At 62.5% G+C, this 894,305-nt stretch carries 866 protein-coding genes, 10 tRNA genes, 3 rRNA genes, 1 other RNA gene, 4 pseudogenes and 2 riboswitches (1 of these 886 only partly in view); of the genes and pseudogenes, 450 read left to right on the forward strand and 434 right to left on the reverse strand.

The features are described from left to right. Positions 1-900: the 3' end of an aminotransferase class III-fold pyridoxal phosphate-dependent enzyme gene (locus tag ACVC7O_RS15820; RefSeq protein ID WP_458323078.1), read on the forward strand. The gene continues 2,097 nt to the left of window position 1, outside the view; the window shows 900 of its 2,997 coding nt (coding positions 2,098-2,997); the start codon falls outside the window, past its left edge; its stop codon occupies positions 898-900. Positions 901-1,631: 731 nt separating this feature from the next. Here ACVC7O_RS15820 and ACVC7O_RS15825 read toward each other — a convergent pair. Together ACVC7O_RS15825 and ACVC7O_RS15830 are read right to left on the reverse strand one after the other, a co-directional pair. Beyond that, positions 1,632-4,490, reverse strand: a complete 2,859-nt coding sequence (locus ACVC7O_RS15825; RefSeq protein ID WP_458323079.1) for a methyl-accepting chemotaxis protein — start codon at positions 4,488-4,490, stop codon at positions 1,632-1,634. A gap of 267 nt (positions 4,491-4,757) precedes the next feature. Then, positions 4,758-5,153: a RidA family protein gene (locus ACVC7O_RS15830; RefSeq protein WP_458323080.1), complete on the reverse strand. Its 396-nt coding sequence runs from the start codon at positions 5,151-5,153 to the stop codon at positions 4,758-4,760. A gap of 87 nt (positions 5,154-5,240) precedes the next feature. Between ACVC7O_RS15830 and ACVC7O_RS15835 the strand changes: the two genes are divergently transcribed. The 4 genes from ACVC7O_RS15835 to ACVC7O_RS15850 all read left to right on the forward strand — a co-directional run bounded on the left by ACVC7O_RS15835 (position 5,241) and on the right by ACVC7O_RS15850 (position 9,251). Beyond that, the gene (locus ACVC7O_RS15835; RefSeq protein ID WP_458323081.1) at positions 5,241-5,969 is read left to right on the forward strand and encodes a helix-turn-helix transcriptional regulator; all 729 of its coding nucleotides are present in this window, start codon (positions 5,241-5,243) and stop codon (positions 5,967-5,969) included. Between the two features lie 443 nt (positions 5,970-6,412). Beyond that, entirely contained in the window at positions 6,413-6,829 is a 417-nt protein-coding gene (locus ACVC7O_RS15840; protein WP_458323082.1) for a CreA family protein, read from the forward strand. Positions 6,830-6,897: 68 nt separating this feature from the next. After that, complete coding sequence (locus tag ACVC7O_RS15845; protein ID WP_458323083.1) at positions 6,898-7,974, forward strand: AI-2E family transporter; 1,077 nt, start codon at positions 6,898-6,900, stop codon at positions 7,972-7,974. A gap of 89 nt (positions 7,975-8,063) precedes the next feature. Then, positions 8,064-9,251 carry a DUF2254 domain-containing protein gene (locus ACVC7O_RS15850; RefSeq protein WP_458323084.1) on the forward strand — a complete coding sequence of 396 codons (1,188 nt, stop codon included), beginning with the start codon at positions 8,064-8,066 and terminating at the stop codon, positions 9,249-9,251. A 185-nt stretch (positions 9,252-9,436) separates the two neighbouring features. On the opposite strand, the gene ACVC7O_RS15855 is transcribed toward ACVC7O_RS15850, so the two are convergent. The 4 genes and pseudogenes from ACVC7O_RS15855 to ACVC7O_RS15870 all read right to left on the reverse strand — a co-directional run bounded on the left by ACVC7O_RS15855 (position 9,437) and on the right by ACVC7O_RS15870 (position 12,212). Beyond that, positions 9,437-10,216, reverse strand: coding sequence for a heme ABC transporter ATP-binding protein (locus ACVC7O_RS15855; RefSeq protein ID WP_458323085.1), 780 nt, complete (start codon positions 10,214-10,216; stop codon positions 9,437-9,439). A gap of 1 nt (position 10,217) precedes the next feature. Then, positions 10,218-10,460 (reverse strand): annotated as a pseudogene (locus ACVC7O_RS15860) (iron chelate uptake ABC transporter family permease subunit); the annotation flags it as partial. Beyond that, positions 10,412-11,173, reverse strand: a complete 762-nt coding sequence (locus ACVC7O_RS15865; RefSeq protein ID WP_458323086.1) for a heme/hemin ABC transporter substrate-binding protein — start codon at positions 11,171-11,173, stop codon at positions 10,412-10,414. The gene ACVC7O_RS15865 and the pseudogene ACVC7O_RS15860, both read right to left, overlap by 49 nt. Next, a pseudogene (locus tag ACVC7O_RS15870) lies at positions 11,170-12,212 on the reverse strand (hemin-degrading factor). The gene ACVC7O_RS15865 and the pseudogene ACVC7O_RS15870 overlap by 4 nt, the downstream one beginning before the upstream one ends. A gap of 364 nt (positions 12,213-12,576) precedes the next feature. Here ACVC7O_RS15870 and ACVC7O_RS15875 point away from each other — a divergent pair. Continuing rightward, positions 12,577-12,888, forward strand: a complete 312-nt coding sequence (locus tag ACVC7O_RS15875; RefSeq protein ID WP_458323087.1) for an antibiotic biosynthesis monooxygenase family protein — start codon at positions 12,577-12,579, stop codon at positions 12,886-12,888. 174 nt (positions 12,889-13,062) lie between these two features. Here the strand turns inward: ACVC7O_RS15875 and ACVC7O_RS15880 are convergent, their stop codons facing one another. The 3 genes from ACVC7O_RS15880 to ACVC7O_RS15890 all read right to left on the reverse strand — a co-directional run bounded on the left by ACVC7O_RS15880 (position 13,063) and on the right by ACVC7O_RS15890 (position 18,966). Then, positions 13,063-16,239, reverse strand: a complete 3,177-nt coding sequence (locus ACVC7O_RS15880; protein ID WP_458323088.1) for an Ig-like domain-containing protein — start codon at positions 16,237-16,239, stop codon at positions 13,063-13,065. Positions 16,240-16,534: 295 nt separating this feature from the next. Beyond that, entirely contained in the window at positions 16,535-18,457 is a 1,923-nt protein-coding gene (locus ACVC7O_RS15885; RefSeq protein WP_458323089.1) for a fasciclin domain-containing protein, read from the reverse strand. Positions 18,458-18,480: 23 nt separating this feature from the next. Next, positions 18,481-18,966, reverse strand: a complete 486-nt coding sequence (locus ACVC7O_RS15890) for a fasciclin domain-containing protein (protein WP_458323090.1) — start codon at positions 18,964-18,966, stop codon at positions 18,481-18,483. A gap of 125 nt (positions 18,967-19,091) precedes the next feature. Here ACVC7O_RS15890 and ACVC7O_RS15895 point away from each other — a divergent pair, with 125 nt between their 5' ends. Further along, positions 19,092-19,934: a DUF6502 family protein gene (locus ACVC7O_RS15895; protein ID WP_458323091.1), complete on the forward strand. Its 843-nt coding sequence runs from the start codon at positions 19,092-19,094 to the stop codon at positions 19,932-19,934. Further along, positions 19,921-20,847 carry a DUF5666 domain-containing protein gene (locus tag ACVC7O_RS15900; protein WP_458323092.1) on the forward strand — a complete coding sequence of 309 codons (927 nt, stop codon included), beginning with the start codon at positions 19,921-19,923 and terminating at the stop codon, positions 20,845-20,847. Before ACVC7O_RS15895 ends, ACVC7O_RS15900 begins: the two co-directional genes overlap by 14 nt. Positions 20,848-20,859: 12 nt before the next feature. Here the strand turns inward: ACVC7O_RS15900 and ACVC7O_RS15905 are convergent, their stop codons facing one another. After that, positions 20,860-21,813, reverse strand: coding sequence for a LacI family DNA-binding transcriptional regulator (locus ACVC7O_RS15905; protein ID WP_458323093.1), 954 nt, complete (start codon positions 21,811-21,813; stop codon positions 20,860-20,862). Positions 21,814-22,050: 237 nt separating this feature from the next. Here ACVC7O_RS15905 and ACVC7O_RS15910 point away from each other — a divergent pair, with 237 nt between their 5' ends. The 6 genes from ACVC7O_RS15910 (at position 22,051) to ACVC7O_RS15935 (ending at position 30,680) form a co-directional block, all read left to right on the forward strand. Continuing rightward, on the forward strand, positions 22,051-23,133 hold the full coding sequence (locus ACVC7O_RS15910) for an ABC transporter ATP-binding protein (RefSeq protein ID WP_458323094.1): 1,083 nt from the start codon (positions 22,051-22,053) through the stop codon (positions 23,131-23,133). Positions 23,134-23,166: 33 nt separating this feature from the next. Continuing rightward, positions 23,167-24,519 (forward strand): extracellular solute-binding protein, encoded by a 1,353-nt coding sequence (locus tag ACVC7O_RS15915; protein ID WP_458323095.1) that lies wholly within the window; start codon positions 23,167-23,169, stop codon positions 24,517-24,519. 182 nt (positions 24,520-24,701) lie between these two features. Further along, positions 24,702-25,619: a carbohydrate ABC transporter permease gene (locus ACVC7O_RS15920; RefSeq protein WP_458323096.1), complete on the forward strand. Its 918-nt coding sequence runs from the start codon at positions 24,702-24,704 to the stop codon at positions 25,617-25,619. Next, on the forward strand, positions 25,619-26,491 hold the full coding sequence (locus ACVC7O_RS15925; protein WP_458323097.1) for a carbohydrate ABC transporter permease: 873 nt from the start codon (positions 25,619-25,621) through the stop codon (positions 26,489-26,491). The genes ACVC7O_RS15920 and ACVC7O_RS15925 overlap by 1 nt, the downstream gene beginning before the upstream one ends. Then, positions 26,491-27,246, forward strand: coding sequence for a cytochrome b561 domain-containing protein (locus tag ACVC7O_RS15930; protein WP_458323098.1), 756 nt, complete (start codon positions 26,491-26,493; stop codon positions 27,244-27,246). Before ACVC7O_RS15925 ends, ACVC7O_RS15930 begins: the two co-directional genes overlap by 1 nt. 101 nt (positions 27,247-27,347) lie before the next feature. Then, entirely contained in the window at positions 27,348-30,680 is a 3,333-nt protein-coding gene (locus tag ACVC7O_RS15935) for an EAL domain-containing protein (RefSeq protein ID WP_458323099.1), read from the forward strand. A 93-nt stretch (positions 30,681-30,773) separates the two neighbouring features. Here the strand turns inward: ACVC7O_RS15935 and ACVC7O_RS15940 are convergent, their stop codons facing one another. From ACVC7O_RS15940 to ltnD, 8 genes and pseudogenes are all read right to left on the reverse strand, one after another. Beyond that, the gene (locus ACVC7O_RS15940; protein WP_458326105.1) at positions 30,774-33,254 is read right to left on the reverse strand and encodes a bifunctional diguanylate cyclase/phosphodiesterase; all 2,481 of its coding nucleotides are present in this window, start codon (positions 33,252-33,254) and stop codon (positions 30,774-30,776) included. 72 nt (positions 33,255-33,326) lie between these two features. Further along, positions 33,327-33,644 (reverse strand): annotated as a pseudogene (locus tag ACVC7O_RS15945) (PAS domain-containing protein); the annotation flags it as partial. A gap of 187 nt (positions 33,645-33,831) precedes the next feature. Then, positions 33,832-34,455 (reverse strand): 3-oxoacid CoA-transferase subunit B, encoded by a 624-nt coding sequence (locus ACVC7O_RS15950; RefSeq protein WP_458323100.1) that lies wholly within the window; start codon positions 34,453-34,455, stop codon positions 33,832-33,834. Further along, positions 34,455-35,159: a CoA transferase subunit A gene (locus ACVC7O_RS15955; protein WP_458323101.1), complete on the reverse strand. Its 705-nt coding sequence runs from the start codon at positions 35,157-35,159 to the stop codon at positions 34,455-34,457. The genes ACVC7O_RS15950 and ACVC7O_RS15955 overlap by 1 nt, the downstream gene beginning before the upstream one ends. Before the next feature lie 157 nt (positions 35,160-35,316). Then, positions 35,317-36,081: a hydroxypyruvate isomerase family protein gene (locus tag ACVC7O_RS15960; protein ID WP_458323102.1), complete on the reverse strand. Its 765-nt coding sequence runs from the start codon at positions 36,079-36,081 to the stop codon at positions 35,317-35,319. Then, positions 36,081-36,728, reverse strand: coding sequence for a 3-oxo-tetronate 4-phosphate decarboxylase (gene otnC / locus ACVC7O_RS15965; protein ID WP_458323103.1), 648 nt, complete (start codon positions 36,726-36,728; stop codon positions 36,081-36,083). The genes ACVC7O_RS15960 and otnC overlap by 1 nt, the downstream gene beginning before the upstream one ends. Continuing rightward, positions 36,728-37,996, reverse strand: coding sequence for a 3-oxo-tetronate kinase (otnK, locus tag ACVC7O_RS15970; RefSeq protein WP_458323104.1), 1,269 nt, complete (start codon positions 37,994-37,996; stop codon positions 36,728-36,730). Before otnK ends, otnC begins: the two co-directional genes overlap by 1 nt. A 30-nt stretch (positions 37,997-38,026) precedes the next feature. Further along, the gene (gene ltnD, locus ACVC7O_RS15975; RefSeq protein WP_458323105.1) at positions 38,027-38,920 is read right to left on the reverse strand and encodes an L-threonate dehydrogenase; all 894 of its coding nucleotides are present in this window, start codon (positions 38,918-38,920) and stop codon (positions 38,027-38,029) included. Positions 38,921-39,082: 162 nt separating this feature from the next. On the opposite strand from ltnD, the gene ACVC7O_RS15980 reads away from it, so the two are divergent. Further along, positions 39,083-39,892 carry an aspartate dehydrogenase gene (locus ACVC7O_RS15980; protein WP_458323106.1) on the forward strand — a complete coding sequence of 270 codons (810 nt, stop codon included), beginning with the start codon at positions 39,083-39,085 and terminating at the stop codon, positions 39,890-39,892. Between the two features lie 15 nt (positions 39,893-39,907). On the opposite strand, the gene ACVC7O_RS15985 is transcribed toward ACVC7O_RS15980, so the two are convergent. Then, entirely contained in the window at positions 39,908-40,930 is a 1,023-nt protein-coding gene (locus ACVC7O_RS15985; RefSeq protein ID WP_458323107.1) for a Gfo/Idh/MocA family protein, read from the reverse strand. Beyond that, positions 40,930-42,009, reverse strand: a complete 1,080-nt coding sequence (locus ACVC7O_RS15990) for an isocitrate/isopropylmalate dehydrogenase family protein (protein WP_458323108.1) — start codon at positions 42,007-42,009, stop codon at positions 40,930-40,932. Before ACVC7O_RS15990 ends, ACVC7O_RS15985 begins: the two co-directional genes overlap by 1 nt. Before the next feature lie 103 nt (positions 42,010-42,112). Here ACVC7O_RS15990 and ACVC7O_RS15995 point away from each other — a divergent pair, with 103 nt between their 5' ends. The 11 genes from ACVC7O_RS15995 (at position 42,113) to ureG (ending at position 49,605) form a co-directional block, all read left to right on the forward strand. After that, positions 42,113-42,433 (forward strand): putative quinol monooxygenase, encoded by a 321-nt coding sequence (locus tag ACVC7O_RS15995; RefSeq protein WP_458323109.1) that lies wholly within the window; start codon positions 42,113-42,115, stop codon positions 42,431-42,433. Continuing rightward, positions 42,430-43,236, forward strand: a complete 807-nt coding sequence (locus ACVC7O_RS16000; protein WP_458323110.1) for an N-acyl homoserine lactonase family protein — start codon at positions 42,430-42,432, stop codon at positions 43,234-43,236. The genes ACVC7O_RS15995 and ACVC7O_RS16000 overlap by 4 nt, the downstream gene beginning before the upstream one ends. Positions 43,237-43,388: 152 nt before the next feature. After that, a complete protein-coding gene (locus ACVC7O_RS16005; protein ID WP_458323111.1) occupies positions 43,389-44,204 on the forward strand; it encodes an urease accessory protein UreD in 816 nt (271 codons plus the stop codon). 3 nt (positions 44,205-44,207) lie between these two features. Further along, the gene (locus ACVC7O_RS16010) at positions 44,208-44,510 is read left to right on the forward strand and encodes an urease subunit gamma (protein ID WP_458323112.1); all 303 of its coding nucleotides are present in this window, start codon (positions 44,208-44,210) and stop codon (positions 44,508-44,510) included. Between the two features lie 41 nt (positions 44,511-44,551). Beyond that, complete coding sequence (locus ACVC7O_RS16015; RefSeq protein WP_458323113.1) at positions 44,552-44,857, forward strand: urease subunit beta; 306 nt, start codon at positions 44,552-44,554, stop codon at positions 44,855-44,857. Positions 44,858-44,884: 27 nt separating this feature from the next. Next, a complete protein-coding gene (locus ACVC7O_RS16020) occupies positions 44,885-45,706 on the forward strand; it encodes a cyclase family protein (protein ID WP_458323114.1) in 822 nt (273 codons plus the stop codon). Next, positions 45,706-46,134 (forward strand): lysozyme inhibitor LprI family protein, encoded by a 429-nt coding sequence (locus ACVC7O_RS16025; protein ID WP_458323115.1) that lies wholly within the window; start codon positions 45,706-45,708, stop codon positions 46,132-46,134. The genes ACVC7O_RS16020 and ACVC7O_RS16025 overlap by 1 nt, the downstream gene beginning before the upstream one ends. Before the next feature lie 13 nt (positions 46,135-46,147). Then, complete coding sequence (gene ureC, locus ACVC7O_RS16030) at positions 46,148-47,857, forward strand: urease subunit alpha (RefSeq protein ID WP_458323116.1); 1,710 nt, start codon at positions 46,148-46,150, stop codon at positions 47,855-47,857. A gap of 8 nt (positions 47,858-47,865) precedes the next feature. Beyond that, entirely contained in the window at positions 47,866-48,354 is a 489-nt protein-coding gene (gene ureE / locus ACVC7O_RS16035; protein WP_458323117.1) for an urease accessory protein UreE, read from the forward strand. After that, positions 48,344-48,985 carry an urease accessory protein UreF gene (locus ACVC7O_RS16040; RefSeq protein ID WP_458326106.1) on the forward strand — a complete coding sequence of 214 codons (642 nt, stop codon included), beginning with the start codon at positions 48,344-48,346 and terminating at the stop codon, positions 48,983-48,985. Before ureE ends, ACVC7O_RS16040 begins: the two co-directional genes overlap by 11 nt. Beyond that, positions 48,982-49,605 carry an urease accessory protein UreG gene (gene ureG / locus ACVC7O_RS16045; protein ID WP_458323118.1) on the forward strand — a complete coding sequence of 208 codons (624 nt, stop codon included), beginning with the start codon at positions 48,982-48,984 and terminating at the stop codon, positions 49,603-49,605. The genes ACVC7O_RS16040 and ureG overlap by 4 nt, the downstream gene beginning before the upstream one ends. Before the next feature lie 49 nt (positions 49,606-49,654). Here ureG and ACVC7O_RS16050 read toward each other — a convergent pair whose 3' ends face one another. From ACVC7O_RS16050 to ACVC7O_RS16060, 3 genes are all read right to left on the reverse strand, one after another. Next, complete coding sequence (locus tag ACVC7O_RS16050) at positions 49,655-50,113, reverse strand: (2Fe-2S)-binding protein (protein WP_458323119.1); 459 nt, start codon at positions 50,111-50,113, stop codon at positions 49,655-49,657. 228 nt (positions 50,114-50,341) lie between these two features. Then, complete coding sequence (locus ACVC7O_RS16055; RefSeq protein WP_458323120.1) at positions 50,342-51,985, reverse strand: tetratricopeptide repeat protein; 1,644 nt, start codon at positions 51,983-51,985, stop codon at positions 50,342-50,344. Between the two features lie 12 nt (positions 51,986-51,997). Beyond that, positions 51,998-53,113, reverse strand: coding sequence for an S-(hydroxymethyl)glutathione dehydrogenase/class III alcohol dehydrogenase (locus ACVC7O_RS16060; RefSeq protein WP_458323121.1), 1,116 nt, complete (start codon positions 53,111-53,113; stop codon positions 51,998-52,000). A gap of 221 nt (positions 53,114-53,334) precedes the next feature. On the opposite strand from ACVC7O_RS16060, the gene ACVC7O_RS16065 reads away from it, so the two are divergent. Further along, positions 53,335-56,844 (forward strand): indolepyruvate ferredoxin oxidoreductase family protein, encoded by a 3,510-nt coding sequence (locus ACVC7O_RS16065; protein WP_458323122.1) that lies wholly within the window; start codon positions 53,335-53,337, stop codon positions 56,842-56,844. On the opposite strand, the gene ACVC7O_RS16070 is transcribed toward ACVC7O_RS16065, so the two are convergent. Continuing rightward, entirely contained in the window at positions 56,798-57,826 is a 1,029-nt protein-coding gene (locus tag ACVC7O_RS16070) for a LacI family DNA-binding transcriptional regulator (RefSeq protein WP_458323123.1), read from the reverse strand. The two genes, ACVC7O_RS16065 and ACVC7O_RS16070, sit on opposite strands and share 47 nt — an antisense overlap. 260 nt (positions 57,827-58,086) lie before the next feature. Between ACVC7O_RS16070 and hisD (ACVC7O_RS16075) the strand changes: the two genes are divergently transcribed. The 7 genes from hisD (ACVC7O_RS16075) to ACVC7O_RS16105 all read left to right on the forward strand — a co-directional run bounded on the left by hisD (ACVC7O_RS16075) (position 58,087) and on the right by ACVC7O_RS16105 (position 63,824). Then, positions 58,087-59,394, forward strand: coding sequence for a histidinol dehydrogenase (gene hisD, locus ACVC7O_RS16075; RefSeq protein WP_458323124.1), 1,308 nt, complete (start codon positions 58,087-58,089; stop codon positions 59,392-59,394). A gap of 6 nt (positions 59,395-59,400) precedes the next feature. Beyond that, entirely contained in the window at positions 59,401-60,153 is a 753-nt protein-coding gene (locus tag ACVC7O_RS16080; RefSeq protein ID WP_458323125.1) for an SDR family NAD(P)-dependent oxidoreductase, read from the forward strand. Then, a complete protein-coding gene (locus ACVC7O_RS16085) occupies positions 60,150-61,166 on the forward strand; it encodes an alcohol dehydrogenase catalytic domain-containing protein (protein WP_458323126.1) in 1,017 nt (338 codons plus the stop codon). Before ACVC7O_RS16080 ends, ACVC7O_RS16085 begins: the two co-directional genes overlap by 4 nt. 33 nt (positions 61,167-61,199) lie before the next feature. Next, positions 61,200-61,604, forward strand: coding sequence for a universal stress protein (locus tag ACVC7O_RS16090; protein WP_458323127.1), 405 nt, complete (start codon positions 61,200-61,202; stop codon positions 61,602-61,604). Between the two features lie 53 nt (positions 61,605-61,657). Further along, positions 61,658-62,164 (forward strand): sulfopyruvate decarboxylase subunit alpha, encoded by a 507-nt coding sequence (gene comD / locus ACVC7O_RS16095; protein WP_458323128.1) that lies wholly within the window; start codon positions 61,658-61,660, stop codon positions 62,162-62,164. Continuing rightward, entirely contained in the window at positions 62,161-62,715 is a 555-nt protein-coding gene (gene comE, locus ACVC7O_RS16100) for a sulfopyruvate decarboxylase subunit beta (protein ID WP_458323129.1), read from the forward strand. The genes comD and comE overlap by 4 nt, the downstream gene beginning before the upstream one ends. Before the next feature lie 74 nt (positions 62,716-62,789). Next, positions 62,790-63,824 carry an alpha-hydroxy acid oxidase gene (locus ACVC7O_RS16105; protein WP_458323130.1) on the forward strand — a complete coding sequence of 345 codons (1,035 nt, stop codon included), beginning with the start codon at positions 62,790-62,792 and terminating at the stop codon, positions 63,822-63,824. On the opposite strand, the gene ACVC7O_RS16110 is transcribed toward ACVC7O_RS16105, so the two are convergent. Both ACVC7O_RS16110 and ACVC7O_RS16115 read right to left on the reverse strand, forming a co-directional pair. After that, positions 63,821-64,501, reverse strand: a complete 681-nt coding sequence (locus tag ACVC7O_RS16110; RefSeq protein WP_458323131.1) for an SGNH/GDSL hydrolase family protein — start codon at positions 64,499-64,501, stop codon at positions 63,821-63,823. The genes ACVC7O_RS16105 and ACVC7O_RS16110 overlap by 4 nt on opposite strands. Positions 64,502-64,658: 157 nt before the next feature. Beyond that, a complete protein-coding gene (locus tag ACVC7O_RS16115) occupies positions 64,659-65,684 on the reverse strand; it encodes a LacI family DNA-binding transcriptional regulator (protein ID WP_458323132.1) in 1,026 nt (341 codons plus the stop codon). Positions 65,685-65,930: 246 nt separating this feature from the next. Between ACVC7O_RS16115 and ACVC7O_RS16120 the strand changes: the two genes are divergently transcribed. The 11 genes from ACVC7O_RS16120 to ACVC7O_RS16170 all read left to right on the forward strand — a co-directional run bounded on the left by ACVC7O_RS16120 (position 65,931) and on the right by ACVC7O_RS16170 (position 78,640). Next, entirely contained in the window at positions 65,931-67,229 is a 1,299-nt protein-coding gene (locus ACVC7O_RS16120) for an extracellular solute-binding protein (RefSeq protein WP_458323133.1), read from the forward strand. A gap of 82 nt (positions 67,230-67,311) precedes the next feature. After that, positions 67,312-68,193 (forward strand): ABC transporter permease subunit, encoded by an 882-nt coding sequence (locus ACVC7O_RS16125; protein WP_458323134.1) that lies wholly within the window; start codon positions 67,312-67,314, stop codon positions 68,191-68,193. A gap of 12 nt (positions 68,194-68,205) precedes the next feature. After that, positions 68,206-69,108: a sn-glycerol-3-phosphate ABC transporter permease UgpE gene (gene ugpE, locus ACVC7O_RS16130; RefSeq protein ID WP_458323135.1), complete on the forward strand. Its 903-nt coding sequence runs from the start codon at positions 68,206-68,208 to the stop codon at positions 69,106-69,108. Positions 69,109-69,120: 12 nt separating this feature from the next. After that, the gene (gene ugpC / locus ACVC7O_RS16135) at positions 69,121-70,170 is read left to right on the forward strand and encodes a sn-glycerol-3-phosphate ABC transporter ATP-binding protein UgpC (protein WP_458323136.1); all 1,050 of its coding nucleotides are present in this window, start codon (positions 69,121-69,123) and stop codon (positions 70,168-70,170) included. Next, entirely contained in the window at positions 70,167-71,165 is a 999-nt protein-coding gene (locus ACVC7O_RS16140) for an endonuclease/exonuclease/phosphatase family protein (protein WP_458323137.1), read from the forward strand. Before ugpC ends, ACVC7O_RS16140 begins: the two co-directional genes overlap by 4 nt. 105 nt (positions 71,166-71,270) lie before the next feature. Further along, on the forward strand, positions 71,271-71,783 hold the full coding sequence (locus tag ACVC7O_RS16145) for an SRPBCC family protein (protein ID WP_458323138.1): 513 nt from the start codon (positions 71,271-71,273) through the stop codon (positions 71,781-71,783). Positions 71,784-71,809: 26 nt separating this feature from the next. After that, entirely contained in the window at positions 71,810-72,163 is a 354-nt protein-coding gene (locus tag ACVC7O_RS16150) for a YciI family protein (RefSeq protein WP_458323139.1), read from the forward strand. Next, positions 72,160-73,368 (forward strand): RNA polymerase sigma factor, encoded by a 1,209-nt coding sequence (locus ACVC7O_RS16155; RefSeq protein ID WP_458323140.1) that lies wholly within the window; start codon positions 72,160-72,162, stop codon positions 73,366-73,368. Before ACVC7O_RS16150 ends, ACVC7O_RS16155 begins: the two co-directional genes overlap by 4 nt. Before the next feature lie 203 nt (positions 73,369-73,571). After that, on the forward strand, positions 73,572-73,829 hold the full coding sequence (locus tag ACVC7O_RS16160; protein ID WP_458323141.1) for a YjhX family toxin: 258 nt from the start codon (positions 73,572-73,574) through the stop codon (positions 73,827-73,829). 9 nt (positions 73,830-73,838) lie between these two features. After that, the gene (locus ACVC7O_RS16165) at positions 73,839-74,306 is read left to right on the forward strand and encodes a GNAT family N-acetyltransferase (protein ID WP_458323142.1); all 468 of its coding nucleotides are present in this window, start codon (positions 73,839-73,841) and stop codon (positions 74,304-74,306) included. A 434-nt stretch (positions 74,307-74,740) separates the two neighbouring features. After that, positions 74,741-78,640 (forward strand): Ig-like domain-containing protein, encoded by a 3,900-nt coding sequence (locus ACVC7O_RS16170; RefSeq protein WP_458323143.1) that lies wholly within the window; start codon positions 74,741-74,743, stop codon positions 78,638-78,640. Positions 78,641-78,665: 25 nt separating this feature from the next. Here the strand turns inward: ACVC7O_RS16170 and ACVC7O_RS16175 are convergent, their stop codons facing one another. Further along, positions 78,666-79,115 carry a MarR family winged helix-turn-helix transcriptional regulator gene (locus ACVC7O_RS16175; protein WP_458323144.1) on the reverse strand — a complete coding sequence of 150 codons (450 nt, stop codon included), beginning with the start codon at positions 79,113-79,115 and terminating at the stop codon, positions 78,666-78,668. Between the two features lie 67 nt (positions 79,116-79,182). On the opposite strand from ACVC7O_RS16175, the gene hmgA reads away from it, so the two are divergent. From hmgA to ACVC7O_RS16200, 5 genes are read left to right on the forward strand one after another with little or no spacing between them, the layout of a single operon-like run. After that, the gene (hmgA, locus tag ACVC7O_RS16180) at positions 79,183-80,538 is read left to right on the forward strand and encodes a homogentisate 1,2-dioxygenase (protein WP_458323145.1); all 1,356 of its coding nucleotides are present in this window, start codon (positions 79,183-79,185) and stop codon (positions 80,536-80,538) included. Position 80,539: 1 nt separating this feature from the next. After that, the gene (gene fahA / locus ACVC7O_RS16185) at positions 80,540-81,793 is read left to right on the forward strand and encodes a fumarylacetoacetase (protein ID WP_458323146.1); all 1,254 of its coding nucleotides are present in this window, start codon (positions 80,540-80,542) and stop codon (positions 81,791-81,793) included. Beyond that, entirely contained in the window at positions 81,786-82,736 is a 951-nt protein-coding gene (locus tag ACVC7O_RS16190; RefSeq protein WP_458323147.1) for an MBL fold metallo-hydrolase, read from the forward strand. Before fahA ends, ACVC7O_RS16190 begins: the two co-directional genes overlap by 8 nt. After that, positions 82,733-84,349 (forward strand): FAD-dependent oxidoreductase, encoded by a 1,617-nt coding sequence (locus tag ACVC7O_RS16195; protein WP_458323148.1) that lies wholly within the window; start codon positions 82,733-82,735, stop codon positions 84,347-84,349. The genes ACVC7O_RS16190 and ACVC7O_RS16195 overlap by 4 nt, the downstream gene beginning before the upstream one ends. A gap of 3 nt (positions 84,350-84,352) precedes the next feature. Then, positions 84,353-84,541 (forward strand): DUF2783 domain-containing protein, encoded by a 189-nt coding sequence (locus tag ACVC7O_RS16200; protein ID WP_458323149.1) that lies wholly within the window; start codon positions 84,353-84,355, stop codon positions 84,539-84,541. A gap of 49 nt (positions 84,542-84,590) precedes the next feature. On the opposite strand, the gene ACVC7O_RS16205 is transcribed toward ACVC7O_RS16200, so the two are convergent. Beyond that, positions 84,591-86,771: a molybdopterin cofactor-binding domain-containing protein gene (locus ACVC7O_RS16205; RefSeq protein WP_458323150.1), complete on the reverse strand. Its 2,181-nt coding sequence runs from the start codon at positions 86,769-86,771 to the stop codon at positions 84,591-84,593. Between the two features lies 1 nt (position 86,772). After that, entirely contained in the window at positions 86,773-87,237 is a 465-nt protein-coding gene (locus ACVC7O_RS16210) for a (2Fe-2S)-binding protein (RefSeq protein ID WP_458323151.1), read from the reverse strand. 138 nt (positions 87,238-87,375) lie between these two features. Between ACVC7O_RS16210 and ACVC7O_RS16215 the strand changes: the two genes are divergently transcribed. Continuing rightward, a complete protein-coding gene (locus ACVC7O_RS16215) occupies positions 87,376-87,987 on the forward strand; it encodes a TetR/AcrR family transcriptional regulator (protein WP_458323152.1) in 612 nt (203 codons plus the stop codon). A 105-nt stretch (positions 87,988-88,092) separates the two neighbouring features. Here ACVC7O_RS16215 and ACVC7O_RS16220 read toward each other — a convergent pair whose 3' ends face one another. Continuing rightward, on the reverse strand, positions 88,093-89,040 hold the full coding sequence (locus ACVC7O_RS16220; protein WP_458323153.1) for a LysR family transcriptional regulator: 948 nt from the start codon (positions 89,038-89,040) through the stop codon (positions 88,093-88,095). Positions 89,041-89,427: 387 nt separating this feature from the next. On the opposite strand from ACVC7O_RS16220, the gene ACVC7O_RS16225 reads away from it, so the two are divergent. From ACVC7O_RS16225 to ACVC7O_RS16255, 7 genes are all read left to right on the forward strand, one after another. Next, on the forward strand, positions 89,428-92,616 hold the full coding sequence (locus tag ACVC7O_RS16225) for a CHRD domain-containing protein (RefSeq protein ID WP_458323154.1): 3,189 nt from the start codon (positions 89,428-89,430) through the stop codon (positions 92,614-92,616). Between the two features lie 57 nt (positions 92,617-92,673). After that, a complete protein-coding gene (locus ACVC7O_RS16230; RefSeq protein WP_458323155.1) occupies positions 92,674-94,449 on the forward strand; it encodes a type I secretion system permease/ATPase in 1,776 nt (591 codons plus the stop codon). After that, positions 94,446-95,816, forward strand: a complete 1,371-nt coding sequence (locus tag ACVC7O_RS16235) for an HlyD family type I secretion periplasmic adaptor subunit (protein WP_458323156.1) — start codon at positions 94,446-94,448, stop codon at positions 95,814-95,816. Before ACVC7O_RS16230 ends, ACVC7O_RS16235 begins: the two co-directional genes overlap by 4 nt. A 720-nt stretch (positions 95,817-96,536) precedes the next feature. After that, entirely contained in the window at positions 96,537-97,322 is a 786-nt protein-coding gene (locus tag ACVC7O_RS16240; protein ID WP_458323157.1) for a hypothetical protein, read from the forward strand. 41 nt (positions 97,323-97,363) lie between these two features. Further along, entirely contained in the window at positions 97,364-97,792 is a 429-nt protein-coding gene (locus ACVC7O_RS16245) for a plasmid mobilization protein (RefSeq protein ID WP_458323158.1), read from the forward strand. Next, positions 97,786-99,384, forward strand: a complete 1,599-nt coding sequence (locus ACVC7O_RS16250; RefSeq protein ID WP_458323159.1) for a relaxase/mobilization nuclease domain-containing protein — start codon at positions 97,786-97,788, stop codon at positions 99,382-99,384. The genes ACVC7O_RS16245 and ACVC7O_RS16250 overlap by 7 nt, the downstream gene beginning before the upstream one ends. A 172-nt stretch (positions 99,385-99,556) precedes the next feature. After that, positions 99,557-100,510 (forward strand): hypothetical protein, encoded by a 954-nt coding sequence (locus ACVC7O_RS16255; protein WP_458323160.1) that lies wholly within the window; start codon positions 99,557-99,559, stop codon positions 100,508-100,510. 75 nt (positions 100,511-100,585) lie between these two features. Here ACVC7O_RS16255 and ACVC7O_RS16260 read toward each other — a convergent pair whose 3' ends face one another. The 13 genes from ACVC7O_RS16260 to ACVC7O_RS16320 form a co-directional block, all read right to left on the reverse strand. Next, positions 100,586-101,509: a DUF2971 domain-containing protein gene (locus tag ACVC7O_RS16260; RefSeq protein WP_458323161.1), complete on the reverse strand. Its 924-nt coding sequence runs from the start codon at positions 101,507-101,509 to the stop codon at positions 100,586-100,588. 328 nt (positions 101,510-101,837) lie between these two features. Continuing rightward, positions 101,838-103,169, reverse strand: coding sequence for an HNH endonuclease (locus ACVC7O_RS16265; RefSeq protein ID WP_458323162.1), 1,332 nt, complete (start codon positions 103,167-103,169; stop codon positions 101,838-101,840). Positions 103,170-103,178: 9 nt separating this feature from the next. Then, on the reverse strand, positions 103,179-103,451 hold the full coding sequence (locus ACVC7O_RS16270; RefSeq protein WP_458323163.1) for a HigA family addiction module antitoxin: 273 nt from the start codon (positions 103,449-103,451) through the stop codon (positions 103,179-103,181). Between the two features lie 14 nt (positions 103,452-103,465). After that, positions 103,466-104,053 carry a hypothetical protein gene (locus ACVC7O_RS16275; RefSeq protein WP_458323164.1) on the reverse strand — a complete coding sequence of 196 codons (588 nt, stop codon included), beginning with the start codon at positions 104,051-104,053 and terminating at the stop codon, positions 103,466-103,468. Position 104,054: 1 nt separating this feature from the next. Further along, positions 104,055-104,333, reverse strand: a complete 279-nt coding sequence (locus tag ACVC7O_RS16280; protein WP_458323165.1) for a hypothetical protein — start codon at positions 104,331-104,333, stop codon at positions 104,055-104,057. Positions 104,334-104,397: 64 nt separating this feature from the next. Further along, complete coding sequence (locus ACVC7O_RS16285; protein ID WP_458323166.1) at positions 104,398-107,538, reverse strand: type I restriction endonuclease subunit R; 3,141 nt, start codon at positions 107,536-107,538, stop codon at positions 104,398-104,400. After that, entirely contained in the window at positions 107,538-108,647 is a 1,110-nt protein-coding gene (locus ACVC7O_RS16290) for a DUF4268 domain-containing protein (RefSeq protein WP_458323167.1), read from the reverse strand. Before ACVC7O_RS16290 ends, ACVC7O_RS16285 begins: the two co-directional genes overlap by 1 nt. Before the next feature lie 29 nt (positions 108,648-108,676). Beyond that, on the reverse strand, positions 108,677-109,420 hold the full coding sequence (locus ACVC7O_RS16295; protein ID WP_458323168.1) for a DUF6615 family protein: 744 nt from the start codon (positions 109,418-109,420) through the stop codon (positions 108,677-108,679). Continuing rightward, on the reverse strand, positions 109,420-109,881 hold the full coding sequence (locus ACVC7O_RS16300) for a hypothetical protein (RefSeq protein ID WP_458323169.1): 462 nt from the start codon (positions 109,879-109,881) through the stop codon (positions 109,420-109,422). The genes ACVC7O_RS16295 and ACVC7O_RS16300 overlap by 1 nt, the downstream gene beginning before the upstream one ends. Continuing rightward, positions 109,878-111,251 carry a restriction endonuclease subunit S gene (locus ACVC7O_RS16305; RefSeq protein WP_458323170.1) on the reverse strand — a complete coding sequence of 458 codons (1,374 nt, stop codon included), beginning with the start codon at positions 111,249-111,251 and terminating at the stop codon, positions 109,878-109,880. The genes ACVC7O_RS16300 and ACVC7O_RS16305 overlap by 4 nt, the downstream gene beginning before the upstream one ends. Further along, positions 111,248-112,774 carry an N-6 DNA methylase gene (locus ACVC7O_RS16310; protein WP_458323171.1) on the reverse strand — a complete coding sequence of 509 codons (1,527 nt, stop codon included), beginning with the start codon at positions 112,772-112,774 and terminating at the stop codon, positions 111,248-111,250. The genes ACVC7O_RS16305 and ACVC7O_RS16310 overlap by 4 nt, the downstream gene beginning before the upstream one ends. A 35-nt stretch (positions 112,775-112,809) precedes the next feature. After that, positions 112,810-113,106 carry a hypothetical protein gene (locus tag ACVC7O_RS16315; protein ID WP_458323172.1) on the reverse strand — a complete coding sequence of 99 codons (297 nt, stop codon included), beginning with the start codon at positions 113,104-113,106 and terminating at the stop codon, positions 112,810-112,812. A 4-nt stretch (positions 113,107-113,110) separates the two neighbouring features. Next, positions 113,111-113,533 (reverse strand): helix-turn-helix domain-containing protein, encoded by a 423-nt coding sequence (locus ACVC7O_RS16320; protein ID WP_458323173.1) that lies wholly within the window; start codon positions 113,531-113,533, stop codon positions 113,111-113,113. A gap of 137 nt (positions 113,534-113,670) precedes the next feature. On the opposite strand from ACVC7O_RS16320, the gene ACVC7O_RS16325 reads away from it, so the two are divergent. The 4 genes from ACVC7O_RS16325 to ACVC7O_RS16340 all read left to right on the forward strand — a co-directional run bounded on the left by ACVC7O_RS16325 (position 113,671) and on the right by ACVC7O_RS16340 (position 117,678). Next, complete coding sequence (locus ACVC7O_RS16325) at positions 113,671-113,877, forward strand: hypothetical protein (protein WP_458323174.1); 207 nt, start codon at positions 113,671-113,673, stop codon at positions 113,875-113,877. A gap of 15 nt (positions 113,878-113,892) precedes the next feature. Continuing rightward, complete coding sequence (locus ACVC7O_RS16330; protein WP_458323175.1) at positions 113,893-114,129, forward strand: hypothetical protein; 237 nt, start codon at positions 113,893-113,895, stop codon at positions 114,127-114,129. Next, positions 114,129-115,241, forward strand: a complete 1,113-nt coding sequence (locus tag ACVC7O_RS16335; protein WP_458323176.1) for a tyrosine-type recombinase/integrase — start codon at positions 114,129-114,131, stop codon at positions 115,239-115,241. Before ACVC7O_RS16330 ends, ACVC7O_RS16335 begins: the two co-directional genes overlap by 1 nt. Positions 115,242-115,554: 313 nt before the next feature. Then, positions 115,555-117,678, forward strand: a complete 2,124-nt coding sequence (locus ACVC7O_RS16340; RefSeq protein WP_458323177.1) for a hypothetical protein — start codon at positions 115,555-115,557, stop codon at positions 117,676-117,678. Positions 117,679-117,771: 93 nt separating this feature from the next. On the opposite strand, the gene ACVC7O_RS16345 is transcribed toward ACVC7O_RS16340, so the two are convergent. Further along, positions 117,772-118,746 carry an HNH endonuclease signature motif containing protein gene (locus tag ACVC7O_RS16345; RefSeq protein WP_458323178.1) on the reverse strand — a complete coding sequence of 325 codons (975 nt, stop codon included), beginning with the start codon at positions 118,744-118,746 and terminating at the stop codon, positions 117,772-117,774. A 305-nt stretch (positions 118,747-119,051) separates the two neighbouring features. On the opposite strand from ACVC7O_RS16345, the gene ACVC7O_RS16350 reads away from it, so the two are divergent. The 5 genes from ACVC7O_RS16350 (at position 119,052) to ACVC7O_RS16370 (ending at position 123,770) form a co-directional block, all read left to right on the forward strand. Next, positions 119,052-120,050, forward strand: a complete 999-nt coding sequence (locus tag ACVC7O_RS16350; RefSeq protein ID WP_458323179.1) for a tyrosine-type recombinase/integrase — start codon at positions 119,052-119,054, stop codon at positions 120,048-120,050. A 159-nt stretch (positions 120,051-120,209) separates the two neighbouring features. Further along, positions 120,210-120,809 carry a hypothetical protein gene (locus ACVC7O_RS16355; RefSeq protein ID WP_458323180.1) on the forward strand — a complete coding sequence of 200 codons (600 nt, stop codon included), beginning with the start codon at positions 120,210-120,212 and terminating at the stop codon, positions 120,807-120,809. 125 nt (positions 120,810-120,934) lie between these two features. Next, positions 120,935-121,159: a helix-turn-helix transcriptional regulator gene (locus tag ACVC7O_RS16360; protein WP_458323181.1), complete on the forward strand. Its 225-nt coding sequence runs from the start codon at positions 120,935-120,937 to the stop codon at positions 121,157-121,159. A 47-nt stretch (positions 121,160-121,206) separates the two neighbouring features. Beyond that, on the forward strand, positions 121,207-121,905 hold the full coding sequence (locus tag ACVC7O_RS16365; RefSeq protein ID WP_458323182.1) for a hypothetical protein: 699 nt from the start codon (positions 121,207-121,209) through the stop codon (positions 121,903-121,905). A 53-nt stretch (positions 121,906-121,958) separates the two neighbouring features. Further along, a complete protein-coding gene (locus ACVC7O_RS16370) occupies positions 121,959-123,770 on the forward strand; it encodes an AAA family ATPase (RefSeq protein ID WP_458323183.1) in 1,812 nt (603 codons plus the stop codon). Between the two features lie 384 nt (positions 123,771-124,154). Here ACVC7O_RS16370 and ACVC7O_RS16375 read toward each other — a convergent pair whose 3' ends face one another. Next, positions 124,155-124,385, reverse strand: a complete 231-nt coding sequence (locus ACVC7O_RS16375; RefSeq protein ID WP_458323184.1) for a hypothetical protein — start codon at positions 124,383-124,385, stop codon at positions 124,155-124,157. A 281-nt stretch (positions 124,386-124,666) separates the two neighbouring features. Beyond that, positions 124,667-125,047 (reverse strand): hypothetical protein, encoded by a 381-nt coding sequence (locus ACVC7O_RS16380; RefSeq protein ID WP_458323185.1) that lies wholly within the window; start codon positions 125,045-125,047, stop codon positions 124,667-124,669. Between the two features lie 311 nt (positions 125,048-125,358). Here ACVC7O_RS16380 and ACVC7O_RS16385 point away from each other — a divergent pair, with 311 nt between their 5' ends. Beyond that, positions 125,359-125,562 (forward strand): hypothetical protein, encoded by a 204-nt coding sequence (locus tag ACVC7O_RS16385; RefSeq protein ID WP_458323186.1) that lies wholly within the window; start codon positions 125,359-125,361, stop codon positions 125,560-125,562. A gap of 125 nt (positions 125,563-125,687) precedes the next feature. Here the strand turns inward: ACVC7O_RS16385 and ACVC7O_RS16390 are convergent, their stop codons facing one another. The 4 genes from ACVC7O_RS16390 to ACVC7O_RS16405 form a co-directional block, all read right to left on the reverse strand. Continuing rightward, a complete protein-coding gene (locus ACVC7O_RS16390; RefSeq protein ID WP_458323187.1) occupies positions 125,688-127,127 on the reverse strand; it encodes an argonaute/piwi family protein in 1,440 nt (479 codons plus the stop codon). Beyond that, positions 127,124-128,866 (reverse strand): SIR2 family protein, encoded by a 1,743-nt coding sequence (locus ACVC7O_RS16395; protein WP_458323188.1) that lies wholly within the window; start codon positions 128,864-128,866, stop codon positions 127,124-127,126. The genes ACVC7O_RS16390 and ACVC7O_RS16395 overlap by 4 nt, the downstream gene beginning before the upstream one ends. A 22-nt stretch (positions 128,867-128,888) precedes the next feature. Next, complete coding sequence (locus tag ACVC7O_RS16400; protein WP_458323189.1) at positions 128,889-130,226, reverse strand: hypothetical protein; 1,338 nt, start codon at positions 130,224-130,226, stop codon at positions 128,889-128,891. A gap of 308 nt (positions 130,227-130,534) precedes the next feature. Further along, positions 130,535-130,609: transfer RNA gene (locus ACVC7O_RS16405), tRNA-Phe, on the reverse strand. Between the two features lie 275 nt (positions 130,610-130,884). Here ACVC7O_RS16405 and ACVC7O_RS16410 point away from each other — a divergent pair. From ACVC7O_RS16410 to ACVC7O_RS16425, 4 genes are read left to right on the forward strand one after another with little or no spacing between them, the layout of a single operon-like run. Beyond that, positions 130,885-132,312 (forward strand): circularly permuted type 2 ATP-grasp protein, encoded by a 1,428-nt coding sequence (locus tag ACVC7O_RS16410; RefSeq protein WP_458323190.1) that lies wholly within the window; start codon positions 130,885-130,887, stop codon positions 132,310-132,312. Position 132,313: 1 nt separating this feature from the next. After that, positions 132,314-133,255 (forward strand): alpha-E domain-containing protein, encoded by a 942-nt coding sequence (locus tag ACVC7O_RS16415; protein WP_458323191.1) that lies wholly within the window; start codon positions 132,314-132,316, stop codon positions 133,253-133,255. Between the two features lie 12 nt (positions 133,256-133,267). After that, a complete protein-coding gene (locus tag ACVC7O_RS16420; RefSeq protein WP_458323192.1) occupies positions 133,268-134,065 on the forward strand; it encodes a transglutaminase family protein in 798 nt (265 codons plus the stop codon). A gap of 32 nt (positions 134,066-134,097) precedes the next feature. Then, positions 134,098-134,829 carry a peptidase gene (locus ACVC7O_RS16425; RefSeq protein ID WP_458323193.1) on the forward strand — a complete coding sequence of 244 codons (732 nt, stop codon included), beginning with the start codon at positions 134,098-134,100 and terminating at the stop codon, positions 134,827-134,829. A 39-nt stretch (positions 134,830-134,868) separates the two neighbouring features. Here ACVC7O_RS16425 and ACVC7O_RS16430 read toward each other — a convergent pair whose 3' ends face one another. The 5 genes from ACVC7O_RS16430 to ACVC7O_RS16450 form a co-directional block, all read right to left on the reverse strand. Then, entirely contained in the window at positions 134,869-135,069 is a 201-nt protein-coding gene (locus tag ACVC7O_RS16430; RefSeq protein WP_458323194.1) for a DNA gyrase inhibitor YacG, read from the reverse strand. Beyond that, complete coding sequence (locus ACVC7O_RS16435) at positions 135,066-136,088, reverse strand: ribonuclease E/G (RefSeq protein ID WP_458323195.1); 1,023 nt, start codon at positions 136,086-136,088, stop codon at positions 135,066-135,068. Before ACVC7O_RS16435 ends, ACVC7O_RS16430 begins: the two co-directional genes overlap by 4 nt. Continuing rightward, entirely contained in the window at positions 136,085-136,621 is a 537-nt protein-coding gene (locus ACVC7O_RS16440; protein WP_458323196.1) for a Maf family protein, read from the reverse strand. Before ACVC7O_RS16440 ends, ACVC7O_RS16435 begins: the two co-directional genes overlap by 4 nt. 43 nt (positions 136,622-136,664) lie before the next feature. Further along, positions 136,665-136,883: a translation initiation factor IF-1 gene (gene infA, locus ACVC7O_RS16445; RefSeq protein ID WP_005978431.1), complete on the reverse strand. Its 219-nt coding sequence runs from the start codon at positions 136,881-136,883 to the stop codon at positions 136,665-136,667. 78 nt (positions 136,884-136,961) lie between these two features. Next, entirely contained in the window at positions 136,962-137,837 is an 876-nt protein-coding gene (locus ACVC7O_RS16450) for a carbon-nitrogen hydrolase family protein (RefSeq protein WP_458323197.1), read from the reverse strand. Positions 137,838-138,019: 182 nt separating this feature from the next. On the opposite strand from ACVC7O_RS16450, the gene ACVC7O_RS16455 reads away from it, so the two are divergent. Both ACVC7O_RS16455 and ACVC7O_RS16460 read left to right on the forward strand, forming a co-directional pair. Further along, on the forward strand, positions 138,020-138,976 hold the full coding sequence (locus ACVC7O_RS16455; protein WP_458326107.1) for a LysR family transcriptional regulator: 957 nt from the start codon (positions 138,020-138,022) through the stop codon (positions 138,974-138,976). Positions 138,977-139,043: 67 nt separating this feature from the next. Then, complete coding sequence (locus tag ACVC7O_RS16460) at positions 139,044-139,736, forward strand: NAD-dependent deacylase (protein ID WP_458323198.1); 693 nt, start codon at positions 139,044-139,046, stop codon at positions 139,734-139,736. Positions 139,737-139,795: 59 nt separating this feature from the next. Here the strand turns inward: ACVC7O_RS16460 and rpmB are convergent, their stop codons facing one another. Together rpmB and meaB are read right to left on the reverse strand one after the other, a co-directional pair. Next, entirely contained in the window at positions 139,796-140,095 is a 300-nt protein-coding gene (rpmB, locus tag ACVC7O_RS16465; RefSeq protein WP_458323199.1) for a 50S ribosomal protein L28, read from the reverse strand. A gap of 138 nt (positions 140,096-140,233) precedes the next feature. Further along, on the reverse strand, positions 140,234-141,223 hold the full coding sequence (gene meaB, locus ACVC7O_RS16470) for a methylmalonyl Co-A mutase-associated GTPase MeaB (RefSeq protein ID WP_458323200.1): 990 nt from the start codon (positions 141,221-141,223) through the stop codon (positions 140,234-140,236). 94 nt (positions 141,224-141,317) lie between these two features. On the opposite strand from meaB, the gene hrpB reads away from it, so the two are divergent. The 3 genes from hrpB to ACVC7O_RS16485 all read left to right on the forward strand — a co-directional run bounded on the left by hrpB (position 141,318) and on the right by ACVC7O_RS16485 (position 144,938). Beyond that, positions 141,318-143,756 (forward strand): ATP-dependent helicase HrpB, encoded by a 2,439-nt coding sequence (hrpB, locus tag ACVC7O_RS16475; RefSeq protein WP_458323201.1) that lies wholly within the window; start codon positions 141,318-141,320, stop codon positions 143,754-143,756. A 3-nt stretch (positions 143,757-143,759) separates the two neighbouring features. Further along, entirely contained in the window at positions 143,760-144,308 is a 549-nt protein-coding gene (locus ACVC7O_RS16480; protein WP_458323202.1) for a sugar O-acetyltransferase, read from the forward strand. Between the two features lie 171 nt (positions 144,309-144,479). Beyond that, entirely contained in the window at positions 144,480-144,938 is a 459-nt protein-coding gene (locus ACVC7O_RS16485; protein WP_458323203.1) for an NUDIX hydrolase, read from the forward strand. 6 nt (positions 144,939-144,944) lie between these two features. On the opposite strand, the gene argF is transcribed toward ACVC7O_RS16485, so the two are convergent. Together argF and ACVC7O_RS16495 are read right to left on the reverse strand one after the other, a co-directional pair. Next, positions 144,945-145,871, reverse strand: coding sequence for an ornithine carbamoyltransferase (gene argF / locus ACVC7O_RS16490; protein WP_458323204.1), 927 nt, complete (start codon positions 145,869-145,871; stop codon positions 144,945-144,947). 30 nt (positions 145,872-145,901) lie between these two features. Further along, positions 145,902-147,077, reverse strand: a complete 1,176-nt coding sequence (locus ACVC7O_RS16495; protein WP_458323205.1) for an acetylornithine transaminase — start codon at positions 147,075-147,077, stop codon at positions 145,902-145,904. A gap of 386 nt (positions 147,078-147,463) precedes the next feature. Here ACVC7O_RS16495 and ACVC7O_RS16500 point away from each other — a divergent pair, with 386 nt between their 5' ends. From ACVC7O_RS16500 to mdoH, 7 genes are all read left to right on the forward strand, one after another. Then, positions 147,464-148,030 carry a GcrA family cell cycle regulator gene (locus ACVC7O_RS16500; protein ID WP_458323206.1) on the forward strand — a complete coding sequence of 189 codons (567 nt, stop codon included), beginning with the start codon at positions 147,464-147,466 and terminating at the stop codon, positions 148,028-148,030. Positions 148,031-148,126: 96 nt separating this feature from the next. Further along, positions 148,127-149,749 carry a thiamine pyrophosphate-binding protein gene (locus ACVC7O_RS16505; protein WP_458323207.1) on the forward strand — a complete coding sequence of 541 codons (1,623 nt, stop codon included), beginning with the start codon at positions 148,127-148,129 and terminating at the stop codon, positions 149,747-149,749. Next, positions 149,736-150,941 carry a CaiB/BaiF CoA transferase family protein gene (locus ACVC7O_RS16510; RefSeq protein ID WP_458323208.1) on the forward strand — a complete coding sequence of 402 codons (1,206 nt, stop codon included), beginning with the start codon at positions 149,736-149,738 and terminating at the stop codon, positions 150,939-150,941. The genes ACVC7O_RS16505 and ACVC7O_RS16510 overlap by 14 nt, the downstream gene beginning before the upstream one ends. 175 nt (positions 150,942-151,116) lie before the next feature. After that, positions 151,117-152,466: a tetratricopeptide repeat protein gene (locus tag ACVC7O_RS16515; protein WP_458323209.1), complete on the forward strand. Its 1,350-nt coding sequence runs from the start codon at positions 151,117-151,119 to the stop codon at positions 152,464-152,466. Between the two features lie 48 nt (positions 152,467-152,514). Then, positions 152,515-153,756 (forward strand): OpgC family protein, encoded by a 1,242-nt coding sequence (locus tag ACVC7O_RS16520; protein WP_458323210.1) that lies wholly within the window; start codon positions 152,515-152,517, stop codon positions 153,754-153,756. Further along, positions 153,756-155,279 carry a glucan biosynthesis protein gene (locus ACVC7O_RS16525; RefSeq protein WP_458323211.1) on the forward strand — a complete coding sequence of 508 codons (1,524 nt, stop codon included), beginning with the start codon at positions 153,756-153,758 and terminating at the stop codon, positions 155,277-155,279. The genes ACVC7O_RS16520 and ACVC7O_RS16525 overlap by 1 nt, the downstream gene beginning before the upstream one ends. Next, on the forward strand, positions 155,276-157,180 hold the full coding sequence (gene mdoH / locus ACVC7O_RS16530) for a glucans biosynthesis glucosyltransferase MdoH (RefSeq protein WP_458323212.1): 1,905 nt from the start codon (positions 155,276-155,278) through the stop codon (positions 157,178-157,180). Before ACVC7O_RS16525 ends, mdoH begins: the two co-directional genes overlap by 4 nt. 109 nt (positions 157,181-157,289) lie before the next feature. Here mdoH and ACVC7O_RS16535 read toward each other — a convergent pair whose 3' ends face one another. From ACVC7O_RS16535 to ACVC7O_RS16555, 5 genes are all read right to left on the reverse strand, one after another. Continuing rightward, complete coding sequence (locus ACVC7O_RS16535; protein WP_458323213.1) at positions 157,290-158,123, reverse strand: alpha/beta hydrolase family esterase; 834 nt, start codon at positions 158,121-158,123, stop codon at positions 157,290-157,292. Position 158,124: 1 nt separating this feature from the next. Beyond that, positions 158,125-158,598 (reverse strand): rhodanese-like domain-containing protein, encoded by a 474-nt coding sequence (locus ACVC7O_RS16540; RefSeq protein ID WP_458323214.1) that lies wholly within the window; start codon positions 158,596-158,598, stop codon positions 158,125-158,127. A 17-nt stretch (positions 158,599-158,615) separates the two neighbouring features. Next, entirely contained in the window at positions 158,616-159,140 is a 525-nt protein-coding gene (locus ACVC7O_RS16545; protein WP_458323215.1) for a YHS domain-containing (seleno)protein, read from the reverse strand. A gap of 170 nt (positions 159,141-159,310) precedes the next feature. Further along, the gene (locus ACVC7O_RS16550; RefSeq protein ID WP_458323216.1) at positions 159,311-160,105 is read right to left on the reverse strand and encodes an SseB family protein; all 795 of its coding nucleotides are present in this window, start codon (positions 160,103-160,105) and stop codon (positions 159,311-159,313) included. Further along, positions 160,102-160,686 carry a uracil-DNA glycosylase family protein gene (locus tag ACVC7O_RS16555; RefSeq protein WP_458323217.1) on the reverse strand — a complete coding sequence of 195 codons (585 nt, stop codon included), beginning with the start codon at positions 160,684-160,686 and terminating at the stop codon, positions 160,102-160,104. Before ACVC7O_RS16555 ends, ACVC7O_RS16550 begins: the two co-directional genes overlap by 4 nt. Before the next feature lie 119 nt (positions 160,687-160,805). On the opposite strand from ACVC7O_RS16555, the gene ACVC7O_RS16560 reads away from it, so the two are divergent. The 5 genes from ACVC7O_RS16560 to kdsA all read left to right on the forward strand — a co-directional run bounded on the left by ACVC7O_RS16560 (position 160,806) and on the right by kdsA (position 165,544). Continuing rightward, positions 160,806-161,147 (forward strand): ArsR/SmtB family transcription factor, encoded by a 342-nt coding sequence (locus ACVC7O_RS16560; protein WP_458323218.1) that lies wholly within the window; start codon positions 160,806-160,808, stop codon positions 161,145-161,147. Further along, complete coding sequence (locus tag ACVC7O_RS16565) at positions 161,140-162,168, forward strand: permease (RefSeq protein WP_458323219.1); 1,029 nt, start codon at positions 161,140-161,142, stop codon at positions 162,166-162,168. The genes ACVC7O_RS16560 and ACVC7O_RS16565 overlap by 8 nt, the downstream gene beginning before the upstream one ends. 254 nt (positions 162,169-162,422) lie before the next feature. Next, the gene (locus tag ACVC7O_RS16570) at positions 162,423-163,082 is read left to right on the forward strand and encodes an ABC transporter ATP-binding protein (protein ID WP_458323220.1); all 660 of its coding nucleotides are present in this window, start codon (positions 162,423-162,425) and stop codon (positions 163,080-163,082) included. After that, positions 163,060-164,709 (forward strand): capsule biosynthesis protein, encoded by a 1,650-nt coding sequence (locus ACVC7O_RS16575; protein WP_458323221.1) that lies wholly within the window; start codon positions 163,060-163,062, stop codon positions 164,707-164,709. The genes ACVC7O_RS16570 and ACVC7O_RS16575 overlap by 23 nt, the downstream gene beginning before the upstream one ends. 1 nt (position 164,710) lies before the next feature. Next, complete coding sequence (kdsA, locus tag ACVC7O_RS16580; RefSeq protein WP_458323222.1) at positions 164,711-165,544, forward strand: 3-deoxy-8-phosphooctulonate synthase; 834 nt, start codon at positions 164,711-164,713, stop codon at positions 165,542-165,544. 104 nt (positions 165,545-165,648) lie between these two features. Here the strand turns inward: kdsA and ACVC7O_RS16585 are convergent, their stop codons facing one another. Then, positions 165,649-167,556, reverse strand: a complete 1,908-nt coding sequence (locus tag ACVC7O_RS16585; protein ID WP_458323223.1) for an AsmA family protein — start codon at positions 167,554-167,556, stop codon at positions 165,649-165,651. A gap of 65 nt (positions 167,557-167,621) precedes the next feature. Between ACVC7O_RS16585 and rimO the strand changes: the two genes are divergently transcribed. The 4 genes from rimO to ACVC7O_RS16605 all read left to right on the forward strand — a co-directional run bounded on the left by rimO (position 167,622) and on the right by ACVC7O_RS16605 (position 170,257). Continuing rightward, positions 167,622-168,998, forward strand: a complete 1,377-nt coding sequence (gene rimO, locus ACVC7O_RS16590) for a 30S ribosomal protein S12 methylthiotransferase RimO (protein ID WP_458323224.1) — start codon at positions 167,622-167,624, stop codon at positions 168,996-168,998. A gap of 176 nt (positions 168,999-169,174) precedes the next feature. Continuing rightward, positions 169,175-169,417 (forward strand): CDGSH iron-sulfur domain-containing protein, encoded by a 243-nt coding sequence (locus ACVC7O_RS16595; RefSeq protein WP_458323225.1) that lies wholly within the window; start codon positions 169,175-169,177, stop codon positions 169,415-169,417. A gap of 64 nt (positions 169,418-169,481) precedes the next feature. Then, entirely contained in the window at positions 169,482-169,832 is a 351-nt protein-coding gene (locus tag ACVC7O_RS16600; protein ID WP_458323226.1) for a hypothetical protein, read from the forward strand. Further along, positions 169,775-170,257 carry a thiol-disulfide oxidoreductase DCC family protein gene (locus tag ACVC7O_RS16605; RefSeq protein WP_458323227.1) on the forward strand — a complete coding sequence of 161 codons (483 nt, stop codon included), beginning with the start codon at positions 169,775-169,777 and terminating at the stop codon, positions 170,255-170,257. Before ACVC7O_RS16600 ends, ACVC7O_RS16605 begins: the two co-directional genes overlap by 58 nt. Here the strand turns inward: ACVC7O_RS16605 and ACVC7O_RS16610 are convergent. After that, positions 170,254-170,949: a M48 family metallopeptidase gene (locus ACVC7O_RS16610; protein ID WP_458323228.1), complete on the reverse strand. Its 696-nt coding sequence runs from the start codon at positions 170,947-170,949 to the stop codon at positions 170,254-170,256. The two genes, ACVC7O_RS16605 and ACVC7O_RS16610, sit on opposite strands and share 4 nt — an antisense overlap. A gap of 117 nt (positions 170,950-171,066) precedes the next feature. On the opposite strand from ACVC7O_RS16610, the gene ACVC7O_RS16615 reads away from it, so the two are divergent. Then, the gene (locus tag ACVC7O_RS16615) at positions 171,067-171,294 is read left to right on the forward strand and encodes a hypothetical protein (protein WP_458323229.1); all 228 of its coding nucleotides are present in this window, start codon (positions 171,067-171,069) and stop codon (positions 171,292-171,294) included. Between the two features lie 23 nt (positions 171,295-171,317). Continuing rightward, entirely contained in the window at positions 171,318-172,184 is an 867-nt protein-coding gene (locus ACVC7O_RS16620) for a branched-chain amino acid aminotransferase (RefSeq protein WP_458323230.1), read from the forward strand. Here the strand turns inward: ACVC7O_RS16620 and ACVC7O_RS16625 are convergent. Beyond that, on the reverse strand, positions 172,179-172,571 hold the full coding sequence (locus ACVC7O_RS16625) for a BLUF domain-containing protein (protein WP_458323231.1): 393 nt from the start codon (positions 172,569-172,571) through the stop codon (positions 172,179-172,181). The two genes, ACVC7O_RS16620 and ACVC7O_RS16625, sit on opposite strands and share 6 nt — an antisense overlap. Before the next feature lie 134 nt (positions 172,572-172,705). On the opposite strand from ACVC7O_RS16625, the gene ACVC7O_RS16630 reads away from it, so the two are divergent. The 11 genes from ACVC7O_RS16630 to ACVC7O_RS16680 all read left to right on the forward strand — a co-directional run bounded on the left by ACVC7O_RS16630 (position 172,706) and on the right by ACVC7O_RS16680 (position 182,212). Further along, the gene (locus ACVC7O_RS16630; protein WP_458323232.1) at positions 172,706-173,161 is read left to right on the forward strand and encodes a universal stress protein; all 456 of its coding nucleotides are present in this window, start codon (positions 172,706-172,708) and stop codon (positions 173,159-173,161) included. A gap of 350 nt (positions 173,162-173,511) precedes the next feature. After that, positions 173,512-174,075 carry a NifU family protein gene (locus ACVC7O_RS16635; protein ID WP_458323233.1) on the forward strand — a complete coding sequence of 188 codons (564 nt, stop codon included), beginning with the start codon at positions 173,512-173,514 and terminating at the stop codon, positions 174,073-174,075. A gap of 9 nt (positions 174,076-174,084) precedes the next feature. Further along, positions 174,085-174,510 (forward strand): GFA family protein, encoded by a 426-nt coding sequence (locus tag ACVC7O_RS16640; protein ID WP_458323234.1) that lies wholly within the window; start codon positions 174,085-174,087, stop codon positions 174,508-174,510. Positions 174,511-174,516: 6 nt separating this feature from the next. Then, positions 174,517-175,131 (forward strand): tRNA (adenosine(37)-N6)-threonylcarbamoyltransferase complex dimerization subunit type 1 TsaB, encoded by a 615-nt coding sequence (tsaB, locus tag ACVC7O_RS16645; protein WP_458323235.1) that lies wholly within the window; start codon positions 174,517-174,519, stop codon positions 175,129-175,131. Then, the gene (locus tag ACVC7O_RS16650) at positions 175,128-175,565 is read left to right on the forward strand and encodes a GNAT family N-acetyltransferase (protein WP_458323236.1); all 438 of its coding nucleotides are present in this window, start codon (positions 175,128-175,130) and stop codon (positions 175,563-175,565) included. The genes tsaB and ACVC7O_RS16650 overlap by 4 nt, the downstream gene beginning before the upstream one ends. A 112-nt stretch (positions 175,566-175,677) precedes the next feature. Then, on the forward strand, positions 175,678-176,676 hold the full coding sequence (locus ACVC7O_RS16655; RefSeq protein WP_458323237.1) for a BMP family lipoprotein: 999 nt from the start codon (positions 175,678-175,680) through the stop codon (positions 176,674-176,676). A gap of 65 nt (positions 176,677-176,741) precedes the next feature. Continuing rightward, positions 176,742-178,268, forward strand: coding sequence for an ABC transporter ATP-binding protein (locus ACVC7O_RS16660; RefSeq protein ID WP_458323238.1), 1,527 nt, complete (start codon positions 176,742-176,744; stop codon positions 178,266-178,268). A 112-nt stretch (positions 178,269-178,380) separates the two neighbouring features. Then, positions 178,381-179,475 carry an ABC transporter permease gene (locus ACVC7O_RS16665; RefSeq protein WP_458326108.1) on the forward strand — a complete coding sequence of 365 codons (1,095 nt, stop codon included), beginning with the start codon at positions 178,381-178,383 and terminating at the stop codon, positions 179,473-179,475. Beyond that, complete coding sequence (locus tag ACVC7O_RS16670) at positions 179,475-180,443, forward strand: ABC transporter permease (RefSeq protein WP_458323239.1); 969 nt, start codon at positions 179,475-179,477, stop codon at positions 180,441-180,443. Before ACVC7O_RS16665 ends, ACVC7O_RS16670 begins: the two co-directional genes overlap by 1 nt. Before the next feature lie 96 nt (positions 180,444-180,539). After that, positions 180,540-181,454 carry a sulfite exporter TauE/SafE family protein gene (locus tag ACVC7O_RS16675; RefSeq protein WP_458323240.1) on the forward strand — a complete coding sequence of 305 codons (915 nt, stop codon included), beginning with the start codon at positions 180,540-180,542 and terminating at the stop codon, positions 181,452-181,454. Continuing rightward, entirely contained in the window at positions 181,454-182,212 is a 759-nt protein-coding gene (locus tag ACVC7O_RS16680; RefSeq protein WP_458323241.1) for a TIGR02186 family protein, read from the forward strand. The genes ACVC7O_RS16675 and ACVC7O_RS16680 overlap by 1 nt, the downstream gene beginning before the upstream one ends. Positions 182,213-182,238: 26 nt before the next feature. On the opposite strand, the gene ACVC7O_RS16685 is transcribed toward ACVC7O_RS16680, so the two are convergent. The 6 genes from ACVC7O_RS16685 to ACVC7O_RS16710 all read right to left on the reverse strand — a co-directional run bounded on the left by ACVC7O_RS16685 (position 182,239) and on the right by ACVC7O_RS16710 (position 189,171). Beyond that, positions 182,239-182,940 (reverse strand): SDR family oxidoreductase, encoded by a 702-nt coding sequence (locus tag ACVC7O_RS16685; protein ID WP_458323242.1) that lies wholly within the window; start codon positions 182,938-182,940, stop codon positions 182,239-182,241. Then, positions 182,937-184,478: an ATP-dependent DNA helicase gene (locus tag ACVC7O_RS16690; protein ID WP_458323243.1), complete on the reverse strand. Its 1,542-nt coding sequence runs from the start codon at positions 184,476-184,478 to the stop codon at positions 182,937-182,939. Before ACVC7O_RS16690 ends, ACVC7O_RS16685 begins: the two co-directional genes overlap by 4 nt. A 53-nt stretch (positions 184,479-184,531) precedes the next feature. After that, positions 184,532-185,170, reverse strand: coding sequence for an acyl-homoserine-lactone synthase (locus ACVC7O_RS16695; protein WP_458323244.1), 639 nt, complete (start codon positions 185,168-185,170; stop codon positions 184,532-184,534). A 115-nt stretch (positions 185,171-185,285) separates the two neighbouring features. Next, complete coding sequence (locus ACVC7O_RS16700; RefSeq protein ID WP_458323245.1) at positions 185,286-186,005, reverse strand: helix-turn-helix transcriptional regulator; 720 nt, start codon at positions 186,003-186,005, stop codon at positions 185,286-185,288. Positions 186,006-186,377: 372 nt separating this feature from the next. Next, positions 186,378-187,658 (reverse strand): crotonyl-CoA carboxylase/reductase, encoded by a 1,281-nt coding sequence (gene ccrA, locus ACVC7O_RS16705; protein WP_458323246.1) that lies wholly within the window; start codon positions 187,656-187,658, stop codon positions 186,378-186,380. A 145-nt stretch (positions 187,659-187,803) separates the two neighbouring features. Continuing rightward, a complete protein-coding gene (locus tag ACVC7O_RS16710) occupies positions 187,804-189,171 on the reverse strand; it encodes a 1-acyl-sn-glycerol-3-phosphate acyltransferase (RefSeq protein ID WP_458323247.1) in 1,368 nt (455 codons plus the stop codon). Positions 189,172-189,216: 45 nt separating this feature from the next. Here ACVC7O_RS16710 and ACVC7O_RS16715 point away from each other — a divergent pair, with 45 nt between their 5' ends. The 4 genes from ACVC7O_RS16715 (at position 189,217) to deoD (ending at position 193,142) form a co-directional block, all read left to right on the forward strand. Continuing rightward, on the forward strand, positions 189,217-189,837 hold the full coding sequence (locus tag ACVC7O_RS16715) for a GNAT family N-acetyltransferase (RefSeq protein WP_458323248.1): 621 nt from the start codon (positions 189,217-189,219) through the stop codon (positions 189,835-189,837). A gap of 71 nt (positions 189,838-189,908) precedes the next feature. Continuing rightward, positions 189,909-191,876, forward strand: a complete 1,968-nt coding sequence (locus ACVC7O_RS16720) for a methylmalonyl-CoA mutase family protein (RefSeq protein WP_458323249.1) — start codon at positions 189,909-189,911, stop codon at positions 191,874-191,876. Between the two features lie 100 nt (positions 191,877-191,976). Further along, a complete protein-coding gene (locus ACVC7O_RS16725; RefSeq protein WP_458323250.1) occupies positions 191,977-192,312 on the forward strand; it encodes an H-NS histone family protein in 336 nt (111 codons plus the stop codon). A gap of 125 nt (positions 192,313-192,437) precedes the next feature. Next, the gene (gene deoD, locus ACVC7O_RS16730; protein ID WP_458323251.1) at positions 192,438-193,142 is read left to right on the forward strand and encodes a purine-nucleoside phosphorylase; all 705 of its coding nucleotides are present in this window, start codon (positions 192,438-192,440) and stop codon (positions 193,140-193,142) included. Between the two features lie 92 nt (positions 193,143-193,234). Here the strand turns inward: deoD and ACVC7O_RS16735 are convergent, their stop codons facing one another. From ACVC7O_RS16735 to ACVC7O_RS16800, 14 genes are all read right to left on the reverse strand, one after another. Next, the gene (locus tag ACVC7O_RS16735; protein ID WP_458323252.1) at positions 193,235-194,083 is read right to left on the reverse strand and encodes an urea carboxylase-associated family protein; all 849 of its coding nucleotides are present in this window, start codon (positions 194,081-194,083) and stop codon (positions 193,235-193,237) included. 27 nt (positions 194,084-194,110) lie between these two features. After that, positions 194,111-194,323: a hypothetical protein gene (locus ACVC7O_RS16740; RefSeq protein ID WP_458323253.1), complete on the reverse strand. Its 213-nt coding sequence runs from the start codon at positions 194,321-194,323 to the stop codon at positions 194,111-194,113. An 8-nt stretch (positions 194,324-194,331) separates the two neighbouring features. Further along, positions 194,332-195,045: a ZIP family metal transporter gene (locus ACVC7O_RS16745; RefSeq protein WP_458323254.1), complete on the reverse strand. Its 714-nt coding sequence runs from the start codon at positions 195,043-195,045 to the stop codon at positions 194,332-194,334. Between the two features lie 3 nt (positions 195,046-195,048). Further along, a complete protein-coding gene (locus ACVC7O_RS16750; RefSeq protein ID WP_458323255.1) occupies positions 195,049-195,828 on the reverse strand; it encodes a succinate dehydrogenase iron-sulfur subunit in 780 nt (259 codons plus the stop codon). A 21-nt stretch (positions 195,829-195,849) separates the two neighbouring features. Further along, positions 195,850-196,182, reverse strand: a complete 333-nt coding sequence (locus ACVC7O_RS16755; RefSeq protein ID WP_458323256.1) for a hypothetical protein — start codon at positions 196,180-196,182, stop codon at positions 195,850-195,852. Further along, positions 196,182-197,987 carry a succinate dehydrogenase flavoprotein subunit gene (gene sdhA / locus ACVC7O_RS16760; RefSeq protein ID WP_458323257.1) on the reverse strand — a complete coding sequence of 602 codons (1,806 nt, stop codon included), beginning with the start codon at positions 197,985-197,987 and terminating at the stop codon, positions 196,182-196,184. The genes ACVC7O_RS16755 and sdhA overlap by 1 nt, the downstream gene beginning before the upstream one ends. Before the next feature lie 52 nt (positions 197,988-198,039). Next, positions 198,040-198,411, reverse strand: a complete 372-nt coding sequence (gene sdhD / locus ACVC7O_RS16765; protein ID WP_458323258.1) for a succinate dehydrogenase, hydrophobic membrane anchor protein — start codon at positions 198,409-198,411, stop codon at positions 198,040-198,042. A gap of 11 nt (positions 198,412-198,422) precedes the next feature. Continuing rightward, positions 198,423-198,806: a succinate dehydrogenase, cytochrome b556 subunit gene (gene sdhC / locus ACVC7O_RS16770; protein ID WP_458323259.1), complete on the reverse strand. Its 384-nt coding sequence runs from the start codon at positions 198,804-198,806 to the stop codon at positions 198,423-198,425. A gap of 82 nt (positions 198,807-198,888) precedes the next feature. After that, entirely contained in the window at positions 198,889-199,629 is a 741-nt protein-coding gene (locus tag ACVC7O_RS16775) for a DUF1194 domain-containing protein (protein ID WP_458323260.1), read from the reverse strand. 53 nt (positions 199,630-199,682) lie between these two features. Beyond that, a complete protein-coding gene (locus ACVC7O_RS16780; RefSeq protein ID WP_458323261.1) occupies positions 199,683-200,399 on the reverse strand; it encodes a DUF4344 domain-containing metallopeptidase in 717 nt (238 codons plus the stop codon). Positions 200,400-200,414: 15 nt separating this feature from the next. Further along, a complete protein-coding gene (locus tag ACVC7O_RS16785) occupies positions 200,415-201,449 on the reverse strand; it encodes a MaoC family dehydratase (protein WP_458323262.1) in 1,035 nt (344 codons plus the stop codon). Next, complete coding sequence (locus ACVC7O_RS16790) at positions 201,449-201,652, reverse strand: DUF1737 domain-containing protein (protein WP_458323263.1); 204 nt, start codon at positions 201,650-201,652, stop codon at positions 201,449-201,451. Before ACVC7O_RS16790 ends, ACVC7O_RS16785 begins: the two co-directional genes overlap by 1 nt. Before the next feature lie 18 nt (positions 201,653-201,670). Next, on the reverse strand, positions 201,671-202,228 hold the full coding sequence (locus ACVC7O_RS16795; RefSeq protein WP_458323264.1) for an NnrU family protein: 558 nt from the start codon (positions 202,226-202,228) through the stop codon (positions 201,671-201,673). A 4-nt stretch (positions 202,229-202,232) separates the two neighbouring features. Further along, on the reverse strand, positions 202,233-203,090 hold the full coding sequence (locus ACVC7O_RS16800) for an HpcH/HpaI aldolase/citrate lyase family protein (protein ID WP_458323265.1): 858 nt from the start codon (positions 203,088-203,090) through the stop codon (positions 202,233-202,235). 333 nt (positions 203,091-203,423) lie between these two features. Between ACVC7O_RS16800 and ACVC7O_RS16805 the strand changes: the two genes are divergently transcribed. Next, entirely contained in the window at positions 203,424-203,756 is a 333-nt protein-coding gene (locus tag ACVC7O_RS16805) for a hypothetical protein (protein WP_299674042.1), read from the forward strand. A gap of 61 nt (positions 203,757-203,817) precedes the next feature. Here the strand turns inward: ACVC7O_RS16805 and ACVC7O_RS16810 are convergent, their stop codons facing one another. Beyond that, positions 203,818-204,573, reverse strand: a complete 756-nt coding sequence (locus ACVC7O_RS16810; protein ID WP_458323266.1) for a sulfite exporter TauE/SafE family protein — start codon at positions 204,571-204,573, stop codon at positions 203,818-203,820. A 180-nt stretch (positions 204,574-204,753) separates the two neighbouring features. Here ACVC7O_RS16810 and mdh point away from each other — a divergent pair, with 180 nt between their 5' ends. Next, complete coding sequence (gene mdh, locus ACVC7O_RS16815) at positions 204,754-205,716, forward strand: malate dehydrogenase (RefSeq protein WP_458323267.1); 963 nt, start codon at positions 204,754-204,756, stop codon at positions 205,714-205,716. 55 nt (positions 205,717-205,771) lie between these two features. On the opposite strand, the gene ACVC7O_RS16820 is transcribed toward mdh, so the two are convergent. Beyond that, entirely contained in the window at positions 205,772-206,401 is a 630-nt protein-coding gene (locus ACVC7O_RS16820) for an outer membrane protein (protein ID WP_458323268.1), read from the reverse strand. A gap of 103 nt (positions 206,402-206,504) precedes the next feature. Next, positions 206,505-207,296 (reverse strand): LytTR family DNA-binding domain-containing protein, encoded by a 792-nt coding sequence (locus tag ACVC7O_RS16825; RefSeq protein WP_458323269.1) that lies wholly within the window; start codon positions 207,294-207,296, stop codon positions 206,505-206,507. Positions 207,297-207,553: 257 nt separating this feature from the next. Here ACVC7O_RS16825 and sucC point away from each other — a divergent pair, with 257 nt between their 5' ends. The 15 genes from sucC to lpdA all read left to right on the forward strand — a co-directional run bounded on the left by sucC (position 207,554) and on the right by lpdA (position 221,187). Then, positions 207,554-208,747 carry an ADP-forming succinate--CoA ligase subunit beta gene (sucC, locus tag ACVC7O_RS16830; protein ID WP_458323270.1) on the forward strand — a complete coding sequence of 398 codons (1,194 nt, stop codon included), beginning with the start codon at positions 207,554-207,556 and terminating at the stop codon, positions 208,745-208,747. Between the two features lie 3 nt (positions 208,748-208,750). Continuing rightward, positions 208,751-209,269 carry a hypothetical protein gene (locus ACVC7O_RS16835; RefSeq protein ID WP_458323271.1) on the forward strand — a complete coding sequence of 173 codons (519 nt, stop codon included), beginning with the start codon at positions 208,751-208,753 and terminating at the stop codon, positions 209,267-209,269. Next, the gene (locus tag ACVC7O_RS16840; protein ID WP_458323272.1) at positions 209,266-209,784 is read left to right on the forward strand and encodes a hypothetical protein; all 519 of its coding nucleotides are present in this window, start codon (positions 209,266-209,268) and stop codon (positions 209,782-209,784) included. Before ACVC7O_RS16835 ends, ACVC7O_RS16840 begins: the two co-directional genes overlap by 4 nt. Next, positions 209,781-210,224, forward strand: a complete 444-nt coding sequence (locus ACVC7O_RS16845) for a hypothetical protein (RefSeq protein WP_458323273.1) — start codon at positions 209,781-209,783, stop codon at positions 210,222-210,224. The genes ACVC7O_RS16840 and ACVC7O_RS16845 overlap by 4 nt, the downstream gene beginning before the upstream one ends. Continuing rightward, positions 210,221-210,712, forward strand: coding sequence for a hypothetical protein (locus tag ACVC7O_RS16850; protein WP_458323274.1), 492 nt, complete (start codon positions 210,221-210,223; stop codon positions 210,710-210,712). Before ACVC7O_RS16845 ends, ACVC7O_RS16850 begins: the two co-directional genes overlap by 4 nt. After that, positions 210,709-211,524 (forward strand): glycosyltransferase family 25 protein, encoded by an 816-nt coding sequence (locus ACVC7O_RS16855; protein WP_458323275.1) that lies wholly within the window; start codon positions 210,709-210,711, stop codon positions 211,522-211,524. The genes ACVC7O_RS16850 and ACVC7O_RS16855 overlap by 4 nt, the downstream gene beginning before the upstream one ends. A 66-nt stretch (positions 211,525-211,590) precedes the next feature. Beyond that, entirely contained in the window at positions 211,591-212,478 is an 888-nt protein-coding gene (gene sucD / locus ACVC7O_RS16860; protein ID WP_458323276.1) for a succinate--CoA ligase subunit alpha, read from the forward strand. Between the two features lie 268 nt (positions 212,479-212,746). Continuing rightward, positions 212,747-213,268, forward strand: a complete 522-nt coding sequence (locus ACVC7O_RS16865; protein ID WP_458323277.1) for a DUF805 domain-containing protein — start codon at positions 212,747-212,749, stop codon at positions 213,266-213,268. Further along, entirely contained in the window at positions 213,265-216,222 is a 2,958-nt protein-coding gene (locus tag ACVC7O_RS16870; RefSeq protein ID WP_458323278.1) for a 2-oxoglutarate dehydrogenase E1 component, read from the forward strand. The genes ACVC7O_RS16865 and ACVC7O_RS16870 overlap by 4 nt, the downstream gene beginning before the upstream one ends. A 21-nt stretch (positions 216,223-216,243) precedes the next feature. Beyond that, the gene (odhB, locus tag ACVC7O_RS16875; protein ID WP_458323279.1) at positions 216,244-217,779 is read left to right on the forward strand and encodes a 2-oxoglutarate dehydrogenase complex dihydrolipoyllysine-residue succinyltransferase; all 1,536 of its coding nucleotides are present in this window, start codon (positions 216,244-216,246) and stop codon (positions 217,777-217,779) included. 119 nt (positions 217,780-217,898) lie between these two features. Further along, complete coding sequence (locus ACVC7O_RS16880; protein ID WP_458323280.1) at positions 217,899-218,354, forward strand: hypothetical protein; 456 nt, start codon at positions 217,899-217,901, stop codon at positions 218,352-218,354. Beyond that, positions 218,351-218,734 (forward strand): MAPEG family protein, encoded by a 384-nt coding sequence (locus tag ACVC7O_RS16885; RefSeq protein ID WP_458323281.1) that lies wholly within the window; start codon positions 218,351-218,353, stop codon positions 218,732-218,734. The genes ACVC7O_RS16880 and ACVC7O_RS16885 overlap by 4 nt, the downstream gene beginning before the upstream one ends. Positions 218,735-218,740: 6 nt before the next feature. Then, positions 218,741-219,283: a uracil-DNA glycosylase family protein gene (locus ACVC7O_RS16890; RefSeq protein ID WP_458323282.1), complete on the forward strand. Its 543-nt coding sequence runs from the start codon at positions 218,741-218,743 to the stop codon at positions 219,281-219,283. Beyond that, positions 219,280-219,690: an MAPEG family protein gene (locus tag ACVC7O_RS16895; RefSeq protein WP_458323283.1), complete on the forward strand. Its 411-nt coding sequence runs from the start codon at positions 219,280-219,282 to the stop codon at positions 219,688-219,690. The genes ACVC7O_RS16890 and ACVC7O_RS16895 overlap by 4 nt, the downstream gene beginning before the upstream one ends. Positions 219,691-219,798: 108 nt before the next feature. Then, positions 219,799-221,187 carry a dihydrolipoyl dehydrogenase gene (gene lpdA / locus ACVC7O_RS16900; RefSeq protein ID WP_458323284.1) on the forward strand — a complete coding sequence of 463 codons (1,389 nt, stop codon included), beginning with the start codon at positions 219,799-219,801 and terminating at the stop codon, positions 221,185-221,187. 88 nt (positions 221,188-221,275) lie between these two features. Here the strand turns inward: lpdA and ACVC7O_RS16905 are convergent, their stop codons facing one another. The 4 genes from ACVC7O_RS16905 to ACVC7O_RS16920 are packed head-to-tail and all read right to left on the reverse strand — an operon-like array spanning position 221,276 to position 224,187. Then, on the reverse strand, positions 221,276-221,893 hold the full coding sequence (locus ACVC7O_RS16905) for a pyridoxamine 5'-phosphate oxidase family protein (protein WP_458323285.1): 618 nt from the start codon (positions 221,891-221,893) through the stop codon (positions 221,276-221,278). After that, a complete protein-coding gene (locus ACVC7O_RS16910; protein WP_458323286.1) occupies positions 221,868-222,608 on the reverse strand; it encodes a lysophospholipid acyltransferase family protein in 741 nt (246 codons plus the stop codon). The genes ACVC7O_RS16905 and ACVC7O_RS16910 overlap by 26 nt, the downstream gene beginning before the upstream one ends. Next, a complete protein-coding gene (locus tag ACVC7O_RS16915; RefSeq protein WP_458323287.1) occupies positions 222,608-223,513 on the reverse strand; it encodes a cell division protein FtsX in 906 nt (301 codons plus the stop codon). The genes ACVC7O_RS16910 and ACVC7O_RS16915 overlap by 1 nt, the downstream gene beginning before the upstream one ends. Further along, entirely contained in the window at positions 223,510-224,187 is a 678-nt protein-coding gene (locus ACVC7O_RS16920; protein ID WP_458323288.1) for a cell division ATP-binding protein FtsE, read from the reverse strand. The genes ACVC7O_RS16915 and ACVC7O_RS16920 overlap by 4 nt, the downstream gene beginning before the upstream one ends. 160 nt (positions 224,188-224,347) lie before the next feature. Here ACVC7O_RS16920 and ACVC7O_RS16925 point away from each other — a divergent pair, with 160 nt between their 5' ends. Then, positions 224,348-225,229, forward strand: a complete 882-nt coding sequence (locus tag ACVC7O_RS16925; RefSeq protein ID WP_458323289.1) for a zinc-ribbon domain-containing protein — start codon at positions 224,348-224,350, stop codon at positions 225,227-225,229. Between the two features lie 10 nt (positions 225,230-225,239). Here the strand turns inward: ACVC7O_RS16925 and ACVC7O_RS16930 are convergent, their stop codons facing one another. The 7 genes from ACVC7O_RS16930 to argH form a co-directional block, all read right to left on the reverse strand. Continuing rightward, a complete protein-coding gene (locus tag ACVC7O_RS16930; RefSeq protein WP_458323290.1) occupies positions 225,240-227,834 on the reverse strand; it encodes a TIGR02302 family protein in 2,595 nt (864 codons plus the stop codon). A gap of 39 nt (positions 227,835-227,873) precedes the next feature. Beyond that, positions 227,874-229,139 (reverse strand): diaminopimelate decarboxylase, encoded by a 1,266-nt coding sequence (gene lysA, locus ACVC7O_RS16935; protein WP_458323291.1) that lies wholly within the window; start codon positions 229,137-229,139, stop codon positions 227,874-227,876. Positions 229,140-229,271: 132 nt separating this feature from the next. Continuing rightward, on the reverse strand, positions 229,272-229,940 hold the full coding sequence (locus ACVC7O_RS16940; RefSeq protein WP_458323292.1) for a VPLPA-CTERM sorting domain-containing protein: 669 nt from the start codon (positions 229,938-229,940) through the stop codon (positions 229,272-229,274). 182 nt (positions 229,941-230,122) lie between these two features. Next, positions 230,123-230,431 (reverse strand): DUF2834 domain-containing protein, encoded by a 309-nt coding sequence (locus ACVC7O_RS16945; RefSeq protein ID WP_458326109.1) that lies wholly within the window; start codon positions 230,429-230,431, stop codon positions 230,123-230,125. Between the two features lie 9 nt (positions 230,432-230,440). Next, positions 230,441-230,605 (reverse strand): hypothetical protein, encoded by a 165-nt coding sequence (locus ACVC7O_RS16950; RefSeq protein WP_458323293.1) that lies wholly within the window; start codon positions 230,603-230,605, stop codon positions 230,441-230,443. Further along, on the reverse strand, positions 230,602-230,775 hold the full coding sequence (locus tag ACVC7O_RS16955; protein ID WP_458323294.1) for a hypothetical protein: 174 nt from the start codon (positions 230,773-230,775) through the stop codon (positions 230,602-230,604). The genes ACVC7O_RS16950 and ACVC7O_RS16955 overlap by 4 nt, the downstream gene beginning before the upstream one ends. Next, positions 230,772-232,184, reverse strand: coding sequence for an argininosuccinate lyase (gene argH / locus ACVC7O_RS16960; RefSeq protein ID WP_458323295.1), 1,413 nt, complete (start codon positions 232,182-232,184; stop codon positions 230,772-230,774). Before argH ends, ACVC7O_RS16955 begins: the two co-directional genes overlap by 4 nt. A gap of 24 nt (positions 232,185-232,208) precedes the next feature. Here argH and ACVC7O_RS16965 point away from each other — a divergent pair, with 24 nt between their 5' ends. Continuing rightward, entirely contained in the window at positions 232,209-232,784 is a 576-nt protein-coding gene (locus ACVC7O_RS16965) for a TlpA family protein disulfide reductase (RefSeq protein WP_458323296.1), read from the forward strand. 6 nt (positions 232,785-232,790) lie between these two features. Here the strand turns inward: ACVC7O_RS16965 and ACVC7O_RS16970 are convergent, their stop codons facing one another. Beyond that, positions 232,791-233,852, reverse strand: a complete 1,062-nt coding sequence (locus tag ACVC7O_RS16970; RefSeq protein ID WP_458323297.1) for a Hint domain-containing protein — start codon at positions 233,850-233,852, stop codon at positions 232,791-232,793. A 293-nt stretch (positions 233,853-234,145) separates the two neighbouring features. Next, the gene (locus ACVC7O_RS16975) at positions 234,146-234,916 is read right to left on the reverse strand and encodes a LytTR family DNA-binding domain-containing protein (RefSeq protein WP_458323298.1); all 771 of its coding nucleotides are present in this window, start codon (positions 234,914-234,916) and stop codon (positions 234,146-234,148) included. Between the two features lie 93 nt (positions 234,917-235,009). Here ACVC7O_RS16975 and ACVC7O_RS16980 point away from each other — a divergent pair, with 93 nt between their 5' ends. Beyond that, positions 235,010-236,221, forward strand: a complete 1,212-nt coding sequence (locus tag ACVC7O_RS16980; protein WP_458323299.1) for a serine hydrolase domain-containing protein — start codon at positions 235,010-235,012, stop codon at positions 236,219-236,221. Between the two features lie 56 nt (positions 236,222-236,277). On the opposite strand, the gene ACVC7O_RS16985 is transcribed toward ACVC7O_RS16980, so the two are convergent. From ACVC7O_RS16985 to ACVC7O_RS17000, 4 genes are read right to left on the reverse strand one after another with little or no spacing between them, the layout of a single operon-like run. Continuing rightward, the gene (locus tag ACVC7O_RS16985; protein ID WP_458323300.1) at positions 236,278-237,231 is read right to left on the reverse strand and encodes an ABC transporter substrate-binding protein; all 954 of its coding nucleotides are present in this window, start codon (positions 237,229-237,231) and stop codon (positions 236,278-236,280) included. A gap of 40 nt (positions 237,232-237,271) precedes the next feature. Next, positions 237,272-239,098 carry an ABC transporter permease gene (locus ACVC7O_RS16990; RefSeq protein ID WP_458323301.1) on the reverse strand — a complete coding sequence of 609 codons (1,827 nt, stop codon included), beginning with the start codon at positions 239,096-239,098 and terminating at the stop codon, positions 237,272-237,274. Further along, entirely contained in the window at positions 239,095-240,144 is a 1,050-nt protein-coding gene (locus tag ACVC7O_RS16995; protein WP_458323302.1) for a quaternary amine ABC transporter ATP-binding protein, read from the reverse strand. Before ACVC7O_RS16995 ends, ACVC7O_RS16990 begins: the two co-directional genes overlap by 4 nt. After that, positions 240,141-242,459 carry a DUF1989 domain-containing protein gene (locus tag ACVC7O_RS17000; RefSeq protein WP_458323303.1) on the reverse strand — a complete coding sequence of 773 codons (2,319 nt, stop codon included), beginning with the start codon at positions 242,457-242,459 and terminating at the stop codon, positions 240,141-240,143. Before ACVC7O_RS17000 ends, ACVC7O_RS16995 begins: the two co-directional genes overlap by 4 nt. Positions 242,460-242,593: 134 nt before the next feature. Here ACVC7O_RS17000 and ACVC7O_RS17005 point away from each other — a divergent pair, with 134 nt between their 5' ends. After that, complete coding sequence (locus ACVC7O_RS17005; RefSeq protein WP_458323304.1) at positions 242,594-243,565, forward strand: LacI family DNA-binding transcriptional regulator; 972 nt, start codon at positions 242,594-242,596, stop codon at positions 243,563-243,565. A gap of 87 nt (positions 243,566-243,652) precedes the next feature. On the opposite strand, the gene ACVC7O_RS17010 is transcribed toward ACVC7O_RS17005, so the two are convergent. Beyond that, complete coding sequence (locus ACVC7O_RS17010; RefSeq protein WP_458323305.1) at positions 243,653-246,274, reverse strand: PA14 domain-containing protein; 2,622 nt, start codon at positions 246,272-246,274, stop codon at positions 243,653-243,655. Positions 246,275-246,455: 181 nt separating this feature from the next. Between ACVC7O_RS17010 and ACVC7O_RS17015 the strand changes: the two genes are divergently transcribed. From ACVC7O_RS17015 to ACVC7O_RS17025, 3 genes are read left to right on the forward strand one after another with little or no spacing between them, the layout of a single operon-like run. Further along, entirely contained in the window at positions 246,456-248,165 is a 1,710-nt protein-coding gene (locus tag ACVC7O_RS17015; RefSeq protein ID WP_458323306.1) for an ABC transporter transmembrane domain-containing protein, read from the forward strand. Beyond that, positions 248,162-250,255 carry a peptidase domain-containing ABC transporter gene (locus ACVC7O_RS17020; RefSeq protein WP_458323307.1) on the forward strand — a complete coding sequence of 698 codons (2,094 nt, stop codon included), beginning with the start codon at positions 248,162-248,164 and terminating at the stop codon, positions 250,253-250,255. Before ACVC7O_RS17015 ends, ACVC7O_RS17020 begins: the two co-directional genes overlap by 4 nt. 1 nt (position 250,256) lies before the next feature. Continuing rightward, positions 250,257-251,582 carry an HlyD family type I secretion periplasmic adaptor subunit gene (locus ACVC7O_RS17025; RefSeq protein WP_458323308.1) on the forward strand — a complete coding sequence of 442 codons (1,326 nt, stop codon included), beginning with the start codon at positions 250,257-250,259 and terminating at the stop codon, positions 251,580-251,582. Positions 251,583-251,660: 78 nt separating this feature from the next. Here ACVC7O_RS17025 and ACVC7O_RS17030 read toward each other — a convergent pair whose 3' ends face one another. The 3 genes from ACVC7O_RS17030 to ACVC7O_RS17040 all read right to left on the reverse strand — a co-directional run bounded on the left by ACVC7O_RS17030 (position 251,661) and on the right by ACVC7O_RS17040 (position 252,426). Next, a complete protein-coding gene (locus ACVC7O_RS17030; RefSeq protein WP_458323309.1) occupies positions 251,661-251,795 on the reverse strand; it encodes a hypothetical protein in 135 nt (44 codons plus the stop codon). A 78-nt stretch (positions 251,796-251,873) separates the two neighbouring features. Next, positions 251,874-251,996: a hypothetical protein gene (locus ACVC7O_RS17035; RefSeq protein ID WP_458323310.1), complete on the reverse strand. Its 123-nt coding sequence runs from the start codon at positions 251,994-251,996 to the stop codon at positions 251,874-251,876. 142 nt (positions 251,997-252,138) lie between these two features. After that, positions 252,139-252,426, reverse strand: a complete 288-nt coding sequence (locus ACVC7O_RS17040) for a hypothetical protein (protein WP_458323311.1) — start codon at positions 252,424-252,426, stop codon at positions 252,139-252,141. 177 nt (positions 252,427-252,603) lie between these two features. Between ACVC7O_RS17040 and ACVC7O_RS17045 the strand changes: the two genes are divergently transcribed. Then, the gene (locus tag ACVC7O_RS17045; protein WP_458323312.1) at positions 252,604-252,945 is read left to right on the forward strand and encodes a hypothetical protein; all 342 of its coding nucleotides are present in this window, start codon (positions 252,604-252,606) and stop codon (positions 252,943-252,945) included. A gap of 87 nt (positions 252,946-253,032) precedes the next feature. Here the strand turns inward: ACVC7O_RS17045 and ACVC7O_RS17050 are convergent, their stop codons facing one another. The 3 genes from ACVC7O_RS17050 to ACVC7O_RS17060 form a co-directional block, all read right to left on the reverse strand. After that, entirely contained in the window at positions 253,033-254,271 is a 1,239-nt protein-coding gene (locus ACVC7O_RS17050) for an NAD(P)/FAD-dependent oxidoreductase (RefSeq protein WP_458323313.1), read from the reverse strand. A 4-nt stretch (positions 254,272-254,275) separates the two neighbouring features. Next, positions 254,276-256,492, reverse strand: coding sequence for a TRAP transporter permease (locus ACVC7O_RS17055; RefSeq protein WP_458323314.1), 2,217 nt, complete (start codon positions 256,490-256,492; stop codon positions 254,276-254,278). A gap of 94 nt (positions 256,493-256,586) precedes the next feature. Continuing rightward, positions 256,587-257,597 carry a TAXI family TRAP transporter solute-binding subunit gene (locus tag ACVC7O_RS17060; RefSeq protein ID WP_458323315.1) on the reverse strand — a complete coding sequence of 337 codons (1,011 nt, stop codon included), beginning with the start codon at positions 257,595-257,597 and terminating at the stop codon, positions 256,587-256,589. A 159-nt stretch (positions 257,598-257,756) separates the two neighbouring features. Between ACVC7O_RS17060 and ACVC7O_RS17065 the strand changes: the two genes are divergently transcribed. Beyond that, positions 257,757-258,695 carry a LysR family transcriptional regulator gene (locus tag ACVC7O_RS17065; protein WP_458323316.1) on the forward strand — a complete coding sequence of 313 codons (939 nt, stop codon included), beginning with the start codon at positions 257,757-257,759 and terminating at the stop codon, positions 258,693-258,695. Here ACVC7O_RS17065 and ACVC7O_RS17070 read toward each other — a convergent pair. Further along, positions 258,665-259,654, reverse strand: a complete 990-nt coding sequence (locus tag ACVC7O_RS17070; RefSeq protein ID WP_458323317.1) for a D-cysteine desulfhydrase family protein — start codon at positions 259,652-259,654, stop codon at positions 258,665-258,667. The two genes, ACVC7O_RS17065 and ACVC7O_RS17070, sit on opposite strands and share 31 nt — an antisense overlap. Before the next feature lie 168 nt (positions 259,655-259,822). On the opposite strand from ACVC7O_RS17070, the gene ACVC7O_RS17075 reads away from it, so the two are divergent. Together ACVC7O_RS17075 and ACVC7O_RS17080 are read left to right on the forward strand one after the other, a co-directional pair. Then, a complete protein-coding gene (locus ACVC7O_RS17075) occupies positions 259,823-260,266 on the forward strand; it encodes a rhodanese-like domain-containing protein (protein WP_458323318.1) in 444 nt (147 codons plus the stop codon). A 640-nt stretch (positions 260,267-260,906) separates the two neighbouring features. Then, positions 260,907-261,791 (forward strand): MBL fold metallo-hydrolase, encoded by an 885-nt coding sequence (locus ACVC7O_RS17080; protein WP_458323319.1) that lies wholly within the window; start codon positions 260,907-260,909, stop codon positions 261,789-261,791. A 69-nt stretch (positions 261,792-261,860) separates the two neighbouring features. On the opposite strand, the gene cysG is transcribed toward ACVC7O_RS17080, so the two are convergent. From cysG to ACVC7O_RS17130, 10 genes are all read right to left on the reverse strand, one after another. Next, positions 261,861-263,285 carry a siroheme synthase CysG gene (gene cysG / locus ACVC7O_RS17085; protein WP_458323320.1) on the reverse strand — a complete coding sequence of 475 codons (1,425 nt, stop codon included), beginning with the start codon at positions 263,283-263,285 and terminating at the stop codon, positions 261,861-261,863. A 14-nt stretch (positions 263,286-263,299) separates the two neighbouring features. Then, positions 263,300-264,256 (reverse strand): glycosyl transferase family protein, encoded by a 957-nt coding sequence (locus tag ACVC7O_RS17090; RefSeq protein ID WP_458323321.1) that lies wholly within the window; start codon positions 264,254-264,256, stop codon positions 263,300-263,302. Then, complete coding sequence (locus tag ACVC7O_RS17095) at positions 264,253-266,883, reverse strand: molybdopterin-dependent oxidoreductase (RefSeq protein WP_458323322.1); 2,631 nt, start codon at positions 266,881-266,883, stop codon at positions 264,253-264,255. The genes ACVC7O_RS17090 and ACVC7O_RS17095 overlap by 4 nt, the downstream gene beginning before the upstream one ends. Further along, complete coding sequence (nirD, locus tag ACVC7O_RS17100) at positions 266,883-267,212, reverse strand: nitrite reductase small subunit NirD (protein WP_458323323.1); 330 nt, start codon at positions 267,210-267,212, stop codon at positions 266,883-266,885. The genes ACVC7O_RS17095 and nirD overlap by 1 nt, the downstream gene beginning before the upstream one ends. Further along, positions 267,209-269,644 (reverse strand): nitrite reductase large subunit NirB, encoded by a 2,436-nt coding sequence (gene nirB / locus ACVC7O_RS17105; RefSeq protein ID WP_458323324.1) that lies wholly within the window; start codon positions 269,642-269,644, stop codon positions 267,209-267,211. The genes nirD and nirB overlap by 4 nt, the downstream gene beginning before the upstream one ends. Before the next feature lie 4 nt (positions 269,645-269,648). After that, positions 269,649-271,325 (reverse strand): ABC transporter ATP-binding protein, encoded by a 1,677-nt coding sequence (locus ACVC7O_RS17110; protein WP_458323325.1) that lies wholly within the window; start codon positions 271,323-271,325, stop codon positions 269,649-269,651. A 5-nt stretch (positions 271,326-271,330) separates the two neighbouring features. Beyond that, positions 271,331-272,413 (reverse strand): ABC transporter permease, encoded by a 1,083-nt coding sequence (locus tag ACVC7O_RS17115; protein WP_458323326.1) that lies wholly within the window; start codon positions 272,411-272,413, stop codon positions 271,331-271,333. A 128-nt stretch (positions 272,414-272,541) separates the two neighbouring features. Then, positions 272,542-273,909: a CmpA/NrtA family ABC transporter substrate-binding protein gene (locus tag ACVC7O_RS17120; protein ID WP_458323327.1), complete on the reverse strand. Its 1,368-nt coding sequence runs from the start codon at positions 273,907-273,909 to the stop codon at positions 272,542-272,544. Positions 273,910-274,183: 274 nt separating this feature from the next. Further along, positions 274,184-275,356: an ABC transporter substrate-binding protein gene (locus tag ACVC7O_RS17125; protein ID WP_458323328.1), complete on the reverse strand. Its 1,173-nt coding sequence runs from the start codon at positions 275,354-275,356 to the stop codon at positions 274,184-274,186. Next, complete coding sequence (locus ACVC7O_RS17130; RefSeq protein WP_458323329.1) at positions 275,353-275,937, reverse strand: ANTAR domain-containing response regulator; 585 nt, start codon at positions 275,935-275,937, stop codon at positions 275,353-275,355. Before ACVC7O_RS17130 ends, ACVC7O_RS17125 begins: the two co-directional genes overlap by 4 nt. Before the next feature lie 177 nt (positions 275,938-276,114). On the opposite strand from ACVC7O_RS17130, the gene ACVC7O_RS17135 reads away from it, so the two are divergent. Together ACVC7O_RS17135 and ACVC7O_RS17140 are read left to right on the forward strand one after the other, a co-directional pair. Beyond that, a complete protein-coding gene (locus ACVC7O_RS17135) occupies positions 276,115-277,350 on the forward strand; it encodes a putative DNA modification/repair radical SAM protein (protein ID WP_458323330.1) in 1,236 nt (411 codons plus the stop codon). Further along, positions 277,347-278,816 (forward strand): UdgX family uracil-DNA binding protein, encoded by a 1,470-nt coding sequence (locus tag ACVC7O_RS17140; protein ID WP_458323331.1) that lies wholly within the window; start codon positions 277,347-277,349, stop codon positions 278,814-278,816. Before ACVC7O_RS17135 ends, ACVC7O_RS17140 begins: the two co-directional genes overlap by 4 nt. Here the strand turns inward: ACVC7O_RS17140 and iolG are convergent. From iolG to iolD, 5 genes are all read right to left on the reverse strand, one after another. Next, entirely contained in the window at positions 278,795-279,784 is a 990-nt protein-coding gene (iolG, locus tag ACVC7O_RS17145; protein ID WP_458323332.1) for an inositol 2-dehydrogenase, read from the reverse strand. The two genes, ACVC7O_RS17140 and iolG, sit on opposite strands and share 22 nt — an antisense overlap. Beyond that, positions 279,778-280,617: a class II fructose-bisphosphate aldolase gene (locus ACVC7O_RS17150; RefSeq protein ID WP_458323333.1), complete on the reverse strand. Its 840-nt coding sequence runs from the start codon at positions 280,615-280,617 to the stop codon at positions 279,778-279,780. The genes iolG and ACVC7O_RS17150 overlap by 7 nt, the downstream gene beginning before the upstream one ends. 197 nt (positions 280,618-280,814) lie before the next feature. Next, positions 280,815-281,657 carry a 5-deoxy-glucuronate isomerase gene (locus ACVC7O_RS17155; RefSeq protein WP_458323334.1) on the reverse strand — a complete coding sequence of 281 codons (843 nt, stop codon included), beginning with the start codon at positions 281,655-281,657 and terminating at the stop codon, positions 280,815-280,817. Between the two features lie 12 nt (positions 281,658-281,669). Then, positions 281,670-282,647, reverse strand: coding sequence for a 5-dehydro-2-deoxygluconokinase (iolC, locus tag ACVC7O_RS17160; protein WP_458323335.1), 978 nt, complete (start codon positions 282,645-282,647; stop codon positions 281,670-281,672). Further along, on the reverse strand, positions 282,647-284,509 hold the full coding sequence (iolD, locus tag ACVC7O_RS17165) for a 3D-(3,5/4)-trihydroxycyclohexane-1,2-dione acylhydrolase (decyclizing) (protein ID WP_458323336.1): 1,863 nt from the start codon (positions 284,507-284,509) through the stop codon (positions 282,647-282,649). The genes iolC and iolD overlap by 1 nt, the downstream gene beginning before the upstream one ends. A 121-nt stretch (positions 284,510-284,630) precedes the next feature. Here iolD and ACVC7O_RS17170 point away from each other — a divergent pair, with 121 nt between their 5' ends. From ACVC7O_RS17170 to ACVC7O_RS17180, 3 genes are read left to right on the forward strand one after another with little or no spacing between them, the layout of a single operon-like run. Then, a complete protein-coding gene (locus ACVC7O_RS17170; RefSeq protein WP_458323337.1) occupies positions 284,631-285,734 on the forward strand; it encodes a Gfo/Idh/MocA family protein in 1,104 nt (367 codons plus the stop codon). Positions 285,735-285,751: 17 nt separating this feature from the next. Beyond that, positions 285,752-286,645 carry a TIM barrel protein gene (locus ACVC7O_RS17175; RefSeq protein WP_458323338.1) on the forward strand — a complete coding sequence of 298 codons (894 nt, stop codon included), beginning with the start codon at positions 285,752-285,754 and terminating at the stop codon, positions 286,643-286,645. A 12-nt stretch (positions 286,646-286,657) separates the two neighbouring features. Next, positions 286,658-287,791, forward strand: coding sequence for a Gfo/Idh/MocA family protein (locus ACVC7O_RS17180; protein WP_458323339.1), 1,134 nt, complete (start codon positions 286,658-286,660; stop codon positions 287,789-287,791). A 79-nt stretch (positions 287,792-287,870) separates the two neighbouring features. Here ACVC7O_RS17180 and ACVC7O_RS17185 read toward each other — a convergent pair whose 3' ends face one another. Then, on the reverse strand, positions 287,871-288,299 hold the full coding sequence (locus ACVC7O_RS17185; protein ID WP_458323340.1) for a hypothetical protein: 429 nt from the start codon (positions 288,297-288,299) through the stop codon (positions 287,871-287,873). A gap of 108 nt (positions 288,300-288,407) precedes the next feature. Further along, the gene (locus ACVC7O_RS17190; RefSeq protein ID WP_458323341.1) at positions 288,408-289,406 is read right to left on the reverse strand and encodes a LacI family DNA-binding transcriptional regulator; all 999 of its coding nucleotides are present in this window, start codon (positions 289,404-289,406) and stop codon (positions 288,408-288,410) included. A 188-nt stretch (positions 289,407-289,594) separates the two neighbouring features. Between ACVC7O_RS17190 and ACVC7O_RS17195 the strand changes: the two genes are divergently transcribed. The 3 genes from ACVC7O_RS17195 to ACVC7O_RS17205 all read left to right on the forward strand — a co-directional run bounded on the left by ACVC7O_RS17195 (position 289,595) and on the right by ACVC7O_RS17205 (position 292,515). Continuing rightward, entirely contained in the window at positions 289,595-290,545 is a 951-nt protein-coding gene (locus tag ACVC7O_RS17195; protein WP_458323342.1) for a sugar ABC transporter substrate-binding protein, read from the forward strand. Positions 290,546-290,629: 84 nt separating this feature from the next. After that, entirely contained in the window at positions 290,630-291,736 is a 1,107-nt protein-coding gene (locus ACVC7O_RS17200) for an ABC transporter permease (RefSeq protein WP_159974738.1), read from the forward strand. Beyond that, positions 291,736-292,515 carry an ATP-binding cassette domain-containing protein gene (locus tag ACVC7O_RS17205; protein ID WP_458323343.1) on the forward strand — a complete coding sequence of 260 codons (780 nt, stop codon included), beginning with the start codon at positions 291,736-291,738 and terminating at the stop codon, positions 292,513-292,515. The genes ACVC7O_RS17200 and ACVC7O_RS17205 overlap by 1 nt, the downstream gene beginning before the upstream one ends. A gap of 117 nt (positions 292,516-292,632) precedes the next feature. On the opposite strand, the gene ACVC7O_RS17210 is transcribed toward ACVC7O_RS17205, so the two are convergent. Further along, positions 292,633-294,609 (reverse strand): hypothetical protein, encoded by a 1,977-nt coding sequence (locus tag ACVC7O_RS17210; RefSeq protein ID WP_458323344.1) that lies wholly within the window; start codon positions 294,607-294,609, stop codon positions 292,633-292,635. A gap of 278 nt (positions 294,610-294,887) precedes the next feature. On the opposite strand from ACVC7O_RS17210, the gene ACVC7O_RS17215 reads away from it, so the two are divergent. Together ACVC7O_RS17215 and ACVC7O_RS17220 are read left to right on the forward strand one after the other, a co-directional pair. Then, positions 294,888-295,871, forward strand: coding sequence for a TAXI family TRAP transporter solute-binding subunit (locus ACVC7O_RS17215; RefSeq protein ID WP_458326110.1), 984 nt, complete (start codon positions 294,888-294,890; stop codon positions 295,869-295,871). 72 nt (positions 295,872-295,943) lie between these two features. Then, positions 295,944-297,989, forward strand: coding sequence for a TRAP transporter permease (locus ACVC7O_RS17220; protein WP_458323345.1), 2,046 nt, complete (start codon positions 295,944-295,946; stop codon positions 297,987-297,989). A 57-nt stretch (positions 297,990-298,046) separates the two neighbouring features. On the opposite strand, the gene ACVC7O_RS17225 is transcribed toward ACVC7O_RS17220, so the two are convergent. The 3 genes from ACVC7O_RS17225 to ACVC7O_RS17235 all read right to left on the reverse strand — a co-directional run bounded on the left by ACVC7O_RS17225 (position 298,047) and on the right by ACVC7O_RS17235 (position 304,435). Next, the gene (locus tag ACVC7O_RS17225) at positions 298,047-298,598 is read right to left on the reverse strand and encodes a VPLPA-CTERM sorting domain-containing protein (RefSeq protein ID WP_458323346.1); all 552 of its coding nucleotides are present in this window, start codon (positions 298,596-298,598) and stop codon (positions 298,047-298,049) included. 54 nt (positions 298,599-298,652) lie between these two features. Continuing rightward, positions 298,653-303,938: an ExeM/NucH family extracellular endonuclease gene (locus ACVC7O_RS17230; protein ID WP_458323347.1), complete on the reverse strand. Its 5,286-nt coding sequence runs from the start codon at positions 303,936-303,938 to the stop codon at positions 298,653-298,655. A 272-nt stretch (positions 303,939-304,210) separates the two neighbouring features. Beyond that, complete coding sequence (locus ACVC7O_RS17235; protein ID WP_458323348.1) at positions 304,211-304,435, reverse strand: hypothetical protein; 225 nt, start codon at positions 304,433-304,435, stop codon at positions 304,211-304,213. A gap of 767 nt (positions 304,436-305,202) precedes the next feature. On the opposite strand from ACVC7O_RS17235, the gene ACVC7O_RS17240 reads away from it, so the two are divergent. From ACVC7O_RS17240 to ACVC7O_RS17255, 4 genes are all read left to right on the forward strand, one after another. Then, positions 305,203-305,955, forward strand: coding sequence for a substrate-binding periplasmic protein (locus ACVC7O_RS17240; protein WP_458323349.1), 753 nt, complete (start codon positions 305,203-305,205; stop codon positions 305,953-305,955). A 5-nt stretch (positions 305,956-305,960) separates the two neighbouring features. After that, positions 305,961-308,264, forward strand: a complete 2,304-nt coding sequence (locus tag ACVC7O_RS17245; protein ID WP_458323350.1) for an ATP-binding protein — start codon at positions 305,961-305,963, stop codon at positions 308,262-308,264. A gap of 131 nt (positions 308,265-308,395) precedes the next feature. Beyond that, positions 308,396-308,803, forward strand: a complete 408-nt coding sequence (locus ACVC7O_RS17250) for a response regulator (protein WP_458323351.1) — start codon at positions 308,396-308,398, stop codon at positions 308,801-308,803. A gap of 224 nt (positions 308,804-309,027) precedes the next feature. Beyond that, positions 309,028-311,460, forward strand: coding sequence for a methyl-accepting chemotaxis protein (locus ACVC7O_RS17255; RefSeq protein ID WP_458323352.1), 2,433 nt, complete (start codon positions 309,028-309,030; stop codon positions 311,458-311,460). Between the two features lie 142 nt (positions 311,461-311,602). On the opposite strand, the gene ACVC7O_RS17260 is transcribed toward ACVC7O_RS17255, so the two are convergent. Together ACVC7O_RS17260 and ACVC7O_RS17265 are read right to left on the reverse strand one after the other, a co-directional pair. Further along, entirely contained in the window at positions 311,603-312,082 is a 480-nt protein-coding gene (locus ACVC7O_RS17260) for an L-2-amino-thiazoline-4-carboxylic acid hydrolase (protein ID WP_458323353.1), read from the reverse strand. Further along, positions 312,079-312,462, reverse strand: a complete 384-nt coding sequence (locus ACVC7O_RS17265) for a RidA family protein (RefSeq protein ID WP_458323354.1) — start codon at positions 312,460-312,462, stop codon at positions 312,079-312,081. Before ACVC7O_RS17265 ends, ACVC7O_RS17260 begins: the two co-directional genes overlap by 4 nt. Positions 312,463-312,613: 151 nt before the next feature. Between ACVC7O_RS17265 and ACVC7O_RS17270 the strand changes: the two genes are divergently transcribed. Both ACVC7O_RS17270 and ACVC7O_RS17275 read left to right on the forward strand, forming a co-directional pair. Then, positions 312,614-313,207 carry a LysR family transcriptional regulator gene (locus ACVC7O_RS17270; RefSeq protein WP_458323355.1) on the forward strand — a complete coding sequence of 198 codons (594 nt, stop codon included), beginning with the start codon at positions 312,614-312,616 and terminating at the stop codon, positions 313,205-313,207. Between the two features lie 153 nt (positions 313,208-313,360). Further along, the gene (locus tag ACVC7O_RS17275) at positions 313,361-313,678 is read left to right on the forward strand and encodes a bactofilin family protein (protein WP_458323356.1); all 318 of its coding nucleotides are present in this window, start codon (positions 313,361-313,363) and stop codon (positions 313,676-313,678) included. 52 nt (positions 313,679-313,730) lie between these two features. Here ACVC7O_RS17275 and ACVC7O_RS17280 read toward each other — a convergent pair whose 3' ends face one another. Next, positions 313,731-315,656: a calcineurin-like phosphoesterase C-terminal domain-containing protein gene (locus ACVC7O_RS17280; protein ID WP_458323357.1), complete on the reverse strand. Its 1,926-nt coding sequence runs from the start codon at positions 315,654-315,656 to the stop codon at positions 313,731-313,733. Positions 315,657-316,294: 638 nt separating this feature from the next. Here ACVC7O_RS17280 and acs point away from each other — a divergent pair. From acs to ACVC7O_RS17320, 8 genes are all read left to right on the forward strand, one after another. Next, entirely contained in the window at positions 316,295-318,265 is a 1,971-nt protein-coding gene (gene acs / locus ACVC7O_RS17285; protein WP_458323358.1) for an acetate--CoA ligase, read from the forward strand. After that, on the forward strand, positions 318,265-318,951 hold the full coding sequence (locus ACVC7O_RS17290; RefSeq protein WP_458323359.1) for an adenylate kinase: 687 nt from the start codon (positions 318,265-318,267) through the stop codon (positions 318,949-318,951). Before acs ends, ACVC7O_RS17290 begins: the two co-directional genes overlap by 1 nt. Before the next feature lie 53 nt (positions 318,952-319,004). Further along, positions 319,005-319,265, forward strand: a complete 261-nt coding sequence (locus ACVC7O_RS17295; RefSeq protein ID WP_458323360.1) for a DUF4212 domain-containing protein — start codon at positions 319,005-319,007, stop codon at positions 319,263-319,265. A 5-nt stretch (positions 319,266-319,270) separates the two neighbouring features. Then, positions 319,271-321,055 (forward strand): sodium:solute symporter family protein, encoded by a 1,785-nt coding sequence (locus ACVC7O_RS17300; protein WP_458323361.1) that lies wholly within the window; start codon positions 319,271-319,273, stop codon positions 321,053-321,055. Positions 321,056-321,158: 103 nt separating this feature from the next. After that, positions 321,159-322,979, forward strand: coding sequence for a DUF294 nucleotidyltransferase-like domain-containing protein (locus ACVC7O_RS17305; RefSeq protein WP_458323362.1), 1,821 nt, complete (start codon positions 321,159-321,161; stop codon positions 322,977-322,979). Between the two features lie 4 nt (positions 322,980-322,983). Continuing rightward, entirely contained in the window at positions 322,984-323,502 is a 519-nt protein-coding gene (locus tag ACVC7O_RS17310) for a hypothetical protein (RefSeq protein ID WP_458323363.1), read from the forward strand. Between the two features lies 1 nt (position 323,503). Further along, on the forward strand, positions 323,504-324,916 hold the full coding sequence (locus ACVC7O_RS17315; protein ID WP_458323364.1) for an exonuclease domain-containing protein: 1,413 nt from the start codon (positions 323,504-323,506) through the stop codon (positions 324,914-324,916). A gap of 125 nt (positions 324,917-325,041) precedes the next feature. Then, complete coding sequence (locus tag ACVC7O_RS17320) at positions 325,042-325,827, forward strand: MBL fold metallo-hydrolase (protein WP_458323365.1); 786 nt, start codon at positions 325,042-325,044, stop codon at positions 325,825-325,827. 97 nt (positions 325,828-325,924) lie between these two features. On the opposite strand, the gene ACVC7O_RS17325 is transcribed toward ACVC7O_RS17320, so the two are convergent. From ACVC7O_RS17325 to ACVC7O_RS17350, 6 genes are read right to left on the reverse strand one after another with little or no spacing between them, the layout of a single operon-like run. Next, positions 325,925-326,659, reverse strand: a complete 735-nt coding sequence (locus ACVC7O_RS17325) for a hypothetical protein (RefSeq protein ID WP_458323366.1) — start codon at positions 326,657-326,659, stop codon at positions 325,925-325,927. Then, positions 326,656-327,273 carry a cysteine hydrolase family protein gene (locus ACVC7O_RS17330; protein WP_458323367.1) on the reverse strand — a complete coding sequence of 206 codons (618 nt, stop codon included), beginning with the start codon at positions 327,271-327,273 and terminating at the stop codon, positions 326,656-326,658. Before ACVC7O_RS17330 ends, ACVC7O_RS17325 begins: the two co-directional genes overlap by 4 nt. Before the next feature lie 18 nt (positions 327,274-327,291). Beyond that, the gene (locus ACVC7O_RS17335; RefSeq protein WP_458323368.1) at positions 327,292-328,119 is read right to left on the reverse strand and encodes an ABC transporter permease; all 828 of its coding nucleotides are present in this window, start codon (positions 328,117-328,119) and stop codon (positions 327,292-327,294) included. After that, complete coding sequence (locus tag ACVC7O_RS17340) at positions 328,092-329,063, reverse strand: ABC transporter permease (protein WP_458323369.1); 972 nt, start codon at positions 329,061-329,063, stop codon at positions 328,092-328,094. The genes ACVC7O_RS17335 and ACVC7O_RS17340 overlap by 28 nt, the downstream gene beginning before the upstream one ends. Further along, positions 329,060-330,127 (reverse strand): ABC transporter ATP-binding protein, encoded by a 1,068-nt coding sequence (locus tag ACVC7O_RS17345; RefSeq protein WP_458323370.1) that lies wholly within the window; start codon positions 330,125-330,127, stop codon positions 329,060-329,062. Before ACVC7O_RS17345 ends, ACVC7O_RS17340 begins: the two co-directional genes overlap by 4 nt. Before the next feature lie 3 nt (positions 330,128-330,130). Beyond that, positions 330,131-331,204, reverse strand: a complete 1,074-nt coding sequence (locus tag ACVC7O_RS17350; RefSeq protein ID WP_458323371.1) for an ABC transporter substrate-binding protein — start codon at positions 331,202-331,204, stop codon at positions 330,131-330,133. Here ACVC7O_RS17350 and ACVC7O_RS17355 point away from each other — a divergent pair. From ACVC7O_RS17355 to ACVC7O_RS17365, 3 genes are all read left to right on the forward strand, one after another. Then, entirely contained in the window at positions 331,203-331,337 is a 135-nt protein-coding gene (locus ACVC7O_RS17355) for a hypothetical protein (protein ID WP_458323372.1), read from the forward strand. The two genes, ACVC7O_RS17350 and ACVC7O_RS17355, sit on opposite strands and share 2 nt — an antisense overlap. Positions 331,338-331,444: 107 nt before the next feature. Beyond that, positions 331,445-332,518, forward strand: coding sequence for an isopenicillin N synthase family dioxygenase (locus ACVC7O_RS17360; protein WP_458323373.1), 1,074 nt, complete (start codon positions 331,445-331,447; stop codon positions 332,516-332,518). 6 nt (positions 332,519-332,524) lie between these two features. Further along, positions 332,525-332,980, forward strand: a complete 456-nt coding sequence (locus ACVC7O_RS17365) for a hypothetical protein (RefSeq protein ID WP_458323374.1) — start codon at positions 332,525-332,527, stop codon at positions 332,978-332,980. Between the two features lie 154 nt (positions 332,981-333,134). Here the strand turns inward: ACVC7O_RS17365 and ACVC7O_RS17370 are convergent, their stop codons facing one another. The 7 genes from ACVC7O_RS17370 to ACVC7O_RS17400 all read right to left on the reverse strand — a co-directional run bounded on the left by ACVC7O_RS17370 (position 333,135) and on the right by ACVC7O_RS17400 (position 342,383). Then, positions 333,135-334,505, reverse strand: a complete 1,371-nt coding sequence (locus ACVC7O_RS17370) for a GntP family permease (protein ID WP_458323375.1) — start codon at positions 334,503-334,505, stop codon at positions 333,135-333,137. A 74-nt stretch (positions 334,506-334,579) separates the two neighbouring features. Next, the gene (locus ACVC7O_RS17375; protein ID WP_458323376.1) at positions 334,580-335,332 is read right to left on the reverse strand and encodes a DUF4344 domain-containing metallopeptidase; all 753 of its coding nucleotides are present in this window, start codon (positions 335,330-335,332) and stop codon (positions 334,580-334,582) included. Between the two features lie 116 nt (positions 335,333-335,448). Continuing rightward, positions 335,449-337,884: a GcvT family protein gene (locus tag ACVC7O_RS17380; RefSeq protein ID WP_458323377.1), complete on the reverse strand. Its 2,436-nt coding sequence runs from the start codon at positions 337,882-337,884 to the stop codon at positions 335,449-335,451. A gap of 132 nt (positions 337,885-338,016) precedes the next feature. Then, positions 338,017-338,988 carry a LysR family transcriptional regulator gene (locus tag ACVC7O_RS17385; RefSeq protein ID WP_458323378.1) on the reverse strand — a complete coding sequence of 324 codons (972 nt, stop codon included), beginning with the start codon at positions 338,986-338,988 and terminating at the stop codon, positions 338,017-338,019. A 150-nt stretch (positions 338,989-339,138) separates the two neighbouring features. Next, on the reverse strand, positions 339,139-339,960 hold the full coding sequence (locus ACVC7O_RS17390) for a VPLPA-CTERM sorting domain-containing protein (RefSeq protein WP_458323379.1): 822 nt from the start codon (positions 339,958-339,960) through the stop codon (positions 339,139-339,141). A 376-nt stretch (positions 339,961-340,336) separates the two neighbouring features. Next, complete coding sequence (locus ACVC7O_RS17395) at positions 340,337-341,413, reverse strand: PLP-dependent cysteine synthase family protein (protein WP_458323380.1); 1,077 nt, start codon at positions 341,411-341,413, stop codon at positions 340,337-340,339. Between the two features lie 79 nt (positions 341,414-341,492). After that, the gene (locus tag ACVC7O_RS17400) at positions 341,493-342,383 is read right to left on the reverse strand and encodes a LysR family transcriptional regulator (RefSeq protein ID WP_458323381.1); all 891 of its coding nucleotides are present in this window, start codon (positions 342,381-342,383) and stop codon (positions 341,493-341,495) included. 86 nt (positions 342,384-342,469) lie between these two features. Between ACVC7O_RS17400 and ACVC7O_RS17405 the strand changes: the two genes are divergently transcribed. From ACVC7O_RS17405 to ACVC7O_RS17425, 5 genes are all read left to right on the forward strand, one after another. Further along, entirely contained in the window at positions 342,470-343,474 is a 1,005-nt protein-coding gene (locus tag ACVC7O_RS17405) for a TAXI family TRAP transporter solute-binding subunit (RefSeq protein ID WP_458323382.1), read from the forward strand. 30 nt (positions 343,475-343,504) lie between these two features. Further along, complete coding sequence (locus tag ACVC7O_RS17410; protein ID WP_458323383.1) at positions 343,505-345,463, forward strand: TRAP transporter permease; 1,959 nt, start codon at positions 343,505-343,507, stop codon at positions 345,461-345,463. Next, on the forward strand, positions 345,460-347,031 hold the full coding sequence (locus ACVC7O_RS17415; protein WP_458323384.1) for a sulfatase family protein: 1,572 nt from the start codon (positions 345,460-345,462) through the stop codon (positions 347,029-347,031). The genes ACVC7O_RS17410 and ACVC7O_RS17415 overlap by 4 nt, the downstream gene beginning before the upstream one ends. Positions 347,032-347,402: 371 nt before the next feature. Further along, entirely contained in the window at positions 347,403-348,047 is a 645-nt protein-coding gene (locus ACVC7O_RS17420) for a DUF5343 domain-containing protein (RefSeq protein WP_458323385.1), read from the forward strand. Beyond that, positions 348,040-348,621, forward strand: coding sequence for a Swt1 family HEPN domain-containing protein (locus ACVC7O_RS17425; protein ID WP_458323386.1), 582 nt, complete (start codon positions 348,040-348,042; stop codon positions 348,619-348,621). Before ACVC7O_RS17420 ends, ACVC7O_RS17425 begins: the two co-directional genes overlap by 8 nt. 111 nt (positions 348,622-348,732) lie before the next feature. On the opposite strand, the gene lepA is transcribed toward ACVC7O_RS17425, so the two are convergent. After that, complete coding sequence (lepA, locus tag ACVC7O_RS17430; RefSeq protein WP_458323387.1) at positions 348,733-350,532, reverse strand: translation elongation factor 4; 1,800 nt, start codon at positions 350,530-350,532, stop codon at positions 348,733-348,735. A gap of 215 nt (positions 350,533-350,747) precedes the next feature. Between lepA and ACVC7O_RS17435 the strand changes: the two genes are divergently transcribed. The 4 genes from ACVC7O_RS17435 (at position 350,748) to ACVC7O_RS17450 (ending at position 355,368) form a co-directional block, all read left to right on the forward strand. Beyond that, a complete protein-coding gene (locus ACVC7O_RS17435) occupies positions 350,748-351,752 on the forward strand; it encodes a Hint domain-containing protein (protein WP_458323388.1) in 1,005 nt (334 codons plus the stop codon). 388 nt (positions 351,753-352,140) lie between these two features. Further along, positions 352,141-353,145: a hypothetical protein gene (locus ACVC7O_RS17440; RefSeq protein ID WP_458323389.1), complete on the forward strand. Its 1,005-nt coding sequence runs from the start codon at positions 352,141-352,143 to the stop codon at positions 353,143-353,145. Between the two features lie 686 nt (positions 353,146-353,831). Further along, positions 353,832-354,926 carry a porin gene (locus tag ACVC7O_RS17445; protein WP_458323390.1) on the forward strand — a complete coding sequence of 365 codons (1,095 nt, stop codon included), beginning with the start codon at positions 353,832-353,834 and terminating at the stop codon, positions 354,924-354,926. A 61-nt stretch (positions 354,927-354,987) separates the two neighbouring features. Continuing rightward, positions 354,988-355,368, forward strand: a complete 381-nt coding sequence (locus ACVC7O_RS17450) for a hypothetical protein (RefSeq protein WP_458323391.1) — start codon at positions 354,988-354,990, stop codon at positions 355,366-355,368. A 9-nt stretch (positions 355,369-355,377) separates the two neighbouring features. Here the strand turns inward: ACVC7O_RS17450 and ACVC7O_RS17455 are convergent, their stop codons facing one another. The 8 genes from ACVC7O_RS17455 to ACVC7O_RS17490 form a co-directional block, all read right to left on the reverse strand. Then, positions 355,378-355,965: a GNAT family N-acetyltransferase gene (locus ACVC7O_RS17455; RefSeq protein WP_458323392.1), complete on the reverse strand. Its 588-nt coding sequence runs from the start codon at positions 355,963-355,965 to the stop codon at positions 355,378-355,380. A gap of 2 nt (positions 355,966-355,967) precedes the next feature. Further along, complete coding sequence (locus ACVC7O_RS17460; RefSeq protein WP_458323393.1) at positions 355,968-356,360, reverse strand: ketosteroid isomerase-related protein; 393 nt, start codon at positions 356,358-356,360, stop codon at positions 355,968-355,970. A gap of 9 nt (positions 356,361-356,369) precedes the next feature. Then, the gene (locus tag ACVC7O_RS17465; protein WP_458323394.1) at positions 356,370-356,831 is read right to left on the reverse strand and encodes an arsenate-mycothiol transferase ArsC; all 462 of its coding nucleotides are present in this window, start codon (positions 356,829-356,831) and stop codon (positions 356,370-356,372) included. After that, positions 356,832-357,311 carry a UPF0262 family protein gene (locus tag ACVC7O_RS17470; RefSeq protein ID WP_458323395.1) on the reverse strand — a complete coding sequence of 160 codons (480 nt, stop codon included), beginning with the start codon at positions 357,309-357,311 and terminating at the stop codon, positions 356,832-356,834. Positions 357,312-357,395: 84 nt separating this feature from the next. Beyond that, entirely contained in the window at positions 357,396-358,697 is a 1,302-nt protein-coding gene (gene hisD / locus ACVC7O_RS17475) for a histidinol dehydrogenase (RefSeq protein ID WP_458323396.1), read from the reverse strand. Between the two features lie 72 nt (positions 358,698-358,769). Beyond that, on the reverse strand, positions 358,770-359,237 hold the full coding sequence (locus ACVC7O_RS17480) for a DUF2948 family protein (protein ID WP_458323397.1): 468 nt from the start codon (positions 359,235-359,237) through the stop codon (positions 358,770-358,772). Then, positions 359,234-360,502, reverse strand: a complete 1,269-nt coding sequence (murA, locus tag ACVC7O_RS17485; protein ID WP_458323398.1) for a UDP-N-acetylglucosamine 1-carboxyvinyltransferase — start codon at positions 360,500-360,502, stop codon at positions 359,234-359,236. Before murA ends, ACVC7O_RS17480 begins: the two co-directional genes overlap by 4 nt. Before the next feature lie 4 nt (positions 360,503-360,506). Beyond that, positions 360,507-360,686: a hypothetical protein gene (locus ACVC7O_RS17490; RefSeq protein ID WP_458323399.1), complete on the reverse strand. Its 180-nt coding sequence runs from the start codon at positions 360,684-360,686 to the stop codon at positions 360,507-360,509. Between the two features lie 86 nt (positions 360,687-360,772). Between ACVC7O_RS17490 and ACVC7O_RS17495 the strand changes: the two genes are divergently transcribed. Further along, positions 360,773-360,847: transfer RNA gene (locus ACVC7O_RS17495), tRNA-Thr, on the forward strand. A gap of 41 nt (positions 360,848-360,888) precedes the next feature. Here ACVC7O_RS17495 and ACVC7O_RS17500 read toward each other — a convergent pair. After that, positions 360,889-361,482: an NAD(P)H-dependent oxidoreductase gene (locus tag ACVC7O_RS17500; RefSeq protein WP_458323400.1), complete on the reverse strand. Its 594-nt coding sequence runs from the start codon at positions 361,480-361,482 to the stop codon at positions 360,889-360,891. 106 nt (positions 361,483-361,588) lie between these two features. On the opposite strand from ACVC7O_RS17500, the gene ACVC7O_RS17505 reads away from it, so the two are divergent. After that, the gene (locus ACVC7O_RS17505) at positions 361,589-362,176 is read left to right on the forward strand and encodes a TetR/AcrR family transcriptional regulator (protein WP_458323401.1); all 588 of its coding nucleotides are present in this window, start codon (positions 361,589-361,591) and stop codon (positions 362,174-362,176) included. Here the strand turns inward: ACVC7O_RS17505 and ACVC7O_RS17510 are convergent. Then, positions 362,173-363,417, reverse strand: coding sequence for an NAD(P)/FAD-dependent oxidoreductase (locus tag ACVC7O_RS17510; RefSeq protein WP_458323402.1), 1,245 nt, complete (start codon positions 363,415-363,417; stop codon positions 362,173-362,175). The two genes, ACVC7O_RS17505 and ACVC7O_RS17510, sit on opposite strands and share 4 nt — an antisense overlap. Positions 363,418-363,562: 145 nt before the next feature. Between ACVC7O_RS17510 and ACVC7O_RS17515 the strand changes: the two genes are divergently transcribed. Continuing rightward, positions 363,563-364,306 carry an aspartate/glutamate racemase family protein gene (locus ACVC7O_RS17515; protein WP_458323403.1) on the forward strand — a complete coding sequence of 248 codons (744 nt, stop codon included), beginning with the start codon at positions 363,563-363,565 and terminating at the stop codon, positions 364,304-364,306. 3 nt (positions 364,307-364,309) lie between these two features. Here the strand turns inward: ACVC7O_RS17515 and ACVC7O_RS17520 are convergent, their stop codons facing one another. From ACVC7O_RS17520 to ACVC7O_RS17540, 5 genes are all read right to left on the reverse strand, one after another. Then, positions 364,310-365,380, reverse strand: a complete 1,071-nt coding sequence (locus ACVC7O_RS17520; protein WP_458323404.1) for a saccharopine dehydrogenase C-terminal domain-containing protein — start codon at positions 365,378-365,380, stop codon at positions 364,310-364,312. Positions 365,381-365,464: 84 nt separating this feature from the next. After that, positions 365,465-366,418 (reverse strand): ABC transporter ATP-binding protein, encoded by a 954-nt coding sequence (locus ACVC7O_RS17525; protein WP_458323405.1) that lies wholly within the window; start codon positions 366,416-366,418, stop codon positions 365,465-365,467. After that, entirely contained in the window at positions 366,415-368,298 is a 1,884-nt protein-coding gene (locus ACVC7O_RS17530; RefSeq protein ID WP_458323406.1) for a dipeptide/oligopeptide/nickel ABC transporter permease/ATP-binding protein, read from the reverse strand. The genes ACVC7O_RS17525 and ACVC7O_RS17530 overlap by 4 nt, the downstream gene beginning before the upstream one ends. Next, on the reverse strand, positions 368,295-369,242 hold the full coding sequence (locus tag ACVC7O_RS17535) for an ABC transporter permease (protein ID WP_458323407.1): 948 nt from the start codon (positions 369,240-369,242) through the stop codon (positions 368,295-368,297). Before ACVC7O_RS17535 ends, ACVC7O_RS17530 begins: the two co-directional genes overlap by 4 nt. 97 nt (positions 369,243-369,339) lie before the next feature. Beyond that, positions 369,340-370,917: an ABC transporter substrate-binding protein gene (locus tag ACVC7O_RS17540; RefSeq protein WP_458323408.1), complete on the reverse strand. Its 1,578-nt coding sequence runs from the start codon at positions 370,915-370,917 to the stop codon at positions 369,340-369,342. 103 nt (positions 370,918-371,020) lie between these two features. Between ACVC7O_RS17540 and ACVC7O_RS17545 the strand changes: the two genes are divergently transcribed. Next, on the forward strand, positions 371,021-371,686 hold the full coding sequence (locus tag ACVC7O_RS17545) for a DUF1028 domain-containing protein (RefSeq protein WP_458323409.1): 666 nt from the start codon (positions 371,021-371,023) through the stop codon (positions 371,684-371,686). On the opposite strand, the gene ACVC7O_RS17550 is transcribed toward ACVC7O_RS17545, so the two are convergent. After that, the gene (locus tag ACVC7O_RS17550; RefSeq protein WP_458323410.1) at positions 371,672-372,457 is read right to left on the reverse strand and encodes a FadR/GntR family transcriptional regulator; all 786 of its coding nucleotides are present in this window, start codon (positions 372,455-372,457) and stop codon (positions 371,672-371,674) included. The two genes, ACVC7O_RS17545 and ACVC7O_RS17550, sit on opposite strands and share 15 nt — an antisense overlap. Before the next feature lie 336 nt (positions 372,458-372,793). Continuing rightward, positions 372,794-373,681, reverse strand: a complete 888-nt coding sequence (locus ACVC7O_RS17555; protein ID WP_458323411.1) for a LysR family transcriptional regulator — start codon at positions 373,679-373,681, stop codon at positions 372,794-372,796. Positions 373,682-373,791: 110 nt separating this feature from the next. Between ACVC7O_RS17555 and ACVC7O_RS17560 the strand changes: the two genes are divergently transcribed. From ACVC7O_RS17560 to ACVC7O_RS17585, 6 genes are all read left to right on the forward strand, one after another. Beyond that, positions 373,792-374,445 (forward strand): class I SAM-dependent methyltransferase, encoded by a 654-nt coding sequence (locus ACVC7O_RS17560; protein ID WP_458323412.1) that lies wholly within the window; start codon positions 373,792-373,794, stop codon positions 374,443-374,445. Positions 374,446-374,550: 105 nt separating this feature from the next. Beyond that, positions 374,551-376,953: a GcvT family protein gene (locus tag ACVC7O_RS17565; RefSeq protein ID WP_458323413.1), complete on the forward strand. Its 2,403-nt coding sequence runs from the start codon at positions 374,551-374,553 to the stop codon at positions 376,951-376,953. Further along, the gene (locus tag ACVC7O_RS17570; protein ID WP_458323414.1) at positions 376,950-378,491 is read left to right on the forward strand and encodes a trimethylamine methyltransferase family protein; all 1,542 of its coding nucleotides are present in this window, start codon (positions 376,950-376,952) and stop codon (positions 378,489-378,491) included. The genes ACVC7O_RS17565 and ACVC7O_RS17570 overlap by 4 nt, the downstream gene beginning before the upstream one ends. A gap of 2 nt (positions 378,492-378,493) precedes the next feature. Continuing rightward, positions 378,494-379,171 (forward strand): TetR/AcrR family transcriptional regulator, encoded by a 678-nt coding sequence (locus ACVC7O_RS17575; protein WP_458323415.1) that lies wholly within the window; start codon positions 378,494-378,496, stop codon positions 379,169-379,171. 117 nt (positions 379,172-379,288) lie between these two features. After that, a complete protein-coding gene (locus ACVC7O_RS17580) occupies positions 379,289-380,419 on the forward strand; it encodes an efflux RND transporter periplasmic adaptor subunit (protein ID WP_458323416.1) in 1,131 nt (376 codons plus the stop codon). Between the two features lie 2 nt (positions 380,420-380,421). Further along, the gene (locus ACVC7O_RS17585; protein WP_458323417.1) at positions 380,422-383,586 is read left to right on the forward strand and encodes an efflux RND transporter permease subunit; all 3,165 of its coding nucleotides are present in this window, start codon (positions 380,422-380,424) and stop codon (positions 383,584-383,586) included. A gap of 3 nt (positions 383,587-383,589) precedes the next feature. Here ACVC7O_RS17585 and ACVC7O_RS17590 read toward each other — a convergent pair whose 3' ends face one another. From ACVC7O_RS17590 to def (ACVC7O_RS17605), 4 genes are all read right to left on the reverse strand, one after another. Then, positions 383,590-383,826 carry a hypothetical protein gene (locus tag ACVC7O_RS17590; RefSeq protein ID WP_458323418.1) on the reverse strand — a complete coding sequence of 79 codons (237 nt, stop codon included), beginning with the start codon at positions 383,824-383,826 and terminating at the stop codon, positions 383,590-383,592. 115 nt (positions 383,827-383,941) lie between these two features. Further along, on the reverse strand, positions 383,942-384,847 hold the full coding sequence (gene fmt, locus ACVC7O_RS17595) for a methionyl-tRNA formyltransferase (protein WP_458323419.1): 906 nt from the start codon (positions 384,845-384,847) through the stop codon (positions 383,942-383,944). Positions 384,848-384,946: 99 nt separating this feature from the next. Next, a complete protein-coding gene (gene def, locus ACVC7O_RS17600; protein WP_458323420.1) occupies positions 384,947-385,444 on the reverse strand; it encodes a peptide deformylase in 498 nt (165 codons plus the stop codon). Then, a complete protein-coding gene (def, locus tag ACVC7O_RS17605; RefSeq protein WP_458323421.1) occupies positions 385,441-385,959 on the reverse strand; it encodes a peptide deformylase in 519 nt (172 codons plus the stop codon). The genes def (ACVC7O_RS17600) and def (ACVC7O_RS17605) overlap by 4 nt, the downstream gene beginning before the upstream one ends. 98 nt (positions 385,960-386,057) lie before the next feature. Here def (ACVC7O_RS17605) and ACVC7O_RS17610 point away from each other — a divergent pair, with 98 nt between their 5' ends. Next, positions 386,058-387,251 carry a MalY/PatB family protein gene (locus tag ACVC7O_RS17610; protein WP_458323422.1) on the forward strand — a complete coding sequence of 398 codons (1,194 nt, stop codon included), beginning with the start codon at positions 386,058-386,060 and terminating at the stop codon, positions 387,249-387,251. 6 nt (positions 387,252-387,257) lie between these two features. On the opposite strand, the gene ACVC7O_RS17615 is transcribed toward ACVC7O_RS17610, so the two are convergent. Next, positions 387,258-387,608 (reverse strand): hypothetical protein, encoded by a 351-nt coding sequence (locus ACVC7O_RS17615; protein ID WP_458323423.1) that lies wholly within the window; start codon positions 387,606-387,608, stop codon positions 387,258-387,260. A gap of 184 nt (positions 387,609-387,792) precedes the next feature. On the opposite strand from ACVC7O_RS17615, the gene ACVC7O_RS17620 reads away from it, so the two are divergent. Continuing rightward, the gene (locus ACVC7O_RS17620) at positions 387,793-388,767 is read left to right on the forward strand and encodes a glutathione S-transferase family protein (protein ID WP_458323424.1); all 975 of its coding nucleotides are present in this window, start codon (positions 387,793-387,795) and stop codon (positions 388,765-388,767) included. A 33-nt stretch (positions 388,768-388,800) separates the two neighbouring features. Here ACVC7O_RS17620 and ACVC7O_RS17625 read toward each other — a convergent pair whose 3' ends face one another. Further along, complete coding sequence (locus ACVC7O_RS17625; protein ID WP_458323425.1) at positions 388,801-389,181, reverse strand: response regulator; 381 nt, start codon at positions 389,179-389,181, stop codon at positions 388,801-388,803. 197 nt (positions 389,182-389,378) lie between these two features. On the opposite strand from ACVC7O_RS17625, the gene ACVC7O_RS17630 reads away from it, so the two are divergent. From ACVC7O_RS17630 to ACVC7O_RS17640, 3 genes are read left to right on the forward strand one after another with little or no spacing between them, the layout of a single operon-like run. Then, complete coding sequence (locus tag ACVC7O_RS17630) at positions 389,379-390,332, forward strand: threonine-phosphate decarboxylase (protein ID WP_458323426.1); 954 nt, start codon at positions 389,379-389,381, stop codon at positions 390,330-390,332. Further along, the gene (gene cbiB / locus ACVC7O_RS17635) at positions 390,329-391,252 is read left to right on the forward strand and encodes an adenosylcobinamide-phosphate synthase CbiB (protein WP_458323427.1); all 924 of its coding nucleotides are present in this window, start codon (positions 390,329-390,331) and stop codon (positions 391,250-391,252) included. The genes ACVC7O_RS17630 and cbiB overlap by 4 nt, the downstream gene beginning before the upstream one ends. After that, on the forward strand, positions 391,252-392,415 hold the full coding sequence (locus tag ACVC7O_RS17640; RefSeq protein ID WP_458323428.1) for a lytic murein transglycosylase: 1,164 nt from the start codon (positions 391,252-391,254) through the stop codon (positions 392,413-392,415). Before cbiB ends, ACVC7O_RS17640 begins: the two co-directional genes overlap by 1 nt. Before the next feature lie 124 nt (positions 392,416-392,539). Here ACVC7O_RS17640 and ACVC7O_RS17645 read toward each other — a convergent pair whose 3' ends face one another. Beyond that, the gene (locus ACVC7O_RS17645) at positions 392,540-392,908 is read right to left on the reverse strand and encodes a hypothetical protein (RefSeq protein ID WP_458323429.1); all 369 of its coding nucleotides are present in this window, start codon (positions 392,906-392,908) and stop codon (positions 392,540-392,542) included. Between the two features lie 94 nt (positions 392,909-393,002). Next, complete coding sequence (gene smc / locus ACVC7O_RS17650) at positions 393,003-396,458, reverse strand: chromosome segregation protein SMC (protein ID WP_458323430.1); 3,456 nt, start codon at positions 396,456-396,458, stop codon at positions 393,003-393,005. A 218-nt stretch (positions 396,459-396,676) separates the two neighbouring features. Here smc and ACVC7O_RS17655 point away from each other — a divergent pair, with 218 nt between their 5' ends. Next, entirely contained in the window at positions 396,677-397,447 is a 771-nt protein-coding gene (locus ACVC7O_RS17655; RefSeq protein ID WP_458323431.1) for a FadR/GntR family transcriptional regulator, read from the forward strand. A 145-nt stretch (positions 397,448-397,592) separates the two neighbouring features. Here ACVC7O_RS17655 and ACVC7O_RS17660 read toward each other — a convergent pair whose 3' ends face one another. The 7 genes from ACVC7O_RS17660 to ACVC7O_RS17690 form a co-directional block, all read right to left on the reverse strand. Further along, on the reverse strand, positions 397,593-398,411 hold the full coding sequence (locus ACVC7O_RS17660; RefSeq protein WP_458323432.1) for a phosphate ABC transporter ATP-binding protein: 819 nt from the start codon (positions 398,409-398,411) through the stop codon (positions 397,593-397,595). A gap of 176 nt (positions 398,412-398,587) precedes the next feature. Beyond that, positions 398,588-399,160 (reverse strand): F0F1 ATP synthase subunit B, encoded by a 573-nt coding sequence (locus tag ACVC7O_RS17665; protein WP_458323433.1) that lies wholly within the window; start codon positions 399,158-399,160, stop codon positions 398,588-398,590. A 5-nt stretch (positions 399,161-399,165) separates the two neighbouring features. Continuing rightward, positions 399,166-399,693, reverse strand: coding sequence for a F0F1 ATP synthase subunit B' (locus ACVC7O_RS17670; protein WP_458323434.1), 528 nt, complete (start codon positions 399,691-399,693; stop codon positions 399,166-399,168). Between the two features lie 82 nt (positions 399,694-399,775). Beyond that, positions 399,776-400,000: a F0F1 ATP synthase subunit C gene (locus ACVC7O_RS17675; protein WP_011567586.1), complete on the reverse strand. Its 225-nt coding sequence runs from the start codon at positions 399,998-400,000 to the stop codon at positions 399,776-399,778. A gap of 55 nt (positions 400,001-400,055) precedes the next feature. Continuing rightward, positions 400,056-400,802 (reverse strand): F0F1 ATP synthase subunit A, encoded by a 747-nt coding sequence (locus tag ACVC7O_RS17680; RefSeq protein ID WP_458323435.1) that lies wholly within the window; start codon positions 400,800-400,802, stop codon positions 400,056-400,058. Continuing rightward, the gene (locus ACVC7O_RS17685; RefSeq protein WP_458323436.1) at positions 400,792-401,136 is read right to left on the reverse strand and encodes an AtpZ/AtpI family protein; all 345 of its coding nucleotides are present in this window, start codon (positions 401,134-401,136) and stop codon (positions 400,792-400,794) included. The genes ACVC7O_RS17680 and ACVC7O_RS17685 overlap by 11 nt, the downstream gene beginning before the upstream one ends. Before the next feature lie 206 nt (positions 401,137-401,342). Continuing rightward, on the reverse strand, positions 401,343-402,236 hold the full coding sequence (locus ACVC7O_RS17690) for a LysR substrate-binding domain-containing protein (protein WP_458323437.1): 894 nt from the start codon (positions 402,234-402,236) through the stop codon (positions 401,343-401,345). Positions 402,237-402,339: 103 nt separating this feature from the next. Here ACVC7O_RS17690 and ACVC7O_RS17695 point away from each other — a divergent pair, with 103 nt between their 5' ends. Both ACVC7O_RS17695 and ACVC7O_RS17700 read left to right on the forward strand, forming a co-directional pair. Beyond that, entirely contained in the window at positions 402,340-402,561 is a 222-nt protein-coding gene (locus ACVC7O_RS17695; protein ID WP_458323438.1) for a hypothetical protein, read from the forward strand. 40 nt (positions 402,562-402,601) lie between these two features. Next, positions 402,602-402,934, forward strand: a complete 333-nt coding sequence (locus ACVC7O_RS17700) for an ArsR/SmtB family transcription factor (RefSeq protein ID WP_458323439.1) — start codon at positions 402,602-402,604, stop codon at positions 402,932-402,934. A 110-nt stretch (positions 402,935-403,044) separates the two neighbouring features. On the opposite strand, the gene ACVC7O_RS17705 is transcribed toward ACVC7O_RS17700, so the two are convergent. Beyond that, positions 403,045-403,962: a DMT family transporter gene (locus ACVC7O_RS17705; protein ID WP_458323440.1), complete on the reverse strand. Its 918-nt coding sequence runs from the start codon at positions 403,960-403,962 to the stop codon at positions 403,045-403,047. Next, on the reverse strand, positions 403,959-404,837 hold the full coding sequence (locus tag ACVC7O_RS17710) for a LysR family transcriptional regulator (protein ID WP_458323441.1): 879 nt from the start codon (positions 404,835-404,837) through the stop codon (positions 403,959-403,961). Before ACVC7O_RS17710 ends, ACVC7O_RS17705 begins: the two co-directional genes overlap by 4 nt. Before the next feature lie 131 nt (positions 404,838-404,968). Here ACVC7O_RS17710 and ACVC7O_RS17715 point away from each other — a divergent pair, with 131 nt between their 5' ends. The 15 genes from ACVC7O_RS17715 to ACVC7O_RS17785 all read left to right on the forward strand — a co-directional run bounded on the left by ACVC7O_RS17715 (position 404,969) and on the right by ACVC7O_RS17785 (position 414,299). Beyond that, positions 404,969-405,547, forward strand: coding sequence for an FMN-dependent NADH-azoreductase (locus ACVC7O_RS17715; RefSeq protein WP_458323442.1), 579 nt, complete (start codon positions 404,969-404,971; stop codon positions 405,545-405,547). Between the two features lie 625 nt (positions 405,548-406,172). Further along, positions 406,173-406,664, forward strand: coding sequence for a hypothetical protein (locus ACVC7O_RS17720; protein WP_458323443.1), 492 nt, complete (start codon positions 406,173-406,175; stop codon positions 406,662-406,664). Positions 406,665-406,847: 183 nt separating this feature from the next. Continuing rightward, on the forward strand, positions 406,848-408,356 hold the full coding sequence (ffh, locus tag ACVC7O_RS17725) for a signal recognition particle protein (protein WP_458323444.1): 1,509 nt from the start codon (positions 406,848-406,850) through the stop codon (positions 408,354-408,356). Between the two features lie 6 nt (positions 408,357-408,362). After that, entirely contained in the window at positions 408,363-408,695 is a 333-nt protein-coding gene (locus ACVC7O_RS17730; protein ID WP_458323445.1) for an NIPSNAP family protein, read from the forward strand. A gap of 1 nt (position 408,696) precedes the next feature. Next, positions 408,697-409,215, forward strand: a complete 519-nt coding sequence (locus ACVC7O_RS17735) for a GNAT family N-acetyltransferase (protein ID WP_458323446.1) — start codon at positions 408,697-408,699, stop codon at positions 409,213-409,215. Further along, positions 409,212-409,715 (forward strand): GNAT family N-acetyltransferase, encoded by a 504-nt coding sequence (locus ACVC7O_RS17740; protein WP_458323447.1) that lies wholly within the window; start codon positions 409,212-409,214, stop codon positions 409,713-409,715. The genes ACVC7O_RS17735 and ACVC7O_RS17740 overlap by 4 nt, the downstream gene beginning before the upstream one ends. After that, entirely contained in the window at positions 409,712-410,269 is a 558-nt protein-coding gene (locus ACVC7O_RS17745) for a GNAT family N-acetyltransferase (protein ID WP_458323448.1), read from the forward strand. The genes ACVC7O_RS17740 and ACVC7O_RS17745 overlap by 4 nt, the downstream gene beginning before the upstream one ends. After that, a complete protein-coding gene (locus ACVC7O_RS17750; protein ID WP_458323449.1) occupies positions 410,266-410,796 on the forward strand; it encodes a GNAT family N-acetyltransferase in 531 nt (176 codons plus the stop codon). Before ACVC7O_RS17745 ends, ACVC7O_RS17750 begins: the two co-directional genes overlap by 4 nt. A 76-nt stretch (positions 410,797-410,872) precedes the next feature. Next, complete coding sequence (locus tag ACVC7O_RS17755) at positions 410,873-411,475, forward strand: GNAT family N-acetyltransferase (protein ID WP_458323450.1); 603 nt, start codon at positions 410,873-410,875, stop codon at positions 411,473-411,475. 93 nt (positions 411,476-411,568) lie between these two features. After that, a complete protein-coding gene (locus tag ACVC7O_RS17760; RefSeq protein ID WP_458323451.1) occupies positions 411,569-411,865 on the forward strand; it encodes a chorismate mutase in 297 nt (98 codons plus the stop codon). Between the two features lie 49 nt (positions 411,866-411,914). Beyond that, positions 411,915-412,325: a 30S ribosomal protein S16 gene (gene rpsP, locus ACVC7O_RS17765; RefSeq protein ID WP_458323452.1), complete on the forward strand. Its 411-nt coding sequence runs from the start codon at positions 411,915-411,917 to the stop codon at positions 412,323-412,325. An 86-nt stretch (positions 412,326-412,411) separates the two neighbouring features. Then, on the forward strand, positions 412,412-412,555 hold the full coding sequence (locus tag ACVC7O_RS17770; protein WP_458323453.1) for a hypothetical protein: 144 nt from the start codon (positions 412,412-412,414) through the stop codon (positions 412,553-412,555). Beyond that, positions 412,552-413,058, forward strand: coding sequence for a ribosome maturation factor RimM (gene rimM, locus ACVC7O_RS17775; RefSeq protein WP_458323454.1), 507 nt, complete (start codon positions 412,552-412,554; stop codon positions 413,056-413,058). The genes ACVC7O_RS17770 and rimM overlap by 4 nt, the downstream gene beginning before the upstream one ends. Before the next feature lies 1 nt (position 413,059). Continuing rightward, on the forward strand, positions 413,060-413,851 hold the full coding sequence (gene trmD, locus ACVC7O_RS17780; protein ID WP_458323455.1) for a tRNA (guanosine(37)-N1)-methyltransferase TrmD: 792 nt from the start codon (positions 413,060-413,062) through the stop codon (positions 413,849-413,851). Between the two features lie 139 nt (positions 413,852-413,990). Continuing rightward, positions 413,991-414,299 (forward strand): hypothetical protein, encoded by a 309-nt coding sequence (locus ACVC7O_RS17785; RefSeq protein ID WP_458323456.1) that lies wholly within the window; start codon positions 413,991-413,993, stop codon positions 414,297-414,299. Positions 414,300-414,334: 35 nt separating this feature from the next. On the opposite strand, the gene ACVC7O_RS17790 is transcribed toward ACVC7O_RS17785, so the two are convergent. Further along, positions 414,335-414,880 (reverse strand): hypothetical protein, encoded by a 546-nt coding sequence (locus ACVC7O_RS17790; RefSeq protein WP_458323457.1) that lies wholly within the window; start codon positions 414,878-414,880, stop codon positions 414,335-414,337. Positions 414,881-415,237: 357 nt separating this feature from the next. On the opposite strand from ACVC7O_RS17790, the gene rplS reads away from it, so the two are divergent. Together rplS and rpmE are read left to right on the forward strand one after the other, a co-directional pair. Then, positions 415,238-415,621 carry a 50S ribosomal protein L19 gene (rplS, locus tag ACVC7O_RS17795; protein ID WP_458323458.1) on the forward strand — a complete coding sequence of 128 codons (384 nt, stop codon included), beginning with the start codon at positions 415,238-415,240 and terminating at the stop codon, positions 415,619-415,621. Positions 415,622-415,632: 11 nt separating this feature from the next. Beyond that, the gene (gene rpmE / locus ACVC7O_RS17800) at positions 415,633-415,854 is read left to right on the forward strand and encodes a 50S ribosomal protein L31 (protein WP_458323459.1); all 222 of its coding nucleotides are present in this window, start codon (positions 415,633-415,635) and stop codon (positions 415,852-415,854) included. Positions 415,855-415,973: 119 nt separating this feature from the next. On the opposite strand, the gene ACVC7O_RS17805 is transcribed toward rpmE, so the two are convergent. Together ACVC7O_RS17805 and ACVC7O_RS17810 are read right to left on the reverse strand one after the other, a co-directional pair. After that, positions 415,974-417,818: a methyl-accepting chemotaxis protein gene (locus ACVC7O_RS17805; RefSeq protein ID WP_458323460.1), complete on the reverse strand. Its 1,845-nt coding sequence runs from the start codon at positions 417,816-417,818 to the stop codon at positions 415,974-415,976. Continuing rightward, positions 417,815-418,114, reverse strand: a complete 300-nt coding sequence (locus ACVC7O_RS17810) for a hypothetical protein (RefSeq protein ID WP_458323461.1) — start codon at positions 418,112-418,114, stop codon at positions 417,815-417,817. Before ACVC7O_RS17810 ends, ACVC7O_RS17805 begins: the two co-directional genes overlap by 4 nt. A 233-nt stretch (positions 418,115-418,347) precedes the next feature. Here ACVC7O_RS17810 and ACVC7O_RS17815 point away from each other — a divergent pair, with 233 nt between their 5' ends. From ACVC7O_RS17815 to ACVC7O_RS17830, 4 genes are all read left to right on the forward strand, one after another. Beyond that, the gene (locus tag ACVC7O_RS17815; RefSeq protein WP_458323462.1) at positions 418,348-419,157 is read left to right on the forward strand and encodes a division plane positioning ATPase MipZ; all 810 of its coding nucleotides are present in this window, start codon (positions 418,348-418,350) and stop codon (positions 419,155-419,157) included. 147 nt (positions 419,158-419,304) lie between these two features. Continuing rightward, positions 419,305-420,138 carry a spondin domain-containing protein gene (locus tag ACVC7O_RS17820; protein ID WP_458323463.1) on the forward strand — a complete coding sequence of 278 codons (834 nt, stop codon included), beginning with the start codon at positions 419,305-419,307 and terminating at the stop codon, positions 420,136-420,138. Between the two features lie 260 nt (positions 420,139-420,398). Next, positions 420,399-420,932 carry a DinB family protein gene (locus ACVC7O_RS17825; RefSeq protein WP_458323464.1) on the forward strand — a complete coding sequence of 178 codons (534 nt, stop codon included), beginning with the start codon at positions 420,399-420,401 and terminating at the stop codon, positions 420,930-420,932. Beyond that, positions 420,929-421,150 (forward strand): hypothetical protein, encoded by a 222-nt coding sequence (locus tag ACVC7O_RS17830; protein ID WP_458323465.1) that lies wholly within the window; start codon positions 420,929-420,931, stop codon positions 421,148-421,150. The genes ACVC7O_RS17825 and ACVC7O_RS17830 overlap by 4 nt, the downstream gene beginning before the upstream one ends. On the opposite strand, the gene ACVC7O_RS17835 is transcribed toward ACVC7O_RS17830, so the two are convergent. Beyond that, positions 421,147-421,533: a RidA family protein gene (locus ACVC7O_RS17835; protein WP_458323466.1), complete on the reverse strand. Its 387-nt coding sequence runs from the start codon at positions 421,531-421,533 to the stop codon at positions 421,147-421,149. The two genes, ACVC7O_RS17830 and ACVC7O_RS17835, sit on opposite strands and share 4 nt — an antisense overlap. Before the next feature lie 590 nt (positions 421,534-422,123). Here ACVC7O_RS17835 and ACVC7O_RS17840 point away from each other — a divergent pair. Further along, the gene (locus tag ACVC7O_RS17840; RefSeq protein ID WP_458323467.1) at positions 422,124-423,788 is read left to right on the forward strand and encodes an ABC transporter substrate-binding protein; all 1,665 of its coding nucleotides are present in this window, start codon (positions 422,124-422,126) and stop codon (positions 423,786-423,788) included. Positions 423,789-423,858: 70 nt separating this feature from the next. Further along, complete coding sequence (locus ACVC7O_RS17845; protein ID WP_458323468.1) at positions 423,859-424,347, forward strand: DUF2165 domain-containing protein; 489 nt, start codon at positions 423,859-423,861, stop codon at positions 424,345-424,347. Here ACVC7O_RS17845 and ACVC7O_RS17850 read toward each other — a convergent pair. From ACVC7O_RS17850 to hemE, 14 genes are all read right to left on the reverse strand, one after another. Continuing rightward, entirely contained in the window at positions 424,338-424,937 is a 600-nt protein-coding gene (locus tag ACVC7O_RS17850) for a 3-hydroxyacyl-CoA dehydrogenase family protein (protein WP_458323469.1), read from the reverse strand. The two genes, ACVC7O_RS17845 and ACVC7O_RS17850, sit on opposite strands and share 10 nt — an antisense overlap. Continuing rightward, positions 424,934-425,824, reverse strand: coding sequence for a helix-turn-helix transcriptional regulator (locus tag ACVC7O_RS17855; protein ID WP_458323470.1), 891 nt, complete (start codon positions 425,822-425,824; stop codon positions 424,934-424,936). Before ACVC7O_RS17855 ends, ACVC7O_RS17850 begins: the two co-directional genes overlap by 4 nt. 54 nt (positions 425,825-425,878) lie before the next feature. Beyond that, the gene (gene boxA / locus ACVC7O_RS17860; RefSeq protein WP_458323471.1) at positions 425,879-427,075 is read right to left on the reverse strand and encodes a benzoyl-CoA 2,3-epoxidase subunit BoxA; all 1,197 of its coding nucleotides are present in this window, start codon (positions 427,073-427,075) and stop codon (positions 425,879-425,881) included. Next, entirely contained in the window at positions 427,072-427,215 is a 144-nt protein-coding gene (locus ACVC7O_RS17865) for a hypothetical protein (protein ID WP_458323472.1), read from the reverse strand. The genes boxA and ACVC7O_RS17865 overlap by 4 nt, the downstream gene beginning before the upstream one ends. A gap of 85 nt (positions 427,216-427,300) precedes the next feature. Continuing rightward, complete coding sequence (gene boxB, locus ACVC7O_RS17870; RefSeq protein ID WP_458323473.1) at positions 427,301-428,752, reverse strand: benzoyl-CoA 2,3-epoxidase subunit BoxB; 1,452 nt, start codon at positions 428,750-428,752, stop codon at positions 427,301-427,303. A gap of 99 nt (positions 428,753-428,851) precedes the next feature. After that, on the reverse strand, positions 428,852-430,510 hold the full coding sequence (gene boxC, locus ACVC7O_RS17875) for a 2,3-epoxybenzoyl-CoA dihydrolase (RefSeq protein WP_458323474.1): 1,659 nt from the start codon (positions 430,508-430,510) through the stop codon (positions 428,852-428,854). A 103-nt stretch (positions 430,511-430,613) separates the two neighbouring features. Next, a complete protein-coding gene (locus ACVC7O_RS17880) occupies positions 430,614-431,087 on the reverse strand; it encodes a DUF309 domain-containing protein (RefSeq protein WP_458323475.1) in 474 nt (157 codons plus the stop codon). Next, positions 431,071-431,892, reverse strand: a complete 822-nt coding sequence (locus tag ACVC7O_RS17885) for an alpha/beta fold hydrolase (RefSeq protein ID WP_458323476.1) — start codon at positions 431,890-431,892, stop codon at positions 431,071-431,073. Before ACVC7O_RS17885 ends, ACVC7O_RS17880 begins: the two co-directional genes overlap by 17 nt. Then, positions 431,889-433,433: a benzoate-CoA ligase family protein gene (locus ACVC7O_RS17890; protein ID WP_458323477.1), complete on the reverse strand. Its 1,545-nt coding sequence runs from the start codon at positions 433,431-433,433 to the stop codon at positions 431,889-431,891. Before ACVC7O_RS17890 ends, ACVC7O_RS17885 begins: the two co-directional genes overlap by 4 nt. Positions 433,434-433,537: 104 nt before the next feature. Next, positions 433,538-434,857, reverse strand: coding sequence for a TRAP transporter large permease (locus tag ACVC7O_RS17895; protein ID WP_458323478.1), 1,320 nt, complete (start codon positions 434,855-434,857; stop codon positions 433,538-433,540). Between the two features lie 9 nt (positions 434,858-434,866). Continuing rightward, positions 434,867-435,367, reverse strand: a complete 501-nt coding sequence (locus ACVC7O_RS17900; protein ID WP_458323479.1) for a TRAP transporter small permease — start codon at positions 435,365-435,367, stop codon at positions 434,867-434,869. Positions 435,368-435,429: 62 nt separating this feature from the next. After that, positions 435,430-436,470 (reverse strand): TRAP transporter substrate-binding protein, encoded by a 1,041-nt coding sequence (locus ACVC7O_RS17905; RefSeq protein WP_458323480.1) that lies wholly within the window; start codon positions 436,468-436,470, stop codon positions 435,430-435,432. A gap of 194 nt (positions 436,471-436,664) precedes the next feature. Further along, positions 436,665-436,741, reverse strand: a tRNA-Met gene (locus tag ACVC7O_RS17910). A 53-nt stretch (positions 436,742-436,794) separates the two neighbouring features. Further along, a complete protein-coding gene (hemE, locus tag ACVC7O_RS17915) occupies positions 436,795-437,829 on the reverse strand; it encodes a uroporphyrinogen decarboxylase (RefSeq protein WP_458323481.1) in 1,035 nt (344 codons plus the stop codon). Between the two features lie 102 nt (positions 437,830-437,931). Here hemE and hemC point away from each other — a divergent pair, with 102 nt between their 5' ends. After that, complete coding sequence (hemC, locus tag ACVC7O_RS17920; RefSeq protein ID WP_458323482.1) at positions 437,932-438,885, forward strand: hydroxymethylbilane synthase; 954 nt, start codon at positions 437,932-437,934, stop codon at positions 438,883-438,885. A 13-nt stretch (positions 438,886-438,898) separates the two neighbouring features. Here the strand turns inward: hemC and hemF are convergent, their stop codons facing one another. The 4 genes from hemF to clpS form a co-directional block, all read right to left on the reverse strand. After that, the gene (gene hemF / locus ACVC7O_RS17925; protein WP_458323483.1) at positions 438,899-439,792 is read right to left on the reverse strand and encodes an oxygen-dependent coproporphyrinogen oxidase; all 894 of its coding nucleotides are present in this window, start codon (positions 439,790-439,792) and stop codon (positions 438,899-438,901) included. Between the two features lie 74 nt (positions 439,793-439,866). Continuing rightward, on the reverse strand, positions 439,867-440,667 hold the full coding sequence (locus ACVC7O_RS17930; RefSeq protein WP_458323484.1) for an SDR family NAD(P)-dependent oxidoreductase: 801 nt from the start codon (positions 440,665-440,667) through the stop codon (positions 439,867-439,869). A gap of 37 nt (positions 440,668-440,704) precedes the next feature. Further along, positions 440,705-441,697: a class I SAM-dependent methyltransferase gene (locus tag ACVC7O_RS17935; RefSeq protein ID WP_458323485.1), complete on the reverse strand. Its 993-nt coding sequence runs from the start codon at positions 441,695-441,697 to the stop codon at positions 440,705-440,707. A gap of 4 nt (positions 441,698-441,701) precedes the next feature. Then, the gene (gene clpS, locus ACVC7O_RS17940; protein WP_458323486.1) at positions 441,702-442,043 is read right to left on the reverse strand and encodes an ATP-dependent Clp protease adapter ClpS; all 342 of its coding nucleotides are present in this window, start codon (positions 442,041-442,043) and stop codon (positions 441,702-441,704) included. Between the two features lie 88 nt (positions 442,044-442,131). On the opposite strand from clpS, the gene ACVC7O_RS17945 reads away from it, so the two are divergent. Both ACVC7O_RS17945 and ACVC7O_RS17950 read left to right on the forward strand, forming a co-directional pair. Continuing rightward, positions 442,132-442,839 carry an HAD family hydrolase gene (locus tag ACVC7O_RS17945; protein WP_458323487.1) on the forward strand — a complete coding sequence of 236 codons (708 nt, stop codon included), beginning with the start codon at positions 442,132-442,134 and terminating at the stop codon, positions 442,837-442,839. Between the two features lie 220 nt (positions 442,840-443,059). Next, positions 443,060-444,520 carry a D-alanyl-D-alanine carboxypeptidase family protein gene (locus ACVC7O_RS17950; RefSeq protein WP_458323488.1) on the forward strand — a complete coding sequence of 487 codons (1,461 nt, stop codon included), beginning with the start codon at positions 443,060-443,062 and terminating at the stop codon, positions 444,518-444,520. 10 nt (positions 444,521-444,530) lie between these two features. Here ACVC7O_RS17950 and ccoS read toward each other — a convergent pair whose 3' ends face one another. The 8 genes from ccoS to ccoN all read right to left on the reverse strand — a co-directional run bounded on the left by ccoS (position 444,531) and on the right by ccoN (position 452,276). Then, positions 444,531-444,692, reverse strand: coding sequence for a cbb3-type cytochrome oxidase assembly protein CcoS (gene ccoS, locus ACVC7O_RS17955; protein ID WP_458323489.1), 162 nt, complete (start codon positions 444,690-444,692; stop codon positions 444,531-444,533). Beyond that, positions 444,689-446,878 (reverse strand): heavy metal translocating P-type ATPase, encoded by a 2,190-nt coding sequence (locus ACVC7O_RS17960; RefSeq protein ID WP_458323490.1) that lies wholly within the window; start codon positions 446,876-446,878, stop codon positions 444,689-444,691. Before ACVC7O_RS17960 ends, ccoS begins: the two co-directional genes overlap by 4 nt. After that, a complete protein-coding gene (locus ACVC7O_RS17965) occupies positions 446,875-447,348 on the reverse strand; it encodes a FixH family protein (protein WP_458323491.1) in 474 nt (157 codons plus the stop codon). Before ACVC7O_RS17965 ends, ACVC7O_RS17960 begins: the two co-directional genes overlap by 4 nt. Then, entirely contained in the window at positions 447,348-448,778 is a 1,431-nt protein-coding gene (ccoG, locus tag ACVC7O_RS17970) for a cytochrome c oxidase accessory protein CcoG (protein ID WP_458323492.1), read from the reverse strand. Before ccoG ends, ACVC7O_RS17965 begins: the two co-directional genes overlap by 1 nt. A gap of 87 nt (positions 448,779-448,865) precedes the next feature. Continuing rightward, positions 448,866-449,729 carry a cytochrome-c oxidase, cbb3-type subunit III gene (ccoP, locus tag ACVC7O_RS17975; RefSeq protein WP_458323493.1) on the reverse strand — a complete coding sequence of 288 codons (864 nt, stop codon included), beginning with the start codon at positions 449,727-449,729 and terminating at the stop codon, positions 448,866-448,868. Then, complete coding sequence (locus tag ACVC7O_RS17980) at positions 449,726-449,911, reverse strand: cbb3-type cytochrome c oxidase subunit 3 (RefSeq protein ID WP_458323494.1); 186 nt, start codon at positions 449,909-449,911, stop codon at positions 449,726-449,728. Before ACVC7O_RS17980 ends, ccoP begins: the two co-directional genes overlap by 4 nt. Before the next feature lie 13 nt (positions 449,912-449,924). Further along, positions 449,925-450,650 carry a cytochrome-c oxidase, cbb3-type subunit II gene (ccoO, locus tag ACVC7O_RS17985; protein WP_458323495.1) on the reverse strand — a complete coding sequence of 242 codons (726 nt, stop codon included), beginning with the start codon at positions 450,648-450,650 and terminating at the stop codon, positions 449,925-449,927. Between the two features lie 12 nt (positions 450,651-450,662). After that, positions 450,663-452,276 carry a cytochrome-c oxidase, cbb3-type subunit I gene (gene ccoN / locus ACVC7O_RS17990; RefSeq protein ID WP_458323496.1) on the reverse strand — a complete coding sequence of 538 codons (1,614 nt, stop codon included), beginning with the start codon at positions 452,274-452,276 and terminating at the stop codon, positions 450,663-450,665. A gap of 193 nt (positions 452,277-452,469) precedes the next feature. Here ccoN and ACVC7O_RS17995 point away from each other — a divergent pair, with 193 nt between their 5' ends. Next, complete coding sequence (locus tag ACVC7O_RS17995; RefSeq protein WP_458323497.1) at positions 452,470-453,306, forward strand: universal stress protein; 837 nt, start codon at positions 452,470-452,472, stop codon at positions 453,304-453,306. Positions 453,307-453,312: 6 nt separating this feature from the next. Here the strand turns inward: ACVC7O_RS17995 and fnrL are convergent, their stop codons facing one another. Beyond that, entirely contained in the window at positions 453,313-454,056 is a 744-nt protein-coding gene (gene fnrL / locus ACVC7O_RS18000) for a transcriptional regulator FnrL (RefSeq protein WP_458323498.1), read from the reverse strand. 63 nt (positions 454,057-454,119) lie between these two features. On the opposite strand from fnrL, the gene hemN reads away from it, so the two are divergent. Continuing rightward, a complete protein-coding gene (hemN, locus tag ACVC7O_RS18005) occupies positions 454,120-455,475 on the forward strand; it encodes an oxygen-independent coproporphyrinogen III oxidase (protein WP_458323499.1) in 1,356 nt (451 codons plus the stop codon). A 57-nt stretch (positions 455,476-455,532) separates the two neighbouring features. On the opposite strand, the gene ACVC7O_RS18010 is transcribed toward hemN, so the two are convergent. The 5 genes from ACVC7O_RS18010 to ACVC7O_RS18030 form a co-directional block, all read right to left on the reverse strand. After that, positions 455,533-457,113, reverse strand: coding sequence for an ABC transporter ATP-binding protein (locus ACVC7O_RS18010; RefSeq protein ID WP_458323500.1), 1,581 nt, complete (start codon positions 457,111-457,113; stop codon positions 455,533-455,535). Continuing rightward, positions 457,110-458,216: an ABC transporter permease gene (locus tag ACVC7O_RS18015; protein ID WP_458323501.1), complete on the reverse strand. Its 1,107-nt coding sequence runs from the start codon at positions 458,214-458,216 to the stop codon at positions 457,110-457,112. The genes ACVC7O_RS18010 and ACVC7O_RS18015 overlap by 4 nt, the downstream gene beginning before the upstream one ends. After that, complete coding sequence (locus ACVC7O_RS18020) at positions 458,216-459,307, reverse strand: microcin C ABC transporter permease YejB (protein ID WP_458323502.1); 1,092 nt, start codon at positions 459,305-459,307, stop codon at positions 458,216-458,218. Before ACVC7O_RS18020 ends, ACVC7O_RS18015 begins: the two co-directional genes overlap by 1 nt. Before the next feature lie 7 nt (positions 459,308-459,314). After that, positions 459,315-461,243 (reverse strand): extracellular solute-binding protein, encoded by a 1,929-nt coding sequence (locus ACVC7O_RS18025; RefSeq protein WP_458323503.1) that lies wholly within the window; start codon positions 461,241-461,243, stop codon positions 459,315-459,317. Positions 461,244-461,426: 183 nt separating this feature from the next. Then, a complete protein-coding gene (locus ACVC7O_RS18030; RefSeq protein WP_458323504.1) occupies positions 461,427-461,930 on the reverse strand; it encodes a c-type cytochrome in 504 nt (167 codons plus the stop codon). Positions 461,931-462,049: 119 nt separating this feature from the next. Between ACVC7O_RS18030 and ACVC7O_RS18035 the strand changes: the two genes are divergently transcribed. Further along, positions 462,050-462,895: a prephenate dehydratase gene (locus ACVC7O_RS18035; protein WP_458323505.1), complete on the forward strand. Its 846-nt coding sequence runs from the start codon at positions 462,050-462,052 to the stop codon at positions 462,893-462,895. 81 nt (positions 462,896-462,976) lie between these two features. Here the strand turns inward: ACVC7O_RS18035 and ACVC7O_RS18040 are convergent, their stop codons facing one another. Then, positions 462,977-463,444: an SRPBCC family protein gene (locus ACVC7O_RS18040; protein WP_458323506.1), complete on the reverse strand. Its 468-nt coding sequence runs from the start codon at positions 463,442-463,444 to the stop codon at positions 462,977-462,979. A 36-nt stretch (positions 463,445-463,480) separates the two neighbouring features. Then, on the reverse strand, positions 463,481-464,449 hold the full coding sequence (nudC, locus tag ACVC7O_RS18045) for an NAD(+) diphosphatase (protein ID WP_458323507.1): 969 nt from the start codon (positions 464,447-464,449) through the stop codon (positions 463,481-463,483). Positions 464,450-464,568: 119 nt separating this feature from the next. On the opposite strand from nudC, the gene ACVC7O_RS18050 reads away from it, so the two are divergent. Next, positions 464,569-466,470, forward strand: coding sequence for a 5'-nucleotidase C-terminal domain-containing protein (locus ACVC7O_RS18050; RefSeq protein ID WP_458323508.1), 1,902 nt, complete (start codon positions 464,569-464,571; stop codon positions 466,468-466,470). 45 nt (positions 466,471-466,515) lie between these two features. Continuing rightward, an RNA gene (gene ffs, locus ACVC7O_RS18055) (signal recognition particle sRNA small type) lies at positions 466,516-466,612 on the forward strand. 20 nt (positions 466,613-466,632) lie between these two features. Here ffs and ACVC7O_RS18060 read toward each other — a convergent pair. Continuing rightward, positions 466,633-467,529, reverse strand: coding sequence for an alpha/beta hydrolase family protein (locus tag ACVC7O_RS18060; protein WP_458323509.1), 897 nt, complete (start codon positions 467,527-467,529; stop codon positions 466,633-466,635). Between the two features lie 86 nt (positions 467,530-467,615). Here ACVC7O_RS18060 and ACVC7O_RS18065 point away from each other — a divergent pair, with 86 nt between their 5' ends. The 6 genes from ACVC7O_RS18065 (at position 467,616) to recR (ending at position 472,433) form a co-directional block, all read left to right on the forward strand. Next, complete coding sequence (locus tag ACVC7O_RS18065) at positions 467,616-468,191, forward strand: TetR/AcrR family transcriptional regulator (RefSeq protein WP_458323510.1); 576 nt, start codon at positions 467,616-467,618, stop codon at positions 468,189-468,191. An 83-nt stretch (positions 468,192-468,274) separates the two neighbouring features. Then, positions 468,275-470,038, forward strand: coding sequence for a DNA polymerase III subunit gamma/tau (locus ACVC7O_RS18070; protein ID WP_458323511.1), 1,764 nt, complete (start codon positions 468,275-468,277; stop codon positions 470,036-470,038). Beyond that, positions 470,031-470,429, forward strand: coding sequence for a RidA family protein (locus ACVC7O_RS18075; protein WP_458323512.1), 399 nt, complete (start codon positions 470,031-470,033; stop codon positions 470,427-470,429). The genes ACVC7O_RS18070 and ACVC7O_RS18075 overlap by 8 nt, the downstream gene beginning before the upstream one ends. A 47-nt stretch (positions 470,430-470,476) precedes the next feature. Beyond that, positions 470,477-470,821 (forward strand): YbaB/EbfC family nucleoid-associated protein, encoded by a 345-nt coding sequence (locus tag ACVC7O_RS18080; protein ID WP_458323513.1) that lies wholly within the window; start codon positions 470,477-470,479, stop codon positions 470,819-470,821. A 7-nt stretch (positions 470,822-470,828) separates the two neighbouring features. Beyond that, a complete protein-coding gene (locus ACVC7O_RS18085; protein WP_458323514.1) occupies positions 470,829-471,806 on the forward strand; it encodes a hypothetical protein in 978 nt (325 codons plus the stop codon). Between the two features lie 33 nt (positions 471,807-471,839). After that, complete coding sequence (gene recR / locus ACVC7O_RS18090; RefSeq protein ID WP_458323515.1) at positions 471,840-472,433, forward strand: recombination mediator RecR; 594 nt, start codon at positions 471,840-471,842, stop codon at positions 472,431-472,433. 10 nt (positions 472,434-472,443) lie between these two features. Here recR and ACVC7O_RS18095 read toward each other — a convergent pair whose 3' ends face one another. Both ACVC7O_RS18095 and ACVC7O_RS18100 read right to left on the reverse strand, forming a co-directional pair. Further along, positions 472,444-473,043: a hypothetical protein gene (locus tag ACVC7O_RS18095; protein WP_458323516.1), complete on the reverse strand. Its 600-nt coding sequence runs from the start codon at positions 473,041-473,043 to the stop codon at positions 472,444-472,446. Between the two features lie 214 nt (positions 473,044-473,257). Next, positions 473,258-474,028 (reverse strand): DUF1013 domain-containing protein, encoded by a 771-nt coding sequence (locus tag ACVC7O_RS18100; protein ID WP_458323517.1) that lies wholly within the window; start codon positions 474,026-474,028, stop codon positions 473,258-473,260. Between the two features lie 138 nt (positions 474,029-474,166). Here ACVC7O_RS18100 and ACVC7O_RS18105 point away from each other — a divergent pair, with 138 nt between their 5' ends. Further along, complete coding sequence (locus ACVC7O_RS18105; protein WP_458323518.1) at positions 474,167-474,796, forward strand: ribonuclease T2 family protein; 630 nt, start codon at positions 474,167-474,169, stop codon at positions 474,794-474,796. Positions 474,797-474,819: 23 nt separating this feature from the next. Here ACVC7O_RS18105 and ACVC7O_RS18110 read toward each other — a convergent pair whose 3' ends face one another. Continuing rightward, complete coding sequence (locus ACVC7O_RS18110; protein ID WP_458323519.1) at positions 474,820-475,809, reverse strand: NAD(P)H-quinone oxidoreductase; 990 nt, start codon at positions 475,807-475,809, stop codon at positions 474,820-474,822. A gap of 67 nt (positions 475,810-475,876) precedes the next feature. On the opposite strand from ACVC7O_RS18110, the gene ACVC7O_RS18115 reads away from it, so the two are divergent. Beyond that, positions 475,877-476,224 carry a hypothetical protein gene (locus tag ACVC7O_RS18115; protein ID WP_458323520.1) on the forward strand — a complete coding sequence of 116 codons (348 nt, stop codon included), beginning with the start codon at positions 475,877-475,879 and terminating at the stop codon, positions 476,222-476,224. Between the two features lie 3 nt (positions 476,225-476,227). Here the strand turns inward: ACVC7O_RS18115 and ACVC7O_RS18120 are convergent, their stop codons facing one another. Continuing rightward, entirely contained in the window at positions 476,228-476,926 is a 699-nt protein-coding gene (locus ACVC7O_RS18120; protein ID WP_458323521.1) for a COQ9 family protein, read from the reverse strand. A 115-nt stretch (positions 476,927-477,041) separates the two neighbouring features. Here ACVC7O_RS18120 and rpsU point away from each other — a divergent pair, with 115 nt between their 5' ends. Both rpsU and ACVC7O_RS18130 read left to right on the forward strand, forming a co-directional pair. Continuing rightward, entirely contained in the window at positions 477,042-477,248 is a 207-nt protein-coding gene (rpsU, locus tag ACVC7O_RS18125; RefSeq protein WP_008207378.1) for a 30S ribosomal protein S21, read from the forward strand. 212 nt (positions 477,249-477,460) lie between these two features. Further along, a complete protein-coding gene (locus ACVC7O_RS18130; RefSeq protein WP_458323522.1) occupies positions 477,461-478,726 on the forward strand; it encodes a CAP domain-containing protein in 1,266 nt (421 codons plus the stop codon). Positions 478,727-478,769: 43 nt separating this feature from the next. On the opposite strand, the gene ACVC7O_RS18135 is transcribed toward ACVC7O_RS18130, so the two are convergent. Then, entirely contained in the window at positions 478,770-479,231 is a 462-nt protein-coding gene (locus tag ACVC7O_RS18135; RefSeq protein WP_458323523.1) for an Lrp/AsnC family transcriptional regulator, read from the reverse strand. Between the two features lie 140 nt (positions 479,232-479,371). Between ACVC7O_RS18135 and ald the strand changes: the two genes are divergently transcribed. Next, positions 479,372-480,490, forward strand: a complete 1,119-nt coding sequence (gene ald / locus ACVC7O_RS18140) for an alanine dehydrogenase (protein WP_458323524.1) — start codon at positions 479,372-479,374, stop codon at positions 480,488-480,490. On the opposite strand, the gene ACVC7O_RS18145 is transcribed toward ald, so the two are convergent. Further along, positions 480,480-481,379, reverse strand: coding sequence for a LysR family transcriptional regulator (locus tag ACVC7O_RS18145; protein WP_458323525.1), 900 nt, complete (start codon positions 481,377-481,379; stop codon positions 480,480-480,482). The two genes, ald and ACVC7O_RS18145, sit on opposite strands and share 11 nt — an antisense overlap. Before the next feature lie 97 nt (positions 481,380-481,476). Here ACVC7O_RS18145 and ACVC7O_RS18150 point away from each other — a divergent pair, with 97 nt between their 5' ends. Continuing rightward, complete coding sequence (locus tag ACVC7O_RS18150) at positions 481,477-481,758, forward strand: DUF1330 domain-containing protein (protein ID WP_458323526.1); 282 nt, start codon at positions 481,477-481,479, stop codon at positions 481,756-481,758. Between the two features lie 59 nt (positions 481,759-481,817). On the opposite strand, the gene ACVC7O_RS18155 is transcribed toward ACVC7O_RS18150, so the two are convergent. Continuing rightward, the gene (locus tag ACVC7O_RS18155; protein WP_458323527.1) at positions 481,818-482,873 is read right to left on the reverse strand and encodes a sodium-dependent bicarbonate transport family permease; all 1,056 of its coding nucleotides are present in this window, start codon (positions 482,871-482,873) and stop codon (positions 481,818-481,820) included. 96 nt (positions 482,874-482,969) lie between these two features. On the opposite strand from ACVC7O_RS18155, the gene ACVC7O_RS18160 reads away from it, so the two are divergent. Beyond that, the gene (locus ACVC7O_RS18160) at positions 482,970-483,851 is read left to right on the forward strand and encodes a LysR family transcriptional regulator (protein ID WP_458323528.1); all 882 of its coding nucleotides are present in this window, start codon (positions 482,970-482,972) and stop codon (positions 483,849-483,851) included. A gap of 50 nt (positions 483,852-483,901) precedes the next feature. Here the strand turns inward: ACVC7O_RS18160 and mscL are convergent, their stop codons facing one another. After that, entirely contained in the window at positions 483,902-484,330 is a 429-nt protein-coding gene (mscL, locus tag ACVC7O_RS18165; protein WP_458323529.1) for a large conductance mechanosensitive channel protein MscL, read from the reverse strand. A gap of 149 nt (positions 484,331-484,479) precedes the next feature. Between mscL and ACVC7O_RS18170 the strand changes: the two genes are divergently transcribed. After that, complete coding sequence (locus ACVC7O_RS18170) at positions 484,480-485,184, forward strand: glutathione S-transferase family protein (protein WP_458323530.1); 705 nt, start codon at positions 484,480-484,482, stop codon at positions 485,182-485,184. 81 nt (positions 485,185-485,265) lie between these two features. Here the strand turns inward: ACVC7O_RS18170 and ACVC7O_RS18175 are convergent, their stop codons facing one another. The 5 genes from ACVC7O_RS18175 to pheS form a co-directional block, all read right to left on the reverse strand. Then, complete coding sequence (locus tag ACVC7O_RS18175) at positions 485,266-485,715, reverse strand: YtoQ family protein (RefSeq protein WP_458323531.1); 450 nt, start codon at positions 485,713-485,715, stop codon at positions 485,266-485,268. A gap of 62 nt (positions 485,716-485,777) precedes the next feature. Continuing rightward, positions 485,778-488,177, reverse strand: coding sequence for a phenylalanine--tRNA ligase subunit beta (pheT, locus tag ACVC7O_RS18180; RefSeq protein ID WP_458323532.1), 2,400 nt, complete (start codon positions 488,175-488,177; stop codon positions 485,778-485,780). A 75-nt stretch (positions 488,178-488,252) separates the two neighbouring features. After that, positions 488,253-489,062, reverse strand: coding sequence for an alpha/beta hydrolase family esterase (locus tag ACVC7O_RS18185; protein ID WP_458323533.1), 810 nt, complete (start codon positions 489,060-489,062; stop codon positions 488,253-488,255). Positions 489,063-489,120: 58 nt separating this feature from the next. Continuing rightward, positions 489,121-489,372, reverse strand: a complete 252-nt coding sequence (locus ACVC7O_RS18190) for a hypothetical protein (protein WP_458323534.1) — start codon at positions 489,370-489,372, stop codon at positions 489,121-489,123. 39 nt (positions 489,373-489,411) lie between these two features. Beyond that, on the reverse strand, positions 489,412-490,485 hold the full coding sequence (gene pheS, locus ACVC7O_RS18195; protein ID WP_458323535.1) for a phenylalanine--tRNA ligase subunit alpha: 1,074 nt from the start codon (positions 490,483-490,485) through the stop codon (positions 489,412-489,414). Positions 490,486-490,643: 158 nt separating this feature from the next. Here pheS and ACVC7O_RS18200 point away from each other — a divergent pair, with 158 nt between their 5' ends. Further along, positions 490,644-491,471 carry an alpha/beta fold hydrolase gene (locus ACVC7O_RS18200; RefSeq protein ID WP_458323536.1) on the forward strand — a complete coding sequence of 276 codons (828 nt, stop codon included), beginning with the start codon at positions 490,644-490,646 and terminating at the stop codon, positions 491,469-491,471. Between the two features lies 1 nt (position 491,472). On the opposite strand, the gene ACVC7O_RS18205 is transcribed toward ACVC7O_RS18200, so the two are convergent. The 8 genes from ACVC7O_RS18205 to pyk all read right to left on the reverse strand — a co-directional run bounded on the left by ACVC7O_RS18205 (position 491,473) and on the right by pyk (position 497,367). Then, the gene (locus ACVC7O_RS18205; RefSeq protein ID WP_458323537.1) at positions 491,473-492,201 is read right to left on the reverse strand and encodes an amino acid ABC transporter ATP-binding protein; all 729 of its coding nucleotides are present in this window, start codon (positions 492,199-492,201) and stop codon (positions 491,473-491,475) included. Continuing rightward, on the reverse strand, positions 492,188-492,997 hold the full coding sequence (locus tag ACVC7O_RS18210) for an amino acid ABC transporter permease (RefSeq protein ID WP_458323538.1): 810 nt from the start codon (positions 492,995-492,997) through the stop codon (positions 492,188-492,190). Before ACVC7O_RS18210 ends, ACVC7O_RS18205 begins: the two co-directional genes overlap by 14 nt. 4 nt (positions 492,998-493,001) lie before the next feature. Then, a complete protein-coding gene (locus ACVC7O_RS18215; protein ID WP_458323539.1) occupies positions 493,002-493,811 on the reverse strand; it encodes an ABC transporter substrate-binding protein in 810 nt (269 codons plus the stop codon). Between the two features lie 104 nt (positions 493,812-493,915). Then, positions 493,916-494,827 (reverse strand): lysophospholipid acyltransferase family protein, encoded by a 912-nt coding sequence (locus ACVC7O_RS18220; protein ID WP_458323540.1) that lies wholly within the window; start codon positions 494,825-494,827, stop codon positions 493,916-493,918. Between the two features lie 129 nt (positions 494,828-494,956). Beyond that, positions 494,957-495,322, reverse strand: coding sequence for a 50S ribosomal protein L20 (rplT, locus tag ACVC7O_RS18225; protein ID WP_153217418.1), 366 nt, complete (start codon positions 495,320-495,322; stop codon positions 494,957-494,959). 15 nt (positions 495,323-495,337) lie between these two features. After that, positions 495,338-495,538 (reverse strand): 50S ribosomal protein L35, encoded by a 201-nt coding sequence (gene rpmI, locus ACVC7O_RS18230; protein ID WP_027263382.1) that lies wholly within the window; start codon positions 495,536-495,538, stop codon positions 495,338-495,340. Positions 495,539-495,658: 120 nt separating this feature from the next. Beyond that, on the reverse strand, positions 495,659-495,883 hold the full coding sequence (locus ACVC7O_RS18235; protein ID WP_458323541.1) for a hypothetical protein: 225 nt from the start codon (positions 495,881-495,883) through the stop codon (positions 495,659-495,661). Positions 495,884-495,918: 35 nt separating this feature from the next. Beyond that, entirely contained in the window at positions 495,919-497,367 is a 1,449-nt protein-coding gene (pyk, locus tag ACVC7O_RS18240) for a pyruvate kinase (protein ID WP_458323542.1), read from the reverse strand. Between the two features lie 207 nt (positions 497,368-497,574). On the opposite strand from pyk, the gene ACVC7O_RS18245 reads away from it, so the two are divergent. Further along, a complete protein-coding gene (locus ACVC7O_RS18245; protein ID WP_458323543.1) occupies positions 497,575-497,886 on the forward strand; it encodes a DUF1244 domain-containing protein in 312 nt (103 codons plus the stop codon). 17 nt (positions 497,887-497,903) lie between these two features. Here ACVC7O_RS18245 and ACVC7O_RS18250 read toward each other — a convergent pair whose 3' ends face one another. Both ACVC7O_RS18250 and ACVC7O_RS18255 read right to left on the reverse strand, forming a co-directional pair. Next, a complete protein-coding gene (locus ACVC7O_RS18250; protein WP_458323544.1) occupies positions 497,904-498,764 on the reverse strand; it encodes a D-amino-acid transaminase in 861 nt (286 codons plus the stop codon). A 123-nt stretch (positions 498,765-498,887) separates the two neighbouring features. Then, positions 498,888-499,055, reverse strand: a complete 168-nt coding sequence (locus tag ACVC7O_RS18255) for a DUF1127 domain-containing protein (RefSeq protein WP_458323545.1) — start codon at positions 499,053-499,055, stop codon at positions 498,888-498,890. Positions 499,056-499,205: 150 nt separating this feature from the next. Here ACVC7O_RS18255 and ACVC7O_RS18260 point away from each other — a divergent pair, with 150 nt between their 5' ends. Continuing rightward, positions 499,206-499,673, forward strand: coding sequence for an Lrp/AsnC family transcriptional regulator (locus ACVC7O_RS18260; protein WP_458323546.1), 468 nt, complete (start codon positions 499,206-499,208; stop codon positions 499,671-499,673). Here ACVC7O_RS18260 and dgcA read toward each other — a convergent pair. After that, on the reverse strand, positions 499,670-500,635 hold the full coding sequence (gene dgcA, locus ACVC7O_RS18265) for an N-acetyl-D-Glu racemase DgcA (protein ID WP_458323547.1): 966 nt from the start codon (positions 500,633-500,635) through the stop codon (positions 499,670-499,672). The two genes, ACVC7O_RS18260 and dgcA, sit on opposite strands and share 4 nt — an antisense overlap. A 63-nt stretch (positions 500,636-500,698) precedes the next feature. Then, positions 500,699-501,700 carry an N-acetyltransferase DgcN gene (gene dgcN / locus ACVC7O_RS18270; protein WP_458323548.1) on the reverse strand — a complete coding sequence of 334 codons (1,002 nt, stop codon included), beginning with the start codon at positions 501,698-501,700 and terminating at the stop codon, positions 500,699-500,701. 251 nt (positions 501,701-501,951) lie between these two features. Between dgcN and ACVC7O_RS18275 the strand changes: the two genes are divergently transcribed. Together ACVC7O_RS18275 and ACVC7O_RS18280 are read left to right on the forward strand one after the other, a co-directional pair. Next, positions 501,952-502,908 carry an L-malyl-CoA/beta-methylmalyl-CoA lyase gene (locus tag ACVC7O_RS18275; protein WP_458323549.1) on the forward strand — a complete coding sequence of 319 codons (957 nt, stop codon included), beginning with the start codon at positions 501,952-501,954 and terminating at the stop codon, positions 502,906-502,908. Between the two features lie 67 nt (positions 502,909-502,975). Next, positions 502,976-503,443, forward strand: coding sequence for a DUF302 domain-containing protein (locus ACVC7O_RS18280; RefSeq protein WP_458323550.1), 468 nt, complete (start codon positions 502,976-502,978; stop codon positions 503,441-503,443). 45 nt (positions 503,444-503,488) lie between these two features. On the opposite strand, the gene ACVC7O_RS18285 is transcribed toward ACVC7O_RS18280, so the two are convergent. Further along, positions 503,489-503,941: an Lrp/AsnC family transcriptional regulator gene (locus ACVC7O_RS18285; protein WP_458323551.1), complete on the reverse strand. Its 453-nt coding sequence runs from the start codon at positions 503,939-503,941 to the stop codon at positions 503,489-503,491. 72 nt (positions 503,942-504,013) lie between these two features. Here ACVC7O_RS18285 and ACVC7O_RS18290 point away from each other — a divergent pair, with 72 nt between their 5' ends. Then, positions 504,014-504,610, forward strand: a complete 597-nt coding sequence (locus ACVC7O_RS18290; protein ID WP_458323552.1) for a LysE family translocator — start codon at positions 504,014-504,016, stop codon at positions 504,608-504,610. Between the two features lie 75 nt (positions 504,611-504,685). After that, positions 504,686-505,648: an acetyl-CoA carboxylase carboxyltransferase subunit alpha gene (locus ACVC7O_RS18295; protein ID WP_458323553.1), complete on the forward strand. Its 963-nt coding sequence runs from the start codon at positions 504,686-504,688 to the stop codon at positions 505,646-505,648. Positions 505,649-505,650: 2 nt separating this feature from the next. Here ACVC7O_RS18295 and ACVC7O_RS18300 read toward each other — a convergent pair whose 3' ends face one another. The 3 genes from ACVC7O_RS18300 to ACVC7O_RS18310 form a co-directional block, all read right to left on the reverse strand. Next, a complete protein-coding gene (locus tag ACVC7O_RS18300; protein WP_458323554.1) occupies positions 505,651-506,127 on the reverse strand; it encodes an N-acetyltransferase family protein in 477 nt (158 codons plus the stop codon). 154 nt (positions 506,128-506,281) lie between these two features. Continuing rightward, positions 506,282-506,932, reverse strand: coding sequence for a GntR family transcriptional regulator (locus tag ACVC7O_RS18305; protein ID WP_458326111.1), 651 nt, complete (start codon positions 506,930-506,932; stop codon positions 506,282-506,284). A 37-nt stretch (positions 506,933-506,969) separates the two neighbouring features. Beyond that, complete coding sequence (locus ACVC7O_RS18310; protein WP_458323555.1) at positions 506,970-507,668, reverse strand: M48 family metallopeptidase; 699 nt, start codon at positions 507,666-507,668, stop codon at positions 506,970-506,972. A 112-nt stretch (positions 507,669-507,780) separates the two neighbouring features. On the opposite strand from ACVC7O_RS18310, the gene ACVC7O_RS18315 reads away from it, so the two are divergent. From ACVC7O_RS18315 to ACVC7O_RS18330, 4 genes are all read left to right on the forward strand, one after another. After that, complete coding sequence (locus tag ACVC7O_RS18315) at positions 507,781-508,113, forward strand: TIGR02300 family protein (RefSeq protein WP_458323556.1); 333 nt, start codon at positions 507,781-507,783, stop codon at positions 508,111-508,113. Between the two features lie 94 nt (positions 508,114-508,207). Continuing rightward, positions 508,208-508,283, forward strand: a tRNA-Ala gene (locus tag ACVC7O_RS18320). Between the two features lie 113 nt (positions 508,284-508,396). Continuing rightward, a complete protein-coding gene (locus ACVC7O_RS18325) occupies positions 508,397-508,759 on the forward strand; it encodes a MerR family transcriptional regulator (RefSeq protein WP_458323557.1) in 363 nt (120 codons plus the stop codon). Further along, entirely contained in the window at positions 508,756-509,355 is a 600-nt protein-coding gene (locus tag ACVC7O_RS18330) for a short chain dehydrogenase (protein ID WP_458323558.1), read from the forward strand. Before ACVC7O_RS18325 ends, ACVC7O_RS18330 begins: the two co-directional genes overlap by 4 nt. Before the next feature lie 153 nt (positions 509,356-509,508). Here the strand turns inward: ACVC7O_RS18330 and ACVC7O_RS18335 are convergent, their stop codons facing one another. The 4 genes from ACVC7O_RS18335 to ACVC7O_RS18350 all read right to left on the reverse strand — a co-directional run bounded on the left by ACVC7O_RS18335 (position 509,509) and on the right by ACVC7O_RS18350 (position 514,312). Beyond that, on the reverse strand, positions 509,509-510,774 hold the full coding sequence (locus tag ACVC7O_RS18335; protein WP_458323559.1) for an ABC transporter permease: 1,266 nt from the start codon (positions 510,772-510,774) through the stop codon (positions 509,509-509,511). Continuing rightward, positions 510,771-511,577 (reverse strand): taurine ABC transporter ATP-binding protein, encoded by an 807-nt coding sequence (locus ACVC7O_RS18340; RefSeq protein ID WP_458323560.1) that lies wholly within the window; start codon positions 511,575-511,577, stop codon positions 510,771-510,773. The genes ACVC7O_RS18335 and ACVC7O_RS18340 overlap by 4 nt, the downstream gene beginning before the upstream one ends. A gap of 111 nt (positions 511,578-511,688) precedes the next feature. Then, entirely contained in the window at positions 511,689-512,678 is a 990-nt protein-coding gene (locus ACVC7O_RS18345) for a taurine ABC transporter substrate-binding protein (RefSeq protein ID WP_458323561.1), read from the reverse strand. Positions 512,679-513,022: 344 nt separating this feature from the next. Beyond that, positions 513,023-514,312 (reverse strand): NAD(P)/FAD-dependent oxidoreductase, encoded by a 1,290-nt coding sequence (locus ACVC7O_RS18350; protein WP_458323562.1) that lies wholly within the window; start codon positions 514,310-514,312, stop codon positions 513,023-513,025. A gap of 254 nt (positions 514,313-514,566) precedes the next feature. Here ACVC7O_RS18350 and ACVC7O_RS18355 point away from each other — a divergent pair, with 254 nt between their 5' ends. Then, positions 514,567-515,961 carry an aminotransferase family protein gene (locus tag ACVC7O_RS18355; protein ID WP_458323563.1) on the forward strand — a complete coding sequence of 465 codons (1,395 nt, stop codon included), beginning with the start codon at positions 514,567-514,569 and terminating at the stop codon, positions 515,959-515,961. A 107-nt stretch (positions 515,962-516,068) separates the two neighbouring features. Here ACVC7O_RS18355 and ACVC7O_RS18360 read toward each other — a convergent pair whose 3' ends face one another. Then, the gene (locus tag ACVC7O_RS18360; protein WP_458323564.1) at positions 516,069-517,382 is read right to left on the reverse strand and encodes a hypothetical protein; all 1,314 of its coding nucleotides are present in this window, start codon (positions 517,380-517,382) and stop codon (positions 516,069-516,071) included. Between the two features lie 167 nt (positions 517,383-517,549). Between ACVC7O_RS18360 and ACVC7O_RS18365 the strand changes: the two genes are divergently transcribed. Beyond that, positions 517,550-517,813 (forward strand): YMGG-like glycine zipper-containing protein, encoded by a 264-nt coding sequence (locus ACVC7O_RS18365; RefSeq protein ID WP_458323565.1) that lies wholly within the window; start codon positions 517,550-517,552, stop codon positions 517,811-517,813. Between the two features lie 65 nt (positions 517,814-517,878). Here ACVC7O_RS18365 and ACVC7O_RS18370 read toward each other — a convergent pair whose 3' ends face one another. Next, positions 517,879-518,118 (reverse strand): YdcH family protein, encoded by a 240-nt coding sequence (locus ACVC7O_RS18370; protein WP_458323566.1) that lies wholly within the window; start codon positions 518,116-518,118, stop codon positions 517,879-517,881. Positions 518,119-518,134: 16 nt separating this feature from the next. Then, positions 518,135-519,031: a polyphosphate kinase 2 gene (ppk2, locus tag ACVC7O_RS18375; RefSeq protein WP_458323567.1), complete on the reverse strand. Its 897-nt coding sequence runs from the start codon at positions 519,029-519,031 to the stop codon at positions 518,135-518,137. A gap of 347 nt (positions 519,032-519,378) precedes the next feature. On the opposite strand from ppk2, the gene pdxR reads away from it, so the two are divergent. The 6 genes from pdxR (at position 519,379) to ACVC7O_RS18405 (ending at position 528,389) form a co-directional block, all read left to right on the forward strand. Continuing rightward, entirely contained in the window at positions 519,379-520,875 is a 1,497-nt protein-coding gene (pdxR, locus tag ACVC7O_RS18380) for a MocR-like pyridoxine biosynthesis transcription factor PdxR (RefSeq protein ID WP_458323568.1), read from the forward strand. Between the two features lie 70 nt (positions 520,876-520,945). Then, a complete protein-coding gene (gene xsc, locus ACVC7O_RS18385; RefSeq protein ID WP_458323569.1) occupies positions 520,946-522,724 on the forward strand; it encodes a sulfoacetaldehyde acetyltransferase in 1,779 nt (592 codons plus the stop codon). Positions 522,725-522,767: 43 nt separating this feature from the next. Further along, positions 522,768-523,766 (forward strand): phosphate acetyltransferase, encoded by a 999-nt coding sequence (gene pta / locus ACVC7O_RS18390; protein ID WP_458323570.1) that lies wholly within the window; start codon positions 522,768-522,770, stop codon positions 523,764-523,766. 15 nt (positions 523,767-523,781) lie between these two features. Continuing rightward, entirely contained in the window at positions 523,782-526,595 is a 2,814-nt protein-coding gene (locus tag ACVC7O_RS18395) for a molybdopterin-dependent oxidoreductase (protein ID WP_458323571.1), read from the forward strand. A gap of 172 nt (positions 526,596-526,767) precedes the next feature. Beyond that, positions 526,768-527,517 carry a 4Fe-4S dicluster domain-containing protein gene (locus ACVC7O_RS18400; RefSeq protein ID WP_458323572.1) on the forward strand — a complete coding sequence of 250 codons (750 nt, stop codon included), beginning with the start codon at positions 526,768-526,770 and terminating at the stop codon, positions 527,515-527,517. After that, positions 527,517-528,389 (forward strand): dimethyl sulfoxide reductase anchor subunit family protein, encoded by an 873-nt coding sequence (locus tag ACVC7O_RS18405; RefSeq protein WP_458323573.1) that lies wholly within the window; start codon positions 527,517-527,519, stop codon positions 528,387-528,389. Before ACVC7O_RS18400 ends, ACVC7O_RS18405 begins: the two co-directional genes overlap by 1 nt. Positions 528,390-528,555: 166 nt before the next feature. Here the strand turns inward: ACVC7O_RS18405 and dapA are convergent, their stop codons facing one another. Next, complete coding sequence (gene dapA, locus ACVC7O_RS18410) at positions 528,556-529,431, reverse strand: 4-hydroxy-tetrahydrodipicolinate synthase (RefSeq protein ID WP_458323574.1); 876 nt, start codon at positions 529,429-529,431, stop codon at positions 528,556-528,558. 129 nt (positions 529,432-529,560) lie between these two features. Here dapA and ACVC7O_RS18415 point away from each other — a divergent pair, with 129 nt between their 5' ends. Continuing rightward, a complete protein-coding gene (locus tag ACVC7O_RS18415) occupies positions 529,561-531,534 on the forward strand; it encodes a transglycosylase SLT domain-containing protein (protein ID WP_458323575.1) in 1,974 nt (657 codons plus the stop codon). Here the strand turns inward: ACVC7O_RS18415 and ACVC7O_RS18420 are convergent. Next, entirely contained in the window at positions 531,499-532,368 is an 870-nt protein-coding gene (locus ACVC7O_RS18420) for a DMT family transporter (protein ID WP_458323576.1), read from the reverse strand. The two genes, ACVC7O_RS18415 and ACVC7O_RS18420, sit on opposite strands and share 36 nt — an antisense overlap. Further along, positions 532,365-533,042, reverse strand: a complete 678-nt coding sequence (gene mnmD / locus ACVC7O_RS18425; protein ID WP_458323577.1) for a tRNA (5-methylaminomethyl-2-thiouridine)(34)-methyltransferase MnmD — start codon at positions 533,040-533,042, stop codon at positions 532,365-532,367. The genes ACVC7O_RS18420 and mnmD overlap by 4 nt, the downstream gene beginning before the upstream one ends. A gap of 63 nt (positions 533,043-533,105) precedes the next feature. Here mnmD and ACVC7O_RS18430 point away from each other — a divergent pair, with 63 nt between their 5' ends. Further along, entirely contained in the window at positions 533,106-534,137 is a 1,032-nt protein-coding gene (locus ACVC7O_RS18430) for an NAD(P)/FAD-dependent oxidoreductase (RefSeq protein WP_458323578.1), read from the forward strand. A gap of 55 nt (positions 534,138-534,192) precedes the next feature. Here the strand turns inward: ACVC7O_RS18430 and ACVC7O_RS18435 are convergent, their stop codons facing one another. The 4 genes from ACVC7O_RS18435 to ACVC7O_RS18450 form a co-directional block, all read right to left on the reverse strand. After that, on the reverse strand, positions 534,193-534,735 hold the full coding sequence (locus tag ACVC7O_RS18435; protein WP_458323579.1) for an NADPH-dependent FMN reductase: 543 nt from the start codon (positions 534,733-534,735) through the stop codon (positions 534,193-534,195). Between the two features lie 111 nt (positions 534,736-534,846). Next, complete coding sequence (locus tag ACVC7O_RS18440; protein WP_458323580.1) at positions 534,847-535,509, reverse strand: OmpA family protein; 663 nt, start codon at positions 535,507-535,509, stop codon at positions 534,847-534,849. Positions 535,510-535,642: 133 nt separating this feature from the next. Beyond that, positions 535,643-536,509, reverse strand: a complete 867-nt coding sequence (locus ACVC7O_RS18445) for a methylated-DNA--[protein]-cysteine S-methyltransferase (protein ID WP_458323581.1) — start codon at positions 536,507-536,509, stop codon at positions 535,643-535,645. 82 nt (positions 536,510-536,591) lie between these two features. Next, positions 536,592-537,665 (reverse strand): Hint domain-containing protein, encoded by a 1,074-nt coding sequence (locus ACVC7O_RS18450; protein ID WP_458323582.1) that lies wholly within the window; start codon positions 537,663-537,665, stop codon positions 536,592-536,594. A gap of 147 nt (positions 537,666-537,812) precedes the next feature. On the opposite strand from ACVC7O_RS18450, the gene nth reads away from it, so the two are divergent. From nth to ACVC7O_RS18465, 3 genes are read left to right on the forward strand one after another with little or no spacing between them, the layout of a single operon-like run. Continuing rightward, positions 537,813-538,457, forward strand: a complete 645-nt coding sequence (gene nth, locus ACVC7O_RS18455) for an endonuclease III (RefSeq protein WP_458326112.1) — start codon at positions 537,813-537,815, stop codon at positions 538,455-538,457. Beyond that, the gene (locus ACVC7O_RS18460; RefSeq protein WP_458323583.1) at positions 538,454-539,440 is read left to right on the forward strand and encodes an adenosine kinase; all 987 of its coding nucleotides are present in this window, start codon (positions 538,454-538,456) and stop codon (positions 539,438-539,440) included. The genes nth and ACVC7O_RS18460 overlap by 4 nt, the downstream gene beginning before the upstream one ends. 2 nt (positions 539,441-539,442) lie before the next feature. Next, positions 539,443-540,039, forward strand: a complete 597-nt coding sequence (locus ACVC7O_RS18465) for a GNAT family N-acetyltransferase (protein ID WP_458323584.1) — start codon at positions 539,443-539,445, stop codon at positions 540,037-540,039. Here ACVC7O_RS18465 and ACVC7O_RS18470 read toward each other — a convergent pair. Together ACVC7O_RS18470 and ACVC7O_RS18475 are read right to left on the reverse strand one after the other, a co-directional pair. After that, a complete protein-coding gene (locus tag ACVC7O_RS18470) occupies positions 540,036-540,524 on the reverse strand; it encodes an RNA pyrophosphohydrolase (RefSeq protein WP_458323585.1) in 489 nt (162 codons plus the stop codon). The two genes, ACVC7O_RS18465 and ACVC7O_RS18470, sit on opposite strands and share 4 nt — an antisense overlap. Next, positions 540,521-540,979, reverse strand: a complete 459-nt coding sequence (locus ACVC7O_RS18475; RefSeq protein ID WP_458323586.1) for a GNAT family N-acetyltransferase — start codon at positions 540,977-540,979, stop codon at positions 540,521-540,523. The genes ACVC7O_RS18470 and ACVC7O_RS18475 overlap by 4 nt, the downstream gene beginning before the upstream one ends. Positions 540,980-541,070: 91 nt before the next feature. Between ACVC7O_RS18475 and ACVC7O_RS18480 the strand changes: the two genes are divergently transcribed. Continuing rightward, positions 541,071-543,098 carry an FAD-dependent oxidoreductase gene (locus ACVC7O_RS18480; protein WP_458323587.1) on the forward strand — a complete coding sequence of 676 codons (2,028 nt, stop codon included), beginning with the start codon at positions 541,071-541,073 and terminating at the stop codon, positions 543,096-543,098. A gap of 6 nt (positions 543,099-543,104) precedes the next feature. Here the strand turns inward: ACVC7O_RS18480 and ACVC7O_RS18485 are convergent, their stop codons facing one another. Further along, positions 543,105-543,548: a DUF4399 domain-containing protein gene (locus ACVC7O_RS18485; protein ID WP_458323588.1), complete on the reverse strand. Its 444-nt coding sequence runs from the start codon at positions 543,546-543,548 to the stop codon at positions 543,105-543,107. Positions 543,549-543,805: 257 nt separating this feature from the next. Here ACVC7O_RS18485 and ACVC7O_RS18490 point away from each other — a divergent pair, with 257 nt between their 5' ends. After that, positions 543,806-544,711: a LysR family transcriptional regulator gene (locus ACVC7O_RS18490; protein ID WP_458323589.1), complete on the forward strand. Its 906-nt coding sequence runs from the start codon at positions 543,806-543,808 to the stop codon at positions 544,709-544,711. A gap of 70 nt (positions 544,712-544,781) precedes the next feature. Here ACVC7O_RS18490 and ACVC7O_RS18495 read toward each other — a convergent pair whose 3' ends face one another. Genes ACVC7O_RS18495 through ACVC7O_RS18510 form a run of 4 tightly spaced genes read right to left on the reverse strand, consistent with a single transcriptional unit; the run spans position 544,782 to position 547,738 of the window. Beyond that, entirely contained in the window at positions 544,782-545,720 is a 939-nt protein-coding gene (locus tag ACVC7O_RS18495) for an OmpA family protein (protein ID WP_458323590.1), read from the reverse strand. Beyond that, positions 545,717-546,289 carry a peroxidase-related enzyme gene (locus ACVC7O_RS18500; RefSeq protein WP_458323591.1) on the reverse strand — a complete coding sequence of 191 codons (573 nt, stop codon included), beginning with the start codon at positions 546,287-546,289 and terminating at the stop codon, positions 545,717-545,719. Before ACVC7O_RS18500 ends, ACVC7O_RS18495 begins: the two co-directional genes overlap by 4 nt. Before the next feature lies 1 nt (position 546,290). Then, positions 546,291-547,016, reverse strand: a complete 726-nt coding sequence (locus tag ACVC7O_RS18505; RefSeq protein ID WP_458323592.1) for a GNAT family N-acetyltransferase — start codon at positions 547,014-547,016, stop codon at positions 546,291-546,293. Continuing rightward, positions 547,013-547,738 (reverse strand): competence/damage-inducible protein A, encoded by a 726-nt coding sequence (locus ACVC7O_RS18510; protein ID WP_458323593.1) that lies wholly within the window; start codon positions 547,736-547,738, stop codon positions 547,013-547,015. Before ACVC7O_RS18510 ends, ACVC7O_RS18505 begins: the two co-directional genes overlap by 4 nt. A 50-nt stretch (positions 547,739-547,788) precedes the next feature. On the opposite strand from ACVC7O_RS18510, the gene sfsA reads away from it, so the two are divergent. After that, on the forward strand, positions 547,789-548,496 hold the full coding sequence (gene sfsA / locus ACVC7O_RS18515; RefSeq protein WP_458323594.1) for a DNA/RNA nuclease SfsA: 708 nt from the start codon (positions 547,789-547,791) through the stop codon (positions 548,494-548,496). 65 nt (positions 548,497-548,561) lie between these two features. Then, positions 548,562-549,380: a type I methionyl aminopeptidase gene (gene map / locus ACVC7O_RS18520; protein ID WP_458323595.1), complete on the forward strand. Its 819-nt coding sequence runs from the start codon at positions 548,562-548,564 to the stop codon at positions 549,378-549,380. On the opposite strand, the gene ACVC7O_RS18525 is transcribed toward map, so the two are convergent. From ACVC7O_RS18525 to ACVC7O_RS18535, 3 genes are read right to left on the reverse strand one after another with little or no spacing between them, the layout of a single operon-like run. Then, entirely contained in the window at positions 549,365-549,553 is a 189-nt protein-coding gene (locus ACVC7O_RS18525; RefSeq protein ID WP_458323596.1) for a hypothetical protein, read from the reverse strand. The two genes, map and ACVC7O_RS18525, sit on opposite strands and share 16 nt — an antisense overlap. Positions 549,554-549,570: 17 nt before the next feature. Further along, positions 549,571-550,128, reverse strand: a complete 558-nt coding sequence (gene rsmD, locus ACVC7O_RS18530; RefSeq protein ID WP_458323597.1) for a 16S rRNA (guanine(966)-N(2))-methyltransferase RsmD — start codon at positions 550,126-550,128, stop codon at positions 549,571-549,573. Continuing rightward, entirely contained in the window at positions 550,125-551,333 is a 1,209-nt protein-coding gene (locus ACVC7O_RS18535; protein WP_458323598.1) for an NAD(P)/FAD-dependent oxidoreductase, read from the reverse strand. The genes rsmD and ACVC7O_RS18535 overlap by 4 nt, the downstream gene beginning before the upstream one ends. A 99-nt stretch (positions 551,334-551,432) precedes the next feature. Between ACVC7O_RS18535 and ACVC7O_RS18540 the strand changes: the two genes are divergently transcribed. Next, on the forward strand, positions 551,433-551,921 hold the full coding sequence (locus tag ACVC7O_RS18540; protein ID WP_458323599.1) for a redoxin family protein: 489 nt from the start codon (positions 551,433-551,435) through the stop codon (positions 551,919-551,921). Between the two features lie 58 nt (positions 551,922-551,979). Here ACVC7O_RS18540 and ACVC7O_RS18545 read toward each other — a convergent pair whose 3' ends face one another. Genes ACVC7O_RS18545 through ACVC7O_RS18565 form a run of 5 tightly spaced genes read right to left on the reverse strand, consistent with a single transcriptional unit; the run spans position 551,980 to position 555,660 of the window. Beyond that, the gene (locus ACVC7O_RS18545; protein WP_458323600.1) at positions 551,980-552,906 is read right to left on the reverse strand and encodes a mechanosensitive ion channel family protein; all 927 of its coding nucleotides are present in this window, start codon (positions 552,904-552,906) and stop codon (positions 551,980-551,982) included. Between the two features lie 3 nt (positions 552,907-552,909). Continuing rightward, positions 552,910-553,206, reverse strand: coding sequence for a 4a-hydroxytetrahydrobiopterin dehydratase (locus ACVC7O_RS18550; RefSeq protein ID WP_458323601.1), 297 nt, complete (start codon positions 553,204-553,206; stop codon positions 552,910-552,912). Beyond that, complete coding sequence (locus ACVC7O_RS18555; RefSeq protein WP_458323602.1) at positions 553,203-554,390, reverse strand: GNAT family N-acetyltransferase; 1,188 nt, start codon at positions 554,388-554,390, stop codon at positions 553,203-553,205. Before ACVC7O_RS18555 ends, ACVC7O_RS18550 begins: the two co-directional genes overlap by 4 nt. Positions 554,391-554,437: 47 nt before the next feature. Then, positions 554,438-555,205, reverse strand: coding sequence for a glycerophosphodiester phosphodiesterase family protein (locus ACVC7O_RS18560; protein WP_458323603.1), 768 nt, complete (start codon positions 555,203-555,205; stop codon positions 554,438-554,440). Next, on the reverse strand, positions 555,202-555,660 hold the full coding sequence (locus ACVC7O_RS18565) for a RidA family protein (protein WP_458323604.1): 459 nt from the start codon (positions 555,658-555,660) through the stop codon (positions 555,202-555,204). The genes ACVC7O_RS18560 and ACVC7O_RS18565 overlap by 4 nt, the downstream gene beginning before the upstream one ends. Before the next feature lie 386 nt (positions 555,661-556,046). Between ACVC7O_RS18565 and ACVC7O_RS18570 the strand changes: the two genes are divergently transcribed. Together ACVC7O_RS18570 and ACVC7O_RS18575 are read left to right on the forward strand one after the other, a co-directional pair. After that, a complete protein-coding gene (locus ACVC7O_RS18570; protein WP_458323605.1) occupies positions 556,047-556,841 on the forward strand; it encodes an MlaA family lipoprotein in 795 nt (264 codons plus the stop codon). Continuing rightward, positions 556,831-557,430 (forward strand): MlaC/ttg2D family ABC transporter substrate-binding protein, encoded by a 600-nt coding sequence (locus ACVC7O_RS18575; RefSeq protein ID WP_458323606.1) that lies wholly within the window; start codon positions 556,831-556,833, stop codon positions 557,428-557,430. The genes ACVC7O_RS18570 and ACVC7O_RS18575 overlap by 11 nt, the downstream gene beginning before the upstream one ends. A gap of 15 nt (positions 557,431-557,445) precedes the next feature. Here ACVC7O_RS18575 and ACVC7O_RS18580 read toward each other — a convergent pair whose 3' ends face one another. After that, positions 557,446-559,644 (reverse strand): transglycosylase domain-containing protein, encoded by a 2,199-nt coding sequence (locus tag ACVC7O_RS18580; protein ID WP_458323607.1) that lies wholly within the window; start codon positions 559,642-559,644, stop codon positions 557,446-557,448. A gap of 255 nt (positions 559,645-559,899) precedes the next feature. Between ACVC7O_RS18580 and ACVC7O_RS18585 the strand changes: the two genes are divergently transcribed. Continuing rightward, the gene (locus tag ACVC7O_RS18585; protein ID WP_458323608.1) at positions 559,900-560,238 is read left to right on the forward strand and encodes a P-II family nitrogen regulator; all 339 of its coding nucleotides are present in this window, start codon (positions 559,900-559,902) and stop codon (positions 560,236-560,238) included. Positions 560,239-560,269: 31 nt separating this feature from the next. Continuing rightward, positions 560,270-561,604: an ammonium transporter gene (locus ACVC7O_RS18590; protein WP_458323609.1), complete on the forward strand. Its 1,335-nt coding sequence runs from the start codon at positions 560,270-560,272 to the stop codon at positions 561,602-561,604. 105 nt (positions 561,605-561,709) lie between these two features. On the opposite strand, the gene ACVC7O_RS18595 is transcribed toward ACVC7O_RS18590, so the two are convergent. The 3 genes from ACVC7O_RS18595 to smpB all read right to left on the reverse strand — a co-directional run bounded on the left by ACVC7O_RS18595 (position 561,710) and on the right by smpB (position 564,392). Beyond that, positions 561,710-562,894, reverse strand: a complete 1,185-nt coding sequence (locus tag ACVC7O_RS18595) for an amino acid aminotransferase (RefSeq protein WP_458323610.1) — start codon at positions 562,892-562,894, stop codon at positions 561,710-561,712. Further along, on the reverse strand, positions 562,894-563,748 hold the full coding sequence (gene sseA, locus ACVC7O_RS18600; RefSeq protein WP_458323611.1) for a 3-mercaptopyruvate sulfurtransferase: 855 nt from the start codon (positions 563,746-563,748) through the stop codon (positions 562,894-562,896). Before sseA ends, ACVC7O_RS18595 begins: the two co-directional genes overlap by 1 nt. Before the next feature lie 155 nt (positions 563,749-563,903). Then, entirely contained in the window at positions 563,904-564,392 is a 489-nt protein-coding gene (gene smpB, locus ACVC7O_RS18605) for an SsrA-binding protein SmpB (protein ID WP_458323612.1), read from the reverse strand. Positions 564,393-564,530: 138 nt separating this feature from the next. Here smpB and ACVC7O_RS18610 point away from each other — a divergent pair, with 138 nt between their 5' ends. Further along, positions 564,531-565,382 carry a hypothetical protein gene (locus ACVC7O_RS18610; RefSeq protein ID WP_458323613.1) on the forward strand — a complete coding sequence of 284 codons (852 nt, stop codon included), beginning with the start codon at positions 564,531-564,533 and terminating at the stop codon, positions 565,380-565,382. Between the two features lie 3 nt (positions 565,383-565,385). On the opposite strand, the gene ACVC7O_RS18615 is transcribed toward ACVC7O_RS18610, so the two are convergent. Then, positions 565,386-566,204 (reverse strand): sulfotransferase family protein, encoded by an 819-nt coding sequence (locus ACVC7O_RS18615; protein WP_458323614.1) that lies wholly within the window; start codon positions 566,202-566,204, stop codon positions 565,386-565,388. 146 nt (positions 566,205-566,350) lie between these two features. Between ACVC7O_RS18615 and ACVC7O_RS18620 the strand changes: the two genes are divergently transcribed. Together ACVC7O_RS18620 and ACVC7O_RS18625 are read left to right on the forward strand one after the other, a co-directional pair. Continuing rightward, entirely contained in the window at positions 566,351-567,928 is a 1,578-nt protein-coding gene (locus tag ACVC7O_RS18620; protein ID WP_458323615.1) for a DUF5928 domain-containing protein, read from the forward strand. A 15-nt stretch (positions 567,929-567,943) separates the two neighbouring features. After that, entirely contained in the window at positions 567,944-568,321 is a 378-nt protein-coding gene (locus ACVC7O_RS18625; protein WP_458323616.1) for a histidine triad nucleotide-binding protein, read from the forward strand. 126 nt (positions 568,322-568,447) lie between these two features. Here the strand turns inward: ACVC7O_RS18625 and ACVC7O_RS18630 are convergent, their stop codons facing one another. The 4 genes from ACVC7O_RS18630 to ACVC7O_RS18645 form a co-directional block, all read right to left on the reverse strand. Further along, positions 568,448-569,098, reverse strand: a complete 651-nt coding sequence (locus ACVC7O_RS18630; RefSeq protein ID WP_458323617.1) for a DUF1523 family protein — start codon at positions 569,096-569,098, stop codon at positions 568,448-568,450. Positions 569,099-569,109: 11 nt separating this feature from the next. Continuing rightward, positions 569,110-569,376, reverse strand: a complete 267-nt coding sequence (locus ACVC7O_RS18635; RefSeq protein WP_458323618.1) for a hypothetical protein — start codon at positions 569,374-569,376, stop codon at positions 569,110-569,112. A gap of 141 nt (positions 569,377-569,517) precedes the next feature. Next, on the reverse strand, positions 569,518-570,726 hold the full coding sequence (locus ACVC7O_RS18640; RefSeq protein ID WP_458326113.1) for a M24 family metallopeptidase: 1,209 nt from the start codon (positions 570,724-570,726) through the stop codon (positions 569,518-569,520). 138 nt (positions 570,727-570,864) lie between these two features. Then, positions 570,865-571,653, reverse strand: a complete 789-nt coding sequence (locus ACVC7O_RS18645; protein ID WP_458326114.1) for an alpha/beta hydrolase — start codon at positions 571,651-571,653, stop codon at positions 570,865-570,867. Positions 571,654-571,738: 85 nt separating this feature from the next. Between ACVC7O_RS18645 and ACVC7O_RS18650 the strand changes: the two genes are divergently transcribed. Further along, positions 571,739-573,217: an NAD-dependent succinate-semialdehyde dehydrogenase gene (locus tag ACVC7O_RS18650; RefSeq protein WP_458323619.1), complete on the forward strand. Its 1,479-nt coding sequence runs from the start codon at positions 571,739-571,741 to the stop codon at positions 573,215-573,217. Between the two features lie 90 nt (positions 573,218-573,307). On the opposite strand, the gene ACVC7O_RS18655 is transcribed toward ACVC7O_RS18650, so the two are convergent. Then, positions 573,308-573,874, reverse strand: a complete 567-nt coding sequence (locus ACVC7O_RS18655) for a carboxymuconolactone decarboxylase family protein (protein ID WP_458323620.1) — start codon at positions 573,872-573,874, stop codon at positions 573,308-573,310. Positions 573,875-574,035: 161 nt separating this feature from the next. Here ACVC7O_RS18655 and ACVC7O_RS18660 point away from each other — a divergent pair, with 161 nt between their 5' ends. After that, on the forward strand, positions 574,036-574,623 hold the full coding sequence (locus ACVC7O_RS18660; RefSeq protein ID WP_458323621.1) for a TetR/AcrR family transcriptional regulator: 588 nt from the start codon (positions 574,036-574,038) through the stop codon (positions 574,621-574,623). Between the two features lie 152 nt (positions 574,624-574,775). Here the strand turns inward: ACVC7O_RS18660 and ACVC7O_RS18665 are convergent, their stop codons facing one another. The 6 genes from ACVC7O_RS18665 to ACVC7O_RS18690 form a co-directional block, all read right to left on the reverse strand. Beyond that, positions 574,776-575,243, reverse strand: a complete 468-nt coding sequence (locus tag ACVC7O_RS18665; protein ID WP_458323622.1) for an Hsp20 family protein — start codon at positions 575,241-575,243, stop codon at positions 574,776-574,778. 139 nt (positions 575,244-575,382) lie between these two features. Continuing rightward, positions 575,383-576,210 (reverse strand): trypsin-like serine peptidase, encoded by an 828-nt coding sequence (locus ACVC7O_RS18670; protein WP_458323623.1) that lies wholly within the window; start codon positions 576,208-576,210, stop codon positions 575,383-575,385. 3 nt (positions 576,211-576,213) lie between these two features. After that, on the reverse strand, positions 576,214-577,035 hold the full coding sequence (locus ACVC7O_RS18675) for a trypsin-like serine peptidase (protein ID WP_458323624.1): 822 nt from the start codon (positions 577,033-577,035) through the stop codon (positions 576,214-576,216). Positions 577,036-577,145: 110 nt separating this feature from the next. Continuing rightward, a complete protein-coding gene (gene glcF / locus ACVC7O_RS18680; RefSeq protein WP_458323625.1) occupies positions 577,146-578,468 on the reverse strand; it encodes a glycolate oxidase subunit GlcF in 1,323 nt (440 codons plus the stop codon). Continuing rightward, positions 578,468-579,613: an FAD-binding protein gene (locus tag ACVC7O_RS18685; protein ID WP_458323626.1), complete on the reverse strand. Its 1,146-nt coding sequence runs from the start codon at positions 579,611-579,613 to the stop codon at positions 578,468-578,470. Before ACVC7O_RS18685 ends, glcF begins: the two co-directional genes overlap by 1 nt. Positions 579,614-579,674: 61 nt before the next feature. After that, positions 579,675-581,123 carry an FAD-linked oxidase C-terminal domain-containing protein gene (locus ACVC7O_RS18690; RefSeq protein WP_458323627.1) on the reverse strand — a complete coding sequence of 483 codons (1,449 nt, stop codon included), beginning with the start codon at positions 581,121-581,123 and terminating at the stop codon, positions 579,675-579,677. A 79-nt stretch (positions 581,124-581,202) separates the two neighbouring features. Between ACVC7O_RS18690 and ACVC7O_RS18695 the strand changes: the two genes are divergently transcribed. After that, positions 581,203-581,895, forward strand: coding sequence for a DUF599 domain-containing protein (locus tag ACVC7O_RS18695; RefSeq protein WP_458323628.1), 693 nt, complete (start codon positions 581,203-581,205; stop codon positions 581,893-581,895). Between the two features lie 41 nt (positions 581,896-581,936). Then, positions 581,937-582,290, forward strand: a complete 354-nt coding sequence (locus ACVC7O_RS18700) for a hypothetical protein (protein ID WP_458323629.1) — start codon at positions 581,937-581,939, stop codon at positions 582,288-582,290. 112 nt (positions 582,291-582,402) lie between these two features. On the opposite strand, the gene ACVC7O_RS18705 is transcribed toward ACVC7O_RS18700, so the two are convergent. Next, complete coding sequence (locus tag ACVC7O_RS18705; protein WP_458323630.1) at positions 582,403-583,014, reverse strand: TetR/AcrR family transcriptional regulator; 612 nt, start codon at positions 583,012-583,014, stop codon at positions 582,403-582,405. 49 nt (positions 583,015-583,063) lie between these two features. Between ACVC7O_RS18705 and ACVC7O_RS18710 the strand changes: the two genes are divergently transcribed. Then, the gene (locus ACVC7O_RS18710) at positions 583,064-583,507 is read left to right on the forward strand and encodes a DUF1330 domain-containing protein (protein ID WP_458323631.1); all 444 of its coding nucleotides are present in this window, start codon (positions 583,064-583,066) and stop codon (positions 583,505-583,507) included. A 162-nt stretch (positions 583,508-583,669) separates the two neighbouring features. On the opposite strand, the gene rlmH is transcribed toward ACVC7O_RS18710, so the two are convergent. The 3 genes from rlmH to ACVC7O_RS18725 all read right to left on the reverse strand — a co-directional run bounded on the left by rlmH (position 583,670) and on the right by ACVC7O_RS18725 (position 585,992). Next, positions 583,670-584,140 (reverse strand): 23S rRNA (pseudouridine(1915)-N(3))-methyltransferase RlmH, encoded by a 471-nt coding sequence (gene rlmH / locus ACVC7O_RS18715; RefSeq protein WP_458323632.1) that lies wholly within the window; start codon positions 584,138-584,140, stop codon positions 583,670-583,672. A gap of 24 nt (positions 584,141-584,164) precedes the next feature. Continuing rightward, positions 584,165-584,533 carry a ribosome silencing factor gene (gene rsfS / locus ACVC7O_RS18720; RefSeq protein WP_458323633.1) on the reverse strand — a complete coding sequence of 123 codons (369 nt, stop codon included), beginning with the start codon at positions 584,531-584,533 and terminating at the stop codon, positions 584,165-584,167. A gap of 178 nt (positions 584,534-584,711) precedes the next feature. Next, on the reverse strand, positions 584,712-585,992 hold the full coding sequence (locus tag ACVC7O_RS18725; RefSeq protein ID WP_458326115.1) for a mechanosensitive ion channel family protein: 1,281 nt from the start codon (positions 585,990-585,992) through the stop codon (positions 584,712-584,714). 269 nt (positions 585,993-586,261) lie between these two features. On the opposite strand from ACVC7O_RS18725, the gene leuC reads away from it, so the two are divergent. From leuC to ACVC7O_RS18745, 4 genes are all read left to right on the forward strand, one after another. After that, positions 586,262-587,668 (forward strand): 3-isopropylmalate dehydratase large subunit, encoded by a 1,407-nt coding sequence (gene leuC, locus ACVC7O_RS18730; protein WP_458323634.1) that lies wholly within the window; start codon positions 586,262-586,264, stop codon positions 587,666-587,668. A 136-nt stretch (positions 587,669-587,804) separates the two neighbouring features. After that, positions 587,805-588,410 carry a 3-isopropylmalate dehydratase small subunit gene (gene leuD / locus ACVC7O_RS18735; protein ID WP_458323635.1) on the forward strand — a complete coding sequence of 202 codons (606 nt, stop codon included), beginning with the start codon at positions 587,805-587,807 and terminating at the stop codon, positions 588,408-588,410. 317 nt (positions 588,411-588,727) lie between these two features. After that, positions 588,728-589,567, forward strand: a complete 840-nt coding sequence (locus tag ACVC7O_RS18740) for a hypothetical protein (RefSeq protein WP_458323636.1) — start codon at positions 588,728-588,730, stop codon at positions 589,565-589,567. A gap of 80 nt (positions 589,568-589,647) precedes the next feature. Beyond that, positions 589,648-590,622, forward strand: coding sequence for an endonuclease/exonuclease/phosphatase family protein (locus ACVC7O_RS18745; RefSeq protein ID WP_458326116.1), 975 nt, complete (start codon positions 589,648-589,650; stop codon positions 590,620-590,622). On the opposite strand, the gene ACVC7O_RS18750 is transcribed toward ACVC7O_RS18745, so the two are convergent. Beyond that, positions 590,619-591,281, reverse strand: coding sequence for a DUF2306 domain-containing protein (locus ACVC7O_RS18750; RefSeq protein ID WP_458323637.1), 663 nt, complete (start codon positions 591,279-591,281; stop codon positions 590,619-590,621). The two genes, ACVC7O_RS18745 and ACVC7O_RS18750, sit on opposite strands and share 4 nt — an antisense overlap. A 181-nt stretch (positions 591,282-591,462) precedes the next feature. Between ACVC7O_RS18750 and leuB the strand changes: the two genes are divergently transcribed. The 3 genes from leuB (at position 591,463) to ACVC7O_RS18765 (ending at position 593,782) form a co-directional block, all read left to right on the forward strand. Next, complete coding sequence (leuB, locus tag ACVC7O_RS18755) at positions 591,463-592,569, forward strand: 3-isopropylmalate dehydrogenase (protein WP_458323638.1); 1,107 nt, start codon at positions 591,463-591,465, stop codon at positions 592,567-592,569. 130 nt (positions 592,570-592,699) lie between these two features. Further along, positions 592,700-593,650 carry a DMT family transporter gene (locus tag ACVC7O_RS18760; RefSeq protein WP_458323639.1) on the forward strand — a complete coding sequence of 317 codons (951 nt, stop codon included), beginning with the start codon at positions 592,700-592,702 and terminating at the stop codon, positions 593,648-593,650. Between the two features lie 55 nt (positions 593,651-593,705). After that, positions 593,706-593,782 (forward strand) — tRNA-Pro (locus ACVC7O_RS18765). A gap of 239 nt (positions 593,783-594,021) precedes the next feature. Here ACVC7O_RS18765 and ACVC7O_RS18770 read toward each other — a convergent pair. Beyond that, on the reverse strand, positions 594,022-595,125 hold the full coding sequence (locus ACVC7O_RS18770) for a substrate-binding domain-containing protein (RefSeq protein WP_458323640.1): 1,104 nt from the start codon (positions 595,123-595,125) through the stop codon (positions 594,022-594,024). A 152-nt stretch (positions 595,126-595,277) separates the two neighbouring features. Here ACVC7O_RS18770 and ACVC7O_RS18775 point away from each other — a divergent pair, with 152 nt between their 5' ends. Further along, positions 595,278-595,679, forward strand: a complete 402-nt coding sequence (locus ACVC7O_RS18775) for a MarR family winged helix-turn-helix transcriptional regulator (protein ID WP_458323641.1) — start codon at positions 595,278-595,280, stop codon at positions 595,677-595,679. Positions 595,680-595,766: 87 nt separating this feature from the next. On the opposite strand, the gene ACVC7O_RS18780 is transcribed toward ACVC7O_RS18775, so the two are convergent. The 4 genes from ACVC7O_RS18780 to nthA are packed head-to-tail and all read right to left on the reverse strand — an operon-like array spanning position 595,767 to position 597,453. Beyond that, positions 595,767-596,153, reverse strand: coding sequence for a nitrile hydratase accessory protein (locus ACVC7O_RS18780; protein ID WP_458323642.1), 387 nt, complete (start codon positions 596,151-596,153; stop codon positions 595,767-595,769). Beyond that, complete coding sequence (locus tag ACVC7O_RS18785; RefSeq protein ID WP_458323643.1) at positions 596,150-596,503, reverse strand: SH3-like domain-containing protein; 354 nt, start codon at positions 596,501-596,503, stop codon at positions 596,150-596,152. The genes ACVC7O_RS18780 and ACVC7O_RS18785 overlap by 4 nt, the downstream gene beginning before the upstream one ends. After that, entirely contained in the window at positions 596,503-596,814 is a 312-nt protein-coding gene (locus tag ACVC7O_RS18790) for a hypothetical protein (RefSeq protein WP_458323644.1), read from the reverse strand. Before ACVC7O_RS18790 ends, ACVC7O_RS18785 begins: the two co-directional genes overlap by 1 nt. A 30-nt stretch (positions 596,815-596,844) precedes the next feature. Next, positions 596,845-597,453 (reverse strand): nitrile hydratase subunit alpha, encoded by a 609-nt coding sequence (gene nthA / locus ACVC7O_RS18795; protein WP_458323645.1) that lies wholly within the window; start codon positions 597,451-597,453, stop codon positions 596,845-596,847. A 425-nt stretch (positions 597,454-597,878) separates the two neighbouring features. Between nthA and ACVC7O_RS18800 the strand changes: the two genes are divergently transcribed. The 16 genes from ACVC7O_RS18800 to ACVC7O_RS18875 all read left to right on the forward strand — a co-directional run bounded on the left by ACVC7O_RS18800 (position 597,879) and on the right by ACVC7O_RS18875 (position 614,249). Next, positions 597,879-599,399, forward strand: a complete 1,521-nt coding sequence (locus ACVC7O_RS18800; protein WP_458323646.1) for an amidase — start codon at positions 597,879-597,881, stop codon at positions 599,397-599,399. Positions 599,400-599,515: 116 nt separating this feature from the next. Next, positions 599,516-600,754, forward strand: coding sequence for an ABC transporter substrate-binding protein (locus ACVC7O_RS18805; protein ID WP_458323647.1), 1,239 nt, complete (start codon positions 599,516-599,518; stop codon positions 600,752-600,754). A 10-nt stretch (positions 600,755-600,764) separates the two neighbouring features. Then, on the forward strand, positions 600,765-601,631 hold the full coding sequence (locus ACVC7O_RS18810; RefSeq protein WP_458323648.1) for an ABC transporter permease subunit: 867 nt from the start codon (positions 600,765-600,767) through the stop codon (positions 601,629-601,631). Then, positions 601,631-602,662, forward strand: a complete 1,032-nt coding sequence (locus tag ACVC7O_RS18815; RefSeq protein WP_458323649.1) for a branched-chain amino acid ABC transporter permease — start codon at positions 601,631-601,633, stop codon at positions 602,660-602,662. Before ACVC7O_RS18810 ends, ACVC7O_RS18815 begins: the two co-directional genes overlap by 1 nt. Then, positions 602,659-603,381: an ATP-binding cassette domain-containing protein gene (locus tag ACVC7O_RS18820; protein WP_458323650.1), complete on the forward strand. Its 723-nt coding sequence runs from the start codon at positions 602,659-602,661 to the stop codon at positions 603,379-603,381. Before ACVC7O_RS18815 ends, ACVC7O_RS18820 begins: the two co-directional genes overlap by 4 nt. Then, positions 603,378-604,085 carry an ABC transporter ATP-binding protein gene (locus ACVC7O_RS18825; RefSeq protein ID WP_458323651.1) on the forward strand — a complete coding sequence of 236 codons (708 nt, stop codon included), beginning with the start codon at positions 603,378-603,380 and terminating at the stop codon, positions 604,083-604,085. The genes ACVC7O_RS18820 and ACVC7O_RS18825 overlap by 4 nt, the downstream gene beginning before the upstream one ends. A 64-nt stretch (positions 604,086-604,149) precedes the next feature. Beyond that, positions 604,150-605,709, forward strand: a complete 1,560-nt coding sequence (locus ACVC7O_RS18830; RefSeq protein ID WP_458323652.1) for an amidase — start codon at positions 604,150-604,152, stop codon at positions 605,707-605,709. Between the two features lie 58 nt (positions 605,710-605,767). Then, positions 605,768-606,067, forward strand: coding sequence for a putative quinol monooxygenase (locus ACVC7O_RS18835; RefSeq protein ID WP_458323653.1), 300 nt, complete (start codon positions 605,768-605,770; stop codon positions 606,065-606,067). Next, positions 606,060-606,524, forward strand: coding sequence for a hypothetical protein (locus tag ACVC7O_RS18840; RefSeq protein WP_458323654.1), 465 nt, complete (start codon positions 606,060-606,062; stop codon positions 606,522-606,524). The genes ACVC7O_RS18835 and ACVC7O_RS18840 overlap by 8 nt, the downstream gene beginning before the upstream one ends. 213 nt (positions 606,525-606,737) lie before the next feature. Further along, positions 606,738-607,568, forward strand: coding sequence for an FAD binding domain-containing protein (locus ACVC7O_RS18845; RefSeq protein WP_458323655.1), 831 nt, complete (start codon positions 606,738-606,740; stop codon positions 607,566-607,568). Next, positions 607,565-610,300 carry a molybdopterin-dependent oxidoreductase gene (locus ACVC7O_RS18850; protein ID WP_458323656.1) on the forward strand — a complete coding sequence of 912 codons (2,736 nt, stop codon included), beginning with the start codon at positions 607,565-607,567 and terminating at the stop codon, positions 610,298-610,300. The genes ACVC7O_RS18845 and ACVC7O_RS18850 overlap by 4 nt, the downstream gene beginning before the upstream one ends. Continuing rightward, complete coding sequence (locus ACVC7O_RS18855; protein ID WP_458323657.1) at positions 610,297-611,781, forward strand: 6-hydroxynicotinate reductase; 1,485 nt, start codon at positions 610,297-610,299, stop codon at positions 611,779-611,781. The genes ACVC7O_RS18850 and ACVC7O_RS18855 overlap by 4 nt, the downstream gene beginning before the upstream one ends. Before the next feature lie 5 nt (positions 611,782-611,786). Then, complete coding sequence (locus ACVC7O_RS18860; protein ID WP_458323658.1) at positions 611,787-612,647, forward strand: UPF0280 family protein; 861 nt, start codon at positions 611,787-611,789, stop codon at positions 612,645-612,647. Next, a complete protein-coding gene (locus ACVC7O_RS18865; RefSeq protein WP_458323659.1) occupies positions 612,640-613,221 on the forward strand; it encodes an amino acid synthesis family protein in 582 nt (193 codons plus the stop codon). The genes ACVC7O_RS18860 and ACVC7O_RS18865 overlap by 8 nt, the downstream gene beginning before the upstream one ends. Then, entirely contained in the window at positions 613,218-613,802 is a 585-nt protein-coding gene (locus tag ACVC7O_RS18870) for an amino acid synthesis family protein (protein WP_458323660.1), read from the forward strand. The genes ACVC7O_RS18865 and ACVC7O_RS18870 overlap by 4 nt, the downstream gene beginning before the upstream one ends. 3 nt (positions 613,803-613,805) lie before the next feature. Then, positions 613,806-614,249: a MarR family winged helix-turn-helix transcriptional regulator gene (locus ACVC7O_RS18875; RefSeq protein WP_458323661.1), complete on the forward strand. Its 444-nt coding sequence runs from the start codon at positions 613,806-613,808 to the stop codon at positions 614,247-614,249. Positions 614,250-614,252: 3 nt separating this feature from the next. Here the strand turns inward: ACVC7O_RS18875 and ACVC7O_RS18880 are convergent, their stop codons facing one another. Continuing rightward, complete coding sequence (locus ACVC7O_RS18880; RefSeq protein WP_458323662.1) at positions 614,253-615,416, reverse strand: amidohydrolase family protein; 1,164 nt, start codon at positions 615,414-615,416, stop codon at positions 614,253-614,255. A gap of 165 nt (positions 615,417-615,581) precedes the next feature. Between ACVC7O_RS18880 and ACVC7O_RS18885 the strand changes: the two genes are divergently transcribed. The 6 genes from ACVC7O_RS18885 (at position 615,582) to ACVC7O_RS18910 (ending at position 622,358) form a co-directional block, all read left to right on the forward strand. Next, a complete protein-coding gene (locus tag ACVC7O_RS18885; protein ID WP_458323663.1) occupies positions 615,582-616,391 on the forward strand; it encodes a ferredoxin--NADP reductase in 810 nt (269 codons plus the stop codon). Between the two features lie 243 nt (positions 616,392-616,634). Continuing rightward, the gene (locus ACVC7O_RS18890; RefSeq protein WP_458323664.1) at positions 616,635-617,702 is read left to right on the forward strand and encodes an aromatic ring-hydroxylating dioxygenase subunit alpha; all 1,068 of its coding nucleotides are present in this window, start codon (positions 616,635-616,637) and stop codon (positions 617,700-617,702) included. A 29-nt stretch (positions 617,703-617,731) separates the two neighbouring features. Continuing rightward, entirely contained in the window at positions 617,732-618,943 is a 1,212-nt protein-coding gene (locus ACVC7O_RS18895) for an ABC transporter substrate-binding protein (RefSeq protein ID WP_458323665.1), read from the forward strand. Positions 618,944-619,028: 85 nt separating this feature from the next. Next, entirely contained in the window at positions 619,029-620,885 is a 1,857-nt protein-coding gene (locus tag ACVC7O_RS18900) for an ABC transporter permease (protein ID WP_458323666.1), read from the forward strand. After that, positions 620,885-621,664 carry an ABC transporter ATP-binding protein gene (locus ACVC7O_RS18905; protein WP_458323667.1) on the forward strand — a complete coding sequence of 260 codons (780 nt, stop codon included), beginning with the start codon at positions 620,885-620,887 and terminating at the stop codon, positions 621,662-621,664. Before ACVC7O_RS18900 ends, ACVC7O_RS18905 begins: the two co-directional genes overlap by 1 nt. Beyond that, positions 621,657-622,358 (forward strand): ABC transporter ATP-binding protein, encoded by a 702-nt coding sequence (locus ACVC7O_RS18910; RefSeq protein WP_458323668.1) that lies wholly within the window; start codon positions 621,657-621,659, stop codon positions 622,356-622,358. Before ACVC7O_RS18905 ends, ACVC7O_RS18910 begins: the two co-directional genes overlap by 8 nt. Positions 622,359-622,474: 116 nt before the next feature. On the opposite strand, the gene ACVC7O_RS18915 is transcribed toward ACVC7O_RS18910, so the two are convergent. From ACVC7O_RS18915 to ACVC7O_RS18925, 3 genes are read right to left on the reverse strand one after another with little or no spacing between them, the layout of a single operon-like run. Next, the gene (locus ACVC7O_RS18915) at positions 622,475-622,813 is read right to left on the reverse strand and encodes a ClpX C4-type zinc finger protein (protein ID WP_458323669.1); all 339 of its coding nucleotides are present in this window, start codon (positions 622,811-622,813) and stop codon (positions 622,475-622,477) included. A 3-nt stretch (positions 622,814-622,816) separates the two neighbouring features. Then, on the reverse strand, positions 622,817-623,170 hold the full coding sequence (locus tag ACVC7O_RS18920) for a DMT family transporter (protein ID WP_458323670.1): 354 nt from the start codon (positions 623,168-623,170) through the stop codon (positions 622,817-622,819). A 3-nt stretch (positions 623,171-623,173) separates the two neighbouring features. After that, complete coding sequence (locus ACVC7O_RS18925) at positions 623,174-623,785, reverse strand: TetR/AcrR family transcriptional regulator (protein ID WP_458323671.1); 612 nt, start codon at positions 623,783-623,785, stop codon at positions 623,174-623,176. Positions 623,786-623,955: 170 nt separating this feature from the next. Between ACVC7O_RS18925 and ACVC7O_RS18930 the strand changes: the two genes are divergently transcribed. Further along, the gene (locus ACVC7O_RS18930; protein WP_458323672.1) at positions 623,956-624,321 is read left to right on the forward strand and encodes a hypothetical protein; all 366 of its coding nucleotides are present in this window, start codon (positions 623,956-623,958) and stop codon (positions 624,319-624,321) included. 69 nt (positions 624,322-624,390) lie between these two features. After that, the gene (locus ACVC7O_RS18935) at positions 624,391-625,770 is read left to right on the forward strand and encodes a PepSY-associated TM helix domain-containing protein (protein ID WP_458323673.1); all 1,380 of its coding nucleotides are present in this window, start codon (positions 624,391-624,393) and stop codon (positions 625,768-625,770) included. Between the two features lie 299 nt (positions 625,771-626,069). Here ACVC7O_RS18935 and ACVC7O_RS18940 read toward each other — a convergent pair whose 3' ends face one another. Further along, entirely contained in the window at positions 626,070-626,561 is a 492-nt protein-coding gene (locus ACVC7O_RS18940; RefSeq protein WP_458323674.1) for a hypothetical protein, read from the reverse strand. Positions 626,562-627,254: 693 nt separating this feature from the next. On the opposite strand from ACVC7O_RS18940, the gene ACVC7O_RS18945 reads away from it, so the two are divergent. The 3 genes from ACVC7O_RS18945 to ACVC7O_RS18955 all read left to right on the forward strand — a co-directional run bounded on the left by ACVC7O_RS18945 (position 627,255) and on the right by ACVC7O_RS18955 (position 629,109). Further along, positions 627,255-627,689 carry a hypothetical protein gene (locus ACVC7O_RS18945; RefSeq protein WP_458323675.1) on the forward strand — a complete coding sequence of 145 codons (435 nt, stop codon included), beginning with the start codon at positions 627,255-627,257 and terminating at the stop codon, positions 627,687-627,689. Positions 627,690-627,898: 209 nt separating this feature from the next. Further along, positions 627,899-628,195, forward strand: a complete 297-nt coding sequence (locus ACVC7O_RS18950) for a hypothetical protein (protein ID WP_458323676.1) — start codon at positions 627,899-627,901, stop codon at positions 628,193-628,195. Between the two features lie 59 nt (positions 628,196-628,254). Continuing rightward, positions 628,255-629,109 (forward strand): hypothetical protein, encoded by an 855-nt coding sequence (locus tag ACVC7O_RS18955; RefSeq protein ID WP_458323677.1) that lies wholly within the window; start codon positions 628,255-628,257, stop codon positions 629,107-629,109. Between the two features lie 12 nt (positions 629,110-629,121). Here ACVC7O_RS18955 and ACVC7O_RS18960 read toward each other — a convergent pair whose 3' ends face one another. Both ACVC7O_RS18960 and ACVC7O_RS18965 read right to left on the reverse strand, forming a co-directional pair. Continuing rightward, positions 629,122-630,450 (reverse strand): HlyD family type I secretion periplasmic adaptor subunit, encoded by a 1,329-nt coding sequence (locus tag ACVC7O_RS18960; protein WP_458323678.1) that lies wholly within the window; start codon positions 630,448-630,450, stop codon positions 629,122-629,124. Further along, positions 630,447-632,129 carry a peptidase domain-containing ABC transporter gene (locus tag ACVC7O_RS18965; protein WP_458323679.1) on the reverse strand — a complete coding sequence of 561 codons (1,683 nt, stop codon included), beginning with the start codon at positions 632,127-632,129 and terminating at the stop codon, positions 630,447-630,449. Before ACVC7O_RS18965 ends, ACVC7O_RS18960 begins: the two co-directional genes overlap by 4 nt. Before the next feature lie 90 nt (positions 632,130-632,219). Between ACVC7O_RS18965 and ACVC7O_RS18970 the strand changes: the two genes are divergently transcribed. Next, complete coding sequence (locus ACVC7O_RS18970) at positions 632,220-632,381, forward strand: hypothetical protein (RefSeq protein ID WP_458323680.1); 162 nt, start codon at positions 632,220-632,222, stop codon at positions 632,379-632,381. A gap of 77 nt (positions 632,382-632,458) precedes the next feature. On the opposite strand, the gene ACVC7O_RS18975 is transcribed toward ACVC7O_RS18970, so the two are convergent. Beyond that, the gene (locus ACVC7O_RS18975; protein WP_458323681.1) at positions 632,459-633,076 is read right to left on the reverse strand and encodes a TetR/AcrR family transcriptional regulator; all 618 of its coding nucleotides are present in this window, start codon (positions 633,074-633,076) and stop codon (positions 632,459-632,461) included. 71 nt (positions 633,077-633,147) lie between these two features. On the opposite strand from ACVC7O_RS18975, the gene ACVC7O_RS18980 reads away from it, so the two are divergent. From ACVC7O_RS18980 to ACVC7O_RS18990, 3 genes are read left to right on the forward strand one after another with little or no spacing between them, the layout of a single operon-like run. After that, entirely contained in the window at positions 633,148-634,224 is a 1,077-nt protein-coding gene (locus tag ACVC7O_RS18980) for an efflux RND transporter periplasmic adaptor subunit (RefSeq protein WP_458323682.1), read from the forward strand. A 3-nt stretch (positions 634,225-634,227) separates the two neighbouring features. Further along, positions 634,228-637,362, forward strand: a complete 3,135-nt coding sequence (locus ACVC7O_RS18985; RefSeq protein ID WP_458323683.1) for an efflux RND transporter permease subunit — start codon at positions 634,228-634,230, stop codon at positions 637,360-637,362. A 25-nt stretch (positions 637,363-637,387) separates the two neighbouring features. Further along, on the forward strand, positions 637,388-638,074 hold the full coding sequence (locus ACVC7O_RS18990; RefSeq protein WP_458323684.1) for an HAD family hydrolase: 687 nt from the start codon (positions 637,388-637,390) through the stop codon (positions 638,072-638,074). A 228-nt stretch (positions 638,075-638,302) separates the two neighbouring features. Here the strand turns inward: ACVC7O_RS18990 and ACVC7O_RS18995 are convergent, their stop codons facing one another. Then, positions 638,303-639,094 (reverse strand): ChbG/HpnK family deacetylase, encoded by a 792-nt coding sequence (locus ACVC7O_RS18995; protein ID WP_458323685.1) that lies wholly within the window; start codon positions 639,092-639,094, stop codon positions 638,303-638,305. Positions 639,095-639,317: 223 nt separating this feature from the next. On the opposite strand from ACVC7O_RS18995, the gene ACVC7O_RS19000 reads away from it, so the two are divergent. The 6 genes from ACVC7O_RS19000 (at position 639,318) to ACVC7O_RS19025 (ending at position 647,042) form a co-directional block, all read left to right on the forward strand. Next, positions 639,318-641,510, forward strand: a complete 2,193-nt coding sequence (locus ACVC7O_RS19000; protein ID WP_458323686.1) for a peptidase domain-containing ABC transporter — start codon at positions 639,318-639,320, stop codon at positions 641,508-641,510. Continuing rightward, complete coding sequence (locus tag ACVC7O_RS19005; protein ID WP_458323687.1) at positions 641,503-642,885, forward strand: HlyD family type I secretion periplasmic adaptor subunit; 1,383 nt, start codon at positions 641,503-641,505, stop codon at positions 642,883-642,885. The genes ACVC7O_RS19000 and ACVC7O_RS19005 overlap by 8 nt, the downstream gene beginning before the upstream one ends. After that, on the forward strand, positions 642,885-643,649 hold the full coding sequence (locus ACVC7O_RS19010; protein ID WP_458323688.1) for an N-acetyltransferase family protein: 765 nt from the start codon (positions 642,885-642,887) through the stop codon (positions 643,647-643,649). The genes ACVC7O_RS19005 and ACVC7O_RS19010 overlap by 1 nt, the downstream gene beginning before the upstream one ends. An 11-nt stretch (positions 643,650-643,660) precedes the next feature. Continuing rightward, positions 643,661-646,117: a hypothetical protein gene (locus ACVC7O_RS19015; RefSeq protein ID WP_458323689.1), complete on the forward strand. Its 2,457-nt coding sequence runs from the start codon at positions 643,661-643,663 to the stop codon at positions 646,115-646,117. Between the two features lie 68 nt (positions 646,118-646,185). Then, entirely contained in the window at positions 646,186-646,764 is a 579-nt protein-coding gene (locus tag ACVC7O_RS19020) for a hypothetical protein (protein WP_458323690.1), read from the forward strand. Next, positions 646,764-647,042, forward strand: coding sequence for a hypothetical protein (locus tag ACVC7O_RS19025; RefSeq protein WP_458323691.1), 279 nt, complete (start codon positions 646,764-646,766; stop codon positions 647,040-647,042). Before ACVC7O_RS19020 ends, ACVC7O_RS19025 begins: the two co-directional genes overlap by 1 nt. Positions 647,043-647,044: 2 nt before the next feature. Here the strand turns inward: ACVC7O_RS19025 and ACVC7O_RS19030 are convergent, their stop codons facing one another. The 6 genes from ACVC7O_RS19030 to ACVC7O_RS19055 all read right to left on the reverse strand — a co-directional run bounded on the left by ACVC7O_RS19030 (position 647,045) and on the right by ACVC7O_RS19055 (position 652,634). After that, on the reverse strand, positions 647,045-647,803 hold the full coding sequence (locus tag ACVC7O_RS19030) for a phosphoribosylaminoimidazolesuccinocarboxamide synthase (protein ID WP_458323692.1): 759 nt from the start codon (positions 647,801-647,803) through the stop codon (positions 647,045-647,047). Positions 647,804-647,915: 112 nt separating this feature from the next. Further along, a complete protein-coding gene (gene sbmA / locus ACVC7O_RS19035; protein ID WP_458323693.1) occupies positions 647,916-649,130 on the reverse strand; it encodes a peptide antibiotic transporter SbmA in 1,215 nt (404 codons plus the stop codon). A 12-nt stretch (positions 649,131-649,142) separates the two neighbouring features. Beyond that, positions 649,143-649,892, reverse strand: coding sequence for a HugZ family pyridoxamine 5'-phosphate oxidase (locus ACVC7O_RS19040; protein ID WP_458323694.1), 750 nt, complete (start codon positions 649,890-649,892; stop codon positions 649,143-649,145). Between the two features lie 148 nt (positions 649,893-650,040). After that, positions 650,041-650,454, reverse strand: coding sequence for an NUDIX hydrolase (locus tag ACVC7O_RS19045; RefSeq protein WP_458323695.1), 414 nt, complete (start codon positions 650,452-650,454; stop codon positions 650,041-650,043). 65 nt (positions 650,455-650,519) lie between these two features. Further along, entirely contained in the window at positions 650,520-651,971 is a 1,452-nt protein-coding gene (locus ACVC7O_RS19050) for an alpha/beta hydrolase (protein ID WP_458323696.1), read from the reverse strand. 48 nt (positions 651,972-652,019) lie between these two features. Then, the gene (locus tag ACVC7O_RS19055) at positions 652,020-652,634 is read right to left on the reverse strand and encodes a TetR/AcrR family transcriptional regulator (RefSeq protein WP_458323697.1); all 615 of its coding nucleotides are present in this window, start codon (positions 652,632-652,634) and stop codon (positions 652,020-652,022) included. 191 nt (positions 652,635-652,825) lie between these two features. Between ACVC7O_RS19055 and ACVC7O_RS19060 the strand changes: the two genes are divergently transcribed. Genes ACVC7O_RS19060 through ACVC7O_RS19070 form a run of 3 tightly spaced genes read left to right on the forward strand, consistent with a single transcriptional unit; the run spans position 652,826 to position 655,113 of the window. Then, on the forward strand, positions 652,826-653,770 hold the full coding sequence (locus ACVC7O_RS19060; RefSeq protein WP_458323698.1) for a homocysteine S-methyltransferase family protein: 945 nt from the start codon (positions 652,826-652,828) through the stop codon (positions 653,768-653,770). A 45-nt stretch (positions 653,771-653,815) separates the two neighbouring features. Next, on the forward strand, positions 653,816-654,454 hold the full coding sequence (locus tag ACVC7O_RS19065) for a hypothetical protein (RefSeq protein ID WP_458323699.1): 639 nt from the start codon (positions 653,816-653,818) through the stop codon (positions 654,452-654,454). Between the two features lie 59 nt (positions 654,455-654,513). Further along, complete coding sequence (locus tag ACVC7O_RS19070; RefSeq protein ID WP_458323700.1) at positions 654,514-655,113, forward strand: GNAT family N-acetyltransferase; 600 nt, start codon at positions 654,514-654,516, stop codon at positions 655,111-655,113. A 19-nt stretch (positions 655,114-655,132) separates the two neighbouring features. On the opposite strand, the gene ACVC7O_RS19075 is transcribed toward ACVC7O_RS19070, so the two are convergent. Further along, on the reverse strand, positions 655,133-655,987 hold the full coding sequence (locus ACVC7O_RS19075) for a LysR substrate-binding domain-containing protein (protein ID WP_458323701.1): 855 nt from the start codon (positions 655,985-655,987) through the stop codon (positions 655,133-655,135). A gap of 84 nt (positions 655,988-656,071) precedes the next feature. Here ACVC7O_RS19075 and ACVC7O_RS19080 point away from each other — a divergent pair, with 84 nt between their 5' ends. From ACVC7O_RS19080 to ACVC7O_RS19115, 8 genes and pseudogenes are all read left to right on the forward strand, one after another. Continuing rightward, positions 656,072-657,094: a permease gene (locus ACVC7O_RS19080; RefSeq protein ID WP_458323702.1), complete on the forward strand. Its 1,023-nt coding sequence runs from the start codon at positions 656,072-656,074 to the stop codon at positions 657,092-657,094. 301 nt (positions 657,095-657,395) lie between these two features. After that, the gene (locus ACVC7O_RS19085; RefSeq protein ID WP_458323703.1) at positions 657,396-658,352 is read left to right on the forward strand and encodes a homocysteine S-methyltransferase family protein; all 957 of its coding nucleotides are present in this window, start codon (positions 657,396-657,398) and stop codon (positions 658,350-658,352) included. Between the two features lie 37 nt (positions 658,353-658,389). Further along, positions 658,390-658,560 (forward strand): hypothetical protein, encoded by a 171-nt coding sequence (locus ACVC7O_RS19090; RefSeq protein ID WP_458323704.1) that lies wholly within the window; start codon positions 658,390-658,392, stop codon positions 658,558-658,560. Positions 658,561-658,729: 169 nt separating this feature from the next. After that, the gene (locus ACVC7O_RS19095; protein ID WP_458323705.1) at positions 658,730-659,293 is read left to right on the forward strand and encodes an OsmC family protein; all 564 of its coding nucleotides are present in this window, start codon (positions 658,730-658,732) and stop codon (positions 659,291-659,293) included. A 62-nt stretch (positions 659,294-659,355) separates the two neighbouring features. After that, positions 659,356-660,588 (forward strand): FAD-dependent oxidoreductase, encoded by a 1,233-nt coding sequence (locus tag ACVC7O_RS19100; RefSeq protein WP_458323706.1) that lies wholly within the window; start codon positions 659,356-659,358, stop codon positions 660,586-660,588. A 28-nt stretch (positions 660,589-660,616) separates the two neighbouring features. Beyond that, positions 660,617-661,666, forward strand: a pseudogene (locus tag ACVC7O_RS19105) (PLP-dependent cysteine synthase family protein); the annotation flags it as partial. A 114-nt stretch (positions 661,667-661,780) separates the two neighbouring features. Then, entirely contained in the window at positions 661,781-662,164 is a 384-nt protein-coding gene (locus tag ACVC7O_RS19110) for a glutaredoxin (protein ID WP_458326117.1), read from the forward strand. Then, on the forward strand, positions 662,146-662,859 hold the full coding sequence (locus tag ACVC7O_RS19115) for a GNAT family N-acetyltransferase (protein ID WP_458323707.1): 714 nt from the start codon (positions 662,146-662,148) through the stop codon (positions 662,857-662,859). The genes ACVC7O_RS19110 and ACVC7O_RS19115 overlap by 19 nt, the downstream gene beginning before the upstream one ends. A gap of 6 nt (positions 662,860-662,865) precedes the next feature. On the opposite strand, the gene ACVC7O_RS19120 is transcribed toward ACVC7O_RS19115, so the two are convergent. Both ACVC7O_RS19120 and ACVC7O_RS19125 read right to left on the reverse strand, forming a co-directional pair. Continuing rightward, complete coding sequence (locus tag ACVC7O_RS19120) at positions 662,866-663,828, reverse strand: AraC family transcriptional regulator (protein ID WP_458323708.1); 963 nt, start codon at positions 663,826-663,828, stop codon at positions 662,866-662,868. 241 nt (positions 663,829-664,069) lie between these two features. After that, on the reverse strand, positions 664,070-666,367 hold the full coding sequence (locus tag ACVC7O_RS19125; RefSeq protein ID WP_458323709.1) for an adenosylcobalamin-dependent ribonucleoside-diphosphate reductase: 2,298 nt from the start codon (positions 666,365-666,367) through the stop codon (positions 664,070-664,072). 123 nt (positions 666,368-666,490) lie between these two features. Between ACVC7O_RS19125 and ACVC7O_RS19130 the strand changes: the two genes are divergently transcribed. Continuing rightward, complete coding sequence (locus tag ACVC7O_RS19130) at positions 666,491-666,925, forward strand: DUF1489 family protein (protein WP_458323710.1); 435 nt, start codon at positions 666,491-666,493, stop codon at positions 666,923-666,925. A 3-nt stretch (positions 666,926-666,928) separates the two neighbouring features. Here ACVC7O_RS19130 and hisG read toward each other — a convergent pair whose 3' ends face one another. The 3 genes from hisG to hisS are packed head-to-tail and all read right to left on the reverse strand — an operon-like array spanning position 666,929 to position 670,358. Next, positions 666,929-667,621, reverse strand: coding sequence for an ATP phosphoribosyltransferase (gene hisG / locus ACVC7O_RS19135; RefSeq protein WP_458323711.1), 693 nt, complete (start codon positions 667,619-667,621; stop codon positions 666,929-666,931). Next, the gene (locus ACVC7O_RS19140) at positions 667,618-668,691 is read right to left on the reverse strand and encodes an ATP phosphoribosyltransferase regulatory subunit (protein WP_458323712.1); all 1,074 of its coding nucleotides are present in this window, start codon (positions 668,689-668,691) and stop codon (positions 667,618-667,620) included. The genes hisG and ACVC7O_RS19140 overlap by 4 nt, the downstream gene beginning before the upstream one ends. After that, entirely contained in the window at positions 668,688-670,358 is a 1,671-nt protein-coding gene (hisS, locus tag ACVC7O_RS19145) for a histidine--tRNA ligase (RefSeq protein WP_458323713.1), read from the reverse strand. Before hisS ends, ACVC7O_RS19140 begins: the two co-directional genes overlap by 4 nt. A gap of 105 nt (positions 670,359-670,463) precedes the next feature. On the opposite strand from hisS, the gene ACVC7O_RS19150 reads away from it, so the two are divergent. Next, positions 670,464-670,658 (forward strand): SlyX family protein, encoded by a 195-nt coding sequence (locus ACVC7O_RS19150; protein ID WP_458323714.1) that lies wholly within the window; start codon positions 670,464-670,466, stop codon positions 670,656-670,658. 67 nt (positions 670,659-670,725) lie between these two features. Here the strand turns inward: ACVC7O_RS19150 and dnaE are convergent, their stop codons facing one another. Continuing rightward, the gene (gene dnaE, locus ACVC7O_RS19155) at positions 670,726-674,226 is read right to left on the reverse strand and encodes a DNA polymerase III subunit alpha (RefSeq protein WP_458323715.1); all 3,501 of its coding nucleotides are present in this window, start codon (positions 674,224-674,226) and stop codon (positions 670,726-670,728) included. 224 nt (positions 674,227-674,450) lie between these two features. On the opposite strand from dnaE, the gene xdhA reads away from it, so the two are divergent. Genes xdhA through ACVC7O_RS19190 form a run of 7 tightly spaced genes read left to right on the forward strand, consistent with a single transcriptional unit; the run spans position 674,451 to position 683,571 of the window. Continuing rightward, positions 674,451-675,824 carry a xanthine dehydrogenase small subunit gene (gene xdhA, locus ACVC7O_RS19160; protein WP_458323716.1) on the forward strand — a complete coding sequence of 458 codons (1,374 nt, stop codon included), beginning with the start codon at positions 674,451-674,453 and terminating at the stop codon, positions 675,822-675,824. After that, the gene (gene xdhB / locus ACVC7O_RS19165) at positions 675,821-678,106 is read left to right on the forward strand and encodes a xanthine dehydrogenase molybdopterin binding subunit (protein WP_458323717.1); all 2,286 of its coding nucleotides are present in this window, start codon (positions 675,821-675,823) and stop codon (positions 678,104-678,106) included. Before xdhA ends, xdhB begins: the two co-directional genes overlap by 4 nt. After that, the gene (gene xdhC, locus ACVC7O_RS19170; RefSeq protein WP_458323718.1) at positions 678,103-678,864 is read left to right on the forward strand and encodes a xanthine dehydrogenase accessory protein XdhC; all 762 of its coding nucleotides are present in this window, start codon (positions 678,103-678,105) and stop codon (positions 678,862-678,864) included. Before xdhB ends, xdhC begins: the two co-directional genes overlap by 4 nt. After that, complete coding sequence (locus ACVC7O_RS19175; RefSeq protein WP_458323719.1) at positions 678,861-680,375, forward strand: ABC transporter ATP-binding protein; 1,515 nt, start codon at positions 678,861-678,863, stop codon at positions 680,373-680,375. The genes xdhC and ACVC7O_RS19175 overlap by 4 nt, the downstream gene beginning before the upstream one ends. A 60-nt stretch (positions 680,376-680,435) precedes the next feature. After that, positions 680,436-681,518 (forward strand): ABC transporter permease, encoded by a 1,083-nt coding sequence (locus ACVC7O_RS19180; protein ID WP_458323720.1) that lies wholly within the window; start codon positions 680,436-680,438, stop codon positions 681,516-681,518. After that, positions 681,518-682,438, forward strand: a complete 921-nt coding sequence (locus ACVC7O_RS19185; RefSeq protein ID WP_458323721.1) for an ABC transporter permease — start codon at positions 681,518-681,520, stop codon at positions 682,436-682,438. Before ACVC7O_RS19180 ends, ACVC7O_RS19185 begins: the two co-directional genes overlap by 1 nt. A 53-nt stretch (positions 682,439-682,491) precedes the next feature. Then, positions 682,492-683,571: a BMP family ABC transporter substrate-binding protein gene (locus ACVC7O_RS19190; protein WP_458323722.1), complete on the forward strand. Its 1,080-nt coding sequence runs from the start codon at positions 682,492-682,494 to the stop codon at positions 683,569-683,571. Between the two features lie 642 nt (positions 683,572-684,213). Here ACVC7O_RS19190 and ACVC7O_RS19195 read toward each other — a convergent pair. The 3 genes from ACVC7O_RS19195 to ACVC7O_RS19205 form a co-directional block, all read right to left on the reverse strand. Next, complete coding sequence (locus ACVC7O_RS19195; protein WP_458323723.1) at positions 684,214-686,706, reverse strand: methyl-accepting chemotaxis protein; 2,493 nt, start codon at positions 686,704-686,706, stop codon at positions 684,214-684,216. A 146-nt stretch (positions 686,707-686,852) separates the two neighbouring features. Further along, a complete protein-coding gene (locus ACVC7O_RS19200; protein ID WP_458323724.1) occupies positions 686,853-687,605 on the reverse strand; it encodes a methyltransferase family protein in 753 nt (250 codons plus the stop codon). Positions 687,606-687,615: 10 nt separating this feature from the next. Further along, complete coding sequence (locus tag ACVC7O_RS19205) at positions 687,616-687,774, reverse strand: hypothetical protein (protein ID WP_458323725.1); 159 nt, start codon at positions 687,772-687,774, stop codon at positions 687,616-687,618. A gap of 319 nt (positions 687,775-688,093) precedes the next feature. On the opposite strand from ACVC7O_RS19205, the gene ACVC7O_RS19210 reads away from it, so the two are divergent. Beyond that, on the forward strand, positions 688,094-688,915 hold the full coding sequence (locus tag ACVC7O_RS19210) for a VPLPA-CTERM sorting domain-containing protein (protein WP_458323726.1): 822 nt from the start codon (positions 688,094-688,096) through the stop codon (positions 688,913-688,915). 49 nt (positions 688,916-688,964) lie between these two features. Next, positions 688,965-689,747, forward strand: a complete 783-nt coding sequence (locus ACVC7O_RS19215) for an alpha/beta fold hydrolase (protein ID WP_458323727.1) — start codon at positions 688,965-688,967, stop codon at positions 689,745-689,747. A 135-nt stretch (positions 689,748-689,882) separates the two neighbouring features. Here the strand turns inward: ACVC7O_RS19215 and ACVC7O_RS19220 are convergent, their stop codons facing one another. Then, positions 689,883-691,445, reverse strand: a complete 1,563-nt coding sequence (locus tag ACVC7O_RS19220; protein WP_458323728.1) for a winged helix-turn-helix domain-containing protein — start codon at positions 691,443-691,445, stop codon at positions 689,883-689,885. Between the two features lie 132 nt (positions 691,446-691,577). Between ACVC7O_RS19220 and ACVC7O_RS19225 the strand changes: the two genes are divergently transcribed. After that, positions 691,578-692,396, forward strand: a complete 819-nt coding sequence (locus ACVC7O_RS19225; protein ID WP_458323729.1) for a class I SAM-dependent methyltransferase — start codon at positions 691,578-691,580, stop codon at positions 692,394-692,396. Between the two features lie 58 nt (positions 692,397-692,454). Further along, on the forward strand, positions 692,455-693,180 hold the full coding sequence (locus ACVC7O_RS19230; protein WP_458323730.1) for a GNAT family N-acetyltransferase: 726 nt from the start codon (positions 692,455-692,457) through the stop codon (positions 693,178-693,180). Positions 693,181-693,562: 382 nt separating this feature from the next. On the opposite strand, the gene ACVC7O_RS19235 is transcribed toward ACVC7O_RS19230, so the two are convergent. From ACVC7O_RS19235 to msrQ, 7 genes are all read right to left on the reverse strand, one after another. After that, positions 693,563-693,639, reverse strand: a tRNA-Met gene (locus ACVC7O_RS19235). Between the two features lie 82 nt (positions 693,640-693,721). Then, positions 693,722-693,836 (reverse strand): 5S ribosomal RNA (gene rrf, locus ACVC7O_RS19240). Between the two features lie 180 nt (positions 693,837-694,016). Next, a 23S ribosomal RNA gene (locus tag ACVC7O_RS19245) occupies positions 694,017-697,390 on the reverse strand. Positions 697,391-697,789: 399 nt separating this feature from the next. Further along, positions 697,790-697,865 (reverse strand) — tRNA-Ala (locus ACVC7O_RS19250). Positions 697,866-697,873: 8 nt separating this feature from the next. Then, positions 697,874-697,950 (reverse strand) — tRNA-Ile (locus ACVC7O_RS19255). 248 nt (positions 697,951-698,198) lie between these two features. Continuing rightward, positions 698,199-699,658: ribosomal RNA gene (locus ACVC7O_RS19260) — 16S ribosomal RNA — on the reverse strand. Together the 16S, 23S and 5S rRNA genes with 3 tRNA genes alongside form the textbook arrangement of a ribosomal RNA operon. A gap of 782 nt (positions 699,659-700,440) precedes the next feature. Beyond that, entirely contained in the window at positions 700,441-701,064 is a 624-nt protein-coding gene (gene msrQ / locus ACVC7O_RS19265) for a protein-methionine-sulfoxide reductase heme-binding subunit MsrQ (RefSeq protein WP_458323731.1), read from the reverse strand. Positions 701,065-701,103: 39 nt separating this feature from the next. Between msrQ and ACVC7O_RS19270 the strand changes: the two genes are divergently transcribed. After that, positions 701,104-701,502, forward strand: coding sequence for a DUF2306 domain-containing protein (locus ACVC7O_RS19270; RefSeq protein WP_458323732.1), 399 nt, complete (start codon positions 701,104-701,106; stop codon positions 701,500-701,502). Here the strand turns inward: ACVC7O_RS19270 and msrP are convergent. Both msrP and ACVC7O_RS19280 read right to left on the reverse strand, forming a co-directional pair. Next, complete coding sequence (msrP, locus tag ACVC7O_RS19275; RefSeq protein ID WP_458323733.1) at positions 701,496-702,401, reverse strand: protein-methionine-sulfoxide reductase catalytic subunit MsrP; 906 nt, start codon at positions 702,399-702,401, stop codon at positions 701,496-701,498. The two genes, ACVC7O_RS19270 and msrP, sit on opposite strands and share 7 nt — an antisense overlap. A 110-nt stretch (positions 702,402-702,511) precedes the next feature. After that, a complete protein-coding gene (locus ACVC7O_RS19280) occupies positions 702,512-703,162 on the reverse strand; it encodes an HAD family hydrolase (protein WP_458323734.1) in 651 nt (216 codons plus the stop codon). Positions 703,163-703,480: 318 nt separating this feature from the next. Here ACVC7O_RS19280 and ACVC7O_RS19285 point away from each other — a divergent pair, with 318 nt between their 5' ends. Further along, complete coding sequence (locus ACVC7O_RS19285; RefSeq protein ID WP_458323735.1) at positions 703,481-703,972, forward strand: fasciclin domain-containing protein; 492 nt, start codon at positions 703,481-703,483, stop codon at positions 703,970-703,972. Positions 703,973-704,124: 152 nt separating this feature from the next. Here the strand turns inward: ACVC7O_RS19285 and clpB are convergent, their stop codons facing one another. Then, a complete protein-coding gene (gene clpB / locus ACVC7O_RS19290) occupies positions 704,125-706,743 on the reverse strand; it encodes an ATP-dependent chaperone ClpB (protein ID WP_458323736.1) in 2,619 nt (872 codons plus the stop codon). Positions 706,744-707,314: 571 nt separating this feature from the next. Here clpB and pyrF point away from each other — a divergent pair. After that, positions 707,315-708,031, forward strand: coding sequence for an orotidine-5'-phosphate decarboxylase (gene pyrF, locus ACVC7O_RS19295; RefSeq protein ID WP_458323737.1), 717 nt, complete (start codon positions 707,315-707,317; stop codon positions 708,029-708,031). A gap of 189 nt (positions 708,032-708,220) precedes the next feature. On the opposite strand, the gene ACVC7O_RS19300 is transcribed toward pyrF, so the two are convergent. Next, positions 708,221-708,700, reverse strand: coding sequence for an NUDIX domain-containing protein (locus ACVC7O_RS19300; protein WP_458323738.1), 480 nt, complete (start codon positions 708,698-708,700; stop codon positions 708,221-708,223). 28 nt (positions 708,701-708,728) lie between these two features. Here ACVC7O_RS19300 and ACVC7O_RS19305 point away from each other — a divergent pair, with 28 nt between their 5' ends. After that, the gene (locus ACVC7O_RS19305) at positions 708,729-709,982 is read left to right on the forward strand and encodes a DNA polymerase IV (RefSeq protein ID WP_458323739.1); all 1,254 of its coding nucleotides are present in this window, start codon (positions 708,729-708,731) and stop codon (positions 709,980-709,982) included. 63 nt (positions 709,983-710,045) lie between these two features. On the opposite strand, the gene ACVC7O_RS19310 is transcribed toward ACVC7O_RS19305, so the two are convergent. Next, on the reverse strand, positions 710,046-710,906 hold the full coding sequence (locus ACVC7O_RS19310) for an N-formylglutamate amidohydrolase (RefSeq protein ID WP_458323740.1): 861 nt from the start codon (positions 710,904-710,906) through the stop codon (positions 710,046-710,048). Between the two features lie 148 nt (positions 710,907-711,054). Here ACVC7O_RS19310 and ACVC7O_RS19315 point away from each other — a divergent pair. The 3 genes from ACVC7O_RS19315 (at position 711,055) to ACVC7O_RS19325 (ending at position 712,207) form a co-directional block, all read left to right on the forward strand. Further along, a tRNA-Val gene (locus tag ACVC7O_RS19315) sits at positions 711,055-711,129 on the forward strand. 82 nt (positions 711,130-711,211) lie between these two features. Then, a complete protein-coding gene (gene ykgO / locus ACVC7O_RS19320; protein ID WP_005850168.1) occupies positions 711,212-711,337 on the forward strand; it encodes a type B 50S ribosomal protein L36 in 126 nt (41 codons plus the stop codon). Between the two features lie 201 nt (positions 711,338-711,538). Beyond that, positions 711,539-712,207, forward strand: coding sequence for a L,D-transpeptidase (locus ACVC7O_RS19325; RefSeq protein ID WP_458323741.1), 669 nt, complete (start codon positions 711,539-711,541; stop codon positions 712,205-712,207). Positions 712,208-712,217: 10 nt separating this feature from the next. On the opposite strand, the gene ACVC7O_RS19330 is transcribed toward ACVC7O_RS19325, so the two are convergent. From ACVC7O_RS19330 to ACVC7O_RS19345, 4 genes are all read right to left on the reverse strand, one after another. Next, positions 712,218-712,499 (reverse strand): hypothetical protein, encoded by a 282-nt coding sequence (locus ACVC7O_RS19330; RefSeq protein WP_458323742.1) that lies wholly within the window; start codon positions 712,497-712,499, stop codon positions 712,218-712,220. A gap of 242 nt (positions 712,500-712,741) precedes the next feature. Next, a complete protein-coding gene (locus tag ACVC7O_RS19335; RefSeq protein ID WP_458323743.1) occupies positions 712,742-713,647 on the reverse strand; it encodes a hypothetical protein in 906 nt (301 codons plus the stop codon). A gap of 316 nt (positions 713,648-713,963) precedes the next feature. After that, positions 713,964-714,740 (reverse strand): anti-sigma factor family protein, encoded by a 777-nt coding sequence (locus ACVC7O_RS19340; protein WP_458323744.1) that lies wholly within the window; start codon positions 714,738-714,740, stop codon positions 713,964-713,966. Then, the gene (locus tag ACVC7O_RS19345) at positions 714,737-715,237 is read right to left on the reverse strand and encodes an RNA polymerase sigma factor (protein WP_458323745.1); all 501 of its coding nucleotides are present in this window, start codon (positions 715,235-715,237) and stop codon (positions 714,737-714,739) included. The genes ACVC7O_RS19340 and ACVC7O_RS19345 overlap by 4 nt, the downstream gene beginning before the upstream one ends. Positions 715,238-715,576: 339 nt before the next feature. Here ACVC7O_RS19345 and ACVC7O_RS19350 point away from each other — a divergent pair, with 339 nt between their 5' ends. From ACVC7O_RS19350 to yghU, 3 genes are all read left to right on the forward strand, one after another. After that, a complete protein-coding gene (locus tag ACVC7O_RS19350; protein ID WP_458323746.1) occupies positions 715,577-716,977 on the forward strand; it encodes a selenium-binding protein SBP56-related protein in 1,401 nt (466 codons plus the stop codon). Between the two features lie 4 nt (positions 716,978-716,981). Then, positions 716,982-717,641: a hypothetical protein gene (locus tag ACVC7O_RS19355; RefSeq protein ID WP_458323747.1), complete on the forward strand. Its 660-nt coding sequence runs from the start codon at positions 716,982-716,984 to the stop codon at positions 717,639-717,641. Between the two features lie 76 nt (positions 717,642-717,717). Continuing rightward, complete coding sequence (yghU, locus tag ACVC7O_RS19360) at positions 717,718-718,587, forward strand: glutathione-dependent disulfide-bond oxidoreductase (RefSeq protein WP_458323748.1); 870 nt, start codon at positions 717,718-717,720, stop codon at positions 718,585-718,587. A gap of 202 nt (positions 718,588-718,789) precedes the next feature. On the opposite strand, the gene ACVC7O_RS19365 is transcribed toward yghU, so the two are convergent. The 8 genes from ACVC7O_RS19365 to ACVC7O_RS19400 form a co-directional block, all read right to left on the reverse strand. Beyond that, entirely contained in the window at positions 718,790-720,466 is a 1,677-nt protein-coding gene (locus tag ACVC7O_RS19365) for an ABC transporter permease (RefSeq protein WP_458323749.1), read from the reverse strand. A 20-nt stretch (positions 720,467-720,486) separates the two neighbouring features. Beyond that, positions 720,487-721,332, reverse strand: coding sequence for an alpha/beta fold hydrolase (locus tag ACVC7O_RS19370; protein WP_458323750.1), 846 nt, complete (start codon positions 721,330-721,332; stop codon positions 720,487-720,489). Further along, positions 721,329-722,522, reverse strand: a complete 1,194-nt coding sequence (locus ACVC7O_RS19375) for a phenylacetate--CoA ligase family protein (RefSeq protein WP_458323751.1) — start codon at positions 722,520-722,522, stop codon at positions 721,329-721,331. Before ACVC7O_RS19375 ends, ACVC7O_RS19370 begins: the two co-directional genes overlap by 4 nt. After that, complete coding sequence (locus ACVC7O_RS19380; protein ID WP_458323752.1) at positions 722,519-722,827, reverse strand: DUF6958 family protein; 309 nt, start codon at positions 722,825-722,827, stop codon at positions 722,519-722,521. Before ACVC7O_RS19380 ends, ACVC7O_RS19375 begins: the two co-directional genes overlap by 4 nt. Next, positions 722,815-723,651: an ABC transporter ATP-binding protein gene (locus ACVC7O_RS19385; protein WP_458323753.1), complete on the reverse strand. Its 837-nt coding sequence runs from the start codon at positions 723,649-723,651 to the stop codon at positions 722,815-722,817. Before ACVC7O_RS19385 ends, ACVC7O_RS19380 begins: the two co-directional genes overlap by 13 nt. A 69-nt stretch (positions 723,652-723,720) precedes the next feature. Then, complete coding sequence (locus tag ACVC7O_RS19390) at positions 723,721-725,004, reverse strand: ABC transporter substrate-binding protein (protein WP_458323754.1); 1,284 nt, start codon at positions 725,002-725,004, stop codon at positions 723,721-723,723. A 96-nt stretch (positions 725,005-725,100) separates the two neighbouring features. Then, entirely contained in the window at positions 725,101-726,177 is a 1,077-nt protein-coding gene (locus ACVC7O_RS19395) for a branched-chain amino acid ABC transporter permease (protein ID WP_458323755.1), read from the reverse strand. Next, on the reverse strand, positions 726,178-726,540 hold the full coding sequence (locus ACVC7O_RS19400; RefSeq protein WP_458326118.1) for a GFA family protein: 363 nt from the start codon (positions 726,538-726,540) through the stop codon (positions 726,178-726,180). A 132-nt stretch (positions 726,541-726,672) separates the two neighbouring features. On the opposite strand from ACVC7O_RS19400, the gene ACVC7O_RS19405 reads away from it, so the two are divergent. After that, complete coding sequence (locus tag ACVC7O_RS19405; protein ID WP_458323756.1) at positions 726,673-727,014, forward strand: SHOCT domain-containing protein; 342 nt, start codon at positions 726,673-726,675, stop codon at positions 727,012-727,014. A 6-nt stretch (positions 727,015-727,020) separates the two neighbouring features. Here ACVC7O_RS19405 and ACVC7O_RS19410 read toward each other — a convergent pair whose 3' ends face one another. The 4 genes from ACVC7O_RS19410 to ACVC7O_RS19425 all read right to left on the reverse strand — a co-directional run bounded on the left by ACVC7O_RS19410 (position 727,021) and on the right by ACVC7O_RS19425 (position 730,372). Beyond that, positions 727,021-728,010, reverse strand: a complete 990-nt coding sequence (locus tag ACVC7O_RS19410; RefSeq protein WP_458323757.1) for a branched-chain amino acid ABC transporter permease — start codon at positions 728,008-728,010, stop codon at positions 727,021-727,023. Further along, the gene (locus ACVC7O_RS19415; protein ID WP_458323758.1) at positions 728,010-728,612 is read right to left on the reverse strand and encodes a hypothetical protein; all 603 of its coding nucleotides are present in this window, start codon (positions 728,610-728,612) and stop codon (positions 728,010-728,012) included. Before ACVC7O_RS19415 ends, ACVC7O_RS19410 begins: the two co-directional genes overlap by 1 nt. A 274-nt stretch (positions 728,613-728,886) precedes the next feature. Continuing rightward, positions 728,887-729,561 (reverse strand): hypothetical protein, encoded by a 675-nt coding sequence (locus ACVC7O_RS19420; protein ID WP_458323759.1) that lies wholly within the window; start codon positions 729,559-729,561, stop codon positions 728,887-728,889. Continuing rightward, complete coding sequence (locus ACVC7O_RS19425; protein WP_458323760.1) at positions 729,554-730,372, reverse strand: ABC transporter ATP-binding protein; 819 nt, start codon at positions 730,370-730,372, stop codon at positions 729,554-729,556. The genes ACVC7O_RS19420 and ACVC7O_RS19425 overlap by 8 nt, the downstream gene beginning before the upstream one ends. A gap of 88 nt (positions 730,373-730,460) precedes the next feature. Here ACVC7O_RS19425 and ACVC7O_RS19430 point away from each other — a divergent pair, with 88 nt between their 5' ends. Continuing rightward, complete coding sequence (locus ACVC7O_RS19430; protein ID WP_458323761.1) at positions 730,461-730,640, forward strand: hypothetical protein; 180 nt, start codon at positions 730,461-730,463, stop codon at positions 730,638-730,640. A gap of 68 nt (positions 730,641-730,708) precedes the next feature. On the opposite strand, the gene ACVC7O_RS19435 is transcribed toward ACVC7O_RS19430, so the two are convergent. Further along, positions 730,709-732,679: an AMP-binding protein gene (locus ACVC7O_RS19435; RefSeq protein ID WP_458323762.1), complete on the reverse strand. Its 1,971-nt coding sequence runs from the start codon at positions 732,677-732,679 to the stop codon at positions 730,709-730,711. Positions 732,680-732,906: 227 nt separating this feature from the next. On the opposite strand from ACVC7O_RS19435, the gene ACVC7O_RS19440 reads away from it, so the two are divergent. Together ACVC7O_RS19440 and ACVC7O_RS19445 are read left to right on the forward strand one after the other, a co-directional pair. Further along, positions 732,907-734,820: a PAS-domain containing protein gene (locus ACVC7O_RS19440; protein WP_458323763.1), complete on the forward strand. Its 1,914-nt coding sequence runs from the start codon at positions 732,907-732,909 to the stop codon at positions 734,818-734,820. Next, entirely contained in the window at positions 734,817-735,518 is a 702-nt protein-coding gene (locus ACVC7O_RS19445) for a response regulator transcription factor (protein WP_458323764.1), read from the forward strand. The genes ACVC7O_RS19440 and ACVC7O_RS19445 overlap by 4 nt, the downstream gene beginning before the upstream one ends. A 40-nt stretch (positions 735,519-735,558) precedes the next feature. Here ACVC7O_RS19445 and ACVC7O_RS19450 read toward each other — a convergent pair whose 3' ends face one another. The 3 genes from ACVC7O_RS19450 to fdhF all read right to left on the reverse strand — a co-directional run bounded on the left by ACVC7O_RS19450 (position 735,559) and on the right by fdhF (position 740,232). Beyond that, positions 735,559-736,752, reverse strand: coding sequence for a Zn-dependent hydrolase (locus tag ACVC7O_RS19450; protein ID WP_458323765.1), 1,194 nt, complete (start codon positions 736,750-736,752; stop codon positions 735,559-735,561). 86 nt (positions 736,753-736,838) lie between these two features. After that, entirely contained in the window at positions 736,839-737,198 is a 360-nt protein-coding gene (locus ACVC7O_RS19455) for a hypothetical protein (RefSeq protein ID WP_458323766.1), read from the reverse strand. 268 nt (positions 737,199-737,466) lie between these two features. After that, a complete protein-coding gene (gene fdhF / locus ACVC7O_RS19460) occupies positions 737,467-740,232 on the reverse strand; it encodes a formate dehydrogenase subunit alpha (protein WP_458323767.1) in 2,766 nt (921 codons plus the stop codon). A 199-nt stretch (positions 740,233-740,431) separates the two neighbouring features. Here fdhF and ACVC7O_RS19465 point away from each other — a divergent pair, with 199 nt between their 5' ends. From ACVC7O_RS19465 to ACVC7O_RS19475, 3 genes are read left to right on the forward strand one after another with little or no spacing between them, the layout of a single operon-like run. Continuing rightward, positions 740,432-741,085 (forward strand): histidine phosphatase family protein, encoded by a 654-nt coding sequence (locus ACVC7O_RS19465; RefSeq protein ID WP_458323768.1) that lies wholly within the window; start codon positions 740,432-740,434, stop codon positions 741,083-741,085. 11 nt (positions 741,086-741,096) lie between these two features. Next, positions 741,097-741,714, forward strand: coding sequence for a glutathione S-transferase family protein (locus ACVC7O_RS19470; protein ID WP_458323769.1), 618 nt, complete (start codon positions 741,097-741,099; stop codon positions 741,712-741,714). Continuing rightward, on the forward strand, positions 741,714-742,769 hold the full coding sequence (locus ACVC7O_RS19475) for a saccharopine dehydrogenase (RefSeq protein WP_458323770.1): 1,056 nt from the start codon (positions 741,714-741,716) through the stop codon (positions 742,767-742,769). Before ACVC7O_RS19470 ends, ACVC7O_RS19475 begins: the two co-directional genes overlap by 1 nt. 59 nt (positions 742,770-742,828) lie before the next feature. On the opposite strand, the gene ACVC7O_RS19480 is transcribed toward ACVC7O_RS19475, so the two are convergent. The 5 genes from ACVC7O_RS19480 to ACVC7O_RS19500 are packed head-to-tail and all read right to left on the reverse strand — an operon-like array spanning position 742,829 to position 747,439. After that, the gene (locus ACVC7O_RS19480; protein WP_458323771.1) at positions 742,829-743,560 is read right to left on the reverse strand and encodes an SDR family NAD(P)-dependent oxidoreductase; all 732 of its coding nucleotides are present in this window, start codon (positions 743,558-743,560) and stop codon (positions 742,829-742,831) included. Beyond that, the gene (locus tag ACVC7O_RS19485) at positions 743,557-744,120 is read right to left on the reverse strand and encodes a DUF3833 domain-containing protein (protein ID WP_458323772.1); all 564 of its coding nucleotides are present in this window, start codon (positions 744,118-744,120) and stop codon (positions 743,557-743,559) included. Before ACVC7O_RS19485 ends, ACVC7O_RS19480 begins: the two co-directional genes overlap by 4 nt. Before the next feature lie 3 nt (positions 744,121-744,123). Beyond that, the gene (locus ACVC7O_RS19490; protein WP_458323773.1) at positions 744,124-745,359 is read right to left on the reverse strand and encodes an MFS transporter; all 1,236 of its coding nucleotides are present in this window, start codon (positions 745,357-745,359) and stop codon (positions 744,124-744,126) included. Beyond that, the gene (locus tag ACVC7O_RS19495; protein WP_458323774.1) at positions 745,356-746,114 is read right to left on the reverse strand and encodes a DUF1365 domain-containing protein; all 759 of its coding nucleotides are present in this window, start codon (positions 746,112-746,114) and stop codon (positions 745,356-745,358) included. Before ACVC7O_RS19495 ends, ACVC7O_RS19490 begins: the two co-directional genes overlap by 4 nt. Beyond that, positions 746,111-747,439: an NAD(P)/FAD-dependent oxidoreductase gene (locus ACVC7O_RS19500; RefSeq protein WP_458323775.1), complete on the reverse strand. Its 1,329-nt coding sequence runs from the start codon at positions 747,437-747,439 to the stop codon at positions 746,111-746,113. The genes ACVC7O_RS19495 and ACVC7O_RS19500 overlap by 4 nt, the downstream gene beginning before the upstream one ends. 194 nt (positions 747,440-747,633) lie before the next feature. Between ACVC7O_RS19500 and ACVC7O_RS19505 the strand changes: the two genes are divergently transcribed. Both ACVC7O_RS19505 and ACVC7O_RS19510 read left to right on the forward strand, forming a co-directional pair. Beyond that, positions 747,634-748,206 (forward strand): sigma-70 family RNA polymerase sigma factor, encoded by a 573-nt coding sequence (locus ACVC7O_RS19505; RefSeq protein ID WP_458326119.1) that lies wholly within the window; start codon positions 747,634-747,636, stop codon positions 748,204-748,206. A 5-nt stretch (positions 748,207-748,211) separates the two neighbouring features. Further along, positions 748,212-748,871, forward strand: coding sequence for a ChrR family anti-sigma-E factor (locus tag ACVC7O_RS19510; protein WP_458323776.1), 660 nt, complete (start codon positions 748,212-748,214; stop codon positions 748,869-748,871). An 83-nt stretch (positions 748,872-748,954) separates the two neighbouring features. On the opposite strand, the gene ACVC7O_RS19515 is transcribed toward ACVC7O_RS19510, so the two are convergent. The 5 genes from ACVC7O_RS19515 to ACVC7O_RS19535 all read right to left on the reverse strand — a co-directional run bounded on the left by ACVC7O_RS19515 (position 748,955) and on the right by ACVC7O_RS19535 (position 754,503). Then, complete coding sequence (locus ACVC7O_RS19515; protein ID WP_458323777.1) at positions 748,955-750,049, reverse strand: mandelate racemase/muconate lactonizing enzyme family protein; 1,095 nt, start codon at positions 750,047-750,049, stop codon at positions 748,955-748,957. 4 nt (positions 750,050-750,053) lie between these two features. Then, positions 750,054-751,004 (reverse strand): 2-hydroxyacid dehydrogenase, encoded by a 951-nt coding sequence (locus ACVC7O_RS19520; protein WP_458323778.1) that lies wholly within the window; start codon positions 751,002-751,004, stop codon positions 750,054-750,056. Further along, complete coding sequence (locus tag ACVC7O_RS19525) at positions 751,005-751,853, reverse strand: fumarylacetoacetate hydrolase family protein (protein WP_458323779.1); 849 nt, start codon at positions 751,851-751,853, stop codon at positions 751,005-751,007. It abuts the gene before it with no gap. 80 nt (positions 751,854-751,933) lie between these two features. Beyond that, positions 751,934-753,685 carry an IlvD/Edd family dehydratase gene (locus tag ACVC7O_RS19530; RefSeq protein WP_458326120.1) on the reverse strand — a complete coding sequence of 584 codons (1,752 nt, stop codon included), beginning with the start codon at positions 753,683-753,685 and terminating at the stop codon, positions 751,934-751,936. Between the two features lie 56 nt (positions 753,686-753,741). Further along, on the reverse strand, positions 753,742-754,503 hold the full coding sequence (locus tag ACVC7O_RS19535; protein WP_458323780.1) for an SDR family oxidoreductase: 762 nt from the start codon (positions 754,501-754,503) through the stop codon (positions 753,742-753,744). 198 nt (positions 754,504-754,701) lie between these two features. Between ACVC7O_RS19535 and ACVC7O_RS19540 the strand changes: the two genes are divergently transcribed. Both ACVC7O_RS19540 and denD read left to right on the forward strand, forming a co-directional pair. Next, positions 754,702-755,589 carry an NAD(P)-dependent oxidoreductase gene (locus tag ACVC7O_RS19540; RefSeq protein ID WP_458323781.1) on the forward strand — a complete coding sequence of 296 codons (888 nt, stop codon included), beginning with the start codon at positions 754,702-754,704 and terminating at the stop codon, positions 755,587-755,589. Beyond that, complete coding sequence (gene denD / locus ACVC7O_RS19545) at positions 755,586-756,569, forward strand: D-erythronate dehydrogenase (protein ID WP_458323782.1); 984 nt, start codon at positions 755,586-755,588, stop codon at positions 756,567-756,569. The genes ACVC7O_RS19540 and denD overlap by 4 nt, the downstream gene beginning before the upstream one ends. Here denD and ACVC7O_RS19550 read toward each other — a convergent pair. Continuing rightward, positions 756,533-757,222 carry a GntR family transcriptional regulator gene (locus tag ACVC7O_RS19550; protein WP_458323783.1) on the reverse strand — a complete coding sequence of 230 codons (690 nt, stop codon included), beginning with the start codon at positions 757,220-757,222 and terminating at the stop codon, positions 756,533-756,535. The genes denD and ACVC7O_RS19550 overlap by 37 nt on opposite strands. Positions 757,223-757,412: 190 nt before the next feature. Between ACVC7O_RS19550 and ACVC7O_RS19555 the strand changes: the two genes are divergently transcribed. The 8 genes from ACVC7O_RS19555 (at position 757,413) to ACVC7O_RS19590 (ending at position 766,350) form a co-directional block, all read left to right on the forward strand. Beyond that, complete coding sequence (locus ACVC7O_RS19555) at positions 757,413-758,435, forward strand: TRAP transporter substrate-binding protein (RefSeq protein WP_458323784.1); 1,023 nt, start codon at positions 757,413-757,415, stop codon at positions 758,433-758,435. A gap of 94 nt (positions 758,436-758,529) precedes the next feature. After that, positions 758,530-759,435, forward strand: a complete 906-nt coding sequence (locus ACVC7O_RS19560) for a TRAP transporter small permease subunit (protein WP_458323785.1) — start codon at positions 758,530-758,532, stop codon at positions 759,433-759,435. Next, positions 759,435-761,060, forward strand: coding sequence for a TRAP transporter large permease (locus ACVC7O_RS19565; protein WP_458323786.1), 1,626 nt, complete (start codon positions 759,435-759,437; stop codon positions 761,058-761,060). Before ACVC7O_RS19560 ends, ACVC7O_RS19565 begins: the two co-directional genes overlap by 1 nt. Positions 761,061-761,182: 122 nt before the next feature. Continuing rightward, complete coding sequence (locus tag ACVC7O_RS19570; RefSeq protein WP_458323787.1) at positions 761,183-762,694, forward strand: UxaA family hydrolase; 1,512 nt, start codon at positions 761,183-761,185, stop codon at positions 762,692-762,694. After that, positions 762,691-763,695: a Gfo/Idh/MocA family protein gene (locus ACVC7O_RS19575; protein ID WP_458323788.1), complete on the forward strand. Its 1,005-nt coding sequence runs from the start codon at positions 762,691-762,693 to the stop codon at positions 763,693-763,695. Before ACVC7O_RS19570 ends, ACVC7O_RS19575 begins: the two co-directional genes overlap by 4 nt. A gap of 12 nt (positions 763,696-763,707) precedes the next feature. Beyond that, the gene (locus ACVC7O_RS19580; protein ID WP_458323789.1) at positions 763,708-764,595 is read left to right on the forward strand and encodes an NAD(P)-dependent oxidoreductase; all 888 of its coding nucleotides are present in this window, start codon (positions 763,708-763,710) and stop codon (positions 764,593-764,595) included. Between the two features lies 1 nt (position 764,596). Then, positions 764,597-765,478: a DMT family transporter gene (locus ACVC7O_RS19585; RefSeq protein WP_458323790.1), complete on the forward strand. Its 882-nt coding sequence runs from the start codon at positions 764,597-764,599 to the stop codon at positions 765,476-765,478. Continuing rightward, the gene (locus ACVC7O_RS19590) at positions 765,475-766,350 is read left to right on the forward strand and encodes a sugar kinase (RefSeq protein WP_458323791.1); all 876 of its coding nucleotides are present in this window, start codon (positions 765,475-765,477) and stop codon (positions 766,348-766,350) included. Before ACVC7O_RS19585 ends, ACVC7O_RS19590 begins: the two co-directional genes overlap by 4 nt. Here the strand turns inward: ACVC7O_RS19590 and ACVC7O_RS19595 are convergent. Beyond that, positions 766,337-767,548 carry a mannitol dehydrogenase family protein gene (locus tag ACVC7O_RS19595; protein WP_458323792.1) on the reverse strand — a complete coding sequence of 404 codons (1,212 nt, stop codon included), beginning with the start codon at positions 767,546-767,548 and terminating at the stop codon, positions 766,337-766,339. The two genes, ACVC7O_RS19590 and ACVC7O_RS19595, sit on opposite strands and share 14 nt — an antisense overlap. Beyond that, entirely contained in the window at positions 767,545-768,906 is a 1,362-nt protein-coding gene (uxaC, locus tag ACVC7O_RS19600) for a glucuronate isomerase (protein WP_458323793.1), read from the reverse strand. The genes ACVC7O_RS19595 and uxaC overlap by 4 nt, the downstream gene beginning before the upstream one ends. A gap of 68 nt (positions 768,907-768,974) precedes the next feature. On the opposite strand from uxaC, the gene ACVC7O_RS19605 reads away from it, so the two are divergent. Genes ACVC7O_RS19605 through uxuA form a run of 4 tightly spaced genes read left to right on the forward strand, consistent with a single transcriptional unit; the run spans position 768,975 to position 773,231 of the window. Further along, entirely contained in the window at positions 768,975-770,006 is a 1,032-nt protein-coding gene (locus ACVC7O_RS19605) for a Gfo/Idh/MocA family protein (protein ID WP_458323794.1), read from the forward strand. Next, positions 770,003-771,007 carry a Gfo/Idh/MocA family protein gene (locus ACVC7O_RS19610; RefSeq protein ID WP_458323795.1) on the forward strand — a complete coding sequence of 335 codons (1,005 nt, stop codon included), beginning with the start codon at positions 770,003-770,005 and terminating at the stop codon, positions 771,005-771,007. Before ACVC7O_RS19605 ends, ACVC7O_RS19610 begins: the two co-directional genes overlap by 4 nt. Further along, the gene (locus ACVC7O_RS19615; RefSeq protein WP_458323796.1) at positions 771,004-772,056 is read left to right on the forward strand and encodes a Gfo/Idh/MocA family protein; all 1,053 of its coding nucleotides are present in this window, start codon (positions 771,004-771,006) and stop codon (positions 772,054-772,056) included. Before ACVC7O_RS19610 ends, ACVC7O_RS19615 begins: the two co-directional genes overlap by 4 nt. Beyond that, the gene (gene uxuA, locus ACVC7O_RS19620; protein ID WP_458323797.1) at positions 772,053-773,231 is read left to right on the forward strand and encodes a mannonate dehydratase; all 1,179 of its coding nucleotides are present in this window, start codon (positions 772,053-772,055) and stop codon (positions 773,229-773,231) included. Before ACVC7O_RS19615 ends, uxuA begins: the two co-directional genes overlap by 4 nt. Positions 773,232-773,529: 298 nt before the next feature. On the opposite strand, the gene ACVC7O_RS19625 is transcribed toward uxuA, so the two are convergent. The 7 genes from ACVC7O_RS19625 to puuE all read right to left on the reverse strand — a co-directional run bounded on the left by ACVC7O_RS19625 (position 773,530) and on the right by puuE (position 782,115). Beyond that, positions 773,530-774,765: a DNA recombination protein RmuC gene (locus tag ACVC7O_RS19625; protein WP_458323798.1), complete on the reverse strand. Its 1,236-nt coding sequence runs from the start codon at positions 774,763-774,765 to the stop codon at positions 773,530-773,532. Then, positions 774,762-776,582, reverse strand: coding sequence for a DNA mismatch repair endonuclease MutL (mutL, locus tag ACVC7O_RS19630; protein WP_458323799.1), 1,821 nt, complete (start codon positions 776,580-776,582; stop codon positions 774,762-774,764). The genes ACVC7O_RS19625 and mutL overlap by 4 nt, the downstream gene beginning before the upstream one ends. A 132-nt stretch (positions 776,583-776,714) precedes the next feature. After that, positions 776,715-777,938, reverse strand: a complete 1,224-nt coding sequence (locus tag ACVC7O_RS19635; RefSeq protein WP_458323800.1) for a urate hydroxylase PuuD — start codon at positions 777,936-777,938, stop codon at positions 776,715-776,717. 104 nt (positions 777,939-778,042) lie between these two features. Then, positions 778,043-779,362 (reverse strand): uracil-xanthine permease family protein, encoded by a 1,320-nt coding sequence (locus tag ACVC7O_RS19640; protein ID WP_458323801.1) that lies wholly within the window; start codon positions 779,360-779,362, stop codon positions 778,043-778,045. A gap of 46 nt (positions 779,363-779,408) precedes the next feature. Further along, complete coding sequence (locus tag ACVC7O_RS19645; protein WP_458323802.1) at positions 779,409-779,897, reverse strand: ureidoglycolate lyase; 489 nt, start codon at positions 779,895-779,897, stop codon at positions 779,409-779,411. Next, positions 779,894-780,703, reverse strand: coding sequence for a bifunctional allantoicase/(S)-ureidoglycine aminohydrolase (locus tag ACVC7O_RS19650; protein WP_458323803.1), 810 nt, complete (start codon positions 780,701-780,703; stop codon positions 779,894-779,896). The genes ACVC7O_RS19645 and ACVC7O_RS19650 overlap by 4 nt, the downstream gene beginning before the upstream one ends. Further along, complete coding sequence (gene puuE / locus ACVC7O_RS19655; RefSeq protein WP_458323804.1) at positions 780,700-782,115, reverse strand: allantoinase PuuE; 1,416 nt, start codon at positions 782,113-782,115, stop codon at positions 780,700-780,702. Before puuE ends, ACVC7O_RS19650 begins: the two co-directional genes overlap by 4 nt. Positions 782,116-782,220: 105 nt before the next feature. Between puuE and uraH the strand changes: the two genes are divergently transcribed. The 3 genes from uraH (at position 782,221) to ACVC7O_RS19670 (ending at position 786,062) form a co-directional block, all read left to right on the forward strand. Beyond that, positions 782,221-782,580, forward strand: coding sequence for a hydroxyisourate hydrolase (uraH, locus tag ACVC7O_RS19660; RefSeq protein ID WP_458323805.1), 360 nt, complete (start codon positions 782,221-782,223; stop codon positions 782,578-782,580). Positions 782,581-782,671: 91 nt separating this feature from the next. Further along, positions 782,672-783,676: a deoxyribose-phosphate aldolase gene (deoC, locus tag ACVC7O_RS19665; protein WP_458323806.1), complete on the forward strand. Its 1,005-nt coding sequence runs from the start codon at positions 782,672-782,674 to the stop codon at positions 783,674-783,676. Between the two features lie 43 nt (positions 783,677-783,719). Beyond that, on the forward strand, positions 783,720-786,062 hold the full coding sequence (locus ACVC7O_RS19670) for an aldehyde dehydrogenase family protein (protein WP_458323807.1): 2,343 nt from the start codon (positions 783,720-783,722) through the stop codon (positions 786,060-786,062). An 83-nt stretch (positions 786,063-786,145) separates the two neighbouring features. On the opposite strand, the gene ACVC7O_RS19675 is transcribed toward ACVC7O_RS19670, so the two are convergent. The 7 genes from ACVC7O_RS19675 to ACVC7O_RS19705 all read right to left on the reverse strand — a co-directional run bounded on the left by ACVC7O_RS19675 (position 786,146) and on the right by ACVC7O_RS19705 (position 794,665). Beyond that, positions 786,146-787,465: a M16 family metallopeptidase gene (locus tag ACVC7O_RS19675; protein WP_458323808.1), complete on the reverse strand. Its 1,320-nt coding sequence runs from the start codon at positions 787,463-787,465 to the stop codon at positions 786,146-786,148. Next, on the reverse strand, positions 787,462-788,796 hold the full coding sequence (locus ACVC7O_RS19680) for a M16 family metallopeptidase (protein ID WP_458323809.1): 1,335 nt from the start codon (positions 788,794-788,796) through the stop codon (positions 787,462-787,464). The genes ACVC7O_RS19675 and ACVC7O_RS19680 overlap by 4 nt, the downstream gene beginning before the upstream one ends. A 110-nt stretch (positions 788,797-788,906) precedes the next feature. Next, complete coding sequence (locus tag ACVC7O_RS19685; RefSeq protein WP_458323810.1) at positions 788,907-789,404, reverse strand: DUF3035 domain-containing protein; 498 nt, start codon at positions 789,402-789,404, stop codon at positions 788,907-788,909. A gap of 51 nt (positions 789,405-789,455) precedes the next feature. Beyond that, entirely contained in the window at positions 789,456-789,941 is a 486-nt protein-coding gene (lspA, locus tag ACVC7O_RS19690; RefSeq protein ID WP_458323811.1) for a signal peptidase II, read from the reverse strand. 9 nt (positions 789,942-789,950) lie between these two features. Further along, positions 789,951-791,537, reverse strand: a complete 1,587-nt coding sequence (purH, locus tag ACVC7O_RS19695; protein WP_458323812.1) for a bifunctional phosphoribosylaminoimidazolecarboxamide formyltransferase/IMP cyclohydrolase — start codon at positions 791,535-791,537, stop codon at positions 789,951-789,953. Between the two features lie 12 nt (positions 791,538-791,549). Then, on the reverse strand, positions 791,550-793,301 hold the full coding sequence (locus tag ACVC7O_RS19700; RefSeq protein ID WP_458323813.1) for a heparinase II/III family protein: 1,752 nt from the start codon (positions 793,299-793,301) through the stop codon (positions 791,550-791,552). A 92-nt stretch (positions 793,302-793,393) separates the two neighbouring features. Next, positions 793,394-794,665, reverse strand: a complete 1,272-nt coding sequence (locus ACVC7O_RS19705; protein WP_458323814.1) for an RsmB/NOP family class I SAM-dependent RNA methyltransferase — start codon at positions 794,663-794,665, stop codon at positions 793,394-793,396. A gap of 84 nt (positions 794,666-794,749) precedes the next feature. Between ACVC7O_RS19705 and ACVC7O_RS19710 the strand changes: the two genes are divergently transcribed. After that, positions 794,750-794,944 (forward strand): DUF1674 domain-containing protein, encoded by a 195-nt coding sequence (locus ACVC7O_RS19710; protein WP_458323815.1) that lies wholly within the window; start codon positions 794,750-794,752, stop codon positions 794,942-794,944. A 71-nt stretch (positions 794,945-795,015) separates the two neighbouring features. Here the strand turns inward: ACVC7O_RS19710 and ACVC7O_RS19715 are convergent, their stop codons facing one another. Together ACVC7O_RS19715 and dapB are read right to left on the reverse strand one after the other, a co-directional pair. Further along, complete coding sequence (locus ACVC7O_RS19715; RefSeq protein WP_458323816.1) at positions 795,016-795,360, reverse strand: dihydrodipicolinate reductase; 345 nt, start codon at positions 795,358-795,360, stop codon at positions 795,016-795,018. Between the two features lie 97 nt (positions 795,361-795,457). Then, positions 795,458-796,276, reverse strand: coding sequence for a 4-hydroxy-tetrahydrodipicolinate reductase (dapB, locus tag ACVC7O_RS19720; protein WP_458323817.1), 819 nt, complete (start codon positions 796,274-796,276; stop codon positions 795,458-795,460). Between the two features lie 88 nt (positions 796,277-796,364). Here dapB and rbfA point away from each other — a divergent pair, with 88 nt between their 5' ends. From rbfA to ACVC7O_RS19785, 13 genes are all read left to right on the forward strand, one after another. After that, on the forward strand, positions 796,365-796,787 hold the full coding sequence (gene rbfA, locus ACVC7O_RS19725) for a 30S ribosome-binding factor RbfA (protein ID WP_458323818.1): 423 nt from the start codon (positions 796,365-796,367) through the stop codon (positions 796,785-796,787). Next, entirely contained in the window at positions 796,784-797,524 is a 741-nt protein-coding gene (locus ACVC7O_RS19730) for a phosphodiester glycosidase family protein (protein ID WP_458323819.1), read from the forward strand. Before rbfA ends, ACVC7O_RS19730 begins: the two co-directional genes overlap by 4 nt. Positions 797,525-797,601: 77 nt before the next feature. Continuing rightward, positions 797,602-798,513, forward strand: coding sequence for a tRNA pseudouridine(55) synthase TruB (truB, locus tag ACVC7O_RS19735; RefSeq protein ID WP_458323820.1), 912 nt, complete (start codon positions 797,602-797,604; stop codon positions 798,511-798,513). A gap of 187 nt (positions 798,514-798,700) precedes the next feature. After that, positions 798,701-799,189 carry a hypothetical protein gene (locus tag ACVC7O_RS19740; protein WP_458323821.1) on the forward strand — a complete coding sequence of 163 codons (489 nt, stop codon included), beginning with the start codon at positions 798,701-798,703 and terminating at the stop codon, positions 799,187-799,189. Positions 799,190-799,278: 89 nt separating this feature from the next. Then, positions 799,279-799,800, forward strand: coding sequence for a DUF1643 domain-containing protein (locus tag ACVC7O_RS19745; RefSeq protein ID WP_458323822.1), 522 nt, complete (start codon positions 799,279-799,281; stop codon positions 799,798-799,800). A 129-nt stretch (positions 799,801-799,929) separates the two neighbouring features. Then, on the forward strand, positions 799,930-800,574 hold the full coding sequence (locus tag ACVC7O_RS19750; RefSeq protein ID WP_458323823.1) for a hypothetical protein: 645 nt from the start codon (positions 799,930-799,932) through the stop codon (positions 800,572-800,574). Between the two features lie 162 nt (positions 800,575-800,736). After that, positions 800,737-801,006 carry a 30S ribosomal protein S15 gene (gene rpsO / locus ACVC7O_RS19755; protein WP_219498218.1) on the forward strand — a complete coding sequence of 90 codons (270 nt, stop codon included), beginning with the start codon at positions 800,737-800,739 and terminating at the stop codon, positions 801,004-801,006. A 146-nt stretch (positions 801,007-801,152) separates the two neighbouring features. Next, on the forward strand, positions 801,153-801,743 hold the full coding sequence (locus ACVC7O_RS19760; protein WP_458323824.1) for a LysE family translocator: 591 nt from the start codon (positions 801,153-801,155) through the stop codon (positions 801,741-801,743). An 82-nt stretch (positions 801,744-801,825) separates the two neighbouring features. Then, positions 801,826-802,254, forward strand: a complete 429-nt coding sequence (locus tag ACVC7O_RS19765; RefSeq protein ID WP_458323825.1) for an ion channel — start codon at positions 801,826-801,828, stop codon at positions 802,252-802,254. A gap of 29 nt (positions 802,255-802,283) precedes the next feature. Then, positions 802,284-802,802: a hypothetical protein gene (locus tag ACVC7O_RS19770; RefSeq protein ID WP_458323826.1), complete on the forward strand. Its 519-nt coding sequence runs from the start codon at positions 802,284-802,286 to the stop codon at positions 802,800-802,802. 167 nt (positions 802,803-802,969) lie between these two features. Next, positions 802,970-805,108 carry a polyribonucleotide nucleotidyltransferase gene (pnp, locus tag ACVC7O_RS19775; protein WP_458323827.1) on the forward strand — a complete coding sequence of 713 codons (2,139 nt, stop codon included), beginning with the start codon at positions 802,970-802,972 and terminating at the stop codon, positions 805,106-805,108. A gap of 147 nt (positions 805,109-805,255) precedes the next feature. Next, positions 805,256-806,398 carry an SGNH/GDSL hydrolase family protein gene (locus ACVC7O_RS19780; RefSeq protein WP_458323828.1) on the forward strand — a complete coding sequence of 381 codons (1,143 nt, stop codon included), beginning with the start codon at positions 805,256-805,258 and terminating at the stop codon, positions 806,396-806,398. Positions 806,399-806,497: 99 nt separating this feature from the next. Continuing rightward, positions 806,498-806,956 (forward strand): Lrp/AsnC family transcriptional regulator, encoded by a 459-nt coding sequence (locus ACVC7O_RS19785; RefSeq protein ID WP_458323829.1) that lies wholly within the window; start codon positions 806,498-806,500, stop codon positions 806,954-806,956. A gap of 175 nt (positions 806,957-807,131) precedes the next feature. Here ACVC7O_RS19785 and ACVC7O_RS19790 read toward each other — a convergent pair whose 3' ends face one another. Beyond that, the gene (locus tag ACVC7O_RS19790; RefSeq protein ID WP_458323830.1) at positions 807,132-807,950 is read right to left on the reverse strand and encodes an endonuclease/exonuclease/phosphatase family protein; all 819 of its coding nucleotides are present in this window, start codon (positions 807,948-807,950) and stop codon (positions 807,132-807,134) included. 254 nt (positions 807,951-808,204) lie between these two features. On the opposite strand from ACVC7O_RS19790, the gene ACVC7O_RS19795 reads away from it, so the two are divergent. Further along, positions 808,205-808,477 carry a hypothetical protein gene (locus tag ACVC7O_RS19795; protein ID WP_458323831.1) on the forward strand — a complete coding sequence of 91 codons (273 nt, stop codon included), beginning with the start codon at positions 808,205-808,207 and terminating at the stop codon, positions 808,475-808,477. 246 nt (positions 808,478-808,723) lie between these two features. On the opposite strand, the gene ACVC7O_RS19800 is transcribed toward ACVC7O_RS19795, so the two are convergent. From ACVC7O_RS19800 to ACVC7O_RS19810, 3 genes are all read right to left on the reverse strand, one after another. After that, a complete protein-coding gene (locus ACVC7O_RS19800; protein ID WP_458323832.1) occupies positions 808,724-809,632 on the reverse strand; it encodes a DUF5996 family protein in 909 nt (302 codons plus the stop codon). 259 nt (positions 809,633-809,891) lie between these two features. Then, positions 809,892-810,494, reverse strand: coding sequence for an alpha/beta hydrolase (locus ACVC7O_RS19805; protein WP_458323833.1), 603 nt, complete (start codon positions 810,492-810,494; stop codon positions 809,892-809,894). Between the two features lie 21 nt (positions 810,495-810,515). Further along, on the reverse strand, positions 810,516-811,448 hold the full coding sequence (locus tag ACVC7O_RS19810; protein WP_458323834.1) for a VOC family protein: 933 nt from the start codon (positions 811,446-811,448) through the stop codon (positions 810,516-810,518). Positions 811,449-811,563: 115 nt separating this feature from the next. Between ACVC7O_RS19810 and ACVC7O_RS19815 the strand changes: the two genes are divergently transcribed. The 3 genes from ACVC7O_RS19815 to ACVC7O_RS19825 all read left to right on the forward strand — a co-directional run bounded on the left by ACVC7O_RS19815 (position 811,564) and on the right by ACVC7O_RS19825 (position 814,539). Continuing rightward, positions 811,564-812,472: a LysR substrate-binding domain-containing protein gene (locus ACVC7O_RS19815; RefSeq protein WP_458323835.1), complete on the forward strand. Its 909-nt coding sequence runs from the start codon at positions 811,564-811,566 to the stop codon at positions 812,470-812,472. 281 nt (positions 812,473-812,753) lie between these two features. Then, entirely contained in the window at positions 812,754-814,016 is a 1,263-nt protein-coding gene (locus ACVC7O_RS19820) for an acetamidase/formamidase family protein (protein WP_458323836.1), read from the forward strand. Beyond that, positions 814,006-814,539: a hypothetical protein gene (locus tag ACVC7O_RS19825; protein WP_458323837.1), complete on the forward strand. Its 534-nt coding sequence runs from the start codon at positions 814,006-814,008 to the stop codon at positions 814,537-814,539. The genes ACVC7O_RS19820 and ACVC7O_RS19825 overlap by 11 nt, the downstream gene beginning before the upstream one ends. Here ACVC7O_RS19825 and ACVC7O_RS19830 read toward each other — a convergent pair. Next, positions 814,493-815,470: an AraC family transcriptional regulator gene (locus ACVC7O_RS19830; RefSeq protein WP_458326121.1), complete on the reverse strand. Its 978-nt coding sequence runs from the start codon at positions 815,468-815,470 to the stop codon at positions 814,493-814,495. The two genes, ACVC7O_RS19825 and ACVC7O_RS19830, sit on opposite strands and share 47 nt — an antisense overlap. On the opposite strand from ACVC7O_RS19830, the gene ACVC7O_RS19835 reads away from it, so the two are divergent. The 4 genes from ACVC7O_RS19835 to ACVC7O_RS19850 all read left to right on the forward strand — a co-directional run bounded on the left by ACVC7O_RS19835 (position 815,417) and on the right by ACVC7O_RS19850 (position 818,302). Next, positions 815,417-815,557 (forward strand): hypothetical protein, encoded by a 141-nt coding sequence (locus ACVC7O_RS19835; protein WP_458326139.1) that lies wholly within the window; start codon positions 815,417-815,419, stop codon positions 815,555-815,557. The genes ACVC7O_RS19830 and ACVC7O_RS19835 overlap by 54 nt on opposite strands. A 142-nt stretch (positions 815,558-815,699) precedes the next feature. After that, the gene (locus tag ACVC7O_RS19840; RefSeq protein ID WP_458323838.1) at positions 815,700-816,158 is read left to right on the forward strand and encodes a cupin domain-containing protein; all 459 of its coding nucleotides are present in this window, start codon (positions 815,700-815,702) and stop codon (positions 816,156-816,158) included. Between the two features lie 11 nt (positions 816,159-816,169). Continuing rightward, positions 816,170-817,657 (forward strand): flavin-containing monooxygenase, encoded by a 1,488-nt coding sequence (locus ACVC7O_RS19845; RefSeq protein ID WP_458323839.1) that lies wholly within the window; start codon positions 816,170-816,172, stop codon positions 817,655-817,657. A gap of 204 nt (positions 817,658-817,861) precedes the next feature. Then, positions 817,862-818,302, forward strand: a complete 441-nt coding sequence (locus ACVC7O_RS19850; protein ID WP_458323840.1) for a cupin domain-containing protein — start codon at positions 817,862-817,864, stop codon at positions 818,300-818,302. Positions 818,303-818,580: 278 nt separating this feature from the next. Here ACVC7O_RS19850 and ACVC7O_RS19855 read toward each other — a convergent pair whose 3' ends face one another. Further along, positions 818,581-819,000: a hypothetical protein gene (locus ACVC7O_RS19855; protein ID WP_458323841.1), complete on the reverse strand. Its 420-nt coding sequence runs from the start codon at positions 818,998-819,000 to the stop codon at positions 818,581-818,583. Next, positions 818,997-819,158, reverse strand: coding sequence for a hypothetical protein (locus tag ACVC7O_RS19860; protein ID WP_458323842.1), 162 nt, complete (start codon positions 819,156-819,158; stop codon positions 818,997-818,999). Before ACVC7O_RS19860 ends, ACVC7O_RS19855 begins: the two co-directional genes overlap by 4 nt. A 365-nt stretch (positions 819,159-819,523) precedes the next feature. On the opposite strand from ACVC7O_RS19860, the gene ACVC7O_RS19865 reads away from it, so the two are divergent. The 4 genes from ACVC7O_RS19865 (at position 819,524) to ACVC7O_RS19880 (ending at position 824,494) form a co-directional block, all read left to right on the forward strand. Continuing rightward, entirely contained in the window at positions 819,524-820,486 is a 963-nt protein-coding gene (locus ACVC7O_RS19865; RefSeq protein ID WP_458323843.1) for a FecR domain-containing protein, read from the forward strand. Positions 820,487-820,503: 17 nt separating this feature from the next. Next, positions 820,504-823,242: an EAL domain-containing protein gene (locus tag ACVC7O_RS19870; protein WP_458323844.1), complete on the forward strand. Its 2,739-nt coding sequence runs from the start codon at positions 820,504-820,506 to the stop codon at positions 823,240-823,242. A gap of 326 nt (positions 823,243-823,568) precedes the next feature. After that, positions 823,569-823,982: an STAS/SEC14 domain-containing protein gene (locus ACVC7O_RS19875; protein WP_458323845.1), complete on the forward strand. Its 414-nt coding sequence runs from the start codon at positions 823,569-823,571 to the stop codon at positions 823,980-823,982. Between the two features lie 44 nt (positions 823,983-824,026). After that, positions 824,027-824,494 (forward strand): c-type cytochrome, encoded by a 468-nt coding sequence (locus ACVC7O_RS19880; protein WP_458323846.1) that lies wholly within the window; start codon positions 824,027-824,029, stop codon positions 824,492-824,494. Between the two features lie 452 nt (positions 824,495-824,946). On the opposite strand, the gene ACVC7O_RS19885 is transcribed toward ACVC7O_RS19880, so the two are convergent. The 5 genes from ACVC7O_RS19885 to ACVC7O_RS19905 form a co-directional block, all read right to left on the reverse strand. After that, on the reverse strand, positions 824,947-825,687 hold the full coding sequence (locus ACVC7O_RS19885; RefSeq protein ID WP_458323847.1) for a hypothetical protein: 741 nt from the start codon (positions 825,685-825,687) through the stop codon (positions 824,947-824,949). Between the two features lie 185 nt (positions 825,688-825,872). After that, entirely contained in the window at positions 825,873-827,363 is a 1,491-nt protein-coding gene (locus ACVC7O_RS19890) for a cytochrome-c peroxidase (protein ID WP_458323848.1), read from the reverse strand. A gap of 43 nt (positions 827,364-827,406) precedes the next feature. After that, positions 827,407-827,619 carry a DUF1127 domain-containing protein gene (locus tag ACVC7O_RS19895; protein ID WP_458323849.1) on the reverse strand — a complete coding sequence of 71 codons (213 nt, stop codon included), beginning with the start codon at positions 827,617-827,619 and terminating at the stop codon, positions 827,407-827,409. Further along, positions 827,616-828,836 carry a flavin-containing monooxygenase gene (locus ACVC7O_RS19900; RefSeq protein ID WP_458323850.1) on the reverse strand — a complete coding sequence of 407 codons (1,221 nt, stop codon included), beginning with the start codon at positions 828,834-828,836 and terminating at the stop codon, positions 827,616-827,618. Before ACVC7O_RS19900 ends, ACVC7O_RS19895 begins: the two co-directional genes overlap by 4 nt. A gap of 24 nt (positions 828,837-828,860) precedes the next feature. Next, entirely contained in the window at positions 828,861-829,940 is a 1,080-nt protein-coding gene (locus ACVC7O_RS19905) for a class I SAM-dependent methyltransferase (RefSeq protein ID WP_458323851.1), read from the reverse strand. Between the two features lie 129 nt (positions 829,941-830,069). Here ACVC7O_RS19905 and ACVC7O_RS19910 point away from each other — a divergent pair, with 129 nt between their 5' ends. Further along, entirely contained in the window at positions 830,070-831,113 is a 1,044-nt protein-coding gene (locus tag ACVC7O_RS19910; RefSeq protein ID WP_458323852.1) for a GlxA family transcriptional regulator, read from the forward strand. Positions 831,114-831,195: 82 nt separating this feature from the next. Here ACVC7O_RS19910 and ACVC7O_RS19915 read toward each other — a convergent pair whose 3' ends face one another. Then, positions 831,196-832,032, reverse strand: coding sequence for a LysR family transcriptional regulator (locus ACVC7O_RS19915; protein WP_458323853.1), 837 nt, complete (start codon positions 832,030-832,032; stop codon positions 831,196-831,198). A gap of 154 nt (positions 832,033-832,186) precedes the next feature. On the opposite strand from ACVC7O_RS19915, the gene ACVC7O_RS19920 reads away from it, so the two are divergent. Next, positions 832,187-833,170: an aldo/keto reductase gene (locus ACVC7O_RS19920; protein WP_458323854.1), complete on the forward strand. Its 984-nt coding sequence runs from the start codon at positions 832,187-832,189 to the stop codon at positions 833,168-833,170. Between the two features lie 95 nt (positions 833,171-833,265). Here the strand turns inward: ACVC7O_RS19920 and ACVC7O_RS19925 are convergent, their stop codons facing one another. Together ACVC7O_RS19925 and ACVC7O_RS19930 are read right to left on the reverse strand one after the other, a co-directional pair. After that, positions 833,266-834,468: a multidrug effflux MFS transporter gene (locus ACVC7O_RS19925; RefSeq protein WP_458323855.1), complete on the reverse strand. Its 1,203-nt coding sequence runs from the start codon at positions 834,466-834,468 to the stop codon at positions 833,266-833,268. A gap of 301 nt (positions 834,469-834,769) precedes the next feature. Beyond that, positions 834,770-835,057, reverse strand: a complete 288-nt coding sequence (locus tag ACVC7O_RS19930; protein WP_263842166.1) for an HU family DNA-binding protein — start codon at positions 835,055-835,057, stop codon at positions 834,770-834,772. Positions 835,058-835,265: 208 nt separating this feature from the next. On the opposite strand from ACVC7O_RS19930, the gene ACVC7O_RS19935 reads away from it, so the two are divergent. The 10 genes from ACVC7O_RS19935 to ACVC7O_RS19980 all read left to right on the forward strand — a co-directional run bounded on the left by ACVC7O_RS19935 (position 835,266) and on the right by ACVC7O_RS19980 (position 840,252). After that, positions 835,266-835,478 carry a hypothetical protein gene (locus ACVC7O_RS19935; protein WP_458323856.1) on the forward strand — a complete coding sequence of 71 codons (213 nt, stop codon included), beginning with the start codon at positions 835,266-835,268 and terminating at the stop codon, positions 835,476-835,478. Beyond that, complete coding sequence (locus tag ACVC7O_RS19940) at positions 835,471-835,701, forward strand: histone H1 (RefSeq protein ID WP_458323857.1); 231 nt, start codon at positions 835,471-835,473, stop codon at positions 835,699-835,701. Before ACVC7O_RS19935 ends, ACVC7O_RS19940 begins: the two co-directional genes overlap by 8 nt. A 67-nt stretch (positions 835,702-835,768) precedes the next feature. Then, entirely contained in the window at positions 835,769-836,356 is a 588-nt protein-coding gene (locus ACVC7O_RS19945) for a hypothetical protein (protein ID WP_458323858.1), read from the forward strand. 196 nt (positions 836,357-836,552) lie between these two features. Beyond that, positions 836,553-837,437 (forward strand): IS1 family transposase, encoded by an 885-nt coding sequence (locus ACVC7O_RS19950; protein ID WP_458323859.1) that lies wholly within the window; start codon positions 836,553-836,555, stop codon positions 837,435-837,437. A 72-nt stretch (positions 837,438-837,509) separates the two neighbouring features. Then, the gene (locus tag ACVC7O_RS19955) at positions 837,510-837,623 is read left to right on the forward strand and encodes a hypothetical protein (RefSeq protein ID WP_458326122.1); all 114 of its coding nucleotides are present in this window, start codon (positions 837,510-837,512) and stop codon (positions 837,621-837,623) included. 58 nt (positions 837,624-837,681) lie between these two features. Next, the gene (locus tag ACVC7O_RS19960) at positions 837,682-837,894 is read left to right on the forward strand and encodes a hypothetical protein (protein ID WP_458323856.1); all 213 of its coding nucleotides are present in this window, start codon (positions 837,682-837,684) and stop codon (positions 837,892-837,894) included. Next, positions 837,887-838,117: a histone H1 gene (locus ACVC7O_RS19965; RefSeq protein WP_458323857.1), complete on the forward strand. Its 231-nt coding sequence runs from the start codon at positions 837,887-837,889 to the stop codon at positions 838,115-838,117. The genes ACVC7O_RS19960 and ACVC7O_RS19965 overlap by 8 nt, the downstream gene beginning before the upstream one ends. A gap of 67 nt (positions 838,118-838,184) precedes the next feature. Then, entirely contained in the window at positions 838,185-838,772 is a 588-nt protein-coding gene (locus tag ACVC7O_RS19970; protein ID WP_458323858.1) for a hypothetical protein, read from the forward strand. 196 nt (positions 838,773-838,968) lie between these two features. Then, the gene (locus ACVC7O_RS19975) at positions 838,969-839,853 is read left to right on the forward strand and encodes an IS1 family transposase (RefSeq protein WP_458323859.1); all 885 of its coding nucleotides are present in this window, start codon (positions 838,969-838,971) and stop codon (positions 839,851-839,853) included. 72 nt (positions 839,854-839,925) lie between these two features. After that, a complete protein-coding gene (locus ACVC7O_RS19980; protein WP_458326123.1) occupies positions 839,926-840,252 on the forward strand; it encodes a type II toxin-antitoxin system PemK/MazF family toxin in 327 nt (108 codons plus the stop codon). Between the two features lie 244 nt (positions 840,253-840,496). Here ACVC7O_RS19980 and ACVC7O_RS19985 read toward each other — a convergent pair whose 3' ends face one another. Both ACVC7O_RS19985 and ade read right to left on the reverse strand, forming a co-directional pair. Next, on the reverse strand, positions 840,497-841,960 hold the full coding sequence (locus ACVC7O_RS19985) for an AMP nucleosidase (protein WP_458323860.1): 1,464 nt from the start codon (positions 841,958-841,960) through the stop codon (positions 840,497-840,499). After that, on the reverse strand, positions 841,957-843,759 hold the full coding sequence (gene ade, locus ACVC7O_RS19990) for an adenine deaminase (protein ID WP_458323861.1): 1,803 nt from the start codon (positions 843,757-843,759) through the stop codon (positions 841,957-841,959). Before ade ends, ACVC7O_RS19985 begins: the two co-directional genes overlap by 4 nt. A 50-nt stretch (positions 843,760-843,809) precedes the next feature. Here ade and ACVC7O_RS19995 point away from each other — a divergent pair, with 50 nt between their 5' ends. The 8 genes from ACVC7O_RS19995 (at position 843,810) to ACVC7O_RS20030 (ending at position 852,134) form a co-directional block, all read left to right on the forward strand. Continuing rightward, entirely contained in the window at positions 843,810-844,232 is a 423-nt protein-coding gene (locus ACVC7O_RS19995) for a glyoxalase (RefSeq protein WP_458323862.1), read from the forward strand. 79 nt (positions 844,233-844,311) lie between these two features. After that, positions 844,312-845,067, forward strand: coding sequence for a class II aldolase and adducin N-terminal domain-containing protein (locus ACVC7O_RS20000; RefSeq protein ID WP_458323863.1), 756 nt, complete (start codon positions 844,312-844,314; stop codon positions 845,065-845,067). Positions 845,068-845,304: 237 nt separating this feature from the next. Further along, a complete protein-coding gene (locus tag ACVC7O_RS20005; protein ID WP_458323864.1) occupies positions 845,305-846,468 on the forward strand; it encodes an acyl-CoA dehydrogenase family protein in 1,164 nt (387 codons plus the stop codon). Positions 846,469-846,495: 27 nt separating this feature from the next. Beyond that, positions 846,496-848,529 carry an acetate--CoA ligase family protein gene (locus tag ACVC7O_RS20010; RefSeq protein ID WP_458323865.1) on the forward strand — a complete coding sequence of 678 codons (2,034 nt, stop codon included), beginning with the start codon at positions 846,496-846,498 and terminating at the stop codon, positions 848,527-848,529. After that, positions 848,530-849,309: a carnitinyl-CoA dehydratase gene (locus ACVC7O_RS20015; RefSeq protein ID WP_458323866.1), complete on the forward strand. Its 780-nt coding sequence runs from the start codon at positions 848,530-848,532 to the stop codon at positions 849,307-849,309. A 70-nt stretch (positions 849,310-849,379) separates the two neighbouring features. After that, positions 849,380-850,633: a glycosyltransferase family 4 protein gene (locus ACVC7O_RS20020; RefSeq protein WP_458323867.1), complete on the forward strand. Its 1,254-nt coding sequence runs from the start codon at positions 849,380-849,382 to the stop codon at positions 850,631-850,633. Between the two features lie 42 nt (positions 850,634-850,675). After that, positions 850,676-851,554 carry an SDR family oxidoreductase gene (locus ACVC7O_RS20025; RefSeq protein ID WP_458323868.1) on the forward strand — a complete coding sequence of 293 codons (879 nt, stop codon included), beginning with the start codon at positions 850,676-850,678 and terminating at the stop codon, positions 851,552-851,554. Beyond that, on the forward strand, positions 851,517-852,134 hold the full coding sequence (locus ACVC7O_RS20030; protein ID WP_458323869.1) for an exopolysaccharide biosynthesis protein: 618 nt from the start codon (positions 851,517-851,519) through the stop codon (positions 852,132-852,134). Before ACVC7O_RS20025 ends, ACVC7O_RS20030 begins: the two co-directional genes overlap by 38 nt. A gap of 3 nt (positions 852,135-852,137) precedes the next feature. Here the strand turns inward: ACVC7O_RS20030 and dxs are convergent, their stop codons facing one another. The 5 genes from dxs to ACVC7O_RS20055 all read right to left on the reverse strand — a co-directional run bounded on the left by dxs (position 852,138) and on the right by ACVC7O_RS20055 (position 856,507). Next, a complete protein-coding gene (dxs, locus tag ACVC7O_RS20035) occupies positions 852,138-854,069 on the reverse strand; it encodes a 1-deoxy-D-xylulose-5-phosphate synthase (RefSeq protein WP_458323870.1) in 1,932 nt (643 codons plus the stop codon). A 9-nt stretch (positions 854,070-854,078) separates the two neighbouring features. Then, positions 854,079-854,948, reverse strand: a complete 870-nt coding sequence (locus ACVC7O_RS20040; protein WP_458323871.1) for a polyprenyl synthetase family protein — start codon at positions 854,946-854,948, stop codon at positions 854,079-854,081. A 3-nt stretch (positions 854,949-854,951) separates the two neighbouring features. Beyond that, positions 854,952-855,194, reverse strand: a complete 243-nt coding sequence (locus tag ACVC7O_RS20045) for an exodeoxyribonuclease VII small subunit (protein ID WP_458323872.1) — start codon at positions 855,192-855,194, stop codon at positions 854,952-854,954. Between the two features lie 102 nt (positions 855,195-855,296). Continuing rightward, positions 855,297-855,998 carry a response regulator gene (locus ACVC7O_RS20050; RefSeq protein WP_458323873.1) on the reverse strand — a complete coding sequence of 234 codons (702 nt, stop codon included), beginning with the start codon at positions 855,996-855,998 and terminating at the stop codon, positions 855,297-855,299. Then, on the reverse strand, positions 855,995-856,507 hold the full coding sequence (locus tag ACVC7O_RS20055) for a MarR family winged helix-turn-helix transcriptional regulator (protein WP_458323874.1): 513 nt from the start codon (positions 856,505-856,507) through the stop codon (positions 855,995-855,997). Before ACVC7O_RS20055 ends, ACVC7O_RS20050 begins: the two co-directional genes overlap by 4 nt. A gap of 170 nt (positions 856,508-856,677) precedes the next feature. Here ACVC7O_RS20055 and ACVC7O_RS20060 point away from each other — a divergent pair, with 170 nt between their 5' ends. Next, complete coding sequence (locus tag ACVC7O_RS20060) at positions 856,678-857,547, forward strand: branched-chain amino acid aminotransferase (protein ID WP_458323875.1); 870 nt, start codon at positions 856,678-856,680, stop codon at positions 857,545-857,547. 130 nt (positions 857,548-857,677) lie between these two features. Next, positions 857,678-859,246 carry an alkaline phosphatase D family protein gene (locus tag ACVC7O_RS20065; protein WP_458323876.1) on the forward strand — a complete coding sequence of 523 codons (1,569 nt, stop codon included), beginning with the start codon at positions 857,678-857,680 and terminating at the stop codon, positions 859,244-859,246. On the opposite strand, the gene ACVC7O_RS20070 is transcribed toward ACVC7O_RS20065, so the two are convergent. The 4 genes from ACVC7O_RS20070 to ACVC7O_RS20085 are packed head-to-tail and all read right to left on the reverse strand — an operon-like array spanning position 859,247 to position 861,907. Then, on the reverse strand, positions 859,247-859,858 hold the full coding sequence (locus ACVC7O_RS20070; protein WP_458323877.1) for a DUF6434 domain-containing protein: 612 nt from the start codon (positions 859,856-859,858) through the stop codon (positions 859,247-859,249). It abuts the gene before it with no gap. Positions 859,859-859,890: 32 nt separating this feature from the next. Further along, the gene (gene cobO, locus ACVC7O_RS20075) at positions 859,891-860,490 is read right to left on the reverse strand and encodes a cob(I)yrinic acid a,c-diamide adenosyltransferase (RefSeq protein WP_458323878.1); all 600 of its coding nucleotides are present in this window, start codon (positions 860,488-860,490) and stop codon (positions 859,891-859,893) included. A gap of 11 nt (positions 860,491-860,501) precedes the next feature. Further along, positions 860,502-861,476, reverse strand: coding sequence for a DMT family transporter (locus tag ACVC7O_RS20080; protein WP_458323879.1), 975 nt, complete (start codon positions 861,474-861,476; stop codon positions 860,502-860,504). Between the two features lie 44 nt (positions 861,477-861,520). Next, on the reverse strand, positions 861,521-861,907 hold the full coding sequence (locus ACVC7O_RS20085; protein WP_458323880.1) for a DM13 domain-containing protein: 387 nt from the start codon (positions 861,905-861,907) through the stop codon (positions 861,521-861,523). A 136-nt stretch (positions 861,908-862,043) separates the two neighbouring features. Here ACVC7O_RS20085 and ACVC7O_RS20090 point away from each other — a divergent pair, with 136 nt between their 5' ends. Beyond that, complete coding sequence (locus tag ACVC7O_RS20090) at positions 862,044-862,637, forward strand: TetR/AcrR family transcriptional regulator (protein WP_458323881.1); 594 nt, start codon at positions 862,044-862,046, stop codon at positions 862,635-862,637. Here ACVC7O_RS20090 and aroC read toward each other — a convergent pair. Then, on the reverse strand, positions 862,634-863,734 hold the full coding sequence (gene aroC, locus ACVC7O_RS20095) for a chorismate synthase (RefSeq protein WP_458323882.1): 1,101 nt from the start codon (positions 863,732-863,734) through the stop codon (positions 862,634-862,636). The two genes, ACVC7O_RS20090 and aroC, sit on opposite strands and share 4 nt — an antisense overlap. 91 nt (positions 863,735-863,825) lie before the next feature. Then, positions 863,826-863,927, forward strand: a riboswitch (TPP riboswitch). A 34-nt stretch (positions 863,928-863,961) separates the two neighbouring features. On the opposite strand from aroC, the gene ACVC7O_RS20100 reads away from it, so the two are divergent. From ACVC7O_RS20100 to ACVC7O_RS20110, 3 genes are read left to right on the forward strand one after another with little or no spacing between them, the layout of a single operon-like run. Continuing rightward, positions 863,962-864,942, forward strand: coding sequence for a thiamine ABC transporter substrate-binding protein (locus ACVC7O_RS20100; RefSeq protein WP_458323883.1), 981 nt, complete (start codon positions 863,962-863,964; stop codon positions 864,940-864,942). Next, positions 864,918-866,474, forward strand: coding sequence for a thiamine/thiamine pyrophosphate ABC transporter permease ThiP (locus ACVC7O_RS20105; RefSeq protein ID WP_458323884.1), 1,557 nt, complete (start codon positions 864,918-864,920; stop codon positions 866,472-866,474). The genes ACVC7O_RS20100 and ACVC7O_RS20105 overlap by 25 nt, the downstream gene beginning before the upstream one ends. Further along, the gene (locus ACVC7O_RS20110) at positions 866,461-867,153 is read left to right on the forward strand and encodes a thiamine ABC transporter ATP-binding protein (protein WP_458323885.1); all 693 of its coding nucleotides are present in this window, start codon (positions 866,461-866,463) and stop codon (positions 867,151-867,153) included. The genes ACVC7O_RS20105 and ACVC7O_RS20110 overlap by 14 nt, the downstream gene beginning before the upstream one ends. Here the strand turns inward: ACVC7O_RS20110 and ACVC7O_RS20115 are convergent. Further along, positions 867,150-867,593 (reverse strand): 6,7-dimethyl-8-ribityllumazine synthase, encoded by a 444-nt coding sequence (locus tag ACVC7O_RS20115; RefSeq protein ID WP_458323886.1) that lies wholly within the window; start codon positions 867,591-867,593, stop codon positions 867,150-867,152. The genes ACVC7O_RS20110 and ACVC7O_RS20115 overlap by 4 nt on opposite strands. Positions 867,594-867,666: 73 nt before the next feature. Beyond that, a riboswitch (FMN riboswitch) is annotated at positions 867,667-867,825 on the reverse strand. Positions 867,826-867,889: 64 nt separating this feature from the next. Between ACVC7O_RS20115 and ACVC7O_RS20120 the strand changes: the two genes are divergently transcribed. The 5 genes from ACVC7O_RS20120 (at position 867,890) to ACVC7O_RS20140 (ending at position 872,099) form a co-directional block, all read left to right on the forward strand. Then, entirely contained in the window at positions 867,890-868,522 is a 633-nt protein-coding gene (locus ACVC7O_RS20120) for an FMN-binding negative transcriptional regulator (protein WP_458323887.1), read from the forward strand. A gap of 41 nt (positions 868,523-868,563) precedes the next feature. Further along, positions 868,564-869,175, forward strand: a complete 612-nt coding sequence (locus ACVC7O_RS20125; protein WP_458323888.1) for a glutathione S-transferase — start codon at positions 868,564-868,566, stop codon at positions 869,173-869,175. Between the two features lie 201 nt (positions 869,176-869,376). Further along, positions 869,377-869,934 (forward strand): ubiquinol-cytochrome c reductase iron-sulfur subunit, encoded by a 558-nt coding sequence (gene petA / locus ACVC7O_RS20130; RefSeq protein ID WP_458323889.1) that lies wholly within the window; start codon positions 869,377-869,379, stop codon positions 869,932-869,934. 12 nt (positions 869,935-869,946) lie between these two features. After that, a complete protein-coding gene (locus ACVC7O_RS20135; RefSeq protein WP_458323890.1) occupies positions 869,947-871,296 on the forward strand; it encodes a cytochrome b in 1,350 nt (449 codons plus the stop codon). Between the two features lie 14 nt (positions 871,297-871,310). After that, positions 871,311-872,099 carry a cytochrome c1 gene (locus ACVC7O_RS20140; protein WP_458323891.1) on the forward strand — a complete coding sequence of 263 codons (789 nt, stop codon included), beginning with the start codon at positions 871,311-871,313 and terminating at the stop codon, positions 872,097-872,099. Positions 872,100-872,522: 423 nt separating this feature from the next. Here the strand turns inward: ACVC7O_RS20140 and ACVC7O_RS20145 are convergent, their stop codons facing one another. From ACVC7O_RS20145 to dapF, 4 genes are all read right to left on the reverse strand, one after another. Next, positions 872,523-872,672: a hypothetical protein gene (locus ACVC7O_RS20145; protein WP_458323892.1), complete on the reverse strand. Its 150-nt coding sequence runs from the start codon at positions 872,670-872,672 to the stop codon at positions 872,523-872,525. 131 nt (positions 872,673-872,803) lie between these two features. Continuing rightward, the gene (locus ACVC7O_RS20150; protein WP_458323893.1) at positions 872,804-873,478 is read right to left on the reverse strand and encodes a Crp/Fnr family transcriptional regulator; all 675 of its coding nucleotides are present in this window, start codon (positions 873,476-873,478) and stop codon (positions 872,804-872,806) included. Positions 873,479-873,868: 390 nt separating this feature from the next. After that, positions 873,869-875,122 (reverse strand): tRNA (N(6)-L-threonylcarbamoyladenosine(37)-C(2))-methylthiotransferase MtaB, encoded by a 1,254-nt coding sequence (gene mtaB, locus ACVC7O_RS20155; RefSeq protein WP_458323894.1) that lies wholly within the window; start codon positions 875,120-875,122, stop codon positions 873,869-873,871. Continuing rightward, on the reverse strand, positions 875,119-875,952 hold the full coding sequence (gene dapF, locus ACVC7O_RS20160; RefSeq protein ID WP_458323895.1) for a diaminopimelate epimerase: 834 nt from the start codon (positions 875,950-875,952) through the stop codon (positions 875,119-875,121). Before dapF ends, mtaB begins: the two co-directional genes overlap by 4 nt. A 106-nt stretch (positions 875,953-876,058) precedes the next feature. On the opposite strand from dapF, the gene ACVC7O_RS20165 reads away from it, so the two are divergent. Continuing rightward, positions 876,059-876,134, forward strand: a tRNA-Lys gene (locus ACVC7O_RS20165). Between the two features lie 1,333 nt (positions 876,135-877,467). On the opposite strand, the gene ACVC7O_RS20170 is transcribed toward ACVC7O_RS20165, so the two are convergent. Further along, positions 877,468-878,304, reverse strand: coding sequence for a TPM domain-containing protein (locus ACVC7O_RS20170; protein ID WP_458323896.1), 837 nt, complete (start codon positions 878,302-878,304; stop codon positions 877,468-877,470). A gap of 1,057 nt (positions 878,305-879,361) precedes the next feature. Here ACVC7O_RS20170 and ACVC7O_RS20175 point away from each other — a divergent pair. From ACVC7O_RS20175 to ACVC7O_RS20210, 8 genes are all read left to right on the forward strand, one after another. Next, positions 879,362-879,454 carry a hypothetical protein gene (locus tag ACVC7O_RS20175; RefSeq protein WP_458326124.1) on the forward strand — a complete coding sequence of 31 codons (93 nt, stop codon included), beginning with the start codon at positions 879,362-879,364 and terminating at the stop codon, positions 879,452-879,454. Between the two features lie 239 nt (positions 879,455-879,693). Next, positions 879,694-879,903: a DUF2805 domain-containing protein gene (locus tag ACVC7O_RS20180; RefSeq protein WP_458323897.1), complete on the forward strand. Its 210-nt coding sequence runs from the start codon at positions 879,694-879,696 to the stop codon at positions 879,901-879,903. Between the two features lie 264 nt (positions 879,904-880,167). Then, complete coding sequence (locus ACVC7O_RS20185) at positions 880,168-880,659, forward strand: hypothetical protein (protein WP_458323898.1); 492 nt, start codon at positions 880,168-880,170, stop codon at positions 880,657-880,659. 155 nt (positions 880,660-880,814) lie between these two features. Continuing rightward, on the forward strand, positions 880,815-881,261 hold the full coding sequence (locus ACVC7O_RS20190) for a hypothetical protein (protein WP_458326125.1): 447 nt from the start codon (positions 880,815-880,817) through the stop codon (positions 881,259-881,261). A gap of 321 nt (positions 881,262-881,582) precedes the next feature. Next, positions 881,583-882,284 carry a hypothetical protein gene (locus ACVC7O_RS20195; protein WP_458323899.1) on the forward strand — a complete coding sequence of 234 codons (702 nt, stop codon included), beginning with the start codon at positions 881,583-881,585 and terminating at the stop codon, positions 882,282-882,284. Between the two features lie 574 nt (positions 882,285-882,858). After that, positions 882,859-883,998 (forward strand): TIGR03032 family protein, encoded by a 1,140-nt coding sequence (locus ACVC7O_RS20200; RefSeq protein WP_458323900.1) that lies wholly within the window; start codon positions 882,859-882,861, stop codon positions 883,996-883,998. Beyond that, a complete protein-coding gene (locus tag ACVC7O_RS20205) occupies positions 883,995-886,856 on the forward strand; it encodes a hypothetical protein (protein ID WP_458323901.1) in 2,862 nt (953 codons plus the stop codon). The genes ACVC7O_RS20200 and ACVC7O_RS20205 overlap by 4 nt, the downstream gene beginning before the upstream one ends. Positions 886,857-886,976: 120 nt before the next feature. Continuing rightward, positions 886,977-888,116 (forward strand): LuxR C-terminal-related transcriptional regulator, encoded by a 1,140-nt coding sequence (locus ACVC7O_RS20210; protein WP_458323902.1) that lies wholly within the window; start codon positions 886,977-886,979, stop codon positions 888,114-888,116. A gap of 434 nt (positions 888,117-888,550) precedes the next feature. On the opposite strand, the gene ACVC7O_RS20215 is transcribed toward ACVC7O_RS20210, so the two are convergent. The 4 genes from ACVC7O_RS20215 to ACVC7O_RS20230 all read right to left on the reverse strand — a co-directional run bounded on the left by ACVC7O_RS20215 (position 888,551) and on the right by ACVC7O_RS20230 (position 893,375). Then, positions 888,551-889,336 (reverse strand): hypothetical protein, encoded by a 786-nt coding sequence (locus ACVC7O_RS20215; RefSeq protein WP_458323903.1) that lies wholly within the window; start codon positions 889,334-889,336, stop codon positions 888,551-888,553. A 1,282-nt stretch (positions 889,337-890,618) separates the two neighbouring features. Then, the gene (locus ACVC7O_RS20220) at positions 890,619-891,893 is read right to left on the reverse strand and encodes a hypothetical protein (RefSeq protein ID WP_458323904.1); all 1,275 of its coding nucleotides are present in this window, start codon (positions 891,891-891,893) and stop codon (positions 890,619-890,621) included. Between the two features lie 605 nt (positions 891,894-892,498). Next, positions 892,499-892,999, reverse strand: coding sequence for a hypothetical protein (locus ACVC7O_RS20225; RefSeq protein WP_458323905.1), 501 nt, complete (start codon positions 892,997-892,999; stop codon positions 892,499-892,501). Continuing rightward, the gene (locus ACVC7O_RS20230) at positions 892,992-893,375 is read right to left on the reverse strand and encodes a (2Fe-2S)-binding protein (protein WP_458323906.1); all 384 of its coding nucleotides are present in this window, start codon (positions 893,373-893,375) and stop codon (positions 892,992-892,994) included. The genes ACVC7O_RS20225 and ACVC7O_RS20230 overlap by 8 nt, the downstream gene beginning before the upstream one ends. A 254-nt stretch (positions 893,376-893,629) precedes the next feature. Between ACVC7O_RS20230 and ACVC7O_RS20235 the strand changes: the two genes are divergently transcribed. Further along, the gene (locus tag ACVC7O_RS20235) at positions 893,630-894,256 is read left to right on the forward strand and encodes a LysR substrate-binding domain-containing protein (RefSeq protein ID WP_458323907.1); all 627 of its coding nucleotides are present in this window, start codon (positions 893,630-893,632) and stop codon (positions 894,254-894,256) included. Positions 894,257-894,305: the final 49 nt, after the last annotated feature.

Below are 894,305 nucleotides of genomic sequence, written 5' to 3' on the forward strand. Positions count from 1 at the left end.
GACCATGGCTATCACGGGAACACCACAGGGGCCGTCGCCATCTCGGCCTACAAGTTCAACAAGCCGGGCGGCATTGGCCAAGCGGACTGGGTCGAGCTGGTCGACGTGGCGGACGACTTTCGCGGCAGGTTCAAGCGCGATGATCCCGACCGGGCTCAAAAATTTGCCGATCTTGTCGATCCGGCCATTGCGGCGCTTTCCGAGCGTGGGGTGGGAATTGCGGGCTTTATCGCCGAAACCTTTCCATCCGTCGGGGGGCAGGTCATCCCACCGCCAGGTTATTTGTCTGCAGTCTACAAGAAGGTCCGCGCGGCCGGTGGCGTTTGCATCGCCGACGAGGTCCAAACCGGACTCGGGCGGCTGGGCGAGTATTACTTTGGGTTCGAGCACCAGGGCGCAGAACCCGACATTGTGGTTCTCGGTAAGCCGATCGGCAATGGCCATCCCATCGGCGTGGTCGTGACCAGGCGCGAGATCGCCGAGAGTTTCGACAACGGGATAGAGTTCTTTTCAACGTTCGGTGGCTCGACCCTGTCGTGCCGGATCGGTCGAGAGGTGCTGCAGATCGTAGAGGATGAAAGGCTGCAGGAGAACGCACGCCTGATGGGTGCGCGCTTGATCGAAGGGCTGCGCGCGCTTCAACAACGTTACGACTGCATCGGGGACGTGCGCGGCATGGGGTTGTTCATCGGTGTAGACCTCATTCGGCCAGACGGGTCGCAAGCGACTGACATCTGCGCATTTGTGAAGAACCGCATGCGCGATCACCGCATCCTGATTGGCAGTGAAGGACCTCAAGACAACGTCCTGAAGATCCGCCCGCCACTTACCATCGAACCGGACGATATCGACATGATCGTCGCAGTGCTCGACGATGTGCTGGCCGAAATCAGCGTATAGGTCCAAAGCGACAGAAGTTTGGCTGGTTCTTCTAGCTTTGCAGACCATGCGGTGTACCGAGCCTTTTTGGTGAGCGAAGCGGCTACCAGCGATACTAGCCAAACATGCGAAGTGTGTAGCTTGATCTCCTCTGGCTAGGCCGGTCACCCGCGAATACATGGCATCGCAGAACTCTCGTCCCCTAACATTAAGTCACCCACTTCCTGCAAAAGGGATGCACTCTCCAAAGCTCCGTTTGGAGCGACCTGGCCAGAATTCAACCAAACATCATCGCTGACAGGCTGACATCCTGTCGCCTTACTCGTCGCCAATCAGCGAAAAAATCCAGAAATCTAGTGCAACTATCGTGGTCCGTGTGAGTCACGATCTGGTGGTCAACCATACGCAAGACCGTCGTTCCGAATGAAGCGAAAGCATGTGTACACCCACATTTGACCGCGTCCGGCTCTCAAGATGCCGCCATCGGTCCTGGAAATCGGATTGTAAAGGTCCAGACCAGTGGCCCAGACACTACACAGATACCCAGACCGCATTATTTGTGCGAGGCGGGCTAAAAGCTAGCTTTGCCGCTGAACTCGTGTGTTGCGCGTCAGGTTCTTGCCCGGAGCTAGGATCGACCGATAGGACACTAGATCAGCTTATCGATCCTAGTGCTTAAAGCCATACCTTCGTTGAGTAGCCTCTCCAGAGCGGATCTAGGTCAGCGACGCTTTGACTGTCCCGATCATGCTTCAGCCATTAACAGCGCGCGGATAGGCGCCCGTGTCTTCCGCCGAGCTTCCATTCTGGACCGTCCTAAAGGTGGCAATCATCTTTCGCAGGTTCTCCGCATCAGCACTCAAAGATGTGCTGACCGCTGTTGTTTCCTCGACCATGGCTGCGTTGTGCTGAGTGGTTTGGTCCATCGTTGCCACTGCCGCATTGATCTCCTGAAGCGCGGTTGCCTGTTCTTGAGCGGCATGCGTGATTGTGCCAACGAGGCTCCCGGTTGACGCCACGCTGGAGACAATCTTCTCAAGGGCCTCACCTGCCCGGTTGACCAAATCCACGCCGACGCGGACTTGTGCATCGCTGGTGGCAATCAAGCTCGAAATTTCCTTGGCGGAATCCGATGCACGCTGTGCCAACGCCCGGACCTCTGAGGCGACGACCGAGAAGCCGCGTCCGGCCTCACCGGCGCGCGCGGCCTCGACCCCAGCGTTCAGTGCCAGCAGATTTGTCTGGAATGCAATGTCGTCTATCACGCTCATGATGTTGGCGACCTTGGCAGAGGACTCTGAAATCTGCCCCATGGCCTCGATAACTTCTTGAACGGCTCCGCCACCGGCTTCGGCTTCGGTGCGTGCATCAACGACGGCGGAGTCGGCATCACGCGCGTTCTCGGCCGTCGACTTTACAGTCGCAGTGAGCTCTTCCAGGGCTGCCGCTGTTTCTTCCAGGGTCGCGGCCTGGTTTTCAGTCCGGCGCGCCAAGTCATTGGATGCGGCGCTGACTTCGGAGGCATTGCCGGAAACACCGACCACAGTTTCACCCACGTTGGTGATGAGGTCGGAGAGGCGATCGACAGCGTCGTTGAAATCAACGCGCAAGCGTTCGTAGTCCCCATCGAAGGCCGAGATAATCTGGCAAGTCAGGTCACCTTCCGACAACTGTGTCAGACTATTGGCAAGCGCCGTGACAACCGTGTTGCGTGCCTCGTCCTCTTTCTGCTGCGCCTGCTCGGCTTCAATGCGCGCGATCTCGGCCTGCGTCACGTCCATCGCGATCATGACAACCTTGAATGCCTTGCCGCTGCTATCGACAATGGGCGTTAGATTGGCACGCAACCATACGATCTCGCCGTCCGACGCTGCGAGCTTGAGCATGGAGTACTGCGGCACCCCCTCTGTCAGACCGGCCCAGATGTCATCCTGGGTGTCACGGGTGGTCTCATCAGGCGCGAGGAAGCTCTGGTGATGACGCCCTTCGGCATCTGCGCCGTCGATCTGGAGCAGATTGAGGAACTGCCGGTTTGCCGTGATGACGTGCCCCGCAAGGTCGTACTCGACCATGCACTGCTCCTCATCGATTGCCGTGATGATACCAGCATGCATTCTCTCCTGAGTGACATCGCGCCACTGCAAGATGTTGCCCGCGTAGGACCCGTCTTCGGCTTTCACGTAGGAGGCGTTCAACTCGAATTTCAGGTCGCCAATCGTGATGTCTGTGCGCCAAGGCAGCTGTGCCGGATCAGCCAGAATGGCGCGTTGATGCTCCGGATGCTTATGAAAGCGATCAATGGAATGGCCAACCATCTCTTTGGGATCGAAGTTCGACCAGACCGCGCGAAAGGCCTCGACGTGTTGATCGAGCAGCTCTTTGGTTGCGCGATTGCTCGACGTGATCACCATATCAGGATCGACGATCATCATGGCCGAGTTGCTGTCGTCGAAGGCGAAACTCTTGGAGAAGGCTTCGACCAATTGGGCATCTGCGGCTTTCAGGTCGTTGCGCATCGTATCAAGGGAGCGGGATAGGTCGCCGATCTCGGACTTCACCGCGACCGTCGGAATCTCCGCATCAAACTCTTTGCGCGCGACTCGGGTCATGGCTTCGCTGAGAAGCGCCACCTGCCCCGTGAAGCGACGGCTGATCAGATATGCGACCAAAACGCTGAGGACCAACGAGAGCCCCGCTGAGCTGGCAAAGACCATCTCCTCGAAAAAGGCGGCATCTGCTTCCGTCTTGTTCAGTGCATGGACCCCTTCCAAGAGCTCAATCTCAACACTGCGAAGACGCTCGATCCACTCGGAAGACACCGCAAACCAGTCTGGCCCGCTGACACCTTCTAGATCGCCACCCTCCATGCTGCGTTTCGCAATCTGGCGGAGGTCATCAATCGCTGTACCTTCAGAGAACTGGGAGAAGTCCAGGCCCGGCACAGCCTCCGCCGAATAAAGCTCCGCCTGCATCAACGCAAATCTCTGTTGCGCCGCGGCACCGACAAACCTCGCATATTGCTCGGTGGAGAAACCGCCGGTCCCAAAACCAACGGCTCCCAAGGCGCGCTCCTGGCCCGCCGCTTCCTTGCCTTCGCTCAGGGCGACATAGCTGGCACCCGCGAGCGCGACACTGCCAAGGTGAATGTCGGCAAATGTGATGTCGGTGATCGTCAAGGCGTCCTTGATCATGCTGGTATACAGTGCTGTCAGGTCCCCAACCGAAACAGCGAGTGACGACACCCGCTGGCGCATCTCGCCAAGTTGTTCGAGATCATGGTCGAGGATTTCCACGAGTTCGGGATAGTCCATCGCCATGGTATCGTGCAAAGCAGCAAAGCCTTGAAGGGCCACGTCAGTCCGTGCGCGCTGCTCCGGCAGAATGTCTTTGAAGTTCTGACCTTCCGATCCAACGAAGCCCGCCGAGTACCCGCGCTCCAACTGAAGCTCGTGCACCACTGCACTGACAACATCGGCATACCCGATCGCGGTTTCGACATGCTTGACTTCACTCATGTCGCGAACGGCTTTGGAGAGACCAATCGTGGAGACAACGATCAGTCCGATCAGCGGGATCGCAACAATGGCAAGGATTTGTTGGCGGAGTTTCATGGCAAGTCTCGTCTGCAATTTCTCGCGAAAAATGCACAGAATGACTTAACAAAACGTGTCTGGTCATTTTGGAATGGTTGACAAGGGGACCAGCACCGCCCTTCTACGCCGCTGTTACAGGATGCATTGTTGGTTAACGGGGGTGAGACATTGCCCCAGAAACCTGCCACATCCCTTGCGCTCGACTCGTCAAACACCAAGCATCGAAGCAAAAGCGAAGCAGCCGACGTTGAACCTTCGGCAGGGCTGCTTCGCTTAGCGCTGAACTCACGCAGCGGCGGTCGCCTCGATTTCGAACAGCAAGCCTGGGATCGCCAGGCGGCTCACGCCGAGCAAAGTCATCGGTGGGGCACAGCCAAGCGGTCCGAAGCGCATTCCGAGCAGATCGAAATTCTTCAACGCTTCGTCGACATCGGTGGCGTAAACACCCAGCCGAATGACATCGCCCAGCCCCATCCCTGCTTTGGACAACACCGCTTCAAGATTGTCCAATGCCAGACTGATTTGCGCGCGCATGTCGCCGGGATGCTGGGGCGCGCCCTCGCCATCCACCGCGGTCTGGCCTGCACAGATCAGTTGGCGCGAGGGGCTTTCGATGATCTCAGCCTGATTGTAACCAAGCTTCAATGACCAGTCCCATGGGTTTATGGCAGTGCGTTGCATCGTCGGGATCTCCTTGTTGACGTGTCTGGAGCCTGCCTAAGGCCAAAAGGTGCCAATTGTTGTCACCAAATGTGCTAAACTTCCAAAATGAGTATTCGCCTTCGTCATGATGCCATCGTGCGCAGCCTGCGCCGCAAAGGAACTTCAACGGTCGGTGACCTGGCGGAAGAGGTCGGGGCGTCCCGACGCACCATTCTCCGAGATATCTCCGCACTTCGCGATCAGGGATTTGTCATCCATTCCGAGCCCGGCCGCGGGGGTGGTCTGCAACTCGACCCCCAGTCTGTGCAGACGACGGCGCGCCTGTCGGTCGATGAGGTCTTTGCGCTTCTCATCAGCGTTGCAGCCATGCGCGCCGCGGGCAGCCTGCCATTTTCAGATCTTGCCGATGCAGGTCTTGCCAAGATCGAGAGAGCCTTGCCGTCGGACAAGGTTCGGGACTTACGCCGGTTTCTGGACTGTCTGCATGTCGGGGAGTTGTCGCCGCATCAGGACACCTCGGATATCGGGGCGATGGACCCGGCGCTGCTGTCTGCCTTCGAGATGGCCTTCTTAGAGCGTCTGCTTCTGCGCTTTGAATATCGCGATGCAAAGGGGAACAAGACCAGCCGGGAGGTCGAACCGCAGGCCATGCTGATCTTGCCTCCGTTGTGGTATTTGGTGGCCTGGGATCCCGTGCGCGACGACTTCCGACATTTCCGCATGGACCGGATCAGAACGCCGGAGCATATCGCGGGCACGAGCTTTCGGCGACGCCACGTGCCGTTCGAGGACGACGTCTGCCCGTTTCGGGATTTGCCGCATGTGTCGACCTGAGTGCTCGTGCGCCATTAGGCGCGCGGCGGAGAATGGCCTCGGCGCTGGTCATCTAAAAATTCTCGGTTGTCTCACGAAGCGATCGCATCTCGCGATGATCCCAATTGCGCCGACCAGGTGGCTCTCAAACGCCAACAAAACCTCGTCGTAAACGTTATGAGACATGCTCCAAATCGTGAGCTCGGCGATATCACGCACTCCGGTTTGGTCAAAGAAAGCGGAACCATCCCCGCCCCAGATGGTTTCATAGAGGTATCAGGATGCGCTCGATCGCGCAGCCACCAAAAAGCGGGGATGAACTCAATGAATCGCATTATCTATATTGTCGGCCTCGTTGTTGTTGTCTTGGCCATCCTGTCCTTTCTGGGCCTGGGATGACGACCACTAGCGTCCGGTTTCGACGGGTCTTTCGGACGGTTGCCACCGCGCTCGGCGCGCTGAGCATGACAACATCAGTTGGCACCGCTGAACAGGTGGGCAACGTCGACGTCGACTGGCTCGGGAACGACATCATCATCGAGGCATTCTCCGATCCGCTCGTGGAGGGCGTGACGTGCCATGTGGCGTATTTCGAACGCGGTCTGATTGATCGGTTGCAGAAGGGCAATTGGTTCGAAGACCCCTCGAATTCATCCATCGCCTGCCGTCAGACAGGACCCATTTCGATTGGTGACATCGACCGCTCAGACGAGGGCGAAAGCGTGTTTTCAGAGCGCAGGTCGATCATCTGGAAGTCCCTGAACGTCAAGCGGATCATGGATGAAGACAACCAAACGCTGATCTACATCGCCCATGCACGCCAGGTTCAAGATGGATCGGCCAAGATGTCGATCTCAACGGTGCCTCTGTTCCAGAACTGAACTGGCTGACAGCCAACCGCACCGTATTGGCCCGACATTCGGCGCGCCGCTGAAACGGAATGAAAGATATGCAAGACGACATAAGAGCCCTCAGACGCAGCGCAGGCATCCTGACCATCATTGCGGTTTTTGTCGTCGCATACTTTGCGCGTGATTTGATCCTTCCGATCATGCTGGGATTTCTGCTCGCCCTGACGCTCAGCCCGATCAACCGTTTCCTGCAGCGCAGAGGTCTGCCAGCCGCCTTGGCCGCGACTGTTCTGATCTTGTCGGCCACGGCCTGTATCGGCGCTGCGATCTTCTTTGCCGGTGACACGGTGCGGACGTGGTCCAATGACGCGCCCAGCATTGCCCGAGATCTCAAGTACAAACTGAGTGGCGTGACCGAGACCATCGACGCGGTCAAGGATGCCTCGACCGAGGTGGAAAAAATGACCGCCGCACCTGCGGAAGGCCCACAGCAGGTGGTTGTGCAGCAACCCGGCCTTCTCAACTCGGCTGTCACCGTCGCGGCCAGCAGCCTGACGTCCATTGCGGTTGCCTTGGTGCTTGCCCTCTTTCTGCTGGCCTCTGGCGATCTCTTCTACATCAAGCTGATGCAAGCGTTTCGGACACTGAGCGGGAAGAAGCAGGCTCTGGCGATGGTCTATGACATCGAGCGCCGCGTCTCCGGGTACCTGCTGACGATCACGCTGATCAACGCAGGTCTTGGCGCGGTCGTCGCGGCGACGCTGTGGATGATCGGCCTCGATCACGCCTATATCTGGGGCATCGCCGCGTTCCTGCTGAACTACCTGCCCATCCTCGGTGGGCTGATCGGGACGCTCTTCGTCGGCGTCCATGCAATCACCTACTTCGACAGCCTGTCTTATGCGCTGATCGCCCCCCTCGCCTATCAGGCGCTTACCAGCATTGAGGCGCAGTTTGTCACCCCGTATCTTTTGGGCAAGCGGCTGGAGTTGAACATCGTGGCGGTCTTCCTGACCGTGGTCCTATGGGGCTGGCTCTGGGGCATCGCGGGCGCCCTGGTTGCGGTGCCCTTCCTGCTGGTCTTCAAGGTGATTTGCGACAATATTGATAACCTGAACGTGGTCAGCAATTTTCTGGGCGCGGCCCAGGACCCGCAGCAGCAGCAACGGGCGTAACGGAGCACACCGTTGAATTGGCAAGCTTTCATTGCGGCCCAACTCTGCCGAGACCACACCGGACCTGACCCGCAGCGAGGAGGCAGACCTTGAAGTACGGCGCCATGCTCCTCAAGCTCGCGCAGGACATCCGCGCCAGCTATTGGTTCATTCCGGCGACGCTTGTGCTGTTCGCACTGGCGTTGGCTCACGCCTCCGAATGGCTCGACCACAATACAGATTTGGTCCCCTTCTCGCTGCCCAGCACGTTGCTCGATACCCAAGTCGATGGCGCACGCAACACGCTCTCGACCATCGCCACCTCAGTGATCGGGGTCACGGGCGTCATGTTCTCCATGACCATTGTCGCCGTGTCCTTTGCGGCCGGGAACTATGGGCCCCGTCTGATCGGTAACTTCATGCGCGACCGGGGCAATCAGATCAGCCTCGGTATTCTCATCGCAACCTTCGTCTACACCCTTTCCATCCTGCGCGCGGTGCAGGATCCATCGGACAGCGCCGGTGTCGAAGCATTCGTGCCACAGTATTCCATGTTGCTTGCCATGCTGGGCAGCGTTCTGGCCGTGTTCACTATGATCTACTTCGTGCATCACGTGCCGGAGACGATCAACGTCTCCAACATCACCGCCAACCTCGGGCGCAGGCTGGAGACTGAGATCATGACGCTGATCGACGCGCAGAAGGATTTGCAAGACGAGACCGAGCCCGACGCGCCGGATCGCGCACCTGATCGCGAGATCACCCATACGACCGCGGGCTATGTCCAGACCTTGAACTATCCGCTGATCGAGGACCTGATGCAGAACAACGGCTGGCGGTTGCGACTTGAGAAGGTGCCGGGCGACTTCATCACGCGCTACACTACGATTGTTCAGGTCTGGTCAGATCAGGAGCTGACCGAGGATGACATCTGCGCGCTGCGCAACTGCTATGCAATCGGCGTGAGCCGGACCGAACACCAGAACATCCTCTTTCTCGTCGATGAGTTGGTCGAGATGCTCGCACGAGCGCTGTCGCCCGGCGTGAACGATCCCTTCACCGCCATCAACTGTCTCAACTGGATGCACAACGCGCTGAAAACAGCGCAAAGCCATGGGCAAGGGTTGGGCGAAAACGGGGCACGCACCTACCGGTGCGGACCCAAGCTGACCTACGACGTGCTGTTCAAGAGGAGCTGTCTGGCCTCGGAGCCATACTGCAAATCCGACCATCTGGCGCTCGAGCACTACAAGAACACCGTGCGCGACCTGTCCGAAACCTCTCGCGACACGACATAAGGCGCCCCAGAGAGGTGATTGCCGGTACCGCACGACTTGGCGCATCAAAGACGGCATTACTCATTCACTGGTATCCAACTACGAGTTGTTTTCCGCCTCGTGAGCATTGTGACTTGCAAGTGGGTAGTTACGCAGTCGCCGGTGTTATCATGATGCCGCAGATGGGGTCGCTGGAACGGTAAGCTTCAGTTTGCGTGCGCAGATTGCGGCAACATGTACCAGATGGCCGAAGACGGCGGCGTACGCGTCCGAAGCGCGCAGTTGTACACCTTCAAAAGGTTGCTGTCGGTCAAGACAGCATCAGACGAGCCACGATCGACCATGCGCCCCGATGCCATGAGCACAACCTCATCGGAGAACATCGCGGATAGGTTCAGATCGTGCATCACAGCGACCACCCCACCGCCGGCATCGGCATAGTCACGCGCGATCTGCATCACGTCGAGCTGATGCCCGATGTCGAGGCTGGACACGGGCTCATCCAGCGAAAGCCAACGTGGCACGCCATCGACAACGGGCTGCCAAACCTGGCAGAGGACGCGGGCCAGTTGCACACGCTGTTGCTCGCCTCCGGATAGTTCCTGATAAAATCGGCTCTCGTATCCCGCCAGGCCCACCCGCGCGAGCGCACGCTCCGGCAGGCGCGGGTCATGCAACGGACCCTGACCAAGGCCGAGCCGGACAACCTCAATGGCCTGAAACGGGAAGGACATCGGTGACGATTGCGGCAACACGGCGCGAAGCGCGGCCAGCTGCCACGCAAGTGTCTTTCGGATGTCATGGCCAGCGATGCTGATGTCTCCGTCGCAGGGCACCTCGCCGGTGAGCGCCTTCAGCAGGCTTGTCTTGCCCGAGCCATTCGGGCCGACGATTGCGGTCAGCCGCCCCGGCTGCGCTGAAAACTCGACCCGGTCCAGGATCGTGGTGCGCCCGTACCGCAGCGTGATGTCTCGCGCGGTGATCATTCTACAAGTCCACGACGCCACGGCGCCTGAGCAAAATCCACAAAAAGAAAGGCGCCCCGAGAACAGCAGTCACAATGCCGATGGGTAGCTCCGCGGGTGCGACCACCGCGCGGGAGATGATATCGGCCATCAACAGCAAGCTCGCACCCAAGAGCGCCGAGTTGATCAGCAGCCCACGATGGTCCGGACCGGTCGCTAGGCGCAGCAGATGCGGTACGACGATCCCGACAAACCCGATGCCGCCCGGTCCATCATCAGGATCACCTCAGGTGCCGCTTGGGCGATGGCTTCGGCTGTCACGGCCTTGTATCCTTCAAAGCTGTCGATCGCGCTCTCGCCGCCCGCCAGATCAATGATCGCATCGGCTGAAGTCTCGACACCGGAGGCCAACAAGCGGCCACCCTGCGTGCTCAGAATAAATAACACGCGTGGACGGGGCTGATCCGCGGAGGCAATGTGCTCGGCAATGGCCTGCAGATCCGAGACCACCTCAGCCGCCAACACCTGCGCCTTGTCGCGGACCCCCAGCGCCTGTCCAACAGCCACGATCTTGCGCGCGATCTGGTCCGTTGTGCGGGCCTCCGGCACCTCGACAAACGGGATGGCTGCCGACGTGAGCAACGCCACGGCATCCGGCGGGCCCGCACCCTCTTCGGAGATGATCAAATCCGGCTGCGCGCTCAGCACACCTTCCGGCGAGAGCGCCCGCAGATAGCCGACATCGGGCAGATCAAGGGCCTCCGCTGGGAAGCTTGACGTGCTGTCGCGGGCAACAAGCCGATCCGCCTCACCAAGGGCAAAGACGATCTCGGTGACCGACCCACCCAGCGTAACAACGCGCGTGGCCATATCGTCACCGCGCGCAGTGGATGTGGCGAGGCCAAGTGCTGCAAGGATCAGAGTAACGCAGAGCGCGATCCGATCGCTCAGCGCCATACGTCCGGCGCGGCGTCTCATGACGTTGTCTCCAGTTCCATCGTGGGCAGGTCGTCGACAATCTCTCGCCAGATCTGGCGGCTGTCGCGCCCCTCCTTACCAAGACCAAACATCTGGAAGATGAGCGCCCCGCGTGCATCGAACGCCTCGACCGAGAGTGCGGGACCCCGCTGGGTAGGTTTGTCGACCGCCCAGACTTCAGCGATGTGATCCGTTCGCAGATGCAGATTGAAACCGGGGTCCATAACGTTTTGCCACGGCCCCATGCGCCGCAGCGTCCAGATCGGACCTGTATGAATTTGAAGACACCCCCGATTGCCCACAAAGAGCATGACCTCGATCTGCCGGTCGCGCACCGCGTCGAACATCGCATCGACTGCGGCAGGCGGCAGTGCCCGAACATAGGGGGCGCCTGCGATCCGATAGGCGCCGAGCCTGTTCATCTTGAGCTTGGAGGTCAGGCGCAGAAACTGATGCGTATCAGTGAGACGGCGCCATTCCTTGCGCAGGATATCCAGCTTTGATGGATCGGACTTGGGGGCTTCGGGAGGCTGGCGCGACTCGACGTGCAGCGTGGTCTCCTGATCGGGAAGCGCAATCTGTGCCTTCGCATCCGCCCATGCAGCCCGCACCTCGTCCCGCAGAAATACCTTGTGGACCGCATCCCCCGCCGCATCAAAGACCTGCAAGCTGCGCCGCGGGCCTGTGTCGGTGTCTTTCTCGACCATGTAGGCGTGCCGCCAATGGGCAGGAAAATGCGCAGATCGATCTCTTCGGTCAGTACCATCGCCGCATGTGCCCCGGGGTGGTAATTGTCATAGATGCCGATTTTCTCGTGAACGCAGGAGGCATTGCGCGTGAGTGCCATCACCTCACCCAACTGCGCCGCCGCATGCATGAGCTGGTCAGGATGAGAGATCACCGCCGTGGCACCGTGCCCGACGTGAGCGGCAACCAACTGAGCCTCGGATATCCCGAGTTTCTCGGCAAGATCGCGGTCACGCATCTGGGTCTCGGCGTTGCGAGCGGCACGGATGTCTTCAGGGGACAATTCGGTCATTGCGGGCACCAGTTCTTTTCGTGAGGTCGATCAGAAGTGGCTCGGTGCGGTTGTATCACCTGGCTCGCGGAATTCTTGACACTTTTAGTAGGTTTAAGATAAGGCCACAAGGAGGAAGGTCAACACTTGCCCGAAGGCTGCCACATCAATGGTGCTCTGGCCCTCCAACAGAACGGCCAGGGTCAAGAGGGGGGCTTCGGAAAAAGCGACGCCTGGCCCCCGGCACCTCCGCCACATGGAAGATGTCAAAGGCTGCGGCACACTTAACACCGGCACCACTGCAGGCCATGGCCGATCCACGTCTTGATCCTCGCGCGCAAGAGGCCAAGTTTCAGAGAGGCCCTGTGACCAATGGAGATCGATCATGTTTATCGCAATGAACAGGTTCACTGTCCGACCCGAGAATGCCGAAGCGTTCGAAGCGCTTTGGCTTGGACGCGACAGCCATCTGAAAGACATGGACGGCTTTGTCGAATTCCATATGCTCAAGGGGCCCGAGGCGGAGGGCACGATCCTCTATGCATCGCATACGGTTTGGGCGTCGGAAGAGGCGTTTCGTGGCTGGACACGCAGCGAGGCGTTTCGAGAGGCGCATAAGAACGCAGGCGCCACTGCGAAGCTGCACGAAGGTGCGCCCACTTTCGAAGGGTTCTCGACAATCCAGCATATTACTTGACCGGGCAACGTCGCGGTCACTTCGGCAAGTGTCTCCGTCGCCCCCCGCGCAGCAGGGCGTGTCTGAGCAGTCCGAGACGGTAGACGAGCGTGACGTCGGCCAGAACTCATCAAATGAATTCGAATTGACGGGCTATCGTCGGAAGCCGCCGAAGCGGCTTCCGGATCAGAGTGATCATACGAAGCTGAACATATCCGCCTCGAGACTTGCGAGTTCGATATCGCGCAAGGTCAGGCTGTCGTCGGTGTTGAACTCGAAGGTCACGGCGCTTCCCGATGTGGTGGCGGTGTCGAGCAGGTCTTCGAAGCTGTCGACATCCGCGACGTCGATAACAATCTGGTCGGACAAGCCGCCCTCCGGTGCCCCACCATCTCCGATATCGAAGTCATGGATCACGTCGTGACCGCCGTTGAAGACGAAGGTGTCAGCGCCCAATCCACCGCTCATCAAGTCATTCCCGGCGCCACCATCGAGCAGGTCGTTGCCGGCACCGCCAATCAGATAGTCATTGCCGTCCTCACCGAAGAGCTGGTCATCAGACACGCCACCGTTCAGCCGGTCATCATCAGCACCACCCCGAAGCGTGTCTTCACCCAAGCTGCCGTTCAGGCGGTCGCGGCCCGCATCTCCGCGCAGGCCGTCATCACCCGCGCCGCCGTTGAGCCGGTCATCGCCCGCGCCGCCCGAGACCAAGTCATCGCCCGCGCGCCCGTTGATGCGATCATCCTCCGCGCCGCCGCGCAGCAGATCGTCGCCGGGAGTATCGAGATACTGATCCGGCGATGCCGCAGCCTCCTCGCCGGTCGTGAAATTGAACGTCGAGGTATCGCCCTCGTCGATCCCCTCGAAACTCTGCCCGTCGCTGTCGACAAAGGCGCCGTCCTCGATCTCAACGGCATAACGCGCCTCCGTGTCCAAGTGCGCGGGCGGCGTGATCGTGACCGTATCGCCGGTGAAATTGACAAGCCGGGTGTCGGCCACATCGATCTCGGTCCGTGCGCCGGTGTCGCGATTGACCAACGTCAAGACGCCCTCGCCTGCGGAGACCGCTTCCGTGAACTTCAGGACAAGCGTGCTGTCGGTCTCCACATCTCGCCCATTGTCACCGGGCGTCGCACTCTTGAGGAAGGGTGCTGGATCTGCCTCGAAATCGACCTCCCGAGGGGTGTAGACCGATCCGTCGGATGAATAGCCGAGCCGCCCATCCGAATTCGCCCCCCACGTGTAGATCGCGCCAGTATCAGCAACCGCGATGATCGAATTCGGCCCCGCCTGGATTTCGACGATTGTAACATCGTCCAGCTCCGCGATCTTCGTAGGGAAGAAAGACGCATCGCTTTCCGTGGCGGGATCGCCGTCGAGGCCACCCGTCGGGCCCTCGTCGTTCGGGCCCCACGCATAGACGTCACCATCGTCGGTCAGCGCCACGGACCAGCGCGCGCCCCCTTGGATGTCGATGATGCCGTCGGGAAGCCCGGTTAGCTCGAAGGGCGTAGCCACGTCATCCGCAGCGGGCATGAAGGTGCCGTCACCGTTATCCTCGCCTTGCAGAAGCTGGCCATAGCGACCCTCGCCCCAACCGAAGACCCGGCCATCAGATGTGATCGCGTAAGACGTGCGGCCTTCACCAGAGATCGCGACGATGTCGTCTGGCAGCCCCGCGACCAGGCTCGGTTCGATCACGCTGCGGTCGTCCGAGGGGCTGACCTGATTGTCGGTATTGCCACCGAAGCCATAGACCTCGCCCTCCGCCGTCAGCACCAGCGTATGCGTTACGCCGGCAGAGACGGCGACGATAGTCTCATCCGACAAGGCCGTGATCGCCGTCGGTACGAGCCGTTCCTCCTGATCGCCCGTGCCGAGTTGGCCGTTGGTGTTGCTGCCCCAACCATAGAGCGTGCCATCCGCCGCAATTGCGAAGGACGTGCCGTTGCCGTTCTCAACGCCGGTGATTTCGACATCATCCAGAGCCTCGATCTTCACAGCCGAGGTGCGCGCCTCCTCGTCACCCACACCCAAGGGGCCGCGATTGTTGAAGCCGAAAGCGTAAACATCACCCTCGTCCGTCAGGAACGTGGTGTGCAAAAGCCCCCCCGCCACCGATGTGATGCTGGCGTCAAACCCTTCGGGCAAAGACACCGGCAGCGGCGCCTTGATGTCGAAGCCCGTGGCGCCATTGCCAAGCTGGCTCACGACGTTTTCACCAGAACTGTAGAGCACACCATCGCGCAAGAAGACCGAGAAGTGATTGCCCGCGCCCACCGTGCTCGGCACCATCGTTGCTGCACCCTCATAGGCCTCAACCGCGCGCGGCCGTTCGAGCTGGCCCTCATACTGATCGGAACCAAAGAGCCCCGTTTCACCCGCATCGAAGAAATCGCCATCACCGTTGAGGTTCGTCAGCTTGATGACGTTGCCATCCCCCGTAAAACTGTTCGCGGTCAGGATCAGACTGCCCTCCGCATCCGTTGCGATGGAAAAGCCGATGTCGGCAGCCAGATCGTCGGGCATGAACGACGCGTTCCACACCTCGACAGCCTCGAAAACGCTGTCGATCTGACCCGAGCCATCCAGATCGTTTAATCGGTAAACTTTCAGGATATCATCTCCATCGGGGATCCAGGTCACCGTGTAAAGCGACCCGTCGACCGCAACCGCACTGGAGATATCGACCGGTGCACCGAAGTTCATGTCATCGGAGATAAAGGGTGTCACCTCATCGGCCTGGATCGTACCATCGCCGTTGAGGTCTTCGATCCGGTGGATCACATCGGTCGCCGTTCCCGTCAGGTCGTTGAGATAGGCCACCCCACCGTCAAAACTCAAGTCGAAAGGCACCGCCGTGTCGATGACCGTTTGCACATCGAGCCAGACCGTGGCCTCGCCTGCGTCATTCGCGTCGCCATCGCCATTGAGATCCACCGTCCGGTAGATCGCATCCTGCGGTACCGGGGTCGTCCCCGCATTGGACACGTAGATGGCGCCGTCCGGCCCCTCGGCGATCCCATTTGGCGTGACGGTCGACAGGCCCGCCGCATTCTCCGCCGAGAACCAGACCGTGGCTTCGCCTGCATCCTGTGCATCACCATCGCCGTTCGTGTCATTCAGCCGGTAGATCGTATCGCTGTTGCCGTCCCCAATGAAGACGCTGCCGTCTTCTACCTGATGTACCGAGAAGACATTGTCGGTCGGCGTCTCAAGACCACTCGCGTTGGTCTCGTCAAAGAAAACCGCTGTCTCATCCGCACCGCTCGCGGTGCCATCGCCGTCCAGATCCCGCAACAGCAGCACCTGATCCTTGCGTTGATCCGCAACCAGAATTCCAGTCGTGTTTGTAGATATGCGCCCCATGTGGCCACCCCCAAGAAAAGAGAGAGCGCCTTGCGACCAGCTGGGTACTCGATGTCAATGATTGTCGATGCCGTGCATCTGCGTTCTTCTTGACCGATTTTTGGGGGAAGTGGAAGGCCAATTTGCCGCCACCATGAGCGGCCCGGAATGTGGAGGCCACGGCTTTCTTTATTGGCGAGAGCCGGACGGTCCAGAATGGATTGGCCGGGGTGATCGCCGCGGGTCGAAAGCCTTCTGCAGCGCATGCTACATGTGGTCCGGGCCGTCGATCTCAACCGACGGCCCGGCGCGTCTTTTAGAACAGGAAGTCGTCTTCGGAGAGTTCCAGACGTGCGCTCTGAACGAAGATGCTTTGATCGTCACCAAGATTGATCACGACCCCGTTGTCGCGGACGTGAATGCCGCCTTCGAGTTCCGCGAAGCTTTCAAACTCCGTGCCGCTGAGATCGATGAGGTCAACACCATCTTCGAACGCGATGATGCGGTCGTTCCCGTCGCCGGTGTTGAAGATGAAAATGTCTGCATCGCGCCCGCCAAATAGCTTGTCATCGCCCAAGCCGCCGGTGATCACATCCTTGCCACGGCCACCGGCAATGAAGTCATTGCCGTCGCCGCCAACACCCACGTCGTCGCCACGTCCGAGCAGGATCTTGTCATCGCCACCGTTGCCATCGACCAGGTCGTTGTCACGACCGGTGCGGATCAGGCTACTGGTGTCATCATCGATGATGAAATCCACATCATTCGATCCGTCCGACTGCAGAAGATCAGCGGGCAGAAGAACACCGTCCAGCACGTGCGCGATCCCGTTCAAGGCCGGGATATCCGTCGCGATCAGATTCGGGTTCGGCACGTCCGGGTCGGCATCGACAAGACTTGTGCCATCCACGCCGAGGGTTCCACCCTGCAGCGTATCGATCTCGTCTGCCGCAAGAACCTGTTCAGACCCCAGCGCCTCTGGAGCCACGTGGTAGGTCAACACCTCTGTCAGCAACGGGATCGGATCGCCGCCGCCGAGCAGGGTCAGCGCCTCAACCAGATAGGCAAAGGCCTCACCCTCATCGGCACCTTCAAAGCCCAGAGCCTGCGACAGACCGACAAAGGCCGCGTCGTTCGGCGCAAAGACGGTGAGATCGGCCTCCGGATCGTCGAGCGCGCCCACCAACCCTGCGGTCTGCACGGCGGTCAGCAGCAAGTCGAAATCGGTGCCATCCTGATCGAATGTTCCACCACTGGCGGCAACGATCCCCGCGAGGGTTGGAAGCTCCGGTTCCGTCGGTTCGTTTCCGGGAATGTCGATGGGCAGCAGCACCCGATCAATGATCTGGATCGTGCCATTGGCCGCACCAACATCCGGGCCGACGATGTTCGGGTTCGCAACGTCCGGCTCATTGTCAACCAACTCCGTTCCCTCTGAGCCAAAGGTGGCGCCGGAAAGCAACGTTGCGACCTGATCCGCCGCATCCACTTCCGCAGCCGTCTTGGCACCTGGTGAAACGTGATAGAGAAGGATATCGCTCAACAATGGGATCGGGTCGCCATCGGGCGCCAGACCCGCAAGTGCGGAGGCGATGAAGCCGAAGACTGCACCTTCATCCGAAGTATCGCCGTCAAACCCCAGATCGACCGCGAGCGCTGTGAAGGCTGCGTCGGTCGGAGCGAACACTGTGATGTCATTGGAGTCGCGGACAGCATCCACAAGATTGGCCGCGGTGAGCGCTTGAACGAGGATGTTGAAGTCATCCGATCCTGAAGCGATGTCGACGATGTTGGGTGTAGGTTGCGGCAGGGCGCCCGCAGAGAGTTGGTCATAGCTCACGCCGCGGAAGACGTTCACGTTATTGCCCACGGTCAGCGTCACGCCAGCGGGCGGGACCGGGCCGAGGAAGGTGAAGCTGTCTGGCAAGTGACCTGGCTGCTCCAATTCAACCAGGCGATAGGCCCTGCCGTCGTCGCCGTAGAGATGCCAGACCTGCTCGGCGTAGAGCGTGCCGCCGTTTCCGACCTCCTCGCCATCGCGCAGGATCTCGGCCTGTTGGCCAGAGCGGTCATCGCCACGCTCGTTGCGCCGGGCATCCCCGGACAGCCGACTGTCGTCATCCGTGACTGTAAACTCCAGGGTCGCGGCGCCGGGCATCGTAAAGCTGGCATGCGATGCGATCTGATCGTCACCAAAGAGATCGGCAGAGGCAAAACCCGTGAAAGTGAAAGTTGTCATTTTGGTCTCCTTTCAATTCCGGATCAGGGCAACAGAACTTTGTCGATCACGTGGATGACACCGTTCGAGGCTTCGATGTCAGCTGCGGTCACGGTCGCATCATTGACCTTGACGCCATTGCGGCCGTCCACATGCACCGTCTTGCCGTTGACCGTTGCGGGGCTTAGACGCTGGCCCGCGAGGTCCGCCGCCATCACCTTGCCCGGCAGAACGTGGTAGGTCAGGATCGCCGTCAGCTGGTCTTTGTTCTCAGGCTTGAGGAGGGTTTCGACAGTCCCGTCCGGCAGCGCTGCAAAGGCGTCATCCGTCGGCGCAAAGACGGTGAACGGGCCATCCCCCTTCAAAGTATCGACAAGATCCGCCGCGCTGACGGCAGCGACGAGCGTGTTAAACGATCCTGCCGACTGCGCGACCTCAACGATGTCCGGGTCACTGGTGGTGGTTGCGCACCCTGCAACGGCAAGGGCTCCGGCAAGAACCGACGCTTTGAAAAGGCTAAGCAGCTTCATGGAAATGTCCTCCGACTTTTGTATGTGTGCATTTTTCACACATCTCTGATCGGCTATTTGGGACACTCCGCCGCAGAGGCAAGTTTTTTGTGGAATTTTTTCACACCATCGCAGATTGTCGCTGCATGACAGTGCGCGATCCTTTCTCTAGGTCCGGCCTTTTCGAGCGGGCGGTGCGGCGTATTTTGCGTCCGCTGGTGCGCGCCCTGATCGCACAAGGCGTCACCGCACCGGCGCTCTACCGCATCGTCAAGCAGACCTATGTGGAGGTGGCGGTCGATGACCTGGGTGAGGCTGCAACCGACAGCCGTGTAAACGTGATGACCGGCGTGCACCGGCGCGACGTCAAGGAGTTCCGCGCACGAGATCAGACTGAAAGCACCGAAACACAGCGCAAGGTCTCGATCCTACTGACGGTCGTGGGCCGCTGGATGTCAGACCCCGCATTTGTTCAAGAGGGCGCCCCGCGTGCCCTGCCCCGCTTCGCGACAGACGGGCCCAGTTTCGAGACCCTGGTGCAATCGATCAGCCGCGACATTCGCCCCCGCACCGTGCTCGATGAATTGACGCGGCAGGGCATTGCCGAGCTCGACGACGACGAGGTGCGTTTACTGTCGGAGGGGCTCGTTGGCTCCGCCGATACCGACCAGAAACTGCATCTCTTTGCCCACAACCTCGGCGATCATATGCAGGCCGCGGTGGACAATCTGCTGTCGGATGATCCGGCATTTCTGGAACGCGCCGTGTTTTACAACAACCTCGATGCGTCCTCCGTCGACGCTATCGAGGCTGAAGCGCGGCAGATCGGCCAGAATGGGTTGCTGCATATCAATGCGCTGGCTGGTGGCAAGCAGGCGCAGGACACTTCCAAGCCATCCGCAACTCATCGCTTCAGATTTGGCGTTTTCTTCTACAGGGAAGACGAAGACGCTGACACAAAAGGAACGTCCACCGATGACGACGGGTAAATTCTCTCGCCGCTCTGCTCTTGCTGTTAGTCTCTCGGGGCTTCTGTGGCCCAGCGTTGCGTGGCCACAACCGAACGAACGTGAGGCCGAAGGTGGAATCGGTGGCACGGGTATCGTCGGTGTCCTGACGGAGGTCGGCGATCTGGTCGTGAGCGGCAATCGGATTCTGACCGACGATAGAACCGCCTTCAGCGATGGGTTTGGCAGGGTGGCCGCCGATGATCTCCGTCTTGGCGACAGCCTGACGGTCGAAGCCGTTGGGCCCGCCGATGCCCTGGTGGCGCGGCGCATCTATGTCACGAGGCCGGTCGTGGGGACGGTGTCGGCCGTGACCGCAGATGATCGCCGCGTAACCGTGAACGGGGTCTCGGTTTTTATCGGGCAAGACACGGCTCTGCCCGCCCCCGGGGACCGCATCGCGGTGTCGGGCTTGTGGCAGGGCGGCGATGTTGTGGCAAGCCGTGTCTCGGCTCCAAAAGGCAATCTTGATCTGGTGTCAGGCGACGTCGCGCGCGCCGGCGGTGTGGTGACCATCGGCGGCATCCCCACGCGCGGTCGTGGTGTGGCGGGGCTGATCAACGGGTCTTTTGCCAGCGCGGTGGGACGCTTTGATGCCGATCAGGGCATGATGCGGACCACTGATCTGACGACAACGCGCTTTGTTGGCGCGGCGGGCACCTTGGCTCGATTGTCGATCGAGGGCTATCTCACACCCACGCCGCGCGCGCCCGGCTACCGCATTGCAGGGCTCGGCCACAGTTTTGAGCGCAATCTCGATTTGCAGCGGTACGCAGGCGCCCGCGTGTTGTTCAACGGCGCCTACACGGGCCGCTTCGCGGCACAAAATGCTGTGATCCTGCCCGAAGCCGAAGAGCAGCGGCGCCAACTCCTGCGCCGGATCGCCAACGGCTGACCGTCTACCAGACTACGCTTGTTGTCGGGTCGTCTCGCCGGAAATGAGCTCCAACGGCAGCGGCTTTGATGTGTCCACCGACACGCCATTGATCCGCGCCAGCAGGTTTGTGGCACCGGTAATGCCCATCAAACGGCGCAGCGTACGCACCGTCGTCAGCTTCTTCGGCAGGACGCTGGCCAGATCAAGCTGATTGAACCCCGCAATCCCCATGTCGTTCGGCACGGACAGACCGCGCATCTGGCAGCACATCAAACCGCCAAAAGCCATATGGTCATTGAGATAACAGATGATGTCGGGCGCGGCCGTGTCCAGAAGTTGCGCCGTTCCATCAAACCCCGTCGCAAAGGAGTTCCCGGACTCTGGCCGAGCGGACAGAACAGGTGCGCCCCTCGCGCGCGAAAACACATCGCGCAGCCCCTCGAGCCGTGCATCCGCGCGGGTGTCATGGCCCCGCGGCGCGCTCACAAACGCGGGGCGCTGATACCCCAAGGCAACCGCGTGCTCCCCGATCATCTGCCCGGCCTTGTAGTGATCGATCCCGACGCAGATATCGATTGGCGTGTCGGTATGATCCCAGATTTCCAGCACCGGGATCGGCGACGCCCGCAACAACTCAACCGTCTCAGGCTTGTGATCCAGACCGGTCAGGATGATACCCGCGGGCTGCCACGACAGCAGCCGTCGGACCCAGTTCAGCTCGGCCTCGGGGTTGTACTCGGTGGTATCGATAACGCTCGAGTATCCGGCGGAATCGAAGGTGCGTCGCATCCCGTTTAGAATATCAGCGAACACCTCTCCAGCAAACGTAGGCAGCGAAATCCCGATTAGGTTCGAGTTCGCCACGGCCAGCGACCGGGCGTTGCTGTTGGGCACGTACTTCATGGCCCGCGCGATCTTGAGGATCTCCGCACGTGTCTTTTCCGACACGCCATCAACACCTCGGATCGCACGCGAGACGCTCATGATACTGACGCCCGCGCGGGCCGCGACGTCTTCGATCTTTGCTGGCCGCTTGGTTTTACTCACAGATACGGGCCAATGCTCACGTGGTTTTGTCAAATATTATCATACAGATACGTCACTCAAAACGTTAACGCTAACGTTCATTTTGGCTTTTTCCCTTCGCTATTGGAAGCCCTTTGGGCACTCTGGGTCTCGAAGCTGGGAGGCTTTCTTCGGAATTTGGCGCTGGGGGGACATGTGCCACGCATCGTGTTTGATCAGGTATCCAAGAGCTATGGGGTCGTGGAGGTTCTGCCGCCGTTCGATCTCAGCCTCGACGACGGGGAATTCACGGTTTTGGTCGGCCCCTCGGGCTGCGGCAAATCCACGACTCTGCGCATGCTCGCGGGCTTGGAGACCGTGACCAGCGGCGAGATATTCTTCGATGACAAGCCAATCAGCCGTCTGGACCCGAAAGAGCGCGATCTCGCCATGGTCTTCCAAGACTACGCGCTCTACCCGCATATGAATATCGCAAAAAACATGTCCTTTGCGCTGCGACTGGCGCGCGTCTCGAAGTCCGAGATCGAGGCCAAGGTGCAGCGCGTGGCCGAAATGCTGAATATTGCGCATCTGCTGGATCGCAAGCCGGCGGAGCTGTCGGGCGGTCAGCGGCAGAGGGTGGCGATGGGGCGCGCGCTCGTCCGCGATGCGGGCACGTTTCTCTTTGACGAGCCGCTCTCGAACCTCGATGCGAAGCTGCGCGGCAAGATGCGCGCTGAATTGGCTGAGATGCGCGACACCATCGACAAGAACATGGTCTATGTGACCCACGATCAGGTCGAGGCAATGACGCTGGGCGATCGCATCGTGGTGATGAGCGATGGGCTGATCCAGCAGCAGGGCACGCCCGAAGAGCTCTTCAAGGCGCCGGTGAACAAGTTCGTGGCTGGCTTTATCGGTGCGCCGACAATGAACTTCGTCGATGGAGAGTTGGTCGACGAGAAGGGCACGCTCTGGGCCCGCGGTGACGGGTTTGCCCTGCCGCTGACAACCGAGACGGGCGCACGGCTGGCCAGCGCCACGGATCGCCAGGTGACCGTGGGGCTGCGCCCGTCCAGCTTCACCACTGATCTGACACAAGGGGCTCCCATTGAGCTCAAGGTGGCTGTTTCCGAATATCTGGGCGCCCAATCCGTTCTGGTCACGCGCTGTGGCGGGGCCGAAATACTCGTTGAAACACAGAGCGCCGCGCCCGTCCGGTCTGGCACCGAGCAAACCTTTGGCGTGCTCACCGATGAAATCATGATTTTCGACAAAACGTCCGGGCTTCGGCTCTGACACATCAAGAACAGCATCAGGGAGGACTGAAGAATGCTATCACTCACTAAGTTGCTGACCGGTACAGCGGTCAAGACAATCCTGACGGGGACGGCGGTTTCTGCGACGCTCGCATGCGCTGCGTTCGCCAACCCTTATGAGCCTTACGAGGGCACGACGCTGGTGATCAACGTGCCCGCGCACCCGCATTACAACGCGATGATGAAGGTGCTGCCCGCATTTACCGAAGAGACAGGCATCGAGGTCGAGGTGGACCAGTTGCAGTACCTGAAGATGCGCGAGCGGCAGACACTGGAGCTGACCAAGCGCGAAGGTGACTACGACATGATCGCCTATGTGGTGTTTTCCAAGGCGGATTATGTCTACGCCGACCAGCTGGAGAACCTGGCCAAGTATTTCATGAACCCCGCGCTGGCTGATCCCAACTACGATCAGGCGGATCTGATCTCGGGCTATGTGGAGAACATCGGCGTGGCTGGTGGCCAGAAAGGCTACCTACCCGGGCAGCTGGGTTCCGCATTTGGCATCCCATTTGGCTCCGAGACGTCCGTGCTGGCCTACCGCAAGGACATTTTTGAAAAGCACGGCATTCCGGTACCCGAGACCTATGACCAACTGCTCGATGCGGCCTGCAAAATCCCTGAGGTTGAGCCAGGTATGGGTGGCATGGCCTCGCGTGCGGCTTCGGGCCACCAGGCGAGCCATGCCTTCCTGTTGCATCTCGCCCCGCTGGGTGGACGCGTCTTTGACGACGCTTGGGAGCCGATCATCAACAACGAGGCTGGTGTCGCAGCCGCCAACGCGTTGAAAACCATTGTGGATTGCGGCCCGGAAGGCTCGCAAACCTTTGGCCCTGCCGAGGCCGCGGCGGCCTTCCAGCAAGGGCAAGCGGCCATGTTCATGGACAGCATCGCCTTCGCCGCGGGCTTTGAAGACCCAAGCAAATCGACAGTGGCTGGTAAGGTCGGTTATGCGCTGCACCCCGAAGGTGTCCGCCGCGGCAGCCAGACCGGCGGCTTCGGCATCGCCATCCCAAAGAACGCCCAGAACAAGGAAGCGGCCTTTCTGCTCATGCAGTGGCTGACCTCCAAGAAGGGCGATCTGATGGTGGCAATGGCGGGCGGCAACCCCTCGCGCTTCTCGACCTATGAAAACGCGGAGCTGAACGAAAAGTACCCCTACTCGGCCACCTTTGGCGAAGCGCTCAAGTATGCTGACCCGGACTGGCGCCCGATCATCCCCACATGGGGCAAGATCAACGCTGATATCGGCACGACGATGAGCCAGGTGCTGACTGAGGGCCTCGACCCGCAGGAAGCGCTGAACGGTGTCGCTGAGCGAGCGCGCGCCATCATGGACGAGGCCGGGTATTACTCCTGGCAATAACGGTCAGCTCCGCTGACCGAGCGGGATAAGTAGGTTTCCAAAGGAAACCTGCGGCCCCACCCCCTCTGCTCTCTGGGCGCCAATAGCTGCCAAGGAGCCTCGGGAAACCAACCACAGCCCCGGCGCATCAAACCCGCGCCGCGGCCATCCACCACAGCACCCGCAGCACGGACCCTGAGCCCATGCAAGTTGCCAACGCAAATCGGCTGACGCCCTACCTTTTCCTCGCCCCTGCGGCGCTGGTCATGGCTGTCGCGCTACTCTACCCGATTGGCTACATGATCTACGCCAGCTTCCTGGACTGGAACCCCAGCCAGCGCATTGGCGAGGCCGAATTCGTGGGCCTGCGCAACTACATCAACCTGCTCAGCGACGACGCCTTTCTCGAAAGCTTCTTCGTCACGCTGAAGTTCGCCGCCGTGGTCGTGACCATCGAGATGGTGCTGGGCGTAGGCCTCGCGCTGCTGCTCGACCGCAACATCCGTGGCATGTCTCTGCTGCGCACGCTGTTCATCCTGCCGATGATGATTGCACCCATCGTCGTCGGCCTGATGTGGCGCTACATGTACCACCCGTCGGTCGGCATCTTTAATCGCACGCTGAAATCGATGGGGTTCGAGCCAATCCCCTGGCTGAGCGACGGCAGTTGGGCCTTTGCCTCGGTGGTCATCGCAGACATCTGGCAATGGACGCCGTTCATCTTCATTCTGTCCCTGGCAGCGCTGCAATCCCTGCCGCAGTCGGCGATGGAAGCCGCGCGCATCGATGGGGCCACCGGCTGGCAGCAGATCGTCTACATCAAGCTGCCGCTCATGATGCCAGTGCTGATCGTCACGCTGCTCTTGCGCCTCATCGACGCTTTCAAGGTGTTGGAGGTGATCCTCGTGCTGACCAACGGCGGGCCTGGGCTGTCGACCGAAATCCTGTCGCTGCGCATCTCTCGAACCGCGTCCGAATTCCGGGAACTCGGCGAAGCCGCAGCCATGTCGAACTACTTGCTGATACTCTTGGTGATCCTGACCTTCGCGATGTTCGCCTACAACAAGGCGGTCGAGGCCCGCACGGCGCGGCTGCGCAAAGCGGCCGAGGAGGATCTCTGATGGCCGAGAATATCTACGACCGACAGAACCCCGCCTTCTACGCATTGCTCGTAGCACTGGTGGTTATGGCCGTTGGGCCCATCGTGATGATGCTGACCACATCGCTCAAGCTGAACGTGGACATCATGTCGGACAGCTCCTCGCTGCTCTTCATGCCGACGATCCGCAACTACGAGACCGCGCTCTGTGATTTCCTGTGGTACGAGGCGCCGCACATCGATTATTGCGACAAGACCTTTGGGCGCGCGCTGGTCAACTCGCTGATCATCGCTCTGGTCTCGACGGTGCTGACGCTGGTGATCGGCTGCATGGCGGCCTACGCGCTGGTGCGCTTTCGTTTCATGGGGCGCGATACGGTCTCGCTCTCGACGCTGGCCATGCGCATGGTCCCCCCCGCGGTGCTGCTGGTGCCTGTCTTTGGGATCTGGACCTTCCAGTTCCAGATCGACGGCACACGCGCGGGGATCATTCTGGTATACGTGGCGATGAACCTCCCCTTCGTCATCTGGATCCTGCAGAGTTTCATCGTGCAGGTGCCGATCCAGCTGGAAGAGGCTGCGCGCATGGATGGCGCGGGGCCCTTCCAGGTCTTCTTCCTCGTTGTCTTGCCGCTGATCAAGCCGGGGCTGGCGGCGGCGGCGATCTTCACCTTCCGGGTGGCGTGGAACGAGTTCCTGTTGGCCAATGCGCTTGCCGACCGCAACTCGCGCACCGTGCCAGTGACCATCGTGAATTCGATCACCGAATTCGATATCGATTGGGGGGTGATCATGGCCACGGGCATGCTGCTTGCCATCCCGCCGATCATCTTCACCTTCGTGGCGTCGCGCCAGATCATCACCGGCATGACAGCAGGCGCGGTCAAGGGCTGATGTGGGAGTGGCTGCTCGCCCCGATGGATGTCGCGCGCCCGCATGAGGTCGGCTGGCACCTGAGCTGGCACGCCCGGATCATGGTTTTCGCCTGGGGCGTGCTTGTCCCGGTGGGCATCTTCATCGCGCGATACTTCAAGATTGCACCCGGCCAGAACTGGCCCGAAACGCTTGATCATCACTTCTGGTGGAACACCCACCGCTTCTGTCAGTATTCAGCCTGCCTGCTGATGGTGCTGGGCCTGTGGCTGATCCTGCGAGCACCGCCCCTTGCCGCGATCCCGGGCCCGCACCAGATGCTCGGGTGGGCCGTGCTCGCGCTCGCGCTTGTGCAGGTCCTGGGTGGCATCTTCCGTGGGACCAAGGGTGGCCCGACCGAACCCGCGCCTGACGGGTCGCTGCATGGGGACCACTATGACATGACGGCCCGACGTCTTGTCTTTGAGTATCTGCACAAGGGCGCCGGGTACACGGCGCTTCTTCTCTCAGCAGCTACGATCCTGTCGGGGCTCTGGCAGGCCAACGGGCCGAACTGGATGTGGATCGCGCTCTGCCTCTGGTGGGCCGGGCTGATCGTGGCATCAGCTGTCCTGCAGCGCCGCGGCATGGCGGTCGACACCTATCAGGCGATCTGGGGGCCCGACCCGTCACTGCCCGGCAACCAACGCAAGCCGATCGGCCTCGGGATCAGACGGTTTCGCGCTGGATCTCATGCCACACGCGCTTCGGATCACAACCACGCAAGCGGTCAATAAGCGCGCTGGATGGCTTGGGCGGCGTTTCGCTAAAACTTTAAGATTACGCTTAGAGTAACCAATGGATCGTATGAACTGGTGATCGAAACCAGGGCCGGTTCATGCAACTGTCGGACGTCCTAAATGATTTCTTATCGCTGACGCAGGATGCCGTCGGCATTGGCTATCGCGGCCCCTCGGACGAGACGGCCCGGCTGGTCTATGTGAACCCGTCCTACGGCGCCCTCTTTGGCTATGACACCGAGGACGTTCTGGGCGCCCGCGTGGATATCGTACACGACCCGGACAGCTGGGACGCCTATGTCGCCAAGGTTGCGCCGCTTTTCGAAGCGGGCAAACGGACGTTTCAGGTCGAAACCACCTGCATCCGATCAGATGGCAGCAAATTCTGGGCCAGCATCTCCTTTTTCGCCTTCGATGATGAGGAGACCGGCGGGCGGTATAGTTGCGCGACCTTCCGCGACATCTCGGACCTCAAGGCTCGGGAAGACGCGGCGGCCAAGGCTCTGCAGGACCAGGACGCGCTGCTGGCCGAGCAAGAAGGCATGTACCGCGAACTCTTGGCCACTCAGACCCGCCTTCTCTCGGCCATCAACGCCTACCCCGACCCCTTCGTGATCTACGACAAAGAGATGCGGTTGGTCGTCGGCAACACCGCCTACAAGGCCTCCATGTCGACAACCCCCGACGCAATCCAGCCCGGCATGCACATCCGCGATGTCATGAACCATGCGTTCGACTGCGGGCAGCTTGACGTGCCATCACAGGGCCGGGAGGCCTATTTTGACCGCCTGAACGATCCTGATCAGATCCCTCGAACCGCCGAAGACATCGAATTGCCCGGTGACGTGCATCACCGGATCTTGCGTAGCGTCGCCGATAACGGAGACTGGGTTGTCATCCGCCTCGACATCTCTGAAATCGTGCGCCAGCGTCGGCAGTCGACCGAAACCCATGCGCGTACGATCGCGGCCCTGAACGCCTACCCCGATCCCTTTGCGATCTACGACACGAACGAGCGGCTGGTGATGTGGAACGACGCCTTCACGCAGTCGATCACCGACACTCCGGATGATCTCCGCGTCGGTATGACCAGCGCCGAGGTGCACGCCATTGGCCTCGCAAACGCGCGTTTTGCTGTCCAAACTGCGGGTCGACCCCAATCACCAGATCCGATGTCCGGCAGCATCGCCAAGATGTCACCGCAGACCGACATCGAGCTTCCCGGTGATTTGCATCGTCGGGTTCTGCGCAGCCAAGCCCCAAACGGCGACTTCGTCATAATCCAGATGAACACGACCGAGCTTGTTCGCCAAAGGCGCTCCGCCGAAGAGCTTCAGGGGCGATTTTTGTCCGCGATCAGCGCGTACCCGGCCCCGTTCTGCATCTACGACAGCGACTCGCGGTTGGCCATCTGGAACGAGAGCTATGCGGAGGTTCTGACAGACAATCCAGCTGATCTGCGACAGGGCATGACGCTGGAAGAGGCCATGCGCCTAGGTCTGCGCAACGATCGTTTCCCGCAAGCTATCGGTCGCGAAGAGGAATGGCTGCACGATACCATTCAGTCGAGTGTTGAGGTGAGCGAACCATTCGACGTCGAGGTCAAGGGGGGGCGGCACTATCGCGTTCTTCGATCGCGCTCGGAGAACGGTGATCTGATCGTCGTGAGGGTCGATACAACCGAGCTCGTCAAACAGCGTCGTGCATTGGAAGAGAGCCAGGATCGTCTGATCTCGGCGATCAACGCCTTTCCAGACCCCTTCTCAATCTACGACAAGGACTTGAACCTGGTGGTCTGGAACCCCGCCTTCGCCGCATCAGTGGTGGAGCGCCCCGACCAGATTTCCACCGGGATGCACGTCACCGACGTGGTCCGATTGGCCATCAAGAATGGTCGTGTGCCCGCGGCACAAGGCCGCGAGGAGGAATGGCTGGAAAATTACGTGACCCCCGAGATGGTGCAGAAGGGGGAGGAGGACTTCGAGTTTGCCGATGACACGCATTATCGCATCATCCGGTCGCGATCAGAGAACGGAGAGACGCTTGTTCTGCGCTTGAACGTGACCGAGACCGTGCGCCAGCGCCGCGCGATGGAGACCTATGCCAAGCAGCTGGAAGAGGCGAACCAGCAGATCACCTTCAAGGCGCTGCACGACCAGCTGACCGGGTTGGGCAACCGGCGGTATCTGTCTGAGCAATTCGATGCGCTCTCACGGGCGCGCCGCGAAAACGGCGGGGAACTGGCCGCGCTGCACATCGACCTCGATCGTTTCAAGCAAATCAATGACACTATCGGCCACGCCGCTGGGGACCACGTCCTGATCGATGTCGCACGTCGCATTCGCGCCAATGTGCGAGAAAGCGATGTGGTGGCCCGGATTGGCGGCGATGAATTTGTGATCCTGCTCGAGGTTCCCGAAGGCAGCACGCGCCCCGAGCACCTGGCCGAAGCACTTTTGGCTGATCTTGCGAGACCCGCGGTCTTTGAAGGGCGAGAGTGTCGCTTTGGTGCCTCTATCGGCATCGCACGCACACCACTTGCGGATGAGGAAGATCTTCTGACCAATTCCGATGTCGCACTTTACAAAGCGAAACGCGCCGGGCGCGGTCAGGTCGCAATCTTCGACCGCGGGGACATCGAAGAGATGCGCGCCACCAAGCGCCTCGCCGACGACATCATGCGAGGTCTCGAAGCGCAGGAATTCATGCCGCATTACCAGCCTCAGGTGGACGCGCGCACCGGTGCGGTCGTCGGTGTCGAGGCGCTGGCCCGTTGGTCTCACTCCAGCGCGGGCATCCTGATGCCGGACAGCTTCTTGGGTGTCGCGACCGATCTGAATGTGGTTGCTGACATAGACCGCATGATCTTCGAGCGGGCGATAGGCGAATGTGAAACCGCCTTTCAAGGCATGGAACAGCGACCTAGTCTTTCCTTCAATGTGAGCGCCAACCGGCTGCAATTCGAAGAAATTGCTGAGATCGGGCGGCTCTCGCGCGCCTATTCCGGAGAGGTCGCCTTCGAATTGCTGGAAACCATCTTTCTTGAAGAGGAAAGCGAGGCGTTCATGTTGCAACTGGACCAGTTGCGCGAGATGGGCATTTCTCTTGAAGTGGATGACTTTGGCAGCGGGCGTGCATCTATTGTTGCTCTACAAAGGATTGCGCCGGACCGTCTCAAGATCGACCGGCGCCTGGTCTCACCCATGGCACAAGGCAACAACGCCACACGGCTCGTGAAGTCGATGATCGATATTGGGCATGCGCTCGACATCGGCGTGATCGCCGAAGGCGTGGAGACCGCTGATCAGGCACGGATTCTGAGCGAATTGGGTGCAGGGCGTTTGCAGGGCTACCACTTCTCCCGCCCCTTGAGCCTGCCGGCTTTGATGCGGTACCTCGAGACAAACCGCAAAGGGCGGCATCGCGGCTAGACCCGCGCTATCTTCCATCACCTATCGTCGGGAGGGCGACAAGGCACCACGAAGCGCTGCGTGCGCGCCGGATGGAGGGATACGCCTCACAGCTCAAGCCAGCATCAATCGGCCTTCGCTTCGCATCAGATTGGCGAGAAATTCGCGAAGCGCATCGGCGTCCATTGGGCGGGCCAGGCCATAGCCCTGCAAATAACAACAGCCCATGTCTTTCAGAATCGGCACATGTGCCGCCGTTTCGACGCCCTCGGCAACCACGCGGATGTCGAGCATCTTGCCGATGCCAATAATGGTTCGAACCAACTCGCGCTGCCGCTCAGAATTTACGATCGGTTGGATCAGCGTACGGTCGATCTTGAGGCGTTTCGGAGCGATCTGAAGCAGGCTCGCAATGGATGCGTGCCCGCTGCCGAAATCATCAATCTCGATGTCGATGCCCATCTCACTGATCACTCTGAGGTTCTTGTCAATCACGTCGTTTCGAGCGTCCAGAAAGGCCGACTCGAGAAGTTCGAAGGACAGTGTTCCTGCTGGCAGATCGAGCTCGCGCAGACGGTCTGCGAGGCTGGGGTCGTTAAGTCGGTGGGCCGACACATTGACAGAGATTGGCGGCACGGCAAAGCCCGCGTCTCGCCAGCGATCCATATCATAGAGAGCCCGGCGGAGGACCAATTCGTCGAATTGCGCAAGCAGCCCCATATCCTCGGCTGTCTGCAGGAATTCCTCCGGCATGATAAGACCGAACTTGGCACTTTCCCATCGCACAAGCGCCTCGAGACCGGTGAGTTCCAGCGTCTTGGCATCGAATTGCGGCTGATAGTGGCATGTGATCTCGCCCTGATCGAACCCGGCGAGCAACGCATCAAAGGAATTCTTCCGGCGGCGCGCCTCCTCCTTCATCGTCGCGCTGTAGAACCGATAGCGCCCGCGCCCCGCCTTTTTGGCTTCGTAGAGCGCAAGATCCGCATCAATGAACATGTTGTGGTCTGCTGTCACCAATCCATCGGTGACAGCAATCCCGATGCTGGTGCCGATGTTGCACTCCTGCGATCCATAGAAGAACGGGCGCGACATCTCGTCGATGATCTTCTGGGCGATGTCCTCCAGCGCAGCATCTTCCGGCGCGTCGAAAAACAGCGCGACGAATTCATCGCCGCCGACGCGAGAGACCAGCGCGCTCTCAGGCGTGTTGCGGCGGAGGATATCGGCCGCATGTTTCAGCGTCGCATCACCGGCGTCATGTCCCATCGTGTCATTGATCTGTTTGAAGTGGTCGATGTCGAAATGCAGCACAGCAAGGCGCGCGCCACTCGCTCCGGCCGTCTTGACGTAGCTCGTGTAGACATCATCCAGCCGTCTTCGATTGGCCAGCCCGGTCAACGCATCGTGTCGGCTTTCATGCTCCAGCCGGGCGCGCGCGTCTTCAAGCTCCTGCGAGCGGAGCTTGTCCTGCGTGATATCGAAATTCACCCCGTAGTATCGGGGGCCTGTTTCGGTGTCGTTCACATACTTGCCGCGCGTGCGGATGTGACGGACCCGACCGTCGCGCGTCAGCAAACGGTAGTCATGCGCTACGTCCCGCCCTTCGTGCAGACATGTCTCGGTATAGGCGACGGCAGCGGCGCGGTCATCTGGATGTATGAACGTGCTCCATTCATCGCCCGAACGCAGATTTTGCCCGTCGGTCACGCCAAACATCTTGAGCAACCGGTCATCCCAGAATGCCTGGTTGCTGTTCACATTGTACTCCCAGCGCGCCATTCCGGCTGCTTCCATGGCCACATCAAGCCGCTCGGCCATACGCTGACTCTCGACCTCAACCGTTTTGATATCGGTGATGTCGATGTCCGTCCCGATGATCCTCGCAGGCAAACCAGCCGCATCCCGCCTGACGACGCGCCCCCTACTCAGGAACCAGACCCAGCTCCCATTGCCGTGACGTTGGCGGAACTTGTAATTAATGACGTCGGTCTCGCCATCGTCGATGCGACGCAGCTCTTCACAGATATGTGCGAGATCCTGCGGGTGAATGGTCGTCAGCCAGTCGTCGGTGGTTTCCGGAACCGGATCGCTCTCACCCAGCCCGCGAAGATCCCGCCAGGTCTTCGACAGGAAATGTCGCCCGCGTTCGAAATCATGATCCCACACCCCCTGGTTGGCGCTGAGAACCGCCGTTTTCCAGCGACGCTCGCTTTCGGCCAAACTGGTGACCCCCTCCGGGGTCTCGGCATAACCCCGAATATCCATCTCCGTGATGACGATCTCTGTCGGAACATGATCATCAGAACGGGCGCTTACCTTGCCGGTCCCGAACACCGTGAAGAATACGCCATCTGCCATCTTGATCCGGTAGGACAGGCCAAACTGCTCATCGACGGTCGACACCAGAGCTGCCAGGGCGCTTTCAAGGTTTTTGCGATCTTGCGGGTGGACCAGGTTCAAGTAGTCCGACAGCGTGCCTGAGACTGGCTCCGCAAACCCTTGAGAAGCGCTGGGGCGCAGCGGCAGCGCGCCATCGAGGACGTCGAAATGCCATGTCCGCTGTGGCACGTCATCAGGCAGCGATTGCCACATACGAAGGTCGTCATGCCTCTGGACGGTATCGGCGCATTGACAGAGAAACCCTCTGATACCCTGCTGATCATCTCGCAAGGCGGAGACCGAAAAGATGTGGACCCTACCCGCTCGCGCAAACGGCACAATCGCCGTGTCTAGGGGAGCGTTGCCATGCGACATCTGCTTCAGATGCGCCTTGACTGGAGTGATGTGCGTTGGGCTGATCAGTGAGTGGAGGTCTTTTCCGCACAACCGTTCACCTGGATCCGTCTCAAAGATGGATCGGGCCAACGCATTTGTTGCGATCACGGTTTGGTCTGCTGCCAAAAGGAATGCGGGCACCGCCAGCGCTTCAACCAGCGGCGATGTCAACGACCCAGCGTCTGAGGACCCCTCTCCGCGCATCATATCCCTTTGACAAATCCGCGTCAGGGATATGAAAATGCTTTTAAGGTCTCGTTATCACTTAAAAATCTACTCGATTTAAGCGTACTATTTCCCGTAGCTTTGCACGCCTTTAAAGTAGCCATTGCACGAGCGCTGTTCGCACGCGGACATGGTATCCAGGGCGTCAACCTCCCGACTGATCGTGCCCTCAAACAATCGTTGCCTCTGTGGCGGTGCGCAGCTCGGCCTCGCTCACGTCCTCGGCACATTCGACGATGCGCAAACCGCCCTCGACCACATCCAGCACCCCGAGGTTCGTGATGATCCGGTCGACCACGCCCTGGCCCGTCAGCGGCAGGGTGCATTCCCGCAGCAGCTTCGAGTCCCCATGCTTGTTGGTGTGGTCCATCACCACGATCACGCGGCCCACGCCCGCGACCAGGTCCATCGCACCGCCCATGCCCTTCACCAGCTTGCCCGGGATCATCCAGTTCGCCAGATCGCCGTTCTCGGCCACCTCCATCGCGCCCAGGATCGCCGCCGCGATCTTGCCGCCGCGGATCATGCCGAAGCTGGTGGCGCTGTCGAAGTAGGACGTGCGGCGCAGCTCGGTGATGGTCTGCTTGCCGGCGTTGATCAGGTCGGCATCCTCCTCGCCCTCGAAGGGGAAGGGGCCCATGCCGAGCATGCCGTTCTCGGACTGCAGCGTGATGTCCTTGTCGCCCACGTAATTCGCCACCAGCGTGGGGATGCCGATGCCGAGGTTGACGTACATGCCGTCTTCCAGCTCCTCCGCCGCACGCGCGGCCATCTCGTTCCGGTCCCAGGGCATCAAGCGGTCTCCTTCTGACGTACAGTGCGTTGCTCGATCCGTTTTTCGTGCTGTCCCTGCACGATGCGGTGCACGTAGATGCCGGGCAGGTGGATCGTGTCGGGATCGAGCGATCCCAGCGGCACGATCTCCTCCACCTCGGCCACGCAGACCTTCCCGCACATCGCCGCCGGAGGGTTGAAATTCCGCGCCGTCTTGCGGAACATCAGGTTGCCCGAAGGGTCCGCCTTCCACGCCTTCACGATGGACAGATCGGCAAAGATGCCCTCTTCCATGATGTAGGTCTCGCCGCGAAACTCCTTGTGCTCCTTGCCCTCGGCGATCACCGTGCCGACGCCGGTCTTGGTGTAGAAGCCCGGGATGCCGCAGCCGCCCGCGCGCATCCGCTCGGCAAGCGTGCCTTGCGGGTTGAACTCGAGCTCGAGCTCACCGCTCAGGTACTGGCGCATGAATTCCGCGTTTTCGCCGACGTAGGAGCTGATCATCTTCTTGACCTGGCGCGTCTGCAACAGGATGCCGATGCCGAAATCGTCGACGCCCGCGTTGTTGGAAGCAAAGGTGAGGTCCTTGGTGCCTGCCTCCTTGATCGCCTGCAGCAGCAGCTCGGGGATGCCGCAGAGGCCAAAGCCCCCCGCCGCGATCAGCATCCCGTCGTGCAGAACACCCTCCAGCGCCGAAGACGCCGTCTCAAATACTTTCGTCATGAAACCCCCATGTGCTCGGGGCGCGTCTCGTCATTCGGAGAGCGCGCTAGATGCTATCGAATCTCGGTGTGACTGTTTCGCGCGGCGGCATGCTGTGCAACCCGATTTCTGCAGCTGCACAATAAAGCGGGCGTTCAAAGCGGTCCGAGAGCAGCGATTAGCGGCGATAAGGTGCAATCCAGGCCAAGGACGCGTCTGTCGGTCCGGTCGGTTTGTATTCGGCCCCAATCGGCCCACCGAACCCGAGTTTCTGGATGGTTTCAAAAACATGAGGGTAGTTGACTTCACCCTGATCAGGTGGCCCCCGATCCGGCACGCTCGCAAACTGGATGTGGCCGATGATCGGCTGCAGTTTTTCCAGCCGGTGGGTCAGATCCCCTTCCATCAGCTGAACGTGGTAACAGTCGAACATCAGCTTGAGATTGGGCGCACCAACTTCGCCAATCACCTGCGCGGCCTGATCCGTTGTTCCAAGGAAGTAACCAGGTGCGTCATAATGGTTTAATGGCTCAATCAATATAGTGGCGCCCTGCTTTGCCGCGTGATCAGAAGCATATATGAGCGCCCGACGAAAGCAGGCATGCGCCTCTGCACCCTCGGCAAACCCCGCCATCACGTGGACATTCTTGGCACCAATATCAGCGGCATAGGCCAAGGCATCATCAATCGCGGCTCGCGCCTCATCTTCACGGCCAACCAGCGCAGACAGCCCGTTCTCTCCGGCCCCCACATCGCCCCGGCGCGTATTCAAGCCCAGCATCGGCAGACCCGTCTCGATCAGCGCAGCAGCGACGTCGGCCGAGGGCACATCATAGGGCCAATGGCACTCCACGGCGTCGAAGCCAGCGATCTTGGCGGCGCGGATGGCATCGGGCAAAGATCTGTCTGTCCAGAGAAACCCGAGATTTGCAGAGAACTGCATCAGTCGTCCCATTCCACATCGAAATGCGTGACAAGATCGGTCACCTGGTCCTCTGACAGCGTCCGTGCCTCATAGCCGCGCATGAGCATGGCGAGCCGCGCTGTGTCCTCCAGTTCTTCAATCGCGTTGCAGGCGGCTTCCACATCCTTTCCTGCGACCACAGGGCCATGATTGGCCAGCATCACCGCCGTGCGCTTTCCGGCAAGGCCGCGCACGGCCTCACCCATCGCAGGATCACCGGGCCGATAAAACGGCAGGAGTTTCACGCGACCGAGCTTCATGATCGCGTAAGGCGTTAGCGGCGGCAGGAAGTTGTCCGGATCAACCTCCGGCATCATCGACCACGCCACGGAATGACACGAATGCAGATGGACCACGGCACCCGCCGTACTGCGCGTGTCGTAGAACGCAGCATGCAGCGGCATTTCCTTCGTCGGCGGATCGCCATCGAGGAGATTCCCTTCCACGTTGAAATGACTAAGCCGGGCCGGATCGAGCCGACCAAAGCTCGTACCGGTTGGTGAGACCAGCAGCCCTCCATCCTCGGTGCGGGCCGAAATATTGCCCGTGCTGCCCCCGGTGAGCCCACGGTCGAACATCGACTTTGCCAGTAGGCAGATTTGCTCGCGCAGCGCCGTGTCTCGCATCAGGTCTTCTCCAAAGCGGCCAAAGCTTCTGCAAAGAAGCCTTCCGTGCCGAAGTTCCCGGATTTCAGGGCCAGGGCAATCTCATGCCCCCCGCTCTTACAATAGGTCCACGGGACGCCCGGCGCGATTTCAGCGCCGATGTCGAGCCGCGCAACACCGAGCGCCTGCGTCACGGCGCCGGAGGTTTCGCCCCCCGCGACAACGAACCGGCGGGCACCCTGCGTACGGGCGAGGGTTGCGAACTCGGCCAATGCAGCCTCGACCACCGCGCCCGCCTGTGCCGTGCCGAGCTCAGCTTGAGCGGCCCTCACATCCTCGGGTTCCGCCGTGGCATATATGATCGGCGCAGCATCCATGCTTTGGTCTGCAAGCCACTCTTTTGCGGCTCCGGTGCCCTCTGCCACAAGGCGGATGGGATTCAGGCGATAGCTCGGGGCCTTGGCCTGATAGGCCGCGACCTGCGCGCGTGTCATCGCCGAGCAGCTTCCCGACAGCACAACAGCCCCCGGTCCAACGGTCGGTCTGGATCTCTCGTCAACCTCCTGCGGCAGCAGCCCCTCGGCGGCATAGAGCGCGGGCAGCGGCATCGCCAGTGCGCTCCCCCCGGTGAGAAGCGGCATGGCCTGACAAGCTCCGGCGATCTGCTGCAGATCCGCGTCGGCGACCGCATCGGTGATCACATGCGCGATGTCTTGCGATGCCAAATCATCCAGCGCCTGCCGGATCGCATCTGCGCCACGGGCGACGGTCAGCCGATCCACGAGCCCGGTGGCACCTGTCACCTGAGGTGCAAGCAAGCGCATCAGGTTGCTGTCGCGCATCGGGGTCAATGGGTGATCTTTCATCGGGCTCTCGGCCAGCGGCTGCTGACCCACAAAGAGATTGCCCATGAAGATCGACCGACCGTTCTCGGGGAATGCAGGGCAGTAGATGGTCTGGCGGACACCAAGATCAGCCATCAGCGCTTCGGCCACAGGACCGATATTGCCCTCCGCCGTGCTGTCAAAGGTCGAGCAATACTTCCAGAAGAAACGCTGCGCTCCGGCCTCTCGCAACCAGCTCAGAGCGGCACGGCATTCGTCAACCGCCTCTAAAACCGGCGCCGTTCGGCACTTCAGCGCGATCACCTCGAAAGACGCCGTGTCCCGAGGTCGCTCCTCGGGCACACCAATGCGCAGCGACACCTGCACGCCACTTCGGGCCAAAAGCCCCGCGAGATCGGTCGCGCCGGTGAAATCATCGGCGATACAGCCCAATAGCGTCGTCATCAGTGTGCAAATCCGTTCATCTCGGCCACCCTAGGCCTCTCCTGGCAGCGTCAGGCCCGCGTTGCGTGCATAGACCTTCGCGACTGCCGCATCATCCTCGCCGCCCAGGCCCTGCCCCGCCGCCGCTATGAATTGCTGCAGGGCGGCGGCCGTCAACGGTGCGCTGAACTGGCTGGCCTTTGCGATATCGAGCACGATCCCGAGGTCTTTGAGCCAGATGTTCACGGCGCTATGCGGGGTGTAATCGCCGGCCACGACGTGTGGCGCACGGTTTTCAAGCATCCAGCTGGTGCCTGCGCATTTGCTGATCACCTCGACAAACTTGTCCGGCTGCACCCCTTGGGTTATACCGAAGGTGAGAGCTTCTGCCATGCTCGCGATATGCACCCCGGCGAGCAATTGATTGACCGCCTTCATCGCCGAGCCGGCGCCGGCTTCACCAAGTTCAAACACCGTTTCGGCGATGGCTTCCAGGGTCGTTTTCGCTGCGGCGAATGCATCAGGGGAGCCAGCTGCCATGATGGTGAGTTGACCCGCCGCCGCCTTGACAGCCCCGCCAGAAATTGGCGCATCAAGATAGTGCACCCCAAACTCACCAGCCCGCGTTGCGAGATCGCGCGCCACCTCTGGCGGCACGGTGGCACAGGACAAAACCACAGCCCCGGGCTTCAGCGCAGGGACAACCCCGGCGGCGCCAAAGAGCACCTCTTCGGTCTGCTGAGCGTTCAGGACCACGACGATCACCGCATCCAGTTCACCTGCGATCTCGGCCAGCGCGCCTTCGCGTCCCCCATCTGCAATGAACGCCTCGCGCCGCGCATCGTTCACATCGAACCCATATGTGTCATGCCCCGCACGGAGAGCGGATTGCGCGATGCCGTAGCCCATGGAGCCCAGCCCGATCACCGCTGTTTTCTGCGACATGAATATCTCCCCCAATGCACCTGCCGGTGTTCTGACCTGTTTGAGCGTACTATGTGCTATATCTCGCTACAATCAAACGGGTTTTGCCGATTGCAAGGCTTTGCACCGTGATGACACATGCCCCAAGAGCCAAAGGCGCGCGGGCCAGGAAGGGGACCACTTATGCATCTCGCGCTCATCGGATACGGTAGCATTGCACAAACCATCGTTGGCTGGCTGGCGCAAGAGCCGGTCGCGCAGCTGACCTTGCTGGTCCGGTCCAGCGCAATTGCACAGACCCTGAAAGACGACACTCTGCGCCACGCGGCGCCGGCCGTGCAAGTGACCGACGATATCGACACCGTCCTCGCGGCTGCGCCTGATCTGGTGGTGGAATGTGCCGGCCACGACAGCGTCTCGGATCACTGTCCGCACGCCCTGTGCCATGGCTGCGATACGATTGTTGTATCGGTCGGCGCACTCGCGGATGAGGCTCTCTTTGGGCGCCTGAAGGCCGCTTCAGCCGACGGCCGTGGGCGGCTGATCCTGCCATCTGGAGCGATTGGTGGCATCGACCTGCTCTCGGCACTCGCCCTCGCCGGTGATACAGAGGTCGTCTATCGCGGCACCAAACCGCCCGCGGCCTGGCGCGGGACGGCCGCTGAAGACCAGTGCGACCTGGCCTATCTGAAACAGGCACAGACCTTCTTTGACGGGTCGGCGCGCGAGGCCGCCCGCCTCTATCCCAAGAACGCGAATGTCGCGGCCACACTGGCACTTGCTTGCGGCAGTTTCGACCGCACACGGGTGCAGTTGATCGCTGATCCGGAAGCGACCGGAAACGCGCATAGCTACGAGGTCCGGTCCGAGACGGGCAATTTCGCCATGCAAATCGAGAGCACCGCCGCATCAGGAAACGCAAAAACATCTGTCTCGACGGCCTATAGCGTGATCCGGGAGATCATCCGGGCCCGCGATGCGCTAATGATCTGAGCGGGATGCATCCTGTCACCCCAGTGCAATTTTCCGACCTGTCTCGGCTGAGCGATAGATCGCATCCTTGACGCGGATCACGTCGAGATAGTCCTGCGCTTCATTCTCGAAGGGCGTCCCATCGCGCAGCCCACGCACCACGTGCTCCTGCAGATGATAAACACAGTCTCCGCCAAATCCCTCCCAGGTATCAGCGGGCAGAACTGTCTCTCCGGACAGTCCACCACGCGCCCGGAAGGTGACACTGCCGTCGCCCAGCAGGATCAAGACGCCTTCGGTGCCTTCGAACAGCGCCTCGCCCATCGTGCGCCGCTGGTTGTCCGCAGCATGATCGCAGTGACGGTTTCCGTCAAAGAGCGTCCGCACACCGTTTGGATGATCAAAGAGGACATAGCCCGCATCCTCGCCCTTGATCGCCGGGTTGATCTGCCGCAGATCGGCATAGACCGCGTTGGGGTTGCCGAAGAGATAGCGGAACGTGTCGATCCAATGCACGCCCGTCTCATGCACGAGAAACCGGAGCATTTGCTGGAAGTAAGGCTGTCGGTCGAGATAGGCCTCGGGCCCCTGCCCGTCGCCCGGTCGCAGACGAAACGCGCCTTGCAGCGGCACCCCAATGCGGCCCGCGTCGATCTGGGCCTTGATGGCGCGATACCATGGCATGAACCGAAAGTTCTCATGCACGATCAGCCTGGCCCCCGCGCGCGACGCTAGACGCGCAACATCTTCGGCCTCTTCGAGATCGATGCAGAACGGCTTCTGGCAAATGATCGTCTTAACCCCGTGATCAAGGGCGGTTTGGATCGCAGCTCGGTGCGCTGGAGGCGGCAGGATGATATCCAGGATATCCGGGACCCCTGCCGCGAGCATCGCCTCCAGATTTGCAAAGGCCGGGATGCCGGTGCCGCGCGCGCGGTCGATCTCCTGATCAGCTGCGCCGATACAGCGGACCTGCGGGATGCGCGCCCATGCGCCATAGTGAAACTGGCTGAAGTAACCTGCGCCCAGACAGGCAACAGTGAGCGTGTCCTCTGACATCAGAGCGCTGCAGCGACAGCTTTGGCCGCATCCCGCGTTGTCGCCGTCCCGCCCAGGTCACCGGTCAAGGCGGCACCCTCCGCAATCACGGCCTCGGTTGCTTGACGCAGCGATGCGCCATCCGACAGAAGCGCGCTGTTCTGATGGCGCGTTCCCAGCCACTCCAGCATCATGGCACCCGACAGGATCATCGCAAAGGGGTTTGCGATGCCCTGCCCCGCAATGTCGGGGGCTGAGCCGTGGCACGGCTGAAAGACCGCGTGTTCCAGACCAATGTCCGCCGATGGCGCGACGCCCAAGCCTCCCATGAGCCCCGCCCCAAGATCCGAGAGGATGTCGCCAAACATGTTCTCGGTGACGAGCACATCGAAATCCCAGGGTTTCTGCACGAACCACAGGGCTGCCGCATCTACATAAGCGTGGTCACTTGTGAGTTCCGAATGCCGCGCGGCTTCTTGGTCGAAAATCTCGCGGAAGAAGGCGAAGGCGCGGAACACATTGGCCTTGTCGACGCAAGTGACATGTCCGCGGCCCCGACCAGAGGCCTTGCGTTCACCCGCCAAACGGAAGGCAAACTCGAACAGAAGCTCCGATGTCTTGCGGGTGATCAGAAGTGTCTCGCGCGCTTCATCCTCTGTCACTTCGCCGCAGCCCTGGGTGTAAAACAGCCCCTCGGTGCTCTCGCGGATGAGGACGAAATCAACGGACTTGCCGGCCGGCAACGTGAGCGGCGTGGGCTGGCCGGGGAAAATGCGAACGGGCCGCACCCCCGCGAAGAGGTTGAGCGCCTTGCGCAAATCAATCTGCGGGGAGATTTCGGTCCCATCAGGATAGCGGACCGACGGTAGGCCCATTGCCGAAAGCAGGATCGCGTCCGCCTCTCGCGCGGTACGCATCGACGGCTCGGGCAACGAGTCTCCGGTCTTGGCATAATGAGCGGCGCCTGCGGCACAATCGCGGAAAGTCAGCCCATAACCGCTGCGCCCGGCCAGCATCTGCAGGATATCAACCGTCGGCTGCGTGATCTCCGGCCCGATGCCGTCGCCTTGAAAGACCGCGATCTCGAAGGTGTCTTTCATTGATTTTTGCGCCTCTTCGTGTTTGCTCAATGATATAGCACACTCCCAATCTTTAGGCGTGACACGCGCCGACGATTTAATGTATGCATTAATGCATGCGTAAATGATCAAAAAGACAGTTGCAAGGATGGATATGTTCGCCGTCGTCGTCACGCTTCAGATCAAACCGGAGGCCATCCTCGCGTTCATGCCGTTGATGGCGCAGAATGCGAAAACCTCGCTGACCGAGGAACCGGGGTGTCATCAGTTTGATGTCGCAACCGATGACGCCCGACCGGACGAGGTTTTTCTCTATGAGCTTTACAGTAACGCCGCGGCCTTCGATGCGCATTTGGCCAGCACGCATTTCAAGGCCTTTGACGCCGCCACGGCCCATATGATCGCCAACAAATCCGTCACCACCTACGCGCAGGTCCATCAATGAGCGAGTGGGAAGTCTTTGCCGTCAAATATGCTGACCGGAATGCACGCACCCGGGCGGACAGCTTCATTTTTGATGACAACCACGATGCCCCGCACGCGATGGATTACTTCATGTGGGTGCTCCGCCGGGGGGCGGAGACCATCCTCGTCGATACCGGATACGACTCGGACGAAGCCGCAACGCGGGACCGCCCGATCCGCTTGGACCCGGTCGCATCGCTGGCGCCGCTGGGCCTCGATCCGGCGGATATCACCTCGGTGATCGTGACGCATTTGCACTATGATCATGCAGGCGGGCTGCACCTCTTCCCGAACGCGACGCTGCACATGCAGGCGGCAGAGATGGCCTATGCGACCGGCCCCTGCATGTGCCACGACACCCTGCGCATGCCCTTCACCGCAGACCACATCTGTGAAGCGGTCAAACGTCTCTACGCGGGGAAAGTGATCTTTCACGAAGGGGACGCACAGTTGGCCGAGGGGGTCACCGTTCACTGCATCGGTGGGCACAGCCGGGGACTGCAGGCCGTACGGGTGCGTACGCAAGCGGGCTGGCTGGTGCTCGCCTCGGATGCCGCGCATTACTATGAGAACATCTTTGCGCGCAAACCCTTCCCCATCGTTGTGGATCTGCAAGACATGCTCGATGGCTTCAACCGGCTGGAAGCTCTGGCCTCCCAGAAAACCCTGATTGTGCCGGGGCACGACCCGTTGGTGACCCGGGCCTACCCGCAGGCCATGGCCGATCACATCTGGCGGCTCGACCACGGCCCCGAGACTGCAGATCTCATTCTGGCTACGTGATGGGCGATAAAGTGGGTCGGACAGGAACGCCCAATTATCAGGCGCAAATGCGCGCGAGCTGGGCAGAGATGCGCTCCGCTATGGCCAAATACCTGAACTCATGTGAGATTGATCTCCGGAGTGAGACGAACCGGGGGCTTTGAGACGTGCTGATGCAATCCGCGACATTGCTGGATCAGCCGCGCGCAATTGGGTCCGCGATCGTTTCCAGCAAATGCCGCGACGGGCGCTCTTGCATTGACCAACTGCACCAGGCCGGTGCGGTGAAAGTCGTCTTCCCGCGCACGGACAACCGGGTGGAGGGCATCCTCGTCAACACGGCAGGTGGCATCACCGGTGGGGACAGGTTCGACATCTCGGCCACGGCGGGGTCCGCGTCGCAGCTGACACTGACCACGCAGGCAGCGGAACGCGCCTATCGCGCGCAGGCCCATCAAATCGGACGCATCCGAACGCGACTTGTGGTCGAGGAAGAAGCCGAGCTGCTTTGGGTGCCACAGGAGACGATCCTCTACGACGGTTCAGCGCTGTCTCGCAGGCTGGACGTTGACCTGGCCACAACGGCCCGCTTCCTGATGGTCGAGCCGGTGCTCTTTGGGCGGCGCGCGATGGGCGAGGATCTGGGTAACGCGTCGTTTCGAGATCGGATCGATATCCGGCAGGCAGGTGACCTGATCTACCGAGATGGCGTTCTGCTCGATGGTGACATCGCCGCCAAGCTCGACCGCCCCGCCATAGCGGGCGGCGCGCGCGCAATGGCGAATGTGGTCTTTGTCGCACCGGAGGCGGAGGGAGCACTCGCCAAGGTCCGGGCCACGCTTGGAGACAGCGGAGGCGCCAGCCTGCTGCAGCCGAACCTGCTGGTCGCCCGCCTTCTGGCCACCGATGGGTTCGAGTTGCGCAAGCGGCTTGTGCCGCTTCTAGACGACCTGACACACAATACACTGCCGATAAGCTGGAGACTTTGACCCATGCAGCTGACACCCCGTGAAAAAGACAAACTGCTGGTCGCGATGGCCGCCGAGGTGGCGCGCAAACGGCTGGAGCGCGGTGTGAAGCTCAATCACCCGGAGGCAATCGCACTGATCACGGATGCTGTCGTGGAGGGCGCGCGCGATGGCCGGTCGGTGGCCGATATGATGCAGGCGGGCGCCGAAGTCATCACACGTGATCAATGCATGGAGGGCGTGCCCGAGATGATCCATGATGTGCAGGTCGAGGCGACCTTCCCGGATGGGACCAAACTGGTGACGGTGCACAATCCGATCCGGTAGGATTTGAGTATTTCTGGAAGGGTGAAGCAAAGGATGCGCATATGATCCCCGGAGAAGTCGTGACGGTCGATGGTGAGATTGTTCTCAATGAAGGCGCCGAGGCGGTGACCTTGATGGTCGCCAACACCGGGGACCGGCCCGTGCAGGTGGGCAGCCATTACCATTTCGCCGAGAGCAACCCGGCGTTGGAGTTCGACCGCGATGCGGCGCGAGGCTGTCGGCTGGACATTGCGGCGGGCACTGCCGTGCGGTTTGAGCCGGGCCAGCGGCGCGAGGTGCAGCTGATCCCGCTGTCTGGCGCGCGCCGCGTATTCGGCTTCAATCAACAAATCATGGGTGATCTCTGATCGCCCGGTTTCGGAGGAGGACCAACCATGTGTGACGTTTGCGTGATCAACTCGGTGAAGGAGCGGATGCTGTCGCGGCGCGACTTCTTCAAGGCATCGGCTGCCGTCGGGGCGGCAGCGACGGTGGGGGCCGTGGCATCCGCGCCCGCGGCAATGGCTGCGGGTCATGGTGGGGTCGTGGATATGACCCACAAGCTGAGCCCGGAGTTTCCTACATTCTTTGGCGTGCCCGGCATCTCGATGGAGCAGCAGTTCAATTTTGCCGAACACGGGTTCAATCTGATGAACCTCAACATCAATGAACACACGGCAACGCATATTGACGCACCGCTGCATTTCTCGGCGGATGGGGCCTCGGTGGACGAGATCCCGGTGGGAAATCTGGTGGTGCCACTTTGCGTGATCGACATCGCAGCCCGCGCCGCCGACGACCCGGATGCGCAGGTGACACCGGATGACTTGACCGCCTGGATTTCTGAACATGGGGACATTCCGGACCGCGCCTGTGTGGCCATGCACTCCGGCTGGGCCGCGAAAACGGATGGGCCGGACTACGTCGGCAATGATGCCGACGGCGTGAAACATTTCCCCGGCTTCCATATCGAGGCCACGCAAATGCTGCTGGAAGAGACCACCGCGGCGGCCATGGCCGTCGATACGCTGTCGCTTGACCACGGCCCATCGGCGGATTTCGCAACGCATTATGCCTGGCTGCCGTCGAACCGCTACGGGATCGAGAACCTGGCCGGGCTCGGAGATGTGCCAGCGGCGGGTGCGACGCTTGTGGTCGGCGCGCCGAACCACGTAGGCGGCACTGGTGGACCCGCTCGCATCTTTGCGATGGTGTGATGGCTGCGCGCGTCACCGCCACCTTTGTGACCGGGCTGCGCTGCGCTCTGGGTTTCGCCGCGCTTGGGCTTTGCGCCGCAGCACAGGCGCAGGTCCTCGATTGCGAGGACCCAACAACGCAGGTGGAGATGACGGGGTGTGCAGGTCTCGCGGCGGAGGCAGCGGACCAGGAGTTGAACGCTGTCTGGAAGAGTGCTGTGACCGTCGCCCGGACGCGCGATACTTCCGACCAGAGCGGTGCGCCGCCCAGCGAGGACATTCTGCGCGAGGCGCAACGCAGCTGGATTTCTTTTCGGGATCAGGCCTGTAGCGCCGAAGCAACCGTCGCGCGCGGCGGCACGATGGCGAGCCAGCTGTTCCTCATCTGCCTTGAGCGGCTCACCCGCCAACGCACCGAAGACCTTCGCATTTTTGCAATGACCAACTGACAGGACGACACCCATGCCAGCCACTATCTCCCGCTCCAGCTATGCCGCGATGTTCGGCCCGACGACAGGCGACAAGGTGCGGCTCGCGGATACCGACCTGATCATCGAGGTTGAACGGGACCACACGATCTATGGCGAAGAGGTGAAGTTCGGCGGCGGTAAGGTCATCAGAGATGGGATGGGACAAAGCCAGGTCACGCGCGCGGGAGGGGCCGTCGACACCGTGATCACCAACGCGCTGATTGTGGACCACACCGGCATCTATAAGGCGGATGTGGGGCTGAAGGACGGGCGCATTCACAAGATTGGTAAGGCGGGCAACCCGGATACCCAGCCGGGTGTCGATATCATTGTGGGCCCCGGGACCGAAGCCATTGCGGGTGAAGGGAAAATCCTCACCGCGGGCGGCTTCGACAGCCACATCCACTTCATCTGTCCGCAGCAGATCGAAGACGCGCTGCACTCGGGCGTGACCACGATGTTGGGCGGTGGCACCGGACCCGCGCATGGCACGCTCGCCACCACCTGCACGCCGGGCCCCTGGCACATCGGGCGCATGCTGCAGAGCGTGGACCATTTCGCGATGAACATCGGTGTGTCAGGCAAAGGCAACGCCAGTCAGCCCGAGGCACTGGTCGAGATGGTCGAGGGTGGCGCCTGCGCGCTGAAACTGCATGAGGATTGGGGCACGACGCCCGGGGCTATCGACTGCTGCCTCTCCGTCGCCGACGACATGGACGTGCAGGTGATGATCCATACGGATACGCTGAACGAGAGCGGCTTTGTGGAGAACACCGTCGCGGCAATGAAAGGTCGGACGATCCACGCGTTCCACACCGAGGGGGCCGGCGGCGGGCACGCGCCGGACATCATCAAGATCTGCGGCGATGCCAATGTGATCCCCTCATCGACCAACCCGACACGGCCCTTCACGGTGAACACGCTGGAAGAGCATCTCGATATGCTCATGGTCTGTCACCACCTCGACAAGTCGATCCCCGAGGATGTAGCCTTTGCCGAAAGCCGCATCCGGCGCGAGACCATCGCCGCCGAGGACATCCTGCACGACATGGGCGCGTTCTCGATCATCGCGTCGGACAGCCAAGCGATGGGTCGTGTGGGCGAGGTGCTGATCCGCACCTGGCAAACCGCTGATAAGATGAAGAAACAGCGCGGACGGCTGGCAGAGGAAACTGGCGAGAACGACAACATGCGCGTGCGCCGATATATTGCGAAATACACCATCAACCCGGCGATCGCGCATGGGATTTCCCACGAGATCGGCTCCATTGAAGAGGGCAAACGCGCCGACCTCTGCCTGTGGAACACGGCATTCTTCGGTGTGAAACCCGAGATGGTCTTGATGGCGGGCACGATTGTCTGCGCCCAGATGGGGGACCCGAACGCCTCGATCCCGACGCCGCAGCCCGTCTACACACGGCCCATGTTCGGCAGCTTTGGCCGCTCAGTCGAACACTCCGCCGTGACCTTCGTCAGCGCGGCAGCGCAGGCGGCGGACGTGCGAGATCAGCTGGGCTTGCGAAAGCAGACCATCGCCGTTGAAAAGACCCGCGGCATCGGCAAAAAGGACCTGATCCTGAACGACGCATTGCCGGAAATCGATGTTAATCCTGAGACTTATGAGGTCCGCGCCGATGGCGAACTGTTGACCTGCCAACCTGCCGACGTCCTGCCCATGGCGCAGCGCTATTTCCTGTTCTGAGGTCCCTCATGATCGCCACCGCTCAAGCAGTTTCGACGACACCCGGCGCCGCCACCGACCACGTCACGCTGGATTACGACGCCCGTTTCCTGCGGCGCAAAATGCTGACGACCGATGCGGGCGCGCAGGTTCTCGTGGACCTGCCCAAGACCACATCGCTGACGCAGGGAGATGTGCTCGAGACCACCGAAGGCCAGCGGATCGGTGTGCGTGCGGCCCCTGAGCCCCTGCTGGAGATTACCGGCCAGGACCTGCACCGCATCGCCTGGCATATCGGCAACCGCCACACGCCCTGCCAGATCGAAGACACCCGGCTGCTGATCCAGAAGGATCACGTGATGGCAGATATGCTGGCCCAGCTGGGCGCGCATGTGCATGAGGTGGTCGAGCCCTTCACGCCAGAGGGCGGGGCTTATGGACACGGGCGCACGCATGGCCACGATTATTCGGCGCAACATGGGCCTGAGCATGGGCATAGCCATTCTCATGAGCACTGACGCGATCCTGACACTGACGCAGTGGCTCTCTCCGGCCTTCCCGGTGGGTGCCTTCGCCTATTCGCATGGGCTGGAAACCGCGATTGCAGCAGGCGAGATCAAGACCATCGACCAGCTTGAGGAGTGGCTGCGAGACCTCATCACTCATGGTAGTGGGCAGGCTGATATCATCATCTTATCAGTGGCTTACCATGCAACCGCTGCAGAGTTCAGCGAGATCGATCAGACCGCCCGGGCCTTTGCTGCCAGCGCCGAGCGGCTGCTGGAGACGGAGCAACAGGGGGACGCGTTCACCCGCACGGTCGATGCGGTTTGGGGCACCGAGCTTGGGAGCTTGACCTACCCTGTGGCCGTTGCGCGGGCCGCGCGGGCGCAGGCGATCCCGCTGGATTTGACCGCGCGGATGTATCTGCATGCCGTCGCCAGCAACCTGATCTCGGCGGCCGTCCGGCTGGTGCCGCTGGGTCAGACCGACGGGCAGCGCCTGCTCGCCCGCCTGGCGTCCCTGATCCAGCAAACGGCGGAGCACGCCTCTGGTCTGTCTTTGGGTGACCTCGCCTCGCCCTGCTTTGCCGCCGACATTGCGGCCATGCAGCATGAAACCCTCTATTCAAAGGTCTTTCGCACATGATCCTGAATGGTCCTCTTCGCATTGGCATTGGCGGCCCGGTGGGCGCCGGGAAAACCACGCTGACCGCCTGCCTGGCGCGCGCGCTGAGCGCGCAGCATTCGATCGGGGTGATCACCAACGACATCTACACGCAAGAAGATGCCGAGGCGCTGACGCGGATGCAGATCTTGCCGCAGGATCGGATTATCGGCGTGGAAACAGGAGGTTGTCCGCATACGGCAATCCGCGAGGATGCTTCGATCAACCTGGCGGCAGTGGCGCAGATGCAGGCGCGCCACCCGGATGTAGAGGCGATCCTGCTCGAAAGTGGCGGCGATAATCTCAGCGCCACCTTCTCCCCGGAACTCGCGGATGTGACGCTCTATGTCATCGATGTGGCCGCTGGCGAGGAGATCCCGCGCAAGGGGGGACCGGCGATTACCCGGTCGGATATTCTGATCATCAACAAGACGGATCTTGCGCCATATGTGGGCGCCTCGCTCGAGGTGATGCAGCGCGATGCCGAGCGGATGCGTGCGGGGCGTCCGTTTGCCTTTACCGCGCTGCGTCGCGGTGAGGGTGTTGATACCGTCATCGCAATGCTCCGGGAGGTGTCGGGCCTCGGGCTGGTGACGGCCTGATCGCCTGTTGGTCTCGCCGTGAGCCGATAGGCTTAGACCTTTGATCTCGCTAGGTTTCTTGCAGCTTTGCAGCAGCGGTTCTGATAGCGGCGCGGATGCGAGGATAGGTCCCGCAGCGGCAGAGATTGCCGTTCATCGCGTCATCGATCTCAGCATCTGTCGGGTCCGGCAGGGCATCCAGAAAGGCCGCCGCCTGCATGATCTGACCGGACTGGCAATAGCCGCATTGAGCCACCTGATGCGCGATCCACGCCGCCTGAACCGCGTGTAAGCTGTCCGGCACACCGAGCCCTTCGATGGTGGTCACGGACCCTTCCAGATCCTCCACGGCCAGTTGGCAGGAGCGCACCGCGACGCCGTCCACATGCACGGTGCAGGCGCCGCATTGGGCGACGCCGCAGCCGTACTTCACGCTGGTGACGCCAAGCGCCTCGCGCAGGACCCAGAGAAGCGGCATGTCGCCGGCCAAATCGACGTCATGGGCGGTGCCGTTCACGGTGAGCTTCATGGCGCGATCCTCCGGTTACCGAATTCAGACTACTGCGCGCGCGCAACACGCTCAACGGCGTCGCGACGTCAGATCGGCGCAGCGTCCGAAACGCCTATCTGGTAGGGCCGAAACCGCTGTCTGTATCGCGTCGGTATCACGTCGGTATTACGTCGGTGTCCACATCGGTGCGGACCGGATTTGGGGCGAAAAGGCGCCGAATGTGAGCACGGCGTTGACACCGCGCGCTCAGGCGGCTGCGACCTTACTGCGGCAGAAGCAGGAGGCGCGGATCGGGACCGTGGCCCGCGCGAGGGCCGGGTCCAACTGCAGCTTGATGTGGCGCGCTTCGACAAGGGCCCCACGTCGGATGAGGCACTCGTGCAGCCCGTGCAGCGACCAGACGTTGCGCGGGTGCTGGCAGGCGCGGGCGAGCGTCCCGTCGAGCCCGAGATCGGCGCGGTAGACTGCTTCGGCCTCCTCATACTGCCCCGCCTCCATCAGCAGTGCGCCGAGGGCATGGCGGGTGGGCTGCATCCAGCCCCAGGGCTCGTCATACAGCAACGCATCATCCAGCGCGACCGAGCGCTGCAGGTGCGCAATCCCGCCCTCGGTATCGCCGGATTTGAAGGCCAGCTCACCCTCCATCATCGCTTCACCTACTGCAAGAACATCGCTCGCGAAGTTATTGAAAACCATGCGCGTTTGCTGGACGGCGACAAGAGCTGCATCCGCCTGAACGCGCTCGGCCTGTGCGGCTTCGATCTGGCCCAGGTTGGCGAGCGCAATCACCCGCGCCTGTCGCATGGCGCAGGTGGTATAGCTGTAGAGCTCGGCATCCTCGGGCAGCGGTTCATCGAGGATCGCCTGCCACATCCCGAACCGGATCATCACGTGGATCTTCTTGCCCCAGAAGCTCTCGAAGAGGTCCGGCAGATAGCGCACCACATGGTCCGGCAGCATCTCGATGAGACGGTCGGAGGCGGCGAGCGCCACCTCCGGCTGGCCGAGGAACATCGCGCCATAGGCCTCGAAATGCACGTTGTGGATGCGGTAGACGGTGTAGAAATTCTCGGCCCCCGCCAGCGCTTCGTACTTGCGGTCGACCTCGGCGGCGCGCCGGTTGCGCCAGATCACGTTCTGATAATCGCCGCAGAGCACGTCGATATGGGTGGCCATATGGACCAGATGGCCGGAGTCGGGCACGAGATCGACCAGGCGGTCGCCATGCCGCAGCGCTTTCTCCGGGACAGGCGACATCTCCATGAGGTGAATGTACATGTGCAAGAGCCCCGGGTGATCCCAGGCGCCCGGGAGCGTATCGAAGGCGGTTTCAAGTGCGGCTTGCGCTTCGAGCGTGGAAGCGCCTTCGCGCGGTTGGCCCGAGGGCAGGTCCCACAAAAGCCAGGGCGTGCGGTTCATCAGCGCCTCGGCAAAGAGGCAGATCACGTCGAGGTCGCGCGGATGATCGGTGTAGACCCGGCGCATCGCATCCGAGAAGGCGTCGTTCCAGGGCGCATAGTCCTCGATCTCAGGATCCTCGGGGAACCGGTCGGCCAGCGCCTCGATCAAGGCGGTCTCAACCGGGGTAAGGTTGGGCGCCAGCGCCTGCGCTTCGGCCAGTGCTGCATGAGCCTGCGCAAGCGTGGTCACGCGCTCTTCAGTGGTGAAAAACTCCCATGGTTTGTTGTAGTTAGGGCCTACAGCATAGGCGATGCCCCAGTGGGCAAAGCCACAGCCCGGATCGGCCGCGACGGCCTTGGCAAAGCACTCTGCCGCCGCCTCGTGGTTGTAGCCGAAGAGCCAGACCATCCCGGCGTTGACCTCGGCCTGCGCCTCTGCCGAGGTGGTGGTCACCGCGCGGGCGTAGCTGCCAAGATCAAAACCGTGCATGTCCGTGTCCCCCTAGAACTCCACCACAGCCCTGATGGATTTGCCTTCGTGCATGAGCTCGAACCCGTGGTTGATCTCGTCGAGGGTCAGCTTGTGGGTGATCATCGGGTCGATCTCGATCTTGCCGTCCATGTACCAGTCCACGATCTTCGGCACATCCGTGCGCCCTTTGGCACCGCCGAAGGCCGTGCCGCGCCAGACACGGCCTGTGACCAGCTGGAAGGGCCGTGTCGAGATCTCGGCGCCCGCGGGGGCCACCCCGATGATGATGCTCTCGCCCCAGCCCTTGTGCGCCGCCTCGAGCGCTGTGCGCATAACGTTCACATTGCCCGTGGCGTCAAAGGTGTAGTCCGCCCCACCCTTGGTTAATTCAACCAGATGGGCCACCATATCCCCATCCACTTTCGACGGATTGACAAAATCCGTCATTCCGAACTGTTGTCCCATGGTGGCCTTGTCGTCGTTCAGATCAACGCCCACGATCTGGTCCGCCCCCGCCATGCGCAGGCCCTGGATCACGTTGAGACCGATGCCGCCCAGCCCAAAGACCACGCAGCGCGAGCCGATCTCGACCTTGGCGGTGTTGATCACGGCACCAATGCCCGTGGTCACGCCGCAGCCGATGTAGCAGATCTTGTCGAAGGGCGCGTCCTTGCGCACCTTGGCGAGCGCGATCTCGGGCACCACCGTGTGATTGGCGAAGGTCGAGCAGCCCATGTAGTGGTGGATCGGCGTGCCGTCGAGCATGGAAAACCGCGTCGAGCCATCGGGCAGCAGCCCCTGCCCTTGCGTCGCGCGCACCTTCTGGCAGAGGTTGGTTTTGGGGTTCAGGCAGTATTCGCATTCGCGGCATTCGGGCGTGTAGAGCGGGATCACATGGTCACCCACCTCGAGGCTCGTGACCCCCTCGCCCACCTCGATGACAACACCCGCGCCCTCGTGGCCGAGGATCGCCGGGAAGATGCCCTCGGGGTCATCGCCCGAGCGCGTGAACTCATCCGTATGGCAGAGCCCCGTCGCCTTGATCTCCACCAAAACCTCGCCCGCCCGCGGACCTTCAAGGTTCACCTCCATGATCTCAAGCGGCTGACCAGCAGCAACCGCAACAGCAGCGCGGGTTTTTAGCATGGGGGCTCTCCTCATCAATACGTGATGCGCCCAGAGAAAACCGTGCGGCGCGCTTGTCAAGAGATCGTGGCGCGGCAGACGTCACTTTCGATGGCAGGATTTTTCGGAAGGTTCCCGTCTGATGAAATTTTCTGGTCAGATCGCGGCGGATTGGCTGTGATTTCGCAGCAATTCTCACAGGCAGTGGTTAACATCACGGCACAGCCAGCCGGAGGAGCCCGATGAGCCAGCACCCGCGGATTGATCACAGCTATGCGTTGCAGGACCGGTACAGCAAGACATCGGGGCGTGTCTTCCTGACCGGAACGCAGGCGCTGGTGCGGATCATGCTGGACCAGGCGCGACGGGATCGGGCGGCGGGGCGGCGCACGGCGGGGCTTGTTTCGGGGTATCGCGGCTCGCCCCTGGGCGGTGTAGATCAGGAGATGTGGCGCACCGCGGATGCGCTGACGGCGCAGGGCATCCGATTTCTGGCTGCGGTGAACGAAGATCTTGGCGCAACAGCGATCCTTGGCGCGCAGCAGGCGAGCCTTGATCCCGCGTGTGAGGTCGAGGGTGTGTTTTCCATGTGGTATGGCAAGGGGCCGGGGGTGGACCGCTCGGGCGACGCCCTGAAGCACGGCAACGCCTATGGGTCTTCGCCGAAAGGCGGTGTGTTGGTGGTGGCGGGCGACGATCATGGATGCGTGTCGTCGTCGATGCCGCATCAGTCGGACGTGGCCTTCATGGCGTGGTTCATGCCGACGCTGAACCCGGCAAGCGTGGCGGAGTATCAAGCGTTTGGCGAGTACGGCTTTGCCCTCTCGCGGTTTTCGGGCACCTGGGTCGGGTTCAAGGCAATCTCGGAGACAGTGGAAAGCGGACAGTCGGTGGAGCTTGTCCCGGATCGGGTGTTTCGGCAGCCGGAGTTCGTGGCGCCGCCCGGCGGGCTGCATGTGCGGGTCGCCGACCTGCCCTCGCCCGGGATCGAGACGCGGATTCGCGCGAAGCTCGACGCGGTGCAGGCCTTTGCCGAAGCGAACCCGATTGATCACGCGGTCTATGGCATCGCGGGCGCGCGATTCGGGTTTGTGACCACGGGCAAGGGGCATCTCGATCTGATGGAGGCGCTGCGGTTGCTGGGGTTGGATGAGGTGCGCTGTCGGGCGCTGGGGATCGACATCTACAAGGTCGGCATGGTCTGGCCGCTGGCGCATCACGCCGCGCTGGATTTCGTGACGGGCAAGCGCGAGGTCATGGTGATAGAGGAGAAACGCGGGATCATCGAGAGCCAGTTCAAGGAGCATTTCTATGACTGGCCCGGGCGCAAACCGGAGCGGATGGTGGGCAAACATGACGAGGAGATGCAGCCGCTGGTCCCCTGGACGGGCGAGTTGTCGCCGCGGCTGTTGTTGCCGCTGATTGCGGGGCGGTTGGCGCGGTTCTTTCCGGAGGAAGGCTTCGTGGAAAGGGCCGCGGCGCTGACGCGGGAAGCGCCGCCTGCGTTGCGGATCGAGGGGGCGACGCGGACGCCGTATTTCTGCTCGGGCTGCCCGCACAACACCTCAACCAAGGTGCCCGAAGGCTCGCAAGCGGCCAGCGGGATCGGCTGCCACGTCATGGCCAGTTGGATGGACCGCGAGACGGTAGGCTATGCGCAGATGGGCGGCGAAGGGGTGCCGTGGATCACGCAGTCGATGTTTAATGGCGGCAAGCACATCTTCCAGAACCTCGGCGAGGGCACCTGGTATCACTCCGGTTCACTCGCGATCCGGCAGGCGGTGGCGGCGGGCGCAAATATCACCTATAAAATTTTATACAATGACGCCGTGGCGATGACCGGCGGCCAGCCGGTGGACGGCCCAGTGTCAGTTTTGGGCATCGCGCGGAGCTGCCGAGCAGAGGGTGTGGATAGAATTGCCCTGGTCTCAAACAATATCGGGAAATTTCAAGCCAGCGACTTTCCGTTGGGGACAAGCTTTCATTCGAGATCGGAGATGGACAAGCTTCAGCGGGAGCTGCGGGAGGTCCCGGGCGTCTCTGTGCTCATTTACGAGCAGATGTGCGCCACGGAAAAGCGACGCAAACGCAAGCGTGGGACACTGCCAAAAGCGGACCAGGTCGTGGTGATCAATGAGCTGGTCTGCGAGGGCTGTGGCGATTGCTCGGTCGAGAGCAATTGTCTCAGTGTGGAGCCGGTGGAGACGGAGTTCGGGCGCAAGCGGCGGATCAACCAGCCGAGTTGCAACGCAGATTTCTCCTGTCTGAGCGGGTTCTGTCCAAGCTTTGTCACGCTGAAAGGCGCGCGCCGCCGCACCACCCCCAAGGACGAGATCGACGTGGCCGCGATCTGCGCGACCCTGCCCCTGCCTGATCTGCCGCCGCTCGATCAGCCCTACAACCTCTTGGTCAGCGGCGTCGGCGGGACCGGGGTGATCACAGTGGGTGCGCTGATCTCCATGGCAGCACATCTGGAAGGCAAGGGCGCGAGCGTGCTCGACTTCACGGGCTTTGCGCAAAAGTTCGGCACGGTGCTGGGTTATGTGCGGTTGGCCGACGACCCTGCACTCTTGCATCAGCCCCGGATCGACATGGGCGCAGCGGACGCGGTGATCGGCTGCGACGCGGTGGTCTGCTCCTCGCCCAAGGCCTCTGCGCATTATCGCAGGGGCACGCGCGTGGCGCTGAACCTTGCCGAGATGCCCACGGGTGATCTGGTGCTGAACCGCGATGCGACGCTGCAGATCGACGCGCGGGAGGCGGCGATCCGGGAGGTGGTCGGCCCGGAGGCAGTGGACAGCTTCGATGCCGGCCAGTTGGCGGAGCGGCTGATGGGCGACGCGGTTTATGCCAATGTGATCCTGCTGGGTTTTGCCTGGCAGCGCGGGTTGGTGCCGGTCGGGCTGGAGGCGCTGGCGCGCGCCATGGACCTGAATGGCGTGAAGCCTGCGGAAAATGCGCGCGCCTTTGCCTGCGGGCGGGTGATGGCGGCAGCGCCGGACAAGCTGGCCACAGCACAGGAGGCTGACAACCGAGACCGGACAGCGCCACCGGTCCGCCCGGCGGGCAGCGCCGGGCAGCGCCCGAACCCCCTCGATGGGGGCGAGGGCGCTGTTCCCACTCCGCAAGCCACCGAGACGCTGGCGCAGGTGCTCTCCCACCGCACGGGTTTTCTGACGGAGCATCAGGATGCGCGCTACGCGGCGCGATACCAAGCCACCCTGGCGCCGCTCGGGGACTTGCCTGACGATCTTCGGATTACGGCGGCCAAGTCGCTGTTCAAGCTGATGGCTTACAAGGACGAGTATGAAGTGGCGCGGCTCCACCGGGACCCAGGCTTCCTGGCGCGGCTGGCGGCGGAGTTCGACGGGCCGATCAAGCCCCGGTATCATCTGGCGCCCCCTGTTCTGGCCCGGCGTAAGGACGCGCGCGGTCGCCCGCAAAAACGCAGCTTCGGACCCTGGATAGGCCACGTCTTCGCGGTCCTGGCGCGGATGAAGCGGTTGCGCGGGACCTGGGCGGATCCCTTCGGCTATCACCCCGACCGCAAGCTGGAGCGCGCGCTGATCCTCTGGTTCGAAGGTGTGCTGGCCGAGGTGCCCGCGCTGTGGCAGGCTGGCGAAGAGGAAACGGTGCGCGCAGTGCTCGCCGCGCCGATGGACATCCGCGGGTACGGGCCGGTCAAGGAGGCCGCAGCGGTTGAGGTCAGGGCGCGGGTGGCGCAGGCGGTGCAAGAGACGCGCGGAGGATGAATTCGGTGGGCAGCTCGACCGGACCCGCACCCTCCTCTCCGCTGAGCTTGGCCAGCAGCAGCCGGGCGGCGGCGCGGCCCATCTCGATCTGCGGCACGCGCACGGTGGCCAGCGGCGGGGTCACAACCGACGCCAGACCAATGTCATCGAAGCCCACCAGCGACACCTGCCCCGGTACCTCGATGCCCATGTCACGGGCGCGTTTGAGGGCGCCGGCGGCGAGCACATCGTTGCCGCACATGATCGCAGTGGGCTGAGCGGCATTGGACACGATGCGCGCAAAGGCATCGCCGCCGAATTCAAGCCGGTACTTCGCCTCTTCCACCCGCAGCAATTCTGCGCCTTGCCCGAAGTCGGTAATTGCGGCGCGAACCCCATCGAGCCGGTCGCGCGCGCGGTCGTTGCCGTCGCGCACGCCGCAGATCATCGCGAGGCGCCGGTGGCCAAGGTCAAGCACCCGGCGCGTCGCATCATAGGCCGCCGCGCGGTTGTCAAAACCCACGTAGACGGGCGCCGCCTCGGGGCGGTAGCACCAGGAGATCACATGCGGCACCCGGCGTTTCTGGAGGAACGCGCAGGTGCTTTCTGGGCGCGCATCACCGATCAGCATCAGCCCGTCAGCCCCATGGGCGATGAGCGATTTGATCTGGCGCAGCTCCTGCTCGGGGTCATAGCCAGTGGTCGCCAACAGCAGGTTGACGCCTGCTTCGGAAAGCACCTCCTGAAACGCCTGCACCCCACTGGCGAACATCGCGTTGGCCATGCTGGGGATGATCGCGCCCACGGTGTTGGTGCGGTTGCTGGCCAGCGCCCGCCCGCCGAAGTTGGGCGTGTAGCCCAGTGCTTCTATCGCGGCTTCGATCTTGTCACGCGTGGGTTTGGCCACCTTGTCCGGGTCATTGAGCGCACGCGAGATGCTGGCGGTGGACACACCGGCCATGCGTGCGACGTCTTCGAGGGTGGGCGCGCTGGATTTACTCATCCCGTGATCTATAGCCATCTTTGCGCGCGATGGCTCGGGTTTTTTCGCTGTTTCAGGACAAGCGGCTGAAACAGAACATAAAACTTGGGGCTTGCGCGACTCGATGTAAGCGCTTACACAAATATGTTAACAGGGGTCGCGGGCCAGGTGCACCGAGCTCCGTTCCGGGGGTGACCGCACGGTCGATGCGATGCAGAAATATGCTGTGGGCCGCCCTCCGGCCTGACACTTGATCCGGATCACCAGATAGGACCCCTGCAATGGCGCGAGAGTACCTCAAGAAAGCTGAAAAAACCGCGATGACGGATGCGGGCGATGTGCGCGAAACCGTCCAAGGCATCCTCAACGACATCGAGGCCGGGGGGGACGCGGCGGCGATGAAGTATGCCCAGAAGTTCGACAACTATCAGGGCAACGTGATCCTCGGGGAGGAGGAGATCGCCGCCGCGTCCGTATTGGTGTCGCAGAAGCTGAAGGACGACATTGCCTTCGCCCATGACAACGTGCGCCGCTTTGCCGAGGTGCAGAAGTCAACGATGAGCGATGTGGAGCTCGAGGTGGTGCCGGGGCTGATTGCGGGGCAGAAGGCGATCCCCTGCCGGGCGGCGGGCTGTTATGTGCCGGGCGGGCGCTACAGCCATATCGCGAGCGCGATCATGACGGTGACGACGGCGAAAGTGGCCGGGTGTCAGCACATCGTGGCCTGCTCGCCGCCGCGCGCCGGCGAAGGCATCGCGCCCGCCATCATCTATGCGGCGAACCTCTGTGGCGCGGATAAGATCCTGTCGATGGGCGGGGTGCAGGGCGTGGCGGCGATGACATTTGGTCTCTTCGGCCTGCCAAAAGCGGATATCCTCGTGGGGCCCGGCAACCAGTTCGTGGCGGAGGCCAAGCGCATCTTGTTCGGGCGCGTTGGCATCGACATGATCGCGGGGCCGACCGACAGCCTGATCCTGGCGGATAAGGGCGCGGACCCGTTCATCGTGGCGACCGACCTCGTGGGACAGGCGGAGCACGGGTATAACTCGCCGGTCTGGCTGGTGACCGATGATCGCCCGCTGGCCGAGAAGGTCATGGAGATCGTGCCAAAACTGATCGCCGATCTGCCCGAGCTGAACCGCGCCAATGCGGAAGCGGCCTGGCGCGACTATGCCGAGGTGATCATCTGCCCCAACCGCGAGGAAATGGCCGCCTGTTCCGACGATTACGCGCCCGAGCACCTGACCGTGCAGGCCGACGATCTGGAATGGTGGCTCGACCGGTTGCAGTGCTATGGCTCGCTGTTTCTGGGCGAGGAGACCACCGTGGCCTTTGGCGACAAGGCGTCGGGGACGAACCACGTGCTGCCGACCTCACAATCGGCGAAATACACCGGTGGGCTCTCGGTGCATAAATACATGAAGATCGTGACCTGGCAGCGCGCGACGCGCGAAGGCTCGCGGCCTGTGGCCGAGGCCACGGCGCGCATCTCGCGGCTGGAGGGCATGGAAGGGCACGCGCGTTCAGCGGATGCGCGGCTGCACAAATACTTCCCCGAAGAGAACTTCGACCTCTCGGCGATGGACTGATCGAGGATGCCGCCGCTCTTTGACGTCTCCGGCAAGACCGCCTGCGTGACCGGGGCCAGCAGTGGCCTCGGGCGGCAGGCGGCACGGCTGCTCGCGGAAGCGGGCGCCCGGGTCGTGGGGCTGGCGCGGCGGGCGGATCAGCTCTCGGAGTGGCAACAGGAGACGGACGGCGAGACCGCAACAGTGGCCGCGGACCTGTCGGACCGGGCGGCGTTGCGCGGCATCGCCGTGGCGGTGACCGCACCGTTTGGGCCGGTGGACATCCTGATCAACGCTGCGGGGATCAATACGCGGCAGCACGCGGATGAGGTCACGGACGAGGGCTGGGACGTGACCTTGAATCTCAACCTCGCCGCGCCGTTTTTTCTGGCGCAAAAGCTGGTGCCGGGCATGAAGGAAAAAGGCTGGGGCCGGATCGTGAATTTCGCCTCGCTGCAATCGCGACGCGCCTTTGCAAATGGCATCAGCTATGGCGCGTCGAAAGGCGGTGTCGAACAGATGACACGGGCCATGGCGGAGGCCTGGTCTGCCGATGGGATCACCGCGAATGCGTTGGCGCCCGGGTTCTTCCGCACGGAGCTGACTGGCCCTGTCTTTGCCAATGCGGAGCTCGCGCAGCGTAACGCGGACCAGACCTGCATCGGGCGCAATGGCGAACCGGAGGACCTCGACGGCCCCTTGATGTTCTTCTGCTCGAAGGCGTCCGACTATGTGACCGGACAGACCCTGTTCGTGGACGGGGGGTTCACCGCAAAATGAAGGCGCTTGTCTATACCGGGGTGGAAGAGCTCACCTATATGGATCGCCCGCGCCCCGAGGCGGGCGACGGCGAGGCGCTGGTGCGGATCGAAGCCTCGGGCATCTGCGGCTCGGACATGCATGCCTATCTGGGACATGATGCGCGCCGCCCTGCCCCGCTGACGCTGGGCCATGAGGCGGCAGGTGTGGTCGTCGGCGGGCCTGAAGACGGGCGGCGCGTGACGATCAACCCGCTGGTGGCTTGCGGGGTCTGTGAGTTTTGCAAAAGCGGACGCGAGAACCTCTGCCCGCAGCGGCAGATCATTTCGATGCCACCGCGGGAAGGCGCTTTCGCCGACTACGTGGCGATGCCGCTGCGCAACCTGATCACCGTGCCGGACCACGTGCCACTCGCCCATGCGGCGCTGGCGGAACCGATTGCCTGTGGATGGCACGGGGTGCGGCTGGGCCGGGCCGTGCTGGGCGGCGATTTGTCAGGCGCGCGGGCCGTGGTGATCGGGGGTGGTGCGATTGGTGTCGGCGCGGCCCTGTCGCTGGCCGCGCAAGGGGCCCAAGATATCATGCTGGTCGAGCCCAACGAGACGCGGCGCGCGCGGCTGGCCGATGTGGCGGGCTTTGAAGTCTGCGCGCCGGGCGAACCCGCGATGCCGGGGAATGGTGCCGCGGATATCGTGATTGACGGCGTCGGCTATGCCGCCACCCGCGCCACGGCGAGCGCCATCGCGCGGCCCGGCGGGGTGATCGTGCACATCGGGCTGGGCGAGGCCGAGGGTGGTCTCGATATCCGGCGGATGACACTGCAGGAAATCACCTTCATCGGCACCTACACCTATACGGCCGCGGATTTTGCGGCGACGGCTGCAGCGATTTTCGAGGGGCGGCTGGGACGGCTCGACTGGATCGAGGAGCGGCCCTTGTCGGCAGGGCATGGCGCCTTCCAGGACATCCGCGCGGGGCGCGTGGCGGCGCCGAAAATCATGTTGACCCCGGACCATGGCGGGACCGAGACTTGAGGCTCATCCAACCCATGCGCAAAGGACATCGACATGCATAAGAAAATCATCGTTTCGCTCGCTCTGGACCACGGGATCAGCGAAGAAGCCCTGGCCATGGCGCGGCATCTGAAAGGCGACGACGGGGAGATCCATGCGGTGCACGTGCATGAAACGCCCCATGCCACCGTGACCGCCTATGTCTCGGAAGACGTCATGCGGCAGGCGGTGGACGCGGCCAAGGAAAAGCTCGCCGCGCGGGTGGCCGACACGCCGGATGTGGAGCCGGTGATGCTGCACGGCTCGCCCGGACAGGCGATCACGCAATACGCCAACAAGATCGGGGCGGACTGCATCATCGTCGGCTCTCACAAGCCCGGGCTGAGCGACTATTTCCTGGGCTCGACCTCGTCGCGGGTGGTGCGGCATGCGCCCTGTTCCGTTTATGTAATACGTTAGAAACTGCTCACAAAGCGCTGATATATATGCGCTTCATCACAAGGAGTACTTAGGTGTCCATCAGTAGTAAGATCGTGGATGACGTCGTTGCCGCGGGCATCGAATTCGTCACGACGGTGCCCTGCAAACAGCTGGCCGGTGTCATCGACGAGGTCGAGGCGCGCCCCGAGATCTACCACATTCCGTCCAACAAGGAGGATGAGGGCATGGGGCTCTGCGCCGGGGCCTTCATGGGTGGCAAGAAGCCGATGATCATCATGCAGAACACCGCGATCGGGGTGACCATCAACACGCTGGTGACGCTGACGCAGTATTATCGGATGCCGCTGCCGATGCTGATCTCCTATCGCGGCGAGCTGCGCGAGCCGGTGGCTTGCCAGGTGGAGATGGCGGTGCACACCAAGGCGCTGCTCGATCAGCTGCTGATCCCCACCTATCACTTCCACAAGGAGGCCGATGCGGACGAGCTGCCGGAAATCCTGAACTACACCTTCATGTGCAACAAACCTGTGGCGATCCTGACGGATGCGTCCTTCTGGGGAGGCTATGGCGACCAATGATCCGTTCCGAGATACTGAAAGAGATCGCCCCGATCCTGCGCGACCAGCTGGTGGTCTGTAACATCGGCATCCCCAGTCAGGAGTTGCATGCCATCGACGATCAGCCGAGCAATTTTTACATGCTGGGGACCATGGGACTGGCCTCGTCGATTGGCCTGGGTCTGGCGTTGGCGCAGCCGAAACCGGTGGTGGTGATCGACGGCGACGGCTCGATCCTGACCAACATGGGCACGCTGCCGACCATCGCGAACAATGTGGCCAAGAACTATATCCTGATGATCATCGACAATGGGTCTTATGGCTCGACCGGGGACCAACCGACATACACCGGCAAGAAGACCTCGCTGGCGAAGGTGGCCGAGGCCTGTGGTTGTGAGCGGGTGATCGAATGCCAGGATGTGGATACGGGCCGCGTGCTGCAGGAGGCGCTCGACAGCGGTGAGATGACCATCATGGTGGTGAAATGCGACAGCGGCAACGCCAAGATGCCTGTGATCACGATGGACCCCGTCGTGATCCGTGACCGGTTCATGAAAGCGGTGCAGGCCTGAATCCCTTGGGAGGGGCGAACACCATCCACTCTTATGCGGATGCCCGACGCGCTGCGCGCAGGCGTCTGCCGTGGATGGTGTTTGATTACATAGACGGGGCGGCGGGTGAGGGTGTCGCGGAAGCGCGCAACCTGGCCGCCCTGCGCGAGATCGAGCTGCAGCCACGGGTGCTGGTCAACGTGGCGGAGCGCGATCTGAGCGCGCCGGTGTTTGGCCATGCGGGGCGGGTGCCGTTCGGGATCAGCCCCATGGGGATGTGCAACCTGGCAGGCCCGGGTGCGGACCTGATGCTGGCGCGGATGGCCGCGAAACATCAGGTGCCGCATGGGGTGTCGACCGTCGCCTCAACCGCGATGGAGCGGATCATCGAAGAGGCGGAGGGCCACGCGTGGTTTCAGCTTTATTTCAGCGGGGATGGCAGTGGCACGGCGAAGCTGGTGGAGCGGGCGAAGGCCGCAGGGTACACAACGCTGGTGATGACGCTGGATGTGCCGGAGGTTGGACGACGCCCAAGGGAGCTGCGGCGCGGGTTCAAGATGCCCTTCCGGATCGGGCCGATGCAGTTCATCGATTTTGCGCTGCATCCGCGCTGGTCAATCTCGACCCTGCTGGCGGGGGCACCGGAGCTGGCCAATTTTCAGAAAGACGGGTTCACCTTTGACCGCACGGAGAGCCGGGCCGCGGCGGATTGGGCGTTTCTGAAACGGCTGCGCGACCAGTGGGACGGCAAGCTCGTCGCCAAGGGGGTGACCCATGTGGGTGATGCGGAGCGGCTGAAGGCCGAAGGTGTGGATGCTATTCAGGTGTCCAGCCACGGGGGGCGGCAATTGGATTCCGCGCCACCGCCGATCCTCGCCCTGCGCGCAATCCGCGAGGCCCTGGGGCCGGACTATCCGCTGTTTTACGACACCGGGCTGCGGTCCGGCGAGGATGTGGTGAAAGCCTATGCAATGGGCGCGAATTTCGTCTTTTTCGGACGGGCGCTTCAGTTTGCCATCGCCGCAGGCGGAGAAGCGGGGCTGGCCCGCTTCTGGGAGTTGATCACCGAGGAAGTGGGGCTGACACTGGCGCAGATGGGCCTGACCCGCCTGCCCCGACCAGCCGCTTAACCGTTGATGATGCGCGCGATCCGGCGTGCGATGGCGTCGGTGGCCTTCTTGGAGGGATGGATGCGGTCGCCCCCATGGAAGGAACGGTCACCGTAAGGCACGAGGTCCTGCAGGGAGACGAAGTGCACGCCACGGTCGGCCTTGGCCATGCGGTTGATCCGACGCTCAAGCTCGTTGCCCTCGTCGCGGCAATGCTCGATGATCGAGCCGACGCCCGGGCTGCGGAGGTAGCCCACATAAATCACCTGTGCGCCACCCTGGCGGATGTCGCCAACCATGCGGGCAATCTCACCCTGTTGGCCATCGGAGCTGAGCATGCGGTTCATGCGGTTGTCACAGCGACTGCAGCCGCACCCGAGCCACAGATCATTGCCGCCACCGTTGATGATGACCCATTCCCACTGGCCGGGGACGTATTGCTTGGAAATGTTCAGACCCATCGCGCCTGTGATCGGCAGGTGGTAGATGATGCGCGCGCCCACGACGGAGCGGTCAATCACCGGCTCCTGCAGGATCTGTTCGACGCCATCGGCGATCCCCTGATCGGTGCCTGCGTGCCAGGCCATCATCGAATCGCCCATCGCCAGAATGCGCGGGTTTTTGTCATGCGGCACGTATTCGCCACAGCCCACGAGGAACAGCACAATCGCACTGAATTGAATCAAAAGAGTTTTCATGTCACCACCACCATTTTCACAACACCCGGCTAGCCGGATTTACCCTTGCCCCTTGAGTACCGCATCGCGCCCGAAAACCCGTTAACATCCGCCCGGATGCACCCGGAAAAACACCGCAGACTTTCAGCGAATTTTAAGGATTGGCGGTGGCGCGCGGTCAGTGCGTCGCGCGGGCCTTGAGGGTCGGCGCGATGATCACGCGCTCGCCCGGGCGCTGCGGATGCGCCATGCGCATCTCGAGCAGGCGCAGGATTTCCTGCACCGTGCGGTCAATGGGGTTGCGCAGGGTTGTGAGTGCGAACTCGGGCCAGCGCGACATCGACATATCGTCAAACCCGACGATCGCGAGATCCTGCGGTACCGCGCGCCCCAGGACATGCCGCGCACAGGACAGCGCGCCGAGGGCCATCGCGTCATTGGCGCAGATCAGCGCGTCAATGTCATGCGCCTGCAAAAGCGATCGGGCCGCGAGGCGCCCACCGTCCAGCGTGTAATCCGCATTGCGATGGGCGAGGAGGTGGTGCCCGGCGGCCGAGAGCCGCTGTTGGACACCTTGCAAACGCTCGGTCTCGGACGACCAATCCGCCGGGCCGCCCAGATAGCCGAAGGCGCGCCGCCCGGTCGCAAGCAGCAGATCGACGGCCATGGCCGTGCCTGCGCGGTTGTCGCAGAAGACGCTGTCGGACAGCGGGTTGCTGCCTTGGCGGCCTGCGAAGATCATGGGAATATTGAGTTTTTCACAGGTCGCGCTGATCTCGGGGCTGATGCTGCCGCCGCGGATGATCAGCGCGTCGAGCGGGTAGCGCAGGACCGAGAGGATCGCCTGGTCGGTGACCGTGTCGCGCCCGCCCAGCACCAGCGGCCATTTGTCCGCGGCATTGAGCGCGGCCACCAGAGCGGCGACGAATTCGCTGTCGTAGTGATTGCCCAGATCGCCTGCGATGACGCCGACCAGATCGGTGCGGGTGCCCTGCAGGCTCGCGGCCAGCGCGTTGGGGCGGTAGCCGATCTGGAGCGCGGTTGTGAGCACACGCTCGCGCTTGGCGGAGTCGAGATAGCTGTCGGGGTTGAAGGCGCGGGAGACGGCGGTGCGCGACACACCCGCGGCGCGCGCGACATCCTCGGCCGTCACCCGCCGGGGGCGCTTGCCGGGCCGCTGCAGGGCGTCTTTCTCATCGCTCATGAGACCTCCCCATCGTGGCGCGCAGCGCACCGAAAGGTGATCCAGACCGTCACATGGCTGTCACCTATCTCGGTTAGCTGAACACGTGTGCACATTTGGAATCAACCCCGTTGTTACATGCCAATATGACGGGTAAGCTGACCATACATCGCCGAATGCTGCACATGAGATACTGCGCCGCGTTGGCGGGTCGCAGGACACCTGAACGCGCGTCTTGCGCAACCAACATGGGCTTGGGAGAGAAACATGAACCTTCTGAAGATTGCTGCAACAACAGCCTTTGGTCTGACGGCCACGGCGAGTTTTGCAGAAACCGAAATTACGTGGTGGCACGCGATGGGCGGCCAGCTGGGGGAATCCGTCAATCAGATCGCGGCGGACTTCAACGCAAGCCAGGACGACTACAAGATCACGCCTGTGTTCAAGGGAACCTATGAAGAAACGCTGACCGCGGGCATCGCCGCCTTCCGCGCGGGTGAGCAGCCCAACATCATCCAGGTGTTTGACGCCGGCGCCGCCACCGTGATCGGTGCCGCGGGCGCGGTCATCCCCGTGGAAGACCTGCTGGAGCAGAACAAGGTCGATTTCGACATCAACGACTATATTGCCGGCGTGCGCTATTTCTATGCGGATGCCGATGGCAAGATGATCGGCATGCCGTTCAACTCCTCCACACCGATCCTCTATTACAACGAGGAAGCGCTGGAGAAGGCCGGTGTGACCCCGCCTGCGACCTGGGAAGAGTTCGCGGAAACCACCGCACCGGCGCTGAAAGAGGCGGGCTACATCCCGCTGAGCCAGTCGCACCTGCCCTGGATCTTCACCGAGAACTTCTTCTCGCGTCATGACATCCAGTTTGCCAACAACGGCAACGGCTATGATGAGCCGGCGACCGAGATCAAGGTGAACCACCCGGCCATCAAGGCGCATTTCACCGCTCTGAAAGAGTGGAAGGACGCGGGCCTCTTTGAGTGGTATGGCACCGGCTGGGGCGACAACGCCAAGCCCTTCGAGGACGGTGAAGTGGCGATGTGGCTGGGCTCCTCCGGCTCCTTCGGTGGCCTGCTGCAGAAGGTGGAATTCCCCTTCTCCGCGACCATGCTGCCCTATTGGGAAGGTGTGACGGCCGAGCCGAAGCAGACCTTTATCGGCGGCGCGGCCCTTTTCGCGATGTCCGGCAAATCCGCTGAAGAGAACGAAGCCACCGCGCGCTTCTTCGAGTTCATGGCGTCGCCTGAGGTGCAGGTGATGTGGCACAAGGAAACCGGCTATGTGCCGATCACCGAAGCCGCGTACGACATGGCGAAGACCGAAGGCTACTATGCCGAGAAGCCTGCGGCAGAAGTGGGCATCCAGCAGCTGTCGCTGCCTGCGGGTGACTGGACCAAGGGCTATCGCATGGGCTTCTACGTGCAGATCCGCGACGTGATGAACCGCGAGTATGGCCGCATCCTGACCGGTGAGACATCGGTGGATGACGCCTTTGCGACCATCGAGGAAGAGGCCAACGCGCTGCTGGCGCGCTTTGCCAAGACCCAAGGGTAACACACCCTGCTATACTGACCAGGCGGGGCCGCATCGGCGCCGCCTGACACCTGAAGACATATAAAAACCCGGGGGACGACAGGTGAAACGCGCTGGATTTTCACATCCGTGGCTGCCCATCATGTTGCTGGTGCCACAGTTGAGCATCATCATGGTGTTCTTTTACTGGCCCGCGGGCTACGCCATCCAATCATCGTTCTACCTGCAGGACCCGTTCGGCTTTGGCTCCACCTTCGTGGGGTTCGACAATTACACCGACATTCTGGGATCAAGCGAGTACCGCCGGGTGGCGTGGTTCACGCTGTGGTATACGGCCCTCGTCACCTTCTTTTCGCTGGCCATTGCTCTGCTGCTGGCCGTGAAGGCCGACAAGGTGATCCGCGGCGCCAAGAGCTATCGCACGCTGCTGATGTGGGTCTATGCGGTCGCACCACCGGTGGCGGGGCTGATGGGGGTGATGCTCTTCAACCAGAGCAACGGGCCGCTGACCGAGCTTTACGGCTTCTTCGGCTATGAGTTCCGGCTGGGCGTGAACTACGGCGATACGGCGACGGCGATGGTGGTTGTGGCGGTCTGGAAACAGGCGCCCGTCAACTTCATCTTCTTCCTGTCAGGGCTGCAGTCGATCCCGCGCGCGGTGCGTGAGGCGGCGCTGATCGACAATGCCTCGGGCACGCGGCGGTTCTGGGACATCACCTTCCCGCTGCTGGCGCCGACCGCCTTCTTCTTGCTGATCATCAACATCACCTATGCGCTGTTTGACACCTTCGGGATCATCGACACGCTGGTCAAAAGCGAGCCCGGCAACAATCCGATGACGCTGGTCTACAAGGTCTTCGTGGATGGGTTCCGGGGCAATGATCTGGGCGGGTCTTCGGCGCAATCCGTCATCCTGATGGTCCTCGTGCTCGCGCTGACAATATTCCAGTTCCGGCTGCTCGAGCGCCGGATCCACTATACGTGAGGGGGCAGAGAGATGGCTGATATCACACAAGACCTCGCAGACGTCACCACCCCGCCGCCGCCGAAGCGGATCAAATGGGAGACGGTGACCGATCACGCGGTGCTGATCCTGGGCTCGCTCTTCATGCTGGTGCCGATCTATCTGGTCTTTGCCACCTCGAGCCACGATCCGGTCACGATCCACCGGCATGGCATGCAATGGGGGTTCGGCGAGGATCTGGGCGTCAACTTCGGGCAGGCGATGTTCGAGAAGGGCGGCTTCACCGACGAGGTGGACGGGTTCCGCATGCTGATGAACTCCTTCATCCTTGGCATCGGTTTTGCGGTGGGCAAGATCATCGTCGGCATGATGGCGGCCTACGCCATCGTCTATTTCCGCCTGCGCTTTGCGACCTTTGCCTTCTGGATCATCTTCACCACGCTGCTGCTGCCGCTGGAGGTGCGCATTCTGCCCTCCTATGAGGTCATTCAGAACATGGGGCTCGCAAATACCTATACCGGGCTGATTGTGCCGCTGATTGCCTCGGCCACGGCGACCTTCTTCTTCCGGCAGTTCTTCCGCTCGGTGCCTGAGGAACTGGTCGAGGCCGCGCGAATCGACGGCGCCGGGCCGGTGAAATTCTTCATCGACATCCTCGTGCCGCTGAGCCGCACGATGATCGCGGCGATGTTCATAATCATGTTTGTCTTCGGTTGGAACCAGTACCTCTGGCCCACGCTGATCACCACCGATGAGAGCCTCTTCACGCTGGTGCGCGGCATCCGGCAGATCATCCAGGTCTATACCGACGGCAACTCGATCCCCGAATACGGGCAGGCGATGGCGCTGGCGCTGATCGCGATGATCCCGCCGGTGGCGATCGTGGTGTTTTTCCAAAGCTGGTTCGTCAAGGGCCTCACAGAATCCGACAAGTAAGGAGCCACTACCATGGCAAAGGTGAAACTGGACGGGGTGCGCAAGGTCTATCCCAATGGTGTGGAAGCGGTGGAGCCCTGCGACGTCGATATCCCGCATGGGGAGTTGGTGGTGCTGGTGGGCCCGTCGGGCTGTGGCAAGTCCACTCTGCTGCGCATGGTGGCGGGGCTGGAGGAGATCACCGACGGCACGCTGCACATCGGTGACACGGTGATGAACGACGTGGAGCCCGCGAACCGCAACATCGCGATGGTGTTTCAGAACTATGCGCTCTACCCGCATATGACCGTGGCCAAGAACATGGGCTACGGGCTGAAGAACCGCGGGCTGCCGAAATCCGAGATCGAGGCGAAGGTGGCCGAGGCGGCGAAGATGCTGAACCTCGAAGAATACCTCGACCGGCGGCCCAGCCAGCTGTCAGGTGGGCAGCGGCAGCGGGTGGCGATGGGGCGCGCGATTGTGCGCTCGCCGGACTTGTTTCTGTTCGATGAGCCGCTGTCGAACCTTGACGCCAAGCTGCGCAACCAGATGCGGATCGAGATCCGCGGGCTGCAGCAGCGGTTGGGTGTGACGGCGATGTATGTGACGCATGATCAGGTCGAGGCGATGACGCTGGCCGACCGGATCATCGTGCTGAATGCCGGCCGGATCGAGCAGATCGGGACGCCAGCGGAGATCTACAGCCAGCCCGCCTCGACCTTCGTGGCGAGCTTCATGGGGGCGCCGCCGATGAACATCTTCTCCGGCACCAGCGATGGGCAGCAAGCGACGCTCGACGGGGGTGTGTCGCTGAACGGCGCGGGCGCACCGAGCCAGACCGGCAAGATCCAGATCGGCATTCGGCCTGAGGATGTGGCGCTCGATGCGAGCGGCCCCCTGCCCTTCGAGGTGGATATCGTCGAGGAGTTGGGCGCGCATCGGCTGCTGCACGGACGGCTGAGCGGCCAGCCCTTCTCGGTCAGCGTGAACAAGGACGAGCCTGCCGGGACCGGGCCTGCGAAGGTCGCGTTGAAACCCGGTGCGGTGCATTTCTTCGACGCGGAGGCAGGGCGCCGCTTGTGACCCAACTCTTTGACCGGCTGCCGGATGTGACGGACAGCCAGCGCGCGGCGATCTTTGCCGCTGCGCGCACGTCTGACGCCCATGCGCAGCTCATGGCGGACATCCCGGCGATGACCGGGCTGGAAGTAGGCGGCTCTGGCACCGGCGTGCCCCTGGCGGGCGAGATCACGATCGCCGCCTGGAACCTTGAGCGTTGCTTGTTCCCGGAGAAGAGTGCCGCGCTGCTTCAGGCGCACGGCGTTCAGGTGGCGTTGCTGAGCGAGGTCGATAGCGGCATGGCGCGCACGGCCCAGCGCAACACCGTGGCCGCGATGGCCGAGGCGTTGGGGATGCATTATGCCTATGGGGTCGAGTTCTACGAGATGGACCTTGGCGGCCCGACCGAGCGGCACTTCTGCAAGGATGATTTCAATCTGCATGGGTGGCACGGGAACGGCATCCTGTCGTCCGCGCCCTTCGAGCGGCTGGCGCTGATCCGGCTCGATCTTGACGGGCATTGGTTCACTGGCGGTGCGGGTGACACGGGCCAGCCGCGGGTTGGTGGGCGCATGGCGGTGGCGGCGGTACTGCCGACCGAAGGCGGCCCGATCTGCGTGGTCTCGACCCATCTGGAGAGCAACGCGCAGGCGCCGCATCGCCATGCAGAGTTTGCCAGGCTGCTGGCCGAGGTGGACACCTTTGCCGGTGACATGCCGGTGCTGATCGGCGGCGATCTGAACACCGGCAACCACATGCCGCCCGATTTCGACTGGCGCAAGGAAACCCTCTTTGGGCTGGCCGAAGCGCAGGGCTATCACTGGTCGATGACGCCCGAGGGCATGACCACCCGGAAGAGCCTGATCACCCCGCACCCGACCCGCACGATGAAGCTCGACTGGTTTTGCCATCGCGGGCTTAAAGGTGCGGGCGGTCAGATCGTGCCTGCGCTCGCCGCCGATGAGACGCCACTGTCGGATCATGAGTGCATTGTCGGGCGGGTGACGGTGGCGGTTTAGGCCTGCACGAAAAAAATTTGCGCCGAATGTCGATTGGCGCGGCTCTGCCCCGTCGTGGGGGTGAAGCGGCAACGATGCCCTTCCCCACAACGAGGAGACAGAGACATGACATTTGCAACCACAGCCCTTTGGATCGCGGGCGGCCTGATCGCGGTGAGCGCGGCCACGCTTGCCCTGCCCCGCCACGTGAGCGTGGAACGTTCGGTGGTGCTGGAGGCCGCGCCTGACAAAGTGTTGGCGCTTGCCGCGTCGAACAGCGGCTACCAGGCGTTCAACCCCTACAAGACGCGCGATCCGGAGTTGAAGATCGACCTTTTTGGGCCGGAGGCGGGCGTGGGCTCGGGCTTTCACTTCGACGGCAAGGAGGGCAAGGGGCATCAGACTGTGGCGGATGTGAGCGCCGATACGGTGACATATGCCATCGACCTCGGCGCCATGGGCCAGCCGATGCAGGCGATCCATGCGGTGCCCGCCAAGAACGGCACGCAGGTGACCTGGCGCGTGGAGAGTGACATGGGGGTCAACCCGGTCTTCCGGATCTTCGGTCTCTTCATGGAGCGGATGATGGGCCCGACGCTGGAGCTGGGTCTTGAAAACCTGCGCAAAGCCGCCGCTTAATACGCTCAGCCAACAGGAGAAAACCCATGCGATATACATTTTTGCTCTATTCCGATCCGGCCGATTTCGCCCATATGACGCCCGAGGACTGGGCGCGCGAGAAAGAGGTCTATGGCGCCTATATCGGCGCGCTGCAGGAGGCGGGTGTGTTTGTCGATACCGACTGGCTGCACCCCGCGGAGACGGCGACAACGATCACCCTGAAAGACGGTGAAAGACGCGTGCAGGACGGCCCCTTTGCCGAAACCAAGGAGAGCCTTGGCGGGTTCTTTGCCATCGAGGTGCCCGATCTCGACGCGGCCCTCGCCTGGGCCGAGAAATGCCCCGCGGCGAAGACCGGGAAGGTCGAAATCCGCGCCTCGGCGATGGGCGATTATTGAGCCCCGCTGACGCCGCACGGCGCGCCGAGGATATGGCCCGCGGGGCTTATGGCAAGCTGCTGGCGATGCTCGCCAGCAGCACCGGCGACATCATCGCCGCCGAGGACGCTCTGGCCGATGCATTCGTTGCCGCTTTGAAATCCTGGCCGGAGCGCGGCGTGCCCGACCGACCCGAAGCCTGGCTGCTCACCGTGGCCAAGAACAAGCGGATCGACGGCGCACGCAAGGACAAGCGCCTTGTGATCACCGAGGAGGTGCCGGAGATGGCTGCACCTGTAGAGACCGAAGCACCCCTTGATGAGCGGCTGAAGCTGCTCTTTGTCTGTGCGCATCCGGCGATTGATGCGCAGGTGCACACGCCCCTGATGCTGCAGACGGTGCTGGGGCTGGAGGCGGAGGAGATTGCGCGCGCCTTCCTGACCTCGCCTGCGGCCATGGCGCAACGGCTGGTGCGGGCCAAGCGCAAGATCAAGGCGGCGGGCATCCCCTTCGTTGTGCCGGAACCGGAGCAGTATCCGGAGCGGATGGGCACGGTGCTCGAGGCGGTCTATGGCGCCTATGCGGTGGACTGGATGGAGGGCGCGGGTGATCTGTCGCATGAGGCGTTTTTTCTCAGCACCGTGCTGGCTGATCTGGCGCCGGAGGATCCGGAAGCGCTGGGTTTGACGGCGCTCATCGGCTTCGTCGAGGCGCGCCGGGGGGCGCGGCTGCAGGACGGCGTACTGGTGCCTGTGCCCGAGCAGGACACGGGCCTTTGGGACGCGGCTCTGATCGACCGCTCTGCCGCGCTTTTGCAGCGCGCGGCGGCCCATGGGGTGGTGGGGCGGTTTCAGCTGGAGGCGGCGATCCAGTCGGTGCATGCGGCGCGTGCGGTGACAGGCCGGACGGACTGGCGGGCGCTCTCGCAGCTCTATGCCGGGCTGGTACAAGCCTTCCCGACCATCGGTGCGGCGGTCAGCCGGGCGGCGGTGGTCGCGGAAGACGCAGGTCCTGCCGAAGGGCTGGCGCTGCTCGACCAGATCGGGTTTGACGGGCTCGCCCGGTATCAGCCTGCCCATGCGGTCCGCGCCCATTGCCTGGCAGGGCTGGGGCGCAAGGCCGACGCGGCGGAGGCCTATGCCAAGGCGATCGCGCTCTGCACGGATGTGCCGTCGCGCCGGTGGTTGGAGCAAAAGGCGGCGCGTTTGCGAGACGGCGCGTCCTAGGCTCACAGCGTCGCGCCCCTTGCAGGGGCACTCCCGCATCGTTAGATACACCTCACGCCTCGTCGCTCGGGGCGATGGAGTTTGTATGTTTACGACAGAGACCCGGCGCTAGGGTCCAGCACGCTGGACCGATCTGAGCCATAGGACGTCCGCGCAAGCGCCCGGACGCCCGTTCTGCTGACATACACTCACGAGACAGTCCATTGAATATCTCAAAACACGAGCAGCGTGTGCTGCATGCCCTTGCCCAAGGCGGGGCCATTCACTTTGAGCGCTTGCCGAGCGGCAAGGTCCACGAGGTCTTTTGCGTCACGCGCGACGGTCACGTGCTGGCCGATTGCACGCTGGCGCTCTTTGACCGGCTGAAGAAGCGCGGCTTTATCCGGTCGCGGCGCGGCCAGCCCTACCGGGCCACGCGCGCGGGCATCACCGCCGTGCGGGCGCAACTTGACAACCGATAGGAGAGCGACGTGACCGATATCATCCTACGACCAACCGAAGATGGCGATCTGGTCGCCTTGGAGCAGGTGGTGGCGGCGACCGGCCTCTTCCCCAGTGAGATGCTGGCGGAGATGCTCGCGCCGGCGCTGGCCGGAGCGGGTGCTGCGCTTTGGCTGACCTGCTGCATCGCAGAGGGCCCTGTGGGGTTCAGCTATGCCGAGCCCGAAGTGCTGACGGAGGGCACCTGGAACCTGCGGGCACTGGCGGTGCATCCGGACCGGCAGGGAGCTGGATGCGGTGCGGCCCTTGTCCGCGGTACCGAGGAGCATCTGCGGGCCGAAGGGCAGCGGCTGTTGATTGTCGAAACCTCGGGAACAGAGGCCTTTGCGCCGATCCGCCGGTTCTATGCCCGGCTCGGCTATCAGCAGGACGCCCGCGTGCGGGACTTCTGGGCTGAAGCCGACGACAAGATCATCTTTCGCAAAGCTCTGAGCTGAGATCGCCCGCCCGCCGCGGCACGTCTCCGTGCCGCGGCGGGCGGGCGCGCCCTGTCCAAAGCCCTGCGCCTCAATGCAGGCCGCCAGATACCTCAACTCCCGGGCTGCCGTCAGGAAAGTCGCACTGGTCGCGCACCCTCGCCCGAGCCAGATTTGCTTCGGAATCGCGGGTCCCCGACACCCCTTGGCGCAGTTCAGATAAACTTGACATAACCGAGGCATCGCCGTGACAAACCAGCGTCGCACACGACTGTATGCGGAAGTATGCCGTTTTGTGGTAAGCGCTTGCACGGTTTTCCGCTGACGAACAATGCATACGTTAACGAATACTTGACGCTTCTTCCCTACGCCTCCTAGCCGTTAGCCACGTTTTGTTTTGGTAACGATTTTTGCTCTGACCGAGCACTCCAATCCGCACCAACATTGAGGCACTCATGGCGACTATCTCCGGCGAACAGAAGACCTGGCATAAAGTAACCCTCGACTTCGAAGCCCCCCAGACATTCAACGAAACCGCATCGACCTTTCGGGATTACAGGCTCGACGTCTCCTTTCTGAACACCGACACCGGCGAAGTGATCACCGTGCCGGGCTACTTCGCCGCCGACGGCAATGCCGCCAACAGCAATGCCACCTCGGGCAACATCTGGCGGGTGAATTTCAACCCGCCCTCTGACGGCAACTGGGAGTATGAGGCGACCTTCCGCACCGGCACCGACATCGCCGCCAAGACCTACGCCGAGGCCCCGAACGCGGGCCAGGCCGTCGGCTTCATCGACGGCGACAGCGGCAGCTTCAGCGTCGCGCCCACCGACAAGACAGGCGAGGATTTCCGCGCCAAGGGCATGATCGTGCAGGATGAGGGCACGCATTTCCTGCAACACCAGGGGGATCAGGATTACTTCGTGCGCGGTGGCCCGGGTGTGCCGGAGAATTTCCTCGCCAACAAGGATTTCGACAACACGGCAAACGGCCGGCACGACTATGCTACCCATATTGGTGACTACAACGCGGGCGATCCCAGCTGGGACGGCGGCAAGGGCAAGGCGATCATCGGCGCGGTGAATTACCTCGCCGAGCAGGGGCAGAACACGATCTACATGCTCACCAACACATCGGGCGGCGACGGTCAGGATGTCTCGCCCTGGACCTTTGCGGCGCAGAACACACCCAAGTTCGACCAGGGCATCAGCAACAGCGAGCAGGACAAGTTCTCGACCTATGACGTCTCGAAGCTGTCGCAGTGGGAGATCGTCTTCGACCACATGGATGCAAAAGGCATCTACAAGAACGTGCTGCTGCAGGAGACGGAGAACGACCAACAGCTGGATGGCGGAACGAACGCGGACGGCACCTCGCTCAGCGTCGAGCGGCTGGTCTACATCCGCGAAATGGTTGCACGCTTTGGCCATAACAACGGCATCCAGTGGAACATCGGCGAAGAGAACACCAACACCAACCAGCAACGCGCGGATCAGGCGGAGTACCTCAAATCCGTCGATGCCTATGACCATCTGGTCACGATCCACAGCTTCCCGAACCAGATCGATCAGGTCTATAACCCGCTACTGGACGACGAGGCCTTTGATGGCCCGTCCTTCCAGACCAACCGCAACTCCATCCGGGACCGGATTGAGGAATATCGCGATAAATCCGACGCCTCGGGCGATCCCTGGGTGCTGACCTGGGATGAGGACGCCAGCAGCAACGGCAAGATCGAAGCGGGCAGCAATAACTTCGACGCGCCCAATCACGTCGGCCAGCGGGATGCTTTCTGGGGCGTGCTGACTGCGGGAGGGTCCGGCGGCAACTGGTATCTGAAGGACGACAATGCCTTCTCGCTCGACCAGAACTATGACGATTTCAAACAGCACGAGGCGCTCTGGACCTGGACGGCGGCGGCCACCGACTTCTTCAACACCTACGTCCCCTTCTGGGATATGGAGCAGGCGGATGGCCTGACCTCGGACAACGATGACTATGTGCTGGCCAAGGACGGGGAGTACTATGTGATCTACCTGCCCTATAGCGAGGCGGGCGACGTCAAGCTGAACCTGAGCGACCAAGGCGGAGAGACCTTCGATGTCTTCTGGTACAACCCGCGCACTGGCGGCGAGTTGATCCCTGACGGTCAGGTGTCTGGCGGCAGTGTGCAGCAGATCGGCGGCGCGCCACAGGATGGCGGCAAGGACTGGGTGCTTCTGGTGCGCAACACCGATGCACCGGAGTTCCCCACCCTGCCCAGTGGCCAGCAGCCGCAGCCCCCTGTTGACCCACAGCCACCGGTCGATCCGGAGCCGCCGGTCGATCCGCAGCCTACGGGCGATGCCTATTACAAGATGGAGAACGGCCGGGTCGTGATGCAGGCGGAGGACGGCACATTCGTCTTCGAAGACAATGCCGCCAATGACACCTGGAGCCTGACCAACCAATTCAGCGGCACCAAGGGGGATGGCGCGCTGCTCTGGACCGGAGGTGACTTCTTCGGCGGAGCCAACGCGGGCACGGCCAAGACCGCGCCGCTGGAGTACAAGTTCGAGGTCGACAGCCCGGGCACCTACTACCTGTCGCTGCGGGCCGCACGGCCCGAGACGGGCGAGCCCGGTGACCGGAACAACGACTTCTTCGTGCAGTTCGAGGACGAGGGCTACAAGAAGATCTTCTTCAGCGGCGCGCGCGACAGCTACACCTGGGCCACGACCTTCGACGTGCATGAAAAGAAGAGCCCGTCGACCTATGAGATCACGCAGCAGATGATCGACGAGAACGACGGTGTCTTCACGCTGACGCTCTCGGCGCGGTCGCGGCAGGCGGCGGTGGATGAGATCCACATCCAGAAAGGCGGGTTCAGCCGGGACAACAGCGCGCCGACCTCGGATCTGGTCAACGGCGGCAGCGGACCGGTGAACCCCGGCCCGATTGATCCGACACCGGTAGAGAATGACGCGCCGGTGGCCGTCGATGACGTGGCGAGCACCGGGCAGAACCAGACCATCCTCGTGGATGTGTTGGACAACGACAGCGATCCGGACGGCGACGCTCTGACGATTTCGAATGTCTCTTATGATGGCGACACTTCCATCGTCAGCGTCAAGAACGGGCAAATCGAGGTGAACCCGCTGAGCGCCGCACAGAACGCGCGCACCGAGACGATCACCTATACGGTATCGGATGGAAAAGGCGGCACCGATACGGCGACGCTGGAGGTGGAGATCGGCGATCCAGACAGCGGGCCGACCGACCCGACGCCTCCCGTCGACCCGACACCGCCCGACCCCACACCGACACCGAACGCGGCGCCGGTCGCGGTGGACGACAGCGCATCGACCGGGCAGAATCAGACCATTGTGGTCGACGTTCTGGGCAATGACAGCGACCCGGACGGTGACGCGCTGACGCTGACGGATGTGTCTTATGCGGGGTCGACGTCGATCGTGACGATCGAGAACAACAAGATCAAGGTGAACCCGCTGAACGCAGCCAAGGCCGACCGGACAGAGACCATCACCTACACGGTCGAAGACGCCGATGGCACGACTGCGACCGCGACGCTGAGCGTCGATATCGGCACGCCCGGCGGGGCGCCTGTGGACCCGACGCCGCCCGTCGATCCGACACCGCCCGATCCGACGCCCGCGCCAAATACGGCCCCGGTGGCGGTGGATGACAGCGCTGCAACCGCGCAGAACAAGACCATCGTGGTCGATGTGCTGGGCAATGACAGCGATCCGGATGGGGATGCGCTGACGCTCTCGAATGTCTCTTATGACGGGTCAACCTCGCTGGTCTCGATCGAGAACGGCAAGATCAAGGTGAACCCGCTGAAGGCGGCAACCGAGGCGCGGACCGAAACGATCACCTACACGGTCGAGGACGCAGAGGGTGCAACCGACACGGCGACATTGAGCGTGCAGGTCGGAACGCCAAGCGAGGATGTCTCGCCGACACCGCCCGCAACGCCGCCTGCCGACCCACCCGCCGCGGAAGAGCCGCCAGCGCCCGAAAGCTTCCTCGATTTCTTCATCGCGGATGCGGGGACCAACGAGACGCTGCGGTCGCTGGAGGATGGCGACACCATCGCGGCGGACAGCCTCGGCGATATGGCCACCTTCTATGCCGAGGCCGACGGCTTCGACTTTGACCGGGTGAAGCTGACCTTCGAGGGCACCACCAGCACGGAACGGTTCGAACCCTATGCGCTCTTCGGAGACATCAAGGGCGACTTCAAGAAGGGGCTCGACCTCGATCCCGGCAGCTATGTGCTTGAGGCGGAGGGCTTTGATGCCGATGGGCAACTGGTCGAATCCATCGTGCTCACCTTCGAGCTGGTCTGAGCAGGTGCGGGCCCTGATCCGGTGATCAGGGCCGCTCCACCGCCTCGAACCCGGCCAGTTTGACCAGGCAACGTTTGAGGACCTTCGCATCGGTGGGGGACAGCCGCGCCTGAACCTGGGCGTCAAACACCCGCGCCGCCTCGTAGAGATGCGCGTACGCCGCCTGCCCCGCTGGCGTCAGGCTCAGCAAGGCATGTCTGCGGTCTTCGGCCATCTCCTTGCGCCGGACGAAGCGCTTGGCTTCAAGCGCGGCCACTGCGCGGCTGGCCTTGGTCTTGTGCAATTGCGCCATGTCACAGATGCGCTTGGCGGTCATGTCGCCGTATTGGCCCAGATGGAAGAGCACGCGCCATTCGGTGCGCAGCATGCCGTAGCGTTCACGATAAGCCGGGCTGAAGGCCGTGCTCTGCCGATCTGCCGCCTGGTTCAGCAGGTAGGGCAGGAATTCCGAGAGGTTGAACTCGGCGTCTGACATGGCGATCTTTTGGCTTGTTAGTTACATTTTCAACTAATATGCCAAGGGCGATTGTGGAGGACAAGCGATGAACGAGCACACCCGCCCCCTCGGCGAGACCCAGACCGGCGCGGCCCTCGGCGCGCCGCGCGGATACATGTCCGGCTGGGCCAATGATTTCGAGACGGAGGCCCTGCCCGGGGCGCTGCCCCAAGGCATGAATTCGCCGCAGAAGGTGAACTACGGGCTCTATGCCGAACAGCTCTCGGGCAGCGCCTTTACCCAGCCCAAGCCCGAGCGGACATGGTGCTATCGCATCAGGCCGTCGGTGAAGCACACGGGGCGGTTCGAGAAGATTGACCTGCCCCACTGGATCTCTGCGCCGCATGTGATCGAGGATGTGATCTCGCTGGGCCAGTACCGCTGGGACCCTGTGGAGACGACGGATGAAGGGCTGACCTGGCTCACTGGTATGCGCACGATGACCACCGCGGGCGACGTGAACACGCAGGTGGGCATGGCGAGCCATGTGTATCTCGTGACGGAGAGCATGTTGGACAGCTACTTCTACTCCGCCGATTCCGAGCTGCTGGTGATCCCGCAGCAGGGCAAGTTGCGCTTTGCCACCGAGCTTGGGGTGATTGATTTGGAGCCGCAGGAGATCGCGATCCTGCCGCGCGGGCTGGTCTATCGCGTCGAGGTGCTGGACGGCCCGGCGCGCGGCTTTGTCTGCGAGAACTACGGGCAGAAGTTCAACCTGCCTGATCGTGGGCCGATTGGTGCCAATTGCCTCGCCAACCCACGCGATTTCAAGACGCCCATGGCCGCCTTCGAGGATCGCGAGGCACCCTCGACCGTGACCATCAAGTGGTGCGGGCAGTTTCATGAGACACAGATCGGGCACTCCCCGCTCGACATCGTCGCCTGGCATGGCAATTACGCGCCCTGCAAGTACGATCTAAAAACCTATTGCCCGGTGGGCGCGATCCTCTTCGATCACCCGGATCCGTCGATCTTCACCGTGCTCACCGCGCCCTCCGGCCAGCCGGGCACCGCGAATATTGACTTTGTGCTCTTCCGCGAGCGCTGGCTGGTGGCCGAGGACACCTTCCGCCCGCCCTGGTATCACAAGAACATCATGTCGGAGTTCATGGGCAACATCTACGGGCAGTATGACGCCAAGCCGCAGGGCTTTGTGCCGGGCGGCATGAGCCTGCACAATATGATGCTGCCGCATGGGCCCGACCGCGAGGCCTTCGAGAAGGCGTCGAACGCGAACCTGGGGCCGGACAAGCTCGACCACACGATGTCGTTCATGATCGAGACGCGCTTTCCACAGCATCTGACGCGCTTTGCCGCCGATGAGGCGCCGCTGCAGGACGATTACATCGACTGCTGGGCGGATATCGACCGCAAGTTCGACGGCACGCCCGGAAAGAAATGACATGCCGCTGATGCGCAGCTGGGTGACAAGCGCGAACAGTGCTGAGACACCGTTTCCGCTGAACAACCTGCCTTATGGGGTGTTCTCCGTGGACGGGGATGAGCCGCGCTGTGGCGTGGCCATCGGTGACATGATCCTCGATATGGCGGCGGTAGAAGAGGCCGGGCTAGTGACGTTGGACGAAGTGCCATGTTTTGAGTTGCCGTTCTGGAATGAGGTGATGGACCTTGGGCCAGAGGTCTGGGCGCAGCTACGCGCACGATTGACGGAGCTACTGACCGAGGGGGCCTCCGAACAGGCGGACGTTGAACCGCATTTGGTGCCACAAGCGGATGCACAAATGCACATGCCGTTTCTCGTCTCCGAGTTCACCGATTTCTACGCGGGAAAGCACCACGCCACCAATGTCGGCACCATGTTCCGGGGCGCGGAGAATGCGCTGCCGCCGAACTGGCTGCACATCCCCATCGGGTACAACGGGCGCGCCTCGAGCGTGGTGGTCTCGGGTACGGACATTCGCCGCCCCTGGGGGCAGATCAAGGGACCGGACGACACCCTGCCCCGCTTTGCGCCCTCGCGGCGGTTCGACATCGAGCTGGAGCTGGGCGCGATTGTGGGCGTGGCGTCGGAAGGCCCGATCAGTGTCGCGCAGGCGGATGCCAGTATCTTTGGCTACGTGCTGCTGAACGACTGGTCCGCGCGGGACATTCAGGCCTGGGAGTACCAGCCGCTGGGGCCGTTTCAGGCGAAGGCCACGGCCACAAGCATTTCACCCTGGATCGTGACCGCTGCGGCGCTGGAGCCGTTTCGCTGTGCGGCACCCGAGCGCGAGATCGCATTGCTGCCGCATCTGCAAGACGATGGTCCGATGCTCTATGACATCCCGCTCTCGGTCACTTTAAACGGCGAAGCCATTGCGCATACCAACGCACGAGAGCTCTACTATTCCGCCGCCCAGCAACTGGCGCATCACACGACGAGTGGCTGCCCGATGCGCGTGGGCGATTTGCTGGGCTCAGGCACGATTTCCGGGCCGGAGCGTGAGAACCGCGGCTCCCTGCTGGAGCTAAGCTGGGGCGGGAACGAACCGCTGCAACTGGAGACCGGCGAGACCCGCAGTTTTATCGAAGACGGCGACACCCTGGGACTGCATGGCGCCGCGCAGGGCGACGGCTTTCAGATCGGTTTTGGCGATTGCGTCGGCACCGTGCTGCCCGCGCTCGAGGACCCGTACAAAGGACAGACACATGGCTAAAGCCTTCGCCTCGCAAGGGGATTTGACTGAAAAGAGCATCACCTTCGACGAAATCGGCGCGGGGCTTTACGCCTTCACAGCCGAGGGCGACCCGAATTCCGGCGTGATCATCGGCGACGAGAGCGTGATGATCGTGGAGGCGCAGGCGACGCCCCGGCTGGCGCAGAAGGTGATCGAAAAGGTGCGTTCGGTCACCGACAAGCCGATCAGCCATCTGGTGCTGACGCATTATCATGCGGTGCGTGTACTGGGCGCCTCGGCCTATGGCGCGGATCAGGTGATCATGAGCGACATGGCGCGCGCGATGGTGGCCGAACGCGGGCAGGAGGACTGGGACAGCGAGTTCCAGCGCTTCCCGCGCCTCTTCGAAGGGCATGAGAGCATTCCCGGCCTCACATGGCCCACGACCACCTTTTCAGACGCCATGACCGTCTATCTCGGCACACGCCGCGTCGATATCCGCCATCTGGGACGCGCCCATACGGCGGGCGATGCGGTGATCCACGTGCCGGATCAGAACGTCATGTTCACCGGTGATATCGTCGAATACCACTCGGCCTGCTATTGCGGCGATGGGCATTTCGGCGATTGGGGTGGCACGCTGGACCGGATCGCGGCCTACCAGGTGGATGCGATTGCGCCGGGACGGGGCGGTGCGCTGGTCGGGCGCGAGATGGTCGATGCGGCCATCGCCAGCACGCGCGATTTCGTGGAGAGCACCTATCGCCCAGCCGCACGCGTCGCAGCGCGCGGTGGCACGCTGAAAGAGGCCTGGGACGCGGTGCGCGCGGCCTGCGATCCGAAATTCAGCGACTACGCGATCTACGAGCACTGTCTGCCGTTCAACGTGGCTCGCGCCTATGATGAGGCGCGCGGGATCGACACGCCGCGCATCTGGACGGCGCAGCGTGATCTGGAGATGTGGGAGGCGCTGCAGGGATGACCGCACCGCTGACCGACCGCTATGCCGTGACGCACCGGCTTTACCCCTACCAGCGGTCAGCGGATCAGGACGCGGAAGCGCCAGCGCGGCATCCCGTCGTGATTGTCGGCGGTGGACCCGTAGGCCTCACTGCGGCACTTGATCTGGGGCTTAAGAGGCATCGCGTCGTGCTGCTCGACGATCACGAAGGCGTCGGCACCGGGTCGCGCGCGATCTGTTTTTCCAAACGCACGCTGGAGATTTGCCACCGCCTCGGCGCGGGGGCTGAGATGCTGGAAAAAGGCGTGGTCTGGAGCAAAGGGCGTGTGTTTCATGACCGCGACGAGATCTATGCTTTCGATCTGCTGCCAGAGGACGGGCACCGCTGTCCGGCCTTCATCAACCTCAGCCAGATTGATTTTGAAAGGCTTTTGGCCGAGGCCATCAACCGGGCCAATGCAGAGGGCGCGCAGATCGAACTGCGCGGGCGCAATCGAGTTGATGCCCTGCGCGCCGGAGCCGATGGGGTGGCGCTCGACATCATGACGCCAGACGGCCCCTACCAGATGGAGGCGGATTGGCTCATTGCCTGCGACGGGGCCCGCTCACCGATCCGCGACATGCTCGGGCTGGGGTTCGAGGGGCGCGTCTTTGAGGACAATTTCCTGATTGCCGACGTGCGCATGACCGCGGACTTTCCGACCGAGCGCTGGTTCTGGTTCGAGCCGTGGTTCAAGTCGGGCGCCTCGGCGCTGCTGCACAAGCAGCCGGATGACATCTGGCGGATCGATTTCCAGCTCGGCTGGGACATCGACCGCGAGGCGGAATTGAAAGAAGAGAACATCCGCGCGCGGGTCGATGCGATGCTCGGGCCCGATGTGGCCTATGAGCTGGACTGGACCTCGATCTATACGTTCCAGTGTCGGCGGATGGACCAATTCGCCCATGGGCGTGTTGTGTTTGCGGGCGACAGCGCGCATCAGGTCTCGCCCTTTGGGGCGCGTGGCGCGAATTCAGGCGTGCAAGACGCGGAAAACCTCGCGTGGCGGCTCGATCTGATCCTGCGCGGGGTGGCCGACGAGCCCCTGATGCAGGGCTATTGCCGCGAGCGGGTGATGGCGGCGGATGAGAACATCCTGAACTCGACCCGTGCGACGGATTTCCTCACGCCGAAAAGCGACGTGAGTAAGACCTTCCGGGATGCGGTGCTGGACCTGGCCTCCGAGCACGCCTTCGCCCGCCCGCTGGTGAACTCCGGGCGGCTAAGTGTGCCTTGTGTTTACGACGACTTACCCGGCTTTTGGCCGGACGCGGTGGAACACGGGCCCGCGCGCAGTCGGCCTGGTGCCGCCTGCCCCGATGCGCCGCTGGGGGATGGGTTCTTGCTGGATCAGCTCGGCAGCGGCTTCCAGCTTCTGGGGATCAACGCCTTTGTACCCGACGCATTCGATGTGGACGGGACCGCTGTGACCGGGCTGCAACTGGAGGCAGGGGGCGATATCAAGGCCCGCTATCTCGGCGCCGCGGAACATGCGGTGTATCTGATCCGCCCCGATCAGCACGTGGTGGCGCGTTGGCCGGTCTATTCGGCGGAAGCCGTGATCGAGGCGATCCGCGCACAGCTTGGAGGGTGAGGCATGGCTCTTGTTCTGACGCCGAATATCGACAATCCGGATGGGTTCTACGATGCGCTGCTGCAGGCCCATGAGGGGCTGACTGCGGAAGAGAGCGCGGCCTTCAATGCGCGGTTGATCCTTATCCTCGCCAATCAGGTTGGGGATGAGGAGATCTTGCGGGCAGCACTGGAAGCGGCACAGCAGAGTTGATGGTCAAGTGGACGCCACCGGGGGTGCCCCGGTGGCGCCGTCCGTTGGATCAGGCGAAGGCGACGCCGTTTTCGTCCATCGGCAGGCTGGACACCCGCAGATCATCGCTGGCCGCCGCGATCGCATTCGCCAGTGCCGGGGCCGCAGGCGGTGTACCGGGCTCGCCGACACCGGTGGGCGCTTCCGCTGACGGCACGATGTGCACATCGATGGCGGCAATATCGCCAATGCGCAGCGGCTCGTAGTCAGGGAAGTTGTACTGATCGACCGCACCGCCGGTGAGCGTGATCCGGTCACGCATCACATGGCCGATGCCGTAACCGATGCCGCCCTCCATCTGCGCCTTGATCACATCGGGGTTCACCGGCAAGCCGCAGTCGACCGCGCAGGTGATCTTCTCGATCCGCACGCCGTCTTCCGCGGTGCCCGACACCTCGACGACCTCGGCCACGTAGGAGCCGAAGGATTTGTGCACTGCGACGCCCTGCGCGTGACCGGCTGGCGCGCTGCCCCAGCCTGCTTTTTCCGCTGCAAGCTTCAGAACGCCGGTCAACCTCTCCTGGTCGGCGCCGCCCGTCAGATAGCTGAGGCGGAAGTCCACAGGGTCCTGCCCCGCTGCCTTGGCGGCCATATCCATCATGACCTCCATGACATAAGCGGTGTGGGTATGCCCCACCGAGCGCCACCAGAGGGTGCTCGTCGCTTTCTCCGTATCGGTCAGACCGAAGAAGGCGCCGGGGATTTGGTACGGCGTGTCGGACGCGCCTTCGACCGAACTATGATCAACACCGTCATGCACCAGCATCGCCTCGAAGGCGGTGCCCTTCATGATTGACTGGCCCGCGATGCGGTGGTCCCAGCCGATGATCTTGCCCTCGGCATCGAGACCGACCTTGACCTTGTGGCCGAAGGCCGGGCGGTAGTAGCCGCTGCGGAGATCATCCTCGCGCGACCAGACCAGCTTGACCGGGCGGTTGCGGTCGGTGACCACGAAGGCCAGCGCCGCCTCGACCTGGTAATCCGCATCCGGTGTGGCCCGGCGCCCGAAGGAGCCACCCGCCAGCATCGTCTTGATCTCGATCTTCTCCATTGGCAGCTCGAAGATCTGCGATAGCGCCATATGCGGCCCGGTCGGCAGTTGGCAGCCGTCATGCAGGCGGATGCCGCCGTCTTCGGTGGCTTCGATGGTGCAATTGAGCGGCTCCATCGGGGCATGGGCGAGCAGCGGGAAATAGAAGGTCTGCTCCAGCACCTGATCCGCGCCGTCGAGCAACGCCTGGGTCGCGGCCTGATCCGACTTGTTGACGTTATAGGTGGGCTCGGCATCAAGGGCCGCCCGGATCTCGGCTTCGATGTCGTCCGAGCTGCGGGTTTCGGCGGCGGAGAGATCCCACTCCACCTCGACCGCATCGCGCGCCTGCATCGCGGCCCAGGTGCTCTCGGCATAGACCGCAACACCTGCGCCGTTGGGCAGAACGGCGGACATGATATAGCCCTTCACATCCTGCGCGGCGCTGTCATCGAACCCCGTGGCGAGGCCGCCGCGTTGTTCAGGACGCTTGATCATCGCAACCATCTGGTTGGGCAGGTGCAAGTCCATCGCGAACATCGCGGTACCGTTGCCCTTGATTGCGCTGTCGAGGCGGCGGATGTCCGGGTTGCCGATCAGCTTGAACGTGGCAGGGTCCTTTAGCGGGGGCTCTTCCGGTGCCTCGAGCGTGGCGGCCACCGCAACGAAGTCTCCGATGGGTGCGGATTGGCCCGCGCCGGTGACGACGCCTTCCTCAATGCTGAGGTCCGCTGCATCAACGCCCCAGCTTTGCGCGGCGGCGGCGATCAGCATCTCGCGCGCGGCGGCCCCGGCGGTGCGGTACTGCTGGAAGGAGTTGGCCATGGCGGTCGAGCCACCCGTGCCCTGGAACGGTCCAAAGGCGAAGTTGTTGTACACCTCGGCGTTCGACGGGGCGAAGTCATAGGTGATCTGGTCCATGCGCAAGCCGATCTCTTCGGCGATCAGCGTCGACAGGCCGGTGGCCGGGCCCTGCCCGAACTCCACGTGTTTGACGATGGCCGTGACCGTGCCATCGGACGCGATCTTGACGAAGGGGTTGAACTGGGCTGCGTCTCCCGCGGCGGCAAGGGCTCCGTCCGGGCGGGCGCCCACGAATAGAACGGCCCCGACCGCGGCGGCGCCTTTGAGAAAACTGCGGCGTGTTGTGTCGAGTGTCATATCAGGCCTCCAGAATTTCGGCGGCGCGCTGGATGCCAGCGCGGATGCGTTGATAGGTGGCACAGCGGCAGGCGTTGCCGTACATGTAGGCGTCGATGTCCTCGACGGAGGGCTTGGGGTTCTCGCTGAGCAAACCCACGGCGGACATGATCTGGCCCGACTGGCAATAGCCGCATTGCACCACGTCGAGCTCGACCCAGGCCTGCTGGACCGCGGCGCCGATCTCGGTGTCGGCCATGGCTTCGATGGTTGTGATCTCGGCGCCTTCCACGTCTTCGACGTAGGTCTGACAAGACCGGACCGGCTGGCCGTCCAGGTGCACGGTGCAGGCGCCACAGGAGGCCACGCCGCACCCGAACTTGGTACCGGTCATCTTCAACTCGTCCCGGATGACCCATAGCAGCGGGGTGCCCGGCTCGGCGTCGACCTCATGGCTGGTGCCGTTCAATTTCAAAGAGAAGGCCATTCACAGTTCTCCATCTGGCTTGAGGGGGTGAAATCTATCGGTGATCAGGACACTCTAAGCGAGAATCGCCCAAGTGTAAACTCACGAGTTTACCTTGGCGTTTGACCGTGTCGGAGAATTCCAGCATATGGTGACAGCATGACCGAGTGCAGCGAGCCAAGCGCATCCAAGTACCAACAGATACTTAGAGCCGCCGTGGAGGAATTCCAGGAAAACGGCTTTGCCGATGCGCGGATGGACCGTGTCTCGGCCCGCGCCGAAGTGTCCAAGCGTACCGTCTACAAGTATTTCGAAAGCAAGGACAAACTCTTCCGGTCGATTGTCGATGTCTTTGCCGCGCGGTTTTCGGAAGTACAGGACATTCGCTATGACCCGTCTCGCCCGCTGCGCGACCAATTGGTCGAGTTGGCCTGGGCTGAAGGGCGGCTGCTGATCGCGCCGGATGTGATCGCCATGGCGCGGATGATCATAAGCGAAACCTTGCGCAACCCGGAGCTCGCCGAAGAGGCGAACAACAAGATCGACAAGACCGGCGTCTTTGCCGCGATGTTGCGCGATGCTACCCGGGACGGCACGCTCGCGACGCCGGACCCAGAGGTCGCGGCGGTCGAATTCATTGGTCTGATCAAGTCCAAAGCCTTCTGGCCGGTGATCTTCGGCGCACCCGTGGCGACGGCGGAGCAAATGGACCAGATCGTCGAAAGCAGCGTGGAGATGATGCTGAGCCGATACGGCATCGACGCGGCCTGAGACCTCTGTGCAGCGTTTCGGGCTGCGGGAGGCGCTAGGGCGCACGGACCCTTTACTTCTTCACACGTGCCGCAATGGTCATGACCCTTATGGGTGCGGAGCGTGTCAGGTCAGAGCGTCTTCCAGAACCGCGCCGCTCTGGAAGGTTGGCGTGACACCCTCCGGCGGCGATATGCTGATGTAGCGACCGATCTTGTCCAGCAGCGGTTTTCGCGGGCAATTCTTGCGGCTGGCCGCCCCCAGGTCGCGAAGATTGCCAGGGCCCGCGAAGGGCACGAAGCTGAGTGGCCAGTTATCCCTCTTGAACTGCTCGGCAGCAAGCGCCGAGACAATCGTGCAATCATCAGAATGTGACACGTGGCGGCAAACGGTCTCGAACCGCAGTGCCGACAGATCGAAGCGCTTTCCGGGCCGGTTGCCGCGTTCAGGTTCGGGAAGGCGCGTTTCCAGATCATAGCCAAAGGCGTAAGGCAGGCGAATGAAGTCGTGTACCGGCACCTCTTCCGGTGTGATGCTGCGCAAGGTGCTCAGCGGGTGGCCCGTGCGCATGGCCAGGTACAGCGGTTCGGACCACATGGAGGTGAAGTCGAGGCTCTCCCGGTGATTGCTCTTGGCCACCAGCGTGAGGTCCAGCTTGTGCTCCTCGACCATCTGCAACATGTTGTCCGGCAGATCCTCGATCATCACGACCTTCATGGTCGGGAACAGAGTTCGGAACAAATCCGCGAAATACTCCGTCAGATAAGGCGCCAAGGTCGGTGTCAGCCCGATCTTGAAGGGCACGGCTTCAGGATCGCGGAACTGTGTCGCGGTGTCCTTGAGCAGTTGGGCGTCCTTGAGAATGCGCTCTGCGATCTCGACCACCCGGTGCCCGCATTCCGTCAGCCGAACCTCGCCGCTGAGGCGCAGGAAGAGCTCGACGCCGAGGTCGTGTTCCAGCTTCTTGATCTGGTTGGAGAGCGCGGGCTGAGAGACATTGCAGAGGGCTGCGGCCTGGCTAAACTGCCCGCATCGCGCAATCGCGATCACATACTCCAAATCTCTGAAATTCATAGCCGTTCTATATATCAAGGACCCATGATGCGGAGGTGGACCGGCCTGCAGGTCTCAGCGGCCCCTCCTTATCTACCGCGTTTAACGCAATTCCGGCCCACTTACCCAGAATTCCGCAGCCAAGTTTCATCAACTTTGCTGACGGATGCGTCATTTCACGGCATCGACGCGCCAGCGAGCCTTTGACCGAAACAGGTAAAGACCTGTTCCAATTCAGAAAAATTGTTTCGAGATTCACAAAGCCTGTGACTATTCGATCCGGTTATAGCCCCGATTTGGAACTTGAATTTCCGCCATCCCGACGCGGTTCTTACTCCTTTTGCTCGTAGGACGCCCCTTTCTGCCGAGGGCCGACTGCATTTCGAAGCAAACGAATGGAGTTCCCCAATGCTTTCCCAACTTCTATCCGGCCTGCGCGCGCGTCTTCTGACGTCCTCGTCGCTGGCACAAGAGACGACCCGCGACGGTCAGACCTTGTTCAACAATTTCTTTCAAAGCACCGTCGTCGATGACACCCCGGCCTTTGTTCTGGCCAATGATTTCTCGCGCCTGCTGAACTTTGGAGAAATCGAAACCAACAATGCGGTCGCAGCCGTTCTGGCGGAGGGGGACAATGTTGATGTCTTCAACTTCCGCACAGGCAGCATCGACGCAAACAGCGGGCCCGACGCGCTGGCAACGGGCGTGCAAATCACCGGGTCCGCATCGGTGCGCAACTTCGGCGACATTGCCGGTGAGTTCAACGGTGTGCAGTTTGCCGGGCCCCAAAGCTCGGGCAGCCTCGACAACTTCCGCGGCGGCGTGATCTCCTCCGACAGCCGCGCCGTTGACATCCAGGGAGACGGCGTCGATGTCCGCAATTTCGGCGACATCATCGGCACAGGCGATCAGCGCAACGGCACGATCTATACCAACAGCACGGCCGAAGACGTTTCGATCTCGAACTTCTCGGGAGGCACCATCGACGCAGGCGTCGGCAACCAGGGCGCGGGCATCTCGCTGCAGGTGGGTGACACCGCAGGCGACCGGGTCGAGACGGATGTCTTCAATGGTGCGGGTGGCGTCATCCAAGGGCGTGGCCAGGCTGCGGCCAACACCGGCCTCGCAGGTGACGGCATTCGCATCGACGAAGGCGCCGAGGGTACGATCCTTGAGACAGAGATCGTCAACGCTGGGCTAATCTCTTCGGAGAGCACGCAAGGCACGGCGGCCGGTATTCGCATCGCCGATGGTGCCAGCGCCGAAGGTGAGATCCTGAACACCGCAACCGGTGTGATCGAAGGGGCTGCCAACGGCCTTTACATCGGGCAAGGCGTGCATGACCTCGACGTGCTGAACTTCGGCACCATTCAGTCCGACAGCCGCGCCGTGAATATCGACGGCACGGGCGTCAATCTGGTCAATGGCGGCGACATTCTCGGCACCGACAGCCAGCGCAACGGCACAGTCTATGCCGACGGCACCGCCGACGATTTCACGGTCGACAACCTGCCGACGGGTACCATCGACGCGGGTGCGGGCAATGAAGGCTCGGGCTTCGGCGCCGAAATCGGTGGGGCCGCTGATGGCGCCAATTCCTTCAACCTGAACAACGCTGGCACCATCCAGGGCCGCGGCAATGCTGCAGCGGGCACCAATGCGGCGGGCGACGGGATCCGCATCGGGAACGTCGGCAACACCGGCACAACCGATGCCGTCATCACCAACTCCGGCACTGTCTCTTCGGAAGGGGCCAACGGAACGGTTGGCGCCTTCCGCTCGGTGAACAACATCAACTTCCAGGGTCAGCTGATCAACGAGGAAGGTGGTCTGTTTGCTGGCGGCCAGAACGGTGTCTACTTCGGCACTGGCGATCACACCGGCGGCTCCTTCGTGAACCGCGGGACGGTGACCTCAGACAGCCGCGCCGTGAACATCGACGGTGACGGTCTGGAAGTGGTCAACGAGGGCGACATCCTCGGAACCGGCAACCAGCGGAACGGCACCGTCTATGCCGATGGCACCGCGGACAACTACACCTTCGAAAACAGCGGTACGGTGGATGCCGGGGTCGGCAACAACGGCTCTGCCGTGTCGCTGCAGATCGGTGATGTCGCGGGTGACGTTGTGTCGGCGTTTGTCTCCAACGAGGGCGTCTTCCAAGGGCGCGGCGATGCGAGCGAAGGCAATCAGGTTGGCGACGGCCTGCGTCTTTTCACCAATCAGGAAGACGCGTCCTTCGCGGGTGTCGTGGTCAATGAAGGGTTGATCGCCGGGTCGGAGGACTCGGATGCGGCAGCCGGTGTGCGCGTGGACGGTGGTCTTAACCTGCTGGGTGCCATCCTCAACGAGGGTGAAATCCGCGGGACTGTGAATGCCATCGACGCGTCGGATGCAGGCACCGTGACCATCGTCAACGACGACGAGGGTGTGATCAACGGCAACGTGCTGCTGAGCGATGGCGATGACGTCTTCGTCGATCTGGGCACAACCAATGGTGACGTCTTCGGTGGCGCTGGCGATGACGTGATCATTGCCGGTGACGCGGACAATGTGATCACAGGCGGTCTCGGCAATGACTTCATCGACGGGGGTGACGGTATTGATACTGCCGACTTCTCCGACCTTGACGTGGCCGTGACGGTTGACCTGGGTGCCAACGGCAATGGCACGGCGACCCGTGACACTGGCTTCAACGTGTTGGTCGCCAATCAGGCGGTCGTGGCCCCGGGCCAGTTCGGCTCTGCCATCGCCAATGGGGCGCAGTTCGTGGAGCAGGCGGTAGCGGGCAACCTCTACTACAACATCCATACTGCGGACTTCCCGGGCGGTGAAATCCGCGGCCAACTGGAAGTTGTGAGCGACACGGGCACCGGTCATGACCGTGTGATCGAGCTCGCCGGATCGCTGGATGCGAGCCAGGAACCTGGCCCCACATCCGACAGCACGGCCACCGGTGAAGCCACCGTGACGATCACGTTCAACGAGGCAGGCGAGGTGCTCTACTCCTCGGAGCTGAGCGTTGTCGGTCTGAACGAGGCCGACCTGAACACCCCGATCCCGGGCGTTGTCTCAGCCATCCACTTGCACAATGCACCCGCAGGACAGAACGGCCCGGTGGTGCAGGACACGCTGGTGGACGCAGGCGCGACGCTGGATGTCGACGCCACGGGGGGCACCGGTGTGATCGGTCTCGACGTGATCGAGAACCAGGTTGAGACCGATGTGCTCAGTTCGATCGAGAACGTGATCGGCTCGGACGATGGCGATGTGATCACCGGCAGTGACCTCAACAACGTGCTGAACGGCGCGGAGGGCGACGACCTGCTCAGCGGTGAGGGTGGCGACGACATCCTGATCGGGGGCGAAGGGTCTGACACCTTCTTCTTCGGTGCCAACTTCGGCAACGACGTGATCGAGGACTTCGAGATCGGTCTCGACCAGCTGCAGTTCGGCGACTTCGGCCCGGACTTCGGCGGAGCGGTTGGTGTCAGCCAGCAAGGCGAGGACGCGCTAATCAGCTTCGGCGATCAGGGCACCGTCCGCCTCGCGGGTGTGAACAGCGCCGATCTGACCGACGAAGACTTCGTCGCATAACGCCTCTTGGGAGGGCGGCCACGCGCCGCCCTCTCGCAACCGTGAAAGGCCCCTCCCATGTTCAACCATCCCAACCCCGTAAAATGCGCCTGGTCCTCGCTGCACAAAGGGTTCCTCGCCGTTGGCTTCTTCAGCCTCTTTCTCAACCTTCTGATGCTGGCCGGGCCGCTCTACATGCTGCAGGTCTATGACCGCGTGCTGACCAGCCAGAACATGGAGACCCTCGTGGCGCTGAGCGTGCTTCTGGGCGGTGTCTTCGTGGTGACAGCCTGCCTTGATCTGGTGCGGATGCGCATTCTCGCCCGGCTGGCGGCGAAATTCGAGCTCACCGTTGGCGAGCCAGTGTTGCGCGCGGCCATGCGCCGCCGGGTCGAGGGCCGCGCCCGGGTCGGCGAGAGCCTCGTTGAAGACATCAATGGGTTTCGCGATTTCATCTCCGGCACCACGCTGACCGCCTTCTTCGATGCCCCGTGGATTCCGATTTATCTGCTTGTTCTTTATGTCTTGCACCCGTTTCTCGGCCTGCTGGGCCTGGCCGGTGCTGCTGTCCTGACGGTCATGGCCCTGATCAACAACGCCCGCGCACGAGGACCCATGCAGCAGGCCTCGGAGGCCCGCGGGCGCTCGGACGCGCTCTTTCAGACCGGGGACCGCAACGCGGAACTCGTGCAGGCGCTTGGCATGGGGGCCGATCTTGCCCGCCGCTGGAGCGCTCTGCAACGCGAGGCGCATCATCACAAGACGCGCACGTCTGACCGCATCGCCAGCTTCTCGGTCCTGTCCAAGACCATCCGCATGGCGCTGCAATCCGCCATTCTCGGACTCGGCGCGGCCCTTGCGATCACCGGCGAGACGACGGCCGGTGTGATGATTGCCGCAACCATCGTGCTGGCCCGCGCCCTTGCACCCATCGATCAGCTTATCGGGCAATGGCGGATATTTCTCGCCGCGCGCGGGTCCTACCAGAAGATCAAAGAGCTGACCGAGACGTTCCAGGACGACACGCGCAGGCTGCATCTGCCGCGCGCGTTCCAATCCGTTTCGGTCCAGATCGGTCAGGCCGGACCGCCGCAGGCGATCAACGCGACGATCCGCGGGATCGAATTTACGCTCGACGCGGGCGATGTGCTGGCGATCATCGGCCAAAGCGGCTGCGGCAAGACCACGCTGGGCAAGATGCTCGCGGGTGTCTGGACCCCGCAACGCGGCGAGGTCCTGCTCGATGGCACACCGATGTCGAAATGGAACGCGACCGAGCGCGGCCAGATGATCGGCTACCTGCCGCAGGACGTCGAGCTGTTTGATGGCACCATCCGCGAGAACATCGGGCGCTTTTCCACCGAGATCGACGATGCCGAGGTTCTGCGCGCCGCCCAAGACGCCGGTGTGCACCCGCTGATTATGAGCCTGCCCGACGGGTATGAGACACGGATCGGGTCGGAGTTCTTCCTCTCCGGCGGTCAGCGTCAGCGGCTGGCGCTTGCCCGCGCGCTTTATGGCGCCCCCTTCGTGCTGGTGCTCGACGAGCCGAACTCCGATCTCGATGCCGAGGGCGAACAGGCGCTGCGGCAGGCGCTGCAGGCCGCGCAGGCCCGCGGGGCCGTCGCCATCGTCATGACCCATCGTCCGTCCACCTTGCAGGCGGTCAACAAGGTTCTCGTGATGCGCAGCGGAACGCAGAGCCGGTTTGGCGACAAGGATGACGTTCTCAAGATGAACACCCGCAACGTTCTCGCGACCGACCCTGCAAAAGGCGCTGCACCAGCCCCGTCCGGGCGCGCGGCACCGTTGGTCCTGACACCCGAAACACGGCTCAAGGGAGCAACCCAATGACATATCTGACCCCTCACACCACCTCCGGATCACCCATGCCCTTTGACGCCGCGCAGGCAATGCATGCTCGCCCAGACGCGCCCCGGATCGGGCGCTTCGTGGCATCCGGATTGTTTGTCCTGCTGACGTTCATCGGCGGCGCGATCTATTGGTCCATGTCCTCGACACTCGACGGGGCCGTGGTCGCCCCGGCGTCCTTCGTGGTCGATGGCAACCGCAAGACGGTCGAGCATCTCGACGGCGGGATCATCGATCAGATCCTAATCACCGACGGCGCCTTCGTGGAAGAGGGCCAGGTGCTCATTGCGCTCGACAGCACGGATATCGACGTCGACCTCAGCGTTCTGGGCAGCCAGTTGGGCGACCTTTCGGTGCGCCGCGCGCGCCTGCTGGCCCAGATCACTGGGCAAGAGACCTTCCGCGAAGCCGACACCTTGGTCCAGCTTCCGGAAGGGCTCGACCGTCTGCATTGGTTTTCCGCCTACCTGACGCAAAAGCAGGTGTTCGACAGCGAGGCCCGCGCGCGCCGGACCGAAACCGAGATCACACGCCAGAGGATTGTCAGCCTGAGGGATCAGGTCGGCGGGCTGGGGGAACAGCGCGCCTCGACGCAGCGGCAGATCGAGATCACGCGCGAAGAGCTGACCGGGTTGCAGACGCTCTTTGATCAGGGCCTTGTGACAGCGCCGCGGATCAGTTCACGCCGGCTCGAGATGGAACGGCTGAGCGGCAGCGATGCCGCGCTGCGCACTCAGATTGCACAGGCCGAGAACCAGATCCGTGAGCTTGAACTGACCCGCGTCAGCCAGCAGAAACTGCGCGACGAGGCGATTTCGAGCGAGCTGGCCGCAGTTGAAGCACAGCTGGCATTGGTTGCGCCACAACACGCGGGTGCCGCGGAACGCCGCAAGCGGATCGAGATCGTCGCCCCGACCAGCGGCCGCGTGGTCAACCTGGAGGCCTCAACCACCGGCGGCGTGATCCGCCCTGGTGAGCCGATCCTCGATATCGTGCCAGCGGATCGCGCGCTCATCGTCGAGGCGCGGGTGAGCCCCTCGGACATTGAGAAGCTCAAGGTCGGTCAGGAGACCCGGGTCCGACTGTCTGCCTTCGCCAAAGCCGACGTTCCGGAGGCCACCGGGCAGGTCTTCGACATCTCGGCCGACGCCTTGGAAGATGATCGCACAGGAGAAGAGTACTACGCCGCGCGGGTTCGGTTGGACGCGGTTCAGCCAAGCGATGTTGCTGCCCTGACGCTTTTGCCGGGCATGCCCGCGGACATCTTCATCCGCACCGGCGAACGGACGGCATTTTCCTACCTCGCCCAGCCTATCAGTGATCGCCTTGCAAAGACGTTTATCGAGTGAATTGGTTCCTACGACGGTAGGATGACATGCAAGGTGCATGAGCTCATGGGCTGGTTTTGGATCGGCCCATGAGTTTCTCTTTGCGGGGGGATTGCGGCAGACGTCATCACCGTGCTGATCAATCGAGGGGCCGGATAACAACAGCGGCCCTTGCAAAGATAGGCAATGATGGGCTGTGACGCAGACACCTGCTGTTTTGCGCATCAAACTGAGTAGACCACCAAAGGCGGCTTCGGGCCAAGACGTTGTATCCCATAGAGGCAAGACTGCTCTGTGTAGGGCCGCGATCCAAGGCTCATACAGTTCTCAGCTGACTCGAACCCAGAAGAAGACGGGCAGCTCGAAGCCAAATCGGGCGGACTCGCTTTGTTAGTTCAGCGTTTTCAAGAGATCGCGCCAGCTTCTCTCTGGGCGTATGAGATACGCCTGAGTGCGGACAGATGCCCACCAATACAACGCATTATCTACATTCAGCAACTTCGGTGAAAACTGTGGTGCCCGGGGGCGGAATCGAACCACCGACACGAGGATTTTCAAACCGAAGCTTATTGAGAGTGCTCAACAGGTTAGTCACGAAAAATCTGTCAAACCCACCACGGCGCATCAAGCACTTAGCGGCGAATTGTCAAACCTTGCTCCTCAGGCCTCCCGATGAGCTGGCGGGTGGCGAATGCATGTGCTGAGCGGAAGTTCGGGAGTGCGACGCGCAAGCAGATCATCATGTTTCTGGCGGACAAGGCGTCGGATGACGGGTCGGGCATCTGGTGTTCGAAGGGCACGATCCAGCGGCATACGGAACTGGGCGAGACCACCGTCAAGCGGACGATCCGGGACTTCCTGAAAGAAGGCATTCTGGTCGAGACCGGATCGCGGGGGTGCAAGAACGGATTCACTGTCGTTTACCGGATTGATCTTGCGCGGATCGAGGCCCTGGAACTCACCGCAGAGCCTGATATTGAGACGGGGGCCACTGTGGACCCCGTCCAGACTGGACCCCGAACGGGGGCCACAGTGGCCGGGGTACCGGGGCCACCACGGCCCCCAAACCATCCAAAAACCATCCATAAACCCCCTACGCGCAAGCGCGAGGCGGGGGCGGATGAAGAAGCTGAGAAGATTTTGGCCGCCTATCCGCCCGACCGTCTGCGAGCGAAGGCTGAGTGTCTCGGGCGGATCAGGGACATCCTGGACGCTGGGATAGAGGCCGAAGACCTGTTGCAGGCTGCGAAAGCCTATGCAACCGAGAGCGCAGGCTTCACCCGGTCGAAGGTCTGTTTCTCGGACAACTGGTTCAAGTCCGGGCGATGGAGGACCTTCGTCGAGGGCATCGCCAAAGGCCGAGAAGAGAGGAAAGCCAAGGAAGCCGAGATGCTGGCTGGCCTGGCGAATTGGGTCACTGATCGCCATTCGCTTTGCCGCCATATCACCCCCGGCCAGATCGACGCGCTCTTGGCCGCAGAGCTGGTGACCCAGGCGCAAATTCGGGCGGCAGGCCTCAGATCATGAGCGCCACCGATCCCACCGAAGTGCAAACAGCAAGGCGACCCATGTCATACGGCTGCGCCGATGACACGGGACCTTGCGAGGGGCGGCACGCCTCCCCTTCGAACCCCACCGGCGCGGGCAAAGCCCGAGCCAAAGAGCCGCTGACCAAGACCTTCGTCTTCCGCTGTACTGCGTCCGAGAAGGCTCAGCTCCGCGCCAAGGCCGAGGCCGCTGGCCTGCCTGCCTCGACGCTCCTGCGCGAGGCGCTAGGCCTCACCGAGGCCCGTCGCCGCAAGCCCGTCCCGCGCGTCGATCCGGCGCTCTTATTGGCCATCGGGCGCATCGGCGGCAACCTCAACCAGATCGCCCGCTGGCTAAACCACGCCATGAAGGTCGGGCGCACCGACCTCGACACGCTAACGGTCGCGCGCTGCCTCGTGGTGATCGAACGCCAGCTTGCCGCGCTCCTCGATGAGGCGCGGCGGTGCTGATCAAGTTCTTCCCTAACGGCAAAGGCGCGGGCGCGGGGCCGGTAGGCTACCTCGTGGCCGAGCGCGTGCTGGCCTATGATGGCAACCGCGATCAGATCCGCGACGCGGACCGCCAGCCCATGACCGTCACCCGCGACCCGATGCCCGAGGTGCTGCGCGGCAATCCCGAGCGCACCGAGGTCCTGATCGACGCTAGCCGACACCAGTGGACCTACCGTGCAGGCGTGATCAGCTTTGCCGACAGCGACGATCCGACCGAGGACCAGCAGGCCGAGGTCATGGACGAGTTCGAGCGGCTGGCCTTCGCGGGGCTGGACCCTGAGCAATATGAGGTGCTCTGGGTCCGCCATCGCCACGAAGGCCGGGTCGAGCTTCACTTCTGCACGCCGCGCCTGGAGCTGACGACGGGCAAGAGCCTCAACATCGCGCCACCGGGCTATCAGGACGCCTATGACAGTCTTCGGGACGTGATGAACCAGCGCCACGGCTGGGCCGATCCGATGGATGTGGATCGCGCGCAGGAGGTCCGCGATACCATCGAGGCACCGACCCGCGCCCAGGGCCGGGACGAGCTGCACGCCTGGATACAGGACCAGATCGATATGGGCCTGATCACCGACCGCGCGACCATGATCGACGCGCTCACCGACGCAGGCTTCGACCTGCCGCGTACCGGCAAGGCCTACATCACCGCCCGCGACCCCGACACCGGCGAGCGCTGGCGGCTGAAAGGAGAGATTTTCCATGAAGACTGGCAAGCCGACCCGGTTGAGCGAGAAACTGAACGCGGAGCTCGACGAGATCAGGGCCGAACACGTCGCCTCGATCTCGTCCCAGCTGAAGAGCTTCAGGATCGATTTGAAGGACATTGTGGGCGCCGCGCAGCATACCATCGCGAGCGATACGCGCCGGTTTCAGACAGAGACGGCGAGCCTGTTCGAGACGCGGCTGAGCTCGATCCGCCTCTGGCTGACGATCTCACCCTGGCTGATCGCGGCGATGGTGCTGACGGGGATCGCCTCGATGATGGCCGCGAGCTTTTTCTGGACTGTGCATCTGACGCGCTCAGAGCTATCGGAGATGGGCCTGACAAGGATCGAGCGGCCCGAGGGGACCTGGCTGATCCTGGACTCGTCGAAGACGCGGCTCAGGACCTGCATGATGGGCGAGCAACACGTCACCTGCATTCGGATCGAGGAGGATTAGATGACCCAACTGACAGCCTTGGAACGCGACTTGCTCGCCTGCGTCGAGCGGTTGGTTACGGCCTCAGAGGCCTCCGCGAAGGACTTGACCGCCTTGGAGACACGCTCGACCGGCAGGATCGAGAGGGAGCTGGCTGGCTTGAAAGACTGCGTGACCTTGCTCATTCGCTCACAAGCCGCATCCATGAAGGCCTTGAGCGGATTGCTGAACGACGAGGCGAGCTACAAGACGCTGGACGAGAACTTGCAGCAGAGCTTGACCTTAGCGAAGGCCGCCGCCGAGAGATTGAGGGACAGCTAGACAGCCAGGAGGCGCATGCGGAGCGGGGTTGCGGCATTGAACAGCGACAATTCGACCACGGAAGCACCCACCTTCAGTGCATTTGAGTTGTGGCTGACTGTCAGTTGGTAGCTGTATTCATTTAGACTGCTGGTGTGTGCCAGCCAATTTTTCAGCCTCAAAGGTGGTGAAACGCTTCGAAGTTGGCGTTGAAAAAGCTACGCTGAGGCCGAAATGGTTTGCCGCTCATTCATTGAGCGCAACACTCTGGAGGCCGGAATGAAAAACAGTCTTGAAAGTAACTTTTCGGCAGCACACCTCACCCCCACTTATTTCCTGACGCGCCGTCATGAAGATCTCAATGTATTTTTGAAGGCTGCATTGATGGGCGCTGAAAGCAAGAAACTTCATAGTCCTGAAAAAATTGGTCCCCTATGGAGACTGCTTCGACGAAAGCGTACCGGATGGGGAACGCCCCTAGACTGGACGAACCCAGATAGAAATGTAGCACTATTCTTGGACACTGCATTCCAAATGGGTATAGCTCAGGCATTCTCATCCTTTGACAGGTTTCTAGATGAGTGCTCGGCGGAATTTGACCGATACAATAGTTTTTTTGGCGCAGCGGATGACATCAATCTTCGCGACGATGACGCCACTGCAACTCGCGGCGACAAGCTCTCTCGTCTCTATGAGCGGATTTCTCTCGACACAACGAGTGTAGATTTCTTCATCCCATTTTTTCAATATTATCAAGAGCTAAGGAATTGCATCGTTCACCGCGCAGGCGTGGCTAGCCACGGATCGGTTGCCGCATACAAGCGCATTGTCGATAGCAGTGCGCTGACCCAATGGTCCAGTCAAACCGGGCACATCGGACCAATCCAGCTTTCTGAGCCTGAATTTGATCGTTGCTTGAGCCTTCAGATCAACGATGTGCTTTTGGCATCAACAACGCTTGTCATTATCGCACGGGACATAAGCGTGCAGATTTGCAGTCGGGTATCGGTCGATGGACTGACCTATCTTGCATCACGATCAGTTATCCGTGACATCGAACAAGACCCAAGCGCTAAGTGGTTGAATAACAAAACGTTTGAAGGCGCAGTTGCTGCATTTCTGGGAGAGTTTAACAGGCTGGGAGCGGTTCGGTCCAAAGATGTGCTAGAAGTCATGAAGCGCGTTGATTGCTTCAGTCTCGGCAATAAAGCCTTCCTGTCCGCCAAAGCGTAGGCCACGAGTAACCTTGTTGAGCCTTTACTGTTTCGACGAGCGTATCTTGTCGGATAAGGATTTGACTTGGATGTCCTATCGTCTCTTGCGTTCAATATTGCGAACACCTTCAAAATAGCTCTCTAGCTGCCCATAATGATCAAGAATTCTAAATGGATTGCCCCGTGCGGCATCGTCTGCATGTGATTCAGTGATCGAGCACCAAACGCACAAATCGCCGCCAGATGGGATTGGTTCTGAACAACTCTCGCATATGCCTAGAGCCTCAGTGACTTCCCCTTTCTCGAAGATGAAGACGCTTTCACCCGTTGATCGCATGTATGGTAGCGCCAGGCTTTTTCCGATGCTGAGTTGGTACCAGTCGATGTCATTTTCCTGGCACAACTCAATACTGATCTCTTTCTTGTCTTCAGGTATTTTGCTGCCAACGATCATCGCGGTCACACAATCAGTTGGTATGAACAGGATGTCGTTTCCTGCGACGTCCTCCACGTATTGGTTTCTGTCAACCAATCTACATTCTTGCTCGTAGCTCCAGTCTTGATACTTCGAAAAGTAGGCTTCGGTGAGGACTTGTTGGCGCAGCCAAACTGCATGCCTAGGTTTCTTTGTTGCCGCCACTCGTTCCAGAGATGATGCAAGGCTTGGATTGGGTCCCGCCTTGTAGTCAACATCACAGATTTCGATTTCTTCAAAGGTTTCTTGCAAAGCGCTCGCGTCAAATTCGAGCACGAACCCAGAGTGGTTTTGCGCGTAGTGCGCCCACATAGGAGCGACAATCGGTGATTTGGAGAAGCACGTTGTTGGAAACTGTGGCAGTTCCTGAACGATATCTTGGTACGTGGCAAGGCTCTCCGTTGTCACATCCAAGTCTACGCCGAGGAACAGTTCGTAGGGGTCGTTGTAGTCCTTAGGAAGCGAGCATTTGACACCGCAATAGTCATCCCGTTGAAACACCAAGTCCATGACGTCACTGGAAAAATACTTATAGATTTTCAAAGTCGTAGGTCTCTCTTTCTTGTGCAATAGCTGATCAAGCTAAAGACTTTGGCCTTCATTCAAAAGACCAGGTAATCGTCAGTTTGCAGCAGGTGGTTGATCTCGGAAGCTTCGATCTGCCGTTTCATTCTCATTATACCAAAGGCTGTAGGCAAGTTCACTCAGTACGTCAGGGTCGTGTTGACCAAGCGTGCAAGGCGCGTCGCAGCATTGAGCGTGTCGTCCTTTTGATAAACTGTTCGATCAGCGTCCGACGCGCATGCGGAGCGAACGGTGAGGCGGTAAGGCCTACGGCACCGTAAGCATTCAATACCAATCATGGAAAACCCTACGAATTTGCCTTTTTGAAGCGCCTAAATTGGTAAGCGAGGGACGCCGAAGCCAACTTGTGATCCACGCTCTTCCCATCAAGTTTTCTGTACGCCGTTCCCTTCAGTTCCGATGAAACCACAATAAGCCCAGATTTAGGGTTTATCGCGATCATGCCAGCGTCAAATAGTGAGTGAACATCTCGCCTTAGGATCAGACTGTTCTCGGGCACTTCAAAAGCGGGGTTGCCGGTGTGAGGAATGACGTGCGCCGCTTCCAGCACCGTTGGCAGCGTGAAGCCTGTCATGACGCAACGCCCACCATGGCGTAGCATCGCCGCTTCCCGGAATTTCTGTTGTTCAGGCCTCGCCTTGACGCTTGCTGTCTTCCGTTCTTGTTCTGCGGCCATTACGGCTTCGCGGTCATCGGAAAGCGCACGTTCCAAAGGCGATAGATGTTGAAGCTCTACGCTGGTAATCGCGTCGGTCTTTCTCGAACCGTAGCTCAGAATGAGTTCATCAACCTCGGCCTGCTCATCCGATTTCATCGCCCAGGCTCTTGGACTGCGATCCTCATTTATGCGGTCAAGCACCGATGAACTCCAGCCACTAGCGCCAAGACTGCGGAACCCAAACGGTTTCTTGAGAAGAGCCAGTTCTGCAAGCAGGATTTTCAGGACACCGTCCCTTAGATGCACGTCTTTTGCTTTTGCGACGCCAGTCAAACCGAGCCCCGATCCAAATGCTTCATCCTCGTGAGCCCAGAGGTAAAGGACATCGCCAACAACAACTTGCGGACCGGGGGACCTATCGCTCCAAGAGCTTGCTCGGGGGCTGTCCCAAGGCATGCTCAAGACCTGATCGTCCCAGTCTCGCGGATCAACCGGTCGGGATACACCACCAGGACCATGGAGTTCGCCATTAAACTTCAGCAGAAAGGCATTCGAACCTGTGTCGCAAGCATCGACTTGCTTTCGAAACGATGATCGCCAAATCGTCTGACCACCGGGCAGATCGTCTGCAACCGCGCGAAGTTCTTGAATTGAGCCCCAGTCAAATCGAAAGACACTCTCTTGTGCGTCGGCAATGTCGACCGCTCCTATCGCCTCCCGAATGTAGTCAAGAGCGTCATCATCTGGATATCGGTGTCCTTTGCGAACAAGTATTGTTGTCAAAGGCGGCAATCGCTTGTCGTGAAAGTAATGCAGAACTGCGTACAGGTTTTTACCAAGCCCTCGCCCCGTTGGATGCGGCCATCCTATCGCTTCGGCTAGTTCTTGGTATGTTGTCCGCTGTTTTGCTTTGGCTTTCGACGCCAGAAAACGAGCGATTTCAAACTGAATGGCGTTCATAGCAATTGGTTAAGTACGCAAATTTGGCTCACCATCGGCAGCCAACACTCTGTCGTATTGTGCTTGCAGGTTCACCCAATAGGCCGGGGTCGTATTGAACACACGCGCTAGGCGTAGCGCGGTGTCAGGCGTGATCCCGGTTGTGCCCTTTATCAACCGCTCAATCCGAGTCCAAGGAACACCCAGACGCCGCGCAAACGCAATGGCCCCAATCTCAAGGGGATCGAGGTAAAGCTCTTTCAGAACTTCACCGGGGTGCATCGGGTCTTCAAGCAAGCTCATCACCAGGCACTGCCTCAAGCTGCGCCAGTTTGCGTTTCAGCGTTCATGCTATCTGCGTAAATAAACTGCTTCGCATCCTCCCGCACTTCGAGCGTCGCCCCGTCAATCGCGCCAACGGCAAGGCCTGCGTTCACCCGCCGCGCAGGTTTACCCGCACTTAGCCACTTTCCCGCTTTGTCCACTGCGAAGCGCCCTTTGCGAGTTCCAGCACCCTTGCCTTCCGCCGCATTCATGATGACCACAGCGACCTCTTCCATCCGGAACAGCCCACCCTGGCTGGCTGGTGGCATCTTGCGCTTTTGCAGAGACTGACGCGTTACATCCAGCCGCTTGGCCACATCCGCCAAGCTGACGAGATCAGGCCGCACTTCCCGCAGAACCGCGCCTTCGGGCAATTGTTTTTGGATCGCCCGGGCCGCGTTGAGGATCGCATCTTCAGCGCGATCACTCGCCGCTTCCAGCGCAACGCCAAGCATGCCAGGCACGCCAGTGCCAACGATGGCATCCTCGAAGCCAGCCTCGAAGACCGCGTCCATCAGATCGAAGGCTTCATGCTTACCCTCTGGAAGGGCGAAGATCAGTTCGAACTCGATTTCTGCCATATTATTCATCCTCTTGCGCGTCTTCGTTCGTGTTGTCGAGCTTGGTGCAACCAAGCGCCCGACTTCTCAATTGCCGCGCAAAGCGGCCCGGATTCTGAGGCGTCGACCAGACACCCATCTGACAAAATTCACCGCACCGGCAGTCAGGATCGTTGTTCGGGCATCGGATCAGGCCCCACGCATGCCCGCGCCCCGGACGTAAAGTGACGGTCCAACCCAGGGCTTCCAGCTCGCGCAAGACCGCCTCAACCTCCTTGGACTTGTGCGGCTTTCTGGACATTAAATAGGCCTCTTTCTTTAAGTTGTCAATTGACAACTTAATATCACTTCGAGTCTTCCCTGTTTTATGCCGCTTGCGGCATCTCTCGAGCTAGGACTTCAGCTTGCTTCACGACCTTTTTCACCGCCTCTGACTGCAAGTCTGGGGGGAAGCCGTGCTTACGTAGGATGCGCTTGATAACAACACGCATCTTGGTTCGCACATTTTGCTTTCGCCACCAATCGACGGACGAGGTGCTCTGCACAGCATTCACAAGCTCCTGCGCTATCACGCGCAGCTCTTCGTTGCCCATCAGCTGCACCGCACTGTCGTTCTGAGCCAGAGCATCGTAGAAGGCGACCTCTTCAGCGGAAAGCCCATCTTCAGGCTGCGACTGAAGTTCCTTGGCCATCTCGATCATTTCTTGGATCACTTGAATCGCATCGATACTTCGATTGTGGTACCGCGCCATCGCATCTTGAAGACGTTTGGAAAAAGCTTCGTTCTGGGCTTTGTTGGTTCGGGTCCGCGAACTGATCTCACCGTTCAGCAGCTTCTTCAGAGCCTCAACCGCGAGGTTCTTATGGGGACTATTTCGTAGTCCCATTAAGAAGTCCTCACTCAGCACACTGAGGTCCGGCGCGTCCACGCCCGCAGCTTCTAGAATGTCGATCACTTCGGTCGAAGCGACAGCCCGATTGAGCAACTGAGCGATTGCCAGTTCTGCCTCCTCGGCCGTCCTGGCACTACTCGACGAAGCATCCATTTTTCGTATTGCGGCTTGAACTGCGATGAAAAAGCCGACTTCGTCTTTGACCTCCCGTGCGTCCGACGTTCCAGAAGCAATCCTGAATGCTTTGACCAGGCCCGCAACCGCAGTCATGAAACGCTTTTTTGAGGCTTGGCGATCCTTGGGCTCTTGACCATCAATTTTGAGTGTCAACGCATGTTCGATAGCCACGGGAAGCACGCGAATTCTGTCCGCGGCGCTTCCTTTGACTGCCTCCATGTACGGAATGCCATGGAACATCGATCTCATGACGTCCAACTGCGTCAGCAACGCGTGGGCGGCCTCGCCTTGGTCTACGCCTGTCTGCTTCTGGTCCGCGTTTGAATAGTGCTTAAGAGCCTTCTTAAGGTCTGCCGCAAGACCAATGTAGTCCACGACAAGCCCAGAAGGTTTGGCCCCAAACACGCGATTGATGCGCGTGATGGCCTGCATAAGACCGTGCCCCTTCATTGGCTTGTCCACGTACAGGGTGTGCATACAAGGCGCATCAAACCCTGTTAGCCACATGTCTCGCACTATCACCAGCTTCAGACCGTCGGACGCATCACGGTATCGGGTTCTAAGAGTTTCCAGACGAGCTTTTGACCTAATGTGCGGCTGGAAGTCAGCAGGGTCTTGCGCAGCTCCGGTCATGACAACCTTTATTGCGCCTGCACCATCTTCGTCCGAATGCCAGTCAGGTCGCGCCTCAGCGATCCGCTTGTACACCTCTACGCAGATACGGCGTGACATGCAGACAATCATAGCTTTGCCGCCGTCCATTGCCTCTAGGCGTGCATCAAAATGCTCCAAGATATCCGCAACAACTGCGTCAAGACGCTTCTCGGAGCCAACCAGCTTTTCGATTTGCGTCCACCGGGTCGTCATGGAACCCTTGGCGTCTTCATCGAAAACGGCTCCATCCGCTTCGGCGTCTTCGATGATCTCTTCGAATTCTGCGTCGAGCAGATCGCCAGCTTCCTCGCTCATCTCGATCTTCGCAACCCGGCCTTCATAGTAGATGGGCACGGTTGCCCCATCGGCGACAGCCTGGGCGATATCATAGACATCGATATAGTCACCAAAGACCGCCTGTGTGTCCGCACCGACAAGCGAGATAGGTGTCCCGGTGAAGCCGACATGAACAGCATTTGGCAAGGCGGTCCGCATATGATGCGCAAAGCCGTATTTGGTCTCACCAGTTTCCCGGTTCAGTTTTGCATCAAAACCATACTGCGAACGGTGCGCCTCATCCGCAAAGACGATGACATTCGAGCGGTCGGTCAATAGTCCGAAATCTGTCTGCCCTTTCTCCGGTCGAAACTTTTGGATCGTGGCAAAGATCACGCCCCCTACCTTGCGATCACCTAGCTTTTTCCGAAGATCTGGAACGTCCTCTGCCTGTACAGGCATTTCACCGAACAAGGCTGAGCATCGCGAAAACGTTGCAAACAACTGATTGTCCAGATCGTTGCGGTCCGTGATGATTACCAAAGTCGGGTTTTCCAGCCTGGGGTCTCGCATCAAGCGGCCACCGAGAAAGGCCATCAGCAATGACTTGCCGGAACCCTGCGTGTGCCACATCACCCCGCCACGCCCATCGTTCCCACGGGCGCGGGCGACTGCGGCAACGCCTTTGCGCACGGCATGAAACTGATGATAACCTGCGATCTTCTTGATGGGGCCTTTACCCTCATCCTCAAAGACGGTGCAAAACCGCAGCATGTCCAGAATGACGACCGGATCGAGAAGACCTTGTATGAGTGTCTGCAAAGCCAGGGCTGAGCCATCCTCGACTAGCGTGTCACCATCGACCGTGCGCCAACGCATAAAGCGGTCATAATTTGCAGAGAGTGAACCGAAGCGCGCAGTGACCCCTTCCGAGATGACGTTGAATGCGTTTGTCCGGAACAAGTCCGGAACCTGCGACTTGTAGGTTTCGATTTGGTTGTGAGCCCCCTTGAGGCTTCCGCTTTCGGTTCCTTTCAACTCGACCACGACGAGAGGAAGGCCATTGAGGAACAGGATGACGTCGGGACGCCGTGCTGTTTGACCAACCACTTCAAATTGATTGACCGCCAACCAATCGTTCTCACGGTTTTCCCAATCGACCAAGCGCGCAATATCTGACCGTTCCGTGCCGCCCTCGAACCACGAGACAGGGACCCCGGCCACAAGCACCTCATGTATGCGCCGGTTTTCCGACATCAGATCACCGGCAAATTCAGTGTCGCGCACCTTGTTCAGCGCGGCCCGGATCGCGTCATCCGGCAGGTCTGGATTTAGCCGCCGCAGGCTTTCATTAAGCCGTCCAAGGAGCAGCACTTCGCGGAAGCTCTCCCGCGCGGGCGCTTCGTTCTCGGGCGATAGCTCAGCGCCATGCAGATAGGCAAAGCCCAAGCCCTGCAACTCTTCCAACGCCCATTGTTCGAGATCGTCTTCAGAAGCGAAGGCCATCAGTCCACCTCCTCGCCAAGCGACAGGTCAGGAATATTCAGACCATTCAGGCGTTCACCCAATACGCGTTCCAGCTTCTGGATATGCGAAGACAACCAGCTCGCCATATCTGGCCAGGCCTCGCGGTTATATCCGTCAAACTCCTCCGAATAGACGATCAAACTCTGCTTCTTGTCGTCCATCCGACGCCAGATCAATTCCGCCCCGAACTCAGCCTCAATCTGCTGTTTTTGTTCATACAACTGATCGAACAGCCACTTGTTCTCCGCAGCATTCGCCCGCTCAAAGCTCAACTGGACCCGCGCCTCTTTGCGCAAGAAAACCAGCTGAAATGGGCAAGATCGAACGCCAGAACCTGCACTCAACCAATGGCTTCTTGTGGGGCTGATACTTCCGAAAAGCCCTGCACCATCTGCCCGCAGCTGATCCAGCGCCACCTCCCAGAAGTCGAGCCGCAGCTTGTGCCTTTTCTTCTGAGTATCCTGAACCGCCTTCTCTTCGTTCTCCTTGCTCGACATCCCGATCATGAAATCAGCCGCTTCCGGCGTCGGGATGATCTGCTGGATATCCACCATCAGTTCCTCGCCAAATGAAAACGGCGTCACCTTGAAACACTGCGCGCGAATGCCCCGGCTCAGCAGCCAAAGCACCGTTGCCGTCACCTCGCGCCGGAAATTGGCGGCGATAAAGATCATCCGCTGGTCGTTGCCGGGGTTGAGGACGGTCTCCTCCAACTCCTCAACCTCCATGAACTCGCAAATCCGCACCGCCGCATTGCCGCCGCCTTCGTAGCGGTCGAGGTATTGCTGGTAGATGTCCACAATCTGCGTCTTGGTCAGGCCCGAGACATAGGCCGTGTATTTCAGCGCCTGCCATGTCACGTCCCGCCCGCTATCATCGAGCTTGTTCTCGATCACAACCAGATTGCCGTCCTTGTCGAGCGCCAGAAGGTCCAGCCGTTCGCGCGTCTCGTCAAATCCGTCGAACTCCTTTTGGATGATCAACAACTCTTCTCCGAGCGCGTCGGGTTGGTTCGCCAGCCACTCCTGCAAATGGTCCCGCTCGCGCAGGTTCAGATCGGCGAAGCGTTTCTGGATTAAGCGGGACAATCGGTTTTGGTTCAAATCAACGCGGAACATCAATCACCTCTGAAATCGGAAAAATCTAAGATCGCGACGCCAGCTAGGTCGCGCTGAAGAATATACTGCGACATGAAATCACGCTCGCGGATACGCTCGAAGACCTCGCGTCTGTCCTGCGGCATTGAACGTTCCGCTTCACCAACATCGATGCCCAAGGCGGATTTGGCATCACATTTGCCAGAACTGGTGACCAGGCGATGCCACGGCTTCATGTGCTTCTTTAGCTTGCTCAGAACATTGGACTTTTCTGCCTCAACCTTCTTGGCGCAGGCGACCGAGCAGCCCCAATAGCTTCGCCCGCGATAGGGATATTCACCGCCGCCGTGCAGCAGCTTGGAGTTGGAACCGTGGTCGTGGTTGAAGAACACATAAAGCGGGATGCAACTCCCAGCGTTGGCAATCAATTTGCCGGATTGGCCCGATGCCGGATCAAGACCGCCATAGTCCGAACCTTTGCTGGAATGGTAGAGCCGCTTGGCCTGAACGCGCAGACCCAGATCGCACCAAGGCGTGCGAACGATCCATTCCCAGTCCGCCCCGTTGATGCCTTCCTCAGTCTTGTTGAACATGGTCACGGTTAATCCGTGCTTGGCGTGATCGCGCGCCATGCGCAGCAAGAGCATTTCGGTGAGCGTTTCTTCCTGAAGGGCCAACCCCCGTTTGAAAGCATGACCTTGCTCGTTCCAAACCCAAGCAGCGCGCCCACGGAGATAGTCACGGAGAGTGATCGATGCAGCCATCACCAAACCTCGAACCGATCCATGGATCGTTTGCTTGCCGCTTCTGTTACGACCTCCCGCACGACGGTGCAGATGTCGTCGTCGCTGCGGGCGGGCATGTGGCCCTGGTCTTCGCAGACGCCGCAGCTGATCAGGACGGCTTCGGGATGGGGGAGTTCATCAACCGTACATTCGATCATTCCGTCGAGGGTTTCTTCGGATCCATAGGAGAGCATTCCAGTGTCACTGTCGTACTTTGCCTGATACCAGCACCATTCATCCCAGACGGTTTTGAGCGGCTCTGCCGTGTCTTCAAACATGCCTACGGCGGGCAGCCGTTGCAGGCGGATGATGACGCGTTTGGCCAGCGCCTCGATGCGCTCTGCCGCGAAGCGCTGGATAGGGTCGAAATAGTCCACCGCCGGGTCCGCTTCGGCCATCAGGAACGGGGCGGAGACTTCATAGGGTTTCGGTGCGCTCATAGCACCGCCTCCACTTCGGCCTCAGCGGCTTTGACGCGCAGGGTGCCCGACATGAGGCGGGGCAGCAGGGTGTCGCGGAGGGTGGCGAGGGTTTGGTTTTCCTTTGCCTTCTCATTGCAGCCATCGAGCAATGGGCCGACCATCTGGTTGAACGCCTCTATGATCATTGGCTCGCCCGGTTTCAGGAACGAGAGAGCCTTCATGGCCGATTGGTTTAGGCCAGGTTGAGCAACCCCCGTCGCAAGTTCACGCATCTGATGCATGCAATGATCGCTGGAGAGCGCAAGGAAGCCGAAATGCTGCCCCAAGTCTTCATCAACGCGGACGCGGAAGACATGCTCGTTTATACATGCTTCATCGAACGGAAAGCCCTTGGAGATGTAGGTGGCGGCAGGCCGCAGTTCACCGGGTTTGCCGCCGTCCTTGTAAATGAGAATGTCGCCGTCTGAGAGGCGGCCTTTCTTCATTGCTTCGAAGTAGTCGCGCGGGATGAATTTCGTTTTGCCGAAGTCGAAAAAGCCTACCTGTTTGATGCTCTCCGCACCGATGCTCGGCACACCATCTTCGACTTCCTTGATGCCGCCTTTCGGACGTTTGCCCGTCTCCAGCACGGTGTAGTGGCTTTCAAAGGTCTCCCACGCCCACCCCTCCGGCAGGCCGTTTTCGCCGAAGCAGTCGGGGAAGAGGGCGGCGGTTTCGGGGGGCATGTGGGCGGGGGGGCGGTTTTGGGATTTGGCGTGGACGGGGTCGAAAGTGACGAACCACGACCGATAGAGCGCCCGCGCCATCTCTTCCAGACAGGCCGAGGCCTTCCGGTTCGCCTCAATCTTGTCATCCAACGCCCCCAACACCCCCGCAATCTCGCGTTGTTCGGGGAGTGGGGGAGTTGCGATTGGAAGCTTGAGCTGGCCAGTAATACCCAGGTATGCCCTCGTCGAACCGGCCCCCGCCCATTGCTCAAGAACGTCTAAAAATGGACGACTCTGGAAGTAGTAGTATAGAAAGCGCCTATCTAGAGCTTCCTCATCCAAGACACGGTAATAGGTAACCTGTGGCGTGAGCATAACGAAGGGGGTCGTGATAGCCCCAAGAATAGCGACCCGGCCAATTGTTGCCTTGTGCGAAATCAGAACATCGCCAGTCTTTGAGAACCCTTTTCGAAGGCCGTTTGCTTGTTCTAGCGAGATAAAGCTGCAGTCTTTGGTGTTAACTCCACCGTGTTCCAAATCGGAAGCCATGACAAAAGGTATGCCGCTGGTCACATAGTCAGAGGACTTCGGATGGATGGAGCCATGATTTCCGTCCATTGGCTTGGCCAGTACTTCGTCTGCAACGAGTTCTTCCACCGTCTTGGTGGGCCAATCACTCACACCAAGCCCCCCAACCGCGCCTCGATCTCGGCCTCTAGCCGTCGGCCTTCCTTGAAATGCCCCTGCAGCTCTGTGCGCAGCCGCGCGAATTTCTCCTCAAACGGCTCGTCGTCCTCCTCCACCGCGCCCGCGCCCACATAGCGGCCCGGGGTCAGCACGTAATTGTGCTTGGCGATCTCCTCGACCTTGACGGAGGCACAGAAGCCCGGTTCGTCGGCGTAGGGCTCCTCCGTCTCCTCCCCCCGCCAGGCGTGGTAGGTGGCGGCGATCTTGGCGATCTCGGCCTCTGACAATTCCTTTTGCTTGCGTGACCCTTCGATCAGCGCGCCCATCTTGCGCGCGTCGATGAACAGCACCTCGCCCCGCCGGTCGCGCAGTTTCCCGCCCGCCGCCGTACCGTTGGATTTGTCTTTCGCCAGAAACCACAAGCAGGCGGGGATCGGCGTGCCAAAGAACAACTGCCCCGGCAGCGCCACCATGCAATCGACCGCGTCCTGTTCGACCATGGCTTTGCGAATGTCGCCCTCGCCCGATTGCATGGACGACATCGACCCGTTGGCCATGACCACCCCGCCAATGCCATCGGCGCTGAGGTGGTGGTGGATATGGGACATCCAGGCAAAGTTCGCATTGCCCGTGGGCGGCGTGCCAAAGCGCCAGCGCGTGTCCTCGCGCAGCGCCTCACCGTTCCAGTCGGAGATGTTGAAGGGCGGGTTGGCGAGGATGAAATCAAACCGTTCATCCGGGAAGGCATTGCGGGTCAGCGTCCCCTCCTGGTTCCAGCGCAGATCACCAAAGATGCCCCGGATCGCAAGGTTCATGCGGGCGAGGCGAAAGGTCGTGTGGTTACGTTCCTGCCCATAGACCGCGATGTCATCGACCCGGCCCTGATGGGCGGCGATGAATTTCTCGGACTGCACGAAAAAGCCGCCGGTTCCGCAGCACGGATCATAGACGCGGCCATGGGTCGGTTCCATCATCTCGACCATGACCGAGACGATGGATTTGGGCGTGTAGAACTCTCCGCCGCGCTTGCCCTCGGAGGAGGCAAATTCGCCGATGAAGTATTCGTAGATGCGCCCGATCAGGTCGAAGTCTGATTTGGTGCCGTGCAGTTCAAGGTTGGTAAACATTTCGATCAGGCCGGTGACGATGGCCCGGTCGAGGTTGGCGCGGCCAAAGACCTTGGGCAGCGCATCTTGCAGCGAGGGGTTCGACTTCTCGATCTCGCGCATGGCGTCATCGACCTGCACGCCAATGTCGTTTGCCTTTGCATTGGCGGCGAGCCGGTCCCAGCGGGCCTTTTCGGGCACCCAAAAGATGTTTTCGGCCTCGTATTCTTCGGGGTCTTCGAGGTCGATGTATTCATCCTTGGCGAATTCGGCCCGCTTGGCTTCGAACGCGGCAGAGACATAGCGGAGGAAGAGAAGGCCCAGAGCAACGTGTTTGTATTCGCCCGCGTCCATCGCCCCGCGCATCTTGTCAGCGGCGGCGAAGAGGGTCTTCTCAATGCGTTCTGCCATTCGAAATTCTTTCTACTCGGTACGAAATTTGGTCGTCAGTTGGACATCAGGCGGTCAAGCCTTCGGCTGGTGAAATGCAGTGTGAGGACGGAGCCGGTCAGGATTGGTAGCAGGAGGCCGGAGAGAGCGACGGCAAGCACGCCTGCGCCTGTGATCCATGTGAAGTCATGGGGTTGGTCCGCGAATGTCAGCCGTAAAAAGCCGATCAGGTAGAGCGCACTGGCTGCTAGCAGAACCGCGTAAAGCGGTTCCAGTGGTTCAACGATATTGCGGCGCGTGCGCTCTAATGAGGCCCGGCGAAGTTTCTTCCAATGGTCGCTTGGTTTTTGCATTTGCTTACTCCCTTACGAGTTCGATCCAAGTGTGAACGTCATCATCCGTTACTTCCCGCCCCTCGACATGCGACTGGTACCAACGCGCGACGATGGCCCCGCGCTTTTCACTCTTTATTCTGATGTCTTCTTCATTCAGGTGCTGATCGAGCGAGGTTTCGATCCGCTTCAGCGCCTCGAAGTCATGAGCCGCGCGGACGGCCTTGGTTCCGAGCAGAATCCATGCAGCGTCCACGTCGAACCGGTCCGCTATCGCCACGAGAGCTTCGACAGGCAACCCGCGCTGGCCCTTTTCGTAGCTGTGATAGGCACGATGGGAGACGCCAATCGCCTCTGCCATGGCTGTTTGCGTCAGACCGACTTCATTACGCGCGATTGCGAGCCGCGCGCCCATAGAAGCGAAAACTGACCTATTATCCTGCGGCATGCGAGGTTCCCATTGACGCAACCGTCATAACGAGCGAAACTGCACAAAATGACGTTATTCTTATCCTACTGCCATCTGAGCATGTCAAAAGGTGCGGAACAAGCGATTCCATTCATATCCAGCAGTGGAGGCTGAAATTGACCCAGGAACGTCTTCTCTCTCCCAAACAACTCAGCGAGATTGTCGGGCTAAGCCCCGCGCAAATTCGCGGTCTCATGAACACAGGGAAACTGGAGTTCGTGGAGATATCATCGAAGACCAAGATGCTGACGATGAGCGGCTGGGAGCGGTTTCAGAAGAACGCGACCAAGGTCAAAGGGGCCGGGGGCTCTGCAGCGAATTGATGGGGGTGTCCGGTCATGACGACGACAAATCTCAATATTAACGTGGTCGATAAGCGCATGTTCAAGCAATCCGAGGCCGCGAGCTATGCCGGATTGCCAGTCAAGCACTTCAAGGCCGCTTGCCCGGTGCGCCCGGTTGAATTGAAGCAAGGCACGCTTCTCTGGGATCGCCGTGATCTCGATCTCTGGATCGATGATGTGAAGTCTGGGTCCGTGACCGATACCCGCGAAACCATTCTGGACCGCCTTTGATGACACAGGTGCGGGTCAAAGGGTTCAAGATTTTCAAGGACCGGCACGGAAAGCAGCGATGCTATCACCGCGAGACTGGCCACAAGGTTGATCTGACGCACGCGCCCATTGGTTCTGCAGAGTTCTTCGCTGAGTGTGAGACGATCCGAGCCATCGCTGAAGCGCAACGGGCGAAGGCTCCGAAAGCCGGGACGCTTGGCGGGTTGATCCAGTCTTACTTCGAAACCGAGCACTACGAGAACCTGGCCGAAGCCACACGGCGAGACTACCGCAAGTGCGCCGACTTCCTTGAGCCGATCCGCGACACGCCAATCCATGTGATCGACACGCCGTTGATCGCAGGCATCCACGACAAAGCTGCAAAGAAGATTGGTTGGCGACGGGCGAACATGGTGCGCACGCTGCTCAGCGAGGTCTTCCGCTACAACATTCCGAAGGGCCTGATCTCCGCCAACTTCGCAAAGGATGTCATTCCCAAGCGCCGCCCACGCGACCGCGCCTACGCAAACCGCCCCTGGACCATCGAAGAACGCGATACGGTCCTCGGCAAGGCCAAGCCTCATGTCCGCGTGGCCCTTGCCTTGATGATGAACACCGGCCTCGATCCATCCGACGCTCTTCGATTGCGAAAAGATCAGGTCGATGACGGCACCATCTGGGGCGTGCGCGGCAAGACCGGTGAAGAAGTCGCGATTCCGGTCAGCCCGACGCTGCAAGCCGCCCTTGACCGCATGCCGGACCATAACGCCGAGACTGTGCTTTCCAATTCGCGCGGTGAGGCTTGGACTTACAACGGCTTCTCAACAGTTTGGCACCGCTTCAAAACCGCCCTTGAGAATGAAGGCCTTATCGAAAAAGGCCTGACCCTCAAGGGCTTGCGGCACACGGTCGCCACCACTCTACGCGAAGCAGGCCTAGACGAACGCCGCATCGCCGGCCTTCTGGGGCAGAAAACACCGTCCATGGCGCGGCACTATTCGCGGTCTGCGAACCTTGCGGACAAGAACCGCGAGACCATGGCCACACTGGAAGAAGAGAACCGAAAGCGTGCCAAAAGTGTCAAACCTTCGCAGAAAAGCGTCAAACCTGACCAAAACGAGGATCGGCCATGAGCAGAAAACATATATATATCAGCTTGTTAAGTGGTGCCCGGGGGCGGAATCGAACCACCGACACGAGGATTTTCAATTAGCCTTGTGATCCGCGCGGCTTGTCTCAAGGGCGCCCAACCTGTAATGTACGCGATTGAAAACTATGACCTTTGCGCATGGCAGATCGTCCCAGCCCATTTCACACCGAAGCATTCAAGCACACCGCACTTGCTACCCCAGCGATACCCCAATGAAGCTGGCCAGGCGAGCGCTCTCCGACAATAGCTGGCGTTGACTTCATGTTGTCATGGTTATTTGGTCTGGCACTACATAGATGGAGAAGATTGTAAGTTTCCGCCGTTTGTCGAAACACTTTGAAATCGTACAAAATAACTATTTCGAGGCACAAATGCGAACAAGATCTGGAGCGGGAGCATCGGTTTCATCTGGTGCGAATTTTCAAGCGCGCGTTGGCGCGTATTTGATTGCGAGTAGGCTCTGCACCACTCCCTCCGCAATCTTGGGCAATGAAACCTTCCAATACTTGAGCTTTGAGACAACAGAAGCTGTTGATGACATCAATGTCGTCTTCTCCGACGGGTCAACTGTTTACATACAAGCGAAGGCGACAATTTCGTACTCGATAAATGCTGGCGGTGAACTGCGCAGCGTATTGGAGCAGTTTTGCAACCAAGAAACACAAGCTGGCGCTAAACTTTTTCTCGTTACTAGTAGTCGCGCTTCAAAAAAGGTCATCAATGATCTCAGGGCAGCATTGAACGCCTTCCACACGGCTTCCAATGCGGCTTTCTTTCGGGATCAACCCAAAGCACTTAGGGAAATTATTACCCAAATAAGATCAGCAATTCGAGATATCAGCGAAGACAGCGGGAAGGTTTACTCAGAAGAAGTAGCCAGCGAACTAATACGAAAAATGTCAGTGGTAGTTCTGGACATAGAGATGTCTGACCCTTTGGAACATGCAGTTATCCTGAATTTGAACGCCAAAGGATGCATCGCAGCGGAAGCTGTATGGGGGAAGATTATCTCTGACTGTGTCGGCCACTCAAAGAACCGACGAACGCTGTCGGCAGAGAACCTTGTCGAACAATACGGAAAGTACCTCTCTTCCCCAGAAGAAACCAAAGATGAGATATTTCATAGTTTCTTTAAAATAGAGAAAAGAGGCGATGGACTTAGAGCCGGTCGTGACGTGTTTTTGTGTGATCTACCTGCGGCGCGTGGGCCGCTCCCCGAAGGCCTAGCCGTAGTTGAAACTTACAGGTTTGATGAAGATTGCAAAGAGCGTCTTCGTTTTTCTGATCAAACGGTAACATTCGGAGATGGATTTGAAGCGAAATTACTACTTCGTTCAGCTACTTACGACGGGCTTTTGCGAATGTTGGAGAAACGGCCCGACCTGATTAATGACCGTGAAGTTCATTTCTGCCCAATAAACTCTGATGAAGATTTCGAAGACGGACCCTGCGCAAAGATTCACGCAGAGCGTTTGGACCAAGCGTTTCAAAACAACCCGACCCCCCTGAAGTGCGTGATCTGTGGAAAGGCGGTTTCAACTAATAACACACAGATTGTAGAGCTCGAGCCGATGGAAGAACCAACAGTTGGAACATGCCATGACGCATGCCTTGAGCCTTCCAGCAGAGTTTTGGGAATCATCCAGAATGAGTTTTTCTCTTCTCATGACGAGTTGGTGAACTTTGACGTCGAGGCTTGGTCTCAAGCAATTGAAGGTGGGCAAATGGCTTTTCATAACGCTGACACTTTGGCGGGTGGAAACAAACCCATCATCGCTTGGGGCGGAGATACGCTTGAAGGACCTCCCGGTGACTACGTTGTGGAAGTATCTCTGGTGGGCGGTGGTCGTGAAATCGTCACAAAACGAAATGGAGTTCATAGGTTTGATCTGGACGGTGCGAAAGCATTCTGCGCTCAACTTGGTCGGATGTTTGAAGATGCCCGCACGCAGGGAGATCCGTTTTGTTACACAGATCAATCGAAAGGTTTTGGGCCTAGGTCGCAGTTGCTTGAGTTATTTGGAGCTAAGGAAGCGATCATCCCGGTTGAAAATGCCAGGCACAGAAGGTTCGACGCCAGGTTTGCGGCGAGATACTCGCGGCCCGGTCAATGGTATGCGCCTCTGTTTTACCTAAGAAGCTTAAGTACCGGTGACGTGTTTTCAGTAGAGAAGACAATCTTCTTACTTTCTGATCCTATGAATCTTGCGGCCCATCTAAAGAACTGGGAGGACATTGGGCTAGTCGCTGAGGATTACGAGCTACCGATCCTCGCTACCGATTCCGAGTTCGACGATTTTATGAAATGGTGTGCGGGAAACGACACCGCCGTCGTCGTGAACCCTTTGTTTGATCCATCTACAGGGAATCTTGTTTCTGGGTACCCAGTGCAGTCAATCGACGAGATCGCCCCGCAGTAGATTAATGCCGCCATCTTCGATCAATGTTCTGATTGCTCTGCATGGCACGTGGCCGCTTGAGAACTTTTAGATGCATCAACGACAAAACGGCTATTAACAGTAGTCATCCATGCAGTCTTCATAACTGTCCTCGGTCAGCTCGCAAAACGTCTTCAGTGCACCTTGGAGCGAGAAGTACTGATGTTCGCTTCGATGGTAGAAAAACTCGCCACGAACCGAAATCTGTGCGACTGCCCAATCTTTTATTGCGTTGGGGCCGGGGTTGTGGGTCAAAACGATCAAGGCATCTTCGACCAGAGACCGCTGAACGACCAAGCTCTGATAGATGTCGTTTCGTGCGAAGACTTTGCCAAACACAAGGTTTTCCGCGTATTGCCCCAACGCATCGTCAGCCACTTCCGAAGGGCATTCGGGAAACTCCGTTGGTATCCGCCAGCGAACTTGGATGACCGAAGGAGTGAGAGACTCGTACTCTTCTGGGTCAGGCTCGAAATCTGCACGTTCAGCGGTGCCGTATAGCCACTCACCAACTGCGCCACCGCTGGGTACCGATCCGCTTCTTGCCCATTTCTCGAAACGTGATTTTGTCTTAGCGGCCTCGTCCTTCGATACGGTTCGCATCCATGACACGTCTGGATAGGAAGCATCACTTTGGACCTTTGAAGGATCAGCTAGGAAAGCTTCGATTGAACCGTAGACCAGTTCAATGCGCCGAGCGGTGATTTCATTCAACAGGGCGTTTTCCAGCCTCGTCAGCCATCGTAAATTTTCTTGTCGATTGTTTGCACGGTTGGTATCAATGTGATCCACAACGTGCCGGTCTGTAGGCGGCTCGCCGTTAAATGCAGAGCAAACTATGCGATGAACTGGGACGCCCGCCAGATAGTGGTATCCAGTTGTCTGGTTTTGGCGTCCGAAAGTCCAAGTTTTATCCAAAGGACGGGCACGCTTGCGGTACTCGTTGAAGCGGTAAACCGCGCCGTTATCGCGAACGAGGTACCGCTCACCTCGATATTCAACTTCGATTTCGTTTTCGTAGACTTCAAGCAGGTGATCTTGATCGCCCACTGGCGAACTCGTTTGGTCCAAAGATGGCATCACACTCTCCAGTGCAAAATTGCCTCGGCCTTCCCCAGACAACTCGATCTAGTGCCGGTTGTTGTTGGCAGACATGAAACACGGCGTCAGGCGCTGCCTTATGCTCTGAAACGCAACCGAAGAATGCCGTGCATATTGTCACGAAGTCAAACAACGATTGAATTCGTCCAAAAGCACCAAGCTCACCAAACAGCCATTACAGAGCGAACCAAAACCCTGCAAGCCATCTAGAGTTGTCCCTGACGCAGCATGGCCGCCCATCTTATCATGGGCGTATGAAACGCAAACTCACCACCAAGTTCATCGAAGGCGTGAAGCCTGACCCGTCCAAGCGTCTCGAATTTCGAGACGAGTTGATGCCGGGTCTCAAGCTGCGCATCAGCACATCCGGCACCAAGACGTTCTGTTTGCACAAGCGCATCAACGGCAAAATGCGGCGACTGACCATCGGACGGTTCCCCGTCATGTCACTGGCTGAAGCGCGCGAACGGGTGCGACAGGTGCTCTACGATATCGAGACGGGCCGGTTCGAGGGCCGCACCGGCGTGGAGGTCGAAACAAAACCCACGCTCGGTGCGGTGATCCCTGACTACATGGAGAAGTACGCCAAGGTTCACAACCGCGACTGGAAGCGGAAGCAAGCGTTGCTGGCGAAGTTTACGACCCTGCACGACAAGCAGATCGACCAGATCAAGCGTGCCGATGTCGTGAAATCCTGCGACGTGATCCACAAATCTGCGCCGACGAGCGCAAACCGGGCACTAGCCCACCTCAAGCACCTCATGGGCTGGTGCGTCGAGCGCGGCATGATCGATGTCAACCCCATCGCTGGGATGAAGCCGTTGTCCAAGGAAAGGTCGCGCGAGCGTGTCCTGACTGATGAAGAGCTGGACGCGCTGTGGGCGACCTGTGGTGCAGAAGGCTATCCGTTCGGGGAATGCATGAAGCTGTTGATCCTGAGCGGCCAGAGACGCGCTGAGGTCGCCGAGATGCGATGGTCGGAAATCGACCTCGAAAAACGCCTTTGGACCCTTCCTTCGCAGCGCGCCAAGAACGGCAGACAACACACCGTCCCGATCACCGACGCGATGCTGGACGTGCTGCGCCGGGTGCCGAGGTTCCTCGGTTCGGACTACGTATTCACGACCACCGGAAAATCGCCCGTGTCGGGCTTCGGTCGCGTAAAAAAAGGCTCGACAAGGCGCTGCCCGAAGGCACGGAACCGTGGATCATTCACGACCTGCGCCGAACGATGTCTACGAACATGGCGATGATGGGCGTTCCCCAGCCCGTGACAGAGGCGTTGTTGAACCACAAGACAGGTGTGGTCTCTGGCGTGGCCGCTATCTACAATGTCTACTCATATGCGGACGAGAAGCGCGACGCGCTTGGAGCGTGGTCGCAGCACATTTCAAAATTGGTCGAATTGCAGGATGCCAAAATCACCACTACTCCATGCCAACCCGTTCATTGGTCCAAGGGAAGCCTTTGAGATCGTTGGCCGGGAGACCTTTGGGGATAAGTGGCGATCAGATTACATCGACAACTCTGAGTGCACTGAGCATCGCGAGACACTTACGATCCTACGCAATATCTTGAGATCAGGTGACGTAAGCGCTCATTGGACTACACAAGACTTCAAGCATTCCGGTGATCTGCTACCAAAGGATGCCGACCAAGAGTTTTTTCGCGTCATATTGCGTGAAGACCTTGTTTTCCATCAGGGAATGAACGAGCCGGCCCAATGTCGGATTCATGCTAAAGAGCTGCTCCGAATGCTGCGTGGTGATGAGGCCCTGCCAGCAAACCCTACCCGTCGCGCCAAGCAACAGTGCTTTGAGTGGTTGGTAGAAATGTTTTCCGATGAGGATCGGGACACACCCCCGTTTGCATCGCTTCGGCAGAAAGCAAAAGAACTATTTCCACGCTTGTCAGACCGCGCCTTTAAAGACGCACGCCAGTCAGCCATTGAACGGACTGGGCGACACGATCTTGCCAAAGCTGGGCGACGGAAAAATCAAATCAGTAAATGACCTGATTTCCTTACAATTTTTATGCCGATCTGCATCCGCTACCTTCAATTTGCTGGTTGATAAAACATCACCAGCGAAGATGACGGAATGCGCATTCCTTCACTACCACTTTGAAGGAGACCAAGATGACAGACGAAACACTTACCAAGACGCTAGCCACGCGCGACGACCTGAAGCGCATGGGCATCACTTTGAGCAACACAACGTTACTCAGGCTTGAGGCGCGCGGGCGCTTTCCACGTCGCGTGCGCATAGGCGGCACCACCGTCGCATGGCTCATGTCGGAACTAAGCGATTGGCTTGCCGAGCGTGACCAGGAGCGTGCTCGGACGCACTACGCCGAATACTGATCAGCGTCCCGCGCAATAGCATCACACCTTATGAAAGGAGTTTCCCCATGGAAACCATGCGTTCTACGCAGCCCTCGGTGCTGCTTTCCGAAACCGAGTTCAAGGCCAAATCCGAGGGGTATGGGTGGAGAAAATCGATCCACAAGGGGTGGATTCAACACTATTGCCACCAGCACCCTGAACCCGAGGGGTGGCCCGTCGAGGCGGAAATCTTCCTGCAAAAAGTAGGCGACTGTTCACCGAGTAACCGAGTTAGGGTTTGTGCCGTATCACCCCATGGCGATATCGAGGACGAGCATTTCCTGAACCCAGCCGAAGACATGGCTATGGCAGATGTGCTGTTTGATTTAGCAGCCTACTCTGACCACAACGTCATGTTTGACCCTGTGCCTTGGAAACGTGGCGTTCGTTCGCGCCGAACACGATTGGGTTTCAGGACCATTGTAGGCGAACACCCGTTCGACTATTTCCCCAGCCCAGCGATTTTTTGGGGCGTCGGCGTTTCGGCATTTCAGTTTCTCGCCCCATTGCCTTTCGCAATGGAAGTTGCGGCAATGACAGAGATGCTTGATGGCGCGGGATTGTCTCGGGCGCATCGGGTCGACGGTTCTGCAAGCGATCTACTCTACCTGCCCGGCTCGCAGATTCATCGCCCGGGCCTTCCCCCATTCACTGCTGAAGTGATGTTCGACGCCTTTTCGGAAGTCGAAGTCGATGGCGGTGATTGGCTCTGGACAAAGTACTGACGCGAGGGGGGACTTGCCCCCCTCAACTCCCCTAAAATTAACAAGGAAACACCATGCGACAGCAATTTCGCGTGTCAAAACTGATGCGCTCTCAAAAGACCCTGACGGCAGCCAAGGCACAGATAAGCGCAGGGCGGAAGGTCGTCCTAACATACGGCATTGGAAAAGACGGGCGCTGCTCGTGCAAGCGGAAAGATTGCGCATCTCCGGGCAAGCACCCCTTGTCCAAGTTTTTTCCAAACGGCGTCCACAGTGCGACCGACGACATCGATCTCGTTCAGAGAGCTTTGCGCAGACATCCAGACGCTAATCTCGCGATATCTCTCGCCGGACTGACGGTGGTCGATATTGATGGCGATGACGGTCGCGCAGCCGTGGAGCATCTTGGGTTGAGCGCATCTGTCAAGGTGTTCACCGGACGCGGCTACCACTTGTACTACCAAGGCGAATGCTCTGGTGGCGCGTTCAAAGGTGATGAGATTGACGTCCTCACCGGCGCGAACAGAATGGCGATGGTGCCGCCCAGCACCCATCCCTCGGGCAAGCAATATCGGTATTCCACTCGGTCTCCCACACAAATGGCTTCCTTGCCAAACAACCTGAGCAGACTCAGACCGAAGCAAACACAACATAGGCAAGAAGGGTCGAAAACGGGGGCGACAAATCTCGTCATCAAGAGCGGAAAGCGCAACGACTTCTTCTTTCGCACGGCCTGCTTCTTACGCCGGAGGTTCGATGACGAAGACGCGGTCGAGGCCATGCTGGAAGCTTTAAACGACGATTTCACCGAAGCCCGATTGTCGCCAAGCGAGTTGCGGTCGGTCATCCAGAGCAGCGGGAACTACGTCGAGGAAACGGCCGCATTGTTTGGCCCGCCAAAGACAACCGAACCTTTGCCGATGGAATTCCTGTACTACCCGTACATCCCGTTTTTCGGCGTGACCCTTCTCGCAGGCAATCCAGGCATGGGAAAATCGCTTTTGGTCACCAAGCTGATCGCAGCCGTGACCTCAGGCGGCCCGTGGCCGCTTTCCGATGAATCCGCTCCGAAGGGCAAGGTGCTCATGCTGTCTGCTGAGGACAACTGGCAAAGGGTGACATTGCCAAGACTGTTGGAGAGCGGCGCGGACATCAGCAAAATCCGAGTCATGACCAGATTCAAAATCCTGTCGCCGGAAAACCTCGAAGCAATGGCGCTCTACATCGAGCAGGAGAGGCCCAAGCTGGTCGTGATCGACACTCTGACCGCCTATATGGGAAGCGGGCGTGACATGAACCGGCAAAATGAAGTCGGAGAATTCTTGGGGCGTTTGACGGAAATCGCCGAGGATGCCGGGTGTGCCGTGCTGGCCATTGGTCACCTTAATAAACAATCGGCGGAGCACCCGCTGTATCGGATCGTCGGCTCCATTGGTTTCGCCGCCAGCATTCGATCTGCTCTATTCTACGGTACAGACCCAACCGACCGATCACGTTTCGCACTGGCGCATGGCAAGGCCAATGCCAGCGAGCTTGGCAAGACCATCATATTCGAGCGTTTCGGTGGCGGGCGTGACGGGACGCCGGTCTTGCACCCAGTCGAGTTCTCTGACGCGAACGAGGCCGAGGTTTGCAGGGTCGAGACAAATTCGGTCGGCCGGCCCGCGTCAGCCACCGACGCCGCGCGAGAGTTCATACTCGAATTTCTATCCGATCAGCCGGTCAGGTGGGAGAAAGTCGAAAGCGCTGCGACGAGCCGCAGTCTTGCGTCTGTCGGCACCTTGAACGCCCTTCGGGCCGAAATGGCGAAGTCCGGCGAAATCGAGCAGGTCAATAAAGGAAAAAGCGCCCGGTGGAAGCTCGGAAAAAAGCGGTCCGATGAGTGATCGTTATAATAATTCGTGTACAATAATTTTTATATCGAATGAGAGGCGGGCTTCGGCCCGTCTTTCGCATTTCCGGCAGTCGAGGACACGATTGGGCCGTTGAGCGGCTAGAGGCCAAAAATCTCAGAAGTATGCATGACCACTTGTCTGTACTGGATGCACGCGCTGTTAAAAAAACACTTCACCCCACACCCCTCGCCAGCACCTCATTGGGTGTCCGGCAGACCCGCCTAGGGCGACCCGTTGACTATGTATCAGTCTTTCGGGCGTGAGCCGGAGCCGAATTGCTGAACCTTTTCATGCGGTCCGCATTGGTGCGCGGTGTCGGTAGCGCCCGCTGGGTTCCACTCGGGTGGCAAACTGCTTGGGCGGAGGCGCTGGCGGTCATCTCTGCACCCACCCCTTGCGATGGTAGTGGCGCAGCACGATGGCGCGATTGAACAGGGGGAAGCCGATCCACAGGCCGTTGGCCGTGATCAGCGACAAGATCGCCCAGAGGAACATGCCCTTGAACAGGTAGTAGAACGGGCCGAACAACAGGCACCAAAGACGATGCCAGTTGCCCAAGATAGTTTTCGTCTGACCGTTGAAGGCCCAAGTAGCCTTGATCGTCATCACCGATCTCCTTGCTGGCTGGTTTCGATGCCAGCGCAATAAGATCGGGGACCTTCACCCGTCAGGGTAATTCCCGCGCGGCCTATGGAGACCACACGGGTAGCCGTGCCGATGCGCCACGTCCGTGCGGATGTCGGGATTGCCGCCGTGAGCGCGCCACACAGCACGCCAGCCGGGATTGCGGCGGAATCACCATGCCTAAGGCACGCCCCGGCGCTCCTGGCTCAATACAACGCCGCCGCGCGCGCGTTTAGCTCTCGATGCTTGGTGTTAGTTGCAGGTCATTCCGAGTTGCACACTGGCAGGCCGCCATGCGCCTCGACGTGCTCCCAGATCAGCCGTCGCTCGGCATAGGCAATGTAGGGATGCAGGATTTCCGGCTTGGGGTCGATGCCGTCAGGCAAGTGCACCGAAACGAACAGGTCGTTCGTGTCGCCATCGAACACGCCGTGAAAGGTGACGCCCCCGGCATGGCCTTTCCGCCCGGTGGTCGCAGACCTGTGGAATGTCCGTATCCTGTGGCGTATCCCCTTCGCACCCCAGGTCCGACCGATGTAGACGGTGTTGCCGGGTTCGCCGCGTGCGATCAAATACACGCCCGCGCTGTCAGGTAGGCTTGCTCGGTCGATCCACGCGACATGATTGGAAAGCGCCAGTTCCACCAAACCCCGAACTGCGAGCGCCCTCGCGTTTGACTGGTGATCGGGGTGTTGGAAATCCGCGATAGCACGGACCCTGTGCCTTTAGCCGGGGCCTGTTGTATAACACAGGCACCCCGACCATAGGGTCAAGGTTTCAGCCTATTGCTCGGCCTAGCTATCGAGGGGTTTCCACGCCCCAACATGGCCGCGTCTGCCATGTCGAGATCAGTCATAGCAGTAGAACGAGAAAAGCCAAAGGTGTCTTGGGGTTATCCCTGACACGCTTCCGGCCTTCGTCTTATCGATCTGCATCAGCAACTTAGGAGATCGACATGACCGATATCGTGACGCTCAAGGCCATCTGCGACGAACTCAAGATCGACCCGCGCGAGGCCCGCGAACGCCTGCGTGCCGCCGCCGGTGACGCCAAGGCGAACCCCGAACTTGCGAAAGTGAGAAAGCCACGCACACCGTGGCAATGGGCGAAGGGATCTGCCGCCGAGAAAGAAGCTCGCAGAGCTTTGACGTCGAAATAGCTTAGCTAGATAGGTCTATTGTGAAGGGGCAACATTTGCCCCTTCATTATTAGCCAAAGGTCGCTAGGCAACAGCTCGACAATGCGGCAGATACTTGAGAAATAACGCCTACCGATATCGTTGGCTCACATGAAGAGGCGAACAGGATAAGGCCGCGCCTCCAGTTTGGGCATTCGTTTGACTATCTGAGCAAGGGTATCAGCATACTCAAGAGTCACTGGCATCTGAGTGTACGGTCCGTCATTGTTCCAGTTCATTTTCGTTAACGCGAGAGTCTCGCGGCATAGGTCGAAAAAGTCGCCTCGTCCAGAAAACCGAGTAATCAACAGGGGCTGAGGGATGCCTTTACCCTCTTTGTAATATCCCGGCGGTGAACCTATCGACGCGACCAAACCTTGTGTCCACATAAGCGCTTCGTTTTCGCCAACAGGGAGCACCTGCCCACGCAATGATGGGTATTTATTCGCACTCTTAGGCTGATCAAAGATCACCCCTTGCCATCCATGCCGCCTCTGAACTTGAAGCAGTTCGACGTCTCGCACGCTGCTTAATGCCGAAAGGCAGCCTTTGACTTCGTCTCGGCGAAACTCCGTACTCTTATGGACGACGACGCGATCCGGCACAGACCCAGCGTGGCGCCTTTGATAGATTGATAAACTCCTAGAAATGACCCGAAGCATCTGGTCTTCACGCATGTAGGGATTTCGCCGTTCGATACGAATATCATCGGCTTCGTACGCTACGAATTCCAATCCTGCGCCGTCGGAGTCAAAAACCTGTGCACAGCAAATTGCAAAGCGCTCGGTTGGTCCCGCGTTAGGCCTCAAGGCATAGTCAATTCCAATGTATGCGGTGTTGGGAACAGTGTCTGCCAACGCCCAAGGGATACCACCAGCTTTAGTATAGATCGCGATTGAAAGACGCCACATCACACTGCATCGGCAGAAGTAGTCCAACGCACGCTGTGATTGACCACCCCGCACGATTTGGAGCGAAATCCCAGCCGACGCTGCATAAGCCTTTAAGTAGTCATGCAGATCAAAATCATCGTGATCATTGCCGCTAAAGGCGTTCGACCATTTTTCATCCAAGCCGAGTATGACCACGTCAAATGAATGCCGGTGAGCCACCAAGCTTGATAGCGCCGATGTCAGGACATCGGCCAACTCTCGATGTGGAGCATCTGACTCGGATACTTGATCATCGATTTCCTTCGGTAACGTAATCCATGTAGACCTATCTGCCGGCGCAATAGAAGCGCCAAAAACCCGAGTGAAACCTGGATAAGGAATGAGAAATTGCCTTCTTTCCTTCGGTTCGTGCCGCCCCTGCAACTCTGTTGCCAAGTGCCTTAGCCGACCAATCATTGCCTCTTGGCCGATAAATGCGATTTTGATCGGGTTCGGAACCCCCGCTAGTCTAAGCTGGCTAAATGGCCCGTGATCGAGCAACCCGCGAAGAGGATGCACATCAACAGCATTTGAGTCTTGCCGACCAAACTTCAATCTTGGTTCGCCAAGTTGCTTGTGGCGCGGTAGGTGAAATGGTTTCGTTGCTCCGGTCATGCGGAAACCCCGCTAAATCCGGTAACCGGCACGAGTTCGAACCGCGCTCCGATCCCGGTGCCCCCCTCGATACCAACGCTAATTGGCTCCGCACCATGTCCAAGAATTACATGCACCCAAGCGTCTAGAATGTCATTGAACTGTTTGTTGTAGCGTTTTACCCGCCGTTCTCGAACAAAGTCCCGGGCGATTTGGACGTCATCTGAATTCGTTGAGTCGTCGGTATCTATCAAAACCTGTGGATTGATAAGTAACCACAACCCGTCGAGCTTGAAATCTAACCTGACTTCACACGCTTCCGCCCAAACGATGTTTCCTTTTGCAAGGGTGCCACCAAGCCCGCCAGTTGCCTTTTGAAGCTTCTCACGAGCAAAATTGAAGTTTCCCATATCGCTCCTGAAGAAAGTTCGGGCACCGCGGCGATGTGTGTCGAGCCCACAGTGGTTTGCAAGTGCCCGAAACAGAGCGTCCCTGATGAGAGTGCGTTCACCAGACTCGAATCGCAGACGATCATCGAGAATGCCGTGTGTATCGAGTTTGCGAATGTTGTTGCCTGAAAAAACTCGTTTAATTTCCCCATCGTCACCGAAGGCAATTACGCCCTTCTTTATTCGAGATGCCATTAACGTCGAGCGCATCTCTTTGATCTTTTCTCGAACTTCTTTCCCTCCTCCGACTTCGCATTCAATGAGCCTTGCGGTTCGCGGATATTCGACAATAGGGATTGCATTTGTTCTAACAAATGGAACAGCTGTTGACCTGTCACTGATATCAATGGGACGTGGCCGGATTTTCTTTTTGTCGTCTAAGTCTATCGAAAGACCTTCTGTTTGAGGGAGGTAGCGTAAGACATCCGAAAGCAGTTCATCGAAACTCCCAGAGCGCACAAAACTAGCATCAATCCCCATAGATTGAGCGGCTCTTATGAATTCTATCACACCGGAATACGGGGAATCTTGTTGTCTAGTGACCCAGAAAATGCCATTGGGAAACCCAGCTCCATCATTGAGAGCTTCAGTAAGAACTGACATGACTGACTCGTCACGGCCGCTGTAGCCGCAAATGATCAATCCTTGGTTACGACAAGTATCGAGAAGCACACGACGCATTGCGGCATCTTGAGATGCCAATTCTTCGGTGGTGTTCTTCAAAGCTACGGAATGGAAGTCTCCGTGGATTTTTCCGTATAGAGGCCACTGCTGCTCAGCGAATGCCCGAGCCATTTTGTCCGGCTCTCCCAGATCGCTACTGGTTAGAATGGAGCTTGTTTCCATGACTTGAGCAACCGCGTCTTCAACCAATCGGTCAAAGTTTGTTGTCCAAATGATGCGAGCAAGATCTCGCCTCAACAAATGCGCCAATGCCAGATGGCCGTAGCTCGGCTTTGCACCTCTCATGGCGGCGTCAATGTAGCTCCGGCGATCCTTAGGGTCCGGGTATGTCTCCTCAAAAAAATGAGCATATTCCTCTTCAGAACCATAAACGGGGTAGCCTCTTGCATCATCGAAATGCTGTTGCAGTGCTTGTCGAACTCTTTCATCTCCCAAATCGGAAACGGCCGAAGCGCTGACATTCTTTGCAGACCTGAAAATCCGTGCCTTGAAGTCCCAGATCATGTCTCCTGCGGTCTTGATCCCTGACGCTCTTGAGGCACCGGCACCAAGCAACCACATCAGACCAGAAGCTCGCTGTTCAAATTTCCGCAAGAAAACTGGGAAGTCTAATACAAGCTCATCCATTCAGTTTCTCATCTTCACTTCGTTACGATGCTTGATGCTTCGCGAGCTCATTCATCCAGTAGGTGTAGCTAGCTTGCAAAGCTGTTGGAATACTCGTTCCCGCCAGTAACCCAACCAGTTCGGCGAACCGCTGATGGCAAGCTGGGTAGAATTTTATTTTGTTCCCAACGAGAGTTTTGCTGCCAGGAATGGAAAGCATCATTTCTAATGCTTTGGGCGAGAAATCTTTGATCATGCTTTCGTAGTGAGGGCTTGCCGCCCAGGAAACTCCATATTGGTTTCCAACTGCACATGAAACCACTGTTTCAACAAACTTCCAGCGAACCGTTTCAGGAACAACAGATGCTCCAACAATTTCGTGCAGGCGAGCTGCGAATGGTGGTTCGTTGTAGAAGTTGTTCATTCCCTGATGGGCGGCGTTTAGTCGGTCGCACGCGGTCGAAACTATCGAATGACGCTCGGCTTCCGAGAGTAGCCCAAGCATATTGAACTTTGTGAAAAAATCTCGGGATGCACTTGCCTTGGCTTGCTCACCTTTTCCAACATATCGTTGATGTTGGTCAATTATTGCAGACGGAATTCCATCCAGTTCGACTGATGGTAAAAACAACGTTGCACAGTTGGTGCGCGCGCTCTGGCCAAGCGCTTCATCGCAGTACATTCCATGCAGTGCAGTAGCGATCAATTCACGTTGTGCCGCGTGTGTACCCTTGATTGCAGCAGTCCAATACGCCTCCTGATCCCCATTGAACTGTCCTGCCTTGATTGCAGCAATCAGTTCGTTGAAATTCACACCTGCAGGAACATTGACGTCGCTCAAGGCAGCGCGAGCACAACGACTTATGAAATTGACTACTTCATCTTCATCCAGCGCGCCAACAGCGGGATGGGCTGCTGAAAAACTATTCCGAATTGCCCTGCATTGATCGAGCTTAAAATAGCCCTCCTCTGTGATAAGGTTTAACTCCAGGCACAACTTGAGCAGTTCATGATCCATCATCTCCAGGAGCTTGCTTTCATCGAGAGTTTTCGATGTAAGCTGGGCGACAATTGGTAAGCCGAAGCGGATGACCTTTTGGCGCAACTCTACGATTGTGGAATTCCAAACATAGTTGATTGCGCTATCGAACAATCCTACCGAGACGGCGACGCACAGTCGGATCATTCTTTCATCACGCAACTCTGCCGGTATTTTGCTCAACAGTCTGGGTAAGTTCTCCCAAGTGTGATCTATTTGGGCCTTTGCCGGAAGGACCTCGCGTGGCACGCCCAGCGAGTTCGTGATCTGCGTCAACAAATCGTCGGTTCCTTCAGTGATTGCTGGTAGGCTTTCGACTTTCTGAGGCACCAAATCTGACATATTTGCTCACTCTCGTTGGCGCATGCGCAATATCTTGTGACCAAAGGTTATCAGTGAATGGCTCATGCGATAAGAGCGAAAGGCGTTGCTTGATGATAATCTGATCGACAGCACGCCAGCGTATCGTTCTACACGGTGAAGAGGCTCGTCGCGGAATCCTGGTTCTCTGCGAAGCAGCCTTGGGGTTTCATCTAGCATTCTGAGTGCGTCGGGAACCCGCGAACGCTACCCAATTGATACCCACAGGGCAAGGTTCATGTATCGAGGAAAAGAATTTTCCCATAAGATACTGTTTTTTCTGAATTTTATGGTGCCCGGGGGCGGAATCGAACCACCGACACGAGGATTTTCAATCCACTGCTCTACCCCTGAGCTACCCGGGCACGGGTTGCCATCGCTGGCTGGGTGAGCGGGTTCTAGGAGGTTGCAGCAAAGGTGTCCAGAGGCTTTTTGCCGATTGCGCAGCATCATCACAGCACCGAGTGCAGCGCGCAAAACCGCCATGCAGGCACCGGCGCACCGATCCAGGAACCACCCCGGACTGACACACCTCCTCTGATGCGCCGAAAAAGCCAGCAGTTCCGCTGAATTCTCGTTGCAGGACCACCCACAACATCCAATTGGTTGTGCGCCGTTAACCGTTAGGTATCATGGGGGGATGACAAAAGGACCACTGACTTACGACGAAATGATCCGATCCGACGGATCGGTGACCTCCCCCTACAGACAATACGACGCATGGTTCAAATCGCAGGACCCCGCGCGTCTGGAGTCGAAATCCGAAGAGGCCGAGGCGTTCTTTCGCCGCACCGGCATCACCTTCAACGTCTATGGAGAGGCCGAAGCGCAGGAGCGGCTGATCCCCTTCGACCTGGTCCCGCGCATCCTGTCGCATCGGGAATGGAGCCGCCTGTCAAAAGGCATCGACCAGCGCGTGCGCGCCATCAACGCCTTCATCTGGGACATCTACAACCGCCAGGAAATCCTGCGCGCGGGGCGCATCCCAAAGGAGCTCATCGCGCACAACGAGGCGTTCCTGCCGCAGATGATCGGCTTCACGCCGCCGGGCAACGTCTACACCCACATCGTCGGCACCGATATCGTACGCACGGGCGAAGGCGATTTCTTCGTTCTGGAGGACAACGCGCGCACGCCCTCAGGCGTCTCCTACATGCTGGAGAACCGCGAAACGATGCTGCAGATGTTCCCCGAACTCTTCGCGCAAATCCGGGTGCAGCCGGTGAGCGATTATCCCAAGAACCTGCGCCGCTCGCTCGCCGCCTCGGCGCCGCAGGCCTGCGTCGGCAAACCGCGAGTGGCGGTGCTGACACCTGGCATCCACAACTCGGCTTACTTCGAACATTCCTTCCTCGCCGACCAGATGGGGGCCGAACTGGTCGAGGGGCACGATCTGCGCGTGGTCGACGGGCGGATCGCCATGCGCACCACCCAGGGCTACCGCGTCGTCGATGTGCTCTACCGCCGGATCGACGACGATTTCCTCGACCCGTTGAGCTTCAACCCCGACAGCATGCTGGGCGTGCCAGGCATCATGGATGTCTATCGCGCGGGCGGGATCACCATCGCCAACGCCCCCGGCGCGGGCATCGCCGACGACAAGGCGATCTACTCCTACATGCCTGAAATCGTTGAGTTCTATACGGGCGAGAAAGCAATCCTGAAGAACGTCGAGACGCACCGCTGCGCCGAACCTGAGGCGCTGAAATACGTGCTCGACAACCTCGCGGAGCTTGTCGTCAAGGAGGTCCACGGCTCGGGCGGTTACGGCATGCTCGTGGGACCAGCCGCCAGCAAGAAAGAGATCGCCGCCTTCCGCAAGAAGCTGGAGGCGAAGCCCGCGAACTACATCGCTCAGCCCACGCTGTCGCTCTCGACCGTGCCGATCTTTGTGGATCAGGGACTGGCGCCAAGGCATGTGGACCTGCGGCCCTTCGTGCTGGTCTCGCCACAGGGCGTGAACATCACGCCAGGCGGGCTGACCCGTGTGGCGCTCACCGAAGGCTCGCTGGTGGTCAACTCCAGCCAAGGCGGCGGTACAAAAGACACCTGGGTGCTGGAGGACTGATATGCTGGGAAAAACCGCAGGCGGCCTCTATTGGATGTTCCGGTTCTTGGAGCGCAGCGAAAACACCGCGCGCCTTCTCGAGGCCGGGTTCCGCATGGCGCTCACCCGCTCGTCAGACGCGGAATCGGAGTGGAAGTCGGTGGTCACGACCTCCGGCGCCGGCATCGGCTATGAGGCCAAATACGACAGCTACAGCGACACGCTCGTGATGGATTGGCTGCTGCGCGATCCAGAGAATCCCTCCAGCGTCATGTCCGTCACCAAATCCGCGCGCGACAACGCGCGGCTTGTGCGGACCGCGCTCACCACCGAAGTCTGGGAGGCCGTGAATGACAACTGGATGACCCTGCGGGATCTGCTCAAAGAGCCGCTCACCACGGTCGATCTGCCGGCGGCGCTTGCGATCATCCGAAAGCAAAGCGCACTGGTCCGCGGCGCGCTCTATGGCACGATGCTGCGCAATGACATCTATGATTTCGCCCGCATCGGCACCTTCATCGAGCGCGCGGACAACACCGCGCGGATCATCGACGTGAAGTATTACACGCTGCTGCCCTCGGCCTCCGCCGTCGGCTCGTCGCTCGACAACGTGCAGTGGGAGATGATCCTGCGCTCGGTCTCGGCGCATCGCTGTTTCCGCTGGCTTGACGAGAAAGACATGACCGCGACGGCCATCGCGGACTTCCTGATCTTCGACAAGCGCCTGCCCCGCTCGCTGGCCTTCTGCGTGAAGCAGACCACCGAGAACCTGCGCTATCTCGAGCAGGAGTATCAGGAGCGGCACCCCTGCCACGATCTGGCCGACAGGCTCAGGCGCTGGGTCTCCGCTTCGGACATCAACACCGTCTTCGACCTTGGTCTGCACGAGGTGGTGACCGAGTTCATCCGCGACAACAACGCGCTCGGCGCCCAGATCGAGCAAGATTTCCGGTTCATGGCCTAAGGGGAGGTCGGGATGCTGCTGACAATCAACCACACCACCCGCTACCGCTATGACGCGCCCGTGGAATATGCTCTGCAGCAGGTGCGGCTGACCCCGCCCAACACCGCGCAACAAGATGTGCATAGTTGGGAGATCAGCGTCGAGGGTGGCAAGATCGAGACGCAGTATCGCGATCATAACGGCGGTCAGGTGCATCTCGTCAGCGTCGACCGGGGCGCCGAGGAGGTGGCGATCACGGCTGCGGGTGAGGTCGAGACAACGGATACATCTGGTGTGCTCGGCAAGGTCTATGGCCCGGCACCGCTGTGGTATTTCCAGAAGCCCACCCCGCTGACCGAAGCTGGCCCCGGGATCAAAGCTCTTGCAAAACATCTGACAGAGAGTTCTGACCAACTGGCCGCGCTGCATGCGCTCTCCAGTTCCATCCTCATGGCCGCGCCCTACAGGATTGGCGAGACCTATGCCGCCACAACCGCCGAAGAGGCGCTTATGGGTGGCAGCGGGGTCTGCCAGGATCACGCGCAGATTTTCGTGGCCGCGGCGCGGGCGGCCGACCTGCCTGCCCGCTATGTCTCGGGCTATTTGCTGATGGACGACCGGGTGGATCAGGACGCCAGCCACGCCTGGGCCGAGGCGCATGTGGACGGTCTCGGCTGGGTCGGGTTCGATGTATCGAACGGCATCAGCCCGGATGAGCGCTATGTGCGGCTCGCCCATGGGCGCGACTACCGGCGCGCGGCCCCCATTTCCGGGCTGCGGCTGGGGGCCTCGAATGAATCCATGATTGTCTCGCTGCAGGTACAGCAGTAAGGCTATGCGGGATCTGAAAGCGGAATGACTCCATGACCTATTGCGTGGGCCTGCAACTCGACCGCGGCCTTGTGTTCATGTCCGACACGCGCACCAATGCGGGTGTCGACAATTTCTCCAAGACCCGCAAGATGTTTCAATGGGGCGTACCGGGTGAGCGGCTGATCACGCTGATGACCGCCGGGAACCTCGCCACCACGCAGGCGCTGGTCAGCATGATCGAAGAGCGTGTGAAAGCGGTCGGCGAGCGCGACCCGTCGATCCTGCACGCGCCGTCGATGTTTCAGGTGGCGCGCATGGTGGGACGCACGTTGAAAGAGGTGATCGCCCAGAGCGCACCGGTCGGTCAGACCGGGGACGCGGCGTTTCAGGCAACGGTTATCCTGGGTGGTCAGATCAAGGGCAGCGCGCCCACGATGTTCATGATCTACCCGGAAGGCAACTTCATCGAGGTGACCGAAGAGACGCCGTTCTTCCAGATCGGCGAGACGAAGTATGGCCGCCCCATCCTGGTGCGCGCTTACGATCCGCACATGCGGTTTGAAGATGCGGTGAAGCTGCTGCTGGTGTCGTTCGATTCCACCGTGCGCTCGAACCTTTCGGTCGCGCCCCCCTTTGACCTGATGGTCTATGAGAACGATGCGTATGCTCCGCTTTTGGAGCGGCGGATCGAACATGACGATGCGGTCTACCAGAGCATTTCCACCGGCTGGGGCGATGCGCTGCGGACCGCTTTCGATCAGTTGCCCACCTTCGATCTCTGAGACGCGGCGGCCTGAAAGCCCGCCGAACCTGCCTGCCCCTCAGTGCGGCTTGTCTGGCCGCTCTTCGGCCCGCGCGGCCTCGTCAAGCGCCTCTTCCAGAGCGTCCCCGTCGTCCGGATCGTTCGAGGGCACCGCGTAGCTGCCGTTGAACCAGCGCGCGAGGTCACGGTCTGCGCAGCGTTTCGAGCAGAAAGGGCGCATGTCGGGCAAGGTGTCATTTCCGCAAATGGGGCAGCTCATGTCAGAACCTCACTCAGGGGCGCGCGCGCGCGTTTGCGCTGCAACTCAAAATGGCCCAGCGGGGTCCAGCCGACAAGGGCGGTCTCGACGTCATCGGCGCGAAAGGCTTGCCTAAGGGCCGTCTCGAAACTGCGCCGATCCTTCTTGGGCATGGGCGCGAGGTCGAGCACGATCTGCCCGCCGAGGCCGCGCAGCCGCAGCGCCCGTGGCAACGCCCTGGCGCAGGCCATGTTCGCCTTGAGCCCCGCTGCGAGCGACGCATCACGGCCCGTATTCACGTCAACGGACACGAGTGCGCGCGTCGGTTCGATGTAGAGCCGTCCGCCGCCGTCCAATGGCATTTCATCGTGACGGGCCCGGTCGATCTCATCCAGGATGCCCTGAGCCTCGAAGCTCCCCGGCGCGGTCACCACCTCCGCCGGGTCCACCCAGTCGCGCCAGGCGAGGAGATGCGGCCCGTCCCCTTCGGCCAAGGTCTCCATATCGCGGCCCTCGTCCCTCAGGATGCGCGCCGCGAGATCAGCCATCTGGCCGATATCCTCTGCGATGTCATCGCGCGCAGCCTCGGCGCAGGAGGACCGCAGGATCAGCCCCAACGTGTCGTCCTCGACCGTCTCATGCGCGATCTCCAGCAAGGCATCCCGCCGGTCATCATCCCGGATGGACCGGCTGATGTTCAGCCCCGGGGCGCCGGGCGTGACAATGGCATAGCGGCTCTTGAAGAGCAGTTTCTGTGTCACCGGCAGCGCCTTGCCCGCCTCCGCATAGCCGGTGACCTGCACCAGCAGCGGCTGTCCGGGCGCGAGCCCCTTCACCTGCCGCAAGAACGCCGCTCCGTCCGGCGTCTTGAGAAACATGCCGCCCTGCCCCTTCACGGGCCGGTCCGCGATGGCGCGGTAGATGGTACCCGGGCGCGGGGCCTCCGCATCGATCAGCAGATCCTGCAACTGCCCGTCGACCACCAACGCCGCCGCCTCGCGCCCCTGCAAGTGATCGAGAAGAATGCTGCGCCCCTTCATGAGGCGGTGGCCCAGACCGGTAGACCAGCCGCGGACAGAAGGTTTGATGTCTCCGCCAGGGGCAGGCCGACGATGGCCGTGAACGACCCGCTGATCCAGGGGATCAACTGCCCCGCAGGGCCCTGGATGCCATAAGCGCCCGCCTTGCCCTGCCAGTCACCGGTGGCGAGATAGCCGCGCAGCTCCACGTCTGACAGGCGCTTCATCCGCACGGTGCTCACGACATCGGTCTCCCAAATGTGATCGCCGCGACGCACGGCCACCGCGGTGATCACCCGGTGCCTGCGACCCGACAGCGCCCGCAAGAACGCCTCGGCCTCCGCCTCGTCTGCCGCCTTTCCAAGTATCCGCCGCCCCAGGGCGACCGTGGTATCCGCGCAGAGCACGATATCCTCCGCACTGGCCTCAACGGCAGCCACCTTTTCGCGGGTGATCCGCTGGCAATAGGCGCGTGGCAACTCGCTCTTGATGGGGTCTTCATTGATGTCCGGCGGGCGAATATCGTCCGGCACAACGCCAATTTGCGCCAGCAATTCCTTGCGGCGCGGACTTCCAGACCCCAGAATAAACAAAGGGTTACTTGAAGCGGTAGTTGATCCGACCCTTGGTCAGATCGTATGGCGTCATCTCGACTTGAACCTTGTCGCCTGCCAGAACGCGGATGCGGTTCTTGCGCATCTTGCCTGCCGTATGTGCGATGATCTCATGGCCGTTTTCCAGCTCGACCCGAAATGTCGCATTTGGCAGGAGTTCCTTCACGACACCGGGAAATTCGAGCGTATCTTCCTTGGCCATGGTTTCTCCTTCATTGCACGCCCACCTCTTTGTGGACGCCGCTTAAATGCGCGCATTTCGGCGGTTTTTCAAGGGGAATTAACGCATTTGCAAGATTGGCGGGGGGCCGTCCCGCCCGTTCTGTTCCGGCCAATGCGCCCGCCCCAGAACCACGCCATCGGCCCGCGCATGGGCTATGGTGGCAAGGTCAACCTCGGCATAGGTCCAGCCCGGTGTGTTCAGGGTGCCTTCGGCCAGAACGCCCGTCTCGGGAAAGCCGGTATCAGGCGGCCCGAAGACACCGCCCATACCGGTCGAGATGTCCACCGCCTCCGACCACGGCGCCTCGCCCACCAGTGACGCCATGACCGTCACATATTGGTTTTCCAGCGCCCGCGCCATCGCACCGATGCGCACCCGCCAATAGCCTGACAAGGCCTCGGTGCAGGAGGGCACGAGGATCAGATCGCACTCGGACAGCGCCCGCCCGAGCAGGGGAAACTCGGCGTCGTAACAGATCAGCACGCCGATCTTGCCGAGGGCCGTATCAAACACCTGCAACGGCCCGCCGCCGATCACACCCCAGACATCGCGCTCGAAACGGGTCATGATCTGCTTGTCCTGCGCGCCGCTTTGGCCCGTCGGTGCAAAGAGCCGGGCGCGGTTCACCGGTCGCGTCTCGGTCGCGGCAGGCCCCGAGGCGGCCAGGATATGCAGCCCGTAGTGCTCCGCCAAATGCCGGTGTAGCGCATCCGCATCCGCCAGCCGCTCGGACACCGCAAAGAGCGACGCTTCGAGATCGCCCGCCACGTCCGCGCCCGCCAAGGTGGCGAGTTCCATCGCGCCATACTCGGGAAAAACGGCCAGATCAGCACCCTGCCCCGCGGCCTCGGCCACCCAGGCGTCGATCTTGTCTTCATACTGGGCCCAGGAGTTGAGCATATCGAGCGGATAGGCGGCGGTGGCGACTTTCATGGTCGGGTCCTCTGTATCTTCGCTCCAACCTCCCGGATTCGGTGCGGCCCTGCAAGCCCGGCGCGCATCGCACTTCTATTCGGAATTTTGACATTCAACCAGGTCGCGAACCCATATTTTCTTGACGAACGCGCAAAATATCCTCAAGAAATCGAAAACTTTTGCGGGGAGGTCACGACATGATGAAAGGGGTCACCCTGCGCGGGCTGGAGGTCTTCGAAGCCTTGGCCAGCACCGGCTCGGTCGCACAGACGGCTGTCCGCACCGGGCTCAGCCAACCGGCGGTCAGCCAGCAGCTGCGCAATCTGGAAACGGCCCTGGGCGCCGATCTGCTGGATCATGGGCGCCGCCCCATGCGCCTGACGCCCGCGGGCACGCTCTTTCTGCATCGCGCCGAGACGGCGCTCGCCGAATTGCGGCTGGCACAAAGCGAACTGACGGTCATGGACCTCGCCCACCTCAAGGCCCTCAGCATCGGCATCATTGACGATTTCGATGACAGCCTGACGCCACGGCTCGCCACGATCCTTGCGGAGAGCCTCACCGGCTGCCAGTTCAAGATGATCACCGCCTCGAGCAATGATCTCGCCGCTGCCATCGCCGAGAAGCGCCTGCATCTGTCGATCTCCGCCAGCACCGGGCGCCCGCTTGACGGTGTGGTCGAACATCCGCTCGCCCGCGACCCCTTCATGCTCGTCGTGCCGCGCGGCACCCGCGTGGCCGAAAAGACTCTGCCCGAGCCCGGTGGGCTGCCCTACCTGCGCTATGATGGCGAGCAGCTGATCCGCCAGCAGATCGAAGCGCAGCTTTCGGGTGAACTGGAGGCGCATCCCGAACGCTTCGAGATCGGCAGCCACCTCGCCCTGATGGCGATGGTGGCGCGCGGCATCGGCTGGACCATCACCACGCCGCTGGGCTTCATGCGGGCGCATCGCTTTCACGGCCAGCTCGAAGCCTTCCCGCTGCCAGGCCCCCCCTTCGCCCGGCAAATCTCGCTCTTTGCAAGCGAGGACTGGGCCGATGACGTGCCGCTCAACGTCGCACAAACCATGCGCCGTCTGATCCGCACGCACATGATCGACCCTGCGCTCTCCGATCTGCCGTTCCTCTCTGGCGAGCTCGAGATCCTGCAGCCCTAGGCGCCAAACGCTTTGACAGGACGGGTGGCGCGGGCCATCAATGCGACGAGCAGGCAGGAGCGCCCACATGCAGAAAATCGTGATCCTCACCGGCGCGGGCATTTCCGCCGAGAGCGGTTTGGGAACCTTCCGCGCCGAAGGCGGGCTCTGGGCGCAGCACCGGATCGAGGATGTGGCCACCCCCGAAGGTTTCGCCCGCGACCCGAAGCTGGTGGTCGATTTCTACAACGCGCGCCGGGCGCAAGCCGCCGATGCAGACCCCAATGGCGGCCATCTCGCGCTGGCCCGGCTCGAGCGGGACTTCGCGGGCGAGGTCATCGTGATCACGCAAAACGTCGACGATCTGCACGAAAAGGCGGGCAGCCAAAAGGTCATGCACATGCACGGCGCGCTGAAATCCGCGCTCTGCGCCGCTTGCGATCACCGCTGGCCCGCCCCGCTTGTGATGGCGCCGGGCGACGCCTGCCCCGCCTGCAACAGCCCCACCGCCCGGCCCGATATCGTCTGGTTCGGCGAGATGCCCTACGACATGGACGAGATTTTCGAGCATCTCGCCAGCGCGGATATCTTTGTGAGCATTGGCACCTCGGGCAACGTTTACCCCGCCGCCGGATTTGTCGCCGAAGCCCGGCGTGCAGGCGCTCAAACCATCGAATTCAACCTCGAACCCTCGCTGGTCGGTAGCCAGTTCGATGACATCCGCATCGGCTCTGCCAGCGAAACGCTGCCCGTCTGGGTGGACGAACTCCTGTCCACCTAAGCCAAAAAAACCCTGACCGAGACCGGACAGGGTTCAAACTCTCAAGCGATTTAAGCCGCTTAGCTCAGCGCGTCCGCTGTAACAGAAGCCTTCGCAATCGCCTTCTTCACTTTCAGCGCGTTCGGCGACAGCTCGCTATCCTTGGCCTTCGCCAAGAACTTGTCGAGCCCACCGCGGTGATCCACGGTCCGCAGAGCGGCAGCAGAGATGCGGAACTTGAACGCACGGCCCAGAGCTTCGGACTGCAGCGACACGTCGTTCAGGTTCGGCAGAAAGCGCCGGCGGGTTTTGTTGTTGGCGTGGCTGACATTGTTGCCAGTCATCGGGCCTTTTCCGGTCAGTTCGCAAACGCGCGACATGGGTCTATCCTTTTGCTAGGCGTCGCCCCGGCGGTCCGTAAGACGACAAAAGGGGGCAGCCACAGGCCGCGCCCCAGAAATTCGTTTAGTGGCTTTAGTGGGAATCGCGCCCCCGGTCAACCCGGCGGCGCACGGAAATCAGGGATTTGACGTATCGCCTCGCGGCAAGCCCGCGAGAAACTCCGCCGCCGCCGTCGATGGCGCCGTCTCGCCCCCCGCCACGGCCGCGCCCAGATCGGCCAAAGCCCGGCGCGCCTCGGGCGTCTGCAGCTGTGACAGCAGCGCGGTTTTCACCTCTTCTTCAAACCAATAGCGCGCCTGTTCCGCGCGCGTCCGGTCCCAGAACCCGTGCTCTGCGCGCCACTTCCGCAGCCCCGTGAGATCCGACCAGACCGCATCGATCCCGCTATTCTCTGCCGCCGAGACCATCATCGCCTTGGGGAAGCCCTCCGGATCCTGCGGTCGTTTGCGCAGCAGCCGCAGCGCACCCGCATAATCCGCACAGGTCCGTGTCGCCGCCGGCTTCAAATCGCCATCCGCCTTGTTGATCAGGATGATATCCGCGATCTCCATGATCCCGCGTTTCACTCCCTGCAGCTCATCACCTCCCGCGGGTGCCAGCAGCAACAGAAAGATATCCGCCATCTGCGCGACCACGGTCTCCGACTGGCCCACGCCCACGGTCTCAATCAGGATCACGTCAAAGCCCGCCCCTTCGCAGAGCGCCACCACTTCCCGAGACCGCCGCGCCACGCCGCCCAGATGTGTCTGGCTCGGCGAGGGCCGGATGAACGCCCCCTGGGCGCGCGACAACCGATCCATGCGCGTCTTGTCTCCCAGGATCGAGCCACCCGAGCGGGTCGAAGAGGGATCAACCGCCAGCACCGCCACCTTCAACCCCTGCTCGACGAGCATCATGCCAAAGGCTTCGATAAAGGTGGACTTGCCCACCCCCGGCGTGCCCGACAGCCCGATGCGCAGCGCCTGCCGGTCTTTCGGCAGTGCCTCCAGAAGCGCCGTCGCCTGCGCCTTGTGGTCCGCCCGCGCGCTTTCCACAAGCGTGATGGCCCGCGCCAGCGCCCGGCGTTCGCCCGCGATCACGCGCTCCGTCAGATCGGCAATGTCCATGGCGCCCGTCCTTCTTCGTTCCGCCGGTTGTCCGGCAGGTCCGTGCAAATGTCCAGTGCTTGGCGGCACCGCGTCTATTCGCTACACCGGGCCCATGCCGTTCGATCTGCCCATTGACGATATCCTGTCCGAGGTCACGGCAACCCTGCGCGAGACCGGTCGACTGGTGCTGCAGGCCCCGCCCGGGGCGGGCAAGACCACCCGCGTGCCGCTCGCGATCCTCGAGGCCGGGCTGACAGATCGCAAAATCCTCATGCTCGAGCCACGCCGCCTCGCCACCCGCGCCGCAGCCGAGCGCATGGCCGAGACACTGGGCGAGCGTGTCGGGCAGACCGTCGGCTACCGCATCCGCGGTCAGGCGAAGGTGTCAGAAGCCACGCGCATCGAGGTTGTCACCGAGGGCATCCTGACCCGGATGATCCAGTCGCAGCCTGATCTGCCGGGCATCGGTGCGGTGATTTTCGATGAATTCCACGAACGCTCGCTCATTGCCGACCTGGGTCTGGCGCTGTGCCTCGATGTGGCGGGCGCGCTGCGCGACGATCTGATGCTCGTCGCCATGTCCGCAACGCTCGACGCCGGGCCTATTGCCGATCTGATGCAGGCCCCGATCCTCACCTCGGAAGGGCGCGCCTTCGAGGTCACGCCGCACTGGTTGCCAAAGCCGGTCGGCAAGGCTCAACGGTTGGAACACGCCGTCGCCGACCTGACCCTGAAGGCACTCGCCGAAAGCGATGGCAGCGCCCTGGTCTTCCTGCCCGGTGAGGGCGAGATCCGGCGCACCGAAGCCGCCCTGAAGCCCCACATCGGTCCAGATGTCAGCCTGCATCCGCTCTTTGGCGCCATGCCCTTCAAAGACCAGCGCGCCGCAATTGCGCCCACGGCAAAAGGCCGCAAGGTGGTGCTCGCCACCTCCATCGCCGAGACCTCGCTGACCATCGAAGGCATCCACATCGTCATCGACGCGGGCCTAGCACGCCGGGCGGAGTTTGACCCCGCGTCCGGCATGTCACGGCTGATCACCACCCGCGTCACCCGCGCCGACGCGACCCAGCGGATGGGCCGCGCGGGCCGGGTCGCAGCCGGACACTGCTACAAGCTCTGGACCCGGGGCGAAGACGGTGCATTGCACTCCCACCCTCCCGCCGAAATCGAGGCAGGCGATCTCACCGCCCTGGCGCTGGAGCTTGCCGCCTGGGGCAGCCAGCCCGACCAGATGCCCTTCGTCACGCCACCCCATGCGGGACGATATGCCGAGGCGCAAGCCGTGCTGAAGATGCTGGGCGCCCTCGATGATCAAGGCCGGATCACCGCCCATGGCACCGCGATCTCCTCCCTTCCGCTGCATCCAAGACTTGCTCATATGGTGGCACAAGGCGGCAAAGATGCACCGCTCTTGGCTGCTCTCTTGTCGGAACGCGATATCCTGCGACAAGCATCCACAGACCTGACCCTCCGCCTCGCTGCCGTGAAATCTCCGCAGGCTTTTCAGGCCGAACACGGGTGGGAGCCGCATCGCGCCACCGTGGCGCGCATCCGTGACGAGGCTAAGCGGCTGGCCCGAACCGCGCAGTCAGACGGCCCGAACGCCCCAAGCATTCTCGCGGCCCTCGCCTACCCGGATCGCGTCGGGGCGCGGCGCCCCGGTGACAAACCCCGCTATCTCCTCGCGGGTGGCAAGGGCGCGATCCTGCTGGACGGCGACCCGCTCGCCAATACACCGTTCCTCGTGGCCACCGATCTCGACGGCGACCCGCGCGAGGCGCGCATCCGGCAAGCCGTGGCGCTCTCCAACGCTGAGCTGCGCGAGACGTTTGCCGACCAGATCCGCTGGCACGATGTCTGCCAATGGTCCCGCCGCGCCAATGCCGTGCAAGCCCGCAAACAGGAGCGCTTCGGTGCGTTGATCCTCGACGACCGCGCCTGGCATGACGCCCCCGACGCGCAGATCGCCCACGCCATGCTCGAGGGCGTGCGCCTTCTGGGCCTCGCACCTGATGCGAGGGCGCAGCGCTTTCTCGCCCGCGCCGCACGGATGCAGAGCGCCGACCCCACCTTCCCGGATTTCTCCGAAACGCACCTGATGGACAGCCTCGAAGACTGGCTCCTGCCCCATATTTCCGGCGTCAAGACCGCTGCGGACTGGAAGGGCTTCGACCTGCTGCCCGCACTGCAAGCCCGGCTCAGCTGGGACCAGCAGCAGGCGCTCGACCGTGCCGTGCCACCACATTTCACCACGCCGCTGGGGCGCAAGGTGCCTATCACCTACGACGATGGCCAGCCGCGCATCGCGGTCCGCCTGCAGGAACTCTTCGGCGTCACCCAGCACCCGAGCGTCGCAGGCGCTCCGCTGCAGGTCACGCTGCTGTCGCCCGCGCAGCGCCCGTTGCAGGTCACTGAAGACCTGCCTGGCTTCTGGACCAGCTCATATCTAGATGTTCGAAAGGATATGCGCGGGCGCTACCCGCGCCACCCCTGGCCCGAAGACCCGACGCAGGCCGACCCGACCCTGCGCGCTAAACCGAGGACCTGAATGATGGCCCAGAGTTCCTACGACCAGATGATCAGCGGCGATTGGTACAACGCCCTCACACCCGAGCTCGACTCTCTGCGCATGATCGCCCGCAAGGCGGTCTTCGCACACAATAGCTGCCCGCCGGAACAGCGCGGTGGCATGGTGCCGGAACTGGCCGCGCTCTTCATGTCTGTCGGCAAAGACTGCCTGATCGAAACGCCTTTCCACACCGCCTACGGCTGCAACACCGTGCTGGGCGATGAGGTGTTCTTCAACGCGGGCGTCACCATCCTCGACAGCGGACGCGTCACCATCGGCAGCCGCAGCATGCTGGGCCCGAACGTCCAGATCTACTGCGCCGACCACCACCGCGACCTCGACAAGCGCCGCGCCGGGATCGAGCGCGCCCTGCCTGTCACCCTGGGCGACGACGTCTGGGTCGGTGGCGCCGCGATCCTGATGCCCGGCGTCACGATTGGCGCCGGCGCGATCATCGGCGCCGGGGCCGTGGTGACAAAAGACGTCGCTCCGATGGCGCGAGTCGTGGGCAACCCCGCGCGCCCGATCTGAGCCCCCAACCCCAAGATCGCGGAGTGTGATCTTGTTTACAGAAAATTTGAACTTTCCTGCTAGCCTCACGTCGGACGCGGTTGCGATCTTATCCACAGGATCAGGAGTTTGAAATTCCTGAATAAATCTGTAGAATGATCAAAAAGCCGCCAAAAAGCCAACGGCAGGATGATGATTGAATTTGTTAAGTCCCATTTCGAAGGCGCGTTTCGCCAGATCTTTTCGCCTCCCCGCGCACGACAGGTCGCGGCGCTTTGTTACCGTCAGACCCAAGCGGGAAAGCGTGTGCTGCTGATCACCAGCCGTGGCACCGGGCGCTGGATCGTGCCCAAGGGCTGGCCCATGGACGGCTTGGAAAACTCCGAAGCCGCGATGCAGGAGGCCTGGGAAGAAGCGGGCGTGAAATCCGCTGATGTCCAGCCTGATCCCGTCGGCCACTACCGCTATGACAAGTACCACGCCCGCGGGGGCATGACCCCGGTCGAGACCGAGGTTTATGTCGCCGAGGTTGAGGCGATGGCCAACAGCTATCCCGAAGAGCACCAGCGCCAGCGCGCATGGTTCTCGCCGGAAGACGCCGCAGACCGCGTGCGCGAGCCGCAGCTCAAGGCGATCCTGCGCGACTTCTGAGCGCCGTCACACCTCGAGACACCACCGCATGATCGCCTTCTGGGCGTGCAGCCGGTTTTCCGCCTCGTCGAAGATCACCGAATGCGGCCCGTCCATCACCTCGGAGGTAGCCTCTTCGTCGCGATGCGCGGGCAGGCAATGCATGAAGAGCGCATCGGGTTTGGCCTTCGCCATCAACTCCGCATTGACCTGGTAGGGCCGCAGCTGGTTGTGCCGCCGCTCGCGGGCCGACTGCGCGTCATGCATCGACACCCAGGTGTCCGCGACCACGAGGTCGGCCCCGTCCACCGCCTTGTCCGGGTCCCGTTCGATCACGATATTCGAGCCCTTGGCTCGCGCCAGATCGACAAACTCCGGTTCCGGGTCCAGCGTCGGCGGCCCGGTAAAGGTCAGATCGAACCCGAACTGCCCCGCCGCGTGCAGGAAAGACGCACAGACGTTGTTGCCGTCGCCCGACCAGACCACCTTCTTGCCCTTGATCGGCCCGCGATGCTCTTCGAAGGTCAGCACATCTGCCATGATCTGACAGGGATGTGTGCGGTCGGTCAGCCCGTTGATCACCGGCACCGTTGCGTATTCCGCCATTTCGGTCAGCACCGCCTCATCAAAGGTGCGGATCATGATCAAATCCACGTATCGGCTCAGCACGCGGGCGGTATCGGCGATGGTCTCGCCGTGCCCCAGCTGCATGTCCGAGCCCGACAGCACCATGGTCTGCCCGCCCATCTGGCGCACGCCCACATCGAAGGACACGCGGGTGCGGGTTGAGGGTTTTTCAAAGATCAGCGCGACCATCCGGTCCTTCAGCGGCTGATCATCGTCCAAGGCGCCGCGCGGGCGCCCAAGACGTGCTGTTTTCATGGCAGAGGCATGATCAATGATGCTCCGCAGGTCCTTGGCATCGGTCAGGTGAATGTCGAGAAAATGGTTCATGGTCGTCTCGTCCGGTGTCTCAAATGTCGCTCAGGCCGCGGAAAGCTGGCGCGCGGCGGCCTCCAGCCGCTCCACCGCCTCGGCAATCTCGCCCTCTTCGATGGTCAGCGGCGGCAACAGGCGGATCACATTGTCCGCTGCCGGCACGGTCAGCACCTGCTGATCATACCCCGCCTGCACGATATCGGCATTCGACGCCTTGCATTTCACGCCCAGCATCAGGCCCGACCCGCGCACGCTCTCGAAGATCTCCGGATGCAAGGCCACCAGCCCCTCCAGCTTCTGCCGCAAAAGCCCCGCCTTGCGGTTCACCCCGTCGAGGAACGCCGGATCAGCCACGTGGTCCAGCACCGCACAGCCCACGGCACAGCCCAGCGGGTTGCCACCATAGGTCGAGCCATGGGTGCCCAGCGTCATGCCGCTCGCCGCCTCTTCCGTCGCCAGCACAGCGCCGATGGGAAAGCCCCCGCCGATGCCCTTGGCCACCATCATGATATCCGGTGAGACCCCGGCCCATTCATGGGCAAAGAGCTTGCCAGTCCGGCCCACGCCGCATTGCACCTCGTCAAAGATCAGGAGCAGCCGGTGCTCGTCACAGAGATCGCGCAGCCCCTTGAGACACTGGTCGGGCACCGGGCGGATGCCGCCCTCGCCCTGCACCGGCTCGATCAGGATGGCACCGGTCGTCTCAGTGATCGCAGCGGTCAGCGCCTCGTGATCACCAAACTCCAGATGCACAAACCCCGGCAATAGCGGACCAAAGCCCTTGGTCATCTTCTCAGATCCGGCCGCGGCAATCCCTGCCGACGACCGCCCGTGGAACGAGCCACTGAAGGTGAGAATATCGGTCTTCTCGGGCTGGCCTTTGTCGTACCAGTATTTCCGCGCCATCTTCACTGCCAGTTCGCAAGCCTCGGTGCCGGAGTTGGTGAAGAACACCGTGTCGGCAAAACTGTTAGCGGTCAGTTTGTCCGCCAGCTCCTGCTGTTTCGGGATCTGGTAGAGGTTCGAGGTATGCCAGAGCGCGCCTGCCTGCTCGGTCAGCGCCGCCACCAGCGCCGGATGCGCATGCCCCAAGGCGTTCACTGCAATGCCCGCGCCCAGGTCGAGAAAACGTCGCCCATCCGCCTCGATCAGCCAGGCGCCCTCGCCTTTGACAAAGCTCATGGGCGCACGGGAATAGGTCGGCAGAAGGGTCGGGATCATCGGATCGTCCTCTTTCAAAGGTCTGCAGCAGAGCACAAGAGGTGCAACAGCCGCCAAGACAGGTCAATAAGGGAATGAAGGTTTGGAAAGGATGCGCGCGCGGGGGCACGACAGGGCAACAGCGGGGGTTAAAGCGCTGTGCGTCGTCGGGTCCGGATGTTCGTGCGTGTCATCATGAGCGTTGCAATACGCGAGCCTGCCAGAATTGCAACCTTTCATTTCGGTCGCCGCGCTATCCCGAGGGCGCGGCAAACCTCCCGCACGGGCATTTCATCAAGGCGCCGGTCAGCGCTTGTAACTCCGCCCCGAGTGACTAAAATAGGGCTTCAGCGATACAGCAAGCGGTCCGCAGTCAGCAGGGCCGCTTTTGAATTAGGGAATGGCCGATGTCCTGGACAGACGAACGCGTGGAACTGCTCAAGAAGATGTGGGGCGAGGGACAATCCGCCAGCCAGATCGCCAAGGAGCTGGGCGGCGTGACCCGCAACGCGGTGATCGGCAAGGTGCATCGCTTGGGCCTGTCGAACCGCGCCACCGCATCGGCGACCGCCAAGCCCGAGACCAAGGCCAAGCCTGCGCCCAAGGCCGAGGCCAAACCAAAGCCCGCGCCCAAACCCGCTGAGCCCGTGAAAGCCGAAGCCGAACCGGCAGCACCCAAACCGCTGCCCGCACGCAAGCAGATCATCCCCGCGGGCCAGCCGCTGCCGCCGCAGCCCTCGGCCAATGAGATCAGCCCCGAGGCGCTCGCAAAAGTCTCCGAGATCGAGAAAAAGGCCAAGAAACTCTCGCTCATGGAGCTGACCGAGCGGACCTGCAAATGGCCCGTCGGCGACCCCGCGACCGAGGATTTTTGGTTCTGCGGCCTGCCCGTCCAACAGGGCAAGCCCTACTGCGAGGCGCATGTGGGCGTGGCCTTCCAGCCCATGTCCTCCCGCCGCGACCGCCGTCGCTGAGCCGCTGCACTCTGAAACACTTCGAACAGAATGGTGAATTGCGCTCGGCACTCCATCCGCTATGACCATCCGGTGAACCGCGAGGGAGGGGCGTAAGTGGCCACATCATCGACAATCCGCGCAGCAGATGCGCTGGCGCGCAGGCTCTATGCCGAAGGCTGCCGCTATGCCTTCGGGATGCCGGGCGGCGAGGTGCTGACGCTGGTCGACGCGCTGGAAGACGCGGGCATCGAATTTATCTTGGCCAAACACGAAAACGCCGCCGCCTTCATGGCCGAAGGCACCTATCACCGCACCGGCGCTCCGGGCATTCTCGTCGCCACCGTCGGCCCCGGCGCTCTGAACGGTGTGAATGCCGTCGCCAACGCGCATCAGGACCGCGTGCCGCTGATCGTCCTCGCGGGGGCTGTCGATGCCGACGAGGCGCAGACCTACACCCACCAGGTGCTCGACCAGCAGGCCGTGTTTCGCCCGATCACAAAGGCCAGCTTCTCGCTGGTGCCGGGGGCGGCCCATGTGATTGCCGACAAGGCAGTGGGCATCGCCACCGAAGGCCGCCCCGGCCCGGTGCATATCGACGTGCCGATCAGCGTCGCCGACGCGCAGGTGCCCGCTGCCGCCCCGCCCCAACGCGCCAAAGCCGCGCCCACCGCCCCCAGCGGGCCAGATCTCGACACAGCGCGCACATGGCTCGCCGAGGCGCAGCGCCCGGTGATGGTCGTCGGCCTCGACGCGATGGTCGAGGAGGCGGGCCCCGCGCTGCAGGATTTCGCCGAGACCTACCACATTCCGGTGGTCACCACCTACAAGGCCAAGGGCCTGCTGCCCGAAGACCACGCGCTGAGCCTCGGTGGTGCGGGCCTCTCGCCGCTCGCCGACAGACACCTGCTGCCGCTGCTGCAGGACGCCGACCTGATCCTCTGCCTTGGCTACGACCCGATCGAGATGCGCGTCGGCTGGCGCGACATCTGGGACCCGACGAAACAGCGCGTGATCGACATCACCGCCGAGCCGAACCATCATTATATGCACCAGGCAAGCCTCAGCTTCATCGCTGATTGCGCCGCCAGCTTGAAATCGCTCTCAGACGGCGTACCACCCAGAAAAACATGGGAAAACGGCGCGCTGACCACCACAAAAGATGCGCTCACAAAAGCCTTCCCCACAGACGAAGACTGGGGCCCGGGGGCCATCATGGACACCTGCCGCCAGGTCCTGCCGCGCGACACGCTGGCCACCGTGGACAGCGGCGCGCACCGCATTCTGCTCAGCCAGATGTGGCCCTGCTACGAGCCGCGCGGCCTGACGCAATCGACCGCACTCTGCACCATGGGCTGTGCGATCCCGCTCGCCATGGGCACCAAGCTTGCCTCGCCCGAGCGCCCTGTCGTGGGATTCTGCGGTGACGCGGGCTTCCTCATGGTCGCGGGCGAACTCTCCACCGCCGCAGAACTGGGGCTCAAGCCCATCATCGTCGTGTTCGTTGATGCATCGCTCGCGCTCATCGAGCTCAAACAACGCGGCCGGCAGATGAAAAACCGCGGCGTGGACTTCGCCAAACATGACTTCGCCGCCATGGGCAAAGCCTTCGGCGGCGCGGGCCACACCGTGACGACACGCGCCGAGCTGGAAACGGCGCTGCAAACTGCGCTCACCGCCGACACCTTCACCGTGATCGCCGCCATGATCGACCGGGGGGCCTACGATGGCCGCATCTGACACCCCCATGGCCCTCGGCGGCCTCGTCGTCCTCGACCTCAGCCGCATCCTTGCAGGCCCCACGGCCACGCAGATCCTCGGCGACTTCGGCGCCACGGTGATCAAGGTGGAAAATCCCAAAACTAAGGGCGACGACACCCGCAGCTGGGGCCCGAACTACGCCCGCAACGCCGACGGCACCCCCACCGATCTCTCCGCCTATTTCATGGCCGCCAACCGCAACAAACGATCGATCTCCGTCGATCTCTCCACCGAAGAGGGGCAGGAGACGGTGCGCACCCTCGCCGCCCGCGCCGATGTGGTGATCGAAAACTACAAGCCCGGCGGGCTGAAGAAATACGGGCTCGACCACGCGACCCTGCTCGCCCGGCACCCGCAGCTTGTCTATTGCTCCATCTCCGGCTTCGGCCAAACGGGGCCGAACCGCGAACAGCCCGGCTATGACCTCATGGCGCAGGGCTACGGCGGGATCATGTCGCTCACCGGCGACCCGGACGGCCCGCCCACGAAGGTCGGCGTGGGCATCGCCGATGTGATGTGCGGCATGTATGCGGCCATCGGCATCCTCGCCGCCCTGCGCCACCGCGATGCGACGGGTGAGGGCCAGCATATCGATCTGGCGCTTGTGGACGCCCAGATGGCCTGGCTGATCAACGAAGGCACAAATTACCTCACCTCCGGCAAGCTGCCTGTGCGGCGCGGCAATGCGCATCCCAACATCGTCCCTTACGACGCCTTCCCCTGCGCCGACGGGCACCTGCTGCTTGCGGTGGGCAATGACGCGCAATTTGCACGCTTCTGTGATGCCTTCGGAATGCCGGAAGTCGCCGCCGACCCCGCCTATACCACCAACCTCGCTCGCATCGAAAATCGCGTGGCGCTGACCAAGATCATCACGGAGGCGCTGAAGGACACCCCGCGCGCCGAGGTGCTCGCCCGCTGCCATGCCGTGAAAGTGCCCGCCGGGCCGATCCATACGGTGGCGGAGGCGCTCACCTCCGATCAGGCGCAGGCCCGCGGCACCGTGGTCGAGGTCCCTGCCGAGGGCACCGACAAAGGCATCGTCCAACTGCTTGCAAACCCGCTTAAGTTGTCGCGCACGCCGGTCCAGTACCGCTATGCGCCTCCGCGCTTCGGGCAGGACACGGATGCGGTGCTGCGCGACCTGGAGGACCCCTCCAAGGACGATTGAAACATCGGGTGGATATCGGCTTGTTTTTGCCGGAAATCGGACCGCAATCCTGAAACATTGGCAGGATTCTCACACAGGGCTTCACGTTGGCGTGTAACACGGCGACAGAACCTTCGCCCGTGTCGTTAATACGTTACGTATTTCGCTGAGTTCGACAAAGAAGGCACGCACCCCAATGATGTTCGATATCTGTAACAGTCCTGTTTCCCTGTCCACGCCCGCGGCTCTGGACGACTGGAATGGGATGATCCGTGCCTTTCTGGCCCATGGAACCGCCACACCCACGCACCTCGGGGCGGTTCTGGCGCAGCAGCCGGAGTTTGCGATGGGCCATGCTGCAAAAGGGCTCTTCTGCCTCATGCTGGGCCGGTCCGAGATGGTCGCAACCGCGCAGGAAGCTGCCGCCGCCGCCCGCCGTGCCAAGGCGCTCGGACCCTGCAGCTTCCGCGAAGAGGCCTGGACCCGCGCGCTCGATCACTGGCTCGACGGGCGCCCCTCCAAAGCCGTCGCCGCGATGGAAGGCGTGCTGAGCCGCCATCCCGAAGACACGCTCTCCGCCAAGGTCAGCCACGCGATCCGCTTCATCCTCGGCGATGCCCGCGGCATGCGCCGCTCGATTGAGCGGGTGCTCGACGCCCATGGGTCTGACCATGCCTGCCGCGGCTACCTGCTGGGCTGCCACGCCTTCGCACTCGAAGAAACCGGCGACTATGCGGCCGCCGAGGCCGCCGGCCGCGCGGGCCTACTGCTGGCCCCCGACGACTCCTGGGGCATGCACGCGGTCACGCATGTTTATGACATGACCGCGCGCCCCGATCTCGGAATCAACCTGATCGAAAGCCACACAAGCGCCTGGGATCATTGCAACAATTTCCGCTACCATGTGTGGTGGCACAAGGCGCTGCTGCACATGGACCGGGGCGAGTTGGACGTCGCCATGGGCCTCTATGACGCGCAGATCCGCGCCGACAAGACCGACGACTACCGCGACATTTCCAACGCCACCTCCTTGCTCATCCGGCTCGAGCTGGAAGGCATCGACGTCGGCCCCCGCTGGGAGGAGCTCGCCGATCTGGCTCAGAACCGCACCGATGACGGCTGCGTCGTCTTTGCCGATCTGCACTACATGCTGGCGCTGACCGGCGCCGACCGCCCCGAGGCGCAGGCGGCCATGACCGCGCGCTTTGCCCGCGATGCCGCGAAATCTGGCGAAATGCCCAGCCGCTATGCCGACCCCGGCGTCGCCGCGCTCGCGGGCCTCAATGCCTTTGCCGAGGGTCGCTACGACGCCGCCTTTGCCGACCTGACAGCAGCGCGCCCCGCGATGCAGAGCATCGGCGGCAGCCACGCCCAGCGCGATGTCTTCGAACGCATCACCATCGACGCAGGCCTGCGCGCGGGACGCTATGAACAGACCGAAGCCGTTCTCGCCGACCGTCTGGCCCGCCGCGCAGGACGCGCCGACCGCTTCACGACAACCCGCATGGCCCGCATCGAGGAGGCCCGGCGGATCCCCGCGCAATAAGCCCAAGCCCCTGATGACAATTCTTTTTCCTCAGCATAAAGACCGGCCATGACGATTGCCGACCCCACCGAAATGGCGCCCCGCAAACCCCGTGCAACCGCACAGGCCGCGCCTGCCGCGCGCCAACGGGACGTGCGGCTCGACTTCTTTCGCGGCATCGCGATGTTCATCATCCTCTTTGCTCATACGCCAGGGAATTTCTTCACCTCCTGGATTCCGGCGCGCTGGGGCTTTTCCGACGCGACCGAAATCTTCGTCTTCTGCTCCGGCATGGCCTCGGCCATTGCCTTTGGCCGCGCTTATGACACCGTCGGCTGGCGGCTCGGTTCGGCCCGGGTGAGCTTCCGCGTCTGGCAGGTCTACTGGGCGCATATCGGGCTCTTCTTCGCCATCGCCACCTTCCTCGCCGCCATCGACATGACCGGGCTCTACGAGAAGGAATACATCGGCACGCTCAACCTGTGGAAATTCTTCGAAGAACCGGGGCCACAGCTCGTGGGTCTGCTCACGCTCACCTATGTGCCCAACTACTTCGACATCCTGCCGATGTATATGGTCGTGCTGGTGATGATGCCGGTGATCATGGCGCTCTCGCGCATCCACCTCGGCCTCGTCGCCGCTTTCGTCGGTCTCACCTGGCTCCTTGCACAGGAAGGCCTGCTGGAGATATTCTGGGCCGGACATCTGCATTTCGCCCTGCCCGCCGAGCCCTGGTCCGAGCGGACTTGGTTCTTCAACCCCTTCGGCTGGCAGCTCATCTTCTTCACCGGCTTCGCCTTCATGCGCGGCTGGCTGCCCAAGCCGCCCGTGCATCCCGTCCTGATCGGGATCGCCCTGGCGCTGGTGCTCGCCAACATCCCGCTGTCCCACATCGGCATGCGCGAGCTGGGCTTTGACTGGGCCCGCGACTGGCGCATCGCCAACAACTGGCTGATCAACAAATCCGACTTCGGCCTGCTGCGCTATGCGCATTTCCTCGCTCTGGCCTACCTCTGCTGGGTGGCGGCGGGCGACAAGGGCGCACGGCTGATCTCGGACGGTGCCACGGCTCTGGGCCGCGTCTGGGAGCGCATCCTCGCGATCATCCTGAAGGTCGGCCAGCAATCGCTCGCCGTCTTCATCACCAGCATGTTCATCGCCCGCGTCAGCGGCTTTGTCATGGACAACATCGGGCGGGACACCTGGACCGTCGTCGCCGTCAACGTCGCGGGCATGGGCGTGCTTGTGCTCGTCGCCTACGGGGCAGGCTGGTACAAATCCCAACCCTGGCGCAAAAAGGCGGTGCCGTGATGCTGCGGCGCGATGTGCTGAAATCCCTCGCCGCCCTCGCCGCTGTGCCCACGGCCAGCTTCGCGGAGGAGCCCGGGCTGCAACTGGGCGATGCCCAGCCCTTTGACGCCACGACCGTGCGCGCCCGCGCCAAGGCGCTGGCCGAGGCCGACTACACCCCGCGCCCGATGATCCCCGAAAGCTGGCGCAACCTCAGCTATGACCAATACCGCAAGATCTGGTTCGACGGGCGCAACGCGCTCTGGCACGGCACCGACAAGCCCCAGCGCGTCGACGTCCTTCCGCCGGGTCTCTACTTCCCGCAAGCGGTCGAGATCAACGTGGTGGACGGCGGCGCTGCCCGCCCGCTTGCCTTCGACATGGGCGTCTTCGACAGCACCGACAAATTCCCGGAGGTCGAGATCGACGCCACCCTCGGCTACTCCGGCCTGCGCCTGCGGGCGGAGCTGGAACAATCCGGCATCTTCCAGGAATACGCCGTCTTCCAGGGCGCAAGCTACTTCCGCGGCATCGGCACGAGCGAAATCTACGGACTGTCGGCGCGCGGCCTGGCCCTGAAAACCGCCGACCCGATGGGCGAGGAATTCCCCGATTTCACCGCCTTCTGGCTGGAAACGCCCCAGCCCGGCGCGGGCTCGGTTGTGCTGCACGCGCTGCTTGACAGCCCCAGCTGCACCGGCGCCTACCGCTTTGACATCACGCCGGGCGACACGCTGCGCATGGCGGTCTCGGCCGAGATTTTCGCCCGTACCGATCTGGAGCATGTGGGCATCGCCCCCCTAACCTCCATGTTCCTCTTTGACGAGACCATGCGCCAGCGGTTTGACGACTTCCGCCCGGCGGTGCACGACAGCGACGGGCTGCTGATCTACAACGGCAATGGCGAGACCATCTGGCGCCCGCTGTCCAACCCGGTCAACCTTCAGGTCAGCTCTTTCGTCGATACCAACCCGCGCGGCTTCGGGCTGATGCAGCGCGCCCGCAACTTCCGTGACTTCGCCGATCTCGAGGCGCTTTATCACGAGCGGCCCTCGCTCTGGATCACGCCGCAGGGCGAGTGGGGCAAGGGCGCGGTGACGCTGGTGGAAATCCCCGCCGATCTCGAGATCTACGACAATATCGTCGCCTTCTGGCGCCCGGCCGAGGTGATCCCAGCCGGTGGCAGCCACACGATGCGCTACCTGCTGGACTGGGGTCACGACCCCGCGCCACACACCGACAGGCCTCTGCGCGTGCTCGGCACCGCCCTCGGCGGACGCCCCGAAGGCGGCAAGGTGGTGACCATCGATTTCGAGGATGGCGCGCTGGTGCCCGAGGACCTCTCGCGCCTCGACATTGTCCTGCGCAGCAGCGAAGGATCGCTCACGCCCGGGCTGGTACAAAGAAATCCGGAAACCAACGGGCCCCGACTGGCGTTTACCTTCCAACCTGACGAGGCGCGATACATCGAATTCCGGGCGCAGCTGCGCCTCGATGGCGCGCCGCTCAGCGAGGTGTGGCTTTACAGATGGACAACTGGGTGACGACGACGGACAACATCATCTCCGAGGCTGGTGGCACCACGATGCCGCGCCGGGCGCCCCTGCAGATGCAGGTGCAGGACCTCACCGCCTCGCCGGAGGCGCCGAACGCCCCCAGCCAGGGCCTCGCCCGCACCACTGCCTGGCGGCTCGCGCTCTTCATCCCCGCACTTCTGGGCACCGGCCTTCTGGTTTCGGCCCTCTATGGCTGGCTTTCGGCAACCGGCATGACAAGCCTGGAATGGGTGCTCCTCGCGCTCATCAGTGTCACCTTTGTCTGGGTCACCCTTTCGGTCAGCACGGTGGGCGTGGCCATCGCGGGCCTGCTGGCGCGGGAGAAAGCCGACAGCCGCAGCCCGCGTGACGTGACGCCCATGGACGTGGCCCTGCTGGTCCCGATCTACAACGAGGTGCCGAGCGACGTGTTCGGCAATGCCGCAGCCATGCTCGACGACCTCGCCCGCCGTCACAGCCAGCATCGCTACACGCTCTTCGTGCTCTCCGACACCCGCGACCCGCAGATCGCCGAGGACGAGATGCGCGCCTACGCGGCCCTCGCGGCGCAAGCGCCCGAGGGCTTTGCCGTGCACTACCGCCGCCGCGATGCCAACACCGACAAGAAGGTCGGCAACCTTGTCGATTGGATCACCGGTTGGGGCGCGGCTTACGAAGCCATGGTCGTGCTCGACGCCGACAGCCTGATGACAGGGCGCGCCATCGACCGCATGGCCGATGAGCTGAGCGTCGACCCGCAAGCAGGCCTGATCCAGACCTTCCCGGTGCTGATCGGCGCGCGCACGGTCTTTGCCCGGCTGCAGCAATTCTCGAACATCGCCTACGGCTGGTTGCTGGCCGAAGGGCTGGCCAAATGGGCGCGCACCGAAGGCAACTACTGGGGCCACAATGCGATCATTCGCACCCGGGCCTTCGCTGAATCCGCCGGTCTGCCCTACCTTCAGGGTCGTAAGGGCAAGGCCGAGCTGATCCTCAGCCATGATTTCGTCGAAGCAGGTCTCTTGCGCCGCGCCGGCTGGCAGGTGCGCTTCCTGCCCCGCGTCTCCGGCAGCTTCGAAGAGACCCCGGGCACCCTCATCGACTACGTTCTGCGCGACCAGCGCTGGTGCCGCGGCAACCTGCAGCACCTGCGCTTGCTTGGCACCAAGGGGCTGCACCCGGTCTCGCGCTACCATCTCTTTCACGGTGCCGTCGCCTATCTGCTCTCGCCTGCGTGGTTCATCCTGCTGGTGATCTGGGCGCTGCTGGGCGTTGATTCCGAAACCAACGTGGTACGCTATTTCAATGAGGCGAACCCGCTCTTCCCCGACTGGCCGCCCGAGATGAGCCACATCGACAGCGCGGTTTTCCTGATCATCATGTACGCGATGCTGCTGACGCCCAAGCTGGTGGGCGCAGGCATCATCGCGCTGCACCCCAAGGCCACGCGCGTCTATGGCGGGCGCGGTGCGTTTCTGACCGCCTTCCTGGTCGAGATCGTGCTCTCGATTGCCTATGCGCCGATCCTGATGATCCAGCAGACCCGTGCCGTGTTGCGCGCGCTCTTCGGCCAGTCCGACGCCTGGGCCGCACAAGCGCGCCACGTCCAGAGCTACCCGCTGAGCACGCTGATCCGGTTCCACTGGGTCGAAACGCTGCTGGGCCATATTCTGTTGATTGGGCTCAGCGCCGGGCTTGTCTCACTGTGGCTGATCCCGATCATCGCCAGCCTTTGCCTCGCTGTGCCGCTCTCGGCCCTCAGCGGCTGGGCCATGCCCCAGAGCCTGCCACGCGGTCTGCTGATGCACTGCCCGCAAACGGTCCGCGAACCGGCCATCGTGGGTCGTGCGCGCAGCGAACGCGCACGGTTGCAGCAGCTTCTGAGCGGCTCTCATCTGCCTGCAGAATAACGCCAGTCCGATTGGACGGAAAAAGCGCCCTCACTCCCATCGAGGGAGTTCAGGCGCTGCCCGGCTTATCAACCGGGCGGGTGCCAGAGGATCGACCTGGCACTTGGAGTCACAAACCCTCGTACCAGTCCAGCATCATCTCGGCCCAGCCATCCGGCACCACATGCCCGCCCGGAAACAGCGCAAACTCCAGCGCCGAGTCTTCGGCGCAGCGGTCCCACGCCCGGCGCAGAAACGGCCCCTCAGTCACAAACCGATCCGCCCGCAGCTGGTGGCAGGCGTTCACCTCACGCCACATCCGCAGCGTATAGAAGATATCGCCCTGCATCAGCGCTTCGGGATTCGTCGCATCGCCCCCGCGCAGCACGCGGCCCTCCAGCGGCACGGTCCCATCGACCCAACCATGGGTGTGCAGCAGCCGTACGGGCCCCGCGCATTCGGTGGGATGCGGGCGCCAGAACCCACCCGCCACAGGCGCATAGGCGGCAAAGCTGCCGGGCGCATCACAGGCCATGTAGGAGGTCATCGACCCACCGATGGAAAACCCGCTCAGGATCATCTGATCCGCCGCGAACCCGAACCGCTCGGCTGCGTCATCGCGCACCGCCGTCAGGAAGGCTTCCTCGTCGCGCCGCTCGGGACGGCCTGGAATGAACGACCAGCCGCGCCCGCGCCCTTCGGCGATAGGCAAGCCATCCGGCGCCACCAGCACATAGCCGCGCTCCAGCGCCGTGATCACCCAATCGCGCGTGGCCCGTAGGGCGCCTTCTCCAGTGCCACCGAACCCGTGTAGATAGAGGATCGCGCCCTTGATCTCGCCCTCGGGCACCCGCGCATGATAGCTGCCAAGATCCACCTCGCACGCCGCCTGCTCTGCACCACAGCCCGCAAGGGCCCCCTGCGCGCCCAGCATCAGCGCCAGCGCCGCCAACACCTGTCTCATCTCAGCTCACCTCTTGCACCGGCAACCCGCGTTTGACCCAACCGGGCCCGGCGCCCGAGCCCAACATGCCTTCGGGCACATCAATGATGCGGCTGAACCCGGCCTCGGCCAGCCGCGCGCCCAGATGCCGCGAGCGCACACCGCGCGCGCAGATCAGCGCCACGGGGCGGCTGGTGTCATTCTGCACCTGCGCCAACAGCGCCTCGATGAAATCACCGCGCCGCATGTCGAGCGGCACCGCCCCTTCGCCCACGCCGGTGCGCGCCCATTCATCGGGCCGCCGGATATCCACCAACAGGATGTCGCCCGCCAGCGCCGCCGCATGTGCGTCCGGCGCGCTCAGGGCATTTTCACCCGTCTCGGCCCAAATGTTGAACCAACGCGTGGCAAAAGCGCCCGCCGTAAGCAAACCAATTCCGCCCAACGCCAAAAGACCCCGGCGCGTCATCGGCGCCGGGGTCTTGCGAGAAGGCATGCCCTTCTCAGCCATGATCAGTTGACCGGAGCGGGGCTCTCGAACTGCGGGATCGCGCGATCAGAGGCGGCATCATCCTCGATGCTGACCCAGTTGGTCTGCGCCAGATCGATGTTGCCGGGGATGTCTTCTTCCCAGAAGCCGACCACGTTCTCGGTGATGTTGAGGTAGAGCTTGTCATCCACGATCCGCCACAGATGCGGGTTGCCCGGCACCTTGCCGCCCTTCGACACACCGTAAGCACAGTGGCCATCGTATTGCGGCGCGTATCTCGCAGGATCTGCATCGAACTTGGCCTTGTTTTCCTCGGTCGAGAAGGCAAACGTCGCACCATTGTAGGTCGAGGTGATGTCCTTGTCACCCGGAACCGCCTGCGGCTGGGCCGTGCCCACCGGGTTCTGCGCGAGGTCGAAATAGGCCACCACGTCATAGCCCGAGACGGCATAGCCCGTCGGGTCCACGTATTGGTCACCGGCGAAGGCGGAGGAGGCCATGGTCAGCGCAACTGCGATACCTGCGATTTTCAGAGGGAAGCGGTTCATGAGGGAAAACTCCAGTTCTTCAAGAGGTTCGTTAGGGGCGGGCTTTGAGCTCCGGCTCAGATGTAGACGCGAAAACCGCGGCTGTGCACCCCACGTGTCAGGGTCTCTCGCCCTTGTGAAAATCGTAGGCCAACGCGTGAGCCGCCCGTGAAGATCGGATGGGAAATGTTTCAGCGCAGGCGCGGCGGCTTGTCGGGGTCGCTGCCGGGCATCGTCACGGTCTCCACCGCGGGCGCCTGCGCCTGGGGCAGATCGAACCGCAGCCCCACCGCCTCCATCCGCGCAACAATGGCGTCACCGCCACGGAAGAAGCCCACGTCCATCGCGCCCGCCTCCACCCCAGAGAAGGTCAGCGCTTCGCTCGCCGCGCGGGCCAACGCGGGTTGCGCCTCGGGCACGGCGCCGACAAAGCCCAGCATGTGGCCGCGCGCGCCCGCTTCATAGGTCACGCCCACCAGATAGGCGCTCTGGGCCAGCCCCATGGCCGTCGCCAGCTTGCCGTCGAGCGCGGTGACCAGGTCTTCGGGCAGCCCTTTCGGCGGATGCACTTCCGTGATCGCCGCTTCGACCTCATCCGGCCCATGGCCCAGCGTTTCGCCAAGCCAGTCCACCGCTTCGGCAGGCAATAGAATGGCCGAAGGGGCGACCTCGAGGTTCACGCCGAGCCCGATGCCCTGCCCCGCCAGCATCCCCGCGATCACCCGGCCCGAGAGCGCCACGTAAGGCACCACGCGCCCGGCAAACCCCGCAAGCCGTTCCTCGCGGTCGAAGACCAGCACATATTGGTCCTCGCCCACCGCAAAAAGCTCCGGCGTGATCTGGTCGTCCTCTCCGGCCTCCTCGGCCAGCATCAGGAAGAGCTCGCTCTGCGCCAACTGGTCATAAAACCGCAGCCGCGCGGCATCGTCTTCCGGGGCCGCCTCCATCGCCGCATGAGCAGTGTCCAGCGGGGTGGTCTCGCTCATGCCAGCACCTCCGCCACGCGCGCCTGCAACCGCGGCAGCACCTCCGCGGCGAACCACGGGTTCTTCTTGAGCCAGCCGGTGTTGCGCCAGCTTGGGTGCGGCAGCACGAACAGCCGCTCGTCATAGCTGCGCCAGTCCTGCACGGCCGCGGTCACCGCGACTTTCTTGCCCAGGTGATACTTCATCGCATAGCCCCCGATCACGAGGGTCAGCTGCACCTCGGCCAGCATCTCCATCGCCGCATCGCGCCACGTCCTGGCACAGATCGGCGGGGGCGGCAGGTCGGACCCCTTCGCGTCATAGCCGGGAAAGCAAAACGCCATCGGCACAATCGCCACCCGCGAGCGGTCATAGAAGGTGTCTTCGTCCATACCCAGCCAGTCGCGCAGCCGGTCACCCGAGGGGTCGGTGAAGGGCCGCCCGGACTGGTGCACCCGCATCCCCGGCGCCTGCCCCGCAATGAGGATACGCGCGCCGGGCGCAAACCAGACCACCGGGCGCGGCGCATGCGCCGTCTCAGTGGCGGCAAAGCGGTCGGCGCAGAGGGTGCAGGTCGAGATATCGTCGCGCAAATCTGTCATATACCGGCACCTAGTCCATCCGACGACGAACGCAAAGGGGCCGCTGCCTCCGGGCTTTATTTCGACATCTCCCGAAATAAAGCTTGCAGATGCCTGAGCGCTTCGATATTTCTAGAATCATGGAAATGTCGCCCAAAACCCCCGACCTCACCATCGCCGCCGCGCAATTTGCCGCCCTCGGCTCCGAACAGCGGCTCAGCGTCCTGCGCACGCTGGTGCGTGCAGGCCCCGAGGGGCTCAGCATCGGCGAGTTGGGCAGCCGCACCGGGGTCACGGGCTCGACGCTCACGCATCACATGAAAATCCTCGCCTCCGCCGGTCTGGTCACCCAGGTCAAGCAGGGGCGCAGCATCATCTGCGCCGCTGTCGCCTATGACGACGTGCAGGCGCTCTCGCAGTTCCTTGTCAACGAATGCTGCGCCGATAGCGCCGCGCCCCAGGGGGACCACGACCATGGCTGACACCACACAGACCTCGCCCGCGCCGCGCCGCCTGCCCAAACCGGGTGCCTGGGGGGCCGCCGTCCTGCTGCTGTTGCTGATCGCGGTCTTCGACACGACCCAGCTCTTGCCCACGATCACCTTCGCCGCCAAGGCGCTGGCCCACACCGCACCCTTCATCCTCTTCGCCGTGATCGCCGTCGCCTATCTGAAAGCTTCGGGCGCCGAGACGCTGCTGGCCAAGGCGTTTGCGGGCAACCCCGCGCGCATGATCGTGATGGCCGCGCTGCTGGGCGGGCTCTCGCCCTTCTGCAGCTGCGAGGTCATCCCCTTCATCGCCGCCCTGCTCGCGGTCGGCGCGCCACTGGCCGCCGTCATGGCCTTCTGGCTCGCCTCTCCGCTGATGGATCCGGCGATGTTCGCCATCACCTCCGGCACGCTCGGCTGGGACTTCGCCATCGCCAAGACCCTCTCTGCCGTCGGTCTGGGCATGATGGGCGGCTTTGCCACGCTGCTTTTTGCCAAGAGCGCGGTCTTTGCCAACCCGCTGCGCGACCGCCCCGCCGTGGGCGGCTGCTGCGGCGCGAAGAAGCCCTTCAGCGGCGCGCCCGTCTGGCGCTTCTGGCAGGAGGAGGCTCGCACCCGTACCTTCCGCGACACCGGCCTCGAAAACGCGCTCTTCCTGCTCAAGTGGCTGACGCTCGCCTATATCATCGAAGCGATGATGCTCGCCTATGTGCCCGCCGATCTGATCGCCGGTATCCTCGGCGGCACCGGGGTCTGGCCCATCGTGCTCGGCGCGCTGGTGGGGGCGCCCGCCTACCTCAACGGGTACGCCGCGGTGCCGCTCGTCGATGCGCTGCTCGCGCAGGGGATGGCCCCGGGGGCTGCCATGTCCTTCGTGATCGCTGGTGGCGTGAGCAGCATTCCCGCCGCCATCGCAGTCTGGGCGCTGGTCAAGCCGCGGGTCTTTGCGGCCTATCTCACCTATGCGCTGATCGGCGCCACGCTCGCGGGTCTCGCCTGGCAGGCCATCGCCTGACCGGGCACGGGCCCAGCCCTTCGCGCCAAGGCTGTGCCGCCTGGGCAAAAGCAACCATAACGTTCACAGGCCGTCACAAAACTGTGGCAAGAAGGCAATTTCCCGCCAAACGCAGCGTCCCAGAGGCGCTGCGCTTATTGTGCTTTTGTTTCCAATTAAGACATAATTATGCCAAAGACGGTAGTTAATCCGTTGAGACACCCTGAGAACAGGGCACAGGCAAACCCGTCGGGGTCGGAGCAACCGGAGCACAGATGCTGTCTTTCGAGAACGTGTCGAAGTCTTTTTGGACAGGATCCCAACACAAGGTGATCCTCGACCGGGTTTCGTTCAAGGTCGAGCTGGGCAATTCTCTAGGCGTGCTGGCCCCCAATGGCACCGGGAAAACCACCCTGATCAACATGATCGCCGGGCTCGAAAAACCCGATGAGGGCGAGATCCGGCGCGGCTGCAACATCTCCTTCCCGCTGGGCTTCATGGGCGGCGTGGTGAACAAGGTCTCGGCGATGGAAAACGCGCGCTATATCGCGCGGCTCTACGGGCTCGATCCCGATTATGTGGAAAGCTTCTGCCGCTGGCTCTGCGGCCTCGGCGAATATTTCGACCAGCCCATCGGCACCTATTCCCAGGGCATGCGCGCGCGGTTTTCCTTTGCGCTGATGCTGGCACTTGACTTCGACATGTACCTCATCGACGAAGGCATGCCCGGCACCACGGATGTGGATTTCAACCGCAAGGCGGGTGAAATCCTGCAGGAACGCCTCCGCACAACAACAATCATCATTGTGTCGCACCAGGCCCGGACGCTCGAGAAATTCGCGCGCTCCGCCGCCGTTCTGCTGAACGGCAAGCTGCATATGTTCGACACATTGGAAGAAGCGAAACGGCTTTATGACTACGAAACCGACAGCTAGGAAGTTCCGCATCAAACGCGCGGGCCAGGGCCCGGGGGGCAAGGCCACCGCGGGCGATGCGGCACCGGCCCAAGCATCCACCGAGGAGGATGCGGCACCGATCAAGCCGCCGGTGCGCGACACCGCCGACAAGCAGCCGCCTGAAAACGTGGCGGCCGATCTGGACGCGATCCGCCGCGAAGGCCTGACCGGGCGGCAGCTGCGCATGGCGCGTCGCGTGGCGCATAAGAACGGCCTCGCGCCCACCTCTGATTTCGACGCCGTGCGCCTGCTGCGCCAGCGCGGCATCGATCCGTTCCAGCGCTCGAACATGCTCGAGCTGGTGGTGCCGAAGAACCCCAATGACCCGCCCCCGGGCAGCGGCCCCTCCGCTGGCAGCGACGCGGGCGCGGCGCAGACCGGGCGCATTCAGCTGCCCCAGACCACGCCGATGGGTGATGAGACCCTGCCGTCGACCGAACACCTCAGCCCGGCTGAGCTGCGCGACCGGCAGATCTCCGAGATCCAGCAGGACATCAGTCGCCGCCGCCGCCGCAAGCTGGCGATGCTGCTGACACGGCTCAGCTTCTTCGTCTTTCTGCCGACGATCCTCGCGGGCTGGTACTTCTTTGCCGTGGCAACACCGATGTATGCCACCAAGTCCGAATTTTTGATCTTGCAGGCGGACAACGCCGGGGGCAGCGGCATCGGCGGCCTGCTCTCGGGCACACAATTTGCCACATCGCAGGACAGTATCGCCGTACAGTCCTACTTGCAGTCAAAGGATGCGATGCTGCGGCTCGATGGCGACGTGGGGTTCAAATCGCATTTCACACAAAGCTTCATCGATCCGATCCAGCGGCTCACAGCTGATCCCTCGAACGAACAGGCCTACCGCGCCTATCAGAAGAACGTGAAGGTCGGCTATGACCCGACCGAAGGCGTGCTGCGCATGGAGGTGATCGCCGCGGATCCCGCCTTCAGCGCCGAGATGAGCAGCGCGCTGATCGCCTATGCCGAGGACCGCGTGAACTCGCTCAGCGCCGAGAAGCGCGATGACCAGATGGCCGAGGCACAGGCCAGTTTCGAGAAGGCCGCGAGCGAACGGCGCGACGCACAAGAGGCGCTGGTAACCCTGCAGCTGCAGGGTGACACGCTGGACCCGCAAGCGGTGATCGCCGGGATGCGCGCGCAGATCAACCAGGTGGAGCTGCAGCTTCTGGAGAAGGAGTTGGAGCTTGCGGCACTGCTCGACAACGCCCGCCCGAACCAGAGCCGGGTGGACGGCGCGCGCGGCGATGTGCGGCGCCTGAACGAGCAGTTGAACGAGCTCAACGCCCGCATGACCGATGCGAGCCAGGGCGAGAACTCGCTGGCCCAGTTGAATGTGCGCATCCAGATGGCGCAGGCGGATCTCGCGACGCGCGACATGCTGTTGCAGTCGGCGTTGCAGCAAATGGAGCAGACCCGGATGGAGGCGAACCGCCAGGTCCGCTATCTCACGGTCAGCGTGAAACCCGTTCCTTCGGAGGAGCCGAGCTATCCGCGCAGTTTCGAAAACACCCTGGTGGCCTTTCTCGTCTTTGCCGGTATATATCTGATGGTCTCACTGACTGCGTCCATTCTCCGAGAACAGGTGACCTCCTGATATGACCCATGTGTCCGTCGCCGATCTGACGATCGGCAATGACCGCCCGCTGACTGTGATCGCGGGCCCCTGCCAGCTGGAAAGCGAAGATCATGCGCAGATGATCGCGGGCAAGATGAAAGAGGCCTGCGCCGCCGCGGGCGCGCAGTATGTCTTCAAAGCCTCCTACGACAAGGCCAACCGCACCTCGCTCTCAGGCAAGCGCGGCCTCGGGATCGACGACGGTCTGAAGGTGCTGCAATCGGTGGGCAAGGCCAACGGTGTCCCGGTGCTGACCGATGTGCACACCGAGGCGCAATGCGCCGTGGCCGCGGAGGCCGCCGACATTCTTCAGATCCCCGCCTTTCTCTGCCGGCAGACCGACATGCTCATCGCCGCCGGCGAGACGGGGGCCGCCATCAACGTCAAGAAAGGCCAGTTTCTCGCCCCCTGGGAGATGGGCAACATCGTCGACAAGATCGAGTCCACCGGCAACCACCGCATCCTGCTGACCGAGCGTGGCACCACCTTCGGCTACAACACCCTCGTGGCCGATATGCGCGCGCTGCCGCAGATGGCGCAAACCGGCTACCCTGTGGTGATGGACGCCACCCATTCGGTGCAACAGCCCGGCGGGCGCGGCGGCTCTTCCGGCGGCCAGCGCGAATTCGCCCCGGTGATGGCCCGCGCCGCGGTTGCTGTGGGCGTCGCCGCCGTCTTCATCGAGACCCATCAGGACCCCGACAATGCGCCCAGCGACGGCCCCAACATGATCTACCTCGATCAGATGCCTGCGCTCATCGACACGCTGATGGCCTTCGACCGCCTCGCCAAGGAGCGTCCACTTGCCGTCTGACCGGTCGCGAAAGGTGGCCTGAAAGCCCACCTGACCTGCCGGTCCTGACCGCCTGTGCTGGCAGGTGGGGTGGGCTTTCAGGCCACCCCAGGTCGCAGCAGCGCTCAGTCGAAAAGCTTGCGCAGCAGCCGGTCCTTCACTGCATCTTCAACCGACTGCCCCTCCTCCCCGGAGATACCCAAGCGCTCTCCGATCTTCTCCTTGGCCTTCTCTTCCAGTTCATCAACCTTCGCATCGGCCTCGGCCTTCAGCGCCGCCTCCACGTCCGGCCGGATCGAGATATCCGACCACGGGCCCACGAAGCGCACCGGGATCGAGATGCCCTGCCCGCTGTTGGCGCGCAGCGCCACGGGGGTCACGGTGTAATCCAGCGTCTGCGCGCCCAGGCCAACAACCCCTTCGCCGCTCGCCCGGTAGTTCGACAGCTGCAGTAACAGATCGCGGTTGCTGAGCACACCGCCTGCGATGGTCCAAGTGCCGCCCAGGCTGTCGAACACGGTGGTGCCCGGCGAGGTGTCGCCCGAGCGCATCAGCCTGTCGAGATCAATGCCGAGGATCGTCCCCTGCCCGATCTGCACCGAGCCATCGCCCGACAGCGATCTCATGATCGCATCGACCGACGCCCCCGACCCCAGGAACGACAACCGCGCATCCCCCTGCCCGGTCAGCCGATCGAGCCCTGCCGCATCGGCCAGCAAGGGCTGCATCTGGATGGCACTCGCCGCCAGCTGCCCGCCCACCGACAGGCCCGCGCGGTTATTGATCACGAACTCCCCCGTCAGCCCGCCGCCATAGGCCGCCACCTCGCGCAGCTCGAAGACCATGCGGGAGTTCTCATTGCGCAGAAGCGCCCGCGTCGCGCCCAAATCGAACTGCCCCAGATCGATGCTGCGTGCGGTCAGCGCAATTTCACCGTTGAAGGCCGCGAGCCCGCTGGCGTCAATCGGGTCTTTCGGCCAGCCACTGCCCGAAGACCCACCTCCGCCACCAGAGCCTCCCGTGGTCTCCACCTCGCCGCCCGAGACATCCAGATCACCCACATCCAGCTGTGCATTGACCTGGGGCACGCCATTCAGCCCGATATCCGCCGCGCCCGTGATCCGGTTGGCGCCCAAGCCCACCACCAGATCGCGCAACGCCAGCTGCCGGTCCGGCGTCAGTGTCAGGGTGGTCGAAAGATCGATGCTGCGCCCCAGATCGGGGGGCAAATCCGCACCGGGCAGACCCAGCGCCTGCAGGAACCCACCGGTGTTCGCCGTCTTCACACTCAAGGCACCCGCCACCGCCCCGGCGGTGCTCGCGCGCCCGTCAAAGCCGATCGCCCCGGCCTCGGTGTCAATTGCGGCGCGCAACGTCTGGGTCTCTCCGGTGATGAAGCCCGCGAAGCCATCAATTGTCGCCGTGACCTCGACCGGGTTGACCGTCGGGCGCAGCGTCGCGGCAATCTCCGCAGGGCCCAGTCGCTCCGGCCAGTCCAACGACAGATCCACCCCCTCGTAAGACACCAGATCGCTGCCCTCCGCATCATAGATCAGCGTCGCATCGGTCACCTGCAACCGCTCGATGCTGATCGACCGCGCCGGGCGGTCGGGCGCTGTCTCGGTCTCGATCTGCGCAGTGCCGCTGGCATCGGTGAACTGCCAGCTCGCGCGCCCGTCCGCCTTCTGTTCCAGCCGGATCGTCGGGCTTTCCGCCTCGATATTGGTGATGCGGATATCGCCCTGCAGCAGCGCCATCGCATCGACACCAATCGCCGCATTGGCCGCCTGCAGCATCGGCCCCTGCTCGGCCCAATCGGCATTGCCGACCTCCAGCCCACCGACCCGCGCGCCCAGCACCGGCCAGACGGTCAACGCCACATCGCCCGTAATCGCCACATCGCGGCCCGTGACCCCGCGCAGCTGCTCCGCGGCGATCTTCGCCACCCGCTCGGCGGGCAGGAACAGCACCGAGACCACCGCCACCACGATCAGCAGCACCACGACACCCAGCAGTCGCACAACCCATTTCATCAGCGCACCTCACCTCTTGCCCTCGGCCCTTTTCCGGGCCCCTCACTTCCACTATAGCGCAAGTCATGAGCACAAACCCACCCAATCTGCGCCCCGATCTCGCGCCAAAACCGGCGATGCGCGACACAGCGAGGCCCGGCCAGCCCACCATCGGCATGGTCAGCCTCGGCTGCCCCAAGGCGCTGGTGGACAGCGAGCGCATCCTGACCCGGCTGCGTGCCGAAGGTTATGGCATCTCGCCCGACTACGCAGGCGCGCAGGCGGTGATCGTGAACACCTGCGGCTTTCTCGATAGCGCCAAGGCGGAAAGCCTCTCGGCCATCGGCGAAGCGCTTGAGGAGAACGGGCGCGTGATCGTGACGGGCTGTCTCGGGGCCGAGCCCGAATACATCACCGGCGCGCATCCTTCGGTCCTTGCCGTCACGGGCCCGCATCAATACGAACAGGTGCTTGATGCGGTGCATGCCGCCGTGCCGCCCGACCCGGATCCCTTTGTCGATCTGCTGCCCGCCTCGGGCGTCAGCCTCACGCCGCGGCACTTCAGCTATCTGAAAATCTCCGAAGGCTGCAATCACAAGTGCAAATTCTGCATCATCCCCGACATGCGCGGGCGGCTGCAGTCGCGCCCGGCCCATGCGGTGCTGCGCGAGGCGGAAAAGCTGGTTGAGAGCGGCGTGAAAGAGCTGCTGGTGATTAGCCAGGACACCTCCGCTTACGGCGTCGATATCAAACACGCGGAAGAGCGCGGCCACCGCGCGCATATCACCGATCTCGCGCGCGATCTCGGGTCTTTGGGCGCCTGGGTGCGGCTGCACTACGTCTACCCTTACCCGCATGTGCGCCAGCTGATTCCGCTCATGGCGGAGGGCCTGGTGCTGCCCTATCTCGACATTCCCTTCCAGCACGCGCATCCGGACGTCTTGAAACGTATGGCGCGGCCCGCGGCAGCGGCCAAAACACTCGACGAGATTGCCGCCTGGCGCGCGATCTGCCCCGAACTGACCCTACGCTCGACCTTCATCGTCGGCTATCCCGGCGAGACCGAGGACGAGTTCCAGACCCTGCTCGACTGGATGGATGAGGCACAGCTCGACCGGGTCGGCTGCTTCCAATACGAGAATGTCGCCGGCGCGCGCTCCAACGCGCTGCCGGACCATGTGCCCGAGGATGTGAAAAAAGACCGCTGGGATCGCTTCATGGCAAAAGCGCAGGCCATCTCTGAGGAAAAACTGGCGCAGAAGGTTGGATCCCGGCAAGAGGTGATCGTCGACGAGATCGATGCGGATGGCATCGCCACCTGCCGCACGAAGGCCGATGCGCCCGAGATCGACGGCAATCTCTTCATCGACGAGGGCACGGACGGCCTGAGCGTGGGCGACATTGTCACCGTCGAGGTGGACGAAGCCGGAGAGTATGACCTCTGGGGGCGCCTCCGCATCTAAAAACGCGCCAGGGCGGCGTTTTCAAATGCGGAGGCGCGCGCAGCCCACACCGAGGCGCCGCACGGACCTGCCGGTGGCCAGCGGAACAGTCTGGACTATGTGATCAGCCAGCCTCGCACGAGGCCGCTGACGACCAGCCAGATGTCCCGCCACTTTGTCAGAGAAGGCCCAACAGCATGACCACCCCACCGAAGATCGCCCAGAAAGCCCCCTATCCCGTCGAGGTCACCGCCGGAAAGACCTATTTCTGGTGCACCTGCGGTAAATCGGACAACCAGCCCTTCTGCGACGGCTCGCACAAAGGAAGCGCGTTCGATCCGATGAAATACGAGGCGACGGCGGACAAGACGCTGTTCTTCTGTGGCTGCAAGGCGACCTCGACGCCCCCGCTCTGCGACGGAAGCCACAACAGCCTCTAACGACGCGCTCTTGAAAATGTTCTCTTTATGTTCTATATCTGTGGAACAGTGGAGGGACTGTCCCATGTCGTTTGAACCGCAGTTTCCGAGCCTCGATGCGCCCGCGCAGGGCACGCTGCCGCTCAGCCCGCCGCAGCCGCCCAGCGACAGGCAGCTGCAATACGCTCGCGCCATCGCCGCCAGGACCGGCACGGTGATCCCGCGCGAGCGGGCGCGCAGCCGTGCGGCCCTCTCCGCCTGGATCGACGCACATAAGCCCAGCGCCCCGCAGAGCCGCTTCGCCAACTACCCCTCGTCCAAACAGGTCGCCTTTGCCGAACGGATCGCCCGGATCAAGCGGCGCGAGATCCCGCAGGAATGCTTTCGCGACAAGCAGATGATGGCCCGCTGGATCGACGGCAACAAGCCGCGCTGATCTGCGACACTCTGGCCGCTGGGCTCGGCGAAACCGCACCCTATTTCCGAGACATGGCAGACACAGATGTGCTCTACAACGCGGACTGCCCGGTCTGCAGTCGCGAAATCGACCACTACGCCCGGCTCAGCGCGGCGCAGGCGCTGCCGCTGCGCTATGATGACCTCAACGACACACGGACGTTGGACAGTTGGGGCGTGACCGCCGATGACGCCGCGCGGCGGCTGCATGTGCGCCAGAATGGGCAGCTCTATATCGGCGTGCCCGCCTTCATCGTGCTCTGGCAAAGCCTGCCGCGCTATCGCTGGCTGGCACGGCTGGTCAGCCTGCCGGGCCTCTACTGGCTCGCCCATTGGACCTATGAAGGCATCCTCGCACCGCTGCTCTACCGCAGTCACCTGCGACGCAAAGCGAAAGCCGCCTAAAGCGCCGCCGCGGTGCGCCGCACCGTCTCGATCCGTTGTGCATTGGGCGGGTGCGTGCCGAGGAAACGGTCACCGGGATCGGGGATGCGGTTGAAGAACTCGGCCCCGCGCAACGGGTCAAACCCGGCCCGCGCGGTGATCACCGTGCCCAGCGCATCGGCCTCCAGCTCGAAGGTCTTTGAGAAGGCGCGCGCGTTGATCCGCGCCCCCTGTTGCTGCGCGGTCTGGATCGCATCGGCATTGCCGCCGAGCAGCACGGCGCCAAGCCCGCCAATCACCGCACCGGCCACCGCATTCTGCTGCTGGCGCGGGATATGGCCCGCAATGTGATGCGCCGCCTCGTGTCCCATGACAAAGGCCAACTCATCCATGTTGCGCGCGTCATCGATCAGCGCCTGCGTGAAGGCGATGATCGGGCGCCCCGACCGGTCGAGGGTCTGGAATGCGTTGGGTGGCTGGCCGGGGCGGTCGTCGACCACGATCTTGAAATCGCAATTCACCCCCGAGGTGCGCGCCCGGCACTCGCGCTCGGCCACCGGCTCGACGATCCGCACCACCTGCGCAAAATTCTGCGCAGACGCGCGCGGCACGTCTCCGATAGGCTCGACCGCCAGCGGCGCCGACGTGGTGCTCACGTCGCATCCCGCGAGCAGGATCGCGGCAATCGCCGCCATGATGGGCTTCCAGGGCATAAAGACGCCTCCGCACTGATACCGGCCCTTATCTTAGCAGTTTCCCCGCCAGCGACCACCCCGCTCACAGAGCTTTGTCCCCCTTGCATCGCAAGGCGGACCTCGTAAGGTGAGCGCATGTTTACGATCGAGCATGAATTCGACGCCACCGTCGTGACCCTGGTGGATGACGGCACAGCCCCCTTGCAAGAGGATGTCACGGTGCATGTGACCGAAAGCGCGATCCTGCTGAACCAGTATGATCCGCGCAGCGACCGCACCGTCTCGATCACCCTGTCGCCCGAGCAATGGCGCGACCTCACCGCGGCGCTGAACCTGCCCGAAGGCGTCTATCGCGTCCCCTGAGCCTGCAAGCGAAAGAACCTCCCATGAGCGTCGGCACCAATATCCACACCTATTTCGAGGGCCGCTGGCACGTGGGCGATCGGCCCGTGATCGCAGCCGCGGATCATGGCGCCTGGCTCGGCTCGTCTGTCTTCGATGGGGCGCGGTTCTTCGATGGGCGCGCGCCCGATCTCGTGCCCCATTGCGCGCGGGTGAACCGCTCGGCCGAGGCGCTGATGATCACGCCGACCGTCACGATCGAGGATATGGTCGAAATCATCCGCGAGGGGCTTACCTATTACGGCGCCGAGGATGCGGTCTATATCCGCCCGATGTACTGGGCGATCCACGGCGATGCCACCGCGATTGTGCCCAGTGCTGAGGCCACGGGCTTTGCCGTGAGCCTCGAGCAAATCCCCATGGCGCCGCCCGAGGCCACCGCCACGCTCGGGCGCACGCGGTTCCGCCGCCCGGTGCTCGAGGATGCGGTGGTCAACGCCAAGGCGGGCTGCCTCTATCCGAACAACGCGCGCATGCTGACCGAGGTGCGCGCCCGCGGCTTCGGCAATGCGCTGGTGGCCGATGCCATGGGCAATGTGGCTGAAACCGCGACCACGAACATCTTCATGGCACGTGACGGCGAGGTGTTCACACCGGTGCCCAATGGCACCTTCCTCGCGGGCATCACCCGCGCGCGACACATCGACAACATGAAAGCCGACGGCATCGCCGTGCATGAAACCGTGCTCACCTTCGAGGATTTCGCCGCCGCTGACGAGGTCTTCATGACCGGCAATATGTCAAAGCTCACACCTGTCACGGGGTTCGAGGACACCGCCTACCAGGTCGGGCCCATCGCCCGTCGCGCGCGCGAGATCTATTGGGACTGGGCCGCAAGCCAGCCGCTATGACGCGGCCGACCTGACAAACACCTCGCGGATCGCGACCTTTGAGGCGGCGTGCAACGCGCCCATATGCACCTCCACCGGCGACCACAGCCAGGAGACCGCCGGGTCGTGCTTCATGGCCCAATCCGGAAACAGCCGCTCGGGCACCGCCTCTGAAACCAGCTGCGTGACCTCCACATGCCGGTCATCCTCGCAGATCCGCGCATAGGTCGATTGCACCTTGCCTTCCGGCCCTTCCAGCAGCTGCAAGAACACGTCCGGGCGGCAGATCAGCGCCCCGGTGATGTCGTTGCGGGCATTGCGCGACCGCGAGGTGGCCAGGATGTTGGCCAGCATCGTCAGGTCATAGCCAAAGGGCCGCGATGTATAGATCAATTGCCAGACACTCATGCGAGGGCCCTCTTCGTCCTGCCTCCTACAATCGCGCGTGCGCGGCGCGCTGTCCAGATGCGGGCGGCAGGAGATTGCGATTGCGCCGCCCCGCAACTGCGGTCATGATCCGGCCAAAAGGGGGACATCGGAAGATGCGGAAGTTTCTCGTGATACTCGATGACAGTCGTGAATGTCTGAACGCCATGCGCTTTGCGGCGATGCGGGCGGCGCACACCGGCGGCGGGGTCGAGATCCTCTCGGTGATCCCGCCGGATGAGTTCAACCACTGGATCGGCGTGGGCGAGGTGATGCGCGAAGAGGCGCGCGAGCGGATCGAGGTGCATTACGAGGTCTTCGCCAAGTGGATGCGCGACCGCCAGGGGATCAACCCCGAACTGGTGATCCGCGAGGGGCGCCCGGTCGATGAGATCCTGGCGCAGATCCATGAAGATTCCGAAATCGGGGTGCTGGTGCTGGGTGCGGGCACCGACAAGAAGGGCCCAGGCCCGCTGGTCACCGAACTGACCAAGAGCGCGGGCACCCTGCCCATCCCGATGACCATCGTGCCGGGTGATCTGAGCAAGGAAAAGCTCGAAGCCATCACCTGAGGCCCCCCGGGGCACGCACAGGCCCGGCGGCCCTGACGGCCCGCGCGGGTCCAGCGCGCGCCGCATCGCGGCTGCGTTGGCGCTTCGTCAACCTTTGCGCCGTGCGGTCCGTTAACCCCGGGGCGGCACCGACCTGACACCGACGCAATACCGACGTGATACCGACGCGAAACAGACATGGGTTTTGCCATGAAACACGGGGCTTAACCCCCGATTCGGGGCGGGGCACCGTACGGTGGGCACCGAACGTTGCGCGACATGGCCAATGGCGGGCTCAATTTAGAACGATTCCAAACCTTGACTTACCCTCGCCCGGTCCGCATATCTGAGGCAGCCCCAGGAGAGACCCGATGTTCATCCAGACAGAATCGACCCCGAACCCCGCCACGCTGAAGTTCCTGCCCGGTCAGACCGTGCTGGAGATGGGCACCGCCGACTTCCCGACCGCCGACACGGCGGACAAGTCGCCGCTGGCCACCCGCATCTTCGCGGTCGAAGGTGTGACCGGCGTGTTCTTCGGCACCGATTTCGTCACCGTGACCAAGGCAGACGCGGTCGATTGGGACCACATCAAGCCCGCGCTTCTGGGTGCGATCATGGAGCATTTCCAGTCCGGTCAACCAGTGATGTCCGGCGATCACGCACCCGCTTCCGGCCATGCAGAGCATGAGGGAGAGGATGGCCCCATCGTCGACCAGATCAAGGAGTTGCTCGACAGCCGGGTGCGCCCTGCGGTGGCGCAAGATGGTGGTGACATCACCTTCCACGGCTTTGATCGTGGCGTGGTCTACCTGCATATGCAGGGTGCCTGTGCGGGCTGCCCGTCTTCGACGCTGACGCTGAAAATGGGCATCGAGAACCTGCTGCGCCACTACATCCCCGAAGTAACCGAGGTGCGCCCGGTCGCCACCTGACCGCGCGCAATGCCCAGCCCCCAGACGATCACGGGCCGCTGCTATTGCGGCAAGGTAAAGCTGTCGGTGGATGCGCCGCCAGAAGTCGTAAGCTATTGTCATTGCAGCGATTGTCGGCGCATCTCCGGCGCGCCGGTGGCGGCCTTTGCCGGGTTCGGTGACGGCGATATCCGGTTCGATCCCGACCCCGGGCCACCGGTCTCGCATGCCTCCGGTGTCACGCGCTGGTTCTGCCGCGCCTGCGGCTCGCCACTCGCGGCCACCTACGATTACCTACCCGGCCAAACCTACGTCCCCCTCGGCCTGATCGATCAAGCGGCGGAGCTGCCCCCCAGCATGCACTCGCACGCCTCGCGGCGCCTGCCGTGGCTGCACATCGCAGACGACTTGCCGCGCGAAGACCGGAGCGCCCGCGCCGCGCTGCGCAAAGGCTGAGCACAGATGACGCCGGATCATCCCATCGTCCTGGGGTTCGACACCGCAGCACCCTGCTGCGCGGTTGCGGTTATGGTGGGCGATAGGGTCGTGACACACGCCGAAGAGCCCATGCAGAAAGGGCAGGCCGAACGGCTGATGGGCCTGTGCGAAGAGCTATTGGCCTCGGCAGATCTCACGTTTCAGGACCTCACCACCATCGGGGTCGGCATCGGGCCCGGCAACTTCACGGGCATCCGCATCTCCGTCTCGGCGGCGCGCGGCCTGGCCTTGGGGCTCGGCGTGCCCGCGATCGGCGTCACAGGCTTCGACGCGCTGCGCTTTGGCCATACAGGCCCCTGTGCGACTGCCATCACCGCGCGCCGCGGCCACCTTTACGTGCAAAGCTTTGATAACAAAGGGACAAGCGCGCCCGTCATAGTGCCGGATGACGCGGTGCCATCCCACGAAGGGCCGCTCATTGGCGCGACCGGCATGGACCCTGCGCATCCAACCGCGGTGGCGATTGCGCATCTCGCAGCCGAGCGCCACGGCACACCGCAGCCCCGCCCCGCGCCGCTCTACCTGCGCCCGGCGGACGCTGCGCCAGCGCGGGACGCTGCACCACTCATCCTGCCATGACACCTGATGATCTTGCCGCATTGCATGAGCTCGGCTTTGCGTCCGAACGGTGCTGGTCCGCGCAGGAGTTCGCAGATCTTCTCTCCGATCCCCACGTGACGCTCCTGCACGACCCACACGGGTTTGCCCTGACCCGGACCGTCGCCGATGAAAGCGAGCTTCTCACGATCGTCGTGCACCCGGATCATCGCCGCCAGCAGATTGCAGACACCCTCGTGACCCGGTGGATGACCTCGGCACATGCAACACAGGCCTTCCTCGAGGTCGCCGCCGACAACCAAGCCGCCCAAGCGCTCTATCGCAAACGTGGATTCGCCGAAAGCGGGCGCCGCAAGGCCTATTATCGCCGGGCGGGCGCGGCTTCGGTGGATGCGGTGCTGATGACAGCGGCACTGCCCCCTCGTCAGGCGGCGGAATCCCCCGGCAAAGCATGAAAAACCGGTTGACCCTGCTCGCAGCCTAGGTCCTAATTTGTGCGTATTGGACGATGGCGGGCTGCAACGCCCTGACCGAGCGTCCCAAAATCACAATCTGGGAGACCCCTGAATGACATTCATGCACAAATTTCTCGGCGCGACGGCGGCCCTGGCCCTCTCGGCAGGCGCCGCGCTGGCGGAGCCGGCTGTGATCTTCGATCTCGGTGGCAAGTTCGACAAATCGTTCAACGAGGCCGCTCATAATGGCGCCAGCCGCTGGGCCGAGGAGACCGGCGGCAGCTACCGCGAGATCGAACTGCAGTCGGAAGCGCAGCGTGAACAGGCCCTGCGCCGCTTTGCGGAAGCCGGGGCTAACCCGATCATCACCATGGGTTTTGCCATGGCTGATCCGCTGTCGACCGTGGCGCCCGACTACCCGGACACCAAGTTCGTCGCCATTGATGTCACTTGGCTCGATGCGCCGAACATCCGCCAGATTGGCTTTGCCGAGCATGAGGGCTCCTACCTCGTCGGGATGATGGCGGGCATGGCCTCTGAAAGCGGCACCGTAGGCTTTATCGGCGGCATGGATATCCCGCTGATCCGTCACTTCGCCTGCGGCTATGCCCAAGGTGTAAAAGCAGTAAACGCAGACGCGACGGTTGTCGCCAACATGACAGGCACCACCCCGGCCGCCTGGAATGACCCCGTGAAAGGCTCCGAGCTGACGAAAGCACAGATCAGCCAGGGCGCTGACGTTGTCTATGCTGCTGCGGGCGGCACTGGCGTCGGTGTGCTGCAAACGGCAGCAGATGAAGACATCCTCTCCATCGGCGTGGACAGCAACCAGAACCACCTGCACCCGGGCAAGGTGCTGACCTCGATGCTGAAACGCGTCGATGTGGCCGTCTATGACGCGCTGAAGGCGGGTACCGATCTGGAGACTGGCGTCTTCACCTTTGGCCTCGCTGAGGAAGGTGTAGGCTATGCGCTGGACGACAACAACGCGCCTTTGGTCTCCGACGAAATGAAGGCCGCCGTTGAAGCAGCCCGCGAGAAAATCATCGCCGGTGACATCGAAGTTGCGTCCTACTACGCCACAGACAGCTGCCCCGCGCTGGACTTCTAAGGCAAAACATCCGCAGGCCGCGCCCGTGGGAGGTGCGGCCTGCGCAAGACGAATGAGGGGGGTGCATGGGCGAGCAAGCACCAGCGATTGAGCTCAAGGGCATATCCAAAGCCTTCGGACCGGTACAGGCCAACAAAGACATCTCCATCCGCGTGATGCCCGGCACGATCCATGGGATCATCGGCGAGAATGGCGCGGGCAAATCGACGCTGATGTCGATCCTCTATGGCTTCTACAAAGCCGATAAAGGCGAGATATTCATCAGCGGCAATAAGACCGAAATCCCCGACAGCCAGGCCGCGATTGCCGCTGGCATCGGCATGGTGTTCCAGCACTTCAAACTGGTCGAAAACTTCACGGTGCTGGAGAACATCATCCTCGGCGCCGAAGACGGCGGGCTGCTGACCCCCTCGCTCGCCAAGGCGCGCAAAACGCTGCTGGAGCTGGAGCATGAATACGGGCTCAACGTCGACCCCGACGCGGTGATCGAAGAGCTGGGCGTTGGCATGCAGCAGCGCGTGGAAATTCTCAAGGCGCTCTACCGGCAAGCGGATATTCTTATTCTGGACGAGCCCACAGGCGTGCTGACACCCGCTGAGGCCGACCAGCTCTTCCGCATCCTCGACCGGCTGCGGCAGGAAGGCAAAACCATCATCCTGATCACCCACAAGCTGCGCGAGATCATGGAGGCGACCGACACCGTGAGCGTGATGCGGCGCGGCGAGATGACCGCGACGGTGAAGACCTCCGACACCTCTCCCGCAGAACTCGCAGAGCTGATGGTGGGCCGTAAGGTCCTGCTGCGCGTGGATAAAACACCCGCGAAACCGGGCGACGTGGTGCTGGATATCAAGGGCTTGCGCGTGGTCGACGACAAGGGCGTCGAGCGCATCAAGGGCATTGACCTGCAAGTGCGCGCTGGAGAAATCGTGGGCATTGCAGGCGTGGCGGGCAACGGCCAATCCGAACTGTTGGAGGTGCTGGGCGGCTACGCCGATGCCACGGGCGACATTCGGGTGAACGGCCAACCGCTGGATCTCACGGGCAAGCTGGCGGATGGTCGCGCGCGCCGCCAGCGCGGCATCGCCCATGTACCCGAAGACCGCCAACGCGAAGGGCTGATCATGGATTTCTCCGCCTGGGAGAACACCGCCTTCGGCTATCACCGCGACCCGAGCTATCAATCGGGTGTGCTGCTGAACAACGCCGCCATTCGCGCCGATACCGAAGAAAAGATGGGCCGCTTCGACGTGCGCCCGCCCAACCCAGCCCTTGCGGCCAAGAATTTCTCCGGCGGCAATCAGCAGAAAATCGTGCTGGCCCGCGAGATCGAGCGCAACCCGGACCTGCTGCTCGTCGGCCAGCCCACACGGGGCGTCGACATCGGCGCCATCGAATTTATCCACCAGCAGATCGTCGCCCTGCGCGACAAGGGCAAGGCGGTGCTGCTGGTCTCGGTCGAGCTGGAAGAAATTCTCGCCCTCGCCGACCGCGTCGCGGTCATGTTCGACGGCCACATCATGGGCGAACGCCTCTCCGCCGAGACGGACGAAAAAGAGCTGGGCCTTTTGATGGCCGGGGTCACCGCATGACCGCCCCTTCACCCTTCCCGAAATACTCTGGGGGAGGCGCGTCAGCGCCGGGGGTGAAACCCCCCAAAGAGTCGCGTCTGCGCAGCAGGCCTTCAAAGAACGGAGCATGCGCGTGGACGTGATGCCAAGATGGGCCGAGGTCATCCTCGTGCCGCTGATTTCGCTGGTGCTGGCCGCGATCCTCTCGGCCCTGGTTATCCTCGCCATCGGCGAAGACCCGGTCGAGGCGGTGAAGCTCATGGTCACCGGCGCCCTGGGCAGCACCTATGGCTGGGGCTACACGCTATACTACGCCACGAATTTCCTCTTCACCGGCTTGGCCGTCTCCGTGGCCTTCCACGCAGGCCTCTTCAATATCGGCGGCGAAGGCCAGGCGATGCTGGGCGGGCTTGGCGTGGCCCTCGCCTGCCTCTTCATTCCATGGCCGCATTGGACACTGGCGCTGCTCGGCGCCTCCGTGGCCGCAGCCCTCTTCGGCGCCGCCTGGGCCGCAATCCCTGCGTTTCTACAGGCCAAACGCGGCAGCCACATCGTGATCACCACGATCATGTTCAATTTTATCGGTGCCGCTGTGCTGAATTACGTGCTGGTGAACCTGATGCGCCCACCCGGCAGCATGGATCCGGCCACGGCACGCTTCCCCGAAGCAACGCATCTGCCCACGCTGCACGATATCCTGTTGCCGCTCGGCATCAATTTCTCCAGATCGGCGCCCGCCAATGTCACCTTCCTCATCGCCCTTCTGGCCTGCGTCCTCGTTTGGTTCCTGCTCTGGCGCACCTGGCTGGGCTATGAAATCCGCAGCTATGGCAAATCCGAACCGGGTGCCAAATACGCAGGCATCTCACCTGTCGCGATCACCATGATCGCCATGCTGATCTCGGGTGCGCTTGCGGGGCTTATGGCGATCAACAACGTGATGGGCGAGGCGGAACGGCTGGTGCTCAACGCCGTAGAGGGCGCCGGGTTCATCGGCATCGCCGTGGCGCTCATGGGCCGCAGCCATCCCTTCGGCGTGCTACTCGCCGCTATTCTCTTCGGCTTCCTCTATCAGGGCGGCGCAGAGCTGGCACTCTGGACGTCGATCCCGCGTGAGCTGATCGTCGTGATCCAGGCCCTGGTGATCCTCTTCACGGGCGCGCTCGACAATATGGTGCGGATGCCGTTGGAGCGCTTGTTCCTTATGCTGCGCCGGGGGAATGCCTGATGGACTTCCTGACCTTCGTCCAGTTGCTGGACAGCACCGTGCGGCTGGCCACGCCGCTGCTATTAGCATGCCTTGCAGGCCTGTTCTCTGAACGCGCGGGCATCTTCGATATCGGCCTTGAAGGCAAGATGCTCGCCGCCGCCTTCTTCTCCGCCGCCATCGCGGCGGTCACCGGCTCCGTCTGGCTCGGCCTGCTTGCGGGCATCACCGCCTCAATGCTCTTCAGCCTGCTGCACGGCGTCGCCTCGATCACCTTCCGGGGCAACCAGCTCATTTCAGGCGTGGCCATCAACTTCCTCGCCGCCGGTTTGACTGTTCTCATCGCACAAGACTGGTTCAGCCAGGGCGGGCGCACGCCCTCGCTCATGGGCGGCGGGCGGTTTGAGCCGATCACCCTGCCCTTTGCCGATGCGCTAGGCGCTATCCCCGTCCTCGGCCCGATCTATCAAGAGCTGATCTCCGGCCATTCCATCCTCGTCTACGTAGCCTTTGCCATGGTGCCGCTCACCTGGTGGGTCCTCTTCCGGACACGGTTTGGACTGCGACTGCGCGCTGTGGGTGAGAACCCCGCCGCTGTCGACACAGCTGGCGTCTCGGTCGTCGGCCTGCGCTACGCTGCGGTGATCATCTGCGGCGTGCTCTGCGGCATCGCTGGGGCGTATCTCTCAACCGCTCTGCAGGCCGGTTTCGTCAAAGACATGTCCGCCGGTCGCGGCTTTATCGCCCTCGCCGCGCTGATCTTCGCGAAGTGGCGGCCTTGGTACGCGCTTTATGCCACGCTGCTTTTCGGGCTCTTCGGCGCACTCGAAACCCGGCCTGACGTAATCGAAGGCCTCTTTGGCCTAAAGGTCCAAGGCGCCCTGCTCGGTGCTCTGCCTTACGTGATGACGGTGATCATCCTTGCGGGATTCGTGGGCAAAGCCATCCCGCCTCGCGCGGGAGGCGAACCCTACGTCAAAGAACGCTGATCGCATAAGGCCAGTTGACCGAATTGTGTCAGTCCTGATTGCTGCACAGCAGCAACGCCCATTGATTTTGCAACACCCTTTGCTCTAACAGAGGACATGCAAATCTACCTTCCCATCGCCGAAGTTTCGGTCAACGCCTTTCTGTTGCTGGGCCTCGGTGGGATCGTTGGGATCCTCTCGGGGATGTTCGGCGTAGGCGGCGGGTTCCTGATGACGCCGCTGCTGTTTTTCATCGGCATCCCGCCCGCCGTCGCCGTTGCGACGGAGGCGAACCAGATCGTCGCCTCCTCTTTCTCCGGTGTTCTGGCGCACCTGAAACGAAAGACGGTGGATCTCAGGATGGGCACGGTGCTGCTCATCGGCGGACTTGTCGGCGCGGCGTTAGGCGTGGTGGTCTTCAACTACCTCAAGGCGCTGGGTCAGGTCGATCTGCTGGTCAAGCTGTGCTACGTGGTTTTCCTCGGCGTGATCGGTGGGCTGATGTTCATCGAAAGCCTAAACGCAATCCGCAAGACCAAGTCCGGCAAGCCACCTGCGCGCAAGAAGCACAACTGGGTGCACGGGCTGCCCTTCAAGATGCGCTTCCGCGTCTCGGGCCTCTATATCTCGGTGATCCCACCATTGCTGGTCGGTGTTTCGGTGGGCATCCTCGCGGCGATCATGGGTGTGGGCGGTGGGTTCATCATGGTCCCCGCAATGATCTATCTGCTGGGCATGCCGACCAAGGTGGTCGTGGGCACGTCGCTCTTCCAGATCATTTTCGTGACCGCCTTCACCACCCTTCTGCACGCCACGACAAACTTCACTGTCGATATCGTGCTGGCGGTTCTGCTGCTGATTGGCGGTGTGATCGGCGCCCAGATCGGGACGCGGATTGGCGTCAAGATGAAGGCGGAACAGCTGCGTATTCTGCTTGCCATCATGGTGCTCGCGGTCTGCGGAAAACTGGCACTCGACTTGCTGTTGATGCCGTCAGAGCTCTACTCTGTCGGCGCGTCGGACGGTCACTGATGCGCGCGCTGTCTCTTGTTCTCGCGCTGCTCCTAGCCCTGCCCGCGTCAGCAGAAGATATTGTGCTCGGGCTGAGCAAGGATACCGTCTCCATCAACACCAGCTTTGACGGGTCGGAGATTCTCGTCTTCGGGGCTGTCAAACGCGAGGCCCCGATCCCGGACGACCCGCGGCTGCAGGTCATCGTGACAGTGGCCGGCCCGGACGAGACCTTCACCGTTCGGCGCAAGGAAAAGGTCCTGGGCATCTGGGTGAACACCGATGCGGTTGAGATTGATCGCGCGCCGAGCTTTTACGCCGTGTCCACAAGCACGCTGCTGGGCCTGTCGCTCAGCAATACGGAAGACTTGCGCCACCGGGTGTCAATCCCGCGCGCGATCCGGTCGGTCGGCGCGCCCGATACGATCGCGGACGCCAGTCGTTTCACCGAAGCCCTGATCCGGATAAAGTCGCGTTCAAATCAGTACCAGTTGAACGAAGGCACGGTCAGCGTTGACGAGCAGACGCTCTTCCGGACCGCAATCGAATTGCCCGCCGCCCTGACGGAGGGTGACTACCAAACCCGCATCTTTCTGACACGCGGGGGCGAGGTCGTCTCGAAGTACGAGACCAGCATCTACGTGCGCAAAGTCGGGCTGGAGCGTTGGCTTTTCAAGTTATCACGCGAAAATGCGTTGCTCTACGGGATCATGTCCATCGCGATTGCCATAGCCGCTGGTTGGACTGCGTCCGCTGTCTTCCGAATTTTCCGCGCCTGACCAGGGGTGGGCTTTCAGGCCACCGTTCACCCACGTCCGATGTAAGGCATAGTCGTCGCCATCACCGTCATGAATTGCACATTGGCCTCAGCGGGCATCTCGGCCATATGCAGAACGGATCGAGCGGCGTTCCCGACATCCATTGTCATTGTACCGGGCTGGGTCTTCTTGAGCTGCGCCAGCAAATCCGTTTCCGCATTGCCGATGTCGATCTGACCGCAGGCAATCCCGAAGGGCCGCCCATCGAGCGAGAGCGTCTTGGTCAGGCCTGTCACCGCGTGCTTGGTGGTGGTGTAGCAAACCGAGTTGGGGCGCGGCACATAGGCCGAGAGCGAGCCATTGTTGATGATACGCCCGCCCTGGGGGTCCTGCGCGCGCATCGCCGCAAAAGCCAGACGCGCTGCAATGAACATCCCGCCGATGTTCACCTGCATCACCTGCATCCACGCGTCGAGGTCGACCTCATCAATGGTCGCCGCAGGCCCGAACAGTCCTGCATTGTTGAAGAGCACGTCGAGATGACCGAAGGCGTCGAAAGCCGCAGCCATCCCGTCCGCATCAGTCACATCCGCCGGCAGCGGCACGGCGGTCTCATAACGGTCGGCCAGCGCCTCCAACCGGTCCGCACGCCGCGCAATCAGGCCCACGCGCCAGCCTGCATCGAGAAAGAGCTCCGCCGTCGCATGGCCAATGCCCGAGCTTGCCCCTGTGATGATGATCGACTTCATAAGAACTCCTCCGGTTGGTCTTGTGCGAGGCTAAGTGGAGCTGCGGGCAGAGTGCGCAGATCGTCCACCACCAGCGGCCCGGTGGGCACGGAAAGACGGTTGCGCACGACCCAGATCAGACGGTCCTGCGCCCGCGTGATCGCCACATAGGCCAGGCGCTTCCAGAGCGGTTGTCCGGCCTCAGACCGGCCCATACGCGCAGCGGCATAGAGGTCAGGCGCAAAAACCTGAACCGTATCCCACTGGCTGCCCTGGGCCTTGTGAATGGTGACTGCAGCACCATGCAAGAAGGTCGCCCCCATCCGCGCCGCGAAGGGGATAAATGGCTCTTCCTCGTCGGGCTTCTCGATCTTCACAATGGACGCCGCCGAAACCTGCGGATCCTCCGCGCCCATCACGTGCAAGCGGCTGAACCCAGGCTTGCGCCCTTCGCCAAGGTAGATCACCTGTGCGCCCTTGATCAGGCCACGCGCTTCCAGATCGAGCCGTTTCTTGCGGTGCTTCAGGGGGAGTTCCAACCCGTCGCAGATCAGCGGTTCTCCCTCCAGAAGCGCGTCCTCAGGCGCACCGTGGACTTGTCGAAAGGCGTTAATCAGCCGGATGCGCGTGGCGTTGCGCCAGACCAGCACCGGGCTGCGCGCCATCAGATCCACCTCGACCCGTTGGCCCCAAACCACCCGCTCGTCCCTAGCGGCGGCCAGCTCGACCATCCGCTCGAACTGCTCAAACCCGATGTCGGGATCGCCGAGCGCATGGGCGAGATCGAGGATCGGGTTGTCCGCCTCTTGCCGGTGAATCCGGCTCAGCGACAGCACACGGCGCTCAGGCAACTTGTCAAAGACCATCGCGCCCGACTGGTTGACCGGGGCCAGCTGTGCCGGATCGCCAAAGAGAAGCAGCGTCGGGAAAATCTCGCGCAGGTCCTCGTATTGCTTGTCATCCAGCATCGAGGATTCATCGACAAAGCCGATGTCGAGCGGCTCCTCCCGCCGCTTCCAACCGGTGATGAAGTCCGACCCGCGCAGCCCCGCCGCGGCCAGGGCCCCCGGGATCGACTTGTTGGTGGCATAGAAAGCCGCCGCCCGATCCAGCGCGAGATCGGTCAGCCCTTCGATCTCCGGCCGCTCGCCATTGGCGGCGAGCCACTCCGCGATCCGCTCGTATTCAGGATCGTAAACCGGCGTGTAGAGAATGCGGTGAATGGTCGTTGCGGGCACGCCGCGCAGACGCAAGACACTTGCGGCCTTGTTCGTCGGCGCGAGGATCGCCAGCGTCCGCTTGTCTCGCCGCTTGCGGGACTCATAATCGCCCGACACCACCTCGACCCCCGCAGCCTGCAGCGCCTTGTAGAGTTCTGCCAGCAACAGAGTTTTGCCGGACCCGGCCTTGCCGGTGATGGCCATTACAGCCGCAGCGGAGCTCTTTGGTGGGGTCAGAAGTTGATCGTCGAGATCAATACCCGCGCCCCGCAAAACCTCGGTCACGCTGTCATAGGCCGTGGCCTGGTCGTCGGAAAATTTGAGGGCGGGTGCGGACATGGCGCGACCCTACAGGGGCCACGCCACAGGTGCCAGACGTCTCGCGTGTGGTTTTAGCCGGCGCAGGCCAATTGGCGCGCAACATCGCGCCCAAAGGCCCGGTCGAACCACAGGCGCGACAGCTCCAGCGAAACACCCGCGCGCGCCGCGACCTTGGCCTGCGCATCTGGCGCGAACTCCCAAAGGCCAACGCTGATGGCATCCCGGCCCTTGCCCTCACTGCCCAGAACTTCAGGGGACGAGCCGATCATGCGGTAGATGCGCACCATCCGCGCGTCAAAGACACCGACGAAGTGCTTGACCCCGAAACCGTTCATGATCTCGCCACCACCCAGCATGAGCGCGGCTGCAACGCGGCTCGGTGCCTCGCGGTTCAGGCAGAACCGGGTGCATTCCCAGATCAGCGGGCTGGTGATGGTTCCACCCCCCATCAGATGCGTGAAGTGGTCGTTCACCATGGTACGTTCCGTCGTGGGCAGGAACCGCATCGAGCCACCGTGTGTGCCATCGGGCAACTCCCAGATGACATAGAGCGGGTTCATCGCGTCATACTCATCCCGCTCCGACCCGGCGTCGTCTACGCTCACGTCCCACCCGAGCCGTGTTTTGAACTGATCCGCGCGATCCTTGAACATGGAAGCCGCGAGTTTCGGGTGACGGGACAGTTGATCTGCATAGACGTAGCGAAGCATGTGTTTTCCTTTGATCAGAGCAAGGCGTGAACAAAGGATTAGCTTGAGGATGTTTAACGCTGCCGCACCGAGCCGCGCGGGATGTTAACAGATTGGCCCTTCCGGGGCGGTGGAACTACACCACGATCAGCCCGCGGCTGAGGGCGCGCGCCACCGCGTGGGTCGTGTTTGACGCGCCCAGCTTGAACCGCGCACTTTCGATGTAGACCCGCAGCGTATGCTCGGAAATCGACAGTGTTTCAGCCACTTGCGCGCGGCTGTACCCGATTGCCAGAAGGGTCATCGCGTCGATCTCCCGCGGTGACAGCGGTTGCGACTCCTCAGGCGCCCGGTTCGGTTCGAACTCGAGCGCCTTTTGGTTAAAATAGTGGGCGATCAGGATCAGCTCGCGCCGGTTCTTTTCTGTGAAAGCTTCCCATTCCTCATCGTCGCAGGTGTGGTTCACCGTAAACAGCGCGAACTGACCGTTAGGTCCGCGAATCGGAATCGAGTACCCCTGATTGCCTATGCCGTATTCAACCGCCTCTGCCTTGAAAGCCCGGACCGCCTTGCCTGACCAGTCCAGCTTTTTCCAATCGACCGGGTGGAACCGCTTGTAGCAGCCCGCGATAACCGGATCGATCCGGATGTAGTTCTGCTCTTGATATCGTGCGGCCCAGTCCAGTGGGTAGGTGCCGTAGCCGTATTGTTCGCCGGCACTGTCGACCCAGTGGTAGACCATGTTCTGAACTTGGAAGTACCCCTGCAGCTTGAGAATGGCATCCTGGATGGACTCAAGCGTGTCCGCCTGCTCCAGCTCCGCCAAAACCTCCTCCACCGTCGTGTTCGCTACCATGTGCCGTGCCCTGCGTCCTCTCGTGAAGGGCGGCGATCTCGGCAAGAGCAACAATTGCGGTATCGTCCAACTGCTCGGCCAGAACCGGCAAGTCGTTCGCGGTCGCAAAAGTTTTCAAGTCCGTGAGAACGTCCAAAATCCAATCACTTCGCATAGCAGACTCGCCTCTTAAAGGTTAATGAAAGATTAACACAACTCTAACATGTATGAACGCCTGCTGAAAATTCGCGTCTTTGTACTCCCCAGAAATGGTGAGTGCGAAAAATGTAAGTCGTTGATACTAAAGAGCGTCACAACTATAACGAGAAACGCCCGCGTAACACATACGTGATTCGCGAGCGTTCGTCTTCGGTAAACCGCACAGATGTTAAGTTAACGGCCCGCTTCGAGTGCATCCTCCAGGGTGCGCAGACCGGTCTTGGGTGCCTGGACCAGAACCGACATGTTCCCGGGTTTGTGCTCGTTGCGCATCATCTTCATGTGCGCCTGCGGCAGGTCCGCCCAGGTGAAAACCTCAGACATGCAGGGATCAAGTCGCCGTTCCAGCATCAGCTTGTTGGCCGCCGACGCCTGCTTGAGGTGCGCAAAGTGGCTGCCCTGCAAACGCTTCTGGTGCATCCACATGTAGCGCACATCGAAGGTCAGGTTGAACCCGGTGGTGCCCGCACATATGACGACCATGCCGCCCTTCTTCACCACGAAGGTGGAGACCGGGAAGGTCGCCTCGCCCGGGTGCTCGAAGACCATGTCCACGTTTACACCCTTACCGGTGATGTCCCAGATCGCCTTGCCGAACTTGCGGGCTTCCTTGAACCACTCGCCATACTCCGGCGTGTTCACCGTCGGCAGTTGACCCCAGCAGTTATAGTCCTTGCGGTTCAGCACGCCCTTGGCGCCCAGGTCCATCACGAACTGCCGCTTGCTCTCATCCGAGATCACGCCGATCGCATTGGCCCCGGCGGTGTTGATCAGCTGGATCGCATAGGAGCCGAGGCCGCCTGACGCGCCCCACACGAGCACGTTCTGGCCGGGCTTGAGGTCATGCGGTTCGTGACCAAACAGCATCCGGTATGCGGTCGCCAGTGTCAGAGTGTAGCAGGCGGCTTCTTCCCAGGTCAGGTGCTTGGGCCGCGGCATCAGCTGTTGGCTCTGCACCCGGGTGAACTGGCTGAAGGACCCGTCCGGCGTCTCGTACCCCCAGATCCGCTGTGTGGGCGAATACATCGGGTCGCCACCGTTGCACTCTTCATCATCGCCATCGTCCTGGTTGCAGTGGATAACCACCTCGTCGCCCACTTTCCAGCGGGTGACCTTGTCACCCACCGCCCAGACGATGCCCGAGGCATCGGAGCCTGCGATATGATAGGGCTGTTTGTGCCCGTCAAATGGGCTGATCGGCACGCCAAGAGCCGCCCAGACACCGTTGTAGTTCACACCCGCCGCCATCACCAAGACCAGCACATCCTGGCTGTCGAGCTCCGGCACATCGACGACCTCCTGCACCATCGCCGTGTCGGGGTCGCCATGGCGCTCGCGGCGGATCGCCCAGGCATACATCTGCTTGGGAACGTAGCCCATGGGAGGCATCTCTCCCATTTCATAGAGGTCTTTCTCTGGCGCCTCGTAGTGCGCGATGGTGATGTCCAGTGCCATGTGAGCCTCCTGCTGAACGAAATACCAATCAACTATGCCGCGATGCAGAATCGCGGCGTCTGAGGCTTGGATATGCAGAGTTGCGCAACATTGCAACATCTAGGGCGTCATTTTTGTAATTTTATGACCTCGCAGATGCAGAAAATTATGCTGCAGATGCGCTGCCCTCAATCCGATGGGCGACCGAATTGGCATAGTAATCGATAACGGGCTGTTGACCCGTCGAGACCTGCCATCCACCCGACACCTCTTCGATGACCCCATGCTTGCGCAACTGGAACAAGGCTTCACGGATCGCATCCGGAAGGTCATCCATGGCGCTGGATGGCATGTTCACCGCCAGAGGCTCGGCGAGACGGCGCACGGCATCGACCAGGGCAGGCTCCGCCACCGGCGCATCTAAGGTCCGCAATGCGTGAGAGACGAGCGGGACAACAAGAACCGGCATCGCAGCAGCAATCCGTTGCATCAGACTATCGGCCAAGTCCTCGACCGGGCGGCTCGCACCGAAGTCCCGCAGGGACAGCGGCTCGCCAAAAGCGACTGCTGCCGTGCCAAAGCGGGTGACCCTGCCCCGCAGACCCTGCCAGAACTTGCTCAGGATGAACTTCACGACGACGGAAATCCGTGCGCCAAACCGCCGATCTCCCCGCGCGCCCGCGGCGATCAATACCCGGTCTTCCAGCACTCGGTCGTAGTTGATCGCAACCGGCACAAACACCACGTCGCGCCTGTCGGGGTCATGCCCTTCGATCACATACGAGAGCAGGCCCAGCCGCGGTGGCATCAGGCGCCCGTTCAGGCTCAACCCGCCTTCGGGAAAAATGCCCTGCGCAACGCCCCCGGCAATCGCCATCTGGACATACCGCGCGAGAACCTTGCGATAGAGCCCCCCGCGCGACTTTCGACGAATGAAGTAGGCCCCCATCATCCGGATCAACCGGCTCAGCGGCCAAACCCGCGCCCACTCGCCCACCGCATAAGAGAGTGCCGAGGTTTGCGCGGCCAGATAGGTTACCAGCACATAGTCCATATTCGAGCGATGGTTCATGATGAAGACCACCGTCGCATCTTTTGGAATCGACTGGATCACCGCGTCGTTGCGCGGCCCTGTCCAGACCGAATAGACGGAGCGCACCAAAAGGCGCGCCATCCGCGTGCCCAAGCCGAAGTACGTAAAGGCACTGAAACTCGGCACAATTTCCCGGGCATAGGCGCGCGCCCGTTCAAAGGCCACATTTTCAGGAACGTTGTTTGACTTGGCGTGGTTTGCGATCTCGCGCCCCACCTCCGGGTCGTAGATCAACCGCTGGATCATGTCATAGCGGCGCGCGAGCTTGAACGGTTCAATGGGTCGCGTCAGCCGATCATTGAGACGGGTAACCGCGCGCTCCAGGCGGCGGCGGAAAAACCAGCGCACAGAGGGGAAGAGGAAGTGCGAGGCAAAGGTCACCGCGGCAAAGAGCACGATCAGCACAAAGAGCCACAGCGGTATTTCAACGACTTGCGTCATGGGCTGACCCTTGCAGGAGCCGGTCGCAAGGACAATATCAAATGCATGGATGTCACCATATCCACCGGCTTTCAGACCGACGAGCGGCCCACGGTCGCCGCGCTCTACTGGGAGGCCTTCGGCAACAAATTGGGGCGCAGTCTCGGGCCGAGACCCCGAGCGCTGCAGTTTCTTGAGGCCGTCCTTGATCCGGAGTTTGCCCTCGTTGCGCGCGATGGGGACGGGCGCGTTCTCGGCATCGCAGGCTTCAAGACCGAAGATGGGGCGCTGGTGGGCGGCGACCTACCGGACCTGCAACGGGTCTATGGCCCGATCGGAGGCCTCTGGCGTGGTCTTGTGCTGTCGACAATCGAACGCGACGTGGCACCTGATATTCTGCTCATGGACGGGATCTGCGTGCAAGCGGACGCCCGTGGACTGGGGATTGGCAGCGCCTTGCTTGACGCGATGAAGGCCGAAGCCACGCGCCTGGGCAAACGCGCGCTGCGCCTTGATGTGATCGACAGCAACCCGCGCGCCAGGGCACTCTATGAACGCGCGGGTTTCATTGCCGCAGGCGTGGACCACACCGGTCCCCTTGAATTCCTGTTCCGCTTCAAATCGGCCACGCAGATGCTCTGGCAGGTGGAGACAAATAGCGGGCATTGCCGCAACGCAGCGAATTGACAGCGCCATAATATTCCGGATATCTACCTCGCAGAGTAATAAAATTGCGCTCAGTGATTCACGAGGTTGCCATGTCCGATGTCAAAAAAGACCGTCCCTGGTTGATCCGCACCTATGCGGGGCACTCCACGGCAAAAGCGTCAAATGCGCTCTACCGCGGCAATCTTGCGAAGGGCCAGACCGGGCTGTCCGTCGCTTTCGATCTGCCCACGCAGACAGGCTATGACAGCGATCATGTACTTGCACGCGGCGAGGTTGGGAAGGTCGGCGTGCCGGTCAGTCACCTCGGCGATATGCGCACGCTTTTTGACCAGATCCCGCTGGAGCAGATGAACACCTCGATGACGATCAACGCCACTGCGCCGTGGTTGTTGGCCCTCTACATCGCGGTGGCCGAGGAACAGGGCGCAGATGTCTCCAAGCTGCAAGGCACGGTGCAGAACGACCTGATCAAGGAGTACCTGAGCCGCGGCACCTATATCTGCCCGCCCGCGCCAAGCCTCAAGATGATCGCGGATGTGGCCGAGTATTGCTACACCAACGTGCCCAAATGGAACCCGATGAACGTCTGTTCCTACCATCTGCAAGAGGCGGGCGCGACGCCAGAGCAGGAGTTGGCCTTTGCGCTGGCGACGGCAACCGCGGTGCTTGATGCGCTGAGACCGCGTGTGCCAGCCGACGATTTCCCCGCACTTGTGGGGCGCATCTCCTTCTTTGTGAACGCGGGCATCCGCTTTGTGACAGAGATGTGCAAGATGCGCGCTTTCGTCGATCTTTGGGACGAAATCTGCCGCGAGCGCTATGGTGTGGAGGACCCGAAGTTCCGACGGTTCCGTTACGGCGTGCAAGTGAACTCCCTGGGCCTGACCGAACAGCAGCCTGAGAACAACGTTTACCGTATCCTGATCGAAATGCTGGCGGTGACGCTGTCGAAGAAGGCCCGCGCGCGTGCGGTGCAACTGCCCGCCTGGAACGAGGCGCTTGGCCTGCCCCGCCCATGGGACCAGCAATGGTCCATGCGGATGCAGCAGATCATGGCCTATGAAACCGACCTGCTGGAGTTCGACGACCTCTTCGACGGTAACCCGGCAGTAGATGCCAAGGTCGAGGCGCTGAAAGAGGGCGCGCGGCATGAATTGGCGAGCCTCGACGGGATGGGTGGCGCGATTGAGGCCATCGACTATATGAAAGCACGACTGGTCGACAGCAACGCCGAACGTCTCGGGCGGATCGAAGCAGGCGAGACCATCGTGGTTGGCGTGAACAAATGGCAACAGGGCGAGCCCTCGCCGTTGATGACTGGCGATGGGGGCATCATGGTGGTGGACCCCGCGGTCGAGGCAGAGCAGATCGCCCGGCTCGACGCTTGGCGCGCGGAGCGCGATGAGGCCGCGGTGCGGAAGGCTCTGGCCGATCTGCGGGCGGCAGCCGCCGAAGGCCGCAACGTGATGGAGCCGTCGATTGCCGCCGCGAAGGCCGGCGTCACCACCGGCGAATGGGCCGCTCAAATGCGCACCGTGCATGGCGAGTACCGTGGCCCGACGGGCGTATCTGGTGCGCGATCGAACAAGACCGAAGGGCTTGATGACCTGCGCGACGCGGTCGATGCAGTCAGCGACAAGCTCGGGCGCCGCTTGAAATTCCTCGTCGGCAAACCTGGACTCGACGGCCACTCCAATGGCGCCGAGCAGATCGCCGTGCGCGCGCGGGATTGCGGCATGGATATCGCCTACGAGGGCATTCGCCTGACCCCGGCAGAAATTGTTGCAGCTGCGCAAGATGACGCTGCGCATGTGGTTGGGCTGTCTATTCTGTCAGGCAGTCATATTCCATTGGTCGAAGATCTCATGGCCCAAATGCGCGACGCCGGGATTGGTCATATTCCGGTCATCGTCGGCGGCATTATTCCAGATGATGATGCGGAGCGATTGCGCGCTATGGGCGTCGCACAGGTCTATACGCCAAAAGACTTCGAATTGAATACGATCATGATGGATATCGTTAACCTGGCGGATCCGCAGGCCGTCGCGGCGGAATAGACCAAAACTCGCTGAAAAAGAGTAGACACAAAATGCTGCCTTTGCTTTCGGCGGCAATTCCTCTATGGAGATCGGCGTTCAATTTCAATGAGAAAGCAGAATGCCGCAAGACCTGAAATCAATGACGAAAAAGCAGCTGGAGAAGCTGCAAAAGGATGTGGAGAAAGCGCTTCATGCGCTGCGCACAAAAGAAATGCGCGAGGCACGCCGAGCTGCAGAGCAAGCCGCCCAGAAATTCGGATATTCTCTTTCTGAATTGGCCGGGTCGAAACCGGGAAGAAAGCCTGCAAAAAGAAAATCCACGCAGCCAGCCAGCGTTGCCAAATACGCGAATCCCGCAAATCGCGAACAGACGTGGACAGGCAAGGGCCGCCAGCCGAAATGGTTCAAGGAGGCGGTGGAGGCGGGCAAAGAGCCCAAATCCATGGAACTCTGAAGCGTAAGACTGAAATGATGCTTGAGACGTAGAAAATCCGGCGATCACAGAGCGCCGGGTTTATCCTGCTGTGTCGAGCTCCCCGGTGTAAATTAACCAACGACCGCTGACTGAAGGACCATGCCATGACCACGCATATCGGAGCAAAACCAGGAGAGATTGCGGAGACGGTGCTGATGCCCGGCGATCCCTATCGCGCGAAATGGGCGGCGGAAACGTTTCTCGACGATGCAGTCTGTGTCAACGAAGTGCGCGGTATGCTTGGCTTCACGGGCACATGGAAAGGCAACCAGGTCAGCATCCAGGGCTCGGGCATGGGCATGCCATCGCTTTCGATTTACGCGAACGAGTTGATCCGGGATTACGGCGCCAAAACCCTGATTCGAATTGGCTCTTGCGGCGCGATGCAAGAAACCGTCGCAATTCGGGATGTCATTCTCGCGATGACGGCAAGTACGATTTCAACACCGTCGACCCATATATTTCAGACACTGAATTTCGCGCCTTGCGCGCATTTCGATCTGCTCAGCGCGTCGGCTGAGGCCGCGTCGAAACGCGAGGTGACCACGCATGTCGGCGGAATATATTCGTCTGATGTCTTCTATTCTGAGCACCCGCATCTCGATAATGAGATGACCCGCCACGGTGTGCTTGCGGTCGAAATGGAAGCTGCGGAACTCTATACAGTTGCGGCGCGATATGGGTGCCGAGCGCTTGCTGTATTGACGGTGTCCGATCACCTGCAAACCGGCGAGGCGCTGCCCGCAGAGGACCGGGAACGTACTTTTGGCGATATGGTCGAAATCGCGCTTGAAGCCGCTTTTTCCTAAAGGCGCAGCGCTTCACATCACCGTTGCGCAGCAAGTCGGCCTGCGGTCTGAGAGTATTTTAGAAGGGTGAAGGCGGTGGCTACACCGTGGCCTCAACATCCGTGGCTGCGATCATAGGCATTGGACAATGGCGAGGCCCAACCGTCCAAGCGGCCCTTGGCTGGCGCAAAGACTTCGACAAGTAAGGGTGCGCATCGGGCCGCATCACTTGAATGCTCTGATCCACAGTCGCCGCCCGGACAGGCGGAGAGGTTGCCCAACACATCAATCTCAGCGAAGAATTCGAGATAATCGCCCGGGCGCACGGGGCTCGCTTTCATGAAGTATTGCCCGGTGTCACGGGTGAAACCTGTGCACATGAAGACATTCAGCACGTCATGCACCAGCCCTTCTGCCTCCGTGACCCGAAGGTCTCTGTAGGCTGCGAGTGATCGTGTCAGGTTCGAATGGCAGCAATTGTGATACTGACCGCCGTCCGACAGAAGCGTATGCGTATAGGGGTCGCAGCGGGTGCCGATCACGTCGTGCACCGAGCCTCCGAATGCGTCGATACCGTACCAGCCCAGCGTGTCGTGTGTGATCGTCGCCATCGGGCGAAGATGTGGAAAGGACGACCACATGCGCTCGCCCGTCGTCAGATGCGTACCGTGCAGCGCGCGGGATTTCCCCGAATAGAACCGTTCGCTCAGGTCGGCCGCGTTGTGCAGATTCAGGTCGCCGACTTGCGGAGCGTCCACACTGGTGATCCGGAAGAAGTGACCCGCAGGCACCTCGAAACAGCGCGCATCCCGGGGCGGAACGGTGACCTCGTCCACCTTTGTCAAGCTGTCGCGGGCTGCTGTCAGCATCGACATGTCCGGCGCGGGTAGGGTGTCGGTCGGGTAGCAGATCACCGGAGCGATCGCGCGGCGCGCATCGGCGTCAGCGGGGGCGTTGGACATGGTGGTTCCTCTCGGCAATTCGGGACGTCAGGTTTTGGGCAGCTTCGCCTTGCAGGTGTCAGGCGGCCCCTTGGTCGCGGTGAAGGCCTCGGCGCCACAGGCGGCACATTTGTACTTCCGCAGGCTGCCGCGGTCGCCGGTGCGGTCTTCGCGCCAGCGGCAACGTCGGGTATTGCGATTGCGGCGCGCAAAAAGTGCGACGACGATGAAGGCAATGATCAGGCCGATGACGATGTGCATGGTGTCCCTCAGATAAGCAGATGCCCGGCCAGCCCGACGCCAAAACCCAGGATCGCGCCGAGCGGCGGGAGCATTGAGTTTTCCAGCGGAACTTGCGGCGCGATGTCTTGAAACATCAGATAGATGATACCACCAGAGGCCAACAGCATCACCGCCCCGATGACCGGATCATAGGCGACGGGCAGCGCCAGCCCGACAGCCGCCGCAAGCGGCCCCAACGGCACCATCAGGTAGAAAAGCCAAAGCGGCGCGGTCTGCTCGGCGCCCTCACTCATTTCACGCATAGCGTTGAAACTCTCGGGCAGATTCTGCAACGCGATGAGCGCCGCGACAAGCAGGGCGGAGGGCAAGTCGCCGGTGACCAGCGCCCCGAGCGCCATGGCCTCGGGCAGATAGTCCATCATCATGGCCAGGAATTGCGCGATCTTCCCGCCCAGCGCTGCGATGATGCGGTCGATCACGGCAAAACCGACACCGCCTGCGAAGAACCACAGGATGGCCGGGCCGGGCCTGAGGCGCTCGCTCCCCTCTGGCAGCAACACCAGTGCCACTGCCGCCAGAAGAGCCCCTGCCCCGAAGGCGATGACCATGTGCCGCAGCTCGCTACCAAGCCAGTCGGGCAGGATATTGACCCGCCATCGGGCAAGCGAAGCCCCGAGAGGGATCGACAGGCCGGCCAGCGTTGCAAGGCCAAGGGCCGCCCAATGCGGGGCGACATCCATGGCTCAGGCTCGGCGTTCCACCATCATCTTTTTGATATTGGCGATGGCCTCCGCCGGGTTCAGCCCCTTCGGGCAGGTCTTGGCGCAGTTCATAATCGTGTGACAGCGGTAGAGCTTGAAGGGGTCTTCCAGATCGTCGAGCCGTTCGCCCGTGGCCTCATCGCGGCTGTCGATGATCCAGCGATAGGCGTGCAGCAGAGCTGCCGGCCCGAGGTAGCGGTCGCCGTTCCACCAATAGCTGGGGCAGGAGGTGGAGCAGGACGCACACATCACGCATTCATACAAGCCATCAAGCTTCTTGCGGTCTTCGATGGACTGCTTCCACTCTTTCGCGGGACGGTTTGTCTTCGTTTCCAGCCAAGGCATGATCGATGCATGTTGCGCGTAGAAATGTGTCAGGTCGGGGATCAGGTCCTTGACCACGGGCATATGCGGCAGCGGGTAGATGCGCACATCGCCTTTCACCTCGTCCATGCCATAGATACAGGCGAGCGTGTTGATCCCGTCGATGTTCATCGCGCAAGATCCGCAGATGCCCTCACGGCAGGAGCGGCGAAAGGTCAGCGTCGGATCGATCTCGTTCTTGATCTTGATCAGCGCGTCGAGGATCATCGGGCCGCAAGAATCCAGATCCACAAAATAGGTATCGACCCGAGGGTTTTCACCATCGTCCGGGTTCCAGCGGTAGATGGTAAACTTCTTGAGGTTGTTCGCACCCTCGGGCTTAGGCCAGGTCTTGCCCTTGGTCATGCGGGAGTTCTTGGGCAGGGTCAGTTGAACCATGTCTCTGGTCTCCTGTTCTGTCTAGAGCGTGCCGAGCGCCGTCGGAGCGGCGGCCCGCAGGCATTGTTGGGTCTCGGGGCGCGACAGCACAGTGCGGATGGTCCCCGCCGTGTTCTCATCGACACCGGTCAGCGCATCAGCCGCAAGCGACTGCACTTCACTTGCGTCGGCGTTATCTACCACGCAGTTTGTAAATGGCGTAAACAGCTGTTTTGGCACCTGCGGGAAATAGATTGCCAGCGCCTCCGGCAGCACGGTCTTCGCGGTATCGCGGCCCGCGCGGTCAGTCGCCTGTTGCACTTCGACACAAGCGCTCAGCGTCAGGGCCAGGCCCAGGATCAGAGGCAACCGCATCAGAAGGTCCGCTTCTTGGGTGCGATTTTCTTGGGATCAATCCCGCCGTCATTGTGGCTGGTCAGCGGCTGTTCGTGCACGCCACGATAGCCCAAGCTGGCCTTGTTGCCTTTGAACCAGATCAGTGAGTGCTTGCGCCAGTTTTTGTCGTCGCGATCAGGGAAGTCCTCATGCGCGTGGGCGCCGCGGCTTTCCTTGCGCGCTTCGGCACCAGTGATGGTGGCGACGGCGTTGGGGATCAGGTTTGCCAGTTCCAGCGTCTCCATCAGATCGGAGTTCCAGATCATGCTGCGGTCGGTCACGCCGACGTCGTCCCATTTGCCTGCGACCTCATCCATCGCTTTCTTGCCTTCAGCGAGGGTGTCATTGGCGCGGAAGACGGCGGCGTCTTTCTGCATGCACTGCTGCATCTCCAGCCGCAGTTCGGCGGTGGGCGTGTGGCCCTTGGCATAGCGGGTGTTGTCGAACCGGTCGAGTGCCGCCTCGATGGAGGCCTTGTTGGGCGTGGGCACGGCGCTGTCGGGGTCGACCACCTTGCCAGCGCGGATGGCGGCGGCGCGGCCAAAGACCACCAGGTCGATGAGCGAGTTCGAGCCCAGACGGTTCGCGCCGTGGACGCTTGCGCAGCCGGCCTCACCCACGGCCATCAGGCCGGGGGACACGCGGTCGGGGTCGTCCTTGGTGGGTGCGAGCACCTCGCCCCAGTAGTTCGTGGGGATGCCGCCCATGTTGTAGTGCACCGTGGGCAGCACCGGGATCGGCTCTTTGTTGAGGTTCACACCTGCGAAGATCCGCGCGCTTTCCGAAATGCCCGGCAGGCGCAGTTTCAGCGTCTCGGGCGGCAGGTGGTTGAGGTTCAGGTGAATGTGGTCGCCGTTCTTGCCAACGCCCCGACCCTCGCGGATCTCCATGGTCATGCAACGCGATACATAGTCACGCGGCGCGAGGTCCTTGTACTGGGGCGCATAGCGTTCCATGAAACGCTCGCCCTCGGAGTTGGTCAGGTACCCGCCCTCGCCGCGTGCGCCCTCGGTGATGAGACACCCCGCGCCATAGATGCCAGTGGGGTGAAATTGCACGAATTCCATATCCTGCAGCGGCAGCCCGGCCCGCGCCGTCATGCCACCACCGTCGCCGGTGCAGGTGTGGGCAGAGGTGGCCGAAAAATACGCGCGACCATAACCGCCCGTGGCGAGCACAACCATCTTGGAGGCGAAGAGGTGCAGCGTGCCGTCGTCGAGCTTCCAGCAGAGCACGCCCTGGCAGACGCCATCCTCGGACATGATCAGGTCGATCGCGAAATATTCGATGTAGAATTCTGCGTTGTTCTTGAGCGACTGGCCGTAGAGCGTGTGCAGGATCGCGTGGCCGGTGCGGTCGGCGGCAGCACAGGTGCGTTGCACCGCGGGGCCTTCGCCGAATTCGGTGGTGTGGCCGCCGAAGGGGCGCTGGTAGATCTTGCCCTCTTCGGTCCGGCTGAACGGCACGCCGTAGTGTTCCAGCTCATAGACCGCCTTGGGGGCCTCGCGCGCGAGGTATTCCATCGCATCCGTATCACCCAGCCAATCCGAGCCCTTCACCGTGTCATACATATGCCACTGCCAATGGTCAGGCCCCATGTTCGACAGCGAGGCGGCGATGCCACCCTGCGCCGCAACCGTATGCGAGCGGGTGGGGAAAACCTTGGTCACGCAGGCCGTGCGCAGCCCCTGCTCGGCCATGCCGAGGGTCGCGCGCAAGCCAGCGCCACCCGCGCCCACGACCACCACGTCATATTCATGTGTTTCGTATTCATATTCAGCCATGGATCAGTCTCCTGGGTCTCGTGCAGCGCGCGCGGCCACACGGTCATTGGGGTCAGAGCGCGAGGCGCACAACGGCGTAGAGGCCCACGGCCATTGCCGCGTAGCTCAGGCAGGTCATCAGCACGATGGCGATCTTTTGCGCCAGCCCATGCACATAGTCTTCGAGCAGCGCCTGCACACCACCTGCAAAATGCTTGAAGGTGACGATGATCGTCAGCCCCGCAACCACCGCCGGGAACGGGCGGTTGAAATAGGCGGTGACCTCTTCGTAGGAGGCGCCCAGCATCGGGCCGAATGTAAAGACAAAGAGCGGGATCAGGATCAGCAGGGCGCCAGAGCTTACGGTCATCGACCAGTGATGCTCGGTCCCCGATTTGGCCGAGCCCATGCCCACGGCGCGTTTGCGGTCTGTCAAATAGCTCATGGCGGGCCTCCTCAGATGATCACGATGGTCAGCAGCGTTAGCAGCACCGAGCCGCCGATTACCGCATAGCCGAGCTTGTAGGCCGTCTCCAGGTCAAGGCCCACGCCCTGGTCCCAGATCAGATGCCGCACACCCGCCAGCGTGTGGTACCACAGGCCCCAGAGCGACAGCGTCATCACCAGATCACCGAACCAGCTGGTCAACACACCATTGGCGATGGCGAAATATTCGGGCGAGCTTGCAGCGGCGAGAAACCACCAGACCACCAACAGCGCCGAGATCAGCAGCGCGTTGCCCGTGATGCGCGTCAGGATCGACGTGATCGAGGTCAACTGTGGGCGATAAATCGTCAGATGCGGCGACAAGGGGCGATTGCCCCGATTGACATCGGCCATGGCAGATTCCTTTTGGTTCCCTGCCGCTTTTATTACCTCTTATTACGGGTTTGTCACGCATGCGCAGGGCCTCGAGGCGCGGTTATTTGGCGCGGTTTGTCGGAAATTCGTTAATCTTTTGGTATTTGTGATCACACGCGAAAGCGCCGTGATCACAAATTTGCAACTGACTCAGAGGCCGGGTGATCTCACGCTGCAGCTTGCGCCGGATCTGCGCGGGATAATCCTCGAACCCATTGGCGGTCATGACAAAAGCGCCCTCGCCCCGGATCAGGTTCTCGTAGAACCAGCCGGTGAGATCCTCCTCATCCGTCTCGATTGCCAGGCCGTTGACGGTCACGTCCATCGCGGCCAGAGCCGGGTGGCGATCACGCGGATGGATGCCTTCGTTGGAAATGCCATCCCCCGACACATCGATGATCTTGCGGGTGCACTGGGGTGCGGCGCGCAGCGCGTCTTCGGCAGCCACGAGGGCCTCGCCGATGGCCGTCGAGTAGTTGCGCCAGACGCGCCGGTTCTGTGCCACCGCATCGGCGAGGGCTGCGACATCATCGGGCGTGCGGATCGCCGTCCAGGGGACGGTCTGGCGCTGGCGCGACGCGCCGGTCCACTGGATCAGGGTCACCGCCGCCTCCTGCTCGATCAGCGCATCCACGATCACCCCGTCCCGCAGCGCCGCCGCGAGCCCCTGCATCTGGATGTCGTACTCCCGCGCATCAACCGAGCCCGAGACATCCACCGCCAGCACCAGCGCAAGCTGGCAGGCCAGCGCATTCCGGCCTCCGACAAGGCCGCAAATCAGGGAAAGAATGAGCCGTCTCATGGGGTCAGACTACGCAATCGGGCCCATTTTGATACGGGAATCTGAGCGGGGTGTCAGAAATCCGCAAGGCTGCGCAGATAGGGGTCCAGCTCGCTGCAAATGATGATCTCGCGTGTGCCGAGATCGTAGAAGCCATTGGCCTCACCGCACGCCTCAACCCGAAAGGTCAACGCCACCGGGAGGATGAAATCCTCGTTCAAGGCCGCGACCTCGTCCGCCATCAGCACGCCGATCACATCGTCGCCTGCCCCGTCGAGCGTCATGGAGTTGCCCGGCTGGTCAGCGGTGATCTCATCAAGCACCGGGCCCCAGCTGTCATAGGCGAGCTGGAACTCCTCGGGGCAGGTCTCGGCCCGCTCCTCGGGCAGTTCCAACTCGATCGCCAGAGCCTCGCGCGCCTCCGGGTTGGCGCCGTAAAAGAGGCAAATCATGGTGTAATAGCGCTGCAAGTCGGGGCCATGCACCCCCCAATACACGGGCGCATTCTCCTCCGCCTCTCCCAGAAACCCAAAGGCCGCGTCATAGATGATGCCTGCCGCGGCCTCTTCTTCATAGAGGTCGTGGATCAGCAGCACGCTGAGTACATCGGCGGCATCTTCCTCCTGCCCAAAGACGGGCAATTGCAAGATATCAATCAGCGCATGGCCCATCTCGTGATAGAGGATGGCGAGCACATTGGCTTCAACGAAAGCGTCCTCTCGGGTCTGCGCCTGCAGGCTCGTGGCCGCGGTGGCAAAAGCGAGAATGAAGCTCAGCAGAGTGTTCCGCATGGATGGACCTTTCGCTCAGACGGGCACAAGCGCCCAGTAGTCGAGGTCGAGCAGGACCTCGGGCAGATACTTGCCATCTTCGCCCTTGAGCCGGAAGGGGTCACCCCCCTTCGTCGCCACCAGCTGCAACCGCAACGCACCGACGCCGGGCGCGGCCGTCTCGGCTTTGTCGATCACTTCGGACCAGGCGCGGATCGTGTCACCCGCGAGGCAGGGGTTGGCGTGGGCACCTCCGTTCAGCCCCACGACCATCTGCGCATTGGCCAGCCCGTTGAAGCTGAGCGCGCGCGCCATGGAGATCACATGCCCACCGTAGATCAGGCGGGAGCCATCGGGCCGCGCGGAGGTGTCGAAATGCACCTTGGCCGTGTTCTGCCAGAGCCGCGTCGCCATCATGTGTTCGGCTTCCTCGACAGTCACGCCGTCCACATGGTCGATCTGCTCGCCAACCTCGTAATCACCCCACCGATGCGGCTCCCCCGCCAAGGTGAAACCGTAGTTGCTGAAGTCGAGGCCCCTGGGGATCACCAGATCCTCTGCAGCGACGGCCTTGGGCAGGTCCGGCACCACCGTCTCGGGCGCGGGCGCATCTAGATCGCGCTTGCGCACCATGACCCAGCGCACGTATTCGAGCACCGTCTCGTCATGCTGGTTGAGCCCGGTCGTGCGCACCCAGACGACCCCGGTCTTGCCGTTGGAATTCTGTTTCAGCCCGATCACCTCGGAGACCGAGCGCAGCGTATCCCCCGGCCAGACCGGTGTGATCCAACGGCCCTGTGCATAGCCGAGGTTGGCGACGGCATTCAGCGAGACATCCGGTACTGTCTTGCCGAAGACCACGTGGAAGGCAACCATATCGTCGAGCGGGCTGAACGGCAGGCCGCAGCTCTGCGCGAACTGATCCGAAGAATAGAGCGCGTGACGTGCGGGGTAGAGCATATGATAGAGCGCCCGCTCGCCCATCTTGACCGTACGCGGCACCGCATGGCGGATCACCTGGCCGAGGTTATAATCCTCGAAGAAGCGGCCCGCATTGGTCTTCACGGCCATCACTGTTCTCCTAGTTTGGTGTCAGGCGTGTAAGTGCCCTCCACCTCTTTTGTCACCGCCTGCCCGCAGCGCATCACGCCTGCCGTATGATCCCAGGTCTGCGTCGGGCTGCCGTAGAGCGCCCAGCCCTGGTTGAGCGCCTCCGTCACCTTGTGGCAGAAGGCCGAGGTGTCCTCTTCGGACAGGAAGCGGTAGAGTTTCATTCAGGTCTCCAGGAAGGGTCAGACAGGGAACGGCCAGACGCCGAGCCAATTGTGGATCGCGGCGACGAGGCCGAAGAGCACGAGGCTGATCACCGCGAGGCGCACGTAAGTGGCCGTGCCCGCCTGCTCGGGTGGTGTCCAGTCGGGCTCGGCCTTGTTGATCAGGATCACCGCCCCCACGGCCCAGCCCAGCAAGCCGCCGAAGAGCAGGATCGAGGCCAGATCGCCATTGACCAGAAGGTGCGAGACGGCCCAGATCTTGAAGCCCGTCAACTGCGGATGGCGGATCTTGTACGCGGGCCAGGCCTTGGCCGTCTTGGCCGCACTGGAGCCATAGACCCAGAAGGCCAGCAGCATCAGCGTATTGTTCACATGCACCATGAAGCTGGGAGGATACCAGACGGGGATGAACTCCGCCCCGCGGTAGCCGATGATCATCAGTACCAGCCCCGCGACAACGCCGACGGCCACCAGTCCCTTGCCCGGATCGCCGAGCGCGGCGCGGCGCTCGGGTGCCAAACGTTTGAAATAGTGAACGAGGGTCCAGAGGATCAGTCCGGCGATGATCAGGGCCATTGGCTTACTCCGCGCTAAGAGCTGCTATCGCATCCATCTTTGCCAGTGTTTCGCGCGCGGTTGCAACATGAAGGTTCTCGACGATCCGCCCGTCCACAACCGCCACCGCCTGCCCCGCTGCAATCGCCTCGTCATATGCGGCGATCTGCCGCCGGGCGAGGTCGACCTCATCCTCGGTGGGCGAGAAGGCCGCGTTCGCCACGTCGAGCTGCGCCGGGTGGATCAGCGTCTTCCCATCGAACCCCATGTCCCGACCTTGGGCACACTCGGCGGCAAGTCCCTCGGCATCCTTGAAGGCGTTGAACACACCATCGATGATTGCAAGGCCATGCGCCTTCGCCGCAAGCAGGCACAGGCCGAGCCCTGTCATCAGCGGCAAGCGGTCCGCGCGAAAACGCGTGCCCATGTCCTTGGCCAGGTCATTCGTGCCCATCACCATGCCCTGACAGAGCGGATGCGACGCGATCTCGGCGGCGGCGAGCATGCCCAGCGGCGTCTCCATCATTGCCCAAAGCGGTGTGTCCCCGGTGATCTCGGCCAAGGCATCAAGCTGGGCCGGACCATCGACTTTTGGCAGCAGAACCGCCTCCGCACCCATCTTGGCCGCCGCGGCGGCATCCTCCGCGCCCCACTCCGTGTCGAGCCCGTTGATCCGCACAATTTTTAGGCGCTCCCCGTAACCACCGATGCCAAATGCCTCCGCCAGCGTGGTCCGCGCAGCGGGTTTTTCATCTGGAGCCACCGCGTCCTCGAGATCAAATATGATCGCATCGGTTTGTAATGTCCGGGCTTTTTCCAGCGCACGGGGTCTGGAGCCGGGAATATAGAGAACAGAGCGCAACGGGCGCTGGAGGTGAGACATGGGTGAAACTCCAGGTTCATCGGTATGATCACAAAATTGCGCGGAATGGGGCATTTTTTGAAACAAACTGCAAGAGTATTTGTGCCGCAATGCAGCAAATTTCGAATTATCTACATCCGCGGACGGCCGATTAACCATTACTTCAAACCTCCAGCCGATGCTGCAGGCGTCGAATATTCGGGATAATACCGCGTCGGCTCGGCCGCTGAACGCACCCTCCCCCGGATCAGATCGGCGCATAACTTGAACCGGGGCCGCCCGGTCATCACCGGTAAAACCGGTTGGGCCAGATGACAGCGGGTGCCGCCTTTTGAATTGAAGGCAGACACGAGTATGAAACGCACAACCAAAATCCTGCATTTGGGGGCACTCAGCGCGGCAGCCGCTCTCTACATCGCATCAACAACCGATGCAGCGGCGCAAAACGCCCGCAACTGCGCCCCCCGCGACGCCGTGATTGACCGGCTTGCGGAAGGTTACGGAGAATCCCGCCAATCCATGGGTCTGGGCGCCAACAACGCTGTCGTCGAGGTCTTCGCCTCTGACGAAACCGGCACATGGACGATCACGGTCACCACGCCCAACGGGCTGACATGCCTTGTGGCCTCCGGCCAGTCCTATGAGACGCTGGCAGAAGCTCTGCCCGCCAAAGGCAACGACGCCTAAACGATGTAAGGTGGGCCGGCGGCCCGCCTGATATCCTACCGGGCGCTGAGGCCATAAACAGTCAGGTCAGCCCGTCCCAGATCAGCTTGAGCCCCGTGAGGCTCAGCAGCACATAGGTCAGCCCGAAGAACAGGCGTTCGGGCACCATCCGATGGGCTCGCACGCCCAGCCACGCCCCGAACACCGCAAACGGGGCGAGCGCGAGATTGGCGAGACCCGTCTGCAGCGTGAACATCCCCAGGAACGCGTAGGGGATGAATTTCGCGATATTGACAACCCAGAACACCAGCACCGTGGTCGCCTGATACTGGGTCTTGCTCAGGTTTTTCGACAACAGGTAGACGGCGGCAGGTGGCCCACCCGCATGGCTGACAAAGCTGGTAAACCCCGCGACCAGCCCGGCCAGCCCACCGGCCCATCTGGGCAGCTGCCGGGCGCTCCGCACTGCCGCACGGCGCGCAAAGAAAAGCTGCCACAGCACGAAGCCCAGCGAAATCACCCCAATCAGAACGCGGAACACATCAGGTTCGGCGATCTTGTAAAGTGCGGCCCCCAGGGCCACGCCGGGCAAGCCTCCCAGGATCAACAGAAGCGCCCCCTGCCCATCCCATTTGCGCCAATAGGGACCAAGCGTCGCCACGTCGATCAGCATCAACAGCGGCAGCATCACCCCCAGCGCCAGACCTGGCTCGACCACAAGCGCCAGAACACTGGCCGAGGCGAAGGCCGCGCCCGAACCAAATCCACCTTTCGAGACGCCCGCAAAGATCACCGCAGGGCCAGCGATCAGGAAGAACATCCAGTCGAGGGTGAGCATCGCGTGGCCTTTCCCGCTGCTGCACAGGGTGTGCCCTGTCCGCGGGCGCCTGCCACGCGATTCGGCGCCTCCAGATCACGACACCGCGCGCCCGAACACAACCACCCGAGCAAACTTGCGCAATCTCGCGTTAATGGGTAGCAGGGGGCGCAACTTCAACCCAATGCGGAGCATATTTCCATGGCAAGACCCAAAATCGCGCTGATCGGCGCCGGTCAAATCGGCGGCACGCTCGCCCACCTGGCGGCGCTGAAGGAGTTGGGCGACGTTGTCCTGTTCGACATTGCCGAGGGCACGCCCGAGGGCAAGGCGCTCGACATCGCGGAAAGCGGACCCTCCGGCAAATTCGACGCGGCCCTCTCGGGCACGCAGTCTTACGAGGATATCGCGGGTGCTGATGTCTGCATCGTGACCGCCGGTGTGCCGCGCAAGCCGGGCATGAGCCGCGACGATCTGCTGGGCATCAATCTCAAAGTCATGAAATCCGTGGGCGAAGGCATCCGCGATCACGCGCCCAACGCATTCGTCATCTGCATCACCAACCCGCTCGACGCGATGGTCTGGGCGCTGCGCGAATTCTCGGGTCTGCCCCATGAGAAGGTCTGCGGCATGGCGGGCGTGCTCGACAGCGCGCGCTTCCGCCACTTCCTCGCCACCGAATTCGACGTGTCGATGAAGGATGTCACCGCCTTCGTACTCGGCGGGCACGGCGACACCATGGTGCCGCTCGTCCGCTATTCCACGGTCGCTGGCATCCCCCTGCCCGATCTGGTGAAGATGGGCTGGACCACGCAGGAGAAGATGGACGCCATCGTGCAGCGCACTCGGGACGGCGGCGCCGAAATCGTTGGCCTGCTGAAGACTGGTTCCGCCTTTTATGCGCCCGCGACATCGGCCATCGAGATGGCGGAAAGTTACCTCAAGGACCAGAAACGCGTGCTGCCCTGCGCGGCCTATGTGGACGGCGCTTATGGGCTGAAAGGCTTCTACGTGGGTGTACCCACCGTGATCGGCGCGGGCGGTGTCGAGCGGATCGTCGAGATCTCCATGAACAAGGACGAACAGGCGATGTTCGACAACTCGGTGAGCGCGGTCAAAGGTCTGGTCGAGGCCTGCAAGGGGATCGACAGCACGCTGGCTTGAGGCCTCGGCGATACTCGGTAAGAGGGGCGGGCCACGGGACCCGCCCTTTTTTCGTTCAGAACCGGAAAGCCACCCCGGCGACGAGATCCAGCGTATCGTAGTCCGTGGTCAGTACCTGGCCCCCGTCGCGTTCAAGGTCCGGCGATCCGGCTGTGAAATACCGAAGCTCTCCATAGAAGGAGACCCGGTCCGACACCGCATAGCGCGCGCCGGCCATGATCTGGGCCGCGAACACGCCGCTGTCGGAATACTCGCCCGCGGCACTTCCGCCTTCGATATCGAAATCGATCTCGGTGGCGACGCCGAGACCAGCACCGACGTAAGGCTGCCAGGCCGACCGCGTCGCAAACTGGTAGTACCCGTTGATCATCAGCGATGTGGACGCCAGATCACCCCCGCTGCCAGCACCGCCCGAGAAGTCGCTCGCGTCGCCCGTGCGATAGGCAAACTCCAATTCCGAGCGCCAGGGGCTGCCGCCGTAATCATAACCAAGGGCCAGGCCGGCCATGGCGCCGCTGTCATAGTTGAGCGTCGTCGTGCTGCCGCCCAGAGTGAAATCATCGCCCTGCAAGGCCGAAACACCCCCAAAAAGCCCACCGTAAAATCCGGCGCCGTCCTCCTGCGCCTGCGCCGTCGTCGCGGCGCAGCACAGCACCGCCGCCCGCATCAAGGTCTGAGATATCATTCGCTTCCTACTCCATGTTGCCTCGTAAGATGAGGCAAGGATGGGAGGTGTGCGGGCCAAGACCAGCGGCTTTGCACGAGTGGGCAGATAGATGCATGAGTGGTCAGGGGGCCACGGGCAGATGATCGTCGATCTGTTGGCGAAACCGGCGGCTGACGGGCAAAATCCGCCCGCCGGTCAGATGGCACAGACCCTCACGACCTGCCCGCTCCACCCGGTCCACGTGGGCCAGAGCCACCCAATGTGAGCGATGAATTTGAAGTCCCCGACCTGCGGGTTGGTCCTGCACGGCCTTGCCGAACGCATAAAGGATCAACGCCTCGCCCTGTACGGTGTAGACGCGCAGATAATGAAGCTCCGCGCTGAGCGCGACCAGATCACGTCCAATATGCGGTGGGACCTTGGCCCAGAAGCCCGGCGCGGGCTGCGCTGGCGTCGGAGGCGCAGGCAGCCGCAGCAGGCGCGTCGCGTTCAGCGCAAGCCAGGTGATCGTCACCACGGGGGCCAGCGCGATCCATTCGCCGACGAGTGCGGCACCGAGCGGCTCGCTGATATCATCGGTCAGATCGGCGACACCCAAAACGCGGTCCAACCCCAGCGCCAGTGGGGCGAAAGCCGCTGAGCCCAGAAGGCCGCCCAAGGCGACCTGCGCCACGGGCGGCCAGCCACGCAGGCGCGGTAAGCGGTGCAGGCCCAGCTGCGCGGCCTGTAGGCAGAGCAGCGCGCCGCTCACATGCGTGGCCCAAAAAAGCACAACCCCAGCGGCAGGCAAGCCGTGCGACGGGCCTGGGTCCAAGAGAACGAAAAGAACCACCAACACCGCGCCGCTCACCAGCAGAAATCCGGGCCAACTCGTGCGCGGATCAATGTGTTGAAGACGGGTCAAACTGGTCATGGAAAATCTCGACACGGCACCACAGAACGGCAGCACAAAGGTCTACGGTCAAGGCGCGCGTCCGGTTCATTTATGTCCGTGCCACAAGTGAGTCGGCCAACGAACGATTATTTTGTGATCACAGCTTTTTTGCGTGTGATCACAAAATGCAGATTTCCCGCACCTAACTGCAATATCAGGCGAAAACTGTTTACCTCACAGCAATACCTTATCGTATACCGGCAGGGAAACCGATCCAACAGCACGGGACCCTTTCGATGAACATCCACGAATATCAGGCAAAAGCATTGTTGCGCAGCTATGGCGCGCCGGTCTCCGATGGTCGCGTGGTCCTGCGCGCGGAAGAGGCCAAGACAGCCGCCGGTGCGCTCGATGGGCCGATGTGGGTGGTCAAGGCGCAGATCCACGCCGGTGGGCGCGGCAAGGGTTCCTTCAAGGAGGCCGACGCGGGCGAGAAAGGCGGCGTGCGCCTGACCAAATCCGTGGAGGAGGCCTCCGAAGAGGCCAAGAAGATGCTGGGCCGCACGCTCGTCACGCATCAGACCGGCCCGGCGGGCAAGCAGGTCAACCGCATCTATATCGAAGACGGCTCGGGCATCGAGACCGAGCTTTACCTCGCCCTGCTGGTCGATCGCCAAACCAGCCGCATCTCCTTTGTCTGCTCGACCGAAGGCGGCATGGACATCGAGGAAGTGGCCGCTGAGACGCCTGAGAAGATCCTTAGCTTCTCCGTCGATCCGGCCACCGGCTATCAGGCCTATCACGGGCGCCGCATCGCCTTCATGCTGGGGCTGACCGGCAAGCAGATCAAGCAATGCGTCGGACTGATGGGCACGCTCTACAAGATGTTCATCGAAAAAGACATGGAGATGCTCGAGATCAACCCGCTGATCGTGACCGACACGGGTGAGCTCAAGTGCCTCGATGCGAAGATGGGCTTTGACGGCAACGCGGTCTACCGCCACCCCGACATCGCCGAGCTGCGCGATGTGACCGAGGAGGACCCCAAGGAACTGGAAGCCTCGAAATACGACCTCAACTACATCGCGCTTGATGGCGAGATCGGCTGCATGGTGAACGGCGCGGGCCTCGCCATGGCGACGATGGACATCATCAAGCTCTACGGCGCCGAGCCTGCCAACTTCCTCGACGTGGGCGGCGGTGCTACCAAGGAGAAGGTGACCGAGGCCTTCAAGATCATCACCTCAGACCCCAATGTGAAGGGCATCCTGGTGAACATCTTCGGCGGCATCATGCGCTGTGACGTGATCGCCGAGGGCGTGGTTGCCGCCGTCAAGGAAGTGGGCCTGAAGGTGCCGCTGGTTGTCCGGCTCGAAGGCACCAACGTGCAGCAGGGCAAGGATATCATCAACAACTCCGACGTGGATGTGATCGCCGCCGATGACCTGAAAGACGGCGCGCAGAAGATCGTGAAAGCGGTCAAGGGCTGAGCCGTGCGACCTGCCCGCCTGACGGCGTGTGCGGCCCTTCTGGCCACCGCCACGCCTGCAGTCCCTCAGAGCTTCGAGGAAGCGGTCTGGGCCAACACTAGCCTGGCCTTGCAATACTGCCTGTCGGACGGTGTCGCGGGCGCGACCCGTGCGGCCTGGTTCCGGCAGGCAGGGTTCAACGAATCCGTTGATCGCAGCACGGTGAACGCGGACACGACCCATATCTTCACCGCCCCCGCCGATACTGTGCAGATCGAACTCTACTATGGCGAAATGCCCCAACACTGCATCGTGACCACGCAACACATGGGCGTCACGCAAGGCAGTGTTCTGCTTGACGGGCTGGTGCCGCAGATTTTCCCGGGTTTCGCGCGCCGTGTCGTGCCCGGCACCGGGGCAAACTGCGTGACCTATGAAGATCCGACCAACCCCATCGGTTTGGCGATCGGCGTCTCCTCCGCCGGAAATCAAGGCTGTGCAGAGGACGGCACCGCCGTCTTCTACAGCACGTATCGGGTGTGATGCGCGGGGTCGGGCTCATATCCGCCTGTCTGGCGCTTGCGGGCTGTTCTGCGAACGGCGTGTCCTCTGACACCGCCGAGTTGCGCAACATGTGGCGCGGCAATCTCGTGCCCAAATCGAGCCCTGCCTTGATGGTGAACGCCTTTGAGCGCTTCTGCACCACCGGCCCGAGAGACGACGCTGCCCTGCGTGCAGCGGGCTATGTGCCTTTGCCCGAGCGCACGCCCGGCGCCCGCGCCTATGTGATCGACGACAGCCGCCCGGCCGTGGCCGTCTCCGACACCATGTGCCTGGTCCAGGCGGCATCACGCACGGGTCAGACCACGCGCTTCCAAAACTACGTCACCGCCACGTACCCCGGCGCGCGCGAAATTGACCCCCAACCGCTGGGCGCAAACATCGAGCAGGCCTGGTCTCTGCCCACCAACCCACCCGCGCTGATCGCCACGGAACGCACCGTGAGCGTCGGGTGGTACAGCTATGCGCTGATCCTCTTTCAGCCGGAGGCCATATGATCCGGCGCGTGCTCCTCTGCGCTCTGCTGCTGGCCGGCTGCGACCAGCCTCTGGAGCAAACCGCCGACACGCCTGCGTCACAGCCTGTGACACGCTCCGCCACTGCCGGTCCGGGCCCGCAGTTGGTCGCGCCCGCGCAAGCGACGGCGCTCTACAGCGATCTCTGCCTCGCGACGGCACCCACATTCGATGCGCTGCCAAACCTGATCGAGCCGCCCTTCGTCCAGCACAGCCGCACCGGCACCTACTATCATCCGCAACTGAACCTTTCGGTGAAACTGGTGGATCTCTCTGGCGATCTCTACTGCTCGATGGTGTTCGAGACCGCCGCCTCCGAGGCTGAGGTGCGCCGCAGCTTTGCAGCTCTCGCACCAGACATCGCCGTTCAGGACAGCGACACAGATGGCTATTTCGGCATCAAGCTGAGGGCGGGCGCATGACGATTGGTGCACCCCATATCTGCGCAGCGATGCTTGTGCTCGCCAGCGCTCACGCTGGCCTTGCGGACCCCATCAGCAGCTTCAACGCGATCTGTTTCAAGGCGGGACAGACAGCGGAGGAGGTGCAGACAAACATGCAGGCGCGCGACGGCGCCCCGCTGCCCTACACGCTGATCTTCTGGGACAAGACGCTGGCACCGGCCCCGGGCATGCCCGACGTGATCGAGCGGCGGTGCGAGGTCGCCTTCGATGGTGATCACATCGAGGCCGCCATCGCGGCGCTGCGCGAGCAGATGGCCACGCCCCCGGTCTTTGGTATTCCGATTGACCTGCCCCCGACCCACGCGGCTGAGGACGGCACGGCGCTCATCGAGGGCCGCGAGCTGCTGCGAGGGCGCATTGCGGTGGTTCATGTGGGCACGCGGGCGGGCCAGACCTTCATGGCGGTCGACCGGCTGCCGGCCGATTGGGAGGCGTTTGTGCAATGAGCCCGCTTTTGCATATCGAGATGATCAACCTCGCCCGCGCCGAGGAGCGCCGCGCACGGATGCAGGCGGAACTCGCGCAGGCCAGTGTCGAGGCGCAATTCCATCCAGCCTTCGACATGCGCGAACACCCGCGTGAAGAGATGCTGCGTCACTGCCAACCCGACGGGCCGTGGGGCCTCTTTCACGACAGCAACATGGCGATCACCATCAGCCATGCGCAGGTCTGGGAGCGGTTCCTCGCCTCTGATGCCAAACTCTGCCTCGTGATGGAGGACGACATCTTCATCGCCCCCGAACTGGGTGCCTGGCTCGACGATCTCAGCTGGTGGCCCGCTGATGCAGATATGGTCAAGCTCGAACGCTGGCGCGCGCGCAGTCTCAAGGTGCTGCTGGGCCGGAGCAGCGGAGATTATCGCGGGCGCCGCATCTCGCGCCTCCTGTCGCGGCACGTGGGTGCGGCTGGCTACATCCTGACCCGCGATGCGGCGCGGAAGTTCCTTGCCGAGCGCCCATTCGATCTCACCATCGACAACCTGCTTTTCAACTTCAACGCCTCCCCGGTGGCCCGCGCCCTTAAGGTCTATCAAGTGCAGCCCGCGCTCATAGAACAAGGCAACGAACCCGACGGCGTCGCCCTGCAGACCGCGACCCGCTACCGCCCAAAGGGGCTCGCCCTGCTGCGCCAGAAACTCAAGCGCGCTTACTACGAACTCGCCTACCCCCTGCCCACGCTGCTGCGCGCGCTCACCGGGCGTGCCAAGCTGCACCAGATCACCTTTCACGCACAACCCGGTCCGGAGGCCAAGCAATGAGCCACTGGACCGCCCCAACACCCGCCGACCTCGGCGTCTGAAATTTGTAAGTCAAAAGGACACACCATGGCCGTACTCATCAATGAGACCACCAAAGTCATCTGTCAGGGTCTGACAGGATCGCAGGGCACGTTCCACACCGAACAGGCCATCGCCTATGGCACCCAGATGGTCGGCGGCGTGACCCCCGGCAAAGGCGGCCAGACGCATCTCGACTTGCCGGTCTTCAACTCGGTGCATGAGGCTAAGGCCAAGACCGAAGCGAACGCCTCCGTGATCTACGTGCCGCCGCCCTTCGCCGCGGACTCCATTCTGGAGGCCATCGACGCCGAGATGGAGCTGATCGTCTGCATCACCGAAGGCATCCCCGTTTTGGACATGATGAAGGTGCAGCGCGCGCTGGAAGGCTCGTCTTCGCGGCTCGTCGGCCCGAACTGCCCCGGCGTGATCACGCCGGACGCCTGCAAAATCGGCATCATGCCCGGCCACATCCACAAGCGCGGCTCCTGTGGGGTGGTTTCGCGCTCCGGCACGCTGACCTATGAGGCGGTCAAGCAGACGACCGATCTGGGGTACGGCCAGTCGACGGCAGTGGGCATCGGCGGCGACCCGATCAAGGGGACCGAGCATATTGACGTGCTGGAGATGTTCCTCGCCGATGACGAGACCGCGAGCATTATCATGATTGGTGAAATCGGCGGCAGCGCCGAAGAGGATGCAGCGCAATTCCTGGCAGATGAGAAGAAGAAGGGTCGCTGGAAGCCGACGGCGGGCTTCATCGCGGGCCGCACGGCTCCTCCGGGCCGCCGCATGGGCCACGCCGGTGCGATTGTCGCCGGTGGCAAGGGCGGCGCCGAAGACAAGATCGAGGCCATGCGCGCCGCCGGGATCGTGGTGGCCGACAGCCCTGCAACGCTCGGCGAGGCCGTGAAAGAGGCGATTGAGAAGGGGTGAGGACCGATCTGAGCATACGTGAGGCAAACGCGCCAGTGGCGCGTTTGAGGTCCGAACGGGCGGAGCCCCGGGCAAGTCTCAGCATGTGTGCTGCAAAGGCCCGACGGATTGGCAAGCCGTCCGAACCAGTTGAGACCCGACTTATGACCTACCGTCAGACCTATACACTGAGGGCAGCCCCCGGCCGCGGGCACGAGGCTGAAAGCCCCGCCCGGGGGGGGCGGTCGGGGGCTGCCCGGCGGTGCCGCCGGGCGGGAGCATTTGACGAATGACCCTCGCGGAGTCAGCCAAAACCTCCGTTCGCCGGTGCTTCACTTTTTCAGGACGAGCCGGCAGACACGAATTCGTGACCGGATTTCTCTTGGCGATAGGCCTAGGTACCGCAATGGCACTTCTTGTTGCAGTTGGTCTGGGTTGGATCCCAAACTTGGGACACTGCGCGTTAGCGTTCTACAGCGGGTCAGTTTTAGCGGCTCTTGTCGCCAGCCCATTCGTGGCAGCACTCTATATACGACGCTTGCATGATCGAGGATTCCGAAGTTGGTGGGTGTTGCTGTTCTTGGGCATTCCCGTTCTCTTACCGCTCGCCCCGCTTCTTTTACCACCTTCTTGGATTGTCGCCATGGGAACTACTGCAGGTTACGAATGGGCTGGTTATCTCTTCCTGTCCTTTTTGCTTTGGTGTCTAGCCTATCCTGTAGTGGCTATCTCCGTCCTTATCTTCGCTCTGCTCCCCTCCCAACCCGGCCCCAACACATACGGTCCCAACCCACATGAGGTAACCCCATGACCGAACACTCCCCCAACGACCAGTTCCATGCCTCCTCTTTCATGCAGGGGCACAATGCCGAGTACCTCGAACAGATGTACGCGCGATACGCCTCCGACCCCAATGCGGTCGATGACGCCTGGCGGGCGTTTTTCAAGGCGATGGGAGATGATGAGGTCTCGGTCAAAAAAGAGGCATCGGGGCCCTCCTGGGCACGGACGGACTGGCCGCCGCAGCCGGGCGATGATCTGACGGCAGCCCTCACCGGCGAATGGGCGCCGGAGGCAGAGGTGAAGGGCGCGGGCGACAAGATCAAGGCCAAGGCCGCAGCACAGGGCGTCGAGGTCACCGATGATCAGATCAAGCGCGCGGTACTCGACAGCATCCGCGCGCTGATGATTATCCGGGCCTACCGGATCCGCGGGCATCTGGTAGCGGATCTCGACCCGCTGGGCATGCGCGAGAACACGCCCCACCCCGAGCTCGACCCGAAATCCTATGGCTTCACCGAGGCCGATATGGACCGGCCCATCTTCATCGACAACGTGCTCGGGCTGGAGACGGCGTCGATGCGCGAGATCCTCGCCATCGTACAGCGCACCTACTGTGGCACCTTCGCGCTGCAGTACATGCATATCTCGAACCCGGAAGAAGCGGGCTGGCTGAAGGAGCGCATTGAGGGCTTTGGCAAGGAGATCGCCTTCACCCGCGAAGGGCGCAAAGCGATCCTCTCGAAACTGGTCGAGGCCGAGGGCTTCGAGAAGTTCCTGCACGTGAAATACATGGGCACCAAGCGCTTTGGCCTCGACGGCGGTGAGAGCCTCGTGCCAGCCATGGAGCAGATCATCAAGCGCGGCGGCGCTCTGGGCGCCCGGGACATCGTGATCGGGATGCCGCACCGGGGGCGGCTGAGCGTTCTGGCAAACGTCATGGCCAAGCCCTACAAGGCAATCTTCAACGAGTTCCAGGGCGGCAGCTTCAAGCCCGAGGACGTGGATGGCTCAGGCGATGTCAAATATCACCTCGGTGCCTCAAGTGACCGCGAATTCGACGGCAACGAAGTGCACCTGAGCCTGACCGCGAACCCCAGCCACCTTGAAGCGGTGAACCCTGTCGTCCTTGGCAAGGCGCGCGCCAAGCAGGACCAGAACAACGACCCGGACCGCACCTCCTGCATCCCGATCCTGCTGCATGGGGACGCGGCCTTTGCGGGCCAGGGTGTGGTGGCGGAGTGCTTCGCGCTCTCCGGTCTGCGCGGGCACAAGACCGGTGGCACGATCCACCTGGTGGTGAACAACCAGATCGGCTTCACCACCGCCCCGCACTTCAGCCGCTCCTCGCCCTATCCCACGGACAACGCGCTGGTGGTGGAGGCGCCGATTTTCCACGTGAACGGCGATGACCCAGAGGCGGTGGTGCACGCCGCCAAAGTCGCCACCGAATTCCGCCAGAAGTTCCGCAAGGACGTGGTGATCGACATCTTCTGCTACCGCCGGTTTGGGCACAACGAAGGCGACGAGCCGATGTTCACCAACCCGATCATGTACAAGAAGATCAAGAGCCACAAGACCACGCTCAGCCTTTACACCGAGCGGCTGGTCAAGGACGGGCTGATCCCCGAGGGCGAGATCGAGGACATGAAGGCCGCCTTCCAGGCCTATCTCAGTGAGGAGTTCGAAGCGGGTAAGGAGTACCGGCCGAACAAGGCGGACTGGCTCGATGGCAAGTGGTCGCATCTCGACAAGCAGAAAAACCAGTACCAGCGCGGTAAAACGGCGATCTCCAAGGCGACGCTCAAGGAGGTCGGCCAGGCGCTCAGCACCGTGCCCGCGGACTATCCGCTGCACAAGACGGTGGCGCGTCTGCTGGAGTCGAAAAAGGAGATGTTCGAGAACGGTGGCGGCATTGACTGGGCCACAGCGGAAGCGCTGGCCTTTGGCTCGCTGCTGACCGAGGGGTATCCGGTGCGGCTCGCCGGGCAGGATTCGACGCGCGGCACCTTCAGCCAGCGCCACTCCGGTCTGGTGAACCAGAACACCGAAGAGCGGTTCTACCCGCTCAACAACATCAAGCCAGGCCAAGCGCATTACGAGGTGATCGACTCGATGCTCTCGGAATACGCGGTGCTGGGCTTTGAGTACGGCTATTCGATGGCTGAACCCAATGCGCTGACGCTCTGGGAGGCGCAATTCGGGGACTTTGCGAACGGCGCGCAGATCATGTTCGATCAGTTCATCAGCTCCGGTGAATCGAAGTGGCTACGGATGTCGGGCCTGGTCTGCCTGCTGCCGCATGGCTTCGAAGGCCAGGGGCCCGAACACTCCTCGGCACGGCTTGAGCGCTTCTTGCAGATGTGCGGACAGGACAACTGGATTGTGGCGAATTGCACGACGCCGGCCAACTACTTCCACATCCTGCGGCGGCAGATCCACCGGTCGTTCCGCAAGCCGCTCATCCTGATGACCCCGAAATCGCTGCTCCGTCACAAGCTTGCGGTCAGCAAGGTGGACGAATTCACCACCGGATCGAGCTTCCACCGGCTGATGTGGGATGACGCGCAGGAAGGCAACTCGGATACGAAGCTGGTGGCCGACAACAAGATCAAGCGCGTGGTGATGTGTTCGGGCAAGGTCTACTATGACCTGCTGGAAGAGCGCGACGCACGCGGGATCGACGACATCTACCTGCTCCGCGTCGAGCAATTCTATCCTTTCCCTGCACAATCCGCGGTAAAGGAGCTGGAACGCTTCAAGCAGGCCGAGGTGGTCTGGTGCCAGGAGGAGCCCAAGAACCAAGGCGCCTGGACCTTCATCGAGCCGAACATCGAATGGGTGCTGGGCCGGATCAAGGCCAAGCATCCGCGTCCCATCTACGTCGGGCGCGCCACCTCTGCCAGCCCCGCCACGGGGCTCGCCAGTCAACACAAAGCACAACAGGCAGCGCTCGTGGATGACGCGCTGACCCTCAAGTCATAAGCGCCGAAGGGAATTAGAGAAATGACCACCGAAGTTCGCGTCCCCACGCTGGGCGAATCCGTCACCGAGGCCACAGTGGCGACCTGGTTCAAGAAATCTGGCGATGCGGTCGCTGTTGATGAAATGCTCTGCGAGCTCGAAACCGACAAGGTCACCGTCGAGGTGCCCTCGCCCGCCGCTGGTACGCTGGGCGAGATCGTCGCGGCGGAAGGGGAAACCGTTGGTGTCGATGCGTTGCTCGCGACGATTCAGGAGGGGGAAGGCGCAGGTGCCGCGAGCGAAGCTCTCGCCGCTGCGCCGGCTGCGACCGCTGACGCGCCCGCAGCCACAGGCGGCACCGTGGACGTGATGGTCCCCACCCTCGGCGAAAGCGTGACCGAAGCGACGGTCAGCACCTGGTTCAAAAAGGTTGGCGACAACGTGGCCGCGGATGAGATGCTCTGCGAGTTGGAGACCGACAAGGTGTCGGTCGAGGTACCAGCGCCCGCAGCCGGAACATTGACCGAGATCCTGGCGCCCGAGGGCACGACGGTCGACGCCAGCGCCAAGCTGGCCGTGATGACCCAGGGCGAAGGCGCGGCGCCCGCCGCGGTCGAGCCTGCCGCTCCGGCAGGGGATACACAATACAGCACCCCCGCCGCCGGCAAGGACACCAGCATGGGCAAGGATGTCGAAGACGCGCCGTCCGCCAAGAAAGCCATGGCCGAGGCGGGGATCAATCGCGACCAGGTTACCGGCTCAGGCCGCGACGGGCGGGTCATGAAGGAGGACGTGACCGCTGCGATTGCCGCCGCCAGCGCAGCACCCGCGCCCGCCCCCGCGGCTGCGCCGCGCGCGCCCGTGGCCGCCGATGACGCCGCTCGCGAGGAGCGGGTGAAGATGACGCGCCTCCGCCAGACCATCGCCAAGCGCCTGAAAGACAGCCAGAATACCGCCGCGATGCTCACCACCTACAACGAGGTGGACATGACCGAGGTCATGGCGCTGCGCAACGAGTACAAGGACCTGTTCCTGAAAAAACACGGGGTTAAGCTGGGCTTCATGTCGTTCTTCACCAAGGCCTGCTGCCACGCGCTGAAAGAGGTGCCCGAGGTCAATGCCGAGATCGACGGCACCGACATCGTCTACAAGAACTTCGTGCACATGGGTATCGCGGCGGGCACGCCCACGGGCCTCGTGGTCCCGGTCATTCGCGACGCGGATGCGATGAGCTTCCACGCCATCGAACAGGCGATCGCCGAGAAGGGCGCTCGTGCGCGCGACGGCAAGCTCTCGATGGCAGAGATGCAAGGCGGCACCTTCACGATCTCGAACGGTGGGGTCTACGGCTCGCTGATGAGCTCACCGATCCTGAACCCGCCGCAATCGGGCATTCTAGGGATGCACAAGATCCAGGAGCGCCCGATGGTCGTGAACGGCGAGATCGTGATCCGCCCCATGATGTATCTCGCCCTGAGCTACGACCACCGGATCGTGGACGGCAAGGGCGCGGTGACCTTCCTTGTGCGCGTGAAAGAAGCGCTGGAGGACCCGCGGCGGTTGCTGATGGATCTCTGAGGTTTGGCGGTCTCTCCACATAGGGCAGCGCCCAACTCTGGGTGGGCGAAAAGTGCCCTCCCTCGGGGTGGGTCGGGCGCTACCCGGCGATGCCGGGCCCTAGGCAGAGCCGACGGTCAATGACACAGGATCAAGACGCGAAAGAACTAACGCTGGAAAGATGGCGGCTATCGGAGCGTAGATGCTACTTCTTACTCAGCTCAAGTGGCGCAACCATTGGGTATGCCCTAGTAACTGTGCGGTTTGACGGCTCAATACAAATGGCAAGTTATTTTTCCTTAGTTTTAGTATTTTGGGTGTTCAGTTTTCTCGCTGGTATCCGTTGTCTGGGGGCTATCCAAAATGAGATTGAGGAACTGCACAGGAACTTGGAAACCCCAGCTATCAAAAAACCCTCGGGCACAAATAAATCGGCTCTAGCACCAAATTGGGCGAAAGAGCGAGATCGCATCTATGGCCAAGTAAGAAGCCTTGAATTCTTCCAACTACATGCATTGATGGTCGGTGGAGCGCTGTTTGCCATAGAAAGACTCGGTTGGTTTGAAATCTTGAAAATGGAGTTTGCAATCAAATGACCGAAATCCAGATCCTCGCCCTCTACGGCCTTCTGGTCATCCTGACGCTGATCCTGCAGGCCACCGGCGGGCTCACGCAGCTTGGCATGGGCTACCTGCTGGGCTCCCGCGATGAGGGGCGCACTGTCTCTGGCATCGCGGGGCGGCTGGAACGCGCGCTCAACAACTCGGTCACCGCCATGGTGCTCTTTGCGCCCGCAGTGCTGCTGATCGTTGTGACCGAGAGCCGCACCAACGAAACCCTGCTCGCAGCACAAGCCTTCCTGATCGCACGCATCGTCTACCTGCCGTCCTACGCCTTCGGGATCGTCGGGCTGCGCAGCCTCGCGTGGACGGTGGGTATCGTCGCCACCATTGCGCTTTACCTGCTGGCACTCTGACCGCGCATGCTGACCGCAACGCTCCGCAGCCATTGCATCGCAGCCCGCCGTGCCTTCACGCGCCCGGGCTACCGCAGCTATGCGGACGTGGGGCTGGACGGCGACTATGTCAGCCCCTACCAGCTCAGCTGTGGCAACCTCAGCGGCCCGGTTCTGATCAGCTACAACTGGTTGGACGCCCCGACCGCGGTCGCGCATCGCGACACGCTGGCCCGGCTGGGCTATCTGCCGCAGATGCTGTTCAACAGGGTGCTGGACCTCGCGCTGCGCCTTGCCGCGCTGACGCGGGATTCGATCTACCTGACCCATGCGTTTCACCTACTGCCAGCACAACGGTCGGCTCAGGTTCCCGCAGCAGATGTGGCGGCGTGCTTCGATGCCATCACCCGACATGAAATCGCAGGCCGCCCGGTTGTCGCCCTCGGGCGCGTCTCGGCAGAGGCCTGCACGCGGTTTGCCATCCCCCATCGCGCCGTGCCGCACCCGAGCGCGCGCGGCATGACCATACCCACTAAGGCCACCCGCATCGCGGAGGCTCTGCGCCCATGACAACAGAACTCACCGTGCTCGCTCTGGCCGCCCTGCTTCAGGCGGTGCAATTCGTGCTGATGGCCGTCCCGGCGAACATCGAGCTCGCCCCAGGTGAAACGCTCAGCCCGCGTGACAGGGATAAACTCGGCGGTGATCTTGTCGACAAGCTCTCGCCGCGCACCGCCCGCCTCTACCGCGCGCTGACCAATCACTTCGAGGCGCTCATTCTCTTCACCATCGCCGTGGTCGTGGTGACGCTCGGCGAGCAATCCTCGGGCCTCACCGCGGCCTGCGCCTGGGTCTACCTCGCCGCCCGTGTTCTCTACATCCCAGCCTATGCGTTCGGATGGGTGCCATGGCGCTCCCTGATATGGTTCGTGGGCTTCAGCGCCACCGTCCTCATGTTGCTTGCAGCTTTGGCCTAGGCGGGGCAACTATGGCGAGACAAATTTGCGAAAACCGACGTGGGCACCGACGCAATACCGACGTAACACCGACATCATACCGACGTTCCAATTTGAAGGATCTGACCCATGGCTAACTACGACGTGATCATCATCGGCTCCGGCCCCGGCGGCTATGTCTGTGCCATCCGATGCGCGCAGCTTGGGCTGAAGGTGGCCTGCGTCGAGGGGCGCGAGACGCTCGGCGGCACCTGCCTGAACGTGGGCTGTATCCCGTCGAAGGCGCTCTTGCATGCGAGCCACATGCTGCATGAGGCCGAACACAACTTTGCGGAGATGGGCCTCAAGGGCAAAAGCCCTTCGGTCGATTGGAAACAGATGCTGGCCTACAAGGAAAAGACCATCGGCCAGAACACCAGCGGCATCGAGTTTCTGTTCAAAAAGAACAAGGTAGACTGGTTGAAAGGTTGGGGTTCAATCCCCGAGGCGGGCACGGTGAAGGTCGGCGACGAGGTGCATGAGGCCAAGAACATCATCATCGCCTCCGGCTCCGAGCCCGCGTCCCTGCCCGGTGTCGAAGTCGACGAGAAGGTCGTGGTGACCTCGACCGGCGCGCTGGAGCTTGGCAAGGTGCCCAAGAAAATGGTGGTGATCGGCGCGGGCGTGATCGGGCTTGAGCTAGGCTCGGTCTACGCGCGGTTGGGATCGGAGGTGACTGTCGTCGAGTTCCTCGATGTGATCACGCCCGGTATGGATGCTGAGATCCAGAAAAGCTTCCAGAGAACGCTGAAGAAACAAGGGCTTGAGTTCATCATGGGCGCGGCCGTTCAGAAGACCGAAGCCACGAAGACAAAGGCCAAGGTGCATTACAAACTGCGCAAGGATGACAGCGAACATGTGCTTGATGCCGATGTCGTTTTGGTCGCAACCGGACGCAAGCCTTACACCGACGGGCTTGGTCTCGACGGGCTTGGCGTGAAGATGACCGAGCGCGGCCAGATCGCGGTGAACGACAAATGGGAAACGAATGTGCCCGGCGTCTATGCGATTGGAGACGTCATCGAAGGCCCGATGCTGGCCCACAAAGCCGAAGACGAAGGCATGGCCGCGGCCGAGCAGGTTGCAGGCAAACATGGTCATGTAAACTACGGCGTCATCCCGGGTGTCATCTATACTCACCCGGAAGTGGCCAATGTGGGTGCGACCGAAGAGGTGCTGAAAGAGCAGGGCCGGAGCTACAAAGTCGGCAAGTTCTCTTTCATGGGCAACGGGCGCGCGAAGGCGAACTTCGCCGCTGATGGTTTTGTCAAAATTCTCGCGGACAAGGACACAGACCGCATTCTCGGCGCCCATATCATGGGCCCGGCAGCGGGCGATCTGATCCACGAGATTTGCGTCGCGATGGAGTTCGGCGCCTCGGCAGAGGATCTCGCAATGACCTGCCACGCGCATCCGACCTATTCTGAAGCCGTGCGCGAAGCGGCGCTCGCCTGCGGCGACGGTCCGATCCATATGTGATCCGGCGCGGTGGCCTGAAAGCCCACCGTACCTGCCGGCTCTGACCTCTCGGCTGACAGGTGGGGTGGGCTTTCAGGCCACCCGCTCCTTACCACATCGTATTGGCTGCGCGTGCACCCCAGGCAGCATCATAGGGTGCGCCGCCCTCCTCTCCGTCCGAGACCTCGGCAAGGATTTGACCCACAGTTGGCACCATGATAGGCGGCTCTGCACCCTGCCAAAGCCGCGCACGCATCATCGCCCGCGCACATTGGGTGTAGATTTCGCCGATCTCGATGACGATCACCGTTGCTGGCAGGCGCTCTCCTTTTGCAAAGCGGTGGCGCATATCGGTATCAGCTGTCAGCCACGCCCTACCGTTCAGCCGCACGACATTATTGCTGCCAGGCACCATGAACATCAGCGATACGCGACCATCCGTCACGATATTTCGCAAGGAATCCAAACGGTTGTTACCGCGCCAATCCGGCATCGCCAAGGTGCTGGGATCGAGCTCAAGAACAACCGGCCCATCCTCACCGCGCGGGCTCGCATCGGTGCCGTCTTCCCCGACGGTGCTCAGCACACAAAAACGCGACGCCATGATCCAGTCCCGGTAGAGCGGTGTCATCCGATGCGCCACTTTACGCAAGGACGCAGCCCCAGGTGTGCCATAGAGCGCCAGCAACGCGTCGAGGCTCTCAATCGCTTGTGCTTTGTCCGCCATGTTCAAACCCCGCTTCGGCCATCAAGGCATCTGATGTCTCTTCGACCACAGTTTCCAGCTGGGCCATGAACGCATCCCGCGTCAGGCCCGGTGCGATCACCGGCAGGAACTCCACCACAGCCACCCCCGGCTTGCGCAGCATCCCACGCTTCGGCCACAAAACACCAACGTTTGTAGCCACGGGCACACAAGGCTGATCGAGCTGCTCATAGAGGACCCCCGTGCCGACTTTGTAAGGCAGCTTCGCCCCCGGCGCGACCCGCGTGCCTTGCGAATAGATGATGAGCTGCCCCGGCTCCGCACGACCCGCGTTCACGTCAGCCACCATCTTGTCGATAGCCGCGCCGCGTTTGCCGCGATCCACCGGCACACAGCCGAGCTTCCGCGCGTATTGCCCGATGATCGGTGTCATCAGGATTTCCTTCTTCATAATGAACTTGGCCGCGGGCAAAGCAGTGAAGATCATCATGATATCGAGAAACGACTGGTGCTTGGCTGCGATCAACGCCTCGCCCTGCGGGACCTCGCCGCGCACTTCACACCGCATCCCGACCATCCAACGCGCGGTCCAGAAGACGTAGCGCGAATACGATTTGCATGCGGCAAAGGCGCCGCGGCGGCTGAACAGGGCCCAGGGTGCAAAGACGAGGCCAAAGATCGGCATCGCGACATACATCTGCGTGATAAAGACGACGGATCGGATGTGCTGGATCATCAGGCCAATCTCTTCAGTGTGCGCGCAGCCGCTGCGCTGGTCGCCAAAAGAGCGACTGCGGCAGACAGAAAGGGGATCAGGAAAGGTAGAAACCAATGCCATCCCTGAAAGCCCAGCCCGGTCAGAAAGCCCGCGGTTTTGGACACGTCCGGCATCAGGGCCACCACGACCATGGCCACCACTGCACCGACCATCGCGCCGCCAAAAGCGCGGAGGGTAAAGCGCCGAATGAAAGCTTGTGCGATGTAACGGTCCGTCGCGCCAACGAGCCGCAGAACGGCGATCACCTGCGCGTTCGCCGCGAGCGCCGCATGGGCCGCGAGCGTCACCATGGCGGCGACGCTGCCCCCCAGCAGCAAGGCCGAAATCCAGCCAAGCACACGCAACCGGTTCGCAGCCTCGACCAGCGGACCGCGCCACCGGCTGTGATCATCGAGGATCGCGCCCGGCACTTCAGCGGCCAAGCGCAGCCGCAGACCAGCTGCATCGAAGCTGCTGTCTTCTTCAATAATTTCAATAAGCTGCGGAACAGGAAGTGCTTGCAGATCAAGCTCTGCGCCAAACCACGGGGTCAACAGCGCCTGCTGTTCCGTCTCACTCAATGCGCGAGCAAAAGCCACTCCTGCGGTGGTCTCCAAGATGCCAAGGGCCGCCTCCGTTTGCGCCGCGCGCTGGTCCATGGGAGCCACGATCCGGATGGTGGAGGATTGCGCCAGCTCATCGCCCCAGCGCGTGGCCAACCGACCCGACGCCAACGAGAGCGCCATCGCAAAGACGGCCAGAAAGGCCATGGCGGCGGAGGCAAATACAGTGAGCTGTGCGGTGAAGCCGGATGGCGGCACAACCCTGTCGGCCTGTCGATCGCCAAAAACCAATCGCTTAAGGTCAACGCGCAGCAGGCTCACAGGTCCGCTCCCGCCAGTTGAACGTGGCGATTGGCGATCCGAAGCACACGGGCCTGCACCTGGCTCTTGGCGGCGCGGATCAGGCTGAGATCATGGGTGGCGATCAGCACTGTCTTGCCCATCTTGTTGAGCTCAACCAGCAGCCTCAGAAGGCGTTGCGACATCTCCCAATCCACGTTCCCGGTCGGCTCGTCTGCCAGCACAACATCGGGCGACATGATCACCGCGCGGGCCAGTGCTGCGCGCTGACGTTCTCCTCCGGAGAGCTCCGGTGGCACGGCATCGGCACGATGTGTCAGTCCCACCCAGGCCATCAGTTCCGTCAGGTCTTCCTGTGCCGCCTTGGTTTGCCGCCCCGAGACCCGCAGCGGCAAGGCAATGTTTTCGGTCACGGTGAGATGATCGAGGAAGTTGCAATCCTGGTGCACCACACCCATCCGGCGGCGCAGCACGGCAATGTCATCTCGCTCCAGACGCGAGGCATCGTCCCCAAAGAGCGTAACAGCCCCTGACGTTGGCAGCAGCGCACCATAGCAGAGCTTCAGGAGGGTGGTTTTGCCCGCACCGGACGGGCCGGTCAGGAAATGAAACGAGCCGGGCGCCAATTGGAGCGAAATGTCGGATAGCAATGCTCCGCCGCCATAGCTGTAGGCGACATTTTCCAGCTCGATCACGCGGCCCCCCTTTTTTTGTTGCGCTTTTGTGCCTCAACGCCGGTCTGGTTTCAATGCATCACTTGCCTGGTTGTCCGCAGTTAACACTTTTCGCACGACCATGATGTCAATATGGTGCGGGAAAATAAAAATATGGGGTAGCTATGAAGCAGGACCTGACATGCGCTTGATCTGTCCGAATTGCGATGCGCAATACGAAGTGCCCGATGACGTCATGCCGCCTGAGGGGCGCGATGTGCAGTGTTCGAACTGTGGCCAGACGTGGTTTCAGGTCCACCCCGATGGACAGCAGGCCGATGCGCCAGAAGAAGCAGTGGAGGAACACGAAACGGTCGTCACTGCGGAAGACGAGGCCGCCGAGCCTGTCGACGAAGGTGCGATGACCGCAGAGCCGGAAGCTGAACCCGAGACCGATGCCGGCGATGATACGGCAGAACCGGAGGAGCCTGAGCCACCGGTGGTCGCGGCCCCGCGGCGCGCGCTCGACCCCGCCGTGGTGGATGTCTTACGTGAAGAAGCGGAGCTGGAGAAACAGGCGCGCCAGAACGAGATCGCGGGCAGTGTGGAAAGCCAGCCAGATCTGGGTCTCGATGAGACGGATGGCAGCAACGAGGCCCGCAAACGAGCCCATGAGACCCGCGACCGGATGGCGCGCATTCGGGGCGAAAGCCCTTCTCTGCCAGTTGTCGAGACAACGGCGGTGACGGGCGCCCGCCGCGATCTGCTGCCGGATATCGAGGAAATCAATTCGACCCTGCGCTCGAACAGCGACCGCTCTCCAACGGATGATCCAGGGCAGACCGCGCAGATAGAAGCCCGCGAACGGCGCAGCTTTGGGCGTGGGTTTCTGGTGATGGTCGTGCTGGCTGCGCTGCTCGCAGTTACCTATGTCTTTGCACCACAACTTGCCGAGATGGTCCCGCAGGCTGATCCCTGGCTGAGCGCCTATGTGGGTATGGTCGACGGCTGGCGTGTCTGGCTCGATGGCCAAGTCAAAGGCGTCCTGACCTGGCTCGACGCCGCCGCAGCCTCAAGCGGCTAATGGCGCCCGATCAGAAGCGATCCAGCAACCGCTTGAGGTAGTTGCGCTCCTCTTCCGGACGCGCGGTTTCGCCAGACCGGCGCCGGATTTCATCCAGCAATTCGCGCGCACGACCATAGGCGTCGTCATTCAGCGCAAGTGGCCCCGTATCTCCATCCGCGCCCGAGTTGCCGGACTCTCGACCAAGCGGGTCGCGGTTTTCCGCGCGCTGGTCAGAGGGTTGCGAGCCCTGTCCCGGCTGCTGGTTCTGCTGCTGTTGCGCCATCATCTCACCCAGAGCCCGCATACCTTCCCGCAAGGCCTCCATAGCCTGGCCCTGATCGTCGATTGCTCCGGCGAGGTCGTCGTTGCGCAGCGATTCCTCTGCACCATCCATGGCGCGGCCCGCACGATCCAGCGCGTCACGGGCGGCATCGCCCTCTGGCGTGCCCGCGCCCGGCAGATTGCCCTGCTGACGCCGCAACTCTTCGCGCAAAGCCCGCTGGCGATCCGCGATCGACCCTTCCCCCGGCTGCGACTGACCGGAGGAGCCATCGCCCTGCTGCTGATCGGACCCCTCGCCTTGCCCTGACTGGCCTTCGTGGCTTTCACCCCGGCCCTGGCCGCCGTTGCGGCCCTCGTTGTCTTGGCTTTCGCCAGCCTGTGCCCCGGGGTTGAACTGTTCCTGCAAATCACGGAACGCCTGATCGGAGAGGCCCTGTTGTTCGCGCAGGGTCTCGGACAGGCCTTCCATGGCCTGTTCGCCCGGGCTCTGACCACCCTGCCCCTGCTGGCCCTGGGCCATCTGCATGTTTTCCATGAGCTGCTGGAGTTCTTGCAGCGCCTGCTGCGCCTCGGCCATACGGCCTTGCTCCATCAGCTCCTGGATACGGTCCATCATGCGCTGCAGGTCGTCCTGCGTCATCATCATGGAGTCCTGGTTCGGCGCCTCGAAATTGTTTTCGTCGTTTTCCTGACGTTGCCGCTCGGCCTGCCGCATCATCTGCTGGAGATAATCTTCGGTCGCCCTGCGCAGCTCGCGCATCAACTCGGCGATCTCTTCATCCGACGCCCCATTCTCAATGGCCTCGTTCAGACGCTCCTGTGCGCGGCGCAACCGCTCGGCTGCATCGGCCAGATCGCCCTCCTCAAGAATGATCGCAAGGTCCCACATCTCGTCGGCCAGCTCTTCCTGCATTTCGTCGCTCAGCCCGTATTTTGCGAAGGTCTCGAGTTGCCGGATCACCTTGCGCAAGCGCAAAGCATCGATCTCCTTGCGGAAAAGCTCCTCGGGCAAGTATGCCGTCGCCCGCAGGATCTGGCTGATGCGGTCGCTGTTGGCGCGCGACCACAGCAGATCGCGCCGTTGTTCGATCACCGCCGCGGCGACAGGGTCAAAGAAACGCCGCCCTGGCAACACCATGGCCCGCGGTTGGGTTTCAAATTCCTGTTCAGCGCCATCCAGCGCCGACAGGCGCACCAGCACAGGCAGGTTCGCCCACGGGTGCTCGGAGAAGTCTTCGATCAGGTTTTCTTCGAACTCCCGACGGTTCCCTGCGATCGGCGTCGGTAAAGGCACCACCAAATCGGGCCGCGTCTCGGGGTCGATCATCAGGCCGTGGTGCCGGGTGACAGACGCCAGATCGAGCGCAAACCGCGCCTCGCCTGCCTCGACGCCATAGTCGTCGCGCGCCTCGAAAGGCAGCGTCATTTCACCGAAGGCCGAGGCTGACGGGTCGTCAAGCACGGCGATTTCAGGTGGCGCGTCTGTGATCACCTCGATGTCCCAGCTGCGCCCGCCAGGGCCGCTGATCGACACGGTGCCGTTTTGCACCACGGTGAAGTCCTGCGCCGGATCGGAGGCAGGAGGCACCTCAGTGCGCCCGGACACAGTTTCGGACAGGGTCAAGGCCCCGATCTCGCCATAGAGGCGCAGGGTGATCAGGCTGCCCACCGGCACTCGCAAGGCGCCTTCCGGAATATCGTTAAGATAGATCGTAGGGCGCCCTGTATAGCGTGGGCTTTCCGCCCAGCCTTCCCAGACCGGCCCAGAGGCAAGCCCGCCGCCACCCGGCGTCATATCCGCAACGGAGCCCACCCGCCAAATCGAGCCGAACAGCAGAGCAATGCCGAAGGCCAAGACGGCGATATAGCGCAGCGCATAGGGATCACGCTCCGAAACCCGCAGGTCGGCGGGCACGGCTTCGGCTTCAGCGGCCCGGGTCGCCATGCGGGCCTGGTGCGCGCGCCAAACCGCGGTAGAGGCGGCATCTTCCGCCCCGATGGTCTGGGTGTCGAGCAACGCTTGCAGGGGCCGGCCCGGCAAGCTCGCATCAAGACGCGCGATGGCCTGTGTACGGGTCGGCAACCGGAACCGTTTGAACGCATACCCCAACGTGCCGAGCAGGCCCAAACCGGCCGCGACGGCGATGGCCCAGACAAACTCGACCGAAATAGTATCCTGCAGGCCCAGCATCAGCGCGGCGAGGATCAGAAGGCAAACTGTCAGCAGAGGCCAGAGACTTTGAACAAGCGCTTCGGCAAGCATCCCCAGCCACGTCAGCCGCAAGGGCCAGCGCACCGCTACCAGACTACGGGTCGCATCGTGCCGGGAAAATGACGCCATCGGTTCGTCTCCGCTTGCGATCACCCCGGGGATACGGGGTCAAAGCCATTCTGGAATGGTATCTCGATTTATCATTTCGTCAAAGGTGGGACGTCGGCGAATAACCGCAAATTGATCCTTATTCACCAGAACCTCGGGGATCAGCGGTCGGGAATTGTACTCACTGCTCATTACCGCGCCATAAGCCCCCGCAGATCGGAAGGCAACAAGGTCACCCGCAGCCACCGGCGGCATCTGCCGCCCGCGGGCAAAGGTATCGCCGGTTTCGCACACCGGCCCCACGATATCGAAGGTCGCGGGCTCTGTCCCCGGGGCGGGTTCGATCACCGGTATAATATCGTGATAAGCCTCATACATCGCGGGGCGGATCAGGTCGTTCATGGCGCCGTCGATGATCAGAAAATCGCGGTCCTCACCGGATTTCACATAGATCACCTCGGACACCATGATCCCCGCATTGCCCGCGATGAGCCGCCCGGGTTCGATCTCGATCTCGCAACCCAGATCACCCAACGTGCGCTTGACCATCGCGCCATAGTCCAGCGGCAGCGGCGGTGCCTGATTGTCGCGCGCATAGGGAATGCCGAGGCCGCCCCCCAGATCGAGGCGGCGAATATCGTGCCCCTCTGCGCGAAGCTCAGTCGTCAGCTCGGCGACCTTCTGGTAGGCGAGCTCAAAGGGGGCGAGGTCCGTCAACTGGCTGCCGATATGCACGTCAATGCCGATCACCTGCAGCCCGTTCATCGAGGCGGCCAAGGCATAGACCTCCTTGGCGCGAGAGATCGGGATGCCGAATTTGTTCTCGGACTTGCCCGTCGCGATCTTGGCATGGGTTTTCGCGTCAACATCCGGGTTCACCCGGATCGTGATCGGGGCAACCTTGCCCATGGCGCGCGCGGTTGCGTCGAGCACTGCCATCTCGGGCTCGGATTCCACGTTGAATTGACGGATACCGCCCTCAAGCGCCAGACGGATCTCTGCTGCAGTCTTGCCAACGCCTGAGAAGACGATCTTGTCGCCCGGCACACCGGCGGCCTTCGCACGCATGTATTCGCCGCCCGAGACCACATCCATGCCCGCCCCGGCCTGCGCCAGCGTCTTCAGAATTGCCTGGTTGCTCGCCGCTTTCATGGCGTAGCAGACAAGATGGTCGAGCCCGTCCAAAGCCTCATCAAAAAGCTGGAAGTGCCGCAGCAGCGTGGCCGTTGAATACACATAGAATGGCGTGCCGACCGATGCGGCGATCTCCGCCACCGGGACTTCCTCGGCATAAAGCGCGCCATTGCGATAAAGAAAGTGATCCATGTCCGGCCTTTGAGTAGCAGCTTGAGCCTCTTACCAGACCGACGCGCCAAGGCAATCATCCGTCCGACCTGTCTGCCCGAAAACGCGAAAGGGCGGCCGGAGCCGCCCTTTCCGTAAACTGTGTCGACAGATTTAGCTTGCGCGTGTCTTCCGGCGACGTGCGATCAGGCCAAAGCCACCAAGACCGACCAGCATCAGCGGAAGTGCCGCCGGAACCGGAACAGCTGTGAGGCCGTCATCGAAGATGAGCGAGTCAATCGCACCGGAACCTTCATATTCGATTGTGAAGAAGCTGCCGACGGTCAGCACGTTCGGCGCGAAGCTCACGGTGCCTGTCTCGCTCTCACCGGTCAGTGTGAGGCTGCCGATCGGACCCGCGAAGGATTCGGCAAAATTCCACGTGTCGTCATCGATACCCGAAGCGCCGATCAGCGACAGGTCGGGGCCGCTCGCCAGTGTGAAGGTGATTGTCCCGCCGCCGGCGCGATCATTCGCCAGAGGGTTGTTGCCATCTTCTCTCAGGATCAGAACGTTGCCGCCAACGCCATTTTCGCCCTGAACGGCTGGAATGATATCCGCATCGTTCGCGTGATCACTGGTTGTCGGATCAAGCGTGTCGAACAGAATTGCCTCGCTCACCGAGGTTGTGATGTCGAAGACGGTTGTACCGACTGTCACCGAAGTAAGAGCCTGGTTTGCGGTCAGACCTTCGAAGTCCAGCGTCAAAGTTGCGGCCGACGCCATCATCGGCGCCGCGAGAAGTGCAGCTGTTGCTGCGGTAATCTTGCCAAATTTAGCCATAAGAATGTCTCCCACTATACGGCGTACCCAAATCACATAGCTGCCCGATAATTCGGACTACCCCTACATCGACCAAGTATTGCCACACATGCAGGGTGAAAAACAGAGCCGCGGCGTCAAAAAAGGTAAAAAAAGGGTTTATCGGTCAAAAAATGTGAGAACCGGCACCGTTTGGAGAGTGCCTATGCCACAGGTTTCGACCTGAGGTAGAGATAAAGCGGCAAACCACAGCTGACGCCGATGCAAAATGTGGCGGGAATCGCCAGCAGACCAAGCCACATCCGGCTTTGAAAGCATTCGACCAGAACCCAGACCGTCAACGCCACTGCGGCAATCGTGAGGTCCCAGACGAGCCCGCTGGTGGCCGCATTGGCGTGCCACGCATCGACCATCGCGATAAGGCTATAGCTGTTTTCATTGAACCACTGCAGGAAATAGCTCATCGGGTGGATGGCACCCCAGATGGCCAGCAAAAGCCATATGACGCGGATCGGTGTCACTCAGCGCCCCTTGACGTATCCAAAGGTGGCATATCCGGAGACCCGCACACCGGTGCCGTCCTTTTTCTCGGGCGCGACTTGCTCCCCGCCACGCGGCGCGCTCACCGGTCCGGTACAGGCGGACACGCCCAGCACAGACAGCGCAATGAGTGCGGCGCGGGTCACAGCCCCAACCAGACGGACAAGGGGCCTTTGCCGACACCGACAGAGGCGCTGGGGTAGATGCCGTTTTGATTGATGGTCACACCGCCGTTGATCTGCGGTGTGACAGGTTCACCGTCTGCACCGCAGGCGGCCAGCAGGCCCAAAGCGGCCACCAGAACCAGATGTCTCATGCAATCATCTCCTTCCACCGTGCGATCTGCGCTCGAACTTGTGAAGGCGCGGTGCCCCCGTAAGAGGTACGGCTGTTCACCGAATTTTCCACCCCGAGCACATCAAACACATCTGCCGTGATGTCCGCGTGCACAGACGTCATATCCTCTAGACTGAGCTCAGGCAAATCACACCCTTTGCGCTCGGCGAGAGCTACGAGGCTGCCGGTGATATGGTGCGCATCGCGGAAAGGTAGCCCCAACACCCGGACCAGCCAGTCGGCGAGGTCGGTTGCCGTCGAAAAGCCCGAACCCGCCGCGGCGGCCAGACTGTCGCGATTGGCGCTCATGTCAGCCACCATTCCGGTCATCGCAGCCAGTGCAAGCATGAGGTTGTCGGCGGCGTCAAAGACCTGTTCCTTGTCCTCCTGCATGTCTTTGGAATAGGTCAGCGGCAGGCCTTTCATCACCATCATCAGCGCAGTGTTTGCACCGAAAATCCGCCCCACCTTGGCTCGAATGAGCTCGGCGGCGTCGGGATTTTTCTTCTGCGGCATGATCGAAGACCCGGTCGAGAAGCGGTCCGACAGGGTGACAAAGCGGAACTGCGCCGAAGACCAAATGACAAGCTCTTCGGCAAAGCGGCTGAGATGCACCGCACAGATGCTCGCAGCGCTCAGGAACTCCAGCGCAAAATCGCGGTCGCTCACCGCGTCCAGCGAATTGGCCGCGGGCGCGTCAAAGCCCAGAGCCTCGGCGGTCATCTGCCGATCAATGGGGAAGGAGGTGCCTGCGAGGGCCGCTGCCCCGAGCGGCGAGGTGTTCATGCGCGCGCGCGCGTCTCGCACACGGCTCAGATCCCGCCCGAACATCTCGACGTAGGCCATCATGTGGTGGCCCCATGTGACGGGTTGTGCGGTCTGCAAATGGGTGAAGCCTGGCATGACCCAGTCCGCGCCAGCCTCAGCCTGATCGAGCAACGCCTGAATGAGCGCAATCAGCCCCGTCTCGGCTGCATCCAACTGATCCCGCACCCACAGCTTGAAGTCTGTCGCGACCTGATCGTTCCGACTGCGCCCGGTGTGCAGCCGCCCTGCCGGTTCGCCGATAATCTCCTTCAGCCGCGCCTCCACATTCATGTGAATGTCCTCGAGCGCGGTGGAAAACTCGAACCGGCCCTCGTTGATTTCTGACAAGACTGTGAGCAGGCCTTCCCGGATCGCGTCTACATCGCTAGGTTCCAAAATGCCGGTTGCCCCCAGCATCGCGGCATGTGCACGCGAGCCCGCGATATCCTGTGCCGCCATTCGTTTGTCGAAGCCGATCGAGGCGTTGATCGCCTCCATGATCGCATCCGGACCGGCGGCAAAACGCCCGCCCCACATCTGGTTGGAGGCGGCGTTTTTGGAAGAACCGGGCGTGTCTGTCATTGGTCTGAACCCTTCGGAGGGGATATGAAAAGAATTCTTGCTGCGCTCGTTTATACGGCCCTCGGGGCAGGCGCAATCATGGCTCCGGTCACGGCGCAGGCCGACCTGGTGGCGGCAGCACAGCTGCGCGAAGGTGACATGAAGAAGCTCGTCTTCCATGAGGTCCCCGAGGCGACATCCACAGCCGCTTACGAGCTGGCAGATGGCGCGGGCCAGGAGACACTCGAAGCGTATCGTGGCAAGTACGTGCTGCTGAACTTCTGGGCCACATGGTGTGCTCCATGCCGCAAGGAGATGCCACAACTCTCTGAATTACAGTCCGAATTCGGGGGCGAAGACTTTGAGGTTGTTACCATTGCGACGGGGCGGAATTCGCCCGAGGGCATCAAGAAGTTCTTCGCCGAAATCGGTGTCGACAACCTGCCGCGCCATCAGGACCCGAAGCAGTCACTGGCCAGTCAGATGGCGATCTTCGGCCTGCCCATTACGGTGCTGATCGATCCGGAAGGTCGCGAAGTTGCGCGTATGCGCGGGGATGCGGATTGGTCGAGTGACAGCGCCAAGGCGGTGATCGCTGCGGTTCTGGGTGCAGACAGCTAGGCCTCCTCAGGCCGCATGACGCAGGATCGCGGCTTCGGATCTTGTCAGGTTGCGGCGGGCATAACCGCCATAGCTATGCGGATCATCGGCCAATTCCGGCTTCATGGCCAGCAGGCGGGTGCGGTCTTCGACACCCAGTGCCTGCAGCGACGCACTGGCCGGATGAAAACTTTCAGTCAGCACACCATTGGCCCAGAGCACGTTGTGCCCGGGCAAAAGTAAGTGGATGTAGGTGACCTCACGCACGGTGAGATCGACGCAGATTCTGCGACCATCGATGAGGTCCTTGGCCGCCACGAGGACATCCGGCGTGTTGAAGAGATCCTGCGCTGCCGGGCCGCTGATGAGCATGCGATGCTGTGGTGACACAAGCAGCTCCTGATCCGGGCGTTCGACCCCTAAGGCACCTGCCCGGATACGCACCGGGCGGAACGCCGGGGTGGCAAAAAGACGCGCGCCGGTCATGTGGCGACGTCCGATCCACTGCACAGGCTGAGGCCCGTTGTCTTTCGTCAGCACCAGATCACCGACGCCAAGGTGCTCGACCATCTGTTGCCCTCTGGGCGTCGCGATGCGGGTGCCGGGCGTGAAGCAAATAACAGCGTCGGTGTTTGCCTGACGACCCCGCACAGCTTTCGCATCCAGGGTATGCCTGACAACCCAGAGATCAGCGCCGCGTGGCGGCAACTCATCAACGAACATCAACAGTGGCGGCGCCGTGGCACCTATATCAATCACAGTCACGGTGTAGCTTTGGGCACCGTCGGTGATCACGAAGCAGCGGTCCTCGAGTGTCGCGGGAGAGTGCGCGTGATCTGGTGTCGACAGCTTCTGGTCAGCGCTGCAGACAAGACGTCGCACGACCGATGCAGCCCGGCGCCGCAACGTCTCGGCGCCGAGCGCGCGGTCTAGTCGCAGCACACCGGACGGCCCATCCAGTTGAGCCGCGTCACCGCGCCACGACCAGGCCGCACCCACCCGCAGCGACTGCAGCGGTGCTGCGTCCAAGCCATCTATTTCTGTTTGCGACCAGGAGATTACAAACGTGCCTCGAAAGCCCGTTTTCATATGCCTGCTTGCCTACCCTGCTTCTTGTTTCCTTTTCGGTATCAACCCTGCGGTCTTGTGGAAATAGTCGATTTCCGGGGATGTCAGAGTGTTGCAGTTTGGACTCGAAATCAGCAACCCGAGGTTGAAGTTTGGCGTTACTTCAGCGCGCGAGGGCAATTTTCTACTACGATATGCTGCCCGCGGCCCTGGGCTAACCTGGTCATCCCGCGATTGGACAGCCCAACAGAGGCACCGATGTCTGCGGAGATCAGTCATGATGGGCGCCGCTCACCGCGCCGCATTCCCTTCGCCTAAGGTTGTTGCAGCCGCCCGCGCACCGCTGCGCGATAGACCCGCCCGACCGGCACACGTGTGCCGTCCCGCAGAAGGATGCTCGACTGTCCTTTCCGCGTCTCGATCCGCAAAACCCAATGGCGCGCGACCCACCAGGACCGGTGCACCCGCAGCCCGTATGCGCCCAGCTCGGTTGTCGCCTCGCTAAGTGATGCGCGCAGCAGCGTCTCACCCTGAGATGTGCGCGCGGCGAGGTAGTGATCCTGCGCATGTAAGGCGATCAAGTCGCGGCCGACAGAGGCAGGCAATTGATCGAGCCAGGCTGGGGCGGTCATCGGGTCTGCCTTGGAAGGCGGGGTCAGATCACGCATGTCCAGCGCCTCGAACAGCAGCGCGATCACGACGGAGATGATGGCGACCACGGGCAGAAGCTCCGCCCCGCGCCTGAAGATGCCGGCGCCGAAGACCAAAAGATCGAGAGCGGAGACCATCGCAACCACAGGCAGGCTTGCTGCAAGGCCACCCAGTCCAACTGCGAGCGGCGCAGCCAGTCCAAGGGTCCCGGCGCCTGTCGCCACACATGCGGAGGTGAGATAGCCGACCCAGAAACTCAGCACACAGATCGCGAACCAGTAGGCCAGCCGTGGGGCCAACGGAAGCGCATCGTAGGTGCCAAAAGGCCCGATCAGGCCGAGAATGGCCGCAACGCCGACAAGGCCAGCCCAAAACCGGCTCCGCCCGCCAAGATCGCGCGCGTGATGCAGCGTCGCGCGGACGGTGTCGTTCACGACAATCGCTCTGTCGTTGACGTCATTTCGGTTTTGCGGCGCATGCAGCCATCGTATCGCCGCTCTGATCGGGGCAAAAGAGGGGTCGCTGAAATGATAAGACGCATGGTGCTGAGGGTGGCGGCCGTGTTGATCTGCGGCATCACGGCGATAGCGCTGGCCGGTGTGCTTTGGCTCCGCGCATCACCTTACTGGGCAGGTATCACGCTTTTCGCCGAAGATAAGCGTATCGAGAATTTTCGCGCGATGGAACGCGTCTTCCCTGCCAAGACCGTTGCGGCGAGCGATAAGGTGAGGGAGTTGCCGATTGCTCTGCGAGAGCTGCCGGAGAGCTATATTTTCGACGGGCAAACCCGCTCTGTCTCGGCCTTCCTCGAGGAGACGGTCACAACGGGCCTGCTTGTCTTGCAGGACGGCCACATCCGTCATGAAAGCTATCATCTCGGTGCAGACGAGAAATCGCGCTTCACGTCCTGGTCCATGGCCAAGTCTGTGTTGTCGGCGTTGATTGGTATCGCCATTAAGGAAGGCCACATCGCGAGCCTCGATGATCCGCTGGACCGCTACGTCCCTGCTCTGGCCGGATCGGGGTATGCCCGGGTGACGATCCGTCACGCGCTCACCATGTCGTCGGGCGTCGGCTTCGGTGAAGACTATGATCGCCCGTGGTCGGATGTGAACCGCCTGTTCTTCAGTCTCGGCGCTGGTCAGCCGATGGTCGAAACACTAACCGGCCTCCAGCGGATCCGAGAGCCCGGAACCTACAACGATTACATCAGCTCAGACAGCATCGCTCTGGGTCTCGTGCTCGAAGCGGCAACGGGCCAGCCAAACGAGACCTACCTCGAAGCGCGTCTCTGGCAGCCGATGGGGGCCGAACGCGCGGCCCCGTGGAACACCGGGCGCACTGGCCCGGTCCTCCCCTTCTGCTGTCTCAGCGCGACGCTGCGCGACTTTGGGCGCTTCGGGCAGCTGTTTCTCGATGAGGGGCGGCGGCACGCCGTGCAGATCATCCCGGAAGATTGGGTGGCCACCTCGACCCGACCCAGTGCCCCGCATCTGGAGCCGGGCCCGAACCCGGCCTCGTCCTGGACCTTCGGCTATGGCTATCACTGGTGGGTGCCCGAAGGCCCGCGCGACACGTTCCTGGCGATTGGAATTTGGGGGCAGTACATCTTCGTGGATCGCCGTAGGCGCGTGGTGATCGTAAAGACCAGCGCGGACGAAGCCTTCGACACACGTGACCACGAAACCGTTGCGCTGTTCGACGCCATCGCCGCATCTCTTGATCCGGCTGAAGAGTAGATCTAACCGAAAGGGCCACGCGGAAAATCGACGCGGCCCAATCGTGGGTAAGGCCCTTAGCCCTCGATCCAGGATGTCACGGTTTCCTTGTTGTCCGCGATCCAGTCCTCGGCCACTTCGCGCGGGTCGCGCTTGTTCTCGAACATCTCGACAATCCAGCCGTTGATCTCGTCGCCGGTGAACTGCACGTTCGACAGCATCTTGGCCACCGCCGGGTTACGCTCCTCTAGCGACTTCGAATAGGCCACGAAGATTTCATTCGCCGCGATCACGCACTCGAAATACGACACCTCGAGCCAGTCTTCCGCGTCCAGATCAACCACCTCGCAGCCGTCGAACCGCGCTGGTTCTTCGAGCGCCGTCAGGTCGTATTTCACGTGGATCGCCTCGGGCGTCCAATAGTAGAAAAGCTGCGGCTTGCCTGCGGTATAGGCCGCCTCAAGACCGGCCTTGAACGTGTCAGCGGACACGATGTTCGGCTCCCACAGCCCGTCGAGCCCATAGGACTTGAATTTGATCTGCCAGCGCTTGGTCGAGGCCCAGGTCACGTCACCGGCCCAATACTCCCCCTTGCCGTTGCCATCGGTGTCGAACATCGCGGCAATCTCGGGGTTGTTCAGGTCCTCGATGGAGGACACCTTGTCAGCCATGTAACTCGGCACGTAGATGTTCGACGTGCCCTTGTAGGGCTGGTTGGTCAGAACGGTCTGGTTCCCGTCGATGTACTCGTCCCAGAGCGCCTGCTGGTTCGGCATCCAGAGGTCGGTGTAGACGTCGATGGAGCCATCACCCTTGTCCATGCCCGCCATGATCACGGCCGCCTGGTTCATCCCCGAGACGATCTCGGCATCGCCGCCCATCTCGCCCTCGATGATCGCGCTGAGCACGTGACCGATGGCCTGCGCGCCATTCCAGCTGAGGTCCGAAAGCGTGATCTTTTCCTGGGCGATACCCGGTGCGGCACAGAGTGCAAGCGCGGCAGCAGCCGTTGTTGATGTCCAAACTTTCATTTTTTGTCTCCCTGTTCTGAGTATGTTTGGAGTGTCGGTGTCAGATCCGGCTAAACGAGTTGCGGATCCCTTTGAGAATGCGGTCGATCATCATCGCCACCAGCGCAATGGCGATACCCGCGAGCAATCCCTTGCCCGCCTGCGCGTCGCCCAGAGCAGAGGTCACGATGGCGCCCAGGCCTTCGGCACCGATGAAGGCCGAGATCGTCGCCATCGAAAGTGCAAGCATGATCGTCTGGTTAAGCCCCGCCATGATCGACGGGATCGCCATCGGCAATTCGACTTTGCGCAACAGCTGCTTCTCGGACGCCCCGAAGGCGAGTGCGGCTTCCTTGGTGCTCTCCGGCACCTGCAGAATCCCGAGCGCGGTGAGCTTGATCATGGGCGGCATCGCGAAGATCACTGTGGCGAGCACCGCGGGCGGCTGCGAGATGCCGAAGAAGGCCACCGCAGGCACCAGATAGCTGAGCGATGGGATCGTCTGCATCACGTCCAGGATCGGTTCAGTGATCCATCGGAACCATTTGTTTTTGGCCATCCAGATGCCCACGGGCAGCCCGATCAGGACACAGACCGCAGTTGAGACCACCACCAGCGCCATGGTCTGCATCGCGATCTGCCACAGCTCGAAAAGCGCGAGGAAGGCGAGTGAACTGGCAACGAAGATCGTTGTCCCAAGACCGGCAAAAGCCCAACTGAGGGCAATGAACAGGAACGCGACCACCAGCCACGGCGTCTGCATGAAGGCGACCTCGACACGGATCAACGACTGGCGCAGCACATTTGTCATTGCGTCAAAGCCGCCAGCGAATTGCGCACGCAGGTAGTTGATCGAGATATCGATGCTTTCGGCGGAATAGGTGAAGATCGTCACCTTGCGGCCTTCGACCGGGTCCTTGATCTGCTCGATGACCTTGGTGGCTCCTTCGCGGCCCGCGGCAATCGCCTCCTCGTCCGGCACGCGGCGATAGGTGATATCCTCCGGCGGCTCGAGCCGAGCAAGTGTCGGGAAGTCATCGATGAAATAGCAATCGAATTGGTCGCGCGCGGTGATGCTGTTGTAATCCTCGGTCAGCTCGAGATCGCGCCCCAGATCACGCGCTTCCTTGCGCAGCGCGGCGCGTTCAGACTTCTGCTCGTCGGTGAGCGTTTCCAGGGCGTTGAGCACATCCATGCGGCTCTCGCGCTGCTGGATTTCGCTGGACAGCAACGGCTGCAAATCTCCAACGGTGCCTGCGTCGAACCGGGTCAACAGCGCCGCAACGCCTTCGGCGGCCCGGATATGATTGAAGCAGGCGCGCTCATCAAGGCGCAGCTGGGTGGCGCGATAGGTGGTCAGCGGGGCGATCACGAGCATGACCATCACCCCGATCATCAGGCGCTTCATGCTGGTGCCACTCGGCACCGCCGCATCAATACGCCACCGCGCATATTGGTTGTAGTAGAGCCGGTTCGCAGCACTACCCATCCACAGACGCCCGCCGATGAACAGCAGGGCCCCGATCCAGCTGTAGTTGGTGATCCAGCCGGAATAGCGCGCAATCAACGTTGCGTTGGCCTCAGGATTGAGTTGCGCCTCCGCCAGGAGCGGGCTGAACTTGACGACCTGCATCAGGCAGACAATCGCGGTGATGTCGATCGCGAGCGAAATCCAGAAGAGGACCCAGACACCCCTGAAGGCCGACCACAACCATGGCACCAGAAGCGCCCAGATGTTCAGATGCCAACGCGGCAAGGTCGCCCGCTGAACCTTCTCAAAAACCGGCGCGTAGTAGTCCTCTTTCTCCGCAACGAATGTGCCAATGGACACATCCCGGTCATCAATCTCACGCTGCTCGGCGCCACCACCGATCACGGCTCCGCTCATGCCTCGGCCCCTCCTTGCAGTCCCTTGAGAAGGGTGTCCTTGGTCACAATGCCGATCACGGCATCATCATGTTTGATCAGGACCGGGAGTTCGGTACCGGTGCTCAAGCCCACCAGCGAGTCGAGATCGTCTTCCGGGCTTGCAACCGGATAGTCCTGCCCGGGTTCGAGCGCGCCGTGGTGGGCCGCATGCGCATCCGGGTTCACCATGATCTTGGAGGCCGACACCAGCTTCAGCCGCGAGATACCCGCGACGAAGTCGGCAACATAGTCGTCGGCGGGCGCTGTCACGATATCCTCGGCGGTGCCGATCTGCACGATCTCGCCGTCCTTCATAATCCCGATCCGGTCGCCCATGCGGATCGCCTCATCGAGGTCGTGGGTGATGAATACGGTTGTCTTTTTCAGGTTCTGGCTGAGCCCGAGAAATTCGTCCTGCAGGTTGCGGCGGATCAGCGGGTCGAGCGCCGAAAAGGGCTCGTCCATCAGCAGGATTTCCGGATCGGCGGCCAGCGCCCGCGCCAGCCCAACCCGTTGTTGCATGCCGCCCGACAATTCCGACGGCAGCCGGTCGCCATAACCGTGCAGCGAGACCGTCTCAAGCGCCCTGTCCGCCGCCTGCGCGCGGGTATATCCGTCGATCCCGCGCAGTTCGAGCGCAAAGCCGATATTATCGCGCACCGACCGGTGCGGCAGCAGCGCCATGTTCTGAAACACCATGCCGATCTTGTCCGCCCGCGTTGCACGAAGCTGCTCGGATTTCATCGCGCCGATGTCTTCGCCCATGATCCGGATCGAGCCCGACGTCGGCTCGATCAACCGGTTGATGTGGCGGACAAGCGTCGATTTGCCCGAGCCCGACAGCCCCATCAGGCAGAAGATTTCGCCCTCTTCAACCGAAAATGAGGCATCCTTCACCCCCACAACCGCTTCGAACCGCTCCAACACCTCCGCCTTGCCGAGCCCTTCCGCCCTGATTGCGGCCATCGCCTCCGATGCGCGGCTGCCAAAGACTTTCCAGACGTTTTCAAGTTCGACGACGCTCATGCGCGGGCTTTCTCTCGTTTCGGATCAACAAAGGGGATGTCGATGACCGTCGCTGACAGGCGCTTCATGCGTCCATCGAGCTGTCCAACTTCGAGCGCTGTGCCGGTCCCGGCGTACTCGACATTCAATCGGGCCATCGCAATTGACCGCTCCAGCAATGGCGAATGCGTCGCTGAAGTCACCGTGCCGACCTGTCGCTCGCCCTGATAAACTGGGGCGCCGTGGGGTGGCACATCGGTGGACTTGAACAACAGGCCCCGAAGCTGATGCCGCGCTGCAGCCGCATTTCTCTCAAGCGCCGCCTTGCCGACAAAATCAGACTTCTTGAGGTTTATGGCGAAGCCCAGACCCGCCTCGAATGCATCCACGCCAGCGGTGAACTCGGCCCCGGCAGCGGCCAGCCCCGCCTCTATGCGGATGATCTCTAGCGCGGCCGAGCCCATGGGCTTGAGGCCAAACTCCGCACCCGCGTCCACTATTGCATCCCAGAGCGCGACTGCATCTTCTTTTGAACAAAAGAGCTCATAGCCGAGCTCACCCGTGTACCCGCTGCGCGTCAGGAAGAATGGCACACCCTCCCGATCGCCAATGCGTGCGACAGTGGCACCGAACCAGTTGATCTGGTCCAACGCGGGCACATGCGGTTGGGTAAAGACAAGTTTGCGCAGGATATCCCGGGACTTCGGCCCTTGAAGCGCAAGATTTGGCAAGGCACCGCCCAGATCATGGATGCGCGCTTGCAGGCCTTCCCGAGCGGCAAGCTCCTTCAAAGCTCGCCCGCTTTCCTCGGAGCCACAGCACCACCGGAACAGATGCGGCGCCAGCCGAAACAACGTGCCATCATCGATGACCTGCCCGGTATCGTCGCACATGACCGCATAGCTGCCACGCCACACCGCAAGCCGAGCGACATCGCGCGTTAGCGCCCGCTGCAGAAGTTGTTCCGCATCAGGGCCTATGATGTCGTACTTGCGCAGCCCGCTCATGTCCTGCAGCGTTGCGGCCTCGCGGCAGGCCCAATACTCCCCCAGGGTTCCATGCGACGGGAACGAGACTGGCAACCACAAGTCGCGCGCAGGTGCAAACTGGTCGGTCAACGGGGCAAGCCGCTCATGGAAGGCCGACTCCTGGCTGATCTGCATGGGGGCGTCCTCTTTGCTGCGGTAAGCAACCGACCGCGTGATCGTGGTCTCAGGTCGATAAATCCGGACATGGATGTCCGTGGGGTTCCACCCATTGATGGGGTCGATATCATCCGGACAGGCGGTGCTCACGCAGGTCAGATCATCGAGTGCTTTCATCGCCACGTAGTCACCCGGGCGGGAGTGGCTTTCTTCCGTCTGGATATGGTGATGCGGATCAACCCAGGTGTTCCAGAAGAAGTTGATTGCGGGCCAGGCATTGCGCGGAGTCACACCAAAGGGCCCTAATGCACCGGAGATATTGTCCGAGCAATTGATATGCCCCGGAAACCCGCGCTCTTCATAGCCACGCGCCGTACAGGCCAGACCAAAGGTATCATGCCGTCCACAGGTGTCTCGAACGACCTGAAGCATCGGCGTCATCGCAGCATCGAAGAATTTGTCGAACAGCCCCGGGCCGGGGAAAGAGCGCCGGACCATGCTGCGCGTGGCCGTGGAGTCGATCATTCGCTCCTGTGCACGATCAAGCGCTGCCAGACCGAAGGCTTGAAAATCAGAGCATTGCTGACCTTCGATGTCGATGATCTGAAGCACCTCCCCACGCCGAAGCTGATAGGCCTGCGCCGTGCCACGCCGGATCGTGAATTCGTCTCGCACAGAGCCGAAAGGCTCAGGCAAAGGCTCAGGTCCCGCCTGCCTCGTGTGTTCAATGAGCGCCGCCCCGCGCCCGAGCCCACCAATCAAGTCGATCTGCGCGACAGGATTGACAAGCCAGACGGTCAGCGCCGCTGGCATCCGCAGGACGATACCGTCGTCCTGAAATGACAGCAGGCTGGCATCCAAGTCGGGACCGGGCTCAACACCTTGCGCACCCAACCACCCCAGCAGTGAGCCGGAATCGAAATCTGAAAGTGACAGCGGTGTTGGTGGGGCGATTCCGATATCACCTTCTCGCCGGGCGCCCTTTGCATCGAACGCCAAGAGCGAAAGCTGCTCATCCGGCCCGGCCAAGGCGATCCGGACAAGATCCCCTTCATCCACGCGCATCATCATGCTGCTGCGCGGATCAATCAGATGCGACGTTGACGCCCGCTGCGAAAAGCCCGCAAAATTGCGACCGTGAGACATGTGTCCGATATTCGAGAAGCTGTGCAAGGGCGGCAGGTCTTGCATGAGAGGCTCGGTTTGACAAGATGTAACTACTTACATCGTGATTGAAACTAGTTACATCTGTCAAGAGGCCGCGCGCAGGAACGCGCGGCGGAGATTAGAGATTGCTTAAAAAACCATCCAAGAAGCGGTACAATATGCGCGATGTGGCGCGGCACGCGGGGGTTTCGGTTGCAACTGTCTCGCGTGTGCTCAGCGGCTCATCGACTGTGGCTCAGGCAACACATGAGAAAGTTCAGACCGCGATCAACGCGCTCGACTTCGTCCCCAGTGCAGCAGCGCGGGCCATCAACTCCGGCCGCACCTATATGGTGGGCGCGCTGGTGCCCACCCTGGATAATGCCATCTTTTCAAGGTTTCTGGATGCCTTGGAGATTGAGTTGGCCCGGCATGGGTTTTCGTTGGTCGTGGCAACAACAAACAATGATCTGCAGAAGGAAACCCAGCGGGCGCAGGACCTTCTCAATCTTGGCGTTGAAGGGTTTGTCGTCTCGGGCGTCACCCATAGCGATGAGTTCGACGCGCTGGTGCGTAAGTATAAGGCGCCGGTCATTGCCACGTCGTACTTCGATGCCGAAGATCCGCTTACAACAGTTGGATATGACAACCGCGAGGCCGCCAGCTACGCTCTCGATCATCTTGTGGAAATGGGGCATTCCACCATCGCGGTCCTCTCCGGGCCGACCGAGAACAATGATCGTACGCGCGCACGGGTCGAGGCTTTGCGGGCCCGGCGCGACCTTGAACTGCTGTTTTACGAAATCCCCATTGAATTCACGGCGGCGGCAGGGGTCGTCGATGAAGTTAAGACACAGGCGCCGGAGGTCACCGCCTGTCTGTGCCTGTCCGATGTGATCGCCCAGGGTGTCCTTAGCGGATTTCAGCGTCTCGGCATTCGCGTGCCTGATGAGATATCAATCGTTGGCGTCGATGATTTACCCAGCTCGCAAAGCACCTGGCCACCGTTGAGCAGCGTTCATCTACCCGTCCGAAGAATGGGAACATGTGCCGCCGAGAAACTGGCGCAATGGATTGAAACCGGAGAACCGGCCGGATCGGTGAAACTTGACACCACAATGACGATCAGGTCTTCGGTCAAGCGCCTGTGATGATCTCGCTCGCGCCGTGGCATTCAGTGCATTCAGCGCGCCTCACCGAACTCAACGCTTTCGATGATCACCAATTGCACTAAAGCATTACCAATCCGAACGCTCATAGGTCTCGTTCATGTCGTTGTATTGCGTGCTGTCAGACTGCTCGATGACTGGCTCTTCCATCGCATTCTCGTTCGACTGTTCCTTGTCGTCCGGAGATTCAGCCGCATCAACCCAAGAGCCTTCCGACCCAGCTTGCTCCGAATAGGCCATCATGTCAGATGGGCCGCCTTCAGCTGCGGGCGACGACGGCTCAACCTCATCGCCCACCTGGATGGCGAAGAAGGAATGGCCCGAGACCGTCTCACCATTGAATGCGATATCCGTGGACGTAATTTCGCCGGAAATCTCTCCCTCAAAGCCGGGCGGCGGCGCGATCTCGAGCAGATCGAGATCCCAACCGGTCAAGTCGATCTCTCCGCCATCCGAGACTGCAACGTCATCATCGCTGATGAGAATTGTATCTGGCGGCAGTCCCGATATCTGGACCTGGGCGGCGTCGGACAGGTTGGTGTCGTCGATTTTCACCGCGATCATGCCGTTTTCCTCAACGCTGAGATCGCTGTTGCCTGTCACCAACTCGCGCCCATCGGTGCCTGGCCCGTCCCATTCGAGCTTGAGCCCGGCATGGCCGTAGTTCTCGAAATAGCGCACCTCGATATGGTGCGTACCGGGTTCCAGCTCGATCTCGCCCGTGCGGGTCCGATAGCCATGCAACCCGTCGTTGTCGATCACCTCCTCGCCGTTGACCAGCAAGATGACGCCATCGTCACCGCCGAGAAAAAACTTGAAGCTGCCGCCCTCCTCGACATCCACGTGGCCGGTGATGCGAGCGCCGAAGGTGTCGGTATCGCCGCCTTCCCAGAACGACTCGCGGCTGTTGCGGTAGTTGATATCGCTGACAACCTCTTCGTGTGTCGGGTCCGACGACCAATCGATCTGGTCCAGCTTCGACAATCGCTGGTCCACGTCGAAGTAGCTGGCGCGGAAACCCGTTCCCATGTCGACGCTGGGCGGTGGCAAATCCGCTTGCGCCACGGTGAAGCCCAGATCAACAGCTGTCGACGCGATGGCACCGCTGCTCCCTTGCGTCGTCGTGACCAATTGAGCCTCCACATCGCCGACGAAGTCGACCGGAGTGGTGACCGACAATAGAGAAAGATCCCAACCTGACAGGTCAACAGTCCCTGCCTCATCTGCGATGGCGGAGAGATCACCGGCCTGAACTTCAGTGCCTTCAGGCACCCCTTCGAGGCGATAAGACGTCGCACCGACGTCATCGCCCGAGATATCCAGCTCGAAGGTCACCGGCATGCCATTCACGGTCTGCGCGTCATCCAGCTCGGGCGATGTCACCAACTCGCGCCCATCGGTGCCTGGCCCGTCCCATTCGAGCTTGAGCCCGGCATGGCCGTAGTTCTCGAAATAGCGCACCTCGATATGGTGCGTACCGGGTTCCAGCTCGATCTCGCCCGTGCGGGTCCGATAGCCATGCAACCCGTCGTTGTCGATCACCTCCTCGCCGTTGACCAGCAAGATGACGCCATCGTCACCGCCGAGAAAAAACTTGAAGCTGCCGCCCTCCTCGACATCCACGTGGCCGGTGATGCGAGCGCCGAAGGTGTCGGTATCGCCGCCTTCCCAGAACGACTCGCGGCTGTTGCGGTAGTTGATATCGCTGACAACCTCTTCGTGTGTCGGGTCCGACGACCAATCGATCTGGTCCAGCTTCGACAATCGCTGGTCCACGTCGAAGTAGCTGGCGCGGAAACCTGTGTTGGCGGAAATCTCGGGTGCATCTATGACCTCAAGGTCCAAGGATTGGGTGAGCCTCGCCCCACCTGGCCCCGTTGCCGTGACCTCCAAAGCCAACGCGCCAAGCTCATCGTCGTCCAGGGAGATACCCTCCCTGAGCTTCAATTGCATATCGACGACCTCAAAACGATCATCAGACACCGTGTAGGTGTAGCTTTCCGGAGCAGCTGTTCCGTTCATGTCAATTTGACCGATCACCGTGCCCGGATGACCTGAGGCGATACCGGATTGATCGATCCAGAGCTCGGTTGGCGCGATATCGGACGGGGCGCCTGGTCCCTCGACTGGTAGATCGGCAGACGTCTCTTGCGGGCCAGCGTATGCAACCGCACCACCATCCTGCACGGCTACCGGGTCGTCACTGGGACCAGGTGGTTGGCTAGTGCTGCCCTCTTGATCAGCGGTCGGGTTGCGTGAGCCCACTTCAAGATCGATAACACTGGGACTCATGGCATCGGTGCTGACGGCGCTCCCCGTCTGCAGCCGTGCTTCAGCACCGATCTCACTCGCCGCTGGATCGAAGTCGCCGGAGTCTTGCGGATCAGATACCGCTGCGCCGCGAGATACATCGTTTGTCGCAGAGAGTGATGCACGCTCTATCGGGGCGGTTTTGGCAGAGGCATCCGCCGGCACATCGGCATCATCATCGCCGATGCTATCATCCTCCGACCTATAGGTCTGATCAGGTTCCTGCTGCTCCCCGTAGTGCAGCGTGCTGCGAGATACGTCTTCATGCCCGCCGCTACTTTCACGCAGCGACTGCAGGACGGTTTTCTCTTTATCGCTCGTTGCATCACCCTGCTGATGCAACAACGCTTCGTCCAGCTCGATCCGATCGTCTTTGGCCATGGCAACCTCCGCACTCTACCTACGGGACAGCGCCACAATTAGCTTAACAACATGCTTCGAAACTCGGCCTTTCGCCTGCGAATTTGACTTAAATCGTCTGATTTCATCACAGCCGTCCACACGTTTTCCTAACGTTTCAGACACAGCTTGCCCTCGGTTTCTGCTCGGTTTGGGGTTCGGTTTGGCGACTGATACAGCATCATCTGACCGCATGGTAAGACCGCCAAGACTAACGCTGGCGGTCATTGCCGCATCTTTGGTCATCAACACCTTGGCGCTGGCGCTGCCTTTGGTCGTGCTTCAGGTGTTTGATCGGGTGATCCCGTTCGAGTCGCATGCAACACTCACCCTTTTGTTCCTTGGCCTTTGCGTGGTCGCGGTACTGGACTTCGGGTTGAAATGGGCGCGGATCGTTCTGATCGGTCACCAGGGCGAGCAGTTCGAGCTGCATCTGGGAGACCGCTTCATTGAGCGTTCGCTTAACGCCGAGCCAACCGCTTATGATCAGTCATCCACAGGCGTTCATCTCGAGCGATTGAACGCCTTGTCCCAGTTGCGGGACTACTACAGCGGACAAGGTCGCCTGCTTGCAATCGATCTTCCGTTCACTGCGATTTTTATCACCATGATCGGCTTGATCGGCGGTTGGTTGGTCCTCGTCCCGCTGGTCAGTCTGATCCTGATCTATGGTTTCAAGACCGTCCTGCAACGTGCACAGGGCCCAATCTTTGAAAAGCGGAAAACACTCGACGGCAGGCGTTATTCCTTCCTGATCGAATGTCTTTCGCAAATCATGACCGTCAAGGCGGACACAATGGAGCCGCAGATGCTGCGGCGATATGAGGTTCTCCAGGACCAATCGGTCGATATCAGCCAAAAACTGGTGCAGTTCTCAGGGCTCTCGCAGTCCTTTGGCGCATTGTTTTCACAGGCTGCGGTCGCGGCAATGGGTCTAATTGGCGGGTACCTTGTCATCATCGATCAGATCGGTGTCGCTGAGTTGGCGGCCTGCATGCTGCTCAATGGACGAACGGTTCAGCCACTGCTGAAAATGCTCAGCCATTGGGCCCAAACCGAAAGCATTCAGGCCGCGCAGGCGAAAGTGGAAGACATCGGCATCCTCCAACAGAGGGCCACTCTCGACACCACGCTGACGATTGAAGGACAGCTCACGTTTGAAAATGTGTCGGTGCAAAGCGACAAAGCTGACCACTTCTTCTTTTCGCAGACCAGCTTTGAATTGCCAGCAGGCCAAGTTCTCAGCGTGCTGGCGGAAGAGGGCGCAGCGCGCGATCGGTTCATGCGCTTGATCCTTGCAGAAGAGGAGCCGACAGAGGGCCAAATCCTCCTCGACGGAGCGCCAATCGACAGGTTTTCCGCGATGCGGGGGCGGGGCGGCATCGCCTATGTCGATCATAGCCCGGTCTTGTTCTCTGGAACCCTGCTCGAAAACATTTCTTGCTTCGGGGATGGTAATGCCATCGAACGGGCGCTCGCATTTTCGGCAACTCTTGGCCTCGAGACAAAGGTCCATCGCATGCCCATGGGCTACAATACCGAACTGGGCACGGTCGACGAGATTTCGTCAAGTCTTGCGCTGCGCCAAACCGTCGCTCTCGTCCGGGCGCTCGCACTCGAACCCAAACTGCTTCTTCTGAACGATGCGACATCGGCGTTGGACGAGCGCGCCGTTGCGAGGCTCGCCAGCCTTCTGCAGTCGCTGAAGGGCCAAACCACAGTTGTCATGGTCACGCCACGACAACAGCTCCTCGATCTTGCTGATCAGTCGGTTCTTCTGGCCGATAGCAAGGCAGACGACCTTCTTCTTTGGCATGAAGACGCCACGCGTGACGCGATCGAGTCGCATCAGCACGGGCTGAGGACCGCATGACCGATCTCGCCGTGCACCCAAGTCTGGCGCTGCTCCACCGGCTGATGATGGCGGCGGGTTGGCACAGCAGCCATCGCAACCTGACGGAGGCGGCGCCACATCTTGCGGATGAGTTCTCGTCCAGTGATCTGATCTCAACTCTTCGGAACATGGGTGTGCCCTTATCGACTGCGCCCGCGCGGCTTGACGACATGACGCCCGCTGACTGTCCGGCGCTCTTCTTCGACAAAGCGGGTGGTATCCGCGCCGTCCTCGACATCCGCGAGGACGCCATACTGGTGCAAGATCAAGGCGCCACTGACCCCGTCTGGATCAAACCAGATACAACACCTGGAACACTCGTCCGTGTCGAACGGTTTGCCCCCTCTGACCAAGATCAGAACTTCGAAGATTTCCGGAAAATCACGGCTGGTTTTCACGGAATGCTGCCCTGGCTCGTGATCGCGTCGTTCATGACCAACCTGATGGGGTTGGTCACGCCTTTGCTGATCATGATGATCTACGACCGGGTGATCCCCGCCGGATCAACACACCTGGTGGTGTCCCTCGCCCTTGCAGCGGCATTGGTGCTGTCGGCAGATGCTGGCTTCCGCTTTGCGCGGTCCCGCGCCATCTCCTACATGGGTCGGGTTGTGGAACACCGCTTGGGACTGGCGCTCTTTAAAAAGCTGATGTCTTTGCCATCGAGCCAGATACAAAACTCCGACGTTGAACAGCAGATTGCCCGGTTCAAGCAGTTCGAGGGCATCCGGGATGTCTTCTCAGGTCAGACCTTGATGCTGCTGCTCGATCTGCCGTTCACGCTCATCTTCCTGGGGCTGATCTTCTTTCTCGCGCCCCAAGTCGGTTTTCTTGCGCTCGGTCTGGTCGTGGTGTTTCTGGTCGCAATCGTCTTGACGCTGCCGACACAGCAGGCGCTCAATACAGAAGCAGCAACCCTCAAATCCAAGCAGCACAAACACCTGTTCGAAACGGTTAACCTGCAGCGCAACATCTATCGCCTGGGGCTGGGCCCATTCTGGCGCCAAAGATACGCGGCCATCGCCGCTGAGTCCGCTAGCGCGACACGCGTTGCCAAGCAGTTCCAACACATCTGTCAGACATTCGGACAAAGCCTGATGATGATCGCGGGTGTTGGTGCGATTGTTCTTGGCACCCTTGCCGCAATGGATGGCTCCATGTCGTTCGGTGCCTTGATCGCGGTCATGGCGCTTGTCTGGAAAGTGCTCACTCCGCTGCAATCTCTCTACTCCAATGCGCCACAAATCCTGGGGTTTGTGAAATGCCGTACGCAGATCGACAGGGTCCTTGGCATGCCACAGGAAACGGTGCGCGGGGTTGGATCGACGCATCAGAAAACCTTCGAAGGCCAGATCACCTTGGCTGGGGTCACCCACCGTTTTGAGAGCACTGCCGACCCGGCGCTGTCGCAGATCTCGCTGGACATCGCTGCGGGTGAGCTCGTGGTGATCGCGGGCAACAACGGAAGTGGGAAGACCACTCTTCTGGAGGTGATGATGGGGTTGCATCAACCGCTGCTGGGGTCGGTTCAACTGGACGGTATCGACATCCGACAAATCCCGGTGGACGACCTGCGGCAGGCCTACAGCTATGCGCAGAAAAAGCCGGAGGTTTTCCATGGCACACTGCTGCAAAACATGCGCCTCGCAGCACCAACCGTTCCCGAAGATCAAATTCGACAGATGATCGACGAGATGGCATTGACTGCCGAAGTGGATGCCATGCCAGACGGGCTAGATACCAGGCTGACCGAACGATATCGCGCCACGCTGCCACCTTCGACCTCTCGGGGCTTGGCACTCGTGCGCAGCCTCGTTCGGCCCGCTCGCGCCTACCTTCTGAACGATCCAAATGCCGGTCTTGACTACATGCGCAAGGCTGCACTCAACGCCCATCTCAACAGAAGGAAGGGCACCTGCACCTTCGTTCTGGTGTCTGACGACCCGCTGCACTTGGAACTGGCTGATAGGTGCATCTACATGTCCGATGGGCGCATCATCGCCAATGATACCGGGCCAGACGGGCGGCGAAAGATCACCGCGCTCATCACGGCAAACAAGGAAAACTGAAATGCGCTCCTCTTTCCTCGCCTCGAAACGCCAAGGCGTCTTTGTGCGTCAGGCGGCAACGCACAAGAACCGCGCGCCGCGCATTTCGATGATGGTCGTCTTCACGCTCTGCGCATTCGTCAGTTCCGCAGTGGTCCTCGCCACTCAAACCACCGTTCCGGAGCTTGCTCGGGCCACCGCAGAGATCACGACGCTGGGTCGGCCGCACCAAGTCCAGAGCGTCAGTTCCGGGATTGTCAGCTCCGTCACGGTGCAGGAAGGCCAGCAGGTCGAGGATGGCCAAGTGCTGGCGAGCCTTGTGTCGCCCGAGCTTGATCGCGACATCTTCAGCGTGACGCAGCAACTTGACGCGCTGGTCTCACGAATTGAGATCCTAGCCAGCATTTTGACCCATCTTGATGCGCCGGCACCCACGGATGAGAGATCGGACCTCTCGATCGCAGCCTCTGAGGACTATGCGCGATCTCGCGTGTATCTGCATGACCTTCAAAAGGAAATTGCACGGAATAGAGCGGAGAGCTTGGAAGAGATTATCGCGGAGTTGCAAGCTGCGCGAGCTCTCATGCAGAGCCGCGTGCGGGAAAAGGAAGCCTCGGTCGCCCGACTTGAAACACTGTTCCAGTCAGGCAGCATTACGCGGTTGCGGCTGGATGCAGAGCAACAATCGCTCGATGAGTTGAGGGGGCGGCTCATTGATGCCGACATCGAGCTCGCCACCAACAAAGCTAACTACTCAGAAATTCGGGACAAGCCCCTCGAAAGCGACCTCACCCTGCGCGAGCAAACGCTGACCGAGCTCTTTGCATTGCAACAGGAACGGGACACGCTTCTGACACAGATCGAGACCTTGGAGACACAACGCGAAGACCTACTGATCCGCGCACCCGTCAACGGCGTGATCCAAGCGGTCGATTTTCCCCATGTGGGAGAGGTTATTGAAGCCGGTCGCACATTGTTTGAATTGGTCAATACCAACGAACGGCTGGTCGCCGAGATCAAGGTTGGCGAGGCGGATATCGGCCACATTCGCGTCGGCGATGCCGTTGCGATCAAGCTGACCACCTATGATCCGCGCCGATATGGCGAGATCACCGGGCGGATCGAGACGCTGTCTCCAAACGTGCTGATTGATCAGGTCACCGGGGAGCCGTACTTCCGCGGTGTTGTCCGGTTGGACCGGCTGACCGTCGGACAAGGCGCATTGGAAAAGCCGCTCCGCGTCGGCATTTCGGGCAACGCTGAAATTGTCACGGACGAGCGGAGCATGATGGCATATCTTGCGAAACCCATCCATCGCTCTCTTCAGAACGCCTTTGGCGAGCGATAGACAGTTTGGTTGTACAGTACCAGCCGGTGAGGCCGTCCGGCACGCCGGATCATAAGACTCCAGCCGGGACCATGCCGACTATTCCGCCTCATGTTGGTGCCACATGTCGATCACGATCTCCCAATGGTCGTCATCAGGCGTCAGTACGAAAAGATAGGTGCCCACTGCCTGCATCCCCACCTTCTCGATTTCTGCCTCGACAGAGCCGATCATGACGGCGAGGGTCGCGTCACTTTATATGAAGAGATGATCAATCGTGTGGGGCATATCGCCCTAGTCGGCGGTAAAGAATTAAAACAGAGCCCGCCGGCCATCGAGGCCCTGCGAGACCGGCTCGCCCTCAGCAATCCACAATGTGTTCGCGGCATAGAGTTCGAGAAACTCTTCGGGCATCATGCGCTGCCGCAGCAGCATTGAACCGGTCATTAACCGCGATCAAAGCAGAATAATTTCCAAGTTTGGGGGCATCTGCATGGGCGACGGCCTAGCAGGACAGAAAAATGGCGGCGGACAGAAAACCACACATTGGTGAAATCTCTTGTCAGATGAATAAAGATCAGGCCATGGCCACGTTAGGATTGGGCCGCTCGGCGATGACCTCGCGGATCACTTGCCAGCGATCATCCTCATGAACCAGGTCGATGCTCAGTTCGAGGATCTCATTGTCACCGTCCAAGGTCACCTTCCGTGTGATCAACACATGGCCTTCAGCCGCATTGCTTTCAACAACGTTGTACCGCGCCCAGGCATTGTCCGCGCCTGCGCCAGCCTCGACCATTTGCTGCATCATCGTAATGAGTGTGGGCTTGTCGGTTTGCGCCAGCCCACCCTCCGTGTCGATCATCTATATGCGCATGTCGTCGTGGTAGATGGCGTCGAGGGCGCGCAGATCTGCGGTTGTTCCTGCCATGATGAGGCGGTCGATGGTCGCCCTGATCTCGGTTTAAATGGTGGTGGTCATAAACCGTCTTCCTTGAACAGTTATCTGAGTGTCGCTGATCCCGGCAGACGCTGCTTCTCCATGACGTCCCGGCGGGTCCGGCGCCGTTGTCGCCTTGAAACCGAACCAGACATCGAGAAGGCTGTTCGCGGGTTCCTTGAAGAGGTGATCATCTACGGGACAGAAAACGACAGTGGTGCCAAAGGGTGTTTTCTGGCCTCCAGTGTCTCGACAAACATCGGCCAGATCAATGGGGTCGCAGAGCGCGTCGAAGCCGCCATCGAAGAAACCAACCGCAGCCTGGCCGCAGGCTTCGACAAGGAAGTGGAAGCAGGCACTCTGCCCGCGGACTTCCGGTCACTGGAACGGGCCGCGCTTCTTTATGACATTCGGCAAGGCTACATGTTTCGAGGCCGCGCCTGATGGACGGCTGAGCAATTGCGACACGACCTCGATCATCGCGTACAAATGATCCTCGCGCATTGACCCGCGCACCTGCGGCGGAAGGCCTCAACTGAACCGGTGGGCTGAAAACGGGCTGAGATCGACGTTCAACGCCGTATTGGTGATGAGATCGGCGAGAAGCTCACCAGACTTTGGCGCCATCATCAGACCATAATGCGAATGGCCAAAATTGAGGTAAAGCCCCTCCTTTCCGGTGACGGCCCCAAGCGCTGGTCGACTATCTGGAAAGGAGGGGCGTCGCCCCATCCAGAAGCTCGAAGGCTCCGTGTTCAACCCGGGGAACATTGCCCTGGCGAGCTTTTCCAACAGCGCCTGCTTTCGTTGGTCGGCAGGGGCGTCGATTGGCGCAAACTCCGCCTGCCCCGCGACTCGCAAGCCATCGGTCATGCCGCTGGCGACCACCTTTGCATCAACATCGAGGATCGAGTTGACCACGTCTAGGCCCGGATCAGAGAACTGCACGTGATAGCCCCGCTCGGCCATCAAAGGCAGCCTGAGACCAAAGGGCTTAAGCAGCCCCGCACTCCAGACGCCCATGGCCACAATCACCTTTGCGCTTGTATAGTTGCGCTTCGCGCAGACCACCGTCCAACCATCGTCCACGGGTTCAAGCCGCTCGATTGTATCCTCGACGAACTCGACCCCCAAGGACCGCGCCTTTTCCGACAACACGTCGCATATCTGCCCCGGTGACCGCGCGCGGGCCTGCCCTTTCACAAGCACAGCGCCGGCAAAATCCCGGTGCAAGGCAGGCTCCAGCCGACGCAGCTCATCCGCACCAATGAGCTCGATGTCGGCCCCTTTCTCGCGACGGATTGCATAGTCCAAAGTGTCGATGGTGATACGGCGGCCGTCCCGAAACGCGTGCACATAGAAGCTGTCTGTGATCAGGCTTTCGGCGCCCGTCCCTCTGAGATGCCGCCTGTAAAGGTCAATCGAGGGGCTGCACAGCAACTCCATCGCGTCAGAGGTGGCTCTGACCCGCGCCTCTGTCCCTTGCCTCAGGAAGCGCAGCCCCCACGGGATCATGCGCAACCAGGCTTTGGGGTGGACGGATAGCGGCCGCGCAGCGCCAAATATGAGATGCGGTATCTGCCGCCACACGCCGGGCAGTGCCTGCGGGACGATCGACCAAGGCGAGATGACACCGGCATTGCCAAAGGAAGTCTCCTGACCCGGAGCGCGCCGATCGATCACGCGGGCGGCAATTCCGCGCTCCGCCAAGGAGAGGGCGGTGCAGATCCCGACGATGCCCGCGCCCAATATGGTGACCTGTCGCGTCATCCTGTCAGACGGCGGGCTGTGTCCCGCGACGCCTGGCCAGGAGCTGTGAGGCAACGGCAGGGGATGCGATGATCAGCGCCGCGAGGTCAGCCTGCAACGAGGGGGCGATGAACACAATCCCCGCGATGGCCATGAGCCAGCGGAACATCACGCCCATGGGTGCCAGCCAATAGCCGACTACCGCAGCGGACAGAGCGATCACCCCCGCGATGCAACTGGCCGCGGTGTAGCTGAACTCCCAGAGGTCAAAGCCGGTTGATGACACAAAAAGCAGCACGGGTGCGTAGACAAAGGCCATCGGGGCCACGACCTTGCCGAGACCCAGCGTGAAGGCCGAAATCCCGGTCCGGAACGGGTTGGAGTTCGCGATGGCCGCCGCCGCATAGGCCGACGTACAGACCGGTGGCGTGATCTCGGCCACGACCCCGTAGTAGAGCACGAACATATGACTCGCGATGGGTGGAATGCCGAGCTGCGCCAAGGCAGGCTGCGCAACGGAGACGAGCATGATGTAAAGCGCGGTGGTCGGAACCCCCGCGCCCATCAGGATGCATGCGAGGGCGATGAAAACGAGGCTGATGAACAAGGTCAGGTCTTCCACCGTGAACAGCGTCCAGTCCCCGAAGGTAAAGAGCCACGCAAGATCATTGCCGAGGTTGGAGGCAGCTTGCGTGACCATGAACCCAATGCGGAAACCTACGCCGGTGGTGTTGATCACGCCGATCACAATCCCCACCGCCGCCGAGGCAGCACCAACTGCAAGCGCGTACTTCACGCCTGTCTCAAAGGTATCGCCCATCTCCAGGATCGAGATGCGCCGCTGCGGGTTGAGTGTCGCGATCACAGCACCGGCGATCAGGATCGCAGACATCGTGAGGTCAAATCCGCCGCCCTGATACTTCCAGAAGACAAACGCGATGAAGGCGGCGGCGTAGATCAGCGTCAAGGGCTCGCGCGAACGGCTCATCCCGGCGATGATCGCCAGCGAGATGCCACAGAATGCCGACATGTACGGCGTGTACCCTGAGAACAGCACAACCAGCAGACCAACGAGCGGGACGATGTTGGCCCACCCGTCCCGCCAGACGGCCCCAAGCTGCGGCAGCGCCTCCTTGGCAAGCCCTTGGAGCCCGAGCTTGCGCGCCATAAGGTGCACCACGGCAAAGACGCCAACATAGTGCAGCAGCGCCGGGAAGATCGCGGCGATCACAATGGTCGTGTAGGGCAGTTCCAGAAATTCGGCCATGATGAAGGCAGCCGCGCCCATAATCGGTGGCGTGATTTGCCCACCCGCGGAAGCCGCGGCTTCGACCCCACCGGCAAAGTGTCCGGGATAGCCTAACCGTTTCATATTCGGGATTGTCAGCGCCCCGGTCGAGACCGTATTTGCCACGGAAGATCCCGAGATCGTGCCAAAGAACGCGGAGGAGACCACAGAGACCTTGGCAGGCCCTCCGGTGTAGCGCCCCGCCAGGATCGTCGCGTTATCAATGAAGAGCTGCCCGAGCCCGGTGCGTTGCGCGATCACGCCGAACAGCACGAAGTGGAAGACGATGGTCGAAACCACCCAAAGCGTGACCCCGAAAATGCCCTCCTGCGGGAAGTACATCGAGGACACGAAGGTGTTGAACTTCACCCCCGGGTGCTGAAGCAAGCCGGGGAAATAGGGCCCAAAGAGCGCGTAGCAGATGAAAACCGAGATGATCAGGGGCAGGATCCAGCCCAAGGTCCGGCGCGCGATGTCGAGAACCAGGACAATCAGGATGCAGCCAAAGAGCATGTCATAGCCATTCGGATTGCCCATCCGGAAGGTCATTTCCTCCACGCCGAGCCAATCGATACCGCGCCACGCGAGCCCAAGATAAAGCGCGGACGCCACCCCGAGGATCATCAGGAGAATGTCGAGAAACGGCACTCCGCCCAGTCGCAGCGCGCCGGTTCGCAGATCAAAGGACGTGGGTGTTTTGACCAAGGGATAGAGGGCATAGGTCAGGATGAAGAGACCGCAGAGATGCCAGCCCATGTGCCAGTAGTCGGGCGGCAGGGCAAAGCCTGCGGTGAGATAATGATAGACCGCAAAGGTCAGCGCCACATACCGCAGGAACTTGCCGAACCCGGGTGTCACGGACCGTGTGGCAGCGCCTTCATCGTATTTCTCTTCGATGGCGGCGAGCTCTTCTTCGGTCAACTCGCGCACGGTTTCGGATTGGTGGCTGCTCATGGCGCATCCCCGTCGTCATGTGATGTGACAGAAAAGCGGAGCGGCGCGCGGGTATCGCCCGCCGCTCCTTGCAAGTAAGGCGGGAAGAGGCGCCTTACTCCAGAAGCCCGGCTTCCTTGTAGAATTTCTCCGCACCTGCGTGCAGCGGCACGCCAAGGGCGGCAATTCCGTCAAGGGCCGTGTCCGGCGTGATCTGCTTGCCTTTCGCATGCCCGTTGTCGAGCAGCTTGCGAGTATTGTCGTTCCACAAGGCCTTGGTGATGCCATAGACCAGCTCTTCCGAAAGGTCCGATGACACAACCAGCAGAGCGGAAACCGCCGGTGTCTTCACCTCGTAATCGACGCCTTCATAGACGCCTGCCGGGATCGCCGATGGAATATAGGCCGGGATGATCTCGTTGATCTTGGCGAGATCTTCGTCAGAGAAACTGTGCAGGTCCATCCCCTTGGTTGTCGCCAATTGCACCATGGCAGACACCGGCCAGCCGGCAGCATAGAAGTAGGCGTCAAGCTGACCATCGGCGAGGCGTTCCGCCGACTGGCTGTTGTTGAGCTCGGCTTCATCCATGTTGTCGCGGGTCACACCCCATTCAGCCAGCATCATTTCGACGGCCACCTGCGTTCCGGACCCGGCCTGGGCGATGCCCACGCGTTTGCCTTCGAGATCAGCCAGACTGGCAATTTCCGAACCTTTGGGCATCACGAGATGCAAATCCTCCGGAAAGAGGTTTGCCACGATGCGCAGTTTCGGATGCGGTTTGCCATCGAACTTCCCCTCGCCGAGGAACATCGAGCGGGTCACATCCGCGGCGGCGAGGCCAGCTTCCAGCTCGCCATTTTCGACGGCCGTGTTGTTGAAGACCGACGCGGTCGTCGATTGCGCGATTGCGATCAGCCCCGGCACACCGCATTGCCCGCCCTCGTCGCAGGCCCGCGAGCCCGGTGGGGCAGAGATGCCGTTCGCAATGGTTCCGCCGATTGGAAAATACGTACCGCCCGCGCTGCCCGTTCCGATGCGGAAGAACGTCGGATCTTGCGCTGCTGCTGTTCCAGCCACCAGCACCGCAGCGACGGCAGCACCGGAAAGTCTTGAGAATATCTTCATATTTGTCTCCCAGTTGACCGACTTCTGTTGGGTGAGTCGTGCTTAAAAGCGTAAATGAGCTCGAAATAAATACAAATTTTAATATCTTTTAAATTGATAGATTTTCCTTATGTTTTTGGGTCTATGAATTTGTCCCAGATCAGGGCTTTCCAGGCGGTCATGACCTCCGCGTCCCTGTCGGACGCGGCGCGCAAGCTCGGGCGGACGCAGCCTGCCGTCAGCGCGGCCATCAAGACGCTCGAAGACCAGTTGGGTTTGCAACTCTTCGTCCGTGAGGGGCGCAAGCTCGTGCCAGTGCCCGAGGCCCGGTATCTGCTTACTGAAGCCGAAGCGATCCTGAACCAGCTGTCGCGCGTGCAGCAAACCATGCGCAGCCTCAGCGATGGCGACAGTGGCAATCTCAACATCGCGGCCATGCCCGGGCCGGTGTCGATGCTCTTTCCAAGGTTTGTCGCCGAGCAGATTGCGGAGAGCAGCGACATCACCGTCTCCATGATGGCGCGCAGCTCCGCCCAGATCCTCGAGCTTGCCCGGGCTCAACGCATCGACTTTGGCTTCGCAGATGCGCCGTCGGATACGGAGCCTCAGACCCTCTATTCCGCGGAGGTGATTTCCGCGGACTGTTTTCTGGCCCTTCCAATGGATCATCCGCTCACCAAGCGTCGCGAGGTGTCGATCAGCCACCTCGATGGGGTCGCCATGGGCTCACTGCAAAACACACATGCGCATCAACGGGATGTGCAGGCGTTGTTTGCAGCGCGGGACCTGACATTCAACAGCATGGTCGAAAGCCAGACCTTCCTGCCGATACTGCAATTCGTCTCCGCCGGGCAATGCTGCGCGATCCTTGACCCCTTGACCGTCGTGCACGTACAGGCTGCGGCCTTGGCAAGCGACGGCATCGTATTCCGACCGTTGGCCGAGACCATCCGGTATCGCTATGCCGTCTTTGCCCCCCGCTATCGACCGATCTCGGTGCTCGCACGCAGGATGCGTGATGCGTGGGTTTCTGAGGTTACAGCACTTCTCGACACCATCGGGTCATATCCACGTCGCGAACCAACGGATCAGACCATGTCCGCAAGCGCCGCGCCATAGGCGAAGATCGCCGCGAGGCCGCCCGTATGCACAAAACACACGCGGCTACCGGAGGGAATGGCCCCCGTGTCGACCAGGGCCGGGATCGCCGCGAAAGCCTTGGCTGTGTAGACCGGATCAAGGATCAGGCCTTCGGTCTGCGCCATGATCTGCATCGCGTCCAGCGCAGGCTGTCCGATCCTGCCATAGCCCGGCGCGAGGGCTCCATCCCAAAGCACCACATCCGCCTCCGCCACAGCACCCGCGCGTGGCGTAAGCGCATTGAGGCGCCCGATGACACGCCAAATGCGCTCGGTCTGTGCCACCCGATCTCGACGTACACAGCTGCCGATCACCCGGGCCGAAGACCCCGCATCGCGCAGCCCCGCCAACAGGCCCGCATGGGTCGCCCCGCTTCCGGAGGCGACGACGAAGACATCAAAACCTGCATCCTGCGCCATGATCTCATGCGCAGCGTCCATGTACCCCAAGGCACCCAGCGGCGGGTGATCTTCCCCAAGCGGAATGACATAGGGCCTGCGCCCCTCTGCACGCAAAGCCTCCGCACGGTCGAAAAGCGCGCTGTCGGCCCCCGCCTCGTCTTCGCCCAGAGGATACCGCATGATCTCCGCACCCAGGATCTGATTGAGCAAGACATTCCCCGACGCATAGTAGCCGTCGTGGTCGTCGGGCACGCGGTCCTCAAGCTGTACGATCGCGTGCATGCCGCAGGACCGCGCAACCGCAGCCGCGAGCCGGACGAAATTGGACTGCACCGCACCGGTGATCAGCACCGTATCAGCCTGCATTGTCAGTGCCGCGCCGAAATAGAACTCCAACTGCCGTGCCTTGTTGCCACCGAACGTCGGCCCCGCCAGATCGTCGCGCTTGATATGGAGATCAATACCCAGGGCGTCTGAGAGCCGGGGCGCGCGCTGCAACGGTGTCGGGCCGGTCAGAATGAGGTGGCGTGGGTGCATTTATGGCCTCAGGCGCAGCGCCGTTGCTCGGCTCTTCCCGTACTCTCGCGCGATGCTCCGCTCAGTTCAACTGCGCTGAGGGTAGCAAGAGCGCATCAAGAGGCGGTTGAACTCCTCTGCGTGGTCGATCACAAATCAAGGAAACAGCTCTCAGGATCGGCAAAACTCATGAAGAAACTGAAGATGTCAGCGGCTGAGATGGTCAAGGCGGCGCGCGCGCGGATCGAGGAAATCGAGACGCCGGACCTGATCAAGATGGTCAACGATCCGGATGTTGTCATCGTCGATATTCGCGATATCCGGGAACGGCAGCGCACAGGCGCGATACCGGGTTCGGTGCACGCGCCGCGCGGCATGATCGAGTTCTGGGTCGATCCGGACAGCCCGTATCACAAGGATGTCTTTGGTCAGAGCGACAAGAGGTATGTCTTCCACTGCGCCTCTGGCTGGCGGTCGGCGCTGACGGTTGCGGCCTTGCAAGACATGGGGTTCGAGGCCGCGCATCTGAAGGACGGCTTTTCTACCTGGGCGGAGCAAGGCGGCCCGGTCGAGGCTGCCGAGACAAAAGGCTTGGCGTATCGCGCCGCGGGTGGGAACCCGCCGCCTTCGTAGGGCAAATTGAGTTCTATGGGCTTGTCAGCTCTTTCGCCGACTGGGGAGATCACCTTGGCGTGGGCCTCACCGTCCTGCTCTGAAATTGCGAAGCGCGGTGGCTGGTGCGCTGTGACCTCGGAAAGCGGTTCCTCAAATCGGAGCAGCTCGACACGGGCTGAATGCGACGCCGAGCTTTGCGAGAGCGACGTGCTCCGCGGCGACCAAGTCCAGAGCCCTCTCCCAGCTCACTTCGACGAAGCTGTCGCGCCCACGCGGCTGCTGGTCAGGCCTGCCCTCCAGCCAGCTGCGCCAGATTGCGGGCCGTAAAACGCGCGCCGCACCGCTCAGGCTTCCGGTAGTGTTCTCGTTGATGGCAGAGGGGTTCGGCTCGTCAGGATACGGGTCAACAGATACGACCCGGCGACCGCTAACCGTGGCAAGACCAACGCCCCAATTGGCTTGCGGTGAGTTTCTGCGTCATAGTCGGTCACATCACTTGCCCTGATACCAAGCACATAAGCCGCTCGCCCGAACGTCACAAGCTCGGGCGCAGGGGAAACCAACCCAGCAAACCGTTACTCCTGCGCGGCTGCGTCGTTGTTGCCCGTTGCGACGCCAACAAGGCGTGGTAGGCTTTGCCAAAACGGGAGACGCTGGAATGACTTTACCCAAGGTTCATATGGACAAGCACCCGGCGGTGCAGTCCTTCTTCGACGCGCAATCCAACACGATCAGCTATGTGGTTAAAGACCCTGACAGCATGTCCTGTGCGGTCATCGATGCGGTGATGAATTTCGACTATGCCGCTGGCCGTCTGAGCTATGACAGCGCCGATGAGATCATCGCCTATATCGAGGCCGAAGGTCTGCAGCTCGACTGGATCATCGAGACCCATGTGCACGCCGACCACCTCTCGGGTGCCCCTTACATCCAGCAAAAACTGGGGGGCAAAATCGGGATTGGCGAGCACATCCAAACCGTCCAGGACACCTTCGGCAAAATCTTCAACGAGGGCACCGAGTTCCAGCGCGATGGCTCGCAGTTTGATGCGCTTTTCACGGACGGAGACAGCTATCGTGTGGGCGATCTGGAGTGCTTCGCGCTGCACACGCCGGGGCACACGCCCGCCTGCATGGTGCACATCTTTGGCGATGCCGCTTTTGCAGGTGATACGCTCTTCATGCCGGATGGGGGCTCGGCCCGCGCCGATTTTCCGGGCGGTGATGCCGGGCAGTTGTTCGATTCCATCCAGCGCATCCTGAGCCTGCCCGACGAGATGCGCCTCTTTGTCTGCCATGATTACGGGCCCGGTGGACGCGCGATCGCCTGGGAGACAACGATCGCCGAACAGAAGGCCGCCAACATCCACGTCGGTGGCGGCGCCAGCCGGGAGGCCTTCGTGAAAATGCGCACCGAGCGAGATGCACAGCTCTCGATGCCCAACCTGATCATCCCATCGCTGCAGGTGAACATCCGCGCAGGCGAAGTGCCCCGCGATGAAGATGGCAACATGTCGTTGAAGGTGCCTGTCAACAAGCTGTGAGCGGCTGTGCTGCTGGCTGGTTTGTCGACGCGTGACAATGGCTTAGGCTGAACGTGAGCGCTGACAGCCTCAGCCCATCGCCGCCACAGGCTGCAAGCCCATCGGATACGCTTGGTGCGGGCTGGTCACACTGGCCGCTTCAGCAGAAGGCCAGCGGATCAGGATCACCGCACACCCCGTGACCTCGTTCTCAGCTATCACTCTATCAAGGCTGGAGATGCGGCCTGTCAATATCCGCTCTGTTGGCTTCGAGACATCCACCGCCAGGGTAAACCGCGTCTCGGCGGGCAGCCCGCGCGCCAGCAAGGCGGTTTTGATCTCAGCCGATTGCCGGGTGGCCATGTAGAAGGCGGTGCTCGTACCCGGACCGCTCAACCGCACACAGTCCGGCACGACATTGCCGTCCGCTCCGGTGCCTGTTGCGAGAACCAGCGCGTTGGTGACGCCTCGTTCCGTCAAGGTGGCCCCTGCGCTGGCCGCAGCTGCACAGGCCGCTGTCACGCCCGGGACGATTTCGACAGAGAGGCCCTGGGCCCGTGCTGCGGCGATCTCTTCCCCTGCTCGACCGAATATCCCCGGGTCGCCAGATTTAAGGCGCACAACGCGCTTGCCCTTGAGCGCCTCGGCCACGATCAGGTCGTTGATCCGATCCTGCGGCCACGCGCTGGCACCAACCACCTTGCCGACATAGACTCGCTCCGCATCGCGGCGTGCCAGTTCCAGCACCTCGGGATCGACCAGACGATCATAGAAGATCACATCCGCTTCCTGCAGCCGGGCGACCGCGCGCAAGGTCAGAAGATCGCGGGCGCCGGGCCCTGCACCGATCAGACAGATCGACCCGTCGCCGGGCGTCTCGGGTGCGCCACCTTTAGTGATCGCCTGTTTGATTGTTTCGATGGCGTCACGCTCCGCGCCCCGCACCCAGGCCGCGCGCGGCGCATCGGCAAAGACCCAGCGCCAGAACGCCCGTCGCTGCGACCGCGCAACCTGCTGCGCCACCGCGACCCGCAACCGGCCCGCCGCTGCGGCAAACCCACCCAGCGTGGGCGGCAAAAGCTCCTCAACTTTGGTCTTGATCTGCCGCGCAAGCACCGGTGCGGTGCCTTCGGACCCGATGGCGACGACCACGGGATCACGGTCAACAATCGAGGGCGTGGTCAGATCACAAAGCCCCGGCTGGTCGACCACATTGACCGGGCAAGCCGCCGCCTGCGCAAGCGCGTGCAGGCTGGCATCGAGCCCGGGACACCCGGTGGCGATGAACCCCAGCGCGGCGCCTTCGAAGAAGGCGGGCGTGACGGCACCCTGATGCCAATGCGCCCGCCCCTCCTTCACCACACCCTGCAGTTCGGGATCGAGCGACATCGCCGCAATCTCAATCTGCGCGTCGGTCTTGAGGATGAGCCGCAGCTTTTGCGCGGCCTGCTCTCCACCGCCCACAATCACGACCCGGCGGCCAGTGGTGCGAATGAACATCGGAAAACTCTTCATAGCAGTCCTCTGCTTCAGGCCGCAGCGACGTGGTCGCGGTTGGCCCAGATGCGGCGCGCGGTCTGTCTCGGCGCCTCGACGCCCAGCGTGTCCAAGGCCAGCTCGGCAGTGCCGAGAATGATGTCTTCCGCGAACGGGTCGCGCAAGGTGCCCTGCCACATCTGCGCCAAAGCTGCGCCCTCCCGCCGACCATCATCGAGGCGGCGCACATCGTCATGTTGCGCAGGCAGATCACATTGCCACATCGCGCCTGCGCGCAGACCAAAACCAAGCGTTGATTTCGAAGGATGGCGCTCGAACTCGCCACCGCCGCCCTTGATCACCGTGAGCGCCTGCCAACCGAGCAGCGCGGCGGCGTCGGCCTGCAGCAGGCGGTAAGAGGGATGGAATACGCCCTGCACGCTCGCGGGCGCGCGGGCTGGATTGAGCATCCGTGAAATGGTGTTGATGCACGACCGCAGCCCGAGAACCGCGCGCAGGTTGAGCAGAGCAAAGAGGTTTGGAGCGAGCCGTTCCAGAGGCAGATAGGCAATCCCGTCGCGAGCAATAAGTGTGTGCGCGTCTTCGGCGGTGTGAGCGATGCCGATCCCGGCAAAGGCCAGCCCATCCCGCACGGCCGGATCAGCCCCGTTCCAACCATGCAGCAACACACGACGTCCGGAGCCGGCAACCAGTTTGGCCGAGAGCAGAAACCACGGAAGCCCCCGCGTCCGCCCCGCCGCATAGCTGGGCCAGTCAAGATCGACCTCGGGAAGCTCCGGCACACCCTCCTGCGCGGCGCGGGCAAACCCCGCGATCTCGGGCGCGGTTTCACCTTTCATCCGCAGCAGCATGAGCAGCGCGCCAATCGCCTCGGGCGCAGCCGCGCCCGACAGCATCAGCTGCATCGCGGCATGAGCCTCGTCTTCCTCCAACGCGCGAGAACGCCCCGGGCCGCGCCCCAGAATGCGCACATAGTCGCCCAGCATCATTCCGCGGCCTCCTTGACCGCGCGCGTGGCCAGAAGCGCGGCGATTTCGGGGCGGCAGGATCCGCAATTCGTGCCCGCGCCCAGGGCCGCGCCAATCTGGTCAACTGACAGCAAGCCTTCCGTTTCGACGGCGCTCAAGATTGTGTTCACGCCCACATCCATACAAGCGCAGATGACCGGGCCAGGGTCCGGGCGGTCGGCGGGTGTGAGCCCGGTCAGAACATCCTGCCCCGGCTGGTCGATCTGGCCTACGAGGTAGTCGCGCATGACCGCCACGGGCTGTGGTGAGACGAACAGCGCGGCTATCAACCGGCCATCTTCGTGGAAAGCCATGCGCACCGTGCCGCGGGCCGGGTCCTCAACGATCTGCAAGCCCGCTGTGTGCAGATCAAACAGGCGGCGCGCCTCGGCCTCCCAATCGGAGACCTGCGCTGTACAGGCCAACTCGGCGCGCCAGCCCGCAGCGGTGCGGGCGCGCGCCCAGTAGGATGCGCCAGGCTGCAGCTGTTGGGCCGAAATGGCAAACCCGTACCACGCCGCGTCAAACCGGGTCGCCGAGACGACGGCGGCCTTGCTTTCTGGCTGGCCAGAAACCGGATCGACTGCGCCCGGGACCAATGCGTCGACTCGCCCGGTTGGCGCATACTCCGCCGTCCAGTGCATGGGCGCAAAGAGCTGTCCCGGGGTCTGCGCCTCGGTGATCCGCGCCCGCAGGATCGCGCTGCCTTGCGGGCTGGCCAGGTGCACAAGCTCGGCGGTCGTAACGCCGATCTGGGCTGCGTCTGCGGGATGTAGGTCCACAAACGGCTCCGCCAGATGTGCTGAGAGGCGCGGGGACAGCGCAGAGCGGGTCATGGTGTGCCACTGATCGCGAATCCGACCGGTGTTCAGTCGATAGGGAAAGCGACGGCCCGTCTTGGCCGCCGGCGCGCGCCAGCGCAACGGCAGCATGCGTGCTTTGCCATCGGCATGGAAAAACCCACCGGACGCGAAAAAGCGACCGCCCTCTTTGGTGGGCGAGACCGGCCAGCGAATAGGAACCAAGGTATCATAAGCGGTGTCGTCCAGATCGCGCAGGCCCGAGATGTCGAAGTCCTTGCCAAAGCGTCCTGCAATTGCTGAGAGCGCGGCGTGTTCGCGGAAGATCTCCGCCGGGCCTGCATAATCGAACGCCTCGGTCCAGCCCATGCGCCGCCCCACCTCGGCGAGGATGGCCCAGTCGTGCCGTGCACCGCCGGGCGCGGGCAGAACCGGGCGTTGGCGGCTGATCGTCCGGTCCGAATTGGTGACCGTCCCGCTCTTCTCGGCCCAGGCGGTGGCAGGCAGCAGCACATCTGCGAGCCGCGCCGTGTCGGTCTCCGCCGTGACATCGCTCACCACGGTGAAGTCGCAATTGGCAATTGCGCGCGAGACGCGGTCCGCATCCGGCATCGACACCGCGGGGTTGGTGTGGATGATCCAGAGCGCCTTGATGCGACCATCTTCGACAGCGTCGAACATATCGACAGCCTTGAGCCCCGGCGCCATGGGCAGCGGGCCGCTACTCCAGAATCCACGCACGGCGGCGCGGTGGTCGGCATTCTCCAGATCAAGGTGGCAGGCGAGCATGTTGGCAAGCCCGCCGACCTCGCGCCCGCCCATAGCATTAGGCTGGCCGGTGACGGACAACGGCCCCATGCCCGGCTTGCCGATCCGGCCGGTAGCGAGATGGCAGTTCAGGATCGCATTGACCTTATCGGAGCCGGACGTGGACTGGTTGACGCCTTGGCTAAAGATCGTCACGACCTTCTCGGCGCCGATCCACTCCGAACAGAACTGTCCCACATCCTGCGGATCGAGACCCGTGACCGCGATGTCGTCAGCGTAGGCTGCGCAAAGCGCTGCGTCGAACCCGGAGACATGCTGAAGGTAGGACTTATCGAGCGCACCGCCCTCGTAGATCGTCGTGAGCAGATGATTGAACAGCGCCACATCGCTGCCGGGTGTCAGTGCGAGATGCAAATCCGCCTGATCACAGCTGGCGGTCCGGCGCGGGTCGATCACGATGATCCGGGTGCCGCGAGCCGCCCGCGCGGCGAGCATCCGCTGGTAGAGCACCGGGTGGCACCACGCGAGGTTCGAGCCGACAAGCACCACAAGGTCGGCCTCATCGAGATCCTCATAAGTGCCGGGCACCGTATCGGTCCCAAAGGCGCGTTTGTGCCCCGCAACAGTGGAGGCCATGCAGAGACGGGAATTGGTGTCGATATTGGCCGAGCCGATGAAACCCTTCATCAGCTTGTTGGCGACGTAATAATCTTCGGTCAGCAACTGCCCCGAGACATAGAAGGCGACGCTGTCCGGCCCATGCTTTGCGATGGTCTCGGAAAACCGGGCGGCGACCGTCGCCAAAGCGTCGTCCCAGGAGGTCTCTACGCCGTGAGACTGCGGCGACAGCAACCGGCTGCCCAGCCCTACAGTTTCTCCAAGCGCGGCCCCCTTTGAGCACAGCTTGCCGTGATTGGCCGGGTGATCCGGATCACCGCGAACTGCCAGCCCACCCTGCCCGTCCGGACGCAGCAACACACCGCATCCCACCCCGCAGTAGGGGCAGGTTGAGCGTGTCTCAGGCAGGCCACTACCATCCATCAGGCCGCGCTCCGTTTGCCCACTGCTGCGCCGTCGAGCAGGATGCGCCCCGCCTCAAGGCGCACAGGGTATGTGGCGATCCGCGCGTCTTCGCCCACGGCCTCACCGGAGTTCAGATCGAACACCCAATTGTGCAGAGGGCAGGTCACCCTTTGCCCGTGCACGATGCCTTCGCTGAGCGGACCGCCCTTATGCGGGCAGCTGTTTGAGGCGGCAAAGACCTCGGCCTCACCGGTCCGGAAGAGCCCGACACAGCCGACGGGCGTCTTGACCACGCGCGCGCCGCGCAGCGGGATGTCGTCAATATGCCCAATGTCGATCCAGCTCATTCCGCAGCCTCCAAGGTGAGATTTGCAAGGGGCGCGAAGGGCGCAGGCTCCTTGGCCCGTTCAGCCCAAGGGTCTTTGCGATAGATGCTTTGCGACAGTTCAAACCGCTCGGCCAGCGCGCGGCGGTTGTCGAGATCATCCACCACCTGCTCCTTGACCCAATCCATGCCGACCTTGGCCAGCCATTTGTAGATGCGGTCGAGATACTTTGCCCCTTCGCGGTAGGCTTGCGTGACGGCCATCACCACCTCGATGGCCTCTTCCTCAGTCAGCACCTGCACCAGCAGTTCGGTTCCCTTCACGTCCATACCAGCCGCGCCACCGATGCTGATCTGATAGCCACTGTCGACACAGACAACGCCGATGTCCTTGCAGGTCGCCTCCGCGCAATTGCGCGGGCAGCCTGACACCGCGAGTTTCAGCTTGTGCGGCGTCCAGGAGCCCCAGAGCACCTTCTCCAGCTTGATGCCGAGACCGGTGGAGTCCTGCGTGCCAAAGCGGCAGTGATCCGTGCCAACACAGGTCTTCACCGTACGCAGACCCTTGGAATAGGCGTGGCCGGAGACCAGCCCGGCCTTGTTCAGATCCGCCCAGATGTAGGGGAGATCTTCGCCCTTCACGCCCAGCAGGTCGATGCGCTGGCCACCGGTGACCTTGACCGTCGGCACATCGTATTTCTCCGCCGCATCGGCAATGGCGCGCAGCTCATCGGGGTTTGTGATGCCCCCCCACATGCGCGGCACAACGCTGAAGGTGCCATCTTTCTGGATGTTGGCGTGCTTGCGCTCGTTCACGAACCGGCTTTGCGGGTCGTCGCGATACTCCAGCGGCCAGTCGGCCAGCAGATAGAAGTTCACCGCCGGGCGGCACACGTGGCACCCGTTGGGGGTGGTCCAGCTAAGCTCCTGCCAGACAGCGGGTTGCGACTTCAGCTCCTGCGACTTGATCAGCCGCCGCACGTCCTCATGGGTGAGGTCGGTACAGCCGCACACCGATTGCGCGGCGGGCATCTGGAAATCATCGCCCAGCGTGACCTGCAGAAGCTGTTCGACCAGCCCCGTGCAAGTGCCGCAGGAGGCGCTGGCCTTGGTGGTCGCGCGCACGGCGCCAAGGTCGGTCGCACCCCCGGCGATGGCATCGGTGATGGTGGATTTGCAAATGCCGTTACAGCCACAGATCTCCGCATCAGGCGGCAAGGCTGCAACGGCTGACAGGGGGTCCACGGGGGATCCTCCCTGATAGGCGGGCCCGAAAATCAGCGTTTCGCGCATCTCGGAGATGTCGGTGCCATCCTTGATCAGCCCGAAGAACCAGTTGCCGTCAGCCGTGTCGCCGTACATGACCGCGCCGACGAGCTTGTCATCTTCGATCACCAGGCGCTTGTAGACGCCGCGCGATGGGTCGCGGAAGACGATGTCTTCGCGCCCCTCGCCTTCTGCGAAGTCGCCAGCGGAGAAGAGATCACAGCCGGTGACCTTGAGCTTGGTCGAGAGGCTTTTCTGCACAAAAGCCGCCTCTTCACCCAGAAGGGTCTGCGCCGCGACTTTCGCCTGATCGTAGAGCGGCGCCACAAGGCCGAAGACCGCGCCCTCGTGTTCGACGCATTCCCCCACGGCCAGCACATCCTCGACCGAGGTCAGCATCTGGTCATCAACGTGAATACCACGCCCAACGGCCAACCCAGCGTCCTGCGCCAGCGCCACATTTGGCCGGATACCGACCGCCATGACGAGCAGGTCGCAAGGCAATTCCGTCCCGTCATCGAGCATCAAAGCCCGCACGCGACCGTCAGTGCCCAGGATTTCCTTGGAGTTTGCCCCGCAGAGAATGGTAATGCCCTTCTCTTCCAGCGACTTGCGCAGCAGGTAGCCTGCCGCCTCGTCCAGCTGACGCTCCATCAAGTGGCCCATGATGTGCACCACGGTCACGTCCACGCCGCGGGCTGCCATGCCCGCCGCCGCTTCCAGACCCAGCAGCCCGCCGCCGATCACGACAACCTTGTTGCCCGGCCCCATGGCCATCATGAGCTCAGTGTCTTCCAGATCGCGGTAGGCGATCACGCCCTCCAGATCGTGCCCCGGCAGCGGGATCATGAAGGGGTTGGAGCCTGTGCCGAAGAGCAGCTTGTCATAGGCCAGCACCTCGCCCGTCGCTGCCGTGACGGTCTTGGCAGCGGTATCAATCGCCGCGACGCGCTCGCCGAAGCGGCAGGTGACGCCAGCCGCCGCATACCAGGCATCATCGTGGATCACGATTTCCTGATAGGTCTTCTCGCCCGAGAGGACCGGTGAGAGCATGATACGGTTGTAATTGCCCCGCGGCTCCGCGTTGAAAAGGGTGATGTCATAAGCGCCCGGATCGGCCTCGGTCAGATACTCCAGCACCCGCCCCGACGCCATGCCCGCCCCGATGACAATGAGTTTCTGTGTCATGCGCTCACTCCGCCGCAATGGCCTTGGGGGCGGTCTTTTGCGCCGCCTTGGGTGTGTTGCCGTGCTCGTATTCTTCCAGGAAATCAAGCACTTCCTGCCGGTAGGTGTAGTAGTCGGGGTGCTCCAGCAGCGCCTTGCGGGTCCGCGGGCGTGGCAGATCGACTTTCGTGATCTTGCCGATGGTCGCCTGCGGGCCGTTGGTCATCATCACCACACGGTCGGCCAGAAGGATCGCCTCGTCCACATCATGCGTCACGCAAATCGCGGTCACCTTGGTGCGCGACCACACCTCCATCAGCACCTCCTGCAACTCCCAGCGCGTGAGGCTGTCGAGCATGCCGAAGGGCTCATCGAGCAAGAGCAGTTTGGGCGACAGCGCAAAGGCGCGGGCGATGCCAACCCGCTGTTTCATGCCGTTGGAGAGGTCCGCTGCGGATTTCTCCATCGCATCGGCGAGGCCGACCCGCTCGAGGTAGTATTCCACCACATCCTGCCGCTCAGACTGGCTGGCGCGCGGGTAAACCTTGTCGACGCCAATCGCCACATTCTGCTTGGCTGTGAGCCAGGGGAAGAGGTTGGGTGACTGGAAGACCACGGCGCGCTCCGGGTCCGCGCCCTCTACGTGGCGACCATCGAGCTTGATGGCGCCTTTGGAAATCTCATTGAGACCGGCGGCCATCGTCAGCACGGTAGACTTGCCGCAGCCCGAGTGCCCGATGAGCGAGATAAACTCGCCCCGGTCGATCTTGAGGTCGAAATCCTCGACCACGGTGAGCGGGCCCTTCGGGGTCGGATAGACCTTGTGCAGCTGACTGAAATCCAGGAAGCGCTGATCGATCAGGCCCTTCTGCGCATCTGCCACCGCTGTGGGCACGCCGTGAATGGGCGTCACATCCGGCAGCTCACGCGTGCCTTCGACCTTTGCCTCGATCCCTACGTCCATCAGGTAACCTGTGACCTCGGCCCGCAGCGCCTTGAAGGTGGCGTCGTTGTTCATGGCCGAGCGGTCGCGCGGACGCGGGATGCTGACTTTGAATTCCTTGCCCAAGGTCCCCTCGGGTGTCAGCGCGATGATCCGGTCGGCCAGAACGATGGCTTCATCCACATCGTTGGTGATCAGCACACAGGTCTTGCGGTCAGCCTCCCAGATGTGTTCGATCTCATCGGCGAGATTTGCCCGGGTCAGCGCATCCAGCGCCGAGAGCGGTTCGTCCAACAACAGCACTTCCGGGTTCATCGCCAGCGCGCGCGCCACGTTCACCCGTTGGCGCATGCCGCCTGACAGCTCCGCCGGACGGCGCGTCGCAGCATGGCTCAAGCCCACCATCTTGACGAAATGCGCCACCTTCTCGGCTTTCTCCGCTGACGAGAGCTCCGGAAAGACCGTATCCACCGCCAGCCGTACGTTACCTGTGACCGTCAGCCAGGGCATCAGCGAGTAGTTCTGGAAGATCACCCCGCGCTCCGGCCCTGGCCCTGTGACCTTTTTGCCGCGAAACGTCACGCTGCCGGTCGAGGGTGTATCCAAACCCGCCAACATGTTGATCAGCGTGGTTTTTCCGGTGCCGGAGAAGCCGAGGATCACGAGGAACTCGCCTTCCTGCACGTCGAGGTTGATGTCCTTCAGAACCGGCGTCTCGCCGAAGCCTTTGGAGACATTTTCGAACGTTAGGATACCCATGTCGCTCACCGGTTGTTCGTGAAGGTGAAGAGCGATTGCAGCGCGTACATCACACGGTCGAGGAGGAAGCCGATGATCCCGATGGTGAAAACCGCCACCATGATCTTGGCCAGTGAGCTGGACGAGCCGTTCTGGAACTCATCCCAGACGAACTTGCCGAGGCCCGGGTTCTGCGCCAGCATCTCTGCCGCGATCAGCACCATCCAACCGACACCAAGGCTCAGCCGCAGACCGGTGAAGATCAGCGGCAGGGCCGATGGCAGCACCAGCTTGGTAATCTTGGTATAGGTGTTCATTTTCAAGACCTTGGAGACATTCACCAAGTCCTTGTCGATGCTGGCTACGCCAAGGGCCGTGTTGATCAGCGTGGGCCAAAGCGAGCAGAGCGTCACGGTGATGGCTGAGATCAGGAAGGATTTGGCGAACCAGCCGTCCTGCGTCACATAGACCGCCGAGACCACCATGGTCACGATCGGTAGCCAGGCGAGGGGCGAGACCGGTTTGAAGATTTGGATCAAGGGATTGAGCGCTGCGTTGGCGGTGGGCGACAGCCCCGCCGCGATCCCCAGCGGGACCGCCACAACCGTCGCGATCATGAAGCCGAAGAAGACCGTTTTGATCGAGGTCCAGATCTGCGTGTAGTAGCTGGGCGCTCCGGTGTAGGCGACCTGCTTGACCTGATCAGCCTTGCCTGCGTCGATGAGCTTTTGATTGCGCTTCTCGACCATCTCGTTGAATTTGGCTTCTTTTGCAGCCTTGGCCTGCGCATCCTCGTGCAGGTTGACAACTTCGGCCCAGACCTGTGCGGGACCGGGCACGGCGCCGAGCGAGGTCTGCACTTTGGGCGCCAGCGTGCCCCACATCAGCAGGAAGGCGCAGATGGCCAGCAGCGGGACACCGGCGAGGCGCCAGAGGTCTTTCATCTGGGCGCGCGGGTTGTCGCCAGCGGCGGCCTTCAGGAGCGGGGTGATCCACGCAAGCCCCAGAACCTGGAACCAGGTGTCGGCCTTGTTGATGCGGGTGAAGAGCCGGGCGCGGCGCGCCTCGCGGGCCTCTTCGGCGGCGAAATCCGGGTCCACTGTGGTCATCTGGGGTCTCCTGGATGGGGATCAAAAGGGCTGTCGGTGAGGCGTCGGTATCACGTCGGTATTACGTCGGTGCGGAGCGCGCGGCGGGGCAAGGCGGTGTTAACGCCGCCTTGCCCCGCCGCTTCCCGTTACCCGCGGACCTCGGAGCCTACGACCGTCTGACCGGCTTTCAGGCCGATCGGCAGGCTGTCGAGGTAGGCGTTGGGTGCGCGTCCGTCATAGGGAATGCCGTCGATGATATCTTCGGCAGGTGTCGGCGCCTTGTAGCCATCGCTGTCCCAAGGGAAGTCCGCTTCATTGGCAAGGCCCTCATCCACCAGCAGACGGGCCGCGGCGAGATAGATCTCGGGCTTGTACACATCCTTGGCCACATCGTGGTACCACTGGTCATCCTTCGCCTCGTCGATCTGACCCCAGCGGCGCATCTGCGTCAGATACCAGATCGCATCGGAGTAGAAGGGATAGGTGGCGTTGTAGCGGAAGAACACGTTGAAGTCGGGGATGTCACGTTTGTCGCCTTTCTCGAACTCGAAGAAGCCGGTCATGGAGTTGGCGATCACGTCATAGTCGGCGCCCACGTATTCCGGCTGGCTGAGGATCTCGACCGCCGCAGGACGGTTGGCGTTATCATTCTCATCGAGCCAGATCGCGGCGCGAATAAGCGCCTTGGTGATGGCGAGCGTGGTGTTCGGGTACTGTTCGGCGAACTCGGCGGTGATGCCGAAAACCTTCTCGGGGTTGTTCTTCCAGAGCTGGTAGTCGGTGATCACTGGCACGCCGATGCCCTTGAAGACGGCCTGCTGGTTCCAGGGTTCCCCCACGCAGTAGCCGTGGATCGTGCCCGCTTCGAGCGTCGCCGGCATTTGCGGCGGCGGTGTCACGGAGAGGAAGACATCGGCGCCGATCTGGCCGGAGATATTTTCGGGGCTGTAGTAGCCCGGGTGCAGACCACCGGCAGCGAGCCAATAGCGCAGCTCGTAATTGTGGGTCGAGACCGGGAAGACCATGCCCATGTTGAAGGGCTCACCCTTGGCGTTGAAGGATTCGACCACCGGGGCCAGCGCCTTTGCCGAAATCGGGTGCTGCGGGCGGCCATCATCCATCGTCGGGATGTTCGGCTTCATCATCTCCCAAACTTCGTTGGAGACGGTGATACCGTTGCCGTTCAGGTCCATGGAGAAGGGCGTGATGATATGCGCTTCGGTGCCATAGCCGATGGTGGCGGCGAGCGGCTGGCCTGCGAGCATGTGAGCGCCGTCAAGCTGACCATCGATCACGCCGTCGAGCAGCACTTTCCAGTTGGCCTGCGCCTCCAACGTGACGAAGAGACCTTCGTCGAGGAAGTAGCCGTTCTCATACGCCACAGCGAGCGGCGCCATATCCGTCAACTTGATAAAGCCGAAGGTCAGTTCGTCTTTTTCCAGCTCCAGTGACTGCGCCACCGCTGGTCCCGTGATCGTGGCAGCGGCCACCAGACCGAGAAGAATGTGTTTCATATCAAAGCCTTTCGCTCTCGCGCCCGACCCTTCGGGCAAGAAAAAAAGCCGCCGACCTGAACCGCCGGGGAGGAGAGAGGCGGGTTAGGTCGAGCGGCTTTGCTCAGTAAATCCCCGATCGCGGGGAGTAATTCGGTGACGAACATCTTCGCTCGTCATGGGACGGTTATGCCGAGTGGGTCCGCTACCGATCAAGCGGGCGTGGGCAATTTTCCGAAAACTTTCTGCATCGCAGCAGCATCAGCGCCGCGCCTGCACAAAATTGCGGCAGATGTTAACCACTTGGCTCAAAAACGCGCCCATCGAAGAACCGGTCGCGGCACAGAATCACGCGGCCTGCGGCGGAGGCGACGGCGGTGTCGCCGTCCAAAGCGCCTTCGATTTTCGACGAGGCGCCGGGCAAATCGGCGCTCGTGTCCTTCAGGGCGGCACGGAAAAGGTCGGTGCGATAGACCTGTGCAGCGGCCTGCCGCGCGGTGCTGGGATCGTGCCCGGTGCGCAGCGCCATCTGGTAGCCGATCCATTCCGCCTGGCTGCGCCAGGGGAAGTTGGCGGCACCGCGGGCGAATTCGACAAACTGCGGGGTGTGCCGCTCCTCTCCCGACGCGCTGATCGTGAGCCGCCCGGTCAGGGCGCGCTCGATCAACTCGGGCGGCAGATCGAGGTAGGCCGGTTTGCTGAGCAGTTCGGTGGCGAGCAGGGTCGACTCGCTCTCGGCCAGCCAGCGGCCTGCGCGCCAGACCGAGCGGATCAGGCGGAAGAGCAGCGATTGTTCGGTCTCGGCCCAGTCCTGCCGCACCGCCAGCACCTTTTCCGGCGCGAAGTTCCAGATGGCGGTGCCCGGCAGCAACAGCGCGCCAACGCCCTTCTCGACGCTGCGCGACCCCCAGGGCTCGCCGACGCAGAAGGCGTCGATCTCGCTCGCCTCGATGGCTTCGGCCATGAGCGGCGGTGGCACGGTGCGGATCTCGATCTGGCCGTCGGCAACCGAACCGAGGCTTGCCAACCAGTAGAAGACGAGTTCTGCGTGCATGGAGAAGGGGAACGGCACGCCCACGCGCAGCGGTCGGTCGCTGACCTCAAACAGGGCCTGACCGGCGGCGCTGGCATCTTTGAAGTCGAAGCCAAAACCCACGTCACGCAGGCGCTCCTCAAGCACCCGGTTCACGCCGACCACATTGCCGTTGACCGACATCACCGAGACGGCGGAGAGCGGGGTGCCGCCGCCGCCGAGCCCCATGGCCACGGCGACGGGGACGGTGGAGAGCATATGGGCGGCGTCCACTTGCCCAAAGCTGAGCATGTCGCGCAGGCTGGACCAGGAGGGCGCGCGGCGCAGATCAAGCGCGATGCCTTCCTGAGCGGCGAACCCCATCTCCTGCGCCACGATCAGCGGGGCGGCATCGACCAGCGGGATGAAGCCAACGGAGACGGTGGCGGTTCTCATGACAGAAGCCCGGCAGCGGTGACGAGGGCCGAGGCCACGTCGGCGACGCGCTTGCCCTGGTCCATCGCTGCCTTGCGCAGGATGGCGTAGGCCTCTTCTTCTTCCACGCCGCGCGCCTTCATGATCATGCCTTTGGCGCGGTCGATCAGCTTGCGCTCTTCCAGCGCGCGCTTGGTCTCGGCCAGTTCGGCGCGCATGCGCTGGAACATGCGGAAGCGGGCGATGGCGGCGTCGAGCACGGGTTTCACCCGGGCAGGCTGCAACCCATCGACCACATAGGCCGAGACGCCCGCCTCGATGGCGGCATCCGAGAGCCCGGCCTCGGAGCGGTCCACGAACATCGCCACGGGGCGGTCCATCGGGCCGGAGGCGAGGGCGAGTTCTTCCAGCGTGTCGCGCGAGGGGTTGGCGATATCGATCAACACGATGTCCGGCTCACGCGCCATGATTTCGCGGGCGAGGCGCGTGCGCTCCGAGATCACCTGGATATCGAATTCGCCCGCCTGCCGCAGGCCATCAACGATCTGCATCGCGCGATCGCGGTCTGCCTCGACCACGATTATGGACATCTTCCCCGTCATTGGCCTCTAAATCGCTGCGCGTCCTGGGGTTTGTAAACCGGCGATGCTGCTCTGCAGCGGTGCGGAGGATGTCTGGTGCCTCCGGTGACTATTTTTTGGGCGCCTTTTCGCGGCGGTGCCAAGAGGTCGCAGGGGCTTTTGCTTGATTTGACTCGAATGAGAACATATCACGAACATATGGCGCGATTGTCTATGAAAGAGAAGCTGGCGATCCTAAGCGACGCGGCGAAGTATGATGCCTCCTGCGCATCCTCCGGCTCGACCAAGCGGGACAGCCGGGATGGCAAGGGGCTGGGCTCGAATGAAGGCTCGGGCATTTGTCATTCCTATGCGCCGGACGGGCGCTGCATCAGCCTGCTGAAGATCCTGATGACGAATTTCTGCATCTACGACTGCGCCTATTGCATCAACCGGGTGTCCTCGAACGTGCAGCGCGCGCGGTTCTCGGTAGAGGAAGTGGTGTCGCTTACCATCGAGTTTTACCGGCGCAATTATATTGAGGGGCTGTTTCTGTCGTCAGGGATCATCCGCTCTCCGGACGCGACGATGGCCGATATGGTGCGGATTGCGCGCAAGCTGCGGGAAGAAGAGAACTTTCGCGGCTATATTCATCTGAAGACCATTCCGGACGCTGCGCCCGAGTTGATCGAAGAGGCGGGACGGCTGGCGGATCGCATTTCGATCAATGTGGAGCTGCCGACGGATGCCTCGGTGAAGCAGCACGCGCCGGAGAAGAGCCCCGACCAGATCCGCAAGGCGATGGCGGACGTGCGGCTGCGGCGGCAAGCGGCAAAGGACCGCAGCCACACCGGCAAGCGCCCGCCGCGTTTCGCGCCTGCAGGGCAGTCGACGCAGGTGATCGTGGGCGCGGATGGGGCGACTGATGCGACGATTCTGGGGCAGTCGACGCGGCTTTATGGCTCCTACGGGCTGAAACGCGTTTATTACTCAGCGTTTTCGCCGATCCCCGATGCGTCCTCGCGGCTGCCGCTGGTGAGCCCGCCGTTGCAGCGCGAGCACCGGCTCTATCAGGCGGATTGGCTGCTGCGGTTTTATGACTTTCAGCTGGATGAGATCACCGGGACAGCGCCCGGGGGCAACCTCGATCTGGAGGTGGACCCCAAGCTCGCATGGGCGCTGGCCAACCGCGCGCAGTTCCCGGTGGATGTGAACCGCGCGTCGCGCGAGATGCTGCTGCGGGTGCCGGGGTTCGGGGTCAAGACGGTGAACCGCATCCTGGGCACGCGGCGGAACCGGCAGCTGCGTTATGACGATCTGCTGCGCATCGGCGCGTCGATGAAGAAGGCGCGGGCCTTCGTGACCGCAGGTGGCTGGAGCCCCGGTGCGCTGACCGACAGCGCCGATTTGCGCGCGCGGTTCACCCCGCCGCCGGAACAGCTGAGCCTGTTTTGACGGGGTGCGTCACCCTGCCCCGGATCGGCACCGAAGCGGCCTGGCGCAAGGCCGCGCGCGGATTTCTGAGCGCAGGCGTGCCGCCAGACGCGCTGCGCTGGACGGACGGCGATGCAACCGCGGGGCTTTTTGATACCGAGGCGGAGGTGCCCGAGGTGGCCCGCGAGATCCGCGTGCCGCGTGCCTTTGCCGCGATGAGCAGTGCTGTGATCTGGCACAGCGATGCGGATCGGTTCGACCGGCTTTATGCGTTCTTGTGGCGGCTGCAAAAAGAACCCGGGCTGATGCGTGATCGAGGTGATCCAGCGCTCGCCCATCTGCGGCGGATGGAGAAGGCGGTGCATCGCTGCAAGCACAAGATGAAGGCCTTTGTGCGCTTCCGCGAGATCGGCCCGCCTGATGCCCCGCGCCGCAGCTTTGCCGCCTGGTTCGAGCCGACGCATCACACGGTGGAGTTCACTGCCACCTTCTTTGCCCGGCGCTTTGCCGATATGGACTGGCGGATTTTCACACCTGACGTTTCGGCGATCTTCGAGGACGGGACGCTGCAGTTTGCGCTGGATGTACCGCGACCTGATCTGCCGGAGGATGCGAATGAAGGACTGTGGGTCACCTACTTCCGCAACATCTTCAACCCGGCGCGCTTGAAGGTGCAGGCCATGCAATCGGAGATGCCGAAGAAGTACTGGCACAACATGCCGGAGGCGGCGGCGATCCCGGAGCTGATCGCAGAGGCCCCGGCCCGCGCCCGGGCAATGGCGGCGGCGGCCCCGACCCTGCCGCCTGTGCGCACCGCGCGGGTGCAGCAGGTGGCGCGGGCGCAGGCGCCCGATCATTGGAGCGGCCCGTCAGAGGGGTTTGCAGCGGCGCTCGCGGCCTGCACGCGCTGCCCGCTGCATTGCGGTGCGACCCAGGCGGTGCCCGGCGCAGGGCCGGAGACGGCGGCGCTGATGATCGTGGGCGAACAGCCGGGCGATCAGGAGGATTTGCAAGGCCGACCTTTTGTCGGGCCAGCGGGTCAGGTGCTCGATGCCGCACTGGCGCAGGCGGACGTCCCGCGTGAGGATCTCTATCTGACCAACGCGGTGAAGCACTTCAAATACGTAACACGCGGCAAGCGCCGCATCCATCAGCGGCCCAATACCGGCGAGATTGACCAGTGCCGGTGGTGGCTGGACGCGGAGCTTAAGCGCGTGCGCCCGCAGATGGTCCTGGCGCTGGGAGCGACAGCGGCACAGGCGCTGACCGGCGATGGCTCCGCTATCCTGCGGCGGCGGGGTACGATAGAGCGCGGCCTGCATGGGGGCGAGGTGATGATCTCGCTGCACCCCGCGCATATTCTGCGCACGCCGGACCCTGCAGAGCAGGCCCGCTTGCGCGCGTTGCTGCCTGATGATCTGGCCGCCGCATTTGGCGCGGTGGCGCCGCGCGCACCGGATGCGGATCAGCCCAGCGTGACCGGCTGACCCGTTTCCCATGAGCGCGTGGCCGCATCGGCGAGCATCTGCGCGCGCAGCCCGTCGGTGATGCCGGGAGATGGCGGGGTGCCGTCGCGGACGGACGTGACGAAATGCGCCATCTCCGCGAGATACGCAGCCTCGTAACGTTCGAGGAAGAAATGCTTGGCCGGAGAGGTGGCAAAGCCCTCGGCGGTGGCAGTCTCGACGGTGTGTTCCTGCACGTTGGCCGCCCGCAGCATGCCGCGTGCGCCGTGCACCTCGATGCGCTGGTCATAGCCGTAGGCGGCGCGGCGCGAGTTGCTGATCTGGCAGATCGCTCCGCTGGCGGTGGTGAGCGTGACGGCGGCGGTATCGGCATCCCCTGCTGCACCGATCTCTGGATCAACCAGCGCGCTGCCGACAGCGAAGACGGTTGTGGGCTCCTCCCCCAGCAGGAAGCGCGCCATGTCCAGATCGTGGATCATCATGTCGCGGAAGATGCCGCCGGAGCTTTTGACATAGCTCACCGGCGGCGGGGATGGGTCGCGGGAGAGGATCGTGACGATTTCGGCCTGCCCGATGTCGCCGGCGGCGAGGCGGGCTTGCAGATGCGCGAAGTTCGGGTCGAAGCGGCGGTTGAAGGCGGTCATGAAGGGCACGCCCGCGGCCTCGACTGCCGCAATGCAGTCGCGGATGCGGTCGGCGGACATGTCGATGGGCTTTTCGCAGAAGATCGCCTTGCCCGCCTTGGCCGCCGCATGGATCAGGTCGTAATGGGTGTCGGTGGGCGTGCCGATGACCACGGCGTCGACATCCGCGCTGGCGATCAAGTCCGCGCTGTCCAGCACCTGGGCGCCCGTCTTTGCGGCGAGCGCTTGGGCTGCGGTCGGAACGGCATCGGAGACGGCGGACACACGTGCGCCCTCCAGCCGGGCGATGGAGGCGGCGTGCACCGCGCCGATGCGCCCGCAGCCCAGAAGCCCAATGTTCAACATTGCGTCTCTCCTTTCAGCCCGCGCAACACGGTGCGGGTGGCGGCGACCAGCGGGTCGTGCGTGTCCTTGAGGATCTGCACGCGGTCGAAGCGGGTGGGGTCGCTGTTGACAGCGGCGCGCAGGGCGGTGCCGAAGGCCATGCGCAGTTCGGTGCCGATGTTGTATTTACAGATGTTGGTGGTGCGCGCGAGGTGCTGGCGTTGGGCGAGCGGCACGCCGGAGCCGCCGTGGATCACCAAGGGCACGTCGGTGAGCGCTTCGATGGCGCGGATGCGCGGCTCGTCAAGGCCGCCCTCCTTGTTCTTCTGCAGGTGCACGTTGCCGACGGAGATGGCCATCGCGTCGATGTTGGTCTGGCGGGCGAATTGCGCGGCTTCGTCGGGGTTGGTCCCCTGTGAGCTTTCGCCCTGCGCATAGCCGACAAAGCCGATCTCGCCTTCGCAGGAGATCCCCGCGCCGTGGGCCATCTCGGCGATGGCAGCGGTCTCGTCGATGTTTTGCTGCAGCGGCAGGCGGGAGCCGTCGAACATGAGCGACGTAAAGCCTGAATCGAGCGCTTCGCGGCACTCCTCGGCGGTGTAGCCGTGATCGAGATGCGCGACGACGGGCACGGAGGCGCCTTCGGCGAGGTGGCGGAACATCTTGCCAAGCACGGGCAGCGGTGTGTGCTCGCGGCAGGAGGGTCCGGCCTGCAGGATCACGGGGACGTTTTCAGCTTCGGCGGCGGCCACATAGGCGCGCATGTCCTCCCAGCCGAGGGTGACAAGGCCCGCGATGGCGTGGCCCTGCTTCAGGGCAGGCTGCAGAACGTGGGAGAGGGTGACGAGAGGCATGGGCTATGTCCAGCGTAGGGGAGTTGAGGGACCAGCGGTCACCCGATGCACACGAGAGGGCAGTCGACCGTGGTGCCTGTTGCCAGCCGTCGGACCAGGGCGGCGGCCGCACCACGGGGTGGCCCGAAACGGCCACCCCGGGGGGGCGGTGCGGCCGTCGCCCGTCTGCGCCGGGCGATGACTGCTGTACACAGATGTCACTTGAACTTCGCCACCATGTCCTTGATGCCCGGAATGGTCTCGATCTGATAGGCATGAGTGGGCTGGAAATATTGCACCAGGCTGCGCTGGCTGAGCCCACCTAGGATCGTGAAATAATACATCTCATAGCCCGGCATCACCGCGCAGGGGTGATAGCCCTTGTCGATGCAGATGGTGGAGCCGTCCATGAGTTGATACGCATCTCCCGGCTTGCCCTCTTCACGTTGCAGGATCTGCACGCCCGAGCCGTGCTTGGGCCGGAAGCGGAAATTGTAGGTCTCGTCGTGCCGCGTCTCATGCGGCAGGTTGTCGGTGTCGTGCTTGTGCGCGGGGAACCCGGACCAACCGCCCTGCCCCACGGTGAAGAGTTCGGAGACCAGCAAGCGCCCCACCTTGCCATGCTGCTTCTGACCGAGGATGTGCTTGATCTTGCGGTGCGTCTTGGTGTCGTCAGAGCCATATTGCACCTTGTCGAGCTCGGGCACGCGCACGTCGAAGGGCTCCAGAACCTCGTCATATTTGGCACCGGCGATGAAGGTCTCGGTTGTGTCCGATGTGCAGGTCATACGGACCTTGGCTCCAACTGGGACATAGACGCCTTCGGGCTCGCCGTCCCAGACGTCTTCGCCCCGGTTGCCGAGTTTGTCGAAGCTCACGCCCTCGACCTCCACGTCCAAGGTGCCCGTGGCGGGCACGATGCAGGTCTCATAGCCCGGCACCTGATACTCAAAGCTCTGGCCCTTGGTGAGCTTAACGATGTTGAAGTAGTTGAGCGGGACGGTCGGGTCGTCCGCGTCCACGATCGGTTTATTCTGATTGTCGTGCGGGGCGATGTGCATGATGTCTCCTTCCTAGGCCGTGGTCGGGCCGGGGTGCGCGGCAAGGAATGCCGCGAGTTGATCTGTGTCGGGCATGGCGGGCGCGCAGCCGGGGCGGGCCACCACGTGCGAGGCGCAGGCGGAGCCGCGCAGCACCGCCTCTTTCAGCGCGCAGCCATCCGAAAGGCTGGCGAGCAGCCCGGCCATGAAACTATCGCCCGCGCCGGTAGGCTTCACTGCTTCGACGGGGTAAATGCCGGTGCGGGTCTCCTGCCCGTCGGCAAGGGTGATGGCGCCCTCCGGGCCCATCTTATAGATCACGATTTCGGCGCTGCTCTCGGCCAGCGCACGCGCCTTGGCGAGGCCTTTGTCGATGTGACCGGCCATGAAGCCGAACTCCTCGTCATTGCCAACGATCACATCGGCCATGTCGCCGGCGCGTGTAAGCACCTCGGCCGCCTCGTCCGCCGAGGGCCAGCTGTAGGGGCGGTAGTCGATGTCGAAAAGGATGGGCAGGCCTGCCTCTTTTGCCTTCTTGAAAGCGCGGAAGGCTGCGGCGCGGGAGGGTTCGGCGGCGAAGACCGTGCCGGCCGTGAGCACCGCGCCGTAGGCGGTAAAATCTATGGCTTCAATGTCGGCGGTGTCCATCTGAAAGTCAGCGGCGTTGTTGCGGTAGATGACGGATTGATGGTCTTCGATGCGGGTCTCATAGACGGCAAGCGACGTGCGGCATTCGCCACGCACGCGTTTCACATGGGTGCGGTCGATGCCGTAATGATCAAGCTGCCCTTCGCAGTACCAGCCGACCGCGTCATCCGAGACCGCCGTCACCAACGCCGCCTTGCAGCCGAGCTTGACCAGCCCTGCCGCCGTGTTGGCCGCCGAGCCGCCCATGCTGACGTGCATGGTCGTAGCGTCGCGGGTACGCGTACCGGGCGGGTCGGCGTAAAAATCCATCCCCACCCGGCCGATCACCAGGAAGTTGCCGGTGCCGAGCGCCTCTTTCAGCATCAGACGCCCTTCCTCTGGCGGGGCCGCGCGCTTTCCCAGTCCGCATGGGCGGTGCGCACCTTCTCGGAGGTGGAGACTTGCGGCGTGCCACATTCCCACCAGGTGTGGCCTTGCGTCGTCCAGCCCTCGTAGGCGTCGACCTTCATGACGATCACGCTGGTCTTGTCCGCCGCTTGCGCGCGTTTGAAGGCTTCACCCAGTTCGGCGGGGTTTTCGACGGTTTCCGCGTGGGCGCCCATGGAGGCGGCGTGGGCTTCGAAATCCACCGCGAAGGGCTCCGCGACTGTGGGGCAGTCGGCGATAAGGTTGTTGAAGCTCTCGTTGCCGGTGTTGTTCTGTAGCTTGTTGATAACCGCGAAGCCGCCGTTGTCGAGCAGGAGGATGATCAGCTTCTGCCCCGTGAGCACCGAGGAGTAGATGTCGGAGTTCAGCATCAGGTAGGAGCCGTCGCCGCAGAAGGTGATCGTATCCCGCTCCGGCTCGCGCTGGGATTGGGCGATACGCGCGCCCCAGGCGCCCGCGATCTCGTACCCCATGCAGGAGAAGCCGAATTCGACGTCCACCGTGCCGGGATCGAGCGTGCGCCAATTGGCGGTGACCTCGGCAGGCAGCCCCCCGGCGGCGGCCACGACCCGGTCGCGCGGGTCGCAGAGGGCGTTCACCACGCCGATGGCTTGCGCATAAGAGTTCGGGCGGTTGTCGCCGTAGGAGACGTTGTCGGCAACATAGGCGGTCCACTTGGCGCGATGGGCTTTGGCGGAGTCGACCCATGATGCGGGGGCTTGGTAACCGCTAAGACCGTTGTCTAGGACGGTGAGCCCGAGTTTCGCGTCGCCGACGATGGGCAGGGAGAGGTGTTTGCCCGCGTCATGCCGCCCTGCGTTGAGCGAGATGAACCGCGCGTCTTTGGAGAAGGCGGTCCAGGAGCCGGTGGTAAAATCCTGCAGCCGCGTGCCGACGGCCAGGATCACATCGGCCTCTTCGGCGATGGCATTGGCACTGTCGGAGCCCGTCACCCCGATGGGGCCGATGTTGAGCGGGTGGGTGTCGGTAAGGTTCGCGCGGCCCGCGATGGTCTCGACCACGGGGATCTGATGCGCCTCGGCGAAGGCAGTCAGTTCAGCGACCGCGCGGGAGTACTGCACGCCACCGCCCGCAATGATCATCGGGCGTTGCGCGGTCTTCAGCAGCGCTGCCGCGTCGGCGATTTCGGCGGCGTCGGGGGTTTGACGACGGATGCGATGCACGCGTTTTTCAAAGAATTCGTCCGGATAGTCGTAGGCCCAGCCCTGCACATCCTGCGGTAAGCCGATGAAGGCGGGGCCGCAATCCGCCGGATCAAGCATGGTGGCGAGCGCGGCGGGCAGCGACTGGATGATCTGCGCGGGGTGCGTGATCCGGTCCCAGTAGCGGCTGACCGCGCGAAAGGCGTCGTTCACGCCAAGGGTCGGGTCGTGGAAATGCTCCATCTGTTGCAGCACCGGGTCCGGCAGGCGGGTGACATACGCGTCGCCACAGAGCAGCAGCATCGGCAGGCGGTTGGCGTGGGCCAGCGCTGCAGAGGTCACGAGGTTCGAGGTGCCCGGCCCGGCGGAGGCGGTGCAGAACATAAAGCGCTGGCGCAGCCACTGCTTGGCATAGCCCGCCGCAGCAAAGCCCATGCTCTGCTCATTCTGGCCGCGATAGAGCGGCAGGGTGTCCTGTACGCCACAAAGCGCCTCACCCAGACAGGGCACATTGCCATGACCGAAAATGCCGAAACCCCCGCCGCAGACGCGCATTTCCACGCCGTCGATCTCGATAAACTGAGCGTCCAGCCATTTGATGATGGCCTGCGCGGTTGTCAGGGTGTGAGAGGTCATCGAAACTGGGGTCCTTCAGGCGTTTGTTGCTGCCAGATCAATTCGCGTCTTGAACAGCTCCGACTCTCACGATACTAATTTTGCAACCGGTTGCAAACGGATTCTCACAAAAGGAACGCCGATGGCTGAGATTGGGATAGGCATTGTCGGCGGCGGCTATATGGGCAAGGCGCATGCGGTGGCGATGTCCGCTGTGGGCGCCGTATTCAACACAGGCCTGCGGCCTCGGCTGGAGATGATCTGCGCCACCTCACCCGAAAGTGCCGAGCGGTATCGGGCAGCCTATGGGTTCGCCCGTGCGACCGATGACTGGCAGGCGCTGGTCGCGGACTCGGCGGTTGAGGCGATTGTGATCGCCAGCCCGCAAGAAACCCATCGCGCCATCGCGGAAGCGGCCTTTGCGCTTGGCAAGCCTGTGTTCTGTGAGAAACCGCTGGGCGCCTCGCTGGAGGACAGCCGCGCTATGGTGGCTGCAGCCGAGGCGGCAGGCGTCGCGAATATGACCGGCTTCAACTATATCCGAACACCCGCTAGCCAGTACGCGCGTCAGCTGATTGCCGATAGGGTGATCGGCGAGGTCACGTGGTTTCGCGGCGAGCATACGGAGGATTTTCTGGCCAATCCCGAGACGCCCGCCTCTTGGCGGACGGAGGGCGATGCGAACGGGACCATGGGCGATCTGGCGCCGCATATGGTCAATGCGGCCCTTGCGTTGCTCGGCCCGATTGACCGGCTCATTGCAGAGGTGGAGGTGGTGCATGAGACCCGCCCCGGCGGCACAGTGACCAATGATGATCACGGCCAGATGATGTGCCGCTTTGCACGGGGCACGATGGGGCAGCTCTATTTCTCGCGCATCTCGACGGGGCGCAAGATGGGCTATGCCTATGAGATCACCGGCACGAAGGGCGCCATTCGCTTCGATCAGGAGGATCAGAACGCGCTCTGGCTCTATCGCGCGGAGGGGCCGGAGGCGACGCGTGGGTTCACGAAAGTCCTGACTGGCCCGGCGCATCCTGATTACGCGCCCTTCTGCCAGGGGCCGGGGCATGGCACAGGGTATCAGGACCAGATCATCATCGAAGCGCGCGACTTCCTGCAGGCCATCGAAACGGGCGAGCCCGTCTGGCCCACGTTCAAGGACGGCATGGAGGTGAACCGCGTGATCGCGGCGGCGATGGCCTCGTCGAACGACAAAACCTGGAAAGAGATTTCCGATTTCTGACCCAAGAAAGGGCTCTCATGACGATACGGATTGGCAATGCGCCCTGCTCTTGGGGCGTGGAATTCGCAGATGATGCGCGCAACCCGACGTGGCAGTCGGTGCTGAAGGACTGCGCAGCAGCGGGGTATAAGGGCATCGAGTTGGGGCCTGTGGGCTTCATGCCGGAGGACCCTGTGGCGTTGGGCGAGGCGCTGGCGCAGCATGATCTGGAATTGATCGGCGGCGTGGTTTTCCGCCCGTTTCACGACCCAGACGCCTGGGACGACGTGATGGACGGATCGGTGCGCACCTGCAAGGCGCTGGCGGCGCATGGGGCCAAGCATCTGGTGCTGATCGATTCCATTTCGCCGCGCCGCGCGCCGACGGCTGGGCGGGCGTCTGAGGCTGAGCAGATGGACAGCGCGGAATGGAACGCCTACCGCGACCGCATCGGCACCATCGCGAAGATGGGTACGGAGGAGTATGGGCTCACCGTGGGTATCCACGCCCATGCGGCAGGGTTCATGGACTTCGAGCCGGAGTTGGAGCGGCTGCTGGACGAGGTGGATGAGCGCGTGCTGAAGATCTGCTTTGATACCGGACACCACTCCTATGCGGGCTTCGATCCAGTGGCCTTTATGCAGCGGCACATTGGGCGCATTTCCTACATGCATTTCAAGGATATTGACCCGGCGGTTAAGGCCGATGTGATCGCCAAACGCACTGGGTTCTATGACGCCTGCGGGCAGGGAATCTTCTGCAATCTGGGCCAGGGGGATGTGGACTTTCCGGCAGTACGGCAGGTGCTGCTGGACGCAGGGTTCGAGGGCTGGTGCACGGTCGAGCAGGATTGTGACCCGCTGCTCGATCCGGACCCGCTGGGGGATGCGCGGGCGAACCGCGAATACCTTGAATCCATTGGCTTTCGGTAAGGGGTACGGGACATGAAGAAACTCAACTGGGGCATGATCGGCGGCGGCGAAGGCAGCCAGATCGGACCAGCCCACCGACTGGGCGCGCAGGCGGATGGCAACTTTGTGCTGGCGGCGGGGGCGCTGGACGTGGATGCGGAGAAGGGCCGGGCCTATGCGCAATCGCTGGGGGTTGCGGCGGATCGCGCCTATGCGAACTGGCAGGAGATGCTGGAAGGCGAGCGCGGGCGCGAGGATCGGGTCGATCTGGTCACAGTTGCCACGCCGAACTCCACGCATTTCGAGATCACCAAGGCGTTTCTGGAGGCCGGGTTCAACGTACTCTGCGAAAAGCCGATGACCATGACCGTGGAGGAAGGCGAGGAGATCGTGCGCATGGCCGAGGCCTCGGGCAAGATCTGCGCGGTGAACTACTGCTATTCCGCCTATCCGATGGTGCGCGAGATGCGGCAGATGGTGAAGACCGGGAAGATCGGCAAGGTGCGCCTCGTGATCGCCAACTTCAGCCACGGTCACCATGGCGATGCGGGCGATGCCGACAATCCGCGCGTGCGCTGGCGCTATGATCCGGCGATGGCGGGCGTGTCGGGGCAGTTTGCGGACTGCGGCATTCACGCGCTGCATATGGCGAGCTTCATTGCGGGCGATGAGGTGCGCAGCCTGTCGGCCGATTTCGCCTCGACCATACCGTCGCGTACGCTGGAAGACGACGCGATGGTGAACTTCCGCATGGAAGGCGGCACGGTCGGGCGGCTCTGGACGTCGTCAGTCGCCATCGGGCGGCAGCACGGGTTCGACATTCAGGTCTTTGGCGAGACCGGTGGCATGCGGTGGGCCTCCGAACAGCCCAATCAGGTGTTCTATACTCCGGTCGGCGGGCGCACGCAGATCATGGAGAAGGGTGAAGCTGGGTTGTCGGACGAGGCGGCGCGGCTGAGCCGTGTCGCGATTGCGCACCCGGAAGGCTTCCCGCTAGCCGTAGCGAATATCTACGTCGATCTGGCTGCTGCGATCCGGGGAGAGGTGCGCGACGCCCTGCCCTCCGCGATGGATGGCTTACGCTCAATGGCGGCGGTCTATGCGGCGGTGGAGTCGGCCAAGGCGGACGGTGCTTGGGTCGATGCGCGACCGCCGATGTTGCGTTAACGGGCTCGACTGGTTGGGCAGCTTTAGCGGGATCAAGGTGACGTTGGAAAAGACAAGCTGAAGGTCTGCTTGATCGGCCTCAGCTTTCTTTTCGCAACAGAAGATTGCGTCGGTACTCGATTTGCTTTGGCCGCCAGAACGGGACGAAAATCAAACCGGTTGTGGTGTCATCGATCCATTGTTCGTCTTGCCAAGCTTGCGCCGTCCAACTGCAATCCATTGCGCCTCGTTTTATCACCTTTAGGCGGCACTCTTCCGAGAGGCCAAACGCGAAACAGTTCAGAGCACCTTCTTCCGCCTCGAAGTGTTCGTGCCAACCATCAAAACCGACCTGGAATTCTTCGCCAAAAGCATGAAATGATACGTCAAAGCTCTCCGAGTTTTTGCAAGAGACGATAATGTGGTGGTCGCTCGTGTCGAGATCAAATCCACAGTACTCGTCTAGTTTGGAGAGGATCGCGTTACGCCAAGTCGTCAAAGTTGCTCCAGTAGTTGTCTGAGCGTTCATACCCGCAATCAGTTTGCCGGCTAGCACGCGGAATATACTTCATAGCAGACATTGGTGTACAAAGCAGCGTCCGTTGCTAGGGGCTCTAAGTGGATATTCAGACGACAATTAACCTAACGGCCTGAGCGTCCCCCGCTCAACAATCGAACACGGAAAGATACGCGCTTCGGGGTAGCGGTCGGGTTCGTCGAGCATGGCGACCATCAGTTCAATCGACGACGTCACAATCTGCCGGATTGGTTGGTGGATCGTCGTGAGGTTGATGTTCTCCCAGCGGGCCATTTCCATGTCGTTGAGGCCGATGATCCCGATGTCCTCGGGCACGCGCAGACCGCTGTCTCGGATCGCAGACAACACGCCGATGGAGAGCACGTCGTCACCGCAGAAATAGGCCTCCGCCGGATCAGATTTCAGCAGGCGCAGCATTTCGCGGCGACCGGCGTCAAAGGAATAGGCGTCGGCGAAGCTGTAGCTTGTCTTGACGTCCCGATGCGCGCCAAGTTCTGAGAAGAAGCCGGAGTAGCGGTCTTGCGTGGAGGTGGCGGCTTCGGGGCCGCCGAGGAAGGCGATCTTGCGATACCCCCGCGCGACCAGCGTGCGCGCGGCCATGCGCCCGCATTCCACGTTGTTGATGCCGACCACATGGACCTCGGGCGCGCTGGAATAACGCCCGAAGCTGTGCACCACCGGCACGCCCGCGTCGCGGAAGGCCTTGGAGAAGCCCGGCGGCAAGGTGGAGGAGGCGACGACTGCGCCATCGACGGAGTATTGGCGCAGCATGCGGACTGAGGCCTGCGGATCGGTCTCGTCAGTGAGGTTCACCAGCAGCGGGCGCAAGCCGCGATCCTGCAGCCCTCGGGTGAAAAGATCGAAGACCTGCAAGAAGATCGGGTTGTGAAAGTTGTTGGAGATCAGCCCGATGAGCTTGGTGCGCCCGGTCGTCAGCGACGAGGCCAGCGCGTTGGGGCTGTAGCCGAGATCGCGCGCAGCCTTTTCGACCTTTCGCCGCATCTTTTCCGAGACCGAGGCGCCATCGGTGAAAGTGCGCGACACCGCGGAGCGGGACACCCCCGCGCGTTCTGCAACCTCTTTCAATGTGACGGGCATGTGTCTGGGTCCGATGGTATTGGGTCCGGTCTCTTTTATCTGACGATCAACGCCCCTGCAGCATGAAACAGCGCGTCAGTTTTTGCAACCGGTTGCAAAAAAGCGCCCCCCGTGCTTTAGTCAGATTCGGAGACGTGGCAGAGGTCACTCTTGCGCCATGAGAACGGTGAACCCTTGGGAGGAACATAATGACATCTCTGATGAAGAAACTGGCATTAGCCACGGCGGTGGCCGCCGCATCTTTTACGGTCGCGCAGACGGCAGCGGCTGAGGGCGAGAAATACATCCTCGTCAGCCATGCGCCGGACAGCGATACGTGGTGGAACACGATCAAGAACGGCATCGCGCTGGCGGGTGAGCAGGTGGGCGCCGAGGTCGAGTACCGCAACCCGCCCACGGGTGACATCGCCGATATGGCGCGCATCATCGAGCAGGCCACGGCCTCCGGCCCCGATGGCATCATCACCACGCTGGCCGATTTCGACGTGCTGAAAGGGCCGATCTCGGCGGCGGTCGATCAGGGTATCGACGTGATCATCATGAACACCGGCACGCCCGAGCAGGCACGCGAGATCGGTGCGTTGATGTATGTGGGCCAGCCCGAATATGACGCGGGCTTTGCCGCCGGGCAGCGCGCCAAGGATGAGGGTGTGACCAACTTCCTCTGCGTGAACCACGCGATCCAGCAGCCTACAGTGGGCGAGCGCTGCCGTGGCTATGCGGATGGTCTGGGCATCGATCTGGGCGATTCCATGATGGACAGCGGCACCGACCCCTCGGAGATCAAGAACAAGGTGCTCGCCTATCTCTCGGCCAACCCGGATGTGGACGGGATCCTGACGCTGGGCCCGGTCTCGGCCGACCCTACCATCGCGGCGCTGCAGGAGAACGGCATGGCAGGTGCGATCCACTTCGGCACCTTTGATCTGGGCGAAGAGATCGTGAAGGGCATCAAGGATGGCACTATCAACTGGGGCATCGACCAACAGCCTTTCCTGCAAGCCTATATGCCGGTGGTAATCCTGGCCAACTGGGATCGCTATGGCGTGCTGCCGGGCAACAACATCAACTCCGGCCCCGGCTTCGTGACCAAGGACGCGCTGGCCAAGGTGGAAGAGTTCGCGGGCGAGTTCCGCTGATCCTCTGACGACGCTTCGGGCGGCCCTCGCACAGACGGAGGCCGCCCTTTTTCTCACTTTCTGCATGCACCGGGGGACAAGGCCATGGCAGACACCACCGACGAGCGCATAAAAGAGATATCGCCGCTGCGCCGCGCGCTGATCCGGCCGGAGCTGGGCGGCATGGTGGGGACCGTCGCGGTTTTCACGCTGTTCGCGCTCTTCGCCTTCGATTCCGGCATGTTCAACAGCCAGGGCGTGATGAACTGGTCGATCGTCTCGGCGCAATTCATGATCATCGCGGTCGGCGCCTGCCTGCTGATGATCGCGGGGGAGTTTGACCTCTCCGTCGGCTCGATGATCGGCTTTGCGGGCATGATGATCGCCGTCTTTGGCGTGGTGCTGGCCTGGCCCATGTGGATCGCCATCCTCATCACCTTCGTGATTTGTTGTGCGCTGGGGGCGTTGAACGGCTGGATTGTGGTGCGCACGGGGCTGCCGAGTTTCATCGTGACGCTGGCGTTTCTCTTCATCCTGCGCGGCTTCACCATCTACATCCCCCAGACCGTCGAGCGGAAGACGATCATCGGTGGCATTCGCGATGCAGCCGAGGGCGACTGGCTGGCCCCCATCTTCGGAGGCAAGATCGGCCAGCCGATCTTCCAGTGGCTCGGCGACATGGGTGTGATCGGCGTCTTCGAACGGGGCACCCGTGCGGGGCAGCCCGTGGTCGACGGCATCCCGATGCTGATCGTCTGGGCGATCGCGTTGATTATTTTCGGGCACATCCTGCTGACCCGCACGCGCTTCGGCAACTGGATCTTCGCGGCGGGCGGCGACGCCGAGGCCGCGCGGAATTCGGGTGTGCCGGTGAACAAGGTGAAAATCCTGATGTTCATGTTCACCGCCTTCTGCGCGACCGTCTTTGCGGTCTGTCAGGTGATGGAATTCGGCTCGGCTGGGGCCGACCGGGGGCTGTTGAAGGAGTTCGAGGCGATCATCGCAGTGGTCATCGGCGGCGCGCTTCTGACGGGCGGCTATGGCTCGGTCATCGGGGCGGCGCTGGGGGCGCTCATCTTCGGCGTGGTGCAGCAGGGGCTGTTCTTCGCGGGCGTCGAGTCGAGCCTCTTCCGGGTGTTCCTCGGGGTCATCCTGCTGTTTGCGGTGATCCTGAACACCTACATCCGCCGCATCATCACAGGAGAACGGTAATGGCTGATCCGATTATCCAGATGAAGGAAATCCAAAAGCACTTTGGCTCTGTCATCGCGCTTGCGGGCGTGTCGGTTGATGTCTTCCCCGGCGAATGTCACTGCCTTCTGGGCGACAATGGCGCGGGCAAATCGACCTTCATCAAAACCATGTCGGGCGTTCACAAGCCAACCAGCGGCGAGATCATCTTTGAAGGCAAGCCGCTGGACTTTGCCGACCCGCGCGATGCGATTGCCGCGGGCATCGCCACCGTCCACCAGCATCTGGCGATGATCCCGCTGATGAGCGTGAGCCGCAACTTCTTCATGGGCAATGAGCCGGTGAGGAAGATCGCCGGGCTGAGCTTCTTCGACCACGACTACGCCAACCGCGTGACCATGGAAGAGATGCGCAAGATGGGTATTAACCTGCGCGGCCCGGATCAGGCGGTGGGCACGCTCTCGGGGGGTGAACGCCAAACGGTGGCCATTGCTCGGGCCGTGCACTTTGGCGCGAAGGTCCTGATCCTGGACGAACCGACCTCGGCCCTTGGTGTCCGACAAACAGCGAATGTGCTGGCGACCATCGACAAGGTGCGCAAGCAGGGCATCGCCGTGGTCTTCATCACCCACAATGTGCGTCACGCCATGGCGGTGGGCGACCGGTTCACGGTGCTGAACCGCGGCCAGACCTTGGGCACGGCGGTGCGCGGGGAGATCACGCCGGAAGAGCTGCAGGACCTCATGGCCGGGGGGCAGGAGATGGTGCAACTGGAAGGCAGCCTCGGCGGCACCGTTTAGCGGACCGGCCACGTCACCCCACCGCAGCCGACCCGCCCGGCTGACAAGCCGGGCAGTGCGCGCGCCCCCTCGATGGGGGCAAGCGCACTTTCCCCGGGCCCGTCCGGGCGGCTCCTCTCAGAACAGCCGGAAGCCGACCTTGTTCCACAGCCGGTCCCAGACGTGGAAATCCGTGAAATAGCCTGTGTGCCCCCCGGCAGGCACCGACCAGTTGCCTGCCAACCCCTCCACGTCGTCAATTGTCGTGCCGACGAAATCGTCGCTGCGGTGGATGTTGTGCCAGGTGAGGCGCGCGGGCATGTTCTCGAGCGGCACCTGGAAGAACTGTTTGAAGTACCGGCGATAGATGTGGGTGACCGGCGAGCCCATGGTGACCAGCAGCACCTTTGGCGGCTGCCCGCCGGGCAGCACCTCCTCGAGCTTCTGGATCTTCCGCTTCACCCATTTGTTCTGCAGCATCTGGGTGGTGATCACCGTGCCCTGCGAATGCGAGATAATCGTGATCCGCTCGGGCTTGAGCGCCTCGACCCCGTAATAGAGCACCCGGCGGAAGCGGGCGTCGATGGCATTGCGCTCTTGGAAATTAGGCCGGCGCTCGTCCACGGAGCTGAGCCATTTGCAGTTTTTCACCACCGCGTAGGTCACGATGTCCCGTACCACACCGAGGCCGCCTGCAACGAAGTTGGAGAAGTTGTAGATCAGCACGAAGAGACCGAGCAGCGCGGTCATCACATAAGGTGTCGCCGCGCGCAGACAGGTGACGGCGTGATCCATCGAGCCCGTCGCCTGCGCCAGAATACAGACCGCGTCCTCGTCCGGCGGGCCGCCGTGGTGCACATCATAGGAGATGAACACCGCGATCATCAGCAGGGCGATGAAAAACGCCCATTGCAACCCGATGTTCAGGATCACCCGCGAGGCCAGCTCGCTCTGCTTGTAGAGCAGCTGCTTGTTCATTATGCGAGCGATAAGCAGGACGATGCCCACCCCGGTTAACAGGATCAGCCCGAGAAAGGTCACCGACAGCGTGCCCATCGCCTCGTTCATAGGCCCCGCAAAATACTCGTCGAGCAAGTCGAGGCCGGTCGCCTCGGTGCTTTCCGCCGTCTTCTGCACCAGTTCGACAAAGCCCATCCAGATCGCGCTGGAGATCACCATCCAGAACATGATCATCGCGGTGCAGACGCTGGGATAGATATTGCGGTGCCGCCTGTCGCGGTCGGGCGTGATGTCTTCGCGCTGGAAAAGAAGCGTCACATAGCTCGCCATCGCCAGCACCACGACCGCCGCCCAGGCGACGCCGAGCGCTGCAACGCTGTATGTCACGAAGGCGGTCAGATTTGCAAAGGGATCCTTGGTGCCGGGCGCGCAGGTCACATGATCGCAGAAGTCGCCGCCGAAGACGCCATATTCCCACAAAAACAGCATCACCACCCCAAGAGCGGTCATCCCGCGCCCGAAGATCCGCACCAGATAGGTATTGGCCCGCGCCGCCGTTATGACCCCCACCGCGAGGGTCAGGGCACCGTGCAGGAAGAATACCCAGATGAGCGGAATATCCGTCCACGCCCGCGCGCCGCTGGGGGTGTTGCTGGGGATGATGTCGAGCGGGGTCACGTCGATCAGCAGCAGCCCTGCCCCCAGAGCCAGCATCGCATTTAGCGGCGCGACCAGGCCGTAGAAGAACCATGTGAAGAGATGCACGATCCCAATCGGGAACCAGCCGCGATTGTTCTCAACATTGTCCATGGCCAGATAGCCGAGGCCGAGGACCACCTTGAGCAGGTCAAAGATGGTGCGGAAAGGGCCCACGGGTGCGGGCGAACGGTCAGCCCAGTAGACCTCGGCAAAAAGCGTTTCATCGGTGCCCTCGACCGGGCGGACCTTGCGCAGATGCATCGGGAAGAGCTGTGCCTTGCGCGGGTCCCCGTCGAATTCCTCTTCGGAGAGCTGGATCAGGTCGCGTTCGACCACCACCGGCACCCGATCCACGCCGGGAAAGCGCGTTGTGGCCGCGCCGACGATCGCGTCAACCGTCTCGCCAGGTTTCTGTTCGCCAATGCCGTGAACGGTGAGTACTAAATGCCGCCCCATCCCAAATTCCAAAACATCTTAAACCAATAGCTCCCCTTACCATGATTCCTTGGTTTCGCCTATGAGGTGAACTTTGGCATCAAACGTGCCTATAGCGCGGCCTCTGACCAGGGGGCCGCGCGCTTGGCGGCAGGCCATCTGACGTTTGCCTTTGCCCCCGCCCCGACGTAGCGTCGGCGGACGTGAAAGGTGGAACCAAAGACCGGGGCCCGCAGCGGACACCCCCGGCTGTCACATGGGAGAGACATATGAACACTTCGCTTCGCGCCCTGAAGGCGATGGCCCTCGGGCTCGCCATCACCGCCGGGCTGGCTACGATCACCGCGGCGCAGGACATCAAGTTCTTCACGATCGGCACCGGCGGCACGGCCTATACCTATTATCCGGTGGGCGGGGTGATCGCGAATGCGATCTCGAAACCGCCAGGATCGCGCGAATGCGACGCGGGCGGGTCCTGCGGGGTCGAGGGGCTGATTGCCTCGGCGGTCTCCTCGCGCGGGTCGGTCGACAATGTGAACGCGATCATCTCGGGCCTGCGCAACTCGGGCTTTGCGCAATCGGACGTGGCTTATTGGGCCTATACCGGCACGGGCACGATGGAGGGCAAGGAACCCGCCGAGGACCTGCGCACCATCGCCGCGCTCTTTGAAGAGCACATCCACCTTGTGGCACTGGCCGATAGCGGCATCAATTCGGTGGCTGACCTGAAAGGCAAACGCGTCTCGCTCGATGAGCCAGGCTCGGGGACCTATGTGGATGCGAACCTGATCCTCGAAGCCAACGGTCTGGCGCTGGAGGATGTGACCGCCGAGGCGCTGAAGGGCAATGCGGCCTCGGAGGCGCTGCGCAACGGTAAGATCGATGCGTTCTTCGTGGTGGCGGGCTATCCCACCGGCTCGCTGGTCGAGCTGGCCTCGGCGGCCGAGATCAAGCTGGTGCCGATTGACGGTGCGGGCGCCGAGGCGCTGGTCGAAAAGTATGGCTTCTTTGCTGCCTCCGACATCCCCGAAGGCGCGTATGAGGGGGTCGGCACGACACCCACGGTGGCCGTGGGCGCGCAGTGGTTCACCTCGGCCAAGGAGGATGACGACCTGATCTACGAGATCACCAAGGCGCTGTGGAACGACAACTCGCGCAAGCTGCTCGACGTAGGTCACGCTAAGGGCAAGACGATCACACCCGACACCGCGCTGAACGGCGTGGGCGTGCCGCTGCACGCGGGGGCCGAGCGGTTCTACAAGGAAGCCGGCCTGCTGGAGTAAGCCAGCCGCAATGCACATCGCCCGGGCGCCGCGGGTGCCCGGGCGTCTCTCATGCCGTGCCGGGTGGGGCCGATGACATCAGACACAGACAAGACGCTGACGCCGGACGAGCTGGCGGAGATCGAGCGCAGGTATGACCCGGAGACGGCGGTTCGCACGACCGGGCGGCAACTGGGGTTCCTGATTGCCGCGGCACTGGTGGCGATGTCGGTCTATCATTTCTATGCCTCGGGCTTTGGCCTCATTCGCGAGCTTCTGCACCGTGGCATCCACCTCTCCTTCGTTCTGGGGCTGGTCTATCTGCTCTTTGGCTGGCGCGGCGCGCAGGGCACGGGGCTGGCCGCGCCTGCGTGGTACCGGCTGCAGGGCATCCCGCTGCTCGATATCGTCTTTGCCGTGCTGGCGGTGGGGGCCGCGATCTACCTGCCGCTGCTGCCACCCGCGATGGTGGCGGAGCGGGTTGGCAACCCCTCGCAGATGGATGTCTTCATGGGCACGGCGCTGCTGGTGCTGACGCTGGAGGCCACGCGCCGGTCGGTGGGGCCGACACTGCCGATCATTGCGCTTTTGTTCATCGGCTTTGCGATTTTCGGCCCGGCGATGCCCGGCGCGCTGAAGCATGGCGGCACGTCATGGCTGGGGCTGATCAACCACCTCTACATGACGAACCAGGGGATTTACGGCGTGGCCATCGGGGTGATGGCGCAGTACGTTTTCCTGTTCATCCTCTTCGGCGTGCTGGCGACGCGCATCGGGCTGGGGCAGCTCTTCATCGACCTCGCGATGGTGATTGCCGGGCGCTACTCCGGTGGCCCTGCGAAAGTGGCGATCTTCTCCTCGGCCTTCATGGGCACGATTTCCGGCTCGTCGATTGCCAACACGGTCACGACCGGCGCGCTGACCATTCCGGCGATGAAGCGCGTGGGCTACCCAGCGCATTTCTCGGGCGCGGTGGAGGCGACGGCGTCAACCGGCGGGCAGATCACCCCGCCGATCCTGGGGGCCGCGGCCTTCATCATGGTGGAATACCTCGAGATCCCGCTGCGCGATGTGCTGGCCGCAGCGCTCTTTCCCGCGCTGCTGCATTACTTCGGCATCTTCATCATGGTGCATCTGGAGGCGCGCAAACTAGGTCTGCGCGGGCTGCGGGCCGAAGAATTGCCCAAGGCGGCGCTTGTTTTAAAGCAACATTGGCTATCGATTATTCCACTTGGCATACTCGTCTACTTGATTTTATCCGGCAAAACACCGGACTTCGCCGCTGTTTACGGGATTATCGCCTGCGTTGTGGTCGGGTTTCTGAACCCGGTGAACCGGCTGACCCTGCGCGACCTGTGGGATGCGCTGGCGGCAGGGGCCAAGAACACGCTGGCCGTGGGGGCTGCAGCGGCCACAGTGGGGGTGGTTGTCGGGGTCGTGACCCTGACCGGTGTCGGCTTTCGGCTGGGCTATGTGGTGGTGCAGACAGCCACGGACATCGGCGCCTTTCTGGCGACGCTCTGGCCGCTGAGCTATTTTGCGGTCGAGCAATGGGCGCTCTTTGTCTCGCTGATCCTGATCGCGATGTCCTGCATCGTGATGGGCGCGGGTATCCCGACGACCGCAACCTATATCATCCTCGTCGCGGTCGCGGCCCCTGCCCTTGCGCAGTTGCAGGTGCAGCCTCTGGTGTCGCATTTCTTCGTCTTCTATTACGGCGTACTCGCCGATATCACGCCGCCGGTGGCGCTTGCCGCCTATGCGGCGGCGGGGATTGCGGGGTCGAACCCGTTCCAGACCGGCAACACCGCCTTCCGGCTGGGCATAGCGAAGGCGCTGGTGCCCTTCGTCTTTGTCTACGCACCCGCGCTGCTGCTGGTGGCGGAGGGCTTCACATGGGGGGCCTTCGCGGTGACGCTCACCGGGGCGATGCTGGGCATCGGCTGTCTTGGGGTCGCCTTCTCGGGCTTCCTGATCGCGCCGCTCAGCCGCTGGGAGCGGTGGTGGACCGCGCTGGTCTCGTTTCTCTTCATTGCACCGGGCCTCATCACCATGGTGATCGGACTTGCCGCGATGGCGCCCATCGTCGCGCTGCAGCTGCGGCGCAGGGCTGAGGCGGCCCCCTCCGGGACGTCTTAGATCGGCAAAAAAAGGCGACCCGCGCGGGTCGCCTTCACAACTTCGGCACGCGCCTGATCAGCTCTTGGCGCGACGGCGCAGGGCAACCAGACCACCAAGACCGGCGACCAGCAGCGGCAGCGATGCGGGCACCGGAACCGGCGTAAGGTCGGAATAGACCCGCGCGGTCACCGGCGCATAGAGGCCATCGTCTTCGGTTTCGTCAAGGAACGAGAACACCACCGTTGCGACCTCACCAAAAAGGCCACTGTCATCGCCCGACAGGCTGTCGAAGACGATGGTGAAGAAATCCTCGGTGGCGGTGCCGTCGCCTTCGGGATCATTGATTGTCAGCTCTGTGCTGACGACCGATGTGCTTTCCAAAAGGGTCGCGCCGCCCAGCGTGGAGATCAGCAGCGAGGCCTCGACCTCGGGGGTTGTGGTGTCTGCGCTCACCGCGACATCGATATCGTCAAAGTCCAGATCAAAGAAGTCGCCGAAAAAGCCCGTGGGGTCGCCATCGGTCACGAGGCCTTCGCCTTCGGCCTCGTACACCAGCACCGAGGCGGCCTGTGCGGAGATCGGGGCCAGAAGCAAAAAGCCTGCCGCAAGAGCATTGAAAAGTGTCATATCTAAAGTCCTTCAGAGGTAGAGGGCGCGGCGACAACCGCCGCGCCGAGAGAGTTATGCGATGTCGAAGACACCTTCATTGATGATCGTGATATCGTCCAGATCATCAATGCCGCGCAGGAAGATGCTGTCGCGATCCTCGTCGAGCTGCAGCAGCAGGTTGTCGCGCCCGAGGGTCCGCGCCGAAGCGATGACCGCGCCATCGAGGTCGAGCGTATCGACGCCGGCCTCGAAGTCGAGAATGCGCAGGCTGTCGCGCTGGCCCTCAAGGTCGGTGAAGACGAAGGTGTCCGCCTCGCCGCCACCGGTGACAACGTCGAGACGCCCGCCACCCGAGACGATCTTTTCAGCCGCATCGGTGCCGTTCAGACGGTCGTTCTTGTCGGTTCCGGCGATCACCAGCTCGCTGTCCCGCTCGAGATCGAGGCCCACGATGACCGGGTCATGGTCGGAGCCGCGCAGCGGGCTCGCGCCATCGAAGAGCCCCTGATCGGTCGGGCGCAGCGTGTTGGGGCTCGTGAACGTGTCATCGAGGTTGTAGTCGAAGAACACCGGCGTGTCGGAGTTGACGTTCCAGGTGGTGGCGCCGGTCACCTGATCACTCAGATTGCCGTTGGCGAGGATGTAATCCAGCGTGCCGATCTGGCCGCTGAAGCGGTAGGAATAGACGTCATCGCCTTCGAACTCCCGCGCCAGATCGGTGTAGCCTGCGGCCTCCAGCACCTGGATCGGGGTTTCGCGAGCATAGGCGTTGAGATCGCCGAGGATCATCACGTCTTCGTCGTCCACGCCGGTCGGGTTGGTGTCCAGCCACGCCGCAAGCTCCTTGGCGGCCTCTTCGCGGGTGGCGTTGTTGCGCCCTGCCCCGTCGCCCTGGTCCTGATCCTCGACCGCACCCGTGGGCGAGCCCTTGGACTTCAGGTGGTTGACGGAGGCGGTGAAGACCCCGCCGGTTTCGATCTCCTCGAAGCTTTGCGCGAGGGCCGCGCGGTTGAAGGCATCGCCGCCGCCGCCCGCACCCAGCGGGTCGAGGAAGGCATCCGTATCCAGGATCGCGGCATCGCCGACCAGCTTCGTGGTCGTGGTGTCATAGATGAAGGCCACCGCGATGGCGTCATCGCCCACGAACTCGGTGCCGGGATCGACGAAATCCCAGACCTCGGCGCCGAGCGTCGCGTTGATCTCGGCGACCAGCGTCTTGATGGCAAATTCGTCACCCGCGAAGTCGTTCTCGATCTCGATCAGGCCGATCACGTCGCTGTCCATGCCGATGATGGTCTGCACCAGCTTCTCGGTCTGGCGCGCGAGTTCCTCGGGGTTTTCGGCACCGCGGGCGTTTTCACCGTTGTCGATCTGGCCGCCGAGCGTGGTGAAATAGTTCAGCACGTTCAGCGAGCCGACCTTGTAGTCGCTTCCCACATCTTCAGGCTCGGTCGGGACCGGGTTGGTCTCCTCGTCGAGCTCGAAGTCCGAGCCTTCGGGCAGGCGCAGACGGAATTCACCAAAGTCGAAGTCCATGATCGCTGTGAGCCCGTCAACCGACTGGCCCATGCGCACACCGTCCACCGGGCCTTCGACAAGCGATCCATCCGGCAGGGTGATCGGGTCGAAATCCACCCGCTCGGTGTTGGTGCCGTCATCGATGGCGATGGTGCGGTTGGCCACCTCGTCCTGATAGGCGGCGTTGCCTGCCGCATCGGGGGTGTTGAGCTGGCTGTATTGATAGACCGGGCCATCGGATGTCAGCACGGCCCGTCCAAAGTCTTCATAGTCGAAGCTTTCCGAGAAGGTCAGCGCCTCGTCGATGGTCACCAGCATGCTCTCATAAGCTTCGCGGTCATCGACATCGGGCAGCGCGATGGACTGCGCCAGTGACATCGGATCGACGGCGCGCGGCTCTTCGACGCGAATCTCCTGCACCTGGATCGTGGTCTTGCCAAAGCGCTCGATCACGGTGCCGAGCACGCGGACCTTGTCACCGTCGTTCACGTCAGTGGTCAGATCGCCATTGCCCTCGAAGGCGAAGATACCTTCGGAGGTGGTCGCATCCGCGTCCTGGTCGGCGCTTTCTTCCATCAGGAAGAAGCCGCCCAGATCGCGGAAGCTGTCGGCGTCGCCGTTCTGGAAATCACCGGTCACGATGGCTTCGATCACCACCGTCTGCCCGACGAGCGCGCTGGCCGCGCCGCTGCCCTGGATGTCGCTGATCAGCGTGGGCTCATCGTCGATGTTGCCACCGCCGCCGCCCCCGCCACCAAGGCCGGTGCCTGCGGTCGGGACGTTCAGATCCCCACTGTTGAAGAAGTTGAGGATGCTGAAGTCATCCGGGCTGTCCGTATCGACGCCATCCTCGTTGCGGCGCACGCCTGCGGGCAGGAAGGTGCCATCGGGACCGACGGCAGGTGCGTCGAAGGAGGCGGTGTCGCCATCCGCATCGACGGTCGCCACGGAATCGACTACCACTTCATTGCCGGTGACGACCTCGCCCTGCAGGCTTGATGTCTCAACCAGCGCGAAGGTGGAGGAGCCGTTTTCCAGCGCGTCCGCAGGCAGCGTGATATTGGCCGAGACCCCATAGGTCGCCTCGGCGGTCTGGTTGGCCAGAAGCAGGAACCCATTGTCGCCCAGCACTGTGCCCGGCTCGAAGTCAAACCGGAAATTGATGACACCTGGGCCTTCATTTGCATCCGCGTCGTTTTCCACGGCGATCAGGCTCAACCCGTCGAGCGCGGCACCGGGGGTGCCAAAGAGCTCGACATACTCCGAGTCGGTGCCCGCGGTGCTGGAGAGCACCGCGTTGATCACCAAGCCATCGTCCGTCCCTTCGTCAAAGATGGTGTCATTGCGGAAGTTCAGGTTCTGAATGCGGGTGTCGCCGCTCGGGTCGCTGTCGGCCTCGGCAAAGGGTGCGTCGAGGTCGTCGAGGTACTCCGCCAGCGCATCCTGTTCCGAGCCGTCATCGGCGAAGCTGGCATCGCCCGTGCGCGGGGCGCCGTCCTGCGCCAGGTCAACGCGGTTGGTGCTTTCGCCCTCCGGGAAGGGGAAACCATCCCCACCGCCGGCGAGAAAATCCAGGGTCACGATGCGGAACTCCTGGGTCTCATCGCCGACGATCTCGCCATCTCGCACCAGCTCGGCGATCGAATTTCCGTCTTCATCAACGATTTCGGCGTTCTGGATCCGATCCCCGGCTGGCAGGTCGGGATCGAAAGAGAACTCGACGCCGGAGACCTGCGGGAAGCGGCCCGCCACTTCCGGCAGCGCGCCGACGCCATACTCCAGCACCTCGACCAGTTCGGCCTTGGTCAGCGTCAACAGGACCAGCCCGTTGTTGAAGGAGAGCGTTGTCTCGATGTCGTTCTGGCTGATGCCGCCTTCCGGCTTCACGAGGTTGCCTTCGCTGTCGCGGATCTCGCTGTTCGGCAGGCGGGTGGCTTCGGTATCGCCCGGAAGAACCACGGCCTCGCCGATGGACTCGCGGATGCCGCCACCGTTCTTGATCGAGACCACCACGGTCTCATCGGCGGCTTTCGCTGCGGCGAGGTTGGCGTCAGCGGTCAGATTGCCGAGATTGGTCTCCTGCGTGCGCACCCCGTCGGGGTCTCCATCGACACCGGAGCGATTGCCGTTCAGGAAAACATCGGAGAAGCCGAGCACGTTGGACTCGGTCTCGATGATGTACTCTTCGATGGCATCGGCGATCGCCTGGATTTCCGGGTCGATCAGGTCTTCGGCATCGAGATCAGCCACGCCCTGCGCGTCGGTCGCGTAGGCGCCTGAGACCTCCGGGTCGTAGGAGCCCGGGATGATGTTGCCATCCTCATCGAAGTCGATCACCAGACGGCCCACGTATTTGTAGCTGCCGTCGGTGTTCACCACTGCGGTCTGGGTGCCGCCTGCGTTCTCGATGAAGATCGGGTAGTCGCCCTGATCGCTGTCGCCATCGCGCGGGCGGTCGTTCTCGTCAAAGAGGCGGGTGTTGGAGCCGCCCGCGACGATCACATCCACATCTTCCAGTCGCGCGGCGAGCGCCTCTTCGATGTTCAGCCGCTGCATGTGCGACAGCAGGATGATCTTGTTCAGGCCGGGATCAGCGGCGAGCAGCGCGTCCACTTCAAGCTGGATCTGCGCGGCCAGAACATCGAGCTGTTCGGAGGTCGGGGTGTCGTCGAAGTCGCCGGGGAGTATGCCGAGGTCCCCGGGGCTGGAGATACGGCCCAGCGTCGGGGTGGTGGCCCCGACGACGCCGATTTTCTCGCCGCCGGTTTCCAGCACGACCGACGAGGTCACCGTGTTGCCCTGGGGTGCGCCGCCGCCTGCGACCTCGAGCGGTGCGAGGTTGGCGTCAGTGGAGAAGTCGAGATTGGCCGACAGATACGCAAACTCGGTGCCCTCGAAATCCGCGCCGAAGATGTCGCCCGGTGCGTCGCCGGAGATGAGTTGGGCCAGCGTCTCGGTGCCAAAGTCGAACTCGTGGTTGCCAAGCGCAATCGCCTCGATGCCGAGCTCGTTCTGGATCTGGATGTCGGCGATCCCTGCGGAGCCGAAGACCGCTTCGGAGGCATTGAAGAAGACACCCGGGATGATCGCGTCGCCGGAAGAGAGCGTCAGCGTGTTGTCAGGCTCCCCGTCATTGCCAATGTCTTGCGCGCGCAGGGCATTGAGCACGGCCGAGAGGTTGGGAGCGTCGACCACCGCCGCCGAGGAGGCCTCCTGGTCCGCGATGTGCAAAAGCTCCAGCGTGAAGACACCGCCCTCGCCATTGGTGGCTTCAAGACCGTCCACAAGCAGGTTGTCGATGCCGAATTCGTCGCGGGCGCCGCTGCCGTCCACATCATCGCCCTCCCAGCGCAGATAGACCGTGGAGTTGGCGGGCAGATCGGGCAGCGGCACCGAGACGACCGACCCGACAACGCCGTTCGCGTCCGGGGCACCCGCGCTTTCGAACATGTCGAGCGGAGAGAAAGTCACGCCGTCAAGCGAGAACGACAGATCGAAGGAATTGCTGCGCGCCTGGTCATTGTTGACGAGCCGCTCGAAGCTGACGACCACATCCGAGAGGTCGGTTGCGCCGCTGTTCAGCGCCAGCGTCAGGCTGCCGGGGGTGAAATCGCTGCCGCCGGGTTGCAGATAAAGCGCGTTGTCCCCCACGCCGCGGTTCAATGCATAGAGACCGCCGGTCGATACGCCACCGTCGGTTTCGCCGCGGGACAGATCACTGGCCGAGCTGAACCCTTCTACCGACCAGAATGCCGCGTCCAGTTGGCCAGAGATGGGCGTGTCCGCCACTCCGAGGCCCAGAAAATCATTGAAATCGTTCGCATAAATTTGACGGCGCATGTGAGAACCCATTTTTGAAACAAAGACTGTGGGCGCACACCTGCCCGTCAGGACAACGTGCTCCGGCACCCACTTCGCTCATTGGTAGTATCGATATGTAACGGGTTGTTAACGATTGCCCAGAATTTTTGCGCATATGCCCGGGAACGCGCGTGACCCCGCGCACCCGTATCGGCGCAACGCAGCACAAGGGCGCAGCACCCCTGCCTTCAGGTGGTGTGCATCTCAGGTGTTCTGGGGTCTAGAAGATCGCGCGCACCCGCACGCGCGGCTCAGTCGTCGCCCGCGGGGACGCTGTCCGCAGAGGTCAGATCGAGGCCGTAGGCCGTGCGCATCTGCTCGATGAAAGCGATGGTATCCGCGTCAAACGGGGACTTCCCTTCGAAGCTGTGAAGCAGGATGCCTTCAAGCAAATCTCCCAAAGACATCTCGTGTTGCGCGGCGACTGCCTTGAGAACTTTCAAGATGCGCTTTTCGATGCGAACACCGGTTTGCACGCGCTCTATCCTTTTATTCGTCATCCAGCCCTAACCGCACGCAGCTCCCCTGTTACAGGGTTGAAACGTAACAACTTCGTCACGGGCTGGAAAGAGTTGGTTACTACCCGGGGTTGGTCAAACGGCCCTTTTTTAAAGGAAAATCTGCACCATGATGCCGAATATGATCTGATAAGTTGTAGAGTTGCACGGCTGGGTTGATACTTTCGGTTTTGATCGTCTTTGTCCTTCGTGGTGGCGGAGCCGAGTCGCACCGCGGCCTGCCGCGCCCGAGTGAGACAGCAGGCCGGGGAGGCGGGCGCCCGCAAAGCGGTGCAGCCGAGGCTGTCCGATCCACGGGCGCCATGGCGTGGCATCGCCACATCTGCCGAAACGCGGCAACCAAATACATGTCTTCATACCGGTGCCTGCCAGGCTGCCCGCTCACGGGGATGGTCGGGCCAAGATCGAGGTCGATCATGACGGCCTGCACTTTCATGGCGCTCGAGATAGGCGATTGCGACGGGCGCGGGAACCCAGAGTCCTGCAAGCTGGACATGCAGGGATGCATGGCCCCTGATCCGCCGTGTTTCGGGCCTTCACATCACGGATCACTGCGGGTGATTTCGGGGGGCGCGCGTGCCCTGAAACACACCTGAAGACTTTCCTAGCACAGCGGATGCCGCGCCCACCGCTTCGCAACTCTTGGCCGTTATGCTTCTACCCTTGCTTGTAAAAAAACCGTTTCCATGCGCACAGTGCGATGTCCGTAGGTCACGGGGGGATCGATGCCGTCTTTCGCAAACCACCTGCTTGCCAGCCTGATGCTGGGTTTGGCCCTGCTGACCGGCCCGCTGGCAGCACAGGACAAGCTGATTGTCGTGGCGGATGAATGGCCTCCCTTCTCGGGCGACAGCCTGCCGGGCCAGGGTATCTCGATCGATGTGACGCGCGCGGTCCTGGAACGCGCAGGCTTCACCGTCGAGACAGCGATTTTGCCGTGGTCCCGGGTCGTGAGCGGCGCGAAGGCAGGAGAGTACGACGTGGTCACCAGCCTGTTTCTCGACGCCGAGATGCAGCAGGCACTGACCTATTCGGACCCGTTCTTCAAGACACAGGTCAAATTTGTCCGCCGCAAGGGCGCGCCGATCCGCTTTGACGGGCTCGAAAGCCTCACGCCCCATGTGATCGCGGTCGGCACCGGGTTTCTCTATGAGCCAGAGTTCGACAAGGCGGATTTTCTCAACAAATTCGAAGTCACCACGACACTGCAGGGCGTCCAGATGGTGGCCGCAGGCCGGGTCGACCTGACGCTCGACAGCACCCATGTGGTGGCGCATTCGATCCTGACGGGCGATCCTGATCTTCTGGAGCAGATCGAGTTCATCGAGCCGTCTCTGGCGGAACAGGAGATCCACATGGCCGTGTCCAAGCACCGGCCCGATCACGCGGATATCGTCGCGGCCTTCGATGCCGCGCTGTCTGACATGCAAGCGGACGGATCACTGGCGGCGCTGCTGCAGAAACATGCCGTGGACTGACCTGAATGCGACGCCGATGGAACAACCGACTGGCCATCCGGCTTTTGTTGCTGGTTCTGGCGGTCAACGCGGTCTTGTCGCTGCTGGCCACCTCGGCACAGCTCTACCTGACGTTTCTCCGGCAAGACGACGCGCTGCATCAGGTCACCTCGCAGATTGAACAAGGGTTCGGTCAAAGCCTGAGCTCGGCGCTGTGGTCCTTCGACACGCGGCAGGTCGATCAGATTCTCGACGGCATCTTTGCGAGTGCGGATATCGGAGCGCTGACGCTCACGACCGATGACAACCGCAGCCTCATGCGCGGCCCCAAGGAGCCCGACGAACAGCTTGAGCGCGATATGATCGAACTGGTGCACAGCGATCCGGTGCGGGGTGTCTCGACGGTGGGCACGCTTGAGGTCGGCCTCAGCCGTGCGGGCATCTGGTCCGACATCTACGCGCAGGTGCTGGTGGTGTTCCTGTCGAACTTGGCCAAGGCGGGCATTGCGTCGATCGCGATCCTGATCATCTTCCAACGCCTGGTGAGCCGACATCTGCGCCAGATCTCCTCTTATGTATCGCAACCGAACTGGCTGACCCAGCCCGAGCCGCTTGCGCTCGACCGGCCGCCCACATCCCGCGAGGACGATCTCGATGCCATCGCCTCGGCCATCGAGACGACGCGGGATAGGTTCGGCGATGTGGATCGCGACCTGGCCGAAACCTCTCAACAGTTGCAGCTGGTGCTGGACACCACGATGAACGGGATCATCGGGCTGGATGCCAAGGGCATGGTCAAGGTGATCAACCCCGCCGCGCGGCATATGCTCGGCGGCAACTCGGACCGGGCGCCCTTCCCCTGGCCCGAGGAGATCAAGTTCCTCGATGTCATCGACATGCATCCGCTGGATGCCTCGGACGACCCGATCAACCGCGCGCTGGCGGGCCAGTCACTGGTCGGTGAGACCCATGCAATGACACGCAAGGGCGCACTCGAGAACCGCTATGTCCGGGTCTCCAGCGCCGTCGTGCAGGACGACAGCAGCAGCCTGTCCTGCGTCATCGTGCTTGACGATGTCTCGCTTCTGGAAAAGAACCGCCAGCAGATTGAGCGCAAGGGCCGGCTCGACGCGCTGGGGCAGCTGACGGGCGGCATCGCGCATGACTTCAACAATCTGCTGGCCACCATTCTCTATGCCATGCAGCTCACGCGCAGCGACAATCTGTCCGAGCGGTCCGACCGGGTGCTGGAGACCGCCCTGGGCGCGGTCGAGCGCGGGCGCGAACTGACCGGGCGGTTGCTCGCCTTTGCCAAGCGCCAGCCCGGCGTGGCCAAATCGCGCCCGGTCTCGCAGGTGTTCAGCGATTTCGAAGCCCTCGCGCGCCCGGCGATCGAGGCCGATGTCGCGATCAGCTTCGTGCCGCCCGAGCCTGATGTGCTGATCTATTGCGATCACGGGCAGCTCGACAATGCGCTGCTCAACCTGGTTCTGAACAGCCGCGACGCGATCACGCGCAGCGGCAAGAGCGGCAAGATCACCGTCAAGGCCCGCCCGGTTGACGAGATCGATGCCGATCTCAAGCTCCGGCGCGAGGATCCTTATGCCTATATCGCCGAAGGCATGCAGGAGGCCCATGCCGCGGACCTCGCGCGGCACGACGAGCGCGCCTACCGCTATGTGGAGATTTCGGTGACCGACGACGGCCCCGGCATGTCGGACGAGGTGAAAAGCCGCGCGCTCGATCCCTTCTTTACGACAAAGGATGCAAGCTCGGGCAGCGGGCTGGGGCTGTCCATGGTCTATGGCTTCATCCAGCGATCGGATGGCGAGCTGCGCATCTACTCGGAACTCGGCTTTGGCAGCACCATCCGCATGATCCTGCCGCGCGGCACCGCCGAGCACGAGCGTGAAGAACCGATCACCCGCCTGCCGACGCGGCGCGGTGCGGGGCAGACCATCCTCGTTGTCGAGGATGAAAACAGCCTGTTGCTGATGATGGAGCATCTGCTCGACGAGCTTGGATTCCGGTATGAATCGGCAAATTCCGGCGATGCCGCGCTGCGCCTGATCGAAGAGGGCATCGAGGTCGACCTGCTGTTGACGGACATTGTCATGCCCAACGGGATCAACGGGTTCGAACTCGCGCGCCGTGTGCGCGACATGCGCCCCGATCTGCCGGTCGTCTACATGTCCGGCTACACCGGCTTCGGCTCGTCGGAGATGCGCGACGTGGTGGGGCCGATGCTGCAAAAGCCCTGCCCGCCCGTGCAACTGGCCGAGGTTCTCACCGATGTTCTGGAAGGGCGAGAGCCCGAAACGGAAGACTGAGCAGACGCCTTATGTCGCAGCTTTGGCGGTGGCTAATTTTTCCGGTTCCGACAGGCACCACGAGGTGATATGCAACCGCGGATAAGGTCGGATCAACCTATTGGAGTGACACTTTGGTCAAGATTCTATTGATGGAAGATGACGAGCATTTCGCCTCCGTTCTGGGCGAGCTGCTGGCATCGAAAGGCCACTCGATCCGGGTTTGCTCATCCGCCTCGGAGGCGATGAAGATGATTGCCGAGGACAGGTTTGATCTGCTGATCACCGACGTCATCGTGCGCCAGGACAACAAGACGGTGCCTGATGGCGGCATCTCGCTGATCTCGCGTCTGCGCGGCGCGCTGAGCTGGAACCTCGAGCCCTGGATGAAGGACATGCCGATCATCGCGATTTCGGGCGCCATTCACAACCAGGGCCTCTCCGATCTATTGCGCGTGACCAAGGATCTTGGGGCGGATATGGCGCTGGGGAAACCCACCGATACGGATGAGCTGCTCGACGCCATTGATCTGCTGACCCGCAAGAACAAGAAGAAGTAAGACTGGTCCCCCTGACACCGGAGCGCGCGCCAGATACCCGGACCCGCTGTGCCCGTTGGTGGCGGCTGATGTGTCAACAGTACGAGAGCGTATGCTCGAAAAACAGGCAGTTTTGACGGCTGCCCGCTCGCGAAACTTCAAAAATACATGGCCCAATGGCCAAATAAAGGAATTGGAAACCTCTCGCGACTAGGGCCCTCCAAACTCTTGGAGGAGGCGCTCGGATGTCGATTGTAAAGAGAATCTATCTTGGCATGTGCGCCATGATCGCACTGATTGCAGTGGTCGGAGGGTTCGCTGCCTTTCAAACCAACGGTCTGGCCAGCACATTTGTCGAATACAGGGCCACAGCGAAAACCAGCATCGCCGCCGCCAAGATGGAAGAGGGAATCTTCGAAGCCCGTCTGGCCGCGCTCAAGTACCGCGCCACGAAAGATCAGGCGCTTGTCGGCGCTGTCTCGGACGGGCTCGCAAAAGCCTCGACCGCCTATGAAACCGTGCCCCAACTCGATGGTCTGGACATCGGGCAGGACGCGCTGTCCGACCTGCCAGAGCTGCTCGCCGAGTACGAGCGTTTGATGGATGAAGCGGTCAGCCTTCAGCAGGATCGCGACATCCTGGTGGAGCAAACAGCCGCTGTCGGTCGAAAAGCGCGCGAACAGCTGTCCGAGATCATGCAATCGGCGCTGCGCGACAACGATGCCGAGGCCAGCTCCCTTGCTGGGTTGGCGTCGAACAACCTCCTGCTCGGTCGATTGTACCTGGAGCGGTTTCTGGTGACCAATGATCCGGCCAGCTATCAACGCGCGGCGGGTGAGATTGACGCGGCGCGCCAAGGCATGACCCGGTTGCTGGAGGCGCTGCAAAACCCGCGCCGCCGTGAGTTGGCCGAAGCGACCCTGACCGATCTCGACGAATTCGATGCGGCTGCAGCCCAGGTGGTGACGGTGATCGAAAGTCGCAACGCCCGATATGCACGTATGGATCAGATTGGCCCCGGCGCGCTGAGCGCCGTTCAGGTCATGCTGGAAGGGATCGTGGAGCGACAGGACGCCATCGGTCCGGCAGGTCAGGCCCGGGCGGAACGCTCGATCCTGGTGGTCGGCGCCTTTGTTCTCATTGGCACGATCATCGGGGCCTTGCTGGCCTTCTTCACCGGGCGGATCATCTCGCAGCGGCTCACCAAGCTGACGGCGGATATGGCGGAACTGGCTGATGGCAATCTTGATCTGGAGATCGAGCACAGCTCGGCGAAAACCGAGGTGGCGCGCATGTCCAATGCGATGCTGGTGTTCCTTGAGAACGCCCGCAAGGCGCGCAAGCTTGACGCCGAGATGAAGGAAAAAGAACAGCAGGAGCGGGCCCGTGAAGCAGCCGAGCAGGCCCGTGAAGCGGAGCTCGACCGCGAGCGCCGCGCCGTTGAGGAAGAAGAACGCAAGGCCGAACTCGCACGGCTTCAGACCCTGGAGGCGTTCCAGCACGACATGGAGCGGGTCCTCGGCGATGCGGCGGCAGGCGACTTCTCCAACAGGATGTCGAATGATGTGGAGGATGCGGGTCTCGTGGGGCTGGCCGATGTCATCAACCGCCTGCTCGAGGCGATGGAGACCAATCTGAACGACATTGTCGAAGGTATTGACGAGCTTGCCCGCGGCAATCTCGGCATCCGGATCGACGGCGACCGCCAGGGTGCGTTCCTGCGGATGCAGGATGATTTCAACCTGGCCCTCACGACCCTGTCCGACACCATGGCGCGGGTCATGCAGAGTGGGCTGGCGGTCTCCTCCACCTCGTCCGAGCTGGAAACATCCTCGCTCGACATGGCCAAACGCGCCGAAGACAACGCCGCAGCGGTCGAGGAAACCTCGGCGGCGGTCGAGCAGATTTCGGCCAGCATCCGGCAGGTGGTCGAGAACGCGAAGGCGGCAGACGCCGCGACACAGAAGGTCCGCGAGAGCGCCAACGCGACACAGAAGGTCTCGGACGAGACCGAAGCCTCCATGACCGCGATGACCGACGCCTCCGAGCAGATCAACAGCGTCGTCAAGGTGATCGAGGACATCGCTTTCCAGATCAACCTTCTGGCGCTGAATGCGGGCGTCGAAGCGGCCCGGGCCGGGGAGGCTGGGCGCGGCTTCTCGGTGGTGGCCTCCGAAGTCCGGTCGCTCGCGCAGCGCTCGCAGGAGGCGGTGCAGGAAATCGGCCAGGTCATCGAACAGAACAACCGCAGCGTCGAAGCAGGCGTGCAGCAGGTGGAGCTGTCGCGCGCAGCACTTGCAGGTATCGTCGCCGATGTGGAGGTCGCCTCGACCCAGATTTCCGAGATCGCGACGGCGGTGTCCCAACAGTCTCTGGGCATCGATGAGGTCAACACCGCCGTGCGGTCGATTGACTCGACCTCGCAAACCAATGCCGCAGCGCTCGAAGAAATGACCGCCTCGAGCGTGGCGTTGAACGAGGAAGCTGGCACCCTGGCGCAGGCCTTGGGCCAGTTCAGCGGGGTCTCTCTGGAGACCCGCACGCCTGCGCGCGAGACCGTCGTGCCGATGGAGGCGCCCGCAAGCGAGAGCCCTGCCCCCGCGCCAGGCCCCGCCGCGCGGGCGGCTGTGGCCACCGATGGGAATGCGGCCCTCGATGCCGGGTGGGAAGAGTTCTAGTCTTTTGAAGACAGAGTCGGGCCGTCCAGTGGCCCGACTGCTGTTGGTTCAAGGAGCGGCGAAGTTTGTTCCAAGGCGCGGTAGCGTCCGACGGGCGGACGGCAGATCGTACGCGACGGCAGCACTCAGCCGGACCAAACGGCTAAGGCCGCGCCTTCTCGGTCAGCCGCGTGCGGCAACACCCGACCTTGCCGGGCGCCCAGGTCTCCAGCTCATATTCAAATCCCGCCGCCTCCCAGACCGCATGATCAAAGGCGGTCGCGCAGCGCAGCAGGGTGCAAACCTCTTCGTCGCTGCACCCCATCTCCAGCCAGCCATCCTTGAGCGGGCAGGTCATATACTGCACCTCAACGCAGCGCGCGCTGAGCTCTTTCACGTCAGGCGAATAGGTCTCGCTGCCAGGGCACAGAAAATACGCATCGAGCATCCCCTTGAAATCCCGCGGCGCCAGATGCGCAAGCGCGGCGCCCACCTCCAAACCATGGGCCCGGCTCGCGCCCTGCAGCACGGCCACGGCTTCGGCCTCGCCGGAGCGCTGCGAGATTTCGCGGAAGACAGCGAGATAGATCCGGGCCCGATCACGCACGGCACCGTAATGCAGCGATTTGGATACCGCCGTCATTGCGCCGCCACCGCTTCGATTTCCAGCAGCCAGGCCTCATCGAAGATGCCCGCGATGATGACCGTCAGGGCCGCGGGATGCGCGCCGAGGACCTCGCGCCGCACAGCGCTGTTCTCGGCCGTGTAGCATCGATCCGACAGGTAGGTGGTGTGCCGCACGAGATGCTGCATCCCGAACCCTGCGGCCTTCAGCTGGGCTTCGACATTTGCCCAGGCCTGCTCGGCTTGAGCGCGGAAGGTCCGTGGCACCGTGCCATCGGCACGCACTGGGATTTGCCCACTCACATATGCGGTGCGCTGCGCGCCCGAGACGACGACGCATTGTGAATATCCACTCTTGAGATCATGCGCATCCTGCGCTGACACGAAATCCAAAGTCATGAGAACGACGGTCTCCTCTCGGTCAAAATCTGAGGTCAGATTACGAGACCAAACCGCGAGGCCCCAACCGAGAATAGCTCTCGACCAGGCTTAGAAATACTGAGTCTGCAAAGGCGTCGCGGTATGTCATTCTGCGCCGAGGAGACCTGAAATGACCTACCGATTGCCCTCATTGAACACCTTGCGCGCCTTCGAGGCGGCGGGCCGGCATCTGAGCTTCAAGACCGCCGCAGACGAGCTGGGCCTGACCCCCGGCGCGGTGAGCCAGCAGGTCAAGAAGCTGGAGGCGTCGCTTGGCGTCCCCCTGTTTCGGCGGCTGCCGCAGGGCCTCTTGATGACGGCGGAAGGCGAAGCCTACCTTCCCGAGATCACCCGCATTTTCGAAGACCTGACCCGGGCGACAGAGACCATCGCGCCCGAGATCAACAGCAGGAAATTCCGGGTCGGCCTCTCACCCAAGGTGCGGCCCCTTCTGCCCGCGAACTGGCCGCATCATGATGCGAGCCTCAAGCACCACATCCGCGATCTTGTCGAAACCAGCGATATTGAGAAGCTCCGCAGCAACGAGATCGACTGTCTGATCCGCCCCAGTGGCGGGCCCTATGGCACGCTCGCCCTCGTCGTCATTCCCAGCGCGTCGGCGGCGCAGGATCTGCATTTCGTCTGCAAACCAGGGCTCACCGAGTGTCGCCAGTCGCGGGCCATCGTGCAGGACATGGCGCAGCATATGACCGCCCGCGCCTGACCCCGACTGAAGCATGAGACGCACGCAGCGCCGACTGCTCCGCGCTCCTGATGGCGGCCAATCGCTCAGCGGCCCCACGATTGCGCAGAAAGGTGTTCAAATGCGCAACGTCCCTCTAGGCTCGGACAGCATTGCGCTAGGAGGGGTAAGACCGTGGCGGATTCCATTATCGAAGAAGACATGAAGATCGAAGGCAACGTGACCTCGAGCAAGGGCAGCATCGAGGTGAAGGGCATCGTCGTGGGCGATGTCACGGCGGAGGCGCTGGTGGTGTTGCAAAGCGGCTCGATCGATGGCGCCTTGTCGGCCAAGACCATCGCCATTGAAGGCAAGCACAAGGGCAGCCTCAAGTGCGATGACCTGACCTTCGCGGCCTCGTCGCATGTGCAGGCGGATGTCACCGCCCAGACCATGACTACCGAAAGCGGGGCCAAGGTCGTGGGCAAGGTGAACATCACCGGCGGCGCCTAGAACCGGCGCGGCGCGGGTGGCGCGGGCCTGACCCGCGCTGCGGCGACCGTCCCTACTCCCAGAATTCGGCCTGCCAGTCTGGGTTGGGCAGCTCTTCCACAACCTCGAAAGCATAGGTCTGGGTGAAGGTCCGGCCATGGCGGTCGGTTGTCGAGGCTGTCAGACTGTGCACGCCAACCGGCAAATCCGCAGGCAGATCGACCCGCCACAGATGCTGGCTGTTGTCCGTGAGCATCCAGCGCTGATAGGGCCCGGCTTTGCCGTACCACTCCGTGCCCTGCCAGGTGGTATAGCCCTGGGTGTCCGATCCGCCATCGACCGAGCGGGCCGAGACCGAGCTGATGGTTGATTGCTGCCAGATCGCCAGCGGGTCGGCGTATTGCAGCCCTTTCAGCTTCTCCTCTCCCTCTCCGGCCTGGGTGCGCGTCCCACTCATTGGCGCGTCACCGTTGATGGAGACCGAGACCTGCGAGCTCTTCGAGCCGTTCCAGACATTGACCGCCACCCAGGTCCCATCCGCCAGATCGGCCTTGGTCAGCATGTAGAGATCACCAAGGTCGCGGTTGATCACCGGAGGCTCCTGATCGAAGGAGCGCGGATAGAGCTCGCGATAGGCGATGAGCCGACCGGCCCACCGCCGAAACCGGGGCGAGTTGAAGCTGGCGTGCAGCTGTGCGCCTTCCTGGCCAAAGACATGATAGGTGTCGACATAGTCGCTGCCGTCAAAGGACAGTTGGTAGTAGCCGCGCGGGCTGCCCAGGCGCTGCGTGCTGCGCGGCACCCCCTGATCGTTCAGATCGCCCGCCCACCAGGAGCCTGATACCGCCCCGGTGATGATCTGGTGGAAGGGCGCCCCCGCCACATGCGTGTGCGCTTCCCAGCCATGGAAATGCTCGCCTTCCTCGATGTTCTCGGTGGTATGGGTGTGCCCGGCCAGCGCCAGCACCTTGCGGCCCTCTAACAGCGCGGCCAACTCATCTAGATTGTCGGTCTGATGCTTGGCGGCGGTGTTGTCGGTAAAGGTCTGAAACGGGATATGCGCCGTCATCACGATGAGCTTGTCCTGCGGCACATTCGGCAGGAAGTTCCCCAGCCACTCCAGCTGCCGCTCGCTGATCACACCGTTGTAAGTGTGCGTCATGTCGGTCGAGCAGAAGGGGTGCGGATCGACGCCGTTGCAGGGATAGCGCACATTGTCGAGCCCCAGGAACATGACATCGCCGATCTCCGCTGCCCAGTATTCCGGCCCCCACTCGCGGCGGAAGGTGTCGAAACTGTCCGCATCAGAGGTGGCATCGAAATCCACATCGTGGTTGCCGCCCACGAAATATTGCGGCGTCTGGCCGACGGCGATGATGTCCTTGAACCGGTCATAGAGCGACAGATCGTCCCCCATCACATCCCCCGCAAAGATCAGGCATTCGGTGTCGCTCATGTCCCGCTGCGCCAGCATGGTTCCCACCGTGTCGCGCACATAGCCGATCTCGCGGTTGGAATAGGGTTGCGTGTCACCGAAGACGAGGCAGTCAAAGCTGTTGTCCTGCGTGTCCTCGATGAGAGGGAAGTTGATCGCTGCGGGCAACGGCCCCGTAGGTTCAAGCCCGCCGAACCGCAAATCGGGCGAGCCCTCTTCTTTGTGCACATAGGCGAACTGCGGCACCATCTGCGCGTTCACCGGGGTGGTATAGCCCGCCGGTTTGGTGATGAAGAGGTTCATGTCGCCGTAGGCTGGCAGCGCATAGGTGCCATCCGCACCCGTCACCACCACCTCGCGCCCGTTCGAGACAATGACGCCCGCGAGACCCACCTCGCCCGCGTCCAGCGTCGCATTGCGATTTGTGTCGAGAAAGACCGTGCCGCGCGCCTCGTCCGTGGCCTCGCCCGCGATGGTTTCGACCGTGCCGATGTATGAAGCGTCTTTTGCCAGGGCCGCACCGGCCAGGGCGATTGCAGGTGTCAGTGTCAGAAAGCGCAGCATCCAAATCTCCTCGGGTTGACGGATCTCCAGCCTCGCCCCGATCCGTGACGCGGGGCTTGGGGTCTGATGAAGTTTTGCAGACGCTTCGATGACCTCCCTATGACATTTGACCTGCAAAGGCCGCTGCGGCGGGTCCACGCTCATGGGGTGATCCGAGGCCCGAGCGGGTTTGGCGATGCCGCTGCGACAGCACGTTTGAGGGTCCGGCGCGCGGGCCGCGCATATGCAGCGCTCACTCGCTCCACCCTCGCCGCGCCAGCTGGGTCGCGAAACCGGGGCGCGCCGCCGGCTCGACTCACCCGCGTGCGATTCGCGAAAAACGGGAACCGACCAGCGTCCTCAAGACGGCTCCTGCGGCGGGATGCCGCGCGTTAGCGATCACATCGTATACACTTGTATACCTTTTGCCGAACGCGACGTCAGACACGAAAAAGTTACTGAAAGGTAAACATTGAATAATTTTGCAATTTGAGAATGTATTTACAAGAACTGTGCATGTTCGAAAAATTGTTTACAGAAAATATCAATTAAACCAAAGACAAAGCGCATCTCTTTACAATCTGAGGTATGGTCTTTCTGCAAGCGCGAGAAATCCCCGCTGGTTGGGATCACTGTGAGCGCTGCACGAGGAGGACACCATGACAACAGATGACCTGCTGGATCCAGTAGACGTTTCCGCTGCGGCCACAACCGCGCCGCGCCCCCATGTGACCGCCGAAGACTACACGACGATGTACGAGGCTTCGGTGCAGGACCCGCACACGTTCTGGGCGAAAGAAGGCAAGCGGATCGACTGGATCAAACCCTTCACGACGGTCAAGAACACCTCGTTCGAGCCCGGCAACATCGACATCCGCTGGTTCGAGGACGGCACGCTGAACGTCTCGGCCAATTGCATCGACCGCCACCTCGAGACGCGCGGCGATCAGACCGCGATCATCTGGGAGCCGGACGATCCGGCCAAGGAGCCTGCGCAGCACATCACCTACCGCGATCTGCATGTGTCGGTCAGCAAGATGGCGAATGTGCTGAAAGAGCTCGGCGTCACCCGGGGCGACCGGGTTGTCATCTACCTGCCCATGATCCCCGAGGCCGCCTATGCCATGCTCGCCTGCGCGCGGATCGGGGCCATTCATTCCATTGTTTTCGCGGGTTTCTCCCCGGACGCACTGGGGGCGCGTATCAACGGCTGTGACGCGAAAGTCGTCATCACCGCGGATTACGCCCCCCGGGGCGGACGCGAAACGCCGCTGAAATCCAACACCGACACCGCCCTGCTGCACTGCAAGGACGATGTGAAATGCCTGGTGGTCAAGCGAACGGGCGGTCAGACGACCTGGACCGACCGCGACTATGACTGCACCGCGATGATGGCCGAGGCCTCGGCGGACTGCGCGCCGGTCGAGATGAACGCCGAAGACCCGCTCTTCATCCTCTACACCTCCGGATCGACCGGCCAGCCCAAGGGCGTTGTGCACAGCTCGGGCGGCTATCTGGTCTATGCCGCGATGACGCATGAGATCACCTTCGATTACCACGACGGTGATGTGTTCTGGTGCACGGCGGATGTGGGCTGGGTGACCGGTCACAGCTACATCGTCTACGGCCCGCTGGCCAATGGCGCGACAACGATCATGTTCGAAGGCGTGCCGACCTACCCGGATGCGGGCCGCTTCTGGGAGGTCTGTGCCAAGCATAAGGTGAACCAGTTCTATACAGCCCCCACCGCCATCCGTGCGCTGATGGGCGCGGGCAAGGAATGGGTTGAGAAGCACGATCTGTCGAGCCTGCACTTGCTGGGCTCGGTCGGTGAGCCGATCAATCCGGAAGCCTGGAACTGGTACAACGAGGTCGTCGGCAAGGGCAAATGCCCCATCGTCGATACCTTCTGGCAGACCGAAACCGGCGGGCACATGCTGACCCCGCTGCCCAGCACCAAGCTGAAACCCGGGGCCGCGCAGCAACCGTTCTTCGGTGTGCAGCCGGTGGTGCTGGAGCCCACCAGCGGCGAGTTGATCGAAGGCAACGGTGTCGAAGGCGTGCTCTGCATGGCGGACAGCTGGCCCGGGCAGATGCGCACGGTCTGGGGCGATCATGCACGCTTCGAGAAGACCTACTTCTCTGATTATAAAGGGTATTACTTCTCCGGCGATGGTTGCCGCCGCGATGAGGATGGCGACTATTGGATCACGGGCCGCGTCGATGACGTGATCAACGTCTCGGGCCACCGAATGGGCACCGCCGAGATCGAGAGCGCGCTGGTGGCCCATGCCAAGGTCGCGGAAAGCGCCGTGGTCGGCTACCCGCATGAGGTCAAGGGCCAGGGCATCTATGCCTATGTGACCCTGATGAACGGCGAAGAGCCCACGGATGAGCTACGCAAGGAGCTTGAAAAATGGGTTCGCACCGAGATTGGCCCCATCGCCAAACCGGACCTTATTCAATGGGCACCCGGCCTGCCGAAAACTCGCTCCGGTAAGATCATGCGGCGCATCCTGCGCAAGATTGCCGAGGATGATTTCGGGGCGCTTGGCGATACGTCGACGCTCGCAGACCCCTCCGTGGTCGATGATCTCATCGAAAACCGCATGAACCGGGGAGATGCATGATGGATGGCTCGAAACCACCCGTTGCCGCACCGGTTCTGATCCTGCTTGGCCCTCCGGGCGCGGGCAAGGGCACCCAGGCGCGGATGCTGGAAGATCGGCATGGCCTGGTCCAGCTCTCAACCGGCGATCTGTTGCGCGCGGCGGTGGCCGCGGGCACCAAGGCCGGCCAACGCGCCAAGGCGGTCATGGAGGCGGGCGATCTGGTCAGCGACGAGATCGTCATCGCGATCCTGCGAGACCGGCTGGCCGAGCCGGATTGCGCAAAAGGCGTCATCCTCGATGGCTTCCCGCGCACCACCGTGCAGGCCGAGGCGCTGGACGCGTTGCTCCAGGCCACCGGCCAGCGGATCAACGCGGCGATCAGCCTCGAGGTGGAGGATGACGCTATGGTCGTCCGCATCTCGGGCCGCTTCACCTGCGGGGCCTGCGGTGAAGGCTATCACGACAGCTTCAAGCCGACGGCCAAACCCGGCGTCTGCGACAATTGCGGTAGCACCGAGATGAAGCGCCGCGCGGATGACAATGCCGAAACCGTGGCGCAGCGGCTCGCCGCCTATCACGCACAGACCGCACCGCTCATCGACTACTACGCAAGCCAGGGCGCGCTGTCGCACATCCCGGCCATGGGCGCGATTGACGAGATTGCCACGGCGCTCGACAGCGTGGTGGCGCAGGCCACGGCCTAGCCAATTGAGGGAGGCCGCAAAGGCCTCAAGGGAACCATACGGAGGAGGGCTTCATGTCCCAAGCAAACGACACCAACGCCTATTGGAGTGCCAATGTGCGTCTCATCCTGATCAGCCTCGTCATCTGGGCGCTGGTCTCATTCGGGTTCGGGATCATCCTGCGCCCGGTCCTGGCCGGCATCGCCGTGGGCGGCACCGACCTGGGCTTCTGGTTCGCACAACAAGGCTCGATCCTCGTCTTTCTGGCGCTGATCTTCTTTTACGCCTGGCGGATGAACAAGCTCGACCGTGAACACGGCGTGGACGAGGAATAGAAACAATGGATCAGTTTACACTCAACCTGCTGTTTGTTGGCGCATCCTTCGCGCTTTACATCGGCATCGCGATCTGGGCCCGCGCGGGCTCCACGTCGGAATTCTACGCCGCCGGGCGCGGCGTGCATCCTGTCACCAACGGCATGGCGACCGCTGCTGACTGGATGTCTGCCGCCTCCTTCATCTCCATGGCGGGCCTCATCGCCTTCACCGGCTATGACAACTCGTCCTTCCTCATGGGCTGGACAGGTGGCTATGTGCTGCTCGCACTGCTGCTCGCGCCCTACCTGCGGAAGTTCGGCAAATTCACGGTGTCCGAGTTCATCGGCGACCGGTTCTATTCGAGCACCGCGCGGATGGTCGCTGTGATCTGCCTGCTCGTGGCCTCCATCACCTATGTGATTGGCCAGATGCAGGGCGTGGGCATCGCCTTCGGACGCTTCCTTGAGATCGACGCCTTCTGGGGTCTGCTCATCGGCGCCTGCGTGGTCTTCGCTTATGCGGTTTTCGGCGGCATGAAGGGCGTGACCTACACGCAGGTGGCGCAATACTGCGTGCTGATCACCGCCTATACGATCCCGGCGGTCTTCATCTCGTTGCAGCTCACAGGCAACCCGATCCCTGCACTGGGCCTCTTTGGCTCGACAGAAAGCGGTGAGCCACTGCTGGCAAAGCTGAACCAGATCGTCACCGACCTTGGCTTTGCTGAGTATACGGCGGCGCATGGTTCGACGATCAACATGGTGCTCTTCACGCTCTCGCTGATGATCGGCACGGCGGGCCTGCCCCACGTGATCATGCGCTTCTTCACAGTGCCGAAGGTGTCGGACGCGCGCTGGTCCGCAGGCTGGACGCTGGTCTTCATCGCGCTCCTCTACCTGACAGCCCCGGCTGTGGGTGCGATGGCACGGCTCAACATCTCTGAGCTGATGTGGCCGAATGGCACCGACGGCGAAGCGGTCAGCGTCGAGCAGATCGAGACCGATCCGGACTACGCCTGGATGGCGACTTGGCAAAAGACCGGCCTTCTGGGCTGGGAAGACAAGAACGGCGACGGCAAGATCCAATACTACAATGATGCCAACGCCGATCTGCAAGCCAAGGCGGCGGAGAACGGCTGGGAAGGCAATGAGCTGACCAACTTCAACCGCGACATCCTGGTGCTGGCCAACCCCGAGATCGCAAGCCTGCCGGGCTGGGTGATCGGCCTTGTGGCGGCGGGGGGCCTGGCTGCGGCGCTGTCCACGGCCGCGGGGCTTCTGCTCGCCATCTCGTCTGCGGTCAGCCATGACCTGCTGAAAGGGCAGCTCACGCCGAATATGTCGGAGAAATCCGAGCTGATGGCGGCGCGTCTCTCCATGGCAGCGGCGATTGTGGTGGCGGTCCTCCTGGGGCTCAATCCACCGGGGTTTGCGGCACAAACCGTGGCGCTCGCCTTCGGTCTCGCAGCGGCCTCGATCTTCCCGGCGCTGATGATGGGGATCTTCTCGACCCGCATCAACAACGCAGGCGCCGTGGCAGGCATGCTGGCCGGTCTGGTGGTCACGCTGCTCTATATCTTCCTGCACAAAGGCTGGTTCTTCATCCCGGACACCAACTCGTTCACGGATGCTGACCCGCTGCTTGGCCCGATCAAGTCGACCTCTTTCGGCGCCATCGGGGCTGCGGTCAACTTCGCGGTGGCCTACTTTGTCTCCGGCATGACCAAGGAGACCCCGCAGGAGATCAAGGACCTCGTCGAAAGCGTCCGCATCCCACGCGGGGCCGGCGTGGCCGTCGAAGGTCACTAAAGACGCCTGACATCGCCACCCATGGGTGGCGATGCCTCCCATATCAGGCCCGTCCTGCCCGATCCTCCCTCGGGCAGGACATCCCGCTTCCAGAGACTGACACATGCCCCTTCCGGCCCATCTGCGACAGTTCCTCGCCTCCGTGCACCCGTATGACAGCCTGTCAGACGCTGATCTCGACACGCTGGCGCAGCTCTGCACGGCAGCCGACTATACGCCGGGCGAGACGGTATTTGTGGTCGGCGACCCGGCAGAGAACCTCTATGTCATCGCCCACGGCGAGGTGGAAATCACCGACGAGGCGGATGTTCAGATCTCGATCCTCGGCCCGCGCAATTCCTTTGGCGAACGCGCGCTGCTGCGGGATGAGGCCGCCAGCCGCACCGCCACCGTGACGCAAGACTGCACGTTGATCGCGGTGCCAGCGGATACGTTTTTCGCCCTGATCGACGCCCATGCGCCGGTCGCCAAATTCTTTGATCGCCGCCGTCCGCCGCGCTCCGATCAAAAGGACCTCACAACGCTGCCGGTCGGCCAGCTCATGACCCGCGATCCGATGACCTGCGCGCCCGAAACGCCGATCCGCGACGCCGCAGCCCAGATGCACGCCAAGCGCATTTCCTCGATCTGCGTCAGCGACGCGCGGGGGTTTCGGGGCATCGTGACCCTGCGCGACATGACCGGGCGCGTGGTGGCCGAAGGGCATGACGCTGGTGCCCCTGTGTCCTCGATCATGACCGAAGACCCCCTCACCCTCGGACCGACCGCGCTGGTCACCGACGTGCTGCACCTGATGGTCGAGCGCGGCATTGGCCATGTGCCCATTGTCGAAGGTGCCGATCTCGTCGGCATCGTCACACAGACCGATCTCACCCGCGCGCAGGCCATGTCGTCCGCCGATCTGGTCGGTCGCGTGGCCAAGGCTGCCGATGCCACCGAGATGGCCCGCGCCACCGCACAGATCCCGGACCTGCTGGTGCAACTGGTCGAGGCGGGCAACCGGCATGAGGTTGTCACCCGGCTCATCACTGATATTGCCGACACGGCCACGCGCCGGTTGCTCGCGCTCGCCGAAGCCGAGCTTGGCCCGCCGCCTGTCCCCTACCTTTGGCTCGCCTGCGGCAGCCAGGGGCGGCAGGAGCAGACGGGTGTCTCCGATCAGGACAACTGCGTGATCTTGTCCGATGACGTCACTGAGGCGCAGATGCCCTATTTCGCGGACCTCGCGAAATACGTGAGCGACGGGCTCGACACCTGCGGCTATTTCTACTGCCCGGGCGACATGATGGCGACCAATCCACGCTGGTGCCAGCCTCTGCGAGTTTGGCAAGAGTATTTTCGAGGCTGGATTGCCACGCCGAACCCCGAGGCGCAGATGCTCGCCTCGGTGATGTTCGACCTGCGGCCTATCGGCGGGGACCACAGTCTTTTCAGCGACCTGCAAGAGACCACTCTGGCCGAGGCCTCCAAGAACTCCATCTTCACCGCGCATATGATCGCCAATTCGCTCAAGCACCAGCCGCCGCTGGGCCTCCTGCGCGGGCTTGCCACCATCCGCTCGGGCGAGCACCGCAACCAGCTCGATCTCAAGCACAATGGCGTCGTGCCGGTGGTCGATCTGGGCCGGGTTTACATGCTGCAAGGCCAGCTCAGCTCGGTGAACACCCGCGCCCGGCTCGAGGCCGCGCAGAAGGCGGGCGTGCTCTCTGCATCCGGTGGTGCGGACCTGCTGCACGCCTACGATCTGATCGCCACCCTGCGGCTCGAGCATCAGGTGACCCAGATCAAGGCAGGTATGAGACCGAACAACTACCTTGACCCGGCAACGCTCTCGGACTTCGAGCGCAGCCACCTGCGGGACGCCTTCGTGGTCGTGAAAACAATGCAATCCGCTGTGGGATCGGGCAAAGGCGCGCTAGGATAAGCTTATGTTTGTCGAACTCATCGCCACCATCTTCGCCGGGATCGCCTGCGCTGGCCTCGCCATGCTGCTCAACATCATGACGGGTCGGCGCCTGCCGAAATGGGTGATGCCGGTGGCCGCAGGCGCGGGCATGATCGGTATGACGATCTCGAACGAATACACCTGGTTCGACCGCACCGCCGAGCGTCTGCCCGAGGGTGTCGAGATCGCCATGACCGTGGAAGAGCAAGGCTGGCTGCGCCCCTGGACGCAGGTCTGGCCCTACACCAAGCGCTTCGTGGCTGTCGATACGGGCACCGCGCGCAAACATCCCGATTTGCCCGAGCAGCGGCTGGCCGATATCTATTTTTTCGGGCGCTGGTCGCCGGTCAACCAGGCGCCGATGCTCTTTGACTGCGGCGGCGCGCGCTCGGCCCTGCTCATCGACGGCGCCGAGTTTGCCACCGACGGCAGCGTTGCCAACGCCGACTGGCAGGCGACGCCCGAGGGCGACCCCATCCTGCAACTGGTGTGCGAGACCTGAGATGTTCACCACCCTCTCCCTCCGCCTGCGCGTGTTTCTCTTCTTCTGCCTCGTGGCCTTTGCCAGCGCGGCACTGGCCGCCGGGGCGCTGGCCTTCGGCTGGTCGCGCGGTGAGGCAGACCTGCCCGCTGGCCCATTCATCACCGCCTTCGTTGCCTTCACCTTCCTGAACACCGGCTTCGCGCTCGGCATCTGGCTGCTCTTTGACGAGAACATGGCCAAGCCGATCACCCGCCTCTCGGCAGATCTGCGGCTGCGCGCCCACTCCGATGTGGACAGCGCGGTCGATACCCAGGCCGCCCGCTATCTGGGTGATCTGGGCCCTGCTGCGAGCGCCCTGTCCAAGAGCATGAGCAGCGCGGTGATGGACACCGCCGCCGAGGTCGCCCGCGAGACCCAGCGCCTGACGGCGGAGCGGGAACGGCTGACCGCCCTGCTCACCGAAATCCCGATTGCGACGATCCTGCTGAACCCGGCGGGCGAAATCGTGCTCTATGACGCACAGGCCGCTGACGTGCTGTCGCAGATCGCGCCGCCTCGCCTGAAGGCACCGCTGAGGGACTACTTCGACATGCCCCCCGTGACTGCGGCGATGGCCGAGCTCGACGCGGGCGCAACAGAGGCCGTCATCCAGCTGCAGGACACGGCGGGCACAACCCAGTATGACGCGCGGCTGAAGTCACTGGGCGAGGACGGTCACATGCTGCTGATCGACGTCGAGGCCCGCAAGGCCACCACAATCGCCCCACGCCCGCTGGTCTTCGACTTCGACCTGATGACCACCGCCGAGACCAAGGACATCCACGACACCGCCCTGCGCGATCTCTGCTATGTGCCCTTTGATACGGAGACCACCGGTCTCTCGGTCGAAAAGGACGACATCGTGCAGCTCGGCGCGGTGCGGGTGCTGAACGGGCGGATCGTCGAGGGCGAGGTGCTGAACACCTACGTGAACCCCGGCCGCCCGATCCCGCCCGCCTCCACCGCGATCCACCGGGTGACCGATGCGCATGTGGCCGAGGCGCCGGACATCCGCACCGTCGGGCGCCAGTTTCACCACTTCGCCCGCGATGCGGTCCTGGTCGCGCATAACGCCCCCTTCGACATCGGCCTGCTGCGGCGGGTTCAGGGCCAGATCGGCGTGGAGTGGACCCACCCGGTGCTCGACACGGTCTTGCTCTCCGCCGTGGTCTTCGGCACCACCGAAGAACATTCGCTCGACGCGGTCTGCGAACGGCTCGAGGTCACGCTGCCCGAGCACCTGCGCCACACCGCCCTCGGCGATGCCCAGGCCACGGCGGAGGCGCTGGTCAAGCTCTTGCCGCTGCTCGAAGGCAAAGGCATCCGCACCTTCGGCGCGCTGATTGAGGCTACCCGGCAGCACGGCCGCCTGCTCGAGGATCTGAACACATAAGGCCGGCCGCAGGCACCCCGCCCGGCGCAACTATTTCAGGCAGCCCCGCATGGGTCGCCATCCCCAACGTGGCCGATAAAGATCATGGCTCGCCCCGCCACCGGCACCCGTGATATGCGAGCAGTATGACACTTCCCATTGCATCCCCATGGTACGGCACCCAGGCGCTGGACGACCGGACATACCTCATCACCGAACCGCATGTGCACCCGATCTTCTCGGCCAACATGCACCTTGTACTGGGCCGCGATGCGGATCTGTTGATCGACAGCGGCATGGGCGTGGCCCCGCTCCGGCCCGTGGTCGATGCGTTGCGGCCTGACACGGCCAGGCCCATCATCTGTTTCTCGACCCATACGCATGTGGATCACATCGGGGCCGCGCATGAGTTCGAAGAACGGCTCGTGCATCCGCTGGAAGCCGAGGAACTCGCCGCGCCCACGCCCTATTCGCTGGCCAGCTCCGACATTTCACAACCGCTTGTCGATCTCTTCGCCAAGGCGGGCTATCCGCCGCTCTGGCCCTTTCTGATCGATGCGATCCCGCACGATGGCTACGACCCGGCTGGGTATACGCTGAAAGGCGCCCCCGCCACCGGCACGCTGGACGACGGCGACACGGTCGATCTCGGCGATTGGACGGCGGAGGTGCTGCACCTACCCGGTCACTCCCCCGGGCAGATCGGGCTCTGGCATGCCGAGAGCGGCACGCTCTTCGGCGCCGATGCGATCTATGACGGCCCGCTGATCTATGACGGGTCCGACATGAGCATCCCTGACTATACCGCCACCCTGAAACGCCTGCGCGCCCTGCCCCTGACCACGGTGCACGGCGGGCACGACCCAGCCTTTGGCCGCGCGCGCATGCATCAGATCATCGACCACTACCTCGACCTCTGGGGGATGACCTAAGGCACGTCGCGTTCAATGAGGAAATCACCTGCGCAAAGCTGCGTTCGACCCAACGGCGAGAGGCAGCGGCTTTGAGCGAGCTGCCCAGCGACTTGCCCTAAGCCAGCAGCGTCAGTGGCACGGACACTTGCCGGGTCACACCGTCCCAATCGGGCACATAGCAGTGAATCTGCTGGCCCGAGCGGGAGATCACCGCCTCGCCTTTCAGAAAGGGGTGGGTGGCCAGCCGCGCGATGCCATCTGCACCGTCCCAAAGCCCCATGACATAAACAGATGCAAAATGCCCCGCGAGGCCCTCGGGCCGCGCCCCGCGCTCCAAGGCGTCTATCAACGCCGCGCTCGGCGGCGCATCGGGTGTGCCAATGGCCAGCAGAAAGGTCGCCTCGGAGGACAATAGGATCACCTCCTGCCCTGCCATCTCACCACCAAGCGCTTCAATCGGTGCATGAGGCTGGCGCCGCCACAGCTCGCGATACTCCGCATGCACCCCGTCTTCGATCAGCGCCCCTGCCTCATTGAACGACATGCGCCCCGCATCAATGTCACGCGGGCTGCCATGCCAGTTGATCCGCCGCGCCCAGGTGCAGACGCTGTCGGCCACCGTAATGCTGCCCGCAAAGCCTTCTGCCCGCATCAGCACCAACAACACCTCCGGATCGAGCGCGCTCAGCGACCGCGCACCCGACACATCGGGCAATTCCTCCGGGATGCGCAGGTCGGCATAAAAGGCGCCGCATTGCAGCCAATGCACATGGGTGGTGTGATCTTCAAACCCCGGCGCCTTGATCCAGTCGCGCTGCCAATGCGCCTGCAGGTCGTCGATGCCGATCAAGCGGCGGCACTTTTGAGCTGGCCGAGCCGCTCGACAATCTCATCCGTGCTCAGCACCGCGCCCGCCTGCAGGTACTCCATCGCATTGAGCGAGGCCTGATGCGCCGCATCCGAGGTGCCGCCCACACTGTCTGAAATCACCCGGCAGTAGTAATCATGCTGGTGCCCATCGACGAAGGTGTAATGCACGCAGACATCCGTCATGCCGCCGATCAGGATCAGCGTCTCGGCCTTCAGACCTTTCAGCAAAATTTCCAGCTCGGTGCCGAAAAAGCAGGAATACCGCCGCTTGTGGATGAAGTAATCGCTGGGCCGCATGTCCATCTCTTCCGCCGCCACGGGTGTGCCGGGCTCGCCTTCGAGGCAATGCACCCCTTCGGAGCCATCGAGCTCGCGCCCATAATCGATCATGTCGCGGCGATGAATCTCCTGGAAGAAGATCACCGGGATTTCGGCGGCATGAGCGGCATCCACCACCCGGCGCGCGCGCGCCATATTGTCGAAGTAATCCGGCATCGTCGGGATGCCTGCGTTCGATCTATCCAAGAACGCGCCTTTCTGGATGTCGACAACGATCAGCACCGGCTGACCGACAAGGGTGGGTTGACGTGGCATGGAAAAACCTCCGTTGGTTCAGGATTTCGTAGGCTCGGCACCCATCAGCCGTGGCAGATCGCCCCAGCGCGCGATGGCCGAGAAGACGAGGACCGAGACACTGATGAAGAGGATCGCGGCCACCGCCATCGTAGGCGTGTAGCCGTTGCGCAGCGAGTTGAAGATTTGCAGCGTGACCGTCGAATAGGACGAGGCCGAGACGAAGAACATGACGATGAATTCGTTGAAGCTCAGCACCAGCGCGAAGAAAAACCCCGAGATGGTGTAGGGTATCGTCTGCGGCAGGATCACGGTGCGAAAGGCCACCGCGCGCGTCGCCCCCATGGTCGCGGCGGCATCGAGATGCGCCCGGTCGATGGACTGCAGGCCGATGGAGATCGTCACGATGGGCAGCGCGACGAAGAGCGCTGCATGGCTCACCACCCCGGCCCAGATCGAGCCCAGCGCGCCGGAAAAGGCCCAGAGGAACCCCAGCCCCACGCCAAAGACAATCGGCGGCAGCGCGAAGGGCATCGAGCCGAGCCCAGCCAGCAGCTTCGACGCGGTGTCACCCCGGGCCCAAAGCCCATAGGCCACCGGCCAGGCGATCAGCACTGCAAGCACCGCGCTGGCAAAGGCGATCAGCACCGAATGGCTCAGCGCGGTGACCCAAACCGCATCAGCCACAAAGAACTCGTAGAACCGCGCAAATGTGGGCTCCTTCGGCGGGAAAAACATGGTGCGCCCGGAATTCAGCGCGGCCCCGCAAACCACGACAATCGGCAGCGCCAGCAAGACCGCTGAGAGCGCCATGAACCCCTGGGAGATCACCCGCAGCATCATGTCGCCGTCCGCTTGCTGAGCCATTGGCCAAGGCCCAGGAAGATGCTCGCGGTGATCAGCAGCACCACCGCCTGCGCGGCTCCAAACGGCGCGTTCAGCGTGTTGCCCCGGATCGCCTCATAGACCGACACCGCCATGGTCTGTTTCGCCGGTTCCGCAAAGACCGTGACCGCCACATAGACCCCCAGCAGGAAGACAAAGAGCAGCAGCGTGGCCCCCAGAAGCGGCAGCCGCATGGTCGGCAGCACCACGGTGCGCATCACCGTCCAGGGCCCCGCGCCCATGGTCTGTGCCGCCTCCACCATGCTCCGATCCAGCCGCGACAGCGGCGGGTAGAGCAGGATCACCGCGTAGGGCCAGACCAGATAGGCCATGGTCAACACCGTCGCGAACACGGAGGTCTTGAACTTCACATTGCGCGGGTTCGCCAGCCCCCATTCGCGCAGCGTATCGAACCAGCCCACCGCCTTCAGCCAGTCCGTGACGCCGGTCTCTTTCAGCACCATGGGCAGGCCCGAGCGGTTCGAAAGCAGCACGTCCCAGCCCATGACAATGAACACCTCCGACAGCGACAGGCTGGAGAGGATAAAAACCAACCACATGCTCTGCGCCCGTCGCGACAGCCGCGTCATGAGATACGTGAAAGGAAAGGCTGTCAGGATCGCCAGCACCGCCGCGATGACCGCGTAGAACAGCGAATAATAGAGCCGCTGGAGATAGAGCGCCGTGAACTGTTCGGGCCAGTTGGCACCCACGAACACCCGCTCGTAATTGGCAAAGGTAAAGGCCCACTCCCAGGCCGCGCCCTCGATCTTCTGGCCAAACGAAATCGCGATGACCAGCAGGAACGGCGTGAGGCACAGGAACAGGATCAGCAACCACCAGCCCAGCTGTGCCACCGAGACCTGGCGCGGCGTGACCGTGGAAGCGGCCTCCTCCAGTCCCTCGGTCTCGCTGGCGATGCTCACGCCGCCGCCCTCTCCGTCCGCGGGAACACATGCAGCCCGGACGCGGGCAGCCGCACTTCGGTCTTCTGCCCGACCGTGAAGGCCTGGTCCGTCTCACCGCGCGCGTATTCCACAATGATCCGCCCGATCTCTGTCTCCAGATGGATGTCCCGCGCGGGCCCCACGTCGCGCACGAAGGTCACTGTCGCGGGCAAGGCGGTGCCGGGCGACGTGCGGTCCACCACACAGGCGACCTCGGGGCGGCAGGCCACGCGCACCGGCGTGCCGGGCAGGAACCCCTCCGCCGCCGTCGCCTCCAACAGCGCGGCGCCGACACGCACCCCGGCCTGCTCGGTCACCCCGTCAAAGAAATTCGCACGCCCGATGAAATCGGCCACGAAGGCATTCTCCGGCTTATGATAAATCTGCTGCGGCGTGCCCAGTTGCTCAACCTGCCCCTGGCTCATCACCACGATCTTGTCGGCCATGGTCATCGCCTCGCGCTGGTCGTGCGTGACGACAATGGTGGTGATGCCAAGCCGTTGCTGCAGCATCCGCAGCTCGACCTGCATGCCCTCGCGCAGCTTGGCATCGAGCGCCGACATGGGCTCATCCAGCAGGAAGACCTCCGGCTCCTGCGCCAGCGCGCGCGCAATCGCCACCCGCTGCCGCTGCCCACCCGAGAGCTCACCAATGCGCCGGTCGCCAAAGCCCGTCAACTGCACGAGATCGAGCAACCGCTCGCCCGTGGCCATCGCCTCGGCTTTCGCCGTGCCTGAGATCATCAGCGAATAGACCACATTCTCGCGCACGCTCAGATGCGGGAAGAGCGCGAAGTTCTGGAACACCATGCCGAACTTGCGCGCGTGGGCGGGCTGCTCGGTGATGTCCGTCTCACCCAACAGGATGCTGCCCCGCGTCGGCGCCTCCAGCCCCGCGATCATCCGCAACAGCGTGGTCTTGCCACAGCCCGACGGCCCCAGAAGGGCCGTCAGCTCGCCTTGTGCAAAGTCGAGGTTGGTGGTGTCGACAGCGCGGACGCTGCCGAAGCTTTTGGCAATCCCGGCCAGTCGCAGCCCCTGCATGGGTCAGGCTCCGGCGAGCATCTTTTCCCAGGTTTCCTTGATGAAGGTCTCGTTGTCGAGATAGGCCTCATAGGCGGGCTGGATCGACGGCGTGCCCGATACGAAGGTAAACTCTTCATCCGTCAGGTCGGTCTTCGACTGTGCCACCAGAGGTGCTGTGCCGATCTTGCGGCTCATCAGCGCCTGTGTCGCCGGATCAGACGAGAAGTCGATGAAGGCCGCCGCCTCATCCGCCTTCTCCGAGATTGCCGACAGACACCAGGAGCCATAATCCTGCGGGTTGCCCTCTTTCGGGAAGATCGGCTTGATCGGGAAGCCATCGAGCGCCATCAGGTTCGCCACATCCAGATAATACTGTCCGCCGATGATGTCGCCGTTCTTCATCGACTGTTCCATCTGGCTTTCCGCCGACCACCAGAGCGCGACATTCGTCTTGATCTCTGCGGCCTTCTCGATCACCGCCGTCACCCCATCCTTCTTCAGAAGTGTATCCGCCCCATCGAAATAGGTCGCCGCCACGATGTCGAGGAAATGCGAGTTGTAGTTCTTCGACAGGCCAAGGCTCGACTCGAAGGTGTCGCTGTCCCAGAACTCCGCCCAGCTTTCGGGTGCCTCGACCTCATCGGGGTTGATCACCATCGCCGTGAACCACGACATCGCGCCGACACCGATGGGTCCCGTGCTGTCCTCGAAGACAAAATACTCATCCAGATTGCCGGTTGCGGGCATCTTCGTCTTGTCGAGCGGCGCAAGCAGCCCGCCGATGCGCGACGCCTTGATCAGCGTGTCGCGCGCATAGAGCGACAGATCCGCCGGAACATTGCCCGCCGCCGTCGCCTGCTGCATGGTCACCAGCCAGTCGGTCGAGTTCGGCTGTGTGACGCTCTCTACCGTGATGCCCGTGGCCTCGGTGAAGGCCGGATAGACATGTTCCTTGAAGGAATTCTCGAAATAGCCGCCGTAAGAGCCAATCTTCAGGCTGCGTGTCTGCGCAATCAGCGGCGTGCCCAGCACACTCGCGCCCGCGGCGAGACCCGCCGCGCTGGCGGCTGACTTCAAAACAGTACGTCGGTTCATGGATGACATCTTCATCTCCCCTGTTGCCGCGGCCTCGTCCGGACCGCGTTTAAACCCGGCACAAGGTTGCGGCGTGCATGCGGACGCCAGTGAGTCATTGCGCCAGATTTTCGACAGAAATGCGCAAAACTGACTAGTTTTTGGGCAAAAGCGCCCATGGAGGGGGATGTTCTAATCATTCTGTTTACCATTTGAGCCACCCCCCGCGCCACAGTTACCCCGACTTTTGCAAGAGGGACGATGATGCGATCCAACATTTCAGACGACCAGCGCGCGCTCACCATCGATGATGCAAACCTGCCCGTGGTGGACCTCGGCGGGCTCTTCACCGACAGCGCCGAGGACAAGGCGGCGGTGTCCGCCGCCCTGGGTCAGGCCGCGCGCACATCGGGCTTTTTCTACATTACCAACCATGGCATCCCGCAGGCGCAGATCGACGCGCTTTTCGCAGCCTCAAAGGAGTTTCACGAGAAGCCGCGTCGCTACAAGATGAAGTATTGGTCGGGCTTCACCACGCACCACCGCGGCTATGTGCCCTACGAAGAGAACGGCGCAGACTTCCCCAAGTCGATCAACTTCAACGAAGCCTGGGACATGTCCTACGAGGCGCCCGAGGATCACCCCGACTACCTCGCAGACTGGCGCATGACCGGCCCCAACATCTGGCCCGACATCCCGGGCTGGAAGGACACCGTCTCGGGCTACTACGACGCCGCCTTCAACCTCGGGCTGCGCCTGCTTGATGCTCTGGCGCTGGAGCTCGGCGTCGAGACGGAGGAGCTGACGCAGCACATCACCTATCCGACCTCGCAGCTGCGCCTGCTGCGCTATATCGAGAACGATCTGCCCGCGACCAAGGAGCTGGTGGGTATCGCGGCGCACTCCGATTTCGAATGTTTCACGATCCTACTCACCGGCAGCCCCGGCTTGCAGGTGATGAATGCCGAAGATGTCTGGATCGAAGCGCCGCCGATCCCCGGTTGTTTTGTCGTTAACATCGGCGACATCTTCGAGACCTGGTCGGGCGGGCAGTTTAAATCGACCCAGCACCGCGTCACCAACATCGGGACTGAGCGCTACTCGATGCCGCTCTTCTTCGGGCTCGATTATCACACGGTGGTCGAACCGCTGGAGAAGTTCCGCACACCGGAAACGCTGGAGAAATACCCGCCGATGAAGGCGGGCGAGCACCTGATGCGCATGTCCGTAAACGCCTTCCGCTACATGGCCGATGCGCGCGCGAAAGGCGAGCTGGTGCTTGACTTCGAGGTGCCAGAGGAGAATCCTTTCAAGCGAGAAGCCAAGGACGTCTAAGAGTACATGCAGCCCCACCCCGATTTCGCGGGCACCGCCCTGCCCCGGGAGGCCACGCTTGATGCCTTCCGGCTGACCCCGCTGTCGGTCGCGCAGGTCGATGAGGATTTTGAAGCCGTGACCGGATCCACCCGGGTGTTGACGGGCCTCTTCGGCAGTGACTGGCCCGTGGGCTTGACCCGCGACGACAATCTGATCGACATGGGGTGGCATGACCGCGAGTTCACGGCGCAGCGGTCCTTTGCCTGGATCATCCGCGACAGTGACGGCCTCTATCTCGGCTGCGCCTATCTCTACCCGGAAATCGGCCTGCGCGGGAAAGGCGAGGTGGTGACCTGGATGTGTGATACGCCCGACCGGCTGGAGGCCCTTGCGGCGTTCAACACCGCCTTCTGGGATTGGCTTACGCCGTTTCTTCCCGACGATTACGCCCTGGATTGGACCAGCAACGATCAGCCCTGAAGGCTCTGACTGGGAAGCTGTGGCCTGCACACTCGCGCGTCATGGGAGGCAGACGAAGCGCCCTCCCCCCTGTCGAAGGGGGTCGGCCGCTGCCCGGCGGTGACCGCCGGGTCGATCCGCTGAACCGCTGGATGCACATCTGCACTCGGATCGCCTAGAACGCCCCCCAAGCCGTCGCGAGGGCCAGGGCGACGGCCAATGCCACGACCGGGATCGCAACGGCGACCACAAAGATCGGGCCATAGGCCTCCTTGTGGGTCAGCTTCGCGATCCCCAGCAGCGTGACCACCGCCCCATTGTGCGGCAGCGCGTCGAGCCCGCCGGTGGCCAGCGCCACGATCCGGTGCAGCGCCTGGGGGTTGATGCCATCAGCCAGCGCGAGCTCCATGTAGCGTGCGCCAAGCGCATCGAGCGCAATCGACATCCCACCCGAGGCCGAACCGGTGATCCCCGCCAGCAAACTCGCGGAGGCCGCGAGCCCAATCAGCGGGCCGCCCGCGATCTCGGCGGTGAGGGCGTTCACGGCAGCAAACGCAGGCAGTGCTGCCACAACCGCGCCAAAGCCCACCAGGGCCGCCGTGTTGAAGAGCGGCAGCAACGCGGCTTGCGCGCCCTCGGCCAGGACCTGCCGCGCATTGTTCAACCTCCGCCAGGACAACGCAAGCAACAGCAGGATCGCGCAGGTCAGCGCACCGATGAGCGCCCAGACCCCGATCACCCGCGACGGCGCAACGCCGCCCCAGGCGGGGTCGGCCAGATAGGACAGATCAAGGCGGGGCAGCACAACCTCGGCCAAGACCCAATTCGCCACGAACACCGCGAGGATCGGCAGAAGCGCCAGCCAGACCGACGGCAGATCCGCCTCCCGCGGCAAGCCCACCGAGGCTCCTACGGCGCCGTCCGGTGATCGCGCCGCGCGCGCCAGCACTGCCAGATAGAGCAGCCCGCCCCCCGCCATGATCAGCCCCGCGATCACCCCCAGCCCGGGCGCGGCAAAGGCAGTTGTCCCGAAATACGGCATCGGGATCGCGTTCTGGATCGCGGGCGAGCCGGGCAGCGCGCTCATCGTGAAGGTGAAGGCGCCCAGGGCAATTGCCGCCGGGATCAGCCGATGCGGCACCCCCGAGGCGCGGAAGAGCGCCACTGCCAGCGGATAGACCGCAAAGGCCACCACGAAGAGCGAAATGCCCCCGTAAGTCAGCGCCGCGCAGGAGAGGACCACCGCAGGAATCGCCTGGCCCGGCCCCAGCCCGCCGACAATCGCACGTGCCAGCGCCAGGGCGGCTCCCGACGCTTCCATCACCTTGCCGAAGACCGCGCCCAACAGGAACAGCGGCAGGAAGGACACGACGAAACCGCCGGTTGCAGGCATGAAGCGCTGGGTCAGCGTCGCGAAGAGTGGATCCGAGGCCAACAAGGCGGCCAGGAGGGCCATGACCGGCGCGGCCAGCAGCACGGGCCAGCCCCGGTAGACCGCGTAGATCAAGAGGCCCAAGGGCAAAAGCAGGGTCAAAAGCGACAGCATGTCGCAACCCTAAAGGGCGCGCGCAACCGCATGAGCAGGGCAATTTGCCGCAGCGCAGCATCATGCGCGCGAGACTACTGCGCCCCGCCGCCCAATTGCACTTCAAACCGCGCGATATAGGCCTCGCAAATGGTAATCCGCCGCCCGTTGCGCGCCCATCCGGCTGTGCCATCACAGTCCTCAAGGGCCAGCGTGATCCGCGAGTGCCAGTCAATCCCGGAGAGCAGCCTGTAGGCCTCCTCGGCACTGTCGCTCGCGGCCAGCGCCTCGGCAAACGGGGTCTCGGCCACGTCGAGCCCCACCTCTGTCACCCGCGCGCCCTCGGGCATGCGATACTGCGCGATGATCCGCCGCCAGCTCCGGCCCACCTCGGTCGCCGCATCCCGGCAGTCGGCGGCCGCCTCGCCCGCCAGCCCGAACTCCGCCGCCAGCGCGTCGAACCGCGCCGGGTCCTGACCATAGAGCAGACAGATCGCGCGCCCGGCGCGCTGATCATCCGCGCGATAGGCGCTGAACATGCCGGGCGTATCGCCATCGGCCAGGGTCTGCCGCGCCCGGGCGGCCACGATGTCGCCAGCGCGATCAGGCAACAGAAGGAACACGTAGATCGTCGCGAAATCATCCGCGATGTCCTCTTCCGGCCCGAGGATCGGCAGGTCAAACTCGCGCAACATCGCATGGCCGATCTCATGGGCGAGCACATGCAGCATCGCGTTCTGGGTGGCGCGCGACAGGGTCACCTCAGGCTGCGCCGCACCTGCGACAACTGCCAGACCCGCCGCGAGACCGCACCGCCGCAAGCCTTGCCGAAACGTCTTTCGCAGCATGAGACTCTCCCGATGATCCGTCGTCCATCACGCCTCCTTGGTAGGCGCGGGCGCGGCCCGAGTCACCCGCGGACACCCCGCACTGGCTCGATCCTGCCGATCAGCACCGCCCGCGGTCAGCCGCGCAGGCGGGCGTGCTCCGGGTCATAGACCACAGGGTCGATCACCTGCGCCGCCACCTCGGCCCCCAGCACATCCACCGTCAGAGCTGTCCCGACAGCCGCAACCTCGGGCGTGACAAAGGCATAGGCGAGGTTCAGCCCCGTGCGGTGCCCCCACTCCGCCGAGGTGACGGCGCCGACGATCTGATCCGCGTGCCGCACCGACGCCCCGCCCTGCGCGGGTGCCTCTGTGCTGTCGATGGCCAGCGTCACAAGCTTGCGCGTCGGCCCAGCCGCCTGCCGGGCCAACAAGGCGCCTTTCCCGATGAAGGCGCCCTTCTCCAGCTTCACAAAGCGTGACAACCCGGTCTCGAAGGGGTCGAACTCGGTCAGCAGATCCGCCTTCCAATGCAAAAACCCTTTCTCCAACCGCATCGACTCCACCGCCCGCGCGCCAAAGAGGCGCAGACCGTGCTGCGCGCCCGCGGCACGCAGGGCAAGGTAGGCCGCAGAGAGGCTCTCGTTCGGCAGGTGGATCTCATAGGCCAACTCGCCCGAAAAGCTCACCCCCAACACCGTCGCCGGGGCGATCCCGATATAGGCCTCGCGCACCGAGAGCCACGGAAACGCCGCGCGCGACCAATCCCCCCGTGCAACCGCGGCCAACACCGCGCGCGCCTTGGGCCCGGCCAGCACCAGCGTGGTCCGCGCATTGGTCAGCGACCGGATCGTCACATCCTCATCCGCGCGCAGATGGCTGGTCAGCCAGTCCATGTCATGAAACTCCGACGCCGCGGCCGAGCCATACCAGACCCGCGCGGGCCCGCGCTCTGACGCGGGCAGGTTGGCAATCGTCGCTTCCGCCTTCACACAGCCGTGGTGGTTCAGCAGATAGCACAGCCCCACCCGTCCTGCGCGCTTCGGCACCGCGCCGCAGATCATCCGGTCGAGAAAGCTCGGCACGTCCGCGCCCGTCAGCTCAAACCGGTTGAAGCCCGACACCTCGGTCAGCCCCACGCCGGCCGCGACGGCCTCGACCTCCTGTGCCACCACCTCCCGCACCTCGTTAAACCGGAACCCCAGCGTTTCGGTGAAATCCGGCTGGGGCGCGATGTAATCCACCCGCTCCCAGCCGTTGACGGTGGCGAAATGGGCGCCCTCGGCGGCCAGAACCGCCGTGAGCGGCGTTGTCTTCATCGGCCGCCCGGCGGGGCGATGCTCATGCGGGAAATGGAACCGGAACTCGTTTTGATAATCCTCGATGGCCTTCAGCGCGGTCAGCTCGACTGTCGCATGGCCGGTGAACCGCCGCGGGTCGAGCCCCCAGGTGTCATACTGCGCCTCGCCATGCACGATCTGCTGCGCGAGCAGCCAGCCGTGCCCGCCCCCCTCGCCCAGGCCTGCCCGCAGCCCGATGATGCAAAAGGCGTTGCGCTTGCCGGGGATCGGCCCCACCAGCGGCGCACCGTCGATGGTATAGGTGATCGGCCCGTTCACCACCTCGCGGATGCCCGTCTCGGTCAGCACCGGCATCCGCGCAAAAGCACCCTCCAGCACATCCGTCACCCGGTCGAGATCATCGGGGCAGAGGTCGTTGGAGAACTTCGGATCAATCCCGTCCATCCCCCAGGTGCGGCAGCCCTGCTCGTAGAACCCCAGCAGCAAGCCGCCCTTCTCCTGCCGGCAATAATAGTCGCTGATCGGGCAGCGCAGCAGCGGCATCCGCTGCCCGGCCTCGGCGATGGCGGGGATATCCTCGGTCAGGAAATACTGGTGCTCCATCGACGCCACGGGGTGGCTCACCCCCATCATCGCGCCGATCTCGTTGCAGCGATAGCCGCCTGCGTTGACCACGATCTCAGCCCGCACATCGCCCCGTTCGGTGTGCACCGTCCAGCTGTGATCGGCATGCTGCGTCAGTCCGGTGACCGGCGTGTGCCGGTTGACCTCGGCCCCCGCCAACCGCGCCCGCCGCGCCAGCGCCTGGCACAGCTGCGCGGGGTCGATATGCCCATCCGTCGGGTCCCACAGCCCGCCCAGCAGGTTCTCCGTCGAGATCAGCGGATGACGCCGCGCGCATTCCGCCGCGTCGAGCACCTCGAACTCCACCCCCATGGCCGCCGCCAGCGAGGCAAAGTGGTGATACCCATCCATCTGCGCCTGCGTATTGGCCAGCCGGATACCCCCGTCGCCATAGTTGTAACCCACCGGATACTCCGGATCGTCGCGCAGCTCCTGATAGAGCGCGATGGAATGGCGCTTCAGCCCCACCATCGTCTGCGTCATCCCGAAATTGGTGACCTGTGCCGCCGAATGCCAGGTGGTGCCGGACGTCAGCTCATCACGCTCGAGCAGCATCACATCGGTCCAGCCCTCCTGCGTCAGGTGATAGAGCGCCGAACACCCCGCGATCCCGCCGCCAATCACCACCACCCGCGCCTGATCCCGCATGCCCGCCCTCTCCGATATCGATCTCACTCACCTGCGCTCATCAAGCGGCGCGCACCCGCCCTCAATCGAAAACCAACAGTTCCAATATTTTCGAAACTATTATTCACAACGTCGGATGGGCCATCGCGCCGCTCACCCCTCGGTGCCGCGCGCGACAAAGCCCTCCTGCAGCCACGGATGCGTGCGGCAGAGCGGCTCGATTGCCAGGCGCGTGATGCTCTGGCGCACGAGGGTGGCAATAGCCTGGGCCATGCGCGCATCGAACTCCTGCCGCGCCATCAGCGAGATGCGGCGCGCAAAGGGCGCCAGCGGCAGCGGCTGCAGATCCACCTGTCCCGCGTATCTCTGCGCCCGCGCGCACCCCAGCGGTGTGACAAGCGACCAGCCACCGCCGCTCGCGATCACCGCCATAATCGACTGCACGCTGTCGAAGATGAACCGCTCCGGCAGGCTCACCCGGTTGCGCCGCAGATGCGCGTCGATCTGCTTGCCGATCAGGTGCCCCGGGTTGAACCGCAGAAACGGAAGCCCCGAGGCCCCGGCCACGAAGGCCCGCGGCTCCACATCTGAAACACGCGGCTTGACCAGCAGAAAAGGATCGCGCGCCAAGGGCTCAACGATCAGATCCCGTGGCGGCTCCGTCGCTTCGGCGGCAATCGCCACGTCCAGCGCGCCGGTACGCAGCAGGTCAGACGCCTGGTGGCTGAGGATGTGGCTGAGCGTCAGCGTCGCGCGCGGCATCCGCGCCGCCAGCGTGACCGCAAGGTCCGGCGCGACATTGCTCTCGAAATCCTCGACGATCCCGATGCGCAGCGCGCGGGTGCCCAGCAACCCGCCGACCGCGGTCTCGCTCGTCGCGCGCCGCAGGTGCTGCAGCCCCAGCGACAGGTGATGCAGCGCCTCGCGCCCCTCCCGTGTCAGCACGAAGGGGCGGGACGAGCGATCAAACAGGGTCGCCCCCAACTCCGCCTCCAACCGGCTCACATGATGCGAGACCGAGGAAATCGACACCCCCATTTCGCGCGCGGCACGGCGCACGGACCCTGATCGCGCCACATGCTCGAAGGCCTCGAACACCTGGAGCGACAGCTTCGGCAGCGGCATGATCAGGCCTCCAACTGTTTCGTATTTTGAGAAACTGTTGAACCCCTTTACGCAGAAGTCAATCCCGATCCGCCATGTGCCTCGGGACAGACCGATCAACCGGCCCCACCCGGCCCGCGCAAAAACCGCCGTACGTCCGCGCGCGCCCGGTCAGGCGCGCGCGGTCCGGCGGCGCCCCAGAACGCCAAGACCAAGCGCTCCGGCCAGCAGCAGCGGCAGGCTCGCGGGCAGAGGCACTGGTGCAGGCATCTCCGTCTCGCCCGTCACCGGCGTGAACCGACCCGTCGAGCGCACCGACCAGCTGCCATCAACCACCAGCATCCCCTCGAAGAACGCACCGAGCGGCGCTTCATTGCCCAGCACCCCGTTCAGCCGCATCGAGGCGAAGAACTCCTCGCCCGCGCCGACTTCGTGGGTCAGTTCAAACAGCAAGCTGCGCGTCAAGCTGGGCGTATCGAGCTGCGGGTCCGTGTCAAACAGCGTGTCGTACCGTGTCGTCGACGGGCCACCCACGCCGCCAAGCTGCAGGCTCAGCCCATAGCCATAATAGTTGCGGAGCGGCGCAAGGTCGGAGGTGATGTCATGGGTTGCATCAATCTGGTAGCGCAGCGTGACCAGACCTGCGGTCTCGGCGAGGAACCGGCGCTCCTCGCCCACAGTGCCAAAGCTGTCGCTCAGCTCATCCGGCGTGTTCGCAGCGACACCCCCGAAGGCCGAAATCCGGTGACTGCGCAGCTCGGGCAAGACCTTAACCGTCACCGAAGAGAACGCACCCGATCCTGTGTCCTCCGTGATCGCGTCGACCTCGACGCCATCGGGATGCTCAAACGGGTTCAGCGGCTCAAGGCTTTCCCGTTGCTCCGTTACCTGTGTCGACGCCTTGGCAAAGGCCGACACGGTGCCCGCCTCGGCGGTCTGGACAGCGGCAGCCAGCGCCGTGCCCATCAAAAAACTCAAAAGAATGCGGTTCATCTTGATCTCCAGTTTATCGAATATGGCCGTCGGTCGTCGCCCACCGTGGGAGCATCACGCCGCGACCCCGCACAGCCCTACCGCGCGCCTGCACCGCAAACTTGAGGATTGTCTGGTCAGTATCTGAAGATTGTTCGAAACCAGCGCCGATCAGGCGGCGCCGCAGGGCTGTCAGTCCTGTGGCGGCGCAATTGGGGCATTGTGCCGCCCGGCGTCAAGTTCGGCAGCATGACACCGCTGGTGACCAAATCGTGGCAGCAGGTCGGCACACCCCAAGCAAGCCATCGCACAGGGTCGCAGCATCACCCGAGGCAGCGGTGAGCCCGGGCGCCCGGCCCCGCGCGCCGGAGCGCCCGCATCACGCCAGGGCTGGCCGTTACTCCGCGGCCATTTGCGCCGAGGGTGTCGACATCGAAATCGCGCGTTCCTCGTCGGTCATCTCTTCCTCGACCCCCTCGAAGAGCGGCGTGGACAGATACCGTTCGCCCGTATCCGGCAGCATCACCAGCATGACCGAGCCCTCCGGCGCGGTTTCCGCCAGCTTCATCGCAACCGCAAAGGTCGACCCGCCCGAGATGCCGGTGAAGATGCCCTCGCCCGCCGCAAGCCGTTGCGACCACTTGATCCCCTCAGGCCCCGCAATCGGGATCAGCTCATCGTAGTAGCCCTTGTCGATCGCCTCCTGCAGCACCCAGGGGATGAAATCGGGCGTCCAGCCCTGGATCGGGTGCGGCTCAAAATTCGGGTGGCTCTCCGTCGGCTGATGGCCATCGTTGCGCGTGTTCACATAGCCTGAGCCCACCAGGGCCGCATTCGCAGGCTCGGTCAGGATGATCTTGGTGTCAGGCCGCTCCTTGCGCAGCACGCGCCCCACGCCCGAAACTGTCCCGCCGGTGCCATAGCCGGTGATCCAATAGTCCAGCTTCTGCCCCTCGAAGTCCGCCAGGATTTCGCGCGCCGTGGTGGTCTCATGCATATCCGCGTTGTCCGCGGTCTCGAACTGGCTGGCGAGGAACCAGCCGTTCTGCTCGGCCAGCTCCTTGGCCTTGGTGTACATCCCAAAGCCCTTGAGCGCGCGTGGTGTCAGCACCACCTTCGCGCCGAGAAACCGCATCAGCCGCCGCCGCTCGACCGAGAAACTGTCGGCCATGGTCACCACCAGCGGATAGCCCTTGGCCGCACAGACCATCGCAAGGCCAATGCCGGTGTTGCCCGAGGTCGCCTCCACCACGGTCTGCCCGGGTGCCAGACGCCCCTCGCGCTCCGCCGCCTCGATGATGTTCAGCGCCAGCCGGTCCTTGACCGACCCCGCGGGGTTGAACGCCTCGAACTTCACATAAACGGTCACATGCTCCGGCGCGATCCGGTTCACCCGGATGCACGGGGTGTCACCCACCGTATCGAGCACGCTGTCGTAAAGCTTCCCCCGGCCCGTTGTTGTCCGTTGTCCCATGTCACCCTCCGTTTGCAATCTGCCGCAAGAGTGCCACAGCGCGCGGCCGCTGCCTAGCGCCAGACCGCGCGGCCAGCATTCACCCCGCCGCAAGCTGTGCCAGAAACCGCTCTTCCACCGGGCTCAACGGCGTGCCGCTGCGCCGGATCGTCCCGATGGGCCGGTGGAACTGCGGGTGATCAAACTCCAGAAACTGCAGGCGCTCCTCCAGATAGGGCGCGGTCGTCACGCGCGGCATGGTGGTGATCAGGTCCGTATCGGCAATGATCTCCAGCACCGAGCGGATCGAATCCGTCTCGCAGACGATATGCATCGCACTCACCCCCGAGGCCGTCATCGCCGCCTCCGTCTGCTGCCGCAACAGGCTGCCCCGTGAATGCGCAAGCCAGACCTGCGTGTCGAGATCCGAGGGCATCACCCGCGCCAGCGCCGTCAGCGGATGCCCGACACGGCACAGGATGCCGACGCGATCATCGATCAACGGCGCAAAGGCCAGCCCCGCCGTCGGGTCCGCAAGGCTGCGCGGCCCAAAGACGAGATCCACCTGCCGCCGCTCCAACATGCTGCGCAGCTCATGCACCAGCCCCGTCCGCATCTCGACCACGCAATTGGCGTTCTCGCGGATGAACCGCCCCAGCGCCGTGCTGAGAAACCGGCCCGCCACGATGGGCGGCGCGCCGATGCGCAGCTCGCCCACCGCCCCCTTGGCCGACTGGTCCGCCACCACGCTTGCCTGCTCTTCGGCCAGACGGATCGCCTGTCCATTGCGCGCCAGCCGCAGGCCCAGCGCATTCGGCACCGATTTGCGGCCATCGCGGTTGAACAGCGCTGCGCCCACCCGCGCCTCCAGCGCCTTCATATTCCGGCTGAGTGCGGGCTGCGTCAGCCCGATCCGGTCCGCCGCCGACTGGAACGACCCCGCCTCCACGATGACGGACAGATGAGCCAGGTGTTTCGGGTCCAGTTTCATAGCAATTGCTTATCTAATGTGCCTGATGTTTGATTATATCAAATGCGATCTCTCTGCTAGATTTGCTGCAATCAAGGGAGGAATTCATGTTCAACGTCAGAAAAATCGCAGCCGTGGCTGCGGTGGTGATGGCCGCCGTTGTCCCGGCCTCTGCCAGCGCGCAAATCTTCAAGGGCGAGACCGCAGGGGTCGGCGACCCGGTGCACACCATGTTCGTCACCTTCGCCAACCAGGCGGGCAAGGCGGGCGTCGACATCCAGGTCAACGCCGGGCAGACGCTCACCAAATCCATGCTGAAAGGCGGCCGGGAGGAGATCGACTTCTTCTCCACCGTGCCCTCGCTCGTCAACCTGATGAAGGGCCAGCAGCGGATGTATGAAAAGGTCGAAGACGCGCCCGCCGCCGCGGGCCAGCTGCGCGCGATCCTCGGCTTCAAGGCCGGGGCCTATCACCCGATCACGCTGGCCGGCTCCGGCATCGAAAGCTGGGAGGACCTGAAGGGCAAGACGATCTTCACCGGCCCGCCCGCGGGCTCGGCCTCGGCCACCTCCGAGGCGCTGATCAAGATCATCACCGGGTTCGAGGCGGGCACCGATTACACCGCCGTACGGCTGAGCTGGGGCGAAGGCTTTGCCGCGCTGGCCGACAACAAGATCGACATGATGGTCCGCCCCGCCGAGATCGGCTCCTCCAAGATCGAGCAATTCGGCCTCTCGGGCGAGTTCCGCATCCTGTCGATCCCCGAGGAGGTTGTGGGTTCCGAGGCCATGCAGGCACTCTTCGGGCGCCCGGGCCGGGGGATGATCCAGTTTGACGGCGGCACCTACAAGGGGCAGCAGACGCAAGGCGAGATCACGGCGCTTGGCTTCACCCAATTCGTCGGCACCCATGCCAGCGTCTCCGATGACGTGGTCTACAGCGCCACCAAATCCTTCTGGGAAAACCTCGAGGAGGTGCACGCCACCGCCTTCTTCCTCAAGGACGTGACACCCGAAAGCGCCTTCACCTCGGTGAACGTGCCGCTGCATCCGGGGGCCGCGAAATACTACGACGAAGCGGGCATCGCGATCCCGGATGCGCTGCGCCCCTGACGCTCCGATCACGGGCGCAAAGATGCGCCCGTGTCCACCCCGCGCCCGGATAGCACGCTCATGACACCCGAGACCCACAGCCGCAGCCGCACCGCCACGCTCTATGCCTGGCTCTCGGCCCTTGCTTGCTTCGCGCTTGGCGCCATCGCGCTCTACAGCTCCGGTGTCGGGCTGATCGAGCCCAAGCTGCACCGCGCCGCAGGCTTCGCCTTTGCCCTGATCGCTGGCGTGGCCGCCGCCCGCGTCCGCCGCGAGGCCAACGGTCCGGTGACCGGCGCCCGCGCCAGCCTGCACCTCATCCTTGATGCGCTGATGGTCTTGGCCGGGCTCTGGGCGATCTGGTCCTTCCACTTCGTACAGACCCAGATGGAGGTGGCGCTCTACGACGTGACCCGCGCCGACGCCTGGCCCGCGCTCGCCGGGCTCGTGGTCTTTCTCGAGCTTTGCCGCCGCCTCTGGGGCTGGGGGCTTTTCGGCGTCGGCGCCTTCGGCGTGCTCTACCTGCTCTATGGCCAAGACCTGCCGGGCATCCTGGCCCACACCGGGTTTTCGCTGAAAGAGGTGGCCGAGGCGCTGTGGTACAACACCAACAAGGGCGTCTTCGGCTCGATCACCAACATCGTGCTCTCCACCGTCTTCATCTTCATCATCTTCGGCGTCCTGCTCGAAGGCACCGGCGCGGGCGACACGCTGCTGAAGTTCGCCTTCCTCGTGACGCGCCGCACCCGCGGCGGACCCGCCCATGCGGCCATCCTCGCCTCCTCGATGTTCGGCACCATGTCGGGCTCGACCGTCGCCAACATCGTCGGCACCGGCACCTTCACGATCCCGATGATCAAGAAACGCGGCTTCAGCCCCACCTTCGCCGCAGGCATCGAGGCCACCGCCTCCTCCGGCGGGCAGATCATGCCGCCGATCATGGGCGCCGCGGCCCTCGTCATGGCTGACCTCACCGGCGTCGGCTATCTGAACATTATCGTCGCCGCACTCTTTCCGGCGCTCTTTTACTACTTCAGCCTGTTCTCCGCCGTCACGGTCGAGGCCCGCCGCCAGGGCATCGAGGTCCAGCCGCTCTCCATGGACGACCGGATCACCCGTGTCGATCTGATCAACTCGGTGCTCTTTCTCGGCCCGATCGCCACGATCATCGGCTGCCTGCTTGGGGGCTTTTCCACCTCTGCCGCCGGGTTCTACGCGGTGGTCGTGCTGCTCGCGCTCTCGGTGATCAACCCGCAGGTCCGCTCAGATCCCGCGCGCGTCTGGCACTCCTTCCTCAAGGGCGCACAATCCGGTGCCACGCTGCTCATCGCCATCGCCGCCATCGGTGTGCTGGTGGGCTCACTCGATTCCACCGGGCTCGGGCTCAAGCTGGCCAATGTCATCGCCACCATTCGCGGCGAGAGCCTGTTCTCCGCCCTGCTCGTGGCCATGGTGGGTGCGCTGATCCTCGGCATGGGCATGCCCACCCTGCCCGCCTACCTGATCATCATCCTGGTGATGGGCCCCGCGATCCAGGCGCTTGGCGTCTCGATGCTCACCGCGCATATGTTCGTCTTCTACTACGGGGTGGCCTCCTCTCTCACCCCACCGGTCGCCATCGCCGCCTATGCCGCCGCCCCCATCGCCGGGGCCAACCCGCTGATGACCGCCTTCATGTCGTTCCGGCTCGGCATGGCCAAGTTCATCATCCCCTTCGTCTTCGCCTTCTACCCCACTGTGCTGATCATCGAGGATTTCAGCCTCCTGCCTTTCCTCTGGATCGTTGCACGCACCTGCTTTTGCATCTGGCTCTTCTCCTCCGCGCTCTCCGCCTACGACCGCCGCAAACTCTCGGTCCCTGAGATCGTCGCGCGGTTTGTCACCGCCTTCACCCTGCTGGCCCCCGATCCGCTCTTCCACCTGCCCGCGCTGCTTGCCGGGCTCGGGCTGATCCTCTGGGACATCCAGGCCGCGCGGCTGCACCGCCCCACGCCCGAGGCCCCCTCGTGACCAAGCGCCCGAACTTCCTCTTCATCATCACCGACCAGCACCGCGCCGACCACCTCGGCTGCGGCGGCAACCCGACGGTGCGCACGCCCCACATCGACAGCATCGCCGCCAAAGGCACCCGGTGGGACCGCTTCTACGTCGCCAACCCGATCTGCATGCCCAACCGCGCCTCGATCATGACGGGCCGCATGTGCTCGGCCCATGGCGCGCGGCATAACGGCATCCCGCTCTCCAGGGACCACACCACTTTCGTGGAACTGCTGCGCGACGCGGGCTACCGCACCGGCCTCATCGGCAAATCCCACCTGCAAAGCTTCACCGGCCTGCCCGCCACCAACACCTTCACCCCGGACGACAGGCTGCACACGCCTCGCCCCGACCTGCGCGACGCGATCAAGAACAACCGGCACAGTGCCGACTATGACCTCGAAGTCGTCCCCAAATGGGACCGCCCGCTGGCCGAGCGCCTGACCGGCGACTTCTACGGCTTCGACCACGTGGAGATCGCCGCCGACCACGGCGATCAGGCCTCGGGCGACTACCTGCTCTGGGCCCGCGCCCAGCGCCCCGATTTCGACCAGCTCACCGGTCCCGCCAACGCCCTCCCCGACACCCGGATCACCGCCCCCCAGGCCTGGCGCACCGCCGTCCCAGAGGAACTCTACTCCACCTCCTGGATCGCCGACCGCAGCGCCACCTGGCTCGCCCAACGCGCCAAGGACGACGCGCCCTTCTTCCTGCAAATGTCCTTCCCGGACCCGCACCACCCCTTCACGCCGCCCGGGCGCTACTGGGACATGTACGACCCCGCCCAGATCACCCTGCCCGCCACCTTCGGCCAGGGCGACCTGCCCCCGATCCGCGCCATGCGCACAGCCCTCGCCACCGGGACCGACCCGCGCGACAACCAGAACCCCTTCGCCGTGACCGAAGACGAGGCCCGCGCCATCATCGCCCTCACCTACGGCATGATCACCATGATCGACGACGCCATCGGGCGCGTGCTCGCCCATCTCGACACGCTCGGGCTGGCCGAGGACACCATCGTCATCTTCACCTCCGATCACGGCGACTACATGGGCGACCACGGGCTGATGCTGAAGCTACTGCTGCACTACCAGGGGATCATCCGCGTCCCCTTCCTGTGGCACGACCCCACAGCGCCCGCCCATGGCAAGGTCGACGCGGGCCTCGGCTCCTCCATCGACATCGCCCCCACGATCCTCGCCCGCGCGGGCATCCAGGCTTTCAACGGCATCCAGGGCCGCGATCTGCTCAGCGCCCCACCGCCCGAAGCCATCATCGTCGAGGAGGACAGCCAGCGCGTCATGACCGGCTTCGATCGCCCCCAGCGCGTGCGCACCGTGGTCACCGACCGCTACCGCATGTCCCTGCGCGAAGGCGAGGCCTGGCACGAACTCTACGATCTCGAGGCCGACCCGGGTGAGGCCGAAAACCTCTTCGAACGCCCCACCAGCCAAGAGGTCCGCCACGCCCTCACCGAAATCATGCTCCGCCGCATGATCGCCCTGCAGGACCGCGCGCCCCTTCCGGCGTATCGGGCGTAGGCGCCGGTCTTTCTACGTCGGTCGTCAACGACAGTGCCGCCTCTTACACCGGCGGAGCAGGCGCTTTTGAAGTTGGCGATGCCCTCTATGTGGAGTGCCGCGCCCGAACCGAGGGGGTTGGCACCGGTCCGGGCGAAGCACGGCAATTGATCCGGGGGATCAATTGAGGTGGCAACGGGCGGAGCCCCGGGAGAGAGGTGCTTTTGAAGCTGATGACTTGTCGTGAGCAGAGAACCGCGCCCGAACCGAGGGGCGGGAAAAAGCGAAGCGCCCGCCCCGTGGGGGCGGTTCGGGCGCTGCACATTCTTTGAATGTGCATTTTGCTCAATTTCTACTATAAGTTAATCGATCTATTATTTTAGGAATGAGAAATGGCTCTCCCAAAGGCATACCTTACCAGTACCAAGAACTTAGCAGCGATCCTGAATGCGATAAAATCAGGACAGGCACCTGAGAAGTTTACGCAACGTTTTTTAGAAACATTAGGTTTCAAGTCAGCCGCTGATCGGTTGATCATAGGAGTTCTGAAGCAACTGGACTTCCTTGACTCCGAAGGTAAACCTAAAGATCGGTACTTTAGATTTTTAGATCAATCCCAGTCAGAAATTGTTCTGGCAGAAGCAATTAGGGACGCCTACTCCGACCTCTTTACTATAAGACGCGACGCTCAAAGCTTCTCGAATACCGAAGTAATCAATAAGGCAAAAACGCTATCGCAAGGACAAATGAGCGACTCCGTTCTGAAGAAATTCGCATTAACTTTCTCAGCGCTTTGCGGCCAAGCCGATTTCTCAAAAAGTAGTAAAGAAACCGAGAAACCTGCTGCTATACAAGAAGACGCAGTGAGCGAGAAAACAAAGGCTGAAGAGCCGCCACAACTAGTCAGTAGTGACGTACGTGAAAAACTAACTTTGGGTGGTTTGCATTACAACATCCAGATCATACTACCACCTTCTCGTGATCCCAAAGTATATGATGCGCTATTCAAAAGCCTTAAGGAGCATTTGATTGACTAGTATTGACAGGCTCTATGCAGGACTCTTTAAGGCGCTTCTTACGGAAGAAGCATTGGATAAAGCAGGGCGCCGAAGCAATTCCGAGCTTGGAATAGAGTACGACGGCATTCGCAACTTGGCTGGCGCAGACAGCTTAGACGAGCTTCACGTGGCAAACGCTACGCTTATGTCAGCAGTGTATTTGACGATAGCCGCCTTTGAAAACTCCGTGAGAGAGCTGATCTCGAAAACTCTACTTGAAGAGGTGGGCGCCGACTGGTGGGAAAAATGCGTACCAAACTCCGCTCGCAAAGCAGCTGAAAAACGCAAAGATGAGGAAGAAAAGGTCAAGTGGCACACCCAACGGGGAGACGACCTTATCCAATTCACAATGTTACCTAACCTTTTGGCAGTTATACGCAATAACTTCGAGCACTTCGAAGCATCAATAAACGACATTGAATGGGCATCTAGTATTTTTGACACCGTTGAGCGATCCAGAAACGTAATCATGCACAGCGGATCACTGAGTAAAAGAGATATTTCCCGTCTTGGTTCGTCAATAAGGGACTGGACAAGCCAAGTATCTACCTAAACGTAAAACTTGGAGTCGCCGAACCCCAACTGAACCGCGATGCGGCCGCAATTTTGCTGCGCAAAACCGCTTACCCGCACTGGCCTTCCTCAGCGCGGAAAATGAATGGCGTCAGCCATCCATTTTCAGAGCGCTGATGAACGCTTCTTGCGGGATATCCACCTTCCCGAACTGACGCATCTTCTTTTTCCCCGCCTTCTGCTTATCCAGCAGCTTGCGTTTCCGCGTCGCGTCCCCGCCATAGCACTTGGCCGTCACGTCCTTGCGCATCGCCGAGAGCGTCTCGCGCGCGATCACCTTGCCGCCGATGGCCGCTTGGATCGGGATCTTGAACATATGCCGGGGGATCAGGTCCTTCAGCTTCTCGACCATCGCGCGTCCGCGCATCTCTGCCCGGTCGCGGTGCACCATGGTTGACAAAGCATCCACAGGTTCGTCGTTCACCAGGATCGACATCTTCACCAGCTTGTCCTCGCGGTACCCGATCATCTGGTAATCGAATGACGCATAGCCCTTCGTGACCGATTTCAGCCGGTCATAAAAATCAAACACCACCTCGTTGAGCGGCAGGTCATAGACCACCATCGCGCGGCTGCCCGCATAGGTCAGATCGAGCTGGATGCCCCGCCGGTCCTGGCAGAGCTTCAGCACATCGCCCAGATAGTCATCCGGCACCAGGATCGTCGCCTTGATCCGCGGCTCCTCCAGGTGATCCACCAGCGTCAGGTCGGGCATGTCCGCCGGATTGTGCAGCTCCATCATCTCCCCGTCTTTCAGGTGGATGTGATAGATGACGGAAGGAGCGGTCGTGATCAGCTCGATGTTGTACTCGCGCTCGATCCGGTCGCGGATGACCTCCAGATGCAGGAGCCCCAGGAACCCGCAGCGGAACCCAAAGCCCAGCGCAGCGCTGGTCTCCATCTCATAGGAAAACGACGCGTCATTCAGCGCCAGCTTCTCGATCGCATCGCGCAGATCCTCGAACTCGGCTGAATCCACCGGGAAGAGGCCACAGAACACCACCGGCTGGCTCGGCTTGAACCCCGGCAGCGCATCTTCCGTGCCCTTCTTCTCATGGGTGATCGTGTCGCCCACGCGCGTGTCGCGCACCTGCTTGATCGAGGCCGTCAGGAACCCGATCTCCCCCGGCCCCAACTCGTCAATCACCGTCATCTCCGGGCGGAACACCCCGATCCGGTCCACATGATGCACCGAATTGTTCGACAGCATCCGGATGCGCTCGCCCTTCTTCAGCACCCCGTCCATGATCCGCACCAACACGATCACGCCGAGATAGCTGTCGTACCATGAGTCCACCAGCATCGCCTTCAGCGGCGCATCGCGGTTGCCTTTCGGCGCGGGCAGATGCTGCACAATGCTCTCCAGCGTCTCGGTGATCCCCTGCCCGGTCTTGGCCGACACCTGAATGGCGCCCGACGCGTCAATCCCGATCACGTCCTCGATCTGCTCCGCCACCCGGTCACAATCGCTCGCCGGCAGGTCGATTTTGTTCAAGACGGGCACGATCTCGTGATCCGCATCAATCGCGTGATACACATTCGCCAGCGTCTGCGCCTCGACCCCTTGCGTCGAATCCACCACCAGCAACGAGCCCTCGACCGCCCGCATCGACCGCGACACCTCATAGGCGAAATCCACATGCCCCGGCGTGTCGATCAGGTTCAGCACATAGTCCTCGCCATTCGCCGCCGTGTAATTGATCCGCACCGTCTGCGCCTTGATCGTGATCCCCCGCTCGCGCTCGATATCCATGCTGTCGAGCATCTGCTCCTTCATATCCCGGTCCGCCACCGTGTTGGTGGACTGGATCAGGCGGTCAGCCAGCGTCGATTTCCCGTGATCGATATGCGCCACGATGGAGAAATTGCGGATATGTGAAAGCGGTGTCATGCAGCGGATATGTAGGGGTTTTGTGGCTTGGTCAAGATCGCGAACGCCGCACCGACACCCACCCCACCGGGAAGCCCCCGCCCCGACACAACCCACGGGCCCCCCACCCCGCCAAAAACCATAAAAAAACCGTTAATCCGCCGCGACCGCTCCGCACTCCTGCGCGATCCGACAGGGTGGCGTGCCCCGTGCGCCACCTGAAGGAGCCTGCCCACGTGCCATACGACATCTACGTCCTGCCCGAAAACCTGATGACCATCGCAGGTGGCCAGCTCGACGGCGTCGACCAGGGCGATGGCTCGCATCTCGACGGGCTCACCATCACGCTCAATTCCTCGCTCTGGGTGCCGATCTCCATCAACGACGACGACACCGACTTCAGCGACAACGACAGCTCACAGACGCTCAACGGCGATCAGACCATCGGCACCGAAACCTTCACCGACGGCACCCGCGTCGAGGCCGAGTTCAGCTTCGTGCTGAGCGACGGCGTGAACGAATGGACCGTCATCGCCTTCAACGTGAACAACTCCTCGCCCAGCTACGCCACCGTCGAAGGGCTTGCCTTCATTGGCGGGCCGGGTGGGTTTCCGCCGCGCGACGTCCCGCTCACGGTCTCCGATCCCGGCGAGGGCCCCTCCTTTGCCCAGGCCGCCTATGCCACGCCGGTCTGCTTCACCAGCGCGATGCGGATCGAGACGGCCCAGGGCCCGCGCCGCGCCGACCAGATCACCCCGGGCATGCTGCTCAAGACCCGCGATCACGGGCTGCAGCGCGTGCTCTGGACCGGGTCCCGCACCGCTCCCGCTGCCGCCCGTTTCACACCGGTCCACATCGCCGCCGGCACCTTGGGCAGCACTGATGATCTGCTGGTCTCCCAGCAACACCGCGTGCTGCTCACCGGCTGGCAGGCCGAAATGCTCTTCGGACAGCCCGAGGTGCTGGTGCCCGCGCGCTACCTCACCGACCTGCCCGGCGTGACCCTGCAGATCGGCGGCGCGGTCACCTATCACCACTTCCTGCTCGAAGAACACGCGGTGCTCTCCAGCGGCGGCCTCTGGAGCGAGAGCTTCCACCTCGGCCACCAAGCCCTCCGCGCGCTCCTGCCGGAGGCGCACGACCAGATCCGCGCCGACTTCCCCGAATTGATTGGTCGCGAAACGGCGTATCAGACTCTGCGCAAACACGAGGCAGCGGCGCTGGTGGGGCTGGCGGCTTAAGTTTGATTACTTTCATGCGATTGGTCGATGGGGCCTCGCGTCCCGAAGAATGGAAATTGCAGTTGAGCGATGGCAGTGACATACTGTTGTCACCGGTCAATAAGACTGGCCCATCATTGTGACAAGAGTGCTTTGAAACGTTACTGACTTTATGGACAAAGGGCACGAAAAACTGGCAAATTGGGTGGAAGGGCTACCCGTTCAAACAACCGCACTTGTAGTTGAAAGAATGCTCCAAATGGGAGCTATTCGCTATCTGGACTGGTATCTGTCAAACCGACAGTCTTCTCATTCAGATCGATACCAAATACAATTGGAATTAGTGATCATGACATGCCTACGTGATCTTGTTTCACTTCGATCTTTTCGACGCAGACAGACAAAGAAAATGCAAGAGCTTTGTCTTGCCCGGGTATATTTCTCACGGCAAAACCGTGGGAGGGGCGTGAAGCTAGACGGGAGCTACACACCATTTTTGGGATGGCCGCAAGTACTTGCCGAACCGAGTATCTCTAAGACTGATGTCATAGCAAAGCTCATAGATGTTGCTGACAACAGTAATCTTCTCGATTTAATCTCGGACCAGATTGGCAGATCCCAAAGCCAAATACTCCCTAAACTTAACAGGTTACATCTCGCAACAAAAGACATACACGATGCCTGGGGACGGCTTAGTGACCAAAGCGATAGGGCGCCTGATTTCGAATTCTTTGTGAACTTCTTTCGAGATGAAATCCATGGAAGCCATTTAACTGCGTCATTAATTGATCAAGTTGCATCCATACCAGATGAAATTTGGGAAGCAGGCCCTACGAAAATTTCAATGCAAATCAAACTCATACAAGGAGATGCCGAAGAAAGAAGAGTGGAAGCTTTCGGAGCCGGCAATCCTAATGGAAGAAGCGCCCAAGGAACCTCTGTCGCCGCAAGAATTGAGCAGAACTATGATGCAATCATATTCTCTGTGATGGGATTGCTCGCGCACCTATCCGAATACCGAGAAAGCGTGCAATTGATGAACCGATTGGACCGCGACGACTTGCTAAGCGTTGTTGATGATCTATCAAAAAAACTGAAAGAACTGCTCTCAATGCTTCCGAGCCAACCCGAAACCACCAAATCCAAAGACCAAGGTGAATATGTTCGATGGCTAGGCGACTATAGGTCGCTCGTATTAAGTGTAGCGAAACGCTACACCGAACCTGAAAACGCAGCCGAGGCGACCGTACCGGTCGGAATTATTCTGGGTTGCACCGGTGTCGGAGCGCTGATCGGAGGACCCGTTGGCGCAGGAGCAGGCGGAGTGGTCGGTGGACTATTGAGCAATCAGATGAAACCAGGGCAAGCTGCAAAGGCACTCCTAGACAGTGCCTCGACACCGCCGGACCAATGACTAATTCTCCGTCTACTACTATGCAGTGTCCGGACCGCCCCCGCCGTGCGGTAGACGCGCCTTCGGGGTGACGCAGACGCTTCCAGGTCGAGGCGCAGTCTGGATGTCGGCCAATGGAACGGACGCAAGGCGTCTGCTGGGTTGTTACTTCATCCCGCCCCTCGGTTCGGCCGCTTGGGTGCACAACACCCGACGGAGATGCAGAGCGATGGCGCAGCCATCGCGGACTCGACGCGCCGCTCGAAACGAACACTGCTCGACAAACGACCCCAGCCATGGCTTCGCCCGTTCGATCCTGAAACTGTCCACTGAACAGTTTCCGAGACGGGCCTCACCATTAACCCCTCATCAACGAACCCCACCGCGCGCCCTCTTAACCCCGCCACGTCGGTGCGAGACACCGACAAAATACCGACGTTATACCGACGCGATACCGACGTCGAAATCGCCTTGATCTGCAGCATTAACCGGCGATTCGGCCCCTCGGGCCAAAACACCCGCCTTAACCGTTGCGCGTGCGCAGCCTTAACGTGCGCACAACTTAGAGACCGAATGGTCCACAAACCCGCACAGAGCCCCCTGCACACGCGCACCGCCCTCCGGCGTTCGTGAGTTTGACCCGTCACAATACACGCGTAAGATGTATTGAGACGCCGGTCCGGCGCCGCTTCCCGAAAGGCACTTCCATGACGACGACTTCCCGCATCCTCCCCGCCTCCGCCGGGCTCCTCGCCCTTGCCCTGCCGCTGGCCGCCACCGCCCAGCAGACCGGCCCCGAGGTCGATTTCTACGGCCATCTGAACCTCGGCATCATCAACGTGGACAATGGCGACGGATCGAATACAGGATTGACAGACAACGATAATTCCAACAGCCGGATCGGGTTGATCTACAAGCAGCCGCTGCAGGGCGGCAGTGAATTCCGCCTGCATTTCGAGACCTCGCTCGGTTTCACCGGCTCCTCCAGCATCAACGGTGCCGACGACGGGTTCGAGCAGAATTACCGCCGCACCGAGATCCGCAAATTCGAGGCGATCTACCAGTCGCCCACCTTCGGAACCTTCTCCTTCGGCCAGGGCAGCATCGCCACCGACAGCACGGCGGAGGCCGATTTCTCCGGCACTTCCGTCATCGCCTACTCCAGCCTGCAGGATCAGGCGGGCAGCCAGGTCTTCCAACTCGCGGGCGGCGGCGCGTCGGGGTTTGACATCGGCGACGCCTTCAGCGCCTTCGACGGCGGCCGCCGCTTCCGCATCCGCTATGACACCCCCACCTTCGCCGGATTCTCCCTCGCCGTCAGCGCCGGGGAAGAGGTCCTAACCCGCGGAAATGACGATGAATTCTACGACATCGGCCTGACCTACAATCAGGACTATGGCACCTATCAGGTGGCCGCCCGGGCGGGCCTCTCGATCCGCGATTCCGACGAAGAACTGTTGCTCGGCTCCTTTGCAGTCCTGCATAAAGAGACCGGCCTCAACCTCGCCATCGCCTCCGGCCGCCAGCAGGAAGGCGACGACAGCTACGTCTACATCAAGGGCGGGATCAAACGCGACTGGATCGCCGCCGGCGAGACCCGCATTTCGCTGGACTACTACACAGGCGAAGACTTCGGCGTGACAGGCTCAGAGTCACATTCTGTCGGCCTCGCCGTGGTCCAGAAAGTCGATGCCTGGAACACCGAGCTCTACGCCAGCTACCGCACCTTCGAATTCGACGACACAGGCGCGGACCTGCAGGATCAGGATGTGACCTTCGTGGGCGCCCGCTGGCGGTTCTGACGGTTTGCAGTGGCGGGGCGAATGCGCCATAAACAATTGAGCTCTAACGAGGGAATTGTTCATGCTGCGCCCCGCTGCCCTGGTCTGTATGATGCTGATCCTGTCGGCCTGCGGCGGGCGCAACACCCCACCGCCGCAACCCGTCTTGAGCCCGCCGCCCCTGCCGGTCGCAGGAAGCCCCGTACAATTCGCCTCTGGGCCCATTGGGACGGCGTGCCTTGTGCACCGGCGTCCCGGCGCCACGCGCGAACGCTGCGGGTGCATCCAGGCTGCCGCCGATCAGACCCTGAGCCAGTCACAACAGCAGCGCAGCGTGCGTTTCTTCAGCGAACCCGGTCAGTTGCAGGACGTTCGGCAATCCGACAACGCTGGCAATCGCGCCTTCTGGGAGGCCTGGAAACGCTTCGCGGAAACCGCCGAGACCTTCTGCGGCGATATCTAAGGCCGCCCCCTAGAGGGCGCGCATCCAGAACTGCAGCTCTTTCTCGGTCTCGCCCCCGGTCTCCCGATCTTTCCACGAAAACCGCGCCCGCACCCCGTCCAGCGGGGCATATCCCCGCTTGCGCCAGAAGGGATCGAGCGGTGCGTAACCTGCGGGTCGGGCGGGGTGATCCTCGGGCCGGATGACCGCACAGAAACAGCACCGGGCATAGCCAAGCGCGCGCGCATGGGCCTCTCGGGCGTCGAAAAACGCATGGCCCGCGCCGCTCCCTCGGTACTGCGGCAGCAGGACGCTCTCGGCGCAATAGAAGATCGTCGCCAGGTCCAGGCCCGTCGCGGAAAACGCCGCCGCGAAATCCTCTGCGTGGTCGCTCAGCGGGGTTCCGGTGGACGCCCCAACCAGGCGGTCACCGTCGAACGCACCCACCACAATCGCCTCTTCGCTGCTGAGATAGGGCTGCAGATAGCGTTTCTCGTACGCCAGATCGCCATCATAGAGATAGGGCCAATCGTGGAAGACCGCGATCCGCAAGTGTGCGACTGCCTCGATGTGGTGCGCCAGTTCGGTGTGGCTCAACGGGCGAATGTCGAGCGACATGGTCAGGACACCTGCCGCACCCAGTCGGTGAGGTTGTAGCGGGTCGTCACGCGGGTGATCAGCCCGCCCGAGACATCAAAGAACGATCCAGCAGGCAATTGATATTGCTGACCTTTCGCCTCGGGCAGCCCCTCATCAGTCTCAATATAGCGCCCATGCACCACATACTCCGCCGCCGCGCGGCCCTGCTCGGGCGCGTCAAAAATCACCATGTCCGTGAGCATCTCATCATAACAGCGGCTCATGTGGTCACAGAACGCCGCGAAGGCCGCTTTGCCCCGGCGCACACCGCCTTCGTTGACGTGATGGGCCACATCCTCGGACAGGCACTCCAGCATCGCGCCCGTGTCCTTTGCATTGAAGGCTTCGAAGTATCGCTTCACCACATCCGCCATGGGTCCTCCTCAAATGATCTCGGTGGGTGGCCCGAACCGGGCCAGCAGCCGCTCCTTGATCTGGTCGCGGGCCTGTCGGTAGCTCTCGAGCTTGGCCTGCCGGCTTTCACCCAGCCCGGTGGGGTCGAGGATCGGCCAGTACTCCACGTCCAGATGATAGAACCGCGTCAAATCCAGCGCCCGGCGCTGCGACGCGGGGCTCAATGCGATGACCAGATCGAAGGAGCCCAGATCGTCGCCCCAGTTTTCCATCTCGTCAAAGCTGCGCGAGCGGTGGCGCGACAGCTCCACATCCATCTCCTGGCAGACGGCGATGGAAAACCCGTCGATCTCCATGTCATTCGTTACACCGGCGGACTGCACGTAAGTGCCTGTGCCATAGAACTTTTTCATGATGCCTTCGGCCATGGGGGAGCGCACAGCATTGTGGTCACAACAAAAGAGAACCGACCCTGGGAGCTCGTCGCCCATTCAGCCTCCGAAATGCAGCACGCAGATCAGCGTGAAGAGGCGGCGGGCGGTGTCGGTGTCCACCTCGACCTTGCCGTCGAGCCGTTCCTGCAGGACCCGGCTGCCTTCGTTGTGGATGCCGCGCCGCGCCATGTCGATGGTTTCGATCTGGCTGGGCGGCAGCTTCTTCACCGCTTCGAAATAGCTCTCGCAAATCTGGAAGTAGTCCTTCACCACCTGCCGGAAGGGGCCGAGAGAGAGATGAAATTCCGCCGCCTTTTCAGCGCCTTCCGTGTTCACATCGAAGACCAGGCGCTTGTCGCGGATCGCGAGACCCACGTGGTACGGACCCTCAGGCACCGCGCGCCCGTCACGGGCGGGCAGCTTGAAGGTGTTCTCCTCCAGCAGATCGAACATCGCCACACGGCGCTCCTGTTCAATCTCGGGGGTCGCCGGCGGCAGGCCGGCATCATCGAGGACGATCTGTGAGATACGGGACATGGGACAGATTCTTCACGCAAAACGAACAAACTCGAGATGCTTAACGCAGGTTCGCCGCAAAGAGCAACGACGAAGGCGCCCGCCTCAGTCGTTGAGCTTGTTGAGACGCGCGGTCACCGACAGGCCATGCGCTTCCAGGCTTTCGGTCTGCGCCAGCGTCTCCGCCGCGGGGCCGATGCTGCGCAGCGCGCCGGGCGTCATGCGCGCCAGCGTCGTGCGCTTGAGGAAATCCAACACCGAAAGCCCCGAGGAAAACCGCGCCGAGCGCGCCGTCGGCAGCACATGGTTCGGCCCACCCACATAGTCGCCGATGGCTTCGGGCGTCCACTGGCCCAGGAAAATGGCGCCTGCATGTGTGATCTGGGCGCTCAGGGCGTCGGGATCGGCCACGCAGAGCTCCAGATGTTCCGGCGCGATGCGGTCGCTGAGGCTGGCCGCTGTCGTAAGATCCGGCACCGTGATGATCGCCCCGAAGTCGCGCCAGGAAGCCCCCGCAATTGCCCGCCGCTCCAGCGTTTCGAGACGCGCTGCGACGGCCTCCGCCACCGCCTGCCCGAAGCCCGCATCTGTGGTGATCAGGATCGACTGCGCGCTTTCGTCGTGCTCGGCCTGGCTCAACAAATCAAGGGCGATCCAGTCCGGGTCATTGGCGCCATCGGCGATCACAAGGATCTCGGACGGGCCCGCGATCATGTCGATCCCGACCTTGCCGAAGACCCGCCGTTTGGCCGCCGCCACATAGGCGTTGCCGGGCCCGGTAATCTTGTCGACCGGCGCGATTGTCTGGGTACCATAGGCCAGAGCCGCCACGGCCTGCGCGCCGCCAATGCGATAGATTTCATCGACGCCCGCCAGTTGCGCCGCCGCCAGCACCAGCGGGTTCAACACGCCATCCGGCGCAGGCACGACCATCGCGAGGCGCGGCACGCCCGCGACCTTTGCCGGGATGGCGTTCATCAGCACGGAGGATGGATACGACGCGAGCCCACCGGGCACATAGAGCCCCGCTGCCGCCACCGGCGTCCAGCGCCAGCCGAGCGTTGCGCCACTGGCATCCGTCCACTGCTGATCCTCGGGCCGCTGGCGCTCGTGATAGCTGCGGATCCGCTCTGCGGCGAGCTCCAGCGCCTGCAGCTCCTCACCCGGGACGGCGGCGGTGGCCTTTGCAATCTCCGCCTCCGAAACCCGCAGGGTCTCGGGTGTCAGCGCGAGGCGGTCGTAGGTCTGCGTCAGTGCGATCACCGCCTCATCGCCACGGGCCCGGACATCCGCGATGATCGCGGCCACCGCCGCGTCCACATCGGGGCTGTCCTCGCGCTTGGCGGTCAGCAGCGTCTCAAACGCGGCTTCGAAGTCGGGCGCGGTGGCATCGAGAAAGACGGGCATGGTGCGGACCTTAGATGGGATGCCGAAGGAGACGGGCGCCTTCGGTGAGGAGACGTTGAACCAATGGAAAGACTACTCCGGATGCTCCGGTGTTTTCTTCGAAGGAGCCATATAGGGTTTGGTCACGTCTTTCAAAGATACGCCCAGGGCCTCGATGGTCACACGGATCGCGCCATCTCCGGCGAGGGTCAGCACGAGGTGTCCGGCGGGCGCCTCGGTGGGGTCATAGTCGATGGCGAGGAGCGACAGCACGGTGTCAGGGTCTTTGCGATCTATGCCGTTGCTGGCCACGCCCGTCACCTCGTCAAACACCAGCAGAGACTGCACCCGCTCTGGCGAAGCGGCCCGCGCGGGGCCCTCTTCCCAGCGGAATCGGTTGATCAGAAGGGCAAAGCGGCGGCCGGCGCGGTCCCACCGCATCTCGGTCGCAGGGAAGACGGCGTCCTGCACCAGCGCCGAGATGATCGCCAGATCATCCTCGTCAAATGCGCCGAGATTGAGCGGCGCCTCCCGGCCATCCTCGAACCGCGCATCGGTCATGTGTCTGAAATCCGTTCGATATTGGCACCTACGCCCGAGAGCTTGGCGACCACATGTTCATAGCCGCGATCAAGGTGATAGACCCGCCCCACGCGGGTTTCGCCCTCCGCCGCCAGCCCGGCGAGGATCAGCGAGACCGAAGCGCGCAGATCGGTCGCCATCACCGGCGCGCCTTTCAGTTTCTCCACACCGGTCACAGTCGCGGTGCCGCCGTGCACGTCAATGTCAGCCCCCATGCGCATCAATTCCGGCGCATGCATGAAGCGGTTCTCGAAGATCTTTTCCTCCAGCACCGAGGTGCCCTCGGCCGTGCAGAGCAGCGCCATCATCTGCGCCTGCAAGTCGGTGGGGAAGCCCGGGAACGGTTCGGTCGTCACATCGACGGCCTGGATGCGCCCGTTGCGGCGTGTCACGGCCAGGCCTTTCTCCGTCTCGCGGACGTCAATGCCCGCGGCGTCGAGCTTTTCGCAGAACGCTTCAACCAGCTCGATCCGCCCGCCCAACAGTTCGACCTCGCCGCCGCAGATCGCGGGCGCCAGCATGTAGGTCCCCAGCTCGATCCGGTCGGTCACCACGGTGTGCGTGGCGCCCCCGAGCCGGTCGACGCCCTCGATCGTGATGATCGACGTGCCTTCACCGGCAATCCGCGCGCCCATGGCCCGCAGGCAGCGCGCCAGATCCACGATCTCGGGCTCGCGGGCCGCGTTGTTCAGCACCGTCGTTCCCTTGGCCAGCGTGGCCGCCATCAAGGCGTTCTCGGTCGCACCGACCGAGGCAAAGTCAAAATCGACCGTGCCGCCCTGCAGCCCGTTGGGTGCCTTGGCATGGACATAGCCGTCTTTCAGCTCCAGCTCCGCCCCCATGGCCTCGAGGGCCTTGAGATGCAGATCGACGGGCCGCGCGCCGATGGCACAGCCACCGGGCAGCGACACAACCGCATGGCCTTCCCGCGCCAGAAGCGGACCCAGCACCAGGATCGATGCGCGCATCTTGCGCACGATGTCATAATGCGCGGTGTGGTTGGTGATATCGTGGCTCGAGAGCGCGATCACCTGCCCATCCTGCAGCGAGGTCACCTCGGCGCCGAGCGACTGCAACAGCTGCGTCATCGTCCGGATGTCGCTGAGCCGCGGCGCGTTGATCAGGGTCAGCGGCTCCTCGGTCAGCAGCGTCGCGGGCATCAGCGTCAGACAGGCGTTCTTGGCGCCCGCAATCGGTATCTGCCCGTTCAGCGGGCCACCGCCTGTCACAAGTATCGAGTCCATGCGCCTATGCGTCCTTTTCTGCTCCGGCCCCTGCGGACCCGCCTGCCTCTGCCCCTTGGTTTTGCGCCCGCGCCCGCGCCTGCGCCTTGCGCCGGGCCATGTTGGCCTTGAGCGCCGCTTTCAGACGGTCTTCACGTGCCGCACCCGGTTTTCCGGATTTTTCGGGGTCTGGTTTCTGTGCCATGGCGCTTGTCTATCTCAGGTGGCTGAAAGCGTCCAGATTGGGCTTGCGCCGCTTCAGGATTGCGTCTAATCACCCGAGCCATCGGCGCTGCTGTAGCTCAGAGGTAGAGCACTCCCTTGGTAAGGGAGAGGTCGAGAGTTCAATTCTCTCCAGCAGCACCATGACCTCCACATACGCATCCGGCAACGCACCGCACAGCTCATCAACGCCCCGCCGTGCCAAGTGCCTCCACCTGCGCTTGCCACTTCTGGATCTTTTCCGCCCCTGCTTCTCCTGCGGGTGCGAAATGAGTGATCCCGGCCGGGCGCATGCCGACAAACTCGAAGATCTGGCCCTTGATCTGGCGCAGCAAGGCCTTGTGATAGAGCAGCCCGAAAAACCAATGCGGAGTGTCCGAGGTGACAATCGCACGGGCCGTGCGCCCGCCGAGCATGGGCCTTGGCATGCCGAGGCGGCTGCGGTTGCGCGTGTCAAAGGCCCAACCGGGCAGGAACGTCCGATCAATGAGCCCTTTGAGCTTGGCAGGCAGCCCACCCCACCACATCGGGGTGGTCATGACTATGTGCTCGGCCCATTCCACATCTGCCCGGAAGTCTTCCAGAACCGGTTCCAGGGGTTTGTGCTGGGCGTATCCCGCAAAGCCATGATCGGGGTCGAACTGCATATCAGCGAGGTGGCGCAGGCGCACCTCGTGACCCGCCCTATGCGCCGCCGCCGCGTAGCTTTCCGCCAGATGCCGGTTCAGCGACGCCTGCGCCGGGTGACCGTTGAGAACAAAGATGCGTTTGCCAGCCATGGCCATTCACTCCAATTGATTCGATAACTGACCGCGGTCATAAATATGAAAATGACCGCGGTCAATAAAAACTTGACCGCGGTCATTATTAGTGCGAATATGTCCCATGACCAAGCCTGTACAGAAACGCACCCTGATCACGCGCGGCAACCTGATTGCCGCCGCGGAGGACATCATCGCGACGAAGGGCTACCAGGACATGCGGGTCGAAGAGGTCGTGCAGAAGGCCGGTGTCGCCAAGGGCACCTTCTTTGCACATTTCCCGGACAAGGACGCGCTGATGGACCTGATGATCGGTGCGCGCATCAACGCCGAACTGGACAAACTGGCCCATTTGCCCGCCCCGCGCGGTGTCGATGATCTGATCGCGAATCTCAAACCGCTGTTGGGCTTCATGAGCCACGAGCGCTATGTCTTTGACGTGATCCTCAGACACTCCGGGGCGGCGGCCCGCGAAGAGATTGGCGCGATTGCAAAGACATTCTCCCGGCAGATCAGCGTGATCGCCGACTGGCTGGCAGACGGGCCATTCCGCAAGGATGTCTCGCCGCATCTGCTTGCGGATGGGGTGCAGGCCTTCGCCATACAGGCCATGGCGTTGCAGTTCTGCGCCATTCACAACGGTGAGCCGATGGTGGACCGCCTGCGGGTCTATCTCGATGCCTGGCTGATGCCGCGCGACGTGCCGGTCTAACCTGCCGCGAACCGGTTGGGACTATAGGGGCGCATGTCGATGTTTGGCGTGCGGTCGGTGAGCATGTCCGCGATCAACCGACCCGTCTTCGGTCCGCCGGTCAACCCGATATGATGGTGCCCAAAGGCGCTCAGAACCCCGCTTGTGCCGATCTCTCCGATCAGGGGCAGGCTATCCGCCGGGGCCGGGCGGTGGCCCATCCACTCCTCTTCGCGCGCGTGAGTCAGCGTGGGATAGGCCGCCCGCACCTGCCTGCGCAGCAAATCAAAGGGCGCGCGCGATGGCCCTGCCGTCAGGCCGCCGAACTCGACCACACCGGCACAGCGCAGACCCGCCGCCATCGGCGTCGCGACGAATTTGCCACTGGTCACCATCGTCGGCGCCTGTGGTCCGTTCTGCGCATCTTCGAACACGATGTGATAGCCCCGTTCGCTTTCCAGCGGCACCTTCAGGCCAAGTTTCCGCATCAGAGGTTTTGACCAGACGCCGGTGGCGAGCACGACGTGATCGCACGGAAGCGCGCCGTCGGTCGTGCATACAGCGGACACGCGGCCACCTGCCAATTCGAAGTCAGTGACCTCTGCGGTTCGGATCTGGCCACCCATCTCGCGGAAAACCTCTGCCAGCGCTGCTACATAACCGCCTGGATCCCGGATGAACCCGTGATCCTTCATCGTGGCAAGGCAGCCGATGGCCGAGGACAGATTGGGCTCAACCGCCTGCACCGCCGTGCCCTCGGCGATTTCAGGTAGGAAACCTGCCTTTCGACGCAAGCTCCAGGTGTAGCTGTCAGCCTCGAAAGCCGCGCGATCACGGTAGGCGAAGTGATAGGGGCTGTCCGTCACCCACTCGGCCGCCGCAGTGCCTTGCACAAGCGCTTTGTGCTGATCGACCGAGTCCGCCACTATGGGGGTGATACCTTCGGCAATACGCCGCGTCTCGCGATCATTGGCGTGGCTGAGGTACCGCGTCAGCCAGGGCGCCAGCTTCGGCAGATACGCCCACCGCAGAAACAGCGGAAAGTCCTTGTCGAGCAACATGCCCGGCGCTTTGGCAATCAGGCCCGGAGCCGTCACGGGCACCATCGAGCAGGCCGCCAGCACCCCTGCATTGCCATAGGACGTCCCCTGCCCAGGTGAACCGCGGTCGATGAGCGTGACCTCCGCCCCGTAGCGGCGCAGCCAGATGCCGGTTGAGACGCCGACAATCCCCGCGCCGATGATGATGACGTGCCCTGCCATGACCTGTCCTGTCGCTTTCGGCCCACTTTGGCGGCTTAGGCCCTGCCGTCAATCCTTGGCGGGTCAGCCCGCAGATTTGCCCTTTCGCGCCAACTGCGTCAGCATGCAAGAGAAATCAAGGACACGAAGCGCGGAGCATCGTCCTATGCACGTCCAGTCTGGTGGCAAAACGGTCTATGGCGCGACCGTCGGTATCCTGATGCTCGAGACGCGATTTCCCCGTATCCCTGGGGACATCGGCAATGCCACCACCTGGCCGTTTCCAGTGCACTACCGTGTCGTTGAAGGGGCCACGCCTGATCTGATCGTGTTGCAGGACGCACGCGCCATGCGGGATGCCTTTATCGCCGAAGGCAAGGCGCTTGTGCGCATGGGCTGCGACGGGATCGTCACCAATTGCGGTTTCCTCTCGGTGCTGCAAAGCGATCTTGCACTGGGGCTCAACGTGCCGGTCGCCAGCTCCGCGCTGATGCAGATCCCGATGATCCAAAGCACGCTGCCGCACGGCCAGCGGGTCGGCGTGCTGACCGTCTCCAAGACCAGCCTCACCCGCGGGCATCTGACAGCAGCGGGCGCGGACCCGGATGTGCCTATTATCGGCACCGAAGGCGGGCGGGCGTTCTCGCAGGCCTTCCTCACCGATCAGCCCACCATCGACTTCGACGCCTGCCGCCTCGATATGTTGGACAGCGCTGCGGAACTGATCGAGGCCTATCCCGATGTGGGCGCGATCCTGCTGGAGTGCACCAATATGGTGCCTTACGCCCGCGACATCCGTCTCGCCACCGGGCGACCGGTCTATTCGATTTACACGCTGGTCAGCTGGTTTCAGAGCGCGCTCTCGCCGCGCCGGTTCGCCACGGAAATCGACGACCCGCGCGGCGTGTGAGGCTCAGAATCCACCCTGCTCGGCATAGGCCTTGCCCGTACGCGTCTGCAGAAAGGCGGCGAGTGGAACGTCTTCCTGTTTGAGGAACCCGGAGGCGGGCAGTGCACCCTCCCGCACCAGTTCCAAAACGCCGACGACCGAGCAGGCGGTGGTCCAGGCAATGGCCGTGCGCCGGCGCCCCGCAAGGGTGATGGGCCGGTAGCCCCGCACAAACTCGCGCCGCGCCAGCGCGTTGCCGATCGTCCCTTCCGCCGAGACATGCACATAGACGATATCGTCCTCCACCGGCGGTTTCGCATTCACGAGGATCTCGCCCGCCTCCTGCCGCCGGTCACGCATCAGCAGCTCGTGAAAGAAGAAGTTCATCAGCGTCACGTGGCCGGGATAGCGCATGGTCTTGTAATCGATGTTCGGCACGCGCCCATGATATGTCTCGCACATGGTGCCGAGCCCGCCCGAGGTGGTGAAGGCCTCCAGTTCCGTCCCATCGATATATAGCTTCTCGATCCACTCCATGGGCGACACGGTCTTGATCTGCCCGTCTTCAAGCACTTCGCAATCGTTGAGATACTCGTTCACCACACCTTCAGGCGACCAGTTGAATGAATACCCCATGAGCCCCGTGGGATGCTGGGGCAGCGCGCCCACCCGCATCTTGCACATCCGGCAATCATCAAACTGGCCAATCAGATCGGCACCCACGATGCCCACAAACCCCGGTGCCAGCCCGCATTGGGGTGCCATCAGACCTGCCGAGGTCTCTGCCAAAGTGCGGATGGTTTTGGTCGTGGGCACGTCTTCGGTCAGATCGAAATAGTGAATGCCCGCACCATGGGCCAATCGCGCAACTCCAGCGTTCAGATGATAAGGCAGGCAGGACAGCACCGCGTCGGCCTGGCGCAGGTCCTCGTCAAGCTGGCCCGGAGCAGCGAGGTCGCGCTGCCGCGTCTCGAAGGGAACCTCGGCGTTCGGTCTCTGCATATCAACGCCGATGACCGTGAAGCCCGCCGCGTGCAGAAGCTCGGCCGCTAAGGTCCCAACCTTGCCCAACCCCAAAACAACAATCCGGTCCACATTGCGCCTCCCCTGGCTTCGATGGCCCCGCACCACCTGCGGCCATTGAGACCGCGTTCCGCCGCGTAGCGCAATCCGCTTTTTCTAGAGCGGGTTGTAGCAAGCAACGCTCTGGTCACTTTCCAGATCGTTCAAGGGCGGGGGGGCCGTGGCGCAGATCTCGGTCGCCCGCGGGCACCGGGCGCGAAAAGCGCAGCCCTGAGGCGGGTTGAGCGGATCAGGCAGCTCCGTCTCCCGCCCCTCGGGTGCCGTGAGCGCGCGGCCGACAACGGGCGCGCTGTCCGCAAGCAGCTTGGTGTAAGGATGCGCGGGCTTGGCAAAGATCGTCTCGGCGCGTCCTATCTCGACAATTGCGCCGAAGTAGAGCACCGCCACACGGTCGCTCACCGCTTCGACCACCGCCAGATCATGGCTGATGAAAAGATAGGTGAGCCCCAGATCGCGGCGCAGATCGGCCAGCAGGTTCAGCACCTGCGCCTGCACTGACACATCCAGCGCCGAGACCGGCTCATCGAGGATCAGGATGCGCGCCTGCGCGGCCAGCGCGCGCGCAATCCCGATCCGCTGGGCCTGCCCGCCCGAGAACTCATGTGGATAGCGGTCAAGAAACGCCTCGCGCAGGTTCACCGCGGCAAAAATCTCGGCAACCCGGTTGGCGCGCGCCGCGCGGTCCAACCCATGCAGGTGTTTCAGCGGCGCATCCATGATCTGCCGGATCGTCTTGCGCGGGTTCAGGCTGCTGATCGGGTCTTGAAACACATACTGAATGCGCTTTCCGAAGGCGGCCGGGTCGGCGGTATTCAACCGCTCGCCTTCGATCTCGATCTGGCCGGTCGTGGGCGCGATGAGTCCGACCAGCAGCCGCGCGAGCGTGGATTTGCCACAGCCGGATTCGCCCACGATGCCCAGCGTCTCACCCTGCTGCACGTCGAACGTCACCGGATGCACCGCATGCACCCGCCCCTTCGGCGGGCCAAAGAGCGATTTGCCAACCTCGAAGGTCTTGGACAGCTCCATCAGTCGCAAAGCCGGGGTCATGCGACCGTCTCCGCGCGCAGGCTGACGTCCGGATCAATGCAGCGTACGGCCCGCCTGCCACTCTGCTCCAACGCAATATCACCAGCCCGACAGGAGTCTCGCGCCTTGGTGCAGCGCTCCGCAAAGGCGCAGCCTTCGGGCAGGTCGTCGACCACAGGCGGCAGGCCCGCAATCGCCTCCAACCGTCGGCGCCCCTGCCCCAGCTCGGGCACACAGGCCATAAGCCGGGCGGTGTAGGGGTGCGCGGGCGCATTGAGTATCGCATCGGTCGGCCCCTCCTCGACAATCCGGCCCGCATACATCACCGCCACCCGGTCGCAGAGTTGCGCCACAACGCCGAAGTCATGTGTAATGAAGATGATTGCCAGGCCACGCTCCCGCCGCAGATCATCGAGCAACGAGAGGATCTGTGCCTGTACGGTCACGTCCAGCGCCGTCGTCGGCTCGTCCGCGATGATCACCTCCGGGTCATTGGCAAGCGCCATGGCGATGCCCACGCGCTGACGCATCCCGCCGGACATCTCGTGCGGATAGCTGTCGACCCGGCTCTCGGCATTGGGGATCCGCACCGACTTCAGCAGCGCGATGGCCCGCGCCCGGGCCTCGGCGCGCGGGGTCCGATGATGCGATTGCACCGCCTCGATCAGCTGGTCACCAACGGTATAGAGCGGGTGCAGCGTCGCCAGCGGGTCCTGGAAGATATAGGCCACTCGGTCGCCGCGCAGCGACCGCAGCGTCTCGTACGGCGCGCCGATCAGATCATCGCCCTTGTAGCGGACCGCCCCGCCGGTGATGACCCCAGGCGGCGAAGCCACCAACCCCATGATCGACAGCGCGGTCACCGACTTGCCTGACCCGCTTTCCCCAATGATGCCAAGGCATTCACCCGGCTCGACAGCCAGATCGACGCCACCGACAGCGCGGTAGACGCGCTCCTTCACGTGGAATTGGGTCTGCAATCCCTGTACGGCGAGCAGCCCCGCGCCCTGCGCCGCGGGCACCTCCGCTCGGTCCACCGCTGTGGCGGGCATCGGTCGGCTGAGCGCCCCGGATTTCAGCCGCGGGTCGAGCGCATCGCGCACCCCATCGCCCAACAGGTTGATGCACATCACGATCACAAGGATCATCGCCCCCGGCACAATCGAGGTATGCGGGTTGGTGATCAGCGCCGCACGCGCCTCACCCAGCATCGAGCCCAAGTCCGCCTGCGGCGGCTGCGACCCGAGCCCCAGGAACGACAGCCCCGCAGTCTCGAGGATCATCCAGCCGATGGTCGTGGACATGGCGATGACGATCACCGGCAGGACGTTGGGCAGAATTTCAACCAGAATGATCCGCGCGTTGCTCATCCCCGCCAGCCGTGCGGCATCGACGAACTCCTTATGCGCGATGCTGACGGTCACGCCGCGGATATTCCGGGCAAAGAACGGCACATTCACCGCCGCCACCGCGATCAGCGCGTTGAGAAGCCCGGGCCCAAGGGCGGCCACAATCGCCAGCGCCAACAGGATGTAAGGAAAAGCCATCAGCATATCGACGCCACGCATGATCACGTTGTCCGTGCGTCCGCCGTAGAAGCCTGCGATGATCCCGATGGCAGCCCCAATCGTCGCGGCAATCAGAGCAGCAGCAAAGCCAACCGCCAGCGACAGCCGCGTGCCCCACATGAGCCGGCTCAGCAGATCGCGGCCCAGATGGTCCGTACCGAGTAGCGCGCCTTCCGAGAACGGCGGCTTGAACCGGTTCGCCGTGTCGGTCACATCCGGCTCGGCCAGCGGCAGAAGCGGCGTGATCAGTGCCAGCACCACAACGATGGCCAGGATCACCCCGCCCCAAAGGGCCAGGCGATTGCGCGCGAGCAGCGTCAGAAAGGCCGTCACGTCTTGATCCTTGGGTCCAGCAGGCTCTGTGCCACGTCGACCGCGATGTTGAACATCACATAGCAGGCCGCCACGAAGACCACCCCGCCCTGCACCAACAAGATATCGCGCTTGAGGATGGCATCCACCAGCATGCGCCCGACGCCCGGCCACTGGAACACGATCTCAATATACACCGCGCCTGACAGCACAAAACCCGCCTGAATGCCCAGCACAGGGATGATCGAGACCATCGCCGCGCGCAGCGCATGCCGCCAGATCACCCGCCCCTCGCGCACGCCCTTGGCCCGCGCCGTGCGGATGAAGTCCTGCCGCAGCACCTCCAGCATCGCAGAGCGCGAAAGCCGCGCGATCACGCCTGTCGCCACCACAGCCAGCGCGAGCGCCGGCATCGTAAGATGGCTGATCAGCGCGCCGAGATCCCGCGCGCCGTAGATCGGCCACATGCCCGAGACCGGGAACCAGCGCAGGCTCACCGCGAAGGTCAGGATCATCATCATCCCGAGGAAAAACGAGGGGATCGAGATGCCCAGCAGAACAACGAAGGTTATGGCCTTGTCCGCAAAGCCGTATTGCCGCGCCGCCGAGACCACCCCCGCCATTACCCCGAACAGCGAACACAGCACAAAGGCCGTGCCCGCGAGGATCAGCGTCGCGCCGAACCGTTCCAGCACCTCATCCAGCACGGGCCGGTTCAGGGCAAAGCTCTGGCCAAAATCGCCCTGCAGCATATTGCCGAGCCAGATGAAGTACTGCGCAACCAGCGGCTTGTCCAAGCCGAGATCCCGGTTCAGTTTCTCGACATTCTCCGGCGTCGCAAAAGACCCCAGGATGGCCGTCGCCGGATCGCCCGGGATCAGCGCCATGATCGCAAAGACAATGACAGTGATGCCCAACAGCACCGGGACCGCCGACACCAGCCGTTTCAGTATGTACCCCGCCATGCCCGGGCTCCCCTGCAGTGGCCACATGTCTTTCTTGGGGGTCCGGGGGCGCAGCCCCCGGCCGGTCGGACCGGGCAATGCCCGGTCCGAAACCTGATCAGTTCTTGACCACGTCCTTCAGCAGCAGGAAGAACGAGGGCTGCAGCGCAAAGCTCTCCACCCGGTTCGATGTGACCGCATTCTGCTTCCAGTTGGCCACGAAAACCCAAGGCGCGTCTTCCTGAACGATGGTCTGCATCTCCTGATAGAGCGCCGCTCGCTCGGCCTGATCCGTCGCGGAGCGCGCATCTTCCAGCAGCTTGTCGACCTCGGGGTTGGAGTAATAGCCGGAGTTGAACCCGCCCTTCTCCGGCCAGGCCTCGGTCCGCAATGCCAGATACGGCAGCGTGTCGGGGTCATTCGTCATCCACGCCATCTGCGCCATATCCGCCTTGCCCTCGAGGCCAGGGTTCACCTCGCCGAGGAAGGTGTTCCACTCGTAGGTCTCGATGCTCACATCAAAGCCCACCGCCTTCAGATCCGCCTGGATCGCCGTCCCCATGGCCACCGGGTCCAGCATGCCCGAGCCGCCCTCGGTCACATAGAAGGTCAGCTCCGCGCCCTCGGCCCCCGCTTCGGCGATCAGCGCCTTGGCCTTCTCCGGGTCATAAGGATAGGGCTCAAGGCTCTCGTTGTACGCCCAGGCGAAGGCGGGTGGCGTCGGGCCTGCGGCCACAGCGGCGGTGCCCTCCAGCACATCGTTCACAATCGCGGATTTGTTGATCGCATAATTCGCAGCCTGCCGCACGCGCACGTCGGCAAAGGGCCCTTCCTTGGCATTGAGGATCAGGAACCACACATGTGGGCCCGCCTGTTCATGTAGCGTGTAGGCATCCCCCGCGAACTCCGACAAGGCCACCGGCGGCACCTCGACCATCAGGTCGATCCCGCCCGCCAGCATCTCTGCCGTGCGCGTATTTGCGTCGGAGATCGGGCGGAACACGACCGCCTGGCTTGCAGGCGCGCCGTCCCAATAGTCCGCATTCGCCTCGATCACCACCGCCTCGTTGCTGCGCCATTCCGCAAAGGTGAAGGGCCCCGTACCGGACGGGTTGCGCCCGAACTCCGCGCCATGCTGTTCCACGGCAGCGGGCGAGACGATCAACCCGGTGGGATAGGCTAGGTTCGAGAGGAACGGCGCGTAAGGTGCATTCAACGTGAATTGCACGGTGAGCGGGTCAACCACCGTGACCTCTTCCACAGCCGAGAAGAAGAAGGCGAGCGGGAAGGGTCCCGTATCATGATAGGGGTGATCTTCCTTCAGCATCCGGTCGAAATTGAACTTGACCGCCTCCGCGTCAAAGGCGCTGCCGTCATGAAAGCTCACCCCGTCCCGCAGCGTGAAGGTATAGACCGTCCCGTCCTCGCTGATCTCCCAGCCGGTGGCCAAGGCGGGTTCCACCTCCAGTGTTCCATCCTTGTATCGCACGAGGCCATCATAGACGTTCATCAGAATCCGAAAGTCATTCACCGCCGTCACCGCCGCCGGATCAAGCGCCTTGGGCTCGGCAATCTGCCCGACGATCAGCACTCCGGGCGGTGTCTGCGCTGAAATCGGCGCAGCAAGGCCCAGACTCAGGCTGAGAGCAGCTGACGCAGCCAGCACGCTGCGACGCGTCCATGTCAAAACTGTCATTTCTGTTGTCCTCTCTGTTGAATGCAGCGTATAATTATCATGATTAATTGCAGTGCTGCAAATTTTCATGATAAATACAAGGAAAAAGACCCGAGGGCAGTATATGACGATTTCCATTCTCGTGTTTGATGTAAATTCGGGCACTTTCGGGGGCGCCGCCGCCACCGGCAGCCTCTGCGTCGGCGGGTGGGTGCTGCGCGGCGATGTCCGATCGGGGCTCTCGGCGTCGCAGGGCACATCGCCCAGCACACTCTGGGGCGAAGACGCGTTGAGCCTGATGACCGCGGGATTGTCTGCCCGCGCAACCGTGGACGAGTTGACGAAAGGCGACCCCGGGCGCGATCATCGGCAGTTGAGCGTTCTGGATCGCGAGGGCCGCACCGCGAGTTTCACGGGCGCCGAGAGCATCGCCTACGCGGGCTCCATCGACGCGCACTGCCTCGTGGTCAGCGGCAACATGCTGGCAGATGCGGGCGTGCTGACCGCAGCGCGGGACGGCTATCTCAACAGTCAAGGCGCCATGCCCCAACGGCTCCTCTCCGGTCTGATGGCCGCCGCCGACGCAGGCGGCGACATTCGCGGCCTGACTTCGGCTGCCCTTTTGCAACTTCATGCAGATCAGGCCCCGCTTTCCCTGCGAATTGACTATGCGGACGACCCGCTGGCAGCCCTGCAGGACCTTTACACCCGCGCCATGGCACAACCCTATTTCGGCTGGACACAGGCGGTGCCGACTCGGCGCGATCCGTATCGATCAGAGACTGCCTGAGTGCTGCTCGGCCATGAAGCGGCGCTGCACCTCCGCCTCCTGCGTGATCATCATCGCCTCCGCAGCCTGCATGTGTTCCGACATGATCTGGCGCGCCTCTTCCGCTGCTCCGTCGCGCAACGCGACCAGCAGGCGCTGGTGGTACTCCCGCCCCTTGCGCCATAGTGCTGTGTTCGGCGGGTTGTAGAGGCGACGGTAGATCGTGAGGTCCGACAGGATCTGCGACATGAACCCGATCAGGAAGCCCAGCAGCTCATTTTGCGCATAAGACGCCAGCCGCGCATGCACCTCCAGCGAGCCGATGTGATGCGCGCGCTCCTCCTCCGCTGACTTTGGCGGCGCGGGAAACTGGCCGGCAAGCTCCTCGAGCTCCGATAGCTGCTGTGGCGACAACGTCCCCGCAAGGGAAGCCGCCAGCTCCGGTTCAAGCACCCGGCGCAGCTGGTAGATGTCGGCGATGGTCAGGTTCTTGAAATAGAAGTAGTTCCCCAGCAACGCCCGCGCGCGCTCTGCGGAAACTTCGCCGACAAAGCTGCCACCGCCCGGTCCGGTGCGCGTCTCGATCAGGCCTTGCGCTTCGAGAATGCGCATCGCCTCGCGGATCGTACCCTTGGCCATGCCGAAGCGCTCGATCATCTCGGGTTCGGCGGGCAAACGATCTCCGCGCTGCAGGTCCTGCTCAACCACCCAGGTCTTGATCTCCTCTGCGACGCGAACAGGGCGGCTGCGTCGGGGCGCGCGGGCCGTGGTGCGGGAAGACTTGGGCGGCATGGGTGACGCGTGTCCTATATTCCGGATACCGCTGTTCTACCGCCAAGTTCAGGGAGATTGAACCGATAATTTATAATGATAAATTATAGTCATCGCGCGGATGGACACGCAGAAACCAAAGGTCAGAGCGCCCAAAAGTAGGGTTGAGAGCAGATCACGACCTCCGCCTCCATATCTCATTTGATAAACGGCACGCCAGCAGCCCCAGATGGGGGCAGGCATCGTTGGAGTAACCCACCGCGGGCGGGTCCGGAGGGAGCGCCCGTTGGGCCGCGCGCCCGTAATCGGGCGCGCGGCCCAACGGGCGACGCGGCAGGCAGATGTTGCATAGGGATGTCAGACCGCGGGCGGCAGCGCGTTGAATTCCTTGACCAACCAATCGAAGACCAGACGCACGCGGCGGCTGGAGTTCACCTCACGGTGCGCCACCAGCCAGACCTCAAACTCGAACGGTGGCAGCCAGGGCGCCGCTTGCGCGACCACAGAGTCTGCATCCCCGACTCGGGATAGCATCACGCCGACACCCAAGCCCTGCCGGACCATCTCCCAGTGCACCAAATGCGCGGCGGTGCGCACCCCGAATTGCCGCTCGGTCAAACGCAGATCCATACCGTTGAGGAACTCGATGAACGGCATGTTGTCTTCAAACCCGATGAACTGCGCCCGCGACAGGTCTCGCGGTGCGTTGAACGGGCCGTGGGCGTCGAGGTAGGCTCTGCTGGCGTAGAGCCGCGCCACCTCGGACGGCAGTTTCCGCCCGATGAGTTGCGGGTCGGTCGGGCGCACCGTCCGGATCGCAATGTCAGCCTCGCGCCTGCGCAGATCGCGCAGCAGGTTGGTCGCCACCAGCTCCACCTCAATGCCCGGATGCGCGGCGCGCAAGCGGTCGATCATCTTCGGCAACACGAAGGCCGAAGCCACCTCCGTCGCCGTGATCCGCACCGTGCCCTCGACAGAAGTGGACTGGCCCGACGCGGTCATCGACACATGGCTGGCCGCCTCGCCCATGGCCCGCACGTGATCGACCAGTTCCAACCCGTTAGCGGTCAGCGTCAGCCCTCGCCCGGACCGGTCAAAAAGCAGCACGCCCAGCTCGTCTTCCAGGGCGGCCACCTGCCGCCCGAGCGTCGGCTGTGTCATTCCCAGCGCCCGGGCTGCGGCAGAGAGCGAGCCCTCCTCTGCCGTCACCAGAAATGCGCGCGCACGGTTCCAGTCGAATTTCATAGACCGCCAATCCATGCAAATTCGCATAGCAAATAAGCGGATTTAGTCAATTTATTTGCCACAAGCGCAGAGATACACAGACCCGCGAATACGATTTCACGGTGACAGAGATGACCTATTCAGACCCCCTTTCGATGACCAACGCAGGCGAAACACGCTTCTGGGACAGGGTTGCGCCCGGCTATGCCAAACGCCCCGTTGCTGACCAGGCCGCATACGAACGCAAGCTCGAGATCACGCAATCTCACCTCAGCCCGAATATGGACGTGCTGGAGTTCGGCTGTGGCACAGGGACAACGGCGCTGATCCATGCCGCGCATGTAAAGCACATTCTCGCCTTCGATTTCTCGGCCAAGATGATCGCCATTGCCGAAGACAAGGCGGAGGCGCAAGGCGTTGAAAACGTGACCTTCCTGCAGAACCGGATCGAAGATTTCGAGCCACCCGAAGGCCGCTATGACGCGGTTCTGGCCATGAGCATTCTGCATCTGCTGCAAGATCCGCGCGCGGCCCTCGCCAAGACCTACGACATGCTCAAGCCCGGCGGCACCTTTCACTCCAGCACCGTCTGCCTCGCCGATGGGATGCGCTGGTTCCAACCCATCGCAGCAGCCGGGCGAATGCTGCGCCTGCTGCCCCGCGTTCGGTTCCTATATGCCGACCGGTTGGAGGCCATGGTGCGGGAGGCCGGTTTCGAGATTGAAACCTCGTGGAGACCAAAGGACGGGCGCACCCTTTTTCTGGTCGCCCGCAAACCGCGCTGACGCAGCCCGATACGAAATTCTTGACGGATCGCCCGATTTGATCTTAGCGTCTGGACAGGACTGTACAGAACTGTCCAGACATCAGAATCATCGGGAGGAGTCGCCATGAAGTCGCAATACCGCGTTGTCGTGATCGGGGGCGGCGTTGTCGGCGCATCCGTCCTTTACCACCTGGCCAAGATGGGCTGGACCGATGTGTGCCTGATCGAGCGGTCGGTCTTGACCGCGGGCTCCAGCTGGCACGCGGCGGGCGGCATCCACGCGCTGAACGCAGACCCGAACATCGCGCAGCTGCAGGCCTACACCATCGACCTTCTGAGCGAGATTGAGGCCGAAAGCGGCCAGAACATCGGGCTGCACATGACCGGCGGGCTGACCATGGCGGGCACGCCCGACCGGTGGGAGTGGCTGCAGTCGGCCTATCGCACCTTCCAGTCTATCGGGATCGAGGATTGCCGTCTGGTGACCGTCGAGGAGGCGCTCGAGCTGAATCCGATCATGTCCGGCGACGGGCTCTTGGGCGGCATGTGGGCGGACCGCGAGGGCTACATCGACACAACCGGCACCGTGCACGCCTATGCGGGCGCGGCCAAAAAACGCGGCGCCGAGGTGATCGAGCACAACCGCGTGCTGGAGCTTAACCAGACGCTGGAAGGCTGGGAGGTGGTGACCGAGAAGGGCACTTTGTCTTGCGAACATGTGGTCAACGCCGCCGGTCTCTGGGCCAAGCAGGTCGGCCGCATGGCGGGGATCGAGCTGCCCGTCAGCCCGCTCAACCACCACTACCTGATCTCCGACACGATCCCACAGTTGGAAGACATCGATTTCGAGGTGCCGATGACCGTAGACCTCGAAGGCTTCACATACCTGCGGCAGGATCAGAAGGGCGTGCTGCTGGGCATCTACGAGATCAACCACCAGCACTGGATGATGGACGGCGCGCCTTGGGAGTATGGGTTTGAACTGCAGCAGGAAGACCCCGACCGCATCGAGCATGAGCTGACGCTGGGCTTCGAACGCTACCCCTGCCTGCAGGAAGTCGGCGTGAAAACCTGGGTCAACGGCGCCTTCACCTTCTCGCCCGACGGCAATCCGCTCGTCGGGCCCGTCCCCGGCAAGCGCAACTACTGGTCGGCCTGCGCGGTGATGGCGGGCTTCCTGCAGGGCGGTGGCGTCGGCAAGAGCCTCGCCGAGTGGATGATCCACGGCGCGCCTGAAGCGGATGTCTACGGCATGGACGTCGCCCGCTACGGCGTCTGGGCCGAGAACAAGCAGTACATCAAAGAGACAACGGGACAGTTCTACACCCGCCGCTTCGTGATGACCTATCCGAACGAACAGCTGCCCGCGGGCCGCCCGCTGAAGACCGCAGGCGCTTATGCGGACATGACCGCTGCGGGCTGCCAGTGGGGGCAAAGCTGGGATCTGGAGGTGCCGCTCTATTTTGCCGAGCCCGGGTTCGAGGAAACGCCCTCGCTGAAACGCTCGAACGCACATCTGATCGTCGCCGATGAGTGTCACGCCGTGCGCAATGGCGTCGGGTTGCTCGACATCACCGGGTTCTCCCGCTTCGAGGTCACCGGCCCGAACGCAGAGGCCTGGCTCAACCGGATCATGGCCTCGAAACTGCCGAAACCGGGTCGGGCGAAACTGGCACCCATGTTGGCCGAAGACGGGCGTCTCAAAGGAGACCTGACCATCTTCAACTGGGGCGACGGCACCTGGTGGATCATGGGCAGCTACTACCTGCGCGCCTGGCACATGCGCTGGTTCAACGACCATATGGACGAGGGCGTGACCATCCGCGATCTGGGCGAGGACACCGCCGGGTTCTCGCTCTCCGGACCGGCGTCAAAGGCAGTGATCGAGAAACTCACCGACGGCCCCATCGGCGACCTGGCCTTCATGGGCTGCGGCGCCTTCGACATCGGCCTTTTGCGCTGCAAGGTGGGTCGCCTCTCGGTCACGGGCGAGCTGGGGTATGAAATCCACTGCCGCGCCGGTGATCACGCCACCTTGCGACACATCCTGCTGGAGGCGGGCGAGGAAGAAGGCATCCGCGAGGTCGGTTTCAACGCGCTCCTCAGCCTGCGGATCGAGAAGAGCTTTGGCATCTGGAACGCCGAATTCACCCAAGGCTACACCCCCGGCATGACCGGCATGGACCGCTGGATCGACTGGGAGAAAGACTTCACCGGCAAATCGGCTGCACTTGCCGAGCGCGACGGGAACGGCCCCGCGCAAATTCAGGTCACGCTGGAGATCGACGCCAAGGACGCGGATGCGAGCGGCTACGAGCCGATCTGGGCCGGGGAGGAGAAAGTGGGCTTCGTCACCTCCGGCGCCTACGGCCACACCACCGGCAAATCGCTCGCCATGGCGCTGGTGAACACCGAACATGCCACACCGGACACTGCACTCAGCGTGCACGTGGTGGGGATCGAGCGCGCCGCCAAGGTCGTCCCGCCCTCGCCATATGATCCAGAGGGCAAGGTCATGCGGGTATGACGCTGGCCGAGAACACCGGGCGGCGGCGCACCCGCCGAGGCGGCGGCGCCCCGCCCGTCAAGCGCACCGTGGATTACCGCCGCCTGCGCAACCCGTTCCCGCCCATGTCGGTGTTCTCGGACGACCGGATCGAAGCAATCCACGAGGCCGCGCTGGATGTGCTCGAGCGCCTCGGCATCAAGGTGCTCCTGCCCGCCGCGCGCCAAGCCTACAAGGCGGGCGGCGCCACCGTGCATGAGGACACCGAGATGGTGCACATCGGGCGCGAGATGGTCGCAGCGGCGCTGGTCAGTGCCCCCCGGTCGATCCCGGTGCGCGGCGCCGTCCGTGATCGCGACATCACGCTGGAGCTCGGCAGCCTTGTCTTCCAGCCCGGCGCCGGTGCCCCCCACGCCACCGATCTTGAACGGGGCCGCCGCCCCGGTACCGAGCGCGACTTCCGCGAGCTCGTCCAGCTCACCCAGCATTTCGACGTGTTGCACATGGTCCCGCCGCTGATCGAGCCGCAAGATGTGCCGATGCACCTGCGCCACTACGCGACCATCGACGCACAGCTGTCACTGTCGGACAAGGTGCCCTTCATCTTCTCGCGCGGCACGCCTCAGGTGACGCAAAGCTTCGAGATGCTGCGCGACTTCCGTGGTCTCTCGGACAAGGAATTCGCAGCGGAAAGCCACTGCTACACGATCATCAATACCAATTCGCCCCGCACGCTCGACATCCCCATGGCGCAGGGGCTGATGGACTTCGCCAAGGCCGGGCAGGTCAGCATCGTGACCCCCTTCACGCTCATGGGCGCCATGGCCCCGATCACCGTGGCGGGCGCCATGACGCTGAGCCACGCCGAGGCGCTCGCCGCGATCACGCTCACCCAGCTCGCCCGCCCCGGCGCGCCGGTCTGCTACGGCACCTTCACCTCGAACGTCGACATGAAGTCCGGCGCCCCGGCCTTCGGCACGCCAGAGCACTTCAAGGCCAGCCTCGCCGCTGGCCAGCTCGCGCGGTTCATCGGCCTGCCCTGGCGCTGCGCCTCCGGGTCCGCAGCGAACATTGGCGACGTGCAGGCCGCTAATGAAACACAATTCGGCACCTGGGGTTGCCTGCTCGCCGGTGCCACCGTCGTGATCCACGCTGCCGGGTGGCTCGAAGGCGGGCTGACCGTGTCCTACGAAAAACTCATCACCGATCTGGAAGTGCTGCAAATGGTGGCCGAACTCTGTGCTGAAACCCCCGCACAAGAGGCCGAGATCGGCCTCGCGGCACTCGAGGAGGTCCAGCCCGGCGGCCACTTCTTCGGCGCAGCCCACACGATGGAGCGCTATCAGACCGCCTTCTATGAGCCGCTGATTGGCGATCTGTCCAACTTCGGCACCTGGCAGGACCGCGGCGCCGTCGACACCACCACGCGCGCCACCGGCCTGTGGAAGCAGATCCTCTCGGACAGCCAGGGCCCAAAGGTCGATGCGGAGGCGCTGGCACACCTCCGCGCCGACATCCGCGCCAGATCGGAGGCGGGCGGCGCCCCGCCCGAAAGCTGACCGTGCCAGCGGATCTCACGCCCAATCACGACAAACCCGCGTCCGAACCGCTCACCGGCAACGTCAAGGTGACCCGGCAGGACTGGCTCGATGCAGCGCTCGCCGCCCTGCTCACCCACGGCGTCGAAGGGGTGAAAATCCAGCTGATCGGTGCAGAGCTTCAAGTCTCCCGCTCCAGCTTCTATTGGTATTTCACCTCCCGCCAGGACCTGCTGGACGCCCTGCTCGAGCACTGGCAGCGGACCAATACCGCGGCCCTCGTAGCGATGGCCGAACGGCCTGCGGCGACCATCACCGAAGCGGTCGGCAACGTCTTTCGCTGCGTGATCAACCCCGCCCTTTTCGACACGCGGCTCGATTTTGCCATCCGCGACTGGGCGCGCCGCGCGCCTGAGGTCCGCGCCGTGCTGCAGGCCTCGGAAGCCGAGCGTTTGGAAGCCTTGCGCGCCATGTTTGCACGCTTTGGCTGCCCGGAGCTTGAGGCGGTCGCCCGGGCGCGCATCCTCTACTACATGCAGATCGGCTATGACGATGCGCAACTCGGCGAGCCGATGGAGGCGCGCAACCGGCTTGTGCCGAGCTACCTGATCGGCTTCACCGGACAGACCCCATTGCAAAGCGAAGTGGATGCGCTTATCGCCTATGCGCGCGCCGTCGATGCTGGCGAAAACCCGAAATAAACTTTTGCAAAGCGCACTTTAGCGAACACGCGCGCGCACTTAAGTGTTATTTGAATGCATCGGTCGCGTGCTACATCCTGCCACGACCGGCAGCACCACGCATGAAAAGGCTCTCCAATGACTGCGATCGCCCTCCCTCATCCGTTGCGCCTCATGCTGGCCATCGCCGCCCTCTGCACCGCAACGACCTACGCTGTCGCGCAGGGCGGCCCCGCTTCCGTTGGCGTCGAAACGGTGGAAATCAGGACCATCGCCGAGACCGTGCCGCTCTTTGCCGAGGTCGTGACCTCGCGCGAAGGCACCGTAGCGAGCCGCATCGCGGGCACCATCGAGAGCGTGCCGGTGCTGGAAGGGGTTGCCGTTTCCGAGGGCGACATCCTGGCCGAACTCGACACTGAGCTCTTGGAAATCCTCGCCCGCCAGTCCGAGGCGGGCCTGGCCGAGGCGCGTGCCGGAATTGCCACCGCCGAAGCGCAGGTGGACCGCACCACCAAGGCCCTCGCCCGCATCGAGGGTCTGCGCGGCACCACCTCCTTTTCCTCGAGCCGGTTTGACGAGGCGCAGAGCGACTTCTTCGAGGCCCAGGGCCAGCTTGCCGAGGCCGAGGCCCGCGTGAAAACAGCCGAGGCCAACGCCGCCGAAGCGAGCTATGAGCTCGAGCGCGCCCTCATCCGCGCGCCCTTCTCGGGCATCGTGCTCGAGGTCAACGTGAACCCCGGTGAGTTCATCAGCGCGGGTGCGGCGGTGGTCTCGCTGCTTGATACGAATTCCTTCGAGATCGAGGCAAGCGTGCCCTCGAAATACATCCGCGTGCTGGACACCGGCCTCGCGGTCGATGGGATCACGGAAGCCGGGGAGGAGCTTGCGCTGACCGTGCGGGCGCTGCTGCCAGTGGAGGAAACCGCGACCCGCACCCGGCCCGTCCGCTTTGCCTCGGGCCAGCTCACCGGTCTGCAGACCATCGCCATCGGCCAGTCCATCACCGTCTCCATCCCGATCAGCGCGCCGCGCGAGGTGCTCTCGGTGCCCAAGGACGCGCTGGTTCAGGCGCGCGGCGGCTGGACGGTGTTTGTCGCCGAAGAGGGGCAGGCCCAGCCGCGTCCGGTGCAGATCGGCGTGGCGCTGGGAGACCGGTTCGAGGTTCTGGGCGGGCTGGCAGAAGGCGATGTGGTCGTCACGCGCGGCAACGAGCGCCTGCGCCCCGGCCAGCCCATCGCACCCATGGGCGACCCCACGAACGGAGGCTAGTGATGGATATCATCCGCTTTGCAATCGACCGCCCCGTTGCCGTGATGGCGGCGGTCGTCATGGCCGTGCTCTTCGGTGTGATCGCCGTCACCCGCATCCCGATCCAGCTGGCACCCGACGTGCGCAAGCCTATCGTCGTGATCACCACCAACTGGCCGGGCGCTGCCCCCTCCGAGATCGAGCGCGAGATCGTGAACCCACAGGAAGAGGCGTTGCGCGGGCTCGAAGGGCTCGACGTGATGACCTCCCGCGCCCAGACCGGAGAGGCCGAGATCACGCTGGAGTTCGGCATCGGCACCGATATGAGCCAGTCGCTCCTGCTGGTGTCGAACCGTTTGGACCGCGTGGGCGACTACCCCGACGAGGCGGGCGAGCCCTCGCTCGACACCTCCGGCGCCGATGACAGCCCCATCGCCTGGGTGCTGCTCACCGCGCAGGAGGGCAATGAGCGCGCCATGCCCACCTATGGCGACTTCGTGGAGGACATCATCCAGGACCGGGTCGAACGCATCGAGGGCGTCTCGGCGGTGAATGTCTTTGGCGGCGTCACAAGAGAGCTGCAGGTGGTGGTCGACCCCCGGCAATTGGCACGGTTCGATCTGACCGTTCCGGACGTCGTGAATATCCTGCGCAATGAAAACATCTCGCTTTCCGCCGGTGACGTGGAAGAGGGCAAGCGCCGCTACGTGGTGCGCGCCGAGGGCAACCTCAACACGGTGGCCGCCATCGAAGAGGTCGTCTTGCGCTCCGAGATTGGCTCTGGCGGCTCCGGTCGTGTACGCGTCGGCGATGTGGCCGAGGTCGGCTTCTCCTTCGAGGAACCCCGCGCCCGCTTGCGCTTTCGTGGCGAACCCGGGCTCGCCTTCAACATCGTGCGCGAGCCCGGCGCAAATGTGATCGAGACGATGGACGCCGTGCGCGCTGTGCTGACCGAGCTCGACGAAGGCCCTGTCGCCGATGCGGGCCTCAAGATGCGCCAGGTCTATGATGAGACGATCTATATAAACGGGGCCATCGATCTGGTCACCCAGAACATCTGGATCGGCGGCGCGTTGGCCGCTGCCGTGCTGCTCGCCTTCCTGCGCAGCCCGCGCGCGACGCTGGTGGTTTCACTCGCCATCCCGGTCAGTATCGTGGCCACCTTCGTCGCCATGGCCGCCACCGGGCGCACGCTCAACGTGATCTCGCTCGCCGGGATCGCCTTTGCGGTGGGCATGATCGTCGATGCGGCCATCGTCGTGCTGGAGAACATCTACCGATTGCGCGAACAGGGTCTCACGCGGCGCGAGGCCGCCTACAAGGGCGCGAAACAGGTCTGGGGCGCGATCCTCGTCTCGGCGCTGACCACCGTGCTTGTGTTTATCCCGATCCTGATCATGCAACTCGAAGCGGGCCAGCTGTTCCGCGACATCGCCGTCGCCATCTCGGTCTCGGTGCTGCTGTCGCTGGTGGTCGCTGTGACGGTGATCCCGGCCCTGGCCAGCCGCCTTCTGAAGCAAGGCGAACAGGTCACCATCGGCATCCCCGGCCTCGACCACCTGGCGCGCGGCTTTCACGGGCTGGTCATGCGTTACGTGCGTCTGACCGTGCGCTTCCGCGCTGTCGGGCTGATGATGGTTGCCGCCATCGCGGGCGGGGCGGCCATCGCCGCGGTTATCTTTCTGCCCCGGCTGGAATACCTGCCGGAAGGCAACCGCAACCTCGTCTTCGGCCTGATCATCCCGCCGCCCGGCTACAACCTCGACACCACCGAAACCATCGCCCAGCGGATCGAGGCCACCGCCCGCCCGCTCTGGGAGGCAGCCCCCGAACCGCAGATGGAAGATGGGACACCCACCATCGAGAACTTCTTCTTCGTGGCCCTCAGCGGCACCAGCTTTGTCGGCGCCGCCGCCGTGGATGGCAGCCGCGCCGGTGAGCTGATCCCGGTGCTCTCCGGGCCCATCTTTGCCGAGCCGGGTACCTTCGGTTTCATGACCCAGCCCTCGCTCTTTGGGCGTGGCGTAGGTGGCGGACGCACCATCGAGCTCAACATCTCCGGTCAGAGCCTCGAAGACATCCTCGCGGTCGCAGGCCAAGCCGCCGGCACGATCTCCGGCCTGCTGCCGCGCTCCGAAGGGCACCAGTTCCGTCCGATCCCGGGCCTTGAGCTCGGCGCCCCCGAGGTGCGGCTGGTCCCCGACCGGCTGCGGCTGGCCGATGCAGGGCTGACTGCGTCTGACTTGGCACTCACCGTCGACGCCTTCAACGACGGGCTGCGCATCGCCGAAATCACCGTGGGTGCCGAGCGCCTGAACCTGATGCTCAAGGGCGACCCCGGGCTACAACTGGCACAGCGCACGCAGGACATCGGCAACTATCCGGTCGTCACGCCCTCGGGCCAGATCGTGCCCGTAACAGCACTGGCTGATGTGATCGTGACCGCAGGCCCCACAGAAATCCGCCACCGCGACCGGCTGCGCACTGTCACACTGGAAGTCCGCCCCTCAGACGCCTTGCCACTTGAAGCCGCCGTCGAACTTCTTCAGACCGAGGTGGTCGAAACGCTCGAAGAGCAGGGCCTGCCCAACGGCATCCGCATGAGCGTCTCGGGCACAGCAGACCAGCTCAGCCAGACCTGGGACGCGATCCAGATCAACCTCGCGGTGGCGCTGATCATCGTTTTCCTCGTGATGGCGATCCTCTTTGAAAGCTTCGTACTGCCACTCGTGATCCTGATCTCGGTGCCCGTCGCTGCCGCTGGCGGTGTCGGCGGGCTTGCGCTCCTCAACACCTACCAGAACCAACCGCTCGACATGCTCACCCTGCTGGGCTTCATCATTCTGGTGGGGATCGTGGTCAACAACGCCATCCTGATCGTGCACCAGACGCTCTATCACCTGCGCGTGGAGGGTATGGCGCCCATCGATGCGATCGAGGAAGCAACAAGCAACCGCATCCGCCCCATCTTCATGTCGACGCTCACCTCGGTCTTCGGGATGCTGCCGCTGGTGCTGATCCCCGGCGAAGGCTCCGAGCTCTACCGGGGCCTGGGCGCGGTGGTGGTTGGCGGGCTCTCGATGTCGGCCTTCCTGACGCTGCTCACCGTGCCGCCGCTCCTGCGGCTCTGCGTGCGGGCGCCCCGTCCCGACGAGGATGCCGTCCCAACCGCCCGCCCGGCCGAGTAGACGCTATTTCCGCCAGTGAAAGGGCACGATGATCAGCGCGCCGATCGAGGCGGCAATCGCGTTCATGCCCGGGCTGCGAAACCCGATGCCGAACATGAGCGTGACGAAGTAGAAGATGAAGGCGCCGCCCACGCAGATCACGATGCTCTGCAGCACGCCATTGTGCGTGAAGCCGGTCTTCTCACAGAGATAACCGACAATGCCCGCGATCACCACGGTGCCGATGATGGTTGGAAACATGCGCAGCGGTCCTCTCTCGCGGTTCGGCCCTTCATCCAGACACAACTATCGCGTTTTGCCGTTGAGGCACAGGCGAAAGGCAACGACAAACACCTCATTGCGGAGCCGGAGCGCGTCAAAGCTGTTTGCCCGCGGGCATCGGCCATCCGCGCAGGAAGCTGTCCGCATCCTGTACGCCTTTGCCCGCCCGCTGCAGGCGCAGGAGTTCGACGGCCCCGTTTCCGCAGACCACGCGCAGCGGGTCGACCAGGACGGCGCCCGGCGCGCCCTGGCCGTCGGCGACGCGCGACGCCAGCAGCTTGATGCGCGTCTCGCCATCCATGGTCCAGGCCCCGGGAAAGGGTGACAGGCCGCGGATCAGCCGGTCGACCTCAACCGCATCGCGCGTCCAGTCCACCTGCGCCTCGGATTTATCGATTTTCTCGGCATAGGTCACCCCCGTCTCGGGCTGTGGCTCAGGCACCAGGTCGTTGATCTGCGACAGCGCTTCGACGATCAGACCCGCGCCCAAATCGCTCAGCCGGTCATGCAGCGCGGCGGTGGTTTCCTCAGCGCCGATATCGATGGCCTTCCGCAACAGCACAGGCCCGGTGTCGAGCCCCGCTTCCATCTGCATGATGCAGACCCCGGTCTGCGTATCGCCCGCAAGGATCGCGCGGTGGATCGGCGCCGCACCGCGCCAGCGCGGCAACAGGCTCGCGTGGATGTTCAGGCACCCATGCGCCGGCGCCTCGAGGATCGCACGCGGCAGGATCAGCCCATAGGCCACGACGACGGCCACATCGGCATTCACCTCGCGAAAGGCCGCCTGCGCGTCAGGATCGCGCAGGGACACGGGCGTGCGGACGGGCAGATCGAGGTCGCGCGCGCGCTGATGCACGGGGCTCGGGCGCTCCTTCTTGCCGCGCCCCGCCGGACGCGGCGGCTGGCAATAGACGCAGGCAATCTCATGCCCCGCAGCGACCAGAGCTTCCAGCACCGGCACCGAAAAGGCGGGCGTCCCCATGAAAATCACACGCATACCATCGCTCCTACCACGGGTGGCCTGAAAGCCCACCCTACCTGCCAACACAACCATCAGCCACCGGCAGGTACGGTGGGCTTTCAGGCCACCGCGCCGCTACCGCTGCAGCTTGCGGGCCTTGCGCAGCAGCATGTCCCGTTTGACCTTGCTCAACCGGTCAAAATACATCCGCCCCTGCAGATGGTCGATCTGGTGCTGCACGCTCGTCGCCTCCAGCCCCACGAAATCGCGCCGCACATACATGCCCGTCTCATCGAGAAACCTCACCGCCACACCGCGCGGACGCGAGACCGCCGCTGAAACACCGGGCAGGTTCGGGCTGGCTTCTTCGTGCTGGTTCATCACCGCCGAGGCGTCGAGCACCTCCGGGTTGGCCATCCGGATGCGCCGGTCGCGCTTGTCAGACGCATCCACCACCGCAACCTGCAGCAGCACACCGATCTGCGGCGCGGCCAGCCCCACCCCGGGCATCGCGTCCATCGTCTCGATCATATCGTCCCAGAGCGTGCGGATCTCATCGGTGATCTCATCCACCGGCGCCGCCTTCGTCCGCAGCCGCGGGTCAGGCCATGTCAGCAGGTCGCGCTGGGTCACGTCCGGGCGAGCTCGCGCTTCATCTTGACCATCTTGCGCGTGATCATCTGGCGTTTCAGCGGTTTGAGGTAATCGATGAAGAGCTTGCCCTCCAGATGGTCGATCTCATGCTGCGCGCAAGTGGCCCAGAGCCCGTCGAACACCTCTTGCTGCTCCTTGCCATCGCGGTCGATCCAGCGCACCTCGACCTCGGCAGGCCGGGTCACATCGGCAAACTGCTCGGGCAGCGACAGACAGCCCTCCTCATACACGTTCGTCTCATCCGACGACGACACGATCTCGGGGTTGAACATGATCAGCGGGCGCGGCGTCTCGTTCTCGCCCTTCACACAGTCCATCACCACCAGACGCTGCAGGATCCCCACCTGGGGCGCGGCCAACCCGACACCTGGCGCATCATACATTGTCTCCAGCATATCATCCGCCAAGGCGCGCAGATCGTCGCTCAGATCGGGCAGCGGCGCGGACACCTTTTTCAGGCGCGGATCGGGATGCAGCAGAATCTTTCTCTTCATGAGAGGGATGTATGCCAGCCCGGCCATCTCTGCAACTCAACCGGGCTTGCGGCCCCGGAGATTCCCGCTAGCTTGCGCGGCAGACACAGGAGATCCTCATGAGCCTTGATACCGCCCCTGACGCCCGCTTTGACACCGTGATCGACCGTCGCGGCACCGATTGCGCCAAGTGGGACGGGATGCAGCGGCTTTACGGCGTCTCCCCCGATACCGGGATTTCCATGTGGGTCGCGGATATGGACTTCAGCCCGCCCGCCTGTGTGCAGCAGGCGCTGCAGGGCATGATCGAGCATGGCGTCTACGGCTATTACGGGGACGAGAGCAGCTATCGCGACGCGATCCTGTGGTGGATGCAGACCCGTCACGGCTGGCACATCGAGAAGGACTGGATCTTCAACACCCACGGGCTGGTCAATGGCACCGGCATGTGTATCGACGCCTTCACTCAACCGGGTGATGGGGTGATCCTCTTCACGCCCGTCTACCACGCCTTTGCCCGCGTGATCAAAGCCGCCGAGCGCGAGGTCGTCGAATGCCCGCTGGTCAACACCGATGGCCGCTACGAGATGGATTTCGACGCCTACGACGCGCAGATGACCGGCGCGGAGAAAATGGTGATCCTCTGTTCGCCGCACAATCCCGGCGGGCGGGTCTGGACCCGGGACGAGCTGCAACAGGTGGCCGATTTCGCGCGCCGCCACGACCTGATCCTGGTCTCGGATGAAATCCACCACGATCTGGTGATGCCCGGCCATACCCATACGCCTGCCGCCCTCCTAGACGGGATCACCGACCGGCTGATCATCATGACCGCCACCAGCAAGACCTTCAATCTCGCAGGCCACCACACTGGCAACGTCATCATCGAAGACCCGGACCTGCGCGCCCGCTTTGCCCGCCGCATGGCGGGCCTCGGCATGTCGGCGAACTCCTTCGGCCTCGTCATGGCCCGCGCCGCCTACAGCCCCGAGGGCGCCGCCTGGGTGGAGGATCTCGTCGCCTATCTCGACGGCAACCGCCAGCTCTTTGACGCCGAGATCAACGCAATCCCCGGCCTGCGCTCCATGGCGCTGGAGAGCACCTACCTCGCCTGGGTGGATTTTGCGGGCACGGGCATGGACCAGGCCGAGGTGATCCGACGTATCCAGGAGGATGCCGAGATCGCCGCCAACCACGGCACCAGCTTCGGCAGCGGTGGCGAAAGCTTCATGCGGTTCAACATCGGCACCCAGCGGGCGCGCGTGAAAGACGCCTGCGCGCGGCTGGCAAAGGCCTTTGGCGACTTGCAGTAAAGCGACCTAGCGCGCGTCTTCGATCAGCCCGACCGGCGCATCTTCCGAGATCTCGAAATCCACTGCGGGTGTTTCCGAGACGGCGGTGGCACGCTTGAACTCGTAGCGGCGCTCACCCTCTTCGTCATCGCTGGTGATGATCAGGCACTGAAAGAGGTGAATGCTGCCATCGTAGAGATCGACAAAACCGCGCAAGGCAGGCGCGTCGCTCTCCAGCGCAAAGCCGGTTTTCCACATGCGCAACACCGGGTGGATCTTGCCATCCACCTGCACCCGCAAACGCGAGGATTTCTTTAACGCGTCGATCCGGGCCTGATCCAGACCCGCTTGAATTTCCTTGGAAAAAATCGCTTCCATATCGTTACGCCTTACATCGCCCCCGTGTCTTCACATGATGCCCAGATCGCTTAAAAATCAAGTTAAGTTTTTTATGGCAGAGCCGCTGTCCTGTGCAGCAGCGCAGGGCCCCTGCGCAGGGGCGCGACTGGCCAGCCAGGGGGCAAGCTCCTAGCTTTGAGCCAAGCAATTAAGGAGGTTCGGCATGGGTCTTTTGGTAGATGGCGTGTGGCATGACAGATGGTACGACACCGCATCGACAGGCGGAAAATTCAAACGATCAGAGGCGAAATTCCGCAACTGGATCACGCCTGATGGCGCGCCGGGGCCCTCCGGTGACGGCGGGTTCACCCCCGATTCGGGCCGCTACCATCTCTACGTCAGCCACGCCTGCCCCTGGGCGCATCGTACCCTGATCTTCCGGCACCTCAAGGCGCTGACCGACCACATCTCCGTCTCGGTCGTGCATCCCGATATGTTGACCGACGGCTGGACCTTCGAGACCGACGATCACGGCGCCACCGGCGACACGCTCTATGGCCTGCCCTTTGCCCGCGACATCTACCTCAAGGCCGATCCGCAGATCTCAGGCCGCGTGACCGTGCCGATCCTCTGGGACAAGCAGCGCGAAACCATCGTGAGCAATGAAAGCTCCGAGATCATCCGCATGTTCAATTCCGCCTTCGACGGGCTCACCGGCAATACGGCTGACTACTGGCCGGAAGATCTGCGCAAGGCCATCGCGCCGGTGAACGACCGCATCTACGACACGGTGAACAACGGCGTCTACAAGGCCGGGTTCGCCACCACGCAAGAGGCCTATGACGCCGCTGTTGCACCGCTCTTTGACACGCTGGACTGGCTGGAGGCGCGGCTCACAGACCAGCGTTACCTGATGGGCGACAGGCTGACCGAGGCCGATTGGCGGCTCTTCACCACGCTTGTGCGGTTCGATCCGGTCTATCACGGGCACTTCAAGTGTAATCGCAAGCGGCTGATCGACTATCCCAATCTCTGGGCCTATGTGCGCGATCTCTACCAGACGCCCGGCGTGGGTGAGACCGTGAACTTCGCCCATATCATCCGCCACTACCACTACAGTCACGAGACGATAAATCCTCACCGGATCATCCCGATGGGGCCAGAGCTCGACTTCATGGCGCCGCATCACCGCGGCTAGGTCTTTCGTATTTGGTCAGCCGGTGCTCGGCGCTCAGGCCGCACCCGACTGCTGCGCTGGTGCGCCATAGTGTTCAACCATGGCCGCCAGGTCTTCCGGCGGCGTGGCGCTTTGCACAAAGGCGCAGGCATTGGTGGCATGCGAAAAGATCGAGCCATCCGAGAAGAACGACGTATTGGTGACGAAAATCACCTTGGCGTCGGGCTGGCGATAGCTCGCGTAGTCCGCCACGGCCAGCGCCGAGCCATCGTTCAGGACCAGGTCCATGATGATGATATCCGTGTCATCGGTGCTCAGATGGCGAATGGCTTCCGTTTGTCCAAGCGCCAGGGACACGTTCATGCCCATGCGCTGCAGATGCCGCTGCCAGATTTTAGCCAGATCGTTTTGGCTCTCTACAATCAGAACCTTCATCTGTCCTCCAACCCGGATGCTCCGGATTTGTTGCACTCTGTAACATCTGTCGTGTGCCTCAAAGGTTAACAAACGATTAAGCAATCTTCGACAACTTTATGATTTGTGGCGAGACTTGATTAACCGGCTGATTTCCGCTTTCTGCAACGGGCAAAGCTGCGGTTTTGCGCCACGTTCCTTGCATTTGGAGCAGATTGTTGACGAAACGTGAACGCGATCACGGCGGCGGTTTGGATGCTGCAATTGCACAGTTCGGGGGTAACCGAATCGGCTGGATCGACCTCTCGACAGGCATCAATCCGCATCCTTATCGAGCCTCCACGCTGCCTGCCGATGCCTGGACAGCGCTGCCTGACAAGGCCGCGGGCACCCGTCTCCTCGATGCTGCGCGCCGCTTCTGGCAGGTGCCTGACGGCGCCGATCTGCTCGCCGCGCCCGGCGCCTCCGCCCTCATCGCGCAGATCCCCCAGTTGTTGCCCCGCGCCAACGTCTGCATCCCCGGTCCCACCTACAATGAACATGCCGCCGCCTTCACGGCGCAGGGATGGCAACAGGTCGACGACGCTTCCAGCGCCGCGCAGGTGGTCGTGCACCCCAACAACCCCGATGGAAAACTCTGGACGGCGGAGACGCTGCCCGTCCGAAACGCCCCGCTCACCGTGATCGACGAGAGCTTCTGCGACGTGGCACCCACCGGCTCGCTGATGCCGCTGGCCGCCGAGCCGGGCACGCTGGTGCTCAAGAGCTTCGGCAAGTTCTGGGGGCTCGCCGGGCTGCGCCTGGGCTTCGTTGCCGGAGATCCCGGCCTCGTTGCCCGGCTGCGCGACACTCTCGGGCCCTGGGCCGTCTCCGGCCCCGCCCTGCACATTGGCGCCGCAGCCCTCAGCGATGCGGATTGGGCCCGCGAAACCCGCGCCCGCCTCGCCGAGGATGCCGCCCATCTCGACGCGCTGATGCAGATCGCGGGCGCGCGGGTCCTCGGCGGCACAACGCTCTTCCGCCTCTACGAGGTCGAGGAGGCCGCCCACTGGCAAACCCGCCTCGCCGAGCACCGCATCTGGAGCCGCACGTTTCCCTACAACTCCCGCTGGCTGCGCCTCGGCCTGCCGCACAGCTTGCACTGGCCCCGGATCGAGGCCGCCCTGGCATGAGCACAGCCGCGCTGCTGATCTGCGCCCTGCTGCTCGACGCTGCCCTGGGCGAGCCGCGCTGGTTGTGGGACCGGGTGCCACATCCTGCCGTCCTCATGGGCCGCCTCGTCGGCTGGATGGATCGCCAGATCAACAGGGGCCCGGCCCAAAGAGCAAAAGGCATTCTCTGCGCGCTCGCACTCGTCTGTACAGGCGCCGGCGCTGGCCTGCTCCTCGAAACCCTCGGCACACCTGTCGTGATCATCGTCACGGCAATCCTGCTAGCGCAACGCTCGCTCGTCCAGCACGTGGCAGAGGTCGCCGATGGTCTGCGCCTCTCGCTTCCGGAGGGCCGCCGCGCCGTGGCCCAGATCGTCAGCCGCGACACCGCCGCGATGGACGCAAGCCAGGTGTCCCGCTCCGCCATTGAAAGCGCCGCCGAAAATCTCTCCGACGGGGTCATCGCCCCCGCGCTCTGGTTTTTCATCGCCGGGCTGCCCGGCATCATCACCTATAAGCTGGTCAATACCGCCGACAGCATGATCGGCTACCGCACGCCCCGGCATGAGGCCTTCGGCTGGGCCGCCGCCCGCCTGGATGACCTGCTGAACCTCATCCCCGCCCGGCTCACGGCCCTACTCATTGCCCTGCCCGCCCGCCTGACCGACGCGCGCGGCATCCGCGCCGATGCGGCCCAGCACCGCTCGCCGAATGCCGGCTGGCCCGAGGCGGCCATGTCGCGCGCCCTCGGCATCGCGCTGGCCGGCCCCCGCGCCTATGACGGCACACTGCGCGATTTCCCCTTTGTTAACGCGGACGGCCGTAAACTGCTCACGCCGATGGACATCGACGCCAGTATCGCGATGCTGTGGCGCGCATGGGCGCTGTTTCTCGCGCTCTGTGCTCTGGTTCTTGTGTTGCACTTTCTTGGAGACCTTTGATGCGCCTGCCCCTGATCGCCGCTTTCGCCCTCATCCTGCCCGCCGCCGCTCAGGCCTGTGGCGGTTCCTTTGCCAGCTTCGTGAACGGGCTGAAGAGCGAGGCGGTCCAGAAGGGCCATGCCGCCGCCACGGTCGATCAGTTTTTCGCAAACGTGCGGCAGGACCAGAAAGTGTTGAACGCCGACCGCGCCCAGGGTGTCTTCCAGCGCCCCTTCCTCGATTTCTCGCAACGGCTGATCTCGGCCGACCGGCTGAACCGCGGCAAAAGCAACGCTCAGAAATATGACGCGGTCTTTGACCGGATCGAACAGAGCTATGGTGTCAGCCGTGGTGTTCTGCTGGCCTTCTGGGCCTTCGAGACGGATTACGGCGGCTTTCAGGGCGATTTCAACACGGTGAATGCGCTGGTCACGCTCTCGCACGACTGCCGCCGCCCCGAGCTTTTCCGCCCTCAGGTCTTCGCAGCACTTGAGCTCTTCGAGAAGGGCGCGCTCGACCCGCGCACCACCACCGGCGCCTGGGCCGGTGAGATCGGGATGGTCCAGATGCTGCCCCGCGACATCCTCGAAAACGGCGTCGATGGGGACGGCGACGGTAAGGTTTCGTTAAAGACCTCACCCACCGACGCGCTGATGTCCGGCGGCAAGATGCTGCAGAGCCTCGGCTGGCGCAAAGGGGAGCCCTGGCTGCAGGAAGTCACCGTGCCCGCCGATATGGACTGGTCGCAAAGCGGGCTGCGCACGCAGAAATCTGCGCGAGAATGGGAAGCGCTTGGCGTGCGCGCGCGCACCGGCAGCCTCGCGCCCGGGCTGCCCGCGTCGCTGCTGCTGCCACAGGGCCACAAGGGCCCGGCCTTCCTTGCCTATCCGAATTTCCGCGTTTATTTCGAATGGAATCAAAGTTTTACCTATGTTCTGACCGCCGCCTATTTCGGCACGCGGCTTGAAGGCGCCCCGGTCTATGATGCCGGAACCCCCGAGCCAGGGCTCAGCGGCGCGCAGATCAAGGAGTTGCAGCGCAAACTGCAGGCCCGCGGGCACGACGTGGGCAAGGTTGATGGCATTCTGGGCGCGCGCAGCCGCGCTGCTGTGCAAGCCGAACAGAAGCGCCTCGGCCTGCCCGCCGACGCCTGGCCCACGCCCACGCTGCTCGCCCGTCTCTGACGCCCGCGACGTTTACCTTTCTTTACACAGGCGCGGCTACTCTTCTGGATGAAACTTACATTCAGGTTTGCGACTTCACGACCCTGCGCGCTGCGTGCCGCAGGGTCTTTCTTTGCCCTGAGGTTCAGTCGCGGGCCGCAGGTCGGATCGGGTAGCGCTCGCCTTTCTCGGTGAGCATCACGATCCGGCTGCCACTCTCCACATAGCGATCACAGCGCCCAAACCCGTTGCGATAGGCGATGCAAACCGTGCCATCCGCCTCGACCCGGTAGCGCCCGAAGGCCGACTCGCCGCTGGCATAGGTGTAGGAATAGGCCCCGCCCGCCGAGAATTTGGACTGCCCGTCGTCATAAAACACCAGCGTCTGCCCCTCGGTCAGCACGGCCACCTCGTCCCGCGTCAGCAGACGATCCTCCGCCCGCAACGCCCAGTCCTGCGCCACCGCCGCAGCCGGACCAAGACAAAGCGCGCAAAGAAGAAAAAACCGAAACATGCGCCCACCCTAACGCCTGGCCAGGCACATCCAACACACGTTCCGGTGACCACAGACAGGTGCGGTGGGCTTTCAGGCCACCGCCTGCGCAGGCTCACGCCACCAGCGTCTCGGCCTTCTTGAGGTCCACCGACACCAGCTGGCTCACCCCCTGCTCGGCCATCGTCACGCCGAAGAGCCGGTCCATCCGTGCCATCGTGACCGCATGGTGGGTGATGATCAAAAACCGCGTCTCGGTCTGGCGGCACATCTCGTCCAGCAGGTCGCAGAACCGGGTTACATTCGCGTCGTCCAAGGGCGCATCGACCTCGTCGAGCACGCAGATCGGCGCCGGGTTGGCCAAGAACACCGCAAAGATCAACGCCATCGCCGTCAGCGTTTGCTCCCCACCTGACAGCAGGCTCAGCGTCGAGAGCTTCTTGCCCGGCGGCTGGCACATGATCTCAAGCCCGGCTTCCAGCGGGTCATCGCTCTCCACCATCACAAGATTGGCCTCGCCACCGCCAAAGAGATGCGTGAACAGCATCGAAAAATTGGAATTCACCTGCTCGAAGGCCGTCAGCAAACGCTCGCGGCCTTCCTTGTTCAGGCTGGCAATGCCACCGCGCAGGGTCTTGATCGCCTCTTCCAGATCGGCCTTCTCGCCGGTCAGCGTGTCATACTCCGTCTGCACCTCGGCGGCGTCTTCCTCGGCGCGCAGGTTCACGGCACCGAGCGCATCCCGCTGGCGCTTCAGCCGGTTCACATCCGCCTCCAGCGCATCCGCCTTCGGCATGTCATCAGGCGTGACGTCAAGCTGACCCAGAAGCTGGTTCGGCGTCACCTGCGCCTCATCCGCAATCCGCTCCGCGGCCAGCGCCACGGTCTCGCGCGCCGCCTCGCTGCGCGCCTCGGCGCCCGCGCGCGCTTCCCGTGCCTCCGAGGCGACCCGCTCCGCGTCCCGCTCTGCCTGCGTGGCAACGCGCAACGCCCCCTCGGCCTCCGACAGCGCATTGGCGCTGTGCACCTTGCGCGCCTCGGCCACGGCAATCGCGTCGCTCATCTCGGCCCGCTTGGCAGCAATCTCTTGCGGCGCCGCCTGCGCCAACTCCAGCTCCTCCTCGGCCGAGGCCTTGCGCGCCACCAGCTCCGCCGACCGCTTCTCGGCCGTCTCCAGCCGGTGCCGCCAGCCGCTGATCTCCTTGGTCACTTCCTGCGCCCGCTTGGTACGCGCCTCGCCCTCGCGGCGCAGCTCATCATGGGCCGAACGGCGCGACATCATGGTGATCCGCGCGGCCTCCACGGCCATGCGCACCTGTTCGACCAGCGCCCGCGCCTCATCGAGGTCACCCAATTCCTCCAGCGCCCGCTCGGCTTCCTTCAGCCGCGCGCGCGCACCCATCGCCTCTTCTTCATGCCGCGCCACCGCAAGACCCAGCGATTCCAGCCGGCCCTCCGCCAGGTTGCGATCCGCCTCCGCGCGGCTCAGCTGGCGCCCGGCATCTGCCATCAGCTTGTCCGCCGCGCGCCGCGCCTCGCGGGCCAGCTTGTCCGCCCGCGTCAACTCTTCCAGCTGCACGCCCAACCGCTCATGCGCCGCCCGCGCGCCATCCGCCCTCTGGGTTGCCGCCTCCAACCCCTGCTTCAGCTCTTCCAACCGGTTCAACTGCTGCAACCGCAGCGCCGCCGCCGAGGGCGCATCTTCTGCCCAGGCCCGGAACCCGTCCCAGCGCCACAAATCGCCCTCGGTCGAGACCAGCCGCTGGCCGGGCATCAGCGCCGCCTGCACCCGCGGCCCCTCATCCGCCTCCACCAGCCCGATCTGGCTGATCCGGCGCGCCAGCACCTCCGGCACATCCACGAAGAGCGACAGGGGCTTCACCCCCTCCGGCAAGGGCTGATGCTGATCATAAGCGGGCAGAACAGCCCACCCCGAGGGTCCATCCGCCGCCACCTCCGGCGCGCGCAGGTCATCGGCCAGCGCCGCCCCCAGCGCCTTCTCATAGCCCGACTTGACCTGCAGCTGGTCGAGCACCTGCCCACCCTCTGCCGTATCCCGGTCCACGAGCTTGGCCAGGGCCCCCGCCTCAGCCCGCAGCGCGTTCATCTCGCCCTCGGCCTCGGAGCGTTGTGCCCGCGCCTCGGCCTCGCGTGCCTGCGTCTCCGCCCGCGCCTCTTCCGCCTCGACAAGCGCTGCGTCGGCCTTCTCCGCCGTGGCCACCGCCTGTTTCTCCGCCGCTTCCGCCGCGACAAAATCCGCGCGCGCCTTGGCCAGCGCCGCCTCGCTCGCCGCCACGGCTTCCCGCGCACGCGCAGCCTCCGCCTCGGATTTGCCTTGCGTCTTGCGGCTGTCTTCCAACAGCCGTTGCGCCGAGCCGTGCCGCGCCGACAGCCGCGCCATATCCTCGGTCTGGGTCGACATATCCTCTTCGCGGGTCTGCAGCACCGCCGCCGCCTCGCGCGCCGCTTCCGCCGCGTCGGCCAGCTGCGCCTCATGCCCCTCGGAGGCCTTGGCAAGCTCCGCCGCCTCCCATTCCAGCCGCGCGATGGTCTCGCCCGCGTCGCGGTTCAGCCCGCCCTCGCGCTCGATGTCATGGCTCAGCTGCGCGATCCGCCCGGTCAGTGTCTCGATCAGCGCCAGCGCCCGGGCCTCCTGATCATTGAGCGTATCGCGCTCGACCGTGAGCCGCTGCAGCACCGCTGCCGCAATGGCTTCCTCCTCGCGCAGCGGCGGCAGGGCACCTTCGGCCCCCTCGCGCAGCTTCGCCGCTTGCCGCACCGCCGCCTCGGCCTGAGCGGCCTCGGTCACCTTGCCGCGCAGCGCGTCCTCGGCCTGCGCCCGGGCCTCATCTGCCTCGCGCCAGCGGCGATAGAGCAACATGCCTTCCGCCCGCCGCAACGCCGTGCCGATCTCGCGGTACCGCGCCGCCTGCCGCGCCTGCCGAGCGAGCTGGCCCAGTTGGTTGGCCAGCTGTTCGATCACATCATCGACACGCGCCAGGTTGGTCTCGGCCCCTTTTAGCTTCAGCTCTGCTTCATGCCGCCGCTGATAAAGCCCGCTGATCCCCGCCGCCTCTTCCAGAATGCGCCGCCGGCTCTTGGGTTTCGCGTTGATCAGCTCGGCAATCTGCCCCTGCCGCACCAGCGCCGGGCTATGCGCGCCGGTCGAGGCATCGGCGAAGAGCATCTGCACATCGCGCGCCCGCACGTCCTTGGCGCCGACCTTATAGGCGCTGCCCACATCGCGGGTGATGCGCCGCACGATCTCGAGGCTGTCGCTGTCATTGAACCCCGCGGGCGCCAACCGCTCGGAATTGTCGAGATGCAGAGCGACTTCGGCAAAGTTGCGCGCCGGCCGCGTGGCCGCCCCGGCGAAGATCACATCTTCCATCCCACCGCCGCGCATTGCCGTGGGGCGGTTTTCGCCCATCACCCAGCGCAGCGCTTCCAGCAGGTTCGACTTGCCACAGCCGTTCGGGCCCACGACACCGGTCAGACCATCGGCGATGATCAGATCGGTGGGGTCCACGAAGCTTTTGAAGCCGGTCAGTCTGAGTTTGGAGAAGCGCAAAGCCGTCCGCCTGATGATTCCTCTGGGGTCTCAGCCTGCGAGCGGGGGCGCAGTGTGTCAACCGAAACACACCACAAGATGGGTATTCCGCGGACTTATCCCCAACATATTGTTGCGCGCAACACCAGCAGGTCACCGCGAGCCAGGAGGCTCTGATCTGAAAAAGAGTTTACCATCCGCATAAAGTGGTCATATAATTTGACCAAAATGGAGCGCCCATGCCCTTCCGACCCGTTCAATCAGAGAAACTCTCCACCGCGGTGGTGCGCCAGATCGAACAGCTGATCCTGCGTGGCATCCTGCGGCCCGGGGAGCGTCTGCCCGCCGAACGGGAGCTGGCCGAGCGGTTGCATGTGTCGCGGCCCAGCCTGCGCGACGCGATCAGCGCGCTGCAGGACCAGGGGCTGCTCACCTCACGCGCGGGGGCGGGCGTCTATGTGGCGGATGTGCTGGGCTCCGCCTTTGCGCCCGCGCTGGTTCAGCTCTTTGCCCGGCATGACGATGCGGTCTTCGACTACCTGTCGTTCCGGCGCGACATGGAGGGGCTCGCCGCCGAGCGCGCCGCGCGCCTCGCCTCGGACACCGACCTGCGGGTGGTGCAGACCGTCTTCGACAAGATGGAGGGAGCGCACACCAAGCGGAACCCGGAGGATGAAGCGCGGCTGGATGCGCAGTTCCACATGGCGATCATCGAGGCCAGCCACAACGTTGTGATGCTGCATATGATGCGCTCGATGTACGATCTGCTGCGCGAGGGCGTGTTCTACAACCGGCAGATCATGTTCAAACAGCGCGCCACCCGGCAGACCCTGCTCGACCAGCACCGCATGATCAACGACAGCCTGCAGGCGCGCGATGCCAAGGGCGCCCGCGCGGCGGTGGAGGCGCATCTCGACTACGTCGAACTGTGTCTGCAGGACCAGATCAAGGCGGAGCGCAACGAAGAGGTCGCGCAACAGCGTCTCGACCACGAGGTGCACCAGCGCTGATCACGACAGAGCCAACATCGGGGTGGGCCTCCACACCACAGTTGCGACAGGGGGCCAAGCGCCCTTCCCCCCATCGAAGGGGGGCGGGCGGTGCCCGCCGTGCGGGCCAGGTGGCGAGTTCAAGTCTGCTTGATAGCGCGGTGCTCTAGCCGAAATCCCCCGCTACGAAGGCCCGCGCCTCCGGATCCTGCGCGCGCTCGAACATCGCCTCGGTCCGCGACAGCTCCCGCAGCTCCCCGAGGTGGAAATACGCCACCCGGTCCGCGATCCGTCGCGCCTGCATCATCGAATGGGTGATGATGACCACCGCGTGATCTTCGCTCAACTCCAGCATCAGGTCCTCGATCTTCGCGGTGGCGACCGGGTCGATCGAGCCGGTGGGCTCGTCCATGAGCAGCACCTCGGGCTTGGTCGACAACGCACGCGCGATGCAGAGCCGCTGCTGCTGACCGCCCGAGAGGTCATGCCCGGACTTGCGATGCAGATCCTGCTTGACCTCCTCCCAGAGATGCGCCCGCCGCAGGCAGCACTTCACATGTGCGTCCATCTCGCGCCGGCCGCGCACCAGCCCGTGGATGCGCGCACCATAGGCCACATTCTCATAGATCGACGCCGCGAACGGGTTCGGCTTCTGCGCCACCCAGCCGAAACGGCGGCGATGCACCGGCGGGTCGATCTCAGCGCCGTGGATATCCTCGCCGTGCATGATGATCTCGCCGTCGATCCGCACGCCCGGTGTATCGTCATGCATCCGGTTGAGGCATTTCAGCGCCGTGGACTTGCCACAGCCCGACGGGCCGATGAAGGCCAGGATCTCCTGGTCATAGAGGTCGAAACTCACATCACTCAGCGCCTGTTTCTCGCCGTAGTGCAGCGAGAGATTGCGCACCGAGATGATCGGCGCCGCGTTCCGGTAGATCGGGGTTGGCGTGTAGAGGGCCGGGTCGGTCAGTTGGTCAAACATCGCAGGTCTCCGTCAGCAAGGTGTCGATTGCACTTGCTGACAGGCTGCGGGGTGGCCCGGCTGCGGACTTTGATCTGACCCCGAATTCTGAAAATGTCACAGAAGTTTCACAAACGCCCGGCCAAGAAAAAACCCGGCGCGGGGCCGGGTTTCAACCTACGTCGAGGATGCGCAGCTTAGTGCAGCTTGGCGTCCACTTCCTCAATGGCGCTGTCGATCAGGCCGTTGGCCTGGGCCGCGGTCATCTGCTTGGCAATCATCTCGCGGGCCACGGACATCGCAACCGTCACCGACTGATCACGCACCTCCTTGATCGCCGCGCTTTGCGCATTGGCGATCTGCTCTTCCGCAGCGGCCATCCGGCGCTCCAGCGACTTGGCGAGATCGGCGCGCGCTTCCTCGGCGGCCACGGTGGCCTCTTCCTTGGCGGCGGCCACGATGCGGTCTGCCTGCTCCTGCACTTCGCGCTGCTTGCGCTCGTAGCTGGCGAGCAGCGATTGTGCCTCATCGCGCAACGCGCGGGCCTCATCGAGCTCCGACTGGATGCCTTCGGCGCGCTTGTCCAGCATGGCGCCGATCATCCCCGGGACCTTGAAATACACCAGGATGCCGACAAAGACGAGCAGGCCGAGAAGCACCACGAAGTCGGTGTTCTTCAGTGAGAAGAACGGCTTGTCGCCCGCCGCAAAAGCCGGGCTCGCCAGGATCAGCCCCAGCGCCAGCGATATCTGTCCGGTCAGGTTCCGCATGGCCTTCATCCTTTCACCCGCGCGTCGACGGCGGCGGTGATCGCTTTCGCGTCCGCCGAGCCGCCCATCGTGGTGACGATCTCCTGCGCGGTCTCACCGGCGACCTCTTTCACGGCCTCCAGCGCACCTGCACGGATCTCGGCAATGGCTTTCTCGGATTCCGCCGCCTTGGCCGCAATCTCCGCATCCGCCTTGGCCATGGCCGCGTCCAGGTCTTTCTGAATCTCCGCCTTGGCCTCGGCCACGATGCGGTGCGCCTCGGCGCGCGCGTCGATCAGAGCTTTCTCATAGGCCGCTTCAGCCTCTTCCGCCTTGGCCTTCAAGTCCTCGGCGGCGGCCAGATCGCTCGTGATCGTGCCTTGCCGTTCCGCCAAAATCGCCGCGATCCGCGGCAGCGCGATGCGCGACAGAACGAAATAAATGACAATAAGCGTCAGAACCAGCCAGAAGATCTGGTTGCCCCAGGTCGAGAAATCGAGCTGTGGCATCCCTCCCGAGGAGGCGGCGTCTGCGCCAGGTGTGTCTGTTGCCATGATGATCTCCTTCGAGGCGGTTCCACACAGCGGGCAGCGCGGTGTCGCGCCGCCCGAGCGTAAGGAAAGTCGTCTCTAGAGCTTAGACGGCAAACATCAGCAGCAGGGCGACGAGGAACGCGAAGATCCCGAGCGCTTCTGCGAAGGCGATACCGATGAAGAGGGTCGCGGTTTGCGACGCAGCCGCCGACGGGTTGCGCAGGGCGCCAGCCAGGTAGTTGCCGGCCACGTTGCCAACCCCGATCGCGGCTGCGCCGGACCCGATTGCCGCCAGACCTGCGCCGATGTGTGCGAGTTCGCCTTCCATGTGAATTCTCCTTACGATTGGAAGTTGAGTAGAGCTACGGACGGATCGTCCGAAATTAGTGATGCGGGTGCAGCGCGTCCTTGAGGTACACGCATGTGAGAATCGTGAAGACATAGGCCTGGATGAAGGACACCAGCACCTCCAGCCCGTACATCGCGGTGATGCCCAGCACAGCCACGGGGCTCACGGCGGCGATGGCTGCAAAGCCCGCGAAGACCTTGATCACCGCATGGCCCGCCATGACGTTGCCCGCCAGACGAATGGAGTGGCTCACGGGCCGCACGAAATAGGAAATAATCTCGATGATCGCGAGAATGGGCCGCAACGCCAGCGGCGCCGAGGAGACCCAGAAGAGGCTCAGGAACCCGGCGCCGTTCTTGACAAAGCCCAGAACGGTCACGGTGACGAAAACCGCAAGCGCCAGTACAACGGTGACGGCAAAATGCGAGGTCGGCGTGAAGGACGTGGGGATCAGCCCCAGGAAATTCGCGCAGACGATGAACATGAACAGCGTCATGATATAGGGGAAATACCGCAGGCCTTCCTTGCCGCAGATATCCTCGACCATCTTGTAGATGAAGCCATAGGCGAGCTCGGCAATCGACTGCGACCGGCTCGGCACGATGGCGCGATGGCGGCTGCCGAGCACCAGAAGCACGATGATCGCCACAATCGACAGGCCCATCCAGAGCGCTGCGTTGGTGGGCGTGTACCAGGTCACCTCTCCGCCGAAAATCGGCTGGATGATGAACTGATCCATCGGGTGAAACACCAGACCGCCTTCTTCCGCACTATCCGCCATTCCGGGCTCCCTCGTCTCTCTTCTCGGCCTCTTCGGCCAATTTCTTCTCTTGGACCTCTTGCGCAGACCGCAGCATCGTCTTGATGCCCGCCGCGAGGCCCAGCAGTGTGAACAGCACCAGGAAGATCGGGAGCGTCCCGAACAAGCTGTCGAGCCCGTATCCGATGCCGAAACCGATCCCCAGACCGGCCACCAGTTCGATCACCATGCGCCAGGCCAGTTGTGCCTGGGAATAGTGCTCATCCTGCCGGGGTTTGGGTGCCTGGCCCTGTTTGGCCGCCTTGATCCGGGCCTCAAGCTGCTCAAGTTGCTGCTTCTGGTCCGGGTCTGTCACGAGCAAACACCCCTTCGAATGGTTGCGCTTGTGCTATTGCGCGGGGCGGGGTGAGTCAAGCGCGCGGCGACAGAGGGCAGAGCCTCTGTAACCGTTTGGAATTATGAGTATTTTTGGAAGGGTGAAGGGGCGTGGCGCGCTTTGCCGCAGTACGTCCTGGCCGGGATCGGGGGCTGAGCCTCATTCAACCATTTGGTTGATCTTTGTCAGATGGGCTGCCCGCGGTGGCGCGCGCTGGTGTCGAGAAGCCAGTCCCGGAACAGGCGCACGGCTTTGCGGCGCAGCGCCCCCTCACCCAGCAGCACGTAGTATCCGCCCTCGCGAAACCCGATCTCAGAGAGCTGTTGCAACCGGCCCGCCGCCACATCCAGCGAGGTCACCTCGCTGGAGGTCAGGAAGACCCCGTGCCCCGCAAGGGTCGCCTCGTAGGCCAGGTAGGAGCGCATGCGCCACCCGATCAGCGGGATGATCTCCGGATCATCAATGCCGGAGAGCGCAAACCACGCGCCCCAGGTCCCGGTGGAGCGGTCGCGCATCAGCTTGTGCCGGGCGAGCGCGCGGGGGCTGGCCAGCGGCAGATCGACAAGGCCGGGTGCGGCGAAGGGATAGAGCGGCGCGTCGCTTAATAGGATCGCATCGGGGTTCGACCCCGCGATCTTGAGAAAGCGGATCGCCACGTCAGCCTCGTAGCGGTTCACATCGGCGAGCCAGCGCGACCCTTCCAGCCGAACCTCCACCTCGGGGTGTGCGGCATGAAACCCTGACAGACGCGGGATCAACCATTTGGTGGCAAAGAGCGGCTCGCTGTTGATCATGATCACGCCTGCGGGTCGTTCGGTGACCCGGTCAGTAGCCTCCGCGATGGCGTCCAGCGCAGGTGTGACCTGCCCCAGGTAGGCGGCGCCCTCGACCGTCAGCTCCACACCGCGCGACACATCCCGGAAGAGCCGCGTGTTCAGCCGGTCTTCCAGCCCGCGCACGTGGCGGCTTATGGCGGAATGGCTCACGCCCAGCTCCTCGGCGGCGCGCGAGAAGCTTTCATGCCGACCTGCGGCCTCGAAGGCGCGCAGGGCGTTCAGCGGGGGCAGCTGCCTGGACATGATGACTTGTGCATTTTTTGCACAGGTTTGGTCAAGCAATTGATTTTGAATTCATGCGACGTTTGGGCGAAACTGCCCTCATACCTGAATTGGAGTGTGTCCCATGACCGATGTAACGCGTGCGCGCGCAGGCCTGACCTTTGCCTTCAGGTCACCGAAAAACATGCTGAGGCGACTGCTTTCCTGGCTGCGGCCCGCGCCAAAGGGCCTGGAGATCGGCGAGATCAGCGATCACCTGGCCCGCGATATCGGTCTCTCACCTGCGGATCTGGACCGCCATCGGGTGACGCTGCCATCGCAGACCACCTATCATCCGCGCGGCTGACGGGCTTCCCCTGCCGCCGCTCCGGCGGTATGACGAGCGCATGACGCGCAACCTCGATCAGGCCTTCGCCGCTCTGGCAGACCCGACCCGGCGGGAAATTCTGACGATGCTGTTGGAAGACGATATGGCCGTGACTGACGTGGCCGAGCCCTTCGAGATGTCGTTGGCCGCCATTTCCAAGCACCTCGGGGTGCTGACGGCGGCGGGGTTGATCAGCCAGGAAAAGCGCGGGCGGGTCAAATGGTGCAAGCTGGAACCCGATGCCCTGCGCGCGGCTTCTGTCTGGATGCAAGGGTTCGGGCAGTTCGAGCCGGTGAACCTCGATGCGTTCGAGCGGTTCCTCGCGGCCGAACTCCCGGACAAGAGCGCCTGAGCGCTGGCATGGGTCAGGTGGCCAGATTGATCACTGCCATCACGACAACCACAAGGCCAACCACATAGATAATGCTGTTAATCATCTTGATCCTCTCTTTCGTTGAGAGGTCAACGTGACGGCACCGCCTTTTGTTCCCGCGTGGGCGGCTCGTCATCGCGCAGAAGCAGCGCCAGCGCCACGACCGTCAGCGCAACGCCGCCCAGCACCAGCGCCTGCGGCGTGCCGTTGCCAAAGGCGATCTCCCACAGGATCACCCAGCTCGGCGTGAGGTAGGTATAGGCCATCACCTTGGCGCTCGGCAGCCGCAGCGTGGCGAATTGCAAGAGCACGAAGGTGGCGGCGGAGGCAAAGAGCGCCACGTAGATCAGCGTCACCCAGACGATCCCCGGCAGACCCGCCCAATCGGTCGCCACGATGTCGCGCCAGGCAAACAGGGTCAGCAAGATCGCCCCCGCCACCAGCATCCCGAAGGTGAAAACCACCGCCGGTTCGCCCCGGTTCAGTTTACGCACCATCGGCGTGTAGACCGCATGCGCCACGCAGCCGACGAAATAGATCGCCTCGCCCGGCCCGATCTCAAACGCGCGAAACGCCGCCCAATCGGCCCGGAAGATCACCCAGAGCGCGCCCGCCGCCCCGATGCTCAGGGCAAAGGCCATCCGCGCCGTCGTGATCTGGCGCAACAGCAGCCAGCCGAAGCCTGCCGCCATCACCGGCGTGAGGGTAAACACCGCCGCCGCACTCACCGGCGGCGCGGTCTTCAGCCCCTCGAACATCAGCACGAAATAGACCGCAAAGGTCCCACCCAGCACCGCATAGCGCCAAGGCGCGCGGAACGCTGCACGCGGCAGCCCGGTGGTGGCCAGCGCCGCCGCCCCGATCACCGCCGCGGCAATCACGAAGCGCACCGCATTCAGCACCGCGGGGTCAATCGCATTCGCCGCCTGCGCGCCCAGCGAAAACGACCCCGCCACCAGCGCCGAGAAGGTCAGCATCGCCAGATGCCCCTGCGCGCTGGGGCTCATACGTCCCAGTCTTTCGCCTGCTCCTTCAGAAAGCTCAGAAACGCCTGCACCTTCGTGGTGCGGTGCAGATCTACATGTGTGACCAACCACAGCGGCGCTGACCAGTCGTCCTGCCGCGGAATGATCTCCACCAGATCGGGATCGTCCCGCGCCTCTAGCACCGCCATGAACCCGATGCCCGCCCCGGACTGCACCGCCACATCCAGCGCCCGTGTGTCAGTCGAGCGGAAGATGATCGCCTCCGCTGGCACATGGGCGCGCATCCAGCGGTTGAAGGGCGCGCGGCTCTGGTCACTGTCATGGCCCACGAACCGGTGCGTCGCCAGATCCGCCACCGAGGCGGGCGTGCCGTGCTTGGCCAGATACCCGCGCGTTGCGTAAAGCCCCATGTGCTGATGATGGAACGTCTGCACCACATTGTCGGGCTGGTCCGGCGCCGTACCCGCCCGCACCGCCACATGCGCCTCGCCGTACTCCAGCCGAAAGAGCCGCTCACCGGTCAGATAGCGCACCACCACATCCGGATACTGCTCCTGAAACCGCGCCAGAAGCGGCACCATCCGCGGTGCGAGGCTTATCAGCGAGGTGATCACCAGATCGCCCGAAACCTCATCGCCCAACCCCTTGATGCGGCCCGCAAGCTGGCTGAACTGGTCATCCGTTGCCTGCGCCACGCGCAGCAGGTCCTGCCCCGCTTCCGTCGCCGTATACCCCCGCGCGTGGCGCTGAAAAAGCTTCACGCCCAGCCGCCCCTCGAGCGCGTCGATGTGGCGGATCACCGTGGCATGGTGCACCCCCAGCACATCCGCCGCCCCGCTGACCGTGCCCAGCCGCGCCACCTGGTAGGCCGTCTTGATCTCGTCCCAGTTCTCCATCCCACCCCGCTTCGATGCAGAATGTGCAACACCGCACAGTCGATGTGGAACATCACGAATTGCGTTCGAAATTGCAATGGGCATCTTTGAGGCAGACCAACATCCCCGATCCCCTTCCAAGGAGACCTGACATGACACAGACCATCCTGCAAATCGACGCCTCCGCCCGGACCACGGGCTCCACCTCACGCCAGCTGACCGCCAGCATCGCGGGCACACTCGGCGGCACGGTGATCCACCGCGATCTTGCCGAGGCGATCCCCCAAATCGACGAGACCTGGGTGGGTGCCAACTTCACCCCCGCCGACCAGCGCACCGATGCGCAAAAAAAGGCGCTCGCCCTCTCCGACACGCTGGTGGACGAGATCAAATCGGCGGACGTCCTGGTGATCGGCGTACCGGTCTACAACTTCGGCGTGCCTGCGGCCCTCAAGGCCTGGATCGACCAGATCGCCCGCGCGGGCCTCACCTTCCAATACACCGAAAACGGCCCCAAGGGCCTGCTCGACGGCAAGCGCGCCGTGATCGCCCTGGCAACCGGCGGCACTAAAGTGGGCTCCGACATCGACTTCGCCTCCGGCTACATGCGCCACATCATGGGCTTCATCGGCATCACCGACGTTGAAATCGTCGCCGCCGACCGCCTGATGGCAGATGCCGACAAGGCCATGGCCGACGCCACCGCCCAGATCGCGGCCCTCGCCGCCTGATCCATCCCGCCGATCGGGGGCGCGCCATGACGCCCCCGACCTGGCCACCTTCAATGACAATGATAGGGCTGCGACCCACCATGGCAGCATTGCCCCGGTGGTGAACTCTTGCGACACCCGCCGCCGTGCGACACCTCGGTGTTCTCCGGGCCTGGCGCGTCAGCCAGAGCCGTAAAAGCGGACACCGCGACCACGGAAATTACGGTTCGTACCAGTCTTGCACATGTCATATCCCGACTCCTGTCCCCCTGGCGGATAATGCGGCTCAATCTGATGAAGGTGGCGAAGTCCCGCCTTGAGCCAGATCAACACCCGCTCACCCGGCTTGCCACCAAAGAGCGCCGGTGCCACCAGCGCGACCACCCCCCAGCGCCAGCGACCGGTCCCAGACCACCCGAGAGGAGGCGCACGACCGAAGCCGCCCCAGTCAGCTCAGATCAAACCGCACCTTCAACAGGCCCACGCTCCACCCGCACGCGCCTGTCTTCACCCTTCTCCAAATACTCATGACACGCGGCATCAACCCGCGCGCACCTCGACACTGTTGCGCCCCGCAGGGTCATCTGCCGCGCTTTTGCACCGAAATCGCCCCGAAAGCACCACGGCGTTGCGCTCTTCTGCGCCCATGAAAATCCTGACGGACACCCCGGACCGGCTGGTGATCGAACACCGACCCATCCTTCTGGCGGCAGCCCTCGTCGCCATGACCCTGCTGCTGCTCTACGCCAGCATGGCCGCTTTTGCCGAGGGTGATCCGGGCAGGGCACTCTTCGTGCTCGCCGTGACAGCCCTGCTGATGGTCCCCTCTTTCTGGTTCGCGGTGGAGCGGGTGCAGGTCACCTTTGACCGCACCGCCCAGACCCTGACCCTGCGCAAACGGCGCCTCAATGGCGACCGGTTTGAGACCCACCCGCTGGGTGATGTGACCCGCGCGATGCTGCAGACCCGCAAGGGCGACCACGACACTGCCGACTGTCACCGGGTCGCGCTCGTCCTTGGGGCAGACCGGCTTGAAAACCGCCACGGGCTGACCCAGAGCTATCGCAGTGGCCCGCAGGCTAAAAAGGTGGTCCAGCGCATCAACGCCTGGCTTGACTCGGGGCCTACCGCCGCCTAAACGCCCCTAAACATCCGGAAGCTCCAGCCTTCCGGTCCCGAACCGTTCGGGATCGCCCTCCGTCAGCGCGTCGCGCCCACGGGGGCGCTTTTCGTTTCGGTCCGACCGGGACGTTTGTGCAATTCAGGCGGACCTCCTACATCAGGAGCATCCCGCAACCGACATCGAAGGGGGCCATGGCCCATGTTTGAAAATCTGTCCGAACGCCTTGGCGGCGTCTTTGACCGGCTCACGAAGCAGGGCGCGCTGTCTGAGGAAGACGTCACTACCGCCCTGCGCGAGGTGCGCGTCGCGCTTCTGGAAGCGGATGTCTCGCTGCCCGTCGCCCGCGATTTCGTGAAAGCGGTGCAGGACAAGGCAACCGGACAGGCCGTAACCAAATCGGTCACCCCCGGCCAGCAGGTCGTCAAGATCGTGCATGACGCGCTCATCGACGTGCTGAAAGGCGAAGGCGAACCGGGTGCGCTGAAGATCGACAACCCGCCCGCCCCGATCCTCATGGTCGGCCTGCAGGGCTCCGGTAAAACGACCACCACCGCCAAGCTCGCCAAACGCCTGACCGACCGCGAGGGCAAGCGCGTTCTGATGGCTTCGCTCGACGTGAACCGTCCCGCCGCGATGGAACAGCTCGCCATCCTTGGCACCCAGATCGGCGTCGACACCCTGCCCATCGTCAAGGGCGAGGACCCGGTCGCCATCGCCAAACGCGCCAAAACCCAGGCGGGCCTGGGCGGGTACGACGTCTACATGCTGGATACGGCGGGCCGCTTGCACATCGACCAGGAGCTCATCGCCCAGGCCGCCGCCGTGCGCGACGTGGCCAACCCGCGCGAGACCCTGCTGGTGGTCGACGGCCTCACCGGTCAGGACGCGGTCAACGTCGCCACCGAATTCGACGACAAGATCGGTGTCTCGGGCGTCGTGCTCACCCGGATGGACGGCGACGGGCGCGGCGGGGCCGCGCTCTCGATGCGCGCGGTCACCGGCAAGCCCATCAAATTCGTGGGTCTCGGCGAGAAGATGGACGCCATCGAGACCTTCGAGCCCGAGCGCATCGCGGGCCGAATCTTGGGCATGGGCGACATCGTGGCCCTCGTCGAGAAGGCGCAGGAAACGCTCGAGATCGAACAGTCCGAGCGCATGATGAAGCGCATGGCCAAGGGTCAGTTCAACATGAACGACCTCAAGATGCAGCTCGAACAGATGCTCAAGATGGGCGGAATGGAAGGCATGATGGGCATGATGCCCGGCATGGGCAAGATGGCCAAACAGGTCGAGGCGGCGGGCTTTGACGACAGCATCCTCAAACGCCAGATCGCTCTCATCCAGTCGATGACGAAGAAAGAGCGTGCCAACCCGCAGATCCTGCAGGCCTCGCGCAAGAAGCGCATCGCCGCCGGCGCAGGCATGGAAGTCTCCGAGCTCAACAAGCTGCTGAAGATGCAGCGCCAGATGGGCGACATGATGAAGAAGATGGGCCGCATGGGCAAAGGCGGCATGCTGAAACAGGCCATGAAGGGCATGTTCGGCAAGGGCGGCATGCCCGCAGGCTTGGACCCCTCCCAGATGGACCCGAAACAGCTCGAAGCCGCCGCGAAAGCCATGGGCGGCAAACTGCCGGGCGGCTTGGGTGGCATGGGCGGCGGCATGCCACTGCCCCCCGGCCTCTCGGGCTTCGGCAAGAAGAAGTAAGCCGCCATGATCACCTGCACCGTCCGATATGAAATCGACCCCGCGAAGCTCGACGCCTTCGAGCGCTACGCGCGCTTCTGGATCTACAAGATCCCGGCCATGGGCGGCACCCATCACGGTTATCACCTGCCGCACGAAGGCCCGAACGACATCGCCTATTGCCACTTCTCCTTCCCCTCGCTGAGCAATTACGAAGACTACCGCGCCCGCATGTGGGAGGACGACGAGTGCCTGGCCGCCTACGCACTTGCGACCGAAACCCAGTGCATCCGCCGCTACGACCGCTCCTTCACGCGGCCCGTGCTGGAAGGTGCGCGCCCCGAAGATCTGGGCCTCTGACGTGATCACGATCCCAACGATAACGACGGATCGGCTGATCCTGCGCGCGCCGACGGAAGACGACGTCGCGGGTTTTGCGGCGTTTTACGCCAGCGACGCGGCGCAGTTCGTGGGCGGCCCGCTGAAGGACTTCCAGGTCTGGCGATACACGGCCGAAGTGCTCGGCCACTGGCAATTGCGCGGCTTCGGGCGCTGGATGGTCGAACGCAAGGACGCACCGGGCGCCATCGGCCTCGTGGGGCTGCATGCACCGCTGGACTGGCCGGAGCCCGAGGTCGGCTGGATGCTCTGGGACGGCAATGGCAAAGGCTACGCCAGCGAAGCCGCCCGCGCCGCGCGACGCTATGCCTATGACACGCTGGGCATGACCACGCTGATCAGCTCCATCGCCCCGGACAACGCCGCGTCGATCCGCCTGGCCAAGGCCATGGGCGCCAGGCGCGCGCCCGAGGATTACACGCACCCGGTATACGGAACGATGCAGATCTACCGCCACCCCGGTCCGGAGGCTGCGGAATGACAAGGCTGACCCCAACCCTGCAGGGCGACCGTCTGACCCTGCGCCCGCATGTCATGGACGACATGGACGCCTTCTGGGCCTTCTATCAAAGCCCGCGCGCGCAGTTCATGGACGCACCGAAAACCCGAACGCACCTGTGGTACGGCTTCTCTTCGGAAGTCGGCTCTTGGCAGCTCACCGGCATGGGCGGCTGGGCCATCGAGGTAGACGGCGCACTCGCGGGCCAGGTCGCCATCACCCACCCGCCCCATTTCGCCGAACCCGAGCTGGGCTGGTGCCTCTTCGACGGGTTCGAAGGTCAAGGCGTGGCCCATGAAGCGGCCAGCCTCGCGCTCGACTACGCCCGGCAAACGATCAAACCGGCATCGCTGGTCAGCTACATCCACCGTGACAACGCGCGCTCCATCGCGCTCGCCAAACGGCTCGGCGGCACGCATGACCCGGCGGCCAAGGCCCACGACGCCGAAGACGTCGTCTATCGCTACGAGGTGACGGCATGACCTTCGCCTGCGAAACCCCGCGTCCCGGCCCCGCCGCCGCCTTCGCGCTCCAACTGCAAGGCCAACTGCCCCTGCTGGTGACCGAGCGTCTGATCCTGCGCGCCCCCAAGGTCGAGGATTTCGAGGCCTTCGCTTGCATCGCCTGCACCCCGCGCGGCCAGTATTTCGGCGGACCCATGACCCGTGAAGACGCCTGGAGCGACTTCACCCAGATGACCGCCACCTGGCTGCTGCACGGTCATGGCGTCTGGACCATTGGCCGCAAGGGCGAGATCGCGGGCTTTGTCTTGCTGGGCTTCGAGCCCGGTGATCTGGACCCCGAGCTGGGCTTCCTGCTGCTGCCCGAAGCCGAGGGCGACAGCATCGCCTTCGAAGCCGCCACCGCCGCGCGCGACCACGCCTTCGACAGCCTCGGCTGGAACACGCTGGTCAGCTACATCGACCCGGCGAACACCCGCGCTCAGCGCCTCGCCACCCGGCTCGGTGCCGTGCGCGATGGCATGATCGAAGACGCGCAGGTCTGGCGCTACGGCACCGGAGAGCCCGCCGCATGACCTCCATGACCTTCCCGACACTCGAAACAGAGCGCCTCATCCTGCGCGGCCCGAAAGCTTCGGATGCCGAGGCCTTCATGGGGTTCTACGCCACCGAACGCGCGCAATTCACCGGCGGCCCGATGACCCCCCGCCAGGCCTGGAACTTCTTCGGCACCGAAATCGGCCATTGGGCGATCCACGGCTTCGGCATGTACATCGTGACCGCCAAGGGCTCCGACGCCCCGCTTGGGATCGTTGGCCACTGGTACCCTTGGGGCTGGCCCGAGAAGGAAGTGGGCTGGGTGCTCTTCGATGCCGCCAGCGAAGGGAAAGGCATCGCCTGCGAAGCGGCGCAAGCCTGCATCGACCACGCCTGGCACGTTCTGAAATGGCCAACCATCGTCAGCTACATCGCCCACGGCAACGACGCCTCCGTGGCGCTGGCCAAACGTCTCGGCGCCACGCTCGATGAAACAGCGCAACAGCCCAAACCCGAAACTCCCGGCTACGTCTACCGCCACCCCCGCCCGGAGGGTCTGGCATGACGACACGCCCTTCACCCTTCTGCAAATACTCCCGCCGGAGGCGGCCCGCGATCTCAACTCGGTGTGAGGTCGCCCAATGAGCACCCAGATCCCCATCCTCGAGACCACCCGCCTGGTCCTGCGCGGCCCGGAGCCCGAAGACTACCCGGACTTCAAGGCCACCTTCACCAGCTACCGCGCCCGCTTCATGGGCGGGCCGCTCAATGCCTACGAGGCCTGGATGCTCTACGCCGCCGAGATCGGCCACTGGCAGATCCGCGGCTACGGCATGTGGATGATCCACGACAAGGCGAGCGGCGAGACATTGGGCATGGCAGGCGGCTGGAAACCCGCGAAATGGCCCGAGGCCGAGATCGCCTGGGTGATCTGGCCCGACCGCGGCGGCAAGGGCTATGCGCTCGAAGCCACCCACCGCGTGCGCGGCCACTTCTACGAGCACCTCGGCTGGGAGACCGCCGTCAGCTATATCGACCCCAAGAACCTCGACAGCATCCGCCTCGCTGAACGGCTGGGGGCCACGAAGGACCATGAGGCAGCCACCATCGACGGCAACGACGCGGTCTACCGCCACCCGGAACCCGCGGAGCTCAAAGGCTCACAGCTGGCCCATGGCATCGAAATGGAGATCAGCCACTACGCCGATCCGCTCTTCAAACCGAAAGGCTGGGCCATTGACTAAGTCTTACCAGACCGCGCGCCGCGCACCGACGTTATACCGACGTTATACCGACGCGATACCGACAGGCCACCGACGCCGGATCTGGGGGGCAGAATGACCGACGCCACCTCCCGTGCTGCAGCTCTCCTGAAAGAGCACCGCGCCTCCATCGACCGGCTCGATGCGATCCTCGTCTATACCCTGGGCGAGCGGTTCAAACACACCCAGGCCGTGGGGAAACTCAAGGCCGCACACGACCTTCCCCCGTCCGATCCGGCTCGCGAAGCGGCACAGATCGAACGGCTCGAAGATTTGGCGAACCGGGCCGATCTCGACCCGGAATTCGCCAAGAAGTTTCTCAACTTCATCATCGCTGAAGTCATTCAGCACCACAAACTTCACCAAAGCTAGGGTGGCCTGAAAGCCCACCCAACCTGCCGATTACAAAAGGAAATACACCATGGCTATGAAAATTCGTCTTGCCCGCGGCGGCTCCAAAAAACGCCCCTTCTACCGCATCGTTGCGGCCGACAGCCGCATGCCGCGCGACGGCCGCTACATCGAGAAGCTGGGCACCTACAACCCGCTCCTGCCGAAGGACAGCGAAGAACGCGTGAAGATGGACGTCGAGCGCGTGCAGCACTGGCTCGGCCAGGGCGCACAACCCACCGACCGCGTGGCCCGCATGCTGGAAGCCGCTGGCCTGAAAGAGAAATCCGAGCGCAACAACCCCAACAAGGGCACGCCGGGCAAGAAAGCGCAGGAGCGCGCCGAGGAGAAAGCCGCCAAGGCTGCAGAAGCCGCCGCGCCAGCTGAAGCCCCTGCGGAAGACGCCCCGGCGGAAGAGGCTGCTGAAGAAACTACCGAGTAAGGTGCTTGACGCGTGGCTGTCCCGGCTCGGGGCAGCTTGCTCTTCGATGCGAGCCACCGCTTTGAGGGCCGCCACTTAGGTGTCACATGTTTCGCCCGATCCGCACGTTGATGCTGGTGCTTGTCGCGTTTCTCGCTGGCCTCTTTGTCGAGCGGGCCAACCATCGTGACAGCTGCCTTGATCGCGGCGGCGCGATGTCCGAAGGTCTCTGCATAGGAGTGGACGAATGAGCTCGGACAAGGTCTGTGTCGGTGCCATCGGTGGGGCTTATGGCGTGCGCGGCGAGCTGCGCATCAAGAGCTTCTGCGCCGTGCCCGAGGACATTGAAACCTATACGCCCTTGACCACCGAAAGCGGCGACCAGACCTTTCATCTCGCCCTGATCCGCCCGATCAAGAACGGCTTTGTCGCCCGCGTGGCCGAGGTTGCCACAAAGGAGCAGGCGGACGCGTTGAAGGGCACACAACTCTTCGCACGCCGTGACCAATTGCCAAACCTGCCGGACGACGAATACTACCATGCGGACCTCATTGGACTGGATGTGCTGGACACCGGCGGTGCTGCCTTGGGTCGCGTAAAATCCGTTCTGGATCATGGCGCCGGGGACCTTCTGGAGGTCCAGCGTCCGGGATCCTCCGAAACCGTGCTGCTGCCCTTCACTTTGGCCGCCGTACCGACGGTCGACATCACCGCTGGCCGGATCATTGCAGACCCGCCCGATGGCCTCTTTTGAGATGACCGATGCCCCCAAGAGCCACGGCCGCAAGAGCATTCGGCCCACGCTGACGCCGCGGTCGCTGATGGATGACAGCGAAACGCTGGTTGGGGCGTGGCAGGCTCGCATCGTGACCCTGTTCCCGGATGCGTTCCCCGGCGTCTTGGGTCTGTCGCTGACCGGAAAGGCGCTGCAGGAGGGACGCTGGCAACTGCACACCCATGACCTGCGCGACTTTGGCATCGGCAAGCACCGCAACGTTGATGACACACCGGCAGGCGGTGGCGCGGGCATGGTCCTGCGGGCCGATGTGGTCGGCCCGGCGCTGGCCGATGCCCAACACCACGCGCGCGGCCGCTGGCCGATCCTTTACATGTCGCCGCGCGGTCGACCGTTTGATCAGGCAATGGCCCGCGATCTGGCCCGCTGCGATGGTGTCACCCTGCTGTGCGGCCGGTTCGAGGGGGTCGATGAGCGCGTGCTGGAGCACTTCGAGGTCACCGAAGTTTCGCTCGGTGATTTCGTGATGACCGGTGGAGAACTCGCGGCACAGGCGCTGATCGATACCACTGTCCGGCTTTTGCCCGGCGTTCTGGGCAACGCCGAAAGTACCGTCGATGAAAGCCATGCGCGTGGTCTGCTCGAACACCCGCAGTACACGCGACCCGCCAGTTGGGAGGGGCGCGAGATCCCTGATGTGCTGATGTCGGGCCATCACGGCGAGATCGACGCATGGCGTCGCGCGCAGTCCGAAGCGTTGACACGCCGCCGCCGACCCGACCTTTGGTCAAAATTCGAGCAGAAAGACTAGCCACCTGCGAAACTTCGCGCGACGGTCGGCCTTTCTTCGCCGACCGCCCGATTGTCGCCGCAAAGCGCTTCGTTTTTGACTAAAAATCGACACAGTGACCCCCGACGATACAGGCAGCGTCAATCAGGGGTGATGTCAGATGATGAAATTGTTCGGGGCGTTCGGGCAGGCCGTGAAGAAGAGCCCGCAACCGGAAGAAGATATCCGATACACGCGGTTCAGCTACCACAAAACGCGGGAGACGGCGGTACCGGCGTCTGAAGCGACCAGCAGTCATGTGCGCCGATCAGCGATGCCCGCAGCAGCCCACCGTCCTGCGTCAAACGTCGCCCGCGCGACTGCGCCAGCGCCGGAGGTCGACGAAAATGCGCATCTTTACTCCGAGACCCGTGTCTCGGTTGCTGTTCTGCGAAACGCGCTGCCTCAAAGGTTCGCGGAGTCGCGCTGAGCGGATCAACGCTCGTCCGCTCAATCCGTAATCCGCTACTCAATCTGTTCGACGGGCGTTGATCGTGGCACCGCATCGATCTCGCGCCGCGTGAGAATGTAAGATTTCGGACGCTGCCGGGTCGTCATATCATAGGCGGGCGCCTCACCAAACTGCACCAGCGTACCGGTTTGATCCGTAAAGGCCCATCGCGCAGCGACCAGCTGATAAATCCCGTTTTCATTGTCTTCCGCATCACGCCAGAACTGTTGGCGCCAGGCCCCTTTGATCTTGACAGGCAGCCGGATCAGCTCGGGGTTGGGGGATGGGCGCCGTGCGGCGATCGCCGCGCGACGCGCGCGGCTGTCGATCCACCGCAAATGCGCCTCCAACGGCCCGATCTCGCGTGCGCGGCGGCCCGGAAAGATCACTGATATCTCGCGCGTGTGGTCAAAGAATGCCTGCACCAGAAAGTCACCGCTCGTTGTGCGGCTGGTCTTTGGTACCAGCTCAATCTCTATCGGCCCCCCGTAGGTTCGAAAAAGCGCACGGTCTTCCTGTTCCGGAGAAACACCACCGCCGGGTTTACGCGTCTGTGCCATGCCAAATGACCTGTCCTACTTTACCACATTCCCCCACCACGACACCGCTTTCAAAGCGACGCGCCAAACGCTACCCCGCAAATCCTTAACGAAGGATTGAGGCCTGGAATGACCTCTTGATCCCATGGCTGTTCCCGCCTATACGGCACGAGTTCGAGCCGGAAAGTCGGCTGCGGACCCGCTTGTCGTGGACATGGCGCTACTGGATCTGTCGAAGTGCCCCACACAGCGGTTTGTAAGGAATGGCGTTTGAATTCTCCCGGCGGGCGCGACAGGCGGACCCGAAGACAGACCGGAAGCTCTGAGATGCGGTACAACCTTCGTGGAGCAACCACGAGCACTATAGGAGACGATCAGATGGATCTGATTGCAGAGATTGAAGCGGAACAGATTGCCGCTTTGGGGAAAGACATCCCGGATTTCCGCGCTGGCGACACCGTCCGCGTGGGCTTTAAAGTGACCGAAGGCACACGGACCCGTGTGCAGAACTATGAAGGTGTGTGCATCGCGCGCAACAACGGCTCCGGCATCGCGGGCTCTTTCACAGTTCGCAAGATTTCGTTTGGTGAAGGCGTGGAACGGGTGTTCCCCCTGCACTCCACGAACATCGACAGTATCACCGTCGTGCGTCGTGGTCGCGTACGTCGCGCCAAGCTCTACTACCTGCGCAGCCGCCGCGGCAAATCCGCCCGGATTACCGAAAACTCTAACTACAAGCCCAAGTCGGGCGCTGAAGCGTAAGGAGCTTATCGATGAAAGCCGATACACATCCCGACTATCACATCATCGACGTCAAAATGACCGATGGCACCGTGGTTCAGATGAAATCCACTTGGGGCAAAGAAGGCGACCAATTGGCGCTGGACATCGACCCCTCCGTTCATCCGGCCTGGACCGGCGGGTCGTCGCGCCTGATGGACACAGGCGGTCGCGTTTCGAAGTTCAAAAACAAATACGCTGGCCTCGGATTTTAAAGAACCTGCCGTCCGAAAACAAAAGCGCCACCCGTATCATCGGGTGGCTCTTTTGTTGGTATGGGCAACCTACGATGATCAGACATCAGGTGCTTGATCATCTTTAGCTCAATGCGGCTTCAGAACTCTTCCCAGCCTCCGTCGTCGGGCAGCTCCGGCATCGCAAGCGCCGCGTTTCCTTGAACTGGAGGAACAGCTCTCGCCACGGCCTTGGGGGCCGATACGGTCGCCGGAGCAGCCATTGAGCTCGGGGCCTTTGCGGCGCGCTTATGATCTGCGCCCACCGTGAAGCGCGCCATGGCCGCTTTGAGGCTCTCTGCCTGTTTGGCCAGTGATTGCGTCACCGCGTTGGTCTCTTCAAACATGGCGGCATTCTGTTGCGTCACACCTTCGAGTTGATGCATCGCGTCGTTTGATTCCGAGATACTCAGCGACTGCTCCTCGGCTGCAGCAGCGATGACCGAGACGAAGCTCGCAATGTCCTCAACCGCCTCGTTGATGCTCTGCAGGGCCGTACCGGCCTCGTTGACCAGTTCCACCCCATTCGCAACCTGTTTGCCACTCGCTTCGATCAGCCCACCAATCTCGCGCGCGGCCTCCGAAGACCGTCGCGCCAATTCCCGCACTTCTGATGCCACAACGGAGAACCCGCGCCCTTTCTCTCCGGCCCGTGCAGCCTCAACACCAGCGTTTAGCGCGAGCAGGTTGGTCTGAAACGCGATGTCTTCTATGACGCCGACAATCTTCGCGATCTGCCCCGAAGACGACTCAATCTCTGACATGGCGGAGACCGCTTTCTGGACAATCTCATCCGACGAATCCGCCTTCGATTTGGCCGTTTGCACGGCCTGATCCGCCTGTTTGGCGCTCTGCGCCGCGTTGCCGGAGTTGGTTGCGATTTGCGAGATCGCCGCGGTCGTCTCTTCCAAGGTGGATGCCTGGGACTCGGTTCGTTTTGCCAAAGTATCGGCAGCATCCTCGATCGAATTGACGTCATCGACGATTGTTTCGGCATTCTGATCGACCACGATCATGGCCTCACGCAACCCTGCCACCGCGCTGTTGTAGTCGCGGCGCAAATCTTCGTATTTCTCGGGCAGAGAGGTTTCAATCTGCTTGCACAGATCCCCGGTCGAGAGGCTGCGCAACGCATCGCGCAAGGTCTCGACCACATGGTTCTGCTCGGCTTCGATCTTCGCGCGCTTCTCGCGCGCGATCTCTTCCGTCTCGCGCGCTTTGCGATCAGCTTCAATCGCATGCTGTGCTTCCTGCTCGGCAGTCTTGCGCGCAGCCAATGCTTCCTCCTGCGCAACTTTCGCGGCACCCAGCGCCTCCTCCGTCTCAACCTTGGCGGCCTCTGCATTGGCCAACGCCGCGCGCGTCTCATCCGCCGAGGCCTGGATGGCAGCATTTTTTGCCAAGGTATCCTGATAGGCCTTGTTGCGGTTCTTCAGAGCCACCCAAAGCACCGCCGCCTCGACAACAACTATCACCCCATGCAGGACGGTCCGCTTCAGGTTGGTGCCAAGATCGACGGACGGATAGACCAGCGCGGGCAACGCAATCGATAAGCTTAGGTGATGCACGGCGATCACGCCGGCCGCGGCGAGGATCACCAGAGGCTCGGAAATGATCATGCAGACCGCGAGCAGAGCAAAGAAAAGCATATGGCTATCGAGCTGCCACGGATGGCCAGAGAGCGCTGCAGTGATACAGATGGCCTGCCCGATCAGACCCACTGCGGCCAGCACACGACCGTGGATATTGGCAAGGCGCGCGCCAAAGAAGGACAGCCCTGCAAAGGCTAAGGCAACCGCGCCCAACAGCATCAAAGATGTCCCCGCGATCCAGGCAGCAATCAGCACACACGGCACCAGCGCGAGGCTGCCAAAAGCGACCTGCTGTGCCGCCTTGTCGGCGGCCTTGTTCCACGCCTCGTCGCGAAAAGTCTGGGGTGCGCTCATATCTCTACTCCACAAAATTCTGCGATGCGCCTGCCGTCGACGACAAACCACGCACCATGTTCCAGAAGCGCGGGCGCAAACTCTACATGCTCGGCATGGACCAGCGCGCCAAACCGCGCGAGCTCCGGCCCAACCACGCGCCCGCCAGCCGCAGGCACGACAGTCTGCTGCAACACACCAACGGGCCCGATGACAAGCATGATCTCGCCCGGCACAGGCTTTGCTGTCGCCAGGGCCAGCAACGGCCCGGCAAGCAGCACGAATGCGGCGGCAAGAATGTAAGCGAGTACCGGCATGCAATCTCTTCTGGTTTTCTGCGGACTACCATCGGAAAGTTTACAAGCGCCTAAAAATCTGCCTGACATCGATGCCATTCCGCTGCATCCAAGCAGAGCGAGGCCAACGGGCAACGCCGTCGGGGCATTGCAAGCAATTCGCCTTCTAGACACCTTCCCAAAGGCCCGAACACTACATATAGTGCCGCTCAATAGATAAGCCGCAGGAAGCGGCCGGGGCAAAGGATCGGGTCATGGCGCACATTATCGTCGTCGGGAATGAGAAAGGCGGCGCGGGCAAATCGACCGTCTCCATGCATGTGGCCACGGCGCTCGCACGGATGGGGCATAAGGTCAGCGCGCTCGATCTGGACCTGCGGCAGCGCACCTTTGGCCGCTACACCGAGAACCGCAAGGCCTTCCTCGCCAAAGCCGGGCTCGACCTGGCCAGCCCGAACACGCATGAATTGCCCGAGATTGCGGCCGAAAGCCTGAAGCCTGGCGAGAATATCTATGACCACCGCCTCTCGGCTGCTGTCGCGTCGCTGGAACCGGACAACGACTTTATCCTGATCGACTGCCCCGGCTCGCACACCCGTCTGAGCCAGGTGGCGCATTCGCTGGCCGACACGCTGATCACACCGCTGAACGACAGCTTCGTCGATTTCGACCTGCTTGCGCGAACGGACTCGTCCGGCGACGAAATCCTCGGCCCGTCGGTTTACTCCGAAATGGTCTGGAACGCGCGCCAACTGCGGGCACAGGCCGGCCTGACCCCGATCGACTGGATCGTGGTGCGCAACCGGATGGGCGCGCAGCGGATGGTCAACAAGGAAAAGATGGAGCGCGCGATCAAGAACCTCAGCAAGCGGATCGGCTTTCGCATTGCCCCCGGCTTCTCCGAGCGCGTGGTGTTCCGCGAACTCTTTCCCCGCGGGCTGACGCTGCTGGACCTCAAGGACATCGGTGTCAAGCAGCTCAATATCTCGAACATCGCCGCACGGCAGGAACTGCGCGACCTGATGAAGGCGCTGAACCTGCCCGGCGTCTCCGTCGACTTCTAGACCGACCAACTCACGGAAATTTCAGTTTTTTTCACAACGCGCGGAGGCGCGGCTCTCTCACGCATGTGTGAATCCCTGTTGATCGCGCCCTGTCCCTAAGGTGCGCCTGCCTCTCCACCCGGAGGGCTCATCTGACAGGAGAAGAAAATGAGATTTGTAACCAGAAACCTATTGGCTCTGGCCGTGACCGCCGTGGGCGCAAGCGTCGCGGTTTCGGCACAGGCGACAACGCTGCAGATTACAGTGACCAACAATCAGGCGGCGGGCGGGCTCTCGATCACGCCACTTTACACCGCATTTCATGACGGGACCTTCGACGCTTTCGATCTGGGCGGCATGGCATCGCCCGGCATTGAACTGATCGCCGAAACGGGCATGGCCTCCACCGTCGCAGGCGAACGTCAAAGCATAGATCCGGACTCGCAAGCGCTGGTTCTCGAGTCTCCTAGCGGTCCCCCCCCGATCCAGCCCGGCGAGGTCGTCTCGGGCACGATCGACATCAATACCTCCGAGGCGTTGTTCTTCACATTCCTGTCGATGATCTTGCCGTCGAACGACCACTTCATCGGCAATGACGATCCGCTGGCCTATCAGATTTTCGACGAGAATGGGGTCTTTACAGGCAATCGTACGATCAATGTGACGGGCGCCCAGATCTATGACGCGGGCACCGAGGCAAACGGTCTGGAAGGTGCGGCGTTCGTGCAAGGGGTCGACATTGCAGACAGCCCGGCAGGCGAGGGCAGCATCCAGCAAGGGATTGGGCTGTCGGAAGAGCTCTTCGGTCCTGGAGTGCTACTGGCGACCGGTGACACGCTCGACGCCGGGCTGATCGACTTCACGTCCAACCCGGGCGCATTCGATTTGCTGACCATCGAGATTTCACAAGTCGCGCCCGTGCCCCTCCCCGCCAGTGCCCCGCTGCTGCTGGGCGCCTTGGGTTTCTTGGGCTGGCGTCATCGCCGCAAATCTGCACGTTGAAAACGTAATGCGAAAGGCCTGGTCCCGGGCCTTTCGCACCCCGCGGTGACTATCGGCCAAGAGTTGATCGGTCGGTCAGCTCCTGCGATGCGGCAGAAAGTGTTCGACGGAACGACCGCTGCGACATAGATATGCCCCATGGGCACAGCATTGATCGACCTTCTCTTCTGGACCGGGCTCTTCGTGGCCCTGTTTTTCCTGTTCCGCTGGCTGCAGGCACGCAAGAAACGGAATGCCCCGCCACGGGACGAGTGATCCCTATGGTTGCAGCAGATATCCAGCTGGACGCGTTTCAACGCATGGCGCAGAACAACGCCTGGGCCAATGCCACGCTCTACGCAGCGGCTTGCACATTGCCTGAGGGTCATCAACTGCACCCCGCTCCCGGGTTCTTCCCGACGCTCGCCAGCACGCTCAACCACATCTACGAAGTTGATCTCTACTATGTCGATGCGCTCGAGGTCGGCGGGCTGGGTCGCACTGTCTACGCGCGAACCGAGGAGCCATCCTTGACGGCCCTCGCCCAACAGCAGGCCGAGGTGGACCGTAGGTTGATCAGCTTCTGTACCGGGCTCACTCCGGCGATGCTGGCCGACACCCGCGACACGGAACGGCCTGACGCGACCACCGAAGAAACGGTGCACGCCTTGCTGCTGCATCTCTTCCAGCACCAGGTGCATCACCGGGGTCAGGCACATGTGCAACTGCAGACACTCGGCGTCGCGCCACCGCAGCTTGACGACTTTCACCTCTCATTCGAACGCGCGCCGACAGCAGAGGTCTATTGGACATGAACAAATACGGCCCCAGCCAGAAAGAGCTGAAATTCCGGCTCTATGTGTCTATTGGGGGGTTGATCTTCATGGCCATCGCCATCGCCTATCGCGGTATGCCGCAGGGTCCCGCCATGTTCGAAACCATCGGCATCGCGGGCGCATTCTTCGGCGGCACATTCTTGTGGAGCCTCAAGAAGCTGCTGCGCAAAGAGTATTCGGACGCGCCAGACCCCTAGTCAGCGGCCCAGACCTCGACCTCAACCACGAACTCAGGACGTGTAAACCCGGAAACGATCACCAGGGTCGACGACGGCAGGACGGCGACCTCACTGAGGAACGCGTCGCGGGCGGCCATGTATCCCTGCATGTGCTCGCGCCCGGTCACATAGGCGCTGAGATGACAGACGTGTGCGGGCGTCATGCGGGCTTCCGCCAGAATGGCGGTGATATTGTGAAAACAGATCGCCGCCTGAGCCTCCGCATCCGCGGGCACGGTCCCGTCCTGCGCGAGCCCCAGCTGCCCCGACGTGCGAACCAGCCGCGCACCTGCGGGCAGCTCCACCCCATGGGAATACCGCGCAAATGGCGGAGCGATGCTGCCCGGCGAAAGTGATTTCATGTCTGGATCCCCCTCATACGCATGGTTCCATGATGGCCGATGCATGCGCCTTTTCAAGACGGCAAATGCGCCATCGGGGAGCCTGTTGCCCTCACCTGTGCGGGCGCAGATCAGATTCGCGCATGGCCCGCTGAGACGGCGTGAACGCCTTCGATCCACCGGAACCGAGCCGATCCGCGTACAACGCCAAAAAAAGTTGGAGGCCATTTCGGCGCTTTCCGCCTGCCTTGGCGAGCCGCCCGCCCGCGGCGCCCTGCCATATCACGGACCAAAAGCATTGCGCTTTAGCGACATCAGCGGTCAAAAATCCGGCGCGGGCGGACAGCGACAGCGCATTTCCAAAGCGATTTGGACGCGAGCCGGGCAGTGACAGTCCCGATTGGTTCCTGATACGGGCCCGCTGGTTTTGACGCACGCGCGCCGCAGGCCGGAACGCGGGCCGGAGAAAGGGTTGACGCCACGCCTGCGACGTTTGACACTCCCGGCGTTCCTATGAGGGCATCAAAGAAAGCAGACCAACTGCATCACCGCGCCGGCAATGGCCCGGCAAGCGCACGCAAAGAACCCGTGCAAAAACAGAGAGGAAGAAAATGACATTTTTCACACGTACCGGCAAACCGTTGCCGAAGACCGTGGTGGACTCTGCGGCCAAGGTCGGCAGCGATCCGGTGAACCGTCGTGAGTTTCTGGCGATGGCCAGCGCGTTCGGCGCGACAGCGGCCACAGCCTATTCGATGATTGGCATGGCCGCGCCCGCCCGCGCTGCCGGCCACAAGGAAGGCGGCGTCGTTCGCATGCAACAGGAAGTGCGCGCGCTGAAAGACCCGCGCACCTATGACTGGTCCCAGATCGCCAACTTCTCGCGCGGATGGCTTGAGTATCTCGTCATCTACGAAAACGACGGCACCTTCACACCGGCGCTGCTCGAGAGCTGGGAGATCAACGACAACGCGACCGAATACACCCTGAATGTCCGCAAGGGCGTGACTTGGAACGATGGCAGCGAGTTCACTGCCGAAGACGTGGCGCGCAACATCACCGGATGGTGTGACAAGGGCCTCGAAGGCAATTCGATGGCGGGTCGGTTCGGCGTGCTGATCGACGAGGGCACCGGCCAGGCGCTCGACGGCGCGATCACGGTTGTGGACAGCCACACCGTGAAGCTGGCGCTGCCGCGGCCGGATATCTCGCTGATCCCGGGCATGGCGGACTATCCCGCGGCGATCACTCCAGCGGGCTTCGATGCGGCCACGATGCTCGAGAACCCGATTGGCACCGGCCCTTACCTGCCGGAGCAGTTGGAGGTTGGCGTAAAGGCCGTGCTCGTCAAGAACACCGAACACACCTGGTGGGGCACCGAGGTCTTTGGCGGGCCCTACATCGACAGCCTTGAGTACATCGACTATGGCACCGACCCCTCGGCCTTCGTCGCGGCAGCTGAAGCGGAGGAGATCGATGCGATCTACTCCATCGAGGGCGATTTCATCGACATCTTCTCGACGCTCGATGGCTGGATCGAGAACTCGATTGCAACCGCGGCGACCATCGTCATTCGCCCCAACCAGCTTGCGGAAGTCGATGGGGTGAAGCCCTACGAGGACAAGCGGGTGCGGCAGGCTCTGGCCATGGCGGTCGACAATGCGGTGCTGCTGGAGCTTGGCTACGCCGGTCGCGGCATCGAGGCGGAGAACCATCACGTCGGTCCGATGCACCCAGATTATGCCGAGTTGCCGCCGCGCAAGGTGGACCCCGCCGCTGCGAAAGCGCTCATGGACGAAGCGGGCATGGGCGATTTCGAGCACGAGCTGATCTCGATCGACGATGCGTGGCGTAAGGACACCACCGATGCGGTGGCCGCACAGCTGCGGGACGCGGGCATCAAGGTCAAGCGGACGATCCTGCCCGGCTCCACCTTCTGGAACGACTGGGTGAAGTACCCGTTCTCCTCCACGAACTGGAACCACCGCCCGCTGGGCGTTCAGATCTGGGCGCTGGCCTATCGCTCGGGCGAGGCCTGGAACGAGTTCGGATGGTCCAATGCAGACTTCGACAAGATGCTCGATGTGGCGCTGGCCACCGCGGATGTCGAAGAACGCCGCACCCTGATGAAGGACATGCAGGCACTCATCCAGGAGGAAGGCGTGACGATCCAGCCTTACTGGCGCTCGCTCTACAACTTCACCAAGGAAGGGCTGGTGGGTGCCGAGCACCACATTGCATTCGAGTATCATCCGGCCCGTATGGCCTGGACCTGATCTTCACTGTCTTCGAGGGCCGCGCATCGCGCGGCCCTTCTTCTTTGTGCGATCATCAGGAGGCCTTGGCATGGAAAGCGCAGTGTTACTTGCACAAACCATGGCGACAGGCCTGATTGCTGCGTGGTTGTCTCTGGGATTGAGAGACAACCTGCTCTATCCGTCGGTGAATGAGACCTACACCGCGCAGGTGCTTGCCATGACGCGGATGCAGGCCGAGTATCCAGACGAATTCCGACATGTCGCTCATCGCGCCATCACCGACCGCCGCCTGCAGTCCTTCGCGTTCAGGCTCGTCGTGATCGCCGAGGGCATCACCTGCCTCCTCCTCTGGATTGGAACCATAGGTCTGGTGATGGGCATCGCGGGCACGGCCTCCCCAGACACCGGGCGCATGCTTGCGCTGCTTGGTGCCTTGAGCTTCACGAGTGTCTGGGCGGCATTTCTCGTGATCGGCAACCACTTTTGTTACTGGTTCTGCCACGAAGGCGCGCAGAACACCCATTTCCAGATGACCCTGTGGGGCCTCGCGACGATGATCCTGCTCTGTCAGAGCTGATCGAAAAACCTGCGAATCTCATCGGGTGAGACCTCGCCCATCGCGTGCTCCAATGCGCCCGGGCCGATGTCACGCAGATGAGACACCAGGCTGCCCTTTGCTGCGGGAAAGCCGAGGTCACGCTGGCTCACGCGATCCACGCACGCGGGCGGAACACCCTGTTTCAACAGTTGCCCCGCAGCACTGGCGAGCCCGATCAGCAAACGCGTGATGAGGACGTCGTCGGAGACTTCGGTGCGGGTCAAACCGGCGAACCAGGCTTCTTCGCGCAGCAGGTCCTCCACCAGCGGGTCAACGACCCGCCCGCCGCCGCCCGGGTATCGGTACCAGCCCACACCGACGCGGCGGCCCAACCGACCATCCGCGACCATGCGGGCCAGCGCAGCTGTGGGCGCGCGTCCGCCGTCTACACACCGCGCGACGACAGTGTCGAGCCCCACCATATCCTGATCCGCACAAAGGCCGGTTGCGAACCCGAAGTCCTCCATGGCCGCATCCAGCTCCCACGGCGTTGTCGCCTGAAAGAGCAGCGCGTCGGCAGCGGCATAGAGACCATCGGTCAGCCGCGCAGCCACCTCCGCGTCGGTCACCCCGCTGGCCCTTCGAGAAACCCTTTGCTGGCGATCAGCCTGACCAGATCGTTGAGCGAGCGCTTGACCGTGCGGTTCGATGTATCAATCGATGCTTCGGCACGTTCGTAAAGCGGGCTGCGCGCCGCGAGCAGCGATTGCAACTGCTCCATTGCCGCCGGATTGCCACGCATGGGCCGCAAGTCCCCCTGCGCTCGCACCCTCTGCATATGCTCGGCCGGAGAGGTCTGGAGCCAGATGGTATGGAACCGCTCCAACACCTGTTGATAGGTCGCCTCCTCGGCCACGAGGCCGCCTGCAACGGCCAGGATAAGGCTGTCATGCGCCTCGACCACGCGCGCAATCGCATCCGCTTCCAGCCTGCGATACCCCTCCTGCCCATAGAACGCCATCACCTCGGCCAGTGGCATGCTTGTCTCGCGCTCGATCTCGCGGTTGAGTTCGACAAAGGGCAGCCCCAGGGCGTCGCTGGCCAGCTTGCCCAAGGTGGACTTCCCCGCCCCCCGCAGACCGATCAGGCAAATCCGGCCCGCCCGAAGCACCGCCGGGTTTTGCGGCGCCAACAGACCGCGCACCTCGCGCTGCACATCGGTGGACGCATTGCGGTAGAGCTGGGCAATCCGCTGCACCTCCCGGTCCGCCGGGGCGTCTTCCGAAAGGAGGTTTTCAATGGGCAGATTGAGCGCCACCGCGATGCGTTGCAGCAGCGCGATGGAGATATTGCCCTTTCCTGCCTCGAGTTGTGCGAGATAGCGCGGCGAGACGCCAGACATGCCGGACAAGACCCGCCGGGGCAGGTTCTGCGCCTTGCGCTGGCTGAGCACACGAGCCGCAACCCGGTCCTTCAAGAGCTGCGACGGGTCATCCTCGAGAGGTGTATCGGTCATGGTGCCGTTCCGTCCGAGGCCAAGCTTATCACCGCGCCGGAGCCGAGCACGATGTCAGTAGGTCTCAACATGATAACGGCCTTCTTCGCGCATTCGAGTGCGCAGCAGCGCCCAATCGTCACCCGCGGCTTCGGCGATATCATGCAGTGCGTCTTCGACCCCGCTCTCCATCGCTTTCAATCCGCAGATATAGATGTGCGCCTTGTCCGACCCCAAGAGCGCGCCGACGGCATCCGAGTGCTCGCGCAGCTTGTCCTGTACGTATTGCTTGGGTTGGTCATCTGCGCGGCTGAAGGCAAAGGTCTTGCGCATGAACTGATCGGGGACCTTCTTCAGCGGCCCGAAGTACGGCAAATCCCGCGCGCTGCGCGCCCCAAAGACCAGAGTTAGGCTGTCCCGCGCACCGGGCGTCTCGCGCTGGCGGCGCATGGTGAACCCGCGAAACGGGGCGGACCCGGTGCCGGTACAGATCATCAGCAAATGCGCCTCGGGGTCGGATGGGAGCAAGAAAGTGGACCCAAAGGGCCCGGTGATCTGAACCTCGTCTCCCTTGGCCAGATCACAAACGTAGTTGGAGCACAGGCCCTCAGGTTCGCGTTTGACGGTCAGCGAGACGTTATTGAAACCGGGCCGTTCGCCATCACGCGGGCTCGACACCGAGTATAGCCGCGGCAGATGCGGCTGACCATCGGCGTCCACACCCGGCGGAATAATCCCGATGCTCTGCCCTTCCAGCACGGGGAACGGCAAGCTGCCCAGATCGAGGATCACGTGGCGCACGTCATTTTCGCCGTCTGCATCGGTCAGGCGATAGTTGCCCTGCACGGTCGCAACAGCCGGGTTGCTGAGGGAGTAGAGGTTGATCGTCGGTTTCGACGCCGTGGCAGGCGCCTTGGCCTTGCCGCCTGCGCCCTTGTGCGCCTCGGCCAATAGTGCTGCGACGACATCATCATGCGCCTCGATCCCGTCGCCCTCGGCTTCCGCAGGGAGGATGATGTCATCCTGCTCGGGCAACTCATCGAAGGCGTATTGCTGTTCCAGCGTGTAGGGCGTCTCCACCACCCGCCACTCGTCGATAGACCCGGTGGGGCAGACGGGGATGCAATCCATACAGAAATTGCAGGTATCAGGGTCGACGACGACATTGGTGTCGTCGTGCTGGATCGCCCCGATGGGGCAGGTCATCTCGCAGGTGTAGCAGCGGATGCAGATCTCGGGGTCGATCAGGTGTTGTTTAACGGGTGTCGTCATGGGCTGGCGGCGGGGCGTCTCAGAACCGTTTCGGGCAGCAGCGCGAGCTCAACGATATCGCGGCACATGCCTTTGCAATCGGTACAGCCGATGCAATTGGAACTCGGCATCGTGGGTGATTTTGCGGTTGGGGTCTGCATGGTGCGGTCTCCTCTCGATGATCGGGGGCGTTTGGGTGATGCGGGCCAGTAGAACTGGCCCGACCCGCGCGCGCGTTGATACAGGTCAAGCCATATGCAGTTTCACGTATTCGAAGTCGCCGGGCTTGTTGTCGATGCCCACCTTCGGCGGCGCGATCCATGACGCGTATTGCCCGGGCTCGTAACAGGGCACCATGAGCGACTGGATGAAGTCGCCATCGGCCTTGGTGGGCAGCCAGTCGTCCCGACGGTTGTTCCACTCTTCGGCCGAAAGGATATTGCCGTCCGGATCAACCGCGACGGTGGAAAATACACCAATCTGGCGGTGGAACCCTTCGTGCGGCAGTTTCAGTTCGAACTCGATCCCCGCCTTGGCAATCGCTTTGTTCCAGCGCCCAACCCCACCTGCGGCGTCCCGCACGTAGTCGTCGCGCAGGCGCATGTTGATCGCCGTCAGCGCCGGCACATCCTCGGTCAGGATCTGGCCCTCCTTGATCGAGGTCACAGCATATGTGTCGTTCTGCAGCTTGTGGTCATCGTCGATCCGCTGCTCCATATAGCGGCCCTTGATTCCGGCGTTGAAGGCATTGGCCGCATTGGTCGACACCTCCTGCCCAAACAGATCAAGACTGAGCGTATAGTGCAGGTTCAGCTTCTTCTGGATCGTGGGCAGGTCGATCACGCCCAGATCGCGGATCTTGTTGATGTCCGTCGGATCTGTGATCCCGGCCTTGTTCATGGCCTCCAGCGTGGCCTGAATGGTGCGCCCTACCCCGGTCTCACCTACAAACATATGGTGAGCCTCTTCCGTCAGCATAAAGCGGCAGGTGCGGCTGAGCGGGTCGAACCCTGACTGCGCAAGGCTTTCGAGCTGCATCTTGCCGTCCCGGTCCGTGAAATAGGTGAACATGAAGAAGCTGAGCCAATCCGGCGTTTCCTCATTGAAGGCGCCCAGCATCCGCGGCGCCTCCTCCGACCCCGAAGAGCGCACCAGCAGATCGTTGGCCTCCTCGCGCCCGTCCCTGCCAAAGTACTTCTGCAGCAGGTAAACCATCGCCCAAAGGTGCCGCCCTTCTTCCACATTGACCTGGAAGAGGTTGCGCATGTCGTAAAGCGAGGGCGCGGTAAGCCCAAGAAACCGTTGTTGCTCCACCGAGCCCGGCTCCGTATCCCCCTGGATCACGATCAGCCGCTTGAGCATATTCCGGTACTCGCCCGGCACTTCCTGCCATGCGGGTTCACCCAGATGCTCGCCCATAGGGATGCGCCGATCCTCGACAGCGGGCGCGAGCAGCACACCCCAGCGATACTCGGGCATCTTCACGTAGTCAAACTTGGCCCAGCCTTTCGGATCGACCGAAACGGCGGTGCGCAGATACACCATACTGTCCTGGAAGTTCTGCGGGATCAGATCGTTCCACCAGTTGATGTACCCGGGATGCCATTTCTCCAGCGCTTTCAGCACTTTCTTGTCGGAACTCAGACCGACATTGTTGGGGATTTGGCTGTCGTAACTGACATTGATGAGATCGAGCATTCCGTCCTCCTGTCGGATGGGGTGGCCTGAAAGCCCACCCTACCTGCCTGCACAACCGGTCTGGCCCGGCAGGTAGGGTGGGCTTTCAGGCCACCCGTGCTAGACACGCTGCATATCGTAGACCCCCCGCACCCCGGTGCCGTAGCGTCGTAAAGCCCCCTCCGGCCCCACCGCATTCGGTCGCTGAAAAATCCAGTTCTGCCAGGCCGTCAGACGCCCGAAGATCCGCGTCTCCATTGTCTCCGGGCCAGCAAAGCGCAGGTTCGCCTCCATCCCCGTCATCGCGTCAGGCGAGAAGCTCGCGCGCTCCTCGCGGAAGAGCCGCACCTCATCCTCCCAGTCTATGTCGTCATAGGCGTATGTCACCAGGCCAAGCGCCTCTGCGTCTTCGGCATCTAGCGCTTCATCAATCTGCTCCTCCAAGCCAGCAAGCGTCTCCGGCGCGCCAAGGAACCTGGTCTCCAGACGGCTGAGATCATTGCCCATGGGATACTGGCCGAAGTTGCCCTTTGTGAGATAGATCGTCGCCAGCGGTCGCTCATCATCATCAAAGGGCTCCAGCATCATGTAGCTGCGATCGACGGCCCAAAGCAGCTCTGCCAGAACACCGGCAAAGCAAGAGCCGTGTTCTACCAGCGCCACAAGGCTGCGCGATGTCATATCGGCCCGTTTGAGCACGCGCTTCCACAGGCAGAGCACTTCATTGGCAAGCCAGTGATCCTTGTGCGACACGAGCAGCGCCTCATGCGCCATCACGCGGGCCGCGTCTCCTTGGGCCTGGAATTCGATCAAACCCAGCGCGTCTTCGTTTGTCCGCAGATGCAGGATCGCATCGTCCAACTCCCGCGCGCATCGCAACATCCAGGCGTTGGCCCCTTCCGCTTCGAAGGCCGCCATATCGGAGGGCGCGTCGGTCTCCGGACCCGAGATCGTCACCACCGCACGGCGGCCGTGCCGGTCCAACTCGACCTTCACTGTCGAATACGTGACCCCATCTGCCCCAAATACGCGCTGAAGCGGCGTGAGCGTGATGCCCTGCCCGATGTCCGGCTTTTCAGAAGCCTCGGCGAATGCTTGTGCCCGCGCACGCACGCCGTCATCGAATTGCGAGTTCGGGATAACCTCGTCGACCAGCCGCCAGTCCAGCGCGCGTTTGCCTTTCACACCCTCTTCGACCGAGCAGAACACATCCGCCAGATCGCGACGGACCTTGCGCTTGTCCGTGACCCGCGTGAGCCCGCCCGTCCCCGGCAAGACCGCCAGCAAGGGGACCTCTGGCAATGCCACCGACGACGTGCTGTCGTCGGTCAGCATGATGTGATTGCAGGCCAGCGCCAGTTCATAGCCACCGCCCGCGCAGGAGCCCCGCACGGCGCAGATATAGTTCTGACCGCTGTCTTCCAATGCTGCCTCAAAGGTGTTCCGCGTCTCATTGGTGAACTTGCAGAAATTGACTTTGTGCGCATGGGTCGCAGCGCCCAGCATGCGGATATTGGCGCCCGCGCAAAACACCTTCTCTTTGGCGGATGTCAGGACGACGACCTTCACCTCGGGGTGCTCAAAGCGCATCCGCTGCACAACGTCTGCCAGTTCGATATCGACGCCCAGATCGTAGGAATTGAGCTTCAGCTGATACCCGTCAAAGAGACCGCCGTCTTCATCCACATCCATGGAAAGATACGCTACGGCGCCGTCATACTCGACTGTCCAATGTTTCATGGAACTCGGGTCGACTTGGAAATCAATGCGCTCGCTCACGGCTGGCCTCATCCAACAGGCCACATCATGCGACCACTAGATGAACTATAAAGCACAGAAAGGCGTGTGATAACGCCTATCCTTTACACAAATCTCCAAATCTTTAGCTGTTTCTTGCTTTATATTGCATATTTGCTTCTTGTTGCGTGTCCGCGATGGCTGCACGCAGGTCGGCGATTCTGAGGCCGAGTACGGCCGCGTCCCCTTCGCAACGCAACAGATGTGCCTCGACCATCTCGCACAAGCGGTGCGCCGCCTTCGGGCGCAACATGGCCAGTTTCAGACGCGCGTTCGCCAGTTGAATGAGCGCCTGCACGACCTCTCTCTCCGGACTGGGGTCGGTGGTCTGCATCCACACCGCCTCAAGCACCTCGTGACATTCCCAGAAGTATCCCGCACCCAGATAGGCGAGGCCGGTCTGAAATGCGGCCGTCTGCTGGAGGTCGTCAGGCGCCATACCCGCTTTGACAGAGGCTTTGATTTCGTCAAACCAAGTCTCTGGGTGGCGAGCGGTCTGACCGGGAATAAAGGCGTACGGTGGGCGCTGATCCGGCGACAGCTCAGGCCAACGCAACATGCGTTTGCTCCAGCCGAACCAGGCGCGCGCAGAATGACGAAATCGCATCGAGGGTTGTCTCGGGGCTCTCAAAGTGCGGAGCATGGCCGCAGCCCTCGACAATCTCGATCTCGACCGGCGCATAAGCGCGTTTCTCGATCTCCTCGACCTGTGCGAGGCTGCCATAGGCGTCCTCAGTTCCCTGGATTACGAGGGCGGGGATGCGCCAGTGGTCAATCACGTCCGCCACATGCCAAGACGCAAACCCCGGATCGGTCCAGACTTCGTGCCACCCGCGGAACGCGCCCTCCACATCGTCGTGATACTTGGCAAGCTTGGCGCGCAGGTCACCAGAGGCAAACTCCTTGCCCGCCGCCTCAATAGCGGCAATCCCCTTGGGCTCTGTGAAAAAGTGCGGAGCGATCAGACTCAGACCGCGCACCCGCCTGTCGCTGACCGAGCCGGCGTATTCTCCGGCGATTGTCGCGCCGTCCGAATGGCCGAGCAGGATCACGTCGCCCAACCCTGCGGCGTCCATTGCGGGGCCCAGCACCGTCATGGCCTCACGCGTCATGTAGTCATGTGGACGCGGCAATCGCACCGGGTCTGACCGGCCATAGCCTCGCCGCGAATAAACAAAGACGCCCAAACCTGTGCGCGCCGCCAGCTTCTGTGGGACATCGCGCCAGAGCGCAACAGACCCCAACCCTTCGTGCAGCAGCACAAGCGTGGGTCGATCACCCGGCGGGGGGCCGTGGCAGCTGTACTCCAGCTGCACGCCATCCACCTCCAGCCGGGATGCGGGCGTGGCGCTCCAGTCGATCATGAGGCCTCCGCCTCGCGCAGTTTGAACCGTTGGATCTTTCCTGTGGCCGTCTTCGGCAGGTCCTCCACCACTTCGATCCAGCGCGGATATTTCCACTTGCCGACGCGGGATTTCACGTGGTCGATCAGCTGGGCCTCGAGGTCAGATGGCGCTTCGGTTTCAAGGACGATGAAGGCCTTGGGCTTCTCGAGCCCCTCGCCATCTCGGGCGGCCACTACTGCAGCTTCTAGCACCGACGGATGGCTTGCGAGTGCTTGCTCCACCTCGAAGGGCGAGACCCAGATGCCCGAAACCTTGAACATATCGTCGGTGCGTCCGCAGTAGATATAGCGGCCATCGGGGCGGCGCTCGTATTTGTCACCAGTGCGTGTCCAGACGCCTTCGAAGGTGCGACGCGATTTCTCTCGCTGATTCCAATAGGCCGCTGCTGCCGATGCGCCATTGACGAGCAGCTCGCCGATTTCATTGTCGGCGACATCCCGGCCCGTATCATCCACAAGGCGCACATCATATCCCGGAACAGGGGTGCCGGAGGTACCGTAAGCGAGGTCATCTGCGCTGTTGCTGAGAAAGATGTGCAGCATCTCGGTCGAGCCCACACCGTCAAGAATGTCGATGCCCGTGTGGGCCTGCCAACGGCGCCCGACGTCTTCCGGCAACGCTTCACCCGCAGAGATGCACCGGCGTAGCGGGGCGTCGGGCGGGCCCGATTTGTCCATCTCGGCCACCATGGCGGCATAGAGCGTCGGCACGCCGCAGAATACCGTGGGCCGTTCGGCCTCAAGGGTCGCGATCATGTCGCGGGGGGTTGGGCGCCCGGCGAAGAGCACGGTCGTCGCACCCACCGCCAGCGGAAAGGTCATCGCGTTGCCGAGACCATAGGCGAAGAAGAGCTTGGCCGCGGAGAGCACCGTGTCGTCTTCCGTCAATCCGAGCACATGCGCGCCATAGGTGTCCGCTGTCGCCTTCAGGCTGGAGTGCACGTGCTGGACGCCCTTCGGCTGGCCTGTGGAGCCCGAGGAGTAGAGCCAGAAGGCAATCTCATCGGAGGAGACAGCTGCGGTTTCCATCCGCTCCGCACCTGCAACGAAGTCAGCGTATGTCTGGGTGCCTGCGGGTGCGGTCTCGCCAATCACCACAACCGATCGCAGATACGGGTTGTCCTCCAACATCGGCTTCACGGCCTCGTAGAGTGGGGCGGAGACCACAAGCGCGACCGCCCGGCTGTCGCGCAGAATGGCGTCGTAGATCGGAGGCGCCAGGAGGGTATTGATCGGGACCGGCACAACGCCGCATTTCAGCGCGCCGAAGAAGAGCTGCGGAAACTCGACCGTGTCGAGCATGAGCATGGCGATGCGCTCTTCCTGTCGGATACCCGCACGCAGCAGCGCGCCTGCGCACTGACCGGCACCGTCAGCGAGCTGCTGAAAGCTCATCTCGCGCCCGCTGCCAGCCTCGCGATAGGCAGTCTTATCCGCCCGCCCTTCGCTGAGGTGCCTGTCGACAAGATAACTGGCCGCGTTCATCGAGGTGCTGATCACGTTTCCCTCCCATGAAACACCAAACGATCATGCACAGTAGTGCACGCCCGATGGCTCGCCGCAAGCAATGAGGAGCCACTCTGCACTTTAGTGCACGGCAGAACTTAGGCGGGCAACAGGAAGAGCGTTATCGCCGGGAACATCACCAGGATGATCACCCGCACGATGTCCGAGCCGACAAAAAACAGCACGGCCTTGTAGGTTTCGGTCATCGGGGTCTCGCGGTCCATCGCGTTGATGATGAAGAGGTTCATGCCGACAGGCGGCGTGATCAGGCCGACTTCGACGACGATCAGCACAAGGATGCCGAACCAGATCGCCAGATGCTCGGGCGACATGCCGAAATCCATCGCCGAAATCACCGGGAAGAAGATTGGCACGGTCAGCAGGATCATCGACAGGCTGTCCATCAGGCAACCGAAGATCAGGTAGAAGACCAGGATCACCGACAGGACGAACCACGGGCTGAAGCCTTGGGTGAGCACCCAATCCGCCATGAACTGTGGCACGCCCGAAAGCGCGAGGAAGCTGTTGTAGAAGCTCGCGCCCAGCACGATGAAGAAGATCATCGCGGTGGTCCGCGCGGTGCCAAAGAGGCTGTCGCGGAACACCGCCCAGTTCAGGCTGCCGGACAGGAGCGCCACCAGCCCGGTGCCCGCCGCGCCAATGGCAGAGCCCTCGGTGGGCGTGAACCAGCCAAGATAGATCCCGCCGACCACAAGCCCGAAGATCACTAGCACGGGCCAGGTGCTCGCCAGCGCCGCCCAACGTTCGGACATGGGTTGCGGCGCACGGGTGCCCGCCGAATCCGGATAAAGCCGGACGTAGATTGAAATCGTCAGCATGTATCCGACGGCGGCCAGGATGCCGGGGATAAAGGCGGCGAGGAACAACTTGGCGATGTTCTGCTCGGTCAGGATCGCGTAGATTACGAGGATCACGGACGGCGGGATCAGGATGCCCAGCGTGCCCCCCGCTGCGAGCGTTGCGGTCGAAAACCCGCCGGAGTAGCCATAGCGGCGGAGTTCAGGCAGCGCGACCTTCGACATGGTGGCCGCGGTCGCAAGCGATGAGCCACAGATAGCGCCGAAGCCCGCACAGGCTCCCACCGAGGCCATCGCCACCCCGCCGCGTCGGTGGCCGAGAAAGCTCTCAGCCGCCTTGAACAGCGCCGAGGACATGCCAGAGAGCGTGGCGAACTGTCCCATCAGCAGAAACATCGGGATGATCGACAGCGAATAGCTGGAAAACTGCGTGTAGGTCTCGGACTTCAGCTTGTTCAACAGCACATTGGGGTTGCCGCCCATGGCAAAATACCAACCAGCGAAACCACAGAGCAGCATGGCAAGGCCGATCGGGGCCCGCAAAAACACCATGATCAACAGGATCGGGAAGGACCAGAAGCCGAGTTCGAGGTTGCTCACAATCAGTCCTTAGGCGGTCGGCAACAGCGCGCGCCCGGTCGCGCTTTCGCGGATGCGCATCACCGCGCAGTAGAGGGCAACGATACAGGTCACCACGCAGGCGGCAAAGCTAAACGCATATCCCCACCAGACGGGAAACTGAAGAAAGAAGGTCGTCTCGCCATTGCCGATGTAGCGCTGCATGCCCTCGTAGAGCCGCCAACTGATCAGAAACAGAGCGGCGGTCAGAACAACTTCCCAGAAGGCGATGATCAGCCGGTGCAGACGACCAGGCAGCTTCGACGTGAAGATATCGACCGTCGCATGGGCGCCATGCAGCTGGCAAATCGGAAAGAATGAGAAGATGGCGAAGGCCACACCGGCCTCGAGGATCTCGTAGCTGCCATTGACCTCACCAATGCCAAGCTCGCGCCCCGCGGTGGATACGGTCGTCAGGATGACGAGCCCCACCAGAACAATGCCACCAATGATCGCGGTGGTACGGGCAAGCAAGTGCACGGCCTGATGCATGAAAGGCTCCGTCCGGGGAAAGGGCACGCCACAAGGGAGGCGGCGCGCCCCAAGCGCCAAGATTACTCGGTATATTTGTCGATCAGCATGCGGGCTTCATCGATCAGTGCCTGACCATCGATGCCCTTCTCGTTCATCTCTGCGACCCATTCGTCATAGATCGGCTGCGACACTGCGCGCCATTCGGCGGTCTCTTCTTCTGTCAGCGTCACGATGTTGTTGCCCCGTGCGGCAGCGGCCTCGCGCGCCGGGCCGTCGCTGTCCGCCTGTGTGCCGCCGGCAAAGACCGAAAATTCGAGGCCGGAGTTGTCATCGATCACCTTCTTCAGATCGTCCGGCAGGCTCTCATACCGATCCTTGTTCATCGCGAGAACGAAGGTCAGGACATAGAGCGCATTACCCGTGAATTCGGTGTGATTGTCCACCAGCTCGGGAATTTTCAGCGCCGCGGTCACTTCCCATGGAATGGTCGTGCCATCGATCACACCTTTGGAGAGACCTTCCGGCACTGCGGGCACTGGCATCCCGACCGGTGTCGCCCCAACCTTCTTCAACAAGGCGTTGGCCAGACGCGACCCACCGCGGATCTTCAAGCCTTCCATGTCGGACGGCTTACGCACTTCCTTGTTCGCGTGGATCAGGCCAGGGCCATGCACCCAGGTGCCGAGGATATGCACATCCTTGAACTCGGTGTCCTTCATGTGCGTCTCGAACATCTCCCAATAGGCACGGGATGCGGCACGGGCGTTTGTCATCATGAAGGGCAGCTCGAACACTTCGGTCGACGGGAAACGCCCGGGCGTATAACCCACCACCGTCCAAACGATATCGGCGACGCCATCGATAGCCTGATCCATCAACTCAGGCGGCTTGCCGCCCAGTTGCATCGAGGGGAACCGATCCACCTTAATCCGACCGCCGCTGGCCTCCTCGACATTGTCTGCCCAGACGTCCAGCACGAGCTTGGGCACGTTGGCCTGTGGCGGCAGGAACTGGTGCAGGCGCAGCGTCACCTCTTGGGCGACGGCGGGCGCCGCACCAAACCCGACGGCCAATGCCGCGGCAGTCGCCATGTTCAAAAATGTCTTGCGTGAGATCGTCATTGCGGGTCCTCCCTAAAACCGTGCCGGGCCGGTCGTTTTGTGGCCTCTGACTCGTCTTCCCTGATAAATTGCTATTGCAGATCAAGGGGGATGTCACCCGTGTTTGTCATCAACAGCGCGCTATCGGCGGCCGGAAAACACCGCGACGGCGACACATCAAGTTCCGCGCAAACGTTCATGTCTTGGGGAGGGGTTGGTGGCGTTAGGTGGACTTGAACCACCGACCTAACGATTATGAGTCGTTCGCTCTAACCAACTGAGCTATAACGCCACGAGCGCGTGAATTATGATAGCCCGCTGCCCCCGTCAAGGCAGAAATCGAGGTTATCCGCCCCGAACCGCATCAATCATGCGTTGGACATTGTCGGGGTCCGCGTCCGGTGTGATACCGTGGCCGAGATTGAAGATATGCGGCCCGCCCGACAGAGCTTTGACAATCGCGCGGGTCTCATCCACGAGGGCTTGCCCCCCCGTCACCATATGGCTGCTGGCGAGGTTGCCCTGCACACAGCCGTCGACCTGCACGTGCTTCGCCGCCCATTCCGCGCTGACGGAATTGTCCAGCGCCACGCAATCCACGCCTGTAGCCTTGGCGAACCCGATGTAGTTGTCCCCGGCCTCTCGTGGGAAACCGATGACGGGAATATCGGGATAGCGCGCCTTGAGCGCCGCGGTGATCTCGCGCGCAGGTTCCAGCGCGTATTTCTGGAAGGCGTCACCCTGCAGCGACCCGGCCCAGCTGTCGAAGATTTTGACGACCTCCGCGCCCGCATCGATTTGTGCGGCAAGATAGTCGATGGTGCCTTCGGTGATCCGCTTGATCAACGCGTTGAACACCGCGGTGTCGGTCTGCATGAGCGTATGGGCGGGGCCCTGATCCGGCGTGCCCCGTCCAGCGATCATATAGGTGGCGACGGTCCAGGGCGCCCCGGCAAAGCCGATCAGCGTTGTCTCGGCCGGAAGCTCCCGACGCAAGATGCGCACCGTCTCATAGATCGGGTTCAGCGTCTCGTGGATGTCGCCAACCGGGCGCAACGCATCGAAGTCTTTCTGGCTTTGGATGGTGGACAGACGCGGGCCCTCCCCCGTCACAAACCACAAATCCGCGCCCAAGGCCTGGGGCAGCAGAAGAATATCCGCGAATAGGATGGCAGCATCAAAGCCGTAGCGACGGATCGGCTGCAGTGTCACCTCAGCGGCCAGCTCCGGATTGTAGCAGAGCGACAGGAAGTCCCCCGCCTGCGCCCGCGTGGCCCGGTATTCCGGCAGATAGCGACCCGCTTGCCGCATCATCCAGATGGGCGGGGTCGACAGCGTCTCGCCCGCAAGTGCACGCAGGATGGTTTTTGTCGGAGCCATGATCGTCCTCTTCTTTGACGCCCTTTTGGTCGAGGTCCAAAGCACGGTTGTCAAGACGCTGACGGGTTGTCAGGATAAATTGACGCGCATAAAGATGGCCACATGACAGTCACTCTTCCGACCCCCGACAGCCCACTCAAAATCGGCACCCGCGGCTCGCCGCTTGCACTTGCGCAGGCCCATGAGACCCGCGATCGTTTGATGCAAGCCTTTGATATTGAAGAGGAATGCTTTTCGATTGTCGTGATCAAGGTGACCGGTGATGCGATTCAGGATCGGCCCTTGAAGGACATTGGTGGAAAGGGTCTTTTCACACGAGAAATCGAAGAGGACCTGCTGTCAGAAAAAATTGACATCGCTGTGCACTCGATGAAGGACATGCCGACTGTGCAGCCAGACGGGCTGGTGCTTGATACGTTCCTGCCACGCGAAGATGTGCGCGATGCTTTCGTCTCACCGAAGCTGAAGACCATTGCCGAGTTGGCCGACGGTGCGGTCGTTGGAACATCAAGTCTGCGGCGCAAGGCGCAGCTGCTGAACCGTCGGCCGGACCTGCAGGTGGTAGAGTTCCGTGGCAATGTGCAAACCCGTCTGAAAAAACTGAGTGACGGTGTCGCCGAATGCACTTTTCTGGCCGCAGCCGGTCTCAACCGGCTCAAGATGGATGACGTGCCAGCCACCCCGATCGAAACAGACGATATGCTGCCCGCGGTGGCGCAGGGTGCCATTGGGATTGAGCGCCGCGCCGAAGATGACCGCACCGCAGCGCTGCTTCAAGCGATCCACGATGGGCCAACAGGCCAGCGGCTGACTGCAGAACGCAGCTTCCTTCTGACCCTCGATGGCTCGTGCGAAACCCCGATTGCGGGGCTTGCAGAATTGGCGGGCGATCAGTTGCGCCTGCGCGGCGAGGTACTGCGCCCCGACGGGTCCCAGGCGATTTCCGGCGAGCGACGTGGTGCGATTTCAGATGGTCTGCTGATGGGTCAGGATCTCGCCGAAGAGCTTTTGTCGCGCGCGGGCACCGGCTTCTTCGACTGGCACAACCTGTCCTGACGGCTGCGCTACCCTAGACCCACTTGGCCAAAGGCGGCAGGCTCATGAGCACCGCATTGGCGTCATGGCCGGTCTCCAGTCCGAACTTCGTCCCGCGATCATAGACCAGATTGTATTCGGCATAGAGCCCCCGGTGCACCAGCTGCGCATCCTTGTCTGCATCCAACCACGGCTGGACCCGGCGCTTGCGCACCAACGGCACATATGCAGGCAGAAACGCACGACCGATGTCCTGCGTGAGCTTGAAATCCATCTCCCAGTCGCCGGTGCAGTGATCATCCATGAAGATGCCTCCGACACCGCGGGCGCGATTGCGGTGCGGGATGTAGAAATACTCATCGGCCCAGTCCTTGAGCCGCGGATAAAACTCCGACCCATGCGGGTCGAGTTTCTCTTTCTGTTGCGCATGAAAATGCGCAGTGTCCTCGTCATATTCGATGCAGGGGTTCAGGTCGGACCCGCCACCAAACCACCAGGCATGCGGCGTCCAGAACATGCGCGTGTTCATATGTACGGCGGGCACATGCGGGTTGTTCATATGCGCCACCAGGCTGATCCCGGACGCCCAGAACCTTGGATCTTCCTTCATGCCGGGTATGCCCTTGCGGGCTGCCATAGCCATCTGCGCCCGTTCGCCCAACGTGCCATAGACGGTCGAGACGTTCACGCCGACCTTCTCGAAGACGCGACCGCCCCGCATCACGCTCATCAGCCCGCCGCCCGCATCCGAACCATCGTCGCTGGTGCGTTGCGTCTCGGTGACCTCGAACCGACCCGGTGCGGCGTCAGATAGCGGTCCCTCGGCGTGGTCGTCTTCCAGCCCCTCAAAGGCCGCGACGATGTCGTCACGCAGGCTGCGGAACCATGCCGCGGCACGGGGTCTCTCGGTCTCTAGGCTGTCGGTCATCCGTCGTCCAATGTGTCAATCTGTCCTGACACCATCTCTAGCGCGGAACGCGCCCCAACGGAAAGCGGGAATCGTTAATGCGCAGGCGCGGAGACCACATCGAGAAGGCTGCGCCCTCCATCCACGATGATCACCTCGCCGGTCATGAAGCCGGAGCCATCGGCGGCGAGGAATTGCACCGCATCCGCAAGTTCGGATGGACCGGCAATCCGCCCGAGAGGCGTATGGTCGAGGATATCTTCACGCCACTCCGTATGCTCCACCACGGAGGATTTCAGCGAAGCACTCATCACCGAGCCGAAGGAGACCGCGTTGACCCGGATGCGCTCGGGCGCGAGGGCCAACGCCATGGAGCGCGTCATCTGTTCGAGCGCCGCACAGGCAATGGAATAGCCCATAAGCTCGGGCCGCGTGTGACGTGCGGCAATAGAACTCAGATTGATGATCGAGCCCAGTTGACCCTCCGGCTGATCCGCACCCTGCTTGATCATACGCTTCGCAACCTGCTGCGTCAGGCTGAGCGATGTCATCAGGTTCTGGTCGAGCAAAACGGCCACGGAGGTATCCTCTACATCCAGCGCATTGGTCGGCATGACCTGCCGAGACGCGTTGACGAGGATATCCACGCGCTCGAAGGCGTCGATCGTGGCGGAGACAAGGTTCGCGATGGTCAAGCGCTGGCGCAAATCGCCCGCGAAGTAGCGTAGATTGCTGTCTTCGGTCTGGTCCCCCCATTCGCTGACCAGCTTCTTCTCATCCATGTCCGCGCACATTACATTGGCACCGCGGTCGGCGAATTGGCGGGCAATCGCCAAACCAATGCCGTTGGCCGCGCCGGTGACAATTGCGGTCTTGCCGTTGATCGAAAATGACATCTGGGTCCCCTGTTGCGCAGCTTTATGCTAGCTGGTTCTACGTTTTTTTGCGACGCGGACGGCTGGCGTGAAACAGTTTGAACCTCCGGTCGCCATCCAGTTCGGTCGTTTTGGCAAACAGTGTTTGTAAGAGTATTTCATAAGGCAAATGCCGGTTGGCGACCATCCAAAGATGTCCTTGTGGGCGCAGCATCCGGGCAGCCGCCTCGATGAACGCCTGTCCCAACGCGGGATCTGCCGCGCGACCTGTGTGGAACGGCGGGTTCATGACGACCGAGTCGATAAGGTCCTCCGGCACCCATGTGGTTGCATCGGCCCAGTGAAACCGCGCCCGTGGATCCGTCACGTTGTGCCGCGCGCAGTCGAGCGCCATATGCCCCGCTTCAACGAGATGGACCTCCTCGACCTCGGGTCGGGTCAGCACATGCGCTGACAGAAACCCCCAGCCTGCGCCCAGATCAGCTACGTGACGTCCAAGCGCCTCGGGCAGTGCCTCGACCAGCAATGCAGACGCCGGGTCGATTGCATCTGCCGAAAACACGCCGGGAGCCGTCCAGAAACCACCCCCAGTGAGCGCCGGCCCTGCCGCCCAGTCCGCAAAGAGTGAATCGCCAGCGCTGTCGATCCAGAAGAGCTTGCCGTGCGCCTTTGTGACCGGACCGTTGACGGGTGTCAGCCGCTTGATCTCGCGCAGCAACCCATCGACCCCATGGGTCTTCTGCCCATCAATCACGAGCAAACCTTCCGTCCGCGAGGCGGCTTCGGCAATCAGCGCTCGCGCCTCGGCCTTAGCCCGCGGCAGCACGACAAGCGCCGCGGCGTATCTGCCCTCCGCACTCACATCGCAGCGAAATCCACGGTGACACCACGCGTCAACGTGGGGTTTGAAGTCAGCAATGATTTGAACTCGGTCTTTTGGCAGATCTGCGAGATCAGCATCGATCGGCGGATGAAAGACCGCGATCTGACCGTCCGATGGCAAGAGCAACCCGCCCCCGTCGAGAGCGAGCGAGAGTCGGGCGTCTATCACGCGCTCAGTCTTCTTTTTCCATCGTGCATTGCAGGGGGTGCTGATGCCGGCGCGCAAAGTCCATGACCTGCGCCACCTTCGTCTCGGCGATCTCATGGCTGAACACACCGACGACGGCCACGCCCTTCTTGTGAACGGTCAGCATGATCTCGAACGCCTGCGCGTGGTTCAACCCGAAGAAACGTTCAAGCACATGCACAACGAACTCCATCGGCGTGAAGTCATCGTTGAGCAACAAGACCTTATAGAGCGGTGGGCGCTTGGTCTTCGGCTTGGTCGCGGTCAGGATCGACGTGTCGCCGTCATCCTCGGATCGGTCCGCCATCATCACTGCGTCGCGGTGCATTTCTGCTCCTGATCTGCGTTTAGGTCGTGGTGAGTCGTTGAGCGCTCTATATAAACTGTCTGAACATTTAGGAAAGGGGGCCGAGGGAATGGCGCAGGCGCTCACCACAATCGGCTTTGATGCTGACGATACACTCTGGCACAACGAGCGGTTTTTCCAGATGACACAGTCTCATTTCGCCGCGCTCCTCTCCGAGTTCACCGACCGGGCCAGCCTGATGGAACGTCTGCTGGCCGCGGAAACGCGCAACCTCGGACATTATGGCTTTGGGGTGAAAGGCTTCACGCTGTCGATGATCGAAACGGCCATTGATGTCACCGATGGTCAGGTATCGGCGTCCGTGATTGCAGAGATCCTCGAGACCGGGCGGGAGATGCTCCGCCACCCCGTCGAGCTGTTGCCTCACGCCCGCGAGGCGGTCGAGCGCGCGCGGGAAACCTATCGTATCATCCTGATTACAAAAGGAGATCTTCTCGATCAGGAACGCAAACTCGCGCAGTCCGGGCTCGGGGAGTTGTTTGACGGTGTCGAGATCGTCTCGCATAAGACCGCGCAAACCTATGTTGATGTTTTTGCCCGACATGGAGCTGGCCCGGATCGCGGCATGATGGTCGGCAATTCGCTGCGCTCGGATGTGTTGCCGATGATCGAGGCGGGTGGCTGGGGTGTGTTCGTGCCGCATGAGCACGAATGGGATATGGAGCATGCCACACCGCCACGCGACGCCGCGCGTTACCACGCCCTCGCGACACTCGCGGATCTTCCGCAACTGATCGGTCAGATCGAGTCCCTTTGAGTAGGCGATCTTCCCGCGCCGATTGCCTCATTTCTGCCACAATCGCTCTTTTGGGTGTCGCGCTGCGCGAGGTCACCAGATGTGGATCATGGTTCACCAAAACTTAACGCAAATACTTTAAATCAAAGACTTTATAGAAATTCAAAGCTGTGCTAGTCTGGCGCACATAAAACAGCCAGTCGGAATAATCGGCGGCGTGAGGCAGAAAAGGCAGGTTATCATGAAGGTTCGGCGTGTAGTGCCGGCCCGGTACGGGCTATTTATTCTGGCAGCTTTGTGGATGGTGGTGGTCGTCCCGCTCAGCGCGGTCGCGGCACCTTACGCCGCCTACGTAATGGATGCGCGATCGGGTAAAGTCCTGCATTCCCGCAACGCGGATACGCGGTTGCACCCCGCGTCTCTCACGAAGATGATGACGCTCTATATCGCATTTCAGGCGGTCGAGCGCGGTGAGATTTCGCTCGACACCAAGGTGAACATTTCCCGCTTTGCAGCCTCCGAGCCCCCGTCCAAGCTGGGTCTCAAACCAGGTCAGCGTATTGCCTTTCGCTACCTGATCCGCGCTGCTGCTGTGAAATCTGCCAATGACGCTGCAACCGCCATCGGTGAGGCGCTGGAAGGCTCCGAAGCGGCCTTTGCCCGCCGCATGAACCGAACAGCGAAGGCTCTCGGCATGAGCAGCACGACCTTCAAGAACGCACATGGTTTGACCGAATCGGGCCACCTTTCGACGGCGCGGGACATGTCGATCCTCGGACGCCACGTGCTCTATGACTATCCCGAGTACTACAATCTCTTCTCTCGCCGCTCGACCAATGCAGGTGTGCGGGAAGTGGCCAACACCAACAGACGGTTGCTTTCGGCATACCGCGGTGCCGATGGCATCAAGACTGGCTATACACGTGCCGCGGGCTTCAATCTGGTTGCCTCGGCTGAACGTGGCAGCGAGCGCATCATTGCGACCGTGTTCGGCGGGACCTCCACCAGCGCGCGCAACGCACGGGTGGCGGAACTGCTCGACATGGGGTTCAAGCGCGCCCCTACACGGGTCGCCCTGCGCAAACCGCAAAAGCCCGCGTACATGGGCGGCGGAAGTGGGAAAACGGTGCGAGTGAGCGGGATTACCCGGACCAGCCTGCGCCCGCGCCTACGGGCAGGCACCACGCTGGTTGCAGCGGCCCCCGCGCCCACCACTCCGCCGCCAGCAGCGGCTCAGGCGAGTACCAGCGGCGTCTTGTCCTCCGACATCCAGATGGCGCTGATCGCAGCGCAGCAGACCCCTGTTGAGCCGGAGCCGACCGTCGAGACACCTGCAGCGCCCGCCAACAGCAGCCTGGCAGGTATCAGCCTGCGGCCGATCATGCGCCCGACAGATACGGTCGTGGTCGAGGCCGAAGGGGCAGCGTCTGAAAACGAGGTGGTGACACGCCTGTCCACATCCGGAGGGCACCAATGGGGCGTGAACGTGGGGCGCTATACAACGCGTTACAACGCCGAACGTGCCTTGGTCACAACTGCCTTGGCCGAGATGACCACACTGGAAGGCACATTGCGCAAGGTGGTCAAGAAGCCCACCGGGTTCGAAGCGAACTTCCTCGGGATGACCCGTGATAGCGCCGATCTCGCCTGCCGCAGGCTGACCGCGCGCAACATTGACTGCGAGATGGTTGGTCCTTCATAGGGCCAGCCGGTTAGTCGTCTTTGGGTCGCTCGTCCCACCTGTCACTCAGGATCCGGCGGCTGTCACCCTCGGGGTCATCATACTGCCGGGTTTTCAGCGTGTAGAGGAAGCCCAACAGTCCAAGCCCGCCGAGGGCGAGGGAAATCGGGATCAAATAGGCCAGAACATTCATCGCCGCCCTCCAATCCGCAGCGCGTTGAGTGACACCGAAATGGATGACGTGGACATGGCCAGCGCCGCGATCAGGGGCGTGGCCAGACCTGCCACAGCGAGCGGCACCGCGACCACATTATAGAGCGTTGCGATCTGAAAATTCTCCCGGATACGTCGCGTTGCCTGCCGCGCGACGGCAACGGCATCGGCAATCGGTGATAAATCCTGCCCGAGCAAAACCATATCCGACGCAGCACGCGCTGCATCAAGCGCCTGCGCGGGACTGATCGAGACATGCGCCGACGCGAGGGCCGCCGTGTCGTTCAGTCCGTCTCCGATCATTAGAACGTGTCGACCGTGCTCACCAAGCTCCGCCACGAAACCGGCCTTGTCCTCCGGTAGCATGGCCGCGTGCCAATCGGCGATGTCCAAGCGTGCCGCGAATGCTGCGACTGCCGCAGGGCGATCTCCAGACAGTAAAACCACGCGAATCCCCTGATCCCTCAGCGCGGTCAGGGTCTCAGCCGCACCTTTTCGCGCGGTGTCGGTAAACTTGAGCAGAACGGTTGCGCCATCCGCTGCTTCCAAGGCCGCGCAGATTTCATCGTCGTCCGCCGCCAGGCCGATCCAATCCGGACGCCCCAATCGCACGTGCTGGTCACCAAATGTCGCCTCGGCCCCGAAGCCCGGGCGCTCGACGCGCTCCGACAGCGGCACCATCGAGCAACCTTCACCACGCGCAACCTCGGCTATGGCCAGTGACAACGGATGCTGAGAGCCGTTGGCCAGCGCATAGGCAATCGACTTCTGCTCTCTGGTCAGGTCCCCCCAATTCGTGAGCTTCGGCTTACCCGTGGTGAGCGTGCCCGTCTTATCGAAGACAACCGTATCGACCTCGGCCAATCGTTCCAAAGCCGTTGCGTTCTTGATCAGCAGCCCCTTGGAAAAGAGCCTGCCCGACGCCGCTGTCGTGACTGCGGGCACCGCCAGTCCGAGGGCGCAAGGGCAAGTGATGATCAGCACGGCGGCTGCGATGTTCAGCGAGACGCGCATATCGCCGGACCAGATCAGCCATCCGAGAAAAGCCAGCGCGGACAGGATGTGAACGCCCGGCGCATAGAGTTTGGCTGCGCGGTCCGCCAGGGACGTATATCGTGACCGCCCGCTTTCGGCGATGGCAACGAGGGCGGCCATCCGCTGGAGCGACGTATCCTGACCAACGGCGGTTGCGCGCAATGTCAGCGGACCGGTCAGGTTCACCTCGCCCGCACTCATCATGTCGCCCGGTCCTCGGGTTTCAGGCAGCGTTTCGCCCGTCAACAGTGCCCGATCCACCTCAGACCGCCCATCGATGACCACACCATCAACCGGTGCACGGCCACCCGGGCGGACGAGTACATGATCGTCGCACCGCAGCTTGGAGACCGGCACCTCAACCGGGCCGTCCTCCGACACTCGCAAGGCGCGAGGCACCTCGAGCGCTGTCAACTCCTCGGCAGCCGAGCGGGCTGCCGAACGGGCCCGCGCATCAAGCCAACGCCCCGCGAGGAGGAAGAAGGTCAGCGTCAGTGCCGCGTCAAAATAGGCGTGATGACCGGAGAGCCACGTCTCCCAAAGAGACGTCACCAGCGCCAGCAGGATCGCAAGGCTGATCGGCACATCCATATTCAGCCGCCCGGCGCGCAGCGCGTGCCACGCATTCACGAAGAAAGGCTGCGCGGAGAAGGAGATCGCAGGCAAGGCGATGGCGGCGGAGATCCAGTGAAAGAGATCGCGGGTCGCGTCTTCAGCCCCCGACCAGACCGCCACCGAGAGCAACATCACATTCATCGAAGCAAAGCCAGCCACGGCCAAGCGCATCAGAAGGTCACGCCCGGCGCTGTGGGTGGTCGTTTCGTTCAAGGCGCCCGGATCAAGCTCATGCGCCTCGAATCCTTCATGCGCCATTAGATCGATCAACTCGGCCGAGCCGACCTCGGGCCCGGCGTCAATCATCGCGCGTTTGAGGGTCAGGTTGACCCGCGCGGATGTCACGCCGGGGTATGCATTCAATGCTCGCTCGATCTTGGTTATGCAGGCCTGACAGTGGATCGTCGGCAACGACAGCATGATCCGCGCGTCCTGGCGCGGTGGGGTCACCGGCTCCGCCGGGCTCGCAAGGCAGCCCGGGCAGGCAACAGGCGTATTTGTCGTGGCCGTCGTCACGAAGCGTCCTTAGGCACATGCAGGATCACCCGTTGCTGGAACGCGGTTCCATCTTCGGCGACGGCTTTCATGCGGAGGTTCCAGTTGCCCGGTGCCAGCACGGCGGGCGCCACATACGCGATGCCATCGAAGACAAAGGAAGGCGCCTGATCATCGCGCACGTGGGTGGCCCGGCCCAGAGTTGCCTCAAGCTCGGCGACCTTGACGGGCTGCCCCGCAGTATCGGTAATCGACAGCACCACCTCATCGCCGCGCGCCTGCGCGAGGACCGACCAGCCAAGCGCTTGCTGCGCCGCACGGTTTTCATCGAAGTGCTGGCTCGCCACATAGGAATTCTTGACCTCGAGCCCCGGGAAGGTGCTCAGCGCATTATAGGCGAGCGTCAGGTTGACGGTGATGATCACCGTGAACATCGAGACGAAGATCAGCGCGACATGGCGGCCTGTCAGTTGCTTGGAAGCGGTCGTCATTACTCATCTCCTTTGCCGTTGAAACTGCTGTCCTTGTAGGCTCGGTCGCCGTTGCTCAGGTCTTCGACCCAGAAGCGCAGGTCGTTGCGTGCAGCCTCCGCCGGGTCAGAGCCCGGGGGGGCGATCACGTAGACCCGCTGCAGAAGCGACGTATCCGCAGGTACGTCGACCGATCCGTAGGGTGTGCCTTCGAGCTGGATACGCAATGCCGGATCGCCCGCGAGAGAGAGCCGGAACAGCCGCTCCTCATTGTTCTTGTTGCGCAGGCGAATGTCATAGGTGTTCCGGATCGACCCGTCTGAGAGGGTCACAAAGGTCGGGTTACGCACCGCGGCCACGGTCATCTCGATCTCCGCACGGATGAACAGCGCCACGACCAGCGCCACGCCAACGCCGCCCCAGAGGGCCGCGTAGAGGAGCGTCCGGGGTCGGAAGATGTGCCGCCAGATGGGCCGGGGTTCAGCGCCAGCGCGCTCCCGTTCTTCATCGGACAGTGCGATGTAATCGATGAGCCCGCGCGGCTTGCCAATGCGCTCCATCACGTCGTCGCAGGCGTCGATGCAGAGGGCACAGGTGATGCATTCCAGCTGCTGCCCGTCCCGAATGTCGATGCCCATGGGGCAGACGTTCACACAGGCCATGCAGTCGATGCAGTCGCCCATCGGCTCGGTCTTGGCCTCCTGGCTGTGCTTGCGCGGCTCGCCGCGCCACTCGCGGTAGGCGACGGTCAGTGTGTCTTCGTCCATCATCGCCGCCTGAATGCGCGGCCACGGGCAGGCATAGATGCAGATCTGTTCCCGCATGAACCCACCAAAGACGAAGGTTGTGGCCGTCAGGATCGCCACGGTGATGTAAGCGACCGCATGAGCCTGGCCGGTGAAGAGCTCGACAAACAGTGTTGGCGCATCGGCGAAATAGAACACCCAGGCGCCGCCCGTCGCCACGGCGATCAGCAGCCAGAGGACCCATTTGGTCAGCCGCATCCTGAGCTTGCGCGCATCCAGTTTCTCCTGCCGGTGCAGGCGCAGGCGCGCGTTGCGGTCGCCCTCGACCCAGCGTTCGACAAGGATAAAGAGATCGGTCCAGACGGTCTGCGGGCAGGCATAGCCGCACCAGACCCGCCCGAGGGCGGAGGTAAAGAGAAAGAGGCCAAGCCCCGCCATGATCAGCAGGCCGGCCACGAAATAGAACTCGTGGCTCCAGATCTCGATCCAGAAGAAGTAGAAGCGGCGGTTGGCCAGATCGAGCAATACGGCCTGATTGGGCAACTCGGGGCCGCGGTCCCATCTGATCCACGGCACGAGATAGTAGATACCGAGGGTGACCGCGAGGATCACCCATTTGAGGTTACGGAACGGCCCCGAAACGCGGCGCGGGAAAATCGGCTCGCGGGCGGCGTAGAGGCTGGGAGGCGGCGCTTGATCTGTCACGGCTGTCCTTGCGGATGTGTAAGAGGCGTCGGGACCGGAGCGTATCTGGGGCACCTTACCACAGATCCGGCCCCGCCGGGTCGGGGGTCACTCACCCCCGCCCAACTGGTGCACATAGAGTGCCACCGCCCTGATCTGTGCCTCGCTCAAGCGCTGTGTCCAAGGCGGCATCACGCCATAGCGGCTATAGGTCACAGTCTCGGTGAGGGTCTCTTCATCACCACCGTAAAGCCAGATGGCATCGGCCAGATTCGGAGCGCCGAGATCGACGTTGCCGAGCCCATTGTCACCGTGACAGGCCGCGCAGTTGTCCGCGAAAAGCTCCGCACCCGGCTCTGCCAGCGCCGCGTCAAACTCTCCACCAGAAAGCGACATCACGTAATTGACCACCTGGCTGATCTCTTCGGGCTCGAAGATTTCACCGTAGGCTGGCATCTCGGAATAGCGCGCGTCCGGGTCCTCTTCGTTACGGATACCATGCGCGATGGTGGTGTGAATGGCCTCGATGTCACCGCCCCAGAGCCAGTCGTCATCCAGCAGGTTGGGATAGCCCACAAAACCTGCGGCACCGGAGCCATGGCATTGCGCACACCAGGTGCGAAAGACCGCGGCGCCAGCCGAGACCGCATAGCCGTTCAGCTCCGCGTCGGCGGAAATCTCTGTGAGTTCCGCCTCGGCCAAGCGCGCATTGATGCCTGCGTTGGCGTCTTCCACCGCCGCGATCTCAACCGCAACCTCTTCGCGTGTTGAATAGCCCAGCAAGCCGGACGTCGCCGAGGAGACAAGCGGCCAGGCCGGATAGGCGATGGTATAGGCCACACCCCAGACGATGGTCGCGTAGAAGGTCCAGAGCCACCAGCGCGGCATGGGGTTGTCGAACTCCTCGATCCCGTCCCATGTGTGGCCGGTGGTGTTCGGATCGCCCTCTTGTTTCGGGGGTACTTTACTCATTTCTCTGCCTCCTCTCGGGGCGCGGGTCGGTCATCATTGCGGAAGATCATGTTCTTGGCTTCATCGTGCTTTGCACCCGAACCGGGCCGGATGACCCAGAACCAGATGCCCACGAAGATGCAGAACAGGACCAGAAGCATCCAGCTGTCAGCGAATTCACGCAGGAGCGAATAGGTTTCCATCTGATCTCTCCCGTTAGCGGCTTGCGTCGGGCGTGAAGGTCGAGAAATCAACCAGCGTGCCCAGCATTTGCAGGTAAGCAATCAGCGCATCGGCCTCCGAAATGCCCGGTGCCCCGTCGAAGTTGCGCACCTGCGCGCCGGGGTAGCGCTCGAGCATATCGTCGAAGTCGCTGTCAGGGTCTGCCTGTGCGCGGAAGTCGGCAGCGGCTGCCTCGATCATTTCGTCGGTATAGGGCACACCAACGAGGCGATGCGTGCGCAGCAGGTCCTCGATGTGATCCGCATCAACCAGCGTCTCTTCGAGGAAGCCGTACTTTGGCATGATCGATTCCGGCACCACCGACTGCGGATCGCGCAGGTGGTCGATGTGCCAGTCATCCGAATACCGCCCGCCCACACGGGCCAGATCTGGCCCGGTGCGCTTGGAGCCCCATTGGAACGGATGGTCGTACATCGATTCCGCGGCCAAGCTATAATGGCCATAGCGCTCGACCTCGTCCCGCATCGGGCGGATCATCTGGCTGTGACAGACGTAGCAGCCTTCGCGGATGTAGATGTCACGACCGGCCAGTTCCAGCGGCGAGTAAGGGCGCATCCCTTCCACTTCCTCGATGGTGTTCTCGAGGTAGAAGAGCGGCACGATCTGCACGATGCCACCGATGGTGACCACCAGGAAGCTGAGGATCAGCAGCAGGGTGGCGTTGGTTTCGATGAGCTTGTGTTTGCTGAGGATCGACATGTTGGCCCCTCCTTATTCCGCGGGGACAGCTGTGCCGAGGGTCGCCTTGGCAGGCGCCGCACGGACAGTCATCCACAGGTTGTAGCACATGATGATCGACCCGGTCAGGAACAGCACGCCGCCCAGACCGCGCACCACATACATGGGGAACTTGGCACTCACGGTGTCGGCAAAGCTGTTCACGAGGAAACCATTGGCATCCACTTCGCGCCACATCAGACCCTCCATGATCCCGGTCACCCACATGGACGCCGCGTAGAGCACGATGCCGATGGTGGCGAGCCAGAAGTGCCAGCTCACAAGGCTGAGGCTGTAGAGCCGCTCGCGCTTCCAGAGGACGGGCACCAGGTAGTAGAGCGCGCCAAAGGTGATCAACCCGTTCCAGCCCAAGGCACCGGAGTGCACGTGGCCAATGGTCCAGTCGGTGTAGTGCGACAGCGAGTTGACCGAGCGGATCGACATCATCGGACCCTCGAAGGTCGACATGCCGTAGAACGCGAGGCTGGTGACCATCATCCGCAGCACCGGGTCGGTGCGCAGCTTGTCCCAGGCGCCTTGCAGCGTCATCAGACCGTTGATCATCCCACCCCAGCTGGGCATCCACAGGATGATCGAGAAGACCATGCCAAGCGTGGACGCCCAGTCGGGGAGTGCGGTGTAGTGCAGGTGGTGCGGACCGGCCCAGATGTAGAGGAAGATCAGCGCCCAGAAGTGGATGATCGAGAGCTTATAGGAGAACACCGGGCGTTCGGCCTGCTTCGGCACGAAGTAGTACATCATGCCCAGGAACCCAGCTGTCAGGAAGAAGCCCACGGCGTTGTGGCCATACCACCACTGCACCATCGCATCCTGCACGCCGGAGAAGACCTGCACCGATTTGCTGCCCCAGATCGAAACAGGGATCGAGATGTTGTTCACGATGTGCAGCATCGCGACGGTCACGATGAAGGACAGAAGGAACCAGTTCGCCACGTAGATATGCGGCTCTTTCCGGCGAATGATGGTGCCCAAGAAACAGGCGAGGAAGGCGACCCAGACGATGGTCAGCCAGATATCCACATACCACTCGGGTTCAGCGTATTCCTTCGACTGCGTGCCACCCAGAAGGTATCCGGTGGCCGCCAGCACGATGAAGAGCTGATAACCCCAGAACACGAACCAACCCAGGTTGCCGCCCCAAAGCCGCGCTGCGGAGGTGCGCTGCACAATGTAGAATGACGACGCGATCAGCGCGTTGCCGCCAAATGCAAAGATCACCGCCGACGTGTGCAGCGGGCGCAGGCGTCCGAAGTTGGCATAGCCGTCCGCCCAGGCGAAGTTCAGCTGCGGAAATGCCAGCTGAAAGGCGATCACGACCCCCACGAGAAAACCGACCACGCCCCAGAACGCGGTGGCGATCACGCCCGCGCGCACGACGCTGTCGAAATACTCGTTGGTGGGGATGGGTTTAACAGGTTCGTCCGTCGCGCGCAGCGTTGTCAGAAACAACCCCGCCGCCACTATCATGAAGATCACCATATGCACCTGGTAGGCCAGATCGCGGGCATAGCTGGCCGCGATCATCGCAAACAGCGTGGCGAGCGCCAGGACCACCAGCTTCACGTAGTTTGATGTTCCGGTATTCATTGTTCCGGGTTCCCTTCCGGTTAGCCCCACGCTGGGCGTGGGAACGTCTCAATGCTCCGGGTGTGCCGTTTCGCGCGTGAGCGCGCTTTGATCTGCATCAAGCATCCGGGCGTTTTTGCCTGACGCGGATCAAGGTTCGCGCATGACGCGAAGGCTAGGCTTGCAGACAAGATCACTGCAAAGGACCCGCGCCATGACCTTCAAAACCCTCTTCACCGCGATGACCGCTTTCGAGCCGAGCCAGGCCGCGCTGGCCCAGGCCGCTGCCATGGCCGAAGCACTGGATGCGCACCTGGATGTGATGTGTCTGGGGATGGACCGCTCACGCAGCAACTACTACGAGGTCGGGGCCAACGCGATCCTTGTCCAAACCGCGCTGGAGGAGGCGCATCGAAAGGCCGACGAAACGCGGGTTCAGGTCGATGCCTGGCTGAAGACCTCCAACCTCCGCTGGACAGCTGTGGATGCGGTCGCCACGCTCGCCGACGCCGGGCGTCCCCTGGCGCTGGCCGCGCGCTTTGCAGACCTCAGTTTTGTCCCTCTGCCCTACCGCAAGGACAGCAGCCCGGAGGAGACGCTGATCCTGGAAGCGATGCTTTTTGATGCCGCCTGCCCCACGGTGGTTATGCCGGACATGGACCCGGTCGCGACGCCGTCGCGCATTGTCATCGGCTGGAACGAAAGCACCGAAGCGCTGCGTGCGATCCATGCGGCAATGCCCTTCCTGACCGCCGCGAAGGAGGTGCATATCGCCATCATCGACCCGCCGGAACATGCCGCGGATCGGTCAGACCCGGGTGGTGCCCTCGCGGTGATGCTGTCCCGCCATGGTGTCAACTGTGATATACAGGTGATGTCGCGCAACGGCGCCCGCGTCAGCGAGCGCCTCCAGCGTCACGTGACCGAAATGGATGCACAGATGCTGGTGATGGGCGCCTATGGGCATTCGCGTTTTCGCGAGGCGATCCTTGGTGGAGCGACCCGCGAAATGCTCGAGCACGCGAAGGTGCCGGTGTTCATGGCGCACTGACGCCGGTCAGACGAGATAGCCGCCATCGCTGTCGTCACCCGCTTCGGTCATCAGCCGATCCATATCGGGAATCGTCACCAGCCGCTTGCCGCTGAGCACGATCACACCGTCGCGCTTCAACGCGGAGATTTGGCGGCTGACCGTTTCGAGCGTCAGACCAAGATAGTCGGCCATCGCCTCGCGGGTGAGCGGAAGCTCGAACTTCAGCTCCTTGCCGGGAGCCCCCAGACCCAGCAGTGCATCGCGGCGCGCGATGATCGACAACAGGCTGGCGATCTTCTCGCGTGCTGTTTTTCTTCCTAAAACCAGCATCCATTCGCGGGCCGCGTCTAGTTCGTCGAGTGTCATCTCGAGCAGGCGATGCGCGATATGCGGGGTCGTATTGATCATCTGTTCGAAGGGTTTGCGCCGGAAACAGCACATCACCAGATCCGAGGTTGCTGTCACCGTGTAAGCCGCCTCGGCGCGCCCGGGACGCCCAACGAAATCAGAGGGCAGCAACAGGCCGACCATCTGCGTGCGACCATCTTCCATTGTCTGGGTCAGTGTCGCGACCCCCGAGACCACGGAGGCCACGAAATCCATGTGGTCCCCGGCCCACATCACCGTCTGTCCGGCGCTGAAACTTCGATAGTACTTGATGTCTTCCAGCAGTTCGAGTTCTTCGCTGTCACATTTCGCACAGACGGCCCGATGACGGATCGGGCAGTCCGAACAAGTCTTGAAGGCAGGGGCAACCACCTGCTGCATTTTGGAGCTCCACTTTTGATCTGTGTCAAGGAACGGTGACACAACGCACTTTATGCGGGTAGTATGCACATGACATCCAAATTAGCCAAGCTGGGGCTTTTTGACGCGATGGTCCCTCGGTATACGAGCTACCCGACCGCGCCCCAGTTCAAGGTCGAGATCGGCGGTGGCCAGATGGAAAGCTGGGTGCGCGCGATTGCACCGGGCAGCCAGATATCCCTCTATCTCCACGTCCCCTTCTGCAGGCGGCTTTGCTGGTTCTGTGCGTGCCGAACCCAAGGAACACAGACCTTGTCGCCGGTTGCGGGGTATCTCGAGACGCTGATCCAAGAGATCGAGATGCTCGGCCAGCTGTTGCCCGAAGGCGTGACACTCAGCCGGATGCACTGGGGTGGCGGCACGCCGACACTGCTCTCTCCAGCGATGATCAGTGAACTTTCGAGTGCTGTTGCAAGCATAACTCCGCTCGCGCCCGGTGCTGAATTTTCGGTTGAGGTCGATCCGAACGAGATCGATTCGGCGCGCGTTGACGCGCTGGCCAAGGCCGGCATGACACGGGCGTCGATTGGGGTGCAGGATTTCGACCCTGAGGTGCAGAACACAATCGGTCGCATCCAGGGTTTTGAGATCACGCGCGACGCCGCCGAGATGCTGCGCGCGGCCGAGATCAGCTCGCTGAATGCCGACATCCTCTTTGGCCTGCCGCATCAGGATGAGACCAAGATCGCGGCCTCGGTGCAGAAGCTGCTGACCCTCAACCCCGACCGCGTGGCGCTCTATGGGTATGCGCATGTGCCTTGGATGGCGCGGCGGCAATCGATGATCCCGAGCGATGCCTTACCCGCACCAGAGCGTCGGCTGAGCCTCTTTGAGACGGCCGCCCGGCTCTTTGATTGGGATGGCTATGCTCAGATTGGTATCGATCATTTCGCTGCTCCGCATGACAGCCTCGCCATCGCCGCGCGCGCGGGACATCTGCGGCGCAACTTCCAGGGCTACACGGATGACCCGGCCCAGACGCTGGTGGGGTTGGGCGCCTCGGCCATCTCGCGCTTCCCGCAGGGCTACACGCAGAACGCATCGGCCACGTCGGACTATGCCAAAGCGATCCAGTCCGGACGCTTTGCCGCCGCCCGCGGACACGCGTTCGGGGGTGAAGACCTTCTACGCGCGCGGATCATCGAAGCGCTGATGTGCGACTTCGAGGTGCGCTTCGATGACATCGCCCAACGCTTCCCCGGGGCCGTGCGCCGGGTCGCAGAATTGCTGCAATCGGCATCAGACCAGTTCGGCGAGATGGTACATCTGGCCGAGACAGGCCTGCGCATCCGCCCCGAAGGACGCCCGCTCACGCGGATCATCGCGCGGTTCTTTGACGCCTATGACATGTCGGGGGCCGGGCACGCTTCGGCCATCTGAGCGAAGGGTGGCCCAAGGCCCACCCCACCTGCTGGTCAGACCTGTTTTCGCCCGAGTTCAGACGGCGGCTTGCAGGAGTGTGCGGGTGTAGTCATGTTGCGGCGCGTCGAAAATCGCGTCAACCTCGCCCATCTCCACCACATCACCACGCTTCATCACCATCACTTTGTGCGACATCGCGCGCACGACCTTCAGGTCATGGCTGATGAAGATGTAAGCGAGCCCGTACTTGGCTTGCAGATCACGCAGCAAGTCAACGATCTGCACCTGAACCGTCATGTCCAGTGCGGAGGTGGGTTCGTCCAGCACAAGAAGGCGCGGGCGCAGGACCATGGCGCGGGCAATGGCGATCCGTTGGCGTTGACCGCCCGAAAACTCATGTGGATAGCGGTCCATCGTCGCCGGATCGAGCCCCACCTCCACCATGACTTCGCGCACAAGATCGCGGGGGTCGCGGTCGGCGTCTACCTTGTGAATACCCAGCCCCTCGGAAATGATCTGCGCGCAGGTCATACGCGGTGAGAGGGAGCCGTAGGGGTCCTGAAAGACAATCTGCATATCCTTGCGCAGGCTGCGCAACTCGCGCGTCGACCACTTGCGCACATCCTGGCCCCTGAAGACGATCTGTCCCTCCGAGGCGATCAGCCGCATCATGGCCAGTGCCAGGGTGGTCTTGCCGGAGCCGCTTTCGCCGACGATGCCGATGGTCTCGCCCGCGCGGACAGAGATGCTGGCGTCGTTGACCGCCTTCACGTGCCCGACGGTGCGGCGCAGCAGCCCAGCCTGGATCGGGAACCAGACCTTCATGTGTTCGGTCTGCGCCACGGTGTCTGCATCCATCGGCACCGGCGCAGGCGCACCAGATGGCTCGGCCCCGAGCAGCTTGATCGTGTAGGGGTCCTGCGGTGCGTCGAAGATCTCGCGCGCGGGTCCGGTCTCGACGATCTGGCCCTGCTGCATCACGCAGACCCTGTCGGCGATGCGGCGCACGATCCCAAGGTCGTGGGTGATGAACAACAACCCCATGCCGAGACGGTCCTTGAGCTCCTTCAGGAGATCGAGGATCTGCGCCTGGATCGTCACGTCCAGCGCGGTGGTCGGCTCATCCGCGATCAGCACATCTGGCTCATTGGCCAAAGCCATCGCGATCATCACCCGCTGCCGTTGCCCGCCAGAGAGCTGGTGCGGGTAGCTCGTGAGCCGGGTTTCGGGATCGGGGATGCCGACCTGGTTCAACAGTTCCAGAATGCGCGCGCGGGCAGCAGCGCCCGCCAGCCCCTGATGCAGCGCGATACTTTCGGCCAACTGCTTCTCGATCGTATGCAGCGGGTTGAGCGAGGTCATCGGCTCTTGGAAAATGAAACTGATGTCGTTGCCGCGCACCTTGCGCAACTGCGCCCCATCGGCACCGATCATCTGCTGGCCCTCATAGGTGACAGAGCCGGACACCTCGGCGCTCTCGCCCAGCAGAGACACTGTCGAGAGCGCGGACACAGATTTGCCGGACCCGGATTCGCCGACCAGCGCAACAGTCTCACCCCGCTCAACCGAAAAGCTCACCCCTTTAACCGCTTCGGTGAGCGCGCCGTCCTGCCGGAAAGCCACACGCAGGTCTTTCACCTCGAGAAGAGCGCTCATGAAAAGGTCTTTCTGGGGTCGAAAGCGTCGCGGATACCTTCGAAGATGAAGACAAGCAGCGACAGCATGATGGCGAAGGTGAAGAAGGCGGTGAAGGCCAGCCATGGGGCCTGCAGGTTCTGCTTGGCCTGAAGCGTGAGTTCACCCAGCGATGGCGCAGAGGACGGCAGGCCGAAGCCCAGGAAATCGAGGATCGCCAGCGTCGAGATAGTGCCGGTCACGATGAACGGCAGCATCGTCAACGTCGCCACCATCGCGTTTGGCAGCATGTGGCGGAACATGATGGTCATATTGCTCACCCCAAGCGCGCGGGCGGCGCGCACGTATTCGAGGTTACGCGCGCGCAGGAATTCAGCACGCACGACCCCCACAAGCGAGGTCCAACTGAAGAGCACCAGCAGGATCACCAACAGCCAGAAGCTTCGACCCAGGATGGCGAACATGATGATGATCACGTAGAGCGACGGGGTCGAGGACCAGATCTCGATGATGCGCTGGAAGATCAGATCCGTCTTGCCGCCAAAGAACCCCTGCACCGCACCCGCGATGATGCCGATCAGGCTTGCAGCACCGGTCACGATCAGCGTGAAGAGAATTGACAGTCGGAAGCCGTGGATCACGCGCGCCAACACATCGCGCTTGGTGCCGTCGGTGCCGAGCAGGTTCTCGCCATTCGGCGGGAGGGGCGCTGCACCGGGACGGTCCACAGCCGTGTCGAAGGAATAGGGGATCAGCGGCCAGATCGTCCACCCTTTTTCAATCTGCTCGCCCTCGATCACGCCGTCCTGCGCGTCTTCGATGTAGCCCTCGGGGTCATCGAAACAGAAGTCCAAGCCGCCTGTCTCGATCAGGCATTGCACCTCCGGGTCGCGGTAGACCGCCTCGGTCTGGAAGTCCCCGCCGAACTCCGTTTCGGGATAGAAGTTCCAGATCGGCGTGTAGAAACTGCCGCGGTACTGCACAAGGATGGGTTTGTCGTAGGCGACGAATTCCGCCATCAGCGAAACTCCAAAGAGCACCGCAAAAATCCAAAGTGACCAATAGGCCCGCTTGTTGCGTTTGAAATTGCGCCAGCGGCGCTGGTTCAGCGGGGACATCGCCATCAGCCTTCCCGCCGCTCAAAGTCGATCCGGGGATCGACGAGCACATACATCAGGTCCGACAGGATTCCGACCAACAGACCAATGAGGCCGAAGATGAAGAGCGTGCCGAAGACGACCGGATAGTCGCGTGCCACGGCTGCCTCGAACCCGAGGCGCCCGAGCCCATCGAGGCTGAAGATCGTTTCGATGATCAGCGAGCCGCCGAAAAAGACGCCGATGAACACGGCCGGGAAGCCCGCGATCACGATCAGCATCGCATTGCGGAACACGTGGCCATAGAGCACGCGCCCCTCGGCCAAGCCCTTCGCGCGCGCGGTGATCACATATTGCTTCTTGATCTCATCAAGGAAGCTGTTCTTCGTCAGCAGCGTCAGCGTGGCGAAGGCCGAGATCGTCGAGGCCAGCACCGGCAGCGTGATGTGCCAGAAGTAATCCGCCACCTTACCCAAGGGGCTAAGTTGATCGAAGTTGTCCGAGGTCAGACCGCGCAGAGGAAAGATCTGCCAATAGGATCCACCCGCGAAGAGCACCAGTAAAAGGATCGCAAAGAGAAACCCGGGGATCGCATAGGCGGCGATGATCGCGCCAGAGGTCCAGGTGTCGAAACTGGTGCCATCCTTCACCGCTTTGCGGATGCCGAGCGGGATCGACACGAGATAGGCGATCAAGGTTGACCACAGGCCAAGGGTGATCGAGACGGGCAACTTTTCCTTGATCAGGTCGATCACGGAAATCGAGCGGAAATAGCTTTCGCCGAAATCAAACCGCATGTAGTTCCAGATCATGTTCAGAAACCGTTCAACAGGCGGCTTGTCGAACCCAAATTCCCGCTCAAGCTCGGCGATGAACTCAGGCGGCAGGCCACGCGCGCCGACGTATCTGCTGTCAGATGCGGTGTTGAGTTCATCCGCGCTGGTGTCGTTGTTAGTCCCCGCAAAACCACCGAAGACATCGCCGCCGCCCTGCGCGCGGGCGATGGCCTGTTCTACCGGGCCCCCAGGTACGAATTGCACCAGAGCAAAGTTGATCAGCATAATACCCAGCAGCGTCGGGATGATCAGCAGAAGTCTTCGGACAATATAGGCGCCCATGGAGCGGTTACCTCAGCGCCCCTGCTTCACGCAATGCATCGGCCTTGTCCTGATTGTACCACCAGAAATCGAAGTACCCTAGATTGTAAGGCGGGATGTCGGGGTGTTCATACTGATCATAATAGGCCACCCAATGGGACGGGTTGTACCACAGCGGGATCATGATGAACTCATGCCTCAGCGCGCGATCAAGCGCCATCAGCGCGGCGGTCTCTTCTTCACGGGTTTCGGCATCAAGAGATGCCTCGATCAACGCATCGACCAGCGGGCTGGCCAAGCCGGCAGGATTGAAGAGCGAGAATGCGGCATCCTCCGACCCAAAACGCTGTGTGAGACCTGTACCGGCGCCCAGAAAACTGGCGTAGCTGTCATAGAGCAGATCATAGTCCCGATCACGCTCGCGCGCCGTGAACTGCGAGGGGTCGACCTTCTCGAAGGTCACATCGATGCCGAGCTTTTGGGCATTCGACACGAAATTCTCCATCACCGCGGTCAGCGTGGCGCCAGCCGCGGAGTTGAATAGAAAATTCAGGGTCAACGACTCGCCATTGGCGTTGCGACGGACACCGTCGTCCCCCACGGTCCAGCCCGCCTCATCGAGCAGACCCATGGCGACCCGGGCTTGGCGGCGGTCAAAGAGCCGCGCAGGGTTCGAGGTGTGTGGAATCCGCACTTGTTCGTTCAGCATCTCCGGTGGCACCAGATCACCCAGGGATGTGAGCAATGCCAACTCCGCGCCCGTCGGCGTCCCCTCCGCCATCAGAGGCGAGCCTTGCGTGAAAGACGCACGCTGATTGTAGAGGCCATACTGCAGGCTCTCGTTGGTCCACTCGAAGTTGTAAGCCAGCGCCACCGCTTCGCGGACACGTTTGTCTTCCAGAACGGGGCTCGCCAGGTTGAAGATGATGCCCGTTGGAACCGGTGGATTGCCATTGGGCAATTCTTTCTTGACGACCTGACCCGCCCGCGCTTTGGGGAAGTCATATCCGGTTGACCACCGCTTGGAGTCGGCCTCGGCGCGGAAGGTGTACTCGCCCGCCTTGAAGGCCTCGAAGGCCGCGGTGTCATCGCCGAAGATTTCCAGCCGCAGACGGTCAAAGTTGTGCCGCCCGCGGTTGAACGGCAGGTCCTTGCCCCAGTAGTCCGGGTTGCGCTTCAACACGATCCGACGCGAGATATCGACGCTTTCGACCACATAGGGACCGGACCCAGTTGGCGCCTCAAGACGGCTTTCATCGAGGCGTGCGCCGGTCTCTTCGTACCATTTCTGCGACCAGGCGGGCACAGTGCCAACCTGCTCTATCAGGCTGCGACGCGAGATACCTTCGGCGAAGTAGAACTTTATGGTGTGGTCGTCGATCACCTCGACCTTCGGGATCGCGCGGCGCACGCTGTCTGCGTAGGACTTGAAGCCTTGGTCCAGCAAGAGGTTGTGGCTGAAGGCGATGTCATGCGCGGTGACCGGCGTGCCATCGGAGAAGCGCGCCTCTGGCCGCATGTAGAAGATTACCCAATCCTTGCTGGGCGGGTACTCCAGGCGCTCGGCCAGAAGCCCGTAGTACTCGCCATAGACATCGGCCGGGGCCGCCGTGCCTGCAGCGCCCTCACCCAAAAGGCTCTCGTACATGAAAACCGAAAACGCATGCGCCCGGCCCTGGCGGGCATAAGGATTCATGGAATCGAGCGCGCCCACGAAAGAGATCGACAGCTCTCCCCCCTTGGGCGCATCGGGGTTCACATAGCTGAAGTGCTCGTAGTCTTCCGGATAAGTCAGATCGCCGTAAAAGGAGTATCCATGGCTGACGATGGTCTCTTCTTCGGCCTGCGCGGTCACTGCCCAGACGACAGCGAATGCAAGGATCAGCGCGCTCAGACCGGCCATACCAAAACCTGTTTTGAGGGGGCGTGCGGCTGCTCGGGCCTGGGGGGCGATCATCTTGCATATCCTCCGGTCATGCGCCGTGTATCTCGGCGTCTTCGTCGTTAACCATGTAAGCTAACGGGACAGAACGCCAAGTTACAAGTTGCGAAAATGTGATCTGCAAGGTCAGAGGCACATCCACGAAAAAAGCCGCCTGTTTCTTAACAAGCGGCTCTTTTAGTTAATTTGTGGTTAAGATCAGTTGTCCAGGCTGTCGAGATACGCGATCAGATCGGCGCGCTCTTCCACCTTCTTCAGGCCCGCAAAGCTCATGGACGTGCCCGGCGCATAAGAAGACGGACGCTCAAGGAAGCCGTCCAGGTTTTCCGCGGTCCAGGCCCCATCCATCGAGGCCAGCGTGTCGGAATAGTTGAACCCGCCCACGGCGCCCTTTTCGCGACCCACGACGCCATAGAGATGCGGGCCTGTGCCATTCTCGCCATCGGCCAGCTTGTGGCAGGCAGAGCATTTGCGGAACACGCGAGCCCCGGCCTCGGGATCGGCAGATGCCAGAACGGTTGCGAAATCGACCTCTTCAACCTCTGCCACCTCTTCGCCGCCTTCCACTTCGATCACGTAAGCAGCCTCGCCATGGCTATCCACATGGTACAGCTCTTCAGCGGCCCATTTACCGAGCAGGAACACGAGCAGCGCACCACAGACGGCCCCGGCTGCTTTTGTAAAGGTCATAGTGTCGAGCATTCTCATCGATCCATTGCTATGGGTTTGCGCGCTATCTATTGCTTCACCTTCGCGGTGGCAAGGTGTAGTTACCGCGACCAATCGACCCCGCATAGAAGAAAAGAGCCAAGGAACGCTTAATGAGTACCGCATCCTCCGCCCGCATCGCATTCCAGGGCGAATTGGGAGCCTATAGCCACGAGGCCTGCCGCGTTGCCCGCCCAGACATGACCCCCGTCCCTTGCGCCACCTTCGAAGATGCGATCGACGCGGTGCGCAGCGGCAAGGCGGAACTGGCGATGCTGCCGGTGGAGAATTCCACCTACGGGCGGGTCGCGGACATTCATTCGCTGTTGCCCAAGTCGGGGCTGCATATCATCGAGGAAGCCTTCGTACGGGTGCATATCAACCTGCTGGCCGTCCCGGGCACACGGATCGAAGACGTGACATCGGCGATGAGCCATACCGTCTTGCTGGGCCAGTGCAAGGCGTTCCTGTCGAAGCATGGGATCAAGCGTGTCACCGGTGCGGATACCGCGGGCTCGGCGAAAGAGGTCGCGGCTACGGGCACACCCGGGATGGCGGCGCTCGCCAGCGAATTGGCCGGCGAGATCTACGGGCTCGATCTTCTGGCACGCCACATCGAGGACGAGGGCAACAACACCACCCGCTTCCTGTTGATGTCCCCCGAGGCCGATCACTCCCGACGCGGCGCCCATGGCATGATCACGAGCTTTGTCTTCGAGGTGCGCAACATCCCCGCCGCGCTCTACAAAGCCATGGGGGGCTTTGCGACCAACGGGATCAACATGACCAAGCTGGAAAGCTACATGGTCGGTGGCTCATTCACCGCAACGCAGTTCTACGCCGATATCGAAGGCCATCCGGAGGACCCGGGCGTCCGGCGCGCGCTTGAGGAGTTGGATTACTTCACCAATATGGTGGAAATCCTCGGTGTCTATCCGGCCGATCCGGGGCGGCACTAACCCGGAAACGGGATGAGGCAGAGCGGCGGGCGACCTGGTCGCGAGGAACCGCGCACACCTCGCCAACCAGCCTTGCGATGATCAAACGGCGCTCTTGTGACGCCGCTCCATCTCTTCGACATGGTGCGCAACGCGTTCCTTATAGCGCTGCGTCAAACGCGGCTTGGCAAGTTTCAACGACTGGATCAGAAGACGCGCAGGCAGTGTTGCGGGGCGCATGTCGAGGCTGACCATCACCCGCGTCCGGGTCTGCGACAGCGGGATCAACTCCAAACGGGTTTCACCCTGCAGCCCTTGCGATGTGAAGGCGACAACCACATGCTGCGGCGGCTGGTACTCCACCACTTTGAGTGAGGCCGTTCGCTCCCGGCCCCGCACGTCAAAGATCGCCTCCCAGGCCAGCCCAACACCCAGTTGCGTCAGTTCATCCACACGCCGCACATCGGCCCCCCGGCGCATAGCAGCCCGCTCAAGCTGATCGAAGTCGGTCAGAAGGGCAAAGGCCTCTGCAACCGGCGTCTCCATGACCTCTTGTGTGGAAAACTTCATAAGATGCCTGTCATTGCCTGTGGGCGAGCGCCTTGGTCAATCCAACCGGTCAGCCAGCCAGTTTTCCAGCAAAAAATGCGCAATCGCGCCCTGACGCGCGGGTTTGATGACCGGGTGCGCCCCGGCAAAGACGGTCATCATCGCCTCGCGACTCACCCAAAGCGCATCCTCGATCTCGACCGGATCAATCGTGATGGCTTCGCTGGTCGCCTCTCCGGCGCACCCGAACATCAGCGAGGCGGGGAATGGCCATGGCTGGCTGGACAGATAGCGCACCGGTCCGACCTGCACCCCGGTTTCCTCGAAGACTTCGCGGCGCACGGCGGCCTCCAGCGTCTCGCCCGGCTCCACGAATCCTGCGAGCAGCGAATACATCCCCTCAGGCCACCCCGGCGAGCGGCCCATAAGCACGGAGTTCCCACGCGTGATCAGCATGATAACAACCGGATCGGTGCGCGGGAAATGGGTGCCAGCACAGGCGGGGCAGCGACGCTGCCAGCCGGCCTGACTCATGTCCGATGCGGCACCGCATTTGGAACAGAACCGATGCGTTTCGTGCCATCCGAAGATCGCCTTTCCGGTCGCGGCCAGTTCGGCATCCCGAGGCGTGAGCCAGGTCATGACACGCCGCAGTTCGAGAAATGCCATCGTGTCGGGCAAATCCGGATGCCGCTGTTCGCTCGGGTCAAGGAAACCGCCGAGCGCAGCCTCATCCAGATCGTCCGGTGCCCAGCCCGACAGATCAAAGCCAAACCGATAGGCTCCGTCTTCACGGCCAAGGAGTATCCGTTCATCAGAAGCCGATGACAGAACGGGATGATCCATCGGCATGCGGGCCAGCGCTGCGGGACGTTCGACCTCGATCAGCGGCTTGCCCCGCCAGAAAAGCACGGCGCGCGTGTCAGGATGCTCAGCTGCGGCTGCAATCGCACCGCTGTCGAGGCGTATCTCCCCGGCTCGGTCCAGCGACGACCCGCCAAAGGTCACCGTTTCCGCATGTCTCATCGTCTGTCCCCGCATTTTTGACACGACTGGCACGCGCTCCGAGCTGTTTCAAGTGCCAAGCCGGTTTCACATCTTGCCAAGGCTTGCCAACCCCAGCGCGATCTGATGGATATGAATTCGTGCGAAAGTTGAGCCCGTCCATCATGGAGTCCGCCAAGACGACCGCAGCCACCCCCTCGGAGACGACGGTCACCGAGGCACGGTTGAGGATCTTGGCCACAAGCGATCTGCATATGCAGTTGATCGCCTATGACTACGTCAAGGACCGTCAAACCGGCGGAGACAGCCTCGCGCGGCTGGCAACGCTGATCAACGCGGCACGAGCGGAGGCGGAGGCAGAGGGCGCGCTCTGTCTGCTCTTGGACAATGGGGACACCTTGCAGGGCAACCCATTGGGATCATTCCTCGCCCACAACCGTGTGACGCCGCACCCGATGATCGCTGCAATGAATGCGCTGCGATATGACGCAGCGGGCCTGGGCAACCACGACTTCGATCATGGCATCGCGCATCTGGCGCAATGTATGGCGGAGTTCGACGCGCCGGTCGTCTGCTCGAACATGATGTCCAGCGCCCTTCCGCGCTTGAAACGGTCGGTTGTGCTGGACCGTAGTTTGCCCGGCGCGCCGGCCACCGCTGCCCCCCTGCGCGTCGGGATCGTCTCGGCGTTGCCACATCAGACGGCCACCTGGAACCGCCGCCATCTGGACGCCTCCGCACGGATCGATCCTCCACTCGACGCCATGAAGCGAACCGTTGACGCCCTGAGATCGGACGGCGCGGACCTCGTGATCGCGCTGGCGCATATGGGGATCGCACGGTTCGACGAAGGCGATGACCCGCAAAACCAGGTGGCCGAGGTCTGTGCTCTGCCTGGGGTGGATGCGGTGATCGGCGGGCACACCCACCTGCGCTTCCCCGGTCCGGATCATCAGACCGCAGCAGGCACAGACTGGAAGACCGGGCTGATTGCGGGAACGCCCGCCGTGATGCCCGGCAGCGGCGCGTCCGATCTCGGTGTCATCGACCTGACGCTGCACCGGACCGGGCCAGATGCATCATGGACCATCGCGACCCGCACCGTCGCCCTGCGCCCGCTCACGGACGATGTCCGCGAGGATCCGGTGATCGCGACCTGCGCGACCGACGCGCATCTTGCCACCCGCAAGGACCTGGCTAGGCCTATTGCCCGCATTGACGCGCCGATGCACAGCTACTTCGCCCTCGCGCGCCCAAGCGCCGTCACAGCGTTGATGGGGGCGGCCAAACGTCATGCGATCGCCACGGCAGTGGCGGGCACTGAACTGGCACAGCTGCCACTGATCTCTGCAGCGGCGACACCCGCAACCGGCGGCTTTGATGGGCCGGACAACTTCATTTCGCTGCCCGAGGGAGAGTTGGAGCGGCGCCATATCGCGGGCCTCATCCCCTACGCCAATCAGGTCTGGGCAGTCAAAGCGACGGGCGCGCGCCTCGCTGGCTGGCTGGAACGCTCGGCGCTCATCTTCAATGTCTTGCGTGCCGATACATCGGATCAGATGCTTATCGACCCGCAGGTGCCCGGCTTTCGCTACGACGCGCTCTACGGCCTGACCTATCAGATCGATCTCAAACGCCCCTCCCGCTTCGATGCCGCTGGGCGGCCCATCGCGGGCGCGGACGGTCGCGTCTCGGATATCATGTGGCAGGGAAAGCCGGTACAACCCGATCAGGAGTTTCTGGTGGCGGTGACCGACCATCGCGCGGGCGGCGGCGGCACGTTCCGGCCGTTCGAAGAAGACGACATTGTTGTTCGGGAAGACGCACCGCTTGACCGCGCTCTGATTGACTATCTCTCAACCTCACCCTCCGGGCGGACGCAGCTAGAGCCACCTTGGCGGTTTGCGCCCGCGCCTGGGATCAGCGCCATTCTTCACACGGCCCCTGATGCGCTGAACCATCTGTCAGACCTCGCGCCCATGCGCCCGGAGCCCTGTGGCTTCACCAACGACGGCTTTGCGCGACTGCGTCTGCACCTCTAGCAGGCGCTCTTGCGCCCGCAGAGCAGCTTGACTATATCGGAGATCGAGAGGTTGGCGCGGGCGAGCGCCTCGCCAACCCGGTCAGGTCCGGAAGGAAGCAGCCGTAACGAGCCCCGCTTGGGTCGTTGTCCAGCCTCTCACTTTTCCTTTCCGATCCTCGCTTCAGGCCAAGGCGATACGGTCTGTGAGTGGCTCTTGACCAAGCAACAGCCTTGTCCAAAGCTCTTCGTTGCGGCGCGCGAATGCGCCGATGTGCCCCACACGACCCAGTCCCAATGCACCAGGATCAACTACATCGATTTGCGCAGCGCTGCCGTAAAGGCGCGCAAGCCGTTGCGTGCAGATTTCGGGGCAAACCTCATCATCGGTAAAGGAGATTAACCGAACCGGCGCACCGGATCTGGACCAGTTGGGCTCGGGCAGCGTGTCCCGCACAGCGCCTTCAAATACACCCGGCGTGGTGCACCAGCGGCGCCACTCTGCATAGGCGGTTGCGGGCATATCAGCGCCCAGCCCCAAACGACGCCCGGGCACATACCCCAACAGAGCTGCAGCCAGGCGCGGGACGCCAAACCAGAACTGCAGCGCAAACGCACGATAGGGCCAGGGGTGATCCGCATAGTGCACGAGGCCGCTCGCAACGCCGATCACGCGATCAATACCGTTGAGGTCATCCTGCATGGGCAGCATCATCGCGCCCAGCGAATGGCCCATCACCCAAAGCGGCACATCGGGCACGGCACGCCGCAGGTGGCGCCGCGCAGCTGCATTGTCGCGCAGGCCCCAATCCGACATCGTCGCGCGGCTGTCGCGCATGGGGCCAATCAGCGACCGACCCGTGCCGCGGTAGTCGTAGGTGAGAACGGCGATGGCATGCTCCGCAGCCGCCCACAGTGCGAAGGCGTGATAATAGCCCTGCGGCACGCCCGTGGCCCCATTCAAGACCAATGCCGCGCGGGGTTGAAACGCAGGGCGGAACAGCGTGCCCCCAAGCTCGGCACCATCTGCAGTCTTGATCAGACGTCGCCGCACGGAGGGTGTTTCGACAACCTTCAACATGCCTTGCTCCTGACTTCGAGATCACTAGACCAATTGGTCTATCCCTATCACTGGACCATTTGGTCTAGTCCTGTCAAGATACCTGCATGACCACCATTGCCCTGCCCACCAAGGATCGGCTGATCCGCGCTGCAGCCATGCTGTTTCGCAGCCATGGCTATCATGGCGTCGGGCTCAATGACCTTTTGAGCGAGGCTGCGGCGCCCAAGGGCTCACTCTATCACCACTTCCCGAACGGAAAAGCAGACCTCGCGATCGCAGCCGCAACCTGGGCGTCAGACGAGATGTTGCGGGTGATCGCGGCAAGCTTTGCTGACGCAGAAACCTTCGACGTTGGGGCCACGACACTCTGTTTCAAACTGGCCAAGCTCTTCGATCTCACCGGACAGCAAGACGGCTGTCCCATCGGCTCCACGCTCTTCGAAGGCCCGGGCAATGCCGACTTCCTGAAACATGCGGAACGCTGTTACTCCGGGTGGATTTCGGAGGTGCATGACCACGCGGTGCGATTCGGTCTGGATGAACCCCAGGCACAGCGGCGTGCGGAACATGTGTTTCTGCTGATTCAGGGCGGCTGGCAATTGGCACGCGCACGCCGGTCGTCAGATGTGCTCCGCTCTCTGCCCGAGCTGTTCCGGATGCCAGCGGACAAATCCAACTGATTTCGAAAGACCAGGTGCCTCGGCTGCTGGACGCCGCCATGCGGAGCTACTAGTTTGCCTGCACCCGGCGCAGAAGGCAGATCATGCAAGACACCCCCTCCGACTATCAGGTTCTGGCTCGAAAGTATCGCCCCGAAACCTTCGCGGATCTGGTCGGGCAAGACGCGATGGTGCGGACGCTGAAGAACGCCTTTGATGCAGATCGCATCGCACAAGCCTTCATCATGACGGGTATCCGCGGCACCGGCAAAACCACCACGGCCCGAATCATCGCCAAGGGGATGAACTGTATCGGGCCTGATGGCGCAGGCGACCCGACGACCGAGCCTTGTGGGACCTGCGAGCATTGCACCGCGATCATGGAAGGCCGCCACGTGGACGTGATCGAGATGGATGCAGCCTCGAACACCGGCGTCGCCAACATCCGCGAAATCATTGACTCGGTGCACTATCGCGCGGCCTCGGCCCGCTACAAGGTCTACATCATCGACGAAGTGCACATGCTGTCGACCGGCGCGTTCAATGCGCTGTTGAAGACGCTGGAAGAGCCGCCCGCGCATGTGAAATTCATCTTTGCGACCACTGAGATTCGCAAGGTGCCGGTGACAGTGCTGTCGCGCTGCCAACGGTTCGACCTGCGACGGATCGAACCGGAGGTGATGATTGCGCTCATGCGCAAGATTGCGGCCGCAGAAGGTGCCGAGATCGCCGACGACGCGCTGGCACTGATTGCGCGCGCGGCGGAGGGGTCGGCCCGGGATGCGACCTCGCTGCTGGATCAGGCGATCAGCCACGGCGCTGGCGAGACCACGGCTTTGCAAGTCCGTGCCATGCTGGGTCTGGCGGATCGCGGGCGGGCTCTCGACCTCTTTGACATGATCCTGAAGGGCGATGCCGCGGCAGCGCTGACCGAGCTCTCGGCGCAGTACGCCGAAGGCGCCGACCCGATGGCCGTGCTGCGCGATCTGGCCGAGATCACCCATTGGGTGTCGGTCGTAAAGATCACGCCCGAGGCGGCCCAGGACCCGACGGTCTCGCCGGACGAACGGAGCCGCGGTGTCGCCATGGCCGATGCGCTGCCCATGCGTGTGCTCACGCGGCTCTGGCAGATGCTGCTGAAAGCGCTCGACGAAGTGGCAAGCGCGCCGAATGCGATGATGGCGGCGGAGATGGCCATCATTCGGCTCACCCATGTCGCAGATCTGCCGAGCCCGGAAGACCTCGTTCGCAAGTTGCAGGGGGCCACACCCCCACCAGTGTCTGGACCAAGCGGCAACGGGGGACAGCCTGTGCAAAGCACAGGCGCGCGTGCCGCGGGCGGGGGGGCCTCGGCTGTCGCCTCGGCCTCGACATCTGCAAACCGCGGCGCCGGGGCGGTCACCGCGCAGGCTGTGGATCTAGACGCAGCGCTGGCCCGTTTTCCGACCTTCGACCATGTGGTTGAGCTGATCCGCGCCAACCGAGATGGCAAGCTGCTCGCCGATGTGGAGACGGACCTGCGATTGGTGTCCTACCAACCCGGGCGCATCGAGTTCCAACCCACCGAGCGTGCGCCACGTGATCTGGCCCAGCGTTTGGGGCACCGGTTGCAGATGTTGACCGGGAACCGCTGGGCGGTGACTATCGTCAATGATGGCGGCGGCAAGACCATCGACGAGGTGCGCAACGCTGAGCTCTATGCCCTGCAGGAGGCCGCGCAGGCCCACCCTCTGATGCAAGCGGTGGTTGCCGCGTTCCCAAAGGCAAAGATCAAGGACATTCGCACGCCCGAGACAATCGCGGCGGAGGTCGTTCAGGAGGCGCTGCCCGAGGTGGAAGACGAATGGGACCCCTTCGAGGATGACTGAGCGAAGCGCGCTCATCCCGGACGACATGGCTGCGCTCGAGCAAGACTGGCGGATGTCGCCTGGGCTCATCTCCGGCGATCATGTCTTTCTGACCGGCTTCAACGGCTGCCCGCTTGATGGCCCGCCTTCGCCGGACCCGCAGACCCAGATCGAGACAGCGTTCGAGGCGGTCGAGATGGTTCTGGCCGAAGCGGGCCTCGATTTCAGCGACGTGGTTGACATGACGAGCTACCACGTGGGCCTTGCTGACCACCTGGCGCTGTTCAGACAGCTCTGCGCCGACCGCGTGCGCCCGCCCTACCCCGCCTGGACCGCGATCGAGGTCGCAGGTTTTGCCACCGCGGGAGTGATTGTCGAGCTGAAGGTGGTCGCACGGCTCAGGACGGGCTAACCTCAGATCAATTACGGTTCATTCGAGAGACAACAAGGATACAGGACATGTTCAAAGGACTAGGCGGGCTCGGCGATATGGCCGGGATGATGAAGAAGGCGCAGGAGATGCAGGGCAAGATGGCCCAGCTCCAGGAAGACATGCACAGCATCATGGTCGAGGGCTCCTCGGGCGCGGGGCTGGTCAAGGCGACCTGCACAGCCAAGGGTGAACTCAAGACGCTGGACATCGATCCGTCGATCTTCAACGGTGACGACAAGGAAGTGGTCGAAGACCTGATCCTCGCAGCGATCAAGGACGCGCAGGCCAAGGCCAGCGAACGTGCGCAGGAAGAAATGTCAAAACTGACCGAAGGGCTCGGGCTGCCTGCGGACATGAAACTGCCGTTCTGACCCGAACATGACGGACGGCCCCTCCCTCACCCGCTTTCACGCCCCGACCTATTGGGTGCGGGTCGGCGGATGGGCCGTCTTTGCCTCGGCCCTCGTGGCAGGCATGTATGCCGCCATCGAGGTGTCACGCATCGGCACGCTGAAAGATGCAGCGCTCATCATTCTGGTGACGGCCAACACGCTCTTCATCTACCGCTTTGTCATCCACATCGCCCCGCGCATCGCCGAGATGCTCAAGGATTTCCCGGTGGCCAGTCGCGACCCACAGGGGGCGGTCAACCATATGCTGGGCGACAGGGCCACGATCCTGCCAGCCCTCGCCTATGCGGCATTCATCGCCTTTTCGGTTTGGCAGATCGATCCGTGGCGCGAGACGCCCGACCTGACCGTCTGGCTGTGCGTCTTCCTCTTCGTGAACAACCTGATCGTGGGCACGGTGATTGTCGGCATCGCACGCTTCTGGCAGGTGGTGCTTCGCGAGATGGCGACGCTTGATCTGCGCGTTCTCAACCTCAATCGCGCCCCAATGATCACGCTGTTGCGCATCAACAGCCAGATCGTGATGGCCACGGCGCTGGTCGCCTGTCTCGCAATCCTCGGCCTTGTGCTTTCGGATTATGCCATCGACCCGATCATCCTGATTTTCTCGTTGAGCGCGCTGGCAATGGTGGTGGCCACCTATGCCGTCCCGGTGCTGCCGCTCTCGAACCTGCTGGCGGCCAAAAAGGCTGAAGAGCTCGACCAGATCGAACGTCTGATTGACGCGCATGTCCGTCATCTCGGCAATCAGCCCCAGCGGGGTGATCTGGAGATCGACATCGAGACGCTGCCCAGTCTCGGAGATCTGGTCAATGCGCGCGACCTGCTGCTGAAGGTCCGCACATTGCCACCCGGCGGGCAGATTTCGGTCTCTGCCGCAGCCATCGTGACCTTCTTGTCTTTCATGCCCAGCCTCATAGACTACACGATGCGCAAATTCTTCTGACCCGGGCGGTCAGAGGCACAAAGAGGCACCGCAGTGAGCAGCACCAAGGATATCGACGCGCTGATCGAGTTGATGGCGAAACTGCCGGGGTTGGGGCCGCGGTCGGCCCGGCGGGCTGTGCTTCACCTGATCCGCAAACGCAGCCTGTTGCTGACGCCGCTTGCGGATGTGATGCAGACCGTCGCCGCAACAGCACGCGAATGTCTGAACTGCGGCAACGTGGGCACACTGGATGTGTGCGACATCTGCACCTCAGACAAACGCGCGAATGGCGAGCTCTGCGTGGTCGAAGACGTGGCAGATCTCTGGGCGATGGAGCGCTCGGGCGTTTTCAAGGGGCGCTACCACGTGCTGGGCGGCACGCTCTCGGCGCTGGACGCCATCGGGCCGGAGGAATTGCGCATCCCCCGGCTGATTGACCGGGTGCCGAGCGAGAACATCACCGAAGTGATCCTCGCGCTCAACGCAACCATCGACGGACAAACCACGGCGCATTACATCGCGGACCAGCTCGATGGGCAGGTGACACTCACCTCGCTCGCCCAGGGTGTGCCGATTGGCGGCGAGCTGGATTATCTCGACGACGGCACGATCTCCGCCGCGATGCGGGCGCGCAAGTCGATCTGACGGGTGTATCTCAGGCAACCTGCTCGAACCGGGCGCGGGCACAGAGCGGATAGGCGTCCGTGAAGTCCATGATCACCGATTTCATGGCCTCATAGCTCTGACCATAGAAGAACAATCCCGTCTCTGTCGGGCCATCCCAATGCCCGCGAAACGCGCCAATGCCCTCCATCAGCCGATCACAGCTGTCGATGACCTCGTTCACGTCTGATGTGGCGTAGACCTCATCGGGCAGATCCGTTCCATTGAGAAAGAGGCCGAGGCCTTCTGTGGTCCCAAATGGCATGTCGTCTCGCCCATCCGTCTTCAGCAATGATCCTTTGGGCGCGCCGAGCGTTTCCAGGCCCACCCTGAGGGTCTGAAGGACGTCGGGTGAAACCTCGCGCACCAGGATTTCCAGATCACAATAGTCGATACCGGCGTGATCGCCGAGCAGCATGGTACCACCCCCTGTAACCTCGCCGATGCCACGCTCTTGCAGGATTTCCTGCAGCGGCTCTTCGAAGTGGTCGAAGCGTTCCATGGGGCCCAGCTTTGCATTGAGTTGAGCCACGATAAAGACGCCCTCCTGCGGTGTCTCCTCGCGACGAAACGGGTTCCAGAAATTGCCCATGAGACCGCCTTTCAGTCGAGCTTCACAACAGGTCAGGCTCATCGTGACGGGCAATGGCGCGCAAAACATGTGCAAAACGCGGCGAAAACAGGGCGCTGAGAACGGTCATATCGCGACGGGCATGGTGACTGGACTGCCGTCGCTCTGTGGACTGCCACAAAAAACCCTCCGGCGGATCAGCACCGGAGGGGGAATGCTTGTCGCCTGCGTCGGCTCAGGTGCGTGGATCGCTGTCTTCGTCTTCTTCGACGGGACCGTCCGGCAGGTTGAAGAAGCTGTCCGCGTCCGCGAAGGCCTCTTTCTCTTCCTCTGCCGCCTCTTCCACCGGGTCACCGGCTAGCGTGAAGGTCTCGAGACCCTCGATGGCTGTCGGGATCTTCGGCTCCGCGTCCATGCCGAGGCTCTGCTCGGTGCTCACCAGCTTGCGGCGCTCGTCATCGCTCATCACCGGCGCATCGGCGGCTTTCTTCGCGGCGGCCTTTTGCACAGCTGCATCCAGCTCAGACTGTTTGCAGAGGCCAAGGGCCACCGGGTCAATGGGTTGGATGTTGGCGATGTTCCAATGTGTCCGCTCGCGGATCGCCTGGATCGTCGGTTTGGTGGTGCCCACCAGCTTGCTGATCTGACCATCGCTCAGCTCGGGGTGAAACTTCACCAGCCAGAGGATCGAGGCGGGGCGGTCCTGCCGCTTGGAGAGCGGCGTATAGCGTGGGCCGCGCCGCTTCTCTTCGCCCTGCGCCGCGGCATTGAACTTCAGCTGCAGCTTGTGCAGCGGGTTCTCTTGTGCGGTGTTGATCTCGTCCTGCGTCAACTGGTTGTTGGAAATCGGATCAAACCCCTTCACGCCCTGAGCCACGTCGCCATCAGCAATGCCCTGCACTTCCAGCTCGTGCATGCCGACGAAATCCGCGATCTGCTTGAAGCTGATCGTTGTGTTGTCCACCAGCCAGACGGCGGTGGCCTTGGCCATGATCGGTTTTGCCATTGTCTTACTCCTGTCTACCGGTCTGCGCCCACATCTGTCCTGTCGCCTGAAACGGCTGTCCCGGAGGGTCGGAACGGTTTCCATTGTGGGGGAACTTGTGGCTTATATAGGCGGATCGACCGGATAAGGAAAGACCCAATGCGCAGCCTGCTTTTCTGGCTTTTGACCGCCCTGCCCCTTGCGGCGCAGGATCATCGCGCGGGCGAGTTCGACTATTACGTCCTCAGTCTGAGCTGGTCACCGAACTGGTGTGCGCTCGAGGGCGACGCACGGGGGTCAGAGCAATGCGAGCCCCGTCACGATCACGGCTGGATTCTACATGGGCTCTGGCCGCAGTATGAGCGCGGCTATCCGGAGTACTGTCGCACCTCGGCCCGGGCGCCCTCGCGGCCCATGACCGCCGAGATGTCGGATATCATGGGCACCTCCGGTCTGGCCTGGCACCAATGGAAGAAGCACGGCACCTGCAGCGGGCTGGAGGCGGCTGACTACTACACGCTCTCTCGCGACGCCTACGGCCGGATTACCCGACCGCCAGTGTTTCGCCAGCTGGATAAGGTGGTGCGGCTGCCCGCCTCCGTGGTCGAGGAGGCCTTCCTCGAGGCGAACCCGGATCTCAGCGCCAAGGGGATAACCATCACATGCCGGCAAGGGCATATCCAGGAAGCCCGGATTTGTCTGACCCGGGACTTGGAGCTTCGGACCTGCGGGCCGGACGTCTTGCTGGACTGTTCCTCCCCAAGCGCTCTCTTCACACCAATCCGCTAGCCAAGGGCGGCCTAAAGCCCGCCCTACCTGTCTGAGATAGAGAGGACGATCTTGCCGATATGGTCGGAGCTTTCCATACGCGCGTGCGCCTTCGCGGCCTCGTCCAGCGGGAAGACCTGATCCATTACGGGTGCGATACGCTTGGTTGCCAGCAGGGGCCAGACCGCCTCGTGCAGATCCTGCGCAATCCGCGCCTTGGCCAGGTCGCTCTGCGGGCGTAGCGTGCTGCCGGTCATGGTCAGACGGCGCATCATGAGTTGCGCAAAGTTCACCTCGACCTTGGGACCCTGCAGAAAGGCGATCTGCACCAGCCGCCCATCATCTGCAAGCGTTTTGAGGTTGCGAGGAATGTAGTCACCACCCACCATATCGAGGATCAGGTCAGCGCCACCCTCGCCACGCACCACCTCGACGAAATCCTGCTCGCGGTAGTTGATCGCGATCTCTGCCCCGAGCTCGACGCAGGCTGCACATTTCTCGGCGGACCCGGCGGTGGCAAAGACGCGCGCGCCAAACGCGCTCGCAAGCTGAATAGCCGTGGTACCGATCCCCGATGAGCCGCCATGCACCAGAAACCGTTCGCCTCCCTGCAGCCCACCACGCGTGAATACGTTGGACCAGACCGTAAAGAAGGTCTCTGGCAGACAGGCGGCCTCCTTGAGCGCCATGCCCTCCGGCACCGGCAGACAATGCGCGGCGGGGGTCGCCACATACTCCGCATAGCCGCCGCCCGGCAGTAGGGCGCAGACCTGATCGCCGACCGAGACACCGGCAACGCCTGCGCCAAGCGCCACGATCTCACCCGCAGCTTCCAGCCCCGGCAGATCGCTTGCCGTCGGCGGCGGCGCATAGAGGCCCGCGCGTTGCAACGCATCGGGGCGGTTTACGCCGGCCCAGGCCACCTTGATCACCACCTGCCCGTGGCCGGGCTCCGGCACGGGGCGGTCCGTCACCTGCAAGACCTCCGGGCCACCGGGTTTGGTGATTCCAACGGCGCGCATCATCTCGGTCATGACCTGATCCTTTCTGTTGCCCCATGCGTAACAGGACACAGCGGAATGGCAAACCAAAGGCCCCCGCATGCTCGCACTGTCTTTTCTTGCAAACTGCCTGATCGTCTTGCCTGTCGCCGCCGCCATGCTGCGGGATCACGCGCCGATGACCGACGCCTTTGGCGCCGACACGGTCGCGCGACGCACTCTCGCGAGCCTTTACATAGGGATCGGCACGGTCAGCCTCGCGGCCCTGGGCCTCATGGCTCTGGGCCGGGCCGAGGTGGTGAACAGTGTCGCTCTGGGCCTGCTGCCCATGCAGATCATCTACAAGCTGATCACTGTCATCGCGGTGGGATGGGTCAGCCCCGTGGTTCGCGTCAACCTCGGCGTCGTGATCCTGCACGGCATAACGCTGGCCAGTCTGCCAGGCTGATCCCTAGTCGCGCGGTGCGGTCCAACTGCCCGGGAAATCCATCTTCGGCATCCGCGCTGGCGCCTTGATCTGACCCATCAGCCAATTCGGACCCGCCATCAGGCGGCTGAGCGTCGGGCTGTTGCGCACCCGCGCTTTCACCTTTTCGATCTGCATCACGTCATCGATGCGCCGGTCGAGAAAGGCCCAGGTCGCCATCGCATCCGGGCTGTCATCCCCCAGCCAATAGAGCACAGTCGAGGAATAAACACCGCTCAGCGTCGCCCGCTTGGTGTACCAGTTGATGTCATCCGATGTGTCACCCAGCGCCGTCCAGATCGCATCTGCCGTGCCCCAGATCAGCTTGGCGCCATCGGCGGCATAGATCGGCAAGGCAAAAAGCGTCGTACCCCGGCGCACCGCCTCCTTGTCCTCGACCGTTTCGAGCCGGAACCGCACCGCTGCGGCCACTTTCTCACGGAACTTCATCGCGCTCATGTCTTCGGACTTGAGGCGCGCCTCCATTGCCTCATCGCCACGTTTGTGAAACGCCACCGCCAGATCGACCGCACCACGCGGACAGATGGCGCGAGCCACCGTCGGGCTGACATCGGTGTCGCGAATCGCGGCCTGAAAGGTCGTGTCCGACCAGCCATCAAACGGCACATGCGCCAGGGCCGCGTCCAAAAGCTGTGTCTTGGCGGTCTCGTAAGATGTGGTCATGACAGATCTCCGGGGTGATTTTGGGGCGTCGCACTGGACAAGATAGCACGTCCTTGCTATATGCCCACTTCCTGCAAATCCTTGCAACTCAACTTAGAAAGGTGGTGAAAACCACATGCAGGTTAGTGTTCGCGACAACAACGTCGATCAGGCGCTTCGTGCCCTGAAGAAAAAGCTGCAGCGTGAGGGTGTCTTCCGCGAGATGAAGCTCAAGCAACATTTCGAGAAGCCGTCCGAGAAAAAAGCGCGCGAGAAAGCTGAAGCGATCCGCCGTGCCCGTAAGCTGGCACGCAAGAAAGCCCAACGCGAAGGCATGCTCTAAGCACCTCGCCCACAGGCTGATTTGAATACGAACCCCCGCATGGCGCGCCCGTGCGGGGGTTTGTCGTTTCAGGGCAGCTCGATCTTATGCACATAAAAGCCGCGGGTTCTTGCCGGTCGCGCCCGCCCTGCCGCACGCGCGTGGACGCGGCATCTTTCTGCTGTCGGCCACCCGGCATTCTTGCTCATTGTTGCTGAAAAAGCAGGCATACGGTGGCGACTCTATCAACCGACTTCTTCGAGGTTCTAGCGATCTGCACGCTGACACCACCGATCAAGGAGAATACCATGTCACGCGCAAGCGACTTAGAACGGCAGATGCTCGACCTCATCAACGAGGAACGCACATCGCGCGACCTCGACCCGGTCGAGCTTGAGCTTCGGCTCAACGACAGCAGCGAGGACCACAGCCAGTGGATGCTGGAGGAGAACCGATTTTCGCACACGGGCGAAGGCGGCAGCAGCGCAGGTGACCGCATGCGCGATGCCAATTTCGACTTTGAAGGCAACTGGACCTGGGGCGAGAACATCGCCTACCAGAGCGAGCGCGGTGCACCCGGCCTCGCCGATGACGTCGAGGACCTGCACAACAGCCTCATGAACAGCCCCGGGCACCGTGCCAACATTCTGAACCCGGATTTCGAGGTTGTCGGTCTCGGCATCGAGGTGGGCGACTTCAACGGTTTTGACGCGGTGATGGTCACGCAGAATTTCGCCGCGACGGACGCCGAGTTGCAGATTGACGGCGACGCAGCGACATCGCCCGAAGATGTGGATGATACACCAGATCCACAGGCGGACCCTGACACCGATACCGACGCACCCGTGGCGGAGACCCCCGATGCGGAACCGGAGGAGACGGAGGACCCCATCGCCGAAGCGCCCGAGCCCGAGCCGGAAGAGCCGGAAGAACCGATAGCTGAAGCGCCAGAGCCCGAAGACCCCGAGGACCCAATCGCGGAGGCGCCTGACGAGCCGGTCGCAGAGGCCCCCGAGCCCGAGCCGGAAGAACCGGAAGAACCCATCGCGGAGGCACCTGAGCCTGAAGATCCCGAAGAGCCGGAAGACCCGATCGCCGAAGCGCCGGACCCTGAGCCGGAGACACCAGACATGCCCGCGCCCGACGGACCAATCGCAGAGGCGCCGGAGCCCGAAGCTCCCACCCCCGACCCCGACACGCCCGATGAAGATGACAATCCTTTGGGCGAACTCGACAGCGACACCTTTGCGCAGCTGCAATTCTTCGTCACCGGCTTCTTTGCGGCGCTCTTCGACGAAGAGTTCACCTTCACCTGGAACGGCGGTGACGAACCGCAAACGGTGACCTTCGATGTGAACGCGCTCTTCGACGACCTGTTCAGCGGGTCCGACGACGGCGACGACATGGGCGACGATGACATGATGCTGGCCCAGGACGACACAGCGGATGACGGCGGCTCCGGCTTCCAGTTCATCGAAGACTGGGACTGCCTCGCCTGATCCCACCGCGGCCTGCCTTCGCGGGCGGGCCGCACCCAATCCCTCAGGTCACTGGCAGCGCCGTGGTCTTGAACACCGTCCGCAGCGCAAAGCTCGACTGCATCTGCCCGACCCCTGGAAGCCGCGCCAGATACTGGCGGTGAATGCGCGCAAAATCCTCGGTGTTTTCGGCGACCACCTTCAACAGGTAGTCCGCCGTGCCCGCCATCAGGTGGCATTCCAGCACGTCCGGAATGCGCCGCACCGCCTTCTCGAATGCATCAAGCACCTCATCCGCCTGCCCCTGTAATGTGATCTCGACGAAGACGGTGGTCGGCACGCCCATCTTGCGTGCATCCAGCAGGGCGACATAATCGCGAATGTAGCCCTCTTTCTCCAGCCGCTGCACCCGCCGGTGACAGGCGGAGGCAGAGAGGTTGACGGCCTCGCTCAACTCGGCATTCGCCATGCGACCTTTGCGTTGCAGCGCGGTCAGAATCCGCCGATCTGTTGCATCCAGGCTCATTTGCGCAAAAATCTCCTGCCATATGACATCATCACGCCTGTATATTCGGAAGATACGCCAATTGGCGAGCCATCTTTGGTGCAACATTGCGCTAAGATCGCGGTATCTCCTGCACAAACCTTTGGTGGAGGAGAGCCCCCATGATTATCGGATGTCCGACAGAGATCAAACCGCAGGAATTCCGCGTCGGCATGACACCCAATGCCGCGCGCGAGGCTGTCACCCATGGCCATGACGTTCGCATTCAGGCGGGCGCCGGCACGGGCGCAGGCTTCGAGGACGCAGATTACGTCGCCGCTGGCGCGATCATCATCGACACGGCGGAAGAGATTTTCGCAACCGCCGACATGATCGTGAAGGTGAAGGAGCCCCAAGCAGGCGAGCGTAAGATGCTGCGCGAAGGCCAGCTGCTCTTCACCTATCTGCACCTCGCGCCGGACCCCGAGCAGACCCATGACCTGCTTGCCTCAGGCGCCACCTGCATCGCTTACGAGACAGTCACTGATGACCGCGGCGGCCTGCCCCTGCTCGCACCCATGTCCGAGGTCGCCGGTCGTCTGGCGCCGCAAGTGGGCGCCTGGACCCTGCAAAAGGCCAACGGCGGGCGCGGCGTGCTGATGGGCGGCGTGCCCGGCGTGGGTCCGGCGCGTGTTGTCGTCATCGGCGGCGGTGTCGTCGGCACCCATGCCGCCAAGATTGCGGCGGGCATGGGCGCAGATGTCACCGTGCTCGACCGCTCGCTGGCCCGCCTGCGCTATCTCGACGATGTCTTCGGCGGCACCTTCAAGACCTCCTACGCTTCGGCGGGCAACACCATCGAACTGGCGCAAACCGCCGACATGATCATCGGCGCTGTGCTGATCCCTGGCGCGGCAGCCCCCAAGCTGATCAGCCGCGCGCAACTGGCCGAGCTCAAGCCCGGCGCCGCCCTCGTCGATGTGGCCATTGATCAGGGCGGCTGCTTCGAGACCTCGAAGGCCACCACACATCAGGACCCGATCTACGATGTGGACGGCATCATGCACTACTGCGTGGCGAACATGCCCGGAGCCGTGGCTCGGACGTCAACGATTGCGCTTGGCAATGCGACCATGCCTTTCATGCTGGCGCTCGCCGACAAGGGGTGGCGGCAGGCCTGCCTCGACGATCCGCACCTGATGAACGGTCTGAACGTACACGCCGGTCAGCTTACCTACTACGCGGTGGGCAAGGCGCTCGGCATCGACGTGATCGCCCCCAACGTCGCCGTCAAAGGCTGAGCGGCGTCTCGCGCGTGCGCCCCTCAAAGAGGGGGCGCATCGCGTTGATCTTCTGCGCGGCAAAGCTGGTGAAGGTCGTGACCTTGCGGGTGCTGCGCAGATCGGCGTGGGTCAGGATCCAGATCGGCCGGTAGGGAAAGAGCGGCACACCCGACAGGCGTTCCAGCCCTGGCTCGGTGTCGCCGATGAAACAGGGCATCCGTGTGGCCCCCAGCCCGCAGCGCACCCCGGCAAGGGCGGCATACATGTCGTCCACGGTCAGCGTCACCCGTCGGTTCGGCCAAGCCTCTTTCAGCGCGTCCGGCGGCCCCGGCCAATGCGCAAACCGTATCCAGTCGAGGGGGCGCGCCGGATCCCGCCGCATCCTGTCTGCGAGATCGGTTGCGATATAGGCCGCGGCGGCTTGCTCGGTCGCGCGCCGACCGACCAGCGTCTCACCCGGCGTGTCGGAAATGCGAAACGCCACATCCGCTTCATGCGCGGCGAGGTTCAAGGTCCGGTTGGCCGCGATCACCGAGAGGTCAATCAACGGGTAGCTCTCCTTGAACTCCCGCAGAATCGGTGCCAGCAACCGGTCTACCAGCAGCTGCGGCGCCGTCACGGTGAGGCTGCCGCCCAGCACCTGATCGCGCGCAATCAGGCTACGGCTGAGATCATGGCTCTTGGCCTCCATCTGCTCGGCGATCTGCGCCGCCTCCAGGCCTGCGTCAGTGGGTCGGTACCCCGCAGGCGCGCGATCAAACAATCGCGTGCCCATCGCCGCCTCCGCCGCCGCAATCCGGCGCGAGACGGTGGCATGGTTGACCTTCAGCGCCCGCGCGGCACCGCTCAGCCCGCCATGCCGCACGGTCTCGAGCACAAAGCGCAAATCGTTCCAGTTCAAACTCATCCGATCATTTTTGCACATGAGAGGCGCATTGTTGAGCGGTTTTCGGTGGCAGATCTGTTGCCTAGGTCGAGGGCGTTCAACAGAAAAGGAGACCCCCATGCCCGCATACGCCTTTGTCACACTCGACGTGACCAACCCCGACAAGCTCGCCGCCTACCGCGAAAAAGCAGGCGACGCGCTTGCCAAGCACGGCGGCAAGGTGTTGCAAGCCTCCGCCACTCCAACCGTGCTGGAAGGAGACATCGCTACGCCCCAAATGGCCGTCGTGCTGGAGTTCGAGACGCGCGAGGGCGCCGAGCACTGGCGCGCAGATCCAGATCTGGCCGACACCCATGCCCTGCGGACGGGCTCCGGGCAGACCTCCATCACCTTGCTCTGAGTTCATACAAAAAACCCGGGCCGCTCTGGCCCGGGTCTGCAAAGGTCTGAGCGCCTGGCTCAAAGCCCGATGGTCACCTCGACCAGCGCCATGAAGAGCGGGATGCTCAGGATAGCGACAGGTGTACCCAGCCCGGTCGAGGCGCCGATATAGGCCGAGGGGTTCGCCTCTGGCAGCGCACCGCGCATCGTCGGCGGGCCAGAGATATCCGAGCTGGAGGCCGCCATGATCGCCAGTAGAACAACACCGCCACCCGAGAACCCGGTCAGGTGATGCGCCACGAGGCCCAGACCAAAGCCCATCATCCCGTGCACGATCGGTGCGGTCAGACCGTAGAGCACATAGGCATGCGCCACCTTGCGCAACTCTGACAGCCGCGACCACGCCTCCATCCCCATGACGAGCATCAATACCGACAAGAGACCCCGGAAGAGCGGCTCATAGAAGCTCTCATAGACCGCCTCGGGCCGCGCGAAGAGGCCGATGGCGATGCCAAGCACCAGTGCCGAGATGGCGGGGCTGCGGAAGGTGTCGACCAGGATGCCCTTCACCATGTCGCTGTCAAATCCGCCGCCGCTGCCGCCGCCGCCCACGGTCACGGTCCCGCCGGACTGGACGTTGTTTGCCGCACGCCGCTCTGCACTCATCCGTGCCAGCACAATCGCCGTGACCAGTGCCGCGACATCCATGAAAGGATAGAGTGCGCCAATGAAGCCCTCGTAAGAGATGCTTTCCGCGTCGAGCATCGCCATGCCAGCCGCCAGTGTCGAGGCGGACACCGCACCGAAGAGCCCCGCCGTCGCCATCCCGTCCATCCGCGACACGCCGCGCCATCGCGCCAAAGTGGTCCCGCCGAGAAGCACAATCGCCACGCCAAGCGCTGCGGCAAAAATGGCGGGAACAGCGAGCGCGATCACATCCGCCTCGCGCACCGAAATCCCAGCGCCAAGGCCCACCTTCAACAGCAACAGCATCACGATGAACTTGTAGACCGGGTCCGGCACCTCCAGCTTGCTGCCCAGAGCAGCCAGCATCATGCCCCCTAGCAGAAACGCCAGGGTCGGCTTTTGCATTTGAGCCAAAATCGTTGTGGCAATCTCGACGATGATATCCATGGCACTCTCCTTCGCGCAGCTTCCCAGCCATATGGCGCAGGCCAGGTGGAAAGAAAAATATATCTTTTGGGATTATTCGTTCTATATTTAAGAACTATGGATACGTTGAACTATCACCACCTGCGCTATTTCCGGGAAGTGGCACATGATGGAAACCTGACGCGCACCGCCGCGCGGGTGAACCTGTCGCAATCAGCGCTCTCCACCCAGATCCGCACGCTGGAGGACCGACTGGGCCATGCGTTGTTCGACCGCGTCGGGCGGCAACTTGTGCTGACCGAGGTGGGGCGTATCGCGCTCGATCACGCCGACCGGATCTTCGGCACCGGGCAGGAGCTGCTCGACACCTTGCAGCAAACCGGCGGCACCGTGCCACCGCTGCGGGTTGGCGCGCTCTCGACGCTCTCGCGCAATTTCCAGCTGCGGTTCCTGCGCCCTGTGCTCGGGCAGCCGGACATGCGCATCATCCTGAAATCGGGCAGCGACAGCGTGCTCTTTGACGGGCTGAAATCCCTCGCGCTTGATGTGGTGCTGACCACGGAAGTGCCGCACAGCACCTTCGGTGCGGACATGACGGCACAGCGCATCGCGGATCAGCCCGTGGCTCTGCACGGGGCGCCGGAGCGCATGGCCCACAGCACCTTGCGCGAGATGCTGGTGGCCGAGCTCATCATCCTGCCCACGGACAACGCGATCCGCAGCGGCTTTGACGGGCTGATCGCGCGGCTCGGAATCACGCCGCGCGTCGTGGCAGAGGTCGACGATATGGCCATGGTTCGCTTGCTGGCGCGCGACAACGCGGGCCTCGCCATCGCGCCATCGGTTGTGCTGGCCGACGAGATCGCCTCGGGCCGCCTTCAAACCGCGCCCTTCGATCTCGGCATCATGGAAAGCTTCTATGCGGTCACGGTGCAGCGCAGCTTCCCGCACCCGGTGCTGAAAACGCTGCTCGCAGCAGAACCTGAGCCAGACATGTAAAAGCCCGCGCCATCTGCGACGCGGGCTCTGGCATCCGAATGGCTCGGGGCTCAGCCCGACTTCTTCAACGCGTCTCTGATCTCGAGCAGCACATCCAGCTCGCTGGGGCCTGCAGGCTCTTCCGGCGCGGCCTCTTCTTCCTCGGTCGCCGCATCCTTGATCCGGTTGACCATCTTAACCAGCAGGAAGACCACGAAGGCCACGATCAGGAAATTTATCACCGCCATCACAAACTTGCCCACGGCAAAGACCGGAACACCCGCTTCGGTCGCCGTTTCAATGGAAGCAAAACTTTCCTCGCCCATCACGTAGAACCAGCCCGAGAAGTCGATCCCGCCGGTGAAGAGCGCGATGATCGGGTTGATCAGATCGCCGACCAGCGACGTGACAATCGCGGTAAACGCGGCCCCGATAATGATGCCCACGGCCATGTCCATGACATTGCCCTTGGCGATGAAATCCTTGAATTCGTTGATCATTGGTGTCCCTCACACTGTTTTTCCGGCGATCCGTTTCACGACTCCGGCCACCTTGTGCATTTGTTAACACATCGCTGCGCGCAAACGAGACTGTTTTTGCGGGGAATTCCGCCTAGCTTGCACCCACAACCAAAATGAGGAGTGCCGAGATGGCCGATGTGTCCAGCTTCGAGATCAACAGCAAATGGCCCGCCAAGGACCCGAGCGTCTTGCAGCTCTATTCCTTCCCGACCCCAAACGGGGTGAAGGTCTCCATCGCACTTGAGGAAATGGGCATCCCCTATGAGGCGCACACGGTCACGCTGGCCGATGCCGATGTGAGGAGCCCGGAGTTTTTGTCGCTCAATCCCAACAACAAGATCCCCGCCATCATCGACCCAAATGGTCCGGAGGGCACGCCGCTGCCGCTCTTTGAGAGCGGGGCGATCCTGATCTATCTGGCCGAGAAATCGGGCAAGCTGATCGGCACGAATGCTGCCGAGAAGGCCCAGATCATCCAGTGGGTGATGTTCCAGATGGGCGGGCTTGGGCCGATGTTTGGACAGCTGGGCTTCTTCTACAAGTTCGCGGGCTCCGAATGGGAAGATAAGCGCCCGCAGCAGCGTTACATCAACGAAGCCAAACGGCTGCTGAGCGTGCTTGATGGCGCGTTGGAGGGCAAGACCTGGATCGCCGGAGACTATTCGATCGCTGATATCGCAATCGCTCCGTGGCTGCGCGCGCTGGACTTCTACGGCGCCAAAGAGGCGGTCGACTTCTTCGACTACGCCAATGTCGTCGCCTATCTCGACCGGTTCCTGGAGCGCCCGGCGGTTGCCAAGGGCCTGCAGATCCCACCGCGCGAACCGGCGTGACACTGGGCGAGGCGGTGGCCTGAAAGCCCACCGTACCTGCTGCGGTCCGGGGTTTGCGTCAGGCCACCCCGTTGCGCAGGGTCAGGACGGAAGCCTTCCTGTCAGCACATAACGGAGGATCTGCACCACTTGGGCCGGGTCCTCCGCCACCGCCAGCGCAGCCGCATCCACCTCCTTCAGCGCATGGGCATGATCGGGCCCGTGCAGGATGATCAGCGACTTGCCAAGGGCGGCGGCATAGCCCGCATCGAAGGCCGCGTTCCACTGCTTGTACTGGTCGCCGAACCGCACGACGACCACATCTGCTTCGGCGATCCCCTTGCGGGTGCGGATCGCGTTGACCATCGCGCCCTTATGGTCGTGCCAGTACTTGTTCGGCTCAGCCCCGAGGATCACGACACCGCAGTCGTCGCTCGCCGCGTGGTCGGTCACCGGGCTGTCGAACTGCACATCCAGCCCCTCGGCGCCCGACATGATCTGATCCCGCCAGTCGGTATGAATTTCGCCCGACAGATAAACCTTCAGGGTCATCGCGTTCTCCTCCTCTTTCTGCGTTGGACGTCAGATAGGGCGTGCGCCCGCGCTGTCCCGCCCTATCCGCGCAGAACAGCTCCGGTCGCCTTGCTGACCTTCTCGACCACCTTGGCGCTCACCGCTTCGATGTCCTTGTCTTTGAGCGTTTCGTCCACCGGCTGCATCCGGACAGTCAATGCGAGAGATTTCTTACCCTCCCCAAGGCTACCCCCGATGAATTCGTCAAAGACACGCACGTCTTCGATCAGCGCCTTGTCCGCGCCCAGGGCCGCATTGACCAGCGTCAGCGCCTCGACCTCTGCATCGACCACAAAGGCAAAGTCACGCTCGACCGCCTGCAGATCGGAGATCTCGAGTGCCGGGCGGGTTGCCCCCGTCTTGCGCGGCATGGGCACTTCGGCGGGCCAGAGGGTGAAGGCCATCGCCGGGCCCTTCACATCCATCGCCTCAAGCACGCGGGGATGCACCTCGCCGAAGATGCCGAGCACCTTCTTGGGGCCAAGACAGATCATACCGTGCCGTCCCGGGTGCCACCACTCCGCCGCACCGCGCAGGATTTGCACCTTCGCAGGCGCACCGAGTGCGGCGAGCACCGCCTCGGCATCGGCCTTCACGTCGAAAACATCGACCGTGCGAGACGCACCCAGCACATCCTTCGGCCCGGTACGACCGACCAGCAAGGCGCTGACCAGCGCATGCTGCTCGCCCGGCTCGCCGCCATGGAAGGCAGGGCCGACCTCGAAGAGCGCCAGATCGCTGAAGCCCCGCGCCTGATTGCGCGCCGCGGCCTGCAGCAGCCCTGGCAACAATGCCGGGCGCATGTGGCTCATGTCGCTGCTGATCGGGTTGTCCAGCTTGGTGGCATCCGATCCGCCGCCAAAGAGCGCTGCCGACGCCTGATCGATGAAGGTGTAGGTCACGCATTCGTTGTAGCCGAGCGCGGCACAAGTGCGACGCGCGATGGCCTCGCGGCGCTGCATCGGCGACAGGATCGGCTTTGGCACCCCTTCGGTGATGCGCGGCAGCGGCTTGCCCTCAAGCTTGGTGAGAGAGGCCACACGCGCCACCTCCTCAACCAGATCCGCCTCGCCCTGCACGTCCGGGCGCCAGCTCGGCACATGGGCCATGTTGCCTTCGAGCATGAAGCCCAGCGAGGTCAGCGTCTGGCGCTGTTCGCTTTCGGGAATATCCATGCCCACGAGCGAGCGCACGCGCGCCGCATCCAGCTTGTAGGCGCGGTCGGTCTCGGGGATCTTGCCTGCGACAATCACCTCAGAGGCCTCGCCGCCCGCATGATCGAGGATCATCCGCGTGGCATGTTCGATACCGTAAGGCGTCCAGGCCGGGTCGATGCCCCGCTCGAAGCGATAGCGCGCATCGGAATTGATCTTGAGCGCGCGGCCCGTATAGGCGGTTCGGATCGGGTCAAAGTAAGCGGCCTCGAGGAACACGTTTGTAGTCTCTTCGGTACAGCCCGAGGCCATACCGCCCATCACGCCACCGATGCTCTCGACACCATTGTCATCCGAGATCAGGGTCATGCCCTCATCGAAGGTGTATTCCTTCTCGTCTAGCGCCGTCAGGCTCTCGCCCCCCTGCGCCCTGTGGATCCGCAGCGCATGACCCGCGATCTTATCGGCATCGAAAACGTGCAGCGGGCGGTTGCGGTCGTAGGTGAAGAAGTTTGTGACATCGACGAGGAAGGAGATCGGGCGCAGGCCGATCGCCCGGAGGCGATCCTGCAGCCAGGCCGGGCTCGGTCCATTGGTCACACCACGGATCACACGGCCATAGAACACTGGGCATTGCTCCAGCGTGTCCCCGTCGATGGTCACGCTGACCGGACAGGGGAAGGTGCCCTCAACCGCCTCGACGTCCCGCTTTTTCAGCTTGCCGAGCCCGCGCGCGGCCAGATCACGCGCAATCCCTCGCACACCAAGCGCATCGGGTCGGTTCGGCGTGATGGCGATCTCGATCACCGGATCGACCTTCGCCGGGTCGTTCTCGGTCAGCCAAGCCACGAAAGACTGGCCCACCTCGCCCGAGGGCAGCTCGATGATGCCATCATGCTCGTCGGAGAGCTCCATCTCGCGCTCTGAGGCCATCATGCCGAAGCTCTCGATGCCCCGGATCTTGCCCACGCCGATGGTCGTATCGATGCCCGGCACGTAGACACCCGGTTTGGCCACAACCACGGTGATGCCTTCGCGCGCGTTAGGCGCGCCGCAGATGATCTGCTTCACACCCTCGTCAGTCTCGACCTGGCAGACGCGCAGCCGGTCCGCATCGGGGTGTTTCTCAGCCGACTTCACATAGCCGATGATAAAATCCCGCAGCCGCGCACCCCGGTCCTCGACGCCTTCGACCTCAAGCCCGAGGTCGGTCAGCGCATAGGTTATCTCATCCAGCGTTGCAGAGGTGTCGAGATGGTCTTTCAACCAGGAGAGCGTGAATTTCATGGGTCGTCACCGGGGGCAAATCAAGTCCGCGCCCTGATAGCGGAAAGCACCGCGGGGGGAAAGCCATTGCTGCGCCTATGGATAGGAGGGCGGCAACCCCAGCAACTCGTCGAGCTGACGCGCGAACCAGCCGTGCGGGATGAAGTGCCCGCTGGGATGCAGATCAAGGCTCACCCGGCCTCCGTCACACTCCCAGGTGGTGCGCTGGAAGGTCAGGAACTCTCGGGCGCTCCACGGCCCCTGCATGACGCCATCGGCACAGCCGAAATGATCCCGCCAGAGCGCCACGGGATAGGTTTCATCCCCGCCCGGCCCGACGGGGAAGTCCATCACCGTATCCGCCGTGCCATGCACATGCCGAACCTCGCGCGGGGCCTGCGGACACTCCTCCGCCTGTCGCAACGTACCGGCCACGGCCAGCAGCGCTGCGACGCCATCGCCGTTTTCGCACACGAACCGCCAGGCCATGGCCGAACCGAAGGAGTAGCCCGAGATATAGATGCGCTCCGGATCAATCGGATAGCGCCGCGCTGCGTCTTCGAGCACCGCGGCGGCGAACGCCACGTCATCGGTCTCGCTGTCCCAGAAGTCCCATGTCTTGCGCAGCCCGGTCGGGGCCAATAGCAAGACACCGCGCCGCCGCGTGGCACCAGCGATCCGTTGGTGGCGCACCGGCAGAGCCCCCGTGCGCTGCCAGCCGTGGAAGTGCAGCATCACCGGCAGCGGCGACGTGCCGTCCCACCCATCCGGGAGCTTCACGTGATACGTGCGATCTCCGAGCACGCAAGGTACCTGCTCCACGCAGGGCGCTTTCGACGGCCCCATGGCAGAGGCGGTTTGTGCAAGGACCAGACAGCACAGCAGGGCAAGACAACGCAAGATCATGGCCGCACTTTACGCAGCACGGGCGCGCTGTCACATCACGTCCGCGTAACCTGTCGCCTCAGGGGTTCTGGCCCTCGGCCTCTTCCTCACCCCCGCCCGCCTGGATGGTCGCCAGCCAGCGGTCCACCAGCAGGATCGGTGCAAGCACGATTGTCCACCCCGCAGCGTTTAGAACGGTGAAGACAATCTTCAGGTCGCGCGGCATGTCAGAGAACCACATGAACACATGCGCCACGACGATCAGGCACAGCATGACGGCCACAAGCAAAACGCGCGAGCCCCGGTCGGGTGTTTGCTCTTCCTCTACCATAGCGGGAATCATAGCACGGTTTTCCCGTGACGTCGACGCCTAGCGACTCAGGCCGCCATGAAGTGTCGGTTGGTCCAGGCTGGCAAAGCCATAATGGCGCAGCCACCGCAGGTCGGAATCGAAAAAGGCACGCAGATCGGGGATGCCGTATTTCAGCATCGCGATCCGGTCGATTCCCATACCGAAGGCAAAGCCCTGCCAGCTGTCAGGGTCGATCCCGCCCGCCTTGAGCACCTTGGGATGCACCATGCCCGAGCCAAGGATTTCAAGCCAATCGTCGCCCTCGCCCACCTTGAGCGTGCCGCCCTCCCAGGAGCAGCGGATGTCGACCTCGGCCGATGGCTCGGTGAAGGGGAAGTGCGAGGCGCGGAAGCGCAGATCGACACCATCGACCTCGAAAAAGGCTTTCACGAATTCCTCCAACACCCATTTCAGATTGGCCATGGAGATATCCTGGTCAATCGCCAGCCCTTCGACCTGGTGGAACATTGGCGTGTGGGTTTGGTCATAGTCCGCACGATAGACGCCGCCCGGGCAGATGATGCGCATCGGGGCACCCATGGTCTCCATCGAACGGATCTGCACCGGCGAAGTATGGGTGCGCAACACATGCGGCGGCCGGTTGTCGCCCGCCTCGCGGTGCATATAGAAGGTGTCCATCTCGGCCCGCGCAGGATGGTGGCCGGGAATGTTCAGCGCGTCGAAGTTGTACCAATCCGTGTCGATCCGGGGGCCTTCGGCCACGCTGAACCCCATTTCCGCAAAGATCGCCGTGACCTCTTCGGTGACCTGGCTGATCGGGTGGATCGTACCGCGCGGGCGGCTGCGGGCTGGCAGCGTGACATCCAGCCACTCCTCGCGGAGCCGCGCATCGAGCGCCGCGTCCGCGAGGGCCGCCTTTTTGGCGGCCAGCGCCGAATTGATCTCGTCTTTCAAGGCATTCAACGCCGGGCCCGCGACCTGCCGTTCCTCAGGGGTCATCTTGCCAAGCTCGCGCATCTTGAGCGCAACCTCACCCTTCTTGCCTACGGCGGCGAGCCGGATGGCTTCCAGCCCGGCTTCGTCGCCTGCATCGGCGATCTGGCCCAGGTATTTCTGCTTGAGATCGTCCATCTCTGCCTCGTTCGTCTTGCGTGCGCAGGTGCTAGCAGAATGCCCGCCGATTGCAAGGCGCCGGTGGTGACGGGGAGCCCATGGCCACGCTGCCCCGGCTGGGCAAGGCGCGGCGGACTTGCTAGGTCTGTCAAGCAATCGAGTACGAGCGGTGATCCATGTCAGACTGGCAGTTGACCGAAAGCTATCAGACCGCCGCGGGGCAGGTCGCCGCGGGCCGGTGCGGTGAGGGACCGGACCTGGTGCTCGCGCATGGCTGGCCGTGGTCCTCTTTTGCCTGGCACCGGATCATTCCGGCGCTGGCCAGAACCCATCAGGTGCACTGGTACGACATGCCCGGCTATGGGCGATCAGAGAAACACGCCGACCAGCGGACCTCTCTCGACGTGCAGGGTGCGATCTTCGCCGAGATGCTCGACCACTGGGGCCTCAACCGCCCGACCGTCATCGCCCATGATTTCGGGGGTGCCACGACCCTGCGTGCGCACCTGCTGCACGGCTGCGATTTCGAGCGCTACGTGCTTATGAATGTGGTCGCCATGCGCCCCTGGGGCTCGGCCTTCTTCGACCATGTGGGCCGTCACGTGGCGGCATTCCAGGGCCTGCCGCCGCATATCCACAAGGCCATCGTCGAGGCCTACATTCGCGGCGCGCTCGCAAGCGGCATCAGCGAAGACGATGTGGGCCAACTTGTCGCCCCCTGGGTGACCGAAGATGGCGCCGACAGCTTTTACCGGCAGTTCGCCCAGGCCGACGAGCGCTACACGGCAGAGGTGGAACCGCTGTTCAGCCTAATCAGGTGCCCGACCATGGTGGTCTGGGGCGAGGACGATCCGTGGATCCCGATTGCGCGCGGCCGAGCGCTCTTCGAGCTCATCGGTCAGGACCGGTTCGAGACCTTGCCCGGGGTCGGCCATCTGCCACAGCTCGAAGCACCGCAGGCGGTTTTGACAGCCCTCTCGGGCTTCCTGCCGGACCTCGGCTAGATCACCGCAGGACCGATCGCAGAAACGCCTGTGTTCGCGGAACTTTTGGGGCGCTGAAAATCTGTTCGGGTGCGCCCTGCTCGACGATCACGCCGCCGTCCATGAAACACACCCGATCCGCCAACTCGCGCGCGAACCCCATCTCATGCGTCGCCAGGATCATCGTCATCCCTTCGGTGCGCAGCTGGCGCAGGACGTTCAGCACCTCTCCCACCAGCTCCGGATCGAGCGCGGCCGTGATCTCGTCGAAAAGCATGATCTCCGGCTGCATCGCCAGCGCCCGGATCACCGCGACCCGCTGTTGCTGCCCACCGGAGAGCTGATCGGGGTACTTGCGCATGTGCTGGGCCAGACCGAACCGCTCAAAGAGCGCCTGAGCCTCGGCGGTGATATCACGCTGCAGCACCCGCCGCGGTGCGAGCAGCACGTTCTCAAGCGCCGACATATGCGGGAAGAGATTGTAGGACTGAAAGACAATCCCGATCCGACGCCGCACCGCTCCCAGATCGAGACCGGGCTCCGAGATATCCTGCCCGTCAAGCAGTACGACCCCGTCATCAATCGGCTCCAACTGGTTGATACAGCGCAGCAAGGTCGACTTGCCGGACCCCGACGCACCGATCAGGCACACCATCTCGCCGGCATCTACATCCAGATCAATGCCGCGCAGCACCGCATTGTCACCGAAGGCCTTCTGAACCCCGCGCAAGGACAGCTTAGGATCGTGCATCGCGGTCCTTGTTCAGCAGATGGTCCGCATAGCGGGTGGCGGGCACGGTGATGGCGAGGAAGATGACGGCGGCGACCACGTAGGGCGTGAAATTCGCAAGCAAGCTCTTGTAGATGCCCGCCTGCCGCAGAATTTCCACGGGGCCAATGAAAGACAGCAGGGCCACGTCTTTCTGCAAAGCCACCAGCATGTTCATGTTTGCCGGGACTACGCGGCGGATCGCTTGCGGCAGGATTACATAGCGCATCGTGTCGCGCTCGCTGAGGCCAAGGCAGATCGCGGCGTTGCGCTGGCTGGCGTGGATACTTTCGATGCCGGAGCGCAGCACCTCGGCGATGTACGCCGAATAGGTCAGCACCAACGCTACGGTGCCCCAGATATAGGGCGAATTCCACGGGCGTGGCAGGCCGAGGCCCGGCACGCCAAAGCCGATCAGGTAGATCGTCAGCACCACCGGCACACCGCGAAACACATCCACATAGACCGCGCCGAAAATCCTCAGCGGGAAGAGCGCAGGCGCCCGCGCGCCCCGGGCGAGCGCAATCGCCAGCCCAAGGCCGAGGATCAACGGCACGGACCAGGCGAAGATCATCACGTCGATCAGGAAGGCGCGCAACAGCGTCGGGAACGTCTGCGCGAAGACCGCGCCGTCAAAGAAGCTTGCCCGCACGGCTGGCCAGCCCGGCGCCAGCGGGACAAGCAGCACGATCGCCGTGATGACACCGACAGTGCTGAGGGCGGCGACGGTCAGCGCGCGCCGCCGCTCTGCCGCCTCATATGCCTGTCGGCGGTTCACCCGCCTACTCGATCAGCGGCACGCCAGTGGCCTCTTGCAACCACTCCGCCTCAATGGCCGCCAGCGACCCGTCCGATTTCATCGCCGCAAGTGCCGCATCGACGCATTCCTTCAAAGGGTTGCCGTCGGTCATCAGCGCGCCGAAATGGTCGGGGTTGGCGGATTCGTCGGGCGCGAACTGCCCAAGCACCTGCCCCCCTTCCAGCACAACAGCCGAAAGGTAGAGCGCCGTTGGCAGATCGAACAGCGCCGCATCGACCTGTCCGGCCTTCATCGCTTCCACCACATTGGCATTGTCGTCATAGACCAGCGGGCTGGCGCTGGGTTGGATCGTGTCGGTAATCATTGGCAGCGCGGTGGTCGAGGCCACGACACCCCACTTCAGACCTTTCAACACCTCGAGGCTGGCGCTCAGGTCCCCTCCGCCGCGGACCAGAACGGCCATGGGCGCGGTGTAATAGGGCTCGGAAAAGTCGACGACCTTGTCACGCTCGGGCGTGATCGAGAACTGCTGCATGTTGAGGTCGAAATCCTTCGCGCCGGGCTGGATCGCCTGATCGAAGGAGGTGCGGGTCCAGACCACATCTTCCGCGGCAAAGCCCATCTCGGCGGCCAGCGCGTAGGCCACGGCGGCCTCGAAACCCTGGCCACTCTCGGGCGCGTCATCGATGACCCAAGGGTAATAGGCGGGGTTGCCGGTGGCGATGGTCAGCTTGCCGTCGCTCAGTGTCTTGCCGTCACTGCAGCTTTGCGCTGCTGCCGCGCCTGCGATCAGGACCGATCCCAGCACCGCGCCTGTCAGTTTCGTCCACATGGTCATGCTCCCCGTTTGTCACTTGCTTGATCCGGTTATCCCCGGAGAGGCGCCCGCAGGCAAGGCCCGGGCTGCGCCCGGGCCTTGCCTGCGGGCGACGCGCCTCAAATCTCAGCGCCTTGAGACTTCCACCGGCGGTGCACCCACAGCCATTGCGCCATATGGGCCCGAACCTGCGCCTCCAGACTGTCATTCAGCGCCTGCGTCATCTCTTCCGGCGTGCTGTGGGCGACCGGTGCCTCGATCACCACCTCGAAACTCAGCCCGTCAGACTGGCGCACTGCGTAGCACGGCATCAGCAGGGCATCGTACCGCAGCGCCAGTTCCGCCGCTGAGAGCGCCGTGTAGGCGGTATGGCCGAAGAACGTGAGCGGTGCTCCGGCCGACATATGCTGATCGATCAGCAGCGCAATCGCATTGCCTGCCTTGAGGAACTTCACCATCTCGCCCATGCCGCGCCGTCCGCGCAGAAAGAGCGGCGTGCCCACCTGCGCGATACGGGAGACGTAGAAATCGTTAAACCCCCGGTAGTTCATCGCGCGGTAGAGCCCACCGACCTGATGCCCGCGCTGGATCAATACAGAGCGCGCGATGTCGTAGTTGCCGAAGTGGCCCGATACCAGGATGATCGGGCGACCGGCCTGCCGGGCCTCCTCCAACGCCGCGATGCCATCCCCGGTGACCGGCGTGTCCGCAGCCGTCTTCACCAAGTCCTTGGGCGAGAAAAGCTCGGCGAGCGTGCGTCCAATGTGGTTCGGCACCGCGCGGGCGAGCCGCTCTTTCTCCTCCACCGGCATCTCGGGGAAAATCAGGCTGAGGTTGTCGCGCACGCGCTGGCGGTACCCGATCAGCGGCCCGACGACATTGGAGAGCACCCAGCCGCTCGCTGGCACCCGGCGGCGATAAGGCAACAGCGTCAATAAGCGGATGATCCCGATGATGAGCGCGCTGACAACCCGGTCCTTCAGACCGGCCTGCTCATCATTTTTCGAGAGGGTGCTGCCTGTCGCCGCCATCGCGCCTTCGCATCTGTTCGGGTGTCGCGGTTGTACCACGTGCGCGCGCGCGCTCAAGACCCGACCGCCAGACATGAAAAAGCCGCCCCCTATCGGAGCGGCTTTCCTGCTGTCTCACACTCTAGCGCTTCAGGCGGCCAGCGCGTCCTGCGCCTGTTTCACGATCGCGCCGAAGGCTTCGGGCTCGTGCACGGCCAGATCGGCCAGCACCTTGCGGTCGACTTCGATGCCGGCCAGGTTCAGGCCGTTGATAAAGCGGCTGTAGGTCAGCGCTTCGTCATGGCTGCGCACCGCGGCGTTGATCCGCTGAATCCACAGCGCGCGGAAGTTGCGCTTGCGGTTCTTGCGGTCACGGGTCGCGTATTGGTTGGCCTTGTCGACGGCCTGGCGCGCGACCTTGAAGGTGCTCTTGCGGCGGCCATAATAGCCTTTGGCGGCCTTGATGACCTTCTTGTGACGGGCGTGGGTGACGGTTCCACCTTTAACTCGGGACATATTGGCTCTCCTTGATCAGCGGTCGTAGGGCATGAAGCCCTTGACGATTTTGGCATCCGGCGCGGACAGGGTTGTTGTCCCGCGCGCATCCCGAATGAACTTGCGTGTCCGCTTGATCATCCCGTGGCGTTTGCCAGCCTGACCAGCCATCACCTTGCCGGTGGCCGTCACCTTGAAGCGCTTCTTGGCGCTCGATTTTGTCTTCATCTTGGGCATTTCCGTCTCCTGATCTTGGGTCGGTTTCAGCCCGACTCGGCATGCCACATGAGCCGGTCGAGCGGTTAGGAAGCCGCCGTATAGGAGGTTGCCGTCAGCTTGGCAAGAGAAGATGCGCCCTCAGGGCAGCAGATTCACCACCACATTCACGAAGGTCTTGGGCAGGGACGCAACCGTATAGCCCACAGGCGACGTGCTGGCCGCATAGACGACCAGACCCGTGGCGATCAGCACCGTGATCGCCGAGGCGCGCGGCGGGCGCCGGTCGACAAGCGCCGAAAAGATCGAAATCAGCGAAAATACCCCAATGATGATGCCCAGCACCATCGCCGTGTCGGCTTCCATGGCCACACCTTCCCGTTTCTCCCCCGGGCGGTAGACTACTCTGGATCGGTGCTGAAAATCAAACGTTCGTCACAGGGCGCAACCCTGAGGATATTCGTGCTCCCGGGCACGTTGAAAGGCACACCCGCCGTCACCACAATCTGATCGGTCTGTTCGGCATAGCCTTGCCGCGTTGCCGCCCGGGCCGAGGCCACAACGGCGAGCTTGAAGCGGTCGAGCTTGTCCGTCATCACGCAGTTGATGCCCCAGCTCAAGGTGAGGCGCCGCGCGGTGCTGCGCAGCGGCGTCATTGCAAGGATCGGCACGCGCGGCCGTTCACGCGCGGTGAGCGCGGCGGTGGTTCCGCTCTGGGAAAAGCAACAGATCACCTTGATCTCGGTCTTCTCGGCGATTTCCCGTGCGGCGGCCACGATCCCGTCAGCGACGGTGATGCCGCGCGTCTCGCGCGAGGCTTCGATGATCTGCGTGTAGGTGGGGTCAAGCTCGACCTCGGTGGCCACGTTGTTCATGGTGGTCACCGCTTCCACCGGGTATGCGCCCGCCGCGGACTCGGCGGAGAGCATCACCGCATCGGCACCCTCATAGATCGCCGTCGCCACGTCGGACACCTCGGCGCGGGTCGGCATCGGGCTCTCGATCATGCTCTCCATCATCTGGGTTGCCACGATAACCGGCTTGGCCGCCCGGCGACACTGGCGCACGAGGCGTTTTTGGATCGGCGGCACGTTTTGCACCGGCAGTTCCACGCCCAGATCGCCCCGCGCCACCATGATCCCGTCGCTGACCTTGAGGATTTCATCAAAATTCTTCACCGCCGCCGGTTTCTCGATCTTGCTGAGGATCGCCGCGCGGCCATTGGCGAGGTCCGAGGCTTCCAGCACGTCATCTGGACGCTGAACGAAGCTGAGCGCGAGCCAGTCGACACCCAGCTCACAGACAAACTCAAGATCCTTGCGGTCCTTGTCCGACAGCGCCGCCAGTGGCAGCACAACATCGGGCACGTTCACGCCCTTGCGGTTCGAGATCACACCCCCCGCAACCACCGTGCAATTGGCAAAGTCCGGCCCACAGTCCTCGACCTTGAGGCGGATCTTGCCGTCATTGACCAGCAGCGTCGCCCCCGGCTCAAGCGCTTCGAAAATCTCCGGATGCGGCAGGCAGACGCGCGTTCTGTCTCCGTCGGCCTCATCGAGGTCCATGCGGAAAGACGCGCCCTCCTCCAGCATCTCGCCGTCTTCACTGGCAAAAACACCCACGCGCAGCTTCGGCCCCTGCAGGTCGGCCAGGATACAGATGCTGCCGCCCGTGTCCTCTTCGATCTGACGGATGATCTTGTGCTTCTCGCGGATTTCCTCGTGACTGCCGTGGCTCATGTTGAGGCGGAACACGTCGGCCCCGGCCATATGCAGCGCGTGGATCGTCTCGTAGGTCTCCGAGGCAGGGCCCAGCGTGGCCACGATCTTTACATTGCGCGTGCGTCTCATTGTCCTGTCGTCCCCCTTGGCGTGTTACCGCTAACGATTTTGCGCACGTTATGTCGCATGATGCCGCCGTGGGCAACTCCGCTGATCCTGAAGCGCGATAATAACACCTTGATGACACGCACCTTGCCCAAGTCGCAAGCATCCCGCGCGGTTGACACCACCCGGGGCGCACCCAATCTTGAGGACAAACAGCGCAGGAGCTTGCCTATGCCCACCCAGACCGAGATCGAACTTCAGGCCGCCGCCTTCCGTCGCCTGCAAAAGCACCTGATGGAAGACCGCACCGATGTGCAGAACATCGACATGATGAACCTCGCCGGGTTCTGCCGCAATTGCCTCAGCCGCTGGTACCAGGAAGCCGCTGCCGAAAAGGGCATCGAGATGAGCAAGGACGAGGCGCGCGAGCACTTCTACGGCATGACGATGGCCGAGTGGAAAGCCAACTACCAGACCGAGGCGACGGGCGCCCAGCAAGAGGCCTTCAAAACCGCGTTCGAGGAGAACGTTGGCAAGGGCTGAGCGCCTGCCCTTGTGGTCTAGACCGCCGCTTTCAGGCTCTCTTCGAGGTAAATCTCACGCAGCCGCGGCGCCACACGCCCCGGCACTCCCTCGCCCAGGGCTACACCGTCAATCTCCACCACCGGCATCACGAAGGTGCTGGCCGAGGTGATGAAGGCTTCATCCGCCTCCTTCGCCTCATCGATGGTGAAGTTGCGCTCTTCCACCTCCATCTGCGCCTCCTGCGCAAACCGCAGAACAGCCGCCCGCGTGATCCCATGCAGGATGTCGTTTGACAGCGCCCGCGTGATGATCTTATTGCCCTTCACGATGTAGGCGTTGTTGCTCGTGCCTTCGGTGACAAACCCATCCTCGATCATCCAGGCGTCATCAGCCCCGGCCTTTTTTGCCATCATCTTGCCCATCGACGGGTAGAGCAGTTGCACCGTCTTGATATCGCGGCGGCCCCAGCGGATGTCTTCGATGCTGATGACCTTCATGCCCTTTTTCGCCGCGGGGCTGTCCGCCAGCCCGGGCTTGTTCTGGGTGAAGAGCACAATCGTCGGCTCGGTCGTCTCGGGGTCGGGGAAGACGAAATCCCGGTCGCCCGGCGCGCCCCGGGTGATCTGCAGATAGATCATGCCTTCCTCGATGCCGTTCGCTCGCACCAGCTCGCGATGCACCTCCAGCAGGTCCTCCTTGCTGATCGGGCTCTTCATATCCAGCTCGCGCAGTGACCGCTCCAGCCGCACTGCATGGCCGTCGAAGTCGATCAGCTTGCCGTCCAGCACCGAGGTGACCTCATAGACGCCATCCGCCATCAGAAACCCGCGATCAAAGATCGACACAGAGGCTTCGTTTTCCGGCATATACTCGCCATTCAGGTAAACCGTGCGCATGGGTGTTGCTCCTTTCCCCGCCACTGCCCCACAGGGACATTCGCCTGCATCACTGCACTGCAAGGCGGGCAAAGGTCAACGCCAAACCGGCGCATCTTCGGTCGATAGACACGCCTCGGCTCGTCACTGCTCAGGCCATCGGCGGGAATCGAATGGAGCACCAGAACGGGTCACGCCAATATCTCGCTGCACGTGGTCCGGCAGCCCCGCCAGCATCAGGCGCGTCGCCCGCCTGCGCAACCGTCGGTGGCGGCGATCGAGGATCTGATTGAGGGTGTGAAAACCTGCCATGAAACAACTCCATCTGTCTGATTGATGAAGGTCAGCCTAGCCGGTCTCAGTGATCAGGATTTGCGAAAATCCCTCATGAATTGCGAGAACATTGCGAGCTTTCTCACCATGTGCAAAACTTCCGCAATAATGATGAACTCAAGAGACAGGATGCAGGACATCGACGACTTCGACAAACGTCTACTGGCACTTCTGCAGATCGACTGCCGCCAGACCGGCGAAGCGCTCGCCGAACAGGTCGGCCTGTCCCCGGCCAGTTGTCTTCGTCGCGTGCAACGGCTGCGCCAAACCGGCGCGATCGAGCGCGAGGTGGCCGTTGTGTCGCCCGAGTTGCTTGGTCAGCAGATCGCCGTGCTGTCATTGCTAACGCTCCGCCGCGGGGGGCGAGATGCGCTCGACCGGCTGCGGCAAAAGCTGCTGGCTCTGCCCGAGGTCGACCAGATCTTCCACGTGACCGGCCCTGCGGATTTCGTGCTGATGGTTCGCTGCGCTTCAATGGAGGCCTACGCCGCCTTCACCGAGAACCACTTCTACGATCCGGCGATCAGCGGCTTCGAGAGCATTGTCGTTCTGCGCGAACACAGGTCGTCGAAGACGCATAGAAACAGCGGGACCTAGCCCCAGAGTACGGCGTCGGGCGGATGCACGCCCTCTTCATCAAAGACCAGCGGCGGATCGCGATCTTCAGCCAGCAGCAGCGGCCCGTCAAGATCGGTGACCCACGCCCCCTGCGCCACCAGTGTCGCAGGCGCCATAGCCAGGCTCGAGCCGACCATGCATCCCACCATCACGCCATACCCACCGGCCCGCGCCGCATCGCGCAGCGCCAGCGCCTCGGTCAGCCCACCGGTCTTGTCGAGCTTGATGTTCACCACATCATATTTGCCCTTCAGCGCCGCAAGGCTCGCCCGATCATGACAGCTCTCATCGGCGCAGACCGGCACCGGCCGCTCCAGCCCGATCAGCGCCTCATCCTCCCCCGCGGGCAGCGGCTGCTCCACCAGCCTAACGCCCAGCCGCACCAGATGCGGCGCGAGATCCGCATAAACCTCCGCGGACCACCCCTCATTCGCATCCACGATGATCCGCGCCTCCGGCGCGCCTGCGCGCACGGCCTCGAGCCGTGGCATGTCATCCGGCGTGCCCAGCTTGATCTTGAGCAGGGGTCGATGCGCATTGGCCGCGGCCTGCGCCTGCATCTTCTCAGGCGTATCCAGAGACAGCGTATAAGCGGTGATCTCCGGCCCGGGCGCAGGCAACCCGGCCAGCTCCCACGCGCGTTTGCCCGCCCGTTTCGCCTCCAGATCCCATAGCGCACAGTCCACCGCATTCCGCGCCGCACCCGCAGGCAAAAGATCGCAGAGCCCCGCCCGCGTGACGCCCTCCGGCAGCGCTTCGATCTCCGCCGTCACACTGTCGAGCGTCTCGCCATAGCGCGCATAGGGCACACATTCCCCCCAGCCCTGATGCGCGCCATCCGACACCCGAACCGTCAGCACGTGCGCCTCGGTGCGCGAGCCCCGGGAGATCGTGAAGACTTGCGCCAGTCGAAACACGTCCCGGCTGACCTCGATGCGCATAGCTACTCCTTCACCCTTCCAGAAATACTCATGGCGCTGACCGAAAGCCCGCACCCGCGCCTATCAAATCTCGAGCAGCGCATCCACCAGCTTGGCCGCCCCAAAGCGAAACGGGTCGGTTGCGGGCAGGTTCATGCGGTCCTCGATCTCCTGCAGACAGGCCTTCGCCGCATCTTCATCCAGCGCCTTGGTGTTGACCGACACGCCGGTGACCTGGCACGCCGGGTTCGCCACCCGCGCAATCGGCAGCGCCGTGTCGCGCAGCGTCTCCAGCGACGGCAGACCATAGTGCGGCAAACCCCGCATATGGGTCCGCGTCGGCTCATGGCAGAGCACCAGCGCATCGGGCTGCCCACCGTGGATCAGCGCCATGGTCACACCCGAGTAGGACACGTGGAACAGGCTCCCCTGCCCCTCGATATGATCCCAGTGATCATCTTCATTGTCCGGCGTCAGATACTCGACCGCCCCCGCCATGAAATCGGCAATCACCGCATCGAGCGGCACACCTTTGCCAGTGATCAGAATGCCCGTCTGACCCGTCGCGCGGAAATCCGACTTCATGCCGCGCTTCACCATCTCCGCGTCCATCGACATGGCCGTATACATCTTGCCACAAGAACAATCGGTGCCGATGGCCAGCGCGCGCTTGCCCGTCCGCTTCTGACCATTCGCAATCGGGTAGGCCACGCTGGGCACCCGCACGTCGTGCAGCGTGCCGCCGTTCACCTTGGCCGCGGCCTGCAGCTCGTCCTCGTTGCGCAAGAGGTTATGCAGCCCCGCGGCCACGTCATAGCCCATCTGCAAGGCCTTCACGATCTCCACCTTCCACGCGTCGGAAATCACCCCACCGCGGTTGGCGACGCCGATCACCAGTGTCTTGGCACCCGCTGCACGGCCTTCCTCCAGCGTCATGTCCGTGAGACCCATATCGGCACCACAGCCCGGCAGGCGGAACTGGCCCACCGCGTTCTCGGGGCGCCAATCCTTGATCCCCTGCGCCACCTTCGCGGCAAGCTGGTCCGGTGCGTCGCCGAGGAACAAAAGGTAAGGTGTCTGGATCATGGGAAAGCCTCCGTCAAAGTCGCCGCAATTTCCCCTCATTGCCCCGCAAAGACATCTCGAATGAAGAGGATTTGACGCAAAGGACGCAAAATTCTTCGACGGATTGCCCCTGCTGGCGAAGAATTCAGCATTCCTTAACAGCACGGTTCGCGAATCCATTGCTGCAGGTGCAAAATGCACTTGCAGCATTCCGCGCAATTTCATACCAACAGCGGCGACGCAATTGTAACTTTATTACTCGAGGGTCTCGTATGAGTTTCCGCATCCAACCTGCCGCCCCCGCCCGCCCCAACCGCTGCCAGCTCTTCGGCCCTGGTTCGCGCCCTGCGATCTTCGAGAAGATGGCCGCCTCCGATGCCGATGTGATCAACCTCGATCTGGAAGACAGCGTCGCGCCCTCTGACAAGGACAGCGCCCGCGCCAATATCATCGCCGCCATCTCGGACATCGACTGGGGCAACAAGACACTCTCGGTCCGCATCAACGGGCTCGACACACCTTATTGGTACCGCGACGTGGTCGACCTGATGGAACAGGCGGGCGACCGGCTCGACCAGATCATGATCCCCAAGGTGGGCTGCGCAGCGGACATCTATGCGGTTGACGCGCTGGTGACCGCGATCGAGGCCGCGAAAGGCCGCAGCAAAAAAATCACCTTCGAGGTCATCATCGAATCCGCCGCCGGCATCGCCCATGTGGAAGAGATCGCGGCCAGCTCGCCGCGCCTCGCCGCGATGAGCCTGGGTGCGGCCGATTTCGCCGCCTCCATGGGCATGGCCACCACCGGCATCGGCGGCACGCAGGAAAACTACTACATGATCCGCGAGGGCCAGAAGCACTGGTCCGACCCCTGGCACTGGGCCCAGGCCGCCATTGTCGCCGCCTGCCGTACCCATGGCGTGCTGCCCGTCGACGGCCCCTTCGGTGACTTCTCCGATGACGAGGGCTTCCGCGCCCAGGCCCGCCGCTCCGCCACCCTCGGCATGGTCGGCAAATGGGCAATCCACCCGAAACAGGTCGCCATCGCCAACGAGGTTTTCACCCCCTCCGACGAGGCTGTCTCCGAGGCCCGCGAGATCCTCGCCGCCATGGAAGAGGCCAAGGCCAAAGGCGAAGGCGCCACGGTCTACAAAGGCCGCCTCGTCGACATCGCCTCGATCAAACAGGCCGAAGTCATCGTGCGGCAATCGGAGATGATCGCAGGCTAACGCGCTCGTGACTTGGCAAACGCCTTGCGGTTTGGCCCTATGGGCCAGACCAGCCCAGGAGCCATTCATGAAAATCCTCGCCACCCTTATCGCCCTGCTCTGGGCCACCACGCTGGCCGCCCAATCCATCGCGCCCCGCGACGGCTGGGTGATCATCGCAACCGACAAACCCCACGCCACCCTGCTCGCCGACCTCAAAACAGCGGTGAAAGCGAACAAGATGGGCGTCGTCACCCAAGCCGGACCGACAGGCGCTGCGAAGAACCGGGGCATCACTATCCCCGAAAACCGCGTCGTCGGCGTCTTCAACAATGACTTCGCAGTGAAAATACTCGCGACCTCGACGGCGGCGATGATCGAAGCGCCCATCCGCTTCTACGTCACCGAAGAGCCCGACGGGACCGCCACGCTGTCCTACAAGACGCCCAGCTTCGTCTTTGCGCCCTACCTGGACGAAGGCGGTGCGGCCCTTGACGCACTCGCCAAAGACCTCGACACCCGCTTCGCCAGCATCGCCGAGGCCGCGACCGACTGACCGCTTCATTGTTCGAAAAATAGGCGGTCCCGGCGCGGGCGCCGATCACGCCCGCTCATCCTTCGGCGAGCCCATGACCACGTAAGAGGTGATCGCGTTCACCTGCGGCAGCGCCCCGAGCTTGTCGGTATGAAACTGCTTGTAGCTTGGCAAATCGGCGCATTCCACGCGCAACAGGTATTCCGTCGCCCCCGTGATATTGTGGCACTCCACCACCTCCGGTGACCGCGCAATCGCCCGCTCAAAGGCCTCCTGCGAAGCCTTCGAATGATCACTCAGCCCCACTGTGATATAGGCCGTAAATCCAAGGCCCAGCTTCACCGGGTCCAGCACCGCGCGATACCCCTTGATCACGCCGGACCGTTCGAGCTCCTGCACCCGGCGCAGGCAGGCCGAGGGCGAGAGCCCCACCCGCTCGGCCAGCTCGAGGTTGCTGACACGACCATCGCGCTTCAGCTCACGCAATATCTGATCGGATTTCTGATCTATTCCACCCATTTGTTGCAAAACTAGCCGAGATACGCGGCACTACGCAAATCCAAACCGCATATCTTACGCAACTGTTGCGCCATGACACTCGAACTGCTCTCCGCCCTTATCCTCTTTGCCCTCGTCACCTCGGCGACGCCGGGGCCGAACAACCTGATGCTCATGGCCTCCGGCGCCAACTACGGCTTTACCCGCTCGATCCCGCATATGCTGGGCATCTCCATCGGGTTCGGCCTGATGATCGTGCTCGTGGGCGCAGGTCTCGCGCAAATCTTCGAGACCTACCCGGTCAGCTACACGATCCTGAAACTCCTCTCGGTGCTCTACCTCAGCTACCTCGCGTGGAAGATCGCCACCGCCGCGCCCATCGACAGCACGGCAGCCGAGGGTCGCCCCATGACCTTCCTGCAAGCCGCGGCCTTCCAATGGGTGAACCCCAAGGCCTGGGCCATGGCCTTGACCGCGCTCTCGGTCTACGCGCCCAGCCAGACGCTCGCCGCGTTCACGGTCGTCGCGGTCGTCTTCGCCACCGTGAACCTGCCCGCGATCACCGCCTGGACCGTGCTGGGCCAGCAGCTCGCGCGCGTGCTCACCAACCCTCGGCGGCTCGCGATCTTCAACTGGACCATGGCCGCCCTGCTGATCGCCTCACTCTACCCGGTGCTCTGGCCAGCCTGACCCAGCCGTGACGCGGCGTTGCATTGCCCTGCAAGGCCCGTCATATAACGGGAAACAACAAGCAGAAGGTCTCCCATGACCCAATACATGGATTTCGAAAAACCACTGGCCGAGATCGAAGGCAAGGCGGAGGAGCTGCGCGCGCTGGCCCGCGCCAACGAGGAGATGGACGTCACCGAAGAGGCCGCCGCCCTCGACGTCAAGGCCAAGGCGATGCTCGAAGAGCTCTATCAATCGCTCACCCCCTGGCGCAAATGCCAGGTCGCGCGACACCCCGAACGGCCCCACTGCCAGGATTACATCGACGCGCTTTTCACCGATTACACGCCGCTCGCGGGGGATCGGAACTTCGCCGATGACCATGCGGTCATGGGCGGGCTGGCGCGCCTCGATGACCGCCCGGTGATGGTGATCGGCCATGAGAAAGGCAATGACACCAAGTCCCGGATCGAGCGGAATTTCGGCATGGCGCGGCCCGAAGGCTATCGCAAGGCGATCCGCCTGATGGACATTGCGCATCGCTTCAACCTGCCGGTCATCACCTTGGTCGATACGCCCGGCGCCTACCCCGGCAAGGGCGCCGAAGAGCGCGGCCAGTCCGAGGCCATCGCCCGCGCCACCGAGAAATGCCTGCAGATCGGCGTTCCGCTGATCTCCGTCATCATTGGCGAGGGCGGCTCAGGTGGTGCCGTGGCCTTTGCCACCGCCAACCGCGTGGCAATGCTCGAACACTCGGTCTACTCGGTGATCAGCCCCGAAGGCTGCGCCTCCATCCTGTGGAAGGACGCCGAGAAGATGCGCGAGGCCGCGGAGGCGCTGCGGCTCACCGCGGATGACCTCAAACAGCTCGGGGTGATCGACCGGATCATCGCCGAACCGATGGGCGGCGCGCACCGCGATGCCACCGCCACGATCGCCGCCGTGGGCCGCGCGCTTGAGGCCATGCTCGAGGATCTCGATGGCAAGGACGCGCAGACGCTCGTCGCAGACCGGCGCGCCAAGTTCATTGAAATCGGAGGGATCGGGCTCGCTGCCTGATCTCAGGAGGCTGCTGCCAGCATGATGCGAAAGCGCGGTCCGGCCGGATCGAGCTGGTCAAACCCCATGCCGCGATAGATATCCTGTGCCAGATGATTGTCCGGGTGCGTGCCGACCGACAGGTAGTGACAGCCCGCATCGAGGGCGACCTGCTCGCTCGCCGCGATCAGCGCCCGCCCGACGCCCCGGTCCCGCGCATGTGGTGCCACGAACAAATGGTGCATGTCCATGCCGCGCCCGCCAAATTGCATCTGCGCGCGCGGGGTGAGCGCCACATAGCCCACGGCCACGCCATGCTCTTCGGCCAGGAAAACGCGCACCCAGGGCTGTGGCCCTAGAATGTCGCGTGCAAGCTCATCGGGGGTGACGGTGGCAACATCGCCGTGAAACGCGGCAAGCTGGGCCACCATGTCGAGAATGGTTGAGAGATCATCTCGACCCGCAGGTCGGATCTCCCCTTCGAAGATTTTTTTTTTCATCGCAATCTGAACCACTTACAAAACACAAACCCCCTTTACCCAGTGGGCTCGACACACTCAGAACACGAAACTATGTCCTGGAACGGGCCGAATTTGGGTAAAATTCTACATAAAGTAGAAAAATTCAATGGCGCATTGGTCGTATGGTAAAGGTTCAGCTGGCCAACATGCGAAGACCCTGCGTCACATCCGAGCGCACCGCGAGGCGCAGGCCCGGCTCGTCGCCCGCCCGCAACGCCGCGATGATCAGCCGGTGAAATTGCGGCGGTTCGGTCTTGCGCAGCCGCCCGTAAAGCGCGCGCATCGTCGGCCCCATCTGCAACCACACAGTCTCGGCCATGGCCAGCATCGCGGGCGCCTGGGCCCGCAGATAGAGCGTGCGGTGAAACTCAAGGTTGGTGCGGATATAGCCCGCCGCATCCCGATGCGCGACCGCTTCGGCGATAGTGGCGTTGATCGTCTGCATCCGCTCGATCAGCGCCATATGCGCCCGGGGCAGGGCCCGGCTCGCCAGCTCCACCTCGATCAGCGCGCGTAAAGCGGCGAGCTCCTCGATCCGCTCGTTGCTGAGCTCCGGTGTCGCCACGCGGCCCGAGGTCGACATCGTCAACGCGCCTTCCGCCACCAACCGCCGCACCGCCTCGCGCGCCGGCGTCATCGACACATCATACTCGCGGCCAATCCCGCGCAGGGTCAGCCCCTCGCCGGGCGGCAGATCGCCCTGCATGATCCGCCCGCGCAGCGCGCGATACACGCGGTCATGCGCGGCGGTGGTGGCGTCAACGGGGCGCGGGTTCAGGATCATGAGCGCATATGTGATCACAAACGCAAATCGGGTCAAGTCATGCGGCGCTGTCGAACCTGTAGCGGTGCAGATCCCCGCCATGGGTGCGCAGCCATGTGCGCGGCGCGGCATAGTCACCATAGATACGCGTGACCTCACTCCAGAAGGCCGCGGAATGGTTCATCTCCGCCAGATGCGCCACCTCATGGGCGGCGACATAATCCAGAACCTCGGGCGGTGCGAGAATCAGCCGCCAGGAATACATCAGCCGCCCCTCCGCCGTGCAGGAGCCCCAACGCGAGCGGGTATCCCGCAGGGTCAGAGCACTGTAAGAGCGCCCCAGCCGGGCGGCATAATTGTCCGAGGCCTCCGCCAGCCGCGCCCGCGCAAGCTCCTTCAGATGCCCCGCCAGCCGCCGCCCCACCCGCTCGGGCGCCCCCGGCACCGCCACGCAGCCCTCGCCAAAGACCACCGTCCGCCCCGCGCCCGGCACCACCTCGTGCATCTGCCCGCCGACGGGCAGCGTGGCACCCAGGCCCACACGCACATCCGTCCCCCGCGCGGCCAGGTGCTTGCGAATCCACCGCTCCTTCTCGCGCGCAAACCCCAGCGCCTCGCGCTCCGGCACGCCCTTCGGCAGCGTCAGCGTCACCCGCCCATCGAGCTGTGAGATGCGCAGCGAGATCCGCCGCGCCCGGCCCGAGCGGCGCAGGATCAGCGGGATGGGCGGGTCACCGGCAAGGATCAACTCGGGCATGGGCGGCTCTCCGGGACGGGCCTGCGTCCGGCAGCCCTTTACAGCCCCCGTTTCATATGGCACTTGGCCGGAATCATCTACACAAGAGTCGCAATCACAAAGAGGGTTTTTCATGCCCAAGGAAGAATGGGGAACGAAGCGCCTTTGCCCCACGACAGGCAAACGGTTCTACGATCTGAACAAGGATCCGATCGTCAGCCCCTACACCGGCGAAGTGGTCGAGATCGACTTGTCGAAATCCCGCATGATCGCCGCGGATGCCGAGGACGCCGCCTCGGCCAAGGCCAAGGCCTCGACCGAAGAGGACGATGTGGTTCTCGAGGACGATGAGGACGATGTCGATGTCGATCTGGGCGATGATCTGCTCGACGACGACGAAGACGATGACGACAACGTGCCGCTCGAAGAGATCGCGGATGTGGCTTCGGACGACGACGACAACTGATCTGTCGAAAACGCGTGGGGCGGGCGATTTTTACGCTTGATCCCGCCCCGCGTTGCGCCTATTCAGCGGCGCACCGGATATCTTATCCACCGATGGGGCCTTAGCTCAGCTGGGAGAGCGCCTGCATGGCATGCAGGAGGTCAGCGGTTCGATCCCGCTAGGCTCCACCAATTTCCCTCCGCCTCCCACACTCAAGCACGCGCACCGCTGCGCAGATTTATGCTTGACCTGAAGTGACATCAGGACCGTAGAAGCCGTGGCATCGCCAACCGGGAGAGACGTGATGAGAATTACCGAAGTGGCCGCGCGCTGCGGTCTCAGCATCGCCACCATCCGCTATTACGAACGCTCCGGGCTTTGCCCGCCCATCGCGCGCGGAGCGGACGGCCAGCGCCGTTTCTCCGAACGGGATTCGGACTGGTTCGTGCTGCTGTCCTCGCTGCGCGACACCGGCATGCCGATGGACCAGATGCGGGCCTTCGCCGCGCTTTACCAGCAGGGCGACGCAACCGTGGCGGGCCGCAAGGATATGCTGCGCGCGCATATGCACCGCCTCGAGGCGCGGCGGGAGGCGCTCGACGCCTGCATGCGGCTGCTCAAGCACAAGCTCAGCCGCTACGACGCGATCCTCGAGGGCCGGTCATGAAGATCATCGTTGTGGGCGCCGCGGGCGACATTGGCCAGGCGGTCTGCGCCGAGCTCGGCGCGCGGCATGATCTGATCCGGGCGGGCCGGACCTCGGGCGATGTGCAGGTCGACATTGCCGACCGCGCCTCCATCAATCAGATGTATGCCCGCACCGGCCCCGTCGGCGCCGTCATCAGCACCGCGGGGGACGTGCATTTCGCCCCGCTGGCGGAGCTCACCGAAGACAATTTCCTCAGCTCTCTGCGGCAAAAGGTGATGGGACAGGTCAACCTGGTGCTGGCTGGCCTCGATGTGGTCGAAGACGGTGGCTCTTTCACCCTGACCAGCGGCATTCTCGACCGCGACCCCATCCGCACTGGCGCAGCGGCGGCCACCGCGAATGGTGCTCTGGGCGGCTTCGTGACCGGTGCGGCCATTGAGATGCCGCGCGGGCTCCGCCTGAACGTGGTCAGCCCCGGCCTGCTGGACACCTCCGTGCCGCGCTACGGCGTCTGGTTTCCCGGACACACGCCCGTACCCGCAGCCCGCGTTGGCCGCGCCTTTGCCAAAAGCGTCGAGGGCGCGATCACCGGGCAGGTGATCACGGTAGACTGAGCTCTTCTGCGGTGCAGCGCCTGTGGCAAACGAAAACGGGCCCCGAAAGTCCCGCCTCTAATCCGTTGTCTGGGATAGGTCTCCACCCCCAGGGCTCCGCCCGCAAGGGATACAAACGCTCCCCCGGAGCGTTTGCCCGAGCGCAGCTCGGGACTATCCCTTGCCCTTCCACGGGACGAGCAGGCGTTCGGCCCACCGCATCAGCATGTCGATGCCAAAGCCGATCACACCGATCAGGATGATGCCCATGATCACGATGTCGGTGTTCTGGAACTTCGACGCGGTCATGATCATCATGCCCGCCCCCTGCTCCGCCGCGACCAGCTCGGCGGCCACAACCGTGCCCCAGCAGACCCCCATTGCCACCCGCGCACCGGTGAAGATCTCGGGCAGCGAGTTGGGGACGATCACGTGGCGCATGATCTGCCACTTGCTGGCACCCAGCGAATAGGCCGCGTGCACCTTCGAAATCTTGACGCCGGACACACCGGAGCGCGCCGCGATCGCCATGATCCATAAGGCCGCCAGGAACAGCAGGATGATCTTGCCCGCCTCTCCGATGCCCGCCCAGATGATCACCAGCGGAATGAGCGCCAGCGGTGGCACCGGCCGCATGAACTCCACGATCGGGTCAAACCAGCCGCGGAACCAGTCGCTCAGGCCCATGGCATAGCCCAGCGGGATGCCGACAATTGCGCCCAGGATGAAGCCCGCGATAACGCGGAACAGCGAATAGCCCAGATGCTCGAGCAGGGTGAAGTTTCGGAACCCCGAACTCACCACCTCGATGGAGCGGGTCCAGACCGCCTCGGGCGCGGGCAGATACAGAGGCTCCATCTGCCAGCCCTTGGTCGGCGCGAAGTTCGGCGTGCCGCGGTCGCTCAGAGTGACCGTGCCGCCGTCGACCGCAACGGTCTCCCCCGGCGCAATCGGCTCTCCGTTGATCGCCACCACCGTGGCGCCAGCATCGCGGCCCAGCTCGTCGTTCCGGTCCACCCGAATGAGCCCCGACCGCCACTGCGCAATGGCCGCGGAATCGTTCTTGGCAAAGCCGTCGCCCGGGTCCACTTCTGGCGCCTCGGTCTCGACCTCGCGCGGGTGCACGACCACGGTGACGGTCGCGTCATCGGTCTGCCCGTCGGCCTCGGCGGTATAGGTGAAGCTCGCCGTGCCCTCAAACGGCCCCGGCGCATGCAGGAACCCGGGCAAGAGGCTGGAGCCCGTGAAAATCCCCCACATCAGGAAGATCGTCAGGATCGAGATGATGCCCGCCGCCCGGTTGGGCCGCACCGCACTCTCATCGCCAAAGGTCACGGTCTTGAGCGAGGTATAATCGCCAATGCCCGCGCCCTGCACCACCTTGGTCACGATGAAGAAGGCGGCGATGAAGATGATGACGTAAATCAGCAGAGGGATCATGCCGCGTCCTCCTTACCGCCCATAATCTCTTCTTCCATATCCCAGATCATATTCAGGATCTCTTCGCGCTTGGGCCCGAAGTCGGGGTGTTTCTTGACCTCGCGCAGGTCCGAATTCACGCCAAGATCCGCAAAGGGCAGCCGGTATTCGGTATGGATGCGCCCAGGACGCGGCGCCATCACGATCAGACGCTCGCCCAGCAGCAGCGCCTCCTCCACCGAGTGGGTGATCAAGATGATCGTCTTGCCGGTCTCTTTCCAGAGCTTCAGAACCAGCGACTGCATCTTCTCCCGCGTCAGCGCGTCGAGCGCGCCCAGGGGTTCATCCATCAGGATCACGTCGGGATCATTCGCAAGGCAGCGGGCCAGCGCCACACGCTGCTGCATCCCGCCCGACAGCTCGTAAACCGCTTTCTCCTTGAAGTCCTGCAGGCCCACCACATCCAACAGGTGGTCCACGGTTTGATCCTTCTCCGCTTTCGGCGTGCCCTTCATCGAGGGGCCAAAGCCCACGTTCTCGCGCACCGACATCCACTCGAAAAGCGCGCCCTGCTGGAACACCATGCCACGCTCGGCATCCGGGCCGGTCACCTTGTGACCGTTCAGGATCAACTCGCCCGCCGTGGGCGCCAAAAAGCCCGCCACAATATTCAGCAATGTGGTCTTGCCGCAGCCCGACGGGCCCAGCACACTCAAAAGCTCCCCGGCCTTCAGGTCGAGCGACACATCCTGCAAGGCCTGCACATGATCGCCGTTGGGCAGCTCAAAGCGCATCGATAAATTGTTTATGGATAATCCCGTCATGAGGTCCCCACCTGTTGTCCGCGCGAGGGCGGGTGGCTGGGCGGGGTTGGCCCCGCCTCTGGTCTTAAATGAAAAGCGGCGCGGGGGTGTCCCGCGCCGCTTTCGGCTGTTTTACATTTCGCTCGCGGCTTGGAGCGGCCCGGTGTTCACCGCATCCTCGTAGCTGTCGAGCGCCGAGTCGATCGAACCCGCCTCGACGAAGACATCTGCCACACCTTTCATGAAGGTCGCGGCGTTGCCACCGAGCCAACCGTCAGACAGCTGATCGTCCACGCTCGGGAACTTCATGGTCGAGATCGACGATTTGGCCGCCTCGACGTCCATACCGGCCTGCTCGGCGATCACCGCCAGCATTTCGTCGGACTGGCTCGAATTCCACTCGGCGTTGGCATCTGCCGTCACCTTCAGGAATTTGGCCACGATGTCACCGTTCTCGGCCACAAAGGAGGCGGGCGCCGATGTCACGTCGAACACCAGGATGCCCAGCTCTTCTTTCTCTTCACCGGTCAGCAGCACGTTGCCGTACTCTTTCATCCGGCCCAGACCACCGCCGTAGCCACAGGCGAAGTCAACCGCGCCCTGGCTCAGAGCCGCAGCACCTTCTGGCGGCGCCATGTCAACGACCTGCAGGCCGGCGACATCCACACCGAAGTGGGCCATCTGGCGCAGGAAGCCGTAGTGCGCAGCTGTGCCCAGCGGCACGGCCACTTTCTTGCCGGCCAGTTCGCCCGCGCTTTCCTTGTCAATCTCCAGATCGGCGGAGACAACGCAGTTGTCATTGTCCGAATAGCTCACCGCCACGTCGACAACCTGGATGTCCTGACCGCCCGAGGAGGCGACCACGAAGGGCGGCACACCCTGGCTGACGGACATCTGCACGTCGCCCGATGCCATCGCCGCAGACATCGCCGTGCCGGTCTCGAAGGAGACCCAGTTCACCGGCATGCCCAGCGCTTCCTCATAGGCGCCGGAGGCTTTCGCCGCCAGGAAGGGCATCGGCCACTCCAGGAAGTATCCGACGGTGATTTCCGCCGACGCGCTCTGTGCGCCCAGCGCCATCACGGCGCCCGCGACAAAGCCGCATGTTGTCTTTTTGATCATTTCGTTCTCCCGTTGATCATACGCCGACCCGTCCCAGGCCAGCCTTCATTTGGTGCGACGCGGCTTGTCGCCGCTTGTTCGTCTTTGTTTGCACGTCGTCATCCAATGTCAGAATTGCACCGCCTGCAAGAGCATTATTGATACAAAACTGTCACGCGGATGAAACTGCCCGAAAAATACGCCTCTCTCTTCTCCGCATCAGGGACATTGCAAAATCCTGAAAATCTTGATTGCAAATCCCGAAAGTCAGGCTGCCTTCTGGCCAGCTTCGCGGCGCATAGTGGCAATGCCGATGAAGCCGAGCAAATGTCCACTTTGTCGGGCTTCATGAGTCCAGTTTCGGCTCACATGTCGCTTTTCCATTCCATCTGGTCGCGCATGCGCAGCGCCGCCATCGCAAGCCCCGCACCCAGCACCTGCGGCGTGCGAAATTTATAGGCGGGGATCTTGGTCACCGGAAACGGCAGATCCTCGGCCGGTGTGCCCAGCGCCCGCCGCGCCAGCTCGCGCCCCATCACGTAGCTCATCGCCACGCCGCGCCCGTTGTAGCCCAGCCCGCAGACCAGCCCCGGCGCGGGCTCGTGCAAATGCGGCACCCGGTCTTCGGTTAGCGCGATATGCCCGCTCCACTTGTAGCGCCAGGTAACGCCCTTGAGGCTCGGGAAGGTCTCCGGCGCGTCTTTCTCGATCCACCCGAAGCCACCCACACCGCCGCGCAGATTGTTGAACCCGATGCCCCCGAAACACATCTGCCCGCCGGGCTCGCGCCGCGCATACATGATCAGCCGCCGGGTGTCGGAAATCGTATGCCCCTGCGGCAGGATCGGACCGATCTCGCTCTCCTCCAGTGGATCGGTCGCCATCTGCGTCGAAAAGAGCGGCAGCACCGAGCCTTTCAGCCCCTTCACCAGACTGTCGGAATAGCCATTCGTCGCGACGATCACCGTCTCGGCGGTGACCGCGTGCCCCGCCACATCCAGATGCCAGCGCCCATCCCGGCGCCGCATATCCTTCACCGGCGCAAAGCTGAACACCTGCGCCCCCGTCGCCCGCGCCACCCGGTCGAGTCCGCGCACCAGCGCCATCGGCTGCACCGCCCCGCCGCGCGCCGAGAGCGTGCCCGTCGCATAGCCCTGCGCCCCGGTCAGCCGCTCCACATCTTCGCGTTCCAAAAACTCGAAATCCGCTCCGTGGCTGTTCCACAGCTTGGCGTTGCGCCGCGATACGTCCCGCGCGGCGGCGCAATGATCCACCCGGATCCACCCCTTCTGCCGCGCGTCGCATTGGATCTGGTAGGCGCGAATGAGGTCAAAGAGATCATCCGCAGACCGCAGCGAGGTCTCCGCCATCCGTTCGAAATACTTGGGTCCCACCGCCCGATGCAGGTCATCCGGCACCGCCACCGGCAGCATCGGGTTCACCTGCCCACCGTTCCGCCCCGAAGCGCCGAAGCCCACGTCCCCCGCCTCGAAGACAGCCACCGTGCTGCCCGCCTCGGCGATGGCCAGCGCCGCGCGCAACCCTGTGAAGCCGCCGCCCACAATTGCCACATCCACGGCGAGGTCATCCTCCAGCCGCTCCGCCGGAGCGGCATCAGGGGCGGTCACCCGCCAAAGTGCGTCAGGGATCTGCATGCGCCATCCGTTGCTCACAAATGCGGCAGCCGTCAACGGCGGCAAAATACGGCAGATTTGACGCCCAAGGGTCAATTGGCCCACAATAACAGGACGATGCACCCGATATCGCTTGATCGGGCGGGGCATCTGGCCCTATCGTTGCAGAGTGTCTGGCCCTACTGCCGATGCCCGAAAAACAGTCATGTCAGCCAAATCCGGATCATTCGCCATCCGATTTCACCTGATTCTACGCTAACAGAAAGGCCCGACCCATGGACGGTAATTTCAACGAGAACGACCTCAGCCGCGTCGTCGAAGCGGACCGCGCAAATGTCTGGCATCACCTGATCCAGCACCAGCCTTTCTTCACGGGCGCCGATCCCAAGATCATCATCGAAGGCAAGGGCCTGCGCGTCTGGGACCAGAAAGGTATCGAACATATCGACGCCGTCTCCGGCGGTGTCTGGACTGTGAACGTGGGCTATGGCCGCGAGAGCATGGGCGACGCAGTGCGTGATGCCATCGTCAAGATGAACTTCTTCGGCGGCACCGTGGGCTCGATCCCCGGCGCGCTCTTTGCCGAAAAATTGCTCACCAAGATGCCCGGCCTCGACCGCGTCTACTACGCCAACTCCGGGTCAGAGGCGAACGAGAAAGCCTTCAAGATGGTCCGTCAGATCGCGCACAAGCGCTATGGCGGCAAGAAGCACAAGATCCTCTACCGCGACCGCGACTATCACGGCACCACAATTGCCTGCCTGTCGGCGGGTGGTCAGGACGAGCGCAACGCGCAATACGGCCCCTACACGCCCGGTTTCATCCGCGTGCCGCACTGCCTGGAATACCGCAAGCACGAGCAGGACGGCGCGCCGGATCATAACTACGGCGAATGGGCGGCAAACCAGATCGAAGAGGTGATCCTGCGCGAAGGCCCCGACACCGTCGGCGCGCTATGCCTGGAGCCGGTCACCGCTGGCGGCGGCGTGATCGTTCCGCCCGAAGGCTACTGGGACCGCGTGCAGGAAATCTGCAAAAAGTACGACATCCTGCTGCACATCGACGAGGTCGTCTGCGGCGTCGGCCGCACGGGCGAATGGTTCGGCTACCAGCACTACGGCATCAAGCCGGACATGGTGACAATGGCGAAAGGCGTGGCCTCGGGCTATGCCGCGATCTCCTGCCTCGCCACCACCAACGACGTCTTCGACATGTTCAAGGACGACACCTCGGACCACCTCAACTACTTCCGCGACATCTCCACCTTCGGCGGCTGCACCGCGGGCCCGGCGGCCGCACTTGAAAACATGCGGATCATCGAGGACGAGAACCTGCTCGAGAACACCACGGCCATGGGCGACTACATGCTCGGCAAGCTCGAAGAGCTCAAAGACAAACACGAAGTCATCGGCGACGTGCGCGGCAAGGGTCTCTTCCTCGGCGCTGAACTGGTGAAAGACCGCGACAGCCGCGACCCTGCCGACGAGAAGATGGTGCAAGCCGTCGTCGGCGACTGCATGAAGCAGGCCGTGGTCATCGGGGCGACCAACCGCTCCCTGCCCGGCAAGAACAACACGCTCTGCTTCTCGCCCGCTCTGATCGCCACCAAGGACGACATCGACCAGATCTGCGCCGCCGTCGACGGCGCGCTGACACGGGTCTTCGGCTAGGTCACATCGAGACGCGCCCAACGATAGGGCGCGACGCACTGCGAGAAAGGCGGGGAGAGCCCGCCTTTCTTATGCTCGCGCACCACAGAACACGTCACACACACCGGTCATCGCGTGGGCTGTGTTGTCAGGAGCGGATTGACCCGCGCAATCTCGGACATAATCTGGCAGGCGGGCAAATCCTTATGCCTCGTGAGCCAGGCGCCGAACGTGTCAGGGAAATACGGCCCCACCTCCAGGGTGGTGGGCGCACGCGACACCCAGGTCGCCCCCAACTCGTCGCGGGCGGCGACAATCACTCCGCCAACGGGATCGTCTCTCCCCGAATTGACGACCAGATTGTACCCGCCCGACGCCACGACGGGGATGTTGAATTGGTAAAACGAGGCCGAGATGTGGATTTGGCAATCGGGGCAGATGAGACTTGAGACATAGGATCTCCGAAGGCTCAGGTCATAGACGTGTCCGCTCAACCTGATTGGCTCTATCAGAAACAAATCTCTCAATACGACCTTTGACGCAAACGGTTGGCTCACGTTTTGCAAGACCAACACTGCGCCCAGTGCAACACTCCCGTGGCTGTCGCCCGCCAAGAGGTTCAGTGCGTCAACAACCCGCTGACCCAAGGCATCGCTTTCGGCGAGCTGCGTGATCGCCCCGATCGCCGCCGGACTCGGAGCACTGTTCAAAGGGTAATCCAGATCAAAGTGCAAACCACAGCTTGCGGCCTCTGTCGCATAGCGGGCAAGCGGTTCATCAATCACCAGTGTGCCGACGGTCGCCAACCACTCGCCCAACGGGCGCTGCTCCACGCTCGCCAGCATTTGGTCGCGGATCTCATTCACCAGGTTCAGCGTCATGATCTCGTTCTGCATCGCCGCCGCTTCGGTCTGTTCCTCCAACCGCTGCGTCTGGCTCTCCATGAACCGCGTCTGCGCGTCCATCAGCTCCTGCTGGGCCTGCATCACGCGGGTCTGATCCTCCAGCTTGGCGATCTGCTCAAAGAGCAGCACCGTGCCGGTGAAGGACGCAAAGGCCAGCAAGAGCGCCAGCGCCGTCCCGATTACCCAGCGATAGAAATTCGACCAGGCGTACCAGCCCAGTACCACGCGTGCGAGCTTGTCGGCCTCGCGCTCCGCCGTCACACGGTCCTGTGCCACCGCCGCAGACACCCCGGAAATCAGCGTCGAGGAGATATCCTCCACCGTTGCCTCTGCCCGGCCCGTCAGCCTGCGCAGGATCACCCCGCGAAACAGCAGACCGACCACCAAGAGCCCGACGATGGTGCAAATCACGATGAAGAAGGTCGCTGCCCAGTCGCGCGCAAACCCCTGGGTCACGCCCCAGGCACCGACCGCCACGGGCACGATAACGAGGGCCGCGGCGAAAAACCCGATCCAGAACGACAGATGACGTGACATCGCACCCCCAGAGGACCATCACAGCGCCCACCCTGCCACAGCTCGGCCCGCGGACCAAAAGCAAAACGCGGCGAGCAGACTTCCGCGCCATGGCGAAACCCCGCCGATGCGCGATGGAACCTGCACCCTGCACGGGCGTTGAACCGTCATGCAAAAGGAGTGAACTCATGCACAAGATCATCCTCACCCTGCCGTTGATCGCAGCCGTCTCGGCCTGCGCCACGCAGGATCAGAATACCATCGCGGGCACCCTCGGCGGTGCTGCGGTGGGCTATGCCCTGGATGACAATGATCGTGGCCGGGGCGCCCTGGTTGGCGCCGCGGCAGGCGCGATCGCCGGCAACCAGCTGGTCCGTCCGACCAGCCCCGGCAGCCGCAACTGTATCTACCAGAATCCAGACGGCTCCCGCTATACCGCGGCCTGCCCCTGAGGCGACGCCCGCAGGCGGGGCCGGGGCACAGCCCCGGCCCCGCCTGCGGGCTCCCCCCTGCTCCGCTAGGCCTGCGTCAACAGGCCAGCGATCTCATCCTTCAGCCGCAACCGCTCTTTGCGCATCTCCGAAAAATGGAAATCATCCGTCGGCTCCACATTGGTCTCAGCCCTGTGGATGGCCCGGTTGATCTCGTGATAGGCCTCCGACAGCTTCGCAAAATGCGCATCCGTGCTCTTCAGCGTGCTGATCGCCAGCAGATGGTCCGGAAACTCTTCCGCCAGTTCATGCGGTGTGTGCGACATCGTGATCTCCTTTGTCTCAGACGTTTGTTTTCCTGCGACGTGACTTGGGGTGCAGCGACGAGGCCAGAATGTGATCCGCCGAATGGATCACATGGCTCGCCGTCCGCACGATCAGCGGATCGGGCGCCACGGCAACCTTCTCGTCCCGCCCGGGATAATCAAAGGCGCCCAGGAAGTGCTTCATGCAGTTCAACCGCGCGCGCTTCTTGTCGTTAGACCGGATCACCGTCCAGGGCGCATCCGCCGTGTCGGTGTAGAAGAACATCGCCTCCTTCGCCTCTGTATAGTCATCCCACTTGTCCAGGCTCGCCCGATCAATCGGCGACAGCTTCCACTGTTTCAGCGGATCCGTCTCGCGCGATGAGAACCGCAGCCGCTGCTCATCCCGGGTGACCGAGAACCAGTATTTGAACAGATGGATGCGCGACCGCGTCAGCATACGCTCGAACTCCGGCGTCTGGCGCATGAATTCGAGGTAGTCCCCCGGCGCGCAGAAATCCATAACCCGTTCGACGCCCGCCCGGTTGTACCAGCTGCGGTCATAGAGCACGATCTCACCGTCCGTCGGCAGATGCTTGATATAGCGCTGAAAAAACCACTGGCCGCGTTCTTCGTCCGTGGGCTTATTCAGCGCTACAACCCGCGCCTGCCGGGGGTTGAGGTGCTCCATGAAGCGTTTGATGGTGCCGCCCTTGCCGGCCGCATCGCGCCCTTCGAACAGCATCACCACCTTCTGGCCGGTCTCATGCAGCCAGTGCTGCACCTTCAGAAGCTCGACCTGAAGGGCCGCCTTCTCGGCCTCGTACCGGCCTCGATCCAGCTTCTGATCATAGGGGTAGTCGTCTTGTTCAAACCCCGCCACGGCAGCAGTGGCGGGATCCGGACCTGGCTTGTCCAGAACCGCATCTTTCATAGCAACATCCTTTCTTTTGAATGTTGATTCTTCTGCGCCTATAAAAAACCGCTGTCCCTGACATAGATCAAAGCGCGGGTCGCGATGGGCCCCCTGCGCCACGGGCTCACGGGCGGCCAACTCACAGTCAGAACAAGGCCTTACGCGCCAACCCACCGCATAAGGCCAGGATCATCAGCCGCACCTGACGGACAGCGCTTGCAATACATGCTCATAAATGATACTCAGAGTTTCATTAATCGTCGAATTGGTCAAAACAGACTGGGCATATGGGAGGAGTGATCAGGCATTTCGCGCCTGATTAGTGCCAGATTGCGATCAGTCTATATCCAGTATAGGCTCAACGCATGGCGCTGCCCGTCGAGACATTCTTTCTGCATCCCGATGCACAGGGCACTCTGCAATCGCAGATCCAGCAGATGATCGCACAGGGCATTCTCTCCGGTCGTTTCCAGCGCGGAGAAAAGCTGCCCTCGACGCGCAAGCTCGCCACCCACCTCGGCGTCAGCCGGATCACCGTTACCATCGCCTATACCGAACTGCTCGCCAATGATTATCTGACATCGCGCGGGCGGTCGGGGTATTTTGTCTCCGACAACGCCCCTGTTCCGCCCGCCTTCGCGCCCAGCGAAGTGGGCCCCGATGCGGTCGACTGGACCCGCGCGATCGGCCAGAGGTTCTCGGGTGGCGACACGGTGCGCAAGCCGCCCGACTGGGGCGGCTACCGCTATCCCTTCATCTACGGCCAGGCCGACCCGGCGCTGTTTGACCACGCCAATTGGCGGCTCTGCGCGCTGAAAGCGCTCGGGCAGAAGGATTTCACCGCGCTCACCACCGATTACTACGACCAGGACGACCCGCAACTCATCGAGTTCATCGCGCGACACACCCTCCCGCGCCGGGGGATCACGGCGCGGCCCGAACAGATCCTGATCACCCTCGGCGCCCAGAATGCGCTCTGGCTGACCACGCAAGTGCTGCTCACCCAACGCCGTCGCGCAGCACTGGAAGACCCTTGTTATCATGCGCTTAGGGACATCCTCAGCCAGTCGCGCTGCCACGTGACCCCGGTGCGCGTGGACGCCGACGGCATGCCGCCCGACGCGATCCCGCCCGACACGGATGTGATCTTCACCACCCCCAGCCACCAGTGCCCGACCACCAATACCATGCCGATGCATCGGCGGCATGACCTGCTGGAGCGGGCGGCTGAAATGGACGCGCTGATCGTGGAAGACGACTATGAATTTGAGATGTCCTTTCTCAAAAGCCCCTCTCCCGCGCTCAAGAGCCTCGATACCGATGGCCGCGTGATCTATGTGGGCAGCTTCTCGAAATCGCTTTTTCCGGGGCTGCGGCTGGGCTATCTGGTGGGCTCCGAACCCTTCATCCGCGAGGCCCGCGCGCTGCGCGCCTCCGTGCTGCGCCACCCGCCCGGGCATGTGCAGCGCACCGCGGCCTATTTCCTGTCGCTCGGCCACCACGACGCGCTCATTCGCCGCATGGGGGCGGCCCTGCACGACCGGCGCGAGGTGATGGCCAAGGCGCTCGCCGCGCATGATCTGCAAATCGCAGGCCAGGGCGCCTATGGGGGCTCGTCCTTCTGGATGCGCGCGCCCGAGGCCGTCGACACGCAAGAACTCGCCCGCCGCCTGCAGGCCAAGGGCGTGCTGATCGAACCCGGCCACGCCTTCTTTTCAGGCCCCGTCCGCCCCAAGAGCTATTACCGCCTCGCCTATTCCTCGATCCCGGCAAACCGCATTGCCAAGGGCATCGACGTGGTCGCGGGTGAAATTCGCGATATGGCCCATCTGGGCTTAAGCGAAGCCGTGAACTGGCCCTAACGGCCCCAACCGCAACCCTCTAAGTAACCCACAACCCAGAATCATCACTGTTCAATCAAGGAAACGCCCGATGAAAATGACAACTGAAGAAGCCTTCGTCAAAACGCTGCAATCGCACGGCATCGAACATGCCTTCGGGATTATCGGCTCGGCGATGATGCCGATCTCCGACATCTTCCCCGATGCGGGCATCACCTTCTGGGACTGCGCGCATGAAGGCTCCGCGGGCATGATGTCCGACGGTTACACCCGCGCCACCGGCAAGATGTCGATGATGATCGCGCAGAACGGCCCCGGCATCACCAACTTCGTGACCGCCGTGAAGACCGCCTACTGGAACCACACACCCTGCCTGCTCGTGACCCCGCAGGCCGCCAACAAGACCATCGGTCAGGGCGGCTTCCAGGAAATGGAACAGATGCACCTCTTCGCCGACTGTGTCGCCTATCAGGAAGAAGTGCGTGACCCCAGCCGCATCGCCGAAACCCTGGCGCGCGTCATCGCCAAGGCCAAGCGCCTGTCGGGTCCGGCCCAGATCAACATCCCGCGGGACTTCTGGACGCAGGTGGTCGACATCGACATCCCCGATCCCATCGAGTTCGAAGTCTCCCCCGGCGGCGAGAACTCCGTGGCCAAGGCCGCCGAAATCCTGTCGACCGCGAAGAATCCCGTCATCCTGAACGGCGCGGGCGTGGTCCTCTCCAAGGGCGGCATCGAAGCTTCCCGCGTGCTGGCCGAGCGTCTCGACGCACCGGTCTGCGTGGGCTACCAGCACAATGACGCCTTCCCCGGCAACCACCCGCTCTTTGCCGGCCCGCTGGGCTACAACGGCTCGAAAGCAGGCATGCAGCTGATCAAGGAAGCCGACGTGGTGCTCTGCCTCGGCACCCGCCTGAACCCCTTCTCCACCCTGCCCGGCTACGGCATCGAATACTGGCCCGCTGACGCGACCATCATCCAGGTGGACATCAACCCCGACCGCATCGGCCTGACCAAGAAGGTCACCGTCGGCATCGTCGGCGACGCGGCGAAAGTCGCAAAGGGCATCACCGCGCAGCTCAGCGACGATGCGGGCGACGCAGGCCGCGTCGAGCGCAAGGCCAAGATCGCACAGACCAAATCCGCCTGGGCGCAGGAGCTGACCTCGCTGACCCACGAGCAGGACGATCCGGGCACCGACTGGAACGTGCGCGCCCGTGCCGCCAAGCCCGACTGGATGAGCCCCCGCATGGCGTGGCGTGCGATCCAGGCCGCCCTTCCGGTCGAGGCGATCATCTCCTCCGACATCGGCAACAACTGCGCCATCGGCAACGCCTACCCGGCGTTCGAGGAAGGCCGCAAGTATCTGGCGCCCGGCCTCTTCGGCCCCTGCGGCTACGGTCTGCCTGCCATCGTCGGCGCCAAGATCGGCCAGCCCGACGTGCCGGTTGTGGGCTTTGCTGGTGACGGCGCCTTCGGCATCGCGGTGAACGAGCTGACGGCGATTGGCCGTGGCGAATGGCCTGCGATCACGCAGATCGTCTTCCGCAACTACCAGTGGGGCGCGGAGAAGCGGAACTCGACGCTTTGGTTCGACGACAACTTCGTCGGCACCGAGCTCGACACCGATGTCTCCTATGCCGGCATCGCCGAGGCCTGTGGCCTGAAAGGTGTGGTCGCCCGCACCCAGGAGGAGCTGACTGATGCGCTGAACCAGGCGATCAAGGATCAGATGGAGAACGGCATCACCACGCTGATCGAAGCCATGATCAACCAGGAGCTGGGCGACCCGTTCCGCCGTGACGCGATGAAGAAGCCTGTCGAAGTTGCTGGCATCAGCAAGGAAGACATGCGTCCGCAGACCGTCTGATCCGGGTGCCAGACAGCATCCGCATAGAAGAAAGGACCAGGCCATGAGCGTGCTCAGCGCATTGACCCAACGCGCCGCCGCCCGGCCTGCCCATATCGTGATGAGCGAAGGCCACGATCCCCGGATCGTGGCCGGCGCCATTGCCGCCGTGACGGCCGGGACCGCCCGGATCACGCTTGTCGGCCCCCAAGACGATGTCGCGGCCCAGCTTGTGGCAGCGGGCACGCCGACCCACCCGAACATCGCCATCGAAGACCCCGCGACCTCCGCGCTCAGCGCCGATTTCGCCACCGCCTTCTTTGAGCTCCGCAAGCACAAGCGCGTGACGCCCGAGATCGCCGAAACCCAGGTGCAGAACCCGCTGGTCTTCGCCGCGATGATGGTCCGCGAAGGCCACGCCGACGGCACAGTCGGCGGCGCCATTCATACCACCTCCGACACCGTGCGTGCGGCGTTGCAGGTCATCGGCAAGGCGAAGGACGCGCCGCTCGTCTCCAGCTTCTTCCTCATGGCCCTGCCCGAGGGCCACCCCTCGGGCCGCGACGCCATGATCTTCGGTGACTGCGGGCTGGTCATCGACCCCTCCGCCGAAGAGCTCGCCGCCATCGCCGTCGCCTCCGCCACCTCCTGCCGCCAGCTGCTCGACGTCGAGCCACAGGTCGCGCTGCTGTCCTTCTCCACCAAAGGCTCGGCCAAGCACCCAGCCGTCGACAAGGTCGCCGGGGCCGCAACACTGCTCAAAGCCAGCCACCCGGATCTGAAAGCCGATGGCGAGCTGCAATTCGACGCGGCCTTCGTGCCCTCTGTCGCTGCCTCCAAGGCCCCCGGCTCATCCACCGCAGGCCAGGCCAACGTGATGATCTTCCCCAACCTCGACGCAGGCAACATCGGCTACAAGATCGCCCAACGCATCGGCGGGGCCGACGCCATCGGCCCCACGCTGCAGGGCCTCGCCAAACCCGCCAACGACCTCTCGCGCGGCTGCACCGCCGAAGACGTCGCCAATATGATCGCCGTGACCACCCTTCAGGTCGCCCGCTAACGTCAGGAGCTTTCCATGAACCAGCCAGTCCTCAACCTGAGCCCGAAAGTCTCCGACGAGGTGCGCAAGACCACCTGTTACATGTGCGCCTGCCGCTGCGGCATCAACGTGCACATGAAGGACGGCCAAGTCGCCTATATTGAGGGCAACAAGGACCACCCGGTGAACCAGGGCGTGCTCTGCGCCAAAGGCTCGGCGGGCATCATGCAGGTGAACGCCCCCTCGCGCCTGCGCAAGCCGCTGAAGCGCGTCGGCGAACGCGGCTCCGGCGAATTCGAGGAAATCGAATGGGACGAGGCGCTGCAGATCGCCGCCGACTGGCTGGAGCCCGTGCGCCAGACCAACCCCGAAAAGCTCGCCTTCTTCACCGGCCGCGACCAGTCCCAATCCTTCACCTCGTTCTGGGCCCAGAACTTCGGCACGCCGAACTACGCCGCCCACGGCGGGTTCTGCTCGGTCAACATGGCCGCGGCAGGCATCTACACCATGGGCGGCGCCTTCTGGGAGTTCGGCCAGCCCGACTGGGACCACACCAAGCTCTTCATGCTCTTCGGCGTCGCAGAAGACCACGACTCCAACCCGATCAAAATGGGGATCGGCAAGATCAAGGCGCGCGGCGCCCGCGTGATCGGCGTGAACCCGATCCGCACCGGCTACAATGCCGTGGCTGACGATTGGGTCGGCATCACGCCGGGAACCGACGGGCTCTTCATCCTGTCGATGATCCACTGCCTGATGAAGGCGGGCAAGATCGACCTGCACTACCTCGCGCAATACACCAACGCCCCGGTGCTGGTGATCAACAACCCCGGCCAGGCCGACCACGGCCTGCTGATGCGCGACGAGAACGGCAAGGAGCTGGTGATCGACCGCACCACCGGCAAGCTCACCCCCTTCGACCAACCGGGCGTGAAACCTGACCTCGCCGCAACCTATGAGAAAGATGGCCAGACCCACCGCCCCGTCTTCCACCAGATGGCCGAGATGTATCTCGACGACCAATACGCGCCCGAAGCCGTGGCCGACCGCTGCGGCATCCCCGCCAAGCGCATCCGCGCCATCGCCGCTGAACTCGCCCGCGTCGCCTTCGAGGAAGCCTTCGAGCTGGACCACGGCTGGACCGACTTCCGCGGCGAAAAGCACGAGAAGATGATCGGTCGCCCGGTCTCCTTCCACTCCATGCGCGGCATCTCCGCCCATGCGAATGGCTTCCAGACCTGCCGCGCGCTGCATGTGCTGCAGATCCTGCTCGGCAGCGTCGAAGTCCCCGGCGGCTTCCGCTTCAAGCCGCCCTACCCCAAGCCCGCCACAGCGCACCCGAAGCCGCACGTGGGCATGAACGCAGGTGCCCCCTTGAACGGCCCGCATCTAGGCTTCACCCATGGCCCCGAAGACCTCGCGTTGAAAGACGACGGCACCCCCGCCCGCATCGATAAGGCCTTCACTTGGGAAAACCCGATGTCGAGCCACGGGCTCATGCATATGGTGATCTCCAACGCCTACGCGGGTGATCCCTACAAGATCGACGTGCTGTTCATGTACATGGCCAACATGTCGTGGAACTCGACGATGAACACCCGCGGCGTGATCGACATGCTCACGGACAAGGACGAGAACGGCGACTACGTGATCCCCAAGATCATCTATTCCGATGCCTATAGCTCCGAGATGGTCGCCTACTCTGACCTGATCCTGCCTGACACCACGTACCTCGAACGCCACGACTGCATCTCGCTGCTCGACCGCCCGATCTGCGAAGCCGATGCCGCCGCCGACGCCATCCGCTGGCCGGTGATCGAGCCCGACCGCGACGTGAAGGGCTTCCAGTCCATGCTCTGCGAGCTTGGCGCCAAGATGAAGCTGCCCGGGTTCGTGAACGAGGACGGCAGCCAGAAATATGCGGATTACGGCGATTACATCGTGAACCACGAACGCCGCCCTGGCATTGGCCCGCTCGCAGGCTTCCGGGGTGAGAACGGCGATCAGGCGGGGCGCGGGGCCGTAAACCCCAAACAACTCGACCAATACATCGCGAACGGCGGCTTCTTCGTCGAACACATCCCCGACGGCGCCAACTACTACAAGCCATGGAACATGGACTATCAGGAGTGGGCGGTGAAGCTCGGCCTCTACGACGCGCCGACACCCTACCTCTTCTCGCTCTACGTGGAGCCGATGCGCAAATTCCAGCTCGCCGCCGAGGGCCATGGCGACCGCCAGCCGCCAGACCACCTGCGCGAGCGCATCACATCCACCATGTCGCCGCTGCCGATCTGGTACTCGACGGAGGAGGACAACCACGCCGCCGACTACCCGGTGACGGCGCTGACGCAGCGTCCGATGGCGATGTACCACTCCTGGGGCTCGCAAAACGCCTGGCTGCGCCAGTTGCACGGGCACAATCCGCTCTACGTCCCCACCAAGCTGATGCGCGAAAACGGCCTGCAAGACGGCGACTGGGCCAAGGTCACCTCTCCCCACGGCGAGATCACGGTCCCGGTGCTGGAGATGGCCGCGCTGAACGAGAACACCATCTGGACCTGGAACGCCATCGGCAAGCGCAAAGGCGCCTGGGCGCTCGAAGACAACGCGCCCGAAGCCACCCGCGGCTTCCTGCTGAACCACCTCATCCACGAGCTCTTGCCGCCCAAAGGCGACGGCCTTCGCTTGGCCAACTCCGACCCGATCACCGGCCAGGCCGCCTGGTTCGACCTCAAGGTCCGCATCGAAAAAGCGCAAGCTCCGGCGGAATCCCAGCCCGGCTTCGCCCCGATCAAATCCCCTGTCGGCCAGGGTCCGAAGGACCTCACGTGGAAGGTCGGCGAATGACCGGCCTTCACCCTTCGAAAAATACTCCGGGGGAGCGCGCCCAGCGCGCGGGGGCAGCGCCCCCAAAGCTGAACAACCCCCTACCGCACCGCACGCCACGCACCGACGTGATACCGACGCAATACCGACGTGATACCGACGTCCCACCGACAGCCAGACACGAGGGCCTTTCATGACCACTCTGCCAGCCAAAACCGAGAAGAAACTGGGGCTCGTGATCGACCTCGATACCTGCGTCGGTTGCCACGCCTGCGTGATCTCCTGCAAAGGGTGGAACACCGAAAACTACGGCGCCCCCCTCTCCGATCAGAACGCCTATGGCGCCGACAACTCCGGTACCTTCCTCAACCGCGTGCACTCTTACGAGGTCCAGCCAGCTGGCGACGCAGCGGCCCAGCTTATCCACTTCCCCAAGTCCTGCCTGCACTGCGAAGACGCACCCTGCGTCACGGTCTGCCCGACGGGTGCCAGCTACAAGCGCGTCGAAGATGGAATCGTTTTGGTCAACGAATCCAACTGCATAGGCTGTGGCCTCTGCGCCTGGGCCTGCCCCTACGGCGCGCGAGAGCTCGACCAAGCCGAAGGCGTAATGAAGAAATGCACCCTCTGCGTTGACCGGATCTACAACGAGAACCTGCCCGAGGAAGACCGTCAGCCCGCCTGTGTCCGCACATGCCCCGCTGGTGCCCGTCACTTCGGCGATCTGGGCGATGAAAACAGCGAGGTCAGCAAGCTCGTCGCCGAGCGCGGCGGCATGGATCTGATGCCCGAGCAAGGCACCAAGCCCGTGAACAAATACCTGCCCCCACGCCCCAAGGACGAGATGCCCGAATTCGACGTGCTCGCCCCCTTCCTCGAGCCCGTGGCAGAGGAGCCCAAAGGCTTTCTCGGCTGGCTTGACAAGACCCTGGAGAAACTCTGATGCATCCCGCCCCTTCCGTCATTTTCTTTACGACTTTCAGTGGCTTGGGATTTGGCCTCCTGTTCTTCCTGGGCTTGGGTTACCCGTCGGTAACCGGCTGGACGGCCTTCGCCTTCTTCGTGATCGCCTATCTCATGGCGGTGGGCGGGCTGATGGCCTCCACCTTCCACCTCGGCCGCCCGGAACGCGCGATCAAAGCCTTCACCCAATGGCGCTCCAGCTGGCTCAGCCGCGAGGCCTGGTGCGCCGTGGGCGCGCTGGTGCTGATGGGCCTCTATGGGCTTGGTCTGGTGTTCTTCGACGCCCGCTGGACCGTGCTTGGCCTCCTCGGCGCGCTCTTGTCGATGGCCACCGTTTTCACCACGTCGATGATCTACACCCAGCTCAAGACCATCCCGCGCTGGAACATGAAACTGACCCCCCTGAAATTCCTCACGCTGTCTCTGGCAGGTGGCGCACTTCTCGCGGGCCAAGTCGATGCAGCCCTTGTTTTGCTGGTGATTGCAGGCCTGGTGCAGCTCTACACCTGGGTTGAGGGGGACAAGGCGCTCGCAAACTCCGGCACCGACATGGCGACCGCAACCGGCCTGGGCAACATCGGCGCGGTCCGCGCCTTTGAGCCGCCGCACACCGGCACGAACTACCTGCTGCGCGAGTTCGTGCATGTGATCGGGCGCAAACACAGCCAGAAGCTGCGGATCATCGCGCTCGGCCTGATGACCGTCGTGCCGATCATCCTGCTGGCCCTGCCCTTCTCACACATCCTCGGCGTGCTCGCGATCCTGAGCCACATCGCGGGCGTGCTCACCGCGCGCTGGCTGTTCTTTGCGGAGGCCGAACATGTGGTCGGCCTCTATTATGGCAAGCGCTAGAGGCGCAAAACAAAACGGGCGTGGAGTGATCCACGCCCGTTTGCGTTTCGCCGGCCCCAGCGCCCCGAGCGTTTCACCTGTGAGCAGTCTCCTCTTTCATCGCCTGAAATCTGACGATTTCAACGCAAAAGAGGATGTGGTCGCCCATGATGACAGTTGAAACGCCCTAGTTCAAAAGCCCCGCATGCCGCAGCCCATCGTCGACCAGCGCACGGGTGGCATCCGACAGCCCGACAAGCGGTAGACGCACTTCATCCGAGCAGAGACGCAGTTGCGACATGGCGTATTTCACGCCCACCAGCCCGGGTTCGGTAAAGATCGCCTTGTGCAGCGGCATCAACCGATCCTGAATGCTCAGAGCGGTTGCATAGTCGCCCGCAAGACACGCCGCTTGCATCTCGCTCAGCATCTTCGGCGCCACATTCGCCGTGACCGAGATACAGCCCACACCGCCCTGTGCGTTGAACCCATGCGCCGTGGCATCCTCGCCCGAGAGCTGAATGAACTCGGGCCCGCAGGTCAGCCGCTGGTCGCTCACGCGGGCCAGATCGCCAGTGGCATCTTTCACACCCACGATCCGGGGCAGCTTGGCCAGCTCGCCCATCGTCTCCGGCGACATGTCGACCACCGACCGCCCCGGGATGTTGTAGATGATGATCGGCAGCTCGGCGCAATCATGCAACGCCGTGAAATGCGCCAGCAGCCCTGATTGCGTCGGCTTGTTGTAATAGGGCGTGACCACCAGTGCGGCATCCGCGCCCACCTCTTCCGCATGGCGGACCAGCCGCATCGCCTCGACCGTATTATTGGACCCCGCACCCGCAACGACCGGCACACGGCCCGCGGCGGCCTTAACGACTTCCTCAACCACGATCTCATGTTCGCGGTGGGTCAGCGTCGGGCTTTCTCCGGTTGTGCCCACCGGCACCAGCCCGTTCGAGCCTTCGCCGATATGCCATTCCACCAGTTTTTTCAGTGTCTCAAGATCCAGCTCGCCGTTCCTGAACGGCGTGACGAGGGCAGGCAGTGAGCCTTTGAACATGTGCACGCTCCTTTTTCTTTTTTGGCCGGCAAATGGCCTGAGATTAACCATATTTCAGCGCAATCGTGATTTGATACGCACCTATCGCGCTTTTATGTATCAGAGGCTCTAGCCCTCAAACGCTGGGAATTGCAAGTGATCAGACACTGGCTCACGACACTCATCTTGATTTTCGCCTTCACGGTTCCGGCTGCTGCGGAACGGCCACGACCCTTGGCCCATGCGATGGACGCCATGCGGGATGGCGACTGGGCCACGGCTGCCAAGATCGCTGCGCGTGACGGAGATGTCGCCGCCGATATCATCGAGTGGAACCGGCTGCGCGCCGGGCGCGGGTCCTATGACGAGGTGATCGCGTTCCTCACGCGTCGTCCGGACTGGCCGGGTGAGCCTTACCTGCGCAAACAGTCCGAGCGGGCCGTGATCGCGCGGAAGGACTCCGAGGTGATCGCGTTTTTCAGCGTGTTCGCCGCCCAGACACCCGAGGGGGTGCTGCGCCACGCCCTCGCGCTGACGCGCAGCGGCGCGGAAGCTGAGGGCGACGCCCTCGTCGTCAAGTCCTGGCAGACGATGCCGATGGGCGGCAGCGCGCAAGCCCTCTATCTGGCCAATCACTCCGATCTGCTCAAGCCGCATCACAGCGCCCGGCTCGATGCCATGCTGTGGGCCGGTGCTTTTGAAAACGCACGCCGGATGTATGATCTGGTGTCCAAAGCCGATGTTGCCGTGGCAAAGGCGCGGATCGCTCTGCGCGGTCGCGCCAATGGCGTCGATGCGCTGATCGCCCAAGTGCCCGCAAGCCATGCGAAAAACCCCGGGCTCCAATATGAACGGTTTGTCTGGCGCGCGCGCAAGGGCCGGTGGGACGATGCCAAGGCGCTGCTCCGCGCCACGTCGACCAGTGCAGAGGCCCTCGGAGAGCCCGAGGCCTGGGCCAACCGGCGCCGCTCCATGGCGCGGGACGAGATGCGCGACGGATCGGCGGAGCGCGCCTACGAGCTTGCGGCGCGGCATTTCCTGACCTCCGGGTCGTCCTATGCCGATCTCGAATGGCTGGCGGGCTACATCGCCCTGCGCAAACTGAATGAGCCCGAAACCGCGCTCCAGCATTTCCGCAACCACGACGCCGCCGTTCGGTCACCGATTTCGAAGGGACGGTCGGGATACTGGCGGGGCCGCGCGCTGGAGGCGATGGGCGATGTTGCCGCCGCCGATCAGGCCTATACCGAGGCCGCGCAGTACCAGACCTCCTTCTACGGGCTGCTTGCGGCGGATCGGGCCGATTTACCGTTCGATGATGCGCTGGCGGCCGAAACCGTTGCGGGCGACTGGCGCAGCTCGCCCATCGCCGATGATCCGGTTTTCATCGCAGGCATGCTCTTGCAGGCGTCGGGCCAGCTCAATCTGGCAGAACGGTTCTGGACCCATCTCGCGGAATCGCTGGACCGTGACACCGCAGCTCTGCTCGCCGAAGCAGCCCTCGAGGTGGACCAGCCTCATCTGGCGGTGATGATCGGCAAGCGGACGGCGCGGCGTGCTGTGGTTGTGCCGCGCGGGTACTATCCGCTGCACCCGCTGGCGAACCGCGATCTGCCCATGGCGCCGGAAATGCTTCTGGCGATTGCCCGCCGCGAAAGCGAATTTGACCCCGGCGTTCAAAGCGGCGTCGGCGCCCGCGGCCTCATGCAGATCATGCCTGCCACGGGGCGCGAGGTTGCAGCGGCCATGGGGCGCAGCAGCGCGCACAGCACCGAGCGACTGATCAGTGATCCCGTCTACAACGCCGAGCTGGGTGCCGCGTATCTGGCGGGGCTCGCCGGACGGTTCCGGGGCAATGTCGTCATGATGTCGGCCGGCTATAACGCAGGGCCGAGCCGCCCGGATCGCTGGATGCTGACCTATGGCGATCCCCGAAAGGATGGCGTCGACATGATCGATTGGATCGAGCACATCCCTTTCCGCGAAACAAGGAATTACGTGATGCGCGTGACCGAAAGCTTGCCGATCTATCGCGCGCGGCTCGGCAAAGACCCGATGCCGGTGCCCTTCCTTGAGGAGCTGCGCGGCTCAAGCCTTCTGGCGTTCGCGCCAAAGGGTGAATAGGCCCGCGCTCACGATCACCAGAACCCCAAGCGCCACATTCGGCCGGATGGTCTCACCGAAGATGGAGATCCCGATCAGGGCGGCGAAGACCAGCTGGAAGTAGGCAAAGGGCTGGACGGCGCTCGCCTCCGCCACCTCGTAACAGCGGATGAGCAACCAGTGGCCCGCCGCCCCGGTCACGCAGAGCAGCCCCATCCACGCCCAGTCCGACGCGATCATCGGTTCCCAGAACCAGATGCCGATCACCGTCATGGTCACCGCACCGGCAACACCTGTCCAGAAAAAGCTCGTCGCAGTGCTGTCCTGCCGCGCCGCATACCGCGTGAGCAGCCCATAGAGCGCAAACATCGCAGCGGCAACCAGCGGCACAATCGCATAAGGATTGAAAACCGAAACCCCCGGCTGAAGGATGATCATCACGCCCACGAACCCAACGCCAATGGCGACCCAACGCCGCCAGCCCACCTGCTCTCCCAGCACCGGCCCGGACAGAGCAGCAACCAGCAGGGGATAGCAGGCAAAAACCGCGTGGCTCTCGACCAGCCCCAGCAAGGTGAAGCCAGTCACCATGACACAGACCTCAAGCGCCAACAGGATGCCGCGAAACGCCTGCAGGATCGGCTGGTTCGTCCGTGCCACCACCCGCACGCCGCCCGCCTTCCGCGCCGCGATGGCCACCACGAAGGCCGCAAAAAACCAGTAGCGGATCATCACCACCAGGTAGACATTATAGGCGTCGGCCAGATGGCGCGAGATGCCATCCTGCAGCGCAAAGACAAAGGTTGTCAGCAGCATCAATAGGACGCCCAGCCGGATGTTGTTGGACTGCGTCATGATCGAAGCGTGCCGATACTCATATGACGCTTCCGGCCAAACCCCGGGATACGCTGCACGTCAAAACCCGCCGCATCTAGCGCGCGGCGGACGAAACCGGCGGCTGTATAGGTGGCAAAGGTCCCGCCGGGCGCAGTATGCACGCCGACCTCCTGCATCAACACCTCCGACCAGAGCTCCGGGTTCTTGGCCGGCGAAAACCCGTCCAGATACCAGGCATCGGCTTGCCCGACCCAGGCAGGCAACGTCTCGCGTGCGTCCCCGATCACGACCTCGAGGCAGACGTCCGGGGTGATGTCGAACCGCCCTCCCTCAGGCTGCCACCCTGTCGTCAGAAGATCGCGCAACGGTCCGAGATCAGCAAACCGGTCCAGTGCCGTGACCAGATCATCGCGGCCCATGGGAAACGCCTCAAAGCTGGTAAACATCAACCGCCCCGCAACGCCTGCACCCTGCCATGCCTGCAAGGTCGCCAGAAAGCTCAACCCCGTGCCGAACCCAAGCTCGGCGATGTGAAACCCGTCTGCAAACCGCTCCGGCAGGCGGTTGCCGTTCAGGAAGACATGCCGGGTTTCGGCCAACCCGTCCTCGAGGCTGAAGTAGGGGTCGTCAAAGCGCCGAGAGACCGGAACGCCATTCGCGTTCCAAGACACATCTGCCGTCTGGTTCTGCACGGATTCGCCTTGTATGTTGCCGGGAAACTGCGGCGACATTGGGGGAGAGCAGGACCTTTGGCAATGGCCGATATCACCGTCCGTGGCGCGGGCATTTTCGGCCTGTCGATTGCCTGGGCCTGCGTCCAGCGAGGCGCCCATGTGCGCGTGATCGATCCCCATGGCGCGGGCGCGGGCAGCAGCGGCGGGTTGGTGGGCGCCCTCGCGCCGCATGTGCCGGAGAACTGGAACCCCAAGAAGGCCTTCCAGCTCGACAGCCTGCTCTATGCCGAACGGTTCTGGGTCGCGGTCGAGGCCACAGGCGGCGTTGCGTCCGGATACAAACGCACCGGGCGTCTCCAACCGGTGCTCGACGCGCGCAGTCTCGAACTGGCACACCAGCGCGCGATCAGCGCTGCCGAGCTGTGGGGGGATCATGCGACCTGGCAGGTCGAGCGCGCGCCTGCGACATCCTGGGCGCCCGTCTCGCCAACTGGCTGGATCATTCGCGATACGCTCAGCGCGCATCTGCACCCGCGGCAGGCCTGCAACGCTCTGGTGGCCGCTCTGTCGGCAAAGGGCGTTTGCATCCAGACCGATGGCACAGATGCAGGGACGGTTATCTGGGCCACGGGCGTCGCGGGGCTCCAAGAGTTGAACCAGACGCACCATCGTCCCATCGGCACTGGCGTTAAAGGGCAGGCCGCGCTGCTGGGTCTGGACGCACGCGGCGCTGCGCAGATCTTTGCCGACGGCGTGCATATCATCCCGCATCAGGATGGAACGGTCGCGGTCGGCTCCACGTCGGAACGCGACTACGACGACCCCGGCTCAACCGATACACAATTGGATGAGGTCATCGCACAAGCGCGCGCAGCGGTCCCCGCCCTCACAGAGGCACCGGTACTTGAGCGATGGGCAGGCATTCGGCCGCGCGCCCGAAGCCGCGCGCCGATGCTGGGCCCCTGGCCAGACAGGGCCAGCCACTACATCGCCAACGGCGGGTTCAAAATCGGCTTCGGAATGGCGCCAAAGATCGCCGAGGTGATGGCTGATCTTGTGCTTGAGGATCGCAACACGATCCCCGAGGGATTCGAGGTTACCGCATCCTTGTGAGAGATCGGTCTCTCGGCTGCCGGTGATCACCGTCAGACCGAGCGGCCTCAACCCCTCAACGGTCGACCTCAGCCCGCAGCGCCTGCATCAGGGCCTTCAACTCCCGCAGATAGATCTCGCCTGTCAGATGGCCGTCGTCATCAAACTGGTTGCTGCTGTCGGCGAGATGGATCTCAGGGCCTTGCAGGATCACCGGGCGAAACGGCACCATGAAACCACGCAAAACCATCTGCGCCCGCTCGCCGCCCGCGCGGCCCGCTGCCGCGGACATGACCGCCACCGGCTTGCCCGACCAGGGCCGATCCTTCGTCCGGCTCACCCAATCCAGCGCGTTTTTCAACACGCCCGACGGGCCCTTGTTGTACTCAGGCGTCGAGATGATCACCGCATCCGCCGCGGCAATGCGTTCGGCCAGAGACTGGACCGCGTCCGGGACGCCATGGGCCGCTTCCTCGTCACCGTCATAAAGTGGCAAGCGCAAATCGGCGAGCGCGAAGTCGCAGTCCCCGAAAAGCCGCGCTGCCTCATGCAGCAACTTCGTGTTGGTCGAGCCTTTGCGCAGCGATCCGGACAACCCAAGAAGCGTGTATTTCGCCATGATCCAATTTTCCCTCAGTCAGCATCCGCCGTAAGCCTGATGCGACGCCTCGAAAAAACAAGAGCCCCGACGACAATTTCGGGGCTCCTGCGGCGATAATGTTGCGCTGTGTCAGGTCGTGGGCAGAATGACGATCTCGACCCGGCGGTTCTGTGCCTTTCCAGCGGCGTTCAGGTTGCTTGCAATGGGCTGGTTCTCGCCCCGCCCAAAGGTCTGCAACCGGGCGCTCGGCACGCCCGCATTCAGCAGGACATTTGCCACGGCCGTCGCGCGACGCTCGGAAAGCTGCTGGTTATAGCCCGCGTCGCCGTCGCTGTCGGTATGCCCGATCACCTGCACAGTCGACTGGGGATACTTGTTCAGGCTCGCGGCAACGGAGAAGAGATCATCCTGCAGATCGGGGCGCACGGCAAAGCTGTCGGTGGCAAAAACGATGCTCTGCGGCAAGTTCAGGATCAGGCGATCACCGGTGTTGGTGATGGTCACGTTGTTGTCGAGGTCGCGGCGCAGCTCAGCCTCCTGCTGGTCGAGGTTGTAGCCAATGCCCGCGCCGATTGCGCCACCGATCACCGCCCCGACAAGTGCCCCGTCGCCGCGGTTTCCGTCGCCTCTGGACAGCGCGCCCGCAAGCGCGCCTGCACCCGCCCCGATCAGCGCGCCGCGCTGCGCCTTGGGGTTGCTGGAGTTGGCGCCGATCTGGTTCGGATCCGTACAAGCGGTCAGAACCAGCGTGCCCGACACGGCAAGAATCAACGGAGTTTTCAGAAAAGTCATAGCGGTCTGCCTTCAATGGTTGCGGCCCCGTTCGGGCAGGGCGTCTTGGTTGAACGCCGTATATATGGCCGCGGTTCCGCTACAAACCAAGGGGAAAAAGCTTGGGCGGCAACCCGCCGCCCCGCGCATTCGGTCAACTCTCCGCGTGCACCGCCTCATAGGCCAGCATCGCGCGTTTCATCGGAAGGCCCCAATGATATCCACCCAGACCACCGGATTTGCGCAGCGCCCGATGGCACGGGATCAGCCAACTGATCGGGTTGCGGCCCACGGCGGTGCCAACGGCGCGCACGGCGCGCGGCTTGCCAATGGCCTGCGCGATTTCCGAATAGGTGGTGACCTGGCCGGAGGGGACGCTGAGCAGCGCCTCCCAGACCTTGATCTGGAAGGGCGCGCCAATCAGAAACAAGGGTGCGGTGTCGAGGCTGCCGTCGCCTGCGCCAAACGCCTGCAGCACCCAGGGCCGCAACATCATCGGGTCTTCGACGAAGGTCGCTTTCGGCCAGCGCGACAGCAAATCCTGGAGCGCGGCCTCCTCGCCCATCTCGGCGGCAAACCCCATGCCACAAATGCCCTTGTCCGTACCCATGACGATCGCGGGGCCGAACGGGCTCTCAAACCAGCCCCAGAAGATGGTCAGCCCCTCGCCGCCGCGCGCAAATTCGCCGGGGCTCATGGCTTCCCATCTCACAAAAAGATCATGCAGCCGCCCGCTGCCCGACAGCCCCACGGCGTGGGAGGCGTCGAGCGTTGTGAAGCGCTCGCGCAGCAGGGATTTGGCGTGGCCCAGCGTCAGGTACTGTTGGTACCGCTTGGGCGAGATGCCGACCCAGCGCGAGAAGAGCCTTTGGAAATGCGCAACGCTCATGCCCATTTCAGCGGCCAGCTGGTCCAGCGACAGCGGCTCTTCCGCTGCGTCAATGAGATCAATCGCGCGCCGGATCACCTGGTAGTGATAGGCGGTCTCTGTCTGGTCGGGGAGTGTCTGATGCTGTGTCATGCCAGCAACCTATGAAATCAGACCCTCTGGTGCGACCCGAAACCTGCGGGATATCGCAGTGACAACCGCATCGATGGTGCCGTTACGCGCTGCGCAACAATGGCTGCTGCGCGGCATGGCGCCCCGGTTCGATCAACAGCCGCGCTTCGCTTCGCGTGAGGCAGGGGCGCGCCGTTTCCTGATCAAACCCGCCCGGCCCCAGCGCGTCCTTGAGCCGCTCTGCATCCTCGTCAGACAGGCGGCGCAGCGTTTCAGGACCCGTAAAGATCGTTTCGACCCATGTGCCCTGGGCGAGGATCACTTCGTGATGCGCGCAGGCGATATGGGTCAACGTATAGGGCTTGACCGGTGTGATCTGGAAGCCGCGCCCGCGATCCGCCCAGGCCTTGGCCGGCAGCAGAACCTCGTTGGAGAAGTACATCATTTCGGCCTTGGCCGAGGTGAATAACAGCCGATGATCCCCGGTCACCTGCAGGTCATGGGTGGGCGTGTTCGCCCCGCAGGACCCTGCCGGAATACAGACCGGACGCTCATCGGGGTATTGCGCGAAGTACTCCGGCGGCAGCTTCGTCCGCCCGATCCAGACAATCGGCTGGTACCCGTGATCACGGGTCAGCACCTTGTCGCTGGTTTCCAGCCATTCGACAGGGATTTCGCCATTCTCCGTCCGGATCATCGTGCCCGGTCCAAAACAGGGCACGCTTTGCTGCTCGTACTGCGTGTAGGTTTGCCGCGTGTCGGCACCGCCCTGCGACTGCAGGCTGTTGTCAATATCATCGCCGCCGACATAGGTGTAAGTCACGCCGGGGGTCAGGGGCTCTGACGGCACATAGCCCATCTTGACCCCGGCGATCTCGATCCGGTCGATGGTGACGTAAGAGCCATCCGGCGCCTGCAGGATGGCGTATTCCTCGCCATAGATGCGCCCCGACGCCACCAGGGTGCCATCGGGCTGCGTGACAACACCGGTCTGGTTTCCGTCTTCGCCCACCTCGTTGTTGTGCTCATCCCCGTCGAGCGAGGCGTCATCATCCGTGATCTCGAACAGGACACGGTCGGTCCGGAAGTCATAGGACGGATCAAGCGTAAAGGTGCCGTTGCTGCCGTTGTACACCAGCGCATCAGCTGAATAGCCGTAAAACGAGCTTGTAGGCATGCCACCACCTGTCAAAAACAACCGTCGCCGCACTCTTTCATATCGAGGTGAACATACCGCTGAAAAATCCTACAAGTTTTGAGATGCATTTTAGTCATCCCGGCGCGCGGTCTTGCCCATGCGCGGGAAAGGCCGCATACCGTGCGGATGGCAAAGCAGCTCGATTATCACACCATCCGTCAGATCTTCACCCGTTTTCAGGAGGCCGACCCGGAGCCCAAGGGCGAGCTGGAACACGTGAATGTCTACACGCTCGTCGTGGCCGTGGCGCTCAGCGCGCAGGCGACCGACGCGGGCGTCAACAAGGCCACGCGCAGCCTCTTCCAGATCGCCGACACCCCGCAGAAGATGCTCGATCTGGGCATCGACGGGTTGACCGAACATATCAAGACCATCGGGCTTTTCCGTCAGAAGGCCAAGAACGTGATGAAGCTCAGCCAGATCCTCGTCGATGACTATGGTGGCGAGGTTCCGAACAGCCGCGCGGCCCTGCAAAGCCTGCCGGGCGTGGGTCGCAAGACCGCCAATGTGGTTCTGAACATGTGGTGGCACTACCCCGCGCAGGCGGTCGATACGCATATCTTCCGCCTCGGCAACCGGACCGGCATTGCGCCTGGCAAGACCGTCGAGGCGGTCGAGCGCGCCATCGAGGACCACATCCCCGCGGATTTCCAACTGCACGCCCACCACTGGATGATTTTGCACGGGCGCTATCATTGCAAAGCGCGCAAGCCGCTGTGCCCCACCTGCATCATCCGCGATCTCTGCCCATTCGAGGACAAAACCCAATGAAACACTACCAGCTTGTCGGCATCGGAAACGCCGTTGTCGACGTGATCACCCATGCCGATGACAGCTTTCTCGACCTCATGGGGATCGAAAAGGGCATCATGCAGCTGGTCGATCGCGAGCGCTCAGAAAAGCTCTACGCGTCCATGAACGACCGGTTGCAGACGCCGGGCGGGGCGGTCGCGAATACCGTGGCAGGTGTGGGCGCGCTGGGGCTGCAAACCGCCTTCATCGGTCGGGTGCGCGATGATGCGCTGGGGCACTTCTATGCCAGTGCCATGACCGACAATGGCATCGATTTCGTGAACCCGCCGGTGGAGAACGGCGATGTGCCCACCTCGCGCAGCATGATCTTCGTCGCCCCCGACGGCGAGCGCTCGATGAACACCTACCTGGGCATCTCCACAGGCCTGACATCGGTCGATGTGCCGCCCGAAGTGTCCGGCAACGCGCGCATCATGTTCCTCGAAGGTTACCTCTTTGACCATGACGCGGGCAAAACCGCCTTCCGCGAGGCCGCGCGCGCCACCAAGGCGGGTGGCGGCATCTCGGGCATTGCCATCTCCGACCCCTTCTGCGTCGAGCGGCACCGATCCGACTTCCTGTCGCTGATCGAGAATGACCTCGACTATGTGATCGGCAACCAGCACGAGATTGAATCGCTGTTCCAGACCGACTTCGAGACCGCGCTCGCCAAGACCGCCGAGATCTGCCCGCTGGTCATCGCCACGCGCTCGGGCGACGGGGTCAGTGTGCTGGGCGACGGACAGCGCGTCGATGTGCCGGTGCAAGAGGTCACGCCCGTCGATGCCACCGGCGCGGGCGACCAGTTCGCCGCCGGGTTCCTCTATGGGTTGGCGACCAAGCGCGATCTGGAAACCTGCGCCAGAATGGGCAACCTCTGCGCCGCGGAGGTGATCAGCCACGTGGGGCCCCGCCCCCAGACCAACATGATGAAAGTCTTTGAAAAAGAAGGGCTTGCCTGACCGTGCTACAGAACGGGTTCCACGATGTGCCCCTCGGCAAGGTCGCCGTGGTGGTCACCTATCTGGAGATGACCTCCAGGCCCGACATGACGGCCCGCGCACTGCCCGAGGGCGTCACATTCCGACGCGTGACACCCGATCTCGCTTGGTATCGGGACGTTTACACCCGCGTGGGCGCGACGGACTGGTTGTGGTTCGGTCGGCTGTTGCTCGAAGACGAGGCGCTCGAAACCGTCCTCGCCGACCCGGGCGTCGAAGTCTATACCCTGTCGCGCAACGGCGAAGACCTCGCCCTTATGGAGCTCGACTTTCGCGAAGAGGGCGCCTGCGAGCTGCAGTACTTCGGGCTGGCCGCCGAGTTGATCGGCACCGGCGCGGGCCGCTACCTGATCAACGCCGCCATCGACCGGGCCTGGGCCAAGCCGATCTCGCGGTTTCACCTGAGCACCTGCACAATCGATAGCCCGCAGGCGCTGGGGTTTTACCGGCATGTGGGGTTCACACCGGTGAAACAAGCCATCGAAATTGCGGATGATCCCCGGCTGCTTGGGGTGCTGCCGGAAACGGCCGGGCCGCATGTGCCGATGCTGCGGCCCTAGAGACGCGCACCGAACTCGGCCATCACCGCCGCATAGACGTCCCGCTTGAAGGGCACGATGTTGTCGACCAGCGCACCCGCCTCCAGCCAGCGCCAGACCGAGAACTCCGGATGGGCCGTTTCGATGTTGATCTGGCTGTCATCCCCCTGAAACCGCATCAGAAACCACTTCTGTTTCTGCCCGCGATAGCGCCCCTTCCAGAGCTTCGGCACCAGATCGTGGGGCAACTCATAGGGCAGCCACTGCGCGCTTTCAGCCTCCACTTCAACCAGATCGGTGGTCACCCCGGTCTCTTCCCAAAGCTCGCGCAGGGCTGCCGCGCGCGGCGCTTCGCCCGCATCGATCCCGCCCTGCGGCATCTGCCAGGCCGGCGTGCTGATCGGGCTGTCGCGCCGCTGCCCGACAAAGACCTCGCCGCCCTTATTGACCAGCATCACGCCAACGCACGGCCTGTAAGGCAGCTTCTCGATCTCTTCGGGGGTCATGTCAGCGTCTTCTCCATCTTGGCGCGCTGCAGGCTCTCGCCGTTCCGCGCCACCACCTCGTGATGGATAACTAAAAAGCCCATCGCCTGAAAGGCCGGTTGCGCCATGAGGCTGGCGTGGGTCCAGAGCCGCACCTCGCCCGCGTCCCGCGCATGGGCCTCGACCTGATCGAACAGCGCGCGGAACAATCCGCCGCCCCGGTGCTCGGGCCGGATAAAGGCAAGATCGATGTATCCGCCCGGCTCGATGCTCATGAACCCCGCGACCGCACCCTCCACCTCTGCCACCGCAACCTGCAGCGGCGCCAGACGAGCCGCCCAGTCTTCACCACCCGGCTGCACGTCCAGCCACGCCGCGCGCTGCGCCTCGGTATAGGGGCTTGGCCCCTCGCGGACCGCAACAAAGAAGACCGCGCCCAAAGCATCCGCATCCGCCGCTGTAGCCCATCTGATCATGATCTTCTCCGCCCCCGTGACGCCGCGTTCGACGTGACAGCACATATGTGAAAATGTGATCTCGTGCCAACCACATCCGGGGAGGGGTTTCATGTCCGACTATCCGCATCTTCTGGCGCCGCTCGATCTCGGCTTCACCACGCTGAAGAACCGCGTGCTCATGGGCTCGATGCACACCGGGCTGGAGGAAACGAAGGACTGGCACCGGGTGGCCGAATTCTATGCCGCCCGTGCGCGCGGCCAGGTGGCGCTGATGGTCACCGGCGGCATCGGCCCGAACCTTGAAGGCTCCGTGCTGCCGGGGGCTGCGATGATGGTCACGGATGAAGACGTGGCCAACCACAGCGTGATCACACAGGCGGTCCATGCGGATGGCGGCAAGATCGCCATGCAGATCCTGCATGCAGGCCGCTATGCCTATGGGCCGAAATGTGTGGCGCCTTCGGCGATCAAATCCCCCATATCCCCCTTCCCGCCCGCCGAGTTGGACGAAGACGGTATCGAAAAACAGATCAGCGATATCGTCACCTGCGCACAGCGCGCGCGGGAGGCTGGCTATGACGGGGTCGAGATCATGGGCTCGGAAGGCTACTTCCTGAACCAGTTCCTCGTCACCCATACCAACAAGCGCGCGGATGATTGGGGCGGATCCTACGAGAACCGGATGCGTCTGCCCATCGAGGTGGTCCGCCGCACGCGCGAGGCTGTTGGCCCGAATTTCATCCTGATCTACCGCCTCTCGATGATCGACCTGGTGCCCAATGGCTCCACCCATGACGAGGTGGTTCAGCTGGCGCAGGAGATCGAAAAGGCTGGGGCCACCATCATCAACACCGGCATCGGCTGGCACGAGGCGCGCATCCCGACCATCGCCACCTCCGTGCCCCGCGCGGCCTTCGCCTGGGTCACGAAAAAGCTGATGGGCAAGGTGGGCATTCCGGTGATCACCTCCAACCGCATCAACACGCCCGAAGTGGCGGAAGAGGTCCTCGCGGACGGCTGCGCCGATATGGTCTCCATGGCGCGGCCGATGCTGGCGGATGCGGATTTCGTCGCCAAGGCGATGGCGGGCAAGTCGGCGCAGATCGCGCCCTGCATCGCCTGCAACCAGGCCTGCCTCGATCATACCTTCAGCGGCAAGATCTCAAGCTGCCTCGTGAACCCCCGCGCCTGCTATGAGACTGAACTGACCATCAGCCCGACCGACGCGCCCAAATCCATCGCAGTCGTCGGCGCAGGCCCCGCCGGCCTCTCCGCCGCGATGACGGCGGCGGAACGCGGGCATAGCGTCACGCTCTTTGACCAGGCCGACGAGATCGGTGGCCAGCTCAACATGGCCAAACAGGTGCCGGGCAAGGAGGAATTCTGGGGCCTCGTCGACTGGTACCGCACCATGATCACCGAGCATGGTATCACCGTGCAGCTTGGCCAGACTGTCACGGCCTCCGATCTGGCGGGCTTTGACGAGGTCATCATCGCGACAGGCGTGATGCCGCGCGACCCCGAGATCCCGGGTCAGGACGCCTCCCATGTGCTCAGCTATATCGACGTGCTGCGCGGCAAGGCCAAGGTCGGCGAGACCGTCGCCATCGTCGGCGCAGGCGGCATTGGCTTTGATGTGGCCGAGTACCTCGTGCATGAGGGCACAAGCCCCACCGAAAGCCTGCCCGACTGGATGCGCGAGTGGGGTGTGGCCGACCCGGCGGAGCACCGTTCCGGCCTTGCGCCGGAAGGCCCGCAACCCGACGCACCTGCGCGGCAGGTCACGCTGCTTCAGCGCAAGGCAGAGAAACCCGGCAAGCGGCTTGGCAAGACCACCGGTTGGATCCACCGCGCGGCGCTCGCGATGAAAGACGTCAAGATGATCGGCGGCGTGAACTACGAGCGGATCGAGGACGGCGGCATCGTGGTCTCCCACGGCGAGACGCGCGAGAACCCGACGTTGATCGAGGCCGACACCATCGTGCTCTGCGCCGGACAGCTGTCCGACCGCAGCCTCGCCGATGCGCTTGAGGCCCAGGGCACGCCTTGCCACGTGATCGGCGGCGCGGATGTGGCCGCCGAGTTGGACGCCAAGCGCGCAATTAACCAGGGCACCCGGCTCGCCGCCGCCCTGTGATCCGCGTCATTCCACGGTGATCGTGATCACCTCCGAGACAATCGGCGTTGAATGTGGCACGTGACCCGCGTCACCCAGAACAAGTTGCAGCGTATGCTCTCCGGGCGGCAGCTCGATAGTCGTTTCGGTCTGACCACCACCGAAATGCACGTGGTTTTCGTCAGCTGGGATACCCAGCTCCAATTCCTCGGCTCCAAACTCGCCCTCGCCCAAGGGCGGGCGGTTGATGAACAGATGGTGGTGGCCGGTGTTTTCCACCTCCGCACCCGCGGGGGCCACGCCCATACCGCGCAGACCAAAGATCACCTGCACGGGCGATGAGACAGTCGCCCCGTCTTCAAGGTTGACGAAATAAACCTCTGCGTCCGGGTTCGACGGGGTCTCCCCACCTGCAAAGGCGGCGGTCGCCATTAAAATCCCGGCGGCAAATGTGGCAAAAACGCGTGTCATTATGGTCTCCTCCCAGATCGTTCTCACCGGATAAGACATAACGCAAAGCATCCGCTTGTCGAAAAACACCGCGTAAAACAGGGGCAATCCGGGCGCGGAACCCCGCGGTTTGCTGCGGAAAACGGCGGCGCACGGCGTTTCCACGCCTCGAACGATCCACTCAAAAACCGTGATACTGTCTCACCTCCGCCGCGTTCCTGCCTGAATTGCCATGCATACCCGAGCTTGGAACTGACGGAACTAAGAAGGGGAAGGCAATGGACCGCCTCACAGAAATGGAAGCATTCGCCACGGTTGTTGACCAGGGCGGCTTCACCGATGCGGCCAAAAAGATGGGGATCTCGAAATCTGCTGTCTCCAAACATGTGTCTTCCCTCGAAGCGCGCCTCGGCGCGCGCCTGCTGAACCGCACGACGCGGCGGGTCAGCCCCACGGAAATCGGTCTGGCCTACTATGACCGCGCGCGGCGCGTCTTGAACGACGCAGGCGAAGCCGACGCGCTGGTCACCTCGATGCAGAGCGCGCCCTCGGGCCTCTTGCGCATCTCCGTGGCCACCGATTTCGGGGTGAACCACCTCTCACCGGTGCTGAGCGAATTCCTTTCGGATTTTCCGGACATCACGGTCAACATGGTGCTCAACAACCGCTATGTGGAGCTGATCTCGGAAGGCTTCGACATGGCGATCCGCATTGGCGAGCTGGAAGACAGCACGCTACGCGCCCGCAAACTCACCGAGACGACCAAGCGCATGATCGCCAGCCCTGAATACTTCGAGAAATACGGGCGGCCTGAGAAGATCGACGATCTGAACAATCACAAGCTCTTGCACTATTCCAACCAATCCTCCGGCAACGTCTGGAAGCTGACCGCGCCTTCGGGCGAAAAGCGCCAGGTGCGCACCGCGGGCTGGCTAAGCGTGAATGACGGGCAGTCCCTGCTCAATGCGGCCATCTCCGGCCTCGGCATCGCATACCTGCCGAGCTTCCTCTACGCCGACGCGATGGACAAGGGCCTGATCGAAGACGCGATCCCCGATCTGCCGCTGGAAACACAAGGCATTTATGCGGTTTATCCGCCGGGGCGCTTCACACAACCGAAAGTGCGCGCCTTCATCGACTTCCTCGTCCATGCCTTCGCGGAGAAAGGCCCCTCGGACTGGTAAAGAATACTTAAGACCCTCGGTAAACTGGCCCCGGCGCAAAGCGACGCACCGGGGCTTTTCTTTCGTGGTCCTATTCGACGTTGAGCAAAACCGCCTCGACGCGTCGGTTCTGATCGCGCCCTTCGGCGGTCAGGTTCGAAGCGATGGGCGCGAGGTACCCCATCCCTTCCGCATCCAGCCTGCCGGGGTCAATCTCGTACTGCTCGATCAGCCGCGCGCGTACGGCTTGCGCACGGGCGCGCGACACCGCAATATTGGGCTCCAGCCCGCCCACAGTGTCGGTATGGCCCACCAGGGCCACCCGCCACTCCGGCCGCGCCGCCATCAGCTCAGCCAGGCTCTCCAGAGACGCGAAGGGGCCGGGACCGAGGGCCGTTGTCCCCAGATCGAAATCCAAATCCGACAGGATCACGAAGCCATCGCGAATGAGGTCAGGTGCGGCCACCGTTGGCGTCTCCGGCTCGGGCGCGGCCACGGGTGGCGCCGCTACGGGCGGTCGGATTGTGACATCGGTGGCGGTGTGGATGACCTGCACATAGGCGGAGGCGGCGGTGACACTGGCCAGAACCGTCAATGCCTCCTGCGGGTCCTCGGCAGTGCCCTTCAAGGCGGTCAGATAACGGTAAGCGCCAATGTTCACATACATATTCGGCCCTGGCAGCACCTCGACCGCAAAGCGAAAATCAAAGCCCCCGCAGGCGGCGCTGTCGCATTCAAAGGCGATATCATAGCCAAGCGCTTCGATCTGCGCCCGCAGCGGCGCGATCACCTGCAAGGGGGTGAGCCCGCCCGTCCCGATCCGCCACGCCCGGCGCGTGACGGCACCTTCCAGCGTGCGCACGGGCACGCTGCCCGCTTCATATGCGCCCAGCGGGGCGTCGAAACTGTCCAGCTCGGTTGCCCGCTCCACCGTCATCTGCGCGGCGGGCGGCAGCGTCAGATCCGCCGCCGCAGCAGCACTGGCGTCCATCGCCAATGCGAGGCCGCAAAGGAGCAGGTGCCGCGTCATCTGGCCTGCGCGTGGTAATCGTCGTTGGGCTGCATGGCCGTCGCACTGGCGACACGGTTCGTCATGTTGAAAAACCCGGCCACATTCGCGATGTCCCAGATGTCGTGATCGCTGAACCCCACCTGCCGCAGCGCAGCGCGATCCGCCTCTTCGATGGTGGCACTTGCCGTGGTCATCTGCGCCGCGAAATCCAGCATCGCCCGTTGCCGCGCATCGAGCGGTGCAACGCGGTAGTTCATCACCAGCGCTTCGCCCAGCTGCGGATCACCCGACAGCGCCCGCACCGCTGCGCCATGCGCCACAAGGCAGTAAAAGCACTTGTTGATCGACGACACGACCACCGCGATCATCTCGCGCTCCAGCTTGCTGAGCCCCGAGGGTGTCAGCATCAGATTGTTGTACATCGCCGTGAAAGCGTCGAGCTTCTCGATGTCAAACGCATAGGCGCGCAGCACATTCGGGATCATCCCGAGCTTCTCCTGGCAGACATCGAAATATTTCTTCGTGGCCTCCGGCAGCGGATCGACCATCGGCAAGTTCAAGGCTGTGGGGAGGGTCTCATCCGCCATGTCAGGGCACCTTCTGCGCATCTTTGTATCGGTAATGGTACTGCCCCGCCGTCTCAAAGCCCAGCGAGGAATAGAGCCGGTTGGCCGAACCGTTCGCCTGGGTGCAGAGCACCGCGATCTGGTCCGCTCCCCGCGCCAGTCCCCAAAAAGCCGCCGCGCGCATCACCCAGCTGGCAACGCCCTGGCGGCGCTGCTCGGGCAGGATTTCCACCGCATGCACCATGCAGATGCCTGCATGCATCGCCGCAAAAGCCACACCGGCAGGTTTCTCGTTCCACCGGGCCAGGATGCCGGTCTTTTCATGTGCCCGCGCCATGACTGCGATCCGCGCAGGACCGATGCCGCCCTTGGCCCAGATCTCTTCCATGATCGCCAGCGGCTCCCAGATGCAGAACGCGGTCACACGCGGGACCGGGATATCCGTCAGCCGTGTGATCGGCGCGACCCAGAGGTTGGTCGGATCGACCACCTCATAGCCCCGCGCAGCAAGTGCCGCGTCAAGCTCCGCCTCGGTCTCGCGCAGAGTGAAAAGCAGCGACTGCCCGGACGCCTGCATTGCCCCCTCAGCCTCCGGAATATCCTCCGCGCGCGCGCCGGTGGTCGCTGAGGTCGCTGACACCCGTTTGCCGCCCCCCTTACCATCGCGCAGCACCCACGGGCCCACCGGTGTGTAGCGCGCCGCAGGCCATGTCGCGTCGATTGCCGCGAAAAGATCGGGGGATGTCATTTCGGAAAGGTCTCGGCCAGCCGGTCCCTGACCCGGCGGACCAGGCCCGCATCCGCCCCACGAATGACCACGTTCGCGCCATAGGTGCCGTTCTTCTGCTGAAACGGATAGCAGCCGAGGCTCAGCATCGGATACTCCTCTGCCAAAGCGCCCAGTGGCCCCGCAATATCTCCCTCGCCGCGGTGGATCCGCAAGGTCTCCGACACCAGCGGCGCGCCGCCCACCATCTTTGGCAAAAGCCCTTCGACCATCGCCTGAAAGACCGACGGCACCCCGGCCATGACGTGCACATTCTTCAACGTGAAACCTGGGGCGGCAGACACCGGATTGTCGATCAGCGTGGCCCCATCCGGGATCCGCGCCATGCGCAGCCGCGCCGCGTTCAGCTCGGTCCCGGAGGCGGCATAATGCTGCTCCAGCAGAGCACGCGCATCAGCGCGCACGTCGATTCTGGCGCCGAAGGCCGCGGCAATGCAGTCGGCGGTGATATCGTCATGCGTGGGCCCGATGCCGCCACTGGTGAACACGTGATCATACGAGGCAGACAGCGCCTGCACCGCCTCGATGATCGCGCCCCTGTCATCGCTGATCACCCGCACCTCGCGCAGGTCGATCCCAGCCTCGGTCAGCTTGCCCGCGAGGTGATACATATTCGCATCCCGCGTGCGGCCCGAGAGGATTTCATCCCCGATCACCATCATCGCAGCGGTTGGGTTTGGCATGTGGGGGCCTTCCTTGCGTCTCACCTGCGGGCAGGTATAGACCCGGCCTCATGCGCTTTCAAACCGATCTTGTCCCCGCCCGACTGACCCGCCGCTACAAACGCTTTCTGGCCGATTGTGTGCTGGAAGACACCGGTGCCGAGATCACCGCCCATTGCGCCAATCCCGGTTCGATGATGGGGCTGGCCGAGCCCGGCACACGCGTCTGGCTGGAACCCAATGACGATCCGAAAAAGAAGCTCAAATATGGCTGGCGGCTGGTCGATCATGAGAATGGGCATTTCACCGGGGTGGACACCTCGCTGCCCAACAAGGCGCTGAAAGCGGCGCTCGATGCCCGCTCCGTCCCCGCACTCGCCGACTACGGCAGCGTGCGACCAGAGGTCAAATATGGAACGGGCAGCCGCATCGACTTTCTGCTGCAGGAGCCGGGCTTGCCCGACGCCTATGTCGAAGTGAAAAGCGTCACGCTCTCGCGACAAAATGGGCTCGCCGAATTTCCCGACAGCGTGACCGCCCGGGGCGCCAAACATCTCCGGGAACTGGCCGAGATGGTCGCCCAGGGTCACCGCGCGATCATGCTCTACCTCGTCCAGCGTACCGACTGCACAGGCTTCACGCTGGCCAGTGACATCGACCCGCAGTATGATGCGACATACCGCGCAGCCCGCGATCAGGGCGTTGAAACTCTGTGTTACGGTACCAATATCTCTCCCAACGGCGTCGATCTCTCAGACGCGCTCGACATCTGGATCTGACGGCCTCTGGCTCTCAGGTCTTTTGCGCGTTAAAAGCGCGCCAACAGTCACGATGGAGTAAATTCGTGGACGAAGACCTTCGCGGCCGCCACACAAAGGACGGCATACGCATCTACGACCCAGCCGACTTCGCGGGCATGAAAGCCGCGGGGGCGCTGGCGGCGCGCATCCTCGATGATGTGGCCGATCTGATCTTCGTGGGTCAGACCACCGGCGCGATTGACGAGGCGATCACCCGGATGGTCGAGGACGCTGGCGCAACCTCCGCCACGATCGGCTACAAGGGCTACAAGCACGCCAGCTGTATCTCGGTCAACCACGTGGTCTGCCACGGCATACCGGGTGACAAGCGGCTGAAGGACGGCGATATTCTCAACATCGATGTCACTGTGATCGTTGATGGGTGGTTTGGCGATACCAGTCGCATGTATGTGGCGGGCAAGCTGCCGCGCAAGGCCGAGCGGCTGATCGAGGTCACCCATGACGCGCTGATGCTCGGCATTGACGCGGTGAAGCCGGGCAAGACCTTCGGCGACATCGGCCATGCGATCCAATCCTTCGTGGAGAGCCACCGCATGTCGGTCGTCCGGGATTTCTGCGGCCACGGGTTGGGCCGGGTCTTTCACGCCCCGCCCAACGTGCTGCATTACGGCCGCCCAGGCACCGGCGCCGTGTTGGAGGAGGGGATGTTCTTCACCATCGAACCGATGGTGAACCTCGGCCGCCCGGAGACCAAGACGCTCGCCGACGACTGGACGGCAGTGACACGCGACAAATCGCTCTCGGCCCAATTCGAGCATTCGATTGGTGTGACAGCAACCGGCGCGGAAATCTTCACGCTCTCGCCCGGCGGGAGCTTCCACCCGACCTATTCGACCGGCTGATCCTCGGCATCCTCGGCGTCTCGTCTCAGAACGGCGAGGAGCAGCGTCTCCGGTCCCCACGGCTGCGCCGCATCGCCGATGAAGATCGGCGAGGGCCTGCGCTTGGGTTCGGGCTGCGTCGCGGCGGAGGCATCAGCCGCTGGCCAGAAAAAGGAAACGGCGGTGGCGAACATGACCTCCGCCTAGCACATCACAGCGCGATTTTCGACAGCAACGTGATATGCGTATCGCCATAGCGGCGGTGATCGACGCCTTCGAAGCCTTCGGGGGCCGTGATGGGCCGCGCCTCCTCCCAGACGATGAACGCCTCCGGGGCCAGCCAGCCGCCCGCATCCGCCGCTGCCAGCGCCTTCTCGCCCAGCCCCTTGCCATAGGGTGGGTCGAGAAAAACGAGGTCGAAGGGCGCGCCGTCACATCTCGGCAGGCGCAGGGCATCCCGGCGGATGATCTCGGTGTCATCACCCGCGCGCAGCTTTGCGATGTTCTGCCGGATCAGCCCCTGTGCAACCCGTCCATCGTCCACGAAGGCCGCATGCGCAGCACCACGCGACAGCGCTTCGAGCCCCAGCGCCCCGGTCCCCGCAAACAGGTCCAGCACCCGCACGCCCTCGATCACATCGTGATGGGTCAGCACATTGAACAGGCTCTCGCGCACCCGATCCGTTGTGGGGCGCAAATGCGCGGCGGTGTCACCCTTGCCGACGCTCACAAGGCCCACGCCTCGGTGCTGACCGGCAATGATCCTCACGCGCTGAGCAGCGGCTTCAGATCAGCCTGCGCGTCGGCCACCACGGATGGATCAGCCGTCTTGCCCGCCTCGATGAGCCGCTTGCCGATCATGTAAGCGCGGGGATCATTCATCGCATCGACAGCCAGCAAGGCATCGCCGTCGTAGTACCAGAAGGAAGCGGTGTGCCCGTCGCCGACGCGGCTGACCACATCCGTATAGCCCGTGTTCAGCCCGGCAATCTGCAGCTTGACGTCATATTGATCCGACCAGAACCATGGCTTTGCGGCATACTCCTTGCCCGCGCCCAGGATATTCTCGGCCACCAGCTCCGCCTGATCGATGGCATGCGGCACGCTCTCCAGCCGAATCCGCCCGCCGCGATACGGAAAGGAGGCGCAGTCGCCCGCCGCCCAGACGTGCGGCACCGAGGTTCGCCCCTGCGCATCCACGCGAATGCCGTTGTCGATGTCCAGCCCGGCGTCTTCGGCCAGCGCGATGGACGGGGCAATGCCCACGCCCACGATCACGAAATCCACCGCCATCTCGGTGCCATCGCTCAGCACCGCCCCCCTGACGGCACCCTCGCCCGTCAATCGCTCAAGCCCCACACCCTCGCGGATCTCGACGCCATGGCTGGCGTGCAGCGCGCGGAAATAGTCGCTGGTCTGCGGGGCTGCGACCCGCTGCAGGATACGGTCGGCCATCTCGACAAGCGTCACCTGCAGCCCCAGTTTGGCCGCGACCGAGGCCGCCTCCAGCCCGATATAACCCCCGCCAACGATCAGCACGCGACGCCCGGCCTGAAACCGCGGCGCCATCGCGTCCACGTCTTTCAGATCGCGCACACAGTACACACCGTCGAGATCGCCGCCAATGGGCGCAGGCAGCCGCCGGGGCGTCGAGCCGGTGGTCAAGACCAGCTCGTCATAGCGCAGCATCTCATCCCCCAGATGAACCTGCCGGGCCTCGGTATCGATAGACGACACCGCAGAGCCGGTCCGCAGGGTGATCTCCTGCTCTGCATAGAAACTCTCGGGCCGCAGGAACAATCGCTCCAGCGCCATGTCTCCCATCAGATAGGCCTTGGACAGCGGCGGGCGCTGATAGGGCGGCACCGGCTCGGCCCCGATCAGCGTGATCTGATCCTCGCATCCGCTGTTGCGCAGCTTGGCGACACAGGACGACCCCGCCTGCCCCGCTCCGATCACGATGATATGGCGCATCCCGCCCCCTTTGCTCTTGCTGGAAACCTCTGGCCTCGCCCGAGGCCGCACCCTATATCCGCAAGAGCGACAAACGCAATTGCAAGAAAGGCGTAGCACATGACGATTTCACAGGGCGACCAACTTCCCGACGCAACTCTGGTCGAATTGGGCGCGGAGGGGCCAGCCCCGGTCTCGCTCGCGGACAAGACCAAGGGCCGCAAGGTCGTGATTTTCGCGGTGCCGGGCGCCTATACCCCGACCTGCCATTCCGCGCATGTGCCAAGCTTCATGCGCACCAAGGACCAGTTCGACGCCAAGGGTGTGGACGAGATCATCTGCGTTTCGGTCAACGACCCCTTTGTCATGAAATCCTGGGGGGAGGCCACGGGTGCCGCCGCCGCTGGCATCACCATGCTGGGCGACGCTGACAGCTCCTTCACCAAATCCATCGGCATGGATTTCGATGCCCCGCCCGCCGGTCTGCACGCCCGATCCAAGCGCTATGCCATGCTGGTCGATGACGGGACCGTCACACTGCTGCAGGCCGAGGAAAGCCCCGGCGTCTGCGAGGTCTCCGCAGGCGAGGCCCTGCTCGAAAACATGTAAGACAGCAAAGAGGCCCGGGACATCCCGGGCCTTTTTCATCTCACCACAGCACATCGCGTCAGGCGCGCTCTTCGTCGCCGTCAAAGCCGGTCCGGGCCGCGCCATTGCTGGTGTCACTGTCGCCCTCGGCCTCGCCGTCTTCCGCATCCGCGCGCACAATTGTGCGGGTCGGGAAGGGAATATCGATGCCGCCTGCGTCCAGCGCTTCTTTCACAGCGCGCTTCATATCAGCCTGATAGGCAAAGTATTCCGCCGCATCGACCCAGACGCGCACCAGAAAGTCGACCGAACTGGCGCCGAGGTTATTGACCTGGATGAAGGGCTCCGGGTCGCTCTTGGAGCGCGCATCCGCCATGATCGTATCGAGGATAATCTTCTGCGCATCGGCCAGGTTCACACCATAGCCCACGCCAAAGGTCCACTCGGCCCGGCGGGTGGAGTTCGTCGAATAGTTGGTGATGACATTGCCCCAGACTTCGGAGTTGGGGATGATCACCTGCACATTGCTCAAATCGGCCAGTTCGGTGAAATTCAACGTGATGGCCTTCACCGTGCCCATCTCGCCCCCGACTTCGACAAAATCGCCAAGTTTCACGGGGCGGAACAGGATCAGCATGACCCCGGCCGCCACATTCGACAGCGTGCCCTGCAATGCCAGACCGATGGCCAAGCCGGCGGCACCAATGACGGCGACAACGGATGTGGTCTGCACCCCGAAGGTGTTGAGCACAAAGAGGACCGCGAAGCCCAGCACCACATAGCGGATGATCGACGACAGAAAGTCGAAGAGCGTATCATCCAGATGACGGTGTTTGCGGCCAAGTTTCTGGATGCGCCGCTGCAGCCAGGCAGAGACGATCCAGCCGATGATCAGAATGCCGATAGCGGCCAGCACAGAGCCCACGGCGCTCAGCAGGAAGTCGAGGGTTAGCAGATCGGCCAGGGTCTTGCCCTGCCAGATTTCGGTTTGCAGTAGCTCTTCCATTACTTACTCCGACAGACTGTCCATCTTGCGGGCGAGCTTCGCATCCAGCGCGCTGAGGCCCCCCACATCATGCGTGCTGAGCACCACATCGACAGTCTTGTAGACATTGTTCCATTCCGGGTGGTGATCCCATTTCTCCGCCCAGATCGCAACGCGGGTCATCCAGCCGAAGGCGTCTACGAAGTCTTTGAAGACAAACGTCTTCTGGATGGCGTCGCGCCCGTCGACCATTTCCCATCCGGCGGCAAACAGCGGCTCCAGCAGGGGGCCGCGCGTCTCTTCGCTCAGTTTTTCCGTCATTCCTGTTCCTCAATCTCTGCCCGTTTGAAGGGCCCGTATTCCGTCAACACGGTGATTTCCTCGTCGATGGCCGCACGCTCGGCCTCCAGATAGTCGCCGATGGCCTTCGCAAAGCCCGGGTCATTCACCCAATGCAGCGACCACGTGGGCTGTGGCAGATAGCCCCGCGCCAGCTTGTGTTCACCCTGCGCGCCTGCCTCGACCCGAGCCAAGCCTTCCGCAATGGCGATGTCGATCGCGCGGTAGTAGCACAGCTCGAAATGCAGGCAAGGGTGGTGCTCCGTGCATCCCCAATACCGGCCATATAACGCCTCAGCGCCGAAAAAGTTCAATGCACCCGCCACCCAGCGCCCGTTCCGCTCAGCCAGCACCAGTGCCATGTCGTCGCGCAAGCGCTCCTGCGCGATGTCGAAGAACCGCCGCGTAAGGTAGGGCGTGCCCCATTTTCGCGCGCCGGTGTCCTGGTAAAACCGCCAGAAGGCATCCCAATGCTCGGGTTCCAGCGCATCGCCCGTGAAGGTCTGGATCGTCCCGCCGAAGTCCTGCGCCCGCGCCCGCTCCTTGCGGATGTTCTTGCGCTTGCGCGAACTCAAGCTGGCCAGAAACCCGTCAAAATCCGCGTAGCTGTCGTTCTGCCAATGAAACTGCTGCGTCTTGCGCAGCATCAGCCCCATGGCGGCGCCCCGCGTCGCCTCCTCTTCGGTACAAAAGGTCAGGTGCAGCGATGACAGGCGATTGTTTTCTGCGAGCTGTACCGCGCCCTGTATGAGCGCCGCCGTGCCCGTCTCTTCAAATCCGGGGCGCACCAGCAACCGCCGACCGGTGGCTGGCGTGTGCGGCACCGCGATCTGCAGCTTCGGGTAGTAGCGCCCGCCCGCGCGCTCATAGGCGTGGGCCCAATTGTGATCGAAGATGTATTCGCCCTGGCTGTGCGACTTGGCATACATCGGCGCCACGGCGATCAGATGGCCTTCGAGGCGGGCGGTGAGGTACTGCGGCTGCCAGCCGGTGCCCGTCCCGACCGACCCGCTGTCCTCCAGCGCCCGCAGGAAGCGATAGGTGGTGAACGGGTCCATGGGCCGCGCGCCATCTGCGGCCTCCGGGCAGGCGCAGGCATCCCACTCAGCCGCATCGATTTCGTGCAGCGAGGGCAGCACCCTGATCTCGATTTCCTGTTCCTGCATCGCGTCGCCTCTGCTCACCGCCTTACTTGTGCCCCGCCCGCGCGGGATCAAGCGGGATGCGGCGCGAGGTACTGCTCAAAGGTGATATTCTGCGCGATTTTGCGGGCCGTTGCCTCGTCCTCTGGCGACTTCACGGTCCAGCATAGGATATTCGCACCCTGCGTCTTCAGCTCGGCCACCCGAGGGCGGCCCAGGTCGCGCCAATTGTGGCTGATGAAGCTGCACTCGGCCCGGTCATAATCGGGAATGCCGCGCAGCGCCGTGCGCCGGGTCCGGGGAATCGGCCAATGGGCGGCCTCATAGGCGTCGGTCACCAGCCCGCGCGGGATCTCTGGGCACAGCCGCGCCATGCGCATCACCGCATGGGGATTGAAGGACATCACCGCCACCGGTCCGTCATAGCCCTCAAGCGCTGCGGCCACCGCCTCTTCCAGCCCCCTGATCTCGGGCCCCAGCGCGCCGTCCTGATCCTTGATCTCGATGAGCAGCGGCACCTGCCCCTTCACCAGGGACAGGATCTCCGGCAAATCCGGAATACCCTCCGCACCGCCCTTCAGCGGCACCTGCCCGAGGTCCCGCGCGGTCAGCGCCCGGACCGGCCCGCGGCCTTCGGCGAGACGATCAAGCGCATCATCATGAAACACCATGGCCTGCGCATCGCCGCTCATCTGCACATCGATCTCGATGCCATAGCCCGCGTCGATGGCCGCCTGCACCGCCGCGCGGCTGTTCTCCGGGCGCCCGCGCGCCACATCGTGCAGGGCACGATGTGCCAGCGGGCGACGCAGGAAGGCCTCCGGCAGTGCAATCTTCATGAGATCTCGAAGATGCCTTCGATCTCGACAGCCACCCCCAACGGCAAGGCCGCCGCCGACACCGCCGAACGCGCATGCCGCCCGGCATCGCCAAGCGCTTCGACCAGGAAGTCGGAGGCGCCGTTGATCACCTTCGGCTGCTCGGTGAAGTCCGCCGTCGAGTTCACAAACCCGGTTAGCTTGACCACCCGCACCAGCCGCTCGATATCGCCACCACAGGCCGCCTTGACCTGGGCCAGAAGGCTGATCGCACAGAGCTTCGCCGCAGCGGCGCCCGCCGCCACATCCATATCAGCGCCCAGCTTGCCGGTGACCATGCCATCCGGACCATTGGAAATCTGGCCCGAGACATAGAGCGTGCTGCCCACCTGCACGAAGGGCACGTAATTGGCGGCGGGGGCGGGCGCATCAGGCAGGCTGACGCCCAGGTCGGCAAGGCGGGAAGCAATACTCATGGTCATGTCCTCTTGGGTGGGGTGCGGGCGCGGCTCTGCGCAGCCCTCGTTGCGAAGTATGCCCACCCTGCGGCTTTGCACAAGCGGATAACACGTAAGCATCGCGCCATCTGACAGGGCGCCGCCACCCGCTAACCCCCTATCGCCGCGACAAAATCCGATCAGCGACCGCCCGCAGGCCTTGACCTCCCGAAACCTCCCGTGCAGGTTGCATCAACGCATTTCCGCTCACAATTCGGGGCTTGCCCGTTGAATTGTGGACTGTATACGCCCAATACCAGTAATGTTACGCTGTCGCGCAACTGCCACATCAGACGAATTCCACTCGACCGCCCTCTGGGCATCACCGCAAAAAGTTTTAACTACCGCTCAGTCAATTTCACAGGATGATCCCAGTGCCTGCTTTCCATCTCCCCAAGGCGTTCGCGCGGCCCACCTTCGCCCTTCTCACAGCGCTCGCCCTGGGCGCCTGCGCCACGCAGGAGGCCGTGACCCGGTCCGACGGGATCAACGACCCTTATGAACGGCAGAACCGTGCAGTTCACGGGTTCAACAAGGGGCTCGACAAGAACCTGGTGCGGCCCGTGTCGCAAGCCTATGGCGTTGTACCCGTCGAGATCCGCAATACCGTCAACAATTTCTCCGAGAACCTCTCGATGCCGGCGGTGGCCGTAAACAGCCTGCTGCAGGGTGATCTGCGCGGCACGGGCCTGGCCACGCTGCGCTTCGTGATGAATTCAACGCTGGGGATCGGCGGGCTGTTCGATCCGGCGACCGAGTTGAACATCCCCGAGCACAGCACCGACTTCGGCGAAACGCTTGCAGTCTGGGGGGCTGGCGAAGGCGCATATGTCGAGCTGCCTGTCTTCGGTCCCTCGACCCAGCGGGATACGGTCGGGCTGGTGGTGGATTTCTTCACCAACCCGCTGACAACCAACACCAACAATAAATTCGACGATGATCTGCGCGCGGTCCCCCCCTCGACGGCGGCGGCCTCCGTGCTGAACGACCGCGAGAAATTCTCCGATTCAATCGATTCCGTGCTCTATGAAAGTGCGGACAGCTACGCGCAATCGCGCTCGATTTACCTGCAAAACCGCAGGTTCGAACTGGGACAGGACGATCCAACCGATATCGACCCCTTCGCAGCTGACCCATACGAGGATCCCTATGCCGAGTAATCTCACCCGCCGAGATGTTGTCCTGAGTGCCGCCGCCTTTGGCCTGCTGGCCGCCAGCCCCGCCGCGGCGCTGACCGAAGCCGCCGCGCGGCAACTGGTGGACAAGGTCGTGGCCGACATCGACCGCGTCATCAATTCCGGCCAATCCGACGCCGCCGTTCTGCGCGAGTTCGAAAAGCTCTTCGCGCGCTACGCGGATGTGAACATCATGGCGCAATATGCCCTGGGGGCCGATGGCCGCTCGGCCTCGGCCTCACAGAAGCGCGCCTTCAACGACGCTTTCACCACCTACATCACCCGCAAGTATGGCCGCCAGTTCCGCGATTTCGTCGGCGGACGCGTCGAGATCCAGTCCGCGCGCGAAATTCGCGCGGGCTATGAGATCCGTACGCTCGCTTACCTGCGCGGCGAAGGCCCGTTCGAGGTGAATTTCCACGTCTCCGACAAGTCCGGTAGCGACAAGTTCTTCAACGTCTATATCGAAGGCGTGAACCTGCTGCTGACCGAGCGTGGCGAGATCGGTGCGATGCTCGACCGCCGCGGCGGTGACATCAACGCGATGATCGGCGATCTGCGCAACGCAGGCTGAGGCCAGGCGACCGGGCTACCGGTCGCTGCCACTCACATTCGGCGCGCGCTCCCGGTCCCCGGGGTCGCCGCCAAGAATATCACGCAGCAGACCTTCCAGCAGACCAACGGCCCCGCCGCCGCTTCCAGGCCGCTCTGCAGGCTCGCGCGCCGCACCGCTGTTCGCCGGCATCATCATCGGCAGCGGTCTCGCGGGCACGCCTTCATGCACCCGCGCCATCGTCTCCCGCCAGATCTCGGCGGGCAGCCCCGCGCCGGTCACACCGGTCAAGGGCGTGTTGTCGTCATACCCCATCCAGACCCCCGCCACATAGTCGGCGGAGAACCCAACGAACCACGCGTCGCGCGCGGCCTGGGTCGTACCAGTCTTGCCCGCCAACTGCCGCCCGCCGAACTGCGCGCGCTTGCCGGTGCCGTCCGAGACGACCTTCTCCATCATGTAGATCAGCTGCCGCGCGGCGCCCTCCTGCACCACGCGCTCGCCAATGCCGCCGCCAGTGCCCATCAGTGGCTCCTCATCCCCCAGAAGACGCAGTTCCACCAGCCCATACGGCTGCACCGAGGAGCCGCCGTTCAGGATGCCCGCATAGGCGCTGGTCATCTCGATCAGCGTACTCTCGGAGGCGCCAAGCGCCAGCGCGGGACCTGCGGCCAGATCGCTCTCCAACCCGAAGTCGCTGGCCACCTGCCGCACCAGATCGCGGCCCACGAATTCCGAGACCTTGACCGCAGGGATATTGAGGCTGTCGGCCAGCGCCTCAGTCAGCGTGACCTTGCCGTAAAATTGGTTGGTGTAGTTCCGCGGCGACCAGGGGCCGGAGCCGGGAATATCAATGGTCAGCGGCTCATCCGTGACCGTGTCATTCGGGGAATATCCCAGATCGAGCGCTGCCGCATAGACAAAGGGTTTGAAGGCCGAGCCGGTCTGCCGCTTGGCCTGTACCGCGCGGTTGAAGGCGCCCGCCACCTTGGTCTGGCGCCCGCCCACCATGGCACGCACGGCGCCATCGGCGGACATCACCACGATGGCGGCCTGTGCCTTGCTGCCGGGGCGGATCTTGTTCTCGAACACCCAATCCATCGCCTCGTCCGCCGCGCGTTGAATGCGCTGGTCGAGCGTCGTCTTGATGATCACGTCCTCGGTCGTCTTGCGGGTGAAGAACTCCGGCCCGGACGACATCACCCAATCGGCAAAATAGCCACCCGCGCGCGCCTCGGCAGCCTGTGAGAGCTGTGCAGGGTTGTTCTGCGCCTGCCGCGCCTCGCTGTCGCTCAGATACCCCTGCTCGTTCATCAGGCGCACGATGGTCGCCGCGCGGTTCTGCGAGCGCGTGAGGTCATTGGTTGGCGCAAACCGCGTCGGTGCCACCAAGAGCCCCGCCAGCATCGCCGCCTCCGCCGCGGTCACATTCGCGGCTGACTTGCCAAAATACCGCTGGCTCGCCGCCTCGAACCCGCGCGCCCCTGCGCCGAGGAACGCCCGGTTCATATAGACCGTCAGGATTTCATCCTTCGAGTATTTCGCCTCCATCGCCAGCGCATAGATCGCCTCGGAGGCCTTGCGCTTGATCGTGCCACGCCGGCAATCAGCCTCATACTCCGCCTCGCTCTGCACGGTCGGATCGAAGGGCACGCCCAGGCACAAGAGCTTCGCCGTCTGCTGCGTGATCGTCGAGCCGCCATGGCCCGACAGCGGCCCGCGCCCCTCGCTCAGGTTGATCCTCACCGCGCTGGCGATGCCCCGCGGGCTGAGCCCGAAGTGGCGATAAAACCGCTTGTCCTCGGTCGCGATGATCGCATTGCGCAAATGCGGCGAGACGGTCTCGGTGGTGATCGCACCGCCAAACTGATCGCCGCGCCAGGCAAACACCCGACCCTGATCATCCAGCAGCGTCACCGACCCCCGCGCCCGGCCATCGAGCAGTTCGGTCACATCCGGTAGCGTCGTATAGTAATAGCCCACCATCAGCCCCAGCCCGAGGCAGACCACCGCGCCCACGCGCCAGGTGATGCGCCAGACCAGCCGCAAAACCCACCCGATCAGCCGCTGCAACAGGCCGATCAAACCACCCCGCCGCCGTGCAGGCGCCTTGCGCCGGACAGTCTTGCGCGGCTTGGCCTTCGGTTTCGCCTTGGATTTGCGCGCTGTTTTGGGAGACGCCGCATAGCGCCGGTCAGCGACCAGAGGCCGCCTGCCTTTTCGTGAATCACTCATGACGAACCTGCCCGGCCCAGTTTTGTTTCACGCAGTCTAACCCGCCGCGCGGGAATTGTTGAGGCGCTGCTGTATATAAACACAATTAAAAGTTTGCACAATTTCTGAGCAAAAAATCGTGATAGCCTATTTTTTGATCACTCAGCCGCCGTTTTGCCCATGATTTCGCCGCCGTAACTTCCAACGGCGCGGCGCTCTGGCGTCTTCTGCGGGCGCAAATACCGCAGCCTGTCTGCCAAATGAAGGGGATAAGAGGTGAAACTCATCATTGCAACAATCAAGCCGTTCAAGCTGGAGGAGGTGCGCGAAGCACTGACCGAAGCCGGTGTGCGCGGCATGATGGTCACGGAGATCAAGGGCTTTGGCTCGCAATCCGGCCATACCGAAATCTACCGTGGCGCCGAATATGCCGTGAACTTCGTGCCGAAGGTCAAGATCGAGATCGTGGTCGCTGACAGCGTGGTCGATCAGGTGGTCGAGACCATCACCAAGACAGCACAGACCGGCAAGATCGGCGACGGCAAGATCTTTGTCCTCGGCGTCGATCAGGCGGTGCGTGTCCGCACCGGCGAAACCAATGAAGACGCGCTGTGATCGCGGTACATCAACGAGGGATACGACACTCATGAAGCTTCTCAACACTCTTGCCCCCGCCGCAGCCCTTGTCGCGCTGCCGAGCCTCGGGCTGGCACAGGACGGACCGACCCCTGGCGTGAATCCGTCCTCCGATTCTGTTTTTATTTTCAACTCGCTGCTGTTCCTGATCGGCGGCTTCCTGGTGTTCTGGATGGCCGCTGGCTTTGCCATGCTCGAAGCGGGCCTTGTCCGCTCCAAGAACGTGACCATGCAGCTGACCAAGAACATGGCGCTCTTCTCGCTCGCGGCGATCTTCTACTACCTGATCGGCTATAACCTGATGTACCCGCTGGGCACATGGATGGTCGAAGGCGTGGTCTCCGGCGTCTGGGGCCCCGGCGTGCTCGAAGCGGTTGGCGTGACCGCCGATGCCGCCGACGACTATGGCTATGCGGCCACCGGGTCGGACTTCTTCTTCCAGCTGATGTTCTGTGCCGCCACCGCCTCCATCGTTTCAGGTGCGCTGGCCGAGCGCATCAAGCTCTGGCCCTTCCTGATCTTCGTGATCGTGCTCACCGCCGTGATCTACCCGCTGCAGGCCTCCTGGAAGTGGGGCGGCGGTTTCCTCGACGGCATGGGCTTCCTGGATTTCGCCGGTTCGACCGTTGTGCACTCTGTCGGTGGCTGGGCTGCCCTCGCAGGCGCCATCATCCTTGGCCCACGTATCGGCAAGTACAAGGACGGCAAGGTCAACCCGATGCCGGGCTCCAACCTCGCGCTGGCCACTCTCGGCACTTTCATCCTCTGGATGGGCTGGTTCGGCTTCAACGGCGGTTCGCAGCTGGCCATGGGCTCGGTCGGTGACGTGGCTGACGTCAGCCGCATCTTCTCCAACACCAACGCGGCGGCAGCCGGCGGTGCGGTGGCGGCGCTGATCCTGACGCAGATCATGTACAAGAAGCCTGATCTCACCATGATCCTGAACGGCGCGCTGGCGGGCCTGGTGTCCATCACAGCCGAGCCGCTGACCCCGACGCTGGGCGCTGCCACGCTGATCGGTGCCGTTGGTGGTGTGATCGTGGTCTTCGCTGTGCCGTTCCTCGACAAGCTGAAGATCGACGACGTGGTCGGCGCGATCCCGGTGCACCTCTTTGCAGGCATCTGGGGCACCATCGCCGTGGTCCTGACCAACCCCGACGCCTCCTTCGGTGTCCAGATCTATTCGATCTTCGTGGTGGGTCTCTTCACCCTGGTCGCTTCCGGTGTGATGTGGTTCATCCTCAAGGCCACCATGGGCATCCGCGTCGAAGAGGAAGCCGAGATCAACGGTCTCGACACCTCCGAGCTCGGCATGGAAGCCTACCCGGACTTCTCCAAGGGCTAAGCCCGAGGGCCATAAGCAAGACACGGAAAACCCGGGCCATGTGCCCGGGTTTTTCACGTTTTTAGACGGCCTGCCGCGCAGAGAACCCAGCGGCAGTGCGGGCTGTCAGACGCCCGCGTCGATGATCGCCTGCGCAAGGATCGGCACGGTCTCGGCGTTCAGCCCCGCGATGTTCATCCGGCTGTCGCCCACCATGTAGATGCCATGTTTCTCACGCATCTCGACGACTTTCTCGGGCGTTGTGCCCAGACGCGAGAACATGCCCCGATGCTGCGCCAGGAACCCGAACCGGTCCGAGCCCGACAGCCGCTGCAACTCACCCGCCAACTGGCTTCGCAGGCCCAGCATGCTGGTCCGCACCTCTTCCAGCTCGGCCATCCAGTCGGCTTTCAGCGCGTCGTCGGTCAGGATCATCGTGACCAGCCGCGCGCCGTGATCGGGCGGGAAGGAGAAGTTCTGCCGGTTCAAAAACGCCAGCGTATCCTGATGCAGCTTACGCGCATCAGTGTTCTGGCTCACTGCCATCAGCAGCCCCGTTCGCTCGCGATAGATGCCGAAGTTCTTCGAACAGCTCGCCGCGATCAGGCATTCGGGCACCGAGGACGCCACCAGCCGGGTCGCCGCTGCGTCCTCTTCCAGCCCGTCGCCAAAGCCCTGGTAGGCGATGTCGATCATCGGCACCGCGCCGGTCTCGAGCAGCGCATCCACCACCGCCTGCCACTGCGTCAGGTTCAGGTTGGCACCGGTCGGGTTATGGCAACAGCCATGCAGCAGCACCACGTCGCCTGCTTTCGCCTGTTTGATATCCGCCAGCATCCCGTCGAAATCGACACCCCGGGTCTCCTCATCGAAGTAACGGTAGTTCACCGCCTCCATCTCCAGATAGCTCAGGATCGACAGGTGGTTCGGCCAGGTCGGGTCCGAGACGAACACCCGCGCGCCGGGCCGCGCCATCTTGATCAGCTCAAAGGCCTGGCGTACCGCGCCCGTCCCACCCGGCGTCGCCACCGAAGCGACGCTCTCGCGCGCCACCGCATCGCCGAGAACAAGCTGGATCATCGCGTCCGAGAAGGCCGGATCGCCCGCAAGCCCGGTATAGACCTTGCTGTCCTGCACCTCCCAGAGCTGATGCTCCGCCGCTTTCACCGCGCGCATGATCGGCGTAAGGCCCGTGGCGTCCTTGTAGACACCGACGCCCAGGTCGATCTTGGTGGGGCGCGGGTCGTCCTTATACATCTGCATCAGCGCGAGGATACCATCCGCGGGGCGGGTCTTCAGGGTCTCAAACATCAGGCCTCTCCGGTTGCGACGGGCACCGTGGGGAACATCCCCCATTCGGTCCAGGATCCATCATACAGCGACCATTGCGTGTGCCCCATCCGCTCCAGCGCCAGTGCGAGGATCGCGGCGGTCACGCCCGATCCGCAGGAGGTGATGATCGGCTTGCTCAGATCCACGCCCGCGGCCTCGAACACGGCGCGGCAGGCGTCTGGGTCCTTCATGGTCTTGTCGTCGTTCAAAAGATCGGTGTAGGGCACGTTGCGCGCGCCAGGAATGTGACCCGCGCGCAGCCCCTCGCGCGGCTCCGGCGCATCGCCGCGAAAGCGCGCCGCCGCGCGGGCATCGACAATCTGGGGGTCCTTCAGCTTCGACGCCGCCGAAACCTGCGTGACATCGCGCACCAGATGGTTCTGGAACCGCACCGTCATGTGCCGGTCGCGGATCACCGGAGGCATGTCCTCAACCGGGTGGTCCTCGGCCTGCCACTTGGGGAAGCCGCCATCGAGCACCGCCACATTCTCCTGCCCCATCAGCCGGAAGAGCCACCAAACCCGCGCCGCCGAGAGCAACCCCGCGCCGTCATAGACCACCACCTGGTGGCCATCGCCCACGCCCATCGCCCGCAGGCGCGACATGAACTTCTCCACCGGCGGCGCCATATGCGGCAGGTCCGAGCGGTGATCGGAAATCTCGTCAATATCGAAGAAGCGCGCGCCCGGGATATGCGCCGCCTCGTACTCGGCATGGGCGTCGCGGTCTGCGTCCGGCAGGTACCAGGAGGCATCGAGCACGCGCAGGTCCGGGTCCTTCATGTGCTGGGCCAGCCACGTGGTCGAGACCAGTGTTTTTGGATCATCGGACATGGGAGACTCCCTCAGCTGTGGACGACCACCGGGTTAACGAGCGCAGACCGCAGAGGCAAGCCCGCGCGCGCCGCGGTGGCCTGAAAGCCCACCGAACCTGCAAGCACCACCGTCCGAAACAGGCAGGTGCGGTGGGCTTTCAGGCCACCGCTTGGTTAGCCGTGATCCTTCATCAGCCGCGATTTCTGGCGCGACCAGTCGCGCTTTGCCGCCGTCTCGCGCTTGTCGTGCAGCTTCTTGCCCTTCGCCACGCCGATCTTGATCTTCGCCATGCCACGATGGTTGAAGTAGAGCACCAGCGGCACCAGCGTCATGCCCTTGCGCTGCGTGGCATTCCAGAAATCCGCCAGTTGCTTGCGCGAGGCCAGGAGCTTGCGCCGCCGCCGCTCCTCGTGCTGAAACGTCTTGGCCTGTTTGTAAGGCGCGATATAGCTGTTCACCAGCCACAGCTCGCCGTCTTCTACCGCCGCATAGCTCTCGGCAATATTCGCCCCACCCTCGCGCAGCGATTTCACCTCCGAGCCTTCCAGAACGATGCCGCATTCGACATCTTCCTCGATCGCATAATCGAACCGCGCCCGCCGATTCTCGGCGACCACCTTGTAGTTCGGGTCGGATTTCGATGCGGATTTCACCTGGGCCATGGGCGCAGATGTAGTCCCTGCGGCAAGGCCACGCAAGACGCCCGCCACCTGACCCAAACCACACGCCTGCGGACGGAATAGGCGCAGGGCAAAAAATAGTGTATGACCAAAGCGGAAGACACGCCCCGGAGCCCTTTGATGTTCAACCCGACAGCCACCCTGGCCGCGTCCTTTGGTGACCATCTCTCGGAGACATTCCTGCAGTATTTCTCGGGGCGCGAGCCGGAATATGCCGCCTTTATCAACGGCTGCGCCAAGATGGTGCTCGAGCGACTCGCGAATTCGGATGCGCTCTATCACAACGCCGAGCACACGATCATGGTCACGCTTGTGGGCCAACAGATCATACGTGGTCGACTGGTGACCGAAGCGCTGCAGCCGCGCGACTGGCTGCACTATATCGTCGCCCTGCTGCTGCACGATGTGGGCTATATGCGCGATATCTGCGAGGGCGACGGCGCCTCGAAGGTGGTCATCGACGCAGATGGCACGACCATCACCCCGCCGCGCGGGGCGTCGGATGCCTATCTGGCCCCCTATCATGTCGAGCGCGGCATGATGTATGCCCGCCAGCGCTTCGCCGGCTCCAGCCTGATCGATGAGGAGCGGATCGCCGCCGCCATCGACTACACGCGCTTTCCCGTCCCCGATGACGCGCATTACCAATCCACCAGCAGCGAGCCCGCGCTCGTCCGTGCCGCCGATCTGATCGGGCAGATGGCCGATCCGTTTTATCACCGCAAGATCGGCGCGCTCTATCTGGAGTTCAAGGAAACCGGCATGGCCGAAGAGCTCGGCTATCAAAGCGCGGTGGACCTGATGGAGAAATTCCCCGATTTCTTCTGGTCACAGGTGCAACCGCTCATCGGGCCAGCCCTTGGGCACCTTGAACATACGATGGAAGGCAAGCAGTGGGTCGCGCAGCTCTACAACCACATCTTCCAGGTCCACCACCGGACCAGCATGCTGGGTCCCTTCGACGGGCGCTAGCTCTCAGTCGCCCAGCTTGGCGTGCACCTCGTCGAGGTCGATCTCGCTCACCGGCATCTTGTTGCCCGGATTCTCAAAGTCATAGCGGAAGAGCTCGAAGTCCCGCTTGTAGATCTCATAGACCAGATGCATCGACAGATCGTCGAAGTAGTCCTCCACCGGATGGGCGCGCTTGGGCCCATGCCCCTCGCTTTCGTTGAACCGCGGCACCTCATCCAGCGTGATCGGATGTGGCGTCTCGATCGCGTCGAGCACATCCTGCATGCCGTCGTTGAAACTCTCGGTCCAGACGATCTTGTCGTAGGTCCCGCCATTCACGATGAAGGTGCTGATATGCCCTGACATGGCCGACCAGTGGATATCCGGGTCCATCGGCTTGCGAAACCGGATCGTGTCGCGCGCAAAGAGCAGAAACCGCCGGAACGAGGCGATCTGGTCAAACTCCTGCTGCCCATCCTCGCCGCCCACGTCGATCCCGTATTTCTGCACCAGCACCGGCACAAGGTTGCCGCGATAGCGGTTGCCGTTGCGCTGAATGCCGCAGATCTTGTCGAAAAACGAGCTCAGAATGCGGGTGTAGGGGTTGCGGACACAGGTGAACGCGTAGGACTTGTGATGCTGCACATTCTCGGTGATCGGGCCCTGGCTATCGTCCAGCGCCCATTTGTGCAGCCCCTCCTTCGCGTCATGAATATCGCCGTCGAAAAACGCGCCATGATCCGAATAATACATGATCTGGCCAATGGTCGAGCAGGCACATTTGGGCACCACGCGGTACACCATGCTCTCACTCGTGGTCATCCAGGTGCCTGGGAAACCCATCTTGCTGAACTCCTGCCCGGCCTGCCGGTTTTTGGGGTTATCGACCCGATTTGGTTAGAAAAAAGCAAATAATTGCAGTTTATTCAATGTGTCTTCATTCTTATCACCTTATAGAGTGCCAACAATAAGAGCAGATCAGGACCCGCGTGGCAAAAATCGCCTACATCCTTTTATGCCATAAGGACCCCGATGCCATCATCCGGCAAGCGGACCGTCTGACGGCGACGGGCGACTACGTGGCCATTCATTTCGATGCCCGCTCGGACGCGGCGCAGTACCGCCAAATCCGCACGGCGCTGGCCGAAAACGCCAATGTGACCTTCGCAAAAAAGCGCATGAAATGCGGCTGGGGGGAATGGTCGCTGGTGCAGGCCACGCTCAACGCGGTCCGCGCCGCGGTCGAGGCGTTTCCGCGCGCCACGCATTTCTACATGCTCTCGGGCGACTGTATGCCAATCAAGACGGCGGAATACACCCACCAGTTCCTCGAAGACAACGACGCCGACTTCATCGAGACATTCGACTATTTCGACAGCGACTGGATCAAGACCGGCATGAAGGAAGAGCGGCTGATCTATCGCCACTACTTCAACGAACGCAAGAACAAGCGCCTGTTCTACGCCGCGATGGAGGCGCAGCGGCGTCTGAAACTGCACCGCAAGCTGCCGCAGGATCTGCAGATCAGGATCGGCAGCCAATGGTGGTGCCTGCGTCGCGCCACCATCGAAAAGATCCTCGCCTTCCTGCGCGACCGCCGCGACGTGCCGCGCTTCTTCTCCACGACCTGGATCCCGGACGAGACCGTCTTCCAGACGCTGGTGCCGCATCTGGTGCCCGAGGCCGAGATCCGCAGCCGCCCGCTCACCTTCCTGATGTTCACCGACTACGGCATGCCGGTCACCTTCTATAACGACCACTACGACATGCTGACGAGCCAGGACTATCTCTTTGCCCGCAAGATCAGCCCCGAGGCGCAGGACCTCAAGCGCCGGCTTGGCCTGCTCTATGCCGCCTCTGGCGTGAGCTTCCAGATCTCCGGCGAAGGTCCGGGGCTCTTCAAGTTTCTGACCGGGCGCGGTCGCATCGGGCGCCGCTTTGCCTCGCGCTTCTGGGAGACGGAATCGACCCTGGGCCGGGAGCGGGAACTGCTCGTCGTGGTCTGCAAGAAATGGCACGTGGCCAAACGCGTGCTCGAACGCATCCGTCAGACCACGAATGTGCCTGCCGTCGAGTACATCTTCAACGAAGAAAGTGCGCCCCTGCCCGATCTCGGTGGCATCCAGACCAGCCTGGAGAAACGCACCCGCCACCGCCGCGCGCTGATGCGGATGCTCTTTGACTATTACGAGACCGACCGCATGATGGTCTGCATGGACCCGAGCAATATCGAGCTGATGGAAGATTTCGCCGCCGACCGCTCGGTCACGCGGCTGCTGGAGATCGACTGCACCTTTACCGATGACTACCTCGTCGGGCATGCGATGCGCGTCGGCCTCGCGGGCGAGCAGACCTCGTCGGAAACGCTCGAGCGGCTGCTGCCCACGATCCGCAACGACATGGTCTTCGAAAGCGACCGCATCCGCGATGCGGAGTTCAAGAACCACCACCGCTTTCGCGAGACCGCCGATCTGGACAAGAACGCCGAGGCGCTGGCGCAGTTTCTCTCGATCTCGCATGAGGCCGCCCGCGAGATTGCCGACAGCCCACATTTATTCGCCGATTAAGATCAAGGAGCGCGCATGAGCTACGCCTATGACGACCAGAATATCTTCGCCAAGATCCTGCGCGGCGAGATCCCCAACACCACCGTGCTCGAGACCAAGCACAGCCTCGCCTTCCGCGATCTCTACCCGCAGGCACCCACGCATGTGCTGGTAATCCCCAAGGGCGCCTACGTGAGCTACGATCATTTCGCCGCCGAGGCCACGGAGGCCGAGATCGTTGACTACACCCGCGCCATTGCCGAGGTCTGCCGCCTCGAAGGGGTCACGCTGACCGCCGGAGAGGGCTTCCGCATGATCTCCAACGCCGGGTCACATGGCGTACAGGAGGTGCCGCACCTGCACGTGCATATCCTCGGGGGCCGTCCCCTGGGCCGAATGCTGGCGAAAGCCTGACGCCTCAGGGACAACGGTGCCGCAGCGCGGGCGGTGCAGGGCGGCGCGGGGCTTGCCCCGCGCCGCCCTGCACCGCCCTCCCCCGAATGGCTACCCTTATCGCGCAGACCCGAAGCCGCGCCTATTCTAATATCCCCGCCGTTTCGCAGCCCACCAGCGGCGTAGACGCGCGCGCTTTTCAGCCCAGCGGTCTTCCCGGGCCTCCCAGCTGTCCTGCATCTCTTCCAGCGTCGGATCGATCCGCTTCTCCCGGAACCGCCGCCAGCGCACCCAGATGCCATAGAAGATCGCCGCCAGCACGATCAGGATCAGCGCGTTCAGCCAGGGCAGCGGTTTGCCAACCTCGGCGCTCTCGACCGGCCAGATCGAAATCGCATTGGGATAGATCGAGAAGAGCTCATTGCGCCAGCCGTAATGCCGGACCATCGCGAACTGCGGGTTGGCCGCGGTCGAGCGCATGTCATTCGCCTCGGCCTGCAGGTTCGCCGTGTCGAACTTGAAATAGGGCGGCCAGCCCCAGCCCGTGTCCTCGTTGCGATACACCATCACGCCCTTGCCAGGCCGCTGGGTCTGGATGAAAAACACATCCCGCCCCACGGTGCCCTGCGCGTTGCCCGCATCCGCCTGCGCCCAGAACAGCCGGTTTTCGCCCGGCTCGATCCGCTGTTCATAGGTGTCGGTGATCCGCACCACATCCACCTGCGGCAGCGTATAGTGCAAAAACGACGCCACAATCAGCCAGAAGCCGATGATGACCCCCCATTTGAGATAGAACATGGCCAGCCCCCTCAGGCGAAATTCGTAAAATAGATCAACAGCCCAATGGCAATCGACGGGATCACATAGACACCCAGGATCAGCTTGCGGCGCAGCGATCCGTCATAGGCCTCGAGCCCCGACCGCACAAAGCTCTCGCGATCCCCGGGGCCCTGGGCGGCGTCCCATTCGGCCTCGAGCTTCCCGCGCCGCACGGCACGGGAATAGAACGACAGGCACAGATAGACAATCGTCAGGACGACGAACCCGATGAACAGCATCCGTGCCAGTGCGGCCATTTCGATCTCCCTTGCGCAGCTTCCCCGGTAATATAGGCGATGTGCGCGGCGGTTACATGCCTTTTGGCCGCGCTGACCGTGTCCATCGCAAATGTCGCGGACAGTGGAACGCAGCTTTCGACCGGCAAGGGATGCAGGCCGTCACCCGACGATGTTGAACTCCGGGCCGTAGGGGTAGCCCGTGATGTTCTCATTGCCATCCTCTGTGATCACCAGAATGTCGTGCTCGCGGTAGCCGCCCGCGCCGGGTTTGCCCTCGGCGATGGTCAGCATCGGCTCCATCGAGATCACCATGCCCGGCTCCAGCACCGTATCGACGTCCTCGCGCAGCTCCAGACCCGCCTCACGCCCGTAGTAGTGGCTCAGCACGCCAAAGGAGTGCCCGTACCCAAAGGTGCGGTACTGCAGCAGATCGCGCTCAGCGAAGAAATCGTTGACCTGATGCGTGACCTCCGCACAGGACACACCGGGCTTCAGCAGGCTCATTCCAAACTCATGCGCGGCCACATTTGCCTCCCAGATCTTCCGGCTCTCAGGGTCGCACTCCTGCACAAACAGCGTCCGCTCCAGCGCGGTGTAATAGCCTGAGATCATTGGGAAGGCGTTGAGCGACAGGATATCGCCCCGCTGCAGCACCCGCCCGGTCACCGGATTATGCGCGCCATCGGTATTGATACCCGACTGAAACCAGACCCAGGTGTCGCGATACTCTGCCTCCGGAAAGCGCTTGGCGATCTCCAGCTCCATCGCATCCCGCCCCGCCATGGCCACGTCGATCTCGCGCACACCCGGCTTGATGGCGTCGCGGATGGCATAGCCGCCCACATCCGCCACCTGCGCCCCATGGCGGATCAGCGCGATCTCGGCCTCGGACTTGTGCATCCGCTGCCGCATCGTGGTCTCGGCGAGGTCGACCATGGTGAGCGGCTGCAGAAAATCCTCCAGCTTGTCGCGCTGCACCAGCGTCAGGTGATCGCCCTCATAGCCGATGATCGCATTCTTGCCGGTGACAGAGGCAACCGCGCGCCAGAAGTTGTCGCGTTGCCAATCGGTGTAGGTGATGTTGTCGCAAAAGCTGCGCCGCCAGGGCTGGCCCGCGTCGATGCCGGCACTGATCGTGACCGCATCCGTTTCCGTCACGACCATCCCGTAAGGCCGCCCAAAGGCGCAGTAGAGAAAGCCTGAGTAATAGGCGATGCTGTGCATCGAGGTGAAGACGGCCGCCGAAGCGCCCGCCGCCGCCATGCGCTCGCGCAACTCGGCGAGCCGCGCCTCGTATTCGGCCACCTCGAACGGCAGAGGGGATTTCTCGCCATTGTGATAGCGGTACATCTCGGGGCGGTCGGACAAATGTGGGGTGGTCATGGCAGACCCTCCTTATGCAGAAAGGTCCCGGCGTTCAGGACGGATTGGGCCAACGCGCCGGGCGACGCCATCGCCCCGCAGCCGTGTGACAGGCTTGGCCGATTCCGGTGCTGTGATCAAGCCTCAGGTTGCTGTCAGGAAACGGACGAGATCGCTCTGCGGGTCTTCCAGCGCGTCGATCACGTCGAAATGATGTGTGCCGGGCACGATGACCTGCGGCACCCCCCACGCCTGCGCCAAAGCATCAGCTTGCTCGAGAAACACAGGGCGCTCTTCCGCGCCGACCCAGATCTTGACCTCCGCACCGTTGGGCTGGTCTTGCCGCGTCGGGCTCTCGGCTCGGGCCGCCGCCGCGTCCATCTGGAAAAGGTCGTTCATCGAGGTCTGCAACAGCGGCAGCAAATCCGCGACGGGCGAGATCGGGGCCACCCGGACAATCCGCGCGCGGATCTCCTCGGGCAGTACATCCGGCGCCAGCATCCGCGCCACCAGATGCCCGCCCGCCGAATGTCCGGCCAGCGCGATGGGCCCCTCGGTCCGCCCGGCAATCGCCGTGACCCCCTGCGCGATTTGCCGGGTGATCTCGGAAATCCGCACGTCGGGGCAGAGGTCATACCCCGGCATCGCCACCGACCAGCCCGCCGCCAGCGCGCCTGCGGCGAAATGCGACCAGCTGGTGTGGTCAAAGGCCTTCCAATAGCCCCCATGCACGAAGATCACGGTGCCGTTTGCAGCCCCATCCGCGTTAAAGAAATCAAACACCTGCCGCGCGGATGGCCCGTAGGAGACCCCGATCTCGGCACGCGCGCCGAGCCCCTCGCGAAACGCCGCCGCCGCTGCCGCCCAGCGGGGCGGGTAAGCCTCCGCCCCAGCGATATAGGGCGCATTCGCATAGGCATCATCGAGCGGCATCATCATTGTCTCTCCCGTTTCGGAACTGGACAATCATAGCCAGAGTTGAAATGAGAACGGTAGCCATTTTCGCGGAGGACCCGAAATGAAAGATATTCTAAACACCGACCTCAAATCGCTGCTCAAGGACCCGAGCCTTCTCGAAACCCGCGCCTATATCGGCGGTGAATGGGTCGAGGGCGACGACGGCACCTTCGAGGTGACCAACCCCGCCCGCGGCGACGTGATTGCCGAGGTCGCAAACCTCAGCCGCGCCCAGGTGGCCGGCGCCATCGCGCAGGCCGAGGCCGCACAGAAAGACTGGGCCGCCTGGACCGCGAAGGAGCGCGCCCAGGTGCTGCGCAAATGGTTCGACCTGATGATGGAGAACGCTGACGATCTGGCCACCATCCTGACCGCCGAGCAGGGCAAACCCCATGCGGAAGCCAAAGGCGAGATCGGCTATGGCGCGAGCTTCATCGAATTCTTCGGTGAACAGGCCAAGCGTGTCTATGGCGAGACCATCCCCGGCCACCAGCGCGACAAGCGCATCACGGTGCTGAAACAGCCCATCGGGGTCGCGGCGTCGATCACGCCGTGGAACTTCCCCAACGCGATGATCACCCGCAAGGCCGCGCCAGCGCTGGCCGTGGGCTGTTCCTTCGTCGCGCGCCCGGCCAAGGAAACGCCGCTGTCAGCCATCGTCATGGGCGTGCTCGCCGAACGCGCGGGCATTCCTGCGGGTGTCTTCAACGTGGTGCCCTCCGCCTCCTCTTCCGAGGTCGGCAAGGAGTTCTGCGAGAACCCGGCCGTGCGCAAGCTGACCTTTACTGGCTCCACCGAAGTGGGGCGCATCCTGCTGAAACAGGCCGCCGATCAGGTGATGAAATGCTCCATGGAACTCGGCGGCAACGCGCCTTTCATCGTCTTTGACGACGCCGATCTCGATGCCGCCGTCGAAGGCGCGATGATGTGCAAGTTCCGCAACAACGGCCAAACCTGCGTTTGCGCCAACCGCATCTATGTGCAGGCTGGCGTCTATGACGCCTTTGCCGCCAAGCTGAAAGTGGCGGTCGAGAACCTGACCGTCGGCGACGGCCTCGAAGGCGGCGTGACCACCGGGCCGCTGATCAACGAGGAGGCGGTTGAGAAGGTGCAGGAGCACATGCAGGATGTCGTCGACAACGGCGGCGCCATCCTGACAGGCGGGAAACCGCATGAGAAGGGGGGCACCTTCTTTGAGCCCACGGTGGTGACCGGCGTGACGCAGGATATGAAAGTGGCCACCGAAGAGACCTTCGGGCCCCTCGCCCCGCTCTTCAAATTCGAGGATGAAGATGAGGTCATCGCCATGGCGAATGACACGATCTTTGGCCTCGCGAGCTATTTCTACGCCAAGGACCTGAGCCGCGTCTACAAGGTGGCCGAGGCATTGGAGTACGGCATCGTGGGTGTGAACACCGGCATCATCTCGACCGAGGTGGGCCCCTTCGGCGGCGTGAAGCAATCCGGGTTGGGACGCGAAGGCTCGCACCACGGGATTGAGGATTACCTGGAGATGAAATACATCTGCATGTCGGTCTGATCTTTGGGCACATGACAAAAAGGGGCCGCATCGAGCGGCCCCTTTTTGTTGTCCCGCTGTCGCGGGACTCACGCACCGGACGGTGGGGTATCAGGCCGCGGTGGCCTGATCTTCCGACCACGCATTCGGCACGAAAGCGGCATCGAGATCGGTGCTCGCGATGTGGTTGGTGTAGTTCGACAGCACCTTCAGGGCTGTTCCCACCACCACCTCCAACGCGGTTTGCGTGCTGTAGCCTGCGGCGATCAGCGCCTCGATATCAGCATCCGACGGCCAGCCGCGGCTCTCGTTCACCACGATGGAAAACTGCCGCAACGCCTCCAGCTTGGCATCGGCAATCGGCGTGTTGCTCCGCAGCGCCTCGATCACATCCGCCGGGACACCAGCGCCCTGCGCGATGGTCGTATGCGCCGCCATACAGTAACTACAGCCGTTCAGCCGGTTGTTCGTCATCAGAATAACCTGACGCTCTGTCTCGCTCAGATCGGTCTTGCCGAAGATTCCCGCCAACGCGGTGTAGCCTTCGAGCAGCGCGGGCGCTTCGGCCATGGTGGCATAGAGGTTTGGCACGAAGCCCAGGCTTTTCTGCGCGCCTTCAAGCGTTGCCTTGGATGCGGCAGGGGCGGTGTCGATGGTGTGGGTCGGGAAATCGGTCATCGGGGGTCTCCTTCTCAAGCTGAATTGTTTGTACCGTTCGGTACGAACCTCAGCTAGGGAGTATAAACCAATCGGTCAAGACCCAGATGCAGATTTCTTGAACGATCGGTATAAATTCATATATATGTGACCAGAAACCCGCCGATGCCCGGAGCCACACCATGCCATGGGAAAAGACATTCGACCTCGATGAGGCCACCGACAAGGCGATCCGCGTCTTCTGGAAGAAAGGCTATGAGGGCACCTCGATGGCCGATCTGATCGACGGGATGCAGATCAACAAAGGCAGCCTTTACAATGCCTTCGGCTCGAAACAGGCGCTCTTTGACCGCGCGCTTCTGCGCTATGATCAGCAAAGCCGCGGCGCGATGCTGGCAGAGCTCTCGGCCTTCGAGGACCCGGTCGCCGCGATCACCGAGCTCTTTGACCGCATGATCGATGCAGGCTGCGGCGATCCGCAGAACCTGGGCTGTTTTCTGATCAACACCGCGCAGGATCTGCCGAACCAGACGCCCGAGGTTGCGGAGATCGTGCGGAAATCACTGGCCGAGATCGAAGATTTCTTTGCGACCATGCTGCAGCGGGGCCAGGCGACGGGCCAGTTGGCCGCCACGCTCGAGGTCACTGCGACGGCGCAGTCTCTGATGGCGATGTTCGTCGGTCTGCGGCTTCTGTCGCGCGGCGCGGTGCCACCCGCGGCGCTGGAGGGCGTGCGGAGCGGCGTGCAGCACCTGCTCGGCCGCCCATAAAAAAGGGCGCAGCCGGATGGCCGCGCCCCACGTCTTGGGTCAGTCTGATTTATCGCATATCGACTTGTCGGTGACTCGCTCTTCGCGGCCTTTCGGCACAGCCTCAAACGCGAAAAGCGATATCAGGTCCGTCAACCTAAAGTCGGCCTGCGTTAGTTGACAGATTTCGCATCAACCACGTCTTTTTCGATCTGCTTGGTCGAGGAGATCGAGATCTGCCGCGGCTTCAGCGCTTCGGGCACTTCCCGCACCAGGTCGATGTGCAGCATGCCATCCACATGGCTCGCACCGGTGACCTGAACGTGGTCGGCGAGGTGGAAGCGGCGCTCGAACGCGCGGGTGGCGATGCCACGGTGCAGATAGCTGCGCTCGGCGTCGTCCTCGGCCTTGCGGGCGGAGACGATGAGCGCGTTTTCCCGCACTTCGACGCTCAGATCGGCGTCGGAGAAGCCGGCAACCGCAATCGAAATGCGGTACGAGTCATCGTCGAGCTTTTCGATGTTGTAAGGGGGGTAGGACGGCTGTGTGCCTTCACTGGTCAGGACCCGGTCCATCAGGTCGGCGATCTGGTCAAAGCCAACGGTGGCCCGGTAGAGCGGTGCAAAATCGTAGGTACGCATAGTGTGATCCTCTTAAGTGAGCGATTACGCGCCAGCGGCTCCTGACTTGGACGCGCGCCAGCAATGGTTGACGCCAGGGCCCTCTCTAGGCACCCCGGACACCGCATATTTGGGGATGGATTTTCCGCTTTCAAGACCCTCACGGGCGGACAAATTTGGCCCCGCCACTGCGGTTTGTCCGGCTCACGCCGTCGCTCACCGTGATGCGTCGCTGCTCGGCCAGCGGGCTCAGCGCATTGGCCCGCATCTGCCGCTTGAGGTCCGCCACCAGCCCGGGCAGCGCCATGCCAAAGGACACGCGACGCCCGTCATAGCTGCCCACGCTCGAGATGACCGAGACGATCTGGCCGCGCCCGTTCTTGTGGCTGAAGACCGGCGCGCCGGAGGAGCCGAAGGTCACGTCACAATCGAGCAGCAGAACCCCTTCATAGCGGTCGAACACGCGACAGACGGACTGGCGCGAGGGCAGTTCCGCCCGCCCGCGTCCATAAGACACGACACTCACCGGCCCGCGCGACATCCGCTCGTTAAAGAGCACAAACGGATCCAGCACATGGGTCGGGATCGGCGCATCCAGCCGCAACAGCGCCACATCATGACGGATGTTGCGCACCTCGACGCCGCGCGCCGGGTCATAGCCCGCATGGGCCTCGATCTGCGCCACCCCGCGCTCGGCAATCGCGTCACCGTGGCGCAGCCCCGCGCGGAAGGTCAGCTGATCCGGCGCAAAGGCGGCCCCCGTGCGCCGATCATAAACACAATGCGCCGCCGTCAGCACCAGGTCCGGCGCGATGAGCGTGCCGGTGCAGAACCCGCGCTTGTTCATGTCGAGCCGGCCCACGGCCTGCCAGACCAGCGCTTCATTGGCTGTGCCCAGCCCGCGCAGAGCGGTGTTCTGCTGGGCCTGAGCCGCCGGAGCACAAACGGCAAGCGTGGCCAGCAAAAGGCCTGTCAACACGCGCCGCATCGGTTACTTCGGCGGTTTCACGAATTTCGCGCCGCTGCTGGCGCGGCCCTCGCCCACGCCGACGCGGGCCGAGATCGGCGCGGTATGCTGGTAAACGCCCTTGCCCGCAAGCAACTCGGCGCGCAGAAACTGCAACGGTGCGCCAAGGGCGGTGCCCAGCGACACGTTGCTGCCATCCAGCTCGGCCTTGGCCGACACCACCGAGACGATCTGCGCCTTGCCCTCCGCAAAGGTGAAGATCGGCGCGCCGGACGATCCGAAATCAACCGCGCAGGAGGTGACCAGCACACCCTGCTGCCGGGCCAGCACCGTGCAGACCTCTTGCAAGGATGGCGCCTCCGCACGGTCCCGCGCATAGCTCACGACGCCCACATGCGCGCCCTTGCGCGGGCGGGGCGCCGTCTCAAACGGCTCGATCGTGGTGTTGCGGATCGGATGCGCCAGTTCCAGCAGGGCGATGTCATTGCGCACCCGCGCCGAGGAGACCTCGTCGGCATAGGTGTAATCGGGGTGCACCACCGCGCGCTTCACCTGCCGATAGGCCGAGGCACGGCCATTGCGCCACCCGGCCAGAAACTCCACCGTTTCATGGTTGATCCGGTCGCCAGAGGCCTTGTCGTAGAGGCAATGCGCCGCCGTCAGCACCAGGTTCGGGCTGATCAGCGCACCGGTGCAAAAGCCACGGCCATTGATATCCAGACGCCCCACGGCCTCCCAGGGGCTCGCATCAGTACCTGTCTCCAGGCTTTTCAGCCGGGCGTCATCCGCCCCGGCGGCACCGCCCAAAGCGGCGGCGATGGCAAGAATTCCAATAAAATGTCGCACAAAAATGTCCTTCGTCTCGATACGAAGGAAAATACGGGGGCGATGCGGCAGAAATAGGGCAGGTGCCGCCAAATTGACGGCAATCTTGTTAACAGTGTGTCTCGGCCCTCCTAGCGGAGGATCGGCACCTCGGATCGCGCGGTGTCCCCTTCCTGCAGGGCCGAAGGCTGCGGCCCGCCCGTGGCCCAGTCGAGCAGTTCCACGGTATGCACAATCGGCACCGTGGTCCCGGACCCGATCTGCATCATGCAGCCGATATTGCCCGCCGCGATCACATCGGGCGATTTTGCCTCCAGCGTGCGCACCTTGCGGTCCTTGAGCTTCTTCGAAATCTCCGGCTGCATGAGGTTGTAGGTCCCCGCCGAGCCACAGCAGAGATGCGGATCGGAGGGCTCCACAACCCGGAACCCCGCGCGCTTCAAGAGGTCCTTCGGATAGGTCTTGATCTGCTGCCCATGCTGCAGCGAACAGGCGGCGTGATAGGCCACGACCATCTCCTTGTCCGCCCCTTCCGGCAGGTCCAGCTGCATCAGCAGCTCCGAAACATCCATGGCGATCCCTGAGACGCGCGCCGCATCTTCAGCCAGCGCCTCATTGCGGAACATATGGCCATAATCCTTCACCGTCGTGCCGCAGCCGCTGGTGTTGATCACAATAGCGTCGAGCCCCGCACCATCCATCTCCGCCGCCCAGGCGCGGATGTTCTTCGCCGCCGTCGCGTGGCTCTCTTCGGTCTTGCCCATGTGATGGGTCAGTGCGCCGCAACAGCCCGCGCCTTCGGCCACCACCACCTCGCAGCCCAGACGCGTGAGCAGGCGGATGGTCGCATCATTGATATCCGTGTTCAGCGCCCGCTGCGCACAGCCGGTCATCAGCGCCACCCGCTTGACCGCCTTGCCCTGCGGCGCAAAACTCTGCGGGTCGTCGTTGCGGCTCACCGGCGGGATGCGCTTCGGCGCCATCTCCAGCATCGCGCGCAGCCGCTCATCCGGCATGAACCGCGCGAAAGGCCGCCCCAGCTTGGCGCCCACCAGCGCCAGCCGAAAACGCATTGGATAAGGCAGGATCCGCGCGAGGATCCAGCGCAGCGCCCGGTCGCCAAAGGGCCGCTTGTAGCGCTGTTCGATGTACTCGCGCGCATGATCGACCAGATGCATGTAATGCACGCCCGAGGGGCAGGTGGTCATGCAGGCGAGGCAACTCAGACAGCGATCGATATGCTTGACCGTCTTCGCATCCGGGTCGCGGTCGTTCTCCAGCATGTCCTTGATCAAGTAAATCCGCCCGCGCGGGCTGTCGAGCTCATCGCCGAGGACCTGATAGGTCGGGCAAGTCGCGGTGCAGAACCCGCAATGCACGCAGGACCGCAAAATCTCATTGCTTCGCGCGATGCCTGGGTCTTTCAGCTGCTCTGGCGTGAAGGTCGTCTGCATCAGGCCACCTCCTCCGCCACGGGGCCCATGAGCCCGCGGTTCAGGATGCCCCGCGGATCAAACCGCGCGCGCAGCCCGGCGCTGAGCCTCGCCACACCCGGCGCCTCGGGCTGAAACATCGGCAGCGCGGCCCGCGTCTTGGCTGACCCGCGCACCAGCGTCGCATGCCCGTCAAACCGGCCAAGAGCTGCGCGCAAATCCTGGCCCTCGGGCACCCGCACCCAGATCCGGCCGCCGCCCCAGTCAAAGTACCAGCCCACAGCCCCGGATCGCGCCATCAACGCGGGCGCCTCGGACGGTTTGCACGACACGCGCCAGATGTCCTCGGGCACATCCCGCAAGAGCTCCGCATCGCGCACGCTGCGCCAGATCCACTCGCTCATCGCGGCATCCCCGACCGTCATCTCCGCGTCAAACCGCGCCAGCAGGCTCTTGAGCTGCTCCAGCCGATAGGTCACCGAGGTCTCGAACCCTTCGATCCGCAGCGCGGTCACCGGCCCATCGTCCATGATCGTCGCGCAATGCGCCGCACCGGTGATCTCGAAGGGCGAGCCCATCGCGACGGCCATGGCCTCAATCGCCTGGGCATCGCTCAAGCCCCGCACCAGCAAGGTGCCCTGCGTCTCGGGCATCGGCAACACTTTCAGCGACACTTCCGTCAGCACCCCCAAGGTCCCGAAGGCGCCGCACATCAGCTTCACGAGGTCATAGCCGGTGACATTCTTCATCACCCGCCCGCCGTTCTTGACCACCGTGCCAGTGCCATCCACGAACCGCACACCCAAGGCGTAATCCCGCGCGGCCCCGCCCTGAATGCGCCGCGGGCCGCTGACATTGGCAGCAATCACACCGCCCAGCGTCGGCTCCCCTTCGGTCCCCAGCAGCGCCCGTGGATCCATCGGCTCAAACGCCAGCCGTTGGTTCTCCGCCGCCAAGGCCGCCTCTATCTCGGCAATCGGCGTGCCTGCCTGCGCCACCAGGGTCAGCGCCCCCGGCTCGTAAAGCGTGATGCCGGACAGCCCGGCCACCGAAAGCGCCGCGCCCTCAACGGCAACCCCTCTCGTCCCCCCGCCCCGAATGGCCAAAGGACCCGTGGCCGATTTCACCACATCGGCCAGCGCCGCTTCACTTGTCGGTGCACTCATCTTCATCCTTCCAGAAATACTCCGGGGGAGGCTCCCGCAAGGGAGACGGGGGCAGCGCCCCCTACTCCGCCGCCATCCGCTCCGCCCGTCGCGCCTCTGAGACTTCCAGCGGAAATACCTTCGCCGGGTTCAACAGCCACGCGGGATCAAACACATCCTTCACCGCCATCTGCGCCTCCAGATCGGCGGGCGCATATTGCACGCTCATCAGATCGCGCTTCTCGATACCCACGCCATGCTCTCCGGTCAGACAGCCCCCCGCCTCGACGCAGAGCTTCAGCACCTCCGCCCCGAATTCTTCGCAAATCTCCAGATCGCCGGGCTTGTTCGCGTCATAGCAAATCAGCGGGTGCATATTGCCGTCCCCCGCATGGAACACATTGCCCACCGGCAACCCATACTGCTTCGACATCTCACCGATCCGCCGCAGCACATAAGGAAGCGAGCTCACCGGGATCGTCCCGTCGAGACACATGTAATCGCTGATCCGCCCAATGGCCGAAAACGCCGCCTTCCGCCCCGCCCAGATGCGCGCGCTCTCCTCCGCCGAGGCGCTCTCGCGCAGGGCCACCGGATCATGCCGCTGCGCAATCTCGGTGATCAACGCGAGCTGATGGTTGATCTCATCCTCCGAACCTTCCACCTCCACGATCAGCAGCGCCTCGCACATCGGATAATCCGCCTTGGCGAAATCCTCGCAGACCTCGATCAGCATCCGGTCCATGAATTCGATGGCCACCGGCAGCACGCCGGCCTTGATGATATCCGCGACACAGGCGCCCGCCACTTCGGCGCTGCCGAACCCCATCAATACGGGCCGCGCGCCCTCGGGTTTCGGCAGAATGCGCAAGGTCGCCTCGGTCACGACCCCCAACTGCCCTTCCGAGCCGCAAATCAGGCCCAGCAGGTCCAGCCCGCCCGCATCCATATGCGCGCCGCCCAGCTCGACCACCTCGCCGTCCATCATCACCAGGGTCACGCCGAGCAGATTGTTAGTCGTCACGCCATACTTCAGGCAATGCGCCCCGCCCGAATTCATCGCAATATTGCCCGCTATCGCGCAAGCGAGCTGGCTCGACGGGTCCGGCGCATAGAAGAAGCCATCTTCTTCCACCGCCCCCGTCACGCTCAGATTGGTGCGCCCGCTCTGCACCCGTACAAACCGATCCGCATAGCTCGTCTCCAGCACATCATTCATTCGCGCCACACCGAGGATCACGCAATCCGCCGTGGGCAGCGCGCCCCCCGCCAGTGACGTACCAGACCCACGCGGCACCACCGGTACGCCCTCCTCATGACAGATGCGCAGCACCTCCGAGACCTCCTGCGTGCTCGACGGCAGCACCGCCACCATCGGCGGGCACTTATAGGCGGTCAGCGCATCGCACTCATAAGCCCGCGTCTCGGCGTCCTCGTGGATCACCGCATCCTCCGGCAGCACAGATTTCAGCCGCGCCACCACGCGGTCCTTGCGGGCCAAAACAGCAGGGTCGGGAATCGGCATTTCCATGGGCACACCTCCATTTGGTAAAATAATATGACCAATTTCACCCATTGGCAAGATTTATCCAACCTGCCATGCGTGCGCCATGACCCTTGTGGACCGCCTCGCCCTGTTCCAGCCGCTCGATTTCATCGCAGTGGCAGCCCTTTTCGTCTTCTGGGCGGGCATCGGCTGGCGCGTCGAGCACCCGTCGGCCAAGCACCTGTCCACCACGCGGATCATGGCGGGCTACCGGCAGGAATGGATGCGCCAGATGGTCACGCGCGAGCCGCGCATCTTCGACGCCCAGGTGTTGAACACCCTGCGACAGGGCGCGGCCTTCTTCGCCTCCACCTCCGTCATCGCCATCGGCGGCACGCTGGCTGTGCTCGGCAATGCCGAACGCCTCGCCAATGTCGCCGCCGAGATCACGCTGATGGATCACCCGACCATCGTGTGGGAAATCAAGCTGATGGTGCTGACGCTGTTCCTGACCAACGCCTTTCTGAAATTTGTCTGGGCCAACCGCCTCTTTGGCTATTGCGCCGTTCTGATGGGCGCCGTGCCGAACGACCCCGAGGACCCCAAGGCCTACAAGCGGGCCGAACAGGCCGCCCAGATCAACATCACCGGCGCGCGCAGCTTCACCCGCGGCTTGCGCTCGATGTATTTCGCGCTCGCCTCTGCCGCGTGGCTCGCGGGCCCCATTCCCCTCATGCTGGCCGCCAGCATCACACTTGTGGTCATCTGGCGCCGCGAATTTGCCTCCGCCTCTCGCAAAATTCTGTTAAACTCCTAACTTGGGGGAGGTACAGTGGGTTTCTTTTGGTTGGTCATATAATGAGATACGCGTTTTTAGCACTGCTGATCGCAGCCACCCAGGCGGTGGCCGAGCCCCCGCAAATCGACAATGTGAAGGTCCGCAAGAGCGGCGACACCTGGCGCTTCGACGTGACCATCTCGCACCCCGACACCGGGTGGGACCACTATGCCGACGCCTGGCGCATCCTCGATATGGACGGCAATCAACTGGCGATCCGCGAATTGGCGCACCCGCATGTGAAGGAACAGCCGTTCACACGCTCGCTCTCCGGCGTGCGCATCCCGGAGGGCACCACGCAGGTCCAGGTGCAGGCCCGCGACCTGCCCGGCGGCTGGAACCCCGACACCAGGGTGGTCAATCTGCCCCGCTGACAGGGCGCTTGATGGATAGTCGATGACCCGGCAATGGACGACGCTGGCAGTCGGGTTCCCGGACTGAAGGGTCGGAGCGGTCGCAATCGCGGCACTGCCACCCGTGACTGCCTCAGACATCCTGCAAGCGAGATGTGCCTCGTAAGATACTGTCTGCCAGCGCGCTCTGCAGGCTGTCGGCAATCCATTCTTCACTCCACCCGCAATCCCGCCTCAACAGCCCCCAGACCTGAACGCTCGTCTGGGCCCAGAAAAACTGGCTTGCCCGCTCCGGCGTCCATTGATCCTTGAGAGCTTCGTCCCTGTGCAGGCTCCGCATCAGCTCAAGCAGCCAGGCTTGCAGCTCCTCCATGCGGTCGGCCCAAGCTGCTGCAGCCTCGGCGTCGCGCTCGCGCAGCCGAATGAGGTCCTTGGCCACAGGGAAAATCTTGGGAACAAATGTCAGCCAGGCCTGCAAGGTCATGGCAAATCTGTCCCGCGGGTCCGGTAGGCTGAGAGCGGCGTCAAACTGCTCCTTGATCTCGAACCTCTCGTCTGTACGCCGCACCAGCGCCACGAGCAGGCCGCCTCGGGTGCCGAAATGCAGATAGATCGTTTGCCGGCTGATCCCCACCGCAGCCGCGATTTTGGAGACGGAAACATCCGCGCCCCGCTCGGAAATCAGGTCCCATGCCGCGTCAAGTATCTCTGCCCTTGTCTTCTCTCCACGGATGTTTCTTGACATATGTAATGAAACCTGTTTGTTGACACGTGTAATTAAATGAGAGACCACCATGAACGTCAATGATATGTTGAAGACACTTGTCGACGCTTACGGAGATGGCACCGACGGGAATGCACCGACGCCAGAACAGTGGCGGCGGGTCTTGGAGAGAGATCCGGACCGCCCCTTCAGCCTGGTGAACTTCTTCAAGTTCAACAACACGGCAGATTACGGCGCGCCGGAGGAACCGCATGCGTCGGGGCGCGACGCGTTTCAGCGCTATGCGGATGTCAGCGTGCCCTCGATGCAGGCCGCAGGCGGGACGTTTCTGGCAGTCGCCCCCTTCGCAGGCAGTCTGCTTGGGGAAGACCAAGACTGGGATCTGGTTGCGATTGGACAGTATCCCAGCCTCGCAGCCTTCATTTCCCTCTACACCAACCCGGCATATGTCGACGCGTTCAGACACCGAACGGCTGCGGTTTCAAATCAATCCGTCGTTGTCATGGAACACTGATGCGGTGTGGTTCCTTGCGAGCGGAGCCAGTCGCGAAAAGGGTTTCGAGGTTTGCCGAAGTGACCGCTCGGTGGACCATCCTACAGTTTTCAGGCTGCGTCGGTCTCGGCTCTGGACCACCATTCCAGCTAGTCCCGAACTCCACCGGAGAGGGTTGCCGCGTCACACCCGATGATACGGCGCGCCTGCCAGGATCGACGCCGCGCGGTAGAGCTGTTCGGCCAGCATCACCCGGACCAGCATATGCGGCCAGACCATCTTCCCGAAGGACAGCGCAACATCCGCCTCAGCCCGCAACCCCGGATCAATCCCGTCGGCGCCGCCAATGACCAGCGCCAGATCGCCGCGCCCGGCATCGCGCCAGCCCGCGATCCGCTGCGCAAACTCGGGCGAGCTCTCCATGCGCCCGCGCTCGTCCAGCGCCACGACCACGGCGCCCTCCGGCAGCGCCCGGCGAATAAGTTCCGCCTCCCCGGCCATGCCGCCGCCCTTGCGGTCATCCACCTCAACGACACGTGCAGGCCCGAGGCCTAGGCCCCGGCCGGTGCGGTCAAACCGCGTCAGGTAATCGTCGATCAAGTCCTTCTGCGGTCCCGAGCGCAAACGCCCCACCGCAACAATATGCACACGCATGAGAGCACCTCCGATCCGGCAGGATCAGTTGGCCGCGCTCTCCGAGCCGTCCATCGGCTGCCACATCTTCTCAAGCTGGTAGAACTCGCGCACTTCCGGGCGGAACACGTGCACGATCACATCGCCTGTGTCGATCAGCACCCAGTCGCCCGTCTCCTTGCCCTCGACCTTTGCCGTGCGGCCAAACTCGTCCTTGACCGTCTGTGCGAGCTTTTCCGAAATCGAGGCCACCTGACGGGTCGAGCGCCCGGAGCAGATCACCATATAGTCGCCGATCTCGGTCTTGCCGCGCAGGTCGATCTGCACGATGTCTTCAGCCTTGTCGTCAGAGAGGGATGAAAGGATGGTCGCCAGGAGCATGTCGCTTGTGGCCGTGTCGGTCGCAGTCACCATGACCGCAGACCCGTTTTGAGCAGCATCCGCTGCATCAGCGTGGATAGACAGGACATTGTCCTCCTTATGTCGCGCCGCCAGACCCCCGGCGCTGGGGTACTTAAAAGGGTAACAACTGAGGTGCGACATTTCAATGACAGCGTCGCGTTCCGCAAGGTTTGGTTAACCCTGAGCGATCTTACGCCTCATCCTCAAGCAAGCGCACCTCGCGCTGCGGGAAGGGGATCGAGATGTTGTTGGCCTTGAACGCATCCCAAAGCGCCAGATAGACATTGCCGCGGATGTTGGTCAGCCCGCCCGTCGGGTCGCGGATCCAGAACCGCAGGATGTAATCGACCGAGCTGTCGCCGAAGCCCACGATATGACACACGGGCAGCTTCGGGTGCGCCAGAACCCGGTCCACATCCGCCGCGGCCTCAATGGCCAGCTTGCGCACCTGGTGCGGATCACAGCCGTAGGAGGTGCCAAAATAAATATCCAGCCGCACGAATTCATTGGAATGCGACCAGTTCACCACTTGCCCGGTGATCAAGTCCTCGTTGGGGATCAGGTACTCGCGCCCGTCCCGCGTGACGACGCTGACGTACCGCGCCCCCAGCGCGTTGATCCACCCAAAGGTCTCGCCGAGCGAGATCACATCGCCGGGCTTGATCGATTTGTCGAGCAGGATGATGACGCCCGAGACGAGGTTCGAGACCACCTTCTGCAGACCGAACCCGAGGCCCACACCGATGGCACCGGAGAGCACCGCAAGCCCGGTGAGGTCGATCCCCACCGCCTTCACCCCCATGAAGAAGGCAAAGCCGTAGAGGAAAATCTGCACCGCCTTGACGGCCAGCACCTGCATCGAGGGGCTGATATCCTCGTTGCGGCGGATGCTGCTGGCCGTGGTGGAACTGACCAGCCGCGCGACGGTGAAGAGCACACCGATCACCACCGCCGCCGAGATCAGCGTCAGCACCGAGAGGTGGAAATCCCCCACATCGAGCGCGATCTCGTCCAGGAAGGACGAGACCTCGTCAGAGACCCCGACAAGGTAGAGCGTGGCGTAGATCCACAAGCCCCAGGTGACCAGCCGTCGCAAAAAGCGGTTGCGCACCAGCCGTGCGGCATAGGCGATGCTGGTCCAGACAATCGCGAGCGTCGCGGCCAACCCGATGAAATAGGAGCGCGACGGCCAGGTCACCTGCTGCATGAAGAGGTAAAGCCCGCCCGCCAGCACCGCGAACCAGATGAGCCCCATGCGCCGCTTGATCTGCACGATCATGCGCAGCTGCCACTTGGACCACCCCTCGCGCGCGCGCACCTGGTTCTCGATCACCCGGCCCGAGAGGATGTGCAGGAAGTAGCACAGCACCGCCAGCCCCAGCACGATCAGCACCTGATTCTGCCGCCAGCCGGGCGTGACGATGCTCTGCAGGAAGCTGACGAACAGGAACCAAATCTCGTCGACCGACATCAAGGCGGCGGCAAAAGGTTCTTCTTCGGTCTCCATGCAGGCTCCTTTTTAAGGAAAACTGGCACAGTCGCGGGGCCGCCACAAGCCGCGAACCCTTGCGGCGCGCCCTTCTGCGCGGTATCTGGAGAGCCATGATACGCATTGTCGATATGGATGACCGCGCGCGTCTGCGCGAACGCTTCTTTGGCGCGACCCATACCGTGCTGGCGCGACTATAAGCGCGCGACCTCAGACCATATCCAATTCATTCACATGACGGGAGAGGACCCATGTCCCCCAAAACACTCTATGATAAAATCTGGGATGCCCATGTCGCGCATGAAGCCGACGATGGCACCTGCCTGCTCTACATCGACCGTCACCTCGTGCATGAGGTGACCTCGCCGCAGGCGTTCGAAGGGCTGCGCATGGCGGGTCGCAAGGTGCGCGCACCCGAGAAGACCATCGCGGTGCCAGACCATAACGTGCCAACAACGGCGGGGCGCGAAGACCCCTCGAACATGACCGAGGACAGCGCCATCCAGGTCGCTGCGCTCGACAAGAACGCCAAGGATTTCGGCATTCACTATTACCCTGTCACCGACGTGCGCCAGGGCATAGTGCATATAGTCGGGCCGGAGCAAGGCTGGACCCTGCCGGGCATGACCGTCGTCTGCGGTGACAGCCACACGGCAACCCACGGCGCCTTTGGCGCGCTGGCGCACGGCATCGGCACCTCCGAGGTCGAGCATGTGCTGGCCACGCAAACGCTGATCCAGAAGAAATCGAAGAACATGAAGGTCGAAATCACCGGCAAGCTGCGCCCCGGTGTGACCGCCAAGGACATCACCCTCTCGGTGATCGGGGCCACCGGCACCGCGGGCGGCACCGGCTATGTGATCGAATACTGCGGCGAAGCGATCCGCGATCTCAGCATGGAAGGCCGCATGACGGTCTGCAACATGGCGATCGAGGGCGGCGCGCGCGCAGGCTTGATCGCACCCGACGAGAAGACATTCGAATACTGCAAAGGCCGCCCGCATGCGCCGAAGGGCACGCAGTGGGAAGCGGCGATGGACTGGTGGAAGACGCTCTACTCCGACGATGATGCCGCCTGGGACAAGGTCATCACCATCAAGGGCGAGGACATCGCGCCGGTCGTGACCTGGGGCACCTCGCCCGAGGATGTGCTGCCGATCACCGCCGCCGTGCCTGCCGCCGACGACTTCGAAGGCGGCAAGGTGGGTGCTGCGCAGCGCTCGCTCGACTACATGGGGCTGACACCCGGCACCCCGCTCTCGGATGTCGAGATCGACACGGTCTTCATCGGCTCCTGCACCAATGGCCGCATCGAGGATTTGCGCGCAGCCGCCGCGATCCTGAAGGGCAAGAAGAAGAAGGACGGGCTGCGGGCGATGGTCGTCCCGGGGTCCGGCCTGGTGCGCGCGCAGGCGGAAGAAGAAGGTCTGGCCGACATCTTCAAAGAAGCGGGCTTCGAGTGGCGCCTTGCGGGCTGTTCCATGTGTCTGGCGATGAACCCTGACCAGCTGCAACCGGGCGAGCGCTGTGCCGCGACCTCGAACCGCAACTTCGAAGGCCGTCAGGGCCGTGGGGGGCGTACGCACCTCATGTCCCCCGCGATGGCTGCAGCAGCGGCGATCACCGGCAAGCTGACAGACGTGCGCGAGCTGATGTGACGGGAGGGGTGGCCTGAAAGCCCACCCTACCTGCCGGTTAATGCGGCGTGCGCTTCGCACCGACGTAATACCGACGTGATACCGACGCAAAACAGACGCCCCACCGACAGCCTTTTTCAAGGCGAGGAGAGACAAGATGGACAAGTTCACCACCCTCACCGGCATCGCCGCCCCGATGCCCCTGATCAACGTCGATACCGACATGATCATCCCCAAACAGTTCCTGAAAACGATCAAGCGCTCCGGCCTCGGCGTGAACCTCTTTGACGAGATGCGCTATGACGACGACGGCCAGGAAATCCCCGATTTCGTGCTGAACAAGGACGCCTATCGCGAGGCGGAAATCCTCGTGGCGGGCGACAACTTCGGCTGCGGCTCGTCCCGCGAGCATGCGCCCTGGGCGATCAAGGATTTCGGCATCCGCTGCGTGATCGCTCCGTCCTTTGCCGACATCTTCTACAACAACTGCTTCAAGAACGGCATCCTGCCCATCGCACTGCCGCAAGAGCAGGTCGATGTGCTGATGAAGGACGCCGAGAAGGGCTCCAACGCACGCATGATCGTCGATCTGGACGCGCAGACCGTGACCAGTTCGGACGGTGAGGTCTTCAGCTTCGAGCTCGATGCCTTCAAGAAGCATTGCCTGATGAACGGGCTCGATGATATCGGGCTCACGATGGAGAAGGCACCGGCCATCGACACCTTCGAAGCCGCCGCGGAACAGGCGCGGCCCTGGGTCTGACGGCTCGATTCAACCGGTTGCCCGTTCCGCGACAATGACAAAGAATTAACATGATTTTAGTGGGCGCTATTTTGGCGCCCACAACATGTTGCGTGCTGCCTGCTTTCTGCCACAGTATTGATGCAAGATGGCACCACCTCTTCCCTCAAAAGGCCCAATGGATTGCGTCTTGTTAACCATGACACTTGTGGACGTAAGACGAATGATGTCACAAATGGGGCAGAAATGAGGCAGCAGACCACCGCCCCGGTGGCATCAAGTTGGAACAAGGACGCGGCATAGAATCGCGCCTGGCCAGTTTGAAGGGAAGTAAACGGATGATAGTACGTATGTCAGGCGCTGTGACGCGCGGGCTGCTGATAGCGGTGCTGGTTGCCACTCCGGCGTTGCTGTTACCGGATGTGGCATCAAGCCAGTCTCATATGGTGATGCTGGCCGCCCTGCTGGCTGCTTTTCTTACCTTCGTTGAATACAATTCCAACTCTCCGAGCATCGTCGAGTTTCGCGACGCATCGCCCTTCAACCGGCTGCGGTTCATCGCGCTCATGATCACCGTGATACTGCTCACCGTGATCGCGCGGGGCAGTTCCGATCCCAGCTCGATGAGCAAGGGGATCGCGGCAATCGGCATCATTATCGGCAACTCGATCGACTTCCCCTACTCACCAGTGCGGCTGATCGTTCTGATGCTGCCCTATGATGCGCCCTCCGAGGTGATCAACGCCGTGCGTTCGGCTGCCGGGATCGCCTATCTGGTCTCGCTGATCGCGCTGATCGCCTTTGTCTCGCTGGTCCGCATCGGCGGATGGCCGGTGCGCAACGGTGCCTTCAATGTCTGGGTGAACCTGCCGCTCTTCGACCCGACGGCGGGTGGGGATGTGCTCTACCGGCTACAGCGTGACGCCCGCGTCAACGTGGCGTTGGGGTTTCTTCTGCCCTTCATCATTCCGGCGGTGGTCAAGGCGACATCTGATCTGGTAAACCCGGTTTCACTAGAGAACCCGCTAACACTTATCTGGACGATCACCGCATGGGCCTTTCTCCCCGCCAGCATGATTATGCGCGGTGTCGCCATGAGCCGGATCGCCAGCATGATCGAAGAAAAGCGTCGGCAGGCTTATCAGAACGCCGCCGAGATCGACTACCAGACCGCCTGATCCTCGCGATCCTTTTCGCCGCCCTGAGTAGTGGCGGCGCTTGGGCCGACAGCCTGCGGGTCGCGACCTTCAACACCGAACTGTCGCGCAAAGGTCCCGGCCTTCTGCTGCGCGATATCGCGGGCGGCGACGATCCACAGGTGCTCGCGACGCTGACCGTGATCTCCGAGGCCAAGCCTGATGTGCTCCTGTTGCAGGGGTTCGACTATGACCTGACCGGCGAAGCGCTGGCGGCCTATGTCACAGCGCTGGAAGGCTACGGGCTCAGTTACGCTTACAGCTTCTCCGCCCGCCCCAACACCGGCATGCCCACGGGGCTCGACATGGACGGCAACGGCAAGCTGGGCGAGCCGCGCGACGCACAGAGCTATGGCCGGTTCTCCGGCCAGGGCGGGATGGCCATCCTGTCTCGCCACCCCATCGATATCGGCGCGGTGAAGGACTTCACCGACCTTCTATGGCGCGATTTGCCCGATGCGCTGCTGCCCGAAACGGCGGCGGGCCCCTTCCCGTCCGAGGAAGCGCAAGCCGCACAACGCCTGTCGACCACCAACCACTGGGTGGTGCCGATCGAGGTGCCGACCCTTGGCACCGTCAACATCATGGCCTTCCAGGGCAGCCCGCCAGTCTTTGACGGGCCTGAAGACCGCAATGGCAAGCGCAACCACGATGAAACCGTGTTCTGGCAGCATTATCTCGCAGGGTATTTCGGCGAGACGCAAACTGAGAGCTTCGTGCTGCTGGGGGACATCAATCAGGACCGGCGCGATGGCGAGGGCATTAAGTCGGCCATCAATGGCCTGCTCGACGATCCACGCCTGCAGGACCCGCTGCCGCGCAGCCCCGGCAGCGAGACGGCAACGGGCGACCCCTTCGACACGGTGGACTGGACCGATCCGGTTCCGGGCAACCTCCGCGTGGACTATGTGCTGCCCTCGGCCGACTGGCAGGTGCTGGACGCGGGGGTGTTCTGGCCGGACCCGGAGAGCGCTTTGGGTCAGACGGTGATTGAGGCCAGCCGCCACCGGCTCGTCTGGGTCGATATCACCCGCTAGGCCATCTGCGGACGGCGGCGCAACCAAAGCTCCAGGAGAAGCAGATACGGCAGGTAGAACGCGAAGTTCTGCACCAGATCGAAGGCGCCATCGAACGCGGGTGTCGAGGCCAGACCATCGGTGAAGTAGTACCAGAAACCGTAATGCACACGGTAGAGCCACGACCCGAAGGTCAGCACCAGAAGGCGCAGCGCCCAGCGGCGATGCGCATCAAGGGCCCGCAGGCGGGCGTATCGGATCGCCTGTGCGGCGCTGAGCACGATCAGCGCTCCATAGAGGGCGAAGCCGATGTCCATCCAGAGCCCACCGATGGTGCCGCGTAGTGCGATGTAGGCCAGCCCCGCGAGCCCCGTGATAGCCGCCGCGGTGCAGAGCACGCGCCCCGCCCAGCGGTGGTAGGCTGTAAACCGCTCTCGCAGCCCGGGCCAGACCTGCAGCGGCACAAAGACCATCAGCACGGCCCCGAGCGCCATATGCGCAAAGATCGCCAGGTTGCTGAAGGGTGCGCCCGGCTCATAGAAACGGTTCTGCGACAGGTCCGGGCTGAACTGCACGGCAAAGGCTGCGCTGAGCGACCAGAGTGTGAAAGGCAGGGCGAGCAGGATCAGAAGGCCCAACCCGACCCCGACAAACACCTTCCGCTGACTGCGTGCGGCCACAATGCCTCTCCTGAACAGCTTCCACTCGAATCTAGCAGCACAGCGCCCGCTCGGCCATGTCGCGGACGCCGCAGGCCGGTACATGCTGCAGTGAGCCCGCGCAGTGAATCTCCGCCGCCAACTTGACCCTGACAGGGCCGCGCGCTAGGCCGCCTCTGACAGATTTCAAAGGAGACGTTTCATGGCCAACCCATCCCTTCTCATCCTCGCCGGCGACGGTATCGGCCCGGAGGTCATGGAGCAGGTCAAGCGGGTCATCGGCTGGTTCGGCGCAAAGCGCGACCTGACCTTCGACGTGAGCGAAGATCTCGTCGGCGGCGCCGCCTATGACGCCCATGGCACACCGCTGCATGACGACACGATGGCCAAGGCGCTGGAGGTCGACGCGGTTCTCCTGGGCGCCGTCGGTGGCCCGAAGTACGATGAGTTGGACTTTAGCGTAAAGCCCGAGCGCGGCCTGCTGCGCCTGCGCAAGGAGATGGACCTTTTCTCCAACCTGCGGCCCGCGCAATGTTTCGACGCGCTCGCCGATTTTTCCTCACTGAAGAAGGATGTGGTTGCGGGCCTCGACATCATGATCGTGCGCGAGCTGACTTCGGGCGTCTATTTTGGCGAGCCCCGCGGCATCTTCGAGGAAGGCAACGAGCGCGTCGGCATCAACACCCAGCGCTACACCGAAGGTGAGATCGACCGCGTCGCGCGCTCGGCCTTCGAGCTGGCGCGGCGACGCTCGGGCAAGGTCTGCTCCATGGAGAAGGCCAACGTGATGGAGAGCGGCATCCTCTGGCGTGAGGTGGTGCAGAAGGTGCGCGACACCGATTACCCGGATATCGAGCTCAGCCACATGTACGCCGACAACGGCGCGATGCAGCTGGTCCGCGCGCCCAAGCAGTTCGACGTCATCCTGACCGACAACCTCTTTGGCGACATCCTGTCCGATTGCGCCGCGATGCTGACGGGTAGCCTTGGCATGTTGCCCTCGGCGAGCCTCGGTAAACCCACCGAGAACGGCCCGCCCCGCGCGCTCTACGAGCCGGTGCACGGCTCGGCGCCGGATATCGCGGGCCAGGGCAAGGCCAATCCGATCGCCTGTATCCTGAGCTTCGCCATGGCGCTGCGCTACTCCTTCGATCAGGGCGGTGAGGCGGCACGATTGGAAGCGGCCATCGAGACCGTCCTGGCAGACGGCGCACGCACGGCGGACCTGATGGGCGAGGACGGCGGCACGCCGATCAGCACGACGGAAATGGGCGATGCAATTCTCAGCGCTCTGGACGCAAGTCTCTAGAACACGGCCAGCGGGCAGCAACTGGCGGTTGTCAAACCGCTGCCCGCACGGAATATAGAGAGCGACAGAGGGACCCGCGGCTTACACCGGTCGCGGTTGTCCCGATAACATCACAGCGGCGGACCGCCCGATGAACTCGAACCTCAAAGCCGCGCTCATGGCGCTTGTCGCCTTTGGCCTCTTTGCCAGCCACGACGTGATCATCAAGGTGCTGGGCGGTGGCTATTCCCCCGTCCAGATCGTCTTCTTCAGCGTGCTCTTCAGCTTCCCGCTCGCCATGCTGTACCTCTTGCGCGACGCAACACCCGGCACTCTGATCCCGGTGCATCCGTGGTGGATGGCCGCGCGGACGGTGGCGGCGGTGATCACCGGTTTTTGCGCCTTCTACGCCTTTTCGGTCCTGCCACTGGCGCAGGTCTACGCGATCCTCTTTGCCTCGCCGCTGTTGATCACGATCCTGGCGATCCCGATCCTCGGCGAGCAGGTCAAGTTGCGCCGCTGGATCGCGGTGGCGGTCGGCCTCTGCGGGGTTCTGATCGTACTGCGCCCCGGCGAGGCCGAGCTCGAACTCGGCCACCTCGCCGCGCTTGTCTCGGCCATATGCGGCGCTTTCGCGTCAATCATCGTGCGCAAGATCGGACGCGAGGAACGCTCGGTCGTGATCATGCTCTACCCGATGATGGCCAACTTCATCGTGATGGCCGCCCTCTTGCCGCTCGTCTATGAACCGCTGCCGCTCGCTGATCTCGGCAAGCTGGGGATCATCGCGATTCTCGCCTGGACTGCCGGGCGCTTCCTGATCGCCGCCTACAATGCCGGCGAAGCGGTGATCGTGGCCCCGATGCAGTATTCGCAAATTCTCTGGGCCACCTTTTACGGCGTCCTCTTTTTCGACGAGGCGCCGGGCACCAGCACCATCATCGGCTCGGCCATCATCATCGCCAGTGGCCTTTTCATTGTGCTGCGTGAGAGTAAGGCACCTGGGTCGGAGCAGCCCGTGCTGCGCACCCGCTCGCGACCGGAAACCGGCACGACACCGCGCGTCTCGCCCTTCCTCCGCCGCGACAAACGCTGGAAATAGACAGGCGGCAGCGGCTTGCCAAGGCGCCACGATAGCGCTATTGCGGCGAGACGGTCGGGCTGTAGCGCAGCCTGGTAGCGCACCTGCTTCGGGAGCAGGGGGTCGGAGGTTCGAATCCTCTCAGCCCGACCAAATCTTTTAGACTTTGTGAAGTTGCAAGGAGCACGTCTCTGGCACCACAACTGTGCCGTTCATCAGCACTTGCTGGGAATAATGGCTTGGAAGCGGGACGGCGCAAGCTGTCGGCCTTCCAGCACATAGGGACATTCCGCCAGAGCAGAGGACGGTGGGCGGTTACTTGCTCGAGGTCGCAGGAGTTTGTCGGATCTCCAAGAGATTGGACAAACTGTGACGGCAGATTCCGTTACTTCTTAGGACAGCCTTTTTAGGTCGTCGAAGACAAACCCATTGGCACGCGCGAGGAAAACGGGGGATTTGTTGTGCGCGTTGGTCAGGTACAGTCCGCGCCGCGCGCTCTTGTACGAGATGGGCTGCGGCAGATTCATTTCGCGAGCAGGCCAGCGCCCCTCGGGCTGTTCAACCAGACTGGCCAGGAAATGCAGCCCCTCATAGGTCGACTGACCAAGCGCGTTCAGCATCGGCGCACGTTCCTGGTGCAGGCTATGGTATTTCTCACGAAACTCCGCGTTGCCCGGCGTCTCGAGACCCGCAAAATAGGAAGCTGAAGAAAAGAGCCGGTCAAGGTTCTGCGCACCACTGGCCAGCAGACCATTCTCCTCTATGGCGCAGGACAGGCGGAACATCTTTGGCGCCAGTTTCATCGCCCCGAAGATGCGATTGAACTCCACCGCGTCCTGACCGACCAGTGAAATCAGAACCGCGTCTGCGCCAGACTTTCCAATGGTATCCACGGCATCGGCGAGCCGGTTGGAACTGAACGGCAGATAGGCCTCGTAGACCAGCTCCCTGTGTTGGCGCCGCAACTGTATCTTGGCGTAGGCATGCGAAACGCGTGGCCAGATGTAGTCATTGCCGATGAGGGCCCACTTCTTCAACTTGAACCGCGCGCTCATGTACCCGATGGCCGGACCGAGTTGCCGGGCGGGCGTGTCCCCGATTGTGAAAACGCCCGGAGACGCCTCGCCGCCCTCGTAAAGCGGGGTGTAAACGAATGGGACGCGGCCCTGCACGGTCGCGATCACCTTCTGGCGCACGACACTGATATGCATCCCCACGATCGCGTCGATCCAGCCTTGCGAGATGAGCTCATCGACGACGTCTTCGACCGGCGTTTCCGCCTCGAGCGCAGCATCGATGACCACGACCTCGAGCTGCCGACCGGCTATACCTTCCCCTGCGTTGAGTTCTTGCAGCGCCACCTCGGCGCTCGCGATGCAGGATGGCGCCCACATGCCTGCCGCGCCGCACATCGGGATCAGCAGCGCCACACGATAGGGTCGATGTGCCTTCCCGCGAGGACGGACATCCGCGTTCTCATATGGAAATGAGGCCATATCGCCACTTCTCCAGAGATGTATGTGCGTCGACGCCATCGATCAGTTTTCTTTGCTAGTTTTGCCTTAAAGACGGTGGTACTCGGGGTTTGCAAGGTCAACTAAGTAACCATCGAACACTGGGTCGCCGGATGTCAAAGCCTCAAAAAACAGTGGATTCGTACATTTCTTATGCACTCGCCGCAGCGCATCGGAAGCTTCACGTCGAGTTGAGCCAGAAGCTCAAGGCGCTGAACGTGCAGGTGGAGACATGGCGCGTGTTGCAGTCGCTGCGTGCCTCCGAAGGTATCACAATGCGTGAGTTGGCAGAAGTTGTTTTGATGAACCCGCCGACGCTGACCAAGCTGGTGGACAGAATGGTGGCGGACGGGCTGGTCCAGCGGCAATTGTCACCGGAGGACCAACGCCGTGTTCAACTGGCGCTGACGGATCTGGGGATCAGCCTGTCCGACAAGATCGTGCTGCATGTCGAGGAGCAGAATGATCGGATCATTGAAACGATCGGGTCCGAAAAGGCAAAACTGCTGCGGGAAGCGCTCGATACGCTGATCTGACGCCCCGGGCCTGGAGGACGCGCCGGGCGAAGAGCGCCGCGTCAGATCATGGGCGGAGACACAGACCCAAGGCCGAAATCATGCGGGCTAGGTTCCCGAGCGGGCCGCCCCCTTGACCAGCACTGGAGCTTCGCCAAACCCGCGATGTTCATCGGCGGCGCGCCAGTCCTCCTTGGCGGCCAGCAGAGTTTGGGCATCGGTGACCTTTTTCGCGGTCATGATCCGCTCCAACGCGCTGAGCCAGTGTTTGTAGTAGGTATCGCCCAGGTCCGGGTCTCCGGCGGCTTGGGCTTTTTTGATCTGCTCGGAGAGCGTCTCGCACCACTCCGACCACCCGAAAACACCGCGCTTGTGCAAATCCAGCGTCATGGCGAAGGCCTTTGCCTCCCACGGTGCGTTGAATACAGGCCCCCCCTCATCATGCGGCAGGTGCGGCGTGCGTTTGAGGTCGGAGCCTCTAATCTGATCGGTCATGGCGCGGGCCTCATGTAGTCGTCGAACATGTCGATGTAGAGATACATGTTCTCCGCATGATCCTCGCCCCACAGCTCGCGGAACGAGAATTTCACCGAATAGACATGCTGCGCCTTGTGCCCGAGCCCATGCGCGCCGGTATCGGGGAAGGCGAAAACGCCGTGATCCCGCTCTACGATCCCTTTCTTGCCCCGCACGTAACGCGGCAGTCGGGTGTGCGTCACCGGGTTGATGTTCTTCATCTCCACCATGTCGCCGACGCTGAACTTGGGAGCCACATCCTCGTCCAGCCGGGCGGATGCGCCAGTGGCGATCAGGCCCGGTACGACATCAGGGGTCAATGTCGGCATCAGACGTCCTCCATCGCGATGTGCTTCTTGCGTGCGTCCAGCTCGTCCTGCGTGACGACACCCTTCTCGGTCAGCAGTGTCTCGAGCGAGGAGAGCCAGTGTTCATAGTAGCTCGTCTCGAGGTAGTGCGCCGGGCCCATACGCTCGATGGCGTGCCGGAATTCGTCCACGTTGTAGTGTCCCCCTGCAAAGCAGGACACAAAAAGGCCGAACATCCGCCGTTCCCAATCGTCCTTGAAGACGAGTTCGTTCTCCGCCGGGTTGATCGGGCCCATCCCGTCCATGCCCCCCAGATCATGTATGCCATTCATCGGGTTATCCTTTCTGCCGAGGTGCGGGGGTTACTGCGCTGTCAGCACATCGGTGCCGATCATTGCGTCGCGGGTCACGATCTCGGCGAGTTGCTCTTCGGTCATCCCATCCGTGCCGTCAGGTCGTTTCGGCAGCACCAGATACCGCAGCTCGGCGTTGCTGTCCCAGACGCGGATTTCGGTTTCCTCAGAGAGACTGACACCGAACTCTTCCAGCACGCCGCGCGGGTCTTTGACCACCTTCGCGCGATAGGGCGCTGCTTTGTACCACACGGGCGGCAGACCAAGCGTCGGCCACGGATAGCAGGAGCAGAGCGTGCAGACGACGATGTTGTGCACCTCTTCGGTGTTTTCGACCACCACCATGTCTTCGCCCTGCACACCGGAGAAGCCAAGCTCGCTGATCGCAGCGGTGGCATCGCTCAACAGACGCTCCTTATAAGCCGGATCGCTCCATGCCTTGGCGACAACGCGGGCACCATTGCGCGGGCCGATCTTCGTCTCATAGGTCTCGACGATGAGATCAATGGCTTCGGGATCGATCAGCTCCTTCTCCGTCAGGATGGATTCCAGCGCTTTCACGCGTAACTCTACATCCGACAACGGCTTGTTGTGCGGATGAGGGTGATCATGAGGCATCGTGTCGTCTCCTTTCCATGCGGTCGGTCTGCCGAGGCGCTTTCTGCTGACAGATCGTCGCGCACCCGGGCCCATCCCGAGGCGGGTCAAGCTGTGTCGGAACCTGAGGGGTCACTGATTAAAAACCGGGCACTTCTTCACGCGGGCCCGAAAAACGACGATTTTTGGTGTCGCACTCTGTTGCCGTTGCGGTTTTCAAAGGTTAACCAAAAATAAGTTTCCAATTCAACTAATTTCATTTATTGGTTGATGCCGGAGATTGGGAGTGCATGAGGCAGTGTTGCGCGGCAAGACGCGATCGCTTCATTTTACCTAGTTATATCAGAGTTTTAATGACGACATCTTCGCTGGTTGCGTGCGGCGAAAACAGACTGACCCGCCATAGACGTACGTCTGGGCGGCGCAAGAGAGATGGGGATTTTGGGATGATTGATCGTCCGGATGCCGCGGAGGTTCGCGCCGCAGGGGCCGAATTGGGCCTCACGCTCAGCGCGGAGGGCGGTGCCTCTTTTCTGGGCCTTATGGGTGGGCTTTTTGACGCCTATGATCTTGTGGACGACATGGAAAGCCCGCTTCCGGAGGTCATTTACGATCGGTCCCCGGGGGTCCGACCGGACCCCGCCGACAATCCCTACAACGCCTGGGTGGTCAAGACGGAGATCAAGGGAGCGCCGTCCGGCAAGCTCTCCGGCAAGACTGTGGCCATCAAGGACAACGTGAACGTCGCCGGCGTCACGATGGAGAATGGCTCCACCATCCTTCAGGGTTATGTGCCGGAAACCGATGCCACCATTGTCACCCGCCTGCTCGATGCGGGGGCCGACATCCACGGCAAAGCGGTTTGCGAATACTACTGCGCCTCTGGCGGTAGCCATACGTCTGCCAGCGGCCCGGTGGAAAACCCGGTGGTACCCGGCCACAATGCTGGCGGATCCTCCTCCGGGTCGGCGGCTCTGGTGGCGGCGGGCATTGTGGACATGGCGACGGGCGGCGATCAGGGCGGGTCGATCCGTATCCCCGCATCATTCTGCGGCGTTGTGGGCCTGAAACCGACCCATGGGCTGGTGCCCTATACGGGGATTTTTCCCGTCGAGTTGACGGTGGATCATGCCGGGCCGATCACGCGGACGGTGGCCGACAACGCACTGATGCTGGAGGTGATGGCGGGCCCGGACGGGCTCGATCCACGCCAGTCGGGCGCGCCGAGCCAGGCCTATTCCGACGGGGTCACGCATGCACCGCGCGGTCTCAAGATCGGCGTGGTGTCCGAAGGTTTCGGACATCCCGGCGGCGAGGCCGAGGTGGATGCCCGCATTCGCGAGGTGGCCGACCGGCTTGCGGCAAAGGGCGCCAACGTTGAAGAGGTTTCGATGCCGTTGCACGCGGCGGGTGCCGCCATCTGGACGCCGATCTTCCTTGAGGGCGCGACCGAGTTGATGATGCGGCAGAACGCCTACGGGACGAACATGAAAGGCGTGTTCCTGGAAAGTCTACTGGATGCACAGTCCAATTGGAAAGCCCGCGCCAATGAGATGTCGGAGACGCTGAAACTGGGCCTGCTGATGGGGCATTACATGTCCTCGCGGTACAAGGGACGGTACTACGGCAAGGCACAAAACCTCAATCGGCTGTTGACCGCGGCCTATGATGAGATGCTCGGCAAGTTTGATGTGCTGCTGATGCCCACGACGCCGATGGCTGCGACGCCGCTGCCGGGTCCGGATGCCAGCCGTGAGACGATTGTCGAGCGCGCCTTTGCGATGATCCCAAACACCTCACCCTCCTGCGCGACAGGACACCCCAGCATTTCGGTCCCGGCAGGCACCACCGACGACGGGCGGCCCATCGGCGCCATGTTTGTCGGGCGCAAGCTGGAGGAGACCACGCTCTACCGCGCAGCCGCCGCCGTGGAACACCTTTCATTTGAAAAGACGATGGCGGAGTGACGCCGCCGCTGAACACGCCCTGCACCCATGGGTCTGCTCCCGGCGCAAGGCGGACGATCGATCACAGAACAGTCTCAGCAGACAAAGAGACACTGACCAACAGAAGGGAACCATAGATGACACTCTCTCGTCGTAAATTTATCCGGAATTCAGCCGCTGGTGGGGTCGCACTGGCCGCCCCCGCGCTCATTGGCAGCGTGGCGCGGGCCGACGACGGACCGATCAAGCTCGGCAGCCTGCATGACCTTGCCGGACCTTTGGCGGCAACCGGCGAGCCCATGGTCTATGCCATCATGCTGGCGGTCGAGGAGATCAATGCCGCGGGCGGGCTCTTGGGGCGTGAGGTCGAATTGATTAACTATGACACGCAATCCAACATTCAGCTCTATTCTCAATTCGCGCAGCAACTGGCGGTGCGCGACAAGGTTGACGTGATCCACGGCGGCATTACGTCGGCGTCGCGCGAGGCGATCCGCCCGATCTTCAGCCGGTTCCGCACGCTCTATTTCTACAACACGCTCTACGAAGGTGGTGTCTGCGACCGCAACACGTTCAACACCGGCACGACGCCCGCGCAGACGGTCGAGAAACTCGTGCCATACGCGATGAACCTCTGGGGCAAGAAGGCCTACATCATCGCCGCCGACTACAACTATGGTCAGATCACCGCCAAGTGGATGCGGAAGTATGTGGAAGACAATGGCGGCGAGGTGCTGTCGACCGATTTCTTCCCACTGGATGTCACGAACTTCGGCCCGTCGATCTCGCGCATTCAGGCGGCAGAGCCGGACCTGCTTTTGTCAGCAATGGTCGGCGGCAACCACACAGCGTTTTACCGCCAGTGGGCCGCCGCCGGACTGAAAGACGAGATCCCGATCGCCTCCACGACCTTCGGCCTTGTGAACGAACCGGCGACGCTGGAAGATGCGGAGAGCCGGGGGGTGCTGGGCAGCTACGGCTATTTCGAAGAGTTGCAGACACCGGCGAGCCAGGCCTTTGTTAGTGCGATCAAGGAGCGTCACGGCGCGCAGACGCCTTATGTCAGCGAGCTGGCGGCGGCGAGCTATGAGGGCGTTCACCTCTGGGCGGAAGGCGTCAAGAAGGCAGGGTCGGTCGACCGCATGGCCGTGATCGAAGCGCTTGAAACCGGGCTCTCCTTCGAGGGGCCGAGCGGCACCGTCGTGGTGGACCCAAAGACACATCACGTCACGCGCAACACATTCCTCGCCGAGGTGGTCGAGAGCAAGTGGAACGTGCTGGAGACCTTCGAACAACAGCAGCCACTGGATACGGCGGCGGTCTGTGATCTGGAGGCCAACCCGAACGACACCACCCACTACATCATCGACATCTGAGGCGGGCGGCATGGACATCGCGATCATCGTAGGGCTCGACGTTGTCAGCGGCATCGCATCGCTGGTGCTGATCAGCGCCGGTCTTGCGGTGATCTTCGGCATGATGAAAATCATCAACCTCGCGCATGGGGAGTTCCTCATGCTCGGGGCCTACGCGACTGTGCTCTCGGTGAACGCGGGCGTGAACATCTGGTTCGCGATGCTGGTCATCGCGCCGCTTTTCGTCGGGCTCGTTGGCGTGATCGTCGAGCGATGTCTGATCCAATTTCTCTATGGCCGATTGGTCGACACGATGCTGGCGACTTGGGGCCTCAGCCTTGTGATCGTCGGCGGCACGACGATGATCTTCGGCAATACGATTGTCGGCGTGTCCTCACCCCTAGGCGGCTTTCAGGTCGGTGCATACCAATCAAGCCTCTACACGCCGTTCCTGGCTCTGATGGCGCTCTTCCTGATGACCGCGGTTTTTGGCGTGATGCGCTACACCCGGGCCGGGCTGATCGCGCGCGCGGTCATGCAGAACCCTGACATGGCGGCCACGTTGGGGGTGAACCCGGCACGCGTTTACATGGCGACCTTCGGGGCTGGCGCGGCGATGTCGGGGCTTGCGGGTGGGCTTCTGGCCCCGGTTGCGGGCGTCGTCCCGACCATGGGCGCGGCTTACATCGCCAAGGCTTTCATCACCGTGGTCGGTGGCGGTACCTCGGTCCTCTGGGGGCTGATTTCGGCCTCTGGCCTCTTTGGGTTCATCAACCAGATCGCGGCCTTCCTGACCACGCCGGTCTTTGGCGAGGTGATCCTATTCATCGCCGCTGTGATCCTGATCCGCCTGCTGCCCACCGGGATTTCGGGGCGATTTTTCAAAGGACGCTTGTAATGCAATTGCTGAACGGAATGACTGGCGCCCTAATCGGATCAGCCATCGCAGCCGTCGCGATCCTCACTGCCCCGCTCTACGTTGATCTGTTCCAGATCATGCAACTGACAGTCTTTGCGGCGATGGCGGTTCTGGCGCTGAGCCTCGGCTTCATCTGGGGCTATGGCGGCATCCTCTGCTTCGGCCAGACGTCGTTTTTTGGGTTGGGCGCCTATACCTACGCGGTGGCGGCCATCAACTTTGCCGACAGTACGCCCGCCATCCTGCTGGCGATCCTGATCCCGGTGATCTTCGCGGCTCTGCTGGGCTACTTCATGATCTATGGCGGGATCAGCGATGTCTATCTCGGGGTGATCACCCTCACCGTGTCACTGATCCTCTTCAATCTCGTGAACTCAACCGCAGGCGATTTCTACAAGATCGGCGATGCGCGCCTTGGCGGGTTCAACGGCATGCCGGGGGTGCCCACCTTCAACCTGCCGGGGGACCCGAGCTACATCCTGACACCGGAGCAGGCCTGGATGGTCACGGGCATCGCGCTGATAGCAGTGTATCTCGGCCTGCGCTTGCTGATTGCCAGCTCCTTCGGCCGCATCATCATTGCAATCCGCGAAAACGAAACGCGGGCGGCGCTGCTGGGCTATGATCCGCGGATTTACAAGCTGCTCACCTTCATGATCGGCGGCGCAATCGCAGGCTTTGCCGGCGCGCTCTATGTCAACTGGGGGGCATTCGTCAGCCCGACGATCTTTGCCCTGGGCCTTTCGGCGCAGATCATCATCTGGGTCATCATCGGCGGGCGCGGCACGCTGATCGGCCCGATCATCGGCTGTCTGCTGCTGCAATGGCTGGTCACGGAGATCGGTGCGCAACAGGCGCTCGACGCCAATTTCGTCCTGGGCGCGATCCTGATTGTCTTCGTGCTGCTTGTGCCCAAGGGGATCGCCCCGACGCTGCGGGATATCGTGGCATCACGTCTGGCACAGCGCAAAGCAGCCCCGCCAGAGGTCAACGTGAAGGTGAAGACATGAGCGCGCCTCTGTTACAAACCAGCGGGCTCACCATCCGCTTTGGCGGGGTGACGGCGGTCGACAGGGTGGATTTCTCCTTAAGAGAATCCGAGCTGCGCTGTCTGATCGGGCCGAACGGTGCTGGCAAATCCACCTTCTTCAAGCTGCTGACGGGGCAACTGCATCCGACCGAAGGCCACGTGCATCTGCGCGGCCAGGATATTTCGGGCGCGCGTCCGCATGAGATCGCGCGGCAGGGTGTGGGGATCAAGACGCAAGTGCCCAATGTCTTCAACGCGATGACCGTGCAGGAGAACCTGTGGATCGCCGCGCGCCACAAACACACGCCAAGTTTTGCCACAGAGCTGACGGAGAAGATCCTGACCCAACTGCGCCTGACCCCGATCGCAGGCAAGGAGGTCGGGCAGCTTGCCCATGGTCAGCGCCAATGGGTCGAGATCGGCACCGTTCTGGCGGGTGAGCCCGAGCTGATCCTGCTGGATGAACCAGCGGCGGGCATGACCCATGAGGAAGTCGAGCGGACGGCGGAGTTGATCCTCGAGATCAACAAGACCCGCGCATTGATCGTGGTCGAGCACGACATGCAGTTCATCAAGATGATCGCCCGGACAGTGACGGTGCTCCACCAGGGCGCCGTGCTAATCGAAGATGACGTGGCGCGCGTGCTCGAGGATGCACGGGTGCGCGATGTCTATCTGGGCAAGGGGCTGGCGGCATGATCCTGGAGGTTGACGCACTCAGGTCCGGCTATGGCCGCATCCCGATCCTCGCAGGCGTGACCCTGGGGGTCGAGGACGGAGAGTTCCTGGGCATTCTCGGCCACAATGGCATGGGCAAAACCACTCTGATGAACACGCTGATGGGCCATTTGCCAGCCACCGGTGGAAGCATTCGCTTCGGCGGCCAGGACATCACAGGCTTGCCCGCGCACAAGCGAGCGCTGGCCGGGCTGGGGCTGGTGCCGCAGGGGCGGCAGATTTTCCCCGACCTCACGGTGCAGGAAAACCTGCGCATGGGCATGGCGGGCAGCGCGCAGGAAGACCCCGCCTTGCTCGATGAGATCCTGGAGCTCTTTCCGCGGCTGCAGCGTCTGCTCGACCGGCGCGGTGGGGCGTTGTCGGGCGGGGAGCAACAGCTTCTCGCTCTCGCGCGATGTCTCTGTGCACGGCCCAAACTGATGCTGCTCGATGAGCCGACCGAAGGGATACAGCCCTCGATCCTTGAGGAAATCGTGGACACCTTGAAGACCTTGCGGACGCGAGGGCTGTCCCTCGTGCTGGTCGAGCAGAACCTCGATTTCATCGCAGCACTCTCGGGCCGGGTGCTGATCATCCAGAAGGGCACCATCACTGGCGAGTTGATGCCGCAGGACTTGAAGAACCCTGAAACCGTATCCGAATTCGTCGGCATGACGACGGCCTGAGCGTTCACGCATGCGGTGAGGAGGCCGCAAAACCGAAACCCAACCGATCCAGAGGAGACGATCCATGACCATCACAAGACCCACAGTCGACAAGGTTCTAGAGATAGCGGAAGGGTTGGGGATGACCCTGACCCGCGCCGAGGCGGAGGAGTATCACACCCTCATGCAGCCCAACCTCGATGCCTATGACGTCGTCGATGCCGAGCCTGATTTCACGCCACCGGTCGCCTATCCCCGGACCTCCGGTTACGCGCCGACGGCCGCCGAAAACCCCTATGGCGCCTGGGCGCGCAAGGTCGAGGTCAAAGGGGCTGCAGACGGCAAGCTCAAAGGTAAGACGGTGGCTCTCAAGGACAATGTCGCCCTCGCTGGCGTGCCGATGACGAACGGTGCGTCAACGCTGGAGGGCTTCGTGCCCGTGGCCGATGCGACCATTGTGACGCGTATGCTGGACGAAGGCGCCACCATCGAAGGCAAGGCGGTCTGTGAATACTTTTGCTTGTCCGGTGGCAGCCACACATCAAAGCCATCCATGGTGCATAACCCACGCCGCATGGGCTATTCGGCGGGCGGCTCGTCGTCGGGCAGTGCGGCCTTGGTCGCGGCGGGCGATGTGGACATGGCCATCGGCGGTGATCAGGGCGGCTCGATCCGCATGCCCGCGTCCTACTGCGGGATTGCAGGCATGAAGCCAACCCACGGTCTCGTGCCCTATACCGGCGTCATGCCCATTGAGAGCACCATTGACCACACCGGCCCGATGACCATGTCGGTGGCCGATAACGCGTTGATGCTCGAGGTGCTGGCGGGCGCGGACGGGCTCGACCCGCGCCAGTATTCCCCGAAGATCGACAGCTACACGGATGCGCTGGATCGCGGTGTCTCCGGCATGAAGATCGGCGTCCTGAAAGAAGGCTTTGTCGCCGGAAACATGATGCCGGGCGTGGCGGATGCCGTGAAGGAGGCTGCCGAAACTTACCGTGGTCTGGGTGCGACGGTCGAGGAGATCTCTATCCCCGAGCACCTCTTGGCCGCTGCCGTCTGGGGCCCGATTGCCATCGAAGGTCTGCAGTGGCAGATGATGCAGGGCAATGGGATGGGCATGAACTGGAAAGGTGCATATGACGTCGGGCTCATGGACTATCACGCGGGCTGGCGTGGGAAGGCCGATGACCTCTCCGAAAGCCTGAAGATCTGCATGCTGATCGGGCAATATGGGATCGATCACTACAACGGGCGCTACTACGCCAAGGCGCAGAACCTGTCGCGCAAGGTCAAGGCGGCCTATGATACGGTCTTTGCCGACTACGATTTGCTGCTGATGCCGACCTTGCCGATCACGGCGTCCAAACTGCCGGAACCGGGCGCACCGATTTCGGAAGTGATTGCGCGGGCCTTCGAGATGATCGCAAACACCTCGCAATTCGATGTGACGGGGCACCCCTCCATGTCGATCCCCTGTGGAGAAGTTGATGGCTTGCCCGTGGGCCTGATGCTGACCGGCGCGGATTACACGGAAAGCACGATCTATGCCGCCGCAGCTGCCTTCGAGGCGACGGTGGATTGGACCGGAACGGTCGCCAAACCCGCCGCGGCTGAACCTGAACTGACGCCCGCACAGTAGGGCGCGATCGAGGGGGCCGGACCCTGCAAGTGCTGGCCCCCTCAGAGCGATACCAGAGATGATCACGATCACAGCCATCATCCACGCCAAAGCGGGCCAGGAGACCGCATTAAGTGATGCGCTGTTGGAGGTTGCCGCGCATGTTGCGCACCATGAGCCCGGGACCATGGGATTTCACATCTCGCAGAGCATGGACGAACCCTCAGTGTTCACAACCTACGAGCGCTTTGCGGATGAGGCGGCGAAGGATGCGCATAATGGGTCCGATGCCGTCGCGCGGTTCTTCGCCCGCGCCGATGAGATGATCGAAGGCGAGGTGATCTTGCATACCTGTCGCGAGATAACAGACGATGGATGACTTCGCAGCCCGATGCCTTGAGGAAGCGCACAGGCTGCATGGTGTCTTGCAGGATTGGCTGCGCGGGACATGTCCGCGCACGCCGGAGGGCTTTGCGCCTTTCGCGGATGCTCTGGCTGACCCGTGTCGGGTGATCAGCCCGCTTGGAACCGTCACGGAGCGTGCGGAGTTGCTGGTCGAATTCGAGGCCGCACATGGGGTATTGGCAGCGCATGGCGATGCCTTCGTGATCCGGGTGGAGGATGCAAAGGTGCTGCATGACTGGGGCGACCATGCTCTGGTGAGCTATGAGGAATGGCACGATCTGGGCGGCGAAAGTTCCGCTCGCCTATCGACGGTTCTTTACACAGCGGATGAGAGGACGCCGCTGGGGGTCTCATGGTCCTTCGTTCATGAGACGTGGTTACCCGGGCGAGCACCTGCCGAGGGCGAAAGGTTCCCGGTGGTCGCGGAGTAGCCAACACTGCCTTAGCCTTACGAGATCTCGATGTGGTTCATTGCGGCCAGGCGTCTTTACAGTTTCATTGAATTGGGTGCTGCCGATCTGCGCCGGTCGACCTGAACCCGATCCTTGAATGAGTTGCCTCCAGTAGATCTGAAACAGCGTTGACAGCCCACACCTCACGACCCTATCATTTGCATACGAACAAATTTGAGCGTGAGGTATCGCTTGGGCTATTTCGCTCCCGACAGTCTGACAGACGCGCTGAGCCTTTTGGCCGACCAGCCTGGGCAGGTGGTGGCAGGCGGGACGGATGTCTATCCCGCGCAGGGCCAAGCACCGGCGGCAAAGCGCTATCTGGATGTGACCAGGATTTCCGGGTTTGGCGAAATTTCCCACGGATCAAACGGCACACGCCTTGGCGCCGCCGTGACATGGAGCGATGTGATCCGCCAAGACCTGCCACCGGCTTTCGACGGGCTCAAAGCCGCCGCGAAAGAGGTTGGCAGCATCCAGATCCAGAACGCAGGCACGCTCGCCGGGAACATCTGCAATGCGTCGCCAGCGGCGGATGGGGTGCCCGCGCTTCTGGCGCTCGATGCCCAGGTCGAGATTGCCAGCGCGCTGCGCGGCCCCCGGCAGGTGCCCCTTGAGGCCTTCGTAACCGGCGTGCGCCAAACGGTTCTGCAAGCGGATGAGCTGGTTACCGCCATCTGGGTCCCTGCCCAGCCCGTCGCGATGCACGCGGCCTTTGAGAAACTCGGGGCGCGACGATACCTCGTGATTTCGATTTGTATGACGGCGGCGGGTATCGCAGTCGACGATCAAGGGCTGATTTCGGATGCGCGGATTGCGGTTGGCGCATGCTCGCCGGTTGCGCAACGGATGCGCCAACTGGAACGCGACATCATAGGTGTTGCGCCAGCCGACGTGGCGGTGACCGAAAACCATCTTGACCCGCTGTCCCCGATTGATGACGTGCGTGGCGATGCCAACTACCGGCTGGATACCGTACGCACGCAGATCATCCGCGCAATCAGATGGGCGGGTGCCGGATGAGCAAGGACTTCACCACCGAGACACTGTCATTCAGGCTCAACCAAGCGCCCATCATGGCCGCGCCCACACCCGGCCAGCGCCTTTCAGATCTACTGCGGGAAGACCTGGGCGTCCGGGATGTCAAGGTGGGTTGCGATGCGGGGGACTGCGGAGCCTGCACCGTTCTTCTTGATGGCCAGCCGGTTTGCGCTTGTTTGACACCAGCCCATCAGGTTCAGGACCGTGACGTTGAGACCTGGTCGGGCCTCTATCGCAGCGATCCCGTCGCCAAGGCGCTGGCGGAGCGCTTCAAGGGCCACGGTGCGGCACAATGCGGGATATGCACACCCGGAATGATGGTGTCGGCCACGGCACTTCTGCGAGAGCAGCCCGCACCGTCGGACGGCGCGGTTCAGGACGCTCTTGGCGGCGTGCTCTGCCGCTGTACGGGCTACCGAAAGATCATCGATGCCGTGATGGGCGCAGCTGCCGTGGCGACCGAGCGGAGCGGTGGTGTGGGGGTATCGATCCCGCATGTCGATGCCGACGCGAAAATCGCGGGCGATCTGGCCTATGGCGATGACGTGGGACCGCCGGGGTGCCTAGAGATACTCGTCGTCCGCGCACCGTTCCACCGCGCTGTCTTCACGTTCGGAGATCTTGAAAGCTTTGCGGCCACCCATGGGCTGGCTGCGATCCTGACCGCGGCGGATGTGCCGGGGCAGAACCTCTTTGGCGTGATCCCGCAATTCGTCGATCAGCCGGTCTTTGCCGAAGGTGAGACGCGGTTCCGCGGCGAGGCGGTGGCGGCCATCGTCGGCGCGCCGGAGATCATCGCAGACATTGACCCGGCAAGCTTCCCGGTCAGGTGGCAAGAGCTCCGTCCGGTAAACGATATGCAGTCGGCAAAGAGACCAGATGCGGCGGAACTCCACGACGGGCGCAAACAGAATGTCATGTGCGGTGGCTTCGTGGCCCGCGGTGATGCCGAGGCCGCCCTTGCACAGGCCGATGTGGTGGTCGAGGGGCGCTTTCGCAGTGGTTTCGTTGAACACGCCTATATCGAGCCCGAGGCGGGCTTTGCGCAGGTGGTGGAAGGGCGTCTCGAAGTGCACGCCTGCACGCAAGCGCCAGTCATGGACCGCGAGGCACTCGAGGTCATTCTGGGCATGGAGGCCGCCCAGATCAGGATCGTGCCGACAGGTATCGGCGGTGGGTTTGGCTCGAAACTGGATCTGACAGTACAGCCGTTTCTGGCCATCGCCGCGCTCAAGACCGGGCAGCCCGTGCGGATGCGCTATGCCCGTGCGGAGTCGATGCAAAGCTCGACCAAGCGCCACCCGTCAGACATCACGCTCCGGATTGGCGCGAACCGGAATGGCAAGATCGCGGGTATCAACTTCTACGGCGAGTTCGACACCGGCGCCTATGCCAGCTGGGGCCCAACCGTCGCCAACCGTGTCCCGGTGCATGCCTCGGGACCCTACGCTGTCGCTGACTACCGCGCTGAATCCAAGGGCATTCATACCAACAACCCCCCTGCTGGAGCCTTTCGTGGCTTTGGCGTGCCGCAATCGGCCATCGCACAGGAAAGCCTGTTTGACGACTTGGCCGAGAAACTGGGCATGGATGCTTTGGACTTCCGGATTACCAATGCGCTTCAAAACGGTGTGCCGACGGTCTGCGGACAGGTGTTCGAACAGGGCGTGGGGATCAAGGCCTGCCTGACGGCGTTGCGCCCCGCGTGGCAGCGGGAGCGGGAAGAGGCGGCCGCATTCAACCGTGAGAATGACACGCTCAAACGCGGGGTCGGCGTCGCAGGAGGGTGGTACGGTTGCGGAAACACCTCTTTGCCAAACCCATCGACAATCAAGTCAGGCATCACGGCGGACGGTCGCATCGTGCTGCACCAGGGGGCGGTCGATATCGGGCAAGGCTCGAACACCGTCATCTCCCAGATCTTTGCGCAGGCGCTCGGGGTGCCCGTCACGCAGGTGGAGCGCGTCGGGGCTGACACCGATGTCACGCCGGATGCCGGCAAAACCTCTGCCTCGCGCCAGACCTATGTGTCGGGCAACGCGGCCCACCTCTCGGGCGCGGCCTTGAGGGCGCAAATCCTGGAGAAGATCAACGTGGGCCCGGATGCGACGCTCAGCGTCGATCAGCGGGAGGTCGTTGCGGAAGACGCAGCCGGGGCGCATCGTCTCGACCTGTCGGGCATGCCAGTCGATGCCGATGGTTTTGTTCTGCGTGCCGAAGAAACCTACGATCCACCGACGGAGCCGCTGGACGCAAATGGACAAGGCGCGCCCTATGCGCAGTTCGGCTATGCCGCGCATCTTGCGGTGGTCGAAGTCGACACCGAAACGGGCACCGTCAGGCCGGTCCGCTTTGTGGCCGCGCATGACGTGGGCCACGCCATCAACCCGATGCTGGTGGAAGGTCAGGTGCATGGCGGGATTGCGCAGGGGCTGGGCATGGCGCTGATGGAAGAGTACATCCCCGGGCGCACCGAGAACCTGCACGACTATCTGATCCCGACTATCGGGGATATCCCACCCATCGAAACGCTCATCATAGAAGAGCCTGACCCCCATGGGCCGCACGGAGCGAAGGGGCTGGGCGAGCATGTGTTGATCCCAACGGCCCCTGCTTTGCTGAATGCGATCAAGGCGGCGACGGGCGTTCGGTTGACGCAGGTGCCTGCGACGCCTGCGCGGGTACGCGCGGCCATCCTGAAGGGCCAGACATGAAAGACGACCTCAAGCCCGAGAAGATCCGCTGCGATGCCTGTCCTGTGATGTGCTATATCGCCGATGGCAAGTCGGGCGCCTGTGATCGCTATGCCAACCACGGCGGGGCGCTGGTCCGCCTGGATCCGTTGACGATCATCGAGAATGCCGATCAGAAGCTGGTGCCCTTCATGCCGAGCGGGACCGAGGACCCCTGGGATGGTGATATCATCAAGGGCGCGCGTCCTTTCGTGACCGCCGTGGGTGCGGGCACGACTTACCCCGACTACAAGCCCGCCCCCTTCATCGTGAGCCAGGACATCGACGGAGTCGATATGGTCACGGTCGTGACTGAGGGTATCTTCAGTTATTGTGGCGTGAAGGTGAAGATCGACACCGACCGCCACATTGGCCACGAATGCGACGTGGTGCGGGTGGAGGGCGAGCCGGTCGGGCATGTGACGACCTCGGAGTATGGCTCGAAGATGCTGTCGCTGGGTGGTGTCGAGCACCTCACCGGCGGCTCGAAAAAGGAAGGCCGGGTCACATGTGACGCGCTGATGCGACTCTGCAACCGCGAGGCGGTGACGATGGTGGTTGGTGAGGCGGATGATGAAACGGAGCTCGTGGTTCAGGCCGGACAGCCACCGATCATCAATGGCGTGACCGAGAACCTGATGCGTGTGGGCTGCGGGTCGGCGACGATCGGGATGTTTCCCAAGCAATGGATCGGCCATGTGGATGAGGTCGTGGTGGTCGACGATCATATCACCGGCGTGCTGTCAGAGCATGAGACCGGCAAGCAGCTCGATGTGCCAGCCACGGGGATCAAGATCAACGGCCGCCGCTCCACACCCGGGCGCTACTTCCAGGTGGCCGAGCCCGGCACCGGCTGGGGCGGGACCGACATCGAGGATCCGCTGACCATTCTGGGGCCCTTCAATCCCAAGATCGCCTGGGAAGGTCTGCGGCTGTTGATGGTCTCGACCACGGGCGAACAATACGCGTACTTCGAGCTGGACGCCGATCTGATACCGCAGCCTGAGACGATCCCGCCTGCGCTCAAGGCCTCGGCAGATCTGATCGCGGAGAACTGCGAACCCTCGGTCTGCTCGGTCCTGTTCATGGGTGGCGCGGGTGGCAGCCTGCGGGCCGGGGTGACGGAGAACCCGGTACGGCTGACGCGCTCGGTCAAGGACAGCCTCACGCATGTGTCCTGCGGCGGCGCGGATGCATTCGTCTGGCCCGGCGGCGGGATCACGGTGATGGTGGATGTACTGGACATGCCGACACAATCCTTTGGCTATGTACCAACCCCGGCGCTCGTGGCGCCCATCGAGTTTACCCTGCGCGTCAGCGACTACGCGGCACTCGGCGGCCATGTGGATCACATCCAGGCCGTTGACGATGTAAACCGTGACAAGGCTCGCCATGTGGCACCCAACGACAGCGCGCACGACCCGATGGCGCGCCGAAACTTCCGCTGGTCCGGGCGGGGGTGAGCGAGGTGGGACCGACAGCGCATATCTTGCCGGACGGCCAGCGCCTGCATCTGCAGCACGGGCCGATTGACCTGATTATCGGCGCGGAGGGGGAGCGTCAGGCTGCGTTCGAAGCGGCTGTGGCGCGCTTTCAGACCGTTCTGCAGGAGTTGGTCGCGGAGTTGCCTGCGCTGCGCGCCGAGATGTGTCGGACCGCCGCGGTACCGGAGGGGTCGGTCGCACGACGCATGCACCGGGCCGCCCTTGGCGTACCGGGCACAGTGTTCTTCACCCGTATGGCTGCGGTCGCGGGCGCCGTTTCGGACGAGGTGCTGGCGGCAATGGTGTCACAGGCAGACTTGACGCGCGCCTATGTGAACAACGGCGGTGACATCGCGCTACATCTTAGAGGCAATGCACAGTTCCGGCTGATGATGTCCGACCATAAGGGCGGCGCCTTGGGCCGCATCGTGGTACGTGCGGGCGACGGGATCGGCGGCATCGCAACAAGCGGGCGGCATGGCCGCAGCTTCAGCCTCGGGATTGCCGATAGTGTGACCGTCCTGGCCCCCTCCGCAGCGCAGGCGGACGTGGCGGCCACACTGATTGCCAACGCGGTGGACCTCCCCGGCCACGGCTCCATACGCCGCCGTCCGGCCAGCGCCTTGAGCGATGACACCGATCTGGACGCACGCCCGGTGGTCGTCGGCTGCGGCTCCCTCACAGACGCGGAGTGCAAGCGCGCCCTGAATGCTGGCCGCGCGGTTGCGCAGCGCTTCACCCAAGCTGGGTTGATCACCGACGCCGCCCTGTTCCTGCAATCCCACGCCGATCTGCCTGACGGCCCACGGCTTAGACCCGTCAAAGAGGACCTCGCCCATGCCTGAGCCAGCCTTGCGCAAAACGGCCTTTTCGGTTGAAGAGATTTTTCACGAGGGTGGCCCTGCGCCCGAGCGTCCGCTGAAACGAGCCGCGGGCATCGCGGTGATTGAGAACCCCTTTGCGGGCCGTTATGAGCCCGATATCCAGTGGTTTATGGAGGACCTGAAACCGCTTGGGCTGGCGATGGCGCAGCGGCTGGTGGACCTCTTGGGCGGGCCTGCGCAGGTCGAAGGCTACGGTAAGGGCGCGCTGGTCGGCGAGGCCGGAGAGCTGGAGCATGGGGCGCTCTGGCACGTGCCGGGTGGCTATGCGATGCGGGAGCTGCTCGACAATTCCAACGCGATTGTGTCGTCCACCAAGAAAGTCGTCGGCGTGGGCGGGCGGCTGGATGTGCCGATCACCCACATCAACGCCTCCTATGTGCGCAGCCATTTTGACGCGATGGAAGTCGGGCTGAGCGATGCGCCCAAAGCGGGGGAGATGGCCTTGGTGTTGGTGATGACCACGGGCCCGCGCATTCATGAGCGCGTGGGCGGTCTCGCGGCCGCTGATGTCGAAGGAAAGGATGGTCTCAGATGAGCACCAAGATCAGAAAAATCGCGGTCAATGTGGAAGAAACGCACATCGAGATTGGCCGCACCATCGCACCGGCGACCCGCAAGGCCGTTGCGGCCGCAGTCATCGAGAACCCCTTTGCGGGCCGGTACGAAGAAGACCTGAGCCCGCTGATGGAGATTGGGGCGGAGCTAGGCGCGCTGCTGGGACGGAAGTGCGTCGAGGCGCTAGGGATCACGCCGGAGCAGGCCGAAAGCTACGGCAAATCCGCAATGGTGGGTGAGAGTGGCGAGCTTGAGCATGCCGCGGCCATCTTGCACCCCAAACTTGGCGCGCCTCTGCGCAAGGAGGTTGAGAAAGGCGCGGCCCTTGTGCCCTCCTCCAAGAAGATGGGCAGCCCGGGTCAGGTTCTGGACGTGCCGCTTGGCCATAAGGACGCGGCCTATGTGCGCAGCCATTTCGATGGCATCGAGGTTCGGCTCAACGACGCGCCGCGTGCCAATGAAATCCTCGTGGCCGTGGCGGTCACCGACAGCGGTCGCCCCTTGCCACGGGTGGGTGGCCTGACGCATGAAGAGGCCGAGGGCAAAGACGGGTTGCGATAAGCCATGGTCAAACGAGCAGAAACCGCGACGCTGGAGCCGGACTATGTGCTGGATGAGCAGATCGGCTATCTGTTGCGTCTCGCGGGCCAGCGCCATGCGGCGATCTTTCAGGCACATATCTCGGACGGGCTCACGCCCACGCAGTTTTCGACCCTGATCCGTATCTCCGAACATGGGCAGGTGTCGCAGAACCACCTGGGCCGACTGGCGGCGATGGATGTGGCGACAATCAAGGGCGTTGTCGACCGGCTCAAGGCAAAGGCGCTTGTCACCGCCAAGCCGGACCCCGGCGACAAGCGGCGGTCGAACATCTGTCTGACCGAGAAAGGGGCCGCATTAATCGCGGATCTGAAGGCGGATGGGCTGCGCATCACCGAGAAAACGCTGGCGCCGCTCTCCGCTGGCGAGCGCAAGACCCTTGCGCGTCTGCTGCGCAAGATCTGCTAACCTTTACCTGATCTGTTCGGGAAAACGGTTCGCGGGTGGCGTGTTACGCGACCGGGTGGTCCGCACAATTCCGTCGATGATCGTCATGCCGACACCCGGCAGGTTGCCTTGCTCCACGCTTTCCAGCATCGTCTTTCCGGGCGAATGCTGCGCCTGATCCAGCAGCACGAAGTCAGCCGCATAGCCATTCTCGATCAGCCCGACATCCAAGTTGCGTTGCCGCGCGGTATTGCCATTGCCGAAGCAGAAGGCTTGTGCAGCGGGCACATTGCCGAAAGAAGAGAGCATCGCGATCATCCGCAGAATGCCCAAAGGCTGAACACCTGAGCCCGCGGGCCCATCGGTGCCGAGGATGACCTGATCCAGTTTGCCGAGCTCTCGCGCAGTGTTCACTGTCAGAACCCCGGCGCGCTCATTGCCGTTGTGCACGATCTCGAAAGCTGACGTGCAGGTCTCGCAGAGGCAGATGATCTGATCGTCCGGCAGCGCGGAGTGACCGCCGTTGATGTGGCCGATGACGTCCGTACCGGTCTCGATCACCATATCCGCGTCGATCAGACCCGATCCGGGAATCGATGGCCCGCCGGTGTGGATGGTCGATTGCATCCCGTATTTGCGCGCCCAACTCACCATCTGTCGGGCTGTTTTGCCATCCTTGACGGTGCCGAGGCCGACCTCGCCCAGATACTTGACGCCCGCTTTGGCCATCTCGGCGAAGTCCTCTTCCACCATCCCCTGCTCGATCACCGGGGCGCCTGCGTGCACCTTGACGCCGGAGGGGCGGAAGTTCTCATACCAGCGCTGCGCCGCGATCGACATCGCCTTCAGCCCGACGATGTCCTTTGGCCGACCCGGCATATGCACCTCTCCCGCTGAAATCATCGTCGTGACGCCGCCATGAAGCGTGCTGTCGATCCAATGCAGTTGCTGCTGCCGGGGGGTGTAATCGCCGACGACCGGGTGCACGTGGCTGTCGATCAGACCGGGCGCGAGCGTCACGCCTTTGGCGTCGACTTCTGTTGTGGCCCCCTCGCAGTCTAGATCCTTCTCCGCGCCCCAAGCCGTGATCTTGCCATCAGTGGCTACGAGGCAGTCTCCGTCGAAGATCGGGTCTTCGAACTTCCCCGACAGGATTTGACCGATATTCCGAATGACCAGCTTTTCCATCGCACCCTCCACATATTTGTTTGTATGCCAACATATCTGGCGCATGTGCGTCAAGCCAAATAGCGCAGCCCGCCCGGGCTTGACAGTGGTGGGGTCGGGTCGCTACGACTGGCTCTAATTTGTTTGTATACAAATGAATTATAGGTAAGGCTGAGAGGAGAGATTATGGCTTTGGATTCGACGCAGACATCAGACAGTTTTCCGATCCCCGCTGGCGTTTTTGCTCAGACGGTCACGGAGGTCGCGCATTATACGGACCGGCTCTTCAAGTTCCGCATCACGCGCCCTGCATCTTTCCGGTTTCGGTCTGGCGAGTTTGTCATGATCGGCCTACCTAATGCGGAAAAGCCGGTGTTCCGCGCTTATTCCGTGGCCTCGCCCAGCTGGGATGAGGAACTGGAGTTCTATTCGATCAAGGTACCGGGAGGGCCACTGACTGAGCACTTGCAGAAGGTCAAAGAGGGCGACACGGTCCTGATGCGCAAAAAGCCCACGGGCACATTGGTGCTTGACGCGCTTTTGCCGGGCACGCGGCTTTGGATGTTGTCGACCGGGACGGGCATCGCACCCTTCGCCAGCCTGGTCCGCGATCCCGAGACCTACGAGAAGTTCGACGAGGTGATCCTCGCGCACACCTGCCGTACAGCGGTGGAGCTGCGCTATGGGCAGGACCTCGTGGCTGCGTTGAAGCAGGACCCGCTTGTGGGCGATGTGGCACACCGCCTGCGTTACTATGGCTCCGTGACCCGCGAGGACTATGCAAGGCGAGGGCGGATCACCGATCTGCTGGCGTCGGGCGCGCTCTTCAAGGACTTGGGCCTCGACCCGATCTCGCCGAGCACGGACCGCGGCATGATCTGTGGATCAATGGAGATGTTGAAGGACACCAAGGCCGCGCTCGAAGGCTTTGGGCTGGTCGAGGGATCGAACAACCGCCCCGACACCTATGTCGTCGAACGCGCCTTCGTGGACTAGCCTTCGGTTCGCAAGCCGGCGGGGGCCCATCTGGAGTTGGCTTAGGGCCCTCATCGTTAGATACCTGTGCGCAGGCAATCGGGCTCCGCGCCTTGGTCTGCTTGGCTTTTTCTGCCAGCGCCTAAGGGATGAACAGATATCGCTCGCGCCCGAATAACATTCGTACGCTAACAAATTTCGTTTGACAGAAAATGATTAATGTCCCTCAATGTTCTGAAAAAGAACTAGGGAGCGGCAGACGCAATGAGGTTCGTTCGGAACAGCTGGTACGTGGCGGGGTGGTCGACCGAGTTCGCCCAAGCGGTGCAGCCAGTCGAGATTGTCGGCATCCCTCTTGTGTTTTTCCGCGACAGTCTTGGCGTGCTGCATGCGCTCGAGGATCGCTGCCCGCATCGGCTGTTGCCGCTCTCCAAGGGCAAGCTGGTCGGCGACGCGATCCAATGCGGCTATCACGGGATGACCTTTGATGGGTCTGGGACCTGCGTCCGCGTACCTGGACAGACCAACACGCCCAAAAGTGCGAATGTCCCGGCCTTCCCCGTTGAAGAGCGACACGGGGTCGTCTGGGTCTGGATGGGCGATCCCGCAGCGGCCGATCCTGCAACCATCTTTGATATCCCCCAACTGTCGCAGGACGGTTGGCACCTGCATTACGGCGGGCACCTGCATATCAATGCCCACTACCTGAATGTCGCGGAGAACCTCGTAGACCCGGCGCATGTGAGCTTTGTGCATCCCACCACGCTGGGCAACGCCTCCTCCGAGGATATCCCGGTGCATGTCTCCACATCCGGATCGATCATTCGGGCGTGGCGCTGGATCCGCGATGCACCGCCCGTCGGGTTCTTCCAGGCCTTTGGCGGCTTTGACGGCAATGTGGACCGCTGGCATTACTATGATCTGCATTTGCCCTCGACGGCGGTAATTGATTTCGGCAGCATCGATACTGCCGAGAACTGCCCCGAGGAGGAACGCCATCGCGGTGTCCGGGTCTTTGCCTTGCATTTCGTCACGCCCGTGAACGAGAACGAGACAATCGACCATTGGATGCATTTGCGAAACACCGCCGTCGGGGATGAGGCCGCCTCGGCCAGGATGGACGCGCTGCTGGCCGCCGCCTTCCAGGAAGACAAGGACATCCTCGAAGCGATCCATATCGCAGAACAACGCCCCCAGACCCGCAGGCCGGTGCGGATCGCCATCGACAAGGGCCCGAATGTATACCGCAAAAGAATCAGAGAGCTGATCGAAGCGGAAGCCGTCGAAGATCTGGGCGATCCCGTCGCCCCGGTCTTCGTCCAACATGACTGACGTCATATCGCCAACACGGAGAGAACCTTATGAAGCGCAAGACCTTCCTGAAATCGCTGCTCGGCGTGGCCACGCTGGCCGCGCTGCCGCTGGCCAAGGTGGCGTATGCCGAAGACCCGATCATCATCGGCGAGATCAACCACTACAAGCGCCTCGCGGCCTTCGCCGAGCCCTACAAAAAGGGCATTGAGCTGCGACTGAAAGAGGTCAATGCCGCAGGTGGAGTCCTGGGCCGCCCGCTTGAATTCGTGTTCCGCGACGATCAGGGCAAACCGGGCGAAGCCGTCAAGATCGCCGAAGAGCTCATGACAAGCGAAGGCGCGGTGATGCTGACGGGGACCATCCTGTCCAACGTAGGGCTCGCCATCTCGTCCTATGCCGGAGAGAAGGGCTATGTGTATCTCGCGTCCGAACCGCTGGCCGATGCTCTGGTCTGGAGTGCGGGCAACCCCTACACCTTCCGCCTGCGCGCCTCGACCCACATGCAGGCCTCGATGCTCGCCGAAGCGGCAGCCAAGACCGATGCGGTGAAATACGCGACCATCGCACCCAACTATGCCTATGGCAAAGATGCGGTGGCCGCCTTCAAGGCCGCACTGACCAAGCTGCGCCCGGACGTGGAGTTCGTGGCTGAGCAATGGCCAGGCGTTTTTAAGATCGACGCGGGCGCCGAGGTGCAGGCGCTTGAACGGGCCAAACCGGACGCGATCTACAACGTCACCTTCGGCCCCGATCTCGCCAAGTTCGTCCGCGAAGGCACGGACCGGGGGCTCTTCGACGGGCGCAACGTCTACGGCCTGCTGTCTGGCGAGCCGGAATACATGGACCCGCTGGGTGACGAGGCCCCGGAAGGTTGGACGGTGACGGGGTACCCCTGGTACGATCTCGACAGCGGACCAGAGGGCGACTTCGTCACGGCTTATCAAGCCGAGTACAACGACCACCCCCGCATCGGCTCGCTGGTCGGATACATGACCGTGCAGTCCATCGTCGCGGCGCTGGAGAAGGCGGGTTCAACCGAAACCGAAGCGATCCGCGCGGCCTTCGAGGATCTGCAGGTGCCAACCCCGATGGGCGAGATCACGTTCCGCTCGATCGACAATCAATCGACCGCGGGCGCCTATGTCGGCACGACGACAGTGCGCGACGGGCGCGGTGTAATGATTGATTGGGAGTACAAGAACGGCGCGGACTACCTGCCGTCGGATGAGGAGGTCCGCGCGCTGCGGCCTGCTGAATAAGCTCCGGCATCATCGGTCGCGTCGCATCTCTCGATGCGGCCGGGCGCGCATCTTTTCGAGCAGACATTGAACGCAGGTAGGCCTGATGGAACTATTCGTCGCTCAGATTCTGACAGGTCTGGCCAACGCCAGCTCCCTGTTCCTGGTGGCCTGCGGTCTGTCTCTGATCTTCGGCGTCACGCGGATCGTCAACTTCGCGCACGGCAGCCTCTACATGATCGGCGCCTATACGGGTTACAGCCTGATGCAGGTGCTGCCGGGCGCCGTAGGCTTCTGGGGCTCGATCCTGATTGCGGGGCTGGTGGTTGGCCTCGTGGGGCTTCTCATTGAGATCCTGGTGCTGCGGCCGGTCTATCGTGCGCCGGAGCTTTTCCAACTGGTGGCGACCTTCGGGGTGATCCTCGTGATCCAGGATCTGGCGCTGTTGATCTGGGGCCCTGAAGACCTATTGGGCCCGCGCGCACCGGGGCTGCGCGGTGTGGTCCGGATCATGGGCGAGCCGATCCCGAAGTATGACATCGCCCTGCTGATCATCACGCCCTTTGTCGCTGTGGCCCTGTGGTATCTGATCACCAAGACCCGGCTCGGTGTGCTGGTGCGCGCTGCCACGCAGGACCGTGAGATGGTCGGCGCGCTCGGCGTCAACCAGTCCTGGCTCTTCACCGGCGTCTTCGCGCTTGGCTCCGCGCTCGCGGGGCTGGGCGGCGCGCTGCAGCTGCCCAAGGGTGGGGCCGATCTGCTGATGGATTTCAACATCCTCGCCCCGGTCTTCGTGGTCGTGGTGATTGGTGGCATGGGTTCGCTGCCGGGCGCCTATCTTGCCGCGATCATCATCTCGGTGCTCAACGTTTTTGGCGTCTCTTACCTGCCGCAATCGACGCTTGTGCTGATGTTCGTGGTGATGATCGTCGTTCTGATGATCCGCCCCTACGGCCTCTTCGGTCGTGAAGAGGTCGCGGGTGAGCATGGTCAAGTGGGCGAGCCCGAACGCCCGATCAAACCCGCGTCCAATAGGATGCGAATGGTGGTGGCCGTGGGTCTGGTACTGTTGGCGCTGCTGCCGGTCTACGGATCGCATTTCTCCATGGTGCTGATCACCGATGTGCTGATCTTCTGCCTCTTTGCCGCGTCTCTGCACTTCCTGCTCGGCACCGGTGGGCTCGTCAGCTTTGGGCATGCGGCCTACTACGGCGGTGGCGCTTATGTGGCGGCTTTGCTGGTGACCCATGTGAGCAGCCCGATGGAGCTTGCCTTCCTGCTGGCGCCCATCGGCGCCGGGCTTGTCGCGCTGGCGATTGGCTGGGTCTGCCTGCGCCTAACCGGTGTCTATTTCGCGATGCTGACCCTCGCCTTTGCCCAGCTGATCTGGAGCCTCGTGTTCCAATGGGGCGATTTCACTGGCGGCGATGATGGTCTGGTTAATATCTGGCCTGCGGAGTGGCTCAAGGACACCACGGTCTATTTTTACTTCACGCTGGTGTTTGCTGTATCCGGCATCTTGATCCTGCGCCATGTGGCGCACTCCCCCTTCGGCTACGCACTGCGCGCCGCGCGTGACAGCGAACGGCAGGCCGAGGCGACCGGCATCGACACCCGCAAGGTCCGCCTTCTGGCCTTTGGGTTTGCCGGGTTCATGGGTGGGTTGGCCGGCGCACTCTTCGTGTTTTCCAAAGGCAGTGTCTTTCCCAACGAGCTCGAGATCGCCCGCAGCTTCGACGCGCTGATCGTGGTCTTCCTGGGCGGCGTCAAGACGCTCGCAGGCGGGGTCGTGGGCGCGGGCTTCTTCAAGGGGATCGAGGAGGTGTTGATCCGCTTTGAGTACTGGCGCCTGCTCATGGGTCTGCTGATCATCTTCGTTGTGATCGCCGCGCCGGACGGTGTGGTAGGGTCGCTGCGCAAGGGGCTCGAGCGCGTTGGCCTGCGCAAGGTGGAGGACCAGTGATGGACGCTGTTCTCGAAACCAAAGGGCTGACCCGGCACTTCGGCGCCATTGTGGCGGTGGATGACGTCTCCTTTCAGCTGCACAGCGGCGAGCTTCTGGCCCTGATCGGCCCCAACGGTGCAGGCAAGAGCACTTGCTTCAACATGCTAATGGGACAGCTGAAACCGACAGCGGGCCAGGTGATGCTCGGCGATGAGGACATCACCGGCCTGCAACCGCGCCAGGTGTGGCGCAAGGGCGTCGGCCGCACGTTCCAGATCACCGCAACCTATTCATCGATGACGGTGGTCGAGAACGTGCAGATGGCGCTCCTGTCGCATCACGGCGAGGTGCTGCGCTTTCTGCCCTTCGCCACGCGACAGTACCGCGAGGAGGCCCTCGCGCTGCTGGATCTGGTGAGCATGGCCGATCAGGCCGACCGCCATTGCGCGGTATTGGCCTACGGGGACCTCAAACGAATGGAACTGGCCATCGCCTTGGCGCATGATCCCAAGGTCTTGCTGATGGACGAACCCACCGCAGGCATGGCGCCCAAAGAGCGGGTGGCCCTGATGAAACTGACCGCGGACATCGTGCAGACCAAGGGTGTCAGCGTGCTCTTCACGGAGCACGATATGGATGTGGTCTTTGCCCATTCTCATCGGATCATGGTGCTGAACCGTGGAGCATTGATCGCCGAAGGCACCGCCGAAGACATCCGCAACAACAAGACCGTGCAGGAGGTCTACCTCGGAGGCGGCACCGTCTTTGCCGAAAACGGGAACGCCGCCCATGCTTGAGGTCCAGGAGATCAACAGTTTCTATGGCAAGGCGCATGTGTTGCGCGACCTCAGCTTTGACGTGCCCAAGGGCGAGGTTGTGGCCCTTCTGGGGCGCAATGGGGCGGGCAAGTCCACGACGATGAAATCGGTGATGCAGATCGTGCGCACCGCTTCCGGCACAGTCCGCTTTGAAGGGCGCGACATCTCGACCCTGCCGCCGCACAAGATTGCAAAGCTCGGGGTCGGATATGTCCCCGAAGATCGCCGCGTGTTTTCCGACCTCACGGTGGTCGAAAACCTGGTCGTCGGTTACCAGCCGCCGCGCGAAGGCTCCGTCACCTGGACACAGGACATGCTGTTCGATCTCTTTCCCAACCTGGCCGAGCGGCGGGGCAATCGCGGCAAGGCGCTCTCGGGGGGCGAGCAGCAGATGCTGACCATCGCGCGGACGCTCATGGGCAACCCGTCGCTTGTTCTGCTGGACGAGCCCAGCGAAGGTGTCGCCCCGGTGATCGTCGAGCAGATGGCGCGGGTGATCACACAGCTGAAATCCGAGGGGCTGACGGTTCTGTTGTCTGAACAGAACCTGCATTTCGCCCGAGCGGTCGCGGATCGCGCGATCATCATCGAAAGCGGCGCGCGGGTCTACTCCGGCACGTTTGCCGAATTGAATGCCAACCCGGATGTGAGAGACGCCTATCTCGCGGCCTAGACCAGCCCTTCGAGCACGTTGAAAGCACTTACTCTCGACATCAGATGGCCCGACATGCCAGTCGGGCACGAGGGCTGAGCCCTTTGTTCATCGGGTATAACCAACGACCTGCTTGCCTAGCGGAACCGCTCTTCAGCCACTTGATGCGAGACCCCGAGCACTGCGCCTATCGCAGCCCAGGGAATCCCGCGAGCACGCAGCTCTCGCACCTGGCTCTGAAGATGGTCGCGGGTCTTGTCCACCAGCGCGGATGTCGCCGCCATCTGGTGAAGCAGGGTCTCATCTCCGGTTTTCACCAAATCAGAGGTCTCAGGATCAGGTGTTTCCAACGCATCGCGGGTCGCGATCGTACGGACACCGACATCGATGCACTGATCGCAGATATTCACGTCTGGCCCGGCGAGAAGCGCATCGACCGACTGTGCCGCGGCGCCACAGAATGAACAGGTGAGCATGGGTTATCTCCTTTCAATTGATGGTGACGGCTCTGTCGCGGAGCTCGAGAGTGTGTTGATGACAATCACGCCGCAGACGATCAGTCCGATCCCAGCTATCGCGGCCACATCCAACGTCTGGCGAAAAACGAGCGCACCCAGCAACGACACGAGGACGATGCCGATGCCGGCCCAGATGGCGTAGGCGATGCCCAGTGGCACGACACGGAGCGCGAGTGACAGGAAGAACAGCGCGACCCCAAAGCTGACGACCGACAGGACGGCGAAACCTGGCCTCGCAAACCCGGCTGATTGCTTCAGCGCGGCGCTGCCCATCACCTCGGCAACGATGGCCAAACCAAGATAGAGCCAATGCATAAGCTATTCCCAACGCTTCAGAATGTGTTCGATGGCTGTCGTGACATCGGTCACGAGCGCGTTCAGTCCATCCGCCTCGCCGCCCTTTCCCGCAAACTGAACCTGCAGCGATGCACCGTCGATCAGGGCGACCAGAACCCGTGCCAGTCCGCCCCGACGGTCGGCGGCCAGATCTGGCGAGACGACGGCGACCAATTGCTCGACCTGGCCAAAGACATAGGCATAGCCATCGGCCTTCAGTTTGGCATAGCGCGGGTCGTGCAGAGCCAAAGCCTCCGTGATCGCATAGAGGCGGCCGGCATCGCTCGCATAGTAACCGATCAGGGCTTTGACCGCTGTGCGAATGCTCGTGCTCACAGTGTCCGGGCTCCACGGCAGATCATTCACCAGATCGATGGGTTTTTGCGTTTCGCGAGTGATAACCGCTTCGACGAGATCGTCCTTGGTCGGGAAGTAGTACTGCAGATTGCCCACGGAGATACCCAGCTCGCTTGCAATCTTCCGCACCGACACCCCCGCATACCCCTCGTCGAGCAGCATTTGCCGTGCTGCGCGGACAATCGCGTCACGCCGGTCTTCGCCCTTGGGGCTGATGGAAGAGGCTGCTTTCGTCACGCTGTGCCCTTTCGCTCACGACACAATCAAGATATTAGGTCATTGACCTATAATCAAGTGACACGGTGATCGCGACATGCGGCGCGGGGCGGTTGGGCGTCGTTTTGCATCCGAAGGTCGCGACCGAAAGCGCTCTGGCGAGGCAGAACAACTTCCGCTAGAGCTACTATATGATCCGTTGGGCCAGTGCCGTTGCCAGATTGTGTGTCGTCTCCTGGGTGTTCGTCGCCCTGGTCGCAACAAGCTTTGCGCATCGCGTCGCACAACCCGAGATGTCGCCGGAGTTGGCGGCATATGTTGCAGCGGGCGGTTCGATCGCCGACATCTGCGGGACGGTCGATGAAAACGGGAATGTGGTGGGGGTCGACTGCGAAGCCTGCCGTGTCTCGGATCATCTGAGCGGCCTGCCCGCATCTCAGCAGAGACTGCTGTCTGTCACGGACCGGGTCCTGACATTCCGCTTTGTGGCGAAGCGGATCGCGCAAGGCCAACCCCTTGATCCCGCGCGGCTGACCCGCGCGCCACCCCAAGCCTGAAGCCACCTTTTCAGAATTCAGAACACCTGCGCCCAGAGGGCTGCAGGTCAACAGGTTTGGAGACTTACTATGACAGACGCAGCTGCGCAGCCGGAAGGCCGCGCCAACAAACTCTATTTCGCCGCATGGCGCTGGCACTTCTACGCCGGGCTTTTCGTGATCCCCTTTCTGACCATTCTCGCTGTAACCGGCATGATGATGCTGTGGATCGCCTGGATTGATGGCCGCGACGGCGAACGGACACCCGTCATCCCACAGGACGCAGCAATCGCGGTGTCGCAGCAGGCGGAAGCGGCCGTGGCCGCAGTGCCCGGCGGTGTCCTGAAGCAATACATCGCCCCCCGCCGCGAGGATCAGGCAGCGCTGTTTCGCTTGGATGCGGAGAGCGATGCCATCATTGTGGCGGTCGATCCCTTCACGGCCGAGGTCGTCGAGACATTCCCGCGCCGCAGCGGCTGGTACGATTTCTTCGACGGGATACACGGCAATCTGATGCTCGGAACGGTGGGCGACAGGCTGCTCGAGACAGCCGCGTCCCTGTCGCTGGTGCTCGTCGCGACGGGGCTCTACATGTGGTGGCCTAGGGGCTCCGGCTGGCGCGCGGCACTGGCGCCCCGTCTCGGGCGCGGTCGGACGCTGTGGAAGTCGCTACACGGTGTTGTCGGCATCTGGATGTCGATCTTTCTTGTCTTCTTTCTGATTTCGGGCCTCGCCTGGGCGGGGATCTGGGGCGGTAAGATCGTGCAGGCCTGGAGCCAGTTTCCCGCTGAAAAATGGGACAATGTCCCGCTGTCGGACGCGACACATGCCAGCATGAACCACGACCGGCGCGAGGTGCCTTGGGCGCTGGAACAGACGCCGATGCCGGCCTCGGGTGGTGATGCGGGCAATATCGGGGTGGTTGGTCCGGTGACGCTCGACAGTGTTGACCAGCTGGCGCGCACCATTGGCTTTGACGCGCGGTATCAGCTGAACCTGCCCAGCGAGGACACCGGTGTCTGGACCCTCAGCCGAGACTCGATGAGCACTGACAGCACGGCGCCGACAACAGACCGGACCGTGCATGTGGACCAATACAGCGGCAAGATCCTCGCCGATGTGCGCTATGCCGATTACTCGCTCGCCGGCAAGGCGATGGCGGTCGGCATCGCGCTTCACATGGGCACCCTCGGTCTGTGGAGCGTGCTCGCCAACACGCTGGTTTGTTTGTCGGTGCTGTTTCTCTGTGCCAGTTCGATTGTCCTTTGGTGGAAGCGGCGCCCCTCCAAGGCAGGTCGGCTCGCCGCGCCGCCGATGCCGCGCGAGCTGCCGCTCTGGCAAGGTGCGGTCCTTGTCGGGCTGGGCGTGTCGATGCTGTTTCCGATGGCGGGCATCGCGCTTCTGTCCGTCCTGGCACTGGACATCTTTGTGCTGTCACGGCTTCCGAAACTGCGCCACAGCCTGACCTGACGACAAGGGCACAGCGCTGTCCCGGGCGCTGTGCCAACCCAAAAGCGGCGTGGCACATCACGGCCTCACACACGCGGGGATGCGTTGGGCTGTGGCCAAGATCTGGCCGTCTCTGCGTAACGATGCCTCGTAATCTTCCGCTATCAAGCATCTGCGCTCGGTGATCACAGGCAGCGTCCACAGGCGATCAAACCCGTCCAAGGGTTCAGCTTTCGCGTCGTGGCACAACAGAGTTGGTGACCTCCAGGCCTGCATGCCAAGTCCAAATCTACAAATCCGGCCCATTGGTCGGATGGCGGTTACGACACCGCTCCACGCGCGGGCCGAGCATCACTTGGAAAAACGAAAACCCGGGCGTCGCCGTCCCACCCGATGCAGGTGAAGCCCAAAAGTGCGAACCAGCTGGAAACCTTCTCGTGGTCCGACCGGCTGTAGGCGCGAATGCTGGTGCCCAGCCTTTGAGCCAAATCCGCGTTGTAGCGTTTGGAAATGCGCAGACAGTCACGCTGAAAATACCGCTCCTTTGCGAGCGCGGTCGTATAGTGATAGCCGTTCTCCGGCGTGAAAGTGATGATGCCCACCGGCACATCATCGATCAGCAACGTATCCGCCCGCCGGGCCGTGATCGACGATTGGACATGCTCGCGAATGATCGACATCCGTTCATCGGGAGGTGCGCGGCGCAAGAACCTGTCGATTTCCGCACGCGTTCGGGCGGCCAGGTTTGGAAGGACCTCATCCAAGTCCTGAGCCTCTGTCGGCCGAAACCGCATTGCCGTGCGCGCGCTCATCCCGTCTCCTCAGGCATATGCCATCGTGTCGCCGCCCGGTGCCCGGTCAGCGCCGCGATGTTCTCCCACAGCACATCCAGAGGCCACGGGACCTGTCCATCCCTTCACAGAAGGAATCACTTTTCGGCAGCCGATTGCACAGCTGACACCCCCTCGAGGCGGAGTTTCGCTGGGTAAGAAAAGCCCCGCCGACCACGCGGCCCGATCTGGCACCAATCCGCGGGTGATCGGACCCGCCGCCCAGCCCGTGTTGACTAAAATGTGAGGCCTCTTAGCGTTCGGCCCTGATCGGTATTGTTGAGGCATTGTGACATGTGGCCATTGGGTTTGAAGGTATTGCTCGGCGACGTGGATGGGCCATCAAAGGCCTCGCAGCCGCACTCGAAACAGGGCCCGACAGCACCTGACTGGCTAAAGGCCAACGGCCTAAAGCGGCCGGTGGTGCAGCGGCATCTCGCGCGGATCGCGCCCCCTCGCCCCGCATCACGCTTGCCCAGACCGCCTCGTTTGGAGCTTCCCGCCGAAGCCGCCTGGGCGCTCTGTGCCAGCGCAATGCATCGCGCTTTTCCAGACCTCGCGGACGAGATCACAAAGACGCAAACCGAGGCGCCCCGATGCCTTGCGCCGAACCCGGCCAAACACCCCAAACCGTTCACGTATGATATCGGTTTCCAGAAGCTGCCGTTTGTCAGCTTGCACTACCGCGACAGTGCAGCCGATCTGCTGGCGCTGGCCCATGAGTTTGGCCATGCTGTTCAGATTGTGGCGAGTTGGAGCGCTGGTACCGGGCAGATGCCGCCCGTGGCGCGCGAATGCTGCGCCTTTCTGGCTGAACAGGCGCTGCTGCGCCACTGCGCGGCCTGCTTTCCGGTGCTCACCTACGCGCATCATGCGGACGACATGATCTATTTCGGCGCCAATCGCGATGCGTTGGAAGATGCCATGACCAACTGGCAAACCGGTTACCGCTACGAATGGAACTATCCGCTTGCACGTCACGTCGCGGCCCGTCTTTTTGAGAGTGGCCCATCGAATGAACTGTGCGCGCTTTACCGCGCGGGCCCCGACGGCGGTGCGTGGGTGAGGCGCCAATTGGATCGCCTGAATGCAGAAGAGGTGGCCGCATGAGCCCGCTGCGCTTTGCTTGGCATTTGGACAGATAACGGCCGGTCGCGCAGGACGACCAGGGCCCAATAGAGTTCGGCCTCTCTGGCCGGAGAATTGGCGGAAGGGGGGTGCGACCCCTCCCGCCGATTGAGCCGCCGGGCGGACAGCCCGGCAAACAGCAACAGGGCGTAGCATAACGGAAACAGCGCCCGGAGAATAGGACATGACATATGTTTGATCTGGATGATCTCAATGCGCCGGTGAGCTTCTGTGGTGGCGGGGGCAGCAGCGGCGGAGGCAGTGATGGCCCCGATGCCATAACGCAGAAGATGGATCGCGACAACTCCGCGACACAGCAGGCGCTCGACAATGCGCTTGGCAACGAGAACGCATGGTCAGAGTACGAGACCCGCGCCCACTCCGCCTATGAAGTCAACGGAGCGGCAAACGGCTGGCCCGACAACCCGACGGGCAGCATCGGCGGGTGCACCGGGTGTCATCAGGGCCGCTTTGACACACACTACTGAATTGAGCTCCATGGAGGGGGCGTACTGCGCCCCCTCTGCACACGAAGGCACAACCTCGAATGCTGACACCGGTTCTCAAACCCCTTGCTTTGGCAGCAGCCCTGTGCGGCGCTGTTGCACTGGTCGCGGGCGCGCTCTTGGCAGGCGACGATCTTGCTCAGCGGACCAAGTTCGTCTTCGACGCCGCCTTCGCGTCCAAGGTGACCGACAGCATCAGGGATCCGATCCTGCGCGTGCGCAGCGGATCCGAGACGTTCTGCATTCAGGACAACGGCGCCACCGACGTCGGCGCTGCCGCGCTGATTGCGGATGTATCCGATGCGTTCCAGCTCGACTGGACCCTGGTTGAGGTCGCAGATCTTGCGGACTGCCCTGCGGGAGAGACAGTTTTCTATGTCTTGCAGGGCGCGCGCCCGGATCAGGCTGAGCTGCTCGACCTCGTTGAAACCATCGTTGGCAGCCGCCCTCCCAACCCTGACGCCATCTTCCCCGAATGGGCGCGTGGCCTCTCCGTCAGCCTGCCAGGCCCCGGCAACCGGGAGTTTGTCTTTGCAAGCTCATCAGCGGATATGCCTGATGAGGTCGCTCGGTCGATCCTGTCCGAAGAGCTCTTGCAATCGATTCTGCGGGCGTCCGATGTGCCGTCGACCGAGATCGTCTCGCTGTTGGGCGAGGACCTGCGCAACAAGGATTACGCCCAGTGGTTCCACCACAACCCGATCGGGTTTTGCAGCGTTGATATCATCCTGCTGGAGTTGCTGTTGGGTCCTTCGACGGCTGGCCTTCATAAAATGGATCAGATGCGCACCTACCTAGCGTCGAATTTCGATGACCTTCTGAAGGCCGCGGAGACCCGTGGGCGGGGCCTTACCAGCTACCGCGATCACCGGTGTTGGGTCTGGGACACGCCCTGACGCCCTGTGCACCTATCGTTCACCGAGGCTGTCCTGGACCACCTTCACAATCGGCGCAAAGAAATAGCTGATCAGGCGCCGTTCTCCCGTGATCACATCGACCACGGAGGTCATGCCTGGCTGTACCGTATAGCTGCCTCCCGGTGTTTCCAGCTCTGATGTTTCCGGCCGCACACGCACCACGAACCCGAAAGTGTTGGTCTCGACCTCAATTGAATCCGCCGAGACGTTGGAGACCACGCCGTGCAGTGCGCCAAACCGCTCGGCCGGATAGGCGTCAAGCTTGATGTTCGCGTCCTGCCCCACCTCCAGAAACCCCACGTCGATGTTCGGGAAGATCGCTTCGACCTCGAACGCCTGCTCCTCGGGCACGATGCGCAAAAGCTCCTGTCCGCCTTCAACGATCCCGCCAATGGTGAAGACGGAGAGCTGGTCGATCACACCTGTGGCCGGAGCGATCAGCCGGGTGTTGGCCAACTGCCTTTGGCTGATCACCAATTCTTCCGAGAGAACCGCAACACGCGCCTCGAGCTCAGCCCGACGGGTCTGAAGGCTGCTGCGCAAGGCGGAGACAATGGCCGCCCGCTCGGCGAGGTAGGACGCATCGAGCGCAGCTTTCTGATCAAGTTCCCGCAGGAAAACCTCGCGTTCGTTTTCCAGCCGATTGAAGCCGTCCAGCACATCCAGATAGTTGGCCCGGCTGGCGGTGCCCTTGTCCAGAAGGCTCTGCACCGTCTCAAGGCGCTCTTCCTGGGTCTCCAGCGCGGCATCGATCCGACCGATCCCGGCAAGGGTCACCTCCTTGGACTTCTCGTTCGCCAGAATGCGGGTATCGACCTGGGCCAGAGCATCTTGCAATTCGGTCAGCTCCGCCTGAAGCAACGCCCTTTGCTCCTCGAAGAAGCGCGAGCGTGATTGGGGCGCGTGATCCTCAAAGCGGGCGACATGGCTTGCGATATCCATCTCCTCCAACCCGTCACCCGCCGAGAGGGCGGCCAGCACGGTTTCGATGCGTTGCCGCTCGATCTCCAGCCGCTCCCGCTCGGCCTTCAGCGTGTTGAGCTCGGATTGCGCCTGTGTCGGATCCAGTTCGATTACCGTATCGCCTTGCGACACGCGCATCCCGTCGCGCACATGAATCGCCCGAAGCTGGCCGCCGAATTCGGGCTGCACCACCTGCACGCGGCCCAGCGGCACCACCTTGCCGGTCCCCTTCGCGACGATCTCGACCTTCAACACAAACGACATGATCAGAATGGCCCCGAACACCGACAGGGTGAAAAGGATGGTCGCGTGCAAGGTTGGCGAGCCCACGGCCCTTGGGGCAGGATCACGCGTCATGTCAGAGCCTCGAAATCGACCACCTGATCCGGGGTGGCAAAGACATCCGGGCGGTGGGTGATGACGATCACGGTCATGCTGTCTTTCAGCCGCTCGATCTCGGCAACCATCTGCGACTGTGCGGCACCGTCGAGCGCGCTTGTCGGCTCGTCCAGGATCAGGACCTTGGGATTGTTCAGCAGCGACCGCGCCATGGCGATACGTTGGCGTTGCCCGCCGGAGAGCGCCGCGCCCCGTTCGCCGACCTGCGTGTCCAGCCCCATCGGCAGGCGCTCGACCATCGTGTCAGCCGCAGCCACCCTCAAGGCGTCCGAGATCACCGCATCGCTCACGCCGTCTCCGAGGTTCAGCGACAGGTTTTCGCGCACCGTGCCCGAGAAGAGATACGGCTCTTGCGGCACATAGGCGATCTTGGTGCGGACATCATGCGGGTCGTGCTCGGAAATGTCATGCCCATCCAGCGTGACTGTGCCGCTGTCCGGCGTCTCGATGCCCGAGGCGAGACGGCCAAAGGTGCTTTTCCCGATGCCCGATGGCCCGACCACAAGCGACAGCGTGTGCGGTTTCGCCGTGAAGGAAAAGCCACGCAGGACGGGGGCGCCGGGCGCATAGGCAAACTCCACATGATCGAAACGCAGCTCCGGCTCGATCTGAGCAGGCAACCGCGGCAGGGTCTCGAAGGCTTCGGGCGCGGACAGCAGGATATCCCCCAACCTCTGACGGGAAATCTTGATGTTCTGCCACTTCTCCCAGAGGCCCGAAAAGTTGCTGATCGGGGAGGCCACCTTCTCGGCAATCAGATGGAAGGCGATGAGCTGTCCGAGCGTGAGCTGGCCCGCGAAAACCTCGCGCGCGCCGATGAAAATGATCATGATCGTGAGCGTCTGGCTGACGGCATAGATCAGGTTGGTGCTGGCGATGCGCAGCTTGCCGACACGTAGCCCCGCATCGAGATTGTCCTGCAGCGTGTCGCGCAGGCCGCTTAGCATTTTGTCTTCCGCGCTCAGCGCCTTGACCGAGGCAATCCCGCCGATGCTCTCGACCATGCGAGACTGATGCCGCGCGCCTGCGTCGAATTGCACGCGCAGCCGCCGCCGCAGGAAGGGGCCGAAGATAAAATAGACAAACCCTTGCAGCGGAAGGGAAATCACGACGATGGCCGTCAGAAGCGGCGACAGGGCGAACAAAACACCGAGGTAGATCACGACAAACAGCAGGTCGAGCACAACGCCGGTTGTCGTGCCCACCAGAAACGCGCGGATGGTGTCGGTTTCGCTGACCCGCGCGATGGTTTCGCCGATGGGCCATTTGCGGAAGTGGCTGTAGGGCAGCCGGAAAAGATGCTCGAAGATGCGGCTGCCCAGCTCGCGGGTGACCCGATTGGCCGTGAGCATCCCCAGCAGGCTCGACAGGATGTTGAACCCGATGTGAAACACGCTGACCGCGGCAAACACCACCATCACCACGATCAGCGTCGCCTCGCGCTCGAAGGGCAGAATGCGGTCAATGATGACCTGGAAGATGAAGGGCTCGACCAGCCCCAGCAGCCGGATACAGATCGCGAGAAAGACCAGCTCGACATAGAGCGGTGTGAACCTCCAGAGCGTCTTTCCGAACCACGACAGCGGTACCATCTGCGGTTGCTCTACCGCGCCCTGCCCCGTTGTCTGATCGGTCATGACGGCACCCGATACGAAGGGTCCAAGGAACGCTGAAACGGGTGAGCCCCACCGTTGGTTGAGATACCGTGCAGATCAATGAATACAGGCGTGAACACGATCAAAGTGAAAACCGCCGCCGAAAAAGCGCAGGTCACAGATACTCCAAACCGGTCTTTTCAAAGCAATGTCGCGGCTCACTACAGCGCAGCTGTGACCGCAGGTGAAGGACGAAAGCCCACAGCTTTTGAAGAGGCGGTCGATAGCGCATGACCCGCCCCATTCGGCGGATTTCGGCGCAGCTTTGACGCCGCACATGCCCCCGGTTCGCACAGCGCGGACCTGCCTGGTCAGGCCTTGATCATCCCGATGATCACTTCGATATGGCTTTCTCTCAGCTCGTCCACCGGGAAATGATCGTCCAGGTCATCGAAGCTGGCGAACATCTCGCGTGAGAGCGACAGCGTAACCATCGGGCCGAAGACGATGTGGAAAAGCTGCTTGCGATCGACGGCCCGGAAATCGCCCGCGTCGATGCCCGCCTCGATGATCTGCCAGAGCAAGGCCTGCTGCGGCGCGATGTATTCGCTGTGGAACGACCTTGCGACCGACGGAAACGTTCGCGAAACCTCGGCAATCAGCGGCGACATGCGGCCCACCGGTGAGGATATGGTCGTCTCGTAAAGCGCGGTCAGCGCCCATCTCAGCTTCGCAGGCGGCGCCATCGTCTGGTTCGCGACGATTTCTTCCAGCGCCTGCAGGGCAACGTTGTACCCATCGGTCACGCAGGCGATAAAGAGCTCCTCCTTGCCCGAGAAATGATAGTACAAGCTCGCCTTCGTCATCTTGCAGGCCTTGGCAATCGCGCTCATCGACGTGCCGGAGAAGCCATGCTCCAGAAAGAGCTCGGTGCAGGTCTTGATGATCTTGGTGCGGCTGCTCTCCTCGGAAATTTCTTCAGTTGCCATCATTGACGTCTCAATCCTCGCGCCTATCTCACCTACCGAACGGTCGGTAGTAAAGATAGGGATGCTCTGCGATGACACAAGCTTGGTGCAAATTTCTTGTGATTGCTATGGCGATTGCGATGCCTGCGCTGGCCTTTGGGCAGCAGGGCACCGAAAAGGCGGCGGGGGCCGAGCCCGTCTTTGTCCAAACTTTGGTGGTGCCATCGTCACCGCAGGCCGTGACACGGCAATTCTTTGGCCAGGTCGCCGCACTGGAGACAGTCGACATCTCGTTCGAGGTTGGCGGATACTTGTCATTTCTCGAAGCCCGCGAGGGCACACAGATCGAAAAAGGTAGGCTTCTTGCGCGGCTCGACCTTGCACCCTTCGAACGGGCGGTCGAGCGGGCCGAACTGTCGCTGGCACAGGCGGAGCGCGATCTGAGGCGCGCCGAGACCCTGGCCGCGCGCAATGTGAGCTCCGAGGTGCAGGCGGAGAATGCCGAAACCGCCCGCGATTTGGCGGATGTCGCCCTGCGGGAAGCGCGCGAGGCGCTCGCGGATGCGCAGATCACCGCGCCCTTCGATGCGTTGATCGCCGACCGGATCGGCACTGCCTTCACGACGATTGAGCCGGGCCAGCAGATCCTGCGGCTGCACAACATGTCGGAGACACGGGTGGAGTTCAATCTGCCAGAGCGGCTGCTGTCGACTATCGGCGATCCCGCCGCTGTCACCTTCGAAGGCCATCTGGCCGGGCATGAAAGCCCGATCCCTCTGATCTTTCGCGAGTTTCGGGCTGAGACCGGCCAGGTTGGCCAAAGCTACACCATTTCTCTAGCCGCAGCCCCATCGGTTGATGTCCCGTTGCTGCCAGGGCGTACGATGATCGTCCGCGCCGCGCTGGAGCAGGACGCTGATGGTGTGACATTGCCCGCAACCGCGATCACGACGCGGCCCGATGGCCAGCAGGTGGTGATCGCCGTCGAGCCGGCAGGCGACGGGCTGGTTGCGCGAGCTATTCCCGTCGATGTCAGCTCGACCAATGGGACAGACTTTCTGGTCTCCGGTCTGCCGCCGGGCACCGAAGTTGTTGTCGTTGGCGCGCATCTTATCGACCCCGGGCAACCGCTGAAACGCTACCGCGGCCTGACGGTTGAGGGGTCCTGACCCATGCAGATCGCGCGTCTCTCCATCGAACGGCCGCTCTATACGTGGCTGCTGATCCTGTTCTGCCTGTTTGGTGGCGCGGCGGGGCACCTGAGCGTCGGCAAACTAGAAGACCCTGTTTTCACGCTGAAATCCGCGCTTATCATCACCCCCTACCCCGGCGCCACCGCAGCCGAGGTGGCCATCGAGGCCTCCGAAGTGCTGGAGGCCGAAATCCAGCAGATGGACGAGGTGGATTTCATCACCTCCAACAACACGCCCGGCCTGTCGGTGATCGAGGTCACGATCAAGGACACCTATGACGGCACGGAACTGCCACAAGTCTGGGACGATATGCGCGACCGGGTTGCCGATGCGCAAGGTGACTTGCCCGCCGGGGCCTTGCCGCCGGAGGTTAACGACAGTTTCGGCGATGTCTACGGTCTGCTCTACGCGGTCAGCGCGCCCGGCTACGATGATGCAACCATCTGGGATATAGCGACTTTTCTGCGGCGTGAGGTGCTGACCGTTCAGGGGGTGGCCAATGCCGAGGTGCTCGGCCTGCCCGAAGAGGCGATCTTCGTGGAGCCGTCCAGCGAGACGCTCACCGCGCTCGGCGTGCCGCCGGATGTGGTGGTGGGCGCCGTGTCCTCCGCGGACGAGGTGGTGGCCACCGGCACGGCAGACAATGCGCGCCAGGATGTGCAGATCACGGCGCCCGCGCCGGACGACAGTGTCAGCGAAATCAGCGCGCTCACCTTCGGGTTTCAGGGCGAAGTGCTGAACCTGACCGATGTGGCCGAGGTCACCCGAGCGCGGGTCGACGCGCCGCGCCAGATCATCCGGCACAACGGGGTCGAGGCCTTCACCATCGGGGTCGCGGGGCTCACCTCCGAGAACATCGTGACCGTGGGTCAGCGGGTCGAACAGCGGCTGGCCGAGATCACACCGCTGCTGCCCGTGGGGGTCACGCTGGAGCCTGTTTACGAACAGCATCGCGTGGTCGATGACGCGAACCAATCGTTCCTCATGAGCCTCGCGATGTCCGTCGGCGTGGTGATCGGTGTGCTGGCGCTTTTCATGGGCTGGCGGGCCGCTGTGGTGGTCGGCGGGTCGCTGCTCCTGACCGTCAGCTTCAGCTTTTTCTTCATGTATGTCTTCGACATCAAGGTCGAGCGGATCAGCCTCGGCGCCCTGATCATCGCCATGGGGATGCTGGTCGACAACGCCATCGTGGTCGCGGAAGGCATGCAGGTGCAGATGCGGCGCGGGCGCAAGGCGGTCGAGGCGGCCACAGAGGTCGCGCGGCGGACGCAGGTCCCGCTGTTGGGCGCTACGGTCATCGGGATCATGGCCTTTGCGGGCATCGGGCTCAGCCCCGACAGCTCGGGTGAATTCCTGTTTTCGCTTTTCGCGGTGATCGGGATTTCGTTGCTGCTGTCCTGGCTGTTGGCCGTTACGGTGACCCCGCTTCTGGCGAGCTATTTCTTCCGCACGGAGACAGTGCAGGACGGCAAAGACCCTTATGACACTGTGTTTTTCCGCGGATATGGTGCGGTGGTGCGTGGCGCCTTGCGGCTGCGCTGGCTGGTGATTGTTGGCCTGATGGGCGCAACGGTCGCGGGCGTCGGCGCGATGGGGTTCGTCAAGCAACAGTTCTTTCCGCCCGCCACAACGCCGCTTGTGTACCTGAACTACAAGGGCGCGCAGGGCACCTCGATCCGCGCGGCGAGCGAGGATCTGGCGCAGCTGGAAGACTGGCTGATGCAGCAGCCGATGGTCGAGGCGGTCACCACCACAGTGGGCGCCAGCATGACCCGCTTTCTGCTGACCTATACGCCCGAGGACCCGGCGCCGTCCTATGGGCAGATGGTGATCCGGGTGGCGGATCATGCGGACATCCCGGCGCTGCGCGATGAGCTGTCGGCCTTTGCCCGCGCGGCGGTGCCCTGGGCGGAGACCCGGGTGCAGCAGATCATCTATGGCCCGCCTGTGGGTGCGGATGTGGAGGTGCGCCTCTCGGGTCCCGACCCTGACGTTCTGCGCGGTCTGGCCGATCAGGCGCAGCGCATCTTCGAAACAGAGACCGACCTTCTGGTCACCGAGCGGACAGATTGGCGCGAGCCGGAGCTGACAACCCAGCCGATCTTTGCCACCGACCGCGCGCAGGCCCTGGGCATTCGCAAGGCGGATGTGGCGCAGGCGATCGCGCTGGCGACCGATGGGCTGCGCGTGGGGACGTTCCGCGAAATGGACCGGCAGGTGCCCATCATCATCCGCACCCCGCGCGCCGAGCAGGACGGTGTCGAATACCTGCTTGATCAAGCGATTTATGCCCCAACAACAGGGCGTTACACGCATCTCGGGCAAGTCGTCGACGGGTTCGACGTGATCCCGCGGAACACGCTGATCCAGCGCCGGGACCGGACGCCGACCATCAGCGTTCAGGCCTTCACCGTGCCTGATGTGCTGCCGCCACAGGCCTTTGCCGAGGTGCGGGGTGCAATTGAAGCGCTGCCCCTGCCCCCGGGTTATCGCATGGAATGGGGTGGCGAGTTCGAGAGCGCGAGCACGGCGCAAGCCAGCCTTGGTCGACAGATGCCGCTGGCCTTCGGGACCATGCTGCTGATCACCATCCTGCTGTTTGGCAAGCTGCGGCAGACGGCGGTGATCTGGACGGTGGTGCCCATGGCGGTGACAGGCGTCGGGCTGGGGCTGCTCTTCACCGGCCTGCCCTTCAGCTTCACAGCGCTTCTTGGTCTGCTCAGCCTGTCGGGCATGTTGATCAAGAACGGCATCGTGCTGGTCGAGGAAATTGACGCGCAGAAGGACGAAGAAGGGCTGCCGCAATCACAGGCCATCGTGACCGCTTCGGTCAGCCGTTTGCGCCCCGTGGTGCTGGCCGCGGCGACGACCATCCTCGGCATGGTGCCGCTGCTGAGCGACGCCTTCTTTGCGTCGATGGCGGTGTCGATCATGGCGGGTCTGGGCTTTGCCTCGATCCTGACCTTGATCGGCGTTCCAGCGCTCTATCACACCTATCTGCGCAAGGAGCGGCGAGCCGAACAGGCTGCTACGCGCGACGCGGCTGTGACAAAAGAGCCCGCTGAAAAAACCACGGGAACCAAGAGTGCCCCGTTGCGCGTTGCAGCAGAGTAAGCACCTGATATCGAAAGGAAACGACATGACACTGCGCGCACTTCTGTTTGGCTCCATCGGCACCGTAATCGAGACCTCCGAGTTGCAACGCGAGGCCTTCAACGAGGCCTTTGCGCAGCATGGGCTGGACTGGCACTGGGACCAGCCGGAGTACCGCGAGATGCTGGTCGCCTCGGGCGGGGCTGATCGGGTGGCGCGTTATGCCGAAGACAAGGGCGAGAGTGTTGACGCCGCGGCGATCCATGCGACCAAGACGGGGCTCTTTCAGCAGGCACTGCGGGCACGCGCGCATACGCTGCGCCCGGGCGTCGCGGAGGTGCTGGCAGCAGCCCGGAACGAGGGTGTTCCGGTGGGGTTTGTGACCACGACGGAAGCCGAGACGGTCAAGGCGATTGCGACGGCAGTGACGCTGCAGACAGGTCAGGGCCTGGAGCTGATGACCTGGCGCGACGCGGCGCGCCCGGGCAAACCTGACCCGGCGGTCTATGTGCACGCGCTAGAGCAACTGGGGGTTGCCGCATCGGAGACCGTGGCCATCGAAGACAACGCGGATGGGGTTGCGGCGGCGCGCGCGGCGGGGCTCTTCACCATCGGGTTTCCGGGCGAGAATACGCGGGCTGCGGACCTCGCGCAGGCGGATGTGGTCACCGACGCCGATCTGGCGGGCGCGGTGCAATCGGCATGGCACGGAGACCTGCGCGCGGCGGGCTGATCCCACCTTCCGGCGAGTGGACCTCAATGATTGACGCAACGGTCGGTGGGGGTGCGGACGGTGCCGCCGAGCGACTCACCTGTGAACGCTGATTTTTATGGCAAAACCGACGTCGGTATTGCGTCGGTATCACGTCGGTATTTGGTCGGTGCCCGCGTGGGTGCGCAGCGGATTAACAGGGCGCGCGGTCAGGTTTGTAAAGACCGGGTTAACGCCGCGGCGCCCAGATCAGAGATCGCGGTAGCTGATCAGCTCGATCCCCAACCGGTCGATGGCGGCGCGCAGATCGGGATGCGTGAGGGTCTCAAGACAGGTCAGCCGATCCTGCTGGACGTCCGTGTATCCCGGGTGGCCGGTCACAGCCATCTCAGGGCTTTCGACGGCCGGATGATCGATGAAAGTGTAGGTGCCGGGTGTGAGCTCATGCAGGGCCGCAATGAAGGATGCAACCCGGGGTTCAGTGGCGCGCGGTTGCGGCGGGTAGCCGATGATCCGGGGCAGACCATGGCCGAAGGCGTCATCCTTCAGACCGAACTCGGCACAGAGGTGTGCGACGATCTCCTCGAGCCGGGGATCGACGTCGCGGAGATGCCGGACCATATGCGCGCTGACATGTGAGGCCTGCGGGAAGAGCTTGCGCCCCAGCGCGATCTGGGCGCGCAGCTCGGCGGCGACCTCGTCGATGTCCCAGGCACTGTCCACAAGGCTGCGGCGCGAATCCCCCGGGCGGGGCCTGAGCAGCGGCAGAAAGCTGCCCGTCTCGTCAACCAGGCTCGGCGCTGTGGTGAGGGGCCGCCATTTGACCGTATCCCATTCGCTGGTGAGCGTCAGATGGAGGCCGATGTCGATCTCGGGATGCGCGCGGAGCAGTCCCGCCGCGTGGGTGACCCAGGCGCCGGGCATCATCACCTCGACGCTGCGCGCGATGCCGGTGGTGCAGGCCCGCAGACAGCCAATGTTGGCGGCCCAGGCCGAGCCCGCGTCATCTGCCCGGACCAGCAATCGAATATCATCGGCCATGTCAGCCCCCATGTTGCCGGCACAGACAAAGCACATCGGTGTCGCGCTGTCAGGCGGAACGACTGCCATAGATGGTCGCAGGCGCGCGCGATGATCCGCGCATAACCCATGCGGATCGGCATGTTTCGGCGGATGGCGGGGCCGATCAGTTGCCCAGGGACGCGGGGGCAGTACCCTTGGCCGCGCCCAGCATTTTCTGGGCGCCCTGGGGGTTTGATTGATCATGGCACGCTCTGACATCGACCTGCGCGCGTTGGATCATCTGGTCGAGATTGCGCGGTATCACGGGGTGCAGATCGACCGGCAGCGGCTGATCCACGACTATGCAATCTCCGAGGCGGCGCTGAGCGAAATGCGGTTTCTGCGGATCGCGCAGGACCTGAAGCTGGATGTGGCCGCCAAGCGGCTGAGCTGGCAGAAACTGCGCGGGCTGGGCCATGCCTATCCCGCGCTGTTGGTGCTGAAATCAGGCGAGACCTTCCTCGCCTCGGGCTTCGAGGTGGACCCGGAGACGGGGCAGGAAATGCTGCTGGTGGTGCGCAAGGATGCAGCCACGAACCAGTATCTGCACCAGCCCGTCCTGCTGGAGGATCTGAAGGACGGCTGGAGCGGGACGGTGTACCTCTTCCGGCCCGCACGCGCCGACGCGGAGGACAGCGGCACGTTCAACCTGGGCTGGTTTGTGCGCGAGGCGGCGCGGCAGAAGAGGATCTTTGCCGAGATCATCGTGATCGCCCTGATGATCCATGTGACCGCGCTGGCGGTGCCGCTGTTCTTCCAGATTACGGTGGACAAGGTGCTGGTGCATGAGAGCTTCCAGACCCTGAACGTGCTGGCGGTGGCGGTGGTGATCATCCTGCTGTTTCAGGGGGTCTTCAACTTCCTGCGGGATTATCTGCTGGCCTTTGCCACCTCGAAAATCGACATGCGCACGGCGACGCGCACCTTCGGGCACCTGGTGCGGCTGCCCTTGTCGTTCTTTCACCGGGCAACGGCGGGAGTGCTGACGAAACACATGCAGCAGACCGACGAGATCCGCCAGTTCCTGACTGGGAACGTGTTGGAAACGCTGCTGGACTCCACGGCGCTCTTGGTGTTTCTGCCGCTTCTGTTTCTCTATTCCTGGCAGCTGGGGCTGGTGGTGCTGGGCTTCTCGATCCTGATCGCGCTGGTGATCGCGGGGATGCTGCGCCCGCTCTACAGCGCGCTGACGCGGCTCTATGCGGCGGAGGGCGAGCGGCAATCGCTGCTGGTCGAGAGCATCCACGGGATTTCCACCATCAAGAGCCTCGCTCTGGAGCCGCGGCGCAACCGGGTCTGGGACAGCAGCTCGGCCCAGTCGGTGCGCACGCATTTCCGGGTCAACAAGCTCGGTACAATCGCCGAAAGCACGGTGGAGACGCTGGAGCAGCTGATGGCCGTCGCCGTGCTGTTTCTGGGCGCGCATATGGTGTTTCAGGGCGAGCTGACCGTGGGCAAGCTGATCGCCTTCAACATGCTGTCGGGCTATGTGAGCCAGCCGCTGATCAAGATCGTGCGGATGATCCACGAGTACCAGCGCGCGCGGCTGGCGGTAAAGATGCTGGGCACGATCATGAACGCAAAGCCTGAGACGGGCCGCCAGTCGCAGGCGGCGACGCCGCAGATCACCGGCGAGATCAGCTTCGAGGAGGTGCGGTTCTTCTATGACGGGTCCGAGCGCCCGGCGCTTTCGGATGTGTCGTTTCAGATCCGCGAGGGTGAGGTGATCGGGATCGTGGGCGAGAGCGGCTCGGGCAAGTCGACGCTGGCCCGGCTGGTGCAGGGGCTTTACGCGCCGAACGATGGGCGGATTGTCCTGAATGGCACGGACATTCGCGAGATTGATCTGGCGCATCTGCGGCAGTCGGTGGGGATCGTGCTGCAGGAGAATTTCCTGTTTCGCGGCACGGTGCGCGAGAACATTGCGCTGACACAGGCCTCGGCCTCGCTGGAGGACGTGAAGCGGGCTGCCCGGCTGGCGGGGGCGGCGGGCTTCATCGAGGAGATGCCCGCGGGCTACGACACGATGCTGGAGGAGAACGCCACGAACCTTTCGGGCGGGCAGCGCCAGCGGTTGGCCATCGCGCGGGCGCTGTTGCGGGACCCGCGGCTCTTGATCTTTGACGAGGCGACCTCGGCGCTGGATGTGGAGTCGGAGACGATCATCCAGGAAAACCTTGGCCAGATCGCAGATGGGCGCACCATGTTGATCATCGCGCACCGGTTGTCGACGCTGCATATGGCGGGGCGGATCATGGTGATGAACAAGGGGCGGATCGAGGCCTTTGCGCCGCGCGCGGCGCTGTTGGACAAGGAGGGGCCGGAGTTCTCGCCCACCTTCCAGCGCATGTGCGACATCCAGATGCGCAACGCGGTGGGGGTGGTGGATGGCTGACGGCTTCGGATATCGCCGCACGGCAGAGCTGGCCCGGCAGCAGGGCCGCCCGCGCGAAGCCGTCGACCGGCGCGCGCTCGACTTTCAACCAGATGCGGTGGAGGTGGAGCTGCGCCGGGTGCCGGGGGCGGCGCGGGTGGCGCTCTATACGATCCTGGCGGTGATTGCCGCGGCGATCCTCTGGGCCTGGTGGGCGGAGATCGACCGCACGGTGAGCGCGCGCGGCAAGCTGGTGAGCCAGTCGCGCACCATCGTGAAGCAGCCCTATCGCCCGTCGGTGATCCGGACGCTGGATGTGCGGGCGGGCGACGTGGTGCAGAAGGGCGATATCATCGCCTCGCTCGACCCCACGCTGACGGAAGCCGATCAGGGGCAGTTGCAGGCCAGCGCGGCCTTGCTGAGCGCGGAGCTGGCAAGGCTGAATGCGGAAAGTGCGGGAGAAAGGTTTGCGCACGAGGTAGCGGGGCGCGATGCGGTGGCGCAGCAGGCGGCGCTGTTTCAGACGCGTGAGCTGGAGAAGGCGGCGGCCCTCGAGGGGTTTGCGGCGCGGCTGAAGACACTGGACTCGCAGGCGGCGGTGGCGGCGGCGCAGGAGGCGCAGATCGTCGCGGCCCTCACACTCGCCGAGACAAAGCTGGAGACCGCCGCACGGCTGGTGGCGCGCAATGCGGGCTCGCAGATCACCCAGCAGGAGGCGGAGACCGAGGTCGAGAAGCTGAAAGCCCAGCAGCGCGAGAAGATCGAAGAGGCGGAAGGCTATCGCCGCCAGCAGCGCGTCGTCGAGAACGAACGGTTGCAATACCTGTCATCGCGCGCGACGGAGGTCGAGGACCGGCGGCTGGAGGTGAAGAACGAGCTGGAGCAGCTGCAGTTCGAGATCCGCAAGGCCAACCGGGTGGCCGAGTTCGACGCGTTTTATGCCGAGACCGATGGGGTGATCATGGATGTGACGCAGAAATCCGTGGGCTCGGTGGTGGAGACGGCAGAGGTGCTGTTCACCTTGGTGCCGACGGATGAGGGGCTCGACATCGAGCTGGAGCTGAGCGCGGAGGACATCGGCTGGGTGCATCTGGGCCAGGCGGTGCGCGCCAAGCTCGACCCTTTCCCGTTCCAGCGGCACGGTACGCTGCACGGCGAGCTCACCTCGATCAGCCCCGATGCCTTCCAGCGCGAGATGAACGGACGTACGGAGGTCTATTACCGGGTGCGCGTGGCGATCACCGAGAACCAGCTGCGCAACCTGCCCGAGGGGTTCCGGCTGGTGCCCGGGATCACCACGACAGCGGAGATCCGCATCGGGGATCGCACGGTGCTGTCGTATCTGACCGACCCGTTCCACCGCGCGCTGGATGAGAGCCTGAGGGAGCCGAATTGATGCGGCGGGTGCGACCCAACCTGATCACGCGCGGTGCCTCCGAGATGCAGGAGGCGATTGCCGCGCGGGAGGCGAACCTGCTGGGCCAAAACGGGCCCGCCCATGCCGAGGACGCCTATATCGCCGCGGCGCAGCCGGGCGATCTGGTGGTCCCGACCGAGGCCCTTTCGGAGCAGACGCGGGCCGCGCTGGCGGCGGAGCTGGGTGACGATCCGGTGGTCGGCTTGGGCGGTGAGCTGGAGCTGGGCGCGCGGGGGTTCAGCGATGGGTTGGGGCTCGCGGAAGCGGGCGATATCGACCCGCTTCTCACGCTCTGCCGGGCCATGCATGGCGAGACGATCTATCGCGATATCCCCTTTTCCGAAGAGGTGATGCGGGCGCATATCGAGATGTATCTGGGCGCGCCCGCGACCCACCGGATTTTCCTGCACAAGCGCGGCGGCCAGCTGCAGGGCGCGCTTTTCGGCTATGTCAGCCCCTACTTCTTTTCAGAGGCGCGCGTGGCCAATGACGACCTGTTTTACGTCTACCCCGCCGCGCGCAGCCTCAGGCTTGCGCGCAAGCTGATCCGCGCCTTCGAGGTCTGGGCGATGACCTGCGATGTGCGGGAAATCTGCTTGTCTGTCTCGACCGGTTTGAGCGGAGATCGGGCGGAAAAGCTGCTGAACCGGCAAGGTTTCGCTCGCGTCGGTACGATCTTCAAAAAGCGGCCCGTGCGCAAAAGCGAGGGTGCTACACCAGAGTCCGGGACATTTGATGTGTAATGAGGGGTGTGATGATGACAGCGCGTAACGCAACAGCATTTCCGATCCATGTTAAATTTGGCGAGCGCATCCTGCGCGGCAGCACGGTGTCGCCCGGGCTGCGGGCGGCGATTGCCGCAGATCTGGGCCGCGATCTGGCAGAGGTGACCGTGGGCAGCCCGCGGGCCTTGCGCAACCCGGCCTCTGGGTTCGACGCCTTCTGTGGCAGCGGGTCGCGCTCCAGCTCCTCGCCCTCATCCTCGTCGTCGGGGAGCCTGTCGCGGGCGCAGGCCTCGCGCTACACCTCGTCGATGGCGACAACGCCGTCGTCCACCCCTTCGACAACAGCCAGCACCGGCAGCCTGTCACGGGCGCAAGCCTCGCGCTACACCTCCTCGATGAGCACAAGCCCGGCGTCATCGACCACGCGCACGTCGTATTCGAGCCCGAGCAGCGTGTCGCGGTCGACCGCCTCGCGCTATACTTCCGCGACCTCGACACCGTCCTCGAGCAGCCCGTCCTCGACCACCGGCAGCCTGTCGCGCGCGGAGGCGTCGCGGTTCACCTCGTCGCGGACCACAAGCCCGTCCTCGACCACCACAAGCCGCAGCAGCACACCGTCGACCACGACGCGGTCCTATTCCTCGCCCTCGAGCCGGTCGACCAGCCGGTCGTTTTCCTCGGGCGGGGACGACTCCGACCGGTCGACGCCGGTGAGCCTGACCCGCTCCACCGCCTCGCGCTATACGTCATCGACACGCACGAGCCCGACGTCCTCGGACAGCGACCGGGACAGCAGCCCCAGCCGCCCGGTGTCACGCCCGAGCACCTTTGCGCAGACCGCGCGGACACCGTCGGGAGACAGCGGTGCGAGCGCGCCGTCGCGCAGCGCCGCGTCGAGCCCGGTGACCCGGGCCACGGCATCGCGCTTCACCTCCTCGCTTCAGACACGGCCCGACAGCGGATCGACCCCTGCGGCCACGCCCCGCGAGACACCGGTCACCCGCGCGAATGTCTCGCGCTATACCTCAGCGATGAGCCCCTCGGGCACCGGTACGGCGCGCACGGCCAGCCCGGCAGTAACGCGGGCCAATGCCTCGCGGTTCACCTCGTCCTTGCAGACCACGCCGAGCCGCAACCGCGCGAGCTATCCCTCGCGGGCGGCGCCGTCGGAGAATTACGCGTCGCGCTATGCGGCGGATCAACAGCGCAGGCAGGCGGCCAGTCAGGCGGGGCTCGAGCTTTCCTATGAGATGACCGGTCAGCCGGGGCCGACGGTGAACGCGGCGAATATGGCGGGATACATGGCGTCTTACGCCGGTGCGGGGCTGACCGCGCAGGGCGTGCGCCACTACATGCAGAACCGCAGCACCCCGACGGTGGTGCGTAACAATCGCTATGGCACGGCGTTCCAGAACCGCGGGCTGAGCAGCCCCTTCCCGCAGCGCAAGTTCACCACCGCGTTCAGCCAGAGCCTGCCGAGCGGAGCGCCTGGTGCGACCGGGTTTTTCCCGGATCGCTACACGCCGACGGCGACCAATCCGAATATGCTGGACCTCTTCGACAGCAAGGCGGTGTCGAACGTGACGATGACGCCGCAGCTGCGCAACTATGCCAGTTCGCTGCAGAGCGGGGCGACGATGGTGCGGACCGGGCAGCCGTTCAGCGTCAATTCGGTGACCTTCGAGCTGGGGCGTCCGCGGCTGGGCAACACCACGGTGGTGCAGCCTTCGGCGACGCAGCAGGGGTTCAACTTCGTGGACAGCAGCGGGCGCCCGCTGACCCCGGCGACCTCGGGGCCGAACGCGGGCTCGATCGTGGTGAACCACGGGCCGAACTGGTCAGGGATCGGCAACCAGGCGCTGCGCTGGGGCGGCCGGGCGCTGGTGGTTGCCGACCCGCTGGTGCATGGCGTCGTGGCGGGCACCAATACGCCCGCCTCTGCGCCCTGGCACGAGCGGTGGACGGCGGGCATCACGGCGGCGGCACAGCGCGCGGACAACGTGGTTGTGGCCGGGGGTGCGGGCGTCGCAGCCGCGGGGGCCACGTCGCTCTCGGGGCCGGGCGCTCTGGTCGTTGGTACCGGCACGGCGGTGGCGGCGGGCACGGCCTATGAGGACACCGCGGTCGACCGCTGGGTCAACCGGCAGGTCGCGCGGGCGGAGCCGGTGATTGGCGCCACGCTGCGCGGTGTGGATACCGGCGCGCGGTTTGTCGGGCGCACGGCCACGCAGGCGGCGGACTACGTGGCGGACTCCTATGTCGGGCAACGCGCATCGGATGCGGCTTCGGCCGTGTCGTCGGGTTGGAACTCGCTGACCTCCTCGGTTGGCAACCTCTTCAACCGCGAGACCCCGCCTGCCGAGGTCTGGTCGGGCTCGCGCAGCCCCTTGCGCAGCGGCTCGCTGGTGGCACCCACCGGGATTTCGACGCCGGTGGAGACCCGCACGCCATCGCGCGGCGGGCTGTCGGGGCTCTTTGGACTGTGAGGCGGTCCCAGCTGTGATCCGGCGCGCGCCACCCCCGGTGGGACGCGCGCCCTTTCGAGAGAGTGGCGATGAGTGTTGAGGCCCCGGAATACTACCTGATCGATTTCGATTGGGACGGCCATACACAGTGGACGCTGACGCCCGAGGGGGCGGAAGCGATGCTGGAGACCTGGGTCGCGCAGATGCCCGAGCGGGTCGACAAGCTGCTGCATTTTCTCGGCACCGAGGGCTTTATCCGGACCCGCACCCGGTTTGATGCGGATGAGCTCGAGAAGCTCGAGGACTTCATCATCAACGAGTGCGATCTCTATCAACATCCGAAGGATCAGGCCTATTACCTGACCGATTTCAGCTTCGAGATCTGCAAGGACACCGCGGCGCTGATCGGGTCTCTGTGCCAGGATCGGGTGCCGGAGCTGACATGGTCGTTGAACACGGATCGCACCAGCCAGATGATGTATCAGTCCATCGGGATGGTGTCGGTGATCGATGGGGATCACATCCCGCTGCCGCACCTCGTGTGCCAGTTCGCCGAAGAAGCCCTGCGCAAGCGGCAGAAGTTCCTCGGCGGCTTGCGCAAGCAGCGGCGGGGCTTTCTGACCAAGCTTCTGCTGCTCGTCAGCTATGAAGAGAAGGCGCAGGCCTGATGTTCGGGCGCCTTGGCCGGTTCATCATGCGCCCCCTTTCGAGGGTGGTTCTGGGGACCCTGCTGAGCCTGATGTGGGTCGTGAACATCTGGCTGACCGGGCCGGAGCCCGACATGATCCTGGTGCTGATCATCATGATCCTGGCCACGCTCTATGCGGGTCTGGAGTGGCGCAGACATCCGGGCCTGCCACCGCGCGAGGCGCGCACGGTCTCGCCGTGGTTCTTTGCCCTGATCGGCGGCGCCCTGGGCCTCGCTGCGCTGTCCCGGCTGTTCTGAGGTCAGTGCGCCTTCTGCCGGGCCAGCACGGCCTCGGCGGAGTCCAGATCAAAGCGGCGCATGATCTCGCTATAGCCGCGCAACCCATCGCCCGTCCCCGCAAAGGCCAGCCGGTGATCGAGCAGATCGCCGGTGCGCAGATCCTGCAGGCACATCACGTCAGGGCTGAGTTCGGAGACCAGCATGATCACCGGCACCGGGCTGCCGTCTACGAAATGCGCGCCGAACTCCATGCGAATGTCATCGAGGCGGACGCCGATGCCGAAGAAGACGCCGGTGAGCAGATCATTGATCCGCAGCGCCATGTCCACCACCCCGCCCACGTCCTCGGGGTCGATCAGGTTGAAGGCCAGAAGGTGGCTTTCGGACACCCGCGTGGGGCGCTTGTCGCGGCTGTCGGGCCGCACGAAGAACTCGACCAGCGGCGGTACGAAAGGGTGCCCGGCCTCCAGCCCGAAATCCTCCACCAGATCGCCACAGGCGAAGTTGCGCACCCGCAGATCGAAGGGCAGCTGCACGGTTTCAAACACGGCCTGGGCGGTGGGCCCGCCGCGGGCGGCGAAATGGGTGTTGATGCCGTTCTGGCGCAAGAAGTCGTGCAGATGCACCGAAATCGCAGTGGCGAGCGGCGCCTTGCCCGGCAGACTGCGCCGTTCGAGCGCCGGGTAGCTGAGCGCCATGTCGGAGGTTTCGACCATCGGGCCATCCTCGGCCGTGACAAACAGCCGGATATCTTCGAGCATGGCCTGGTCGTCGGGCATTCGCGGTCCCCCCATCGTCACCTCTGGATCCGAGGCTTAGTCGGTCGAGCCGCGCCGCCGCAAGCCGGGGCCGGTGCCCTGCGGCACTTGCGGCGGCTTGCCGCGCAGATCGTCAGCTGGCGGCGGGTTTTTGCGTCTCGAACTCGATGGCGGCCTGTTCATCGCCTGCAATCGCGCGCTCGAAGGCGGCGAGGCGTTTGTAGATCGACATCAGCTCGACAATCGTGGTCCAGGACATCACGAGGAACTGGAAAGAGCCCTCGACCCGCTGGAAGGCGCGCAGGATCTGCTGCATCACGCCGAGGGTCACGCCCGCACCGATGATCGTAGGACCCAGCGCGATATAGGGTAGGATGACCCCGGCCTGCAGGTAGGAATAACGCACCACGTTGAAGTAGAGATAATTCAGGTAGAGCCGGAAGTAGTTGCGGCGGACGTTGGAGAAGAGCTCGCTCAGCGTCGGTGGTTTGGCGCGGTCGGCGTTGTCCTCACCCAGCACCAGCTCCTTGCGGAAGGCAGCCTCGACCCGCTGGTTGCGGAATTCCAGCCCGGGCAAGCGCCAGCCGGCGAGACCGAGCAGTGCGGTGCCGACGATCGACCAGAGGATCGCCACGAAGACCAGCGCCTGCGGCACCTCGCCCACAACGGGCAGCGTGGTCACATAGGATGAGAGCCCCCAGAGGATCGGCAGGAAGGCCAGAAGCGTCATGATCGCGTCGATGAATCGCGAGCCCAGCGATTCCATGATGCGCGCAAAGGCCATCGTGTCTTCCTGAATCCGCTGCGAGGCGCCTTCGATATGGCGGATCTTGGGCCAGAGCGCCACGTAATGATCGTTCATCGCCGTGCGCCAGCGGAAGACGTAATGCGAGGTGAAGAAGGCCCCGACGACGGCGGTGATGATGAAGACCATCGCGATTTTCAGGAAAGTGGCGAGCTGGCCGTAGTAATCCTCGGCGCTCACGGAATTGGGCTCGGCCAGGGCCTGCTGCACGGTGTCATAGAAGGTGCCGAACCATTCGTTGATCATGACGTCGAGCTGCACCTGGAACCAGGTGACAAAGACGATGAGCGCCGAGCCTGCGACAGACCATTTGGCCCAGCGGTGATTGGTCTGGCGCAGCCAGAAGATCACGAAGAGCGTGTAGCTGAGGGCAGTGTATTCATAGAGCCAGACGCGGTTCGGCTCCCACCCGAAGAGGCCCGAAAGCCCGGTCAGATCGTTCCAGTCACTGAACTCGATGTGCCAGAGGGCGATGCAGATCGCCGACCACATCAGCGCGGTTAGCAGGAATTTCTTGGGGTCTGGAAAGAACGAATGAAACATGATGCGGGTGCTCTAGCTGGGGGTGTCTGCGCGTGCGGTCTTGGCCATGGCAACGAGGCGCGGGCGCAGCTCGTCTGCGGAGCGCAAGGGCGGGTCGAACCACACGCGGGCCACGGTGTCGGAGGAGGTAAGGTCGAGGCCTTCAAGATCAATGCAGGCGAGCTGCCAGGGGCCTTGGGGCCCGGTGCTGACCTGGCGTGCGTAGAGCTGGATCGCATCGTCGTGATCGTCATTCATATGCTCCACCGCGCCCTGCGCCATCGCGTCGAGGGCCGGGTCAGTGGGGCTTTGCAGGTCGTCGGCAGTGAGCGCGTAGGCCTTGCCGAAGCCGCCGTTGAAGGAGGCGCCCGTGATCTCGAGCCGCCAGAAGGCGAAATCGGCGAAGTCCACATAGAGGGCGGCCTTGGGGTGGCGGGCGAGGAAGCGGGCGCGCAGGGCGTCGCGGGCGTCACCCGCAACCTTGGCGGCGGTGCCGAAGACGGTGATGCGCGGATGGGCGAGCGGATCGCCCTTGCCGGGCTCGCCCAGCAGGACAGACGCACGGGCGTCCGCTTCCAGCGCGCCGAAATGGCCGGACAGTTGCGAGATCAGGAACACGGGGTTGCCCGCGCTATCGCTGGCGAGCGAGACGCGACTGGCCATGGGCGTGCCGGAGCCTGGGTCGAGCGTGGCCAGCGCGCCGTGCCGCGCGGTGCGCAGGAAGGTCTTGGCCGCGCGTCTGACATCGGCGTCGACGGGTTGCAGAACGTCCTTTTTCGCCACGCGGCCTCCGATACCAAACGTCCGACGGGGGGACTGTGGCAGGTCTGCCGGGTCACGTAAAGCCACCATAGCGTGTGCTCGAGCGGGATTGGGCCGGGGTGTCAGGCTCTGCGCAGTTATGCCGCAGGTGGCGCGCAACGGCTGGTTGTCAGGCGCGCAGGGCGCGGGCGAGCACGTCGTCCACATGCTGGCTGCAGGCGAGGGTACCCTCCAGAACAGCAGCCGTTGGGTGCCATTGCGCGTCGCTCACATCGTCCTGCGCGCAGGGCTCGCCATCGAGGTAGTCGCAGAGCACGGCAGCGAGCAGGAAGTGGAAGCGGACGGCGCCCTGCTCACGGGTGATGACATCTATGTTGGTCAGGTAGCTGCGCGGGCGGGCGAGGACGCCGGTCTCTTCCCGCAGCTCGCGCGCGGCGGCCTCGAGTGCCGTCTCGCCGAGGTCCACATGGCCGCCGGGAAAGCCCCACAGGCCCGCGTCGGGCGGGTTGCGGCGCTTGACCAGCAAGACCTCTGACCCGCGCAGGACAACAGCGAGGGCGGCGAGTTTCGGGGCGGAGGTCATATGGCGGGCCTTGTGATCGCTGTGGTCCGGGCAGTTGGACACCATCCGCGCCGCCGCGTCGAGGGTTAAGGCAGCGCGGAGGAGAAAAGGGGCGTGGAGGCGGCGATGGACCAGGCCAGGATCACGCCCGCGCCGATCATCGGACCCAGCGGGCCGGTGCGGGCCTCAACCCAGCGGGCCATGGTGCCGTAGACGCAGAGGAAGAGCACGAAGACCGGCAGGACGGTGAAGACCATGCCGATATCGGCCACGTTCCAGACCATCGCCGCCATGAGTGCTGCCAGGAACGGCAGGCGCAGGGCGACGCGGAGCAGGATGTGGCGGCCCTGCACCATCGCGCGGTCGGCCAGGGCGAAGATCAGCGTGGCGGGCAGCAGCGCGAGCATCAGCGGCAGGCGCGGGCCGCTGGGCAGAAAGGCGGCGGCGTATCGGTCCATCGCGAGGCCGTAGACGCCGAGGCCCCAGAGGCCGAGACAGAGGGCGCCGAGCGCGGCAGGCCCAAGCGCGATGGCCGGGCGCAAGCGCAGCAGCGCAAGCGCGCCCACGCCCCAGGTGGCAAAGACGAGGGCGAGCGGACCAAAGCCGCTGAGCCCGAGCACCGGCATGGGGATGGCGGAGGCGAGCACGGCGAGGGGTGCGGGCAGGCAGGCGGCGAGGGCTGCGCGGGTGCGCGTGGGCGGTGACGCGCGCTTGACCTTGGGCAGCAGCCGCGCAAGCGGCCAGGACAGCGCCAAGAGCGCCGCGAGGAGCGCAGCGATCCACGGTCCGGTGCGGACCGGACCGGCGCCGCCGCCAATCCAGGCGGCCGTTTCGCGCAGCGTGACCGGCGACCACAGCACGCCCACGTGGCCGACAACCGGCGCGACGGCGGCGCGGCGCTGGATGTCGCCTTCGACGCGGGTTTCGTTCTCGGCGGCCAGCCCCACCTGCGCGACCGCCTCCAGGGCCACCGCGCGCAGGCGGCTCTCCTGCGCGCCGGACAGGATCAGAAGCCGTTCGGGATGGGTGGGCGTGACCGCTTCGGAATACATCGAGATCGCCACGACACTCTCGACATCCTGAAGCCGGGCGGCGGCGCGCACGACCACATCGGTGGCCATGGAATGCCCCACCAGCGACACCGCCTGCATGCCCGTCAGCGCGCGCGCCTCGGCCACCACGTCGAGCGTTTGCTGCACCAGATCCTCGGTTGTGCCGGTGAGCGAGGTGATATCGGGCGACAGCCGTCCCGGGTGCCGCCCGTGCCCGAGATAATCAAAGGCGACGACGGTGTGCCCGGCGCGGGCCAGCGTGAGCGAAACCGCCTCCATCATCTGCCGCGAACCCGCGAAGCCATGGGAAACGACCACCAGCGCCCCCTCGGCGGCCTGCGCGCGGTAGAGCGTCACCGGCGTGTCGCCGAAAACATGGGATGTCATGCTCAGCCGCTCGCGCGCCGTCTCGAGCCGCAGGATCGAGACAAACGCCAGCACGACGGCACACAGGGCAATGATACTGCGGAGGCGCGAGGACGACATGGCCGGTAATATGGGGCGCAAATCCGGAACGGCGATGACGATTGTCGCCTAGGCCTTCGGCGCGAACAGAAGCTTGAGGAAGGTGCGGAACAGCATGATCTGTTCAGAGGCGTTGTTCTGCTCGCGCAAGGCACGCTGCAGCACCAGCCCGCCCTCGACCACGCCCGACACCATATCGCCCAGCGCATCCATGTTCACCTGCTCGCGCGGCTCGTAGACGGCGGCGATCTCTTCGAACATGCCGCGAAAGCGCTTGCGCCAACCCAAGATGGCCTCGCGGTTGAGCTCGCGGACGCCTTCGTCAAAGAGCCGGTCCTGATAGGCGGTGGAGGCGATGATACAGCCCGGATGGCCGGACGGCATCTCCTCCAGCATCTCGGCGAGCAGCTTCAGACCGATCAACATGCAGTGCAGCGGATCGTCATTCAGCTCGCGCGCGCGGGCGAAGAGATCGTCGTAAAGCGCGTTCTCGACCTCGATGTAGCGCTCGAGCAGGGCGCGGGCCAGGGCGTTCTTGTCCTTGAAATGATAGAAGAATCCGCCGCGCGAAATCTCGGCTCCCGCGACGATTTCATCGATGGAGGTGGCCTCGAACCCCTTCTCGAGCACCGCGGCCTCGGTGATGTCGAGAATGCGGCTGCGTGTATCGACTTTCTGATCCATTTATGACTCCCCCCACTGTACCACGAGTCCAGTTGACACCGGTCGACCGATGTACCGCCAACGGGCGCACCACCCTAGCACCCTGAAATTCCTGTCAAAAATGAAAAACGCGCAACCGGACTACGCGGCAACTATCTGTCGACGGTTGCCTGAGGCTATCCCATCGACATTAAATCACAAGGACTTCTTACATGCGTATTCAACAGCTGACCAACACGTCTCGTTTCTTTCTCTCCGACGGCGGGTTGGAGACCTACATGATCTTCGACAAGGGGCATGAGCTGCCCTGCTTTTCCGCAGCGGTGCTGCTCGACAGCGCGCAGGGCCGCGCCGATCTGACCGCCTATTTCGAGCGATTCATCGGTATCGCGAAGGAGACCGACCGCGGCTTTGTCATGGACACGCCCACCTGGCGCGCGGGCGCTGCCTGGGCCGGGCCTTTGGGGCAGACGGTGCCGGAGGTCATGGAGACCAACGCCCGCGCCGTGGCCTTCGTCTCGGCGCTCCGGGTACAGCACGAAACCGAGAGCTGCCCGATCCTGCTCAACGGTGTGGTGGGCCCGGCGGGCGACGCTTATGCGCCCGACACGCAGATCAGCGCCGAGGGGGCCTTCGTGATCCACGCGCCGCAGATCCAGGCGCTTGGCAAGGCCGGGGTCGATATGATCAGCGCGATGACCCTGACCCATGCGAGCGAGGCCATCGGGATCGTGCGAGCGGCGAACGAGATCGACGTGCCGGTGGCGGTGGCCTTCACCCTCGAGACCGACGGGCGCCTGCCCTCGGGCCAACCGCTGGGTGAGGCGATCGCCGAGGTCGACGCGGCCACGCAGGGCGGCCCGCTCTACTACATGATCAACTGCGCGCATCCGGATCATTTCCGTGATGTGCTGGAGGCGGGCGCCGACTGGACCCTGCGGATCGGTGGCCTGCGGTCAAACGCCTCGCGCATGAGCCATGCGGAGCTGGACGAGGCCGAGGAGCTGGATGACGGCGACCCTGTCGAGCTCGGCATGTTGAGCGCGGAGCTTCTGGATCGTCTTCCGAACATCCGGCTGGTCGGGGGCTGTTGTGGCACCGATCACCGGCATGTGGGCTGTATCGCCGGGCATGACCACGCCCGGACTGCGGCCTGATTTTTCAAACTTAAAACAAGTGTTTATGTAAAAAGGACCAAATTCATGTTGAAAACAATTCTGACCTCCTCTGCGCTCGCCCTGTTGCTGGGCGGCTCCGCACAGGCCGACGCACCCCGCGCCTTCGATGTCGCCGAAGATCACACGCGGATCGTCATGGCCGCGGCACCGGTGCACGCCAATGGCGACCCCGCGCATGGCAACGCCTTTGTCAGCCAGGGCTATATCTACCCGGCTGGCACACTGGCGGCGGAGACCGCGGGCGTTCTGGCCGATGGCCGCCCGGCCTTTCCCGATCTGGTGCTGGGCACCTGGACCTGCGACGGGTATTTCGTGGGTGACGGGGCACAGGCCGAGACCGGCGTTTGGGTCATCAGTCGCCAGGTCTTTGCCTTTGATGATGGCGATACGATCATCACCCAGGGCACGGAGATCGTCGACACCGGCGTCGAAAATCTGCGCGCGGTCACCGGGGCCACCGGCGCCTATGCCGCCTATGAGGGAGCCATGGTGCAGACGCTGCTGGGCATCAGCGAGCAGATGACCGTGAACGTGGCGTTTCGTCTCGAAGAGGATGCGGCGGGCTATGTGCCGGGCCGGCGCCATGAGGACGACGACGTGGAATGGGATTCCGGAGTGCCGGTGGACCCGATTTCGAACACGCTCTCGGACCCCTCGAGCTAATGGATCAACGGGTCGGGCCAGCAGATGGCCCGCCCCCCTTTTGCGCAAGGATATCCGCAATGACTTTTCATTCCGACCTCCGCATCCGCCCAGCCGCGCCCGAGGATGCGTTGAACTTGGCCAAGCTGATCGACATCGCGGGCGAAGGCATCCCGAGCTGGCTCTGGGCCAAGAGCTGTGCCGCGGGGCAGACCCCGCTGGATGTCGGCACCGCGCGCGCCCGGCGCAGCACCGGGGGCTTTTCCTACACCAACGCCCTGATCGCGGAGCGGGGCGGAGACCCGCTCGGCATGGTGTTGAGCTATGCGATCACGGAGGCGCCTGACGACGACCCCGAGGACCTGCCCGCCCCCATTGCCCCCTTCGTGGCGCTGGAGAAGCTGTCGGTCGGCACCTGGTACGTCAATGCGCTGGCAGTCTTTGCTGGGGGTCGCGGGCGCGGGACAGGCGCTGGCCTGATGGTCGCCGCCGAAGCGCTCGCCGCCGAGCAAGGGCTGCAGAGCATGAGCATTCAGGTCTATGGCCAGAACACCGGCGCGGTCCGCCTCTACGAGCGGCTGGGCTATGCCTGCGTCGCGCGGGAACCGGTGCGCGCGCATCCGTGTCAGCCCTATTATACGGGCGATGTGCTGTTGCTGACGAAAGACCTCGGGCGCTGATCTCAGGGCGACCGGCGGGTCACACCGCTTGGAAGGCCGCGCGGATGGTGTGTTGCATGGCGTCCAGCGCGTCGCTTCGGGGCCCGTCCTTGCGGGCCATCACGAGCTTGGAGGTGGGTGTTGGGCCAAACAGGTTCTCGCCCGCCATCACGACCAGACCCGGCGCCAGGGAGGACCGCCCCAGAAGGCCAACTGCCATCCCGGCCTGAACCGCCGCCAGCACCCCCTGGACGCTTTGGCTCGAATAGACGATGCGGTATGGGCGTCCGCTTGCCTCGAGCGATGAAATTGCCGCGTCATGCCACCAGCAGGCCTCGTCGAAGACGGCAACAGGCACCGGCTCGACGCCCGTGAAGTCACGCCCAGCGGCCGCCATCCAGCATGTCGGGTCCTCCACCAGCAGTTCCTCGGATGGCGCCGGCGTTTCCACCTCGTAGACGGCCAGATCGAGCGCGCCGCGCCGAAGCGCCTCGGGAAATCCGGTGCTGAGGCTGCAGGTGACATTCAAGGCGATGCCGGGTTGGTCCCGACTGAAACGGGCGACGATCCGCGCCAGTTTCTCGCGGCCATGATCATCGGGGATGCCGAGCCTGAGTTTGCCCTCGACCGGACGGCGCGTGATGCTCTGGAGCGTGGCGTCGAGGCGCGCGGTCACGTCAAGTGCGACCGGCAAGAGGCGGCGACCGATCTCGGTCGGGACCACGCCCCGGCCATGGCGTTCAAAGACGGGCTGCCCGAGAACCGCCTCAAGGCGCTTGATCTGTATGCTCGTCGCGGATTGGGACCGGTGAATGCGTTCTGCACCTTCGGTGACACTGCCCGCCTGCGCGACAGCGACGAAGGTCCGCAGCAGATCGCTATCCAGGTTTTCCATTCGATTTTCCGATGGTTAATATCAGAACTATGCGTTTCATATATGCTGCAGCCTTGATCTAGTCTAGCGATCACGGAGGTGTCGATGATGGATCAGACCCGCTCAATCGAGAAAAGATCCTGGAAAACAGGTGGTATCTTGGCCGTTGCCGTGATCTTGGCGGTCAGTGCCACGCTCTGGCCTGATCACCTCATCGGTGCCGCCGGGTTCGTGATCTGGGGGCTTGTCTCCGTCGCCCCCATTGTCATCCCGGGTATCGTGCTGGCCGCCTGGATCATCGCCAGCGGGGCCGACGGGCGCATCGCGGCGGCCTTCGAAGGCCGGTTGCTGCCGTCGGTCTTGGCCGCATCACTCGTTGGCGCGCTGACGCCGGTCTGCGGTGTGACCGTCTTGCCGATGATGGTGGGCCTGTTGGCGGCGGGTGTGCCGCTTGCGCCGATCATGGCCTTCTGGCTGTCCTCGCCGGTCACCGACCCGGCCATGCTGGCGACAACGGCGGCCACATTGGGGTGGGCCTTTGCGGTTGGCAAAACAGTGGGCGCCTTCGGGATCGGCGTCTTTGGCGGCACCGTCACCGCGCTCTTCACGACGCGGGGGTGGGCACGCGCTGCCCTGCGCGACAGAGGTCTGGCCAGCGCGCTGCTGAAGCCGCGCTGCGGGGCGGGTCAACCGTTCCAACCGTGGGTGTGGCAGAGCGAGAGCCGCCGCGCGTCGTTTCGGACCCAGTTTCGCGCGACGTCACGCCTGATCCTGATCTGTCTCATTCCGGCCTTTGCCGCGGAATACGCGCTCAATGCCGCGCTCACGCCGGGAGCCCTTGCCGCCTATGTCGGTGAGGACCAATGGTGGGCCATCCCGGCGGCGGTCTTTGTCGGTGCGCCCGCCTATATCGACGGCTATGCCGCGCTTCCGCTGACGCGGGCGCTGATCGACAACGGAATGTCGAAAGGTGCGGCGATGGCCTTCCTGATTTCGGGCGGCGTGGTCAGCATCTGGGGCGCCATGGCCATCGCCCCGGTGCTGAAGCTGAAACCGTTTCTGCTATATCTGGCGCTGGCGGTGTCGGGGTCTCTGGCCGCGGGGTATCTCTTTGAGTGGCTTGCCTGACGCCGGTCCTGGCGGAACGGCAGCGGCGCCCCGGAGACCCGGCTTTCGGCGGCGGGCCATCGAACAACAGCGGCCTCTGTGCGACCATCAGGACCATGGCCCGATAGACGCTGTTCTGTCGATGCGGGCGGCGGAGAGGCGCGCTGCTGGCCGTGTTTTCCATCATTGACGTGCAGGTGCGGGCTCTCACGGGGCCGTGATCAGGTCCGGCGGTTCGGTCATGTGGTCGGGCGGTTCGGTCATTCGCGTGGCAGGCTCCAGTGCGTAGGCAGGGGCAACGCAACCCAAACCGGAGCCTGCCATGATCCGCCCGACCTACCGCCAGGACCTGCCGCAACTCAAGGGCACACGCCTTTTGACCGATGGCGGCATCGAGACGACGCTGATCTTCCATGACGGTCTGGAGCTGCCCTATTTCGCCGCCTTCACGCTGCTGAAAACCGCGGACGGGCGCGCGGCGCTGCGCCGCTACTATGAAAACCATATCCGCGTGGCCAAGGAGCAGCGCGCGGGGTTCATCCTCGACAGTGCGACCTGGCGGGCGAGTTCCGACTGGGGGCTGCGGCTGGGCTATGACGCGCCGGCGCTGGCCCAGGCAAACCGGCAGGCGGTCGAGCTTCTGCGCGAGCTGCGCGCGACGCATGAGGCGGACGCCCCCTTCGTGATCAGCGGCAATATCGGGCCGCGCGGGGACGGCTATGTCGCCGATGAGATGATGTCGGCGGCGGAGGCCGAGGCCTATCACGCCAAGCAGATCGCGGTCTTCGACCAGGCGGGCGTGGACATGATCAGCGCGATTACCATGACCCACGCAGGCGAAGCTGCGGGCATCGCGCGCGCCTGTGCCCGGCGGAAGCTGCCGCTGGCGCTAGCCTTCACGCTGGAGACCGACGGGCGGCTGCCCTCCGGTCAGGACCTGGGGGCGGCGATTGCGGAGGTGGACGGCGACGGCACCCATGCGCCGACCTACTACATGATCAACTGCGCGCATCCCGATCATTTCCGCGATGTGCTCGCGGCCGAGCCAGATTGGGCGCACCGGATCGGCGGCCTGCGGGCCAATGCCTCGCGGATGAGCCACGCCGAGCTCGACGCCGCCGCGACGCTGGACGACGGCGACCCGTTCGAGCTCGCTCTCGACTACGCGAGCCTGCTGCCGCTGCTGCCGAACCTCAAGGTCTTTGGTGGCTGTTGCGGCACCGATCATCGGCACATCCGCGAGATCGGGCGCAGCTGTATCGCCGCGCCTGTCGCCTGATTTTTCGAAAACACTCTGATTTGAAAGGGTAAATCACATGTCACATGTCATTCTTGCAGCCTCGGCACTGGCCTTTTTGCTGGCCACGGAGGTCCGGGCGGATGCCGCCCAGGCCCTTCCCCTGACCGGGGCGCCGGACGAGGTGGAATGGGATTCCGGGGCCCCTGTCGGCCCCGTCGCCAACCGGCTGACTTGCCCGACGAGTTGATCAAGACGGGGCTGCTCACACCGCGATCACCGCAGATGTGATGCCCCCCTCAAGATGTTCCGGTGCGCCCGATGCGGTCCTGACAGGCCGCTGTGGCGGGCCGGGTCACCGCGGCGCTGCCGCATTCACCCTGCCACCGTGCAGACATTTCTCATTGATGGATAAACCTATGACTGACCAAGCAAACGCAACTGTCGACAATGGCGTCAACGTCGCCGCGATCCTCGAAGCGCGCACGGCCCTGGAGGCCGCGCCAGAGGCTGCGCAATTCACCTGGCGCGCCAGCTGTGAGTGGATCGAAGGGGTGCACAGCCGCTCGACCATCGACGGCTTTTACGGCCTCGGCGAAGAGCAAAAGCACACCCGGACTTTCACCATCGACGCCGACCACCCGCCGCAATTCGCGGGCCCGGATGACGGCCCCACGCCGGTGGAGATCGTGCTCTCCGGGCTGGCGAGCTGTCTGACCGCGGGGGTCGCCTCGGTCGCGCAGAACCGCGAGATCCAGCTGCGGTCGGTCAAGGCCAAGGTCGAAGGCGATATGGACATCGCTGGCATCCTGGGGATCGACCCGGATGTGCGCAACGGCTTCAGCAGCATCCGCGTGTCCTTCGACATTGATGCGGATGCCACGAAGGACGAGATCGCGGCCCTGGTCGCACAGTCGCAGAAGCGCTCTGCCGTCTTCGACATCCTCACCAACCCCAGTGCGGTGCATGTGACGGTCGCCTGACCCCACCTGCTCTGCAAAAGACGCCCGGCGGCATCGCCGGGCGCGCCCCGGAGACTTGCCACATGACACATACAACTGCGATCATCATCGGTGCCGGGCAATGCGGCCTCGCCATGAGCCACGCGCTGTCCCGACGTTCGGTCGACCACCTGGTGATCGACCGGGGCGAGATCGGCGAAAGCTGGCGCACGCAGCGCTGGGACAGTCTGCGCATGCTGACACCCAACTGGGCCAACGGGCTGGACGGCGCGCCTTACGCAGGCCCCGCGCCCGATGGCTTCATGACCCCACCCGAGTTTGTCGCGCAGCTTGAGCGCTATGCGGAGACCATTGGCACAAAGATCCGCACACAAACCGCCGTCCAGCGGGTCGCGACCCAAGGCGACCGGTTCGTGGTCGAGAGCGATGCGGGGGTCTTCACCGCGCGGGTCGTGGTGGTTGCGACAGGGGCTGCCGCACGGCCGATTGTGCCCGCCGTGGCCCAGCATGTGCCACCCGAGATCGTCCAGATCACGCCGGACCGCTATCGCCGCCCATCCGACCTGCCGCCAGGCGGTGTCCTGGTGGTGGGCGCCTCGGCCTCGGGTGCGCAGCTGGCGCGGGAATTGCGGCTGGACGGGCGCGCGGTGACGCTGGCCGCGGGCAATCACGTCCGGCTGCCGCGCCGCTATCGCGGCGAGGATATCGAGCATTGGCTGCATGTGACCGGTGTGCTCGACCAGTTGAACGACGATATCTTTGACCTGGCGCGGGCCAAGAAGCTGCCGTCGCCGCAGTTGATGGGCGATGTGGACAGCATTGATCTCAATGCCCTTCAGGCGCTTGGCATCTCCGTGGTTGGGCGGCTCGCCGCGATCCGGGATGGCAGGGCGCTGCTCTCGGGCGGGCTGGCCCATCTTGCGGCTTCGGCGGACCTGAAGATGCACCGGCTGCTGGACCTCGCCGATGCCTGGGTCGCCGCGCAGGACCTCGAGTTTCCCGCACCAGACCGCCCCGCACCCACCGTGCTGCCGGACCCGCCGGTGTTGTCGCTGCCTCTGGATGATGGCGCGATCACCTCCATTCTCTGGGCCACCGGCTTTGCGCCCGACTTTTCATTCCTCGACGTGCCCAGCTTCGACGCACGGGGGCGGTTGGCGCATGAAGGCGGGGTATGCGCGGTGCCGGGGCTCTACGTGCTGGGACTGCCGTTCCTGCGCCGTCGGCGCTCGCACCACATTTCCGGCGCGAGCAGCGATGCGGCAGAGCTTGCCGCGCATCTTGCCACCCATTTGCAAAGCCGCTCGGCGGCGTGACCTGACAAAGGAGATCTTTCCGATGAACATGCCTGTGACCCCCGCCATGGAAGGTGCCGCTGGCCCCCGGGCCTCGATCCTGCAGACCATTGGCGACACGCCCGTGGTCCGGCTGAACCGCATCGGGCCGCGCGATGTGAACCTCTTCGTGAAGCTCGAAGCCTTCAACCCGATGGGATCGGTCAAGGACCGCATGGCGCTTTCGGTCATTGACGCCGCCGAAAAGGCCGGTGCGCTGAAACCGGGGCAGACCGTGATCGAGGCCACCTCCGGGAACACCGGGATCGGGCTCGCGATGGTCTGTGCGCAGCGGGGCTATCCGCTGGTGATCGTGATGGCCGAGAACTTCAGTCTCGAGCGCCGCAAGCTTCTGCGCTTCCTCGGCGCAAAGGTGGTGCTCACCTCGGCGGCAGAGCGCGGCACCGGCATGTTCCGCACCGCCGAGGCGCTGGCGGAAAAACACGGCTGGTTCTTTTGCCGACAGTTCGAGAATGAGGCCAATGCAGCCGTGCATTCGGACACCACGGCGGTCGAGATCCTGCGGGATTTCGCACAGGTCGGTCTCGACTATTGGGTCACCGGGTTTGGCACGGGCGGGACGCTCAAGGGCACCGCGCGCACGCTGCGGCTGGTCAGCCCCGCGACCCGGATCGTGGTGGCGGAGCCGGAGAACTCGCAGCTTCTGTCCAGCGGCATCGCGCAGCAGCGCCGCCCGGACGGCGCCGCCGCCCGCAGCCACCCAAATGCACGCGCGCACCCGGTGCAGGGCTGGTCGCCGGATTTCATTCCCAAGCTGGTGGGTGATGCGGTGGACGCCGGGCTGATCGATCAGTTGCAGCCGATCTCGGGTGCGGATGCGTTGAACGTCGCGCAGGATCTCGCGCGCTCGGAAGGCATCTTCTGCGGGATCAGTGGCGGCGCCACCGTCGCGGCAGCCCTCTCGGTCGCGGAGACCGCGCCCGAGGGCGCCAATATTCTGGCGATGGTTCCGGACACCGGCGAGCGCTATCTGACGACACCCCTGTTCGACCATATCGACGTTGAGATGTCGGAGGAGGAGCGCGGGATCGCCACCTCCGTTACCGTGCCCCGGGCGAAGAGACCCAGCGACGGAGCGCAGGCGCAACCGGTGTCAGCCGCGGCCACGGCCTTCGTGGAAGAGGTCATCACGGACGCGCAGCAGCCGATCGTCATGTTCGGCTTTGAATGGTGCGAGTTCTGCTGGTCGATCCGGCGCCTCTTTGACGCGGCGGGCGTGCCCTTTCGCGCCGTCGATGTGGACACGGCCCATTACCGCAAGGACGATTGGGGCGGTGAGGTGCTGCGCGCGCTCTTTGCCCGCACCGAGATGCGCACCGTGCCGCAAGTCTTTATCGGTGGCACGCTGGTGGGCGGCGCCTCGGATGTGCTGGCGGGCTTCGGGACAGGCAAGGTACAGGCGTTGCTTGCCGCCCTGCCCCATCCGATCCACGCCCAGGCGGTGCCTGACCCGATGCAGTTCCTGCCGAAATGGGTTGGCAGGCCCGCCCCGCAACCCGCGACGACAGAGGCAGGCAGATGCGACACGAAGCGCTGAACCTCGATGTGCCGCGCACGCTCGATCATCCGATCTGGGCCGCGCTGAACACCTTCCAGGCCGATCTGGGACAGCGCAACGGGCTCGCTGGAATGTTTCGGCCTGAGGTGGCGCCCTTCGGCACCATGGGCCCGGGGGGTGCAACCGACCCCGCGGCGCTGGCGCAGCTGATCGGGCAGCATCCCGACGGCACGGTCCTGATGCAGGCCGACCCGATCCTCGCCAGCGCGGGGCTGGTCGCGGTGGATCGCGCGCCGGGGGTGCAGATGCTGCCGACCCGCGCGGTGGATGCCATCGACGGCCCCGACACCTGTGACCTGACCCCCGAGGATGTGCCCGAGATGATCGACCTCGTCACCCTCACCCAGCCGGGGCCGTTTCGGCGGCACACCCAGGTGATGGGCGCCTATTTCGGCGTCAAATCCGAGGGCCGGTTGGTGGCCATGGCGGGCGAGCGTCTGGCCTTTCCGGGCTACACCGAGATCAGCGCGGTCTGCGTGCATCCCGATCATCGCGGCAAGGGGCTGGCCCGGCTGTTGACGGCGCATGTGGCCGCGCAGATCGCAGCGCGCGACGAGGTGCCCTTCCTGCATGCCTATGCCTCGAACACGGCGGCGATCACGCTCTATGAAAGCCTCGGATTTTCGGTGCGCTGCATGATGTACATTGCGCGCCTGGTCCCCGCCGCGCCGTGAGCGCGGTTATGCGGCGGCGCGCCATTGGGCGGGGGCAAGCCCATGCACCCGTTTGAACGCCCGCGAGAACGCCTCGGGCGCGTCATAGCCGACACGGGTGGCGATCTCGGCGATGGTCATCTGCTGGTCCTGGAGCAGCAGGAGCGCCTGCTGCATGCGCTGCATCAGGATGTAGCGCCGTGGGCCCATGCCCATGATCTCGGTGAACCGGTTGACGAAGGCCGAGCGCGACATGTTCACCTCGGCGGCCAGCGCCTCGACACAGAGCGGGCGATCAAGCGCGCCGTGAATCCGCGACAGGGCCTTGGCGACGCGCGGATGTGTCATGCCACCGAGCCAGCCGGGGGGCTGCTCGGTCTGCTCGATATAGGCGCAGAGCGCTTCGGTCAGCAAAAGCTCGCACAGGCCCGAGGCGGCCCTGCCATGGCTCAGCTGGCCCTGCACGAATTCAGTCGCCGCCATGATGGCAGAGGCTTCGACCCAACGGCGCTTGGCCAGGCTTTCGATGCTGATGATCAGAACGTCCGGCAACAGATCAAAGAGCGGGGTGGAGCCCGCATGGCTGGCCATGAAACCACACAGCATCCGCGCGGGCGCGCCCCCGCCGTGATGCCGGACCTGCACCAGACCATCGGCGCCTTCGGGCAGGATCAGGTCATCGCTGACCAAGGGCAGCTGGCCGGTGGAGCTGGCCAGAACATGTTTGGCATTGCCGGGCAGAAAGATGACATCCCCCGGTTTGGCGCGGTGGTGCTGGCGGTAGCCCGGCCCGTCATCCATCGAGAGCAGGATGTCTCCCTCGATCACCACGTGATAGGCGATGACCTGTCGGGGAATGGGCATGAAGGGGCGGCAGTCTTCCTCGGTGACATGGGCGGTGATGGCCCAGGGTGCGGTAAATTCCGCATTCAAGAACACCGCGCCCGAAAGATTGAGCGCGCGGACGATATCAGAAAGGGGGTCAAACATGATTTACAACTTTTCAAAATAAACAAGGACTTGCGGAGGCGATCATGCCTCAGCAGAGCGCGACCATCGGCCTTGGCAGGCACGCAGGCAATCAGCGCAATGCGTCAGGCCAGCCTAGGCCCGCACGTATCGGGAAGTCCTGAAGGAAAGTTGAAAATTCCGTAAAGGCGCACTCTCAGCCCGCTCGACCTGCGCGCAGAGAGATTGGGAGCTTTGTGAAAAAAGCGGGCGCCTGGCTAGTTCAACCGCATTTGGAATAGCCGCAACTGCCGCAGGTCATGCAGCCTTCCACCATACGCAGGTCGTACTGGCCACAGCTGCTGCACGCCTGACCGCGTCCACCGTCGAGCCCCACCACCTGCGCCTGCGGGTCCGATTTCAGACCCATGCCTTCGCCGGCGATGAAACCGGTCGCGATCATATGTTGTTCGATCACACCACCGATGGCCGCGAGGATCGAGGGGATGTACTTGCCCTGCATCCAGGCCCCGCCGCGCGGATCGAAGACGGCCTTCAACTCCTCGACCACGAAGGACACATCGCCGCCGCGCCGAAACACGGCCGAAATCATCCGCGTCAGCGCCACGGTCCAGGCGAAATGCTCCATGTTCTTGGAGTTGATGAAGACCTCGAAGGGCCGCCGGTGGCCGTTCAGGACGATGTCGTTGATGGTGATATAAAGCGCGTGCTCGCTGTCGGGCCATTTCACCTTGTAGGTGTTGCCTTCCAGCTCATTGGGCCGGTCCAGCGGCTCAGACATGTAGATCACATCGCCATGCGGCTGCTGCGGCTCGGCCGCATCGGTGGTGATCACCTCAGGGGCACTCTTGTCCGCCGGTGCCTCCTCGGCCACGCTCAGCACGGATCCCGTGACCGCATTGGGCCGGTAGGTGGTGCAGCCTTTGCAGCCCGTGTCCCAGGCCTGCATGTAGACGTCCTTGAAGGCGTCAAAGCTGATGTCTTCCGGGCAGTTGATGGTCTTCGAGATCGAGCTGTCGACCCATTTCTGTGCCGCCGCCTGCATCTTCACGTGGTCCGATGGCGCCAGTGTCTGGGCATTCACGAAGTAGTGCGGAAGCTCCGCGTCACCGAACTTCTCGCGCCAGAGCTGCACGGCGTAATCAACCACCTCTTCTTCCGTGCGGCTGCCGTCTTTCTGCAGCACCTTGCGATTGTAGGCATAGGCAAAGACGGGCTCGATCCCCGAAGAGACATTGCCCGCATAAAGGCTGATGGTGCCAGTTGGCGCAATCGAGGTCAGAAGCGCATTACGGATGCCATGGTCGCGCACCGCCTCGCGCACATCCTCATCCATCATCTGCATGGTCCCGGACGCGAGATAGCCCTCGGCATCGAACAGAGGGAACGCGCCCTTCTCCTTCGCCAATTGCACCGACGCCAGGTAGGCGGCGCGGGCGATCTGGTGCAACCAGCGCTCGGTCTGACGCGCCGCCTCGTCCGAGCCATAGCGTAGCCCAACCATCAAAAGCGCATCCGCCAACCCCGTGACGCCCAGACCAATCCGGCGCTTGGCCTGCGCCTCGCGCGCCTGCGCCTCCAGCGGGAACTTCGAGGCATCAACCACATTGTCCATCATGCGCACGGCCACGGCGACCAGATCGTCCAGCGCGGCCTCATCCAGCGCGGCGGCCTCCTCGAACGGGTCACTCACCAGCCGCGACAGGTTGATCGAGCCGAGAAGGCAGGCGCCATAAGGCGGCAAGGGCTGCTCGCCGCAGGGGTTCGTCGCTGCAATCGTTTCGCAATAGTTCAGGTTGTTCGCGGCATTGATCCGGTCGATGAAAATCACACCCGGCTCGGCGTAATCGTAGGTCGCCTGCATGATCCGGTTCCACAGATCACGGGCCTGCACGGTCCGATAGACCTCCTCCCCAAAAACCAGGTCCCAGGACCCATCGGCCTTCACCGCCTCCATGAAGGGGTCGGTCACCAGCACGGACATGTTGAACATGCGCAGGCGCGCGGGGTCGGATTTGGCCGCGATGAAATCCTCGATGTCCGGGTGGTCGCAGCGCATCGTCGCCATCATCGCACCGCGCCGCGAGCCTGCCGACATGATCGTGCGGCACATCGCATCCCAGACGTCCATGAAACTCAGCGGCCCGGAGGCATCCGCCGCCACGCCTTTCACATCCGCGCCCTTGGGCCGGATGGTCGAGAAATCATAGCCGATGCCGCCGCCCTGCTGCATGGTCAGCGCGGCCTCTTTCAGCATGTCGAAGATACCGCCCATGCTGTCGGGCACAGTGCCCATGACAAAGCAGTTGAAGAGCGTCACCTGCCGCGCGGTGCCCGCCCCTGCCGTGATCCGCCCGGCGGGCAGGTATTTGAAATCTTCCAGCGCAGCGTAGAACCGATCCTCCCAGGCCGCAGGATCCGCCTCGACCTTCGCCAGATCTTTCGCGATTCGGCGCCAGGTGTCTTCGACTGTCGCGTCAATGGCTGTGCCGTCCGCCTCTTTGAAACGGTACTTCATGTCCCAGATCTGTTCGGCGATGGGAGCGGCAAAGCGGGTCATGCTGATCGATTCCTTGATGGCGGCCAGAAGGCCGCCAATCTACCACCTATTGAAGCTTTGGGCAATTGGACTACGATATCTGCTATCAAGACAGATTCTGTGCGTGGGTCGGTGGGAAAGCCTGTGGATAAATCCTGTGTAAACCTGATTAAGCTCTCCGTGGGCTCTGAAACCGTGGACAGCCTTATCGCGTGGCAGGCGACCAAGCGTGCGCAGGGGCCCGATGGCTTGCCGCGCCACATCACCCGGATGTGGCCGAAACGCGAGGCGGAGATCCTCAACGGCGGCTCGATTTACTGGGTGGTGAAAGGCGTGCTGCAATGCCGCCAGCGCATCCTGCGACTGGACGAGGTGATCGGGCAGGACGGCATCCGCCGCTGTGCCATCGTGTTGGACCCGGAGGTCATTCGCACCCAGTCGAGCCTCAAGCGCCCGTTCCAGGGCTGGCGCTATCTCAAGGTCGAAGACGCACCGCCAGACCTGCCGAAAGGGCGCGAGAGTGAGGAGGCTCTGCCGGTCGAACTCAATCGGGCTCTGGCCGAGATCGGCGTGCTCTGACGGTCAGCCCGCCAGCTGCGCGACCAAAGCCGCTGCCACCGCGCGCTCATCATCGGACACTTGTGCCACACGGCTGCGCCACAGCGTCGCTTGCGAGCGCAGAATGGGCGCCTCCTCCAGTACCTTGAGGTGATTGGCGCGCAGGGTCTCGCCGCTGGAGGTGATGTCGGCAATCATCTCCGCTGTTTCATTGGCCACCGTGCCTTCGGTCGCGCCCTGGCTGTCGACCAGCGCGTAATCGGCCACACCCGCATGGCGCAGATGCTCGCGCACCAGCCGGTGGTACTTGGTGGCGATCCGCAGGCGCATTTGGTGCTTGGCGCGGAAAGCCGTGGCCGCCGCGTCGAGATCATCGAGTGTGTCCACATCGACCCAGGCTTTCGGCACCGCCAGCACTAGATCGGCATGGCCAAAGCCCAGCTCGGCCAGAGGCTCCACCTGCTGTTCCCAGAGCGGCAGCTTTTCCTGCACCAGATCGGTACCCGTAACGCCGAAGTGCAGCCGCCCGGCCGCCAGCTCGCGCGGCACTTCTCCCGCCGAGAGCAGCACCAGAGAGACGCCGCCAATCCCCTCGACCGCGCCCGCATATTCGCGGTCAGACCCGGTGCGTGTCAGCGTGATGCCGCGCTGACCAAACCAGTCGAAGGTCTTCTCCATCAACCGCCCCTTGGAGGGCACGCCCAGCTTCACGCTCATACCTCCAACTCCAGCATCAGGCCGGGGCGCAACACGCCACCCACAGCCGGGATTTCCGCGCCATTCCCCAGCCGCCGGGTCAGCGCGTCGTAGCGCCCGCCAGTGGCCACGGCGGGCAGATCCGCGCGCTGCGGACTGAAAAAGCCGAAGACAAACCCGTCGTAGTATTCCATGGATGTCCGGCCAAAACTCGCCTCGAAGGGCAGGGCCTCCACGTCCACGCCGCGCGCGGCGAGGGCCTCCGCGCGGGCCGCCAGCCCGTCCACCGCCTTGCCGATGCTCGGCAGATCAACGGCGATGTCGCGCAGTCGCGCGAGCGCGTAGGGCACGGTTTCGCGCACGTTCAGCAGCGCGTCGAGCAGGTCCACCTCGGCGCCGCTGAGCGGGGGCTCGGCGGCATCTGCCCGTAGGCGGGCCACCCGTGCGTCGATCTCGGTTTGGGTACGTTTGCCGATGAGCGGCGCATCGCAGTCGAGCGTGCCGTCGAGCAGCTTGGCGCGGCGGGCGGAGACGGCGAGGCGGCCCGCGTAGCGTTCGAGCAGGGCGCGGAACCGGCGCGGACGCCAGATGTGCCGCAAGAGCGCGGCCTTGCGTGCATCGCTGGTGTTGAGCCCGCGTACGGCGGCCATCAATATCCCGATGTCGCCGGTCGCTGCACGCAGGTTCAGGGGTGCCACGGCCTGCGCGAAGAGCGCGAAGACCTCCGCATCCGCCGCCGCCGGGTTGGCGCGGTCAAAGACCTCGTAGCCTACTTGGACGAACTCATTGGCTCGGTCGGGGTCGTGTTCCTGGCGGCGGAAGACTTCGCCGGAGTAGGTGTAGCGCGCAGGTTCGGCGCCGTGCGCCATGTGCATTTCCACCACAGGCACGGTGAAATCGGGGCGCAGCATCTGCTCGCCCCGCAGTGCATCCGTGGTCACATAGGCGCGCGCGCGGATTTCCTCGCCATAGAGGTCGAGCAGGGTCTCGGCCGGTTGCAGAATGGGCGTCTCGACCGGCACAGCGCCCGCCGCCTCGAAGGTGGCGCGCAGCTGAGCCGCGCGCGCGAGCGTCTCGGCGCGGGTGGTCATACCTCTGCGCTGCCGTCCGGCAAGCCGTGCTGGCTGAGGATCTCGCGGACCTTCGCCACGAGGTCGTCACGCGGCACTTCAAACTGGCTGGGGCGGTCCTTCCACTCTTCCAGCGTCGCGCTCTCGGCGATTTGCGCGCCGAGGATCAGGTCTTTGATCTGCACGACGCCGCGCTCTTTTTCGTCTCCACCTTCGATCACGGCGACCGGGCTGCCGCGCTTGTCCGCATACTTGAGCTGGTTGCCGAAATTCTTCGGATTGCCGAGGTAGACCTCCGCCCGGATCCCAGCCTGCCGCAGCTCCGCGACCATGGCTTGGTAATCGGCCATGCGGTCGCGGTCCATCACGGTCACGACGACCGGACCTGCGTCGGTTGCAGCCATCCGCCCCTTAGCCTGCAGGGCAGCGAGCAGCCGGTCGACCCCGATGGAAACGCCTGTGGCCGGGACTTCCTGCCCGGTGAAGCGCTTGACGAGATCGTCATAGCGCCCGCCGCCCGCCACGGAGCCAAAGTTGCGCGTGCGGCCTTTCTCGTCCTGAATGTCGAAGGTCAGTTCGGCTTCGTAGACCGGGCCGGTGTAGTAGCCGAGGCCACGTACAACGGATGGGTCAACTTGAAACCTCACGTCGGAGTAACCCGCGCTCTCCACCAATTCTTGGATGCTGCGAAGTTCTTCGACGCCTTCGAAGCCAACAGCTGAGTCACCGATCAGGCTCTTCAAGTGCTGGATCACACGACGATTCCAGATGTGCCGGTAGTCGCCATAGCGCATCTTCTCCTCGCGGTCCCGAAATGCAGGGTCGACAGAGTATCGAGCGCAGTGCAGTTGGCGCGCGCGATCAGCATCGCCTTCGGCTTCGGCGTTAGCTGCTTCTTCGGCGAGCTTGTTGCCGACCTCGAAATGCGAGTTTACAAACCCCATCACTTTATCGATTTGCAGGGTTGATAGGCCTGCGCCTTCGGTGAAGTCGCCGCTCTCGTCCTTGCGACCTGCTCCAAGCAGCGCGCGGACACCATCTGGCCCGAGCCGATCCAGCTTGTCTATGGCGCGTAGGACGATACCGCGTTCGCGTTCTTTGTCATCACCCGCGAGGCCAGCGACTTCGAGCACGCCGTTCAGCACCTTGCGGTTGTTCACGCGGATCACGTAGTCGCCGCGGGGGATGCCGACCTCTTCGAGGCAGTCGGCGAGCATCGCGCAGATTTCGGCGTCAGCAGCGACCGAGGGGGCGCCGACGGTGTCTGCATCACATTGATAGAACTGGCGGAACCGCCCCGGACCCGGCTTTTCGTTGCGCCAGACGGGGCCCATCGCGTAGCGGCGGTAGGGTTTGGGCAGGTCGTTCTGGTGCTGGGCGTAGACGCGCGCCAAGGGCGCTGTCAGGTCATAGCGCAGGGCGAGCCAGTCGCCCGGCTTGTCAGCCTCGGCGTCCTCCTGCCAGGCGAAAACACCTTCGTTGGGACGATCCACATCGGGGAGGAACTTGCCCAGAGCCTCAACGGTTTCGACACCTGAGCTTTCCAGCGCATCGAAGCCATACCGATGATAGACCGCCGCAATCTTGCGCAGCATTTCGGCGCGCTGGGTGACCTCGGCGCCGAAATAGTCACGAAAGCCCTTGGGCGTTTCCGCCTTGGGACGTGGGGTCTTTTTGGGTTTGGCCATGATGCACCTTTTGGCATGCCGGTTTCGCGCGCGGTCTAGCCCAAGGGGGGATGGGGGGCAAGGCGCGGTCTTTATTGCGCGCCCGCCACATGCTAGGCGCAGGCCATGGAAAAGCTGGAAGAACAGATTGCGCATCTGACGCGGACGGTCGAGGAGCTGTCAGATGTGGTGGCGCGGCAGGAGGCGGAGATCGCAACGCTGACCCGCCGGGTCTTCATGCTGATGCAGCGCGAAGGCGAGCGCGAGGCGCAGGGGTCAGGCGGTGTGGTCCTGGGCGATGAGCGGCCGCCGCATTACTGAAAGGTGCCGCGTGCCATTGACTGTGGGATCGCCTCCGGCGGGAGAATTTCTGGAAGGGTGAAGAGGCTTAGAGATCCTGCACTTCGAGCACGCCTGAGAGGGATTTGATCGCGCCTTTGATCTGCGGGTTCACCGCGAAGTCAGCCCCCAGATCAACCTCGACCTCGCCGGGCAGGTCCGGGTCGATCAGGCACAGCTCAACCGGGCCCCGGCCAGCAGTCTTCGCCGCGGCGGCCGCATCCTGCAGCACGGTCGCGACCGCGGCAATCGCCTCAGGCGCCTCGACGAAGACACGGAGGCCCATGCCGCCGGCATCCGCCGTGACAGTATCGATGGGCGCAACGGAGCGGCCGAGCAGCTTGAGTTGGTCCGCCTCCATCGTGGCCTCGACGGTCACCACCACCTTGGCGCCCGTTTCCAGGTGCTCGCGTGATTTTTCCAGCGTTTCGGAGAACAGCGTGACCTCGTAGGCGCCGGTGGTGTCCGACATCTGGCAGAAGGCGAAACGGTTGCCGCGGGCCGATTTGCGCTCCTGCCGACCAGCCACGACACCCGCTAGCTTGGCGATCAGAGGCGCGCGCTCAGCCTTGGTCAGGACCTCGTCGAGGGTGATCACATCTTTGCGCTTGAGTGGCCCCATATAGTCATCGAGCGGGTGGCCCGAGAGATAGAAGCCGACAGCAGTGAATTCTTCAGCCAGCCGTTCGGCGGGCAGCCAGTCTTGCACCGGATGCAGGCGGGGTTCGGGCAGATCTTCACCCGCTTCTCCGAAGAGCGAGACCTGGTTGGAGGCCTTCTGGTCGTGGATCGCCGCAGAATAGGCCACCAGCGCATCCAGCGCATCGAAGACTCGGCGACGGTTGGTATCAAGCTGGTCGAAGGCGCCGGAGCGCGCGAGCATCTCCAGCGGGCGTTTGCCGACACGCTTGAGATCGACGCGGCGGGCGAGGTCGAAGAGCGTGGCGAAGGGTTTGCCCGCGCGCCCGTCGGTGATCAGCTTCATCGCCTCGATCCCGACGTTCTTGAGAGCACCGAGCGCGTAGACCAGCGCGCCATCCACCACCTTGAAGGTGGCATCGGAGCGGTTCACACAAGGAGGCACCCAGGGCAGGTCGAGCTGTTTGCGCACCTCTTCGAAGTAGACGGCAAGCTTGTCGGTGAGGTGGATGTCGCAGTTCATCACACCAGCCATGAATTCCACCGGGTGGTTCGCCTTGAGCCAGGCGGTCTGGTAGCTGACCACCGCATAGGCGGCGGCGTGGGACTTGTTGAACCCGTAGTTGGCGAATTTGTCGAGGAGGTTCCAGACCTCCATCGCCTTGTCCTTGTCGACGCCGTTCTTGGCCGCGCCTTCCAGGAATTTCGGGCGTTCGGCGTCCATCGCCTCCTGGATTTTCTTGCCCATGGCGCGGCGCAGCAGGTCAGCGCCACCAAGCGAATAGCCCGCCATCTCCTGCGCGATCTGCATCACCTGTTCCTGGTAGACGATGATGCCCTGGGTCTCATCCAGAATATGATCGATGGTCGGGTGCAGGTTTTCGCGCGCGCGGAGGCCGTTTTTCACCTCGCAGTAGGTCGGGATATTCTCCATCGGGCCAGGGCGGTAGAGCGCCACGAGGGCCACGATGTCTTCGATACAGGTGGGCTTCATACGCTTGAGCGCGTCGATCATCCCTGAGCTTTCCACCTGGAAGACCGCAACCGTTTTGCCTGCGGCATAGAGCTTGTAGCTCGCCTCATCATCGAGGGGGATGCCGCCGATGTCATTCTCCATGCCGTCGGCGGGCAAATAGAGCTCGGTGCCGTCGGCGGCCATATGCAGCTTGCGGCCTGAGCCGAGGATTTGCTCGACCGCGTTCTGGATGACCGTGAGGGTCTTCAGGCCTAGGAAGTCGAACTTCACCAACCCCGCCTGTTCGACCCACTTCATGTTGAACTGGGTGGCGGGCATGTCGGAGCGCGGGTCTTGATAGAGCGGCACCAGCGCATCCAGCGGGCGGTCGCCGATCACCACACCAGCGGCATGGGTGGAAGCGTTGCGGAGCAGCCCCTCGACCTGTTGGCCGTAGGTGAGCAACCGGTTGACGACTTCTTCGTTGCGGGCCTCTTCGCGCAGGCGCGGCTCGTCGGCCAGCGCCTTTTCGATGCTCACGGGCTTCACGCCTTCAACGGGGATCATCTTGGAGAGCCGATCCACCTGACCATAAGGCATCTGCAGCACGCGCCCGATGTCACGCACTGCGGCTTTGGAGAGCAGCGCACCGAAGGTGATGATCTGGCCGACCTTGTCACGGCCGTATTTCTCCTGCACGTAGCGGATCACTTCTTCGCGCCGGTCCATGCAGAAGTCGATGTCGAAGTCGGGCATCGAGACCCGCTCGGGGTTCAGGAAGCGTTCGAACAGCAGTTGATAGCGCAGCGGGTCAAGATCGGTGATAGTGAGCGCATAGGCCACGAGACTGCCCGCGCCCGAACCGCGACCGGGGCCCACCGGAATGTCATGCTCCTTGGCCCATTTGATGAAATCGGCCACGATCAGGAAGTAGCCGGGAAAGCCCATGCCTTCGATGATGCCAAGCTCGAAATCGAGCCGCTGTTCGTACTCTTCGACCGTCGCCGCATGGGGGATCACGGCAAGCCGGTCTTTCAGGCCCGCGTGCGACTGTTTGCGCAGCTCTTCAATTTCATCATCGGCGAACTTCGGAAGGATCGGATCGCGGCGATAGGCCTGAAAGGCGCAGCGTTTGGCGATCTCGACCGTATTCTCGATGGCCTCGGGCAGATCGGCGAAGAGCGTGACCATCTCGGACTGCGACTTGAAGTAATGCTGGGCCGTCAGGCGGCGGCGCGCCTCTTGCTGGTCCACATAGGCGCCTTCGGCAATGCAGATCAGCGCGTCATGCGCCTCGTACATGTCCGAGGCGGGGAAATAGACGTCATTTGTCGCAACAAGCGGCAGGCCCATCGCGTAGGCCATTTCGACAAAGCCGCGCTCGGTCAGCCGTTCGGCCTCGGGTTGGCCGCCCTCGCCCGGATGGCGCTGCAGCTCGACATAGATACGGTCGCCGAAGATCTGGTGCAGCCGGGTCATCAGCGCCTCGGCGGCGGGGCGCTGACCGGCTTGCAGCAGCTTGCCCACCGGGCCCTCCGGACCGCCGGTTAGACAGATCACATCAGCCGAATAGGTCTCGAGCTGGTCGACGGTGACCTGCGGTAGCGCCCCGCCTTTATCCACGTAAAGGCAGGAGTTGAGCTTCATCAGATTCTCATATCCCCCCTCGCTCTGTGCCAGCAGGACAAGCGGGGCGGGCAGCGGGGGTTTCTCGCCGGGCCGGGCCTCCACATAAGAGAGATCGGTCTGGCACCCGAGGATGGGCTGCACACCCGCACCCGACATGGCCACGGAAAACTCGAGAGCGGCGAACATGTTGTTGGTGTCGGTCAGCGCGAGCGCGGGCATCTCGGCCTTGCGGCACAACTCGGGCAGTTTCTTCAACCGAAGCGCACCCTCCAGGAGCGAGTACTCGGAATGGCTGCGCAGGTGAATGAATCGCGGATGTGACGTCATGGGCCGACCCTAGTGGAGCGCTGGCACCGCCGCCAGCACGAACACCCGCGCCCGTCATTTTTTGAGCGCAGCAGACGCAACCGCCCGCATCCTCTCGCCTTTTCCCTTGCAAACCCCGGCGGGCCACGCTTAGCCTCGGATCGGTTAACGCTCGCCCGCCGTTCTACGCCGCATCGAACGCCGGGCATCTGGGGCTCTTCTGGTACCGCGGCGGGTCTGACGGCATGGACATTACGTTTCGCCTGAACGGAGAAACAGTGGCGCTGCGCGACGTGGCCCCAACCGTCACCCTGCTCGCCTGGCTGCGCGAAGAGCGTGGGCTGACCGGCACCAAGGAGGGCTGCAATGAGGGGGATTGCGGGGCCTGTTCGGTCATGGTCATGGATGAGAACGGCGCGCATGCGCTCAACGCCTGCATCCTGTTTCTGCCGCAGCTCAACGGCAAGGCCGTGCGCACGGTGGAGGGGATCGCAGCACCCGACGGCACGCTGCATCCGGTGCAACAGGCGATGATCGATCACCACGGCAGCCAATGCGGGTTCTGCACGCCGGGGTTCGTGGTGAGCATGGCCACGGCGCATCTGAACAGGGCCACCGATCATGATGTGCAACTGGCCGGCAACCTCTGCCGTTGCACGGGATATGCGCCGATCATTCGGGCCGCCGAAGCCGCCGCTGGTGAGCCTGTGCCGGAGCATATGCATGACAGCCCGGTTGCCGTGGGCGAGGGCGTGGGTGATGGGTCCTGGGTGCAACCCGACAGTGTGGAGGCGCTGGCTGAGTGGTACGCGAAGCACCCGGAGGCGACGCTGATCGCAGGGGCGACGGACGTCGGGCTTTGGGTCACGAAGGACTTCCGTGATCTCGGGCCAGTTGCGTTCCTGAATCGCTGCGCCGATCTGCGCGGGGTCAGCGAAACGGACGACGGGCTTCGGGTCGGCGCGATGACGACCCTCACCGAGCTGGAGGCGGCGGTTGCGCCGCTGTACCCGTCTTTTTCCGAGCTGATCCGCCGCTATGGCTCGGTTCAGGTCCGCAATGCGGCGACCATCGGCGGCAACATCGCCAACGGCTCGCCCATCGGCGACGGATCACCCGCGCTGATCGCGCTTGGCGCAACCTTGCACCTTCGGCACGGGCAGAGCCGCCGCAGCCTGCCGCTGGAGGAATTCTTCGTCGACTACGGCAAGCAGGACTGTCAGCCTGGCGAGTTTGTCGAGGCGGTGACCATCCAGGCGCAGCCCGACCGGCTGCGCTGTTACAAGCTGTCGAAGCGGTTCGATCAGGATATCTCTGCTGTCTGCGGCTGCCTTGTGGTTACCGTGGAGGATGACCAAGTCGTGAGCGCACGCCTCGCCTATGGCGGGATGTCCGGGACGCCGAAACGCGCCGGGCGCACGGAGGCGGCGCTGATTGGTCAACCGTGGTCCGAGGCGTCGGTTCGTGCAGCCATGCCGATTCTGGCGGAGGATTTCCAACCGCTCTCAGACATGCGGGCGAGCGCGGAATACCGGTTGCAAACGGCGCAGAACATGCTGCTGCGGTACTGGTATGCGGATCAGGGTGCGGCGGTCAGCACGCTGGAGGTCACCACGTGAGCGTCGCCAAGCCCCTGCCCCATGATGCCGCGCATCTGCATGTGACGGGTGCGGCGCGTTATGTCGATGACATCCCTGCACCCAAGCACGCGCTGCACCTCGCGTTTGGCCTGTCCGAAACGGCCTCTGGCATACTAGGGCGTATGGATTTGTCTGCGGTCCGAGATGCGCCGGGCGTGGTCAGCGTGATGACTGCAGCAGACCTGCCGTTCGACAACGACGTCTCCCCCTCAAACCACGATGAGCCGCTGCTTGCGACCGACAAGGTGCATTACATCGGGCAGCCGCTCTTTGTGGTGGCCGCGACCTCTCATCTTGCTGCGCGGCAAGCGGCGCGGCTTGGGCAGGTTGAGATCACCGAGACGCCGCCGATCCTGAGCATCGAGGATGCGCTGGCACAAAACAGCCGCTTTGAAGATGGGCCGCGGGTCTATGGACGTGGCGATGCTGACGCCGCGATTGCCAGGGCGCCGCACCAGATTGCCGGCCAGCTCTACGTCGGCGGCCAGGAACACTTCTATCTTGAAGGCCAGGCTGCGCTCGCCCTGCCGCAAGAAGATGGCGACATGGTGGTGATGAGTTCGACCCAGCACCCGACGGAAATTCAGCACAAGGTGGCTGAAGCTCTGGGCGTGCCGATGCACAGCGTTCGGGTTGAAACGCGGCGCATGGGCGGCGGCTTTGGCGGCAAAGAGAGCCAAGGCAATGCACTCGCCGTGGCCTGCGCGGTCGTCGCGCGCGCCACGGGGCGGCCCTGCCGGATGCGCTATGACCGCGACGACGACATGACCATCACCGGCAAGCGCCACGACTTCCGGATCGATTACACTGTTGGCTTCGACGATGACGGTGCAATTCAAGGGATCGACTTTACGCACTACGCGCGCTGCGGATGGTCGCAGGACTTGTCGCTGCCCGTTGCCGACCGCGCCATGCTACACGCGGATAACGCGTACTTCCTGCCCCGCGTTCGGATCACCAGCCACCGACTGAAAACCAACACGCAGAGCGCCACCGCCTTTCGTGGGTTCGGCGGCCCGCAAGGGATGCTTGGGATCGAACGGGTGATGGACCATATCGCGACACATCTGGGCAAATCGCCTCTGAGCGTTCGGCAGAGGAACTACTACGGCAGCGAACCGGGCGCATCCAACAAGACGACACCGTATGGTCAGGAAGTCACGGACTTCATCCTGCCGGAGATGATCGATGCTCTGGTCGTATCGAGCGGGTATGAGCAACGGCGAGAAGCTGCAACCGCCTGGAATGCGGAGAACCCTGTCCTGAAAAAAGGCATCGCGCTGACGCCCGTGAAGTTTGGTATCTCATTTACTCTTACGCATCTGAATCAGGCAGGCGCTCTGGTGCATGTGTATCAGGATGGCTCTATCCACCTGAACCACGGTGGAACCGAGATGGGCCAGGGCTTGTTCCAGAAGGTCGCTCAGGTTGCGGCGGACCGGTTCGGGGTCGACATCGCAGAGGTGAAAATCACCGCGACCGACACCGGCAAAGTGCCCAACACCTCCGCCACGGCTGCGTCGTCGGGCAGCGATCTGAATGGGATGGCGGTCAAACTGGCCTGCGATACCATACGTGACCGAATGTCCGATATGCTTGCGGAGAAGCATCAATGCGCAGCGCGCGATGTCGTGTTTGAAGGCGGCGAAGTGACCGTGTCCGGCGCAACTTACAGCTTCGCCGAGGTGGTGCAGATGGCCTATTTCGCGCGGATCAGCCTCTCGTCGACCGGATTCTACAAGACGCCGAAGGTCGAATGGGACCGGATCAGGGGTAAGGGTCGCCCGTTTTTCTATTTCGCCTATGGTGCTGCCGTGACGGAGGTGGTGGTCGACACGCTGACGGGAGAAAACCGCATTCTGCGCGCGGACATTCTGCATGACGTGGGCGCCTCGCTGAACCCCAGCCTCGATATCGGCCAGATCGAGGGGGGCTATGTGCAGGGTGCAGGCTGGTTGACCACGGAAGAGCTGGTCTGGGACGACAGCGGGCGGCTGCGCACCCATGCGCCGTCGACCTACAAGATCCCCGCCTGCTCGGACCGGCCCGATGTTTTCAACGTGGCACTCTGGGATGGCGAGAACCGCGAAGAAACGATTTATCGATCAAAAGCAGTGGGCGAACCGCCCCTGATGCTGGGGATTTCGGCCTATTCGGCACTTTGTGAGGCCGTTCAGGCCTGTGGGCCGAACTATGCCGACCTTCAAACGCCCGCGACGCCCGAGGCCGTCCTCAACGCTATTGAAAGGGCGCGGGGATGAGCGCGCTCTACGTCGAAATCCTCGCCACCAAAGGGTCGGCGCCTCGCGATGCGGGCACCGCGATGAAAGTGACGCAAACGGAGATCGCTGGCACGATCGGCGGCGGCGCCCTGGAGTACGCGGCCATTGCGCAGGCGCGCGCCATTCTCGCCGAGGACGGGCCAGACGAGGTGCGGACGTTGCCTCTTGGCCCCGGGCTTGGGCAATGTTGTGGCGGCTCCGTCACCCTGCAGTTCACGCGTAGTGAAAAAGTGGTTGACCAGGTCAGCAGGCGCAAGACGCACGAACAACAGGTCAGCGTCGGCCCGCCCCCGCGCCTTTGGCTCTGGGGTGCCGGGCATGTGGGCCGCGCGGTGGTCAACGCCTGCCCGCCGGGTGCGATTGAACTGACGTGGGTGGACAGCACGCGCAGCCGATTTCCAAAGCAGGTTGACGACGACATCACTCTTGTGCCCACAGCCGATATGCCGCGGCTGGCCGCCCGGGCGCCGCAGGATGCGCACCATCTGATCTTCACCTATTCGCACGATATTGACCTCGCCCTCTGTGCGGCCCTGCTCAAACACGGCTTTGCCTCCTGCGGACTGATCGGATCGGAGACGAAGTGGGCGCGGTTCGAAAAACGGCTGCGGCAAGCGGGGCTCGCCCCAGCATCAATCACCTGCCCCATCGGCGACAAGGCCCTGGGCAAGCACCCGGACGCCATCGCCGCAGGGGTGGTCGATGCGCTTCTGACCCAATCGAAAGTCCTCGCATGACGCCGCTATTGTCCCTTTCGGGTCTAACCAAAGCCTATCCCGGAGTCATCGCGAATGATGACGTTTCGCTGGAGATCGCCCCCGGCGAAGTCCATGCGCTGCTCGGTGAAAACGGGGCGGGCAAGTCAACACTGGTCAAGATGATCTACGGTCTCGTCAAGCCGGATCAAGGCGAGATGCAGATGCACGGGGCCCCCTTCGCTCCATCCGAGCCGCGCGCCGCGCGGGCAGCGGGCGTCGGCATGGTCTTCCAGCATTTTTCGCTGTTCGACGCGCTGACGGTCGCCGAAAACATCGCACTGGGGATGGAGAACGCGCCGAAACTGCGCGATCTCTCACGGCAAATCCGCGAGGTCTCGGACACCTACGGGTTGCCCCTGGCCCCTGACCGGATCGTGGGCGATCTCTCTGCGGGTGAACGGCAGCGGGTCGAGATCATCCGCTGCCTGCTCCAGGACCCAAAGCTGTTGATCATGGACGAACCAACCTCGGTTCTGACGCCGCAAGAAGTGGAGATCCTGTTCGAAACCCTCCGCAGGCTTAGCGCTGAAGGAACGGCAATTCTCTATATTTCTCATAAGCTTGAAGAAATACGGACGCTCTGCGACACCGCCACGATCCTGAGGTTGGGCAAGGTCGTGGGGAATTGCACGCCGCGCGAGACCACGGCGCGAGACATGGCCGAGATGATGGTGGGCAAGGTGCTGACCACCCCCACGCGTGCAGGTGTGGAACCGGGGCCCATTGTGTTGACGCTGGCAGGGCTGTCGTTGCCCTCACCCTCCGCCTTCGGCATGCCGCTGCGCGACATTTCACTGGAGCTGCGGCGTGGAGAGATTTTGGGCATCGGCGGTGTGGCTGGCAATGGACAGGACGAGTTGCTGGCTGCACTCTCCGGTGAAACGCCCGCACCTGCCGGCATGGTACAGTTTGATGGCGCGGACATCGGTACATTAGGCCCAAACGCGCGCCGGTCCCGCGGCTTGCTGGCCGCACCCGAAGAGCGCCTCGGCCACGCTGCCGCCCCCGACATGTCGCTGACTGAAAACGCAATGCTCACCGGCGCGGCGCGCGAGAGGCTTGAGCGGGGTGGGTTTCTCGACTGGCCTGCCGCGCGCGATTTTGCCGACCGGATCATTGCCACCTTCGATGTGCGCACACCTGGGCCTGCCAACGCTGCACGGTCGCTTTCGGGCGGCAATCTGCAGAAATTCGTGATCGGGCGCGAGGTACTGCAGCGGCCGGAGGTTCTGGTGGTCAACCAGCCGACCTGGGGTGTGGATGCCTCTGCCGCAGCCGCCATCCGGCAGGCCCTGCTCGATCTGGCAAAGGGCGGTGCCGCGGTGATCGTGATCAGCCAAGATCTGGATGAATTGATGGAAATTGCCGACCGCTTCGCGGCGCTGAACGAAGGGCGGTTGTCAACGCCACAGCCGACGGACGGTCTGAGCGTCGAGCAAATCGGGCTGATGATGGGTGGCGCGCATGGCATGGAGGTGGCGCATGTGTAGCGCGGAAGGCCTTCACCCCGAAGTGCAACCGACCCGCCCGGCGGTCTGGAAGCCACCATCATGATCCGGCTCGAAAAACGCCCGCAGCCCAACCAGATGTTTGCCTATCTGACGCCACTGCTGGCCGTTATGGCCACGTTTTTCTTCGGGGGCCTGCTATTCGCCGCTCTCGGCAAGGACCCGGTACAGTCGATTCTGACGATCTTCTGGGAACCGGTCTTTGGCGAATTCGCCTTTTATTACCGCCCACAACTGCTGATCAAAGGAGCGCCACTGGTCCTGATCGCGATCGGGCTTAGCCTGGGGTTCAAGGCTGGCATCTGGAACATCGGCGCCGAAGGCCAGTACATCATGGGCGCGCTTTTTGGTGCCGGGTTTGGCCTTGCGTTCTATCCTACCGAGAGCGTGCTGATCTTCCCCGGCATGGTCCTCGCGGGCGCCTTCGGTGGTTGGCTCTGGGCGATGATCCCCGCCGTATTGAAGGTGCGTTTCGGGACAAACGAGATTCTCGTCTCGCTGATGCTGGTCTATGTGGCCGAGCAATTCCTGGCCTCCATGTCCTTGGGATTGTTGAAAAATCCGGAAGGTTTCGGCTTTCCGGGCAGCCGAAACTTGCAGCAATACGGCAGCGCCCATAACGCCGAGATCATCGCGGGCACGGGCATGCATTGGGGCGTTGTCGCTGCGCTGATCGCCGTCATCTTCGCCTATGTCCTGCTGACCCGGCACCGGTTGGGCTTTGCCGTCCGGGTCACGGGCGAGGCGCCGCGGGCCGCGCGCTTTGCAGGCGTGAACCCGAGCCGGCTCATTCTTTTCTGCCTGGGCATGTCCGGCCTTCTGGCCGGGTTGGCCGGGCTCTTCGAGGTCTCTGGTCCCGCCGGTCAGGTCAGCATCGATTTTAACGTCGGCTACGGGTTCACGGCGATCATCGTGGCCTTTCTGGGCCGCCTGCATCCCATCGGCATCGTGCTCGCCGGGGGGCTCATGGCGCTCACCTACATAGGCGGCGATATCGCGCAGAGCCAGTTGGGCCTGCCCGCCGCAGCCATTCAGGTCTTCCAGGGCATGCTGCTCTTTTTCCTCCTGGCGCTTGATCTTTTCACCAACTACCGGCTGCGAATCGGCCGGGCGGAGACCGCCTGATGGACCTGACCGCGATCAACCCGATCCTGCTCATCGCGGCCTTGATGAGCGCGGCGACGCCGATCCTGCTGGCCGCAACCGGCGAGTTGATCGTTGAACGTGCTGGAGTGCTGAACCTCGGGGTCGAGGGCATGATGATCCTGGGCGCGATCTGCGGGTTTGCCATAGCGGTCGAGACCGGCTCGCCCCTCACCGGTTTTGTCGCCGCTGCAGCTGGCGGAGCCCTGTTGAGCCTGCTCTTTGCGCTGCTCACGCAGGTCGCTCTGGCCAATCAGGTGGCATCAGGGCTTGCGCTGACGCTCTTCGGGCTGGGGCTCTCGGCGTTGCTGGGACAGGGATATGTCGGTGTCAAACCGCCCCGAATGGGCGATGTGAACTTCGGACCTCTCGCCGACATCCCAGTCGTCGGGCCGATCCTCTTCTCGCATGATCCGATCCTCTACATCGGCATCCTCCTCGTCGCCGCCGTCTGGGCCACGCTGAAGTTCACACGCGTCGGGCTGGTCCTGCGCGCGGTGGGCGAGAACCACGATGCCGCCCATGCCCTTGGCTACAAGGTGGTGCGCATCCGCACCCTTGCCATCATGTTCGGGGGCGCGCTGGCGGGCATGGGTGGGGCCTACATCAGCCTGATCCGTGTGCCACAATGGACCGAAGGTATGACCGCCGGTGTTGGCTGGATCGCCCTTGCTCTGGTGGTCTTCGCCAGTTGGAAGCCCTGGCGCGTGCTTCTGGGTGCCTATCTTTTTGGCGGCATCACGCAATTGCAACTCAACCTGCAAGGCGCGGGCGTTGCCATTCCCGTCGAATATCTGGCAATGTCGCCCTACATTATCACCATCGTGGTGCTGGTGATCCTCTCTGCGGATAAAAGCGCTGCCCCCGGCTCTCTGGGCCGGACATTCCACGCCTCGAGCTAGGGGCCAATCAACGCCTCGGATAAGGGGCGGTTCAACATGGGGAAGACCTGAACATGAAACTCACCACACTTCTGGCCAGTGCGGCTGTCGCATTGGGCCTGGCCACGGGCGCAGTTGCGGATGGCCATGAGAAAACGAAAGTTGGCTTTGTTTACGTTGGCCCGATCGGGGACGGCGGCTGGACCTATGAGCACAATAAGGGCCGGCTTGCTGTCGAGGAGGCTTTGGGCGATGCGGTCGAAACCGTCTATGTCGAAAACGTGGCCGAAGGGCCCGACGCCGAGCGAGTGATGACGCAGATGGCGCTGGATGGTGCAGATCTGATCTTCACCACCTCTTTCGGCTACATGGATGCGACGATCAATGTGGCGCAGAAATTCCCGGATGTGAAATTCGAGCACGCCACGGGTTACAAGCGCGCGGACAACGTGTCGACCTACTCGGCCCGGTTCTACGAAGGTCGTGCAATTCAGGGCCACATCGCGGGCAAGATGACCGAGTCGAATGTCATCGGCTACATCGCCTCTTACCCAATCCCAGAGGTGATCCGTGGCATCAACTCCGCCTATATTCACGCCGCCAAGGTGAACCCGGATGTCGAATTCAAGATCATCTGGGTCTACACATGGTTCGACCCGGCCAAGGAAGCGGACGCCGCCAAAGCATTGATCGAACAGGGCGCCGATGTGGTACTGCAACACACGGACTCCACAGCGCCTCAGGCCGCGGCGCAGGAGGCCGGCAACGTCATCACCTTCGGTCAGGCCTCTGACATGGCGCAGTACGGACCCTTCCCGCGGGTCTCCTCGATCATCGACGATTGGGCGCCCTACTACATCGCGCGGACGCAGGCCGTGATCGACGGCACCTGGGCAAGCAGCGACACTTGGGATGGTATCGGGCCGGGGATGGTTGCCATCGGCGAGATTACCGACGCGGTGCCAGCTGACGTGAAGGAAGAGGCTTTGGCGATGAAAGCGGCCATTGCCGATGGGTCCTACCACCCCTTCACCGGCCCGCTGAAAAAGCAGGACGGGAGCGACTGGCTGGCAGAAGGTGAAGTGGCTGATGACGGCACACTAGCGGGGATGAACTTCTACGTCGAAGGCATCACGGGCGACATCCCTCAATAGTCTCGAACTCTCTGGAAAGATCCCGCACATGTGGGGTCTTTCCAAGCCCAACCGCGTAGTCCCTCGACCGCAAACGCCCACTGCCTCTAAGCGCAGCCTGTCTTAGCTAGACAAACTCCGCGCGAACCAGACCCGGTCGACCCAAAGACTAACCATTCTGCATCTGCTTACTTTGGGCGGGTGCGCCATTTTCGCCAGCTGATCTCAACACGATGGCAGTGCAATGCGCAAACGCGATCTCGGCGCCAAGTCCGTGAGACAGATAACCGCTTGAGACGCTTCAGCCTTTGATGAGCGGGTCACCGCACAACAGGGCGAACGCCCCACCATTCATCAAAGCCCAAGCTTGTACAGCATCACAGATGCGATTTGGTATCGCAGCAGAGGTGGCCAGTGCGAGCCGCCCCTCCCGAAGCTAAAGCACCCACTATCAAACCGGAAGACGAGATTTGTGCCGGAAGGTCAGAGCGCATGGGCGGCAAAATGGCGATCCTGGGTCCGGCTCAATGCGGACTTTCGGTAGGCGCACCTTCAAACGTACAACTGCACAAAAGCGACTGATTTTAGTCGCATCTTTCGAGTCCAAGACTAGTGAACTTCGAATGCGATGCTGGCGGCCTTAGGAGAGGTCGGCCAACAACTCTACCCGGTCGATTTGAACTTCTCTCGGTGCTCATGTTCTACACCGCTCGAACCGCCTGACACTTCGCCCTTGTCCTTGCTCGCAGAGAACCGTTGGACTTGGTCGGTCAATTCGTTGGCAATCTGCGACAAGCTCTGGCTCGCAGCCGTCGTTTCCTCGAACATGGCCGCGTTTTCCTGTGTGACCTGATCGAGCTGGTTCATGGCCGCGTTGATTTCCGCGATGCTGTGTGACTGCTCCTCGGACGCTCCGGCGATCTGCGACACGTAGCCGGAGATATCCGAAATCGATGCGATAATCTGCTCCAGCGCGTCCCCCGCGTTTCCAACCAGTTTCACGCCGAGATCAACGTTTTCCGACGAGGTTGCGATCAGAGTGCTAATCTCGTTCGCCGCATCGGAAGACCGCTGGGCCAGGGCACGCACCTCTGATGCAACGACGGCAAAGCCACGACCAGCATCGCCCGCACGCGCGGCTTCAACTCCCGCGTTCAGCGCAAGCAGATTGGTCTGGAACGCGATATCGTCGATCACTTTGACAATCGAGGTGATCTCGGAGGAGCTCTGGGCAATCTTGCTCATCGCCGAGACCGCATCTCGGACTACACCACCCGATGTCTGCGCATTATCTTGTGCCGCACCCACAACCGAATGGGCATTTTTCGCCCCCTCCGCCGAGCTGGTCACCGAGGCGCTGATTTCGGACACCGCGGCGGCGGTCTCTTCCAGTGTCGCGGCCTGGCTTTCGGTCCGCTTGCTCAGTTCCGTCGCCGCACTTGCGACCCCGTCAACCTCCGACCGGATGGTGGTGGCGCTGGAGACAACGGAGGCAATTGCTTCCTCCAACCGCTCGACAGCGACGTTGAAATCTTGCCGGATCTTGTCGTTCGATCCAGCAAATGCATGGCTGATCCTGACCCCAAGGTCCCCGTCGGCAAGGACAGAAAGCGAGGAACTCAGTGAGTCGATCATCGCATCTTGTTCCATCTGAAGGCGCTCACGCTCCTCGGTTGCCGCGGCTTTCTGACGACGCTCATCAGTCACATCCGCTGCGATCAGCACTGAGCGTTTCAGATCACCATTGCCATAGAACACCGGGCTCAAACCTCCGAGCGCGTATGAAGACGTGCCGTCCCCCGCGCGAAGTTCGAATTCACTAAAGATAGCTTCTTTCGGGTCCGCCGGGCTGTCACCGACAAAGACGACATCGGAGAAGTTGCAGCTGTTCGCGGGTTCGCTGAGGCCCACCAACGCGCGAAATGCATCGTTTGCGTCTAAAAGCTGACCATCCGGTCCGAACTCCGCACGTGCCTGGTTGCGATCCAGCGAGTCGAGCACGGCAGCATTCAAACGCTCTTCGCTCACATCAGACCATTCGACGACATAGCCGATGCGCTCGCCGGCCTCGCCTTGAATTCTCGAAATATTCAGCTCGAGCATGACGTCGTCCATCTCGATACTGGCCTTGTGCCCATCCGCCCCGAGCGTCTCAAGCATGCGGCGTTGCATCTCTGCGCGCTTGTGGAAAATATCGATGGATTGCCCGACGATCCGCTCCGGATCAAAGGCGGGGATGCGCGTTTGAATCACCCCTTTGTGCTTTCGCACCAGATCGATCACTGAGGGAGACGCGTAGATGATATTGAACTCTGCATCCGCAATCATCATGGCGGCAGAGCCTGCGTCGAGTGCAGTACTCTTCATGGCGGCGTCTTTCCGAGTGGCCTCGGACGCTTGCAACTGCTCCCGGAAATCGTCGAGCGTGCGCGCCACGACCCCGATCTCATTTCCGCGGCGATATCTTGGGATCTCAATCTCATAGTTACCTTGGGCAATCTGCCTCATCGCAGCGGCAATCGAGAAAAGGGGTCTGGCCACCATCCGTTTGATTAAAACCCCGACCAAGACCATCATGAGGACGCCGACACCGGTCGCAAGTGCGACGGCAATGCGCTTCTGCTCCCTCGCTGCCGCATACAGCACATCGGTCCGCCAATCGAGCGCAACCACGCCGATCACATTGGCCTCGGCGCCATACCGAATGGGAACGGCAACGATTAACCGCTCGCTGTTGGACTGTGGGGCACTTTCTGCCAAGGCGGCCTGAGCAACCTGTCGCAAGGTGTCACTGCTGTGGCCGTCCAAAAGCTCTTCGGCGATCACCTCTCCGTCAACCGCGAGCACCAAAGCACCAGATGCGCTGCCCTCAAGTGCGTCGATCGTCTTGCGCAGAATCGCGCTGACATCTTCGGATTTTCGAAACCGCAAGGATGGCCCAGTCCGCTCGCCCAGCTGTGTCGCCACCTCAGTGCCGAGTGTCATCACGGAACTCGAGGCGATCATATCTGTCGCCTTGACGGATTTGTACGTCAGCACGCCGATGGTCAAGGCAGTCGACAGCGCCAGCGCGAACAAGCACTTCAGAAAGATCGAGTCGGGAAGACGCCACCGCTGGTGCTTTTTCGGACTCAGTACCGTGTCGCTCGCGGCCATTGGACGCGTCTCCTTGCTCTACGTTGCGTAGGGCAAATATGGATGAAAGGTCTTTCGGAAAGACTAAGGCGGCAGAGTATCTCGCGGCCCGAACGCGTGCCAATTGGCCCCCGAACAACCGCTCGGGGGCCAACAGAAATCTCCAGTCACATCGCGGCCAGACGTGGCCCGATACGCAAGCCGGGGATCAGCATGGGCACGGCCTTCTGATAGGCGGCATATCTCTCTCCGAAGAGCCGCAACAGCGCGCGTTCCTCGAAGTAGAGCCCGACAAAGATGTATGCCGTCATCGCACCTGCAAAGAGCAGATGGCCCCATGTCATCTGCGGTGTCGCAAACAACAAGATGACGATACCCAGCTGCATCGGGTGACGCACGATCCGGTAGAGCATGGGCGTCCGAAACACCGGCTCCGGCATCGGCTGACCACGCAGATGGGTCCAGATTTGCCGCAATCCAAACAGCTCGAAGTGATCGATCAGGAAGGTCGACCACAGAACGAGGCCCGCGCCGATCCCGAAGGCGGCGTAGGTCGCAAGAGCGGCTGGGCCCTCGAGCTGCCAGATCACACCGGGAAGCGGCTGCCACTGCCACATCGCCAGCGCGAGGCAAAGGCTGGACTGCACCACATAGGTGCTGCGCTCGGCTGCCGCAGGCAAGAGTTTGAGCAACTGCGTCTTCACCCGCTCCCGCGCCAGCAGGCTGTGCAGGAAACCGAAGAGCCCGATCAGGCCCAGGTTCACGATGATCGCATGCAGCAGGCTTACCTCCGCAGTTGTCTGCGTATTGATCCCTTTGGGAACCAGAAAGCTGAGCAGAAACCCTGCCATATAGGCGAAAACGGCCAGGAACAGAATATAGGCGATCACGCCATAGGCGAATATGAATATGCGCTTCATGGTCGCCTCCTCAGAACCGGAATGGTTTGGGAACAGCGGCGTGGTGCAGATGCTCCTGCGCCATATCCGCTGTCATGGGGTCGCGATAACGCGCCGAACAGTGCGCACATGGCGCGGCACGCTTGCGAGAGAGGCGGCGCCAAATCGCGCCCAGTGGATTGTGTTTCATATCAAATGATCCTTTTTCAGCAACTTGCGCGGCACCGGCGACCTGCCGGTCCGCGACATGGCAGCCTTATGTCTGAAAGAGGCAGGCGCGCGCTTGATGGTTGTCTGGGGATTTTCTGAAGAACGGCGGACGAGGTTCCCGGGTGCGAGACGCCACAGACGCACCGCACAAGAGTTCAAGAAATCCCCAGACGACCTTCAAGTTTCGCCAGATGGAACGCGCTAGGTCAGCGCCACACCCCGTGGGGCGCAGTCAATGCGCCAGTTCGGGGGCACACCACGCCGCGCTCAGCGCGGCATCCATTTCAAAGGACAACATAATGAAGAGACTATTGATCACCGCGGCCATGACCGTGCTCCTGCCGGGCTTTGCTGCCGCAGCCACGCTTTCGACAGTGGTCGACGCTCGCTACCAGTCTGGAGGCACCGCCGGGGGCGACAGCGTCACCGAGGTCATCGACACCAGCAGCGGTGTCCTGACGCAGGCGCTGGACACCTTCGCGCTCGCCGCGTCAGGCGCTTCTTCGGCTGCGGCGGATGTTGACCATGCCAACCGGCGGCTTCTGTTGTCGAGCACGGCCCGGAACTCCGGCAGCGCGAGCGAGGCCCTGCACTGGGCGCGGGCGCGCACCGAAGTAACCTCCCGCTATCGGGTCGAGGGCAATGGCACGTTGTTTTTGACGCTGGCGACCGCCGGGTTCGCCGCAGCCCTGACCGACCGGGACGACAACCGCAGCCTGACACATCTTCTGGCCGGGTTTCGCCTCGAGACACCAAACGAAACCGTCTCGGAGCGGGTCTCCAGCGCTGACCCCAGCGGCCCGATCTTTGGTCTGAACGGCAGCGGGTTTTCCATCGACCTCGGCGCCGCGGTTGACGTGCAGGATGGTGATGTTCTGACCCTGACTCTCTTTGGTCTGGCCGATTCCGGCGACTTCCCAAACCTTACGATTCCCCGCAAACCACTCGGCTCGTTCTTCGATGCGCGTGCGGAAATCTCCGCCAGCTTGAACCTGCGCGAAGATGGCATCCGGCTGGTGCCGGAAGAGATTTCGCCCGTCCCACTGCCTGCCGGCCTGCCTCTGCTGGTCGCCGGGCTCGCAAGCCTCGCCCTCGCGCGACGACGGCAGGCTGCCCGATAGGCTCGGGGTCGCACCACCATACTCAGGATTGATTTAAAGGATTGGTTTCATGAAAGATTTTGACACACCACCCGCCACGCTTCTGGCAATTCACGGATCGGCCAGCGCGGGCAGACAATGGCGCGCGCTCGAGGACGCCTTGATCGGCACGCGGCAGGTCATCGCGCCGGATATTCCAGGCTATGGTATCCTGACAGGTCATGCGGCGCGGTGCGACCGCGCGCAGGTCATGCGCAGCATTGTCGAGAGGATCGCCGAGCACTTTGATCTGGTCGCGCATTCCTTCGGCGCCGCCATCGCCATTTGGATCGCGAACACTTGGCCCGAGCGGGTCCGTTCCGTTGTCTTGTTCGACCCGGTTGTGCCGCCGTCCACGGCGGCGGGGCCTTTCCTTCCCCCCGGGCTGGATAATCTCAGACAGTCCGTGGCTGGTCGCGAGGGGGCCGATGTGATGGCACCCTTCATGTCCTACTGGGCGGCCCCCGGCGCCTGGGACACTCTGCCCGAGACCAAGCGCGGCAAGCTGGCAGCGCAAGCGGGCACGGTCTTACGTGATTTCGCTGAACTGACCTCGGGCTACTGGACACCGCGGTGCCGGACCTATGAGGGGCCGCTGACGCTGCTCTGTGGTGGCCGATCTCCCGACGCCATCGGCACAATCAGCGATCGGATGCTGGCCGCGTACCGCCAGGCGCAGCGGCGTGTCTTTCCAGACTTCGACCACATGGCACCCCTGACACATCCGGCAGAGGTCAATGACCTGATCCTGCAATGCCTTGAGGCCGCACATGACCAATCCCACGAACTGGACGTGGCCAATCTCGCGGCGTAAATCAAGAACGAGTGGGGCGGCGTCCCGGAGCAGACATCGGGGCGCCCCCCACCGATATCCCTATGACAAACCAAGATAAAAGATGGTGCCTGGCCACGACCAGACGCCGTCGGATCCAGCACCTCCCCGGCGCACTCAGGTAAACCCCAGCTCCCGCAGAGCCCGTTCCAGCTTTGCCCGATCCGCCGTACGACCATAGGGGAAGGCTTGGAAGAACATGCGTGACGAGGCGTCAGGGCGCATCGCGCGGGCGCGATCCCGCCAGCGCTCCGCCGACTGCTGGTTGCCATTGAGCGCGCAGGCCACCGCTGCGATCATCTTGATATAGAAATGCGCCCCGGGCGCCTGCACGGCGGTCTCGGCCAAACGCGCGGCCGTCTCGTAGTCATCCTCGAGAATGGCAGCCATCGCCTGAGTGCTGTGCATCGCATAGACCAGCGGATCAAGCGGGCTGAGCGACAGCGCAATCTCGGAGGCGGCGCGCCCTTCGGATGGCACCCCCTCCATCACCTGCAGCAGACCCCGGTTGTAGTGGGCCTGCGCAGAATTCGGGTTGATGCGCAACGCCCGGTCAAGCCACATCATCCCGGCGCCCAAGTCCCCTTCCAACCATCTCGCCCGCCCACAATTGAACGCAGCAAAGGGATCATTCGGATCGATCGAGATCGCGATCTCCGCCTCCTCTGACGCCCGGGCCAGCAATGCCGTCCGGTCATCGCCAAATTGCATGAAGGCGTTCTGCCAATGCACGAAAGACTTGCCGGAGTGGGCCCGGGAAAACGACGGGTCCAGCTCGATTGCCGCATCAAAATGCTTGGCCGCGATGAGGTTGTTGTCGGAATTGAAGCGAAAGATATGCGCAAGCCCAAGATGATAGTGCGACCACGCGTCAAACTCGGCCTCCGACAAATGCCGAGACGCATCCGCCTCATGTTTGGGGATTTGCAGATCAAGCGCGGAGATGATCGAGGACACGATCTCGGACCTGCCAAACTGAATATCGGCGAAATCTGCGGTGAACCTGTCCGACCAGATCAGGGCGCCATCCGAGGTGGCCAGCAGCTCGATGCCCAGACTGACCTGCCCGCCCAGCACCTCGACCACGCCGGTCACAAGATACCGTACCCCGAGTTGTGCGCCGATCTGTTGCGGCTCGGCCTCTGCCGGATCGAAGCGGAAAGAGGAGCCGCGGGAAATCATATGCAGCCAATGCACCCGCGATAGGCTCGAGACCAATTCCGCAGGGACCGCCGTGGCGAGATGAGTCGCGGTCCGATCATGGCTCAGCGGTTGAAAACGGAGGACTGCGAGCGTCGGTCGGCCAATGCCCGCAGCATCAAAGGACCGCGCCGGAGAGGGCGCAGGGGCTGCCTTGGCGGGACGCGCGCCGACCTCCGCCGCCTCGGCGACGAAGCGAAAGCCACGACCATGCACGGTGCGGATCACATCCTGTGCCGCACCGGTATCGCCTACGGCCTTCCGCGCCTGCTTGATCGCGGTCGATACCGTGGCGTCGCTCACGAAGCGACCGTTCCAGACCCGCTCGATCAACTCATCGCGCGACACCACCCGATCCGAATTGCAAATGAGATGAACCAGCACATCCAGCGGTTGGCGCTCAATGTGCACGGGCCCATCGGGCCCGCTCAGCTCAGCGCGTCGCGAATCGAGTACGTAGTTCCCAAACCCCCACTTCATATGGCGACCGTAGGCGATGTGCCTGAAAACACAAAGCTTCCGCATCAAATCCTCAGCTAATCTTCAAGCATCCTGGCGCCAGCTGCGCGATCTTTGTCGCACATTCCAAACTGCGTCAAAAAGGAGATTTCCATGACGATCCAAACAGATATCACGCCGGACTACGCGGCGATCAAAACCAAGCAGAACGCGGCCTGGGCCTCGGGTGACTATGCCGTTGTTGGCGCGACACTTCAGATTGTCGGAGAGCATCTGGCCGAAGCCCTCGATCTGCGCCCCGGTGCCGAGGTGCTGGATGTGGCGGCAGGCAACGGCAACGCGACCCTCGCTTTCGCGCGCCGCTTTCACGCCGTCACATCGACAGACTACGTCGGCGATCTGCTGGAGAAAGGCCGCGCGCGTGCCGAGGCAGAAGCCGCCGATGTCACCTTCGCGGTTGCGGATGTGGAAGACCTGCCTTTCGAGGACAATCGCTTCGATGCGGTCGTGTCCACCTTCGGGGTGATGTTTGCGCCCAATCAAGCGCAATCGGCGGCCGAAATGGCGCGGGTTGTTCGTCAGGGCGGCTTGATCGGCATGGCAAACTGGACGCCCGATGGGTTCATCGGTGAGCTCTTCAAGACGTTGGGCCGGCATATTGCACCGCCGCCCGGTGTACGGTCACCTGCCCTTTGGGGGGATGAAGCCGCCCTTGCAGAGCTGTTCCCGAACGCGGCCAACATCAGCTGCACCCCATCGAACTTCGTCTTCCGCTACCGCACGCCCGCCCATTTTGTTGACCTCTTCCGTCGGCTCTACGGCCCTGTGCACAAGGCCTTCGCCGCGCTCGACGAGGCCGGGCAGGACGCGCTCGAGGCGGACATGCTGGCGCTCATCGACCGGTTCAACACCGCCGAAGATGGGTCGCTGCGCATCCCCAGCGCGTATCTGGAAGTCATCATTCGCACCTGACGGATCGGGGCGCGCAGAGCGCCCCGATTTTTTGCCCCATGCGAGACAGGAGAAGACCATGACCAAGCACACCCGTATCTCGGCGGATACCGCTCTGCTTGACCGCCCCATCTGGGCGGCGCTTTCGACCCGACTGGCGGACATATCGACATCCGTCGGAAGCGCGCGCGCATTCCCGGCCGAGATCGGCCCCTTGGCCGCGGCTGCCGGGTCGGCGCCCCAAGACCAACTCGACTTCATGGCTCTGATCTGGCAGCGCGGCACCCCGGTCGTGACGATGGAGACCAAGACGCCGATCGCAGCACGGCTCTTTCTGCCCGAGTTGCACGTGCCTGGCGTCCAGATGATTGGCATCAACCCTGCAGCACCCAAAAATACGCATCAGATTGAGGTGTTGGGAGAGGACGACGCCGATCAGATCTTTGCGCTGGCCGAACAAACCCAGCCGGGGCCTTTCGAACGGCGCACCCACACCCTCGGGGAGTTTGTCGGGATCAAGCACGAGGGCACGCTGATCGCCATGGCCGGGCAACGCCTCCGGCTGCCTGGGCACACAGAGATCAGCGCCGTCTGTGTGACCCCGGCGCACAGAGGCAAGGGGCTGGGAGCGGAACTCGTGCGGCAGATGGCGGATCGGATCATGTCAAGCGGCGAGCGCCCTTTCCTGCACGCCTATGCCAGCAACCACAGCGCCATCGCGCTCTACGAGCGACTCGGTTTCCGGATACGCGCGGAGGTTCAGGTGACCCGCTGGGTGCGGAACGCCATGGTGCAAGTCGACTAGTATTGGAGCTTGGCCCGACGCCAGATGATTGCCTCATGAGATCGGCTGATTTGGTCTGCCGTTCGAAAAGACTAATGACAGCGATGACACAGACGATGGAAGTGCCGACTGCTATGTCGACGAAACGTGCTGCGTACAAGCGGGTTCCGTCTCAGACACGCCAGCGCCGACGGCCGTCACTGCCATCGCCGCCGATGTTGGCGCCGGACTGCAGGCCACCGCAGAGGGAATGACAAGCGTCGCGGCAGTTTTTCAGGAGGGCGTAGATATGGAAGGATGTGAAGCTCTTCAATGAGCAATGCACCGAGGACTTTCGCTGCGACAACCATCTAGCCCCAATGCACCAACGCAAAAGCGCCCCGAAGGGCGCTTTAAAAAGAGTTGGTTGCGGGAGTAGGATTTGAACCTACGACCTTCAGGTTATGAGCCTGACGAGCTACCGGGCTGCTCCATCCCGCGACAACTGCTGCGGCCTACCGCGTGGAACGCTCTTCTAGGCCAAAAACATCGAAAGAGAGATACGAAACAGAGGTTTTACTAGGTTTGGCGGTGACCTACTCTCCCACGCCTTAAGACGCAGTACCATCGGCGCTAAGGCACTTAACGGCCGGGTTCGGGATGGGACCGGGTGTTTTGCTCTCGCTATGACCACCAAACCATGAAAAACCTCTGCGTTGTCGTTTTGCGAAAGCAAAACACAACGAGCGGGAGGCAGCGTATCGAAGATGCGCGTTCTCGCCCCTTGTCCATTTTAGGAACAACATGTCCAAGTCACGTACAACTGTATAGTGTGCGTATGCTTTTGATACGAATAGAAAATCTCTCTTCTACTGGATCAAATCAAGCCTATCGAGCAATTAGTACCGGTCAACTGAACATGTTACCATGCTTACATCTCCGGCCTATCGACGAGATGGTCTATCTCGGCTCTCAGGGATACCTTGTTTTGAGGGGGGCTTCCCGCTTAGATGCCTTCAGCGGTTATCCTGTCCGATCATAGCTACCCTGCACTGCCGTTGGCACGACAACAGGTCCACCAGTGGATCGTTCACCCCGGTCCTCTCGTACTAGGGGCAACTCCTCTCAAGTATCCTACACCCACGGAAGATAGGGACCGAACTGTCTCACGACGTTCTAAACCCAGCTCACGTACCTCTTTAAACGGCGAACAGCCGTACCCTTGGGACCTGCTCCAGCCCCAGGATGAGATGAGCCGACATCGAGGTGCCAAACACTGCCGTCGATATGGACTCTTGGGCAGTATCAGCCTGTTATCCCCGGCGTACCTTTTATCCGTTGAGCGATGGCCCTTCCACTCGGGACCACCGGATCACTATGGCCGTCTTTCGACTCTGCTCGACTTGTCAGTCTCGCAGTCAGGCTGGCTTCTGCCATTGCACTCAACGAGCGATTTCCGACCGCTCTGAGCCAACCTTCGCGCGCCTCCGTTACGCTTTAGGAGGCGACCGCCCCAGTCAAACTACCCACCACACAGGGTCCCGGATCCGGATAACGGACCGCGGTTAGACATCAAGCAAAGCAAGGGTGGTATCTCAAGGGAGGCTCCACGCAAACTGGCGTTCACGCTTCAAAGCCCACCACCTATCCTGCACATGCTTGGCCTGATGCCAGTGTGAAGTTGTAGTAAAGGTGCACGGGGTCTTTCCGTCTAACCGCGGGAAACCTGCATCTTGACAGGTAATTCAATTTCGCTGAGTCGATGTTGGAGACAGCGGGGAAGTCGTTACGCCATTCGTGCAGGTCGGAACTTACCCGACAAGGAATTTCGCTACCTTAGGACCGTTATAGTTACGGCCGCCGTTTACCTGGGCTTCAATTCAAGGCTCTCACCTCTCCTTTTAACCTTCAGGCACCGGGCAGGCGTCAGACCCTATACGTCGTCTTGCGACTTCGCAGAGCCCTGTGTTTTTAATAAACAGTCGCCACCCCCTGGTTTGTGCCCCCAGCCAATACTTGCGTAGAAACTGGGCCTCCTTCTCGCGAACTTACGGAGGTATTTTGCCGAGTTCCTTCAACATCGTTCTCTCAAGCGCCTTGGTATTCTCTACCAGTCCACCTGTGTCGGTTTAGGGTACGATCTCATGATGGAGCTATTTCCAGGAACTGCTGAGCGGCCCATCCAATCCGATAAGGATGAACAACCTTCGCAATTCGTCACTTCCATCTGGCTCAGGAATATTAACCTGATTCCCATCGACTACGCCTTTCGGCCTCGCCTTAGGGGTCGGCTTACCCTGCTCAGATTAGCTTTAAGCAGGAACCCTTGGACTTTCGGCGACAGTGTCTCTCACACTGTTTGTCGCTACTCATGTCATCATTCTCACTAGTGATCTCTCCACCGGATCGCTCACGCGCCGGCTTCACAGAAAACTCCGCGTCTCCAATATCCCCGAAGGGAGTAAGGAGACATGGAATTATGTCACACTACGCTCTGCTACCATGCGATAAACGCATCCTAAGCTTCGGCTCATGGCTTGAGCCCCGTTACATCTTCGCCGCAAGACAACTTATTTAGACCAGTGAGCTGTTACGCTATCTTTAAAGGATGGCTGCTTCTAAGCCAACCTCCTGGTTGTTTTGGTCGTCTCACCTGCTTTCCCACTTAGCCATGAATTAGGGGCCTTAGCTGTAGGTCAGGGTTGTTTCCCTCTCCACGACGGACGTTAGCATTCGCCGTGTGTCTGCCATCTAGTACTCCTCGGTATTCGGAGTTTGGTTAGGATCAGTAAGCCTGTGGGGCCCCATTACCCATCCAGTGCTCTACCCCCGAGGGTATACGGATGACGCTCTACCTAAATAGATTTCGCAGAGAACCAGCTATCTCCGAGTTTGATTGGCCTTTCACCCCTAGGCACAGCTCATCCCGATCCTTTTCAACGGATGTGGGTTCGGTCCTCCAGTACGTGTTACCGTACCTTCAACCTGGCCATGCCTAGATCACTCGGTTTCGGGTCTGATCCCACGAACTCGACGCCCTATTAAGACTCGCTTTCGCTGCGCCTACACCTAACGGCTTAAGCTTGCTCGTGAGACCAAGTCGATGACCCATTATACAAAAGGTACGCCGTCACAAGACTGGAGATCAATTTGGATATGGCTCAGAAATCAAAGGTATACCGTACCGCCAGCGTTTCACCACCAGGGTTTGTATCTTCGATATCCGCGTTGGATTTGTGGTCGATCGCAAGTGAGATCCGGCTGCTGTCGGTCAGCGTGTAGCCAATACCGATCAGGGATCTGAATTGCAGGTTGCCACCCAGCGGGCTCCCGCCCGTGCCCTCGTCGTAGTAGCCAGGCATGAAGCTGCCTTCTACGAACCAGGGGCCTCCACCGATGGACCATGTGGCGTGAACGCCAACACCGATGAAGATGTCGCCATCATCATCGACCTGACCGGCTCCTGCCAGCGCATACGATGCGGTCTGTCCCGAAAAGAACGGGTCTGCATGGTATTCGATGACCAGGGCAACGGCCTGTGTATCGGTTTGGTCCAGCACATCATCCACGCCCAGACCAATGACATATTCATCGGCAAGGACTGGCGATGTAGCCAGGGCGAAAGTCAGTACGGAAGCGAATGTTTTCATACGCTTCCAATGACATCCAAATTGAACTCCAGTCAAGCTCCGACTGATTGTAGGCGTTCGGTTTCAGGTACTGTTTCACTCCCCTCGTCGGGGTGCTTTTCACCTTTCCCTCACGGTACTGGTTCACTATCGGTCAGTAAGGAGTACTTAGCCTTCGAAGGTGGTCCTCCGATCTTCAGACAGAATTTCACGTGTTCCGCCCTACTTAATACGTCCAATCATGCTTCTTATACGGGACTATCACCCACTCTGGTTGCGCATTCCAACGCATTCTAACCACAATCATGGCTCGGCTGGTCCCCGTTCGCTCGCCGCTACTAGGGGAGTATCAATTGATTTCCTTTCCTCCGGGTACTTAGATGTTTCAGTTCCCCGGGTTTGCTCTTATAACCCTATGTATTCAGGTTGTAAGTACCTGTTTTACCGCATTATTAGCTGACCCCGAGGGATCAATAATAACACAGTATCAGGTGGGTTGCCCCATTCAGAGATCCGTGGATCAAAGCTTATTCTCAGCTCCTCACGGCTTATCGCAGAGTATCACGTCTTTCATCGCCTCTTACTGCCAAGGCATTCACCAAACGCCCTTTTCGCGCTTGATTTGATCCAGAAAAAGAAAGACTTGCGTCAATCGTGGCGCTGGAAGCTGGTAAGAAACCAACGCCCTTATTCTGAACCAAAAGCATACTTTCCCGGTTCATCCGATGTCGTTTGGATGAACCTTAGGTTAGTGTACTTGACTTGGACAACTCTGTTCGTTTCAGCCGGGATACCCAAGACAGAGCGAGGAAGCACTCGTGCCAAGGACCTCTTCCGAAGAAGACCGAACTGAGATCGCCGCCTTACTCGGCAGGATCAAACAGTGTTGATTGTCACTTTAAGATTGCTCTTAAAGTAACTGTATCTCTCTAAACGATGTAAAAGATGATGGCCGAAGCCATCCGACGTCCGATTGGACGGCGAAGCACTTTGAAGTGCTTAGCGATCTAATCGGTGGGATATGGTGGAGCCTAGCGGGATCGAACCGCTGACCTCCTGAATGCAAATCAGGCGCTCTCCCAGCTGAGCTAAGGCCCCAAAAGGTTTGGTGGGTCGAGGAGGACTTGAACCTCCGACCTCACGCTTATCAGGCGTGCGCTCTAACCACCTGAGCTACCGACCCAGTTGATTTTGCAAAGCAAAATCGACGTAGCCCGGGAGGCGTTTGCAGAGCAAATGCCGAGAGGGCCGCAAAACGCTCTCGTCAATTGCGATGCAATCAACTGTCGCGACGACGGTCATCGCTGTCGCGATAACCTGGCTGAAGAGATATGAGGACGGCTCGGTCCTTTTGATTTGACCGGCTTTGATTGCCGATCTTGCTAAGTGTTTCACGAGTGATGCGAACATCACTTCTAGAAACATCCTTAGAAAGGAGGTGATCCAGCCGCAGGTTCCCCTACGGCTACCTTGTTACGACTTCACCCCAGTCGCTGATCCTACCGTGGCCGCCTGCCCCCCGAAGGTTAGCGCAGCGTCGTCGGGTAGAACCAACTCCCATGGTGTGACGGGCGGTGTGTACAAGGCCCGGGAACGTATTCACCGCGTCATGCTGTTACGCGATTACTAGCGATTCCGACTTCATGGGGTCGAGTTGCAGACCCCAATCCGAACTGAGACAGCTTTTGGGGATTAACCCATTGTCACTGCCATTGTAGCACGTGTGTAGCCCAACCCGTAAGGGCCATGAGGACTTGACGTCATCCACACCTTCCTCCCGCTTATCACGGGCAGTTTCTTTAGAGTGCCCAGCCGAACTGCTGGCAACTAAAGATGTGGGTTGCGCTCGTTGCCGGACTTAACCGAACATCTCACGACACGAGCTGACGACAGCCATGCAGCACCTGTCACTGCGCCACCGAAGTGGACGTCCCATCTCTGGGAGTAGCACAGGATGTCAAGGGTTGGTAAGGTTCTGCGCGTTGCTTCGAATTAAACCACATGCTCCACCGCTTGTGCGGGCCCCCGTCAATTCCTTTGAGTTTTAATCTTGCGACCGTACTCCCCAGGCGGAATGCTTAATCCGTTAGGTGTGTCACCGAACAGTATACTGCCCGACGACTGGCATTCATCGTTTACGGTGTGGACTACCAGGGTATCTAATCCTGTTTGCTCCCCACACTTTCGCACCTCAGCGTCAGTATCGAGCCAGTGAGCCGCCTTCGCCACTGGTGTTCCTCCGAATATCTACGAATTTCACCTCTACACTCGGAATTCCACTCACCTCTCTCGAACTCTAGACCAATAGTTTTGGAGGCAGTTCCGGGGTTGAGCCCCGGGATTTCACCCCCAACTTTCTGATCCGCCTACGTGCGCTTTACGCCCAGTAATTCCGAACAACGCTAACCCCCTCCGTATTACCGCGGCTGCTGGCACGGAGTTAGCCGGGGTTTCTTTACCAGGTACTGTCATTATCATCCCTGGCGAAAGAGCTTTACGACCCTAGGGCCTTCATCACTCACGCGGCATGGCTAGATCAGGCTTTCGCCCATTGTCTAAGATTCCCCACTGCTGCCTCCCGTAGGAGTCTGGGCCGTGTCTCAGTCCCAGTGTGGCTGATCGTCCTCTAAAACCAGCTATAGATCGTAGACTTGGTAGGCCGTTACCCCACCAACTATCTAATCTAACGCGGGCTAATCCTTCTCCGATAAATCTTTCCCCCGAAGGGCGTATACGGTATTACTCTCAGTTTCCCGAGGCTATTCCGTAGAGAAGGGCATATTCCCACGCGTTACTCACCCGTCCGCCGCTCACCCGAAGGTGCGCTCGACTTGCATGTGTTAGGCCTGCCGCCAGCGTTCGTTCTGAGCCAGGATCAAACTCTCAAGTTGAAAAGCTCTTGCGAGCTTATCCTTGACGTTCGAACCTCTGCACATCACTGGATATGTTTTGATCCACCCGGCCTGGGCGGAACATATCCAATAGTCATCTGTTTGTTGTGCTTCAGGTTTTCATAAGAAAACAAGAAACCGTCCAAACAGTGAAGCTGACACTCTATCATCGACCGCATGGTCTAAGAGCGCGATATACAGACGTTGATCCATCGAATGAACCAAACCGCCCACATATCTCTTCAGATATTCTCAATTTCAAAGAGCGTAGAGACAAAAACAACAGTGTGCGCCCTAACTTCTTTGGCGCGCCCCGCCTCGATTACCTCTGGTTTTTAGTCTTGCGTCTCGTCTCGGTTCGTTGCGTTTCCGCTCTGTCCCGCCCGTCTGGCGCCCCGTCGGTGCGTCTCAGCGCCGCCGGTGAGGGGGGTTCTACGGTTAGTGGCGGGGACCCGCAAGCCCTTTTTTCGCAAAACGTCATTTTTTTTACATCTTTCTTGTTTTTCCTTTGAAAACAGCCACTTGCTTACCAAAAATTTCGAGAATTGACCCCCTCTCGCAGCTTTCTTTCGTTTATGGCGGGTAAAGGAATACGGCCCTTTCGCTACATATAGCGTTATCCACAGACCTATCCCCAAGACTCGCGGGTTTCAGGGCCAAATCAGGGCCGACTCGTGGCCTCAATCGCGTGAATCACGGGCGAACCATGCACATCTCACGGCCAGATTCGTCCAAATGGTCAAAAAACGAGTCGCCTGACGCGCGCGACAGCCGTCAAACCTTCAGGCGGTCTGCTTTTGGCGGCGTTTCGGCAGGCGCAGCGCCAGCAGCCCCAGAATCACGGCCAGATAGGCCAGCGGCTCAATGGCCCAAACCTTCGTCAGCATGATGTAATGCACCGCCCCCAGGATCGCAGCCACATAGGCCAGCTTGTGCAGGGTCCGCCACGCCGGCCCCAGCTTGCGCACCGACCAATTGTTCGAGGTCACCGCCAGCGGCACGAGCAAGACGAAGCCCAGCATGCCGATGGTAATATAGGGGCGCTTGAGAATGTCCGCCCAGATCTGGCTGAGGATGCCCACGTCCAGCACCAGCCAGACCAGCAGGTGCAGCGTCACATATATAAAAGCCAGCAGCCCGAACATCCGGCGGAACTTCATGAGGTTGATCCCCAGGTATCGCCGCAGCGGTGTGATACAGAGGCCAAAGATCAGAAGCTGCAGCGCGATCTCGCCCAGCTCATGTTCCAGCGCCTTGATCGGTTCGCGTCCCAAACCCCCGGTCTGCGCCAGATAGAGCAGCCACGGCACCGGCAGCAGGTATAGTATATAGAGCGGCCAGGTCGGCACCTTGCGCACAACCCCGTTGATCCGGTCGGTCCAGGACAATTTCGATGCTATACTCATCGCGCCGCGTCTTTCGAAGCCGTTTGCCGGGTCCCGCACATGTCACTCACACCACTCTTTCAATCGAGCGCCATCATCATCGCCCATGCGCTCGGTGCGTTCACCGCGCTGACGCTCGGCATAGTGCAACTGCTGTTGCCCAAGGGCAGCCCGACGCACCGGGTCTGCGGTTACATATGGGTCGGCCTGATGGTGCTGGTCGCCCTGTCGAGCTTCTGGATACATGACATCCGCCATTTCGGTCCCTTCAGCGCCATCCATCTTCTGTCCGTCTACACCCTGTTCGGCGTGGCATCCGGCATCCGTGACGCCCGGCGCGGCAACATTACGGCACATCGGAAAACAATGCGTCAACTGTTCTGGATTGCGCTGGTCGGCGCCGGCGCCTTCACCCTGCTGCCGGGCCGCGTGATGCATCAGGTGGTCTTCGCTCAGTAAAAGCGCGTGAGGTCCATGCCATCGTAAAGGCTCGCGACCTCCTCTTCATACCCGTTGAACATGAGCGTCGGGATCCGCTTGGAGAAAAGCCCGCCACCGATCTGGCGTTCGGTCGCCTGGCTCCAACGGGGGTGGTCCACCTCCGGGTTCACATTGGCAAAGAAGCCGTACTCGTTGGCCTGCAGGGCCTGCCACGTGTTGACAGGCTGCTCATCGGTCAGCGTGATCTTCACGATCGACTTGATCGATTTGAAGCCGTACTTCCACGGCACAACCAACCGGATCGGCGCACCATTCTGGTTCGGGATCGTGCGCCCGTAGATGCCGGTCGCCATGATCGTCAGCGGATGCAGCGCCTCGTCGAGCCGCAGCCCTTCCACATAGGGCCAGTCGATGAAGCGGCTGGCCTGCCCGCGCATTTCCTCGGGACGGTAGAGTGTTTCGAACCGCACGTATTTGGCCTGCTCCTGCACGCCCGCCATCTCCAGCAGATCGGCGAGCTCAAACCCGTTCCACGGGATCACCATCGACCAGGCCTCGACACAGCGAAAGCGGTAGATCCGCTCTTCCACCGTCATCTCGGCCATGATGTCCTTGAAGTCGTAGGTCCCAGGGCGCTCCACCAACCCGTCGATCTCAATGCTCCACGGGTCGGTGGTCAGCGCCGAGGCATAGGTCGCCGGGTCGCTTTTGCCGGTGCCGAACTCATAGAAATTATTGTATTGCGTGATGTCTTCCCAGGAATTCGGCTCCAACGCCTCCTCAGCCTGCGCCGCGCCACCCATGCCTGCGAGGGCTGCGCCCGCGGCCGCGCCGGCCATCAGCTGCCGCCGGTTCAGAAACAGCGCCTCGGGTGTGGCGTCTGCGCGTGTCAATCTGTTGGTCCACCGATAGGCCATCGGACCCTCCTGAGGTTCGTGATCCCCCGTGATGTAGGAGGTTCCGGCCCGTGCGCCAAACCATTTCGAGTCACGAATGTGACAGGCGGCTGTAACCTTTTCCGTGTGCCCTAAATGCCGAGCAGCCCCGGCAGCACCTGCATCCGGTCGAACACAGCCTCGCAGAGCGGCGTCATCCGCGCCGGATCCGTCTCGGCCACATAGCCGAAACAGGGGATGCCCGCCGCCTGCGCCGCCCGCGCGCCGGTGGGGCTGTCTTCGATCACCACAGCGCGACCGGGCGCAACGCCCGCCTGCGCAGCAGCATGCAGGTAGAGGTCTGGCGCGGGTTTGGGCGCGGCCACATCCTCGCGGGAATAGACGCGACCCCGCAGCCGCTCGATCAGGCCCGTACGCCCAAGTGTGATCTCCATCTTCCGGTGCGGCCCGTTGGACCCCACCGCATAGGGAACACCCGCCTGATCCAGGGCGTCGAGCACCTCCACGATCCCCGGAATGACCTCGACCTCTTCTGCCAGCACGGCGAACATCTCTTCATAGATGCAGTCCACCCAATCGTCGGGAAGCTGGGCGCCCATCCCGCGCGCATCCCGCATCACCCCGGCCATGGTCCCGCCCACGAAATTCTCGAGAATATCTTTCAGGGACAGCTCCAGCCCGTGGCGGGCAAGATTGTCCCGGATAACGACATTGGTCAGCGGCTCGCTGTCCACCAGCACGCCATCACAGTCGAAGATCACCAGATCGGGGGGAAGCGCCATGAAAATGCCGGGGTTGTTCTACCCGGCCTTTCTGTCGTGATTTCACGGCAGAGGTCAATCCTCCGCAAGCCTCGGCCCAAGGCCCGAGGTGACGGCACGCAGCTCGAGCCTGAAGCCATGCGCGCGCCCGAAGCCCCGCGGATCACCGGCGCGCCTGACATTATTGTTATTGGAAATCTGGCCGCGGCCGGGCTTAGCGCGCGGCGATTTCCGGTCAAACCACATCGGCGGGAATCCCCGGTGATCCACGCACTGGCGCCGCACGTTTCCTTCGCAGATGCCACATCGGCATTCACCCTTCACACAAAGGAGACACCTATGTTCCGTCGTAACTTTCTGAGCCTGACCGCTGGCGCGGCCCTGCTGGGCACATCCGCTTTCGCGGGCAGCTCCGCCAAAGACATCGTGGACACCGCTGCAAATGCGGGCAGCTTCAGCACCCTCGTGGCCGCGGTCGAAGCCGCCGATCTGGTCGACACACTGAAAGGCGACGGTCCTTTCACCGTCTTCGCACCCACCGATGAGGCCTTCGCCGCTCTGCCCGAGGGCACCGTTGAGTCGCTGCTCGAGCCGGAAAACAAGGACCAGCTGATTGCGATCCTGACCTATCACGTGGTGCCGGGTAAGGTGATGTCCACCGACCTCAGCGACGGTATGAGCGCCACAACCGTGCAAGGCGGTGACCTGACCGTTGATCTCTCCGACGGCGTCAAGATCAACGAGGCCTCCGTGACCTCCGCCGATGTGGAAGCGTCCAACGGTGTGATCCACGTGGTCGACACCGTGATCCTGCCCGAAGAGAGCAGCTAAGGCCGCTGCGGGGGCCGTTGGACTGCGTCCCGCTGCCGTTTTTGGCCAATCACCAAAGGCAACGGCGGATGCTTCAACAGGGCCTCGAAACGCGATGACCCAAACCAAAGGCCCGGCAGATCACTCTGCCGGGCCTTGTCATGTCAGACGGATCAATGCACCACAGCATCATCCGGCTTGGGCCGGTTCGAGGCCGCCACGCGATCCCCGATGATCAGCCCCTCGGTGCCTGCCGTCACCGTCACGCTGTCGCCGTCCTTCACGTCCCCGGCCAGCAGCATCTCGGCCAGCGGATCTTGCAGCGCCCGCTGGATCACTCGCTTCAGGGGCCGCGCGCCGAACACGGGGTCGTACCCTTCATCGGCCAGCCATTTCCGCGCGCCGTCATCCAGATCGAGCGTGATCTTTCGCCCGGCCAGCCGTTTGAGGAGCCGCGCCATCTGGATCTCGACAATGCCATCCATATTCTCGCGGTTGAGCCGGTCGAAGATGATGGTCTCGTCGAGACGGTTCAGGAACTCGGGCCGGAAATGCGCCCGCACCGCGTCCATCACATCGCGCCGCGCCTGGGAGGAATCCGCCCCCTCGGGCAACTGGCTCAGCGCCTGTGACCCGAGGTTCGAGGTCAGCACGATCAGCGTCTGCTTGAAGTCCACCGTGCGGCCCTGCCCATCGGTGAGCACCCCGTCATCCAGCACCTGCAGCAGGACGTTGAAGACATCCGGATGCGCCTTTTCGACCTCGTCAAACAGCACCACCTGATACGGGCGTCTGCGAACCGCTTCGGTCAGCACCCCGCCCTCATCATAGCCCACATATCCGGGAGGTGCCCCGATCAGCCGCGCAACTGCGTGTTTCTCCATGAACTCCGACATGTCGATGCGCACCATCGCGTTGTCATCGTCAAAGAGGAACTCGGCCACAGCCTTCGTGAGCTCGGTTTTCCCGACGCCGGTCGGACCCAGGAAGAGGAACGAGCCCAAAGGCCGGTTCTCATCATTCAAACCGGCCCGCGCCCGGCGCACCGCATTGGCCACGGCTCCCACGGCGGCATTCTGGCCGATAACCCGCGCGTGCAACTGCTCTTCCATGCGCAACAGCTTGTCGCGCTCGCCTTCCAGCATCTTGCCCGCGGGAATACCCGTCCAGCGTTCGACAACGCTGGCGATCTGATCCGGGCGCACCGCCTCTTCGACCAGAACGTCGCTTTCATCGCGGCCCTCGGCGGCCTCCAGCTGTTTCTCCAGCTGCGGGATCACGCCGTAGGACAGCTCCCCGGCCTTCGCCAGATTGCCCTCGCGCTTGGCGATCTCCAGATCGGCGCGCGCCCGGTCGAGCTGCTCCTTGATGTCCCGCGCGCTCGACAGCTTGTCGCGCTCCGCCTGCCATTGGGCGGTCAACTCATCGCTGCGCTCCTGCAGCTCGGCCAGATCCTTCTCGAGCGTCTCCAGCCGATCCTTGCTCGCCGCATCATCTTCCAGCCGCAGCGCCTCGGCCTCAATCTGCATCTGCAGAATTTGCCGATCCAGCGCATCAAGCTCTTCGGGCTTGCTGTCCACTTCCATGCGCAAGCGGCTCGCCGCCTCGTCCACAAGGTCAATTGCCTTATCCGGCAAAAACCGGTCCGTGATATAACGATGGCTGAGCGTCGCCGCCGCGACCAGCGAGGAATCCGAAATCCGCACCCCATGGTGCAGCTCGTACTTCTCCTTGATTCCGCGCAGGATCGACACGGTGTCTTCCACCGTCGGCTCCTGCACCATGACCGGTTGGAACCGCCGCGCGAGGGCTGCATCCTTCTCCACATATTTGCGGTATTCATCCAGCGTGGTCGCGCCCACACAGTGCAGCTCGCCCCGCGCCAGCGCCGGTTTGATCAGGTTGGCGGCATCCATTGCGCCATCCGCCTTGCCCGCGCCCACAAGCGTGTGCATCTCGTCGATGAAGAGGATGATCTCGCCTGCAGCTTCGGTCACCTCGGTCAGAACCGCCTTCAGCCGCTCCTCGAACTCGCCGCGATACTTCGCACCAGCAATGAGCGCGCCCATGTCGAGCGCCAGCAGCTTCTTGTTCTTCAGGCTCTCGGGCACGTCCCCGTTCACGATGCGCAAGGCCAGACCTTCGGCAATCGCGGTCTTCCCGACCCCCGGTTCCCCGATCAGAACAGGGTTGTTCTTGGTCCGGCGGCTCAGCACCTGCATCGCGCGGCGGATTTCCTCGTCGCGGCCAATGATCGGGTCGATCTTGCCCGCCTCGGCCCGCTCGGTCAGATCCATCGCGTATTTCTTCAGCGCGTCATAGCCTTCCTCGGCATTGGCGCTGTCCGCCGTGCGCCCCTTGCGAATGTCATTGATCGCGCCGTTCAGGCCTTGCGCGGTGACACCACCGGCATCCAGCGCCTCCTTGGCGGCCGATTTCACCATGCAAAGCGCCATCAGAATACGCTCCACCGGCACAAAGCTGTCGCCCGCCTTCTTGGCCAGCGTCTCGGCCTCGGCCAGTACCTTCTGCGTCGCATTGTCGAGGTAAATCTGCGCGGCATCCCCGCTCACCTGGGGCATCTTCAACAGCGCCGTCTCGACGCCCTCGACCACGCGCGCAGGCTGACCACCCGCGGCAGCGATCAGATTGCTCGCCAGCCCCTGGTCGTCATCCATCAGCGCTTTGAGGATATGTTCGGGCGCCAGCCTCTGGTGGCTGTCCCGTGTGGCAATGGTCTGTGCGGCCTGAATGAACCCGCGCGACCGCTCCGTGAACTTGCTCAAGTCCATGGGTCTCTCCTTCATGTTAAGCGTCCCCGTCTTGCTGCGCCCGGCTTGGCGGCACGTCAGCGGTCAGGACCTTGTTGTGTTATCTGGGGCGCGGCCCGGCCTGCTTCAAGCCCGACCATGTCCCAAAATCAACCATAGGTGTAGCCTGCACATCTTGCCGTGATGTGAATCAAATCGCCCTCATGGGAAAGCGCCAAAACCTTTCCCCGTTAACCCTTGGCCCCCAGCCCTTATCTCAGGGTCAGACAACGGCACGAGTAACGGTTTCGCCCCGTGTTCTGCCCGCTTTGTCGATGCGTAACCAGTTGGCTTGTTCCGCCAGTTCCAGTCGCCGCGCCTGACCTCACACAACCACTTGTCAGGCGGGGCGACCGGCCCCGGATGTGCAAGGTTGCAGGCTCCAACCACCACCCCAGGTGCAGCCATGCAGCCCCATACCCAGGGTCGTCAGTCACCTTAGGCCCGGCGCGCTTACTTGCGGCGACGTCCGGGCCTCTTTTTTGCGCCCTCGCCCCGATGGACAGTTGCACCGCGACCGCATAGGAACGTCGCAAACGGACAGGAGCGGCGCATGGCAGATGACAGGTTGATCGTGGCACTGGACGTGCCGAATGCTCTGGCAGGCGCGCAATTGGCGACGCAGCTGGGCGAGGCCGTGGGCTTTTACAAGATCGGGCTCGGCATGCTCACCGGTGGCGGGCTGGCGCTGGCCAACGAGCTCAAGCAGGAGCAGGGCAAACGCATCTTCCTCGACATGAAGCTCTTCGACATCGGCGCCACCATCGAGGCGGCGGTGCGCGGGCTGGCGCAGTTCGATCTCGACTTTCTGACCGTGCATGGCGATCCCCATGTGGTGGCCGCGGCCAAGGAGGGCGCGGCAGGCTCCGAGATGAAAATCCTCGCCGTCACGATCCTAACCTCGCTCGACCGCACCGACCTCGACGCCTGCCAGATTCGCGCGGGCGACCTGCCCGAGCTGGTGACGACCCGGGCCGTGCGCGCCTTCGAGGCGGGGGCCGATGGCGTCATCGCCTCCCCGCAGGAGGCCGCGCTGATCCGCGCCCTGCCCGAAGCCGAAGGCCGACTCATTGTGACCCCCGGTGTGCGCCCCGCAGGCGCCGATCTGGGCGATCAGAAGCGAGTCGCCACCCCCGCAAACGCCGTCGCCGACGGCGCTGATCATATCGTCGTGGGGCGTCCGGTTTGGCAATCGCCTAATCCTAAGGCAGCTGCCGAGGCGATTCTGGCCGAGCTCGACAGCCCGCAGGCGCATCAGCCAAACCACTGATCTCAAGCCACATTTCAACGTTACCCACAGGCTCTCCGACGGCGGGTGCATCAAGAGACTGTGGCTATCGCACAACAGACCACAGGATGTGGGTCAATTCAGACCATTCGCGGTTAGGCCGATTCGCCTTTAGGTGGTAAGTTGACGCTAGGTGATACTCCCCAACGAACCGCGTCTTCCTGAGGTTCGTTACCTCCCCCCGCTCAGATCAGCGGGGGGTTTTTCCATCAAAGACAGCTCATCAAGGCACAGCCGCAGCCGATCCTTGAAATGCGCAATCACCTTGGGATGCCGCAAGAACTGCGCCTGTGTCATCGCCGCCCAGCCCTGCCCTTCGTCGCCAAAGGCAATGTCGCCCAGCAGCGCCACCTCGACCCGGGCGGCAAAAAACCAGAAGCCCAACCCCGCACGCTCGAACCGCCGCCCCCAGATCACATCGCGGCGCCGCAGCGCCACGCCCAGCTCTTCCCGCGTCTCCCGCAGCACACAGTCGAGCGGGTCTTCCGCCCCTTCGCGCCCGCCCCCCGGCAGGTCCCAGAACCCCGCATGGTCAACATCGGGCTGATCGTCCCGCAACAGGGTGACCACATGACCGGCCGTCAAAAGCGCCAACTTCGCCCCATGGAAGGGCATGTTCATTTCCGGCGCCGTGGCGTAAGATCGGGACATGCCGCACTGATAGCAGAAGCCTGCGAGAATGCCCGCCCTTTGCCGCGATTGTCTCACCGAATTCGACGCAGGTCGGCGCTGTCCCGCCTGCGCCAGTCCGCGCGTCGTGGCGCATGACGAGCTGAACACCCTCTCCATCGCCCATATGGACTGCGACGCCTTCTACGCCTCGGTCGAAAAGCGCGACAACCCCGGCCTCGAGGGCAAGCCGGTGATCGTCGGCGGCGGGCGCCGCGGCGTGGTCTCCACCGCCTGCTATGTCGCCCGCATCCGCGGCGTGCGCTCGGCCATGCCGATGTTCCAGGCGCTGAAACTCTGCCCCGACGCGGTGATCATCAAGCCGCGCATGCAGGCCTATGTGGAAGCCTCCCGCGCCATCCGCGCGATGATGGAAGAACTCACCCCCGACATCGAACCGCTCTCGCTGGACGAGGCCTTCATGGACCTCTCCGGCACCGAGCGGCTGCACGGCCACCCGCCCGCGACGATGCTCGCACGGCTCGTGAAACGGATGCGCGACGAGCTTGGCCTCACCGGCTCCATCGGTCTCAGTCACAACAAGTTCCTCGCCAAGGTCGCCTCCGATCTCGACAAACCGCACGGCTTCTCGATCATCGGCGAGGCCGAGACCGCCGACTTCCTGCAGGACAAACCCGTGCGCCTGATCTGGGGCGTTGGCGCCTCCTCGCAGGCCGCGCTCGACAAGGCGGGCATCCGCACCTTCGCCGACCTGCTGCGCTGGGAACAAACCGACCTCATCGCCCGCTTCGGCTCAATGGGGGACCGGCTCTGGCATCTCGCCCGCGGCCAGGACCGGCGCCGCGTCTCGGCCCACGCGCCGATGAAATCCATCTCGAACGAGACCACCTTTCACGAAGACACCTCCGACCCGAACCTGCTCGACGGCTACCTCTGGCGCATGGCAGAAAAGGTGTCGGACCGGGCCAAGGCCAAGGACCTCGCAGGCCGCGTGGTCACGCTGAAACTCAAACGCGCCGATCACTCGCTGCTCTCCCGCCGGATCAGCCTGCGGGATGCGACGCAAATGGCCGACACGATCTATCGCACCGCGCGCGGGCTCTTTGACCAGGTGGGGGACGAAGGCCCCTACCGCTTGCTCGGCTGCGGCCTCTCCGACCTGACCAGCGCCGAGGGCGCCGACCGTTCCGGCGACCTGCTCGACCCCCAAGCCGCCCGGCGCAGCCAGGCCGAACGCGCCACGGATCAAATCCGCGCCCGCTTTGGCACAGACGCGATTGTGAAGGGACGCGCGCTCCGATAAGCGTCAGGCCCACCCGTCTTTCACCCTTCCAGAAGTACTCTCGCCGAAGGCGAAAAGACCGCCCTACTCGGCGGCCAGCGGCATCCGCTCCTGCCCGATCTGCGCGATCTCGGCAATCACGCCCTTCAGCGTCCGCTGCACCTCGGTGAACCGGGGCGAGGGGCGCACCAGCGTCTCGTCCATGTAAATCGCCCGGTCGATCTCCACCTGCACCGCGTGCTGCCCGCGGCTCGGGCGACCGTAAGCCTGCGCCACATAGGCTCCGGCAAAGGGTGCGTTGCGCGTCACCACGAAGCCCGCCGCGGCAAAGGCCGCTTCCACGCGGTCGACCACATCCCCCCCGGCGGCGGCTCCAAACCTGTCACCCAGCACGATCTCGGGTCGCTTGGCGCCCGAGCGCGCGATACCCTGTACCGCCTCGTGCGGCATCGAATGGCAGTCGATCAGCACCGCCTGCCCGTGATGCCGCACCGCCTGGTCGAGCAGCGCCTGCAGCGTGTCATGATAAGGGTGCCAGTATTCATCCAGCCGCCGCTTGGCCTCCAGCATGCTGATCTTGCCGCGGTAAATCGCCCGACCATTCGCCACCACACGGGGAATCACCCCCAGGCCCGAGGCCACGCGCGGGTTGTGCCCACGCCGCCGCACGCCTTCGATCAGCGCCGGATCGAGCTCGTCACAGCTGCGGTTCAGATCGACAAAGGCCCGCGGCGCACCGGCTTTCAGAAAGGTGGCGCCAAACTGCGGCGCACAGTCGAAAAGCTGGTCGACAAAGGCGTCTTCGGACGAGCGGATCGCCAGCTCGTCAAGCACGCTCGAGCGCAACAGCGACCACGGATAGGTCCGCCCGCTGTGCGGAGAGGCAAAGACCACACAGGAGTGCGGTTTTTCGGGATAACTGACTTCAAACGCTGACTGTGACATACCTCTTCCTTCACCGCCGACCATAGCGCAGAAAAAGCGAAAACCAAAAGCCCTTGATCTTATCTTCGATAGCTTTTAAAGACCCGCTACCGGCGCGACCTCTCGCGCCCCATTTTATTTGGGGCTGGGGCAATTGCGCAGGTAGCAAGGGTGATTAGCTCAGCGGTAGAGCACTTCGTTGACATCGAAGGGGTCACTGGTTCGATCCCAGTATCGCCCACCACCTCATTCACCGGTCCGGCCTGCCGGACTGCCCGTAACCCCGGCGCTGGCCCGCGCGCCGACCGAGACAAAAGGAGAGGACCATGAAGGTTCGCAACTCGCTCCGCTCGCTCAAGAATCGGCACCGCGACTGCCGTGTTGTGCGTCGCAAAGGCCGCGTCTACGTGATCAACAAGACGCAGCGCCGGTTCAAAGCCCGCCAGGGCTGAACTTTGACAAATTGCAGCTAAAAAGCCGCGCCTTCGGGGGCGGTTTTTTCTTTGCCCGATGCAGTCCGGGCGCAATTTGCACGACTTTTATTGCACAAATGCGTGATTAACCGCTTTTCACCTCACTTCTGTCGTAAAGTCTGTGGAAACTAACAGGCACTATAACGCGTTGAGTGGATAGTAACCGAGGATCTGAGACTCATGTTAACGAGACGACATTTCATACACACGACCACGGCGCTGTTTTCGGCGGCCATTCCCGCATCGCTGATCGCAACCCCCGCGGACGCGGCGCGCAGCAACTGGGCCACCTGGGATGCACGGGTCACACCTGCGAACTACGACCCCGCCACCACGAATCCCTGGGGCCTGCACCCGCGCTTTCTGCCGACGCGGGTCGAGGCTAACGCCAGCCTGCGCCCGGGCGACATTCACGTCGATGCGGTGGCGCGCTATCTCTACCACGTCGGCAATGACGGCTCGGCCATGCGCTACGGTGTGGCGATCGCCCGCGGCAATCTCTACGAGCCCGGCGTCTACACGATCCGGCGCAAGGCGAAGTGGCCGAAATGGACACCGACCGCCGCGATGATCAAGCGCGAACCGCATCTCTATGAAGAGTTCGCTGACGGTGTGCCGGGCGGCCCGACCAACCCGCTGGGCTCGCGCGCGCTCTACCTCTTTGAAGGCAACCGCGACACCTACCTGCGCATCCACGGCACGCCCAGCCCCCGCTCCATCGGCGGGCGCGCGAGCTCCGGCTGCGTGCGGATGGTGATGGCCCATATCAACGGGCTCTACGAGAATGTCTCGACCGGCGTGACCGCGCATCTCTACCCGGCCGAAAGCTACGTCACCGCACGCAGCTGAGACGCCCTGATCACACCCCGGCTTCTGTCTCTTCTGATGGGAGCCGGGTGCAGATCGGGCTGCCTGCTTTGTTGCGCAGCGGCAGCAACGTGGTCTCCACCGGACCGACGTGGCGGTACCAGTAACAGCCGTCCTCCGGCTTGATCCGCACAGTTGTAAGGTCCTGGTTCGGCGCGGCCATCGCCACGACTTCCTCCGGCAGATTGCGGATCGGAGCGCCATTGCTCCCGGGCTCCGCGCAAGCGCCCAGCATAACAGTCAGGGCAAGCGGCCAAATCATCTGAGTTTTCATCTTCACGTCCATCACATGCTAGTTGATTGCTGTCCCACTCCCAGGCGGGGTGTCAACGCTCAACCTATGCGATGGGGATGTGAAAGACGTTAATGGCGGCTGTTTTGCAACGGGTTCGGCGTGGCCCTGTCCGACCAAGGGCAAGATGCCGGGATCGATGGGTCGCAACTGTCGAAGGTCGTCAAACCAATGATCCGATCCCGGCTGCGGCACCGGTGTTCAAGGCACCGGCGCCGATTCTGTCAGACCGCGCGACGGCGGCGACGGCCAACAGCGGCCCCGCCCAGCAGCGCCGACCCCAGCAGCCACACGCCCGCAGGCAGCGGCACCGCCGAGACCGTCGGCTCGCCAAAGATGAAGTCATCCATCGCCACGACATTCGCGCCGCTCGTGGCCTTGTCAAACGGGATGAACCCGGCCTGCACCGTAGCCCCGACGATGGTCGGCGCATCAAAGAGGATGCCGAGGAACGACAGCCCGCCCGGCCCGCTTGCTTCGACGTTATAGGACAGCGCTGGGGCGTCTTCGCCAATCGTCTGCCCCTCGAGGAACAGGCTGATCATCGCATCGGTCGTGGTGCTGCCGCCATCGGGCGTGGTGACCTCATTCACATTGGTGAAGACAATGCCCAACCCTTGCGTGGCCGCCGGGGTAATCTGATCAGCGGGGTCAAAGAACACCACGTCGAAGATCGTACCGCCCGTCGGCGCAAAAAGCCGCTCGGGGCTGAAAACGTTGAGATCCTCTTCGAACCCAAAGCGCACCGGCTCGCCGGAGGCTTCGGTACTGCTCAGTTGAAAGCCCTCGGCGTTCAGCTCTTCCGGGCCCGCATCGGGGTTTTCGGTCGGGCGGAACTCGATCCCACGGGCGCGCGGTGCGGCTCCGAAGTTGAAGAAATCGCCGGGAAAGGGGTTGGGGTCAGACACCGCATCGGGAGCGCCATCCCAGTCGATCTGCCGGCGCCCGCCATCGAAATTCTGCGGTTCATTTGCGTTCAGATCACCAAGGGCTGCGCGAAAGGCATCCACCTCGGCCTGAATGCTCGCCGCATCCGGGCCCGCGGCGCTGAAGATGATCGGGGTCGCCAGGGCGAGGGATGGCAGAAGAACCAATGCGGCCACCGTCGCGGAAAATCGGGTCGAAATCATATTACCTCCTGTAAGAATTTTTTTTGAAAAGCGTTGTGACGGGCGGGGGGTCTCGCACCCCACCCAAGCGGGTAGGTGCACAGGCCAAGGATCCGTCGAAACCCAACACGCGCGACCGGGCCTTTGCCCTGTCGCATCCTCCAAAACGTCACGCCGGAGGCACATAAGACGGTTCCTGTCATGGCCAGGCTCCTACCCGTTGTGACAAGCGACCAAACGACCACTTGCACGGGGGTTACACCTGACCGCGCAGAATTATTCCCGGTATCCGAGAATTTATTTCAAATTTACCAGAAATGGCCGCGGCGCGGTGCGGTCAGACCTGTGTGGCAGCAGCCTTGGCAATCGCGTCGAGGTCCGTACGGTCCTGATCGCCGACCACCACGAAATTCGCATCCGCCCCGCCCCAGGAGACCATGCTGAAGGCGCCGATGGTGCGTTCGGCAAAGCCGTCGCGCGGGGTGCCCGTCGCGATCAGGCACAGCGCCACGACCCGCGCATCAGCGTCGAGATACATGAGCTGCGCCACCGGCTTGCCCGCCGCCACCAGCAGCCGTGCGCCCTGGAACTCCAGACCCGCCGGGGACAGATCGGGGACGGCAACCGTGGCGCCGACGGTGTTGGTCAGCCAGGCCTCGATGTGCGCCTGCTCCGAGGCGGGCACTTCCACCAGATGCCGCGTCTGCCCCGCATAGACCGCGTGATACTCCGCGATATCCTCCAGCCACCCGGGCGCCGCGGCGATCTGCGGCGCCTGCGATTGCCCTGCCCAATATCCGCCGATGCCACCAATCATCAGCGCAATCAGCGCCGCAATCGTCGGCACCCAGGGCGCGCGGCGGCGCGGCTCCTCTTCGGTATTGGCAATCTCCGGCTCCGGCGCGTCCTGGATCAGCTTGGCCAGATCGAAGGGCACCGGGTCCTGCAGCATCGCCTCGAAATTGTCGCGCGCCGCCCGGTCGGCCTCGCGGATCGCCTCGAGTTCAGTCAGCAACTCGGGATCATTCTGCAGATCGCGCTCGACCTCGCGCACCTCCGCGTCGGAGAGCTCGCCATCAAGCAGGGCGCTCAGCTTTTCGCGATAATCGGTCAATGCACGCCTCCCCCGGTCTCGGCGATGGTCTTCGCCAGGGTCTTGCGCGCCCTGTACACGCGGCTCATCACGGTGCCCACGGGAATGTCCAGAAGCGCCGCCGCTTCTGCATAGCTATAGCCCTCAACCGACACGACCAGCAAGATCGTCGACAGATCGTCCGGCAGCGCGTCGATCTTTGTCTGCAGCTGCACCGCCGCCACGCGCGCCTCGCCCGTCTCGGTGGTGACCAGCTCCACACTCTCCTCCGCGGGCACATGCCCACCGCCCATACGCACCTGTCGCTTGCGCACTTCGTTGATCCACAGGTTGCGCGTGATGCGGAACATCCAGCGGTCCAGCGGCTGCGTCGGGTCCCACTGATGCGCGCGGCTCAGGGCGCGCAGGCAGGCGTCCTGCACCAGGTCATCCGCCTCCGGAACCGACCGTGTCAGCGTCCGGGCAAAGCGCCTCAGACGCGGCAGCAACGTGATCATTTCGCGCTTCAGGTCGGTCAAGGGGCCCCCGTTTCACAAACCCTGGTCTTGAAGCTTCGCGGGAATAATGAAGCGCAATCGGTGGCTTCGCAACCGGGTTCCGCATCCCGCCGCCACCTTCGGACTGGCTCCGCCCACCTGACCCACGGCCGCCCCAGGCGCTGGCCACCGGTGATGCGGTCTGAGTTAAGACGAAAGTGGCAAGTCCCGGCTAACCCCTTGCCGTGCAACGCAATCTCCCGGCCAGATCAAGCACAGATACACGGCGCGCGAGAAATCAATTGTCTGACATTTGATTCTGTGTCAGCTTTTTCCCGGGGGACGCCGCAGAGCATCCGCGTCCAACAGGGAGGAAAACAGATGAATTTAAGACCAGATCCAACATTTTATCCGACGCCTCAGATGGCCATGCAGGCGCCGGTCGAAACCTTGGCCTTCACGCTGATGCTGAGCCCCGATGGCTCACAACCCGATGGCCTCGCGGTGGTCGACGTCGATCCGAAGTCCGACACCTACGGCCAGATCGTGCACAGCCTCTTCATGCCGAACAAGGGCGACGAGTTTCACCACTTCGGCTGGAACGCCTGCTCCTCGGCGCTCTCGCCGCTCACGGGCCACGCCTTCCTTGAACGGCGCTACCTGATCATCCCCGGCATCCGCTCCAGCCGCATCTATGTGATCGACGTGAAAGAGCCGCTGAAGGCGAAAATCCACAAGATCATCGAGCCCGAAGAGCTGATGGCGAAAACGGGCTATTCGCGCCCGCACACGATCCATTGTGGCCCCGAAGGCATCTATGTCTCCACGCTCGGTGGCGGTGGCGAGGATGGCACCGATGGCCCTCCGGGCATCTTCATCATGGATTGCGAAACCTTCGAGATCCTCGGGCGCTACGAGATGGATCGCGGCGAACAAGACAAGCACTATGACTTCTGGTGGAACCTGCCGCGCGACTACATGGTCAGCTCCGAATGGGGCCTGCCGCCGCAGTTCGAAAACGGGATCGTGCCCGAAGATCTGCTCTCGAACAAATACGGTCACAAGATCCACTTCTGGAACCTGCGCGAGCGCAAAAACGTGCAGACGATCGATCTTGGCGCCAACCACCAGATGGCGCTGGAGATCCGCCCCGCGCACGACCCGGCGAAAGACTACGGGTTCGTCGGCGTCGTTGTGGATACAACAAACCTGCAGGGGGCGATCTTCACCTGGTGGCAGAAAGACGATGGCACCTTCGAGGCCAAGAAGACCATCACCATCGACCCGCACCCGGCTGATCCGGACGATCTGCCAGAACTGCTGAAAGGGTTCAGCGCGGTGCCCCCGCTGGTGACAGACATCGACCTCAGCCTCGACGACAAGTATCTGTACGTCGCCTGTTGGGGACAGGGTGAAATGCATCAGTATGACGTCTCCGACCCGATGAACCCGGTGCTGGCCGGCAAGGTCGAGATCGGCGGGATCGTGAAGAAGACCCCGCATCCGAACGGCAAGGAGTTCGGCTACGGCCCGCAGATGGTCGAGATCAGCCGCGACGGCAAGCGTGTCTACTGGACCAACTCGCTTTACTCGACCTGGGACGACCAGTTCTATCCCGGTGACCGCGGCGCGGCCATGGTCTGTGCCGATGTGGGCGAAAACGGCGGGCTGACCCTGAATGAAAACTTCTGGGTCGAGTTCCCCGAGGGCTATCGCAGCCACCAGATCCGGCTTGAGGGCGGCGACTGCTCGACCGACAGTTTCTGCTACCCCTCCGTCTAGCTGAATGGAGGGCATGAACACGGCGGCGTCGCTCTGGTCCGCCGTCGTGGTCTCGGGTCTTTATCACGGGGTCAACCCGGGCATGGGTTGGCCGCTCGCAGTGTCTGCCGCGCTGATGGCGCGCAACACCGGAAACCTCTACTCTGCCCTCGCCGCCCTCGCGGCGGGGCACATGCTGGCCATGGCCGCGATCCTCTTTCCCTTCTCCGCGCTGATGATGCTGGTCGAGTGGCAAGTGCAGATCCAGACCGGGGCCGCCTTGCTGGTCGTCGCCCTCGGGGTCTACCTGCTGATCAACCGCCGCCACCCGCGCTTTCTCGCCCGCGTCCCGCCCTCGCGCCTCGCACTCTGGTCGTTCCTCGCGGCCATGGCCCACGGCGCGGGGCTCATGCTCGTCCCGATCTATCTCGGCATCTGCGGCACGCTGGAGACCGACACTGGCCACGCCGCCGCCTATGATCTGATGTGGAACAACGCCACCGCCGCCCTCGCGGTGGCCCTCGCCCACACCGGTGCCATGGTGCTCGCAGGCGGTACCATCGCCGTCGGCGTCTACCACTGGCTTGGTCTGAAATTCCTGCAAAAAAGCTGGTTCAACCTCGACCTGATCTGGGCGCTCAGCCTGATCATCGTCGGCTTATTGGCACTGCTCACCGCACATTGATCCCGCAGACCTTGCCCTTGCTCTGGGGACCATCCACGATAGGTGGAGGTAAGATGTAACAAGGGAAAGGCCCGCCATGAGCACCACCGAATATACGCCGCCAAAAGTCTGGACATGGGACGAGGAGAGCGGCGGCACCTGGGCCAGCACCAACCGCCCCATCGCAGGCGCCACCCACGACAAGGCGCTGCCCGTGGGCAAGCACCCGCTGCAGCTCTATTCACTGGCCACGCCCAACGGCCAGAAGGTGACGATCATGCTCGAAGAGCTGCTGGCGCTTGGTCACGCGGGCGCCGAATACGACGCCTGGCTCATCCGCATCGGCGAGGGCGATCAGTTCGGCAGCGGCTTTGTGGAGGTCAACCCGAACTCCAAGATCCCCGCGATGTTCGACAAGGACACGGGCCTACGCGTCTTTGAGAGCGCCGCGATCCTGATGTATCTCGCCGAGAAGTTCGACAGCGCCTTCCTGCCCACCGAGCTCAAGGCCCGCACCGAATGCCTCAACTGGCTCTTCTGGCTCCAGGGGTCCGCGCCGTACCTCGGCGGTGGCTTCGGCCATTTCTACGCCTACGCGCCCTTCAAGCAGGAGTACCCGATCAACCGCTTCGCGATGGAGACCAAGCGCCAGCTCGACGTGCTCGACCGACACCTGGCCGATCATGAATACCTGGCAGGCGATACCTATACGATTGCCGATATGGTCACCTGGCCGTGGTATGGCCGCACTGTGCGGGGCGAAAGCTATGACGCAGGCGAGTTCCTCAGCGTGCATGAGTATCACAACGTGATCCGCTGGGAGAAACAGATCGGCGCGCGGGATGCGGTGAAGCGCGGCGTGAAAGTGAACAAGGTCAACGGCCCGCTCGACCAGCAACTCCACGAGCGCCACGACGCAAGCGATTTCGACACGAAGACTCAGGACAAGATCGGCGAAGAGGCCTAATAATCCGGGGCGCGCAACGCTCGGATGTTCCGCCCGGCTGAAAGGCCGGGCATCGCCCGACCTCCCCCCGGAGGGCGATTTTGACAGGTCGGAAACTGCACGACGTCAGCCTTTTTGGCGATGATCCACGCCGCAAATCCGGCACAAACGCCCTCCAGGTCGGGCGCTGCCCTCAGCGCCGAGGGACGGCCCAAGGCCCACCCTACCCGCGGCGGTGCCGTCCCACCTGGCGACAGATCAGGATCACGGGAAGGAGACCAATCGCCACGATCACCAGGCTCGGCACCGCAGCGCCCTCAAGGCGCTCGTCGCTTGCCAGCCGGTACGCCTGCACCGCCAGCGTGTCATAGTTGAAGGGCCGCATGATCAGCGTCGCGGGCAGCTCCTTCATCACATCCACAAAGACAATCAGCAATGCCGTCAACAAGCTCGGCGCCAGGATCGGCAGATGCACCCGCCGCAGCGTCCCCGTCGGCGTCTGCCCCAGCGACCGCGCCGCCGCATCCATATTCGCGGGCACCAGCGCCTGCCCGCCCTCATAGGCCCCCAAAGCCGCCGCCAGAAACCGCACCATATAGGCCGCCACCAGCAACCAGATCGACCCGGTGATGAGCAGCCCCGTCGAGACATCGAACCGCGCCCGCATGAACGCGTCGAGCGCATTGTCAAATGCCGCGAAGGGCACCAGCAACCCCACCGCAATCACGCCCCCCGGCACCGCATAGCCCAACCGCGCCACATAGCCCGCGCCATGGGACAGCCGCCCCGGGTTCAGCCGCTGAAAGAACCCCACCGTGATCGCCGCGCCCACGGTGCACACCGCGGCGACCGAGGCCAGCGTCAGCGAGTTCTGGATGAACCCCAGATAGCGCGGGCTCAGCAGGTTCTGCTCCGACCCGAGCCCCATGGAAAACAGGATCACCACCGGCAGCACCGCGCCCAAGAGCACCGGGATGCCGCAGAGGCCCGCCGCCAGCACCGCGCGGAGACCATGCAGGTCCGCAGGCTCCATCCGCTGCTGCCGCCGCGACGGGTCATGATACTTCGCCCCGCCCCGCTGCGCCCGCTCGAGAAACGCCAAGAGCAGCGCAAAGCTCAGCAGGCAAAGCGCCAGCTGCGCCGCGCCCGCCCGATCCGCGAGGGAGAACCAGCTTGTGTAAATCCCGGTCGCAAAGGTCTGCACGCCGAAATAGGCCACAGTGCCGAAATCCGCGATGGTCTCCATCACCGCCAGCAGCACACCGCCTGCAATCGCCGGGCGCGCGAGCGGCAGGCTGATCTTGAAAAACGCCGACCAGGCGCTTGCCCCCAGCGCCCGTGCCGCCAGAAAGGTCGTGGCACTCTGCTGCAGAAACGCCGCCCGCGCGAGCAGGTAGACGTAAGGGTAAAGCACAAGGATCAGCATCGCCGCCGCCCCGCCAACCGACCGCACATCGGGGAACCAGTAATCCCGCGGCCCCCAACCCGTCACATCGCGCAGCACCGTCTGCACGATGCCCGGGTGATCGAGCACATGGGTATAAGCATAGGCGAGCACATAGGCCGGAAAGGCCAGCGGCAGCACAAGTGCGATCTCAAAGAGCCGCACGCCCGGAAACCGCGTCATCGTGACCAGCCAGGCCGCGCCCACGCCCAGCGCAAAGGTGCCCGCCGACACCAGCAGCACCAGCCACAACGTCGTGGCCGTATAGCGCCACAGCACCGTGTCGATCAGGTGGCTCACCGTCTCCGTGCCACCGCTCAGCGCCGCAATCGCCACCGCCACCATGGGCAGCGCACACAATATCGCAAAGCCGACCGCCGCACCCGCCAGAACGCGCAGCCCCTCTGTGGGGCGGCGGCGCGGCGCAGGGGTGGCTAGGGAGGGCACGTCGGACATGAGGCCCTTTTTCGACAAATTTAGTCAGAAAGGCCAGAGCGTTCCTGCGAAGGCGCAGGCGCCCCCTCCAGGATGGCGCGCGCCAGGTCGAACACCGACGGGTCGGTCAGGAACAGCATATGCCCGTGCCCCGGAAACACCTGCAGCGCCACACCCCCCAGCCGATCGGCAAAGGCACGTGTCTGCGCGGTGGAGAACACCGGGTCTTCGGAGCCGATCAGCAGCGTCACATGCCCTGGCGCCGGCAAGCCCGCCTCCGGCCCCGTCCACCGTTTCAACCCCTGCGCATGGGCGCGCAGCAGCCCGCCCTCGGGGTAGACCATGCGCGGTGCGCGGGCTGCGACGATCTCCCGGCTGCGGTCGCGCGTGTCCGCATGGCGCAGCACCTCCCGCCCGAAGAGCAGCACCCGGTAGTATTCGAGCCACACCGCCCGCACCCGCGCCGCGCGCACACGCCACGCCGCGCCCAGAACATCACCCGTGGTCGCCAGCATCGTGCGCCATCCACCCGCCTGCGGCAGCCCCGGCGCAATCGCCACCGTGCGCACCTCCACCCCCAGCCGGGCGGCGGCCTCAAGGGCAATCGCCCCGCCCGTGGAAAACCCCAAAAGCCCAATCTGCTTCCTCGGATGCGCCCGTGCAAACGCCACGATCTGTTCCGCCGCCCCCGCGATGTCGAGCGGCGGAGACAGCGCCCGCCCATCGAGCCCGGGGAAAGGATAGAACACCGGCACCCAGCCGTGCCACGCCAAAACGGGGTCGAAAATCTCCACCCGCGTCAGCGCACCGGGCGCACAGATCACCAGCCGCTCCGCCGTCGCCACAGCTTCGGCATCATAGATAAATGACGGAAAAGACTGCGTCACTCGTAGCTGCGCTGGTCCTCGATCACCAACCCGTCGCGCGGCAGGCTGCCGGGGCTGACCACCTCAACCGCACCCTTGAGCTTCAGCACATCGACCACACTCTGCGAGAAGGCCTCCGCCGAGCCGCCCGCCGCCTCGACCTGCACGGTCATCGCATCCTGCGCTCCATCCCGGCTGGCAATCACGCGGGCCTTCACGATCTCGTCGTGCCGCGCCACGAGGGCTGCGACTTGTTCTGGCCGCACGAACATGCCCTTGATCTTCGTGGTCTGATCCGCCCGGCCCATCCATCCTTTGATCCGCCTATTGGTCCGCCCACAGGGGCTTTCGCCTGGCATCACCGCGCTGAGGTCCCCCGTCGCAAAGCGAATGAGCGGATAGTCCGGGTTCAGCGTGGTCACCACAACCTCGCCCACCTCGCCCTCGGCCACCGGATCACCGGTGCCGGGCGTCACGATCTCCACGATCACCCCTTCATCGAGGATCATCCCCTCCATCGCCGGGCTCTCATAGGCGATGTTCCCAAGATCAGCGGTGGCATAGCACTGCAGGCAGGCGATCCCGCGCTCGGCATACTCCGCCCGCATCGCCGGGAACAGCGCCCCGCCGCCCACTGCCGCCTTGGTGATGCCTAGCGAAACGCCCAGCTCATCGGCCTTGTCGAGGATCACCTTCAGATAATCCGGCGTGCCCGCATAAGCCGTCGTGCCCACCGCAGCGGCGGCCTGCACCTGCAACTCGGTCTGCCCGGTGCCCGCAGGCAGCACCATAGCACCCACGGCCCGCGCGCCGCTTTCAAAGATCATGCCCGCTGGCGTCAGGTGATAGCCAAAGCAGTTCTGCACCACATCCTCGGGCCCAATCCCCACGGCATGCAGAAACCGCCCCATCCGCCACCAATCATGGCTTATACCACCGGGCTCGTAGATCGGCCCGGGCGACTGAAACACATGCGCCGCATTGGCCACGGGAATGCCCCCAAAAGGCGGCTTCTCCGCCTGCCATGCCGCCAGATCAGACTTGCGCAGCACCGACAGCTTCGGCAAATCGTCAAGCCCCGCAATCTCGGCATCGGCCAAACAACTCTCCGCCGCCGCCCGCACCCGCGCCACCTGCGCGAGTAACGCCTCGGTCTGCGCCGCCGCCCGCGCATCCGCGCTGCGCGTCTCCAGCTCGTCGAAAAATGTCATCCTACCCACCTGATCTGCTGCGGCCCCTTGGCCGCCACGCGCGCCACCTCGCCGCGCACTTCCAGCTCCAGCTTCACGGTGATCACATGCCAGCCGAGCTTGCCCAGCGCCTGCGCCTCCTCCGCCGAAAGCCGCGCGCCCACCGCATCGCGCACATCGTTGTAGACTTGCGGCGTCCCATCACTGAGGATCTCAGCGATGTGCCCGCGGATCAGGTCAAACTTCCACGCCGGGACATTGGTCACGCCGTCGCGCCCCTCTGCGGGCGTGCGACAGGCAACCCGATCCTCGCTCACGACAGCCACCGCTTGCGCCTCCGGTAGCTGCGCACATCCCGGAAGGATTTCCGCCCTTCCTCGGACATGCCCAGATAGAACTCCTTCACATCCGGGTTCTCCCGCAGCTCCGCCGCGGGCCCGTCCATCACCACGCGACCGGATTCCAGAATATAGCCGTAATGCGCAAAGCGCAGCGCCACGTTGGTGTTCTGCTCCGCCAGCAAGATGGTCACGCCCTGCTCCTCGTTGATCGACTTCACGATCTCGAAAATCTGCTCCACCAGCTGCGGCGCCAACCCCATCGACGGCTCATCCAGCAACACCGTCTCCGGCTTCGACATCAGCGCGCGGCCAATCGCACACATCTGCTGCTCCCCGCCCGAGGTATAGCCCGCCTGAGACTTCCGCCGCTCCTTCAGCCGGGGAAAATACTCATAGACCATCTCCAGATCCGCCTGGATCGCCGCATTGCCGTCCTTGCGCGTGTACGCACCGGTCAGCAGATTTTCCTCGACGGTCAAATGCTCAAAGCAATGCCGCCCCTCCATCACCTGAACAACGCCACGCTTCACCGTCTCCGCTGGGTCCGCGTGGTGAATGGGCTCCCCATGATACTTGATCGAGCCCTTGGTGACCTCGCCACGCTCGGAAGCGAGCAACCCCGAAATCGCCTTCAGCGTCGTGGTCTTGCCCGCCCCGTTGCCACCCAGGAGCGCAGTGATGCCACCCTTCGGCACGGTCAGGCTCACCCCTTTCAGCACAAGGATCACGTGATTGTAGATCACCTCGATGTTGTTCACATCGAGCACCGTCTCCGCCGTGACCTGCGCCTGTGGCTCTGCATCCAGCATGGGCTTCACCCTTCCAGAAATACTCAAAATCCCCCGGCGGCAGCCTGCGCCACCGCCGGGAGATCAGGATCAGTTGCAGTTGCTCTCGATGTTGTTCTCCGCCTTATAGGCGGCGGAATCCTCATCGATCAGCGGCTGGATGATATCCATGTCCGTCGGCGCGAAATCCGCGATCTGCACGAACTCGCCTGCCGCCGCATCCCACTGCGTCACGGCCACAAGGCCCGCGCCGCCGTGGTTTTCACAAGAGACGGTGAACTCCGGCCCGAAGCCCGGCACACCATTGGCCGCCATGATCTCCTCGGTGATCACCAGGTTCTCCATGCCGTCCCGCATCATGCCAGAGGTGATGTCGGCCTCCCCGTGCATCTCCTGCGCGACCTTCACGGCTTCGGCGGCCAGCATCGCCGCATAGAGCCCGCGATTGTATGGCACTGTGCCGAGCTGGTCGCCCGCGCCGGCTGCCTTGCCCGCGTCCACCACATATTGCTTCAGATCGTCATAAAGCGGGAAATCATCCCCCACCGCCGACATCGACAGCGCCTTGTAGCCATTGGCCTTGTCGCCCGCCGGCTGCACGTCGATCTCCGCGCCCGACCACCAGATGCCGATGAAATTCTCCATCGGGAAACGGATGTTCGCGGCTTCCTGGATCGCCACCTGGTTCATCACGCCCCAGCCGTACATGATCACATTGTCCGGACGCTCGCGGCGGATCTGCAGCCATTGGCTCTTCTGCTCCTGACCGGGGTGATCGACGGCCAACAAGACCAGCTCAAACCCGTGCTTCTCGGACAGCTTCTCCAGCGTCCGGATGGGCTCCTTGCCGTAGGCGGAGTTGTGATAGACCAGCGCGATCTTCTTGCCCGAGATATCGCCGCCATTGACGTCGAGAATGTGGTTCACCGCCGCCGACGCCCCGTTCCAGTAGTTGGCCGGATAGTTGAACACATGGCTGAACACATCGCCGTTCGCCGCCGATGTCCGGCCATAGCCCATCGAGTGGATCGGAATGTCATCCGCCGTCGCTTTCGGGATCAGCTGATAGGTGATCCCGGTCGAGAGCGGCTGATAGACCAGCGCGCCTTCGCCCTTGGTGCTCTCATAGCACTCCACACCCTTCTCGGTGTTGTATCCCGTCTCGCATTCCACCACGCGGGTCATCACCCCGCCGATGCCGCCGTCGCGCTCATTCAGCAGCGTGAAGTAATCCGCATAGCCATCGGCGAACGGAATGCCCCCCGCCGCGTATGGCCCGGTGCGATAGCTGAGGCTCGGAAAGACAAGATCCGCCATCACGGGGCTTGCCGCCATCAGGCCGGCGACGGCCCAGGTGCCCAGTTTATAGTTCATCGGTGATACCTCCCTTGGTTTTTGTCCGATGTGCCGGTGGCCCGGCGCTGTTTTTTGTTGGGGGTGGCCTGAAAGCCCACCCCACCTGTCAGTTGCTCAGTGCGGGAACGGCCACAGCCGCAGCTTCTCCTTGGCCACCCGCCAGAGCTGCGCGAGCCCATGGGGTTCGGCAATGAGGAAGACGACGATCAAGCCGCCCACGATCACGAGGTTGAGATGCGCCACGATATCCGTGGGCCAGCCGAGCCAGTCGACCCCGATGATCTTCAGAAGCACCGGCAGAAGCACCAGGAACGCAGCACCCGCAAAGCTGCCGAAGATCGAGCCCAAGCCCCCGATGATGATCATGAAGAGCACGAGGAACGACTTGGTGATGCCGAAGGCCTCGCCCACCTCCACCGCGCCCAGATAGACCGCGAAGAAGAGCGCGCCCGAGATGCCCACAAAGAAGGAGCTCACCGCAAAGGCTGTCAACTTGGCCTTCAACGGGTTCACCCCGATGATCTCCGCCGCGATGTCCATATCGCGGATCGCCATCCACTGCCGCCCAACCGACCCGCGCGTCAGGTTCCGCGCGACCACGGCGGAGAAGATCGTGAAGATCAGGCAGAACATATAGGTCGCCCAGGCCTCCGTATTGGGCCCGGTGATCAGAATGCCGAAGGTGTCCCGCTCCGGCGCGTTGATCTGCCCCGAGGCGGAATAGTTGTAAAACCAGCTCACCTTGTTGAAGAGCCACACGAGGAAGAACTGCGCCGCCAGCGTCGCGACAGCCAGATAGAACCCCTTGATCCGCAAACTCGGCAGCCCGAAAAGCACGCCTACCATCGCCGTGATCCCGCCCGCCAGCAGCACATGGATGAACATGCTGACCTCGGGAAACCCGGTCATCAGCTTGTAGCAGGCATAGGCCCCCACAGCCATGAACCCACCCGTGCCGAGGCTCACCTGCCCACAATAGCCCACCAGGATGTTCAGCCCGATCGCCGCAATCGCATAGATCAGGAACGGCATGAAGATCGAATTCACCCAGTAGTCGTTGATCACGAAGGGGATGATCACCACCGCGATGAACAGCACCGCATAATACCGCCACCGGTCGAACTTGATCGGAAAGGTCTGGCTGTCCTGCGGATAGGTGGTGCTGAAATCCCCGGCTTCACGATAGAACATCTAGGCTGTCTCCTTACCGGTATTGTAACTCACACCGTCGAGCCATGGGACGGGGTCGAGGTCCGCCGGGTTCACCCCCTCGAGGCACCCCACGTTCACGCCGAAATCCGTGTTGTCCGAGCTGCGGCGATGATGCGTATAGCAGCCGCAGATCTTGCAGAAGTAATGCTCGGCGCCGCGCGGCCCGAACTGATAGAGCGTCAGCGCCGCGCCCTCGATCACCTGCAGATCGCCCTCGCGCACCGAAACGTTCATCGCCCCACGGCGCCGACAGAACGAGCAGTCACAGCGCCGTGCATCACCAAGCCCATTGGCCAGAACCACGCGCAACTCATTGGCGCCGCAATGACAGGTCAGGCGCATGGGGCGGCGGTCATTCATGCGGCGCACCCCCCTGGGACGCGCGCGTTAACCACATCACAATCTTTCACGGATTCTCCCAATTTCGCCCCATTTCCCCTGCCACACCGATCCTCGGGGGCAGGAGTGGAAGAAATGACGGCCATCCTGAAGGATCTGCGCGAGCTGGACGCCCGGCTGGCCCGCGGCGACATAACAGATGTGGAGTACACCGCCCAGCGCGCGGCGCTGATCGACAGCGTGGATGTGGTCGACACCGAGTTCGTGGTCGAAACGGACACATCTGCGCCCACGCCTGAAAAACCACTCTCCGGGTCCATGACCTGGGGCTTTGGTATCGTGATCTGCCTCGGCATCATCGGCGTCTGCCTCTGCTTTGCCATGCTGATCTTCGGTGACATGAACCTCGCGCTCACCCTCGGCGTGACGATCCTCGCCGCCCTCACGGTGGCGCTCTTCCGCTCGCTGGAAGAATGATAGACGTTACACGCGCTCAATGATCTTCTCCCCGAACAAGCCTTGCGGCCGGAACACCAGGAACAACAGCGCCAGCATATAGGCAAACCAGTTCTCCGTGGCGCCACCCAGATAGGGCAGCCCGATCAGGAACTCGAAGAGCTTCTCGCCCACGCCAATGATCAACCCGCCGATGATCGCACCGGGGATCGAGGTGAATCCGCCGAGCATCAGCACCGGCAAGGCCTTCAGCGCAATCAGCGACAGCGAGAACTGCACGCCTGATTTCGCGCCCCACATGATGCCCGCCACCAGCGCCACGAAGCCCGCCAACGACCACACCAGAATCCAGATGAAATTCAGCGACACGCCCACCGACAGCGCCGCCTGGTGGTCATCGGCCACCGCCCGCATCGCGCGCCCCTGCTTGGTGTATTGTGCAAAAGCCACAAGCGCTGCGACCAGAATGATCGCCACGATGCTCGCCACGATGTCCAGATTGTCGATGAAGAACCCATAGCCGAAGAGGTTAAACGTGGCTTCGTCGATTGCCACATTGATCCCCTGCGGCAGCCCCACATCCAGCGTCTTGATGTCGGAGCCCCACATCAAATCGCCCACCCCTTCCAGGAAATAGGCCAGCCCGATGGTCGCCATGAAGAGGATGATCGGCTCCTGCCCCACGAGGTATCGGAAGATGAATCGCTGCACCATCCAGGCCAGCAGGATCATCACCCCCACGGTCATGACAATCGCCAGCAGCGCCGGCAGCTCCCAGCCAAAGTAGTGTATCTCGGTGCCGAAAATCGCGTTGATCAGATGGGCAAACGGCACCTGCCCATTCATGATCCCGTAAAGGGTCATGGCCGCAAACAGCGCCATGACCCCTTGCGCAAAGTTGAAGATGCCGCTGGCCTTGTAGATCAGAACAAAACCCAAAGCGACGAGCGCATAGAGCACCCCCGCCATGAGCCCGTTCACGAACACCTCGATGGTCCAGGCCAGCTGTTCCGGCATCAGTTTGCTCCTTGCCCCAGCAGAAGCCGCGTGTGCTCGCGCTCCGGCTGATACGAGACTTTGAGCCGGGTCAGACCCGCCTCGCTCAGGTTCCAGTTCAGGGTGATCTCGGTCACCCGCCCGTCCTCACGGGGGGCCGCCAGGAAAACGGCGGCATAGGCGCGCGGCATTTCCCGCTTCGAGACCGGCTCGAACGGGGCCGTGGCCGCAAACTGCGCCCCTTCGCCCTCGCGCCAGTCACGATAGGCGAGCAGCAGATCGGAATACTGCATGCCCGTCATCAGCAACTCGCACGACGGGTAGTCATCGCCATAGACCACCGCGACCTGCGGGTTCGGCGTCGTCAGATACCCCAGTGTGACCTGCGTCAGCTCGCTTGCGGCAAACCGGGCCTTCGCCCCACTGGGAATTTCGCGCAGCGTCGAACGATCCAGCGAGGCCGGGTCTTCCAGATAAGCTGCGCAATAGGATTGATAGACGTCGCAGGTCTCCTGCATCGCCGGGGTCGGCTGTTCGCAGAACTGCGGCGCCGCCTCGGCCTCTGTGCCTGTGAACACAACACTTCCGAGGGCAATCACGCCCATTAACCACCAATTACTCATATGTACCCTCCAAACGGTATCCATTGTCCGTCTGCTCTGTGACACCGGCCCAAGCGGGTCGGCATGGCATGAAGGACAGGATCGCCGGCAGACAAAGCGGGTTCTTGCCCATTCTGCCTTGGTACCACGGAAACAATCCGCCGATGGTTAACCTTTTGTTCAAAAAATGTAACAGGAGTGGAGTGTTCGTGACCGTATGCTGCGGTCGCACAAAAGTCAGGCGCGGAGCTGGCGCTGAAGCACACTTGAGAGGCCAAAACGAGAGACTCAGGCATCAATTCGCACTCCAGTTTTCGAGTGCAGTGTAGCTGGGATCGTTTAAGCCGGTCGAGATTTGCAAAACAATCGTTACATGCGCGTAATCTTGAACGTGGCCAACTACGAAAATGCCGTCCCGCTCCAAAGATGCAAGCCGATAGCGATCTGTTTCTTTAGGAACTTCGGCCCATTGATTGAGCCACTTGGCTGCGCCGAAATCCCACAAGACATCTTGCCTTGTATCCAAGCTGCATGACCGGTCTACATAGTCTGTTGCCTCGGCGATCACTCTGATCGTCCGATTGTCGTCTACCCTGTACTCTTGTAGACGTTCCAGCTCTCGGCGCTTTCTTTCAACAATTTGGGCGAACTCTTCCTCGGTCGGAACGGGAGACGTTCTGTCTCCTCCCACTATCAGGATGCTACTTTGCGACATTTGGCCGAGTTCAGCCTCAATTTCTTTTTGATCCTTAGTGATATCCTCGAAATCTATCTCGAATGGGCGTCCGCTCTCGATGGGCTGCAAGCAGTACTTTGTGAAAATGTCCCAGTCAGCTTCACCAGCTTGACCGATAGAAGCCGCAGCCGCCGGTAAACACACTCCAAACACACCGACCGCCACGCACCGAAGAAATACCGACGTGATACCGACGCAAAACCGATGCGCCACCGACGGGGCAAATTCAGTCATGCGCGACCCCCAGATAGGCGTCGATCACCGCCTGGTTTCCGCGCACCTCATCCGGCGTCCCGTCCCCGATCTTCTTGCCGTAATCCATCACGACCACCCGGTCGGAGAGGTCCATGACCACGCCCATGTCATGCTCGATGAGTGCGATGGTCGTACCGAACTCGTCATTCACGTCGAGGATAAAGCGGCTCATGTCCTCTTTTTCCTCCACGTTCATGCCCGCCATCGGCTCGTCGAGCAACAGAAGCGACGGCTCCGCCGCCAGCGCCCGCGCCAGCTCCACGCGCTTCTTCAGCCCATAGGGCAGTCGCGACACCGGCGTCTTGCGGATCGCCTGGATCTCCAGAAAATCAATAATCTTTTCAGCGACTTCCCGGTTCTCCGTCTCTTCCCTCTCGGACTTGCCGACCCACAAAGCCTGCGAAAACAGCCCCGTCTTCATCTTCGTCAGCCGCCCGGTCATCACGTTGTCGAGCACCGACATCCCCTCGAAGAGCGCGATGTTCTGAAACGTCCGTGCAATCCCCTGCTGCGCCACCTGATAGGGCTTCATCGGAGGCCGCGGCGCGCCCTTGTAGAACACCTGCCCCTCCTGCGGCACATAGAACCCCGAGATCACATTCAGCATCGAGGATTTCCCGGCCCCATTCGGCCCGATGATCGCCCGAATCTCCCCCTCGCGAATGTCAAACGAGATGTCCTTGATCGCCTCAACCCCCCCGAATCGCAGGGTAATATTGCGCATCTCCATGACCACGCCGCCGATCTTGCGGCCGTCCTCGGTGGTGTACCCTTCGGTCTGATCAAGCATGTCTTGCCCCCACCGTGCGCCGGGTCCGCGATATATTAACCATTGTCGGTCTATGGTCGTGCGAGGAGCAGCAAAAGGAGACATCCCGATGCACAACGATTGGGAACGCACCTGCCTGATATCCATGGCCGCCAAGCGCAAACGCAACGGCCTCAGCCGCGCCGAAGCGATCCGCGACATTGACGCCGCTCTGCGCGGATTTTCCACCCGCTTTCATATCAGCCGCGCCGTCAGCGCCGCCTACAACGGCCCCGCGGCCGACCACTGAGACACCGGTCCCCCCAAACGCCTTGCGGGAGGGTGGGCGGGGCGATGGCGCAGCCAAGCGTCGTCCCATCATTCCGCCGCCATCTTCTGGGCCACCGCCTGCACCGCCGCTGACCGCACCTCCAGCGTGGCAGAAATCGAGCCCTTGCGCCCATCCTCATACGTCACTTCCGTGACCGTGCTCACGGCCTCCGAGCCATCGTAAAGGGCGGCGATGATATCCGCGTATTTCTCCTCGATGATCCGCCGCCGCACCTTGCGCGTCCGCGTCAGCTCCCCGTCGTCTGCATCGAGCTCCTTGTGCAATACCACGAAGCGGTGCACCTGACAGCCCGAGAGCATCTCATCCTCGGCCACCGACCGGTTCACCTCCTCCACATGTCCCTGGATCGTATCCATGACCTGCGGATGCCGTGCGAGTTCCTGATAGGAGGCGTACCCGATATTGTTCCGCTCCGCCCAGTTGCCCACCGCCGTGAGATCAATGTTGATGAAGGCGGTGCATTCGTCCCGCCCGTTCCCGAAGACCACAGCCTCCAGAATATTCGGGAAGAACTTCAGCTTGTTCTCCACATACTTCGGCGCAAAGAGCGCGCCTGACGCCATCTGCCCCACATCCTTTGCCCGGTCGATGATGCGCAGATGCCCGGTGTCTTCCTCGACAAACCCCGCATCCCCCGTGGCCACCCAGCCCTCGGCATCCTTGGTCCCGGCGGTACTCTCGGGGTTCTTGTAATACTCCACGAAGACGCCGGGTGAGCGATAGAATACCTCGCCATTCTCCGCGATCTTCAGCTCGACGCCGGGGCAGCAAACGCCCACCGTGTCACTGCGCACCTCGCCATCGGGCTGCGCGGTGATGAACACGGTGGCCTCCGTCTGGCCATAAAGCTGCTTGAGGTTGATCCCCAAAGACCGATAGAAATCAAAGATTTCCGGGCCAATCGCCTCGCCCGCCGTATAGCCCACGCGCACGCGGCTCAGCCCCAGCGTGTTCTTCAAGGGCCCGTAGATGAACAGCTCCCCGAGATTATACTTGAACCGGTCCCACTGGCTCACCGGCTGACCGTCCAGAATGGCCGGGCCCACCTTGCGCGCCTGCGCCATGCACACGTCAAACAGCCACTTCTTGAAGCGCCCCGCATCCTCCATGCGGATCATCACATTGGTCAGCTGGGTTTCGAACACCCGCGGCGGCGCGAAGTAATAGGTCGGCCCGATCTCGCGCAAATCCACATGCATCGTGTCCGCGCTCTCGGGGCAGTTGGTGCAGAACCCCGTCCACATCGCCTGCCCGACCGAGAAGATGAAATCGCCGACCCAGGCCATCGGCAGGTAGGCCAGAATATCATCGCTCTGCCGCAGATCATCGAACTCCGAGGAGGACTTGGACGTCTCGATCACGTTGCGATTGCTCAGCACTACGCCCTTGGGCTTGCCCGTGGTGCCGGAGGTATAGAGCATCACGCAGGTGCTGTCATAATCCAGCTTCGCCTGCCGCGCCTCCAACGCGCCCGACAGCTCATCGCGCTTCGCACGTCCAACATCCTGAATATGGCTGTACTGGTGCAGCCGGGAATGGTCGTACTTCCGCAAACCCCGCGGATCGAGATAGATCATCTGCTCGAAATTCGGCAGTTCCGCCTGCACCTCGATGACCTTGTCGACCTGCTCCTGATCGCCTGCGATCACAAAGCGCGCGCCGCAGTGGCCCAGCACATAGGCCATCTCTTCCGCCACCGCGTCCTGGTAGAGCGGCACAGGCACTGCGCCGCACATCTGCGCTGCCACCATCGACCAATAGAGCGATGGCCGATTGCGCCCGATGATCGCAACGAAATCGCCCTCGGCCACGCCCAGGTCGAGCATCCCCAGCGCCAGCGCTTCGATCTCGTGGCGCGTCTCGGCCCAGGTCCAGCTCTGCCAGATGCCGTACTCCTTTTCGCGATACGCAGGCGCGCTCGCAAATTCGGTGGCATTGCGATGCAACAGCGCCGGGACGGACTGCGGTCCGCCAGCGCCTTTGGGGCGTTCAGTCAACTAATGTCCTCCCAGACCTTGCCTTCTGAGACAAGCGCCGCGTTCTCGCGGTCGTATCGTTAACAATGTGCGTTTTAGGCTCGGCGTCAACTTTTTCGTCATGATTTCTCAATCCTTACGAATTGTTACAGCGACCCTTCGCCCACCCCGACTGCTACAATGCGGATTTTCCCCGCGTCATTCCGTGATAGGATCACGCGGCGCAGCATCCCGAGACAGGAGCAGGTTTGGCCCTCACAGAGACCAGAACACAGGAGTTGACCGCCGCGGGTCTCAACCTGATCGGCCAGTCGCTCACGATCTACGATTCCGATCTGCGACTGGCGGTCTGCAACGGCCCGTTCCAGCGCATGTTCGATCTGCCCGATGCGCTGGTCACGCCCGGTGCAACCTTCGAGGACACGATCCGCCATCTGGTGAACCGCGGCGAATATGGTCATGTCGCCGACATCGACACCTTCATCGCCGAGCGGGTCGAACAGGCCCGCGCCTTCGAGCCGCATTACATGGAGCGCACCCGGTCAAATGGGCGGGTCATCAGCGTCGAAGGCGCGCCGCTGCCCCAGGGTGGCTGGGTCACCGTCTACACCGACATCACCCGCACCAAACAGCAAGAGGCGCTGTTGCAAAGCCGGTCGGAAGAGCTGTCCGACCAGCTCAACACCTATGCCGAGGAGCTCTCCAGCACAAACCGTGCGCTCGCCGCGATGAACGCCGCTCTTCAGGAGGCCAAGCGCGAGCTCACGGAGATCGAGGCGCGCACCCGGCTCACGACCGAGATGATGCCAGCGCATATCGCCCATGTGGACGCCACGGGCCACTACACCTATTCGAACCGCCAGCTCAGCACCGTGATCCCCGGCCGTCCCTCCGATATCTTCAGGATGCACATCAGCGACGCGCTCGGCGCCTCGGCCTATGACCGCATCGCGCCGCATCTGAGCACCGCCTACGGTGGGCAGCCCTCTGTTTTCGAGTTCACCGATAATGCCAGCGCCCGGCGCATCCGGGCCGCCTTCACACCGGACACGCGGGGCGGCGTCTATATCCTATCCATGGATGTGACCGCCGAGATGCAAGCCCGCGTCGCCCTGCAACAGACCCGCCGCCGCGCGCTCGCTGCGCAGATGACCAGCGGCCTCACCCATGATTTCTCCAACCTTTTGACAATCATCCTCGGACTGCAGTCCAAGCTCCTGCGCCAGGAGGGTCTCGCGCCCGATGTGATTGCAATGGCCGAAGGCACGCTCGCCGCCGCGCGTCGGGGCGGCACCCTGCTCAGCAGCATCGCGGGCATGACCGCCGAACGCGCCTTGCGCCCGCGCGCTACGGATCTCGGCCAGCTGATGGACAATCTCAGCACGCTGGCCGATCACACGCTGCCTGATGGGATCACGCTGCAAATCGACAACACTGCGCCCGGCACCACCGTGATGCTCGACCCGGGCATGGCCACCGACAGCCTGTTGAACCTGATCCTGAACGCCCGCGATGCCTGCGGTGCCTCGGGTCGCATCCACATTGGTCTGCGGATCGTGCATGACACCTGGATCGAATGGCAGGTCACCGACACCGGGCCGGGGTTCTCCGAGCGCGCGCTCAGCCACGGCTTCGACCCGTTCTTCACCACCAAGGGTGCCGAAGGTTCGGGTCTTGGCCTGCCCATGGTCTATGACATGACGAAGCTGGCGGGCGGTGATCTGCGGCTCGATAACTGCGAGACGGGCGCACGTGTGGTGCTGCGCCTGCCCTACCGCCCGGCGGTGGAAACCGCGCAGGCGCTCGTGCTGCTGGTGGAGGACCGCGACGATCTGCGCACGCTCTACCGCGATATGCTGACCAGCCTGAACCACTCCGTGATCGAGGCGGTGAGCGCCGATGAGGCCAGCGCCCTGATGGCCGATTTGCCCGAGATTTCGCTGGTGCTCTCCGACATCCAGCTCGCGGGCGAGGCCACCGGCATCGACCTCGCAAACCGGCTTGCGGACACCGTCCCGGTGGTGCTGATGACCTCGCTACCCCCGGACGATCCGCTGTTCCAGGCCGCCCAGAAGACCGCGCCGCTCCTGCAAAAACCTTTCACCGCGGAAGACATCAGCGCTGTTCTGGGCCAACCCACCACCGAGGCCATCGCGTCATGACCGCGCCCCTTGTCACCATCCTCGACGATGAACCGGCGATCCGCACCATGCTCACCGACGCGCTGGAGGACGCGGGCTTCCGCACCCTCAGCTTCGGGCGCGCGCAGGCCTTCACCGCCGCCCTCACACAGCACCAGCCCGACGTCTGCCTTGTCGATCTGTCACTGCCCGACACGGACGGGCTGACGCTGGTGCATAAGCTGGCGCTCGAACAGGGCGCCATCGTGATCATCATCTCGGGCCGCGCGCTGGTGCAGGACAAGGTCACCGGGCTCGAGCTTGGGGCTGATGACTACATCATCAAACCCTTTGATCCGGCCGAGGTCGTCGCCCGCATCCGTGCCCGCCTGCGCACCTCCAAACCCACGCCGGCTGCCAGCCAGACCGCCCGCTTCGCGGGCTGGCAGGTGCTCTTCGATCAATACGTGCTGGAAGACGACACCGGGCAGCAGACCCCCTTCTCCCACGCGGAAGGCGAGGTGCTGCGACTGTTCCTCGAAAACCCCAAAAGGCTGATCAGCCGGGCGCAGATGCAGGACCACTTGGGCGGTGCGGCCAGCGAAAGCTTCGACCGCGCGATGGATGTGCGCATCTCCCGCCTGCGCACCAAGCTGCGCGAAGACCCGAAGAACCCCCAGCTGATCAAGACGATCTATGGCGCAGGCTACATTTTCCTCGGTGACGTTGCCTGGCAGTAAGACCTCGCAACAGGCAGGTAGGGTGGGCTTTCAGGCCACCCTAGGTCAGTGAACGCACAGCCTCCGCCAACACCTTGAGGCCGACCACCAGATCCGCCTCGTCCGTGTCTTCCTCGAAGGTATGGCTCACCCCGCCAATCGACGGCACGAAAAGCATCGCCACAGGCATCAACCGCGATACATTGGTGGCGTCATGCAACGCTCCCGACGGCATCTTGCGCCAGGTGTCCGGCGCGTGCACCCGGGCGGCGCGGCACAAGGCCTCCTGCAGGCCCGTATCCATATGCACTGGCTCCAGCCCCAGCATTGGTCCGTAGGACAGCTGCATGCCCCTTTGCGCCGCGACCCCCTGCGCCGTCTCGCGGATGATCGCCTCCATCCGCTTCAGACGATCCCCATCTGCATCGCGCCACTGCATCGAAAACACCGCCCGCCCCGGCACAATCGACGACGCATTCGGGTGCAGGCTCACATGCCCAATCGTCCAGACGGTCTGTGGGGTTACCACATTCCGCAGTCGCTCCTCCAGAATGGTGTTGAACGCCGAAACCGCCTGGAACGCATCCCGGCGCAGATGCATCGGAGTGGTGCCCGCGTGGTTCTGCTGGCCCTCAAAGGTGATTTTCATGTCGCGAATGCCCACGATATCCGTCACCACGCCGATCTGCTCGCCCGTGGTGTCGAGCGTCGGCCCCTGCTCGATATGCATCTCCATGAACCCGCGAAACCGTGCGGGGTCCACATCACCTGTGACCATATCAGCCATCGCCGCCCGCGCCTCGGCCAGCGTCGCGCCCGCATGATCCACCAGCGTATCGGCCTTCTCCATCGAGAGAAGCCCCGACCACACGGTCGAGCCGGTGGTGACCCCGAAGCGGCCTTCTTCATCCTGAAATGACACCACCGAAATCGGCGGCCCACCTGCCGCTTTGGCCGCCCGCGCCACCTCCAGTGCCGCAATCACGCCAAGCGCGCCGTCGAGCCAGCCGCCCTCCGGCTGGCTGTCACTGTGCGAGCCCATCAGCAGCGAGGTCCCCTCCGCCAGGCCAAAGACATTCCCCATCGGATCCACCTCGACCTGCAGCCCGGCCTCTTCCATGCGCCCGGCCAACCACTGCCGTGCGGCGATGTCGGCGTCCGAATAGGCCGGGCGCACCACACCCTTGCCCACCTCCGCAGCCCCAAAGCTGCGCAACTCATGCAAATCAGCCAGAAAACGGTCCGGATCAACCACGCATACACTCCTTGATTAGCGACCTATCCAAGAGCTACTCTACCGCAAAGAGAAGGAGCGACCCGCGCCCCTTCTCAGCCTTGTTGCTAAGCAGCGATCTTCCAAGGAGAGTTCACCACGATGGGCGGTACATTGGGAAATCTGCTTCCCACCAACGGTTTCCATTTCTCGGAAAGATAGCGCTCGATTCCGTCCCGAGATGGCATGTCGACTTGAGCCCAGACGGCAAAGAGACCTTTCGATGAATACTCTAAGATGTATTGGTCTTTTCGATGATCTTTCAGCCTGTCTGAAATGACGCCCTGACCGACGCGAACGACGTGGGCTTTGGCACCACCATGCCATATCATGTAAACTCCTGCACTTGATACCTTATCAAGGTCCACTCTTTGCAGCTCTATGTCACCGCCAGAATTGTACCTTGTCACCCAGTTTAAAGTGACCATCTTTGGTCTCCTTCTCAAATGAGCCGCTGGATGACGCTTGACCGTGATTCATCAAAATGCCACAAGAGCAATGTGAATTCACAATCATCCGCCATCCAACGGCGGACTACGTTGCCGCAGGGTGGTCGCACACCCTGCGGTTTCTTTTTATCCCCAAGAACAAAACGAGTCCATGCCCGTCTCTATGGGAAACCGCAAATTGTTGGGGGCAAGGCCGTGGGTAACCACTGTATTTCGAGACCAGCCGGATTATCGGCTGGTTCTAGCACTATTCCGCCGCGACGGCGCCTTCGGCTTTCTCCACGCGCACGGCTGAGAATTTGAACTCCGGGATCTTGCCGAAGGGGTCAATCGCCGGGTTGGTCAGGATGTTCGCCGCCGCCTCCACATAGGCAAAGGGCACAAAGACCATATCGGGCGACACCGCGCGATCCTCCCGCGCCATGATCTGGATGCTGCCGCGTTTCGTCGTCAGAACCACGTGCTCACCCGGCGCCACACCCAGCTTGCGCAAGGTCGATGGGTGCAGCGAGCAATTCGCCTCGGGCTCCAGCCCATCGAGCACCGCCGACCGCCGTGTCATGGACCCAGTGTGCCAGTGCTCCAGCTGTCGGCCCGTGGTCAGGATCATCGGATACTCGTCATCCGGCACGTCATCCGGCGCAATCACGCTGGCGGGCGTAAAGCGCGCACGTCCCTCCGGGCGCGGGAAACCCTCGCCAAACACAATCGCCTGCCCGGGATCTTGCGGGCTGAGCGACGGGTAGGTCACTGCGTTCTCGCCCACGAGACGGTCCCAGGTGATATTGTCGAGGCTGCGCATGTTCTGCTTCATCTCGGCAAAGACATCCGCAGGGCTCTCATAGCTCCACGGCAGTCCCAGCCGCTTCGCCAGTTCCACCTCGATCCACCAGTCCTCGCGCGCCTCTCCGGGTGGCGAGACTGCAGGCCGCCCCATCTGCACCTGGCGGTTGGTGTTGGTCACCGTGCCGGTCTTCTCCGCAAAGGCCGAGGCAGGCAGGATCACATCCGCGTAATTCGCCGTCTCGGTCAGGAAGATGTCCTGCACCACCAGATGGTCGAGCTTGGCCAGCGCGGAGCGCGCATGTTCAACATCCGGGTCGGACATGGCCGGGTTCTCGCCGAGGATATACATCCCCTTGATCTTATCCGCGTGCACCGCATCCATGATCTCGGTCACGGTCAGCCCCCGTTCATTCGAGAAATCCGCAGTCCCCCAAACCTTGGTGAAAGCCGAACGCACGCCATCGTCGGTCACCGGCTGGTAGTCCGGCAGGAACATCGGGATCAGCCCCGCATCCGAGGCCCCCTGCACGTTGTTCTGCCCCCGCAGCGGGTGCAGGCCCGAGCCGGGCCGCCCAACCTGCCCGGTCATCAGCGCAAGCGAGATCAGGCAGCGCGAGTTATCCGTGCCGTGGATGTGCTGGCTGACGCCCATGCCCCAGAAGATCATCGCGGCCTTGGCGCCCGCAAAGGTCCGCGCCACATCGCGCAGCACCTCGGGTTCAATGCCGCAAATCGGCGCCATCGCCTCGGGCGAGAAGTCCGCCAGATGCGCCTTCTCCGCCTCCCAGTTCTCGGTGTAGGCGTCGATGTACTGCTGGTCGTAGAGGCCCTCCTCCACAATCGTGTGCATGATCGCATTCAGCATCGACACATCCGCACCGGGCCGGAACTGCAGCATATGCGATGCAAACCGCTTCAGCGCCTGCCCGCGCGGGTCCATCACGATCAGCTTGCCACCACGCTTGGTGAACTGCTTGAAGAAGGTCGCGGCAACGGGGTGGTTCTCGATCGGGTTGCAGCCAATGGCAATCGCCACATCCGCGTTCTCGATCTCATTGAAGGTCGCAGTCACAGCGCCCGAGCCCACATTCTCCATCAGTGCCGCCACCGAGGATGCATGGCAGAGCCGCGTGCAGTGATCCACATTATTGTGACCAAACCCCTGCCGGATCAGCTTTTGAAACAGATACGCTTCCTCATTGGTGCACTTGGCGGAGCCAAACCCCGCGATCTCACGCCCACGGCCCTTCATGCCCGCGGCTGCAAAATCCAGCGCCTCCTCCCAGGAGGCCTCGCGGAAATGGGTCTGCCAATTGCCAGGGTCCACGTTCAGACCCTTGGCGGGCGCATCCTCGCGCCGGATAAGCGGTTTGGTCAGGCGATGATCGTGGTGAATGTAGTCAAACCCGAACCGCCCCTTCACACAGAGCCGCCCCTCATTCGCCGGGCCGTTGATCCCCTCGACGTATTTGACCTTGTTATCCTTCACCTTGAGCGAAACCTGACAACCCACGCCACAGAACGGACAGATGCTTTCAACTTCCTTGTCGAAATCCGCGCTGTCGCCCACCTGATTTTCATCCACCACGGTCGACGGCATCAGCGCCCCCGTCGGGCAGGCCTGCACGCATTCCCCGCAGGCCACACAGGTGCTCTCGCCCATCGGGTCGGCCATATCAAAGGTCGGATAGCTGTCATGCCCGCGCCCCGCCATGCCGATCACGTCATTGACCTGCACCTCGCGGCAGGCCCGCACACAGAGCCCACATTGAATGCAGGCATCCAGGTTCACCGACATCGCCACATGACTGTCATCGAGCAGCGGAATGCGCCCCTCTTCCAGCTTCGGAAACCGGCTCTCGGAGACGCCATTCAGCTCCGCCATCTCCCACAGATGGCTGGACTTGTCATGCGCCACTTCCTGCTCCGGCTGATCAGCCAGCAGCATCTCAACGACCATCTTCCGCGCCCCCTCGGCGCGGGCCGAATTTGTCGTCACCACCATCCCCTCAGAGGGCTCCCGAATGCAGGAGGCCGCCAGCGTGCGCTCCCCCTCAATCTCCACCATACAGGCGCGGCAATTCCCATCGGGCCGATACCCGGGCGCAGGCTTGTGACACAGATGCGGGATCACCAGACCACGGCCATTGGCAACCTCCCAAATGGTCAGACCCGCCTCGGCCTCAACCTGCTGACCGTCCAGCGTAAAGGTGATCGTCTCGCGCATCGCACCACTCTCCCGGAAGAACTCCGCCCAACTATACCGATAACACGACCCGGCCCGTAGCCCCAATCCCGACACCTCGCACCGGATTCACGCCACCCACGTTTCCGATAGAGAACAGCCGTTCCTTCACCCTTCCGAAAATACTCGCCCCGCAGGGTCCACCCTTTCCACCGCGCCGCCGCTCGCCTAAGAAGAGCAAATGTCCCACATCACCCTCATACGCCACGGCCAGGCCAATTCCGGTGCGCAGGACGAGGCGAGCTACGACAAGCTCAGCACCCTGGGCCACCAGCAATCCGCCTGGCTCGGCGCCCATCTGCGCGAGCGCGGCCAGCACCACGCCCGGCTTTACACGGGCACGCTGAAACGCCATGTCGAAACCGCCGCCTCGATGGAGACCGGGCTCGAGCCCATACGCGACGCGCGCCTGAACGAGCTTGAGTACCTCACCCTCGCCCGCGCGCTGGAACGCGAGCACGCCATTCCTTTTCCCACGGACAACGCCAGCTTCACCACCCACCTGCCGCTGGTCTTCCAGTACTGGCAGGACGACAAGATCGACGGTGCACCCGAACGCTTTGCCGAGTTCGAGGCCCGGGTCCGCGCCGCGCTGACCGAGATTGCCGAGGGCGACGGCCCGGCCCTTGTGGTCACCTCCGGCGGGCTCATCTCCATGGCCATGCGGCAGGTGCTGCGCCTCGACATCACCGCCATGGCGCAGATGGCTCTGGCGATCTACAACACCTCACAACACCGGCTCTTCCCCATCGGCGGCACGCTGTCGCCGACGATGTTCAACGCCATCCCGCACCTCGAAGATCCGGATCGCCACTACGCCCAGACCCACGTGTAAAGGACCCGCCCATGCGCCTGCACTACGCCCCCCGCACGATCTCCATCGCCGTCGCCATCACGCTCGAAGAGGCGGGGCTGCCCTATGAGCCGGTCCCGGTCGATTTCAGCTCGGGCGAGCAGAAGGGCGACACCTATCTCGCGCTGAACCCCAAAGGCCGCGTGCCCGTTCTGGAGACCGACAGCGGCACGGTGCTCACCGAAACCGGCGCCCTGCTCGATTACATCGCCGCCCTCGCACCGGGCGCCGATCTGGTCCCGCAGGACCCCGAGCGTGCGGCCCAGATGCGCAGCGTCATGTACTTCCTCGCCTCGACCATGCATGTGAACCACGCCCATATGCGCCGCGGCGACCGCTGGGCGACAAAGCAATCAAGTTTCGATGACATGATCGCGAAAACCCCCGAGAACATGGCCGAGAACGCACGCTACTTCACCACCGATTGCCTCGAGGGCGACTATGTGCTGGGCGAGCGGTTCTCCATCGCTGACCCCTATTCCTACATGCTCTGCAGCTGGCTCGAACGTGACGAAGTCGCGCTCGCCGACTTCCCCGAGATTTCCACCTATCTCGACCGGATGACTGCGCGGCCCTCCGTGCAGGCGGTCAAGGCGAAGGGCATGCTCTGATGACCCACCTCTGGGTCCGGGCCGAACAGCGCGACAATGAAACCCGGGTCGGCCTCACGCCAAAAGGCGCCGCCGCGCTGATCGCCGCAGGCATGCGTGTCAGCGTCGAAGCTTCCCCCACCCGTGTCATCCCCGACAGCGCCTACGCCGACGCGGGCTGCACCATGGTCCCGAGCCACAGCTGGCCCGAGGCCCCGCGTGACGCGATCATCTTCGGCCTGAAAGAACTGCCCGACGATGGCACGCCCCTGCCGCACCGCCACATCATGTTCGGCCACGCCTTCAAAGGCCAGCCCGCGGGCCTGCGTCTCTTGCAGCGCTTCAAGGCGGGTGGCGGTACGCTGCTGGATCTCGAATATCTCACCGACGACACGGGCCGCCGCGTCGCCGCCTTCGGCTACTGGGCAGGCTACGCGGGTGCGGCGGTTGCACTGAAGTGCTGGGCCGCGCAGCAACGCGGCACCCCCCAAGGACCCATCGGCGCCTACAACAGCTCCACCCATCTGCTGTCAGAGCTGCAGGCCGAGCTCGTCGGGACCGGAAGCCACCGCCCCACCGCGCTGATCATCGGCGCTCTGGGCAGGGTCGGCACGGGAGCGGCCGATCTCTGCACCGCGATGGGCGTCGCGACCACCAAATGGGACATGGCCGAAACCGCCTCGGGCGGCCCCTTCCCGGAAGTGCTCCAGCACGACCTCTTCTTCAACTGCATTCTCGCGCGCCCCGGCACGCCGGTCTTCGTCCCGGCCGATGCGACCACCCGCCCGCGCAAGCTCAGCGTGATCGGCGACATCGCCTGTGACCCCGACAGCGATTTCTCCCCGATCAAGGTCTACGACCGTGCCACCACATGGGACGCCCCCGCCCTGCGCGTGCACGACACCCCGCCGCTCGACGTCACCGCCATCGACAACCTGCCGTCATTGCTGCCCCTCGAAAGCAGCGAGGATTACGCCGAACAACTTCTCCCCGCTCTCAAAACGCTCGGTGATCCAGACGCACCCGTCTGGACCGGTGCCGCCCAAACATTCCGCGATCACCTCGCCCGGCTCTAGAAACCGCCTTCACCCTTCAGGAAATACTCCCGCCGGAGGCGGATCCCGCAGCCGGCCGCTCAGGAGAAAATCCGAAAATAGAGCCAGTCTGGCAGCAGCTGGCTGCCCCGAAACACCAGCGAAAAGAGCCGCGGGAAGCTCAGCTTGAACTTGGTTCCACTCATGTGCCGGAACATATGCTCCGCCGCCTCCTCCGGCGTCATGAGAAACGGCATCTTGAAATCGTTCTTGTCAGTGAGCTGCGTCTTGATGAACCCAGGGTTCGCCACCTGCACCTCGACCCCGGTCTGCCGCAGATCGGCGTACATGCATTCCGCCAGCGACATCGTCCCCGCCTTCGAGGCCGTATAACCAATCGAGCCCGGCAGCCCCCGAAACCCGCTCAGCGAACCTGTGATCACGATGTGCCCGGCATCGCGCAGCACCATGCCCGGCACAACCGCCCCCATCACGCGCACCAATCCGGTGAAGTTGATATCTGCCATGGCTGTCGCCTGCTTGGCGTTCCACTCCTGCGCCCCAAAGGGCCAGTAAACCCCGGCGAGAAACACCACGCCATCGACCACACCAACCGCCCCGGCAGCCTGCGTCACGCTGTCGTCATCGGCCACATCCACGGTCTGATAACTGCCCTCGGTGGGCAGCTCCGCCACCAGCGCCTGCAGCTTGTCTTCCGACCGCGCCGAGACGATCACATGCGCGCCCGCGACACTCAGCCGCTTGGCCAGCGCCGCGCCCAGCCCGTCCCCCGCGCCCACCAGCCAATAGCGTTTGCCCGTCCAGTCCCTCATGCGGAGCTCTTGGGGCGCATGGTCGCCACCAGTTCGGCCACCTTGATCCCGAACTTGCGGAACTGTGAGCGGTTCATGATCGTGCCGTTGGGTGTCAAATACATCCAGTCCACGGTGTCGAGCACATGCCCACCAGACCCTTCCGGCAGCCGGATACGGTAGTTAAGCGAGACCGTCGGGCCGGTCTGTCGCCCCGACCCTTCGCCGATCACATCTTCCGCCGTGGCCTTGATCGCCCCGCTGTCACTCAGGTGCAGATGCCATTCGCGCCGCTGCGTGCTGCCATCGTCATAGACGAAATGCTCTTTCATCGAGCCGGTGTCGCCCTCCCAGGCACAGTCGAAATCCGCCACAAAGCGGCTGCTGACGCGCCCCGTCGGGCCATAAATCACGCCCTCGCAAAGGATCGGCCCATTGAGATGCTTGCGGATGTCGAAATCCGGCGTGCCGTCCTCATAATCCTCGGGTTTCTGCGCGGTGAACCCCATGACCCGCTTCACGACCAACACCAGGATGAGAGCCAGCATCACGCCAATCGCCACGTATATCCAAGCCGTCATCGCTCACACCTCGCTCAGGTCAGTGATGGCCAGAAGCGCAATGGCCGCCAGTTTCAGAACACAGGGTACGCCTGCATAGAGCACCGCAAGAAGCGCCAACGCCTCGGGCGTGTTCTCCGACGCGCTGCCGCTCTGGAAGCCCGCGCGCTCCAGCAGGGGCAGCAGGGTCACCGCCGCAAAGGCGAGCGTCAGCTTCGACACGAAGGACCAGAGCCCAAACCCCTCCGCCGCCGAGGGCGAAATCCGCGCCATCCGGTTGGCAAAGGTCGCAGGCAGCAGCGTCAGGTCCGCCCCCAGCGTCACGCCCGAGGCGACACAGATCACCGCAAAGAGCACCCAGTCGCCGGGCCCGAGCGTCAGCGTCAGGCCAAAGGCACAGATCGCGAGGATCATCGCAAAGATCAGCACGTCCTTCGGCCCGAACCGCTCGGCCATCGCGCCCCAGAATGGCGCGGCCACGGCGGCAGACAGGAAGAAGATCAGCAAGAGCGGGCCCTCATAGCCCGGCGCATCAAGCTTGCTCTCGACAAAGAACAGAAACAGCGTCGAGCTCACCGCGACAGGGGCGGCATTGACCAGCGCGATGAGCAACAGCCGGCGCGCCAGCTTGTCCTGCAGCACGACTCCAAAGCCCGTGGAGGCGGCCAGACCCGCTGTGCTCCACTCGCTGCGCATCGCATAGGCGGCACAGACGGCCAGCCCCGCGAACCCCAGCGCAAACCAGGCAAAGGGTGCATCAAATGCCGCGGCCAGCGCCACCGGGGCCACCGCCGCCACACAAACGCCCAGTAGCGCGCCGCTCTCACGCCAGCGCGCCAGCCGCAGATGACCCTGACCGGCCATCGCCGTGCCCTTCATCACGCCTTGGGCGTAGAAGTTGATGGTCAGAAAGCTGAAGGCCGAAAACACCAGCGTCAGCGTCAGGCCGAACCAGACCAGCGGCGACAAGAGCGGCGGGATCGCAAACAGCGCCACCATCGCAGCGCCAATCACGGCGCAGCCAATCGCCACCGCCACCGCGCGCTGGTCCCGCAGCTTCTCGGCCAGCTTGCCGAGCAGCGGGTCCTGCACCACGTCGAGCAGCCGCAACCCGAACAGCACCGCGCCCAGGGCCGCGAGCGACACGCCGTATTCATCCACATAGAACTTGGGCGCGTGAATATAGATCGGCAGTCCAGCGGCCGCGAGCAGAGCCGCAAAGAGTGAATAGGCCGGCAGGCGCTCTCGGGTGGTCGTCACCGCGACACCTCTTTCTTCGGCGGCAGCGGCCGAGCGCGATAGCGTGCGCCTTTCCACCAGAGCTTGAGTGCTTGCCAATGGATCAGCCCCAGCACCCGGCGGGCACCCAAAGGCCGGAACAGCGCCGAGCGCAGGATCGCGCGGTTGGTCAGCGGACGGCGCTGGCCGGTCAGCGTCGCGATCAGCCCGCCGTCTTCGCGCGCATAATCAATCCAGATGCCGATCCGCGCGTCCGAGATGTCGAAACGGAATTTGTACCCGCCCTCGACCGGTTGAAACGGTGAGACGTGGAAGATTTTCGTCGCTGTCAGCGTGTCGGAGGGATCAATGGGCCGCAGATCACGGTGATGGCAAAGATAGCTGTGCCGGTCCCCGAAGGTGTTGCTCACCTCGGCAATCACCGCGATCAGCGCGCCATCATCGCGGCGACACAGCCAGAAGCTCACCGGGTTGAACACATGCCCCAACATGCGCGGCTGCGCGAGCAGTTCGATCTGCGCGACACCGGTGATCTGGTGCTGCTCCAGCACGTCGCGCACCCAGGGCGCGCCCCGGCCCGCCTTGGGCGGCCCGCCGTGATCCACGTCATGCAAAGACGTGAGCGCAGTGCCATTGCGCGCAAAAAGCCGCGGACCACACACCTCGGCCTCCGCATCCAGCAGGATGTAATCCACTGAATAGCGAAAGGCGTTCTCAACCGATCCCTTGCGGCCATGAAAAGTCTGGCCCGCGATATGATCGACGCGTGCCGTCATTCAGCGGCCACCCGGTCCTGTTCCACCGCGCGCAGGCTGCGCACCACATCGACCGCGCTCGACAGCCCGTCCTCGTGGAAGCCGTTTTTCATCCAGGCCCCGCAATACCATGTGTTCCGCGCGCCATTGAACGCCTTCACCTCTTTCTGTGCCTCCAGTGCGGCGAGATCATACACCGGGTGGCGCAGGGTCACCGTGTCATAGATCAACTCCTCGCGGATCTTCCGCTTGGTGTTCAGCGTGACGAAATGCAGATCATCCATCGGAATGGGCTGCAGCGAGTTCATCCAATAGGTCAGGTCGATCCGGTCCGACCGCGCGTCCTTGTCTTCGGTGTAGACCCAGCTCGCCCAGGTCTTGCGCGACTTCGGCATCAGGCTGGTGTCGGCGTGCAGCACGATGTCGTTGGGCTGGTAACCGACGGCCCCCAGCGCGCGGCTTTCCTCCGGCGACGGGTCTCCCAGCAGGCGCAAGCTGTCATCGGAATGCGTGGCGAAGACCACATGGTCAAACACCTCGGGCTCGCCCCCCCACGTGCGTAGCACCACCTTGCCCGGCCCGCGAATGACCGCCTGAACCGCAGCGCCCAGCCGGATGTCGGTGCCCTGGTTCTTCAACGCCGCCTCGAGCCGGTTCACATACTGCTGTGAGCCGCCTTCCACCGTGTACCACTGATGTTGCCCATGCACGCCCAACAGCGCGTGGTTCTTGAAGAACTGGATCATCGCATGCGCCGGGAACTCCATGATCTTGTCGACCGGCGTCGACCAGATCGCGCCGGAGAAGGGCAGCAGGAAATGATCGCGGAAAGCGTCACCGGTGCCAAGCGCCGCGAGAAAATCGCCGAGGCTCAGGCTGCGGTCCTGTGCCACCTCTTCCGCCCGCTTGGTGAATTTGAGAATGTCCCGCACCATGCCGAGGAAACTGGGGCTCACGGCATTGCGGCGCTGCGCAAAAAGCGCGTCCAGCGAGGTCAGCGCATACTCCAGCCGCCCGCCGTCGATGGAGGCGCCGAAGCTCATGTTGGACTTTGTGATCGGCACGTTCAGCTGCCGGAAGAGCGCCGACATGTAAGGATAATTCGCGTGGTTGAAGACGATGAACCCGGTGTCTACCGGCTGGTCGCCCGCTTTGCCCGCCATGACCGTACGCGCGTGCCCGCCCAGCCGAGGTTCCGCCTCGAAGAGCGTGACCTGGTAATCCTTGCTCAACATGAACGCCGCGCCCATGCCGGAAATGCCGCCGCCAATCACGGCGATTTTCTGCGATGTCCGGGGCGTGGAGAAGGGAGCGAAGGTGCCTGTTGTCAGGGCTTCAAAAGGCATATTGGGCCGTCCGATCTTTCTTTGTGGTCTGCCGTGTATACGACGTGGCTGACAAAATGGATGCATTGCCACAAAAACAAAGTTTTTTTGATCCAATTTTGCACCCGCGACGTAAATGGGACATGTTGGTGGGTCTTGAAAGCGAACTGAAAACCACGTCTGTTCCCGCTGCGGTGGCGGACCCTTTGTTGACGATGAAGGCTGGACAAAAACACGTGAGCGGTAAGACCGGATCAACACGGATGCTGTGGGTGGAGCATGTCACTCGCGTCCGGGACGACAAAGATACTCAGGCGTTTGCCGAGCTGTTTGACCACTTCGCCCCGCGGGTGAAGGGATTTTTGATGAAGTCCGGCGCGGATGCGTCGCTGGCCGAGGAGTGCTCGCAGGATGTGATGGCAGCACTCTGGAACAAGGCGCACCAGTTCGACCCGGCCCGCGCCTCCGTCGCGACGTGGATTTTCACGATCGCCCGGAACCGCAAGATTGACCTCCTGCGCCGCCAGCGCAGGCCAGAACCAGAGGACCTCACATGGGGTCCTGAAGAAGAACCGGATCAGGCAGATGTCCTGACCCTGCAACAGGAAACCGAGGCGCTCGGTGTCGCATTGGCCAATTTGCCGGATGCGCAGCGAGAGCTGATTGAAAAGGCGTATTTCGGGGATCTGACCCACAGTGAAATCGCCGCAGAAACCGGTCTGCCCCTGGGCACGATCAAATCGCGAATACGGTTGGCGCTGGATCGCCTGCGCCACGCAATGAAGTGAATGACATGAGTAACAGCATTAAACATCACCTCAATGACGCCATTCTCATGGCTTATGCGGCGGGCAGCCTGCCGGAAGCCTTCAATCTCATGGTCGCAGCGCACCTGTCGCTCTGCGACACCTGCCGCGCGCAGGCTGAAAGCTTCGACGCCCTGGGCGGCGAAGTGCTGGAGATGGCGGACAGCGGTGCAGGCGCGGCGTTGGAGCCGGGCAGTTTTGAGGCAACCCTGTCGCTGATCGCCGGCGGCCCGGTTGCGGAACCGACCGCAGCCGAGACGCATTGCGCCGTGCTGCCCAAGCCGCTGCGCGACTATGTGGGCGGCGATCTGAACGCGATCCGCTGGAAACCGGTGGGTATGGGTGTGAAACAGGCAATCCTGCCAACCTCCAAGGAGGCCTCGGCCCGGCTTCTGTTAATCCCGGCGGGAACGGCGATGCCCGATCACGGCCACCACGGCACCGAGATGACGATGGTGCTGAAAGGCGCGTTCCAGGACGACGATGATTACTTCGCCCGCGGGGATGTGGAGATCGCAGACAGCGACATGCACCACACGCCAGTGGCGGACATCCACGAGGATTGCATCTGCCTCGCCGTGGCCGACGCGCCGCTGCAGTTCGATCGGCTGATCCCGAAGATTGCACAACGGTTCCTGCGGATCTGAGCCTTAGGTGCCCGTGGCCAACCACTGGATTGAGTATTTTCGGAAGGGTGAAGGCGCAATTGAAGTCGGTCTTTGCACGGGTGCTATGAAGCGACCTCGAAAGGAGCAAGTCGCGCCCAGTCGAAGGTAACGCCTGTACCGGGCTGATCGGGCGCGACGGCGCGGTGGTTTTCGATGACCAGCGGTCGCGTGGTATAGCGGTCAATCGGAAAACTGTGCACCTCGATCCAGCCTGCGTGCGCCTGCGCTGAGACAAGGCTCACGTGCAGCTCCTGCATCCCGTGACTGCAGACCGGGACACCCGCCTGCCGCGCCAGCTCTGAGGCTTGCAGCCAGCCAGTAATCCCCCCGCAGTTCGAGGCATCGGGCTGGATGAACCCCAGGTCCCCGTGCTCCAGCGCCATCTCGAATTCATGGATCGTGTGCAGGTTTTCACCCTGCGCAACGGCCATGCCGGTCGCCTTGGTAATCTCGGCATAGCCCGCGTAGTGGTCCGGGATAATCGGCTCCTCAAACCACAGGATCTCCTGGTCCTTCACCGCATTGGCGAGAGAGATCGCCTGCGGCACCGTCATCGAATAGTTGGCGTCGATCATGAAGGCCGTGTCGGACCCGATCTGCTGGCGCACCGCGCGGATGCGCGCCACATCCTCGGCTTCGGTCGGCTGGCCGATCTTGATCTTCACACCATTCAGGCCCGAATCGAGGTAACTTTGCACATGGGTCAGAAGCTTTGGCAGCGGATAAGCCAGATCGATTCCGCCGCCGTAGGCTTTGCAAGTCTTTCCAGCGCCTCCCGCCATCTGCCAAAGCGGCTGATCCAAGGCCCGCCCGCGCAGGTCCCAGAGCGCGATATCCACCGCCGAGATCGCGAAGCTCAGGATACCGCCGCGCCCGACGTAGTGCATATGCCACTGCATCGCGTCATACAGCGCCTCGACATCCTCGGAGTCGCGACCCACTAGGAAGGGCGCCAGATCATGGGTGATCATCGCGGCGATCGCGTGCCCGCCACGTCCGCCGTTGTAGGTGTACCCGGTCCCCTCGCGCCCGTCCTCCAGCGTCACCGTGGCCGTGATGAGGTGAAAGTGGCTGTGGCTGCCATGCTTGGCATCCACTAGCACCTCATCCAGCGGCACGTTGAAGAGCCGGGCGGTAACGCGCGCAATCCGGGTCACAGGCTCACATATCCGCGCATTCCGGGACGGCCGAGATCACCGTGCCGTCCTTCAGGTGCTGCAGCAGGTTGTCCACCGTCAGCGCGCCCATGGCGGCCCGCGTCTCATGTGTGGCCGAGCCCACATGCGGAAGCAACACGACGTTTGACAACTTGCGCAGCGCCTCGGGCACATGCGGCTCTGCCTCGAAGACATCGAGACCAGCCCAGCCCAGACGCCCCTCTTGCAACGCGGCGATCATCGCCGCCTCATCCACAACCGAGCCACGGCTCACGTTGATCAGTGTGCCCTGTGGCCCCAGCGCATTCATCACCTCGGCGTTGACGATCTTGTTCGTCGACGGCCCACCAGGGGTGATGCAGATCAGCGTATCCACATCCTTCGCCATCTCGGTCAGATCGCCGTAGTACTTGTAGTTCACATCCTTCGGGCTGCGCGAATGATAGACAATGGTCGTGCCCCAGGGTGCCAGCTTGTCTGCAATCGCCTGACCAATCCGGCCTAGGCCCAGAATACCCACGGTCTGATTGTCCGCCGAGCGGGTCAGCGCGGAACTCCCCTCCGCCTCCCACCGCCCCGAGCGCACATAGGCATCGTCGCGGAGGATCTCGCGATAGCAGGCCAGCATGAGCAGCACGGCGGTCGTTGCCACCTCGGCGTTCAGCACGTTCGGCGTATGCGTGACCACCACGCCCTTGGCTTTCGCCGCGTTCACATCGATGGCGTCATAGCCCACGCCATAGCAGCTGATCGCCTTCAGGTTCGGCATCGCCGCCATGTACTCCGGCTTGACCCCATCGTGCCCATTGGTCGCCACATGAGTGATACTGCTGCCATTCTCGGCCAGCCACGCCTGCGGGTCATCCATGTCCTTCGCTTTGTGCACGGTGAAGGCAGCGTTCAACCGCTCCAGCATCACATCAGTGGCGCCACCGATCAAAAACAACTCCGCCATTTACGCATCCTCCGTCACGGTTTGCCGCTGGTGCCCCAGCCCTTCGATGGTCAACTCCATCACGTCGCCTTTTTTCAGGTACACCGGCTCCGGCTTGATCCCCATGCCGACGCCGGGAGGCGTCCCCGTCGTTATCACATCGCCCGGGTGCAGCGTCATCAGCGACGACAGATGCTCGATAATCTCCGCAACCGTGAAGATCATGGTCGCGGTGTTCCCCGTCTGCATCCGCTTTCCGTTCACATCAAGGCTCATGGCGAGGCTCTGCGGGTTCGGCACCTCATCCCGCGTCACCAGCCAGGGCCCCGTCGGCCCGAAGGTGTCGCAGGATTTGCCCTTGGTCCACTGCCCGGTCAACTGCGTCTGGAAATGCCGCTCACTCACGTCGTTCACGACGCAGTACCCTGCCACATGGTCCAGCGCGCTCTCTTTGCTCACATATTTCGCTGTCGTGCCAATCACCACACCCAGCTCGACCTCCCAATCGGTGTGGGTCGATCCGCGCGGCATGCTGACGTCATCATTCGGGCCCACCACAGCCGAATTGGCCTTGAAGAAGAGGATCGGGTGCTCGGGGATATCCGCGCCCGTCTCGGCGGCGTGGTCGGAATAGTTGAGCCCAATGCAAAGAAATTTGCCGATGTTGCCGACGCAGGCCCCGATGCGCGGATCGCCGTCCACGACAGGCAGGCTTGCCGGATCAATTGCACGCAGCGTCTCCAGCCCCGCGTCCGACAGCACCTCACCCGCGATATCATCAACATGTGCGGACAGATCGCGCAGCGTGCCATCTCCATCCAGCATCCCGGGCTTCTCTGCACCTGCGGCGCCATATCTTACAAGTTTCACGTCTTTCTCATCCCTTTTCCGTTGGCAGGTCCGGTGGGCTTTCAGGCCACCGCTCCGATGGTCACGCCACACGCGCGTGTCTAGTGATTGTCTCGCGGCAGCCCTTTGCGCGAGATGTCCTGATAGGTGTCCGCATCCTGCAGGATCATCCCCTGATCGAAGCGCCCCACCTTCTCGCGGAAGAGCGCCTGCCAGGGCGACTGGCTCTCGGGCGCGTCATAGCCGCCCTGCGCCTCGAAGATCCGCGCCCGCTCGGCCAGTTCCTCCATTGGCACCAGCATGTCCGCCGTGCAGGTGTTCAGATCAATCCGCACCGTGTCACCGGTCTTGAGCAAGGCCAGCCCCCCGCCCGCCGCCGCCTCGGGCGAGGCGTTCAGGATGGACGGAGACCCGGAGGTCCCGGACTGGCGCCCATCGCCCACGCAGGGCAGCGCCTCCACACCTTTCTTCAGCAGGTAGGATGGCGGCCGCATGTTCACGACTTCCGCCCCTCCGGGATAGCCTTTGGGCCCCGCCCCGCGCATGAAGAGAATGCAATCCTCATCGATGTTCTCACTCGGATCATCGATCCGGTGGTGGAAATCCTCGGGTCCGTCAAACACCACAGCCCGCCCTTCGAAGGCGTTCATGTCATCCGGGTTCGACAGATACTTGGCGCGGAAACTCTTGCTGATCACACTGGTCTTCATGATCGCGCTGTCAAAGAGGTTACCGCTCAGGTTGATGAAGCCCGCCTGCTCCTTCAGCGGCTCGGACACCGGCTTGATCACCTCGGTGTTCTCGCTGCGCAGATGCCCGCAGTTCTCGGCCATCGTCTTGCCATTGGCGGTGATCACATCCGGATGCGGCAACAGCCCCGCAGCGATCAGTTCGCCGACAACCGCCGGCACACCACCCGCGTGTTGATAGTCCTCGCCCAGGTACTCCCCCGCCGGCTGCAGGTTCACCAAGAGCGGCACATCATGCCCGATGGCCTGCCAGTCGTTGTTGTCCAGCGGCACACCCAAATGCCGCGCGATCCCGTTCAAATGGATCGGCGCATTGGTCGAGCCGCCAATCGCCGAGTTGATCACGATCGTGTTCTCAAAAGCCTCCCGGGTCATGATGTTCGACGGACGCAGGTCCTCCCAGACCATGTCCACAATCCGTCGCCCGGTCTCATAGCTGATCTGCCCGCGCTCGCGATAGGGCGCCGGAATCGCTGCGGACCCCGGCAGCTGCATGCCCAAGGCCTCGGCCAGCGAATTCATCGTCGTGGCCGTGCCCATCGTGTTGCAATACCCGACCGAAGGCGCCGAGGAGGCCACAAGCTCCATGAACCCCTCATCGTCGATCTCGCCCGCCGCGTGCATCTCGCGCGCCTTCCAGACGATGGTGCCCGAGCCCGTCCGCTCACCCCGGAACCAGCCGTTCAGCATCGGCCCCACCGACAGCGCGATCGCCGGAATATTCACGGTTGCAGCCGCCATCAGCAGCGCGGGCGTGGTCTTGTCACAGCCAATGTTCAGCACCACCCCATCGAGCGGATAACCGAACAGCGTCTCGACGAGGCTGAGATACGCGAGGTTCCGGTCCAGCATCGCCGTCGGCCGCTTGCCCGTTTCTTGGATCGGATGCACCGGCACCTCGATACAGGTGCCCCCGGCGGCAATGATCCCGTCGCGCACCCGCTTTGTCAGCTCCAGATGATGCCGGTTGCAGGGGCTGAGGTCGCTGCCCGTCTGCGCAATTCCGATGATCGGCTTGCCCGACTGCAGCTCTTCCCGCGTCAGCCCGTAATTCAGATAGCGCTCCAGATAGAGCGCGGTCATCTCCGGATTGTCCGGGTTCATAAACCACTTGCGCGACCGCAAATCTTCGATGCTGATTTTCTTTGTTCCAGACTCTGTCACTGTCCTGACCAGCCTCCATCAATGATATGGGGATGCCCCGTTGTGAATGCGCTCTCGTCGCTGGCGAGGTATACCACAAGCGCCGCGATCTCCTCTGCCGTGGCCACCCGGCCCATGGGCTGGCGCGAGACAAACTGTTCCATCGCCTTGTCCTTGCTGCCGAGCTGCTGCCCAAGCGCGTCGACCCGATCATGCCAGCTCGGGCTCTCCACCGTGCCCGGGCAGATCGCGTTACACCGAATGCCTTTCGACACGTAGTCCACCGCCACCGATTTCGTCAGCCCGATCACCGCCGCCTTCGTCGTGCCATAGATAAAGCGGTTCGGCGCACCAATCACCGACGAGCACGCCGACGACATATTGATGATCGACCCACCCCCGCGTTCCAGCATCCCCGGCAGGGCCGCACGGATCGTCCGCAGCATCGAGCGTACATTGAGATCGAAGGCAAAGTCCCACTCGTCGTCCTTGGCATCGAGCACAGAGCCATGATGCACGAAGCCCGCACAGTTGAACAGAACGTCCGGCTGCGCCTGCGCGACACCCGCGGAAACGCTCTCATCACTGCGGGCGTCAAGTTCGAAAATTTCGATATTTTCGTGATTCGCCTCCCGAATCGTGGAAAGCGCCGCCATGTTGATGTCCGTCGCGAAGACCTTGGCACCCTCTGCGGCCATGGCCAGGGCACTGGCCCGCCCGATACCCTGCCCGGCCGCTGTCACCAACGCGCGCTTACCCTTAAGCCTTTGCCCTGTCATGATATTCTCTCCCCCGTTGCGCCTGCGGCCGGCTCTCCAAACCGGGGGGTTCCCCCATCGCCGCTGCACAAATCTTGCCGTCTTCATCAAAAAACCACCGGACGGGCTGGTCCAATGGCTGGTTTTCGTTAGCGTATGACAACAGCGCCACTTTGGCTACTGCTTTGGATAACGGATCGAGGGGGGACATCCAGCACCATGACCACATCGCGAAAAATCACGCTGATCGGAACGGGGCTGATGGGCGTCCCCATGAGCCGCAATCTGCTCAAGGCCGGGCACGATCTTACGGTCTGGAACCGCACGCTTGCCCGCGCCGAACCGCTCGCGAAGGATGGCGCCACCGTCGCCCCCGATGCGATGACCGCCATCGCGGGCGCCGAATTCGTCATCACCATGCTGTCGGATGGGTTCGCCTCGGGCGCGATGATCGAAGAGGCGCTCACAGACAAGGCGCTCAGCCCAGGTGCGATCTGGATCGACATGTCCAGCGCCAAGCCCGAACACGCCCGTGCGCAGGCGAAGCTTTTGAACAGCCTGGGCTACGGCCATCTCGACGCGCCCGTCTCGGGCGGGACAAAAGGGGCCGAGGCCGCCAGCCTCGCGATCATGGTGGGCGGCAAACCCGACACATTCGAGACCGCGCGCGACGTCTTCGAGGCCATGGGCCGCCCCGTACACGTCGGCCCTTCGGGTGCGGGGCAGCTCTCGAAACTCGCCAATCAGACCATCGTCGCCGTCACCATCAGCGCCGTGGCCGAGGCGATGCTGCTCGCCGAACGGGGCGGCGCCGACCCGGCAGCGGTGCGTGCGGCCCTCAAGGGTGGCTTTGCCGACAGTGTGATCCTGCAACAGCATGGTGAGCGTATGACCGAGGGCAATTTCGAGCCCGGCGGCCTCACCAAGTTCCAGGTGAAGGACCTCAACAACACGCTCGACGAAGCGGCGAGCCACGGCCTCACCCTGCCCGCCACCGAGAGCGTCCGCGACCGCTTCCAGCATTTCATCGACGCGATGGACGGGGGCGAGAAAGACCACTCCGGCCTCTATCTCGAACTCAAGGCGCGCAACGGGCTGCTCACATGACGAAGGTTCTCATCATCGGCGGCGGCGGCATGGTCGGCCAGAAGCTGCTCGCCCGCCTGCTGGCCGAAGGGCTGCCCGGGCACGACACGCTCGACATCACGCTCTTTGACATCGGCTTTCCGCCCGGCTGCCCGGACGGCCCCGCGCAGATCACCGGAAACCTGACCGATCCCGCGAAGATCGCACAGCTCGCCGCGTTGCGCCCGGATCTCATCTTTCATCTCGCCGCCATTGTCTCGGGCGAGTGCGAAACCGATTTCGACAAGGGCTGGGCCACTAACATGATGGCCATGTGGCAGCTGCTCGAAGCGCTGCGGGCCGAGCATGACGCGAGCGGCGGCGCCTATGTGCCGCGCGTGATCTTCACCTCCTCCATCGCCGTCTTCGGTGCGCCCTACCCGGAGAAGATCGGTGACGAATTCCTCTCATCGCCGCAAACCAGCTATGGCGCGCAGAAGGCAATCTCGGAGCTTATGCTGCAGGACTTCAGCCGCAAGGGCTTCATGGACGGGATGTCTTTGCGCCTGCCCACGATCTGCGTGCGCCCGGGCAAGCCGAACCTCGCCGCCTCGTCCTTTTTCTCCGGCATCATCCGCGAGCCGCTGAACGGGCAGGAGGCGATCCTTCCCGTGCCTGACACCGTACGGCACTGGCACGCCTCACCGAAATCCGCCGCCGGGTTCTTGATCCACGCCGCCACGCTCGACACCGCCCGGCTCGAAGGCCGCCGCGCGCTCAGTCTGCCGGGGCTCAGCTGCACAGTGGCCGAGCAAATCGAGGCGCTACGTGGGGCCGCGGGTCAGAAAGCTGTCGACCTGATCAAGCCGCAGCCCGACGAGGCAATCATGAAAATCGTCGCGGGCTGGCCGCGGAACTTCGACCCCGCACGCGCCATCGCGCTCGGCTTCCGGGCCGAAAGCAGCTTTGACGAGATCGTCGAGACCTATATCGCAGAGGATTTGCCCAGGGCTTCGGGCTGAGCCTTGCGCGGCATCGGCCGCGTCAGGTTGCGTGCCAGATGGTCGTTCACACAGACACGCATCAGGTCTTCGTTCCGCTGCAAAGCCGCATCCAGAATCGCCTGATGCTCGCGAATATTCTCGGGGAAATACCCGTAATTCGTCTCTGCCGAGACGAGTTGCTGGCGGAACTGTTCGTAAATTACCGCGTGCGTACGCTTCAGAAGGCCCGACCCGCAAGCATCGATCAGCGTCTCATGAAACTCCTGCTCGGCCCGGCTCCAGAGCCCAAGCAGGGGAATCAGATCGCCCGAGGTTCGCACCCGCGTTTCGATGTGAGACAACTTATGGTGGGCAGCCGTCAGCCGCGACTCCCATTCCACGCCTCCCATCCGGATCGACAGGCAGGCACCTTCCGTCTCCAGCAAAATCCGCATATGCGTCAGCTCATGCTGGCGCTCAACTGATTGAAAAGGCGCGCGAAATCCACGCTGCTCCTGAAACTCGACAAGGCCGACGGTGGACAGCCGAAACAGCACCTCGCGCACCGTGCTGGCCGAACAATTGTAATCATGGCGTAGCTTTTCCGCGCGCAGTTTGGTACCATATCCGAACTCGCCGGTGATCAGCCGGTGGCGCATATCGTCAAAGATGTCGGCATCCTGCGCGGCCATGAAACCTCCCCCAGTACAACCTCAGCGTTACGCGCAAAATTTCGAAAATCAAAGAAAATATCGAAATTCGGGAAAAATAAAATATTTTCTTGCTTGCGGTGCACCCCTCAGCCTAACGTTTCGGTAGCGTAAGACAGACCGGGCCGAAATGCCCCGACGGAAATGTGCGCTCAACGTCTGGGAGGACAACATGAAACTCATCAAGAAGGCGGCGACCGCTGCCGCCGTAGCAGCGCTGGCTGCGTCGACTGCGTTCACCGCATCGGCGGAGACCACCAAGCTGCGCATCCAAACACACTACGCCCCTGAAACCGTCTCCGGCAAACTCGCCGCGCAGTACATGCAGGACATTCAGGACATGTCGAACGGCGAGATCGAGGTGGAGATGTTCTACTCTTCCTCCGTCGTGAAATCGGTGGAGACCTTCGATGCCGCCTCGACCGGCATTCTCGATTGCGACATGACCGGTGGTGGCTATCAGACCGGCAAGAACTCCGCGTTCCAGTTTGTGGGCGACATCATGGGCGGCTACGACACGCCCTACCAACAGCTCAGCTGGCTGTATTTCGGTGGCGGCAAGGAAGCCGCCGCGCCGCTTTACAACAAATACGGCATGGAGCTGATCGGCTGGTGGGTCTACGGCCAGGAGAGCTTTGCCTCCTCCAAGCCCATCGCCAAGGTCGAAGACTTCAAGGACTGGAAGTTCCGCTCACCCCCCGGCATGCAGACCATCATCTTCGAAAAGCTGGGCGCCTCGCCCATCGTGATGGACTTCACTGAGATCTTCACCGCGCTTGAAACCGGCATAATCGACGGGGCGGATGCCTCGGGCCTCGCCAACAACGTCGGTCTGGGCCTCTATGATATCGTGAAGCACGCCAACTTCCCCGGCTTCCACTCGATGCCGTCGGATCACCTGGCCTGCAACAAGGCGGTCTTCGACGCGATGCCCGCGCATCACCAGAAGATCATGAAGGTGGCGATGGAAGCACTGGCGCTGCGCACGGCCCTGACGTTCGAGAAGAAGAACGCCGAAGCCGCCGCACAGCTGCGCGAGCAGGGCGTGACCCTGTCGCAGTGGTCGACCGAAGAACTGAACAAGTTCCGCGCCGCGGCGCAATCGGCCTGGGGTGAGTTTGCCGACACGCCGGAAGCCAAGGCGCTGGTGGACTCGCACCTTGCCTACCTCGATCAGCTGGGCCTCAAGCAGTAAGCTGACCCAACACGAGACCCCGCCCGCACCGGGCGGGGTCTTTTTTCTGGCCCGGGGCGCCAGTGTAACAGTCCCACAGGGGTGAGGGAGTGACATGCAGGAAAAATCCGGCGGCCTGATCGAATGGCTGATCCCAATGGCCTTCATCGCCTGCGCTGGCTGGGTGACATGGCACATGCCAGCCTTCACCCTCACGCTGGCCAAGCCCGAAGACCCCTCGCAATACGACAAGCTCTCGGCGCTCTTTGCCCGCGCCGATATCACACCGGGCCTCTCCGGCCTCTTCGGCGGCTATGCCGACATCATGGACTGGCTCGCCGTCCTGCTGATCCCGATCCTCGCCTATATCGGCATGCGCACCGTGCGCCGCGCGGCGATGGAATTCGAAAGCTGGCGCGCCATTGACCGGCTTGCCGTCTTCATCGGCCGCGTGACAATGATGCTGGTGGTCGTGCTCTGCTCGGTAATGATCTACGAGGTCATCCTGCGCTATGTCTTCGAGCGCCCGACGCTCTGGGCCAATGAGCTGTCGCTCTGGCTCGCGGGCTTCGTGTTCCTCTGCGCCGGGCTCTACGCCATGCAACAGCGCAGCCACATCCGCATCTTCCTCATCTACGACATGCTGCCCCGCGCGCTGCAACGCACCTGCGATTGCATCTCGACGGCGATGATCGTGATCTTCGCCTTCTTCCTGTTCTACGGCGGCTACGGCGAGGCCTTTGACAAGTTCTACCGCTGGGAGACCTTCGGCACCGTCTTCGACCCGCCCATCCCCGCCACGCTGAAGCCCATGGTGCTGATCGTCGTGGCGCTGGTGGCCGTGCAGGCGGTGATCAACCTCATCTCCGACTGGAACGCCGAGCCGGTCATCCACACCGCCGCCGATGACATTGACCAGGACGAGCTTGAAAAGCTGAAAGCCGCCGTGGGCAGCGACGGCACCGCCGGGCTCGACGTGACGCGCGGCGCGATCCAGTCCCAAAAGTACAAGGCAGACTGATGGATATCGGAACGATCTCACTGGTCCTCATGCTGGGCCTCATTCTGCTGCTCGCCATCGGCATGCCGCTGGGCTTTGCCTCTGCCATCCTCGCCGTTGGCGTGCTGGTGATGAAGTTCGAGCCACAGCTTCTCACCGCGCCCTGGACCTTTGGCGATGGGATCCTCACCGGGCGACCGGGCTCCGGCCCGCTGAATATCCTCGCACAACGAATATACGGGCTCTTAACGGACTATGTCCTCATATCCATTCCGCTGTTTATCTTCATGGCGGCGCTGCTGGAGCGCTCCGGCATCGCGAAGGATATGTATTCCTCGCTGAACGTCTGGCTCAACCGCACCCGCGGCGGCATCGCCATCGTGACCTCGATCATGGCGGTGATCATGGCGGCGATGTCCGGCATCATCGGCGGCGAGGTGGTCCTCTTGGGCCTTATCGCCCTGCCGCAGATGCTGCGCCTCGGCTACAACCAGAACCTCGCCATCGGCACCATCTGTGCCTCGGGTAGCCTCGGCACGATGATCCCGCCGTCGATCGTCCTGATCATCTACGGGCTGATCACCGAAACCTCGATCAAGGCGCTTTTCACCGCCTCCTTCCTGCCGGGCTTCATGCTCGCGAGCTTCATCATCATCTACATCATCATCCGCACCCAGCTGCGCCCCGAAGACGCCCCCCTGCCCGAACCGGTCGAGGGCGAGCCCGTTGGCGCCGAAAAGGCCAAGCTCTTCGCGGCCTTCCTCTGCGTGCTGATCGCGGGCTTCTCAACCGCCCTCTTCCTGCGCGCGCTGTTCTTTGAACTCAGCGGCCAGAACGCCGCGAACACGGGCGATCCCTTCGCCTATGGTACGGCCGACTGGCTGCCGTGGTTCGGCGGCACGGTCGTGGCCGCCTTCATGATGATGTTCGGCGTGCTGGGCCGCGACCGCACGGTGCTGGGCTGGAAACTCGGCAAAGGTCTCGTCGCACCCATCGTGGTGATCGGCGTTGTCATGGGCTCGATCTACGGCGGCATCACCGGCATCACCGAGGCCGCGGGCATGGGCGCCCTCGCTGTGCTCATCATCGCGATCTTCCGCGGCGAAGCCAGCTTTGAACTCGTGTGGGACAGCCTCATGCGCACGCTGAAATCCACCGGCACCATCATCTGGGTGACCATCGGCGCGACAGCCCTCGCAGGCGCCTACACCATCGCCGGCGGGCCCACCTATGTGGCCGATTTCATCGTCGGCTCCGAGCTGCCCACCATGGGCATCATCCTGATGATGATGCTGATCCTTTTGTTCATGGGCGCCTTCATGGATTGGGTCGGCATCGTGCTGCTGATCATCCCCGTGTTCCTGCCGATCGTGCAACGCCTGCCTATCGAGGAGATTGGCCTGCTGGGCGAGCTCAACCCCCGCCATGTGGCGATCTGGTTCGGCGTCGTCTTCTGTATGAACATGCAGGTCAGCTTCCTCTCACCCCCCTTCGGCCCCGCCGCCTTCTATCTGAAGTCCGTGGCCCCGCCGCACATCAGCCTGACGGACATCTTCAAAGGCTTCCTGCCCTTCATCGGCATCCAGCTCTGCGCCCTCTCCGTGCTGCTGATCTGGCCGCCCATCGTCTCGCTGCTGCTCCCGTAACCGGGGTGGGTCCAATACCCAGCCCCCTTCACCCTTCCAAAAATACTCAAACCCGACCGCACATCCCGCCCATCATCGCCCCGCTCTTGTGACCACCCCCGCCCTGTGCCACCGTCCCGGACATGCCTGACATCATCCGCCTTGACCCCGCCGACAACGTCGTCACCGCCACCCGCGCGCTCGAAGCCGGTGTGGCGGTCGAGGGCACCACGACCCAAAGCCTGATCCCCTCCGGCCACAAAATCGCCACGCAGGCAATCCCCAAGGGCACCGCCATCCGCAAATACGCGCAAATCATCGGCTACGCCGCCGAAGACATCCTCCCCGGCACCCATGTGCACACCCAGAACGTGGACTTCCGCAACACCGAGGCCGACTACGAGTTCTCGACCGACCTGCGCCCCGTCACACCTGTGCCCGAGGCCGACCGCGATACCTTCCTGGGCTACCGCCGCGCCAACGGCCAGGTCGGCACGCGGAACTACGTGGCCATCGTCACCTCGGTGAACTGCTCCGCCACCGCCGCGCGCATGATCGCGGCGCATTTCACGCCGGACGTCCTCAGCCAATACCGCAACGTCGACGGTGTTGTCGCCTTCGTGCATGGCACGGGCTGCGGCATGGCGGGGGACGGCGATGGCTTCGAAGCACTCCAGCGGGTCATGTGGGGCTACGCCCGGCACCCCAACCACGCCGCCGTGCTCATGGTGGGCCTCGGCTGCGAGATGAACCAGATCGACTGGCTGCTCGACGCCTACGGCCTGAAACAAGGCCCGACCTTCCAGGTGATGAACATCCAGAATGTCGCCGGTTTGCGCAAAACCATAGATCTGGGCATCCAGAAGATCGAGGCGATGCTGCCCCTCGCAAACGAGGCCACGCGGACGGAATGCCCCGCCTCCGAGCTGAAAGTCGCTCTGCAATGCGGCGGCTCTGACGCCTGGTCCGGCATCACCGCGAACCCCGCACTCGGCTACGCCTGCGACCTGCTCGCGGCGCAAGGCGGCACCGGCGTGCTCGCGGAAACACCCGAGATCTACGGCGCCGAACACCTGCTCACCCGCCGCGCGGCTGACCAAGCCACCGGCGACAAGCTGGTCGGCCTGATCAAATGGTGGGAAGACTACACCGCCCGCAATAAGGGCTCGATGGACAACAACCCCTCCCCCGGCAACAAGGCGGGTGGCCTGACCACGATCCTTGAAAAATCCCTCGGCGCGGCAGCCAAGGGCGGCACATCCCCTCTCATGGGGGTCTATAAATACGCCGAACCGGTCACGGCCCGCGGCTTCACCTTCATGGACAGCCCCGGCTATGACCCGGCTTCCGTCACCGGCCAGATCGCGGGCGGCTGCAACCTTGTCTGCTTCACCACGGGGCGCGGCTCCGCTTTCGGCTCCAAACCCAGCCCCACCATCAAGGTCGCCACCAACTCCGCCATGGCCAAGCGCATGGCGGAGGACATGGACATCGACGCCGGCACCATCCTAACCGAAAGCACCACGGTCGAGGACAAGGGCCGCGAAATCTACCAGACCTTCCTGCGCGTCGCCTCCGGCGAGATGAGCAAATCCGAAGCGCAGGGCCTGGGCGATTATGAATTCGTCCCCTGGCAAATCGGGGCGGTGATGTGAGCCGCATCCTTGTCGTTGGCGGCGGGCTCATCGGCATCCGCCATCTTGAGGCAGTCGCCGCGCATCCGCGCTGCACGCTTGTGGGCCTCGCCGATCCCGACCCGGGCATCGCGCCGCATGTGCCGCGCTACAACGACATGGCCGAGGTCACAGGCCCCGTCGATGGCGTCATCCTCGCCACGCCGACCCACCTGCACGCGGAACACGGGGCCTATGCGGCCAAACGCGGCTGGCCCATGCTCATCGAAAAACCCGTGACCGAGGACCTCGCCCAGGCCCACGCCCTGCAGACGGCGATCCAAACTGCGAAGGTCAGATCGCTCGTCGGTCACCACCGCCGCTACCACGCGCCCGTCCAGCAACTGAAATCCCTCATCGCGAACGGCGCCATCGGCCAGCCCGTCACCGCCAGCCTCATCTGGGCCATGCGCAAGCCCGACGCCTATTTCCAGGACAACTGGCGCAGCACCCACGGCAGCCCGGTGCTCATCAACCTCGTGCATGACATCGACCTTTTGCGCTTTGTCCTCGGTGACATCGCCGCCGTCTCCGCACTCCGGGGACGCGGCCTGCGCGGACAGGCCCGCGTCGAAAGCGGCGCCGTCGCCCTCGCCTTCGAGAGCGGTGCCACCGGCACCATCGCCTTCGCCGACACCGCGCCCGCGCCCTGGGGGTTCGAGGCCGCCACCGGCGAGAACCCCAACATCGGCACCACGCATCAGGACATGCTCTGGATCACCGGCACCAAGGGGGCGATCAGCTTCCCCTCGATGACGCTCTGGTCCGGGCAGGACTGGTCCCGCCCCGCCGAGCCCGTGCCCTGCACCAGGGCGGAGAACGCAAAACCTCCACTCGACGCCCAGCTCGACCACTTCCTCGAGGTGATCGACGGCGCCGCCCCGCTGATCGACGTGGCCGACGCCACCCGCACACTCGACGTGGCCCTTCAGATCGAAGAGCAGCTGCAGCAGCACACCCCAGCCCCCCTCACACACGCGTAAAGGAGACCTTAGATGGCACAGCAGACAATCGGATTTATCGGGCTCGGGCTCATGGGCTCTGCCATGGTCGACCGGCTGATCGACAAGGGGTATGCGATGACGATCACCGCCAACCGCTCGCGCCCGCGCATCGACGCTGCCGTGGCGCGCGGGGCCACGGAGGTCGCGACCGCCCGCGATGTGGCCGCGGCCAGCGACATCGTGATGCTCTGCATGGACACCTCCGACAGCGTGGAAAGCCGGATGCGGGGGCCCGACGGCGTGATCGCGGGCCTGAAACCCGGCGCGGTTGTGATCGACTTCGGCACCTCCCTGCCCGGCAGCACGCGGGCCCTGGGCGATGAGGTCGCCGCCGCTGGTGGTACCTATATGGATGCGCCCCTTGGTCGGACACCAACCCACGCCAAGGACGGGCTACTGAACATCATGGCCGCAGGCGAGCAATCCGCCTTCGACAAGGTCAAGCCAGTGCTCGATGACTTGGGCGAAAACGTCTTTCACCTCGGCGCGCTCGGCTCAGGCCACACGATCAAACTGATGAACAATTTTTTCGGCATGACCGTCGCCAACGCCATGGCCGAGGCCTTCGCCATGGCCGATGTGGCGGGCATCGATCGTCAGCAACTCTATGACGTGATGGCCGCGGGGCCCCTGCACTCCGGCATGATGGATTTCGTCTCGGGCTACGGGCTGAAGGGTGATCCGAACCAGCTCGCCTTCGCCATCAAGAACGCCGCCAAGGACGTCGGCTATTACGCGAAAATGGCCGAAGACGCAGGCGTCGACAGCATGATGTCCAAATGCGCTCTGGGTGCGCTGCGCGAGGCGACCGAGACGGGCCACGGCGAGAATATGGTCAGCCAGATGATCGACTTCTACGCGCAGAAAATGAAGCCCTAGGATGGCCGTCACCGCCGGTCTGGTCGAGGATCGTCCGCATTTCGGGATCAGCCTCATGCTCTGCGCATGGCTGCTGTTCTCGGTCGTGGACACCAGCGCCAAGTGGTTGGCGCTGCTCGGCTTTCCGGCGTTTCAGCTCGCCTTCATGCGCTACGCGGGCCACTTCGTCATCTCCTTTGGGGTGATCGCGCGCGGTGGTCTCACCCGCGACCGGCTGCAGACCGGCCATCCCGGCCAGGTGATCACCCGCGCGCTGCTGCTGATCACCGCGACGGTGTCGAACTTCTATGCGCTGAACTTCCTGCCGCTGACCGTGATCTCGGCCATCATGTTCTCCAGCCCGGTCATCGTCTGCTTCCTCTCGCAGCATTTCCTGAACGAGAAAATCGGCCCCTGGCGCTGGTTCGCGATCCTGCTGGGCTTTCTGGGCGTGCTGGTCGTCATCCGTCCCTTGGGCGCGGATTTCCACTGGGCCATGCTGCTTGCCCTCTTCAACGCGCTCAGCCTCGCGCTCTATTCCATCATGACGCGCAAGCTCGCGGGCATCGTGGCCACCGAAACCATGCAGTTCTACATGGGCGCGCTCGGCACAACGCTGCTCCTGCCGCTCGCGATCTGGAGCTGGCAGTGGCCCACCGATCCGCTGCAATGGGCTTTGCTGATCGGTCTCGGCCTCTTCGGCTGGGGCGGGCACCAGCTCTTGACCAACGCGCACCGCTTCGGCTCAGCCAACACGCTGATGCCCTTCACCTATTCGTTCATGATCTACCTGACGATCATGGGTTATCTGGTCTTCGATCACCTGCCCGATCAATGGACCGTGCTCGGCGCGCTGATCATCGTGGTCTCGGGCCTCATCATCTGGAAAAGGGAACAGCGATGACCCTCCGCGTGGCCTGTATCGGCGAAGCCATGATCGAACTCTCCATGCAAGGCGAGGTGGCCAAGGTTGGCGTCGCAGGCGATACGCTCAACACCGCGATCTACCTCAAACGCTGCGCGCCATCGCTGACGGTCGACTATGTCACCTGCCTGGGCGATGACCCTTTCTCGGCCCAAATCCGCGACTTCATCACCGCCCAGCGCATCGGCACAGGCGCCATCCGCATCATCCCCGGCAAATCCCCTGGCCTCTACGCAATCACCACAACCGCCGACGGCGAACGCTCCTTCACCTACTGGCGTAGCGCCGCCGCCGCGCGCGATCTCTTCCAGACGAGCGATGGTTACGAATTCTCCGTACTGGAGCCCTATGACGTGCTCTACCTTTCCGGAATCTCGCTCGCGATCCTGCCGCACCCCGTGCGCCTGGCCCTTGTCGACTGGCTGAAGGACGCCCCGCAAAAGCTGGTCTACGACAGCAACTACCGCCCCCGCCTCTGGGAGGATCAGGCCACCGCGCAAGAGATCACCCAGGCGATGTGGGCCCGTGCCGACATTGCCCTACCCTCCATCGACGACGAGATGGCGCTCTTCAACGAAAGCGATGCGCAGGTCACCACGCGCCTGCAAAGCTACCCCGGCACGGGTGCGCTCAAACGGGGCGCAACCGGCCCGCTCTCTATGGGTGACCCAGTCACCCAAACCTACCCGCCTGCTGAAAACGTCATCGACACCACCGCCGCAGGCGACAGCTTCAACGGCGGCTACCTCTCCGCGCTGCTCACCGGGCAACCCCAGGCCGCCGCACTCATGGCCGGCCACGCCTGCGCCGCTCGCGTCGTCCAGCATCGCGGCGCGATCATTCCAGAATAGACTGGCCGAGATCCTCCGCCCCGATCAGCGCCAGCAGCTGCTGGTCCGAGCCTCCGGCACCCACGATCCCCGCAATCGCCTCCGCCTGCGGGTCCTGCAGATCGCGCCCCGCAGCCGCCTCCGCGCGGCAAAACCCAATCCAAGCCCGCAGCCCCGCGGCCAGCGCAGGCGCATCACCGCCAAGCGCGCGCAGGCTGTCGATCATCCGGTAGGGCAGCTTCTGCGTGCCATCCATCGCGATCTGTCGCAGGCTGTGGTTGATATGCGGGTTGTCGAACCGCGCCACCAGCGCGTCGGCGTAGGCGGGCGCGATCGCCTGCATCTCCGGGGTCAGCGTGCGCGCCGCCTCACCCATCAGCGCCCGCGCCTGCGCCCGCAACGTGGCATCCGCCATCGCCTCATGCACGTAGTCATACCCCGCCAGCGTCCCCGCATAAGCCAACATCGAATGCGCCCCGTTCAGCATCCGCAGCTTGCGCATCTCATGGGGCTCCACGTCCTTGGTGAGCACCACATCCGGCCAGTCGGGGCGCGGGCCCGCGAAGTGATCCTCGATCACCCACTCACGGAACGGCTCCGTCGGCACCGCCATCGGATCGCCCGTCTCCGCCCGCAGTGCATCGGAGGTCGCGGGCGTAATCCGATCTACCATGCTGTTGGGAAAGCGCGCCTGCGCCTGCCCCATGTCGAGCCGCGCCTCCGCCGCGAAGCTCACCACCGCATTGCGCAGCACATCGCCGTTGTTCGCCCGATTGTCACAGCTCAGCACCGTGACCGGCGTCTCCCGCGCCGCGATCCCGCGCGCCAGAAACCCGATCACCGTGCGTGGGCCGTCACCCGTCAGGTCCTGCGCCACCGCCGGATCGTCCAGATTGAGCCTGTTGCCCGGCGTCAGGTGATAGCCCTTCTCGGTCACCGTGACCGAGATGATATGCACCTCCGGATCCGCAATCTGCGCCAGCACCGCGCCCGGATCCTCCGGTGCTACCAGCACCTCGTCAAAGACGGTGATCGGCTTGACCCCTTGCCCCTGCACCGCCAGCCCATAGTCATAGCCCTGCGCGCGCAGCCCATCGCGCACTGTGGCTGAGCGCAGGCTGACCCCAGTGATCGTCCAGCCGCCCGCGTCCTGCGTGTAATCCGCGAGATGCGCCCGGGCGAAATTGCCGACCCCGATATGCAGGATGCGCGCGCTCATGTGCCAAGCTCGTAGGCGTCGCGCGCCAGGTCAACGGCCAGCAAGGGTGCCAGCGTCTCCGCATCGGCCAGTCCAAAGACCCCCCGCGCCACCTGCTCCGCCAGATGCGCCGCCACCCCCCGCCGCCACAGATCATGCCGCGCCGGGATCGAGAGAAACGCCCGCGTGTCATCGTTAAAACCAGCGAGGTTCCAATAGCCCGCCGTCTCCACCACCTGATCGAAGTACCGTGCAATACCCGCCGCGCTGTCATGGAACCACCAGGGCGGCCCGATCCGCAGGCAGGGCCAATGTCCGGCCATGGGCGCAAGCTCCCGCGCGTAAGTCGTCTCGTCCAGGGTGAAGAGGATCAGTGTGAACCCCGGCGTGTTGCCGACCCGGTTCAACAAAGCGTCAAGCCCGCGCACCCAATCCACCGCGATGGGAATATCGGCGCCCTTGTCGCGCCCGAAACGCGCGAACACCTCCGCATTGGTGTTGCGCCGACTGCCACCGTGGATCTGCATCACCAGCCCGTCGCCTACCGACATCTGTGCCATCTCGATCAACATATGCCCGTAAAAGGCGCGGCCCTCCGCCTCCGAGGCCTCACCGCGCCGCAGCCGCTGGTAGAGCGCATCGGGATCGTCCAGCCAGACCGTCTCGATCACCTCGATCGCATGGTCCGTCGCCGTCGCTCCACGCGCCTTGAAGAACGCCCGCCGCGCCCGCAAAGCGGCGAGGTAGCCTGCAAAGCTGCCAACATCCTCACCGGTCACGCGACCGAGCGCGTCGATGTTGCCGAGAAACCCCTCATGTGCAGGGTCGAGCACCGCATCGGGCCGGAACGTGGGGATGACCCGCCCGCGCCAGTCGCTCTCCGCCACCGTGCGGTGGTGCGCCAGATCATCCAGAGCGCCATCCGTCGTCGCCAGCACCTCGATCCCGAAGCGGTCAAAGAGCGCGCGCGGCCGGAACGCCGCATCGCCCAATCGCTCGGCGATCTGATCATAGACCGCATCCGCCGTCTCGGCGGACAGCGGCGTGTCGATCCCCAGCGTCTCGGTCAGCACGTGAGAGATCCAGAACCGCGAGGGCGTGCCGAGAAAGAGGTGCCAGTTCTGCGCAAAAATCCGGAAGATGTCGCGCGGGTCCGCCCCGCGTCCCGGCTCCGGCACGCCCAGGCTTTCGAGCGGTACCCCCTGCGCGTAGAGCATCCGGAAGACGTAATGATCCGGCACCACGAGCAGCGTCGCAGGGTCGGGAAAGGGGGCATCCGTGGCAAACCACGCAGGCTCGCAATGCCCATGCGGCGAGACAATCGGCAGGTCGCGGATGCGCTCGTAGAGTGTGCCCGCCGTCCCGGTCAGCTGGTGCATGCGTCTTCCCATCTTTTGCGTGGCCTTCGCAGGCCTTTGGTGCAAATGTGCCCGAAACGGGAGGGGATATGAAGACGGTATTGCTGGGCCTCGGCATGGTGGCAGACACCCATCTGGCCGCGATCCGCGACGCGGAGGGGATCGACCTGGCCGGGGTCATGGGGCGCGACCCCGCGCGCGCACAGGCCTTTGCCGAGAGAGCCAGCGCAGCGCTTGGCTACGCGGTGCCGGTGCGCACCTCGGTGGTCGAGATTGCCGATGACCCTGCGGTCGATTTCGTGGTCATCGCGACACCGCCCGACGCCCGTCAGGAGCTCGTCGAGACCCTGAGTGCCGCGGGCAAGCCGATCCTCATGGAAAAGCCCATCGAGCGGACACTGGCCGCCGCCGAAGCGATCGTGGCGCACTGCGCGGCCGCCGGTGTGCCCCTCGGTATCGTTCTTCAGCACCGGGCACGCGCAGCGTCCACGAAGCTGAAACAGCTTCTGGACGGGCGCGCGTTGGGCCAGGTGGCCACCGTCGAGATCCGGGTGCCCTGGTGGCGCGATCAGGCTTACTATGATGCGCCCGGGCGTGGCACCTACGCCCGCGACGGCGGCGGCGTGATGATCAACCAGGCGATCCATACGCTCGATCTCGCGCTCTGGCTGCTCGGGCCGATCCGGGCGGTGCAGGCGATGATGCGCACCACGCCCTTGCATACGATGGAGGCTGAAGACTGGGCCGGGGCGCTCTTCGAGATGGAGAGCGGCGCCTGCGGCAGCCTCATGGCCACCACCGCCGCCTATCCGGGTGAGCCCGAAAGCATCCGCATTCAAGGGGACAAAGCCGCAGCATATCTCGCCTCCGGGGTGCTCACCCTGACCCATCTCGACGGGCGCGTCGAAACCTTCGGCGCCGAGGCCAGCACCGGTGGTGGCGCCGACCCGATGGCCTTCACCCATGCCTGGCATCAGAGCGTGCTGGAAGACTTCGCAGCCTGCCTCAGGACCGGCACGGCACCGCTCGCCTCGGGCCAAAGCGCGCTGCAGGCGCACCGCGTGATCGACGCGATGGAGCGCGCCAGCCGCAGCGGCCAGATCACGGAGATCGCCTCATGAACCTGCCCTTCGTCGCGCTCGGCCTCGACCACCGCCACATCTACGGCATGACTGAAAACATGTTGAAAACCGGCGCCACCTGCCTCGGCTACTGGACCGAGGGCGCGCCCGAAACACTGCCAGGTTTCACCAAACGCTTCCCCGATCTCAAGCGCTTCGCCACGCTCGACGCGGCGCTGAAGTCCGGCGCCACCCTCGCGCTGGTCTCGGCCATCCCCGCCGACCGCGCCGATCTTGCGATCCGCGCCATGCGGCAGGGTATGGACGTGATGAGCGACAAGCCCGGCTGCACCACCCACGACCAGCTCGGGGCCATCAAGGCCTGCGTGGCGGAAACGAGGCGCATCTGGTCGATCAATTTCTCCGAGCGTTTCGAGGTGCCCGCCGTGACCCGCGCCACCGAGCTCGTCGAGCAGGGCGCCATTGGCCGGGTCGTGCACACCGCAGGTCTCGGGCCCCACCGGTTGAATCGCGCCACGCGGCCACACTGGTTCTTCGAACGCGACCGCTACGGCGGCATCCTGACTGACATCGCCTCGCATCAGATCGACCAGTTCCTGCATTTCACCGGGTCGGAGACCGCAGACATCACCCACGCCATGGTCGCCAACTACGCCAACCCGGACACCCCCGGCCTGCAGGACTTTGGCGAGATCACCCTGCGCAGCGCCTCGGCCTCCGGCACCATCCGTGTCGACTGGTACACGCCCGATGCGCTGCCCACCTGGGGTGACGGGCGGCTGACGATCCTCGGCACCGAAGGCTATATCGAGCTGCGCAAATACGTGGATGTAGGGGGGGCCGAGGGCACCGACCACCTGGTCCTCGTGAATGGCAAAACATGCGAAAAGATCGACGCAAGCGACGCCGGCCTGCCCTATTTCGAGCGCCTCGTGCACGACATCGCGCACCGCACCGAAACCGCCATAACCCAAGCCCACTGCTTCACGGTCATGCAGCTCGCTCTTGACGCGCAAGCGAAAGCAGAGACGGCCAGATGACCCGCGTGGCCATCCTCGGCGCAGGGATCGGCGCGGAGCATCTCGCCGCCTACCGTACGCTACCGGATGTTTTCGAGGTTGCCATGCTCGTCGACCAAGACACGGCCCGCGCCGAAGCGCTGCGCAAGGGGGGCGACTTCACCGTCGGCACACAGATCGACACGGCGCTGCAGGACCCGGCCATCGATCTCATCGACATCTGCCTACCACCGCACCTGCACGTGCCCGTCACCTTGCAGGCACTTGAGGTCGGCAAACACGTGATCTGCGAAAAGCCGCTCGCCACCGCGATGGCCGGTGTGGACCGGATCAGGCAGGCCGCGCACACCGCGCGCCGCACCGTCTACCCGGTCTTCCAGTACCGCTGGGGCCCGTCGCTGGCACAGCTGCGCGCGCTCGTCGCCGCCGGTCTCACCGGCCAGCCGCAGACCGCAGCGATCGAGACCCACTGGTCGCGCGGCGCCGATTACTACGCGGTTCCCTGGCGCGGCACCTGGGCGGGCGAACAGGGCGGCGCGGTGCTCGGCCATGCGATCCACAACCACGACCTGCTGACCCACTTCATGGGTCCGGTCGCGGCGCTCTCGGCCATGACCACCACGCGCGTCAACCCTATCGAGACCGAGGATTGCGCCGCCATCGCTTTCGAGATGGCCAATGGTGCGCTTGCCACCAGCAGCATCACGCTAGGGGCCGCAACCGACGAGACCCGCATCCGCTTCGTCTTTGAAAACCTCACCGCGACCTCGGGCAGCACGCCCTACGCCCCCGGCGCCGACCCGTGGACCTTCACCGCGCGCGACCCCGCCAAACAGACCGAGATCGATCAGATCCTCGACAACACCGCCGCGGAACCCACCGGCTTCGCGGGCTTCCTCACCGCTATCGCGCAGGACCGCGCAGGTGCGCCCAATACCGCGGTCACGCTGGAAGAGGGTGCAGCCTCCATCGCCCTCGTCACCGCGATCTACCACGCGGCCCGGACGGGCACACGCGTGGCGCTCCCGATCACGCCCGATCACCCGCTCTATGAAGGATGGCAGCCATGAAGCAATGCTGGCGCTGGTTCGGCCCGCAAGACACCGTGGCTCTGCCCGATCTGCATATGGTCGGGGTCGAAGGGATCGTGACCGCCCTGCACCACATCGCGCCGGGCGCGGTCTGGCCGGATGCCGAGATCGCCAAACGGCAGGAGAGGCTGGCCACCGCGGGATTTGCCTGGGATGTGGTCGAAAGCCTGCCCGTCTCCGAGGCGATCAAGACCCAAGGCCCCGAGGCCACCGCGCATATCGCCGCCTATAAGGAGAGCCTCGCGGCGCTCGCCCGGCATGGCATCGAGACCGTCTGCTACAACTTCATGCCCATTCTCGACTGGACCCGCACGACCCTGCGCGCGCCGCAACCGCACGGCGGCACGGCGATGCTCTTTGATTTTCAGGCGTTCAGCGTCTTCGATCTGCATATCCTTGCCCGCGAGGACGCGCCCGCGGACTACTCCGAGGCGCAGCGCGCTGCTGCCGCCGCGCGATTTGACGAGATGTCCGAGGCCGAACGCACCGCGCTCAAGAACAACATCGTGGCCGGACTGCCCGGCGCCAATGACACCTGGACGGTCGAGGACGTACGGGCACAGCTGTCCAGCTATGACGCCATCACGTCAGACCGACTGCGCCAGAACCTGATCGACTTCCTCGCAGAGGTGGTGCCGGTCGCCGAGCGCCTCGGCCTGCGCCTCTGCTGTCATCCGGATGACCCACCCTTTGGCCTGCTGGGTCTGCCGCGCGTGATGTCGACGACCGAGGATTATGCGCAGGTGCTCGATGCTGTCGAGAGCCCTGCCAATGGCGCCACGCTCTGCACCGGATCGCTCGGTGTACGGGCGGATTTCGACCCGCCGGGGTTTGTCGACCGGTTGGGGGATCGCATCCACTTCGTGCATCTGCGCAATACCAAGCGGCTCAGCGACGACCCGGAGCGCCCCGATTTCTTCGAAGCCCCGCATCTGGAAGGTGACACGGATATGGTCGCCACGATCCGTGCGCTGCTGGCGGAGGAAGCACGGCGCAAGCTTGGGGCCCGTGCGGATTGGCAGATCCCCATGCGCCCGGATCACGGGCAGGAGCTGCTGTATGATCGCACCGCCGACAGCATGCCGGGCTACCCGCTGATCGGGCGGATGCGCGGCCTCGCCGAGCTGCGCGGGATCATGGCGGCGCTCGGCTAGGTTCAATCTGGGGTGCTTGGGAGAGAGAAAGCGCCCTCCCCCCTGTCGAAGGGGGTCGGCCGCTGCCCGGCGATGCCGGGCCACGCAGCACCCGCCGCACGCGCGGATCGGTAACGGCTTGGCAATCTTCGCCGCCGCATGCCCTGTTAAGCCCGGGAAGACCAACACCCGCACCGACAAAATACCGACGTGATACCGACATAAAACAGACATGCGGTTTTCCATGTTTTGCAGCCTTAAAGGCGCGAATCACAGATTTTCGGAAATGGACATTCCGCCCGTTGCGCGTCCGGTCTGTTTACGGCTTCGGGCGGTTCAGCGAGAGCGCCGCATCTTCCTCGGGCGAAAGCTCCGCAAAGTCGAAGCTGTCGAGCCGTGCGGCGCGCTTCCCGGCACGCTCTGCGGCAGTACCGATCCCGTCCAGATCCTCGCGCGCCTGCCGGAAATGCGTATCGAGTTTGCCCACCCTTGTAACGACCAGCTCCACGTCCCGGTGCAGCTGTTTCAGCGTCTTGCGGATGGCCCCCGCCTGCTCGCGCATGCGCGCATCCTTGAGGATCGCCCGCATGGTGTTCAACGTCGCCATGCAGGTGGTGGGCGAAACGATCCAGACCCGCGCATCGAACCCCTTGCGCACCAGCTCGGGGAAGTTGGCGTGCAGCTCCGCATAGACTGCTTCGGAGGGCAGGAACATCAAGGCGCCATCTGCGGTCTCGCCATCGATGATGTATTTCTCGGAGATGTCCGTGATATGTTTCGTGACCGCGATCTTCATTTTGGCCACTGCCTCTTTAAGCGCCTGATCGGTCTCCGCCACCCGCAGTGCCTCGTAGGCCTCCAGCGGAAATTTACTATCAATAACAATGGGTCCGGGCGGGTTGGGCAGGTGGATGAGACAATCCGCACGCTTGCCATTGCTCAGCGTCGGCTGCCACGAATAGCTGTCCGATGGCAGGGCCTTTGACAGGATATCGCGCAGCTGAATCTCGCCAAAGGCGCCGCGGGTCTGCTTGTTGCTGAGGATGTCCTGCAGCGACAGCACATCGCCCGAGAGCTTGGTGATATTGTCTTGCGCCTTGTCAATCGCGGCCAATCGCTCCTGCAATTGCGTGAGGCTGGTGGTGGTCTGTTTCGACGAGCCATGCAGCGTTTCCTTCATGCGCTCCTGCATCTCGGCCAGCGACCGGGCCGAACGCAACGCATTGTCGGCCAGCCGGTCCTGCATCTGCTGCTGCACCGTGGCCAGCCGTGCCTCCACAGTCTGGATCACCTGCGCCTGTGCCGTGGCCTGTGTGTCCGATACCATCTGCAGCCCGCCGCGCAGCTGCTCCTGCCCTTGCCCAAGCTGCTGCACATGCTGCCCCAGCGCGCCGACCTGCTGGACCAGCGGCGCCGTCAACGCAGCGCTGCGCCCAGCGGCCCGAACTGCCATGATGAGGAGCAGGAGGACCAGCAGGATCACCGCGCCACCGGCCAAGGCCGCAATCACCAGAGGATCACTCAGAGCATAAGTTTGTCCGGCAATTTCAATCATGTGCGACCAAACAATCGTTCGATATCGCTGAGCTTGAGCTCGACATAGGTGGGCCTGCCGTGGTTGCATTGGCCGGAGTGCGGCGTCTCTTCCATCTCGCGCAGAAGGGCGTTCATCTCCTCCGCCCGCATCCGACGCCCGGAGCGGATCGAACCGTGACAGGCGACGCGGCTGAGGATCGCCTCGACCCGTGCCTGTACCGTGTTCGACCCACCTTGATCCACCAGTTCATCGAGGATATCCAGGAGCATAGCGCGTGCATCGACAGTGCCCAGAATGGCAGGCGTCTCTCGCACGGCAATCGCACCTCCGCCGAATGGTTCAATGCCTAAACCAAATTTCTCGAGTTCACCGGCGATCTCCATGAGCAGGGCGCAATCGCTGTCGGAAAGCTCCACGATCTCAGGGATCAACAGGGCCTGCCGCGCCACGCCGGTCTCTGCCATCTGGTGTTTGAGCTTCTCATAGACCAGCCGTTCATGGGCCGCGTGCTGGTCGACAATCACCATGCCCGTCGCCGTCTGCGCGATGATGTAGTTCTCATGTACTTGCCCACGCGCCGTGCCCAGCGGGTAGTCCGGTGCATGATCTGGCTCTGGACGGGCGTCCGGTTCAACGACCTCGACGCGGCCCCAAACGGGTGCGGTCTCGGCAAACTCGGGAGTGATGCGCGGCGCTGGGGGCCTGTCCATCCGATAGACCCGGGCGCCTGTCGGCTCGGGCGTCATTGCACCCAAGGCCGCGTCGGCAACGGTGCTCGACGCCCGGTGTCCGGCCTCCGCCAACGCGTGCCGCAGGGCGGAGACGATCAGGCCGCGCGCAATCCCCGGATCGCGAAAGCGCACCTCGGACTTGGCCGGATGCACGTTCACATCAACCAACCTTGGATCGCAGTCGATAAAGAGCGCTGCCGCCGGATGCCGGTCGCGGCTCAGGAAGTCAAAGTAAGCACCACGCAACGCACCAACCAGCAGCTTGTCCCGCACCGGTCTGCCGTTCACGAAGAGGTATTGCGCCACCGCAGAGCCGCGCGAGTAGGTCGGCAGGGCGGCAAACCCGGTGAGGTGCAAGCCCTCGCGCTCCGCATCAATGGCCAGCGCGTTCTCTGCGAACTCGCGGCCCAGAACACGGGCGAGCCTTCCGTGTAGCGCACCGAAGAGATCGCCCTGCTCCGCATCCGCGCGGAACACCTCGCGCCCGTCGCCGTCACCCGACACATCGCGCAAGACGAACTGCACGAAGGGCTCGGCCATCGCCAGCCGCTTGACCACATCGGTGATGGCCTGGCTCTCCGCGCGATCCGTGCGCAGAAACTTGAGCCGGGCGGGCGTCGCGAAGAACAGATCGCGCAGCGTGACGGTTGTGCCAATGTTCAGGGCCGCTGGCCTCGCTGCGCTCATCTCTCCACCGACAACCGACAGCTCGACACCGGGCGCGCCTTCGGCGCGACTGGCAATGGTCAGGCGCCCCACGGCCCCCAGCGACGGCAGAGCCTCGCCGCGGAACCCGAAGGTGTGGATGTCCAGCAGGTCCGAGCCGTCGATTTTTGAGGTTGCGTGCCGCGAGAGCGCCAGCGGCAGCTCCTCTTCCGTCATCCCGCACCCGTCGTCTTGAACGCGGATCAGGGTCTTGCCGCCATCCGCGTAGTCAATGGCGATGCGACGGGCCCCGGCATCGAGTGCGTTTTCGACGAGCTCCTTCACCGCCGAAGCGGGGCGCTCAATGACCTCGCCTGCGGCGATGCGATTGATCGCAGCGTCATCGAGTTGCCGAATGATGGGGCGATCACCGCCTATGTTGGGGTTGAGAGAGGCCATGCCCCAAGGTGTAGCATGTCTCGCGCCGATTCTGAAACCGGATTTCACAGCCGCGGCGGCCCGAAGGCCCACCTCACCTGCCTGCTCCGACGGTCGTGCCGGCAGGTAGGGTGGGCTTCAGGCCACCCCTGGTCACTCAGTCGTGGCGGCCAGGTACCACGCAACGATCTGGGCGCGTTCGTCGTCCTCCATGTAGGAGAGGTTCGCGGGCGGCATGGCGTGGCTGAGACCCGATTGCAGATAGACCGCACGGGCCTGGCGGGCGATCTGGTACTCCGTCTCCAGCCGCACACCCTTGGGCGCCCAGAGCAACCCCTCCCACACCGGCTCCTCCGCGTGGCACATCGAACAGCGGCCCAAAACGATGTCCTGCACCTCTTCGAAGCCCGTAGCCTGCGCGAACTGCAGAGCGGCACCCTGTGCGGTCTCGGGCTCGTCCGCGCGGAACATCGGCGCGGTTGAGAGCCACATGATGCCGATGAAGATCAGCGTGGTCACCGCCCATGTCCAATGCGGGTTTCCCTGCCGGGCGTGCATCGAGTTGAAGTAGTGCCGGATCGTGACCCCCATCAGGAACACGAGGCTCGCGATGAGCCATGTATATTGGGTGGCGAAGGCCAGCGGGTAGTGGTTGCTGAGCATGAGGAAGATCACGGGCAGCGTCAGATAGTTGTTGTGCGTGCTGCGCTGTTTGGCGATCTTACCGTACTTCGCATCCGGTGTGCGCCCGGCCATCAGGTCATCCACGACGATCTTCTGGTTCGGGATGATGATCATGAAGACATTCGCGCTCATGATCGTTGCTGTGAAGGCGCCCAGATGCAGCATCGCCGCGCGGCCGGAAAATACCGAGGCGTAGAAATAGGACATCGCCATCAGCACAACAAAGAGGGCGAGCATAAGGGTCGTTTGGTTGGCGTCCACGAAGACCCGGCAGAGGGTGTTGTAGACGATCCAACCGAAGGCGAGCGAGGCGAGCGAGAGCCCGATGGCCTGCCATGCGGCGAGGTCCGCGATGGCCGGGTCGATCAGGTAGAACTCAGCGCCCAGATAGTACACCAGCACCAGCAGGACGAACCCACTGATCCAGGTCCAGTAGCTTTGCCATTTGTGCCAAATGAGACCATCGGGCATGTTCTCGGGCGCGACCAGGTATTTCTGGATGTGATAGAACCCGCCGCCGTGCACCTGCCACTCTTCACCATCCGCCCCGCTCGCGAGGTTGCGGTCGCGGTGCAGCCCGAGATCCAGCGCGATGAAGTAGAAGGACGAGCCGATCCAGGCTATGCCCGTGATCACATGCAGCCAGCGGACAGCAAACTCGATCCAGGCGCCCATCGCGGCAAGGTCGTACATGGGTTGGCTCCTCTCTACCGCGCGCGATGCTGTTCAGACCGTCCCGCGCGCAGCTCTGTGGGTGCCTCCGACGGGAGTATTTTCAGAAGGGTGAAGCAGCGGGTCTAGACGTCGTCGGGCAGCACAAGGTTGAGAACGATCGCCACCAGCGCGGTTGGCGCCACAGCCGACGTTGCCAGCGTTTTGACCACCCCGGGTAGATATTGAACAGCCGTGGGCACAAGATTCAAGCCCAGACCAGCGGCCAGCGAGACGGCGATGATCACCATGTTGCGGCGGTTCATCTCGACCTCGCTCAGCACGTTCATACCGGCCGCAGCGACCATGCCAAACATCACGATCACGCCGCCCCCCAGGACCGGGAGGGGCATGGAGGCGATGACCGCGCCAATCTTGGGGAGCAGCCCGCAGAGGATCAGGATCAGCGCGCCGATGGTGACCACGTGGCGGCTCATGATGCCGGTCATACCGACGATACCGACATTCTGGCTGAAGGAGGTGTTGGGTAGCCCACCGAAGACACCGGCCACGGCGGTGCCCAGACCATCAGCGTAGGTAGCGCCGGAGATTTCGGCATCAGTCGCCTCGCGGCCTGCACCGGCCTTGGTGGTGGCGGAGGCATCGCCGACGGTCTCGATGGCCGAGACAATGGACACCAGCGTCACGGCGATCACGGCGCCGAGCGAGAATTCGAACCCATAGGGCAGCGGTGTGATCGACGTGACCCAACTGGCATTGGCAACCGCGCTGAAGTTGACAATGCCCAGCATCAGCGCGAGCAAGTAGCCGACCACCAGTCCGATCAGGATCGCGGCGTTCGACAGCGTGCCCTTGGTGAAGAACTTCAGCACCAGCGCCACAATCACAACGCTGAGCGCGACGGACCAGTGCATCAGCGAGCCGAAGCTCTCCGCTTCCATCTGAAAAGTGGCAGCACCCCCTGCGGCGTATTTGATCGCCACCGGGATGAGGTAGAGCCCAATCGCGAGGATCACCAGCCCGGTCACCAGCGGCGGAAAGAGCCATCGCAGATGTCGAATGAAAGCACCGAGAACGAAATGCACACAGCCACCGATGATGCAGGCGCTCAAGGCCACGCTGAGGCCCTGGGTCGCTGCCACACCGGCCAACACACCGACGAAAGCGAAGCTGGTGCCCTGCATGATCGGCAGCCGCGCACCGATCGGTCCGATGCCGACAGTCTGGAACAGCGTGGCCACCCCGGCAAAGAGCATCGCCATCTGGATCAGATAGACTTGCTCCGGTCCGCCAAAGGCCAGGCCCGCGGCACCCGCCACGATGATCGATGGCGTCACGTTCGAGGCGAACATCGCCAACACGTGCTGCAAGCCCAAGGGCACCGCCTGTACCAAGGGCGGGGTGGCGTCGGGGTTGCGGTAGATGCCTGCGCTGATCTCTGTCATGTCGTGTCCCTGTCGTTTGTCCACCGTTCTGAGACGGCTTTTGCGGTTATGGAACCACCAGATATGGTGGATCAAGAAAAACCTCCCTGAGATTGGGCGTTTCGCCTATTCGGTCGATCACTGCAAAAATTCCGGGCGCGGTGAGCGGGGTCAGCACGCCATGCCAGGTGCCTCGGTGCAGGTTGATGCCCTGGTAAGGGGCGGTCAGAAAGGCCAGCGGTGCGCCGGGTTTGCCGCCATCATCCGGGGCCACGGTCACCAGAAACGGCGCGGGTGTCATCGGGATGAACGCCTGGCTGCCCTCGGGGTGCTGCTCCAGCAGATCAAGCGTGTAGGGCAGCGCACGCGGTTCAGCCTCAAACAAGCTGAGACCTGCGCGCCCATCGGGCCCGAAGTCCATCTGCGCCCGATCATGAAACCGCCCGCAGAGGCCCGCGTTGATCATCCTGTCGGGCGACCCGCTGCAATCAAGCACATCTCCGAAGGGCGCGAAGGCCTCCGCTGTGAGCGGCATGCATCGGATCTCGCGGTTCATAGGCGCATATGACGATTCACGTCCTTGTAGAGCAGGTAGCGGAAGGGCTCAGTGCCCGTGGCGATGCAGGCCTGCGGGCAGAAGGCGCGCAGCCAGATGAAGTCGCCCGGGCCGACGCTGACCCAATCTTTGTTTAGCAGGTACTCAGCCGTCCCCTGCAGCACGTAGAGCCCATGCTCCATCACATGGGTCTCGGCGAAGGGAATGCGCGCGCCGGGCTCGAAATTCACGATGTTCACGTGGAAATCATAACTCAGATCGAACGGGTCGAAGAACCGCTGTGTCGCCCATGTGCCATTGCACCCGGGCATGGAAGCTTTCGGCACCTCGCTTTCATGGGTGATCATCGCTTCCGGCACCTTCAGCCCCGGCGAGGGTTCAAACCGCTTGCGAATCCAGTGAAACTGACATGGGTCCTCGTGCACGTTGTAAATCGTCCAGACCGCGCTCGGGGGCAGGTAGACATAGCTGCCCGGTCCCAGATCGAACGTGTCATGCCCCAGTGTGAGCCGCGCCTCACCCTTGGCGATGAAGATGACCGCCTGCGCGTCCTTGTCAGGCTCCGGCTCGGCGCTGCCGCCTTCCTCGCTGAGCTCAACGGCATATTGCGAGAAGGTCTCGGCAAAGCCACTTAGAGGGCGCGCCAGCACCCAGACCCGCGCATTCTGCCAGCCGGGCAGGAAGCTTGTGACTATATCACGCTGAGTGATCGCGGGGATCACTGCATAGGCATCGGTGAAAATCGCCGTGCTTTCTGGGTTTTGCGACTGATCGGGCAGACCACCGGGCGGGAAGGCATAGCTCACAGAAGCGCCTCCAGCCGGATCTCGGCAATCCGTTCGACCTGGCGGCAGGCCTCATTGAATTCGGCATCGGTTTCATGATCCAACCGCCGCTGGAAGGCGCGCAGAATGCCCGATTTGTCGTGGTCTTTGACCGCGATGATGAAGGGGAAGCCATGCTTCTGTACGTAAGCCTTGTTGAGCTTTTCGAAGGCCTTGCGCTCCTTGTCGGTCAGCGCGTCGAGCCCGGCACTGGCCTGTTCCTCTGTGCTTTCCGCTGTAAGCCTCTTCGCTGCCGCCAGCTTGCCCGCCAGATCCGGGTGCGCGCGCAGCACGCCCATACGCTCCTCGACACTGGCACTGCGGAACATGCGCGCCAGCGCGGAATGCAGCCCGGTGGCGGTGTCATGCGCGGGGCCAAGCTCCAGCTCGAAGGCGCGCTCGGCAATCCACGCCGAATGTTCGAAAATCCCGCCGAACTTGTCGACGAAATCCGCCTTCTTCATGGCCGAGGGCCGGGCCGCGCCGCGTGTGGGCGGGTGCACCTTGCGCCAATGCTCCGCAATCTCGATCCGGCGCGGGCACCAGACCCCCTCAAACCCCTGAATATAGTCGATGAATTTCTTCAACGCCTGCGCCCGGCCGGGCCGCCCCACAAGGCGACAGTGCAGACCGACAGACATCATCTTGGCAGCACCCGCTGCCCCTTCGGCATAGAGCGCATCGAAGCTGTCGCGCAGGTAGGCAAAGAACTGATCCCCGGAATTGAACCCCTGCGGCGTGGCAAAACGCATGTCGTTGCAGTCGAGCGTATAGGGGATGATCAGCTGGTTGCGCCGCCCGATCTTGGCCCAATAGGGCAGATCGTCATCATAGGTGTCGGAGATGTACTCGAACTGCCCGGTCTTTGCCGCCAGCGCCACCGTGTTCACCGAACAACGCCCGGTGTACCACCCGCGCGGGCTCTCACCGGTGACCTCGCTGTGCAGGCGGATCGCCTCCATCATGTCGGCCATCTCGTCGGCCTCGGAATGATCCTTGTAGTCGATCCATTTCAACCCGTGGCTGGCGATCTCCCAGCCTGCGTCCTGCATGGCGCGCACCTGTTCCGGTGCGCGGGCCAGCGCCGAGGCGACGCCATAAACAGTGACCGGGATGCCCACGCCTGTGAACAGCCGATGTAATCGCCAGAAGCCCGCACGCGCGCCGTATTCATAGATCGATTCCATGTTCCAATGCCGCTGACCCGGCCAGGGCTGGGCGCCCACGACCTCGGACAGAAAGGCTTCGGAGGCCGCGTCCCCGTGCAGCAGGCAATTCTCGCCGCCCTCTTCGTAGTTGAGAACGAACTGTACCGCGATCCGAGCACCGCCCGGCCAAGCCGCATCCGGTGGCGTGGGTCCATAGCCTGAAAAATCGCGGGGGTAGCGTTTCACGAAAAGCCTCCTTGGTCAGCCGCGCCATTCAATACCGGCTTGCGGCGCGTTGCAATTCGGTTCTGAGGCGGGCAGGCTGGTTTCGAATTGGCGCAGGAGGGAACGATGGCCGCGGGATATCTGACAACCCATGTTCTGGACACCGCGCGCGGCTGCCCGGCAGAGGGCATTCGCATCCTGCTCTACCGGGTCTCGGGCAACAGCCATCGGAAAGTCGCAGAGGCGGTCACGAATGCCGACGGCCGCACCGATGCACCAATCCTGGGCCGGGATGAGTTCAAGACGGGAACCTACGAGCTGATTTTCGAGGCTGGGCCCTACCTGACAGCGAGCGGTGTGCCAGAAGAATACCCAAGATTCCTCGACAGCATCCCGATCCGCTTCGGCATGTCGGAGGCCGACAGCCACTATCACGTGCCGCTCCTGCTCTCGCCCTTCGGGTACAGCACCTACCGCGGCAGCTGAGCCGATCCGGGGCTGTGTCGCAGCGGAGATCGCCTTGCCAAGGGCCGCGCCGCATGCGATTTTGCAGCCCTGACCGACCCGGAGGATCGCGATGCTCAGTCCCGCCGAAGAGACCGCTACAACCCAGGCCAGCCATCAGCTGCCGCAGGTGACAGAACCGCGCAACCCCGGGCTTGCGCTGGACATGGACTGGGTGCGTGCACTGCAGGCGAATACCTCTGCCATCGAGCGTCGTGCGGCCAGCCTGCCCGCCCGCCGTTCGGTGAAGAAACAGCACCAGGCCGCCTGGCTGCTGCGCGCGGTGACCTGCATTGATCTGACAACACTCTCTGGCGATGACACGGAAAACCGCGTCGCACGCCTTTGCGCAAAGGCGCGCCAGCCGGTGGCGCAGAGTCTACTCGACGCGATGGGCATGGGACCGATCACCACCGGCGCAGTCTGTGTCTATCACGAAATGATCCCGGCTGCGGTGCGCGCCCTTGAAGGTTCGGGCATCCCTGTGGCTGCGGTGAGCACCGGGTTCCCCGCAGGCCTCTCACCCTTGCATCTGCGCATCGCCGAGATCGAGGAAAGCGTCGCCGCCGGGGCCGCCGAGATCGACATCGTGATTTCGCGCCGCCATGTGCTGTCGGGCAACTGGCAGGCGCTCTATGACGAGATGCGCGCGTTCCGCGCTGCCTGCGGCGAGGCACATGTGAAGGCGATCCTCGCGACGGGTGAATTGGGCTCGCTGCGCAACGTGGCGCGTGCGTCGATGATCTGCATGATGGCGGGGGCGGACTTCATCAAAACCTCGACCGGCAAGGAGAGCGTGAATGCCACGCTGCCCGTGTCGCTGGTCATGATCCGGGCGATCCGCGACTACTATGCGCGAACGGGCTATCGCGTCGGCTACAAACCTGCGGGTGGCATCTCAAAGGCGAAAGATGCGATCACCTACCTGGCGCTGATGAAAGAAGAACTCGGCGACCGCTGGCTGCAACCGGATCTCTTCCGCTTTGGCGCCTCCTCGCTTCTAAACGACATTGAGCGTCAGCTCGAGCACCACGTGACAGGCCAGTATTCCGCGAGCTACCGCCACCCGACCAGCTAGGGTCGAAGGTCAGGCAAATGAGTATTTTCAGAAGGGTGAAGGCATGACGGTGAAAGAAGTCTTCGAGACCATGGACTACGGCCCGGCGCCAGAAAGTGCTGCGGAGGCATTGGCCTGGCTGATGGATCAGGGAGACCGGTTCGGCCACTTCATCGACGGCGTCTTCACTGAACCCGGCAAGGGGTTTGAGAGCCGCAACCCCGCAACCGGTGAGGTGCTTGCGACCTTGACCCAAGGGACGCAGGCGGACGTCGATGCCGCGGTGAAAGCCGCCCGCAAGGCGCAGAGTGGGTGGGCGCGCTTCGGCGGCTCCGGTCGTGCGCGATACCTTTATGCATTGGCGCGGCTGCTGCAGAAGCACAGCCGCCTTTTCGCCGTGCTGGAGACGCTGGACAACGGCAAGCCGATCCGCGAGAGCCGTGACATTGACGTACCGCTGGCGCAGCGACATTTCTACTTCCACGCCGGGATGGCGCAGTTGATGGAAGAGGAATTGCCCGACCGGGAGGCGCTTGGCGTCTGTGGGCAGGTCATCCCCTGGAATTTCCCGCTGCTCATGCTCGCCTGGAAGATCGCGCCTGCTCTTGCCATGGGCAACACGGTGGTGCTGAAGCCTGCGGAGTATACCTCGCTCACAGCGCTCCTCTTTGCCGATATCTGCCGCCAGGCGGGTCTGCCCAAAGGTGTGGTCAACATTGTAACGGGCGATGGCACCGTGGGCGAGATGGTGGTTGCGGCGGATGTGGACAAGGTCGCCTTTACGGGCTCCACCGCCGTCGGGCGGCGCATCCGCGAAGCCACCGCTGGCAGTGGCAAGGCGCTCACATTGGAGTTGGGGGGCAAGTCCCCGTACATCGTTTTTGATGATGCCGATCTCGACTCGGCAGTTGAGGGTCTGGTCGACGCGATCTGGTTCAACCAGGGCCAGGTCTGCTGTGCGGGCTCGCGCCTCTTGGTGCATGAACCTGTGGCCGAGCTCTTCTACGCCAAGCTTCGCACGCGCATGGACAAGCTGCGCGTGGGGGACCCGCTCGATAAGAGCATCGACGTCGGCGCCATCGTCGACCCCGTGCAGCTTCAGGCGATCAGCGATCTCGTTGTGGTAAACAGCGCGGGCGAAACCCATGTGGCCGCGACGGACATGCCCGTGGAGGGGTCTTTCTATCCGCCCACGCTGATCACTGGCCTGAACCCCGCGGACACGCTGATGCAGGAAGAAATCTTCGGACCGGTCTTGGTGGCGACCACCTTCCGCACGCCTGAGGAGGCGGTGGCGCTGGCCAACAACACCCGCTACGGGCTTGCGGCTACGGTTTGGAGCGAGAACATCAATCTGGCGCTGGATATTGCGCCCAAGCTGGCGAGTGGCATCGTCTGGGTCAATGGCACAAACCTGATGGACGCCGCCGCGGGCTTTGGTGGGGTGCGGGAAAGCGGGTTTGGCCGCGAGGGCGGCTGGGAGGGGCTTACAGCCTACACCCGCCCCAAGGGCGCGAACAAGCCGCTGAAGGAGATCGACGCTTTCACCGGCGAAGGGCCCCCAGCCGACCCCATAGACCGCACGGCGAAGCTCTACATCGGTGGCAAACAGGCGCGCCCTGACAGTGGCTATTCGGCGCCGGTCTGGGGCAAATCAGGGGCACTCCTTGGCCACGTCTCGCTCGCCAACCGCAAGGATCTGCGCAATGCCGTCGAGGCGGCGCAATCCGCCAAGGGTTGGTCCAAGACCACCGGGCATCTGCGGGCGCAGATCCTCTATTACATCGGTGAGAACCTCTCGGCTCGTGCCGAGGAATTCGCCAAACGCCTCGATCAGATGCAGGGTGGCAAACAGGGGGCCAAGGAGGTCGAGGCAGCCATCAACCGGCTCTTCACCTACGCCGCATGGGCCGACAAATACGACGGTCAGGTGCACGGCGTGCCGATTCGCGGCGTGGCACTGGCAATGAAGGAACCAGTGGGTGTCATCGGTGCGATCTGTCCAAGCGAGGCGCCGCTTCTGGGCCTGATCTCCTGCTTGGCCCCCGCCATCGCGATGGGCAATCGGGTCATCCTCAGCGCGTCCGAACCCTTCCCACTTGCCGCAACCGATTTCATCCAGGTGTTGGAAACCTCCGACGTGCCCGCGGGAGTCGTGAACATCCTGACTGGCGCGCACTCGGAAATCGCACCTTACATGGCCGGTCATATGGATATCGATGCGGTCTGGTGCTTCGGCGCCAAAGCACTGTCCGGCATGATCGAGCGCGCGAGTGCTTCCAACCTCAAACGCACCTGGGTCAACAATGGCGCAGCCCGCGACTGGATGGACTCTGCAGGACAGTGCAAGGATTTCCTCGCCGCGGCAACAGAGGTCAAGAACATCTGGGTGCCCTACGGAGAGTGAGGCCAAATCCCTGCGGCAACACTCGGCCCGCTCAGGGCCGAGGACATGACGTGGCGCGGCAGCGCCTCCTTTCGACGGACGCCTCAGTTGCCGGGCGTGCTTTCAAGCCCAACGGGCTGACCCACTACAACAAAGTGCAGACCCTCGGGGTCCAGCAACTCGCCCGCGACGCGCTTTACATCCTCGAGCGTGACGGCCTCCACCCGGTCATTGCGCGTGGCGATGTAGTCAATCGGCAGACCCAGCATCTGCATGCCCACCATGATCCGCGCGATGGGCCCATTGCCATCAAACCGCAAGGGGTAAGCCCCGGTCATATAGGTCTTCGCGTCGTCCAACTCGGCCTGTGTCAAACCGTCTTCGGCCGCACGCGCCCATTCGGCCCGAACGACTGCGATGGCCTCGCCAATCCGATCGTTGGCCGACCGAACAGACCCGAGGTACACCTCGCCCAGATCCTTGGGCGCGAGGTAGGAGTAAACCCCATAGGTTAGACCCCGCTTCTCGCGCACCTCGCTCATCAGACGGCTCTCGAACCCGCCACCGCCCAAGACTTGGTTCAGCACAATCGCGGTGAAATAGTCGGGATGATCCTGCGCGATCCCAGCCTGCCCGAAGATCGCGACAGACTGCGGCGTGTCGAACGGCACAACGGTCACACCCGCGGGGATCGCCACATCCGCGCGTGGCGGCATCGGCGCGCCCTCGGCAGGCAGGTCTGCGAGCAATTCATCCATCAGCTCGGCAAGCTGCTCGGGGGTGATGTCTCCCACGGCACCGATGTAAATCCGGTCACGTGCCAGTACCGCACGATGGGCGGCCAACAGGTCGTCCCGCGTCAGCGCTGCAACGGTCTCCTCCGTGCCATTCGACGACGTCGCATAAGGGTGATCACCAAAGGCGATCTGGTCAAAGGTGCGTGCGGCGATATCGTCGGGGTCCTTCGCATCTGCGCGGATGCCGGTCAGAACCTGCTCGCGCACCCGCTCGATTGCATCCGCGTCAAAGCGCGGCTCCAGCAAGGCAGAGCGCAACAGCGCCACGGACTCTGCCTTGTTCTCGGTGAGAAACCGGGCGGAGACCGACAGCGCATCATCGCCCACATCGAACCCAAACCCGGTCGCCAGCGCTTCCGTTTCCCGCGCGAAGGCCCGGGCATCGAGATCGCCAGCACCTTCTTCCAGAAGCGCCGTCATCAGGGTAATCGCCCCGCGCTTGCCCGGCGCGTCGAGCGACGCGCCCCCGCGAAAGCGGATTTCCAGTGCGACGAAGGGGATCGAATGATCTTCGACAAGCCAGGCGGTCAGGCCTGCGTCCGAGGTCACCTCTTGGATATCCACCTCGGCCCGCGCCGACAGCGACAGGGCGAACACCATGAAAATCGTCAGGACAAGCCGGGTCATTGGGTCACCTCCTCGCGCATCAGCCAACCGGTGACCGAGGCGCGCCTGTCAAAGACATCGCGGGCCGCCTGCATGATATCGTCCGCCGTCACCGCCTCGAGAACGTCGGGCCAGGCCTGCACGTCCTCGACCGTCAATCCGGAGGCCAGCGCTTGACCATAGCGGTTGGCGATGCGATCCACGTCATCGCGCGCATAGATCTGATCAGCCCGGATCTGCAGTTTGATCCGCTCAAGCTGTTCCGGGTCGACCCCGTCGGTCATGAACTGCGCGACCGCTGCATCCAGGGCGTCCTCAGCTTCCTGCAGGCTCACGCCCGGGCGAGGTACGACGACCAGATTGAAGGTTGTGTCATCTAAAGAGACCCCTCGGTAGAAGGCTGCGGAATAGGTCGCGATTTGCGTGTCGAACTGCAGCGCGTCCGAGAGGTAAGACGTTGTCCCGCCGCCGAGAATTTCCGCCAGAAACGTCAACGCCGCCGCAGCTTCCTGCGCGCCCGGGTCCCGCTCCGGCGCGAGATAGGACCGCCGGACATAGGGCTGTGCGACCCGCGCATCTCGGAAGATCAAGCGGCGCTCGGCGGTCTGCGGCGGCTCTTCGGTGCGAATGCGCTCCGGCAAGTCCGGGTTCGCAGGAATCACGCCGTAATACTGCTCGGCAAGCTGGCGGACCTCGCTTGGTGTCACGTCACCCGACACCACCAGAATGGCGTTGTTGGGCGCATAGTAGATCTCGTAGAAGTCCAGCGCATCCCGCATGTCGAGCGCGCGCATCTCGTGCATCCATCCGATGATCGGCGCGCCGTAGCGGTGGTTGAGGTACTGCGCCGCCGCGACCTGCTCACCAAAGAGTGCGTTGGGGCTGCTCTCGGTCCGCTGGTTGCGCTCTTCGATGATCACCTTGCGTTCGGTCTCGATGTCGCTCTCGGTGAGGCGGATGTTGCGCATCCGGTCCGCCTCCATGCGCATCATCAGCTCCAGCCGGTCTGCCGCGACCCGCTGGAAGTAGGCCGTGTAGTCGTAAGAGGTGAAGGCATTGTCACGCCCACCATTGCGCGCCACGGTGGCCGAGAGTTCCCCGGACGCCAATGTTTCCGTGGCCTTGAAGAGCAAGTGCTCCAGGAAGTGGGCCACGCCTGACGACCCTTTGGGCTCATCGGCCGAGCCCGCACGGTACCAAACCATATGCTGCACCACCGGGGCGCGGCGATCCTCAACCACGACCACCTGCATGCCATTGTCCAACGCGAACGTCGTGACCGCCTCGTCATTGGCGGAGACCAGAGCGGGCAAAAGCGCGAGACACGCGGCAAGCAGGGGCAATCGGATCATGGGATATCCTTCGGGATCAGGCAGATCAGTTTCGGCATGACATACGGCCCAAGCGGCCCGGATCAAGTCTTGCTGTCAGGAATGTGAGGGCGCGCCGCGGCGCCGCGCGCTCAATTCGGAGGGAAGCTCGGGGTGCGTGCGCCTGCCCGGCGCCACTGTTCCGCCACTGCCGATGCATCGAGCCGCTCGCGCTGGTAGGCTTGAAGATAGCGGTCTTCGCGGAACAGCCGGAACTGCGTGAACCGCGCCTGGCGACGGCGGAACTGCTCATCGGCCTCGGCAAGGTCCTGCCGGATGTTCGGGGTGACGCCAAAGCGGCTCGCCGCTGTGACCAGCGCGCCGTCTGACGCCGGAATCGCTGTACCACTCGAAGGGCGCCCGCCCAGAGCAACAGCTGCGTCCGCCAACGGGTCATTGTCGGTCAGATTGCTCTGCCCCGGTGTCGGCGCAGGCAGCGCGGTCAGGTCGTCCGGTGTCTGCAAGGGTGCCTTTGGTTCAATGATAAACTCATCCGGTCCACGGCTGTTCGACCGCAGATCGCGCAGGCCCGTGTTGGCACAGGCGCCGACGCAGGCGGTGATCAGGATGAGGGCCAGGATGCGGCGCATGAACGTCTCCCTTTAGAACACCCCGTTGATACGCCAGCCCGGCAGGGAATGTCACTGGCCTTTTTTGGCCTTGGCCTTCGGGTCCGGTGCCAGGAACACCAGCATGAGGGCGCCGCCGAAGATGAACACATCCGCCAGGTTGAACACGAAAGGGTTGTTGATCCCGCAGCACGACATGTTGAGGAAATCGAGCACGTAGCCGTAGATCAGCCTGTCGAGCACATTGGCCAGCGCGCCTCCGATCAGAAACCCCGCCCCGAGCTGTGGCCAGAGACCCAGGTCATGCCGCCGGGTCCAGATCAGCACAGCCGCACAAATCACCACGGCGAGCCCGATCAAAACCCAACGGGTCGCCTCGGGGGCGTCTCCGAAAAGCCCGAAGTTGATACCCCGGTTTTCGCCATAGCGGAAGTTCAGGATCGGCGGCAGCACGTCCACAGACCGGATGCGCCAGAGCTCCATCTGGTGGATCACCAGATACTTGCTCAGCTGGTCGATCAGGAAGGCCAACACCGCAGCCCAGGCCAATGCGCGCATCAGAGACTCCTAGTGCCGAAAGTGGCGCATGCCCGTGAAGACCATGGCCAGCCCTGCGTCATCTGCCGCGGCAATCACCTCGTCGTCGCGCATCGACCCGCCGGGCTGGATCAGCGCGGTCGCTCCGGCCTCCGCAGCAGTGATCAGCCCGTCGGCGAAAGGAAAGAAGGCATCGGACGCCACGACCGAGCCTTGGGTGAGCGGCGCGGGCAGCCCCATCGCCTCGGCCATGTCCTGCGCCTTCCGGGCCGCGATGCGCGTGCTGTCGACGCGGCTCATCTGCCCGGCGCCGACGCCTACGGTCGCGCCATCCTTCACATAGATGATCGCATTGGATTTCACGTGTTTCGCGACGGTCCAGGCGAAGAGAAGATCGGCCATCTCCTGCTCGGACGGCTGGCGTTTGGTGACGACTTTCAGATCGTCTAGCGCGACATGACCGACATCCTTGTCCTGCACCAGATATCCGCCCGAAACCTGCCGCACTGCCAGCCCCGCTGCACGGGCATCGGCCAACCCATCCGTCGTGAGCAATCGCAGGTTTTTCTTCTGGCTGAAGACATCCCTGGCGCCCTGATTGGCCCCGGGCGCGATGACGACCTCCGTGAAAATCCCGGTGATCTCTTCTGCCGTCGCCGCATCGAGCGGCTGGTTCAGCGCGATGATGCCGCCGAAGGCTGACGTGCGGTCACAATCAAAGGCACGCGTATAGGCCTCCGTCAGCGTCGCTCCGCGCGCCACGCCGCATGGGTTGGCGTGTTTGATGATGGCACAGGCGGGGCCGTCCGCGGGGTCAAATTCGCTGACCAGTTCAAAGGCGGCATCGGTGTCGTTGATGTTGTTGTAGCTCAGCTCTTTGCCCTGGTGTTGGGTCGCCGTCGCCACCCCGGCACCACCGCTGCCATCCGTATAGAACGCCGCCTGCTGATGCGGATTCTCGCCGTAACGCAGGCTCTGGGCCAGAGCACCGCCGAAGGTGCGCCGCCGGGGCGTCTCGCCCACCTGCGCCGCCATCCAGCTGCTGACCGCCGTGTCGTAAGCCGCCGTTCGGGCATAAGCCGTCTGCGCCAGCCGCTGGCGCAGCGCATAGCCGGTTTGCCCGTCATTCGCCTCAAGCTCGGCCAGCACCTTGTCGTAGTCTTCCACATCCACGACCACGGTCACGAACCCATGGTTTTTTGCCGCCGACCGAATCATCGCAGGCCCGCCAATGTCGATGTTCTCAATGACCTCGGCGTACTCCGCGCCCTTCGCGACTGTTTCCTCGAACGGGTAGAGGTTAACCACCACCAGATCGATCCCCTCGATGCCATGCGTATTCATCGCCGCCACGTGGTCGTCATTGTCGCGCAGCGCCAACAGGCCACCATGCACCATCGGGTGCAGCGTCTTCACGCGGCCATCCATCATTTCCGGAAACCCCGTCACCTCCGCCACATCACGCACCTCCAGCCCCGCCTCGCGCAGCGCCTTCGCCGTCCCGCCGGTGGAGAGCAGCTCAACCCCGCGCTCCGCCAGTGCCCGCCCGAACTCCACCAGCCCGGTCTTGTCAGATACGGAAAGCAGCGCGCGGCGCAGCGGGGCGAGGTCGGTCATGGGCAGGGTCCTTCAGGGCTCTTCGGTCAACTCCGGTGTGTCCTGGCTAAGATCCCGCACGCCAATCGCAGTTTCCTGCGCCTTGGACAGAGACCAGCGGACACGCGTGGCGTATGACATAGCCCGGCCCGAAAGCACAATCTGATTTGACCCGCGCGGTTTCAGTCGCCCGTTTTCCAGATAGACCGAGGGCTGCAGCGTCAGTTTCTGCGCGCCGTCGTGACGGAAAACCCAGATCTCTCCGCTTTTCAGTGCCATCGACACCGCCGCCCCGCCCAGATCGATGGTCGCATCGACCTCCGGGTGCAGGTGAAACCGGATATCGAAGGCAATGCCCTGCAAGCGCGCCGCATCCAGCGCCAGATCGAACCGCTTCTTCTCCGCTTCCGTCAGCGCCAGCAGCATATCCTCTCCGGCCATCGCGCGGCCATCGAAGGTCATCTCCAGCGTACGCGCGTGCGTGAGCCCATGTGTCAGGGTGAATCCATCATGGCCGCCCTGAAACCGCAGCCCGTCGCTAACATGCCCGATCTCGATGGGCACTTTTGTAGGCCCCTCGATCAGCTCCTCGCGCCCGGTCGTGCGATCTTCATCGCCGAGCCGCGCGCTGGAATAGCCATCCAGCGACAGCGTCGAATGCGACGGCGTCGCCCGCCCCGCCCGCCGCCAATCCGGCCCGAAAGACCGCCCGGAGCCACAGTTGACGACCAGGGGCCGCCGCCCCGAGGTCAGCTCCACCGCGAGGGTCGAAGCATGCGCATTGTAAGACGCGCGGCCTGCAGGCGGCTTGCTGGCATCGACGATCACGCTGGTGCGTCCCGCCGAGAGCCGCGCAAAGCCCATCGACAGCCCGTCGGGCTGCCGCGTTTTCACCTGTGCTTGCGCCAATGCGTGGTCCAGCCAGCCCTCCGGCCCGCGCCCACCCCCGTGGAACCGGGCCAGCCCGCCGTCTGAATGGCGCAGGGTCCGCAGGGTTGGTGCGATCCGGGCAATCGCATCCAGGTGTGCCTCGCCAGCACTCTGACCCGCGTCAGACAGCGCCGCTGCGGCCCAGGTCAGCAAAGTGAAGACGTCCAACAACTCCTCGGGGTTGCGGGTCGGCAACCCGCCCTGCGCGTCGATCTGGCTGCGGCACTCCTTGGCCAGCGCCCTGACCGCCGGGCCCGCCATCGCCTCCATCCCCTCCAGCGCGAGGCTCGCATAGATCAGCCCGGTCAGCGCCTCGAACCGGGGCAACCCGCTCGCCGCGCCCTGCCAGCGCCGCGCGAGAAAATGGGTCTGCTGGTGCAGCGAGCGATAGAACAAATCGCTGTCTGGCGCGTCATTGCCCTGCAGCATGAAGAGCGCATGGTTGATCCAGCGAATGAGCCGCCGCCCGGTCAAATCCGGCGTCCAGCCCGGTCCGCGCCCGCGCCCGTAGCGGTCGATCCAGCTCCACACCCAACGCTGCGCCGCCATTCGCGCGGCCCGGTCGCCCACCGCAGCCAGATCATCAAGCCAGGCAAATCCATGGATCTCCTGCTCGAAATCCGCATTCGGCGCGGGCAGATCCCACAGGTCCGTGTCCTTGTGCTCCAGCAGATGCCCCGCAAAGAGGAAATTGCCCGCAAGCAGCTGCCGCCCTCGGGCAAAACTGCCAATCGTGCGCGGCTCGGGTGCGGAGACGAAGCCCACCGCCCGGGCACGCATGCGTCCGGCCCGCGCGGCATGCCAACGGTTCAGGAAATGCGCTTTGCGGGTGGCAAAACTTCGGGTTTCGGACATTGGCCTACCTGCCTGGTGGACGCTCTGACGGCGCTTTGTCGCATGTTAGCCCGAGTGCTAGGACGAGTCACCGTCTATATTCTCTGCTGACTTCACCCAGCCTTGCGCAGGCAGGCGATATAGAACCCGTCCATTCCGCCGTCCTCCGCCCAATAGTCAGGCCGCAGCCGCAGGCCGCCCTCCACGCTGCGCCACGCCGCCTCGATCCCGTCAAGTTCCAGCACGTTTGGGTCCACAGTCATGTCGCCATGCCGGGCCAACGCCTCCTCGACCTTCACCTCCCCTTCGTCCGGCAGCAGTGAGCAGGTGCAGAACACCATACGCCCGCCGGGTTTCAGGCATGACCACGCGTGATCGATCAACTCTGACTGCAGCGCAATCAGGGCCGCAAACTCCGAGCCATCCTTGGCGAAAGGCAGATCGGGATGCCGCCGGATCGTTCCCGTGGCCGAACAGGGTGCATCCAGCAGGATCGCGTCGTAGGTGCCCCTGTGGTGTCGCGCATCTTCGGTGACCAGTTTGGCCTGCAAACCGGTTCGGGCGAGGTTTTCCGAGACACGCGCCATGCGGCTCTCGGAATCGTCTACCGCAGTCACCTCAGCACCTGCGGCGGCCAATTGCATGGTCTTGCCGCCCGGCGCCGCGCAGAGATCGAGCACGCGTTCCGCGGACTGGGGCGCAAGAACTTGCACCGGCAGGGCCGCAGCCGCGTCCTGCACCCACCAGTCCCCGGCGTCATAGCCCGGCATGGCCGAGACTTGCCCCGCATCCTGCACTCGTACAGACCCCGTCGGCAGAAGGGTTCCACCGGTCATCTCAGCCACCGCCGCCGCATTGGTCTTTGCGGTCAAATCCAGCGGCGCACCCGCAAAATGCGCGCGCTCCATGGCTGCCATCGCCTCCGCGCCCCACGCCTCAGCCAGCGGAGTGCGCAGCCACTTGGGCAGACGCGGCGCGCGCAAGGTGCTCCAGCCCTCCGGCCCTTCGGCCGCCACCTTGCGCAACACCGCATTCGTCAACCCTTTCAGGTGTCCAAGCCGCTTGTGCCGGGAAATCAGCTGCACCATCGCGTTCACCACGCCGTGCGCCGCCGCCCCCTGACATAGCTCCACAGTACCGACCCGCAGCGCATTGCGCACCGTCAGCGGCGGATACTTCTGGAGATGCTTCTGCAACAGCCGATCCGCTCGCTCCAGTCCGCGCAGCGTGTCCAGCGCCAACCGCTGCGCGCGCGCCCGTTCCTCAGGTGCCAGCCGGTCCAGCGCCCCAGCACCCAGAAGCTCTGACATGAGCCGCCCTTCGCCCAGGATCTGGTCAAGCAGGTAGACCGCGCTTCTGCGCGCGGGAACACCGGTATCAGTCATCGCATGAGGCTCCGTTCAGTGCTGCCGGGTTGTCTGCGTCAATCTCCGGCGTATATCAAGCGCAGACCGATGAAAGACCCGGATATGACCGAAGAGACCCCAACCGAAGAACCTAAGCGTAAACTGCCACCTGCGGCCCAACGTGCGCTGGCCGAAGCCGAAGAGCGGCGGCGCAAGGCAAAAGAGCTGGAGTTGCCGCCGGAACTTGGCGGGCGCGACGGCCCCGAGCCTGTTCGCTACGGTGATTGGGAAAAAAAGGGGCTCGCGATCGATTTCTGAGCGCAGCTTTTGCCACACACAGACAAGAAATGGCGTACGCGAAGAGCACGTTTCTTCGGATCAGGGGCCGACTACCTCAGCCGGAACTCCGCCGAATCGCCTGCTCCACGGTCCGACGTGAAGCGGATGCGGTTCTCATGCGCCCGCACCTCTTGGCAGTTGTAGCCCAGCGGGTCACCATCCCAAAACAGATCCCGGCAGAAATAGCCTTCCTGCCACGTCCAGTTCCCGGTCACCGGCCAAGCCGCGCCCATACCGGAAATCTCGCCTTCACTCGAAACCTCCAGCCGAACGAAGGGTCGCCGCAACTCCTTGTTCTGGATCAGTGCGACAAATTCTTCCTGGCTGTCGACCTTGGCGAACTCCGCCGCGGCAGAGGTCGCTGTCAGCAACGCTGTGCCTATCACAATACTCATAACTTTTCGCATCAGTCCAAAGCTCCCGTTTGATGCTGTGATAGAGATACGCAACAGATCGGAGTTTGGTTTTCTCAAACCGTGGTTAAGCGGCGAATTATTGCTCAGCGAGGCCCAGAACGTCGAGCATGTCATAGGCGCCGGGCGCCCTGCCCCGGGTCCAGAGCGCCGCTTTCAGCGCGCCACGCGCAAAGACCGAGCGGTCTGACGCCACATGGCGCAGCGTGATCCGCTCGCCTGCGGCGGCGAACATCACGTCGTGCTCGCCGACAATATCGCCGCCTCGAATTGACGTGAAACCGATGTGGCCGGTCTCACGCGCACCGGTGATCCCGTTCCGCGCCCGGTCAGACACGTCTTCGAGCACAACTCCGCGCCCCGCTGCTGCGGCCTCGCCCAGCATCAGCGCGGTGCCAGACGGCGCGTCGACTTTCTTATTGTGGTGCGCCTCGATGATCTCGATGTCGTAGTCATCGTCCAGTGCCGCCGCCACGCGCTTGGTGAGCTGGACCAAAAGGCTGACCCCAAGGCTCATGTTGCCCGCCCGCACGATCGTGGTCCGCTGCGCGGGGCCTTCAAGTTGCGCGATCTCGTCCACCGTCATGCCCGTCGTGCCGATCACGTGCGCGATCCCGGATTCGGCGGCCGCCTGCGCAAAAGCAATGGTGGCTGCGGGAGCCGTGAAATCAATCACCACATCAGCGCCGGAGAACGCACCCAACACGTCATCGGTGACGACCACACCGCTCTCGCTACCGCCCATGACCACCCCGAGATCACGCCCAACCCACGCATGCCCGCTGCGTTCGAGCGCACCGCTCAGCACGGTACGGTCCGACGCGGCGATGGTCTCGACCAGCATTTGCCCCATGCGGCCGGACACGCCAGTGACCACGATTCTCAGCTCTTCGCCCATGCCACTCTCCCTGCGCAAAACTCCGGGCCTCTGCTTATCGCGCCACCCCGCGCTTGGCAAAGCCTCAACGACCGCTTAGATGAGGCGCATGGGCAAGAACAAGTTTCACGATGGGCCGGGGCCCTCGCAACGGCAGCTCCGCGTCGGCGAATTGATCCGCCGCGCTCTGTCTGACGTACTGGCGCGTGGCGATGTGCATGACCCCGACCTCAACCGCATGTCGATCACCGTGGGCGAGGTGCGCACGTCGCCTGATCTCAAGATCGCCACCGCCTATGTGCTGCCCTTGGGCGGGCGCGGGCAGGACGAGGTCATCGCGCTGCTCGCACGCAACAAGGGTGAACTGCGCAGGATCATCTCCAAGAAGCTCGCGCTGAAATTCGCACCCGATTTGCGCTTTCAATTGGACGAGACCTTCGACCGCATGGACGAGACACGCGAAATGCTGGGCCGCGACGAGGTGCGCCGGGACACGCAGAAGACCGATGCGGAGGAGCGCGGCGCCGAATGATCCGCCCATTGGTCATGGCTGCGGGCCTGACGCTTCTGGCCCATACCGCCGCAGCCGTCGAATGCCAGACAGAAGCCTTCGATGGCGCGCGTTATACGATCTGCGAAGTGAACGCTTCCACAGAGACGCTGGAGCTTTTCCTCTATGGTGAGGATGGCGCACCTCTCGGTCAGTTCTCGAATATCAACCGCAAGCTCGCGCCCGAGAACCTGCAGCTCACCTTCGCGATGAACGCAGGTATGTATCACGACGACCGCGCCCCTGTGGGGCACTACGTGGAGGACGGCCAGGAGATCATGCGCGTGATCGAAAGCGCTGGCCCCGGCAACTTCGGACTGCTGCCAAACGGTGTGTTCTGCCTGCGCGAGGGGCGCGCCGATGTGTTCGAAACATCGGCCTATGTCGCCGCCGCGCCTGGTTGCAAGGACGCCACGCAGTCCGGCCCGATGCTGGTGATCGACGGTGCGCTGCATCCACGGTTCCTCCAAGACGGGACCTCGAAGTTCATCCGCAACGGCGTCGGTACCTCGGACGACGGGCAGCGCGTGGTGTTCGCCATCTCGGACGAGCCGGTGAATTTCTACGATTTCGGGCGGCTCTTTCGTGACCACCTCGCTCTGCCCAACGCGCTCTATTTCGATGGCAAGATTTCGCGGCTCTACGCGCCAGAGCTGGGGCGCAGCGACTTTGGCTTCAGCCTCGGCCCGATCGTCGGCGTGGTTGCACCCGCCGAGTAGAGGTTTTCCTCCGCTTTCCTCTGGCCGTTTGTGGCCCAAACCGGTAGAGCGGCGACCTCAAGCGAGATGAGGACAGCATGGGACGCAGACGTCAGGGCAGAGATATTTCGGGATGGCTGGTGGTGGACAAGCCAGCGGGCCTGACGTCAACCGCTGTGGTAAACAAGGTTCGCTGGGCGCTGAATGCGAAGAAAGCGGGCCACGCAGGCACGCTGGATCCCGAAGCCACCGGCGTTCTTGCGGTGGCGCTTGGCGAGGCGACCAAGACAGTCCCCTATGTCACGGACGCTCTGAAAGCATATGAATTCACCGTGCGGCTCGGCCAGGCGACGAACACCGACGATGCCGAGGGTGAAATCATCGCGGAGAGCGATGCGCGCCCGGATGAAGCCCAGATCAAAGCGGCGCTTGGCGCGTTCGTCGGTGACATCGAACAAGTGCCGCCGCAGTTCTCTGCAGTGAAGATCGACGGCGAGCGTGCCTACAAGCGGGCGCGTGACGGCGAGACCATGGAGATCGCGGCGCGCCCTCTTTACGTCGAAAGCCTGTTGCTCGTCGACATGCCCGACGCCGACCACGTCACCTTGGAGCTGACCTGCGGCAAAGGCGGCTATGTCAGGTCCATTGCGCGGGACCTTGGGCAGGCGCTCGGCTGCTACGGGCATGTGCGCGAACTGCGCCGGATCTGGTCAGGCCCTTTCGATGCCGATGAGGGTCTGAGTATTGACCAGATCGAGGAGATCGCGCGGACCCCGGCGCTTGACGCTCATCTTCGTCCGGTTGAACTGGCATTGGCAGACCTGCCCGAAGTGAAAGCCACCGCAGAGGGCGCAGCACGCCTGCGCAATGGCAATCCCGGCATGGTCTTTGCCACTGACGTTGAGTACGGCGCGGAGGCTTGGGCCTCCTTCGAAGGGCGCGCTGTGGCCATCGGGCGCTATAAATCTGGCGAGCTGCATCCCAGCCGGGTACTGAATATTCGGGACTGAGCAGTTCCAAATATTTCAATCTGTCGCAAACCTCGCGCCGATGTCAGCCAAAACGTTGGGTTATTACAAAGAATGTTACGAAAAATGTGAAAGCGGTAAGCCTTGTGTGAGGCCACTGCACAGGCGGCACCACACTGGTCATATTCGGGTCAGACGACGCACACTGATCCAACCCGGAGACCTTCACATGAAACGCACGATCTTCACCATTCTGACAGCCGGCGCCTTCGCCGCCATCGCCTTTGACACCTTCGGCCAGGCGCTTAGCCCGCTCTTTGGCTATGCCAAGCTGGCCCCCGTTGGGCTGGCAGGCGCCACATTGAAGTCCGTCTTTGGCGCAGCACCCTCGGGCGCGGCTTACCTGCTGCACACGCTGACCGGCCTGCTGTTCTATGTGATCGGCTATTATGCCATCGCGCGCCCCGTGCAACGAGCAGTTCTGCCCCAGTTGCACTGGGGTGTGACCGCCGTGGTCTACGGCGTTGCGCTCTGGGCCTTCGCCCTCTACGGCATGGCCCATCTGGTCGCAGGCATGAAACCCTTCCTCGGGTTCACCGGGATCACCTGGGTCGCACTCTGGGGTCATGTGGTCTACGCCGTGGTGGCCGCCGCGACGCTGGAACTGCGCGGCGAGGTGATGGAACTGCCACACAAGCGCGCTGTCGCACTGACTTGATATCACAGCACTTTTCGAAGAAAGGCTGCTCTTCGGGGCGGCCTTTCCCGTGCCCTTGCCGTCTCCGGTATCAACTGGCATGAAGCAACATGCGCACCCGAACGCACACCGCAGACGGCGTCTTTTCGACAGCCGTCTATTCCAATTGCGAGGCCTATCGCTACAGCCTCTCGCGGGTCTGGGACGCAGGCGGCCCCCGGGTGAATTTCGTCATGCTGAACCCGTCAAAAGCGGACGAGCTGCGCAATGACCCTACGGTTGAGCGTTGCGAACGCCGGGCGCGGAAACTCGGGTTTGGCGCTTTCGAGGTCACGAACATCTTCGCATGGCGCGAGACCGACCCGCAGACCATGCGCAAAGCAACCAAACCGATTGGCCCCGCGAATGACGATGTTCTCATCCAGGCCGCCAAGCGCGCCGATCACGTGATCGCGGCCTGGGGCGTGCATGGCGCGCATCAGGATCGCGGTGTTGCCGTGGCGCGGTTGCTTCACGACGCCGGATGCGCCCTGTACCACCTCGGCACCTCGAAGGACGGCCACCCGCGCCACCCGCTCTATCTGCCCTATGCGAAGGCACCAGAGCGCTGGCACCTCGATCTGACCCGTTAACACATTGGTTAGAAATTCGGCATAGACCCGTCTCCGGCGCGGGTGATGCGGCATTTTCTGGCCAAGCGCGCGTCGGTGTGAGGTGAATGAGGTCTGGATCACATGCTCTGGTTGGCGGGTTTGGTAGGTATGGCAGGGGTCGGCGCCGCGGCATTCGTCGGCGTGAAAGCGGATGTGTCCGACGACGAAGACAGCGTTCTGCAGGATGAGACGATCCGCAGTGGCGATGGCGACCTGCTTCTCGATCAGATCAAGGACCACAGCACCGAAGGCGGCCTCCTGCAGTCGGATGTAACAGTGGCTTTTAGCGCGCCGCCAAACGTGGTTTCAGGCCCGGGTTGGGGCGACGACGTTCTCAACGAGGTGATGGCCGAGCTTGAAACCGCGGAGGCCGAGCAGTTGCAACCGAGCCAAGACGCAGAAGCCATTACGTACAGCTCTGCCATGCTCGACAGTGATGACGTCGCGCTCGAAGATCCGGCGGGATCCGTGGACCAGCTCCTCAGCGATTGGATCGCTGAACGTGACGGCGCTGAAATTCTCGACTACGAAGCCCGCACCGAAAGCCTGATGGTCGTCTGGGACGACACCGAGGCCACGGCCAGCGAACCACAGGTGGATGTCGCCCCCGATCCAGATGACCCTGAGGTCATGCATGTCTCGATGAACGGTGAAAACGTGGCCGAGGTCTACGGTGACAGCGCGCTCAGCGTCGCCGATATCACCCTGATCCCGCTCAGTTCTGCCATGGCCGTAGGTCTCGAGGCGGTCTGAGGCGCGCGGCGCCTTCGAATTCAACGATTGCCATTTCAGACCGGGGCGCTTATACGCCCGCATCGCCGCGTGGATTCTTTCTGCGCGCCACACTCCATGGGCCTGTGCTGGACGACATCCCGGCCTGCGCCTTGATCGAAACTTTTGCTACAGGAGCCCCCGATGTCGATCACTGCTGAAGACAAAGCCCGCGTCATGAAGGAATACGCAACCAAGGAGGGCGACACAGGGTCACCCGAAGTTCAGGTTGCCATCCTCTCCTCGCGCATCGCGACGCTGACCGAGCATTTCAAAACCCACAAGAAAGACAACCACGGCCGCCGTGGTCTGCTGAAGATGGTGGCCACACGCCGCAAACTTCTCGACTACGTGAAGGGCAAGGATGAGGCCCGGTATCAGGACCTGATCAAACGCCTCGGCCTGCGGAGATAAGTCGCAAAGCGATTTTCTCCGCGTGCGGACAGGTGGATTTGCAGAGCGAACATACGGTCCCGCACCCCGCCAAAGTTGAAAGCATACCGCGCCCTGCCCGGCGCGGTTTTTCTTTACCATCGCCGGTAGCTGCATAGAGTGCGCCCATGCTCACCTTTGCCGCCGCTGTTTTCTTCCTGATCATCACCCCCGGCCCCGGTGTGCTCTCAACCGCAGGCGTCGGAGCCGCCTTCGGTGCCGCGGCAGGCAGCCGCTATGTCGTTGGCCTCTTCATCGGCACTAACCTGGTCTCACTGGCGGTCGTCTCGGGCGTGACCGCAGCCATCCTTGCCGATGATCGCCTGCGCCTTGTACTCTTTTTCGCGTCCGTCGCCTATCTGGCCTATCTCGCGCTGCGGATCGCGCTCGCGGGCAGCAAGGTCGCCTTCATTGAACGCGCGAAACCGCCCGGCATCGGCGGCGGCATCCTGTTGCAGGCGATCAACCCCAAAGCCTATGCGGTGAATACCGCACTCTTTTCCGGCTTCGGCTTCTGGCCGCAAAGCTTCGCGGTGGAAATTGCCTTGAAATTCCTGATCGTGAACGTGATCTGGATCCCAATCCACTTCGCCTGGCTCTGGCTCGGCATCGCGCTGCAGCGCATGAACCTGCCGCACCGCACCCAGCGCGCGATTAACATCGCGATGGCGTGCTCGATGATGGCGGTTGTCCTGCTCGCCGCGCTCTCGCAGACCTGATCGCAGAGCATTGGACAAGCCCCGTGCCGCCGCGTAAACCGTTCCAAACCCACATCAAAACGTAACCCCCCGGGGCGTGCCCATGCCTGTCCTTCTCGAGATCATCTTCGGCAGCACAGTGCTTCTGATTTGCGCATTGCTGCACATTCTCAGCATCGCACGGATGATCCGACATCTGCGCGAGAACGATCATTTCCAGCCAGGCCGCACCACACGTCATCAGCTGTTGACCGTCTGCGTGCTATTCTTGCTGCTCTTGGCCTCGCACACCATCCAGATCTACATCAGCGCCTTCTCGCTTTGGGTGATCGGCGCGCTGCCGGGATATGAGGCCGCGATCTATTACTCGCTCGTCACCTACACGACCGTGGGCTACGGCGATGTGGTGCTCGACCCGGGCTACCGGATTGCGGGCGCGATGATCTCGGTCACCGGCATCCTGATGTTCGGCATGACCACTGCCTTTGTCGTCGGTCTCTTCGCACGCATCTTGGGCGAGAAGGACCTTTGAAGGAAAGGTCCGCGCGCTAACTCAGCCGCATGGATGATCTGCCCCGCCTCGCCCTTTCGGTCCGCCAGCCGTCCGCCTGGGCGATCATCTATGGCGGCAAGGTCATCGAGAACCGTTCGCTGGGCTCCATCCGGGCTGGACGCATGATCCCCGGAGCCATCTGTATCCACGCCGCCACGGGCATGAAGGAGGACGAATACCGTTACCTTCACTGGCGCTTTGCGCAGCACGGCGCCACCTGTCCGCGTCCGGATGAACTGGTGCGCGGCGCGATCATCGGCACCGTGGACGTGGTCGAGATCGTCACGGAAAGCGACAGCCCGTGGTTCGGAGGCGAAGCGGGTCTTCTGCTCGAAAATCCACGCCCCATCGCTCCGATCCCCGCCAGCGGCGCGCTCGGCTATTTCGAATGGAAACCAGGTGGAGAGATCGCCCCACCCAAACCCTGGATGAGCCGCTTTGGCAGAGGGGCAGACGACGCCACGGGTGACCTTTTCCCAGATGCGCCGCCGGCCTACAAAACCCCACCCAAGAAGCCATGGCGCTAGGGGTGAACGCTGCGTAAAGCCTCCCTTTCCAACACATCATTTCTCGTGTACGTACGCGCAATCTGAAAGCCGGCGCCCGGACCTCAGCGCCTGACAAAGAAGATACCGGGGTCAGGGGGAATACGCCCCCTATGCAAATGGCCAGTGGGCCAACTTGAGGAACCTAGATGTTCAACGAAACGAAAAAGTCGATGCAGTGGGGCGAGGAAACGCTCACACTGGAAACCGGAAAAGTGGCCCGTCAGGCGGATGGGTCGGTGATTGCGACGCTGGGCGAGACCAGCGTGATGGCGAACGTCACCTTCGCCAAGAAACAAAAGCCAGGTCAGGATTTCTTTCCGCTGACCGTGCACTACCAGGAAAAGTATTACGCCGCCGGCAAGGTGCCGGGCGGCTTCTTCAAGCGCGAGGCGCGCCCGACCGAGAAAGAGACGCTGACCGCGCGCCTGATTGACCGTCCGATCCGCCCGCTGTTTGTGCCCGGCTTCAAGAACGAAGTTTTGGTGATGTGCACCGTGCTCTCCCACGATCTGGTCAACGACCCCGACATCGTGGCGATGATCGCAGCCTCGGCGGCCCTCACCATCTCCGGCGCACCCTTTATGGGCCCGATTGCTGGCGCGCGCGTGGGCTTCGAGGATGGCGAATACGTGTTGAACCCCACCGTGGACGACATGCAGGACCTGCGCCTGAACCCCGAGCAGCGCCTCGACCTCGTCGTGGCAGGAACCAAAGACGCCGTCATGATGGTCGAATCCGAAGCCTACGAGCTGTCGGAAGCGGAGATGCTGGGCGCGGTGAAATTCGCGCATGAGAGCATTCAGCCGGTGATCGACCTGATCATCAGCCTGGCGGAAGAAGCGGCCAAGGAGCCATTCGACTTCCAGCCTGCGGATTACTCCGAGCTCTCCGCCGCGATTGCGGCTGCCGGTGAGGCCGACATGCGCGCCGCCTTCGCGATCTCTGACAAGCAGGAGCGCACCACAGCCGTGGCCGCCGCTCGTGAGGCAATCATGGAAGCGCTGAGCGAAGAGCAAGCCGAAGACCCGAACCTCGGGTCCGCGATTAAAGGTCTCGAGGCCTCCATCCTGCGCGGCGACGTGGTGAAAACCGGCAAGCGGATCGACGGACGGAAAACCGACGAAATCCGCGACATCGTCTGCGAAACCGGCCTGTTGCCACGCACCCACGGCTCTGCGCTGTTTACACGCGGTGAAACGCAAGGCCTCGTGGTCACAACCCTCGGCACGGGCGACGATGAGCAGTTCATCGACGCGCTGCACGGCAACTTCAAATCGAACTTCCTGCTGCACTACAACTTCCCGCCCTACTCCGTTGGCGAAGCGGGTCGTGTGGGCCCTCCGGGACGGCGCGAAATCGGCCACGGCAAGCTCGCGTGGCGCGCTTTGCAGGCAGTGCTGCCCGCAGCGACTGACTTCCCCTACACCGTGCGCGTGGTGTCTGAGATCACCGAATCGAACGGCTCCTCTTCCATGGCCTCGGTCTGTGGCGGGTCGCTGTCGATGATGGACGCGGGCGTTCCGCTGAAATCGGCTGTGGCCGGTGTCGCAATGGGTCTGATCCTAGAAGAAGACGGCTCCTACGCGATCCTGTCCGACATTCTGGGTGATGAAGACCACCTCGGCGACATGGACTTCAAAGTCGCAGGCACTGAGAACGGCATCACCTCGCTGCAGATGGACATCAAGGTCGCGGGCATCACGCCCGAGATCATGGAGAAGGCCCTGGCTCAAGCCAAAGACGGCCGTATGCACATCCTCGGCGAGATGAACAAGGCGATCACAGGCGCGGGCGACTTCTCCGTGCACGCGCCACGCATCGAGACCATGCAGATCCCGACCGACAAGATCCGCGAAGTCATCGGGTCCGGCGGCAAGGTCATCCGCGAGATCGTGGAAGTGTCGGGTGCGAAAGTGGACATCAACGACGAAGGCACCATCAAGATCGCCTCGCCCAATGGCGAAGCCATCAAGAAGGCCTACGACATGATCCACTCGATCGTGGCCGAGCCCGAAGAAGGCATGATTTACACCGGCACAGTGGTGAAAATCGTCGACTTCGGCGCCTTCGTGAACTTCTTTGGCAAGCGCGACGGGCTGGTGCATGTGAGCCAGATCGAAAACCGCCGCCTGAACCATCCGTCGGATGTGCTGAAGGAAGGTCAGGAAGTGAAGGTCAAACTTCTGGGCTTTGACGACCGCGGCAAGGTTCGCCTGTCGATGAAAGTCGTCGACCAGGAGACTGGCGAAGAAGTCAAAAAGGAAGAAGCGCCCGCGGAGGAATAACCGTTCCGGACTGCGCGAAATCAGGCCCCGGTGGGAACACCGGGGCCTTTTTCGTGACGCAGCGTCGCGTATGGCTTCCGCAGGGTCAGGCTGGGCGCGTTCCAAAACAGTGTTAACCTCTCAACCAAATCGGCTTGGGAGGGCCAAATGAAGAACCACATTCTATCACTGGGACTGGCCTTCGGGCTCGCAACCGGCGCGCAGGCCGGAGTACTCGATTTCACCAGCTACTACGCCTTGGGCGACAGCCTGTCCGACGACGGCAAGCTCGGCCAGCTTGCCCCGCCCAGCGTTGGCGGACGCTTCTCCAACGGCCCGGTCTGGACCGAGATCATCGCCGACCGCTTCCGCGCCGCGAAGAAGGAGACTCAGAACTTGGCGCTTGGGGGCGCCACTGCGGGCAACATCAACACCACCGATTACAGCGGCGGTGGGACCGTCCCCCCAGAGCAGGTGGCCGCTTTGACGGCGCTGTCGACCTTTCAGAACCAGGCTGCAACCCTTGCGGCCACAGTCGGCAATGCGGGCAGCAACCCGCTGGTTTCGGTGCTCTTTGGCGCCAATGACTTCTTCCAGCAACTCGGCACCGCCGAGTTCAACCCCGTACGCACCGCTTCCGAAGTCATCTCAGGCATTCGAGCAGTTGCGGCAAGCGGCCCCCAATTCGACGACTTCCTCGTCTCGAACCTACCGGACATCAGCCGCACGCCAGCGTTCAACGCCGAGCTTGTCGTGGCACAGGCGACCCTGGCCGCGCTCAAAGCCGACCCCACGACCGCGCCGGAAGTCATTGCAGAGGCCGAAGCCGCCGTTGCTGGACTTACCGACCGCGCCACAGCCATTCGTGGCGCATCCTTATTGTTCAACGCCAAGCTTGAGGCTGGCCTGCAAGAGCTTGAGGCCGTGGACGGCCTCACCATTACCCGGGTCGACCAGTTCTCCTACTTCAGTGACTTGATTGCCAATGCGTCCAGCTTCGGCATCACCGATACGATCTTCCCCTGCACAACGACCCTCCGCGAGTTGCAGCTGGACGGGAACTGTTCGTTCGTTGGTTTCACCGACGACGGGCAACCGATCTTCGACCCGACGCTGGCAGACAAGCTTCTCTTTGCCGACGGCGTGCACCCCAACCGGATCGCCCAAGCGCAATTCGCCGAATTCGCCCTGTCGACAATCGAAGACCGACTGCCCACACCCGTCCCGGTGCCTGCCGGTCTGCCACTGTTGCTGGCAGGTCTTGGCGTGTTTGGCGTCGTCGCCCGACGGCGCGGGACGCGACCCGCCTAGAGCCGCCGAAAGCCTTTTGCAAAACCCCTGGCATCCGCCGGGGGTTTTCTATTCAGGAAATGCTCTGTAGCTAGGAGATATCTCGGGAACAGGACAAGAATGAAGCTTTCACCCACGGATCAGCGGCTTTTGCGGGAAATTCAACGCGATGCCAGTCTTTCGCTCGCCCAGTTGGCCGAGCGATGCGATATGGCCCAAAGCACCGTCTGGCGGCGCATGCAGGACTTCGAGCGCGCCGGGCTGATCACCGCCCGCGTGGCACTGCTCAATCCCGCAAAGATCGGGTGCAAGCTGTGCGTGCTGGCCTCGATCACCTTGCGGGATCATGCGGAGAAAACGGTGGCGGGTTTTGCCCAGCTGATCGAAGGGCACCCGGAAATCGTGGAGTGTTACGCCACGTCCGGCAGCGCGGATTATCAGCTGAAAATCCGCGTCGATGATGTTGAAGCCTACGAGAGCTTCATGACCCACACGCTTCTTCGCAACGAGATCGTGCGCGGCGTGCATTCCAGTTTCGTGCTGAAAGAGCTGAAATCGACAACCGAACTCCCGATTTAGCATTGGTCATTTGACTTCCCGGTTCGAAAGTGGTGGTCCGCTACGTCGCCAGATGCGATGCATCACCTCAAGAACCGATGTGGCCGCGCCTGCACAACCGTCGACGCAAGAAGGCCCCCTCGCGGCCAAACCCGCCTTGCGTTAAGACAGATCGAATGGTCTCATGCCCGAGAGTTTACAGGTCAAGGACCAGAGGACAGTGATCTGAAACCTCCGGATCGGAGATGACATCAAAGCTGCGGACAGCCTCCTCGCGGTCGATCAGCATGTAATCTGCAAATCGGCCCGGCTTCTTGTAGTGCGAGCTTCTGGTGCCCTCGAAACCACGCCCCGTGACCAGTTCCGAAAAACCAGCCTCCGCCAATATCCCGAGCGTCTCGCTGCCGGGCTCAACGTTGAAGTCGCCGCATATGACCCGCAGATCGGCGACACCGGACACCTGCTCTGACACGGCCAGCAATCGACGTGCTTGTGCCGCACGCTCGGGCGTATCCATCTTTCCGTTGAGATCGCGCAGGCCATGCATATGCGTCACACTTATCGACCGGCTGAGCGCATAATCGTAGATCCGAACACCATGTGCGGTCCGAGATCGTGGATGGTGGCCATAGCCAACCGCGGAATAATCCTTGTGCACAAAACCCTGGACCTGGCCAATGATCGGATGCGAGCGGCGGACAAAGGTCGCCAGCCCCCACCGCGACGGTATCTGGTGATCTTCATCCCAGAGAACGCCCTGCGCCGCCGGACAAAAGATCACCTCGTGATCCGGAAGGGCGACGCACACATCGCGAAAGAAGTTGGCGCGCTGTGGCAAAACGTGATCGCCGTCTCGGTAGGTCAACCAATCCTCGTCTGTCTCTGGGCTGTGCACGACCTCCTGAAGGCAAAGATTATCCGGGGCCGCCTCCACAAGATACGGAAGCAAATCATTGTGGAGCTTTCCGCCCCAACCGTTCAGGCACATGATTTTCAAGACGTTTGCCTCAACCATCCTTCAAAGAACCCGACCTTCGCCGCCCTCAAGGGAATAATCAAGCGGGGGCTGAGAAGCCTCTAGAGATGGCTTTGGATGGGAGGTGAGCGCCAGCCGAATGCGGGTTGATACGATGTTTCTGGTATTGCTCAGCTCACGGTCAGGCACGAGATGACACACCTCAAACGTGTATTACGCTCACGCACAGTTCAAGCTATTGTCGTGCCCGAGCCGTCACCTTGGACGGACGATGTTTGGTTAGGTCGAAACCATTGAGAGATTTCGCCTCGAAAGCCGGGTTGGACCCTTACACACTTGTTGAACGTGCTTTCGAGCACGGTTGGCAGCCCATCCATTCCATCCCGCTGGCCGGGGAAGGCGAGTTCACTGTTCTAACGCTGAAGGGGCTGGTTCGGCGCGCGAAGAACCGCAAGACAACCCGAACCTTCAGGCGCTCCGACAACTATGGGCCGGCGCGGACAACGGTGGTCTCGATCGCGACCGGAAACTATCTTGCGGCGATCGCCTGGAGACCTGTCGAATAGCCCAAGTGGCGTCCGGCTTTGCGAGCAGCCACCGGCGGCTCCATCGACCCACTCACCAAAAGCGATTGGTCAAAGCTCAGAACCAACTGCCATCCGCTTCAAGGCGGCGGATGACAGCGATCTGCTGAAGTCTTTCCTTCACGCAGCCTTCACCAATCACAGCGCCTCGCTTAGCCGGTTGTCAGTCGGATATTTGAGGGCTGATGCAGACTAGAACCCGAACGACAAATCAGGTGGTGTGCCTCGCTATCGAGATACAAAATCGTGCTGGAATGCAGCCAGTGGCCAGTCTGCCTTCTTCCCGGCGCCTTGGTAGAGGCTCTCAAGAAACGCCAACAGATCTGTTCTTGGATCTTCGGATTGCAGCAAATCGTCGTAGGTCAGCACCGCCAGTGCGCCACCGTTTTTCTCGACCCACTGGGCGGCCTTCGGTGCGAGCGCAACATCGCTTAGACCTGCTGGCTCCGGATAAGCGTACCCATAGAAGGCCGCGTGCTGAAAACTGTCATCTCCTGGCCAGAAACCGATGGAGATTACCTCGTGAGAATAGGCTTCCTTGTCCGAGGCCGTCCCGCCCTCAAGCGGGTGCGCGCGTCCAGAAAACCGCGTGACCACCAGATCAAAGGAATGCCAGTAGAGATGCACCGGCGCTTGCTTGCCACTAAACCGCGCCCTGAACTCTTCGAAAACGCCCGCAATCCAGCAAAGCGCCTTCCAGTAGTCGGTGACGGCTTGCTTGTCATAAGCGCGCGGGGATGTGTCATCCGGAAATGGTGTGGTCGATTTGTTTTCGTAGGGAACGGGATAAATCTCGACCACGATCCCGAGATCACGAAGGCCCTTCATGGTCTCGCCATAGAACTCCGCGACCGTACGTCCGGCCACATCGAACTGTGTTTGGCGCGCATCACTGCGGCTGATAGTAACGTGGTGGTCGATCATGTCGTAGCTGATTTCAAAGCTGACCTCCCCATGGGGGATCAGCCCAGTCGTCACCCCACGCGCCGACGGATAGAGTGTCACATGCCACCAATGGTTCAGCTTGGGGTGCGTCTTCAGCCTGATCTTTCCGATGATCTGCAGGAAGAGATGCAGCGTATCTCGCGTGTCGACCCAATCGGTATATGTGAGGGGTGGCAGGGTGATCTCGGTCACGATTGTCGTCCTTTCGTTTTGCTGCAGGCCGAGTAGAGGAAGTCAGGAGCGCTTTTGAGATAGCCGACCAGCCAGCCCGGTTTTCGAACTGCACCTTAGGATCGGTCGAGAGTGCTTCCTCGTGAATATCGACCTGCATGGTTGTCACATGCAGATTGAGGGTCTGAAGACGCCCGCAGACACACCGTCTAGCGGGCGCCTCCGAAGCGTCGCATTCAAGCGCGGGGCGATCAGAGAGCGATATCGTCTGCCTCTTAAGCTACGTCGCATCCCGCAGCAGCGCTGAGAGGGCATCAACCTCGGTCTGCTGTATCTCATGCCCGCCATCGTGCCAAAGCATACGCAAATCAGTTTGCTGTTTTGCGACATAATCCGCCAAGTCTTCTGTCTGCTGGGGCGGGCAAATCGGATCGCGCCGCCCGGCCGTGATGAGAAGCGTTTTGCCCTCAAGCCCCGGCTGTGGCGCCGGGTGCCATGGAATGAGCGGATGCAGCCAGGCCGCGGCGTCAAAGAGTTCCGGGTGCTTCAGCATGACCGCGGCCAGAATATTCGCGCCGTTGGAGTAGCCAAAGCCGAGAACACGGGAGGCACCGACGCGCTCCTTCTGCGCGGCAATGAAAGATGCCATGGCCTCGGTCCTCTGCCTCAGATCATCCATGTCATAAACACCCTCTCCGGTGCGTCGGAAGAACCGATTTGCGCCGTGTTCGGAAACATCCCCACGCGGCGAGATCACATGCGCATCGGGCCGGATCTGCCTTGCAAAGCCGTGAAACTGGGTTTCGTCACCACCTGTTCCATGGAACGTAAAGATCAAAGGTGCCCCGTTTGGGGCACCAGTTTCTGCAAAGTGATATGTCATCTCTCAATCCTCTCGCGACAGCTAGTCCGTGATCGGACGCAATATCTCCTCGATGTGGGCCCGCAGCGGCTCGTGCTGTGTCGGCAGCTTCAGCGTCTCACCGAGATGGGCGATGTCCTCATCGCGATCAAAACCGGGCTCATTGGTGGCAACTTCGAAGAGAACCCCACCAGGCGTCCTGAAATAAATCGCCCAGAAATAGTCGCGGTCGATCACGGGCGTGACTTGATACCCGGTGTCCAAAAGCGCACGACGGACCTCGAGCTGCTTGTCCCGGTCTTCGACCGCGAAGGCGATGTGATGTACCGATCCGACGCCTTGGTTTGCGAAATCCGTACTCGGTAGGGTTTCCACATCGATGACATTCGCCTCATTGCCCCCGGCGACAGAAAAGCGGGTGACGTCGCCATCTTTTCCAAGTTCGTCATAACCCATGAAGCGAAGCAACTCGGACGTCCGGCCGTCATCGCGCAAGCGCATGGAGGCGGAGTGGAAGCCGCGAATGGCATAGTCCGCAGGGATGCCTCCACCGGTCCAGCCTGTGCGCGTGTCACCGTCAACTTCAGTCAGCGAGAAGCGCTCGCCATCCGGTCCGGAGAACCCAAGTGTCGCCGCCCCGAATGCAGATCCGTCGGACAGGCCCGAGACGCCGTGTGCCATCAGCCGTTCTTTCCAAAACCCCAGAGCATCTTTCGGAACGGCAAAGCCGGTTGTGCCTACCTCACCGGTGCCAGGCCGACCTTTTGGCATGTGAGGAAACGGGAAATAGGTCATGACCGAGCCCGGCGTTCCCACTTCATCACCATAATAGAGGTGATACACATCCGGAGCGTCAAAATTGACTGTCTTTTTGACCCTGCGAAGACCAAGAGTTTTGGTGAAGAAGTCATTGTTGACCTGCGCGTCGCCCGCCATGGACGTCACGTGGTGGAGCCCTTTGATGTCGGTGATCATTGCTCAGCCCTTTCGCTACGATGTTCATGTCTGTTGGGCCACAACATAGTCCCTTCACTTCATTTGATAATGTGCATAATAATGACAATATTATTTCGTAAAACACGGAAGTGAGATGAGCGGGCAGATTGAGTACATCCGGACATTCCTGGCGGTGATGACCGAGGGAGGGTTTTCGGCTGCGGGACGAACCCTCGGCTTGTCGCCCACAATCGTCACGCGTCATGTTGCGGAGCTTGAGGCTGAGTTGGGCGTGCAACTTTTTACCCGGACCACGAGAAAGGTGGATTTGACGGATGCAGGCAGGCTCTATGCGGACCGCGTGAAACCGATCCTGCACGACCTGGATGCCGCAAATGAGGAGGTGCGACACCGGCAGATGGGGTTGTCAGGCCCGCTGCGGATCAGCGCTCCGATGTCCTTTGGCACCCGTTTGCTACCCGACATCGTGACCCAGTTTCGCGTGCTGCATCCCGCCGTTCATCTGCAGATCCAGCTTACCGACAGGTTTGTCGGGATCGCGGAGGAAGGCTATGATCTCGCCTTGCGCATTTCGGAGCCGCCACAAGACCTCAGCACCATATGGCGCAAAATCTGTCCGATTGATCGGGTACTTGTTGCCTCGCCGACCTACCTCGATGTGCGCGGCAGGCCCACGAACCCCGCGCAGTTGCAGGATCACGATTGCATGCATTACACGCATGCTCCTGCCACCCCGCTTTGGCGGTTCTTAAACGATGGCGATGAAACGCGCATCCGGCTTACACCCTGTTTCACCTGCAACAATGGCGATCTTCTGGCGAGGTTGGCGCAGCAGGGAGAGGGGATTGCTCTGTTGCCCAGGTTCATCGTCGAGGAAGCGCTTCACGACAACCGTCTCGAGAGCTTGCTGACACATTGGCATGCGCCTGACATCTGGCTGACAACCACAGTTCCGCCCTATGAACAGCTGCCCGCGAAGGTCGCCGCGTTTATCAGCTTTGTGGAGGCCTACATGAGCGACCCCATGAAGAGTGAACCGTAGAAGCAGGCCCTGGGATGCCGCTAGCGCGCCCAACAGCGCCTTCAGTTCATGTCTCTCCCATCGGGTGCAAAGGGCGCGATATCGGTGCTCGCCTGCAACGACCAAGCAACTGGCACTTCAAACGGAGCCAAACACATCTTGAGCGTGATTCAGCGCCCAAAGAACTGAATAAATCCGCTCGTCTAACGCGGATCTGACACGCGAATTCACTTCAAAATAGAAATTTCGCGCTGTCGCATGTACGATCTCTTTCATTGATCAAAGCAAGGAAGGAGTTCGGCATGACGTTTGCACGATGGGGACTCGCGGCGCTGTGCGCTGGCGGGATGGGGCTTCCGGCTCTCGCTGATACCACAGAGGTGACCTGGAAAACGGAAGTGATCATCGAGAAAGAAGGTGCTTTCTGTTCCGACGACCCGAATTGCTTCAATCGATATCATCCCGAGATTGCGGCCGTCGCCACCGCATCGCCGGGCGACTTCATCGTGTTTGAAACACGCGATGCGCTCGACAGCGATCTCACACTCGATTCCAATGCCGATGATGTGGCCGCCCTAGACCTCTCGGGCGTGCACCCGATGACCGGACCCGTGGCCATCGAGGGAGCTGAGCGCGGTGATGTGCTCGCGGTGACCGTTGTCGATATCGCACCGGATGAGTTTGGCTATACCGTGATTGTCCCGGGGTTCGGCTTCCTGCGGGATGAGTTCACCGAACCCTACTTTGTCGGCTGGCGGCAAACCCGCACGCATGCGGTGTCGGACGCCATGCCCGGTATCGCCGTGCCCTATGAGGCCTTCACCGGCTCGATCGGTACCATGCCGGGCGAACCCGAAATCGAAGCCTGGCTGGCACGCGAAGCGGACCTTGCCGCCGTTGGAGGCGTGGCCCTGCCGCCGGAGCCCACGGGCGCGCATCCCGCATCGGTTTGCGGAACGGAGGGCAGCCATGCAGACCGGTGCCTGCGCACGGTCCCGCCGCGCGAGAATGGCGGCAATATGGACGTGCAGCAGATGCAGGTGGGAACAACGATCCTGATCCCGTGTTTCGTGGATGGCTGCAACCTGTTCATCGGCGACGTGCACTATGCTCAGGGCGACGGTGAGGTGTCGGGCACAGCGATCGAAACCGGCGCGGTGGTCACTGTCACAACCGAAGTGCGCAAAGGGGATGGCAGCTTCATCACCAGCCCGCAAGTGGAGGGAGGTCAGCAGATCAAGGACATCGAACCATCTGCATTCCACCAGACCATCGGGTATCCCTTCAAGGAGGCCGGTACCGTGCCGGTGTATCACACCTACCTCGACAGTGAGCCGATCGAGGGGCTGTCGCAGCTGTCCGAGGATCTGACGCTGGCGGCGCGCAACGCGCTCACCCAGATGATCGACCATATCGTCCGCACCTACGATCTGACCCGCGAGCAGGCCTATATCCTGGCCAGTGTCGCGGTTGACCTGCGCGTGGGTCAGGTTGTCGACGTGCCGAATTACGTGATCACGGCTGTCCTCAACAAGGACGTGTTCGTGCCCGACGATGCTGAATAGGCGCGGCTTCGTCGGCTTTGCGCTGGCGGGTGCCCTGGCGCAGGCGGCACCCTCGCTCGCGCATACGCCATATGGTCAATGGGTGGTCTACAGGCAGAAACACCTGCTGATCGGCGCGCATCGTGGCGACGCACGGACATATGAACTTGCGAAGACAGTTGTCGCTGGGCTGGCCCGTGAACTGCCGGAAGCGCGGGCGCGCGTAGCCCGCGGGCCCCGCCCCCAACGGATCGCCTCCCTCATGAGCACCGGCCAGCTGTTCGTCACCGTGCTCTCCGCTGAAGAGGCGGCGCTCATGGCGCGGGCTGCGGGGCCTTTCGAGGGGTATCGCCCAACGCAGATCCATGCTTTGGCTGACCTTGACGATGGCTACCTTCTGTTTGCCACGTCTGACTTCCCGGATGACCACGCACGCTTAGTCGTTGAGGCAATTGATCATGCAGGTTTAGGGTCGGCGCCTGCCGCGGAGTATAAGCCTATCCATGCCGCCGCAAAACGCTACTGGGACACGACCGAGCCTTAAGAGCAGCGACGCATTGGGCAATGCGTTTTGGCTGACCGCGCAAAGAAGCTCTCGCAGAGGCATAGGTGTCACTCACGTCGCTTGGCGCTTGTCCGAACCGCTGGCGAAAATCCCGAGAAAACCGACCGAGGTGGGTGAACCCACAGTCGTAGGCGACGTCGCTGACCCGGGGCCGGTCTGTGCGGCGCGACAGGTGGAACTTGGCCGTATCAAGCCGAATGTCGCGCAAATAGGACATCGGCGACTGTCCAAGCGCCTGCCGAAAGCCAATCTGCAAGCTGCGCGGGTGCATCCCCGAGGCCTTGGCAAGGTCATTGAGAGACAGGTCGTCGGCGAAGTGGCTGTGGATGAAATCCTGTGCCTTCCGGATCATGCGCGGCGTCACGCCAGGCGGGTCCTTACGCAAGAGATGAGAGATATTGTTGGGCTGGTGGTGCAAGAGCGCGAGCGCAAGTTCGCGCTCAATGGCCATCAGTTGCAGGTCATCTATACCAAGCGGCAGAGCTCCTGCCTCGAAGGCTCGAGCCACCGTGATCACGATGTATTTCAAGTTTCGCCCGCCGTCACTTAGCAGATCAACTCTCGGGGCAAAGCGAATCTGTCCGGGCAGTGGCATATCTAGGTCGTTTTCCGCGACGCTGTGCAGAAAACTCGCATCGATCTGCATCATGAGCTGCAGGCAATCGCTGCTCCATGCCATGGTGGTCGTGCGATCCGGGTTCAGAATGGTTGCGCAGTCGGATGTCGAGTCGACTTCTTCCTGGCGGTGAACGATCTGCGCGGCGCCGACAAGCGGGATTTGCAGCAGATAGAACTCGCGAAGCTCTCCTGGGTCGATCTCCACATCGCTGCCGTACCCCAGCAGGTTCAGGGACACATGGGATCCACGCACGTGATTGTGCCGCACATCGAGCCGATTTCCGCACCGCAGATTGAGGCGATGATCGCAGTATCTTTGCGAGACCGCATGGCGCGCCTCATCGAGGTCCTGCGTCCTCAGAACCTCGTACGCCTCTAGGAATGTCCCCCTGATCCCCATCGCAACAAGCCTAGCCAGTCACAGATTTGCTTCAAGCCTAAAGTTTTTGACTCGCATTTTGGATAGTCCAACGGGATCGGATGCAGCATGGTTGAGCAGGAACGACAGAGAGGGGTGGAGAATGGACCTTGGAGTTACAGCAGCTGACGGCTTCGTTGGCGACACGACATGGAATGTGGTCGGGCAGATTTACACGCCGAAACTGCACAGCCCAAACGCGTTCATCTGGCATGCGCGGATCCCGGGTGGCACCTTTGTGCCAGCGCATATCCACCCCACGCAGGACGAATGGATCTATATGCTGAGCGGCGTGCTCGAGGTCGAGTTCGGCCACGACCAAGGCGAGGTCACGACGCACCCCGCCACCACAGGCGATATGGTCCGCATGCCGATGGGCAGGTCACACGGCATTTTCAACCGCTCGGACGCGGAGGCCACATGCGTCTTCGGTGTGGCACCCGCGCGCAAACTGTTTGATCTGTTCGGTCAGCTTGATGGCGTGACGGACCCCGAAGAGCTCGTGCGTCTGTCGGCCATGCACGAGGTCGACTTCCTGCCGCCACCCCCGGACGCGGGGTAAAGGAGCCGAGCATGGTCAAGCGAAAGAAAGTTGCCGTGATTGGGGGCGGCGTGTCGGGGCTGGCGGCCGCCAAAGCCTTTGACGAACGAGGGCACCGGGTTGTCGGATTTGAACGCAGCCACGATTTTGGCGGCGTGTGGGAATTGTCGCGGTCCTACCCGGATGTGCAGACGCAGTCGCCCAAAGACCTTTACTGCTACACAGATCACCCGATGCCGGAGGATTACCCCGAGTGGCCAAAGGGTCCGCAGGTGCATGCTTACCTGCATTCTTATGCCGAAAAGCACAATCTGCACCGCCTGTTCCGTCTGAACACCAACGTGACCGCCATGAACAGGCGCGCGGATGGCGCACCGGGCTGGACGCTGACGCTGGAGGCGGGCAGCCACAGATGGGCAGAAGACTTCGACTTTGTCGTCATCTGCACCGGCCAGTTCTCGGAGAAAAATGTCATCTCTCACCCCGGTCAGGAGGGTTTCGAAGCTGCCGGCGGGCAGGTCATGCACTCATCGGACTACACCGATGCGTCGATGGTCGAGGACAAACATGTCGTTGTGCTCGGCGGATCGAAGTCCGCCACCGACATCGCCGTGAACGCGGTCAACAGCGGCGCGCGGTCCGTGACATGGGTCTATCTGGAGCCGGTCTGGCGCGTGCCCTACTTCGTTGGGGGTATCAACTTCAAGCGCTTGCTCTACATGCGCGCGCAAGAACAGCAGTTCAACGCCTGGGGCAAGACCGGTCTGCAGCGGGTCATCGCCGCGGTGTTCAAACCTCTGGTCTGGGCCAACTTCCGCGGGCTTGAGACGATACTGAAGGCCCAACTCGGCCTGAAGAAATACGGGCTGGTGCCGAAAGTTCCAATCGAGAAGGAGGTGTCGTGCTCGGTTCCGATCGTGACGCCTGGCCTGTTCGAGGCGCTGAAAGCGGGCAAGATCAGGAACATTCAAGGGACCTACGACCACTACGATGGCAAGACCATCCATATGACAGGCGGCGAAACCGTTGAAGCCGACGTCTCGATCCTCGCCGTCGGCTGGAAACTCGGCGTGCCGTATCTGCCGCAAGCCTACCGGGACAAGCTCATCGAAAAGGATGGGCAGTATCGAACCTATAGGCTCTCGGTGAACCCGGATCTTCCAGACATGGGGTTTGTCGGCTTCAATTCGTCCTTCTGCACCGTCTTGTCAGCGGAAATGATCGCGAACTGGCTGGTGCGCTATGCCGATGGACAATTGGCCGACCAGCCCAGCGACGAGGAGATGACCACCAACATCGAGATGATGCTTGACTGGCGCCGCACCGAGCGACCCGCCGCGCAGATCTATGGCGGTCTCTGTTCGGCACCCTTTCACTTCAAGCACTTCGACGAGTTGCTGGCTGATATGGGGGCCAAAACGCGCAAGCGGGGCAATCCGCTGGCCGAAAACTTCAACTATCCAAATCACGCGGCCTATGGCGAATTCCTGGCGTCCTGCCCGCAGTATCACGCTGGATAGCGAAAGCAGAATTGCAGGGGGATCGACCCATTTAGTTGACCCGGAAGACGGGGACAGATTGACTGAACTTGGTGCGGAAGACCGATCGCGACTATCGTGACAGGTGGCGTGAACCGGCTTTTCGACGGGCCGAACGACGGCGCCAAGCCGACATGAAACATCACGCGCGGCCTGCGGGGCCTACATTTTGAAAGGGGACAGGACATGACCAAACTCGACGGCGGCATCACCCGCAATGGCGAAGGCACGGAGCTGAATATTCTTGGCCAAACCTACTATATCAAGGCCTGGTGCGAGAGCACATTTGCGTTTGAAACCAATTCATTGCCCGGCCAGCACGTGCCAGTTCACGTCCACCCGACGCAGGACGAATTCATTCTCGTGCAAGAGGGTGAACTGGATCTCAAGCTCGACGGTGTTTGGTCAAAAGCCAAGGCCGGCGACCTCGTCCGTATGCCCAAGGGCGTGCCCCATGGCTACTTCAACAAATCCGACAAACCGGCCCGCGCGCTCTTCTGGGTGGCGCCAGCAGGCAAGCTCAAAGAGCTTTTCGATGAGTTGCACGAGATGACCGATGTGGAGGCGGTCGTCAAAATCTCGGCCGAGCATGACGTTGATTTCCTGCCGCCAGACGCCAATGAGTAACATCCGCGCCTCGTGTCGAATCATCGCTTCCGCAGACCTACATCGACATTAGATGAGTGGCTGCGCGCTGGTTAACTGAGGTTGCTTACGCTGTAGGATGGCGCCCCGAAGCGCAACATACGTCGACCGCTGGGCATCATGCCTCACCTGCCCGCTCCGCCACGAACGTCGAAACACGTGCATTCTGGCCTCGGACAAGCAGGGGCGCGTCTCGACCCCGTAAGACTGGCGGAACGATCAGCGCCTCTCCGCAAAGCCCGACCTGCTTACGCTGGGCGCTAGGACGGCCGGCAGCCTTCAGCGTTCTGAGCCAGATCAGGCAATAGGAAAACGCTGCGCGCAGTCTCCGTCAGGAGCCGATCAGTCTTGTACCACTTGGCCAAAACATCCTTCGACATAAGGTCCGAGTTTGCATCGACAAACTGCGCGAAGGTGCCGCCTGGTGTCTGGGCCAGCCTTTCAGCGATCAGGCTCATAAAGGCGTATGTGATCGTCAGGTTGAACTTCTGAGGGACACCCGCTTTCGAGGCGATGGTGCGCAAGCCTCTTGCGTAGATAGCCGCGCCATCAATGAAATCGTATTTGTGCAGCAGATCAAATGCGACCCGGACATGCTCGACATGATGAAAGGTCGCCGCGTCAACGGTGCCCGCCTCGAAGGCCTGTGCGACAGCGGAGCATTCGAATGTATCCGTCATGTCTCATCCTCTTTGAAGGTGTGGCTGTCTGCCGCGCTCCAGTCGAGATCATAGACATCTTTGAGCTGCGCGATCTTGCCCAACGTCTCGGGCGAGAACGGCGGCTTGTTCTCAAAGCTATGGAGCGCAATCCCCTCGATCAGGTCGCCGAGGGACATATCAAGGTGTTCTGCGGTCCCCTTGAGCACCTTGAGCAACCGTTTCTCGACACGAATTCCGGTTTGGGTTCGATCAGCCGTACGTGACATAAGGATACATATGTATAATTCTCACAGGCCGGTCAAGTGGCGCTTGCCCGACCTCAAAACGAGGATTGTGCCCGAAACACCCGCTCCACGCGAAAATTGAAAAGCATCGGTTAACCAACACGCCAGACTCCATGGTCCAATTCGGCATTCCTTTACCTCTTGGCGGCATTGAAAGTGCGCTTTCAAGAAAGAGGTGAGCCATGTTCCTACGCACACTCATTGCGCTTGTTTTTCTGATCGGGGGGAGTTTCTCGGTCGCGGCGGAAGGTTGGCAATTGCAGCGCGCCGATGGAAATGTCCGGATCTCGGTTGATGGCAAGACCTGGAACCGTGCGAAAGATGGCACGACCCTGTCGAGCGGCACTTGGATCAGAACGGGTGCGCGCAGCCGGGCGGTCCTTGGGCGTGGGGCCGAGAGAATTATCTATCGCGCCAATACGCTCGCCGCTGTATCGGTTTCGCAACCGACGGGCCAGACCACACAGGTGACGCAGCAGCGTGGGTCGGTATTCCTTTCTGTTGTGACAAAGCCAAGGAAGCGCACCAGCGTTGTCACCCCACATCTGGCGGCCGTGATCAAAGGCACGGTGTTGGAAGTCACCACGGACGAGCAAAGCGCATCCGTGCGCGTTGACAAAGGGCTTGTGGAAGTCCGCAGCGAGGGGCGAAGCGTCGATGTCAGCGCGGGCCGCGAGGCCGTCTCGGATGGCCGCTCCTTAAGCGTTGCTGCTGCAGAGGTCACCAGCCGCGTTCCGGGGGCTCCGAATACGTTCAGCCTCGAGCTACGGGATGCACCTGCAGCGCCCACCGCAGCCGGTCAGCGTAACGCAAGTGCGACGGGGCTTGCTAACGGGAATGCGTTTGGACTGTCCGGCGCAACCGGCAACAACGGCGTTGGAAATCGCAACGGCGGCGGAAACGGCAACGGCGGCGGAAACGGCAACGGTGGCGGAAACGGCAACGGCGGCGGAAACGGCAACGGCGGCGGAAACGGCAACGGTGGCGGAAACGGCAACGGTGGCGGAAACGGCAACGGTGGCGGAAACGGCAACGGTGGCGGAAACGGCAACGGTGGCGGAAACGGCAACGGCGGCGGAAACGGCAACGGCGGCGGAAACGGCAACGGTGGCGGAAACGGCAACGGTGGCGGAAACGGCAACGGTGGCGGAAACGGCAACGGTGGCGGAAACGGCAACGGGAACAACGGCAATGGCAACGGCAATGGAGGCGGAAACTGACACTGCGCTCCCATGCCTTGCGTTATCTGCTTGTCGCGCATCTGATTGTCGCCACGGTCTTTCTGGCAGACCGTGGCGGCTTTTTGCGTGGGTTGAATGACCGTTTGGAAGACTTCAGATCGGGTCTGGTGGAGCGACCAGCCTCTGGAGATTTCGTGTTCGTCGCGATTGATGCGGCCTCCATTCGCGCCGTTGGCGCCTGGCCGTGGTCACGCCAAGTGCACGCTGACATCCTTGAAAATCTGACCACCGCCGGGGCTCTCGACATCTTCTTCGACGTTGATTTTGCATTTCCCGCCGATCCTGCTGGCGACGCGGCCTTCGCCGCAGCTCTGGAGCGGTCGGGCAACGCTTATCTGCCGGTTTTCCAACAGCTCAGCCGCACCAGCGGCCCCGAACAGAGCACGAATTGGCCACTGGACATTTTTGCCGAGCGAAGCTGGCCTGCGCTGGTCAATGTCTTCAGTGACGCGCAAGGTGCGATCCGCTTCTACCCCTTCGGCGAGGTGATCGACGGGGACTACATCCCGTCGGCAGCGGCCCTGCTTACGGGGACATTCTCTGAACGATCCGGCAGCTTTCCGGTCAACTACGCCATTCTGCCGAGCAGTGTCCCGATCCTATCGGCGGTCGATGTCGCCGAGGGCAAATTCAACCCCGAAGATATTGCAGGTCGCTCCATCATCGTAGGGGCCTCAGCGATCGAGCTCGGAGACTTGTTTACCGTACCCGTGCATGGGATCATCCCCGGCCCGCTTGTGCACGTGCTGGCGGCAGAGACCTTGGCTGCGGACATCGTCCCAAAGACCGTTGCGACAGGTTGGATCTTGTTCGCGCTGCTCGCAATGTTGCTCCTTCTTCAGACACGCGTCTTTCGGAAACCAGCCGTCTTGATAACCGCCGCCGGGCTTACGCTGATCGCCAGCGAAGCCGCGGCGCTTGGGCTCTTCGCGCGGCAGGCCATTGTTGTTCCGACCGCGGCCCTCTATCCAAGTCTGCTGGTCTTTTGCAGCTGGTCGCTCCTCTGGCGGCTCAAGCTCAATCGAGCGATCATCCGCCGCCAACGGCAGCAGGTTGCCAACACGTCCGCTCTCTTACAGCAGGTGTTCGACGACAGCTTCGATGCGATCGCCATCGTCGACGAGATAGGCGCCGTTCGAATGCACAGCGAGTCCGCCACGCAGCTGTTTGGTTGCGACGAGATGCAACAACTTCTGCTGCCAAAGCGGCTGAAGGATGATGCCCTTGACGCCATGCAAACCGGCGGTGACGGATCCCTGCAAAAATATGAGACGCGCGGCGGTGGCACGCCCCTGCATCTGGAATACACGGTCACGCCGTCGGAGACTGTTTCCTTCGACCTCGGTAAAGAACACAAGGTCCAGATCGCCACGCTGTCGATGCGCGACGTCACGAAGATCAAACAGCAAGAGCGCGAGATCGCCTATCTGTCCAGTTACGACGCACTCACCGGCGCACTCCGGCGCGGTGTCTTTCTCGATTTCATCGCCCTCCGCGCGGAAGGGGGCGATCCTTTCGCGATTTTCGTCTTCAACCTGAGCCGGTTCAAAACCGTCAATGTCGTGCTGGGGCGAGACGTCGGAGACGCCCTTCTGCAAAATGTCATCAAGCGACTTGAGCAGGCGGAGATGAACATCTCCGCCGTGGCGCGGCTTGGCGGAGACACCTTCGCCTGTTTTACAGAATTTGCAATTGATGACGCCGAGGCTAAGACCCTGGCGCAGCGGCTCTGCGACGTGATTGGCGCTCCCTATGAGCTTGAGGATTCCAATGCACGTGTCGGCGTAAGGCTTGGGTATTCAGTGATACCTTCAAATGAAGACGTCGCCCCAGCGGAGGCGCTGTCGCGCGCAGAAGAGGCGCTCGATGCTGCGCGGCTGTCCGGAGATGATACCCCGCGGCCGTACAACCCTGTGATGTCCATAAGGCAGTTCCGCTCGAGAGAGATTGAGCGGGTCATGGGCCGGGCTCTCGAGCGCGAGGAATTCGAGGTGTGGTACCAGCCGCAACACCGTGTCAGCGATCTGAAACTCATCGGTTCGGAAGCGCTGTTGCGCTGGAAATCTGAGGCTCTCGGCCAGATTTATCCTGACGAATTCATCGAGATCGCGGAGTCGACCGGGTTCATCAACGACCTGGGAGCCTGGGTGCTGGAAAAAGCGGTTCAAGACACGCTGCGATTGCCGCCTCATATGAGCGTCGCGGTGAACGTATCCGGCGTCCAGATGACCGGTGACAGGATCGTCAGTGACATCAACAAACTACTGCAAGACACCGGGTTGTCGCCGTCACGATTGTGTCTGGAACTTACAGAGACGGTCTTGTTTGACGGCACTGGCGAACTGGTCGAAAAGATGCGCGATATTCAATTTCGAGGTATCAGCTGGGCGCTTGACGACTTTGGAACCGGCTATTCGTCATTGGGATATCTCTCGCGTCTTCCAATTGAGAAACTGAAGGTCGACAAGTCTTTCACGTTTGGGCTCGGCACTGACCCGGCAGCTGAACCGATCCTGACTGCAATCGGGGATCTGTGCCGCGGCCTCGGTATGACGTTGCTATGTGAAGGGGTGGAGACCGAAGAACACCTCGCCTTCATGCAAGCTCAGAACTTCGCCGAAGCCCAAGGGTATCTTTTCAGCAAGCCCATGCCGTTTTCTGAGTTCCAGACCTATGTGGCTCGAGAAGGTCTGGTAGACGCAAAGTCTCCAGCCCGGTTTCTTGCGGGCGGATAGCTCTTAGATCTGATCTCAACTGTTCAACCGCCCGTCGGTGAATAGAGGATCAACTGACCACCGGTGTGCCCCGGCCAAGATTTACAACTTTGAGTCCGACCATTAGTTCAGGCCAGGCTGGAACATGAGCTCTTGGAAAACGGAAGCCGCAACGCCGCCGTAAACGACCAATCACTCCGATCTCTTTGCGACCAAATCAAAGGCCGAGTCCCCAGCATCGTTGCTTCAGGCCGTGCTCAAACACCAACCAAGCTCAATTGATTTGCGTCAACGACCCACCGGCCCACTCCAAGCATACTTTCGGTGAAGAGAGGAGGGCCCCAACCATGCTGAAGATTTCGAAGCCATCGCCGGACCGTTTGGATTTGGAGCTGTCAGGCGCGCTCGATAAGGAAGCCATGCAGGCCGGCCTTGATGACCTGATCGAGAAATCGGTGGATATCACCCATGGCAAGATGCTCTACAAGGTTTTGGACTTCGAGATGCCGACGATGGGCGCGCTTGCTGTAGAGCTCCAACATATGCCAAAGCTGTTCAGCCTGATCGGAAAGTTCGACAAATGCGCGCTGCTGTCGGATATCGGCTGGCTTCGCACTGCCGCAGAGATCGAAGGGGCGGTGATCCCCTCACTCGAGATCAAAAGTTTCCCGCTATCAGCCGTCGTCGCAGCAGAAGACTGGCTTGATGGTCAGATGGCAGACGACGACCAACAAGAAGCGGATGAAAACTTCCCTGTTTGAAGCAGCCGCACATCTGATCACTCCACAAGGCAATGATGGTGGACATGCAAACCGAGACCATGAAGAAAAATGGAGAGGCAAACATGCAGAGAACGACTTTAGCCGTACTTCTATTTGGGAGCGCCATATCAGTGCTCGCATCCTGCACGAACCAGGTTGGACAAAGTGAGGCCATGCCAACCCGGGCGGATGGCGGCGCGTTCTTCGCCGCAAATTGTGCATCCTGCCACGGCGCCGATGGCAAAGGCGAAGTGACTGCGGCCAACAGTCTCGCGGTCGCACCTCCTGACCTCACCACGCTGAGCGCCGAAAACGGGGGGCAGTTTCCAGCAGCAAGGGCGTTGAGCTACATCTATGGCGATCCGGAAAACAGCCATCTTGCACGCGTCATGCCGCAGTTTGGTGGCGCGATGGCCGAAGATCTCGTGCCTGTGGAGATTGAGGGTGTGCTAACACCTACACCTCGAGAGCTGGCAGGTCTGTTAGTCTACTTGGAGAGCATTCAGCAGTAGCGCATTGGCGGTTCTGGTTCACGCTCCGCGCCGCCCTTCAAGCACGCCTCTTCACCCCGAGACGCCATGATCTCGGGGCTGCTTTATCGAGATATTCGGACTATCGGAACGCATCCAACGGCCTAAGTCAGCGCCCACAGCCGCAAGCTCGGTCTGCCATGTGCGGCAAATGAAAAGATGACGACTTGATCACGCCAGGGAAGGTGCGCTGAACTTCCAAGATAGTCTGCTGGCCGACCGGCACCCGCCATTGATCGCATCACAACAGCGGTTCCAGAAACATCGATCTCAACTCGAAACCGGTCAAACCGCAGTTATGCATGCGCCTCTTGATGGTCCGAGACGGGCGTTGATCCCGCCGTTCCGGCTTCACCTTCAACGACCGCAATCAAAAAATCGATTGGTCGCTTTAGAAACCGGGGCCGACGCTAGACCCACCCCGATTTCTTAAGTCAAAGTCCTGTCCGCTTCGGCAAAGCCACGTACATCTGCACGTGCGTGACCGTCGAAAACGCGCCCGGCAGAGGACCATATGTCGTGCCGTCCGAGTGCCAGGCGATGGCGAGGTCCGCGGCGAGATGCTCCCCGGTCAACTGCAAGCAGGGCGAAATTGTCCGCTGAAACTCGGCCGACCCATCCTCAGCCGCAACGAAGACGTTTTCGGACCCATCGCGCGCACCGAATGGCAGGTCATAGGTTCCGATGAATGGCTCCGTCGGCGGCCAGACCATGAAATCATGCCACATGGTGTAGACGCCGTTCGGGACGAGGTTTTCAAACGTGAAATCGACAGTCCCGACGCCGTCTTCGCAGGTGTAGGTGCCGCCACCCTTGGCTGCAAACCACTCCCCCAATGTGAGACCAAGCGGGCGCCCCCTTGGGTATGGTCCGGTATCTGTCGTATCCAGGAAGTTGTGTTTGACTTCAATGCGCGGGGCATAGAGGGGCGCGTCCATGTCTCGTGTCGCGGCTGTTGGACGAAAGACTTCGCCGGAGCCCGGCACTTTTTCGTAAAAGACGTCTTGCTCGGCCATGCCATCGTCGATGTGGAAGATGAACGATAACGTCATGTTTTCCGCTGCGTCATAGCTGGTCGGAGCTTCTGCCGATGGCTGCTCGGCGCTGCTAGCGTCTGCTTGTGTCACAGCGATCAATGCAATCGCCGCGGCGCCCGAAAGAAGAATTGCTTTCATGTCTTTGGTCCTCATTAAAACTTTGGGCGGAATTGCCCGGTTGGGTAGAGTATGTTCCCTTCGCCGCTTTGGGCGCGGGGGGATGGCCCGGAGCCTGACAAGCAGTCTCCGAGAAGCCGATCCAGCGGTTGGCTGGGTCAGAGGTTCGATGGAGAGCGTGTTTTACCCTGTGGGATTGGAAGCGTTCATTCGCCGCGCTCCGTCTTCGTTGGAATGGGTGGCTGCGGTGGGAGACCCGATGGGACGCGCCGTGGGATGAGGTCGGTGCGATCGACCGCTGTTGGATCAGTCAAGGCCGCAAGAAATTCGAGGATTGCATCGACCTCTCCATCGCTCAGCCGGATTGGTGCAAGTGCATTTGCCGCAGCAATACGACTGCGAAGTTGGGGGGAGGCGTGCACCCAATCGTTCCGCAGACCGAAGGCGGTTCGGCGGTTCGGGTTCAATGGCCGGAAGATCAGTTGGGACCCCTGCCCGGTCTGCTCGATGATATGATCAAGCGGTGGCAGGGTTGATGGCTTCACTTCGTAAGCCTCAAGTGACGCGACTGCATCGAGATGATGACGCACCATGGCCTCGAGGTCCTCGAAAGCGCCGCTGTGCCCCCATGGACCTGTCAGCGTAACGTTCCGCAGACTTGGCGTGCGAAAGGCAAAAAGATCGTCCGTCTCGAAGGTGACCCTGTAGCGCCCTTCATCCTCGAGGAACGCCTTGAAACCCGAGGCGCGCCAATGGCTCGTGTCAGAGCCGTGTCCCTTGCCCGGACCGATTTGTGGAACGGCAATGGCGTGAAACCCATGATCGGTCAGCAAAGAACCCGAGTGGCAATTGGCACATCCAGCCTTGCCATAGAACAAATCCAGCCCGGCGCCTGCAGCTGCATCCAACGCCCCGATATCGCCGGCGATGTGGCGGTCGAATGGGCTCTTGTCAGACCGAAATGCGCGGGACTGGAAGGCGGCCAGCGCACGCGCGGCCTGCGAAAAAGTGATCTTTCCCTCATCCGGGAACGCCGCATCGAACATGGTCCGATACTCCGGAAATTCGCCCAGACGTGCAGCGAGCAAATCCCAGGCGTCCGTGATCCGATCTTCGGCAACAGCGGTCGCTATTGGGTTTTCGCCCTTCTGCCCCGCCATTTCCGACGCTGACAACACCGGAAACATGGCCTGTGCGGCCAGTAGACTGTCGAGATCGCTGGGCAGATGTTCACGCGCCGGGCTCCAAAACCCGCTCTGAAAGGTCGATTGCGGATCAGGTTCGAGCCGCCCGTCATGGAACATCGACAGATACTCCCGCGCGCCAATGTTCCAGAGTGCCTGAGCATTGCGGGGAATGCGTTCGGTTACACCATCCGCCGTACGCCGATCAGGGCCAAAACCTGTCCCACCTTCCCCGATCGACAGTGCAACGCCATCGCTGGTGCCGCGCGCCGGATCATGACAGGTGCCGCAGGAAATGTTGCGGTTGCCCGACAGGATCGGGTCAAAGAACAGGTTGCGCCCAAGCTCGAAGAGCGCGTCCTCCGGCGCCCCGTCATAGAGAAAGTCGTCATCCGCCAGAGGTCCGGGCAACGGTACAGCATGCTGCGCATCTGCGTCCGCGGTGGCCAGAGCCAGCAGGATCGCTGCGGAGGCGACACCACTAAGGTACTTCCGGGTTTTTAAAGTTAACATGATACCATCTTCCATCGTTGAAAATCAGACCATGAGATGCAGGTTACGGCCGCCGTTTCATTGGTTTGACCGTGCGACCTGGTGGGATCAGGTGTTCGTACCCAATGTCGCGTAAGAGGTGATCGGACAGGTTCCCGAGCGCCCGAAGCGAGCGTCTGCGGTTGTATCGTTCGATCACCCCTATGACGAACTCAGCGAATCGTCGGCGCACCGCACGGTGCCTCTGCTCTACTCCGGCTTGATCCGTCAGCGTCATTGTCCCGCGCCCTTCAACGACAGCGACTTTTGCTGCACCAAGTCGGCGGTCCGGGAGGTTGAGTCCGAGCCGGTCGCGCCAGAAACCCGAGCGGCGATCTGGTCTGCAATCCGCACGCCGCTTATCCCGCCCGCGTGGAAGAAGCCCTGAAAGATGATGCCATATCCCGTGAACCAGAGGCCGGGGTTTCGGGCGTCAGACTGACCCATCGGGTGCAGGGGATAGCCATCACTGTCTAAGGCGCCAAGATGACCGAACAGGTTTTCCAACCCGGACCGATAACCTGTTGCACAGATCACCACGTCAGGCGCGATCCTGCGTCCATCGGCGAGATCGACCGACGCGGGCCCGAACCCCACGGTCTCCGCCACGACCTCAAAGCGCCCGGCTTTCAATGCCGCAACGAACCCGTCATCCAATGCAATGGTGACGCCATGTTTGAACATGCGGGATGCACCTCCCATCGCGTGGCGCCGCAATCCATAGCGCCGCAGATCGCCAAAGCTGAGGCGCTGCATGATCGCAAACATCGGGTCCAGCGACCAATTCGGGAATCTCGCAAAGACGTTCGCCAAGCGGTGCAGGGGAAACCCGAAGATCCGTGACGGCAGAATGGACGGGCCGTGCCGGACGGAGACCCAGACCCGGGCAGGCGATGCCCGCGACAGATGGTTCAGGACGTCCGTGCCGGAGTTTCCAGCCCCGATGACCAGGACCTTCTTACCGTCATAGTCCCGCGGTTCGGCAAAATCAGCAGCGTGTATAACCTGCCCTGAAAACGCGGTCAGCCCGGGCCAGACAGGCATGGTTTTCACTCGATCGCGCCCCGTTGCGACGATCAGATTTTCGGTGCGGAAGTCGCCTTTATTGGTCTCTAAGCGCCAATCCTCTGCTGTGCGGTGAACCGCGCGAACCTTCGTTTCATAGTGGATTGGAGCATCCAGATCAGCAGCATACCCGGTCAAATAGTCAACAACGGTCTCTTTGCGCAGGTGCGTGTCTCTGCCGGGCACCTTCTGGCCGCGAGGCAGCTGCGCAAAATGGCGGTGGATGTTTAGGCGCAGTTGCGGGTGGCGCGCGCGCCATGGGTCGGCGACACGGTCTGACGCCTCCAGGATGGTGACGGGCACACCGCGTGCGCGGAGTTCTGCGGCGGCTGCGAGGCCGGAGAGACCGGCACCGATTACGATCACACGTTCTGCATGAATGGGTTTCATCGTTAACATCCTCAAAAAGGGCCGCTAATGGCGGGCGATAAAATAGGCGTTTATGGGGTCGTGTGGCAGGCGGTGGGTTTCGACGTCACGAAATCCGGCGGCGGCCAGATACTCCTGCGCCGTTTCGACACCCCACATGGTGCCAAGACCTGGTCCGCCCTGACCAATCGAAATCGGCGTGCAGTGCATCAGCGAGATGGTGTAGAGGAGCGGCGCAAACGGGTTATCAATATTCGCTTCCAAATCGCGGGACCCGCCGATGTCCTGCATCAGAAAGACGCCCTTGTCCGCGAGCGAGTTGAACACGAGGTTCAGCAAGCCTTGCGGATCTTTCTGATCATGAACTGCGTCGAAGGCCGTGATCAGGTCATAGGTCCCCATGGACGCAACCTGTGACATGTCCCGCGCGCGTAAGATCAGGTTCGACAGGTTCAGTTCACCCGCAACAACTTGCGTCTCAGCAAAGGCATCTTCGCAGAGATCGACCCCTGTAAAGCGGCTGGCAGGGAACGCCTTGGCCAGCTCCAGCATCGCGCGCCCAGCCCCACAGCCCACATCAAGAACACTGATGCCGTGCTCCAGCCGATCGATCAAACCGGGAACCAGCGGAAGAATCTGATCGGTCAGCGCTGCAACAACGGTCTGGCTGCTGTCTTCCGCCATGACATCGTGGAATCGGCAGTAGTGGTGGTATTGAGTTCCGGCGCCATCCCGGAATCGTGCGAGCATCTCTTCCTCAACGGCTGCGGCGACACCGATGAACTGGCAAGTCACCGCCATGTTATCGGGGCTTGCCGCACGGGTCAGGATGGCGGCGTGTTCGGCAGGCAAGGAATAGGTCCTCGCTCCGGGCTCATAGTCAACGACGCCGGACGTCACCATCACGCTCAGCCACTCGCGTACATAGCGTTCGGCCAGCCCGGCCTTGGCGGCCAGGTCTTGAGAACTCGGGTTGGTCAGGGATGCAAGGGTGTCGAACAGGTTGCTGCGGTGGCCCAGCGACGTCATCAAGGCCAGCGCGCCGCCGTTCATCGCACCAACCAGATGGTTTGCGAAGGCCTCGACCTTAGCATCGTCAAAGGTGGCTTCAGATCGTACGCTCATCATGTCTCTTTCAGTTCTTGGCGGCAGGCGCCTTCTGCGTCTCTCGGGGTATTGCCGGAGTCTTTCGCCAGCTGATATGCTCGAAAACAAGCAAAGCGGTGAAAATCGGACATGACGCAAAGACAAACTATGGCGACCTACAGGACTGCGGTGCTCGCGATGCCCTGCGTTGGCAGTTCAACGGCGTTCAGCATTCTCGACGCCTTGGCCTCCGTCGGTCGAGACTGGGAAATGCTGCACGGCGCAGAGCCCAAAACCCCAAGCTTCGACGGCAGCCTGCTCTCAATCGATGGCGCGCCCTATGCGGACATCAACGGGCGGCTGGTCACACCAGACGGCGGGTTGGAGGCCTATGGCCAGCCGGATCTGGTGATTGTCCCGGACCTGCATCTTCCTCCAGAAGAACAGCTGCCGGAAGAATTCGGCCAACTGGTTCCGTGGATCCGCGAGGTGTATTCGAAGGGTGCGATGATCACATCGGTTTGTTCGGGGGCGTTGCTGGTAGCTGCAGCGGGACTGCTGGACGGTCTGGATGCAACAAGTCACTGGGCCTTCTGTGACACCATTGCAAAACGCTTTCCGGAGGTCCGGATGCGACGCGAGCGCATTCTGATCCCCGCAGGCGACGGCCACCGGATTGTAACAGCCGGCGGCGCATCCGCCTGGGGAGACCTGGTCCTCTACCTGGTGGGTCGATTGGCGGGACAGGAGGAGGCGCGCCACTTGGCAAAGGTGTACCTGCTGCAACCTCATACAGACGGACAGTTGCACTATGCGTCACTTGTCGCCGGAGCGCAGCATGATGACAGGCTGGTGGCGCAGGCACAGGTCTGGGCCGCGGACAACTACGCGATGCCGGCCCCTGTGTCAGCTATGGCAGAGCGGTTCGGTTTGAGCGAACGCAGCTTGCTGCGCCGGTTCAGAAAGGCGACCGGGCAGACACCGGTCGAGTACATCCAGACGCTCAGGATCGAAGAGGCCAAGCAGATGCTTGAGACCACAGACACGCCAATCGAAGAGGTGGCCGCAGAAGTCGGATACACCGAGACGTCAAGCTTTCGAAATGCGTTTCGGCGATACGTTGGCATGCCCGCATCAACCTACCGGAAGAAGAGGCTGCCGCCGATGATTGCCCGAGAATGGGAGGCTTTGCACCGGAAGCGACAGAGTTGACGATGAGGAGCGTGCGCCACGATTTGTCTTGGCCAACACGGCAATCTGCAACCTTGGCGCATTTGCGACAGTCGGACGGCCGCTAACCGCTCAGCGCTTTTCCGTGACGCCGGACGAGGTCGCGCAAGAAGTCTGCCACGGCCTGAACCCGGCGAGATTGAACAAGATCGGAGTGGGTCACGAGCCAAATCGGTTGATCAAGGCCCAGATTATGCTCGAGACAAACCAGCCCACGCGGTCGGGCTAGGAAATGCGGCAACACGGCGAGCCCGAGACCGCTGGCGCACGCCACCAATTGGGTGGCGAGGGATGTGGTCGTAATCGCAGCGGCGCGATCTCTCAGGGTGCGGTCGAGCCATTCCGCGGCGGGGAGATGTGCTTGGGCTTCTGACCAAGTGATGAAATCATCCGTGTCAAACGTCGCCGCATTCCCGCGCGCAGCAACATAATCAGGGGCACCGTAAAGGCCGAAGCCCAGGGTGCCCAACCGCTGGAGAGAGACGTTCCCACGTTCGGGCTTTACCAGCCGGAGGGCAATGTCCGCATCCCGTCGATGCAGATTGGCCGTCGCGATATCGGTGACGAGTTCAAGCCTCAGTCGCGGATGGGTGTCGTGGAGCTGCGCAAGTTCTGGCAGGATCAGACCGGTTGCGAGGTTTTCCGCAGTAGCCAGGCGCACCGTTCCAGAGACGGCCACATCCTGCTGCAACCCGGACACGAGCGATAGGGCAGCGGCCTCCATCTCCTCGGCGCGCTCGACCAGCGCGGCACCCTCTTCTGTCAGCCGGTACCCGGACTGATGGCGCAAAAACAGGCGCTGGCCGACTGCGGCCTCCAGCCGCTCGAGCCGCCGTGACACGGTCGCGAGGCCCAGATCAAGTTGCCCTGCCGCACCGCTGAGCGTGCCAAAGCGCGCCACCGCGAGGAACGCGCGGATGTCATCCCAAACAAAGATGGCTGATCCTCTATTTCCGATTTTGGAAACCTCATTGCCAGTTTCTGGGGTATCTCTCTGAAATCGGAAATGCCATGTCCTATCGGACCACACAAGACAATCCGCATGAGGTGACAGGATGAAGCGCAGAACACTGGCGAGGGGCCTTGAGGTCTCGGCGATCGGGCTCGGCTGCATGGGCATGAGCGAATTCTATGGGCCGCGCGATGATGAGCAATCGATGCGCGCGCTGCATGAAGCCGCAGATCTTGGCATCGACTTTCTGGACACCGCAGACATGTATGGTCCGCGCCACAATGAAGCGTTGATCGGACGGTTTCTGGCCCAATCCAGCATACCGATGAAGATCGCCAGCAAATTCGGGATCGTCCGAAACCCCGGCGAATACCGGCGCAGCCTCGACAACAGCCCGGACTATGCGCGACAGGCCTGCGAGGGCTCGTTGCGGCGGCTCGGAGTAGAGCAGATCGACCTCTACTATGTGCATCGGATCAACCAGGCACAGAGCCTTGAGGATACCATCGGCGGCCTCTCCAGATTGGTGGAGGAGGGTAAGATCGCGCGGATCGGGCTCTGCGAGGTCAGCGCCGAAACGCTGCGCCGCGCCCATGCAGTGCACCCCATCGCAGCCCTGCAGACCGAGTATTCGCTGTGGTCGCGCGGGGTCGAGACAGAGGTGCTGCCTGTCTGTCGCGCACTTGGTATCGGGTTCGTGCCCTACTCCCCGTTAGGCCGTGGCTTTTTGACTGGCCGATTCCAGACTGCAGATGACCTCGCAGACGGAGATTTCCGCGCCTCGCTTCCGCGCTTCCAGGCCAAGGCCATGGAGACCAACCGTTCTATTGCCGACCTCGTTGGGCGTTTCGCCTCTCGCAAAGGCTGCACCCCGGCTCAGCTCTCGTTGGCGTGGCTGTTAGCGCAAGGCCCGGACATCGTTCCGATCCCCGGCACCAAGACGATCAGCCATTTGCGTGACAATGCCCGCGCCGTGGAGGTGACATTGAGCGATGCGGACTTGCGCGAAATCGAGACTGGTCTGGCAGAGCTTTCGATTGTCGGCGCGCGTTACACGGAAGAAGGCATGAAGGGAGTGAACGCATGAGACGCATGGCCAGATAGCTTTGGGCTGCCTCGACATTTTGGAAAGACCAGCGGCGAAAGCACCGCCTGTTTTTGCGCCAACGGGCATCCCTCAAGCTAGCGGCCATCCATATCAGCTTGCTTTGCTCTCAGCCTGATCGCGACAAGCACAGCGGCAAGCCCCGCGGCTGAGGCCGCAAGCATGAGGATCAGGAGTGTCAGCCCGGGGTCTTCTTCGGGCAAGGCAAAGCCGGTCAATGTGGTGAGGGCCGCGCCTCCGGCCACCACCAAGGCACCATTCAGCCCCGCGGCGCTCCCCGCAAGATTGGGCCGAACGGACATGGCCGACGCATTGCTGCTCGGCATTGTGATCCCGTTGCCGAGCCCGACGTAGATTGTACTGCTAAAGAAGAGAAGAGGCGAAACGAGGCCCGCCAGAGTGGCAATGATACCCGAGGCAAGACCGAGACAGGCAATCAGCCGGCCCGCTATCATCATCACAATCGGGTCGTAACTCGGCGCGAAACGGCCCGCAATGAACCCACCCAGCATGAAACCGGCGGTGATTGTTCCCATGAAAAATCCCAATTGAGCCGTGGTTACGCCGAATTGGGCCTGCGCGACCAAGGGTGCGCCCGTGAGGAATATGTAAAAGGCGCCAGTAGAGAACGCGCTGCACAGGGAGAACGCCCAAAAGAGAGGGGCTCGGAGCAGGTCGCCCAAGCGCTCGGGATTTGGTCGGTCAGCTTCCAACCGAGTTGGCTTGGTCTCTCCAAGATCGACCCAACACAGCGCGAGGAGGACGAGCCCCGAGATCGCATAGAAGTAAAAGTTTGCGCGCCACCCCAAGACGGTATCGAGCACACCGCCCAGCATCGGCCCCAACATCGGAGCAATGGCCATGGCCATACTGATGTATCCGATCAACCCCGCCGCCTGTCGCTCGGGTGTGGTGTCTCGGACGATGGCCAGTGAGAGCGCATAGCCCGCGATTACCCCACCTTGCAGCATTCGGAAGGCAAGGAACACCCACGCGTTCGTGGCCAGCGCGCAGCCAACCGACGCCGCAGTGAACACAAGCAAGGACACCAGCAGCATAGGGCGGCGACCGATCCGGTCTGATAGCGGGCCGACGACGAGCTGAATAACGGCAGTGATGGCGAGATAGCCCGGGACAGCCAGGCTCACGGTCGCATAGCTGACACCGAGGTCGGTCGCGATGCTGGCGAGCGCGGGCAAAAACATGTTCAACGACAGCGTAGAAAACGCTGTCAGCAAGATCAGCGTCAGAAGTGCGGGCGGTGTTCGAACTTTGCTCATTTTGACCCTTTTCGGTCTGGCAACAAAAAAGCCCCCGAACTTGGTTCGGGGGCGCATGGCAACGGATATGGAAACCGCTATTGGACCACGCGCCTCTCCACTACGACTACGACGATGCTGTTCGATTTCATTGAACGTCTCCTTCGGTCTCGACGCTAGCCACCATCGACGAACTTGGCAACGGTTGCGTGCACGGTCTAAGGCGGCGCGGCGAACATGCAATGCGGGTGCGCAGCGGATCAGCACCTACAAAAAAAGGGCCGCCCGAAGGCGACCCCTGAAAGTCTCGCGTAAGCGGCGGTTAGCCGTTCACGCTGTCCTTGAGCGCTTTGGCGATGGTCATCTTGACCACCTTGTCTGCGTCTTTCTTGAATTGCTCGCCTGTGGCGGGGTTCCGCACCATGCGCTCGGGGCGCTCGCGGCAGTAGATCTTGCCAACACCGGGCAGGGTCACGGCGCCACCGCCGGACACTTCGCGTGTGATCAGGTTGCACACAGCTTCCAGCGCTGCGCCTGCGGATTTCTTGTCGGACCCCATTTCGTCGGCCAGTGCCGCGACCAGTTGGGTCTTTGTCATTGGTTTCGCCATGTTCTTGTTCTCCTTCGCTGCCCGAACAGTTGGGCCTCATAACCGAAATCTACCCGGATGTTGTGTATGAACACAACGATTAGTGGAGCAATGCAAGGAAAAACATGCAAAATTAAGGTAATGTCTCACTTTGAAAACACGTTTTTCTAGTTTTCACCACCTCTAAGCCCCATGTTATGCTTAGCGACAAGCAGAATGAGGGTCGAGCATGAAGGTGAAGATCAAAGAATTCAAGGTTGAGATGGACGTCAAGAACAGCGGAATAGAGCTTCAGGTTCGTGACAATGACGGGACTTTACGCGGTGACTGTTACGTTACCAAAACTGGTCTGATCTGGTGTAAAGGGCAGACGACGCGGCAGAATGGCGTGAAGATGTCTTGGGATGACTTCATTGCTCAGATGGAGGCACAAGATGCCTAAGGGACCTAAGGGTGAAAAAAGACCTGCTGATGTGATCGGTAACGCTGTAAAGATTGCGCGGATTGCGACAGGAGAGATTGAAGACGACGTTGAGGATGATGGGAAAGACCCTGCGGCGAAGTCGCTGGGATCTCGCGGCGGAAAGGCTCGGGCGAAAAAGCTCACGCCAGAGCAAAGAAGCGAGATCGCGAAGAAGGCCGCAGCCAAGCGCTGGGGAGGATAACTCACTACACAACATCTTGCGATGAGTGGTGAGTGGTGATAATAGTTGAGGGGCAAAGGAGCCCCGCATGAGCAGCGCCGTCAACATCTCAGATAGCCAGATTAAGTCCTGGGAGCGTCAGGCATCTGATATTGAAGATAAAATTCGGATTCATGAGTCGCAGCTTAGTACGCTGAGGAAGTGGATCGAGGCCGCGAATCTTCTTCGCGATGCCGCGACTGCCTCACAGGCCAACCACACAGATACAAAAGTGGAACATCCTGAGTCATCCGATGCACGGTACACTGCGAAAAGCAGCAATGCCGCGTCTGAGGATGACGGACCCTCTCTTGTTGATGCAATTGTCATGGTGTTGCGAACGGCAGGAAAGCCTAAGGGGCACAAGCAGATTAAGGCAATGCTTGGGGGCACCGGATTTGACGTGCGACGCCTTAAGAGTTCTCCAAACTATTACTATACAGCCGTAAAGCGCCTCGTAGATCGTGACATCGTCGCAAAGTATCCAGACGGCACATACGAGCTGAATAAGAAAACGGACCTAGATGATGGTAGCCTGTTCAGCACTTCATCTAGGTCCTCTTTCGATACCGGGTCTAACCAGTCCGGTGAACCCCGTGCGCAAGGACGTGAAGCCGTTCCGGGGGGTGGTCCATGAGATTATAGGCATCATGTAAGCCTTTGAGGGCGCTTGATTTGTTGGTCCAAATTAGACGCCCTCAAAGCATATTTATCACTAAAATCAGGTATCTGCAAGATTTGGATTTTCGATCCAGACTAATCATTTCTATTGTCTGATAGAAAACACTCCACTCATACTTGACGCTAAGCAAAAAAGTTCACATATAGGAGGCATGAGACAATTGCCTACCGAAAAACGCGTCATGATCCTGAACATGCTGGTGGAAGGTATGTCCATGCGGGCAGTTTCTCGCACTGTTGGCGTATCCATCAACACTGTGACCAAACTGCTTGTCGATGCTGGCAACGCTTGTGCGGTCTATCATGACGAGGCCGTGCGGAACGTCAAAGTCAGTCGCGTTGAGTGCGATGAAATCTGGTCATTCTGGTACGCAAAGGAAAAGAACGTCGAAAAAGCGAAGGCGGCTCCCAAGGGTGCAGGCGACGTGTGGACGTGGACCGCGCTCGACGCTGATAGCAAAATGATCCTGTCCTATGAGATCGGGGACCGTTCTGCGGAGACCGCATATGACTTTATGCTTGATCTTAGCCGCCGCATTGATGGTCGCGTGCAGCTGACGACGGACGGCCACAAGGCGTACCTGGAGGTCGTAGAGGAGGTCTTTGGTGGTGAGATTGACTATGCCATGCTGGTGAAGCAGTACGGCAAGCCTGACGGTGGAGAAGGCCACGAGCGCAAGTATTCCCCGGCGATCTGCACAGGCGCGAAGAAGAAGAAAGTTTCAGGTGATCCGGTCAGGGAACTGATAAGCACGTCTTACGTAGAGCGGCAGAACCTTTCCATGCGAATGGGTATGCGCCGGTTCACTCGCCTCACCAACGCGTTCAGCAAAAAATTGCAGAACCACTTGCACATGCTTAGCCTGTATTTCGTGCATTATAATTTCGTGCGCATTCACAAGACGCTCAAGTGCACCCCGGCCATGGCTGCTGGTGTGAGCGATACGTTGCATGATATGGAGTGGATAGTCGGGTTGATCGACGCTCGAGCGGTGAAGCCCAAGCGCCCGTCGAAGTACAAGAAAAAGGTCTCATGAGTGACGATTAACTTTCACCCCCGCGCCGGGCAAATTCTTGTGTGTGATTTTCGTGGCTTCAAAGAACCGGAGATGGTCAAGGTTCGGCCTGTCATGGTTGTATCCCCCAAACTTCCCTTTCGCTCGCAGATTGCGGCGGTTGTGCCAATTAGGGTAATGTCTCACTTTGAAAACACGTTTTTCTAGTTTTCACCACCTCTAAGCCCCATGTTATGCTTAGCGACAAGCAGAATGAGGGTCGAGCATGAAGGTGAAGATCAAAGAATTCAAGGTTGAGATGGACGTCAAGAACAGCGGAATAGAGCTTCAGGTTCGTGACAATGACGGGACTTTACGCGGTGACTGTTACGTTACCAAAACTGGTCTGATCTGGTGTAAAGGGCAGACGACGCGGCAGAATGGCGTGAAGATGTCTTGGGATGACTTCATTGCTCAGATGGAGGCACAAGATGCCTAAGGGACCTAAGGGTGAAAAAAGACCTGCTGATGTGATCGGTAACGCTGTAAAGATTGCGCGGATTGCGACAGGAGAGATTGAAGACGACGTTGAGGATGATGGGAAAGACCCTGCGGCGAAGTCGCTGGGATCTCGCGGCGGAAAGGCTCGGGCGAAAAAGCTCACGCCAGAGCAAAGAAGCGAGATCGCGAAGAAGGCCGCAGCCAAGCGCTGGGGAGGATAACTCACTACACAACATCTTGCGATGAGTGGTGAGTGGTGATAATAGTTGAGGGGCAAAGGAGCCCCGCATGAGCAGCGCCGTCAACATCTCAGATAGCCAGATTAAGTCCTGGGAGCGTCAGGCATCTGATATTGAAGATAAAATTCGGATTCATGAGTCGCAGCTTAGTACGCTGAGGAAGTGGATCGAGGCCGCGAATCTTCTTCGCGATGCCGCGACTGCCTCACAGGCCAACCACACAGATACAAAAGTGGAACATCCTGAGTCATCCGATGCACGGTACACTGCGAAAAGCAGCAATGCCGCGTCTGAGGATGACGGACCCTCTCTTGTTGATGCAATTGTCATGGTGTTGCGAACGGCAGGAAAGCCTAAGGGGCACAAGCAGATTAAGGCAATGCTTGGGGGCACCGGATTTGACGTGCGACGCCTTAAGAGTTCTCCAAACTATTACTATACAGCCGTAAAGCGCCTCGTAGATCGTGACATCGTCGCAAAGTATCCAGACGGCACATACGAGCTGAATAAGAAAACGGACCTAGATGATGGTAGCCTGTTCAGCACTTCATCTAGGTCCTCTTTCGATACCGGGTCTAACCAGTCCGGTGAACCCCGTGCGCAAGGACGTGAAGCCGTTCCGGGGGGTGGTCCATGAGATTATAGGCATCATGTAAGCCTTTGAGGGCGCTTGATTTGTTGGTCCAAATTAGACGCCCTCAAAGCATATTTATCACTAAAATCAGGTATCTGCAAGATTTGGATTTTCGATCCAGACTAATCATTTCTATTGTCTGATAGAAAACACTCCACTCATACTTGACGCTAAGCAAAAAAGTTCACATATAGGAGGCATGAGACAATTGCCTACCGAAAAACGCGTCATGATCCTGAACATGCTGGTGGAAGGTATGTCCATGCGGGCAGTTTCTCGCACTGTTGGCGTATCCATCAACACTGTGACCAAACTGCTTGTCGATGCTGGCAACGCTTGTGCGGTCTATCATGACGAGGCCGTGCGGAACGTCAAAGTCAGTCGCGTTGAGTGCGATGAAATCTGGTCATTCTGGTACGCAAAGGAAAAGAACGTCGAAAAAGCGAAGGCGGCTCCCAAGGGTGCAGGCGACGTGTGGACGTGGACCGCGCTCGACGCTGATAGCAAAATGATCCTGTCCTATGAGATCGGGGACCGTTCTGCGGAGACCGCATATGACTTTATGCTTGATCTTAGCCGCCGCATTGATGGTCGCGTGCAGCTGACGACGGACGGCCACAAGGCGTACCTGGAGGTCGTAGAGGAGGTCTTTGGTGGTGAGATTGACTATGCCATGCTGGTGAAGCAGTACGGCAAGCCTGACGGTGGAGAAGGCCACGAGCGCAAGTATTCCCCGGCGATCTGCACAGGCGCGAAGAAGAAGAAAGTTTCAGGTGATCCGGTCAGGGAACTGATAAGCACGTCTTACGTAGAGCGGCAGAACCTTTCCATGCGAATGGGTATGCGCCGGTTCACTCGCCTCACCAACGCGTTCAGCAAAAAATTGCAGAACCACTTGCACATGCTTAGCCTGTATTTCGTGCATTATAATTTCGTGCGCATTCACAAGACGCTCAAGTGCACCCCGGCCATGGCTGCTGGTGTGAGCGATACGTTGCATGATATGGAGTGGATAGTCGGGTTGATCGACGCTCGAGCGGTGAAGCCCAAGCGCCCGTCGAAGTACAAGAAAAAGGTCTCATGAGTGACGATTAACTTTCACCCCCGCGCCGGGCAAATTCTTGTGTGTGATTTTCGTGGCTTCAAAGAACCGGAGATGGTCAAGGTTCGGCCTGTCATGGTTGTATCCCCCAAACTTCCCTTTCGCTCGCAGATTGCGGCGGTTGTGCCAATTAGCCTTCTGCCGCCCGCCCATAAGGAACCATATGTCGTTCGATTGTCTAAGAATTATCACCCAAATGAGGAGGATGATCTGCCATGTTGGGCAAAATGCGACATGATTTCGAATGTTGGTCTGTATCGACTTAAGGGATTCAAGCTAGACCGGCGCAAATGGGCAACACCACAAGCGAGCGCTGAAGATTTACAGTCGGTTAGGCAGGGTGTGCTATATGGCCTCGGCTTACACTCTAGTGACAAGTAATAACTTGTTACTTGTTTGAGTTAGCGAACCGCCTTACTTAGGGGTTGTATCCCGTTTATCGGGCTTTAAGACCTAGAGCACTAGGCAGGTTGGCCACCGAGCGATGACAAGCTTAGGTCAGCCTAGATATTGTCAAACGTCCTTAGACCCCGCTCCGGCGGGGTCTTTGCTTGCAAAGCTGTGATTTTTCAGTTTCAAAGTGAGACACTACCAAAATTAACCTATTTTATGGGGTTTTCGGCCCTCAGAGGAAGGCGGTCTCTTCAAAGGAGCGCAATTTCCGGCTGTGGATACGTTCCAGCGGCATGGTGCGCAAGCGCTCCATAGCCTGAATGCCGATCAGCAAATGGCGTGTCACCTGCGTTTTGTAGAAGTCCGAGGCCATGCCAGGCAGCTTCAGCTCGCCGTGCAGCGGCTTGTCGGAAACACAGAGCAGCGTGCCATAGGGCACCCGGAAGCGGTAGCCGTTGGCTGCAATCGTGGCGCTCTCCATATCGAGGGCGACGGCGCGCGACTGGCTGAGCCGTTGCACCGGGCCGGACTGATCGCGCAGTTCCCAGTTGCGATTGTCGATGGTGGCCACGGTGCCGGTGCGCATGATGCGCTTGAGCTCGTAGCCTTCGAGCGCGGTGACTTCCGCCACCGCCTGTTCCAGCGCAATCTGGATTTCGGCCAGCGCCGGGATCGGCACCCAGACGGGCAGGTCATCGTCCAGCACGTGGTCTTCGCGCAAATACGCGTGGGCGAGCACGAAATCCCCGAGCGCCTGTGAGTTGCGCAGGCCAGCACAGTGGCCGACCATGAGCCAGGCATGCGGGCGCAAGACGGCAATATGGTCTGTCGCCGTTTTTGCGTTCGACGGGCCGACACCGATGTTCACCAGCGTGATGCCGGACCCATCGGCACGCTTCAGGTGATAGGTTGGCATTTGAGGCGTCTTGATCGCTTCGGCCAGCGGCGCGTCGCCGGTGGTGATCGTGGCGTTGTCGGTTGAGACGAAGGCGGTGTAGCCCGAGGCCGGGTCATCAAGCTGCGCACGCGCATAGGCCTCGAACTCAGAGACATAGAACTGGTAGTTCGTGAACAGCACGTGGTTCTGGAAATGCGCAGGATCAGTTGCGGTGTAATGCGCAAGGCGCGCGAGCGAATAGTCGACACGCTGCGCCGTGAAAGGTGCGAGCGGGCCGATGTCATCGACGGGCACATAGGTGCCATTCACGATATCATCGTTTGTCGTTGAGAGATCCGGCACGTCGAAGACATCGCGCAGAGTGAACGCAGCAGCGCCCTCCTGCGGCACGGTGATGCTGCTGTCGTTGGCCACGGCAAAATGCACCGGGATCGGAGTTTCGGAGGGGCCGATGATCACCGGCTGGTCGTGGTTCTCGATCAGCAGGCCAATCTGCTGCGTGAGGTAGCTGCGGAAGAGGTCTGGGCGGGTGATCGTGGCGCGGAAGCTGCCGGGAGCCGAGACATGTCCGAAGCTCAGCCGCGTGTCGACTTGTGCGAAGGTGGAGGTGCGGAAAAGAACCTCCGGATAAAAGGCGCGGATGCGGCCTTGCGGTGCGCCCTCGCTCATGGCCGTGCTGAAATGTGCGCAGAGGAACTCGGTAGCTTGGGTGTAGAGCTCTTCCAGCCGCGCCACGGCGGCTTTGGCGTCGGTAAACTCTTCGACAGCGGGTGCGGTTGGGGTCAGGATATTGGTCATGAGAGCGGTTCCACCACGGGAATAAAGTCAAATGTGCGCACGTCAACGAGGCCGAGGTCCGAAATGCGGAGTTCGGGAATGACCACAAGCGCCAGCAACGAGTGCTGCATGTAGGCGTTGTTGAGCGTACAGCCGCAGGCGCGCATGGCGTCCATCATCTTGTCGGCTTTGGCTGCGACGTCCGCGGCGGGCAAGTCGGACATCAGCCCCGCAATGGGGAGCTCCACCAACGCCAATTCAGCGCCGTCCTTGAAGATGACTATACCGCCGCCGACTTCGCCGAGCCGGTTCGCCGCCATAGCCATGTGCGCGGCATCGGTGCCGACGACGATCATGTGATGGCTGTCGTGCGCCACTGTGGACGCCATGGCCATCGGCCCCTCGTAACCGAAGCCGGAGACAAAGGCGTTGGTCACCTGACCTGTCCCGCGGTGCCGCTCGACGAGCGCGATCTGGGCCACGTCGCCTGTCGCCTGCACGCGGCCTTCAGTGACCGGAAGCTCGAACTGCAGCGCCTTAGTGGGGGCCTGGTTTTCGACCACACCGATGACATTGGCGCGCACGGCATTGGCGCCTGAGGGGGCGGGGATTATGAAATCGCTCGCGGTGAGCGTCTTGCCCAGATGCACCGTCTGCCGCGCAGTGGCAGGCCAGGCGTAATGCGGGCAGTCGACGAGGCAGGTGCCGGTCTCCGCAACGATCTGGCCACGCGCAACGACGGTTTCGATGGGCAGGGTAATGAGATCGGAGGTCAGGATCACATCGGCCCGTCGCCCGGGCGTGAGAGAGCCGATCTCACGCTCGAGCCCGAAATGCGTGGCGGTGTTGATCGTCGCCATTTGCAGCGCCACCAGAGCGTCACACCCGCAGTCGATGGCGTGACGGACCACGCGGTTCATGTGTCCATCGTTGACCAGCGTGCCGGAGTGGCAGTCATCCGTGCACAAGATCATGTTGCGCGGGTCGAGGCCCTTTTCGGTAATCGCCGTGATCTGGCTTTCCACATCATACCACGCCGAGCCGAGCCGGATCATCGACCGCATCCCCTGCCGCATCCGCGCAATGGCATCCTGCTCGCAGGTGCCCTCGTGATCGTCCGCCGGTCCGCCCGCCACATAACCCGCGAAGGCGGCGCCAAGATCGGGGGAGGCGTAATGCCCGCCGACCGTTTTGCCCGCCACTTGCGTCGCGGCAATCTCGGCCAGCATCTTGGGATCGGCGTTCGACACACCCGGAAAGTTCATCATCTCGCCCAGCCCGATGATGCCGGGCCAGGTCATCGCCTCGGCCACATCCTCTGGCGTGATCTCGTATCCGGTGGTCTCCATGCCGGGCGCCGAGGGCGCGCAAGAGGGCATCTGGGTGAAGATGTTGACCGGCTGCATCAGCGCTTCGTCGTGCATCATGCGGACGCCTTCGAGGCCCAGCACATTGGCGATCTCATGCGGGTCGGTAAACATCGAGGTCGTCCCGTGCGGGATCACGGCCCGGGCGAATTCCGCCGGGGTCAGCATGCCGCTTTCGATGTGCATATGCCCGTCGCAGAGGCCGGGGATCATGTAGCGGCCATGCGCTTCGATAATCTGCGTGTCGGGCCCGATGCAGTGCGCCGCATCCGGTACCACACAGGCGATGCGGCCCGCGACAATGGCGATGTCGTGGCTGTCCAGCACTTCACGGGTATGGACATTGACCCACTTGCCTGCGCGAATGACGGTATCGGCGGGGCTGCGCCCGGTTGCCACAGCAATCAGTTGAGCTGCGGTCTCGGGCCATGAAGGGAAGGGTGTCTGCGTCATGTCCCTAGGTGCCATGGGATTTTGGGATGTTCAAGCAGGGAGCGATGCGGATGGACTATGAAACCGTGTCAGCAGATGATTTCGGCAAAAGCCTGCGTGGCATCGGGCTGAACCTTCTGGTGCGCGACGTGCGCGCGACAGCAGCTTTTCTGAAGCAGGTCTTCCAGGTCGGCGTGCATCGCCTGACCGAAGACTTCGCCATCATCACCTATGGCGCCGATGTGTTTCAATTGCACAGCGATGGCACGTACGGGGCAAATCCGCTGCTGGGGTTGGTGCCGGAGAACCCGCCCAGAGGCGCGGGCCTCGAGATCCGGCTATATGATACTGACCCGGAGGCCGCGGTCGCGCGCGCCGAAGCCGTCGGTGCCGTGATCCTGCAACCGCCCGCCGACAAACCGCATGGGCTGCGCGAGGCCTATATCCTTTGCGCGGATGGATACGCCTGGGTGCCAAGCCGCCCGCTCGAATAAGAGGGCGCTGTCGCATTTTGGCTAGCCAGTCGCATTTGGGCGTGGTTCAAATCGCACAAAGCCGCAGGAGGTATCGTCCATGTCTGTCCCGCATATTCGGCCCAATCTCGACCATTGGCAGGCGCGTGTCGATCTGGCAGCCGCCTTCCGCTGGACGGTACGGTTGAACATGCACGAGGCCGTTGCAAACCATTTCAGCTTGGCAATCAACGAGGACGGGACGCAGTTCCTGATGAACCCCAACCAGATGCATTTTGCGCGCATCAAGGCGTCGGACCTGATTGTGGTGGATGCCAATGACCCCGCCAGCATGGAGGGGCCGGATGCGCCGGACCCCACGGCCTGGGGTCTGCATGGAGGGCTGCATCGCCACTGTCCGCACGCGCGCTGTGCCATGCATGTGCACTCGCCTTATGCCACGGCACTGGCCGCTTTGGCTGACAGCCAGTTACCGCCGGTAGATCAAAACGCATGCACCTTTTTTAACCGCGTCGTGGTCGATGAAAACTATGGCGGGCTGGCCTTTGAGGATGAAGGAGAGCGCTGTGCGCGGCTCTTCCGCGACCCCAAGCAGAAGGTCATGGTGATGGGCAATCACGGGGTGATGGTCATCGGCGAGACGGTAGCGGAGACCTTCAACCGGCTCTACTACTTCGAGCGGGCGTGCATGACCTATATACTCGCGCTGCAAACGGGCCGACCTCTGCGCGTGCTGTCGGATGAGGTTGCAGAGAAGACGGCGCAGGAGCTCGAGAGCTATCCCGAACAGGATGCGCGCCATCTGGCGGAACTCAAAGCGATCCTCGACGAGGAAGGCAGCACCTATGCGAGTTGAACGGTCGTGTGAGCCCGTTGACGAGGCAAAACGCTGGACCAGCACCCGGCGGCTGGCGCCGCGACGCTGAGCAGCTGACACTTTTCTTTTCCGTCACCTTACGCGGCTTTATCCACACCCAATCGAATAATTGGCCGCGTCTGGTGACGGACAGCGGGGATCATGCACAGGCATGCGCCCCGCAAGACGCGATGCAGCCGTCGCTTGCCTTTTTGAGACCTGTTCGGGGAGTTGTTCATGACCACTTATGGGCTGACTGAAGAACATCAGATGATTGCGGAAACTGTCCGCAGCTTTGTCGAGAATGAAATCTATCCGCATGAGGAATTGGTGGAGCGCACCGGCGAGGTGCCTCGCGAGATCGCGCAGGAGATCAAACGCAAGACACTCGAGCTCGGGTTTTACGCCTGCAACTTTCCCGAAAGCGCGGGCGGGGCTGGGCTGAACCACCTCGAATTCGCGCTTGTGGAGCGCGAGCTCGGCCGTGGGTCAATGGCGCTCACGCATTTCTTTGGCCGCCCGCAGAACATCCTGATGGCCTGCGACGGTGATCAGGTGGAGCGCTATCTGATGCCAGCGGTGCGCGGCGAGAAGATGGATGCGCTCGCCATGACCGAACCGGGGGCTGGATCGGACGTGCGGGGCATGACATGCGCAGCGGTCCGGGACGGTGGCGATTGGGTCGTCAATGGGACCAAACACTTTATCTCCGGCGCTGAACATGCGGACTTCATCATCGTCTTCATCGCCACCGGCGAGGACCAGACCCCCAAGGGTCCGAAGAAGCGTATAACGGCTTTTCTCATGGATCGCGGCACCCCGGGTTTCACGATCCGGGACGGGTACAAATCGGTCAGTCACCGAGGCTACAAGAACATGATCCTCGAGTTTGACGATTGCCGCTTGCCGGATGCGCAGGTGCTTGGCGTAGTCGATGGCGGGTTTGAAGTGATGAACACCTGGCTCTATGCAACACGGATAACGGTCGCTGCGATGTCTGTGGGGCGCGCGCGCCGGGTGTTCGATTATGCATTGAACTACGCGGCTGAGCGGGAACAATTCGGCCAGAAGATCGGAAAATTCCAAGGGGTGAGTTTTCAGCTGGCCGATATGGTCACCGAGATCGATGCCGCCGATTTGCTGACGCTTGCGAGCGCGGACCGGCTGGACAAGGGCCTGTCAGCCAATCGCGAGATTGCGAGTGCGAAACTCTATGCGTCGGAGATGCTGGCCCGGGTCACGGACGCCGCGATCCAGATCCACGGCGGTATGGGGCTGATGGATGACTACCCGCTGGAGCGGTTCTGGCGCGATGCGCGGGTGGAGCGGATCTGGGACGGGACGAGCGAGATCCAGCGCCACATCATCAGCCGCGACCTGCTGCGCGCCTTGGGGGCGTGACGGGGCATGCCGGGGGACGGGATCGCCATGCGCCGTGATCTGTCGCGGCTGCTGCGCCCTCGGTCGGTGGCGGTGGTGGGTGGTGGTGGCTGGTGCCGTCAGGTGGTTCGCCAGTTGCAAGGCATGGAGTTTGCGGGAAAGGTCTGGCGGGTGCATCCCGATGCCACACCCGTGGAAGGTATCGCCGCGGTGCCCTCCGTTGCTGACTTGCCGGGTGTGCCCGATGCGGCTTTCATCGGGGTGAACCGGCAGCTGACCATCGATATCGTCTCGGCCCTGTCACGGCAGGGTGCTGGCGGTGCGGTCTGTTTTGCGTCCGGTTTTTCAGAAGCGGTCGGCGAAGATGCGGCGGCGGGCGATCTGCAAGCGGCGCTGGTCGCAGCGGCGGGTAAGATGCCGATCCTTGGCCCGAATTGCTATGGATTCATCAATGCGCTGGACGGCGCGCTGCTCTGGCCAGACCAGCATGGCTGTGCGCCGGTGGATCGGGGTGTCGCGATCCTGACACAGAGCTCGAACATCGCGATCAACCTCACCATGCAGCGACGCGGAGTGCCTTTGGCCTATGTGGTCACCTGCGGAAACATGGCACAGACGCGGCAGGCGGTGATCGCAGAAGCCCTGCTGGATGATCCGCGCGTCACCGCGATTGGTCTGCACGTCGAGGGGTTTCGCGATGTGGCAGACTGGGTCGCGCTGGCGCAAAAGGCGCATGAGAAAGGCGTGCCGCTGGTCGCTCTCAAGGTAGGTGCGTCGGAGCAGGCGCAGCGCGCGACGATCTCGCATACCGCGTCCCTCGCGGGAAGCGATGCTGGTGCCGACGCGCTGCTCCAACGCCTCGGGATTGCGCGGGTGCATGATTTGCCGGGTTTCCTTGAGACCCTGAAGCTTCTGCATTGCAGTGGCCGGCTGACCAGCAATACTCTGTCCTGCGTCAGCTGTTCGGGCGGCGAGGCGAGCCTCGCGGCAGATACCGCAACGGGCTTCGATCTGTCGCTTCCCGCTTTGACCGATACCCAGACAGCGGCTTTGGAAGAGGCGCTCGGGCCGATGGTCGCGCTGTCCAATCCGTTGGACTACCACACCTATATCTGGGGGGACGCGGCGAAGATGGCGGCGGCATGGCGGCCAATGGCGGTGTCGCATATCGGATTGCTGATGCTGATCGTCGACTATCCGCACACCGATGCCAGCGACTGGGCGAGTGCCACGCAGGCCGCGATTGCCGTGCGCCGGGACAGCGGTCGCCCCGTGGCGGTAGTCGCAACACTGCCGGAACTGATGCCCGAGGCCGTTACCGCTGACCTGATGGCTGCGGGTGTGACGCCGCTCTGCGGGCTGCGCGAGGCGATGGTCGCGGCGGAGGCGGCATCGCGGTCGGGCACGCCGCATCCCCTGCCCCCGATGCTGCCGGCACCCGAGCGACCAACCCACACTTTGAATGAAGCCGACGCGAAGACGCTGCTGGAGGCGCATGGTCTCGCCACGCCGCGTGGTGTCGTTCTGGACCGGATCGAACCGGATGCAGCGTCAGATCTGACGGCGCCGCTTGTTCTGAAAGCTCAGGGGCTTGCTCATAAGTCCGAGGCTGGTGCAGTGCGCCTGAACCTGACCCACGCTGAGCTTTCCAAGGCGGCGCGCGATATGGACGTGGAAAGCTACCTAGTCGAAGAGATGGTACAGAACGCGGTGGCCGAGCTGTTGATCGGCATGACACGAGACCCGGCCCATGGCGCTGTTTTGACGCTTGGCGCGGGCGGCATTCTGACCGAACTCTGGCAGGACAGCGTGTCTCTTTTATTACCGGTTCGCGAAGCAGATGTGGCGCAGGCGCTGGCACAGCTGCGCGTCTACCCGTTGCTGATGGGATATCGCGGAAAACAAGCCGCCAATATGAGCACCATCATCGCGACGGTGATGGCCTTGCAAGACTGTGTCATTGCGCAGGGTGACGCGATCAGCGAGGTTGAGATCAACCCGCTGATCTGTACGCCCGACGGCGCCATTGCCGCTGATGCCCTGATGTCCGTAGCGCGCGGCAGTCAACCAAAGGAGACCTGAATGGAGCCGATCAAAACCACCCGCAAAGGGGCGATCCTGCAGGTGACCCTGGACCGGCCCAAAGCCAATGCCATCGACCTCAAGACCTCGCGCGTGATGGGTGAGGTCTTCGCCGGGTTTCGCGACGATCCTGAATTGCGGGTGGCGATCCTGACCGCGGCGGGTGAGAAGTTCTTTTGCCCGGGCTGGGATCTCAAAGCCGCCGCAGAGGGTGATGCGGTCGACGGCGATTATGGGGTCGGCGGGTTTGGTGGGTTGCAGGAGTTGCGCGGGCTCAACAAACCGGTGATTGCCGCGGTGAATGGTATTGCCTGCGGCGGGGGCTTGGAGCTGGCACTGAGCGCGGACATGATCCTCGCCGCAGAGCATGCAACCTTCGCCCTCCCGGAAATCCGTTCGGGAACGGTGGCCGACGCCGCCTCCGTGAAGCTTCCCAAGCGCATCCCTTATCATATCGCGATGGAACTGTTGCTGACCGGGCGCTGGTTCGATGCCGAGGAGGCGCATCGCTGGGGGCTCGTCAACGAAATCCTGTCAGCGGAGGTACTGATGGACCGGGCCTGGGCGCTGGCCGAGGTGCTCGCCTCGGGTCCGCCCCTAGTATACGCAGCGATCAAGGAGATCGTGCGCGATGCGGAGGATGCGAAGTTCCAGGACGCGCTGAACCGCATCACTCAACGCCAGTTGGAGACGGTCGACAGGCTCTATTCCTCTGAAGATCAGCTGGAGGGCGCGCGCGCCTTCGCGGAAAAGCGCGATCCGATCTGGAAAGGCCGCTAGGCGGGTTTGCCATCGCCCGCCGTCTGCCGATAAGAGACGCAAAAGCCACCCGTGATGAGTGTGAGGTCCGATGAAGCTGCTTTTCGTGCATCAGAACATGCCGGGCCAATATCGCGAGATCGTGCAGTGGCTGCTGGCCACCGGCGACCACGAGATCGCCTTCCTCACACAGCGCCGCGCCCCACCGCGATTCGATGGCCTGCGCACGGTGATCTACAAGCCGCATCACGTGCCGGGCAAGGACACGTATGGGCTGTCGAAGGTTTGGGAAGAGGCGACCGGGTCGGGCTTTGGTGCGGCGATGGCGGCGCGCAAACTCGAGCGGGACGAGGGGTTCAAACCGGACATCGTCATTGGTCACGTGGGTTGGGGCGAGCTGACCTTTTTCAAGCAGGTCTGGCCGGACGTGCCGATCATCGGGTACTTCGAGTATTACTATAACCTGCAGGGCGGTCTGGTGGGGTTTGACCCCGACGAGACCGTCTCGGACCACGCGCCGTTCCTGATGCAGGCGCGCAATGCGGTGCCATTGGCGAATATCGAGACGGTCGACATCGGGCAGTGCCCGACGCTGTGGCAGCGCGACCGATTTCCTGAAAGTTTTCACGACCGCATGTATGTCTGCCACGATGGCATCCGCACCGACACGCTGGTGCCAAACCCGAAGGCTGCGCTGTCGCTAGGGCGGCTGGACCGGCCTTTGACGCGAGACGACGAGGTGATCACCTATGTGGCGCGCAACCTCGAGAAGACGCGCGGGTTCCACGTGCTGATGCGGGCGCTGCCGCGGATCTTGCGCGAACGACCCAAGGCGCGGGTGCTGATCATCGGCGGCAATGATGTTTCTTACGGCGGAAAATCGGAGAAACCGGGCGGGCTGCGCGCCGAGATGGAAAAAGAGGTGGGCGATGCGCTTGACTGGAGCCGCCTGCATTTTCTGGGACAGATCCCCTACCCTGATTTCCAGACGTTGGTCCAGCTCGGCCGTTGTCACATCTATCTGACCATGCCGTTTGTACTGTCCTGGTCGCTGATGGAAGCGATGGCCATGCAGGCAACCATCGTTGCCTCGGATGTTGCCCCGGTGCGCGAGGTGATCACCCATGGTGAGACCGGGCTTCTGGTTGATTTCCATACACCCGATGCGTTGGCAGAGCAGGTGATCAACGTACTGGCAGAGCCGACGGCCCATGCGCATCTGGGCCCTGCAGCGCGTGCGCATGTCGTGGAGCATCACGATTTCCGAACGCGCTGCTTGCCGGAACATCTGCGGCGGATCAACGCGCTGGTGCCCCAGCCGCGCCGGATGCAGATCCCGACCTGAGGGTGGCTTGCACCCGGCGTGCCGGCAGTCCACTTTGACGGGATGAGTAAGACACTTCTATCCTTCGGTCATGGGTTCAGCGCCAAGGCTCTGACGCCTCGGCTGGTTGAAAACGGCTGGCATGTGATCGGCACCACGCGAAGCGCCGAGAAAGCCGAGGCGGTGGCCGCGAGCGGGGCAGAACCGCTCGTCTGGCCCGGGACCGACATCACCGAGGCGCTTGATGTGGCAGATGCGTTGCTGATCTCGGCAGGACCAGGCCCCGAGGGCGACCCAGTGTTGAACCACCTTAGGGCGGAGATTGCCGCCGCGGCACCGCGCTTCGACTGGGTCGGCTATCTTTCGACCACCGGTGTTTACGGCGATCACGCCGGTGGGTGGGTCGATGAGACCACGGCTCTGACCCCCTCGACCAAACGCGGTCAGGCCCGGGTCGAAGCCGAGGCGGCATGGCAGGCCATCCCCGATCTGAAGCTGCACATCTTCCGGCTTGCAGGCATCTACGGGCCCGGGCGTGGGCCTTTCGCCAAGGTGCGCAAGGGCACGGCCCGGCGGATCATCAAGCAGGGCCAGGTCTTCTCGCGCATCCATGTCGAGGACATCGCCCAGGTGCTGGAGGCCTCGCTAGCGCAGCCCAACCCGGGCGCCGTTTACAACCTCTGCGACAACGATCCGGCACCGCCGCAGGATGTCATCGCCTATGCCGCGGAGCTGTTGAACCTGCCGCTGCCACCAGCGGTTGATTTCGAGACCGCAGAGATGACACCGATGGCTCGGAGCTTTTACGCCGAGAGCAAAAAAGTGCGGAACGATCGCATCAAAGAAGAGTTGGGTGTGCAACTGCTATATCCCGACTATCGGACCGGGCTGGAGGCTTTGCTGCGTGACGAACGCGAGGACACTATCGCGCCAGAGGTATGACGACTGGCCGCTGACGCATCTTCTGGATGCGGTGGATCGCGCTGCCGAAGATGACACGGTCGAGGTGCGCGATGTGCTCTCCGAGATCGGCGATCGGACGATCACACCGGTCATTCTGGTGATCGCGCTGTTGCTGGTTTCGCCGCTGTCGGGCGTACCCGGAATTCCGACGATTTGCGCTGTGATGATCATCATGCTGTCGCTGCAGGCCCTCGCCGGGCGTAGCCTGTGGTTGCCGCGATGGATGATGCGCGCCGAGATCAACGGTGATCACTTGCAAAAGGCGGTGGGTTGGTTGCGCAGGCCCGCCGATTGGATCGACCGCAACTCGAGCCCTCGACTGCAGTATCTGACCCGGGGGCCCATGCGGATGCTCATTCTCGCACAATGCGCGGTGATCCCGCTCGGCTGGCCCGCGCTGGAGCTGCTGCCGGGCGTGACCTCGCTGGCGGCTGCCACTGTGGGCCTCTTTGCCTTCGGTCTCTTCGCGCGCGATGGGTTCTTCGTGATCGCAGGCTATGTCGGGATGGTCGCGGTGCCACTGGGGGCGCTCGTCCTGCTCAACGCCGCCGTTCTCTAGCGCTCAGGCGCGCGCTTCCCCGATTTGCGCGATGCCCAGAACGTCCAGAACCTTGCTCTCGATCTGCGCGGCGTTCATTCCCGCGACAGCGTACATATCCGCCGGGCTCGCCTGATCGATGAAGATGTCGGGAAGCACCATCGAGCGATACTTGAGCCCGCTGTCAAAGACACCCTCCTCGGCCAGAAGCTGGGCCACATGGCTGCCAAAGCCGCCCACCGCACCTTCCTCGATTGTGATCAGCGCCTCATGATCCGCGGCAAGCTGCAGGATCAGTTGGCGGTCGAGTGGTTTGGCGAACCGCGCGTCCGCAATGGTCGGGGTCAGACCCCGTGCGCATAAGGCTTCAGCGGCCTTTTCCACCTCGGCAAGGCGTGTTCCGAAGGAGAGCAGTGCAACCCGGGCGCCTTCCGCTATGATGCGGCCCTTTCCGATTTCGAGAACTTCGCCACGCTCCGGCATCTCGACGCCTTGGCCTTCGCCGCGCGGGAACCGGAAGGCGATGGGGCCTTCGTCATGAGCCGCGGCGGTGGCAACCATATGTTTCAATTCCGCCTCGTCCGCAGCGGCCATGACCACGAAACCCGGCAAATTGGCGAGATAGGCAATATCGAAAGAGCCCGCATGCGTGGCCCCGTCCGCGCCTACGAGGCCCGCCCGGTCGATGGCAAAACGCACAGGCAAACGCTGGATCGCCACGTCGTGCACCACCTGATCATACCCGCGTTGCAGAAAGGTGGAATACATCGCGCAGAAGGGCTTCATGCCCCCCGCCGCAAGACCGGCGGAGAAGGTCACGCCGTGCTGTTCGGCGATACCCACGTCAAAACACCGGCTGGGGTAGCGTTCGGCAAAGAGGTTCAGACCGGTACCGTCTGGCATCGCGGCGGTGATGGCGCAGATCTTGTCGTCCTCTGCCGCCTCTTGCAGCAGGCTGTCTGCAAACACGCGGGTATAGCTCGGCGCATTCGACGGCGCCTTTTTCTGCTCGCCGGTCACCACGTCAAATTTCGCCGTGGCGTGGCCCTTGTCGCGTGCGGTCTCGGCAGGAGCGTACCCCTTGCCCTTCTTTGTGAGCACGTGGATCAGGATCGGCCCGGTGGCGCGCGCCTTGACCGTGCGCAGAACCGGTAGCAGCTGGTCCATGTCATGCCCGTCGATGGGCCCGAGGTAGGAGAACCCCAGTTGTTCAAAGAGCGTACCACCCACGGCCATGCCCTTGAGGATATCCTTGGCGCGTTTGGCGCCTTCGCGGAAAGGCTCTGGCAGCAGGCTCACCGCGCCCTTTGCGGCGGCCTTGAAGTCCTGAAACGGCTCTTCGGCGTAGAGGCGGCTAAGATAGCTCGACATCGCCCCAGTGGGCGGGGCGATGGACATCTCGTTGTCATTTAGGATGACGATCAGACGTTTGCCCAAGTGACCTGCGTTGTTCATCGCCTCATAGGCCATGCCGGCGCTCATCGAGCCATCGCCGATCACGGCAATCGCATCGCCCAGCCCTTCGGGCACCACGCCACCCAGATCGCGCGCAACTGCGAAGCCCAAGGCGGCGGAGATCGAGGTGGAGCTGTGGGCAGCGCCAAATGGATCGTATGACGACTCCTTGCGCTTGGTGAAACCGCTGAGGCCATCCTTCATCCGCAGTGTTCGGATACGGTCGCGCCGTTCGGTGAGGATCTTGTGTGGATAGCACTGGTGGCCCACGTCCCAAATCACCTTGTCGCGCGGGGTGTCGAACACTGCATGCAGGGCGACAGTGAGCTCAACCACTCCGAGACCCGCCCCCAGATGACCGCCTGTGACCGACACCGCCGAGATCGTCTCAGCCCGCAACTCCTGAGCAAGCTGGGTCAGCTGCCGGTCCGACAGGGTCTTCATGTCAGCCGGGCGGCGGATCGTATCAAGCAGCGGGGTGGTGGGTCGATCTGAGCTCATGGGCCCCTCTCAATGCGCGCGCGTGACGACAAAACGTGCCGCTTCTTTTAGCGTCTCGGCCTCCGGGCCGTAACCGGCCAGGCTGTCGCAGGCCTCCTCGACCAGCTTTGCGGCGCGGTGCCGTGCGGCCTGCAATCCAAGCAGCGAGACGAAGGTGGCTTTGCCTGCATCGGCATCCTTTCCGACGGCCTTGCCCACGGTAGCACTGTCGCCGGTGACGTCCAAGACGTCGTCGGCGATCTGGAAGGCGAGCCCCAAGGCGCGCGCATAGGACTGCAGCGCCCCCGTGTCGGCTTGGCCCAGAACGGCGCCCGCGGTTGCGGCCCATTCGATCAGCGCGCCGGTCTTGCCCTGTTGTAGCCGGGTGATGTCGTCCAGCGAGAGCGGCGCCGCAGCGGTCTCCGCGGCGATGTCGAGCGCCTGGCCAAGGACCATCCCCTGCGCGCCGCTGGCGCGGGCGAGGCGCAAGGCCAGGTCGGCCCGTACTGCTGGTTCGGGGCTCGCTTCAGGCCGGGTCACAAGCTCGAAGGCCAGGGTCTGCAGAGCGTCTCCGGCGAGCACGGCGGTCGCCTCGTCCCACTTGCGATGCACCGTGGGCTGGCCGCGGCGGAGATCGTCGTCATCCATGCAGGGCAGATCGTCATGCACGAGCGAGTAGGCATGCAAAGCTTCGATGGCCGTCGCGGGCCAAACGGCCTGCGTGGCTGTGATGTCGTGCAGCCGGGCGCTCTCGAGCACGAGAAACCCGCGCAGCCGTTTGCCACCTTTGGTCGCGTGCTGCATCGCTGCGACAACGGGAACGTCCTCAAATTGCGTGAGTATCGCGTCGAACTGCGCTTGAATAGCCTGGGCAGCAGCGCCCAGACGGTCGGTGAACATCGTTCAGAGCCCTTCGACCGGCTTGGTTCCCATCGGGTTACCATCACCGTCGAGCGTGATGGCGGCGACCTTCTCCTCGGCTTCCTTCAGCTTGGTCTCACAGCGCGCCTTGAGCGCAGCACCCCGCTCGTAAAGTGCGATGCTTTCATCAAGGGCCACATCGCCGCGCTCCAACTGACCGAGCACCTTCTCGAGCTCGGCCATGGCCTGCTCAAAACTCATCTCATCTACGGGGGTATCGGTCATGGTCGGCTCTTTGTCGCTGCTTTGGGAGGTGTTCTAGTTCGTTTCGCCCTGCGGCACCAGCCTGCATGAACGACCCTTTGAGCCGTGACGCGCCCGTACGGGCTATTCCGGCGCCAGCATGTAACCTGCACCGCGCACGGTCTGCAAATAGCGCGGTTGTTTCGGGTCTTCCTCGATCTTGCGCCGCAAGCGTGTGATCTGGACGTCGACGGCACGCTCCTGAGCCTGGCCCCGGTCGCGCCCCAACTCCTCGACCAGCTTCGCGCGGCTGATCGGCTCGTTGCAGCTGGCTGAGAAGATCTTCATCAGTTGCATCTCGGTCGCGGTCAGGCGGATCAACTCCTCGCCCTGCCACATTTCGCCGCGCTCCATGTCATATCGGATGCCGCCGAGGCTCAGCACCTTGGGCGCTGCTTGATCGGCAGGCGCCTCAGGCATACGCCGGAGTATGGCATTGATGCGCAATAGCAGTTCTTTTGGCTCAAAGGGTTTTGCGAGGTAATCGTCGGCGCCTGCTTCAAGCCCCTCAATGCGATTGCCCGTCTCACCCTTTGCCGTCAGCAGCAGGATTGGCACGGCTCGTGTCTCGCGGAGCGACTTGGTCAGAGACAGACCATCCTCACCCGGCATCATCACATCCAGCACGATCAGGTCGAAATCCAGCCCCGACAGGATCCGCCGCGCATGGGCCGCATCGCGCGCGGCGGTCACCAGGAAGCCATTGCGCATCAGGAACTTCTGCAACAGCGTGCGGATACGCTCGTCGTCATCGACGATGAGAAGATGGGCGTCCATATCGCTCATGGGCTGCTGTCCCTCAACCGGGTGTAGGCACTGCGCATCTCCCGGTCCATCATCGCCTCCAGCACCGTCCGGAAACCGGCGACAGCCTCAGGGCCCGCATCGCGAAAGGCCATCCGCATCCGTGCCCGCTGTGCATCTGACAGTTTTTGTTCCAGCGCCTCGCCCTCCTCGGTCAGAAACAGGTGCCGCTCCCGTTTATCGGCTTTGCCGACTTTGCTCTCGACCAGACCATCCTCGATCAACGTGCGCAAGACACGGTTGAGCGATTGCTTCGTGACCCCGAGAATGTTGAGCAGATTGTTCACCGTTGTGCCGGGCGCGCGGTTGATGAAATGCACCGCGCGGTGATGCGCGCGCCCATAGGCCATGTCAGACAGGATCCGGTCGGGATCGGCGGTAAAGCCGCGATAGGCGAAGAACATCGCCTCGATGCCCTGCCGCAGCTGCTCGTCGGTCAAAAACAGAAGGTTTTCACCGCTCTGGGCTGAAGAACTGCGCCCGTCCGCCATCACGTGCCTCAAAAAGTCCTAATCCTTTGTGCACCAGCATATGTCAGTGTTGTTGACATTCCAAGGGTTAAGGGCTATCGAATCGCATCTTTTGCGCAACAATATGTCCGTATCGGACCAATATTGCGCAATATTCGAAAACTTGATGGTCAAGCTGGGAAGGAAACACAATGTCAGGCGCATACGACGATCGCGACGGAAAGATTTGGATGGACGGCCAGATGGTCGATTGGCGCGCAGCGAATGTCCACATTCTGACCCATGCGATGCACTATGCGTCCTCGGTCTTCGAAGGTGAGCGGGCTTACAACGGCAAGATCTTCCTCAGCCGCAAACACTCGGAGCGGCTGCACTTTTCCGCGAGCGAGTTGGACTTCGAGATCCCTTACACCATCAACGAGATCGAGGCGGCCAAACAGCAAGTCCTGACAGCCAATGGCTTCACCGATGCTTACGTGCGCGCGGTGGCATGGCGCGGTGCGGGCGAAGACATGGGTGTCGCCGCCGCGCGCAACCCGGTGCACCTGGCCATCGCCGCCTGGGAGTGGGGCAGCTACTATGGCGACGCCAAGTCAAAGGGCGCCAAGCTCGACATCGCGAAATGGAAGCGCCCCAGCCCCGAAACGATCCCGGTGCATGCAAAGGCCGCTGGGCTCTACATGATCTGCACCACCTCCAAGCACGCCGCCGAGGCCAAGGGCTGCTCGGATGCGCTGTTCATGGACTATCGCGGCTACGTGGCCGAGGCGACGAGCGCCAACGTCTTCTTCGTGAAGGACGGCGAAGTGCACACACCCGACCCGGATAGCTTCCTGAATGGGCTGACCCGGCAGACCGTGATCGGCATGTTAAAGGACCGCCAGATCAAGGTGCACGAGCGCGTTATCATGCCTGAGGAGCTTGAAGGGTTCGAGCAGTGCTGGCTGACCGGCACCGCCGCTGAAGTTACACCCGTGGGCCAGATCGGGGATTACAACTTCGAAGTCGGCGCCATGACCCGTGAAATTGCGGAAGACTACGAGAAGCTCGTCCGCGCGTGACGGGCGATAGGCGGGCGGCCATTTCCCGCCCGTCACAAATCTTTGCCTTTCTCGTTACACGGGTGTTCTGAGGGCGTTACAGTTGCGCGGTTCCATAGCGCGGTAGCCAATCGCCACATGGAGAACGCCCGTGACCACCCTCATTCGCCCGACCCGCCGCGCCGTCCTGGCCGGATCAACTGCCTTTGCCGCCAGCCTTGCGATGCCCAGCCTCAGCCGTGCAGGTGCGCGGCCCGTTTTCACGCATGGGGTCCAGTCGGGGGATGTGGATACCTCCTCGGGCATGATCTGGACACGGGTGGATCGTCCCGCGCGGATCAGCATGGAGGTCTCGACCACCGAGAGCTTTGCCGATGCGCGGCGCCTTGCGTCGATGGATGCGATTCCTTCCAGTGATCTGTCGATCAAGCGCCTGATCTCGGGCCTGCCCTCCGATCAGGACATCTTCTACCGCTTCGTGGCCGCCGATCTGAGCGACGTGAATGCCACATCGGACCCCATCATCGGGCGCTTCCGCACCGCGCCCATGGCGCGTCGGAACATCCGCTTTGCCTGGTCGGGAGACACCGCCGGGCAGGGTTGGGGCATCGATGATCAGGGCATGGCGACCTATGCCACCATGGCCCAGCACCAGCCCGATTTCTTCATCCACTCAGGCGATACGGTCTACGCCGATGGCCCGATGACCGATGAGGTCGAGAAAGACGGTGAGGTGATCTGGAAGAACGTCGTGCTGCCGGACGAAAAGCGCAAGGTGGCCGAAACGCTCAACGAATTTCGTGCCCAGTGGAAGTACAACCTTCTGGACGAACACGTCCGCGAGATGAACGCTTCCGTCCCGACCTTCATGCAGTGGGATGACCATGAGGTTGTGAACAACTGGTCTGACAGCAAGGACATGATGGCCGATGATCGCTACACCGAGAAATCGGTGCACCTCTTGCAGGCCCGCGCCACACGTGCATTTCACGAGATGACACCGCTCAGGATCACTCCCGAGGAACCGAACCGGGTCTATCGCAAGATCAACTACGGCCCGATGCTGGACATCTTCTTCCTTGATCTCCGCAGCTATCGCGGGCCGAACACAGCCGAGATGACCGAAGAGCTGACCGACGAACAACGCGTGCTTGGGGCGGAGCAGATGGCCTGGCTGAAGCGCGAGCTGGCGGCTTCGACCGCGACCTGGAAAGTGATCGCCTCCGACCAGCCCATCGGCCTTATCGTTTGGGACAACTTCCGCGAACAGGCGGGCAGCGAAGGGATCGCGGACGGTGTGAGCGGCCCGGCCATGGGGCGCGAGGTTGAGGTGGCGGAACTGTTGCGCTTCATAAAGACCGCGAAAATCGACAACACAGTCTGGTTCACGGCGGATGTGCACTATACGGCGGCGCACTACTACAACCCCGACAAGGCGCAGTTTCAGGATTTCGAGCCGTTCTGGGAGTTCGTCTCCGGCCCGCTGCACGCGGGCACCTTCGGACCCAACGCCATGGACATGACCTTTGGCGCCGAAGTGAAATACGTCAAGGCGCCAACTGAGGATCAGGGGATCAACCTGCCCCCCAGCATGGGTCTGCAGTTCTTTGGCCTTGTCGATATCGACGCGCAAACTCAACAGATGACGGTCCGCCTGATGGACCGCGCAGATACCGAGCTTTACACGGTGACGCTGGACCCGAAAGGCACCAGCATCTAATCAGTCAAGGTCCAGATCGGACCTGTCATAGACATGCCGTCCATCCTCGGACGGCATGTCGCGTTTCAGGGCCCAGTATTTGCGCACGTCGTCCATCCCCTTCTCCGGATTGTCCGCCAAAAAATCGCGCGTGTACTGGTTGAACTGGTTGTGATGCGCGATCTGGGACTGAAAGCCGGGCTGTGCTTCCTCGGCTTTCAGGCGGTGATATTCGGCGACCGCGTCCGCGAGGGTCTTGCCGGCATTCGCCTTCATCCAGGCCATGAAGGCGATGTTGAACTTGAAGCTGTCGCCCGCATGCGCCTTGAAGAACCGGCGCACGTTTTGCGTGTTGCGGTAGCTGTCGGTGATCACCGTCTCGGGCGTGAGCGCGGCGCTGTGCCAGTCGAATTTCGAGCGCGGTGCCGTGCGGATGTCGCCCGGCCATTGAGTTTCGCCGGTGTCGAGGTGATGCGCGAGGCGGTCGAGGATCGTGAACTTGCCACCCGTGGCGCGGACGCCAACCGCCTTGGCCTGTGCCTCCAGTTCGGATTTCAGCCAATACCAGCGGCGCAGCTCGGCGCTGGTGGTGATGCTGGCGATCTCGGGGCGACCTTCGCGGTTTTTCGGCATCAACAGTCCTCTCTCTGCCTCCAAGACAGCCGCTAGAAATCCACCCCGCGTTGGGCCTTGATGCCGGACTGGTAAGGGTGCTTAACCTCGGTCATCTCGGTGACCAAGTCAGCGTAGTCCATCAGCTCGGGCTTGGCGTCGCGGCCGGTGAGGATCACGCCGGTGCGGTCGTCGCGGGCCTTGAGGCTGTCAATGACGGCGTGGATGTCGAGGTATTCGTAGCGCAGGGCGATGTTGATCTCATCGAGCACCACGAGGTCATAATCGCCGCTCTGCATCATCTCCACACCCTTCGCAAAGGCGGCATCGGCGGCAGCGATGTCGCGGTCGCGGTCCTGCGTGTCCCAGGTGAAGCCTTCGCCCATGGTGTGCCAGGTGACGTCCCCAAGTTGGTCGAAAAAGCGTTTCTCCCCGGTGATCCACTTGCCCTTGATGAACTGCACGACGCCGACCTTTTGCTTCCAGCCGAGCGCGCGGATGACGACGCCGAAGGCGCTGGAGGATTTGCCCTTGCCCTTGCCGGTGTGCACCAGCACGAGGCCGCGCCCGGGGTCTTCGGCCTCGGCCACCTTGGCGCGGTGCTTGGCCTGCACCTTTTTCATCTCTTCCTTGTGGGTGTCTGCGTCGCTCATCTCATGTCCCCTCACGGTGTGCCCGGGGGCGATTGATTGGGCTTTGATTTGCTGCGGTCAACCCCCAATTGGTGCTCGCGCCAGATGATCAGGATGCCGCCGGCGATGACCAGACTGGCGCCTAGGATGATCGGGCCGGTGGGCAGTTCGTTGAAGGCGAGATAGCCGATCAGCGCGGCGAAGATCATCGAGGCGTAGTCGAAGGGCGCCAGCATCGACGCGCCGCCAAAGCGGTAGGAGGAGGTGACCATGATCTGTGCCACCCCGCCGATCAGCCCGGCGGTGATCAGCCAGAGGATCACGCTTTGTGCAGGCCAGACCCAGACGAAACCCGGGTGGTCGATGACCCAGCCGAGGGGCGCGGAGAGCAGTGCAAGGCAGCTGGCAGTGACAGAGAAATAGAAGACGATGGCGGCGGTGTGGTCGGTCTGTACCAGGCGGCGCACATGGATCTGCACCAGCGCGCGCAGGATCGAGGCAATGAGCGTCATCAGGGCCCCAAGGGCAGCTGCCCGCGAGATGTCATCGGCGCCGAGGCTGAGGCGGGGGGCGATCACGATCATGACCCCGACCAAACCAAGCGCCACAGCTGAAATCCGAATGAGTCGAATGCGTTCGCCCAGAAAGATCGCCGCAAAGATCACGGCAAAGAGCGGTGTCGCGTAGCCGATGGCCGTGACCTCCGGCAGCGGCAGCAGACCGAGGCCTGCACAGGTCAGCGCCATCGCCGAGGTGCCGAAGACCCCGCGCCAGACGTGGCCCATGAGGTTCGACGGGATCAGCCCATCGCGCAGCTGCCCGCGCTGTGCAAGCCAGAGCGCGATGATCGGGATGGCAAAGAGCGAGCGGAAGAAGACGGCCTGACCGGGCGGGACGTGGGGCGAAACGCCCTTGATGATCGCGGCCATGACCATGAACAGAAAGACCGCGCAGAGCTTGAGAGCAATTGCGCGGCCCGGTCGGTGTTCCGTGAGGTCTTGGGCCATGGCTCTCTCTTGCGCCTGCGAGCGGCAAAGATCAAGCGGATGGATCAGCCCAGTTTGGCGACACCCAAAGGCACGGAGAATTTCAGGCACCAGATATAGATTTCGTTGAAATCATCGACATTGATCGAGGCTGGTACCGTGTAGACCTGCTTGCCGTTGAGCATTTTCAACTCACCCAGATCGCCAGCGGGCACGTAGGCGCCATCCTTGCCGAACGCCACGCGGGGGTCAGGTGCGCCGTCGAGCGAGAAGTCGTCTTCGAGTGTGACGGTAGCGGTGCCGTCGGCGTGTTTCACGATTGTAACGCCGCCGGTGGTGATGTGGTCACTCTTGCCGATGAAGGTGCCGCGGGTGTCGTTGCCGGCCAGGGCGCCGACGCTGGCGAGCGTGGTCAGGGCGATGACGAGGAGGGCGGAGAAGAAGTGTTTCATGAGTTCGGCTTTCCTTGCTGTCTTGGGGACGTAGGCCAAACCTACAATTAGGAACCAAACGGTACAATACACGTCTGCGTGAATTGTGTAACAAGCGGTTCCGAACTATATTAGCCATCGGAAACAGGAGACCGCCATGGCCCGCCCAAGAGAGTTCGACACCGATGACGCCATCCGAAACGCCATGGGCGTATTCTGGGAAAAGGGGTATCAGGAGGCCTCACTACCGGACCTTCTGGAGGGCATGGGGTTGACCCGGGGCAGCCTTTACAAGGCATTCAAGGACAAGAAGACGCTCTTTCTACTGGTGCTGGAGCATTACGAGGATGCGGCCGTGGGGGCCGCGCAGGCGCGGCTGTCCGACCAGGAGATCAAGGATGGGCGTGACCGTATCTTGGGCCTGTTCGAGGCATCGGCCAAGGCGGCCACAGACGGCGATCATCGCGGGTGCCTGCTCTGTACGGCGGCGGCGGGGTTCGAGATGTCAGACCCCGAGATCGCCGCCGCCGTGCAGCAGGGGCTCGAGGGCATTCGCACGGGCTTGGAAACCGCACTCCGCGCCTCTCCGGTGCATCATAAGCTAGATGCGCCCGCCATCCGCGCTTTGGCAAATGTGCTGTTGACCCAATACATCGGCCTGCGCGTTCTAGCCCGGTCGCAGCTGCCCCTCGGGGCGGTCGAGCACAGCGTCGATGGCGTCGCGCATCTGCTGGAATCGCATGCGCTCTAGCCGATGTGCCCTTGGTTCTGGCCGACCTGACCGCGATGCAAGAGAAGGTGATCGAGCAGTACGCAAGCCATCATCGCCTCTCCCACAGGGACCGCACGGATGCCCACGCAAGGGTCATGACGGCCCTTGGTGATGATCTCCGTCTCTTCGCCACTTTTGGTAATCGTGCGCCGGGTGGTCAGGATGCTCGACGTCGGTTTGACCGCAAAGCGTACCACGATGTCCTGCCCGGTGCTGATCCCTCCGAGGATACCGCCCGCATGGTTCGAGGAGTAAACCGGTCCTTCCGACCCCATGGTGATCTCATCGGCATTGAGCTCTCCGGTCAGCATCGCCGCTGACATGCCCTCGCCGATCTCCACACCTTTCACCGCGTTGATGCTCATCATGGCCGCTGCGAGGTCCGTGTCGAGCTTACCGTAGACCGGCGCGCCCAGGCCTGCAGGCACGCCGCGCGCCACCACTTCGATCACCGCACCGACGGAGCTGCCCGATTTGCGCAGGCTGTCGAGATAGGCCGCCCAGTCCTCCGCCGCTTGCGCGTCCGGCACCCAGAAGGGGTTGCGGGCGATCTCGTCCCAATCGAACCGGTCGCGGTCGATCTTGTGCGGCCCCATCTGAACCATGTAGCCGGTGATCTCCACCCCCGCCACAAGCGCGCCGATGGCAGCGCGCGCGAGCCCGCCAGCGGCCACACGCGCCGCGGTTTCTCGCGCGCTTGACCGACCACCGCCGCGATAATCACGCACCCCATATTTCTGGAAATAGGTGATATCCGCGTGGCCCGGCCGGAACTTGTCCTTGATATCGCCGTAGTCCTTCGAGCGCTGGTCGGTGTTCTCGATCATCAGCTGCACCGGGGTGCCTGTCGTCACCCCTTCGAAAGTACCGGAGAGGATCTTCACCTCATCCGCTTCCCGCCGCTGGGTGGTGTATTTGTTCTGACCCGGCTTGCGCTTGTCCATCCATTGCCGAAGCATCGCCTCATTGATCGCAACGCCCGGCGGGCAGCCGTCGACCGTCGCGCCCAGGGCAGGCCCGTGGCTTTCGCCCCAGGTGGTCACACGGAAGAGATGGCCAAAACTATTGATCGACATCGTTTGCTCCTTTGACCCGCGTGCTTAGCGGTGCGCGCGGATCGCCTCAAGAGCTTATCGCTTGCCAATCCCGCAGGCCCGCTTTACCTCTGGTCGCACCTCGGGGGGCCAATCCGGCTGAGATGCGCGAGCGCGCGGACCCGTAGAACCTGAACCGGTTAAGACCGGCGGAGGGAAGGTGAGCTGATCATCCTTTCATCCGTTCGTCGCATTTGAAAGGATTGATCATGCGGAGAACTCTTCTTGCAACCACGCTGCTGCTGGCCTCTCAGGCAGGCGCCGAAACGCCGGTGCTGACTGTCTACGCGGGCGACTACTTCACCTCGGAATGGGGTCCAGGCCCAAAGATCGAGGCGGGCTTTGAGGCGACCTGCGATTGCGATCTGCAATTCTCCACGGGCGATCTGCTGCCGCGGCTGCTGCTGGAAGGGGAGCGGACAAAGGCGGATGTGGTGATCGGCCTGACCTCCGATGTGACGGCCAAGGCCCGCGCCACCGGCCTCTTTGCACCGCACGGGCAGGACAATTCCGCCCTGACGCTACCGATTGACTGGACCGATGACATCTTCCTGCCGTTCAACTACGGCCACACCGCCTTCATCTACAATGAGACCACGATGGACGCGCCGCCTGCGAGCTTTGACGCGCTCCTGGAGATGGACGACGGTGTAAAACTCGTCATCCAGGATCCACGCACTTCGATTTCCGGGCTGGCGCTGGTGCTCTGGGTCGAGGCGGTCTATGGCGAGAAGTCGTCCGAGGTCTGGCAAAAGCTCGCCCCGAAAATCCTGACCGTGACCAAGGACTGGTCGGCCAGCTATGGCATGTTCACCGATGGTGAGGTCGACATGGTGCTCAGCTACACCACCTCGCCTGCCTATCATATGTTTGCCGAAGAGGATTTCACCAAGAAGGCGGCGATCTTCCCGGAAGGACACTATTTCATGGTCGAAACCGTGGGCAAGGTTGCCGGGACCGATCAGCCTGAACTGGCCGATGCCTTCATGGCCTATGTTCTGAGCGCGGACTTCCAGCAGATGATCCCGACCGCCAACTGGTCCCTGCCCTCGGCGCTGCCGGAGGATCAGTGGCCCGAGGGCTGGGCGCAACTACCGCTGCCGGAAAAGGTTCTGTTCTACTCCGAGGATGAAGCAGAAGCCCGCAAGGATCAGGCCATCGAGACATGGCGCAGCGCGCTCAGCCAATAATCGGCACTGCAGGACTCGCAGCAGGCGGCTTTGTCGTTGCGGCGGTGCTGCTGTCGTTCGTTGGCCTTGGCCTGCGGGCCGAAGTGGGGCGCGGCATTGGCCCCGCCGAATGGGCGGCCATCCGGTTCACGTTGGTGCAGGCCGCCCTGTCGGCGCTCTTGTCGGTGGCCTTCGCAATCCCACTGGCGCGGGCGCTGGCGCGGCGGCGGTTCCCCGGGCGTGGCGTTCTGATCACGCTCCTGGGCGCGCCTTTCATCCTGCCGGTCATTGTGGCCGTGCTCGGGTTGTTGACCGTTTTTGGTCGGACCGGCTGGCTCAACACCGGGCTTGACGCGGTCGGTCTGCCGACACTGTCGATCTACGGTCTACATGGGGTTGTTCTGGCGCATGTCTTCTTCAACCTACCGCTCGCCACGCGGCTCCTGCTGCAAGGCTGGCAAAGCATCCCTGCAGAGCGTTTCCGCCTCGCCGCACAGCTGGACCTGCCGCCACGCATGGTCTTCCGCACGCTGGAGTGGCCGCTTCTGAAACAGCTGGCGCCCGGGGCGGCGGCGCTTGTCTTTGTGATTTGCCTGACCAGTTTCGCCGTTGCTCTGACCCTCGGCGGAGGGCCTCGGGCCACCACTATCGAGTTGGCCATCTATCAAGCCTTCCGCTTTGATTTCGACCTTGCGCGCGCCTCCCTGCTGTCGGTCATCCAGCTCGGCCTGGCGGGCGGAGCGGCGCTGATCGCGCTTTGGGTCATCCCCAACCTCCCGCTGAACGGGGGCCTCGACCGGGCCCTGCGCCGCTGGGATGCGCGCAGCGGGGCGCAGGCGTGGCTGGATGCTTTCGTGATCGCACTGGGAAGCGGATTTCTGCTGCTCCCGCTCTTCGCCATCCTGCTCGCCGGGCTGCAAGGCCTGCCGTTGATGCCCGCCGGGGTCTGGATCACTGCGGGCAATTCACTCTGGGTGGCGTTGCTCAGCATTGTTGTGCTGCTCTTGATCGCCGTACCGATGGCCGGTTGGATCGGCACACGCCGTCGCGGCAGCGCCGAGGCCATCGGGCTCATCGGTCTCTCGGCCTCGCCCCTGATGATCGGCACCGGCTGGTTCATCCTGATTAACCCGATTGCCGACCCGGTGCCGCTGGCCTTGCCGGTGACAGCACTGATCAACGCGCTGATGGCGCTGCCTTTCGCGCTGCGCATCCTGGTCCCGCCCTTGCGTGATGTCCTCGCCAGCTATGATCGGCTTTCACGGTCGCTTGGGCTGCGGGGCTGGGCCGCATGGCGCTGGCTGGTTCTGCCGCGCCTGCGCGCACAGATCGGGTTTGCCGCGGGTCTCACCGGGGCGCTCTCGGTAGGTGATCTGGGTGTCATCGCGCTCTTTGCCGACCCCGACCGCGCGACGCTGCCCTTGCAGATGTATCGCCTGATGGGCGCCTACCGCACGGAGGCGGCCGCGGGCGCAGCACTCTTGCTGTTGGCGATGGCGCTGTCGCTCTTCTGGCTCTGCGACAAGGGAGGGCGCTGGCGTGCTGAAGCTTGAGGGCATCGAGATCGCACAGGGTGATTTTCTGCTGCACGCGGATTTCGAAGTCGCCCAGGGGCGCAAGACCGCGGTGATCGGACCTTCAGGGGCAGGAAAATCCACCTTGCTGGGCGCGATTGGCGGATTCACACCGCTGCGCACGGGCCGTCTGCTGTGGCAAGAGCGGGACATCACCGAAGATGCCCCCGGTCAGCGCCCCATCGCGATGCTCTTCCAGGACAACAACCTCTTCCCGCATCTGACCATCGCTCAGAACGCAGGCCTTGGCATCAGGCCTGACCTGAAACTGAGCGCCGAAGATAGAACCCGGGTGGCGCAGGCCCTGGCCCGCGTCGGCCTTGAGGGCATGGAGACGCGCAGACCTGGTGCTCTCTCCGGCGGACAGCAAAGCCGCGCGGCACTGGCGCGCGTGCTGGTCCAGGACCGACCCGTGATCCTGCTTGATGAGCCCTTTGCTGCCCTTGGGCCTGCTCTGCGGCAGGATATGCTCGATCTTGTACAAGCGCTTGCGCGTGAAGCGGACGCAACACTGCTGATGGTCACCCACGATCCGGCAGATGTGCGGCGGATCGCAGATGACGTCATCTTTGTCGAAGGCGGGCGGGCTGAAGCACCGCAACCGGCAGAGGCTCTGCTGGAGAACCCACCACCCGCCCTACGCGCCTACCTCGGCTAGGCCGCGTTTGACTGCAGCGCTTGTCGGCTCTTTAGTATGCCAAGCGCGGCTTCGGCGGCCTCACGGCCCTTCTGTACGAAATGCGCGCGGTAGATCGCAGTGTGATGCTCCGTCTCCTGGTACTGATGTGGCGTCAGCGAAACAGAGAGCACCGGCACCCCGGTCTCTAACCCTGCACGCATCAGCCCATCGACCACCGATTGTGCAACGAAATCATGCCGGTAAATGCCACCATCCACCACGAAGGCCGCGCAAGCCACCGCGGCATAGCGCCCCGAGCGCGCCAGATCCTGCGCCATGAGCGGCAGTTCAAATGCGCCGGGCACGTCGAAGACATCGACCTGCGCGGGCGGAATGATGTCGGTGAACCCCTCAAAAGCGCGGTCCACGATATCGGCGTGCCACTGTGCTTTGACGAAGGCGAAACGGGTGTGTGTCATGTTGATCTCCTTTGGTTCAGACACGTCCACCCAAGGCGATCACGGCTGCGCACGAGCCGAAGGCCCGTGTCAGTCGCATTCTCTTTCATCCGGACTTTAACCGTCGGCTCTGGCCTCTCACCAGATCTGCTTGACCAAGGGATTTCGAAAGGAAGCCCCTTGCGCTCGCGGGCTCGAGGGTCACGGCCCCCATACCGCCGGTGGGGAATTCCACCCCGCCCTGAGAATGCGCACAGCTTGCCAAGGCTGGACAAAGCCTGCAAGAGCAAAGGCGCAGTCGAGATCGAGGCCAGCCCATGCATCCCAACCCGGTGTTTCATACCCATAGCAAGGATCAGAACCTCGCCTTTGCACGCGAACGGGCGTTTGGCGTACTGGCCGTCAGCGGGGCCGAGGCCCCCTGGCTTTCCCATGTGCCGTTCCTTATTGCGGACGACGGACAGTCGCTGGATCTGCACCTGCTGCGGTCGAACCCCATTGCGCGCGCGCTCAAAGACGCGCCGCGGCCTGCACGTCTCGCCATCTCGGGGCCAGACAGCTATGTCTCGCCCGATTGGTACGGCGTGGTCGACCAGGTGCCCACCTGGAACTATGTCGCCGTACATCTGGCAGGGACGCTGGAGCTGCGGCCTCAGGAGGAGCTGCACGACCTGCTAGATCGGCAATCGGCGCTTTTCGAGGATCGTTTGCTGCCGAAAGAGCCCTGGCTGACGTCGAAGATGTCCGAGGGTGTGATGGAGCGGATGATGCGCGCGATTGTCCCCTGCCGCATGACGGTCAGTACCGTCGACGGCACATGGAAGCTCAATCAGAACAAGCCCGATGCGGTCCGGCAGGAGGCCGCGGATCATGTCGAGGCCGTCGGGCAGGGCATGGAGCTGCCGGTTTTGGCAGCGCTCATGCGCGGGGCCAATGGACACGGCACCTAGCTCTGGTAGGGTCCCGGCAAGATCACAAGGAGGACCGTCCGATGAAGCTCTATCATTCCCCCGCCTCTCCCTTCGTGCGCAAGGTGGTCGTGCTACTGCACGAGCTTGGCAAGGCGGATGAGGTCGAGCTGATCGACGTGCAATCAACCGCCTTTGCCTCAGACAGCAGCCTCGCCGCCAGCAACCCTTTGGCCAAGCTGCCATCCTTGGTCCGCGACAATGGGACGACGCTGTATGACAGCCGAGTGATCACGGCCTTTCTGAACGATCTCTACGGCGGCAAGATGTATCCCGCCGGCGCGTCGCGCTGGGAAGTGCTGACCTTGGAGGCCACCGGCGACGGCATCATGGATTCGGCGGTGTCCATGGCGTATGAGATGCGCCTGCGCCCTGAAGAGATGCAATACGGCGACTGGATCGAAGCACAATGGGAGAAGGTCGCCCGTGCGATCTCGGTGCTGAACGCTCGCTGGATCAGCCATTTGTCGGGTCCGATGGATATGGGGCATATCTCGGTCGCCTGTGCGCTCTCTTATGTGGACTTCCGGCATGGCGCGCGCAACTGGCGTGCGGGCAATGAAGCGCTGGCCAAATGGCATGATGCCTTCGATTCGCGCCCGTCGATGGGTGCGACGAAACCGCCCGCCAACTAGGAAACCTGATTGAATTAACGATTTGAACGCGGGTTAAGTCTAAGAAACCGCGCAAAAGGCCTGTGCCTGCGACCGTTTGCGCCTGTTTGATTACTAGACGTGACGGAACCACGGCGCTACATAGCCGCTGGAGAAAGGCTGCGCTTTGCGCGGCCGGATTATGTTTTTTGCCGGTTCCCGGCTCAGAAAATGGAGAAACCCGTGTCCCACGCAGAAGATCACGACGGCAACCGCAGGGATTTCCTCTACTACGCGACCGCCGGTGCAGGTGCTGTCACGGCTGGCGCCGCGATTTGGCCGCTGGTGGATCAGATGAACCCCTCGGCTGACGTGCGCGCAGCGAGCACTCTGCGGGTGGATGTGTCTGGTCTGGAGCCTGGCTCACAGCTGCGCGTACTGTTTCTGGGCAAGCCGGTGTTCATCCGCCGCCGGACCGAGGATGAGATTGCCGAGGCGCGTGGGGTCGAGCTGTCGGATTTGCCAGACACCTCTTCGCGCAATGCGAATGCGGAGGGGACCGATGCGCTTGACGTGAACCGCAGCATTGACGAGGCCGGTGAGTGGCTGGTGATGACCGGTGTGTGCACGCATCTGGGCTGTATCCCCTTGGACAACGCGGGCAATTTCGGTGGCTGGTTCTGCCCCTGCCACGGCTCGCACTACGACATTTCCGGGCGTATCCGCCAAGGACCCGCGCCGGAAAATCTGCCGATCCCGCAGGCAGAATTCGTTGACGACACAACAATCTTGCTTGGTTAAGGGAGAAACCTGATGGCTGGAATTCCTCACGACCATTACGAACCGAAGGCGGCCTGGGAAAAGAGCCTTGCCAAGCGGTTGCCGATCGTCGGCCTGATGTATGACACGCTGATGATCCCGACGCCCAAGAACCTCAATTGGATGTGGATCTGGGGCATCGTTCTGACATTTGTGCTGGTTTTGCAAATCGTTACAGGGATTGTGCTGGTGATGCACTACACCCCGCATGTGGACCATGCTTTCGCATCGGTCGAGCACATCATGCGTAACGTCAATGGCGGGCACATGCTGCGATACATCCATCAGAATGGCGCGTCGCTGTTCTTTGTGGCGGTCTATGCGCACATCCTGCGGGGGCTCTATTACGGCTCTTACAAGGCACCGCGCGAGATCACCTGGATCATCGGAATGCTCATTTATCTGCTGATGATGGGCACCGCCTTTATGGGCTACGTGCTGCCCTGGGGTCAGATGTCCTTCTGGGGTGCGACCGTGATCACCGGCCTTTTTGGTGCGATCCCCTTTGTGGGCGAAGCACTGCAGGCCTGGCTGCTCGGCGGACCGGCGGTGGACAATGCCACGCTGAACCGCTTCTTCTCGCTGCACTATCTGCTACCCTTCGTGATCCTCGGTCTTGTTGTCGTGCACATTTGGGCCTTCCATACCACCGGCAACAACAACCCAACCGGGGTCGAAGTACGCCGGACCTCGAAGGAAGAAGCCGAGAAAGACACCCTGCCCTTCTGGCCCTATTTCGTGATCAAGGACCTCTTCGCGCTTGCGGTGATCCTCGCGGTGTTCTTTGCGGTGGTTGGCTTCATGCCGAACTACCTGGGCCACCCGGACAACTATATCGAGGCAGATCCGCTTTCGACGCCGTCGCACATCGTGCCCGAATGGTACTTCCTGCCGTTCTACGCGATCCTGCGCGCCTTCGATGACACGGTTTGGGTTGTGCAGATTGCCTCCTTCATCACCGGCGGCATCATCGATGCGAAGTTTTTCGGTGTGCTTGCGATGTTCGGGTCCATTGCCGTGATGGCCTTGGCACCCTGGCTCGACACGTCCTCGGTGCGTTCGGCACGCTACCGCCCGATGCTGAAGTGGTGGTTCTGGCTCTTCGTCGTGAACTTCTTCGTGCTGATGTGGGTTGGCGCGATGCCAGCAGAAGGCATCTACCCGATCATCGCTCTAATCGGTTCGGCCTACTGGTTTGCCTACTTCCTGATCATTCTGCCCCTGCTCGGGGTGATCGAGAAGCCGACGGCGCAGCCGGATACGATCGAAGACGATTTTGCCGCGCACTACCCGAAAGCGTCGGGCGACGCGGCCGGTCAAGCGCAAGCCACGCCTGCTGAATAAAGGAACAGATGCTCATGTTCAGAACACTCACACTCAGCGCTGTGGCGGCCCTTGGATTGGCCACAGCCGGTCATGCGGCAGGCGCTTACGACACCCATATCGAGGACTTCGACTTCTCCTTCGAAGGGCCATTCGGTGCTTACGATCAGAACCAGTTGCAGCGCGGTCTGCAGGTCTACACCGAGATCTGCTCAGCCTGCCATGGTTTGAAGTTTGTCCCGATCCGGTCTCTCTCGGAAGAGGGTGGCCCCTCGATGCCCGAGGATCAGGTGCGGGCCTACGCCGAGCAGTTCGAAGTCTATGACGCCGAAATCGACGACTTCCGCCCAGCACGGCCCTCGGATCACTTCCCTGAATCCGGCCTCGAGAATGCGCCCGACCTGAGCCTGATGGCAAAGGCGCGCGCGGGCTTCCACGGCCCCTACGGCCTCGGCATCAACCAGTTCTTCAAGGGGATTGGCGGGCCGGAGTACATCGCGTCGCTCCTGACCGGCTATACCGGTGAAGAAAAGGAAGAGGCGGGTGTCACGCTCTATGAAAACAAGGCGTTCCCCGGCGGCTGGCTGTCCATGGCTCCCCCGCTCTACGGTGAGGATGTGGAGTATGCAGATGGTCACGAGAACGACCTGCACCACATTTCAGAGGATGTGTCGGCCTTCCTGATGTGGACCGCCGAGCCGAAGATGATGGCGCGCAAGCAGGCTGGCTTTGTCGGTGTGGTCTTCCTGACCCTGCTATCCGTCCTGCTCTACCTGACAAACAAGCGGCTCTGGGCGCCGGTCAAAGGCAAAGAGACCACCTGACCGATCTCTCATTCGCTGAACTAAAAAACCCCCCGTGCTGTGAAGCGCGGGGGGTTTTCTGTCTGCGCCTTCTCGAGGAAGGCTAATGACAGACCCTGGGGAGAGTCAGAATCAGACGGTCCGAAGTGTCACGGCTAGTTGGCAGCTAATCGCATCTTTTTGCCGTGATCTCATTCCTGTCCCTTACTAAAATTCGTCCGTTACCATCTTGTTGGCCTTGTAAATCAAGGCAGGTACTCGCTACCGGTCACCACCAATAAGTTAACCATAGGTTAAGAGAGACTGGCCGTATGTGAACTGGATCACATTCGACGACTTTTCTGTCCACGACGTGGCCCGCTTGGCCCTATCAAACGCAGCCAATCTGGCCTGCGCCACGGAAGACCCCATCATAATCGTTAACGTGACAGCCATGTCAGCCCCTCAAAACCTGCGGTGAAATTTTTCCACCATGGACTGCGCGACGCGGAATTCGCGATCCGCCTCCGCCAACCAAGTCAATATTGTCCGCACCGGTGAGGCCGAGGGAGAAACCCTGGCCGGATCGGTCGCCTTATCGCTGCGGCGTTTCATGTCGTAGCCCCTTTTTGCAGTGGCGCCGAGTAATGCCCGGAGCCGCTTAGATCAGAACGTTCTGTCCTGATCTGAAAGCACTTTGCCGCAAAATCGAATCGGGGTCTGTGAAACGCTTCACACCGAAAGCATTAAATCTGGTGCAGGTCCGCCATAACTTGAAGCGCATCGCGGTCGAGGACGCGCACGCCGCCACGCGAGGCCTCGATGACACCAGCCCGCTTCCAGAGGGAAAGCGTCTTTGAGACCGCTTCCCGCGTGGCGCCCACGAACTCCGCGAGCTCCGACTGCGACAGCGGGAGGGTCGACAGCTGTTTCGATCCGTCCACCGTCAGATAGAGGATCTTCCGCGCCAGCCGCGCCGGCATGGACAGAAACACCTGCTCATTGAGCTGACTGCTCATCCACCGCATCCGCTCCCCTGCCAGCTGGATCATGTCGATGCCAAGGTCTGGCGCTTTGCGGATGGCGCTCAGCATATCCGCGTTCTTGACGCCGCGCAGCCGCGTCGGCTCAAGCGCCGTCACAGTCGCCGTACGTGTTCCGGGATCAAAGAGTGCGATCTCGCCAAAAAGCGCACCGGGCCGCATCACATCGAGCGATAGCTTGCGCCCTTCGCGCGACAACACGCTGAATTCCAGCGAACCGGACACGATGGCATAGAGCGTGTCGCCGATGTCGCCCTGCTCAAACAACACCTCGCCCTCCTCGAGCGAGACTTCTGTGGCGACCGACGCCATCAGGTCGGACAAGTCTTGTGACGCATGGGCCAGAAACCCGCTTTTCGGCAATGTAACCGTGTCCATCGTTGTCTCTTTCCTTCTAAGCGCCAACCGCCCGAGAGCGTTAGCCTACTGTGCCCCTTACAGCCTTTCAATCGCTGCGGGTAGTCCGCATGCGATGACAGAATTCACTTGTGTGAAGAGTCCCCCAAACGCCAGCGCCGGTCGGCAGCCGCGCCTCGCAACCTCATACCACGCGTCACCTAAGTACCCGAGGCAAAACGCTTGGCGGTCCAAGACAGACGGCAGCATTCCGCTCAATAGCCAACGACAGACTGGCTTACGTTCAGTCACCCTGGAGTGTCGTCTCCAGGGCTCAACTGATGTAATCCCCCAATGCACCTCTCCCACAAGGTCTCTTGAGAGTACTGACCAAGCAGCGCGCTTGTCACGAGATTTCTGGTATGGGCCTGATCAGGCGAGGAGGCTTTCGCCTGTCTTGTCAGTAATTGCCACGTCAACGATGCTACCCTCGATCTGCGAATTGGCGAGGTTAACCGGACAGAACTGTTCGGTTCGGCCCATCGTGGGGCTCTCCATCAAGACCTGATGGCGCTTGCCGACCTGCGCAGCGAGATGGCGTTGAACTTGCCGCTCTCCGGCCGCGCGCAGCCGCGCCGCGCGCTCTTTGATCAGGCGCCCCCCAACTGCGGGCATGCGCGCTGCGGGCGTGCCCTGGCGCGCCGAATAAGGAAAAACATGCAGCCATGTCAAATCGCACTCTTCCACCAGGGCCAGCGCCTTTTCAAACATCGCTTCAGTTTCCGTGGGAAAGCCTGCAATGATGTCCGCGCCAAAGGTCATCTCCGGTCGCAACTTGCGCGCCTCCTCGGTGAAGGCGATGGCATCGTCGCGCAGATGGCGGCGTTTCATGCGCTTCAGGATCAGGTCATCGCCATGCTGCAGAGACAGATGCAGATGCGGCATCAACCGCGGCTCGGTCGCGATGGCCTGCATGAGGTTCTCATCCACCTCGATGCTGTCAATCGAGCTGATCCGCAACCTGGGCAAATCCGGCACCAGCCGCAGAATACGCATGACCAGATCGCCCAGCTTTGGCCGAGCAGGCAGATCCGCGCCCCAGCTTGTCAAGTCGACTCCGGTCAGCACCACCTCGTTGAAGCCGCCGTCGACCAACCGCTTAATCTGATCCACCACGACACCGGCAGGGACCGAGCGCGAGTTACCACGTCCGTAGGGGATGATGCAGAAGGTGCACCGGTGATCGCACCCGTTCTGCACTTGCACGTAGGCGCGACTCCGCGTCCCGAACCCGTCGATGAGATGCCCAGCGGTTTCCGTGACGGACATGATATCATCGACCTGCAGCGCCTCGGTCTCACCGATGAAATCGGCGGCAAGCCCCGTCCAGGTCTGCGGCTGCATCTTCTCGGTGTTGCCGATCACAGCATCGACCTCGGGCATTTGCGCGAAGGTCTCGGGCTCGGTCTGCGCCGCGCAGCCGGTGACGATCAATCGTGCCTCCGGGTGGGCCCGGCGCAGTTTTCGGATGTCCTTGCGGGCTTTGCGCACGGCTTCTGCCGTCACGGCGCAGGTGTTGACCACAACGGCGTTGTCGAGACCTGCCGCGGCGGCGAGTTCTTTCATCGCCTCGGTTTCGTAAGCGTTGAGGCGGCATCCCATCGTTGAGAAAACCGGCGCGGTCATGAGAGCCCGTCCAGAAATTCGGGCGTCAGCGTGCCGGAGAATACGTGAGTGGTCGGGCCGGTCATCCAGACACCGTCGTCGCGCCAATCGACGAAGAGGGTGCCGCCATCGACGTCGATCTGCACCGCGCGCCCCGTCAGCCCACGCCGCGCCGCGGCCACGGCCGTTGCACAACTGGACGAGCCCGAAGCCAGGGTGATGCCCACGCCACGTTCCCAGACCCGCATGCGGATGCGGTCCGGCCCAGTGATTTCCGCGATCTGGACATTGGTCCGCTCGGGGTAGAGCGGGTGTGTTTCAAGGGCCGCCCCGAACGTGGCGAGATCGATATGATCGACGCTGTCCACAAAGAAGGTGCAATGGGGGTTGCCCATCCCAGTCGCAACGGGCGCGCCGTCGATGGGCAGAGACAGTGTCTCCATCGCATGGGCCAGCGGTATCTCTGCCCAGTCGAGCTGAGGGTGCCCCATGTTCACCGACGTCAGGCCATCACCCGCCTCACGCGCCATCAGTGCCCCCCGTTCGGTGGTGAGATGCAGCTCGGTCGCGCCGCTCTCATCCATAAGATAGCGGGCGATACAACGGGTCGCATTCCCGCAGGCCGCAGCCCCGGAGCCGTCGGCGTTAAAGAAGGTGAGATGCGGCGCCTCGGCCCCATTTGACAGCACGGCCAATTGGTCAAAACCCACGCCACGATGACGGTCACCCAAGGCGCGCGCCAGCGTGGCACCGACGTCGATCGCCTGCGCGCGCGTATCCAGCACGACGAAGTCGTTTCCCAGCCCGTGCATCTTCATGAAGGGCAAACCGATGGGGTCTGAACTGTGCATTGCGGCCATATAATCCGCTGCGTCAAAACTATCCAGTGCATCGTTCTGAAATGGCCGAATAAGGGCTTGACCCTCTCCCGCGACCTTTCTAAGTAGGCGCTCTAGTGGGCCGTTAGCTCAGTTGGTAGAGCAACTGACTTTTAATCAGTGGGTCGCAGGTTCGAATCCTGCACGGCTCACCACTAAACTAAATAAATTCAATAACTTACGGATGCCTTCCTATGGTCGGGCAGGTCCTTAGCTGGCTCTGGGGGAAATATGGGGGACAGTTTGCGCCATGTCGGGCCAATTTGGATGACCTTGTGAACGGCAAGCTGTAGAAGCAAAATGTCGCAGAAAAGCTTCTGAATGCTAGTCTAACGTACAGCAGAACCATTTATTACAACCAGCGCGCGGCTCTGACCCGAAAGCAAAAGAGCTACCCGCGACCGACGAGACCTCCGATTGTCCATAGGATCGGGAAGCTTCCGGCGTTTGAACTGGAGAGATCGGGGCCCTACTCGAACGTGACGGACAGCCGTTCAGCACTGATAACATAGCTGTCTGGATCTCGCGCAATTGCTTCGGCGAATTCAAGTCGGTGTTCTTCTGTTTGTTGTCCAATCCTCGGCGGTATCTGCCAGCATGCACTGGCCATATCTCCTGGCTCAAAGATTTGATCCGCCTCGCGGGGAGTGGCGCTTGTCAGCTCAGAGGTTGCGCCTTTCTCCTTAATGCTGATCCGAAACTGAACACGTTCGACAGTATGTCAACTCTTATTTTGAATTATAGCGGGAATTGGATAGTTACGGTTTTCCAGACAATGAGTTCCACGGTGAGCACCAGCGCGGACGGTGACATTGACTTCTTGCCAAGACCAGTATCCCCACCATGCGAGACTAGAGACTGCAGCAATCAGCGCCGTTGTAAGCATTGTCAGCAGTGCGTTTCATTTCATGCCACTACCTTGACGCGATTCCATAACACTGGACAAGTTAGAGAGCCCCCGGCATGTCCTTGGTCAAGCTGCGCCGCCATTCGCACGTAAGCCTCAGTGAATGACCATAAGCGCGTCATCCAGAATAGGCTTGCGTTACCTAAACGCAGCGGCGCCTGTTGCGTGAAAGCGGCGCCAACTACATCAGACAGCGAATGTTTGGGATTGGAGCGGTGACTGCGGACGAGATCCTTGCGCATTTGGCTAAGTGAACTGACGCCTAGCTACAGATGTCTGCAAGAGCCCATAAGAGACATTCACGTCCCATTCGAGATGCCGCAGTCGCAGCCCGATAAGCCGCCATTCGCTGCTTTCGCGACATCTGAAGCTTGGCCAACTGGTGGACCGCTAGAGGAAACCGACCTTCGCGGCAGATGCGCAAATGCGCGCTGTTGCTGGCTTGAAGCAAATGAAGAAACGTTCAGCCCAAGATTAACGTCTTCGGAACGGCGAAGCGGTAAATTACGCGCCAGACCAAACTGGTGACAAAAGCGGGGCACCGGTTGATTTCAAAACCCTCGTGTTTTGGGGGCGTGTGTTTAGAAGCGCCCTGAAGCACCGCCTCCACCAGAGCGGCCACCGCCGGATCCGCCTGAGCTGCTGCTCTTTTGCGGGATGACAAAGACGTGCGTGTCGACATGGCCGCAACTTACGCAGCGCCTTGTGCGAACACCTGAGCCGGATATCGTTCGGCTGGCCTGCATTGTTGTTTGACGCGTTTGCCGTAGGCCACGCTGACCGCAGTTAGGACATTTTCGTACTCGAGCCAGCTGATCACCGATAAGGCCGCGCCCATAGCTTAGCGCCGCGAAAGCACCAAAAAGAGCGAGTACCCAATTGTTGAGCCCGCCAGAGCCGCTACGCGGTTCTTGCCCGGCAAGAAAAGGCATGACGATTTCGTCAATCGTGGCTGTGGTACCTTCTTGTAGTCCGCGCACGTAATCGCCGTTCGAAAGAGCGGGTACGAAGCGATTGTCCACCACCCATTTTGCGTCTCTGTCCCAATAGTTTGAGTAAGCCACACCAAGTTCGATGCGCATTTCGCGATCTTCAGTAAGGATAAGGATAAGAACACCGTTATTGCTGTCGCTGTCGCCTACGCCCCATTTGTCAAAGAGCCCCCTCGAGAACTCTTCGAGCGTTTGGTTTGGTGCATAGAGGCGTTTGCTTTGGAGGGTTAGCAACGACATTTCGACCCCGGTTTCGGCCTTTAGAGCGCTAAGCTGGGCCGCGATTCTCGCCTCGATGTTGGCTGGAAGAACTTGCGCGTAGTCGTTGACAGTTGTGCTTTGGTAGATCGGATAGGATTGACCGAGGGCAGTGCTTGCCCAAAGACTAAGAACCAGAACAAAACTCCGCAATTGCTTACCTTTCATGATTTCAAGTGAACTATACGTATGTATTCATTGGAAAAGTTCTATGTTCTCTAATGGGTAATCGAAGAGCAAAATTCCCCTAGGTAAATTTTTGGCGAATTTCTTTTTGGGTTTTATCCCAAGTGTCTGGCGCTGAATTGGTTTGGCCGCATATACGGGTCAATTACGGGCTCTTCGCTGTCATCAACGCAGCGCTGCATGCGTAACCGAGTGGCGCCTGGGTGCATCGACGGCCCAATGCAGACTTTCGTATGCGCAGCGCGTGCCGCATTGCGGCTTCACCGAAGCCGACCTTCTTGAGTCGTAGGCTTCCAAATCAGAGCTTGATCCGACTATCGAGGTCACGGCGCTCCCTAGAACTTTCGTCGAGGAAAATGTCTAACGCCCGTATCGCAGCGTTCGCCTTTTGCGTGGCCTCTGCTTTGTGAACATCGGGGTTCCCGTCGACGTAAGCGTAGAACTTAATTGAAGTTCCAATCGCGGCATCATCCATCCGCCCGACTTGATCTGCGTTCGCATAGTAGAGGCTAGGCCTCACGGTCCGATCTGGGAGAGCTTTCTCAATTTCGGCTATTTCCCACCTTAACGCCTTCGCTACCGAACGTTTGTTCCTAACTGCTTCGTAGCGCACAAGCATTGCTGAAGATCGCCATTACCGCCAAAGGCTATACGCGGCAAAACACAAACCGAGTGCCGCATGCGCGACTGAAAGTGCGGGTACAATCGGAAGGATTTTGGTCAATAATTCGGTCATTTTTCCGAACTCCATACGACTCTGAAAATCCTCGCCTTAAAGAGATGGGAGGACCACGGCCTTTTGCGGCCATTCAGGATCTGAGACAACACATGTTTTGGAAAAGGTCCGCCACGCTCCTATGTCCTAAATATGACGACAGAGATCGAAACAAATGAGCTCTTCCTGTCTTGGGAATATTCCGCGGATATCGTCATGGGCGGTATCTCCATGGGCGAGCTTCGGGTCGAGGCCTAAAATGGACGCCGCGCGACGGTCCTGTTCGGTGAGGTCTCGCTTGAGAATAATGGCGGCTTCCTTCAGATCGCCGCCAACTTGAACACAGATGGCGGCCTATACGATGCAAGCGCTTGGGACGGCTTTGAGCTCACGGTCAGCGGCAATGAGGCGGCGTAAGACTTCCGCCTGCGCACCGATGCGTTGACCCGCCCATGGCAGTCCTTTCGAACGGATTTCATCGCGGCAAGCACCTGGAAAACACTGAGGCTACCGTTCGCGGACCTGACCCCCCACAAAACCGAGGCACATTTTGACCCCCGCCCGTCTGCGCCGCATCGGCATCCTTGCTATTGGCCGTGAAATGCAAGCTGAGGTCGCGGTTTCTGCCATAAGTTTCTACCGCGAATAGGCCCAGCATGACCCATCCTCTTCCTAACGCGCATCGCAGCGAGATCATCGAGATGCCACCTTCCGATCACTTCAGTTTTTCCGATATCGAGCGCGAATACGGGCTGGCTGAAAAACAGGTGAAAGCCCTGATGCGCAACACTCTCAAACCAGGTAGTTACCGTGCTTGGCGCAAACGCGTTCGTGATTTCAGTGACCGTCGCGCGCAGTACAAGTAGTGCGGTACGAAGTTTAGGGCCGGCCCAAAGGAGACGTCCAACTGTCACTTACTATGCTTCGGTGCGGCCTGTCAGACCGGGCTTTCGCTGCGACCGCAAAATTCAAGGTACAGTTAACTCAAAGATCGCGAGACAAGGCGAGCTTTCGCCTCGGCTGCGCCAAGGGCACCTTTGAGGCAATCAACCATTCGTCTTTCTGGTTCAGATTGTTGGGACTAGGCCTTGCACCATCGCGAAACCTAGGGCACCGTCGGATGTATTTCCATGGGTGCTTTTGTCTTGAAGAGCGAATTTAAGGAACCAGAGTACTGGGCCTACGAGAAACGGCCTTGGCATCTCAGACGCCCATTGATGCGCGAAGCGTCCGACAATGCCGAATGGCAGGTGCCGCAGGGTCGGATCGGAGGGCTCGTCCGCCAACAACGCCGCCGCGCTCAACTCGCCGCCACCCGCGGCAGCTGGCTCTTTGTCCTTCTCTTTGTGGTCATCTCTCTGGCGTTAACCAATTACGTGGGCACCGAGCTGTTTCGCCAGATCCAAGACGGCACCAAAATCGGCCTTGAGGCTGAGGCGAGTGTGTTGGATATGCAGCTGCGTCAAATGGACCGGGACCGCGACGTCGCCTGGTCTGCGATCACGGCCTCTGTCGCTTTGTCGTTGCGGCCATTCGACAGCTCCGACGGCCTGGATCTCGATCCCAATGGCTGGGCGATTGATACCAATGACAACACCCCGCATAATCAAGTTGAACAGTGACGGGCAAGGCGCGTTCACCGATGATGCCGGCCTGACATGGCAACGCACGCAGGTGGCCTTCGCGCTGGGGACATCATCACTCGATTTTTTGCTTCAAAACCCTGAGAACAGCTCGGAACTGCTTGTTTTCTCCCGTGCTCAAACTGACCGGTTTGGTGCGCCCGGTTTTTCCGGCCTATGTCTCAAAAGACGGCGGACAGACGTGGAGCGTATCTCGAGTCCCGGACTTAAGATCGGATCCAAGCTTTGATCTTCGTGTAAATCCTTTTGGGTCAACGGTCTTCGCTCAAGGGCAGAAGAGCAGTTTACGTTCTGGCGATTTCGGCGCGACCTGGCGTCTGACAAATCTGTCTAGGGATGCGAACCAAATAGAAGAGTTTCCAGACTACCTCATCGCATCGGTCCGCGCTTCTGTGGAGGCACCGCAGATTTCGACCGACAACGGAGTCACATGGCGTGACTTAGAGATTCCAGAAGCCGCGAGACCTCGTAGCTCGTTCTTGGACGCCACGCGCGACCAAATCACAATCTCGACCCGTCCGTCACCAGGAAATGCCGCTGACAGTCGTACTTTCCGAACAACAGACTTGGGTGAATCCTAGGAAGAGATTGATGAAATTGAGCCAGAAATCCTTGAGCCGATCATCGCTGAAGACAGCTCTCGCATAACGCTTGGTGACGACAATTTCGTAGTGGAAAACAACCTTGACCGCTTAACTGTCTGACTAGCTAATGAAGAAGTCTTCGCCATAGATGTCAGGAATTTTGATCCAGAATTCACATTTTCTGATGGCCTCCAGACCGCCGCAATACCATACGGCAACCTCCTAGACGCGCTGCAATTTGCAGGTACAGTGGATGGAGGAGCTACATGGAAACAGTTCCCTTCCGCGATCCCAAGGGATGGTGAGCCGGTCTACGATGTGCTTGCATTCTCCGCGGCCCCTTTCGCCGTCTTTATCTCCGATGGGTCGCGCAGCGCGCGGCTTGACAGGTTTTACGCGGCCCTGCTTTCCGAATTGGTCCCGACCCCAGGCCCCGAGGGGGATGCTGCGATGCGCGAGGCGCTGTCTCAACTCACGCCGGCCCTCCAGCGCTCTGATCCACTTCGGCTTCGGCTGCAAGACTTCCGGCGCACAATCGAAGACCGAACGGACCTTGTGCGCGAGAGGGACAGCAAGCTGGCCGAGGCCGCCCAAGTTGGCGGCACCGGCACCTCCACCGCGCAACGCAGCCGCGCGTTTACCGAGTTTCTGCAAAACTGCACCCTAGGTGAAGCGTGCATCGGGGCTTACTTGCGGATCGTCGAGAGTGAGGAGCAATCGGTGTGGCAGTACATCGGGGAGCGCGCGCCGCCGGCAGTCTTGATCCTCTTCTTGCTCGCCACTCTCGGTGGGCTATACCGCTACAACCTGCGGCTGACCGGATTTCATCACTCCCGCGCGGATGCCCTCGAACTCTTCGCCCATCTGCACGGCGACAACACATCTCTCACCTCCGACCAGATCACGGCATTTGCTGGGCTCGCGGACCAGATGGCGGCAGATAAGGTCGAGTTTGGCAAATCCGGCACACCTTCTGACAAGGCCATTGAACTCGCGCGGATCATCTCTCAACGGCGCTAAGACCTTGAAAGCCACCCTTTGAGAGAGTTGGAATTGTGTCCGAAACTAACCACTACCACTGCCGATATGATCCCGTACCATCCAATCTGGGCTCATCGCAGCCCCTAGAGCCGACGCAGCATCTCGAAGAACTGACTGATTGGATGCCATATGGACGGCCCATACCGCCCTTTCATCAACTGATTGAGATGCTGCAGCCGCAGCCCTCACAAGCGCCATTCGCTGCGCTGCCCAAAAACCGTGATTGGTCAAACTCACAGTCTGCGGGACTTTCCCGCCGTCCATTTGGACTGTCGAAACGACCGAAATCGGTACGATCGCCGCCGTTCAAATTCTCGAACCAACGCGGGCTCATTCATTCGGCCATAGAGTTGTCATTATAGCGTTCGGCAAACGCGTTCTTAGTCAGCTTTTTTGATCAAACGGACCTGGGGGTCAGTCGGAATTGCGCGTCCAACGAATTGACTCCTGCATTGAACCTACCCGTTCGAGCAGGTGGGCCATCACGCGGCCTCTGCAATACTGAGGCCGCGGCGCACAGACGCGGCGCGATTTCTCTAGAATGGATAGTTTTATGAGTTCTCTGAATGCACCCATTTCCCTGAAAAGTCAGGATCCTCCAGATCAGTCTTCGAAGATTTCCACCTCGCGTGGGTTCTCGGCGCTTCTGGCGCGTCTTAACGCTTCTGTTGCCTTCACCTCCTACCAATCCGGCCTGATCTATATGGTTGGACGCGGCGCCCAGGGTCGGCTCAATGTGCACCAATCCCGTTTTGCCAAGCCCATGGGGCTGCGGTTCGAGGCCGATGGCACGCTCGTGTTGGGCACTGGCAGCCAAATCCTGCGCTGCGCCTCCGGGCTTGATCCGAAGCAGCGCGTCAACAAGACCTACGACGCCTGTTTCGTGCCGCGGGTTATGTACGCCACCGGGCATCTTGATGCGCATGACGTGGGTCTGGCGGCCGATGGGTTGCCGATCTTCGTGAACACGCGGTTCAATTGCCTCGCGCGCGTTGACGCGGTGCACTCCTTTGCCGAGGTCTGGCGCCCGCCCTTCATCTCCGACCTCGTGGATGAGGACCGCTGCCATCTGAACGGCCTGGCGATGGAGGGCGACGCGCCCGCCTATGTCACGGCGGTAAGCGCGTCGGATACCATCGATGGCTGGCGCGATCACCGCGCCGACGGTGGCATCGTGATCGACGTCCGGCGCAACGAGATCATCTGCCGCGGGCTCTCGATGCCGCATTCGCCCCGGCTCTATCGCGGGCGGCTCTATGTGCTCAACGCGGGCAACGGCGAATTCGGCTATGTGGAAAGACCCACGGGAGACGGCGAGGGGGTATTTCGGCCCTTGGCCTTCTGCCCGGGCTTTTTGCGCGGGCTGAGCTTTGCTGGAAACTACGCCTTCGTTGGCCTCTCCAAGCCGCGATACGAGCGGTTTGGCGGTCTCGCACTTGATGCGCGGCTGGAAGAGGCGGCCAGTACGCCCTGGTGCGGCATCCAGATCATCGACCTGACCACGGGCCATTGCGCCGAGTGGTTACGGATCGACGGGCAGGTCGCCGAGATCTACGACGTCGAGGTGCTGCCCGGGATCGCCTGCCCGATGACGATCAGCCCGGCAGCTCCCCAACTTATCAATTTCATCACACATCATTCATCAGACACCGCGACAGGCCAGGCATGCGCGGATCAGGAGACATTGACATGAAGACCTTTTGGACCCCCAAACAGAAATCTACGCTGATCGGGCAATTGACCCTTTCGGTGGCCACGGGTGCGCTGATCAGCGGCTATGGGCGCGCGACCTACGCCGGCGACTGCATCGCGCAGGGTGGCGGCACTTACACCTGTGCCGGACCCGCCCAGCAGGATGTGGATCGCCAGCAAAACTTCGAAGCAGCGGTGGATCTTGAGATCACCACCGAAGAAGGCTTTGGCCTCGACACGTCGCGGATCAACCTTGGCCAGGGTTTCAACATCGACAACGCCACCTCGGTCACCATCGATGGTACCGCCTCTGGCGAGATTATCTCGGACGGCAGTGCCATTGACCTGTTCCGGACCCAAGGCAATAGCACCATCGATATCACCGGGTTGGAGATCACCTCCAACAACGGTGACGGGATCGAGGCTGGCGGCTTCAACGGTAGTAGCGACCTTGAGATCACCACGGGCAACATAAACGCCGATGCCGATGCCATTGACGTGGATCACGAGGTTTTTGGCAACGTGACAATCAATACGACCGGCGGCGATCTGGCTTCGATTGGCGCAGATGGCGTCGATGTGGTCAAATCCGGCGGCGGCTTCGTTGATATTACGACAGGCGACATCGACGTGCAGACAGAAGGTATCGATCTGGAAACCGCAGGCGCCTTGGGTGTTGAGATCGATACCCGGGGTGGGTCGGTCACGACCCGGTCGGGCCAGGGTTTCCTGCTGGACGCCTATGGCAGCGGCGACATTAACGTGCGCACCGCCGACGTCACCTCAGAAGAAGAGGGTGTTCTGCTCGACAGCACACGCAATGGCGACATCTTCATCGACACGACAGACGGTGCTGTGGAAAGCCGCAACTCCTACGGCGTCTTTGTCCAGAGCTACGACGACCTTGGTGTGGAGGTCCGCACAGGCGATGTGACCTCCGCCTATGACGGTGTCGAGGTGAACGCCGATGACACCGACTTCATCACCATCGACACGGCGGGCGGCATGGTCACCTCGGGCGAAGACGGGGTGCGGCTCGACGCCAACGATCCCAACAACATCTTTCTGCGCACCTCGAACGTCGATGCGGCTGACAATGGTGTCTCGGTCGAAAGTCGGGGCGGGTTTGATGTGCGCATCGACACGATCGCCGGTACCGTCGAAGCAAAGAACGGTGACGGGATCGAGGCAGACCTCAGGGATCAGAACAACACCTATCTCTACACGGGCGAGGTGATTGGCTCGGATCGCGGGATCGATCTCTCTCTCGAAAATACGGATGATCTGGACCTCGATGCCATCGGTGGTGCGGTCACCGGCCAGACAGAGCAGGGGATCTACGCCAAGACAACCGATACCGGCTATGTGCAGATCGTGACCACAGATGTCACCGGCGGCACCAAGGGTGTTGAGCTCTATGCCCAGAACAGCGACGACATCATCATCGCGACCCAGGGTGGTGCGGTCACCGGCCAGACCGAAGAAGGGATCTTGGTCGAAAGTGAGCGGACTGACCGGATCGATATCATCACCGCCGATGTGGCAGGCGGTACCGACGGCATCGTGGTTGACGCCGACTATGGTGATATCGACCTCGACAGCCGCGCGGGCACCGTCATCGGGCAAACCGACGCGGGGATCGACGTGGACAGCTATGGCGGGTTCTACAGCGCCTACGTCACAACTGGCGACGTACGGGGAGCGACTTATGGCGTCATCGTCACAGGCGAAGATACGACAAGGATCAGCATCGACTCCACGGGCGGTGCAGTGGAAGGTACGGCCAACACTGGCGTCAGCGCCTATCTCTACAATGGCTCAACAGTCGAGATCGCAACCGGGAATGTGACAGGCGGTGAGACTGGCGTCTACGCCGCGGGCGACCGGACCGAGCTCTTCCAGATCGACACCACCGGAGGCGAAGTGACTGCCGGCACGGGCATTGGTGTTGAGGTCGATGTGAACGTCGCGGACGACATCGAAGTGCGCACCGCGACGGTGACCGGTGGCGAGACAGGCGTCGAGGTCAAGGCACAGCAGATCGGCGGGCGCCTCAACGATGCGACGAATGTGGATATCGACACATCGGCTGGTGCCGTGACCGGCGGGCGCTTTGGCATCCTGGCCTACAACGAGTCCATCGGCACGACCGAGATCGTCACTGGCGATATCACCGGCGGCGAGGTCGGCCTTGCGGTCGAAACCGAAGGCAACACAGTCATAGATGTGCAAGGTGACATAACTGGTGCGGTCGGGATCGACGCGCGCGAGGTTGAAGACCAGCTGGGACTTGGCTCGCAACTCATTGTCTCGGGCAGCGCCACCGGCACCGACGGCACCGCCATCGCTCTGGGCGATAGCGCTGACAGCGTTGAGATCCTTGGGCAGGGGGCGCCTCTGCTTGCCGCCCGCAACGGGCTGATCGGCGGGCCCGGCATCTTTGGCGACACGCTCTTCGGGGCCGGGGCCGACAGCCTGAGCTTCGTCAGCGAAGGGTCGGATGATCCGATCTTCTCAGGCAGTTTCGGTGGCCTGTTCGACGGCGGTGCCGATGAGGATACAGCGCTGTTTTCAAGCCTGCTCGAGAACCTCTTTGGCGCGAGCCTGATCGGCGATGTGCTCAACCTCGATTTCACCAATGACGCGGGCGACTTTGCCGCGTTACGGTTCAGCAACTTCGAGCGGTTCTCGTTCGCGGATGATGCTGACCGCTTCTTTGCCGCTGGCGACCTGGTCGATCTCTTCGACAACGGTGGTGGCAACATCGACGTGGTGCCCTTACCGCCCGGTGCGTGGCTGCTGGCCTCGGGCCTCTTCGGTTTGGGGGCATTGCGCCGCCGCCGCTTGCGCCACGCGTGATCAGCTATGTGCTCTGATGCACCAATGTCGACCCGGGACCCCGGGTCGACAGTTTTGTCCAGCACGCTTTGCGAACCGGTTCTTGCCGCGTATGGTGTTCCCGTATTGGGGGAATCTCGCGTGGATCACGACGCCGGAGTTTTTGAGACCAGAGCGGCCAATGGCCTATCGGTGTCGTCCAAGGACATCGACAGCTTTGCCGCGGAGGTCCGGCGCGATGGCGCCAGCGATGTATCGGCTTTCTGGTCAGCAGACAGCCCCGGCGCGCAAGGCGGCGATGTAGGATATGTCATCTCGACCACCGCGGTATTGCCCACCGAAGGCCGCGCCCGCTTGGTCGAGGACATGCGGGCGCGCACGTCGGGTGGGGTCCCGGTTGTCTGGTCGCCACTCGTCACACTCGATGAGATGTTGGCTGCAGCGCTTGACGTGCCGCGCGAGAGCTTTGTCTTCGCCATGCGAATCGGTGACCGGCTCGGGATCTGCCTGCTGCATCGCGATGCGCCCTTTGCGCCGCAAGTGGGCGATTCAGCGAGCTTTGCGGCCGCCTACCGCTTCCTGACCACCTGGCATGCGCAGCAGGCACCCGCCGCGCCACCCTCACGCTCCGCCTTCGCGGCACGTTTCACAAAGCGTGAGGTTGACGTGCTGAACTGGTGCGCCGAAGGCAAGACAAATTGGGAGATCGGCCAAATCCTCGGGCTCTCCGAGAACACCATTCGCTTCCACCTCAAGAATGTCTTTCGAAAGCTCGACGCCACATCGCGCAGCGGCGCGATCTCGGCGGCGTTGTCCGCTGGAGTGATCAGCGGTGGTGAGAGCCAGCGTAAGGCCTTGATCTCAAACCTTTATCGCAGCTTCATAGAAGGCGATGTGCGCCCACTTCAGGAAATGCTGGCGGATGATGTGATCCTCGTCGCTACAGCGCCGCCGGATCTCTTCGCGCATGGAGGCCGCTACGAGGGCCCCGATGGCGTCATGCAGCACGCAGCGCTCGTGGCGCGGGACTACGACGCGCGCAGCTTTGCGCCGCGGATCATGGTTGAGGATGGGGATCAGGTCGCCGTGTATCTGGACATCGAGTTGGTGGACCGCAAGACCTCCCAGCTGATGCTCTTTGACTGCGCGCATTTCTTCACATTTCGCGCCAACAAGCTGATCCACTATGTGGAATTGTTCAATACGGCGGTAGCATCGAAACAGCGGTCCCATAGTCCAGACGATGTGCGGGGCTCAGGTGGTGGGGCCATCGCATCCTAGTGAGCGAAAGGGGTACTAGCCCTGCACCTACGTACTTGGTCAGGGATCGCTTCATTAGTTGCGTCATCCAGAGAATGTTTGCTTTGGTTTTGCATTGGATAGAGACTTGATGCCCAGAAACCTGTCTAACTGACACTGCTCTCCCCCGAGTTCACATTTCTAGCCGTGCCCATGTATTGTTGGTATTCGCTGAAGCCATTCGATTTGAAAAGCAACCGTTCGACAAGAGTGCAGGATTGGCGAGTCTTTGGACTCACTCCGGACCTCGGATGCGGCGCAGCATCAGTGGCAGAGCCCGCATGTATGATTCAGAGCGGCCCAGAGCAGACATTCGTTGCATCGCTCTACGCCGCAGCGCTGCTTCCCCGAAGTGGACGTTGATCGACTACGCAGCATTTGCATGGCTAGCAATGACTAGGTCGCGGACAAAGCCGTCATTGCGCGCCAAACTGCTGTGCTTGACCAGCGAGAAAGTGCCACTGCGCGACCGTCGCAACCGACCGAGCCTTGTCGTAGGCCGCCGCGGCTGCATCTACGGCGCGGCGGCAGGCGTCGTGCCCGTCGGGTCCTTGGCTCAATGCATCTTGGATTGGGAAAAAGTCGCACCGCTCTGCAAACTTCTGGAAAACGTCACCAAGGTCGAGCGCAGCGTAGAACTCTGAGACATCGTCAAGGGCCAGACGCGATGCTCTCAACGCGTTAACAAGCGCCAAGTTCAGTTCCCCCCGCTCGGTCGCAAACTGTGTCCCAAAGCTTGCGAGGTCAAAAGCCTGCCGGTCCGTTGGTGTGGCTCCGGCAATCGTTCGCGCCCGATCAATTGCTGCGAGGGCGGCTCCGTGGTCAAGGCCCTCCGCGCGATATGAGCGTGCCAATCCGATCCATGCGTCAAAGGCGATCTTGGTTTGTTCGTCGTCAACGGCAACCTCAATGGTCCGTTCATAACTTGCCACAGCCTCAGAGAAACGACTTTGAAACCGCAGGACCGTGGACAACTCGAACAATGCAGTTGCGGACGTATGAAGGTTGGGCAGCGTCGTCAGCCGACGTTCAAGGTCCGACAAGCGATGCCAATCCAGTTGGCCAGTTCGGCGAAACAGGTCCACTAGGGCTTCGCGCTCGCTTTTGAAGCTCTCAACTGTCTGTCCGACGGCGGTCAGGGTGCCGTGTGTGCAAGCGAAGAAAGAAATTGCCAAACTGAAAATAAGTGCATGATAACGCAAGTTACTAACACCCCTATGGTCTCCTTTTGCTCGAGGTGCCCAAAATCTCCACGCCGCGTCGGCGATGCAGATCAGCTGAGATCGGTGTGACCGACATTCCGCCCTTTTGGCCAGAGCGCTAGAAGCACCCGCTTGGCCCGCAGCAAATACCACCTCGGCAAACTGTTTCTCTTCGGCTATCAGGTATTTGGTTGCCGCCGATCGCATTCAGCGCAAGCTGACAAGACGGCGAAAGCGACTGGTTCACCCTGATTTGTTCGTGCATGAGCGCCGACAACAAATCTGCACGGCCTTGCATCAGTACGCTTATTGTCAGTTGTTGGAGCCTTTGAACCGCTGAAATTTCGTCGGTCGTGCACTGCGCTTGCGCCGGGCCTCCAACTACGGCCGCGACAACCAATGCAAATGTGTAGCCAATCCTCTTATGCATAACTAACTCTCAAGAAAAATAAACTGAATGCCTGGTAGTATGCCGCAAAGATAACAATTGCTCAATCTTACCGTGTATTCCTCACATCGTTTGCTGATACGGAACGGACGGGTAGCTCCAAGATTGGCTCTCTTCCCGCAACCTTAGCATCACAGAATCGGTAACCGTTTTATTGAGCCGGTTTGACTTGGTTGAAGGACTACGTGTTGCGAGCTCGCATCCAGTTGATCGGGTTCATCTGTCAGGGCACTAGCGGTCTTTGGTTCATCGGGACGATGCATTTTGGCGAAGGAAAGTGAGCCACGTACTTTATGCGGTTTGACTGTATTGCCATGGTCACGCCATTGCTCGATTAGATTTTGGGCCTTTCTAAAGGCACAGAGTGGCTCGCCCGTGAGCATCTCGTCCAATGCCCGACTGATCCACGTTGCGCGGCGCTTGAATGTTCGCTTTCCCGCCGCGCATCAGCCTTCAAGACCTCAGACTTGCAGACTTGCAGACTTTACCGCTATGACATTGCTCGCAGCGTAAACTCACCATGGTCGGATTGGGCTCGCTGTCGACCTCGGAGGCATCGCAGCATCAGAAGGCGAACCTGAACAGGATGGATGCGGCCCAAAGCCGACCTTGGCCATGCAAAACCGTCGCTGCGTTGCGGCCCGTCAAACCGGCCATTCGCTGCATGTGCAAAATCTCGGATACAGCGAACTGGTGATGTGCGGACGGAGCTGCCTTTCGCTGAGCCGTGCCTAGGTAAGTGTCCGACAAGGACCCACTGCTGACCTCGGATGCAGCGCCGCTTTCCGATAGTCTGGTATGCCACGCTGAACAAGGACGGCCCAATCCGGTTATTTAAAGAGGGGCGATCGCATGATAGTGAGACGTGATGAGCTGTCGCGCTTCACGATGCGACAGGCTCCTGATGATGGCCGCAAGCTTTTCAGCGGCTACAGCACCTGCCCCAAGCCCGGCAGACGAAAGGAGGTCAGAGCCAAGTGCGACACTGCCGGATACACCGGTCATGAACCCAACGATGTTTGACTGGTCTAGACGCACGAGGTCTTGCATCGATCCACCTGCAAACTCGCTCTTCAGCTGTCGCTCGAAGTCGCTCTGCCGCCGAACAAATGACTGTCGCAGCTTGTCATCAAAGTTCTTGCCGCTGACATTGTATTCACTGACCTCCGCAAGCGATTCCTTTAAGAACGTGTGCCAAAAATCAAAGGCCTTGGACGTAAATCGGATATCGGCGTAGTGGCGCGGCTCGATGTTCCGGGCATCAATCGCCGAGTTGGAAAATATCCGCGCTGCATTGCGCAAATCGTTGATATTCTCGCTCTTGTGCGCCGGAAAACTGGCGAGAAGAGCTTCGTATGCATCCATGGCCAGATCGCTTGCGAGGACAGGCCCGCAGTTCCGGCCGAGAAGTTTACAGAATGACAGGCTCTCGATGATTTCCATCATCGCCATGGTTCCCCATGTCGCCATGTGGTCTTCTAGGCCCTCATTTGGAACGATTTCTTCCTCTGCCCATTTCTCAAAAGCAGGCAAGGAAGAAAGGCCCACTTCCATGGCCATTTCTTCAGACAGTTTTTCATACTCGGCGAGCCAGTGACCAGCCGGGTAGTAGAAACAAATGGTTTCGGACATGATGAGTTCCCGCACGTGAGCGACTGCACGGATCTGCTGTGTCATCGTCTCAATTATGTCTTCGTCAGTCATGCGGTCTGGAAAATCGTCCTCCAGCATATTGGCAAACGCAACGAGCGGGTCTGATAAAATCGTTCGGCGGGCGAACAGAAAGAGGTTTGAGATTTTGTTTGCTGAAGGCGTGAGTTGTTTGGTGTCGAAGGCCTGGGCCATCGCAACCAGAGAGTCCCCGCTGTCTCTTAAATTGCTGATGTCAGACGTGAATACAGGGCTGAACACCTCCGGGTCAGGATCGCAAGCGCTAGAAAAAGGGTGTTCTGTGTAGAAGCCGAGCAATGAATCGCGAATGGCAATGCAATCGTCTGCTGCCAAGTCGATATCGTCCACATATTCGGGCCTTAGGGAATGGCCGATGCTGCGTTCCACGATTTCAATATAGGTTTCGCTTCGAGAATGAGGTTCGGTCGTTGCGTTCATGGCCTGTTCCAGTCGATGCAAACGACGCTAACGCAATTTCAGACGGGGTCTAGATGGCCAAACCGCAATCGTGTAGCCGGGTTTACGTCCCCGGGACCGAGCGCGATGATTGTCATTCAGGTTCATGGGCTCCCCGTTGTTGGCTTTTCGTTCAAAAACAAGCGATGGAATCCAATTCATGGATCCGACAGCGAACACTGAACCACCACAGTCAATAGGTGTGAATGCGATGACGGACCGGATTGGGTTGCCGCAGACGATCGAAGACTGAAGACGAGTGTGATCCTATGTCTTGGAGCAGGAAAGCAGACACTGGTGCAACTTGCAGCATCAGTACCTTTGGGCTCGTTTCGGCCATCGGAGCAACCGCGGCATCTTATTGGCAGGCCCAGATAGTGGCGATGAAGACGGCCCATACCAGCCATTCATTGGATCAACCCGCGCTGCGCTGCGGCTTCACCGAACCGGACTTTCGCTGCGGGGCCGAAATCCAGCATCGGTCAGAATCACAATCTGCGGACTAAGTTGCCATTGCCGAATGTTGTCTGGATGTCTGCTTTTTCCGAAGCGCAGTCTACGGCGACACGTCCGGGTTCGAACGCTGCTCAACCTCGCAGCGGGACGGTATGACCGATCAGCAACTTGACAAAAAGCAATGGTACGAACCATTCAAAGCCCGGCGTTGGTCCAAGAGCGTATAGCGAAAGGCCCAGGGCAATAGCAAAGAGTGTCGTTGCAAGCGGACTACGAAGAGTTGCGGGCGCGCAAAGGACTGCAATTGCAGATACAAGTAGCCATGCACCTATAGCAAACGCATAGATTGCATCGAATCCCTCACCTCGAAAAGCCCATGCAACGACGACAATGTGAAGAACATGTAATGCGATGAACCCTAGTTGATCGAGTGGACGCTGTTCGGGGCGGTGGTACCATCTTTTGGTGGTTTCGGTAATGTTGCAGACCGCGCCGCCAATCACGTCGGCCCCGATGAGCGCACCGAGTAATACAAGCGGCCAACTCACTCCGAGAGCAATGAGATGCAGGGCGACTAAGGCCGCACCTACGAGCGTTGAGCCGAACAATAGTGCGTTCTCACCTTTACTCATGCCCGGGCCGACGAAACGGTCCCACGATCTCTTCGCGGCTTGGCTGCGGCCTCCAGGCGAGCAGCGCGGCGGCGCGCATGATCTGACCGGACTGGCAATAGCCGCATTGAGGCGTCTGTTCCGCGATCCAGGCACGCTGAACCGGATGATCACCGTTTTCGGAAAGCCCTTCGATGGTGGTGATTGCGCGCCCTTCAAGATCACCGATCAGGGTCAGACAAGCAAAAGTGGCTTCACCATCCACGTGGACGGTGCAGGCACCGCACGCACCGGCGCCGCAGCCACAACGAGTGCCTACGAGTTGAAGATTATCCCGCAGCGCCCAAAGTAGCGAGGTATCGGGGCCGGCGTCGATATCGACCGTCCGGCCGTTCACGTTCAGGGTGACCGTGTAAAATCTCTCCAAGCCATCGTTTGATCGGTTGATTGTCGCGTCAGTTGTGCCGGCGGGAACCGTCGCCTGCCGCTCAGTTGCGAAAATGGGGATGGGCATTGAGAAGACTAGGGGTATAGTTCTTATCAGCCTGAGTAGTGTTTCTAATCAATTGGGGCTGATGCGGCACGGAGATCTCGAAGCTTTCCTCGCCGTCGCGCGCGCTGAGCTTGCGCGCTGCGGCAAGTGACATGGGCGTGACCGGCTCCGCGCTCAGTCAATCGGTCCGCGCTTTGGAAGAAGAGCTGCAGGTACGCCTTTTCAATCGCACCACCCGCAGCGTCGCGCTGACCGAGGCGGGCGAACTGCTGGTGAGACGGCTATCGCCCTCACTGAACGAGATCCGGTCCAGCCTCGAAGAAGTGCGCTCCATCGGCAGCGAGCCCGTCGGGCGCATTCGGCTGAATGCGCCGTCACCGGCGCTGGAGGCGGTAATCTTGCCCTATGTCGCGCGTTTTCTCGAAACCTACCCGAGGATCGCACTGGAGATCACCGAGGATGACCGACAGGTCGATATCGTGGCGGACCGGTATGACTTTGGCATTCGAGCGGGTGTGAAGCTGGCGCACGACATGATCTCGGTACCGCTTGGGGGCGATCAGAGCTTTCCGGTCGTGGCCTCGCCAGCCTTCCTAAGCCGGGCCGGCGTTCCGGAAGATCCCGAAGAGCTGCCGAGGTTCGAGTGCATCCGACACCGCTTTCCGAACGGTACGATTTTTTCCTGGCGGTTCGAAAAGAATGGTGTCCAAGTCGCCGCCCGCAAAGCCCGAATGCCTCTCCTGATGCGGAGTTGCATGTTAAGATGGGCGTCTGTTTCACCGTAGGTTTGCTGACAAGGGGTCAGCACTGCGCAATCGGGCGAGCGAGGAGAAT

The sequence above is a fragment of the Roseobacter cerffii genome, assembly GCF_054226325.1.

What these genes read in the sequence shown, in the direction of transcription:
- ACVC7O_RS15825 (WP_458323079.1), bottom strand. Translation starts at nt 4,490, where the DNA reads ATGAAACTCCGCCAACAAATCCTTGCCATTGTTGCGATCCCGCTGATC.
- ACVC7O_RS15830 (WP_458323080.1), bottom strand. Translation starts at nt 5,153, where the DNA reads ATGCAACGCACTGCCATAAACCCATGGGACTGGTCATTGAAGCTTGGT.
- ACVC7O_RS15835 (WP_458323081.1), top strand. Translation starts at nt 5,241, where the DNA reads ATGAGTATTCGCCTTCGTCATGATGCCATCGTGCGCAGCCTGCGCCGC.
- ACVC7O_RS15840 (WP_458323082.1), top strand. Translation starts at nt 6,413, where the DNA reads ATGACAACATCAGTTGGCACCGCTGAACAGGTGGGCAACGTCGACGTC.
- ACVC7O_RS15845 (WP_458323083.1), top strand. Translation starts at nt 6,898, where the DNA reads ATGCAAGACGACATAAGAGCCCTCAGACGCAGCGCAGGCATCCTGACC.
- ACVC7O_RS15855 (WP_458323085.1), bottom strand. Translation starts at nt 10,216, where the DNA reads ATGATCACCGCGCGAGACATCACGCTGCGGTACGGGCGCACCACGATC.
- ACVC7O_RS15865 (WP_458323086.1), bottom strand. Translation starts at nt 11,173, where the DNA reads ATGAGACGCCGCGCCGGACGTATGGCGCTGAGCGATCGGATCGCGCTC.
- ACVC7O_RS15875 (WP_458323087.1), top strand. Translation starts at nt 12,577, where the DNA reads ATGTTTATCGCAATGAACAGGTTCACTGTCCGACCCGAGAATGCCGAA.
- ACVC7O_RS15880 (WP_458323088.1), bottom strand. Translation starts at nt 16,239, where the DNA reads ATGGGGCGCATATCTACAAACACGACTGGAATTCTGGTTGCGGATCAA.
- ACVC7O_RS15885 (WP_458323089.1), bottom strand. Translation starts at nt 18,457, where the DNA reads ATGACAACTTTCACTTTCACGGGTTTTGCCTCTGCCGATCTCTTTGGT.
- ACVC7O_RS15890 (WP_458323090.1), bottom strand. Translation starts at nt 18,966, where the DNA reads ATGAAGCTGCTTAGCCTTTTCAAAGCGTCGGTTCTTGCCGGAGCCCTT.
- ACVC7O_RS15895 (WP_458323091.1), top strand. Translation starts at nt 19,092, where the DNA reads ATGACAGTGCGCGATCCTTTCTCTAGGTCCGGCCTTTTCGAGCGGGCG.
- ACVC7O_RS15900 (WP_458323092.1), top strand. Translation starts at nt 19,921, where the DNA reads ATGACGACGGGTAAATTCTCTCGCCGCTCTGCTCTTGCTGTTAGTCTC.
- ACVC7O_RS15905 (WP_458323093.1), bottom strand. Translation starts at nt 21,813, where the DNA reads ATGAGCGTCTCGCGTGCGATCCGAGGTGTTGATGGCGTGTCGGAAAAG.
- ACVC7O_RS15915 (WP_458323095.1), top strand. Translation starts at nt 23,167, where the DNA reads ATGCTATCACTCACTAAGTTGCTGACCGGTACAGCGGTCAAGACAATC.
- ACVC7O_RS15920 (WP_458323096.1), top strand. Translation starts at nt 24,702, where the DNA reads ATGCAAGTTGCCAACGCAAATCGGCTGACGCCCTACCTTTTCCTCGCC.
- ACVC7O_RS15925 (WP_458323097.1), top strand. Translation starts at nt 25,619, where the DNA reads ATGGCCGAGAATATCTACGACCGACAGAACCCCGCCTTCTACGCATTG.
- ACVC7O_RS15930 (WP_458323098.1), top strand. Translation starts at nt 26,491, where the DNA reads ATGTGGGAGTGGCTGCTCGCCCCGATGGATGTCGCGCGCCCGCATGAG.
- ACVC7O_RS15935 (WP_458323099.1), top strand. Translation starts at nt 27,348, where the DNA reads ATGCAACTGTCGGACGTCCTAAATGATTTCTTATCGCTGACGCAGGAT.
- ACVC7O_RS15940 (WP_458326105.1), bottom strand. Translation starts at nt 33,254, where the DNA reads ATGTGGCAATCGCTGCCTGATGACGTGCCACAGCGGACATGGCATTTC.
- ACVC7O_RS15950 (WP_458323100.1), bottom strand. Translation starts at nt 34,455, where the DNA reads ATGCCCTGGGACCGGAACGAGATGGCCGCGCGTGCGGCGGAGGAGCTG.
- ACVC7O_RS15955 (WP_458323101.1), bottom strand. Translation starts at nt 35,159, where the DNA reads ATGACGAAAGTATTTGAGACGGCGTCTTCGGCGCTGGAGGGTGTTCTG.
- ACVC7O_RS15960 (WP_458323102.1), bottom strand. Translation starts at nt 36,081, where the DNA reads ATGCAGTTCTCTGCAAATCTCGGGTTTCTCTGGACAGACAGATCTTTG.
- otnC (WP_458323103.1), bottom strand. Translation starts at nt 36,728, where the DNA reads ATGCGAGACACGGCGCTGCGCGAGCAAATCTGCCTACTGGCAAAGTCG.
- otnK (WP_458323104.1), bottom strand. Translation starts at nt 37,996, where the DNA reads ATGACGACGCTATTGGGCTGTATCGCCGATGATTTCACCGGCGCGACC.
- ltnD (WP_458323105.1), bottom strand. Translation starts at nt 38,920, where the DNA reads ATGTCGCAGAAAACAGCGGTGATCGGGCTGGGCTCCATGGGCTACGGC.
- ACVC7O_RS15980 (WP_458323106.1), top strand. Translation starts at nt 39,083, where the DNA reads ATGCATCTCGCGCTCATCGGATACGGTAGCATTGCACAAACCATCGTT.
- ACVC7O_RS15985 (WP_458323107.1), bottom strand. Translation starts at nt 40,930, where the DNA reads ATGTCAGAGGACACGCTCACTGTTGCCTGTCTGGGCGCAGGTTACTTC.
- ACVC7O_RS15990 (WP_458323108.1), bottom strand. Translation starts at nt 42,009, where the DNA reads ATGAAAGACACCTTCGAGATCGCGGTCTTTCAAGGCGACGGCATCGGG.
- ACVC7O_RS15995 (WP_458323109.1), top strand. Translation starts at nt 42,113, where the DNA reads ATGATCAAAAAGACAGTTGCAAGGATGGATATGTTCGCCGTCGTCGTC.
- ACVC7O_RS16000 (WP_458323110.1), top strand. Translation starts at nt 42,430, where the DNA reads ATGAGCGAGTGGGAAGTCTTTGCCGTCAAATATGCTGACCGGAATGCA.
- ACVC7O_RS16005 (WP_458323111.1), top strand. Translation starts at nt 43,389, where the DNA reads ATGCAATCCGCGACATTGCTGGATCAGCCGCGCGCAATTGGGTCCGCG.
- ACVC7O_RS16010 (WP_458323112.1), top strand. Translation starts at nt 44,208, where the DNA reads ATGCAGCTGACACCCCGTGAAAAAGACAAACTGCTGGTCGCGATGGCC.
- ACVC7O_RS16015 (WP_458323113.1), top strand. Translation starts at nt 44,552, where the DNA reads ATGATCCCCGGAGAAGTCGTGACGGTCGATGGTGAGATTGTTCTCAAT.
- ACVC7O_RS16020 (WP_458323114.1), top strand. Translation starts at nt 44,885, where the DNA reads ATGTGTGACGTTTGCGTGATCAACTCGGTGAAGGAGCGGATGCTGTCG.
- ACVC7O_RS16025 (WP_458323115.1), top strand. Translation starts at nt 45,706, where the DNA reads ATGGCTGCGCGCGTCACCGCCACCTTTGTGACCGGGCTGCGCTGCGCT.
- ureC (WP_458323116.1), top strand. Translation starts at nt 46,148, where the DNA reads ATGCCAGCCACTATCTCCCGCTCCAGCTATGCCGCGATGTTCGGCCCG.
- ureE (WP_458323117.1), top strand. Translation starts at nt 47,866, where the DNA reads ATGATCGCCACCGCTCAAGCAGTTTCGACGACACCCGGCGCCGCCACC.
- ACVC7O_RS16040 (WP_458326106.1), top strand. Translation starts at nt 48,344, where the DNA reads ATGAGCACTGACGCGATCCTGACACTGACGCAGTGGCTCTCTCCGGCC.
- ureG (WP_458323118.1), top strand. Translation starts at nt 48,982, where the DNA reads ATGATCCTGAATGGTCCTCTTCGCATTGGCATTGGCGGCCCGGTGGGC.
- ACVC7O_RS16050 (WP_458323119.1), bottom strand. Translation starts at nt 50,113, where the DNA reads ATGAAGCTCACCGTGAACGGCACCGCCCATGACGTCGATTTGGCCGGC.
- ACVC7O_RS16055 (WP_458323120.1), bottom strand. Translation starts at nt 51,985, where the DNA reads ATGCACGGTTTTGATCTTGGCAGCTACGCCCGCGCGGTGACCACCACC.
- ACVC7O_RS16060 (WP_458323121.1), bottom strand. Translation starts at nt 53,113, where the DNA reads ATGCTAAAAACCCGCGCTGCTGTTGCGGTTGCTGCTGGTCAGCCGCTT.
- ACVC7O_RS16065 (WP_458323122.1), top strand. Translation starts at nt 53,335, where the DNA reads ATGAGCCAGCACCCGCGGATTGATCACAGCTATGCGTTGCAGGACCGG.
- ACVC7O_RS16070 (WP_458323123.1), bottom strand. Translation starts at nt 57,826, where the DNA reads ATGAGTAAATCCAGCGCGCCCACCCTCGAAGACGTCGCACGCATGGCC.
- hisD (WP_458323124.1), top strand. Translation starts at nt 58,087, where the DNA reads ATGGCGCGAGAGTACCTCAAGAAAGCTGAAAAAACCGCGATGACGGAT.
- ACVC7O_RS16080 (WP_458323125.1), top strand. Translation starts at nt 59,401, where the DNA reads ATGCCGCCGCTCTTTGACGTCTCCGGCAAGACCGCCTGCGTGACCGGG.
- ACVC7O_RS16085 (WP_458323126.1), top strand. Translation starts at nt 60,150, where the DNA reads ATGAAGGCGCTTGTCTATACCGGGGTGGAAGAGCTCACCTATATGGAT.
- ACVC7O_RS16090 (WP_458323127.1), top strand. Translation starts at nt 61,200, where the DNA reads ATGCATAAGAAAATCATCGTTTCGCTCGCTCTGGACCACGGGATCAGC.
- comE (WP_458323129.1), top strand. Translation starts at nt 62,161, where the DNA reads ATGATCCGTTCCGAGATACTGAAAGAGATCGCCCCGATCCTGCGCGAC.
- ACVC7O_RS16105 (WP_458323130.1), top strand. Translation starts at nt 62,790, where the DNA reads ATGGTGTTTGATTACATAGACGGGGCGGCGGGTGAGGGTGTCGCGGAA.
- ACVC7O_RS16110 (WP_458323131.1), bottom strand. Translation starts at nt 64,501, where the DNA reads ATGAAAACTCTTTTGATTCAATTCAGTGCGATTGTGCTGTTCCTCGTG.
- ACVC7O_RS16115 (WP_458323132.1), bottom strand. Translation starts at nt 65,684, where the DNA reads ATGAGCGATGAGAAAGACGCCCTGCAGCGGCCCGGCAAGCGCCCCCGG.
- ACVC7O_RS16120 (WP_458323133.1), top strand. Translation starts at nt 65,931, where the DNA reads ATGAACCTTCTGAAGATTGCTGCAACAACAGCCTTTGGTCTGACGGCC.
- ugpE (WP_458323135.1), top strand. Translation starts at nt 68,206, where the DNA reads ATGGCTGATATCACACAAGACCTCGCAGACGTCACCACCCCGCCGCCG.
- ugpC (WP_458323136.1), top strand. Translation starts at nt 69,121, where the DNA reads ATGGCAAAGGTGAAACTGGACGGGGTGCGCAAGGTCTATCCCAATGGT.
- ACVC7O_RS16145 (WP_458323138.1), top strand. Translation starts at nt 71,271, where the DNA reads ATGACATTTGCAACCACAGCCCTTTGGATCGCGGGCGGCCTGATCGCG.
- ACVC7O_RS16150 (WP_458323139.1), top strand. Translation starts at nt 71,810, where the DNA reads ATGCGATATACATTTTTGCTCTATTCCGATCCGGCCGATTTCGCCCAT.
- ACVC7O_RS16170 (WP_458323143.1), top strand. Translation starts at nt 74,741, where the DNA reads ATGGCGACTATCTCCGGCGAACAGAAGACCTGGCATAAAGTAACCCTC.
- ACVC7O_RS16175 (WP_458323144.1), bottom strand. Translation starts at nt 79,115, where the DNA reads ATGTCAGACGCCGAGTTCAACCTCTCGGAATTCCTGCCCTACCTGCTG.
- hmgA (WP_458323145.1), top strand. Translation starts at nt 79,183, where the DNA reads ATGAACGAGCACACCCGCCCCCTCGGCGAGACCCAGACCGGCGCGGCC.
- fahA (WP_458323146.1), top strand. Translation starts at nt 80,540, where the DNA reads ATGCCGCTGATGCGCAGCTGGGTGACAAGCGCGAACAGTGCTGAGACA.
- ACVC7O_RS16190 (WP_458323147.1), top strand. Translation starts at nt 81,786, where the DNA reads ATGGCTAAAGCCTTCGCCTCGCAAGGGGATTTGACTGAAAAGAGCATC.
- ACVC7O_RS16195 (WP_458323148.1), top strand. Translation starts at nt 82,733, where the DNA reads ATGACCGCACCGCTGACCGACCGCTATGCCGTGACGCACCGGCTTTAC.
- ACVC7O_RS16200 (WP_458323149.1), top strand. Translation starts at nt 84,353, where the DNA reads ATGGCTCTTGTTCTGACGCCGAATATCGACAATCCGGATGGGTTCTAC.
- ACVC7O_RS16205 (WP_458323150.1), bottom strand. Translation starts at nt 86,771, where the DNA reads ATGACACTCGACACAACACGCCGCAGTTTTCTCAAAGGCGCCGCCGCG.
- ACVC7O_RS16210 (WP_458323151.1), bottom strand. Translation starts at nt 87,237, where the DNA reads ATGGCCTTCTCTTTGAAATTGAACGGCACCAGCCATGAGGTCGACGCC.
- ACVC7O_RS16215 (WP_458323152.1), top strand. Translation starts at nt 87,376, where the DNA reads ATGACCGAGTGCAGCGAGCCAAGCGCATCCAAGTACCAACAGATACTT.
- ACVC7O_RS16220 (WP_458323153.1), bottom strand. Translation starts at nt 89,040, where the DNA reads ATGAATTTCAGAGATTTGGAGTATGTGATCGCGATTGCGCGATGCGGG.
- ACVC7O_RS16225 (WP_458323154.1), top strand. Translation starts at nt 89,428, where the DNA reads ATGCTTTCCCAACTTCTATCCGGCCTGCGCGCGCGTCTTCTGACGTCC.
- ACVC7O_RS16230 (WP_458323155.1), top strand. Translation starts at nt 92,674, where the DNA reads ATGTTCAACCATCCCAACCCCGTAAAATGCGCCTGGTCCTCGCTGCAC.
- ACVC7O_RS16235 (WP_458323156.1), top strand. Translation starts at nt 94,446, where the DNA reads ATGACATATCTGACCCCTCACACCACCTCCGGATCACCCATGCCCTTT.
- ACVC7O_RS16240 (WP_458323157.1), top strand. Translation starts at nt 96,537, where the DNA reads ATGTTTCTGGCGGACAAGGCGTCGGATGACGGGTCGGGCATCTGGTGT.
- ACVC7O_RS16245 (WP_458323158.1), top strand. Translation starts at nt 97,364, where the DNA reads ATGTCATACGGCTGCGCCGATGACACGGGACCTTGCGAGGGGCGGCAC.
- ACVC7O_RS16255 (WP_458323160.1), top strand. Translation starts at nt 99,557, where the DNA reads ATGAAAAACAGTCTTGAAAGTAACTTTTCGGCAGCACACCTCACCCCC.
- ACVC7O_RS16265 (WP_458323162.1), bottom strand. Translation starts at nt 103,169, where the DNA reads ATGAACGCCATTCAGTTTGAAATCGCTCGTTTTCTGGCGTCGAAAGCC.
- ACVC7O_RS16270 (WP_458323163.1), bottom strand. Translation starts at nt 103,451, where the DNA reads ATGAGCTTGCTTGAAGACCCGATGCACCCCGGTGAAGTTCTGAAAGAG.
- ACVC7O_RS16275 (WP_458323164.1), bottom strand. Translation starts at nt 104,053, where the DNA reads ATGGCAGAAATCGAGTTCGAACTGATCTTCGCCCTTCCAGAGGGTAAG.
- ACVC7O_RS16280 (WP_458323165.1), bottom strand. Translation starts at nt 104,333, where the DNA reads ATGTCCAGAAAGCCGCACAAGTCCAAGGAGGTTGAGGCGGTCTTGCGC.
- ACVC7O_RS16285 (WP_458323166.1), bottom strand. Translation starts at nt 107,538, where the DNA reads ATGGCCTTCGCTTCTGAAGACGATCTCGAACAATGGGCGTTGGAAGAG.
- ACVC7O_RS16295 (WP_458323168.1), bottom strand. Translation starts at nt 109,420, where the DNA reads ATGGCTGCATCGATCACTCTCCGTGACTATCTCCGTGGGCGCGCTGCT.
- ACVC7O_RS16300 (WP_458323169.1), bottom strand. Translation starts at nt 109,881, where the DNA reads ATGAGCGCACCGAAACCCTATGAAGTCTCCGCCCCGTTCCTGATGGCC.
- ACVC7O_RS16310 (WP_458323171.1), bottom strand. Translation starts at nt 112,774, where the DNA reads ATGGCAGAACGCATTGAGAAGACCCTCTTCGCCGCCGCTGACAAGATG.
- ACVC7O_RS16315 (WP_458323172.1), bottom strand. Translation starts at nt 113,106, where the DNA reads ATGCAAAAACCAAGCGACCATTGGAAGAAACTTCGCCGGGCCTCATTA.
- ACVC7O_RS16320 (WP_458323173.1), bottom strand. Translation starts at nt 113,533, where the DNA reads ATGCCGCAGGATAATAGGTCAGTTTTCGCTTCTATGGGCGCGCGGCTC.
- ACVC7O_RS16330 (WP_458323175.1), top strand. Translation starts at nt 113,893, where the DNA reads ATGACGACGACAAATCTCAATATTAACGTGGTCGATAAGCGCATGTTC.
- ACVC7O_RS16335 (WP_458323176.1), top strand. Translation starts at nt 114,129, where the DNA reads ATGACACAGGTGCGGGTCAAAGGGTTCAAGATTTTCAAGGACCGGCAC.
- ACVC7O_RS16340 (WP_458323177.1), top strand. Translation starts at nt 115,555, where the DNA reads ATGGAGAAGATTGTAAGTTTCCGCCGTTTGTCGAAACACTTTGAAATC.
- ACVC7O_RS16350 (WP_458323179.1), top strand. Translation starts at nt 119,052, where the DNA reads ATGAAACGCAAACTCACCACCAAGTTCATCGAAGGCGTGAAGCCTGAC.
- ACVC7O_RS16355 (WP_458323180.1), top strand. Translation starts at nt 120,210, where the DNA reads ATGCCAAAATCACCACTACTCCATGCCAACCCGTTCATTGGTCCAAGG.
- ACVC7O_RS16360 (WP_458323181.1), top strand. Translation starts at nt 120,935, where the DNA reads ATGACAGACGAAACACTTACCAAGACGCTAGCCACGCGCGACGACCTG.
- ACVC7O_RS16365 (WP_458323182.1), top strand. Translation starts at nt 121,207, where the DNA reads ATGGAAACCATGCGTTCTACGCAGCCCTCGGTGCTGCTTTCCGAAACC.
- ACVC7O_RS16370 (WP_458323183.1), top strand. Translation starts at nt 121,959, where the DNA reads ATGCGACAGCAATTTCGCGTGTCAAAACTGATGCGCTCTCAAAAGACC.
- ACVC7O_RS16375 (WP_458323184.1), bottom strand. Translation starts at nt 124,385, where the DNA reads ATGACGATCAAGGCTACTTGGGCCTTCAACGGTCAGACGAAAACTATC.
- ACVC7O_RS16385 (WP_458323186.1), top strand. Translation starts at nt 125,359, where the DNA reads ATGACCGATATCGTGACGCTCAAGGCCATCTGCGACGAACTCAAGATC.
- ACVC7O_RS16390 (WP_458323187.1), bottom strand. Translation starts at nt 127,127, where the DNA reads ATGACCGGAGCAACGAAACCATTTCACCTACCGCGCCACAAGCAACTT.
- ACVC7O_RS16395 (WP_458323188.1), bottom strand. Translation starts at nt 128,866, where the DNA reads ATGGATGAGCTTGTATTAGACTTCCCAGTTTTCTTGCGGAAATTTGAA.
- ACVC7O_RS16400 (WP_458323189.1), bottom strand. Translation starts at nt 130,226, where the DNA reads ATGTCAGATTTGGTGCCTCAGAAAGTCGAAAGCCTACCAGCAATCACT.
- ACVC7O_RS16410 (WP_458323190.1), top strand. Translation starts at nt 130,885, where the DNA reads ATGACAAAAGGACCACTGACTTACGACGAAATGATCCGATCCGACGGA.
- ACVC7O_RS16415 (WP_458323191.1), top strand. Translation starts at nt 132,314, where the DNA reads ATGCTGGGAAAAACCGCAGGCGGCCTCTATTGGATGTTCCGGTTCTTG.
- ACVC7O_RS16420 (WP_458323192.1), top strand. Translation starts at nt 133,268, where the DNA reads ATGCTGCTGACAATCAACCACACCACCCGCTACCGCTATGACGCGCCC.
- ACVC7O_RS16425 (WP_458323193.1), top strand. Translation starts at nt 134,098, where the DNA reads ATGACCTATTGCGTGGGCCTGCAACTCGACCGCGGCCTTGTGTTCATG.
- ACVC7O_RS16430 (WP_458323194.1), bottom strand. Translation starts at nt 135,069, where the DNA reads ATGAGCTGCCCCATTTGCGGAAATGACACCTTGCCCGACATGCGCCCT.
- ACVC7O_RS16435 (WP_458323195.1), bottom strand. Translation starts at nt 136,088, where the DNA reads ATGAAGGGGCGCAGCATTCTTCTCGATCACTTGCAGGGGCGCGAGGCG.
- infA (WP_005978431.1), bottom strand. Translation starts at nt 136,883, where the DNA reads ATGGCCAAGGAAGATACGCTCGAATTTCCCGGTGTCGTGAAGGAACTC.
- ACVC7O_RS16450 (WP_458323197.1), bottom strand. Translation starts at nt 137,837, where the DNA reads ATGAAAGTCGCCACCGCCGCCTATCCGCTCGATATGCTCAACTCCTGG.
- ACVC7O_RS16455 (WP_458326107.1), top strand. Translation starts at nt 138,020, where the DNA reads ATGAAAGGGGTCACCCTGCGCGGGCTGGAGGTCTTCGAAGCCTTGGCC.
- ACVC7O_RS16460 (WP_458323198.1), top strand. Translation starts at nt 139,044, where the DNA reads ATGCAGAAAATCGTGATCCTCACCGGCGCGGGCATTTCCGCCGAGAGC.
- rpmB (WP_458323199.1), bottom strand. Translation starts at nt 140,095, where the DNA reads ATGTCGCGCGTTTGCGAACTGACCGGAAAAGGCCCGATGACTGGCAAC.
- meaB (WP_458323200.1), bottom strand. Translation starts at nt 141,223, where the DNA reads ATGGACATTGCCGATCTGACGGAGCGCGTGATCGCGGGCGAACGCCGG.
- hrpB (WP_458323201.1), top strand. Translation starts at nt 141,318, where the DNA reads ATGCCGTTCGATCTGCCCATTGACGATATCCTGTCCGAGGTCACGGCA.
- ACVC7O_RS16480 (WP_458323202.1), top strand. Translation starts at nt 143,760, where the DNA reads ATGGCCCAGAGTTCCTACGACCAGATGATCAGCGGCGATTGGTACAAC.
- ACVC7O_RS16485 (WP_458323203.1), top strand. Translation starts at nt 144,480, where the DNA reads ATGATTGAATTTGTTAAGTCCCATTTCGAAGGCGCGTTTCGCCAGATC.
- argF (WP_458323204.1), bottom strand. Translation starts at nt 145,871, where the DNA reads ATGAACCATTTTCTCGACATTCACCTGACCGATGCCAAGGACCTGCGG.
- ACVC7O_RS16495 (WP_458323205.1), bottom strand. Translation starts at nt 147,077, where the DNA reads ATGATCCCGACCCTTCTGCCGACCTATTCCCGTGCGCCCATGAGCTTT.
- ACVC7O_RS16500 (WP_458323206.1), top strand. Translation starts at nt 147,464, where the DNA reads ATGTCCTGGACAGACGAACGCGTGGAACTGCTCAAGAAGATGTGGGGC.
- ACVC7O_RS16510 (WP_458323208.1), top strand. Translation starts at nt 149,736, where the DNA reads ATGGCCGCATCTGACACCCCCATGGCCCTCGGCGGCCTCGTCGTCCTC.
- ACVC7O_RS16515 (WP_458323209.1), top strand. Translation starts at nt 151,117, where the DNA reads ATGATGTTCGATATCTGTAACAGTCCTGTTTCCCTGTCCACGCCCGCG.
- ACVC7O_RS16520 (WP_458323210.1), top strand. Translation starts at nt 152,515, where the DNA reads ATGACGATTGCCGACCCCACCGAAATGGCGCCCCGCAAACCCCGTGCA.
- ACVC7O_RS16525 (WP_458323211.1), top strand. Translation starts at nt 153,756, where the DNA reads ATGCTGCGGCGCGATGTGCTGAAATCCCTCGCCGCCCTCGCCGCTGTG.
- ACVC7O_RS16535 (WP_458323213.1), bottom strand. Translation starts at nt 158,123, where the DNA reads ATGAGACAGGTGTTGGCGGCGCTGGCGCTGATGCTGGGCGCGCAGGGG.
- ACVC7O_RS16540 (WP_458323214.1), bottom strand. Translation starts at nt 158,598, where the DNA reads ATGCCTTCTCGCAAGACCCCGGCGCCGATGACGCGCCGGGGTCTTTTG.
- ACVC7O_RS16545 (WP_458323215.1), bottom strand. Translation starts at nt 159,140, where the DNA reads ATGAACCGCTTCCCTCTGAAAATCGCAGGTATCGCAGTTGCGCTGACC.
- ACVC7O_RS16550 (WP_458323216.1), bottom strand. Translation starts at nt 160,105, where the DNA reads ATGAGCGAGACCACCCCGCTGGACACTGCTCATGCGGCGATGGAGGCG.
- ACVC7O_RS16555 (WP_458323217.1), bottom strand. Translation starts at nt 160,686, where the DNA reads ATGACAGATTTGCGCGACGATATCTCGACCTGCACCCTCTGCGCCGAC.
- ACVC7O_RS16560 (WP_458323218.1), top strand. Translation starts at nt 160,806, where the DNA reads ATGGAAATGTCGCCCAAAACCCCCGACCTCACCATCGCCGCCGCGCAA.
- ACVC7O_RS16565 (WP_458323219.1), top strand. Translation starts at nt 161,140, where the DNA reads ATGGCTGACACCACACAGACCTCGCCCGCGCCGCGCCGCCTGCCCAAA.
- ACVC7O_RS16570 (WP_458323220.1), top strand. Translation starts at nt 162,423, where the DNA reads ATGCTGTCTTTCGAGAACGTGTCGAAGTCTTTTTGGACAGGATCCCAA.
- ACVC7O_RS16575 (WP_458323221.1), top strand. Translation starts at nt 163,060, where the DNA reads ATGACTACGAAACCGACAGCTAGGAAGTTCCGCATCAAACGCGCGGGC.
- kdsA (WP_458323222.1), top strand. Translation starts at nt 164,711, where the DNA reads ATGACCCATGTGTCCGTCGCCGATCTGACGATCGGCAATGACCGCCCG.
- ACVC7O_RS16585 (WP_458323223.1), bottom strand. Translation starts at nt 167,556, where the DNA reads ATGAAATGGGTTGTGCGACTGCTGGGTGTCGTGGTGCTGCTGATCGTG.
- rimO (WP_458323224.1), top strand. Translation starts at nt 167,622, where the DNA reads ATGAGCACAAACCCACCCAATCTGCGCCCCGATCTCGCGCCAAAACCG.
- ACVC7O_RS16595 (WP_458323225.1), top strand. Translation starts at nt 169,175, where the DNA reads ATGACCACCCCACCGAAGATCGCCCAGAAAGCCCCCTATCCCGTCGAG.
- ACVC7O_RS16600 (WP_458323226.1), top strand. Translation starts at nt 169,482, where the DNA reads ATGTCGTTTGAACCGCAGTTTCCGAGCCTCGATGCGCCCGCGCAGGGC.
- ACVC7O_RS16605 (WP_458323227.1), top strand. Translation starts at nt 169,775, where the DNA reads ATGCTTTCGCGACAAGCAGATGATGGCCCGCTGGATCGACGGCAACAA.
- ACVC7O_RS16610 (WP_458323228.1), bottom strand. Translation starts at nt 170,949, where the DNA reads ATGCCCTGGAAGCCCATCATGGCGGCGATTGCCGCGATCCTGCTCGCG.
- ACVC7O_RS16615 (WP_458323229.1), top strand. Translation starts at nt 171,067, where the DNA reads ATGTTTACGATCGAGCATGAATTCGACGCCACCGTCGTGACCCTGGTG.
- ACVC7O_RS16620 (WP_458323230.1), top strand. Translation starts at nt 171,318, where the DNA reads ATGAGCGTCGGCACCAATATCCACACCTATTTCGAGGGCCGCTGGCAC.
- ACVC7O_RS16625 (WP_458323231.1), bottom strand. Translation starts at nt 172,571, where the DNA reads ATGAGTGTCTGGCAATTGATCTATACATCGCGGCCCTTTGGCTATGAC.
- ACVC7O_RS16630 (WP_458323232.1), top strand. Translation starts at nt 172,706, where the DNA reads ATGCGGAAGTTTCTCGTGATACTCGATGACAGTCGTGAATGTCTGAAC.
- ACVC7O_RS16635 (WP_458323233.1), top strand. Translation starts at nt 173,512, where the DNA reads ATGTTCATCCAGACAGAATCGACCCCGAACCCCGCCACGCTGAAGTTC.
- ACVC7O_RS16640 (WP_458323234.1), top strand. Translation starts at nt 174,085, where the DNA reads ATGCCCAGCCCCCAGACGATCACGGGCCGCTGCTATTGCGGCAAGGTA.
- tsaB (WP_458323235.1), top strand. Translation starts at nt 174,517, where the DNA reads ATGACGCCGGATCATCCCATCGTCCTGGGGTTCGACACCGCAGCACCC.
- ACVC7O_RS16650 (WP_458323236.1), top strand. Translation starts at nt 175,128, where the DNA reads ATGACACCTGATGATCTTGCCGCATTGCATGAGCTCGGCTTTGCGTCC.
- ACVC7O_RS16655 (WP_458323237.1), top strand. Translation starts at nt 175,678, where the DNA reads ATGACATTCATGCACAAATTTCTCGGCGCGACGGCGGCCCTGGCCCTC.
- ACVC7O_RS16660 (WP_458323238.1), top strand. Translation starts at nt 176,742, where the DNA reads ATGGGCGAGCAAGCACCAGCGATTGAGCTCAAGGGCATATCCAAAGCC.
- ACVC7O_RS16670 (WP_458323239.1), top strand. Translation starts at nt 179,475, where the DNA reads ATGGACTTCCTGACCTTCGTCCAGTTGCTGGACAGCACCGTGCGGCTG.
- ACVC7O_RS16675 (WP_458323240.1), top strand. Translation starts at nt 180,540, where the DNA reads ATGCAAATCTACCTTCCCATCGCCGAAGTTTCGGTCAACGCCTTTCTG.
- ACVC7O_RS16680 (WP_458323241.1), top strand. Translation starts at nt 181,454, where the DNA reads ATGCGCGCGCTGTCTCTTGTTCTCGCGCTGCTCCTAGCCCTGCCCGCG.
- ACVC7O_RS16685 (WP_458323242.1), bottom strand. Translation starts at nt 182,940, where the DNA reads ATGAAGTCGATCATCATCACAGGGGCAAGCTCGGGCATTGGCCATGCG.
- ACVC7O_RS16690 (WP_458323243.1), bottom strand. Translation starts at nt 184,478, where the DNA reads ATGTCCGCACCCGCCCTCAAATTTTCCGACGACCAGGCCACGGCCTAT.
- ACVC7O_RS16695 (WP_458323244.1), bottom strand. Translation starts at nt 185,170, where the DNA reads ATGCTTCGCTACGTCTATGCAGATCAACTGTCCCGTCACCCGAAACTC.
- ACVC7O_RS16700 (WP_458323245.1), bottom strand. Translation starts at nt 186,005, where the DNA reads ATGGTAGCGAACACGACGGTGGAGGAGGTTTTGGCGGAGCTGGAGCAG.
- ccrA (WP_458323246.1), bottom strand. Translation starts at nt 187,658, where the DNA reads ATGGCACTGGACATCACCATCGCGCACTACGAGGCGCCAGAGAAAGAC.
- ACVC7O_RS16710 (WP_458323247.1), bottom strand. Translation starts at nt 189,171, where the DNA reads ATGACGCAAGTCGTTGAAATACCGCTGTGGCTCTTTGTGCTGATCGTG.
- ACVC7O_RS16715 (WP_458323248.1), top strand. Translation starts at nt 189,217, where the DNA reads ATGGATGTCACCATATCCACCGGCTTTCAGACCGACGAGCGGCCCACG.
- ACVC7O_RS16720 (WP_458323249.1), top strand. Translation starts at nt 189,909, where the DNA reads ATGTCCGATGTCAAAAAAGACCGTCCCTGGTTGATCCGCACCTATGCG.
- ACVC7O_RS16725 (WP_458323250.1), top strand. Translation starts at nt 191,977, where the DNA reads ATGCCGCAAGACCTGAAATCAATGACGAAAAAGCAGCTGGAGAAGCTG.
- deoD (WP_458323251.1), top strand. Translation starts at nt 192,438, where the DNA reads ATGACCACGCATATCGGAGCAAAACCAGGAGAGATTGCGGAGACGGTG.
- ACVC7O_RS16735 (WP_458323252.1), bottom strand. Translation starts at nt 194,083, where the DNA reads ATGTCCAACGCCCCCGCTGACGCCGATGCGCGCCGCGCGATCGCTCCG.
- ACVC7O_RS16740 (WP_458323253.1), bottom strand. Translation starts at nt 194,323, where the DNA reads ATGCACATCGTCATCGGCCTGATCATTGCCTTCATCGTCGTCGCACTT.
- ACVC7O_RS16745 (WP_458323254.1), bottom strand. Translation starts at nt 195,045, where the DNA reads ATGGATGTCGCCCCGCATTGGGCGGCCCTTGGCCTTGCAACGCTGGCC.
- ACVC7O_RS16750 (WP_458323255.1), bottom strand. Translation starts at nt 195,828, where the DNA reads ATGGTTCAACTGACCCTGCCCAAGAACTCCCGCATGACCAAGGGCAAG.
- ACVC7O_RS16755 (WP_458323256.1), bottom strand. Translation starts at nt 196,182, where the DNA reads ATGCGGTTGCCTCTGATCCTGGGCCTGGCCCTGACGCTGAGCGCTTGT.
- sdhA (WP_458323257.1), bottom strand. Translation starts at nt 197,987, where the DNA reads ATGGCTGAATATGAATACGAAACACATGAATATGACGTGGTGGTCGTG.
- sdhD (WP_458323258.1), bottom strand. Translation starts at nt 198,411, where the DNA reads ATGAGCTATTTGACAGACCGCAAACGCGCCGTGGGCATGGGCTCGGCC.
- sdhC (WP_458323259.1), bottom strand. Translation starts at nt 198,806, where the DNA reads ATGGCCGATGTCAATCGGGGCAATCGCCCCTTGTCGCCGCATCTGACG.
- ACVC7O_RS16775 (WP_458323260.1), bottom strand. Translation starts at nt 199,629, where the DNA reads ATGAGACGGCTCATTCTTTCCCTGATTTGCGGCCTTGTCGGAGGCCGG.
- ACVC7O_RS16780 (WP_458323261.1), bottom strand. Translation starts at nt 200,399, where the DNA reads ATGCGGAACACTCTGCTGAGCTTCATTCTCGCTTTTGCCACCGCGGCC.
- ACVC7O_RS16785 (WP_458323262.1), bottom strand. Translation starts at nt 201,449, where the DNA reads ATGGCCGTGAAGACCAATGCGGGCCGCTTCTTCGAGGATTATAACCTC.
- ACVC7O_RS16790 (WP_458323263.1), bottom strand. Translation starts at nt 201,652, where the DNA reads ATGAAACTCTACCGCTTCCTGTCCGAAGAGGACACCTCGGCCTTCTGC.
- ACVC7O_RS16795 (WP_458323264.1), bottom strand. Translation starts at nt 202,228, where the DNA reads ATGGCCCTGATCATCGCCGGACTGATCCTCTGGACCCTCGTTCACTAT.
- ACVC7O_RS16800 (WP_458323265.1), bottom strand. Translation starts at nt 203,090, where the DNA reads ATGTCTCACCTCCAGCGCCCGTTGCGCTCTGTTCTCTATATTCCCGGC.
- ACVC7O_RS16805 (WP_299674042.1), top strand. Translation starts at nt 203,424, where the DNA reads ATGAAACGCACAACCAAAATCCTGCATTTGGGGGCACTCAGCGCGGCA.
- ACVC7O_RS16810 (WP_458323266.1), bottom strand. Translation starts at nt 204,573, where the DNA reads ATGCTCACCCTCGACTGGATGTTCTTCCTGATCGCTGGCCCTGCGGTG.
- mdh (WP_458323267.1), top strand. Translation starts at nt 204,754, where the DNA reads ATGGCAAGACCCAAAATCGCGCTGATCGGCGCCGGTCAAATCGGCGGC.
- ACVC7O_RS16820 (WP_458323268.1), bottom strand. Translation starts at nt 206,401, where the DNA reads ATGATATCTCAGACCTTGATGCGGGCGGCGGTGCTGTGCTGCGCCGCG.
- ACVC7O_RS16825 (WP_458323269.1), bottom strand. Translation starts at nt 207,296, where the DNA reads ATGACCAGTTTGACCCGTCTTCAACACATTGATCCGCGCACGAGTTGG.
- sucC (WP_458323270.1), top strand. Translation starts at nt 207,554, where the DNA reads ATGAACATCCACGAATATCAGGCAAAAGCATTGTTGCGCAGCTATGGC.
- ACVC7O_RS16845 (WP_458323273.1), top strand. Translation starts at nt 209,781, where the DNA reads ATGATCCGGCGCGTGCTCCTCTGCGCTCTGCTGCTGGCCGGCTGCGAC.
- ACVC7O_RS16850 (WP_458323274.1), top strand. Translation starts at nt 210,221, where the DNA reads ATGACGATTGGTGCACCCCATATCTGCGCAGCGATGCTTGTGCTCGCC.
- ACVC7O_RS16855 (WP_458323275.1), top strand. Translation starts at nt 210,709, where the DNA reads ATGAGCCCGCTTTTGCATATCGAGATGATCAACCTCGCCCGCGCCGAG.
- sucD (WP_458323276.1), top strand. Translation starts at nt 211,591, where the DNA reads ATGGCCGTACTCATCAATGAGACCACCAAAGTCATCTGTCAGGGTCTG.
- ACVC7O_RS16865 (WP_458323277.1), top strand. Translation starts at nt 212,747, where the DNA reads ATGACCCTCGCGGAGTCAGCCAAAACCTCCGTTCGCCGGTGCTTCACT.
- ACVC7O_RS16870 (WP_458323278.1), top strand. Translation starts at nt 213,265, where the DNA reads ATGACCGAACACTCCCCCAACGACCAGTTCCATGCCTCCTCTTTCATG.
- odhB (WP_458323279.1), top strand. Translation starts at nt 216,244, where the DNA reads ATGACCACCGAAGTTCGCGTCCCCACGCTGGGCGAATCCGTCACCGAG.
- ACVC7O_RS16880 (WP_458323280.1), top strand. Translation starts at nt 217,899, where the DNA reads ATGACACAGGATCAAGACGCGAAAGAACTAACGCTGGAAAGATGGCGG.
- ACVC7O_RS16885 (WP_458323281.1), top strand. Translation starts at nt 218,351, where the DNA reads ATGACCGAAATCCAGATCCTCGCCCTCTACGGCCTTCTGGTCATCCTG.
- ACVC7O_RS16890 (WP_458323282.1), top strand. Translation starts at nt 218,741, where the DNA reads ATGCTGACCGCAACGCTCCGCAGCCATTGCATCGCAGCCCGCCGTGCC.
- ACVC7O_RS16895 (WP_458323283.1), top strand. Translation starts at nt 219,280, where the DNA reads ATGACAACAGAACTCACCGTGCTCGCTCTGGCCGCCCTGCTTCAGGCG.
- lpdA (WP_458323284.1), top strand. Translation starts at nt 219,799, where the DNA reads ATGGCTAACTACGACGTGATCATCATCGGCTCCGGCCCCGGCGGCTAT.
- ACVC7O_RS16905 (WP_458323285.1), bottom strand. Translation starts at nt 221,893, where the DNA reads ATGGCGGACAAAGCACAAGCGATTGAGAGCCTCGACGCGTTGCTGGCG.
- ACVC7O_RS16910 (WP_458323286.1), bottom strand. Translation starts at nt 222,608, where the DNA reads ATGATCCAGCACATCCGATCCGTCGTCTTTATCACGCAGATGTATGTC.
- ACVC7O_RS16925 (WP_458323289.1), top strand. Translation starts at nt 224,348, where the DNA reads ATGCGCTTGATCTGTCCGAATTGCGATGCGCAATACGAAGTGCCCGAT.
- ACVC7O_RS16930 (WP_458323290.1), bottom strand. Translation starts at nt 227,834, where the DNA reads ATGGCGTCATTTTCCCGGCACGATGCGACCCGTAGTCTGGTAGCGGTG.
- lysA (WP_458323291.1), bottom strand. Translation starts at nt 229,139, where the DNA reads ATGGATCACTTTCTTTATCGCAATGGCGCGCTTTATGCCGAGGAAGTC.
- ACVC7O_RS16940 (WP_458323292.1), bottom strand. Translation starts at nt 229,940, where the DNA reads ATGGCTAAATTTGGCAAGATTACCGCAGCAACAGCTGCACTTCTCGCG.
- ACVC7O_RS16955 (WP_458323294.1), bottom strand. Translation starts at nt 230,775, where the DNA reads ATGAGACATCTGGTTCTGGTGGCCGCTTTGGGCCTGCTGGCCGCCTGC.
- argH (WP_458323295.1), bottom strand. Translation starts at nt 232,184, where the DNA reads ATGACAGACACGCCCGGTTCTTCCAAAAACGCCGCCTCCAACCAGATG.
- ACVC7O_RS16965 (WP_458323296.1), top strand. Translation starts at nt 232,209, where the DNA reads ATGAAAAGAATTCTTGCTGCGCTCGTTTATACGGCCCTCGGGGCAGGC.
- ACVC7O_RS16970 (WP_458323297.1), bottom strand. Translation starts at nt 233,852, where the DNA reads ATGAAAACGGGCTTTCGAGGCACGTTTGTAATCTCCTGGTCGCAAACA.
- ACVC7O_RS16980 (WP_458323299.1), top strand. Translation starts at nt 235,010, where the DNA reads ATGATAAGACGCATGGTGCTGAGGGTGGCGGCCGTGTTGATCTGCGGC.
- ACVC7O_RS16985 (WP_458323300.1), bottom strand. Translation starts at nt 237,231, where the DNA reads ATGAAAGTTTGGACATCAACAACGGCTGCTGCCGCGCTTGCACTCTGT.
- ACVC7O_RS16990 (WP_458323301.1), bottom strand. Translation starts at nt 239,098, where the DNA reads ATGAGCGGAGCCGTGATCGGTGGTGGCGCCGAGCAGCGTGAGATTGAT.
- ACVC7O_RS16995 (WP_458323302.1), bottom strand. Translation starts at nt 240,144, where the DNA reads ATGAGCGTCGTCGAACTTGAAAACGTCTGGAAAGTCTTTGGCAGCCGC.
- ACVC7O_RS17000 (WP_458323303.1), bottom strand. Translation starts at nt 242,459, where the DNA reads ATGCAAGACCTGCCGCCCTTGCACAGCTTCTCGAATATCGGACACATG.
- ACVC7O_RS17005 (WP_458323304.1), top strand. Translation starts at nt 242,594, where the DNA reads ATGCGCGATGTGGCGCGGCACGCGGGGGTTTCGGTTGCAACTGTCTCG.
- ACVC7O_RS17010 (WP_458323305.1), bottom strand. Translation starts at nt 246,274, where the DNA reads ATGGCCAAAGACGATCGGATCGAGCTGGACGAAGCGTTGTTGCATCAG.
- ACVC7O_RS17020 (WP_458323307.1), top strand. Translation starts at nt 248,162, where the DNA reads ATGACCGATCTCGCCGTGCACCCAAGTCTGGCGCTGCTCCACCGGCTG.
- ACVC7O_RS17025 (WP_458323308.1), top strand. Translation starts at nt 250,257, where the DNA reads ATGCGCTCCTCTTTCCTCGCCTCGAAACGCCAAGGCGTCTTTGTGCGT.
- ACVC7O_RS17030 (WP_458323309.1), bottom strand. Translation starts at nt 251,795, where the DNA reads ATGATCGGCTCTGTCGAGGCAGAAATCGAGAAGGTGGGGATGCAGGCA.
- ACVC7O_RS17035 (WP_458323310.1), bottom strand. Translation starts at nt 251,996, where the DNA reads ATGCTGCTGCGGCAGCGCATGATGCCCGAAGAGTTTCTCGAACTCTAT.
- ACVC7O_RS17040 (WP_458323311.1), bottom strand. Translation starts at nt 252,426, where the DNA reads ATGATCGACACGGAGGGTGGGCTGGCGCAAACCGACAAGCCCACACTC.
- ACVC7O_RS17045 (WP_458323312.1), top strand. Translation starts at nt 252,604, where the DNA reads ATGACGTCCCGGCGGGTCCGGCGCCGTTGTCGCCTTGAAACCGAACCA.
- ACVC7O_RS17050 (WP_458323313.1), bottom strand. Translation starts at nt 254,271, where the DNA reads ATGACGCGACAGGTCACCATATTGGGCGCGGGCATCGTCGGGATCTGC.
- ACVC7O_RS17055 (WP_458323314.1), bottom strand. Translation starts at nt 256,492, where the DNA reads ATGAGCAGCCACCAATCCGAAACCGTGCGCGAGTTGACCGAAGAAGAG.
- ACVC7O_RS17060 (WP_458323315.1), bottom strand. Translation starts at nt 257,597, where the DNA reads ATGAAGATATTCTCAAGACTTTCCGGTGCTGCCGTCGCTGCGGTGCTG.
- ACVC7O_RS17065 (WP_458323316.1), top strand. Translation starts at nt 257,757, where the DNA reads ATGACCTCCGCGTCCCTGTCGGACGCGGCGCGCAAGCTCGGGCGGACG.
- ACVC7O_RS17070 (WP_458323317.1), bottom strand. Translation starts at nt 259,654, where the DNA reads ATGCACCCACGCCACCTCATTCTGACCGGCCCGACACCGTTGCAGCGC.
- ACVC7O_RS17075 (WP_458323318.1), top strand. Translation starts at nt 259,823, where the DNA reads ATGAAGAAACTGAAGATGTCAGCGGCTGAGATGGTCAAGGCGGCGCGC.
- ACVC7O_RS17080 (WP_458323319.1), top strand. Translation starts at nt 260,907, where the DNA reads ATGACTTTACCCAAGGTTCATATGGACAAGCACCCGGCGGTGCAGTCC.
- cysG (WP_458323320.1), bottom strand. Translation starts at nt 263,285, where the DNA reads ATGAAGAGTTTTCCGATGTTCATTCGCACCACTGGCCGCCGGGTCGTG.
- ACVC7O_RS17090 (WP_458323321.1), bottom strand. Translation starts at nt 264,256, where the DNA reads ATGATGCTGGGCGACTATGTGCGCATTCTGGGGCGCGGCCCGGGGCGT.
- ACVC7O_RS17095 (WP_458323322.1), bottom strand. Translation starts at nt 266,883, where the DNA reads ATGGATGGTAGTGGCCTGCCTGAGACACGCTCAACCTGCCCCTACTGC.
- nirD (WP_458323323.1), bottom strand. Translation starts at nt 267,212, where the DNA reads ATGAGCTGGATCGACATTGGGCATATTGACGACATCCCGCTGCGCGGC.
- nirB (WP_458323324.1), bottom strand. Translation starts at nt 269,644, where the DNA reads ATGACACAGAAACTCATTGTCATCGGGGCGGGCATGGCGTCGGGGCGG.
- ACVC7O_RS17110 (WP_458323325.1), bottom strand. Translation starts at nt 271,325, where the DNA reads ATGGGTATCCTAACGTTCGAAAATGTCTCCAAAGGCTTCGGCGAGACG.
- ACVC7O_RS17115 (WP_458323326.1), bottom strand. Translation starts at nt 272,413, where the DNA reads ATGACCACAGTGGACCCGGATTTCGCCGCCGAAGAGGCCCGCGAGGCG.
- ACVC7O_RS17120 (WP_458323327.1), bottom strand. Translation starts at nt 273,909, where the DNA reads ATGAAACACATTCTTCTCGGTCTGGTGGCCGCTGCCACGATCACGGGA.
- ACVC7O_RS17125 (WP_458323328.1), bottom strand. Translation starts at nt 275,356, where the DNA reads ATGAGAACCGCCACCGTCTCCGTTGGCTTCATCCCGCTGGTCGATGCC.
- ACVC7O_RS17130 (WP_458323329.1), bottom strand. Translation starts at nt 275,937, where the DNA reads ATGACGGGGAAGATGTCCATAATCGTGGTCGAGGCAGACCGCGATCGC.
- ACVC7O_RS17135 (WP_458323330.1), top strand. Translation starts at nt 276,115, where the DNA reads ATGGCGCGATTGTCTATGAAAGAGAAGCTGGCGATCCTAAGCGACGCG.
- iolG (WP_458323332.1), bottom strand. Translation starts at nt 279,784, where the DNA reads ATGTTGAACATTGGGCTTCTGGGCTGCGGGCGCATCGGCGCGGTGCAC.
- ACVC7O_RS17150 (WP_458323333.1), bottom strand. Translation starts at nt 280,617, where the DNA reads ATGCCTCTCGTCACCCTCTCCCACGTTCTGCAGCCTGCCCTGAAGCAG.
- ACVC7O_RS17155 (WP_458323334.1), bottom strand. Translation starts at nt 281,657, where the DNA reads ATGCACATCGCCCCGCACGACAATCAGAATAAACCGATCGTGGACGCG.
- iolC (WP_458323335.1), bottom strand. Translation starts at nt 282,647, where the DNA reads ATGCTGAAAGAGGCGCTCGGCACCGGCAACTTCCTGGTGATCGGCCGG.
- iolD (WP_458323336.1), bottom strand. Translation starts at nt 284,509, where the DNA reads ATGACCTCTCACACCCTGACAACCGCGCAGGCCATCATCAAATGGCTG.
- ACVC7O_RS17170 (WP_458323337.1), top strand. Translation starts at nt 284,631, where the DNA reads ATGGCTGAGATTGGGATAGGCATTGTCGGCGGCGGCTATATGGGCAAG.
- ACVC7O_RS17175 (WP_458323338.1), top strand. Translation starts at nt 285,752, where the DNA reads ATGACGATACGGATTGGCAATGCGCCCTGCTCTTGGGGCGTGGAATTC.
- ACVC7O_RS17180 (WP_458323339.1), top strand. Translation starts at nt 286,658, where the DNA reads ATGAAGAAACTCAACTGGGGCATGATCGGCGGCGGCGAAGGCAGCCAG.
- ACVC7O_RS17185 (WP_458323340.1), bottom strand. Translation starts at nt 288,299, where the DNA reads ATGAACGCTCAGACAACTACTGGAGCAACTTTGACGACTTGGCGTAAC.
- ACVC7O_RS17190 (WP_458323341.1), bottom strand. Translation starts at nt 289,406, where the DNA reads ATGCCCGTCACATTGAAAGAGGTTGCAGAACGCGCGGGGGTGTCCCGC.
- ACVC7O_RS17195 (WP_458323342.1), top strand. Translation starts at nt 289,595, where the DNA reads ATGACATCTCTGATGAAGAAACTGGCATTAGCCACGGCGGTGGCCGCC.
- ACVC7O_RS17200 (WP_159974738.1), top strand. Translation starts at nt 290,630, where the DNA reads ATGGCAGACACCACCGACGAGCGCATAAAAGAGATATCGCCGCTGCGC.
- ACVC7O_RS17205 (WP_458323343.1), top strand. Translation starts at nt 291,736, where the DNA reads ATGGCTGATCCGATTATCCAGATGAAGGAAATCCAAAAGCACTTTGGC.
- ACVC7O_RS17210 (WP_458323344.1), bottom strand. Translation starts at nt 294,609, where the DNA reads ATGGGGCGGCATTTAGTACTCACCGTTCACGGCATTGGCGAACAGAAA.
- ACVC7O_RS17215 (WP_458326110.1), top strand. Translation starts at nt 294,888, where the DNA reads ATGGCCCTCGGGCTCGCCATCACCGCCGGGCTGGCTACGATCACCGCG.
- ACVC7O_RS17220 (WP_458323345.1), top strand. Translation starts at nt 295,944, where the DNA reads ATGACATCAGACACAGACAAGACGCTGACGCCGGACGAGCTGGCGGAG.
- ACVC7O_RS17225 (WP_458323346.1), bottom strand. Translation starts at nt 298,598, where the DNA reads ATGACACTTTTCAATGCTCTTGCGGCAGGCTTTTTGCTTCTGGCCCCG.
- ACVC7O_RS17230 (WP_458323347.1), bottom strand. Translation starts at nt 303,938, where the DNA reads ATGCGCCGTCAAATTTATGCGAACGATTTCAATGATTTTCTGGGCCTC.
- ACVC7O_RS17240 (WP_458323349.1), top strand. Translation starts at nt 305,203, where the DNA reads ATGCCGTCTTTCGCAAACCACCTGCTTGCCAGCCTGATGCTGGGTTTG.
- ACVC7O_RS17245 (WP_458323350.1), top strand. Translation starts at nt 305,961, where the DNA reads ATGCGACGCCGATGGAACAACCGACTGGCCATCCGGCTTTTGTTGCTG.
- ACVC7O_RS17250 (WP_458323351.1), top strand. Translation starts at nt 308,396, where the DNA reads ATGGAAGATGACGAGCATTTCGCCTCCGTTCTGGGCGAGCTGCTGGCA.
- ACVC7O_RS17255 (WP_458323352.1), top strand. Translation starts at nt 309,028, where the DNA reads ATGTCGATTGTAAAGAGAATCTATCTTGGCATGTGCGCCATGATCGCA.
- ACVC7O_RS17260 (WP_458323353.1), bottom strand. Translation starts at nt 312,082, where the DNA reads ATGACGGCGGTATCCAAATCGCTGCATTACGGTGCCGTGCGTGATCGG.
- ACVC7O_RS17265 (WP_458323354.1), bottom strand. Translation starts at nt 312,462, where the DNA reads ATGACTTTGGATTTCGTGTCAGCGCAGGATGCGCATGATCTCAAGAGT.
- ACVC7O_RS17270 (WP_458323355.1), top strand. Translation starts at nt 312,614, where the DNA reads ATGACCTACCGATTGCCCTCATTGAACACCTTGCGCGCCTTCGAGGCG.
- ACVC7O_RS17280 (WP_458323357.1), bottom strand. Translation starts at nt 315,656, where the DNA reads ATGCTGCGCTTTCTGACACTGACACCTGCAATCGCCCTGGCCGGTGCG.
- acs (WP_458323358.1), top strand. Translation starts at nt 316,295, where the DNA reads ATGACAACAGATGACCTGCTGGATCCAGTAGACGTTTCCGCTGCGGCC.
- ACVC7O_RS17290 (WP_458323359.1), top strand. Translation starts at nt 318,265, where the DNA reads ATGGATGGCTCGAAACCACCCGTTGCCGCACCGGTTCTGATCCTGCTT.
- ACVC7O_RS17295 (WP_458323360.1), top strand. Translation starts at nt 319,005, where the DNA reads ATGTCCCAAGCAAACGACACCAACGCCTATTGGAGTGCCAATGTGCGT.
- ACVC7O_RS17300 (WP_458323361.1), top strand. Translation starts at nt 319,271, where the DNA reads ATGGATCAGTTTACACTCAACCTGCTGTTTGTTGGCGCATCCTTCGCG.
- ACVC7O_RS17305 (WP_458323362.1), top strand. Translation starts at nt 321,159, where the DNA reads ATGCCCCTTCCGGCCCATCTGCGACAGTTCCTCGCCTCCGTGCACCCG.
- ACVC7O_RS17310 (WP_458323363.1), top strand. Translation starts at nt 322,984, where the DNA reads ATGTTTGTCGAACTCATCGCCACCATCTTCGCCGGGATCGCCTGCGCT.
- ACVC7O_RS17315 (WP_458323364.1), top strand. Translation starts at nt 323,504, where the DNA reads ATGTTCACCACCCTCTCCCTCCGCCTGCGCGTGTTTCTCTTCTTCTGC.
- ACVC7O_RS17320 (WP_458323365.1), top strand. Translation starts at nt 325,042, where the DNA reads ATGACACTTCCCATTGCATCCCCATGGTACGGCACCCAGGCGCTGGAC.
- ACVC7O_RS17330 (WP_458323367.1), bottom strand. Translation starts at nt 327,273, where the DNA reads ATGCCACGTCAACCCACCCTTGTCGGTCAGCCGGTGCTGATCGTTGTC.
- ACVC7O_RS17335 (WP_458323368.1), bottom strand. Translation starts at nt 328,119, where the DNA reads ATGGCTCAGCAAGCGGACGGCGACATGATGCTGCGGGTGATCTCCCAG.
- ACVC7O_RS17345 (WP_458323370.1), bottom strand. Translation starts at nt 330,127, where the DNA reads ATGCAGGGGCTGCGACTGGCCGGGATTGCCAAAAGCTTCGGCAGCGTC.
- ACVC7O_RS17355 (WP_458323372.1), top strand. Translation starts at nt 331,203, where the DNA reads ATGGATGACATCTTCATCTCCCCTGTTGCCGCGGCCTCGTCCGGACCG.
- ACVC7O_RS17350 (WP_458323371.1), bottom strand. Translation starts at nt 331,204, where the DNA reads ATGAACCGACGTACTGTTTTGAAGTCAGCCGCCAGCGCGGCGGGTCTC.
- ACVC7O_RS17360 (WP_458323373.1), top strand. Translation starts at nt 331,445, where the DNA reads ATGATGCGATCCAACATTTCAGACGACCAGCGCGCGCTCACCATCGAT.
- ACVC7O_RS17365 (WP_458323374.1), top strand. Translation starts at nt 332,525, where the DNA reads ATGCAGCCCCACCCCGATTTCGCGGGCACCGCCCTGCCCCGGGAGGCC.
- ACVC7O_RS17370 (WP_458323375.1), bottom strand. Translation starts at nt 334,505, where the DNA reads ATGCTGTCGCTTTTGACCCTGCTTTTGCCCTTGGGCCTCTTGATCTAC.
- ACVC7O_RS17375 (WP_458323376.1), bottom strand. Translation starts at nt 335,332, where the DNA reads ATGCTGCGAAAGACGTTTCGGCAAGGCTTGCGGCGGTGCGGTCTCGCG.
- ACVC7O_RS17380 (WP_458323377.1), bottom strand. Translation starts at nt 337,884, where the DNA reads ATGCGGGATCAGGCGCGGGTGGTGGTGATTGGCGGCGGGATCGCGGGG.
- ACVC7O_RS17385 (WP_458323378.1), bottom strand. Translation starts at nt 338,988, where the DNA reads ATGCCGCTGCCGAAGCTGTCGCTCCAGGTGTTCGAGGCCTTCGAGCAT.
- ACVC7O_RS17390 (WP_458323379.1), bottom strand. Translation starts at nt 339,960, where the DNA reads ATGAACCGCATTCTTTTGAGTTTTTTGATGGGCACGGCGCTGGCTGCC.
- ACVC7O_RS17395 (WP_458323380.1), bottom strand. Translation starts at nt 341,413, where the DNA reads ATGGGACAACGGACAACAACGGGCCGGGGGAAGCTTTACGACAGCGTG.
- ACVC7O_RS17400 (WP_458323381.1), bottom strand. Translation starts at nt 342,383, where the DNA reads ATGAAACTGGACCCGAAACACCTGGCTCATCTGTCCGTCATCGTGGAG.
- ACVC7O_RS17405 (WP_458323382.1), top strand. Translation starts at nt 342,470, where the DNA reads ATGTTCAACGTCAGAAAAATCGCAGCCGTGGCTGCGGTGGTGATGGCC.
- ACVC7O_RS17420 (WP_458323385.1), top strand. Translation starts at nt 347,403, where the DNA reads ATGGCTCTCCCAAAGGCATACCTTACCAGTACCAAGAACTTAGCAGCG.
- lepA (WP_458323387.1), bottom strand. Translation starts at nt 350,532, where the DNA reads ATGACACCGCTTTCACATATCCGCAATTTCTCCATCGTGGCGCATATC.
- ACVC7O_RS17440 (WP_458323389.1), top strand. Translation starts at nt 352,141, where the DNA reads ATGCAAGAGCTTTGTCTTGCCCGGGTATATTTCTCACGGCAAAACCGT.
- ACVC7O_RS17445 (WP_458323390.1), top strand. Translation starts at nt 353,832, where the DNA reads ATGACGACGACTTCCCGCATCCTCCCCGCCTCCGCCGGGCTCCTCGCC.
- ACVC7O_RS17450 (WP_458323391.1), top strand. Translation starts at nt 354,988, where the DNA reads ATGCTGCGCCCCGCTGCCCTGGTCTGTATGATGCTGATCCTGTCGGCC.
- ACVC7O_RS17455 (WP_458323392.1), bottom strand. Translation starts at nt 355,965, where the DNA reads ATGTCGCTCGACATTCGCCCGTTGAGCCACACCGAACTGGCGCACCAC.
- ACVC7O_RS17460 (WP_458323393.1), bottom strand. Translation starts at nt 356,360, where the DNA reads ATGGCGGATGTGGTGAAGCGATACTTCGAAGCCTTCAATGCAAAGGAC.
- ACVC7O_RS17465 (WP_458323394.1), bottom strand. Translation starts at nt 356,831, where the DNA reads ATGGGCGACGAGCTCCCAGGGTCGGTTCTCTTTTGTTGTGACCACAAT.
- ACVC7O_RS17470 (WP_458323395.1), bottom strand. Translation starts at nt 357,311, where the DNA reads ATGTCCCGTATCTCACAGATCGTCCTCGATGATGCCGGCCTGCCGCCG.
- hisD (WP_458323396.1), bottom strand. Translation starts at nt 358,697, where the DNA reads ATGCCCGTCTTTCTCGATGCCACCGCGCCCGACTTCGAAGCCGCGTTT.
- ACVC7O_RS17480 (WP_458323397.1), bottom strand. Translation starts at nt 359,237, where the DNA reads ATGACCGATGCGCGGTTCGAGGATGGCCGGGAGGCGCCGCTCAATCTC.
- murA (WP_458323398.1), bottom strand. Translation starts at nt 360,502, where the DNA reads ATGGACTCGATACTTGTGACAGGCGGTGGCCCGCTGAACGGGCAGATA.
- ACVC7O_RS17490 (WP_458323399.1), bottom strand. Translation starts at nt 360,686, where the DNA reads ATGGCACAGAAACCAGACCCCGAAAAATCCGGAAAACCGGGTGCGGCA.
- ACVC7O_RS17500 (WP_458323400.1), bottom strand. Translation starts at nt 361,482, where the DNA reads ATGGCTGGCAAACGCATCTTTGTTCTCAACGGTCACCCGGCGCAGGCG.
- ACVC7O_RS17505 (WP_458323401.1), top strand. Translation starts at nt 361,589, where the DNA reads ATGACCAAGCCTGTACAGAAACGCACCCTGATCACGCGCGGCAACCTG.
- ACVC7O_RS17510 (WP_458323402.1), bottom strand. Translation starts at nt 363,417, where the DNA reads ATGGCAGGGCACGTCATCATCATCGGCGCGGGGATTGTCGGCGTCTCA.
- ACVC7O_RS17515 (WP_458323403.1), top strand. Translation starts at nt 363,563, where the DNA reads ATGCACGTCCAGTCTGGTGGCAAAACGGTCTATGGCGCGACCGTCGGT.
- ACVC7O_RS17525 (WP_458323405.1), bottom strand. Translation starts at nt 366,418, where the DNA reads ATGACCCCGGCTTTGCGACTGATGGAGCTGTCCAAGACCTTCGAGGTT.
- ACVC7O_RS17535 (WP_458323407.1), bottom strand. Translation starts at nt 369,242, where the DNA reads ATGGCGGGGTACATACTGAAACGGCTGGTGTCGGCGGTCCCGGTGCTG.
- ACVC7O_RS17540 (WP_458323408.1), bottom strand. Translation starts at nt 370,917, where the DNA reads ATGACAGTTTTGACATGGACGCGTCGCAGCGTGCTGGCTGCGTCAGCT.
- ACVC7O_RS17545 (WP_458323409.1), top strand. Translation starts at nt 371,021, where the DNA reads ATGACGATTTCCATTCTCGTGTTTGATGTAAATTCGGGCACTTTCGGG.
- ACVC7O_RS17550 (WP_458323410.1), bottom strand. Translation starts at nt 372,457, where the DNA reads ATGCCGCCCAAGTCTTCCCGCACCACGGCCCGCGCGCCCCGACGCAGC.
- ACVC7O_RS17555 (WP_458323411.1), bottom strand. Translation starts at nt 373,681, where the DNA reads ATGAAATTCGACTGGAACCGTGCGCGCGCATTTCTGGTGACGGCAGAG.
- ACVC7O_RS17560 (WP_458323412.1), top strand. Translation starts at nt 373,792, where the DNA reads ATGACCTATTCAGACCCCCTTTCGATGACCAACGCAGGCGAAACACGC.
- ACVC7O_RS17565 (WP_458323413.1), top strand. Translation starts at nt 374,551, where the DNA reads ATGAAGTCGCAATACCGCGTTGTCGTGATCGGGGGCGGCGTTGTCGGC.
- ACVC7O_RS17570 (WP_458323414.1), top strand. Translation starts at nt 376,950, where the DNA reads ATGACGCTGGCCGAGAACACCGGGCGGCGGCGCACCCGCCGAGGCGGC.
- ACVC7O_RS17580 (WP_458323416.1), top strand. Translation starts at nt 379,289, where the DNA reads ATGACTGCGATCGCCCTCCCTCATCCGTTGCGCCTCATGCTGGCCATC.
- ACVC7O_RS17585 (WP_458323417.1), top strand. Translation starts at nt 380,422, where the DNA reads ATGGATATCATCCGCTTTGCAATCGACCGCCCCGTTGCCGTGATGGCG.
- ACVC7O_RS17590 (WP_458323418.1), bottom strand. Translation starts at nt 383,826, where the DNA reads ATGTTTCCAACCATCATCGGCACCGTGGTGATCGCGGGCATTGTCGGT.
- fmt (WP_458323419.1), bottom strand. Translation starts at nt 384,847, where the DNA reads ATGCGTGTGATTTTCATGGGGACGCCCGCCTTTTCGGTGCCGGTGCTG.
- def (WP_458323421.1), bottom strand. Translation starts at nt 385,959, where the DNA reads ATGAAGAGAAAGATTCTGCTGCATCCCGATCCGCGCCTGAAAAAGGTG.
- ACVC7O_RS17610 (WP_458323422.1), top strand. Translation starts at nt 386,058, where the DNA reads ATGAGCCTTGATACCGCCCCTGACGCCCGCTTTGACACCGTGATCGAC.
- ACVC7O_RS17615 (WP_458323423.1), bottom strand. Translation starts at nt 387,608, where the DNA reads ATGGAAGCGATTTTTTCCAAGGAAATTCAAGCGGGTCTGGATCAGGCC.
- ACVC7O_RS17620 (WP_458323424.1), top strand. Translation starts at nt 387,793, where the DNA reads ATGGGTCTTTTGGTAGATGGCGTGTGGCATGACAGATGGTACGACACC.
- ACVC7O_RS17625 (WP_458323425.1), bottom strand. Translation starts at nt 389,181, where the DNA reads ATGAAGGTTCTGATTGTAGAGAGCCAAAACGATCTGGCTAAAATCTGG.
- cbiB (WP_458323427.1), top strand. Translation starts at nt 390,329, where the DNA reads ATGAGCACAGCCGCGCTGCTGATCTGCGCCCTGCTGCTCGACGCTGCC.
- ACVC7O_RS17640 (WP_458323428.1), top strand. Translation starts at nt 391,252, where the DNA reads ATGCGCCTGCCCCTGATCGCCGCTTTCGCCCTCATCCTGCCCGCCGCC.
- ACVC7O_RS17645 (WP_458323429.1), bottom strand. Translation starts at nt 392,908, where the DNA reads ATGTTTCGGTTTTTTCTTCTTTGCGCGCTTTGTCTTGGTCCGGCTGCG.
- ACVC7O_RS17655 (WP_458323431.1), top strand. Translation starts at nt 396,677, where the DNA reads ATGCCCTTCCGACCCGTTCAATCAGAGAAACTCTCCACCGCGGTGGTG.
- ACVC7O_RS17660 (WP_458323432.1), bottom strand. Translation starts at nt 398,411, where the DNA reads ATGTTTGACCAACTGACCGACCCGGCCCTCTACACGCCAACCCCGATC.
- ACVC7O_RS17665 (WP_458323433.1), bottom strand. Translation starts at nt 399,160, where the DNA reads ATGCGGAACCTGACCGGACAGATATCGCTGGCGCTGGGGCTGATCCTG.
- ACVC7O_RS17670 (WP_458323434.1), bottom strand. Translation starts at nt 399,693, where the DNA reads ATGGCAACAGACACACCTGGCGCAGACGCCGCCTCCTCGGGAGGGATG.
- ACVC7O_RS17675 (WP_011567586.1), bottom strand. Translation starts at nt 400,000, where the DNA reads ATGGAAGGCGAACTCGCACACATCGGCGCAGGTCTGGCGGCAATCGGG.
- ACVC7O_RS17680 (WP_458323435.1), bottom strand. Translation starts at nt 400,802, where the DNA reads ATGGCGGATAGTGCGGAAGAAGGCGGTCTGGTGTTTCACCCGATGGAT.
- ACVC7O_RS17690 (WP_458323437.1), bottom strand. Translation starts at nt 402,236, where the DNA reads ATGTCCAGGCAGCTGCCCCCGCTGAACGCCCTGCGCGCCTTCGAGGCC.
- ACVC7O_RS17695 (WP_458323438.1), top strand. Translation starts at nt 402,340, where the DNA reads ATGACCGATGTAACGCGTGCGCGCGCAGGCCTGACCTTTGCCTTCAGG.
- ACVC7O_RS17700 (WP_458323439.1), top strand. Translation starts at nt 402,602, where the DNA reads ATGACGCGCAACCTCGATCAGGCCTTCGCCGCTCTGGCAGACCCGACC.
- ACVC7O_RS17705 (WP_458323440.1), bottom strand. Translation starts at nt 403,962, where the DNA reads ATGAGCCCCAGCGCGCAGGGGCATCTGGCGATGCTGACCTTCTCGGCG.
- ACVC7O_RS17710 (WP_458323441.1), bottom strand. Translation starts at nt 404,837, where the DNA reads ATGGAGAACTGGGACGAGATCAAGACGGCCTACCAGGTGGCGCGGCTG.
- ACVC7O_RS17715 (WP_458323442.1), top strand. Translation starts at nt 404,969, where the DNA reads ATGACACAGACCATCCTGCAAATCGACGCCTCCGCCCGGACCACGGGC.
- ACVC7O_RS17720 (WP_458323443.1), top strand. Translation starts at nt 406,173, where the DNA reads ATGAAAATCCTGACGGACACCCCGGACCGGCTGGTGATCGAACACCGA.
- ffh (WP_458323444.1), top strand. Translation starts at nt 406,848, where the DNA reads ATGTTTGAAAATCTGTCCGAACGCCTTGGCGGCGTCTTTGACCGGCTC.
- ACVC7O_RS17730 (WP_458323445.1), top strand. Translation starts at nt 408,363, where the DNA reads ATGATCACCTGCACCGTCCGATATGAAATCGACCCCGCGAAGCTCGAC.
- ACVC7O_RS17740 (WP_458323447.1), top strand. Translation starts at nt 409,212, where the DNA reads ATGACAAGGCTGACCCCAACCCTGCAGGGCGACCGTCTGACCCTGCGC.
- ACVC7O_RS17745 (WP_458323448.1), top strand. Translation starts at nt 409,712, where the DNA reads ATGACCTTCGCCTGCGAAACCCCGCGTCCCGGCCCCGCCGCCGCCTTC.
- ACVC7O_RS17750 (WP_458323449.1), top strand. Translation starts at nt 410,266, where the DNA reads ATGACCTCCATGACCTTCCCGACACTCGAAACAGAGCGCCTCATCCTG.
- ACVC7O_RS17755 (WP_458323450.1), top strand. Translation starts at nt 410,873, where the DNA reads ATGAGCACCCAGATCCCCATCCTCGAGACCACCCGCCTGGTCCTGCGC.
- ACVC7O_RS17760 (WP_458323451.1), top strand. Translation starts at nt 411,569, where the DNA reads ATGACCGACGCCACCTCCCGTGCTGCAGCTCTCCTGAAAGAGCACCGC.
- rpsP (WP_458323452.1), top strand. Translation starts at nt 411,915, where the DNA reads ATGGCTATGAAAATTCGTCTTGCCCGCGGCGGCTCCAAAAAACGCCCC.
- ACVC7O_RS17770 (WP_458323453.1), top strand. Translation starts at nt 412,412, where the DNA reads ATGTTTCGCCCGATCCGCACGTTGATGCTGGTGCTTGTCGCGTTTCTC.
- rimM (WP_458323454.1), top strand. Translation starts at nt 412,552, where the DNA reads ATGAGCTCGGACAAGGTCTGTGTCGGTGCCATCGGTGGGGCTTATGGC.
- trmD (WP_458323455.1), top strand. Translation starts at nt 413,060, where the DNA reads ATGACCGATGCCCCCAAGAGCCACGGCCGCAAGAGCATTCGGCCCACG.
- ACVC7O_RS17785 (WP_458323456.1), top strand. Translation starts at nt 413,991, where the DNA reads ATGATGAAATTGTTCGGGGCGTTCGGGCAGGCCGTGAAGAAGAGCCCG.
- ACVC7O_RS17790 (WP_458323457.1), bottom strand. Translation starts at nt 414,880, where the DNA reads ATGGCACAGACGCGTAAACCCGGCGGTGGTGTTTCTCCGGAACAGGAA.
- rplS (WP_458323458.1), top strand. Translation starts at nt 415,238, where the DNA reads ATGGATCTGATTGCAGAGATTGAAGCGGAACAGATTGCCGCTTTGGGG.
- rpmE (WP_458323459.1), top strand. Translation starts at nt 415,633, where the DNA reads ATGAAAGCCGATACACATCCCGACTATCACATCATCGACGTCAAAATG.
- ACVC7O_RS17805 (WP_458323460.1), bottom strand. Translation starts at nt 417,818, where the DNA reads ATGAGCGCACCCCAGACTTTTCGCGACGAGGCGTGGAACAAGGCCGCC.
- ACVC7O_RS17810 (WP_458323461.1), bottom strand. Translation starts at nt 418,114, where the DNA reads ATGCCGGTACTCGCTTACATTCTTGCCGCCGCATTCGTGCTGCTTGCC.
- ACVC7O_RS17815 (WP_458323462.1), top strand. Translation starts at nt 418,348, where the DNA reads ATGGCGCACATTATCGTCGTCGGGAATGAGAAAGGCGGCGCGGGCAAA.
- ACVC7O_RS17820 (WP_458323463.1), top strand. Translation starts at nt 419,305, where the DNA reads ATGAGATTTGTAACCAGAAACCTATTGGCTCTGGCCGTGACCGCCGTG.
- ACVC7O_RS17825 (WP_458323464.1), top strand. Translation starts at nt 420,399, where the DNA reads ATGGTTGCAGCAGATATCCAGCTGGACGCGTTTCAACGCATGGCGCAG.
- ACVC7O_RS17830 (WP_458323465.1), top strand. Translation starts at nt 420,929, where the DNA reads ATGAACAAATACGGCCCCAGCCAGAAAGAGCTGAAATTCCGGCTCTAT.
- ACVC7O_RS17835 (WP_458323466.1), bottom strand. Translation starts at nt 421,533, where the DNA reads ATGAAATCACTTTCGCCGGGCAGCATCGCTCCGCCATTTGCGCGGTAT.
- ACVC7O_RS17840 (WP_458323467.1), top strand. Translation starts at nt 422,124, where the DNA reads ATGACATTTTTCACACGTACCGGCAAACCGTTGCCGAAGACCGTGGTG.
- ACVC7O_RS17845 (WP_458323468.1), top strand. Translation starts at nt 423,859, where the DNA reads ATGGAAAGCGCAGTGTTACTTGCACAAACCATGGCGACAGGCCTGATT.
- ACVC7O_RS17855 (WP_458323470.1), bottom strand. Translation starts at nt 425,824, where the DNA reads ATGACCGATACACCTCTCGAGGATGACCCGTCGCAGCTCTTGAAGGAC.
- boxA (WP_458323471.1), bottom strand. Translation starts at nt 427,075, where the DNA reads ATGACGACACCCGTTAAACAACACCTGATCGACCCCGAGATCTGCATC.
- ACVC7O_RS17865 (WP_458323472.1), bottom strand. Translation starts at nt 427,215, where the DNA reads ATGCAGACCCCAACCGCAAAATCACCCACGATGCCGAGTTCCAATTGC.
- boxB (WP_458323473.1), bottom strand. Translation starts at nt 428,752, where the DNA reads ATGCTCGATCTCATCAATGTCAGTTACGACAGCCAAATCCCCAACAAT.
- ACVC7O_RS17880 (WP_458323475.1), bottom strand. Translation starts at nt 431,087, where the DNA reads ATGTTGCGTTGGCCTGAGCTGTCGCCGGATCAGCGCCCACCGTACGCC.
- ACVC7O_RS17885 (WP_458323476.1), bottom strand. Translation starts at nt 431,892, where the DNA reads ATGATCGACTGGAGCGCCACGCCCGCATCCCGGCTGGAGGTGGATGGC.
- ACVC7O_RS17900 (WP_458323479.1), bottom strand. Translation starts at nt 435,367, where the DNA reads ATGCATCAGGCCGTGCACTTGCTTGCCCGTACCACCGCGATCATTGGT.
- ACVC7O_RS17905 (WP_458323480.1), bottom strand. Translation starts at nt 436,470, where the DNA reads ATGACGATCTCACGCAAGACATTTTTGAACATGGCGACTGCCGCGGCA.
- hemE (WP_458323481.1), bottom strand. Translation starts at nt 437,829, where the DNA reads ATGGCTCCGACAAAAACCATCCTGCGTGCACTTGCGGGCGAGACGCTG.
- hemC (WP_458323482.1), top strand. Translation starts at nt 437,932, where the DNA reads ATGACAGTCACTCTTCCGACCCCCGACAGCCCACTCAAAATCGGCACC.
- hemF (WP_458323483.1), bottom strand. Translation starts at nt 439,792, where the DNA reads ATGACCGACAGCCTAGAGACCGAGAGACCCCGTGCCGCGGCATGGTTC.
- ACVC7O_RS17930 (WP_458323484.1), bottom strand. Translation starts at nt 440,667, where the DNA reads ATGTCATTTTCGATCAACGGCAAGACCGCAATTGTCACCGGCGCGGCC.
- clpS (WP_458323486.1), bottom strand. Translation starts at nt 442,043, where the DNA reads ATGCACCGCGACGCAGTGATGATGGCGGACCGATCCGAGGATGACGGC.
- ACVC7O_RS17945 (WP_458323487.1), top strand. Translation starts at nt 442,132, where the DNA reads ATGGCGCAGGCGCTCACCACAATCGGCTTTGATGCTGACGATACACTC.
- ACVC7O_RS17950 (WP_458323488.1), top strand. Translation starts at nt 443,060, where the DNA reads ATGAAGGTTCGGCGTGTAGTGCCGGCCCGGTACGGGCTATTTATTCTG.
- ccoS (WP_458323489.1), bottom strand. Translation starts at nt 444,692, where the DNA reads ATGAATGTTCTGGCCTATTTGATCCCGATTTCCCTCGCCCTCGGCGGG.
- ACVC7O_RS17965 (WP_458323491.1), bottom strand. Translation starts at nt 447,348, where the DNA reads ATGACGACCGCTTCCAAGCAACTGACAGGCCGCCATGTCGCGCTGATC.
- ccoP (WP_458323493.1), bottom strand. Translation starts at nt 449,729, where the DNA reads ATGAGTAAAGTACCCCCGAAACAAGAGGGCGATCCGAACACCACCGGC.
- ACVC7O_RS17980 (WP_458323494.1), bottom strand. Translation starts at nt 449,911, where the DNA reads ATGGAAACCTATTCGCTCCTGCGTGAATTCGCTGACAGCTGGATGCTT.
- ccoO (WP_458323495.1), bottom strand. Translation starts at nt 450,650, where the DNA reads ATGTCGATCCTCAGCAAACACAAGCTCATCGAAACCAACGCCACCCTG.
- ccoN (WP_458323496.1), bottom strand. Translation starts at nt 452,276, where the DNA reads ATGAATACCGGAACATCAAACTACGTGAAGCTGGTGGTCCTGGCGCTC.
- ACVC7O_RS17995 (WP_458323497.1), top strand. Translation starts at nt 452,470, where the DNA reads ATGACCTTCAAAACCCTCTTCACCGCGATGACCGCTTTCGAGCCGAGC.
- fnrL (WP_458323498.1), bottom strand. Translation starts at nt 454,056, where the DNA reads ATGCAGCAGGTGGTTGCCCCTGCCTTCAAGACTTGTTCGGACTGCCCG.
- hemN (WP_458323499.1), top strand. Translation starts at nt 454,120, where the DNA reads ATGCACATGACATCCAAATTAGCCAAGCTGGGGCTTTTTGACGCGATG.
- ACVC7O_RS18010 (WP_458323500.1), bottom strand. Translation starts at nt 457,113, where the DNA reads ATGAGCGCTCTTCTCGAGGTGAAAGACCTGCGTGTGGCTTTCCGGCAG.
- ACVC7O_RS18015 (WP_458323501.1), bottom strand. Translation starts at nt 458,216, where the DNA reads ATGGCGATGTCCCCGCTGAACCAGCGCCGCTGGCGCAATTTCAAACGC.
- ACVC7O_RS18020 (WP_458323502.1), bottom strand. Translation starts at nt 459,307, where the DNA reads ATGGGCGCCTATATTGTCCGAAGACTTCTGCTGATCATCCCGACGCTG.
- ACVC7O_RS18025 (WP_458323503.1), bottom strand. Translation starts at nt 461,243, where the DNA reads ATGATCGCCCCCCAGGCCCGAGCAGCCGCACGCCCCCTCAAAACAGGT.
- ACVC7O_RS18030 (WP_458323504.1), bottom strand. Translation starts at nt 461,930, where the DNA reads ATGCTCGACACTATGACCTTTACAAAAGCAGCCGGGGCCGTCTGTGGT.
- ACVC7O_RS18035 (WP_458323505.1), top strand. Translation starts at nt 462,050, where the DNA reads ATGAGTACCGCATCCTCCGCCCGCATCGCATTCCAGGGCGAATTGGGA.
- ACVC7O_RS18040 (WP_458323506.1), bottom strand. Translation starts at nt 463,444, where the DNA reads ATGAAGTTTTCCACACAAGAGGTCATGGAGACGCCGGTTGCAGAGGCC.
- nudC (WP_458323507.1), bottom strand. Translation starts at nt 464,449, where the DNA reads ATGAGACATGCGGAAACGGTGACCTTTGGCGGGTCGTCGCTGGACCGA.
- ACVC7O_RS18060 (WP_458323509.1), bottom strand. Translation starts at nt 467,529, where the DNA reads ATGTTGAAGGTTGTCGAAACACCCTCCGTGCGGCGACGTCTGATCAAG.
- ACVC7O_RS18065 (WP_458323510.1), top strand. Translation starts at nt 467,616, where the DNA reads ATGACCACCATTGCCCTGCCCACCAAGGATCGGCTGATCCGCGCTGCA.
- ACVC7O_RS18070 (WP_458323511.1), top strand. Translation starts at nt 468,275, where the DNA reads ATGCAAGACACCCCCTCCGACTATCAGGTTCTGGCTCGAAAGTATCGC.
- ACVC7O_RS18075 (WP_458323512.1), top strand. Translation starts at nt 470,031, where the DNA reads ATGACTGAGCGAAGCGCGCTCATCCCGGACGACATGGCTGCGCTCGAG.
- ACVC7O_RS18080 (WP_458323513.1), top strand. Translation starts at nt 470,477, where the DNA reads ATGTTCAAAGGACTAGGCGGGCTCGGCGATATGGCCGGGATGATGAAG.
- ACVC7O_RS18085 (WP_458323514.1), top strand. Translation starts at nt 470,829, where the DNA reads ATGACGGACGGCCCCTCCCTCACCCGCTTTCACGCCCCGACCTATTGG.
- ACVC7O_RS18095 (WP_458323516.1), bottom strand. Translation starts at nt 473,043, where the DNA reads ATGGGCAATTTCTGGAACCCGTTTCGTCGCGAGGAGACACCGCAGGAG.
- ACVC7O_RS18100 (WP_458323517.1), bottom strand. Translation starts at nt 474,028, where the DNA reads ATGGCAAAACCGATCATGGCCAAGGCCACCGCCGTCTGGCTGGTGGAC.
- ACVC7O_RS18105 (WP_458323518.1), top strand. Translation starts at nt 474,167, where the DNA reads ATGCGCAGCCTGCTTTTCTGGCTTTTGACCGCCCTGCCCCTTGCGGCG.
- ACVC7O_RS18110 (WP_458323519.1), bottom strand. Translation starts at nt 475,809, where the DNA reads ATGACCGAGATGATGCGCGCCGTTGGAATCACCAAACCCGGTGGCCCG.
- ACVC7O_RS18115 (WP_458323520.1), top strand. Translation starts at nt 475,877, where the DNA reads ATGCTCGCACTGTCTTTTCTTGCAAACTGCCTGATCGTCTTGCCTGTC.
- ACVC7O_RS18120 (WP_458323521.1), bottom strand. Translation starts at nt 476,926, where the DNA reads ATGACCACATCTTACGAGACCGCCAAGACACAGCTTTTGGACGCGGCC.
- rpsU (WP_008207378.1), top strand. Translation starts at nt 477,042, where the DNA reads ATGCAGGTTAGTGTTCGCGACAACAACGTCGATCAGGCGCTTCGTGCC.
- ACVC7O_RS18135 (WP_458323523.1), bottom strand. Translation starts at nt 479,231, where the DNA reads ATGAGCCTGGATGCAACAGATCGGCGGATTCTGACCGCGCTGCAACGC.
- ald (WP_458323524.1), top strand. Translation starts at nt 479,372, where the DNA reads ATGATTATCGGATGTCCGACAGAGATCAAACCGCAGGAATTCCGCGTC.
- ACVC7O_RS18145 (WP_458323525.1), bottom strand. Translation starts at nt 481,379, where the DNA reads ATGAGTTTGAACTGGAACGATTTGCGCTTTGTGCTCGAGACCGTGCGG.
- ACVC7O_RS18150 (WP_458323526.1), top strand. Translation starts at nt 481,477, where the DNA reads ATGCCCGCATACGCCTTTGTCACACTCGACGTGACCAACCCCGACAAG.
- ACVC7O_RS18155 (WP_458323527.1), bottom strand. Translation starts at nt 482,873, where the DNA reads ATGGATATCATCGTCGAGATTGCCACAACGATTTTGGCTCAAATGCAA.
- ACVC7O_RS18160 (WP_458323528.1), top strand. Translation starts at nt 482,970, where the DNA reads ATGGATACGTTGAACTATCACCACCTGCGCTATTTCCGGGAAGTGGCA.
- mscL (WP_458323529.1), bottom strand. Translation starts at nt 484,330, where the DNA reads ATGATCAACGAATTCAAGGATTTCATCGCCAAGGGCAATGTCATGGAC.
- ACVC7O_RS18170 (WP_458323530.1), top strand. Translation starts at nt 484,480, where the DNA reads ATGGCCGATGTGTCCAGCTTCGAGATCAACAGCAAATGGCCCGCCAAG.
- ACVC7O_RS18175 (WP_458323531.1), bottom strand. Translation starts at nt 485,715, where the DNA reads ATGACCCTGAAGGTTTATCTGTCGGGCGAAATTCATACCGACTGGCGG.
- pheT (WP_458323532.1), bottom strand. Translation starts at nt 488,177, where the DNA reads ATGAAATTCACGCTCTCCTGGTTGAAAGACCATCTCGACACCTCTGCA.
- ACVC7O_RS18185 (WP_458323533.1), bottom strand. Translation starts at nt 489,062, where the DNA reads ATGATCTTGCGTTGTCTTGCCCTGCTGTGCTGTCTGGTCCTTGCACAA.
- ACVC7O_RS18190 (WP_458323534.1), bottom strand. Translation starts at nt 489,372, where the DNA reads ATGGTAGAGGAAGAGCAAACACCCGACCGGGGCTCGCGCGTTTTGCTT.
- pheS (WP_458323535.1), bottom strand. Translation starts at nt 490,485, where the DNA reads ATGGACGATCTCAAGCAGAAATACCTGGGCCAGATCGCCGATGCAGGC.
- ACVC7O_RS18200 (WP_458323536.1), top strand. Translation starts at nt 490,644, where the DNA reads ATGTCAGACTGGCAGTTGACCGAAAGCTATCAGACCGCCGCGGGGCAG.
- ACVC7O_RS18205 (WP_458323537.1), bottom strand. Translation starts at nt 492,201, where the DNA reads ATGCACGATCCTAAGCTGTCCTTGCGCGGGGTTCAGAAGGCCTTCGGT.
- ACVC7O_RS18215 (WP_458323539.1), bottom strand. Translation starts at nt 493,811, where the DNA reads ATGTGGACGAAACTGACAGGCGCGGTGCTGGGATCGGTCCTGATCGCA.
- ACVC7O_RS18220 (WP_458323540.1), bottom strand. Translation starts at nt 494,827, where the DNA reads ATGGCGGCGACAGGCAGCACCCTCTCGAAAAATGATGAGCAGGCCGGT.
- rplT (WP_153217418.1), bottom strand. Translation starts at nt 495,322, where the DNA reads ATGTCCCGAGTTAAAGGTGGAACCGTCACCCACGCCCGTCACAAGAAG.
- rpmI (WP_027263382.1), bottom strand. Translation starts at nt 495,538, where the DNA reads ATGCCCAAGATGAAGACAAAATCGAGCGCCAAGAAGCGCTTCAAGGTG.
- ACVC7O_RS18235 (WP_458323541.1), bottom strand. Translation starts at nt 495,883, where the DNA reads ATGGAAGCCGACACGGCGATGGTGCTGGGCATCATCATTGGGGTATTT.
- pyk (WP_458323542.1), bottom strand. Translation starts at nt 497,367, where the DNA reads ATGAGACGCACGCGCAATGTAAAGATCGTGGCCACGCTGGGCCCTGCC.
- ACVC7O_RS18245 (WP_458323543.1), top strand. Translation starts at nt 497,575, where the DNA reads ATGCCCACCCAGACCGAGATCGAACTTCAGGCCGCCGCCTTCCGTCGC.
- ACVC7O_RS18250 (WP_458323544.1), bottom strand. Translation starts at nt 498,764, where the DNA reads ATGCGCACGGTTTACCTGAATGGCGAGTATATGCCGGAAAACGAAGCC.
- ACVC7O_RS18255 (WP_458323545.1), bottom strand. Translation starts at nt 499,055, where the DNA reads ATGGCAGGTTTTCACACCCTCAATCAGATCCTCGATCGCCGCCACCGA.
- ACVC7O_RS18260 (WP_458323546.1), top strand. Translation starts at nt 499,206, where the DNA reads ATGCAGGACATCGACGACTTCGACAAACGTCTACTGGCACTTCTGCAG.
- dgcA (WP_458323547.1), bottom strand. Translation starts at nt 500,635, where the DNA reads ATGCGCATCGAGGTCAGCCGGGACGTGTTTCGACTGGCGCAAGTCTTC.
- dgcN (WP_458323548.1), bottom strand. Translation starts at nt 501,700, where the DNA reads ATGATCCAGACACCTTACCTTTTGTTCCTCGGCGACGCACCGGACCAG.
- ACVC7O_RS18275 (WP_458323549.1), top strand. Translation starts at nt 501,952, where the DNA reads ATGAGTTTCCGCATCCAACCTGCCGCCCCCGCCCGCCCCAACCGCTGC.
- ACVC7O_RS18280 (WP_458323550.1), top strand. Translation starts at nt 502,976, where the DNA reads ATGAAAATCCTCGCCACCCTTATCGCCCTGCTCTGGGCCACCACGCTG.
- ACVC7O_RS18285 (WP_458323551.1), bottom strand. Translation starts at nt 503,941, where the DNA reads ATGGGTGGAATAGATCAGAAATCCGATCAGATATTGCGTGAGCTGAAG.
- ACVC7O_RS18290 (WP_458323552.1), top strand. Translation starts at nt 504,014, where the DNA reads ATGACACTCGAACTGCTCTCCGCCCTTATCCTCTTTGCCCTCGTCACC.
- ACVC7O_RS18295 (WP_458323553.1), top strand. Translation starts at nt 504,686, where the DNA reads ATGACCCAATACATGGATTTCGAAAAACCACTGGCCGAGATCGAAGGC.
- ACVC7O_RS18300 (WP_458323554.1), bottom strand. Translation starts at nt 506,127, where the DNA reads ATGAAAAAAAAAATCTTCGAAGGGGAGATCCGACCTGCGGGTCGAGAT.
- ACVC7O_RS18305 (WP_458326111.1), bottom strand. Translation starts at nt 506,932, where the DNA reads ATGATCCTGAACCCGCGCCCCGTTGACGCCACCACCGCCGCGCATGAC.
- ACVC7O_RS18310 (WP_458323555.1), bottom strand. Translation starts at nt 507,668, where the DNA reads ATGCCCGAGTTGATCCTTGCCGGTGACCCGCCCATCCCGCTGATCCTG.
- ACVC7O_RS18315 (WP_458323556.1), top strand. Translation starts at nt 507,781, where the DNA reads ATGCCCAAGGAAGAATGGGGAACGAAGCGCCTTTGCCCCACGACAGGC.
- ACVC7O_RS18325 (WP_458323557.1), top strand. Translation starts at nt 508,397, where the DNA reads ATGAGAATTACCGAAGTGGCCGCGCGCTGCGGTCTCAGCATCGCCACC.
- ACVC7O_RS18330 (WP_458323558.1), top strand. Translation starts at nt 508,756, where the DNA reads ATGAAGATCATCGTTGTGGGCGCCGCGGGCGACATTGGCCAGGCGGTC.
- ACVC7O_RS18335 (WP_458323559.1), bottom strand. Translation starts at nt 510,774, where the DNA reads ATGATCCCTCTGCTGATTTACGTCATCATCTTCATCGCCGCCTTCTTC.
- ACVC7O_RS18340 (WP_458323560.1), bottom strand. Translation starts at nt 511,577, where the DNA reads ATGACGGGATTATCCATAAACAATTTATCGATGCGCTTTGAGCTGCCC.
- ACVC7O_RS18345 (WP_458323561.1), bottom strand. Translation starts at nt 512,678, where the DNA reads ATGATCAAAAAGACAACATGCGGCTTTGTCGCGGGCGCCGTGATGGCG.
- ACVC7O_RS18350 (WP_458323562.1), bottom strand. Translation starts at nt 514,312, where the DNA reads ATGCAGATCCCTGACGCACTTTGGCGGGTGACCGCCCCTGATGCCGCT.
- ACVC7O_RS18355 (WP_458323563.1), top strand. Translation starts at nt 514,567, where the DNA reads ATGGACGGTAATTTCAACGAGAACGACCTCAGCCGCGTCGTCGAAGCG.
- ACVC7O_RS18360 (WP_458323564.1), bottom strand. Translation starts at nt 517,382, where the DNA reads ATGTCACGTCATCTGTCGTTCTGGATCGGGTTTTTCGCCGCGGCCCTC.
- ACVC7O_RS18365 (WP_458323565.1), top strand. Translation starts at nt 517,550, where the DNA reads ATGCACAAGATCATCCTCACCCTGCCGTTGATCGCAGCCGTCTCGGCC.
- ACVC7O_RS18370 (WP_458323566.1), bottom strand. Translation starts at nt 518,118, where the DNA reads ATGTCGCACACACCGCATGAACTGGCGGAAGAGTTTCCGGACCATCTG.
- ppk2 (WP_458323567.1), bottom strand. Translation starts at nt 519,031, where the DNA reads ATGAAAGATGCGGTTCTGGACAAGCCAGGTCCGGATCCCGCCACTGCT.
- pdxR (WP_458323568.1), top strand. Translation starts at nt 519,379, where the DNA reads ATGGCGCTGCCCGTCGAGACATTCTTTCTGCATCCCGATGCACAGGGC.
- xsc (WP_458323569.1), top strand. Translation starts at nt 520,946, where the DNA reads ATGAAAATGACAACTGAAGAAGCCTTCGTCAAAACGCTGCAATCGCAC.
- pta (WP_458323570.1), top strand. Translation starts at nt 522,768, where the DNA reads ATGAGCGTGCTCAGCGCATTGACCCAACGCGCCGCCGCCCGGCCTGCC.
- ACVC7O_RS18395 (WP_458323571.1), top strand. Translation starts at nt 523,782, where the DNA reads ATGAACCAGCCAGTCCTCAACCTGAGCCCGAAAGTCTCCGACGAGGTG.
- ACVC7O_RS18400 (WP_458323572.1), top strand. Translation starts at nt 526,768, where the DNA reads ATGACCACTCTGCCAGCCAAAACCGAGAAGAAACTGGGGCTCGTGATC.
- ACVC7O_RS18405 (WP_458323573.1), top strand. Translation starts at nt 527,517, where the DNA reads ATGCATCCCGCCCCTTCCGTCATTTTCTTTACGACTTTCAGTGGCTTG.
- dapA (WP_458323574.1), bottom strand. Translation starts at nt 529,431, where the DNA reads ATGTTCAAAGGCTCACTGCCTGCCCTCGTCACGCCGTTCAGGAACGGC.
- ACVC7O_RS18420 (WP_458323576.1), bottom strand. Translation starts at nt 532,368, where the DNA reads ATGACGCAGTCCAACAACATCCGGCTGGGCGTCCTATTGATGCTGCTG.
- ACVC7O_RS18430 (WP_458323578.1), top strand. Translation starts at nt 533,106, where the DNA reads ATGGCCGATATCACCGTCCGTGGCGCGGGCATTTTCGGCCTGTCGATT.
- ACVC7O_RS18435 (WP_458323579.1), bottom strand. Translation starts at nt 534,735, where the DNA reads ATGGCGAAATACACGCTTCTTGGGTTGTCCGGATCGCTGCGCAAAGGC.
- ACVC7O_RS18440 (WP_458323580.1), bottom strand. Translation starts at nt 535,509, where the DNA reads ATGACTTTTCTGAAAACTCCGTTGATTCTTGCCGTGTCGGGCACGCTG.
- ACVC7O_RS18445 (WP_458323581.1), bottom strand. Translation starts at nt 536,509, where the DNA reads ATGACACAGCATCAGACACTCCCCGACCAGACAGAGACCGCCTATCAC.
- ACVC7O_RS18450 (WP_458323582.1), bottom strand. Translation starts at nt 537,665, where the DNA reads ATGCCTACAAGCTCGTTTTACGGCTATTCAGCTGATGCGCTGGTGTAC.
- nth (WP_458326112.1), top strand. Translation starts at nt 537,813, where the DNA reads ATGGCAAAGCAGCTCGATTATCACACCATCCGTCAGATCTTCACCCGT.
- ACVC7O_RS18460 (WP_458323583.1), top strand. Translation starts at nt 538,454, where the DNA reads ATGAAACACTACCAGCTTGTCGGCATCGGAAACGCCGTTGTCGACGTG.
- ACVC7O_RS18470 (WP_458323585.1), bottom strand. Translation starts at nt 540,524, where the DNA reads ATGACCCCCGAAGAGATCGAGAAGCTGCCTTACAGGCCGTGCGTTGGC.
- ACVC7O_RS18475 (WP_458323586.1), bottom strand. Translation starts at nt 540,979, where the DNA reads ATGATCAGATGGGCTACAGCGGCGGATGCGGATGCTTTGGGCGCGGTC.
- ACVC7O_RS18480 (WP_458323587.1), top strand. Translation starts at nt 541,071, where the DNA reads ATGTCCGACTATCCGCATCTTCTGGCGCCGCTCGATCTCGGCTTCACC.
- ACVC7O_RS18485 (WP_458323588.1), bottom strand. Translation starts at nt 543,548, where the DNA reads ATGACACGCGTTTTTGCCACATTTGCCGCCGGGATTTTAATGGCGACC.
- ACVC7O_RS18490 (WP_458323589.1), top strand. Translation starts at nt 543,806, where the DNA reads ATGGACCGCCTCACAGAAATGGAAGCATTCGCCACGGTTGTTGACCAG.
- ACVC7O_RS18495 (WP_458323590.1), bottom strand. Translation starts at nt 545,720, where the DNA reads ATGACGCGGCACCTGCTCCTTTGCGGCCTCGCATTGGCGATGGACGCC.
- ACVC7O_RS18500 (WP_458323591.1), bottom strand. Translation starts at nt 546,289, where the DNA reads ATGGCGGATGAGACCCTCCCCACAGCCTTGAACTTGCCGATGGTCGAT.
- ACVC7O_RS18505 (WP_458323592.1), bottom strand. Translation starts at nt 547,016, where the DNA reads ATGACATCCCCCGATCTTTTCGCGGCAATCGACGCGACATGGCCTGCG.
- ACVC7O_RS18510 (WP_458323593.1), bottom strand. Translation starts at nt 547,738, where the DNA reads ATGCCAAACCCAACCGCTGCGATGATGGTGATCGGGGATGAAATCCTC.
- sfsA (WP_458323594.1), top strand. Translation starts at nt 547,789, where the DNA reads ATGCGCTTTCAAACCGATCTTGTCCCCGCCCGACTGACCCGCCGCTAC.
- ACVC7O_RS18525 (WP_458323596.1), bottom strand. Translation starts at nt 549,553, where the DNA reads ATGTTCGCCACCGCCGTTTCCTTTTTCTGGCCAGCGGCTGATGCCTCC.
- ACVC7O_RS18535 (WP_458323598.1), bottom strand. Translation starts at nt 551,333, where the DNA reads ATGCGCCATATCATCGTGATCGGAGCGGGGCAGGCGGGGTCGTCCTGT.
- ACVC7O_RS18540 (WP_458323599.1), top strand. Translation starts at nt 551,433, where the DNA reads ATGACGATTTCACAGGGCGACCAACTTCCCGACGCAACTCTGGTCGAA.
- ACVC7O_RS18545 (WP_458323600.1), bottom strand. Translation starts at nt 552,906, where the DNA reads ATGGAAGAGCTACTGCAAACCGAAATCTGGCAGGGCAAGACCCTGGCC.
- ACVC7O_RS18550 (WP_458323601.1), bottom strand. Translation starts at nt 553,206, where the DNA reads ATGACGGAAAAACTGAGCGAAGAGACGCGCGGCCCCCTGCTGGAGCCG.
- ACVC7O_RS18555 (WP_458323602.1), bottom strand. Translation starts at nt 554,390, where the DNA reads ATGCAGGAACAGGAAATCGAGATCAGGGTGCTGCCCTCGCTGCACGAA.
- ACVC7O_RS18560 (WP_458323603.1), bottom strand. Translation starts at nt 555,205, where the DNA reads ATGAAGATTGCACTGCCGGAGGCCTTCCTGCGTCGCCCGCTGGCACAT.
- ACVC7O_RS18565 (WP_458323604.1), bottom strand. Translation starts at nt 555,660, where the DNA reads ATGAGTATTGCTTCCCGCCTTGCCGACCTGGGCGTCAGCCTGCCTGAT.
- ACVC7O_RS18570 (WP_458323605.1), top strand. Translation starts at nt 556,047, where the DNA reads ATGATCCCAGTGCCTGCTTTCCATCTCCCCAAGGCGTTCGCGCGGCCC.
- ACVC7O_RS18575 (WP_458323606.1), top strand. Translation starts at nt 556,831, where the DNA reads ATGCCGAGTAATCTCACCCGCCGAGATGTTGTCCTGAGTGCCGCCGCC.
- ACVC7O_RS18580 (WP_458323607.1), bottom strand. Translation starts at nt 559,644, where the DNA reads ATGAGTGATTCACGAAAAGGCAGGCGGCCTCTGGTCGCTGACCGGCGC.
- ACVC7O_RS18590 (WP_458323609.1), top strand. Translation starts at nt 560,270, where the DNA reads ATGAAGCTTCTCAACACTCTTGCCCCCGCCGCAGCCCTTGTCGCGCTG.
- ACVC7O_RS18595 (WP_458323610.1), bottom strand. Translation starts at nt 562,894, where the DNA reads ATGTTTGAGACCCTGAAGACCCGCCCCGCGGATGGTATCCTCGCGCTG.
- sseA (WP_458323611.1), bottom strand. Translation starts at nt 563,748, where the DNA reads ATGTCCGATGATCCAAAAACACTGGTCTCGACCACGTGGCTGGCCCAG.
- smpB (WP_458323612.1), bottom strand. Translation starts at nt 564,392, where the DNA reads ATGGCCCAGGTGAAATCCGCATCGAAATCCGACCCGAACTACAAGGTG.
- ACVC7O_RS18610 (WP_458323613.1), top strand. Translation starts at nt 564,531, where the DNA reads ATGTTCAACCCGACAGCCACCCTGGCCGCGTCCTTTGGTGACCATCTC.
- ACVC7O_RS18615 (WP_458323614.1), bottom strand. Translation starts at nt 566,204, where the DNA reads ATGGGTTTCCCAGGCACCTGGATGACCACGAGTGAGAGCATGGTGTAC.
- ACVC7O_RS18625 (WP_458323616.1), top strand. Translation starts at nt 567,944, where the DNA reads ATGAGCTACGCCTATGACGACCAGAATATCTTCGCCAAGATCCTGCGC.
- ACVC7O_RS18630 (WP_458323617.1), bottom strand. Translation starts at nt 569,098, where the DNA reads ATGTTCTATCTCAAATGGGGGGTCATCATCGGCTTCTGGCTGATTGTG.
- ACVC7O_RS18635 (WP_458323618.1), bottom strand. Translation starts at nt 569,376, where the DNA reads ATGGCCGCACTGGCACGGATGCTGTTCATCGGGTTCGTCGTCCTGACG.
- ACVC7O_RS18645 (WP_458326114.1), bottom strand. Translation starts at nt 571,653, where the DNA reads ATGCCGCTCGATGATGCCTATGCGAATGCGCCCTATATCGCTGGGGCG.
- ACVC7O_RS18650 (WP_458323619.1), top strand. Translation starts at nt 571,739, where the DNA reads ATGAAAGATATTCTAAACACCGACCTCAAATCGCTGCTCAAGGACCCG.
- ACVC7O_RS18655 (WP_458323620.1), bottom strand. Translation starts at nt 573,874, where the DNA reads ATGACCGATTTCCCGACCCACACCATCGACACCGCCCCTGCCGCATCC.
- ACVC7O_RS18660 (WP_458323621.1), top strand. Translation starts at nt 574,036, where the DNA reads ATGCCATGGGAAAAGACATTCGACCTCGATGAGGCCACCGACAAGGCG.
- ACVC7O_RS18665 (WP_458323622.1), bottom strand. Translation starts at nt 575,243, where the DNA reads ATGCGTACCTACGATTTTGCACCGCTCTACCGGGCCACCGTTGGCTTT.
- ACVC7O_RS18670 (WP_458323623.1), bottom strand. Translation starts at nt 576,210, where the DNA reads ATGCGGCGCGTGTTGACAGGCCTTTTGCTGGCCACGCTTGCCGTTTGT.
- glcF (WP_458323625.1), bottom strand. Translation starts at nt 578,468, where the DNA reads ATGCAGACGACCTTCACGCCAGAGCAGCTGAAAGACCCAGGCATCGCG.
- ACVC7O_RS18685 (WP_458323626.1), bottom strand. Translation starts at nt 579,613, where the DNA reads ATGAGTGCACCGACAAGTGAAGCGGCGCTGGCCGATGTGGTGAAATCG.
- ACVC7O_RS18690 (WP_458323627.1), bottom strand. Translation starts at nt 581,123, where the DNA reads ATGGAAATGCCGATTCCCGACCCTGCTGTTTTGGCCCGCAAGGACCGC.
- ACVC7O_RS18695 (WP_458323628.1), top strand. Translation starts at nt 581,203, where the DNA reads ATGACCCTTGTGGACCGCCTCGCCCTGTTCCAGCCGCTCGATTTCATC.
- ACVC7O_RS18700 (WP_458323629.1), top strand. Translation starts at nt 581,937, where the DNA reads ATGAGATACGCGTTTTTAGCACTGCTGATCGCAGCCACCCAGGCGGTG.
- ACVC7O_RS18705 (WP_458323630.1), bottom strand. Translation starts at nt 583,014, where the DNA reads ATGTCAAGAAACATCCGTGGAGAGAAGACAAGGGCAGAGATACTTGAC.
- ACVC7O_RS18710 (WP_458323631.1), top strand. Translation starts at nt 583,064, where the DNA reads ATGAACGTCAATGATATGTTGAAGACACTTGTCGACGCTTACGGAGAT.
- rlmH (WP_458323632.1), bottom strand. Translation starts at nt 584,140, where the DNA reads ATGCGTGTGCATATTGTTGCGGTGGGGCGTTTGCGCTCGGGACCGCAG.
- rsfS (WP_458323633.1), bottom strand. Translation starts at nt 584,533, where the DNA reads ATGGTGACTGCGACCGACACGGCCACAAGCGACATGCTCCTGGCGACC.
- ACVC7O_RS18725 (WP_458326115.1), bottom strand. Translation starts at nt 585,992, where the DNA reads ATGTCGGTCGACGAGATTTGGTTCCTGTTCGTCAGCTTCCTGCAGAGC.
- leuC (WP_458323634.1), top strand. Translation starts at nt 586,262, where the DNA reads ATGTCCCCCAAAACACTCTATGATAAAATCTGGGATGCCCATGTCGCG.
- leuD (WP_458323635.1), top strand. Translation starts at nt 587,805, where the DNA reads ATGGACAAGTTCACCACCCTCACCGGCATCGCCGCCCCGATGCCCCTG.
- ACVC7O_RS18740 (WP_458323636.1), top strand. Translation starts at nt 588,728, where the DNA reads ATGATAGTACGTATGTCAGGCGCTGTGACGCGCGGGCTGCTGATAGCG.
- leuB (WP_458323638.1), top strand. Translation starts at nt 591,463, where the DNA reads ATGGCCAACCCATCCCTTCTCATCCTCGCCGGCGACGGTATCGGCCCG.
- ACVC7O_RS18760 (WP_458323639.1), top strand. Translation starts at nt 592,700, where the DNA reads ATGAACTCGAACCTCAAAGCCGCGCTCATGGCGCTTGTCGCCTTTGGC.
- ACVC7O_RS18770 (WP_458323640.1), bottom strand. Translation starts at nt 595,125, where the DNA reads ATGGCCTCATTTCCATATGAGAACGCGGATGTCCGTCCTCGCGGGAAG.
- ACVC7O_RS18780 (WP_458323642.1), bottom strand. Translation starts at nt 596,153, where the DNA reads ATGACCGATCAGATTAGAGGCTCCGACCTCAAACGCACGCCGCACCTG.
- ACVC7O_RS18785 (WP_458323643.1), bottom strand. Translation starts at nt 596,503, where the DNA reads ATGCCGACATTGACCCCTGATGTCGTACCGGGCCTGATCGCCACTGGC.
- ACVC7O_RS18790 (WP_458323644.1), bottom strand. Translation starts at nt 596,814, where the DNA reads ATGAATGGCATACATGATCTGGGGGGCATGGACGGGATGGGCCCGATC.
- nthA (WP_458323645.1), bottom strand. Translation starts at nt 597,453, where the DNA reads ATGCCTCATGATCACCCTCATCCGCACAACAAGCCGTTGTCGGATGTA.
- ACVC7O_RS18800 (WP_458323646.1), top strand. Translation starts at nt 597,879, where the DNA reads ATGATTGATCGTCCGGATGCCGCGGAGGTTCGCGCCGCAGGGGCCGAA.
- ACVC7O_RS18805 (WP_458323647.1), top strand. Translation starts at nt 599,516, where the DNA reads ATGACACTCTCTCGTCGTAAATTTATCCGGAATTCAGCCGCTGGTGGG.
- ACVC7O_RS18810 (WP_458323648.1), top strand. Translation starts at nt 600,765, where the DNA reads ATGGACATCGCGATCATCGTAGGGCTCGACGTTGTCAGCGGCATCGCA.
- ACVC7O_RS18815 (WP_458323649.1), top strand. Translation starts at nt 601,631, where the DNA reads ATGCAATTGCTGAACGGAATGACTGGCGCCCTAATCGGATCAGCCATC.
- ACVC7O_RS18820 (WP_458323650.1), top strand. Translation starts at nt 602,659, where the DNA reads ATGAGCGCGCCTCTGTTACAAACCAGCGGGCTCACCATCCGCTTTGGC.
- ACVC7O_RS18825 (WP_458323651.1), top strand. Translation starts at nt 603,378, where the DNA reads ATGATCCTGGAGGTTGACGCACTCAGGTCCGGCTATGGCCGCATCCCG.
- ACVC7O_RS18830 (WP_458323652.1), top strand. Translation starts at nt 604,150, where the DNA reads ATGACCATCACAAGACCCACAGTCGACAAGGTTCTAGAGATAGCGGAA.
- ACVC7O_RS18835 (WP_458323653.1), top strand. Translation starts at nt 605,768, where the DNA reads ATGATCACGATCACAGCCATCATCCACGCCAAAGCGGGCCAGGAGACC.
- ACVC7O_RS18840 (WP_458323654.1), top strand. Translation starts at nt 606,060, where the DNA reads ATGGATGACTTCGCAGCCCGATGCCTTGAGGAAGCGCACAGGCTGCAT.
- ACVC7O_RS18850 (WP_458323656.1), top strand. Translation starts at nt 607,565, where the DNA reads ATGAGCAAGGACTTCACCACCGAGACACTGTCATTCAGGCTCAACCAA.
- ACVC7O_RS18855 (WP_458323657.1), top strand. Translation starts at nt 610,297, where the DNA reads ATGAAAGACGACCTCAAGCCCGAGAAGATCCGCTGCGATGCCTGTCCT.
- ACVC7O_RS18865 (WP_458323659.1), top strand. Translation starts at nt 612,640, where the DNA reads ATGCCTGAGCCAGCCTTGCGCAAAACGGCCTTTTCGGTTGAAGAGATT.
- ACVC7O_RS18870 (WP_458323660.1), top strand. Translation starts at nt 613,218, where the DNA reads ATGAGCACCAAGATCAGAAAAATCGCGGTCAATGTGGAAGAAACGCAC.
- ACVC7O_RS18875 (WP_458323661.1), top strand. Translation starts at nt 613,806, where the DNA reads ATGGTCAAACGAGCAGAAACCGCGACGCTGGAGCCGGACTATGTGCTG.
- ACVC7O_RS18880 (WP_458323662.1), bottom strand. Translation starts at nt 615,416, where the DNA reads ATGGAAAAGCTGGTCATTCGGAATATCGGTCAAATCCTGTCGGGGAAG.
- ACVC7O_RS18885 (WP_458323663.1), top strand. Translation starts at nt 615,582, where the DNA reads ATGGCTTTGGATTCGACGCAGACATCAGACAGTTTTCCGATCCCCGCT.
- ACVC7O_RS18890 (WP_458323664.1), top strand. Translation starts at nt 616,635, where the DNA reads ATGAGGTTCGTTCGGAACAGCTGGTACGTGGCGGGGTGGTCGACCGAG.
- ACVC7O_RS18895 (WP_458323665.1), top strand. Translation starts at nt 617,732, where the DNA reads ATGAAGCGCAAGACCTTCCTGAAATCGCTGCTCGGCGTGGCCACGCTG.
- ACVC7O_RS18900 (WP_458323666.1), top strand. Translation starts at nt 619,029, where the DNA reads ATGGAACTATTCGTCGCTCAGATTCTGACAGGTCTGGCCAACGCCAGC.
- ACVC7O_RS18905 (WP_458323667.1), top strand. Translation starts at nt 620,885, where the DNA reads ATGGACGCTGTTCTCGAAACCAAAGGGCTGACCCGGCACTTCGGCGCC.
- ACVC7O_RS18910 (WP_458323668.1), top strand. Translation starts at nt 621,657, where the DNA reads ATGCTTGAGGTCCAGGAGATCAACAGTTTCTATGGCAAGGCGCATGTG.
- ACVC7O_RS18915 (WP_458323669.1), bottom strand. Translation starts at nt 622,813, where the DNA reads ATGCTCACCTGTTCATTCTGTGGCGCCGCGGCACAGTCGGTCGATGCG.
- ACVC7O_RS18920 (WP_458323670.1), bottom strand. Translation starts at nt 623,170, where the DNA reads ATGCATTGGCTCTATCTTGGTTTGGCCATCGTTGCCGAGGTGATGGGC.
- ACVC7O_RS18930 (WP_458323672.1), top strand. Translation starts at nt 623,956, where the DNA reads ATGATCCGTTGGGCCAGTGCCGTTGCCAGATTGTGTGTCGTCTCCTGG.
- ACVC7O_RS18935 (WP_458323673.1), top strand. Translation starts at nt 624,391, where the DNA reads ATGACAGACGCAGCTGCGCAGCCGGAAGGCCGCGCCAACAAACTCTAT.
- ACVC7O_RS18940 (WP_458323674.1), bottom strand. Translation starts at nt 626,561, where the DNA reads ATGAGCGCGCGCACGGCAATGCGGTTTCGGCCGACAGAGGCTCAGGAC.
- ACVC7O_RS18950 (WP_458323676.1), top strand. Translation starts at nt 627,899, where the DNA reads ATGTTTGATCTGGATGATCTCAATGCGCCGGTGAGCTTCTGTGGTGGC.
- ACVC7O_RS18955 (WP_458323677.1), top strand. Translation starts at nt 628,255, where the DNA reads ATGCTGACACCGGTTCTCAAACCCCTTGCTTTGGCAGCAGCCCTGTGC.
- ACVC7O_RS18960 (WP_458323678.1), bottom strand. Translation starts at nt 630,450, where the DNA reads ATGACGCGTGATCCTGCCCCAAGGGCCGTGGGCTCGCCAACCTTGCAC.
- ACVC7O_RS18965 (WP_458323679.1), bottom strand. Translation starts at nt 632,129, where the DNA reads ATGACCGATCAGACAACGGGGCAGGGCGCGGTAGAGCAACCGCAGATG.
- ACVC7O_RS18975 (WP_458323681.1), bottom strand. Translation starts at nt 633,076, where the DNA reads ATGGCAACTGAAGAAATTTCCGAGGAGAGCAGCCGCACCAAGATCATC.
- ACVC7O_RS18980 (WP_458323682.1), top strand. Translation starts at nt 633,148, where the DNA reads ATGACACAAGCTTGGTGCAAATTTCTTGTGATTGCTATGGCGATTGCG.
- ACVC7O_RS18985 (WP_458323683.1), top strand. Translation starts at nt 634,228, where the DNA reads ATGCAGATCGCGCGTCTCTCCATCGAACGGCCGCTCTATACGTGGCTG.
- ACVC7O_RS18990 (WP_458323684.1), top strand. Translation starts at nt 637,388, where the DNA reads ATGACACTGCGCGCACTTCTGTTTGGCTCCATCGGCACCGTAATCGAG.
- ACVC7O_RS18995 (WP_458323685.1), bottom strand. Translation starts at nt 639,094, where the DNA reads ATGGCCGATGATATTCGATTGCTGGTCCGGGCAGATGACGCGGGCTCG.
- ACVC7O_RS19000 (WP_458323686.1), top strand. Translation starts at nt 639,318, where the DNA reads ATGGCACGCTCTGACATCGACCTGCGCGCGTTGGATCATCTGGTCGAG.
- ACVC7O_RS19005 (WP_458323687.1), top strand. Translation starts at nt 641,503, where the DNA reads ATGGCTGACGGCTTCGGATATCGCCGCACGGCAGAGCTGGCCCGGCAG.
- ACVC7O_RS19010 (WP_458323688.1), top strand. Translation starts at nt 642,885, where the DNA reads ATGCGGCGGGTGCGACCCAACCTGATCACGCGCGGTGCCTCCGAGATG.
- ACVC7O_RS19015 (WP_458323689.1), top strand. Translation starts at nt 643,661, where the DNA reads ATGATGACAGCGCGTAACGCAACAGCATTTCCGATCCATGTTAAATTT.
- ACVC7O_RS19020 (WP_458323690.1), top strand. Translation starts at nt 646,186, where the DNA reads ATGAGTGTTGAGGCCCCGGAATACTACCTGATCGATTTCGATTGGGAC.
- ACVC7O_RS19025 (WP_458323691.1), top strand. Translation starts at nt 646,764, where the DNA reads ATGTTCGGGCGCCTTGGCCGGTTCATCATGCGCCCCCTTTCGAGGGTG.
- ACVC7O_RS19030 (WP_458323692.1), bottom strand. Translation starts at nt 647,803, where the DNA reads ATGCCCGACGACCAGGCCATGCTCGAAGATATCCGGCTGTTTGTCACG.
- sbmA (WP_458323693.1), bottom strand. Translation starts at nt 649,130, where the DNA reads ATGTTTCATTCGTTCTTTCCAGACCCCAAGAAATTCCTGCTAACCGCG.
- ACVC7O_RS19045 (WP_458323695.1), bottom strand. Translation starts at nt 650,454, where the DNA reads ATGACCTCCGCCCCGAAACTCGCCGCCCTCGCTGTTGTCCTGCGCGGG.
- ACVC7O_RS19050 (WP_458323696.1), bottom strand. Translation starts at nt 651,971, where the DNA reads ATGTCGTCCTCGCGCCTCCGCAGTATCATTGCCCTGTGTGCCGTCGTG.
- ACVC7O_RS19055 (WP_458323697.1), bottom strand. Translation starts at nt 652,634, where the DNA reads ATGGATCAGAAAGTCGATACACGCAGCCGCATTCTCGACATCACCGAG.
- ACVC7O_RS19060 (WP_458323698.1), top strand. Translation starts at nt 652,826, where the DNA reads ATGCGTATTCAACAGCTGACCAACACGTCTCGTTTCTTTCTCTCCGAC.
- ACVC7O_RS19065 (WP_458323699.1), top strand. Translation starts at nt 653,816, where the DNA reads ATGTTGAAAACAATTCTGACCTCCTCTGCGCTCGCCCTGTTGCTGGGC.
- ACVC7O_RS19070 (WP_458323700.1), top strand. Translation starts at nt 654,514, where the DNA reads ATGACTTTTCATTCCGACCTCCGCATCCGCCCAGCCGCGCCCGAGGAT.
- ACVC7O_RS19075 (WP_458323701.1), bottom strand. Translation starts at nt 655,987, where the DNA reads ATGGAAAACCTGGATAGCGATCTGCTGCGGACCTTCGTCGCTGTCGCG.
- ACVC7O_RS19080 (WP_458323702.1), top strand. Translation starts at nt 656,072, where the DNA reads ATGATGGATCAGACCCGCTCAATCGAGAAAAGATCCTGGAAAACAGGT.
- ACVC7O_RS19085 (WP_458323703.1), top strand. Translation starts at nt 657,396, where the DNA reads ATGATCCGCCCGACCTACCGCCAGGACCTGCCGCAACTCAAGGGCACA.
- ACVC7O_RS19090 (WP_458323704.1), top strand. Translation starts at nt 658,390, where the DNA reads ATGTCACATGTCATTCTTGCAGCCTCGGCACTGGCCTTTTTGCTGGCC.
- ACVC7O_RS19095 (WP_458323705.1), top strand. Translation starts at nt 658,730, where the DNA reads ATGACTGACCAAGCAAACGCAACTGTCGACAATGGCGTCAACGTCGCC.
- ACVC7O_RS19100 (WP_458323706.1), top strand. Translation starts at nt 659,356, where the DNA reads ATGACACATACAACTGCGATCATCATCGGTGCCGGGCAATGCGGCCTC.
- ACVC7O_RS19110 (WP_458326117.1), top strand. Translation starts at nt 661,781, where the DNA reads ATGTTCGGCTTTGAATGGTGCGAGTTCTGCTGGTCGATCCGGCGCCTC.
- ACVC7O_RS19115 (WP_458323707.1), top strand. Translation starts at nt 662,146, where the DNA reads ATGCGACACGAAGCGCTGAACCTCGATGTGCCGCGCACGCTCGATCAT.
- ACVC7O_RS19120 (WP_458323708.1), bottom strand. Translation starts at nt 663,828, where the DNA reads ATGTTTGACCCCCTTTCTGATATCGTCCGCGCGCTCAATCTTTCGGGC.
- ACVC7O_RS19125 (WP_458323709.1), bottom strand. Translation starts at nt 666,367, where the DNA reads ATGACCCGCTTTGCCGCTCCCATCGCCGAACAGATCTGGGACATGAAG.
- hisG (WP_458323711.1), bottom strand. Translation starts at nt 667,621, where the DNA reads ATGAGCGTGAAGCTGGGCGTGCCCTCCAAGGGGCGGTTGATGGAGAAG.
- ACVC7O_RS19140 (WP_458323712.1), bottom strand. Translation starts at nt 668,691, where the DNA reads ATGACCACCCGCGCCGAGACGCTCGCGCGCGCGGCTCAGCTGCGCGCC.
- hisS (WP_458323713.1), bottom strand. Translation starts at nt 670,358, where the DNA reads ATGGCCAAACCCAAAAAGACCCCACGTCCCAAGGCGGAAACGCCCAAG.
- ACVC7O_RS19150 (WP_458323714.1), top strand. Translation starts at nt 670,464, where the DNA reads ATGGAAAAGCTGGAAGAACAGATTGCGCATCTGACGCGGACGGTCGAG.
- dnaE (WP_458323715.1), bottom strand. Translation starts at nt 674,226, where the DNA reads ATGACGTCACATCCGCGATTCATTCACCTGCGCAGCCATTCCGAGTAC.
- xdhA (WP_458323716.1), top strand. Translation starts at nt 674,451, where the DNA reads ATGGACATTACGTTTCGCCTGAACGGAGAAACAGTGGCGCTGCGCGAC.
- xdhC (WP_458323718.1), top strand. Translation starts at nt 678,103, where the DNA reads ATGAGCGCGCTCTACGTCGAAATCCTCGCCACCAAAGGGTCGGCGCCT.
- ACVC7O_RS19175 (WP_458323719.1), top strand. Translation starts at nt 678,861, where the DNA reads ATGACGCCGCTATTGTCCCTTTCGGGTCTAACCAAAGCCTATCCCGGA.
- ACVC7O_RS19180 (WP_458323720.1), top strand. Translation starts at nt 680,436, where the DNA reads ATGATCCGGCTCGAAAAACGCCCGCAGCCCAACCAGATGTTTGCCTAT.
- ACVC7O_RS19185 (WP_458323721.1), top strand. Translation starts at nt 681,518, where the DNA reads ATGGACCTGACCGCGATCAACCCGATCCTGCTCATCGCGGCCTTGATG.
- ACVC7O_RS19190 (WP_458323722.1), top strand. Translation starts at nt 682,492, where the DNA reads ATGAAACTCACCACACTTCTGGCCAGTGCGGCTGTCGCATTGGGCCTG.
- ACVC7O_RS19195 (WP_458323723.1), bottom strand. Translation starts at nt 686,706, where the DNA reads ATGGCCGCGAGCGACACGGTACTGAGTCCGAAAAAGCACCAGCGGTGG.
- ACVC7O_RS19200 (WP_458323724.1), bottom strand. Translation starts at nt 687,605, where the DNA reads ATGAAGCGCATATTCATATTCGCCTATGGCGTGATCGCCTATATTCTG.
- ACVC7O_RS19205 (WP_458323725.1), bottom strand. Translation starts at nt 687,774, where the DNA reads ATGAAACACAATCCACTGGGCGCGATTTGGCGCCGCCTCTCTCGCAAG.
- ACVC7O_RS19210 (WP_458323726.1), top strand. Translation starts at nt 688,094, where the DNA reads ATGAAGAGACTATTGATCACCGCGGCCATGACCGTGCTCCTGCCGGGC.
- ACVC7O_RS19215 (WP_458323727.1), top strand. Translation starts at nt 688,965, where the DNA reads ATGAAAGATTTTGACACACCACCCGCCACGCTTCTGGCAATTCACGGA.
- ACVC7O_RS19220 (WP_458323728.1), bottom strand. Translation starts at nt 691,445, where the DNA reads ATGAAGTGGGGGTTTGGGAACTACGTACTCGATTCGCGACGCGCTGAG.
- ACVC7O_RS19225 (WP_458323729.1), top strand. Translation starts at nt 691,578, where the DNA reads ATGACGATCCAAACAGATATCACGCCGGACTACGCGGCGATCAAAACC.
- ACVC7O_RS19230 (WP_458323730.1), top strand. Translation starts at nt 692,455, where the DNA reads ATGACCAAGCACACCCGTATCTCGGCGGATACCGCTCTGCTTGACCGC.
- msrQ (WP_458323731.1), bottom strand. Translation starts at nt 701,064, where the DNA reads ATGAGTATAGCATCGAAATTGTCCTGGACCGACCGGATCAACGGGGTT.
- ACVC7O_RS19270 (WP_458323732.1), top strand. Translation starts at nt 701,104, where the DNA reads ATGTCACTCACACCACTCTTTCAATCGAGCGCCATCATCATCGCCCAT.
- msrP (WP_458323733.1), bottom strand. Translation starts at nt 702,401, where the DNA reads ATGGCCTATCGGTGGACCAACAGATTGACACGCGCAGACGCCACACCC.
- ACVC7O_RS19280 (WP_458323734.1), bottom strand. Translation starts at nt 703,162, where the DNA reads ATGGCGCTTCCCCCCGATCTGGTGATCTTCGACTGTGATGGCGTGCTG.
- ACVC7O_RS19285 (WP_458323735.1), top strand. Translation starts at nt 703,481, where the DNA reads ATGTTCCGTCGTAACTTTCTGAGCCTGACCGCTGGCGCGGCCCTGCTG.
- clpB (WP_458323736.1), bottom strand. Translation starts at nt 706,743, where the DNA reads ATGGACTTGAGCAAGTTCACGGAGCGGTCGCGCGGGTTCATTCAGGCC.
- pyrF (WP_458323737.1), top strand. Translation starts at nt 707,315, where the DNA reads ATGGCAGATGACAGGTTGATCGTGGCACTGGACGTGCCGAATGCTCTG.
- ACVC7O_RS19300 (WP_458323738.1), bottom strand. Translation starts at nt 708,700, where the DNA reads ATGTCCCGATCTTACGCCACGGCGCCGGAAATGAACATGCCCTTCCAT.
- ACVC7O_RS19305 (WP_458323739.1), top strand. Translation starts at nt 708,729, where the DNA reads ATGCCCGCCCTTTGCCGCGATTGTCTCACCGAATTCGACGCAGGTCGG.
- ACVC7O_RS19310 (WP_458323740.1), bottom strand. Translation starts at nt 710,906, where the DNA reads ATGTCACAGTCAGCGTTTGAAGTCAGTTATCCCGAAAAACCGCACTCC.
- ykgO (WP_005850168.1), top strand. Translation starts at nt 711,212, where the DNA reads ATGAAGGTTCGCAACTCGCTCCGCTCGCTCAAGAATCGGCACCGCGAC.
- ACVC7O_RS19325 (WP_458323741.1), top strand. Translation starts at nt 711,539, where the DNA reads ATGTTAACGAGACGACATTTCATACACACGACCACGGCGCTGTTTTCG.
- ACVC7O_RS19330 (WP_458323742.1), bottom strand. Translation starts at nt 712,499, where the DNA reads ATGAAAACTCAGATGATTTGGCCGCTTGCCCTGACTGTTATGCTGGGC.
- ACVC7O_RS19335 (WP_458323743.1), bottom strand. Translation starts at nt 713,647, where the DNA reads ATGATTTCGACCCGATTTTCCGCGACGGTGGCCGCATTGGTTCTTCTG.
- ACVC7O_RS19350 (WP_458323746.1), top strand. Translation starts at nt 715,577, where the DNA reads ATGAATTTAAGACCAGATCCAACATTTTATCCGACGCCTCAGATGGCC.
- ACVC7O_RS19355 (WP_458323747.1), top strand. Translation starts at nt 716,982, where the DNA reads ATGGAGGGCATGAACACGGCGGCGTCGCTCTGGTCCGCCGTCGTGGTC.
- yghU (WP_458323748.1), top strand. Translation starts at nt 717,718, where the DNA reads ATGAGCACCACCGAATATACGCCGCCAAAAGTCTGGACATGGGACGAG.
- ACVC7O_RS19365 (WP_458323749.1), bottom strand. Translation starts at nt 720,466, where the DNA reads ATGTCCGACGTGCCCTCCCTAGCCACCCCTGCGCCGCGCCGCCGCCCC.
- ACVC7O_RS19375 (WP_458323751.1), bottom strand. Translation starts at nt 722,522, where the DNA reads ATGACATTTTTCGACGAGCTGGAGACGCGCAGCGCGGATGCGCGGGCG.
- ACVC7O_RS19385 (WP_458323753.1), bottom strand. Translation starts at nt 723,651, where the DNA reads ATGCTGGATGCAGAGCCACAGGCGCAGGTCACGGCGGAGACGGTGCTC.
- ACVC7O_RS19390 (WP_458323754.1), bottom strand. Translation starts at nt 725,004, where the DNA reads ATGAACTATAAACTGGGCACCTGGGCCGTCGCCGGCCTGATGGCGGCA.
- ACVC7O_RS19395 (WP_458323755.1), bottom strand. Translation starts at nt 726,177, where the DNA reads ATGTTCTATCGTGAAGCCGGGGATTTCAGCACCACCTATCCGCAGGAC.
- ACVC7O_RS19400 (WP_458326118.1), bottom strand. Translation starts at nt 726,540, where the DNA reads ATGCGCCTGACCTGTCATTGCGGCGCCAATGAGTTGCGCGTGGTTCTG.
- ACVC7O_RS19405 (WP_458323756.1), top strand. Translation starts at nt 726,673, where the DNA reads ATGACGGCCATCCTGAAGGATCTGCGCGAGCTGGACGCCCGGCTGGCC.
- ACVC7O_RS19410 (WP_458323757.1), bottom strand. Translation starts at nt 728,010, where the DNA reads ATGCCGGAACAGCTGGCCTGGACCATCGAGGTGTTCGTGAACGGGCTC.
- ACVC7O_RS19415 (WP_458323758.1), bottom strand. Translation starts at nt 728,612, where the DNA reads ATGAGTAATTGGTGGTTAATGGGCGTGATTGCCCTCGGAAGTGTTGTG.
- ACVC7O_RS19420 (WP_458323759.1), bottom strand. Translation starts at nt 729,561, where the DNA reads ATGACTGAATTTGCCCCGTCGGTGGCGCATCGGTTTTGCGTCGGTATC.
- ACVC7O_RS19425 (WP_458323760.1), bottom strand. Translation starts at nt 730,372, where the DNA reads ATGCTTGATCAGACCGAAGGGTACACCACCGAGGACGGCCGCAAGATC.
- ACVC7O_RS19430 (WP_458323761.1), top strand. Translation starts at nt 730,461, where the DNA reads ATGCACAACGATTGGGAACGCACCTGCCTGATATCCATGGCCGCCAAG.
- ACVC7O_RS19445 (WP_458323764.1), top strand. Translation starts at nt 734,817, where the DNA reads ATGACCGCGCCCCTTGTCACCATCCTCGACGATGAACCGGCGATCCGC.
- ACVC7O_RS19455 (WP_458323766.1), bottom strand. Translation starts at nt 737,198, where the DNA reads ATGGTCACTTTAAACTGGGTGACAAGGTACAATTCTGGCGGTGACATA.
- fdhF (WP_458323767.1), bottom strand. Translation starts at nt 740,232, where the DNA reads ATGCGCGAGACGATCACCTTTACGCTGGACGGTCAGCAGGTTGAGGCC.
- ACVC7O_RS19465 (WP_458323768.1), top strand. Translation starts at nt 740,432, where the DNA reads ATGTCCCACATCACCCTCATACGCCACGGCCAGGCCAATTCCGGTGCG.
- ACVC7O_RS19470 (WP_458323769.1), top strand. Translation starts at nt 741,097, where the DNA reads ATGCGCCTGCACTACGCCCCCCGCACGATCTCCATCGCCGTCGCCATC.
- ACVC7O_RS19475 (WP_458323770.1), top strand. Translation starts at nt 741,714, where the DNA reads ATGACCCACCTCTGGGTCCGGGCCGAACAGCGCGACAATGAAACCCGG.
- ACVC7O_RS19480 (WP_458323771.1), bottom strand. Translation starts at nt 743,560, where the DNA reads ATGAGGGACTGGACGGGCAAACGCTATTGGCTGGTGGGCGCGGGGGAC.
- ACVC7O_RS19485 (WP_458323772.1), bottom strand. Translation starts at nt 744,120, where the DNA reads ATGACGGCTTGGATATACGTGGCGATTGGCGTGATGCTGGCTCTCATC.
- ACVC7O_RS19495 (WP_458323774.1), bottom strand. Translation starts at nt 746,114, where the DNA reads ATGACGGCACGCGTCGATCATATCGCGGGCCAGACTTTTCATGGCCGC.
- ACVC7O_RS19500 (WP_458323775.1), bottom strand. Translation starts at nt 747,439, where the DNA reads ATGCCTTTTGAAGCCCTGACAACAGGCACCTTCGCTCCCTTCTCCACG.
- ACVC7O_RS19505 (WP_458326119.1), top strand. Translation starts at nt 747,634, where the DNA reads ATGAAGGCTGGACAAAAACACGTGAGCGGTAAGACCGGATCAACACGG.
- ACVC7O_RS19510 (WP_458323776.1), top strand. Translation starts at nt 748,212, where the DNA reads ATGAGTAACAGCATTAAACATCACCTCAATGACGCCATTCTCATGGCT.
- ACVC7O_RS19520 (WP_458323778.1), bottom strand. Translation starts at nt 751,004, where the DNA reads ATGGCGGAGTTGTTTTTGATCGGTGGCGCCACTGATGTGATGCTGGAG.
- ACVC7O_RS19530 (WP_458326120.1), bottom strand. Translation starts at nt 753,685, where the DNA reads ATGAACCCGGACAATCCGGAGATGACCGCGCTCTATCTGGAGCGCTAT.
- ACVC7O_RS19535 (WP_458323780.1), bottom strand. Translation starts at nt 754,503, where the DNA reads ATGACAGGGCAAAGGCTTAAGGGTAAGCGCGCGTTGGTGACAGCGGCC.
- ACVC7O_RS19540 (WP_458323781.1), top strand. Translation starts at nt 754,702, where the DNA reads ATGACCACATCGCGAAAAATCACGCTGATCGGAACGGGGCTGATGGGC.
- denD (WP_458323782.1), top strand. Translation starts at nt 755,586, where the DNA reads ATGACGAAGGTTCTCATCATCGGCGGCGGCGGCATGGTCGGCCAGAAG.
- ACVC7O_RS19550 (WP_458323783.1), bottom strand. Translation starts at nt 757,222, where the DNA reads ATGGCCGCGCAGGATGCCGACATCTTTGACGATATGCGCCACCGGCTG.
- ACVC7O_RS19555 (WP_458323784.1), top strand. Translation starts at nt 757,413, where the DNA reads ATGAAACTCATCAAGAAGGCGGCGACCGCTGCCGCCGTAGCAGCGCTG.
- ACVC7O_RS19560 (WP_458323785.1), top strand. Translation starts at nt 758,530, where the DNA reads ATGCAGGAAAAATCCGGCGGCCTGATCGAATGGCTGATCCCAATGGCC.
- ACVC7O_RS19565 (WP_458323786.1), top strand. Translation starts at nt 759,435, where the DNA reads ATGGATATCGGAACGATCTCACTGGTCCTCATGCTGGGCCTCATTCTG.
- ACVC7O_RS19570 (WP_458323787.1), top strand. Translation starts at nt 761,183, where the DNA reads ATGCCTGACATCATCCGCCTTGACCCCGCCGACAACGTCGTCACCGCC.
- ACVC7O_RS19580 (WP_458323789.1), top strand. Translation starts at nt 763,708, where the DNA reads ATGGCACAGCAGACAATCGGATTTATCGGGCTCGGGCTCATGGGCTCT.
- ACVC7O_RS19585 (WP_458323790.1), top strand. Translation starts at nt 764,597, where the DNA reads ATGGCCGTCACCGCCGGTCTGGTCGAGGATCGTCCGCATTTCGGGATC.
- ACVC7O_RS19590 (WP_458323791.1), top strand. Translation starts at nt 765,475, where the DNA reads ATGACCCTCCGCGTGGCCTGTATCGGCGAAGCCATGATCGAACTCTCC.
- ACVC7O_RS19595 (WP_458323792.1), bottom strand. Translation starts at nt 767,548, where the DNA reads ATGAGCGCGCGCATCCTGCATATCGGGGTCGGCAATTTCGCCCGGGCG.
- uxaC (WP_458323793.1), bottom strand. Translation starts at nt 768,906, where the DNA reads ATGCACCAGCTGACCGGGACGGCGGGCACACTCTACGAGCGCATCCGC.
- ACVC7O_RS19605 (WP_458323794.1), top strand. Translation starts at nt 768,975, where the DNA reads ATGAAGACGGTATTGCTGGGCCTCGGCATGGTGGCAGACACCCATCTG.
- ACVC7O_RS19610 (WP_458323795.1), top strand. Translation starts at nt 770,003, where the DNA reads ATGAACCTGCCCTTCGTCGCGCTCGGCCTCGACCACCGCCACATCTAC.
- ACVC7O_RS19615 (WP_458323796.1), top strand. Translation starts at nt 771,004, where the DNA reads ATGACCCGCGTGGCCATCCTCGGCGCAGGGATCGGCGCGGAGCATCTC.
- uxuA (WP_458323797.1), top strand. Translation starts at nt 772,053, where the DNA reads ATGAAGCAATGCTGGCGCTGGTTCGGCCCGCAAGACACCGTGGCTCTG.
- ACVC7O_RS19625 (WP_458323798.1), bottom strand. Translation starts at nt 774,765, where the DNA reads ATGATTGAAATTGCCGGACAAACTTATGCTCTGAGTGATCCTCTGGTG.
- mutL (WP_458323799.1), bottom strand. Translation starts at nt 776,582, where the DNA reads ATGGCCTCTCTCAACCCCAACATAGGCGGTGATCGCCCCATCATTCGG.
- ACVC7O_RS19635 (WP_458323800.1), bottom strand. Translation starts at nt 777,938, where the DNA reads ATGTACGACCTTGCCGCGATGGGCGCCTGGATCGAGTTTGCTGTCCGC.
- ACVC7O_RS19640 (WP_458323801.1), bottom strand. Translation starts at nt 779,362, where the DNA reads ATGACAGAGATCAGCGCAGGCATCTACCGCAACCCCGACGCCACCCCG.
- ACVC7O_RS19645 (WP_458323802.1), bottom strand. Translation starts at nt 779,897, where the DNA reads ATGAACCGCGAGATCCGATGCATGCCGCTCACAGCGGAGGCCTTCGCG.
- uraH (WP_458323805.1), top strand. Translation starts at nt 782,221, where the DNA reads ATGGCCGCGGGATATCTGACAACCCATGTTCTGGACACCGCGCGCGGC.
- deoC (WP_458323806.1), top strand. Translation starts at nt 782,672, where the DNA reads ATGCTCAGTCCCGCCGAAGAGACCGCTACAACCCAGGCCAGCCATCAG.
- ACVC7O_RS19670 (WP_458323807.1), top strand. Translation starts at nt 783,720, where the DNA reads ATGACGGTGAAAGAAGTCTTCGAGACCATGGACTACGGCCCGGCGCCA.
- ACVC7O_RS19675 (WP_458323808.1), bottom strand. Translation starts at nt 787,465, where the DNA reads ATGACCCGGCTTGTCCTGACGATTTTCATGGTGTTCGCCCTGTCGCTG.
- ACVC7O_RS19680 (WP_458323809.1), bottom strand. Translation starts at nt 788,796, where the DNA reads ATGATCCGATTGCCCCTGCTTGCCGCGTGTCTCGCGCTTTTGCCCGCT.
- ACVC7O_RS19685 (WP_458323810.1), bottom strand. Translation starts at nt 789,404, where the DNA reads ATGCGCCGCATCCTGGCCCTCATCCTGATCACCGCCTGCGTCGGCGCC.
- lspA (WP_458323811.1), bottom strand. Translation starts at nt 789,941, where the DNA reads ATGCGCGCATTGGCCTGGGCTGCGGTGTTGGCCTTCCTGATCGACCAG.
- purH (WP_458323812.1), bottom strand. Translation starts at nt 791,537, where the DNA reads ATGACCGACCTCGCCCCGCTGCGCCGCGCGCTGCTTTCCGTATCTGAC.
- ACVC7O_RS19700 (WP_458323813.1), bottom strand. Translation starts at nt 793,301, where the DNA reads ATGTCCGAAACCCGAAGTTTTGCCACCCGCAAAGCGCATTTCCTGAAC.
- ACVC7O_RS19705 (WP_458323814.1), bottom strand. Translation starts at nt 794,665, where the DNA reads ATGACTGATACCGGTGTTCCCGCGCGCAGAAGCGCGGTCTACCTGCTT.
- ACVC7O_RS19710 (WP_458323815.1), top strand. Translation starts at nt 794,750, where the DNA reads ATGACCGAAGAGACCCCAACCGAAGAACCTAAGCGTAAACTGCCACCT.
- ACVC7O_RS19715 (WP_458323816.1), bottom strand. Translation starts at nt 795,360, where the DNA reads ATGAGTATTGTGATAGGCACAGCGTTGCTGACAGCGACCTCTGCCGCG.
- dapB (WP_458323817.1), bottom strand. Translation starts at nt 796,276, where the DNA reads ATGGGCGAAGAGCTGAGAATCGTGGTCACTGGCGTGTCCGGCCGCATG.
- rbfA (WP_458323818.1), top strand. Translation starts at nt 796,365, where the DNA reads ATGGGCAAGAACAAGTTTCACGATGGGCCGGGGCCCTCGCAACGGCAG.
- ACVC7O_RS19730 (WP_458323819.1), top strand. Translation starts at nt 796,784, where the DNA reads ATGATCCGCCCATTGGTCATGGCTGCGGGCCTGACGCTTCTGGCCCAT.
- truB (WP_458323820.1), top strand. Translation starts at nt 797,602, where the DNA reads ATGGGACGCAGACGTCAGGGCAGAGATATTTCGGGATGGCTGGTGGTG.
- ACVC7O_RS19740 (WP_458323821.1), top strand. Translation starts at nt 798,701, where the DNA reads ATGAAACGCACGATCTTCACCATTCTGACAGCCGGCGCCTTCGCCGCC.
- ACVC7O_RS19745 (WP_458323822.1), top strand. Translation starts at nt 799,279, where the DNA reads ATGCGCACCCGAACGCACACCGCAGACGGCGTCTTTTCGACAGCCGTC.
- ACVC7O_RS19750 (WP_458323823.1), top strand. Translation starts at nt 799,930, where the DNA reads ATGGCAGGGGTCGGCGCCGCGGCATTCGTCGGCGTGAAAGCGGATGTG.
- rpsO (WP_219498218.1), top strand. Translation starts at nt 800,737, where the DNA reads ATGTCGATCACTGCTGAAGACAAAGCCCGCGTCATGAAGGAATACGCA.
- ACVC7O_RS19760 (WP_458323824.1), top strand. Translation starts at nt 801,153, where the DNA reads ATGCTCACCTTTGCCGCCGCTGTTTTCTTCCTGATCATCACCCCCGGC.
- ACVC7O_RS19765 (WP_458323825.1), top strand. Translation starts at nt 801,826, where the DNA reads ATGCCTGTCCTTCTCGAGATCATCTTCGGCAGCACAGTGCTTCTGATT.
- ACVC7O_RS19770 (WP_458323826.1), top strand. Translation starts at nt 802,284, where the DNA reads ATGGATGATCTGCCCCGCCTCGCCCTTTCGGTCCGCCAGCCGTCCGCC.
- pnp (WP_458323827.1), top strand. Translation starts at nt 802,970, where the DNA reads ATGTTCAACGAAACGAAAAAGTCGATGCAGTGGGGCGAGGAAACGCTC.
- ACVC7O_RS19780 (WP_458323828.1), top strand. Translation starts at nt 805,256, where the DNA reads ATGAAGAACCACATTCTATCACTGGGACTGGCCTTCGGGCTCGCAACC.
- ACVC7O_RS19785 (WP_458323829.1), top strand. Translation starts at nt 806,498, where the DNA reads ATGAAGCTTTCACCCACGGATCAGCGGCTTTTGCGGGAAATTCAACGC.
- ACVC7O_RS19790 (WP_458323830.1), bottom strand. Translation starts at nt 807,950, where the DNA reads ATGGTTGAGGCAAACGTCTTGAAAATCATGTGCCTGAACGGTTGGGGC.
- ACVC7O_RS19805 (WP_458323833.1), bottom strand. Translation starts at nt 810,494, where the DNA reads ATGACATATCACTTTGCAGAAACTGGTGCCCCAAACGGGGCACCTTTG.
- ACVC7O_RS19810 (WP_458323834.1), bottom strand. Translation starts at nt 811,448, where the DNA reads ATGATCACCGACATCAAAGGGCTCCACCACGTGACGTCCATGGCGGGC.
- ACVC7O_RS19815 (WP_458323835.1), top strand. Translation starts at nt 811,564, where the DNA reads ATGAGCGGGCAGATTGAGTACATCCGGACATTCCTGGCGGTGATGACC.
- ACVC7O_RS19820 (WP_458323836.1), top strand. Translation starts at nt 812,754, where the DNA reads ATGACGTTTGCACGATGGGGACTCGCGGCGCTGTGCGCTGGCGGGATG.
- ACVC7O_RS19825 (WP_458323837.1), top strand. Translation starts at nt 814,006, where the DNA reads ATGCTGAATAGGCGCGGCTTCGTCGGCTTTGCGCTGGCGGGTGCCCTG.
- ACVC7O_RS19835 (WP_458326139.1), top strand. Translation starts at nt 815,417, where the DNA reads ATGGGATCCACGCACGTGATTGTGCCGCACATCGAGCCGATTTCCGCA.
- ACVC7O_RS19840 (WP_458323838.1), top strand. Translation starts at nt 815,700, where the DNA reads ATGGACCTTGGAGTTACAGCAGCTGACGGCTTCGTTGGCGACACGACA.
- ACVC7O_RS19845 (WP_458323839.1), top strand. Translation starts at nt 816,170, where the DNA reads ATGGTCAAGCGAAAGAAAGTTGCCGTGATTGGGGGCGGCGTGTCGGGG.
- ACVC7O_RS19850 (WP_458323840.1), top strand. Translation starts at nt 817,862, where the DNA reads ATGACCAAACTCGACGGCGGCATCACCCGCAATGGCGAAGGCACGGAG.
- ACVC7O_RS19855 (WP_458323841.1), bottom strand. Translation starts at nt 819,000, where the DNA reads ATGACGGATACATTCGAATGCTCCGCTGTCGCACAGGCCTTCGAGGCG.
- ACVC7O_RS19860 (WP_458323842.1), bottom strand. Translation starts at nt 819,158, where the DNA reads ATGTCCCTCGGCGACCTGATCGAGGGGATTGCGCTCCATAGCTTTGAG.
- ACVC7O_RS19875 (WP_458323845.1), top strand. Translation starts at nt 823,569, where the DNA reads ATGCTGAAGATTTCGAAGCCATCGCCGGACCGTTTGGATTTGGAGCTG.
- ACVC7O_RS19880 (WP_458323846.1), top strand. Translation starts at nt 824,027, where the DNA reads ATGCAAACCGAGACCATGAAGAAAAATGGAGAGGCAAACATGCAGAGA.
- ACVC7O_RS19885 (WP_458323847.1), bottom strand. Translation starts at nt 825,687, where the DNA reads ATGAAAGCAATTCTTCTTTCGGGCGCCGCGGCGATTGCATTGATCGCT.
- ACVC7O_RS19890 (WP_458323848.1), bottom strand. Translation starts at nt 827,363, where the DNA reads ATGTTAACTTTAAAAACCCGGAAGTACCTTAGTGGTGTCGCCTCCGCA.
- ACVC7O_RS19895 (WP_458323849.1), bottom strand. Translation starts at nt 827,619, where the DNA reads ATGACGCTGACGGATCAAGCCGGAGTAGAGCAGAGGCACCGTGCGGTG.
- ACVC7O_RS19900 (WP_458323850.1), bottom strand. Translation starts at nt 828,836, where the DNA reads ATGAAACCCATTCATGCAGAACGTGTGATCGTAATCGGTGCCGGTCTC.
- ACVC7O_RS19905 (WP_458323851.1), bottom strand. Translation starts at nt 829,940, where the DNA reads ATGAGCGTACGATCTGAAGCCACCTTTGACGATGCTAAGGTCGAGGCC.
- ACVC7O_RS19910 (WP_458323852.1), top strand. Translation starts at nt 830,070, where the DNA reads ATGGCGACCTACAGGACTGCGGTGCTCGCGATGCCCTGCGTTGGCAGT.
- ACVC7O_RS19920 (WP_458323854.1), top strand. Translation starts at nt 832,187, where the DNA reads ATGAAGCGCAGAACACTGGCGAGGGGCCTTGAGGTCTCGGCGATCGGG.
- ACVC7O_RS19925 (WP_458323855.1), bottom strand. Translation starts at nt 834,468, where the DNA reads ATGAGCAAAGTTCGAACACCGCCCGCACTTCTGACGCTGATCTTGCTG.
- ACVC7O_RS19930 (WP_263842166.1), bottom strand. Translation starts at nt 835,057, where the DNA reads ATGGCGAAACCAATGACAAAGACCCAACTGGTCGCGGCACTGGCCGAC.
- ACVC7O_RS19935 (WP_458323856.1), top strand. Translation starts at nt 835,266, where the DNA reads ATGAAGGTGAAGATCAAAGAATTCAAGGTTGAGATGGACGTCAAGAAC.
- ACVC7O_RS19940 (WP_458323857.1), top strand. Translation starts at nt 835,471, where the DNA reads ATGCCTAAGGGACCTAAGGGTGAAAAAAGACCTGCTGATGTGATCGGT.
- ACVC7O_RS19945 (WP_458323858.1), top strand. Translation starts at nt 835,769, where the DNA reads ATGAGCAGCGCCGTCAACATCTCAGATAGCCAGATTAAGTCCTGGGAG.
- ACVC7O_RS19950 (WP_458323859.1), top strand. Translation starts at nt 836,553, where the DNA reads ATGAGACAATTGCCTACCGAAAAACGCGTCATGATCCTGAACATGCTG.
- ACVC7O_RS19955 (WP_458326122.1), top strand. Translation starts at nt 837,510, where the DNA reads ATGGTCAAGGTTCGGCCTGTCATGGTTGTATCCCCCAAACTTCCCTTT.
- ACVC7O_RS19960 (WP_458323856.1), top strand. Translation starts at nt 837,682, where the DNA reads ATGAAGGTGAAGATCAAAGAATTCAAGGTTGAGATGGACGTCAAGAAC.
- ACVC7O_RS19965 (WP_458323857.1), top strand. Translation starts at nt 837,887, where the DNA reads ATGCCTAAGGGACCTAAGGGTGAAAAAAGACCTGCTGATGTGATCGGT.
- ACVC7O_RS19970 (WP_458323858.1), top strand. Translation starts at nt 838,185, where the DNA reads ATGAGCAGCGCCGTCAACATCTCAGATAGCCAGATTAAGTCCTGGGAG.
- ACVC7O_RS19975 (WP_458323859.1), top strand. Translation starts at nt 838,969, where the DNA reads ATGAGACAATTGCCTACCGAAAAACGCGTCATGATCCTGAACATGCTG.
- ACVC7O_RS19980 (WP_458326123.1), top strand. Translation starts at nt 839,926, where the DNA reads ATGGTCAAGGTTCGGCCTGTCATGGTTGTATCCCCCAAACTTCCCTTT.
- ACVC7O_RS19985 (WP_458323860.1), bottom strand. Translation starts at nt 841,960, where the DNA reads ATGACCAATATCCTGACCCCAACCGCACCCGCTGTCGAAGAGTTTACC.
- ade (WP_458323861.1), bottom strand. Translation starts at nt 843,759, where the DNA reads ATGACGCAGACACCCTTCCCTTCATGGCCCGAGACCGCAGCTCAACTG.
- ACVC7O_RS19995 (WP_458323862.1), top strand. Translation starts at nt 843,810, where the DNA reads ATGGACTATGAAACCGTGTCAGCAGATGATTTCGGCAAAAGCCTGCGT.
- ACVC7O_RS20000 (WP_458323863.1), top strand. Translation starts at nt 844,312, where the DNA reads ATGTCTGTCCCGCATATTCGGCCCAATCTCGACCATTGGCAGGCGCGT.
- ACVC7O_RS20005 (WP_458323864.1), top strand. Translation starts at nt 845,305, where the DNA reads ATGACCACTTATGGGCTGACTGAAGAACATCAGATGATTGCGGAAACT.
- ACVC7O_RS20010 (WP_458323865.1), top strand. Translation starts at nt 846,496, where the DNA reads ATGCGCCGTGATCTGTCGCGGCTGCTGCGCCCTCGGTCGGTGGCGGTG.
- ACVC7O_RS20015 (WP_458323866.1), top strand. Translation starts at nt 848,530, where the DNA reads ATGGAGCCGATCAAAACCACCCGCAAAGGGGCGATCCTGCAGGTGACC.
- ACVC7O_RS20020 (WP_458323867.1), top strand. Translation starts at nt 849,380, where the DNA reads ATGAAGCTGCTTTTCGTGCATCAGAACATGCCGGGCCAATATCGCGAG.
- ACVC7O_RS20025 (WP_458323868.1), top strand. Translation starts at nt 850,676, where the DNA reads ATGAGTAAGACACTTCTATCCTTCGGTCATGGGTTCAGCGCCAAGGCT.
- dxs (WP_458323870.1), bottom strand. Translation starts at nt 854,069, where the DNA reads ATGAGCTCAGATCGACCCACCACCCCGCTGCTTGATACGATCCGCCGC.
- ACVC7O_RS20040 (WP_458323871.1), bottom strand. Translation starts at nt 854,948, where the DNA reads ATGTTCACCGACCGTCTGGGCGCTGCTGCCCAGGCTATTCAAGCGCAG.
- ACVC7O_RS20045 (WP_458323872.1), bottom strand. Translation starts at nt 855,194, where the DNA reads ATGACCGATACCCCCGTAGATGAGATGAGTTTTGAGCAGGCCATGGCC.
- ACVC7O_RS20050 (WP_458323873.1), bottom strand. Translation starts at nt 855,998, where the DNA reads ATGAGCGATATGGACGCCCATCTTCTCATCGTCGATGACGACGAGCGT.
- ACVC7O_RS20055 (WP_458323874.1), bottom strand. Translation starts at nt 856,507, where the DNA reads ATGGCGGACGGGCGCAGTTCTTCAGCCCAGAGCGGTGAAAACCTTCTG.
- ACVC7O_RS20060 (WP_458323875.1), top strand. Translation starts at nt 856,678, where the DNA reads ATGTCAGGCGCATACGACGATCGCGACGGAAAGATTTGGATGGACGGC.
- ACVC7O_RS20070 (WP_458323877.1), bottom strand. Translation starts at nt 859,858, where the DNA reads ATGCCGAAAAACCGCGAAGGTCGCCCCGAGATCGCCAGCATCACCACC.
- cobO (WP_458323878.1), bottom strand. Translation starts at nt 860,490, where the DNA reads ATGAGCGACGCAGACACCCACAAGGAAGAGATGAAAAAGGTGCAGGCC.
- ACVC7O_RS20080 (WP_458323879.1), bottom strand. Translation starts at nt 861,476, where the DNA reads ATGGCCCAAGACCTCACGGAACACCGACCGGGCCGCGCAATTGCTCTC.
- ACVC7O_RS20085 (WP_458323880.1), bottom strand. Translation starts at nt 861,907, where the DNA reads ATGAAACACTTCTTCTCCGCCCTCCTCGTCATCGCCCTGACCACGCTC.
- ACVC7O_RS20090 (WP_458323881.1), top strand. Translation starts at nt 862,044, where the DNA reads ATGGCCCGCCCAAGAGAGTTCGACACCGATGACGCCATCCGAAACGCC.
- aroC (WP_458323882.1), bottom strand. Translation starts at nt 863,734, where the DNA reads ATGTCGATCAATAGTTTTGGCCATCTCTTCCGTGTGACCACCTGGGGC.
- ACVC7O_RS20100 (WP_458323883.1), top strand. Translation starts at nt 863,962, where the DNA reads ATGCGGAGAACTCTTCTTGCAACCACGCTGCTGCTGGCCTCTCAGGCA.
- ACVC7O_RS20105 (WP_458323884.1), top strand. Translation starts at nt 864,918, where the DNA reads ATGGCGCAGCGCGCTCAGCCAATAATCGGCACTGCAGGACTCGCAGCA.
- ACVC7O_RS20115 (WP_458323886.1), bottom strand. Translation starts at nt 867,593, where the DNA reads ATGACACACACCCGTTTCGCCTTCGTCAAAGCACAGTGGCACGCCGAT.
- ACVC7O_RS20120 (WP_458323887.1), top strand. Translation starts at nt 867,890, where the DNA reads ATGCATCCCAACCCGGTGTTTCATACCCATAGCAAGGATCAGAACCTC.
- ACVC7O_RS20125 (WP_458323888.1), top strand. Translation starts at nt 868,564, where the DNA reads ATGAAGCTCTATCATTCCCCCGCCTCTCCCTTCGTGCGCAAGGTGGTC.
- ACVC7O_RS20135 (WP_458323890.1), top strand. Translation starts at nt 869,947, where the DNA reads ATGGCTGGAATTCCTCACGACCATTACGAACCGAAGGCGGCCTGGGAA.
- ACVC7O_RS20140 (WP_458323891.1), top strand. Translation starts at nt 871,311, where the DNA reads ATGTTCAGAACACTCACACTCAGCGCTGTGGCGGCCCTTGGATTGGCC.
- ACVC7O_RS20145 (WP_458323892.1), bottom strand. Translation starts at nt 872,672, where the DNA reads ATGAAACGCCGCAGCGATAAGGCGACCGATCCGGCCAGGGTTTCTCCC.
- ACVC7O_RS20150 (WP_458323893.1), bottom strand. Translation starts at nt 873,478, where the DNA reads ATGGACACGGTTACATTGCCGAAAAGCGGGTTTCTGGCCCATGCGTCA.
- mtaB (WP_458323894.1), bottom strand. Translation starts at nt 875,122, where the DNA reads ATGACCGCGCCGGTTTTCTCAACGATGGGATGCCGCCTCAACGCTTAC.
- dapF (WP_458323895.1), bottom strand. Translation starts at nt 875,952, where the DNA reads ATGCACAGTTCAGACCCCATCGGTTTGCCCTTCATGAAGATGCACGGG.
- ACVC7O_RS20170 (WP_458323896.1), bottom strand. Translation starts at nt 878,304, where the DNA reads ATGAAAGGTAAGCAATTGCGGAGTTTTGTTCTGGTTCTTAGTCTTTGG.
- ACVC7O_RS20180 (WP_458323897.1), top strand. Translation starts at nt 879,694, where the DNA reads ATGACCCATCCTCTTCCTAACGCGCATCGCAGCGAGATCATCGAGATG.
- ACVC7O_RS20185 (WP_458323898.1), top strand. Translation starts at nt 880,168, where the DNA reads ATGGGTGCTTTTGTCTTGAAGAGCGAATTTAAGGAACCAGAGTACTGG.
- ACVC7O_RS20200 (WP_458323900.1), top strand. Translation starts at nt 882,859, where the DNA reads ATGAGTTCTCTGAATGCACCCATTTCCCTGAAAAGTCAGGATCCTCCA.
- ACVC7O_RS20205 (WP_458323901.1), top strand. Translation starts at nt 883,995, where the DNA reads ATGAAGACCTTTTGGACCCCCAAACAGAAATCTACGCTGATCGGGCAA.
- ACVC7O_RS20220 (WP_458323904.1), bottom strand. Translation starts at nt 891,893, where the DNA reads ATGAACGCAACGACCGAACCTCATTCTCGAAGCGAAACCTATATTGAA.
- ACVC7O_RS20225 (WP_458323905.1), bottom strand. Translation starts at nt 892,999, where the DNA reads ATGAGTAAAGGTGAGAACGCACTATTGTTCGGCTCAACGCTCGTAGGT.